Here is a 922,746-nt window from a genome sequence, read left to right as displayed (position 1 = left end):
CATGCTGACCTGGGCACGATCATTGGCGATGACGCCAAGGGCTTTGACACCGTGCAGCCCCCCATTGGAGGCGCGGATGTCGCGCGCCATGGCGCGAGCTGTTGTGATATCGGGCTGACGCAGATGAACGTTATAGGCGACCAGGAAGCTGCGGGCTCCCACAGCAGAGGCGCCCGCGGTCTCGTGCAGGTCCGGGCCGCCGATGTCGGGCCGGCGCGCGGCTTCGCGGCGAACGGCATCACGAAGGCCTTCGAACTGACCTCGGCGAACATCCTCAAGCTGCACACGGTCGGGCCGGGCCGCCGAGGCACCGTAGAAGTAGACCGGGATACCGTAGCGGCGCCAAAGGCTAACACCGGCCTGACGAGCCAGTAGAGCGCATTCAGCCAGCGACGCTCCGCTTACGGGGATGAAGGGGATCACGTCAGCCGCTCCGATGCGAGGATGAACGCCGTTCTGGCGGGTAAGATCGACAATCTCCGCGGCTTTGCCCGCGCCGCGAATGGCTGATTCGACCACGGCCTCGGCAGGCCCGGCGATGGTGACGACAGATCGGTTATGGGCAAGATCGAGCGACCAGTCCAGGAGACTGACGCTCGGAACCTGCATGGCCTGAACGATACGGCTGACTTTGGAGAGATCTGTTCCTTCGGAGAAATTGGGAACGCACTCGATGATTGCTTCGGAGTTCATGATTCAAGACCTGGAGTCTGAAGACTCGCCGGTGTTACTTCCACCAGGTGTAGCCGACAGAGAATTGTATGCTCGCGTTGACGCCGGGGTTCTTGTCTCCAAGAGAGGCCGAGGAGATGTGGACGGCGTTGGCGCCAAAATCAAGCGACCGTCGCGGCTGGAGGAAGTAGTGGAGTCCTACGCCGAACTGCGGGGTGAAGTTCCAGACACTGGTATTGGCGGCCGGGCCGTTGGTGATCTCGTTGTACGGTGGTCCGCCGAAGCCAGGATATTTGTGATTCGTCCAGATCAGTCCGCCGCCACCTTGGACCCAGGGCGTGATCTTGCGATGTCTGGAGCCGGTAAAGTTCCAGCGGAGCAAGATGGGAGTGATGGAGATTCCGGTATAGGTTCCTCCCGTCTTGTAGGGCGCGGAGCATGCTCCCGGAGCGGTGCAGGTTCGGCGGTCGATCTGCGGCGTGTACGACTGCCAGAATGGGAAGATCTGAATGCCGTACTCGAAGTTGCCGTGCAGAAGGCCGGGCCCCACGTCTGGTGTAAGGACCTTGCCGGCCTGTCCGCCGAGCATGAAGAACTTGAAGTCGCTACGGTCGTCGGTAACGCCTAGGCCACCCTGGGCAAGAGCGCCGAACTCCAAAGGGCGATGCGTGGCGGTGAACGGCGTTGGCGAGGCTGGCGCAGCCTGCGAGTGAGCGGGAGATGCGGAGAGCAGGGCGGCAAGAGGCAGAGTGCAGAGGGCTGAAATGCGTCGAATGATCCTGATCACTCCGTAGGGCTCCGTTCAAAGTTGGTGTTGCAGATGCAGAAGAAAGGCCGCCAGTCACTGGCGGCCTTTGGAACAGGGTGACCGCGTAGGTTAGCTGGCTACTGGAGCCTCGTCCATATCGAAGTTCGAGTAGACGTTCTGGGTATCGTCGAGGTCTTCGAGAGTTTCGAGGAGCCGGATCATGGAGTTTGCCTGAGATCCTTCGAGCTTGGTGTAAGTCGAGGCGATCTTTGTGACCTCGGCAGTCTCGGGGGTCAATCCGGCGGTTTTCAGGGCGTTGGTGACAGCCTCGAAGTCCTTGGGATCGGTGAGGATCTCCCAGGATTCACCCTGGTCGGAGAGGTCTTCCGCTCCGGCCTCGAGAACGATCTCTGTGAGCTTCTCCTCGGAGGCAGCGGCTTTGGGAACGGTGAGGACGCCCTTGGTGGTGAACATCCAGGCGACGGCGCCTTCGGCGCCGAGGTTTCCGCCGTTCTTGGAGAAGGCGTGGCGGATTTCGCTGACAGCCCGGTTTTTATTGTCGGTGAGCACGTCGACGATGACGGCGACGCCTCCGGGGCCGTAGCCCTCGTAGGTGATCTCCTCGTAGGAGACGCCTTCGAGCTCGCCGGTGCCGCGCTGGATGGCGCGCTTGATGTTCTCCGACGGCATGTTCTCGGCCTTGGCCGCAGCAACCGCGCCGCGCAGGCGGGGGTTTCCGTCCGCGTCACCTCCGCCGAGCTTGGCGGCGATGGTGATTTCCTTGATCAGGCGGGTGAAGATCTTTCCACGCTTGGCGTCGAGGGCGCCCTTCTTGTGCTTAATTGTCGCCCATTTAGAGTGGCCGGACATGTACAACCTCAGTTTGATATGTTTCGCCTGCGGGGTGGCAGGTATTGCGACCTTGCGATTTTAGCATGGGAGGGTGCTACCACTCCCCCCGTGATATTTGCGCAAAGTATTAGATCGAAAGGAGTTAGCCTGGTACCTCCGACCCTGACCGCCATCGAAAGGAGATGTGCCCGGATTCTTCCGTTCGTCTGTTTCATTATACCAATCGGGGAGGAGGGAATCGGCAGATGTAAATGATTGAATTGGAGGTGGTTAGATGGGGCAGGGGTTGACAGGCGTGGCCGCGTCCCTATTTTTGCCATCGAACCACCGAGGGTGAAAGGCGGCGGAGGCGATGCGAACGAACAGGGGTGGCTGGTTGAGGATCGCGTTGGGGACGTTCGTTCTGTGCATGGCGGTAGGCACCTCGAACCTATCTAGAGGCGCCCAATGGCCTGGAGGCCAGCCCGTGGTTTTCTCCCAACAGATTGAGGAAGGCGGTGCGAGGATCCAGGTGGACTTCGCATCTGGAGACCTCGATCTGGATCGAGCAGAGGTTTTGAACTGGATTCACGAGGCGGTGCATGCCGTGACGGTGTACTACGGGCGTTTTTCGGTGGAGCGCGCTCGCGTGCTTGTGGTGCCGGTTGCGGGGAGTGAGCGCATTCTGCAAGGTACGACGTGGGGAGATATGCGTGGATTTCCCGGGCTTACCCGGATACGACTGGGGCAGCACACGACCAAACGCGAGCTGGTCGAGGACTGGACGATGACCCATGAACTTACGCATATGGCCTTTCCAAACCTTCCGGATAACCAGCACTGGATGGAGGAAGGGCTGGCGACCTACATTGAGCCCATCGCGCGAGTGCAGGCGGGGCAGCTACCGGCGAAGAAGATATGGCAGGACATGATGGAGGGAATGCCGAAGGGGCAGCCGCGCGAAGGTGATCTTGGGCTGGATAGAACCCACACCTGGGGACGCACCTACTGGGGCGGGGCGCTGTTCTGCCTGGTTGCGGATGTGTCGATTCGCAAGGAGACAAAGAACCGGAAGGGATTGCAGGATGCTCTGCGAGCCATCGTGGCGGAGGGAGGCAGTATCGATAAGGATTGGCCGATGGAACGAGCCCTTTCGATTGGAGATCGTGCAACCGGGAGCCATGTGCTGACGGAGATGTATGCGAAGTGGAGCAAGGAGCCGGTAGAGGTGGACCTGCCCGATCTGTGGAAACAACTTGGGGTGAAGCAAGGGGAGGCGGGAATCGAGTTCCATTCGAATGCTCCACTTGCTGCTGTGCGTGAGGCAATCACGGGTGCGAGATAGATCGGGGCTCTTCCAGGAACTGACTCGATAGGGGTGAGCTGTGCAGAGAAGAAAGTGCCTTCAGCTGATCAGCCATTCTGCGAAACGGCGCCAAGCCGCGCTCGGGCCGATCACGAACGCGGAGAGGTTACCGATTGCAAAGAGCGCAATTCCTACCCAGAGGGAAACGGGATGAATCCTCCGGAACCTGATGAGGTCGTAAATACCACTGGCGGCAAGGGAGAGCGCTATGGGAAGGATTGCGGCCGCTGGGTGAGTGCGGAGCAGAGGACTGTGACCGATAAAGTGCGCGAACGGAGCCGGCATCAGTACGACGATGGCGAACAACATGAGCCGCTTGTGAATGTCTGACTGACGCCGGTACCAGTATCCGGCGGCTACGAGTATTCCAAATTCGAAGAGATTCCCCAGGGGGAAGATTGTCTGGCCCGCAATTCCAAGCGGGTTCGACTTAGCGCCGAGGTCGCCGCTGAGGTCAAAGCCTCGGCGTGCCATCACGATGGTGGTCACATAGCCCAACACAACTATACCGGCCGCAAGAAACATGGATGCGGTTCCAAGGCGGCGGTGGATGGCAACTCTTCCTGTCTGTATCAGGAGGCTCTGCACGAGAAATATCAGAAGCCACGCGAAGAAAACGATGCCGTGTGCGGCCACCAGCCATGTAAGAGGCCCCAGTCGATTTTCAGGATTCACAATCGAAGGAGCGAACGACGCGATTGAAATGAGGATAAAAACGACGGCCATGCCGGCGTAAAACCAACGATCGGCTGTCTTATCCACCCATCGTCCGGCGGTCAATGTCTGCGTAGTGTTCATGTGGCTCTCCAGGCATTCGATAGAAATGTCATTTCACATCGTGGCCCGTGGCCCATACATCCGAATTGTCACTAACTTTGTTCCAGAGACGATTCCCTCTGCGCAGTAATTGGTTGCCTAAATCCTACTCCAACGAATGAACCTTGCAGTTGGTGTCTGAAGATAGCCAGTTTTTTGAGGAGGCCGAGTTCGTCGGAGCTTGCCCAGCGCTCGACCCTATTTCCGCCTTTGAACTTCGAGATCTCTGTATGCGTCGGATCCTGATTTTTCCGGTGTGCGGAGATTTCTATCTCTAGGGGCTTGCCCTGGATCTCTATGGAGTGTGACGGAAGCGGTCGAGCTTCGCTCGATAATCCCACTCATGCCATGGGACCGCATGAATGGGGCACCCAGCGCGCATTGCTGCGAGATGGGTACCCGGCTGGAAATTTCTGCCAAGATCACAGTTGGAACCGCAGATCCTTCGACTTCGCTGCACTCCGCTCAGGATGACACTTTCTTTCACCCGACCAAGTTCCTCGTGGATGAGCGTATCCACAAATTCTGCGCAGATTCTGTTGCCTCCTCGTTCAATGGCAGGACAGAGATTATATGCAGATTCTGCGCAGATAAGGTTATGCAGACAGGAGGGTACGCCGGCATCCCACGCAGTCGGGCGCGGGTTATAGAACTTCGGGGGCGAGGAGATCGCGTATGGTTTCGCGCCGACGGGCGAGGGTGACCTTCGTGTCTTCGACGAGGACCTCTGCGGGGCGCGGCCTGGAGTTGTAGTTGGAGGCCTGGGTCATTCCATAGGCTCCGGCGTCGAGCAGGGCGACGAGATCGCCGGGCTTGACGTTGGCGATGGCGCGATCGCGGGCGAAGAAGTCGCCGGATTCGCAGACGGGACCTACGATGTCGGCGGTGATGTTCGCGGCCTTTCCCGTGGGTTGGCGGACAGGGATGATCTCGTGGTGAGCGTGATAGAGCGCAGGGCGGATGAGATCGTTCATTGCGGCGTCGGTGATGACGAAGGTTTTCGAGCCGTTCTTTTTGACGACGAGGACGCGGGTGAGCAGCGCTCCGGCCTGGGCGACGATGAAACGGCCGGGTTCGAGAAGGAGATGGGCGCGGTCGTCGGCGAGGCCTTTGGTGAGAGCTGTGGCGTAGCGGTCGACCTGGTGGGCGGCGTCGAAGGGGGCGTCGCTGTAGTCGATGCCGAGGCCTCCGCCAGCGTCGATGGTGCGGATATCGTGGCCGTCGTGACGTAGCTGGGCAACGAGGGCTGTGACGCGGGCGAGTGCGGCGGCAAAGGGATCGACCTTACGGATTTGAGAGCCGATGTGAACGCTGACGCCGTAGGGCTCGAGCCATTTGGATTTTGCGGCGCGGCGATAGATGGCGCGGGCGGATTTGATATCGATGCCGAACTTGTGTTCGCTGAGACCGGTGGAGATGTAGGGATGGGTTTCGGCGAAGACGTCGGGGTTGACGCGGAGGGCGAAGCGGGCGCGGATGCCCAGGGCCTGTGCGCGGGCGGCGAGAAGATCGAGCTCCATCTCGGACTCGACGTTGAACTGGAGGATGTCGGCTTTGAGGGCGGCGTCGATCTCCCAGGCCTGCTTGCCTACGCCGGAGAAGACGACTTTCTTGAGCGCAGGTTTGTGGACGCGACGGATACGCTCGAGCTCACCGCCGGAGACGATGTCGAACCCTGCACCCTGACGGGCGAGAAGACGAAGGATGGCGAGCGAAGAGTTGGCTTTGACGGCGTAGCAGACGGTGTGAGGACGCGAGGCGAAGGCCTGCTGAAAGAGCTGGAAGCGTTGGGAGATCTGGCTGGAGGAGTAGACGTAGAGGGGAGTGCCGTGGTCTTCGGCGAGAGTGGCCAGGCTGACTCCATCACAGTGCAGGATGCGGTTGCGATAGACAAAGGGTCGGGCGGCGACGGTTGCTGCGCTTATCTTGTTCAATGCCTTTTTGGTCTTCAAAACGAGAGTGCTCTTTCTTTCAGTGTCTGACGCAAATTATGGGCGTGAGTCTCTGCGGCTTGTTTCTTGCAGCAGCGGCAGATCCTTCGACTTCGCCTGACGCAAAGAACGCGTCAGACTCCGCTCAGGATGACACGGGTTCCATCCGAAGCAATGTTTGTGGGACGAGTGCTGGTGAGAAGTATTTTGCTTCCTCTGAGTTCTGTCTTCTCGTTATTATGCCGACATTTCTCAGATGTTGTTGTAGGGCAGGGTGTAGGGCTCTTCGGGGATGATGATCCACGCGATGAGGTAGGCGAGTGCGCCGGCGCCGCTTAGGCAGACGAGGGCCGTGATGATGCGGACGACGGTGACGTCCCAGCCGTAACGCTGGGCAAAGGCAGCGCAGACACCGGCGATCATGCGGTTGTTGCGAGGGCGGAAGAGCGGGCTACCGGCGATGGGAGGTGGCGGGGGTGGATACGATGCCGCGCCCGTGCCTATGGGGGCTCCGCAGGAGGAGCAGAAACGGGAGGTCGGTTCCAGCTTCGATCCACAACGAGTACAGAACATGGGAGGTTCTCCAGGAGAACAACATTTTTACACAAGGAGATACGGATGCGGAGGGGGTGGGGTTCCGCTGGTGGGATGAGGTGATCTGAAGGCTGGAGGCGGAACTTGATACAGGCGAGGCGGCTCAGCTTCCGGTATAGGGGGTTTTGAGGTACTTGCGGGCCATGTCAGCCTGGGATTGGTCTCCTCCTCCGGCGGCGGCCTCTTTGTACATCTGGATGGCCTTGTCGCGCTGGTGGAGGAGATCGAACATTTCACCGGCGTTGAGCTGGGCGCGGCGCTTGAGCCATTCGCTGCATTTTGGCTGGGCGGCGGCGTTGAGGTAGTTTTGTGCGGCGGCGGAGATCTGGTTCTGGCCGCGCTGGGTGTCTGCGAGGCCGAAGTAGGTCATCTGCAGGCGGGGATCGATGAAGAAGCCTGGTTTGCGGGCGTCTGTAAGGAGGCGCTCGTAGGCGGCGATGGCTCCGGGGCCGTCGCCCTTGTCTTTGGTGAGGTTGGCCTCTTCGAGGCGGAAGAGGTAGTCGCGGGGGAACTCCTGCGCGAGGCCGTGCTGGACGGCGAGGGCTTCGGGATAGCGGGCGTCGTGGCGCAGGAAGAGGGAGAGGGCGGTGCGGCACTCTACGCGGTTGACGACGCCCTGGGCGGCGCACTGGCGGAGGAGGTCGAGGCCCTTCTCCTTGTTGCCGGTGACGCCGGTGATTCCGATCATGATGCGGAGGATTCGGGGAAGGGAGGCGACGGCAAACTGCTGGATGCCGACGGCCATCTTGGCGTCGGCGTAGCCGGGATCGATGCGGAGGGCCTGTTCGCTGTCGTTGCGGGAGGCAAGACCCTGACGTGCCGCGCCGACGTAGCTGTGATCGACCAGGGTGATGAAGGCGGCGTGCATGCCGCGCGCGTAGCCACGAGCGAACCAGGCATGAGCGTTATTGGGGTTGGCTTTGATCTGCTGATCGCAGAGTGCGATGGCGGAGTCGGTGAGCTGCTCGATGCGGTCGCGCGTGGCCTGAGGAACGGGGACATCGCGTTTGGAGGACAGGAAGGAATCGTGGGCGTAGTAGGTGGTGTCGAGCAGGTCCTGATGATAGAGCTCACGAAAGATGAGGGTCATGAGGATGTAGTTCATCGCCATCGGATTCTGTGGATGGGCGCGCTGGATGGCCTCGAAGCGGACGAGGGCGCCATCGTAGTCGAGGTTATAGAAGAGGACGTGGGCTTCGCGTACTTCGGGTGAGAGATTGATGGGATCGGTGTGGGGATTCGTGGACTGCGCATGTGCCGGGAGAGCGGGTATAAAGAGAGAGAGAAAAAGAAGGACGCCGAGAAGAAGGGTGCAGGATGGTTGGTGGGGCAAGCGGAAGGTCGTCGAAGGCAAGGTGCGGTTTGTCTGCATTCTGGATTCTTTAGAAACCTGTATAACACCACATCTGCTATTTAGACGCTTATGTCCGTAGACTATAACGTTGCCGCATGAAAGACCGGGGCTGCCACTACTTCTAATGCCGAGAGGGAAGGGCTAATATGACACGGTTTGAGCTGCTTCAGGTGCTTGTGGGCCAGGCGCACGCGAATGGGTTTCCCTTCAAAAAGTGGTACGTGGCGCGTATGGGACGCGCATGGACGAGCGCACAAGAGGCGCTCGAAACATTGGCCTCGGAGAGACGATATTACGCACTGCTGTTTTCTCATGAGTTCGCCTCAAACTTCTGGAAGGCCGGTGAACTGATGACCTTCCAGGTTCCTACGCAGACGTTTTCGCGGGCGATGGCGGATGGAAGCGTGCGGGTGGTGACTCGCAAGGCATATACCCGCCGCAGTGCGCGTGAAGACGTGTGGCGCTATCACCTGCGCGAGATGGCGGTGGCGGAAGAACCGCTGAAGTATATCCGGCGATTTGTTCGAGTGGAGGAAGAGCTGGACGAAGCGCAAGAGGTCTAGGAGCTTGTTGAAATAGCTAGAGCTGACTCCTTTACTGATGAGGTTTTGGGTTGATGCAGGGGAGTTGGGTTGTTTATGACGGCTGGCTGGCGGATTCTGCGGCATGTTTTCTTGCCGGGTTGAAGACTCAACCGGCCTTCAGGCGCACTGCTGCTGTGGGTCCTGCTGAGTATGGCTTTGGATGAGCCTTGGCAGACGCAGCAGGTTATGTGCGGCGCAGCTGAAGACGAAGATCCAGTCGACCTTGGCGAGTCCTCGCACCTTCAGCTGGTCGAGCGGACCGGTCTGCTTCAACCAGCCAAATGTCTTCTCCACGAGCCAGCGGCGGCTGAGGCTGAGCGCATAGCCGGCGTGCCGGGTGGTCCTGCCATCGAGGTTCGAGCGGCGTCCCTTGTCGTTCTTCTGCACATGTGCGGTGACGTTGAGGGCGCGGGCTCCGGCGATGAAGTCCTTCGCGTCGTAGGCCTTGTCGGCACCAACCGTGATGCGCCGCGAGCTGTTCTTCTGCCGCTCGTCGAGCATCAGCAGGGCGGCGTCGCGCTCGGCATGGCCGTCGGCCTGGGTCGCCATCGCGGCGGCGATCAGGCCGTTGCGGTTCTCCACCAGCGCATGGCCCAGGTACGCGAGCTTCGACTCCTTGCCATAGCTCTTCTTGTAGAGCCGCGCCTCCGGATCGGTAGTCGATTGATGGGTCTCGTTCGACCTCTTCTGCCCACGGAAGTTAGTGCCGTCGCCATCATCGGAGCCATCCTTCGGCCGGAAGCTCTTCTGCGATGCCCAGGCCTGGATCAGCGTGCCGTCCACGGTGAAGTGCTCGTCACTCATGAAGCGCTTCGCCAGCACGTTCACCTCGGCGAAGAACCGCTGCGCCACGTCCGACGTCAGCAGCCGGTCGCGGTTCTTGGAAAACACGGCATGGTTCCACACCGCGTCGTCCATGCCCAGGCCGACGAACCAGCGGAACAGCAGGTTGTAGTTCAGCTGCTCGACTAACTGGCGCTCCGAACGCACCGAATAAAACGCCTGCAACAACAGCGCCCGCAGCACATACTCGGGCGCAATCGAAGGACGGCCTGATGCCGAATATAGCGCATCGAAATCCTCGTTCAGCGACACCAGAACTGCATCCGTCAACTTGCGAATCTCGCGCAAAGGATGATCCTGTGGAACCCGCTGCTCCAACGTCACACAACTGAACATCTCACCCTGAACCCGCTCGTCGCCACGCATACAACAGAGACGGACCAACACCCAGATCAGACGAAGCCAGAACCTATTTCAACAAGCTCCTAGAGGCGGTACTCCCGGCGGATGGCGGTGATTTGACGGATATGGTGTCGTCCGTGGACAAGATGAAAGCGTCTCCATTGGGCGATGTTGAGGGGACCGAGAGCGAAGTGGGACAGGCAGGGCGTGGAGGTGAAGTGACCTTCGGCTCGCTCCAGCAGCTCCTCCATGGTGGCGAGAGCCGTGCTGAATGCGGAGATGAGGGCGTCTCCGTCCGGGTGCGGATGGGCAGGATTGGCTGAGGGCGTGACGGCGGGAGGAGCTTCGCGCCGGCTGGGAAGAAGCCCGAGGCGAATGACAAAGAGCTGGGCGATGAGCTGGGAGAGAGTCGCTCGCGAGCGAGTGGGGGTGCCTTTCGCCATGCGGGCTTCGATGGCGGATGTTGTGGAAGAGTAGGTAAGGAGAAGATGCTGGGTGATCTGGCAGATGTTCCAGCGGGCCGGATTGCGGTGTGGGTGAAGTTGTGTCTGTGGGGCGGTGAGCCCACGAAGTGAGCGGGAGAATTCGTCTTCCAGGCGGCGGAGGGTGGGGTTCATCGGGAGGGATTCTTTTCGCAGCAGCACCAAAGGTACACTGGAGAGATGGTGGAGGGAATACGGTTTCTATGGAGTGCGACCCAGGGCTATCGGCTTCGGCCATGGCGTAGCCCCTATCTGCGGTGGCGACTGGAGACATATTCGGGGAAGAAAGCCGAAACCGTGGAAGCAAAGGACTTCTGGCGTCTGATGTGGGGAGAGCGAGGGCAGGTTCTGAGATTTTCTCGGTGGCTGGGCGAGATGCGTGGATATGCGGAAGGTGAAAAGGGACGTTGAAGTCCGCTGTCCGCATTGGGGATCGTGGGAAAAATCGGGGCCATGAATCACTTTAGTTATGGCCTCAATTGCCCCTCCGGGATTGCAATGCTATCCTTGTTGGGACACTAAGAGTGATTAGAAGAATCAGGAGTATACGAAAGCTGTGCTAGCACCTGCTAAGAAGACAGACATTATTGCGAAATTTCGCACCCACGATTCCGATACGGGTAGCCCCGAGGTTCAGATCGCGATTCTGAGCGAGCGCATCGGAGAGCTGACTGAGCACTTCAAGACTCACAAGAAGGATCACGGATCGCGCCGCGGGCTATTGATGCTCGTGAGTAAGCGCCGTCGCCTGCTGGATTATCTGAAGAAGTGCGATGCCGACCGCTATCGTGATGTGATCGGTAAACTGGGTATCCGCAAGTAACCGCATCCCCGGAGACATCATTCAAACCATGGAAGCATGCTCGGCCCGTTTTATTCCGGCGGCACGTTTCGTGCAGGAGCCTAGAGGCTCTTGCGGCGGGAGCCGGTAAGGATGACACTCGTGGCAAGCGATTCAATTGCCATGAAAGCTGGACGATTCGAGCCAGCCGGGCGGAACCATCCCCTGAATCATCACAGAAAGTGCAGCCCGCTGACGGCATAGAAAACCGCCGGTGAGCTGCGCTTTTTCGCGCCCGCGGAAGCGGAATGACGCGAAACCAAGTCCCAACGATTGATAGACGAGAGAAAAGAGAGACAGACTATGAAGCAGGACGTGATTGTAGAGCTTGCCGGCGGCAAGCAAATCAAATTTGAGACGGGACGCATGGCCAAGCAGGCCTCCGGCGCCGCGCTGACGTCGAGCGGAGATAACGTGGTGCTGGCGACTGCTGTCGCCGCTCCCGATCCGAAAGAAGGCATCGACTTCTTCCCGTTGACGGTGGAATACCGTGAGTTTACGTATGCCGGTGGACGCATTCCAGGTGGGTTCATCAAGCGCGAAGGACGTCCGAGCGAGAAGGAGATCCTGACCAGCCGTCAGATCGATCGTCCGATTCGCCCGTTGTTTCCTGAAGCCTTCCGCAACGAGACGCAGGTAGTTGCATTCGTCTACTCCGCGGATAAGGAAAATGATACGGATGTGCTTGGGATCAATGGCGCGAGCTGTGCGCTTGCGCTGAGCGACGTTCCATTTCACGGCCCGGTGGGCGCAGTCCGCATCGGAATCGTCGACGACCAGTTCATTGTGAACCCGACTTATGCCGAGCGTGAGAAGAGCACGCTGAACATCATGGTCGTCGGCACCAAGGACGGCATCGTGATGATCGAGTCCGGCGCGAAGGAGATTCCGGAAGAGCGCGTTGTGGATGCGATCGAGTTTGCGCATGGCGAGATCAAGAAGATCTGCGCTGCGATTGAGGACCTGGTATCGCGCGCGGGCAAGCAGAAGCGTCCGGTTACCGCAGTCGAGGTCGACAGCGAATATCTGAGCGCCTTGAAGGCGAAGATCGGTGCCCGTCTTGCGGATGCGCTCGATACGAAGAAGTACCCGAAGTTCGACAGCTATGCCAAGGTCAAGGAGCTGAAGGACGAGCTGAAGCGGGAGCTCCCCGAAGGCGATGCTGACGCGGCCAAGAAGCTGAGCAAATATTACGAACTGCTGCGCGAGAACATCTTCCGCGAGCAGGTGCTGAACGACCGGATTCGTCCCGATCATCGCGCGTTCGATGAGATCCGCGAGATCTCGATTGAGGTCGGCGTTCTTCCCCGAGTTCATGGCTCGGCGCTGTTTACGCGCGGCGAGACGCAGGCACTGGTTTCGGCGACGCTGGGAACGACGGACGACGCGCAGCGACTGGAGAGCTACGAAGGCGAGATCAAGAAGCGCTTCATGCTGCACTACAACTTCCCTCCGTTTTCTGTGGGTGAGGTAGGCAGGATGACAGGCGTCGGCCGCCGCGAGATCGGTCACGGTGCGCTGGCTTCGCGCGCGATCGAGGCGGTGTTGCCGAACGAGGAGCAGTCGCCTTACACATTGCGCGTGGTCTCGGACATTCTCGAGTCCAACGGGTCTTCTTCAATGGCAACGGTCTGCGGTGCGTCGCTTTCGCTGATGCAGGCTGGTATCCCGCTGAAGGGATCAGTGGCTGGGGTGGCGATGGGCCTGGTAAAGGAAGGCGACAAGTATGCCGTTCTGACGGATATTGCCGGCGCCGAGGATCACTATGGCGATATGGACTTCAAGGTGGCCGGAACCCGCAACGGCATTACGGCGCTACAGATGGACATCAAAATTATGGGAATCACGCCGCAGATTATGCGTGAGGCCCTGGAACAGGCGCGTCGCGGCCGCCTCTTCCTGCTGGACAAGATGGACGGAGTCATCGCCGGCGCCAACCAGGAGAAGTCCAAGTTCGCACCTCGCATCCACACGATGCAGATTCCAACGGACAAGATTCGTGACCTGATCGGACCGGGAGGCAAGGTGATTCGCGGAATCATCGAGGCAACCGGAGTGAAGATCGACGTCGATGATTCGGGTCGCGTGAATGTAGCATCGAGCGATGCCGATGGACTGGAGCGTGCCATCCAGATGATTAGCGATCTGACTGCCGTGCCTGAAGTTGGCAAGACATACCTGGGCAAGGTGGTCCGTTTGGCTGAGTTCGGCGCGTTTGTCGAGATATTCCCAGGAACGGACGGCCTGCTGCACGTCTCCGAGATCGCAGAGCATCGCGTAAAGGACGTGAAGGATGAGCTGCGCGACGGAGATCAGATTCTTGTGAAGGTTCTCGCCATCGAGGGAAATCGCATAAAGCTTTCGCGGAAGGCTGTACTGCGGGAGCAGCGAGCCAAACTCGGATTGCCTGAGCCTGCTGCCCCGAACGGAGGAGCAGAGGGACATGGGCGAAGTGAACAGGCGGCTCTCGAAGAGCCTGTCAGCCCCGATGATGAGGACGATTTCGAAGACGGTGAGGATGAGGGCGATGGTGAGGCCAATCTCAATGTCTCCGATGCAGTTCCGCAGGGAGCGCCGCGTCAGGGAGAACAAGGGAGTCCCTCAGGTCAACGTCGTCCTGGAAGCAGGCGGCGCCGTAGTGGACGTCGTGGCGGCCCCGGGGGCGGCGGATCACCACAGGGCGGATCACCGCAGGGCGGCAATCACTAGACTGACTCCCTATATAGCCGAATAACAGAGAGGCTGGGTTCCGCATGTTGCGCGGCCCAGCCTATTTTTTGTAGTTGGACATGATTGCTGACTGAGGAGCGGAGGCTTCTAGAGGCCAGAAACATGCAGCTGCATGTTAGGGCTATCCGGCTACAGCAGGGGATTCCATTAGACTGGGCGACGACCGCAGATTCGCAAAATGCGTTGCAATGAATAAAGCGATCAAGGCAATCATGGGCCAACGGTCAAAAGAAGAAAGACGCCAACAGGAAAAGCCGATAGGTCGAGGATAAGCGGTGTCGGGAGATCTTCCACGCGAGACCACGGGAGAGAGTAGCAATGCTTGCAGCACCATGAGAGACAGAGCGTGCGACGAGGTAATTAAGGTATTGGCAAAACTGGGAGGCGGTCGAAGCAACGAACCGCTTATTCCGTACTCGGACAACTTTGGCGTGAGGCGACGCGATGCGCGGAGGAACCAGAGTTCTCTTGAATATCTTCCATTTCTCTCTGCGGGAGATGAGCAGGCTGAGATGAAGCCATAGGGAATCTTTGTTCTGATGAAACATATTCTCGAGCGCGGAACCCGAGAAGCGTTCGAGCCAAGTTAGCTGCGCGAAAGGCAGATGATTGAGCTCTTGTTCGACCGATGGATGAAGCCGACACCGGAACCACGCCCGCGCATGGTAGAAGGCGATCAATTCCAACGATCGAAGCGCAGGCGAATGCAAAGTGTTCCAGCTACACCAGAAGGCATCATCGTCTGCATGCGAGTGCAGGAAGGCCGCAAGTTCGTAGACGTGATGGACGATCCAATCGCGGAGGAAAAGATTCCTGAGGATGTGAAGAGCGAGATAGCCTAAGTGATCCTCGCTGCTGAGGCTGGGAAAAGAGAACCCATCCAGCTGGCGTACCACGCGTCGCTCCCAGAAAGCTTCGGTCTCCGGCAGATCAATTCTGGAGACGCGCGGATTCCAAAGGCAGAAATGGAGCTCGATGCCTATGGGGATATCTGGATCGTAGAAATTTCCCTTCCAGTGCCAGCTGCCCGGACGCACGAGGGCGTACTCGTGATCGGCAGCAGCAATGCTCAAGCTTTCGTCAGAGGTATAACCGATCTGTTTCAGAGCGGCACTTGCCGTTGCAATCTGAATGGGCGGGCAGTAGAGATCGAGATCGGACTGGGACCTGTATTCGGGCCTGACAACGTAATCGGGCGACTGAGTAAATCCCTTGATTACGATGTGTTCCACTCCCGCATGATGGAGCGCGGTGGCAGCCTCAAGGTAAACCGATTGTATTTTCTTATACCGCACGGCGTTGTCCGCCAGATTACATTCGAGTCGCTCGGCGACCCATTGCGGCATCTCCACCCTGGGAAGCTGCGCGAGAGAGAGAGTAAGGTGGGATGTATCACAAAATTCGAGAAGGTCGCGCCACTGATCCTCCTCCAGCTCACGAAGAGGCTGCATCTTACGCTCCTGCAGTTGCAAGGCATCCAGCAGTGCCGCGACGTGAGGAGGAATATTCAGCGTTCGCATCTCCATGGCTAGGTTCCGATCTGTGCGAGCTGATTGAGTCGATCGATAGCGTGCTCGAGCCGGGTGTATCGCAGTTCATAGACCGGTAGCTTAAGCAAACCGTCGATCGCGGCAAGCTGTTGACGGTTCGAGGCCGTGTGAGGGAATGGACCTTGATGAAGCCAGGAGCGAGCGCTTTCTTTCGGAAATGGAAGCAACTCTGGTTTTGCTGTCGGGCTGCGATTGAGAAAGATGATGGCCTTTACGGTCGTTGACTCTGCTGTAGTTATTCCGGAAAGCTCCTGGGCGGGAATCTCGATTGATGGTTTTCCTATGGCACGAGGTGTGATCGGACGCCCATGGAGTTCGGGGAAGAGCTGTGCTCCTGAATCACGTAGGCGGAACTGATAACAGTTTCCTACTACTACATTGTGAGTACGGTTCTGTAACAGGTAGCTGGCATCGTCACTGGTAAATGTCCAGCCTGATTTTGCTCCCGCAAAGGCGAGAGAAGACTTTCCGGCTCCGGAGTCTCCGCAAAGAAGCATGCCAGATCCATTGATACTGACGCATGCCGCGTGAAGAGCGGTAACTCTACAGGCTGCCAACATGGATAGGGCGGCGGCCTCAAGAATGTGATAACGCAGGTAAAGGCTTGATTGGGCCGTCTGTTCCGTTATCCAGCCAAATGCCAAACCAGTGTTCAGATCGCAACTGACGAAGTTGTATTGGTCGGCGATATGGGTAAGGAGATGGTCTTGAGCTCTACAAAGAGGAGCCTCGGGAAGAGTAGAAACTTTATTGGGGTTTGAGGTAACGGAAAGCTTCAGTTGAAGCGGGGCCATATCGAATCGGTGCTGGAACACATTCCAACTCTTCGCCGAGGCTGCGAGGACCTCCGGAAAATTCGTCATCACTTCGAGGGGAAAGCCGAGAGGGAAATAAGTTGACCGATGTGGTAGCACTATATTTGACAGAAACGAATCTGCAGGCGAGGGCGCTAATGAGCTTGTATTTACCGGGTGTGCTACCGTCGTCATCGATCGCTCCGTTTATTTTTCATATTCATCGCCTGTGTAGGCGCGAGGCTCACCGAGACTGCCGGCGGGCGGAAGATGGCGAAGGAAAAGGACGATGGTCCACATGTCGTCTTCGCTCAGAATGCCTTTGGATGCCGGCATTCCCGACGGTGCTATACCGTTCTCGATGACCCATTTGAGTTGACCGTCGGTGTAACTCTGGATCTCGGAAGATGCCAGCGAGGGAATAGGTGGAGAGAGCGCCTTTGCGAAGGGAACGCCGGTGTTCTGTCCGTCTCGCCCGTGACAGACGACGCAGTAAAAGCCAAAGGTCTGTTTTCCGCTCTCTATCTTTTCCGGTGTTGCTGGAATCGGATTTCGATCGGTTTTTCCCCTTACGGTAATGTTGTGTTTTGTCCAATCGATCACGGTCGTTTCGACGTGGGTTGGCGGCGTGGCGCGACATGCGGTAAGAGCGATCGAGATCATCGTGCCAGCGATTGTAATGGGTTTCCCCCGCATGAGCTACTCCTTTACATGAACCACAAAGAGCATGGAGCCATGCCCGCCTCCACAAAAGCGACCGCATTGTCCGCGAAAGTCGCCAGCAGTGGTGGGCTTCACAATGATGTCAGTAGGTTTGCCCTTCTTGATCTCCTGGTTGATATTGAGGCCCGGAACGAGGAGGGCATGGGTGACATCGTCAGAGACCAGCCGTAGTTGAACGACTTCGTCTTGTTTCAGTGTTATTTCAGAAGGTTCGAAGCTGAACCTGTGGGCGTGAATCTCAATTGTGCGGTCCGGTTGCTGTGCCCGGATCGCAGGTGCCGCCTGCATCGTGATGAGTAGTAATGCAGTCAGAGTGCGGGAAATCAGGTTCACTCGAACATCCTCCAATATGGTCTAGATAAGGGCGAATTGCGGGTGCTATGGTGCGAAGAATTTGAGGAGAAGCTCTTCGTCTTTACGAGAAAGACGGGCACGCGAACGCATGTGCATAACGATGGTTCCGGTAATGCGGGGCGAAAGGACCATTGGCGGTGTATGACAGCGAACGCAGTTATCGTTGTAGACCTGTTCGCCGGTTTTAAGTGGACGAGTCTGCTGCTGTACGGTTGCGGTGGGTTTGTCCGTTTTTTGCTCCTGTGCCGCTAATGCGATTGAGACGATAAGCAGCACCCACGAGCAAAGCATGACGCTCAAGAATCGACGATTCATTTCTTCCTCGCTGGCCAGAGTGGAAACAGAAATCTGTAGGTTGCACCTATGTTCCAAACGTTGGCGTTACCCTGAGGGCTGAAGCTGCGCCCGTAGCTGGAGACGATGCGAATGTCATCGCGAAAGTAATAGTTGAGCCCGAAGTCAACTCTGTTTGTATCCACAGTCGGCAAGCTATTACCGCCGCCATGCAAGGGAAAGAATTGTTGCATACGACCCACAAGCTGAAGCTTGCGTGTTATGACCGGGATGGGCAGCTGTTGAGGTCGGTACGCACTTTCTATCCAATAACCTCGACCGTTGTAGCTGAAATCTCCTTCAGCTTTCAGATCCAGTGGGACTGTGCGCGGTTGCCATGAGATATAGGTAGCAACGCTATTGATATTGCGTTGTTGCAGGAAGCGCTGGTAAGAGACGCCTACCTCAAGCCGGGGACCGTTGAGAAAGATGCTTGTATCGCCGCCTGCTGTTCGCGCTGCCTCGAGTTGATTGATGTCGCTGCGTGCAGAGAAGTAGGCGGAGTACTGGATAGAGAACGACTGATGCTGAGTCGCAACGCCCCGCAACATGAACCCGTCACCGGCGCCGCTATTGCGGGTACCTATTGAAGCCGTAATCGGGGAATCAGCCAGATTACGAATCCATATAGGCACGAGACGTTCGTTGTACATCCCGAACGGAAGCAGATACTTACCGGCGCTGACCATGATGTGGGTATTTGCGAACCAGTCAAGCTGCGCGTAGTCAACGGTTTTGAACACCTTCCCCTTAAATGGGCCGGACGTTTGATTCTCCCGCTGAAAGAAACCTGTGAAGTCGGTACGCGATTGCAGCAGCACATGTGATCCAAAGGGCACCAGAAGGACTGGGTTGATTTGAGGGATAAGTGAAGTCACCCCACCGTTCACATTGTGTATGTAAGCCGCTCCTCCTGAGATCACCGGAACATGTCCTGCGTGGGATTCAAGGTCTTGCGTGGGCGGTACACTCTGCGCGTTCAGGCGGCAGGTAAGTGTGACCAGGATTCCCATCAGGGCCAGAGGCCATCGATCTCTTTTGCGATATCGCCGTCGCACGAAGATTCCTCCAATAGATACAGCCGTGATCGTCTACTGATTGATACTTTCAACTCAATACAGGGCTGAGTATAGGAAGCCGAAGGGCGCGAATTGTCACGCATCTATCTCGGCAATGTCAAACTCTTTGGGGGCCAGGGATTACGCAAAGTCGCGACATTTCGATGACAATATCGCAACAAGGTGACAGTGAATTGTTGGCAGGAGACAACAGGACAACGATGGCGTGCATTCGTGTAAAGTGATAGCCATGAAAGCCTTATTGTTATCGGAGTATCGAGAGCTCGAACTGGTCGAAGCGCCATTGCCTGAGTTAGCGCCTGATGAGATATTGCTTCAGGTTGAAGCATGTGGCATTTGTGGAAGCGATGTCCATGGCTATGACGGCTCCTCCGGGCGGCGGATACCGCCCCTCATCATGGGACACGAAGCGGCAGGCGTGATCGCAAAGGTGGGCTCAGGGGTCACAGATTGGGGGGTTGGAGAACGGGTTACCTTCGATTCGACTCTCTATTGTGGAAGCTGCCCATATTGTCGTCGCGGCGAGATCAACCTATGTGACAACCGCCAGGTGTTTGGTGTCTCCTGCAAGGACTATCGTCGGAACGGCGCATTTGCAGAGTACCTGGCAATTCCTGCCAGGGTACTTCATCGTTTGCCTTCGGAGTTATCGTTTACCGAGGCTGCAATGATCGAAGCTGTTTCCGTTGCGCTGCATGCGGTTTCTATATCGAAGTTCCGACGCGGAGAAACAGCGCTGGTACTTGGTGCCGGAATGATCGGAACATTGATTGTGCAGGCGTTACGCGTAGAGGGCGCTTCACACATCTTTGTGGTGGATCCGGATAAGAGCAGAGTTGACGCCGCTGGAAAGGTGGGTGCGCATACCCCGATCCATCTGGGTACTGATGACACAAACTCAGATGTCTCGGGGATCGTATTTCAGCATTATGCGCAGGGAGTCGATCATGTCTTCGAGGCAGTCGGCTTCGGAGCGACTGTGAAAACGGCGATCAATGCGGTACGCAAAGGCGGGACCGTTACCCTGGTTGGAAATATCGATCCTAATGTCGAGTTGCCGCTGCAAGCAGTAGTGACGAGACAAATCAGACTGCAGGGATCGGCAGCCTCTGCGGGAGAATATCCTCGGGCTATCGAGCTTCTGGCCTCGAAACAGATCGATGTGAGCTCGCTGATATCCGCAGTCGAACCACTCTCCAACGGAGCAGCAGCATTTGAGCGGCTTTACCGAAAGGAAGCAAATTTGATCAAGGTCATTCTTACTCCGAATGTGGGGAATGGAGACTAGTGAGAGAAGAATTAGCGAATTCCACGCAGCCGCCATCCTTCCCGTTTTTCAATCTTAGCGGCAGGGTTGCTATGGTGACGGGGACGAGCCGGGGGCTCGGCCAGCATTTTGCTCGCGCGCTTGCTCGCGCTGGCGCCGATCTAATTCTGACAAGTCGCCAGCAGAGCGCCTTAGCAGAGTTCGAGAGAGAGATTACCGAGCTAGGTCGCCGTTGTGTCTCGGTGGCGCTCGATGTCTGCAGCGAAGAGTCGATTCGTTCAGCTGTCGCAGAAGCCGAATCAGCATTCGGTTCGATCGACATCCTTGTGAATAATGCGGGGATGAACATTCGAAAGCCTGCCATAGAGGTCTCCTGGGAGGACTGGAACCGGATCCTGGACACAAATCTGCGCGGATCTTTTTTCGTGGCGCAAGCAGTGGCGAAAGGTATGATCAAGCGCGGTTATGGACGCATTATCAATGTGGGTTCTGTGACTTCTGTGGCAGGATACGCCGGTCTCGGCCCTTACGGTGCGAGCCGTGGAGGGATTCGCCAGTTGACGATGAGTCTTGCGGATGATTGGGGAGTTCATGGGATCACAGTAAACTGTCTCGCGCCAGGATGGTTCAGAACAGAACAGAACAAAATTATGTATGAAAGCAAGGAATGGGTTGAGTATCTCTGCGATCGCATTCCAGTTAAGCGACCTGGACGGCCTGACGATCTGGAGGGTCCTGTCGTATTTCTGGCATCTGAGGAGAGCAGATATGTAACAGGGCAAACTCTGCTTGTTGATGGTGGGATCTCAACAGGGGCAACACGCGCCCTCCCCAAAACGTCGGCCAGCGCTGTGACGAGCGCTATGCAGCCAATTGATCTTTAGCGAGAGCGAAGGGGATCTGTTCGATCCGGCCAAGCAAGAACACGTAGCTTGCAATGCCGATCAAAAGAATGATGCCTGCGACAAAAAATGCGGCGTCAAAGGAATGAGTTCCGGTGGTGATGTAGCCTGTCGCCACGGGTGCCACGATTGCAGCCAGCTGATTGGACTGGTTCATAATAGCTCCGACGCGCCCCGTGCTTGCTGGCGGCGCCAGAAGGGAAGGCAGAGTCCATAGGATGGGTGACGCGGCCGCGAGCCCGCTGAGTGCCAGGCTCAGGCATACGAGGACAATTTGAGGCTGGCGTAGAAAGGCGGGAGCGAGAACGAAAAGGCCCATGCCCGTTCCTATAAGAAGTATGGTTTTGCGAACTGTGCCGGCATCGTGGCCTCGTCGAATGAGCGAGTCTGTCAGCATGCCACCTACGGCAAACCCAAAAAATGCCGCCACAAGCCAAGGCACTGCGGACCACAAGACTGCTTGTCGACTTGTCATTTTGAGACCTTTCTGGAGGTAGAAAGGCATCCAAGTCAAAAGCAGGTAAAAACAGTAGTTGTAGGCGCCGGAACCTAGTGCAGCCCCTAAAATTTTTCGCTGTCGTAAGAGATCGGATAATCGCAGACGCCCGGTGTCGGCATTTTTGTTTTCCGCGGGATCGATGTTCTGACGTACTGCGGGATCGCGATACGTGAAGGCAAATAAAAGTGCATAAAGGATGCTGAGAATCGCTGTTGCGGCGAAGTTAGCGCGCATTCCGAATCGGAGGAGAATAAGCCCCAGGATGGGAGTGCCAAGCCCGATTGAGAGTTTCGCTGCGGCATCAAACGTAGCCGTCGGAACTCCGCGCTCATTTGGTGGGAACCATAAGCCGATCGCCTTGGCGCAGGCAGGGAAGGTAGGGGCTTCGCCAATACCGAGCAGAAACCGTGCAGCGAAGAGAAACAGAATCGTAGGCGCCACGGCTGCAAGTCCGGAGGCAATTGCCCACAAGAGGATCGATACGAGCATGATGCGCCGAACTCCGAAACGATCGAGCAGGGAGCCGCTCGGCAATTGCATCATTGCGTATGTCCAGCTATAGGCTCCCAGCAGGTATCCGAATACGATGTCGGAGATTCCGAAGGCACTTTGCAGGGCGTCGTGAGCGACGGATAGATTGACCCGGTCGAAATAGTTAACGAGGATGCCGATGCCAAGAACCACGGCGATAGAGACACGTTTGTTTCGGCTGATCATTGGCAATCCAGTCTGTGCATGAGTCGATCGGAGAAATTTTGACTGTTGTGCAATATGAAAATTAGCATGTGCAAGCAGTCCAAATCCATTCAGAGCAGTGTCTGCGACCGGAGATTGAAATGCAACGCTTTTATCCCGGGTTTCTCGTCGCACTGTTGTGGATCGTCTGTTTTCTCAATTATGCGGATCGCCAGGCCATCTTTTCGATCTTCCCACTGCTGCGAACGGAACTTGGTCTCACATCCATTCAGCTGGGGGTGGTTGCGTCCTGTTTCATGTTGATGTGTGCCCTGGCGGGCTCTCAATGTAGGACGCATTTGGTGGAAGCAAGGCCGCTGCTGAGGATGTGTTGAAAAAACCTGCAACTTCCCAATAGGGGGAAGGCAGGGCACGATGGTTAACATCTGCTCACGCAGTAATGAGCGACTGCTCGAGATGATTAGACTGGCGGGTGTAGCGTTCTCGAGATCTTTGCCAGGTCTGTGAGGACACGATTGACAAGATCCGCCCATCCATCTTTGGCTGTTTGTCGGAAGAGCCGCATCGTTGGATACCATGGTGTCCCTTCACCTTCTAGCCCCCACCGCCAATCCGCAGATTCAGGTAGCATAAGCCACACGGGTTTACCCATCGAGGCCGCAAGGTGGGCCACCGAGGTATCCACGCCGATGACAAGATCCAAGGTGTCAATTACTCTCGCGGTATCCAGGAAATCTTCACAAGACAACAGGGGGCGCTGCATGGGAAAGGTTGAGGCTGCAATGACGTCGCAATTCGGAACATCCTTCTGAAGTGAAACGAATGTCACTCCGGATAGTTCACGGAACGGCAAAAGCATCTGAAAAGGTATGGAGCGAAATGTATCTCGTGTGTGCTTTGGATTGCCTGCCCATACGATTCCTACTTTCAGCGCCTCGAGTCGCTGAAAGGGTTTCAGGAAGATTTCATCCTTTGCAACTGCTGTTAGTTCTACAGGAGGAGGAATCGAATCCAGTCTGGTGCCGAGCACATTTGGGAGTGACATGAGGGGACAGTGCAAATCAAAATTAGGGAGGGGATCAATTCCTTGACGAAGGCATGCCTGAACTCCTGGGATTTGCTTTAGAAGACGATAGAGGAGCGATTGGACTTCGAGGACAATTACCCCTCCTAGCCGCACGATATCCTTGACATAGCGGACAAATTGGATCGTATCGCCATAACCCTGTTCGGCATGAAGAAGGATTACTCGCCGGTCCAGGGATTGTCCTTCCCACAAAGGTTGAGTAAAGGGCCGGACGCGCGCTGAAAACTCCGGCAAACGCCAGCGCCATTCGAATTCGGGCCATCCAAGTTCGTAGTCGCCCTCGCTTAACAAAATCACAGCGCGGGCCACATGAGCATCGATATGGTCTGGATCGAGCTTAATGGCTCTGTCGAGGAATTCGACCCCGCCTTTATCTTTTCTCCTCAATATATTGAGGCCAATATTCACGAGATAGTCCACTGAGCTAGGCCGGAGGGAGTGGGCAGCGGCAAATGCGGCCGAGGCTTTGATATATTCTCCAAGGCCTTCGTAGGCGGCTCCTAAACCATTGTGTGCTTCGTCGCATGTCGGCTCTAAGCGAATAGTCTCCTCGAAACACTGAATACTTTGCAGGAAATGTTTACCCTTGATGAGAGCATGACCGAGAAACAAGTGAGTACGGGCATGTCCAGGATCGAGACGTAGGGCACGGGAAAACGCATTCATAGCCTCCTCCGCGTCCTCCCTTTTCAGATGAGCAAGTCCCAGAAGCGTGATTGCATCGCGGTCTGACGGCGCGCAATGAACGGCTCGCTCATAGGAGCGAATGGCGAGATCGAACTGCTGTTGTGCCATATAAACATTGCCCAAATTGATATGCGCGTCTGGATGTGATGGAGCGCATTCTGCGGCAGCTAGATAGTTGGTCTTCGCGCCCTCTTGGTCGCCAGACGAGAGCAGAGCATTCCCAAGGGCATTGAGGGCGGCAATAGAGTGGGGCTCACCGGAGACAGCTTTTTTGTACCATCTGATCGCCGCTGCAGTCTCGTCTTTCGCCATCATGAGATTAGCAAGCCCGAAGAGAGCGTCGAAACTTGCTGGAGAATAGCGAAGTGCCGCTTGAAAGTTTTTTTTCGCCGCGCCCCAGTCTTCCTGCGAATTTTCAAGGTTACCCAGATTCACATAGGTGCTTGATGTACGGGAATCAAGAGTGATGGATCGTTCGAAGCTCCGCCTCGCGCCCGCTATATCTCCTATCGCGTGGAGAGCATTGCCCAGGTTGTTATGGTAGGGGGCATATTGGGAGTTGATCTGTATCGCGTAGCCGATAAGTTCAGTCGCAACCTTCGACTGTCCAATCTGATGCATCAGGACGCCAAGAAGATGAAGTGCGTCAGCATTGTGTGGTTCCGCAACCAGAAGTTCTCGGTATAACGTGGCCGCTTGGACAAAGGTTCCAGCTTTATGATGGCTTATTGCTAATGTGAGTTTAGGGTTCACAGGATCATCCACTCATGAGCGCTACATAGACTATGTAAAGCAATCTGCGCGCCAAAACGCATGCCTGAAATATTAGGTTGGCCTGAGGTTCGAGACCCAAAAGGACTTCGTGGATTGTCAGCAACCAGAAGTTACGCTCAACCGACGCCGATTCCGTCCTCCGTTCCACGCGTTTCATCAGTTTGCAGTTCCACGACTGTTCGCTCCGTTGGCAAGCTCATTGGTTGTTCCGACCGGACCAAAAACTGTTTTTTCGCTTTTTATAGAGGATCTTTTCGCTATTGGTCATAACTTTCAAATCGCCTCTGAGATCCTGCTGCGTTTTGAGGATGGAGAGAGTGCATGGCCTAGGCGCTTGTTTTCCACGATAGCGGTGTGGATGACGCGCTGTTCCTGGGTCCAATATTTCAACGTAGCTCTCTGTGCTCTCGCTAGGCACAAAAAGCGCAGCTGCATCAGTCTGCTGGTTGCGTCGTCAATAAACACGAGAAAGCGTACAGGGGACTCTACGATCCTCGAACGTCTCCGGGACGCAGGGCTCCGGGCCGACCCTCCATGTGCGTTTTGTCCCCCCGCGTCCGAAGTGCTGGCGATCGATCCATGGATCCGCTCGCTTCCCCCCACCACGCGGTCGCCCGCTATAGTAATCTCCGCGTTATCCCGAAGGCTCAACACAACGTGCGAGTGCGGTCCGGCCGGGAACGTGAACCGGTAGTACGCGCTCTTCTCCCCCGCCGTCAGCTCCGCCTTCGCGTTCCACGTATCGAGGTTCACCGCATAGTAGTAAGGAGTGGCCGTCTCGAAGTCATGATCGAACTCCGATGCGTAGCTCTTCGCATGTGTATCCGCTGCCCCCGTCGAGACCATCAGCATCGCCGGGCCGGCGGGAAAGCCATAGATCTTGTCGGCCAGATAACGGTCCGTGATGCCGGGGGTCGTCACTGGGGCCAGCCTCGCCATGCCATACGGATACTGCACATAAGGGATCGTCGGCGTAAGCAGTTGTCCGATGCTCCCGATATTGGGCCGCACATAATCCACCGGAGCCTTCGGCTCGGCCGCCTGCGCCACGTGGAGCACCAGCAGCGCCGCCCCGGCAAAGCATGTCGTCATCCATCCCTTCTGCATGTTGTTCCCCCCCGTCTCTCCCTCTCAAGGCTTCAGGACAAACTGCGCGCTCAGCGAGGCCAGCGAAGTTCCGCACGCCCAAATCGTATACGTTCCCGGCTCCACGGCCCACCGCTCTGCGTTCCACACCGCAAGCTGGCCCCGCGGAAGATCGAAGGTCACCTTCTTCGTCTCGCCGGGCTTCAGATGAATCCGTGAAAATCCCGCCAGCGACCTCCGTGGCGTCTCTACGCTGCTGACATTCTCGTGGACATACATCTGGACAACCTCATCTCCTTCGGCCTCCCATATTCGTAACATCCACAGTCACCTTAATGTTTCCCTTCCTCCCGACCGCCGGAGCCGCTGCCACAAGGTGCTCATAGCGGAAGCTCATATAGCTCAGGCCAAAACCCGAACGGGAACAGCGGCTTCCCATCGCTATCGACCTACTTCTCCATCCGCGACGGGTCCGAGTTATAGAACGCCGGCAGCTCTCCCACGCTGCGGGAAAAGTAATCGTAAGCCTGCCCGCCAAACTCCCCGGATACCACGCCTCCACGATGGCGGGGACGTGATCCTTCGCCCATCCGATGGTTGAAGATACAGGGCCGATCCACCCTTCGCCGGTCGTGCCTGCTGCCCCACCGCAGAGAGATAAAGAAGCGATCCGCATAGAAGGACCACAGCCCACACGCGGACTGCTCCCCCCAAAAATGTTTCTACCATTCTGCTTCCAGTCGAAATCAGTCATCGTCCTTCCAGGAGGACTGCCGTTAGCCTCTTAGGTCTGGAATACAGTAATCGAACTCGGATCGGGGAGCAACGTTAGCGAGAGTTCTAACGGTTCCTTATTTATTGAAAACAAATGGATTTAGTAAATCCATCGAAGGCTAACAGGTACACACGACCGGAAATAGCGGAGAAAGCAGAGGGGGCCGGTGGTCAGCGCAAATAAGTGTGCCTGGGTGCGCCAAAGATAGACGCATAGGTCCGGTCGCCTCGCGCTTCTTGGCTCGGGACGGGAATGGGATGTAGGTTGCAGGCTCTCAACCCATCTCTCTCTCCGATCCCAAAGACCTGCTCATCCCATCTGGGGACTAATCCGTCATCATCTGCTCACGCTTGAAACCATACCCATTCACGAGCGTCATTGCGTCAAATTGCAACGACACGATTGCGTACCAGTCTTTCGACCTCTACAGCTTTGGCGATTTCTGGATATCCCAGCCTCCTCCAAGCGCCTTGATCAAGAGAACACTCGCGTCAAGTTGTCTGCGCCTAATGTCGATGTCATTGCGCTGATCAGTAAGTACTGTGGTCTGGGATGTAATCACTTCCAGGTAAAGGTCCAATCCGGCTTCATAGCGCTGGTTAAAGGTTTGTAAGGACTGGATCGCTGCATCCGTTGCGTGATATTGCAGCTCCGCCTCTCCCTGCAGAACACGCAGTGCCGACAGGTTGTCTTCTACCTGCTGGAATGCACTGAGCGTCGTCTGACGGTAGGTGGCGACCGTCGCGTCATAGCCAGCGCGTGCACTTTCAGTTGTGGACCGGCGCCGGCCAGCGTCGAAGAGGGTTTCTGAGAAAGTAGATCCCACTGCCCAGAAGCGACTTGGCCAGGTAAACCAGTTCAACGCGGAGGTTCCCTGCATGCCGACGAGGGCGCTGAGCGAAAGGGATGGATAGTACGCCGCTTGCGCAATGCCGATCTGCTCATTTGCAGCGGCCATGCGGCGTTCGTCAGCCGCTATATCCGGCCGCCGCTCCAGCAATTCGGAAGGCAGCAGCCCCGGGATCGCCGGCATTTGCGGCGTCTCCAGATCGAGCGGGATGGGCGCAATGGTAAGTGCCGCGGGCGGTTTACCGATCAGCACAGCGATGGCGTGCTCGAACTGGGCGCGCTGCACTTCAATATCGCTGCGCTGCACCATCGCCTGATCCAACTGCGACTCTGCCTGAGTTACGTCGGAGCGCAACGCGAGACCTCCGTTAAAGCGCTGCTGAGTAAGCTGCAATGCGTCCTGGTAGGCCTTGATCGTATCGTCCAGAAGTTTTTTCTGACTATCCGCACTGCGCAAACCGAAGTAGTCCGTGGCCAGTTCCGCATGCAAGCTCAGCCGCACGCTCTCGATATCGGCGGCGCTCGCCTGCGCCTGCTCTCTGGCAGCGGTTACGCCGCGGCGGATGCGCCCCCAAAGATCAACTTCATAGTTCATGTCAAAGGGCAGGACGAAGTTGCCGCTGCCATTGTTGGCGAGGCTGGTGAGAAAGTAGGGTTGATTGGCTGATTCGCGCACGGAGCCCACGCCAGGTGCCACGCCAATCGTGGGCGCCTCATTCGCGCGCGCATAGCCTATGGCGGCCCGCGCGGCCCGGAAGTTTGCCTCCGCCGCCTTCAGCGTCTGGTTCGCGGAATTGACCTGCTCTTCGAGAGTACTCAGTTGCCGGTCCTGGTACATGAGCCACCAGTCACCTTTCAGCTTCTGGTCACTGGGCTGTCCGGGCTTCCATCCGTCGCTTCCTTCTGCCTGGGTAACAGGAGCTTCTTCCTTGAAGGAAGGTGTGGTGATGGCGGCGGGCCGTTTGTATTGCGGGCCCACCATGCAGCCAGCGAGCAGCAGCACTGCCACGCTGCCGGAGGTGGGAAAGAGTCTATTCACTATGCCGCTCCCTAATTTTTAAATGGCACTCGAAGCGCATCGTTGCCTTACTGAACAACGAAGACCTTCTGCCCGTTACTTAGCAGATCACTTGGATTGCTCACCAGCCGTTCTCCGCCACGGAGTCCTTGTGATATTTCAACCTGGGCTCCCATATCCTGACCGATGTCGACCGGAATAAAGTGCACCGTGTCATCCGAGGTGACCGTGACCACATGCGTGCCATTCTTATCGATCACCAGGGCGGTTGAGGGGATAACCAGAGATGGCTGGCTTTGCGCCAGGTCAAACTTAACCTGCCCGTACATACCGGGCAACAGGGATCCGTCGTGGTTATCCACCTGGACCTCTGTCAGCATCGTGCGGGCTGCCAGATCCACCGACGCCGCGCTACGCGACACAATAGCCGTGTACGGATGACCTGGCCTCTCCTCCACAGTCACAGTCGCCTGCTGACCGTCTTTGATTCCGAGTGCGGCAGACTGTGGCACCTCCACCTGGACCCGTAGAACATCGCTTTGCGCAATGCTGAAGAGGCTCTTGCTGCCATTGCCGCTGCCATCATTCACCAGGTCGCCCTGTTCCACATTTCGCGCAGTAATGACTCCTTCAAAGGGCGCCACGACGCGTTCAAATCCCTGCAGCTGCACCAGCCGTTCAACGTTCGCCTTTTCCGCGCTCAGCCTTGCCTGCGTAACGGCGATATTGGCTGCTGCGGCCGAGACATCCGCGTTGCGCGCGTTGAATGCCTGCTCGGTATCGTCCACCGACTGCTGCGTCACCGCATGCGTTTTAATGAGGGGCGCGTAGCGATCCCTTGTTATGCGTGCCAGGTCGAGATTGGCCTGGGCCTGCTGCAGGGCAGCCTTGGATTGTTCCACTGCGGCCGCAGCCTCTTGAACATTTGCGCGGGCCTGATTCAACTGCTGATCGATCTCAGGCGTCGAGATGAGCGCCAGAATCTGGCCCGCCTTCACATGCGCTCCGATATCGACGAAGCGCTTCTCGATGTATCCATTGGTGCGCGCATAGACCGAGGCGGTGTACATAGGCTCGAGACTTCCCGGCAAGGATAGCGAGGTATGGGCCGGTGCCTGGTGAGGTTGCACCACGATTACTTCGGGAAGAAGGACGGTACTGGCATGAACCACATCCTGCGCTTCCCGGTTTCTAATGACACGCGGCACGATGCCGATTGCCAGCAAGAAAATCATCACCACGACTCCAGCGACGACTCGGATGGTCTTCGTGCGAGAGGGAGTCGAAACTTCAGACTCAACCAGTGTGCTATTTGTTGGAGTCATTATGCGTTCTCCTGTTGCTGATTTTTGCGGTTTCCGTGGACGAGGCTGTACATCAGTGGAACGAAGAACAGCGTTGCGAAGGTGGCCATCGAAAGACCGCCAATGACGGCACGAGCCAGAGGAGCATTTTGCTCTCCACCCTCGCCCATCCCCAGGGCCATCGGCAGCATGCCGACGATCATGGCAAAGGCCGTCATGATGATGGGGCGCAGTCGGGTGGCACCTGCGGAGACCGCAGCATCATAGGCGGAGTAGCCGGCCTCACTCTGTTGCTTGGCAAATGTCACCAGCAGAATGGAGTTTGCAGTCGCAACTCCGATGGACATGATGGCACCCATGAGACTGGGCACGTTGAAGGTTGTCTGGGTGAGAAAGAGCGCCCACACGATGCCACAGAAGGCTCCTGGAAGCGCACAGATAATGATGAACGGATCGAGCCAGCTCTGGTAATTGACCACCATCAGCAGATACACCAGCATTGCAGCGAAAGCCAACCCGATGCCGAGGCGTGTGAAGGCCTCATTCATACTCTCCACCTGGCCTCGGATCTCGATTACGTTTCCCGGAGGAAGTTTTTTCTGCGCGTCCTCTACGACCCGCTGCACCTTCTTCTCGATGGAGCCAAGATCGGTAGCCTGGGTATTGAGGAGTACGTCGTAGGCTCTTTGCACATTGTGATGATTGATCACTACCGGCTCGTACGAAGGCGTGATCGTGGCCAGGTTGCCGAGCATCTCTGTCTGGTTGGGCAGCGTCTTGATGGGGATCGGCGTATTCTTCAAGGCGTTGATCGAATCCAGACGGTACTGTGGCGTCTGCGCCGTAACCGTATAGGTGAGGTTCATCTTCGGATCGACCCAGAAGTTGGGTGCGACCGCGTAGCCGGAGGCCATGGAGACGAACAAATTATTGGCTACATCCTGCTGGGTCAACCCGAACTGCGCCGCCCGCGTCCGATCCACGTCGATCTTCAGATTAGGACTGTCCATCACCTGTTGCAGGTGAACATCCACCGCGCCGGGTATGGCTGCGATTTTGGAACGTAGAGAACGGGCGACGTCGAAGTTGCCGGCATCGGTTCCCTGGACCTCAACGTCGATCGGTGCGGAGAGGCCGAAGTCGAGAATCTGCGTCACCATGTCCGCAGGCTCGAAGTAGAAGGTCATGGCCGGGAATTTCTTCGGCAACTCCCGGCGCAATGCCTCGATGTACGCCTCCGTGGGAGCATGGTTCTGATTCAACGATACGAGGATCTCTCCGTCGAAGGCACCGATGTTGGGAGTAAAGCCAAAGGTGAAGTCGATGGGATCCTGGGGAAGGCCGATATCATCGAGAACCAGGTTCAGTTGATTGGCTGGAACCACCTGACGGATGTTCTGCTCCACCTGACTGAAGAGGACAGCCGTCTGCTCGATACGGGTTCCCGGCATGGTACGCACATGCAATCGGAATTGACCCGTATCGACGGCGGGAAAGAAGTCACGCCCGATAAAGGGCAACAAAAGAAATGCGGTCGCCATCACGCCGGCACAGGCGATGAGAGCGGTCCTGTGATTTTCGAGGAAGCTATGAAGCAGGCGGGTGTAGTACTCCTGCACCTTCAGATAGCCCGCGTTGAACCGATTGGTGAAACGTTCGAACCATGAAGACTGCTTGCCCGCTGCCGTTCGGTGCGGCTCGTCCGCTGAAGAGTGATTCTCACTGGCAAGAAAGTATTTGACCAGCGTCGGCACCAGAGTGCGGGAGAGGATGTATGAAGCGATCATGGCAAAGACCACGGCCATCGCCATCGGCGTAAAAAGATACTTCGCAGGCCCCGTAAGAAAGACCACCGAGACGAAGACAATGCAGATCGTCAGCGTGGAGACGAAGGTCGGCGTCGCAATCTCCGCCGCTCCGTGCAACACAGCATCGTAGAGAGACTGCGTGCCCATGTGCCGGTGAATGTTTTCGATCGTAACCGTGGCGTCGTCCACCAAAATACCAATCGCCAACGCCAGACCACCCAATGTCATGGTATTCAGCGTCTGTCCCAGTGCGTTCAGGACGATGATGGAGCTCAAGATGGAGAGTGGGATCGAGATTGCAATAATGAGAGTACTGCGCCAACTACCCAGGAAGATCAGGATCATCAGGGCCGTGAGGCACGAAGCGATCGCTCCCTCGCGCAGTACGCCCTCGATGGCGGCGCGAACGAAGACGGATTGATCGAAGAGGCCCTGGATCTTCATGCCCTTCGGCGCAGCCGCTTGAACGATAGGAAGAACCTTATTCTTGATTTCGTTGATGATCGTCAGCGTGGAGACAGAGCCGGTTTTGAAGATGGGGGTCAGCACGGATGGCTTGCCGTTTGCGCGCACGATGTTCTGCTGCACCATCCAACCATCTCTCACATGCGCCACATCACGCATGAAGACCACGGAATTATTCACCACTTTGACGGGCACATCGTTCAGCGCCAGTGCGTCGACGGGGCTGTTGTTCAGGCTTGACCCATACTCGCGCCCACCAATTTTGATCGTGCCCGTGGGCATCGTTACATCCTGCGCGGTGATGGCGCTTTCAATATCAATCGGCGACAGCCCTTTTGCCAGCAGCGCTTGCTGATTCAGGTCCACCATAATCTGGCGGACAACTCCTCCATGCGGGGCCGAGAGCAACGTTCCCGGAATTGTCGATATCCTCTGCCGTATGCGAAAGATGCCATAGTCGTACAACTCGGATTGCGACAGCGTATCGCTGGAGAGTGCTAACTGATAAATCGGCACGGTGGAGGCGCTAAAGCGCAGCACCCAGGGCGGATTTACTCCTGCAGGAAAGCGAAAGCGAATCGATTGTGTGGCTGCACCCACCTGCGCCATCGCGGCATCAATCCGCACCTGGGGCTGAAAATAAATCATCAGTACGGCGTAGCCGCGAACGGTCTGCGAGTCAATCGATTTCACGTCGTTCACCGTCGACATGATGAACTCGCTGAACGTTGTGATGCGTTGCTCCATCTCCTGGGCTTGCAGGCCACGGTAATCGTAGACAACGGTGATGACGGGGATGTCGATGGCAGGAAAGATATCGGTCGGCATCGTCGCAATCGACGACAGCCCCAGAAGGAGAATCAGGATGGAAGCAACGATGAACGTATAGGGGCGATTCAGCGCCAGTCGAACAATCCACATACCAAAATCTTTCTGCCAAAAGGACTACTGCCCCATCCCCTGGGGAACGAAGGTAGCGCTTCAACGTTGTGCAAAAGGAGATGTGCTCGTACAGAAGCGTCTCGCTCTTGCGCTTGGAAGCGTTGTTCTACATCGACCTACTCGATCGAGAGAAACTCGCTTAGAAGGTTTCAAATACTGTCACCAAATGGTGCCAGCCGAGAGGCCTCGTAGCGGATTTCAGGGCCTGCATTCTTATAGATTATCTATAGGTGACTTTGGTCGCAGATTATTTATAATTTTAGGAAATGGCGACGACGAAGCAACACTCAGTCCAGCATCAATCAATGGCCGAGCAGGTCAAACGGGACCTTCTGCGGAGGATTATGAACGGGGATCTTCCTCCTGGATCGCGCCTCGTTGAACTGCAGATCGCCCATGAGTTGCATACCAGCCAGGGGCCGGTGCGCGAGGCTCTGTGCGAACTCGAGGCGCTCGAACTTGTTGTGACAGAACCCTACAAGGGAAGCCGAGTGCGAGAGGTGACACCGCAGGATATGCGAGAGGCATATATGGTGCGCGCCGCTCTCGAGGAGATGGCAGGACAACTTGCCGCTCCTCGCTTCAAGGGCTCAGTAGGTAACTTGAAGAAGCCGGCGGCGGCCATCCGTGACGCAGCCCGAAAAAAGGACATTGCGGCATACGCGCGCCATGACATCCACTTTCATCGCCTGATCGTGGAGGGAGCCTCAAACCGGATTCTGGCCCGGACTTGGGATTCTCTTGCCTTTGAAGTGCGCGTCCAATTGCGCCTTTCAAAAGGCGAGGTCGATCTGATCGCCGTCCAGGAAGCCCACTGGGGCATCATCGATGCGTTGGAACAAGGAGATGGCCAGCAGGCGGGTGAGTTGCTCCGCAAGCACATTGTCAGTTTCCTCTCATGAACTCAGACGTGAGCGTACCCTCAAGACACAGCGATAAAATTAGTCCTGATATTGTATGGTCCGCCGCCCGACTGCAAGGGAAAGCAAGGAGCGAGAAGACAAGTCTGCGCCAATGGATACGTCAATAGGGGCGAACGCGGTGTCAAGGGCAAAGATATCCTTTCCGCTGCCTGAGCAACGCCCGAAGCGAAGGGTTTAGAGACCAGGGTTCGAGCGGATCCTATTCGAGTCACTTTCCGGTGGAATTGTCTCCACCAACCATCAATACGGCCACGAACTGCGGCCATGATTCCTCTATTCGGACACCCAGCCTATGCTGGGTGCGAGAGCGCCTACTCAGCCTCACGGTCTGGCTTTCGCTGACCAGAATACATTTCAGGCTGCCCTCGATGAGAGAACTTGTGGATACGGTGTCTGGGTGCGACGTATCCAGTACATCCGTATCGCCAGCTTGCGTGCTGCCGCCACCTTGGCCACGGTGAAGTGTTTCTGATGGCAACGGTATAGATATTCCTTGCGAAACACAGGATCAAAACGGACAGCTATGTTCGCAGCTTCGACCAGGAGGAATCGCAATAGCCGGTTGCCCTGCTTGCGGATTCCGCCCATCCGCTGTTTACCTCCAGATGAGTACTCGCGAGGGATTAATCCAAGGTAGCTGGCGACCTGCTTGCCACGCGGGAAGCGGCGAACATCTCCGACTGTCAGCACGAAGGCGAGTGCAGTAACGGCGCCTACTCCTGGCTGGCTCAACAGCAATTGCACATCGGGATAGTTCCCGGCCACCTGCGTTACCGCATCGTTCAGCTTTTCCAGTTGACCTTCCAGCATGCCGAGTAAGTTGAGCAGGTCTTGCCTGCGTCGACCGTTCTCCGTGGTGATCGACGGGAACGGCATTCCGCGCCGCCGACCGTTCTGCGGCAATGTCATCCCCGCAAGCCGTTTGACCAACAGCGCGATGGTGCAGCTTTACAACAGTCTTCAGCCGGTTCCCACGCAGAACAATCCACTCGGCAGCAACTTCGCCTACACGCAGATAACTCCGCAGACCTATCGCGACTACACGGGGCGCGTGGACTACAAGTTCACATCGAAGGACAACTTCTTCGTCCGCTATACCCGGGCAACTACACCAAGGGCCAGAACGAATGGACGGTGGGCAACGTTGGACAGCAGCAGGGGCCTCGCTGGATCAATGTTCCGGCGATGGGATGGGATCACGTCTTCAACGAGCACACAAATATCGATGTGACGTTCGGAGGCACGAACTACAAGACGCACTGCTGCTACTATCCCGGATACGACAAGTACAGTCCAAGCGACCTTGGCCTGCCGAGTTACACCGATCAGTATGCGCAGCAGGCAAACGCCGCGCTGGTGCAGCTGCCTGTCAAATCCAAATCCGTCCTCGGAATCTTGTCAAGTCCAAAACCGACCTAACCGACACAAACTAAACAACATATAAGTGCCGATTAGTTTCCTCCACACTGCTAGACTAAAAACGGTAGAAGCAAAGCCGGGGAGATACCCATCCGGCCTAACTCGTTTGATTTCAATATTTTTACCCATAAAGCTTTTGTTTATAATATTTTAGCGAAACAAGTTCGTTTAAATTACACAAAATAAACGGTTTATGGTCCCACCAGGGGGTACCTGGTGGGACGGGCGAAATGCAAGATTGTCGACTTCGCCCTCTCGAGGCTTCGCGGGTAATGACACTTTTTCAATAGCGAACAGCAATTGGCACCTGCAACTAGAACTGACAACTAGTGCCCGTCTGTCTCCGGTAGAACATGACAGGCTTCGACGTTGACGTTCGTTGGAGAGCCGGCCATCATATTCAATCGCAGCGGAAGCTCGAAGTGGCGTACCGGTCTTCCGGGGGTGATGCCGCAGGTTTTGAAAGCTGCGGTCAGGCGGGCAGGTCGGTTACGAGTTTTCCCGCGGCCTCGATTCCTTCGGCGTTGGCTCCGCTCAGAAGAAGGATGTTACCGTCCTGGTCGGGATTCCGAACCATTGCGAGGATGGCGTAGGACTGGCCGGTGGCCCATCCCAGGGCGGTCGGCGCATATTGATATTTTTCGTGCGGTCCCGGATGAACGTTAAGGATGATCTCCTGCGAGGAGGCCTTGTCGTAGGAAAACCGGAAGCTCATCTGGTCGCTGAAGGGCGCCATCCACGGGTTCGAGCGCGGACTTCCGAGGAGGACGAGCCCTCCTAGAGCTCCTGGGGGTACACGAGACCGATCGCGACTCGGGCATGGTCGAGGATGCTCATCATCTGGCGCGACATGTCGTGTGTGATGATTGGGCTCTCTGTGCAGCTGCTGCGGAGGAGATCGCAGAAGTGATTTACTTCATAATTGAACCCGGTGGATTCAAAGGGCTCGTCAAGTTCTACTGTGCGTCCATCGATGTACCGGATGGTCGCATGGACAGGGTTCCACCACTTGCTCGGGATTGCGACATTTCCTAGTGGCCCGGCGAGTAAAGCGTCGCCCTCACCGTGGAGCCCAAGACCGCAATAAAGCTGGGCCATCCCGTTGAGGTGCCTGGTTTGCAGTGCGGCAAACGTGTCGATGCCCGTTGGGCCTATTTGGCCGAAGGTCTGGACTCGTTCTACAGGGCCGAGCCAGTCGAGCGCGAGGAAGGCTTCGTAGGGGCCAATGCCAAGGAGGCTACCACCACCCACATCCAAGTTGTAGATCGGATGGTTCAGCGAAATATTGGCGATGGAGGACCCTGCACGGACGAAGGCAACTTGTCCGATGGGATCCTGCTCAAGATGTTTCAGGAGCCTGCGGTAAAGAGGGAAGAATGGAGGCTTCATTGCCTCCATGAAGAGCAGGCCCCGTACGCTCGCGGCGACCAACACCTCCTCCAACTGTTGTCCATTCAGCATGGACGGCTTCTCGCAGAGCACATGCTTCCCGGCTGCGAGTGCCGCTAAGGCGTAGGCATGATGACTGTCGGGGTGAGTGGCAATGTACACGGCGTCGATAGGACCGCTCAACATTTGCTCGAGTGTGCGAGTGGTCGCCCCACCGAAGTGCGCCGCAAAAACCTCGGCCACCTCCCGCTTACGTGTCCATGTACAGGTGAGCTTTGCTCCAGTCACATGCCTGAGTCCGGCCGCAAAGCGACTTGCTGAATCGCCTCCGCCGATCACACCCCACGTCACCACTTCAGGCATCTCGCCCCCATTGCTGACTATTTTCCGGCACATTGTATTTTGTAGCTTGCGGTCCGCATCAGCGCCCATTTACTCGACTTTACTCCAGCGTTGTTCCCGCGAAATGGGGATGTCCACCGGGACACGATCTCGGTGGCCGTTGTGGATCAGAGTGGGCGGTTGGTCATGCAGTCGGTGATCCCCACGCAGGCCTCTGCAATTCTGGATTGTGTGAGTGGAATACAGGGTAGCTTGCATGTCACCTTGGAAGAAGGAACGCATTCGGCGTGGCTCTACGATCTCCTGGTGCAACGGGTGAAGAAGTTAGTGGTGTGCAATCCACGCAAGAACGCGCTCTTGAAGTCGGGAAGAAAGAGCGATGCGATCGATGCGCGCAAACTGGCCGAGTTATTGTGGGCGGGGATGTTGTCTCCGTTTTATCACGGGGAGAACAGTGCGCTGGAGGTGCAGCATCTGGCACGCGCCTACGCGATGCTGACCGACGACACGACGCGAACCATGATGCGGCTCAAGCCGTGTTTCGCAGCCAGGCGGTCGTCTGTACTGGCAGGAAGCTGTACGGAAAACGGCACCATGATGATTACCTGAAAGAGTTGGACCAGGATGGCCCACGGAGGCGCGCGGAGTACCTGTATCAGGAGTTGGATGGCTTACAGAAACTACGCCGTCAGGTGCGACACGAGCTGATCGTTGCGTGTCGCAAACACCCGGCGGCGAAATGGTTGCAGTCGGTACCCTTCCTGGGGCCACTGCGCACGGCCGTGTTGATCGGACGAGTGAAAACACCCCACCGTTTCCGCAGCAAACGCCAGTTCTGGGCTTACTGCGGACTAGCGCTGGAGACTCGCGACAGCGGCGAATATTGCGTGGTCAACGGGCAGGTGGAACGCAGAAAGAGGCCGGTATTGATGCGCGGATTGAACTGGAACCATAACCATGAGCTGAAGAACTTGTTCAAGGGTGCCGCGACCACGGCCAGCGTTGGCAGCGGGGTCTTTCAGCAGTTCTACCTTGGACTCTTGAATAAAGGAATGCAGCCAGAGATGGCGCGGCTGACGCTAGCGCGTAAGATCGCCGCCATCACGCTGAAGATCTGGAAGAAAGGAGAAGCGTTCAACCCAGAGCATTTGAAACCACAAGCAGCTTGAGCGCTCAGCACCATCGGAGAACGGATATATCTGTGTAATCCGCCGGTCACCGAGCGCTTGGGTTCGAGGGTGAGTATCCCGGAAAGGTCTAGGCGAAACAGTCTCACTTCCCACTGTATGCCCCCTCGCACAACTCAACAAAAGCAATAGGCCTTGAGTCTCAGATAGAACCATGGTTGGCAAACTGCCCAACTGCTCACAGGCGCGAAGAAGCCGAACGGAAGAACGCAAGAGATTAATGGATCCGACAATCTCCCCGAAGTCAAAGCCGAGCTACGCTCCAGGCATCGAGTCTCAAACGCTGCAAGCGAGGGGCTGGATGTCAGAAAACCAAATCCTCCTTGCGGATAGAAAGAAGTATTTTTGTCTTGACATCCCCTTTTATAGAACCCTTCCCACACTCTTTGGAAATCCCTTCAGGATTCCCACATTACCACGGCCTCGACGACGGGTTAGGTGTTTAGGAGCAACAGCAAAGACCAGCCACAACCTCAATTCATGCCCTCAACTCCGCAAGGGACTTGTAACGGATGTCCCCGGTCCAATGTGTAACGGATGTCCCGGTACACTCATCCCTCAGGAAGGCTTGGTTTCCTTGCTTTGCGCGGAGCGCAGAAAGATGCTTTGTTCTTCGGGTGGGCGTTGCGGGCGGGAAAGGGCCGCAGAGATTCTCTCTTCGCTTTGCAAGCTTTTCTTTTTCTCTTTAGGGGTGTCCGGAGGGGATATTTCTCTTTTGCTCAGACGCCAGAGAAGACCGGATTCCAACGTGTTATCCAGAGATAAGGGGATCGATTGCGACGAACAAGCAGATTGTTAACAATCACTTATCGGGTTCTGCACAAGAAAAGGGTCAAGTCTCGGTTGACAGGCATGGGCACAGGTAGGCGAAGATAGGGCGAACATTGTGCCATGCCCTCGACCGCTTCAATCCGTCTCCAGATCGAAACCACACTCGCAAACCGTGTGCCTGCCGCTCTCACGCTCAAGATCAAGCAGGCTCCAGAACTCTTCTCAACCGGAATCGGCGAAGTGGACGGAGTGCTGGGTGGTGGCGTTCCGCGCGGGAGCATCACCGAAATTGTGGGTGCGGCATCGACGGGCAAGACATCCTTCGGACTTTCTGCCATCGCCGCCATTACGCAGTCGGGTGTGGCTTGCGCGTGGGTCGATGTGAGCGACGCGCTTTCGCCTGAATCCGCAGCTGCGGCGAACATCGTTTTGAAACGGCTGCTATGGCTCCGCATGTCAGCAGAGAGCAAGCAGCGCGTTACAGACAAGCCGTGGCCGCGGCTGGAGCAAGCGCTGAAGGCAACCGATTTGCTGCTTCAGGCTGGAGGCTTCGCCGCCATCGTGCTCGATATGAGCGATGTGCTCCCACAACACACGATGCGGATTCCACTGGCGACGTGGTATCGCTTGCGACTCGCAGCGGAGCAGGCCCGCAGTGCTCTCATCGTTCTCAGCCAAGCTCCATGCGCCAGCAGTTGCGCGGCACTCGCTCTGCGCTGTGAACCGGCCAACATTCATCCCTTCAGCGACAACGGCGAGACGGCCCTCTTCGAGCGCCAGCAATACGCCTTAGTACGAGAGCGCAATCGTAACGAAAGCTCTCCGTTCCTTCGTAAGAAACCACCCACGCGGGCCGAATGGCGCGCCGAAACTCTGTGGACGCGGGTGCGGTGATGTACGCCGTTCTCCATCCCCCGAACTTTGCTGCCCAAGTGGCCGCACAACAGCGCCCGGAACTGCGAAAGCGACCATTTGTGCTGATTGACGGTGAGCCACCAGCAGATGCAGTCTTTGCCGCGAATAAAGCGGCTCGATCGCTCGGTGTTGAAGTCGGCATGACCCGCCTGCAAGCGGAGTCTTTTCCTGAAGTCGTCTCTGTCCCTCGTACACGAGAGGACGAAGGTTCCGCAAATACGCTTCTTCACACCGTCGCGTGCATTTTTTCCCCGCGCATCGAGCACGTCCAGGCGCATCCCGGCACCTACGCGCTAGACATACAGGGCATGAATAGCCTTTTTGGCGACGCCCCACAACTCGCCAGCAAGTTGCGTCAACGCATCATGTCGGCGGGCTTCCTTGCCAATATTGCTGTCGCACAAAACTTTGATGCTGCCCTGTGTCTCGCGTTGGGCAGAACCGGCGTATCCGTAGTGCCACCTGGCTATGAGGCGAATGCGATGCGGGATCTTCCTCTGCATGTATTGAACCTCGCGGCGGAGCATGAGGATAGGTTTCACTCGTGGGGTATTCGCACCTGCGGACAACTGGCCGAACTCTCTGAGACCGATCTGATTGCTCGCATCGGGCAAGCAGGAAAGAGACTCCATTCCCTCGCGCTCGGAGAGTGGCCGCATCTGATGTTTCCGCTTGAGCCGAGCTTCGAGGACGGTCTGGTCGAACGTATGGAGCTGGACTTTCCCGTAGAGATGCTGGAGCCGTTATTGTTTCTGCTCTCTCGCATGACGGATACATTGTTGGACCGGGTAAAGTCGAAGGCGCGTGCGATTGCGTCGCTGCGCGTTGTGCTCAACCTCGAAGGGGGCAAGAAGCATGAGCGGGTTGTCCGGCCGGCGTTGCCTCTGGAGGACACGCCGACGCTACTAAAACTGCTGCAACTTGACCTAGAGACACATCCACCAAGCGCCACGATTGTCAGCCTGGAGTTGCACGCACAATCTGCTGCACCCTATCGCGCGCAGCACGGTCTGTTTCTCCCACAGTCGCCAGAGCCGGGGAGACTGGAGGTGTTGCTTGCGCGTCTGCGGAAGCTGCTCGGTGAGGAGCGCGTCGGTTCGGTCGAGCTGAAAGACGATCATCGACCGAATGCCTTCCGCATGATCCCATTCGCTCCTCCATCACCTGCGAAGAGTGCGAGACCATCTGTATCGGTGCCAACGGCTCTTCGCGTCTGCCGTCCGCCTCAGACTGTCGGGGTTATGCTCACCGGCAACGCGCCAACGCGGGTCTTTTGGGAAGGGCAGAGGTATGCCGTCCGCGAGATAGCCGGGCCGTGGCGCGTCAGCGGGCAGTGGTGGTCGGAGGCCAACTGGTGTCGGGAGGAGTGGGATGTTCGGCTCGCCAGCGACACAGCGGAGCGTGTGTGCCGGCTTGCATTCGATTCGCGCTCTCGATGCTGGTATGTACAGGGGACGTATGACTGAGTACGTCGAACTGCACGCTCGCTCTGCTTTCAGCTTTCTAGAGGGAGCGTCCCTGCCTGAGTTCCTGGTTCAGCGTGCAGCCGATCTGGAGATGCCAGCTATAGCGCTGCTAGATCGCAACGGCTTATACGGTGCGCCACGCCTTCACCTGGAGGGACAGAAGCTAGGTGTGCGGGCGCACATCGGCGCGGAGATCGCCGTGAGCGACTTGGGGCAGCGGTTGCGGCCCGCTGCGTACTTGCCACATCAGCATCCCATCGAACCTGCGCGGTTACCACTGCTGGCGCAGTCACGCACCGGCTATCAAAACCTCTGCCGTCTTATCACCCGTTTCAAGTTGCGCGAGAGCAAGAAGGCCGAAGGTGCAGCGCTTGTCAGCGACTTTGAGGAGTACGGCAAGGGTTTGGTGTGTCTGACCGGCGGCAGTGAGGGGCCGCTGGCTGCTGCGTTGGCACGGGGGGGATACGAAGCAGCGCAGAAGGCCGTCGAGCGGCTGATAGAACTTTTTGGTCTACGGAACGTCTACGTCGAAATTCAGCGCCACTTCGACCGAGAAGAGGAGCATCGCAACCGGACAGCCATCCGCATCGCGCGGTCCCTGAATCTGCCTCTGCTTGCTACGGGAGGAGTGAACTACGCAACGGAGTATGAGCGCGAAGTTCTCGATGTGTTCACCTGTATTCGCCACAAAACGACACTCGATACTGCGGGACGGCTTCTGACGAGGAACACGGAGCGCTATCTGCGCTCTGCGCGTGAGATGCGGGAGCTTTTCTATGACTACCCGGATGCCATCTCCAATACACGAGAGCTGTCGTCCCGTCTGCAATTCGAGATGACCGGTCTGGGCTACGAGTTCCCAGCGTACCCCGTATCGGACGCGGAGACGATGGACTCGTTTCTCCGCAAGCGCGTGGAGGAAGGTATACGCCGGCGCTATCTCCCGAAGAATGACCCGGGCCTAAATGCCAAAGCAACACAGCAGGCGGAGCGGGAGCTGCGGCTGATTGAGCGATTGGGGCTCGCGGGATACTTTCTCATCGTTTGGGATATCGTTCATTTCTGCAAAGACAACGGCATTCTGGTTCAAGGCCGCGGCTCCGCCGCGAATAGCGTCGTCTGCTACGCGCTCGAAATCACCATCGTTGATTCCGTTGGCTTGAACCTCCTGTTTGAGCGGTTTCTCTCGGAGGAGCGCGGCGAGTGGCCGGACATCGACCTAGACTTGCCCAGTGAGACAGACCGCGAGCGGGCGATTCAATATGTGTATCAGCGATATGGAGAACTGGGTGCGGCCATCACTGCGAATGTCACCACGTATCGGAGCCGCTCGGCATCCCGCGAGGCAGGTAAGGCGCTTGGATTCGATAAAAAGACCGCAGGACGGCTCGCGGGATTGGTCAGTGCATGGGAGTGGAAGGGACCGAGTGACGGCCTGGTGAACACTTTCAAAGCTGCCGGATTCGACATGCGGAACGCTCGCATCATGAAGTATCTGCAGATGTGCGGGCGGATGCAGAACCTGCCGCGCAATCTCAGCCAGCACTCGGGCGGCATGGTCATCTGCCAGGGACACCTCGATTCCGTTGTTCCAATTGAGCGGGCGTCGATGGCCGGGCGAACGGTCGTGCAATGGGACAAAGACGATTGTTCCGATATGAAGATCATCAAGGTTGATCTTCTGGGCTTGGGGATGTTGGCCGTTCTCAAGGATACTGCGTATCTGGTGCCGCAATATTATGGCGTGCCGCTTGACTACGCACAGCTTCCGCAGGATGCTGCCGTTTACGAAAGCATTCAGTTGGCCGACACCGTTGGGCTGTTTCAGATTGAGAGCCGCGCCCAGATGTCCGCGCTCCCGCGAACTATGCCGAAGTGTTTTGCCGATCTGTCGATGCAGGTGGCAATCATTCGTCCTGGACCGGTAACGGGAAAGTTCGTAAACCCCTACATCGCACGCAGGCTCGGTAGAGAGCCAGTCACTTACCTGCACCCATCATTCGAGCCGTTTCTTCGTCGAACGCTCGGCGTGCCTCTCTTTCAAGAGCAGGTGATGAAGATAGGCATGGTGGCCGCAAACCTCACAGGTGGAGAAGCGGAAGAGCTGCGCAAAGCGATGGGCGGAAAGCGCTCTCAGGCGATCATCGCCGGAATGACGGCGCGACTCCACGAAGGCATGACCGCAAATGGAATCCGACCGGAGGTGCAGGTGGAGATTATGCGGGTGCTCTCGACAGTCAAAGAGTTCATGTTCCCGGAGTCGCATGCACACAGCTTTGCTTCGATTGCGTATTCAAGTGCCTACACCAGATTTCACTACATCGCCGCGTACACCTGTGCGCTACTCAACAATCAGCCGATGGGATTCTACTCTGCGGCGACGATCCTCAACGACGCGAAGCGTCACGGGCTGAAAGGTCTGCCCATTGATGTTCAACACTCGGAATATTTCTGCACCCTGGAAGTCCTTAGAGAAGCAGACCGTGGCAGATACACAGGTCCGTTCGCCGTCAGAGTGGGCTTCAAATACGTGCGAGGCTTGCGGCGAGAGATAGGAGATGCGATTGCAGAATCACGGCATGTGGACGGGCCATTCGGGTCTGAGTACGATCTTCAGCGTCGCGTGCCTTCAATACATAGGACAGAGTTAGGTTTGTTGGCCGAGATCGGAGCGTTCAATTGGACAGGAGAGAAACATCACCGGCGCACCGCGCTTTGGCGTGCGGAACGGGCAGGGCAGGGTATCGGTCCACTCTTCGTGGGGATTCCAGATGAGCATGAACTGGAGAACTCAGCACCGCTGCTGCCGATGACGACAGAAGAACGTTTGGTCGCTGACTTCGGTGGCACAGGACTAACGATGGGGCCGCACCTCATGGCCTATCACCGTGCAGATATGGACCGAACCGGCGTTATCCCGGCTGGCAATCTGAGAGCAATGCCGGACGGCATCTACACACGCATCGCTGGAGTGGTTATCGTCCGCCAACGGCCCGGTACGGCCAGTGGCTTTATCTTCCTCAGTTTGGAGGATGAGACAGGAATCTCCAATGCGATCATCAATCCCCAATTGTACGAGCGGAACAGGGTGGCAGTGACGCGCGGGAAGATCCTACGGGTCGAAGGCACGCTCCAGAATCAGGACGGCGTTATCTCGGTGAAGGCGTCAGCCGTTTGCGTGCTGAAACTCAGCGAGATTGATGCGCGGTCGCATGACTTTCATTGATCCGCACTCGTTACATAGGGAGAGCATTGCGGGGCAGGAATAGGCCGCAGAGATTCTCTCTGGCTTTACAAGCTTTTTCTTTTCTCTTTAGGGGTGTCCAGAGGGGATATTTTTCTTTATTCGAGGGGGTTAGTTCTGGATGAGACGTACGAGAGTGCCATCCGGGGCGACTAAGGCACCGATGTCAGACGCCCAGAATCGGTAATCCCTTTGCGACGATTCGAGTGAATGGGTGTCAGGCCTTCGATTCCGGCTTCCTCGCGATCAACTGATGCATCCGGCAATGCGCAACCAAGGTGGTTGGTGAAGCGTCCGCCTCGGCCATTCCCGCCACCAGTTCTTCCAGGCGGGCTCCCGACAAGCTTCCTTCTCGCACCATCCCCAGACCCACTGCGTGCAGCGTCCAGTTCCAGAATCCCTTGTGTTTGCCGGTTAGGTAGTGCGGGTGATAAGCATCCCCGTGTACAAGCTCAAAGTCCGCCTCCTTGGCCCACAAATGGATACGGCGACCGCCCGAGTAATCCACTCCGCGGTTGCGGGCTCCTTCCATGCAGATATCGCGTAGTTCGGTATAAGCGGCTGAGCTTGGCTCCGTGTAAACCGCGCTCACGTCCGCTTCCTCGCAAACCATGACGCCGCCCGGCTTCAACGCCGCGTGGATGGCGCGCATCGCCTCAACCGGCTTGTTCAGATGGACCATCAGCCACCGCGAATACGCCACGTCCACGCTCTCGGGCTCAAGTCCGGACTCGTAGATGTTGGCAGAAACGAACCGCGCATTCTTCAGGCCTACCTCTTGTGCCAACTGGGCAGCTACCGCAAGGTTGTCTTCGTTCAGATCGATTCCGGTGGCATTCGCTCCCAGGCTGGCCGCCCAACGCGTGACGTAGCCGAGTCCGCATCCGAACTCCACGAAGCGATGCTCCGATGCGAGTCCGGCGCGCAGCAACAATTCGCGCGTCCGGCCATCGTGAATTTCACTGATCACCCTCAGCCGGTCGTGGTCGCTTCGTCCAGTGCCCAGCAAGTACTTGTCGCCAATTGTTTGCACCAAGGAAGCATACGCTCACACCTCTAGGCGCGGTGTACCGATGGATCGCGTCTGGATGGTCGGCAATCCGGAAAGTAAGACGGTGGTTCCATAGCCGGCTATGCTGGGAGGAGCCTTCCTCCCTTTCTGGTCGTGGCCTTGGTCTTAGGTCTGTGGGGTGTTTTGGAATGAGGCGAAGGCGAAGAGTGATGTCCGTTTTGGCACGCCGAGACTGGTTAAAGCTGAAGAATCGGCTGAGAACCTTCTGTGAGTCCGTAGACTTGCGATCATGCTGTCTTCAAAGTCTGTTCGGCGAATATTTCGTCTGTCTGGTGCTTCTTCTTCCCGCCATCACCGGGATCTCGGCGGCGGGTCAAAGTAGTTCCACTCTCTGCGCCCCAACAGCCCATGCAGTCGTTCTCTATGCGCCGGAGTCGAACCTGGAACGAAGTGAGATAGAGACGCTCAGGACGGCGAAGGTCTCTGTCGATGTGGCGATGTACAGCTTCACGGATCGTGAGCTGGCCGCGGAACTGGTTGGCTTGGCGCGCTCTGGAGTACGGGTGCGTGTCTACCGTGATTCGAGAGAATCAATGCAGGAGAACCAGCGCGGCTCTTCCACCACGCCAACGCTGCTGGCGGGTGGGGTCGAGGTCCGTGTGAAAGCTTCGCAGGACCTGATGCGCTTCAAGAGCTATGTCATCGACGGCGCTCTACTGCGTACAGGGTCGGCCAACTGGCCTCAAGCGCCAGGACAATGATGTGCATTACGAAGTAGATAAGACACTGGCAGCGCGGTTCGAAACTCGCTTTGAAGCCATGTGGGATCGCGCTACGAATCGAATGGCGACGACCCCCACGCAGTAGGGAGGCCATCCTATCTGCGCGGGCTCGTCGCGACATAGGCTCTTCTCGTAACTTAGACATTATTAACTTCAATCATTGCGGAGCGTTTCAAGCGGATCGGTATAGGCGGCTCGCACTGCTGGAATCAAGCAAGCGATGGCTGAGGGCAGTATGAGAAGAACGGTTACCCAGGCAGGTATCCAGAACGAGTTCGCGCCAGCGGGCATCCAGTGTTTGAGGATGTTTCGGAACCCGAGATTCAAGGCCACTCCGAGCAACACCGCGGCGGTGATGGTGGGCAACAAAGTCTGCATGACGGTCCACACGATGTGGCTGCGGGGAGCACCAAGAGCGAGACGTATTCCAAGCTCATTCTTTCGTTGTTCTGCGGTGAACAGAATGGTGCTTGTGATGCCGAAGAGGGAGAGAGCGAGAGCAAGACCTCCGAAGAAACTACAAAGAACGGAGAACATGTGCTGCTGTACCCAAACGGTTTGAATACTGAGCGCATCGTCGAGAGTACGAACCTCGTTGCCGGAGATTCCCTGTTCGGAGTTGAGCTTATGCAGGGCGAGGCGCAGAGGACGCTCAAGGCTTTGTGGTGCGGTGGTCGAGCGGAAGAAGATCTGTGCATGATTCCACATGAAGGCGGTGTGAGGGACGTAGATCGCCGGGGGCGGCCGGCCGCTCGAGGCCATCGTTGCGCGAGTCGGCGACGACACCGATGATCTGACGCCAGCCGTCGCTTTCAGGCGAGGTGATGCTCGCGGGCCGGCCATCGTTTTTGAGGGCGTCGGTGCGGACCTGCTGGCCGAGGACCGCTCGGCCGGTCATATAGCGATCGACGAAGGTCTGGTTAACGACGGCGACGAAATCTCCGCGGCGATTTTCGTCGGGGGTCCAAAGGCGTCCCTGAAGAAGTGAAATTCTGAGGGTGTCGAAGTATGCGGGGCTAACGAGCTGGACGAGAGCGTGCAGAGGCTCAGACGGTTTCTGGCCGAAGATGTCAAAGGATGCGGGGAGTCCGAGGCCGCCGAAGGGCTGCGAAGGCGGGATGCCGCTGGAGAGGATGCCGACCGATATGACTCCTTGAACGGAGGCGACGGTATTGGTGAGCTGCTCGATGTAACGGGCGTAGGCCTGATGGTTCTTCGTGGGGTTGGGCTTGAGCGGAAGTCCAATAAAACCGACGTTGTGAGGATCGTAGCCGAGCTTCATCGAGGTCAGATGGCGGAAACCCGCGAAGGCGGCGGCGGCAACACTTAGCAGGATGCACGTGAGCGTGATCTGCGCGGTGATGAGGAGGTTGAGCGAGCGACCGCTCGATTGGGTGAACGTGCGGGTACGCGACTGTATCATCTGCGCGATTCCGGGCCGCGAAAAGCGCAGCGCGGGTCCGAGGCCGAGATGCCAAGGAAGTCGTTCATGTTGGGCGTAACAAAGTCAACGCTGACGTCTTCGGGGTAGTCGCTCCCGGTGTCGGTCCGTGGGCGAAGCAGGAAACCGAGGACGCTATCGATCGACCTTGCCTTAAGGAACTCGTCGTACTGGGTAGGTTCAAGAGCGAACCAGGTAGGGAGCAGCGGCTGCTTTTCGTCGATGAGCGACGGATTCACGATGCGGTCCGTATCGCGGTACGGAAAGGGATTGAGGACCGTAGAGTAGATGACGTTGAACATTGCGGAGGTGGCTCCGATACCGAGGGCGAGGGAAACAACAGCGGCAATGGAGACGAAAGGACAGCGATGGAGAGATCGGATCGCGCCGCGGAGATCGCCGCCTATTTCATAAAGTGGGCGTAGGCCGATGGCAGAGCGGTAGATTTCCTTCTGGACGTCGGGTCGACCCATCTCCATCTGTGCCTGGCGGATCGCATCCGCCGGAGAGATGCCTGAGTCGATGAGGTGCTGCGTGCGCTGCTCGATGTGGAAACGAAGCTCGTCGGCGACATCGCGGTCGGTTTGACTGCGATGGATGAGGGCGCGCCACCAGCTGCGAAGAGTGGCAGTGAAACTCATAGAGCCTCCGAAGTGGCGTTGAGGATAGAGCCGACGACGCCGGTCATCTCAGTCCACTTATTGATCTCGTGCTTGAGTTGTTTGCGGCCGGCTGCGGTGAGTTTATAGAACTTGGCGCGGCGGTTGTTTTCTGACTCGCCCCATTCACCTTCAATAAGGCCCTTGTGCTCCATGCGATAGAGAGCGACATAGAACGAGCCTTGAGGGATTTCGAGGCGTCCCTGAGAGATCTGCTGGATGCGCAGGAGGATACCGTAGCCATGCTGCGGACCAAGAGAACTCGATTTGAGGATGAGAATCTCGAGAGTTCCCTGGAGTAAATCGACAGATTTTCCCATAACGCCTCTCTCCTATCGTGCATAGGAGAATAGGAGAGAAGCGATCATAGTGTCAAATTCCTGCTCGACTCAGAGCTGTCTCCGCTCTCGCGGCAACACTATCGGATAAGAGAAACATCCCTTCCGGACAACCCTAAAGAGAAGAAGAACTTGATTATTGAGAGAATCTTTGCGGGATTGTTCGAGCCTGTTGCGAAGCTCTATGCTCGGATCCAGCTCATCGCTCAATTTCCGAGCTGCTGATGAACCCAGGAGCATTTCTAGAAGGTCTTCTTCCGTGATCGCGAGATTGGAGAGTTCGACGTCGAAGAGACTCATAGCGACGAGAAGGTAGATTGAGGTGGCCTGCCCGATGTTTTGTACCAGTGAGGAGTTAGTGTAGCGCGTTTTATGAAGGGCCTAGTTTTTCTGTACCAAGCCTAGAGTTAGTCGCGGCCGGTTTAGGTTGCAGCCAGATCGCGGCTAGCCGCGATCTGGCTGGCGAACTCGCTTGGTGTCCTGTCATCGAGAGATGCGTGAGGACGGCTCTCATTATATTCCCGCCTCCAGGCTTCGATGAGCTTCCTTGCCTCTTTCAGATCCAGGAACCAGTGGGTGTCGAGGCACTCTGAGCGGAAGGTCCCATTGAAGCTCTCCACGAACGCGTTGTCAGTCGGTTTGCCCGGTCGGGAGAAGTCAATCTTCACACCATTCCGATAGGTCCATAGGTCCATCGCCTGGCCGGTGAACTCACTGCCGTTGTCACAGAACAGCACCTTTGGAACGGCGCGTTCGAGCTTCACTCGATTCAACACTCGTACCACATCGTCTCCTTTCAAGCTTTGTCCAGCTTCGATTGCCACCGCCTCTCTGGTATAGACATCGACGATGGTCAACGAGCGGAACTTTGTGCCATCCTGCAGCTGGTCGGCTACGAAGTCCATACTCCAGGCCTGATCCGGGCCGGTTGCCTTCAACCGTTCTTCGCGATGTCGCGCTGCTTTGCGCTTGCCGGCTGGCTTCATCCGCTTCAGAGTCAGGCCTTCTTCCACGTACAACCGATACACCACATACTTACCCACTTCCCAGCCTTCGCGGTTCAACAGTACGCGGATCTTACGGTATCCATAGCGCACTCTTGCCTGAGCGATCTCGCGGATACGCATCCGCAGCTCAGTTCGTGGATCGAGGCAGCTTCGATAGCGGTAGGTCGCTCTTGGAACCCACAGAACACGGCAGGCATGCCGCTCGCTCACCAGATAGCTTTCCACCAGACGCTCCACCATCGGTCCACGCCGCGAAGGCTTCACCATTTTTTTGAGAGAACATCCTGCAGCATCGTCTTATCCAGCGTCAGTTCCGCCACCAGCTGCTTCAGCCGCAGGTTCTCTTCCTGCAGCTGAGCCATTTGACGGACCTGGTCCACTTCCAGACCGGCATACTTCGCCTTCCAGCGGTAGAACGTCTGCTCGCTGATCCCTGCCTTGCGGATCACCTCCGCTACAGGCACTCCAACCTCCGCCTGCTTCAATACTCCGATCATCTGCTCCACACTGAATCGCTTCTTCCGCATCCAAATCCCTCCGCCTTCTCAGGCTAAATTTAGCGGAAACTAACATCTGCTTTGGCTCAGAATTACCGGGGCCCATCAAGCTTCCTTGCCTCTTTCAGATCCAGGAACCAGTGGGTGTCGAGGCACTCTGAGCGGAAGGTCCCATTGAAGCTCTCCACGAACGCGTTGTCAGTCGGTTTGCCCGGTCGGGAGAAGTCAATCTTCACACCATTCCGATAGGTCCATATGCCCAGCTTCCCAAGCGCACGTTGCAGGTTCGGCTCGAATATGACTTCAGGGCGCAGGGAATCCGGCTGACAAGTGGAGTCGAATGGCTGGATATCAACGGCGACGGAAAGTTCGACCTGACTCCGGGCAGCGGAGAAACCTTGCGCGCACGGGGAAGCGCGGCGGTGTTCGAAGCGGGAGACCTCACACTGCAGATGCAGTCCGTCGATCTGAAAAACAATCGATTTGTATTGCGCGCGGTGCCACGCACCGCCGATCATCGCATCCATCTTTCAATCGGCTCGGTATTGCCGGATTTTGAGTTTACGGATTCCGGGGGTACGAGGCGCCATCTCTCCGATTTGAAGGGGAGATTTATTCTGTTGGACTTCTGGGCAACATGGTGCGTCCCCTGTATGGAGGACCTTCCAGTGTTGAAGAAGGTATATGCAGAGTTCCATGGCAAAGGGTTCGAGATTCTGGGGATGAACGGAGACGAGACGCCCGAAAAACCTGAACGGGTCATCCGCACGATGGGGATTCAATGGCAACAGGCTCGATTTGACAGAGATCTATTGCAAAACCGGTTCCAGATATCACAATGGCCAACAATGATCTTGCTCGATGAGCATCGCACCATCCTCTCGATCGGCGAAATGAGTCATCTTCCGCTCGACGGAGAACACCTCCCGGGAAGCTTGCGGACAGTGACGGGAGAGAGCCCATAGTCGGGTACTGAAAGGATATGAGAACATCCAACCCGGAAGGGCAACTGAATCTCAGTTGTTGCCAACAGGTCCTTACACTCATCGAGTTCCATCTCTGTGAGTGACACGGCGATTTTGCCTCATTTTGACAATCCCGGGAAGGGTAGTAAAATTTAGGGTTTTTAGGACAGAGAGTGGTGAGCATTCTCTGATACCACTGTTCCAAGGAAAATGGGGGTTCACCACAAAACCTGCTCAACCTCACCGGTGGTCGCAGCGAGATGCCACACTGGTTCCCCTTTATCCGCCCTTGACATGAGACTCCTCCGTACACAAAAATCCTCCCCGGAGATGAAGGAGTATATGGCAAATGACGCTGCGGAATGTGTCGTTCAGCGAATTGGGTGCAGCATTTCTCAGCTTCGACGGAGATGTTCTCCTCCATCGCCAACTCCGATTCTTATTCCCGAAGAACCAGAACATTCGGCCGAATCAGCCATCGCCTGAAGAGCCAGGAGGTACTAGATGAAGGCATTGATCTTTCGCGAGACCGGTGAACCGAAGAGCGTATTGGAACTGGCAGAGATCCCCACTCCGCCTTTGGCCCCCGGCGAAGCGCTCGTCCGAGTGCTGCTGAGCCCGATCAACGCATCCGACCTGCACATGGTGCGCGGGCGCTATGGCTATCAGCCGGAGTTGCCGGCCAGCCCGGGCATTGAAGGGGTGGGGATTGTGGAGGCCGTAGGTCCGGGCGTGCAAGGTCCGATGGCTGGAACGCGCGTAGTTTTTGTTAACACATGGAACACCTGGCGCGAGCAGATCGTGTGCCCAGCGGACAGACTCGTGCCCGTTCCAGACGGCCTAGACGATTCGGCCGCCGCCGCTTCCTACATCAATCCTTTGACGGCATGGGCATTGACCATATCAACTCACACCCTCAAGGAGGGCGACTGGCTTCTGCAGACGGCGGCTGCATCCAGCGTGGGGAAGTTCGTGCTTCAACTGGCGCAGCAGTATCGATTCAAGACAATCAACGTCATCCGGCGGCGCGAGCAGGAGTCAATCATACGCAACCTCGGAGGCGATGAGGTCATCTGCACAGCCGACGAGGATCTCAGGTCACGCCTGCAGGAATTGACCGCGGGCAAGGGCGTTGAACGAGCGATTGACTGCGTTGCCGGAGACCTTGGCGCCGAGATTGCCCGCAACCTCGCTCCCGCGGGAACCATGCTTGTGTATGGAGCCCTTTCCAGTCATCGGCAGACGGATCCCGCGAAATTCATCATGCCGCTCTTTGCTCCGCGGTTGATTTATTCGACAGCGACGATTCGCGGCTGGTGGCTTCCGCGTTGGGTGCCTTCCCAGCCGCTCGCCGAAGTGCGGGCAGCGACGAGCGTTCTTCTCACCATGTTATCGAAGGGAGCACTTACGCCGCCAGCGAGTTTGCGGTATTCAGTTAAAGACTTCCAAGAGGCAGTAAGCCTCGCCGATGGTGAGGCAGGACAGGAAAAGGTCTTGCTGGATTTCTCCGATTAATCTGTTGAGAGCTCCCCTGACTACGGCCAATGTCCAGCGATTCTCCGAGGTCGAATCTCAACTCCTGACAACAGGGCTTAGCGTAAATCGACGGTCCCGGGAGCGAAGAGACATCCGAAACGATCATTGACGGGTTCTTCCAAGTTCTGCTTGCAGCCGAGGTACCGCTCAGTAGTCAGTACCGAGACATGCCCTAGGAGGAATTGAATCTGCTCCAGTTCTCCACCACTTGCGTGGCTGAGCTTAGCACAGATTCGGCGGAGGTCATGCGGAGCGAGATGATCCAGTTGCATCCGTTCGGCACATCCTCGCACGACGTACCAGATGACGTATTCGGATATTCCCTTGCCCCATGAAGTTCCGTGACGGCTGACCACCCGGAAGATCCTGCCCGCTTTAACATTAGCTGCAGATATCCAGCGATCGATGGCTGCTTTCACCCAAAGGGGCATTGGCACAGTCCGAATATGGCCGCCTTTGCCAACCAGATCGACGATCGCCCAGTGTCCCTGCCTTATCTGCAGATCATCAACTTCGAGAGCTGACAGCTCCGCACGTCGCAATCCACAACCCAGCAGCACTGAAATCATCGCGAGATCACGAATGGATCGTAGGTCCTCCCCATCGGCTATTTCTAACAGTGCTCGGGCTTGATCCCGAGTCAGCCAGTTTCCGGCACGCGCGCCCAACTGTTTTACGCCTTTGATCCGACGAATGCCTGCAGCGAGCTCCGGACTGAGCAGGCCGGAATCTGCAGCCTCATAGGCCAGCCGCCTCACCGCCGCAAGCCGTTGGTTAATTGTTCCTGCAGCCAATCCAAGAGATTCCAGGTAAAGACGAAATCGCAAAACGACGGCCCGATTCAGGGCAAGGCGAGGTTCGGAACAGTACCAGGTGATGAATTGCTCCATCGCGAACTTGTAGTTTCGCCGAGAACAAGGAGAACTGAGGCTGTTGAGAACAGCAGATTTCGTGTGATCCAGATCCGGAAGCCGCAAGACGATCTTGCGGCAGGGCGGTTTCCTATGCTTTTGCGCATACAAACGGCCTCCGAGCCGTTGATATGCACAAGCTAGTTTGGCCGTCGCGTTCGAGGCCAGGAGTCAAAGAGTGCACAGGCGATTTAGCAATGACTGAACCTCAAAAGGCGTTAGTAGCGACAAGAGCGTTTAGCGATCCGGTGGTGAATCTGGACTTCTATCAAATAACGAACCGCGGAGCGCGTATGTCAGATGAAGCGCGAGAGACCAGCACCCACATCCAGCTTGTTCGGCTTCAGACGTTCTTCAATGTCGTTGGGCGGTCCATCCAAGAACTGAACACGCAGGTCAGGACGCCGTCTCCGGAACTACCGTATAGCCGGTGGAAGCACATTCGCCGCAAGCCACGGAGTCGTTCCAACCGAGACCCACCTCTCCTTCCCCTTTCCCGCTGCGGCACGAAGGCAAGTTGCCACCGGACACGAAGTACCGCAGGTCGAAATATCTAAACAACATCATTGAGGCAGATCACGGTGGTCTCAAGCGGGTGATCCGTCGCACCCGCGGTTTTCAGACGATGAGAACAGCGTCGGCCACCATCAAGGGATTTGAAGTCATGCGTATGATCCGCCGCCGTCATTGCATCCTCTGCAAGCCCAAGGTCGCCGGCGAAATTAAATTCATCAACAAGCTGTTCGATGTTGCTGCCTGATCTGTAGCATCTGTAAGGGCGAGTCGCGTGTGCGCCAGTTAATGCAACAGAGCCGGCCGGGACACCAGGTACAGTTCGCAGTGAAACTGGTCTTCTAGTCACTAACCCTGGAGAGGCCCTCGATAGAGTCGAGGACCTCTCCAGGGTAATTTGACACATAACAATTCAGGCATCCGACGCAAGGTGAAGAGATGAAGCGCAGAGATCTGTTGAAGAGTTTGTCGATGGCCGCAGGGGGAATGCTATGGACCCGCAATCTCGCCGGCCAGAGCAACCAAGGGGAGAGCAAAGCCAAAGCACGATTGGCGACCCCGATTCGAGCGCTCGCTCGGAAAAATGGTCAGGTCTATCAACCACTCGAAATCCACCTCGAAGATACGGCTCTATCGGGTGAAGCAGTCACAAAGCTGGATGGCATTGAGGTCGATCGGCGCAACGTCAAGACGGGATCGCATACCTTCGATATTTACCTCAAGCCGGTCAATCAACCCAAACAGTCCACTGTGACGGTTGAGATCAACGGCAAGGCATTCACCGACCAGGTTGAACTGAAGCCGGTGCGGAAGATGCTGGTCTATGTATTGCCGCATTCCCATCACGACCTGGGCTATACCGATCTCCAAGCGGATGTCGAACAGAAGCAAATTCGCAATATCACACGAGGTATAGAACTGGCCCGGAAGACGGCAGACTATCCGGAGGGGTCGCGCTTCGTCTGGAACCTGGAGGTGTTGTGGGGAGCTGATCTCTACATGCGACGAAGCGACGAATCTGCGCGCCGCGCCCTCATAGAAGCCGTTCAGAAGGGGTGGATGGGAATCAATGGCTCCTATGCCAACGAACTCACCGGCCTCTGCCGTCCAGAGGAACTGCTGCAGCTGTTTCGCTACTCGGGAGAACTGGGCAACACCTGCGGGGCTAAGGTTGACTCCGCCATGATGAGCGACGTCCCGGGATTCTCCTGGGGAACGGTGACAGCAATGTCCCAGGCGGGCATCCGGTATTTCTCCGCGGCGCCTAACTATTTTGACCGTATTGGCACTTTCATGGTGACATGGCAGGACAAGCCATTCTGGTGGGTCTCACCCTCGGGCAAAGAAAAGCTCTTGTTCTGGATTCCATGGACAGGATATGCGCTGTCGCACGTCATGAAGCTCGGTGATGAACTGGTCTCCAAGTATCAGGACCGCATGGATGAAGTTCACTTCCCCTATGACATCTCGTACATTCGCTGGTCTGGCCACGGCGACAATGCCGAACCCGATCCAGAGTTGAGTGACTGGATCCGCGACTGGAACCAGAAATACGAGTGGCCCCGCTTCTCCATCGCTTCGACCAGCACAGCTTTTTCCGCCTTCGAAAAGCGGTACGGCAATCAGTTGCCGCAATATCGTGGTGATCTCACTCCTTACTGGGAGGATGGAGCCGGCTCCTCTGCACTTGAAACGGCAATGAGTCGCAATGCTGCCGACAGGATCAACGAGGCCGCGGCGTTGACCGCACTTGGCAAAATCAATGCTTACAATCCTTCCTCTTATGCCGAGGCGTGGCGAGATGTTCTTCTGTACTCCGAACACACCTGGGGTGCATGGAACAGCGTCTCTGACTCGGAAAATCCTTTTGTGAAGAAGCAGTGGGACGTAAAACGGGCTTTTGCTGTAGACGCGGACAAGTTGTCGAAGGACCTTCTCGCCCAAGCTGGCGGAGCTCAGGCTACCGAGTCGAGTGCCAATGCGATTGAGGTTCACAATCCCTCGTCGTGGAGCCGGACGGAGATCGTCTATCTTTCGCATGAGCTTTCCAGTGCCGGCGATCGCGTAACGGACAGTCGCGGAAAGCCGGTGCCGTCGCAACGGCTCAGCACAGGCGAACTCGCTGTGCAGATAAAAGATGTTCCTGCTTTCGCTGCTGCAAGCTACCGTATCTCACCAAACAAGGCGCTCGCGCCAAATACCCCGGTATCGTACAAAGATCACCGTCTCTCTAATGGCGTCCTGGAGTTATCGATCGATCCATCCACGGGGGATGTCTCTGCGCTGCGTCTTCACGGTGAGCAGCAAAACCTGGCAGACAATCGCAAACACAGACTGAACCAGTTTCTGTTTCTTCAAGGTAAGGATGTAGACCACCTGCAATCCAGTAGTACCGCGACCATCGTTGTCGAAGAACAGGGACCGCTGCTTGTATTGATTCGCATCGAGTCTTCAGCACTAGGCTGCAAATCCCTGGTTCGACGAATTCGACTGAGCGCGGGTGCGGATTATGTGGAGGTAGCGAATACCGTAGACAAACTCCGCGCGCCACTCAATCCCCATCCCGGCGTTGGCGGCCCTGGCGATGAATTCGCCCAGCGCGGATCGAAGGAGAGCATCCAATTCGCTTTCCCATTTGCAGTGCCAGATGGGAAGATGACCCTCGATATTCCACTCGGCAACATGCGGCCGGAGGCCGACCAGCTTCCCGGCTCCTGTAAGAATTGGTTACCGGTGGGCCGCTGGGTTGATGTGTCCAATGAAAGCCTCGGAGTCACCTGGATCACTCAGGATGCCCCCTTGGTGGAGATTGGTGAGATCAGTGCGACCATGCTCGGGTCACAAAGAGATCCAAGCGTGTGGCGCAAGCACATCGATGAAACTCAGACGTTTTACTCGTGGGTGATGAACAATCACTGGGGTACCAACTACCTCGCCTACCAGGAAGGGCCGACGACCTTCCGGTATGCCCTCCGGCCCCATCGCAAACATGATGCTTCCGCTGCAAGCCGTTTGGCGATTGCGTTGTCCGAACCACTTCTCTCGCGTCCGTCCGATTCTGTAAGCCAGGAATCCGAATCACTTCTCCGTATCGAACCTGCCGAAGTCATCGCAATTACTCTCAAGCCAAGCGAAGACCGAAAGGCATGGATCGTTCGGCTGTTTGAGTCCTCCGGTCAACCTCGAAGTGCGAAGCTAACGTGGGCAGCATCGCAAGCTGTCCAGAGTTGGAGGAGTAATCTGGCGGAGGAAAAACTTGAGCCCGTCGGAAATGAGGTCCATTTGGATGGGTGGGAACTTCTGACATTGCGAGTTGAGAAGAAGGCACCATAGGGAGTGGCCACTTCTCAAACAACGAGGGTGGAAGAGCTCAGCTCTTCCACCGCAATTTAATTCCGGCTGGCGTCGTCTTTTCTTTGAACCCGCGAAGTTCCCTACATCGCTCCAGCGGTTTCTGTTCAAACTTGACCCTTCGGGTCATGTACGCTCCATGGGAGCATGCGGCTCAGAATGCCGTCGCGAAGCACCCGGGTATGGAACAGCACTGCGCCCATGTGAGCAAGAAAGGTGAAGAAGAGATAAGCGAGAATCGTGTGGGTCTGGCGCAACACGGCAAAGACCTCCGGGTTGGCGGGAAGAATCGGAGGGAGATGAAATGTCCCGAACATGACGATCGGAAAGTGCCCCCGCCGACAACATGGCCCAGCCTACCAATGGATAAACAAGGTACAGAGCAGGAACTCAGAGACTTTGACCTCCGATTGCGACATGCTTGGCGGCAACTCCGGCGCCCTGGTGAGTAACCGCGTGACGAGTCGAATCGCCGCCAGGATCAGAATCAGAATCCCCAGAGGCCGATGAACCGCAAGCAACCAATGATAGGGTCCCATCTTGACCACCATCGACACCCCAATGAAGAGCATGGCTACAAGCAATATGGCCATGAGTCGAGTGCATCGAGCCAGGATGGCACTTTTTTTAGCATTCGAGGGATCGAATAGTCCCAGGACTTGTGCATCTGAAATGAGAATTTAGCAAGCAAAAAGCCTAGATGCCCAAGCCGATCAGACAAATAGTCTGAAAATCGTTGAATACGTGTTCGTACACGATAAAAAAACTAAAGCGATAAGCCCAATAGTTCTGGGTAAAAAAATCATGTTGACATTCATAACCGTGTACGTATACGTTATGCCGGTTCGCGAAATCAACGCTCTATCACACGTGTATTCACGCGCGATCAAAGAAGAGGCCACCATGCAAAAGTTGCAATATCTGGATAGCGGCAGGGCAGGAGCAAGACTTTTCGGACTCCTACTCGCGTTATTCCTGTGTATGTTCCCAGTTGGACGTCTCCTTGCGCAGGTAGACCAAGGGGCTGTCACCGGCATTGTTATGGACCCCTCCGGGGGAGTTATCCCGGGAGCTACGGTCACTCTGACATCAATAGAAACCGGTCTTGTGCTTCAACAGACAACCAACTCAAGTGGTATTTACACCTTCCAGCCGGTGAAGATCGGCAGCTATAAAGTGAGCGCAACGGCGTCTGGCTTTGCCGCGACCACTCAAGAAAACCTGAAGGTGAACATCCAGGCGCGTCTGAGCGTTAACCTCTCCCTGAAGCCGGGCGGGACATCCGAGACGGTCACCGTCTCCACGGCACCGCCGCTGCTCGAGACACAGACCGGAGCTATTGGGCAGGTCGTCGAAGCCAAAACGATCAATGAGACTCCACTCAACGGTCGTAACTGGGTCTTCATTGCGCAGCTAACCAACGGTGTTACGCCCTCGCTCGGCAACACCCGTGGATCTGCTAAAGGCGACTTCATCGCCAACGGGCAGCGCGCTACGCAGAACAACTTCGTTCTCGACGGCGTGGATAACAACACCAACCTGGTGGACTTCCTGAACGGTTCCACTTTCGTGCAGCGGCCACCACCGGATGCGTTGGCCGAGTTCAATATCCAGACCAGCAATTACTCGGCGGAGTTCGGCCACTCGGCTGGTGCCGTGATGAATGCGAGCATTAAGTCGGGTACGAACCGGATTCATGGGAATCTGTGGGAGTACTACCGCAGCGACAAGATGAATGCGAGGGACTGGAATGCTCTTACCGTTCCTCGTTTTCATCAGAACCAGTTCGGGGCAACCATCGGTTTCCCCATCCTGAAGGACAAGTTGTTCTACTTCGGCGACGTGGAGGCAAACCGGATCAGCAACGCAAACGTAAATAATCTCAGCGTTCCTTCTGTCCTGGAGCGCCAGGGAAATTTTTCGGAGCTATTGAACCCGGCAATCAGCGGTTTCAGCCAGGCCATTCACCTGAAGCAGCCGAACACCAATGGAACGGTTGCGCTGGGTGCGCCGTGCGGACGGGCAGAGAACGTCATGTGCGCTGCCGATATCGACGCAAATGCGCAGAACATTCTAAACATGTATCCCCTTCCCAACCGCGGTAACACGCTAGTCAACAACTATGTTTTGAATGTTCCCCGCATCGACAGCACAACGCAGTTCGATCATCGCGTGGACTGGAACATCAGCCCTAAAGATCTGATATACGGGCGCTTCAGCTATGTGCACCAGATTGTGAAGAGCGCTCTTCCGCTGGGACCGGTACTGGATGGTAGCGGCTATGGTGGCTACATCCAAAGCAATCTCGCTGAGAACGGTATGGGGTCGTACACCCACACCTTTAGTCCGTCGATCGTGAACGAGTTCCGCTTTGGCTATAACTGGGGCGTCTTCAACTTCGAAACGCCCAACGGTTTTAACGGAAGCATCGCCGGATCGCTCGGTTTTGGGAATGTCCCCTGCGTACCTGGGTTCTGCGGTTTGCCACTGGTGCAGATCGGCGGTTCGGTGGGGATTTCACAGTTCGGTTCGACGGGTACTTCGCGTGAATCGCAGAACGTCTACCAAATTCTAGACAATCTCACGTTCAGCAAGGGGAAGCACTCCATCAAGTATGGTGTGGCCTTTCAGAACGTCCGCTTTTACTACACTTATGCTGACAGCCCACGTGGAAACTTCACCTTCAACGGACATTACACGAAGATTCCTGGAACTTCGTTGAGCTCAGGCGTTGCGGACTTCCTTACCGGACGTGTGGCAAATGCCTACATCACCAATGCTCCGGGAATTCACGATCAGCAGTGGTACAACTCAGCCTACGCGCAGGATGACTGGCGTCTCACGTCGAAACTGACGCTCAACATCGGCCTGCGCTGGGATTTCTATCAGCCTTTGGCGGAATCGCGTGACCGGCAGGCAAACTTCCTCGTCACCGGACCGGTGGGCCAGGGAACTGGAAGCGGCGCTTTCCAACTCCCTTCTTCACTGAAGAGTACCGCCCTGGCTCCGAATTTTGTCGACACGCTCGCGGCGAGCAACGTTCAACTGCAGTACGTGGACAACAACCGTCTGGTGACGTCGCAGAAGACGAACTTCGCACCGCGCGTTGGCTTCTCATATCAGGCAAACGAGAAGACGGTATTCCGCGGCGGAATCGGAATCTTCTACGGCGGACTGGAGAGCAACGGCAACGGTAATCTCGGTGCCAACTATCCCTTCAGCCTTTCCCAGAACTTCCCTGAACAGACCTGCGATGTGGGCAACTGCTCGACTTCGTTCCCGTACACGCTGGCGAGCGGTCTGCCGACGCTGACGCCTGTCACTGCGGCTACCTCGTATCCAGGCTTCCACTCTACGGACGCGCACATCCAGACTCCGTATACCGAGAACTACAGCTTCTCGATGCAGTACGCATTGAGCAATAATCTAGTCAGCTCGATCGCATACGTGGGCAATGAGACGCGTCACCTGACGACGTATTTTGCGCAGAACTCAGCCGTTGCGCTGTACCGCAATGGCCTGAACACGCAGCCTCTGCTTCCGTTCCCGACCCTGGGCGGAATCGGTGCGACGGTCTATACCGGTTACAGCAGCTACAATTCGCTACAGGCCAAGCTGGAGAAGCGCTTCTCCAGCGGCTTGAACTTCCTGGCCACATATACCTGGGCCCATGCGATGGATAACAGCAGTTCGTCGGGCGGCTTATCGACGGCAGTCGGAACGCGTGCCTACTACATGCTTGGCGGGCCCAATTCCGAGTACACCAATTCGTCCTATGACGTGCGAAACCGTATCACCTTCAACGGTCATTACGAGCTTCCGTGGGGACGTGGGCGAAGATTCCTCAAGAATAACCGCGCTCTGGATTTCGCTGTTGGTGGGTGGGAGATCAGCAATACGTTCACAGCGCAGAGCGGCACACCGTTTGGCATGAGCACGACGACGGCTAACGTCGCGGGCGCCAGTGCGCGGCCGGTGCTGGTGACCGATCCATTCCGTCCCGGAGAGATCAACCTTCCGGGGACCAAGACGGGCTGCCCCACACAGGTGAAGACGCGGGATCACTGGTATAACCCGTGCGCTTTCGCCGAACCAATGGGACAACTGGATCCGGGCAACCTAATCTGCGCTCCGGGTGTTGCACCGGGCAACGGCTGCCGTTATGCCTCTGGTGTGACCGATCCGAGCCTGGTGGCGCAGTTCCTTGGCGGTAAGCAGAATCTCGTCTACGGTCCAGGCTACTGGCGAAATGATGTCTCGCTCTTCAAGAACTTCCCGGTCTGGCATGAGCAGACCGTGCAGTTTCGAGCGGACATCTTCAACGTCTTCAACCATCCGACCTGGGGTAACCCCAGCGTCCAGAACAACGATCCTGCGTCTGGCGGTCAGATCCAGGGCCCGAAGAACTTCGGTGCGAACACGCCGGATGCACGGTTTATCCAGCTTGCCGCGAAGTACTACTTCTAGGCAGCATAACCTCCCAATCAGGACAGGGCGCCGTCACTGCGCCCTGTCCTCTTCCTTTCGCTACATCGCAATACACTATGTTTGAGATCCCGTCAGGTTCGGACTTCCTTACACAAATTGCTCAGCAGTCTGTGAGCAGACGCCGATTTCTACGCGACATGACAGGCGCGGGAGCCGGCCTGCTCATTGGTGCAAGACGGGCATCCGCGTTGCGACGTGAATACGGACAAAAGACAATTATCGTGACGTTTGGGGGAGGCGCGCGCGATCAGGAGACCTTTGCCCCCGAAGGCCAACGATACATTCCGCGGATTCTGATGGAGCTGATTCCGCGCGCCACCTTCTATACGCAGGTAGTCAATCGCGGCATCCTTGGACACTATGTTGCGAACGCCAGCCTTGCCACCGGATGTTATGAGAGCTTCAATAACTTCCAGTCCATCCGTCCTGAAAACCCCACCATTTTCGAATACTTCCGGCAGGATCGACGGCGGCAGGCCTCCGACGTTTGGGTTATCGCCCCAAGCAATGGATTCACCTCCATTGGTGAAAGCGGGCACCCGGCATACGGACGTGGAAAGGGAGCCACGGTCGTACTGCCAAAAGCCCTGTTGGCGGGTGTGAGCGGAGGTTCGGAGCGTCCGTTTGAAAGCCTGCTGCGCGATAGTCATGAAGGGCCTGTGGGCGCCGGTGTTTACGCCTCGACAGCGCGGCAGGACGAAGCCATACGGGATCTTCTGCAAATCTCCATGAGCGATTTCAAGGCACACGCGCAGAGTGTGTCGAGCCCCGACGAACTGTCACTGTATATCGCGCTTCACCTGATGCGCTCGAAGGCACCGAGTCTTATCTGGATTACGCTGCACGACATTGATATCGCGCACGCCGGCGCGTTTTCGCTCTATACAGACGCTATTCAAAGAACGGACCGCATTTGTGCGGAGCTTGTGCGCGCCATGGACCAGGAGCCGGAATACAAGGGGCAGACAAATTTCTTTATCCTTCCGGATTTCGGCCGGGATGCCGATGATGATCCGAGCGGGAACGGTTTTCAGCATCATCGCAGCGGAGACGCGTTGTGCCGCACAACCTGGCTGCTTGCGATGGGGCCGGGCATCCGGGAGAACACTACGGTTGACCGTCCGGTAGAGTCCATTGACCTGGTGCCCACTGTCGCAAAGATGCTGGCGTGCGATGCACGGTTTGCGCAAGGACGTCCCTTGGTTGAGGTGTTATGAGTCGCGAAGCAGCCACTCTCTTCGGTCCCAGAGACCTTCCACCGCAGGCAGCAGGACTGGCGTCCCAATATTCGAGAATGCTACAAGAACTGCCTCCAGTGCTTGCCGCTTTTCTGCTTTCGCAGGTACGTGGCTATGACTGGAAGTTTCCTGCGGAGCGTCGCGAGCTCGAAGAACAACTGCGATTCCTTTCGGTATCCCGCAGCGAGGAGACGCAACGTATCCTTACAGGTTTTCGAGAACTTCCGGTTCCGGAAAAACTCATGAAGAATGCGTGGATTGCTCCGGAAGCATTCCTGCAGGAGTTCACGGCGTACCTGTGGGAGGCACATGCGATGGATCAATTTCGTAAATCCGGTGAAGCCTACGGAACCATCCTCACTTCTGTCCGCGAACAATGCGCATCGTCTTCGGATCGTCTCGTCATTGTGCTGATAGGTCAGGGAGCCCGAAAGCAAACGACACCGGTGTTCGAGAAGTTGCGAAGGCTTGGCACTTACTTCGCCAACGTTCCCGAGGCCGATCTGGTTAGCGAAGCGGTGTCGGTGCTGGAGCAGCGAGCGTTGCGTACAGATGGAAGATACAACTGCTGGTTTCTTGATGGAGCCTCGACCGCAGAAATCGACGGCAGGCCGTACGCGCGTCTCTCGTACGATGAGCTTCGCCCGGTACGAGAGTCTTTGGCGGAATCCGTCAAGAAGATGATGAGCCGAGAAGACATGGGTCCGGAGAATATCCGCTCTTACATGATGGCGCTTAAGCCTGCTGATCTGAGTGGTTTCCTCGCTGGGCAGGACGAAGTGATGCGCAATTTCGCGGTCCGAGTACTCTGCGACGGCTCAGGGACGCAGAACCTGAGCACCTCGTTTGTGCAGTGGTCGACACGCGAAGCTCTTCGGAGAGCCCAGCCGGCGACGCTGCTGGCGCGCTTCGCGCCACGTTCGCGAACAGTAGATTTTCTGGATGACTCCGCACAGCGGGAGGCACTCGACGCTGAAGGCGCTCTCATCGACGCTGATATGGGCGCCTACTACGCCTGGCTCAATCTGAAGCGACTGCCGGGATCGGGGCGCAAATCGTTTCTTGCTCTTGCGGAGAACGGGCAAGGAGCAGTAGCTATCGGTTCCGGTATGCCGGCGGGAACCACCGCGACCAGTCAGACAGATCTCCGGCAGATTGTGGCCTGGATGACAACTTAATCATTCGCGCATCGCGAAACGTGCAATGTTTTGGAAGTTCAGCCATGCATCTTCGAGAAGAAAGACAAACAGAAACTACTCACTTCAAATAACGCAGCAGAAAAGGAAAGCGATGATGAAGCATTTGATACGTGCCGGCTCACTTGTCTTGGTCGCAACTAACCTCTTGTATGGTCAGGCAAACAGTTTGAAGTCGCCGGATGGGAAACTCGTCATGACGTTTTCGCTGGATTCCTCTGGTCCGATGTCGACCGAGGGAAGCGGCCGTTTGCAGTATGCCGTTACCTACCACGGTAAGCCGATTATCGATGCATCCGCGTTGGGGCTTGACCTGGACGACAAGATGCCGCTTGGAGAGAACGTCAAGATCAGAGACACCAAGGAATCAAGCGGCACCGATGACTATCCGCTCCTGTTTTCCAAGGTAAGTCACGTTCACGACGCATACAACAGCATGTCACTTACAGTGCAGGAAGCTTCCGATAGCCGCGGTCGTGGGCTGACGGTGGAAGCACGAGCCTATAACAGTGGTGTCGCATTCCGTTACCTGCTTCCAGTGCAGGGGGGCAGCTCGGATCTCCATTTGCGCGATGAAGAGACAGAGTTCCGCTTCAGCCAGGACGATACGGCATGGGTGCTGGCACTCCCCAACTATCGCTCCAGCTATGAGAGCGAGTACGTCCGCTACAACCTTTCCGCCTTGAGCAATCAGGGAGGCGTCTCTAGCAAGTTTTTAATTGGCCTGCCAACGCTTCTGCACCAGCCCGGTGGTGCATGGATGTCACTGATGGAGGCCGATCTAGAGGGAAACAGCTCTGCCTATGTGACCAACCCGACCGGTAGTTGGGCCGGCCATATGTTTCGTGTAAAACTATCGCCCCGGTGGGACGACCCTTATTATGCCGTGACAGGAACCCTGCCGCATCACTCTGCGTGGCGTGTTCTTGGTGTCGCCGACACTCCCGGTGCATTGATCGAGAGCAATCTGCAAACAGATCTGAACCCGGGGAACCGCGTCCACGACACGAACTGGATCAAGCCAGGCAAGGCCTCATGGAACTGGTGGGTCGATAACGTCAACCAGAACGGCGACTCCGGGAACAAGCAGTTCACCACGGAAACGATGAAGTACTATGTCGACTTCGCCGCGAAGTCTGGCTTTCCTTACTTCTTTCTGGATGCGGGATGGTACTCGGGCGACATCACTAAGATGAATGGCAAAGTCGATATACCGGAGCTTGTGAAGTACGCTGCCACAAAAAACGTAAAGGTCTGGATCTGGCTCTACTCCACTTCGGTCATGGCGCAGATGAAGGAAGCGTTCCCACTGTATGAGAAATGGGGAGTTGCCGGTCTTAAGATCGACTTCATTAACCGCGACGATCAGGAAGGCATCCAGTTCTTCTACGACGTGGGACGTTACGCCGCAGAACATCATCTGATGGTGGACTTTCATGGCTGCCACACACCATGGGGAATCATGCGAACGTATCCGAACGTCATGAGCTACGAATCTGTTCTCGGACTTGAAAACAATAAGGTCGGTCGTCGTGATAGCCCAGTGGATCGTGCAGTATTCGCCTGGACGCGCTCATTGGTCGGTTCTATGGACTATACGGCTGGAGCCTTCGATAACCAGACGGAGGACAGTTTTGTTGCCCGAAATGCGTCTCCGCAAGTGATGGGCACGCGTGCGCAACAGCTCGCACTGTATGTCGTGTATGAAAACCCGGTCCCAATGGTGTCCGACAGCCCCCAGAATTATGCAGGAGAAGCTGCCGCAGCATTCCAGTTTTTGAAGGACGTTCCTACAACCTGGGATGAGACGCACGTTGTGGGAGGTGAGGTGGGCGAGTACTCTACCGTTGTTCGACGGCATGGCAAGGAATGGTATCTGGGCAGCATGACGAACTGGACACCACGCGACCTGAATATACCGTTGACGTTTTTGGGCAGCGGCAACTTTACGGCTGAAGTGTATGAGGATGGGTCCAATGCGGCGACACAGCCGAAGCAGGTAAACATCCGCAAGATTTCGGTAACGGCAACCTCATCACTTAACATCAAGCTTGCACCTGGAGGCGGAGCTGCTGTCCGGTTCATACCAGGCAGGTGAATCTGAAACTTAGAAGGTGCGGATCGGGTGATTTCGGCCGGTCCCCACGTCTACTCAATCTTCTCCGTGATGGTCTTTGGAGAACCATGCACTTGTGCAACTGCGATGAGCGGCGAGAACGTAAGCGCAAGGGCGGACGATTTATGTCCTGTTTCCTTATTGCAGCATGTCGGCGCGTAGGCGTAGCGTCGACCCCGCAGCCATGTTGAACTGCTTTACAGTCTCTCCGTAACGTACTGGCAGCATTCCACCGAAGCGGCTGTGTACTGCCGCGAAGACAAGCGTTCCGTTCCGCCACGTGATGTCCACGGTGTGACCGACTCTGGCGCACAGGCCACACACCTCTCCATCTGGCCAAGCCTTCGGCAGGGCGGGCAACAACTCGACTTCGCCGCGCTGCGACTGCAACAGCATCTCGGCAATGGCCGCTGAACCGGCCGTGTTGCCATCGATGGCGAAGATGTTGTCTTCTGCACCGGCAACACCGCCCTGCGAAAACGTTAGCAGATTATCACCAGTAGCCTTTGTCAGCAGATCGTTGAGATAGCGCAGAGCCTGGTCTCCCTTGAGCAGGCGTGCATAGAATGCCATGAAGTTCACGCGGCCCCACTCCGTCTGCTCCCAATCCTTGGCACTGGTCCTGCGCTCGATGGTCACTTCGGCGGCGTGCGCGAGCGCGGGCGTATTGCGGACGTCCACTTGCGACTCTGGATACAGCGCGGTGAGATGCGACGTATGCCGATGATTTGGATATGCGTCTTCAAAATCAAACAGCCACTCCTGCAGCTGGCCATATTGCCCCACCTGCAAAGGTGGAAGTTTGGCTCTTGCCTGTTTGACTTGTTCAGCAAAGGCAGTCTCCATCTTCAGGTCGGAGCACGCACGCTCACAGATAGAGAACAGGGCAAAGAGCATGACACGATCAATGGTTGGCATCATGCTGTCACTCGCGTTGCCACCATGGGGATCGAGAAAGGCATTCTCAGGCGATTCGGAAGGCCCGGTAACCAGCCAGTTGTGGCTCGGCTCTGTCACCATGTACGACAGGAAGAACTCTGCTGCGTCGTGCAGGACTGGAAAGGCAGTGTTCTGTAGGAATCGCGTGTCTTTTGTGAAGACGTAGTGATCCCATAGCTGAAGCGAAATCCATATTCCTGCCGTAGGAAAGATGCCCCAGCCGACATCGCCCGGCGCTGTGTAACCCCAGGGATTGGTGACGGTGTGCACCACCCACCCCTTCGCTCCATACATCTCGGTTGCGGTGCGTTGGCCAGCAATCCGAAGCGATTCCAGAAATCGAAAGAGCGGAAGCTGACATTCGGAGAGGTTACAGACCTCTGCAGCCCAGTAGTTTTGTTCTGTATTGATATCCAGGTGGAAGTCGTCCGTCCAGCCCATTGCGGCCGCAAGACCGTCATTCCAAATTCCCTGTAATGCCAGCGGCAGAGCAGAGTCTGCTCGAGATCCCGCAATGGTGAGATAGCGTCCGTACTGAAAGAACAGCGCATGGAGACCGGGATCGCTTGCGCCTTTCGAAACTGCCTGCCGGCGAAGATCCGTCGGTGTATCCCGCCGTGAGTCGTTGCCGAGTTTCAGCGAAAGCCGGTGGAACAAGGGAGCGTAGTCGGCGATATGCGTACTCTTCAGCTTCTGATAATAAGCTGACCGTGCTGCCGCAAGCGACCGCTGGCAGGCAGTGGCGGGATTGTTGCCGTGGAAGGAGGTCGCGATTGCAATGAGGATCGTTGCGGACGACGAACCCGTGATCGTGATGGTCTGACCGTTTGCCTTTAGATGACCGCCCTGCTTGATCACCTCTACCTGAATTTCAAATTCGACGCCAGATTTGCCGTCGCTATGCTTCGATTCGACAGCGCGTCCATGGAGAAGCAAGCTGTTCTTTTCCGCTCGTATGGTCGTTGGCAACGGCGACTGCGCAAAGCTCACGCGGAACGATGCGGGGTGTGCGATGCGATACACGAGCACTTTGTGGGCATGCGAGGCAAACGCTTCCCGCACGTGCTTCCGTCCATCTGCCTCAAATGACACGCCCGCAACGGCTGTATCCAAGTCCAGTGAGCGCCTGTAGTCAGTGATTGGAGCGGGTAGGCTGTCGAACTGAATGAGCAGGTCTGGAAGCGGAAGATTCGTGCCGAAATTCCTGCCGCGTCCGGGTAGATACTTTCGGCTAGCCTGCGTCGCTTCGGCATACTTCCCGTCGAAGATGAGCTTCCGTATCTCGCCAAGGTGTTCTCGCGCTTGCGGATTGACTTCGTGCGCGCCGGGAGCTCCAGACCATGCTGTGGAGTCGGACAAGGCAAGTCGTTCGTTTTCGACTCCGCCGTAGATCATGGCACCCTGATTACCATTGCCCAGAGGAAGCGCCTCAAGCCAGTGCTCCGCTTCCTGCGCGAACCAGATATCCGTCTCACCGGCAGTCTGACTGGCTTCGGAGGCGTCCAGGGGCACATTGGACGCTAAAGCAATCAATGCAGCGCTGGCGAGAAATTCACGTCGTGTACTCAACGGGACTCTCCTTGCAACACGAAGGCCGCTGCCTGGAAGTCGCCCCGCAGGTTCACATCAATGCCCTTGTGCATCCAGTAGGAGCCGCTAGCAGAGGTGGGCGTGTCGTTGCTCACTTTGCCGTAGATCGAGCGCAGCGTATAGGTCCTTTCAGGATCAAGGCCGCGCAGATGGATACGTGGGAACGGGTACAGCTCGGTGCTGGAGTGCAGGAAAGAGAACAGCACTGCCTGATGCTTGTCTGGTGCAACGGATTCTGTGACGGAGACTTCGCTGCCGTTCGTGGGAGGTACCAGCCGGTACAGGTCTCCACGCTGCATGGTTTCGCGGATCGCTTTGTAAGCGGCTACCATCTTCCGCGCCGTCTCCATCTCGTCGGGCGTGAACTTCGTCAGGTCTGCTCCAATGCCCAGCGAGCCTTGCATCGAGGAAAGGAAACGGTACTCCAGCGATAGCGTGCGCTGGTTCACCCATGTCGGCGAGTCGGTCACCCAGGCCATCATAATCCCCGGCGCGTAGGCCTGCGTGAAACCGTGCTGAATCCGCAAACGATCGAAGGCGTCCGTGTTGTCCGAGGGCCAGACCTCATCGGTCAGTGGAATCACTCCAAGATCGACGCGGCTGCCTCCACCGGAGCAGGATTCGATCTCAACATTAGGGTGCTTGAGGCGAAGTTCGCGCAGAATGCCATAGAAGTTGCTGGTGAACTCGACATAGACGTTCTTCTGCGCATCCGGTGCCACCGCTGGCCAGCCCGGCTCGGACCAGTTGCGGTTGTAATCCCACTTAAGGAACGCAATGTTATTTTCGGTGAGTAACTTATCCAGAAATAAGAACACGTACTGGCGCACGTCTTCGCGAGCAAGGTTCAGGACAAGCTGGTTACGGCCTTCCGTACGAGGCCGTCCTTCGAAGTTAAGGACCCAGTCCGGATGCTTGCGATAAAGATCGCTGTCGGGATTCACCATCTCCGGTTCCACCCACAAGCCGAAGTCCATGTTGAGGGAGTGCACCTTATCGATCAGCGGCTTCAGGCCGTGCGGAAACTTCTGGGGATTCACCGTCCAGTCGCCGAGTCCGGCGTGATCGTTATTGCGGGCTCCGAACCAGCCATCGTCCATGACGAAGCGCTCAACGCCGAGCGACGCTGCTTTCTCAGTCAACGCCATCTGGCCGGCTTCATTGACCTTGAACTCAGTCGCCTCCCATGAGTTGTAGAGAACGGGCCGGAGCTTCGGTTGAGGCGCATGCGGCAACAGGGAATGCAGTTCGAGCCGATGCATCTTGCGCGATGCATCGCCCAGGCCGTGCGATGTGTGTCCTGCATAGAACCAGGGTGTCTCGAGTGTTGTTCCGGGCTTCAGTTGATATCCAAAGTCGAACGGGTTGAAGCCCCCCGTGACACGGACCTGCTGTACGGTATCAAGCTCAACCGCGATCTGCCACGATCCGCTCCACGCCAGGCCGCCGAACCAGACATCGCCTTCGTCCTCCGTGGCCTCCTGCGTACGGATTGAGAACCACGGATTGTTCTGCGCACCGGTGGTGCCCCGCCGACTCTCTAGGATAGTCTTTCCCGGCTGTATCTTCTGCTCGTTCACCGTCCATTCACCTGCCCAGCGGCCTGAAAGATATCGCACCACATAGTCTGCGCCTCGGGGCAGGTTCCAGGTTCCGGAACTTGCGGACTCCACGACAAATGGTTTGCCTGTGTGGTTCTCCACTATGGCTCGGCGAGCCACGATGCCGGTTTCTTCATCGACCTTGTACTCCAGCGTCACCGTCACAGGCAGAGAAATGTCTTTCATACGTACAGAAAGGACGCCGTCTCGCAGATTGTTGCTGACATACCTCAGGTCCAGATCGCGATTGCCGTCTGGAAACGTGATCTTCAGGTCGGGTTCGACGTACAGACCGCCGCCCCATCCAACGAACTCCTGAGGCGTGGTGTTCAACGGAGCGTCGAAAGCAGCCGCCCCCAGAGATTCCTTTGCGGATGCAGCGTGGTCCTTCGCCGAGATCCGTTCGCCCCAATAGAGAGTCTGAAGACGCTGGTGCTCGTTGACGCCAAACTCGTAGGTCGTGTCGTCGGCATCGATACGAAATACGTGAGCGGACTCATCGACGTGGATCGCTGTTGGTGCGCTCTGTGCCACAGCAGTTGCAGCAAAGAAGAATGGAAGACATGCGGAAGAATGAAGATGCTGTGCGATTCTGCGGCGCATTGAAGGTGTACTCCTGAAGCAGCTTGTTGCACTGGTCTCGGGTGATAGATGCGGTAACGTACACAATAACTACAAGTGCCTATGATCGGCAACTCTTATCTGCGTCAGTATTTTACAAGAGAAGCACCGAGTAATATTCATTTGACAAATCGTGTTCGTACACGGTTGTATGGAAGCCACATTTGGTGACAGGACATCCACACACGCCAAGGACGCTACGCGCTTGTTCCCCTTTCATACGTCGATCTGGGTATTTTCCTCCCGTCTGCGGCGCTCGATATCAGCAGTCCCAGAGGATTCGCATGAAACGTTATGTCCTTTCTATCTCAGCCCTCTTCGTCGGAGTTGTCCTTCTTATGCCTTCTGCCGGTGCTCAGGTGAATGGCGCCGGCGAGAAGCCCTATCTCGGCTGGAGCAGCTTCAGCGAGCAAACCATTAACGGCAACTTCCTAACACAGGCCAACATGATCACGCAGTCGGATGCCCTTAAGGCATCAGGCCTGCAAGAGCATGGCTTCGTCTATATCAATCTCGATTCCGGTTGGCAGGGAAGCTTCGACCAGAATGGGCGGCCCATTCCCAATGCGGCTACGTTCCCTGACATCAAGGCGCTTGTTGCTCACATTCACGCCAACGGCCAAAAGGCCGGCATTTACTGGATCCCCGGCATTGAGCAGCCTGCCGTCGACGGCAACTATCCCATCGTGGGCACGCAGTATCACACCCAGGATATTGTGGTCACTCCGCTCGCCCGCGGCAATGCCTTCGGCGGCAATCCACCGTATCCGTACCACGACAAGATCGACTTCACAAAGCCAGGTGCGCAGGAGTATATCGATTCCGTTGTAGCCCTGTTCTCAGAGTGGGGCTTTGATTTCATCAAGCTAGATGCGGTGACGCCCGGCTCTTATTCGAACGATCTCTCTATCGACAATCGTGCTGATGTAGAGGCGTGGTCCAAAGCCATTGCGAAGACCGGCCGCCCCATCTGGCTGACGGTATCATGGCAGCTCTCGCAGGATTACGCCTCTGTCTGGCAGCAGTTTTCCAATGCACGACGCATCGATGACGACGTCGAGTGTGAAGGACGTTGCGCCACACTGACGAACTGGCCTCGCGTCGTTCTGCGTGAGTACGACGACGTTGGCTGGCAGGATGAGACGAGCAAGACACTTGGATGGAATGACATGGACACGCTCGACGTAGGGGATGGTGCGCTCGACGGCTTGTCTGACGACGAGAAGCAAAGTGCGATTACCATCTGGGCCATGGCAAACTCACCGCTTTATCTTGGTGGTGACCTTACTCGACTCGATGATTTCGCGAAGACCGCGTTGACGAACGATGAGCTGCTCGCGGTCGACCAATCCGGCCGTCCAGCCACGCAATTGACCGGTGGAGCGCAGCCTGTCTGGATCTCGAAGCAGGTGGACGGCAGCGTCTATGTCGGTCTCTATAATCTGAATGGCCTGCCCGGCAGGGTGACGGTCCGCTGGAGCGACCTCGGCTTCCAAAATGTAATCGCCGTTCGTGATGTATGGAATCGTATCAACCTGGGCGCCTTTCCGACGCAGTTTACGACGACAATCCTCGGCCACGGCTCGCGTCTGCTGAAGGTGACGCCGTCGGGCGTTGTAAGCGCACCCGTGGCGCAGAGCTACGAGGCGGAATCCGCTGTGCTTGTTGGCACGCCGTACGTCTCGCAGTGCACGGCGTGCTCCGGGGGAGCGAAGGTCAGCTACCTGGGGGCTTCGTCCACGACGAACACCGCATCCTTCAACAGCGTGTATGTGGCAAAGGCCGGCACCTATCGTATGCAGGTAGATGCGATGACGCAGGGACCGCGCGCTCTGACATACTCCATCAACGGCGCTCCGGCTGCAACACTGAACCTGGGCGGCGGCAGCTTCAACCTTCCGCAGTCCACTACGGTCCCGGTTACGTTGCAGACGGGCAATAATGTCATCACCTTCGGCAATCCCGGAACCTATGCCGCCGACCTCGACCGCATTGCGATAGCTGGCGACGGGACCGCCATTGAGCCTGATTTCACGACCTATGAGGCAGAGGCGGCCGAACTCAGCGGAAGCGCCAGCGTCGGAGGATGTAACTTCTGCTCCGGCGGAGCCTATGTGGGCAACTATGGTGACGGCAGTCAGAATGCGGTGACTTTCCGTAACGTCACCGTTGCGCAGACCGGCACTTACCAGCTCGATATCGACTACACCACCAGCGGTCTGCGTACGTTCTTCGTCTCGGTGAATGATGGCCCGGCAACACAGCTCGACGTCAACGGCAGCACCTTCGATTCGCCGGTTCCGGTTCTGCTGACGGTGCAGCTCAATGCTGGAGCGAACAAGATCATCATCGCAAATCCTAATCCCGGCGGATACGCTCCCGGTCTCGACAGCATCACCGTCGCTCCGGTGGTGGGGATGTCGAGCCTGCAAGCTGCCATCACGAAGAAGACAGGGCGGGATCTTCTCCGCGTCTGGCAGTTTTCCTTCATTAACACCGGCGGAGCAGCTGCAAAGAACGCGCGCATCAACAGCTTCTCACTTGCGCCGGTTTCTGCAAACTACGGCTGCAAGGCAGCGGCAGTGTTGCCGACGCCGCTACCCATCGGGAACATCCCGGCGGGCGCGACACGGAAGATCGAGCTGCCGATCGTCTTTTCGCCGTTCTGCCGTACGGACAGCACCTTCCGCGTCAACGCTGTCTTCTCCGCCAACAACGGTGCTGACGTAGGAAGCATCACGTCCACCGAAACGCACTAACCAAAAGAAGAGGCCGCCATTGCGGCGGCCTCTCATTCGCGTTGGAGGGATTGACATTGCATCTATAACCCAGGCGTGCGTCAGGATCGGCCGATGCGGAACGAGACGGAGAAATTGTAAGCGGCACCTGCAGCAAGGTTGATGGCCGCACCTGCCTGCTGTGCTTCGGTCAGCCTGTTGTGAGGCGATGTAGTCGGCTCCAGGGCGACCGCATATTGCTGATACGTTGACGCATCCTCGGGCCAGCCGCCATAGCAGAGCCAAACGCCAAGGTAGGGAAGCGTATCCGTATTGAAGACCACGTCCAGCTTTTCGCCCATTGCAGCGCGGTGGATGCTGCACGCGCCGTTACTCAGGCGGCCTGTGTAGAACATATCTGCCGTGCCGGCGCCGTCACCTGTCGTTCTGTCCAGCAGCACCGAGGTATGTGTTACCGGCCACAGGACGATGTCGCCACGCTTACCAAGTCTGTCGTTCCGCGAATAGTCCAGCCGCAGCGAGCGAATCTCCTCTGGAAGCACGATGCGGTCGCCTGCCTCTACCGCAAAAAGCGGGTGGCAGGCATACAGGAACGACTGCGGGCTGTAACCGATGTTCTTGACCGAGTATGCGACGCGCAGGACGCTCCGGTCGACAGTCAGGGTCTTCTCGAATCGGAATGGACGGCTGAAACCGCCAGCCCACATGGAGAGTGACTGTCCGTTTGCCTCCGAGACGTTCCAGGCAAGCTGCCAGAAGTCGCCGTGATCGGGTACTGGGCCGCCTTCGGTGTCCGCGCTGCACGGCGCAACCGTAGGCAGGCATTCCTCAATGCCAGCGCACGGGCCATTGCGAAACATGGCATCCATGGACGGATCGGCAAAGGAGCCGTGGCGCTGTGACTGCGTAAGAAATTCAAGCCCAGAAAAGAGGCTTCTCAGGGACGAGATTCGTCCGCCTTCGTCTGGGCGGACCTCTACGGCGAGTTCTTCAGATTGCAGAATATAGTGGCGACTGGAAAGCATCGTGCGAATGAGGACCAGATTGCCCTATCCTTTGGGCATCTTTGTCTCTACCTCCTCCTCTTCGTCTGTATCGATGATCTGACTGGAGAAAAGAGGCAAATTGCTGCGGAAGATGACATGCGGTGCAAGCCGTATTGACGGATGCGACTTATCATCGCCTCGCAGATGCCGCATCAGCGTCTCGAAGGCGACCTTACCCTGCGTATAGGGCCGCTGATAAAGCGTCGCCATCACCTTCCCAAATTCGATGAGCGGTATCAGCTCCTGAAAGAGATCGGTCGTGACGATCTGGACCTTGCCCAGGAGGCTCAGCTCATCCAGCGCCTTCAGCACAGGCATGCTGTTCGCCGTACTTAGATATAGCCCCTGTGGGCGGTCCTTGCCCTTCATCAGCGCAAGCGCCTGCTGATACGCCTGCTTCGGCTGCTCGTGACTTTCTAGCGCGGGCAGAAGCATCAGGTGGGGAGCCTGCACTGCCAGCGTGGCAGCAAAGCCACGCAACTTTTCGGCGTGGTCCATGGTGAACAGATCACCGCTGAAAACAGCGACCGTGGATCTCTGCGGTAGCTTCATCGCCAGCAACTCGGCCGCAATGGCGCCGCTGACATAGGCATGTGCGGCCACGGAGCCCATGCGGTCTGTGTTCGGGGCATCGCTGCCCACGCACATCATTGCGGTCCCATTGCGCGACAGTGTCCGGATCAGCGAATCGAATTTACGCGTATCGCCCGGCAGGAAGATGATGCCGTCATAATGCCGCTCCGTTGCGCGTTTGAAGGCGTCCACATCCCCCACGCCGAGACGCGGGTATTCATGAAACTCCAGTGACACCTGCATGCCAACTGTTGCCGCTGCCGCCGCACAAATCCCCGCGCGCACGGGATCGAAGAAGTGGGAGATATGTTTGGGAAGAATCGCCGCAATCGAAAGTTTTCGATTCAGCTTCAACGCCTGTGCCGCGAGATTCGGCTTATAGCCGATGCGTTCGGCCATCTGCAAGACGCGCGTCTTTGTCTTTTCGCTGACGCCGGCACGCCCATGCAGCGCCCGGTCGACCGTCCCAATTGACACATTCAACGCGCGCGCAATTTCCTTGATCCCAGAAGATCCCTTCGTATCCGACATAGCTATACCTGGATGAATCGTTGCAACACATTGTCTCACTCATTAGATGGCCATCTGCAACGTCCCCGTGGACACTGCAGCGGCGCGCACTGAAAAGCTTCACAGGTGGAAGGAAAGGCCCCCGGGGGCTTTGGTATTCTGCTTTGCGTTTGCCCTCTACTTTGTTCCGACGGTTGCGCTCTTCTACCGCCGGGCCATCAGTTGCGTAATATCCTCCAAACTGCGCCCTTTTGTTTCCGGAACGAAGTAGAAAACAAGCGCCCAGCCCAGCAGGCAAATGACTCCGTATGTACGGAAGATTCCACCGGTGCCCAACGCCTGGTTGAGCATGGGGAAGGTATACGTCAATGCGAACGATGCCAGCCATAGGGCGCTGACCGCCACCGAGACCGCCTGAGAACGTACCCTGTTCGGGAAGATCTCCGCAATCAGCACCCACGTGACAGGAGCCAGCGTCAGTGCATAACAAGCAATCGCGCTTAACGTGAGCACCAGTATCGCTGCGCCCTTCCAGTGTTCAGCGTACGCCAAAGCGCAGAGCAGATGAGACACGCCAATGCCGATGCATCCAAGAAGCATCAGCCAGCGGCGACCAAGCCGGTCCACCAGCAGCATTGCAAATATCGTAAAGATCAGATTGATGCCGCCCGTGATCACAATATTAAGCAGAATGTCATTGGCGCCGTACCCGGCGCTGCGGTATACGTCCGAGGCATAGTTGAACAGCACGTTGATACCGGTCCACTGCTGCAGCACAGCCAGGGCGATGCCAATGAGAACAATGCGCCGGACAGGACGGCGCAGCAGCTCCGCCCAGCTTGACTGGGCCAAGGCACACTCTTCGGCGATCGTCGATTCGATATTGGCAATCTCCGCATGCGCATAGAAGGCGCCACCGATCTTCGTGAGCACGCTGCTCGCCTCCTGCCTGCGGGCGCGCGTGAGCAACCAGCGCGGACTCTCTGGGATGTAGAAAGAAGCCACTGTGAAGATGAGTGCCGGCGCCACCACGGCAGTAAACATCCATCGCCATCCGTACTGCACATTCCAAGTGGAAAGCAGTTGTTCTGGAGTCAAACCTGCGGGAACCGGCCGAGCGATTAGCCAGTTCACAATCTGCGCCAGCAGGATACCGACAACAATAGCAAACTGATTTAGGCTTACCAGCCGCCCGCGGAGATCCGCCGGGCTGATCTCCGCGATGTACAGCGGCGAGACGTTGGAGGCAAGTCCGATTGCGACGCCACCGACAATGCGCCACATGATAAACGCGATCAGCGAGTATGACCATCCGGTAAGTCCGGAGGAGGCTGCGAACAGAATAGCCGACGCCAGCAGAACCGGTCGGCGGCCGAAGCGCTCGGCCAGGTAGCCTGCGGCCAGTGAACCGACAAGGCACCCGACAAGTGCGCAACTGTTTACCCAGCCAATCAGGGCAGGCGAGATGAGGTGGAAATATGTCTCGTAGAACTCACGCGCACCGCCGATCACCACCCAGTCATAGCCAAAGAGAAGGCCCCCGAGAGCGGCGACAAATGCGATGCCCCAGGCATAGGCGCTGCGTTCCGCGGATACGAACGAGGAGTTCATCGTGGTGATGGGTGGCCCTTGCATGGGTCAGCTTTCGTCTCTGGAAATAGTGGTGAGAAGATCAATCCCGCCGATGTGGCTGTGGTCCATCGAAAGCACCTCGCTCAGCAGCCGCTTTGCCTTGTCCTTGTTGCCAAGTCCAAGCTGAGCCTGTGCGTGCAGGAATCGTGCTGTGATATCCTGGCGCTCCTTCAGGTCTTCGTGGAAGAGCAGCATGGCGGGCAACGATGTTGCAAAGTAGTCGATCTTCGCTATGTCTGCTTCCAGTTTGCAGGCATAGGCGTCAATGGCACGGAAGAGCTCGGCTGCTTCCATCTCACGGCCAAGAGCACGCTGCGCCATGGCGCTCCAGTAGGTGGTCTCTGAGATAGGCTGTACCTGCATCTGCTGGAAGTCGCTCTTCTGGCGGGCACCACGCTCCCAGTGCCCGATGGCGCGGTCACGGTCGCCTTCTGCGGTGAGCGCAGCGCCCATCCAGTAGTCGATCATGCTGAGATTCATCAACAGGTGCTTGGCTTCGTTGAGATTCTCCGGCGGGTTACCCGCCTTCTGCAGAAGCTCGACCGCAGCCGTTGCGTGGCCCTGTGCGAGTGCCTGTTGCGCAAGCAGAATGTTGGCACGGACATACTGCGCCAACACCTGGCCCTCTCCGCCCTCCCACGGGCCAAAGCTGCGATCCAGCAACAGATCCAGTGCCCGCTCGGGTTGTCCCGTGCTATTGAGCAGGGAAGCGAACTCGACGGAGAGATCGTCGCGCTGCTCCACCAAGTCCATGTGCGCCGTTAGGTTCTTCAGGCGTTCTTCCAAAGGAGTGCCAACGCGCTTCAGCAACTGATCCTGCTCGTAAGCGATACGCGCATCGTTCGGTGCAAGCTCGCGTGCGTGGGCAAACGCGGCTGCCGCTCCCTTCGCATCGTGTAGCACATTGAAGCGCGCGAACCCCAGATTTCGCCACGTGATCGGGAACTTAGGATCAAGCGCGGCCGCGCGATCCCATTGCGCGATCGCCTCATCGTAGCGCCGGCGGTCATAGAGTAGGTTGCCCAGATAGTAGTGTGCGTGTGCGTCCACCGGATTCGCACGGATGGCTCGCTCCAGCAGAAGCATCTCTTCCAGGCGGCTCGGAAAGACATATGCCGGATCGGCCGCCGCAGCCTGCTGACGCGACACAGCAGCCTCCGCGTCGCGGCAGAGCTGCTGCAGTACATCGGCCGTGGCATACAGACGAATAGTGGCGCCGCCGTCATTGTTGCCAGGACGTTCGGCGCGCAGTACCTCCAATGCCTCTTCTAACAGGCCCGCGCGCATGAAGTCGAAGGCGAGGTCGATCTGCTGCGGTGCGTCTCCTGCCACGTTACCGGATTCCAGGAAGCGGCTAGTTACGTCCAGAGGATCGAGCGACCGGATCTGGGCAATGAGGCTTGCGGCTTCATCTGTACGCTCCAGGCGACGCAGAACGATGGCCTTCAGGTTGAGGGCATTAAGATTGTCCGCTTCCGCCGACAAAGAGCGGTCAAGATGATCGAGAGCCTTTGCCCACTCCTTCCGGGTGCAGTCGATCTCCGCAAGCCGGTGATATCCAGGGCCGCGCCACGCCGCGTTCCATGTGCATTTGTAGAAGGTGTCATAGGCGTCGGCAGTTCGGCCCAGGAACTGCAAAGTGAGACCGAAGTTGTAGTGCGGCTCGCCGTCGCTCGGGTTTGGGTTGCGCCTGGTCAGGCGCGCAATCGCCGTGCGCAGATACCGCTCCGCTACTGCGAATTCACCGCGGCGCATGTGGGACCGGCCGAGCGCGTGATTGGAGCGGCTGTCGCCCGGATCGCGACGCACCGCCTCCAGCCAGTACGGCTCCGCGGCGCGGGTGGGATGCCGATACTGCTCCAGATGAAGACCGTTGAGGTACAACTCATCGCTGCTGACGACGTCCTCAGGTAACGGAGGCTCGGTGGCTACATCGGGCTTCTCGACCGGCACAATTTCCGCAGGAGCATAGCGCAGCAAGACGTTGTCTCCCTGCGAAACCCGGACTTCCAGTGCCTCCGTGGAATCGGATACAGGCATGAGGTAATGACGGGCTTCCTTCGGGGAAAGCTCGTCCGTCCAGCGTGCAGCTTCGACACCGTTACGGAATAGCGCCACTGTAGCGTCGGGACGATCGGAAGTAACCTGAACATGAATTGTGACGTTCCCGGCATCCGTTTCGAGGCGGAGCGCGCCATTCAGATTGGCAAGGTCCGGAGGCCCTATGGTGCTGACCGGATACCAGAACTGGCTGAAGGTTTTCGTCTCGCCGGGCGCCAGAAAGCTGAAGTCTGGCTGATTATCGGTATAAACCCCCGACATCAGTTCGACATACGGTCCATCGCTGTCCGTCAGACAGCGGTCCCATGCATAGCCGAAGTCGTGGTTACCCCACGTCCACTGCTTTTTCCCGGGAGAGATGTGGTGGTTGGCGACTGCTACAATGCCGGCGTCGGCTGCGTGATCGTACCCGCCGAAGAAGTCGTCGCGGGAGCCGACGATCATGTAGCTGGTCGGCACTGGAATGTTGGCATACCAGCCCAGATCGTTCGCCGAGTAGGAGCCGTCGGGCACAAAGCGCGAAGGAAGCTCATGTGAGGGCACGCCCGTCCGCACACGCTCGCCGTAATCCACGCCATAGTAAAGGTCCTGGCTCAGCGGATACTCCGTAACAGCGCGCTTGGCATGATCGGCGGCGAAACGCACGTCATGCGGGAAGAACGATTGATACTTCTCGTGAACACGGGTGGCGACGTTCGCCCACCAGAGAAAGGTCTGCGTATCCGTTGTGCGGTTGTATAGCCTGACCTTGACCTCCACGTACGCTTTACCGGGATAAAGGCAGACGCCGTGCATGCCTTTCATGCGTGCCATCGGGTCGTGATCGCTGCACCAAACTGTGACGGCGCCGTCCGGCGAGCGCTCGATTGAAACTTCAACGGGCATAAATGTGGCGGGCCGGTGGTGCTGGGGCCAGTTGAACTCCACGCCGCCGGATATCCACGGACCCGTGAGACCCACGAGCGCAGGTTTGATGACGTTCTGACGATAGAAGAAGTCGTAGCCTGTTCGCTTGTCCAGTCCAATGTGAATGCGTCCACCGATCTCCGGCATAACCATCAAACGCAGGAACTCGTTCTCGATGTGAACCGCCTGCCAGGAGCGCGACTGTGGCTCTGTATCGATTGAATCGATCACTGGCAGCGGATACACGCGGCCACTGCTGCCCTGGTAGACGCGCTTCTCCAGAAACAGCGGATTCGTGTCCGGCTCCGCCGGTACGTAGGTGATCATATCGACCGACTCGCTCCACGCCTTGACTTCTCCCTGCTCGGAGGACGGGGCTGAGGGAAGTTTCAGTTGTCCCGGCGGAAAGAGGGCGGATGCGGTCGTCTGTTGGTTGGAAATCTGATCCTGCAACATGCAAAGGCCTCGGAAAGAGCCAGAAGTAGAGTTGCGTTCGCTTCCGGAAGAAAGCAAGCGCAGACTGGAATATAACCGTGTACGTTACCGCAGGTGGAACTATAGGGGTTACCGAACACGGCTGTCAAGAAACGGCGCTCTGGAGGCATTCCGCTTTGGCGAATGTTTCTCACTTCCGCAAGGCGGCCTGAAAGGGATGAAAAGATGAGCACGATAGGCCTGCCTGCGCCGGGGCCCCACGTGATGAAGACTTCAGTGCACTTTCTCGGATCGACGAGCACTACCCTCAGCTTCGGAGATATAGCCCTGAGCTGCTCGAGACTTTTCAATTTCAAGCAGTTCCGGCTGCGAGGAGCATTATAGAGGCCGTGGAACTACTGCGCGAGATGAACCGGAATAAACTGAGCAGCGTGCCTGCCAATGCATCCACGGCTTTCGTCCGAAAAGGCCGGAGGAACGTATATTCGCTCCAGATGGGGCTCTGTTGCATTAACTGGCGCACACGCGACTCGCCCTTACAGATGCTGCAGATCAGGCAGCAACATCGAACAGCTTGTTGATGAATTTAATTTTGCCAGCGACCTTGGGCTTGCAGAGGAGGCAATGGCGACGGCGGATCATACGCATGACTTCAAATCCCTTGATGGTGGCAGACGCTGTTCTCATCGTCTGAAAACCGCGGGTGGGACGGATCACCCGCTTGAGACCACCGTGATCTGCCTCAATGATGTTGTTTAGATATTTCGACGTGCGGTGCTTCGTGTCCTGTGGCAACTTGCCTTCGTGCTGCAGCGCGCCAATCGCCTTGGGATAGGAGCCCAGCTTATCGGTTGTGATCGAATGCGGCGGCCAGTTGCGCATCGTCTTCAGTGCCTGGCCCAGGAAGCGGTGTGCCGCGCACGTGTTACGGCGGTCCAGCAGCATGAAGTCGATCAACCGGCCATGCTTGTCGACGGCGGAACAAGTACTTCCACTCTCCACCGACCTTGACATATGTTTCGTCCACCCGCCAGGAGCTCGAGCGGTAGCCTTGATACCAACGGATGCGCTTTTCGAGCTCAGGCGCGTAACGCTGCATCCACCGGAAGATTGTCGAGGCGTCGACCTCAACTCCGCGCTCTTGCATCATCTCCGAAAGATCGCGATATGTGATGCCGTACTTGCAATACCACCGTACGCATACCAGGATGATTTCGACCGGAAATCGGAGGCGCTTGAAGATGGACATCTGCTGCACTCCTCGACTCACCTCTCACCATACACGGCCCTAGTTAATGCAACAGAGCCCTTTCCTTGGCCCAGATCTTTGAACTCAGTATTGTGGTTGTGATAAGCAAGCTGAAGGCCAGTCTTCTTTGCGGACGTGCCCAGTTGGTTGAAGAACTCCGCCATCGCCTTGTATTCTTCTGGACCTGCCTCGCCCCCCCGTTCCGTTACCGAACTTTCCGAGGAACGAGCTGACCACATATCGAACTCCCAGGGTGTTTGCCTGATCGAAAATGACGGATGGATTGCCATCGCCAAAATTGAAGAAGTGAGTGCTGTTGCACTTTAGGCCTGCGTTATCTAGAGCCACTCGAAACTGCTTTGCAGACAGTCCCGCAAAACCAGCCCCTTCTACTTCGTTATAGCCAATTGTGTGAATGGTCTTCAGTGTTCCGTCGACGTCGGCTTTGAGCTCTTTGTCGATAGTGTAGAGTTGGATTCCCGGATAAGTCACAAGCGGCTCGGCCCATAGAGGGGACGTGAGCGAATTGGCAATGGTGACGCCCACAAAGTTGGCGGCGCCTGCACGCATGAATGTTCTACGGGTAATCGGCGTAATCATATTTGGTTCCTTTCTCCTTCAGCTTCCTTACTGGGGTCATTGATCCTCAAAATGAGTGAGCAGGACGGTGTGCTGCGTTAGGGTAATGCGAATGCGACGTAGACACCCCTAGCCGGCGCGATCTGGTAACGCCCTCCGCCTGTGGCGACAACGACGAATTGCTTACCATCGACCATGTAAGTTGCAGGAGTAGCTCTACCCGCATATGGAAGTTTCGTTTCCCATAACAGCTTGCCTGAACTGGCGTCGAACGCATGAAACTTGTAGTCGTAGAGGCTGGCGCCGATGAACACAACGCCGCCGGCGGTAACAATCGGCCCTCCATAGTTTTCCGATCCGGTGTTCTTCATTCCTTTGGCGGCCAGGTCCGGATACTCGCCTAGAGGGACCTTCCAAAGATATTCACCTGTATTCAGATCAATCGCGTTCAACGTTCCCCAGGGAGGAGCAATCGCTGGATAATGATCGGGGTCGAGGAACTTCCGATAGCCAGTAAAGCTGTATTGTGGACCGGCCTTGTGTATCGGCGCGTTAATGTCGAGCGCACCGAGGAAGCGGAGAAGGGCGTTCAGATTGTCGGATCCAAGATTTGAGAATCCCGGCATTCTGCCTCGACCCTGATGGATGACATTTACGATTTGCTGTCGCGAAAGCCGTCCGCCAACTCCGATGAGCATGGGGAATGATGGAGGGTTACCTTCGCGTTTGTCCCCGTGGCAGATCGCACATCGTTGTTGGTAGACCTTTCCGCCGAGTGCATCTGATTCTGTGGAAGCCGCGGCAAGAGATTCCATCTCCTTTTTGTCGCCTGAAGGGTCATCGGGTGTGGCTGTCGGGTTTTTCAAAAACGCTAACAACTGGTCGAGTTGCGAATCGCTCAGGTTCGGGAAGGTGGGCATCCTGCCCTTGCCGTGATGGACGACGGATTTGATCTGGTCGTCTGAGAGACGTTTTTCTATTTCAACAAGAGACGGGAATCCCGGAGGCGAACCGCTTCGGTCTGCTCCATGACAGACGCTGCATTGGCTGCGGTAGATTGCTTCACCCGGGCTCCTTGCAGTGTCATTTTGCTGGAGGCCTCCTGTCCAGGCCATCTCGTTGGCGTTGATGTAGATGACCCCGGTCTTAACGTCTACTGCGGGACCACCCCACTCGGCACCACCGTCGAAGCCGGGAAAAATGACAGTCTGCTTATTGAGGCCGAAGGGCACAAATTGACCTTCGCTACGGAATGTCCGAAATTGCTGAACTGCCCAAGCATGAGCCTCGGGTGTACGGTTCGTCAGCATATCCTCCGTCAGAATCTGGCGTGCGTATGGCTCCGGCTTCAACGGATGAGGTTGTGTCGGCGAAGCTATTTCTCCCGGTACCGTACTCGCTGGATACTTCCGTTCCTCGATCGGAAACAGAGGCGCGCCTGTAGAGCGGTCGAAGAGGTAGAGAAATCCCTGCTTTGTCGTTTGGGCTATTGCATCGATGTTCTTTCCGTTGTGACGAATAGTCACTAGCGACGGAGCAGAAGGAAAGTCTCTATCCCAAATGTCATGATGAACGCCCTGAAAATGCCATATCCTTTTGCCCGTGTTGACATCGAGCGCCAACAGCGTGTTGGCGAACAGGTTGTTACCGAGTCGATCGCCTCCGTAGAAATCAAATGCTGTCGACCCGGTAGGAACGTAGACGATTCCTCTTTCGATATCGAGGCTCATTCCCGACCAGTTGTTGGCAGCGCCCGAATGTTGCCAGGCGTCTGCAGGCCAGGTTTCGTATCCAAACTCGCCCGGATGCGGGATCGTGTGGAACGTCCATCGAGTCGCGCCAGTATGGACGTCGTAGGCACGAATGTCACCCGGCGCCGCCGGCAGGGTCTCCGGCATCTCACCACCAACAATGATCAGGTCCTTATAGATAATTCCGGGTGTGGTCAACGCGATCGACTGGAGATGGTAGTCGCCGCGAAGACCCTTTCGTAAATCGATGCGACCGGCTTCCCCAAAATCGGCAATTGGTTTTCCTGTCTTCGGGTCAAGCGCATAAAGATAATTCATGATCCCGGCGAACAGTCGGCCCTGCTTCCCATCGGTCCAATATGAGAGTCCGCGAGTGGGCTGTTCGGCAGTAATCCCGGAATCGAACCTCCACAAGAGTTTTCCGGTTGCTGAATCTAACGCGATCACTTTTTGGGATGGAGTGTAGGAGTAGAGTACCTTTCCGACCACCAGTGGGTTGGTCTCCATGCCACCGTCTTCGCCGGTATCGTAGGTCCAGGCAACCTTGAGCTTCGAAACGTTGCTCTTGTTGACTTGCTTTAGTGGCGAGTAATGGTCATTTGCAGGCTGTCCTCCATAGCTTGGCCAATCCTGGATGGAATCTTTTGATGTGGAAGGTGTGCGAGCGGCGGCAATAGGCGTCGAGGGACCCCCAATAATGCCTGCTAAAAGTGCGACCGTAGAGAGCGCTATAGTTGTCTTGTTTGCTAGCATTTTGTGCGTCCTGAACCGCTGTTACATCTGCTCTTAGTCAAACGTGCTTGATCAACTGCATGAAGCCGTAATCTATATGCAATTGATGGTGGCAGTAGAGAAGAGAGTCATGGTTGTAGCTTGACCTGAAGCAAACAACCGTTGCTGGTGCTGCGAGCATCGCGCAGTCATTGTATGTCCTCCATGATTTGCCGCAACGTCGCGGCCGCTGCTTCGGGAGCCCAAGACATATTCGCGGTGCGGCCCGAACTTAGACCCAACCACTATCGACGATGAAACTCTGATTTGTGATTGCCGAACTGTCATCCGCGGCAAGGAACAAGACCATTCGTGCGACGTCGCTAGGAAGCAGGCTTGCATTCAATGCTTGTCTCTCCATGATTTCCGCTTCATACTCCGGGGTCCACCAAAGCCGCCTTTGACGTTCGGTTAAAACCGCACCGGGCAAGACGCTGTTCACTCGAATATTCGAAGATCCGAGTTCATGGGCCATTGCGCGAGTTAGCCCAACAATGGCAGCTTTTGCGGTTACATAGGCCGGCAGGCCAGTCGACGGAATCATCCATGCAATTGAACTCATATTGATAACCGAACCTCCGCCAACTGAGCTCATGCTAGGGCTGAGTGCTTGGATTGTGAAGAAGTGATGGCGGAGATTCACGTTCATCCGGTTATCCCAGTACTCTGGTGTCACCTCGTTCACGTCATGCCTGTCGTCATTCGCAGCGTTATTTACAAGAACCCGAACCGTCCCCAAACGATCCTCGACTAGCCGAATTGCTGATTTTAGAGCGCATATATCCGTAATGTCACATCGCACAAAGAGAGGCTCGTGGGCAGATCGCCCCTCCAAGCTCCGAATCAGGTCCTGTGCTGGTTCCGTCGCCACATCCAGAAAGGATACTTTGGCCCCTTGGAGCGCAAACTCTTCAACCATGGCCGCCCCGATCCCAGAAGCACCTCCGGTAATGAGGACAGATCGGTCGCGCAAACTTGGATAGCATGCAAATTGATTGTTCACAGTCATTTCTCAATATAACTTGACGAAGCCGCCTGCACTCGAGATGTGCTGGTTCAAAGTGGCGTACTTATAACCAATATTGCTCGATCTCATATCCATCGAAAAACAAACGTGCCTTCCGCGCAATCACAATCCAGAGTACTCAGCACCGCCAGCCTGGTTCAATTGCTGTTGTTTATCTAATCAAGTCATCGATTTATAGAATTCCGTAACACATGTCGAGACGAATGTTTGGAGTTGTTGCGAAACAACACGACGTGCTCCGTTCCATGAGAGGTCTTCAAATCGTTGAGGTGCGGCGATACATGCCTGGTGTTTGACCAAATGATTTTACGAAAAGAGTGGTCATATGCTGGACCGATCTGAAACCACTCTCCGAAGCAATTTGTTTCAGCGGCATGTCCGTTTCCGTCACTAGCCGCCTCACACGTTCGAGCTTGGTGTGGCCTATTGCGGTGTGAATAGAATAGCCGAGAGCTCATGCAAAGCGGGTCTCCAACCCGGAACGAGAGATGGCAACAGCGTTAACGACCTGCGGGACCTTGATCCCCTCCGACGAGTGGTCACGGATGAATGCCATTGCCTGGGCAACTTTTGGATCGTCTATCGCCAATATATCCGTCGACTGCCGCGTCACAACGGTTGTAGGGTCGGAGACATATTGACGCTTCCGGGAATTGTGGCCCTGTATCATTTGGTCGAGCAGCGCTGCCGCGGCGTAGCCTATTCCTTTGGCACCTTGCTCCACACTGCTGAGGGGCGGGCTGCTCAAGCGACACAAGAGTTCATCGTTATCGACACCCACGACCGCAACCTCGTCGGGAACCGCTATGTCATATGCGCGGCATGCTTCAAGCACCTGTCGCCCACGGTTGTCGTTCGCCGCCATGACACCGAGCGGTTTCGGGAGTTTCTTCAGCCACCCTCCCAGGGAACGCTGCAGAGTGGCCCAGTTATTGTTTGAGCGAGGGAAGCGATTGAAAATAGCGCAGGACGTTGCACCTTCCGTAGGTAGCTCTCGAACGCATCCTGGCGCTCCTGCGATCAGCCATTGATCGGACTTGTTGCGTAGCCGCAGTAGGCGAAATGCTTGAACCCTCGATCGAGCAAGTGATCTGCCGTGAGCGTCGCGATTGCTTTGTTATTTGTGTAAAAGTATGGAATGGACGATCCTGCCACATACCACCCATATCCGCCTCCGAACCCAACGACAGGTAATCGGGCCTGGGTGACGCGTCGGGCTGTTCCGGGATCGTCGAAGTTTCCAATGATGCAAGCCCAAGGTCGCTGGCGAAATTAAATTCATCAACAAGCTGTTCGATGTTGCTGCCTGATCTGCAGCATCTGTAAGGGCGAGTCGCGTGTGCGCCAGTTAATGCAACAGAGCCCTTAAATTGGGCCTCGTTAGAGCGACCGTTCCAACAAATGTGGCTGCTGAGCAGGGAAGCCATCACGCGGTTACGCAAAATCACTGCCTGACCTTGAGATTTCTAGATTCCGGCTACAGGAAATGGCACCCTCGAAAACAAGACAGCGCTCGTCACAGGAGCGTCGCGTGGCATTCCCGTCGGTCAGGTCTCGGCCTTTGCGCTCTCACGCTCGACTAGAAGGTAACGCTTGTGCGATGCCGGATAGGAGGAAGGTGTACGAATTGTCGAAAATGTTGGAGATTGTTTCAGCATTTGATCCTCTCTGCGCAGTAGATACAACTCCCGACCGAACGATCTTCTCTCACCATATCAAACTCGAGCGAAGAAGAAATACGTCCGCGCCGTGTTCATTCTTTGCCACCCCGGCGGTCATAGGGTTCCAGATGTGCTGATAACTTGGAATCAGCCTGATCGCCGGAGTGATCGCGAAATCGTAGGAGACCTCGAGCCCATTCTCGTTTTTCACAGTGGCTGCGGCTCCGGTGAGCCGCTTGAAGTCATTTTTCAAAGGCTGACTGATTCCATTGTGATAGATTCCCAATCCAAAACTGTCATTGGGCCTGTGATCAGAGAGGCCATAGGCAAACAACGCTACGCTCGCATCACGCGTGATAGGGTTGGTGTGCTCTGGGGCATATCCGATGCGTCCGAACAGACCAATTCCTCTGAGCTCCTGGCCGCTCCCGAGTTTCTCAGCGACCGCCGCAGGCTGATCTTTCACAAAGAGATACTGCGAAAAGTTTCCGATCGTGACCCAACTCTTACCCTTATAGTTGATGGGCAAAGCCTGAGCTGAAGGAGTCCCCAACAGAACTCCGACAGCCTGCGGAACTTCCGACGGCGACAACTGCCCAAATGGTGACGTCAAATCGATTTTCGGCTTGTTCGTCCAGTTGGCCTGCCCCCAGGATTTGCCCGATAAGTTGCGGATCTTGTATGAAAAGATTGTGATGCCATAGATGTTTACCCGATCGAAGGCATTCGTGGCCAAATTATCCGCCTGGCTATTGGGATCGAACACGCCGGCAGCAGTGGTTAGCCATTTTGACGGCGTCCACACCCCAATCGCTGCCAACGAAGTGGTGTTGTAAAAATTGAGGGCCATCGGATTCTTGTTGAAGTTTAGGTTGGCGAAGTCGTACTTGTAGCTGTTGCCGAAAAAGGTCTGGTCGGCGTGGGTGAGCACGTTGACCTTTCCCAAGATGACGGAGAATTTCGGCGTCAGAGACTGAAATAGGAAATACTCCGTGGGGAGGACATCATGGACGAAGAAGGGACCTGGGAAGGCCAGCCCGGTGTACTGAGGCACGATGGAGCCCACGGTAAAAGTATTCTGCGGTGAAGAGCTTCCATTCCTGGCTTCCAAGGTGATGTGGAATACGCCGCCCGGCCAGAGTCCCGCGCGCCCGGTATCCACATTGATCGAGAGCTGGGTGTTTTCTATGAAGGCGCTTCCGGTTTTGAGACCACCTGACGCTACGTCTTGATATGCACTCGTTGAGAAAAGATCAAAGAAAAATCCATAACGAGCTAGATCTGTTCGCAGCCCGCCCCAATCACCACTCAATTGAGTGCGATAGCGGAAATCTCTCGAGTCGGTTCCTGGCAGCCCGAACACGGGTCCGTTGTTGAAGTATGGCAGGAGGTAGGGTGCCAAATTAGCAACAGAAGCTTTTTTTGTTGGAACTGGACCCCAAGAGTCAGTTGCATTCGCGCGGGAAGGCGTAGTTTTCTCTTCGATCGGATCATTGTCATAAGTTGGGTTGGCGATATCGTTCTGAGCCGCATGCACATCAGGCGTCATTGCATTCTCGGACGTGGCACGGGTACTGGCCGACGGCGACTGCGCATGACACGTTGTCGGATCAGCGATGATCCCTGCTAACGCGAGGCAGAGCGCGATCGTACATGCGAACCTGCTAGAGGGGAAGGACGTCCGGCAGATTGGTGCCGCTTGAATTGCCTCTCCCTGAGTGGGCGTAGGTCCACCGAACTTGCTTTGAGTTGACGGAACAACATCGGTCATATCAGTTGCAGAGCGATCCGGCCATCGCAGCCCAGGTTCGAGCTGCGATGGCTGTACTTGGCTCAAGGTCTTCCCACTTGTGGAATGAGATGAGTACTCAGTACGGCAGCCTTTTGTCTGCAACCTTTGCCTTGAGTGTCTGCAACAATACATTGTCACGCGCCGCTGCAATGTCGTTGGCCGTGTGTACCTTGAGAATCTCATTGATTCCAGCTTCGGCCTTCTCAGCCATCTGCGGAGTTACGTGCTCGATGCGACCGAGATCCGCCCACCAACCTTCCATCGCTGGACCGAGATGCTCGAGGAGATGTTTGATTCCCGCGTCTCCACCGCCCAGATTCGCGTTCATGAACTGGCCGAGGATGGCCCATCGCAGCCCAGGACCGTGTGCCATAGCGATGTCGATGTCGGCCAGGCTGGCCGCATCTTGATCCAGCAAATAGAGCACCTCACGGAACACCGCGGCCTGAATGCGGTTCGCGATATGACCTTTCATTTCCTTCTTCATGCGAATCGGCTTCTTGCCGATCTGTGCATAGAATTTGACAGCACGTGTAACGTTCTCAGCGGATGTTAGCTTGCCTCCGACGACTTCGACCAGCGGGACGACGTGTGGTGGGTTGAAAGGATGCCCAAGCAGGATACGCGCCGGGTTGGTCGCCTCAGTTTGGAAATCCGAAACAGGAATGCCCGAAGAACTACTCGCAATGATGACATCGGGGCCAACAGCGTCAGAAATGTCTTTGAAGAGCTTGAGCTTGAGATCTACCCGCTCTGGACCGTTTTCCTGGACAAAGTCGACGCCTCTCAGAGACTCCTTCAGATTCGTGGAAAACCTCAGGTTGTTCTTATCGGCGCCTGGCTCAAGACCCATTTCCTCCAACAGCGTCCATGCGCTATCGATATACGCGCGCAACTTCTCCTCGGCGTTGGCCACGGGATCGGTTGCGCGCACCGCAAATCCTTTCGCGAGATAGTAAGCCGCCCAGCTCATCCCGATCAGCCCACAACCCACGATACCGACTGTTCTTACATTGAGATCATTTTTCATATTCTCCTCGATTGGACGTTCAATACGCGTGCTTCATCCGGATTCCATCCCGGCTCGAAGGTCGCGGTTTAGAAGACCAGGAAGACGAGCCTCGCCGCTTACGCAACGTAGGCAATTCCAGTTAGAATCCCTAACTTTGCGATCGTGGTGAATTGCGCTTTGGCTTCGAGCGGGGCTACGCGAACTTCTCCACCGAGTTCTGTCGTAAACGCACGCTGATTGGCGTGATCGATGGCAAGTCCAATACCTTCCTGCAGTCCAGTCGCGAGTACTTCGTGGTTTTCCAGTTGCTTGGTACCGATACGGGCACGGTTTAGCGAGTTGCCGCCATCGAGATTGCCTCGGTCAGTCCAGTAGAGAAGGTTATTTTTGGTGTCGAGTTCGAGATCGATCGGCTCAGGCAAGTGATCGATCAGCAGTTCGATATCCGTGCGGTTCTCGGGCTGCTGATTCGCCGGAATTTCAAGCCCGGCTCGGAAGATGCGCCCCTTGCCACCATCCGGTGGCCCCTTTTGCGTCCAGTAGATATAGCGGTTCACCGGATCAACGGCAATGCCGACGCAGTGACGCATAACATCCTGCGAATCGGCAGGGAACACACCGTTGCGAACAAGAACAGTCACGTTCGAACCGTCGAAGTTCGAGCGCATCACGCGCATGGCCTCGCGATCACACCAATACAAGAATCCCGCGCCGAAGTCGGCGGCTACCTGCTTGGGCGTCACCGTGAGACCATGACCGACCAACATACGACGATTGGCGCCGTTTAGCCCGATGCACTCGATCGAACCGTCAGCCTGAAAAAAATCACCTTCACGTGGACCCATTGCCGGTCCCATGTTTGTCCAGTACAACGTCTTGGTCCTCTTGTCGATAACGATTCCGTCTACGTTGTCGAGCAGATTCCCAAGCAGAGTGCGGCGATTGCTACCATCGGGATCCATCTCGATGATTTCGCCGCCTGGTCGGAACTGGAGAATGTAGAGTTTTCCGGAATTCATGTTGTTCTCTCTTCTTCAAAGTGCAATCAATGCCCGTTCAACTAAACCCAGGCCGGTTGCCAGGAACCCAACGATTCGTTCCCTTAACCGCCGACCATCGCCTAAGCGCGCTGTTGTCAAATCTGAGCTGCTGACAGTTCGAAATGGGATACAAATATCCGAATCAACTCAGCCACTCAGGTTTGTTCGCTCCTCGCGGAACGATCACGGTCCGATACGACCCAGGAGACTTGGACAGATAGACCTGCTCGTCGAGCCCCTGGTACGTGCCGAGCGGAGTCTCAGCGGTGAACAGATCCGGGGCCACATTTGTGTGCTCTTCAGAGGAGCCGGCCGTCGTATGAGCGTAGGCCCTGTCGAAGATGCCGAGCGAGAGCTGCCAGAGCACAGTGCGAGTGAGCGAGACAACGACCTTGTAGCTTCCTCCCTCCACGGCTCGCCTGCGCAGCGCTGCGAGAACGCCCACAGTGCCGAGCCAACCCACAACGTTGTCGCAGATGGGTACAATGGGCGGCTGCTTCGGGCTGGTGAGCGACCCTTCGAGGGCAAAGAGACCCGACACCGTTGCACCAATCTCATCAAACCCCGGTCGATTCGACCACGGCCCCTTTTCTCCGTGAAGAACGACGGTGGCGTGGATCAGTCCGGGCTTTTTTGCACATAACTCTTCCGCATCCAGTCCGTGGGAATTCAAATAGCCAGGGCGCTTGTTTGCGAAGAAGATGTCGGCATCCTTGAGTAACGCATCGAACTTGGCGCGATCCTCTTTAGAGGAATCCAGAATGGTAGAGCGCATGCCAACCTGAACGTCCCAAAAGAAGGCCTCAACTTCGGTGTCGTTGGGCCTCCAGATATTCAGGACGTCGGCACCATAGAAGGCTAGGTCTCGCCCAATTGCCGCGCCAGCAATCACATGACCCATTCCGAGGGCTCGAATTCCGTCGAGTGGAGATTTGGCGTCTGGCTTGAAAGGAATGGGCTCGCTTTCACCGATCTTCTCGACGGAAATTAGGGGCATCCCTGCGAGCACTTCGGTGTACTGCAACTCCTCGCGCAACTCTTCAAACGTACGAACTTTGGCAAGGACTAATCCCTCTTCGGCAGCAGCCGCCTCCAAGTCATCTGCACGCCACTGCAGAATGGAATTCTCGAGTGATTCGACGCTGTCGCTGCATCGGAAGAAGTTGAGTGCACGTTGATGCAGCTTAGGGTAGAAGTTCAGAGTCACGACATGCCGGCCATCGCGTGTTTCACGGAAGAGTGGAAATTTAAAGAAGGGATTATTGTCGAAGAAACCCATCGCGGGAGAGCGCCCGTTCACGGTCTCCCAGATCCCTTCGAAGAAGCCGCCGAAGCGTCGAAAGGCTTTGCGAACGTCGACATGAATGTCCTGGCCCTGTCCGGTTCGGTCTCTCCACACCGCCGCGGCCGCAATGGTTTTGGCAGCAAGGCCTATGCCTGCCATCGTTGCAAACCGGATCCGGCTAGGAACAATGGGATCTTGGCCATAGAAAGTTAGTTGCCCGCCGCTGTCTGCTGCTGACATTCCAACGTCTACCAAAACTTGATTCACTCCTTCGTGGAAGTCGAAATCTGAGGAGGTGGAAGGATTGTTTAGTTTGTCGACGATAGTCTCGGTTAAACGATCTGGGGCTTGAGTTTCTTCCTTAACCACGGATACATACCTCATTACTTAGACTCCTGGATGATGTCAGCTCTTCGACTGAGTGATACTAGCAACCGTGAGTGGTCCGAATAAATTACATGTTCCTTGTAGGAATCATTCAGATGCTGCGCAATATCGGTAACATTTCATTCCTGAGCTGCACAACCAACTCAAACGCAGCCCTTCCTTGCTCTGCATTCCTTATCGCGACAAATCCGAGCAAATTTGTCAGCACGTATTTTGAAATAGGTGGGCAATGAGATGTTTGGACTTCCACCTACGCCAACGATTACTTAGTCTCTGAGATCCGCAAATCGAGTCTGAATCAAACGCAGAATGACGGTAAAAATCATCGCGGTGGACACCCCAAACATCAGCGATCCATCTGCTGCCTCGAGTGGTCCCAGCAATTTCCATGAAGGCGACATGATCACATCACCATAGCCGAGCGTTGTATAGTTCACCGCTGAGTGATAATAGGCGGCTCCAAACTCCTGAAATTCCCCGAAAATCATCAACATCATGCTTGACATAAACATGTAATAGATCAAGGGTGCCAAGTGACGTATTGTTCATCTATCCGGAGAGGCAGACCATGCCTGCCGGCAAGGATATTAGTCTCTCAATGCTGCATGCCGGTGCAGGTTATGCAGGCCTTGAGTGGATAGTTTTGCCGTTTATTACAGCGCGGACTATTACTCACGAAAATTTTTCCCCGACCCCACGAATCAAGCAGATCCGGGAATCATCATCGGGTATGGCGGTCCTGGGTCTCCCAATACAAACAACCGGACCATTCAGGAGGTGGCCTTCGATTGGTTGCATACGTTCTTGCAAAATCCAAGGTACACGGAGCGCTGGAGGCGTACACGCAGTATTCCTATCTGACTCGCGCGCCTTGGTATGTAGGACCAGGCGACCCCAAGAATGCGCATCTCAGCATGACCTATTTCGGGTTTCGCTACGTTTTGCCTTCCACTTCGGGCACACTGCTCCGCGTGCCTTACCCAAATTAGGGAGGAGGAATGTGCAGGTCCACGGATTACATTCAACTTCGCTAGCCGCAACTTTGCTCGTTGTTCTACACTGCGCCAACTGTGCACTAGCACAGAGTGCACCCTTATCGAGTGATCGTCCGTGGCATTCGCCTGCTGAACGCAACATCGAAACAGATCTTCGAGATATTCCTGATTCGAGATTCACCATCGATTCTGCCAAAACGTATTCGTTGCCGGAGCTCATTGATATGGCAGAAGCACACAATCCTGCCACTCGTGATTCTTGGGAACGCGCCCGCGCTCAAGCCGCTGCCCTAGGCGTAGCACGCAGTGAGTTGTTTCCTATCCTCGCAGCTGTTGCAGTTTCACAGACCACCCGGCAGCAGGTCTTATTTAGCGATCGCTTCTACAGCCAGGTTATCCAGACCTTCCAGGTGGAGTTGGACCTCAATTACACCCTCTTTGACTTCGGGGCCCGCACGGGTCGAATCAACGCTGCGAAGGCGCAGCTTCTGGCAGCTAATTTCGTTTTCAATGATACTCATCGCCAAGTTATCTACCAGGTACAACAAGCCTACTACCGATTATTGAGTTCGATGGGGCAGGAGGATGCCGCACGAGCAAGTCTGTCAAATGCACAAGCAGTGCAACGAGCAGCCGAACAACGTTTGGCCCATGGCCTCGCTACTCTGCCAGACGTCCTCGAAGCGCGGAGCGCCACCGCCCAGGCTGAATATGATCTGCAAGCGATCCTTGGCGCTGAGGAGATTGGTCGGGGCGATCTCGCAACCGCAGTAGGGACCTCCGCGACCGCGGTGATCCAGGTCCAATCGCTGGATCAGATACCCAGCCGCGAGACGATAGGCGATACGGTCGACCAAGTCATCAACCGGGCTCTCGAGCAACGTCCTGATCTTATGCAACAGGTGGCCGAGATCCGATCCGAAAATGCACGAGTCCAAGAAGCGCGTGCAGCATATTACCCTGCATTAACCCTGAATGTCACCCCGGCCATCCCATCACTCTACGGCTCACAGTTCCCATATCCCTGGTCTCACACTGCTGATCTGGTCGGCGAATTGCGCTTCAATCTTCAATGGACTGTCTTTGATGGAGGCGCGCGCAAAAACCGCCTGGCCCAAGCGCAGGCCGACGTTCACGCGGCAGAAGCGCGAGCGAACGTCAAGCGCAACCAGATCGCGGACCAGGTCTGGACGGCTTACTCGAATCTGAACACCGCTTTTCGGCAGCGCCAATCCGCAGTCGCACTGCTCCAGGCTTCTTCTCAGTCCTACAACGCCGTCCTGCAATCGTACGGCTATGGCGTTCGGAACTTGTTGGATGTTACCGCGGCTCAGCGTGCTTTGGCACAAGCTCGGTCCGCAGATGTCTTGGCACGCACTCAAGTGCTGACTGCATTCGCGGAGCTAGCGTTCAGAACAGGGGATTCAATTCGCGTCGCCGGGAGACCCCGGCCATGAACGGGACGCCTAGATCTGTGCAAGGAGTGTTCGTACCCGCCTTGCTATTGATGACGGGTTGCGGAAGAGCTCCTTCGTTCGACATCCTGGGTTCGTTCTTTCCCGCGTGGCTCGTGTGCCTAGTAGTGGCCAGTTTGCTTACGGCCGTCTCGCGAGCGCTGTTGAGCCGTTACGTTGAGATCGTTTGGCCGGTTCTCGTATATCCGAGTCTCACGGCCATCTTTGCCTTCGCGTTGTGGTTCGCTATGTTCCGCTGAACAAGGAGCAGTGAGTATGGAGATAAATAAGAAAACGCGACGCCGCCAACTTCTCGGCCGCTGGATCAGTATCGTGTTCTTGTCAGGTGCAGTAATCCTTGGGCTCGTCGTGTTTTATCATGTGAACCAATATCCACGAACTGAGGACGCCGAAGTATTTGCCAATTTCATCGGGATAGCGCCACAAGTTGAAGGCCCTCTCATCCGGCTGAATGTGCACGACAACCAATTCGTGAAAAAAGGTGAACTGCTATACGAGATAGATGAACGCCCCTATCAATTTGCTCTCGAAACCGCGACCTCTCAGCAGTCCACTCTGGAAGGGCAGATCGCGGACGAGCAACGGAAAATAGCCGCGTTGGTCAGCGGGGTTTCGGTCGCACAGGCGAACATCCACAGTTCGGAAGCCGCAGTGGCTAACGCTGAGCAGGGGGTCACCAGGGCACGCGCCGAGTGGACCTACGCGAACAACAATCTGCATCGTCTTGAGCCGCTGCTTACACAACAGTTCGTGACGGTGGACGAGGTGGATAAGGCCAGGACTTCCGAAACCACACAAGAAGAAGCTCTCAAGCAGGCTGAGTCTCGGCTGGCGTTGGCTAAGGCAGATTTGAACTCAGCGACGGCACAGCACGAACAAGCCGGGCATGCTGTTACAACTCTTGAACCGTTAATCAACCAGCGTGGAGCAAGAGCGGCTGCGGGGAAGAAGGCCCGCTACGACCTGGACAACTGCCGCGTCTACGCGCCGTTCGATGCCCGTGTGACTAACCTCACAATTTCAGAGGGCGCTTATGCTCACGTCGGAGAGCAAATGTTCACGCTCATTGACGCCCGCATCTGGTGGGCAATTGGCAATTTCCGGGAAGGCCAGCTCAAACGGATCGCACCAGGAATGAAGGCTGATGTCTACGTAATGTCGAAGCCAAACCTGCGCTTTGCTGGAGTTGTGGATAGCGTCGGGTTTGGCGTGACCCCGGATCCTGATGTGATTGGCCATTTGCAACCCGGCCTACCGGATGTGCAGCGAACACTGAACTGGGTGCATTTGGCGTCGCGATTCCCGGTTCGGGTACGCGTCGAGAATCCGACGCCTGACCTGTTTCGAAGCGGCGAGTCTGCCGTGATCACAATTCGGGGCAATTGAGAATGGCAACCATCGCCCAAAGCATGCCTCAGCCATCTCGTCCGCTGACGTGGGTAAGGGATTTTCTAAAAGAGGAACTTGCGCCGTATCCGGGGCGGGCTGCCCTCGTCGCGAGGATGACAATCGCGGCCACCCTGGTCATGATCATCACCATGACGTTCCGCATTCCATACGGTGCGTACGGCGCACTCTACGCACTTACTATTTCGCGAGAGAATCCCGATACCACTGTAAGAGCCGTCAAGACCATCATCATTGCCTTCGCCCTATCAGCTCTGTACATCTTGCTGGGAGCGATGTTCTTTCTGCAGGACCCGAATCTGCGATTACTCTGGGTAATTGGGACCTTGTTCGCGATGTTCTTTGCGCTCAGCGCAATGACAAATTACTCCGCCGCCGTGCGTTTCGGTTATTTGCTCATCGTTACAATTCCGGCCTGGGACCAGCAGATTCCGACCGAACGAAAAGTGGAACAAACCCTTTGGGCTTTTGCGACAATCTCTCTCGCAAGCGTTATCACGGTCCTGATCGAGCTGGCGTTTGCAGCATTGAGGCCCGGTGATGTTGTTCTTCAGCCGCTTGCCGAGCGTTTGAGTGCCGCTGCGGACCTGCTTGATTCGTATGCTGCGGGCGCTTGCGGGGACAATAAGACAATCCGTGAAGTCACCCGATTAGCCATGGTGGGAACTTCCGGACCTCGACGGCTGTTACGACGTTCAAGCTACTCGCCACAATACCGCGAGCAGATCGGTGCTGTGATCGCGCTCGTAGCGAGACTTGTAGATATTGCCGCCAGTATGACACTTTCCACTTTTGAATTGTCGGACTACGACAAGAACCGCATCCGCAACTTAGCATCGAACATTAGAGCGATTCGTTCCGAGTTGTTGCATGGCGTAGTCCTGAGCCACTTCGAGCCCGTAAGCGAGCCATCGGCAGCTCTTCCTCTTTTAGTGGAAATGGAAAAGACGGTCTCATCGATCGATGAAGTGTTCGCGGGACAGCGTCCACTGACTGCCTACACTCCACCCACGGGGAGTGACCCAGCGGTGGGCTTTTTTCTTCCTGATGCGTTTTCCAATCCCGAACACATCAAGTTTGGCCTGAAGGGCTGTCTTGCAGCCAGCCTGTGCTATCTCTTCTACAATGCCAAAGCCTGGCCCGGCATCAACACCACGATTACAACGTGTTTTCTCACCGCCCTCTCCACGATCGGTTCGTCCCGCCAAAAACAGGCTTTGCGTATTGCGGGCGCTATCGCAGGAGGAATCGTGATGGGCATTGGAGCACAAGTATTTATCTTGCCTGCTCTCGACTCCATCGCTGGTTTCACACTCCTTTTCATCTCCGTCACGATTATCGTTTCATGGTTTGCAACCTCGAGTCCACGTCTTTCGTACTTCGGAGTCCAGGTTGCAATTGCCTTTTATCTCATCAACCTGAGTGAGTTCCAAGTCCAGACTTCCCTCATACCAGCAAGGGACCGCGTGATTGGCATTCTACTCGGTTTATTAATGATGTGGCTTGTGTTCGATCAATTGTGGGGTTCGCCAGCTGGCGTTCAGATGAAGAAAACGTTCATCTCCAATCTCCGATCGTTAGCGCGATTTGCAAGAGAACCAGTCTCAAAGGACTTGAGAGTGGCCCTAGAACGAAGCTATTCGCTTCGCGAAGAAATCAACAGCAATTTTGACAAGGTAAGGGGGCTGGCGGACGCTGTTCTTCTCGAATTTGGGCCTTGCCGCGAGCAGGATCTAATATCGCGTAAGCGTATTCGGGATTGGCAACCGAATTTGCGTATGATCTTCATCAACCGCCTCGTCTTGTGGAAGTACCGTGCTCGGCTACCCGGTTTCGAGTTACCGGAAGCAATCCAGCCGGCGCAGGAGGAGTTCGACAACCGCTTGGCCAAGGCCCTGGAAGGAATGGCCGATCGAACGGAAGGGAATGAATCGACCCAAAAGCAGGACTTGTCAAAGGCCTATTCCCAACTCGAACAAGCGGCATGGAAGGCCTCGCCGAAGACCCAGGGCCAGTTCTCGCCGCAGATAGAGTCGTTTCTCCTTCTCTCGCGCAGGATCGCACTTCTGGCAGACTCCTTGGAAAAGGAAATTTGAGTATGTCGATACTTCACGACACCTCGTCGTCGAAAAGATGAGCAGGGGCAGAATGCGCTTCAATGGAGCTCCTTTGTTTGTGCGCTCCTCAATATACATAACGTCATCGCAGGAAGTATTAAGGCTCGATATGTCACATCTTGATTAAGTAACGATAAGTCGCCTTATGCCTTATATTGACTAATCCTGGTCTCAACTAGAGATAACAGGGCGAGTCACTCATCGAGCTATTCGAATCGATCTATGTCTTCGGCAAGTGGCCGAATGACCGGCTTTTCGGGAAATTGATCGAGTTTCCGGCAAGTTCGAGGGGCGTGCGGACCCCAGAATGCGAAGTTGCCGAATGTATGGTCCGCCGTGTGAATGCAAGGGAAAAGTTTCGAATGAAGGAAAGTCTGCGTCAATGTATTCGGCCTTTAGGTGGAAAGTTTTCTCCTGGCCTTGATGAGATACGCCGCGTACCTGTCCTTTGAAAACACGCCGGCCTCGTATTGGCCATTTCGGCAAGCAGGTTTCAGGTGCGCCGTTTTAACTGTTCTTTCATCTTCACTTATCCGGTGCAGACCTCGGTGGGGAGAACTTGATGTTGCTGGTGGCTAAGCCTGCTTACACTGTCAGTGCCTCGGGTACTGCGCGATAGTCCTGGCCCGTCGAGAGCACTGCCCACGCGATCCGCGCCAGTTTGTGTGCTGTTGCCACGATCAATACGTTTCGTGGCGCCCTGGTCTCAAGCGAGGTCATCCAGGGGCCCATCGCGATTCGATCCCGCTTGGATCGCAATACGATCGCGCGTGCTCCATGAATCAGGATCTTGCGCAGGTAACAGTTACCGCGCTTGCTGATTCCATACAGCCTCACCTTGCCACCGGTCGAATGCTGCTTCGGAGCAGCCCCATCCAGGCTGCGAACTCTCGTCCCTTGCGGAAGGCTGCGCCGTTACCGATGGAGGCCACGATCGCGGTTGCAACCAGCGGTCCGATACCAGGAATCTGCCGCAGTCTCCGACACGCTTCATCGCTCGAAGCGATTCGTTCCACTTCGTCGTTCATCTGCACGATCTGAAGCTCCAGGTCCTTCCACTCGCTCCACAGCATGGCAACCAGGTTCCGCATCCTCGGGGTGAGGTTCTGGTTGGCGTTCTCAAGCACCTCAGGTAGAGCTTCCCTCAGCCGAATCGGGCTCTTGGCGAACACGATGCCCCGCTCCAGAAGAAACGCACGAATCTGGTTGATCAGAGCAGTTCTTCGCGCCATGAGCCGGTCACGCACGCGATGGAGAGCTTGCAGGTCGAGCTGATCATCTGTCTTGATCGGCACGAAGCGCATGTTCTCGCGATCCACGGCCTCAGCAATCGCTTCAGCGTCGATGAAATCGTTCTTGTTCGACTTCACAAACGGCTTCACGAACTGGGCTGGAATCAACTTCACATCATGGCCTTGTTCCCGTAAAGCACGGCCGAGGAAGTGCGACCCCGAACATGCTTCCATCCCGATCAAGCAGGTCTGCAGGTTCGCGGTGAAGGGGCAATCAACTGCTTCTGGGTAAACTTCTTCTTCAGCAGCACCTTGCCGTTATCACCAAGGGCCACCAGGTGAAAGGTCGTCTTGCCAAGGTCAATACCAACCGATCGAATCTGCATGTCCATGATCCTCCTTGAATCTGCCTACAAGATCTTCCGGGGAAGATCAAGCGGCGGACCATCTCAGTAAGCCCGTTTATCGTCCATGTCAACGCAAACGACTTCTCGTTACCAGCAGGGTGGACTTCAGACTCGGTCGCTGGAGCGATGGCCCTCAAACCAATGCTCATTCATGAGGTTCAAGAACTCTGATGTGATTGGGAACCCGGATGCAGAGCCAATTACTGCGTCAATACCGCACCGTGGACAGTCCGCTGTCAACGCTTCTTTATCGTCGATCCAGTCAACTATCTCAGAGGGTGGGTAGATGGACATGCAGTAGAAGCAACCACAAAGAGCGCTAGCTTCCACCTCAACGCGGTTCTCCATGCAGTGTCTATGAGCCCGTACGTAGTCGGATTGCTGGTGAGCCAAACGCACCGTCTTCGGAGCTTTGAACCAGTCGAACCAACGGAATCGCATGGCTGAAGTCTAGAGCGTCATTCACACCGATTCAGGGCTAGTTGAGAAGTGACGAAGCGAAGGCGGGACTCGTTCCCAAAAGGCGCGGTTGGACGTTACGCTTTCTTGGTGGTCGGCTCAGCCACCACTACTGACTTGGCGGGGATTTTGGGAACATAATCAGGCCCGTAGATCTGCCGCCCGCGTTTCTGATACTCGCCCTTCTCGCTGTTGGTCTTCACCTTTGCTTCGAAATGGCTGTTCTGTTGTGCCTTGATCAGAGCCAGTGTGTGTCCCCTAGGCGCTTGTTCTCGACGATCGCCGTGTGGCTGACCCTCTGATCCTTGCTGAAGACGCTGTAGGGAAGGATGCCCTTCGAACGCACCTCCAAGCGGCCATCTGGGAAGTCGTACACGTCCACGTACTTGCCGCGCAGCTCCTCGGACGTAGCGTTTCGTTCCAGGATGATCCGCTTACGGTCGTACGACAAAGTCAATTGGCTGCCGACGTAACGCTGCTCGCGATGGCACAGGATATCAGTGAGCTTGTCTTCCGGGACTGAGAGAGGCCGGTGCATGTCGTCGGAGCGGACAGGCGTGACGGAAAACCCGCTCGTTGTGGGTGACCATGAAGCTCGGCAAAAAGGCGTTACCAGCGTCCATGTCAGAGATGTTCGCGAGTCTGAGTTCTTTGACAAGGCGATCCTGAAGCGTACGGTTCACGCGTTCGACGCGGCCCTTGGCCTGGCTTGAGTTGGCGCAGATGATCTCGATGTTCAGTTCGGCAAGGGCACGACCGAACTGAGTCATGCCGGTGCCGCCTGGAGCGTTGGACCGGTTTATCCGGAAAACGGTGTGCTTATCCGAATAGAAAGCGACTGGGCATCCAAAGGCGACGACGTAGGAGTGTACCGCACTGAGATAGCTGTCCGTGCTCTCGCTCAGTACAAATCGAAGCTGCACCAGTCGACTGGTCGCGTCGTCGATGAAGACAAGCAAGGTGCAGGCATCACCCCGGTTCTCAAACCAACGATGGTCGCTGCCGTCAATCTGGATCAGCTCTCCGAAGGCCTCACGGCGCAATCGAGGCTGATGGAAGCTGCGGCGCTGTCTGCGGGAAATCCACAGCCCGTCGGCCATCATCCACTTCCGCAATGTCTCTCGGGAGACCTTCACGTCGTGCTTGGTCAACAGCATCTCTGCAGCGAGGGAGGGACCGAAATCAGCGTATTTGGACCTCATCAGTTCGACCGCGTACTCTCGAATGCCTTCCAGCAATCTGTTATTCGACGGGCGGCCCCGGCCCTTGTGGATGAGGCTTGCTCCGCCGCTAGCGCGGTAAGCCACAACAAGCCGGCGTGTCTGTCGAGTGCTGAGCCCCAGGATCGCTGCCGCCGAGATCTCAGTGCGTCGTCTTGCCAGAACTTCGGAAAGGACTTCTATGCGTCGCAGTTCGTGTCCACTCATGCTGAAAAGATCCAATCTCCGCCTCCGCCATCTGTCGGAAGGGTAGTTTGGACATTTCAACTTTGCAGAAACCGGACACTTCTACTTTGCGCCTACAATTCATGTTGGCGCCCGATAGGAATGTCTCTATGCGCGCCGGATAGAAATGTCAGTATAGATCCTTCTGATGACTCGCGGGCGCCGCGGCGAGTTCTGTTTCGTAGTCTGGTCCATAGAGTTGGCGCGGGCGCTTCTTGTATCCGATTTTGTCACTATTAGTCATGATCTCAGGCAATCGCTTGATATCCTGGTGCGCCTTCACAGTAGCGAGTGCATGTCTCAACCGCTTGTTTTCGACGATGGCCGTGTGACTGACGCGCTGGTCTTTGCTGAAGACGCGATACGGAAACCCATCATGGGTTTTGCCCAGAGTAAGCGCATGGTCTGGACCGTTCTCATGAGTGTGTCGGTGTTGGGGTCTTTGGAACAATTGGACAGAAAGTCCGGTTAGTAATTTTGTGCCTTAGCGGAGGGGAGGATTCGATACACGGTTGTTTCGCCGACTCCCAGTTGTGCAGCGATAGCGGCTCGGGATTCTCTGACTCCCCGGACCTTGTCTGGCCAGTTCGTCAACGTTCCTTTTCGATAGGTGAAAGTTCAATCGCACTACCGATGCCGTCTTGGTCCACCCAAACCTCAGTGCTGTCACTGTTGTATTTTCTCAAGACGAGGGGATTTCGATATTCGATCGTATTGACCCCAGGCCATGAAAACAAGCGATACTCACCACGCTTGACCCCAGCAAACGAGAAATTCCTCTGCTTATCCGTTGTCACTTTGTAAATCTCACCCGAATCTTCAGCTTGTGCAATCACCTCGGCACTTACAGCAGATCCCTCCCATTCCTTCACAGAACCACGAATCGGTATGCTCGGCCACTTGACTTCCAGTTCTAAATTCAGTGTGCCTTGCCCCGGTGCAACTGAGAATCTCGAACCGCCGACGCTTTTCCCCCCCACAGAAACCGCATCCACGTAAACCTGTTGACCAAGCGGAAAGCTCAAGATGTACTCTCCCGCAGGTACCGAACCAAAATTGAACGCTCCATCTTTCACCGCTGTATTGCGATTGCGGGTCGAATCGTCCGTACTCGTGAGCAATAGTTGCGATATGGTTACACCCAATGGAAGAGTAGGGAGTTGACCGCTTATCTCCACATTGGGCGTAGGTGAGAGGAGGAGATTATCCACCGGCGTAGCGTCCACCACAAACGGCAGCGTCGTATGTCGCTCTCCCTGGCTTACGAACCAATTCGCTGTCAGTTGATAATGGCCTGCAGGAACATTCGATATGACGAACCGGCCTGTATTGCTGTCGTATTGGGGGTTGATACCTATATTCAGAGTCAGGCCCCCCGACTCTGCTTTCAGTATTAAAAATGCACCCGGCCCATGATCGGTGAGCGTGCCTGTGACTTCAACCCCTGGCGAATCGGCGACGCGTACTTCAGCCCATCCAACTTCGTTGCTTCGCAAAGAGATCGGTGTTGCTTGTTCGAGATCCGTTACACCGGGATAGAAGATTGTTTTTGGGATCGTTCCCGCTGCGGCATCTTGTGCCTTCTGTGTCTGTTTTCCCCACCGCCGCAGAGACAGAACCTGAACAATGAATTTTCCTGCTTGAAGTTTCGGACACTCGAACCCGCCTTGCTGATCCGTATTTGTCACGCACATCGGATACAGATAAGCAAACCCCTCACGTATAACGATCTGGAATATCCGAACCTGTGCGGAATAGGGGCTACCGGAGACGTCCACGACCCTGCCGGATATCGAAGCTTGGTCCTCAGGTACCTTCTGAGCGGCAGCTCCCAGAGCCGAAGCGAGACTCATCAACAGAATGCATACTTTCTTTATGGCCGACATTCCCACGCTTAAGTTTCGCATGTACCGTCTCATCTGCGGGGAAGCCGTTCGAGATGAGGCCGAAGGTTCTGGTGCAATAGAAACATCCTTGTCCGGGCAGCCCGTAGGGCAGGCCTTTATCAAAACCTTAGGTGGACTGTTCTATTGTCAACTAAGTGGTTTTCTCGAAGAGAAGTAAAAGCCCACTTAGATACAAGCTTTTTCCTTGGAGATATATGAAGTTGGGTCAATATTTAAAATTTTCCGCCGCCGTAATCCTCACGGCCCTTGCGGTTGTAGCAACGGCCACACAGTCGTTCGCCCAACTGCCGGGCGAGGCGTCATCCTTTAATGCAGAAGTTGTGGGCGGCACCCTCCTTTTGCAAGGCACCTACAGCGAAGCCAGAAACGGTGGAGGTCTGCTTTCAGTGTGGAGGGGAGCGACTAACAATCAAGTGTGGATGTCGCTCAATAACGGCCGCCCCTTCACGATTGGTGGGACAGTGACCTTTCAGAGCCCGACGGTGGCTCCTTGGGGGGAGGACGGCTTCATGGTCTTCCATACCGGAGATAACGGTGAGATCTGGTACACACCGGTCTTCGGTGACGGCGCCAATTCGGGCACATGGACCGCCGTTCCGGGCAACTTCACGAATCTGCCCGTGTCCGTCGCGCAGATGGGCCCCAATTCAAACAACCTGTACCTGGTGTACCGCGGGTTGGGGAACGACCTGCGGGTGTGGGGCACTTGGTATAACTTTACTACCAACACTTGGGCCAAAGCCGAAAACATCAGCGGTGGATCGGCGAATAATGCACCCGGCGTTTCGATGAATAATGCCACGAATCAACTTACTGTCACAGTGCAAGGTACGGACAATCAGCTCTGGATGACCCACCAAACGCTCGGCGCCTCTGGTTGGAACAGCTGGCTTCCCAAGGGCGCCTTCACCGAAAACACGCCCCATTCCGCCGCTTGCGCCAATGGGAACATGGTGGTCAGTATTCTAAACGGCAACGGTAACCCCGAGTTCGCGAAATTCGATGGCTTCGGGAGCCAGCAGAGTGGCTGGAGCGTGGACACCCTTCTGAGCACTTCCTCGCCGGTTCAACTCACAGCGAACGGGAACACCCTGTACTCACTCATGAGTCGTACTTTCGATGGGGGCACCCAACAACAGGGCTTTTGGCAGCAGATCTACGACTGTCAATAGTCCAGATGTATCTGTGCTGTGGCAGGAGGGCAGCGGAGTGACGACGGGGTCACTCCGCCTAGCCTGTACTTCGTTTGTACTTGAAGTATCTGCCTTCCAGACTTTAGGACTTTGCTGAGCCAAGAACTTCGCTCTCCCCTGCATGGCCAGGGTTCGATGCTTCTATTGATCCGTTCCGTCAAACAAAGCCCGGTAGCGCTGGGGCTTTATAAAAATACGCCGGATTGCCCAACTCTAGGTCAAGTGGTCTTCTCGAAGAGAAGTCAAAAGCCCACTTAGATACAAACTTTTTATCCATTGGAGATATGAAGCTGCGTCAATATTTGAATAAGTTGTCTGTAGTCGTATTCCTTACGGCCCTCGTGGTTGTGGCAACGGCTACACAGGGGTTCGCCCAAATAGTGGTGGGCACCGCGGACGCGTGGACTGGTGAACAGGTGGGCGGCGCGATCCCCCTCAAGTTGCAAGGCCTCTACAGCGAAGCCAGAAATGCTGGACATCTGCTTTCGGTGTGGAGGGGAGAGACGAACAATCAAGTGTGGATGTCGCTCGATAACCACACCCCCTTCACGATTGGTGGGACAGTGACCTTTCAGAGCCCGACGGTGGCTCCCTTTGGGAACGACAGCTTCATGGTCTTCCATACCGGGGATAACGGTGACATCTGGTACACACAGGTCTTCGGTGACGGCCACAATTCGGGCGCATGGACCGCCGTTCCGGGCAACTTCACGAATCTGCCCGTGTCCGTCGCGCAGATGGGCCCCAATTCAAACAACCTATACCTGGTGTACCGCGGGTTGGGGAACGACCTGCGGGTGTGGGGCACCTGGTTTGACGGCCAAACCGGTAGCTGGGCCAATGCCGAAAACATCAGCGGGGGATCGGCGAATAATGCACCCGGCGTTTCGATGAATAATGCCACGAATCAACTTACTGTCACGGTGCAAGGTACGGACAATCAGCTGTGGATGACCCACCAAACGCTCGGCGCCTCTGGTTGGAACAGCTGGCTTCCCAAGGGCGAGTTTACCGGAAACACGCCCCATTCCGCCGCTTGCGCCAATGGGAACATGGTGGTCAGTGTTGTAACCGGCAATGGTAACCCCGCGTTTGCGAAATTCGATGGCTTCGGGAACCAGCAGAGTGGCTGGGTCGCGGAGACCGATCACCCATTTAATTTTGTCTCAGGGATTCAACTCACAGCGAACGGGAACAACGTATATGCACTCGCCAATCTTGCTAACGGAGGCAACTGGAGGCTGATATACGCCTGTAACTAGGTCCAGGTGTATCCGTGCTGTGGCAGGCGGGCAGCGGAGGATGACGGTGGTCACTCCGCTTCCCCCAACCGCCGCAGGGGTAAAATCCGCCCTCTGAGGCCTTCCCCGGAAGTTCCGATCCAGTCCACACTTGGCCTGTACTTCGTTTCGACTTGAAGTATCTGCCTTCCAGACTTTAGGACTTTGCTGAGCCAAGAACTCCGTTCTCCCCTGCATGGCCAGGGCTCGATGCTTCTATTTGATCCGTTCCGTCAAACCAAGCCCGGTAGCGCAGGGGCTTTATAAAAAAATACGCTGGATTGCCCAACTCTAGGTCAAGTGGTTTTCTCGAAGAGAAGTAAAAGCCCACTCAGATGCAAACTTTTTCCATTGGAGATATATGAAGCTGCGTCAATGTTTTAATATCAGTTTGAAGTCGTCTACCGTCGTATTCCTCATGGCCCTCGCGGTTGTGGCAACGGCCACACCGGGGTTCGCCCAAATACTGGTGGGCCAGACGGGGCAGGGGGGGGCATATACTCCCGAAAGTGTGAATGGGAATCTCTTTTTGCAAGGCGTCTACAGCGAAGCCAGAAACGCTGGACATCTGCTTTCGGTGTGGAGGGGAGCGACGAACAATCAAGTGTGGATGTCGCTCGATAACCGCACCCCCTTCACGATTGGTGGGACAGTGACCTTTCAGAGCCCGACGGTAGCTCCCTTTGGGTCCGACAGCTTCATGGTCTTCCATACCGGGGATAACGGTGACATCTGGTACACACAGGTCTTCGGTGACGGCCACAATTCGGGAACATGGACCGCCGTTCCGGGCAATTTCACGAATCTGCCCGTGTCCGTCGCGCAGATGGGCACAAATTCAAACAACCTGTACCTGGTGTACCGCGGGTTGGGGAACGACCTGCGGGTGTGGGGCACCTGGTTTGACGGCCAAACCGGTAGCTGGGCCAATGCCGACAACATCAGCGGTGGATTGGCGAATAATGCACCCGGCGTTTCGATGAATAATGCCACGAATCAACTTACTGTCACGGCGCAAGGTACGGACAATCAGCTCTGGATGACCCACCAAACGCTCGGCGCCTCTGCTTGGAACGGCTGGGCTCGCATGGGGGGCTTCACCGAAAACACGCCCCATTCCGCCGCTTGCGCCAATGGAAACATGGTGGTCAGTATTCAAGACGGCAACGGTAACCCCGGGTTCGCGAAATTCGATGGCTTCGGGAACCAGCAGAGTGCCTGGTTCGTGGACTCCGAGTTCCCAATTACATTTGCCTCACCGGTCCAACTCACAGCGAATGGGAACAACGTATATGCACTTGCCAATATTGAGGGCAAAGGCGAGTGGAGGCTGGTATACCCCTGTAACTAGGTCCAGGGGTATCCGTGCTGTGGTGGGCGGGAGGCGGAGTGACGACTGGTGGTCACTCCGCCTGACCTACCGACTGCGGGAGGACCCGGTTGCCCAGAGCATTGGGCATCCGGGTTCTCCGGGCCGGGTGAACTTCGCGCGATCCGGTCGATGGCCTCGTGGGGGTCTAAGCCCAAACCAGCGAAATTGATCCAACTGCGATGTTGACCGTCACTCCGTACTATCGTTTGTGGAGCTTTGATAAAGTGACGGACAATGTGGCTAGTTTTCGGCTTCTTTCGATTCTTCATTGAGATGTCACACAAACGACCGTCCATGTGACGCGTTGTTGCACCCGAAGATTTGCTAGTTTTCAGTCGCCGGATAAATTCCGCTGGTTCGGGCTTAAAACCCCTGTAGCGAATCCTCCCCTCCGCTAAGGCACAGAATCACTAACCGGACTTTCGTGAGCGCTATGCGAACAGCATCCTGCGAAGCGGGTACTGGGCGACTTAACGATGCTCACGAGAGGAAGGTGTGACGATTTAGAAATATTCCGGCGCATCGCGGAATAAACCAGTTGTGACGGTGTTCTGGTTTCAAGAGGCCAGCCGCGTTCTCCACTCAAACGCTTGCTGGCCGGACGGTGTAACCATGTTTTTTGACGTATTACTCGATATACTTCTCACGCCAGCTCCGCAGAGTCTAAGAAATATCAACCCCTCTCGAGTCATCGGGAATGGTCGAAAAACAGCCGGCAGGACTCTGTCTATTTATGCCATGCGATTGGGGATGATCGCATTGGCCCTCGCCGTTGCGTCTATGGCGCAAGACTGTATCGCCCAATCGGCGAAAGAGTCGATCGATGTACCTCCTCACTCCAGACTTCTGCTACGGGCCGTTGGAAGTGGAGATCAAGTTTACGGCTGCGTCAATGGCAGTTGGGCATTGAAGGCCCCGGATGTCAAGCTCCTCAATCAGGAGGGATCTGTCATTGCAGGTCCGACGTGGCAGCTCAATGATGGATTAGGGACGGTACGATTTATCCAGCGTACCGGTACGCACGGGGGAAATGCGCCTGGCGGTAGCTGAATCAGATTTCGAAAACACGTCGAAGCTATCTATTTGCGCCGGGAATAAAAACAGTGACAGGCATCCCGCGGATCAAGACTCAAAAACGTTTCATCTTCGCAGAGGAGTTTATTCGCGAGCGCAATGGACCGAAGGCTATTCCCATGACAAATGACTCTCCCAATGTGAATAGGACTCGGATATGAGTCAGTTGTTGTTTGTTTCCCTCTCGTCGTCCGGGCCCGCTTGTATTGCTGACTCTGCGTCTCTAGAAACCTGCTTCAATTTCTCCCACTAACCGACGAAAGGCTTTATGAAAATTCTTATTGCTTCTACACCGGCGCCCGGACACCTCAATCCACTTCTGTCCATCGCCTCGCTATTAGTGGAGTCCGGCCACGAGGTCGCCATGCAGGTCAACGAAGACCTGCGTCCCGCTGTCGAGGGCGCCGGTCATCGCTTCCTATTAGAGATTCCCAACGCTCAAACCTCAGCAGGCTATTACTTCGACAACTACCCCGAGCGTATGCAGAAGTCGCCCGGTATAGAGATGACCGGTTACGATCTCGTCCACTTCTTTGCCCGCAACATCGCCGCCCAGTCCGCCAGCCTCAAGATGGCCCTTTACGACTTCCAAGCCGATCTCATCCTTGCTGACTCTATCTACTGGGGCACGCTCCCCATGCTCATCGGCCCTCGCGACAAGCGCCCTGCCATCGCGCACCTCGGCGTCTCCGTCGTCAATATCGGCAGCGGGAAGAACATTCCGATGCGCCCCGACGAGACTGCGGAACAACGCGAAGCAGAGCTGCAACTCCGCGAGCACTTCATGCTTCAGCCCGCGCAACAGGCCGTCAACGCTGCCCTCGCCAGCCTTGGTTACCCCGCGCTTCCATGTCCCATCCTCGAAGCCATGACCGAGTTACCCGACCTCTACCTGCACCCCGGCATCGAGAGCTTCGAGTATCCGGACTCCAACTCGAAGGTACGATACATCGGTGCTCTGCCCACGCCAGCTGGCCAGCCCAAGCTGCCCGATTGGTGGCAGCAGATCGACCCCACCAAGCGCCTCGTCCTGGTGACGCAGGGCACCATTGCCAACCGCGACTTAAGCCAGGTCATCGCCCCCGTGCTCGTCGCGCTCGGTGGCAGGGAAGACGTGACCATCATCGTTACCACCGGCGGGCAGCCAGTCGATTCCATTCCTGTTGCCATCCCCTCCAACGCCCGCATCGCCTCATTCCTGCCCTACGCGCGGATCATGCCGGAGATCGACCTCCTCATCACCAATGGTGGCTACGGCACCGTAAACATGGCGATCTCCCACGGCATTCCGATCATCTCCGCCGGTCTTACCGAAGATAAGGAAGAGGTCTCTGCTCACGTCCAGTGGTCCGGCGCAGGAATCGATCTGCGCGCCAACCAGGCGACCCCTGAGGCCATCAAGCACGCCGTCGACGAGATCTTCACGCAGCCTGGTTACCGTGAGCGCGCCCAGCAGCTCTCGCTCGAGTTCGCCAGTTACGACCTCGAAGCCGAACTGCTCAGCCTCATCGAGGGGTGCGTCCCTGACACCGTCAGCGCGTAGTCCACGCCAGACCTGCCTCGTCGCTGCACACCTCCCCGTGCAGCGGCGAGGCTGTATCTCTCGCCTCAAACCTGGAAAAGGAAAGCATCATGTCTTCGACCTCCCATGAACTTCAGCCTCTCGCACTCCAGTCCAGCGATCTTCTCCGTCCGCTCGGCGCTTTTGAATAGCTCTTCGGACTTTCCGTCCAATTGCTCCAAAGACCCCGTGTTCGCATGAGTGTCTGTATAGGTGTCCACCTAATTTAGGTGGACACCTATTTATGCTTGAGGCGTGATCGTAGGCGTGTTGATGGTGACGTTCCATGGCAACAACTCAGCGATCCGTGTGATGGGATGGTCGGCGATGTGTTCGAGCACGTGGTAGAGATAGATCTCCGGATCGAGGCCGTTGAGCTTGGCTGAGCCGAGCAGCGAGTAGATGGCGGCGGCGCGTTCTCCCCCGGCGTTGGATCCGGCGAAAAGATAGTTCTTGCGTCCCAAGGCGACGACGCGCAACGCGCGTTCGGCGGCGTTGTTGTCGATCTCGAGTTGGCCATCGTCGACGTAGCGTGTGAGGGCCCGCCAGCGCGAGAGGGCGTAGCGGATCGCCGCAGCCGTGTCGGACTTGCGGGAGAGCTTCGCGAGGCTGACTTCGAGCCAGGTGTGCAGGCTGTCGAGCAGTGGTCTTGCCCGAGCCTGTCGGATGGTCATCCGGACCTCCGGCGTGCTGCAGCGGATCTTGGCTTCGATGGCGTATAGGGCGGCGATGCGCTCGATCGCTTCCCCAGTTGTCGGCGAGGGTCGGTCGTAACTGCATGGTCCTCTTCTTTTAGCATCGTGGTGAGGCTACAGACCATCACCTCCAGGCATCTCAGTTTTTGGGCTTCTATCCAGATCTGGGGTACAAACGCATGGACCGCAGAACCCTTATTGCCCTCTCTAGCGCTGGCGTCATGGCTGGCGCTTCGTCGCTAAGGCCATCTCGTAAAGCCTATGCACAGGCAGCAGATCCTTACGGGGCCTCGACCGCAGCGCACGCAATCGCAACCGGAAATGCGTTCTACAGCTCCGCAATTGCGAACGACTGGTATACCATTCAAAACACGCTCTCTAGCGTACTGGCTGACCGGCAAGGCAACAACCGGGATGCTGAAGTTTCACCAGCAGCAAACTACGTCTCTCCGTCCCAGGTGCATTAGTGGAGCTTTAGACCAGCAGGAATTTTAAACCAGATCCGGATATATCAACCCGCGATGCAGCCTTCAGACATTGCGGCGGCATTGGCATTTGTCGATAACAACCGGATTGTCTTCGAGCTACAAGTTTCAAAAACTTGCTTCGGCGGGCCCAAGCTTCACAAATAGATCTGTGTGCCGATCTCGACTACCTGTTGCATCGGCATTCCGTAGCGCCGCTCTTCATGAGCCGCATTGCGGTTGAGATAGGAGAAGATCGCTTCGGGCACTCGATGAACGCCGCCTTTCTTCGCGATGATCGTTTCGTGTCCGATGTAGTACGTCGCGTCCTCAAACTTGAAGGGGATTTGCCCCGTGTGAGTCAGATTTTGCAGCACCGGGAGGAGCAGCGGGTTCTCCATGTAGCCGAACGAAACGAAGAGCTTATAGAAGCCTTCTCCAAGTACTTCGACCATGAACCGCGAGTCCTCTGGCACTACCGGCAATGTCTCTTTTTTGACGGTGAGCAAGACGACTGTTTCGTGCAGTGCACGACTGCGCTCGATGTGATGCATCAGGACTGGAGGGACGTGATCGGCGTCGGGGGCAAGGAACACGGCGCTGCCCGGTACCCGCAAAGACAGGAACCGATGAATGAGGGGCTTGGCGTTCTCGAAGGTCGAGTACCGTTGCGAGTATTGGTCCATCAGAGCGGTTCGGCCGCGGCTCCAGATCAGCATAGCCGCAATCAGCGTAGCGCCGATCAGCATAGGAACATATCCGCCATCAAAGAATTTGAAGAGGTTCGCGACCAGAAACGGAATGTCGAAACTCAAGAAAATCGCGAGAATCGCGCCGGATTTCCACGCGCTCCACCGCCACGTGTACCGTGCAACGATGTAATAGAGAACCGACGTGATGGCCATCGTCCCGGTGACGGCGATTCCGTAGGCGGCTGCCAGTTTGACCGACTCACGAAACGTCAGCACGAGCAGGATGCACCCAATGGCCAGCAGCCAGTTGACCTCGGGAACGTAGATCTGGCCCTCGGTGTCAAACGCAGTGTGCTTGACGGTGACTCGCGGAAGGTAACCCAGCAGCATCGCTTGCCGGGTCAGGGAGAAAGCCCCCGAGATGAGCGCCTGCGAAGCAATCACGGTTGCCGCGCTGGACAGCAGAACCAGTAAATAAGTCGGAAGACCTGCCGGCACCATTGCGAAAAAGGGATTCTCGATCGCTTTCGGGTTGGCGAGGAGAAGTGCGCCCTGTCCGAGATAGCCCAATACCAGGGAGGGCAAGACAAAAGCTGTCCATGACAGGCGAATCGGCCGGATCCCGAAGTGTCCCATGTCCGCGTACAGGGCCTCTCCGCCGGTCACCACTAATACGACGGAGCCGAGGATCAGGGCGCCGCGGAGTCCATGACGGTGAAAGAATGCCAGCCCATGGTGTGGCGAGAGGGCAGCGAGGATTTCCGGATGGCGGCTGATGTGAAATATTCCGAGGCTGGCCAATGTCGCAAACCAAATCACCATGATGGGACCGAAGAGTTTGCCGATGTCACCCGTGCCGCGCCGTTGAATCGAAAACAGAGCGACGAGAATGGCGCAAGTTAAGGGCACGACGATCGGCGAAAGCCGCGGGCTTGCGATTGCGAGGCCCTCAACTGCACTGAGAACTGAAATCGCCGGTGTGATCACGCCATCGCCATACAAAAGCGCAGCGCCGATCACCGCCAGCAGGGCCATCCCGGTTACTCTGCCGTTGCGCGCAGCCGTTGCGCGAAATCGCTCCGGAACAATGGCCAGCAATGCAAAGATCCCGCCCTCGCCCTGGTTTTCGGCACGCATTACGAAGATCAGATACTTGACCGTGACCACCATGACGAGCGCCCAGAACATCAATGAAAGAATCCCAAACAGATCCTCTACCCCCGCCTTGGCCCCCCCGGCAGTGGTCATGCACTCTTTCAGCGTGTAGAGCGGGCTGGTTCCGATGTCGCCGAAAACCACGCCAAGGGCTCCTAAGGCCAGAGCGGCGGAGGTTGCCTTGTGGCCAGCTTCGGCAGTGTGAGTTGTTGCGGACTTTGCAGGTGTTGCTGGCGGGGTGCTATGTGAGGGCATCAGTCTTCTTAGGATAGCAGGCGACGATCAGACTGCCGGCTAATCCTGGGTTTCATCCCTGTAGCTTTTTTCCGAGTAAGGCTTCGGCATGATGATGACGCCGCCCTTTCAAGGCGATGTCATTCGAACGCGTGGTCTGCAAGTTCGTTACCGCGCAGGATGATCTGCATCTTGGGCCAGCGCACCCGGATCTGAGTTACGACCCTCTGCATTCTTCCGGGCTGCCGGCGCTGGCGTCGATATTGGAGCTGCGCAAGCGCGCGCACAGCAGGTGATCGCCGCAGAAGATATCAGCAGAGGTAGCAGTGGTGGCCGTAGTACTGAATGAAGCGCCCTTCCTGCTTGCCGCAGAGCGGCATGTCGGTGTGCGTCCAGATCCAGAATGATTTGCGACGGAGCCTTCTCCTGCGACTCCCAGAAACACATCCACCAACAGTTGGTCGGTGACATCATCCACGCCCGTCGCCATCGTCAATGAGAACGACACTTTTAACTCCGGCTGGTCGGTAAACCGCACCTTACTTTCCAGCGACCTGACTCCGGCAACGTCCTGATCGAACCGCGTCTGCGCCACCGCACGCCTTCAGCGGTAGATGTGGGCTACCTCATGCGCGACCAAATGCTCGGCGGTCATTGCCCTGTCACCCTTGACGAGCAGGGAAGTCCCGCTTAGGGCGGCGTCGAGTGGTTGTCCGGGTTCGTTTGCACCAAAAATCAGGCTCCGCGATCGGCGTGATTCTCCAGGGCCATCAGGTCGTCCAGGCGTCCTCGTCGCAAGCAATGACGAGGTCCACTTGGCCGGTACCTGGAACTTAGTCAGCTCGTGGCGCAGAGAGTTACCAGGGTTGAGGCAGACCTAGGGGATGGGAGCAGGGTTGGGCAGTTGACCCGAAGCAGGGAACAGAGGAGCAGAAGGGCAGCAGAAAACTGACCGTTAGACCTGCTCTGAAACTTCGACTTACATGGGGATTTCCGTGATATTGCAAATCCGCATGATATCAATTTTGGCCGCTTTACAGCTAAAAGGGCGGAATAGCCGTACTCCACGGAAAAGATGGAATACAGCTAAGCCTTTGTTCTTTATGTATTTATCTGATTTTAGAGGGTTTGCGTGATGTCATGGCGGAGAGACAGGGATTATCGTCATATAGTCTAAAGCTCCAATAAATACAGTGTATTTAGCCGCATGTTACGACCGTGGTACGATTCTCCCATAGGAGGAACACCACGGTCAATGGCAAATAAGGCAGTCACGCTGCACCGTAGAGTAAAAACCCCGGATGGATGGAAACGCTACCCGGCAGCGATGAGCCCGAACGGTAGGGTAAAGCCCAACACCGTCAAGGTTGGCGACATCGAAGTCTCATATCCAGTCGGCTCCTACGAGCTGCGAAGCTTTGAGGGAAAGAAGACGGTCTGGAAGAGAATTGAAGGCGGACCGTCCGAAGCCTTGGCTGCACTTAAGCTGGCGCAACAGAGATCGGCTGCGGTCGCTCAAGCAAAGGAAGCGGGAGTCCAGGTAGTCATTGATCAGACTCGGAGGACGATACGCTCCGAGGTATCCGAGTTCGTCCAGGCGGCGAAGGATCGTGGATCCCTCGAGGCTGCTGAGTTGTATGGGCGGTCAATGGAAGAGTTCACGAACGCTGTCACAAAGACATACCTCGACGAACTTGATCACTCTGACACTGTGAAGTTTCACGCATCAATGCGAAGATCCGGACGCTCGGCTCGGACTATCTCCAACAGGCATGGCCATTACCGCGCATTCCTCAAATTTGCGAAGTTCACCGCGGAGGAAATAAAGGACCTTGCCGGTCAAAAACCGCGATACGAGAAGACCTTACCGGAGGTCTATGAACCCGATCAGCTAACTAAGTTCTTCGCGTCCCTCACAGAGGAGTACGACCAGCTGCTATTCGACGTCCTGCTGCAGACTGGCTTACGAGAACAGGAAGCTTCGCACGTCGAGTGGATCGACATCAGTGTTGCGCATTCAACATTGATGGTCAGGTCAAAACCGCGGTGGTCGTTCGCAGTTAAGGACGCCGAAGAGAGGGAGATTCCGATCTCGAAACAGCTACTCGATAGGCTCACTCATTACCGGCAGAGCAGGCAAGCGACCCACCCTAAGCACACTCTCATCTTTGGCCGAAAGAACGGAGCCGATAACATCCCGGACGGTCACCTCCTGCGCAAATTGAAGTTTCTAGCACGTGACGCTGGACTCAATTGTGGAGAGTGCGCCACATGCCGAAACCAAAAGGTCTGTGAGCGTTGGTTCCTCCACAAATTCCGCGCCAGTTTCATAACCAAATTACTCAGAAACGGAATGGATCTGAGAACCGTGATGAAGTTATCGGGTCACAGCGACATCGAGAGTGTCATGCGGTACCTGCGGCCGGCAGAGGGCAAAGAGGTCCAGGATCGAGTGAACGCGATCGCGTGGCGTTAATCACGCGGCATGCTCCTCGATCCATAAGGAGATCTTTTTGGGATCGAATCTTATCGATGAACCGATTCTGACAACCGGGATGGTACCGGCCTTAGCTCTGCTATAAAGCGTCTTGACGCTCAAAGATAAGAGATCAGCTAGCTCGTTCGGCGTGAGCAGCCGCGGCCAGGTAGTAAGCCTTGATACTGTCAGTTCTTCTTTCGAGATGGTCATTCATAAGTGCTCGGGTGATGCCGGGTCGGTTATGGGTGTAGTTTCCGTGCCCTTATTTCTTTCCTGTCTACATGCTACTTCGAATATTTCTGTGGAAATCTAGTTCCTAACTGCCGAGCAGAAATAACCGCGCAGATCTCTCAAGATCGCTCATAGGTGTGCCTGGTGAGACTTTGTTTGTCTTCACGACCACAACGGTTTTGAGCAGATCCTCATTCGTCTTTAGCGCCGTAGACTTCATCTTTTTCTTCATGTCAGCGTGTCGTTTTGACTCCTTTGCTATGTGACCTTGGATGTTGATCCATGAAAGTGGCATCTCCATCTTCTTCCTCTGTTTCCGATGCTTGCTGTTCATCAGTGTTTCCTCAAATCAAATCAATCTAAAATTGTCCTATTTTCCAGCTTGCTGGAAAATAAGCCCCGCAGGGAATGTCATTGAAACCGCGGTACTAATTTGTAGCCAAATAAGCTATTCATTCCGGTTTTGAGCTAAAAAAAGGTCCCTATGATGCCGCGGTTCAGGATGCTTAGGATTGCCTAGCTCATTTGTTGACGGCTCAACCTTTCTCCTAGAGCCGGAGGGGCTTCTTTTGTCAGGCGAGCTGCCAAAAGGGGACATTCTTATTCTGTTTCTATTTTTGATTTCATAAGCTCAACTTTCAATCTTCGAACTGCAATCAGCTTTCAATCTGCTTTCCTCAGTCACCAGTTAAATAAGATAGATTTTGTCTGTCCTTTGCTCGAAAACTCAAGCAAAAAACAACAAATTCATGCAAACAAGATAAGAAAACTCCTGTCCGGTAGAGGTTGAGCGAGCGCTTGTGATTCTGACCGCTGATGCCTTCCGGAATCTTCCCCGTCGTGCCTCTGAGCTGATTCCGCTCAAAGATCCCGCAAAAGTCTGCGAGTTACGCATCGTTGTTACGCGGCCATTACACTTTTACGAGTTGCTCGACTGCGGTGAACGTTTCACAACGTCATGGAAATTAGCGTTTATCGGGCTATTTCCAATCCAGCATGAATCTAGTTCATGCCCCGGCGTACTCGCCGATCTACATCCGCCTATTTGTCATGCTCGCGGGGCCTTTCGGCCCCTTGCCCGGTATCAACCGACCCGGACTCCTTCGCTCTTGTCATCACGACGATAGCTAAAGGTCGCGCTCCTTGTTTTCTCTTGTCATCGCGACAATAGGTTTAAAGGTGACGCTACTTGTTATGTTGGAATTTCCTAACTCCAACAAACCTCTTATCTCATAACTAAAAGGGGAGAGCAAGTTTAAATGCGTGTTGATATAGATGACCGCAATCTTATTGGCGATGTGAGTTATATATGTATTGTGCTACATAGCTAGCCATGTTAGTATAGAACTTGAGGTTGAGCTTCTCTCGTCATCCTAACTCCGACTTAAGTTCCCTCAGACAAGAGTCTCTCCTAACCGAGAGGCTTTTGTGTTTAAGCCCAAGAACCGCGGTATAGGACCATTTATAACTGGGCTGAAAAGTAAGCCGAGTAAAAACAATACAACTTAGTAATTTTAAGTGGACACGCGCCACAAGATTCGTATACCTGCAATTAGCAAAGGGGAGAAATGGGAGTAAGTACTTATGGTTGGACGTTGGAGCGATTTCAGATTTTATGACAAACAGATGCCGAGCACCAGAATGCAGGCTGCAATTTTCTTGAGCAACGCCCAGTTACATCTACAAAACACGACGGGCCCATTCAATACCGACGCAGGGATCATTTTGATGGACCTGATCAACGAGATCGCTCAAGGCGGTGGTAAGTGAGCGAGATAGTCAAGATTGGCAGCACGAGTGTATCCGTCCTCGAGATTAATGGGCAGCGCATGGTAACCCTCGCGATGATCGATGATGTGCATGGGCGTCCAGAAGGAACCGCAAAGCGCAACTTCATAGAGAACCGTTATCGGTTCATAGAAGGGGAGGACTACATCAACAGTACACGGAACGAAGTTCGTACCGTAGTCCCCGATGCCATTTCTCAGTTAGGGAACCCTAATGTAATCTTGCTCAGCGAGAGCGGTTACCTACTACTCGCAAAGAGCCTTAATGACGACCGGGCTTGGCAGGTACAGCGCCAGCTCGTGAATGTCTACTTCAAGGCGAAGTCGGATTTGCCTGTCCAGCCGGTTCTGCCGGACTTGAACGACTCCTCGGTTCTCCAGCAGTTGATCCTGAAGCAGTGCGAAAAGAATCTCTATCTCCAAGCAGAGGTGAAGAAGCTCGAAACCGCTGTGGTTCAGAAGGACGAGCAACTGCAGCTTGCCGCGCCGAAACTTGAGTTCATCAACAAGGTAACGGATTCAACGAACCTATTGAGCGTGGCTGAAGCTGCAAAGCTGCTTCGTTGGGGTCAGAAGAAGCTATTCGCGAAGCTTAGGGCGATGAAAATTCTTCAGTTCGACAATCAACCTTATCAACGATTTCTTGACGCAAATTATTTTCAAGTGAAGCTTGGAACGCGCCCCGGCTCCAACGGCGAGCCAATAACCTACTGGACCACGAAGGTGACAGGCAAAGGCCTTTGCTGGCTCCACAAGACACTTCAGGAGGCGCTGTGAAGCTCGGTCTGTGTGCGTCATGCAATAATCTCGTCTCGAACTACGAATCCATCCTCTGTAAGAGCTGCGTGGCCCGTCAAAAGCGCGCCGGCAGGGTCTGTAAGCGACAGGGCTGCTCTACGCGGCTCTCGACCCTAAACCGTGATAGTGAGTGTTACCGCCATGCAGACGACACGCGCATGAGGAAGGTTTTTGCCAGTGCGGTAACTAGGACTAAGAGCACCGCGCGCACAGTCAGTCCTAAATCTAAGAAGAAAAAACTTGTGTCTGTCTGATATATCAGCTTTGACTAGAAAGTAGGACCTAGAAGCATTAGGTCCTGCTTCTCAAAAAATATCTTGCATAGAGCTGTATCACGCGGTATAAGCCACATGTCCCCGATGATATTGGTTCCTAGCGCCAATAGGCTAGGTCTAACAGCAGTAACCCCGGCCCCCGGAGTCTCTATTGTCCTCAAATTTTCGAGTATTGAACGTCACACGCGGATTTCACCTGAAATTTAAGCACGCCCTACGCGGCATAGATCAATGTTCTCTAGCTTGGGTTGACTACGGAGTTAGCGTCCGAGATCTATCGATTGCAGAATCGATCGATGCACGCAACGAGCAAGCGCGGCTTGCCGAACCCTTAGCTAGTTACGAGCTGCCCGGTATCACATTCAGGGCCCCTGCTAGCGCTGAGACTCACGTGAGTGAATATAAAGCACTGATCTGGGCAGCAGCTAAATTCGCTGCAAGTGGACCAACGCTCGAAACCGCATAACTTTCCCCCTCTGGTCCGTGGCCGTATCGTCCACTCCCTTCGATTGACCCGGACCGGACTCCTCCTCTCAAAACCGCAACGTCTCTGATCCCTAGACCCTGGTAGAAATTTACCGGGGTGGGTAGATCCCGAGGCAACCAAAGACATGCAGTAGCAGTAAGGCAGAAGGGCGGTGATCTGCTCTCTCGGAGTAATAGATGACGATCGACACAAGTAAGATCACCGCGAATTGGAAGACCACCACGCAGGGACTATTGAGCCTAGCAATTGCTCTAGTTACCGCCTATCTGGCTATTCCGGTTGGAGCTAAGACCGCGGTTATCGTCGTGGCACTCCTCAAGGCTGCTCTTGCCTTCGTCCAGAAGGATGCCTAATGATTTTGGAATTTAACCCCCTTAAATGGCTGGGCAAGAAAGAATCTATTCCCACACATCCTGCCGTGACAACTCCGGCAATTCAAGTAACACAAGACATTCCCACACCATCGGCAGCTGAGGAGACACCCGTCATGAGCAATGTTTTTGTAACGATCTTCAAATGGATCGAGAAGGAAGAGAAGGTCGTCTACGCTGACATCCTCAAGTATGCGCCACCTGTCGCCAAGCTTGCAGAGATGCTGTTTCCCGCCCAGGCAGCGGCGATTGCGGCCGGAACCTCGGCTGCTCTCGATGTAACGACCCTGATTCAGAATGCAGTCCTCATGGTTGAGCAGAAGTATGCAGCGTCTGGCGCTGCGTCAGGTACCGGCGTGCTGAAGGCGGCTGAAGTCCTCAGTCTAGCCGGATCGGCAGTGACATCTCTTCTATCGCAGCTTGGCATCACGGCTACCTCCGATTACATCAATAGCCTGATCACGGCTGTTGTTGGCATCTTGAACGTTCAGCCCTCGACGGCTCCGGTAAAGGCGTAATAAGAATGAGCTGGGATGCAATCGCAGCAATCGCGGCAGTTAACTTTGACACCGAGAAGCGGGCTCAGTTTGACGCAATGAACGCCGACGTCGCAATCCTCGATTCCGACATTCAGCGCCTCGAAGCGGTTGAGAAGTTTGAAGCCGAGCAGCGTAGCGCGCCGCGTCCAAACCGCGCACAGCCGGGTCAGGCCATCGAATCCACCCAGGTTGAAGAGCGTAGCGCGAAGGAAAAGCGTGCGTTCGCTCAGTACATCACTCGTGGTCACTCGGGTGTGGATGCCGAACTGCGTGAGTTTGTCCGTGAAAACCGCGACGTTACGACCGGAACGACTGGTGCTAACGGCGGAGCCCTGGTACCGCAGCTGTATCACGGAGTTCTCACTGAGGCCCTGAAGGCGTTCGGACCTGTTTCATTGCTTGTGGGACAGAAGCGCACGACTGGCGGGCAGCCGCTGAAGATTGCACTCAGCAACGATACGGGCAACAACCTGACTGTGTTGGGCGAGGCTACCGCAGTAACCGAAGTTGATCCGGCGTTCGCCTCGAAGATACTTTCCACAGACACGGTCACTACCGGCGTTATCAAGGTAAGCATCCAGGAGCTTCAGGATAGCTACTTCGACGTCGATAGCTGGGTTCGTCAGGCTTTCGGCCAGCGCTATGGCCGAGGGCTCGAGGCTATGATTACAAATGGCAACGGTTCCAACGTAGCCTCTCTGATCACCTCCGCGAATGCTGCTGTAACGGCTAAGGGAAACACTGCGGTCTCCGGTGCGAATGGCAGCAACAGCATCGATTATGACGATATTGTGGCCATGTATGGTGCGCTCGACCCTGCGTACATCAGCAATGCCACCTGGATGTTTAACAGCCAGACTCGCGCGTACCTGCTCGGTGTAAAGGATTCCTTCGGGCGTCCGCTCTACACCCCGTCGCCAAACTCGGGAGCATTCGATATGTTGCTCGGCCGTCCGGTTGTCCTCAATCAGGCGCTGCCCAACATCGCGGCTTCGGCTGTTGGCACGGTTCTCTTCGGAGCATTCGACGCCGGCTATCTTTTCAGGACTGACGGCGATTTGTCGATCCTTCGTTTGAACGAGCGCTATGCTGACACCCTCGAGGTCGGATTCATCGGCTATAGCCGCATCGGTGGTATCAGCACGGATGCCGGAACTCACCCGATCGTAGCGTTGTCGCAGGCTGCAGCGTCCTAACTAACCGGCCAAGGGCGAGCCGTAAATCGCCCCACCCTTTCCCCAATGCTGATTACCTTCATCCGCGACTTCTCCGATCCTGGCGTCCGTATATATCACGCTGATTGCACTGCGGAGATGAATGATTCGCGTGCGCAGACTTTGATCCATCACGGAATTGCCAAACCTACCGTAGTTTTGCCAAAAGAAACCGCAGTCAAGCCAACAAGCAGAAGAGAACGACGAGGTAGACGCTAGAGATGCTTTCATTCAAGGTCACAGTACCACCGGTAGCCGAGCCCGTAACACTGGACCAGGCGAAGGCACATCTCCGTGTGGACTTTGACACCGATGATTTGCTGATTATGGGCCTCATCGGCGCGGCTCGCGAGTTCTGTGAGGTCTATAGTCGGCGCGCATTCTTTGAGCAGACGATCGTTCTTAGCTTGGATGCATTTCCACTATTTACGTACAACAACGGCACCATTCCACCGGCTCAAATGCATGGCTGGCCTTACTATTCGGCATATTGGGACCCTTTGTGCATCCGTTTACCACGGCCAGGAACCGTTAGCGTCGAATCGATCGCATACCGGGACCTTACGAACACGGTGCAGACGCTCGATCCATCCACCTATTACGTCGACCTGACCTCAGAACCGGCCAGGATCGTTCCCATGCCTTCTCTGACGTGGCCTACAACCCAACTTTATCTCCCCGGATCTGTGCAGGTCACCTACACCGCAGGATCATACGGCGATGGAGTGGCTACCAACAATTGTCCGCGCGCTGTCATGGCGGCAATGCTTCTCATGGTCGGTCACCTCTATGAACATCGTGAAACCGTCAGCGAACTCAGCCTGAAGGAGATTCCTCTCGGTATCAAGAGCCTGTTAGACACCGTAAAATTCGACAGTTTTACCTTCGCCGGTGGTTACTGATGCTAGCGGGTAAATTGAACAGACGGATATCCGTCCAAGCACCCTCAACCGATCAGGATGCATTTGGTCAGCCCTTACAGACCTGGAATACGGTCTACGAGTGCTGGGCCTCAATCGACGTGCAGAACTCGCAGCTGGTCTACGCAACCGCAGAGTTCGTCTCGAAGGTCACGCACCGTTTGGAGATGCGCTGGACGCCATCTGTAGCGATCGCACCTAATCAGCGTGTCGTCTACACCGAACCGACCACGAATATCACTCACGTCTATGAGATCCAGGCTGTGGTTAACACCAAACAAGCGAATAAGGAACTTGTCCTTTTCGTCTACGAGCTGAACGGAGCCGAATGATCGAACAAGTCTTTGCCGCGGCTCTCTCCAGCAATCCGGCGATCCAGGCTATCTGCGGGACTCGCGTATATCCTCTGGTCGTTCCGACTGACTCACCGATGCCAGCGATCACCTATCGGTTTGTCGGTGGTAGCTCGAAGGCAACCGTAGACACATATGGCACACAGCGTAGCCGAGTGGAGGTGAGCTGCTGGGGTAATTCGTACGGCGATGCGGTCACACTGCGCACAGCGGTGATCGGCGCGCTCAGTCAATACAGCCAGAACGGAGTATTCATCAGCTTCCTTCAGACCATCGACGACTTTGATCATGAAGTGTTGCAGTACCCGGCCAGTGCCGAGTTTTACATTTTTTCCAATTTCAGTAAGGAGCAATAATCCATGGCAGTCACTCCCTTTGTCCCTGTTCCCAGTAAGGCAGTCGTACTCGGCGCCGGCACTACCCTCAGCATCCTCGGTCCCACCGGTGTCACCCCCGCGGCAACGCCCACTCACATCGGCGAGCTGAACGATTTCAAGTTTGACGGCTGGAAGACTTCGACGACCAATAACACGAACTTTGACTCGGGCCAAATCACCCAGAAGCTGGGTACGCTGTTCGACTACGGTACGCTGTCTGGCACCTACAACAACATCGCAAACGACCCGGGTCAGGTTGCGCTGCTCGCGGCCGCAAAGTCCGGAGTCGCTTACGACTTCGTTCTGCAGTTGCCCGTCAATGCTCTCGCGGGTCAGACCACGCAGGGGAACAGCTACGCTATCTCGGCGATTGTGACTGAGGCTGGTGGGTTCGACATCTCGCAGACCAAGGTGTCGCAGTGCTCCTTCACCCTTGACATCAACAGCGTAACCGTCACCGCGGGTAGCTAATCGACATAGGAGACGAACTGACCGTCCACTCCATTAACAAAAGGGCGGTTCAAACCGGAGAATTCGTTGAAAAAGACCAAAGTAGCAGTAGCCGGTGTTCCCGGTATCGACCCTACTCTTCCGCAAATTGAAATCAAGCTCGGAGGAGAGACATATTTCATGTGCTTCACCTTCGGCGCAATGGCCATCGCAAAGGCTCGTCTACGCGTGGCAGGTATCGAATGCAACCTGCTTCAGTCTCTTGATCTACGGAACCTGGACGCAGACCAGATAGTGCCATTGCTATACGCGGCGCTTATTATGCACCAACCAGATATCACACCGCTTGAGGTAGCTGGCCTCGTTACCATCCCTAACCTCGGAAACATCTTTGACGGCATCCTGAAGGCCTATTCTGCCTCTCTTGCCGATCCGTCGGATGAGGATAAGCAGGAAAAAGCAAACCCCAAGCAGCCGGAGTAGCCCCGGCCGATAAATGGCTGCATTTCTGGTCAGTAGCACGCTACGATCTCGGACTCACCGCGGAAGAGTTTTATGCTCTAACACCCCGGCAATTCGATGCATTGCTGAAACGCCACAAGTACAAAACCGAGTCGAATGAGTTACTGCTTGGCCAGCTCACATCGTGGGTTGCGAACACAGGTTTCAGAGCGACTAAGGAACCGACGACACCATACGACTTCATGCCCTCACAGTGGCGGCGCAGAGCACGTAAATCTACGCCGAACAAGCCAGTACGCATGACGAAAAAGAAGCGCATAGATCTCGCTCTGAAGCTAGACGCGATCCTTGGCGCAATGGCGAGAGGACAAGCACCGAATGCCTGACGGAATAAGCATCGACATCAAAGGTCTGTCCGAAACGAAGGCCATGCTCGAGAATCTCAGCACGAAGGCGGCCGATGCGGCTATCCGGACGGCACTCCGTGCGGGTGCTGCCATAGAAGTCGCTGCGATTGAAGAACGAGCACCGGTGAATGAGACTGGCGGCGGCACTCTGCCACCAGGGGCATTGGCCAACGATATTAGCGTGACGATGACCCGTAGTGATCAGGGCAACATCGCAGCCATCGTAGGACCCGGAAAGCTGACGCGCCACGCGGCAAATTGGGTCGAATATGGCCACCGGATGGTAACGGGCGGTAGATCCACGGTTATCAAGTCAGGCCGCAATGCCGGTAAGACAAAAGGACCGGGGAGCGCGGTCGGCGATGTCGATCCTCATCCCTTCATCCGTCCCGCGTTCGAAGCCACAGCCGAACAAGTAGCACAAACCATCGCGGACACACTGGCCGAGGAAGTCACCGCGGCCGCGAAGAAAGGAAAATGATGCCAGCTGGAAATGTTCAAGTCGTTCTAAGCGTCGACAAGGCTACATATAGCCAAGCGATGACTGAGGCGCAGCGCCAATTGGACAGCTTCGCGGGTAAGGCCCGTACTGCCGGCCATTCAACGGTCAGCTCCATGCAGGCGGCCAGCGCTTCGATCCGACTACTAGAAAATCCGATGAGCGCAAACATCCGTGCCATCGAGCGGCTTATATCGCAGTCGCAGGTCCTATCTGGAGTGCTGAAGGCAGCATTTCCGGTTGTGGGTGCAGTCATGCTGGGGGAGATGTTTCTCAAGTTGGGTACAGAAGTAGCTGAGTTCGTCAAGAAAGCCAACGATATGCCTAAGGCTATCGGGCAAGGATTCAACTCTCTCCATCTCTCTTCTCAGGCTGCAACTGACGCTCTCAAGCTGACCAACGACCAATTACAGAACCACATCGACAAGCTCCAGGGGAAGACTCAAAATAATCTCGCGATCCAACTCGACGAGACGCGCATAAAGGCTGACGAATTAGCCAAGTCCCTCGAGCAGGATGCGAACAAAGTTAAGGAGCTGCTGTCTCAGAACAAATTAACCGGATTGGCAGGGCTACTCACCGGACAGGCCGGAACCGGCTCCGTGTCGGGATCAGTCAGCTACGGCATGAACGAGATTCAGCATCTTGCATACCTGAATCGGCAAGCTGTAGGCACCCCCGGTGCCGCGCAAGCGCAGAAGAACCTTGCTGACAAGCAGGAGTACTACCGAAAATACGCTCAGAACCAACTCTTCATCCGTAATCATCCTGAGTATGCGACCGACGAAAGCACTCAGGACATGGCTGGCGATCAGACAGCCAACAAAGCAATTCTTACCGGCTTCTTGGATGTGCTGAATGATCAGCAGGCTTCTCAGGCCGAGAAGAACCGGAATGCAGCACTCGTACCGAAGAATCAGCAAGCTGAAGTCAACAGCGCAGCAGCCAAAAAGCAAGCTGATGAATTTCGCAAGCAACTTGAGATTGATCAGGAACTCTGGAATAAAGCTCAGGAGTTGGAGCGCAACATGGCCCAATTCTCGACTCAGTACTTAGACGAGTTCTATAAGACCAATGGGTTGTCGACCGCTGACAATACCAGCCTGACCGCGGCAGGTAAAGCGTCAAACGAGCGTATCCAGGCACTACGTGAAGCCATCGACCTGCAAAAGCAGTTCTCGGATGCGCAGGCCGAGTCGTCGATCCAGATGCAAGCTGCTACCGGCAATATGACGAAGCTGGATGCTGCTCAGGCGATGGTGAACCTGCACACGTCGCAATACAACGATGCGATCGCGCAACTTCAGGCTCAGCGGCAGGGAATCACCACCGATAAACGCTACGGCGACAACGACGAGGCGCGGCAGGCTGCCCTACAGCGCAATCAGAACCAGATGGATAGCTTGAATGCGAGCCGGACGATTCAGGTTGCGCAGGACAACGTACAGGCAAACCCTCAAGCATCGTCGGCTCTGGTGGGCGCGAAGGACGCTCTGGATGATTTTGTGCTCGCTTCGAAAGATGCTGCCAGTCAGATGAGGAACATCACCGAAAGTATTCTCGGTGGGCTCAACCAACAGCTCGTTGCCGGTCTGTCTGGGCAGCGCACAAACTTCGGCAACTTCGGTGCCGGTGTGTTCCGGTCTGTTGCGGGTGCTGGACTCACACACTTGGAAGGTTCTGCTCTCGGTGCTCTCGGCTTCGGCTCATCGGCCAAGCTCGGAACACAAGAGAACCCGATGTATGTGCGAATCGCTGATAAGGTATCGGGCGCTGTATCGGCTGCGGGTGGCATGCTAGGAAAGCTCTTCGGTGGTTCCTCGTCCAGCTCCGGTAGTAATGACCAGGGGGGCGGCGGTATGGACACCATATCGTCCGTTCTGACGGACACGATTCCCTTTCTAGCATCTGGTGGGCCTATCAACGGACCCGCGATCGTAGGTGAGGCAGGACCGGAGTTATTTAACCCCGGCACGAGCGGAACGATAATCCCGAATCATAAGCTGTCATCGGTACTTCCTACATCCGCTGGCCATACCTTCAATATTGACGCGCGCGGTGCGACAGATCCCGCACAGGTACAGGTAGCCGTGAACCGTGCTATCCAGCAGGCCGCTCCTCAAATCATGGCCGGTTCAGTGCATGCCATGAATGAACGCACCAAACGACGACCTTCTACTGTTCGATAAACCATGCCCATCTCAATCATAAGTTTGAACGGAAACACCGTAGAGGTGGTCAGCCTGCCCCTGACACCTGGTCTCCAGTCTATCGATTGGTCTGCCACTACAGCAGTCGCTACGGTCACGAGCGTTTTCACTGGTCAGGTTCAGGTCCAGCGCTGGCCTGGGGCCGATATGTGGTCTGGTACCTGCACGCTTCCACCGATGACACGAGCGCAGGCAGCACCGTGGCGAGCCGCGCTGCAACAACTGCAGGGTATGCAGAACGCCTTTCAGATTGGTGACCCTCTAATACCGACGCCTCAAGGAAACCCACAGGGCGCTCCCGCGGTCGACTCTTCTACTCCGGTTTCAGCCGGTTCTACCTCTCTACCGACACTAGGATGGGTGCCATCGCAGATCAATCTTCTGCTACCCGGAGACATTATCCAGGTGGGATTCAGGATGCATACAGTTCTAGATCCAGTGAACAGCGATGCGAATGGCAAAGCCGTTATCAACGTATGGCCTTCACTTCGCGAGGTTCCGGGTGGTGCCATTACTACCAGTAATGCACTCGGTCTATTCCGACTCGCTAAAAACACCGTCACGTGGAGTACGGATTACACAAAGTTGACACACCTGTCATTTTCCATAACGGAGTACCGCTAATGCCTCGTCAGATCGATCCATCAATGTATTCGGCTTTGCAGACTGGAACCATCATCCCGTTCTTCATTGCTGAACTAGCATTCAAGACGAGCGTTCAGCGTGTCTGGTCTGGTGTAGGCAACCTCACGGTAGATGGACAACTCTTCGTGGGAGTCGGTTCCTTCGCACAGGTCGGAACGATTCAGGAAGGGACCAACGTCGAAGCATACGGCACGACGCTAACGCTATCCGGTATCGACCCCGTTTTATTGGAGGAGTCACTCGTTGACGTGCAACCGGGCGCACAAGCTATTATCTGGTTCGGTCTGATGAATCAGGCAGGAAATGTAATTGGAACACCCTATCAGATCTTCAGCGGGACGATGGATCAGCCGTCAGTGAGTGTCGGTCCTGATTCGATCACGATCACTCTGGCTCTCGAGAACCGCATGATCGATCTCTCCCGCGCCAGCAACCGACGTTATACGTCCGCCGATCAACGGATTCAATACCCAACGGATTCAGGATTTTCCTGGGTAGAAGTCCTCAACGATCAAGCGTTGATCTGGGGGTCTTGACCTATGGCACTCAATAAGAAGCAGCATTGGCACACACGCGCCTTTCACAATTTCCTGGTTGAACGGGCTACCTCTCCGTTCGCCTGGGGTACTAACGACTGTGCTCTCTTTGTCGCGGATGCGATCTTGGCCATCACAGGCACCGACATCGCGGAAAATTTCCGCGGCAAGTACACGACCGAGTTGGGCGCGTTACGAATAATCAAGAAGATCACAGGCGGTTCTACTATCGCTGATGCTGCGACATACTGCGCTAATAAGCACGGGCTCGCCGAACACACGCATCCGTTGATGGCGAAGCGCGGTGACCTTGTTGTTATCGACAACGGAGGGAACCTCATCGCGGGTGTCGTTCACCTGAACGGCCGTCATGTGGTTAGTGTCGGAGAGAACGGAATCGTCCAACTGCCAATTACGAACATTGTTCGAGCGTGGAGTATCTAAATGTCTAAAGCAGTAATGGGAGCTGCGGAACTAGCAGGTGCAGCAGGTCTAGGTGTCGCTGCGTTTTTTGATCCCGCATTAATCGCATCTCCAATCTTTGACAAATTGATGGCGACGCTCGTAATCGGCGGCATTTCCATGGAGGCCGGTGCGATCGCTAGTGCGTTGACCACCAATCGTGGCATGGCGATTACTACTCGCCAGCCAGCGGCCAACCGCGCTGTCATCTATGGTGAACAGCGTGTCGGTGGCGTCATGATCTACCGGTCTACGACAGGTAGTCACCACGATCAGATGAATTACGTGATCGTCATTGCTGGCCACGAATGTGACAGCATCGTAAACCTGTATCTCGACGGCCGTCAGGTGTTCTTCGCTCCCGGAGTCGGAAACACCACTCGCAACGGCGTAAACTTCGGCGGAACCGCGGCCAGCGGATCCCACACCGGACCGAACGGCGTCCAGTACGATTTCGGCGGAAAAGTTTACTGCGAATGTCGTTGGGGCGATCAACTGCCCGGTGATGTTATCAGCGGATTAACTGCTAACGACCCGGTGTGGAGCGCAGATGGTAACGGCAATTCCCCATGGCTTGGTGGATGCACCTACGTTTATCTGAAGGTTGAGTTCGATAGCACCCTGTTTCCAGGCGAACCAGAGATCAAATTTACCGTCCGCGGTAAGAACAACATCTGGGACCCGCGCACAGGGACTACCGGCTTCAGTAACAACTGGGCGCTGTGTGTCGCTGATGTGATCACAGATACGCAGTTTGGACTCGGCAGCAACACCGTCAACCAGCTCCAGTTGATTGCAGCAGCAAACGTTTGTGATGAACAGGTCCCACTTGCCGCTATCCCGGGAACATCGGAAGCACGCTATACGCTGAATTACCACTACGATACCGCGACTGGCCCCGGCGATGTCCTGCAGACGATGCTGCCTGGGGCTGCTGGAAGACTGTCTCTTATCGGCGGCGAGTGGTACCTGTGGCCTGCATACTTCCAAGGGGCATCCTTCAATTTCGATGAGAGTAGTCTGACCAGTAAGTTCTCCTGGCAGCCATATCGAAGCGTCCGAGATCTAGTTAACCGCGTGCAAGGCACCTATGTTGCACCTAACTTCCCGTACTCGGTAGCTGGCAATCTCTACGACAGTAACGGTTTTTACGAAGGGCAGATACAGAACAACTTCCCGTACGCATTTACAGCTACCAATGCGCCGGAGTATGCCTGCGACGCTTTGCATGGATTCCCGGAAGATGAATGGTTGCTGGCTGATGGAGGTTTCGCCCATCCACTAGAGGTGTCTCAGCAGACTGTATTGTCCATCGCTCAATGGCAACGGGTAGCGAAGATCATGCTATTGCGCAATCGGTTTCAGGGAACCGGGACGCTAGAGATGGGCCTCGCGGCTTTCGGGATGCAGCCGACGGATGTGATGAACTTCTCATCGCCGGCGCTAAGCTGGACCAACAAGCTGCTTGAAGTAAACGGCGTGACCTTCAGGGTCGATGATGTCCAGGACGGAGGAGCACCGGAGATCCGCGTTAGCTTTGCTGTGAACGAGACTAATGCTTCGGTCTATGAGTGGAATCCGGAAGATGAACTGACCGCATATGACGTTCAGGCGGTTCCTCCAGGTCAGGCTCCCGCGGTACCGCCTCCACCGAACAACATGCAGTTAAACTCCGGACCGGCGTTCGCAATCGTTGGAGCCGATGGATCAGTGACTCCGGTAATCGAGGCCACGTGGGACACTCCCCAAGATTCTCAGGTGACCCAGATCGATGTGCAATATCGTGTGTCCGGTTCTGGCGATGCGGGATGGCGTGCATCTTCCTCCGTTGATATCTCTATCAACATCGCACTTATCACCGGTATCGTCTCAGGTGGTACGTACGATGTCAGGATTCGCTCGACGCGCGCGAGTGGAGTGTCGTCTGGCTGGCTCGAGATCGATAACTACGCGGCCAACGGTACACCTTCGTTCCTCGGGACGATCGCACCCCTCGTCTATACAGGGATAGGAGCCAATCTAGTGCCCAACGGGGACTTCATCCTTGGAAACTTAGATGGATGGTCAGTTGCCGGAGCAGTTTATAGCGGTGGAAACGGAGGCATGCTTGTCCCTGGTAACTCCTCTGCTTTCTCTCCCACCTTCGCCGTGCAACCTGGTAATAAATACAGAATAACAATCACAGGTGCTGTGGCGGTTGATGGAACACGAGTCATCTATCATCGCATTTTCTGGGGATCTACCTACGTCCCTAATATCTCTGATTTACCTGTTGTCGGATATCAGGGATACCAGGACTTCCTTTCTGCTGGCAACATGAACAATCCATTTACTACTTACACCTATGATTGGACATGTCCACAGGGTACCCATTACGCAACAATCGCACTCTATCAACTGGGCACAGCACAACTTGTATTTAGTCATGTTGTAGTGCAGGACTACAGTGCATCTGCTCAGTGGGGCTCAGACGTAACCGCGGATCAGCCTATTGTCTACTCAGGGACGAGCGCCAATCTAGTCGCAAACGGAGATTTTCTTCTCGGCAACATAGATGGTTGGACGTCAGATCCATCGTGGCTCGGTGGAATCGTTTACAACCCCGCAGGTGGGGTATCAATCTCGGCTAGCGGTTCAGCAGTTTCCCCGGCATTCAATGTAGTGCCGGGGCAGAAATATAGAATTAGATTTACAGGCTTTCAGCAAACACCAGGCACGCAGGGTGTCTATCATCGCATTATGTACGGCTCACAGTATGCCCCAAACATCATTCCTGGTGTTTCTGGTTACATCACTAACTTTGACTTCCTATCGAATGGCGGGTTAGTTGGTCCACAAACCTACACCTACGATTGGCTATGCCCTGATGGTGTCTTCTACGCATCGTTGGCCATGTATGAGCTTGGCACGTCTCTTGAGTTTTATAGCAACGTCTCCGCACAGGACTACGTAGCCGCTTCACAGTGGGGTGCGGACGTCACCGGACAGAACACGTCGAACGATACTAACAACGTAGGTGGAGTGCCTGCTCAGGTAATAGCCAACGTCGTTCCTACCGGGTTCAAGGTCATCCTCAACACAGGGAACCGTACTTACTCCATACAGGCGATTTGATATGGCATTTCAAATAAGTGATTTAACGGCCGGCAGGATCTTGTTCTATATAGATAACGCCGGTCAGCTTGGACTTGGAGCACTGCCGGTACAAGGGCAGCAGATAGCCGTACTAGGAGCCGCGGTACTTGATACCAATGCGAGGTTTCCCGATGGGTCACTTCGCCCTGGCTGCCCCGCAGCATACTTTGGCTCATTGGTTGTTCCCGCGGGCGGTTCTGCGTCAGTCAACGTATCCGTTGCTGCTCCGCCTGCTGTGTCTTCTACTGTTACTCCAAGTGCTGTGACTAATTCTGCTGTAACCTTCCCGAACCCTAATGGATTTGACGTTACTAATAACTACAACATCTGGTGACAAATGCCTTTCCAGCTCAATGACGCAAGCGTAGCAACGCAAAGGTTGCAGTTCGATAACTCCGGAAACACGGAGTTCGGACCCGCAACTCCCAATAGTCCGTTGTCATTTCAAGGGCGGGCTCTGCTCGACGGGTCATTCTTAGCTCAAAGTATAGCTAGGCCGGATGCTATGCCACGAGTTACCGGGTCGGTAAATGTAAATGGGGGAGCCTCTGTGGACGTTGGTTGCCCTCAGAGTGCTGGGTTCGGTGCAATAAACGGCAACGCAGTCATTACCGCATTCGATAGCACTAAAACCACCTTCACAATAAGCCCCTTCTTTTCCAGTGGCGTTCAAACAGTTGGATATTCGATATTCTAATGCCCATCATAATTCACGACGACACAGCAAATGCGGTAGTAATGACCATCGACAATAATGGCAACCTGGCGTTTGGGGACGGTACTCCAATCAACATGCTAACCCTCAACGGGTATGGCATCATCGACTCGGAAGGTTACATCGTTCACGGACTAGGTAATTCGGCCGTTCTACCGACTTCCGGCAGTGTTTTCGTCTCAGCACCCGGTGGCATCAGCGGAGGACTTGCAGACGTTTCGACGACCCCCGGCGTCATTCCGATGGTAGTTCCTGACACAACGTATCCAGCTATCTTCTGGAACGTTGAGACAGACTCATCCGGGAATGAGTACGAGACGGAAACGACATTATTCGAGCCCCTTCACGTAACTACTCCCTATACTGGCGGGTTTGAGGTGCGTTGCAACACTGGAGTCGGTAACGACCAAATAATCACCCCAGGGAGCGCGTTTTACGAGCCGAGTGTGGCGGCCGGAACTACATGTTTTTACAGGTGGATTTAGACCATGATTTATTTCTTAGAACACGATTCAGGCGGAAACATCTACCATGCTGCGTGCTATCCGACGGCTACCATTGTTCCGCTCGTCAATGTTGTCAGTTTGAAGAACGCTGATGGCACACCGAAGGTGCTGGCTGAACCGGTCGGCATTACCGCGGACACATACAACACTTTGATTGCTGACGGGATAAGTAATTACACCTTCGACGCGACCACGGGGAAAATAACTAAGAAGGCGGTGACTCCGAGTGCCTAAGTCACTTCTAGAATCTCACGACCACGCATGCTTCCACTCTCCACGCGGTAACGTCCACACTCATCCAAATCTACATCACTGCATGAAACCGCAATGTCCCGGTGTCATCTCTGAAGAGATGGCGCATAAGTCCGGCCATGTTGACGCGGACGGGAACATCGTCTGCCCGCACATCGAGAAAGACGGTACCATGTGCGGCTATTCGACGTATCCCTCGGGAGAACGGAAGGTAGTCGAGGTACACGCCAAGCTCTGCACGGACGTAACCATCCACTACCCCGCGATGCGGAAGGCCGGGACGATCACCGAAGAGCAGTTTCAAGCTTGGAAATCTACCCTCTCGCGCGAGGAGCTACTCGGCAATTACAAGCGGACCCCTGACCTTCATATTTGTGTGCAACTGCGCGATGACGAGGCCGCATTGGTAGATACCGACCTAGCTGCATTCAACACGCTACTTCAGCAGAGGCTAAAAGAGAAGGCCGAAACCCAACTGCGTTACTCGGCTCCGTACAGCCACAAAACGTCTAAAACCTCGATCAACCTCTAACTTTCTCCCCAAACCCAGGAGCAACAATGAAAAGACTGCTCAAAGCAGCCGCGGCGCTCGTATGCCTCTCCGTGTGTGCGCATGCCCAAATGACGACCATAACCGCGACCTCGATCCGTATGGGAGGCTCGACTGTCGCTGCCGGCACCGTGACTTTCACACCTGTGAATGCGGCGGGTGCTCCTATCCCGTTCGTAGGCAACGGCGCGCTCAACTCATCGCAAGCGTTCTCCTGCTCGATCGAGAACGGCGCGGTTACGGGCACCTGCGAGGTCCCGGACGCTCAAACCACGACACCGGCCAACATCAGCTATTCGATCCAGATCACGGATTCCGCCACACATCGAGCGATAGTTATGTCTACCGTACCTGCTATCACCGGATCCACATGGGCGCTTGACGCATATGCTCCACCGGCCAAGACAACCAACGTCGAACCGATCCAGGTAAGCTATGGCACCGCGGCTCCTCCGAGTACATGCGTTGCGCCTAGTTTTTATATTAGGAACGCCAACGACGGACAACTCTACATGTGCGTAGCTGGTACTCAGGTGCTCGTCACTGGCGGGAGCGGGGGAACTGTCACTGCGGCTACGATGCAGGCTGCAGTTGCTGGTCTCACTGGATGCTCGACCCCGGGCAACGCTTGGAGCCCTGCCACGAACACCTGCACGGCATCCTCGAGCGGAACCGGTACACAAGGTCCAAAGGGAGACCCTGGCACGGCTGCTACCATCTCAGTCGGTACTGTCATTACAGGTGCGGCTGGGACATCGGCGTCGATCGTGAATGGCGGTACTTCATCCGCGGCTGTCCTCAACTTCACCATTCCGCAAGGTATTCAGGGGATCAAAGGCGACACCGGGGCAGCTGGTCCACAAGGCAACCCGGGACCAACCGGAGCGACAGGCGAGCAGGGGCTTACAGGTGCGACAGGCGCAACTGGCCCGCAAGGTCCGTCAGGCGGCTCAACCAACTGGCGCGGTACCTGGAGCAGCACCACAACATACGCAGACTTCGATGCCGTCGCATATCTGGGCTCGTCCTACATCGCAGTTACGGCAAGCACGAACGTCACGCCTGGAACCGATGCAACAAAGTGGCAATTGTTAGCGCAGGCAGGCGCACAGGGAGCTACAGGCGCAACTGGCGCAACCGGCACCCCTGGCGCAACAGGCAACACAGGCGCGACCGGCTCGGCCGGAGCGGCGGCTACTATTGCGATCGGCACTGTAACTCCGCTATCTCCGGGAGCTACTCCGACAGTCGCCAATTCAGGGACGACTTCGGCTGCAGTGCTCGACTTTGGACTTCCGACTACTACATCCAGTACGGCCGGTGGCGACCTCGCGGGAACTTACCCTAACCCGACAGTAGTCAAAGCGACTAATACCGCTGTCACCGCTGCTGCTCCAGGATTTTCGGTTATCAATAACGAACCTGCGGCGGCAACAATGATTCCCATGAAGGCTGTATCCCCCAATATGGCCGCGGGTGATACCACCTACCTCTACACCGGAAAGGACATCACAACCACCAGAAACTCAGCCTACGTAGGTTTCAAATGGGCTGGCACCGGATCTGTCGCAAACCAACTCCAGTTCTCCTTTGGTGGCACCGCTCCCATCCAGACCATCTTTGGTAGCGGAAACGTATCTATCGGAAACACTGTAGACTCCGGGTTCAAGTTAGACGTCACAGGCAGTCTCCGGGCTTCGACATCTGTCACCACGCCTCAGATCACCACATCCGGAACCACACAGGGAGTTAACCTGCTCGGTATAGGTACGGGAACTATATCCACGACTGGTTGGCCCACGAGTTATGTAGGTTTCGCCGGACCCGCTTCGGGCACCCCGGCCTACGTACTCCAGTTGCCATCAGCAGCGCCGGCATCCGGTCAGTCCCTCTCGTGCGCTACACCCGGAACCGTCAACGGTGTCAACCAGTCCGTCTGCACATGGGCGACAGGTGGCGGTGGAGCAGCGGCTACTATCGCGGTCGGAACGGTTACTCCTCTCTCTCCGGGTGCTACACCGACTATCGTCAATGCGGGTACAAGCTCTGCGGCGGTCTTCAACTTCGGTATCCCCGCAGGTGCAACGGGCGCTACTGGTGCGACTGGCAACCCCGGAGCTACTGGCGCTACTGGTGCGACCGGAGCAGCAGGTACGGCGGCTACCATCACAGTGGGAACTGTGACCCCGCTCTCTCCAGGCGCGACTCCTACGGTAACCAACGCAGGAACATCGAATGCTGCCATTCTCAATTTCGGTATTCCCAGCACGCCTGCCGTTATCCCGGACGTACAGGTCGTGATGCCGACCTCAGCTATAGCGGCCAACTCCTGCACAACCGCAGGGACCGTCACGATGACGGGAGTAACGACAACCACGACTTTCCCGACGGCATTCGCCTCCGATGCGTCCGGAGTCACAGGATGGGGATCGACCGGAGGTCTCACCTTCGTCGCTTGGCCGACGGCCGACACGCTCAACTGGCGTGTCTGCAACGTCACAGGCAGTTCGATCACCCCGGGCGTGATGACCCTCAATATAGGAGCGAAGTAATGAACCAGATCCTCTCTGCTCTCACTCTTGGCGCGGTGCTCCTCACACAATCAGCGATTAGTGCTGGTGGAGGTGGCACTCAGGCCCTCGCAAATGCTCCGACGGCGTCAACATGCGCGGGAATCACCGGCACCTATACCACATGCTTCGACACCGTCCAGAACCCGATCGCTTCACCATGGGCGTCATCGACGGTGGACGGATATACGGGCGTGCAAGTGACGAGTCGTGGCGCTCAGTCCTCGAGTGCGGGAGGTAAAGGGTTCGGCATCCTGTCCGGTGTGTCTCTGCCAGACGACCAATCAGCGCGTATGGTGTACGCAGCGGACAGTGGTTGGAATGTCGGGATCATAGGTGTCTGCGTTCGGATGGATGTCTATGGCAACGGCTACTGTTTCCTTCCCGGCGTGACTGCCTCCTATGTCCTCGATACTGGCAACGGAACCACTACTCCAGTGACCGGCTGCCCAGGGACCGCCGCTGGTCATACATTTGAGCTGTCCGCAGTGGGATCGACTCTGACGTGCAAAGATCTCACCGCTGGCACGTCAGCCTCGGGAACCGATAGCAGGTACGGTTCTGGCACTGCGGGATTCATCGTCGATGACACGGGCGATCCCACGACGGCCATTACTAAGTTCGGCGCGAGCTGAAATTACAAACTAGCTGACGCACCCATAACCAAAATCGAGGCTCAGGTCGTGATGACCTGGGCCTCTTCTCTTTAAGGAGACAAGATGTACCCGGTCTTACGGTGGAGTTTATATGTGCGGATGCTACTACAGACGAAGTGAGAAGCAGAAGATCGCCGAAGCATTCCACGATCATTCGATCCCGGTGTGTGTAGGCGGAGGGGGAGCGCATCTTTTATCGATCAACAGTGCTCGATGAGTCGAATATTGATACGAAGTTTGCCAGATGTCTTGAATAGGTCCGTTGGCTAAGCTGGTCATGGAATCTGTCCATCTGAGTACCTTATCCTGAGCCACCTTATCGCTAATATTATATTGAAGCAAAAGAGCAACGAAGAGCTGTATCTGAGCTTGTAGATCTTGAACACTGGATAGGAAATTGACCTCGGCGAAATAGCTATGTTCACGGAGTACACGGCCAGCCCAGAGCCCACTCATTTTCATATCCGAGTTTATGAGGTCCTTATTCTCCGCAAATCGTTTTTCCGATAGCGTAATCTACAGGCACCTGCTCAATGTTTACGGCATCAATGACTTTATGCCACTGTGCTTCTTGAGCGACGAGCCGCTGAAGAGCTGCATCGAACTCCGCAATCGTGGTTTCTTTAACCTGTTGTTGTGCGACCAAGACAAATGAATGCATCAATAGGCAAATGACGAGCGCAAGTTTTTGCATGGTGGATGGGATTCTACACTAACGCAGATCAATCGTATTCGGTCATCACGGTTATGCGGTTCGTGTAGCGCTTTCTGCCTGGGGGGATGAGGTGTCCAGCATGTAGTGGACAGGACGTTCGACGTTCGCGATTCAGGGGATTTGTTCAACTTCTGGCGCTGATCTCCATTCGCCCTTTTCGCTGTATGGATTGCGACGCGAGGTTCTACCGATACAAACCAAGCAAGCGCTAAGGGATCGCGGCTCTGCTACGCTTTCCCCATGGCCGAACCGTTCACCCTCACAGCCATACCCAATCTCCTGCCCGAGGGAGAGTTCAAAGGGCACCTTGAAACCATCACGTTCGTCGCGAGTGACGGGTACACTACACACAAATGGTGGTCTACGAACATTGGCACTTACGCGGAAGACTTCGCCAAGGTAATTCCGTCGGAAGAGGCAAATGTAATCCTTGCGAGACTGCGCGCCGGCGAGACAGTCACCTTTCCCGGATTCTGGGCGATCGATGAGATCAAGCACAAGTTCGGAGGACCAGGTAACGAATAAATGGCTACGAAACGGAAACCACCGAAGAAGGCCGAGCCGATCGACGTAAGCGCACGTCTGGCCGAAGCGCTTGCAGAGAAACCGAAGGCCGAGGGGCAAACGCACCAGGACGCTCCGGTTGTTGGCGATATCGTCACAGTGGGAACTGGTAAGAGCGAACTGAGGATCACCAAGGTTTACGACAATGGGCAAGCAGTAGATCTGGAGTTGCCCGGCACGAACCTTGAGCGGTTCCGCGTGCGCGTCGAGGATCTCAATTTCGTTGAACGGCAGCCGCGCAAGCCCAAAGAACCGGAAAAGCCGAAGATCGACGTCGAAGAGGTCCGCGAACACATCGCCGCGGTCCATCACTCGATCATTGATCACATCAACGGAGAGATCGCCATTCTGAAGAAGTACCTCAAGAGCAAAGGCGTTTCGGCGGCAGCCGCGAATGCATTGGATGAGTTCTCCAAAGCTACCGAATCCGGATGGAAGGAAGCTACCGCAACCATCAACGAAACATTGGCAGAGGATTAGGCTCAGGCGGCCTCCCTAAGTGTATGCTGCTGATATTGGAGGTGTTATGAAATTGGTAATCGAAGTGGACTGGGGTAACGGTCTCGGCGTAATGCTTCCTGGAGAACTGACAACGGCTGACGCCGCGATCATTCCTTCCGTCGGCGACATCCTTCTCAAGGATGAGGTGACTCCGCATGTAGTCGGAAGCAAGATGTTTCGTTTCTCCGACACTGCTGTCGTGGTCACTTTGATCGTTGAGCTGCAAATGGCTTAGACAATGTGTGGCCGCTACTACCGACGCTCCGACAAACAAAAGATCGCCGAGGCCTTCCACGTGAAGCAGGTCGGCGACTTTCCCCTGCCGCCTTGGGACTACAACGTCGCTCCTCAGACCATGCAGCCGATCATCCGTGCCAACCGCGACACCGGGGAGCGCGAGCTTGTCCAATTGCGTTGGGGCTTGGTCCCGTTCAGCACCAAGTCCCTAGCGGACCTGAAGGGTAAATCCACCATCAACGCCCGTGCCGAGGCTGTAACGAAGGGTTGGTGGGCTCAGCCTTTCAAGAAACGCCGCTGCTTGGTCCCGGCGTCCGGGTTCTACGAGTGGACGCACGATGATCCGAAGAATAAGCGCCCATTCGCCTTCGACCTGGCCAACGGAAAGCCGATGGCTTTTGCTGGCTTGTGGGATGCATGGAAGAATCCTGCCGATGGAAGCTGGCTGCAGACCTATTCGATCATCACAACGGATGCCAACGAATTGATGACAATCCACAACCGAATGCCGGTCATACTGCATGAGGGCGATTTCAACCGTTGGCTCGATCGAGAAGAGACTCACCAGCCGCCCATCGATCTTCTGAGACCGTTCCCGGCTGATGAGATGGAAGCGTTCGAGGTCAGCAAAGATGTAGGCAATGTCAGGAACAACTCCGCTGAGCTTCTAAATAGCCGGTGATAGCCTGAGTCCACCATGGATTTGATATTGCATTGGTGTTACGAGCATGGTCAGGCCCTGTTTAATGGTCTGATTACGATCGCCACCCTTCAGATTCCGGGCGATAGAATACGCGCAAAGGATAATCAGCAAATGAAAAGTCTCGTGTTTCTGTTCGCCTTGTGTACTTCTACTGCCTTTGCTCAACCCGAGCACCGCGTTTCATTACAACTCGGCTCTGCAACAGTCTGGCTCGGTATGGATAGGGTGGCGGCAAAACAAACCATCGAAGCCTCCGGCATGATCTTCAATAGTCACGATTCAGACGGCCAAGTGACAGCGGTGGATGTACTGGCCAAGCGACTCTTCACCTTGGAATTCGAGAAGAATAAGTTGGTTTACGCTGACCGGAATTGGCTACATGAGTCAGATGGCTTACCTTCGGTAATGGACGCCCTCACCTCTCTCATTGACCGAGGGGCCACGACATGCGAAATCTCACACGCTCCCTTGTCTTCGCCGGACACAAAGATGAATAGGATTTTCGTCGATTGCGGAGACCGAGGAATGCTATTGAGCTATGGCTCAGTGAACGGAATGACTAACAACACGGTGGCTGAAAGAATAGGCCACTTCCGTTAGCGCTAAGAACAGTTTGCCGGAGATCTGCTAAGTTGCTATCAAATGCCCATTCAAGGCCACTGCGCGCTCTGCGGTACGTTCGGAAATCTGTGTGAGTCTCACGTTCGCCTTCCGAAGTTTGTGTTCAAGCGACTGCGAACGCCGACCGCAGCAAATCCGAATCCCGTACACTTATCCGCCATGGGTGTGGTGCAGTCCTCTGCGCAAGACACGCAACCATTGCTATGTAGCGTCTGTGAGAACGATCGCTTCAGCATGCTCGGAGAGAAGTGGGTGGCGCATGCGTGCCTTCAAGACAACAACGTGACTTTCCCCCTCGTGCAGTCTTTCATCAACGCAGGTGTTGCTCGTCACGACATCATGGAAGGGGTTTCAGCCTTCTATGCAGCGCGTGTGGCTGACATTCGACATGAGTGTATCGAGTACTTCGCAGCATCCATGGTCTGGCGAGGGCAGTTCCTCATTGGCAACCAGTACTCCCTTGGCCCATACGATCAACAGTTTCGGAACTACTTACTCCAGAAGTCACAGTTTCCGAAAGACGTCTCCATTCACTTGTTCTTGCGCTACAGGTCGAACCTTACACAACTCAGCCACGGCGTAAGGCGCACGCGCCATGACCTAACGACCATTTATGACTTCGCCATCCCGGGCCTTTCCTTTTGGGTGGTGGTTGGGAAGGACAGGCAGGATTGGGCGAAGCAATGCTGCTTTCATGAAAATGGGTTTCGCCCGATCATGGAGCTGGAGCAAACGGACAGTCTCATGCACGAGCAGCTGGTTGCCGTAACTGCGAAGGCGGCTGCTAACGGGCGACGTTCGAGGTTGTTTTCGCCCACTGGTCAGTAGTCGCTTCGTCAGTGCGGGATTCGTCTCAATGCACTGGGTCCGTGATATGAACGGTCTGTGATTGCGAATGAGATGGAAACCTTGGAACTGGACGACGTTGCCATTGCTTCTCGGCCCACGTAACCACCGGGGTGTTTCCAGAATTAAGGTATAGTGACGCTGTGCATGATAGATGCACCTGACGAGACCGAATTCCGGGAAGCCTGCACCCGGATAGCATCGCCTAGATCACCTTCCTCCCGCCTGCATCGTTGCCCAATCCATACTGACGCAACAGAGGAGATCCGTCATGTCTGAAAATGCTAAGAATCCTGCCGCCCAGAACTCAACCGATGGCTTAGCCGGAGGTACTAAGAGTGCCCAGATCGCAGACGATAACGTTAAGAACGGCTTCGGTGCCGATCAGATAGGAGGTAGCTATGCCATCGAAGCCGATCCTTCAAACGCGGTTGCGACCTCCTCAGACAACTCACGATCGCATCGAGTTCCTTCCAACTCGGATAGCGGCCCCGAGACGATAACGCAAGAAGATCGTGGCCAGCTTAAATGGAATGAGCAGCGTAGCGGAGAAGCCGCTACTTCCAACAACCCAAAGGAGAGTTCTGATTGGCTGGGAGGGCCGCAAAACGGAAATGAAATCCCCGGTAACGGTGGCAATGGCGGAAATGGGCAAGTAACCTCCGGCGAAACCACTCCTTCCAACTCGGTAGACAGGGTACCGCCTTGGTCTACAATCGAAGACCCACCGGAGTACAACGCCGAAAATGCTAAGAATCCAAAGGAAGGTTCTGACTGGCTCGGAGGGCCGCAGAACGGTGCTCAAATTCCTGCCGACAAGGCGCAGGGTTCTGATTGGTTGGGAGGGCCGCAAAACGGAAACGAAACCCCCAGCGAAGCCGCTAGAAACCCTCAGACTGGAGAATTTCAAAAACCGTCGAGCAGCCCCGAGACGACAACTCAAGAACAGTGGTTCAATAGCGATAAGGGCTTTGGGAGTGAGCGTGAATAACCTGTGAGCCGAGAGTGTAGCCACTGCGCCCGCTAGCTGCTCATACAGCGAAAGGTCAAGCGGCATTTAGTCATTCCATCTTGAGGGAAGAAGTAGGCGGCGGCTCCTGGCCGCCGCCGTAAGCCTCGGCGATCTTCTGTTTATCGGAACGTCGGTAGTAGCGGCCGCACATTCAAACAATTGTGACATCGACTGCCTCCGATATGCACGCTTCACTGGTTGCGGTTTCCAATAACGCCGCGTAGCGCGTACTTGCTGCTGCTTCTCTGGACGTGTTCTTCGGGGAAGGTAGTGGTGCTACACAGGGAAACTAAATCATGAACGACGCTTGGCTCATCATTTACCTCGTCCCAAACTCGAGATCAACGTCTTAGTGGTCAGGCTCGGGAATAAGCGCATCACCGATATCACGGCTAGTACCATATGTGAAACGCCATAGACTATGGGTGATTCTGGAGGATCGAGGATGCTAGTGGATAGGTTTGTGGGCGCCGACGGGAAGCGACTCCTGCTTGAGGCTCTACGCGATCAGAGGATGGTGACAGGGGACGCGGCCCTCGCGGAGAAACTCAGCGAGATCCGTCCAATAGGTATAGCGGTCGGCAATTCAATAATCGAGCAGGGTACCACAACTAACAGCTTGTTTCTGATCATTGCCGGACGATTCAACATCATCGTAAATGGCCGTGTCGTTGCTCAGCGAAGTGCTGGCGACAGCGTGGGAGAGATGTCTGCAATCTCACCTACACAAAGACGTTCGGCCAGCGTCACTGCATCAGAGGAGTCCGTAGTTCTTGAGATTACCGAACCGCAGTTCTCAAAGCTGACTTCAGAGCACCCTGGCATTTGCAAAGTGATTGCCAAGGAGCTTGCCAGGCGCCTAGAACAGCGGAATTCTCTTGTGACGACCACAAGAGATCGACTTCAGGTGTTCATTATCTCTTCTGTCGAAGCTCTGCCCATTGCGCGAGCCATTCAAAACGCGTTCGCGCGAGACCCGTTCAACGTGAACGTCTGGACCGACGGAGTCTTCAAAGCATCGACCTACACTATTCCGGCCCTTGAACAAGCAGTAGATCAAAGCGACTTTGCGCTTGCGATCGTTCAGCCAGACGATACAGTGACTTCTCGAGGAGAGCACGACGTCCCAGTCGCCCGCGACAACGTAATCTTCGAGCTTGGTCTGTTCATCGGAAGGTTGGGGCTGCCCCGGACTTTCCTAGTCGAGCCTTGGGATGTTGACGTGCGTCTTCCGTCCGATTTCGCAGGCGTCACTCCGGTAGGCTACAAGCTCAACAAAGACGACATGGCGAATGCTCAACGGGTCGCCGGAGCGATGGGGCCAGCGTGCAACCAGATGCGAGACTATATGAATAGTATGGGACCCAGATGAGAGAGGATAGACGTGAGTTTGAAGTCGGAATTGGAAGAGGCTGTACAAGGTATTTTCAAGTCGAGCTGGACGATCAGAGACGGGACTGTGGTGCCCGACGCGGACACAGTGAAGCTGACCAACGACGCGGTGAAGCTGACAGGGACCGTTCTGTATGCCGACATGGCTGATTCAACGAAGATGGTCGACCACAGCACGTCCCAACGAAGTGCGGAATCGTATAAGGCATTCCTGCACTGCGCGGCAAAGATAATCAGGGGGGAAGGTGGCACGATCACAGCCTATGACGGAGACCGAATCATGGCCGTGTTCTTAGGTAATTCGAAGAACAGCGACGCAGTTCGGGCTGCAATGAAAATCCGATTCGCTTCACGTGACATCATCAATCCTGCCAAGATTGCCCAGTATGCAGATGATCCGTATCCTGTCGTGCAAGCCATCGGCATCGACACCAGCTCTCTCTTCGTAGCCAACTCCGGAGTCCGTGGCGCAAAAGATTTAGTCTGGGTCGGCCGGGCGGCAAACCATGCCGCGAAGATGGCCGCGCTGCCGGAGAGCTATGTCTACATAAGCGCAGATGTGTACGGCAGGCTCAACGATCGTTCTAAGTTCTCGGGAGGAGTCGATATGTGGGAGGCCAGGACGTGGACAGCATTCGATTCTCGAACAATCTACCGTTCTTCCTACTACTGGAAGTTCGACTGAGGTTCCGAGCAGCTGAGGCGTCCGACACAACGCGTCTTTCAATAGCGACGTCCACATGTCCAAACGTAAGACCCCGGCGTGAAAGCCGGGGTCTTGCTGTCTATTCGTTCTCGTGGTTTTCAGCCTCCTCGAACTCCTCACTGATCCGAGCAAGCCACCTGCCGCAGGCGACCGACAGCGCGAGCAGGGCGCCGAACACAAGGGCACATCCGATAGCGATCTTCATCGCACCCCCGCCATCTGGACCGCGGCTTTCTCTTTCCGCGCGGCCTTGATCCATGTGAGCGCCTGGTCATCTACGAGCTTCTCATCCCGGCTATGAAGGAAGACGTGAGCCATCTCATGGGCAATGATGTGCTCTGGAACCTGATTGAACAGTTCCGGGTGGATCAGAGCCCAGCCGCGAATGAAGGTGACTTGATGGTCGATGTCTGTCTGACCGTAATACTGAAGAGGGGTGTTCGGGTCAAAGCCCAACTTGATCATCAACTGCTGCCACATCGTGTCATCGACAATGACCACCCACTTCCACGTCTTCTCCTTCATCGGGAACTTGCTTGAAACCGACTGGAACAACTTCACCTCTGCGACGGCGTCGGCCGGAGGGGTTTTCCCAGCCTGCACAAAGGTCCCCACCACTGTGATCGTGTTCTGAGCGCGTGCGCTCATACCTAGGAATGGAAGGAAGAGAAGGAAGGCCAGAAATACACTGATTTGCCGTGGTACGGTTTTTCTGCTGTGGTACGAATTTCCATCAGAAAAGACGGAAATGGCGTGGTTTGACGAGACTGTATAGACAACAGGGCTAACAGCTAAGCCGTTATTCTTGTTGTATTTAGTTGATTTTAGGGGATTTACGCACGAATGTGGCGGAGAGACAGGGATTCGAACCCTGGATACCTTGCGGTATACACGCTTTCCAAGCGTGCGCCTTCAGCCACTCGGCCATCTCTCCGCATCCTGCGGCCTAATCAATATTATACGAGAAACGGCTCTCCAAAAAGGGAACACACCTGGAGATGACCAATGAGCCGTTTTGACGCTTTTATTCCTGTACGCAAATTCCTGCGAAATGTATCGCCTGCCACCGTGTCCTGGTACACATCCACCCTGAAATGGCTGCCCTCAGAGTCCCCAACGCAAGCCGACCTGAAAGGTCTCTGTTGCGTTAACGGGGGTGTCGTAGTCTGGAGTGGTTCGCCGAGGAGCCTTGTTCATGTTCAAGCGCCGTCGTTTCCCTGTGGATATCATCCTGGTGTGCGTTCGCTGGTATATGGGAAGCATTGCACCGACGCATACCTGCCGGATCGAACTATCAACATGGTTTCGCTATCGGCTGCGGAACGCACACAAGCCAGTGTTTTGCTCTCGCAAGGAGCTGTAGCTAGGAGCAGTGCGGGGCTGGTGCTGCGGTTGGAATCTTCATATGCCCGCACGGACGAGAGAACTGTCTTTACCGGCATCGAGCTTCAAGCCGAAGTTCAGAGACAGCGGTTCACGGAGGCTTCGAAGGTCGTTTCGATGAAGAAGCCGCCGCAGAGAGAGCACCAGGCGACATGGCGTAGTCAGAGCGCATGGGCAGGTCGCCGGTGACCAAGCCTGCTGAACTCTATGCCTGTCTCTACGCCAGAGAGTTTCCGGCGCAAGCTCTGTTGCGATTGCGCTCAGAGATGCAAAGTCAACCGTGCGTCGTGATGGCTGGTGATCCTCCTCTTCAGAAGGTGTGGATGTTCCGCCTAATTTTCGTTCCCAACAGAACAAGGCCTGATGCCAGCAGTAACAGGGAAGAAGGTTCTGGAACCGTTGACGACACCTCGAGAACTCCTCGGTTGAAGATACAGTTGATATCGGAGCAGCTACCTTGAAAGCAGCCAATTATCTTGTAACCAACGTTATCGTGCGCTAAAGCGAGAACCGCCCCCTCATTTACAAGAAAATTGATCCCGAAAGAATCGACAAATGGCTCGGTCGTAAACAGCAGGTTGTCGGCCCCATTGATTTCTCTCCTACGTATAGATTTGATTGAGTGGTTCCTCTTTGTAGTTGGGAATCGTTCCCGTCATATGGTTGATCTGATACACGCCTGGGCCGACCAGAATGCCTGGTAGAGACGGTTCTTACGGCTATAGGTGCCGAGCCGGCGCAGGATGGAGGAGCTGATTCTTCCTGCTTTGATCGACAACACCACACGGAGCATGTCGGGAAAGTGCGTTTCGATCAGAGTCCAGTTGATAGTCTTGCCGAAGAGCGAATCGATATGCGTCAGGTTGGATATCGCTTTTGTTCTTGAGCAGCCCATCGAGGATATATGCCGCCATAGCTTCCGTAACGGATGTGGTATTCGGAGAGAAGATTTTTGTTCGTACAGGTCCCATCGCGTGCCATCCGCAGAAGCACGCTTGCCTGAGCCCCACAGGCGGGGAAGAGCGAAATTGTTGTAGGCGTTGATGACTGTCGTGATGGCCTCATAGATCGCGTCTTCAGTGATGTGCCGTTGGTTGATCCAAGCAATCTGCCGGCGATCAGTGCCCTGCACTGATCGTGCAGTTTGGCTCGGCCCCAAATCATTTCTCATCTTGCGGGGTTATCATCTGTCGGCTCATCCACATGAGCGAACTGTTTAACCTGCGCCGTGACAATTTGCTTCTGCAGACTTTCCAGAATCAATTTCCCCTCATCAATCGTCAACCCCACCGTGGCAGGGGAAATTTCGTCCGAGCCTCGATTGTGGCAATCTCATGCTCGATGGCTTCACCTGGTACTACCTCAACAACCAGCTTCATGGTCCATTTCATCCCGCCAGCTTATCCCCCACCCCACAACTTTGCATGCTCTCGAATTCAACTGCTAAGACGTCATAGCCGACGTTCCTTCCCCCTCTTCAGCCACCACCAGTGTCGTATTCAAGCCGAAAGGACATCGTTTTGATGAAGGGGTCCCGTCAGAATACGGACATTAAAGCACGTTTAGGAGTTCGTGCATCAATAAGTTCAATGACTTACAGTAGGCGCTTCGCCACATGGAAGTACAAGGGGGCGGCACAGCAAGTTCTTTATTTTCGGCAAGCGCTGCTACGAACCGTACTCTATGATCCGTATTCTGAAGCGACCCGAAGTTGACGCCAAATCGCCGATGCTCACATCGAGCCCTCGTGAAGGGCTCCAGATTTTGGGTTTGCGGGCGCATCACGGGCAATCCGAAAAATGAACATCTGCGACCGGATTACTTCCGGATGGCGGACAATTCAGATCTTTACCCGGCTCCATTTCCATCGTTTTCTTCTTTGCTATCTGAAGCTGGGCGTAGATACTGCCATTATGTCCGCGACGGCAGCCATCTTGGGCAAGGTCGGGCTGCCGGCGCCACTCAAGGAAATTGCCGCGCGTCGCTGGGATGTGATCGTGATCGGGGCAGGTCACAACGGGTTGGCATGTGCCACTTACCTGGCACGAGCGGGTCAACAGGTGCTCGTGCTAGAAAGCCGCGAACGAGTCGGCGGGGCCTGTACGATCGAAGAGCCGTTTCCTGGTGTCCGGATGTCGCCCTGCGCATATCTTGCCGGACTGCTGCATCCGCTCGTGATCAAGGAACTCGGACTGCCGAGCCGCGGCTTTGATTGGACGCCGGCTGTAAACGGCCTTTTTGTGCCCTTCCTGGACGGGAGCAGCATCCAACTTTGGGACGATGACACTCGATGCGAAGAGGAGGTTCGCCGCTTCTCGTCCAGAGATGTCGAAGGCTGGCGCGCGATGAACGACGTGATCCGCAGATTGCGAGATACACTTCGGCCTGCGAGTGTTTTTTTTGCCGACGACCCACACGCCGACTCAAAAGACTTATGGATAGGCGATGCGCCCACGCAAGAGCGACTCGAGGATCTTCTCGCAGGCGACACCGAAGCGTCCAGTCTTCTTTTCAACTGGTCGATGGCAGAGTTCGTCGAGCGCTATCTTATCGACGAACGGTTGCAGTCTGCCTACCTCGGCCAAGGAGTGATCGGCACGAACGCAAGTCCCTTTGACGCTGGAACGGCCTCCATTCGCTTCCATCACTCATCAGGCCGACTTGGCGGTATGCCGGGTATGTGGGGCTATGTGAAGGGGGGCATGGGAATGGTGTCCTTCTACTTCTGCGATGCCGCCCGCGAGGCCGGAGCGGTTGTGGCTGCGGGCGTAAACGTGACGCGCATTCTGCCCGAAGAAGGCGTACTGCTCGAAAGCGGAGAGCACATCACCGCTCCGGTTATCGTCTCGAACGCAGATCCAATCCGCACACTGAGCATGCTGGATGCGTTTGCAGATTCAGCCTGGGCTGAGAGAGTGCGCTCAGTGCCCATCGAGGGATGCACGGTGAAGCTGAACGTATTGCTCCGCGAGTTGCCGAACTTCACTTCCCGGCCGGGAATTCTGGAACCGCACCACTACGGCCAGATCAACGCTCCGCTGACGAAGACTGAGTGGAAGGCAAGTTATGCCGCAGCTCGCGCTGGACACCTTCCGGAACAACTCTGGTGCGAGCTTTACTTCCAGAGCGCGCATGATGCAAGCGTGGCTCCAGCAGGTTTGCACACCATGAGTGTCTTCGCACAATATGTGCCGTACACGTTTACATCGGGCAGTTGGGATGGACATCGCGGCGAAGCAAAGACCTTGGCATTGGGTTCAATCGGCCGTTTCTGCAGTAATCTGCAAGAGGCCGTTGTCGATGCGCAGGTGCTCGGACCTCCGGACATCGAGCAGAAGGTCGGTCTTACCGGTGGACATATATTCCAGGGCGAGTGCCTCCCCGCCTACATGTGGAGCAACCGCCTCACAGCGAGAACTCCGATGAAGGGCGTCTATTTGTGCGGTGCCTGCACGTACCCCGGCGGCAGTGTCATCGGGATAAATGGGCGAAATGCTGCGATGGCAGTGTTGCGTGATCTGGATGGCGCCCGATGACCAACCCCGACTCGAGCGAGAAGCAACTACTCAAACGCGAGTTGGGCTTCTTCGATCTGACTCTCTTCTACATTGCGGGCGGATTGAGCCTGCGTTGGATAGCAACAGCTGCAGCAGCCGGTCCCAGCACGATCCTGGTCTGGATTTTCGCATGTCTTTTCTTTTTCGTTCCCCTCGCTGCAAGTGTGCTCGAGCTCTCGGCGCGCTATCCGCAGGAAGGCGGCCTCTACGTCTGGACTCAGCGCGCGTTCGGTGACTTCCCCGGTTTCCTCGTTGCTTGGACCTATTGGATGAGTAATCTTCCGTATTTCCCTGCGGTGCTCTACTTCGGCGCGGGCAGCCTGCTGTTCGCCTTTCCGCACGGCCAGAGGCTTAGTAGTAGTGGCATCTACTACCTCTTGTTCGCACTGGGGTGTCTCGCGCTCATTACAATGCTCAACGTCCGTGGGCTGAAGTTCGGAAAATGGCTAATCAGCCTTGGCGCATTTGGCAGCTGGGTTCCGATCATCATTCTGCTGGTGCTCGCGGGCATTAGCATTTTCCGGTTTGGGTCCGCTACTAAGTTCACCGCAATGAGCATGACTCCCCACGCCGATCTAAAAAATGCGATCTTCTGGTCGACAATTTTCTTCGCATTTGGTGGCTGCGAGACGGGCTCCTTCATGAGCGAGGAGATCAAGAACGCCCGCCGCACCATTCCCCGTGCACTGATAGTCTCGGGGATAATTCTTGCTTCCAGTTACATCGCCGGAACGATCGCGCTGCTTGTCGCGTTGCCGAGCACGGAAATTAGCGGAGTGGGCGGTTTCCCAAGTGCCATTCAACTAATGTGCGCACGGCTCGGTGTTTCGTGGATCGTCGTGGTAATCGCGCTTCTCATCACTCTAAACAGCATCGGAGGAGCAGCTTCCTTTCTTTCATCGACCTCGCGGCTGCCGTTTGTGGCTGGAATTGATCGCTACCTGCCCCAGGCCTTTGGACGCGTTCATGCAAAGTGGGGCACACCGTGGATCGCGGTTATTTTCTATGGTTTCGCGGGAATGCTCTGCGCGTTGCTCAGCCAGACTGGCAGCAGTGTGCAAAGCGCGTACGACCTGCTCGTCAGCATGTCCATCATCACTTACTTTATCCCGTTCGTATTCCTATTCCTCGCGATGATACGACTGCAACGCGAGCCCGTTCCGCACGGAGCGACGCGGCTTCCGGGAGGGAAGCCTGTGGCCGTTGTCCTTGCTTCGGTGGGCCTAATAACGACAGTGCTGACGATTGTCCTGGCCATTGTTCCACCCAACGATGAGCCCCACAAAGGGATCGCTATCGCTAAAGTCATCGGCTCGACATTCCTGCTCGTTGGCGCTGGAGTAGCTATTTTTCTCCGGTCCTTTTGGAAGCGTTCGGAAACAACAACCGTCATCCTCTATGTAGCGATCGGATCACTAGCTATCCGGGAGTTATCGCCAACTGTCTGAGACCCTACCTCCCCATTTGTGGGGAATCACGGCAAACCGGAAGTAATCTCGTTGTGCCCGAAAAGTCGGGTTACTGAGATGGTCCGCCGCTTAAACCTCAATCTGGCGATGAGGATCTTATAGGCAGATTGAAGGAGGATCATCGACATGGAGATTCGTTCCGTAGGCATTGACCTTGGCAAGACGACCTTTCACCTGGTGGCTCTTGGCGATAACTGCAAGGTGCTGCTGAAGAAGAAGTTTACCCAGAAGCAGTTGATTGCCTTCACCGCGAACCTGCAGACCTCTTTGATTGGGATGGAGGCCTGTTCCGGGGCGCACTTCCTGGGCCGTACTTTACGAGAACAAGGCCACGATGTGAAGCTGATCCCGGCCCAGTTCGTGAAGCCATTCGTGAAGTCGAACAAGAACGACTTCCTGGATGCGGAAGCCATTGCTGAGGCTGTGGATCGGGAGAACATGCGATTTGTTCCGATCAAGACGGACGACCAGCTGGATCTGCAGGCATTGCATCGTGTGCGCGATCGTTTGATCGCGCGAAGAACCTCAGTCATCAACCAGCTGCGGGCCTTCCTGCTGGAGCGGGGTCTGGTATTTGCAAAGAGCCCGGCCAGGCTGCGCGAGCGCATGCCCGAGATCCTCGAGAACGCCGAGGAAGATCTCACTCCGCGTATGCGGAACCTGCTGGCTCAACTTTGGAACGAGTGGAAGGATCTTGAACAGCGGGTGGTCGATCTGAACCAGGAAGTGGAGCTGATTGCCTCAAGTGATGCGGCATGCACGCGGCTCAGGCAGATCCCCGGCGTTGGCCCGCTGGTCGCAACCGCGATCGTAGCCGCGATCGGTAACGGCGCAGCCTTCCATAAGGGGCGTGAGTTTTCTTCCTGGCTTGGGCTTGTGCCACGACAGCACTCGACCGGTGGTAAGGCCCGCCTCTTCGGTATCAGCAAGCGCGGTAACAACTACCTGCGCAAGATCTTCATCCATGGAGCCCGCGCAGTCGTATTGCGATCGAAGCGAGACCGCGTCGCCATGGGCGCGTGGATGACCGCTCTTGAAGCCAGAGCGCCACGCAACGTGCTCATCGTCGCCACGGCAAACAAACTGGCAAGGATCGCTTGGGCCGTGCTGTCAAGCGGCCAGGACTATCGGGCAGTTCAAGAGCCAGTCGCGGCCTAGCTAAGCGTAGCTATCAAGATCAAGTTCTCCCACCGAGGTCTGCACCGGATAAGTAAAGATGAAAGAACAGTCAAACGGCGTACCTGAAACCTGATTGCTCAATAGGCTCTTCCACAGCCGAGGGGTTTTGTAGGACAGGTACGCGGCGTATCTCATCATGGCCAGGAGACTGATCTCCACCAAAAGGCCGGATACATTGACGCAGACATTCCTTCATCCATAAACTTTTCCCTTGCATTCAGACGGCGGACCATACATTTTGACCAAGTTCACCTGGCTAGAAGGTTCGGGCGTCGAACTTGGTGAAAACCCCGTTTTACGTGCACTACAAAGTGAAAAAACAAGTCACCAGCGTTTGGATTGTTTCCGGATGGTAGACAGTCCAGAAGTAAATGCCCCGAAGCGCATTTCTGAGGAGTAATGGTCTCGGCAGGGGGCTTTGGCCACCGGCTTGGGAGGACTGTATTTGTCTACACAGCGCAAATGAGCTCATTTTGCCCGTTGGGTATCATGTGGGCAGGCGGAAGATGATTCCCGCAGATGAGAGACTTGTCTGAGTGCAACTGGAGCCGAGAACGATGTCATCCGTGTAGCGGATGAAGAAAGCCGATTGAACAGCCACTTGGGCCACTCAACCGGCGAGCAGATTTTGTGAGCGCCGGTTTCCGGCTAGAAGAAGATCTTGGCAGCCACCTGCACTTTGCGTGCATTTCCACGCAGGCCGGTGATCGAACTAAATTGCGTGGGGTTATTAAAGTTCAGGTTCATAGGCTGGGCAAACTGCGCCAGGTTCAGAGCGTTGAAGCTTTCAAGGCGAAGCTGAAACCGCCAGCGTTCTGTCATCGTGAAGTTCTTGAAGATCGACGCATCCAGGTTATTGTATCGAGGCCCCCTGGCCTGTCCCGGACTACTGCCTAGAACAGCAAAACTTGCCTGACTCGATGTCGCCGGCGCGGGATTGGAGAAAGCGGAGGGGTTCAACCACTGCGTGCGGTTGTGAGGGCCGGCGTAGATATCCTGTCCCTGCACCACGTTTGCAAAACAGCCAAAGAAAGCAGTCGTTGAGGTGGGGCAAGAGATCGTGAAGGGCTGGCCAGTCTGGTAGGTATAAATCCAGTTCGTCTGCCAACCGCCGATAACAGCATCGAGGGCGCGATTCATACTATTGCCTACAAGCATCCCGCGCCCCACAGGAATCTTATAGGTGCCCGAGAAGTGCGTGACGTGAGTCGAATCGGCATCGCAAAGGCCGTAATCGCCATTGATTCCGAAGCCCGGTAACGTTTGCGCACGATATCCAGGAACGGCGGCGTTCTGTGGCGACCGCTGATTTGTCAGACACTTGCTGTAGGTGTAGTTTGCGAGCACCCCTAGCCCAAAACTGGTCTGGTGCTCATAGGTGAGTTGCATCGAGTTATAGGAGCTCATCGCGTTCGTGGTCTCGTAGATGGAACCCCGAGAAAACGCGGGGAAAGGAATGTAGTTGAGGAAGCTTGTCCCGGGAGGCTGAATCTGGCTCGGCTGATTCGTCGCGCCCAAGATATCCAGATGTCGCCCTACTGTGCCAACATAACCGATCTCAACCGAATCGTGCTGGGTGAACTGATTCTGCAAGGCCAGGTTGAAGGTCTGCACATACGGAGTCTGATAGTTCCACTGGCGGCCATAGAGAGCGATACCGGCTCCATTCACCTGGGTAGGATCTGCGAGATTCAGTACAGCGAACGTATTCTCCATTGTGGCAGTCTGCCCATTAGGAAGCAGCAGCGGCGACTGAGAGTTTGGAGCTGAGTTGCTGATTGAATAGACGAAAGGATAGTTTGTTCCGAGCGTCCCGTTATAACCGAGATTAGCCAGTGCGCCGTAGGTAATACCATAGCCGCCGCGAAAGGCCAATGAACTGGATGCCCGATAGGCAAAGCCTAGCCGGGGCGCAAAGTTGGTCTTCTGTGCGTTCCCGGTCCTTATTCCGGAATCGCAAACGATATTGATGTTGTTCGACTTTAGAAGAGCATCGAAGGTGGGAGAACGGCCAACCTTGCAGCCGTCGTTGGCGATGTAATAAGTGCCCGTCGGCCCATTTCCACCAGCCGGGATAAAGTTTGCCTGACGTCCAGCTGTGTCTCCGTAGGGCGTGAAGAAGTCCCATCTGAGTCCAAGATTCAGAGTAAGCTTGGACGTGACCTTCCAGTTATCCTGGAAATAGGCCCCGATGAACCGTCTCTGATAGTTGCTTCCCGCAAATGCGTTGCCACCGTAACTGGTGATTCCGCCTACATTGTCGGTTCCTCCTCGTACTGTCGAGGGAATAGGAGACAGAAGCATATCGGCAAGACCATTCAGCCCTGCACTCTTGTTGGGGATGTCGGAGAACTGACCGCTGAAGGTGAACGAGCCACGCGAGTTGCTCGGCTGCACAATACTCCCGTAGATATCATCCACCTGCACGCCACCGCGCATATTGTGCTTCTGGAAGATCCGGGTCACATTCTCGGTAATCTCGGTGTCGTAAACAGTTTGGATGGTCGGACGGAAGCCGCTTTCACCAATACCGGTAAGTCCGCCAATGGAGATTGGAGTAAGACCACCGTTATTTGCTACCTGGGGAATCCCCTGGATGCCGTACTGTTCGGGGATACCCATCTGGTTGGCGTCGAAGGGAATCTGCAGCTTGTTACTGTGTCCGAAGCCGACGTGCAACTCGTTAAGCAGGTTGGGAGTAACAGTATGAATATAACCCGACGAGATCATGTAGGCGGGAAAGTGCTGGTCCTGCGCTCCTGACTGCCCAATCGCGGGTCCAGCAAGCCTGCCCGGAGTCACGACGTCAAAGTAGCTCTTATCGAAGACGACGAAGAGGGAATCCTTTTCTCGGAAGTTCTCGTCGATGCGGATATCGTATTGTTTAACATCCGAAGTCTGCTTTGGGTTGATGTAGTAGTTGTTCGAAAAGACGGTTGTATTAGTTGGATCGGGATAGAGGTTCAACAGTTTGACAGCGTTGGGATCGATTCTGCTTTGGGGAAGAATATTGAGTTGGCTGATCCTGCCGGTAAAGTCGACAATGCCTGCGCTAGAACCTGCAGCGAGGAATGGATCACGAACATAGATAGTCGAGGAGGTCGCATTCTGCAAGCCGGAGATGGGATCGACGGCGTGCGCGGCTACTGGGCGCGTTGTCGCCGGGTCAAGAATCGTGCCATTGCGGAAGATTCGTCCAAGCCCGTCAGTATGGGTTCCGCTGTTCATCGTGATCAGGTCCTGCAGGTTGCTGAAACCGCTCTGTTTCATGCCCACCGTCGGAACTGTGCTGGTCGCCGCCGCCGGCGTTGCCACCTTGGTTCCCTGATAGTCGAAGAAAAAGAAGGTCTTGTTTCTTCCGTCATAGACCTTCGGAATCATCACGGGGCCGCCGATAGTTCCACCAAACTGATTTTGCCGATAAGTTCCCTTGCGGGTGCCATTCAGCTTCGAAAAGTAGTCGTTCGAGTCGAGTGCTTCGTTGCGGAAATACTCCCACAAGTCGCCATGCAGTGCGTTGGTTCCTGACTTGGTCACAGCATCGACGACCGCTCCAGTCGAGTGGCCAAACTCTGCGTTGTAGTTTCCGTTCTGCAGTCGGAACTCCTGGATGGCATCCGGTGGAGGGTTGACCGTTGCATTGCTGCCGGCGTAACCGCCGCCGAAGACTTCAATGTTATTGTTGATACCGTTCAAGCGAACGTCGTTCTGCCACAAGTTGGCGCCGTTCACCGAGTAAAACGTGTTGGCAGCGGTTCCACCGCTCGGAGATCCTGCAATGCCGGGAGCGCTTGTGCTGGGCATCGCGACGCCGGCGGAAAGCTGGCCGAGAGAAAGCCAGTTGCGTCCGTTTAGCGGAACGTCGTTGAGTATCTCGGTTCCGATCGTCTGGCCGATCGATCCATCTTCGGTCTGAAGCAGCGGCGCTGCTGCGCTCACCATGACCTCTTGCCTTACATTCCCCGTAGCGAATTCAATGTCAACGGTCTGTACTTGCTGAATGTGGACATCGACGTCAGTCACCAGGTAGGGTTCAAAGCCGGCATGCTCCGCGCGAACGGTATATTTTCCTGCGGGTACAGAACCGAAGACATAGAGGCCACTTGCATTGGTCGTTGCCGATGACCGGACGCCGGTCGCTACGTTTTCAAGCGAGATCGAGGCATCGGATACGGTAGCGCCGGATCGATCCCGGGCCGTTCCAGTGATTCCACCAGAGCCAAGCTGGCCGTACGAGATTGTTCCACTCAAACCAACTCCCGCAAAGAGAAGGAGCATCAATAGCACAGTCTTCAGAGACATGAATTGCCTTTCGGGCTGGAAAACGATCTGGCGATGGGGAAGCGCTTACGCGAATCGCCAGCATTAGGGCGATGAAGCGCGGAAAAGCGAAGGCGTAGAAGTACAGTCGTTGTATGCGAGAAGTCTAACTGTGCGGAGTTAACGCTGACGTTGCAACGCCTTAAAGATTTGATAAAAGAGGAGGGAATTGTGGAAAAAAGCAACTCGGGAATGCAAGAACTGTGACGATATCCGCAGCCATAATTGGATGTCAAACAAAAGCAGCGTACATCTGAGAGAGAAGATGGGGCTCTGTTGCATTAACTCTGTTGGTCGCAGTTCGTCCGTTGCGCGGTTTACATCAGGCAGCGATAACGAAGATGTCGAACAGCTTGTTTACGAAGCGCACCTCGTCTTTGACATGCGGCTTACACGTAAGGCAATGTCCTCGGCGGATCATCCGCATCACCTCGAACCACTTCATCGTAGCGGCGGCCGTCTTCATTGTATGAAAGCCTCGCGTGGGGCGAATGAATCGCTTCAGTGCGCCGTGGTCCGCTTCAATGATGTTGTTCAGATACTTGCACGTGCGATGCTTTGTATTGCTTGATAGCTTGCCTTCTCGTTGTAGCCGGCTAATGGCTTTTGGATAAGACCCGAGTTGGTCCGTGGTGATGGAGGACGGCGACCAGTGGCGCATTGTCGTCAGCGCTTTTCCCAGGAAATGATGGGCCGCACGGGTATTTCGCCGATCTATCAACATGAAATCGATCAACCGGCCATGCTTGTCGACGGCCCCGGAACAGGTACTTCCAGTGGCCACCGACCTTCACATACGTCTCGTCCACTCGCCACGAGGTCGCACGGTACCCCTGGTACCAGCGGACCCGCTTCTCAAGCTCAGGCGCGTAGCGATGAACCCAGCGCATGATCGTGGATGGATTCACGTCTACGCCGCGTTCCTGCATCATCTCCGCCAGATCCCGGTAGCCTCTCCCATACTTGCAGTACCAGCGAACGCACACCAGGATGATATCCACAGGAAAACGACGGCGCTTGAACATGAACAAGGCTCCTCGGCGAACCACTCCAGACTACGACACCCCCGCTAATGCAACAGAGCCCAAACCGCAGTGATACGTTTGTGTCCGAAAGTATCCTTATCTGTAAATTCTCCCGTCAGATCCAAACTGACTGGCTACGGAGCTATTTAATTGCGCATTTGCCCCCGATTCAGAGAAAATGCCTTTAGCAAGTCGGCTTCGACCGTAAGCTACTTCTTTGACGAGGTCTGCATATGGAACGCCGTAACTTTTTGAAGCAGGGCGCATTTACAGCTGCTGCCGCCGCCAGCGCCAAACTTTCTGCCGCGGCGACACCCACCAATTCGATTGCGCGACGACCTCTAGGCAAGACGGGAGAGCATCTCTCGATGATTGGCTTTGGCGGCGTCGTGGTAATGAACGAGGATACCGGTCACTCGCGCAATATTGTGGCGGAGGCGGTGGACCGCGGCGTGAACTATTTTGACGTTGCGCCCAGTTATGGCAACGCGCAGGAACGTCTGGGTCCGGCCCTTGCGCCCTATCGCAAGAATTGCTTCCTCGCCTGCAAGACTGAAGGGCGAACGAAGCATGAGTCGCGCAAGCAACTGGAGGAATCGCTGCGGCAGCTGAAGACGGACCACGTCGATCTATATCAGTTCCATGCACTAACCAAGATGACCGACTTGGACGAAGTCATGCGTCCCGGCGGCGCAATGGAGACGATGGAAGCTGCGAAAAAGGAAGGCAAGATTCGCTACATCGGCTTCTCGGTGCACTCGGCGGAGACAGCATTGGCAGCGATGGACCGCTACAACTTCGATACCGTGCTTTTCCCAGTAAACTTTGTGCTCTTCTCGCAGGCGAACTTCGGCCCCCAGATTCTGAAGCGCGCACAGGAAAAGGGTATGGGCATCCTGGCACTGAAGGCGATGGCAAAGACGGTATGGCCTGCCGACCAGAAGAAGAGCCATCCCGAACCAAAATGCTGGTATCAGCCTGCAGCTTTCCCTGACGAAGCTTCGCTGGGGTTGCGCTGGACGCTGGGGCATCCAGTCACAGCTGCGTTGCCTCCCGGGGAAGAGAGATATTTCCGCTTGGCGATGGACGTGGCCCAGCACTACAAGCCTCTCGAACAGCATGAGGAGCGCGCACTGCTGACGCGGGCAACCGGCGTCGAGCCGATCTTTCATCTCGGAAACGATGTGTAGAATCCGGTCTGCCCTCATTACCAGACAGAATCGCGAATCGCGTCCTGAGCAAACCGGTTCAGCGCGCTCACATGAATTCGTAGTGCCTGCGAAGTCAGCTTTGCGGCAAGTTCGCCCCTGACTCTTCCGCAAACCCCGTTTTCCGGTAGTCAGACGGTCAAGCCGTCACCGTAAGTTTCCGATCAGCCGATTCACGATACCGATGCAAGATCCCTTTGCAACGTGCAGGTCCATGTCTAAGATGGAAGCGCCTAGCAGAGCGCTTTGATACCCCCAAATCCACGTCGATAAGCGCGGAGCCCTCACGAAGTAATCGCCTCGCCGACATGAACATGCACACCGTCCTTTGAAGCGTCTTCGACAGACGCCAGAAGCACCCTGATGCAGTTTCGTCCAGCCCGTTTCGCGTTGTAGAGAGCCATGTCCGCCCGCGCAAGCATCGACACCGCGGTCTCGCACGGCCTGGCAAAGGTGAGCCCGATGCTCAGCGTAATCGGAAGCTCGAATCTCGAAACCGCAAGCCCACTCACCGCATGTCCTATCCGTTCCGCAATTCGCAGCGCGTCTTCGCAGGAAGTCTGCGAAAACACCAACAGGAACTCGTCGCCTCCGTAGCGCCCGAAAAAATCATACGAGCGAAGCCGCGAGGAGATGACCTCAACAACCTGCTTCAGCGCAGCATCTCCTGCAGCATGGCCCGCCGTGTCGTTAATCTGTTTGAAGTGGTCGATGTCGATCAGCGCCACAGCAAGCCCATAACCGTTTCGCTCCGCACGAACCAGCTCAAGTGCAAGCCGCTGATCAATTCCTCGCCTGTTCAGCGCACCCGAGACGTGGTCATACAAGGACTGCGCCTCAACAATCGCTACCAGTTCACTGCTCAGCATCAGCAGAAAGAACAACCCGATAATGCAGATGAACAGAAGGTTAACCACCAGCGACGGTGTCTGAAATCGGCTGGTCTGCATGAAATCGTACGGAGGGCCATGCAGAAAAGTCGCGATCGCCCGGACCGGACCGAATAACGCGTAGGCTGCCATCAGCGCCGCGAAGACATTCAGGATCGACCGCTGTCTGGCTTGGCGGAACAACTCCACCGCAATCAGCCCGCGCGAAACCAACAGCACGAACGACACGATGACGATCCGCGTAGCAACCCGGTCCTCCACCGCGCTGAAGTACGTCAGCAGCAAAAGGGCGACAACGCACATGATAGAAAGGAAGCGAGTCGTCCGTGGACTACGAAAGAAAAGCAGTATCCCGCGATAGAACAGCACAAACGCCGAGAAGATCAGGGAATGCTCAACAACGACAGCGACAGAATTCGGCACGCCGCCTCGTAGAACAATCAGGATGCACCCCAGAAAGCCCGAAAAAAATCCCAGCGCGAACGACCCGGTGCCAGGCAGATGACGATACATCCGCCTCATTCCCAGAAAGACGATCGAGTAAACCATCGTCAGCAGAGTCTGACACGCAAAGAGCGTTCTGTTATCCATCCACGAGAGCCACATAATCGTGTGCAAAGTGCAATAACGCGGTGCAGTAGGTTAAACGGACACGAGTTGAGGTTTGCGGCGCGTCCGAAAATCCCGCGCTCACATCACTAGGAAACACGGTGGTTCAGCTGGTTCTAGCTGCTTATATTGATCGGCAATCAGCAAGAAACCGAGAGGAGGATTAGCGCGCTATATCGAGGTAAAGTCTTTGGACAATGCGAAGATTCGTTTTCGGGCCGGCAAATTCACGTGGGGCAAACAGCGGTGGAATGCCGGGGCTCAGTTGTTGCGACTAGCCAGCGTCTAAGTTGGTGGCGCGTTCCAGGGGAAGTTTCCGAAAACCTCGTTTTTCGGGCAGAAGAGGAGTGTCATCGGAGACGGTTCACATTCTATTCTGGTCGATTTCACACTCCATTCTGAAGGAGTGCCCCGAACGCCAGAAGCAATAATAAAGCGCCGCTCACGATAAGCAATATCCTCGGCCAACTTCTACCGAACAGGGCGAGGATGATGCTGAGCGATGCTGTGCTGAATGCGACTTTCCATGCCAAATCAAGCCATGCGATAGAGTAGCCGCCGTCAGGTGTATGGACCAGAGGAAAAGGGTCTACCCAGCAACTCATCGTCACCAGCAAGCTAAAAATGCTAAGCACAATGCCGCAACGAAAACAAAGAATTCTGAAACTGGGCAAAGGAGGCGTCAGGCGACGTTCGAATTGCCATGCAGTCAAAGTTATTGCAAGCGGCACTAAACAGAGAAGAAGCGGCAAGGCCAATAGGGAGAATCTGGTCATCTACACTGCTAGTGTAAGTCTTGGCTGAAAAGTCGGGTTTTGACCAAGTTCGCGTTGGCGCGTCTCTGGGCCGGGTGAACTTGGCGATAACCCCGTTTGAACTAAGCCGCTGGCGTGGCGGATGCTGCATTTGTGGCGATGGAAGGAGGGCTTGGAGCGGCGGCATGATCTGAGTCATAGGAGGTACTTCTTATGACTCAGCTCAGAGACCGGATGCTCGAAGAACTCGAGCGCCGCAACTATTCCCCTGGAACCGCAAAAGCCTACTTGTTTGCGGTCAAGCAGTTTGCCGAACACTTTCATCGTACTCCCGACCGGCTTGGTGCGGAGCATATCCGGGACTACCAGCTCTACCTGTTTCGTGAGCGGAAGCTGGCTGCGAAGACGGTGGCGCAGCGAGTGGCCGCGCTGCGGTTCTTCTACGTCAAGACGCTCAAGCGACATCACATGCTGGAGCACCTGCCGTTCCCCCGCTTGCCGGAGAAGCTCCCGACCGTGCTCAGCCGGGAGGAGGTCGGCGGGTTGCTGGCCGCCTCCGCCAACCGGCTGCATCGCACCATGCTGATGACGTTGTACTCGACCGGAGTTCGCCGGACCGAGCTATGCCAGTTGAAGACCTCGGACATCGACAGCAAGCACATGGTGGTTCATGTGCGTCAGGGCAAGGGCAGGCGCGACCGCGATGTACCGCTTAGTCCCGCCCTGCTCGAAGAGCTGCGCGGCTACTGGCGATGGATGAAGCCGAAGACCTTTCTGTTTCCGGGTCTGGTCGATGGCTGGCGAGCCGATGTGCCCATCACCGACAAGGTGGCCTGGTTCGCCTGTCAGAGCGCGGCACGGGCTGCCGGGATCGAGAAGCACATCTCCCCGCACACCCTGCGCCACAGCTATGCGACCCACCTGCTTGAAGCAGGAGCGGACCTGCGCACCATCCAGGTGCTGCTCGGCCATGCCTCGCTCGATCACACCACCGTCTATCTGCACCTCTCCCGGCGGCATATGGATGCGGTCCCCAACCCGCTCGACACACTCGCGATCACAGCTTCGGTTGAGACCAACAGAGACGGGAGGCGCAGGAAGCGATGAGTCGGCCCACCCTCGAGGTGGCCGACATCGTCCGCACAGCGGGCAACAGTTTTGGGAGAAGTACGGATCGCACCTTGCATGGCCGCATCGCAAGGTGCTCGATGCCATCGTCCGTTGCCGCACTGCGGCATTGGGTGGTCATCTTGATCAGGACGTCCGCTGTGGCCATCAGGCCATTTCTTACAACTCATGCCGCGACCGGCACTGTCCCAGGTGCCAGGGCAACGCGCGTGCCAGGTGGCTGGCCGCGCGTTCCTCCGAGCTGTTGCCCGTGCCTTACTTCCACATCGTCTTCACCCTGCCCCACGAGCTCTCCGCTCTCATCCTGCAGAACAAGCGTCTGCTCTATAATCTGCTCTTCCGCACCAGTGCCGCGTCGCTGCTCGAACTTGCCCGCGACCCCGAACACCTCGGCGCGGACATAGGGTTCCTCGGCGTGCTCCATACCTGGGGGCAGAACCTCCAGCATCATCCCCATGTCCACTACATCGTTCCCGCTGGATGCCTTGCCCCCGATGGTTCCAGATGGATAGATTCCTCGCGGCGTTTCTTCCTGCCCGTCAAGGCACTCAGCAAAATCTTCCGCGACAAGTTCTGCGACGAACTCCGTGAGTTGTTCCAACAGGACAGACTTCAGTTCCACAACTCACTGCAGCAGCTTGCCTCCCCTGGCAGCTTCAGCCACTTACTCTGGCAACTCGGCCGAAAGGACTGGGTCGTCTACGCCAAGCCGCCCTTCGGCGGTGCTGAAAATGTTCTCAACTATCTGGCCCGATATACCCATCGCGTCGCCATCTCCAACCATCGCCTCGTGGCTTGCGAGAACCATCGCGTCTCCTTCCGCTGGCGAGACTATGCCCACGGCGGCAAGAACAAGGTCATGACCGTTCCCGCCGATGAGTTCCTGCGCCGCTTTCTGATCCATGTCCTGCCCAAAGGCCTGGTCCGCATCCGCCACTTCAGCCTCTTCGCCAACCGCCGCCGCGCGGCTTCGCTCCAACGCTGCCGCTCGCTGTTCGGCATGCAACCATGCCTCGATCGGCCCCGCCACTGCTGCCAGCCAGCCGCCGTGTCCCCTCTGCTCCGGTCCCATGATGGTGGTGGAACGCATCACGGCTCAAGATCTGCGCTACGCTCTGATACCCATCAGGCAACCGGCGTATGCGCTCGACAGCTCCTGAACCTGCACTGAGAAGTGCTGCCCGATGACCTGCTGCAACTCCATCCCGACCCTTCCGCGCATGCGTGGTCCCGCACGCAACACTCTGCTGCGCCTTCTTCACCAGCTTCGACCCGCAGTCATGCCCGCACCCCTCACGCCCAGCTCTGCGCTCCCAACCTCAAGCCCATCCAAACGCCTAGGCGCCTGCCACAAAACGTCCACACCTCAACCCCACGACCGATCCCGCCTGATTGAAATCCCATAGCAACCCACCGCATCCACCACCCCACCGGCTCACTTCAAACGGTTCTATCGTAACTGCCACACAGAGCCGCGCCCCTCCCACTCCCGTCCCACGTCAGTCACGATAGAACACTAATGTTTTTAGGGACTACGGGATGCCAGTTGTCCGATAAGCCGACTTATCGCTCATGTGAATCGTCCCAAGTGGTGAACCGATTCCACGGCATCCGTGGATGCTGCGGCGTTTATCGGTACTTAAACCCGTTCTTCAGACGACAATATGCCAGATTCAATGAGTAATCACGAAGTGAGCACCCAAAGCAGCGAAAACCGGTCGCTATCCAGACAACAGCGCGGTAGCCGCTTAGGAAGACTCGGTTATTGCTTACTGACTATGGTGGCTGCAAGGTGAGGCCGGGCAGCATCAACCTGAGCACGAAGGCTCCGGCTCAAGGCCAGTTGAGCGAGGGTATTGATCCAGCGAATGGTTGAAACCGTAACCAGGCACCAGATTTTGATCTCAACCGCGGCAGCCTGTGAAGGTATCGCGACCTGCCGCAAAGGGAAGATTTAGGCTGCCCTGCTAACCATTTGAACTGACTTCAGAATTTTCAGTAGGTCGGCGTTGACTTCATCCTGGTGCGCAACCGTAAGACCGTGGGGCCTTCGATCCCTTGATCAGCTTGTCCGATTTCTTCACTGAATCTTCTTGAATTTTGTTAAACAGAACTACTCGCAGTTTGTGGTTTTACTTGGTGGGTACCAGTATCGGAGCGCCTTTGTCCTTCACGAAGAACACGACGAATTTCGCCGGTTTGGTTTGGCTTGCGTTTCGCCCAATGACGTGGACATCATCCGGGCCTTCATAGAAGGCCTGACCAGGTGTCAGAGTCGTTTCCTTTCCGCCTCTCACCTGCATCACGATCGAGCCTTCCAGCACATAAATAAACTCATATGCATTGTGGCGATGGATTGGATCCTTACCGCCCGGCGGATACTCGACGGTGATCATCAGACCCTCTTTACCAGGAAAGCTCAGGTCTTTCGACATGAGCTCCGTTACCTTAGCCTCTTGCGCTAACAGCGTGCCGGACATGAGACATGCCAGCGCCAAAATCAGTTTTGTGAACGTCATAAAATAACCTTTCATTTGAGCGACGTCATTCCATGCGTCGTGTGTATTGGTCGGTACTTCGCCGTTACGCGTAGTGCCGCACGAGTTGCTGTTCGGCGCGCAACCAATCCTCGATGTCGCGGCCAACTCCGGCCCGCCTGACTCATACAAACTGAAGGCAAGTTAAGCAATCTCGTCGTGTGTAGCGACGTTTGGCGGCCGGTGTACTTTCACGTATCCCGCTCACCAGTGGTGCCCGGTGGCGGTATCAGCTAGCTTTTTTCTGCTGAGGCGCACTCGGAATTTGTGCTGCAGGCTGAGTGAGCCAGGTTTCGAAACGGGTCTCGCCGAGTCGTGCGTTATTACCCGGAACCAGCGTTCTCTCGCTGAGTTTCGCCCCAGAGTAAAGTGCATTTGGGTCGGCGATGACTTCGCGGGCATCTTTGAGTGGGGCCAAGCGCCGTCGGACTAGTTCATCGATTCGAAACTGTTCGGGGCCTCCAATTTCGACGATGCCGTTTACCGGCTGACCTACTGCAACTCTCCCTACGGCACTTGCGACATCGTCGGCGGCCATCGGCTGGAAAAGCACAGATGGCAGTCGCACCTTTTTGCCATCGAACGAAATGTCGGCAAGGCCCTTGAGGAACTCGAAGAACTGCGTCGCACGCACGACGGAGTAGGGGATAGAAGATTCTCTGATCAGTTTCTCCTGAGCAATCTTTGCCCGGAAGTAGCCGCTTTCGGACATCTGGTCGGTTCCCACAACCGATAATGCAACGTGATGTCCTACCCCTGCGGCCGCTTCATAGGTGAGGAGGTTACGGGTTGATGTCTCAAAGAACTTCAGCACTGCTGCGTCCTCCCAAGAGGGAGAGTTTGATACGTCAACGACTACAGAGGCACCTTTCAGCACTTCGGCCAGCCCCTTGCCTGTGAGAGAGTTGACACCCGAATTCGGTGATGCCGCTACCGCTTTGTGCCCGTGCTCACGAAGCTTGTTGACAAGCTTTGATCCGATGAGTCCAGTACCGCCGATCACTACGATTTTCATGATTTTGCTCCCTTCATTTGCGAACGGTGTTTTCACATGTGCCGGTCGTACTCGCTTAGACCGAACAGCCTGGCGTTTTGTGACACGATGCTGTGCAATTCGTTGGTTTATTCGATGCGCACCAAGCATTTAGGAGAAAAACTGAGTCGTGCTTCTTTTGAATGTGCGGGATAGCGCATGATTATTCTTGCACCCTTCATCTATGATGGTCCTGCAAAAAGGAGGCGGCACTTATTACCGGTGGTAACAGTGGCATCGGTCTTGCTACAGCCCGACTTTTCATTGCCGAGGGCGCGCCATTACTGATCGCGACCAGAAGATGCTCGATGAAGAAAGATGACGAAGGGCAAGCTTCGACAGCTCTTGACCTAGCTCTTGGCGAATCGGATCGATTCAGTCAAGCGATTGGAGCATGCGATGGACACGTTCGAACAACCGATGACAACGCACCGTTTCGGAACGGGAGGCCGGGGATCGCTAGAGAACTTCAGAGCCCGGCGGCGGGCGTTTCGCGCTCTGCACGAGGCAGGCTGTTTCGTGATTCCGAATCCGTGGGACGTCGGCTCTGCACGGTACTTGCAGCAGCTCGGATTCCCCGCGCTGGCGACGACCAGCGCGGGCTTTGCGTTCTCGCAGGGGCTGCCTGACTCCGAAGGTGCGCTCACTTGTGAGCGCAACCTGGCATACATAGCCGATATCGCGGGCGCGGTCGATGTTCCAGTCAATGCGGACTTCGCGTCTGGCTACGGAGCGTCACCGCAAGATGTGGCCGATAATGTCACGCGCTGCATCGCGACCGGCGTCGCGGGCCTGTCGATCGAGGATGCAACCGGTGATCCATCGTCACCGCTTTACGAGCTGCCGCTCGCCGTCGAGCGTGTGCGCGCTGCGCGCGAGGCGATCGATCAGTCCCGTGCCGACGTCCTGCTGACGGCTAGGGCAGAATGTTTCCTTGTCGGCCATCATGATGCGCTTCGCGAGTCGGTCCGGCGTCTGCAGGCATTCGCTGAGGCGGGGGCGGACGTGCTATTTGCACCCGGACCCCACGATCCCACGGCGATCAAAGCGCTCGTTGACGCGGTTCGGCCGAAGCCGATCAACGTCCTGGTGGTTCAGGAGAGTGGCTTGAGCGTCGCCGACATAGCGGCGCTCGGCGTGCGACGCATCAGTGTCGGCGGCGCGTTGGCTCTTGCTGCATGGACCGGTTTCACGCGCGCAGCGCAGAAGTTGAAGTCGGAGGGAAGTTTCGCAGGCTTCGCGAGCTTGGTCTCGTACGCCGACATCAACGGGTTCTTCGTGGCCGACTACCGCACGCGTCAGTCTGACGGGCGGCGATCGGCGGAGTCACCAAGCTAAGTATTCAAAGAGGCGACAGATGACAAGAGTGGTTGACGTATCGAACTCTCCCTCCTTCGGAGACGCGGCCGTGATGAAGTTCTTCGAGTCCTCAACCCGCAATCTGCTCGCACAGGAAGCGGCCGTTGGGGTAAGACATCACGTTGCTCTTTCAGTCGTGGGAACGGAGCGCCTGTCCGAAAGCGGCTACTTCCAGGCGAAAATTGCTCAGGAGAAACTGATCAAAGAATCTTCAATCCTATACTCCATCGTCCACACGACGCAGTTTTTCGAATTCCTGAAGCAGCTTGCCGACATTTCCTTCGACGGCCAGAAGGTGCGTTTGCTGGATGCGCTGTCCAAAGCGAGTTGCGTGTGACCGAGACCCCACGCTCGACGCTGCTCTCAAGCGCCGCGAATGCAGCGCTCATGTTTCCGGTGTTGAGTTCCGCGCAGATTGCACGGATTGCTTCGCACGGAGTGATTCGTCCAATCACCCGCGGCGAAGTGTTGATCGACAGCGGCCAAACCAACGTGCCGTTCTTTGTACTGAAGGCTGGTGAGATCGAGGTCATTCGCCCATCGGCACTGGACGAGATTTTGGTCGCGATTGTCGGGCCGGCTCAGTTCACCGGTGACATCAGTATGATCCTCGGTCGCCCCGCGCAGATGCGCCTCCGTGTGAGTGACTCTGGCGAAGTCGTCCAACTGACACGTGACCAGATGCACGCCCTCATTCAAACCGACGCCGAAATCAGCGAAGTGCTGATGAGAGCGTTGATCCATCGACGGGTCGCGGTGGTTGCGCATGGGATTGGCGACGTGCTGCTAATCGGCTCCGTCGGATCCGGGGCAACGCTACGAATTAAACAATTCCTAACGCGCAATGGCCACCCCTTCAAGTACCTCGATCTTGACCGGGACGCCGATGTACGGCAATTGCTCGATCGCTTTCACGTGGAGCCGGCGGAGATACCTGTCGTGATCTGCCGCGGCGAGGCGGTGCTGAAGAATCCCAGCAATCAGGAGATCGCCGACAGTCTCGGCTTCAATAAGGGGATCGATCACACCCACCGGCGCGATGTCGTCATCGTCGGCGGCGGACCGGCGGGTCTTGCGGCCGCCGTTTACGCGGCTTCCGAGGGACTCGATGTGCTGGTTATCGAGGCGAGCTCGCCTGGAGGACAAGCGGGCTCGAGCTCGAGAATCGAGAACTACCTTGGATTTCCAACGGGGATTTCAGGGCGAGAGCTGGCCGGACGCGCCTACGCCCAGGCACAGAAGTTTGGCGCCGAGGTCATGATCGCGAAAGGCGCCGCGGAGTTGGTCTGCGAACACAACGCCTACGGCGTGAGACTCGACGACAGCGTGACCATCCCGGCTCGCACAGTGGTCATTGCCACTGGGGCTCGATACCATAGGCCGTCGCTCGCGAATCTCGGTCAGTTCGAAGGTGCGGGTGTCTACTACAACGCGACTTTCATGGAGGCGCAGCTCTGCGACGGCGATGAAGTCATAGTCGTAGGCGGAGCGAACTCGGCCGGCCAGGCCGCGGTGTTTCTGGCGCAGACGGCGAGACACGTTCATCTGCTCGTCCGCTCCAGCAGTCTTTCGGCGAGCATGTCGCGATACCTGATTCGACGCATCGAGGAGACCCCAACAATCCAGATCAAGACAAGAACCGAGATCGTGGCTTTTGAGGGAACCGAACATCTTGAGCGTGTGCGGTGGCGCGACGGCACGGGCGCGGTAACGAGTCAGGATCTTAAGCACGTATTCCTGATGACGGGGGCCGACGCGAACACTGGTTGGCTGAATGGCCGTGTCGCGCTCGATGCGAAAGGTTTCATCAAGACCGGATGGGACCTGACGAAGGAAGATCTCGCCGCTGCCCGATGGCCGCTCGAACGCTCACCGCATCTGCTCGAAACCTCGCTTCCGGGCGTGTTCGCCGTGGGTGACGTTCGGTGCGGCAGCGTCAAACGCGTCGCATCGGCAGTCGGTGAAGGGTCGATCGCGGTTTCGTTTGTCCACCGCGCGCTGGCCGAGTAGTTCGCAGACCAGACTCGACCGTGGAAGCAGGTATCCACGTCACGATCAAAGATATTGCCAAGTTTGCGGGTGTTTCCACGGCAACGGTATCGCGCGTTATGAACGGTTCCGGCAGCGTGTCGCCTCAGACAAGAGTTGCGGTGATGAAAACAATCTCTGCTTTGAATGATCGGCCCAATTCATACGCGATTTTATTAGGTCAAGCAAGCGGCGGCATTCCGCGGAAGCGCAGCGAGCGCTTCCGTCATAGCGCAGAGTGAAGTTGAAGATTTCTCACCTCGCATGCGCACGTTGCTCCGGATCACGAACACCGGGAGATGATCAAGTTGCCGTAAAACCGGCTTCTCGGACAAGTCTTTTCGCCGTCCGGACCCCTGTGAAGACGCCCTACGCCGCGCCAAATAGCGTTGAAGAACGCCCCCACTTATCTCTGAATGTCACTCCATGTTGCCAGGCAAAGGGATCGCGCGCCAATGGATGGACGACATCGTCTTCAAACGGTTCGTGACCAACAGCGTGACGGTGTCGCCCTACCGCAATCGCAGTGTGGGTCCGGGGACAGAGCCGTTCACCGCAGTTGCAAGCCGATGCCGTCCCGTGAAATTTACGGCAAATAATCAATGATCAAATCGAAGTGGGTTCCGGTGAGGGTATCCGGATTCCGATGTTGGGTTTCTCCGAAGATGGGACTGAAGGTATCTATGTACCCAAAAGCACACCACTAATGCAACCGTACCCAAGCCCACGGATATCGGATACCAGAAGTTGGGGGTCTTGATCAAGAATGCCAATATGCCGATCGCCAGTGCGGGAGGCATATGCACCTTGAACGCTCGCAGAATCCCAACCGAGCAGATCATGGTCAGCGCAACACCGCTGAAGGTGGCATGAAGAGTGAGGCGCGCGAAGAGTCCGATGGATCCGGTCAGAAAACAGACAAGAGGAAACAAAGCAGGACGCGCCATCCAGCCGGGGACCTCGGGATGTCCAAAGACCTCATATGCCATCACAACGAGCGGCGGAAAAAGCAGAAAGCGAAGGCCGGTGTGTTCGGCAAATAATCCGAGCACCAATACGAATGCGAGAAGAGCAATTACCCAGAAGCGATCATGGGACTCGGTTTCAAGGGCATCGACCAGCCTGGAGTGCTGCGCCTCGTTGGTCGATGGATAATCCATGCGAGGGCCGTACCGTCGCCACAACAACAGGAGCGCAACCAGACCCACAAGCCCGCCGAAAATCGCAGCCGGATAAACCCAGCTCCTTTCATCCAGCACGATCGGCAGCACACCCGCAGAAATTGCTGGCGCAATGGCCGATCGGAGTAGCTTGATGACGAGCAGGCTCCCCAGTGCAACCGCGGCAAGGGCAATCGCACCATAGCTGACATGTCGCGAAACGAAGAGACCAAGAGTTGCGGTCAGCGTCGGCGTCAGAATCATCCGCCACGGCTGGCTCGCCCATTTCCCGCGAGGGCGCGTGATTACATCATGCGATAAGGCTGCGAGTTCAGGAAAAAGCAGGAGATAGATGCCTGAGATATGGGCTGCATACGCGACGCTCCCCATATAGATGACGACCAGAGCCTCAGCCACAAATTTTGCAGTATTCCTCTTCATTACTGTTTGCATATGGGTCTACCGTGAGACAAAAATTCACCAGCACTTCCATGCGAGTTCCTGGAAGAGGCCATTCGGGGTCTTTGCGAATCAGCGCGATTGTTAGCGGGCGTTCTTGTAGATGATGTCCAGCAGTTCGTCGTACATTGCGTGCCGCTCTTCGTCAGACCCGGTGCGGATCGCGTGGGTCGCGCAATGAGCGAGATGGTTCCGCATGAGAGCTCGAGCGACGGCCCGCAGCGCCTCCTGTGCCGACGAAATCTGAGTGAGAATGTCCGCGCAGTAGCGATCATCCTCAATCATGCGCTGGATTCCGCGAATCTGGCCTTCAATCCGGCCTAGCCGCCGTAGGTTCGACGCCTTAATCTCGGCGTCCACGCCGATAGCTTTGCGTCCTGAGGAATCAACCTTGCACGAGACACTGCCGCTTGTGGCTGAGATACTTTTCTGAGACGTTCTTTTCGTAGCCATATTCATTCCTTATGTAAGCTTCAGACGATGTAGCCGCAAGCTGTTCATCACAACACTGAAGGAGCTGAGCGCCATCGCGGCGCTTGCCAGCACCGGACTCAGCAGCAAGCCAAAGACCGGATACAGTGCGCCAGCCGCAAGCGGGATCCCTATTACGTTATAGACGAACGCCCAGAACAAATTCTGCCGCATCACCCGCATGGTACCGCGTGACAGTGCGATGGACATGGGAACCCCGATAAGATCGTTCCGCATCAGCGTCACGTCGCCGGCTTCCATCGCAATGTCTGCTCCATTGGCCATCGTCAGACCAACATCGGCCTGCGCCAGCGCGGGAGCATCGTTGACTCCATCGCCCACCATGGCAACGACATGGCCCTCTGCCTGCAGACGCTTGACGGAATCGACCTTGCCCGCGGGAAGCACTCCGGCAACCACCTCGTCGACCCCGACCATGCGAGCGATAGCACCCGCGGTGCGGTCATTGTCACCGGTCAGCATGACCACGCGAAGCCCTTCTGCATGCATCTGCCGAATGGCCTGAACGGAAGTTGGTTTGACCGTATCAGCCACTGCAATCATGCCCTCCAACGCGCCGTTGACGGCAATCCAGAGCGGTGTCTTGCCTGCTTCGGACAAACGTAGTGCCGCCGCCTGCAAAGCCTCCGAGGCAATACTGTATTTCCGCATCAGTGCGGCGTTGCCAATCAGGGTTACGTCGCCGTTGATCATACCTACGACGCCAAGGCCGGTCAGTGACTCGAACGCCTCCGGTTGCGTGAGGCTCAGTCCGCGCTCATGGGCGTAGCGAACCACAGCTTCCGCGAGAGGATGCTCGCTCGCTCGCTCGAGGGCCGCCGCGATCCGGATCATCTGGTCTTCAGCGGCGCTGTTGCTTTCTGACCCGGCAAGTAGAACGTCAGTGACCTGGGGACGGCCAGCGGTGATCGTTCCGGTCTTGTCGAGCACGATGGTGTCAATCTTCTCTAGTCGCTGTAAGGCTTCGCCGCCCTTGATGAGAATGCCGAAGGTGGCTCCCCGTCCCGTCGCGACCATGACTGCCGTGGGAACGGCCAAGCCCATGGCGCAGGGACAGGCGATCACGAGTACTGTGACCGCGGCTGCGAAGGCCTGCATGACGCCGACATCCGGAGCGAAGTGCCTCCACACGAAGAATGTAACGATGGCAATTCCCAGCACCGTGGGCACAAAGATTGCGCTGATACGATCCGCGATGCGTTGAATTGGAGCGCGAGACCCCTGTGCGTCACGCAACAGCCGCACAATCTGCGCCAGCGTGCTTCCGGCTCCGAGCGACGTCGCTCGATACTGCAACGATCCGTGCTGGTTGAGCGTGCCTCCCATTACCCGGTCGCGCGTCGCCTTCTCGATCGGCAACGACTCACCTGTGAGCATCGACTCATCCACGCTGCTCTTGCCCGAGACAACCTCTCCATCCGTCGGAATGCGTTCGCCAGGGCGCACCAGAATGACATCACCCTCGCCGATCGATTCCAGCGATACCTTGCTCTCGACGCCGTCCCGCAAAACCGTCGCGGTTTTCGGTTGCAGTTGTACCAGCTTGCGCAGAGCGGCTGCTGTCTGTCCCTTCGCCCGGCTCTCCAGTGTGTTGCCGATCAGCACCAGACCGATGATCAACATCCCCGCTTCGAAATAAACGTCGGGAGCGATGCCATGCGCCACAAAGAATCCAGGCGCAATCGTGCTTGCCGCCGAGTAGGGAAATGCGGCGCCCGTGCCCAGAGCGACAAGGGTGTTCATGTCCGCCGTCTTGTGCAGAAGAGCAGACCACGCCTTGACGTAAAAGCGACGTCCTGCCCAACCGATGATGAACGCCGCGAGAGCGAACAGGAACCAGCGAATCGCGTTATCGCTTACCTCATACATCCACGGCAGCACTTTGCGCAGCACAGGATCGAGCACGCGCATGTTCCAGCTCATCAGCGGATCCCTCATCCGCTCCATGCCTTCAGCGCTGTCCATCCTCATCAACGGCATGGAGAGCACCATGGCCACGCTGCCGGCGACCAGGCTCACCGCCGCCTTTAGTCGCAACTGCTTGTACTCGTGCAGCTGCTCCTCATCGTGCTTTTCCTGCGCCTCCAGCACCGATTCATCGAGCGCCGGCATCTCCGCACCATAGCCGGTGTGGCGGATACTCTCGACCAACGCGGACGTGGACGTCGCCTTCGGATCGAACGTTATCGTCGCATTATTCAGCATTAGATTGACCGTAGCGTCCTGCACGCCGGTATGCTCCGCAAGCGTTCGCTGAATGAAGGATTGGCAGGCGGCGCAGGTCATTCCGGTGACCGGGATGGTGACGCGTTCCGTGGGGACCGAAGGCAGGGCAGCGGTACCTACCGCTCCCACCGCTGCCTCCGCTGTTTTCAAAAAGCTGGCCATGCTAAATCTCCGTGATGACTGCTTATTGCTCAATGCGCGCAGGGAAGCCGATGCCGTCGACCGCGGCGACAATCTCCTGAGCAGTTGCCTCTTCGGGATTGAACGTCAGCTTCGCCGAGCCCACCTCCACGGCCCCAACCTGAACTCCGGGGACGGCCTGCAGCGCAGTGGTTACTCGGCGCACACAGGCTCCGCAATGCATTCCTTCAATCGATAACTTGAGCGTGTCTTGCATGATGGTTCTCCTCTCCTCTTCCTATCTGATGCCCATACCCCCTATATGTATTCAAAGGAAGAGGCGATTGTTTTTGAGGCGCTTTAACGCCAGACGCGAACTCCGAAGACGAACGTCGGACTGTCCACGGCCTCTCCTGCCTGACGCGCGAAGCTCGCCGCGGCGCCGTACTTTCCGGTGTAAGCGAACCCAACGTAGGGAGCGAACTTCCGGCTGATCACATAGCGGAGGCGTACCCCTGCATCCAGATCGGAAAGACCCGATCCCGTACGGCGCTTGGGATCGCTCTTGCTGTAGAAGTTCAACTCCGCCTGAGGCTGCACCACCAGTCGTTGCGTGACCCTAAGATCGTAAGAGCCTTCCAATCGTCCAGCCACGTTACAGCTGTCGCGGAAGTAGAACGTGGGCGAAAACTCGAAGAAGTTGGGTGCCAGTCCCTGGATTCCTACTGCCCCCCAGGTGCGGTTCGGCCCCGAATCCAGATCCTCTCGGACGCCCACCTGCGCATCAAAGTAGCGCATGCGCGGAAGCGGCCGATCATACAGCACCTCGTGATCGCCATCGCTCGCCGTGCTGTCGTTGACGAACCCTTCGGACTTCACCCACAAGCGGTTCATATCCGTACCGACCCAGCCCTCACCGTCCCAGCGCAACGCACTTCCGGAGCCACTGGTGCGGACTTCAAGTTGATTGAACAGCACATGCATGTAGATCCGGTTGTCCCTCACCGGCGGCTTCCAGGCCAGAGCCCCGGGCGACTTCAGACCAGCAGGCTCGGGCGCCTCAGGCAACTGCGGACCCGCAACCTGCGCGACGAGAGGTTCATTTGCCGTTGCGGCTGCGGTTTGTGCACGCGCACTTGCTATGCCCAGCGAGGCCATCAGGGCCGAAGACAGTCCACGCACACCCAGGAAGAACAAACCGGGAACGGAGGTTGGTGTAGGTGCTCATGACACCACCACCGTTCTGAACATCCCGGACTCCATGTGATACATCAAGTGGCAGTGGAAGGCCCACCGCCCGGGCGTATCCGCGCTCACCAGGTAACTCACCCGTTCCGACGGCTTGACGATGACGGTGTGCTTATAGGGATTGAACTCGCCATGCCCATTTTCCAACTCACTCCATAACCCATGCAGGTGAATCGGATGGTCCATCATCGTGTCGTTGATCAGGACGATGCGCACGCGCTCGCCCAGCTTCAACTCGATCGGCTTCGCCTCCGAAAATTTCTTGCCGTTGAAGCCCCAGATGTACCGTTCCATGTTGCCGGTCAGATGCAACTCGACCTCGCGACTCGGCGGGCGACCATCCACCCCGCGATAGCGTGTGCGTAAATCGGCGTAGGTCAGTACCCGTCGTCCATTGCCATTCAGGCCATCCCCAGGATCGTTGTATCGCGCCATCACATGCTTTGAAACCTCGACCTCCTCCGGACCAATGTGTAGATTCACCGGTTTGGACGGTTCAAACCTGGTCTCCTTGTACGAACCGTTGGGCAGCGGGATCGGTATGCGGTCCGGGCTGCGGGAAGGGAGTGGCGCCCGTCGGATCGCCCATCAGCATGTTCGGCGTATCCATGCCCTTCATCCCGGACATATCCATGCCTTTCATCCCGGACTTATTCGTGTCCTTCGTGACTGACATGTTCATGCCCTTCATGTCGGACTTATCCATACCTGCCATATCCATGCCCTTCATGCCAGATATGCTTTTCATACCCGACATCTTCATCCCGGCCATGGTCATGCCCATGGCCTGCATCGTGCGTACAGGCCGAGGATCCATCGGCGGAACCTCCGCCGTCATGTCCAGGCGCGGAGCTAGGGTCGCGCGCGCATAGCCAGTACGATCCTGTGCCTGCGCAAAGATCGTGTACGCCGTGTTGTCCTGCGGCTCAACGATCACGTCGTACGTCTCCGCGAGACCGATGCGAAACTCATCCACCGTCACTGGCTCCACATCGTTGCCGTCCGACTGCACCACCGTCATCGGAAGATTGGGAATGCGTACATCGAAGAAGGTCATCGCCGAGGCATTGATGAAGCGCAGCCGCACCCGTTCGCCGGACTTAAACAGCGCCGTCCAATTCGCCTTCGGCGTATTGCCATTCAGCAGATAGGTATAGGTGGAACCTGACACGTCGAGGATGTCGGTCGGCGTCATATTCATCCGCCCCCACATCAATCGCTCGGATAAGGTCGGCCGCAGACCGTTCTTCTTCACATCGGAGAAGAAGGTGCCGGCCGTACGCTGCCGGTAGTTGTAGTAGTCGCTGTTCTGCTTCAGATTGCTCAGGACCGTCTCCGGATCAGTATCCGTCCAGTCGGTCAGCATCACCACATACTCCCGATCGAATTCGATCGGATCCTTTTCCTTGCGCTCGACAATCAGCGCACCGGTCATCCCCTGCTGTTCCTGGCCGCCGCTGTGGCTGTGGTACCAGTAGGTCCCGCTCTGCACTACCGGAATACGGTAGACGAACCGCTCGCCAGGAGCGATCCCGGCAAAGCTCAGCCCCGGGACACCGTCCATCTCTGCCGGTATCCGCATGCCGTGCCAATGGATCGAGGTCGGCGTCTTCAAGCGGTTGGTGACCGCAACGGTGACCACCTCGCCTTCGCGCCAGCGCAGCGTCGGCCCAGGTACGGACCCATTGACCGCAACCGCCGTCGAGTTCTTGCCCGTGAAGTTCACCGGCAAGCGGTCGACGGACAACTCAAAGTGGTTCCCTGTGAGCATCGCGGGCGACCGATGCTCAGGCTTCTGCCCAGCCTCGCCAAACGCAGGAAATCCCCCCCATTCCAGACCGGCGATCACTCCCCCAGCAGCTAACCCCTGGACGAACTGGCGACGGCTGGGAAGCCGCCTGCCTGTACTCGTTGTCTCTCTCACCATAATCTCCTCGTGCCTCAACTACATACCTGCGGAAAACAGGCACGATTCCATGCCCTCTCAGTTCGCAGCTGAAGGTACATATGCCCGTACCCCCCATAAGTATGCAACGTTTCAATTTGTACGAAGCAGAGACCCTCATGGGCCAGTTCTCCTATATCGCACCGGAGCTGGAGGACGATGCGTTCTTGATGATCTCCGATCGTTTGTACAAAACTACGGAGATCTCATCCTAAGTTCTAGCGTGTGTGATTACGCGCCAGGTTGAGGTACGCTCTCGCCGAGTCCGCCATCGTGACAATGGCCGCGCCTAACATGATGCAGTCTTTGATGATGAGCCTGCCGACACCAGAGAGATATGGAAAACCGTGATGTGCATCGTCCAGCGCAGGTACCCATGCCTCGGGTGTTGTGAACAGGAACGACAGGGTCACGCAAGACATGCCAATAAGCAAAAAGCTACCAACTGCGGCGACCTGAGGAAATAACGGGTGAAAAGCAATGAGTAGCCCCAGGATGATGACGATGGCGCCTAGTCCATAGGAGACTGGATAGGTGCCATTCGATTCATGCCACTGCTGATGACCTCGGATGGCTTCACCCTCTTTGTTCATATACTTCCGATACTCGGGCGCACGATGGTGATAGAGGAAACTCACAAGTGGGCTGTTGGCAACTAAGGGTACGATGCTATCGGCTTCATAGCTCGCAAATTTGAGACCACCGATCCACAGTAAAACGATCACAAGCCCAAAGCGCAGCATACCCATACCAATACAGTTAAGGTTAGCGGCCCAGAGATAAACACGCTTTACTCCAGTAACTTTAGGCAACAACTTGCCCACTAGATTCGCAGCCGATATGGATTGCGTAGACATGACTATTTCTCCTTAGCTGTGAAATTGTCTTAGAGGTTGACCTGCACGACAGGGAAGTCGATCTCAGTATCGACAAGACGATTGGAATAGTTGGTCAAAGTGTGCAGAGCGACATTGGCAACAACTTCCAACATCAAGCCGTCATCAATTCCAGCCTCGCGTGCGGTAGCGACGCCCTGGTCCGAGACGAGACCGCGCTGTTGAACCACCTTTTTCGCGAAAGATGCCAAAGCACGCTCGAAGGGATCATCGCTGTTTCCGGCGCGTGCTTTGAGAGTGTCCGTTGGGTTGAGACCAACAGCCTTTGAGGAGGCCGTGTGGATGGAAAGGCAGTACTGGCACTCGTTCGCCTGTGCGATCGCAAGGGCTAGAACTTCGCGTTGGCGAGGTGTTAGGCGGCCGCGCGAAAGCGCTTTCGACAGCGATAGGTATCCATCAAGGGCGACGGGAGCGTTCGCTAATGTAGCAAGAGCATTCGGGACCTTACCGAGATTCGCTTTCACCTGGGCAAGCGTGGAAGCAACTTTGGCGTCGGCGTTTGATGCGGCAACGGGAGCAATGCGGGGCATAATCTTCTCCAATCGGTGGCAGCGCTTCTGCACTGCACAGATAGATCATGGCAAAAAAGTGGATACGCATTGTCACGAGGAGTCGCGTTAGGATATCTTTGAGTCTCAAATGGATCGACTCGCACCCTTTTTCGAAAGGTTCTCTCTTTCCGCTCGTGTTTTTTACTCGGGACGGCTATGCGGTAGTTCCGGCGACCACGAAACCGACCAAGCCGGCCATCTCCATGTACTTAAAACAGGGAGCCTGAAGATCATTCAGCCGAACACTCGTGTGATGGTCATCGATACGCCGAGCATCCTGTTTTATCCGCGACCTCGTCGCCATCGCTTTCAAACCTCAGAGGAAGAGGGCGCCGAGATTGTATGCGCCACAATTGAATTCGGCGCCGGAATGCTGAACCCTCTTATCAGTTCGTTCCCGGAACTATTAGTGCTTCCGCTTGATACTCTTCCCGAACTTGCGCCAACCCTTCAGCTTTTTTTCTCGGAAGCATTTTCAGAACTTCCGGGCCGCCAGGCTGCTGTGGATCGACTGGCCGAGTATTTCCTGGTGCTTCTCTTGCGATCAGCCATGAATACGCACGTTATCAACGGCGGTATTCTGATGGGACTCAGTGACTCTCGCTTGACCAAGGCAATCGAGGTCATGCATAAACGGCCTGAAACGGCCTGGTCTTTGGAGCAGTTAGCTCAATTCGCTGGCATGTCGCGCGCCCGCTTCGCCGCCCACTTTCGGCAGGTCGTCGGCGCTACACCCTTTGATTATTTGACAAATTGGCGTCTAGGAATTGCCCAAACAATGTTGCGCAAAGGTGAATCGCTGAAACTCATCGCACCCGCTGTGGGATACACGAACGCTACAGCTCTGACTCGAGTCTTCACTCAACGTCTTGGAATGACGCCTTCGGAGTGGCTTGCGCTTCGTCAGAATCGCGCAATTTAACCAACGCTCAGTAGCTGTACACACCGGAGTTTACATCGCAGGAAGCCTAGTGGCCGTATAACCGGCTATCCGGAAAATTGATCCGAACCTCCCGTAAAGTCGCCTTTGCGGCAAGTTCGACTCCCGAAAGGGAAATTGCCGAAATGTATGGTCCGCCGTCTGAATGCAAGGGAAAAGTTTATGGATGAAGGAATGTCTGCGTCAATGTATCCGGCCTTTTGGTGGAGATCAGTCTCCTGGCCATGATGAGATACGCCGCGTACCTGTCCTACAAAACCCCTCGGCTGTGGAAGAGCCTATTGAGCAATCAGGTTTCAGGTACGCCGTTTGACTGTTCTTTCATCTTTACTTATCCGGTGCAGACCTCGGTGGGAGAACTTGATCTTGATAGCTACGCTTAGCTAGGCCGCGACTGGCTCTTGAACTGCCCGATAGTCCTGGCCGCTTGACAGCACGGCCCAAGCGATCCTTGCCAGTTTGTTTGCCGTGGCGACGATGAGCACGTTGCGTGGCGCTCTGGCTTCAAGAGCGGTCATCCACGCGCCCATGGCGACGCGGTCTCGCTTCGATCGCAATACGACTGCGCGGGCTCCATGGATGAAGATCTTGCGCAGGTAGTTGTTACCGCGCTTGCTGATACCGAAGAGGCGGGCCTTACCACCGGTCGAGTGCTGTCGTGGCACAAGCCCAAGCCAGGAAGAAAACTCACGCCCCTTATGGAAGGCTGCGCCGTTACCGATCGCGGCTACGATCGCGGTTGCGACCAGCGGGCCAACGCCGGGGATCTGCCTGAGCCGCGTGCATGCCGCATCACTTGAGGCAATCAGCTCCACTTCCTGGTTCAGATCGACCACCCGCTGTTCAAGATCCTTCCACTCGTTCCAAAGTTGAGCCAGCAGGTTCCGCATACGCGGAGTGAGATCTTCCTCGGCGTTCTCGAGGATCTCGGGCATGCGCTCGCGCAGCCTGGCCGGGCTCTTTGCAAATACCAGACCCCGCTCCAGCAGGAAGGCCCGCAGCTGGTTGATGACTGAGGTTCTTCGCGCGATCAAACGATCGCGCACACGATGCAATGCCTGCAGATCCAGCTGGTCGTCCGTCTTGATCGGAACAAATCGCATGTTCTCCCGATCCACAGCCTCAGCAATGGCTTCCGCATCCAGGAAGTCGTTCTTGTTCGACTTCACGAATGGCTTCACGAACTGGGCCGGGATCAGCTTCACATCGTGGCCTTGTTCTCGTAAAGTACGGCCCAGGAAGTGCGCCCCGGAACAGGCCTCCATCCCAATCAAAGAGGTCTGCAGGTTCGCGGTGAAGGCAATCAACTGCTTCTGGGTAAACTTCTTCTTCAGCAGCACCTTGCAGTTATCGCCAAGAGCCACCAGGTGAAAGGTCGTCTTGCCAAGGTCAATGCCTACGGAACGAATCTCCATGTCGATGATCCTCCTTCAATCTGCCTATAAGATCCTCATCGCCAGATTGAGGTTTAAGCGGCGGACCATCTCAGTAACCCCGTTTTCGTGAACTGCAACGGCAAGAGACCAACCTTCGCGCCGATACTCTCCGCACCGAACGCACTGATCTACAGGTATGGGCTTATGGAGCCTGTTACACAGCAGTTTGGATTGCGTACGAACAGTGCACAGGGCAGACACGCGGCGTATCTCATCATGTGCCAGGAGATCTTATTCTCCATAAACAGGCCGGATACATTAACGCAGACTCTCTTCATCCAACCACTTTTCTCTTGCAGTCGGACGGCGGACCATACATTTGAGCAACTTCGTCCTGCGCAGAAGAGCCGACCGGCGCGAAGCTCATGCACACTGCGGGTTTCACCGATCATGGATTTCCGGGCTACGCGTCCACAGAACCCGTAGCCGAACTGGAGAAGGCCAAAATAGGGCTGGCTTTGCTGCCCTTGGCCACCTGATTTTGATTAGCCAATTGATGTACACCCTTCTTGGGCTACGTTCTGCGCTCTCTGCTTGGGGCAGAGCGTGTTCGGCTGACTGAAATAACATCGGGCCGGGCCCGATAAGCGCAAACCACTCATCAATTTCTTGCAATCAAGGTTTAGATTTTTTCCGAAGCTCGTGTATCCAGGATGGACGGCTAGACCACGTAGAATGGTGCAATGCCTAAAGCTCCTGCAGCAATCACATCTCCCAAGATCAAGAAGCTCGCCGCCAAAGCAGCCAAATCTCCCAGCATGCTTACTACCGAAGAGACGCGTGAACTCGGTGCGTCAGTCTTGGCTCACCTATCACCTCCGAAAGAAGTCCCTTCTATTCCGGCGAAGAGAATCTCTACAAAGAAGTAAACGACGAAACGCTCCTAATCACCGAACATTGAAATGAGGGTTACATGGCAACGAAGAAGGCTCCAGTAAAGAAGACTGCTACACCAGTGGCTACGAAGACCGTTGCGGTTCCTGCGAAAAAGACAACGGCGGCAAAAAAGATGACAAAGGCAGAGCTTGTCCGGTTTGTCGCAGAAAAATTGGAGTGGACGACGAAGCAGTCTACGGCCATCTTTGATCTTCTGGCCGCGACGGCGCTTCAGGAAACCAAGAAGAATGGCGAGTTCACCATTCCCGGACTTGGAAAACTGGTCAAGGCTCAGCGTGCGGCTCGAATCGGCCGCAATCCTCAGACGGGGGAGTCGATCAAGATCAAGGCGAAAACGGCGGTGAAGTTTCGCGTCGCCAAGGCAGCTAAGGACGCCATCGCTCCTGTGAAGTAATTTTGTTACCAGCTGGACACGGTCCTCCGGGTAAGCGGGGGACCGTACACTATGCCGGGCATTTGATGATCCCTTACTATCTGTAGCTTTGATCGGTACGTGTTCATCACCGCCTAGACACTCTGGTGGTCAGCCGCTCTAGATGCTCACCCCTCCTGATACGTGCGGTCTGTTTCAGCAAGTGCCTTTGGGAATTGTTTTGATCACCTTCGGGTGGATTAATCAATTGGGCCGGCCCTGTGGTGGAGGATCGTAAGCGGTGGATGAACACGTCTAGACAGATTGGGTCCGCAATCGTAGTTAGGGAGAGGCTTATCTCAATTTCTCGAGCCGTCAGGCGGCGGAGTTTACATTGTAAGGACCTAGCCGGAATTGTCCGTGTTCTAGTCTGTGCTTCTGATCTTCTTGCTCCCTTTTTTTGGGGTAACGGTCTATTAGTGTCCGACAACAACGAAATATCACGAATACGCTCGCGCAAGGCTAATAATCGAATCAGAAAAACATTGAAGCGATAAAACAAAATCCTGACGGAGCCTGCCTTCACCCACCGCCGAAGGGCAGGTCTCGATAGGTAGCCGCTATCAAACCCGTACACTAAGACGATAATGAGAGTGAAAACAACCCTTGTAGCCATCGTTCTATTGACCTCGAGCACTCTGCTTGCACAGTCTCTTGACCAGCCGCCGGCCACAGAGGCGCCGGGCATGCTCGGGGCAAAGCGCACGCCCTACTTTGTTGACCCATCCGCATTCGATCTATCCCTGATTCTGCCATTGCCGCCCGCGCAGGATTCCGCCACAGCCAAGGAAGAACTTGCCTACGTCCATCGCGTGGAGCAGACCCGGACTCCTGAACAGATCGCAGCGGCCCAGGCCGACGATCGCGAGGAAGATTTATTCATCTTCGCAAAAGTGATCGGGCCAAAGTTCACAAAGGACGACTTGCCCTTGACTGCAGCATTGTCGGCTCACGTGCATAACGACGAAGCCGTGATGAGTGAACCGCTGAAAGGAATTTATAAGCGGTTGCGTCCATATAACTACGACGGCAGCCTGCATCCGGTTTGCAAAACGGACAAGGAGTTCTCGTATCCGAGCGGGCATTCCGTGAGCGGCTATCTGCTGGCGTTCACAATGGCGCAGATTGTTCCAGAGAAGCGTGAGAGAATTCTGGAGCGGGCTAATGACTATGCGCACAACCGTGTTGTTTGTGGAGTGCACTATCCAAGCGATACAGAGGCGAGCCGCAGGATGGCTTACGCAATCTTTGGCTCCATGATGGCCAATTCACGTTTTAACAAAGACCTCGCCGCGGCTCGGGCCGAGACCAGAGCGCATCTGGGACTGCCGTCCGTGCCCTAGTGACCCTTCGTGAGAGCCATGTTTTCGGAATCGGACAAAGCGATCGCCAGGCATTCGGGAAACTTCACGACGAAAGTAGACCCCCTATTGAGAACACTGCTTACGCTGATTTCAGCGGAGTGCGCGGCCGCGACGGATTTCGCAATGGCGAGGCCGAGACCGAATCCGCCAGGGTTTCGGTTGCGTACCGGGTCTGCCCGATAAAAGCGGTCGAAGATCTTCGGTAGCAACTCGGGAGATATGCCGATACCTGTGTCTTGCACTTTCAGGTGGGCTAATCCATCCCCGCATCGTTGAAGAGAGACGTGAATCGATCCCCCTGCCGGCGTATATTTGACTGCATTGTCGATCAGAATAGAAAGCAACCGCGGCAGTAACTTATCATCGCCGAAAATTACGATGGGCTCGACAGTTGTGTCCACGTCGATCCGCTGACCGTTAGCCGCAGCTAGGCTCGAGGCACGTTGAGACACTTCGCTCACCAGAGCGCTCAAGTTCACGGGACGATGGTCAGTCTTCGCAGGAAGTGCATCGCCACGCGCCAGCAGTAAGAGATCTTCGAGTAAATGCGAAGTGGAATCACACTCGGAGACCATCGTTGCGATGGCTTCGCGATACTCCTCTTCCGTCCTTTGATGCCGGAGCGTGAGTTGGCCTGTAGCGAGAATCACTGCAATCGAGGTCCGAAGGTCATGTGAGGCATCGCTCGTGAACTGGCGCTGCCGCTCGACTGCGTCTTCAAGCCGTGACAGCAAATCATTCCAGGCTTCGGCGAGGCGCTGAACTTCGTCGCCGCTATTTTCGACCGGAATACGATTCGACAGATTGCTAATCCCGATTTCGACGGCCGTTTTGGTCATGCGATCGACCGGCTTGAGAGCTCGTGCGCTGAGCAGGTACCCTCCTAAGCCCGAGAGGATCAGAACCAGCGGCAGACACCAAAGAAGGGCACTGCGGAAATGGTGGAGGATGTCGAGGTGTTCGACCATCGATCCGGCCATGCAGACACGCACCGTTTGGCCGGCGATGACGTGATCGTGGCGCATCGTTCGCACCGGATGTTGGTTGACCAGAGCCTCACCAAAGCATGGCGCCGTGCAGTCTCTCTTAGAGGGCCAACTGATTTTCGGCGCAGGCGTGCTCGATTGCGGATAGAGCCTCTCGCCTTCCGCGCTGTAGACCTGAATAAGTTCGCCTTCAGGAGCGGCCGTTGCATAATCTCCAAGCTGCAGTAGCCATCGCCCTGGATCTTGATTTGCATTGAGTTCACGAAGATAGGTAAAGATGCGCCCCTCGCGCCGCAGCAGGGTATCGCTTTTTGAAGCTGCCATGGCCTGACGCAATGCAACGTAGCTGACCACCCCAAATAGGCACAGGGCCACCAGCACGACAAGAGCATACCATTGGGTCAGCTGAACGCGTATCGAACGACGCGACACGCTCATGCTTCGGCGCGCATCATGTACCCGCTGCCACGAATGGTGAGAATGAGCCGAGGATGCTCGGGCACGTTTAGCTTGTTGCGCAGGCTTGAAATGCATACGTCAAGACTATTGTCTCCAACATCTGAGTTGAAACCCCAAGCCGCCTCAATAAGTTGGCTACGGAGAACAACCTGGCCAGCGCGACGCATCAGAAGTTCCAAAAGGATGTATTCCTTATGTGTCAGAAGAATTACACGCCCGTCGTAGTCCAATTGGTGTGTAGCGCGATTGAGGGTGAAGCCGCCGACTTCAAGATTTATGACTTGCGGGACTTGGCCGCGGCGGGAGATAGCTCGTATACGGGCAAGAAACACATTTAAGTGAAAGGGCTTGGTCAGATAGTCGTCTGCCCCAAGGTTAAGGCCGTTCACTGTGTCCTGCCATGTATCACGCGCCGTGAGCATCAGAACCGGCATGGCGCGGCGCTCGGAGCGCAGCGTTTTAAGGAGGGCGAAGCCATCCATCGTGGGCAGCATAACGTCGAGGACGAGGGCATCGAAGCTATCGACGCGCGCCAGATCGAGGCCTTCGGCACCGTCGTGCGCGACCACGACGGCATGACCATCTTCGATGAGACTGCGTTCGACCAGCCGTGCGACGCGCTGATCGTCCTCCACTACCAGTACGCGCATGGGGCCTCGTACGAATAGACTATTTCGTATCTGTTAATTCACGGTTACACCGGCTTCGGCATAAGGTAGTCATCAGGTTGCTCGCTTGTAATCGGTCTTGGGAGCAGGGCGCCGCAAGGATGCTGTTGATCCTAACCAAATCCGTTTTGCGAGCCTGATGAATACAATGAAGCCTAAGTCATCGTTACAACTACTGACCCTAGCCGCACTTTTAATCCCCTCCTTCGCGATGGCCCAGATCGATCGCACGGAGATCGACGGAACCGTGAAGGACGCTACGGGCGCCGTGGTCAGTGGAAGCAAGGTCGTGGTCACGCAGGGAGACACCGGACTCCGCCGCGAGGTCGTGACGAACCGCGATGGTCTCTACACGGTTCCCTCGCTTCCTCCGGGAACCTATACGGTCACGTTTGACAAGGACGGTTTTGAAGAAACGGTTGTTCAGTCGGTGCTGCAGACTGCGGGACGGACGCGCACACTGAACGTGACGCTGAATGTCGGCGCGGAGGCGCAGTCGGTCAGCGTCACGGCCAGCCCGGCGCTCGATGAGACCACCGCAACCTTTGGCGGCTCGGTGCAGCCCGTGCAGGTGAGCGAGGTGCCGATCAACGGAAGGAACTGGTCGACGCTGGAGACACTGACTCCGGGCGCGATCAACCTGGGCACGGGTGGACAAAGCAGCATTCGCTTCGCCGGCCAGGGCATGGATGACGCCAACTATCGGCTGGACGGCAACGACATGACCGGCATTAATAACCAAGCGCCGAAGTCGGCGCTGCGCCTGCAGGTCTCGACCGAGGCGGTTCAGGAGTTCTCGGTCTCGTCGGCGATGTATACGGCGGAGAACGGCGGAAGCGCCGGTGGCCAGGTGAACATCGTCTCAAAGACGGGCACCAACAACCTGCACGGCAGCGTGTTCGAGTATCTGCGCAACAGCGCCTTCGATGCGCGTCCGGTTCTCAACAGGGCACCGGCTCCGCAGGCTCCGTTCAAACTGAATCAGTTTGGCGGCACACTGGGCGGACCGATCAATAAGGATAAGACATTCTTCTTTGCGTCGTATGAGGGCTTTCGCCAGAGCCTGGGCAGCGTGCAGGTGGGCTATGTGCCGACCGCCGCCTTCAAGGCGATGGTGCCGTCGGTGCTGCAGCCGTTCATGAACGCGTTTCCAGTGGCGACCTCGGCAGACCCGAAGAGCGCGCTGGTGAACGGGGTTCCGGTGGACGGCATCTGGACCGGCAGCGTGTCCAGCCCGGCGACCGAGGATGCTGGCTTCCTGCGCATCGATCACCGCATGAACGACAACAATACGTTCTATGCTCGTTACAATATTGACAACGGCAACTCGGCCACCCCATTGGGCAGTCTGCAGTATGCGACGATTGTGCAGCCGCGGCTGCAGAACGGCATGGGCGAGTATCTGCACCTGTTCAGCGCGACGTTGAGCAACGAGGTCCGATTCGGCTTCAACCGCAATCTCTACGTTGTCGCTCCGACGAGCCCGCTGACGACCTCGATCATCGCTCCTTCCTTTTCGGAGCAGTATGACAATCTCGGCAAGAAGCAGGCGTCGACGAGCTGGGACGGTCGTGACGACCTGACCTGGTCGCACCAAGCGCACACCGTGAAGGCCGGCGTCGAGATCAAGCGCATCGACTACAACGAGCAAAACAGTGAAGACTCAACGATGACCTTCACGAACTACCAATCGCTGCTCACCAATACCTACAGCAGCTATGTGTACGCGGCTGCGCTTCCGGACAAGGGCCTGCGCAAGACGGACTACTTCGGTTACATTCAAGATGAGTGGAAACTGCGCCCGAACCTGACGCTGAACTCGGGCCTGCGCTACAACTTCTTTGGACCGTTCTACGAGGTCAACAGCAAGGCCTATCCGTTCGACATCGCCAGTTGCATGGGAACCGTCTCGTATGGACCGAACAATCCTGGTCTGTGCAAGCAGGGCTCGCAGTTCACCTTCCCCAACTATCGTGACTTCGATCCGCGTTTCTCGCTGGTCTGGGCTCCGGATATGCTGAAGAACTACACGGTGGTGCGCGCCGGATACGGCATGTTCCATGGTGAGGATCAGCTGGGCGACCAGGACAGCCCGGTCGTCAATGACCAGCCGGCGATCAACCTATTTCAGTCTGGCAGCTATCCGGTGAGCCCGGCGCTGCTGCCGCTGACGGGTCTGGCGAGCTCGCCGCGGTCGCAGGTGCGCAACCATCCTGACTCGTATGTGCAGAACTACTCGCTCTCGGTTCAGCAGCAGCTCCCGGAGAAGTTTGTAGGCACGGTGAGCTATGTGGGCGCGAAGGGAACGCACCTGTTCCGTCGCGGCTGGACCAACGTGGTCAACCCGGCGACGACCCTCCGTCCGCTGGCGCCGTACTACACCACGCAGATCGACACCAAGTACATGGAGGGTGCGTCGACCTTCAATGCGATGCAGCTGAACCTGACCCGCAACATGGATCATGGTGTGTTCTTCGCGATCAACTACATGTGGTCGCACGCAATCAACGACGGCTCGGTGGGCGCGGGCGAGGCGGACTACCCGGAGAACGTGGCCTGCTACCGCTGCGAGCGCTCCAATAGCGACGACGATGTGCGCCAGTCGGCCAGCAGCACCCTGGTGTATCAGCTTCCGTTCGGCGAGGGCCGTCGCTTTCTCAACAACAATGGCATCGTGAACCAGTTCCTTGGTGGGTGGCAGATCAGCAACATGTTGATAGCTCGCTCGGGCCTTCCGATCAACATCACCATCAACCGTACGGCGTCCGCGATGCCGGATCAGAATAACTCCTCCCAGCGTCCGGATCGTGTTCCCGGGGTGAGCATCTATCCCAAGAACCGCACGCCGCAGAACTGGTTGAACCTGGCGGCCTTCACGACGCCGGCCAACGGAACCTGGGGCAACACGCCGAAGAATGCTGCGCTGGGACCGAATGAGTGGCAGGATGACATGGCGCTGAGCAAGAACCTCCACCTGGTGGAGAAGTACACGCTGAACCTGCGGGCGGAGGCCTTCAACATCTTCAACCGGCCGCAATGGGGCCTTCCAAGCGCCAACTTCAGCTCTGCGTCCAGCTTCGGTACGATCACCTCAGTGCTGAACTCGGGTACCACTGGTACCGGCACGAATCGTGAGCTGCAGTTCGCGGCACGCCTGAACTTCTAACTTGGTGGGCGCTCCCGGATGCAGCAAAGGAGCGCCCACTCTTTGATATGTTCCTCTCGGAGTTACTTACTCAGGGAGACTTAAGCTTTGGCCGCTAGGATGTACGCAGCCACAACCGCAACACGCAATATGAAAGGAAATGGTTTTCCAATGAAGTCTGCTTTTCAATTCTCCTCCGCACTTCTGCTTGGCTCGCTGGCGCTCTCCTCGCAGTCGTCGTTTGCCGCCGACAAGCTTCCGCACCAGCCGGTGACGCTCATCCGCAACATTGCAGTGCCCAGCGTCGAGAAGGGTGATTTCGATCACTTTGCGGTCGACCTGAAGCGCGGCCACCTGTTTGTTTCGGCCGAGGTGAACCACAGCGTCGAGATGTTCGATCTGAAGACCGGCGAGCATCTCCAGAGCCTGTCCGGCTACAAGACGCCGCACTCACTGGCGTTTGTTCCGGAGAAGGACGAGCTGCTGGTGGCCGACGGCGGCGATTCGGCTCTGGACGTGGTTTCGGGCGAGGACTATCACCGCATCGACCGGATTCAGTTGATCGATGGCTCTGCGACAGGCAAGGGCGACTCGCCGGACGCGGCCTACTATGACGCGGCGAACCGCCTGTACTACATCGGCAATGGCGGCATCTCGGCCAAGCTGGAGACCTCGAAGGTCTCGATCTACTCGGTCGACCAGAACAAGCTGATCGGGGACATCGACATCCCGACCAACAACGTCGAGGCGATGGGCATCGACAACAACACTCACCGTCTGTTTGTGAACATGCGCGACCACCACGAGGTGGGCATCTTCGATCTGAACACCAAGCAAATGATCAAGACCTTCACCGTGGATGGCATGAACCGCAACACGTCGCTGATCGTCGATTCGAAAAGCAAGCGCGTCTTCGTGGCCGGCCGCGCGCCTGGAACCCTCTATGTGTTCGACGAGGATGGCAAGAAGATCACGCAGATGTCGGTCATTGATGTGAACGACGACATGAACTTCGATCCGATCATGAAGCGGCTCTACGTCAGCGGCAGCCAGGGTCTAAGCATCTTCCATCAGGACACTCCGGACACATACACTGAGATGGCCAACATCCCGACCAACGGCGGCAAGACCTCGACCTACGTGCCTTCGGTGCACCAGCTGTACGTCATCCACCCGAAGACCACGATCGACGGCTCCGGCCTGCTCGTCTATCACGTCAATAACTAGTCCTTATCGCAAGGTTCGGATCGAAGTCGGCGAAGAGCCGCCTGCATTGCCTTCGATCCGAACCTTGCGGTGCCACACTTAGAGCAAGTTGTGGGAATCACTGGGTTTCGATACTGCTGTTCAGACCGCTTCTCCGATACTAAATCTCCGATTAGGAGGTCTTCTCCGGGCGCAGCTTTTTTCATGCTGGTCTTCGTACCCAGAATTTATCCTCGTGGAGGAGCGACTCCAAACCAAGGAATGGCTTACCTTTAATTCGCTCCAGCCCCCTTCCCAGGAGATGTTTCGATGAACGCTCGATCCAGGCGCCTCTTATCGTGCGCCATGGCTGTTTTTTTCTTTCCTGTCTGTCTTGTGACCCTCGATGTGCAAGCGCAAACGCCCGGAACTTCCAAGGAGCCCAAATTGGGAGCTGTAGGAGAAGACGAGGCCAAGCCGGCCGGTGCGGCTCCGCCAACAGCTTCAGTCGTCGATCCTGGAGTCATTCCTAGCCGTCAGGCCATCAGCCCTGCCGGCCTGCAGAGCATCTTTGACAGCCGTGTCTATGGTGTGGCTTTCGGGGAAGATGGAAGATCCATCTATACCGCGACGCTGAGTCAGAACGGTTCCCAAATCTATCAGATCGATCTGAACACGAACCGCATGGTAGATGTGCGCTCTAGCTCGTCTGCGGTCGGCATGCAGGGACTGATCTACGATCCAGTGGCCCACGCTCCACTCATGAGCGGCCTCACCGGCAATGGCAAGGGACAAGGTTCCGCCGGTCAGCTTGTTCTGCTCGGCAAGAGCAATACGATGATCGCAGATCACTTGGGAAGCCATCAAATCGGCGCGGTCAGCGTCGGCTCGGCAAAGAACTCGAACGGCCAGCGTCTCGCTGTGGTAGCGCTCACATTCGATGATCAGGCCGCGATTCTCGATATCGATACCAAAGAAAATCGCACCGTGAAGACCGGCATCGCTCCCTTCGGCGCGGTTGTCAATACGGACAGCTCTGTTGCCTACGTCAGCAACTGGGGCGGCCGCTTTGCCCATGCGGGAGAGACCACTGCTGCCACTGGTCCGCAACCGGGCGCCGATCAGGCCCTGGTGGATGACCGGGGTGTCGCCTCGAGCGGGACGGTCGTCCGCATCGATCTGCTCTCTGGTCAGGTAACGGACACCGTCGCGGTCGGACTGCATCCCTCCGGGCTCGCATGGGATGAAAAGCAGCACCGTCTCTATGTAGCCAACAGTAACTCTGACACTGTCTCTATCATCGATACGACATCGAATAAGGTTGTGGAGACCGTTTCGCTGCAGCCCTTCAACCGGAAGGTCGCAGGAATTTCGCCAGAGTCGGTGGCGATCTCTCCGGACCATAGGCGACTCTATGTTGCCTGCGCCGGAATCAACGCCGTCGCGGTGGTCGACGTCGCCGCACGTCGTTCGCAGGTAGTGGGAATGATCCCCACGGGCTGGTATCCAGATAATGTGGTCGTGAGCCCGGATGGCAAGTCGATTGCGGTGGCAACCTTGTTGGGCGTGGGTTCAGGGTGGAATAGCCCGAATCTTCTGGCCAGGGAAAAGCGCGACGGCATGATACCCGGGTTGAATATGCACCGCCGCTATGTCCATGCCTATCGTGGCACGGTTCATATTATTTCTGTTCCAGATGCGGATGAGCTGATGCGCTATTCCATTGCCGTTGCTGAGAACAATCATCTACGACTGGCGGGGGATGCTCCGTCTCCCCAGGAGGCACAAAAGCCGAATCCCCATGCTGCTCCGCAGCCTGTTCCCGCAAGGGCCGGCGAGCCATCGCTCATCGACCATGTGATCTACGTGGTTAAGGAAAATCGTAGCTACGATCAGTACTTTGGTTCGCTCGGCAAGGGAAATGGCGATCCGTCACTGAACGTGTACGGCGACGAGGTCGTGCCAAATCAGCGTAAGCTGGCACGCGACTTCGTGCTGCTCGACAACCTCTTTGCGAACGGCGGCAACAGCGCGGATGGCCATCAATGGCTTACACAGGCCGCGGAGACCGACTATAGCTATTGGCCGGGATACAACGGCCGCAGCTATCCAAAGAATGGCGATGACCCCCTTGCCATTGCCGGATCCGGTTTCCTCTGGGACTACGCGATCGCCAATCACAAGACTTTCGCCGACCTCGGAGAATATGTGGGTGAGATCGGGGGCGCGAAGGGAGATCAGCGTGCCAGTCTGCTGCAGCAGTACAAGCGGGGGAGAGACTTCGCCGCAACCTTCTCCACTAAGGCGCCGATCGCGAAATTAAATCAATATCTCATCAAGGACTACCCGGCCTATAGCCTCAATGTGCCTGACGTAGTTCGCGCGCGCATCTTCACTCGTCATCTGAAGCAGTGGGAGGCGGCGGGCAGCATGCCGAACCTGGTGATGGTGCAGTTGCCCTCCGATCACACCGCGGGCACGACCCCCGGCTTCTCGACCCCCAAGGCAATGCTGGCAGATAACGATATGGCTGTGGGTCAGATCGTCGAAGCCGTCTCGCACTCGAAGTTTTGGAAGTCGACCCTAATCCTGATCGTTGAAGATGATGCACAAGATGGTCTCGACCACGTGGACGGTCATCGCACCGTCGCCCTTGCCGTGAGTCCGTACACCCGGCGCGGTTCCATCGACTCGACCTTCTACTCGCAGGTAAGCATGGTGAAGACCATCGAACTCATCCTCGGCCTACCTTCCATGACGATCTTCGACTTCATCGCAAACGATATCCGACACAGCTTTCAGCAAACGCCCGATGCTACTCCTTACACTGCCGTGGAGCCGCAGCAGTCGATCTATGAGCTGAATCCGCAGTTGAACGCCCTCAAGGGACAAGACAAGGCTGACGCCATCACCTCCAAGAAGATGGATTGGCGGGGGCCTGATGATGTCCCCACGGAGAAGCTCAACAGCATCCTGTGGCGTAATGCGATGCACACCAATTATCCCCTCTGGAAACGCAACTCTGCTGCCTTCCAGCCAGCATCAGCGCAGTAATCACTCTTAGCCCAGAACGTGCGGGTTGAGACTTGGGAGGGGGCCGATTCGTCGACCCCCTCCTATTTTTCGAACTGAATCGAAGGTATAAACCTTCCAGCTGGTTTGTGGAATCAGTGTCGGACGAGATTCTTGAGAGCGTTAGACAGAAACTCAGCTGACCGCGTGCTGGCGATCCAACCCGTTTTGTCCCCGGAATAGATTTATTCGTGCGTTGCGGTTTCCCACCGGTATACATCATTGCAACACGGAGACCACGCCGAACCAGACATCTCGTCACTTTCCTCCTGGTTTGTCGGCAACTCGTCCCTGATCCGATAGCGCCCGGATAGCTGGTCTTCTGTTGACTGATGGTGTCACGCGAACCTCGGTGTATCTTTTGCGGTTACACCTAGACAATTTATCGATCATGGCACTCGCCATCTCCACAGGGTTCGTAGTCGACGACGCCATCGTCGTCATGGAAAATGTCGTTCGCGTGATGGAGTTGGGCGTGCCCCCGATGGAAGCTGCCATGAAAGGGTTCGGAAGAAACTGGGCCGCCAGTGTTATCTATGGGGCTTTGGCTCATTGCGGTGTTTATTCCCATTCTGTTTATGGGACGAATTCCAGGCCAGCTTTATCGCGAATTTGCCGTCACTCTAGCGGTTTCGATTGCGATCTCCATGGTTTCGCTGACTCTTACGCCGATGACGTGTGCTTATATCCTCCGGCCTGAAAATGGAGTCACACATGGCCGAATCTATCAATTCAGCTAGCGACCTTTTGGTCGTCTGTTGGGCGGCGGGTATCGCCAGCACAATTCCAGGGTCTTTGTTTCTGTAAGCTGCGAGTTCACAGGAACCCAGTGCGCGTAACTTCCTGGATTTTATTGTTTTCTTTAGTATGTGATGCGGAGGGAAAACTCCAGAACTCGCGGCGTCCCTGTCCCGACGAGCCCGGCGTTATTTACGGTAGAGGTAATCTTCCCGAAGCTCGAGGGTACCGTAAGAGTGCGAATAACACAGTTCTGTGTCTTATTTGTGCAGGGTGTCGTTGTGACGCTAAGAGAAGAAGACGGCTGGCCGTATTGTGCTCGATTGAAGATATTGAACGCTTCAGCGCGGAAGATCACGTTGTCACGATCCGTGATACGAAAGTTCTTCTCAATTGCAGAATCATTTTGCCACAAAGGAGGTCCTGTGAGGAGGTTGCGTCCAGCATTTCCCCAGGTTCCGACTACCGGTAATGAAAATGCGGCCGGATTGATCCAATGTGAGATGCTTCGGCTTCCGAGGTAAAGTGGGACCCCGGAGACTCGATCTGGCCTCTGCCCGGAGTTATTGCCATCAGGTAACTCGTTGCTGCTGCGGCTGAGAGTGACGTTGACAGGTAGACCCGCTCGGGCGCTCAGCAACGTATTCACAGACCATCCGCCAGTGAGCAAATCAACTCCAATGCTCCTATTGAGGTATCGTCGTCCACGGCCAAATGGCAGTTCATAGACGACGCTGAAGGTACCGCTGTGTCGAGAATCGAAGTCACTGCTCGCATAGTCGCAGCGAAAACATGCGAGGTTCTGTGCAGCATCGCCATCGCCCGCACCGACTGATCCGTCGTTCAGGGCATGAGAATACATGTAGTTACCTCCGAGGAAGAGACCATTGTGAAACCGCCGATTCACGCCTGCGACCAATGAATTGAAGCTCGACATGCCCTCGTTGTACTTGGTGTCGATCTGGCTGGGGTATTGCGGAAGCGGGCGCTTAGTCGTCGCGGGGTCTATGAGGTTTGTATAGCCACGTCGAAAGAGATGGACACCATGCGTGTAGCTTTCAGCTTTAAATGGCGCCGAGTTTCGGAATTATTTGGCGTGTGTTTCGGGAATAATTGGCGTACGCTCGGTCAGTTTGTCCCGATCACCAGACTGTCCCGTGCCGCTTCAACGACCTCGACAGAGACATGGTGAAGGTCATTCACACTGAGAACTCGTTCGATCTGCGTTAGAAGTCGGGTCAGCAGCCTGAAGTTTCCTCCGGTCATGCGTATGAGGCTTGCGACAACTTCTGGGGAGAGCGGCCCATCAGGGAGCTTGATACCCGCCGGCGCCCAGCACCGCGCAAGGAGTTCCTGGACCTGGTTTGCATCCAGAGGCCGAAATTCGTGGACGAATCCGATGCGGGAATAGAACTGAGGAAAGCGGGCGATACGCTTTTCGATGCCCGGCATGCCGATCAGCACCACCGGCGGTACCCTGATCGAAGATCGATCGCATCTGTTCGAGACTATTCATGTGGAGGCGATCAGCCTCATCCACCAGGATCAAAGTTGTCGGGTCCGAGACCGCTCGCTGTCTCGCTTGATAGTGCTTGTATGTCTCAAAGTAGGTGGGATCGACTGCAGGAGGTTCTCCGGAGAGCAACCCGGTTTGTCTATGATGTCCCTTCGTCTTTTCTCGTCTTTGAGTCTGATCTCGTCAAGAACAATCCTGGCTTCTTGCAGGATTGGATCCAGGAGGATGTTTCTGACTCGCTCTTTCGCCATCGAGATGTCGATGGCGACCCTGGAGGGGGTATTGACCACAGAGGTCGTGTAGAGCACTGTTGGACGATTGTCTTTCACTTCATTTGTCCACGCATCTCTTGGTTGAATTTGATCCGCGCGACTGTAGCGAACAGCAGAGAGAGTTTTGCCAATACCTGGGGGCCCGTAGCACAGACCGATGTAGCGAAAATTGCGGCATGCATCGCAAAATTCGACAAATCTGCGGTGTTCAATGGTCTCGACGAATACGCCGTCACTCGTTGCGGTACCTTTTGATGCGGACTTTGGATGGGGGTGCGGCGGCTGCTTTTGCATGGATCTCCTCAGAACTCGTCCCTTTTTTTAATTGCAGAAGCGAATCGACGACCCGTTGCCGATCGTGGAGGATCGTTTTGAGTTCGCGACGACGCTGGTCGCGCGCTCGAGTGATGTCTCGGAGAGAAATGGTCTCTCCTGCCAGCTCCGCGGAAACCGCAGAACAAAGAAAGCGATCCTTGTAGAAAACACGAATCTCTCCCATGTCACGGGGATCGTACCGAACGGTCACATCTTCACCCACGTACGCGGCCAGAACCAAGGAAAGATACCGCAGACCGTGAAGGTAAATGCCATCGCGACGCACCTTCCGAGCGCTCACCGCTTGCATGAGCAGCAAATCAAGCTGTTCGAGAGACTCGGGCATGCGAGGCAGAAATCCACCTTCCTCCCAGCGCACCGAGGGAGCCGTCCTTGCAGCAGTGCTGGGTTGTCGATGGTAGGTCTCAAAAAGGAATATCCGGAAGAGTTCGTCAAGTTGCTCAATGGAGAGGTTTGGTTTGCGTCGCCTTTTCTTTCCGAATCCGTCAAGCTCGCAAAGAAACATTTCGTTGACGGTTCGGAAGAAGCGCTCGATGCGGCCACGCCCTTGCGGCTTCCCTGGTGTTGAGAACACGAGCTGGATCTTGAGATCGACAGCGACCTGCTCGATGTGCTTTGATTTGAAGTCCGAGCCATTGTCCGTATAAAGCACATCGGGGATGCCGCATACCTGCCAATGTGGATGGCCCTTTCGCCAGATCGCTTGTCGAAGGGCGAGAGCGGTTCGTGTCGAGGAGGGAGAATCAAAGCCGAGGAAGTATCCAGCAACAGCCCGACTATAGTCATCGATGACGACGGTCAACCAGGGCTTGGCGATCTGACCAGCCTCTCTTACCAGGCGGATCCCCAATTGTGCATGATCGGCTTGCCAGATAGCGTTTGGTCGCGGCGCTTCCCGTCGGTGAACCAGGTCGAATTTTTCGCTGTACGTCTTTCCTCCACGGTGGGCGAGGGTAAGCAGTCCAACTGGGATTTCACGGATGAGATCGTAAACGAGTCCGTAGCGAGGTGGGGGCTCACCGATTGTCTCCGCAAATTGCCGAATCTGTCGCCAGATTGACCGGACCGGTAGAGGAGGACTCTTCAAGGCGAGCGCTTCTATGGCTGCCTTAAGTTTCGGCGAGATCACCCTGCGGGCACCAAGGTCAGCCCTTGTCTTGCGTACAAGCGCTATCAATCCGAATTTGCGGTATTGGCTCACCCACCGCTGCGCAGTCCGGAACGGTACCTTTCCGTCAGCTGCTACGGTTTGCAGGGGCTGATTCTTCTCGAGATGTGGCTGAATCAACCGAAACCGTGACATCGCAAGCTCCCGAGTTTCCTCAGGCACTTCGCCAAGTTCTCGCATGTCAAAGACATTACGCCATATAATTCCGAAACACTACGCCAAATAATTCCGAAAGCTACACGTATCAGCAAGCGCGGTAACAACTACCTGCGCAAGATCTTCATCCATGGAGCCCGCGCAGTCGTATTGCGATCGAAGCGAGACCGCGTCGCCATGGGCGCGTGGATGACCGCTCTTGAAGCCAGAGCGCCACGCAACGTGCTCATCGTCGCCACGGCAAACAAACTGGCAAGGATCGCTTGGGCCGTGCTGTCAAGCGGCCAGGACTATCGGGCAGTTCAAGAGCCAGTCGCGGCCTAGCTAAGCGTAGCTATCAAGATCAAGTTCTCCCACCGAGGTCTGCACCGGATAAGTAAAGATGAAAGAACAGTCAAACGGCGTACCTGAAACCTGATTGCTCAATAGGCTCTTCCACAGCCGAGGGGTTTTGTAGGACAGGTACGCGGCGTATCTCATCATGGCCAGGAGACTGATCTCCACCAAAAGGCCGGATACATTGACGCAGACATTCCTTCATCCATAAACTTTTCCCTTGCATTCAGACGGCGGACCATACATTTGAGCAACTTCGATTTGGCCAACCTTTGGGCAGACCCAAAGTCCAGCAAAATCGTCGAAGCTATCGTGGCCATCCAGAAAGGTGGCAAGGCGCATGTCGACGATGTGATCCTTGGCTGGCATGCAGAACTGGACGAAGCGGCAACTCAGGCCTTGATCCACCTGCTTATGTCTGGTGTTCCGAGACTGGCTGGACTGCTCGCTCTATTCACCACTCAGGTGCCGGTGATTGCAGCGATCGCCGGTATTATCGCCATTATTGGTCCGATCATCGGCAACAGCGTGAAGTCAACCGATCAAGGTCACGGGGTCGTGATCATGGGAACCCTCTGGTTGGGTATTCATTATGTTGCCCAGTGACTATACATAATTGCACTTTCACTTGGTCCTTTGGCTTCGTCGTAAATGGCGTGCCCAGAGGCGGTGAGGGAACACGTCAGTCCGTGTTGCGCATAAGACCCTCGGGACGGTCTTCTCGTCTTCTGCCAAAAAGGCGCCAATGTGGAAACCGTTCGTTCTTTGTGGGAAAGATCATGCAAACATAGTTGCTTCCAACCCCGTATCTCATTGAAAAAAATAAGCTAACGGTGGCAATGGAATTGCACCTACATTGACTTAACTCTCCTGATTTCGCACGCCGGGAGATCTCGGCTCACTTCTGAATGGATCTATCCAGGAGGCATCAATGAAATTACGCACTCTTCTGCTGGTGACCGCCTTTAGTTGCTCGACAGCCGCGGTATCCTTCGCTAGTCCCATCGATAACTTCAAATTAACTGATGGCACAAACGTCATTACCTTCTCACTTCCTTCCAGCCCCACACCAGATCAGAACGTTGACCTCTTCCTATTCACTATGAATAATGTTGCCGTCGATGTGAACGGCACACCGGAAAATTACTTCATATCTTTCTTCACCGAATCGAATTTTGGCGGCCTATGCATCACCACAGGCGACCCTACTTGCATTAGCGACGGAAGTATAATCAATCAGGCAGGTCCGCAGCTCTATACCGGCTCCGAGGCTGTCCCTACATTCTCTCTTGGTACATTCAGCCTCACGAATCTCGGCGTGAATACTTTCTCCTCGGACTTCACTTTGGAAATCACATCACCAATACCGGAGCCATCTTCTCTGCTCATGCTATCGACCGGCATGCTGGGGCTCGCCGGTGCAGTTCGCCGCAAGCTACGCGGCGTATCTCATCATGGTCAGGAGACTCAATCTCCACCAAAAGGCCGGATACATTGACGCAGACATTCCTTCATCCATAAACTTTTCCCTTGCATTCAGATCGCTTTGCTCCTACAACGTCTGTTGCTGCAAAGCTAAAGCGTCGTCGTTTCTGCAAAGCTAGATTGTCATCATAATGCGTAGTCGTCGTCGTGCGGTGGGAATGTGTGAAATCACCGCACTTGGTGATTTCCAAGGACTGTGGGAAGGGTGGGAGACCGACAGCTTCATCGTCGGTCTTCCATGCTTTCCATCAGGCCGTCATTTCCACCGCGGGCGCCGCCGCGATTTTCGGTTTGTAATCCGGCCCGTAAAGCCGACGAGGGTTCTTCTTGTATCCGCCCTTTGCGCTGTTAGTCATCACCTTCGGTACATGCTTGATGTCCTGCTGCGCTTTCACCGTTGCGAGTGCGTGGCCGAGGCGTTTGTTCTCTACGACAGCGGTGTGGCTTACGCGCTGGTCTTTGCTGAAGACGCGATAGGGAAGTAGGTGACCTTTCCATCGAACCTCCAGGGGCTGGTCGATGAAGTCATAGATCTCGACATACTGCCCCGCCAGCTTCTCCGATATCTCGCTACGTTCTAGGATGATCTGCTTGCGATCGTAAGCCATCGTGAGCTGCTGACTGACGTGCCGCTGCTCACGATGGCACAAGATATCGGTGAGTTGAGTCGCTTTGACATGCAGTGCACGGTGAAGGTTCTCAGTCTTCTGTGCAGGCAAGGCGAAGCGTTCGTTGAAGTGCTCGACGAACGACGGAAGGAAGAGGTTGCCAGCTGCCATATCGCAAATGCCGGCTAGTCGCAGTTCCTTGACTAGCCGGTCCTGAAGAGTGCGGTTAGCCCGCTCAACCCGGCCCTTCGCCTGGCTGGAGTTAGCGCAGAGGATCTCAATGTTGAGCTCTGCCAGCGCACGACCGAACTGCGTCATCCCGGATCCTCCCATCGCGTCTGGTCGGTTCACGCGGAAGACAGTGTGCTTGTCCGAGTAAAAAGCGACAGGGCAGCCGTGATCGTTCAAATAGCCCTGCAAAGCACTGAAGTAGGAGTCCGTGCTCTCGCTGGGCACAAAGCGTAGCTGCATCAGCTTGCTGGTTGCGTCATCGATGAAGACCAGCAGCGTGCAGGGCTCGCCGCGCTGCTCGAACCATCGGTGATCACTGCCGTCGATCTGGATCAACTCGCCATAGGACTCACGTCTCAGCCGCGGCTGGTGAAAGCTTCGGCGCTGCTTGCGCGACAGCCATAGACCGTCGGCGACCATCCACTTGCGCAGCGTCTCACGCGAGACCTCAACGCCATGTCGCTCGAGTAGGGCCTCGGCAGCAAGCGTTGGACCAAAGTCGCGGAAGTTCTGCCGGACCAACTCCAGCACATATTCCTGAACGCCTGGACCTAAGCGGTTGGACGCGGGCCGACCGCGAGACCGATGGATCATCGCTCCACCACCACCAGCTCGATACCTGGCCAGCAAGCGCTGGGCCTGCCTCAAGCTCACACCCAGCACGCCCGCCGCCGACACCGTCGTACGCCGGCCCGCCAGCACCTCGGTCAAGACCTCAATCCGCTGCAAATCCTGTCTGCTCATCTGCACCCAGCCCAATCTGTCGCCTCCAACCCTGAACTCAGGATGGGGCAGCGACACTTTGGCTTTGCAGAGCTACGACATTATCGCTTTGCTCCTACAACGTCACTATACGTAATTACCGTTATCGGACTTTCTGGCAGTTTTTATGATGTTGCTTTGCCGGGCTGAAGCAACAGATGCTGTCCCCAGTGCCGCTTCTTCAACTGCGGAAACTCGTCTTGCAACATCCGGCTTGAACGCCCCTTCAGATATTGCACCAGCTTCGCGGGAGCCCCTCATGCTTCAGATTCTGTTGTTGACGGAACGGGAAGTTTCAACGGTCGTGAAGATTAATCAGTACATTGCAGAAAGACTTGGACAGCCAGTGATCTCAATGGACGAAGAGATCCGGGAGATGGCAAGGCCTACACCTATCGATAACGTGGCTCAAACGGCGATTAACGCTCTCACAAGTTATGCAGACCCGTCTTCCTCTCCGGAGGAGAAAGATATCTACGTCGCAGACAGCGCTGGTCCAATGATTCTCCGGATTACAGGTCCAGAGGGAGTCAAGCAATTCATCAAAGCTGAGCTTTCAGAATGGTGACTGATGCATTCACGGATTGTTCGCAATGCCGCTGCCATCTGCTTGCTTCTCGTATCTCTATCCGAGGCGAAAGCGGCCCCCACTAGCAGCGGGTCACTCAGCCCCTCCGTTCCATCGCCTGGCTCATCTGGAGGCGTTCCTTCGCGGTCTTCATCGCGGCTTTTCGACTATCAACCAGTGCCTGCGACGCATCTCTTTGCTTTTCGGCCTGCAGCAGCTCGTTACCAGCGATGGCTCCGGGAGTCTTGGCTGCCTCTTGCATCTTAGCTGACGTGCTTTCCGCACCGGCAGCTTGAGCCTCTGCCTGGGCGACCTCAGCTTCCGCCTGATGGAGATTCGCCTCTGAAGCCGCTCTCTGAGCGTTGATCTCTGGCGCGGAGAGCTGGACCAGCAACTGTCCTCTATGGACCAGGGAGCCTCGATCAACGAACACCTTTTCGACATAGCCAGGCAAACGAGCTTCGATATCTGTTTGGAGAAAGGGGGTAAGTTCCGCAGTCAGGGGGACAGTGTGAGCCGAGGAACGGCTTTCCACCTTCGTCATCTCCACATGCCCTGGAGATTGACAGAAGGCAGGCCAGCAGCAAACGACGGGCAATAGAAGATAGACACGTTTATGGATGGACATAGTATCGACTCGAAGGATCTTCAGGATTGAGGGAATTCGACGTGGTGGATGCTCTGCTTTGAAGCAGCGCATAGACGACCGGAAGAATGGTTAGGGTCGTCAGTGTGGAAACAATGAGGCCGCCGATCACAGCGCGACCGAGAGGAGCCGATTGCGCGCTTCCCTCTCCGAAGCCGATTGCCATCGGTATCATCCCGCAGATCATGGCTGTGGCGGTCATCAGGATGGCCCGTATACGGCTGGTCGCTCCAGACCGGGTAGCGGCAGCTACATCCTGATTTTCGTGTCTGGCCTGTTCTGCGAAGCTGACAAGAAGAATCGAGTTGGCGACGGAGATGCCCACCGCCATGATCGCTCCCATGAAGGACTGAATGTTGAGTGTAGTCCCTGTGATGAGCAGCATCAAAACAACCCCGCAGAGTACGCCAGGAATGGTCGAGAGAATCGCCAGCGGCAACCGGAGAGACTGGAAGTTCGCCATCAACAGCAGGAAGATTGCTGCGACAGTAAGAAGGAGCCCGGTGCGAAGACCGGAGATCGTCTCCTCAAGGGCGGGTATCTGGCCACGCACCGCCACCGCCGAACCCTTCGGAGCCGCAGGCAGATTCTTCAGTACTTCGGCGATGCGCTTCTGAGCGTCACCGAGCGGCATCCCATGCAGGTTTGCCGTCGCACTCACGATCCGTTGGCCACTCAGACGTTCGATCATCTCCGGCATGGTCCCGTACTCCAATTTGGCGACCTGATCGAGTTGCGGCTGGCCCTGACCTTCGCGCATCAGCGGGAGCGTTGAAAGCGCGCCGAGACCCTGCATGCGGTTCGAAGGTAGTTGCACCTGAATCTGGAATGCGTTGCCAGTCTTTGGATCGCGCCAGTAGTTCGGAGCCGTGAATCGAGAGGAACCGGTCGCGGGCGTCAGTGAGTTCGTCACATCGGCCATCGTGAGACCGAACTGACCGGCATAGTCGCGATTCACGTTCACCTCGACAGTCGGATAAAGATGCGGCTGAACAATGGAGATATCCCGCAGGAAGTCGAGCTTGCGGAGCCCAGCTTCGACCTTCGCAAGATAGGTGTAGTCCTGATCGATATCTACCCCTTGCACATCGATCTGGATTGGCGTCGGCGACCCGAAACTCATAACCTGCGAAACGATGTCACCTGCTTCGAATGCCATCGTCAGCTTCGGCATCTCCTTGCGGAACGCAGCGCGAAGATCCTCTCGCAATCGTTCGTCGTCCGGATGACCCGGTCGGAGCTGGACTTGCACCAAAGCCTCTTCCGGACCACTGGTGAAGAGATGAATGAGGTTGACCGGATAGCTCGAGGGCTGAACGCCGACGTAGTCAGAGGTGATCTCGACATTGTCTTTGCCCACCGTCTTCCGGATCAGCTCTAAGGCTTGCATCACCATCGGCTCGGTCTCTTCAATTCTGGTTCCGATAGGTGCTTTGAGTCTTATCCGCAGGACAGGTCCGTTCGAATCAGGGAAGATTTCATTCCCAATACGAGGCGCAACCAGGACGAGAATAAGGGTCGTTACCGCAAAGTAGCCGAGAATGACGGGCCACCGACGATTCAGCACAAAGCCAAGATAACGCTCGTAGTGAGTTCTCAGCTTTCCAAAGCTGCCTTCCTTCTCTTCTCCCTTGTGCGCCTCCTTCATGATCCACGTTGCGAAGACTGGGACCAAGCTGCTCGATAGGAAGTAGGAGGCGATCATTGCGAAGCCAACGGCGAGAGAAAGTGGGACAAAGAGCTGTCGGCCCACACCGTTCATGAAGAACGATGGAACAAACACCGCTAGAACGCAGAGCATTGATAGCAGACGGGCTATTACAGTTCGCCGGCAAGCCTCAAGAACGGCTTTGGCCCGGGAGACACCCGGGAGTAGCTGCGTATGGATATTTTCGACTTCGACGGTCGCCTCATCCACCAGTACGCCGACCGCCAATGCCAGTCCACCGAGGGTCATGATGTTGATCGTCTGGCCCGTCGCCCACAGAAGGAGCACGGCGGCAAACAAAGCAAAGGGAATGTTTGCCACGACGATTAGCGCCCCCCGCCAATCTCTCAGGAACAACAGAACGACCAATCCGGTCAGAATTGCGCCGAGAGCTGCTTCCCTGACGAGCCCGTTGATTGCGTTTGAAACATAGCCAGACTGATCAAAGGCGAGCTGTACATCGACGTCATCCGGCATGACCTTTTTGAAGCTGGGGAGGGCTGCTTTAACGGCTTTGATCACGGCCAGGGTCGATGCGTCGGAACGCTTCGTGACCGGGATGTAGACGGTGCGACGGCCATCGACATGAGCGTACGCCGTAACGATGTCCGTTCCATTCTCGATGCTTCCGATATCGCGGAGATAGATATTGGCTCCAGAGCGGGGATGAATGGGCGCCGCCATCAAATCGTTCAGCTCTGGTCCGAGCGTGGAGTTCGTCCGAACGATTCGATTCAGTGTTCCGTCATAAAGATTGCCGGAGGGCGACACAACCGTGCCGCTGGTCACTGCCGCAATCGCCTGCTCAGGAGATACCCCATATTGCTTCAGCTTGTCAGGATCGAGCGTTACCACAATCGTGCGCTGATTGCCGCCAAATGGAGGAGGCGCGGATACTCCTGTAAGCGTTGCGAACAGAGGGCGCACCTGATTCAGAGCGATGTTCTGGAGCTCCCCTTGCGTGTGGCTATTGCTTGTGAACAGCAGGAGGCCAACCGCAACGCTTCCAGGATCGAAGCGCGTGATGAATGGCGGCACTGTACCGGGCGGCATGAAGGCGCGAGCGCGATTGACGTAGCCAACCGTCTCGGCCATCGCCTGTTGCATGTTCGTGCCTTCCCGAAAGGTGAGCTTCATGAGGGCTGCGCCCTGCACACTCTTGCTGTCTACGGCTTGAATGCCTGTGATGTACAGAAAGTGGTACTCGTAATAGTAGGTAAGGAAGCCTTCCATCTGGGCAGGCGTCATCCCGCCATACGGCTGCGCAACGTAGATCACAGGATTTCCCACCTCGGGAAAGATATCCATACGCATCCGTCCGATCGCCATGAAGAAGCCGACGACAATTGCGATCAACGCCACGATCACGGTGAGGGGACGACCCAGAGCTGCGAGGACTAAGCGCATGTCAATTAATCACCTGGACTACTGAGCTGCCTGAAGGAAGGGCTGCAAATCGCCACGTACAGATTGCAATTGAAGGAACACACGCCAGACGTTGAGGCGCGCAATCGAGTCATCCATCTCAGCCTGCACGACTAGCCGTTGTGCCTGTGCCACATCATCAATCGAAGTGAGACCGGCTTTGTACCGAGCTGTGGCCTGGGAGAGAGCGGTCCGGGCGGCTACTACCTGAATCGGGGTATTCTTTGCAACGCTGCGCATGGCGTGTAAAGCGGCAAGCGCCTGACCGTACTGCTCTTGAAGTTGTCGACCGACCAGTGTCTCGCGCGCTTGCTCCGCTTTCAGAGTGGCAGACTGGGAGGCTTCGCGAGCGTGAATGCTGGCAAAGTCGAGAAAGCCAAACGTGATGTTCAGACCGACGGCGTAGTTCCCTACCGTAGGAGCGAGGCCGTTTGCACCGCTCAACCGTTGACCATTTGTCTCTGCGCCGGAGCCTCGACCGTAACCTGCCGCCTCCAGATTGAATTGTGGGACCCAGCTACGATCTGTTGCCCGAAGCTCCGAAGCCGACTGAGATACGACAGCATGTTGCTCCAGCATGGCGGGGGTACTCTCGGGATGAAAGTTCCCGCCATCCTCGAGTCCCAAAGGGACATCTCCAAGGAAATGGGCGTGGTTGAACGGCTTCAATACATCGCCGGGCTTGGACAGAAACTTCGAAAGGGTCGCCTCTCCCATTTCAACCGCTTCTGTTGCCAGAGCGAGTTGAGTGCTGGCGGCCGCCTTTTCCGCGTCGATGCGGGATTCGTCAGCGCCGGGCCGCAGTTCGGCAGTCCTCAGCGCATGGATACTTCGCCTTAGAGTCTCCCAGTTATCGACCGCGACCTGAGCCGCTTTCCGAGCCTGACCGGCTGCCACCACGGTTAGAAACGCGTCTGCCGCGGCACTTGAGACCTCAAGTTGGCTTCTCTGTACGAATGCATTTGCCCGATCACGCGCTGCAGCCGCCGACTCTACCTTGGCATGACGCAAACCAAAATCGAACGGCTGCCAATTGAACAAGAGCCCCGTTGCACTCCCCCAAACGGACCCTGCATCGTTGCTCCCGATCACCGGCCCGGAGATGCCTGGCAGAATGTTTTGGGGAAGTAACATACCGAAAACGTTGTTCCGGGTCGCCCTGTTTACCGCCACAATGCCATCAAGGCGTGGCAGGTAAGAAGTTCTTGCCAACCGAATGTTTGCCACGGCAGCATTGAGTTCCTGCTCGGAGACATGGATGGAGGGATAGTTCTGCTGTGCATCCTGAACGACTTGAGCAATCGTGAGCTCGGAGGGAGCGCCAGGAGCGACGGATGGAGACTGAGCCAAAACGATAGTCACCGCGCCGACCAGGAAGAAGCATCCAACACCGGCCGCTCGCATCGAGCGAACATCTCAAAAGAATGGACTATTTTCCTTCAATGAGCTCTCCAAAAAGCTCGCGAACTCGGAGCTTTGACGTTTTGAGCGCTCGGCGACCGGAGGCCGTGATCTTGTAGAGGCGGCGAACGCTCCTGCCAGATCGTTCTTCCTCCGATTTCAGGTATCCACGCTTCTCCAAACCATGAAGGATTGGATAGAGAGTTCCAGGGCTGATCTTGTATCCATGGCGGGCAAGCTCTTCCGCCATCCCTGCTCCGAAAATAGCATCGTGCTCTGCATGATGAAGGATGTGCAGACGAATCATGCCGGAGTAGAGATCGCGGTTATCTGAAACGTTCTGCAATATCGTGCCTCGTTATCGAAACACGATACAACATTAAACATTAAGACAAAATGAAGACCAGCCGGGAATTCCAGTCGTTTCAAATCAGGACATGGATTGTTCAACTACCGACCAGACCGCCCAGTTGCTTTACGTGTCACGGTCGAGCTTCCCACTCTTCGAGACCGACCGCAGCAACCACCCGTCTTCGATGCCAGTCATCCAGGCGTTGATGCCCTGCTTCACCCAGATCGGGATGGCCATCGCCGGATACGGCGGCCCTTTTCCTCAAGGTCGGCCAGGACACCGACCTTCCCGTTGCTGGATGGTCTCGACGATGTAGTCGCGTTTGCCCTTCAGGTGTCACGCTGTGCTCAAATTCCGGATGGGGTTCAGATGAACGTTGTTCAGGGATTTCGATGCAACCTTGGCAAAACTGGGAATCTGCGGGGGAAGCGAACTGGTTCTAAGGTCAGAGTTGCGGAAGCTTCCAACGACAGGCGTCCCCGACACCATCTCCTGGGAGCGGGGTCTATGGCTATCGTCCGGCGAAGCTCCGTCACGGATATGACCAATGGGATTATCGAGGCTTCGCTGAACGCACGGGAGAGCACACCGGAAACGTCTTGACTGGCGGAGCCATCCTTCCGAACAGTAAACTACGACCGTGTGGCTCGGACCATCAGTGCTCGGCGATCTTCAAGAATGTCGCCATCTCTGGCGGAGTAGAGGCTCCCATTCTTCGTGATGCGTCGGACTCGATCTACGGTCGGGAACACGTTTGATTCGCCATACATACCAGTTCCCCATTGAAAGCAACGATCATGAAAAAAAATCATTATTGCGGGACTTCTCGCAACCCCTTCGCTCGCCGCTCATGCTGAATATGAACATGTCAACCTCGTTGTCTTCGGCATGGACTGCGCTCCTTGTGCTCACGCCATTCGTGTTTCGATGAAAGGTATTCCAGGGGTGAATGCGGTCGATGTAGATCTCAACACCGGCCTAGTCACCATCAAGCTCAACTCAGGCAACAACGAGTCTATGAGGCAATTCAATCAAACGGTAGAGAAGAACGGATTCACTCACAAAGACGCCGACATAATAGCCCAAGGCAAGCTGACGGCTACAGCCAGCGCGCATTTTCTGGAGATAACCGGAACTGAGGGTCGCTATGCCTTGTCTCCAACAACGACGGCTACGGACGTCTCTTCTCTATGGGAAAACAGTGACCGTCATCGGAGTGCTCCCGCAGCAGCAAAAGGCAAAGTCTCCGACACGCTCCGATATCAGACAATCACGGAGGCCCGATGAACTCGACCGCACTTTCCCTCACTCCACAGCGTAGGGCCAAGCGAGCGGCTCTGCTGAATTACACTGCCACATAAGAGAGGCCATACTTCGAGGTCGATTGAATTCGCCGGAGACCACTTATCGACATTTCGACGGGAAACGACAGAAGTTTTTCCGGCATCGTCAACTTAACGGCTAGATGCCGAGTCGTGAGTAGGAAACGAAGAGTTCCTTCGATGGAGCCCGATGAAAACGTGAACTATGCTGGCAGTCTTGTTCAAAAGCAGAAAAGCATTTCTAAGCAGTTCCCGGTAACGAGTTGCGAAGAGGAGATGTCTTCTAGGAGCTTGTTGAAATAGGTTCTGGCTTCGTCTGATCTGGGTGTTGGTCCGTCTCTGTTGTATGCGTGGCGACGAGCGGGTTCAGGGTGAGATGTTCAGTTGTGTGACGTTGGAGCAGCGGGTTCCACAGGATCATCCTTTGCGCGAGATTCGCAAGTTGACGGATGCAGTTCTGGTGTCGCTGAACGAGGATTTCGATGCGCTATATTCGGCATCAGGCCGTCCTTCGATTGCGCCCGAGTATGTGCTGCGGGCGCTGTTGTTGCAGGCGTTTTATTCGGTGCGTTCGGAGCGCCAGTTAGTCGAGCAGCTGAACTACAACCTGCTGTTCCGCTGGTTCGTCGGCCTGGGCATGGACGACGCGGTGTGGAACCATGCCGTGTTTTCCAAGAACCGCGACCGGCTGCTGACGTCGGACGTGGCGCAGCGGTTCTTCGCCGAGGTGAACGTGCTGGCGAAGCGCTTCATGAGTGACGAGCACTTCACCGTGGACGGCACGCTGATCCAGGCCTGGGCATCGCAGAAGAGCTTCCGGCCGAAGGATGGCTCCGATGATGGCGACGGCACTAACTTCCGTGGGCAGAAGAGGTCGAACGAGACCCATCAATCGACTACCGATCCGGAGGCGCGGCTCTACAAGAAGAGCTATGGCAAGGAGTCGAAGCTCGCGTACCTGGGCCATGCGCTGGTGGAGAACCGCAACGGCCTGATCGCCGCCGCGATGGCGACCCAGGCCGACGGCCATGCCGAGCGCGACGCCGCCCTGCTGATGCTCGACGAGCGGCAGAAGAACAGCTCGCGGCGCATCACGGTTGGTGCCGACAAGGCCTACGACGCGAAGGACTTCATCGCCGGAGCCCGCGCCCTCAACGTCACCGCACATGTGCAGAAGAACGACAAGGGACGCCGCTCGAACCTCGATGGCAGGACCACCCGGCACGCCGGCTATGCGCTCAGCCTCAGCCGCCGCTGGCTCGTGGAGAAGACATTTGGCTGGTTGAAGCAGACCGGTCCGCTCGACCAGCTGAAGGTGCGAGGACTCGCCAAGGTCGACTGGATCTTCGTCTTCAGCTGCGCCGCACATAACCTGCTGCGTCTGCCAAGGCTCATCCAAAGCCATACTCAGCAGGACCCACAGCAGCAGTGCGCCTGAAGGCCGGTTGAGTCTTCAACCCGGCAAGAAAACATGCCGCAGAATCCGCCAGCCAGCCGTCATAAACAACCCAACTCCCCTGCATCAACCCAAAACCTCATCAGTAAAGGAGTCAGCTCTAGCTATTTCAACAAGCTCCTAGAGGCTGTTAATGACTTTGGCGGTTTGTCAGTCCGGTCTGAGGGTGTTCTTCTATTATTTTCTTGCCGGGAGTCCAGTTTCGCCAATAGTCGATGCTTTCCATCGGTCACCTCCTGCAGTCTCGGATTGATCGTGTAGTTCTCTGCAGGTCGGCCCGGCCCCGGCTCGTTCGCGTCCCGCCGTACCCACCCAGCCTCTTCTAGTAATCGAAGTGCTGCTCGGGTCTCTTCCGGCGTGCCAAGTCCTGTCCAGCAGTTACGGTACACATCCCGCAGGGCGAAGGAGCCTTCGCTGCCCTTCCAGCCGCCCGCAAGTTTGCGCGATAGCGTCGATGCGGCAAACTGCTCGGGGGCTATTCGCGAGGCGTAGATGCGTTGCGCATGATCTTCCAGATATTTGCACCATGCGGCTGCGAGTCGGGCATGATGTAGATCGACAGCTTCGAGTTCGCCGTCCGCGAGCGAAAACAGGAGCGCCAATGACGGCATCAAACTCGGAATTTCGCCAAATGAGCCTGCATAGCGGGCGATAGATCGTCCGCCCGGACCCGACACTCAAGGAGGCCCATCCACTCCTGAAAGAGCTCTTGCGCATCAGGTGTGAATTTCAAGATCAGCGGGCACTCGCAATCCAGTTCCACGATTCGGCGGAAGGCGTGTGTGACCCTATCGATGGCGCGATGGTTCGGTGGTCTGTCGACGTACTTCCATTCCCCAGGAGCATCTGGGTACACAAGAAGCTGGAAGCGCTGCATTAATCCATCGTTGCTGGGGCCGTCCTTCAATACATCGGAGAGATACGCCCGGAGGCGGGCGGGTGGGATGCCACCTAAGATGGAGACACAGCAGGCGGGGACGTGAATGCTGCCGCGACTTATTCGGTCAATTGTGTAGCCAGTGTCGCCGTTCCATGCTGATGAGAAAAACTCCCGTTCTCCTTCACGACCTTGCTTCTCAAGCGATGCGAACCAGCCAGAAAGCTCGTCTCGGATCACGAGCACACCTGCAGGGTTGTCGCGTAAAATCTCATGTAGCTTCTCGGGTGTCGAGTCTTGCGTGATGAGTCGTCTCAGTCGGTTCAGCGAGCGGGTCATCCGGTCGGATCGGTGGTTCGCTGCCCTTTTTCACGGCAGCCGTGTATAGCTGCTTCCACGCGTCTTCCCTCAGTTCTTGCTCCTCCTTCTCGGCTCTAAAGTTTGCGACGCCGCTCTCATGTTCAGTTCGCCACAGGCCATCAATCATCGTCAAAGGCTTCGTGACCGCTTGGATGACAGGCGATTTAAGCCAACCCCGGAGCCGCAACGATACCTCCCCACAGATTCGGAACGACCATCCAACTCTCATCGTTCTCCTTGGGCTGTATCAGCCCTCTGCGATTCGTGACCCAGCTAACGACAGAACGGACACGACGGCGGCGAAATCCAGCGGTGTTTGCATTCGCTCTGTCACGTCCTCTACGAGCGGACGAAGCGCATTGGGCAATAACTTTAAGTCGAATCCCGGAACTGCAGGTAGATCGGCCCGGAGCGGCTCCGGCATCGGCCAGTTGTTGAGATGCGCTTCGATTTCGGACACTGTCGCATTCGCGTAAGAGTTCGGCGATGAGATTAAGAAGTCCACGAGCTTCGCCGGGTCATTCATGGTCTCACCGTGAATTCTGCCATCCGAATCTGTTCGACCGCAGAATGAAAAAGTTTGGCGAGAGTATCCGCATCGGGTGCTGACTCGAGGCGCGAGACGAGTTCTTCGGCGATCTCATCAAGCGACCGGATGCGGTCACCGATTGCACGTCGGGCCAATCGTTCGGCCCGCTCCTACAACTCTCGCGCCTGCCGCTCCGTTGCCATCTCCCGAAGTTGGGCTGAGGTCGGCGGCGGCCCGAAAAAGAGATCCCGCAGCTTCAGTCCCGCGGCGTGACTACGGCCAGCGCTTCGCATCCTGCGAAGCAGTGAAGCAATACCTTACCGCCCGCCTCGCGGAGAGACAGTTATGCACATCGATCATCGTGTGCAGGACACCGCGCCACCCACTTACCCCGCCCGACCGGGCGAGCGTGCAGATGCTCCGCAAGGGCAGCGGCGGTCATTGACCACTCCTTGCCTGCGCGATAGGACGTGGCGCGGCGGGCACCGCAGGCTCGGCTGCCGCGCGGGCTTCGCACCACAAGTCGACCTCGCACTAACCAGCCGACCGCACGAGCCCCGAGGCGGTGCGGAACTGGAAAAAGGCCGTTGGCCACCATCGCGTAAATTGTCGATTTACTGTACGGCACCCGGCGCGCTGCACATCTTGTAGGCGTATAAAACTTAAACGTTGGACGCTCATGTCGATCTCCCTCGTACGCTCCCGTACTCAATCCATGGAGACACGATACCGTAGACCATTTTTAGCGGAGGTATTCGGAGTCGACGAAGAGTCGAAAAAAGTTTCCAATCTTTCCCATGTGTTCCAATGCTTATCATCCTTCTCGGAAATTGCCTCAAAACCGGGGCAAAAAAAAGCACTTGACATAGCCTCCTCGAGATTGCCCTTGCCGCCATAGGATCATCTCTGGTGAGAATCACAGTGATGTAAAGACACTATCGTGGTTACAAAATGTCAGGCATACAAAGAAAAGCCGAGAGCTTTATGGCTCCCGGCTTACTGCGATGGATTCCAACGTGTTCACTAGCCCAAGGACCGGTTCGACCCCTTGAATTGTGGGTAGATTTGAGGGTATCTCCTAAGAGGAGAAAAAGTTATGTCTATATTATGCACAGACTTACACAATGAATACGAATCCCTGTCTCCCCTAATCCCAGTTAAATCCTCCATAATCAGTAAACTACTTTAAAGTCAGGGACTTACAGCGTGACCGTGTTTTCTCGTGGTCTCGTCAAGCTTCGCCATTTCCCTCTTTCTGATCAAAAAACCGTATCACGTGCTTTCCGACGTGGCCACATATTGCTGCACTTCTCAATATCTCAGGCCTCCGTATTTGCGGGCTCCCAGTAAGGTCCGGCCGCTGCACTCGGCCACTCACGTCCTTCACGCAGTAGCTGATCGTCTTCTTGTACATCCAGTTCCGATATGTCCCGAGGAGCCTCCGTGGTCGTTCTCTGTGCTCCTCAATGACCTAACATTCAAACAATCCAGCGGAATGCCCAGAATGAGTGACTGGCTCTGTTCACCACGACTTATTTGGCTAAGGTGGCCCCTTACGAATTACTCTCATACGCTGACTGGTCGATCCTTACCCTCCATCCGACACCAACAGAGCGCTGTTTTCGTGGTCGACCACGTTGACCGCTTTCCTGATCACAGTCGAGTTGTGGGGCGACTGGACCGAGGTCGAGGACCCTATTCGGCAGCAAAGCCAAGACCGGGAGTGAGGCGAGGGGCTCCGCTTCCCTGCTTCCGGGCGGCGGAGGCGCGCCAAACGATAAGCGAGAGAGCGAATGGAAGAGCGAACAAGTTGATTTGCCCTATATGGTTCTATTCGTATAAATTCGAATATTGGAAGTATTGTTGCTTTTTTAATGTGTATGCGAACGTGACGGCGGCTCACAGCAGATCTGAGCTGCTTAGCTACCCCTAACTATCCATCACCAAATACCTTCTCCAAGCGGTCTTGCCTGCATACGTCGAGACCGGAGAACAGCCAGTCTCGGGAGTTCAATGTCTCGCCACGCCCCTGTCCATCTTTCTGTCTGTCGGAACTTACGCTTGTGTATTTCGCTATGTGCGGGGCTTTTCATGCTTGTTTCGCTTCAAGCCTTCGCGCAGTCGGCCCAGATAAGCGGAACGATTACGGACCCCGATCAATCTGTGGTGAGCAATGTAGTGGTTACACTCCAAAGTCCACAAACTCGCCCTATCCTGCAGACGGTCACCAATCAAGCGGGTCAATACACGTTCCTATCGGTTGCTACAGGCAGCTACAAACTGGAAGCCCATAAGGCTGGATTTGCAACGTTTACGATTCCGTCCCTAACAGTCTTAGCTGGGCAGAACGTCACACAGGATTTCGCATTGGTCTTGGCCGGTGCAGATACGTCCATCACGGTCGACGCCGGTCTGTCGGGTAAAGCAGAAAACGCCTATTTCGTGAGCAAAGTCAATCAGGGTATCTTGGGGTCTTCGCCGATCGTAAATCAGCCCTACACGATCACGGTGATGCCAGCCGAGCAGATCACGAACACTCAGGTCAAGAGTTTACGGGACGCTATCATGTTCTTGCCCTTAGTGTCCTTCACCGAGCAGCAGGGTTCGGAGATTCTGCGACCTTCCACACGAGGCATTCAGGGAAGCATCGCGCAGAATACCCGCATGGACGGCATGGCCATCGCGATCACAGGCGCGAACTCCATGGAGCAGTATGAGGGATTGCAGGTTGAAAATGGCCTCGGAGCTGCCATGTACGGGCCGGCCAATCCTTCGGGCATGTTCGACTTCGTTCTCAAGCGTCCGACCGAAGAGCGCACGGCCAATCTCTATCTCGAGCATGACAGCAGCTCTATCGGCACGATCTACGGCGATGCTGGGGGTCGTCTTGGTTCGCACAAGATCTTTGGGTATCGCTCTAATTTGCTCTTTGGCGATGGCACCGCGTTTGTAGAGCAGAGCCGCCTTCGCCGCCGGCTGGGCGAGTTTGCCTTTGACCTCAGGCCAACAGAACATACGACGATCGACGCTCACTACAGCGTGTATGACATCGTTCAGCGTGGCTATCCCGGTTGGTTCAGTTACGGTCAGGATCCGACTGATACGACATCGACCGCCCAGCGCCCCAAACGTACACTGCTGCTACCCTCCGCACCCGATCCAACTCGTCTCGGCTTCGGACAGGCTTATGCTGGTGTCAATCTCACCACGCAGAGCACAAGCGTCCGCTTGCTTCACGACTTCTCCCCAAACTGGCATGCGATGGCCGGAGGTCTGGCGCAACGGCTTGACCGCTTCATGGATACTCCGGTCAACACCCTTACAGACAACGTTGGCAACTATCAGTCGTCGCTTGCCACCGGCTTCGCTCCCCGCTTCGGCGTAGAGAGCGACCTCGGCTACATCACCGGTGAGATTTCAAAGTGGGGCATCAGGCAGGATGTCGTCGCTGCCAGCGAGGGCTACCGGTTCAACCAGTACGCCTACACCACGCCGTCAGCTGCTAGTGTTCTGCTCGGAACGGCAAATGTGGCGGCTCCCCGCGTCTTCGCGCCGCCCGCCGGTGGCCTGCCTCAGAATCGCGGCCTCTACGAATCGGCAGTCGTTCACCAGCAGGGCTTCAATCTTGGCGATCTCATCTACTTTCCAAAAGGCTTTGCTGTGCGTCTGGCAGCTAGTCAGGATTGGATCGGCGTCGACAATAACTCTGCCACTACCCGCACGAGCGGATCGAACAAGAACGGAATCAGCCCCTCGGCAAGTGTCATGTACAAACCGCGGAATTGGATGACGGCTTATGCAACCTACGCTAGCAGCTTGCAGCAGGGAGACATCGCTCCAGGGAGCACGAACCTGGTGAACGCCAACCAGGCACTTGCTCCGTACCGGAGCAAGGAATGGGAGATAGGTTTCAAGACAGCATCGCGGACTATCGACGTCACAACGGCTCTGTTCCGTATTCAACGCCCATTCGCTAACACCGTTGCTTTGAATGCAACGCAGAACATCTTTGAGATTACCGGCCAGCAGGTGAACTACGGCGCGGAGATCTCAGTGCAAGGCACTCTGTTTCATCGTTTGCTCGTGGACGGCGGCTTTACTGCGCTGAATGCGCGGTTGAACGACACAGGAATCGCCGCCACCAACGGTAAGCGCTTCGTTGGTATTCCAGGATATAAATCCAATTTCTACAGCGAGTACCGTGTGCCCGGTGTTGCAAATTTGAGTGTGACTGGCGATTGGCAATTCGTGGGCCGCCGTCCGCAGGATGACGAAAACCTATACTCAACCGGGGGCTACAATATCTATGATTTGGGCTTCCGTTACTCGCATATGATCTTCACGAAGCTGGCGACGTTGCGGTTCACAACCAACAACCTAACGGACGTTCACTACTACTCCACGATCTCCGCGGGTGACATCACGGGAACGAACGCGAGTAGCAACCTTGCTCACTTTGGCTCTCCGCGGACAATCTCCACGTCCCTACAGTTCGTTTTTTGAGCTACGAAAAAGTGTGAGAACTCGTTGACAGGGCTCACGGACAGCGCGCATCCCCGTTTATTGTTCAATGCGGAATGTGCTTTTCCGTTCATGGAGTAAGCACGAGCTGCGCGAAATTTGTCTTGTTGGCCCTCAATTACGAATGCGCTGCGGACTTCCCGGTTCGATATTAGCCACCAGGCGCAAGGACAAATTCGTTCAGCTGAGGTCCCCGGTTTCGTGCGCTCACACTGTATTCGCTTAGAACCATCGACGTTCTGCGAAGGAGCAATGTCCGCAGGTATCAGCCTTTCGCCTCGCTGATTAGTCTCTTGAGTGGAAGACGAGAGTGGCATCGCCAACACTGCCCGTCTGCTCGGGGAGATGCTATCGAAGGCTTCTTTAGGCGAATTGTTGAACGGAATATGTAAAAGCTCTCGAACGGAACTTCGGCTGCTCCGTCGTCTTCGGAGCCTCGCAGAACGCCATCGTCTTCAGCGCGGATCACGCTAGACCTGTTCGTTCTTTCTTCCGAGGCCCAGATAAAAGCTCGGAGAGGGCGATCTCGAATGACGGCTACTCGGCAGTAAATCGCTAGGACCGGATAACTTCCGGCTTGCCGACCTCCATGTAAGTCATCTGTCAAGCGGGGCACGGATGTCCCGGACACAAGCTCGGGAGAGTGTGCAAGTCGTCCTATCCACAATGTTCTAAACGACTACCGGCTGAAGCCGGTAGGTTGGATTGCGGCTAAAGCCGCCTGTAAGGTGCCCGGCTAAGAGCCGGCTTATGGCTCGGTGGGCGCGGTGATCCAGAAGTTCTCTCCCGGATCGTCCCACTGCTGGTTTTCGATGTACCGTCGGATGGTGTCCTCGTCCACCGCACCCACGCTTGCGCAGAGGTACCCCGCGCCCACAGAGGCTGGCCCAGTACCGCTTCTTCAACTGCGGAAACTCGTCTTGCAACATCCGGCTTGAACGCCCCTTCAGATATTGCACCAGCTTCGCCGGAGCCAACTGCGGAGGCACACTCATCAGCATGTGAATGTGGTCCGGCAGGATCTGGCAGTCTGCTCATTTTGTTCATACTGTTTCTTTCGGAAGTATTTATGCTGCCGCAGTCCTGCATTCTTCAGCAGGCACGAAGTCTCGCTGTTGCCGATCCACGGCCAAACAGGTATGCAACCATCTTCCGAGCTACCCAGTGTTGCCCGATTACCATTTCTGCTTCTCCTTGTCATAGATCACAGCTAATTCGTGACTCTGTCTTGGCGCCAGCTTCGCAGCTTTTATCAACGCACGCTGAACGTAGCCCAATCCGTAGACTACTTCTGCGATGCCGCCCGCGAGGCCGAAGCGGTTGTAGAAGCGGACGTAAACGTGACGCGCATTTTGCCCGAAGAAGGCGTACTGCTCGAAAGCGGAGAACACATCACCGCTCCGGTTATCGTCTCGAACGCAGATCCAATCCGCACACTAAGCATGCTGGATGCGTTTGCAGATCCAGCCTGGGCAGGGAGAGTGCATTCAGTGCCCATAGGGGATGTACGGTGAAGCTGAACGTATTGCTCCGGGAGCTGCCGAACTTCACTGCCCGGCCGGGAATTCTGGAGCCGCACCACTACGGCAGATCAACGCTCCGCTGACGAAGCATGAGTGGAAGGCAAGTTATGCCGCAGCTCGCGCTGGACATCTTCCAGAGCAACTCTGGTGCGAGCTTTACTTCCAGAGCGCGCGTGATGCAAGCGTGGCTCCAGCAGGTTTGCACACCATGAGTGTCTTCGCACAGTATGTGCCGTTCACGTTTGTCTCGGGGCAGTTGGGATGGACATCGCGGCGAAGCAAAGAGCCTAGCATCCCCGCCTGGACCCACCAGTACAACTGGCACCGGCCTCACGCCAGCCTCAATCAACTACCGCCCATCACCAGGGCAGCTCTCGATGACAATAACCTCTTGAGTTACCACATCTAGACAGTCCCAGCCACAAGGTTTAGTTCGGGGGAGCCTTCTTTCAGCGAAGTGCCGGTTTGCCGCATTAAGCGCGCAAGCTTGAGATACCAAAAGAGGCGATCCGCAGCAGCTTCCGGTGAGAGACCGCCGCTCCGGATATTGGAAAGGCAATTGCGATCAGCATCTGTGCGGTCCGGGTGGGGAGACCATGTCAGATATGCACCCATGCTATCGGGAGAGGAGAGTCCCGGCCTCTCGCCGATCAGGATCACGCTCAAACTTGCTCCAAGATGAGAACCAATCGAATCGGAGATGCCAACTCTTCCCTGTTGAACGAGCGTGATGGGAGCGATGGTCCAGGCATCCGCGAGCAGTTTAGGGAGCAGAAGGGCGAGCACGGGAATGGCATTACGCTCAATGGCCAAAGCGGAGAGTCCGTCGGCGATGGTAATGGCCAATTCGCAGGAGGCTGGGCGAAGCAGCGCGACGGAGTCGGGGTGGAGAGTGCGGCCGAGATTCGGCTGACGAAGATAAGCGGCGCGATCGGATGCGTTACTTCGCACCTGGAGGACTGCAATTGAGGCTTGGCCAAGGATTGGAAGTTCGGCGAGAAGACGCTGCGCGAATGAGGGTAGATGAAGCACGGCATGGACAGCGTCCCGTGCCTGTGCGTGGGCCAGTTCGAAGTTGAGTACCTCATCCGTGGCAATACTGTCGCCTGTAGTGTGCAGTGAAACACGGGCGGGAGTCAGCTCACGCAAACTCGAGCGAGGGGTTTTGATAAGGCGAGACATCGCGTTCGTCATTGTCCTCCGAGTAGGTTCGGTTGAAGTGGCTGAGAGAGTTGGCGGGGCATATCGCTTGCGAGCCACACTTCAAACTCGGGCGAAGGGCGAAGACCGAGCGTGGAGCGAAGGTAAAGGGCATCGTGAAAGGAAGTGCTTTGATACTGAAGCATGATGTCGTCAGCTCCGGGAACTCCCATGATGTAGTTGACACCAGCCGCACCAAGAAGGGTCAAGAGTGAATCCATATCGTCCTGATCGGCTTCTGCATGGTTGGTGTAGCAGACATCGCAGCCCATCGGCAGGCCAAGGAGCTTGCCACAGAAATGATCCTCGAGCCCGGCTCGAAGGATCTGTTTGCCATTGTAAAGATACTCCGGACCGATAAAGCCAACGACCGTGTTGAGGAGCATCGGGGCGAAGTGACGTGCAACTCCATAGGCGCGAGCCTCGCAGGTCTGCTGATCGACGCCGTGATGAACATTCGCCGAAAGCGCGCTGCCCTGACCCGTTTCGAAGTACATGACATTCTTACCAACTTCACCGCGACGAAGTTCGGATGCAGCTTGGTTCGCCTCAGTGAGGAGAGCCAAGTTGATGCCAAAGGAGGTGTTGGCTCGCTCCGTTCCAGCGATGGACTGGAACACAAGATCCACGGGCGCACCTTGTTCAAGTGCCGCAAGCTGAGTGGTGAGGTGAGCAAGAACACAACTTTGAGTCAGAATAGAGTAGTGTTGCCGAATCGAGTCGATCAGTCGAAGGAGCTTTACCGTGCTGGCGACGTTATCAGCGGCAGGATTGACTCCTATCACGGCGTCGCCTGACCCCAGAAGTAGACCATCCACGATCGCAGCAGCGATACCAATAGGATCGTCGGTCGGGTGATTAGGCTGCAGCCGTGTTGAAAGGCGACCCTGCATGCCTACCGTTGTACGAAAACGTGTAACGACACGAATCTTGCGAGAGATGGCAATAAGATCCTGCACGCGCATGAGCTTACAGACGGCTGCTGCCATCTCGGGTATTAGACCCGCAGCGAGAGATTTCAGGGATTCTGGGGTGACCTCGTTGGAGAGTAATAAGTTGCGGAACTCACCTACGGTGAGATTAGCCACGGGTGCAAAGGCGGATGCATTATGCGTATCGAAGATAAGACGAGTAACCTCATCGATTTCATAAGGAATTAAGGGTTCTTCCAAAAACGCGCCGAGAGGCAGATCAGCGAGGGTCATCCGAGCTGCAACTTGCTCTACAGAACTGCGAGCGCTAATGCCTGCGAGTTCGTCTCCGGAGCGAACAGCGGTGGCCTTCGCGAGCAGGTCTTTGAGATTGTCAAAGTTATAGGTGACACCATCGACGCTATGGCGGAGGAGCATGGAGATTCTCTCGGAAGATTTGCTGAAGGGAGTCTATCAACGATAAGTCCTCTGCTGACGAGCTCAGCGTTCCGATGCTGGCTTCCAGGACTCTATTTCAAGTTAAATTTCTGATTAGTAATGAGAAACGCTTCGTCTCAATCGATGGACATGACAGTCAACTTGCTCTGATATTGAACTGCGCCTGGGCTTTCCGTATGCCCTAAAGTTCACCGCAACCCAAAATCAGATCCCGCGATTGATGAATCGGTACCGGGACTCGATTGTCAAGATCGATCCGAGGTCCAACAAGGGGCAAATAACAGCATTTCCAATACCGTAATCCGTGGTGCACAGTGCGACCTGTGGCTTTGGTTTCAATGAGTTGCGTTACTTACGCCTAAATGAGCGGGAAGGACCATCGTCAGGTCGAACTGCCCGTCACCGCATGGTGTCCGCGAGATGGCGTCGAGGCTACCGGAACTGCTGATCTTGCCCACCAGCGTCAGACTGGACGACGCGGCGTCAGCCACGCCGCCCATGAAGGATCGCGCCGCTGAGCCCAGCACCCTCGTCGATCATCGAACAGCCGTACAGCGTGGGGGAATTGTTACCGTTGGGGGCGACGGTGATGACTCCCGTCGTGGGACCGTCGCGGGGTTGAACCTGGTATCCAGGGCGGAGGTGCCGGAGAAGCCGACATACCAATACCGATCGGCGCGGGCACCTGTCCTGGCCTGTCGAAGGACGCGCGCAAACAAAGTTCGAGCGAAGCCTTGCGGAGCAAAATCCGCTTTGTCGTCTGCTATTACGGACCACCTACTCCAGTACGATCGAAGGTCCAGCCATGACGCGGACAAACGATGCGTCCCGAGCACACTTGCCGTTTGCCAATGAGGCAGCCTTGTCGATGCATGTGTCGTCAAGCACAGCGATCGTTCCGTTGGCGTTAGCGATACAGAACGCGTGACCGCCGCTCTCGATCCCGCCTGCTTTGCCAGGCGCAGGCAGTTCCGAGGTTTTACAGAGGATGAGTTCAGAGATGGACGACTCCGAGGATGCGCAAAGAAAAGCTGTAGGCCGAGAGATGGGCTACAGCAGGAGGCCTTAAACAGCGTTAGTCTTCGAGATAGAACTGGATGTCCAGGGTGCGCAGGTAGGAGTGCAAACCGGCATCCTGAATGGGCATCACGTAGGCATCCGCACCAGACTCGTTGACGTGCTCATGCCAGTAGCCGGCTGGCGTTACGAACGCAGCACCCTTCACCCAGTCCACGCGGATAGCGTCCTTGATGGAGCCGTCCGCATTCAGTTCCGGCCCAATCAGGGTGTATACCCCAGGCTTCGCTTCGACTGCGAAATCGAGCGCGACGGACTGATGACGATGCGGAAGCTGCCGTGTTCCAGGAGGCACGATGCCAAACATAGACCACAGCGTATGCGTGATGGTCAGCGTCTGGTCGAAGTTCTTGTTTGCCAGCAGCACGCTCACACGGCTGCGCTTGCCTGCGTTGGGATCATTCTTGGCCTTCTCCAACTCAGTCATGATCATGGCACGCGTGTACAGTGTCGGCTGAAAACGGTCCTTTGACTTCTCCACGCCCAGATAGGCCAGCAGTGGCGAGTCGTCCACCATGTAAAAGGCGGTGTCCTCGTCGGCATGATGCACGGCAGCCATGCCGGGCAACGTAAAGATGTCGCCTTCGTTCCACTCAATGGCTCCCTTCTCGGTCTCGGTGTGGCCCTTCCCCTTGATGACGTAAAAAAACTCGCTGGTGGCATCAACTGAAGTTGCGATCGATTCACCGGCCTTGATGCGAACGAAGCTTGCGATCACGCTTGGACCTGTCACGGGATAGTCAGTTTTCAACTCCTTGCTCAGATCGAGTGGCACAACACGTGTGGCACCAGTAGCATAGAGTTCGGATGAGAACGTCTTAACCGGGATGCGTGGCGTCGCTCCGGAAGAGATTGGGTCGGCGGCTTTACTGTACTCAAAGATCTCGGCATCCTGCGTGAGAACAGCAGTCGGGATCACCTTTGCGGAAATTGCGGTATTCATATGTTTCTCCTTTCGCGCGAGGTGCAGTCGTTGGTCGGCCAACCTCAGCTACAGTCTGGCTCTCGTGGACTTATTATGTATCTTTGGTTCTTCCGGCACTTTTTGGATTCTTTAGATTGGATAAACTTCGGCGACCTAGGAGCGAGCTGAACGCGTGACAGAGCCATCACAGGAGCGGATGATTCTAGTGGGAGCGAATGACCCGCTACCCGACGATCACTTCTGGTTTGAAGGAGAAGGCTTCAGTGTCTATGCGGCCAAACAGCCGCGCAGTACGTGGCACGAGCATGTGCACGACTGCGTGCAGGTGACCGTGGGGCTTGAGCCGGCGCATATGCATGCTGAATGGCGTGCAACGGGAAAGCTCCGCCAAAGCAAGGAGTTTATCGGAAACGCAGTCACTGTGATTCCTGCGCACGTTCCGCACAAGACACTCTGGCAGCGGCGAGCAGCACTAATACACATCTACATCCGCGGAGAATTTCTCCGGCGGCTTGCCCTGGACGTCTTGCAGCAAGACTCCTTGGAACTTCAACCCACGTATCTGGTTCGAGATCTACTCATCGAGGAACTCGCTCGTTTGCTTTACCTGGAGTCCGAGAAGGGGCATCTGAATGCCGCTGTAGCAAGTGCAGCGGTCACGACACTCTGCGTGCGCCTGTTGCGTGCCTACGCCGTACGAAAAAACGAGGCAGCTTATGCGACAGGAGGCTTGGGACCCGCCCGCGAACGTCGCGTGCGGGAGTACATCGAAGCTGACCTGGAACGCGATCTCTCGATTCAATCTCTTGCAGACGTAGTTGGACTAAGCCCGCAGCACTTCGCCGTACTCTTTCGTGAGTCAACCGGATTCACTCCACATCAGTACGTGAACCATCGCCGCATTGCCTACGCTCAGGAACTGCTGAAGAAAGACGGAGTGCCGCTCATAGAGATTTCGATGCAGTGTGGCTTCTCCAGCCAGAGCCAGTTCATCACGACCTTTCGCAAGCTGGTAGGGATGACGCCGGGACGTTTCCGCTCTTCACTCACCGCTTCTCGGTGACAGCTTCTGTCTCGTCGTAACTGTTCGTGCATGCCGACTCGTGCATGCCGACAGAAGAACACCTGAAGAATCCAAAATTTTGCACTCTTTGAGAAAGCTCGGTGGCCTTCCATTCTCCCAAACTGTCAATAAGACAGTGGAGGCGCTTATGCAAGGAAATGGAGAGCAACAGCCAGCAAAGGGAACCTTATCGCGCAGGACCTTCCTGGCAACCGGATCAGCGGCGCTGAGCGCGCTTTCACTCACGAGAAACTCGGAGGGTCAAATGACACAGGCGAAGACAGAGCCTTGGGGACGCATTCTCAATGGCAGAGTCGCTGTAGTAACCGGAGCGGCACGCGGGATTGGCCGTTCAGCGGCGGTGGCTCTGGCGCATTGTGGTGCGCACGTGGTTGGAATCGACATCTGTGCCGTTGTCGATCCGCGTTCGGGAGTGGAACCTGCTACTCGTGCCGAACTCGATCAGACCGGTGAAATGGTTAAGAGCGAAGGCGTCGAGTGGAGGAGCTTGGTGCTGGACCAGCGCGACCTTCCCGCACTGCGCAGAGCCGCAGAGAAGATCAACGTGGAGTTTGGACATATTGACATCCTGTTTGCCAATGCTGGTATTCAGGCGTTCCGTCCGTTGCTCCAGATGGAAGATGCCGATTGGCACATCCAAATTGACGTCAATCTAACGGGCACCGCAAACGCCGTGCGCGCCTTCGCCCCGTATATGGTTCAGCAGGAACACGGCCGGATCATCATGACCACATCAACCCAGGGAAGACACGGCACGCTGAACGGCTCCGCTTATTCGGCTTCAAAGTGGGGCATCATCGGCTTGATGAAATCTGCGGCGATGGAATTGGGCAGGCATGGCGTCACGGTGAACTGCCTTGTGCCAGGACTCATTGATACCCCGCTGACACGCCATGAGGAACGGTACGAGCAAGCTCTGCAGGTGGCGGGACGCACGCCAACGGGCGACAAGGCAGTGGACGAAGAAGCGGCTCGTAAGGTGCTGCAGAACAAATCGATTCTGGGCGTGCCGTGGATCGATCCGGCAGAGATGGCGCCGGTCGTTGTGTTCCTAGCGTCTGACGCGGCGCGCATGGTCTCAGGAGCTACCTATGACGTAACAGGCGGCGACAGTGCGAACAACGTTTAGCAAAACGCTTTTCGGAGAGTTGCAAAGCCTTGCTGTAGTGAACACTGTCAAACAGAATCCGTGAGGTGATTGATTCGAAGCCGGGAACGGATTACGGGAAGACTGTAAGCTGTGTGCAGATGGTCAACATCACAAAGCCCTTGCTGCATTCGCCGCTCATTGGAGTCCAGAATTGCTGGAGAGTACTTCACAAATTCTTGTGCCATATAAGCAGGGTTCTGATATCGATTCGAAGAGTTCCTTGCTTATACGGGATCACTTTTACTACTTGGACATGTCCGCCTTTGTGGAATCAAACTGGATTTCGAAAGGAGAAACACCATGAACAACATCGTCAAATCCGCACTCGCACTTGGCTTAGTTGTCATGACACCAATTCTACCCACATCGCCAGCAGAGGCGGAGACCCACTCGAGGTCGAAGGAACTGGTAGTCATGGAATCTCGCGATCTTCCGGAACAGGCTCAGACACCGGGCAACTCACTCTTCCTTCACTCGGACAATACAGGAAGCACGTATCTCTATGTCGAGCAGCAACAGGGCGCTCGTCTATCAGTCTTTGATGTTACGGATCCGGCTCGCATCAAGCTGGTAGTGAGCACGCTCTTGGCAACAGACAGCGCTTTTGATTTCGTTCGTCCTCTCGGCGAACATGCTGAACTTGTATATTTTCGTGACAGCCAGAAGGAAGCCGTGCTCGATCTACGCAAGACCAAGAGGCCTGTGCTTCGGATGATCTCGACCGTGACAGATCTTGATCCGGCTGAGATCTTGCCGGAGAGCGGTCTCCTCGTCACGAGCATAGCCCACACGTACGTCCCTGCAGATGCACGGGACTACCAGGTGATCGATGTCGCCGGGTCTGACCCGACTCAACTCGCTACAGTCAAGAACGTGAAACATCGGGTGACTAACGATGAAACAGGCACCACGTTTCTACTTGGCAGTGACGGGCTTACAGTTATAAGACGCCTCAGTATCGAGAACGGCTATAAGGTGCATCAGATGCAGATGCAGGGAAACTAGGTCTATTGGCTTAGAGCGATACTCGAATTAGGCAGGAAAGGCCGTACTACCGACTATGGCGTACGGCCTTTGGCATTCGCCTGGCGTTGGCAAGACTCTCCGTGGCTGGAAATCCTGCGGTTTCGAGAGGCATGTTTACCTAGATTCGATATTGATTTCAAGGGCTGTCAACAAGACCTCAGCGAGCAGCGAAGATCTCAAGGACGAGCCGAACCTGAAAAAGCCGCAACACTCAAGCCTTTGCTCGAAAAACTCAAGGCAACGCTCGGGGACAATGTCAAAATTCGTGCAACTGTTCGATCGCGCGTTCTGAACCCGTCGACGTGGTCCGGTTGGGGAGGTATGGTCCCTAAATAGCCGCACCGACCAACGAACTTACCACCGATAACCGTGGCGGATAAGAAGATACACGGGGTTTGGGGTGGAAATACCGAATAGTTACTGCATTGTAAATTGCGGCTCCAAATGTAATCGCACACTCTGCGTCGCTTCTCTTCTCACCTGAAGCACCAGAATGTCATCCTCCTGGCCAAACTCCTTCGCTGCCTGCGCAATCTCTCTCGGACTAGCCCGCTGTCGCAGCATTTCATTGACTCTTTCAAAACCAAACAATATGCCTTGGTGGTTCTGAGCTTCGACGACACCATCCGACATCAGGATCAGAGAATCATTTTGCTCTAAGGTGAGTACTGCAGTTGAAAACTCCGGATCAGAAATAGTGCCTACTGGCAAAGCGCCCTCCATCTCAAGCTCTATCCCGTTAAGGTAAGGGGGCTGTTGGCCGGCATTGGCTAGAATCACCTTCCCGTCTGGATCAATTCGCAGGATTAAACAGGTTGCGCTGGCGTGTTGGCGTTCGCACAACTGCTCGTTAATCTCACGAAGAATCTCTAGCGGATTTGAGCTATGTTGCACGGCTGCGCGAATCGCCCCAACGATCAAAGCAACCAGCATCCCGGCCTGTAGCCCTTTTCCCGTAACATCTCCTACAACGATCAATACGGTTCCTTCTTCCTCGTTCGGTAGAATCTGAAAGAAGTCCCCTCCAACTTCACGCGCCGGATGATATTCACTCTCAATGTGAAGGCCTTTTACCTGAGGCAGCTTTTGCGGAATCAAGACCTCCTGAACATGACGTGCCTGCTGAATCTCCATCTTCCATTGTTCTTTCAAACGTTGCGAGTGCACGAATCTCCGCAATAGTAAGGCCGTGATGACGAGGAGAGAAAGTATGGTTGCCACGGTTCCAAGCTGAATAAGAAATCCCAGGAACAAAAATGATACTTTTACATGAATGAGGCGCAATTCTCTCTGGTAGTTCGCGGCGACTACAAGCAAGACGGCGATAGCGACAAACCACCCCCCCGCTATATGTCTCGCAAATCCGCGGAATGCAACCACAAATAACAAGACGCCCAGTGCAAGTTTGACGATGAGTAGCAGTGGCGCAATGTAATTTGCATCATGGACTGGAATAATCAGGCCATATAAAGGGGGACGTAGCATAGCGGTCCCTATCATGAGCGTGACGACCAGTGGCCACACAAGGCGGTGCAGAATGCCGATGCGACGTAGGCGGAACCAATATCCCCAAAACAATACCCACAGGCCAATTCGAACTGGAGCAAGAATTACATCCGTAAGAATGACCGCCAATGTCTGGCCCATCAGGGGAGTAAAGTTTACAAAAAGCACAATGGAGTTGCGCACGAGCGTGACCAAGCACACCAAAGCCAGCCAGAGATAGGCACTTTCCTTGCGGTCCAGCCAGAACAGGGCCAGGGCCATCACGAGTGCCATGATCAAAATCAGTGCTTCAAGAAAGCCTATTCCAATGTCATGGGCAATATCGTCGTAGTCCAATCGAACCAGCGCCTCCATCACTGTTGCATATCCGAGTACGGGAGGCCCATGAAGACCACCTGCATCGGGACTATTAAACGGCGTGGCGCTGTCCATCCACATACGTATTGCTATGGATGCTTTTCCATCACCAACTCCTTTTGGCAGGCGAAACGATTGAGGCAGCGAACTATATGCCGTCACGCGGTTTCCGACGAATTTTCCCATTTCGCCAATTTGCTGTCCGTTCACGAAGACCTGATACGCATCATCGGCCATTGCTGGCATCTTTATCGCAGGTCTACGGTTTGCACCTGTTATATCGATCTTCAGCCTGTACCAGGCGAAGCCCGAGTGACCAGCGTAGCCACGGGCGGTCCATCCAGGTATATATCCACTGATTCCAAGGGTCGCATCTGCAGATCCTGGAGGCGGAGTAAGATCCATCGAATCCCAGTTTGAATCGTCGAAATCAACTTGAGCCCAAGCCATATCGTCTCCGATGCGAAACTTCCAAGGACCGGCAAGTTCTACCGACGATTCTCCCAACTTGACTTGAACGATGGTTTCTCCCGGCGCGGAATGACCATTGATAATTTCGGCAGGGGCGGTTTGAGATTGCGTGCAATACAGGGTAGAGCACAGCAGCAGAAACGTCAGGCCGGCACGATGCATAGAATGCTCTTTCTGCGACAGATTCAGTGAATATCAGCGGCACACAATAAAAACAGCATTCGACGACGTTCAGGAAGGGACAGAACCCGAAAAAATGCCGCTGACTTCGAGGGAGAGAATTGTAGCTCTTCGTTCTACTCGAAACCGAGCAATCGAGCAAAGGGAGAGAAACTTACGCTGTGCTGCGCAAGTCCTCTCCGCTGAGCATGGGCAATGTTGGGGACCAGACGGTAATAATTCTAAAGGTTAGAGAGACGCGTGAGGAAGCTGTTTCGCCAGAGCAAGAAAAGCACAGCACAGAAGAAACCAGTCGATAGAAATAGAAGCGAAGACGGCTCCGGGACAGGTGAAGTAATCGCAACAAGAGACACGGTCGGAAACAAGGAGGGGTCAACCCCGTCTTCTGCGATTACAAAGGTCCCGTTATTGGGGATATTTCCTATCGAAAAGTTGAGGATATAGCGCGATTCATCGAGCGAGAGGCCGCAATTTGTCGCGGAATATATATCTTCACTACCATCGAGTGCGCACGATGCAGGCTGGCTTCCGAGATCGTCTGTGTTGCTTACGACCATCTCGACACCTACCCAATCGTTCCCGGTCCGATTCACCCCCGAGAAACAGCCCTGATACGAGCTGACAACATTCGTCGGCAACTGGCCATCGACGCACGGTGCGAACGAGAATTCGTAAGGCGTAGAAAAGATTGGATGTGTAATGTAATCGGGATCCAGAATAACCAGGCGAAAGTCCGCTTGGTCGGCTTTAGCGGCGCTAGAGAGTCCACAGATCAGGGCGAGTGCAAAAAAGAAGCGAAACATTCGCATCGATATTCTCCGTTAGGCGGATGACTTCGGCGGCGCTGAATGCGCTGCGCATATTTCATATAGCTGAGCTGGCCTGGATGGTCTGAGAGAGATATATGCACGTTGCTAACCGAACTCTCTGAGGTTTTGTCAGCTCATTATTTGACTTCGGTTTGAAATTATGCAGAAAACTGCATTGCGCGAGGGAAAATAAGTCTATCTGGGGCGAGGTTGGAAAGGTTCGGGCTTTCTGCGATGTGTGTTCATCATCGCACCCTTTATCCTTTCAGCACAGCGTTACGATCACTAACTATCAGGAAGAACCCATTAGAGATATCGCCCCCCATTTCACACCCCCTATCTTTGTCCGAGAGAGTAAGAAACGCAATGATGCCCTGTTTGCACCCGTTCAGGAAGCGTATGAGATTTTCCCTATCAGACCATGCCGGACTGTAAAAACCTTTGATAACCCCTCATTCAAACTATGTTTCGTTCGGAACCATCAGACCTTGAAGATTTGCCAGCAAGCCACTTGCGGACCAAAGTCGAGCAGATGTGGCATATACTCTTGCACACACCGTCTTCACCTCCTTAAGGGGACGCGATGGAAATCAGTGAAGCAATCCTGGCACAGCAACAAGTCATTCGCTTGCAGGCTCTTTTGGAGGCTAGCCGGCAACTTCACTCGACCATCGATTTGGATGAGGTTCTTGATATTGCTTTGCAGATCGTTGTTCGCGAGTTGGAGCTTACCGGCGCTTTCTTTACAGAATTTCCTCAGAACTATGGTGATGTGTCGTCCACACTACAGGAATCGATCCGGGCGGGCCGCATTACCTCAACAAAGGATGCTCAATCGCTGCTCCGCTTTCCACTGCGAAACAAGAGCGGCATGCTTTTTACTGAGTTGGTTGTTCTCGTGCCGGGCGGTCGCATTCTCGATCTCGACGAGACGGACTTTCTTGAATCACTCGCATTGCAGGCAGCTGTGGCGATCGAAAATGCGCGATTTCACCAACGGGCTCTTCAGTGGCAGCGTGTCGAGAGCGACCTCGCCGCGGCACGTCAGGTTCAGCTTGGTTTAACTCCTCAGGATATGCCTGAAATTCTGGGTTACCACCTCGCTGCTCATTCAGTTACCTGTTACGAGGTCGGAGGAGACTATTTCGACATCGTCCCCATGCCCAGCGGTGACGTCGTGCTTGTTGTCGCAGATGTTGCAGGGAAAGGCCTTGCATCAGCTTTAGTTGGGGCTTCGTTCCGCTCCGCATTCCGCGCCATGGTTCACGCGGAGCTGAGTCTTCACGAGATAGCTACGCGCATGAATCTGCTTCACTACGGCGAGGGACTAGAGGCTCGAAGGCGTTATGTGACAGCGATTCTCCTTCGTCTCAGTCCTTCGACTCACACCCTGGAAATGCTGAATGCCGGGCACAATCCAGCATTTCTTGTTCGAGACGGGTCTGTTTACAAGATTGCAGCCTCGGGTACTCCTATCGGCATGCTTCCTTTTTCAAATTATGTCACCGAGACGCTTTCGTTGAATCCTGGAACGAGGCTTCTGGTCTACACTGACGGCATCACTGAGATCTTCTGTGGCGAAGAAGAGTTTGGAGAATCCCGTCTGCTGGAAACATTTCTCGCCTGCAGTGAGACAGACGCAGAGCAAACGCTGAGATCCCTCTGGCGTACATTGGAGGAATTCTCAGACGGACATGACCAATCCGACGATATGACCGCGCTGGTTTTGTTCCGAACCCATAATGGAGATCGTCGCTGATGGATGAATACAGAAGCAGCATCGAACTCCGACTCCCATCCCGTCTCGGCTTTGAAAAAATTGCCATGAATACCGCGGCCAGCGTCGCTCACTTAATGGGTTTCGGGGAAGAACGCATAGAAGACTTGAAGACCGCCATCGCAGAAGCATGCATCAATGCCATGGAGCATGGCAACAAGTTCGACGAAACACAGTTGGTTGGAGTAATACTTTCGATGAGCCCGGATTCGCTCGAAGTAAAGGTTCTCGATACTGGCTCAGGACTACAGGTACCACTAGGCCATGCCGCCGTTCCCGATATCGATAAGAAAATGCATGAACTGGAGGCAGCACGCGGCATGGGAATGTTTCTGATTGAGTCATTGGTCGATGAAGTGGAATGGGTGAGTTCACCTCCGCAAGGCAGCTATGCACGGATGGTAATACGCCTTCATCCGTCCAAACATTAGATCGATGTCAGGGAGGGGAGAAAGATGCAAGAGAAAGTAACCCAGGTAAAGATGGAAGAATTTCAGCGCGAATCCGGACTGCCTATCACTGTGCTTCGGTTTGCAGGTGATATCACCAGCGCGTCAAAAGCCGCCGTTTTAGGCACATATCAGGGACTACCTGATACGGCTAAGCGTATTTTGCTTGATTTTTCTGGTGTGGAATATCTCAACTCCAGCGGTATAGCGCTGATCATTCAGATGATGATTGCCGCCAGCAAGAGTAGCCAGGCTATTCAGACGTTCGGCTTGAAGCCGCATTTTCAGAAGGTCTTCACGATGGTCGGAATTACGAAGTACACGACGCTTCATCCTGACGAGCTAACTGCCTGCGCAGCATTTGATTCGTAGATGGCAAGTTATCCCTAAAGATATGGCCCGTCTGCACGATTTGGCGTCTGGAAGTGTAAGAGCATGAGTTGACGAGTGGAAACCTGAAAGAAGGTAGTCATCTCATCTGGATAACAGATTCCGAGGTGGAGTATTCTCCGAAATACTGTGGGCGACGCGGAAATAACCCATACTGCGCCGTATGCATCCCGATCACACAGACGATGAGACTGTTGACGCACGAAACAACAAGACCGGTCCACATCTTTTTTTCCGATCAGGATCGTCGCGACCACGGTGAGAAGACAGGATAAGCTCGCGCGCCAGATCTTTCGTCGCTTTTATTACCAACTGCTCCAGGACTCGCGAACTCGGGACTTTTCGCGATGTTTCATATCCCCCGTGAAACCCATCACGTGCATGATGTTCTCTTCCAGCTTCGGCCAAGTCACAAACGTCCCGCGCCGTTTCTGGCTGAACGCATAGCCGCTGGTCTTCAAACCCTATGCAGCGCATGACGTGCCGTCATGCGGCTTTAGCTGGTAGGCCTGCTCCAACCCATTGGAAAAATTGATGCATTATTTTGATGCTTGCAAAATGAATATGTTGTCTATACAATAGCCGAACTTTTGCATTCCTAGGAGATCAAATAAAAGGCGCACAAGGGCAATCCTCATCAGAATTCTCATCAGTAGGATCGCGAAGATGCAGCCGAAAGCACCGGGCCCCGCACGACAAACTAAAGGGGAGGTCCACCGATGAGATTACGTATTTTGCTCTGCAGTCTCTTCGCTCTTCTCGTGAGCTGCTCTATCGCCATGGGACAGACAATAACCGGCTCCGTCACCGGTACCGTCACCGACGCTAGTGGAGCCGCAATAGCCGCAGCCAAAGTCACCGCAACCAACGTCGACACAGGTGTTGAGACTTCCACGACAACGAATTCCGATGGTGTCTACGTCCTTCGTTTTCTCCAGATCGGCCACTACAAGCTCTCTATAGAAGCCCAGGGCTTCGGCCCCGCGTCGGTCGGTCCGTTCGGCCTCGAAGTTGGCCAGGAAGCCAAAGTGGATGCCAAGCTCAAGGTCGGCTCGGTGACTGAAGACGTTGTCGTCACCACCGCCGCTCCCATCCTCAACACGGAGAATCCGAGTACCGGCACCTCCATCACTGCAGCGGTGGCGACCGAACTCCCGTTGCAGGCGCGTAACTTTTCCTCGCTCACGACCCTCGCTGCCGGCGCTGTCGCGACCACGCCTGCGAACGCGAATAATGTCGGACGTCCCACCTACAACAGCGGCTTCTTCATCAACGGCAACCGTGAGCAGACCAACAACTACACTTTCGATGGTGTCGACATCAATGACGCGATCGACAACTACATCAACTACAGTCCCAACGTAGACGCCATCGGCGAACTCCGCATCATCAGCGGCAATGCCACAGCCGAGTACGGCAACGCCAACGGCGGCCAGGTCGTCATGGTCACCAAGAGCGGAACCAACAACTTCCACGGCAACGCCTTCTGGTTCCTCGAAAACACCAACCTGAACGCCAACAGCTGGACGAACAAGCACACTCCTGACAAGTCGGCTATCGGACCTGTACCCTCGCTCAACCGCAACATCTTCGGCGGCACCTTTGGTGGACCCGTCATCCATGATCGTCTCTTCTTCTTCGTGGACTATCAGGGAGCGCGCCAGCATACCAGCAGCACTCAGTTTGACAGTGTGGCATCAGCAGCCATGCGTAACGGCTTCGCTCCAAACCTTGGGCAAACCGTTCCGGTTACCAACCCGGTTGCCCTATATCTCTTCGCTCACCCGGAGATCTATCCGCTCCCCAATGTCGCTACAACCAGCCTCACCAACAACCACGTCGGAACCATCGCGAGTGCAACGAACAACAATCAGGGCGATATCAAGGTCGACGGCAAGCTCACCGATAGAGACAATCTCTCCGGCCGATTCACTATCGGACGCGAAAACGATGGCCCAAGCAGGGTCTCGATTCCAACAGCACTTGGTCAGGCAAACATCAGTCCCTATACCGGGTTTTCTATCAACTGGACACATGTCATCTCCACTCGTGTGGTCAACGAGGCGCGTGCCGGATTCAGCCGTGGCCGCTTCACCAATCTTGTCTCCGATCCCGCCGGGTTGCTTGGGCTCACCGGTAACAATGCAGCTGGTATCCCCGGGACACAGATCGCTCCCGGTCTCTCCGCGTTCAATATCAGCGGCTATTCCCTCGGCAGTCCCTCCGGCGGCCCCACCGCCTTCGGCGGGAATGGCGTCCAGAATGACAGTCTCACCAACGCCTTCACCTACGGCGACAACGTCAACTGGCAGCGGGGCCGCCACACCCTCAAGTTCGGTATAACCGCCATTCGCTATCAATCCAACCGCAACTACTCCGGCAACGACGGTGTGCTCGGCCACTTCGACTACAACGGCACCTTTACCGCTGGTCAAACAGGCACAAGCGACGCATGGGCTGATTTCCTCCAGAACCAGTCCTCTGCCTTCGGGCAGGGCTCCTACGTCTCGAAATGGGGACAGCGGCAGTGGCGCGACGCCCTCTTCTTCCAGGACGATTGGAAGGTAACGCCCAACCTCACCCTTAACCTCGGCATGCGCTGGGAATGGGACCAGGGCCTCTACGAATCCCACAACAAACAGTCAAACCTCAACATCAACACCGGGGTAATCACGATCGCCGGCCAGAACGGCGCCAATCTCGCTCTCTATAACAGCTTCTGGAATGGCTGGATGCCACGCGTCGGCTTCGCCTACTCGCCTGAAAAGTTCAATGGAAGGTTCGTCATACGCGGCGGATATGGCATGACCAACTTCCTCGAAGGCACCGGAGCCAACCTTCGCCTCACCCTTAACCCTCCCTTCTTCAGCAACTCCTCAGGTCAGCAGAGCGGAAATAACCCCTACTTCCAGACACAGAACGGCTACCCCCTTCCCACCGCAAGCACTATCTGGTCCGGAAATGTTCGCGCCTGGGATCCGAACCTGAGACCCGCGCTTATACAGCAGTTCAACCTCACCACTGAGACGCAGCTCGACAACAACACCTCACTCGTCATCGCCTACCTCGGCCAGAGCGGAAACCACCTCGTGGATCCGCGCGAGGGCAACCAGAGGCGCTGCCCAACCTGCCCCTTACCCATCACTACCCTTTCGCAACTCCCGCCGTTCTCGGTGACCTCGCCGAACCCGCAGATCTCACAGATCTCACAGATCAGCTACACCGAATCCAGGTCGATGATGAACTACAATGCACTCCAGATAACGGGTCGTCGTCGCTTCAATCACGGCTTCGAGTTCCTCACAAACTACACCTGGAGCAAGGGCCTCACCAATAACCTCGGCTACTATGGAGGAACTGGCTCCTCGCAGAGTGCCTACTGGCAGGACGCCTACAACGGTTCCGGAGACTATGGACCGGCCTTCTTTGACGCGACCAATATCTTCACCTTCGCCGGATACTATGACCTTCCCTTTGGCCGAGGTCGCATGGTGGGTGCAAACATGAACCGCTTCCTCGATACCATCGTAGGCGGATGGAAGGTCGGCACAATCGCCAACCTTCATTCAGGCTTCCCTTTCACAGTAAGCTCACCAGGAAACTACAGAGTCAACCAGCGTGCGAACCGCGGCAATCACTATCGTAAGCTGGTTGTGCGGAATCGTTCCATAGATCAATGGTACGGCACCGACCCCTCCGCGACCGCGTGCGGCATCGATATAGACAATGGTGTCTGCGCCTACGGGCAGGAAAGTACAACGGGTTTCGGCACCGCCTCCGTCGGTTCGGAACGCTCTCCTGGGTTTAAGAACGTTGACGCAAACCTGAGCAAGGCCTTCAGCTTCTATCGAGAGACGAAGCTCGAGTTCCGCGCCAACTTCTATAACGTCCTCAACACGGTAAGCCTGGCGGCGCCACAGAACGACATCTCGTCCGCCACCTTCGGTCAGATCACAGGCACGCTCTCCACTGAACGTCAGATCGAGCTCGCTTTGAAACTATCCTTCTAAGTAGGGCTACCTCAACTCGCCTCATAACCTAAGCAGTAGTTCAACCGAAACGCCTCTTCTATTCAGGAAGAGGCGTTTTGCCTTGTTGTTCTCACTGAAACTGAGTTCACTCTCGCTGTTGCCATACTCGGACCTGCGGTTGCCGTTGCCTGTTTTCTTCCCACCACAAAATAGTCACTTTGATCGTCGCGCTACAAATCTCAGAATTCCAGTAATGAACTTGCATCGGGAGATAGATCGCAGGCACAGACCCCGATGCACTACACAAGCAGAAGTCCAGAGCTGACTCTCGAGTCCGCCACGAAGGATGCCAGTTGATTTTGGGGCTGTTCCTGCGTGTTTACATCAGCTACGCAGATCGCTTTGTTGTCCTTACGCCGTGGCACGCAGAAATCCCCGGCCGGTTGCACTCTGGCAGCCTAAGGGCCATTCGTTCCGGCAGGCGGCCCGGCTGGGCCTCATCCAAGATATTGGAGCCACAAGTCCATCGCCACTACTCGCCGGGATGAGTGTGGAAATGATGCTCGTTCTACACGACGAAGCGAAGCGCGAATACGCCTATGATCCTGCAACAGGACTTCCGGACACTCACGTCGGCACGTCTCCGAATCACTTCAAAAATGCCTGGGCTGTGGTCAGCATAAAAACGATTGGAAGCGCATCTTCCCGTTTGAGCACTGAGGCAGCATCGGATGGAGAGAAGACGATGATTAGAAGTTTCACGAAACAGGCTAATGTCGGCGGTGTTATCTTTTCTGCTGGTGTTCACGGCTGTGCCATCAGAAATCGTTGGCCAACAACCTGCACCCACGGGATCGATCAACCGGATATTCGGGGCAGGGTGCGCCTCTTTCAACGGACAGCTTGCAACAACTAGTGGCGCTAATAGCGCTATATCCAGACGCACTAGTTGCCCAGATTTTTTGAGCCGCGACTTTTCCGGACCAAGTAGTTGCCGCATCCGATTGGCTTCAACAGAACAAGGGTCTCACCGGCACCGCATTGGCGAAGGCCATTGATGCGCAACGGGATCCGAGCGTGAAGGCGCTCACTCAGTTCTTCAGTCCTCGACAATCTGGCGAAGAATTTGAGCTGGACCTCTGCATTAGGAGAGGCCTACCATACCCAGCCGACTGACATTATGTCCGCGCTTCAGGCGCTTCGTAGCAAAGCCCAGGCTGCCGGCAATCTGAAATCGGGTTCGCAGATCACGGTTGTGCAGCAATCGCCGCAAGTAATTGTGATTTAGTCTACCAACCCACAGGTGGTCTATGTTCCGCAATACAACCCAACGGTTGTCTACAGCGCTCCGGTTGTAACGCCGGGATACGTGGTGACGACCGCAGTGCTTGCATTTGGTGTTGGTATGCAGTAGGCGTCGCGATGAGCAATAACAGCTGGGGTTACAGCTACGGGTTATGCTGCCACGCATCAGGCCTCCAACGCCTATGGGAGCTACGGGAGCTCGGTTGTATCAAAGAATGGGAATACCGCGTACACCCAGCACCAAACTACAGCGCAAGGCTCGGTGGGATCAGTACAGACTTCGGCGGGCGGCAGAGGCGTTGCCGCGACTGGAGCGTACGGCAATAGTGGTGCTGCGAGACAAACCGCAAATGGCAACAAGTATGCTGCGGCAAACGGGAATGTATACAAGAACACCGGGAGCAAACCCCGCGAGGCTAGTGCTCGTGGTTCGGCAAGCCGCGGTTGTGGAGGCGGCTGGGGCGGTCGCAGGTAGAGAACAAATCACCTCTAGTGACCAGGGTTAAAAGGGCCGCGTAGTCGAAGTTTTGGAGGATGGGATGTTGCTCAAGACCTACCGAGTTTCGCTGACGATCCGGTTTATGCTTCTGGCGCTGATCATTCCACTTGTTGCATGTCGCAAATCAGAGAAACCTTCGATCAACATGTTTGCTTCACCCGACGACGCTGGTAGCACGCTGCTGGCTGTTGCGAAGTCAGGAGATCAAACCGCGCTCTAGTAGAAATCCCAAACATTATCAGCAAAGATTTTATCATCTTGATTCAGAATTCGGAATATTGATCTTTGCTGTAACGATCCAAACTTACCTGGACACTGCGATCAAGGAAACATTTGATAGGTTGACACCGTAACTAACCTAGCAAAAGTTAATTGTGAGATCCAATGCGTCCTGGTTTCTTGACGCAATCAGGGTCTCTCAAATTTGATTACATTGTCTTGTTGTGAAACAATCAGCGCCCACCGTAGTGTTTTGTGGAATCAGCCTCCGAGGTTGATGAACCGGAATATCCCCCAGACGCACCCGGCACACCGTGGAGTTCCCTAAAGATTCATGGGCGACGTACCAGGCCAACGGAGACCGCTAACGTGTATGGATATCAACAAGTTGTTTTCGCGATATGTAAGCCCTTCCCGGCTCCGCCGCGCTGCGCTTTTATTCGCTTCCTGCCTACTTTGGCAGTCGGCAGCGATCGCAGACTCGCCGGATAATCGGCGTGTCTTGTTCCTCAATGAGTTAGGACCATCGTCAGCTGCCGTCCCCCTCGTTGATCATGAGACCCGCGATGTGATTGAAAGGCAGACGATGCACCGGATCGAACCATATGTCGAATACCTGAAGACCACACTGTTTCCAAACCCTCGCTTCCAGCAAAAGATCTATTATTTGTTTGATCGGCGAGTGCTGGAACGTTGGTATATCAAGTCTCGTAATCTACCCGCCAGGAGCATAGTGCTGAACCGCCAGCCTACACCTACTGAGGCGTACGATCTCTATATCTTTGGCATCTTTGGCGGAATTCCGCTGCTCGTGCAAATATTGCCGATCATCCTCTTGACGCAACGAGCGAAGAAGAGAGCGACCAGGCGATACTTGAATGAGAGCGAAGCTCGGCTTCGTGAAGTTCCAACCATCGCTCAATGCGGTAGTTGGATATGTGCCCTTACTCAAGAAAAGGCACGATGGTCCGATGAAATGTGCTGCATTCTGGGTTTGTCTATAGAAAAGCCTGTTCCAATAGGCCGTCTGACAGACTCCGGTGACGATCTGCAATACATTGCAAAAATGAGAACAATCTCGGAAGCGAACCAACCCTCCAGCGAAGAGCCTTGGATCGTACGGCCCAATGGAGAGGAGCGGATCGTAGTAGAGTCAGGACGACCCAGGTATGACTCTCATAACAAATCTCTTTCTGTCGTGGGAACGCTACCCGACGTAACTGAAATACGATTTTACGAACAGATGCTCCGAGAAAGTGAGGAACGCTTTCGGTCTATGGCCGATGGTGCTCCAATCATGATGTGGATGGCGGATGTCGACAAGCTCTGCACTGACTTCAATCGCGGGTGGTTAGCTTTCACTGGGAGATCGATCGAGGAAGAGTTAGGTAACGGATGGGCAACTGGTGTGCACCCGGACGATCTCCAGAGGTGCATGAAGCTTTACATCGAAGCCTTCGATAATCGGGCGCCCTTCTCTGTGGAGTACCGGTTGCGGCGACATGATGGCGAGTATCACTGGATAAGTGATACTGGCTCCCCCCGATTCCTGCCCGACGGTACATTTGCTGGATACATTGGATGTTGTCTCGATATTCATGACCGAAAGGAAGAGGAGATAGCCAAACGTGAACTGTGTCGGCGTCTGATGGTTGCACAAGAAGAGGAGCGTGGCCGCATCGCTCGCGAACTCCATGACGGTATAGGTCAGGAGATAGCGTTACTGGGCATCCAGATGCAAAGAGCTTCGACTTCGCCTGGGTCAGAATCGGGGTCAAACAAATCTGCGATTAAGATATTCAGCGACAAGCTGACAGAGATAGGCATTCACGTCGGACGTCTGTCGCATCAACTTCATTCTTCCGAATTGGAATACCTGGGCCTGACGGTCGCAATCACAAAACTGTGCCGGGAGTTCTCTGAAGAGTTCCCAATCAAGGTGACGTGCGCATGCTCGAACATTCCCAGGTCGTTAGCGAACGATATAGCTCTTACGTTTCTTCGAATCGTCCAGGAGTCCCTCCGTAATGTGGCAAAACACAGTGGCGCAAGAACGGTACAGGTGGAGATGACCGGTACAGTTGAGGGACTCAGTCTCAGCGTTCGGGATGATGGCTCTGGGTTCAACGTCGAAGAATCGAAGAGGGCGGCAGGGCTGGGCCTGATCAGTATGCGGGAGAGGATATACCTGTTGGGTGGTGTATTTACAATCGACTCTACGGTTGGCGTCGGAACGAGTGTTCGGGCGGTCGTTCCTTTTAAAACGGCTACGCCTTAACCGTTGATCGAATGAATCGGTTTTTCCTGCTGAACATGTGGCATTCAGCCGACTCAGAGGTCCACCTGTGAAGTAGCATTTACCTCAAACTGAAGGCGAGTGTTCGCCTTCTCGGGCAGTCTTCAAATACCGAGAAGGAGGTGAATCCTACTCAACTAGCGATTGGACCGAGTCGAGAACTGCTGCAAAAGTCGAGTCGCCACGAATCCTGCTGTAGGAGAAGCGTCGACTAGGTTTACCCTGCGATGGCGTCACAAGCTGTCGGAAACATCGTCCCGTAGACGGTTCTTAATTCGAGGTAGCGGTGCCGCAAGAATGATCCAGTACAGAGCCTTTCTCGATTGTGCGATCCCGAAAAAGAAGATGCTTACCGGCCAGACAAAGTAGAACTGTTCCTCCACTGCGAGCGACCAGAAATGCCCGACTGACCACGGTCCCCCGCCCGGGTAATAGTTCATGATGTAAAGGGCTGAGGACGCAAAATCTCTTCCCCGAAGAGGAAGTAGGCCGAGCAGGGTCATCGCAAAGAGCACGAAAAGGTATACGTAAAATGCCGGCATAAGCAGCCAGATTCGGCGCCAGTAAAATCGGCGAAGGTCAACGGTACCCGATGCCGAAATCTCTTTGACGAGAATGCCTGTAATCAAATATCCGGAGATGACGAAGAAGATCTTCACCCCGAAATAGGCCAGATGATGAAATACCGATATCGGGTAATTCCATCAGGCGTGTCCGGCAATCACAAAGAGGATGGAAACGGCGCGGAGGCCGTCCAGTGATGGGATGCGTTTCACGTAACCTCGGCAGAAATAAAAGGCGAACAGTTTAGCGCTCTAACTTTTACCAGAGACCAACATCCCTGTGAAGCAAAAACTCTTTGCTCCCTGTAACTTACAGCGAAAATGGCATCCAGTCGGTAATCTCACACTTTGTTACTATCGAGGCAAGGCTCTCCCCACTTCCTCATGAGAATTGTTCAAGCTGTCTTCGGCGTCTTTCATCACTTCGAGCTGGCCCGCGAGTTGGAGCGTCGCGGACACCTCGAGGTAATCTATTCCACCTTCCCGTGGCGCAGGCTGCAGCGAGAAGGACTGCCGCCGTCCCGAGTCAAAACCTTCCCATGGCTGCATACTCCGGAGTTTCTTCTGCAGAGGTACCGCATCGGTGGTCAATGGGTCCTCGATCACCTTGGGTACGCCAACGCTCTCGCCTTCGACGAATGGATGCTGCGGCGAATTCCACCCTGTGATGCCTTCATCGCCATCTCGGGCGCCGGTCTCAAGACCGGGCGCCAGGTACAGAGGACAGGTGGAGTTTTTATCTGCGATCGTGGGTCGTCCCATCAGCGCTATCAGGAAAGGATCGTCAGCGAAGAGTATCGCCGTTGGGGTGTCGATCTGCCTGTTACCGATGAACGAGACACGCGGCGAGAAGAGATGATTTACGAGACTGCGGATCTGATCACGGTTCCATCAGGCTTCGCGGCCCGTTCCTTCCTCGAGATGGGAGTGCCCGCCGAAAAGCTTCGAAAGGTCCCTTATGGCGTGCGTCTGGAGCGATTTCACCCCGTCGGAGAGCCTCCTGACGGTCGATTCGAGGTCCTCTTCGCCGGTGGTGTCAGCCTCCGTAAAGGTGTTCCCTACCTCCTCGAAGCGTTTGCCGCGCTTCGGCACCCGGCAAAGCGACTCCGCGTCGCGGGCGCGATTCGGCCTGATCTCGAGGCTGTGCTCTCACGGTTGCCGCAGGAGAATGTGGAGTTTCTCGGCTCAGTATCCCAAGACCGCATGATTGAACTGATGAGCACCAGCCACGTCATGGTGCTTCCCAGCGTTGAGGAAGGTTTAGCCCTGGTTCAAGGTCAGGCGATGGCTTGTGGCTGCCCCGTCATCGCTTCGACGAACACCGGCTCCGAAGATCTGTTTACCGACGAGGTGGAGGGTTATATCGTTCCCATCCGCGATTCCCAGGCACTGACCCTGCGTATGCAGCAGATAGCCGAGGACCCCGAGCTTCGCCATCGACTGAGCGAAGCAGCATTGAGGAGGGTGAAGTCTTTGGGGGGATGGAACGACTACGGCGACAGGTGGGAAGCTCTGCTCACCGAAGTAACGAAAGTCCAATCGCATCATTAAAGTAATGTCTTAGTTATTCTTGAAAACTGACGGATTTAAAGCCTGATCTAGGCCGCCACCGACAAAATGAACGATCTCCAACCTGTCGTTTTCGGCCAGGGATGTGTCGGCCCATGCCGTTCGGGATGCGATCTCCCCATTATGTTCCACCGCCACCCGATCCCCTTTCAGCCCGAGTTCCGTAACGAGGTCTTCGAGGCTGGAAGAGTCCGATAGCGCAGGAAAAGCACGGACCTGACCATTCAAAATGAGCGTGAGCGACATAACTCCTCAAGGTTAGCAGGAGTTATGTCGAACCAGGGCCGATCCGATGCCACGGGCTGTTTGACCGGTCAACCATGGTGCGCCGGAAGCAGGCCAGCCGAGAACCTTGGCATATTCTTCGAAGACTTCTCGACTTCTTTTCAGGAGAATTCGAATGGCTTCATTCTCGGCTGCATCGCCACCCCGTTCGTCGGAATACGCACTGCAGCTAACGAGGTGGTGGGCGGCGTCACCCAGAACTTGAAGAGCCATCCCATACTCTGCTAGAACCGGGCTCGCTCCGTGGTTTTGAGATACTGGCATTTAAATCCTCCGATACCTTTCTATCGGCTCAGATTCCCTTCATGTTAGGGGTCGTACCACGCCCTAACGAAGAGGCCAAAGGTGATTCAACGGACCATTTCCATACCCGAGCGGAGCCGCACGTTGGATTGCTTCCGTGACGTATTCTTTGGCGCGGCTCGCTGCATCCATCGGACCGTCCCCTTGTACGAGACGGCTCAACAGGGCGCTCGAAAATGCGCAGCCGGTTCCGTGCGTCGATCTGCTTTCAATTCGCCTTCCCTGTATCCACCGAGGAAGGCCACCAGGGGTCAGCAGCAGATCGTCCGGTTGCTCAAGATGACCTCCGGTTGCCAGCAGGTTGAGCGAAGGGAGATCCGCGGCGAGTCTTCGGGCGGCGAAAACCATATCTTCCGGAATCGAGATCGGAACTCCGGACAGGACTTGAAGCTCATCCAGATTGGGCGTGATCCAATTCACAAGTGGAAGCAGGCTCTCGCGCAGAAGAGATACCCCTTCCGGAGCCAGTAGTTCCCTGCCTGAGCTGGAACGGATCACAGGGTCCAGGACAATCGGGACGCCGGGTGACAACCTCCGCAGCCTTTCCAGATAGTCCCGGACCACCTCCACGATCCCGCTTGTACCCAGCATTCCAAGCTTCACCCCAGAGGGCGGAAGGTCGGAGAGGAGGCAATCGAGCGTATCCCGCAGCGTCTCGGGAGAGATCGGTTCGCTGCGACGAACTCCAACGGTGGACTGGACCGTGAGGTTGGTGATCGCAGAGGTCCCGAAGAGTCCATGCGCGGCGAAGACCATCAGGTCCGCTGTAATTCCAGCCCCCGAGGATGGATCAAAGCCGGCTATGGAGAGTACAGTCTGCATCTAAGGTTTCGGGACTCCTTCTGAACCAGACTTTGGGAAAAAGTGGCTTTTTCTAACTTTTCGCAAAATTAGCAGGAATAGGTCCATTTGTCTTCGAAGGGCCAAAATACTGGGGAAATCAGCAGATTTTGGGCCGAATATCGGTGCTTCGAACCACGATCCTCTTTAGCACATACGATCTGTGATTGGCAAGCCGTTTTGCGTCGTAACTCCATACTGTTGTTTGACTTAGCGTTTTCAGAACAGGACAATGTTAACAGGAGGTGGCATGAAGATCATTTCTACGAATATGGGGGACAAAACAGTTCCCACCAGACGTGGAGTTGCCATCGCAACACTGCTCGTCGCGCTGGGAATGACAGCGTCAGCAAGCGATGCGACTGCACCTGCCACGGGTTCCGACACTAACCCCGCGAACCCCGCGCAGCAGCAGCATACCAAGCCGCGTCGCTGGTACCAGATCGGAACGGCATCCTGGTATGGACGATACTTCCAGGGCAAGCAGACTGCTAACGGCGAATCGTACGACATGAACGGACTCACCTGCGCTCACCGCAGCCTTCCCCTGGGAACCTGGCTGCGTGTTACCAACCTGAAGAATCGCAAGTCCGTCTTTGTCCGAGTCAACGATCGGGGCCCCATGCCCGACGACCGGATCGTCGACCTCTCTTACGGCGCAGCCAAGGCTGTCGGCATTTCAGGGCTGGCGAAGGTCAAGCTCGAGAAGCTTCTGCCCGGTGATCCAGAGATGGCCAGGCAGTTGATCGCGCAGCTTCATGTTCCTATTGCGGTCGGGCAGGGGCTATAGTTCCGTGCCGCCCCTCTTTCACAGCTTCAGGAAGTGAGCTCCGGTCTGATAGAGCATCCGCTAGACTGAAGCTGTGAAGAATCTCTCCGAAGAAAACCTCTCTCCCAAGGACCGGCTCGCGGTAGCCTTGGACGTTCCCGATGCCCGCGCGGCGCTGGAGCTGGTCGATCGGCTGGAAGGCAGCTGCCGCTGGCTCAAGGTCGGCATGGAGCTCTACTATGCGGCCGGAAACTCTCTCGTCGAGACACTGCGGCTGCGCGGATACAGCATCTTTCTCGATCTCAAGCTGCACGACATTCCGAACACCGTTGCGGGAGCAGTGCGGTCGGCGACCAGTGCGGGGGCGGAGTTGCTCACGGTTCACGGGTTTGGCGGCGGAGCCATGTTGCGGGCCGCGGCCGAGGCGGCCCAGGCGCCCGGCTCTCCGAGGCTGCTGGCTGTGACCGTTCTCACCAGCATGGATCACACGGAGCTGGCTTCCGTGGGAGTCTCATGCTCTCCGGCGGATCAGGCGCTACGCCTCGCCCGGCTCGCGAGGGATTCCGGGATCGATGGAATGGTGTGCTCTGCCGAGGAGGTCAGTTCCATGCGGCACCAAATGGGTCCGGATGCGATTCTGGTGATTCCTGGCATCCGTCCAGCCGGAGCTACGGTCGACGATCAGCGGCGAGTGGCCACTCCCGGTGAAGCAATCCTGCTGGGGGCCTCGATGCTGGTTGTGGGACGTCCTATTACGCGAGCCTCTGACCCGGCGGCAGCGGCACGGCTCATTTTGGATGAGATCGCGGCGACGCAGAAGCTTCCGCTTTAGCGGCGATCCTCAGGGCGTGCCCTATCTACCGTTATTGCGCAAAATCTTGATAGATAAGAACTTGACCTGGTACTTCGATCGTAAGCGTTGAAGACTTGTATCGCAGGGTCTGGCTATCTCTATTCTAGCAACCTGAGCAAAACTAAAAGGCAGCCAGTATGTTCCCTGATTTGTTTCGCTTACCTCATCCAGGGACTTGACACGTTCAGCCTCGTGCCTGGTGCGTTACGCGCGTATCGCTGAGGCGAAGGGCGAGCGCCTTAGCTGAGCCTCCACCACGGATGAACTCGCTCAGGTTCACCTCTGCCACGTTGTAACCCAGAGCTTCGAGTCTTCCGCCGAGATCGCTTCCGGTCTGTCCCAGGATGATCTCCTGCCCGACATTGATGACATTGCAGGCAAAATGGGTGGCCTCGGCTTCGGTTACGGCGATACGCATCTTCGGTGTGTAGGCAGCTTCGATTCGAGCCAGAGAGGGCTTGTCGAAGGCTCCCGGGAAGTACAGCAGATGGCCGCCCGCAAGGGGAGCGAAGCAGGTATCGAGATGATAAAAGCGCGGATCGATGAGATGAAGCGAGCTAACCTCGGTGTGCCACGCATCGGCGATGTGACGATGACTCTGCAGGCAGGTGCGAACCCCGTGAGCCGCCCAGAGATGATCGCCGGCTGCGTTAAAGAGCGCATCTCCTTCCCCCTCGAACGCGGTCTCCCGAGGAGTCTCCCAGAGCAGGAATCCGGCTGTTTCGAACCAGCGGCGAAGATGCCGCTCTTCCGTCTGGCGCTGAGGATGGGCGAAGCTGGAGAGCGCGACGATACCATGCTGGACAACCGCCGCATGGCCGACGAAGACCATGTCCGGCAAGCCCTGCTGGCCGTGGATGAGGCGTATATCGGCGACGCGCTGGAGCTGGCTGTGCAATTCCTTCCATTGGGTAAATGCAAGGTCTCGCGAAGGGCGATGCAGATTGCCGGCCATCCACGGGTTAATAACATAGTTGATGTCATACCACTCGGGTGGGCACATCAGGTATGTTGGCCGGTCGAAGTGTGGGAGGGAGGCGAAATTTCGGGCAGAAGATTTAGATACAGTGGTGCCGATGGTACTCATATAGGACTTATTCCCTACTTTCCGGATTAGAGTCTGCCCGTGTAGAGAGACGGTCGTCAAGTGAAGTCTCGGTTATTTTTTGTGCAGTTTGGTACCTTCGTGTCAGTAATAGACTTAGCGAACAGGTCCGGGAGTTCCTGGCATAAAAAAGAGCCCCCGTAAAGGGGCCCTTTTCCGGCCTTTCCTCTTTCAGAGGCCTAGAGTTTTTCGAAGAACTCGCAGACCGAGCAGGAGATATAGACTCCGCCCGGGGTGCCGCGCTCACGATCCTTGACGCGCTTCACGATGCGGGTCGGTTTGGAGCACTTCGGGCAATCGGTGCTCTTGTTGGTGTCCATGACCTTCTTACGGTCGCCGGTCTTGGCAATCTTTGCCATAATCTTGCTCTCCCTGGTACGAATGTTTCGGCTCGCGCGCGGGATGACCGATGCTCTCCTGCTAAACATGGAGCATCAAAGACATCCGGAACTTCTCAGGATTGTCCGGGCGATGCCTCGGTAGAAATCGAAGGAGAAGAACTGCGGTTGTGGCTTGAATGATTTTACATCGTCGCAGGTTTCATGGCTATGGGGTCGTGCCTGTACCCGGAGTCTGTGGCCTGCCGATATCTTGAGGCCGATTCGGTTGTTGCGAATTTGGCTGTCGCGTTTGCGAAGGCGGCATGGATTGGGACGCAGGATCGGCAGGAGATCCGGGCGCGGCGGGGATAGGTTGCCGGTCGGCCTTGCGGCCAGCGTCTTTATCGGTTGGGTACTGAACCTTGCCCTGTGCATTTGCAGGCGCGGCCTCTCCCGGAAGCCGCAGCGATGGTGGCGGTGGGGCGGCGGCGGAAGCATCTTCCTCATCCTTGCTGGGGACGCGATCTCCCATCGCAACCTGGCGGGTGTTGCTCGGCATCTCGCCTTCTTCAAGCTCGTTCTGGTCGTGGATCTCGATCGGCTTGCCGAGTACGGCAATCTGGACCGTGGCTACCCGATCCCCATGAAAGCGAACGAAACGCACCGTCTGGGGAACGTGGCCGTAGATCCACTCCTCGTAGCGCGCGCCGTTGGGATCTCCACTGTCCTGTTCCCGGACTTTGCGTTCCGGCGCACCCAGCGCGGCGAGAACCATGCGATGGTTCATGCCGACGAGAACCTCGTGGGCGGCGATGGCGTTTCGGAGCTTTGGCGGCAGCGTATCGGCATAGGCCTGATTGCCCGACTTAACCCCGAAGTCGACGACAGGCTCAAGCAGAGCCTTCACCTCCGGAGCGGAGACATCAGGGATGCCGCCGGGAAAGACGAGCGTAATCCGGGAGCCCATGGGCTGCTCTCCATTATTGGCCACAACATTATTGTTGTTGAGTTGAATATGGCTCAGAAAGCGATGCTTGGCATAGGGGCCACCGTTCAGATCGACCACGATCTGGTCGCCCTTGATGTTGAGGGCCGTGACGACGACGCGATCCCCGGGAGCAGCGGCCTGCCCCTTACGATAGATCATCTCCCGATATTTGTCGGCGCCGGGGGAAAGATCGCCGTTGGCCGTCAAGGTAATAACACCGATGGGCAAGGGCCGATGGGCAAAGCCCTGCTCCGCCGCAAGATTGCGGACCAGATCGCGGCGGCCACGTTCGTTGAGCTTCTCTTTAGACAACGGGAGATTGGTGGGAGTGAAGGAGGTAGAGATATCGGCCGTGGCGGTCTTCTCGCCCACAACAAAGACCTGTGAGTAGACAACCTGCGCCGAGAGTACGAAGAACCCTGCAAAGAGTGCCCATCTGTGCGTTCGGATCGCCATCGAAGCACCTCGGAGATACAGACAAGCTTGCGCCTTCTCTTCCCTTTTGACAAGGGGAGTGAAGATATGGTTTCCCCGTTAAACGGTGGAAGGCAGGAAATTTACAATCTGGCTGGAAATCGTCAGACTTCAGGCGGATCGCCAGCCGACCGGCCCTGTGGGGCGCTGGGAAGAATCTGAACCAAAGCAGGGGGCTGGCTCTGCTGTGACTGTTCCATCGCAACGTGGGCTGCGGGCGGCTGTGCTTCCATCGCATACCCCCCGGCGACGATGGGGGTATGGGTGTAATTCCACGCGTATTCGCGGGTAACTCGTACCAGCACAATGAGACCGGCCAACAACGCAAGAGCGGTAAATCGAGCTCCCTCGGGGCCGTAATCGCCTCCTGTGAGCCAACGGCGTCCGGAGGCGATCGTTTGGACCAGAACCGAGGAGTCGATCTTTCCACTGACCGGAAGGCCAAAGAGCATCCCCATACTGGCGGTCCAGGCAAAGTGCATTCCCCAGGCCAGCCAGAGAGCATGGGTGCGGAGCCAGGCTACCGAAAAGAGTATCCCCATCAAGACGGCAATAAAGATGCCGGTGGAGGTGGCTCCGTTGATGAGCACCTGGGCAAAGGCAAAGATAATCGACATGCCCAGAGTCGCGCCGACAGGACCGATGACCTCGATCAGGCAACGAAAGGCGTAGCCGCGAAAGATGACCTCGACGGCCAGGGTCTGCGCGGCGATGGTCAGCAGATTGATTGCGATCAGGCGCATCGTGCCGGGTTCGGTCCAGAAGCTGATGTGCAGACCTCCCGCGAGGACCATGGGCATCACTGCGAGGATCACCATTCCCCATCCCAGGGCTGCGCCGATCAGCCATTCCCTACCCGAGGTGGACCGTTGGGGGAGACCGAGCACGGAGCGGCTCGATGCCGGCCGTCTCGCGATGATCTCCAAGAAACGAAATCCGACCGCGAGCAGGAACAAAAGAAACAAGGCGCTCAGCAAGGGCTGCCATGCGTCCATGTTGAAGCGGTTTGTGATGCCACGGGCAGAGCTGGCGGAGAGCACGCGCGATGAGACAGACCACGCGAAGGCTGTTGCGAAGCGCGCCAGCTGGAGGGTTCTCCCGGCACGCCGGGGTGGAGTCGTTGGATCGGAGAGGGACGACAACAGATCTGCTCCGTGCGTTGAGCCGCTATGCGGTGGTAGAGGCCACTGCATCAACCTCGGCGGATTCGCTGGTATAAAACTGCGCGATGTTACGAAACTTCCGGTAACGCTGCTCCAGAAGTTGATCGAGAGAGAGCCCGCGGAGGCTGTCAAGATGGAACCGCAGCCTTTCGTTGACCGCGGCAAAGGCTGCTGCAGGATCGTTCTGGCTGCCCCCTTCCGGTTCGGCGAGAACCTCGTCGACGCAGCCGAGACGTTGGGCATCGACAGCCCCGTACTTCAGTGCTGCGGCAGCCTGCTGTTTTCGGTTAGCGTCCTTCCACATGATGGAGGCGCACGCCTCTGGGGAGATGACCGAATAAATGGCGTTCTCGAGCATCAGCACGCGATCTGCGACGGCCAGAGCCAAGGCACCGCCCGATCCTCCTTCCCCTGTAATGGTGGCGATGGTTGGAACTCGCAGCCGGGACATCTCGAGGAGATTGCGGGCGATAGCCTCGCCTTGTCCGCGCTCCTCGGCACCGATTCCGGGATAGGCTCCGGCGAGGTCGATAAAGGTGAAGACAGGGCGTGAAAACTTCTCGGCGATCTTCATCGCACGCAGGGCCTTGCGGTATCCTTCGGGATCGGGAGAGCCGAATTTGCGCGCGACCCGCTCCTTGAGTGTGCGGCCTTTCAGATTTCCGATGACCATGACCGGCTCACCGTGAAACCACGCCATACCGGCAGACATGGCCTGGTCGTCTCCAAAGGAGCGATCGCCGTGAATCTCGGTGAAATCCGTGAAAATTGCCTGAATGAAGTCCATAGGATAAGGACGCTGCGGATTTCTAGCCAGCTCTGTCCTGATCCATGCTTCTGGAACGGGCGGAACGGCTGAGTTGCCATGCATTATTCTGCTTGCTTCTTTTTCGGCCATATTGAGGCTAATCCTGCTTCTCGTTCGATTGTATGCGAACACGGTGTGAGGGCGCTGCCTTGTTTACTCTCGAGGGACAGCGGATAGATGTCTACCGGCATCCTAGATAGAGTTGGATGCACACCCTGCAGAGAACGGGCCTTTTTCTGCTCTGTCATAGCCTGAATCTCGAGGGTCGTTCAGATGACGAAGAGGTATGGCCTTCACGCGAGTTCGCCTCGAGATAAATTTCATAACACTTACTCCGGATCGGCGAGCCAATTCCGTCAAGGAACCGCAAAGTCGGCCAGAGCTGAAAGCAAATTCATGTGTCGCCCGTGTACGGTAGGAGTTCTCTTTCTTCTGAGCTGTTTTGGTCTCGCGCAGGAAGCCCCAATGGTTCGTGGCAGCGATGACTTGCCGTCCGTCACAGAGCTGGTGGATGGTCCTCAACCGGTGCGCCCGCAGGACCCGATCTTCAACCCCGCCTTCCATTCGCGTCCCCTCCGCGCGCCGGTAGACGAATTTGATGTTGTGGCACTTGGGGGCCGGACGACGAGACATCCTGAGGCTGCGGAGCCGTTTCACTGGAAGGGCCTGCTTCTGCAGTCCTTCTCGTTCGAGCTGCTGCAGCATGCAACCCGGATCATGACGGCCGATCAGAACGATCGTCACATCCTGCTCAACAGCCCCTTCTGGTCCAATTACTGGGCTTCGGCCCAGCAGTTCAATATGGGTCGCTGGAACGATGGCGACAGCATCAAAGTGAACTACATCGGGCATCCGATGCAGGGGGCGATCTCCGGATATATCGAGGTTCAAAATGATCCCCGCGGCCGTACCCAGGAGATCTCGCGTTCTCGAGAATACTGGCGAAGCCGCTTTCGCGCTTTTCTCTGGAATACTGTTTATTCGACACAGTGGGAGATCGGACCGCTTGGGGAGACCGCGATCTTCAACCAGGGAGGCTTCACCTATCCGATCCGCTGCAACAAGAAACCTGGGACGCCGGACTACTGCGAAAATCCTGGCACGACCTACACCAATAACACCGGCTGGGTGGACTTCATCATCACTCCCGTCGTCGGGACACTATGGCTGATCGGCGAAGATACGATCGATCGTTACATCTCGGATCCCCTGGTGCGGCGACACCCGAATAACTTTGGAATTAAAGTAGTCCGCGCCTCTCTCAATCCACCGAGATCACTAGCAAACATGCTTCGTGGGCGCTATCCCTGGTATCGGGACTACGAACATCCCAGCGAGTATCAATCGCCGGTTCAAGTGCGCTTCCAACGTCTCCTCTCCGAGGAGCCGGTCGAGCACTTTGACCTGAGCCTGCACTACTCATCTCTCAACGTGGAGACCAATCACACCACATGCATGAACTGCCGCCAGGCGGCGACAGGGGCGGGCCTGGAGTTCGGTCTGCGCCTGAGTCGCTATCTCGATTTTGTCAGCGACGTCTCCATCTATCCGCAGGCGAGCCCCGTCTCCTCGCTCAGTGTTGGGGGGTCACTGACGACGGCAACGTTCGGATTCCGTTCTGGCTACTCAACTAAGAGGTATGCGGTCAAGGTTGGGCTTTCTCCCGGCTTTGCAAGTTACTCGAGAACCGGAACGGACCCTTCGTCGCTGAAACGGAACTACAATTTTGCCGCGGCCGCGACGCTCTCCGGCGATCTTCGTCTCTCGAATCACTTTGGATTGCGCGCAAGTGCGGTACAGATGCTGATTCGTTACAAGACCACCGAGCGCGATCCGGACGGGATTGGAACGCCTCCCAGGCTCTCCTTTCTCTCCCACGACAACTACAGCAACTCCACCAACTGGGGGGTGCAAATCGGTCCCGTGCTTCGGTTCTAACGGTACGCACGCGACCGACGGTTTCAGTGCGACGTCCAGGCAAACGACGCCGGAATCGCCGGGACCTCGCTTACATCGCCCAACAACTCCCAGCGCTGTAAGGCGAAGGGAACGTTCCCGTTCAGCCAGACGAAGTCATGGAAGCGTTGAAGCCTGAACGAATCGCCTTCCTTGTGCCGCGCGTCGCTAAGCATCCGGATGATATCGAGTTTGCCAATCTGGTAGGTGATGGCCTGTCCCGGCGTTGAGGCGAACATCGCTGCCTCGCTGCGTGCCGTGGGCATATCCATCGGCACCGTTGAAGCAAGATAATCCGCTGCCTGCTCAAGAGTAAACGTGCCCAGCGCCAGCCGGATATCCACCTCGGTCCTCAGCGCCCGCAGGCGCATCATGCTGTAAATGCTCTCCTTCATCAGCGGAGCATCGTCGAAGAGACCGGCTTCAAGCATCATCTCCTCTGCATAGAAGCCGATTCCCTCGTTGGACTCGGAGTCGTAATAATGCCGCCGGATCGGATCGGGATGATGCCAGCTCCACGCCATCTGGAAGTAGTGGCCGGGAATGCCTTCGTGGACCATCAATGGGCGCGTGTCCATGGCAGTGATGACGCTGAAGAATCCCTTTACCTTGGTGGGATCGCTCTTGTAACTGGAGCTGTCCTGATCGAGGCGTGAAGGTCCGGTCAGATCATCGGTTACTCCAAGGAAGCTGAACGGCGCTACGTAAGCTGGAAGAGGCCGGTCACGGTAATGCTTGATCTCGGGCGGCACCGACAGGATTCCGTGGCTGACGAGATACTCTCGTATTGCAAGCTCTGCCTTGTCGGCGCTCTCGACCTGCGCGGCGACGGTGGGAAATACCGGCAACTTCGGCCTGCCCGTATTCGCGGCCCGGGCAAAACTTTCAAAGGCTACGGAGCGCTCCCACTCCTGCCTTCCCATGGCAAGCATCTGCTCCGGCGTGTAGGACAGCAACGCCACGTTTCGCAGGAAGTAAAGGTAGCCTTCCCGTCCGACCGCAGTCTTCTCAGGCAAGCCAGCCGCCTTGCTGTCGATCCAGGAACGGTAGCTTACCAGGGCTTCCTTGGCGGTGGTAAGGTCCTTGCGGAAACGCGCACGGTTGGCCTCTGAGAGCTCCGGAAGCATGGCCGCTTCATACCGATCGAGCCGCCCTTCGATTCCCTCGAGGGAACTCTTCGTCACGCGAACATAGGGACCGCGCATATCCGTAAGATTCTCGCGTGCCACAACCAGAGTTGCGGGGATCCTCTCAAGACGCGCCAGCAGTTGACTCTGACGTTCCGCCGCGAAGGGTGCGGGAGGAAGAAGGAGCGCATAGACGCTTCCGAGACTCTGCTGCAGATAGAAATCCGGATTCTCGCGCCACATGGGCATCCCATCGAGTTCCCAATAGACCCGGGCGATCGCTGAACCCAGCAGACGGTAGTCGGCCTGATCGCCGACGGAGGCACCCGCTGTATCGAGCGCGCGCCACTGCTTTTCAAACTCTTCGATCTGCCGGTGGTATGTCCTGACCGCATCAGGCGACCAGTCAACGACAAAGTCACTGGAACGCTCGATCCTCGGAATATCGTCGTTGGTAAACGGCTGCTCAGTAGCGCGCCACTTCCAGAAGGTTTCGCTGAGAGTATCCAACCGCGAACGTTGAAATTCCGCGTTCGCACTCATACCAGTCAGAAGCAGGACAGCACTGAGAAAAGCAGGCAGAGTTCTGAAGGGGATCATCTCCACAAAGTACATGTGGAGATGATCCGACGAAAGCACTAATTGTTTTTTTCAGATTCCGAGGTTATTCGATGACGCGGACGCCGCCCTGCCCCACGATCTCTTCGACGCGATCGATGAAGAGTCGGTCCGCGGCGACCATGACGCCCTGCGGCTCCAGTACGGCGCAGAACTCACCTGGTTCCTCGAGATCGAGCAACAGCTTCCCCCGTCCCGGAGCACCGACCAGAATGGCGTGCAGTTTTTCCAGCAGCGCAGCATCAGGATTATGCAGGGGAACCTTGATCCGCAGAGCCTCAGGCAGCTTGATCTTGACGTCCTCTAATGCCTGAATGTTGGAGAGTGCCAGCTTTGGCGCCGAGTCTTCTTCTCCCCGGAGAACGCCGCGCACCAGCACCGGGACTTCGATCTTGAGCTTCTCCGCCAGCTTCTCGTAGGACTGCGGGAAGGCGATCAGCTCAATCTTGCCGGTCGTGTCTTCAAGCGTCGCCTGGGCGTAAAGCTCCCCGGACCGCTTGGATTTGGCGACCTTCAATCCAGTGATGACGCCCGCGATCTGAATCTCGTTCTGCGGCTGCTCGTCGCGTCCGCGGCGGAAGACCTGCGGCTCGGGCTTCATCTCGCACGCCGTCGCGGTATCGACGACTTTGATGTTGCGCAGCTTCTCACGGTACTTGTCCATGGGATGACCGGAGACGAAGAAGCCGAGCACCTCCTTCTCGTTCTGAAGGCGCGTATGCTCGTCCCACTCAGGAACGCCGGGCAAGGCGTGATCGTTCGATGCCCCGGCAGAGGGATCAGCGTCGAAGATTCCGAACAGGCCGTGCTGACCTGCTGCAGCATCGCGCTGAGCCTTCTGGGCCTGCTCCATGGCCTTGTCGAGAGCAGCGGTCGTCTGTGCGCGAGCCCCGAAGTTGTCCATCGCACCGGCCTTGATGAGCGACTCGAGCACGCGCTTGTTCAATCGGCTCAGGTCGACCTTTTCGCAGAACTCCCACAGGCTGGCGAAGCCCTGTTTGCCCTCTTTGCGCAGGTCTGTGCGCGCGGCAATGATCGACTCGATGGCGTTGTGACCGACGTTCTTAATCGCTGCAAGACCGAATCCAATAGCGGTGCCCTGCTCCGTCTTAACTGGAGTGAAATTGGCGTCAGACGCCTGAACATTGGGCGGTACAACGGGGATGTTGATCTCCCGGCATTCGCCGATGTACTTCACGACATTTTCAGGCTTCGAGGTTTCGCTGGTGAGCAGCGCCGCCATGAATTCGACTGGATAGTGAGTCTTGAGCCATGCCGTGTGATACGCCAGCAACGCATAGGCAGCGGAGTGCGACTTGTTGAAGCCGTATCCGGCGAACTGCTCCATCAGGTCAAAGAGTGCGCCGGCCTTGCTCTTATCGAACTTCAGCGTGGCAGCTCCTGCCATGAAGGTGTCGCGCTGTTTGGCCATCTCTTCGGGATTTTTCTTGCCCATGGCGCGACGCAGAAGATCGGCGCCGCCGAGCGAGTAGCCGCCGATAGCGGAGCTGATCTGCATGACCTGCTCCTGGTAGACGATAACACCCAGGGTCTCGCGCAGAATCGGTTCCAGCTCCGGGAACATGTACTCGACGGCGCGACGCCCCCATTTGCGCTCGATGAAGTCGTCGATCATGCCGCCCTGGATCGGGCCCGGCCGATAGAGCGCGTTGAGGGCGGTAAGATCTTCGACCGTACTGGGCTTGTAACGGCGGAGCACGTCGCGCATGCCGCCAGATTCAAACTGGAAGACTCCTGAAGTCAGCGCGCGGTGAAAGACCTGTTCGTACGTCTTCTCATCGTCGAGCGGAATCTTGGCCATATCGATGTCTTCGCCGGCTGTCTGCTTGATCAGCTTCAGGCAATCGTCGATTACGGTCAGAGTGGTCAGCCCAAGGAAGTCCATCTTGAGCAGGCCCATCTTCTCGACAGCCTTCATGTCGTACGCCGTGACCGTGGCCTCGTCCTTAGTTCGAGTGACAGGAACAAGCTCAGTAAGAGGCTTCGGAGCGATGACGACACCGGCGGCATGTACGCCTGCCCCGCGAACCAGCCCTTCGAGACGCATCGCCGTGTCGATCAGCTCCTTGATCTTCGGGTCGCTGTCGTAGGCGGTCGCAAGGGGGCCATTGTCCTTCAGGGCAGCGTCAATCGTGATGCCGATCGTCGCCGGGATCATCTTCGCGATTCGGTCGACCTCGCCGTACGGTATCTCGAGCGCGCGACCAACGTCCTTGATCGCGGCCTTTGCCGCCATGGTGTTGAAGGTGATGATCTGCGCGACCTGATCGTTTCCATACTTGCGCTTGACGTACTCGATCACCTCACCGCGACGGTTCATGCAGAAGTCGATGTCGATATCGGGCATGGATACGCGTTCGGGATTGAGGAAGCGCTCGAAGAGCAGTTCGTTCTGAAGCGGGTCGATGTCGGTGATCTCCATCACGTAGGCGACCAGTGATCCAGCCGCCGATCCACGGCCGGGACCGACGGGGATTCCCTGCTCCTTCGCGTAACGGATAAAGTCCCATACGATCATGAAATAGCCGGGAAACTTCATCTGCTTGATGCAGTCCAGCTCGCGGTTCAGACGCTCTTCATACTCGGTGGTCGTCTTGCGGAGAAGCCCGCGCTCACGCAGGTGCGCGACGGCTGTGTCCAGCCGCTTGCGCAGGCCCTCGCGACACACCTGCTCGAAGTAGCTGTCGAGGGTATGGCCGTCGGGAACCGGAAACTCCGGGAAGGGATCGTCAACCTTGCTAAGCTTCAGGTTGCAGCGATCGATAAACTGCATCGTTCGCGTGCAGACCTCGGGATTGTCGGCGAAGAGGCGATGCATCTCTTCAGCAGACTTGATGTAGAACTCCTGCGTGTCGAACTTGAAGCGGTTGGGATCGTTCATGCTTCCCGCGGTCTGCACGCATAGCAGGATCTCGTGGGCGCGGGAGTCGTCGCTCGCGACATAGTGGCTGTCGTTGGTCGCGATCAACGGGATGTTGATCTCCTTCTCCATGCGGTACAGAGCTTCGCGGACCGCCTTGTCTGGCTCAAGGCCATGGTCCTGCACCTCGAGAAAGAAGTTGCCTTTCCCGAACATGTCTTCGAAGACGCCCGCCGTGCGCTTGGCCTCGTCGTACTTGCCGGCCATCAGGTGCTGGTTCAACTCACCGGCAAGGCAGCCGGAGAAGGCGATCAGGCCCTTCGTATGTCTGGAGAGAAATTCCTTCGAGACGCGCGGCTTGCGATAAAAGCCATGGAGCGCTGCCTCGCTGGTGAGTCGAACAAGATTGCGATATCCTTCTTCGTTTTCGGCCAGAACCAGGAAGTGCTTGTAGCCACCAGACATCTCGCGGTGATTTTCGGTCTCCGACAGGTAGAGCTCGCAGCCCAGAATCGGCTTGATGTCCTTCTTCTTCATGGCGTCGAAGAAGTGGACCGCGCCATAGATATTGCCATGATCGGTCATGGCGGCAGCCTTCTGGCCGATCTTGCTCAGGTGCCCGGCAAGCTTATCGACGTCACAGGCGCCGTCGAGCAGGGAGTAATCGGTGTGCAGGTGAAGATGGGTAAACTCGGCGGCCATGCTTCTATGTTAAGCCCGCCGAGAGTGAGGAAAACGCGTCTCTAATTCCGGGACGCACCTCGATTGGTTCTCCGTTAGCCTACGAGGCTCGTCGCAAGGTTGTAGTAAAGGTCCACCGCTTCGAGCAGCTCTTTCTTCGCGATCTTCTCGTCCGGCGTATGTGCGACGTGAATCGACCCCGGCCCCAGCAGAAAGGGCTCTCCCCACTCGGTCAGCGAAGGAATGTCGGTGGTGAACTTCGCCACCATCGTCGGCAGGTCTCCGACCTTGCGCATTCTCACAAAAGGCAGATCGAGCGAGAACGACACCTCCGCGCGGTCTCCTACCGTCTTCAGGATGCTCTGCCGGATCTCCTCGGACGGCCCTACCAGCCGGATGAGAATGTGAGCCTCAGCCTTGTCCGCAATGACGTTGGGCGCGCGTCCACCCTCGATCAGACCGATGTTCAGGGTGGAGGGGCCAATCTCCGGCTCGACGGGAAGAGGCATGGCGAGCACATCGTGCAGTGCCTCGATCAGCTTGTCGATAGCAGATTCCCCGAGCTCGGGATACGCCGAATGAGCCATCCTTCCCTTCGCTCGAAGCTCCACGCGCAGGGCACCTTTGGAGGCCAGTGCCAGGCGGTTGTCCGTCGGCTCTCCGTTGATCAGGAACTTCGATCCCCTGGGATGAAGGTTTGCCTCTTTCGCTCCCGCCGAGTCGCGTTCCTCGCCCACAAGAAACAGGAGTCCGACCTTTACGCCGGCCTCGCGAAGACGATCCGCGGCTGCGACCTGGGCGGCGATGATCCCCTTGGCGTCGCAGCTCCCCCGTCCGTACAGAAACTCATCGTCCTCTTTAGAACCGAAAAAGGGCGGTACCGTGTCCATGTGTGTCGAAAGAACGACGTCAGGCGTCACGCCGGGCAGCGCTGCGTAAACATTAAACCGCTCTCCGTCCCCGGCGCCAGGAGTAAGGATGCGATCCGGCTGAGAGACAGGCATGCGCTCCACCGCGTAGCGCTCGTTTTCAAGATACTGATGAAGAAAAACTCCCGCCGGACCTTCGTGATACGTCGTGGATTCAATATCGACAAGCTGCCGGGTAAGCTGAATAGGATCGACTGGCATATATTTTCAAGCATACGACACCGGCCTTCCTCGATTCAGGGGTACCACAACAGGGACGGATCGCATACGTCTTGAGTCCGATCGATACACTGGAAGACGATGACGAACGAAACATCCTCTCTCCAAGGGCCGGTCATCCGGTCCATCGACGATCTTCGTGGCCCGGCCGGCAAACTGGAAGCGGTACTGAACGGCGGCCGCGACGATGCTCCCTACGCCGCGCTCGTCCTGCATCCGCATCCGCTCGGCGGAGGCACCATGCACAACAAGGTTGTCTATCACGCGATGAAGGTCTTCTCCGGACTTGGGTTGCCTGTGCTGAGGTTCAACTTTCGCGGCGTGGGATTGAGTGAAGGCAGCCACAATCACGGCCGAGGGGAGATCGACGATGCAAAGGCCGCACTCGACTGGATGGAAGCAACGCTTGGCCTTCCCGTACTCCTGGCCGGATTTTCCTTTGGATCCTTCATCGGACTGCACGCAGGCTGCGGAGATCCGCGCGTAAAGGGTCTTATCGGGCTGGGAGTTCCTTATCGCGCCGAAGGTCGCAGCTACACCTATGAGTTCCTGGCGCACTGCGCCCAACCGAAGTTCTTCGTGAGCGGAACGGAAGATCAATTTGGCCCGAAGAGTCTTGTAGCGCCGATGCTGGAACAGGCTGCCGATCCGAAGGAGATCGCATGGATCGAAGGCGCGGAGCACTTCTTTCAAGGAACACCCGCTGCACCTGGACCCAAGCTTAGCCAGATGCAGGAAGCCCTGCGATCCTGGCTGAAACGGACCTTCCGTCTGGAAGAGACTCTCTAGTTTCGGGGCAGCGAACCGGACAGCCAGTCCCGCATCGCACCGTTGCAGGCGTCGGGCATCTCTTCGAAGGGAATATGCCCTACTCCCGGAAGCACGACCAGGCTGGACTGCCGCAACAGGCGCTGCAACTGCTCGGCCGACCGCAGGCCAACCGTACGATCCCGGTCCCCCCAGATCAGCAATGTCGGCTTCTCCGCCAGGCTCGAGAGCGCATCGCGGAGATGACGCATATCCGCGGACCATCCACGAACGATGCTGAGCACATGATCGATGGTACCCGGAACATGGAGTCCGGCCGTATAGCCATCGAGGGCGTCATCAGCCACCCGTGCGGGGTTTCCGTACATGCGGCTGAGCGCCGTTGCCTTCAGTCGCCGGGGCAGCCATGGAATCTGCCGGGCTAGCCACATGCCTGCACTCGTCTGGTAAAACGCAATGAGTTGCCGCCCCAGGTCGCAGAAGGGATTGGCCGGAGCAAACAGCATAAGGCTGCGCACGCGCGAAGGATGGCGTGCTGCAAGCATCATGGCGACTGCGCCTCCGTGCGAGTGTCCGGCGATATCTGCCACATCCAGGCCAAACGCATCCATGCATGACGCCACACGATCGGCTGTCGCTTCCAGACTTGCATCGAGACCGCGCACCCGTTCCGACTCGCCCATGTTGAGAAGGTCCACCGCGTAGACATTTGCATGCTGAGCCAGAAACTGAATGTTCTGCCGCCAGTTTTTTGCGGAGCCTACCAACCCATGCAGTAAAAGAAGAGGCCGGCCTGAGCCAGAACGATGATAGTGGAGCTTCGCCCCGCCAACCGAGACGTAGCCCTCCTCCATTGCAATCCGGTTATTACATTCCTGCGGCATCTTCTGAATCATCCCACCTAAATCCATGTTACAGGATTGTAAATTTTACACTGCCACATAAATGTGGCACTCTCCTTACTCATCTGGAAAAACGTAAGATTTTCGCGTTGGTAACAGAACGTGCAGGAAACGCATCTATCTCTAAATTCCAAAACGGGTTATGATTTTCCATAGAGAGGGAGCTCGACAACTATGCAAACCCTCGCCATTCCTGTGCAGTAGGTTTGGCATCCGATGTGCTCTGACTTTCTTTTAAAGGCCCCATGAAAGACGCCGCCCAAACGCGCATTCTGGCTGTCGCCCTTGCCATCGCGACGCTGGCGGCCTGCGTCCTCGCGGTCATCAACCTGCAGCGCGAGAACGGCTATGAAGTTCCCACCGATGGAATCAGCTGGATCGAGACGACGGGCGGGCTGCGGGCCCAATACGTTCCTGCCGGGTCACCAGGAGACCGAGCCGGCGTCCGCACCGGGGATGTCCTGGTGGGAGTCAACGAGCATCCCGTCGCCCGCACATCTGCCCTGATCCGTCAGATGTTCCGCAGCGGCATCTGGGGACACGCGACCTATTCGATTCTTCGTCCTGGAGCCCACGCCTCCAACCTGAACAATACAGCCAAGCTCGACATTCAGGTCATCCTTGTTCCTACCGACGTGTCCATCAATCAGGGCCTCCGGTTTATTGCGCTCGTCTACCTCAGCATTGGCCTTTATGTCCTCTTTCGGCGCTGGACGGCCCCGAAGTCGACCCACTTCTATGTCTTCTGTCTGGTCTCGTTCGTGCTGTACTCGTTCAAGTACACGACGGAGCTGGATACCTTCGACTGGATCATCTACTGGGGCAACATCGCTGCGGGAGCACTGCAGCCTGCCCTGTTCCTGCACTTCGCAGTCAATTTTTCCGACGACTACAAACAGCCCGCAAGCAGATTGCGCAGACGAATCCTCTGTGCAGCGCTCTACCTTCCAGGAATCTTTCTCATCGGCCTGCAATGCTGGGCCATTCTGTACTGGTCGGCGACCGGGGAACTTCGTCACCGTCTCGACCAGATCTCGGTCGCCTATCTGGCTATTTACTATGTGACTGCGGCTGTGGTCTTTCAAGTACGTTACCGCGGGGCGGAATCTGCGCTCGAACGCCAGCAGCTCAAGTGGCTTACCCGCGGTACGCTTCTGGCCATTGCTCCCTTTACGCTGATCTACGCGATCCCGTATCTGGCAGATATTCATGTACCCAGCCTTCTCACCAAGCTGGCAGGCCTCTCTCTCGTCTTTCTCCCGCTCACGTTCAGCTGGGCCATCGTCCGCTATCGATTGATGGACGTCGATCTGATCTTCAAGCGGGGAGTTACCTACACTCTCGCCACGGGGGCGCTGGTTGGTCTTTACTTTGCCGTGGTCGCTGTAACGGCTGAGATGGTACACGCCCGGCTACCGAGCCTTCGAACATGGGGACTCTTGGTAGCCATCGTCGTCACTGGCCTCATCTTCGATCCGCTGAAGCGAGCCATCCAGGGACGCGTTGACAAGATGTTCGACCAGAGGCGCTTTGATTACCGCGAGACTCTGGTTGAGTTCGGCCGTGGTCTCAACTCGCAGACCGACCTCCGGGCTCTGCTCGACTCCATCGTGGAGCAGCTTCCTCAGGCGCTGCTTGTCACCCGCGTCGCGGTCTTCCTGGCTGCAGAGACCGACATACCTCACCCCGCACCTCGGTTCGAGCTGGCGGCCTCGCATGGCCTCACCAATCTTTCGCCGGCCGAGCTCAAATCGATCGACGTCGGCTTTCTCGACTTTGACCAGCCTGAGGCCAATAACCATCTCTTCCTCGAGAATCCCCAGCAGGTGCTTCGCCTGCCGGAGATGCAGCGGCTGACCGCTGCGCGGCTCGATCTGAACTACTACGTTCCCTGTCTTGTTGCCAACCGTGAGGGCTCCGGCACCCGCACGGTCGCCATCATCGGGCTTGGCCGCACCAACGACGGAGACTTCCTCTCCAGCGAGGAGATGGAGGTGCTCGAGTCGCTGGCCGGCTACATCGGCATCGCCATTCAGAACGCGCAACTTTACCGCAGGCTCGAACAGAAGATCACCGATTTCGAGCGGCTTAAAGAATTCAACGAGAACATCGTCGAATCAATCAACATCGGGATCCTCGCCGTCGACCTCGATGACCGTGTCGAAAGCTGGAACGCGCAGATGGAGGTCCTGTTCGCGCGGCCGCGAGCCAGCGCACTGCGTCAGCCCATCTCCGAGCTCTTCCCTGCCGACTTCGTCACGCGCTTCAACGCCATCCGCGAGGAACAGGGTACCCATACCTTGTACAAATTCCGCCTCGCCCTTCCTTCGGGCGAATCGCGCGTGGCCAACATCGCCATCGCACCGCTGGTGACGCGCAACTTCATTACGATCGGCCGCATCATCCTGGTCGATGACATTACCGACCGTATCCAGATGGAAGCGCAACTCACTCAGTCGGAGAAGCTCTCCTCCATTGGGCTGTTGGCAGCCGGCGTCGCCCACGAGGTCAACACGCCGCTGGCCGTCATCTCCAGCTATGCGCAGATGCTCTCCAAGCACATGCGCGACGACGAGCGCCTGGCTCCAGTGCTTGAAAAGATCACCCAACAGACGTTCCGTGCCTCTGAAATCGTCAATGGCCTCCTTAATTTCTCGCGCACCAGCGGAAGTGAATTCGCCAGCGTCGATCTCAACGACCTTCTGAGGGATACACTGGTTCTGCTTGAGCATCAGCTCAAGACCGCTCAAATTCGCGTTGAGACAAACTTCGATCCTCAGCTTCCGCCCGTCCATGGAAATCGCGGTAAGCTCCAGCAGGTGATTCTCAACCTCATGCTCAACGGGAAGGACGCGATGTTCGGACGACCTAATGCCACACTTCGTATCGCCACCTTCCGGGGTGCGGGTCGAGTGCTGGTCCGCATTCAAGACACCGGGGCCGGCATTGAACGCGAGCATTTGCATCGCATCTACGATCCCTTTTTCACCACGAAGACAAAGCCGCAGGAAGGTGGGCATAAAGGGACCGGACTGGGATTGGCTGTAACCTACGGAATCATGCAGGAGCATGCCGGAAAGATTCACGTTGAAAGCGAGATCGGTGTGGGCACCGCCTTCCAACTTGAATTCCCTGTCTCAGCCCCCCGGCCCCTGGTCTCTCCTGAGATAGCGCAGGATCCCGATAGGAAGACGATTCATGCCTGACATCAGCACAGATGCTGCCGCCGAGTCCGCGACTCATCGGACTGCAGACCATATCGCGGGAAGCCCCCGTATTCTTATCATCGACGACGAAGCGGCGATTCGTGAATCGCTCGAGACCATGTTGACCCTTGAGGGATTCTCGGTCTCGCTTGCGACCGAGGGCGTCTCTGGGATGGAACAGCTTGCGCGCAACCAGTTCGACCTGCTGCTGCTGGACCTCGCTTTGCCCGGCGAGAGCGGTATGGACCTTCTTCCGCGCATTGTGGAGATGTATCCCACGCTTCCCGTCATCATGATCACGGCCTTCGGAACCATGGGCAACGTGGTCGATGCGATTCGTTCCGGCGCCGAAAACTTCGTCCAGAAGCCGTGGGACAACGAAAAGCTGCTGGCCGACATCCGCACTGCGATTGCGCGTCACCGCGCCGAAGAGGAAGTCGTTCAGCTCAAGCGCACGCTCAAGCAGCGCTATAACTTCGAACATATCGTCGGCAAGAGCGAGCCGATGCTGAAGCTCTTCGATCTGGTCGCACAGATCGCTCCGAGCCGATCGACCGTGCTCATTCAGGGCGAAAGTGGAACCGGCAAAGAGCTGATCGCCAAAGCCATTCACGCCAACTCGCCACGCCGCGAGCGCCCGTTCGTGCCGGTCAACACCGGGGCTGTTCCTTCTGATCTGCTCGAGTCCACGCTGTTCGGCCATGTCAAGGGAGCCTTCACCTCTGCCGTCTCCGCGAAGAAAGGGCTTTTCGAGGTCGCCAATGGCGGCACGCTCTTCCTCGACGAGATAGGCACCATGACCATGGACATGCAGGCCAAGATCCTGCGCGTCCTGCAGGACCGGCGCTTCATGCATCTTGGCGGAACGCAGGAGATTCAGGTCGACGTCCGCATCATCGCGGCGACAAACGTCAATCTGCAGGACGCCGCGCGAGCAGGACGCTTCCGAGAAGATCTCTTCTACCGGCTCAATGTCATCACACTCGAGCTTCCCCCGTTACGCTCACGGCGCGAGGACGTTCCTCTGCTCACCTCGCACTTCCTCAAGTTCTACGCAGCGGAGAACGGTATGGAGGAGCGCACGCTCTCTCCCGAAGCCATGCGCATCCTGATGGACTATGAGTGGCCCGGAAATGTGCGCGAGCTTGAAAACGCAATGGAGCGCGGAGTCGTTCTCTCCACCGGCAAGGTCATTCATCCCGAGCTCCTTCCCGCGCAGCTTACCGGCAACACCTACTCGGCCACCCTGCTTGAGCAGCAGCCGAACGCCTCGCTCTTCGATCTGATGGAAGAGATCGAGCGCCGCATCATCGCCGACCGCCTCGAGCGCTGCCACTGGAATCAGACCGAGGCCGCTGAATACTTCCGCATCCCGCTCTCGACGCTGAACCAGAAGATCAAGCGGCTGAACGTGGAGATCAAGAAGCGCAATCGGGACTGAAGCACGCTGATTCAGCCGCGCCGATTACGAGCCCGGCTGAATCACAATCTTCATCGAATCAGGCTGCGGATTCGAGGCCAGCTCTATCGCCGCAACTGCATCCTCAATGGAGAAGCGATGCGAGATCAACTGGGTCAGGTCGAAACCTGCGAGGTAGCCCTCGAGAACTAGCTGCGTCACCTCATCCTGGATCGCTACGGACGCACTGTAGGAACCCATCAGCGTCTTCTCGTCCATGCACACTGCTGCAGGATCAAACGGCGCCTCACCATGCTGAGTCGCTGCAAACAGCATCACGCGGCCACCGGGACGGATCGCATCCATCGCTACCTGAATCAGCGCATTTCCTCCGACGGCTACCAGCGCCACATCCGCGCCTCTGCCTTCTGTGGCTGCTTTCGCTGCGGCAACGACATCGCCGCAGGCATCCAGTGGATGGTCGAGGCCGAACTTCGCCGCAACGGCATGACGTTCGGGATAGAGATCGCTCGTCAACACTGTTGCTCCCGTTCTGCGCGCCAGCGCCGCCAGCAGAACACCAATAGGCCCCTGCCCGATCACCAGCACGGTCTCGTCCGGCTGCAGCGCAAGCATGTCGACCGCCTTGTAACAGGTGTTTGTCGGTTCGATAAACGCTGCCTGCTCGAACGGGATGCCGTCAGGAACCTTCACGAGCCCCCGACGCACGATCCAGTCCATCACGCGAATGTACTCCGCGAAGCCGCCGCCAGAAGGCGCAAAGCCTGCCGTGCAGCCGACCTTCTTGTAGGTCTCGCACTGGGCGAAGGTCTGTTTGCGGCAGTAGAAGCACTCGCCACAGGGAATGTGGTGATACGCCATCACCCGGTCGCCAGGCACGAAGTCCGTTACACCCGCGCCCACGGCAACAACGGTGCCTGCCATCTCGTGACCGAAGATCCGAGGGGCCGAGTGCGACCCGGTATGAATCTTCTTCAGGTCCGTCCCGCAGATTCCGCAGGTGTGGATTTTCACCAGAACTTCTCCCGGACCGATCTCCGGGACCGGAACGGTCTCAACACGCACGTCATTGACGCCACGATAGACCGCGGCTCGCATCGTCTTCGGAACTTCTATCTCGCCACTCACTGATCTAAACCGCTCCCGTCTGGTTCGTTCGTTCGACATCTTTTTCCATTAAAAATCGATTCACGTTTTCAGCGATCGCACGAGCCGCGACCGAGCTGTTCTTCCCCAGTTCCAGCAGCGAACCCCAGAATCCCGGCCTTACCGCAACGTATGCAAGGAACGGCAGCATCTGCATCTGCCCCTGCGTATCAATAACTCCATTCAGGTCCGGCAACTTCGCGTCCGGAGCGTCAGAGACTGCCTTGAAGCAACAGAACGGCACGCCCCGGATCTGTGCCAGCCGAGCCACAGTTGCTGCCTCCATGTCTACAAGCGCAGCGCCATAGCTCTCACTCAGCCGCCGTTTCTCCTCCGTATCTGCAACACGTGGCGTCGTCACCAATCGCAGCTTCCGCTTGCCCTCAGTCAGCAGAAAGCGTTCGCCTGTCTGTGCATCGATGACCTCGGATGGAATGTAACAGTCACCGGTCTTCATCTCCGGCGCCAACGCTCCAGCCCATCCAACCGAGAGAACAAGATCAAGCGCGCCCAGAAACTCCGCTGCCGTAAAGGCGCGTAGAGCTGCGTTGGCGCCCATGCCGCCGCAGACCGCGATCAGCTCATCCTCTTCGCGAGTGGTTCTCCACACCGACAACCCTTTCACCCCGGAGCGGTATCGCTCCCAGTTTCGGACCAGCGGCTTCAGTTCACCCGGAAGCGCAGCGATAATACCCACTCTCATAGCTTCGGTCCATCGAAGCTATGAGCATACCCATGCATTACGAACCAGTCGATCGCCGAACGCAGGGCATTGTAGATTGGCAGCACCTTGAATCCGAGTTCCCGCTCCGCCCTGGCTGAAGACGCAAACATCATCTTCTTTCCCATCCGCACGGCCTCGACCGTCGCGCGAGGTTCTTTTTTCAGCAGTCTTCCAGTGATCATCTCGTCGAAGAACGCGAAGCCCATCGCCACCGCATGAGGTACTTTCTTTGTCGGGGAAGGCAATCCCGTGATCGCCGACATGCGATCGAGAATCTGTTTCAGCGTAAGATTCTCTCCGCCAAGAATGTATCGCTCGCCAGGAGTTCCGCGATCCAGTGCGACGACATGCATGCGTGCAACCTCACCCACATCGACCAGGTTCAGGCCCGTATCTACGTATGCCGGAAATCTCCGGTTCAGAAAGTCGACGATAATTCTTCCCGTCGGCGTGGGCTTCGCATCTCCCGGTCCTATGGGCGTCGTGGGATTCAGGATCATGACATGCTGCCCCGCGACAGCGGCCCTGATTGCCTCCTGCTCCCCCAGAAACTTCGATCGCTTATAGTGCCCGATCATGTCCGCCAGCGAGACAGGCGTGTCTTCATCCACGACCGTGCCGTCGGACTTGAATCCCATCGTCGCCACGCTCGACGTATAGACCACACGTGCAACGCCAACCTCGCGGGCCAGCCGTAACAGCTCGCGGGTGCCATCGACGTTCGCGGCGTACATCTCCTTCGGGTCACGCACCCACAGCCTGTAATCAGCGGCTACATGCACCAGGGCATCGCATCCGGTCAACGCGCTGCGAAGGCCCTCTGGCTGCCGCAGGTCGCCGGTGACAATGTCTGCGTCCAAACCTTCCAGCCCCTCAAGTCTGCTGGTCTTACGTGTCAGAAGACAAAGCTGTGCACCCTCGGCCGCATACTTCTGGGCCACATGGGATCCTACAAAGCCTGTCGCTCCCGTGATGAATACGCGCACGTGTCATCTTTCCCCGGTCGCCCGGGCGACGCCTCCGAAGCTGTGAGGTTCGGAGGGCCTTAGTCCAGCTTCTCCGGCTCAATCTGGATATTTTTCTCCCCGGCTGCCTTCTTCTCCCAGTACTTCTTGACCCAGGCCTCGAAGGTCTTGCCCGCCGCCGTGTCGCGTCCTGTGAATGCCAGCGCGGCAATGTCGCCATAGCTCACATTGACCTTCGTCTTGTCGCCGGTTGGAATCAACCTGACGAAGGAATCCGCGAGAGATGACCCGGAGCGACGGTCGAAGAGATAGCCCTCTACCTTTGTTCCATCCTTGCGCGTGATGGTCACGTCACCGCGATAGTCGAAGGCTTTCTCCAGAGCTTCTCGGATCTCCGCATCCGTCGCCAGATCCGGAATCCAGCCCTCGAGATTTTCCTTCTCGCGTCCGGCGATAGTTTCAATCTCGTCGGCGCTCTGCTGACGAAGCTGCTCGATCTTCAGATGTTCCTGCTGCTCTGTCGCCATCGCACCTAATCTCCCGAGACCGGCTCAAGTTGATTGTTCGTCGCACTCTCGATCTGGACCAGCGGCATAGCGTGAGCTGGCTTCCACTCGTTCAGCAGCTTTTCAGCTTCGACATCCGGGTAGAGCGAGGGGGACATGTACTTCTTTGCCGTGAGGAGAAAACCCTTCAGCGAGCCGAAGTTGTAATCGACCGCCGAGGCCTCGTGACCCGAGTGAACCATGCAGTTGGCGCATTGCGGGTTCCCGCTCTTGGCGCCGTAGTTGTCCCAGTTGGTCGTCTCCATCAGCTCCGTGAAAGAGTCGGCGTAGCCGTCCTGAAGAAGATAGCAGGGCTTCTGCCAACCAAAGATGGAGAACGTTGGCATTCCCCAGGGAGTGCACTCGAAGTTCTGCTTGCCCATCAGGAACTCGGCGAAGAGAGGGTGGGTGTTGAACTCCCACGCTTTCTTCCGGTTCGACAGAATGGCGCGAAAGAGCTTGCGCGACTTGGCCTTTCCGAGGAAGTGGTTCTGGTCGGGGGCCTTGTCATAGGTGTAGCCGGGCGAGACCATCATGCTCTCGACGCCAGCTTCCATCAACTGATCGAAGTGCCGGCGCACGCTGTTGGGGTCGGCACCGTCGAACAGTGTCGTGTTGGTCGTAACGCGGAAGCCTGCAGCCACTGCTGCGCGGATTCCCTCCATCGCGATATCGTGGCCGCCCTCGCGGCACACCGAAAAGTCGTGATGCTCCTTCTCGCCGTCCACGTGGACAGAAAACGAGAGATACTTTGACGGTTTGAACAGATGCAGCTTCTCCTTCAACAGAAGCGCATTGGTGCACATATAGACGTACTTCTTCCGTGCAACCAGACCGGCGACGATCTCCGGCATCTGCGGGTGCAGGAGCGGCTCACCACCAGGAATCGAAACCATCGGCGTTCCGCACTCTTCAACTGCCCTGAAGCACTCCTCCGGGCTCAGCTCCGATTTCAGAATGTGTGCCGGATACTGAATCTTTCCGCAACCCGCACATGCCAGGTTGCAGCGGAACAAGGGCTCCAGCATCAGCACCAGAGGATATCTCTTCTGTCCTTTGAGCTTTTGCTTCAAGACATACGTTGCAACAGTCCAGGCCTGCGAAATTGGTACGGCCATTCGGGGCTTCCTCCCAAAACAAATCTGTAGTCCAGCGAGCCTATTCGGCCGCCTCGCGCGTCATCGCGCGTTGATACGTCGTCAAAGCCAGCAGCGGGAAATACTGCTTGTACAGGTGATATCCCAGATAGAACACACGGGGAAATCCTGTTCCCGTGTAGTAGCTCTCTCCATTTCTTCCCGGAACCAACTCATCCCAGCTTCCATCCTCATGCTGCCGTTCAATCAGCCAGCGAACTCCCTTGGCTACCGAATCCGAGCGCGTGTCGCCTGCGGCCAGCAGGCCGAGAATCGCCCATGCCGTCTGCGAGGGTGTACTCGGCCCGATTCCCCGTTGATTTGGGTCATCGTAGGTTCCACAGGTCTCTCCCCAGCCTCCGTCGGTATTCTGCACCATGCGAATCCACTCGGCTGCCTGCTGGATGGCAGGCTCGTGGTTCCACATGCCCATGGCCTCCAGGCCACGCAGCACAAGGAACGTGCCGTACAGGTAATTGACGCCCCAGCGGCCGAACCAGCTTCCATCAGGCTCCTGATCTTTAAGGATGAACTGGATTGCCTTTTCGACTCTCGGATCCTTGCGGGTAAATCCGTACTGCGCCAGCATCTCCAGCATGCGACCCGTAATATCGACCGTCGGTGGGTCGAGCATCGCATTATGGTCGGCGAAGGGAATGTACTGGAAGATCATCTTGGTGTTGTCTTTATCGAAGCTGGCCCATCCACCGTTCCTGCACTGCATCGCCCAGATCCAGTTCAAGGCTCTCTGGCAGACTTCATAGTGGTAGCGCTCGCGAGGATTGTCGACGCAGCTCAGGGCAAGCAGAACCTGGCCTGTATCATCTACATCCGGGTAAAACTCATTGTTGAACTCGAAGTACCACCCTCCAGGCTCAACATTCTTGACCTTTTCGGCCCAGTCTCCCTTGGTTCGAACCTCTTTCGACAGAATCCAGTCCGCGGCCTTGAGGAGCCGTGGATCGTCACGCTGGACCCCGGCCTCGCCAAGCGCGTAGATCGCCTGCGCGGTATCCCAAACGGGCGGGAAGCACGGCTGCATCCGGAAGGTTGGCGTGGGATATTCCACTGTGCCCTCAGGACAATCGATCCCCAGCTTTTCGAACTCATCCATCGCGCGGATCATCTGCGGGTCGTCGAAGGAGTAATCCAGGCATCGCAGAGCAACGATGGAATTCAGCATGGCGGGATAGATTGCGCCCAGGCCATCGGACTTCTCGAAACGCTCCAGCATCCACTCCTTGGCGTGGCGAATCGCCATCGTGCGCAGCGGGCGGATATGTACGCGCTCGAACCAGTGCACCATCCTGTCGGTCAACAGGAAGAAGTTCCTCCAGCTCACTGGATTCTTCTTGTCCCAGCGGAGATGGAGATTCGCATTCTGGCGGCCGCCAGCGAAAAGCTCTTCGATTCCCTGCTCCGGCGCCAGCTTCTTGAAAGGTTTCTTCGCGTAAATGATCGACAGTGGAACCAGGATTCCCCGCGACCAGGAAGAGATCTCGTAGAGATTGAAGTAAAACCAGTTCGGGAACAGAACGATCTCCGGCGGGACAGCCGGAACCGCGTCGTAATCGTACTGACCAAGCGCACAGAGGTAGATCTTCGTGAAGGTGTTGCACTCCACTACGCCGCCGTTGGCCAGAACCCACTCGCGAGCCTTTACCAGAACCGGATGATCCTTCGACCATCCCATCAGCTTCAGGGCAAGGTAAGACTTCACACCATAGTTGATATTCGAGGGACCGCCGGGATAGAGACTCCATCCTCCGTCCTCGTTCTGGTGACGCAAAATCTCGTTCAGCGCTCGCTGCATTTTGCCGGGCTCGCCCGTTCCAAGCAGCGTGTGCATAAAGATGTAGTCGGCCTCAAGCATCACATCGGCTTCGAGCTCTCCACACCAATAGCCATCTTCGTGTTGTTGACCCAGCAGCCAGTCCGTGGCGCGACGAATGCCATCCAAAACCTGGTCGAGGCCAAGGTCCAGCCTGCCGAACCGCGGTTGCAGCGGCTGGTTCGGCGTCTGCGGGTTATCGGAACTTTTGATCATCTGTGACTCTCTGAAACCGTTGAAGCGGGGAGGAACGGCTGCTTCCAGGCCTCCGCCTACTGTGCAGGCTGAGGTGCGGAGGCAATCGCCTGAACGATCTCAGGCGGAAGACCAAAGCGCACATTCTCGGGCATCACCTCAACCTCGTCAACGGAGCCGTAGCCTCTCGTCTGCAGATAACCAACAACCTCCTGAACCAGTACCTCCGGCGCTGACGCTCCGGCGGTTACGGCGACAGTCTTGGCATCTTCGAGCCATTCCGGCTGTATATCTTCGGCCTTATCAATAAGGTAAGAGTTTGTCCCCAGGTTCTGCGAGACCTCCACCAGGCGGTTGGAGTTCGAACTGTTTCTTGAACCCACCACCAGGACTACATCCGCCCCGTGGGCTACGTTCTTCACCGCCGTCTGACGATTCTCCGTCGCGTAGCAGATGTCCTGCGCATGCGGACCCACGATATTCGGAAACTTCTTCTTCAGGGCGTCAATCATGTACTTCGCTTCATCGAGCGAGAGCGTCGTCTGGGTCAGATAGGCTACCTTGTTCGGATCCGGGACCACCAGCGCCTCGACCTCTTCCACCGTCGAGACTACCTGCGTTACCTCGGGAGCCTCACCCTGCGTTCCCTCGACCTCTTCGTGATCCCGATGCCCCACCAGCACCAGCGAATACCCCTGCCTGGCAAACTTGATCGCCTCGACGTGCACCTTGGTCACCAGTGGGCAGGTCGCGTCGACGACCTTCAGTCCGCGGTCCTTCGCTCTCTGGCGTACTGCGGGAGAAACGCCATGGGCCGAATAAATCACCCGTGCACCTTCCGGAACCTCATCGAGCTCATTGACGAAGATCGCACCCTTCTTCGCCAGATCGTTGACCACGTAACTGTTGTGCACGATCTCCTTACGGACGTAGATCGGTGCGCCAAACGTCTCCAGCGCAATCCGCACGATATCGATTGCGCGCACAACTCCCGCGCAGAAGCCCCGGGGCTTGAGAAGAAGGACGCGCTTGGTTGTCGTGGAAGAGCCGTTCTCGGTTACAGCAACTGGATCGAGGATGGTAGTGGTCACTTGATGAGTATACCCCGTTCATGCGGGAAAGATGCCTTGAGGTGAACCACATCTGGTGCACAAACAACACCCCCACGGCAAGCCCCGAGCCAGTCGTCCACCCGCGCAACCCGTTAGCCGGACGAACCTAAATAGTTTGTTTTCAATACATCCGACTCCAAAGCTAGCCCGCGCAATCAGGATGTCCGCAGTTGCACCTCAGCGTCATGAACTTGCGCGAATCCTCGCATTGAGTCGAGCAGTATTTGCTGCCGGGCTGTGCCATACAGCTACAACCCTGCTTTGCACATTTCTGGGGAGTATTGGCCATCGCTAGGCCCCTCCGGAGGGCCAGTCAATGCCTATTTCGGATGCCTTTCCATCGTGGAGAGATGTGTGAAGCGGACAGGATCCTGCTATCAGCGGCTCATCTCCAACAGATGTTCGGCATGTTTCAGGCTCGTCTCCGTCAGCTTCTCTCCACTCAGCATCCGGGCGATCTCCTGCGCGCGCTCCGCGTCATCCATCTTCCGGATCTCCGTCTGTGTCCGTCCACGTTTCTCCGTCTTTTCGATCAGAAAATGCTGGTCCGCAAACGCCGCAATCTGCGGCAGGTGAGTGATGCACAACACCTGCTGCCCACGCGACAGCGTCTTCAGCTTTCTGCCTACGGCCTCGGCGGCCCGGCCGCCGATCCCGATATCGATCTCATCGAAGACCAGGGTCCGCGGCAACGGTGCCTTCTTCTTCTTTCCACCACCCTGCACTCCCTCCTCGACCGTTACCTTCAACGCAAGCATCACCCGCGACATCTCGCCCCCTGAAGCGATCTCATCGAGCGGCTTCAACGGCTCACCTGCATTGGTTGCAATCCGGTACTCCACCTGGTCCCATCCATGCGACGTCCAGCCCGTCTGCGTCTCCTCCGGACTCACCCTGACTTCAAATCTCGTACTCATCGCCAGATCGTTAATCTGCCCCACTGCCAGCTTCTCAAGACGCTTTGCCGCGTCCCGCCGTGCGGCCGTCACCTTGCTCGCCGATTCGCGATAAGCCGCCGCATCCCTCTCCTGTTTTGCCTCCAGCTCTTCCAGCAGGGCCTCGCGGTTATCGACCTCAGCCAGCTTCCGCGCAGCCTCGTCTCCAAACGCCATGACCTCAGCCAGTGTCTGGCCGTACTTCCGTTTCAGCCGGTCCAGCGCTGCCAGGCGATCCTCAATCTCCTCGAGCCGCCCCGGCGCCGCGTTCATGTTCTCCGCGAACTCTCTTACCTCGGCGTCCACATCCTCGACCGTCGCCTTTGCCGTCCCCAGCTGTTGCGCCGCAGCCTGAAACCGCGCATCGAACCGCGCCAGATCCTCCACATGCTTCAACGCGGCGCCCAGCGTCGTCTCCGCGGAGTTCTCGCTCTCATACAGCAGCTCATGCGCGCTCATCGCCGCCGTATACACCCGTTCAGAGTTCGCCAGGACGCGCTTCTCTCCCTCGAGCTGTGTATCCTCATCCTCCGCCGTCAGTCCTGCCTGTGCGATCTCCTTCGTCTGAAATCGCCAAAGGTCTGCCATACGCAGGCGATCCTGCTCATCAGCCTCCAGTTCCGCAAGCCTCGCTGTCGTCTGCCGCCACGTAGCGTAAGCTTCGGCTACCGTGTCCGTCGAAATCTCTCCGAAGCGGTCGAGCAGCGCCCTCTGCTGTGCCTGGTCGAAGGCTCCCATCGTCTCGCCCTGCGAGTGAACCAGCGCCAGCTCCGGAGCAAGCTGCTTCAGCACGGCCACCGTCGCCGGTTGGTTGTTAATGAAGACCCGTCCCTTGCCGTTCGCTCCAATCTCACGGCGAATAAGAACCTCATCTCCTTCTGGATCGATCCCATTGGTCTCGAGAACCGCCCCGGCCCCCCGCGTCATCTCGAAGATGCACGAGACAATGGCCTTCTCTTCCCCATGCCGCACCACGTCCGAGGAGGCCTTTCCGCCCAGCAGCATCTGCAGCGCGTCGATCAGAATCGACTTACCCGCTCCGGTCTCGCCCGTCATCAGGTTCAGCCCCGGCCCGAAGCTGGCGACAGCCCGGTCGATCACAGCATAGTTTTCCGCACGTAACTCGAGCAGCATCTTCCCTCGGCCTCAGCGAACGAATGTACGCCGAGCATAGCAAATCTCCGCCCCGTCCGATCCACATGACGCTTTCTTCGGTCCCTGCTTCATTGTGACCGAAGATATCGCGCCTCCATCCAACAGCGTAGAATTCCGCCCGTGCGGTTTTCTCGAAAAAGGACCCACCGTGACCCCAATCCGGTTTTGCTCGATCGCCGTTCTTCTTCTCGCGCTTCCCTTTCCCGCCTTTCCACAGGCGTCGGCCACACGTACCCCGGTGCTGGTAGAGCTCTTTACCTCCGAAGGTTGCTCCAGCTGTCCACCCGCCGACAAGCTCCTCGCCGTGCTTCAAAAAGAGCAACCCGTCACCAGCGCCAACATCATCGTTCTTGAGGAGCACGTCGACTACTGGGACCGGCAGGGATGGCGCGACCGTTTCTCTTCCTCTCAGTTCACCCAGCGGCAGAACTTTTACGCTCCCCGTCTCAACTTCGACGATCCCTACACCCCGCAGATGGTCGTCGATGGCCAGTCTCAGTTTCTGGGCAGCGACTCCTCAAAGGCTCTCTCCGCCATCCGGCAGGCGGTCCAGGCACCTAAGATCGAGCTGTCTCTCTCCGCTCCTGCCATCGTGGGCAGGCAGGTATCCAGTTCAGTCTCGGCCATTGTCAGCGGCTCCACGCTCCCGCGTGGCGATCTCTACGCCGTGCTTGTCGATCCTTCGGCCTTCTCCGAGGTCAAAGCCGGCGAAAACGGCGGCAAACAACTCAACCACGTCAGCGTCGCCCGCTCCTTTCAACGCATCGGTAAATTGCAGGATCTCGGCCGAGGCCCGGTTCCCTTCAAGATCAGTGCACCTTCGGATGCCGCTCCCGATCAAATGCGCCTGATCGTCTTTGCGCAGCTTCCCGACCAGGGAGCCGTGCGCGGCGTCACCCAGGTTGAAACCGTAACAAGGCCGTAGCCCATACTTTCGCATCCCACCCCCTTGCTAAGCATCTAGAATGTATCTAGATGGCCGATCAGAAGACTCCCGGCAGCGCATCGAAAGAGCCTGCAAAAAAGCCCGCGCAAGACGACGAAGTCGTAGGCAAGGTCTACGACGGTCGCCTGATGCGGAGGCTGCTCACCTATCTCCGCCCTTATAAGCTCCAGGTCATCCTCTCTGCTATCGCCATCCTCATCAAGGCTGCTACGGATGTCATGGGACCCTACCTGGTGAAGGTCGCGGTCGACACGTACATGACAGACACGCCGCCGGCGCAGCTCTCCTGGCTCGCGCGTCACCTCGATCCCTCCGCCATCACCGGCATTACCCAACTCGCCATGATCTACCTGGGAGCTCTGGTGATCACCTTCGGCCTCGAGTTCGTGCAGACCTACCTGATGCAGTGGACCGGGCAGAAGATCATGTTCGACCTGCGCAGCCAGATCTTCCGTCACCTGCAGCGCATGTCGCCCGCATTCTTTGACCACAATCCCGTGGGCCGGCTCGTCACCCGCGTCACCTCCGACGTCGATGCCCTCAACGAGATGTTCACCTCGGGCGTCCTCGCCATCTTCGAAGACGTCTTCGTCCTCGCCTTCATCGTCATCATCATGCTGCGCATGAGCTGGCCGCTGGCACTGCTCACCATCTCCGTCATCCCGGCCATCCTGTATGTAACGAAGATCTTCCGCAAGCACGTCCGCGACAGCTACCGCCGCCAGCGCTCCGCTACAGCGCGAATCAATACATTTACCCAGGAGTACGTCTCCGGTATGGCCATCGTGCAGCTCTTCAACCGCGAGCGCCGCGCCTTCGACGACTTCTCCTCTGTCAACGCCGAAAACAAGAAAGCGTGGAGCGACGCCATCTTCGCCTACGCACTCTACTACCCCATCGTCGAGTTCCTCAGCTCTACCGCCATCGCCCTTGTGATATGGCGGGGTGGAATCAGCGTCCTTCACACCCACACTTACACCTGGCTGTCCGATCACCTCTACCTCCCGGCTGCAGGCGGCCCCGCGCACTGGAGTCTCTTCGGCACCGTCACCCTGGGCATTCTCATCGCGTTCATCCAGTACGCACAGCGCTTCTTCCGTCCCATTCAGGACCTCAGCGACAAATACAACATCCTTCAGGCAGCCATGGCCGCAGCCGAGCGCGTCTTCAAGCTCCTCGACACCAGCTCCGAGATCGTCTCCCCCGCGCATCCCACGCCCGGCGATAACTCCGGCCGCGTGGAGTTTCGCAACGTCTGGTTCACCTACCAGAACCTCGATGAGCATCAGATAGCCCGCATTCAGGCCGCTACTCCCGAAGAGCTCGGGTCCTTCGCCGACATCGAGTGGATCCTTCGCGATGTCAGCTTCACGATCGAGCCCGATGAGACTGCCGCTATCGTCGGCCACACTGGCGCCGGAAAGACCACCATTACCGGCCTGATGATGCGGTTCTACGACATTCAGCGCGGCGAGATCCTTGTCGACGGCGTCGACGCGCGCCAGCAGGACCTCACCACCCTCCGCCGTCGGTTCGGCGTCGTCCTGCAGGACCCCTTTCTCTTCACGGGAACCATCGCCGATAATGTCCGCCTCGGGTCTACATGGATTACCGACAAAGCACTGGAAGAGGCCTGCGACGAGGTCAATGTGGGCGACTTCATTCGCTCGCTTCCGCTCAAGTTCAAGGAGCCTGTGCAGGAGCGCGGAGCCACTCTTTCCACCGGCCAGAAGCAGCTCATCAGCTTCGCCCGTGCGCTTGCGCACGCGCCACGCATTCTCATCCTGGACGAGGCCACCAGCTCCGTCGACACCGACACCGAGCTTCGTGTCCGCGTGGCCCTCTCGCGCATGATCACCGGACGCACCTCCATCCTCATCGCGCACCGTCTCTCCACCATCCAGCGTGCGGACACGATTCTGGTCATGCACAAAGGACAGCTGCGCGAACAAGGAACCCATCAGGAGCTTCTCACCCAGCGGGGTCTCTACTGGAAGCTCTACCAGCTCCAGTACAAGGATCAGGAGCTTGGCACAGGCACCGGCGTCGATGCTCCCCTCGAGCCACTCAGCGCGGACTAGCCGCCCCGCCCTCGTCTTCAGAACCCCGTACGGCCGCCTCTGGTCCGGCCAGCCTCTTTGCCCACTCTGCGACTGGCCCCCAGTAGGCCTCGGAAGCACCGAAGATCGGTGCGTTATGTTCCAGTCCATTCACGATGATCGCCTCTCCCCGGTCGCCGCAGGCCTTCACGAGCCGCTCGGCCATCGAAAGCGGAAAGAGCCGGTCGCCATCGCTGTGAACCACCAGCACCGGGACCTTGAGATGGCATACTGTCTTTTCTGTCGACCAGAGATCCGCCGCCACCGAGGTCAGCCATCCCGGCAGTCCCGCCTCCGTTGCAGCCTCTCGTAGCGAAGAAAACCCTTCGCACAGGATGACTCCTTCAACGCGCACACGCTCCGCAATGGCGACGGCCACTCCTGTCCCAAGCGAGAATCCAAGGAGAAAGATAGCTCCTGCGCCGCGGCGGACAAGTTCCGCGCAGGCAGCGATGGCATCCTGCTCGCAATGTGCCGGGCGTGCCCTGCCCCTGCTTGCGCCGAACCCCGTGTAGTTGAAGACCAGCGAGGAGATCCCCATCTCTCGCAGCAGGAGTTGAACATCGCTCCAGTATTCGACCCGCTCACCGATGCCATGACAGATCAGAAACGTGGGAGCGTTCGCGCCGGCTCTAACATGAACGGCGGAGATCCACCTGCCCTCGCTCTTTAGCGAGAGCCTCTCCTCTTCGAATGGAAATCCCTTGAGCCGTTCCGCCATTCGCCCGTTCAATCTGTCGCGAAGCAACAGGCTCCTGCTCGCGACAGTCAGCAGGAAAGAGATAACGCTCTCGCGCACCTGTCCGCTATTTCCCTGAATCCCCGCCACGCCTCGTTGCACCTCTTCCCCGAAGAAGATTCCAGTCTTTCCCCATTGTCAAGCCCTGTCTGCACCTAAATGACTCCAGATCAAAGACATACATGTGCCGATTCGGTGCCGCACACCCGCTATACTTAATTTGAGCAAACCACGAGTACCCAGCAGCCGAGGCACTCCTCGCAGGGACGACGGGGTACCGATCTAAGTCGTTTCGTTCGAAGATTTTGCGCGATAAGTTATGGGTGGCTACTCGTACCGTAACGCTTCGATAGGATCGAGGTTCGCCGCCTGGATCGCCGGGATCATCCCGCTGACGATACCCACCAGGACGAGTACCGTGGTCGCCACAATCACAATGTTAGGCGAGATCAGCAGGTAGATATCCGCCCCACTCGCGTTGGTGGCGATGGCGCTGTAGAAGGTAATTCCGCCTACCACCTTGCTCACGGCAAAGGCGAGCAGGATGCCGCCGAGTCCGCCGACGCCTGTGATGACCAGGGCTTCAGCCAGAAATTGGAAGAGAATATGCCGCTTGCGAGCGCCGAGCGCCTTCTCGACGCCGATCTCGCGCGTCCGCTGCTGCACACTCACCAGCATGATGTTCATCAGCCCGATGCCTGCGATGCCAAGCGTCAGCACACCGATGAACAGCAGCAGAGCCTGCAACCCGAGCGAGATAATGCGGAACTGCGCCAGTTGCGACATGATATTCGCCACCCACATCGCGTTCTTGTCCGTGGGACGAAATCCATGCGCCGCTCCCATCTGGTTGCGCAAGGCACGCTCCACCGCCATATGATCCCCGTGATAGTTCATCCAGATCCCGTCGAGATATTTGGTGTCCTTGATGTCGCCCATCGTGGGAAACGGAATATAGCTGACCCGGTTGATATTGTCGTCGCCCTCCTGCATCTTGGGCTTCAGAACGCCGATCACCTCGAAGTTGATGCCATTGATCCGGATCTTCTGTCCAAGCGGAAATATGCCCGAAAACAGCTTCGTCTTCGCCTCCGCCCCGATGACGGCGACATGATTGCGCTGCTGCATGTCAGCCGCGGAGATGAATCTGCCCTCGTCGATCTGCATGTTCATGATGTCGGAGAGCTCAGGCGTGACTCCATCGACCTCCCACGTGTAGGTGTGCAGGTCGTTCTGCACCGGTACCTGTTTCCAAAGCATCGGCGAGACGTGGAGGATCCCTGGCACGGTCTCCTGGATGCGCTCCACATCGTCCTGTTTGAACCGCACCTTGATACCGGCTTTCGCTCCTCCGGCCTGCTCGCTGGTGGTTCCGGGAAAGACACCGATCATGTGGGTTCCCCACTGCGCAAAGATCGCCTCGAAGGCGCGGCCGAAGCCCGCCCCATAGGCGAGCAGGAGAACGACGGTTGCAATCCCCCACGCCATGCCGACGATGGTGATCGTGGTACGCCGGCCGTTGAACCGCATGGCCTCCATCGCCTGCAGGAAGATGTCTTTGAACATCGAGCTACTCCTTGCGCAGCGCTTCGACGGGTTCGAGCGCGGCGGCTTTGCTTGCAGGGTAAAGCCCGGCGACAACCCCGCACAGGACCAGGGTTCCCATCGCCATCGCCGCGGACCAGGGTACCAGTCGCGGAGGATCGAAGCCCATCTGATTGTTTCCCATTGCCTTGCCGAGCAGGAACATCAGAGTTCCAGCTCCTACAATTCCGATCATCCCGCTCAGGCCGGTCAGCATCAGACCCTCAAGAAAAAACTGCGTGAGAATGCTGCGGTTGGTCGCGCCCAGCGCCTTGCGAAGCCCTATTTCCTTGGTCCGCTCCGTGACCGTAACCAGCATGATGTTGATGATCCCGACCGCTCCCAGAGCGAGCGTGACGATTCCTACACCGCCGAGAAAGACGTCCATCGCGGTAAAGATCAGCCCAACGGTTCGCTCGGACTTGATGGTGTCCCACTCTTCGAAGGCATCTTTAACACTGGCATCGAAGCCGTGCCTCTCCGCGATCACGCGATGAACCTCAGCCTTCGCGGTCTCGTTCAAATCAGGAGTGGACGGCTGGTATTGAATGGAGCTGACCGAGTCCTGCGGAATATTCTCCCCGGTCATAGGAAACAGCTCAAGCATCGTTGACAGTGGAATGTAGAGACGCTGATTGTCCCCATCGTTGTTGCCGCGACCGATCTTCTGGGCAACACCGATCACCTGAAACCTGGCTCCGTTGATTGTAATGAAGGCGGCCAGCGAAGGCCTTCCCGGAAAGAGCAACTTGTTGTTCTTCTGTCCAAGGACAACGACCCTTCTACGCTGGGCGACGTCATCGGAGTTCAGGAAGCGGCCCTGGTCAACCGGGATATTTCGGATCTCCGGGTAATTTGCCTGGACTCCCATGACGGAGCCGCCGGAGCTTGAAAATTCGCTCACCTGCTTCAGGTCGCCCCGATTAATAAAGGCGGTCACATTTCGCACGTGCTGGGCCTGGCTACGAATCGCCTCGGCATCTGCCACCGTCAGCTTGTACGGCCTCATGCCGGTGTGCTGATTTGGCATCGCGGGGATCGTCCCGCCCCAGGTCATGATGACATCCTGACCGAGCTGTGCCAGCCCTCGGCGTTGGCCGGAGCGGAAGCCTTCCCCCAGACCGATAAGCAGAAGGAGGGACGCCACTCCCCAGGCAATCCCGAACATGGTCAGGAAGGAGCGCAGCTTATTGGCCCCGATGGAGCGAAAGACCTGGGCGAAGATGTCCAGAAGAGCGCGCATGACGATACTTTGACCTAAGATATCTCTCTTCCGATACGTAAATTGATAGAAAAGAGTTCCCATTGTGACGAAAGACCCGAAAAGGGCCTGTCACCGGCCACGGAGGGGTAAATCTCTCTAAGCCAGGTTCTTAGTAAGGACTGAAATATCGGGATCCAGCATGGGGAGTGGCGAAACCCCCAAAGATCGCAGAAAAACCTGGATGGAATGGAGAATGGCGGGATCAATCCCCGGGGGATGGAGAACCTGTACCGTGCCTTGCTTCACAAGCTCTCCCCGGACTGCAACGCAGCGATCGGGCCGATAGACGCAAGAGGCAAGGTCGGTAATGCTCAGTGCCAGGCTGGGTGTGCAGAGGATTGTCTTCGGAGGTGCCATCCGGTCGATCATGCTGAAGATCTCGAGCTTCGACTCCAGCTCGTCCGGAACAAAGTCGATCACTATGTCGGCTTCTCGTACGGCCTCTTCGACGGTGGAGGCAAGTTCAAGAGCGCCGTAGCCTCCGCGCAGACTGAGATCGGAGTATTCGATCTCTGCTTTTCGGAGGTTGGAGGGCATGACGTCTTCGAGGACAACGTAGAAGCCGGCGGCCGCGCAGGCCATGGCAAAGGTCCGGCCCGCCTGCCCTGCTCCGATCACGGCTACGATCCGGATCGGGTGGCCGGATTGCGGACCGGCTTTTTCGGTCATTTCTTTCCTTGCACCGCTGCGAGTACGGAGTCGTAGCTGGGATCGGCACGCTTGATGTGATCGGCTACCCGCTGCCGCTCTTCCTCGGTCAGTGAAGGCAGGACCGCGAGGATGCGCCGCAGCGTCACCGAGATATCGTCAACGTAGTTCATGGTACGGATGGCTTCGCCAGAGAGAGGCATGGATGCTCCTGAGTTTGAGATTACGTTCTCAGTCTAAACGTTCTGGGCGGCCTCTGCCGTATGGCTGACGATCGGGACAGGCTCGGGCTTTGGGGGAACGTACCCGTCTCGATCCGTCATCTCCATCAGATCTGCTAATTGGACTGCAAAGTCCGGATGAAGCGCATCCGATTGGTATCTCCATGACCAGTTTCCATTGGAAGCTGACGGGATGTTCATCCGCGCCTCGCTTCCAAGGTGCAAGACGTCTTGAAGGGGAAAGATACAGATGTTCGCCACCGAGCGAGCGGCGGCACGCATAAGCGCCCAGACGACATCTCCATCGTGACGTATGGGCTGAAGGTAGGTTTGAAGATGCCTGCGCTCGAGCTCGCTTATGTCGTCCGTCCACCATCCAAGAGTCGTGTTGTTGTCGTGGGTGCCCGTGTAGACAACGGTATTGGGCACGAAGCTGTGGGGCAGATGCAGGTGACTGCCTCGATCGGAAAAGCCGAACTGAAGTACCCGCATTCCCGGCATCTGGAACTGTTCTCGCAGTTCATCGACCTCCGGGGTGATCAGCCCCAGGTCTTCGGCGATAAATGGGAGCTCGCCGAAGACGTTCTTCAAGTGCTTAAAAAGCTCGACGCCCGGAGCTTTAACCCAGACACCGTTGACCGCGGTTTCTTCTTCGGCCGGAATCGACCAACAAGCCTCAAACCCTCGGAAGTGATCGAGCCGGATCATGTCGTAGAGGGTGAGCGAGCGGCGAATTCGTGCCACCCACCAATCGAAGCTGCGTTCGGCAAGCGCCTGCCATTTATAGAGTGGATTGCCCCAGCGCTGACCGGTCACGGAGAAATAATCAGGCGGTACGCCCGAGACTCGCAAGGGCCTGAGCTCGTCATCGAGGTCAAAGACCTCAGGATTGGTCCATACGTCAGCACTGTCGTAGCTGACGAAGATGGCCACGTCGCCCAGGATACGAATCTCTCGTTCTGCGCAGTACTTTCTTAACGCACACCATTGTTCGTCGAAGAAGAATTGAATGACCTGTTCGATAGCCAACTGGTGACCATAGGTATTCAGTGTTTCGCTCATCGCGTCGTCTCGACGATGGGCGAACTCCTCCGGCCAATGATTCCAGGCGGCAAAGTCAAACCTGCGTCGGAGAACGCTAAACATGGCATAGTCGGCAAGCCAGGAGATGTTGCGCTGGGAAAACTGCTGAAATCTCTCCCTGGCCTGTTCTGGAGCATGCTGGAGAAAGTTATCTGCTGCCTCCACAATCAGGGGGATCTTTTCAAGAACGGCTCGGTCGAAGTCCACCGCACCGTCGTGGCCTGCCAGACCAGCAATACGCTCCCGGGAAAGCCAGCCATCCTCTGCCAGCTTCTCCAGACTGATGAGCAGCGGATTGCCCGCGAAGGCCGAGAGCGCTGAATAAGGGGAGCTTCCATATCCGGTGGGACTGAGCGGGAGCACCTGCCAGAGCCGCTGTTTGGCCTGGACCAGAAAGTCTACAAATGCATACGCGGCTGGGCCGAAGTCTCCTATACCACCGTAGGAAGGCAGCGACGTTACATGCAACAGGACCCCGGACAATCGCTGCTCATTGATCACCTCACCACTCATCGCAACCCCTTTTGTGATTGATGCCCTTCTCTACTATAGGAGGAGGCCGGCAATCGCCGGTCGTTTGACTCGTCTGATGCCAAAAATCAAGGGCCCGTCCATTGGAGGAACAGGCCCTGTAGGTGGGTTCAAGCTTGCGGAGGGATTCAGTTGCCGGCGGGCAATGAAGGCGCCGCGGCCTGACGCTTCGAATACCGGATCGCGCCGGCATCCTCATACTTCTTGGTCAGATTCCCCACATAAACGCGGAAGAGTTCCTCGCGCTGCGAATTGACCAGCTGCTCGCGAGTCTGATCGAAGTTTTTGGCAATGTCCTCGGCAGTCGGCTCCTGCTTATCAGTCACTGCGAGCACGACGCCTGCCCGTCCGAGGTTAATCGGTGCTGAGATTCCGCCTTTGTTCAGGGTGAAGGCGACTGAGGCGGGTCCTGCCATGGAACCGATCTCGGGAACCTGTGTGTCGCGCGCGACCAGATCGCTCGTCTTTACCGGTATCTTCATCTCGTCCGCTGCCTTTTTGAGATCGTTGAGAACCTTCGCGCGATCATCAAGCTTGGCGAGCTGCGTGTTCAGAAGAAGCGGCACCTGCTGCTCGCGATAGTCGTCGAGGATGTGTGTCTTGTACTCGGCAAAGGCCGGGGCATGGGCAGCCTTGATATCCGTCACCTGAAAGACCGCAAATCCGTCTCCGGTCGAGACCGATGCCGGATCCGCACCCTTGACTACAGAGAAAGCCTGGGTAAGGAGAGCCGAGGCATCCGAAAGTCCGGCGATCACACCATCCTTGGCGACGTAGTCTGTGGCAACGGCGTGCAGACCACGTGATGCAGCAGCTTTCTCCAGGCCGTTCTTCTTCGCATCTGCAGCAAGCTGTGAGGCGTAGGTCTGCTCGGCAGCTCCGACACGCTGCTGTTCAAGGATGGGAACGATCTCCGCCTTTACTTCGGTGAGCGGCCGCAGGTGAGCGGTCTTTTTCTCTTCAACCTGCAGGATGTGATAGCCGAATTGCGTCTTGACTACGTCGGAGGTCTGTCCCGGCGCAAGCGTGAAGGCCACCTTGTCAAATTCGGGAACTGTGCGGCCGCGGTCGAGCCAGCCCAACTCACCGCCCTGGGGCTTGCTGCCCGGGTCGTCGGAGTTCTTGCTGGCCAGATCGGCAAAGTTTGCTCCGCCCTTGATCTGCTTCAACAGATCGTCGGCCTTGGCCTTTGCCGCCGCGTCGGTCTTACTATCGGCTCCGGAGGGAACCGCGATCAGGATGTGGCGTACCTTCACCTGCTCCTTCACCTGGAACTGCGCCTGATGCTGGTTGTAGTAGGTCTGCACCTCAGAGTCAGAGATCTGAGGCTTGCCTCCGGGCAGATTGGAGGCATCGAAGGATACGTACTGAATCTTTCGGGTCTCAGGAATGGCGGTTGCGTAGCGAGCCTGATTGTCCTTAAAGAACTTCTCAAGATCGGCGTCAGATGGGTTGATTGTCTTGCGCAGGTCATCTGCCGAGATGACTGCATAGTCGAACTTAGCTTTTGTGCCCTGGGCTTTGTAAGCCTCGCGAACCGCCTTATCGGAGACGCTTACCCCACCTGTGATGAGAGCCTGCAGCCGCTGCAACTCCATGTCGCTCTTGATCTGTGATTCGAAATCAGCGCGACTCACCTGGAAGAAGTTCTGAACAAAGTTCATGTAGGCGTCGTCGCCGATGTACTTGCCGGCCGGGAACAGATACTGCGCGAATGGTCCGGTTTCCAACTCACGGCGCAAATCTTCATCGCTGGCCTGCAGATTGAGGCGATCGGCCTCATGTTTCAGGATCTGTCGTTGGACCAGAATCTGGCCCGCCCGCTGCGACATATAAGGCAGCAGAAACTCCGGCAGATGCTGCTGCTGCAACTGCCGGGAAGCAAGCTGATTGACTTCCGTCATTTTTACGGTGGAGCTGTCGATGCCGAGCTTTCCCAGCAACCCCGGCTCTCGTACCGTGGCGAAAGCATTTGCATCGTTCACCGAAGAGTTGTCAAAGATACCGGGAACGAGCGTGATCACCATGGTGACGACTGCAAAACCGATGATGACAGCAAAGAGAATCTTCGTAATGCGGTTGTCCTTTTGCAGAATACGAATCATGCTTGACTGAAGACCTTCACTTTAAAACGCCACCGTCAGATACGGATGTGCGGACGCCCGGAATTTGCGAAGCCAGAGCATGCACCATTCACGGAGCCGCACTGGATGCAGGGCAAGCTATAAGTATAAATCACGGGGAGACTGGATTTCTGATCTCCCCATGGACGAGTGCCAATTGTAATGATTCCAGATGGCTACCACAAAAGGCAAAAAGAGACAGGCACACGATTTCTGGGCCTGTCTCTTTTGAAAATCTTAGCGGTAGTTGCGGTAGTAAGGATACGTGTACGGGTAATAAGCCGGCCCATAGTAATTGGGTGGCGGTGGTGGTGGATAGTACCGCCGCCTCATCGACTGCGCACCCGCTGGAGGTGGGGGCAGGCCGGCTCCTAGCCTGTCGAGTTCAGCCTGTGAGACTGTCATCAGGGCGCTCTGTTGAGCCAATCGGAACGACAAAATTGCCTCGGACGGAACCGCCGCTTCGCCCTGATGCGAGGCGGAAGAGAGGCCGAGGCCAGCAATGGCGCCAATTCCTGCTCCCAAGAGAGCTCCGGGACCACCACCGGCGATCGCTCCTATGGTTGCACCGGCAGCTCCAAGCCCGACAGTCGTTCCTACGGTCTGACCTGTCTTGTCGTACCCCTGGTGCGACCACGACTCCGTAACCAGAGGATAGGGATGGCCCTCCAGGCTCACCTGAGACAGCTCAAGGGCGATTCCGCCACGTCCTCGCAGGTCGCCTCCAGGCTGTGTGTCGGATACATGTCCCTGGACTGCTGCTCCTCGTGGAATCGCAACCATGCCTTCTACCAACACATCGTTAAGAACAACACCCTCAAAGGGAGCTCCCGGTTGCGTATGACGACTATCCATCGCCTGATTGATTCTCACGCGAATCATCGTTCCTACAGGAACAATGACTGATCGATCCGCCTGTTGTTGCACCCTATAAGGCTGGCGAGGAACAGTCGGATAACCAGGCGCGGTCTGCGAAGGCGGCTGTGAATAGGGAGGATAACCACCCTGCTCCTGGGAACGCTCAATCGGAGCCGGAGGGCCTTGGGGGGTGGCTGGTGCGGGAGCCGACTGAGCCTGAGGAGGATAAGAGGGCTGATAGACGCTAGAATCGGCTGAGCCAGCCGATGGTGGAGGCGGGGGTGTTCCCTGCTCCGTCTGATCTACGGTCGCTTCGGCAGGCTGCGCCCCCCCCGTTGGGACCGGAGCAGGCGTTCCGATGGTCAACTCATCAACAACCTTCTTGACTCCGGCGGTATTGGCCACCAACTGCTCGGCTTTATCCCGCAACGCTTCCGACTCTACTGATCCACTTAGAGTCACGGTGCCGTAGACAGTCGTCGAACCAATCGCCTGATCGGCCAACTCGGGAGCGCTGGCCAGGGACTTTAAAACATTGGCCTCAATCTGAGCATCTGACACTGGCTTATCCTGCGCAAAGCCAGTCGTTACCAAACCCGCAACGAGCACCACACCGCCTAGTCCTCTCAACCAGTGCCTGTCCTGCCTCATACTTCCTCCAACGAAACATCAACAATTCATAAAACGTATTCCAGCAAAAAAAGTTACGCTTCAGCAGCAATCAACTTGGCAAAGCAATGGACAGGCATTCGCACGAGTTGACCCTATGTGACAGGAGCGTTATATTTGAGAAGCGGGGTGGAGCAGCCCGGTAGCTCGTTGGGCTCATAACCCAAAGGTCGTAGGTTCAAATCCTACCCCCGCAACCATTTAGCCGAAAGGCCACCCAGAATAACCCACCCAGTCAGCGACCTCAAAACGCGCGGTGGGTTTTATTGTGTTTACAGGGTCCTTTTCACGGTTATGCGCTCCTCAGTGCCATCCTGACCACCTTGCTGTTCGCCTCACGCTTGGCGCCCATCAAAGCGTTCCCGTAAATGTTCATCGTGGTCGCGACCTGGGCGTGGCGCAACACCTCTGCTGCGCCACGACAGGCGCTCCGGTGTCGTCCAGCCACGACCGGTAGGTATGGCGGAAGGTATGCCACCCCACCCCGTCGTACTTCCCGGCTGCATCCCAGCTCCGAAGAGCCGTCACAGAGGATTGAGTTTGTGTTCTCTGCCAGTCCCGAAACAATTCGTAGAGAGCCTCGGGAGTGTGATCTCCTTCGCTCAGTCGGCAACATGCAGGACCTGGCAGGTTGCGCATTTTGTTCATCCTGTTGATTTCGGCAGTATTTTATGCTGCCGAAGTCCTGCGTTTCTTCCGCAGGCACGAAGTCTCTCTGTTGCCGATCCACGGCAAGCAAATACGCGACCATCTTCCGCGCTACGGCAAGTGTCGCCCGATTGCTATTTCCTTTTTGTCTTTCCTGGTCATAAATCACAGCCAGTTCGTGGCTCTGTCTCGGCGCCAGCTTCGCAGCCTCTACCAAAGCACGCTGAATATGCTTGTTACGCTGCTTCGACAGCGGCATACGCATCACCTTGTCGGCCGAGCTCCGTTCATCTCCGCAGAGGCCGCAGTAGCTGATGGCCTGCTTGATCGAGCGGAAGCGTGAGACATCCCCGATTTCCAGAGCCCACGTCAGTGCAGTGATCGGACCCACGCCAGGAACCGTTCGGAGTCGTTTGATCCGGTCGGCCAACACCGGATCGCGCTGGAGAGAGTTGACCAGGGCGTACTCGGTCTTTTGACAGCGCTCGATCGTCTCCCGGCTGAGCTTCAACAGCGGCCGTATGCTCGGAGTAACCTCCTTGCTCGCGGAGAGCAATTCCCGGAAGTAACTCACCTTGTGCAGCCGTTGCTTGTTGTATTCCACACCTGTCTCCATCAGCAGTCCTGAGACAAGGTTCTTCATCTGCACCATCTGCCGCACCAGCAGATGCCGGTACCTCAAGGTGCGTCTTCGATCCCGTATCTCTGCGGGCATCATGTGGCACTCCGGGAGGAAGTTGCATCTCAGGCAGTCGGCGATCTTGCTGGCATCGATCTGGTCGTTCTTCTTCTTGGCTGCAGCAATCGCGCGCAGCATCAATGGATGTGCCACCTTGATCTGGGTGCCATGCGGCAGCAGGTGATCGTAGATCCAGCCGCTGAAAATCGTCGCCTCCATCGCAACGGTGCACGGCTGGGGCAGAGTCTTCATCCAACAATCCAGCTCGCGTCGGGTTGACCCGACCTTGCCTTCTTGCTGTATCCGGCCACTCACGTCCTTCACGCAGTAGCTGATCGTCTTCTTGTGAACTTCCAATCCGATATAGTTCATAGTCGTCATCGAGGAGCCTCCGTGGTTGTTCTCTGAATCAGCTTCACCGCTGAGTTCAGCTTATGCAACACCACGTGCTCCTCGATGACTAACATTCAAACAATTCAGGAGTCGGGCCGGTTCTTTGATAGACGCCACTGCAGGGAACCTCCTCAATGAGCGCGTTGGCCTGTTATCAACAACTGAAAGAACGTAGATCAACTGTGGGATAAATCGCCATATCACTCAATGATAGTGACGCTTACTGCCCAGCCGATTCGGCAGTGGCTACCTACGCTGGTCATCTCAGGAGAAATGATACCGCCGGAATCGTCTCGCTCCTTTACGGGCTGAACCTGTATGTCTCCGATTTGACAGTCAAAATCATGCCGGCATTCCTCCCGGGGTAATTCATGAGCAGCACTAATTGGTAATCGGCATATCAAGGCATTCATAGAGTGAGAGTGAAGCTGCTACATTTCTCACACTCCAAACCTCGCGCCGAATACGAAGCAGATGTTGCCTTACGCGCCGAATAGAATGACTGTGTGCAGCTATGCCGCCCAGTTCGCATCTTCGTTTACGTTTGCGTTCTCTTATGTTCAAAGGAACGAACATCGGCTGGATTAGCTCCGAAACAGCGAGTCATCCAGTATTCCCTCACGCAATGGGGCCACCGTGATGGTCTGCCGTCCACAACCGTCTATGCCGTCGCCCAAACCAGAGATGGCTTCCTCTGGCTGGGCACCGCCGATGGTCTCATCCGTTTCGATGGCATTCAATTTTTGCAGGTCCCGCTTCTTAGCAATGGAGGCATGGCGTTCGGTAGAGTCCGTGCCCTCGGGGCGAGTCGAGACGGTGCCCTGTGGGCGGGCACGGAGAGCGGGATGCTCGTCCGCATCAACGGCAGCGCGATGAAGAGTATCACGCTCAACCTGCCCATCTCGTCGATCCGGGAACGGGCTGATTCCTTGATCGATGTAGAGGCATCGAATAGGGTCTTTCGCATCTCGCCCGCAACAATGCAAGTTGCGCTTACATGTCAATTTGGGTCGGTTTCGGCTCCCGGTTCAGATCCCCACCCCTCTCTATCGATGCCGCTGGCAAAGGATCTTTCGGGACCATGTGATTGGGAAGCTGGCCTCACCGTTTCCCCGTCAGTCCTTGCCAGAGCACATCTCACCCTGGATCAAATTCGCAGTGTCTTACCGGACAGCGATGGCAGCCAGTGGATAGCAACCAGGGAGAGCGGGGTCTTTCATATTCATAGCCATTCGGGTGAGGCTCTCCCTGAATTTGAACAAATCTCCGTCACCGATGGCCTATCCAGTGATTCCGTGTGGGGCCTCTTTGAAGATCGAGAACACAATCTCTGGATCGGTACACAGAACGGCCTCAACCGGGTTCGCAACGATAAGTTCTCCACGATGACTCGGCGCACAGGTCTCTTGAGTGACGACATAGATTCGCTTGCATCTGTCGGAAACGAGGTCTTTGCCGGATCGGCCGCCGGTCTCAATAGAGTGACAGCTACAGGCGCGGAGAGCTTGCTGCACGGAAGCATCCTCTCTCTTGCAGCGGGAGCCGACGGCACTCTGTTCGCGGCTACGCCTCGAGGCCTCACCATCGTGAAGGATGGCCGCACTCAGATCGCTCAACTCGGTATCCATGCAGCACGAATCACAACCATTGCACAATCTTCCACTGGTGAGGTTTGGTTCTACGACCAGCAGAGAGGACTCTTTCGCTGGCAGCCAGGGCATGTAGCCGCCAAAGTCAGCATTCCTGAGCTGCGAAATGCGGTTTCGGTCATTCAGGCAGATGCGCGCGGAGACGTTTGGTTCGGGCTGAATACCGGAGAGATCGTTCTCTACAACGGAGCCATCTTCCGCACGTTTGTCTCGTCGGATCACCTTATCGGAGGCTTGCCTCACTCCATCTCTGTCAACGACAATGGCACTGTCTGGATAGCTTCAGAACGAGGGCTCGCGTTTTACAACGGACATAGATTTGTCTCCTGGTCCAGAAAAAACGGGCTTCCTGGAAACCGCGTCCTATGGGCAGTGCAAGGCCCAGGCGATCGGCTTTGGCTCGGCTATAACATTGGCGTCGCCTCTGTTGCCGTCAGAGATCTCTCGCGTGCCGCGACCGATCCAAAGTTTCTTGTTCCGTGTGATTTTTATGACGATGGGGATGGTCTTCACAGCAACCCTGATTTGCACGGCAATACGCCCGTTGTGGTTCTGCCCGATGGCCGTATCTGGCTCACGACGTCGGAAGGTCTGGCCAGCATCAATCCTGCGGACATCCGCAAAAACCCTGTCCCTCCTTTCGTGCACATTGTTCAGATCTCGGCTGATGATGCGAACATAGACGCTGTAAAGGGGATGACTCTGCCTCCATTGACTCACCGCATCGAGATCGGCTATACGGGTCTCAGTTTCAAAGATCCCCGTAAGGTGACATTTCGCTATCGCCTCCTGAACTTCGATTCTCAGTGGCACTCGGCATCCACAAGGCGGTTTGCAACATACACGAACTTGCGTCCGGGCAAGTATCGTTTTGAAGTGATGGCCGCGAACGACGATGGGTTGTGGAGTACTGAGCCCGCCGCATTGGACTTCACTGTGCTACCTGCGTTTTATCAGACGAGGTGGTTTGTTGCGCTTTGTATCGCGTCACTTTTGCTGACGGTGATCCTTGTGGTCCGCTACAGGATTCGTTCTGTAGCCAATAGGCTCCGGCTACGGTTCGAAGAGCGGTTGGGCGATCGCGTCCGGGTCGCCCAGGATCTTCATGACAACCTGCTGCAAGATGTGATGGGGATCAGCTTGCAGCTTGAGCTTGCCGACGAGTTGACACCCCCCGAAGCTGCTGGAAAGCCGATACTTGGCCGCGCCCTTCAGCTTTCCGAATCAGCACTAGCACAGGGCCGCGGAGCACTTACAACTCTGCGAGCAACCACGTTCTCCCAGCAGGATTTGCTCCGTTCCCTCAAGCTTGCCGTTACTCATTTGCCGGGAGACAAGCATCGAGCCATTCGGTACAGCACCGATGGGGAAGAGTTTCAGCTCCGTGCCGGTATGGGCGAAGAGATCGTCCAGATAATGTGCGAAGCCTTGCGAAATGCCCTGCAGCATTCACATGGCCGCATTGATGTACGCTTGAGCTACACGCTCGGCGGTTTCCTGGCAATCATCAAGGATGAAGGGCTGGGGATCAGCTCGACGATCCTCGAATCGGGCGTGCCCGGGCATTTCGGACTTACGGGCATGCGCGAGCGCGCCGCCAGGATCACAGCTTCACTTACTATTGAATCGAGCCGCCACGGCACAGAGGTTCGGCTCCTCGTTCCTGGGCGCATGGCCTATGTCGACCATAAAGGGGACATCGGTATCTGGGCCCGGCTCAAATCAGGTTGGTCGCGATTTAACCGTAAACCATAGAATTAGCAGAGATGACAAAAGCCCCACCAATCCGAATCCTTTGCATTGACGATCATCCGATCGTCCGCGACGGTCTGATCAGTATTATGACGATGCAGCCAGACATGGAAATAGTCGGCGGGGCTGGTTCCGGCGCGGAGGGCCTCAGCATGTTTCGGGACCTCAATCCGGATGTAACGCTGGTCGACCTTCGTCTTCGCGATACCACGGGATTTGATCTCATCCGTAGTATTCTCAAGCTATCCCCCACTGCCCGCACCATCGTTCTCACCTCCTTTGAAGGGGACGTAGATATCGAACGTGCCCTCGCTGCGGGCGCAAGAGGCTATGTGGTGAAAGGCATGGTCCGCGAGGAACTCCTTAACGCAATCCGGGCTGTCCATGCCGGCAAGCAGCATGTTCCAGCCGCCATAGCAGCGAAGCTGGCCGATCATCTGGCCTCGGAGAAGCTCACTCAGCGCGAATTGGACGTGCTGAAAGAAGTTGCCATGGGCAAGCGAAACAAGGAGATCGGTACAGCGCTCTCCATCGCGGAAGATACAGTCAAGATGCACGTAAAAAGCATCCTGATGAAGCTTGGTGTGAACGATCGCACCGAGGCCGTAACCATTGCTCTGCGCCGTGGCATCATTCACCTCAATTAGCCCTCAATACACCCGAATGAGTTACTTTCTCTACGCCTAGTTTGGCGTATCGACAGAAGCCCAGGATTCGTAGAGTTGTTCTCAAGCAGATTGTGGTTCGCAATGTGGCTGATACATTGCCGGACTTACCCAATGCTTTCGAGGACGGCTATGTGGATCGTTAGACTCGCACTCAACAGACCGTACACCTTTGTGGTGCTCTCGCTTCTGCTGTTTCTTGCCGGGCCAGTGATGCTGCTGCGCACTCCCGTCGATATCTTTCCGGAGATCAACATCCCGGTGGTCAGCATTATCTGGACCTATACCGGTCTTGTTCCGTCCGAGATGGAGACACGCGTCACCTCGATCTATGAACGCGCTCTGACGACGACCGTCGGCAACATCGACCATATCGAGTCGCAGTCCCTGAATGGCGTTTCCGTCATCAAGGTCTTTCTCCAACCTCAGGCGAATGTGGATGGAACCATCGCAGAGGTGAATGCGGAAGCAGAGGCAACACTCAAACAGCTTCCAAGCGGGATTACCCCGCCTCTTGTGATTCGCTATAGCGCATCGACGGTACCAATTCTCCAGGTGGGTCTCAGCGGGAAAGGACTTTCGGAGCAACAGCTGAACGATTACGGGACGAACTTCATCCGGCCTCAGCTTTCGACGATTCCGGGTGCCGCAGTTCCGATTCCGTACGGCGGCAAGGTTCGCCAGATCATGGTGGACATCGATTCGTCCCAGTTGCAATCGAAGGGACTTTCCCCGATGGACGTTGTCAATGCGATCAACGAGCAGAATGTCATTTTGCCCTCAGGAACGGCGAAGATCGGAAAGACCGAATACAACATCGGTCTGAACGGCACGCCGGTCACGGTACAGCAGCTTAACAACCTTCCGATAAAGACGGTCAACGGTGGCACCATCTTTATGCATGACGTCTCGCATATCCGAGACGGCTTTGCTGTCCAGCAGAACATCGTACGTCAGGACGGGCAACGCGGTGTTCTGCTTACAATCGAGAAGGCCGGCAATGCCTCGACACTCGCCATCGTCGCCGGGATTCGCGCTGCACTTCCTCGTATCGCAGCAACGCTCCCACCTGAGTTACAGATGCACCCGTTGTCGGATCAGTCGGTCTTCGTACGGGCATCATTGAATGGAGTCGTGCGTGAAGGCCTCATTGCAGCTACGCTCACGTCGATCATGATCCTGGTGTTTCTCGGAAGCTGGAGAAGCACTCTCATCATCTGCGTCTCCATCCCGCTTTCGATCCTTACGTCCCTGCTGATACTGAGTGCATTGGGAGAAAGTATCAACATCATGACACTAGGAGGGCTGGCTCTGGCGGTCGGCGTCTTGGTGGATGATGCAACCGTAGAGATCGAAAACATGCAGCGAAATGTTGCAATGGGCAAGGATCTACGGCAAGCCATCCTCGATGGCGCTCAGGAGATTGCAGTCCCTGCCTTTGTCTCTACGGTATGTATCAGCATCGTTTTCGTCCCTATGTTCTTCCTCTCGGGTGTAGCACGCTACCTCTTCGTACCGCTTGCCGAGGCGGTTGTGTTCGCGCTCTTCGCCTCCTATTTCTTCTCCCGCACCATCGTTCCTACGTTGGTTATGTTTTTGCTGCCTAAGGAGCTTGAACAGCATCGTCAGCTGGGTGTGGGCAAGCGGATTGGGCGATTCGCTCGCATCCATGAGCGTTTCGAACATGCGTTCGAGTCCTTTCAGGCCAGGTACAGTCGTTTGTTGCAACAGTGCTTGGATCACCGCAGGATCTTTCTCAGTCTCTTCCTGGTCTTCTGTCTATCCAGCCTCGCGTTGATACCTTTCCTCGGTCAGGACTTCTTTCCCGCGGTCGATGCTGGACAATTTCGTCTACATCTCCGGGCCAAGACTGGGACGCGTATCGAGGAAACGGCCCGTCTGGTGGATGAAGTAGATCGATACATCCGAACCCAGATACCCACGAGTGAAGTCGGTGGGATCCTTGACAATATTGGCCTGCCGACGAGCGGGATCAATCTCTCCTACAGCAATAGTGGAACGATCGGAAATGCAGACGCAGAGATCCTGGGTTCACTTCAGCCGAATCATCATCCCACAGCGGACTATGTCGCACGTCTGAGAGAGGAACTACCTAAGCGGTTTCCGGGGACATCGTTCTTCTTTGAACCGGCCGATATCGTCGCACAGACCTTGAACTTCGGTGTGCCGGCTCCTCTCGATATTCAGATTGTTGGAAAGGATGTGACGGCTAACTTCGCCATTGCCTCTCAGATCGCCGAGCAGATGCGCGCCATCCCTGGAGCGGTTGATGTGCATATTCAACAACTGCTGGATCAACCGAGATTGCAGTTCGATGTGGACCGGGTTCGTATCCAGCAGGTTGGACTCACGGAGCAAGATGTTGCCAGCAACGTCCTCGTGTCCCTGAGTTCAAGCTTCCAGACGCAGCCGAATTTTTGGCTCAATCCGGCGAACGGTGTCTCGTACAGCATTGCCGTCCAGACACCTCAATACAAGATCAACTCGCTCGATACCTTGCGCACGATACCGGTTAACTCACCAAAAGAGAGTTCGCCGCAATTATTTGAGAATCTGGCCAGCATGACTCGTCAAAGCGAACCAGCTGTCGCAAGCCACTACAACGTTCAACCCGTCATCGATATCTACGCGAGCACTCAGGGGCGTGACCTTGGGGGAGTAGCAAAGGACGTGCGGCGGATCACCGCGGAGGCCGAGAAGCATCTTCCCAGAGGCAGCACTCTAGTCACCCGTGGACAGGTGGCTACCATGCACTCCTCGTTCATCGGACTGTTCGCTGGGCTTGCTTTCGCCATAGCCCTGGTCTACTTCCTGTTAGTTGTCAACTTTCAGTCATGGACAGAAGCCTTCATCATCATTACTGCATTGCCCGGTGCGTTGGCCGGAATCTGCTGGATTCTCTTCTTGACTGGGACATCTCTCAGTGTCCCTGCACTGATGGGAACGATCATGAGCATCGGCGTGGCGACCTCGAACAGCGTACTGGTCATCACGTTCGCGAATGAACACTTTGCCGAGAATCGCGATTCATTCCGTGCCGCACTGGAGGCCGGTGCCACGCGCCTACGGCCTGTCATGATGACTGCAATGGCGATGATTATCGGCATGATCCCCATGGCGCTTGGTCTCGGAGATGGCGGTGAGCAAAATGCTCCGTTAGGCCGCGCAGTGATCGGCGGGCTCCTCTTCGCTACGGTCGCCACTCTCTTCTTTGTCCCAATCGTCTTCGCAGTTGTCCGGCGAAACGACAATCCAGGCTTGCCTGCTTCTGAGGCTCGTCATGAAGCATGAGGGTTCTATGACAAATCAACTGCAGAAAGCACAATCAGAAAACAGCCGAGGGGGAATCAAATGGTTTCTTCTCATACCGGTGGTCCTTTGCATCTTCGGAGCCGCGACTTTCTTCCTGCGCGCTCAGGACAGTAAGAAACTTGCCGCGGGTACAAACGCACTCGATACTGAACCGGTGACTCTCACCCAAGCGCAACAAGGTGCGCCAGATAGTGAGATCACCCTGCCCTCAACGCTCCAGGGATTTTCCGATTCTCCCGTCTACGCCCGCACCAGTGGGTACGTTGCCCACTGGTATGCGGATATCGGGACGCACGTGCACCAGGGAGAATTGCTGGCGCAGATCGAATCGCCCGAGGTCGATCAGGAACTGAACCAGGCTCGAGCTGCCCTAAGTCAGACGCAGGCGAACCTTGTGCTGGCTGGCATCACCGCTAAGCGGTATCAGGAGCTGATTCCTACAAACGCGGTCGCACAGCAGGAGGTGGACCAGAATAATCAAAACCTGGACGCTCAGAAAGCCGGCGTCCAGGCGGCAATTGCCAACGTCAATCGTCTGGAGCAATTGCAGGGCTTCGAAAAAGTTGTTGCCCCGTTTGACGGTATCATCACCCAGCGCCGCACAGACATTGGCGATCTGATCAACGCGGGTAACAGTGGCATGGGGGCTGAGTTATTCCGCATCTCGAAGATCAATGTCATGCGTGTCTTCGTGCCTGTACCCGAGAGCTACAGCGATCAGATCTCAGACGGCCTCAAGGCAACGTTGGAGCTTGTCGCGCTGCCTGGCCAGCAATTCGAGGGAACGGTCACCAGGACAAGCCATTCGATCACTGCTGACTCTCACACGCTGCTCACCGAGATTGACGTACCGAACCCATCCGGCAAGTTACTACCGGGGGCATATGCGGAGGTCCACGTCCATCTCAACGCTCCTGTCAAGCACCTGGTCGTGGCGGTGGGGTCCGTTCTTTTTCAGGCTGCAGGGCCGCAGATCGCAGTGGTCAACGCAAAGAATCAGATTGCGCTGCATAAGGTTACTTTAGGACGCGACTTCGGCAATACCATCGAAGTTACGAACGGTATTACCGAAAGCGACCAAATTGTAGCCAGCCCACCCGATTATCTGGTGAACGGGATGCAGGTCACCATCCATCCAGCCTCCAACGGCGACAAGAGCTAAGGAGACATCATGGGGAATCTAGAACAGCATCGATGCATGCGTGGCTCCCGCTTGATCTCGTTCATAGCGATCGGAACGTTGAGCGTCGTGGTCTCTGGATGTATGGTGGGACCTAACTATCGCGCACCATCGGTGCCCGTGGCGCCATCGTTCAATGGGAACGATGGACCGATCTCTACCGGTGCCGAAACGAACGTTATCTCCCACAGCGATTGGTGGAAGGTCTTTCACGACCCGGAGCTCGACGATCTGGAGAGTCAGACAGATACCGCGAATCAAGATATCAAGATCGCCATCACTCACGTTGACCAAGCTACCGCCCTCACCGCCTCTGCGCGTTCCTATCTTTTCCCTACGATAGGAGTGGCACAAGGAGTTTCACGAACCCGTGAGGCCCAGAACCGGCCGAATAACGGGAACACTGCTGGTCAGGCCGCAACCTATAACGATGTCGTGCTGCCCATGGTTGCCAGCTATGAAATCGATGCATTCGGACGGCTGAGACGATCCCTTCAGGCCGCCCATGCAACACAACAGGCATCAGAGGCCGATCTGAAATTTGTTCGCTTGGCAACGGAGGCAACCACGGCGATCGATTACTACAATCTTCGTGAGACCGATCAGGAACTGGGGATTCTCGATCGCACTCTATCGGATCTGCAACAAGGATTCGATCTGACCACGAGCCGATTCCAACATGGACTGAGTAGCGACCTGGAAGTAGCGCAGGCCAAGACGCTGCTCGACCAGACTGGTGCCGACGAACAGGCACTTCAAATACAGCGCGCACAGCTGGAACATGCCCTTGCTGTGATGCTGGGCCGAACGGTGGAGAGTCTGTCTATCCCAAAGTTGCCGGATAATCCTCTTCCTCCGGAGATTCCGGTAGGGCTGCCGGCAGATCTGCTCACGAGGAGACCGGACATCTCCGAGGCCGACAGGAATGTCGCTGCCGCGACCGCCCGGATTGGCATTGCCCAGGCTGCATACTTTCCGCAGATCTCGTTGACCGGCCTGATGGGCTATGAAAGCGGCAATGCGGTCAGTCTGCTGAATTGGCAAAACACGATTGCATCGCTCGGCGCGTCTGCAACAGCTCCGATATTTACAGCGGGAAGGTTGCGTGCAGGAGTCGATCAGGCACAAGCGACCTATCGAGAGTCACTCGCGCAATATGAGAAGACGGTACTGGTTTCTTACCAGGAAGTTGAGGACCAATTGTCGGCGCTCCGCTACTTGTCGAGCCAGTCACGCTTGCAGACTTTGGCCGTAGCAGATGCCGCAAGAGCGGAGCAGATCGCAATACAGCGTTATAAAGCTGGACTCGTCAGTTATCTGGATGTTGTAGTAGCCCAGCAAAGTGTCTTGTCGAATGAGAGAACCTCGTCCCAGATTGCCGGGCAGCGGATGACTGCTTCGGTAGTTCTGATCAAATCCCTGGGCGGTGGATGGGCTGGAACGAAGACGCCATAACCGGAACGAGTGTTGTGTGAAGGGACCCATCAAGATGCCTGGAAGACGACAAATTCGGTTCAAGCTCATTCTTACTCGTAATAGTGTTGCTCGATGCGTACTGGCATGTCATCCGTTTTTCGCCGGAGGACAGATCAGGTTCAGTACGTGAATCACATGTCATCTCGTCCGGCGAGACCTGTGTCGACGGGCGATGCATCAACATGACCAGCCCTCGCGCTGCAGTTCGTCAGCTTCGAGTTCAGGACGCACTTTGATTTCCTCTGCAAAATTCTCGGCACTTCCCTAAACTCGCGGTTGTGCTCACTCACGCCCCATTTCGCAATGATCCACTTCAGGTCTTCTAAACGAGCACCGAAATCCAGCAGCTATGGCCTACTGCAGCCGGTGAACTGAGTGCGTCCCTCGTCCAACCTACAGTTGGCGACAAATCGCCGAGTCACTCACCCAACACTGCGGGCGGAATTTTGGACTTCGGAATTCTGAGAGGGTGACGGTCAAACCGGAATATATCCCGTTTGGCTAGAAAGGTCGGGCTAGAGAGGGATTCCTTTTCAACTACGACGCCGGAGTAACGGAGGCCTCTGCCTTTGATTGCTTAGACTTTCTCACGGTGCGGGCTTTCTTCACTTGAGCAGTCTTCCGATCGACCGCCTTAGCCGTCACTGCCTTCTTAGCTGGTTTTTGAAGCAACCTTGTGTGCAGCGTTTTTGCGACTCTCTTGGATTTTTCCCAACGAGCCTTTTGTGCTGCGGCGATCTTTGCACGGCCTTCCGCGCTCATAGTGCGTCGTTTGGATTTCTTCGCAAATTCCACTGGATTGAAGCTAGTTGCCTTGTTGGGCGCGGCCACACCGACTGGACGGCTGGGCTTTCGTTTCGTGGTGAGGTCGGGATCCGTCAAGAGTGCCTTCACCTTCTGCAACTGCGTGATCTCAGCATCGATCGCGAGAACGATATCGCTTGTATTCATGAATCCTCCACTCTCGAGCATAGCGTACAGGTCCGACCCAAGTGACCTTGAAGTATCGGGATTGAGTCTATCTCGTGACATCATGGATGCTCAAGTCGCGTCGAGGATCCGTTGAAGAGAAGACAGATGAGAGTTTGTTCTGAAAGGATGAACAAAGCCCTCTCACCCGGTCATCGGTGAGAGGGCTTTCGAAGTTATAGCAGGTTTTAGTCGTCTACATCAGCCTTGGTAGGCGCCGGCCTGTTGAAGTCACTTGGTGGACGGACCGTCTTCTCGCCGGGGTAGGGCCGCTTGAACCCGGTGGATTGATACCAGTTCAAGTGATTGACCGTGTCCGGATCTTCGGCATCAGGTTTGGTCAGCTTGCCGGCGAAGATGTGTTCCTTCTTTTTCATCCATGCCACCCTCAGCGCCTTGACCGAAGTGCTGTCCGTTGTATTGCTGGCTGTACTCGTTGTAACGCCCTGGTCCAGCGGAACCTGGTTCGGTTCATGAGTCCAGGGTTTGAAGTTCTCCGGCGAAGCCTCACCTTCGACAAAAGCAGTCCTCATTGGGGACGCCACGAGGTCGAACTGGTTCATGGGCGGCAGGCCGAGGATCTGCTCGATTGTCCGGGTCATGTTGACCTGAGTGTAGTAGGTATGATCGGTGGGCCCATTCTGTATCGTGAAGGGGCTAATGACGTAGCCGGGGCTGCGGTGACCATCGACGTGGTCGACGCCGTTCTGCGCGTCGTCCTCTTCGACGAAGATCGCTGACGAGTCCCACACCTTGCTGTGGCTGACGTAGTCGACAATGCGTCCGATGGCCAGGTCGTTATCGGCCTGTTCCGCATCCGCAGTCGGTGGACCACCGGTGTGGTCGCACATGACCCAGAGAATGCTTAGCGCAGGTACGGTACCGGCAGCCTCGTCCTTCTTGAAGTCCTGCAGCCACACGTCTGCGCGGAACTGGTCGGGGATGCCCAGGTCAAAGAGCGGGAAGTTTGTGACCAGGTGGTCGGCTACAGCCGGAAGCGAGGAGTACGCTTGGATCGTGTTGCCGTAGAACAGCGTCTTCTCAAGTCCAGCTTCGAATTTCTGTGAGTCAGCGTAGAACTGGCTCCAGCTTGGTTCGCTGGTTGATCCGTTCGGCTGCTTGTACGTATCGTTCTCGACATATTCACCGTAGATCTTTACAGGCAGACCCTTGGCCGCTGCTTCGGAGAATAGGAAGCCCTTGTTCTGATACGCAAGTGCATCGCCGGCGCTGCCGCCTGGATAGCTGCGGACCCAGTCTGGCGATTGGATATCGTCAGAGTAAGGCGCCATGCCCTCGGTAATCCACTGGTGACCATCGGCCGACTGGCGGCTCGGATCATAGAAGTTATCGAAGAGCGGGAAGCGCTTCACCAGTGCATGCGCGTTCGGCGTATCCTTGGCGCCAAATACTGCCAGCGTACGGTCGCCATCGCCTGCGGCTACATCACCCAGAACCTGATCGTAGGTGCGGTTTTCACGAATAATTAGGAAGACGTGCTTGATCAGCGAGGGATCGCCGATCTTCTTCGGGATTGCCACCGGCGTGACATCCTGGCTGCCGCCAGAGGCTGCCTTGATGTTTTCTGTCAGATCCCAGTGGTTGTTCTCGAAGACCTTCTTCGTCATCGCCTCCAGCTTCTGATTATTCGGCACGGGAACGATGCTGACGGTACCGTTGTCCTGGTGAGTGTTGTAGTCGGTAACCCCAAAGTCGGTCTCGAACGAATTGCGCGCGCCGATGCCCTTGTCATTGGCAACAACGAGCACCTTCTGAGCTTCGTCCAGTACCACCGAGCTCGGAGCGTAGGCCACTGGAATCATCCCCATGACGGGATTGACGCCGCGGGCAAGGTTGATCACGCCGATCGCGTTGGCATTATAAAGCGCGACATACGCAATGCCGTTCTTAGCGTCGACCGCAATTGAGTTAGGAGCGGCGCCATAGATCGAGTTCTTTCTGCCGGGCAGCTTAATCGGCAGTCCGAGATCGATCGTGCGGTCCACTTGATTGGTGTTCATATCGACCACCGAAATGGTGTCGCTATAGGTATTGGCGACCAGCAGGTCCTTTCCATAAAACGCCATTCCAGTCGGGTGTAGACCGGTCTGGATCGTAGCGGTGACCTTCATCGTGTTCAGATTCACCACTGAAACAGTACCCGTAATCGCAGCGCCCACCTGCGGGTCGGCGACGACTTCAGTACCGGCCGAGTAAATCTGGAAGTCACCTTCCGTAGCGGCCCGTCCACCCTCGTTGCTGATGTAGGCGGTATTTCCGTCGCTTGAGATCACGATGCTGTGCGGTGCGTTGCCGACGCGGATCTGCTCACCCTGCGTTGGAGTTGGCGCGGTCAGGTCGATCTTGGTAAGAGTATTGTTCTGGTTCAGCAGGGCATAAGCAGTCTTGCTATCCAGCGAGACTGCGACGCCGCCAGGATAGGAGGTGCCTCCGGTCCAGAACTTGCCGCAGGGGACACCATCGCCCGCAGGGCTGTTCGCAAAACATTCGATGAAGGAATTGTTCGCCGGCACCTTGACCTGGGCGTTGTCCTGCAGCAGGCCTTCTTGAGAAACATTGGCAATTGTAACGTTGCTGCTGTCCTGACTGAAAACGAGGTACTTGCCGTCCGGCGAATAAGTGATGCCGCTATAGCTGCCGCTCGAATCCTGTCCGAACGGAATGTAGTTCTGCAGCACATCGCCGGTTTTGGTGTCGATGATTTCGACAGCCTGTGACGCTCCCATAGTGAGAACGGCAGCGGTGTGATTATGCTTATTCGGATTCAACGCGAGAGCTTTCGCGCGGACCCGGATCCCGAGATCGACTTGCTTCCCGGCTGGCGTGATGATCTGGCCACTGCTGACCACCCACGATCCATTCGATTGCGGGCCAGTGGAGTAGGTCGGAAACTGTTGGGATTGACCAAAGAGCGTTGGAGCGCTCAGCATCGTCGCTAACAGGCCGGCGAGCGGACGCAGACGGTCGAACCGAGAATTGGTTCGGGGGGAGTTTCGAGACGTCTTTCGGGGCATATACCGTTCTTCTCCTAGAGGCTTTTCATCACGCAGCCGGAATCGGCCGAGCGACAGTTGGGGAGTGCAAGTAGAATCAGCAGCCGGCTGCGCACCGCGGTTACAGATCTTGCAGACAGTGTGCAGCGGCCCATGGACTTCGTATAGAAGCGAAGATAAAAAGGAGTGCCGCACAGCGGCATGACAGTGAGATTACAGATTTGTCATCTTGCCCTGAGCGGGCCGCGGCTCGGGCACGGCCCCAGGCAACAGCTCTTTCCCGTCCTTGTTATTCTCCCGCGATCGAATGGCCGGCGGCAGCGGCTCCGTTCACAGTCATCGGGTTTAAGCTGGCTGGGTAAAAATCAGCAATGACACCTCGTGGGCTCAACGGAATCGTCGAGGAGGCTGGTTTTGATACAGCCTTAATATCGGTGTCACGTGCCTATAACGATTAATGATTTCTCATTAATTACAGATTTGTCACTTTAGCTATTCCCGATAGAGCCAGAACCGGCAAGACAACCGCTGTGGCAAGTAGCGCCACGATACTCCCCTGATTCACTCCCCGCTTGAGCACCCGATTTCCCCCGTTGAGAGGCCGTATGCATCGTAGTGTGAAGCGTGATCTTCCGTGCGCCGGAAGACATTTTGAGCTTCGGAGCTTTTTCGTACTGATCGCATTCAATGTTGTCTTCTTTCTTGCCCCATCATGCTTCGCGCAGGTCGATCGAAGTGGTTTGACGGGCATCGTTACGGATTCTGAAGGCCAGTTGCTGCCCCATACGCACATCACAGCCGTGCAGAATGCAACGCAACTTCGGCGCGAGACCGTATCTTCCTCCAATGGAAGCTACGACATCCCCGAGCTGCCGGTGGGCATTTATACAATCACCTTCGATCATCCCGACTTCAAGCCGCTGACATTCGTCGAGGTGAAGCAGGTGATCGGGCAAACGCGCACTCTCAACGCAACGCTGCGGGTGGCGGGACGCGAGGAGCGAGTGCAGGTTTCCACCAGCTCAGAGCAGATCGACAGAAGCTCTGACGCGCTGGGAGCGCGCATAGAGAAAGTCCAGGCGGATAAACTGCCGCTCAATGGCCGCAACTGGGCGACCCTGACTGCGCTGGTGCCTGGCGCTGTCGATACCGGGGGCAGCAACCAGCGCTCGATTCGCTTCGTGGGACGAGGCCGTGATGACGACAACTTTACGCTCGACGGAGTCGATGCGACCAACATTATCAATCAGGCTCAGCAGCCCTACGTACGGCTTTCCATCCCATTGGACACAATCCAGGAGTTTCGTATCGACTCGATGCTGGGCACCGCCGAAGCTGCCGGTACGGGAGGGCCGCAATTGGCCGTCACCTCTACAGCGGGCACCAATCGGTGGCATGGAAATGCCTTCGAGTTTTTACGCAACAATGCCTTTGACGCTCAGCAGCCCGTGCCAGTCGCGACGACACCGCAGCAGCCCTTGCGCCTCAACCAGTTCGGCGGGGCGCTGGGCGGTCCCATCCGGCCCGACAGGACGTTTTTCTTCCTGTCCTATGAGGGGTACCGGCAACGCTGGGGATTTCCCCTCAGCGGCTACGTGCCAAGCCGTGCATTCCGCGCCAAAGTCCTTGCAGATTCGCCCGAACTGGAGCCGATCGTGAATGGCTATCCGCTTGGCCAGGCGCCCACCAGCTACCCCGACACAGATCAGTTTGTCAGCGAAGGCACGCAGGTGGTGAACGAGAACTCGGCCATGGTGCGGCTCGATCAGCGCTTCTCGGAAAAAACCACAGCCTATGTGCGCTTCAACTTTGACCGGGCGGTTAACACGCAGCCGCTGGCAAGCTCGGGCAATTATCTTGGAGATCTGCAGCAGCTCACATCGGCGCCGGTGAACGGAGCCATCGAGTTGCTTCACATCTTCAATCCCAATCTGGTGAATGAGTTCAAGGCCGGCTTCAACCGCGGCACAGCCAATACCTACGACATCAATCGCACCGGCAGTCCTTATGCAGTGTCGGTCTCCGGATTTACCACGCTGAACAATAACCGCATCAGCACAGGCGTTGGCAACTCCTTTTCATGGATCGACAATCTGACGTGGATCGAGAGAAGGCATACCTTGAAGGCCGGGGTGGAGATCCGGCGTATTCAGTTGAATCAGGGAAACACCGAGAGTGGAACCATCACTTACGCTTCAACGGATGCCTTCGATACCAACAGCGTAAGTTCAGCTACGCTAAATGGCACTCTGCCTGTCAACGGTCTGCGTAAGACCCAGTTCTACGGCTACATTCAGGACGAATTCAAATGGACGTCCAACTTCAACCTGAACCTCGGCGTGCGCTACAGCTTCTTCAACATCTTTCACGAGGTGCTGGGACGGGCAAATCCGTTCGACTTCGCTACATGCGGTCCACAGGGATTCTGCGGCGTTGGTGCCAGCTTCGGTCAGCCCAACTATGGCGATATCGATCCACGGGTCGCATTCGCGTGGACGCCGGGAAAGAACGGAACGACGTTGATTCGTGCCGGATTCGGAATCTATCACGAAGACGGACAGCTCGACGACCAGAACCTTCCCATCAGCAACGAAGTCTACGCATACTCATTGTCGAACAAGACCATCCCGAATCTCAGCTATCCCATCACCCCGTTCCTATCCGATACCGCCGGAATCGTCTCGCCCCGCGCTGACGACCGGCAGCGCAAGGACACCTACGTAGAGCAATGGGGACTCTCAGTGCAACATACGCTTCCTGCAGAGTTCGTGGGTACGCTCTCATACGTTGGAAGTCACGGTGTGAACCTCCTGACTCTCTCTGCAGTCAACGTTGTCGATGCAGCTACAGGAACTCGTCCCTATCCGAATTTCGGCCAGGTGAGTTGGCGCGGCAACAAAGACACCAGCAGCTACCAGGGATTCTCGGCGGCTGTAAAGCGATCCTTTTCGCGCGGATTCCTGTTCGCGGCCAATTACATGTGGTCGCATGAAATCGATGACGGCTCCAACGGCAGTGGCGATGGTGACTCGCTGGTCCCTCAAAACGTGGCATGCTCGTCGTGTGAGCGCGCCAGCGGCATCTGGGATGCGCGTCATGTTCTGAATGCCAATGCAATTTATGAGTTGCCATTCGGCGCCCATAAGCCACATCTGAACCAGCCGGGCGTTCTCAGGGCCATCGCTGGCTCGTGGGAGCTGACTTCAACTACCCAGGCTCACACCGGTTTCCCCGTCAATGTGCTGGTGAATCGCTCTTCAGCAAGTGTCCCGGATGGCAACAGCACAGATCAGAGACCCGATCTCGTACCCGGCGTCTCCCTGACTCCACCCGGAGGAAAGAGCGTCGCCCAGTGGATTAATCCGGCGGCATTCGCCGTACCCGCTCCCGGAACGTTCGGTAACGCGCCAAGAAACCTCGTGCGCGGCCCCGGGGTATGGCAGATCGATCTCGGTCTTGCCAAATCTATTTCTCTTTCGGAGCGGGCGCATCTCGAGTTCCGCTCTGAGTTCTTCAATATCTTCAACCATCCGCAGTACGGGCTGCCGCAGTCCATCTTCGGCGTTCCCGGCTTCGGCAGCGTCATCCAGACAGTGAACACCACAACCCCCGTGAGCCCGGTCGGGTCTGGAACTCCACGGGAGATTCAGTTCGCTCTGCGGGTGGCGTTCTGATGTTCGTTAGCAGATCCCTTGCAGCAGCCGCGGAGAGGCGGTTGCTGCAAGGATTGAGCATGAGTCGCAAATGAAAAGCAGAAGAAAGTGGATGCATCGTTCGCTGCGGATCTGCTTCATCCTGTTCCTGCTCACGGTAGTCACGGCCGTGGCACGGCCTCAGGCAACGCCGGATTTCTCGGGTCTGTGGGAGCAGGACAATGATCGGTGCCAGCCGAAACGCACCGGCGATGTAACACTGCATATCGAGCATCACGGTGCTGAGCTTGTGGTTGAAACATCGATTGTACATGCTTCGCCGCGCTCCAGGCGCGCAGTGCAGAAATACACGATCGATGGAGAAGTCTCGGTATCAACAGGAGCGGACGGAGACGAATTCCACACCAGGGTTATCCGTTATCCGTAGAGGCTCAAGCCTGGTCTTCACTATCGAGGAGCATGAGGACGGCCACATTCTCCATTCGCAGGAGACGTGGTCTCTCATCGAGAAGAGTGCAACGCTTGAGAGGATCCGAGAACGCCCCAACGGAGAAAAGCAGATTCTATTCTATCGCCGCCGGCAATCCCTCGCCGGATGAGCCTCTGCGATCGAAATCCCGGTTGTTCTGCGACAGTCCGTTTACCCCCTCTACGCGGCAGGTATGTGCAGAGTCACGCATGTGCCATGGCCCGGTTCACTAGCAATCTCCACGCGGCCGCCGTGGAGCACCATGATGCTCTGCACGATCGACAGCCCGAGGCCAGTACCTCCTGACGCCTGGGACCGTGATTTATCGACGCGGTAAAAGCGGTCAAACACCTTCGGCAGCGCATCTTGGGGAATGCCCTCCCCGGTGTCGGAGACTTCGATGCGAATCGTTGTGGCGTCCGCATTGGCCCTCAGCACCACCGCGCCGCCCGGTGGAGTATGAGCCACGGCATTTGCAATTAGATTCCCCACAGCCCGTTGTATGAGTGTGCGATCTAACTTGGCGAATACCGGTTCGACAGTCAAAGCCGTGGTGAGCGAAATGCCGCCCTCCACAGCCGCAGCTTCGTAGTATTCGCGCACGCCGCCCAGCAATTCGCCAACATCCACCGGCACACGATGCGGATGGGCCAACGGGCTTTCAGCGCGGGCCAGGAATAGGAGGGCGCCGATGAGGTCGGATAAACGCACCGCTTCTTCCAGGCAGGACTCAAGCACATCGCGGTACTCATCGACCGTTCGGGCCCGTGCCAGAGCCACCTCGGCCTCCCCGCGGATGTTATTCACCGGCGTGCGCAGGTCATGTGCAATATCGGCGGAAAATCTCGAAATCCGCTCGAAGGATTCCTCCAACCGATCCAGCATTTTATTGAAGGTGTCGGCCAGTGAAGCCAGCTCAACGGGATACCCTTCCGCCAGAATGCGCTCGCGCAAATTGGTAGAGCTAATATGCCGTGCCGTAGTCGCCATGTCTTCCACGGGACGAATGCCGCGGCGCGCAATCTGGTATCCCGCCACCGGGAAGATCACAAATGCCCCCAGCATAATTGCTCCAAACCAGCGCTGATAGCGCGCCAGCAATTCTTCTTCCTGCGAGACATCCACCGCAATCTGGATGGTGTCCGTATGGGCCGGGGATGAATTCACGGGCACTTCTGCACTCGTCACGCGAAAGGCCTGTCCTCGCAGCCCTTTCATCGCAATGGCGTGGTCCGAACGCTTATGAGCCAGCGCGATGAATTGCGGCAGGTCCAGTTGTTCCGCCATTCTCGGCGTCACCATCAACTGATTTTCTTGTTCGTCTAGCAGGCGAATATAAAACTGTTCATAGCGCCGCGCCGCCGATTCCAGTTCGACCTCTTCCCGCAGGGCATCTATGTCGTTTGGCCGATCCCGCAGCATGGTGCGAAGCACATTGACCTTATCCGCAATGAACAGGTCTGTGCTTCGCTCAAGCTCTGAAACCAGCACCACATATAGACTCGCAGTAGCAAAGAACACCGTGAGCAGACCGGAGATCGCATACCCCGCTGTCAACCGGACGGCCAGAGTGCCCCACCACTTTCCAGGCAGCGAGAGATTCCTAGTCACATTCCATGACATAGCCCGCGCCCCGTATGGTATGGATCAACTTCAGCGGAAATGGTTCATCTACTTTGGCGCGCAGCCGCCTCACATTTACGTCCACCACGTTGGTGTCGCTGTCAAAGTTCATGTCCCAGACCGCTTCTGCAATCAAAGTACGGGACAGCACCTCACCTGCCCGCCGGGCCAGCAGTGTCAGGAGAAGGAACTCCTTGGAAGTCAGGTCCAGCCGCTGGCCAGCTCTCGTCGCGCGCTGGCGCAACAGATCAATTTCCAGGTCAGCCATGCGGATACTTTCCTGGACTCGAACCGGCCCGCGGCGCAACAGCGAGCGAACGCGCGCCAGCAATTCTGAGAAGGCAAACGGCTTTACCAGATAATCGTCGGCGCCGAGTTCCAATCCCTGCACACGCTCCCGTATCGAATCTCGGGCGGTCAGCAACATGATAAGGGACCGTCGGTCCGACTCACGCAGCTGGGCAAGCACCTGCCAGCCATCCAGGCTGGGCAGCATGACATCCAGAATGACCAGATCGAACTCAACCTCCCTGGCCAGGTGGAGACCTTCGAGGCCATCTTTGGCGACATCGACGACGAAGCCCGCTTCATTAAGCCCTTTCTTGAGGAACTTGGCCGTTTTAACCTCATCTTCGACAACCAGAATTTTCATAGGCAATGGCTTTGGACCAGTTGAATCGATGTATTTCGCTGCTATACCGGCGAAGATTTCTAAAGACGAATAGAAGTAGACGAATCCCTTTTCTATTAGCCAATCAATACAGGCCTTCTCAGGAGCGTTGACTGCGAAGAAAACACCCAATCAAACAAATAGTCATCGATGATTAAGGAAATGCCACAAGAATATTAAAAATAGATCGTTGCTGTGTCTCATGGACCCATCCCCTAATGATGGGGTCATGCGGTTATCCGGCAGTGCAGATGACCTACAGCCCCTTCGCTATGTATAGGTCCCGGACGACTATCGTGTAGGTTATGAAAGGCTAATCGTACGTTCGCACTAGCCACGATGACCAGTACCCACGGAAACAGCAGCATGGAAGGCTGTCTCCACACTGAGCCTCGACATCAACTACAGCACCTCACGTCCCGAGGCTCTACCCGAGACATTCGAGCAATTGGCGAAGCACTATCAATTGATCGAGCTGGAACACCGAAAGAGGGGCGGAATCAGGGAACACTGTTTCCTGTCGTGGGTGGTAAGTCTGGATGGATTCACACCATATGACAATCTTTCCAATCCGTTCCCGCAAGTGTTTCAGCCAATCCCGGGAGCCTCTCAGGGACTTCTTACGGCAGTGGGGAGGCCGGTGAACGGCGAACTCCCACACACCGTTACCCCCATTTCATGCAATACAACCTGAATTTCCAGCGTTCGCTGCGGCTGGACACGACCTTCGAGATCGGATATGCGGGCAAACCGTACTCATAAACTCGACCTGTCTTACAACACTGGAATCAACCTCGACCAGTGACCTGGCCCTCGGATCACAGCTGAATCAGCTCGTGCCCAATCCTTTCTATGGGTTGGTGAAATCGGGAAGCCTTGCCGCTCCAACCATCTCCTGGATGCAGCCCTTAAGGCCCTATCCCCAGTTCACGAGTGTAACTCCCATCAATTTGGACGACGGAACAGCGGAGTTCGACTCGCTTCAGTTCGCTTCAATCGGCGATTCACGAACGGCTGCAGGTGATGGCTTCCTACGTGTGGTCGAAAGCCATGGATGATGGAGACAATCATCACGATTCCTATAATCCCTCAGCAGGCTGAATCGTTACTTCGATACGACTGCGTTCAGTCAACCTGCGGCATACACGCTGGGCAATACCCGGCTTACATCAGCTACCTGCGAGCTCGCCGGAACGGTCAACACAGACCCTTCCATCTTCAAGCAGTTCACTCCTGTGGAAGGTTTCCTGATGCAGTTTCGCTCGGAGGCATTCAATGCCTTCAATTACCTGCAATTTGGATCTCCGAACGTTCCGGTCACGTCGACGTCATTTGGAGAAATCACTTCGCGGGCAACTCGCCCCGGCAGATTGAATTTGGATTGAAGCTGCTTTTCTAAACTACTCGGGGACGCCGTGAGGTTCGCGGCGTCTCCACGAACCTCATAGCCACATTGGTCAACAGCCACAGCGTCCGGATGGAAGGATGCTTGGCAGAAGGAACTGGAGTTGTTCGGAAAATGTTGAGAAAGATATTTCTGGTCTTCACGGCGCTGTGCTCCTCATGGAATCGGCACTGTTGGATAACTTGCTGGGGCGCAGTTCAGCTTTGCTCTGGTGATGCTTTAGGCGGCAATCTCAAAGACATCGAACAGCTTGTTGAAGAAGTGGACCTCGTCCCTCATGTGCGGCTTGCACGTGAGGCATTGGCCTCGGTGTATCATCCGCGTCACTTCAAAGCCCTTAATCGTAAGCGGCGGCCGTCTTCATCGTCCGAAAGCGTTCAGAGACTGATCCTGCGAGGAACTCGATGCGGATGCGTGCTGGCGTCTTTATCCGTTCGCCCTTCTCAGCCCTCGGCTAATCTAGAGCAACTGCTTGATGAACATTGTCCTGCCAGTTACGAAGGCGCGCAACAGTTGAGTCTGCCTTTTATCACCCAGTTGCAGCAGCGTGTTATATTGCGCCACGATGCCGAATGTCAGTGTGACACTAGGCGCCTCTGCAGAAAATGAACTGCGGATTGAGCGCCCTAGACCTTCAACAGAGAAATGAATTGGGCGTTCGATGTCTATTAGGTTGCGGTTTTCTTCGTTTACAGCGTGTACGTTCTTGTTTGTGATGTCATCCGCAATCGGCACAGTCTCTGGTCAGGTGCCAGCCTCCTCCTCGGTGAAGGATCATCCTCCCGGGGAACAGACCAAGAGGCTTCCTAAGCATTTTGCTGATGGCTCGGACCTACCGAATGGCTGGCGCATAACGCCGGTGGGTAAAAGCGGTGGGTGAGACCATCGGCAACTCGCCGTCTCAACTCGGCCGCCCGCGCGGGTGTCAGAGACGGCTTCCTGCCGCGGTACTTCCTGCGATCGCAATTCCCTCACGCTGACGCTCGCGGATCAGCTCTCTCTCGAACTGAGCAAACGCCCCCATGACACTCAGCAACAGATTCGACATGGGCGAATCCTCGCCGGTGAGGGTCAGGTTCTCCTTCACAAAGACGATGTGGACGCCCCGCTCCGTCAGATCCAGCACTATTCTCCGCAAGTCATCGAGGTTCCCGGCCAGCCGGGAACCTCGAGTGACAAAACACTGTATCGCCTTGGCGGACGAAGCTCTGCAAGGCCTCCAGTTGGGGCCGCTTTACATCCTTGCCGGAGGCTTTGTCGGTGAAGGTTTTGTCCAGGGCCAGCCCCTTCGAGCTGGCGAACCTCGTTTTGATCCAGGGAGCTGACGCGCAGGTAGCCTACCTGTTGCCCGCGGGACTGCTTGCGCGTTCGAGCGGGCCGAGGCGTCCGGATAGACTTTTTGAGCTTCGTCATTATGTGTAACTCAGAAAGCGACTCTATTGCGACATTCATTCGCCAGGTGTCGGACGTAGGGTTGGGCTGTACCCTAGTCGGACTGTCAGTGAATCACGACGGGCGGATTAATCGCTCGAAGAACCGCTCTTGTGTCGTCTTTGCTACGACTGCTCCGACAAGCAAAACGTATAGTCGACCACTTTTGCGTCCGAGACCTGACTGACATCGTCCTGCCAGCTTCGGACTACTACGTCACGCCACAGCCGACGGAGGCCATACACGGCTACAAATCCGCCACCCGTAACTGCGGAGACCGCCAGTGCCCAACTGGTGATAAAGGAGGTTGGCCTGCAACGCTCCATTTGTGCGCCGTTAGCTCTGCCCCTCAGCGTGTTTCAGTCGCCCTCCTCCATCCCGATCATGGCTTAGCAAATCAATGAAATCCGACTTCTGAAGCTCCTCTCCAAGGAGACCTTCGGAATGTTGATCCCAGGGTGTGACCGCGCTACCGGCATCTACTGCATCACCAACACGCAGCGAAGCCCAGAAAGAAAGTACATCGGCAGCAGCAAGTGGCTGCGGAAGAGGATAGCCCAACACTTCGCACGCTTACGAAGAGGCGCACATGACAACCCTTTGCTCCAGGCCGACTGGTTGAAGTATGGCGGCGAAGCGTTCGCGGTGGAGATACTTGAGTACTGCCCCCCAGAGGCGCTGATTGAACGTGAAACGGCGCACGTCACCTTGGCCAACAGCATGGACCGCAGGTGGGGATACAATATCCGTCACCCCAAGGAGCATGGGCACCCTCCGTCATCGCGGAAAGGGATCCCCATGTCTGAGGAACAAAAGCAGAAGATAGCGCAGGCTTTACGTGGAAGAAGGCAAACCCCTGAGCAGATCGCGAAATCAGTCGCCAAGAGAATTGGTCAGCCGTCGCGGTTGAAGGGCCGCACTCTGACGCCGGAGCACCGTGAGAAACTCTCGGCGGCGAAGAAGGTGAGACCAAAACCGGCGGGTTTCGGTGAGAAAGTATCCAAAGCACTCACAGGTAGAATCCGGTCTGAAGAGCACTGTCGCAAGATCAGTGAAGCCAACAAAGGCAAACCGAGTGCTTTCAAAGGCAAACAGATCACAGCTGAAAACAAGTTGAAGATGGCGGAGGGTAGGAGGCAGTATTGGGCGAAGAAGCGTGAACGAAAGGATACGGTCGTCCATTCACATACGGAGCCAGCATACCGTTGTCGCGGTAGCTGATCGCGAAGTCGAAGCTGTATGCCTCTTCGCCCTCCATGACCAGATCGGACACAGCCTTAAAGCCAGCCTGCGACAGCTTGATCCAGCCGACTTCCCAGAGGATGGGAGGTGCGCTGCCGTCGGCCTGCTTCTTGTACTTGCCGGTGCCAGGATCAGCGTTCTTGTACTTGATAGCAAGCACAGCGAAGTTGAGCTGGGCACGCTGGTCGTCGTCGCCGTTCAGCTTCGCGCAGCAAGGACCCTGCGTGGTGATGTTGCCACGCTTATCGCGCACAGAGAGGCAGCGGTAGGCTGACTTCTTGTCGCTAACCTGAATGAAGTGCATCCACGCCGTCCGGACCTTACATACATCGGTCAGAACAGCAGCGCGGACGTAGGTGCCGTTCTTGTCTGCTGGCATGATCTTCTGCAGGCCAGTGCGGGCAAGGGCATCTTCGTCGCCGAAGTCTACAGCGCAGTCGTCCGTTTCATAGTCGGCGTTAGAGGTGGAGGCGAGGGTGGACTTTACTTTTACTTCGTCGTCAAGTTTCACAGTGAGAACTCCGAAAGGTGGTGTTTCTTGTGGCTTGTGCAGCGCGGCCACAAAACCTAATACCCACCGATCGGGCTCGACCTGAATTATTGATTTGAGATTTCTAGGACCATATGCTTGCGATCTGCATGGCACACACGTACGGCAACATGCGGCCCTGCTTCCCGCGCGAGAGCACTGAGATCGAGCGATACACACGACCGAGATCGAGCGTGAGTCCCTTGAAGTGTTGCTGCTGTGAAGGCTTGATTCCGATCTTGCTCGCGGCCTCTTCACCGAAGCCCACGATCGTCGCGTAGCCCACCAGCTTCTTATGCAGCATGTGCAGACGCACTCGGGAATCGTCTCCATGTCGAGCCAGTCGACGGAGGACTCCCATGGATCATGGTCAAATTGGCTTGGGGGGAAGGTCGGCGCTGAGATGCCACACAGCAGCCCAGATCAGGCCGGGGACGTCGTCGGTCTTGCCCTTGGTGAGCATGTCACCCACGCGGTCGAGAACGACGCGCTTGAGCGCCTTCTCTTTACCGGCGAGCAGAGTAAGCGTATGTTTGACGATGGTGTTGATCGCGGCACTGCCTTTGACGATCGGCTCCGTAGACCACATCCCTGTGCGAGCGCGAAGCTCCGGCGAGAGATCGACCTTGTACTTGGTGCTGACGACGTAGAGTTTGCCCTCGAACCCGGCGAGCAGGTCATCGGTGACGCGCTCGACGAACTCCGGCTTCGCACCGACCTGATGCGCGAGGAAGCGTATCTGTCCAGCCTCATCGCCGACGACGATGTGGTTCTTGGGGAGAGCTTTCTTGAGCAGGATGAAGGGCACCGGAGGGAGCTCCGAGGAGATGTTCACTCCCTCGCGGCGCGATTGCAGTAGGTCAGCCATAGGGGGTAATACCCACCGGGAGGCCGATTACTTGAAAAAGATTTTAGTTTCGTCGACCAGCGTGTGGGCATACGCGAGCGTGCACAGTATGCCCTGCTCGAACCTGTTGTAGTGGCTGTATGCCTTTTCCTCCCAGGTTTGCACGAAGCCGCTCGTCTTGGTGCGGATCTGGTCGGCGGAGTGCAGGCGTTTTAGAACATCAAGAAGCTCGAAGCCGTAGGGATTGAAGATAATAGTAGTCAGGCTACGATTCTTTGCTTGACGGAATTCGTAACCATTACGAATCCTAAAAGACCGGACCGCAATGCCGAGTGTGGTTCCCATCGACCGGGACCACACAACCCAGCCGCATAGACCGTCTCTCGGTTAGCTGCCAGAAGAGCGGCCCGCTGTTCGCTTTTCATAGGACGACCCCGAAGGCAGTCACAGAGCGGGCTGCTGAATACAATCAATTCTGCCACCCAGTGCAGCGTTATGCTGCCACCCGTGCAATGGGATGCTGTGAGTGCAACGTTATCCTGTGCCATCGCGAACAGCGTCATGTCGGTCAGCAGCTGACTCTCGCCTACGACCGCAAGCAGCTCATCCTCGAGCGCAGTCCTGCGTCTGAAGAACTAAGCGGCCAGTACGTGGATCTTTATGACTTCACGGATGGAAGACTGGAAGTGCGCTGGAAGGGACAGGTGCTTCCCTACCGGGTGTTCGACAAGGACCAGCGAGTCAGCCACACCGCTATCGTTGAGAACAAGCGGCTCGGACATGCACTCGCGCTCATCAAGGCCCAGCAGGATATAAAGTATGTCCCAAAGGTAAAGACCAACAGTGAGAAGATCAATTATCGAAAACGCGAACGAAAATCTGAAGCGGTGGAAATGACGGCCTGATGGAAAGCGTGGAACGATGAAACTGTCCCACTCTTCCCACAGTCCTTGGAAATCGACACACAACGTCGATTTCCACATTACGCACCGCACGACGACTACGGACATTTCTACTTTGCAGAGATACGGACAAATGAACTTTGCAGCAACAGACGTTGTACGCGCAAAGTAGAAATGTCCGGTCCCCGCTCATTAGTCATGTTCAAGGGATGGGCCTGATCAGGATGAGCACCCGCGATTTGAAGCGTATCGAGGTTTTGAGTGAGGTACTTGTAGGACGGCATACGGTGACGGAGGCGGTCTCGAAGAAATCCCAGCAGGTTAGGAAACAAGGCTGCAACCAGCACCCAAAGCACCGACCGCATGGCGCGCCGCCGAGCATCCCCGTAGACATATCCGAGGCACAGTACCCAGGTTGCGATCTGGCTGCCGAGGAGCAAGCCAACGCCGAAACCTAAACAATTTTCAGCTAACGGTCTACTCTAAAGCGGCAGGCTCTCGTCAACGAAAGCTATTCTGAGCCGATCAAGTGGATACGTGCAGCGACTGCTTTACCCAGAGATTCGCTAAAGATCCCGTAAGCATGTGAATCGATGACATTGTTCACTACGGCTGGATTCCCGCTGTTTGTGGCGTTTTCGATAACGCCGCGCAGCCCAGAATAAGCGCCGCGGAAATGAACCCGCCATTCTACTCCAGGGCTGAAGGAACATACTCAGGAAACCGCATCGAGCCTGGAGCGCACACAACCTCGTGGTTCGCATTGACCGACTCGCTCGATTATGTAGCCGCTTCGCGTCCTAATCCTGACGCGCCGAGCACCACGAGATGAAACGTAGTCTTGCCTAGGAGCTTGTTGAAATAGGTTCTGGCTTCGTCTGATCTGGGTGTTGGTCCGTCTCTGTTGTATGCGTGGCGACGAGCGGGTTCAGGGTGAGATGTTCAGTTGTGTGACGTTGGAGCAGCGGGTTCCACAGGATCATCCTTTGCGCGAGATTCGCAAGTTGACGGATGCAGTTCTGGTGTCGCTGAACGAGGATTTCGATGCGCTATATTCGGCATCAGGCCGTCCTTCGATTGCGCCCGAGTATGTGCTGCGGGCGCTGTTGTTGCAGGCGTTTTATTCGGTGCGTTCGGAGCGCCAGTTAGTCGAGCAGCTGAACTACAACCTGCTGTTCCGCTGGTTCGTCGGCCTGGGCATGGACGACGCGGTGTGGAACCATGCCGTGTTTTCCAAGAACCGCGACCGGCTGCTGACGTCGGACGTGGCGCAGCGGTTCTTCGCCGAGGTGAACGTGCTGGCGAAGCGCTTCATGAGTGACGAGCACTTCACCGTGGACGGCACGCTGATCCAGGCCTGGGCATCGCAGAAGAGCTTCCGGCCGAAGGATGGCTCCGATGATGGCGACGGCACTAACTTCCGTGGGCAGAAGAGGTCGAACGAGACCCATCAATCGACTACCGATCCGGAGGCGCGGCTCTACAAGAAGAGCTATGGCAAGGAGTCGAAGCTCGCGTACCTGGGCCATGCGCTGGTGGAGAACCGCAACGGCCTGATCGCCGCCGCGATGGCGACCCAGGCCGACGGCCATGCCGAGCGCGACGCCGCCCTGCTGATGCTCGACGAGCGGCAGAAGAACAGCTCGCGGCGCATCACGGTTGGTGCCGACAAGGCCTACGACGCGAAGGACTTCATCGCCGGAGCCCGCGCCCTCAACGTCACCGCACATGTGCAGAAGAACGACAAGGGACGCCGCTCGAACCTCGATGGCAGGACCACCCGGCACGCCGGCTATGCGCTCAGCCTCAGCCGCCGCTGGCTCGTGGAGAAGACATTTGGCTGGTTGAAGCAGACCGGTCCGCTCGACCAGCTGAAGGTGCGAGGACTCGCCAAGGTCGACTGGATCTTCGTCTTCAGCTGCGCCGCACATAACCTGCTGCGTCTGCCAAGGCTCATCCAAAGCCATACTCAGCAGGACCCACAGCAGCAGTGCGCCTGAAGGCCGGTTGAGTCTTCAACCCGGCAAGAAAACATGCCGCAGAATCCGCCAGCCAGCCGTCATAAACAACCCAACTCCCCTGCATCAACCCAAAACCTCATCAGTAAAGGAGTCAGCTCTAGCTATTTCAACAAGCTCCTAGGTCAATGTCAACCGAATGTATCTGCATTTCGAGATCCTCGTGTCCGAAGCTCCCCTCCCCATCCTCTTGTTCTTACTGAGGGCAGCGGCGGACCATCTCATTAGTCGGCTTGTGATGAGTGATGAATCCACACGGCAGAAAGACATGCTGGGTTGGTATGGTTACTGCATGGCGTTAAACGTTCAGGATCAATTTGGACAGATCGATATCTATGTTTTTGACCAAATCCTTCGGGGAAACATTGGTAGTGGAATGCGTGTGCTTGATGCTGGATGCGGATATGGCCGCAATCTGGTGCATCTGCTCAGAGAAGGCTGCGAGGTCTTCGCACTCGATACAGATGAGGCGGGGGTAAAGCACGTTCAGCAGCTGTCTCGTTCTCTAGAAACCGAACTCCCAGCAGAGAATTTTCAGGTTGGACTCATCGAGCGAATGCCATTCCCGGACGCCTTCGTCGATGTGGTGATCTGCAACTCCGTACTTCATTTCGCGCGGGACGAGGACCACTTCAGAACGATGTTGTCCGAGTTATGGCGCGTCCTGAAGCCGGGCGGTATGCTCTTCTGCCGCCTAGGTTCGAGGATTGGAATGAACTTCAAGCGGGTAAAAGGCAATACATACGTAATAGGGGACGGATCTGAGTGGTTTTTAGTAGATGAAGAGATACTCCTGAAATACACCGAGAAGATGAACGCCGTACTTACAGATCCACTCAAGACGACAATCGTCCAGGATTATCGTTGTATGACGACATGGGTTCTGCGGAAACGGCGCTAGAATCCTGTATCTTCGATCATGACAAACGTTAGGACTCTATCTTGACTGCCCAGCACGCAGAGCCCTGCTGTCGCCGGGATCACCGGTCGGGCAGTTAGGGTAGAGCCGTTTGAAGGGAATCGCTGGCGTTTGCGGGGGAGTATCGCACGCTAGCCTCCGCCGCGCCAGCGGCTTCGTTCAAACGGGCTTCTGTTGATCTATTTGTTCTTAGGGTCTTGCGGTACCTGAGGCATCTCTGGCCACGCGTGCCTCGGATAGCGCCGCATCAGCTCCCGTCGAACCTGCGGATAGAGGCGGTTCCAGAATCCAGCAAGGTCTGTCGTCGTTTGTACCGCGCGATGATTTGGAGCCAGGAGATGGATAACGAGCGGCGTTTTGTCCGGACCGATCCGGGGTGTCTCCTGCATCCCAAAGAAATCCTGTAGGCGGGATGAAATCCAGGGTGGTCTGCCCTCCTCGTAATGAACCTTCGTCTGACGTCCATTTTTCAGGCGGATGACGAGAGGTGCAATTTGATTGAGCAATCTGGCGTTCAGCTTTTGCTCGATGACTGGGATGATGTTCTTAGCGGCGTCTCTCAGGTCGCTGAAGCTTTGGAGGCCCAGGCACAGGTCACGCAGCGTCTGGGGGATGTCTGGCGGCTCGAATCCCGCGAAGGTCAATCTGGCCAGAAAATGTTCCAGAGTCTCCTTATCTACAAAGTGGTCTATGCCCACATCGAGTGCCTTCTGAGCGAGCAGGTCGGCCGCTTCTGCCTCCGGCGCGGCGCCTCGTGACTCGTCAATGACCAGCTTGTCGTAATGCAAAGCGCTTACTTTCTCGACCCGCTCCGCACTGCGATTCCAGACCACGCTCGACTTTTCCTGAATGCGATCCGGGAAGAGGTCGAGCAGCCACTCCGGCTCGATTCTCGCGGTCATGCGAATGAGCGGCAGGGGATTCTCCTGGCGATCCTCCGCATCGATGGCGAGCATGAACTCATAGGGCGGCGTCTCGCCGGCCACCTCGGCCGAGATACCTGTCGATAGCAGCACCTGATTGCCAATTCGCCGGCGGGCCACACGGTCAGGAAAGCCGGCCAGCACGGAGAGCAGCAGCGCCTCGTCATCATGGCGAGTTTGCTTCGGTGGTCGAGCTATCCTGAGCAGCTGTTCCGTGTGCTGACGGGAACGATAATCCTGAGGCAGGTCCATGGCAGCAAGCAGATCGTTCTTCTCACTGCGCGCTCCCAGGCCGAGCATTGCCGCGGCCAGACATCCATCCTCTCCGACGCCTCGATCCAACGCTTCGACCAGGATGCGGGACAGGCGGGCAGGCAAAGGAAACCGTGCGAGGCGCTGCTCCATCTCTCCATTTGCGCCACCGTTTGCTCCAATGCGATCGAGCAGCAACGCAGCGCTCGCAACGTTCTCCGTGGGTGGAGCCTCCAGCCAATCCAGATCATCAAGATGCGCGATCTTCATCGCCCGAATGCTGAGTAAAAGCTGCGAGAGATCGGCGCGTGCGATCTCAGGAGTGTCGTGCTCCGGTCGCAGCAAATAATCTTCTTCGGAATAGAGGCGCATCACCTGGCCGGGTCCGGTGCGGCCCGCTCTTCCGGCTCGTTGCGTTGCGGACGCCTTGCTGATCCGGCCGACCTGCAGCGTCGGCAGTCCAGTCCAGGGCGAGTAGGTTGCGATGCGCGCCAGACCGCTATCGATGACGGCGGTCACTCCTTCGACAGTCACAGAGCTTTCAGCAACATTCGTCGCGAGGATGAGTTTTCTTTCTCCAGACGGCAACACAGCGCGATCCTGCTCGGCAGGTGAAAGATCCCCATGCAGGGGCAGAACAAGCAGACCAGTCTGACGAGCGATCGTTTCGCACTCGCGCATCGTTCGCCGGATCTCGGCGATGCCAGGAAGGAAAGCGAGGATACTGCCGGAGTGCTGTCCGGTATTCAGCAATTCGACAGCCTTCCTCGTTTGAACATGAAGCGGCTCAGGGGAGTAAGGCAGGTGCCTGACCGACAACTCAAACAGCTTTCCCTCCGCTCGAAGGACCGGACAATTTCCAAGGTATCGAGCAATCGGCGCCGCATCGAGCGTGGCCGACATCACAACGATGCGTATCTCCGCCCGGGCGCGCTGGAGACGCTTCAGGAGTGCCAGCGCAAGATCGCTGTCCAGGTGACGCTCGTGGAACTCGTCGAGGACGACCGCGTCGATGCCCTTGAGGGTTGGATCGGTCAGCAGCCGGCGGGTCAGAATACCCTCCGTGACAAACCGCAGTCGCGTGCGCGGCCCGATTCTCTCTTCGAAACGGACCTGGTAGCCAACCGTCCCGCCGACCTCTTCGCCCAGCTCCCACGCGACCCTTCGTGCCGCCATGCGTGCGGCGATTCTGCGTGGCTCGAGCACGATGACTTCGCCGCTGACGAGACCGAGAATGGCCGGTGGAACACGAGTGGTCTTCCCCGTTCCCGGCGGCGCTTCGATGACGAGGTTGGGCGTATGCTGCAGGGACGTGAGAATCTCCGGCAGAATCGCATCCACCGGAAGTGCTGGCTTTCGACTCACTGAGTCGATCGGAACACAACGCTTCTGGCGCCGTCAATGCGGCTACAGGGGCCAAATCGTCGCACCCGCGCAAGCTTGTTAGTTTTCCTAGAGAGGCGCCCAGTAGATGTCTTGATCCGATATTTGCTGCATTACCCTCTAAAAATCGCCATAGATCCGGTCGTGACTACAATATAGATACTGTTATGGCAAACGAAGGCACTCCAAACACCATTTCCGACTCTCCCAATACACCCGAGGCCATCGATGATTCCACAGAATCGTTCGGCTCACTCCTTTCACAGTTTGAAAAGACTCATGCCGATCGATCGAAGACAGAGGCCGCACAGAAGGAAGGCATCGTCGTGTCGATCTCGTCAGACTCAGTGTTCCTGGATATCGGTTTCAAAGTCGAGGGTGTTCTCTCTCGAGGGGCGTTTGAGAACAATGCCGAAGGGATCACGATCGGAGACAGATTTCCTGTCTCGGTAAAGGGACGCAACGAAGAGGGCTACTATGCGCTCTCGCGTCTGAAGATTGCACAACCGACGGACTGGTCATCACTCGAAGAGGCCTTTGCGCAAAAAACCGCTGTCGTGGGAACAGCGACTGGCGTCGTCAAGGGTGGTCTCACGGTCGACCTGGGCGTCCGTGCCTTTATGCCTGCATCTCGCAGTGGAACCCGCGATGCCGCTGAGTTGGAGAAGCTGGTTGGCCAGGAGATCACCTGCCGCATCGTCAAACTCGATGCCGCCGACGAGGACGTCGTCGTCGACCGCCGCGTCATCCTCGAGGAACAGACCCGCCAGCTTGAGCAGAAGCGATATTCCGAGGTGAGCGAGGGAGATATCGTCAGTGGTCAGGTCCGAAGCCTTACCAGCTATGGCGCCTTTGTCGATCTTGGCGGAGTGGATGGCCTGCTGCATGTCAGCGATATCGCCTGGAGTCGCGTCAATAATCCCGAGGAAGTTCTCACCGTTGGTCAGCAGCTACAGGTCAAGATTTTGAAGGTAGATGCCGACAACAGGCGCATTTCGATTGGACTCAAGCAGCTGCAACCGGAGCCGTGGGACTCTGCTGCAGATAAATATCAGTTGGGTCAGCGTGTTAGCGGCACTGTAAAACGTCTTACGGACTTCGGCGCGTTCATCGAAGTCGAGCCGGGGATTGAGGGCCTGATTCACGTCTCCGAGATGTCATGGGTCAACAAGGTGCGAAAGCCCGGCGATCTCCTCAAGCTCGAAGACACCGTTGAGGCCGTCATCCTCTCGATCAACCCGGCCGAGCGCCGTCTCTCTCTGGGGCTCAAGCAGGCGCTTGGCGATCCATGGGCTGTGGTGCCACAGAAGTTTCCCGCAGGTTCTGTTATCGAGGGCCCGGTCGCGCGACTGACAAAGTTCGGCGCGTTCGTGCAACTGGCGGAGGGTATTGAGGGCCTGGTCCACATCAGCGAGATCAGCGCCGAAAAACGCATCAATCACCCGCAGGATGTGCTGAAGACAGGACAGATCGTCAAGGCCCAGGTCCTCGCTATCGATATCGAAAAGCGCCAGATCAAGCTGAGCATGAAGCAGTTGATTCCTACCGACCTGGATGAATATCTCGAGGAGCATTCCGTCGGTGACGTCGTATCGGGGCGTCTGATCGAGCAGACAGCGGACAACGTTATCGTGGAACTCGGCGAAGGCATTCGCGCTCACTGCGCGGTAAAAGTAAAGACCGAATCGGCGGCATCGAGTCAAAGCGAAGCGAAGCTCGATCTCTCAGCATTGAGCTCCATGCTGAACGCTCGATGGAAGGGTGAGACGAAAGCTTCGAACGCGCAGGTTGAGCCACTTCACGTCGGTCAGATGCGAGACTTCAAAATCGTTACGATCGATCGCGACACCAAACAAATCGCCCTGGAATTGACGACGTAAGTGCACGGATGCACGTACGTCGCTCTCGATGACTCTCTATCCATTTCGCATGCTCGTTGTGGATCATCCTGATGACCCCATTGGTTGGTTTTGTTAGTTCTTCAGGAAACCAGTAAGGATTTCTTGACCGATTGCGGTTCGCATCGTACTCGGTCAAGAAACGCCGACTTTCTATTACTAATCCTGCCCTCCTTCCGACCGTCGGCCACGCGGGAATCGGCGCTTTCGTACACGCTGCAAGCATAGAAGCTCTGGTGAGCTCTGCATGCAGGAACCGAGCGCAAGGTGGGACCTTCCACCATATGGCATTCCATATCAACTCCTCTCAGCAACTGACGATTTGCGAGATCGGGCGGGTGCCGCGCTCTTCAATTTTTACTTGTAATAAACACCCCGGCCGAGGCTCTCGGCCAATTCCAATCCCTGGAGAGACCATGACCCTCGCCGCGAGGTGCCTGCTTGAAATCCAAACCGTTTTCCCAACTGCCGATGCCCGGGTCCACAAAGACATGGCCGAAGTCATCGTTCCGGTCCCGAACCGTCCTGCAGCTCCGCTTGTTCTCGGCTCTGGTAGGGACTTCGACATAGCTGCGGTCGGTGCCGTTGCTTTTCTTGGAGACAGCAATCCAGAATTCGCGAAGCGAAGCTCCATCTATGTTGCATGGCAGTCTAGACCGCCATGCAACAAATCAATCTCCGGGCAAAATGAGATTACCTATGGGTGATGACTACATCCATGCGTTGACGACTTGCCTTCCCGATGTCGGAAGGGGCCAGATACAGTGAATGATCTACAGCGCACGCAGCGTCGGTGGACACGCAATTTCTGGCAGTTTCATGGAAGCTCGGAAATATGCCCAAAGGAGGTCACTTCACCGCCCCTTAATCCACTACACTTTCGAGGCTGGATCAAATCAGTTCAATAGGCAGGACTGCATGAAGATGAGAAATTTTTTTATAGCAATGTTCGCGCTGTCGCTAGTGCCTATGGGCGGCACATCTCTGGCGGCACAGCAGTCCGCCGCCGGTGCTGCTCCTTCAAGACCACAGGGCCCGTGTGATATTTATGCTGTTGCCGGGGACCCTTGCGTGGCAGCTCACAGCACTACGCGCGCTCTTTATGCGTCGTACAATGGCCCAGTCTATCAGGTCCTGCGCCAGTCAGACGGTAAGACGCTGAACATCGGCGTCGTCCAGCCTGTCGCGTCTCCTTTACCCGATGCGGGCGGATACGCCGACGCTGCCGCGCAAGATACGTTCTGTGCCAACACCTACTGCTGGATCACGACGATCTACGATCAATCGCCGAAGCACAACGATCTCGTTCAAGCCCCCCGCGGTGGCTTCAGCGGTCCGGCTATGGGCGGCTTTAACAATCTACCTATCGCCGACATGGCGCCGGTAACAGTCATGGGCCACAAGGTCTATGGCGTCTTTATCATGCCGGGCATGGGCATCCGTCAGAACGACGTGAAGGGGACCGCCGTAGACGACCAGGCCGAAGGACAATACTGGGTCATCAATGGGCTGCACTTCAACAGCGGCTGCTGCTTTGACTACGGCAACGCTGAGATCGACAGCCGCGACGATGACAATGGCACCATGGAGACCACCTATTACGGCAATTCCACCGGCTGGTTTCACGGAATCGCACCAGGCCCGTGGATCATGACCGACCAGGAGAACAATCTCGTAGGCTGCGTCAACTCAGATGACTCCAAAACCTGCACAAAGCTGCCGACCGTCACATGGCGGTTCGTGACCGCTATCGCCAAGGGCGAACCGCATCACTGGACCTCCATGGGTGGCGACGCAAAGCGAGGCACTTTGTCGGTGATGTTCGATGGACCGCGCGTTGATGCCACCTACGATCCGATGCGTAAACAAGGTGCCATCCTTCTGGGAAACGGCGGCGATAACAGCGTCAGTTCCCAGGGCACTTTCTATGAAGGGGCAATGACGGCCGCAGGTACCTTCCCGAGCGACGCCACCGACCAGATGGTGCAGGCCAACGTGGTCGCCGCACACTATGACCTGCCGCGGCTTACTCTTGCGCCTGCGTCGGCAACCTCCGCGTCACCGGGCCTCCAGACCTTCTTTCCCGGCTCCTCGCAGGACACCACCGTCACATTCACCAATACAACGGACGCGCCCGCCACAGGTGTTCGGTTGAGCATCGCCTTACCCGATAAGAAGTGGACATCCGTTGTTGCAGGGACTCGCGATTCATCGAAGACATTGCCCGAGCCGGTCGCACCAGGCGCGAGCGTGAGTGCCACATTCAAGGTCACCTCGGGGCCGACTGCGTTCAACGGTGACCTGGTCGGCAACGCCTCATGGACCGACTCGAAGAGCGCAACCACGCATTCCGAGACAATGGCCGCGAAGGTGCGCAATGTCAGCCCGATTAAGATCAACGAGTTTCGCATCGGCTCCAGTTCCGCCAATACCACTGATTCCTTCATCGAGCTCTATAACCCCGGCTCCAGCGCCATCGACATCTCCAACTGGACGCTGATCGTCCATCCAACCCAACAGCCTGTCTTCTCCTCGGTGAAGGTCCCCGCCGGCACCAAGCTTGCGGCGCACGGCTTTTATCTGCTCGGCCTCTCCAACTCCGGTCTGGCAGTTCCCGCCCACGCCGGAGATACAACCATCAACGTTCGTAGTACCACCGGCATGTCGGTTGGCGATGCAGTCACCATCGGCACCGGCTCCGGCATGGAGACCCGCAACATCACCAGAGTCGGGACGGCAGCCAACACCGGTACAACCCTCTGGCAGCCCCTCCCCGACGGTCCGGTCATCACGGTCCCGGTGGATTCGACGAATGTGCCTGTGACAAGCACTTCCGGCTTTGTGGTCGGGGAAAAGATCGCCCTCGGATACGGAGCTACCTACCCCACCGTGGCGAAAGCCACTGAGCAGTACGAGGTGGCCACAGTCACTACAGTTGGAAAGCCTGGCACCCAGGCCTTCCTCGCAGTGGACACTCCTGCTGGCGCAACCAGCCTCCAGGTAACATCCATCGCGGGCATCTCCGTCGGTGACAGCTTCAGGCTGGACATCGACAGCGTCGGCCATGGTATCGAGACCGTCAAAGTCACGCGGGTTGGCACGCCGGCCAACCGTACAAACCTCGCGGCAACGGCGAATCTCGGCGCGACCAATATCAAAGTCCGCAGCGTCAGCGGTTTTTCTGCGGGCGACAAGATCACCGTTGGCACTCCCGCCAAACATCAGACCGTGACCATCACCACCGTCGGTTCCCCGGGTCCGAACGGTACCGGCATCGACGTCACTCCGGCTCTCGACCAGTCGCACGTCAACGCCGAGCTAGTCGTAGCTCCCGGCACTGGTCTGGACATGGCCTCCCCGCTACGTTTCAGCCATGCCGCCAATCTTCCCTTCAGCAATCGAGGAACTGGAATTAGTTTCCTGCCGGCGACAACGCATCCCCATTCGAGCAACGAGCCCGTGCAGCCGCTTGGCACCGGTATCACCCTCGATAAACCCTTATCCAGAAATCACGCAATCGACACGGTCGTACGAGACGCCACTGTCACAACCGCGGGCTATCAGGGAACTCCCGCGCCCAACCAGTGGTTCGGTGGTCCCGCGCTTTTCTCCATCAGCGCCAGCAGCTTCACCAATCGCCCACCCGTACTCAATGCTGGAAACATGGTGCTGCGCGATGCTGCCGGTCTCGTCGTCGACAGTCTCAATTACGGTGGCCTCGTCGACCCCTGGGCTTCCGAGGGCTACCAGGCCATCTCCGGTGCCGGAGAGATGGGCTGCCAGGTGCCCTCGCCCGGTCCTGCAGGCGGCTTCGGTCCCGCCGCAGCCGTCATCATGACGAACAGAAGCGCGGGCCGCTTCCCCGAAGGCGCTGATACCGACAGCAACTGTGCCGACTTCCTCTTGCAGCCCGCCACCACCCTTTCGGCTGACTCCTCTGCGAACGCCATCAATATTAAGGTTGCCAGCGTGGCAGACTTCGCCGCTGGCCAGTCGATTACCGCCGATACCGGCGCAGGCAGCGAGACCGCCGTGATTCAATCGGTTGGCACAGGAGGCGCGACCACCGCCGGCATGGCGACCGCAGCAGGCGCAACCGTTATCCCTATCGCCAGTCCGGTGGGCTTTCACTCTGGCCAAACCATCACCGTCGATAACGAAGCGAACCATGAGACGGCCGTGATCGCGTCCACGACTTTCAACCGGAGAGGCGCCTCCATCACCGTGTCTGAACCGCTCAAGTTTGCTCACGCTGCCGGCGCACAGGTCTCCGGCAGCGGCATTACGCTCACCCATGCGCTGTCCCAGCCACATGCCAGCGGAGCGCAGGTCGTCAGCAAGCATCCGACCCCCGGCGCACCTAACCAGTACTACGCAAGGTCCCAGTGATGCCTGGGCAACTGACATCAAAAGCTATCGCTCATCGAGTATTCGTGAAGGGACTTGGTTGTCTCAGCCACGCCGTACGACAAAATATGGCTGCCTCATGCGAGACTCATCGAATCCTGGATAGAGACCAACTCCTCCGCCGCCATGTTTGACCGTGAAGAAGTATTGCAGCGGATATTCGGCAGCGGTGTACGCCGCAGGGATTTCTAGCTGAAACTTTCCGCCACTGCGGGTCATGGGCTCTACGGTGTAGCGCTCGGCCTGGTCGACATGCCGGTAGTGCAGCGTCACACCTCCCGCGTCTTCCACCGTCAGCGAGATCGCCAGTGGCGCACCTGCCCGGAAGGCCGCAGCTGGAGTATGACGTGCGCGCAACGGTCGACGCGCCGTCTTGCCCAATGCGGCCGCAATCGCATTTGTAACATTGGTGTCCGAGCCGGTATGCGCTCCAGCTAGCATGCCCTCTACTAACGTGATGTCTTTGTCCATCGCTGGAAGACGATCGAGCCAATGCCCCCGCTGATACGGCTGTTCGCCCACCGTCACATCTGCCACGTAAACGTCTCTTGCCCTCTCCGCCAGCCCGGCCCACGTTGCACGAGAGCTCTTGTAAAGAGCAATGGACCGCTCGAGCGCACGCCGATCTTTCGTTCTTTCGTACACGGCGAACAGCACGCCGCTCCGGAAGCGTGTGGCGTAAAACCTACCTAGGTCAATGAGTATTGCCACATCGATAGCCATCCCCCGGTACTCCGGCCACTGCTTCTTGACGATCTTTGTTTCCGCGGCCACCCACGCCTTCGAGGCTCCGTCTGCATACTCCTCAAGCCACGCTGCCACCTCGATCGGGGAATATCTTCCGCTCCTCTCTCCGCCCATCAGCTCGTCCGCGTGCTCCGACATCCGTGAAAACATCGGTGGATCGAAGGTGCTGGCGGTATGAAAGAGGACAGGCTTCGGGCTGTCGCCATACGGGCCGACATGAGCCGCGTCAACGTACGTCTCGTTGGTGTAAAGCTCAGGCCAATAGGTATTGTTGCCGGCAGAGGGAGCATAGGCAGTGAGTACAGTCGGCAAAATGCGGCTCGTCTGTGAAAGCGCTGCATACACATCCTCCGCTGCCAGGCCGAAGTCTTTCCGGAGACCGCGCAAGAAAACTTCCTGCTCCGTTTCAGGGTTGTATAGCATGCGACCCCACACCCGGGTCGTGTACGCGTACTTCTGCCAATCCCACCGCGGAGCCAATGATCTGTCCGCATATGCGGTACGGTTACCAGCGATCCCCGATCCCCGCCGCCCTTTGAATGAAAGCATCTCCATCACTTCTACACCATCACTTCCGCAGAAGCTAAAGGCCCGCGAGTATGCCGCCGCCGACACCGGGTCTCCCCAGATAAGGATCCTTTGCGATCCCGGCCAGATGCGGTGCACCACCTTCCACTTGCGGTCCTCTCGCAACAGGTCGCCGTAGCCGTAGCGGAGGAAGGACCGCGTACCAGTGCTGAACTTCATGAGGCCGGTATTGTTCTCCGCCCCTGGACGCGGCTGCTCCATCACACGAATATCCGACTGGTGATACGGCATGCCCATGTGCTCTCCCCAATACTTGGGAGACATTTGGACCGGCATGCCGGTGGCAAGGGCAAGCTTCTCCGTTTTCTCGTCCATGCCTTTAGTGTGCATATCGATAACGACCGTGCGGCCGCAGGTCGCCACGCCCTCGAAGACCTGTCTCCAGAACTCGTAGCTGCCCTCCGTCACGCCGCTCTCTCCATGGATGCGAAAGGTGACGCCGCTGATCTCTGGTATCTCTTGTAGCAGCATGCGTACCGCATCGCGGCAGTACGGCCCGTGATTCTCCTTCGTAATACCGTCGATTACATAGTTCGCATGCGGACTATCGATCCATTCATATCCGTGCATCCAGAGTCCTACAAAGAAATCGATCCCCCGCGCAACAGTCTCTTTCGCAATGAACTTCAGCATCACCAGGTTCGCATCCCGCTCACTATCCGGCAGCGGCGTCGCCTTCACGTCGTAGCCCGGCACCTTCAATAAAAATGGATAGCTGAAGAGCAGGTAAGAGTCCGTCACCTGCCGGATAAAGTCGTAGCCGATGCCGAAGGCAAGATTGAAGCGGTTGAATCTTTGCTTGGCCAGCATCGTTAAGTACTGTGGCCACATCTCGCGGTCGTTGTACCATGGCTTGTCTTCAACATCGCTGGTAAACAGCCTCATCATGCTTCGAACCCTATTCGCGGGTCGCTCCACTACGCTCTTTCCATCTCTGACACCTGTGATCGGGTCCGCCTCTAAAGCCGAACGGTCCGTGAGTTCCAGCAGGGAGTACATCATGCCGCGAGCGTCGCTGCCGGTGATGGCCACAATAGTCTTCCCGCCCACAGTCCCACGCGCAAGACCCACCGCCTCCGGAGAATCTTCAAGTTTGAGTCCTGCGCTACGGAAGATCGAACTGACAACCGGTTGCGACGCATCGGCCACGAAAATACACACGCCCCCTGCAGTGACCTGTGACAAAGAATTGCAGCGAAGGACATTCACGCCACGCCCGGTAAGCGCCGCCTCCAGTTCCTTCGCAGCCCAAAGCACCTCAGGCGCATCTGCAACGATGCCAGCCCGGTCCACCACCAGAGATATCTCCGGACCTGCAGCGGCTTTTACAATTCCCTCACAACCCGTGGCAATAGTCAGTGACGCTGCCGTCTGAATCACTCTTCGTCTGGTCCATGTACCTGCGAAATTGGGCATAAGCGTACTCATCATCAGTAAACGATTTGCTGGCCGACTGCATCAGTCGAAAGGCTCTTTTTAACACTGCTCATGTAAACACTCAAGACGAAGAATGACTTCGCATGAGAGTTTCACCGATTCCGACCTCAATTGCCTGCTCATTTCCGTAACATGCCGTACGTTTCTCGAGATGGCTGCTGGTACTTGCGCATAAGCCATATCGCTTTCCAGGTTTCGAGCACAGGCAAAAAACATCATCGGATGCCATGACAACAGGAAACTTCAGCCGGCGCTATAAAAAAGGTCACTTAATTGGGGCAGTCTTCCCGCGGGTTCTCTTTTGGGAGCACTAACCTGTTTCCCCTTGGGGCTAGTAGTGTGAGAAACATCGTTAATTTTATGCTAAGACATCAGTGATTTGTACCAGCACAAAATAGTGACATTTCAAGGCGCCTTTTCAGGTTGCCCACCTTCCAACCGGCTCTCTGGAGCAGCGCCGTGATCCGATACCCATAGCGGCCATACTGGCTGGCAAGTGTAACGATGGCCTGAGTCAGAGCATCTTCGTCTTCACGCTGTGTCGGCCGGTAGCGCTGCGTGCCCCTGGGTTGCCCCAACAGAAGGCACGCATGCCGCTCACTGACTCCATGCTCGCAGGCATGGCTGACCGCACAACGCCGTCGCTCAGGGCTTAGAAGTTTCCCGAGGCGATGTCCTTCAACACCAGCTTGTCCAAGCTCAACTCAGCAACCAACCGCTTCAGCTTCGCGTTCTCATGCTCAAGCTCCTTCAGCCGCTTCGCCTGATCCACCTGCAGACCGCCATACTCCTTGCGCCAACGGAAGTACGTCTGCTCCACAATCTCCGCTTCCTTGCACGCCTGCGCTGTCGTCTTCCCGTTCGCCACAGCCACTTCGATCTGTCGCAGCAGGTTCACTCCCTGCTCCTCCCGATACCTCTTGCCTCGGGACATAGGCTCTCCTCGTTCCAGTGTGTCTCTTAGTCACTGGTACAAACCAAGCCGGCCACTCCAATTGAGCGCGGCAGCGCCAGTACTCGCGCAACGTCTCCAGCAGCTTAGGGCTCAAGGGGACGTCCCGGTCGCGACCGCCCTTGCCCTGCTGGACGTGAAGCATCATGCGTTCGCTGTCGATATCGGCCACCTTCAGGCGACACAGCTCGGCCCGGCGAACTCCGGTCGCATACAGCGTCATGACCATGGCGCGATGCATCCGGTTGCCGGTGGAGTCGATCAGTCGCGCCACTTCCTCCTGACTGAGTACCGTAGGCAGGCGCTTGTGATGCTTCGGGAGCGGAATCGCGTCGGGCAAGTAGGGTCGCCGGAGTGTCTTGACGAATAGGAACCGCAGCGCGGCAGCCCGCCCTTCGATGGTGCGTGGTGAGAGCTTGCGATCACGGAACAGGTGAACCTGATAGTCGCGTACGTGGTCCTGCCCCAACTGATCCGGCGACCGGTGGAAGTACTTGGCGAACTCCTCCACTGCATGGATGTAGGACCGCACGGTGTTCGGAGAGTAGTTGCGACGCTGGAGCTCATCCAGCATCCTCTGGCGAAGATGGGTCACAGGGAAACCTCCTTGTGACCCACACCCTAAACCCGACTACCGCTCAGGAGGCCAAAACTGCAGCATCCGCCGCGCCAGCGGCTCGTTCAAACGCGCTTCTCGTCACTGATCCTCTCGAAAGCGCCTCAAGTTTTTGCTTCAGCGGCACGAACCATCTCGACGAGAACGGTGCGGGTTTCGTTCGCGCTCAGGACTTCGCGAAGGAAGTTGATGCGCTTCCCCTTCATCCCTTCCGAGGTCTTAAGCCGAAGATGGAATCCGAGGCGATCTACTGCGGTCATCGTTACCTCAGTTGCGTCGAGGCCGGCATGAACTCTGGCCAGCACAATCATCGCAGGGACGTGTTCCGCGTTCATGTGTCCAAGGATCCTTGGAGCCGCCTCTGCAAGAGGATCAACCTTGGCAACCTGGTAGTCTTCGGCAGTCACCCAGCCCATCACACCGAAGCCGCCGACATAGTAGATGTCGAGGGGCTGCAGGCAGAAGAAGCCGAAATCTTTAAAGTCCACCCAGGAACGGCTGTTTTCGTGCCGTGAGAGGTAGTGCTCACGAGCTTCGCCGACTTCTTCGTCCGGTATCGGAAGCACGTCGCCGACGAGCGTTGCGCGCGCGGTGCCGAGAGGATCGCCATCGCCCGCTTGTCCTACAAAGAGACTCGCCCGCGTGTCAGCCTGAAGGTTCTGGGTATGCATCGCCATGTTGCTGATCAGAAAGATCGGCCGTCCGCTCCCATCGATCGCATAGGGCATGAGAGAGCCGAACGGATATCCAGAGCGCTTTCGCGAGACGGTTGAGAGAGTCGCAATTGTGCTGAGGGAAACCATGGTGCGAACTCGCTCCGCATAAGTCGGCTCTGGTAGCTGCGGTGCTCTGGGATCTGTGTATGCGTGCTTTCTTGGCGGATTAGTTTCTGAGATAGACATCGGTCTTCGACTCCCTAGGAATATGGTACGTCGATCTTGGGCCCGCGACTTAATTCGGCTCCAGAGAGTCGACGAGTGTACCGCTGAGCTTCCAAATGCGTTGAAGGTGACCACTCTAGCCACTCCCTCAGTAAATGTAGATGCGTGCCTCCCACGGCTTCAGGTTCAGCGTGGAGATGTTGATCTCGGTGCTACCTTGGTTCGTCATGAGAAGATGCTTCGGTTTGATGTCGCCGGGGATGGTGTAAGCGATGGGGTCTTTCCCGAAATTGAGGACGACGAGGTAGCGGTCGGCTCCAAGGGTACGGGTGTAGGCGTAGATTTTGGGGTTCTCGGGATCGAGATCTTTGTAGTCGCCGTAGACGAGAGCGTGTGTCTTGCTGCGCAGCGCTATGAGTCGCGCGGTGTAGCTGTATATAGAGTCGCGGTCTTTGATCTCGCTGGCGGCGTTTATCTGAGTGTAATTCGGGTTGACGGCGAGCCATGATCTGGGGCCGGTGGTGAAGCCTGCCTGCGAGGTGGCGTCCCACTGCATAGGCGTACGGGCGTTATCGCGGCTCATGTGGCGGAGGTTGGCAAGGTAGGCCTCTTCGCTGGTGTGGCCGGTGAGGACATCGGCCTTGTAGCCGTTCTTTGCCTCAATGTCGTCGAAGTCGGCCATGGTGCGGAAAGGATAGTTGGTCATTCCGAGCTCATCGCCCTGGTAGAGGAAGACAGTGCCGCGAAGGGTGAGGAGCATAGTCGCGAGCAGCTTGGCAGAGGGAACGCGGAAGGCGGCCGAATCATCGCCGAAGCTCGAGACCAGGCGCGGGTTGTCGTGGTTGGCGAGGAAGACGGTGTCCCAGCTATGAGTATCGAGTTCGCGGGCGTGAGCGGCGTAGATGGCCTTGAGCTGGGGCAGAGCCCAGTCATTCCACTGGCGGCCGTCGCGGTTTACGCGTACAGCGTCGAAGTTGAAAATCATGTCGAGCTCGTGGCGGCGGTCGTCGACCAGCATCGGGGTCTGCTGGAGCGAGATGCCGAGGGCTTCGCCGACGGTCATGACGTCGTACTTCGAGAGAACCTCGCGGTTCATCTGCTGGAGGTACTCGTTCATGTGGGGGCCGTTGGCGTAGACCAGATGTGCATGTTGAAGTTCGTCGGGAGTGAGGTCGCGTAGGCCGGCACGCTTGGAGATGAGCGGGATGACATCCATGCGGAAGCCGTCGACGCCTTTATCGAGCCAGAACTTCATGAGATCGAAGACCTCGGTGCGAACCTTAGGGTTGTCCCAGTTGAGGTCGGGCTGTTTTACGGCGAAGTAGTGGAGGTAGTACTCCTTTGTCGTCGGGTCAAACTGCCAGGCGGAACCGGAGAAGAAGGACGGGTAGTTGTTGGGCGGATCGAAGCCGGTGGGGCTGGCGGGGTTGGGCTTGCCGGGACGCCAGATGTAGTAGTCGCGATAAGGGTTGTCTTTGGAGCTGCGGCTCTCAACGAACCAATGGTGCTCGTCGGAGGTATGGTTGACGACAAGGTCGATGATGAGACGCATGTGGCGCTGCTTGATGCTGGCGAGGAGCGTATCGAAGTCTGCCATAGTGCCAAACTCGGCCATGACCTTGCGGTAGTCGCGGATGTCGTAGCCGTTGTCGGCATTGGGGGAGTCGAAGTGCGGGCTGAGCCAGACGACGGAGACGCCGAGATTCTGGAGGTAGTCGAGCTTGCTGGTGATGCCTTTGAGGTCGCCGATGCCATCGCCGTTGGAGTCGTTGAAGGAGCGCGGATAGATCTGATAGACGACGGCTTCTTTCCACCAGGTGGGCTGGTAGCCGTTGATCGGTACGGGCTGCGCTGCGGCGGTAGAGGTCGAAGGAGAAGTTTGGGACATCGCAGATCGGGTGCCAATGAAGGCGAGGATAAGGGCTAGCGACAGGATAGAACGAGTGATCCGCATAGTATCTCCGGTTACAAACGATGAGATGCGGTCCGGTCTCCAAGGGCTTGCACTGGTACAGATGACGGAGAACAAAGGAGATAGAGAGGCGGCAAGCCTCATGCTCACGTGCTCAGAACGACTGTGAAAGCGCCATCTCTATAAATAGACATCTAGTCCACCAGCTGTATTGATGTAAATACAGAATCAGGCATAAGGATGACCCCACAGCGCAGGTGAATCAAGCGGCGGACCATCTCATTCGTCGGCTTGCAGGAAGTTACAGTCACTACGCCACAATGCGGACCGTGCCTGTGTTCGAAAAGATCCAAGCCTGATTCGGCCTATGACGTATTAACTTGATCCTCAAATACGCTTAGAAGATCGCATCTTGCAGTAGATTTGAGGTGTGGGTTGGAGCACATTGAAGGTGTTCTGGTTATGGCACTCACACGCACATATCGGATCGCTCTCAGTTCGAGAAGTTTATCCCTGTTGATGCTCGTTCCCGTTATGGGGTGGGGACAGATTCCACAACCTCAAACTGCCGCACCGAATCATGCCGTCGGCACCAGATCGCCATCGTCATTGGATGGCAGCGATAGCGATGCGAGAAACGATTTGGACAGCTGTCGTGTTCATCGAATAACCAGCCTTCCCGGAAGTCACCAGTTCGCCAGTGATTTTATTGAAACCATAGCCAGAGACCCCGGTGCCGGCGCAAAAGATGCTGACGTTATATGGGGTCTTACTGCGGACCTGAGCAGCGCTGTTCCGTTCCAGGATCAAGCCATGTACATATCGAAATCGACTGATGGTGGCGCGACGTGGACTCAAGTCGCACGAATCGATTCCAGATACTTCAACGCGAAGATAGGCGAAGGGCTGCGAAATGGTCTGATTGTGTCTCCGGGTGGAAACTACTTTGTGATCACAACGCAATTGGGAGCCTTTCAGGTTTTTCCTCAATCGAGTCCATCCGAGACTTTGGTAAAAGCTATTGCGGGTCCTCGGGTTCCTTATACGCCTCCCAAGTTGCCCATTCCGAAAAAGGGAGGTGATCCGGTAAGGGCAAACGCCGTCGAAATGACGGCCGACGGAAAACATCTCATTGTCGGTTATGGCTACTTTGACCTCGACCCCCAGATCCTCAGATACCACAAAGACGAGGATGGCTCCTGGATCGAAGATCGGCCTCTCCCTCGTCTCCCAACCGAAATGGATATTCTCTCCATGCAGTTTGATGATCCCAAAAAACTGGATCCAGACTACCTCTATGTAGGAACCGGTGATCAGGTCTACCTTCTCAACCTCCATAGAATGAACTGGAGTCGCATTGATGGAGTGGGCCCAGACTCAGCCATACATGGAATGAGTGTTGTGGGAGGCCTTCATCTGGCGGCCTGTTGGGGAGTCTATATGCCTTCAGGCCCAGGCACCGTAAGAAGAGTAACGAAAGCGAGCTTTCTTTTGCATAGAACGACAGATGAGGTAGGTTCCAACCTTCGGGCCTACAGCATAGAGATTGACCCGTCCAAGCCGAAGCGAGAGGTTGTAACCTCGCTCACTGGCGTGTACACAAGCGACGACAGTGGCCAAAGCTGGAGAAGGCTCAATGATCTTCCACAAGAAGAGTTCCGCACCGCCCATTTCAACTCCGATGGAAGCATCCTTGTCTCTGGAATCGCGGGCACGTTCCTGGTCAGTCCATTTTCAGACGCCTGCTCACCCCGCCTCAAGATTCGCGAGAAATAGACCTTGCTCGGAATGGAGTGACACGTCTCGTTTTTCTTAGTGAATGATAAGCCCTTTAGCCTGCAAAGTCTGATTGACGGAAAACTGCGGAACGAAGTTGTCCAAAACCCGGTTTTCGTGCGCTTCGCTCCTCAAATCCATCAACGGCTGCGGGCTTAAATGGTAGAAGGCGTTTCTTGATTGATCTTTGATAATCCGACTTGAATTACTCTCGTAAACTGCGAGACTCGCCCAGGATGGTGTATGGCGCCTACTGGAAGTTCTCCGCCATCGTGAGGGAGCTATGCCAAGTACCCCGAGCAAACCATGCGTTGCTGGTCGGCTTACATCAGATTCAGCATCACTGCTCTTGGATTTAAGTGTTCGTCAAATTCAGCGCTTGCTGAGCCGATACAAAGATGGTGGCGGGCCTGCGCTCATCCATCGTGCGCGTGGTAAGGAATCGAACTATCAGCTCAAACCTGGATTGCAGACATATGCCACAGAGTTGGTCCGACAAAACTATCGCGACTTCGGCCCTACATTGGCTGCTGAAGCTTTACCGGAACGTCATGAGATCCAGCTCTCCCGAGAAACGCTTCGGAAATGGATGATAGAGGCTGGGCTATGGACCTCACGAAAGCAACGTCGTGTCTTCCACCAACCCCGTTTGCGCCGGAAGCGCCTCGGAGAGCTGATCCAGATCGATGGGAGTGAGCACCGCTGGTTTGAGGATCGGGGTGAACCCTGTTTGCCCTGCTGGTCTTCATCGACGATGTTACAAGCCGTCTGATGCAGCTGCAGTTTGTTCTCAGTGAAAGCACCGAATCCTACTTTGAAGCTTTGCGCGGATACCTTGTGGCGCATGGAGCTCCAGTCGCTTTTCTATTCCGACAAGCATACAGTGTTTCGCGTAAATAGAGACGCAAAAGGTGGTCCTGGCATGACCCAGTTCGGGCGTGCCCTGGCGGAGCTGAACATCGAGATCCTTTGCGTCAACCCCAGCCAAGCTAAAGGCCGAGTGGAATGCGTGATCGCACATTGCAGGATCGGCTTGTAAAAGAACTGCGACTGGCTGGAATCAGTAATATCGCTGCCGGCAATGCGTTTCTTCCAGAGTTCATAAAGCGCTTCAATGAACGGTTTGCGATTGCTCCCGCAAATCCTAATGATCTGCATCGCCCATACAGATCGCAGCGAATCGGTTGAGTGACATCCTGTGCCGTCGCGAACAACGTTATGTTGGCGCACAACTGACGTTCCACTATGACAGAAAGCAGATCATCCTGGAACAGACTGAGCTTTCAAAGGGGCTGGCTGGCCGATATGTCGAAGTCTACGACTTCTCCGATAAGCCCCTGGAGATCCGATGGCAAGGTCATCTACTTCCCTATCGCGTGTTCAACAAGGGATCAACGCGTCAGTCCTGCTGCCATTGTTGAGAACAAACGGCTCAGGCACGCGCTCTCTGTCGTCAAAGCCCAACAGGATCGTTGGCCGGCCGTCAAGATGACCAACAGTGAAAAAATCGGCTGCCAAAAGCGTCCATATCGTGTCTATGGGACAGAATATGAGGTACAGACCAAGAAGGAGAGTTAGTCCTCAATGAGTGACTAAGACGATTTGGCACATAGGCTTGCACTGCAAACCTGTCCTGAAGGGCGATGACCGAGGAAGCTTGTCAACTAAGAACGGAAGCTGTTCTCGCGTTTCAGAAGACGGCGAACTCTATGAGTCGGAAGGGGTAGCTGTCAAGATTAACTGTTCGCTTGGTAAAATCTTATTCCATATGTGAAATGCCATTATTTTCTGATTAGGCGGTTTGTCCGCAACATACTCTGAAGTTCAACACAGCTCCGAACTTACCGAAGTAGTTCCCTGAGGAAAGATTGCGCCTACATGAAACAGGCTGAACTGCTTCGCTTACGTCTTCCTGCTCCGGTGAGACTGTTAGTTTGCCAGTGGACAAGCAGGTAGTCCCCACCTTACCATACCGCGCAACGGTCTCCGAACCTTAGGTTTCTACTGGAAGGCCTTTCGGTCTTACATGGTTGAGCGGAAAAGGTAGGTGCGGACACGGGCCCTGGATCCCCCTAAATTTCATTCATGGGAAGGCGTGAGTGTCTCTCTTGCAGACATATATCTCCTCTCCACAGACATAGCTCACGCATGCAAACGGTTGGCCTCCTTTCTGGAAAGCCTCAGGTCCGGTCAGATATGACGGCTCAGGCGCGTCGAAGGAGGGAACATGAAACTAAGAAGATGCTTCGTGTCTGCAGCCATGGCCCTGGAGTGTGCTGCAGTTCTAAATGCTCAACAGAGCTTTGTGGAGGCGTCGGTTTCGTCCATTGTAAGCTGCGTTTCCAAAGGCAAAGAACGACAACAATGCTCGGCCGACACGCGTGCGGGCATCGTGATGTTGCGACCAACGGGTGAGGCCGCCTGCCTCCTGGGCAGAAACTGGGGCTACGACGACCAGGGGGTTTGGGTGTCGGAAGGTTGCGGAGGTGACTTTGCGACTGGAAGTACTTCCCGCGCCGCTGCACCGGCGCCCAGCCCTGCACCGGCGCCCACCGCTGCGGCCCTGGTTCAGTCCGAAGACGAAAAATCCCAGATGGCCACCACCACAACGGGGATCAACCCGACGGTGGACTACACAGGCGGTTTCCAGCCCTATGGGAGTCTTCGCACCATCATCTCTATTCCAGCCAACGGACCAGCGGAAGTACAAGACGATGCCACCCGCGTCGGCATTAATTTCACAACGTTTGGACCAGTTAAGGTAATTGGCACCACGGAATGGGGGGTGAACCTCGTTCAGAGCGAAACCTCGCTCAATGTCGGCGCAACCACGGCGTCTGGCTTCGGCGAAGTGCAGACAGCGACTCAACCCGTCTTCGGCGCCCGCCTTGGTTTTGTTGGCGTCGATCTCGGCAAATTTGGGCGTCTCTCTTATGGCAAGCAGCTTTCCACCCACTACGACATAGCGAGTTACACGACGGATCGCTTCAACGTCTTCGGCGGTCAGTCTACCGCCACTTATGTTGCCGGCACTGACGGGGGGCAATCAGGTACCGCCCGTGCCGACCAGACGATTCTCTATCATCTCAACTTCGCCAAGATCTTCGACTTCGGAGCGCAGGGGCAGTTGCGCACCGCGAACACCCCGCAGGCCTTCAACGGCTTCGGCTTCAATTTCCAAGCCAAAGTGCTTCCGGGACTGCAGATCGGCGGCGCCTACACCAAGACCTATTTCGATCACGTTCTTACGACGACGGTGCTCCATGGAGGCACGGATTACTGGGCCTTTGGAGGCAAAGGCACCTGGCGGCACCTTGAATGGGGAGCAGACTGGGTCCGGCAGGTCAGAGGCGACCTGGCGTTCGTTCCCGACCCCACAGGCGGACCGAACCAATTAGCGGCCGGATTTTCCGCGAACGGAGTTGAGCTGTATTCCAGGTTGAACTTCGGAAAGTTTTCAGCAGTCCTTGGCTTTGATGACTACATTCCCTTCGACGTGAATCCCCTCATTAGCCCGGACTTCAAGACCAGATATGCAATCCTCGGTGCTGAATGGCACATCTCGCCATCTGGCTACGCGTTTATTGAATCGAGGCTGGGAGACACCACCGACGCCCTAGGGAAGGGAGGTTACAACGCAGCGGCTCTCGGGTTCCGTTACGACTTCACCTGGAAGACGCTGCACCGGCCGTAAGCTCCACTGGCGTTGTGCACTGCGGAAAGAATCGAACTCACGTGAGAATCTATCGCAATGCACGCGTTGTCATTTGAGACGTCCTGATCTGCAGTTAGCCCCGCTCGCGCCTTGAGCTGAGCGCGGCGCACGTCGTGCGCAAACCACTGGTAATTCTGCCAGTGGGAAAACGCATTCCAACGTGTTCTGCTAATCGGAATGGTTACTGGCAGACCTGACGTTGTGACGTGCTCTGCAATCAACTCCAGAAGGATAAGGAGGCATCTATGAGATTCCGAATGATCGCTTCAACCCTTGCAGTGATCCTGTTTGCTACCGGTTTGGCAAGTGCCGGTGACTCACCCGATCAAAAACGAGAAAAGACTCGCAAGATGGCTGATCAAACTCTGCAGGAATTGTACAAACTGCAACCCACAGCTCAGCCCGCTATCCAAAAAGCTGCCGGATATGCCGTTTTCAATAACATGGGGACGAACCTCTTGCTGGTGAGCACGGCACGTGGCTCGGGAGTTGCCGTCAACTCCAATACCAAGCAGGAAATCTTCATGAAGATGGTTTCGGCAGGCGGCGGTCTGGGTGTGGGAGTGAAGGACTATCGGGTGATCTTCGTGTTCGCAAACGATAAAGCGTTGGCCCAATTCCTGGATTCTGGCTGGTCGGGTTCCGCGCAAACCGACGCTGCGGCCAAGGCGGGCACGTCGGGCGCAGCGTACTCTGGAGCGGTAGAGGTCTCCCCGGGTGTTTGGGTCTACCAGATTACTAAGAATGGTCTCGCTCTCCAGTTGACGCTGCAGGGTACTAAGTACTACAAGGACGACGACCTCAACAAAAAATCATAGCTCCTGATTGCGAAGCCACAATTTTATGTGGTGTATGTGTGACGCGGGAGACGGCGGAGGTCCCATACATCGTCGAGCGCTAGGAAATTAACGGGGTGCGTAACACCCGCATCCCCTGCGGTATCTGGAGTGCGGGCGGAACATGGATCCTGAATATTGCGAGATCTTTGCTGGTTTGGCAAATCTTGCAGTATAATACGCAACCGATAGTGCCAAGAATTGGATACACGGTCTTAATCTTTTGCGAGCAATATTTTGAAAGCCGTATCAGACATTGCCGAATCTTCAGGTGGCCTAAGTTGCGCATCGTTCAATACGAATGCAAGGCAGGACAAACGGTCGGTATTGCTATGCTGCGCGAGCATATCGTTGCTCGAAGAGTCCGGCGTTTCGCGTCTAAATATAACTCGAAGTACTGCATGCTCTCTGGTTTCGGGCTCTGGAAGCTTTACCCTGGCCAACTGAACTCGGGAGATTTGCGCAATGAGTGTTGCCCTTCGAGTTGACCGGGAAGGAGACCACGCGACTCTAGCACCTACCGGTCCGTTTGACTTGGCCCATGTGACGGCGGTGACGCAGGCAGTCAAGAACGCTGAGGCCGACCTGAATGGATGTTACGCAGTCGATGTCGACCTTGCGCAGCTCGATCGAATCGACGGCACGGGCGCAGTTTTGCTGGCACGGCTTCTCGATCGGCTGGACGCGGATGGGCGGCACGCCTCGGTGGTTGAAGGCCATAAACCCGAAGCGGCCCGCTTGATCGCGCTTTATCGCGAACGCCGGGTTGTCCTCCCAGCGCCTCAGACACGAACGATGAATCCGCTGACGCTGATCGGCGCATTTGGGGCTCGGCTGCCTGGAAAGACAACCGACGCACTTGATTTCATCGGTCGCTGTGCCGTCGCAGTTCCGAGAGCGGCCGCCGCACCGAGCTCGGTCGATTGGCGTTCGTTGCCGAGGCTGTTTCAAGAGATCGGCGCAGACGCGCTGCCGGTCACGAGCGCCGCCAACCTGCTGGTCGGCATCATCATCGGCCTTCTCGGCATCTCGCAACTTGGGCGCTTCGGTGCGGTCACCTATGTCCCCGAACTTGTAGTGGTCGCCCATTTCCGAGAACTCGGACCGCTGGTCACCGCAATCGTCGTTGCCGGGCGATCAGGCGCTGGTCTCGCGTCGGAGATCGCCACGATGAAGGTGTCGGAGGAGATCGACGCTTTGCGATCCATGGGGTTCGACCCGGTGAGATGGTTGGTCCTGCCCCGCTGTCTCGCGCTCGTCGTCACCGTGCCGCTCTTGACCTGGGTTGGCGATGTGCTGGCCCTCATCGGAGGCCTGGTGGCCACCATCGTTATGACGAACATGACACCCCACGCTTATATTCAGGCGACTGCGAAGGCGATCACCGCCAGTCATCTGCTCACGGGTCTCATCAAAGTTCCGTTTCTAGCGCTCGCGATCGGGTTGATCGCGTGTGGCCAGGGGCTGCTCACGAGAGGAGGCGCCGCCGCAGTCGGCGCCCGGACGACGACCGCCGTGGTGCTGGCCATCTTCAGCGTGATTGTGATCAGCGCAGTTTTTACGTTATTCTTCGCACTCATGGGAATCTGAACATGCCGCTACCAAGGCCGCACATCACCGTCGACGATCTGCGCATCGGTTGGGGGACACATGTGCTCATGGAGCACACCACGTTCCAGGTGGAGCGCGGAACGATCTTCGCTATCCTCGGCGGATCAGGGTGCGGCAAGAGCTCGCTGCTACGACATCTGATCGGGCTTGAGCAGCCCCAGGCCGGACAAATCGATATCGACGGCGTTGGAGAGCCGAGCCGCTACGAGGGCGTGCCGCCATTCGGAGTGCTCTTTCAGTCGGGCGCGCTGTTCAGCTCCATGACGCTCGCGGAGAACCTCGCGCTCCCCTTGACCACATGGACCCCGATACGCGGCGCGACAGCGCGTGAGCTCGTCCACGCGAAGCTCGACCTCGTCGGGCTTGGTGCGTTCGCCGAGCATCTTCCCGGCGAGATCTCGGGTGGCATGAAAAAGCGCGCCGGCATTGCCCGCGCCCTGATGCTCGAAGCCGATCTGCTGTTCTTCGACGAGCCGTCCGCCGGACTCGACCCAATCTCGGCGGTCGAGCTCGATCAACTCATCCTTACGCTTAGCCGCGATCTGGGGATCACGGTCATCATGGTGACCCACGAGCTGGCGAGCATCTTTCTCGTGGCTGACAACTGTATCGTGCTGGACAAGGCCGCGAAAGGGATTGTGGCACGGGGAGACCCGCGTAAACTGCGGGATGAATCGGAGATTCCGTTGGTCCATGATTTCTTCACGCGGTCGTCGTCTGGCGTGTTCGCAAATCGAGGAGGGTAACCGAATGGCCGTCGAGAAAAGTTATGCGCGTCTGGGCTTCTTCATCGTTGTCTCAGTGGTTGTCGTCCTGGCCACGGCTGTGCTCTTCATTCAACGGCTTAGGAGCCGTGACGTGATCGGCATGGTCACCTACACAACCGAGAACGTCAGTGGCCTGGATGTCTCGAGCCCGGTACTGTTCAGGGGCGTGCCCATGGGCCAGATCACAGGTTTACGTGTGGACCCACGCGGGACCATCGTCGAAATCAACTTCGAGGTGTTTCTCGATCGCCTCAATACTGTTGGCCTAGATGTCAAAGGGATCCGGCAGATTACCGATATTGGAGGCACCTTTCCCCGCCTTCGGGCCCGGATCGTGGGCAACCCGGTGACAGGGGAGGCGTACCTGCTGCTCGATGTGCCACAGAATCCCCCCAAATCGATGGACCTTGGGTTCACACCGAATCGGCCGTACGTGCCGTCGATGCCCTCGATGGTTGCATCTGTGCAGGATCGGCTGCCTGCGATTTTGGATCGCACGGAAGCGACCCTGCAAACTCTCAGGGATATTGTTTCCAGGGTTCCCGATAGCCTCGACCGAAGTGACCGATTCTTCACCAATGTAGAGCGCATTGTGCAGGAGAGCAACCTGCCAGCGCTCAGCGCCGACTCGCGGAAGTTTTTTGCAACGACAACTACGCAGATCGAGCAGATGAGGTCCGAGATGGATGGGGTAATCGGCACCCAGGGGGCTTTGGTCAAGTTCTCTGAAGAGGCTCGCACTGCGATTAAGGAAGCAGACTTTCCGGCCGTGAACCAGGCAGCTCGCGACGCGTCGGAGAATTCCAAGCTTGCGTCGGACGATCTCCGACGTTCTATGCCTGCCATCCGGGATTCGCTCGAAGAGATGCGCGAACTTGCGCGGCTGCTCCAGGAACAACCCGAGTCGGTGGTTTATGGTCTACGGCCAACTAAGGTGACACGCTGATGATTCAGGTGCCCCGACTAGTGTGCTGTCTCCTTCTCACTGTCGTCTGCCTGGGCGCAGTCGCCTGTCATCTTCGGCGCCCCAAAACGACACCCACCCGCATGATCGAGCCGCAACTGCTCGAGCCGCAACCGCCCGAGCCAGCGAGGCAAGTGAGCAAAGCGGCCAATGCCGCTGCTGTCCGGCTGCTCGATACCCAAGCACGCGGACACATCGGCCGCCGTATACTGCATCAGCAACCGAATGGTGAGATAGCCGAGGACTCTGTCTGGCGATGGTCGTCCGCTCCTGACAGGTATCTGGACACGGCACTGCGCATCGAAGTGGCGGCCAGTCCGGACATGCGCCTTGTCGATGCCGGCCGCGCTCCCGCGCTAGCCGCGACACTCCTAGTCTGGGATCTGGAGTCCGCGGGGGGGACGCGACTCATCGGGGCTGTGGAGTTTCAGATCACTGGGACCGACCGCGTGGTCCATACACAGGTGGTGCGAGCTAGCGAGCCCGTCTCAGGGGAGCTACCTGGGGACTTGGCTGCCAGTGCTGGCCGCCTTTTGCGACGCCTCGCGTCCGAGGGCCTCAAGGGCGTCGCAAACGAACAATGAGGAAGCGGCCGTGCTCGGCCGTGTCGAGCGTGTTAAGGGCTATCACGACATCACCCGGTATCCGGAGCCGCGCTTGATTCCTGGCCGCATGTTGTTCCGTTGGGATGCACCGCTGTTCTTCGCGAACGCCGATCTATTCCACGAACGCGTGCTGGATGCCGTTGCGAGCTCACCGACGCCGGGTCCACTGGGTCGTGGTCGCGGCAGAGCCGGGTCACCAGAGTCGATGTCACCGCCGCCGATGCACTCTGCGAGCTCGACGATACCCTACACGCCGCCAGTATCAAGTTGTGTTTTGCTGAAAGGATCCGTCAAGGACAAACTGAAGCGCTTTGGCTCTTCACTCGCTTCGGCGAGCAGACCTTCTCGCAACCATCGGTGAAGCGGTGACCACCTACTCTCGACCTATCCCGTTGAGTGGGTAGACTGGGAGGATCGCAGGTCGTAGAGCCAAGCGTGTTGTTAATTCCTAAACTGTAGCCATTGCATGATAGACCACCACCCCATTCCATGATCGCGCAAAATCGTTTCCCGCTTCATCACTTGACGACGCCACTTGCAGACATTTCGAGCAAATCAACTTCGGCCAGATCCTACCCGATGTGGATGTGCTGATCGCCTTCGGTAGCTACGGAACCGTGATACAAACGCTCAGCCTTGGTGTGCCCATGGTAGTAGTGAGCAACAGCGAGGACAAACCGGAGGTCGCTGCTGGTGTTACCTGGATGAGGACGGGCATCGATCTCGCCACCGATACGCCAAAGCCTGAGCAGATACGCGATGCGGTCGACCAGATCCTCGCGAAGACGGAATACCGCGCTCGCGCGCAGAAGCTTGCCCGAGAGTTCGCGTCTTACGATTCGGCTAAAAAAGCAAACGGAGTTGGTAGAGGCGCTGGTTGCCCAGCAGGAGGTGCTCGTAGGTTGACGCAAATCTTCGCCAATTGGGGCGCGAGCATTGCGTCAGCATTCGATTGTGCTCCGGATGCGGGAAGGCATTTCGAACCAAGGGCTATTATCAATCCACTCTTCGCTCCGTATACGGCAATGTTGACATGCGCATCCGGCGATTGCATGCATGTTCCTGTTCAGAAGCGCAGGCGCGTACCTTCTCTTCGCTTTTCACCAATAAGAATCCCATCACTCCAGAGTTGCGGTATCTCACCGCCAAGATGGCTGCGTTGCTACCGTTTGGCAAGGTTGCCGCCTTTCTCGGCGAGTTGTTGCCGTTGCCTGCGCAGACAACGGCCGGCACGGTGCGCAACCGGACAATGAAGGTAGGCAGACGGCTTCAAAAGACGGCAGAGGTCTTCTCGGCCTCTTCGACAACCGCACCCGGTGGATTGGTCGTGGGTTTGGATGGGGGGTACGTGAGAAATCGACATCAGCGACCGGAGCGGAACTTTGAAGTCATTGCCGGTAAGGTGCTGACTAGCGAAGGGCGTGCTACACGCTTTGCCTTCGTACGCAACGGAGGTGCCGGGGCCATGAATGCAGTCGGCCTCGCACTGCGGAAGTGCGGAGCCAGTGAAAGCACATCGATGACGGTTCTGACCGATGGCGATGCTGGGTTACGAGCCATTCACCGGCAGGTTGCGCCACACGCAGAGCATGTGCTGGATTGGTTCCACATTGCTATGAAGTTTACGAACCTGCAGCAGTTCGCGAAAGGTGTGAACGCAGTAGCGGATCATGGGATTCGCAGCCACGCATTGGCCGAGCTCAATCGCGCGAAGTGGCAGTTTTGGAATGGTTATTTCCAACAGGGACTGATCGGCTTGGTGCATCTTAGGCAGTGGGCAGCAGCTCGGTGTTTCGACCACATATCAGCGTTGAAGAAGTTGCAGCACGCGCTGTTGGATATGATCCGCTACTTGGAATTGAACGCCGATTCCATGCCTAACTACGGTAAGCGCTACCGAGCCGGACAGCGAATTTCAACCGGCTTCGTAGAGTCTGCAGTCAACGAGATCGTTGCCAAGCGAATGGTGAAGAAGCAGCAGATACGATGGAATCGCCGCACCGTTCAGAGCTTCCTCGAGGTTCGCATTCATGTACTGAACGGCACCTTGGAAGATGCATTTCGTCACTGGCACCAAGGATTTCGGCCCATCAAGCATCTGTCTCCGTTACCTGCCTCAGCTTGAGCACCCCACAACTTTGCATGCTCTCGCGACACACTCCCTTGCTCACTAAAATGATTTACAACAAATGAGAAGAAGTCCTGCAACTTCCGGCTCGCGGACCACGGACTCGGGACTCCAAAGACGTCATTAGGCTTCGTGAATTTGCGAGCATCCGGAGTCTGGGTACAAAAGGCGTCGATGTTGAACAGAAAGAAAAGGGAGGCGCGCGGAATGCGCGTCTCTCTTGAGTTTTTGGCGGTTCGGACGATTCGTCAGAATTGCCCTCCATAGCCGAGTAGGTGGCGCAGGCCACTGCCGGTCCGCCATGTGGAGTCTGACTCGTTCTTGATGAGGTCGCGGTAGATGAGGTGCGCGGCCTCGGATTTGAGCTGCTGGAAGCGCAACGAGTTGGGATCGAGTGGATTGCCAGGGAGGGGTGCGGCGAGCTCATTGGGAATGTAGTTGTTGACGAGCGCCTCGTAGCCCTGTTCGGCGCAACTTCGCAATCGCCAGCGTGCTCTTCTTCGTATTCGGCATAGGACTCTTCGGAACTACCACGCTTATTCCCCAGATGTTGCACGCGCTCTATGGATATCGGGCCATCGACGCAGGGCTTGTGCTTGGACCGGGGGCCTTGGTGATCACAATCCTTGCGCCTATCTCTGCACAACTGCTCCAGCGACATCTCGTTTCAGCAAAGACGCTTCTTTATGTGAGCCTGTCGTTCATTGCATTGGCCATGTTTGTCTACAGCGACATGAACCTTGATACCAATGGGGGGGCATTATCTCTGGGAGCGAGCCTTGCAAGGTCTGGGGTATGGCTTCTTTCTCGTCCCGGTGAACGTTGTTGCCTATTCGCAATTGCGTCCTGACCAGAACAACAAGGCATCAAGCTTGACGAATCTCTTCCGCAATTGGCGCGGGAGCTTTGGAATTGCCTTCATCACGACTGCGGCAGAGAGACGGGGCGAACTTCCATCAGATGGTCCTTGGGTCTCACCTCGGAAGCAGCTCTCAGGGCCTTCAGCAAAGCACCAATACGATCATTGGTTACCTGATGCAACATGGATTTACGAGTGCGGATGCGGGTGTCCGGCTGCACTCGGCGTCGTCTATCAGCAGCTCCTCCGCCAGAGTTTGTTTCTCGCCTTCATGGACTGCTTCCGCGTCATAGGATGGGTTACGGTATGCATGTTTCCTCTTGCATTCCTCATCCGTAAATTCAAGGCCGGAGGAGCCCCGGCAGGCGGTCACTAAGGAAGATTGTCACAAAGAACCAACAGACGCTCGCCCCCTGCAAAAAAAGTGCTCTCATGGACCGGTTGGACGCGGCTGATCTACTCAAGGTAGAGGATGAATGGCTAGAATAGAAATGGTAAAGACGCTCCGCTCCGTTGTTGTTACCGGCATTGGGCTGGTTAGCCCAGTGGGGATTGGGACAGAACAGACGTGGCTTGCGATTCAAAATGGGGTCTCCGGTATCGCTCCTATCACACTGTTTCCTACGGACGACTTCAGTTGTCGATTCGCGGGCGAGGTCAAGGACTTCTCTCCCGAAGAGTTTGTCGAGCGCAAGGATGCCAAGAAAACAGGCCGTTTCATTCATCTGGCGATGGCTGCCGCTCAATTCGCGATGGAGGAAGCGAGGCTCCGGATTACGGAGAAGAATGCCGGGCACGTAGGGGTCTGTATTGGCAGCGGCATCGGCGCTTTTGAAGTCATCGAGAGAGAGCACACCAAGCTGATGACGCAAGGGCCTTCGCGGGTCTCCCCCTTCTTCATCACGGCCTCCATCGTCAACCTTGCGGCCGGCGGCCAGGTTTCTATCCGTTATGGCGCAAAGGGACCGAATCTAACCTGCGCAACCGCGTGTACGACGGGGGCGCACGGGATAGGAGAAGCCTTCCGCATTATCCAGCGCGGCGATGCGGACGCGATGATTTGTGGAGGCATGTCGGTCGATCGCCAAAGTTGTTTGTTTCCTTACGAACAATTCTGGGAGCAGAGAGCCGAAGGGCTCTTACCGTCAATTTATCTTCGGTAAAATGATGTCAGGGGAGAAAGCGATATTTTCGGATGTCAAATGGCGATCCCGTCAATCCGATGCTTGAAGGTCCGAACGCTGTAACGAGCCTCCTCCTTCGCTGGAGTCAGGGGGACCATTCGGCCCTAGAACAACTCACCCCGATTATTTATGACGATTTGCTTCGCTTGGCCAGAGCACGACTAAGACGCGAATATGGAGAGCACACTCTTGAACCGACCGCCTTGGTTCACGAAGCCTATCTCCGGCTGGCCGATCAGACAAAATTGCATGCCGAAAACCGTGCGCACTTTTATGCAATCGCCGCTAACACCATGAGACGTGTGCTAATCGAGCATGCCAGAAAACGTCTTGCACAGAAGCGAGGAGGCGGTGTAAGGGTTACCTTGCAAACGGGAATGGATATCGCCGATCAGCGCGCACCGGACGTCGTTGTGCTCGATGACGCACTCCGAAGATTGGCAGAAATCGATGAAAGGAAGAGCCGAGCGATTGAGCTCAAGTTTTTTGGCGGCATGAGTACGGAAGAGATTGGTCTAGTTTTGGAGATTTCAGTAGCAACTGTCGGTCGCGACCTCCGTCTTGGACAAGCGTGGATGCGCCGTGAAATGTCGCGCAGTCCGGGCAAGAGCCAAGATGAAAAGTGATCGTTGGAGTCTGATCGAAGAGATCTTTCAGAGCGCGCTCGAGCGCCCACCGGCCGAGCGGAAGCAATACGTGGAGATGGCTTGCGAGAACGATAAGGAGCTGCTTTCCGAGATAGAGTCGCTTCTTGAAAACGACGATGACGCCGAGAGGGTGCTCCGCTCTCTTATAGCAGACGATCTCAAAAACGCAGGGCAGATGTCGGATCTTTCGGAGACTGGTTTACAGCTAGGCCCCTATCATTTGGTACGCGAGTTAGACAGCGGAGGGATGGGAATTGTCTACCTGGCCGTCCGATCGGACGATCACTATTTCCAGGTAGTAGCCATCAAGATGATTCGCAAGGCGAACGACTCGCCAGAGCTGGTTCACCGGTTTCGCAGGGAGCGTCAGATTCTAGCGACTCTGAACCATCCATGCATCGGTACTATTCTTGACGGGGGCGAGACCCAGGATGGCCGTCCATTCATTGTGATGGAGTATGTGGAAGGTCAGCCAATCACTCTTGCAAGTAAAAGTCGCGGCTTGTCCATCCGGCAGCGCATTGAGCTGTTTCGGTCAGTATGTTCCGCAGTTCATTACGCGCATCAAAAGCTGATCATCCATCGTGACATAAAACCGAGCAACGTGATGGTGACACCAGACGGGATGGTCAAGCTCATTGACTTTGGAATTTCAACGCCCCTGGCGCCAGAGTTAGTTCTGAGTGATAGCTCCCCAACGGCAACCAGCTTAAGAAGGATGACTCCCGACTACGCAAGTCCGGAGCAGATACAGGGGAAGCATCTCACAACAGCAACCGATATTTATTCTCTCGGAGTATTGCTATTTGAGCTACTGACCGGTTCACGTCCCTACACGCTGAGCAATCTTTCGGCTGTCGCAGCGGATCGAGTCGTTTCTGAACAGAATGGCAAGAAACCAAGCTCAGCTCCAGGGATGTCGAGCTCGGCGAGAAAGGAGCTGTCAGGAGACCTGGACAGGATCGTTCTGAAGGCAACGGATCTCGATCCGTCCCAACGCTATCTTTCGGTCCAGCACCTTGATGAGGACCTGCTTCGGTATCTGACTGGAAAGCCAATCTCAGCCAGAACAATAACCCCAACCTACGTGTTGAGCAAATTTGTGCAGCGGCATAGGGTAGCTGCACTTACAGCATGCACAATCGCTATAGCTCTTAGTTGCCTCCTTCTTCTCTACTTGAAACAATCCCGCTCCGACGATCGCCGGGTGAAAGAAGTTCGAACGCTTGCCGATTCAGCGATTTCGGACATGGCAGATAAGCTTCAGCACTCGTCGGCCTCCACCGAGACGCAGGCAGCGCTTTTTCGGAGCGCTCTCAGCTATCTTGGCGAATTGCGTCAGACCATCGGGAACGATCCTCGACTATTGCTTGAATTGTCGAAAGCCTATGTGCGTGTCGGCGACTTGGAAGGCTCGCCTCTGGTCGCTAATCTAGGTAACTCTGATACGGCTGTCACTACCTATCGTGAAGCTTCGCGGACGGCCATCGAAGCACACGCCCACATGCCCGGAGACGAGAGTACTCAAGCTGTAATTGAAACCTATCAACGGCTGGGTGGTATCGAGTTATTTCTCGGGAACCTGCATGAATCAAACGACAATTATCAGCAGGCGCTTACCTGGGCACGGAATTTCTGGCGGCAGAAGCCTGACGAGCCGATTCGTAAACGCCTGCTGGCGACGAGTTATGCCGGAATCGGCGATGTGAGTCTAGGCGGCCTTAACCCAGATAAAGCACTTGAGAACTACTCTATGGCATTCCAGGTCTTTGGAAATAGTCCAATTGGCGTTGAAGATCATGATCGAATGCTAATCGGGTTCTACCTTGGTAAGGGAAGCACACTCAATGAGCTTGGCAAACAATCGGAAGCCCTCGAGAACAATCGAAAGGGGGTTGCTCTCGCCGAGGCGCTGGTTCAAAGATTTCCCGCCTCTCTACCGGCCCGGCGAGCGCTCTTTCTTGCATACGAGGACCTCATTCTCCCCCTAGCAGGAAGAGATGCTCTGAATGTAAGTGATTCGTCGCAGGCGCAAGTCTACGCCCGGAAAGCTCTCGCGATCGCCCAGATGCTCGTTGGAGTTGACAGCAAAAATGCCCAGGCACAGTTCGATCTAGCTCGTGCGTATACGTCGATGGGCGATGCCTTCCGCCAAAGCAATCCCCATATCGCGAGCATCTGGTATCGGAAATCGATTGGTCTCACGAAGCAATTGTCTCCGCTCTACGGGTCTGGGGCACGACACTGGCTTGCAATACAGAATGAGGCACTGGCCGAGGTACTTGTCAAGGAAGAGGACGGCCCGGAACGGTTACGCCTCCTGCAGGAAGCAAATCTGGTCAGACAGGAATTGGCAGAAACAAGTCCACATGGACTTCTTCACCTTATGAGGTCGTATTGCAAGCTGAGTGATGCAGAACTTGCCGTGAAAGGTCTCACAAAGGCGCGGCAATATGCGAATGCAGCGTTGCCTTTTCTGGATAAGTTCAATGTAACATCGCCCAGTTTACTGGTTCTGCGTGATCTGGGCTTCTGCTTTGAAAGCGACGGGGCCGTACAGCATCACATCGCCATGGACCGCAAACTTCCTTCGGCAGAACGACTTACGGCTGAAGCCGAGTCGCGCAGATGGTATTCGAAAAGCGCCGATGTGTGGTCTACGTGGAACCAACGTGAGGCAGCCACGCCGGAAAGTGAGCACGAACGGCACAAGGTTGAAACTTTTCTCAAGAGGTCAGGAACTGTGCCGCAGCAGGCGGTGGCAAACAAGTAAAAATTTGACGATGACGATGATCGGAATATGCGATCTGGCACGCATATCTAGGAAGAGGGGTGGTTCATTTGTCAGAATCGTCACAACTTCAGCAGCTAACGGCAGCACAACTCGGACAGGAAAAGCGCCGAGGCATTCTTATTTTAGATACGCGACCAACAGAAGAATTCGCCTCGTTCCATATTCCCGGCTCCATGCAGATTGGCCTGATGGGATCACTTGCCAGCTGGGCAGCCATCCTGATCAGATCCTCGGAAAGAATTCTGCTCGTTGTCGAAAATGCCAATTGTGCGCAAGAAGCACACAGCCGTTTGGCAAGAGTTGGTCTTGAAAATGTGGTTGATTATACCGTTGCCAACAAGCAACAATGGCAACAGCATGGGTTAGAGCTTACGAGCATGCCCATATATCGGTGTGAGGATGTCTGCCACACTCTACGCGCAAATCTCTCGCCGCAACTTATCGATGTTCGCAGCTGGGCCGAATGGTTGCAAGGACACCTGCCTGGCGCAATCTCCATGCCATTGCTTGAATTAAGCGTAAGCGGACACACAGTGTCGCTCACGCGCTCTCAGCCAATTCTTGTTTACTGCCAAGAGGAATATCGCGCGACGATCGCGGCGAGTATGTTGTTGCGGGACCACGTCGGTGATATCGGTATTCTGAACGGCGGCGTTCAAGAATGGCAGGCCTGCAGTATGCCGTTAGAAACGCCGCGAGATAAGCGTATCGGCTCAACTCCAACCGTACTTGGCGAACTTCCTGATAAAAATTTGTAGCAATTTAGATGATCGATCTTCCGGTCTTTCTGCGGAGTCTAAAGTGCAAGGAGAAAGCGCAATGAATATGGAGTTTCCTCAGAGAGCTCTACAGTCAGGATGGTTCGATTTGGCTTTCTGAATGTGTTCATCCGAATGATCGCGATCTGCTTGTAGAAGAGTTTGGGGTTATGAGTTCAATAAAAGGTTGTAAGCCGGTGACAATGGTCCAAAACAGCTGCAGTCTCATTCGAAGTTGTTGTCGAATTCGCTGATTTTCCGAGCGAACAGATGTGTAACTCTAGATCGCTCTCAAGCAATTCTCGAGAAGAGTTTATTTACCTGTAAAAAGCCATAACTGGGAACTCGGCAACTGCAGTACGTACGCCTCATCATCAGCGGTGCAACGTTAGTTGCATTTGCATAGGAAACGCAGATTTATGCCTTATGAACCCCATGTCTCAGCTGCGATAGGCCTCGAATATTTAGATGGTTTGTACAGTTACGCGATGGTCCTGACTCACAACCATGCGGAAGCTGAGGACCTGGTACAGGAGACTTACGTCCGCGCGATTCCGGCGATGAACCGGCTTCGATCGGAAAGTAACGTAAAGGGCTGGTTTTTTACGATTTTGCGCAACGCATGGCTCAACCGTCTCAGAAAACGGCGAACTGCTCCCGTGATCGCGTGGACCGACGAGGGAGATGGTTCGGTTAGAGACATTGCGGAGCCCTCGAAAGACTCCTACCATGCCCTTGTGAGCAAGATGGAGAAAGAGCAAATACAGGCGGCGATCCAAGCGCTGTCCGTGAAATTTCGCGAGATCATTTTGCTGCGGGAATTTGAAGAATTATCGTATGATGAAATTGCTGGCGTCTTGGACTGTCCGGTCGGGACAGTCATGTCGCGGCTGGCAAGAGCACGTTCGAAGCTTCGCATACTCCTTACGTGCACGAGGTCCGAAGCCTCTGTGGGGAAAGTACGAAATGAAGGACTGCGGTGATTGTCGCGAGAATATTCTGCTTTATCTCGACAAGTCGCTATGTATTTCACGGGCCATCGAATTTCGCGCCCACCTAGAAATATGTGAAGCCTGCAGGCAAGTGGTCGAGGCGGAAGAGGAATTATCCCACCTCCTACATCGATCGCGGCCTCTTTATTCCGCCCCGACTACCCTCCGAGAGGGTATCCTGCGAGCAACTAAAGGGGCGAGCCCAAGGGATTTACCTCCACAGTAACCAACTAGTAGTGCAAGGCCACCCCAGTCTGCTGATCCCGTCCGCATGTCGTTGGTTGGCCGAGGGGGTCTTGCGGCCCATCCGCCTGATAATCGCCAACGTGTACCTGCACTACGTCTTCGATCTATGGACTGATGTCTGGCGCAGGAAAGTGGCGAGTGGCGATGTAGTCGTCTTCGCTACACTGACGATCTTGTCGTGGGCTTTCAGCATCGGACGGATGCCGAGCGCTTCCTGAAAGAGTTCCGGGAACGGCTGGCGAAGTTCGGCTTGGAATTACATCCGGACGAGACTTAGGCTGATCGAGTTCGGGCGGTTCGCCGCTCGCGACCGGAAGCTGTGTGGAGAAAGGAAAACAGAGAACTTCACGTTCCTGGGCTTCACCCATTACCTCTCTCTATAGATATGGAATAAGGACGCTCAATTGGTGTTTTGGTTGATAGAAGTGTCCAAACAAAGAGGCTGACAACAAATGAAAGCTTTACGTCTTCTTAGTTCTGTAATTGCATTATCGATCTTCTTCTTCCTGACTCGCGGTTACGCTCAGAGCAAGATAACTTCCCCAATCCAACAATCCACGGAACAAAAATACAAAATGATCCACTTCTCTATCCGTAACGATGGCATACAAACTCTTCATTTGCGAGCGGATGACCGTCTGATCGGTCTTGAGAAAGGTGATTCGCTTGATTTAAAACTTGCGGCTGGCTCTCAGCTGCTGTTTGCAGCTACAGAAGGTGGCCACAAGGCTGGTAACACATTGGTTGTGGTGTCCGACGCCATTAACGGGTCTACCGTAGTCTCCCACGAAATTGCTCATTGATAAGCATCGACCTCGCGCGCTACCTCCGAATCACCAAGACCATCACCTCTTCAAGGTATCGCCCTGCCGAGCGGCAACCTGAGGGCGGATGCGCCCTGAGTGATTTGAAGCCTGATAACTGAATCGCAATTCTTGCATTGTGAGGTGAGTGTGACAGTCGAAGCTAGAAGCTATATACCCAGACGGTCCCAGGTGTTCCTTTCTACTTTATCAATCGGAATAAATTACGTACCACCGTGTTATTGAGACGGGAATACCTTTGCCGATCTGCCAAGGTATTCCCAAATTCCTTCACAAGCAATTTTCAGGAGCGTCTATGACGTACCGCAGTGCCTTGCAGAATTCAAACTATAGTGAAAGTCAGCAGAATCAACCCATGCCGCCCTCATCAAAAGAGAAGTCATATGCAAACATCGCAGGAAGCCTATTGCTTGCTGCGATTACTGCATTCTCTCCTCTAGTCTCCACCGCACAAACAAGTTCATACACACAAACGAACATTGTCTCGGATGGCTCCGTGGATGCAAGTAAGACCGACCCAAATCTTATCAACCCCTGGGGTATCGCTATCGGCAAGGCATTCTGGATCGATTCGCCGGGCAGTGGTCTCTCCCTAGTGGACGACGCTCAAGGGAATCCACAGTTCACTGTGACTGTTCCTGCCGCCAGTGCAACCGCGGCGCATGGTATGCCGACAGGAGTGGTCTTCAATGCAGATACTACCGTGTTCCAGATTCCTAATAGCGCTGCCGCGCAGTTTATCTTTGGCACACTTGATGGCACTATTGCGGCCTGGAATTCCACGACAACCCAGGCTATTACCGTGGTGAATAACTCTGCCACAAAGGCGGTGTACACCGGCATCGCCATCGACACCAACACGACGGGTACATTTTTGCTTGCTGCTAATCAGATTCCTGGTGGCAGCATTGATGTGTTCGATAAGAATTTCTCGCCGACCCATCTTGCTGGCAGTTTCTCCGATCCTTCCTTACCGGCGGGTTTTTCGCCCTTCTCCGTGCACGTTCTTCAGGGCAATGTGTATGTAGCGTATACGCAGGTCGATCCCGCCACAGGCAAACGTGTTCTGGGGGCTGGGCTGGGCTTTGTCGACATTTTTGACGCGAATGGCAATCTCGTTAAACGAGCGATCAGTGCCGGAAATTTGAATGCTCCGTGGGGTGTTGCGATCGCGCCATCGGGATTTGGCAGCTTTAGTGGCGATCTTCTCGTCGCCAACTTTGGCGATGGCGTGATCAATGCATTTGATCCAAACAGCTTCGCTTCAAAAGGATCACTGCAGGATGCGAAGGGCAATGTCATTGTAAATAGTGGCTTGTGGGAGATCGTATTTGGAGCGAAGAATGTCGGCGATCCTAATACGTTATTCTTCTCGGCTGGCATCAACGGAACCAAAGGTGGTCTGTTTGGATCAATCGGCGTTGCCAGCCCACCCGTGGGCAACCCAGACTTTGCTCTGAAGTCTAATGTCTCGTCTTTGACAGTAAAAAATGGACAAGCCGGCACGTTGAGCATCTCACTTACCCCACAAAACGACTTTAACACTCCTGCGTCGTTTTCCTGCTCCGGACTTCCAAGCGGCGACAGTTGCACGTTAGCTCCAGCAACGGTAAATCTTGCCGGTTCCTCAACGACCAATGTCACAGTATCCATTTCCGCAGCGTCTACCGCAGCGAGTGCATCTGCACGCTCTGTTCATCCGCCAACCGGATTGACTTTTGCGTTCATCTGCCCTCTCGGCATGTTTGCTTTCTTTGAAGTTCGGCAGCGATCCACAATCCTGCGGGGCCTGAGCCTGGCGCTCGTCTTAGCATTCTTGTCAACTGCAGTGATCGGGTGTGATTCCACATCCAGTAAAGATCAGAGCGTTGCACCACCGGCTGCACCCGTGACTACAAACATCATGATCAATGCTGCGTCAGGAAATATTGCACACAGCATCCCAATCGCTCTTACTGTCAACTAATCGGGCAAGCGCACTCATCAATCTAAGCACGGGACGGATCTCATTTGTCCCGTGCTTAACAGATGCGAATGACTCAAATTGTGTTCGAGGGAAAACTCGCCAATTCGAACCTCGCCATACCAAAGATCGAAAATGGCTCTGAACGCTTCGATGCGCCGTCCGTCCCTCCGGCATCCCCTGTGAAACCTATAGCGTCTCCCATTCCGCCCTGGGAACGGCGATCGCCTCGACAGGGCGCCCAACAGCCTCAGCGAAGGCATCTGCTATGTCGACGGGACTGTAACCCTCCGGGCCCGCAACTTCGATATGGCGGATTCCGGTCCAGCCCTGAGTGAGCGTCTCTGCACCCACCTTGCCGATGTCCGCGGTCGCAACCAGAGGAAACTTCCGGTCAAGCGGATGGAGCTGAAACTTGATCTTGTCTTCATTCCGCGCTCGCTAAATCACCGGCCGAGTTCTCAAAGAACCAGCCGGCGCGAAGAAACGCATAGGAGAACGGAAGATCGCCCAGCGTCTCTTCGAGGAGATGAGAACTCGTGGTCAAAACCCAATCCGCTGGCCTGTTCCGCTCCTATGGATGACAGATAAACCACCTTCGACGGCAGAGCTCTTGATAGTGCCTCATGCAGGACCTTCAACGTCACCTTGGTCTCGGCAAAGCCGGTGCCGGCGCGAAGTTTGCAGGAACCATTACGAAGACGCCAGCGACGCCGGTGAACGCTGCCGTAAGCGCATCCACGTCGTTATACTCGGCTTTGAAGAACTCCGCACCTTTCTTCTGCCACTCTGCCGCTTTCCCCTTACGATTCCTCGAACCTTCTCGCCCTTTGCAAGAAGCGTGCGCGCAACGGCACCGCCTACATTCCTTGTGATTCCCATGACTGCGTACATATTGATGGCTTCTAGTTTCTATCGTCGTTACTCGTTGTGGCTGTCCGCGTGGATCAAAGTTTGGGAGATGCCCCCGAATTCGCTGACGGGGTTCTCACCAAGGTAGGTTCTTTCCAGAAGCTATATACGCAACAGGAGTTCAAAGACTACTTGCGGGCCGTTTTGGGTCACCAGCCCCACATGGCCAGTCTTGGAATAGCCTATATTTTCAAAGATTCGCAAACTGAGTCCGACTATCTGGCTCAATTGTCGCTCTATCGTCCCATCAGCTTTCGAGAGACAGTACGAATCGAATTCTCCAAAGATCGCACTGCGCAACGATATCTTGCGCTGACTAGAACGCTCGGGCGGCCGCCGCTAGGGGTAGAATTCAAGCCGCTGACGCGTCTGATCGAACGGTATGGTTCAGCGCAGCGAGTAGAGAGAATTGCTTCTACGCTACTGAACGCGGACGCGCTCGCCTCCGCTCGTGAAGAGAAGCGGGTGAACTTCCTAACCTATATAGCTATGCTGCGGCTCCAAGGGTTGACCCCGCCGCCTATCCGTATGCTCCCCGATGAGATCCAAGCTGACATAAAAATGCTGTGGCCCAGCTACAAAACTTCAATCCAAGCCGGCACCGACTTTCTGTTCGAACTTGGGAAACCCGGAATCATTCAGCAACAATGCAAACAGGCAATCGTAGGGAAGAAGCTGCCCGATTCGCTCTACATCCATAAAACGGCGGAAGCACAGCTCCCGCCCCTTTTGCGGCTTATGATCCTCACCGCCCGGCAGATCGTCGGAGACGTAGAATACGATCTCATCAAGATCAGCCTGGATGGTAAGAAGCTTTCCTTCCTCCGATATCCAGACTTCGAAGATATCGCTCACCCAGAGCTCGCTTACAGCGTGCGTGTTTACCTCCCCACCGCCTCCTACGGGATCAAGAATTTCAGCAACTCAGAACCCCCCCCATACTTCACCGGAAAGAATCCTTTCTCGATCCACTCCATCCTCGCTATGCGGAATTTGCTCAGCTTTCGGCCCAAGAAGAGGAATTGGGGCTGCTATCGCGTTCAGACATCGGCACCCGCAAAGGATGGGAAGCACTTCTCAAGGAAAGCCATGTAGACATCGTGGGGCACTCTCTAATTCGAACCTCTGATGCGAGCGCTTCGCAAGTACGGGGCTAACGGCTTATGAACCCGAATCCTTAGGGAGAGAATCCATCGTTCGTGTTTCTTCTCGAAGGAAGGCAATTCCCGCCTCCAGAGTATGGAAGCACGCATCAGCACAGATGTGCAGCATTGCCAACCGTCTAGCCTCCATATCGCTATCTATGGACCTCTCATCAATCAACAGGATTCTCTTTTCCAAGGCTTTCCCGAACCCTATTTCGAGAGCGAGTGCGTAGCCACCGGGATTGCTCTTTTCCAAATAGGCAAACACCCAATCGCTTTCACGAATGGCGTTCAGATCCCAAGCGGTGTACAGATCCGCAGCATCAATCTTGTGCTCTCTCGGGTCAAAGAAGCTGAGGTTGGAAGTTCGTGCTTTGACCAGGTCCTGCCATCCCGAATGAAATCCTCCAGCCAAATAGACCTTTATCTCTCTCATCCGCACCTCACTTCAGATATATAGCAGGCAAAGCAACAGCAACAGCCAAAGCTGCTAAGGGGCTCTGCCCCGCTCACGCGTGCAAGGGGTTTCCCCAATCTTCCTCCACTTCGCTCGCGGGTGAAGATCCTCGAGCTTCGTTCCGTGCAGACCTCCGCTTCGCTTCGCCCTTTCCGTTCCGCCTGCAGCTCCACTTCAAGGGTGGGAGATACCCGCTCCCCTTGCACTTGCTACCCCCCGCTGGCTTGGGCCAGGGCCAAGGCGTGTCTGTGAGAACAGCCACAGCCGAACCATTCAAAAGCGAAAGCTGAGGAGCCCACCCATGAGCAGCAAAGCCACGAAGAAGACAGCGCCGAAATTCAACCTCTATCAGACTGTGACCGACCGCATTATTGCCAGTCTCAAAGCTGGCGTCATTCCGTGGGAGAAACCGTGGAAGTCTCCGCACTTCACCGGAGGCCCATTCCCGCGCAATTTCAGAACCGGAAGGCCATACAGAGGTATCAACATCATGCTTCTTTGGTCGAGCAGCTACAGCTCGCCCTTCTGGATAACGTTCAATCAGGCGAAGGAGCTAAACGGCACAGTTCGCAAAGGTGAGAAGGGTACACAGATCGTTTTCTATAAGCAACTCCACAGCCGCAAAACAAAGGACGAAAACACCGCCGAGGATGAGGACCGCCGACCGCCGTTTGTGTTGACCTATCACACCGTTTTCAACGTCGAGCAATGCGACGGCTTGACCGTTCCGCAGATCGAGAAGCCGACGACGACACCGAATGCGGTTGAGCAGGACGAGGCCTGCGAAGCTCTAGTTGCCGGCTGGGAGAATCGGCCCACTCTTCATCTGACGAGTAAATCGGAGATGCGCGCTTACTACGTCCCGCGCACGGACTCTGTACACATGCCCGCCCGGAATCGCTTTGTCGATGCTCCGCACTACTACAGCACACTTTTTCATGAGCTAGTCCACAGCACAGGTCTCGGTTGTCAGCGTTGCTGGGTTACCCCCAAAAGCCTAGGCGAAACGGATTCCATGAAGCCGAAGCGTGTCACTTTCAGAATTATTTGGCGTAGTTTTTCAGAGCTATTTGGCGTAGTTTTCGGAGATTCGTTGTGACAGTTGCCTGGGAGATGTTAAGCCATGAGACTGCAGATGGCATGAAGAGTCAAACACTTAGCTGCGCATATAGCATCTCTGGCCTGTCGCTAACGAGTGTTCGTCCTGCCGAATGTTGTTAGTCGAGCCCAGCAGAAGCGTCATATAACGCTCAAACATTACGCCAAATAGCGATCAAAGCTACAGCCTTGTGTGCCAAATAATTAGCACGGAAGTGCCAGATAATTTGCCAAGCTACACTTCAAGGCCTCTCAACCTGACTGACATTGCCTGACAATTCCACCGCCACAAAGACCATGCTGTACTAGGTTCCAGCTTCTGCAAGCATTCCGGCCAGGGTGTTGAACAGCGTGACACCATTGGAGCCGTCGGGATCGGCGACCTCTGGCTGAGCGGCCAGCACAGTGTTGTCAGTCGGTCCGGGCCAGAGGCTCTGGATGCGGCCGAAGCCACCCTGCTGCAGTAGGTCGTTCACTACATCGAAGGCTGAGGTGGGATTGCCGAGACGAACCCACTCGCCATTCAGAGGCTGCCCCGGCGCAGGTGCGGGGACATTCATCTTTGCAGCCATCAGGGATCGGCGAAAGTTTCGGACCTTAGTGGAATAGCCGTCGGTAATCTGGCGATCGAATGAGGCAATGGCAGCGCTGCCGTCGAAGGTCATGCCGCGACGGCGGAAGTGTGTTGCGCCGGTCAGGCACCACACGTCGTCGACGATCACCGAGGTCGTGCGGATGTACGCCGTGCGACCGGGAAAACCGACCGGATGGAACAGCAGAACACGATCTTTCGCAACGGCCTGCAGGTTGTTGAAGGCCTCCAGCCGTGCCGCGTAGTGTTGCCGATGAAAACTTCGGAAGTTATCCGCGAAGTCAGACAGGCGCGGCGTGCAGACGATGACTCGCAGGTTCGGATGAGCACTCAGCCGGGCAGCCAGTTCAGCCACAAGGTCGACTTCGTACGGTTGCGGGGCACCACTCGGGCGAGCCGTGCGCGCAAACTGGGGAGACTCGATGTAGACGAGTTCCCGCGCCTCGGCAAACGCGCGGCGCAGCGACCATTGCGCGTCGCGAAAGCCTTGCTTGGCTGCGAAGAACTCGCGGCGCACCTCACGCTGCAGGCGATTCTCATTGTTGATGTTGACGGTGATCGCCGGTGCGCCCACGTTCATCAGGCCCGCGGCATTCTGAATCATCTGGTTCACGGTAAGGTTTGCAGGCGGCGTGTCAAAGCTGGATAGCCAAGGCGTCTCGCAGCCCACGGCGATGCTTTCCAGCAGGACGCCGGTGCCGGTATTAGCAGCAGCTGTGTCCACGGGAATGTCGAAGTTATCTCCCGACGAGAAAGCTACCCACCCCAGCACAGTGCCAGCGTTCGAAGCAGGCAGCGGGATCAGCGGTTGCGCGCGCTTCAGGGCATGCAGCGCAAGGTCGTAACCAAGGGCACCCGTGGTGGCTACCCCAGGCGCATGCACATCCGGCCCGGCCGGGTTCCCCGGGTTGCCCTGCGCGTGCAGGGCTGAACGCGACTCTGCCGCCCAGCGCGCACCGCTCAAAACCGCCTGCCAGGCGATGGATGTATCGGGTGCAGGTAAGGTTGTGCCGGTTGCTGCTACTGTTTCCAGCCGGGCCATGGTGGGCAGGCGCGGAGCCTTGCGCGGAGACGGCTCTGAGGCAAGGCTCAGCACCAGCTCCAGCAGGTTTCCCGGCGGCGCGGCTGGCGGCGAGACGGTGTTGGGAATGCCGAACAGCGGCGACTCCGCCACACCTTGAACAATGACCGGCAAGATGCCCATAATGTTGCCAGCGGCGGCACCGAAGAAGGGACTAGTGGGCACAACGGCAGGTCCTGCCGCCACCTTCACCGCTACTGCGGCAGTCAGGCGTCGCTGCCCCAGCCTTGGTGCCACCACGATGTCCATCGTAAGCACTGCCGGATTCGGAACGGCTGCAGCCGAACCTAGGTGGAAGGGGTTCGCCAGAAAGATGTTCACCGGGTTGGCTCCGCTCACGATGCCTGCACCACCATCGCCACGAAGAAACGACGGTTCCGCGCCATTGATTGAGGCAATTTCCACAAACACCTGCGGGAACACGCGAACCGTTGCACCGTCGGGCGCGGCTCCGGCGGCGACTGTCACGACAACATCCTGGCCGACGAAAGACGCTGTGACATTGGCGGCCGAAAGCTTTATTGGAGGGTTCGGAAAGCCTGCGCTCGTGTTGGGCGGGGGAAGGGCAGGCCAGTGCGCAGGCGCTCCGGGGCCGGCGGGCGTCAGAAGGCTTTGGTCGATGTTCGGGGAGACCGCTACGATCATGCTTTGCAGCGGACGGTTCAGGATGCGAGTGGCTTCGCCGAGCGTATCAGGCCCGTCAGCTAGATAGTCGATATCAACCATGTCACGCACGATTGGCAGCAATTCCGGTGGAATGCGCTGATCGTCTGCCGGGACGCCCAGCACTGCTGCTGCAGACCGGTTGCCAAGTAGGTACCAGTTTTGGTCCACTACCATCACACGGTAAAAGAGCCGGGGAATCGTTCCCGCGGCCAGAGGCGGCGGCAATAGTGGCGAAGCGCTCATCGTTCCGTTGGTTGCAAATCCGATACGAAGCGGGGTGACTGGGGGAAGCGCGTTGGGCGCAATCCGATTGCCTGCAGCCAGGGTAATCAGGTTGCCCGTGATATTGCCTGTGAGCACAGCCGCTCCATCGTCGGTAATCAGGCCGGCCCCGGGCGTCGCGATCCGCATAGGGTTTCCATGAGGATCGATGAGGTGGACGATCGTACCCGCCGCTGCAAGGCCAGCGATCGACTGCACGCCTCCGGGTCCGTTGGCGGCGGCCGTGACTGAAGAGGGCACCAGTCCGGGCAGGCTTGTGGGGCTCAGCAGGTCAGCAAACAGACCGGCCACGTAGACCGGATCCAGAATGAAGCCACGCCGATCATGAAACGACAGGGTGCCGGTGACATCGTCCAGTGCGTCATCGGGCCTGTACCAGCGCGCCGAACGAAAGCCTTCCGCGCTTCGAATGACTAACGAGCTTGGCAACGGAAGCGTCAACGGCTGACCCGCCGCGGCATAGCGCCGGGCGCAGATGGTCTGCAGCCGCTGGTAAGCCTGGGGATGGAAGCGAAAGATGGTGGCATTCACGTTGAGCGGTGTACCATCCACCTCGTAGAACTCGCTGATGCGCTCTGCGGGAGTCAGCCGAAGCGTCACCATGTCGCCCGCCGCGAAGGCCTGTTTGCTTGTACCCTGCGCGCCACGCACCACCGTTAGGCTATCGGCGGCACGCGCGGTACATTCCAGCGTTTCAATCTTGCTTCCGGAGCTGTTCGCCAGCGTAAGCAGGATGCGCCCGGGAGCAACCGGCGTGGGGAAGCCGGTGCCTGTTCCTGGGGCAAGGGTAAGCGTCGTGTCGTTGGCGCCGACGGCTGCGGCAAGGGTCGACGAGGCGTCGTGGAATCCGTTCTGCCGTATGCCCAGAAACGGTGCCCGTACCGTGCCGGCAATGGCCAGCGTCAGTGCCGCGCTGTCGAAATCTCCTGCGTTGGGCGTCGCATCTGCCCAGCGGGTGCCGAGTTCAACGGTAGTGAGTCCCAGCGCAGACAAGCCATTGTTCTGCAGACTCTGCTGCACTGCATTCGGTGTGAGAACCGTGATGGGTAGCGTGGCCATGGCTTAGCTCGGTAGCTCGATATGTTGTGCCACGCGCCCGTCAGGAGACGTGAGGCGGACAATGATCTGGGTGAACGCGACCCGGACAAACGCGTAGTAGGCAAAGTTCGGCCCCGGACCCGGCATGCGGCGTGCGCGAAGCGAATCGATCCCGGCAGGCACTGGCCCTGGTTCGTCGAGCGGCACGTCTGAAAGGCCCATCTGGATCGAGATGGGCAACTGCCTGATTGGAAAATTGCCGATCTTGATCGCTGGCCGGTTTACCGTGATGCGCAAGGTGTACAGGCCGGGATCGATGGGCGTGCTGCTGTGCCAGTTCAGCTGCACACCGGCAGGAACCACGCTCTTCACAAGCTGGAAGGTATCCAGCACCGGGTCCGGAAGGATGCTGCCCGGCCCAATGGTAGCCAGTGCCTCCGACGATCGACCAATGGGGTCGGTGACACGAACGCTGATCTCTACGGCATCGGCGACGTCCGCCCGGCGAATGATGGCACGGTACTGGGCAGGCTTGGTCGCGTCCACGCGCCAGGCACCGGACCCAGTCGCGGGCTGCACGGTTCCAAGGTCAGGCAACGGCCCTTCAAACGAAATAAGTGGCAACTCATCCTGTCCGCTACCCACGCGGCGGGCACGGACGGAGAGGGTATGTGGACCAAGCGGGGTCTTTGGCAGGGGCGCGGCGCTGCTCCATTTCAACAATACGTCCCCAGCCGCTGTGCCGGGCCATTCCATCACGATGGCGGAAAGATCCGGCGGCGTCGCCGGCGGAACGACAGCCCACGCTACCGTGCTGGAAGGGGACCGTGCAGACAGCGTTCCCCGCAGCAGGTCGTCGTCCGACCATGCGGCCGCCCGATACCACACCCGCTTCCACGATCCCGTCGGCGTATCTTTGCCTCTGGCCGTCACAATGTGCGACCCAAGAGGGTCTGCCACCTGGGTCACATCCCACCCCGGCGTCAGTGTGTCCAGCGTGAGCACCGGGGGTCCCATGGTGTCGATCTCTTTCGCAGCATCGTCCACGCGCACACGGTGCAGGTCGATGCGGCGAACGCGTGGACCCTTTCGAGTTTCAAGGCGGATGCTGGTTCGGTACACCGGCGGAATCACGGTGTTATCCAGCTTGCTCACCACCTCGATCGTAGGCGCGCCCGGCTTCGGCACACGGGGAACCGCAAAGGCATATAGGGCAGTCGATGATGTCGGCCACTTGGCTTCGACTTGGCCCGCGCTTACGCCCAGGACAAGATAAAGATGGATGGCCGTGGAACCGCGCGGCAGCGTCACGTCGGCGGAAGTGGTCTTGAGCAACCGACTATTCCGGCGGGTGAACTCCCTACGTCGATTCGCGGGCTGCGCGTCGAAGATCTGCAGCAGCCTCGTCAAGCGCTGGCTCAGCGTCTTGGATGGATCGGGTTCGGTCTCGCCGGCAGCCTTTAGTAGCTTGGTTTCGGTGGTCTCGTAGATGAAGTAGCCGTCCGCCCCGGGCGATCCGGCCCACTTCAAGACTGCGTGCGACTCACCAGCGGCATCCGGCAGGCTTGAAAGCGAAACGATGTCCGGCACGATCAGGGGTGGCCGCGGATCAGAGGTCGAAATGACGCTGGGTTCCTTGCTCCACGGACCTACGCGCTGCGGGGCAATGGCCTCCACACCCTCCGCCCACAGCGCAAGATTCAGGTGACCCTTGCTTGCGAAATCTAGCGTGAAGCCCGGAATTGTGACGCGATAGCGGCGCGCCTCGCCACCCTGTGCCGCGCCGAAAGCAACCTGCTGATCACCCGCAGGATTCAGCGCGATGCAGCCGGTAGCCGGGACATAGCCGGGCCACGCTCCCGTGGGTGCGCCATTGGCAGCAAGCACATCGAACCGCAGCGTAAAGGTAGTCGCAGGGGCAGCCGCCAGACTGATCTGCAGGCCGTTCGGCAGCGTGGTGTCCGGCGGTGGCTGACCGTGATAGTCGGCCGTATGCAGGCGACCACGGAAGCTGATCGAGAGTGGGCTGCGCACCCTCCAGTCCCACAGGAATTCCAACACAAGATTCGCGGTGCAGGCAGACAGCGGAGGCGTTGGCACCGACAGATACCGGAACTCGGCGGAGACGATGCGCACGTCATCGACACGAGGCTGCTCAATAACGGAGTTGACCGAAACCCATTTACTGTACTGGCCGTAGATGTCCTGGTTCGCGGCGGAATACTTCATGGTGCGATTGCCAGGATTGTTCGGAATGGGGATCTCACGGTCAACAGCGCTCAGCCGATTTGGTTCCGGATCGAGCGAACTGGTGAAGTAGTTCACCGCGATCGGGAGCGGCGAGCCGTCGGACCGTTTGTTCATCAACAGTGCTGGTGCGGCAACGGGTGCGATGCCGGTTCTGGCGAACGCGAAGGAACGCGGTCGAAACAACGGGATGGGTACAGGACGGTCCCACGACGTGCGGACGGAAGCGCGCCATGCGCCATCTGCGAACGCAGGACGCATGTTGCCCATCAACTGCTGCGCCATCGCTGCCGGGATGGGAGGAGCAATGGCCTGCTGCGGCGACGGCACCAGCGCTGCATATTCCACCGCGGCACCAACGGCCAGCGGCCCCTTCTCATAGCGCGCCGTCACCATGTAATCGAAGTCGAGTGCCGTCTGCCGATTCGGATCGACAACAAGCGGGTAGGCTGTTCCGAAGCCAAGAGCCAAGCTGTTGTAACAATCCGTTGAAGCCACGATGTAGGTCATCCCCAGTGGCGAAATGTTAGACGGAACACCAGGCTGCGACATCTGTTCCCCGGCAGAGTTTTCCGGTCCTGGCACGTCCTTTGAGATTGTGGCGGCCGGCTGGCTCACCGGTGGAAGACCCGCGATGGTGCGCAGATCTTGCAGAACCCCTTTTTGGAGGTCGATGAGCAGGGACGGTGTTGCCGTGGGAATCCATGCCGGTGCGGGTAGCCCGGCCTCAATCAGCGAGGCCCAGCCGATCGGTGGCGCACCGCGTTCCAGTCGCTGTCCCGCCGCTGCAACGGCATTCGTCGGAGCGCTGACCATTCCCTGGTCGGTGCCGTGCAAACCAATTCCCTGCCCCGCCCACTCAGCCTTCCTTACCGGCAGACCCACCAGTTCAAACTTCTCCCAACCCGAGGCTGCGGAAAGATCGTCCGCCCGAACACCCACGATGGAGTTGATCGTGATGGCACTCGAAAGCATCAGCCCTTCCATGGAGGAGGCGGTGAGGGTGACGGTCTGATTTGCACCGGGTGGCAGAACGGCTATAGCGACAACAGAATTCGGCCATGAGCTACCGACAAATCCATACACCGCTCCTCCCCCGCCGGAGCCGTTCAGCGTAACGTGCGTGTACGAACCCTGTAGATCGGCGATTTGCCCAAGGCCAAACAACATGGAGGAGTTAATGTCGGCCTGAATAGGCTTCGGCTGGTTGTTCTTCCGGTTCCTTCGCCAGACGATGAACGGCTCCGTCGGCAATCCCAGCTCAGGTTTCAGCGTCCAGCGAAGCTGCAACACGGAAGGCAGCTTGCGTTGAAAAACCGTGTCCAGCATGCCCAGTCGACGGGCAACCACCTGCCATTGAAGGAAGGCTCCTTCGGCCTGAAACTTTGCCGCATTCACGATAAAGGCCATCAGTCTTCCTCCTCCCACGGCGCGCGTGCGAGCTTCGTGTCCAGAATGGTGAGCAACTCGTCCGCTGCCGTCGGTCCATCCAGGTAGCTCTCCTTCATGGCGATCCTGCGCAGCACGAGTTTCAGTGTCTGGCCGCGCGAGTTGGGTGCAAGCGTGATCAAGGCGCCGTGCCCACCGGGTGCCTGGATCACCTTGGTAGTGATCGCGCTGCCGCTCTCTTCCAGTTGCATCCACGTCACTGTAGTCATCTCCTGCCTCGATGCGTTCGGCGGTTGCGGGTCGGTGATGTTTCGCGGAATCTTCCGGCTGCGCCACATGGGTTCTGAAGAATCCACCAGCACCGCAGCTGGCTGTGGATTGGGCACGCCCGCCTCCCAGAAAACGATGACGCGCGGCGCTTCCGGCACCCCCATCGGCTCCAGCCCGGCGGTGATCATCGCCATGTCCAGCTGGTTGCCCTGGGGATTGCCCGCCCACGGCTGAGCGGCGATCGCCTGCAACAGTCCCGGCTTGGAGAAGCGGTGAAGCACGCGGTTGAACTGGAAGGACTCTGCAAACGCCGCAAGAGTGGCAAAACGCCCTGTGCTGAAGCCGGTCCGCCACACGACCGTTCCCGGGGTCTCAGCCGGTGCAGCCGTATCCACCATCTCGATGTCCAACACGTAGTCGGTAAATGGTTCAAGTGGAATAGGCACCGTGGCCGTGGTGTGGCGGAATCGGTTCCCGCTCACCGGAACACAGGACTTGGTGAGCTGGTCCACCATCACGGCCTCCCACGGCGAAAGCACGCTTGCAATCACAGGGACGAGTGTGGCCGCTGTAAGGACAAAAGGATGTGGAACCTCAGGCGTGTTCGGCAGTGGACGGAACGAAGCCGCCCGTAACCGAATCTGCAGGCGCTTTCCGTACGCACCGTAGATACGGCCTATGTCGGGACTATTGAACACAACGTGGATCGGGAGATGACCGAAGTAGTGGTGTTCACCATCCTCCGGCGTGCTGCACATGATCCACGGATCAAGGCGGCGAGGCGGCTCGTTATCCGTAAAGAACCAGAACGTCTCGTGCTTCCCAGGCAAGGAAACAATCTCCTTCACCGATTCCCCGGGCCGGCGTTTGCCGCGCTGCGCGTCGTATGACACCTTGACCGCGTAGGCCGTGTCTGGCTTCAGCAAAGCTTGGCCTGAACTGCTGTCTGCCAGCGACGCCTCCAGCACGTTCTGCTTGTGAGTCTGCTCCGTGGTGTCATAGTCCGAGCGCTGGAACTCCACCTGGGTAAACACCTCCACCGCAGCGACATAGAAAGGCCTGACCATATGCTTTCGGTGCCAGTCGGATTTCTGCCGCAGAAGCCCGATCTGGATGCGGTCAGCCTTCGCGCTGCCCTTAATGGTCACCAGCACACCGATATAGCCGCGCGGCTGCACCACCGCTTGGTGCTGCGCGAGGCGGAAGACCTCATCGACCCACGGCCCGGTGGCATCGGTCCAGCGCGCGGGGAACGTATTGGACGGCATGGTGAACGACGCATCCAGCACGATCTGCTCGAACACCGTATCGTTCGCATCCGTGGTTGCCACCACGACGATCTTTGAGGCCAGTATCTCGCGGTGCACGAACAGGTAGAAGGTCGTCGTCTCTACCGCACCTGTCTGGAAAACGACAGCATCATCGAAGGGTCCGCTGCGGAACCCACGCTTCTTGCGAGCATCCCCGGCTTCGTCCAGCCGGTTTCGATCACCAAAGGGGCGCAGGTCACGTGAATCGAGCACGGGCGCTGCCAGCACTCGGCTCGTACACGCCTTTTCTGCATTGACCGCCGGTGCCTGAGTTGGCTGCACGACCACCCTCGTCAGCATCGACCGTGATATCTCAAGCCCGCTGTTCGCGCGGCCCGCCAGGTCGATCAGCGTGAACTCTTCTGGTGCAAAGACGTCGGGCCGCTTCAAACCCCGCGCAGCCAGGACAGGGTTCAGCCGCAGTTGCGGTCCAAGAGGATTCCGGTTCGCAGGAAGGCAGCGCACCGTTGCACCTTCCACCACGGCAGGAATCACCCCGATCAGGCTGTCCACCTGGGCAATCCCGGTCCTCCACCGCTCAGTGACGATCAGCCGCAGAACCGGCGGAGAGGAGCGGATGGTTGCCGGCGGATCAGGCCACGCCTCACCATCAAGCCGCCAGCCGTTGAGTGACGGCCCGAACGCCTCCTGCAAAAACGTGAACAGCACTGAAGTGGGCGGAGCTGCCACATTGCACACGGTGCCCCAGGTTTCCGTGAGCGTATCGTCGAGAAACTGGCTGCGCTCAATGGCTTTCGGCGTGGGATCCGGTACCCAGCTCAGCAGACCCAGTTGCGCGGCTGAGGTCGAATCGCCAGCCTTCTGCGGCCACCATACAGCCGGTGTGGCCCCATCCAGCAGGTCGCCAATCAGTTCCGCGCTCGTAAGCGTGTACTGGAAGACGTCGTCGCCCTTCTGGATCCATCCATCGCTGGGCGCGCCCGGCGTTCCGGGTGTCTGCGTCACTTCCACACCGCGGAAGATGTACTTCGAAGTCGACGTTATCGGCGGCATCGCAAGCATCGCCAGTGGAATCGCATCGATCGGCACACGCCGCTGGTTCATGGGAAACGCCGGCGCGGGCTGGCCGACGGCACTGGGGGGAGGCGGTGGAGGCGGTGGGGCGGGCGCCGTCTCGGACAGGATGCCTTCGGCAATGCCGCCATCGATCGACTTGTCCACGCCGGTCCCGACTGCCAGGGCAGGCGATCGGCTCACCAGCCGCAGTGACTGGAAGAGCTGTGGCGGAGGCGCATCCGGTACGGCCGTTTCGCCCAGTTGGAAATGGACACAGCCCTCAACGTCAAAGAACAGGAACTCAACCTTGCCGCAGATGTCGCCGGATATCTGCGATACTTTCGAGCCGTCAGGCAGCTCGCCAATGGCCACCGTCAAGTCGGCCCAGGCACTGATGTCGATGATGAAGATGTGCAGTGTGCCACGGAGATACAGCTTGCCGGCAAGCAGGAAGGGATCGAAGCCGATCACTGCATCGAAGCCCGCCGCAACCTCTGCGTAGAGGCCCACACTCTTGCTGCCCCAGACGAACGAGACGTGCAACCCTGCCGAGATGGCAAACCCTGTGATGGGAGCAATCAACAAACTGCTCTCAATGTCCCCTGCCGCGAAGCCTTTGCCGGAGAGCATCAGGTACCCGGAGCCTTCGAAAACCTCAAGGATCTTCGCGTGAATCTGGTCGGTATAGCGGCCAAGAAAGAGGTGCCAATCCTTGGTGTTGTTGAAGTTGAAGAAGGCCTCAACAGGGATGTGGATTTCCAGCAGTGGCTTGATGCTGAACTCGACCGCAAGTCCGATCGTGAGCGTGCCCCGGCCCATGTCGAGGTCGATGACGGCCAGAAACGTTCCTTCGGCTTCCCCTGACAATTCCGGTAGAACCGCCAGCAGCTTTGCCTTCATCATCAACAGCAGCCGGGGACCGGGCAGCTCCAGCAGAAGAACGCCCTTCATGTTGAAGATGACGCTGGAGCCCATCGTACCCAGGATGGCTCCAACGCCGAAGGCCCAGTTGTCGATCTTCGGAGTCCACGCGGCGATGTCGATTGGGTTGCTGTGCGCAATGTCTTTCAGCCACGCCAGGGCCGGTGCCATTGACGACGGTGGCGGTTCCTTGCGTGCGTAATGCATGGCGAACAGGCCAAGGAAGCCATAAATCCCCAACCCCGACGTGCCCAGTGGAATCGCCACCGGGAACTCGATCTCCAGCGAGATAATGACGCCCGTGGCTTTGCGTCCATTTTCGTTAATGTCTGCAATGCCAACGCCTGCCGCCACACGCATGTGGACAGGCACGATCGTGAGATCAATCTGACCCTTGATCTCGTGTTCGTTCATTTCCAGGTAGCCCCGGCCGGAAACCGCCCCCGGAATGTCAACGCTGGCCGCAAAGGCGGTCAGCTCCGGTGCGCTGACCGGGTCAAAGCGCATCCGGATCCGCGCACGTTCAATGGTGACAACGCCAAGATCGACGGCAAAGCCGAGATCGATCTCGAAGATCAGCGGATTGTTGCGGGCAATGCGCGCCCCTAGAATCGTCAGAATCTGGTCCAGTGGCGAGGCGACCGTGATGGCTCCGGGTTTGGAAACATCGATGGTGTAGCCCTTTGAAGCGTCGAAAATAGGCCGAAACTGGAACTTCGGCTGATCCGGATCGTCCCCGATGCGTATACCCACGGCCTTGTAGCGGACCGCCAGCGGTGCGCTGCGGTCGATCTTCAGCAGCGTCTTGCCGCCGATGGAAACATCCAGGCTCAGGGCCGCTTCCATGTCGAACAGGATCACCGCCTCCACGCCCGACGGCCTCACGCGGAACTGGACTTCACCACCGAACCATGTCACTCGTTCGCAAAGGAGCTTGACGGGACTGCTGCCCACCTCGGCAAGACCTGCAAGCGTTGCCGGGATCGCCAGCATCGCCGCCGTCATGCCCAGTTCTGCAAGGGCGCCATCGTTGGCGACCGCACCCACTCCCGCGGAGATCAGCGGCATAAAGACGATAGTGGTGCCGAAGAAGTTCAGGCCGAAACCGGGGTCCGCAGCGGGTGGCTGACCTGGCCGCGTACCCCACAGGAACAGCCCATCCACATCCGCCGGGTCCGCACCGTAGTAGCCGATCACGGACACGGTGTCCGTCGCGTCGTCAATCTGAATCACGAGGCGGAAATCAATCAAGCCGTCCGCCGGATTCGCTCCCAACGGCTGGCCCTGCGGCAGCGTACCGGAGTTCCCACTCGGCATGCCTGCCTGCAACCGGTCTTCCGCGGCCGTCTGAATGTCGATCTTGGCAGTGACCTCGCACGCAACAAACTGGTTGCGAACGATGCGCACCTTTGCGCCCATCTGCCGGAACCAGCGCGGCGGTGGTGCAGGCTGCTCGTTCGGTGGAGGTGGCGGATCCAGCACCGTTCCAGGTGTAGTAGAACTGCTTTGCGGGTCGCGATGCAGCGTGCCCAGGGACACCGATCCGGGCGTGTTCGCGGCCGGCCAACTGGCCACAGCCTTCCACCAGATGCGACGAGTCTCCACCGCAGGAAAGCCCTGGTTCGTCCAGTTGGTCATGTTGGACGCATCGGACAGCGAGAAATTCTTAGCCTGCAGATTGTTCGCCGGTTCGGCGATCAGGCTCTCGATGATCGCGCGCACCCCGGCAGCCCGGCGGCTTGCAAGAGCGTCGTTATACGCCCGCTTGGTCAGATCAACCGCGGGCGGAGGCGGACCTTCATAACTGGCGAAGCCATCGATCTGAATGGCTGTGTTATCGGGCAGACCCTGTAGCACCGGCAGCAGGGCCGTGCGCACGTCACTGCCGCCCAGCCAGTTCGATGTCGTGCCCTCATCCGACGCCTTGGTGGAGTGCGTGTTGTCGGGGATCAGCGCAAACGCTGCTATCTCCGGCGGTGTCAGAACTCGATTGTTTTCGCTATACGGCGGCTTGTCAAAACGGTAAAAACTTTCGAACTGCGTCACGCCACTTTCGCCGGGTAACGTCGCAGTTATGCCTGCGTCCGGTCCGCCGGCGGGCAGGTCAACCACCAGCGTTGCGCTTGTCCCGGCTGCTACTCCGTTCAGTGTCCACGCCGTCAGTGCGGCCCTGCCGGGAGCCACATTCAATCCCACGGTCACGCTGTTCGCGGTCTCTGAAACGATGCTCAGCCGCGGCTGCTGCACGGGCGACGTTCCCTGAACGGTGGAGGTCCCGGTAAGCTGCGCTGCGGGTGTTGGTCCCAGGGATGTGGTGCCAGGCAACGAGACTGGTGCGGGTCGCCGGCTGGCCGTGATCGTAAAGGTGGCCGAGCGGACGGGCGAGCTGCTGTCCACGGCGGCAATGACGATAGTCTGCGTGGCGTTGATCGAAAGATCGACATCGGCTTCACGGCCTGCCACCGGCGTATCCGCCCCCACTTTGATGGTGACCGTCATCGGTGTGCGGCCGCCTTCGACATCGGCGACTATCCGGGACTGGGCTGGCAACTGCACGGTTGCCGTCGTATCGGATGTCTTAACAATGCCGTACCCACGCTGATCGCCGTCATAAAACCGGGCACCCATCTTCAGCGGCCCCGCCCCCTGGTCCAGCACCTGCAGCGAAAAATCGCCAGTAATGCCGGACGATGCGCCGATGCCAATCAGCAGGTTCTCCACTCCCGCATCCACGGCGAAGTCGCGCGCGCCATGCGGTGCGATGAACAGCCGAATCTCCGGTAGGTACAGGCCCGTCCACGACTCGTCAAAACCAAACTGTGACAGCACGTCAGGTGGCGTCGATTGGTCGGAAAGATCCAGCGTCCCCGAACGAAAGCCAAAGCCCACCATCTGCGATGGCCCGATAAAGGCATAGGGCGGGTCCATCTTGATCAGTTCAGCGACAGCAATGTCGCCCGGATCATCCAGTCCGCTGGCTCCTGCAGAGAGCAGTGTCGCGTTCAGCGGATCGGTGTTCGAAGATCCCTGCGCCAGCCGGAACTTTAGCCGAGGCAGCGTGAACTTTACCTTGTCGTTTTGCGGATCGGGGACCAGTTGGCCACTCGCCTCGCGCTTGGCGCCGCGCAGGAAAGGCGGTCGCAGCACAACGCTGGTCAGCAACAGGTCCAGAACGAATTCAGTCGTTGGATAGTCTGAAGGCGGCGCATCGTTTGGAATGGTGTCGTACGCGATCAGCACCTTCGCCGTATTAGCAAACGCGGCGTTCGCCCCAATGGTATTTACGGCCGTTGACACTTTTTGCGAAGCAGTCCGCGGCACCACCAGTTGAAAATCGAGCCTGGCGTCGCGCACATCGATCCATGGATCGCGGCGGGAAGCGTCATTTTCTGGATGGTTCTCGGTGTTGTTGAAAGCCAATGACATGTTGCTGGGATCAACTGTCAGGTTGCCTTCGAATTCAACCGTGCCGCGGATCGTGATGCCGTTTTCATCCGCGGCAATCTCGTGCTCTGCCACGCGCAGGATACCCAGCACGGCGTGCCAGGCACCGAAGGTGTCGCCCTGCAAAACATAGGGTGAGACCAGATCTACCAGTGAGAGCTCGAACGGCATCGCAGTTCACACATTTCTCCCGGATAAAGGGAAACAACTCAGCATAATGCGCAAACCACGGTCGCGACCCAGGGCGTCGGGATAGGCCTGTGTGAAGGACTAGACCACAACAGCCCTCGCCGGTCAACACCTATTTCGATGAATTTCTTCTCAGCTTTTGTTTGTGAACGTGTCTCTGTTAAGGCAGCGTTTCACCCGCTCAAAACCTGCTGAGTCCCCTTGAAAGCACACGATCATGGGACCAACAAGCCACGCCAGAATTCTGCCTTTGGTCTCCCGGCATGCTGTAGCTCCTATCTGAAGCTCATAGCCGAATCCTCACAATCCAAGATTGTCATTCACCGCAAACTGAATCTCCTGCTCAGACCCCAGATACCTCTCGGTCGTCTGGATCGAAGAGTGGCCAAGCAGAAATTTGATCTGTTCGATGTCTCCGCCTGCTTTCCGGCAGAGCTTAGCGCAAGTCCGGCGCAAATCGTGCCTACGAGTAGCGCGACCAAACTCCTCCGCCCCTGCAGAACGGGCGAGAGAAGACAAACCTCTTCGGTTTGTTCTCTTGACCGCAGTCATAGCGCGGAGTGGAGGAGAGAGAACGTGCTGACACGACCAGTACCGGAGCAAGTGCAGGCCGCGTATAAGCTCGAACTCTGAATGTCGGTCAGCAGCTGGAAGTTCGACGTGGAGTACACCCGAAGATGAGAATCGGCAGTTCTGACGACTAAGGTTTTCTGGTCGTTGGACACGGCGAGCCCAAGGACTGGCGCATCCAAGCCCAGCCTTCGTAGCTAACGTCCGGTCGCAACGTCCCATTCTCTGACCGTGTCGTCTTGGCTACCGGCATAAAGGGAGCGGCCATCAGGCGAATGGCTCTGTTGCATTAACTTGCCTGGCCGCAGTTTGTCTGGCTACTTTTCTCTCTCAGGCTGCGACAGGGAATGTGTCGAAGAGCTTGTTTACGAAGCGAATCTCATCTTTGACCTGCGGCTTACATGTGAGGCAATGCCCTCGACGGATCATACTCATCACTTCAAAGCCCTTGATCGTAGCGGCCGCCGTCTTAATCGTTTGAAAGCCTCGGGTAGGACGAATGACTCGCTTGAGTGCGCCATGGTCGGCTTCGATGATGTTGTTCAGGTATTTGCAGGTTCGATGTTTTGTGTCTGCCGATAGCTTGTCCTCCTGCTGTAGCCGGAGGATCGCTTTCCGATAGGAGCCGAGTTGGTCGGTAGTGATTGATGAAGGTGGCCAATGGCGCATGGTCGTCAATGCTTTGCCCAGGAAACGACAAGCTGCCCGAGTGTTGCGGCGATCTGCCAACATGATGTCGATCAGTCGGCCATGTTTGTCGACTGCCCGAAACAAGTACTTCCACCGGCCACCAACCTTCACATACGTCTCGTCGACGCGCCAGGACGTGGCCCGATAGCCTTGATACCAGCGCACCCGCTTCTCCAGCTCAGGTGCATAGCGATGTACTCAGCGCAGGATCGTTGAGGGGGCTACTTCCACGCCGCGCTCCCGCATCATCTCCACAAGGTCCCGGTAGCTGATTCCGTATTTGCAGTACCAACGAACACAAAGCAGGATGATCTCAACCGGAAAGCGCCGACGCTTGAACATGACTCATCCTACCGTCCCAGCCCGCTTCGAACCTGAGCAGTCCGGGTTAATGCAACAGAGCCCTCCCCGAAGGGGACCGAGGTTATCGAACCTATCTCTTGAGCGATTCCGAAGCTCAACCAAGTACCAGGACCGCCCCGCCGCCGCCGACATCGCTTTCTGTGTCGCCGCTTTTGCCAATGGTATGACCGAGGACCGGATCGGATGTGCCCTTGAAGACGATTACCTCTCCCGCGATCCCAGCCCTTCCAAGCGAGCTGCCTACATCCGGAGAACCATGGAGAAGGCGAGGAGATGGGCCGAGCGATGAGCATCGATGTCGCGATTCTCCCTTATGTTCTTCCTTCCTGCGCGTCAGTGACGGCTCTTTGGACTCTGAGCTGGCTTTTGCTACTCGCGTCATGAGGGAAAGCCGTCGAACAGTGCGGCTCCCTTCCGGTTTGCCTTTCTATCTGCGTTCAGCGTGCCGCGCTCAAGACACCCCCGCCCTTCGGACGCACGCTCTCCTTCCCAGAATCCGCTGCGCGCCTCTCAAGAGGTGCGGACTCCTGCCCCCAGGCAAGCTGTGGTCCCCTTCCGCAGATCCCGTCCAGTCGCCGAGGGAGTGGGTCGCGACGGCACACCCGTTGGGCAAGCATGTACCGCAGACAGCGGACAAACCAAAAGAAACGGAGCTAAACACCATGTTCAACAAAGTCATCCTCATCGGCCGCCTCGGACAGAACGCAGAAGCCAAAACCGCTCAAAACAACAATGAGTACGTCATCCTCAACATCGCAACCCAGGAAAGCTGGAAGAACGACAAAGGCGACTACGAGATCCTCTGCGCCAACTCGAGCCAGGCCAAGGGCCGCGTCGAGCGCGTGAACCGCACCCTGCAGGATCGCTTGGTGAAGGAACTGCGACTCGATAACGTCTGCGACATACAGGCTGGCAACGACTTTCTGCCGGAGTTTCTGAATCGCTTCAACGAGAAGTTTTCTGTTCAAGCGGCGAAGCCGGAAGATCTGCATCGCCGATTGAACCTGAGTGCTGACCGACTGAGCGATATGCTGCCACCTAGTGTGCAAAGTATCATCCACGCCGAAGGCGTGCGGTGCCGCGGTTGCGGTTCGGTCAGGACGATGTCCGGTTCGAGCTCAAGGGAGTAAGGTGCGGTTAGCCGACGATCCGGAAGTTGGCAAAAAACCCTACAGATTCCGCGCGGACTATCAGGTTTTCGATGGGGAAGCGGCTGCGTCGTGCTCAGGGAGCCTCGTGAGGAATGTCTAGATTCTGGAGTTGCTCCTCAGGGGCCTCGTCGCTGCTGGGTAATGTGAAACAAAATCTTGCGCCGCACGGAGAATTGTCGACAGCCCACAAGCGCCCCCCGTGCGATTCAATAATGGAGCGGCTGATCCGCAGTCCCATGCCCGTTCCATGAGTCTTGGTGGTAAAGAATGCATTAAAGATCTTGTCCGCCTGCTGCGGTGGAAGCCCCACGCCGATATCGCTGACCGAGATCAGTACCTGACCATTCTCTCCGCGCTGCGACTGGATGGTGAGTTCGCGCGTCCCATCCATATCCTTCATCGCATCGATGCTGTTCATCATGAGGTTCATCAACACCTGTTGCAGTTGCACGCGATCTACCATGACCTGAGGCAGGTCTGCAGCGAGTTCCGACCGAACGAACACGGCGAATTGAGTTGCCTCGCTGTGCAGGAGAAAGATCATCTCTCGAATAATCTCGTTTAGATCGACCAACTCCCGTTGCGGAGTCCCCTTTTGGAAGAGCAGGCGGACTCGGTTGATGATGTCACCCGCACGTCTTCCGTCTTGTACGATCCTTGACGCAGCCGCGCGTGCTTCCTCCAAATCGGGTTGAGCGCGGGATAGCCAGCGCAAGCAAGTATTGGCGTCGGTGACGGCTGCGGCAATCGGTTGATTGATTTCGTGCGCTAGCGAGGCAGTCAGCTCTCCCATGCTGCTCACCCGGCTGGCGCGTGTGAGATCCGTCTGCGCCTGCCGCAGCGCCTCCTCCGCCTGCTTTCGCTCTGCGATTTGCGCCTCCAATTTGGCGTTAACCAAGGCCAGTTGCTCCGAACGCTGGTGGATGCTGCGGACGCGCAGTCGGAAGATGGACCAGAGCAATATCGCTAAAGCGGCCACGCAGGATACAAGGAACCAGCGGGTCTGCCAATACGCGGCCGCGACTTCGAAGGTCATCGTGGTTTCGTTCCCGCTCCAGATACCGTCCGGATTACGAGCCATCACTTGAAACCGGTATCGGCCCGGAGGAATATTTGTATAGTCAATTTCCCGCAACGCAGTCGGCTCGCTCCATTCGGAATCAACGTTGTCCAGCCGATAGCGATATCTCACGCCGTCGGGGTTCGACACGTTTACGCCCGCGTACCGAAACGTCAAGCGGTGCCGACCAGGAGGAATACGGATCTGGCTGGCAAAAGGGATAAGCCTTCCATCGACAAGAATCCCGTCCAGGCGAGTCGTCACTGGAAACGCGGGCGCCGCAAACGCGGACGGCTCCAGAACTGAGATTCCTTGATTCAGCGAGAACCAAATTCGGCCGCGATTGTCTTTAACAACCGACCGGCTGCGTTTCACACCCTCGGCACTCGGCAAGCCTTCCGTAGTTCCAAACTCCCGGTAATCGCCTTCCCCGAACGATTGCTTCAGCAAAGCAGCACACCTCACCCGCACAACGTGATCGCGAGTCGTGACCCACAGCCAGCCGTTACTCTCAGCGATGCCGAGAATTTCTCCATATAGCGCGTTCGGCGCCCCAATCGGTACGTGTACCGTGCCGGACTGGAGGAACGAAATGCCCTTTGTAGTACCGATCCAAAGCGTGTTCGCGTCATCGAGAAACAGGCTTTCCACTGGGCCCGGAGGTAGTCCGTCGTGTGTTGTATAGACGACCCAATGGTCATTCTTGAGTACAGCGAGACCATCCGGTGTACCTACAAAGATAGTTCCTGCAGCGTCCCCGGTGATCACCGAAATTCTGTTGGAAGGTAGACCGTCTTTGGACGTGAAGGTGCGCCACTTGGCGCCGTCGAAGCGGCTGAGGCCCTCATCAAGGGTCCCGGCCCAAACGGTGCCATCCGCCGCTCGATAGATGGAATCAACGGCGTCCTGGGCGAGTCCGCTTCGCCGGGTGTAGGTAGAGGCCTGCAGGGCGTCATCTTGAAGCCGGAAGCGAGTAACGCCGCCGTACTTCCGAGCCACCCACACTTCATCTTCTGCGCCTCCCGCAATCGAATAAACCGTGTCATCCTTCAGCCCCATGACTTCAATCTGCTTGATCCTGCCCTGAGAAAGCTGGAACAATCCGCCATCCCAGGGTGCAAACCAAACGCGTCCCTGAGGGTCAACGTAAATCGCTCCGCAATTGTTCGAGGGCAAGCCTTCTGAGCTCAAATAAGTGGTAAACCCACCGTCGCGGTAGCGCTCAATTATTTCAGGCCCGCCAATCCACAGGTTGCCTTCGCGGTCTTCGAAGAGTGCGGTCACCGTCCCGTGCACGGCCAAGTGATCCAACGAATCGATTCTTCCGTCAGGATGGATATCCTTCGCGTGAACTTTAAAAAGATTGCCGTCGGTGCCGATCCACGCGTCGCCTTTCTGCCCTCTCGCCAGTGTGAGGATCTCAAGATTGCCGAGCTCTGAATTCGCATTCTGAATTAACTCGCCGTTATGAAGGGTCATGAGTCCCTTGTCTGTGCCGATTAACAATGTCGAAGGCCCGACCGGAAGGAGGCAGTTGATCTTTGCACGTTCAAGGCCTGCGACATGCTGAATTTCCTGGGCGCCCCGCGTTACGCCGAGGCGGAATAAACCCATTTCGAGAGTGCCAATCCAGAATGTGCCGTCCGCCGTTTGAGCCACTGCGGTGGGCCAGTTGGGAGTATTGCTCGGATCCAGCAGGACACGAGCTGTCCCTCGCTCGTACTCAATCAGTCCCTGCAGTGTAGAGACAAACAGCAGCCATCCGTCGCTGGTTTTGTTAGTTGGAGCGGCTACAGACTGGTGCCTGCCGTTGTCAGGCAACGGTCCCTCAAGGCGGCCGGCAGTGTACCGGAAGAGCTGGGTGTGGTCGTCTGCAGCCCACATCTGATCAGCCGAATCTGTGACTAGACCCAAAACTGGGAACGCGGCATTAGACCCGCTCGCGCGAATAGACACAAAAGTCAGACCGTCATACCGGAACAGCCCTTTGCTGGTGCCGATCCAGAGATATCCATCCGCGGTTTGCGTGATGGAGTAGACGTACCCGCCCGGAAAACCTACCCCTGCATCCCAAATGTCGTGGCTGTGGCTGGGCATGATCTTGTCCCCGACCGCAGCCAAGACCGAGCTGGATAACAGCAGGAACAACGCAAACGAGAGGCAATGGGCCATCGGACGACGGAGACCTCCAAAGGGCTACGGCAAGAACTCAAACCGATCCACAACCACTTCGGCGCCATGCTGAAGGCTCGACGACTTGCCGTTTGGGTTCCAGTAAACATATAAGGTCATCCGGACTGATTCAGAACCGGGTGTCGGAACTTCGGATGTAAATACACGCCGCGATACCACAGAGTTCCCAGCCGCTCCAGACACTCGCGAGGTCATCATTGTGATCTTGCCAGGCCGCCACTCAACCGTGTGCTGTAGCTTGCCGGGAGGCGCGACAAAACGTGAAATGTTGACCGGCACGAACGGAGGCTGGACGACAAACTCCGCATTCTTACTGTTGGGATCGCCCCAACGGCTAATATTGATGTCGAATTCACGGTGGTTCTCTCGATCCGTCGAATGATCCCAGGTGAACATCCCGAATACGACCGACGGCTCCAGGCCGGAAATGTCTTCGACAGTAAAGGAATAGGTTCCATACCCTAGGCTGCGCGTCAGGTTCACCTCGGAGCACGTCCAATGCTGATCTCGCTGAACAATCTGAAGATGAAGCGCCCCCGCCTGGTCCGTATAGACATTGCTGGGATTGTAGGGATTGCTGGTGCCCCCGCGGTCGCTCGGTTTCCACCGGACCCGCCACGTGAAGCCGCTAAAATCGACGAAATAGGATGACGATTTCTCCTGCCCACGGGTAGCTGCGACTGCGGCAATGCCCTGTCCACGCTCCGGCAGCTGACTCAAGATTGCTGCTGGGTGGAAGGAAGAATCTACGAGCAGAACTGCATATTCCGTGCCGAGATGTGTTTCGTTCCGCCAGACCTGGTCCGGCAAAATCGCCGTAAAAGGAGCGGTCAGCAAGGGCTGCAACCACCATAATCCCCCGGACCTGGAATAGATGACCAGCCGCTGTCCTTCTCGTGCCCCGCTCACCGTCCCTTCAATAATGTCTTGCTGATTCTGATCTCCGGGATTCCATTGCGGCACTTGAGTGAACGAGATCTTCGCCTCAACGTCTTGGTTTGTCCCCTGATGACAACCAGATAGCGAAAGGTACAGCGTGACCAGGAGCAGTATGGCCGCGGAACCTAGTCGCGTCTTCAGGGTACCTTCCGTGACGTTTCCCTCAACCGCCGCAGGGATTTCGATGAGTTTGATTTGATGGGCAGTCGCACGTTCCGTCAGGTGATACCCACTGACTCGCGTGAAGCGCTGCAAGGGTGTGGTGCTTGGAGCCATTCAAGCCTCCGTGCTCAAGCATAATTGACCTCACCGTTGAGAACAAGTATGGCTGCATGGTAGCCGGAGCTTGCTGCCGCTAGAATCGGCGGACCGCGTTCGGTGCACACGCATCGGTCTGCCCACCGCAAGGTGGATGCTCGAATTCGGCACCTTTCTTCTGCGCACAGAATCCGAACTGATCCTCAAAAGTCGCCAGGTTGTTCCCAGCCGTCTTCTCAACGCTGGATTCAAGTTCCATTATCCCGGTTGGCCCGAAGCTTCATGCGAACTAGTAACCCGCTGGAGGGCCCGTCGTGAAGAAATGCTTACCTCTCAGTAGTAGCTTGCAACTTTAGCAACGTAACCGCTGTTTCTTCAACTTTGATGGTTCGGTCAATGCGCCTAGTCCGTGTCTGCTACTGGTGGTCGACCTGCCCACAAAGTCCGGTTTTGACCAAGTTCGCGTTGGCGCGTCTTTGGGCCGGGTGAACTTGGCGAAAACCCCGTTTTCAAGCACGACGGGTCCGAAGTTGAGATTGCTGCTGCGGAGTAATGTCCGGCTTGCCCACAACACGCCCCGAACGTCAGCTGAGAAGGTACAATTTCTCATCTGACTCTTTAAAAGAGCATATGGTGTTCGGTGCAAGCAATGACAAGCCCGCCCTCCGTTGCCGCCAGGTCTTTATGGAAGCTCGGAGGTCTGACTCCTGGGCAACTGGGTCGAGCCGTTTTCGAGGAAATCGACGCAAATAACGTCTTTGGACGGGCAGCCGAGCTCGCCTTCTATTTCTTATTCGCCCTTTTCCCGCTGATATTCTTGATGATGACGTTGTTCGGCCTGTTCGCCTCACACAGTGTCGAACTTCAAAACGAATTCCTTTCTTATTTCGCAGATTTTCTTCCACCAACTGCGTTCCAACTTTTGAGAGGAGTAACCACCGAGATAGCGGCACACGCTAATCAAGGAAAACTGACTTTTGGCGTAGTTTCAGCCCTATGGTGTATCTCCAGTTGCGTAAGTTCAATGATTTGCTTCCTGAATGCGGCGTTTCATATCCGCGAGACTCGTCCCTGGTTCAAAGCTCGCGCAATAGCACTCGTATTGAGTCTAGTAGCCTCAATTCTGCTTCTTACGGCCTTGTTTATGGTGCTTGCGGGTAGCCACTTTGTGGGTTGGTTAGGGGCAACACTTCGATTGAATTCGCTAGACGTCCTCGTCTGGAGGGCTATTCAGTGGCCGACTGCTATCTTCTTCGTTGCCCTATCGTGTTCGTTGATTTATCGCTACGGTCCCGACTTGAAAGAGCGCCGTCGCTGGCATTGGTTTACGCCTGGAGCGGCATTTGGTGGGTTTATATGGCTGGCGGCTTCGTTTGGATTCCGTATCTACCTGCATTTTTTTGATAATTACAGCGTCTCGTACGGGTCATTGGGCGCATTGATGATTCTGTTGGTCTGGCTCTATGCGACCGGGCTAGCGTTGCTTATCGGAGCAGTGATCAACGCGGAAATCGAGCGCTCGTCGAGAAATGATCAAGGCCCTTAGATCGCGTCGCGGACGAATTACCGCCAACCCGGAACCCCGAAATGCCTGGGAAGTCCGGTTTCCGGCAAGTTCGAGGGCGGTGCGGACCCAGAATGCGAAGTTGCCGAAATGTATGGTCCGCCGTCTGAATGCAAGGGAAAAGTTTATGGATGAAGGAATGTCTGCGTCAATGTATCCGGCCTTTTGGTGGAGATCAGTCTCCTGGCCATGATGAGATACGCCGCGTACCTGTCCTACAAAACCCCTCGGCTGTGGAAGAGCCTATTGAGCAATCAGGTTTCAGGTACGCCGTTTGACTGTTCTTTCATCTTTACTTATCCGGTGCAGACCTCGGTGGGAGAACTTGATCTTGATAGCTACGCTTAGCTAGGCCGCGACTGGCTCTTGAACTGCCCGATAGTCCTGGCCGCTTGACAGCACGGCCCAAGCGATCCTTGCCAGTTTGTTTGCCGTGGCGACGATGAGCACGTTGCGTGGCGCTCTGGCTTCAAGAGCGGTCATCCACGCGCCCATGGCGACGCGGTCTCGCTTCGATCGCAATACGACTGCGCGGGCTCCATGGATGAAGATCTTGCGCAGGTAGTTGTTACCGCGCTTGCTGATACCGAAGAGGCGGGCCTTACCACCGGTCGAGTGCTGTCGTGGCACAAGCCCAAGCCAGGAAGAAAACTCACGCCCCTTATGGAAGGCTGCGCCGTTACCGATCGCGGCTACGATCGCGGTTGCGACCAGCGGGCCAACGCCGGGGATCTGCCTGAGCCGCGTGCATGCCGCATCACTTGAGGCAATCAGCTCCACTTCCTGGTTCAGATCGACCACCCGCTGTTCAAGATCCTTCCACTCGTTCCAAAGTTGAGCCAGCAGGTTCCGCATACGCGGAGTGAGATCTTCCTCGGCGTTCTCGAGGATCTCGGGCATGCGCTCGCGCAGCCTGGCCGGGCTCTTTGCAAATACCAGACCCCGCTCCAGCAGGAAGGCCCGCAGCTGGTTGATGACTGAGGTTCTTCGCGCGATCAAACGATCGCGCACACGATGCAATGCCTGCAGATCCAGCTGGTCGTCCGTCTTGATCGGAACAAATCGCATGTTCTCCCGATCCACAGCCTCAGCAATGGCTTCCGCATCCAGGAAGTCGTTCTTGTTCGACTTCACGAATGGCTTCACGAACTGGGCCGGGATCAGCTTCACATCGTGGCCTTGTTCCCGTAAAAGTACGGCCCAGGAAGTGCGCCCCGGAACAGGCCTCCATCCCAATCAAAGAGGTCTGCAGGTTCGCGGTGAAGGCAATCAACTGCTTCTGGGTAAACTTCTTCTTCAGCAGCACCTTGCAGTTATCGCCAAGAGCCACCGGGTGAAAGGTCGTCTTGCCAAGGTCAATGCCTACGGAACGAATCTCCATGTCGATGATCCTCCTTCAATCTGCCTATAAGATCCTCATCGCCAGATTGAGGTTTAAGCGGCGGACCATCTCAGTAACCCGACTTTTCGGGCAGTTCGACGCACAGTAACGTTCTGTGGTCTTCGCCCAGTTCCTTCGGGATGACTTGGGCATAGGTATACTCCAACCGACTTCCAGATGCACGCATCACAGAAACTCGCCCCTAGAGCAGCTATTGATGGGGGCGGACACCATGGCCCAGCCTTCACTTTTCGTGAGCAAGTGCGCGATGCGAGACAGGCTCGCGGTGGTGACAATCATCATCACCACCGCTGCGAGCATACTATTCGGTGAATTTGAGGTTGGCGGGCCGCGTTTGGTTGGACGCTGAACCAGTTGTTGGCACCTCATTGCCGACTATCTCGAAGGTCGCGTCATTCATCCAGACCTCGCCGGTTCCTGTAAGCAGAATGCCAAACGAGATAGAGATCGCGTCCTGGGGAACATCGAGGACAACATCACATGTCTTCCACGTCTGGTTGCCCTTAATCGGCCGATTCTGCATATTGTCAAAAGCGACTGAGGTGCTCCCTTTGTCGACTCTCATCCAGACACCGGACCAGTCGGAAACGTCCTGTGAGCGGACCCAGGCGCGTAAACGAACACGTTTTCCGGCATAGTCATTTGCGCTGATCGTTTGCATCAGTGTGCCAAACCCACCCGTAGCCGATACAGCCGACTTCAGGAATGCGCTTGGCAGGCCATTTTCCACCATAGCCTGGTCTACGCCAGTTTGATAATTGGCTGGCTTAGAGCCGGCCATGAACCATCCGTTCGGGGCGTGGCTGACCGGAACTGTTGATTGCGCCTGTACAAGCTTCAGACCCAAACTGGTGCTCAGAGCGCAGGTTGCAAAGACAAGGAAGCATCCGAAGATAGCAGAACCAACCGCACGAAGACGAGGGTGTTGCGTTTCAAGTAAGTTCATAATCAGTCTCTCCAGAACTTCCCCGCCGAAGAATCCCGAATGAATTAGGAGGCTAGCCCTACTTTTTGTGGTGTGTCAATTAGAACTTTAGAATATAAATCTCACACTGTTCTTATCTTGTGCGGCAAATATCCCTAGAAACGGGGTTTTCGCCAAGTTCACCCGGCCCAGAGACGCGCCAACGCGAACTTGGTCAAAACGAGACTTTCCGGGATATTCACTCGGTCGGTTCTCATTTACCATCCGCAGTGGGTGCTTGAATGCTTAGATCATTACTGCTCGTTATCACACTAGGAATTCCAAGCCTCCTCTCTGCGCGACAGAGCCGACCGCTTGCCGACGCAGGAACGTCCATTTGTGAGTATCCCCGCTCACAAGGAGGTATGGGTAAGTGGGTGGCTTCCAAATCTGGCTTTTCTGCGGCAGTTGAGATAAGGGCTTCGGTTACTCAGGCTGGCGTTGCGCGTCACTGCACGACATCCTGGATAGTGCATGTGCGCGGCGAAGACGGTCACGTATCTACGATCAAAGTCGCGGAACGAGACGATAGGCCCGACGAGGACGGGTGGTCGCAAGAGAATTCATTCGAGATCGACGCCTTCTCGAGAGACGGCAAGAAGGTTTTGCTGTCACCGATCGAGGCTCAAGGTGACTGGGATGAGACGACGCCGATCGTCCTCGACCTGACCAATGATATGCAATGGAGAATCGAACTATACCCACTCTTCAAGAAACAAATACCCGCCGATTGCAGCGTGGTGTACCGCGCCCTAGAGTTCACGAGCAAAGGGAATGTTCTGATCTCAGCGGCTTCGACCGAGACTGACTTGGAAGTCGGTACTAAACCATGCTTCGCCAATAGTCTTTGGGAACTCGATTATCGAAACAAGAAGACCTCACGTGTCACTTCAATCCGTTCACAAACCCGGTGAATTCCCTTGATGGATCACCTCCTGCGCGTACTCTCGCAAAACGGGGTTGTCGGCTACTTCGAGGTCGAACCTACCGACAAGGAGGGTGCATTCGATAGGTCGCTGCAACACCATCTAGTAGAAGTTCTTCTATTGAGGATGGTGTTTATGAGTGAAGGAAAGCAGTCGAGACTATCTCCCGCGGAGAAGGCTGATGTTTGGAGCCGATGGAAGGCGGGGGAGTCGTTGCATGAGATTGGGCGTGCCTACGGCAAGCCCCATAACTGCATTCGCTGTGTGTTGTTGCCTCGCGGAGGGATTGCTCCAGCCGCTCGCCAGCGCTCTCGCATAGCGCTCACCTTGGCTGAGCGAGAGGACATTTCGCGAGGAATGGCTTCCGGCTCATCGATCCGCACGATAGCCAGCGGCCTCGGTCGGGCGGCGTCGACAGTGAGCCGGGAGGTCACGCGCCATGGCGGCCGTGCCGCCTATCGCGCCCACGATGCGGATAACCAGGCCTGGGGGTCGGGGTTACGACCCAAGAGGTGTCTTCTGGCCAGCAACCGCAAGTTGCGGAAGATGGTTGCGAGTAAGCTGGTGTTGGACTGGTCGCCGGAGCAGATTTCCGGATGGCTGAAGACACAGTATCCTGACGACGAGAGCATGCGCGTGTCCCACGAGACCATTTACCGAAGCCTGTTCATCCAGGCGCGGGGCGTGCTGAAACAAGAGCTGATGGAGCACTTGCGGAGCAAGCGGCGCATGCGCCGCTCGCTCCATGCAACGGTCAGCGGACAGTCCCGCGGCCAGATCGTCGATGCCGTCTCGATCCGTGAAAGGCCCGCGGAAGTGGAAGACCGAGCGGTTCCTGGGCATTGGGAAGGTGATCTGCTGAGCGGCGCAAAGAACAGTTACATCGCGACTTTAGTGGAGCGTCATTCACGCTTTGCCATGCTGGTCAAGGTGCCGGGCAAAGACACTGAAGCGGTCGTTCAAGCCTTGAGCCGGCATGTTCGTAAACTCCCGGCGACCCTGCGGCGTTCGCTGACGTGGGATCGCGGGTTGGAGATGGCCAGGCACAAGGAGTTTACAGTGGCTACCAAGGTGAAAGTGTACTTCTGCGATCCGCAGAGTCCCTGGCAGCGCGGCACCAATGAAAACACCAATCTATTATTGCGACAATACTTCCCCCGAGGAACCAACCTTGCCCCTATCTCGCAAGCGCAGCTCGACCAGGTCGCGCTGCGCTTGAATCAACGTCCCAGAAAGACCTTGGGTTTCCAAACTCCTGCAGCTAGACTGCAAGCAAGTGTTGCGTCGACCGTCTGAGCCAGCAAGACCTTTCAGGCAAAACCGAGAGATGATTCCTTCTTATTGGTGAAGGGCGAATTCGTGCTTGCTCTTGCTGCTTCGATCACACGCAAATCGCATTCTGACCAACTCGCACGATGCTGTCGGGAACCTGCTCAGATGGCCAGCACCTGAATCGCCTTGTAAGATTAGGCACCTCAAATTGTAGACATGCATTCGATTGCGGAGTTCTCGGAATCGGGGATGACCCGTTTTGGTGATGGCCTGTAGAGTTGCGCACGAAACAATAGATGGGATGCGAGCTTTCTGGCCAAACTTAATTTTGCTGCTGGTCGTAAGTCCGGTTGCGGCGATTGCGACGGTGAATACGGCTTGGCCGCGCCTTGCTCGGACGCCTCGAGTCACGGTTGAAATGGAGAGCGGTGACGCGCGGATGCTCGACAGTCTGCGGGAAGACGTGGCCAGACACCCCGATGATTTTGTGAGCTTTCAGACGCAGAGCGCGGCGCTGCGATTTATCGACGAACATGGCTTGGAGGCAACTCGCGAGACCGCACGCATGATGATCGAGCGCGGCGTGTTGGGCTACTGGCGCGGCAAGATGGTTGTGGTGGTTCCGATCGTCGGCTGGTGAAAGAGATGAGTAGAGACGCGCAGTCAGCGAAGGAAGAGCGCAAACCGAAATGATTACCGCGTCAGGTTGGACGGCCAAAGAGCGGACTATGCTCGCCGGATTTTCGTTGAATCATCATGTCGAAGATGTTGCGACCTTCTGAGTTCTTAGTCCCTCGGCGCGTCGAGCAAATTCGATCATGGCCTCATCGCGGTGAAGCGTGCCCTACACGGCAACGCCGTGCTTATGGATCCTCGGCTGAAGCAGAGTGTACACAGCAGACAAGACCGATGAGCACACGTATTGGAGAATTTTAGCGGCTACTGATGCCACCAACTATATATTTACTCCTGCGCCCGCCGGTCCGAATTGTGCCTAAAGGAGCTATTGTTTTCGAACAGGTCCCCAGAAGTCTGGTTTGCGGCAAGTATGCGCGCGCTTCAATCGAGTCCAGGCTCGATTATGAATTGCGCGGTCTGGAGGGCGCAATCCATGAGCCTGAAGCGGAGCAAGAGACACCGGTCCACCAAGAGCACGCTGCGTCTGCCCGACCTCGATCACTCCAAGAACTCTGTACTGCAGAGTCTGGGGTCGGCAGCTTCAAAACGCACGTACGGCTATGCCATCGAGGACTTCATTAGTTGGTACTGTTCAGAACCTCGCCTTGCTTTCGGACGAACTGTCGTTCTGCGATACCGGTACGAGTTGGAAAGTCGTAGACTCGCGCCCGCGACAATTAATCTGCGCCTAGCGGCGGTTCGAAGGCTTGCGTACGAGGCGTCTGACAATGGCCTCCTCAACCCTGACCTGGCGGCGGGCATCCGCAGAGTCAAAGGGGCCAAACGCCTCGGAATGAAACTCGGAAACTGGCTAACGGTTGACCAGGGGAGAAGGCTCCTGGCAGTACCCTCCAGCGGTTCGACAAAAGACAAGCGAGATCACGCCATACTTTCCCTTCTGCTTGGCTGTGGACTACGGAGGGCGGAGTTGACTGGCTTGAAGATGAGCGATTTCCAGCAGCGGGATGAACATTGGGCCATCGTCAACTTGTTTGGAAAGGGTGGTCACATAAGAACCGTCCCAGTGCCTGGATGGGCCATGGAAGTTCTTGACGAGTGGCTGCGAGCGGCTCAAATCGATGAAGGCGTAATCTTTCGTCGTGTGAGTCGGACTGGAAGCGTGTGGGGTCAAAAGATAAGCGAAAAACTTGTCTGGTGGGTTGTCCGGGAACGAGCCAAGCTCGCTGGAATTGAAAGTTGGCTCCGCACGATCTTCGGCGAACCTGTGCTCGTCTTTGCCATGCAGCGGGAGGCGAGCTGGAGCAGATCCAGTTTCTCCTGGGGCATCGATCAGTCGAGACAACGGAGCGCTACTTGGGGTGCCGTCAGCGTCTCGTCTCTGCCGTAAACGACAATATAGGGCTCGAACCATCCTCTGGCGGAAACTAGCGAAAGGAAGTTGCCGCAAACGTGACTTTGCGGGAACGATGACCGAATTGCTGCTGAGGCGATAATTGCGGTATGCGATTGAACCGTTTACCTCTCAGTTTCCCGGCCTTGGCGCTCGCCCTGCTTATCACAGGCTGTAAGCCGACCGTTTCTCATGATGAGGTTGCGCGGGTATGGTCGCCAAATGGTCAGGTCGCCGCAATTCTTTACGAGGAGAACGGTGGTGCTACGACATCATTCGGCTATGAAGTCGAATTGGGCAGCAAGGACGGCTCCGAACAGAAGCTGGTTGCACACCTCTATGGAGCACAGCGCAATGAGGGAGCGTATGGCGCTAATCTCAGGTGGGAAAACAACAGTACTCTCATTATCGAGTGCCTAAAAACCAAAACCCCGGCAACGATCGGCGGCCCCGTAAATTTCAATGGCCAGAGAGTGGAGGTTATCTTGCGCACCGGGATTGAAGACAAGGAAGCCCACGCTGGTGGCATGAAATTCAATCTCCGTCGGACCGCACCTTGAAAACTCGACTCCTCAGGAACCCTTGCAGTCGGACGGCGGACCATGCATTTGAGAAACTTTTAGTTTCGGGGGCGAACTTGCCGGAAGGCGGACTTTCAGGGAGCCTGATGCGTTGCGGCAAACCGCTCGACCCAGCGGACTTGGTCTGGGGTATCAGGCACCTGTAAGCCTCGTGCCATCGATAAGCGCCTAAAGGCATCCTCTGGGGCGAACCCTTCTACGGTAAGCAGCGCGGCCAATAGCAACGAAGAACGCCCAATGGAGGCTCTGCAATGAACGGCCACGCTACGCCCCGCATGGACTTGAGTCCTCAAGTCCTCCACAAACCGCGCGAATGAGGTGGTCGAGGGCGGAGTTTCTCGATCAGGAATAGGGAATGATCGGAAGACAATTCCTGCTGCTTCACAAACCGACGCCTCCGCTGAAAGACCTAGCTCAGCGGCTTCGTCCGCTTGAAGCATGGAAACGAGTACATCAACTCCCGCTCGTTTGATGTGAGCGACTTCGTCCTCCAGCCAGTCACCACCTGAATTTGAACATCAATGTTGGCCACTTTGTGTCGGGAAACCGGGGAATTTCGGGCCTGCTACCCCACGGTTCGATATCAATGTTGGCCACTTCTCGAAGCTCTCGCAAAAGTATGCGGCAATGACGCTTGGCGTTGCCTGCCACCATTCGGTCGACGCCCTGGGCTTTGGATGTGGGCCACCCGCTTGACTGGTCCCCCAGATCCGTCGTCATTGGACTTTTGAAGACGGGACAGGTACAAACAATAGCGGTGTAACCAGACGAAATTCCGGGATGTCTACAACCGGATACCTTTGCCGATCCCCTTCCTCCCGCCTGCATCCGTTGCCCAATTCAAAACTGACGCACAATGGAGATTCGTCATGTCCGAAAAAACTATGGTTCCTCAAGCCCTGCACACAAGCAATGCCGAAGAACTTCCTCACATGCGGGATTCAGACGGCCAAGTTCAAAGCCCCCTCAATTTGAGGTTGCCCATCACCAAAGGAAAGAACTGGGAGATTTTTTTATATTTGGCCGACCCGAAAAATTCCAAAGCAATCAATGACGGACTGAATGCTGTAGGAACAGTACATTTTGCCCGTTTCCTTCCAGAGGCTGGGTTCTCCACCTTCAAATCACAGACTCTGTGGGTGTTGACCGAGTACGACGGCACTTTCGACCAGTACATTCAAGACTTCGTCAATCAGATGGGCGATATCTTCGACGGACTGCTCGGTTTTGTGGACGATCCCCCACCCGTGCCCGTGAAAGACAATGTCGCGGCCTTCGGAGCGTGGGTTAGCGCTCACAATGAAAAGAGCAATCTATACTCGGCCTACCCCACACTCACGGTGCAAACAATCCTGAATAATAGCTGAGCGCCAGCTTAAATAATCGCCAAACAACCCACGCAGGGCCCGCGTGCATCGGGCCCTGCGTGTGTTCCTGCGTGTGTTCCTGCGTGTGTTCCTGCGTGTGTTAAGGAGTCGATTTGTCACTGTGCGGGATTGCGAAGAAATTCGGCCTCCCACACAGTGCGAGATGTGTTTCTGCCTTAGAACAGGAGACCAAGTATGAAATACCTTTGCATGATTGCGCTGATGGTGACCGGAACCTTGCTTCCGGCGCAGACTATTCCTCAGGACGCGGCTCCCAATTGCCCAGTCGCTTCGACGACGTTCGACCAATGGTTCCAATCGGGGAAGCCTGTCGTGAACGGGGTCGTGAATCCCGCGAACAGCGTTGGTTTTACCGAGGGAAGCGTGTGCTACTTCTATGCGTGGGCAAAACAAATGTTCCTCTGGGTGACATCGGAATCGGGCGGGTCACGCATCTTTGACTCGGCGGCTTTCTATGATGTTTCTCCTCCTGATAGCAGCGGCAAAAGGACGTTTCTGCCGCACGGCAAGGGTTCGTTTGTTCACTCGATGATGCTGCGGGCCGACAAAGGTGGTCCCCATGATTTGCCGATCATCGAGGGCAAATCGGGCCAATTGTTCGAAGTGATGAAACCACCTGTCGATCATTCAGGAAAGCAGATTGTCGTTAATAGCGCAGGCAATCTGGTGGAAGTGAGCAAGGCGTTTATCACCTCGAACCACAAGCTGGCGTTTCAGGATAGAGCTGGCAATACGATCGCGCTACCGTCGGCAGGAGCTCTCAGAAGCGATTCCGTGCCATCGGACACGATGCGGACGGCAGAGGAATTTATGGTTGACGGAAAACCGGTGTTCGTCGACTCTAACGGCAATATCATCGACGTGGAACAGGGGCAAGCAGGAGGCTCCGGAGTTTTGGAGACGCAGAAAGACGGCCTGGTCTACTACTCGACGATGACAAACGATGTCTACGCCTACTTCCTGACGGGAGTTAAAAATGGTGCCATCGCTGGCGCGCAATTTCCGACAACGCCGACAGAGCTTGCCGCAATCCAGAAGTATGCTGCCGCCAATGGAAAGCCAAGCTTTACGGACGCACAGGCACTCACCATGGAATTGAAGAGTTCCTGGATTGAGGTCACCGAGCTCAATAAAAAGGACTACATCACGACGACGGCCATGATTCCGGTTTACGACAGGTCGAATCCACAGAAGTGGGTTCTGAAAGACCAGAGGAAGGCCACACTGGGGCTGCTCGGCTTGCATATTGTGGGCAGCGTCCAAGGCCATCCGGAGATGATCTGGGCTACGTTCGAGCACTTCGGGGACACGCCCAATGCTAAGTACTCGTATACCGATAAGAATGGGAACACTGTACCTGTCCCTCAGAGAACAGCCGGTAGTTGGCGGTTCTCAGCAACCAATTCGACAGGCCCGTTTAACGTCGTGCATATGACGGCGAAAGAAGCGAACATTCTCGCCGCGAGCGGGTATACGATCAGCCCCAGCGACTCCTTGAGAACCTACGCATGGGGCGCGGGACCCAACAACGCGGCGGCGAACAGCAACCTCATTTCAATTCACAACAGCGTAAACGCGCTCATGCCGAAGGGCGATATCCGCTCCGATTACTTCCTGATTGGAGCTACGTGGACGACGGCCGGAAATGCGCCTCCAGGAGGACAGGCAGGCGCGACCAACGTCGCCAACTCGACGATGGAGACTTACCAACAGAAGACTAAAGGTTGCTTCCTGTGCCATACAGACGGATTGGCTCCAGATACGCTAAGCCATGTCTTCGGAGGAGAAACAACCGGACTGCAGCCGCTGTTTCCGGCGAGCAGTGGCAACTCGAGGTAGCAATACTTAGCTTCGAGGGGGCGGCTGTTTGAGGCAACTCCGAAGCTGGCCCACATGCTTGGGGAGTTGGCCATTTATGATGCAGAGCGCAATGCAAACGTTCGTGGCGCGCTCTGCGTCAGTGGCTTTAGGCCACGGAATCGGGGGCAGGCAAGGATCGCGCTTTAGCCTTGGGCCGTTTGTGCGCAGTCGCAAGAGAGTCCAGGCCTAAAGGCCATTTCTTCTCTCACCTGAATTTCTGACCTGGAGCAAATTACCCAATAGTATGGAGCTTGTTTTCGCCGATGATCTAAGCGCCAACGACACGTTCCATCACAGCCAGGGTGAAATCCTGGGCCAGCGGCAAAATAGAAGTGCGAACTCTGTAAGCGCTCTACCTTCCAATGGCTCAGCGGTCGATATAGTGCATCAGCCTTATAAAGAGATGCCAGATCATCAATATGATTGGGCATACGGATAATTCCCAACAACGCCGAAATTAAGGCACTTCATATTAGCCAGTCCGCGTTGCCATCATTGATGAACGGTGGGATACATTGATGAGCGGTGGTTACCCACAAACGCCGTTGTGCGGACTAACTTTTTGTAGTGCGCGTAAAACGGGGTTACTGAGATGGTCCGCCGCTTAAACCTCAATCTGGCGATGAGGATCTTATAGGCAGATTGAAGGAGGATCATCGACATGGAGATTCGTTCCGTAGGCATTGACCTTGGCAAGACGACCTTTCACCCGGTGGCTCTTGGCGATAACTGCAAGGTGCTGCTGAAGAAGAAGTTTACCCAGAAGCAGTTGATTGCCTTCACCGCGAACCTGCAGACCTCTTTGATTGGGATGGAGGCCTGTTCCGGGGCGCACTTCCTGGGCCGTACTTTTACGGGAACAAGGCCACGATGTGAAGCTGATCCCGGCCCAGTTCGTGAAGCCATTCGTGAAGTCGAACAAGAACGACTTCCTGGATGCGGAAGCCATTGCTGAGGCTGTGGATCGGGAGAACATGCGATTTGTTCCGATCAAGACGGACGACCAGCTGGATCTGCAGGCATTGCATCGTGTGCGCGATCGTTTGATCGCGCGAAGAACCTCAGTCATCAACCAGCTGCGGGCCTTCCTGCTGGAGCGGGGTCTGGTATTTGCAAAGAGCCCGGCCAGGCTGCGCGAGCGCATGCCCGAGATCCTCGAGAACGCCGAGGAAGATCTCACTCCGCGTATGCGGAACCTGCTGGCTCAACTTTGGAACGAGTGGAAGGATCTTGAACAGCGGGTGGTCGATCTGAACCAGGAAGTGGAGCTGATTGCCTCAAGTGATGCGGCATGCACGCGGCTCAGGCAGATCCCCGGCGTTGGCCCGCTGGTCGCAACCGCGATCGTAGCCGCGATCGGTAACGGCGCAGCCTTCCATAAGGGGCGTGAGTTTTCTTCCTGGCTTGGGCTTGTGCCACGACAGCACTCGACCGGTGGTAAGGCCCGCCTCTTCGGTATCAGCAAGCGCGGTAACAACTACCTGCGCAAGATCTTCATCCATGGAGCCCGCGCAGTCGTATTGCGATCGAAGCGAGACCGCGTCGCCATGGGCGCGTGGATGACCGCTCTTGAAGCCAGAGCGCCACGCAACGTGCTCATCGTCGCCACGGCAAACAAACTGGCAAGGATCGCTTGGGCCGTGCTGTCAAGCGGCCAGGACTATCGGGCAGTTCAAGAGCCAGTCGCGGCCTAGCTAAGCGTAGCTATCAAGATCAAGTTCTCCCACCGAGGTCTGCACCGGATAAGTAAAGATGAAAGAACAGTCAAACGGCGTACCTGAAACCTGATTGCTCAATAGGCTCTTCCACAGCCGAGGGGTTTTGTAGGACAGGTACGCGGCGTATCTCATCATGGCCAGGAGACTGATCTCCACCAAAAGGCCGGATACATTGACGCAGACATTCCTTCATCCATAAACTTTTCCCTTGCATTCAGACGGCGGACCATACATTTTGACCAAGTTCAAGGTCCCGAACCTCTTGGCCCGGTGAACTTACTCAAAACCCGACTTTAATGGAAGCTCAGCTAAGTGTTCAGGGATCTAGACAGCCTAGTGATAAACGCAAGAGCGTTCTCAGTACAATTTTGCTATTCGGCAATGGTGAAGGCTATTTCTCGTGAAGAAGTTGCTCGATCTCCGCCAGGTTATTCTCCGCTGCGATCGAGAGCATCACATCGTCGGAGAGCCACTTATCGAGAGGACACACGGCTGCCGGGTTTCCACCGAAGACCCGGTCGGTAAACGCATCCACCTGGTACATCGATATCTTCATCATTCTCTCCTCGATTTACGAAACCACATTCTTCGGGTGTCCTGCCACAAAGGATTCGATATTGCTCATCAACTGTTCTGCAAGAACGTTCAACGCATGATGGCTGGCAAAGGCCATATGCGGAGTGACAATGAGGTTCGGTAGCGATAGGTCCAGAAGCGGATTGCCGTTCCGAGGCGGCTCCTGGGCGAGTACATCGACTCCCGCTCCTCCGATCCGTCCTTCTCGAAGAGCGTCGGCAAGCGCCTGTTCATCGACGATGCCGCCTCGTGCGGTATTGATCAGGGTAGCGGTTGGCTTCATCATAGCGATCTCGTCCCGCCCAATCAGATTTCTCGTCTCTTCATTGAATGGGCAGGTGATGCAGAGCACGTCAGAGGTCTCGACCACTTCGCGAAACGCGACTCGTCTCTCGCGGGGAGCTGCACCTTTTCTGTCAGCAATCATCACGTTCATTCCAAATGCAGATCCCAGGTGCGCAATCCGTTCTCCGAGAGCACCATACCCAATAATTCCAAGATTGCAACCGTACAGGTCGCTCGGAAGAGGCTCTTTCAGCACACCGTAGAAGTGCGAGCGCTGCCACTCGCCCTGAGCCAGAAGCTCTCGATACACGAGCAGTTGTCGTCTCACGCCAAGCATCATCGCGAACGCATGTTCGGCGACGAATGTGCTCGACCAGTCCCGGAGGTTCGTAACCGTCACGCCGGCATCCCTGCAGACAGAAATATCAATACACTCGTAGCCGGTTGCGGACATGGCGATGAGTCGAAGATCGGGAAGCTGCTTGAGAATGTCGGCGTCGAAGTGGACCCGATTGGTGATTGCAATCGTTGCACCCTGCAGCCGTTCGATGACCTGTTCCGGTGACGTCGTCGGGTATTCAAACCAGTCGTGTGGAAACCGGAGCGACCGAAGTTGAGCTCGGATTGCGAACCGGTCCAAGAAGACAACTTTCAACTTCTCGCTCATTATGCGATGGCCTCTTCTTCTGAATGGTTTTGGATTGCAGGTGCAGCGGGGATGCGGAACATGGTGGCCTCTGCCTCGGCGAAGAGCATTTCGCCATCATCGGATCGAACCTCTGCTTTTGCTTCCACAATGCGGCTACGCTCTCGAATGACCCATGCGCGAATGAGCAGTGCAGCCCCGATTGGCACTGGTTTCGTGAACCTCGTCCTGATCTTGGCCGTGACGGCAGGCTTCTGCTGGAAGAAGAGCGCCCATCCAAGGGCCTCATCCATCAGCGAAAACGTTACGCCACCGTGCAGTACTCCATTCCAACCACCATGTTCGGGGCGTGCGACATAGCGCGCGCAGCTGCTCTCCGCCCCGTCCTGCTCGAATGGAACACGCAGCCCGAATTTGTTGTCAGGACCACACACATAACAGTAGGAATCCTTCGCACCTAAAACCGCCATCATCTTCTCCTGAGTTGAGAGTACGAGAAGGGAGCATATGCGTCCAATATGAATTACTAGATTTATGATATGTTGTACATATGAGGCGTCGAGAGCTCGAACTGCGGGATATCCGCAATTTCCTTGCGTTAGCTGAGACCCTGCACTTCGGCCGTGCGGCTGACCGGCTAGGGATCGCACAGCCGAATCTCAGTCAGCAAATCAAGCAGTTGGAAGGAACCCTTGGACACGCATTGTTCGAGCGGCATGCGCGTGGGGTGACGATTACGCCAGTGGGAGAGTTCTTCCAAAGGCGTGCGGAACTACTTCGAGACAATCTGAAGGACACCATTGAAACGGCGCAGCGTATCGGTCGCGGTGAGGAAGGCAATCTCATCGTCGGCTTCAGTGGCTCGGTCATGTTCAGCAAGGCGTCAACTGTGATTGAGCGCTATAGAAGCGGATATCCAAATGTTGATTTGCAACTCCGGGAATTGCATGCAAACGAGCAGATTACACAGTTGCTCGACGGCACGCTGGATATCAGCATCCTCCGGGATGGCGAACCCACCGAAGGACTCACGATCCGAACATTAATGCGGGAGCCTTTCGTTGCCATCCTGCCACAGGATCACCCTCTATCGGTCAAGAAAACCCTGCGCCCTGAGATGCTCAAGGAAGAGAGAATCGTGCTCTTTTCACCTGGCATTGCCCGCCTGCAGTTTGAACGCATATTAGGCTTGTGTTTAGCGCATGGCTTTCGACCCAACATCGTTCAGGAAGCCCCACAATGGGCCACTGTCGTTAGTCTCGTCAGTGTCGGAATGGGGATCTCGATAGCCCCAGCCTGTACCTCCCATCTCAATGTTCCCGGAGTGGTCTATAGACCCATCCAATCCGATAGCTGGACCTCTATCGACGTAGGGACCAGAGTCGAGCTGAAGAATCCTGCCGCCAAGACATTCCTCGCACTCGCTCAGAAAATATTTGGACTTGAGCCTAGGCGCCACCTATGAGGAATAAGGTGATTGCATGCTGACGTTAAATCTTACGACTCCGCAATTGAGATGCGAGAAGGTAACGAAACGCTCCAGCGTCGAGGAATCTCGTTACCGCGCTCCGAGCGCGACCAACCGACGCATGTGATCCTGCAACTCGAAAGCGCGACGGTCGTAGGCGTTGCGCAGACGAAGATTATTGCAACGATGCTCCAATTTCAGAAAAGCCCCGTATTTTGCATTGCATAAAGGTATTGCGATTGGCTTCCTAAAGGCGATAGGTTTTCGCAACAAACCTAAACGTACGATTTTTTACTTTTGGTGTGGTGATCCCAAGACGAACATCCCGCAAAACGGGGTTTTCGGAAAGTTCAAAACTTATCTACGGCCTTTTTGGCGTCGAAACCCGTGTTGCCCTTGCGCCTGCATTAGTCAGCAGTTGCTTTGACTCCTGATAATTGTCATCACTCAAGGCGTTGCATCTCGAATACCCTACAGTCGTCCACTGAGGATCTTTCTCCTGCACGATTGGGCGTCCGCAGTTCGCCGCATTTAAATAATCCAAGGCTGTCCGCCCCGCCGCATCCTTCTTTAGGGCATCGGCACCAGCCTTTAGCAAAGCCGTAATTTCTTGTGGCTCCCCGCGCTGGACTAGCAGCATAAGCGCGGTCATCCCAACATCGTTGACCGCATTTACGTCCGCCCCTGCGTCCAGAAGGTCCTCATCCGCCATGCCCGTAACAGCCGAAGCCATCAGCGCTGTCTCGCCCCGCTTTGACCGCGCGTTCACCTCTGCACCTGCTTTGAGCATTTCGCTCACTACCGAACCGCCATACGAACTAGCGGCATACATCAGGGGTGTCCAGCCGCTCGCGTCAACATCAGTCAGCTTATCGCCCGCCCCGAATGCGGCCCGGACACCCGCCTTGTCTCCGCGATGCGCCGCGTCCATGAGCTTTGTCTTGCCTGGTTTGGGCAGATACTCGAAGGTGATCTCTACGATGCTCTCGGTGCTGGGATCGCCGTGCCGCCATTGGTGCGTATTGGCGGCTGCGTCGACAGCGAGTTCAACCTCCCTAAAGATCGGCGGCGCGACATCGCCATATTCGCCTACGCTCTTCTCCCGCCCGCCGAGGCGCAACTTGATCGAACTCCCATCGCCATCCATCAGTCCGGCCTGGTTGTAGTTACCACACAAAGCCCAAACAGCCTCAATACGAAACCGCTCCAGAAGCGATTTTGCTTCAGCGGGGTTTATGCGCCCGCTCCGCGAAGTTTTCCCCTGTTCCCAGACGACCGAGCCGTCCTCGCCAACTCTCACGACTTCGTTCCATCGGTGCACCTCTACAAAATCGCCGCTTATCACCGCGGAGGGCAATGCGCGATCAACGGCAGACGGACACTCTGAGCGCTCAAGTCCCGTCGTAATGATCGAGAGCACCCGAACGTCACCGACCCCATCCAATTCCACCTTCGTCATTGGCTGGCTATCGTATCCATCATTTGGCGGATCAAGTCGGAAGTGAAATGTGACCTTATGAACCTGCCCGGCTGCTTCCGCCGTCGCAGCAAACTGCCAGGCCTTCACATTTTCAACCGCGATACCCTGCAACATCGGAGGGCCTGCGATCGCCCTTACATCCGCAGTGCGACCCTCCGATGTCTGTCGGAAGCTCACTACCACGTCACCTTGAACGCGAGCGGCTCTGGCAATCGGGGGATACTTCAGTTCGGGGAGAGGATCTGGAATCACCTTCTGTCCCTGACAGAGACTGAAGGTAGGCCCCAAGGCACAAATTAACATAAAGGCTAATATTCCCGGCGTTTTCATCAGCGGTCTCGACCCATTATCCTCCACCCTATTCAGGCTTTCCTTCAAAACGGGACGTTTCAGGCGAACTCCCCAAAGAAGGTAAACTCACCTGGAAACGGAGACGCGGTGGATAAATTGACCGAACCATTAGTAGATCAAACTGTTACTGCGCAGGGGGTCATCGAGCCGCCGCCCCCGTCCGGATCACATGACACATCTTGGAGTGTGATCGAACGTATTCTTTTTCGCTTCTCATTCTGTTACATCGTCCTCTACTACGCGCCCCGCATTTTGGAATTTCTGCCAGGCACAGGCCTGCTGGTGAATTGGATCTCCTATTGGTGGAGACTACTGGTTTACGAACTGGCGGGAGTGACAGCTTCCTCGCAGCCCACCGGTAGTGGCGATACTTTTAGTGCGTACATCGCCGAGCTCGTCATTCTTATTCTTTCTGTGGCGATAGGTATCATTTGGTCTATTTCGGATCGACGAAGGGGAAACTACATTCGTCTTCATGGCTGGTTACGAGTGTTGGCACGGTACGCACTTGCTTTCGTGCTCCTCTCTTATGCATTTGCAAAGGTCATTCCAACACAGTTCATTCCTCTCCAAAACGCTCAACTGGCGGAAACTTATGGGCGATCCTCCCCCATGGGACTCCTGTGGAGATTCATGGGATTTTCCACGGCATACACGATTTTCGGAGGATGTGCTGAGCTTCTCCCAGCGTTCTTACTTCTGTTTCGACGCACTGCTTTGCTCGGATCCGTCCTAGCTTTCATCGTCATGCTGAACGTCGTTATGCTGAACTTTTGTTATGACGTACCAGTAAAGCTCTCCTCAATCAATCTACTCTTGCTGTCCGCGTTCCTGATCCTGCCGGATATGTCACGTCTTTATCAATTTTTCGTATTGAACGCTCCAACTCAACCATCAGACTTGCGTGAACCAGAACTGAGTAACATATCCATACGAAGAACAGCTCTCGTGTTGAAATACGCGGCTCTGGTAATACTCCTTTCTTTATCGATCAAGGCATCAGTTGGCCGATATCACCATCAAAGAAGAGCTCTAATCGCACCATCTCCTTATCCCCTCACAGAGCGGGGCTTCCATTGGATACAGGAGGCGCCTTACAACAGATAAGCGGTGCTAAGCGCCCCTCCAAATGACTGAAGTCAGCAGCGCACTTCGTCGCAGATTCGTTCACTGATACTGAGGTGCACGAAAACGGGGTTTTCGGAAACAACGCCAATTTATCGAGTCTCTATCCAGAACCATAAACGGCTCTAACACCTCACAGCCATGAGATAGTTTGCGATTGACGCAGCAGAGAGCCGAATCTGCGAAAGTTGTTCTTCAGAGGATATGCTTAATGTTCCAAGTTCCCATCCGTCACGTTTGACGGTCAGCGGGACCCCGCAGACGCCACGTATGGATGCCAACTCGCCGACCAAGACTACTTGGCCGTGAAGGGGGCGGGCATCGGTTCCTAAAGTCGCCGACAAGAATCGCAAAGTCGCATTCGCTGTGGCATTTGGCGTGGAGTGTATAGCGTGCCCCGTAATCAGCGGCTGCGCAAAGATACGGGCGTCGGGAAGCGCGCGACGGGTTACTTCATACGCTTCCTCGATCTGTTCGCCTTGCAGCAGTTCAAAAACAACGGATTTTAATTTGGCAGCTCGTTGCGCAAGAGGTACTTCCTTGCTCCGCTCGATCAATGCCGCAAGTGAGTTCACGATGGTGGGGTCATTTGTCTCCACCTTTACACTGCTCCATAGCGGCACCATCGCCTGGCCATGCTCTCCCAGGACAGAAGCGAAGACCTCATGCCTGCTAAGTCCAAGATCGTGGGCTATGGCCCTGGCAAAACGTAGAGAGTCCTGTTCGGCTCCCATCCCGATGACCCTTTCTCGGCCCAGCTTCTCAGCAAAGATCTCGACCGCAAGCTCAACAGGATTGCTCACGATGATGAAGGTTGAACTTGGAACCACCTCCGCGCACAATTTCGCAATCTCCTCGAATACGGGAAGGTTGAATTTCCCCAGATCGCGGCGGTCCTTAAGATTCCCGCCAAGTCCAGCACCCGCACACATCACAACAATGTCGCCTTCGGTGTCTTGGATGTTGGCAACAAGCTCTATATCAACCGAGTCGTCATCGAAAGCATCCATAAGGTCGATTCGAGTAGCAAGTAACTTTGACGAGCTGGAGGATACGCCGTGGGCTACGAGTTGTAACCGATCGCCTCGACCCAAGAGTTTGCTTCTTAGAATTTGCGCTGCGAGCGTCGAGCCCACAGATCCCGATGCGCCGATGATCGATATAGTCTTTGCCATGAGACGAAGATCCCTATTTGTTACTCAACTGCTGATTTCTGAGAGCGACAGCGATTCCACGAACACACCCGGTCGCTCCCCATTCAATCTATCCGGAATGACTGCCTACAAACCATCCATGTCGCTACACAAAATGTCCGTGCGGTTCCACATCGTTGGATTGTTTTGTCTACTGCGAACAGTTGCTAGAGAAACAGAAAAGCGAGCCTCCTTGAGGAGCCGAGAACTCTCCCAGCGGAAAATTACTCATCCCGGCGTATTCCGCCAGTTTCCCCAAAAACGGGATTTTCACCAAGTTCGACGCCCGAACCCTTCTGGCCAGGTGTACTTGCTCAAATGTATGGTCCGCCGTCTGAATGCAAGGGAAAAGTTTATGGATGAAGGAATGTCTGCGTCAATGTATCCGGCCTTTTGGTGGAGATCAGTCTCCTGGCCATGATGAGATACGCCGCGTACCTGTCCTACAAAACCCCTCGGCTGTGGAAGAGCCTATTGAGCAATCAGGTTTCAGGTACGCCGTTTGACTGTTCTTTCATCTTTACTTATCCGGTGCAGACCTCGGTGGGAGAACTTGATCTTGATAGCTACGCTTATCCACAGGGCGATCCAAAGACTCGATGCGATCGGAACACTAATGAAGTAGAGGTGATCGATGAGAAAGAAATCTGTTCGCGTGAGATCTCCGATGACGATCTGTGGATGCCCAAGTTGGCGAAGCACGGCAAAGCTCGCGGCAAAGATCATTGCCGTTCCTGTGGAGAGAGCGAAGCATTGCTCGTGCGCTGTGTGTGTGTTCGATAGTCCGGACAATGCTGTGTGGGTCGCGAACCCCAACCAGACAAACAAGACCGCTGGCAGAACGCCGTAAATGATCGGTAGTATCGATGACCAGGGCCACGCGAGAACCCCAAGGCGATCCAGTGAGTAGGTGAGACCTCCGACACAGATATCTCTCCACAATGGAAAAAGCGCACTCCATCCCGCTGCGAAGGCCAACAGCGTTGCGCAACGATTCACCTTCCGGAAGATGTTGATCAGAATAGCTGCGGACACCTGGCACCAGAACCACTTCGCCGAGCGTCCACCTTCCAGCTCTTCTAACAGATCTCCGGAGAGATTGCCTCGCTTCTTCGCAGACTCCATATGGTCAAGCAGCCACAGAGCAAGCAGCACAGATCTCATCTGTCTCACGCGAGTCCTCCTTTGATGGGAGGCAAAGATTTCCAAAGTCCACTCAGAACGTGACGCGTCTCATGGAGGGCGCGAATGCCGCCCGGGGTCACGGAGAAGTAGCGCTTTGCTCGTCCACCGCGTTCGGGAGTGGACTCACCCAGCGTCGACTTCACGAATCCCTTAATCTCCAGCCGGTCCAGCGCAGCGTAAACGCTGCCGAGCGATACATTGCGGTCACGTACTTCGGATAATTCTCTGGCCATCGGGACGCCATAGGTGGCGTTTTCCAATCGAATAATCGCGAGGAGAATCATTAATTCAAACTCCCCAAGAAATCTTTGATCGCTCATATCTTCATTAATAGCGAAAAAAAAGAATTTGTCACGTCAATCCTACAAAGAAAAGCGCAGCACACCTCCGAAGGTGTATTCGGTTCCCTACATCCAAATGTTCAAGGAGAATAACGCGCGGCAAGGCTTTGTAGAGCAGGACGAGTTTGCGCGCATGGCTGCCGAAGCACACTTGGATGGGTTGTGGATGCGCGCCCTTCTCGAGGTGGCTTACACCTACGGATGGCGACGCGGAGAAATGCTCGGCCTACAAGTGCGACAAGTGGACCTGTACGCGCGCACGATACGCCTTGACCCTGGAACAACGAAGAATGGCGAAGGCCGCGAAGTCATGATGACGCCAGAGGTGGAAGAACTGCTTCGGGCTGCGGTTGCGAAGAAGAAGCCTAATGATTCCGTGTTCACCCGCGAAGGTGACGAGCCGATCAAGGACTTTCGGGGTGCGTGGAGAAACCTATGTGTACGTGCCGGAACGGGCCGCTGGGAGTGCAGGAAGTGCGGCGTTACGCTGACCGGGACGAAGTGCGAATGCAGCGGTGTACGCAAGTATGTTGGGCTGATCCCCCACGACTTTCGACGGTCAGCCGCCAAGGCCGCGCGCCGCGCCGGGGTACCGGAGTCGGTCATAATGGCGATGGGCGGGTGGAAGACACCCTCGATGTTTCGCCGTTACGCCATTGTCAGTAGCGCTGACCAACGCGCAGCGGTTGAATTGATCGTACGGGAGCGTACGGAAAAGACTCTAAGCCCCCGTTCGGCCCCCCAGCCCAGAAGCCGACCATTACGGCGAAAAGCAGGAGACGCCAACTGTCCAATAAGCCATTCAAAATAAATGCTTTATGTTTGGTGCCGGGAGGGGGGGTCGAACCCCCATGGAATTGCTTCCGACGGATTTTGAGTCCGCTGCGTCTGCCAGTTCCGCCATCCCGGCGCTGTAGCTATTATACCAAGTTCATCGAGACCAGTTCCTCGTGATTGCGAGTGCTATACCGCTACCTAGTGCGATTCTGATAGCGAAGCTCGTACATCTCACGCGCTTCAACGACATGCTCCGAGAAGATCACCCACAGATAGTCGATTGCTGGATGATTGCCGAGCCGCAGGTAAGTATCAATCTCTATTGCGACTGCTAAGAAAAAATCGCCGTCCGCGACACCTGGTGGAAATGCAAATGACTGCATGGCCCTTTTGCGTTTCTCCACCGTAACTGCATCGCCGAGCAAATCAGCGACCAGGAAGCCTGATACTTTTTGAAAGCTAGCGAAGGTTAGATGGGCTTGCGCTGACACCTCCCGATTGATCGATTTCTCGAGGAACTGAAGAAAGCCTTTGCATTGCTTTCTCTTTTCGCCAGTTTGAAGGGCGTCTTCCAGTAATCGACGAGCGTCGGATCGCTTTGTTCCTCCTCAGTGTTTTGGAACCTCTCCACCATGTGTCCTGTACATCCAACTGTTCGAGGAAATCTTCCCATTCCAGATCGCTCCCAAACTCGGCCTTAATCGTATTCCTCTCCTCCACTAAATCGCGCCAACCCGCCCGGTGGTAAGCCAGCGAGCGCGTATGAGGTCATCCATCATGTAAACCAAACTGAATAAGAGATCGAGCAATTGCCGATTGATGGGAGGTATTACGATGACGTAATTCGGCTTGTGACCTGCTCCCTTTCTCTCACCCATTCATAACTGGAGTCTCCGTTGCGTTGATGGTTGGTGTTTGCGAAGGGAGAGGGTCCATGGCCCCTCTCCCTTCGAGGTAGGTGCGGAACTCGTTGGGGTGCGGTAGTCCAGCGAGTTGTGGGGTGCTCGCCATTGTACTCCTCGCGGCCAGGTTGCCAGGGTACACCGGACGTCGTTCAGCGTGCGGAACCAGCTTGCGTTGAGGCACTCGTCGCGCAGCCTGCCGTGGAAGCGATCGACGTGGCCGTTCTGCATCGGGCGGCCCGGCTGGATGTGAACTAGCCCGACCTTCCAGTCTTCTGCCCAGCCGATCATGCGCAGCGAGGTGAACTCCGGGCCGTTGTCCGAGCCACGTTCTCAGGCCGGCGGTTCTCGTCCTCCATCGCCTTCTGCCGCTGCGCCTCGCTTACGTCCATCCCGCCGAACTTCTGCTTCCAGCCGTAGAACGTCGCCGCGCTGATCCCATGCTCACGGCATAACTCCGCCGTCTTCACCCCAGCTTCATGCTGCTTCAGTATCCCGATGATCTGCTCTTCCGTATAACGGCTCTTCTTCATCTCTGCTCCCTCGATTCAATTTACGAGAGATCTCCAGATTCAACTGGTAGAGATTCCAGGGAGCACGTCCTTGCGATTCGGATCGGGCGGTGTATCCGCAGTGATATACCCTACGGCTTCATAGGAGTTCCAAGCGAACCGTAACATGACCGTGAGGACCGAAAGGGATCGTTCATGCGCTCTATGCCCTCTCATCGAGCCAAGCTGTGTCTGCTTTTCGAGGTCACGGCTTACGTTGATATGGAGACCTTCAAGCTCCTCTGCCGCCAATAAGTAGTTGAATTCGCGAAGGGGTTTTAGAGGCCGAACGGTTTTCTTTGTCATGTCGTCTGAAGTCTACTCGCAAGGCGGCTTCACGGACGTCAGAGCGACCTGCCTCTCCTTAATCCAAAACGCATAACGCTTTTCGTACGGATCGGGATGGGTTTCCCATCGATGGCCGAAGACGTCAAGCATGTGCTGCTGCGTGAAGTTGCCGCGCATGGATTTGTCGGCCCGCTCTAGGTTAATCTGAAGCTCGTCGGGGATGCCGAGTAGTTTTCGGATCGTCTGCGGTCGAGCAGTTGGTATAAGGTCTCGCGTTGCTCCGGGGTCAAGTCGATGGAGTGCAGACTGCCAGGTCGGCTGAGATGCAGATCGTTGATCTCTGCAGGATGCGGAAGCGCTGCGCCGCCGCCAGTAAAGCCCCTGGGGCACGACGCTTGCCTGGCTCTAACTCGCATCTCCCGATGAGGTGTTCTTGTTTGGCGATGGGCCGCTCAAAAAGAGTAGTTGCCACATCTTCTCGCGCAGCTCTTGGGTGAGGATCGTGGAATAATGTGGCTGTTGCGCCTCCCAGATTCTGTCGAACTCCTGCTCGAACATCTTGCGCGCGATCCAGCGGCGGCGCACCTTTTGAGTATAAGGATCAAGACCCGCGAAGTACTCCCCAAGGTCTTGGCGTCTGCAGCTTTCATCTCCTCCCGCAATGTATTTATGTTCTCTTTGACTTGGCTGGGGTCTTCATTTTCCTTGGCGCTCTTCTTTACCTCTTTGCGGTTGGATTTGAAGCCGCGTCGCTGGCTGAGGTGGAAGAAGCCATGTCCTAATTCCATCCTCTAAGCGGTGATAAAGAGCGCATTTGCGAAGGAGATAGAGCGGCATCTGATGCAGAATGGCCGTTCGCCTCAAAGACGAAGAGCTGGATGATTGGCGCAACAACTTCGCGCTATCTCCTCGATAGCGAAAAACGATCTCTGTTCGATATCGTCTTGCGCACAGTAAATTCGCTGGCAAAGTGCATTGCAGGGGATGCTCGCGATCCTGAGATACCGAATCGCCTCATCCCCCGTGTGGAGGAAGTCACCATGAGGCGAGGAGTTCGTCGAGTGGAAGCTGACGAAGTGAGGGCTGCTGTTGCTGCTGGCCAGGAATTACTTTACGGATGCGGTCGTGGATTGCCATGAAAGGACAGCTTCTTTCAGCGTATCGATCATTGTGGCTCATAGCCATGTTCGACCTGCCGGTAGAGAGACACCGGAGAACAAGCGCAACTACACGCTTTCGCAAAGGCCTGCTCAAAGATGGATTTATGATGTTGCAGTATTCGATCTACGCACGGTATCTCCCCAGCGAAGAAGCAGCGGACTCCCACCGCAACACGATCCGGGCAATCATTCCGCCGCTTGGGCAGGTCCGCTTGATGACTGTAACCGATCATCAGTTCGGCAAGTTGGAGGTGTGTTTAGTCCCGGCATTTGATCGATGGGGTTGAGTGTAAATCTGGTGGGTTTTTGGGTCCAGAGGTTACAGATGGCTTCGTAGGGTGTGAGGCCGCGTAGTATCTTACGTCGTCTGGCGAAGTTGTAGGCTGCGATGAAGTCGGACAAGTGCGCTAGAGCTTGCCCTCGGCGGTCATCACCTCGGCCAGGTCGATGTGGAAGAAGGCGATCGGATCGAAGCATAACGCATGAGTTCCAGTTGCACCTTCATCGGCGCTCCGGTCTCGTCCAGTCAGGAACGATAGGTGTGGCGGAGGGTATTCTTGGCACCATTACCCTCGCTCTGGGTCTGATGACGATCCATGGAAAAACATAACCTCCTCCGATGATTCGCCAAACACCAAAGGCACACCAGCAAGTCTTATCGCTGCGTTGGACACGAACGGCAACGGCACCTGTTGCATCTGTTGCGCCAGAGTTTCCACCTGCGCGCGCTCGCTCCGGTCGGTCGGGGTCACGGTCAGCAGCAGGTGGCCCAGCCTATCGATGGCGATAATGGGCTAAAATTATCTAGTGGTCGAGTGTGCGTTACTATGCCAAACTTACCCCAACAAAACTCTGCCCATACGATCGGGCACAAGCAGTTTTTAGTTGGTTTGAAACCGGGTCCCCCGAGTGAATACGTCTCGCAGGACTATGCCGACTACAGCCTCTACACCGCGGAGCAGCATCGCTCCATTTGGGAGCGTCACATTCACGACTGCACCCAGATCACGGTTGCCCTGAGCCCTGCGCAGGTGCGCGGTGAATGGCAGGGCACGTATGGCAACATCGAACGTCGGGAGATGAACGGTGATATAGTCTGGATCGTTCCTCCAGGCATTCCTCATGTCATACACTTCGACCGCCCTGCGACCTTGATCCACCTTTACCTCAATGAGGTGTTTTTCCAAAATATGGTGGAAGAAGCTCCTGCCAGAGTGCAAGTGAGCCTCATCCCTTCCTTGTTGGTGCGTGATCCTTTACTCATCGAACTGGCAAAGACTCTCCATCGCGAAAGCCTGGACGGTCATCTTTCGACGATGTTCACGCAATCGGTGGCCGCTCTGACGGCGACCCATCTCGTCCGTTCCTATAGCAATCGGATTCCCGCCACTGCCTCCATACGAGGAGGTATGGGGCCCAGCCGCGAGCGGCGGGTTCTGGCTTACATTGAACAACACCTGGATGAATCCATAACGCTCGAAGAGCTTGCGCGTGTGGCGGAGATCAGCCCTAACTACCTGATTGCCCTTTTTCGGCAATCCATGGGCATGACACCACATAAGTACATGGTCCAAATGCGCATCGAGCGCGCTTATACGCTACTGAAACAAAAAGAGTTCACTCTTCTGGAGATCGCGCAGCGCTGCGGCTTTCAGGACCAAAGCCAGTTCACAACAGTCTTTCGCCGCTATGTCGGCGTCACTCCTGGCCACTTCCGCCGCTCACTCTAGGCTGCTCTAAGCTGGACCGTTCTTCCTTCCCAGCGCTGCCCCGAAGATATTTAGTACCGCACCGAAGGCGCCCAGCGCACGTCGCGCATCCTTCGAAATCATTCGCCGGACGATCTCAAAGAAGCTCGGAGGCTTACCAGCCGCTTCTTCCAGGACGTCATGTAGATCGTCCGGGTTGATGTGCTTCACCAGATTTCCTGCCAGCAAGGCTAGCCGCAGAAGGTTGACCATTTCCGCAGAACTCACTACATCTGCCAGGCGGTCCACGACCATGTCCTTCGCTCCGAGTAGGCCATTGACCGTACTGAGAACATCTTTCTCGTGTAGCTTCTCCAGCACCTCGTAGGCTGCCAGGATCGCCTCCGCGTGTTCCGCGGGCGCCGCTTTCACTTTCCGCAGCAAATCATCGCGGGAGTCCGCAGGTTCAAACCTCCGAAAATCGACTGCAACCGCCATCGTGAATTCCCTTTCCTTAGTTTCTTGCTCAACGCGTCGAGCGGACTTGTATTTGTACCAGTCCGGCAGAGCCAGGTGCCCGGTAATCTGCTCGCTTCCACTTGCGCTCTACCTCCACGCCCATTTGGGGCGTAGGCTTGCCGGAGTAGCGGAAGTTCAGCGGCTTCAGCGGATTGCTTCCCCTCTCTGGAAGCACCTGCATCTTTACGACAGTTTCCTTGTACGCCGGAGTATCCGTAGCCGAGTCGGTATGGGACCCAGTAAGAACATTGACCGGCCCCTCTTCCGAAGCCAACGGAAGATAAACCTGCTTGCCGACAACGCGGGCCGTCACCAATACCTTGATCCTCAGCGACCCGTACCGGCTGGTCAGCCTCACCCACTGGCCCGACTCGATCTGGCGCTCCTGGGCAAGCTCTTCCGATACTTCGACATACCGCTCCGGAGTCTCCTCATGAATCCCGGCAACGCGGTGCGTCATATTGCCTTCATGAAAGTGCTCCAGCTGCCGCCCGTTATTCAGAAACAGATCGAACTCAACCGAGGGCTCATCGCTCGGTTCGCGAAACTGGAGCGGAAAGAACCGCGCTTTCTTGTCCGCAAAGTTGAACCCATTCACATAGAGAATCGGCTCATCCGTGCCGTCCGGATGAACGGGCCACTGGAGCGTGTTGTAGTTCTCCAGCCGTTCGAAACTGGCACCCGCATAGAGCGGAGTCAGCGAGGCCATCTCGGCCATGATCTCTGAGGGATGAGTGTAGTTCCAATTGCCGCCCATGCGGTTGGCGATGTCCTGCGTAATCTTCCAGTCAGCCCGCGCATCGCCCAATTCTGGCAGGGCCTGATACAGCCTCTGGATCCTCCGCTCTGTGCTGGTGAAGGTCCCATCTTTTTCAAGCGCCGGCGCCCCAGGCAGAACCACATCGGCATAGCGGCACGTCTCCGTGAAGAAGATGTCCTGCACCACGAAGAAGTCCAACTTCTCAAAAGCGCCCGCGACATGGTTCGCATTCGAGTCCGCCGAGATCATGTCTTCCCCGGCCAGATACATCGCCCGCAGCGTGCCATCATAGACTCCATCCACCATCTGGTGGTTGTCCAGGCCGACCTTCGCGGGCAAGGTGACGCTCCAGGTCTTCTCGAACTTACTGCGTACCTCGTCGTTCGTAACTGGTTGATACCCTGGGAAGTTGTTCGGCATCGCCCCCATATCGCTGGCGCCTTGAACATTGTTATGGCCGCGCAGCGGATAAGCGCCGCAACCGGGTCTCATATAGTTCCCTGTGGTCAACAGCAAATTGCTGATAGCGGTCGAAGAGTCCGACCCCATCACATGCTGCGTGATCCCCATGGCCCATAGCACACACATCGTCTCCGCGTGGGCAATCTCTTCGGCCACTGCTGTCAGAGTTTCGATCGGCACATTACATTGCTTCGCCGCAAACTCCATCGTGAACGGCTCGAGGCTCTTGCGATACTCCTCCACGTAGTTGACGTGCTGCGCGATGAAGTCCGTCTTCGCATAGCCGTGATCGAACATATAGCGGCTGAACGCGCAGAGCCAGACCAGATCGGATCCCGGCTTCGGCCGAAAGTGGATGTCGGCACGGGTCGCCATCTCATGTTCACGCGGGTCGGCTACGATCAGCCGCTGGCCAAAGAGCTTGTGCGCCCGCTTCACCCGTGTCGCAAGCACCGGGTGGCTCTCCGCCGTATTGCTGCCGACGATCAGTACCAGCTTCGACTGAGCAATATCTTCAATCGATCCTGAGTCACCGCCATAACCGACCGTCCTGAACAACCCTGCCGTGGCTGGTGACTGGCAGTAGCGTGAGCAGTTGTCCACGTTGTTGGTCCCGATCACAGCGCGGGCCAGCTTCTGCATCAGGTAGCCATCTTCGTTGGTGGTCTTTGAAGAGACCACCACGCCGATCGAATCGGGGCCGGACTCCTTCTTGATCTCGCCCAGTCGGCGCGCGACAAGCGTGAGCGCCTCCTCCCACTCTGCTTCGCGAAACCCGCTTCCTTCACGGATCAGCGGCTTCCGCAGGCGATCCTTGTGGTTCACATAGTCCCAGCCGAACTTGCCTTTCACGCAGGTAGAAATCGCATTGGCATCGCCATGCAGCGGCTCGATCTTCAGGATCTTGCGGTCCTTGGTCCACACATCGTACGAGCAACCCACGCCGCAATAGGTACAGACGGTCTTCGTCTTCTTGATGCGTTCTTCGCGCATCGTCGCCTCAACCTGCGATACCTGCATCACGGCGCCATAGCCCATTTCAGGCTCAATGGCCTTGATGACTTCAATCATCTTGTCCAGTGACTCTTGCGGTGTCGAGGTCAGATAACCCGCCTCGCCCAGCATCGACTTCTCCATCAGTGCGTTGCACGGGCAAACCGTAATGCAGTGTCCGCAGGAGACACAGCTCGATCCGCCAATCTGCATCCCGCCGTCCCACAGCACCCGCGGCCTTTCCAACTCCCATCCGATGCTCAGCGTCTCGTTTACCTGCACAGTCTGGCAAGCCTGCACGCAGCGCCCGCACAGAATGCATTGACTCGGATCGTAACGGTAGAACGGGTTGGACATGTCCACCGGATACGGCTTCGCCTTAAACTCATGTTCCTGGTGCTCCACCTTCATCGCGAGCGCCGTATTGTGTACAGTGCAGTTTTCGTTGTTGTTGTCGCAAACCGTGCAGTAGAGCATGTGATTGCCCAGGATCACGTCGAAGGCCTCGGCGCGTGCATCCACTGCCCGCTTCGACTCCGTTACGACATCCATACCTGGTGTAACCTTCATCCCGCAGGAGCGGACCAGCTTCCCATCCACCTCTACCATGCAGGTGTCGCAGGTCTGAATCGGTCCCATCAGCGCAGAGTGATAGCAAACATGCGGAATATCCTTTTCCCGCAGTACTGCCTCGAGTAACAAATCCGATGGTTGGGCTTCTACCTCTCGTCCATCAATCCTCAGATGAACTGTTTCGCCAGACTCTACCTTCATCGACGGCGGAAGTACTTCACTCATCGTCTCTTGCATTCGAACCCTCAACCGCAAACTTTTCTAGATCAGCATCACCGGAGACCGGGATACGGTGTTTCGTAATTAAGTCTGCGCTCGTTTCTCTAGTGCGGACTTTTGAATTTCTCCTCGTTTTTTTCAATTCCTCCACAAAAATTTCTCGTTGCGTTGAATCCTGCTCCCTAAGGGCCTTTCGCCTCATCATAATGAACCGAGTCGAAATACTGACAACACTGTCGACCTTCAGTCACGGAGCGAAACACCAAGTGCTGACCTATTGCTGAAAAGACTCAACATTCGCCATCCGCCCTTTGGCTGCTCGATTGCACATCGCTAGGACGGATATTCAAATGGAAGATGTAGTTTTGCATTCGTAATTGGATTTTTAAATATTCCGATTACCAGATGGTTTTCGAAGGGATGCTCGTGGCGCAAACGGCTTTTGAAACGAACTCGATGGATGCCAAAAAGCCACTTCACGACTATCCCGAGTCCCATCCAGGTTCCGCCTCCCCGGTCACGATTTCTCGCATAGATCGCGCAGCCTCCGAGACAGTCGCAGATCTTCTAGCGGTGGAAGAGCCGCTTGAAATACAACTCACGTTCGGTCCCTCCGATGCCCGGCGCACGAAATCCATCACCGTCACCATGCGCACCCCAGGCCACGACGAAGAGCTAGCAGCCGGATTTCTCCTTACCGAAGGCGTGCTTGAAGACAGCACACAGATCGTGCACATCGACAAAGCCGCCGGCACAGCCCCACCCAACAACTCCTCTCCCGGCACAGCCCCACCCAACAACTCCTCTCCCGGCGCACTGCAACACACAATCCCCGGCAACATCGTTCGCGTCGAAATCGAGCCCGGCGTCGAATTCCGTGCCGCGACACTGGAGCGCAATTTTTACACCACATCGAGCTGCGGTATCTGCGGTAAGGCTTCCCTGTTGGCCCTCCGTTCGGTCTGTCCACCCCGTCGCCGCAACGACCTCTCCCTCTCCGCCGAAACGCTCTATGCTTTGCCAGGCCTGCTTCGCAACTCCCAGCAGGTCTTTGCTGCGACCGGCGGTCTGCACGGCGCAGCGCTTTTCACTCCAGAGGGCCAGCTTATACTTTCGCGCGAAGACGTCGGCCGCCACAACGCCGTAGACAAGCTTCTAGGCAACCAGTTTCTTGCTGACACCATTCCCTTGTACGACAAGGTCTTGATGCTCTCCGGTCGCGTCAGCTTCGAACTGCTGCAGAAGTCCGCAATGGCCGGCATTCCTATGGTGGCCGCGGTCGGCGCGCCCTCCAGCCTGGCCGTAAAAGTCGCTCAGGAATTCGATATCACCCTCATCGGCTTTCTGCGCGACCGGCGATTCAACGTCTACCACGGGATCGATCGCATTACCCACCTACATAACCCGGAGGCCAACTCATGAAACTTAGACTGAAAGGAAATTCACTGCGCCTGCGCGTGACTCGCTCGGAACTCACCTCCCTGCAGGCAGGCAAACGCATCCAGGAAAGCGTGCTTTTTCCCGCCGATCCCCCAGCAAGTCTGGGTTATGTCCTCGGAATCGGTTCACACAACCAGCCAGTGCACGTCGTGCTCGCTTCACAGCAGATCGTCGTGAGCCTATCTCAGGACCAACTCGTGAGCTGGAGCGGCGAACACCAGGTCGGCATTTACGCATCACTCCCTGTCGCGGAAGGTACGGTTCTCGAAGTCGCCATCGAAAAGGACTTCGCCTGCCTGGACCTCAGCGACGAAGACAACACGGATACCTTCGCAAATCCTATGGCTGGCAAAGCCTGTTAGCAGTTCTATCGGAGAACAGTAGTGAGATTCAAATCGTTTCGTAATCGTCCCCCCTCGAACACTCGAATCACCCTGATCGCCCTCGCCGCAATCGTCGCCTTTTCCTCTATTCACGCCATCGCACAGGAAACTCTCTACTCCGACTATCCCCAAAAACGCGGCAAGGTTGAATCTCTTCAATGGAACGATCTGCCTTCCTGGATGACGCTCAGCATGGAGCTTCGCGGCCGCACGGAGGGCCAAACCTCCTTCAACTACACCCAGAACGGAGATCGCATCTACGAGCTCACTCGCGCCTATGGAGCGGTAGAAGTCAGGCCGACCAGCTTTCTTACCGGCTATCTCCAGTTCATGGATACGCACGCGCTCGGGCTGCCCACGCACGTCGTCGCCGCCAACATGCGTGACGCCTTCGACCTTCGCCAGGGCTATCTAGATTTTCACGAACGTCCGGGCGGCGTGCCTATCGAGATCATCGCCGGCCGCCAGGAGTTGAAGTTCGGTAGTGAGCGCATCATCGGTATCAGCGACTGGACCAACAATAGCCGCACCTGGGACGGCTTCGACGCGCGCATCGGCGACAAGAACCGTATAGACCTTTTCTCCACCTCCGTCGTCGCCGTGCATCCCACATCGCTCGACAAGCACGGTGCCGGCCTAAACTTCCACGGCGCCTACGGCTCCATCACCACATGGATTCCGAAGGTGCATCTCTCCCCTTACGTCCTCGTTCATACTGCGCGCGGCGTTACCAGCAACCAGGGCATCAAGGGCAACGAGATCGAAACAACCTTCGGAGCCGAAATTGAAGGCGCACTGCCTGCCCACTTCGCCTACGAAGCCAACGCCTCGCTGCAGCGCGGCAGTTACTCCAACAACTCAATCCATGCAGGGCAAACCTTCGATAAACTCTCCTACACGCTCGCGAAAGTGCCCTGGACACCGCGCATCGGTGGCGAATTCGACTACGCCACAGGCAACAACAATGCCAACTCCAACGTCATCGCGACCTACGATCAGTCCTATCCGTCCAATCACAACGCCTTCGGACTCGTCGATCTTTTCGGTTATCAGAACATTCGCCAGGAACGCATCAACCTCGATCTCGGACCCAGCAAGAACTTCACCATGTTGTTCCAGGGAGGTTTTCTGAATCTCGCCCAGAAGAACGACTCCATCTACTCCAGCTCGGGCTCGGTCACCCTCAAACCGCCCACCGGCGGCTTCGCCACTACCAGCCTCGGGCAAGAATTTGATGCTTCCGCAAAGTACGTTTACCACGATCACATTGTGGCGAACATCGGTGTGGGCCATCTGTTTCCCGGCGAAGTACTCGTCGACAACAAGCACGGCGCCGCGGAAACGATCGGCTACTTCTCTCTCACCTATCGCTTCCGCGTCGACAAGCAATCTGAAACTTCAACAACACAAAAATAGAAAGGGAACAAAACAAACCAACCATGCCCGACAACAATGACTACAATCGTTGGTGGATTGCCGTTGCTGGAATCCTGATGCAAGTTGCCTTGGGAGCTGTCTATGCATGGAGCGTGTTCCGTGTACCGCTGGCCAAGCAGTTTCATTGGAGCATCTCGCAGATTACCCTGACCTTCACCATTGCGATCATGGTCGTCGGGTTCGCGTCGTTCTTTGGTGGCCTCTGGTCGAAGCGGGTCGGCCCGCGCGTCGTTGCCATCACCGGTGGCGTGCTGTACGGCGGCGGTTTGATTCTGGCCAGCTTCTCGAGCATCGGCCTGTGGTGGCTCTATCTCAGCTATGGCGTGATCGGTGGGACGGGGCTTGGCTTCGCCTATATCGTGCCCATCTATGTGTTGGTGAAGTGGTTTCCCGACCGCCGCGGCCTGATGACGGGCATTGCGGTCGGAGGCTTTGGCTTCGGCGCTCTGATCACCGCTCCGTTGGCCACTCACCTGATCCAGACCGTCGGCGTACTGCATACCTTTGCCTATCTCGGCATCGCCTTCTTGCTCCTCACCGTGGCGACCGGCTTCTTCATGCAGAATCCGCCCGAGGGATGGGCGCCAGCCGGCTGGGCACCGGTCCAGACGCAGAATGTAACGGGGACGGTTACGTCCTATACCCTGGGCCAGGCGTTGAAGACCTGGCAGTGGTGGGCGTTGTGGCTGCTGCTGTTCCTGAACACCTCGGCCGGTATCTCGATCATCTCGCAGGAGTCTCCGATGTTCCAGGAGTTTGCGAAGACCACCGCAATCGTCGCGGCCGGCATGGTAGGCATCGTGGCCATCGGCAATGCGCTCGGCCGTGTCTTCTGGGCCTGGGCCTCTGACCTGCTGGGTCGGCGTGCGACCTTCGTGGTCATGTTCCTTCTGCAGATTGGCCTGTTCTGGTTTATTCCCAGCCTGCATACGGCCGGCATAGTGACTTTGGTCAGCTTCATCATCCTGATGTGTTATGGCGGCGGCTTCGGCACCTTGCCGGCGTTCGCGGCGGACTACTTCGGCCCAGCCAACATTGGGTCGATTTATGGACTCATCCTGACTGCATGGGGGTTCGCCAGCGCCTTCGGACCGCTGCTGATCGCGCATATGCGCCAGGCCACGGGGAACTACACCACAGGCTTGCACATGATCGCCGGCATCATGGCGCTCTCGACCATCCTGCCTCTTCTGATCAGGCCACCGGCGGAAGCGAGGTAAGAAGGCTTAGAGAGCAGCAAAGCACATGGCGCACGGATGGAGTGGAGACCATAGGGATCTGGAGTGAGTTGAGCCCTAAGGTCAACTCAGGGCTTGCAGCCTTCGAGCTTCTCCGTCTCGGAGAGCAGTGTTCATGCGACCAAAACGGCATTGATGCATCGAAGATGCGTCGCAGGCGCAGCGATTTGTGAATCGTTACTTCGACGGACCCTCGGACAGTATGTGCGCGGGTCACAAAGTATCCATTGCAAATGGATCCAAACAAACAAAGGAAGGTACAAGCATGACAGAACAAAACGATAAAATGAGCAAGGACGGCGTCAGCCGGAGATCGTTTCTCGGCAAGACCTCGGCGGCTCTGGTAGCGGCAGCCAGCCTGCCGATCGTCGCTGCGGCGCAGCAGACGAGGGATCTGAGCGGCGACACGCACACCGGCGTTAACGAGCAGGAGCGGGGCCCGAAGAACCCGAGCCTGGAGGCTCAGGAGCCGGATTCGATGTTTCCGCCGACCACCGATGCGGGTGGACAGCCTCCGTTCAAGTACCCGATGGGATTTGCCCGCAAGCGCATTGAAGCGGGCGGCTGGACGCGTCAGGTGACGATCCGTGACTTCCCGCTGTCGAAGAAGATGGCCGGCGTGGAGATGCGTCTGATCGGGGGCGGCGTTCGCGAGTTGCACTGGCACGTGGGCTCGGAGTGGGCGTACATGACGGCCGGCAGCGCGCGTGTCACGGCGGTGGACCAGAAGGGCCGTGCGTTCGTTGAGGACGTGAAGGAAGGAGATCTCTGGCTGTTCCCGGGTGGCGTACCGCACTCGATCCAGGGCCTGGGCGAGGATGGCTGTCAGTTCCTGCTGGTGTTCGACGATGGCAACTTCAGCGAGTACGAGACCTTCCTGCTGACCGAGTGGCTGCACCACACACCCAAGGAAATTCTGGCGAAGAACTTCGGCGTCGACGCGTCGGTGTTCAAGAACGTGCCCAAGGAGAAGTTCATCTTCCCGACCGAGCTTCCGCGTTCTCTGGCCGAGGAGAAGAAGCAGGTGTATGCGGTTACCGGACCGGTGCCCGACACGTATGCCTTCTACGCGTCCACGATGAAGCCGACCAAGGTGACCGCGGGCGGCAGCGTGAAGATCGTGGACGTCCACAACTTCCCCATCACCGGCATCGCTGCAGCGATCGTGACGCTGAAGCCGGGCGGATTGCGTGAGCTGCACTGGCACCCGAACGCGGACGAGTGGCAGTACTTCGTGAAGGGTACGGCCCGCATGTGCGTCTATGCGGCGGCTGGACGTGCGCGCACGATGGACTTCCACCCGGGCGATGTGGGCTACGTCGATCAGTCGATGCCGCACTATGTGGAGAACATCGGCGACGACGACCTGGTGTTCCTCGAGGTCTTCCCGACCGCCGAGTACCAGGACATCTCGCTGGGCGAGTGGCTGTCGCACACGCCGTCGCGCCTGGTTGACGAACACCTCGGCACCGGCGAGGAGTTTCTGGCGAAGATCAGCAAGAGCGAAGTTGTTGTCACGCCGGAGAAGTAAATCGAGAGCATATGATGAGCAGCAACCCCGGAGTAGTGCAAGACGCACTGCTCCGGACCTCTGAAGAGAGAGGAGCTGCCGTTGCATAAGTTGGTTGAAAGCCTCGCGTGCTGCGGCCGCACAGGAGGCATCCACTCGAAGGACCACTCCCTAGTCAACGAGCTAGAGCCTCAACCCAGGAATACCCCACTCGACGCCCAGAATCCGTCGTCCGACTCACATGCGTCAGACAAGCGGCAACTATAGCAGCGGCCTCCATGCTCTCGCTCTGATCGTTCTCGTCGCAACCGTCATCCCTCTTGCTGTACGCCCTCCGGCGTGACGTAAATCATGAAAATTGAATGTGACCTGCTGGTTCCTGGTGGATAGACTGTCGAATTTCGCGGTCCGATAGCCCATGAGGATGTTCTGATTCGGACAATCAGCCGAAACAGGTCGACTACATTGATAAAGGGATCTTCAAATTAGGACACCTTTCTCAGAATGGGACCGGGGCAGCGAGGTGGAAAGAGATGTGGGGCAGATAAAACCTCAAGGACAATCGTTGTACAAAGAGGAAATGCTTTAGCGCAAGATGGCCTCGAGCGCGAGAAAACAGTGTTCATCGAACAGTAGCTTATCCTGTGTCCCCAGAACCGGTGGAGGTGAGTGAGAACCCGCCTCCACCCGAATTCAGTAGCATCGAGTGCTGATTTCGACGCAGATTCAAGTTTTAAGTTTTTCTGTAGATCGCTGTGCCGGAATAGTGTTGAATTTCCTACTCAGGATGTTTCGTCCAGTCGACCAGCCTTTTGAAGCCACATTCTCCGTGTGTTGCCCCACTCTGGCTCGAACGAAACCTGCCAACGGCCACTCTGGTTTTGCAACTCTGTTACGGTAGATGGTCTGAATGCGGGGGGCACCGGCGTTTCCGACCATACAGCGTCTATTGAGAGTACTCCCGAGAAAATTCCATCATTATGGAAACTGGGGACCAAAATCACCGCGAGCAAGACGGTAACCGCACCGCAGCTCGCTTCGATACACAGGATCAAAGCCGCAAACGAAGAAAATCAGCACCCATACACCGCTAGCGGATTGGAGGGTCACGCTGCACCCCAAATTGCCCTTAGAGCGGTAGACCTGTACAGACATTCCAGCGTGTAGTAAAAATTCAATCAGTTCCCGTTGACGTGAACGCGCTTTCACTACTTCGCGCATGTCGCGGTCGTGGGAATTGCAGTTTACGTACGAAAATCGACAAACTCGAAAAGACTGGCGTGTTTCGCTGTGCCTTGCTGCATTAAGCTATGATCAATATCCGATTCCGTTTTCTTGCCATAGGTACAGCATTTCTGGGCACTGCCCTGGCTGTTGTATGTTGGGACTCTCCAGTGACGCTTGTAGCAATGGCTGGACAGGCACCTGGTTCGTTCAATTCCGGCCAGCCACGTGCAACCGAAGATCCTGCGACAGTGGCGCACGGTAAGACACTCTATGGAATTAATTGCCAGGCCTGCCACGGAGCGGACCTGCGCGGGGGCGACATGGGCGGCCCCAACCTTCTCCGTTCGCAGGCAGCGCTTAGCGATGAGCACGGAGAAATGATCGTCCCGATCATTCAAGGAGCGCGTCAGGCGCAGGGAATGCCCAATATCGGTCTTAGTGATCAGGATGCAGGAGCTGTGGCAGCATACCTGCGTAGCATGATCGGCGCCATCGGCAGTCAGGGCAAACCGCCAGGCGAAGAAAAGCCGTTGGATATTGTGGTCGGCGATCCTGGCCGCGGAAGTAACTACTTCGCGGCACACTGCAACACGTGTCACTCCACCACGGACGATTTGAAAGGTATTGCAAGTCGCTTTCCTGAGCCGAAGACCTTGCAGGCGCGGTGGCTTGCAGGAGGTCCATTAACTGGTCGAAACAGTGCGGCAACGAAAGCAACCGCAGAGGTGACCACGAAACCAGGCCAACCGGCGTCGGGAAGCCTGGTTCACATCGATGACTTTCTGGTGACGCTTCGCCTGAGCGATGGCACAGAACGCAGTTATCGACGCGACGGTCCAACTCCGCACGTTGTTGTGCATGATCCCTTACAGAAGCACCGGGACATGCTGCCGACGTACACAGATGAGAACGTTCACGACATAACTGCATACCTGGTGACTTTGAAGTGAAAATTAGACAACAAATACTCTCTATCACTTCCCTTTTTCTGGTGTCGGCCACGTCGTTTGCGCAGGGTGTCGGCGTTTCACCGCAAGATCTGTTAAAGCCTTTAGCGAACTCCTGGCCAACGTATAACGGCGACTACAGTGGCAAGCGTTATAGCGCGCTGACGGCAGTAAATCGCCAGACTGTCAAAAATCTTGGTTTGGCATGGTTTTCTAAACTCACACCAGGAGATGGTGCGCTCGGATCCGTTGATAACACCAGTAACGCCCCTGTGAATCTCACCATCGGCGGCGAGGGACCTGGAAATATTAATATTCGCTCTGGCTCGATCAAAGGTTCTGTTTTAGCTGTGGATGAAACTCTGTACGTCACCATGCCTGATAACGCGTGGGCTCTGGATGCGCGCGACGGACACCAGCTGTGGCACTATTTCTGGAAGACCAAGGGCGGAACACACATCGGAAATCGCGGATTTGGCATGTGGAACAACTATCTCTACATGGAGACGCCCGATGACTACCTGGTCTCACTGGACGCGAAAACTGGTAAGGAACGCTGGCACCGGATGATTGCCAGCGTGGATCAAGGCTATTTCGCTACGCCTGCGCCAATTGTCATAGGCAACCATGTGTTGGTCGGAGTCGGAAATGACATTGATTCACCTGGCTTCCTGCAATCTTACGACGCAGAAACCGGCGAGTTACAGTGGAAGTTCTACACAGTACCAATGAAAAAAGACGATCCTGGGGCTGATACATGGGCCAGTCTGGACGCTGCCCAACATGGCGGTGCGCAAACCTGGATCACCGGTGCTTATGATCCCGAGACACACCTCTATATCTTTGGCACTGGCAATCCAACACCTGCCTACACCACCGGCATTCGTGGCGACAAGGACAACCTGTTTACCTGCACGCTGATTGCGCTCAATGTGGACACTGGCAAGATGGCATGGTATTTCCAAACCTCGCCGCATGACATGCATGATTACGACTCGGCGCAGACACCCGTACTTTTTGATGGGATGTTCAAAGGCAAAATGCGCAAACTGGTGGCGACCGCCGCGCGCAATGGGTATTACTTCACGCTGGATCGTGTCACTGGCGAACACCTGGTTACCAGCAGGTATGGTCTCACTACAAACTGGGCGAAGGGTCTGACGCCTGCCGGTGGACCCCAGCATGATCCTGCTAAGGACGCCACGATAGCGGGATCGCTCGGTTCTCCTAATTCGAGCGGAACCATCAACTGGCAGCCAGTCGCCTTTTCGCCACTCACCAATTTGTTATACGCCTACGAAACCGACACTTTTGCGCTTTTGTATTTGACGGATCCCGACCCTCGTGGCTCTATGGGCCTGGGTGGGAAGGAAGAGGTACCGGTCGGTACAGTTGGCAGCTATCTGACGGCAATCGATTACAGAACAGGTAAGGCACGCTGGAGGCACCGTTTCTATAGCAGCAACATCGGAGGTGGCGGTCTGCTGACCACCGCCGGTGGTCTTCTTTTCTCCGGAGATGGCTCAAACAATTTAGTGGCCTACGATGCCATGGACGGAAGGTCTATCTGGAACGCACGCATCGGACAGATCACCAATGCACCGCAGACATTCGAACTCGACGGTCATCAGTACGTTATCTGTGCGTCTGGTGATACGCTCTGGTCGTTCGTCCTTCACTAGGATGACTTGCGACGGGGGTTATATCCATAAGGATCTCCAGTGCCTCCGGCTACCTAAAAGGATGAACGCCCCTCGCTCGTTGCGGCGTCTATGAGCTGACGTAAAGCCCAGCGTCAGCCTTCCACTCCTTCAATCGACCGATAGCCGTTTGGATATCTTTCAACTTTTGTTGCAGATTGGGTTCTTCTCTTTCGATGGCAAGTGAACCGGTATATCCCATCCGTTTCAGTTGCCCTAAAAACGCGGGGAAGTCGACCTCGCCATCTCCAAGAGCGCACTCTGAACCAAGCAGGCCAGAACCAGGCACGGGTGATTGACCATCCTTGCAATGGACGGAAAGAACATGTTCCTGCAATAGCGCGAGTGCCTCAGTGGGATCGCCGGATCCATAGAGAATCATGTTCGCAGGATCGAAGTTTACCTTTAGATTGGTACGGCTCACATCTGCGATAAAACTCAGCAGTACCGTCGCTGCTTCCTGCCCGGTCTCGAGGACGAAGTTCTGTTTGTGCTCAGCACACGCATCACAAAGAACGCGAGTAAGCTCGACAAGTTCCGCGTAGAGGACTTCCTGTGGGTCAGCGGGGATAAAGCCAATATGGCATGAAACCGCGTAGATGCCCAAGGCATGTGCGAACGCCGCAATCTCGCGCGTTCTTGCAATACGTTCCGCACGATACAACGAAGTGGTGAAGCCGACCGATTCGTGTACCCGGGCTAAAGTGGAATAATCTTCGCCAGCATAGGAGCAGACCGCGCCCGTGACGTTAACGCCCGATATTGCAAGTTCAGACTTCCAGTCATCAAGCACCTTGCCACAATCGAGAGTCGGAGGCACGCCCAGTTGGCCCGATTGCAGGCCAAACGACCGCAGTTGCTGCAGCGTCGCCCCAGCACTCTCCTCGGCCCAGAAGACCAGTCCGATCTCCATCGGTTCTACATTTTCCATGCAATTTCCTTTCCGTTCGCATCACGTGATGCCTTGAGTAAATTTGAAAGCCGAACCGCAGCAGCTGACTCCGTAGGGAGGCAAATCGCCGGTAAGACATTCCGTCGGCAACAGTCGATGAAGTAGAAGATCTCGTCGAAGTACGGATCTTGTTCTGGAATCTCCACCAGATGGTCCGTCCCATTTTCATCTCTGCGACGAAGTGCACCATCCCGGAATGACAACGACCTGCCGCCTGCCTCTATCTCAAAGCTTGCAGAGAACGGAACATCCGGGACGAACCACCCACCTTCCACCTGCACAACGAAACCGTCCTCATACTGCAGGGTTGCCTTCATAGTGTCGACAGGGCCTTGACTTACGGCTCTTACCCATTTCGGTGCTCCGAAGAGGCTAAGAGCCTGGTCGAGATCGTGGCTAAGGAGATCTAAGATTGCTCCACCGCTCCGTTCCTCCTTACCAAGCCAGCCACCCCAGTCAGGATAACCGGTTCTGCGCCGTAGAACGCAACGGCTCACTGCATCATGACCCACCTCTTTGATAAAGTCTGCGGCATAGCGATATGGGTACATAAATCGCAGTACCTGACCTACCATAAAAATATGGCCACTCACTTCAGCTGCAGCGAGAATCACGTCGCAGTCCTCGGAGTGAATCGCCATGGGTTTCTCGCAGAAAACATGCTTGCCCGCGGAAAGCGCGGCGAGTACTACCTCCTTGTGCAAGTCGGTCGGAAGACACACATCCACGGCATCGATCTCTGGGTCTTTCAGAATCTCGCGCCAATCCGGATGCCAGACAACATCTCCTGGCAGGGGACCACTTTTAAGGTTCAGGTTGCCTCGTGTAGGTCCCGGGTTTGATGGCCGGGTACGCGACGAGACCGATTTCACCGTAACTCCATCGATTCTCTGAATTGCTGCAAGGTGAGCGCCGCCCATAAATCCATAGCCAAGTAATGCAAGTTTCATCGCTTCTAATTCCTCTTCAGTATTGCGCTCTCAAAACAAGCGCCAGCTATGCTCCTGAGTTGGCGCTCTTATAGTTTCACCTCTATTCTCTATTATTTCCGATCGGGTAACCATAAAACCCTGGCATGGCGTTCCGCTCTGGAATGCCAGCTGCAAACTGAATCAGATGGGTTTGACAATGGCGTGTTTCGGATCGCAACGCGGCAGGCTATTGAGAACAACATCCTGCCACGCCTTATCGGATCGACGCAGATAGTTTTTAGCGATGCTGAACTCACCCTGTTGCCGCGGAGCGCTGCATCCATTGCAGCACTCAGAATTTCTGACAGCTCTAGATGCCCATCGCAGGCTTTAGATTTTCCTGCCAGAAATATCAGTTTTTGACTCTTCCATCAGGCAACGCAAATGCAACATAGGCACCGTGAATGGGCTCCTGCGAAGCCGGATGTCCCACAACGGCATGCGTATGCGTGGTAGAGCGTGCTGCGGCGCAGAAGACCACATACTCTCGACCGTTGATCTCGTAAATTGCAGGCATGCCCTCCAGCCCGGAGCCAAGTTCAGTCTCCCATAGCACCTTACCGGTGCTGGAATCCAATGCGCGCACCTTCCGGTCGCGCGAACCTGTAAAGATAAGCCCGCCCGCCGTAACAATAGGATTCACTTTAGGAAAATGGGATCCGGTCCTGGTATAGCCCTGTGCCGCCATTTCAGGAACCTCTCCCAACGGCATCTGCCACCGAATAGTTCCTGTGTTCAGGTCATACCCAGTCAGGGTTGTCCATGGGGGAGCTATCACGGGTAGACCGCTCTCCGCAAACATGAAGCCGAATCCGCTTCGATAATGCGCAGCGGTTGGATCGCCTGCATCAACTCTTGTCTTTTGGCCGTTCGTTGCCGGAACACTGGGAGCCAGGTCTGGACGTGTCAGGTACGCGATCAACGTGGTCACATCACTGCTGGAGAGTCGCGCAAATGATGGCATCGGGCCCTTGCCATAGCGCACCGCATCTTCAATCTCCTTCTCGTCCATTCGCGACCTTATATCGAGTAGGGAAGGAATTGCCGGAGGCTTCCCTTCTCTGTTGCTTCCGTGGCACAAGCTGCAGTTCGCCTCAAATAATGCGCGGCCTCGCACCTCGGGAGAGCCAGTCTTCAGTGGTTCCGCGGCCAGCGTTAGCTTTAGCATCGATGGCAAATCCTTCGACACGACGTAGAGATATCCCTTTTCAGGATCGATGGCCGCTCCGCCGAAGTTTGCACCGCCATTGTTGCCCGGCATCTCGACCGTGTTCTCAAGCCCTGGCGGTGTGAATAGACCTTGATTCCGGGCACCCTTTATCTGGAGTCGCAGTTGCTCTCGCTCCGCTGGTTCAAGAAATGGACTGAGATCTTTCTCTGTGAACGTCTGGCGAGCAAACGCCGGCGGCTTCGAGGGAAAGGGCTGTGTGGGCGAGGTCTCCTCACCCGGCATGTCCGACTTGGGTACGCGCCGCTCCTCTACAGGCCAAAGTGGTTTTCCCGTTTCGCGCTCGAAGACCCATATAAAGCCCACCTTACTGGCCTGCGCCACAACGTCAACCATCTTGCCGTCGTGCCGCACCGTCAGGAGCATCGGCGTCGTCGCATTGTCATAGTCCCAGATATCGTGATGAACTGTCTGGTAATACCAGATGAGTTTTCCAGTCCTCGCATCCAACGCAAGAAGGCAATCTCCAAAGAGATTTGCCCCTTTGCGATTCGCTCCGTAAAAGTTGTACTTGGGACTGGCCGTGGGAACAAAGATCATCCCGCGTTTCTCATCCAGGGCCATGCCGCTCCATGCATTCGCTCCGCCTACGGACTTCCATGCGTCTTTTGGCCATGTCTCATAGCCAACCTCACCAGGATGAGGAATAGTATGGAAGGTCCATTCCAGATGACCGGTGAGGATGTTGTACGCACGAATATCACCGGGCCCCGATTCATACTCCTCATTCGTCGCAGAGCCAAGGATGAGCAGGTCATGGAAAACGCGCCCGGGATTATAGGACTGAACCAAGGTAAGCTTCTTTGGATCACGCCCAAGCCCCTCACGCAAGTCTACGCGACCTGTAGTGCCAAAACTTGCAATTGGCTTACCCGTTCTCGCATCCAGTTCCTGCAAAGCGTTGTCTACCGCTAAAATCAGTCGCTGATCCTTCTTGTCTTCACTCTCCCAATAGTTAATGCTGCGATTCGTGATGAGCGAGGTCTTAGCGTCAAAACTGTGTGACCATATCTCTCGGCCGCTAGTCGCATCCAGGGCAACCACCGAGTTGTTGCGAGCGAGGACATACATCACGTCGCCAATGACGATGGGATTGAATGCATAGCCGCGTTCGTCTCCTGTTTCAAAGGTCCAGGCGCGCTGCAGCTTTCGAACATTCGTTCGATTGATCTGACGCAGCCCAGAATACTGCGAGCCGTCAGACGAACCGCCGTAATCTCGCCATGTCGTGTGCTGTGCATGCACACAACATGGCGAGATTACCGTCAGTAAACCAAAACAGACCGAGAAGAGACTTCGGCTAACCTTTAGCACAGTTTGCGCTTTCGCCATACCTGCCTTTACTGCAAACCGCGCCACGGTCTGCTCCTCTATCTAAATCTGGCGCATCCCAGTAACAGAACCAGGTCTGCCGCAAGCTTAGGTGGTTCCTATGGTGCAACAGAGAGTCTCAGCGAGTTGAAAGGTCCCGAATCCAAATATCTTTGAACTGCATGTTGCCAGCGCCGCCCGCATGAAGTTGGAGAGCGATCTTTCCATCCGGAGCACTTGGCTTTGGATCAGTGAAATCGACCATCGGCACACCATTCAACCTGGAGCGATACCGATTCCCAATCACTTCGACAAAGTAATCGTTCCACTCGCCCTTCCGTACCACTCCTTCATTCTCAGGGGAAGGCCATACCACCCAACCACGGCCATCTTCGCCATAGACGCCGCCCGTATGGTGCATCATCGTGCAATCGATCTCGAACTGCATCCCCTGCGTAGTATCCACCGAATTCGGCTTGAACCCCGTATGGAAGAAAACGCCGCTATTGCCGTCGCCTACGCACTTGAAACGAAGCGACAATTGAAAATCCTTATAGTCCTTCTCCGTCTCAAGATAGCCATAAGCTTTGGTCAGTCCACGACCATGCAACAGGCCATCCCCTTCCACGGTCCAACTCTCGGCGCCAATCTTTGTCCAACCCGTAAGGTCTGAACCATTAAAGAGCTGGATCCAGTCGTTTCCCGGCACCTTGGGCTTCTGCTGTCCCGTGAGATCCGTGCTGGATGCGACAATGAGGACCATTGCGAATAGGCAAGCGATGAAACTCTTGAAAGAGCTCCTCTTCGCCTCTGCATTGACTGGAGGAACGGACTTCAAAAACTCGGCGTTCGACGTATCCATTTGCGATGCTCTCTCCCTGCTGTCGATATTAGAAATCCTTATTTGAAACAAGCGCTCGCCAATCGAGCACAACACGGTTATTGCCTTCTTGAACGAAGCCGCTGATTCAATTCCGTCCCAAAACCCTGGAGCGGCAATGATTCACCGCTTGATATATCTCTAATACTGGTCACCTTCGTCGGCATAGTTTTGGTAACACGCCAAACCGACAAAAGCAAATCAGGTCATTTATCTGAGAACCTTCAGGACAAAAATCCGCACTACAAGTCATCCTACATTGGGCGTATCAAAGTCTTTGGGTGTTTGGGTCCTTCACCATCGTCCATGCGTCTCCAATGGGGCCTAATCTTTCGCGAGCCGGTGCCGATAGAGCATCCATACGCCGAAGGAGATCTCGAGTTCTTATGGTCCAGTTAACCGTTCCGCCCGTCGACGCCAACGCAGCAAGTGACCTCGTCACGGCTGTCACTGATACTGCGGTCCTGGACAAGACCGTTGAAGAGGTACTTGGTTTGATGATGGGTGTTCCGGTCAATATCTCTGAAACTCCGGTCCCGCCATCCAATATCCCCGTTACGCTTACAGCAGTCATCGGCCTGGCGGGCGCGCTCAGCGGTGTCTTCACTGTGGTAGTGAATGAAGCCGGGGCAAAACAGATTACCGCCTGCATGATGGGTATGGAAGTTTCTACGGTCGATGACACGGTTCTCGATGGACTCGGCGAAATAGCAAATATTCTCGCCGGTGCGTGGAAGTCTAAGATTCCCGCTCTAAGTGCAGCCTGCCTGCTCTCAGTTCCTACTGTCGTCACCGGAACCCATTATGAAATCCACAAGAAAACATCGACATTCCAGCTCGCACGTTCGTACCGGTTCCAGGACTCTATCTTGACCATCACGCTCTACGGCGAATATTCATAACCGTCGCACGGAGCGGGCTAGGCTGGAAATGCATGAGGAAACTATCTATCTCAAAGGGAGCGGAACTTACCGCTCCCTTTGATTTTGTTACACTCGCAGACCATCTTCGTGTCCTCTGCTAGCATTAAGCTCGACCTTCATTATGACCAGTATCGCGACAGAAACTCCCATCCGCGTCCGTATAGCCCCCTCGCCTACCGGCGACCCCCACGTGGGTACCGCCTATATCGGGCTTCTCAATTACATTTACGCTCGTCAGCGATCGGGAAAATTTATCCTCCGCATCGAGGACACAGACCGTGCGCGCTTCGTCCCAACGTCCGAACAGATGATCTTCGATTCTCTTCGATGGCTTGGGCTCACATGGGATGAGGGTCCTGATGTCGGTGGTCCTTTTGGCCCCTACCGCCAATCCGAACGTACCGAGATTTATCGAAATCACGCCGAGATTCTACTTGAGAATGGCACTGCCTACCGTTGCTTCTGCAGCCCTGATGAATTGGAAGAGGTGCGCAGGCAGCAGATTGCAGCTAAATTACCTCCCCGGTACCCCGGAACATGCCGTCACCTTACCCCCGAACAAATTCAACAAAATCTTGCAAATGGCAAGTTGTCCACCATACGTCTCGCTGTTCCGCCTCGTGGAACTGACCTGACATCCGCTACCACTTTTCGAGATGAGCTCCGCGGGAACATCACCTTCGAACACAATAATGTCGACGATCAGGTTCTTTTGAAGTCTGACGGCTTCCCCACTTATCACCTCGCCAATGTCGTCGACGATCACCTCATGCAGATTACGGACGTTATCCGCGCCGAGGAGTGGATCTCCTCTACGCCGAAGCATGTATTGCTGTACCGCGCATTCGGGTGGCAAGTCCCGCGCTTCTGGCACATGCCTCTCCTGCGAAATCTGGACAAGTCCAAAATATCCAAGCGCAAGAATCCCGTTTCGCTCATCTACTACCGTGACAGCGGGTATCTCCCCGAGGCGATTACTAACTTTCTGGGATTGATGGGCGGCGGCATGCCTGCAGACATTAACAACGGGACCGAGCAATTCACGCTTCCGGAGATGGTCGAGCACTTTGTGTTTACCAATATCCGTCTCGGGGGCCCAGTCTTCGACCTGACCAAGCTTAAATGGCTCAACGGAGAGTATCTTCGTAAGCTCACGCCGGAGGCCTTCTTCACAGCCGTTCGGACTCGTCTCTTCGGCGACGACTACCTGGGCCAGATTTCGGCTCTCATGCAGACTCGAATTGAAACTCTCACTCAGTTTGGTGATCTGACCAGCTTCTTCTTCTCTGATAACGTAAGTCCATCCCAGGATGTCTTTCTTCCCAAAAAGCGAAACTTGGAAGAAACGCTTGCCTTTGCGCAGGATCAGCTCGCTACTCTCGAGGCTACCGACTGGACACACGATTCCTTGGAACTCGCGTTGAAAACGCTCGGCCAGGATAGATCCTGGTCGGTCAAAGAGAACTTCATGTTGCTCCGCGCAATTATCACCGGGAGCACCATGTCCCCTCCCTTGCTCGAGAGTATGGTGGTCTTTGGGAAGGCGCGATCGCTTGACCGTGTTCGCCGCTTCCTGGAAGCCCAGAAGAAGCTGGCCAACAAAAAGTAGCGGAGCAGATCATCGGATCGTCTCCCTGGCTCGTGATGTCTCGCATCGGCCACAAGAGCATTCTTGACGTTCTGAGAACCGCAGAGCACCCGATTTCCGATTTTGTTGAGCAACTGGGACGGAACGATATTCCATCCATCGGAAGTGTTCTCATGAAAGCTGGGATAGCGTGTCACAACGGAACCCCGTTCCCTTGTTCTACACAACCGAGCTCGAACCGGAGATTCTGGCAGAACGGATAACAGGTAAACCAGGGCATGCCCCACATGAATGAACGTCGAAGGACCCACTATTGTCGGATCGGCGACCATTACCCAAGATCGGCTCGAGCCACGAGAGATACCAACCTATCAACACTTCCAAGCCCCATATACCCGGAGGCGAACGACAGGACGTTTCAGCACTTCCGGGCCATAACGCGCTCTACCTTTGATGCTCACATTTCGCGGAAACGGCTGTCCGTCGAAATCGCGCGTAGCGGAAGGTACAAGATAGACTTGAGAGAATGAATACCAGTCGCGCACGTATCGAGATCGAATATTGCACCCAATGTCGGTGGCTCCTTCGTGCGGCCTGGACTGCGCAGGAGTTGCTCACTACCTTTCAGGATGAAGTACGCGAAGTCTGCCTCCAACCGGGAACGGGCGGCATCTTTGAAGTGAGGGTCGGGGAAGACATCGTCTGGTCTCGCGCGCAACAGAAACGCTTTCCCGAAATGAAGGAACTCAAGCAACTCATTCGAGATCGCATTGCTCCGGAACGCGATCTCGGACACTCGGATCGAGATCCGTTACTGTGAATCAGCAATTTAGCTCTCGATCCGGTCATAAATCAACTACAACCGGCATCTACGTTTAAACTAATCTTTTGCTGCTTTTTTAGAAGCATGCATCTACGAGCCTATGCGAATTTTAAGTTTGCGACTGATCATAGCGCTGATCCTGGGAGTCACCCTGGTGTCTCTCGCCTCGTCCTGGTCCGATGTGCAGGATGACAAAGAGGCCCTCCGGCGCGATCTTCAATATAAGGCGGAAACTTTTGGGGAAAGTCTTGCCAGCAATGCCGAGCTGTATCTCGCAAGCGGAGATACCGGTAAACTCGAACAACTGGTGCGGCGATTTAGCAACCGCGACCATTTGCTGGGAATTGGAATCTACGATCATGATGGATCCACGCTGGTAATGACACGTGAGCTCGGGTCCTTGCTATCCGGGGCCCCGGAAGCGCTTTCGAGTGCGCTCTCGCACGATCGTCCTGAGACACGGTTTACACGATTGCGTTTCAGGCGGGTGTACCTCCTAGCTGCGCCATTGCACGCACCAGACAAAAGCATCATCGGCGGAATTGTCATCGTCTATGAAACCGGCTACATTCGCACGGAAATCTTCCGCGTCTGGGGCCGCGTCTTCATTCGTATCGCCGGCCAGGTTCTTGTCATCGTCGCAATTACCCTGCTCATCGTTCGCTGGAGCGTTGCCGGGCCTATCGCTCGCGCGGCTCAATGGATGAAGACCCTCCGGACTGGAAGACAGGTGGTTCAACCGCCGTCCAAGGATCTCGATTTTCTTCTCCCTTTGGCTCGCGAAATGGCTCCTTTGGCGGAGAGTATGCAGCGAGCACGAGCTGCCGCAGAGATCGAAGCCCGGTTACGTAATACCAACGAATCTCTCTGGACAGCACAGAGGCTGGCAGAACATGTTCGCAGCAAACTGGATGGTAGCAGCCTCTTCGTCGTCTCCAATCGCGAACCGTACGTCCACAACTGGCAGGGCAACACGATCACCGTGACAGTTCCTGCCAGCGGCTTGGTCACGGCGATCGAACCGATCCTCTGCGCCTGCAACGGTACCTGGGTCGCTCAGGGGAGCGGCAGCGCCGATGCAGAAACCGTAGATAATCACGATCGGTTGCAAGTCCCGCCGGATGACCCCAAGTACACACTTCGTCGAGTGTGGCTCAGCGCTGCAGAAGAAGAAGGCTATTACTATGGCTTCGCCAATGAGGGCCTCTGGCCTCTCTGTCACATGGCGCACACTCGCCCCACTTTCAGGGCATCTGACTGGGAGTTCTACAACGCCGTTAACGAGAGATTTGCCGATGCTCTGGTCGAGGAGATGGCGGGCGAGCGGGATCCGGTAGTTCTGATTCAGGATTATCATTTTGCGCTCCTGCCCAGAATGATCAAAGATCGTATCCCCCACGCCAGGGTTGCCATCTTCTGGCACATTCCCTGGCCGAATCCGGAGTCCTTCAGTATCTGCCCCTGGCAGCGGGAGCTTCTGGATGGATTGCTAGGAGCGGATCTCATTGGGTTCCATGTGCAGGCGCATTGCAATAATTTCCTCAGCACCGTCGATCGTGTTCTTGAGGCACGAGTCGATTGGGAACACTTCTCCGTGAAACGGAACGACCACTGGTCTTCCGTGCTTCCCTTCCCAATCAGTGTGGAGCTAACCGAGGACTCCTCCGGTCTCCCCCTCGATCATTCCTTCGAAGAGGAACGTAGCGCCATAATCGGAGAGTTGGGAATCGATGCCACCTTTCTCGGCGTCGGCGTCGATCGCGTCGACTACACGAAAGGAATTATCGAGCGCTTCCAGGCCGTAGAGTCGTTTCTTGAACGCCATCCTCGGTATCAAGGGAAATTTACCTTTATCCAGATCGGTGCTCCCACACGCAGCAATATTCCGCGGTATGCCGAGTTTCAGAGAGAAGTGGAGTCTGAGGCCACCCGCATCAACGACCGCTTCAAACGAGGTAAGTGGAGACCCATCGTTTTTCTCAACCGCCAGCACTCCCATAAAGAAGTGCGACGCTACTATCGAGCGGCACACGTTTGCATGGTCACGTCCCTTCACGACGGCATGAATCTGGTCGCGAAGGAATACGTAGCAGCACGCAGCGATGATCGGGGAGTCTTGATTCTCAGCAGATTCACCGGCGCGGCAAGGGAGTTGCGCGACGCGCTTATCGTAAATCCGTATGACATTCAGGGAACGGGGCAAGCGATTGCTCGTGCCTTGGAGATGGACGTCACCGAGATCGTCGACCGCATGCGAAGAATGCGCAAAATGGTCAAGGAACACAATATCTATTGGTGGGCAGCTTCTCTCATCGGAGAACTCTGCGAGCTTCGACTGAAGCGCTAATATTCAGCGAACTATGGGGAGATTTTGAAATGCCAGAGAGCTCGCAGATCAACGCTAGGACAGACTTTCTCAACAAGCTTCCGGGAGCACCAGCTTCGGTTTTGCTACTGGACTACGATGGCACCCTGGCCCCCTTTCACGTCGAGCGTGATCGGGCTTATCCTTACCCCGGGATCCTGCCATTACTAGGGGCTATCCAGCAAACCGGTAGAACCGCGGTTATCGTGATCACCGGGCGTCCGGTCGAGGAAGTACAAGCTCTTCTCCAACCCTTAGCTGGGATTGAGATCTGGGGAGCGCACGGCCTCGACCATCTCCTACCCAACGGAACGCGCGAGCAAGTTCCTATTGATCCCAGCCTCACTCACGCTCTCCAACGAGCTGAGGAATGGTTGCACTCCCAGGGTATGTCTGCCCTTGCCGAGGTTAAACCGGGGGGAGTCGCGGTTCACTGGCGCGGAATGTCCGAAGACCAGATACAAGAGATCCGCTCCAGCACGCTGCAGGGTTGGGCCCCTCTTGCAGAGCCTAAAGGCCTCAAGCTTTTACACTTCGAGGGTGGCATCGAGCTGCGCGTGACCCGACCCGACAAAGGTGATGCGGTCGGAGCCGTCCTCAGAGATCTGGATCTCTCCGTGCCGGTCGCTTTTCTGGGTGACGACCTCACAGATGAAGATGGATTCCGTAAGCTGGCACAGCGGGGACTCTCGATTCTGGTCCGAAACGAATACCGTGAGACCGCAGCGACGTCCTGGCTTAAGCCACCTCAGGAACTCACCAGTTTTCTGGAGCAATGGTTGCGTCGAACCTCCATAAGCTAACAGATCGAAAGATGATTCAGAGCTGATCGCAGCACAGTTCAAGCGCACGTATCATGGCCAGGGTTATGCTCCTAGCCATGAGGAATCTCGTTCGGATAGTGCTGCCACTTGTTCTTGTAGCCTTTTTGATTCCATCCATCCGGGCACAACCAGCCACCTCCATCGCTTGGACACCAGATATTCTGTTTACCGGTTCACCGTGCCTGTTTCGGGTCAACTCGCCGTCGCTCACAGGAGTTACCGGAACCTGGCAAGGTCATGAACTGAGCTTCTTTCAGGAGCCAAAAGATCCCGACTCCTGGTACTCCCTTGCAGGAGTGGACGTCGGGGCGAAGTCGGGTAGCTATGAGCTTACGATTGAGCTAATTCAACAGAGCGGCACAAAGACGATTCGTCGTACCATCGATGTCGCTCCCGCGCCCTACAAAGAAATTCCACTCACCGTACCGCAGAAATTTGTGGAGCCCAGTGAGCAGGAGCAAAAGATCATAGTGGCAGATCAGCAGGTCAAGCGCAGGATCTTCGCGCGCTCTGCCAACAGCCCGCTTTGGACTGGGAGCTTTTCCCCGCCCTTGAAGTCTGCACCTCGCACCGACTCTTTTGGTACACGGCGTATCTTCAACGGATCGCTGGTAAGCGTTCATCGTGGTCTCGATTACCGGGCGAAAGTTGGCACACCTGTCAGAGCTGCCAACTCCGCACGCGTCTTGCTCGCAAGACCTCTCTTTTACGAGGGCAATTGCGTCATTCTCGATCATGGTCTGGGTCTCATGACTATCTACATGCATCTGTCGGAATTCAAAGTCAGAGAAGGAGAGCTGGTAAGACGTGGACAGATGATTGCGCTCAGCGGCGAAACCGGTCGAGCAACCGGTCCGCATCTGCACCTCAGCGTCCGCTGGCAGGGGGAGTACCTTGATCCCGCCAAGCTCTTCTCCTTGAACGTTCCAAGGCCAGTACAGCCATAAAATTATCTCTATTCTAAGGCCCGTGTTTAGCGCTGCTTTCCGCTTGGGGATCTGCTCGGAAGATCTTTTTCAGTGGCTTTTGAACCGCTTTCAGCAATGCCCTTGCCATAAAGAATCCTGCCAGTAACAGGCAAATCGCCATCCCCCCAGCGATAAATGGATGGCTCGTTGCGAACCACGTGATCCCGATGGCCAATACATCTTCGGTAGAACTCAAGGCGATGTTGGAGATCGGCTCAGGGCTAGGTGTAACAGCAGTGCGTACAAGCGTCTTTGAGCTGTGGGAGGCTAACGCAATTCCGGCCCCGATAGCCGTCGCGAGGATCTGCATCGACGGCGATAATTGCGCACTGGCATGGTAGGCAACCAAACCCGCGACCGGAATCCTGACCACGGTTTGAAGGCCGTTCCAGATCACGTCGAATCCGGGAACCTTGTCTGCAAAAAACTCCACCACAAACAAAATGCCGCATGTCACGATCACCCATGTGGCGCCTATCCCCTCCAGGCCCGGAGGGAGTGCCACCCAGTGAGTCCGTGCGAGAACGCCAAGCGTCAGGACAGTAGCATAGATGTTCAGGCCGCCCGCGAAGCTGGCCGCAACGATCAGCGCCGTAATGTTCGCTGCCTGAAACTGCATAGAGTAGAAATTCTACTCCCGCTCTAGGGCAGAAGACGAAGAACGCACGAAGTCAGCGTCGCACAGCACGTTTTACCTGTGCATACTGCTCCAGGATGAAGCTGTCCGTCATTCCGGCAATATAATCTGCCACCACTCGAGCCAGACCTTCCGTCTCTATATCGTGAAAGTGGCCCCGCGGAAGCTCTTCCGGATCCCGCATCCAGAACTCGAAAAGCGCTGTTACGACCTGCTCGGCCTTGTCGTGTTCCCGTTCCAGAGAATCACAGGTGTATAGCGTGTCGTAGAGGTAACGCTTTTCCTCCAGCCGCTCCGATTCCGCTTGCGCGGAAAAAACCGCCAGCCGCTTTGGATATCTCCGAATCTCTTCAAGCGATGCAGCCCCAATTGCCTGGACATTGGCAAGTGTCGTTGCTATTAGATCATCCGTCAGGAAGTTCTGCATGAACTGAAGGGCTTCGTGAAAAAGATACTTCTCCTCAACACCCGGATGACGCTCTTCTACCACTTGATAGCAGCGACCGAGAATCGTGACATTCTCGCGAATATGCCTGATCTCGAGTAGACCGGATTCGACGCCATCATCCAGGTCCGCCGTCAGATATGCTATCTCGTCCGCCAGATCGATGAGTTGCGCTTCAAGAGGAGGCTTCTCGTCCAGAAAATACTGCGCGAGCTCAGGATGCCCGGCCGCACTGTAATCGCGGGAGTGCTTGATGATTCCTTCCCGGACGCCTAGCGTAAGGTTCAACCCGCGATGAGCGGCATAACGCTGCTCGAAGTGCTCCACAATGCGCAGAGCGTGTAGATTATGGTCAAAGATCAGGCCATGTCTGCGCAAACATTGGTCCAGGGCGCGCTCTCCAGCGTGACCAAAGGGAGGATGCCCGATATCGTGCACCAGCGCCAGCGTTTCGACAAGATCCTCGTTCAGGCCCAACGTAACTGCCGCGGCGCGCGCAATCTCTGCCACCTCAATCGTATGGGTCAAACGGCTGCGAAAATGATCAGACGATCGGCTGGTAAACACCTGCGTCTTTCCAGCCAGCCTGCGAAACGCCCGTGATTGGACCACGCGTTCGCGATCCCTCTGAAAGGCCGTTCTCGACGGACGCTCAGGTGCTGGATAGATCCGCGCCGTGAGAGGATCGAGAGTACCTCCAGCCACCGCACAATCCTTGAGATCGTTCGCCATACCACTCTGAGTGTACAGAATTCCCTTGTCGTATTTAGCACAACAGGTTAAACACAAACAGGCACGCCACCCCGCCTGAGTGGCACGCCTGTCCTGACGATTTCCTATTTTACTGAGTTCGTGTTTAGTCTCGACAACTTCACTCTTGCATTGTCGAGCTTGTGCTGCACCTTCGCTACATCTTCGGAGTCTGCATCTGCTGGAAGCGAGCGCGCATACTCGGTCAGGGAGCGCTCCCACTGTTCAACAGCCAGTTTTAGTTTTCCTGTTCGCTCGTAGATCTCGCCAAGATGATCATGGATGGTGGGATCTCCACTGTTTCGCTCATTGGCTTTCCGAATATTTTCTTCCGCCAGCGCATATTGACCTGTCTTGTAATATGCCCAGCCGAGGGAATCCAAATACGCATAGTTCTGCGGATCCAGCTCAACCGCCTTACGAATCATTACCAGGGCCTCGCTCAACCGCACACCACGATCGGCAAGCATATAACCGAGGTAGTTAAGAATCGTTGCGTTCTGCGGATCGATCGCCAGCGCCTTGCGAAACTGGCTTTCCGCCTCATCATATTGCTTCTGCCTGTCGGCCAGGATTCCACGCATGAAATAGACATAGAGTTTCTCGGCAGGCGTATTTGAAAGCGCCTCGCCCGCGCTTAACTCCTTATTCGCATCCGCCCAGCGTCTGAGACGTACATAAACGTTCGCCAGTCCGAGATGAGCCTCGCGATCGTCTTTCTGGTTACCGGCCTCGGAGATCTGGGACTTGGCGAGCGCAATTCCCTCCTCTACCTTGCCGGTGTCGGCCAGTTGGCCAGCATACATCAGCTGAACAGATTGATCTTTCGGAAGACTCTTCGCGGCTTCCGCTGCTGCGGCGGTGGCTTCCTTCCACTGATGTGCATCCCGGTAGGCATCTACCTGCCCCTGATACCCGTTCTTCGTGAAATCACCGCCCAGCGGTATCATCTGCTTATAGGCTGCTACCGCTTCATCGGTTTTGTTCTGTTCGCGATAGATAATTGCTATCCGATCAAGAAAGATGGCCCTGTTGCTTTTTTCCTGGTCAGTGTAAGCACCATCTGGGTGCGAGCTCTGGTCCACGAGAGCTTTCAGTGTCCGAATCGCGTCATCGTACCTTCCCAGTGAGTCATAGACCAGCGCCTGGTTGTAGTTCAGTTCGAGATTATCCTGGGCCAGAGGCTTGGCCTTATCAAGGGTCGCCAGAGCCTGGTCATAGTGCCCCTGCTGCCGCTGAATATCCGCAATTTTTATCTGAGACTGGGCATCCTGCGGTTCCGCCGCAACGACATTGGTGAATATCTTCAATGCCTCGTCCAACTGACTATCACGAAGCAGCGCGTTTGCCAGGCCGCGCTCGCTGTCGACGTTATCCGGATCATCGTCGAGAGCCCTTCGGTACGAGTCAATCGCCTCTTTAGGCTTCTTCAGCTGGTCATAGGTAGCACCCAGGGCGAAGTCGATCCTCGCACTTCGATCGTCAACCGGGATCGATTTAAGCACATCAACGGCACGAGAATAGTCGCCCTGTTCTGTGTACAGGCGGTACAGATTCAACACCACCTCTTCAGAGTCACCATCGATATTCTGAGCAGCCTTAAACTCTGCCTCCGCCTTCGCCGAATCGTGGTTCAGACCGTACAACTGCCCTAGCAGCAGGCGTGTCTCTACGTCCTTCGGCTTCAGTTCAGCAAGTTTTTCGTACTCCGCAATCGCCAGCTTCAACATTTGGCCAGACTGCTGCCCTTGCATATCCCCTAGTGATCGGAGATAAACCTTGCCCAGCAGCTCATGGGCCGACACGTCGTTCGGGCTCTTCTTGACCTGATCCTGGGCTGAGGTAACTGCCTCGCGAATTCGCCCGAGCTTGAAATACAACTCCGCCAAGCCATCCTGGAGCGTCGCTGAATTCGGATCGGCATCCATCGCAAGCTTATATTCTTCAATGGCTTGAGTAGCATAGTCCGGTCTGCCGGCACTCACCGCCATATCCTCGTACATATGGGCGAGCCCATAGTGATAGTAGGCAGAAGCACGGTCCGAATTCTGATTCGGCGCTGCGGCGGGTGCAGCAGTCTGGGCCGTCATTGGAGAAACGGAAGCCAGTATGGCTGCTGCGGAAAGCAACCGCAGGGCGGAGGCACGTACAAACGGTTTTGTCATCAATAAGTTCCTGTGCCACCTGAAGATGAAAAGCATATCCAAATCACGCTAGAACGGGACCAACACACTCCATTTAGACGACCGCTATGGCTGATTGGCTGCAAACAGCCGTTGATGAGGTCACGGCCCAGCATGGCCGTGATTATATTCGCCTTTTCCTCATCCGTGCCGGAAATGACGGACCCCCGTCAGAGCCATAGCCACGCCCAGCCGGTCGGCGGCGGCGATTACGTCCGCGTCCTTTACCGATCCTCCAGGCTGTATCACCGCCGTAGCCCCCGCTGCTGCAATAGTTTCCAGTCCATCGGGAAACGGGAAGAAGGCGTCCGAGGCTGCGACGGTTCCCTTCAGCGGCAGGACAGCCTTCATGGCTCCGAACTTCGCGGCATCCACACGACTCATCTGTCCGGCGCCAATCCCTACTGTCTGGCCATGCCCCTCGGAATATCGGGCATACACGATGGCATTGGACTTCACGTGCTTGCAAACCTTCCAGGCAAACAGAAGGGCACGCATCTCCTCTGCCGTAGGAGACCGCTGAGTCACGATCTTCAACTCCGCTTCGGTCACCCGCAAACGGTCGGCGTCCTGCACCAGGAACCCGCCTGAAACCTGCTTGATCACCCGGGCCGTATCAGCCGGAACAATCTTTACCAGCCTTAGATTCTTCTTTGCCGCGAATCGCTCTAACGCCTCGTTCGTAAAACTCGGAGCTACGATCGCTTCAACAAATAATTTCGCAATCTCGTCCGCTGCCTCTCCGTCCACCTCTCGATTCACTCCGATCACACCACCGAATGCCGAAACCGGATCTGCCTCAAGGGCACGTCGATAAGCTTCCAACACAGTCTTTCCAGTCGATGCGCCACAGGGATTTGTATGTTTGATGATGGCCACCGCAGCTTCGGTCGCCGCATCGAACTCGCTCACCAGTTCCCAGCACGCATCCAGGTCCACAAGGTTGTTGTAGCTCAGCTCCTTGCCCTGAAGCTGTTGAACGGCCGCAACTCCCCTTCCGCTTCCATCGATGTAAAGGCCCGCCCGTTGATGTGGATTCTCTCCATACCGCAACGTCTGCGTCAACGGATCGATGACTCGCAGGGTCTGTGGCAGCTCCCCGGAAAATTTAGCTGGTCCCGACGGAACCTCGATGCTCTCAAGTGCGGTCGCGATTCCCGCATCGTAGGCAGCCGTCACCCCAAACGCCCTTTTCGCCAGGCGCCATCGAGTCGCCCGGGTCAAGCTCCCCTTATTACTTGCAAGCTCCTCGGCCAGCCCACCGTAATCCTCTGTGGAGGTTACGATCGCCACATCCTCGAAATTCTTAGCCGCCGATCGCACCATCGACGGACCGCCGATATCGATATTCTCGATCACATCGGCAAAGGCCACCCCTGGTTTGCTTGCGGTCTTCTCGAAGGCGTACAGGTTGACCACGACCATATCGATCGGCTCAATCCCATGCGACTTTACGGCCGCAACATGTTCCGCATTTCCGCGCATGTGCAAAATGCCGCCATGTACCTTAGGGTGCAACGTCTTGACCCGACCATCCAGCATCTCCGGAAATCCGGTCAACTCGCTGATGTCTTTGACACCCAGACCCGCATCGCGCAGCGCCTTCGCGGTTCCGCCAGTCGAAACCAGCTCCACACCATGCTCGGCCAGCGCACGGGCAAACTCGACAAGGCCGGTCTTATCGGTAACAGACAAAAGAGCGCGGCGGACAGGACGAAGATCGACAGAGACAGCGGAAGGAGCACTATGTGAGGTCATCAATCATTATTTTATGTCCTCTCGCTATCCGCCTCCACCTGGTCGACTTATAGGACCACCGAACCTGTCAGCGAACACACCCGCTCCACCTGGTGCGAAGCGCACCATTTCTTCATCCCGTTCGCAATATTCTCCACGGCTCGCGGATCGGCATAGCTAGCCGTACCCACCTGCACCGCCGTCGCGCCGGCCATCATGAACTCCACCGCATCCTCGGCCCGTACGATTCCCCCCATCCCCACCACAGGAATCTTCACTGCCTCGGCTACCTCATACACCATCCTCACTGCAATCGGCTTGATCGCCGGCCCCGACAAGCCTCCCGTCACGTTCGCTATCCTCGGCCGCTTCGTCTCCAAATCGATCGCCAGCGACACAAACGTATTCACCAGCGAGACCGCATCTGCACCCGCTTCCTCCGCCACCTTTGCCATTTGCCCGATGCTGGTCACATTCGGCGACAGCTTCACCATTAGCGGCCTCTTAGCTGCCTCCTTGGTCCTTGAAACCAGCTCCCTCAGCAGCCCCGGATCGGTCCCAAAGACCATTCCCCCGTGACTCGTGTTCGGGCAGCTTGCATTCAGCTCATACATGGTGATCCCCTCGGCATCGTTCAGTACCCGGATCACGTCGAGGCAGTCTTCTACGGTATATCCAAAGATATTCGCAATCACCACGGCGCCCTTCATTTGGCGCAGCTTCGGCAGCTTCTCCTCCACGAAAGGCCGCACGCCCATATTCTGCAGCCCAATCGCGTTGATCATCCCAGCCGCCGTCTCAATAATCCTCGGCGTCGGATTCCCCTGCATCGGCTCCTTCGAAAGCCCCTTGGTCACAAACGCACCAATGCGGTCGAGGGAGACAATTTCCTCGAACTCCACCCCATATCCGAACGTACCGCTGGCCGCAATCACGGGTGAACGCAGCTCTACCCCCGCCACGTTCACCGTCATGTCTGGCCCATGAGAGCTCACCGGGATGTTCCCTTCTGCGTCTTTCCATGCTCGATATCGCGCACGGCCACGCTATTCCCGGTATCCGGCCTCATCACCTGGGTAAGCACGCGTCCTTCGCTGCTGGAAGGCTGATTCACACGGAGAATCGATGCAACGGTCGCCGCTATATCCACCGGTGCCACGCGATCGTGATAGGTACCGGGAATAAACATCGAACCGTAAAAATCCAACGGCACATGGCGGTCGTAAGCGAACGAGGAATAATGGGTTGCTCCCAGCTCGCCGCCCGGAAACTGAAAAGCATCGAAGTTCACAAAGATCGCCCAGCCCACGTAAGGCGAATAGCTGTGTAGGAGCCTCCGCCCGAGCTCCGTATCCGGAATCTCTCCAGACCGCATCTTCGCGACCGGATATACCGCGCCCAAACTCAACGGATCGGCCTCACGGCCAGTCGGCGTGGCTCTCTTTGATCGCTTCACCGTCAGGTCTCCGCCATCCTCCTCCACTAATCTTTCGAGCATCTCGCCCGCCGCGGTCTCAGCCTCAAGTTCGGTCACGTGAGCAGCTTCGAACGCCTTCTGGTTCAGCTGAATGTACGGATACTCCCCTCCGACCACATACTTGTCGCCTTTTTTCACCGACCATTTCTTTTCGAGCTCCGCCTCCAGACCTTTCAAAACCGCTGCGCTCTTCACCGCCACCGACGGCATCTGTGCATCATTTGCCGCCTGCATGGTTGGAGCCACACCATGGTCCCCCGACATCGCTACAATCACGTTCTGGAGTCCAACCTGCTTGTCCAGGAACGTAAAGAAGTCGTTCAGGGAAACGTCGACTGCGTCAATCATCTCCCGCTGCTTCGGCGAATCTGGTCCAACCTTGTGGCCCAGGATGTCCGTATTGCTGATCGACACCGTCAGCATGTCCGTGACACCGTTCTTCCCGAGGTTCTCGCTCTTCACCAGTTCCTTCGTGAAGTCCATCATGTACTGTACCGCCGCTGGCGTCTGTCCCACCTCTTCGTAGAAGTTGCCCGTCGGTATTCCCGCGGCCTGCCGGGCCTTTGCTCTCTCATCGCTCGCGTTGAATGCCTTCGCCCATGCCGGTAGCTCCGGCATCCAGTAGCTCGACGTTATGAATGCGCCCGAATCGTGATCGGTCCAGAACGCGCCCTTCGACGCATGGCCGGAGGTCAAAATCGCCGCCCGGTCCTTGAACGAAACACCAAATACCTTCGCCCGTCCCTGGGTGGCCAACACCAGCTCATCGCCCACCGTGGACGCCGCCTCCCGGTGTGGAGAAGCCCCTGGCGATGTTGCTTCCCCTGCGGGCATGCCCACCAATTTGTACCGATCATCGCTCACTGAGCTCACCAGCCGCAGCCTCCCATCCGGCCCTGGCTCCCACCACTCATTGATCGGAACTCTGTGGCCGTCCGTGTAGCTTCCCGTTCCGATCGTGGAATGCCCCGCCGCCGTCACCAGGTTGGCGTAGTCGTAATAGCAATCCGTAAAATGCACGCCTTTTTTCAGGAACAGATTGAACCCGTTCGGGGTCTTGAAATCGTCGCGGTAGCGGTCCAGATAGTCCCCACGGAACTGGTCGATCACGAGAATCACAACCAGCTTCGGAGTTGCATGATAGGCATCGGCACGCGCAGGAATAGAACCCGGCATGACAAGAGCAAAAATAAGGAGAATGGAGGCAATGGTACGCATTCTTTTAGAGTAACTGCATTCCCTTCAAAATCGAGCGGGCAACTCCCTCTCCTGAAGAAGCTAAAATAGATAACAAATGATCGATCTCGCATTCGTCCGGGCCAATCTGCCCGTCGTTGAAGAAAAACTGCGCGCCCGGGGCATGGATCCTGCTGTTGCCCTCGGCGACTTCGCTGCCATCGACCGCGAACGCCGCGATGCCATCACCCAGGTCGAGACTCTCAAGGCACGGCGCAACAAGCTCACCGAAGAGATAGCCCGCCTCCGCAAATCCGGGGCCGATGCCTCTGTGCAGACCGACGAAACCCGCTCTCTCAAAGCCGAGGTCGACGCCCTCGAAGGTCGCGCCACCGCCGCCGATGAACGCCTCCAGGCCATTCTCCAGACCATCCCTAACCTTCCGCAAGATGAAGTTCCTGTCGGCGCCGACGAACACGCCAATCGCGAAGAAAAGGTCTGGGGCACGAAGCCATCCTTCGACTTCACACCCAAGCCTCATTGGGAGATCGGCGAAGCGCTCAACATCCTCGACTTCAACCGCGCCGCCAAGATCTCTGGATCCCGCTTCGTCGTCCACTATGGTGCTGGTGCCCGCCTGGAGCGCGCTCTCGCCAACTTCATGCTCGACCTTCACACCCGCGAGCACGGTTACACCGAGGTTCTCCCCCCGTACATGGTCAACTCCCGTTCCTTGTTCGGAACCGGCCAGCTTCCGAAGTTCGCGGAAGACCTCTTCCACTGCGACGACAAGGGTCCCTATATTTCGGGCGAGCTTCAGGACGGCGACCACTGGCTCATCCCTACCGCCGAGGTCCCCGTCACGAATCTCCTCCGCGATGAAACACTCGACGAATCCCAGCTCCCCGTCTCCTTCTGCGCCTATACCCCCTGCTTTCGCAGCGAAGCCGGCAGCTACGGCAAAGACGTGCGAGGCATGATTCGCCAGCACCAGTTTCAGAAAGTTGAGCTTGTCAAATTCACCACGCCTGACAAATCAAAGGGGGAGCACGAGACCCTTACCCGCCACGCCGAGACAGTCCTCGAACGTCTCGAGCTTCCCTATCGTCGTATGCTTCTTTCCACCGGCGACATGGGGTTTGCCTCCTCCAAAACCTACGACCTCGAAGTATGGCTTCCCGGCCAGGGTCTATACCGGGAGATCAGCTCCTGCTCCAACTTCACCGACTTTCAGGCCCGCCGTGCCAACATTCGCGTTCGTCCTGCCGGGGCCAAAAAGTCCGAATACCTGCACACCCTCAACGGCTCTGGCCTTGCCGTTGGACGCACCTATCTCGCAATCCTCGAAAATTACCAGCAGGCCGATGGCTCCGTTCGCGTCCCAGCCGCTCTCATTCCCTACATGAATGGCCAGACTGTCATCTCAAAGCAGGAGAGAGTTTGATGTTTTTACACCTGAGATTTCCGTCAGACGGTACCCTTCAGGAGCACAGATAGCCAATGCTCAAGACTCTTCGCTCCTATTTCTGGTGGACCTATGAACGTGGCAGTCTTCATTACGACGTCATGGTGACGCTGATCCTTCTCTTTCTCTTCCTCGGACCGCGATTCATCGACTTCAAAGACCGCCCTGTCGAAACCGTCGCTCTTCATTCCTCGGAGGTTCTCATTAAAGAGGCCGGAAACGTCGGCGATGCCAGCCGTTTCCTCTACCAGATTCGCGCCGACGAGATCCACCATTACATCGCTGGAGACGACAGTGACGCCGCCATTCGTTCCGCTATCCTCCGTGTGATTGAGCCCATCGCCGGCGAAGTTACTCTCGAGCACTACGAGCCTGTCCGCGACGCCGAGGGTCATATCATTGCTTACAATGCCTGGATTACCCGCTGACCTTCCACGCAGCTCAAAAAGAAGACGCATGTGCTTCTCATACGGGCACGCGGCTCAACGATGTGCATCTAATTTCTCGGAGAATCTATCCCGCATGACCACATGTCGACTGGCCGCTCTCGTCTTATTCGCACTTCCACTCACTCTGCCCGCTCAGGTAAAACCTGGCGAACTCGACCAGGCGATCCGTCAGATGGATGCCGCGAGCGCCCGTTTCAAGTCGGCCGAAGCCGACTTCCGCAGAGACTTTTATGAGCTCGTCGTGAAAGAAACCACGACGCAGCAAGGCAGCATCTACTTCAAGAAAAACAACAACAAGCTTGAAATGGGAGCAAAAGTTCTCCCACCAGCTGCCAAGTTCGTTTCCTATAAGGACGGCAAAGTCGCCCTATTCGATCCGGGAACAAAGGAACTCAAGATTCTCGCCTCCGGCAAGAATAAGGCGCAAGTCGAAAGCTTTCTCACGTTAGGCTTCGGTGGCAGCGGTTCCGAGCTCGCAAAGGCCTGGACTATAACGGATCTCGGCGTCGAACCACTCTCCGATGGCAGTGCTACCGTGCCGACCACCAAGCTCGATCTTGTTTCCAAAGACCCCGACGTGCGCAATATGTTTAGTCACATCGTCATCTGGGTCGACACCAACCGCGATATTTCGCTGAAGCAACAGTTCTTTACGCCATCAGGCGACTATCAAACCGCGACTTATACCAATATCCGTTACAACCAATCCGTGAATACAAAACCCTACGAATATAAGAAGTAGGCTTCAGAAAGAGAGCCGTCAGTCCAAGTCCCTCACGGCTCTATCTTTCGATTCCACTAATTAGGGATACAACTTGGCCGGCACGATCTCAGGCTCGGTTTCACCAGCAGCCGCCAGCAACTTTTTCAACTGCTCCCGTAGCTCATCCGCCTTCGCACGATACTCTTTGCGCCCCGCGAGATTCACCAGTTCATGCGGGTCCGCGCGTTGATCGTAGAACTGATACTCGTGATAAGTCGTAGCGGCTGGTTCCTTCGTACTACCAGAGAGATCGGCGACGCAGTAAGTCCAATCGGGCGTCCGGATTGCTCGCCCCGTCATTGACTCGCTGATCTGGATGAGTTGCTGATTCGGCCACTTCTGCCTGGCTTCAAAATCGTTCACCAGGGGAAGGAAGCTGTGCCCCTTCCATGTAGAAGGCGCCGGAATCCCGGCTGCTTCCATCAGGGTCGGTGCGAGGTCAACCAATCCAACCAGCTCAGGAATCTGCTGCGTTCCATGAAACCCCGGGCCGTCGATGATCAGCGGAACGCGGATCGAGCTGTTATGCGTGCTCCGCTTGTACTCCTGATTTCGCGTCATGAAGTGGCAGCCATGATCGCTGAAAAACACGAAGATCGTATTGTCCGCAAGATTTTCTTCTTCGAGGATCCGGCGAATTCGCCCCACCGACGAATCGATAGCCTCGATGCAGCCGTAATAGTCCGGCAGTTGATCCTGCCATGTACCCGGCAGCGCACGCAGATCTTCGGGAGCGGTCGAATTGGCAAATCGTGCAGCCGCGCCCTTAGGGGCGACAGGTCTCTGCATATCATTCTGTTGATGAGGTTCCAGCTGGGAGATGAACAGGAAAAAGGGCTTCTCCTGTTTCTGACGAAGAAAACGCTCCGCACGGTCCGTAAGAAAATCGACACGATACTGATCTTTGAACGAGATCGGCTGATTGTTCTGATCCCAGATCGTACCTTCATACGGATGCGTCGTATGTTCAAGCGCGTTCGCGCCTTCCCAAAGGTCCAGGAAGCCTCCACGATCTTCCGCCTTAACTGGACCCGGATCGCCACCTGCCTTGGGATTTCCGAGCGCCAGGTGCCACTTTCCGATCAGATTCGATGTGTAGCCAGCCTTTCTCAGCTCGCTGGCAAGCGTAGGAAGCGACTTATCCAGTACCAGGCCGTTGTGCCATACGCCGGTCTCGGTCGCATACCGGCTCGTTAGAAGCACAGACCGGGCTGGGGCACATACCGGCTGATTCGTCACGGCGTGCGTGAAGTTCTTCCCCCTCGAAGCAAGCGCATCGATGTTCGGCGTCCGCGTCGAAGCGTTACGGCCATTCGCCCCCACGAAGTCCGCGCGAAACTGATCAGCCAGATAAAGAATAATGTTCGGTTTCTTCGCCGATGAGGGGGCGGCTCCCTTCTTTTGCGCCTCTGCCGATGCAGGAACCGCTGCGGCCACGGCTGCCGCCATGGTTCCCTTGAAAAAGGACCGGCGACTTTGTATCGTTTCAGACATCCCAAACACTCCTACCAGTAGATTTTTCCAGCGAACTGCAGTTGTCTTGCGTTATCGCGCCTACTCGTGATCGAGGCAAACGTTGAGGATGACGTGAAATTCAAATTGCCCGAGGGAAATTTGGCGTATTCGTAATGTATTTGAAGGCTTCCGCACGAAGCTCCAATCGAACCTGGTCTACGAGGGCAATCCTGCGGAACAGTGAGAGGTCCAGCCTTCGATACAGAGCGGCAAGTTGATTGGAATGGCCGTTCAGAGATTTTTGGGGAAAGAATATTCCAGGGATCAGCGACAACAGAAACAGCTGGAGCTGAGGGAATCCGGAACGGGGCAAAACAGACGCGCCATGATTCTGTGACTGAGATAAGTCATAGGCTGATAACACGAATGATAGGGCCGTGATTATCTGGTGTCAAACAACGGTAGGAGAGCACTGAATTAAACACTCTCGCGATAGAGAGCGGCTGCCTCTATCGGGCAGGTGGTGCTGAATTCCCTGGAGCCACAGGAAGCGTGTAGATTACCTCGCCCGGTCGCGTGTAGTGAAGCTCCTCGCGTGCCTGGTGTTCGATCGCGTTCGGATCGTCTTTCAACCGGCCGATATGCCCCTTGAGCAGTTCGTTCTCATGCTCAAGGCTCCTCAACTGGGTATCCAACATACGGGCATCCCGGTTCTTCCGTTCGTATGCAGTCAGCCCGTTTTGTCCGAACACAACATGGTAGGCAAGCCCAAGCGCCAACACAGCCGCAGCCACAGTTGCCCAACGCCTCCACCCGCCAGCTACGATAAAAAATACACGAACCAGCGAACCATGACCTCCTACTGATGCGCCGTGTGTGCTGGTAGCCGCCATTGCTATTTTAAGTACAAATTTTCAGGAGGAGCACCGTCAAGTGGAAAACAGCCATCTCCTTGTGGTGTACCTAGTTCGTACTGCCTTCATCGAAAATCAGTCGTTGTGTTCCTCCGTCGCCGCTTTCGCGGAGACGAAAAAATGCACGAACCCTGTAGCGCTTGGTATCCTTCTCGAAGTGGATATTCTCTTCATCATCTCGATCGCATCGTTCGTTGTTCTTCTCGGGGCGGCTTTTGCCATCCTTTACCGTATCCGCTCCTCGCATCGCGATCGCAGGCCCACGCCCCCTCCCGAGCCCAGCTTCACCGAACACCTCTATGCAGCAGCCGAGTATGGCACTCCGCGCTCCTCGCGCCTGGTCTCGCATCAAACCATCCAGTCCGTTACAGCGAGGAAGGACTCGGCTTCCGGTTCCGAATCGGCCGGCGATCCGAACTCATCCCGAAGATCAAATCTCCCTAGAATCGTCCATCGGTCCCCTGAATCTTCTGAGTCTCATGGCCAGGCCCATATCAGTCCGGCACATGGGGCTGCGCCTCGTCCTCTCCGTGTAGTTGGCGGTACACGGGCAGCTTCGTCCCAGCGCTTCTAGTGCGAAAGGAAAATTTCTTCATGCAATCCACCCTACCCAACTCAACCGGCCTGACACATCCGTCGTCCAGGTCCCTCGCAGAGTCGATCCCCGCACGCATCGCGATCGTCTTCGCCGCAACTGTCTTTGTTGCGGCCTGCGCACACGTCTCCATCCCTCTTCCCTTCACTCCTGTTCCCCTTACCCTCCAGAACTTCGGTGTTCTTCTCGTTGGGCTCATGCTTGGTCCCGTGGCCGGCTTCTCTGCCATGGCTCTTTATCTCGCGGAAGGAGCCATCGGTCTTCCAGTCTTTAATCCCCACGCCACCGGTGGTCTTATCCAGCTCTTCGGAGCCACGGGCGGATATCTTCTCTCCTATCCATTCGTAGCAGCAGCAGCCGGCTGGGCCTTCCGCTCCCTTCCTCTGAAGTCGCTGTATCTTCGCGCCGCCAGCGCCGGAACTCTCGCGACTCTCCTGCTCTTCGTCTGCGGCTCGCTTTGGATCGCCCACGTCCTCCATCTCAGCGCCGCCGGCGTTTGGATCATGTCGATCGCTCCCTTCGTTCCCGGCGAGATCGTAAAGATCGCTGCTGCCGCAGGACTCGCCGCATCCATTGAAAGCTGGCGCCGAGCCTGACGCTTCGCCCCGATCCTCTCCAGAATCGCCACCCTGGCGCTTCCTTCCCCTTGTCCCATCACTCCCAGAGGAATACCGCATCATGACCGCCCCGCAGACCGCAGTTCAAGAGATCAGCATCGCCCACAGCCCCGACTCAGACGACGCCTTTATGTTTTACGGGCTCGCCACCAACAAGGTTCGCGTCCCGGGCTATAAGTTCTCCCACGTGCTGACCGACATTGAAACCCTCAATCACAAGGCCATCAATGAAGCCTTCTACGATGTCACGGCCATCTCTTTCCATGCCTATCCGTACCTTCAGGACAACTACACCTTGATGGCCTGCGGAGGCAGCGTCGGAGAAGGCTACGGTCCCATGATCGTGGCCAATCCCAAGATCAATCTTGCAGAGGCAAAGAAGACGCGTATCGCCGTTCCCGGTACCCTCACCACCGCGTTCCTTGCTCTCCGCCTCTTCGCCCCGGATATCCAGTACTCCGTGGTTCCCTTCGACAAGATCATTTCGTCGGTCAATGCAGGAGAGTTTGACGCCGGCCTCATCATCCACGAAGGCCAGCTTACCTATGCCAACGACGGTCTGGTCAAGCTCCTCGATCTGGGCCAGTGGTGGCGCGAACAGACCGGCCTTCCCCTTCCGCTTGGAGGCAATGCCATCCGTCGCTCCCTCGGGCAGGAGACCATGCAAATCACCACCAATGCCCTGCGCGACAGTATTCAGCACGCGCTCGACCACAGGGAAGAGGCTCTTGCCTACGCGATGCAGTTCGCGCGCGATCTCGATCCCACGCTCGCCAATCGCTTTGTCGGCATGTACGTTAACGAGCGCACCCTCAACTACGGGGACGACGGTCGTGAAGCCATCCGCAAGCTTCTCGAGATGGGGTATGATCGCGGCATTATTCCGCATCGTGCCAACGTTGACTTTGTTGGCTGAAGAACGGCCTGCAGGACACCCATAATCCTGCAGGCTGTGTTATCTTAAATAAGTCGATTGATCGCAGCCGAAACGGCTCTCAAACGATGCTCCTCTCTTCGAGGAAATGGTAAGCCTGGACGCGTAGCTCAACTGGCAGAGCATTCGACTCTTAATCGACAGGTTGAAGGTTCGATTCCTTCCGCGTCCACCATCTAACTCCTCAATTCAAGCCGATATCGGTTCAGTTGTTTGCTCCATACACTTCATCTTCGAAAATCGGACCAGGGAGACTGACAGAGCCGCTTTCGTCAGTTGTGCGCTGGTTGATTGCCATCCGCAATCGTTCGCCCGCGCAACTCAGATCGTACCCTGGCTCCTCCATATCGTGTGGTTCGTGGCACCTGCCAGACTTCTTGTACGAGGGCATCCACGAGCCGTGTATATGGAAATCTGATTCTGATCGAAGACCCATTTTTCCAGACTCTTTGCCGCTACGATACAAAGAGCAATCATGGCCGACGCGAAGACTCTCTCCCCTGAAATTCTCCTGCACATCGCTCAGTCTCTTAACCTTCCGCTTCACGGTCTCACCGCCGTCATCGGGCTGCTCAGCGAAGGTGGCACCGTCCCCTTCATCGCGCGCTACCGCAAGGAAGCCACCGGCAACCTCGACGAGGTGCAGATCCGCGACATCGAAGAGAAGGTCGGATACTTTCAAGACCTTGTCAGCCGCCGCGAGACCATCCTCGCCTCGATCCTCGAACAGGGCAAGCTCACCGACGAACTTAAGGCCCGCATCGAGGCGACCCTCGACAAGTCCGAACTCGAAGACCTCTACCTGCCTTACCGCCCCAAGCGCCGGACCAAGGCCACCATCGCGCGCGACCGCGGCCTCGAGCCCCTCTCCGACTACCTCTGGGCTCAGCAGTCTACAGGCCAGTCGCTAGCAGAATTCGCAGCCACATTCATCAATCCCGAAAAGGAGGTAGCTTCCGCCGAGGACGCCCTCGAGGGCGCCCGCCACATTGTGGCCGAGACCATCAGCGAGAACGCCGATCTCCGCAAGGCCTTGCGCCAGCTCATGTTTGATGAGGGCATCATCGTCAGCAAAAAGTCCTTCGATGCCGTCGATGAACAGGAAAAGTTCAAGATGTATTACGACTACCGCGAGCCTGTGAAGACCATCCCGTCGCATAGGATGCTTGCCATCCGCCGCGGGGAGACCGAGTCTGTCCTCTACTTCCTCATTGAACTCGAGCCCCTTCGCGCCACGTCCCAGCTTCGCGCTCGCGTCCTTCGCGGGTCAGGAGACTGGACCCCGCACCTCGAACTGGCTATCGACGATTCATGGAAGCGTCTTTTGAATCCCTCGATTCAGGGCGAGTTACGCCTCGAGCTCAAAAAGCGATCCGACACCGACGCCATTCAGGTCTTTCGCGACAACCTCCAGAATCTTCTGCTGGCTGCGCCCGCAGGTCCAATCTCTGTTCTCGGAATCGACCCCGGCCTGCGCACCGGCTGCAAGATCGCCGTCGTCGACGAAACCGGCAAGTTCCTCGCCAACGATGTCCTCTACCTCCATACCTCCAAAAATGCAGCCTCAGGAGCGGGAGCTACACTCGCCGCTCTGATCGCGAAGCACAATGTCCGGGCTATCGCCATCGGCAACGGAACGGCCTCTCGCGAGACCGACGCCTTCGTCCGCGAGTTTCTCCGCGAGCATCAGCTCAACAACCTCTTCTCGGTCACCGTCTCCGAATCCGGAGCCAGCATCTATTCCGCCTCCGATATCGCTCGTCAGGAGTTTCCCGACCTCGACCTCACCGTCCGCGGCGCCATCTCCATCGCGCGGCGTCTTCAGGATCCCCTCTCCGAGCTGGTCAAGGTCGATCCCAAATCCATCGGCGTCGGTCAGTATCAACACGACGTCGATCAACGCCAGCTCCAGCAGTCCCTCGAGACTGTCATCGAGAGCTGCGTCAATCGCGTCGGCGTTGATCTCAATACTTCCTCCTGGACACTGCTCCGTTACGTCGCCGGTGTTACCGAACGCACCGCGCTCAACATCGTTGCCTACCGCGATGAGCACGGAAAGTTCCGCTCCCGCGCACAGCTCAACAAAGTTCCCGGCATCGGCGCTAAGACCTTCGAGCAGGCGGCCGGCTTCCTTCGGATTCGCGACGGGGAGAACCCTCTCGACCGCACCGCCGTCCATCCCGAGTCCTATCCAGTGGTCGAGCAGATCGCTCAGACACTCAACACTCCCATCGATATGCTCATCCAGAGTCCGCAGCTTCTCACCACGATCAACGCAAAACAGCTCTCCGCCGGCAGCTTTACCGTCGCGGACATTCTTGAAGAGCTCCGCAAGCCCGGTCGCGATCCACGGGATCAGTTTGTCGCCCCTAGCTTCTCCGAGGCAGTCCGCGAGTTCAGCGACGTCCAGCCCGACATGATTCTTGAGGGCATCGTCACCAACGTCACCAAGTTCGGAGCCTTTGTCGACATCGGCGTGCATCAGGACGGCCTCGTCCATATCAGCGAACTCTCCAACCGCTTCATCAAGGACCCGTCGGAGGCCGTTAAAGCGGGCCAGATCGTCAAGGTCAAGGTCCTCAGCGCTGATGTCAAAACCAAACGCATTGCCCTTTCGATGAAGGCCCTCATGGGCCCAGCTCAAAATAATCAGCGCCGCCCGAAGCAGCCCGGCCCTCAGACCCCGTCACAGCCCAGCATGGACGAGAAGCTTGCCATGCTTTCAACCAAGTGGAAGGTGTCCTGATCTGGGTATCAATAGCCCGGCTTCTATTGATCGAGTCAACCAGACTCAAGCGGCAGGCAAGTGACTGATAAATAAAGGCGAGTTCGGGACCTCTATCCCAGCGATGCTCAGGCTTTGTGAGTACCCCCGGTCTTTTTCTTCAAAGCGCCCATTCCCTGTTACGCACAGTAGGCCTATTCTGCTTGTTGCCGGAGTAGAGCCTGCCCTTCGGCAGAAAGGGGAATCTCTATGCGTACCGCAAGCATCGCTTCTGAGCCCACACGCCCAAGCGCTAAGACCAGCACCGACTTTCTTCCGCTCAAGGGAATTGACCACGTTGAGTTCTACGTCGGCAACGCTCGTCAGGCAGCCTACTTCTACCGCGCCGCCTTCGGCATGTCGCTCGTCTCCTACGCCGGCCCTGAGACCGGTCAGCGAGACCGAACTTCGTACGTGGTTCAGCAGGGCAAGATTCGCTTCGTCTTAACCACGCCCCTGCGAAGCGGCAATCCGATTGCCGACCACGTTCACCGCCATGGTGACGCCGTCCACAGGATTGCCCTCTGGGTGGACGATGCCCGTAACGCCTGGCAGGAGACGGTCGACCGCGGAGCCATCAGCATCGCCGAGCCATACACGCTCTCCGATGAGCGCGGCCACGCAGTGCTGTCCAGCATTCGCACCTATGGCGACACCATTCACACCTTCGTCGAGCGCCGTGCTTATAGTGGGCCGTTCCTTCCTGGTTTTCGCGCCATCGAAGACGATCCCATCGTCCGTCCCGTCGGCCTTCTGCACATCGATCACATGGTCGGCAACGTCGGCTGGCACGAGATGGACACATGGGTCGACTTCTACGCCAAAGTGATGGGCTTCTCGCTCTATCAGCACTTCGACGACAAGGACATCTCGACCGAATACTCCGCGCTGATGTCCAAGGTGATGGCCAATGGCAACGGGTACGTCAAGTTCCCCATCAACGAGCCAGCCGAGGGCAAACGCCGGTCACAGATCGAAGAATATCTCGACTTCCACGCCGGCCCCGGCGTGCAGCACATCGCCATGGCCACCAATAACATCGTGCATACCGTCAACAAACTGCAGGAACAGGGCATTGAATTTCTTCGCGTCCCGCACAGCTATTACTCCGAATTGCAGGCACGCGTAGGAAAGATCGACGAGCCTGTCGAAGAACTCGAACGACTCGGCATTCTGGTCGATCGCGACGACGAAGGATACATGCTGCAGATCTTTACCCGTCCCGTCGAAGACCGTCCCACGCTGTTCTTCGAGATCATTCAGCGTAAAGGAAGCCGCAGCTTCGGCAAAGGCAACTTCAAAGCGCTCTTCGAGGCCATCGAACGAGAGCAACAGGCACGCGGCAATATGTAACGAGAAGAAGCACCAGACAGGGAGGCGAGCCATAACGCGGCCGCCCGTGAAAGGGATCATCCATGTCCGTTGAAACTCAGACCGTTGTAACTCAACCCGTTGAAACCCAGACCGTTGAAACCCAGTATCAATCCGGCTTCGGCAACGAATTTGCCACCGAGGCCGTTGCCGGAGCGCTGCCCTCCGGCCAGAACGCTCCTCAGAAACATCCCCTGGGCCTCTATACCGAGCAATTCAGCGGAACACCCTTTACCGCGCCTCGCGCCGTGAATCGCCGTACATGGACCTATCGCATCCGCCCATCAGTAACTCACCATCCTTATCAGGAGATTCCCTCGCGCCTGATCCGCAGCGGTCCGTTTACCGAAGTTCCCACGACGCCCAATCAGTTACGCTGGAATCCGCTGCCGCTGCCTGAAGAAGCGACTGACTTCGTCGACGGCATCACAACCCTCGGCGGCAACGGCGACCCGGCCATGCAGACCGGCGTAGCCATCCATCTCTACGCAGCCAATACCTCGATGAGCGACCGCTTTTTCTATAGCGCCGATGGAGAGCTCCTGATCGTTCCGCAACTGGGCGCACTTCGCCTTCACACTGAGCTTGGCATCCTGGAAGCCGCGCCCGGCGAAATCTGCGTCATTCCACGTGGCGTGAAAATTCGCGTCGCGCTGATAGATAACCAGGTACGCGGCTACATCTGCGAAAACTATGGCCAGCCCTTCCGCCTGCCCGAACTCGGACCCATCGGGGCAAATGGATTGTCCAATCCACGTGACTTCAAGGCTCCTGTAGCGGCCTATGACGATCGCGAAGGCGAGTTTCACATCACCGCCAAGTTCCTCGGGCGCCTCTGGTCCGCACATATCGACCACTCGCCGCTCGACGTCGTCGCATGGCACGGCAACTACGCTCCGTACAAGTACGACCTGGCACTGTTCAACTGCATCAACACCGTTTCGTTCGATCATCCCGACCCGTCGATCTACACCGTCCTGAGTTCGCCATCGGTCATTCCCGGCACGGCAAACTGTGACTTCGCCATCTTCCCGCCACGCTGGCTGGTCGCCGAACACACCTTCCGCCCGCCGTGGTTTCACCGCAACCTGATGAACGAGTTCATGGGCCTGGTCTTCGGTGCCTACGATGCCAAGGCCGAAGGATTTGTCCCCGGCGGCGCCAGCCTGCACAACTGCATGGCGGGGCATGGGCCGGATGCCGAGACCTTCGAGCGCGCCACCTCCGCCGAATTGAAGCCGCAGTACCTCGACAACACGCTTGCCTTCATGTTTGAAACGCAGCTCGTCGTACGTCCCACCGAGTTCGCCATGAACACCAAGATCCTGCAGCACGAGTACTACGAATGCTGGCAGGGCCTCAAAAGACGTTTCAATCCCGGCCTCGCGTCCGACGCGATGCCTAAGTCAACGAGCAAATGAGCGAACAGACTAGCGCCATCGACCACCTGCTCGCCGGCCTCATCGACTACGCCGGCCTGTACCCGCCGGCCGCGCTCAACATGCGCTCCGCCGTGCGCAACTACCTCGGCTACAGCCGAAGCAAACACTCGGGTGTCCTGGGGCGCTTCGTCGTCGATCTGGATCGCCTGCACGAACTCTGGGCGGTCGCCGATGATTCCATCTGTAACCTGAGACTCAGCATCATCGCCTTACCGGCTGCGAGTTGGCCAAACCTGCGGCATCTCCTCGACGATGGCGTTCCAATCGAGTCCATCGAAGCAAAAGCACACTCCCCCTCCGAGATCGAGCGCATCACAAAGCTGATACCCGCTGGCATCACCACGTACTTCGAACTACCCATCTCCTCCGCGGAACCACAGGCGCTCGACGCTATCGCAGCCACGGCCGCGCGCGTCAAACTGCGCACAGGAGGCCTGGTCGCCGAGGCATTCCCTCCATCCGAAGCAATCGCCAACATGCTGAAGGCCCTTGCCCACCGTCGCATTCCATTCAAGGCCACCGCAGGGCTGCACCACCCCATCCGCTCCCGTTATCCCTTCACCTACGCGCCCGATAGCCCCATTGGCACCATGCACGGCTTCGTCAACCTCTTTCTCGCCGCAACCCTGCTCTATCTCGGCGGCACTCTGGACGAAGCAAACCAACTGCTCAACGAAGAGCACCCCGAAGCTTTTTCCATCTCCCCAGAAGCCATCGCCTGGAGATCGTTCCACTGGACCTCCGCGCAACTTCGCACCGTGCGCAAAGAGTTCGCAATCAGCTTTGGCTCCTGTTCCTTTGAGGAGCCAATCCACGATCTGGAGGCGCTCGGATGGCTGCCGTAAAAGAGAGTTGGGTCGCATCCGCCAACGATCCGGCATCGGACTTCTCCATCCACAACCTGCCCTATGGCGTCTTTCGCCATCAGGAGAAGACGCGCATCGGCATCGCTATCGGCGACCAGATCCTCGATCTTCGCGCCTGTGCCGAGCACGGCCTGCTCTTGCCGCTCCCCCAGGAGACCATCGCCGCCTGCCGCGCAGACCTGCTCAACCCGTTGATGTCGTTTGGCCCAACCGCATGGTCTGCTCTACGCCATCAAATCACCGCCCTGCTCGACGCCGGACAACCCAGAAGAGACAGCGTAGAACCGCACCTCATCCCCATGCGTGAGGCCGCGATGCAGCTCCCCGCGCAGATCGGCGACTATACCGACTTCTACGCCTCCATCCATCACGCCACCCGCGTCGGTCTCCTCTTCCGCCCCGAGAACCCGCTGTTGCCAAACTACAAGTACGTCCCCATCGGCTATCACGGCCGCGCGTCCTCCATCGTTATCAGCGGCGAGAACATCCACAGACCGTGGGGACAGATCAAGTCCCCAACCGCTGCCTCGCCAGCCTTCGGACCCACTCAGTCCCTCGACTACGAGCTAGAGGTCGGCATCTTTGTTGGCCAAGGCAATCGCCTCGGCCAGAGCATCCCCATCGCCGAGGCCGAACAACATATCTTCGGACTTTCCCTCATGAACGACTGGTCTGCGCGCGATATCCAGGCTTGGGAGTATCAGCCTCTCGGCCCCTTCCTCTCCAAGAGCTTCGCGACCACCGTCTCTCCGTGGATCGTTCCCCTGGAGGCGCTTGCTCCCTACCGCGTTCCCGCCCTTGCGCGCCCCGCCGGCGACCCCGCGCCTCTCCCCTACCTCTCCTCCCCGTCCTCAGATCGTGACAGTATCGACCTTACGCTCGAGGTCTATATCGAGTCCGCTCAGATGCGCCAGAACGATCGAGCGCCTATGCTGCTCAGCCAGGGCAACCTGCGCGATCTCTACTGGACGATCGCCCAACTCCTCACCCACCATGCCAGCAACGGCTGCAATCTGCGCCCAGGCGATCTGCTCGCCACCGGCACCGTCTCCGGTCCCGGCCCAGGCTCCGAGGGTTGCCTGCTAGAAAAGAAGCACAACCCCGAGCCTATTCGCCTGCCCACCGGAGAGCTACGAACCTTCCTCGAAGACGGCGACCGGATCACCTTCCGTGCCGGTGCGCAGAAACAAGGCCTGCCGAGAATCGGCTTCGGCGAATGCACCGGAACAATCCTCGCACCGTAAAGACATATCGACTCTGAAAACCGGCACTCGGACAATACGGCGATTCTTTCGAGCAGGTGGCTTGGTTACAAAACGACAATCCTCTCGGGGAGGCTGCAACCTGAACACACGTGCCAGCGTTTGACTCTCAGACCAACAAACTCTTGTCGCTGCGGAAGTCCCACCTCCGTCCAGAGCTGGGACTTCCTTCAGCGTGTTCTGGAATCACCCCTTATGCCACATGCTCCGCCAGATAGGCCTTGATCTCTAAAAACTCCTCATCCGGCAATCGAAAAGTTGCCGCCGGAATAACGCCTTCCACCTGCTTTGCGCTGCGTCCCCCCACAATAGCGCCTGTAATCGCAGAGTGATGCAGCACCCATGCGATCGCCACAACTCCCGCGCTCACGCCGTGACGCTTCCCAATCGCGCCGATAAATTCGGCTACGGCGAGGTTCCGCGACAGCAGCGGCTCCTGGTAGTTTTTGGCATTGCGACGGAAGTCATCTTGTGGGAAGTTCGCTACACGCTCCTTCGTCATCGCCCCGGTCAACAACCCCGAATGCATGGGAGCATAGCTGATGGTGCCGATATTATTTTTCTCGCAGAACGGAAGAATCTCCGCCTCGATCGCGCGATTCAGCATGGAGTACGGTGGCTGATTCGAAGTGATGGGAGCAATCTTGAGCGCACGCTCCATCTGGCTCACACTGAAATTCGAGACACCAATCCAGCGAACCTTCCCCTCCTTCTGGAGATCCGCCATCACCCCCCAGGCCTCTTCGATCTCTTCGTCGGGCTTGGGCCAATGCATCTGGTAAAGATCGATCGATTCCACCTGAAGACGACGAAGACTGTTCTCCGCTTCGCTGCGAATCTTCTTCAGATCGTTGGACACTTCCCGCTTCTCATCCCACACCAGCCCGCACTTGGTGAAGACATAGGGTTTATGCGAACTCGACTTCAGTGCGCGAGCCACAACCTCTTCCGAGTGGCCCAGACCATACACAGCAGCCGTATCGATCCAGTTGATTCCAAGGTCGAGCGCCTTATGGATCGCCGAGATCGAATCGTTGTCATCCTGTGGTCCCCACGCGAACTGCCAGTCCCCACCGCCGATTGCCCATGCGCCGAACCCGATAGCTGTAAGCTCCAGGTCCGAATTGCCAAGTTTCTTCTTATCCATACTCTTCATATTACCGAGAAGCCTGGGGCCACTGATAATCCAGAGGATCGACAGGCCGAACAGCACATTCCTCCGTGAACTCTTACAGGTAACCGGAACGAGCATGATCGGCGAGCAATCCTCAGCGCCACGCCTCTGGTTCCGTACCCGATAACGCCCGGTCCAGATAGGTCGCCGCGCTGATCAGAGCCAGGTGTGTCAATGCCTGCGGAAAGTTACCAAGATGCTGGCCGCTCGCTCCAAGCTCCTCGGCGTATAACCCCACATGATTCGCGTACCCCAGCATCTTTTCAAACAGCAGCCGTGCCTTCGCTGTCTGATGCGACCGGGCCAGTGCTTCGATAAACCAGAAGCAGCACGCGGTAAAACTACCCTCATCTCCCGTCAGTCCATCGAAACCCTCAACATCACGATAGCGATACACCAGCGTATCCACGGTCAATTCGCGTTCTATTGCAGCCAGTGTGGAAAGCCATCTCGGATCCGAAGGACTTATAAACCGGACCAGTGGCATCAACAAAATCGAAGCATCCAGCGTCTTTGATCCCTTGTACTGCACGAAGGACTGCAGATCCTCGTCCCAGAAGTTCGCATGAATGTCTTGTGTAATCGCGTCTCTGGCATCTTCCATCCATCCATAGGGACCCGACAAGGATCGCTTCGCTCCCAGGCGAATTGCTCGGTCGAACGCAACCCAGCACATAAGCCGGGAATGCAGGAAATGCTTGCGGCCGCCGCGAACCTCCCATATTCCCTCGTCCTCGCGATTCCAGTTCTCGGCCAGCCATCTCAGAATCCGCTTGATATTCTCCCAGTCGTCTATGCTGAGACCATCTCCGTACTTCGCTGCCAGATAGACCGAATCCAGTAATTCACCATAGATATCCAGCTGCAGCTGCTTCCAGGCAGCGTTTCCTATCCGGACCGGCTTCGAATCCATATATCCGCGCAGATGATCCAGAACAATCTCGGGAGTCTCCTGAGATCCATCCGTCGCGTACAAAACCTGCAACGGACCTTGCGACGCATCGTAGTTCAGGCGGTCATGAATCCACTTCTGAAACTGTGCCGCTTCCTCAAAGAAGCCTAGCCGCATCATGGCGTACAACGTGAATGACGAATCACGCAGCCAGGTGTACCGATAATCCCAGTTTCTTCCGCCGCCAATCCGTTCTGGCAGGCCGAAGGTCGGTGCCGCCACAATCGACCCGTGCTCGCGATCGGTCAAAAGCTTCAGCACCAAGGCCGACCGATTCACCATCTCTCTCCATCGGCCCGTGTAGTTCGATTTCGCAATCCAATCTCGCCAGAACTGCGAGGTCTTTTCCAAATCCTCTTCCAGTTCGCTCACCACAAGAGTCTTTCGAGCCTCAGCACAATCCTCGGTGAAGACAAACCAGGCGATCTCCCCCGCCTTCAGGCGGAATGTCTGCACCACTCCCTCTTCCGACATCTCAAGCTGTATCGTCGCCTGCAAAACGAAGGGCGGGTGCCCATCCTCAGGTTTAAAAACAATTGAGTTGCCATCTCGTTCCGTGGTGTGCGAAGCCCGGGCATAATCAAAGCGTGGATGGCACTCTAGCTTGAAATTGATATCGCCCTGGATCACGGTCACACGGCGAATGATGCGCCCTCGATTCCCTCCCGCGAGAATCGGCATAAAGTCCGTGGTCTCCGCGATACCGTCGTCGGAAAGAAACCGCGTCAGCAGAATATTCGTGTCCGGCAGATACAGTTGCTTGGTACCGCTACGCTTCAGGTCCGCCTGAATGCAGAAGAAGCCACCCTTCTGCGGATCCAGAAGTGCAGCGAACAGGCTCGGCGAATCAAACCGGGGAAAACAAAAAAAATCGATCGACCCAGTCGTGCTGACCAGAGCGAGCGTCCTCAAATCCCCAATCACACCGTAGTTCTCTATCGGCAGGTAGTCCGTCATAACACCCCAAGGCTACACGGATGCCCGTCGATTTGACGAACCTGCTCTCGAAGCAGCTGCACTCTTTCCCGTCCCGACCTCACCGCACCAAGGTATCGGTCAGAACCCATACTTTGGGAATGTAGCTAACAGAGCCTTGTCTTGGTACGTTTTACCTCATGCATCAAGAAGATCAGCCCAATCCGAGGATTGTGGCGAAGATCATGGCCCTCCCCTGGATTGTCATCTGGATCTCCGCGCTCATCGTTCTCGCCGAGCGCCGCGCATGCGATATCCCCTTCGAGCACCCGCTCGCCTGGATTCTCACCATATCCTCTCCTATAATGGTTTGGAGCCAGTTCCGGGGATGAGAAGATGGATGGCATGCCACGCCTCTCCCATCTGCAACTCTCGCTCGCCTTTGCCTTCTTCGTAACCATGGCCTCTGCGCAGACCATCCCGTCGCAACCGGATTCATCCACCATAACCGCCACGGAAGCTGACCGCGACGTCCCCCTCACCACAGATCCCTCCGCGTCCTTCTGGCAGCAGACCAGGCCCGTCTTCATCACCGGCGATACCTTCGGGAACCCTGTTCCCTCCCATCGCACCGAAGTTCGCTCGCGCTGGACGAAGGACAGCCTCTATCTGCTCTTCATCTCACCGTACGAACAGCTCAACCTCAAGCCCTCGCCCCAAACCGCCACTGAGACCAACCAGCTTTGGAACTGGGACGTTGCCGAGGCATTCATCGGTTCCGACTTTAAAAACATCCGCCAGTACAAGGAATTCGAGATGTCTCCTCAGGGCGAATGGGTCGACCTCGACATCGACCTCGCCAAACAGGGGGATAAAGACGCGTGGAAGTGGAACTCCGGCATTAAGGTCAGCGCACGGATCGATCGCGATCGCAAAATATGGTATGGAGCCATGCGAATTCCCTTCGCCTCACTCGGCGCCAGCTCCGTCGCCTCCGGTACGACCTTTCGCATCAATCTCTTTCGCTGCCAGGGTCCCACGGAAGGCCGGCATTATCTCTCCTGGCAGCCGTCCATGAGCAAGAGCTTTCATGTCCCCGAACACTTCGGGACCCTCGTTCTTGCCAGCGCAAAACATCCTTCTCGTTAGCTCAAAAAGAAACACGTCCATCGCGCGAAAGCTGATCTGCTTCGTAATCGATCAAAGAGTGGCACAGTCACGCCGCCGGCTGAAACTCACCACCGAAAGGCACCTGTTCTGAATTTCCTGCCCAGCGATCCTGAAACCTCGGCATCTGCCGGTCTGCGCCGTTCCCTCAAGCTCTGGCATCTCGTCGTCTACGGCATCGTCATTATTCAGCCCACGGCTCCCATGGGCATCTTTGGCGTCGTCAGCAACGTCGCCAGAGGACACGTCGTCTCAGCCATCCTCATCGCCATGGTGGCTATGCTTTTCACCGCCGTCAGCTATGGTCGCATGGCCCGCGTCTATCCCAGCGCGGGCTCCGCCTACACCTACGTCGGTCGCGAGCTTCACCCCACACTCGGCTACATCGTCGGCTGGTCCATGCTCATGGACTACATCCTCAACCCGATCATCTGTGTCATCTGGTGCAGCGCGGCAGCACGCAACATCCTGCCTCAGGTTCCCTACGCCGCATGGGCCATTGCCTTCGCTGTTCTCTTCACCGCACTCAACCTGCGGGGAGTCCGAACCTCCGGCACGGTAAACGGCCTTCTCGCGATCGGCATGAGTCTCGTCGTCGCCGTCTTTCTCGCCTATGCCGTCCGCTATCTCGCCTTCATCGCTCGTCCCGTGGGCGGCGAGTGGCTGCGCCCCTTTTACGATCCCGCTACTTTCTCCGCATCGCGTCTCTTCCGCGGAACCTCCATCGCCGTTCTCACCTACATAGGCTTCGATGGCATCTCCACCATGAGCGAGGAGGTCGAGAATCCTGAACGCAACATCATGCTCGCCACCGTCCTCACCTGCCTTGTCATTGGCCTGCTCTCCGCAGTCGAGGTCTACGTCGCCCAACTCTCCTGGCCCTTCCGCTCGCCCTTCCCCGCCACCATCGTCGACACTGCCTACGTCCACGTCGCAGAGCGTATTGGCGGCCGTCTCCTCTTCCATCTCCTCAATGCCACCCTGCTCATCGCCAACCTCGGCTCCGGCATTGCGGCTCAATTTGGCGCCGCACGCCTGCTCTACGGCATGGCACAGGGAGGATCGCTCCCTCGCCGCTTCTTCTCCGCGGTAGCTCCCCGCACCGGCATTCCACGCAACAATGTTCTTGTCATCGGTGCCTGCGCTTTGATCGGGGCCTTTCTCCTCACCTACGAGCGTGGAGCCGAGCTGCTTAACTTCGGCGCATTCATCGCCTTCATGGGCGTCAACGCCGCAGCCCTCGTCCACTATCGCCGTCGCCCCGGACGACAGGTACCACTCGCAACCACGGCTCCGCTCCTTGGATTGCTCGTGAGCGGCTTTATCTGGCTCAACCTCAATCACACTGCGCAGCTGTTGGGAGTCCTTTGGATCGTCCTCGGCCTTCTGCTGCTCTTCCTCATGCGCTCAACACGGGAAACACCTCCGGCAGGCAGCACAGAGTCCGCACCATCCGACTAACGTCGAGGCCGCGCAGTTCCTGAGTCGCTATGTTTTGAGAATACGGGCTCGGCTCTTCGCAAGTGGCAGAGCATGGATGGAAGAGAACCGCAGAGAAACGAAGCGGTTTTTAGAAATTGAACGCCAGACCCGCTTGAATCATCCGCGGAGTCTGCGCCAGGAAAAGCGTGCGCCCGTCCTGCGAAAGCACTGGGCGATATCCCTGCTCCAGCAGGTTCGTGATATCCACCGTCGCCTCCAGTCCGCTCGGGAGAACCTTTCCACACCGTATCGGCTGTCGGATTAAGAAGCTCAGATAGGCCTGATCGCTGAAGGCAGCGAAAGAATTGACCGCCGTCACCAGCGTCTCCGGCTGCCAGCGATACGACGCCCGCACCTGCGTCCCGCTGTGGATCAGGCGGCCCTTCAGAGCAACCGTTGCCGACTGCCCCGCCCTCGATTTCAGCTCTGTAGACACCGTACTCAGATGCATAGGCTGCTTGTCACCCGGAGCCGCCATCGCGTTGCCCGTGCTGTACTCGACCGCCACCCACAGTCCAGGCGTAATCGGCTCCGTCATCAGCAGATTGATACCCTGCGACCGGTAACCGGCGCCCAGCATTCTGAAGGATTCCGTCGCAGTATCGGCAACAATGCCGTTTGCGGTCGAATCCGGAGCCGCAGCCGCGGCTAGATCAGCCACCCCCAATTCGCCGCCGCCCGCCAGCATCACCCGCTTCAGATTGTCTTTGTAGTAAGAAACCTGAACCATCCCGCGTCCAGCTTTGCGTGCAAGCGAAAGCTCCTGGTGAAGGCCGCTCTCCGTCTTCATCCGGCCCCGCTCCATCACCCCAACCGGCAGTTCCAGCTCTACCGTATCCAGCCCATTGAACGACTGCAGATCCCGCGAGGTTGCCATCCGATATCCGGCACTCCACTGGGACGTCGGATGCGCCGTAATCTTCAGAAAAGGTCGCGAAGCCATTGCATACCCCGCGCTCCGCAGGACGTAGACGGTTCCCCCCAGCTCGAGATCGACCGAATCGCCGAGCGTAGTCTTCTGCGAAGATGCCAGCTGAAGCGCCTCGAGACCCGTTGCGCCGCCAGTCCCCACCATCTCCGGATGAGACTGATAGCTCGTGACAATACGTCCCGCCCCCGAAAACCCAAGCCGTCGCTGGTATCCCGCTTGCAGCGAAGTGGAGGGAGCGCGCAGATACGGTCCCGTCTGTGCTCCCAGGTCCGCTCGAATCTCTACATCTGATCCGTCCGGCATCGAACGATCCAGCTGGAATACGTTGTGAATCCCCCCGTTTCCGAAGCCCCCGTTGCCCGACGAGACCCCCGCGCGCGCCTTATCGGCGGGCCTCGCATGTTCGGTCGCGCTCGAGGAAACCATCATTACATCCCCGTTGTCGTCGAAGACGCGGAGAATCGGTCTGTTCGCCACAGATCGCAGCGTCCAGGTCCAGTCGTCCTTCGGCTCGTCCGCCTTGCGCCTCTCCGCCGGCAGCCATGCCGCCGCATCGAAGATCGCGTTCATGGTCAGGTTCACGATTGCTCGCGCACCAGGAGCAAGCTGTAAATTGCCGTGCATAGCCGGTACAAAGAGCGCCGCCGAAGCGCGAACCTCATATTTTCCGGGAAGAATATTTGCGATCAGGTAGCGGCCGTGAAGATCGGTGAATGCGGTTCCCACCAGGGTCGAGTTGACCCCCGTCACCTGTACCAGCGCGCCCATCTGGACCACGCCTTGCGCATCCCGCACCACGCCCGAAACTGCCGCAGGTGGAGCGGCCCATCCGCGCAGAGATGCCGTCAGCATGATCACCGTCAGCATCGCGACATTCACATAATTACGTTGCACAGTCTTTGGCACCTGGGCGTCGACGACTGCTCCAAAAGAATCGATCCCTTGAAAACCGGGAAATTACTTGAAGTGGTAGCGCTTCGGACCGGTTACGCCAACTCTGATCCGCGCAACCGTGTCGCCTCATGCCCGCACACCTGAAAGTCAAATGCAAAAGTGAATCAATCCACAACAAACGGCGCAGATTCTGCGATCTGCTGCTTGGAAATCCCATCGTCAACCTTGATGGTGATCTCGTACTTCCCAGGTTCCAGGCTCGCCAAAGGCAGCGACCGTTCCAACGTCACCTGGTCCGAATTCGGATTGGTCTTCGAGGTCAGCTCCTCCGCATTCAGAAGAACCTGCTTGGTCGTCGTGTTCGTTAGCTGGTACTCGATCTTCGCTCCGTTTTGCTTGCTCTTTTCGTCGATACCGAGGTTATACACCTGCATCCAGAAGTTCAAGTTCTGGTTTCGGTGGAAGGTCACAGGCTGGGTTCCGCCCGAAGAGACCCGAGGACGAATCCGTGTATTACCAATGACGAAGTTCCCGGCGCCAATATCCTTCGACGGCACCCGTTCCATCTGGTCAGCAAGAATCAACGATGAGGCCGCAAGCCGATCGTCGTCATACTTCGGAGCGTTGACGCTGCGCTGCCAACGTCCGATGTGGTCCGGATTATTGACGTCCTTGATAACGATATCGACCTTGTACAGCCCCGGACGCAACGGAATCGACTTCCAATAAACAGAAGCATTGTTCTGCGTGCGGCCCAGCAGCTCGCTCGGAACCTGGACTGTCACCGTTTCTTCGAAGGACTGGATGATCCGGTGATTCAGGTTCGAGACTCGGCCCAAAATATTCACTGTTCCTGTCGCAACCCCGTCCTTGTTCTGAAAGGTGATGTCCTTATTGCGAATCTGGAGCGTGATCGGCACCAGGATCGTGTCGCTGGTCACCTTCACGTAGTCCGTGCGGACATCGAACAGGAAGGGAGGCCCGGTCAGAATCTTCGAGCTGACCATGTACGCTTCCAGATCCTTGAACTTGATCTCCGGAGCAGCCATCAGCTTGGCGTAGGTGTTCAGACGATCGAACTGCTTGCTCTGATTCATCGTCGACATCGGCCCGGTACCGAGCTGCTCGAGCCCACCACCGGAGAAGCGGTCAGCCTTCGATGCCTGGCCCATCTGCTCATACATCGTCGCGCCCGCACCCGGAACATACTTCAGAGCATCTTTCTCCGAGCGGTCGATCGTCATGTGATAGTCGCCGCACATGCACGTATCTACAAATTCAATGTCGATGTTGTCGCCGACGCCCTGCAGATAACGGTAATGCCACGTCTCGAACGGATAGGTCGATGTGTTTCCGCCGCCCTCTTCCATCGGCCTCTGATAGTTGCCACCGCTCGGGTGCGAATCGATCGAGTCCGCCTTACCGAAGGCAATATAGATATGGCCGCGATCCGTCTTCCAGCCCGGCTTGCCGGCAGCGAAATGCTCATTCGCATACGCGATGCGACGATAGTGTTCGTCGCGATACTCATTATCCGGAGAGTCCGGATTCGGATTGCGTCGCAGCCAGAACTGCTCGATGAAGCTGTCGCGCTCCTCGTCGTTGCTCAGATGCTTGAACGCCTGCATCTCTTGGTCGGTGATGATCCAGCGAACATCCTCGTCCAGCCACTTCTTGTAAACGCCCTTCAACTCCTGCCGCAGCGCCCTCTGTTGCGCGAATTTTTCCTTGTCGGTGGGCTGACGTTTCAGTGGATCGGGCTTCTCCTCAACCGGGGTTCCCTGCTTCACGTCCGTCTGCGCCTGCGCCGACGGAATCCAGGCTCCAACCATCGCAAGAGAAAGGAAGGCCGTACTCAGAGCCAAGTGCCGAGAGGTTTTCATAGTGCTGAGAATGCTCCTGATACCAACCAGTATTGTAGTGCGGGTGGCACCCCGGTTACAAGCTGTGGAACCACACTCGGGACCCTGATATCATCAGGCCCACAAAAGACATCTCTGTTTGGACGTTGCCTGCCCCATTCCGGCTCAATGGGAAACCATGAAAGCAAACGACAAAGACCGAAGGAAGTCGGGAACGAGACCACCCCAAACCGCGTATCTGATGACAGAACGTCAAATCCAAAACGCAACCCGGTATACCGGAAACGCAGAGAACTCAAAATGAGCCTCAAAAAGATTGTCCTGATCGCGGTCGCTGTCCTGGTCTTCGCAGGAATTGTTATCGGCAGCATTCTGCACAGCCAGGGAGCCGTGACCAAGGTCGCCACCGGACACGCCGTGCGGCAGGACCTCGTCTCCATCGTAAACGGCACCGGCCAGATCAAGCCCAAGACCTACGTCAACGTCGGCGCCACTGCCTTTGGCCGCATCACTCACCTTTATGTCAAGGAGGGTGACCGCGTAAAGGCGGGCCAGCTCGTCGCTACCGTCGAAAGCGAACAGCCCGCCTCTGCCGTCCAGGCCCAGAACGCGACCATAGCCGCCTCCAGGACCGACGTCGAATCCTTCGCCGCCGCCGAGCATACCGCCGAAGCCAACGTCGTTCAGGCTAAGGCCGATCTCGAGCAGAAACGCTTCGACTACGAGCGCGCCAAAGCCCTGTACGAGGCCAAGCTCATCGCCAAGCAGGACTTCGACGCCAAAAAAGCCGCATTCGACGTCTCTGCCGCAACCCTGCAGCAGCGTCAGGCAGCCGTCGCCCAGGCAAAGGCGCAGACAGCCTCTGCCCGAGGTCATGTCGACCAGGCAGTCGCCACCCTGCGTGGAAGCAATTATTCCCTCGGACTCACCCAGAGCCGCGCTCCCTTCGAAGCGCTCGTCACCAACGTCCCCGTCCGTGAAGGTGAAACCGTCGTACTCGGCATCCAGAACGCCGAGGGCTCCACCCTCATGACACTCGCCGACATGTCCGTGATCACCGCAGAGGTCAAAGTCGACGAGACCGACATCGTCAATGTCGCCCTCGATCAGCCCGCCGACGTCACCATCGACGCCCTTCCCGGCCGCGTCTTCAAGGGCAAGGTCACCCAGGTCGGCGATCAAGCTCTGCTCCGCACCACCGGTATCGCTACCAGCCAGAGCACCACAGGAACCGAAGAGGCCAAGGACTTCAAGGTCGTCGTTACCCTTGAGGCCCCCTCCGAAGACCTCCGGCCCGGCCTCTCCGCGACCGCTAAAATCACCACCGCCCATCGCGCCGACGCCCTCACCATTCCGATCCAGGCACTCGTCCAGCGCAATCCCGCCACCGAAAAAGCATTTGAGCAGAATAATGGCAAGGCTCCGGGAGCCAGCGGCGTCGCGGCCAGCACCGCACCTCCCGCCGGAAAAGCACAGACCGTACAGGGGGTCTATGTTCTCCGGAACGATCGCAAGAAACTCCGCGCCGTCTTCGTACCTATCTCCACCGGCGTCACTGGCGCCACAGAGATCGAGGTGTTGGGCGGCCTCAAGCAGGGAGATGAGCTCGTCACTGGCCGCTACAAAACTCTTCGCACCCTCAAGAGCGGTACGATCGTCAAAAGGGATAACACGCCTGAGACTTCCACAGAGAAGTCCTGACGCCCTCGGCCACCGGAACAGATCCGCATAGTCTCCCACGGAACCTTACGGCCACCGCATACGTATCACCGTGGGAAACGTACTATCCTTAGGACCACAGCATCGCCCCGGGCAAATCAGATTGGCCCGGGAACGCAGAACCCGGAGAACCGGATGGCTACCGAAACCGCAGTCGAAACAACCCTCATCAATGCCGCCGGGCCCCGTCCCGGCGACATCATCGTCACCGATAATCTCTGGAAGACCTACGAGATGGGAGATCAGGAGGTCCACGCCCTGCGCGGCGTCAACCTCCGTATCCGTCATAACGAGTACGTCGCCATCATGGGCCCTTCCGGCTCCGGCAAATCCACGCTGATGAATCTGATCGGCTGCCTCGACTCTCCCTCGCAGGGCAAGTACTGGCTCAACGGACACGACGTCTCCGAACTCAACGACGACGAGCTCGCCCGCATTCGCAATAAGGAGATCGGCTTCGTCTTCCAGACCTTCAACCTGCTCGCCCGCGCCACCGCGCTCCATAATGTCGAGCTGCCGCTGATCTACAACGGCACGCCCGCAGCCGAGCGCACCCAACGCGCCAAGGCCACTCTCGAGAGCGTCAACCTCGGCACACGCATGATGCACAAGCCCAATGAGCTATCCGGCGGTCAGCGCCAGCGCGTCGCCATCGCCCGCGCCCTCGTCAACAACCCCTCCATCATCCTTGCCGATGAGCCCACCGGAAACCTCGACTCCAAGACCGGTGATGAGATCATGGCCCTCTTCGACGATCTCCACTCCAAGGGAAACACCATCGTCCTCGTCACCCACGAGCCCGACATCGCCGAATATGCCCATCGCATCGTCACCATCCGCGACGGCGTCATCGCCAGCGATCACCCCTCCACTCGCAACCGTAACCAATAGAGCACATACGCCGTTCCGCCGGGCGTGCATCCGGTTTGGGGGTCTCACCCGTCTAAAATGGAACCATGGCAATGCTTTCCGGTGGACTGCGCGCCGCCGCTATCGGGCTCTTGAGTGTCCTTCTCTGCTGCCAGCTCTCTTATGCTCAGGCAGCCGCACGTTTCGATCTCGCAGGCCCGCGCGTCGACGTTCGCGTGACCCGCGGAGATAAAACGCTCCCCATCGCCGCTGTTCCCAACCTGAAGCCGGGCGACAAACTGTGGCTCTTCGCCGATCTGCCCCGCACTCAGTCGGCCCACTATCTGCTCGTTGCGGCCTTCCTTCGCGGCACCACCAATCCGCCCCCCGATAAATGGTTCTTCAAGTTCGAGACCTGGAACAAAAAGGTCCGCGAAGAGGGCGTTACGATTACCGTTCCCGACGACGCCCAGCAGGCCCTCCTGTTCCTAGCCCCCGAGACTGGCGGCGACTTCGCCACCCTCCGCTCCGCCGTCCAGGGACGGCCGGGAATCTTCGTCCGCGCGTCTCAGGATTTATCGGAGGCCGGCTTCGAAGAGGCCCGCATCGAGAAGTACCTTGACTCCATCAAACAGGTCCCTCCTGGCGACCCCAAGGCCCTTCAGGAGCACTCCACCCTGCTGGCCCGCACCCTTAACCTCAAGCCCAATCAGGACTGTTTCAGCCGTCCCGCCGACCAGCAGTACAACTGCCTCACCCAGACCGGAACCCAGACCCTGCTCGACGACGGGCACGGCCAGACAGTCGCCTCACTTCTCACCAACGGCTCTGCCTCCGACTTTATCAACGCCGCCTCCTACACCACCATGGCGGGCGGCGGAATCTACTCCGCCTACGTCGGCGCCGTCGTCGATCTCGTCCGTCTCACGAGCAACCTGCACACAGCACAGTACCAGTACATCCCCGCCATCGCCTTCCCCCAGGCAGAGCAGATGAACCTGCGCCTCAATACTCCGCCGTCCTTCCACAATCCCAAATCAGTCATCGTCATCGGTCTTCCTTCCATCCAGAACGCCGTTCCGCCCCCGCTTCGCGCCTCCAACGCGAAACACGTTACCTGCCTGCTTCAGCCCGCAGTGACTCTGCCAGTTGAGGGTGCTCCCCTCGTCTTCTCTACGGGTTTCGCTCACGACCTCGTCCTGCATGTGAATGGTGGAGCACCACGTCCCGACATCCCGCTCACAGCCGATCCCTTCAAGGGCGGCCTCGTCGTCAACTTGCAGCCTGAGCGCAAGCCGCTTCCGATGCCATCCGGGGATGACGGCAACTCCAAAAAACAGGCAGACACTACTTCTTCAGGCCCGAAGCAGCCCACCGATCCCGGAGCCCCCAAAACTCCCGTCACCGGGACCATCACCGGCTTCTGGGGATTCGACCCTTTCACCGGTCCCACACTTCCCCTCCAGGACATACCAGGAGCCAACTGGAAACTCGCCACCGATTCGGTTTTGATCGCCGGTCGCGATAACCCCCTCACCCTCACCTCCACCGGCACCGCTTGTATCGACTCCATCACCTTCGAGCGAGGAACCGGCCGTGAGGCAGAGGCCCAGTGGAAGCACTCCGATAAGCCCAACGTCGTCGACGTTACGCTCTCTCTGAAATCCGTCGACCCCGGCAACATCCACCTCGACGTCCACCAGTATGGCGGCACCCAAACAGCCGCCGTCACTGCCCAGACCTACTCCGAGCCGGCCCGGCTCGACGCCCTTACCTTCCACGCCGGCGATACCGCCGCCACGCTTACCGGGACCAACCTCGATCAGGTACGCAAGCTCACCCTGAACAACCTCGTGTTTACTCCTATAGGCGACCCTGCCCTCGTTCCAGCTCAGGTCGGCGCCACCCAACACGGCCAGCGCCTTACCCTCTCCCTTCCCGAGTCTACCCAGACCCCGGACGTTCATTCCGGCGATCATCTCACCGCCCACGTCTCCCTGCGGGATGGCCGTACCCTCAGCCTCCCCATCACAGTAGACGCCCCCAGACCCTCTGTAACCCTCCTCAATCGCAGCATCTCCCAGCCCTCGTCCTCGCCCATTCACCTCGCGAACCCCGAGGACCTGCCCGTCACCCAGAAACTTACCTTCTCGCTGCACTCCTCCTCACCTTTCCCGCGTGACGGGAAGATCGAGATTGCCAACGCTGACGAAAGTCTCAACGCTAACCTGACCGTCTCCTCCGGTCTTGTCCTCCAGAACTCCCACACGCTGCTCGGAACCTTCGATCCGCTCAAGACCTTTGGAACCTCCGCCTTCGGCCCAGTGCGTCTGCGCGCCGTCGCCCCCGACGGAACTGCCGGAGACTGGATTTCACTGGCAACCCTCGTGCGTCTCCCGACCCTTCAGGACATCCATTGCCCCAGCGACCCGGCCGCTGCCTGCACCCTCAACGGGTCCGATCTCTATCTGGTTGATTCCGTAGCGCCCGATTCCGGCTTCACCAACCCCGTTGCGGTTCCGGAAGGCTTCGTCGGTGGTTCCCTCTCCGTTCCGCGTCCCCCGAAGTCAGGCTTTTACCTCAAGCTCCGCGATGAGCCGGAAGCCGCAAACATGGTCACCATGCCAATCCAGATCCAGCGAGTCCCTCCGCCACCCGCCGCCGTCGCTCCGCCTCCCACGCCCGCACCGGCCGTAGCTGACCCTCCGCCGGCGTCGACCTCCCCCACCCCCGCGCCTGCAACCCCATCACCGGCCCCCCCGCCGGATCATCAGGCGCCTTAGCGGAACCATCGACCACTGGAGGCTCACGCACGCTACGCTCTCCCTCCGCTGGCGCACACGAGCCATACTCGGTTTCATGCACAAAGAAAGATCCCCGGCACCGGACCGGGGATCTTTCTTTGGAGGAATAAACAGTCGCAATTCGACTTGCAAAGACAGGCACCAATTAACCCAATAGGATCAAGATGTTGTCAAATATATAGAAATTAGCCCTTTATCTTTACCGCGCTCCTCAGCCGCTCTCGAACCTTGCTGTGCTTCACGCTATAGGTGAAGTACACCACCAGGCCGATTGCCAGCCACACGATCAGCCGAGCCCAGTTCAGCCAGCCTAGCTTGATCATCATGTAGCCGTTGAAGAGGATTCCCATGACCGGCACGAATGGAACCCACGGCGTGCGGAACGGTCTTGGCTTGTCCGGTTCAGTCCGGCGCAGCACCATGATCGCGATGCAGACGATGACGAATGCCAGCAGGGTGCCGATATTCACCATCTTGCCGATATCGTCGATGGGAGTCACCGAACCCACAATTCCGGCCAGTGTCCCAACCAGAAATGTGTTCTTGAACGGCGTGCGGAACCGGGGATGCACCTCGGCAAAAAACTTCTTCGGCAGCAGCCCATCGCTGGCCATCGCATACAGAACGCGCGTCTGTCCCAGCAACATCACCAACATCACGCTCGTCAAACCCGCCAGCGCGCCGACGACGATGATGTCACTCGCCCACGTCAGGTCTCGGTCCAGGAAGGCACGCGCGATCGGAGCCTCAATGTTCACCGACTGCCAGGGAACCATTCCCGTCAGCACCGCCGCAACGCCAATATAAAGTATCGTGCAGACGGACAGTGAAGCGATCATTCCGATCGGAAGATCGCGCTGCGGGTTCTTTGCTTCCTGCGCCGTCGTCGAGACTGCATCGAAGCCGATATACGCAAAGAAGATGTACGCGGCCCCCGCGCCAATGCCACTCAGGCCGTAAGGAGCGAACGAATGCCAGTCGTGACCCCAGTTGCCCGGGTGCACATACTTCGCGCCCAGGCCCAGCACAAACAGCACCACCGCTACCTTGACCACAACGATCGTGGTGTTGAACTTCGCCGACTCCTTGATTCCGATTGCCAGAACCGTTGTGATGACCAACGCAATCAGCAACGCCGGAAGATTGAAACCAATCTCGTGGCCAAACAGCACCGGAGCTCCAAGCACCGCATGAGCGCGAGCCGCCATATCCGCGCTCGGCGCCGCCAGCAGCTCGCCCATCTGTTTGATGTACTCCTGCGAGCCCGGCGTGAGCGATCCGAAGTCTGTCGTCATCACCTGCCGCGCCACATGCTCCATCGCCTTGCGCAGCCCGGTCCAGTGATCGTAGGCCAGCCAGAGCGGAAATTTGACGTGAAACACGTCCATCAGTTCGACAAAGTTATTCGACCAGCCCGAGCTCACCGTGCTCGCGCCCATCGCGTACTCAAGCGTAAGATCCCAGCCGATGATCCAGGCGATCAGCTCGCCCAGGGTCGCGTAAGCATACGTATAAGCCGATCCCGCCAGCGGAATCATCGCCGCGAACTCCGCATAACAGAGACCGGCGAAGGCGCATCCCAGGCCGCTCAGCACAAACGAGAGCATCAACCCAGGACCTGCATAGTGAGCGCCAAGACCGGCAAGCACAAAGATTCCCGCACCGATCACCGCTCCCACACCGAGCGCCGTTAGCTGAAACGGGCCCAGGGCGCGCTCCAGCGTATCCTCGCCCTCGGCCTGGGACTCAGTCAGCAGTACATCCATCGACTTTTTTGCGAACAGCATCGACATAATCGTTCTTCGGTTCTCCTTCTTTTACGTCCCGGTCGTTCGTAACTCAGCGGCTTCCGCGTCCACCGCAGCGCCCTGCCGCCTCCATACCAGATACACCGGAACACCGAGCAGAACGATGATCAACCCCGGCCAGGTATATTGAGGTTTGTAACGCAATAGTACAAGACAAATCCACGCAGCTATGATGATATAAAGCCCCGGCAGCACCGGATACCCGAAGGCCCGATAGGGACGCGGCGCATCCGGTCTGCTCCGACGCAGCACAAACAAACCCACAATCGTAAGAATATAGAAGATCAGCACCGCAAAGATCACATAGTCCAGCAGTTGCCCATAGCTGCCGGAGAGGCACAGCAGGCAGGTCCAGGCGCACTGCACCCACAGCGAATTGACCGGCGTCTTCGACCGCTCGTTCAGCTTGCCGACAGACTTGAAGAACAGGCCGTCCCGGCTCATCGCGTAGTACACACGCGCTCCTGCCAGCAACATCCCATTCGCGCAGCCGAAGGTCGAAATCAGAATTGCGGCTGCCATCAGCTTCGCCCCGTATCCGGCAAACGTGCGCTCCATCACGGCCGTCGCGACACGATCCTCGGTCGCGTACTGGATTCCCCGCCCCGTAATCGTTGCCGCGTGCGGATCGCCCAACAGAGGAAGCACATTCAGAAAGACGAAGTTGCAAAGCACATAGAGAAGCAGAACCACTCCCGTCCCTACCGCCAGAGAGAGCGGAAGGTTGCGCTTCGGGTTGCGAATCTCACCCGCCGTAAATGTCACGTTGTTCCACGCATCGGCGCTAAACAGCGAGCCGACCTGAACGATCGCCAGGATCGTCAGTACCCCCACGTACTCGCTTCCACCCAGCTGCGAGGCGTGGAGTGAATGCCATCCGGCGCCTGCCCAGAAATTCCGCCAGCCCTCGCCGAAGTTGGCACCAATTGCCGTAGAATCGCGCACGATCAAACCCACCAGAACCACCGCAGCCAGCGCCAGTACCTTCGCCGAGGTAAAGAGATTCTGCACCGCAGCACCCATCTTCACACCCTTGGTGTTCAGAAAGGTCAGCAGGATGATGATCACGATGGCAACGAGGTTGGCGGTGTTCACGCCCAGGTCCATGTTGCCGAGGATCATTGGCCCCACATGCCACGCCGGAACGTGCCCGATGTGCCATAGCCAGTGGCTGGTGTTGATCGACGGAAAGAAGACGCCCAGAAATTTTCCAAACGCAACGCCCACCGCGGCGATCGTTCCCGTCTGGATCACAAGAAACAGCGTCCATCCATAAAGAAATCCCCACAGCGGCCCCAGCGACTCACGCAGATAGACATACTGTCCACCGGCCTTCGGCATCATCGCCGCCAGCTCGCCATAGCTCAACGCGCCGATGATGGTCATCACCGCAGTCACCAGCCACGCGGCAATCAACAGAGCCGGCGAGCCCAGAAGACGCGACATATCCGCAGGAACGATGAAGATACCCGATCCAATCATCGAGCCCATCACAATTGCCGTCGCGGAAAACAGCCCCATCCCCTGCACAAACTGCGGTTGCGGCGCGGAGGTCCCGTCAGGTTGCTTCTCAGAAGTCTTCACGTTGCTGTCTGTTCTATCCCAAATGACGCAGAAAGTCTCGCAACATCTCGCAGCTAGGTCCGCATCAGCGTCACCGCGAAGAAACGAAAGCGTTCCGGAGCCCAGAACGGCGATGGCCATTCGAGCACCGACCTCTTCATGTATGCCCGCTCAGTGGTCTTGTCGCCCGCCGCTCGGGCCGTCAGACACGCCTTGAACGCCTGGTAGCTGATAATCCGGCGCCTCCACAACGACCGACGCAACCCGGTCATGTCCGCCAGCAACGTATCGTCCAGCATCTTCATAAAGTCTTTGTACATGTGGTTCGCATCGCCGCTCAGCCCGCCCGCGCTCGAGCGATAGTCCGTCAAAGGCTCAGGACACACACAGAAGTGCCCCTTGGTAATGAGGCGGAACCACAGGTTCCAGTCTTCGCTCCCCAGTTGCCGCTCGTTGAAGCCCCCTCCCAGCTCTTCGAGTGCAGAACTGCGCAGCAGCACCGACGAGGGCGGCACCCCTGGATTGCACCAGCGCAGCGTGGGCCACAGGGTAGTGTGATCCACCGGCTTCAGGTCGATCAGGTGCTCCCCCTCATCGCTCATCACGCGCAAGCCGGTGTAGTTCCCCACAGCATCCGGATGCTGTCGCAGCACGTTAACCTGTGTCGAGATCTTCTCCGGCTCCCACCAGTCGTCGGCATCGAGAAAGGCAATAAACTCTCCGGTCGCGATTCCGAGCCCCGCATTCCTCGCCTTTGCCGGGCCACCATTCTGCTGACGAAGCAGCGTCACCTGATCGCGATACTCGGTCTCGACAATCTGCCGCGTAGCGTCCTTCGATCCATCATCTACCACGATGATCTGGGTAACCGGGTAGGTCTGCCTCAGGATGCTGTCGACAGCCCTGCGAATAAATCTCTCCCCGTTGTAGACCGGAATCACGACCGTTACTGTTCCCTCGACTACCTTCTCCGCGCTGAGGCCCATCGTTCCTGCTCTCCTGTGCCGATTCCGCTCCAGCCGAAGAATAGCAAATCGCGTCCGAATCCCAACGAGTCGAAATCAAGGCCCGACCGGCGGCATCGCGCTCAGGAACCTCCGCACCAGCATCCCGGCAGCCTCCCCGGGCTCAAGAAGGGCTCCGATCACCGCGACACTATCGGCCCCGGCCTCAATCACGCTGGCCGCGTTCTCCAGCGTAATCCCGCCGATCGCAACCAGGGGCCGCTGCGTGAGCGACCGGGCTCGGCGTACCCCATCCAATCCCACCACCGGATCCGGGTTTCGCTTCGAGGAGGTAGCAAAGACCGGACCAATGGCGATGTAGTCCGCACCGGCGGCGTCGGCGATCCTCACCTGCTCCTCCGTATGCGTCGAGCACCCTACAATCGCGTCTCCCGGCACAGCGGCGCGGGCCTCGCCGAGAGCGACATCCCCCTGTCCCACATGAACTGCATTCCAACCCACGAGCCCCGCCAGTCGAGGAGAGTCGTTCATCACCAGGGTGGCTTTTCTGCCCTGAAAGATATCGGAAATCGTCCTCGCGTGACGCAGAATCTCTTCTTCGCCCCCCACCTTGTCGCGATACTGCACCAGCGTTACCCCGCCGTCGCGCAGCTCTTCGACAAACCTGCGCAACGCAACACCCCGGCTCGTCAGCGTCTCCGCGTCCACAATGGGATAGAGGCGAGGCAGCCTCAGGGTGCGCGGTGGTAATTGACCTCGATCAGTTTGTCCCACTTCGTTCCTTCAGAGTTGGTAAAGAGCGTCCACACGTAATGGTCAGGGTCCACGCGATGGACCTCGGTGCGAAAGTGCAGGCTGACGCCGTTGGCCAGCGTCATCTGAAAATCATAGAGCTGGTCGCCGTTCGGTTGCGGATCGACGGTCCCACGGATCGACTCCCCCTCTGGAGTCACATACCAGAATGCAATCGCCTTTTGCGCCGGATCGTAGGCAAACATGCCTTCATAAACCAGAACCCCATCGAAGCTGGTCTCCAAAGACATCGTGCGCCCATTCATCTGCGGCGTATAGCGAGTATCGATCTTCGAAACCCTGTCCGTGCCAGGTGACTTCGCCTCGGCAACCCAGTGGCCCGTCATCCATGCGATAGGCTCCAGCGGCGAAGGCTCAGGCCGAGCCTTTGGAGGCTGCCCCACCGGAAGCTGGGCAGAGGCGATCAGCGTCCCCAACAGCATCATCGCCGCCAGTCTTACCGCTCGCCTCACGACTCTCCTCCGTTTAGCCCTGCGCGTCCTTCTGGCGCTCCAGAAAGCGCTCCATGAACTTCGTATCGAACTTGCCGGCCCGAAACTCTTCATCCGCAAAGATACGCTGATGCAGCGGAATCGTCGTATGGATTCCCTGCACCACAAACTGGCTCAGAGCGCGCTGCATCTTGTTCATCGCCTCTTCGCGATCCTTCCCGTGGCAGATCAGCTTCGCGATCATCGAGTCATAATAAGGTGGCACAACGCCTTCGGCATACTGCGCCGTATCCACCCGCACCCCGTTCCCCCCAGGAACATTGAACGCCGTAATCCTTCCAGCGCTCGGCGTAAACTTCTCCGGGTGCTCGGCGTTGATGCGGCACTCGATCGCATGGCCGCGAATCTCCACCGGCCCCGGCACGATGGCGTTCAGCTTCTCCCCCGCCGCGATCCTCAACTGCGCCTTCACCAGATCCACACCCGTCACCATCTCCGTAACGCAGTGCTCCACCTGGATGCGCGTGTTCATCTCGATGAAGTAGATCTTGCCGTCCTCGTCCATCAGAAACTCAATCGTTCCCGCATTCCAATAGCCGATGTTCTCGAGCGAGCGCTTGATCGTCTTACCCAGCTCCTCGCGCAGCTTTGGAGTCACCATCAGGCTCGGCGCCTCTTCAATCAGCTTCTGATGCCGCCGCTGGATCGAGCACTCGCGCTCACCCAGGCTCATCACATTGCCATGCTCGTCGGCCAGCACCTGGAACTCGATGTGGCGCGGGCGCTCGATGAACTTCTCCATGTACATATCGCCGTTGCCGAAGGAATTCATCGCCTCCTGCGTGGCCTGTTCGTAAAACTTCGGAAGCTCCTCTGCGTTTCGACAAATTCGCATTCCTTTACCGCCGCCACCCGCTACTGCCTTTAAGATCACTGGGTAGCCAACGCTCTTTGCCCACTCCAGCGCCTCGCCCTCATTCGCGATCACGCCGTCCGAACCGGGTAGAATCGGGACCTTCGCCTTCTTCATCGTCTGCCGCGCCGTCGACTTCTCGCCCATCATGCGCGTCACCTCCGGCGGAGGCCCGATAAACTTGATATTCGAGGCGCGGCACACCTCCGCAAAGTTGGCGTTCTCGCTCAACAGCCCATAGCCGGGATGAATCGCATCCACGTCCGTAATCTCGGCAGCCGAGATCACCGCCGGTACATTCAGATAGCTCTCCGCCGACCGCGGCGGTCCAATGCAGATCGCTTCATCCGCAAACTTCACATGCAGCGAGTTCCTGTCCGCCTCGCTGTATACCGCAACCGTGCGGATGCCAAGCTCCTTGCACGCGCTGATCACGCGCAGCGCGATCTCCCCACGATTTGCAATCAGTACCTTCCGAAACATAAATGCAGATGCCTTCCGTCGAACCTTGAACCCCTTCTGGAGAGGGCCGTCATTCCAAACTCAAAACCGTCCTTGCAAACGCAATGAACTGTCACAAAGATCCGTCACTGCGACTCAACAAACCGTCATTGCGAACTCAACAACCCGTCACTCTGAGCCGCAGGCGAAGAATCTCAGTAGTTTGCTCGCGGCTGCTATGCCTTATCCTCGATACGAAACTCTCTATCGCGGCCGGATCTCAAACAGCGGCTGGCCGTACTCCACCGGCTGCCCGCTCGAGGCGATTCTTCTGACGACCTCGCCGGCGATGTCCGACTCAATCTCGTTCATCAGCTTCATCGCCTCCACGATGCAAAGTACCTGTCCCACCTCCACCTTGTCCCCCACCTGAACGAACGCCGACGCGCCAGGAGCAGGCGACTCATAAAAAGTCCCCACGATGGGCGACTTCACCTCGTGCAGCTTCTCCGTTGCTTCAGCAGCAGGTGCAGCAGCAGTCGTCGCTGCAGAACTCCCGGAAGCAACCGGGGCCAGCGGCGCCTGGCTCGCAGGAGCCGAACCGATAAGCCGGCTCAACTGGGCCAGGTCAATCCCTCCGGAAACTGCTGCCGGGGCGGGCTCTCCCGCGAACTTGATCCGTACCTTCAGGTCCGCCTGTTCCATGTCGAATTCTGCGATCTCGTTCGCCTTCAGAAATTCGACCAGCTCGCGAAGCTCCTGCATCTTTGTTCCGTCCATCATCTCTCCCGTGCCTGTTGCGGCACTTCTATCGTTGTTTATAGCTCGACCCAGGCTTTTACGCTCGGCGTCAGAACCTCGTATCCACCGGCGGTTACCAGAACCATGTCTTCGATCCTCAGACCGAACCGTCCCGGCATATAGACTCCCGGTTCGATCGTAATCACCATCCCAGCCTCGAGCCTCTGCGTCTGCTTTGCAGCAAGCCTGGGACCTTCGTGGATCTCCAGCCCCACGCCATGACCCGTCGAGTGGGTAAACCATCCGTCGAGTCCGGCCCGACGAAGAACGCTTCGCGCCGCCTCATCGACCTCGCCCGCCGTCACACCTGGAGCGACGGCGGCAACCGCAGCCTCCTGCGCTTCCAGAACCGCATCATACACGTCTCGCTCTTCCCGTTGCCCGCGCCCAAGGTGAACGGTGCGGGTCATATCGCTCATATATCCGTCCAGCACCACGCCAAAATCCATCGTGACAAAGCCCCGCTTCGGCAGCCTTGCACTGCTCGCCCGCCCATGAGGAAGCGCGCTGCGCTCGCCGCTGGCCACGATGGTCTCGAAGGACATCGCTTCGGCGCCCGCCTTTCGTGCCTCATATTCGAGCGTCGCTGCCACCTCTATCTCAGACAATCCAGGTCTGAGGTAGCCAAGCATTCCGTCGAACAGTTCGCAGCCCAGCTTCGCCGCTGTGCGTATCTTCGCAATCTCGTCCGCATCCTTCACCTGCCGCAGCTTCGCAACCAGGGGATCGACCGGTGCGAACATCGCGCGTCTCAACTTCGCCGGCACAGCCTTGCGCATCGACTCCAGTGCGGCAACCGTCGTCTGGGTCGCATCAAAGCCGCAACGCTTCACTCCGGCCTCGATCATCCATTCACAGGCCGCCATCACCGCAGGCTTGTTCGCAATCACAACCCGCGTTCCCGCCGCCTCCGCCTTAGCCTGGGCCGTGTATCGCCCATCGGTAAAAAGAACGGCTCTTCCGCCGGTCAACACCAGAGCTGCGTTCGATCCGGTAAAGCCGCATAGATAGCGAACGTCCGGCAGGTTGGTTACCAGCAAGCCATCCACCCCGGCAGTTTTGGCCGCCAGGGCCGCTCGCTTCTTCCGCGTCTTAAAGTTCATCCTTTTGATTCTACTCAACCAGGGGCCTCACAACGTAGTCTCCAGTCTCCTCGAACCGTTATCATGAGCTATGCCCGTTGGCTTACGCGAATCCTCGCCGCCTGCTATTACCCGTCGCAAGTTCATTCTTGGCTCCGGCCTCACCGCCGCTGGCCTTGCCGTCTACGCAGGCGCGATCGCGCGACACGAGATCGACCTCGTCGAAAACCCCGTCCCCATCCGCAATCTTCCCTCTGTCTTCGACGGTTTCCGTATCGTTCAGATCTCCGATATCCACCTCGACGAGTTCACCGAGCCCTTCTTTCTTGAACATGTCGTCAAGCGCGTCAACCGCCTCGCACCCGACCTCGTCCTCGTCACCGGAGACTTCGTTACCCGGGGCTCCCTCACCTTCATCAGCAGCCATCATGCTGCCTACCGCTGCGCCGAGATTCTCAGCACGCTCCAATGCCCTCAGGTCTATACCATTCTCGGCAACCACGACGTCGGGGTCGGCGCTCCGCTCGTCATCGGCGCACTGCGATCGTTCAAAATCCCTGTTCTCGTCAATGAGCACATCCCCATCGAGCGGGGCAGCTCTCGCTTCTGGCTTTGCGGTTCCGACGACGCCGGAACCCGCCGGCCCGACCTCGATCTGACCATCCCGGAGAACCCCGACGGCCCGTTGATCCTCATGATCCACGAACCCGACTATGCCGATCATGTCGTCAAGCACCCGCGCGGAAATCTCGTGGATCTGATGCTCTCCGGCCACTCCCACGGCGGACAGGTACGGGTTCCCTTTTATGGCCCGCTGATCCTGCCGCCCATGGGACAGAAGTACGTCATGGGCCGCTTCCAGTTCGGTAACATGCAGCTCTACGTCAACCGCGGAATCGGTACTGTCGGGCTCCCCTTCCGTTTCGACTGCGCTCCCGAGCTCACCATCCACACCCTTCGGCCCGCCTAGCGCGAGGCGCCTGGAGATCGTTATTTTTTCTTTCGCCGAAAGCAGGTCGGCGCGTGATCGTCCACCACGCCCGTAGCCTGTAGCCAGGCATAGACGATCACAGGTCCAACAAATTTGAATCCGCGCTTCTTGAGCGCCTTCGACATCTCCTCGGAAAACTCCGTCTTCGCCGGAACCTCGCCTGTGGTGTTACGAATCGGCTTACCCCCAGCCATTCCCCACACAAATTTCGAGAAGTCCTCGCCTTCGTCGCGCATCTTCAGGTAAGCCCTGGCTCCGCCGATCGTCGCCTCGATCTTTGCCCGCGAACGGATGATTCCCGGGTCTTCCAGCAGGCGCTTTACATCCGCTTCCTTCATCCGCGCCACCTTCTCGGGGTCAAAGTTATGGAAGGCCTTGCGGAATGCCGGGCGCTTGCGCAGGACTGTGATCCACGACAGTCCCGCCTGGAAGCCGTCGAGCATCAGCTTCTCCCACAATGCTCGGCTGTCCTGTTCGGGTACGCCCCATTCTTCATCGTGATACGCCTGCATCAGCGTATCGTTCTGCGCCCAGCTGCAGCGAACAATCTCTTTCATGGAAGCATTGGATTCCTCAACAATCCCGTAGGCGTCAGGAAGATAGGGAAGAAATCAGCGAGCCCGGCCCGCCGGCTTCTTCTCCTTCGGAGCTACCACCACCGGTACCTGGGGCTTCACCCCGCTCTTCTCATCCATCCAGGCGTCCAGCAGCGTCTTTTTGAACCGCCACCGGTTCCCCAGCTTGAATGCCGGAATGAAGCCCTCCGAAGCGTAGCGATACAACGTGTCTCCGCTGATACCGAGATACTCCGACGCCTGCCGGATATCCATCACCTCACGCGGTGCTATCTGGACCTGTGCCATCGGACGATACCTCCACAACTCCCGAAAGAAAACCCACGAAACAAGAACAGCCCGGCTTATCTCGGCACACTCTTTGTATTCCTATTCCTCCGTCCTTTCAATCAAATTCTCAGCTATTGCCTACTAAATAACTGATAACTCATCACTAAACAGCTTTCGCCGGAGGCTGAAGACTCTTCATGACCTCCAGCAGATCATCAGTTACCGTCCGTGTCTTGGCAATCGCATCGGCCAGAGGAATATCCGAGATCTGCGTCCCCTTCAGCACCACCAGCCGCCCGAATTTGCCCGCATGAACCAGGTCGATCGCCGCCACACCATACCGCGTCGCCAGCATACGGTCGTAGGCCGTCGGCGTGCCTCCCCGCTGCGTATGCCCCAGGTTCACGCTGCGGGTCTCGTATTTGGTGCGCTTCTCGATCTCCTCGGCCAGCGCCTGCCCAATGCCGCTCAGCCGCGCATGCCCGAACGCGTCCACCGCCGTCCCGTGAGTGGCCTGTCCCGCCTCGGGAAGCTGCGCTCCCTCCGCCACCACGACAATCGAAAACTTCTTTCCATGCTCCCGCCGATAGGTCACCAGCCGGCACACCTCGTCGATATCTATTGGGACCTCCGGCACAAGAATCGCGTCCGCTCCGCCCGCGATTCCGGCCGTAATCGCGATCCATCCCGCATCGCGCCCCATCACCTCCACCACCAGCACGCGATTATGCGCCTCCGCAGTCGAGTGCAGCCGGTCCACCGCCTCCGTCGCGATGGTCACCGCCGTATCGAACCCGAAGCAGACATCGGTTCCGCTCAGGTCGTTGTCAATCGTCTTCGGAACCCCGACGCACTTCACGCCACGCTCGCTCAGCTCCAGCGAGATCGACTGCGTATCATCCCCGCCAAGGGCAATCAGCGCATCCAGCTTGTTGCTCGCGATCACCTCCAGGCACTTCTCGAACCCACCCGGAATCTTCTTCACATTCGTTCGCGACGAGCGCAGAATCGTTCCGCCCTTCTGCAGAATCCCCGAAGTCGTCTCAAGCGTCAGCGGCATCGTCACATTGTCCAGAACCCCGCGCCATCCCTCCATGAACCCAACAAACTCGTCCCCATGGTGAAGAATGCCCTTTCGCACCACCGCACGAATCACGGCGTTCAATCCCGGGCAATCCCCTCCACCCGTCAACATTCCAACACGCATCGCATCTCCTTTTCTATGACGGCAGCATCATACCGCAGCTTTCATCGCCACCACTCCGACCGCACCGCCGTATCTCGAACCACCTCCGTGGGAAGCCCCGGCTGAGGAACCCACAAGGCAATCCCCTTCTCATCGGCGATCTCGCACACCTGTTCGATCGGCTGCTTCCACCCATGAAGCGCCAGGTCGAACAGTCCCCAGTGAATCGGCATCAACAGTCCTTTTCCGCCCAGCGCCTCGAACGCCTGAACCGCACCCTCCGGCCCCAGGTGAATGTCCTTCCACAGCTCGTTATAGGCGCCGATCTCGAGCATCGTCACATCGAACGGGCCATACACGCTTCCAATCTCCGCAAACCCCGGCCACCAGCCCGAATCGGCCCCATAGTAAACGTTGTGGACCGGTCCCTTCAGCGCGAACGACGACCACAGTGTCCCAAAGCGGTTGAACATGCTGCGTCCCGAAAAATGCCGTGATGGAAGTGCCGTAATGCTGAGTGACGCATCACCTAGGCTCTCCGTCCAGTCGAGCTCCGTAATCCTCCGGCGCTTCACGCCGTACTCTTCCAGAATCTCGCCTACTCCCAGCGCGGTCACCCACTCCGTCTCCCGCATCGCCGCCATGCCCGCCAGAGTCCTGATCGTCGATTCCCCAAGATGATCGTAGTGGTCGTGCGAGACCACTACCACATCCAGCGAAGGCATCTCTTTCAGCTTCAGCGGAGCGGCAAAGAACCGCTTTGGCCCCGCCCACCGCAGCGGAGAGGCACGCTCATCCCACACCGGGTCCAGCAGCACCCGCATCCCATCCATCTCCACCAGCGTCGAGGAATGTCCCATCCACGTCAGCCGCAGACCGCTTGCCGGCGGAGTGGCGTACACACCCGCATCCGTGCGGAACGGCCCCAGCGGCCTGCGCGGAGACTTCTCTTCCTTGTTGTTGAGGTAAAGAGGAAGCGCCTTCCGCATCGTCTCCCACCCACCCACCGACGTCGGCAGAGGATTCAGAAATCGCCGCTCCTCGAATATGGCCCTTCGAAGCAGGCTCTTCGCCTCTTCTGCCTCCTTGGGGTCTACAGACTCCATCGTTCCACCTCCACGATCACGGCAGATAATAAAACGGATTCGGAAGCTTGACACTTGTCTCGCCCTTCGCCACTCCGTTCAGATCGCTCCACTGATCCCCCATGTTCAATACGATGCGGTACCCCGCATCCACGATCTTCTGCCGCTCCTGGCCCTTATACTCCACCGTCGCCATCTGTTTCTGCGGGCCCACGCGCAGCGCCAGCCCCTTCCATCCCTTGAAGCCTGAAAGCTCGAGATTCTTCGCCGTCGCCTCTCGAAGCTCATCCCACCGCCCCGTGATGAAAAACACCTCCAATCCTGCCGAGCGTGCCTTGTTGAACAGATGCACCGTCCCCGGAATCGGAACCGCGGCCTCCGGCGTCATCAGCCACCGGTTCATCGGCTCAATCAGAAACCCGTAGTCCTCGCGGCGTATCTCGCAGAATCCCGACATCGACGTCTCGTCGATATCCAGTACCACCGCCAGCTTCTCTCCCGCCTTCTTCAACGCGATCACGCGGTCCAGCACTGCCTCGGCTCTCCTTGTCTGCGCATCCAGGTCGGCCCAGTAGCACCCTCCGCCCCCAACGCACTCCGCATAATCCGCCAGTCGATATCGCTCGACTCCGAAGTTTCCAATCGGCTCCGCCGCTACCAGCACCGTCGGGTCCGCCGCTGCAGCCTCCGCCGTCGCCTGAATCTGCTCCGCCGTCGGCCGTTTCGCCGGAGTCAAAGTCGCCGCCCTGCTCCCGTCAGCCACCAGACAATTTGGCGGCCCCACCGGCGTCGTCGTCGAAACCGTCTGGCACATCCCCATCGATGCCGCCAGCCAAACCACGCTCAGCAGTCGAACCGCTCCCCTCATCTTGCCCTCCGTAGCAATTTCTTAGCGTAAGATTGCTCGACAGCACGTCCGATGCTAAACCACAGTCCAAATCCAGCATGCCGCGGAGACCAAAGTCGGCGGCACCGGCGACATCCAGGAACAGACCTCATCACCGCCAATTAGACCGCATCCGACTGGCAAAAATGGCCTGTTCCCGTCGGTGGAGGCATCAAGCCGCACCCTCGTCTTCAACCGCCAGCCCATGACGTCAGGCTTCCAGTACTACTGCAACGCCAAGCGCCCCGATAATGCCCCATCCACCACGCTTCGCTTTGTACTCTCTCTGATCTATCCACAACGTCCAGCAGGACACTAGACCAAATTGAGCCAACGTCACTTCTTCGAGGTAGCTTCGTCCGCGTAGAACTCCGCAATCTCCCTCGCATACTTCTTCTCCACCACGCGCCGCTTCAGCTTCAGGCTGGGGGTCAGTTCCTCCGTCTCGACGCTCCACTCCTCCGGAACCACGTACATCCGCTTGATGCTCTCGAAGTTCGCCAGTTCCCGGTTCACCCGGTCCACAATCTCCTGGTAAGCCTTCCTCACCTTCTGATCCTTCACCAGGGTCGCCGGGTCCTCAATAGCGACTCCCTGCCCCTTCGCCCACCCCTTCAGCGCCGTCAGGTTCGGTGAAATCAGCACGCACGCAAACTTGTGCTTATCCCCCACCATCGCCGCATGCCCCACCAGGGTATTTGCCTTCAGCTTGTTCTCAATAGGCTGCGGAGCGATCAACTTTCCTCCACTCGTCTTCAGCAACTCTTTCTTACGGTCGGTAATCGAAAGGAAACCATCCGCATCGAGGTTCCCGATATCGCCCGTCTTGAACCAGCCATCCTCCGTAAAGACCTCGCGCGTCTCTTTCTCCTTCTTCCAATACCCAACGAAGATCGAAGGCCCCTTCACCTCCAGCTCACCATCCTCGGCAAGACGACACTGCACATTTTCAAGAGGCTTGCCCACGGTTCCCATCCTGTAGGCTCCCCGATAGTTCAGCGCGATCACAGGGGAGGTCTCCGTTAACCCATACCCCTCCAGAATCACAATCCCCGCATCTGCGAACCATCCTGCCGTATCCATTCCAAGCGGTGCTCCACCGGAGATGAAGATCCGCACCCTCCCGCCAAACGCCTCAGCAATCTTTCCGAAGACCAGCTTGTTCGCAAGCTTCCACCCCAATCCGCCGGGCCTTCTGCCCTCCAGAATCTCTGCCCTGTGCACCTTGCCCGTACCCAGAGCCCATTGGAGAATTCGATGCTTCAAGGGCGAGGCCCCGGACTTACTCTCCACCGCCTGCCGGATCTTCTCATACACCCTCGGCACCGCCACGACGATCGTTGGCCGCACCGTCTTCATCGCCTGCGGCAGCTGGTCGAACTTGGCGCAGTACGCCAGCTTCGTCCCGTGACACATCAGCGCATAGTCCAGATGCCGTGCCGTTACGTGCGACAGGGGAAGAAACGAGATTCCCGTATCCGTATCCCCCAGCCCCAGCGATCCGGTGGAGTAATTCAGGTTGCTCGCAAGATTTCCATGCGTCAGCATCACGCCCTTCGACTCGCCCGTCGTCCCGGACGTGTAGATAATCGTCGCCAGGTCCTCCGGACGGGCCGTCTTCAACAGCACATCGAACTCTGCGTTCCTCTGCTGCTTCTCGCCCGCTTCCCGTATCAGATCTGCAAAACTCTCCGCACCCTCGTAGCTTCCCGCATCCATCACCACCACATGTTTCAGCTCAGGAAGCTCGCCCGCCTTCCGGATCTTTTCATACTGCTCGGCCGTCGAAACGACGGCCACCTTCGCGCCCGAATCCCGCACCATATACCCGATCTGCTCCGGCGTCAGCGTCGGATACAGCGGAACATCCACCCCTCCGATTGCCAGAACCGCGAAGTCCGTCACCGGCCACTCCCACCGATTCTCCGCCAGCAGCGCCACCCGGTCGCCCTTGCCGACGCCCCATTCGCGAAGCACGTCGGCCAGCGCCCGAACCCGACCATACAGCTCCACTGACGAGATCGGAGACCAGCTCCCGGTCCCCTCTTGCCCCATAAGAACCGTACGGTCGCCACGCCCCGCAGCCCGCACCAGAACATCGTTCACCGTTCGCAGATCAAACATTCTCAGCTCTTTTCTCTACCACGATTGCGTTTCCTTCCTGTAAGACGTCTCCAGGCCATAACAGTCCGGATCTACCTGCGGGTTCCAATTCCATTCAAAAGCACGTCCATCACCTGGCGCGCCGTAGCCTTTGCCTCATAAGTCCGGCCCGTGAACACCGCCGAGCTCAACAGCTCATCAATCGCACCGAACATGCAGTGCGCCACAATCCCATCGGAGACATCTCTCCGGAAGAGCCCCTCCTGCTGGCCTCGCCGAATTACCTCGCGAACAATCTGGATGTACTTCACCAGGTGATGATGAGAAAACTCGGCGATGAACTTCGCGCTCTGACGCATCTCCGTCTGCATCAGCACCGCCATGCTCCGGTTCACCCGGTGGCTCTCCAGGTGCACCTCGGCGATGTACTCCAGCTGCTCCCGGGGCCCTTGCAGCGTCCGGAACCTCTCTTCCACCTGCTGGTAAAACCGCGCGAAGGTCGTATCGATCGCGGTCCTCAGAACCTCGTCCTTGCTCTTGAAGTAGAGATAGACGGTTCCATCCGCCACACCGGCCCGCTTCGCGATCGCGCTCACCGGCGAGTTGAAATATCCTCGCTCCGCAATCACCTCCACCGCCGCATCCAGGATCCTCTGGTACTTCTCGCTGCCTGGACCGGTCGCCTGGGTCTTCTCTGACTCCGTCACGCAGCTTCCTCCATCGCCCACCCATCCGCCGTCGGCCGGAAGTATCCGGTCCTCGCCAACTCTAATGAAACGGCTTCGCTTTGCCAATCCTGAATTTGGAAGAACACACCCATCCCCCGGACGCACCTATCCGAAACAGCGCTTGCACAGGAAAGCTGTCAACCCATAAATCCTGTAAATACCAGAAAATGGATGACATAGAACTGCCGATTAGTTTCAGCCAGCTTGCTAGAATAAAAAGAGATCGAAAGAGGTGGGACCGGAGCCGTTCAGGACTTCGGCTAAGTCTTTTTTAATCAATATTTTTACTATTAAATTCCCTGTTTTCAATATTTTACGCGAACAAATTCGCTTATTCCATTGAAAACAAAGAATTTACAGAAAACAAGGGGGAGGGGGTCCCCCTTGTCTCGGGTTGGTTTAGGCCTGCGGCTTCAGGTTCAGCCGAACAAAAGCTTTGGACTCTGTCGCCCAGTCCGAGAGCATCCACTTGGCCAGACTGCTGTCTGAGACCGACACGTGCTCCTCGATCAACGCTCGCAGGCTCTCCTGAGCCTCCGGCTCGACCGCATCAAACGCTTGTGGATCAATGAAATCCAGATGGAATCTCGCGTCGGAGATGAAGTGTCCGTCCCGATCGTAGATCCAGGCCAGTCCGCCGGTCATTCCCGCGCCGAAGTTCATCCCCGTCTTTCCGAGAACCACAACCGTTCCGCCGGTCATGTACTCGCATCCGTGGTCGCCGACACCTTCGACCACAGCAACCGCACCGGAGTTCCGAACCGCGAACCGCTCCCCGGCGCGACCGGCGGCGAACAGCTTGCCCGAGGTCGCACCATACAGAGCCACGTTGCCCAGAATCACATGCTGTCCGCTGTCCTTCGCCGCAAGCCCGCGAGGCCGAATGATAATCTCGCCTCCCGAAAGTCCCTTGCCGACGAAGTCGTTCGCCTGACCATCCAGGACCAGCTTCATACCGTCGACAGCAAACGCGCCGAACGATTGTCCCGCCGTTCCATGCAGATCGAAGGTCACGTCCGCGTGCAGGTCTCCCTGCGCACGGCGAAGCGCCAGCTCTCCAGCCAGACGCGAGCCCACAGCGCGATCGCAGTTGGCAATCCGCGATTCGATGACATAAGGCTTCCCTGCCTCGACCGCCTCGAGTGCGGGAGCAATCCACTGCTCGTCGATCGGAGGCGCAGGCAGCGGCTGGTCGTTCCTTCCGCCCATCCATCGCCGCGGTCCCTCGGTGACCTGCGCGAGCATCGGCGCCAGGTCCAGATTGCCGTCGAATCGAACCTGTTCCAGCAGGTCCGAGCGTCCCACCGCTGCCTCCAGCGAAGGCAGACCGTAGCGGGCCAGAAGATGCTGAAGATCCGACGACAGCTCTTCGAAGAACCGCACCACATGTTCCGGTTTGCCGCGGAACTTCGCCCGCAGCTCCGGCTTCTGGGTCGCAATGCCGGTGGGACAGGTGTTCAGGTGACACTGACGCGCCATATCGCAACCCAGAACCACCAGCACTGCCGTTCCGAAGGCATACTCATCGGCTCCAAGCAGCGCGGCGATCAGAACGTCGCGCGCCGTGGCCAGTCCGCCATCGGTTCGCAGACGAACGCGGCCACGCATGCCGTTCTGCATCAGAACCTGCTGCGCTTCGGCCAATCCAAGCTCCCATGGATTGCCCGCGTACTTGATGCTCGAGAGCGCGGCAGCACCGGTTCCACCCGTATTTCCAGCGATCACCACGTAATCCGCGTAAGCCTTCGCTACACCTGCAGCAACCGTTCCGACGCCGCAGCCCGAGACCAGCTTCACGCCAACCGCGGCCTTTGGATTCACGCGCTTCAGGTCATAGATCAGCTGCGCCAGGTCCTCAATCGAATAGATATCGTGGTGCGGCGGCGGCGAGATCAGTGAAACTCCGGGCTGCGCATGACGCAGCCGCGCAATCAGGCCGCTCACCTTGTGGCCGGGAAGCTGTCCGCCCTCGCCGGGCTTCGCTCCCTGCGCCACCTTGATCTCGATCTCCTCTGCGTGCGCGAGGTATTCGGCTGTTACACCGAAGCGGCCCGAAGCGATCTGCTTGATCTTGTTGTTCAGAGAGACATGGACGGCGGGAGCCGAGACAACAGGCTCCGCAACGGCGACGCCGCCCTGAGCGTACATCGCAGTGCTGGCTCCACCGGATCCAGGAAGCGTCTCCGAATCCACGGGGTGAACACGGTAGACGGAAGAGTCTTCGCCGCCTTCGCCTGTATTCGACCGCGCGCCCAGCATGTTCATTGCGGCGGTGATGGTCTGGTGGGCCTCCGGGCTGAGCGAGCCGAGCGACATCGCGCTCGCGACAAAGCGCTTGGTGATGCTCGAAGGGCTCTCAACCTCGGACAAAGGAAGCTCCGCTCCTGCGGGCCGAATCTCCAGCAGATCGCGCAGCACTGCCGGATCGCGAGCAATCACGTCCTTGGTGAAGATCGCGAACGCGGCCGCCGGATCGGTGGGCTGCGGCACATTCCGCGCACTTCCCACAACCGATTGCAGCGCCTTCACCGTGGGGGGCTGCCAGGCGTGAGGCTCGGCCAGATCCGCCTTGCGGAAACGCACCCAACCATAGTCGGGAAGATCGGCCGATGGAACAGCATTGGCGTCCGCAGGTTGCCAGGTCTGGCGAATCTGGCGCTCGACCTCGGCAAATCCGATTCCCGACAAAGGAGCGGGAGTATTGGGGAAACAACGGTCGACGACGCTCGAGTGCAATCCAAGAATGTCGAACTGGCGGGCGCTGCGGTAGCTGTCCACAACCGAGATTCCCATCTTCGACATTACCTTGGCCAGCCCCGCATCCAGAGCCTTGAGCATCTTCTTCTCTGCGACTTCGGGATCGGTGCCGGCAGGCGCGAGCGCACGACCGGTCTCAAGCGCCAGCCATGGACAGACGGCTCCCGCACCATAGCCGATCAGCACCGCGACGTGATGGATGTCGCGGCAATCGCCGGCCTCTACCGCAATGCCGGTCAGGGTTCGCAGCCCGGCGGCGACAAGAGCCTGATGAACGGATCCGGTAGCCATTGCCATGGGAACGGGCAGAGCGTCAGAGCTGGCATTGCGGTCGGTGAGCAGCAGCAGGCGCGCGCCATTGCGAACCAGCTCAATCGCCCGATTGCTCAGATCGTCGAGCGCCTGAACCAGCGTGACATTGGAGGAAAAGACACAGGACAACTCGGCAAAGTGCAGCTCTGCGGCATGGGGATACTGCCCCAGACGGAGAGCCTGAACCTGTCCCAGCGAGAGGAACGGAGAGGACATGGAAACTCCCGGAAGAGGAGAATCCTTGTCGAGCATGTGAGGCCAGGGGCCCAGGCGCGTATGCAGCGAGACGACGCAGGACTCGCGCAGAGGATCGATTGCGGGATTGGTTACCTGGGCGAAGCGCTGCCGGAAGTAGGCGTACACCGGGCGTGGCGTACGCGCAAGGAAAGCCAGCGGCGTATCGTCGCCCATCGACCAGACTGCATCTTTGCCCTCGGCCGCCATGGGCTGCAGGATCATCCGAACGTCTTCGCGTGTATATCCGAAGCCTCTCTGCAAAGGCATGAGCATCGCAGGATCGGTTGATGAGACCGGTGCCGGGACGAGAGGAGCATTTTCGAGCAGCTTCGCATAGATCGGATCGGCGTCGAAAATCGCGAGGAGTTCCTCATCTTCGTAGACCTTGTGCTTCTCGAGATCGACCACCAGCATCTGGCCCGGTCCGAGACGACCACTGTGAGTAACCTCATTCGGATCCAGATCGACCAGACCGATCTCCGATCCGGCAACCACCAGACCGTCTTTCGTTATGGCGAAACGGCAGGGCCTGAGACCGTTGCGATCGAGCACGGCTCCCACGAGTCGTCCGTTCGAAAACGCGATGGCTGCCGGACCGTCCCAGGGTTCGGTGCAGTCAGAGTGATACCGGAGGAAGGAGGAAGTGTGACCGGATGCCGCGGCGGGAGGCATCAACATTCGCATCGCCTCGGCGAGGGTGCGACCGTTTTGCGAGATCAGCTCGACGGCCTCGTCGAGACTGGTCGAATCGGTTCCTCCCTGGGTCAGAACAGGCTTGCACTCCACCGGAAGCGTAGAGTCGCGGGCCGCCATACGGGCGCGGTTGCCCCATACGGTGTTGATCTCTCCATTGTGACCAAGGGTGCGGCCGGGCTGAGCGCGATGCCAGGTGGGAAGGGTGTTGGTCGCGTAACGCTGGTGGAAGATGGCGAAGGGAGTTACGAATTCGTGAGAGGCGAGATCGGGATAAAAGAGCGCCAGGTCGTGGCCGGTACACATCGCCTTATAGACGATCGTCTGGGCCGACATGGAACAGATATAGCCGTTGACGTCGCCGTTCTCGTGAGAGCGCTCAAACTGCTTCCGCGCAAGGTACAGGCGTCGCTCCATGGTGGATGCCTCGGCGTGGTCGCCGTCAATCACCAACACCTGACGAATCTTTGGCATGGTCGAAAGCGCCATCGAGCCGAGGTATTCGGTCCGCACCGGAACGTCGCGCCAACAAAGCACCTTAAAGTCGTGCGAAAGCAGAGCCCGTTCGATAAGAGCCTCTGCGCGGGTCTCATCCTGCGGGATGAAGACCATCCCTACACCAAGCAGTTTGCCATCGGGAATCGAAAGCTTTTCGGAACGAACCAGGAGGTCGCGCGGAATCGCGGCAAGTACGCCGACTCCGTCGCTGCTCTTGCCGTCGGCAGCGGTAGCGCCGCGGTGCGCCAGCCGAGCCAGCGCGGTAAGCGCCTGCGCAAGAATCCCATTGGATGCCACTGCGTCGACCGATGCGACGAAGCCGACTCCGCAGGAATCATGGTCGAAGCGTTCATCAATCAAAGAGGCCGCCGGAGACGGTTTGAAGCTCACGCTTCCAGACGAGGGCGCGGGCGCAGAGGCAGGGACGAGTGCGCGAAAGCTTTCCATAATTAACTATACGTCCGATGAATGACGAATTCACCGGATAACCTTTCCGTCAAGGTATGGGTAACGCTCCACGGGGAACGTTCTTGCATAAATATACATCAGAATGTATATTTATGCATAGCCCGGAGGTTTTCTACTCAGACCGTGGCAGAAACGGCGCTGAAACAAAGATGAAACAACAACGTCATACCGTAATTCGTGAGTTGCTGGCGAAGTCCTCGATCGCCAGTCAGGATGAGCTACGGAGAAAACTTGCAGGGCGTGGTTTCCATGTTACACAAGCAACGCTCTCTCGTGACATTCACGAGTTGAGATTGTCCAAAGGACCAGACGGTTACTCGCTTTCGAATGGAGCGGAGGCGGATGAGGATTCTCTTCCCGGCATTCGCGAAGTGTTGCAGGGCTTTGGCCTTGAGGTGCGACAGGCGGCGAATCTGCTGGTGGTGATTACAACGACCGGTGGCGCACAACCTATCGCCGCAGGTATGGACTACGAAGACTGGCCTGAAGTGGTCGGCACGATCGCAGGAGACGACACCGTTCTGATCATCTGTCCCGATGCGGATCGGGCAACTCAACTAAAAACTCGGATCGAAGACTACATTGGCTAATCTGGACACAATCGAAAAGACGAAAGAGATGAGCACAACTGCAAAAGCAGGCAGCGCACCGTCGCGCGCGCCAAGGGTGGCCGTCGCTGGCGTGAGCGGATATGCGGGTGGCGAGCTTGCCCGCCTGCTGCTTCGCCACCCCGGCATGGATGGATCTGCACCAATTTTTCTTGGAAGGGCAAGAGAAACCGCCGCCGACACCGCCACGACCATTGAGTCGATCCACCCGCAGTTGGCGATGATCGGCACGAAGGCCACGCATCTGGTTGAGCCCTTTCACTGGGACCGCCTCTCCGAAGCCGGAACCGAGATTCTCTTCCTCGCGCTTCCGCATGAGCAATCGCGCGAGTGGGCTCCGGAGGCGATCGAGCGCGGCATTCGCGTGGTCGACCTCAGCGGTGCCTGGAGATTGCAGGACGAGAGCAATCGCGCCGTCTATAAACTGCACGATGCGAATCCGGCGCTGGCAGCCAAACTGCAGGACGAAGCTGTCTATGGCTGTCCCGAGCTGCACCGCGATGAGATTCGCACAGCGCGCCTGGTAGCGAATCCGGGGTGCTATTCGACCTCGGTGATTCTCGCATTACGCCCGCTGGTAAGGGCTGGAATCGTCGATCTCGACTGCGGAATCATCTGCGATGCGAAGTCGGGTGTGAGCGGTGCGGGTAAGGCTCCCACGTCGAAGACGCACTTCATGTATGCGGCCGATAACCTGTCCGCCTATTCGGTCTTCGGACATCGGCACACGGGAGAGTTGCTGGAGCAGCTTTGCCTGACAGCGGACCAGATCCAGTTCACGCCGCACCTGCTACCGATTCCGCGTGGCATTCTGTCGACGATCTACCTTCGCCTGAAGCACGCGATGAAGCCAGCAGAGATTGAACATCTGTTTCGCGAGTTTTACCAGGGAAGCCCACTGGTGCGGCTCCATGCCACACCGCAGCTTCCCCAGATTCAGCATGTTGTCCGCACGAACTTCTGCGATCTGGGTTTTGCGCTGGCAGAAGACGGAAAGCGGCTGGTTGTCGTCTCATGCCTGGACAACCTGTTGAAGGGAGCCGCGGGGCAGGCGGTGCAGAACATGAATGTGATGTGCGGTTGGAAGGAAGAGGAGGGCTTGCTGTGAGATTCGTCGTAAAACTGGGCGGTGCGGGCCTTGAAAATCCCAAGTTGCTGCACGCCTGCGGCAAAGCGATTGCCGACCTGGTGGCCGATGGCAACCAGGTGGCGGTGGTCCACGGCGGCGGCGTGCAGCTGACGCGCACACTTGCGCAGCTTGGAAAGAAGAGCGAGTTCATCTCGGGCCTGCGCGTTACCGACGCAGAGACAAGAGATGCAGCGATAATGGTGCTGGCCGGGCGCGTCAACAAATCGCTGGTTGCGTCGCTGGGCACGCACGGGCAGTCCGCAGTGGGTCTATCCGGGGGCGACGGCCACGTCTTCCGGGCTCGCAAGAAGAAGACTAATCCCGATCTCGGCTTTGTCGGCGAGATTGCCTCGGCGGACTCGCGCTGGCTCGAGGCCATCTGGACCATGGGCGCTGTTCCCGTGATCTCCTCGATCGCGCTCGGCTTCGATGGCGAGTACTACAATATCAATGCGGACGAGATGGCAGCAGCCTGTGCGATTTCGACTAAGGCCGACGCGCTGGTCTTTCTGACCGATGTGCCGGGGGTGAAGGGCGCCGATGGCAGCGTGATGCGCTGGCTGACTCTTGGAGAGATTCCTGCGCTCGAAAAGCAGCAGGTGATCTCCGGTGGCATGCTGCCCAAGCTGAATGCATGCCGCGAGGCGCTGTTACATGGCGTTAAGCGTGTGCGCATCCTGCCTGCGGAGTCCGCGGTATTTCTGCCGGATCTCTGCTCAACTCGAGTCAACGACGGAACGGAGGTCATGGTCGCATGAAACTTGCATCGATTCAGGCTGCGGAGAGCAAGCTGCTGCTGAACACGTATGAGCGAAATCCCTACCTGTTTGTCAGCGGCAAAGGAGTCTTTCTGCAGGATGACAACGGAACCCAGTTTCTCGATCTGTTGAGCGGCATCGGAGTCTCTGCCCTGGGCTACGGACATCCGGCGATCGAACAGGCGATTGCTCACCAGAGCACGCGGCTGCTCCACACCTCGAACCTCTTCTTTCACGAGGGTACAGCGAACCTTGCGCTGCGCCTGACCGAGATAAGCGGCATGGACCGGGTCTTCCTGTGCAACAGCGGAACGGAAGCATGGGAGGCCGCCCTCAAGCTGGCGCGTGCTTATGCGACGAAAGCCCGCGAGAGCGGAAAGCACATCGGAACGAAATTTCTTGCGATGGGGCACAGCTTCCATGGTCGTACCATGGGCTCGGTGGCGACGACCCACAAGGACAAATATCGTCTTCCATTCGCCCCGGTGATGGGAGATGTGGAGTTTGTGCGCTTCAACGACGTCGCCGACCTTCGCGCTAAGTTCTCTGAAGATGTCTGCGGTATCTGCATCGAGCCGGTTCAGGGCGAAGGCGGCATTCATCCCGTTTCTCCGCAGTTCTTCGCCGCGGCCCGTGAGCTGTGCGATTCGACCGGTGCCCTGCTGCTGGCCGATGAGATTCAGAGCGGCCTGGGCCGTACGGGCAAATGGTTTGCCTACCAGCATTACGGAATTCAGCCGGATGTGACGACTCTGGCCAAGCCGATTGCCGGAGGTATTCCGATGGGAGCGATGCTCTGCACGGAGCGCGCGGCTTCGGCTTTCACTCCAGGCATGCACGGCACGACCTTTGGCGGAGGTCCGCTGGCCTGCGCCGTGGCGATTGCGGTCATCGATACCATGCAACGCGAGAATATGCTCGCACACATCGAAGAGGTAGGCGGATTCTTCAAGGCCAAGCTGAACGCCCTGAAAGAGCAACATGACTGCATCGCCGAGATACGCGGCATGGGACTGATGCTGGGAGTTGAGTTGACCTCGGCAGAGCTTGCGAAACAGGTAGCCGCGCAGATGATGGAGCGGCACATCATTATCAACAGGACCAGCGAAACAGTGCTTCGCTTTCTTCCCCCCTATATCCTCGAGAACAAGCACGTCGAGATGACGATCGACGCGCTCAACGAGATTCTGAAGGCGAACACGGAACTTGCCGGCGCGACGCCGGCTGGAGAAAAGGCACATGGGTAGCAAAACAGTGGTTATGAACACCAAGCCAGATACTCCCGGAGCAGAAAACACATCGCGCAAGCCGACTGCGACCCTCGGAATCCAGTCCGATACAGCCTTCAATGAGGCGGCCAAGCGGCTGTGCGGACGCGATCTCTGTTCGATCAGCGACCTGACCGTGGAAGAGATGGCGGCAATCATGGAACTGGCACACGCCGTCAAGAATCATCCGGAAGACTTCCGTCATGCGCTGGACGCGAAGCAGATGGTGATGTTCTTTGAGAAGGCTTCGCTGCGCACACGGCTCACCTTCGAGACGGCGATCAACACTCTCGGCGGAAACGCGATCTTCGTCGATCAGACACAGTCTCCTCTGGGCGAGCGGGAATCTCTTGCCGATATGGCGCGCAATCTCGAGCGATGGATGAACGTGATCGTTCTGCGAACGTATTCCCACGAGACCATCACGGAGATGGCTGCCTGCTCGAAGGTTCCGGTCATCAATGCGCTCTCGGACCTGGAGCACCCCTGCCAAGCGATCGCAGACTTTCTGACGCTCGAAGAACGCTTCGGCTCGGCGGAGGGACTTCGTTTTGCCTACGTGGGCGACGGCAACAACGTGTGCCATTCGTTGATGCTCGCGGCCGCGCAGCTTGGCGCACATTGCAGCATTGCAACGCCGAAGGGCTTTGCTCCGAAGCTGGAGATCATTCACAAGGCGATCGAGATCGCCGAATCGACCGGCGGCAGCATCACCCTGCTTCACGATCCGGTGAAGGCCGTTACCGGCGCCGATGCCGTCTACACCGACGTCTGCACAAGCATGGGCTTCGAGCACGAGGCAACCAAGCGCGCTCCGATCTTCAAGCCCTATCAGGTCAACGAAACGCTGATGGCCAACGCCCAGCAGGACGCAGTCTTCATGCATTGCCTTCCCGCGCACCGCAACGCTGAGGTTACGGACTCTGTACTCGACGGCCCGCAGTCGATCGTCTTCGATCAGGCCGAGAACCGCATGCACGCCCAGAAGGCTCTTCTGCTGATGCTGCTCGGCGGAGCCAAGCGTATCTCCAGCAGCCGCGGTCGTGGAACCCAGGCTCGCAAGCGGCCCTCACTGGTCTAAGTCACCCAACATTTTTTGAGAAAAGGATCTCGACATGGCAGAAAAGGTTGTTCTCGCATACTCCGGTGGACTCGATACCTCGATCATCATTCCGTGGCTGAACGAAAACTATGGCTACGACGTAATCGCCTTCGTGGCTGACGTGGGACAGGGTGAAGACATCGACGCCGTTGTCGAAAAGGCATATAAAACCGGAGCGAAAAAGGTGATCGTCAAGGACCTTCGCGAGGAGTTCCTCCAGGAGTATGTCTTCCCTACCGTCCGTGCAGGCGCGGTCTACGAGCACAAGTATCTGCTCGGCACCTCCATCGCGCGTCCCATCATCGCGAAGCACCAGGTCGAGGTCGCGCTGGCCGAAGGCGCAACGGCCCTGGCTCACGGCTGCACCGGTAAGGGCAACGACCAGGTCCGCTTCGAGCACGCCTTTCAGGCTCTGGCTCCACAGCTCAAGGTGATCGCTCCCTGGCGCGAGTGGACCCTCAAGTCCCGTGAAGATTGCCTGGATTACGCGGAAGCTCATGGCATCCCCGTCGAGGCGAGCCGCACCAAGATCCACTCCCGCGACCGCAACCTGTGGCACGTCTCGCACGAGGGCGGTGAGCTTGAAGGCACCGACAAGCCGGTCGATCCCACCACCTGGCGCATGAGCAATTCGCCGCAGGACGCTCCCGATCGCGAGGAGTTCGTCGAGATCGGCTTTGAGGCAGGAACGCCCATCTCGGTCGACGGCCAGAAGCTTCCCCCGGTACAGATGGTCGAACTGCTGAATGAGATCGGCGGACGCAACGCCATCGGGCGTATCGACATCGTCGAGAATCGCTTCGTCGGCATGAAGTCGCGCGGAGCGTACGAGACTCCCGGCGGTACGCTGATCCTCGAAGCCCTGCGACAGCTCGAAGCGCTCACGCTGGACCGCGAGACCGCCCACTTCAAGGAATCGCTCGCTCTCAAGTACGCCGAGCTGGTTTACTTCGGTCTCTGGTTTACTCCTTTGCGTGAGGCGCTTGATTCGTTCTTCACGACGGCAGAGGCGGGTGTGACAGGTTCGGTCAAACTTGCGCTCTACAAGGGCAACATCTCCGTCGTCAGCCGTTCGAGCGAGGTCTCACTCTACTCGGCCGATCTCTCCTCGTTCACCATGGGCGAGAGCTACGACCAGAAGGACGCTGCCGGCTTCATCAAGATCCTCGGCCTTCCTGCCCGCGTCCGTGCCGCGGTGCTCGGCAAGCACAAGGAAAAGGAGCTCGCAAAGTGAGCAAGATGTGGTCAGGGCGATTCCGCGAACCGCTCGATCCCGCGTTCGAGTCCTGGCAACGTTCGTTCCCCTTCGATGTGCGGCTGCTTCCCCAGGAAGTAGCCGCGTCGAAGGCGCACGCCCGTGCTATCGCTGCAGCGGGAATTCTTACCGACACCGAGCTTTCGAAGATGCTCGACGGCCTGGACCGCGTCATTCCCCTTTCTGTCGAAGAAGTCACGAAGCTTACTCCTGCGGAGTCCGCGCAAGCCTCGCTGGAGGCTAATCTCGCAGGCATCGTCGCGCTGAATCCGCAAGCTGAGGACATTCATCACTTCGTCGAGCTGCAGTTGACCAAGCTCATCGGGGATCTCGCTCTGAAGCTGCACACGGGGCGCAGCCGCAACGAGCAGATCGCCACCGATATGCGCCTCTTCGTCCGCGATGCAATCGACCAGACACTGGATGGGCTCCTTGCCTGGCGTGAGGCCCTGGTCGAACAGGCCCGTTCCGCAAGCGATTCGGTCATGCCCTCATACACGCACCTGCAGCGCGCCGAACCCGTGCTGATCGCGCACTGGTTGCTGGCTTATGTCGCCATGCTCGAACGCGACTTCACTCGCCTGGTGGACTGCCGCAACCGTCTGAACCTCTGCCCGCTCGGCTCCGGAGCAATCGCAGGCGCAACTCTGGCGCTCGACCGCACCATCGCAGCGGAGGCTTTAGGATTCGACGGTCCCACACCGAACAGCATGGACGCCACCAGCGACCGCGACTTCGCACTCGAGTTCACGCAGGCACTCTCGACCCTTGGTCTGCATATCTCTCGATTCGCGGAGGAGCTGACCCTGTACTCAACCGCCGAGTTCGGCTTCCTCGATCTGCCGGAGCGCTTCTCCACCGGGTCGAGCGCGATGCCGCAAAAGAAGAACCCCGATCTTACCGAGCTCATCCGCGGCAAGGCAGGTCGCCTGCAGGGAGCAGCGCTGACCCTGGCGACCATCGTGAAGGGACTTCCGCTCGCCTACAACAAAGACCTGCAGGAGGGCCAGGAGCCCGTCTTCGACGCCGCCGATACCGTCCTCGGAATACTTGCCTTGTTGCCCGGCTTTACGCGTGCGCTGCGCTTCCGCACCGAAGCGATGAAGGCTGCCGCCGAGAAGGGATATCTGAATGCGATGGCGGCCGCCACCTATCTCACCTACAAGGGAGTTCCCTTCCGCAAGGCGCACGAGAAGATCGGACAGGCAGTTCGTCTGGGCCTTGAGACCGGGCGCGAACTGAATCAGCTCACGCTCGAAGAACTGCGCGGCTTTGGCGAGGAGTTCGGCGCAGACTTCTTCGACGCCATTTCTCTGAAGGCTACGCTCGACTGCCACGATGTCATCGGAGGCACGGCGACCCATCGAGTAAGGGATGCCGTCGCTGATGCCTCTCGGCGAATTGCGTCCGATACGGCCTCGCTTGCATCCAAAAAGTCTGCGAAACTTGGCTTGGAGTCCGCTGCCCTTGTCTAACTCGTCCCTGATGCCTGTAAGCGAATCGACTTCTTCCTCGCGGCCGCGCGTGGGTGGGGCGACCGTGCGCAAGGCGAAGCTTCCGGATGCGGTGAACATCTTCGAGCTGGTCAACTCCCTCTCCGGCGATGGAACGCTGCTGCGCCGGAACTACGCTGAGATCTGTGAGAACGTGCGCGACTTCACCGTCGCCGAGAGCGAGAGCGGCGTCTTCCTGGGCTGCGGCGCGTTGCATCTCTACGGACCGCATCTGGCCGAAGTCCGCTCCATCGTGGTCAAGCCCGAGGCCAAGGGACAAGGCGCGGGGGGAAAACTTCTTCGCGCCCTTCTCGCAGAGGCTGAAGATCAGAGCGTAACCTGCGTAAGCTTGTTCACACGCATCCCGGACTTCTTTTTTCACTTCGGCTTTCGCGTGGTCGATCGCACTCTCCTTCCGGACAAGATCTATAAGGACTGCCAGACCTGCCCTCGTCTCTACGCCTGCGATGAGGTTGCGATGGCGCGTGGGCCAATTCCAAGGATCGCCGTCCTCGGACCAAGCAGGTTCCCTCAGCCTGAGTTGGTCAAGCTTCAGGCGGGTTCTATTGCATCGAATACCGGCAAGTAAGCTTCGTTCGGACGATCATCGTCCAAGGCTGCACTTTCTGCTTCGGTAATCGTCTTGTCTCTCATGTTTCCCTGCGTGGCGGCGCGAGAAGAGTTCATACTGGTGTCGAGCAGCAAGGAGTAGCCCTGGATGGATGCACTCACGCTTCATCGTATCCACTTTGCGTTTACGATCACCTACTACCTCTTTCCTCAGCTGACAATGGGCCTTGCCCTGCTGATCTTCGTCATGAAGACGATTGCTCTTCGCACCAATGATCCAGACATGCGAGAGCGATAGATGTAGCGTCGCGTTTCTGGGCGAGCATCTTTGCCGTCAACTTCGTTCTCGGAGTCGTTACCGGCATACCGATGAAGTTTCAGTTCGGCACCAACTGGTCGGAGTTTTCACGCCGTACCGGGGGGTGATCGGCCAGCCACTCGCCATGGAAGATGTCTTCTCCTTCTTCCTCGAATCTGCGTTCCTGGGATTGCTTTTATTCGGCGAAAAACGAATCTCACGCGGCCTTCACCTGTTCGCTGCTTTCATGGTGTTCCTCGGATCGTGGATCTCCGGCTTCTTTATCATCGTCACAGACGCATGGATGCAGCATCCTGTTGCCTACGAGCGCCTGTCGAACGGCACCTATGCGGTGACCAGCTTCTGGGGATTGCTGATGAATCCCTGGACATGGTTGCAGTACGCGCACAACATGTCGGGGGCGTAAGATCATGCACGCGATCGGACCGGTGTGGGACGGTAACGAGGTGGCTGATCGCGGGAGGAGGAACGCTCTTCTTCGCCTTTCCCCTACTGTATGCGTCATCCTTCAGCGGGTTCTATCTTCCGTTGACGATCGTGCTATGGCTGCTGATGGTACGCGGGCTGAGCATTGAGTTGAGAGCACACACTCACGACAAGGTCTTTCAGAGCTTTTTGATGCGACATTCTTTTTATCGAGCGCCGTGCTCGCGATGTTCTTTGGAGCGGCGCTGGCGAATGTGGTCCGCGGAGTTCCTCTGGGCGCGGATGCTATTTCTTCCTGCCGCTCTGGACGAACTGGCGACCTGGCCCTAATCCCGGGATTCTGGACTGGTACACCGTTCTGGGCGGCATGCTTGCGCTGCTGGCCCTGGCGCTGCACGGTCTTCTGTATCTTTCCTTGAAGACCGCAGGCGATCTCAACATCAGAGCCACTGCAATGGCGAAGCGTCTTTTGCCGGTAGTCGCGCTTGTCACGCTTGTAAGCGTTCCGGCCACGGTGATTGCACGGCCTGTTCACTTGAGCGCTGTAAGGAGCATTGGGCTGTGTGGCTGGCTCCCACGATGGTGGTGGTCGGTTTGATCATGATTGCCGTCTCGTTGGCACGACGCTGGGAGTGGAGGGCCTTCCTCGGCTCCTGCACTTACCTGGCCGCTATGCTGGCAGGAGCCGCCGCGGGACTTTACCCAGTCGTGTTGCCTAGCGTGGGGAAGGCCGGACGCAACATTACCATCGATCGAGCACTTGCCGGGCCGCACGCGGTCCGCGTAGGTCTCATCTGGTGGACCTTCGGGATTCTGCTGGCTCTTATCTACGCCGTGACCGTGTCTTGGCTCTTCCGGGGAAAGGTTCCCGAACATGCCGAGAGTTATGGTCACTGAGCAGAATCACCATGCGTGATGGAAGCCGTCTTTCTCGGTGAGATGAACCTCGGTGCGGAAGAGATCGCTCAGGGAGCGCGCGGTCAACAGCTCCGTTTTGGAACCGTCGGCGAGGATGCGTCCGTCCTTCATCATCAGGATGCGGTCGATCTCGGGGATGATGTCCGAGACCTGGTGCGTGATGAGCAGAATTCCAGTTCCCTGCTGCGCGAGACGGCGTAGAAGATTTCGAAGCTCCTGCTGAGCGGCGATATCGAGCGCGTTCGACGGCTCGTCGAGCAGCAGCATCTGGGACGAGGCGACCAGCGCGCGGCCGATCATGATGCGTCGCTGCTGCCCGGCGGACATGTGGCCGACGAGCTTGTCGCGGAGTTGCTCCGCGTCGATCAGCGTGAGGACTTGGTCGGCTCGCTCTCGCATCTCGTCGGTGACGGTGAGATTGGGCCAGAGCGTCGAGCTCGAGAAGAAGCCGGTGAGAACGGCGTCGCGGCCCGAGGTGGTGAGGGTTTGTTTGCCCGGTAGCTCGGCGGAGACGACGCCGAGGCGTTTCTTCAGCTCGGTGAGGTCCCAGCGCGCGCGACCGAAGATGCTGACCTGTGTCTCCGGCTGGACGATGGGGTAGCATTCGCAGGTGATGGTCTTGATGAGGGTCGATTTGCCGCAGCCGTTCGGGCCGAGGATGGCGATATGTTCGCCGGCGTTGACCGAGAGATTGATATCGTGAAGGACGACGTTTTCGCCGCGGGCTACGTTTACATTCGAGAGGTGCAGGAAGAGCTCGTTGGAGTTCGGAACCATCTTCCAAGAATAACGGTTGTAACTGAAGCATGGATCGAGCGTCGAATCATCAGGAGGAAGAATGCAGTTCAACACGTCGAAGAGCGATGAGAAGATCGCTTACGCTCTGCTGAGAGCGGTAGCGGGAACGAACCTGTTGATGCATGGCGTCAGTCGCCTGCTCGCAGGGTCGCAGGGATTCGCAACACATCTCACGGAGCAGTTTGCGCATTCGCCTCTGCCTGAGTCCATGGTGCGCGCCTTTGGAGCGATGCTGCCTCCGATCGAAGGACTGATCGGGCTGCTGCTGTTGATCGGGCTGAAGACACGCTGGACGTTGATTGCGGCTTCTCTGCTCATGCTGGTCCTGACTTTCGGATCGGCACTGGTGCAGGACTGGACGGCCGCGGGAGCGCAGCTGGTGTACGCGCTGGTCTTCTCCGTGCTGCTGTTCCTGCGGCAGTACAACGCCTGGTCGCTCGACGGTTGCATGAACAAGGCCTGAGTGATCTTCCGCTACAGTCCTTTCAGGACGGAGCCGATGACCCCTCCGATGACACCAGATTCGGTGTTCCGCTCTACGCGCTCGACCTTCATGTACTCCTGAAGCTGATGGGCGAGGCGCTGGATGGGCAGGGTCTGAAGCCAGACGCGCCCGGGACCTGTGAGGGCGGCGAGAAAGATTCCATCACCACCGAAGATCAGGTTGCGGATGCCGGGCACGCGCTGAATCTGAAACGAGACGTTGGCATGGAAGGCTCCAACGTGCCCAGGATGGACGCGCAGGGTCTCGCCCGGTGCGAGGTCCTTGACGATGACCTCTCCTGAGAGCTCGAGCCAGGCTAATCCCTGCCCGGAGACCTTCTGGAGCAGGAAGCCGTCGCCGCCGAAGATTCCAGCGCCGAGTGACTGCTGGAAGCCGACTCCGAGGACGATGCCCGCGGTGGCGCAGAGGAAGCCGTGGCGATGAACCATGTACTCGTGTCCCTGCGCGACCTCTACGGGAACGATGTGGCCGGGGACGCGTGTGGCAAAGGCCACCGTGCCAGGGGCCCCGTAAGCGCGGTACTCGGTCATGAAGAGGGTGCCGCCGCCGGCGACCCGCTTGAGCACTCCAAGAAACCCTCCGCCACCGGCATGCTGGGTGTGGGTGGACATCTGGATGGACTGGCTCATCCAGGAGAGCTCGCCGGCCTCGGAGATGACGGCATCCTTGTGATCCAGCGCGAACTCAAGAACAGGCATGGTGGTGCCGAGGATTCTGTGCTGCATTTGCGTCTCTCTCCCGTTGTTCTGGGGAAGGTCGTGAGAGGCCCCTCCCCGTCAAAACGGTGCAAAATCTTCCAACGAAACCACTTAGGTCCGGACCTCAGGATAACCTGGGTTAAGCGACTGAGCCCGGCAAAGTTGCCGGGCTCAGTCCATCTTCTGAATTAAGATTATCAGGCGTGTCAAGAAAAACTGTGGAAATCACTGTTTCAACGCGGTTCCTGTAACGGTCGCCTTATGTTGTTTTCCATCGTCGTCGAGGATGTACATCGATCCCTTTTCGACGGCAAATTTCATCGGCTTTCCAAGGGTGATACCTGCCGGTTTCGACCATGGAAAGAGCAGATGTTCGCTGGCGGTGTAGATCGTGTCTCCGCTCTGGATGGTATAGACCTGATAGTTCTCGTAGTTATCGGTCTTGGTGGTAGTGCTGTTCTGAGAGTAGTCGCTGCCATTGCCGCGATCCTTGGCGGAGCTGTCGCTGTTCGTTGTCATGGTGCTTCCCTGACGAATTTTCTGGCGTTCGGTCGCGGTGAGGGTTCCAGTCTGCCAGTTGCGGTCGGCGGCAACTGCAACCAAGGTGCTGCTAAGCAGACACCCCGCTAAAGTAAGTGTTCCTAGTCTCATATTTAACCTCGTATCCATGCAAATCGTTCTTTGTGTTGGACAAAAAGCACGGGCCGAAAGACTGGGTAAAGGGACTGGTCGAGATTGTACCCGCCTGCTTTGGACGTAGCCAGTTCAATTTGGGCGGAGCGGACCGCATTCCGGTCCATAGCGTCGAGAGAAAGCGTCTCATCCACCAGAGGACGAGAGATGGATCTCGCGGAGCACGGACTGAGCTTTGGGAGACAGATGGCTAAAAAAGCGGGCCTTCCTGAAAACGACGAGATTGCGCGGGTATTTGCGAGGACGCCACGCGAGACGTTTCTGGGCCCGCCGCCGTGGCGGATCTTTGCGAGCGAGGGCGAAGGCACGCTGGTCGACGATCCTGTACTGCTGTACCAGGATGTTCTGGTTCAGATTAAGGGAGAGGCAGCGATCAACAATGGGCAACCAAGCCTGCATGCGCTGTGCTTCGCGGCATTGCGTGTGGAGCATAGAGAGACCGTCGTGCATGTTGGAGCGGGTACAGGGTATTACACGTCGATGCTGGCGCAGTTGACTGGCCGCGAGGGCCGAGTGGACGCGTATGAGATCGAGAGCGATCTGGCGTGGAAGGCAGCAGAGAACCTGAGCGAGATGGCGTGGGTGACAGTACATTCAGCGTCGGGCACGATAGGACCGTTGCCGATGTGCGATGTGCTTTATGTGAATGCAGGGGCGACGGACCCTCTGGACGTTTGGCTGGACGCTGTGCGGGTTGACGGCAGACTGCTGTTTCCACTGACTCCGGACGAGGGGTACGGAGGGATGCTGCTGGTTACACGGTTGGTGGAGGGATATGCGGCGAGATTCTTATGCGGGGCGAAGTTTGTGGGATGTGCGGGGGCGAGGGATGAGGCGATGGCGAGGAGATTGGCTATCTGCTTCAGCAAGGGTCATGCGGGAGAGGTCCGTTCGTTGCGAAGAGATCGTTCGCCGGATGAGACAGCATGGTGTGCGGGCGCGAACTGGTGGTTATCGAAACGGGAGACGCCACACGGCACATAACGTTATGCCATTGCAGCGGGATTTTTACGACCGAAAGGACATCAGACGATTTTTCGAAGATAATTCCTTTGCACGTAAAAGGAGCCTGGATGATCTCGCGAAGAAAATTTCTTGGCAGCGCTTCCGCCGCTGCTGCTTATGCAGCCTGGGGAAGTACTGTCTCGTATGCAACTCCACTTAACCTTCCGCTGGGAATCCAGCTCTACTCGGTTCGGCAGCAACTGGCAAAGGACTATGACGCCACGCTGGCCGAGGTCGCCAGCGCCGGTTTTACCGAGGTGGAGGCCGCAGGCTTCTACAACCGGAGCGCGGCAGAGGTGAAGCAGGCGATGCAGAAGGCGAAGTTGCACTGCGTCAGCTCGCACCATCCCTTTGGCGATCTTCGCAAGAAGTTCGACGAGATTCTTGCGTTCAATAAGGAGCTGGGCGTTGGATACATGATCTGCTCAAGCCCCGGACCGAAGGACCCGACTCCGGGCGAGGGTGGCAAGCCGCGCGCGATGACCATTGAAGACTGGCGCTGGATTTCGGGGCAGTTCAATGAGATGGGCGAGAAGACAAAAGCTGCGGGCATCACCTTTGGCTATCACAATCACATTCACGAGTTCGATCAACTGGATGGTGGGGTTCCGTACACAGAGCTGCTGAAGCTTACCGACCCGGCGAAGGTGACGCTGGAGCTGGATTGCGGCTGGGCGATGGTCGCGGGGCATAACCCGGTGGATCTGATGCGTGACCATCCGAATCGATTTTCGATGCTGCATGTGAAGGACTTCAAGCTGAAGCCCGCCGGAGGTGGCGAGGCGAAGGTGACGGAGCTTGGCCTGGGAGATATCGACTACCGTCCGATATTCCAGCAAGCCGCGAAGACGCAGAAGCTAAAGCACATCTTCGTCGAGCAGGAGGCCTTCGACATGCCTTACATGGAATCACTGAAGACCGATGCGAACTACCTCAAGAATCTGAAGGTATAGAACGGCTCTCGACTGGCGCTATGCTACATCGCGCCAGTCGAGGATCACCTTTCCGGAGTTGCCGGCGCGCATGGCGTCGAAGCCCTGCTCGTAATCGCGCCAGTTGAGGCGGTGAGTGATGACGCCGGAGATGTCGAGGCCGCTCTGGAGCATGACGGTCATCTTGTACCAGGTCTCGTACATCTCACGGCCATAGATGCCGCGGATGGTGAGCTGGTTGAAGACGACCTGGTTCCAGTCGATGGAGATGTCTTCGGAGGGGATGCCGAGCATGGCGATCTTTGCGCCATGGCTCATATTGCTGAGCATCTCGCGGAAGGCGGCGGGATTGCCAGACATTTCGAGGCCGACGTCGAAGCCTTCCTGCATGTGGAGCTGCTGCTGAATTTGTTTGAGTGGGGTGGCGCGGGGATCGACAGCAAGGGTGACGCCGACCTTGGTGGCGAGATCGCGGCGGTACTGGTTGGGGTCGGAGATAACGACGAAACGGGCGCCGGCGTGGCGGGCGACGGCTGCAGCCATGATGCCGATGGGGCCGGCTCCGGTGACAAGGACGTCTTCGCCGAGGATGGGAAAGGCGAGCGCGGTGTGCACGGCGTTGCCGAGAGGGTCGAAGATGGCGGCGATCTCGTGCTTGATGCCGGGGGCGTGCTGCCAGATGTTGGACATGGGCAGGACGACGTATTCGGCGAAGGCTCCATCGCGATTGACGCCTACGCCGAGGGTGTGGGCGCAGAGATGGCGGCGGCCGGCGAGGCAGTTACGGCAGCGGCCGCAGACGACATGGCCCTCTCCACTGACGAGCTGACCGACGGCAAGATCGGTAACGTTGGAGCCGAATTGAACGACCTCACCGACGAACTCGTGGCCGATGACGAGGCCGGGGCGGATGGTGGAGCGAGCCCAGGCGTCCCAGTCGTAGATATGGAGATCGGTTCCGCAGATTCCAGTGTAGAGGACGCGGATTTTGACGTCGTTGATTCCGATTTCGGGCTCGGGAACGTCTTCTAACCAGAGACCGCGTTCGCTGCGGCTTTTTACAAGTGCCTTCACGAGAGAGTGCCTTTCCGGCTACGCACACACGAATGTGGACTCGCGGACAGCGAAGGGGCTGCGGCGTAACCGATTGCGAGGCCACTGCTTTTATTCTAATGTGCCGGGGGCAGGCCTAGGGATTCGCAGGCCATCTAGAGCATTTGACATAGGTGCGATCCGGGTAGGGCGGTATACGATGATCGCAAAGCTGCATTGGCCGGATTGTTGCTCTGTGAGCGATGGCAGCGATGATTTTCAGGATCTCGAACGAGGGGGACGACCAAGATGAGTACGCGCTGGAGCCGCAGAGAGTTTGTGCAGTGGATGGGTTACTCGTCGTTGGCTTCCGCGGCCCTGGGTTCTCCCCTGTTGGCAGCCGAGGGAAAGCCGAGCACAGCTTCGTTTGCTTATGTGGCAGCCAAAGACGGCGCGGAGGAAGGGATTCACGGGTATGCGGTTCGGCGAGGGTGGGAGAAGCTGCAGGTTGTAGAGAGCAGCAGGCCGGTCGCGCTGACTTTGGCACCGAGCAGACGGTTTTTGTATGCCGTGAATGAAGTGGATTCGCATAAAGGCTTGCCGGTTGGAACGATTGAGGCCTTTGCTATCGGGCAGGATGGGAGACTCACGCTGCTCAACCGGCGGGAACTTGCGCTTTCGGCCACGATGCCCCGGCATGCGGCGGTGACTCCGGATGGCCGCAACCTGGTGGTGGCGGTGAGCGGCGGCGGAGCCTATAACGTGCTGCCGATCGGTGAAGACGGCAGCCTCGGCAGGGTGTCGAGCATGCTGAAGGAGATTGGGGTCGAGCGGGAGAGTGGAAGTAGCCAAGCGCAGCCTCGGATGGTCGCCTTCGATACCGCAGGTCGCGTCGTAAGCGTGGACGGAGGAGCGGACCGGCTGAATGTACTCTCCGTGGGCGACGAAGGGATTAGAGCGCATGCGCGGGCGGGACTGAGCGCGGGATGCAGGGCGTCGCAGGTGGCGATGCATCCGGCGGGAGAGAGGCTGTACGTGATGCAGGGCGAGGCGATCTCGTGCCATCCGTATGACGCGACCGCAGGAAGGGTTTCGGAGCCGACGCAGCATCTTTCGATCGCCGGAGCGATGGAGGGGCCGGGGACGATGGCGGTACCTCCTTCGGGGAGGTTCCTCTATGCTTGCCAGCGCGGCGGCGGGGTGGCTGCGTGGGGCATGGGCAGCCGTGGGGATGGAATCTCCCGGCCGCTGGGGCTGCAGGTTGCAGCGATGGGCGAGCTGCACGCGATCGAGATCGCGCCGGATGGAAGAAGCGTGATGGGGGTGAGCCGCAACAAGGGCTTGATCCAGCGAGCGGAGCTCGATCCCGGTACAGGAAGGTTGAGTGCGGGGGACGTCGTGGCGCAGGTGAATTCGCCAAGCAGCCTGGTTGTGCTCTACAGTTAGCCTTGGCTGTTCCAGCACAAGGAGATAGAAAAGGGCATGGTGAGGATGTCGAGGCGTGGGTTTCTTCAGGGTTCTGCAGCGGCGACTCTCGGAGCACATCCGTGGGCTTCGTTTGCGGAATCAGCAGGATCAAGATCGCTTTTTGTAGGAACCCAGACGACGAAGGGCAGCAAGGGAATCTATGCATACAGCTTCAACTCCGCGACTGGCGAGTTGACTCAGACGGGGCTTGCGGTTGACGCGGACAGTCCTACTTATCTTGCCTTGTCGCCGGATAAAAGGGTCCTGTTTGCTGCAAACGAGCTGGATGAGTTCGAGGGCAAGAAGAGCGGCGCCGTTTCGAGCTTCGCGGTCGATCGCAAAGCGGTGAAGCTGACGAAGATCAACGAGGTTGCAGCGGGCGGCCCGGGAACGTGCCATGTGAGCGTGGATCATACGGGACGATGCGCGTTTGCCGCGAATTACGGGGGCGGGAGTGCAGCCTCCTTTGCCGTGGACAAGACGGGCAAGCTGAGCGATGCAGTCTCTTTCTTCCAGTACAGCGGACATGGGCCGAAGCCACAGCAGACCGGGCCGAGGGGGCACCGCGTCACCGTCTCGCCCGACAATAAATATCTGTTCGTGAACGATCTTGGGCTGGATGAGATTCATATCTACCATCTGGATGCTTCGACGGCAAAGCTTACGCCGCAGGACCCTCCGGCCTGGAAGGCGGAGCCGGGATCGGGACCGCGCGCTTTGCAGTTTCATCGGAACGGCAAGTGGGCTTACTGCGTGAATGAAGTCAGCTCCTCGGTGAATGTGCTGGACTGGAACGCGCAGAAGGGCGTGTTTACGACGGCGCAGTTGATCTCGACGGTGGCTGACGGGCACACGGGGCCGTCGGCTCCCTCGGAGATCGCGATCGATAAGGCCGGGCGCTTTGTGTATGTCGCGAACCGCCTCGATGACTTTATGGTTTCGTTTTCGATTTCGCCAACCGACGGCAAGCTCACTCTGATGGAGCGGACGTCGTGCGGGGGTAAGACACCGCGGCATATCGCGCTGGATCCTACCGAAAAATGGCTGCTGGTGGCCAATCAGGCTACCGATAATCTTTCGGTCTTCGCTCGCGACAGCAAGACGGGAAAACTGGCCAATGAGGGCAAGAGCTTTCCGATATCGCGGCCGCAGTGCATCGTGTTCCTGTAAACGCCAGGTTCGGCAATGAAGAAGGCGCTCAGATCTCTCTGAGCGCCTTTCTGTTTCTACGAGTATTTACGGGCTAGTGGCGGCTGTTGTCTGCAGGAACGCTGGGCTTGGTTCCGTGCATGTCTGGATTGCGAGGAGCGAAGGTCGTCCAACGAGAAGCGTAGGCGTCGTTTGGATCGGGAGCTGCGTCCCACTTGCGGGCTTCGATTCCATTCAGGTCATAGACGATCTTTCCACCCTTGATCGTGACTTCGTCTACGAGCTTCTTTGTTCCATCGAGACGGCCATTCACCATATCGGTGAAGCCGAACTGCCCCTGCTCCAGACGCAGGACAGCGACGTCCGCTACGGAGCCTACAGAGAGGTTACCCAGGTCTTCACGTTTGATCTCATGGGCCGGGTGAGAGGTCATCTCGGCGACGGCCTGCTGCAGCGTGATCCCGACTGCCATCATCTTGCTCGCGACGTTGAGCTCGTCCTTGGTGGCGCCGTTCATGCTGCCGATGTGCAGGTCGGTCGAGAGGGAGTCGGGGATGAAGCCATCCTTCACCATGGGAACGGCGAGCGAGAACTTGAAGCTGCCGCCGCCAGTGCCGGCGTCAAAGAAGATGCCACGCTTGCGGCCGTCGATGAAGGCCTTGCTGGGTCCCTTGGTGACGGGGTCCTGCTCCTGGCGCAGACCGGAGTACATGTGGGTGTAGATGTCCCCGGGGCGCAGTTTCTTGTTCAGCAGGTCGTAGAGCGGGCGGGTGGGCCGGTCGACGCCAAAGTCGACCATGACGGGGATATTGGCTTTGGTTCCGGCGATGACGGCCTGCTCGACAGGCTTCCACTCAGGGCCGGCGAAGTGGGCTGTCTTGATACCGACGATCGTATCCGGATACTTGAGGGCCATCTTTGCCGTGGCCTCGCCATCCATATCGGCGAGGTTTTGCTCGTACTTGTCGCCACGCATTCCAGAGCCAACGATATTGAGCATGGCGAGCACACGCGTCTTCGAACGGTCGATGATGCGCTGCTTGAAGTCCTCGAAGTTCTTCCAGCCGGAGCAGCCGGCATCGACGACGGTGGTGACGCCGACGCGGAAGGTAAAGCCATCCGGGGGAACGCTGTTGTCCCCTGCGTAGGAGCCACGTTCGCCCGTTCCGCTATAAACGTGAACGTGGATGTCGATGAGGCCGGGGGTAACGTAGAGGCCCTTGACGTTGATGGTCTTGAGCGCGTCGGATGTCGCGATGTGGGGCGCGACCTTAGCGATCTTTCCGTCTTTGATGGCGACGTCCATCACCGAGTCGACGTGGTTCTTGTCGTCGATGACGTGGCCGTTCTGAAGGATGAGATCGTAGGCCAGGTTAGGTGCCTGAGCGAAGGCATGGACGGAGGCTGCGGCAAGCGATAACACCGCACAACAGGAGGCGATGGATCGCGTAACTCTGGAAAACGAATGGGACATGAATCTCCTCAATCTTTAACCACATGTTAATTCAGATAGCACGGGACCTCAATTTCCGACCGCAGAAAGGAGGCCCCGCACCTGAGTTGTCAGGCCTTTGGCGCTGCGCTGAAGATCTCTACCAGCCGGTCGGCGATGTACTTGTCCTCGCCCTCCTTCAGCTGCCACATCGCAAAACCAAACTTCGTGGGGTCCTGCTGACGGTGGTGATGCTCAGGCTGATTCGCGGGAGCGTCGGGGTTGCGTCCGCGCATACCGCCGGCGTCGGCATTCAGGCTACCGATGCCAACAGGCTTCGTCTCAGCAAGCTGGTGTATTACCTCCTGCGAGGTGATCTTCAGTTTCGTCTGATCGATCTGCCAGCTATAGTGCGGCGTCACGTTGCCCAGCGCCTGCGGCTCGAACTCGCGCGGCAGGGCCGTCACGCCGAACTTCGCAATTGCCTTCGAGATCACCTCGGCGCGCTCGTCGTAGCTCTTGATGACTGCGTCGTAGTCCTGGTTGACGAAGAGCTCCAGCGCCTTCAGCAGAGCGAAGATCGTCTCCTTGCCCACCTTGCTCGAGCGACCGATGCGGTCTTCCTGCGGGCTCATGTTCATCTGCGCCCAGCGGATCAGCTTCTCCTTGCCGATCAGGATGCCCGAGGCCTGCGGCCCGCAGATGTCCTTGCCGCCCGAGAAGGCTACGAAGTCCCAGCCCTGCGCCGGGTACTCCCACAGGCGCTCCTTCGGCGGAACGTCGGCCGAGGCGTCGTTGAAGGTGTAGATGTTGGCCTTCGTGGCGATCTCGATCATCTCGCGCCCACTTACCTGACCGCGATCGGACTGGATGTTGATGTAGTGCATCGCCAGCGTCTTCGGGTTGATGGCGTTGATCATCTGCTCCTTCGTCTCCACCTCAACGAGCGTAACGCCCGTCTGGCGAACCTGGTGGTCGAAGTTGTTGCGATGGGCCTTCTGGATGATGACCTCGGTCTTCGGGAAGCCCGTCAGATCGGGGCACGCCTTCAGCCGCGGCTCCAGGTCCTCAGTCAACATGCCGGCATAACCCACCACGATGCCTGCAGCCACGCCGCCTGTCACCAAGCCGGTGTAGCCGGGAGGGGTCTTGCAGAGCTTTTCGATATAGCGTCCGGCGGCGACCTCGAGCTCGTTGATCAACACAAAGTGCTGGTTGCCCTGGCGCATCAGCTCCATCACTTCCGGCTTCATCACCGAGCCGCCGATGACGGTGACGGTGCCGACGATGTTCACCAGCGGCGTCACGCCCAGTTCTTTATAGACATCGCCCGTCGATCCCAGACCGCTCTTGATGGGAACGATGGGATGGCCGTCGATGCCATGCTTCTCGTCTTTTTCCTTCTTCTCGGCGATAGCCGCACGCGGCGCAAACAGGCTGCCTGTTGCAGCACCAAGTACAGATAAAAAAGAACGACGATTCCAACCGGACTTCAAGATCATGTGTAACTCCTATCCATTGATAACTAGTTCGACGAAGGGGCGGGCGGATTGACAACCATGGCGCTGCCGACGACTTCAATCAGAGAATCACCGGGGATCCAGTCGAGCGCCATGCAGGACCGCGATGGAGCTTTACCGGGGCTGAAGTATGTTCCATATATTTTATTCAATGCCTGATAGTGGGCCTGATAGGCATCAAAACGCGCCTTGCCGGTCAACGGGGGAACTCCATCTGCAAGAGGAAGGCAAAAGAAGACCTGCATGTTCATGATGCTGTCCATGGTGCAGCCAGCACTCTCGACCGATTTTTTCAGGGCATCCATGGTGCGAGTAACGTGTTTCTCAAATGGATCTGTAACCTTTACATGGTCATCTTTAGGATAGCCGTCATTCGATCCGGTTCCAGAGAAATAATAAATACCATTGTGCGTATGATTTGCGCGGGGGCGGGGACGATCGCCGCCCGGCTCGGACGGAGTTGGAGTGTTGGAGGGCTGTTGGGCGAAGAGTTTCGGCGCTCCGGTGACGACTGCTGCCAGGGCTGCGAACTTTCCAAAGAAGGTGCGTCGAGAATTTATCTCCATTGCTTTCTCCCTTAGCAAGCTTGGTGGAATGGTTACGACATCAAAGAACCGAAACTTCCGGAATTATCGAGAAAGAATTCTGCAGGGCGCCGTAAATCGGCAGAGCTACGGCATTTAGCGGCCAGAATTCACACGCTGGTGAACCTGGCATACCGAATACGAAGACAATCCGGTAAAAAAATCTTATTCGCAGGACGTGGTGGAATCATAGGTTCCATCCACGTCGATTGACTACAGGCAAATGACATATTTCTTTTCTGGGACTTATGGCCTATTTTGCAAAGACATGTTCCTCGACAACGGTTTCACTGAGGAGCGGGCGCTCTGGGTGGACGGTCGTCCAGCAGATTGCCCCGATAACGGCCAGGATAGAGGCGATTGCGAAAGAAGTCGTCCAGCCGTAACGTTGCGCAATCCAGGGTGTGAGCGAAGCAGTCACGGCTCCGCCGAGCTGGCCGCCGGTGTTTACCATGCTCGAGAATACGCCTGAGCTTCCTCCGGCGATGTCTACGGAGACTGACCAGAAGGAACTCTGTGAGAGATAGAGTGCTCCGGCACCGCCTGCAAGGATCAGCCCCGCAAGCTGTGGGCTGTGGACCTGGGATCCGAGGACGAGAAAGACGGCGGTGAGAACAAGGGCCACGGAGGCCAGCCAGCATCGGCCCACACGCAGACCATATCTTGCTGTCAGACGGTCGCTCAACATGCCTCCAAGGAGACAGAAGAAGGTCATGGAGAGAAACGGAAGCATCGCGTATCGCGCGCTCGACTTCAGATCGAAGCCGCGAACCTGGGCCATGTACAGAAAGAACCAGCTGAAGAAGATCCATGCCACGTAACCGAAACTGAAGTATCCGATCATCAGTGCAGGAAGATCGCGGCGGTGGAAGATCGCTCGCCAGGAAATCTTGGTTTTGGAAGACTTCGTTTCCTGCACCGGCGGCGTTCCAAACGAGAGACCATCACGGATTTCAACCAGCTCTTCGGCCGTCATGGCGGGATGCTCCTCGGGAGTATCACGGGAGGTCTTCCACCAGATTGCTCCCACGATGAAGCCGACGATGGCGCTGAACCAGAAGGCGGCACGCCAGCCATGATGCGTGATGAGCCACGTCAGCATTGGTGGTGTCAGGCCACTGCCCGCCCCCACGCCAGCGAAGATAAGACCATTGATGAAACCTCTCTCCTGCACGGGAACCCAACGCGCGACGAACTGATTTGCCGCGGGATAGATCACTGACTCTCCAGCACCAAGGACAAAACGAATGCCAATCAGGAGGACGACTGCGTAGGGAATTTTGGTAGGCAGGAGCGCCGTCAGAACCGTGGCTACACCCCAGGACATCACTCCTAAGGTCAAGACGCGGCGCGGCCCGAAGCGCGCCGACAACCATCCTGCTGGTAGCTGGAAGCCAGCGTAGCCAATCAGGAACGCGCTGAAGATCCAGCCCAGACGCTGGTTTCCCAGACCATATTCGGTGCTGATCTGGAGGCCGGCGATCGAGATATTGGTTCGATCAAGAAAGGCGACTCCGCTCAACACAAACAACCAAAACGCCAAAAAATATCGTACTCGCATCCAACGTTGCAACATCATTCACTCCCTGCATCGACTCGGGTTGAGCCGCATATCCTTCATCGAAATAAAAACTACGAGGAACCAGCCGCGTGTTTCCTGCCAGGCGGGCCGTTACTCTTGTTTACTGCGTCTGTCTAATGAGCATTCAAACCGTCAATAAGACCGTTGCGATATGCCCTCATTGCAGGAATACAACCCAGCAGAACTCCCGCGAAGATGACACCAAATGAATAAAGAATGACCCGCTGCGATACACCGACCATGGCGAGGGGGATGCCAAAACGGGTTTCAACCGGGGTATGAAAGAGCCAGAGCAGAAGATAGATCGCAGTGAGGCCGACTGCGGTTCCTGCAGCGCTGATAAGGGCAGACTCCATCACGAAAAGCGTGAAAATCTGACGTGCATGAAGGCCGATGGCACGCAGCACCGCTACTTCTCTTCTGCGCTCGTTCAGAGCTGTGTAAAGGGCAATCAACATGGCAAGCAAACCCACGACGAGAACGGATGCGCTCACAATCGAGAGAGCTACATCCGCATATCCAAGGACACTCCATAAGTCCTGCAGCGTATATGCAGGGATGATCGCGGTCAGTGGCTCGCCTTTGTACGTATTGATCTCCCGCTGCAAGAGAAGAGTGCTGACACGCGACTTTGTTCTCAGAAGGAACGCGCTGATCTGGTCGATGTGAAGATCTTCTTTCCGTATTTTGGAGGCCGGAATCTCTTCACCTGGTGCAGGAGCTGTCCCGTCTTTCCAGTCGATGTGCATCGCCTCATCGCCGTAAAGGGTGATGTAGATCGCCCGGTCGACCGGAGTGGAAGTTCGCGCGAGAATCCCCACTACAGTGAAAGGCTTGTCTTCATGATTCTGCAGGCTTGTTCTTTCGAGGCCGTGGCTGAGGACAATTTTCTGCCCAAGTTCGTAGTGGAGACTGGCGGCAACTTCACTTCCCAGAACCGCGTCGAAGATGCCCTCGGGACGAATGCCGCTGGCGAACTGGATGGAATGATCACGGCGGAAGCGGTAATGTTCGTAGAAATTATCGTCTGTGGCGACTACACGGAAGCCGTGATGACTGTCGCCAAGCGATATGGGAATGGTCCATTGCACGGCGGGATGATCGCGGAAGTGTTGGTAAGAAGCGTAAGAGATGTCGTTGGTTCCCGTCCCGATGTGAAAGACGGAGTAAAGCAAAAGCGGCAGAGAACCGCCACGTGCTCCAACGACGAGATCGGTTTGACTGAGGGTGCCGGAAAAGCCTGCCTGGGTTCCCTGCCGCACGCGGTCGACCCCCACGAGCAGCATGACGCTAAGAGCGATGGAGAATATTGTCAGACTGGTAGTGACAGCCCTGCTCTTCAGCGATTTATAGGCCAGCAGAAGAAGAGTCATGACCGTACCTGATTAATCTCAGCGATGGAAATTCGCTCGTCGAAGTGAGACATCAGCGAGCGATCGTGGCTGACAAAGATGAGGGTGGCCCGGGCTTCATCGCAGACTTCGAGAAGGAGCTGGAGGAAGGCCTCCTGCCGGTCGCTATCGAGCGAGGAGGTAGGCTCGTCGGCGATTACCAGACGAGGACGCCCGATCACTGCCCTTGCAATGGCAACCCTTTGCTGCTGGCCGGTACTGAGCTTTGTAACTCCACGATCGAGGTAATGATGGAGATCGAGGCGCTCGGCAATTCTCCGGACCTCGTCACCGAGGGTTGGAGCGGCAATTCTCTTGAGGCGCTTAGCATGCACCCGGCAGGGCAGCTCGATGTTCTCCTTGACAGAGAGATACGGGATGAGATTGAAGCTCTGGAAGATATACCCCATCTCGGAGCCTCGATGCCGGTCCCTTGCGGAAAGGGAGAGGTGCGTAAGCTCTTTGCCCAGAACTTCGCAGGTTCCATGTTGCGGGAGAAGGACCCCTGCAATCAGTCCAAGCAGCGTTGTCTTCCCGCTGCCGCTCGAACCGTGAAGAAAGACCCGCTTCCCTTTTTCAATATTGAACTCCTTCACTTGCATGATCGGAGCGTGCGCCTCATAGCCGAACGAGACGTCTTGCATGACGACAGCAGAGAACATCTATGGCCCCCCATATGGCTTCACGTCGTCACCCGTGAGCGTGTAGGAGACATCGCCATAAGGGCTTACGATGGTCGAGATCTTCAGTTGACCAGTGACCACAATGGGATCGACAAAGGACATCTTTACCTTTGCGTTATGGTCCATTTTTACGTACACCATCTGATTAGGCGGTGGAGGAGGCGTATGGATGCAGGCGCCGGCATAGGGAACAAGCAGGAACTCTGTAACCTCGTTGTCCTCATCTTCGAGTGGCACCATGAAGCCAGGAATACTGACCTGTTTTCCCTGCAGAGCAAATGCGGGTGATTTTTGTGCAGTGGCTGCAGAGGTGAGGGTCTTCAAGGTCTGCCAGTTGACAGTAACCGCCGGATTGGCGGCATGCAGGAGGGGACTCAAAAGGAACAGAGCGAAGAGGCCTGCTAAGACAGCCCTGAAAGACCGAGTGGACTTATATTTCATCTTCGACTCCAAACAGGTCCATCAACCTGCATTTGTTTCTGAACGGCTCTATTTCTTAGTTGCAGGCGCCTGCACCGGCGGCCGCGCGGTTCCAAAGGAACGAAGACGGAAGGTCGTCCAGTGGGGCGATAACTTGGGATCGCTGGAAGCCGGCTCATTCCACATATCCATCGAAATGCCGTTCAGGTCATAGACAATCTTTCCTGAGCGCACGGTAAGCTGGCAGATCAACTTGGTGTCTCCCATCAGCTTGGTGTTGTACATGTCGGCAAAGCCAAACTTTCCCTGTTCTTCACTCAGTACAGCTACATCCGCGGGCGATCCAACGGACAGGTTCCCGAGTTGGGGCTGACGAATCTCCTGTGCGGGATTCCAGGTGACCTCCTGGATGACGGTTTGGAGACTCTGTCCCATCGCGAGAAATTTGTCGGCGACGTTGAGCATATCCTTGGTTCCGGAGTTCATGCTGTCAATGTGCAGGTCGGTCGATAAAGAGTCTGGAGGAAAGCCGTTCTGCAACAGGGGGATCGCCACCGACCAGGCAAAGCTTCCGCCGCCGGTGCCGGCGTCGAAATAGATACCACGCTTGCGCCCGATCAGCATCGCCGCGCTGGCCTTGAGCGTGGTTGAATCCTGCTCGCCACGGTGACCGGAAAATGCGTGCGTGTAGATATCGCCCTTGCGAAGATGCGTGGCTAGCAGATCGTAAAGGGGCCGCTCAATCCGCCGGGAACCGTAGTCAATCATGACAGGAATATCGGCGATGTTCCCTGCCTTCACGGCCTCGTCATAAGGCTTCCACTCGGGACCTGTGAAGTGCGCGCTCTTAACGCCTACGATAACCCCGGGATACTTGAGCGCCATCTGACCTGTAGCTGCGCCGTCCATGTCATCAAGATTCTGCTCGATTCCATTGGGCCTCATGCCGGCACCTACAATGTTCAGCATGGCGAGTACGCGAGTTTCCGAACGATCGATCACGTGCTCTTTGAAATCCGGAAAATTTCGCCAGCCTGAGCTTCCCGCATCCACGCCAGTCGTTACACCGTTGCGGAAGGTGAATCCATCGGGCCAGATGGAGTTGTCGCCGGCGTAGGAGTTCTTCTCGCCCGGGGTAGCGTATACGTGCATATGAAGGTCGATGAGACCAGGCGTTACGTAATAGCCGGTTACATCGATGGTTTTGGCGGCATCCTTCGAATTGAGATTGTCGCCAACCCTGGCGATCAGTCCGTCTTTGATGGCTACGTCGGTAACCTTGTCGACGTGGTTCTTCGCGTCGATGACATGACCATGGGTCAGAAGCAGATCGTAAGGTAGAGTGTTCGGCGCATCCACAAAACCACGTCGGGGAGGTGCTGCTGGTTGCCCCTGCCCCGCAGGCTGGGACTGTTGCGCCTGGCTTACGCCAAGGAGAAAGAAGCAGGTACACAGCACCGAGCAGAACGACAGAGGGCGCTTTTCGAACTTCATCATCTAACCTCGCGACACTTCTTGAACACAGGACAATCGATTGATTACAGTTATATTTTCGAATGAAAGGCCGAGGACGTCATCGGCCCTGTGGTTCAGGATCAAAGTAGGCCAAATAGCCTAGGCGATCAGGCGCGTACCGCGCTCCATTTGGCCTCTCCATACTCGCCCATGGTGACCGTGCCAGACATACTGTTGCCCTGGACTGTTCCCTTGAAGTTGCACGGAAAAGGATTGCCTTCGACCGGCATCACGCTATGGAGCTCAATTTGATCTCCATGAACCACGCCCTGGAACTTCGCGTTGTAGATCTCGCCATGATGCTCGCCGGTGATGTCGTTTCCCTTCTGCTCGAGAACGAATTTCTGCTCACCGGTACCACGGATATATTGGATCGTCACAGCCCAGCTTCCCTGGATACTGGCTGGCGCTCCTGTAGGCAGGACAGGGTTGGGGTGGCTTCCGGGTTTGGTGAGCGCCGCATAAAGAGCATCTGCGATGATTTTTTCTTCTCCAGCCTCCATCATGTAAGACATGACTCCGATTGAGCTCTGCATCATCTCCGGACGGCGGCCCTGGGGGCCTACAAGAACGATTCGAGGGGTGCCGGCGTCGAGAAGAGCTGCCAACTCGGTCCCGGTAATACCAACCTTTTCGGCATCCCAGTGGATACGAAGGCTCGGGCAGCGGTTGGAGAGATCGACCGGCGCGGGGATGATCTCCGTCGTCAAAGAAGGAATTCCCTTGAGACGGCCTGCAATGTGCTGCATCCAGCTTGTCCACTGCGCCTGTTCCGCTGCGTGATCGCGTTTGTACCATTGACGCACCGCAGCCAGCAGCCCCATGGCCTCTTCCTTGCTGCACTTCAAGGCGCGGCCGTAACAGTGATGTGGTGCTGCCTGATAGTAGGCTGCCTTGCAGAGATCCTTTTTTCCGATCATCATGCCGGAGGACTGGGGTCCGCGCATGCACTTGCCGCCGGAGTAACCGACAAGGGAAGCTCCAGCCGCCAAATGGATATTGGGCTTGTTGGGCTCTTCTGCCGCAGCATCGACGAAGACAGGGACGTTCTTTTCATTCGCGATGGCGCAGAGGACGCTAATACTCATAGGACCGGAGGTAGAGTCGGGCCCGGAGAGGATATAGACCATGGCAGTACGGTCGGAGAGCTTGGCTCGAAACTCTTCCGGAGAATCAACTTCGACGATCTCTACTCCGCACATGCGCACGCCAATGTCGTAGGGGTTGCGCGAATGCCTGGGGATGATGACCTGATCCTTCTTCTTCTTGTAAGGCAGCGCCTGGCAAAGCTCGACATCGGCGCCTGCGATACATGCGACGGTGGCGAGACAGATTGCCGCTGCGCAGCCGGTTGTCGTAATTCCCCACTCGGCACCGGTCAACTCGGCGAGCTGCGCCCCGATGCCGTTCATCATCTCGTCCAGCTGAACGAAGTAGAAGGAGGCGTCGTACATAGCCTGCTTAACCTCGGGCAGTGAGCATGAGCCGCTAATGATCGTAAAGGTTCCGCGCCCGTTGATCATGGGACGGACCCCAATCCGAGTAAACAGGTTGTCGCGTATGTCGCCGTCTTTTACGAGCGTATGCTTCGGGCGCGGTTGATCCGCAAGCCCAGCCGCACTGGCAGCAAGAGGAGATGCAGAAGCAGCGCCAAGAGCCGAAAGAATTCCTGATTGCTTGAGAACCTCTCGACGAGACCATTTACCGTTGCGAAGTGGCGACATGTTTCGACCCTCCTGGAGCCTGGAGTTGATGGAGATAACTATGACAAAAGAAGAGGGATTTGCAATGGGCGGCTGGGGAGGCACGGCCCATTGCATCCATGACATGCCTAGATGTAGGCGATCATATCGATCTCAACCAGTGAGTTGCCGGGAATTCCCGCCGCCGGAGAGATGGTGGTTCTGACCGGAGGAATGCTGCCCCACTTTCCGGTGGCATAGACTTTGTTCATCGCGTCGTAGTCCTTTAGATCGTTCAGGTAAACATTCACCTTGAGCACCTTTTCCATCGAGGAACCGGCGCTGACAAGCTTTTTCTCCAACTCCTCGAGAACGTGCTGGGTGTGCTGCTCGATCGTGCCCTGGAAGTGGGCTCCTACACCGGCGAGAAAGAGCAAGTTGCCGTAAGAGACTGCACCTGAAAACAGTGGGGCCTTTCCGGTTGCCGGTGTAGCTGGCTGCGCCGGGTACGACTTCTTTTCAAGCTTGCCTGTAACCTGACCGGAGGCGCTCTTGGCTGCCACGGCTCCGCCAGTTGCTATGACTGCTGCCTTTGCTGCATTTTTAAGAAGACCTCTTCTCGACTGCTGCTCCATAATCTGACTCCTCCTGTTAGTTGAAAACTAGCTGTTGTTGCGTGAAACGCTTATGCCTCACCCTGTTTCAGGACGGCACGAATCTGACGGCCGACGATCTCAGGTTCTCCTGGCAGAAGCATCCAGGTACCAACTACGAGCGAATTGGGGCACGCAGGCATGCCATTGCCCGCGTGAGGGCTTCCTGTGGAAGGATTGAGCTCAATCGTGGGATCGAGGGAACGGAGGCGCTGTTGTACCTCATTTGGCGTAAGGCCGACGACCGCCGGGTCGTAAGTCAGAATGAGATGAGGGACATGGTTCGCCACCTCTGGCGTGAAGATACTAGTCTTCATCGTGGGAATATCTTTGACGATTTGGCTGATGACGTCGGCGCGACGGGTAAACTCTTTCGCCATCGTCTCGTCGGATTGCTCGATGAGCCAGTCGATTGCGGCAACCATCCCGACGATCTGCTCCTTCGCAACCTTCATACCGCGGCCAACCCCTTCGTTGGGATTGTTGCTCGCGTGCGCGAGATCGGTGAGATGCTTTTTGCCTAGAAGCAGACCCGCGTTCTGGGGTCCGCGAATTCCCTTGCCTCCCGAGAAGCAGACCAGATCGAACCCCATGCCGGTGTATTTCCACAGATTGGAGATGGGCGGCATGTCTGCAGCAGCATCAATGTGACAGGGGACATTATGTTCGTGGGCCACCTGCAGCCACTGTTCGTGGCCGATCTCTCCCGCTCCAGCCGAGTTGAAGAAGTTGGTCATGATTGTTTTTTCATTGAAGGCTCGCTTGTAGTCTTCAAGCGTCTCGACCTCCACAATCTTGGCGCCGCACAGAAAGATCGCATGATCGTAACCGTAACGATGCGCTTTCTGTACGACGACCTCATTCTTCATGGAGCCGACCTTCTGGGGGATGTCTTCGGCCGTTGCATTGTTTGCGGAGGCGATACAGGCCGCAGTAGCGAGGGTAAGCGCAGAGGAGGCCCCGCAGGTGACCACCGCTCCTTCGCAGCGAAGCTTTTGTGCCACATACTCTCCGGCACGCGTCTGGAGCTCTTTCAGATGCACTGGATGCTTGGCAGCCTCGGCAACCGCGCGTTGCACCTGAGGAGGCATCACGGCGGCGGTGAACATGGTGTAGGTCCCCGCCGCATTGATCATCTTCTTGACGCCGAGTTTGGCGTAGTAGTCAGTGGCGGCGGAGGCATCCGAGGATGCAGGTGCGGCAAACGCTTCCGCGGAAGAGCTAACCAGTGGCGCAACGCCGAGCATGGCAAGCATCGATTGCGACCATTGAAGAAAACTGCGCCGCGTCAGAATGCCAGAATCAGGTGGAGTGGACATCAAGAACCTTCCTTTCATTGCATCCCTGAAGTGGGTTTTCTAAATAAATATGAGGTATGACCATCTGACCTCAATCGAAGCCACTTGTCATAGGGCAAGAGACGAATCCGAAGCTACGTCAAATGCCGTAGAATCGTCTCTCCCTCCCGCCTGAAGATGAAATGCGTTAGAAGAAGTACTTTACTCCAAATTGATCATTACCAGCTTCGGTTGGCGTCCTGGCCACCGATCGTGGAGTAATCAAGAGTTATATGCCGGTGGCGATCTGCGCGATCTCATGCACCTGAGATCGCGCCGCCGAGCAAAAGACCGGGAACGGTTCGGAAATAGAGCCTAGATTCTTCCGAATTGCTTAACAGCCTCTACGATCGAGTGAAACTTTTCGATGAAGGGATACATGGAGTGCTCGCTGTTATCCAACTTCTGTGCGAGAACGAGAATATCCGCCGCGTGATCGCGAGGAACCACAACGACGCCATCCTGATCGGCGACGATGATGTCCTTGGGGTTGACCTTGACGCCATCGCAATCGATTGGGATATTGACGCCACCGAACCTGTAATGGCCCACAGAGGTCGACGGGACTGGTCCCAGAGCGTAAACCGGAAAGCCAAGCTTCTTGAGCTGAGGTAAGTCGCGCACGCCGCCATCGACGACTGCTCCTGCGAATCCTCGGGCAAACATCGCCGTTCCCATCAAGCCCCCCATACCGGCGATGTCTGCGCCGTCATCGATCTTCATGACGTAGACAGAGCCGGGACCGCCGGAGTCAATCGCACTCAACATTCCACCAAGCGCGTTGGGGTCGTGATTCTCTTCCTTCACGAGCCGGACCGTCAGGGCTGTACCGGCGAATTTTGCAGGAAAGATGGACTGCATGCGATGAGACATATACGTTTTTACGTGAAGGCTCTGCTCGATCGCGTCGGAGACCGAGGCTGCTTCCACGTGACGATAGGCTTCCAGCATTCCGGCGGGGTCAGCCGCATAGTCGGCAGCCGTTTTTGGAGCGTCCGCACGGACGATATGAGTGATGGTCAGAACCGTAGTGCAGACGACAGCGACAGTCGCGACCGTACGGAGGCGCAGAAACAACGACGAAGGCATGGAACTCATTTTCACTCCTAGAACTAAAGACATGCTACTTGAGTGAGACGAAAAAAGCCGCCGGATCGAGATCCGGCGGCTTTCGGTTTTGAAGAGTTAGAAGTTGATCTTGCCAACCAGCTGCAGGACACGCGGATCCGTCTGCGTGCTGGTGATGGTGCCGAAGTTGGCTGTGCCGAGTTGTGGGTTACCAGTAGAGTTCGGGTTGCTCGGATTCGCGTGATTGAAGAGGTTGAACGCCTCTGCCCGGAACTGGAAGGTCAAGCGCTCGTAAATTGGGAAGTTCTTGAACATCGAGAAGTTCACCAATTCACGTCCCGGACCACTCTGATCGTTGCGATGCAGATTGCCGTAGGTGTAATTCGCGGGCACTGCGTAAGCCGAACTGTCGATACAGCTTGCTGATGTACCATTGCGAACAACAAAACCAGCTGTACAGGTGTTCGATCCCGTCTTCACGAAGTTTGGACGCTGAATTCCACTGGTGCCGGTGTTGGCAACGTCGCCCGAAAGGCCGACATTGAACGGCATACCGGTTTGCAGCGTGATGATCGTGTTTGCCTGCCATCCTCCAGCCAGCGTACGGAATGCAAAGCTGCGATTCGAAAACTCCGGCAACTGGTAGAGCACCGTCGCTACAAAGCGATGGCGGATGTCCCAGTTCGAATTGCCGTAGTCGGCCCTTATGTTATACGGGTTCATCAGGTATCCACCGCCGTTAGAGTCATTGGATGTATCCATGGTGTGCGCCCAGGTGTAAGACAGGTTCATGCTGAGACCACGACTCATGCGCTGACGCAGGATCGCAGTGAGCCCATTGTAGGTCGCGTAGCCGCCGTTATAGATCTCGCGGATTGCGCCAAAGCCCTGATAGGGGCGACGCGCATTGACTACTCCAGGGCCCGGCAACGGCTGATTCGGCTGGAGCGAGAAGTCCAGATGAACAGATTTGGAGCCAAGGTACTGCAATTCAAAGGCTGCATCTTTCCACAGCTCAACACCCGTATCGACGTTCCACTGGTACATGCGGGGTGTAGGCAGCTTAGGCGCATCCGTGAAAACGGAGGTATAGCAGCCGATGGTACCTGGAACACAGGGAACAGGGGCGCTAGTGCCACCACTGGGGTTGGAATAGGTATTGGTGGAGAAATATGGATTCGCGTTATAGACAGAGGAGTTTGCGAGCGGGTAGTTTCCACTGGCCAACGTGAAAGCGTTGAGGTGGTTCGGGTTGTAATAGATACCTCCGCCTCCGCGAACGACGATCTTCTCCGTTGCGCGATAAGCGAACCCAAGGCGTGGCGCCCACAGATTATTATTAGGACCAGTGAACTGGAATCCAGGCGTCGGCGTAAATGTGGCACCGCTTGTTGCGTTGGTTGCCGGAATCAAGGCGGTGAAGTCGGGATTCAGAATACGGGCGTTCCCGTTCAACGAGTAAGGTATCGTCGGCTGCTCATAGCGGATACCGTACAGCAGTGTCAGCTTCTGGGTAACCTGCCAGTTGTCCTGTACAAAGTAGCCGTTGCGCCAACTTCCAACGGAACCTTTGACCTGGAAGATCGGTGTTGTCACAACTGACGCACGTCCAACAACGAAATCAGCGAAGGCGTTCTGGGGTGTGGTGTTGGTGCAAGGGTTGGTGCCAGTCGCCGGCGTTATACATTGGCTCGTGTACTCACCATTGAAGGTGAAGTTTCCGCGAGGATCGTTCTGCGCTGCGCGACCGATGGTCATGCGGCGGATATCGGCACCGGCCATGATGTTGTGCTTGCCTTTGGTCCAGGAGATCTGATCGTACCCGTGCAAGGTGCGGTCGTCCTGCTTCCAGTTGCTGCCAGCTTGGCCGAGGCCGATATAGCCCGGAATAACAAAGGTCGGGATTCCAGGGTTGTTGTTGTCCACGTCTGCCGTAAAGCCCGGGATTCCAAGCGCGGATCCCGCGCCCGCTATACCGTTCTGGGCGAACCCGTTGTTGACATTGCTTGTAAGGACGTTGAATCCGAAGCGGAAGTCATTGATGAAGTTAGGCGTGATGATGTGGGTGTAACCGATGACGCCATTGCGGTCCATCGTCGGCGAATACACGCTTGAGGTCGGCACCGGACTCCCGCTCTCGAACGTCAGATTTTGCCAGAGAAACCGACCAAAGAGGCGAATATTCTGACCGATATTATGATCGACGCGATCAAGGGTCTGGTTCTGCACCAAGTTCAAGGGAAGGGCTTGATTGAAGTTATTTGTAATCCCTGGGTTCGTCGGTAACGGGTAATACTGCATCAGCTGAGCGGCAACCGAAGACACCGGAAGCTGGTTGTTCAGATAAGGCGTGGTACGGTTCGTCGGATCATAGAGCTGGGTGCCCGGCAGCAACTCCGAGAAGTCTCCCGAGCGCATGCGTAGTGTCGGAACCGTACCAATATTGTTGGTAAGAGTCTGCGTATACGATCTCAGGCCCTCGTATGACGCCGTGAAGAATGTCTTGTCACGGCCATTGTAGAGAAAGGGGATCACAACCGGACCACTGAGAACGCCACCGAACTGATTGAAGCGCATCTTGGGGACACGAGATCCCGGCATGGCAAGCCACGGCCTGGCGTTGAGGGCATCGTTCTGAATGTAGTCATAGGCAGTGCCGTGGAGTGTGTTCGTTCCAGCCTTGGTGTCCGAGTTGATATGAATGCCCATGTAGGCACCGTACTGTGCGGTGTAGTTACCGCTCTGCACCTGAACTGCCGAGATGGCATCCGGGTTGGGCGTCACAGGCGAGTTGGAGATCAGCGAGTTCATGATCGTGATTCCGTCCAACGTCAACGAGTTTGTGACCTCGCGGGTACCTGCGCCGATGTAATTCGCGCCTGGGGGAATGCCACTGAAAGATGTCTTCGGGCCCTGGATAACGTTTGACGCGGTGGTTGCGAGATCCATCACACGGCGAGTGTTCATAGGAAGGTTCGTAACCAGGTGTGTGCTGATCGTATCGCCAATGAGCGCGTCGTCGGTGGATAGAGCCGGGGTTGCAGCCGATACCGTAATCTCCGTCGTTTCTGAGCCCACGTTAAGGGAGATGTCGGTTCGGGCCGCCATGTTGAGCTGAACGATTACGCCCGAGGCAGTGATCTTCTTAAAGCCGGTTTTTTCAACCGAGATGTCATACGTGCCCGGCGCCACGAACGGGATGGAGTAATACCCCTCACCGTTGGTATCGCCTGAATAGGAGACCTTTGTGTCTCGGTTTACACCCACGATGTGAGCGCCTGCGATTACTCCAGAGGTCGGGTCGGTAACCGTTCCCACCAACGATGTGTTATTTGCGACCTGCGCCATGAGGGCCAATGGAGCGACCAATAGAGCCAAACAACAGAATAATGCTCTTTTCACAATGAACTCCTATTATCCGGATAGCGACTGTAGCGTTGGTATCTGCGAACAGTCCATACAGAACCGACACCGCTGTTAGTGCCGAATCTGAATTTATCGAGTGAGATCATTTCACTCCTGTTCGAGACAACTGTCATCAGGCAGTTGACGTGTCCGCCTTTAAGGCGAATGACCTATCCGCCCGGCCAGACTGACACGACGAATCCCGAGCAAATTTCTTCGCAGAAGGAAATTGATCGCTGAACAGTTTCCACTTATCCCGTAGTGGATCAGAAGTTAATCAAGATGAATCAGGCCCCGTTGCAAAGCGTATATGGTTGCCTGTGTGCGGTCGCGAGCACCCATTTTATCAAGAACTGAGCTTACGTGAATTCTGACTGTCTTTTCGGCGATGCGCAACTCTTCCGCAATCTCTCGGTTGCTGCGCCCCTGAGTGATGCAGGCCAGCACCTCCGATTCTCTTGGGGTGAGCTCCACCGACGGCATGCGCTCGGCGAGACGATCCAGCGCCACATGAGGAAGATAGCGCAGGCCTCGATCCACATTCTGAATCGCATTCAGGAGCTCTTCCCCACTGGCATCTTTGGTCAGATACGCCATCGCCCCACTTCGCACAGCGCGGTAGATGTCCTCGCTGCCCCGGTAGTTCGAGAGAACGACGATCCGCGCGCCGGGAAATTCCTTGCGAAGCTCGATGATGACTTCGAAACCGCTGACCCGCGGCAAGCGAAGATCGAGGACGACCACATCGGGCCGGTGCTGGCGGTACATCGCAATTCCCGCCTCTCCATCACTTGCTTCGCCGATAATTCGGATCTGCGAATGCCCTGAGAGGACAGAATGAAGAGCCATTCGGGCAAGAAAGTGATCTTCGATGAGGAGAACGCGTATCTGTTTCATATACCGATCCACCGTATGACGTGATGTTCCTGATTGATGGGCATCTGCATCGCATTAAACGGAACCCTCACGGAGACTTCCGTGCCGTTCCCGATCTCTGTCTGCAGACGGAATGTACCACCTAGTTTACGCGTACGCTCTTCCATAACGGGAATTCCGAAATGGCCATGTCGGGAGGCAGAGCGATCCGACGACTGAAAGCCGCGGCCATCGTCGCGTATGGAGAGGCTAAGCGCGTCGGACTCGTATTTCAGGTGAACCATGATATTCGTCGGGTCGGCATGCCGGATGGCGTTCGTAATCGCCTCCTGCCCAATGCAGACGAGATGGTGCACGCAGCCGGGAGGCAGGGGCAGTTCGTCGCCTTCAACATCGAGAACGGTCTCAATCGATTCACGAAGATGATTTGCGGCGAGCGTTCGCGCCAGAGCCTGGGAGAGCACATTGGTCATCTCGTCGGTATCGCGCAGATCCCAGATAATGCGCCGCGCCTCTGCCTGGCAGTGAGAGACCATGCTCCGAGCAAGCTCACAGGATTTGGCTGCCGGGGTCGAAGTCAGATCGCCGTCGTGAAAGAGCTTCGCCGTGGCTTCGAGTTGCCAGGAGATCGCAGCAAAGCCCGCCATGAGAGTGTCATGACATTCACGCGCGATCCGATTGCGCTCCTCAAGGACGATGCCGATATGGCCCTTCATTATCTGCACCCGGCGACGATAGAGATATGCGGGGAGCACGATTGCGAGCAGCATCAGGGCGAGGTAGAAATACCATGTCTGGTAGATTTCGGTCCGTTCCCCGACGGACAGAGTGACTGCATGAGAGAGCCACTCGTCGCTTCCATCCTTCCGTTCCTGTACCTCGAAACGATAGCTACCGGGAGTGAGCTGGCTGTAATGTGCAGCGTGAAAACGGGTATTTTTCCATTCAGAATCATAGCCGACCAGGCGGTACCTGACTTCGCTTCCCGTCGGGTCGTAGGCACTGTCTTTGTCAAAGAGGATGACGATCTCCGGGCGCCCTCCGTCAACCTTGAAGTGAGTCTGCTCCGCAGAGCCTGTCGAGCCGCGAAACCACGATGGGACGCTGCTCAAGGGGCCGCTGGATGCATTTTCGGTAAGATATTTCGTTTTGTGGGAAGATGTCGGTTGGTTCTGTTCCTGCGCGATTGCGCTACAACAAAGCAGTGTTGAAATGCCGAGGCATGCAGTCAGAGCAGGTGAAAGACGGCAGCGCAATCCGAAAGCTATCTTCGCCACCGATTTGGGGCACACTTTCACGGAATGGGGAAGGCACGACACAGTCTTACTTATTGGGGCATCACAATTCCATCATAATCGCAACAAAAAGGTTATGCCGCCGTAAAGTGTTCGTCGAGCGGATGTTCGGGGTGAACCGTCAGCCAGCAGATGGCCCCTATAATGGCCAGGACGGCCGAAAACGAGAACGACGTCGTCCAGCCATACCGTTGGGCAATCCAAGGAGTAAGAGAAGCGGTGACAGCTCCGCCGATCTGACCTCCCATGTTAACCATGCTCGAAAAGACGCCCGAGCTTCGGCCCGCGATATCCACCGAGACTGACCAGAACGAGCTTTGCGACAGGTAAAGTGCCCCAGCTCCGCCAGCGAGGATTACGCCGGCAAGCTGCGGACTGTGAACCTGGGATCCCAGCACAAGAAACACGGCGGTTAGCACCAGTGCAACCGCGGCCAGACCACATCTTCCTACGCGAAGGCCATATTTTCCTGTCAGGTGATCGCTGAGCGCTCCCCCAACCAGGCAACATACCGTCATGGACAGAAACGGAAGCATTGCGAACTGTGCGCTCGACTTGAGATCGAATCCGCGAACCTGCGCCATGTACAGGAAGAACCAGCTGAAATAGATCCAGGCCACATAGCCGAAGCTGAAGTATCCCACCATCAGCGCCGGCAGATCCCGACGATGGAAGATCGCTCGCCACGAGATGGCGGTCCCCGAAGATCGTGTCTCCGACGGCGAAGATGGCGAAGCCGGTGCCGTCGCCCCGAAATACAGGCCATCGCGTATCTCTTTTAGTTCTTCCGGCGTCATTCCGGGATGCTCTTCTGGGGTGTCACGCGCCAGCAGCCACCAAACGGCACCGACGGCGAAGCCAACGAGGGCGCTGAACCAAAATGCCGCCCGCCAGCCGTGATGCGTGATCAGCCAGGTCAGCATAGGAGGTGTGAGCCCACTTCCCGCTCCTACACCTGCGAAGATGAGCCCATTGATGAAGCCCCGTTCCTGCATTGGGACCCAGCGCGCAACGAATTGATTCGCCGCGGGATAGATCACACTTTCTCCCGCGCCGAGGGCAAAGCGGATCCCAATCAAAAGCGACACTGCATACCGGACGTCTGTAGGAAGCAGCGCCGTCAAAACTGTTGCCACTCCCCAAGATATGACTCCAAATGTCAGGACGCGACGTGGCCCGAATCGAGCCGATAACCAGCCCGCAGGAAGCTGAAAACCTGCATATCCAATCAGAAAGGCGCTGAAGATCCAACCGAGGCGCTGATTTCCAAGGCCATATTCCATGCTGATCTGCAGGCCCGCGATTGAGATGTTGGTTCGGTCAAGGAATGCGACTCCACTCAACACAAACAACCAGAAGGCCAAAAAGTACCGAACTCGCATCCAACGACCCAACATCCCTCACTCCCACGGCGACTCGGCTCCCGTTCTAACGAAACCTTTACCGATAAAACGAACACACGGTTCAGTCACCAAGGTCTTCAGGCAGGACATTCCCATGGAACAACAGGCTCAAACCTGTATGTCTGACTGGAGTTGCCCTTACTATACAAAATTGCATAGGGGATCGGCCCCCTATTTAATTGAAAAGGGACAATATGGCACGACTAATACGAATATCGAACGGAAAAACGGAAGCCCTTAGATGAAGATCAGGCACATCGGCCTGTCCAGTGGAAGGGACTTACCCGTTTCTGCGAGATGGCCGGTCTTTTCACTCCTCGCAAACACGGCTATATTGTTGGAATCCTGGTTGGCCACCAGCAGCCAGCGCCCGCTCGGGTCGAGTGTAAGATGGCGCGGTCTCTGACCTCCACACGTTGTTTTCTCCAGGAATGTCAATCTGCCGGTCTCGGGAGAAACCGCGAAGGTTGCCATAAAATCATCCAGCCGACTGGCGACATAGGCAAAACGTGTGCTTTTATCGAAGACGATATCTGCCGGCGCAGCTTTACCCTGGTAGCCCTCCGGCACCAGAGAGACATCCTGCAAGGTCGTCAGAGTACCTTGCGAACTATCCCACCCCAGAAGATTCACGGTCGGCTTCAACTCGTTGACGCAGTAAACCCACTTTCCATTCGGATGAAATTGCAGGGCTCTGGGACCATACCCTGGGGAAGCCCGCCATAGAGGAGGGTCATGCGGAGTCAGCTTCGCCGTAGCCGCGTCCAAACGATAGATGTGAATCACATCGAGCCCCAGATCGTTTACCAGCAGAAAACGATTATCCGGCGACACAGTCACACGATGTGCATGCGGCCTTCTTTCATGTTTCGCAGTGTCAGCCGTGTACTGGAAGAACGAAACAGCTTCGCTCAGGTTTCCATCCCTGTCCACGAGAAAAGAGGCGACGCTGCCGCCACCATAATTGGCAACAAAGACACAACGCCCGGTCTTATCCATAGCGATATGGGTGGGACCTCCTCCCATCGAGGTGACCTGGTTCACCGGCGTCATTGCGGCGATCTTCCGGTTGAGACTAAAACCAGATATAGAGCCCGTGGGATGGTCATGGAACTGCCTGACCTCATTCACTGAATAGACAGCCGTCTCAGCCGGCGAGACGGCAAGGAAAGTGGGGCTCTCTGTTTCTGCAGCCAGACCGATCTGCTTTAGTTCGCCTGTTGCAGCATCGAAGTCATAGGCATAGATGCCCCGGCTCGTACTTGGAGCGGCTGTCATGGTACCGACAAGCAAAAGGCTATTCTGTCTTCGTAGTTTCGTCTGCGCTGACCACGAGTGCGCGCCAAGGGCGAGGATCGCTGAGTTCTGGATGAAATGACGCCTCGTAGTCGTTGACATCTTTCCCCTTCTTCGCAGGTTTCGATTGATTCGGACAGACGTTGATTGATGCCAATTCCGTCATGGCGCAGTGAACTGATAACGAATCTTCCACCGGCCTGTCTTTTGAGGGGGGATACTAAGGTGGATGTAACCTTCAGGGCATATCGTTGATCGAGTCGACCAGAAATAGAGGCGTGAGAGAGGCCTGTCGGACGTTTGCCTCACCGCTACCTTTGTATCCGTATCCTCAACTGTAAAATCGTAGTCCGAAGCCTTGTCGGAATAGCCTGTCAGATAACCGGAGACACCTTTGTGCGGCCCCAGCCAGTCGACGAATTTCAGGTCCTTGCCTTCGATTCTGGCTGCTTCTCCCAGAGGGTCGACCGGCTTCGGCTCGAAGGCAAAGTGAACCACCATTCCAGGGCCGACCGGCTTGCCATCAAGCATGAAGAAATCATGGTCGTAGACGTTGGTGTCGATCGTCTTCTGCCCAATATTCTTCAGACGATGCTCGAGAGTCATCACAGAATTCTTCTTGTCGAGCTTCAATTCCTTTTCATACACGTACGCGTAGCCGTTGGGTCCGCGGAGAACCTGGCGAAACAGAATGGAATGTCTCTTAGCCCTGACGGTCCACTTGCCGGTATCAACGATGGGATAAGGAAACCCAAACTGGTAAGGGGCATTGTCCACCTTTCGCAGAACCCCGACGCCAGGCTTCAGGAAAGGATCGCCAGGCTTCGCGTCGTCATACCCGATCGCACCTTGCGGCACAAAGAATGTGCCCTTCGGGCCTGTTCGCCCGATAGGACCACCATCCGTGCGAAACTCCTCAACAGGTCCTGTGATCGAATCATTCTTGAGCGGATCGTAATCGTTGAACCACTCTCCAAAGAATCGATGACCGTTCAACGACGCGCATCCCACCACCCCAGACCAGTCAAATCGCGTGGAACGATAATATCCATCCTTCGCGTCAGGGAGAAAAACCAGAACGTCGAGACTCCCGTTTGACAGCAATTTACTCGGATGATCACTATGTGGAACGTTTGAACATAGCGAAGGCCTGGCCTTCATTTGTGAGTTCAACGCACCCGAAGCTGTGCAGAGGAGGAAAACAGCGAAGCAAAGACGATTTGAAATCCTCCGCGGTCTTTCGCTTCCTCGTTCCGTAATTCTCAAAAATCTCATCTCGTATACCCCTATTCCGTCTGTCAACACGATGGCGGCATGACATGTGTGGTGAGAGATATTGTCTATTTTTGTTTGTAGACGAAATCCTCGTACCAATACCACCGTCAGCTTTCGCTTTTGGCTCAATGCTTTACAGTCGCGATACCGTAAGGCACTTTAGCTTTTGGCGAATGTACCGGCTACAGGCAAATGCCTCCACCTTCTCCTAGGCCTTATGGCCTATTCGAAGAAAGCTCGCCATCAAAAGCGGTCAGACCTATCGGCTTTGCTTCACTCGCCTCCCCTGATACCTCTACAGGTATGCACTCTTCAAATTGTGAGGAAGATTCGCGTGCGCACCGTCTTCGGCAAAGACTGATTCTATGAAACGATCTTCGTAGGGAGTCTTCGCTACTGGCTTGCGAGATGCGCCAGTGTGTGTGCAAGAACCCTGGTGCCGTTCGCAATATCCTCTGGCGCGGCAAATTCGTCAGGACGATGACTCACTCCGCCACGGCAAGGGATGAAGATCATCGACATAGGGGCAATGCGAGCCATAAACAACGAATCGTGATAAGCCCGGCTCACCATTTTCTTATACGAAAGACCGAGCGCCTCTGTCGCTTCTACGATTGCATCGATGATCCCGGCAGACGAGTGTGCAGGGGAATCCGCGTTTACCAGCTCGAGACGGATGATGACGCCGCGAGCTGATGCTATCCGAGCGCAGGCATCCTTGACTTCTTCCAGAACCCTGTTTCTGCGCTGCTCATCAGTATCGCGAATGTCGACCTCGAGTAAGACTTTGCTCGGGATACTGTTTACTGCTCCAGGATGGATCTGACACTTGCCGACCGTTCCACAGGTATCGATTGCCCCTGTTCCTCGAGCACTCTTCTCGACGGCGAGTACGATCTCAGCAGCAGCACAAAAAGCATCTCTACGATCTGGCATCAGCACCGCCCCGGCATGGCCGCCCTCGCCTTCGATACTTATCCGTAGACCTGCGGGTGCGGCAATGTTGGTGACAATCCCGATGGAGACTCGTTCCCGCTCGAGTAGCGGCCCCTGTTCGATATGCAATTCAACGAAGGCAGCATAGTAATCCCTTGGCAGACGAACACTTTCAAGCGATCCGATATAGCCGGCCTGCTGGCGAAGCTGGGCAAGTGTTAATCCCTCAGAATCTCTAAGGTTGTCATCAGCAGTGGAGTCGAGGACTCCCGTCAAAAGTCTACTTCCAAAGCATCCGATACCGAACCGCGTGGGTTCTTCCGCAGTAAAGAGGAGTAACTCTATCGATCGCCTCAGATGCAGCCCACTCTCTTTGATTGCTCGAATCGCTTCGAGGCCACCCAACACACCCACCGTTCCATCGTAGCTTCCCGCAAACGGAATCGCGTCAATATGCGATCCTGTTCCGATTGCAGGGAGATCGGGTTCGGCACCTTCCAGACGAACGAAAATATCTCCAATGGCATCGATTCGGCTGTGCAAGCCTGCCGCCTCGCACAGCCCAATGAACCAGCTCCGGGCACGGCGGTCGACATCGCTATAGACGATACGGGTTACAGCGGGCGGTTCAGCTTCAGAGATGGTTGCAAGCATTTCAATCTCGGACTGCAGCCGCGTTGGATCGATCTGAATCTGCATAGGCTTATACACCCGCTATCGGGTGGCGGTTGGTGTTTTTATAGATGAGATATTTTGCCGGCTTCTTGCCCAGGGCACCAAACCACTGCGGGCAGTAGGGGGCCATCCAGATAAAGTCACCCGACTGCACCGGGTACCATGAATCCCCCAGCCGATAAATTCCTTGTCCCTCAAGCATTAGAAGACCATGTTCCATAATATGGATTTCAACCATCGCGAGAGACGCTCCAGGCTGGTAATGCATCACGTTGACCGCGCAATCGTAGCCAGGCTCATCTGGTATCAGGAGTTGCACGCGGAGATCGTCATCATCACCCAGGAGATTGGACACGACATCATCTACATGTCCGAAGATGGCAGCACCGGTCTGGATTCCGTGAGTTGCCTCATAGTGTTTTTCGATGACTGCTGCCCTGCTGCGTACGCTCGCAACAAACTCATGTCGCAGGCCCTCAGGAAGGTAAGCGTATCCTCCGGGCTGTAGCGATTGTGTCGATCCATCCAGACGGATCTCAAGGGAACCTTCGAGTAGATACAAAAATCTCTGCATAGAGGAATGACAGAGCACACCGTCAGTCTCAAATTCAACGGTGTACTGTGTGAATGCTGCTCCCATTTGAGGTGCAGCGTGAATGATTGCGACTGCATTGTTTATGCCTGGGAATGCAGAGCGCACAAAAGTATCGGGCGTCTGCAGAAGGTGCGTCCGGTGGTAGCTGCTTCGTGTCTGGCCAAGATTATGCATGTGCTTTGATGATTGCCTCGTCGAATCTGCGTAGAAATTCTAGACCTGCATCGACCGCTTTCGCGACGTCTTCGTGCCGCACTGTCTCGTCGGGATGGTGACTGATCCCTCCTAGACTGCGGAGAAATACCATGGCAGAAGGGAGACGCTCGGCCATCACCATGGCATCGTGGCCAGCTCCGCTGCTCATCCGAAGAGGCTCAACCCCTGTACTTCTTATTGCGTCACAGACAATCTGCGAAAGCCGTGTATCCATTTGAATAGCTGGTTGATGCATTTGTGCACGCCAGTGGCATTGGAGTCCTCGCTGTCGAGCAGCAAAGTCGGCCTGGTCAACCAATGTTTCGAGAGCGTTAATGCGAACTTCATCATTAGCATGACGAATGTCGAGACTTGCCCGAGCTTCACCTGCGATGACGTTTCCAGCACCGGGAAGGGTTTCAACTCTCCCTACAGTGGCAACCAGATCCCTGGTTGAACGGGCAATCTCTTCCACACGACAAATCCACTGCGCTGCTGCTGCGACGGGGTCGTGGCGAAGATGCATTGGAGTAGTTCCAGCATGGTTTGTAGCGCCAGTAAAGACCATCTCGCCGCGTGTCTGGCCCACAATTGTGTCCACCACGGCAAGAGGCATGTCTAAACTTTCGAGGACAGGACCCTGCTCGATATGGAACTCGAGATATGCAATCGCGGATTGATCGAGGGCAGCAGCTTCAACGGCTTCAACATCCAGGCCGAAACCTCTCATAGCCTCGCGCACGGAGACACCGCTCTTGTCTTTTCGAAGAAGAAGGCTCTCGTCGATACGTCCTGCTAGAGCCCGACTACCAATGAATGGTATTCCAAACCTGATTCCTTCTTCCTCAGAGAAACCGACCAATTCCAGCGCGAAGGAGAGCCTTCGGCCACCTAAAGATTCTATCAACGCGAGCGATAGCAGGACTCCGAGTACACCGTCGAATGCGCCGGCATTAGGAACGGTGTCGAGGTGGGACCCTAGGATGAGCCGCGGAGCATCTGTGCCGGCTCCGCTGTAAAGTCCGCGAAGGTTCCCGACCGCATCGACCGAGACAGACATTCCCGCGTTCTCCATCCAGCCCTTCACTGTGTTCATGCATGTTCGCATTGCGGGCGACAGGAATGTACGAGTGGTGTTTCCTGGAACATCTGTAATACGTGCAAGAGTGCGACAACGTTCGATTATGTGCGCTGCAATATCGATTCTTTCCCTTCTGGCGGAGAGCATCACGAACTCAGTTCCCCCTGCATAACCTTGCTTCGATATAGCCATACGGTTCATCGGTTGGGACGAAGATCTCGTTTGGGTTGGTCTTTCCGAAGCGGGAGAGATCAACAAGAAGACAGTGCTTATTCGGCATCGTGATTTCGATGTCTTCTACTTCTGGGGCGCCTTCAAGGAGCGCGTTCCCCATAGCATAAAGTGTGTGCTGAACTGATCTGCTCTCGTGTTCGGCGAATGTCTTGAGCAGGGTGTTGCGTGCGAAGCCACGCAGTCGGTCGAAATCGAGAGAGGATGAGCTGTACTTCCACTGCGCACGGACTGCAGTACCCAAAAGCCTATCGGCAGTCTCCGGAAGTGTCGTGTGTGAATCGCGAATAAACCCTTCGAATCCCGAATTCGCCGTCTTCATAACAACAAGATTCTTGAGCCCTGAGGTCACGGCTACCTCTTCGCCACGTGCGTAACTCACCGTAGTGGTCTGTAGTTCGCCACTCGTCTGCTGGAACGCGGATGGGAAAGTTGTTCCATCAACATGGATATGGGTCCAGGGTACGCTGACAATGGAGATTGTGGCTTCTCTGACCTGCGGATTGTTACGAATGAGATAATCCGAAAGCTCGAACGCGAAGTCTTCAATCGATTCGGCCTTTGTATCGCGCGCGAGCGAATATACAGTGTTCTTCATCGTGTCGGTCGCCAGGATACGAGAATTGTCTCCGGTGGTGAAGCATTCTCCAAACTCGCCCGTGAGTAGAATCTCTACAGACCACTCCTGGAATGAGTGCATCGGGTTGTCCCGCTTCACACGGACGACGCGCACCTGGCACTTGCCGTAGGTATTTTCTGCCAGTCGAACCATCTTCTTTCTATGACCCCCTGTAGGTGGTGTAACCGTTTGCCGTCAGCAACAGAGGAATGTGAAGATGCGCATCACCCTCGCGGACCATAAATGGTATTTCAATGAAGGGGTAGAGGGCCGTAACTCCCTGCGCGCAATGATATGGCGCGGTCTCAAAGTGAAGACGATATTCACCGGGGTCCAGTGAAATGTTTTCCGGAAGCATCTCCCTACAACGCCCGTCATTATCCGTTTGCTGCAAGCCAAGTTGCTGCCAGGTGCCATCGTCTGTTTTACGATGAAGCGTCACCTCGATCGAGGTCGCCGGCCTGCCGAGCGACGTATCAAGAATATGGGTTGAGATTCCGCTCAAGCTCCCTCCTGGAAGGAGAGCCATCTTTTCAAACGAAGCTCGAGAATCTGTTCCTGCTGTGCAGCCGACTCCTTCATCTCGGTCTCATCGTCGTTCGTCATGCGGCGCTCGAGCTCTGAAAGTATCTTGGACGGAGTCTTCTCACCGGCACAAATGATGAAGATTCGGCCGAACCGCGTTTCATAGCGACGGTTTCCCTCGGCGATGGCGTGCTTGATCTCCACGTCGGCCTGCTGAACTGCACGCTGCTCGGTTGCCGACCATGCCGCGGAGACGTCCGTGGTCGGGCGTTCGGCGTGACGTTCACCAATGCGTGGATGGCTTTGAAAAGCCTCCATCCAATGCTCCGGATCGAGATTTTGCCACACAGTTTTCGCAGCACCCGAGAGATCCTCGCTAGTAGCGTATGGACGCAGTGACACTACTTGCTCCGCCCAGGCTCGCGAACCACAGCAGGAGAGCAGATCGGCTACAGCAGCTTCAAACGGAAGTGAATTCCATCGTTCCAGTACGAAATTTCTACTGGATGGAACTGGAAATTGCGAGAAAAGATGCAGAAGGAATTCTTCCAATAAATTACCCGCGACCGCGATGCGATACGTTCGCGTAGAGCGGATGTCATCGATAGGAGAGACCTCTGACTCAAGCGCGAGACGGGCCGCACGGAATGTCTGCAGCGACCAACGATTGTTCATCAAAACCGCCTCGGTCTTCCTCAAGCGGAGTGGAATCGGAGCCATGCTGCCCATTGCGATCCGTATATCTTCAACCCTGTCTTCCTTGATCTTCGCCAATGCTGCCATGCAGAGTTTCGAGATCGCCTGCGCATTTCGCGGGCCAACCTTCTGAGTGCGGCTCATGTAATCGGAATAACAGCGCGGAAGCACGATAGCGCGGATCAACTCATCCGGCCTTAAACGCGTCTGCTTGTATCCGATATGAAAATCCGTGTAGGGTATGCGCCGTTCTCCCACTGCAGAGATGAGAACAAGTTCGGCTTCATAGACCAGCAGGGCTGGAAGAGAGTCCGCTGCGGGAGATGCATTCACGATGTTACCGCCCAGTGTCCCCCGATTCTGATTGGCGATGCTACCGGTCCACGATGCTGCCGTGCTAAGCAGCGGAAACTCGCTTAGCACGGTTGGATTTCGCCGCAAATCGGTGTAGGTGCACCCGGCTCCCACGTGCAACTCGGCTCCATATTGTCTGATTTCACGCAACTCAGGAAAGCCCCAAATATTGACGAACCTGTGAGCGGCAAGCCTTCCCGCACCATACTGCACCATTAGCTCGGTGCCGCCTGCCAATGGGGTCCACTCTCCGGGCGAACGCGCCATCACTTCAAGCGCCGAAGCGAGAGACGATGGAGCGACGACCTCGAAATTTGAGGGGATCGATCTCACCTCTTCTTCTCCGTCAAAGCGTAAAGTTCGTCCCGGTCTTCATCCGTCATTGTTTCCGCCGCAGTCCTTACGGAATCGAAGATGCGGGTGTAGCCCGTACAACGGCAGAGATTTCCGTTGAGACCTTCGCGAATCTGTTCTATCGAAGGATGTGAATTGGTACGTAGGAGGCTCACCGTAGCGACAATCATTCCGGGTGTACAAATACCGCACTGCGCTCCGCCACACTCGAGAAACGCGCGCTGGACGGGATGCATAGCCTTCGTAGCAAGACCTTCAATGGTAAAAATCTCTGCGCCTGCCGCCTGAGCGATCGGAATGAGGCAACTGTTGACCAGATCGCCGTTCAGCAGCACGGAGCATGATCCGCATTCTCCTTCGCCACAGCCTTCCTTCGTTCCGGTTAAACCGAGTTCGCAACGAAGTACATCCAGAAGGCGTTGCATGGGATAGACCATCACATTGCGCGGCTCTCCATTAACTCTGAAATGAACGTTTGTTTTGGAAGCATTGAGGGCCGTGTTCACGCAAGCACCTCCTCGGCGATCTCGTGTCGGGCTTCAGTCAGGGTGGCGAAGATATCTTCTGGCAGCAGGGGTATCGAGTAAAAGTCTCTCCCGGTGGCATTCACGATGGCATTCACAATGGCCGGAGCGGGTCCATCCATCGGCAACTCCCCGATGCCTTTCGCTCCGTATGGACCGTACGGATATGGGATCTCCTCAAAATAGACGCGAATTGGGGGAATATCCTGGGAAGTGGGCATGATGTAGTTGGTCATTTGGTTGTTAACCATCCGCCCCTGTTTCCAAACGACTTTCTCATAGAGAGCGTATCCGATTCCCTGTGCAACTCCTCCCTCGATCTGTCCGGCGGCAAGGATGGGATGCAGGACCTTACCAACCTCCTGTAAAGCGACGAAATCATCGACGGTTACGCTATAGGTCGCCGTATCGACTGTCACTTCAGCGACGTAGATCGCCCAGCCAAAAGCGGGGTAAGCTTCGCCCTGATACTTCGTATCGTCCCAAAAGATATTCGGCGGGGCCTGATAACGGCTATACGATTTCAGCGCACCGAATTGTTGCACGTAAATTCTGCATGCTTCCCGAAAGACGTCCCTATCGACCGGCTCGCCAAGGAGTCCGGCAGCCGTAAGTGTTTGCAGGAGCCCCAGTGCGGCTGATTGAACAAGTTTGCCCACAATCATGGCGGTGCGTGAGGCGACCGTTGGTCCGCTGTTGGGAACACTGGTGGTATCAATCGGCGCCATTTGCACGTCGGAATACTCAAGACCAAGAGTCTCCGCAGCAATCTGGCAAAGAATCGTATTGGTACCCTGGCCGAACTCTGTACTCGATACCATTACGCGAACGTCCCCCTGCACCGTGGCCTCGACGCCGACCAGTGCATTCAGATATCGTTCGCCCGATCCTGTGAAACCTGCCCCATGCATAAATGCGGCAATTCCGATTCCCTTTTTCTTTCTTTCTTTAGGATTCTTCTCAGCGAAAATCTTCACCTTCGAGTGGTAATCAGAGAGCTTAAGGGCACGGTCAAGCAAATGCTGCAGATCAATCGGCTCACGAATCTCCTGCTGTGTCGCTGTCGTCTCTCCCTGCTTCAGAAGGTTGCGGCGACGGAATTCGTCAGGCGGCAGGCCGATGGTTCGCGCCACACGGTCCATATGGCGCTCCAGAGCAAAGAGGCTTTGTGGGGCGCCAAAACCACGGAACGCTCCATGCGGCGGGGTATTTGTTGCGACAGCCTTGGCGTGGATACGGATACTCGGCCAGCAATATGGGCCTCCCGCGTGAATGGTGCCGCGTGAGAGGACAACGGAAGAGAGTGTGGCATAGGCGCCACCATCGATAACGAAGTCAATCTCGGATCCCAGCAGCTTGCCGTCCTTGTCAACGGCAGTCCGGTGGCGAGTGCGCGAGGGATGACGTTTGGTTGTAGCCGCCATATCCTCCATCCGGTCATAAATCAGCTTGACTGGATGACCGGCTTTCTTTGCCAGGAGCACGGCATGGCCCGCGATCATCGAGGGATATTCCTCTTTGCCGCCAAAGGCTCCGCCTGTCTCTGTTTGAATGACGCGAACCTTGTCTTCCGGCAACCCCATAAGAGCCATCAGGGCTTTGTGCACGTAAAAGGGACATTGCATCGACCCCCAAACGGTGCACCCTTCAGCTTCGCTATATTGGGCGATGACACCGTTGTTCTCGATATAGAGCTGCTCCTGGGCGCCGGTCGAATACTCCCCTTCAACAATCCAAGCCGCGTCTTTCCAGACCTCATCCACATTGCCCTTATCGATCGTGTAGGTTTTGAAGGTGTTATCGGTACCCCAGATGATCTCCTGCCTCAGCTCACTCTCTTCTATGGAGTGAATCGACGGTAGGCAATCGTAGGTGATTTGAACCGCCGCGACAGCGGTCGAAAGAAGGTGACGATCGGGGTGAGCGAGAAGAAGAATCGGCTCCTCTGAATGATTGATTGCACGGTCAGCGAGACAGGGCTGGTCGTCAAGGATAAGAGAGACGATATTCCTGCCTGGAATATCTCTTGCCGAGACGATTACAAACTCATGCCACGGAAAGTCATCCGGGAGGTGAATATCCAGAATTTTGCCGCGAGCGATCGTGCTTCGCACGGTTGCGCCGTACAGCATTCCCGGAAATACCATGTCGTCGACGTACTTCGCCGTACCGGTGACTTTAGCTGCACCTTCCTTACGAGGAACGGAAACTCCAACAACGCGTTGACTCACAAAATCCTTCCAGCAACAGATTAGCGCCGACCGGGAATCCGCGTAGCATATCAAGAACGTAGAGCTTAGTCGCTATAAATCTGCTTCCATAGCCTACATCCCAAGCTTCACTTCTACCCCCTTTGGCGATCCTATAAAACCCTCCTCACCATAAACTTTATCCCCCCGCAAAAACGTCTGTCGTACGACGCCGAAGAGGTGCTCCCCCAAATATGGGGAGACAGGATGCCGATAATGAAGTATCTCTGTCGTCACTCGAAAACTCGCTTCTGGATCAAATACCGCGAAGTCCGCGTCCATCCCTACGGCCAGGGAACCCTTGCGCTCCGACAAGCCGGCCACTACGGCCGGTGATCCAGCCATCCACCGAGAAAGTTCGCTCAGTGGAATCTCGCGAGCTTTCATCGCAGTCCAGATGATCGAAGCCGCGAGGGACAAGCTGGCAATTCCGCCCCACGCCGTGCGGAAGTCTCCATCCTGCAGACGCTTCATCGCCGGTGGGCAGGGCGAATGATCGGTGGCGATCAGGTCGATAATACCGCGCCTCAAGCCATTCCAAAGTTCCTCGCGATTCCCACGGGAGCGGATCGGAGGAGCACATTTCAGCAGGGTTGCCGATGAGGGAATGTCTTCCGCGGCAAAGTGCAGATAATGGGGACAGGTCTCGACCGTGATCGGAAGCCCATCTCGACGGGCAGCGTCCAACTCCTGGAGGGCCAGACCCGTGGCCAGATGAACGATATGCACGCGAAAGCGATGTTCTCGACACAGACGGATGAGCAGACGGATCGCGTTGATCTCTGCCTCGTCAGGGCGGGATCTGAGATAGGTCTCATATTGTCTCCAATCCGCTCCGGCTACTGTAGCAGCCGCGGCTTCGAGTGGCCCAGGCAGTTCCGCGTGGACCAGCAGAGGCAAACCCATTCGCGCAAGTGCTGGAGCCGCCCGCTCCAGTCCGGTTTCACTGAGTCTTGTAAGGCCCTCGATTCCAGGATCGACCAGGAAGCACTTATATCCGCGTACGCCAGCCCGCGCAAGCGACAGAAGGTGTTCCTGGTTGTCGTCAGTCAATCCACCCCATGCAGCCCAGTCAACGTGACACTTCCCCCTGGCTGCTGCGCGTTTGATCTCAAGCGCAGTCACTGTCGTCGTTTCAGGGAGGCAGTTAAGCGGCATGTCGACGAGCGTGGTTATTCCTCCAGCAGCAGCAGCACGAGTTGCGGTCTCAAAGCCCTCCCACTCGGAGCGCCCCGGTTCATTGACGTGGACGTGAATATCGACCAATCCGGGCATGAGAACGAGATCGCCAAAACTGTGGACATCAGCCGATTCGGGAACTTCATCGGGAGATGTTACAGCCGTAATGCGGCCGCTTTCCACGGTTATTGCAGCCGGCATCACGCCTTCAGGAAGGACGACCCGGTTTGAGACAAAAACCTGTACCATGCCTGATATTCCGACCTTAGTCGTTAGAAGGTCAAGCAGGTTAAACGTCATCAAAAGAAAGGCAGGCCTGATGCCGCTAGATCCGAAGAGAGTCGTCGCCGACCTGGAAGAGCTTCGTAGACTCACCTCCGACGTTAATGGGGCCCAACGCGTGGCATGGACCCCGACATGGCTCAAGGCACAGGCATGGTTCGAGTCGAGGCTGGATGGTCTTCCCGTAGAACGTCACTACGATGCGGCCGGCAACCTCTGGGTTACGCTGAGGGGGCGCTCCGAGAAGGCCCTTCTCCTCGGCGGACATCTCGATTCCGTGCCCAACGGCGGCTGGCTAGATGGATGCCTAGGAGTGTTAACAAGCCTTGAGGTGCTGCGCAGTATCGCCGAAGACTTCGCGGGTGTGCCCCCGGTTACGATACGCCTCGTCGATTGGGCTGACGAAGAGGGTGCGCGATTCGGGCGCAGCCTCTTCGGGTCGTCCGCATTTGCCGGCACCCATACCATCGCAGCCGATCGTGGCCGCACAGACCGCGATGGCACACGTCTCGAAGACGCTTTACGAGAGTGTGGCTTCGATATCGATCAGATAGGAGACGCCCGCAAAGAGCAGGCTGATGCAGCAGCCTATCTCGAACTACACATCGAGCAGGGTCCGGTTCTCGAAGACCTTCAGCTTCCCCTTGGTGTAGTTCTCGGCACAAAAGGTGTAGAGCGCCACGCTATAACTTTTCTAGGCCAGGAGGCGCACTCCGGATCTACCCCAATGGCAGTACGTCGTGACGCACTTGCCGCAGCGGCAAAACTTGCACTCGAAATCCGTCGGATTGTGGGCAAACATCCGGATTCCGTCGCAACCATGGGCAGCGTTAAGACCTTCCCCGGGATCGTAACGGCCGTCGTTGGCCGTTGTGAAACGACACTCGACATGCGCGACCTTGATGCCGCGGTTCTAGCTCAGATGTTCGAAGAGGCAACTACTGTAAGTGAACGGTTCGCCGCCGAGGAGAGCTGCAGCGTTACGTGGTCACGAATCTGGAGTATTGAGCCGGTACCATTCCACCCCGCCCTTATCGAGCTTTGCGATGAGGCTATCCGCGAAACTACGTTCAACACCCACCGGCTTCCATCTGGCCCCCTGCATGATGCCGCAGAGGTTTCCAGGGCTGGTATTCCGACCGTAATGATGTTTACGCAGTCACTCGCCGGCCTGAGCCACAATCGAGCCGAAGACACAAAGAAAGAGCATATCGAGCTTGCCGTTCAAGCCTTCCATAGACTGGCCCTGAAAACCATGAACTGGATCAACGATGGTCAAGCCGCTTAGGGAGGCGGAGCTTCGGAAATCACTTCACATTCCTTCTGAATGATGCATAATGATCTCTCCTGTCATCACACAGGCGCGTTACTGGAAGGTTCGTGGAATCAAGGCCATTGCAATTCCGTTGTGATGTCCAGTTAACGGAGCTTTACTTTCCTATCTCTGCAGGAGGAGAGTTTCAACCTGATGAATGATCCAGTCCCGTTTTCGCAACAGGTCGTCACCAATCCCGAGATTGCGGCCCGGTTTGCAGACCTTCACCCGCCGTTCAATCGGCAGGCCGCTCTGGCCGAGTCCAATCGATGCCTGTATTGCTTCGATGCACCTTGTACCGCGGCCTGCCCAACGCACATTGATGTGCCTGCCTTCATCAAGAAGATCGCCAGCGGCAATCTTTCTGGCTCTGCGCGTACCATTCTCGATGCAAATATTCTAGGTGCAAGCTGTTCGCGTGTTTGTCCGGTCGATGTTCTTTGCGAAGGGGCGTGCGTCCTGCATCGTTACAATAAGCAGCCTATCGAGATCGCACGTCTCCAGCGATTTGCTATGGACTCGTTGTATGAGAGCGGAGCACCTCTTCCCTTTGTTCCCGCAGCCGACACCGGGCATCGAGCCGCGCTTATTGGAGCAGGCCCAGCATCGCTGGCTTGCGCCGCCGAACTTCGGCGCCGAGGCGTCCGCGCAGTCATCTTCGAAGCAGGTCCTCTCCCCGGCGGCCTGAACACTTACGGCGTCGCTGAATACAAACTTCCGCTCATCGAGAGCCTTCGCGAGATAGACATGCTCTCGCAGCTCGGAGTCGAATTCCATTTCAATACCCGCATCGATGTGACAGAACTCTCGGAGCTTGAACCATCCTACGATGCAATCTTCCTTGGGCTGGGACTCGGCGCGATTCATAAACTCGGCATTGTGGGGGAACAATTGGATGGAGTCACAAACGCGCTCGATTTCATTCGCGGCTATAAATCCGGAACCCTCCTCGCCGTCCCGCAGCGAGTAGCAGTCATCGGTGCTGGAAACACCGCAATCGACGCTGCCAATGCGGCAATTCGATTAGGCGCAGCCGAAGTCTACATGGTGTACCGTCGGGGTCCTGAAAGAATGTCCGCGTTTGACTTTGAATATGAACACGCACAAAAAGAAGGCGTGAGGTTTCTTTGGCACGTACAACCCGTCGCAGTGCAGGGTGAGCAGAAGGTGCAGGCAATAAAGCTAGCAAAACTTATCGCTTCGGATGGCGATTCGCTTGTCCCCCAGGAGGGTTCTGAGTTCCTTCTTTCCGTTGACCTCATCATCCTCGCTATCGGACAGGAGACGCATACAGAATTTCTCAAAGGATACGGGTACGCTGCAACGATTGGGCTAGAGGACGGGCGAATCCTGATTGACCAAGCTACCGGACAAACATCGAATCCCAAGTTCTTTGCGGGAGGTGACTGTACCAACGGCGGGCGCGAGGTCGTCGATGCGGTCGCCGATGGCAAACGTGCGGGCATTAGCATCGCAGCCTGGCTGGGGGTAAACCATGCCAGCTAATCCATCTCCCAATCCCACTCTCGAAACCACGTTCTGTGGGATCAAGTGTCCAAACCCATTCTGGCTGGCCTCTGCGCCTCCCGCGAACTGTGGAGAGCAGGTCATGCGCGCGTTCGACGTCGGATGGGGAGGCGCGGTATGGAAGACCATTGGCGAACCTATCACTAATGTCAGCTCTCGCTACTCCTCCATCGACTGGGACGGTCGCCGCATGATGGGTCTCAATAACATCGAACTGATCTCTGACCGTCCCATCGAGGTCAACCTGCAGGAGATCGCCGAGGTCAAGCGCCGCTATCCAAAGCACGTAATCATCGCCTCACTAATGGTCGAAAGCCGCCGCGAAGCGTGGCACGACATCGTTCAACGCGCCGAAGATGCAGGCGCTGATGGGCTTGAGCTTAACTTCGGTTGCCCGCATGGAATGAGCGAACGTGGCATGGGCTCCGCTGTGGGTCAGGTGCCCGAGTATACGGAACGAATTACTGGATGGGCTAAAGAGAAAGCGCGTACGCCCGTTATCGTAAAGCTCACGCCCAACATCACCGACATCCGCGCAACCGCTCGTGCAGCCAAACGTGCCGGGGCCGATGCTCTTTCCGCGATCAATACGATTAACTCCATTACCGGTATCGATCTCGATACACTCGAGCCCAGACCAAACGTCGACGGTCTGAGCTCTCACGGCGGCTATTGTGGCCCAGCCGTGAAACCCATCGCACTCAATATGGTCCACCAGGTCATGTCCGACCCTGGGTCTACGCTTCCGCTGTCGGGCATCGGCGGCATCGGTTCATGGCACGATGCGGTTGAGTTTATTCTTTTGGGCAGCGGCACGGTACAGGTTTGCACTGCCGTCATGCACTACGGCTACCGAATCGTAGAAGACATGCAGGATGGCATGCTTGAGTGGATGAAATCCAAGGGCTACAGCACGATCAGCGACTTTCGCGGCCTGTCCATCCCGAAGGTTCGCGAGTGGAAAGACCTCAATCTCAATTTCAAGATCGTCGCTCATATTCACGAAGATCTCTGTATTGGTTGCGAACTCTGCTATACAGCTTGCTGGGACGGAGCACACCAGTGCATCCACCTCGACCGCACTTCTCCCATCGCCGATACCACTCGTACACCTGCGATGGTTGCCGCTGAATCGAGCCGCCGCATCTCTACAACTCCTATCCCAAAGCTCGATGTCGGTGGTCTCGGAGCAAACAACTCCGTGACTCCGCTCGAACGTATTCCGCGAGTCGACGAACATCACTGCGTAGGCTGCAATCTCTGTTCGCTCGTCTGCCCGGTCGAGAACTGCATAACCATGGAGCGCGTCGACACCGGCCTGGCACCCGAGACATGGGCCAACCGCACATCCATACACGTCTAAACTGCGGAGTCAAATGGGAACCCTGATTCAGAACGGAACCGTCGTCAATGCCGATGGCATTCAGAAAGCCGATCTTCTTATCGAGAAAGGCAAGATAAGCGATATTCAATCTCGCCTCGACCCAGCTAGCCATGAAGTTGTCGATGCAGAGGGATTGCTCGTTCTCCCAGGAGGCATTGATGCACACACCCATATGGATATGCCATTCGGAGGCACAGTCTCCGCCGATGACTTCCTCACGGGTACGCGTGCGGCAGCCATCGGCGGCACCACCACGATCATCGACTTTGCGATCCAGGCACGAGGAACTCGCATGCGCGATGCACTCGATATCTGGCGCGCCAAGGCTGCCGGCAAAGCCTGTATTGACTACGGCCTGCACATGATCGTTACCGACCTGGGCTCTGACAACGGCAAGCAAGGCATGAATGACATGGATGACATGGTGCGCGAAGGCGTCACCAGCTTCAAACTTTTCATGGCTTACCCCAATGTCCTCATGGTCGATGACGGCACCATCTTCAAGGCGTTACGGCAGACCGCAAAGAACGGCGCACTTATCTGCATGCATGCCGAGAATGGCTCAGCGATCGATGTCATCGTGCAACAGGCCTTAGCTGAAGGCAAGACTGCCCCGATCTATCATGCCCTCACTCGACCCACGAAAGCGGAGGCTGAAGCCGTTCATCGTTCCATTGCACTCGCCGAAATGGCTGGGGTTCCGGTCTATATCGTCCATCTCTCCAGTGAAGATGCGCTCAACCAGGTTCGCGAGGCACGCGACCGTGGCCTTCCAGCCTTTGCCGAGACTTGCCCGCAATACCTTCTTCTTTCGCTCGAAGAGCATATGCCCGGTGAGAGCTTCGAGGAGGCGAAGTACGTCTTTACCCCCCCATTGCGCGAGAAGAAAAATCAGCCCGCACTCTGGAATGGGCTCGTACATGATCACCTGCAGATCGTGTCAACCGATCATTGCCCTTTTTGTTTCGCCGATCAAAAACAACTGGGCAAAGACGACTTTACCAAGATCCCTAATGGCGGCCCAGGCGTGGAGAACCGCTTGCAGCTTCTCTACCACTTCGGCGTAAATGCGGGAAAGATCGGCCTGGAGCGCTTTGTCGAGATCACATCGACCGCACCAGCGCGAATCTTTGGAATGTATCCCAAGAAAGGTGTACTCGCCAAAGGCTCTGATGCTGACGTCGTACTCTGGGATCCCGAAGCGGAGCACCTTATCTCTGCCACAACTCATAACATGCGTTGCGACTTCTCCATGTTCGAAGGTTGGAAGGTAAAAGGGAACGCCCGCAAGGTCTTCTCGCGCGGCGAACTCGTTGTCGACAACGGCAGATACCTTGGCTCCGCCGGTCGTGGAGAGTACGTGCGCCGAGAAGCGCGTGGAGGAGCCTGGCGATGATGCCGCTCACAACCGACTGCAGGGCACCCTACACTGCCAGCGACACAGTGCACGACGCTCGATTCTTCAACGAAGACCTTGCGCCGACTCCTCCCCAGCGTCGCACATGGACCACGTACAACTACATCGCGCTCTGGTTCTCCATGTCGATGGAAGTGACGACGTACATGCTTGCTTCGTCGCTAATTGCAGGCGGCATGAACTGGAAGCAGGCTATTGGCACTATCTTATTGGGTAACTTGATCGTGCTGCTGCCAATGCTCCTCAATGCACACGCAGGCTCGAAATACGGCATTCCATTCCCGGTATTCGTGCGCGCGTCGTTCGGCACACGAGGCGCAAATATACCCGCTATCCTCCGTGCGCTTGTGGCCTGTGGATGGTTCGGCATCCAATCGTGGCTTGGTGGACAGGCGATCTTTGCCATGCTTAACGTGCTCTGGCCGCAGACTGCAAGTCATGCCGGCGTGCTCTGGGCCTGTTTTCTTTCTTTCTGGTTGCTGAATATGTTCGTTGTCTGGAACGGGGTTGAATCGATCCGCATTCTGCAAAGTTTCTCCGCCCCTTTCATGGTCATCATGTCCCTCACACTCCTCTTCTGGATGTGGCACAAGGCGGGTGGCTTTGGTCCCATGCTCTCTGCACCGAGCAAGTTTCACTCGACGGGTGATTTCCTGAAATTCTTCTTCCCTTCCCTTACTGCAATGGTTGGATATTGGGCTACGCTCTCCCTCAATATTCCAGACTTCACGCGGTATGCAAAGAATCAGGATGCGCAGATCCTTGGACAGTCCCTTGGTCTGCCGGTCGCCATGACTCTCTACTCGTTCATTGGCATCGCCTGCACCTCGGCTTCGGTCGCCATATTTGGGGAACCAATCTGGTCGCCGATCACTCTCTTGGGCAAATTTCATCAACCGTTCGTCGCCTTTCTTGCCCTGATCGCTCTTCTCGTCGCTACACTTAACGTGAATATCGGAGCTAATGTCGTCTCACCCTCAAACGATTTCTCCAACCTGGCTCCTCGCTACATCAGCTTTCGGACCGGGGGCCTCATCACCGGTTTTCTTGGCCTCGCAATGATGCCCTGGAAACTGATGAGCAGCTTTGGCAGCTATATCTTCGGTTGGCTGATTGGCTATTCCGGTTTGCTCGGACCGGTCGCTGGCATCATGATCGCCGACTATTTCGTGCTCCGCCGGACCAGACTCGATGTCGATTCTCTTTATCGACGCAATGGAGCGTACGAATATTCGCACGGCATAAACCCTCGGGCGCTCGTCGCACTCGCTGCAGGTGTTGTTGTTGCCCTCATCGGTCTCGTCATACCGCCTCTGCGGTTTCTCTATGACTATGCGTGGTTCGTCGGTTTCTTCGTAGCGTTCGCCATCTATCTTTTACTTGCAATTGCTACGGTTCCTCCACGGCTTTCGGGCCAGACAGAGCGGCCTCATGTATCCAGCGGAGACGTGAAGGAGCGTTAGCGCGGAGATTCGGATGACCATCTTTCACAGTTTTCCTGTGTGACGGAACAAACGCGTGTACGCATCTACGCATCCACATGATGTGGATCAATTTTCTAATCAAAGCGAGAATACGGTGGAGCCGTCAGATGGAAGGTCTCGGGTTATCATAGAAGGGGTCGAACCTCGGGTAGAGGCTGGCCGCTTTCCAGTGAAACGTATCATCGGGGATACGGTATATGTAACAGCCGCTATTTATGGCGACGGGCACGATCACGTAGCGGCTCAGGTGCTGTATCGCAATGATACTTGGCATGAATGGCGAAGCGTCAGGATGAAACCGCTGGGGAACGACCTATGGGCGGCGCACTTTACAGTTGATACCATTGGAAATTGGCAGTTTCATGTCCAGGGATGGATCGATCACTTCGATACATGGGCCGCTGATCTCTCCAAACGTCTTGCCGCACAGACGAACAATATATCCTATGACAAAGCACAAGCTGAGTCGCTTGAACAGGGAGGTTCCCTACAAGATAAATCGGATGTCCTCTTGGCCTTTCTATCAGGAGCGTCTCTGCTGGAGAGACTCGCGACCTCTTCCGAAGGGGAAGATCGGTCACGATTAGAAGAATTCTCCGGTTCTTTGCGTCAGCTCGCTGACCAGAATTCAGGCCGATTTGAAAATCCGGTGACAGAGGAACTAACGATACTGGCAAGCCGTTACCCAGATCTACGCTTTGCCGCGCAATCTAACAACTACCGTATTCGCGTCGACCGGACAAAGGCGCGCTTTTCCACCTGGTACGAATTTTTTCCCCGGTCAAGCGGAGAAAACGGTGAACATGGAACCCTACGACATGCCACAAAACTTATCCCAGAACTCGCTTCTAGGGGATTTGACGTAATCTATCTGCCCCCGATTCATCCCATTGGACATGCCTTTCGCAAAGGAAAGAACAACAACGTGTCCGCGCAGCCCGAAGATGTAGGAAGTCCCTGGGCAATAGGAAACCATCACGGGGGGCACACCGCAATCGCGCCAGAGCTTGGCGGCTTTGCAGATTTCGATGCCATGGTTAGCGCGGCCCAGGATTCCGATGTCGAGATCGCGATGGACATTGCCTTCCAGTGCTCTCCGGATCACCCGTGGGTAAAGGAGCATCCGGAATGGTTTTCTATCCGTCCAGATGGGTCAATCCAGTATGCTGAAAACCCTCCCAAAAAGTATCAGGACATCTATCCACTCAATTTTGAATCTTCCGACTGGCATGGTCTATGGGAGGAATTGTGCAATGTCTTCCTTTTCTGGGCGGAACGAGGTATTCGTATCTTTCGTGTAGACAATCCACACACCAAAGCACTGCCTTTCTGGGAGTGGTGTATTAAGAAGGTTCAACGAACTTATCCCGATGCCCTCTTTCTAGCAGAAGCTTTTACACGTCCACATGTCATGTATGGGCTGGCCAAACGCGGTTTTTCGCAGAGCTATACCTATTTCAGTTGGCGCAACACCAAAGCCGAACTGACTGCATATATGACCGAGCTAACGACACCTCCGGTGAGAGATTTCTTCCGTCCCAACCTCTGGCCGAATACGCCCGACATTCTTCCGGAAGTATTACAGAAGGGAGAGCGCCCTGCCTTTATGCAGCGCGCTATCTTGGCTGCAACGCTGGGTGCAAACTACGGAATTTACGGTCCACCCTTTGAATTGATGGAACATAGACCGCTTCGAGAAGGAAGTGAAGAATATCTGTACAGCGAAAAGTATCAGGTCCGGTCCTGGGATCGAGAACATATAAATTCGCTCATGCCCTTATTGGCGACGTTGAATGACGCCCGCCACCGTCATTCTGCATTACAGCAGGATGACACCCTCCATTTTCATGATGTTGATAATCCGCAAATCTTATGTTTCAGTAAACGTAGCGACGAGGACATCGTTCTTGTCGTAGTCAATCTGGACAATAGCACGGCGCAGAGCGGGTGGACGCGCCTGGATATGGAGGTCATGGGTCTGAGCAGGGATGAGTCGTACCAGGTACACGACATTCTAAGCGGGCAAACCTACGCCTGGACCGGCCCGTATAACTACGTGCGACTTGATCCCCTGATAATGCCGGCACACATCTTCCATCTGCGCGGGATCGGCGTACATGGAAGCGAGGCAAATTCGTGATAAAGAAGCCTGGAAGCGCTATCGATCCTCTTTGGTATAAGGATGCAATTATTTACGAATTGCCTGTGAAAGCCTTCGCCGACTCAAACGGTGACGGCATCGGCGATTTCCCCGGTCTTATGGGCAAGCTGGATTATCTGCAAGATCTCGGCATCACCTGCATCTGGCTCTTGCCCTTCTTCCCTTCTCCTCTGCGCGACGATGGCTATGACATCGCCAACTATGTTGACATCAATCCTCACTATGGAACTTTGAATGAATTCAAGGCCTTCCTAAATGCTGCGCATCAACGCGGCATGCAGGTGATGATTGAGCTTGTCATCAACCACACCAGCGACCAACACCCATGGTTCCAGGCTGCTCGTCGTGCTCCCGCAGGGTCACCTGAGCGCGATATGTATGTGTGGAGCGATACGGATCGACTGTTCAGTGGCGTAAGGATTATCTTTACGGATACCGAGAAAAGTAATTGGACCTGGGACGATGAAGCTGGAGCGTACTACTGGCATCGTTTTTTTTCCCACCAGCCGGATCTCAATTTCGATAACCCACGCGTCCTGGACGAAGTATTGCGAGCGATGCGCTTGTGGTTCGATATGGGCGTTGATGGCCTGCGACTGGACGCAATCCCCTATCTTGTGGAGCGAGATGGTACAAGCTGCGAGAACCTCGACGAAACCCATCAAGTGATCCGTAAGATTCGTCAGGCCATCGATGCGGAATATGAAAACCGCCTTGTGCTCGCCGAGGCCAATATGTGGCCGGCAGATGTGCGTCCCTATTTCGGCGACGGCGACGAGTGCCATATGGCATTCCACTTCCCTCTGATGCCGCGAATCTATATGGCTCTTCGTCAGGAAGATCGATTACCTATCACCGAGATCATGGCCCAGACGCCTGAGATTCCCGAGAATTGCCAATGGGGTCTTTTTCTCCGCAACCACGACGAACTCACACTGGAGATGGTCACCGACGACGAGCGCGATTATATGTACTTCGCCTATTCGGCCGATCCGAGGATGCGAATCAATGTCGGAATCCGACGCAGGCTGGCTCCCCTCGTCGATAACAACCGACGTCGAATCGAATTGCTAAACTCCATTCTTTTCTCATTCCCCGGCACGCCGATTCTTTATTACGGCGACGAGATTGGGATGGGCGACAACATATATCTTGGAGATCGTAATGGTGTAAGAACCCCGATGCAGTGGAACGGCGACCGCAATGCCGGCTTTTCTCGCTGCGTACCGGCAAAGCTTTACTCGCCCGTGATCATGGATCCAATCTGGGGCTATCAGGCGATCAACGTCGAGGCCCAAGAGAGTGATACATCCAGCCTGCTGCACTGGACCCGCAATATGATCGCCCTCCGAAAGCTGTTCCAGGTCTTCGGCCGCGGAACACTTGAGTTTCTGAAATCCGAAAACCGCAAGGTACTCGCATATATACGGGAATACCGCGGTGAGAGAGTGCTTTGCGTCGCCAATCTCTCGCGCTTCGCACAACCGGTCTCACTTGACCTTGATCGTTGGGAAGGAATGGTTCCGGTCGAGATGTTGGGCTACGTTCCCTTCCCTATCATCAAAAAAGGACTCTATTCTCTTACGCTCGGACCCTACGCCTTTCTATGGCTTGAATTTCAGGATGCTCCGAAGCGGGAGCTAACGGTTCCCACCGCAGCTCCAGAGGTTGTAATTCCAGCGGATGACATGGCCGGAGTTCTGAGCGGGCCAGGGCTCGAGTTGCTTCAGGAATCCGTTCTGCCAAAGTACCTCTCTCAGCAGCGCTGGTTCGGGTCGAAGGCTCGTACAATCCAGAATGTAATCGTTGCGGATTGGGTCTCTCTTCCAATAGAAGGCACGACTTTACTCATCGTGGATGTCTGTTACACCGACGGCGAACCCGATCGATATACAGTTCCTGTTGCGCTGCGTTTTGATGTCGGAGACGTGACGCATAACCATGTGCTCGGCAATGTTCGCTGCACCGCAGACGGTGCTACCGGCCTACTATTGGACGCACTTTCTTTGGAAGAGCTGCGTTCATCTATGCTTGCGATCATCCGCGACGGCACGAGCCTCACTGGCTTACATGGCAGACTTTTGGGTTCTCCAGGAAAAGGGCTGGATAACGCCTACAGCATCGCTCCTTCACGCCTTTCCGCCGCCGAGCAAAGCAACTCTTCCATTCTTTTCGGAGATTCTCTGATTCTAAAACTCTTCCGTCGAGTTGAAGAGGGCATCAACCCGGACGTCGAGATAGGGCGTGCGTTGACGGAGGATGCGGCCTTCGCAAATATTCCTGCCTTTGCGGGACAGATTATCTATAAAGCAGACGCAAACGGTGATAGGCCCGAACGCCACTACGTAATCGCCCTACTACAAGGCCAGGTTCATAATAGAGGAGATGGGTGGACGTGGACTCTCGACGAACTAACCAAAATCAACCTGACGAACGAGAAGTCGATAGTCGAGTATCTTGATGCCGCTAGATTGTTAGCTATCCGCACTGCACAGATGCATATGGCACTCGCCAATCTGCAGAGCGAGGATTTTGCAGCACAGCCTGCTTCGTCTGAAAAGTTGATCGCCGATGCGGACCGCTTACGGGCGCAAATTCGCGTCACACTCTCCTTGTTGCGCCAAAAGTTCGGCGACCTCGGAGATGAAAATGTCGTGCCAGCTGCATCTCTTTTAGCGCAACGCGATAGGATGACTGCGATCGCCGATAGGCTGGCATCGATACCGCCGGAGTTGGCCGGTCAGTGGATACGGATCCATGGTGATTATCACCTCGGACAGGTGTTGCGAACGGAGAATGATTTTACCATTCTCGATTTCGAGGGTGAGCCAGTGAAGGCTCTTGAGGAAAGGCGAAAGCGCCAGTCTCCACTACGCGATGTCGCTGGAATGCTGCGCTCATTCAGTTATGTCGCAGCGGCATTTGCCCACGTACATCCTGAAGCAGCAAGTTGGATTAACTCCTGGGAGAGGTCAGTCCATGAGATATATCTTGATACGTATATCTCGAACCTTCGTTTACCTTTGACAGGCGCGACGCAAGCTATGCTTGCCGCCTATCTATTGGAGAAGGCGCTGTACGAACTTCAGTATGAACTGAATCACCGGCCGGACTGGCTGATGATTCCTTTACAGGGCATTCTGCAACTTATAGCTGAAGCGCCCCCGTCTAGCTAGTCCTTCTCATTTCCGAGGAGCGTTTGAGCAAAGAGAAACGCGCATTCAGTTCATGTCTGCTTGATTATCAGGCTCGCCTTTAGGAAATTGTTCTTTTCCCCAACCGCACGTTCGTACGGTTCCGACCTGAGCCGCTCTCGTTGGTTAGTAGTCACTTGGTTGGCAATTGTCCGAATATTGCATCCAACTTTTGGTGGAAGAACTGTTTCGAAATGGCCAACACCTCCCACAAACCGAAGAAACAGACTTCTCCGATATCTTTGCAATCCAGTCATTCAGTCGACGATTGCACAGAGCAGAGCGGTGTCCTCGAGTTATTCCACCCCGTGACCGCAAAATGGTTTCGGGCTGTGTTCGCTGCTCCTACGGCCCCTCAGATCGAAGGCTGGCCCGCAATCGCACGGGGAGAGTCCACATTGATTCTTGCCCCCACCGGAACAGGGAAAACCCTCACCGCTTTTCTCTGGTGCCTCGACATGTTGATGCTCAGGATGCCTTTAGAGATTGAAAATGGTTGCAAGGTTGTATATATCTCCCCCTTGAAGGCCCTCGCCACCGATGTCGAACGAAATCTTCGTTCTCCACTTGTCGGAATAGCGAACATGGCGAAACAGGAAGGGGTGCCAACCCGCTCACCCGAAATAAGCGTTCGAACTGGCGACACGCCCCAGAAAGAAAGGGTGAGATTTCGAAAACATCCGGGTGAAATTCTTATTACCACCCCGGAGAGCCTCTACCTTCTCTTAACCTCGGAAGCGGGCGAATCACTAAGGTCCGTGGAGACTGTCATCATTGATGAAATCCACGCACTCGTTCCGACGAAACGCGGAGCTCATCTGGCCCTTTCTCTTGAACGCCTGGAAGCTCTCGCTGGAAGGCCGCTCCAACGAATCGGCCTGTCGGCGACACAACGTCCTTTGGAAGAAGTTGCACGATTCCTGGGTGGAGCAGCCATCAGTCCCACCCACGCAAGACAGTTAGCAGGACGAAAGATCCGAAGCAATAAAATTTATGAAGAGACCTCGGCCGTATTGAGTGAGGCTGCGGGTACCTCGGACAATGATGGGGTACCAGAAACCATACCTTTCCGTGCCGTCACCATCATCAATGCGGGCGTGAAAAAGGCGTTGGATCTGAAGGTCGAAGTTCCCGTCGAAGATATGGCACGCCTGGGACAAGTCGAAGACCACCCAAGTGGGCCAGCTTCCCAGGGCGCCAAGAGAACCTCAATCTGGCAATCGATCTATCCGCGGCTGCTCGAGATTATCCGTGAACGTACGTCAACGCTCATTTTTGTAAATGCGCGTCGAGTAGCAGAGCGTTTGGCAGGCGCCCTGAACGAGCTAGCAGGGGAATCAATTGCCAGGGCGCACCACGGTTCATTGGCAGCAGCGCAGCGAGCCGAAATCGAGGAACTCCTAAAGGCAGGCAGGATCAAAGCGCTTGTTGCAACCTCGTCTTTGGAGCTTGGAATCGATATGGGTGCTATCGATCTCGTCGTCCAGATTGAAGCCCCTCCATCTGTCGCAAGTGGAATGCAACGTATCGGCCGCTCAGGCCATCACGTTGGGGCTCCGTCGGCGGGAATTATCTTCCCGAAATATCGAGCCGATCTCGTTGCCTGCGCTTCCGTGACACGCGCCATGCACCAAGGTCACGTCGAATCGACACGGTTTCTACGTAACCCCCTCGACGTTCTGGCTCAACAGATCGTCGCCATAGTTGCTCACCCTCCGCTCGGGATAGAGTATGCCTCAAAACAAAAAATGCTCGATGAGGACGAAGGACCAAGGATAAGCTACTCTGACCTGTTCCGATTAGTACGTGGTGCCGCTCCATTCGCCGGCCTAAGTCCAACCGTTTTCGACGGGGTTCTCGACATGTTAGCCGGCAGATACCCTTCCGACGAGTTCGCAGAACTGCGTCCTCGAATCACCTGGGACAGAGCTAAAAACTGGATTACCCCCCGAATTGGCGCAAAGAGAATTGCAATCCTGAACGGGGGAACGATTCCAGACAGGGGAACATACGGCGTTTTTCTCGCAGGGGAAAGAACAAAGCCGGTGCGCGTAGGGGAACTCGACGAGGAAATGGTCTTTGAGAGCAGAACCGGAGACACCTTCATCCTGGGGGCTTCAACATGGCGTATCGAAGAAATAACGCACGATCGTGTACTCGTCTCCCCGGCCCCCGGAGAAGCAGGCAAAATGCCGTTCTGGCATGGAGATCAGGCTGGAAGGCCACTGGAATTCGGTCGAATGATAGGAGCTCTCATACGAGAGCTCCGCGAAATGCCACGCAATGTCGCGATGACAAGGCTGACTGAAGAACACGATCTCGACCCACGCGCAGCCGAGAATGTCTTGCGATATCTCGCTGACCAGGAGATTGCAACGGTAGTAGTCCCCGACGACCGTAACATAGTGATAGAGAAAGTCCGCGATGAGCTTGGGGACTGGCGCGTCTGTGTGCTCACGCCCTTTGGTAGCAGGGTTCACGCGCCCTGGGCCATGGCGGCCACCGCGAGGCTTCGTGCGGCCAATGGTCCAGAAGTCGAGACTATGTGGAGCGATGATGGTTTTGTTCTTCGTTTTCCAGATACCGAGCTGGCACCCGATGTTGAACAACTTATTCTTGAGCCGGACGAGGCAGTGGATCTGGTGCTACGCCAGCTTGGCTCCACCGCACTGTTCGCAGCAAAATTCCGCGAGAGCGCAGCGCGCGCCCTTTTGCTGCCAAGGCGAAGAGCAGATGGAAGAAGCCCTTTGTGGCAGCAGAGGAAGCGTGCGTATGATCTCCTGAGCGTTGCAAGCCGCTACTCATCATTCCCCATTCTGCTGGAGACTTATCGTGAGTGCATGCGCGATGTCTTCGATATGCCTGCCCTCATCGAGACGTTGCGACTTATCTCGAATCGCAGCCTGCGCGTCCACACGATTGAATCTCGCACGCCCTCTCCTTTCGCATCAGCCTTGTTGTTCAGTTACGTCGCAAACTATATCTACGATGGAGACGCCCCTCTTGCGGAACGCCGCGCTCAAGCCCTCGCAATCGATCAGGATCAACTCCGCGAGTTGATGGGAGATGCTGATCTTCGTGAACTATTGGACCTAAGTGCAATCGAGCAGACAGAAGAACAACTGCAAGGCCTCGCGGACGGCTACCAGGCAAGAAATGTGGATGGGGTGCATGATCTTTTGCTTCGAATTGGAGATCTCAGTCGCGAGGAGCTTCGCAGTCGATGCACTGATGATGCTGTAGCGGAGACTGTACAACGTCTGCTTCGCGCCCGCCGGGCAATCGAGATTCAAATCTCCGGAAGTAAGCGCTTCATCGCGGTGGAAGATGCCGCTCGATATCGCGACGCGTTGGGTATCCCCCTTCCCCCGGGTCTTCCAACGGCCTTTCTGCAGGCCACTCCCGAAGCCGCAACTGATCTTCTCCGCCGCTACGCGCGAACACATGGACCATTCACCGCCCAGGACGCCGCTGGTCGATTTGGCCTCGCAATAAGAACCGTGGAACCTATCCTCCACAAACTGACACAGTCAGGACGCATCGTCGAGGGCGGATTCCGTCCCAGTGGAATTCACCGTGAATGGTGCGATAACGACGTGCTGCGATCCATCCGCCGCAAAAGCCTCGCTCGCCTCCGGAAAGAAGTAGAGCCAGTGGAGCAAACAACCCTTGCTCGCTTCTTTATCCGATGGCAAGGGGTTCTACAGCCGCGTAGAGGCCTTGATGCGTTGTTGGATGTCATTGAAAACCTGCAGGGCACACCAATTCCGGCTTCTATTCTGGAAACCGAGATACTTCCGGCGCGGCTCATTGGTTATAAAGCTTCCGACTTAGACACCCTGATTGCAGCTGGAGAAATAGCATGGGTTGGAATGGAGCCGTTAGGGGAACGCGATGGTAGAGTTGGCCTTTATCTAACTGAGAACCTCTCACAGTTGTGGCCTCCAATTCGGGAACATCGCGAACCGTTGAGCGAACGCGAAGAGTCGATCATTAATTATTTGCGTAGTCGTGGGGCTTTGTTGTTTCAGAACCTCCACGACGGTATCGGCGGCGGATATCCCGGTGAGACTCTGGATGCGATCTGGTCACTGGTCTGGAGAGGAATGTTGACCAACGACGGTCTTGCCTCGCTGCGCGCCTATTGCGAGCGATCCGGCAATTCAAGGAAAGCTGTCCGGCGGGTACATAACCAGGCTCGTTTTCGTTCCCGCAGAACAACTCCACCGACAGGGCAAGGCCGTTGGGCGCTTCAACCGGCAGCCTTCGACCAGCAGGATGCTGGCGCTCGACTAACTTCGTGGACACACACCACCACACAGCAGCTATTGAATCGTTACGGTGTTGTCTTCCGCGAAACGGCTCATGCAGAAAATATTCCAGGAGGTTTTTCCGTCATCTACGAAGTGCTGAAGGCAATGGAAGAGAGCGGCAGGATTCGTCGGGGTTACTTCGCTGCCGATCTGGGCGCGACCCAGTTTGCCCTCCCTGCAGCTGTCGATCTTCTTCGTTCGCTCCGACAGGGCGGTCGGGCAGAAGTAGAGATGGATCGTTCGGAGATCATCCAGCTTGCAGCTACCGATCCCGCGAACCCTTATGGAGCTTTGCTGCGATGGCCCTCCGGCGGAGATGCGTCATCTTCGCTCACGCGAAGCGTGGGCGCACGGGTCATTCTCGGAAATGGTGCCCTTATCGCTTATCTACGACGAGGAAATCCCAATCTACAGGTCTTTATTCCTGAAGAAGAACCTCAGAGGTCGAACTTTGCGAGAGCATTGGCAACGTTTTTTGTTGAGCGATCCCAGGACCGTCGCGAAGACGGAGACGTTCGCGCAGGCATCCTGATCGCCACTATCAATGGAGTTTTGGTAGCGGAACACTGGATTGCCGGCTTTCTTCTGGATGCAGGCTTTACCGCTGGCGCAATGGGATTCAACATCAGGCGAAACCCGTCTTCCATGCACGGTGCAGATTCTGTAGCGTGATGAAGGCTTGAAGCTGCATCCCGCAGGACTTGCTCGGAAAGCTGATACAAGAAGAAACTGCCAATGCGACTCTGAACAGGAGGCTGAAGTGCCGGAAGGCGACACAATCTACCGGTCGGCTCGCGCCCTGCAACGTTCAATCGGAGGGCAGGTCGTTACTGGCTTCGAGACCGGGTTGGCAAAACTCGCTCGCATTGACGACGACACACCATTGAAAGGACGAACCATTGAAAAAATTGAATCTCGAGGGAAATGGCTTCTGATTCACTTTAGTGGCGACCTTATTCTCCTCACTCACATGTTGATGAGTGGAAGCTGGCATCTCTATCGCGCCCGAGAACGATGGCGAAGACCTCGCAGTAGCATGCGCGTAGTAATTCGCACGCCAGAATGGGAGGCAGTAGCATTCAATGTACCGGTGGCAGAATTTCACACGGCACACTCCTTGGCACGACACCCCCATATCCAGAAAATAGGACCGGATATCTTGTCAACAGAATTCGCCGTCGACAATGGCATTGAAAGGCTCGTCCGCTATGCGCGCGAAGCACCTGCGGTTGAAGTTGCCGTCGCACTGCTGAATCAACAAGTAATTTCCGGGCTTGGAAATGTTTACAAGAACGAAGTAGCATTCGCCGCTGGCATTAATCCATTCAGGCCTATGAAGACATTATCCCTCTGTGAGATGCAGCTAATTGTAGAGACTGCAAACCGCTTTATGAAAGCAAACGTGATGGACGGTAAGGGTGGCGGTATCGTCACCTACCCTGGTGGACGGCAAACTAGACACACCATGCGCAGCGAAGGGAGACTATGGGTCTATCGTCGTCAAGGCCATGAATGCAGACGCTGTGGAGCCACAATCTTGATGCGCAAACAGGGGATTCAAGCGAGATCAACTTATTGGTGTCCTAAATGTCAACCCGCTATGCAAGAGAACTCCTAAACCCATTCATCTTCATTAAGTGACAGCTGCGGAATTAGGTAACAGCTTGCGGAATAGCTTTGTAATGCATTCTGAAATTCTTTAGGTCTACATCCATAGGCGGAAAGAATCCGTCAGTTTTTTGTATTGGCATGCATGAGTGCCTTGATAAATACTCCGCCCACCACTGATCTTGCTTGAAACGCAATCTCTTTGCCACTCACCGTGTCATAAAAATCGGTCGTGGGAGTTCGTGAAGGGGTTTCGTCCGCCCACACCACAAGCCGGTGAATCAGGTCCTGAAACTGCTCGGGCTTGCTGGCTAAACTTGCTGTCCAGACTTCCCAATCCAATTTCGTGATTGTCTTTCGATTGTCCAGAGGCAATCCATATTGCTTCATTTGCCGACTATAAAAGTCCCACTCAGTATTCATCACCCTCTTCGGGAAAAGATGAAGATCCAGGAGATCATCCCACACAAGGTTGTACTTCTGACTCCAGGTGCCCGGCTGATCGAATGCGAGCTTATAGTGATCGCCGTCGATTGCCATCTTTTCCCATTGCTCGGGGAGCCTGCTCACGATCCGTTCGTACCGGTCAGCGAGTTCCGTATCACCGACGCCGCGGGCAATCTGAACAAATGCTCCAAGGGCCTCAATCGCCTTAATCGATAGATTCGTATTGTGCGCCAGATGGCCAGCAAAGTCATCAGTGCTTAGCTGGTTCTCTGGATCCATGCCTTTTTTCTCAAGATAGTCTGCCCACTGCTTTAATTGTGGCATGTAACGCTTGGCGAACTCCCAATTCTCTTCCCGACGTTCGAGTGCCGCAACCATGATGATCAAGTTACCGCTTTCCTCGACTGGCATCTGATCTTCTTCGTTCTCTTCCCCTCCCCCATATACCTGTCCATTGGCCAATGGATAGGTTCCCAGGTCATGAGGTGCAAAAGGAAAGCGCCATCGCGGAAGAGCAGCATAACGCATAAGCGGTTCCAGTTGCGCCTCAAGTAATTTTGGATTGAAGAGTAGGAAGAATGGCGATGATGGATATGTGACATCTACTGTATCAATACAACCATTGCTATCATTTTCCTTCGAAAAAAACATAGGTGTACCATCGACATCGGCTACGAGCTTGTGCGCGGCAATCGTCTGGCGGAACAGCAACGAGGTCAGATATCTATAATCTGGTCCACCAATCTTCTCCATCTGTGCTGTTGTATCTGCATCGAACCTCTCGCCACGTTCTTCGAGCTGTGCATACTCTTTCTCGGCGGTAGCCAGCATTACAGCCTCCGTCATGCCATTACGTTGCCAGTACGGGCGAAGCCGGCGTCCGAGGTATTCGATTGCATAACCTTCTGTATACGCCAGCTCAACATGGCGTTCCACTCGCGATGCCCCAATCAATCCCAGCGGAAGTCTCGTCGAAAGATGAGCTGCGCGCTCTCGTCCTGCGGCGGGAAGTGGCATAGAAGAGTCGTCCGTATCAGGAAGATTACCCGAAGTAACGAACGTGGGAACGCCACTATATGCCATCGATGTCGTCGCCAGTGCCGAGTCTGGAACTGCAAGCCGAAAGTATCCCCAATCGATTCGAACCCGGTCTCCGGACTGATGGAGCGTCTGTTGGTCGCGTGATCCTACGTTGAGAAGCGTCAGACCTGGGGCACGACTTCGGGACCAGGTCACCTGCTGTCTCGGCTGGTCGACTGCAATCAATGGATCTACGTCCAGCATCAGATCCGCTTGGTGTTGTTTTCCGTCGATTGATCTCGCACTCCAGCTCAAATATGTAACTGGCCGCGACATAACGTCAAGATCCTTAGGAAACAACGGCGTGAAGAAGGTCACGCCCAACTCCAGTCCGCCTGCCGTAAAACGATATTTCGAATGCAATGGCGTCACTTCGACCGACACCTGCTGCATAGCCTCTACTGCTGGCATTCCGAAATAGCCACGTGGCATCGTCCCCATCCAACGATACGTCGTTCCGTCGATCCGGATGAGCCCCAGCATGGGTTGCGCGACTTCGGTCCAATGCTTTACCGGTACGTCCGTCAATTTGTCGCCCATAGACCACAAACTGAAGAAGGGGTCATTCGTGACCAGCGGAGTGGCAGGTGCTCGATGTTGTTGGCCCGCTGCTGATAGACACATCGCCGAGAGCGCCGCCCATGTTAGGAGTTTCATGGTCATGTTTTCTAGAACCCTTTGCCTCTTGATCGTTCTGTCCGCCGTTGCTCGGCTGCAGTTTAGTGATTGGTGCGACAAGGCTTACACACCGCCCACTGCACAAGCAATAGGGATATGGATCGACCCAGGAAGAAACGGATCCTCGTCCTTTGCGTATAGGCATCGTAACTCTCGTCGCACCGAATTGCGATGCCCCGTTTTAAGCGAATCGCCGGATGCAAGATTACCATCCAGAACACTAATAAATCGTGATCTGTGGTACGGGCTTCTCTGGAAGAAGCCCGATCCTGGGGACCGATTCCGGGATGTAGATTCACGCGCTAATTTCCGAATTCCAATACTTGAAAACAGTTGTTTTCAGCGCGCTCGGAAAGGGAAAATGACAACTGAAGGGATAGTTCGACAAACAAAAAACCAGGAGCACCGAGTCACCTATAGACAATCAATCAATCTTCTGCTACATAATCTGCTTACAGCAGAGTTCACCTTCAAGTATCGAAGCATCCTTTTCGGGTGACGTTTGCACCTCGGCTTGGCGACATCGTCTCCCGTATCAACGATGACATTGGGGAGGTACAACGCATTTGTGCGGATACATTCTCTCCATCTTCTCCAATGTTCTTTTCCTGGTAGGCAGCCTCGCTATCATGGTCTGGCTCAATCCTCGCCTTACCATTGCCAGCCTCATCCTGCTTCCGTTCAGCATCCTTGCACTGCGACACTATCAACGACGCCTCACACACTTTACTTTCGAACTCCGGCAACGAAGTGCAAATCTGGGCAGCTACTTATCGAAAGCATCATGGGGATGCGTCTCATCGTTTCCACTGGCGCACAGAAACGCGAAGCTGACCGATTCGCCGCCCATAACGATGCCTTCGTGAGTTCTCTCATCTCGATGCAGATGACGTCGTTCCTCGCAAGTGGACTTCCAGGCACGGTTCTTATGCTCTCCACAGCCACCGTCTTCCTCTACGGCGGCAAACTCGTAATCGAACACCAACTCACGCTTGGCGCATTTGTAGCCTTCATGGCTTACCACGTCAAGCTACTCTCACCTGTACAGAACCTTCTCGGCGTCTATACCAGCCTGCTTACTGGCGGAGTCTCTCTGGCGCGTGTCTTCGAGGTTCTCGACGTTCCCGTTGAGGTCTCCGATCCACCATCTTCATCATCCTTTCCCGCCTTCACCCACGAAATTCGTTTTAGGGATGTAGGCTTTCGTTATACGTCGCAGGTTTCCGTCCTCCAAAACGTCTCCTTTACCGTTCCCCGACACACCATCTGCGCCATCGTAGGTGCGAGTGGATCAGGCAAGTCCACCCTGGGAGGCCTGCTCGTCCGTTTCTTCGACGTTCAAAGCGGCGCTATCACTATCGATGGCACCGACATTCGCGATCTCTCGCTTACCGATCTTCGTTCATCCATTGCTATCGTGGAACAAACACCCTATCTATTTCACGCTACCGTCCGTGAGAACATCACTTACGCCAATCCGTCCGCAACGGAAACACCAGTCCGCGAAGCCTCCATTCAGGCCGGCATTCACAACTTTATCGCTTCTCTGCCCAACGGTTACGAAACAATGATCGGCGAACGTGGTTCAACCCTCTCCGTCGGCGAGCTCCAATGCATCGCCCTGGCTCGTCCTCTCCTTCGCAAGCCCGCCATCCTTCTTCTTGATGAGCCCACCTCTGCGGTCGATCCGCGTACTGAAGCACTCGTGACGGACAAGCTTGCCTCGGTCCTCCGGTCCACTACGATCACTGTAATCACCCACCGTCGTTCTCTCGTCGAGACAGCGGATCATGTCGTCGTCCTCGATCAGGGGCGCGTCGTTCAACAAGGCCGTCCCGACGAACTTCTCAATACGCCCGGATACGTCTCGCACCACTTTTCAGATGCTGCCTCTCATCAGCCTCAGGAGGCTTTCGTATGAAGGGGCGCCTTCGTATTGCCATTCTTGATAGCGGAGTCTTCGTCAATCACCCGCATATCCGGAGCTCCATCGCAGGTGGTGTCACCATTACACCCGAAGGCCAGACTGACGGTTTCCGGGACAACCTGGGTCACGGCACCGCCATCTGTGCGCTTCTCCAGCAACTGGCTCCGGACGCTGATATCTTCGCCGTCAAAATCTTTGAATCCCGCCTCGCGACCTCACTTGCCATTGTTCTCAATGCCATCGACTGGTGTCTGCAGCAACGGATCAACATTATCAATCTCAGTCTCGGAACTGCCAACCATGACCATCTGTCCCACTTCGCCGCAGCCGTCGAGCGAGCCCATAACCATGGAACCGTCGTTGTCTCGGCGTACCAGGCAAATGAAACCCCGATGCTTCCCGGCTCACTTCCCACCGTAATCGGAGTAGCAGAAGATCCTAGTTGCCCGCGCCAATCTACGCGCTTTATAGCATTGCCTACGCCTCACGTCGCGGCTTGCCCATATCCGCTCGATATCGATGGCATCCCACGCGAACGTAACCTGCGCGGCGTCAGTTTTTCCGTCGCACATGTAACTGCTCATATTGCCCGTCTGTGGCACGCATCGGTGCCGGATCTGAGTGCTGATGCCGATTGGCTCGCACGGCTGGCCGCAGATCAGCCCGCGCGGCAGAATCAACTATTGTAACCAGCCTGCTCTAAAGGTCAGCGCCCACCAAGGGACACTATCTCTGCTTCCGGAGGCCATCGGCCTCGGCGTGCAATGCGGACTTACCAGCGCCGGGGTGCTGGGGATGATGCTCGCCTCGTACTTCATCTTCTACATCTTTGAAACGGGCTGGATGCACTGACGCAGCGCTGGCAATCGCAGGACTTGGAGCGGCGAGTCATAGGGGGCACAGGCACTGGCATGCTGATCCTTCACAGCTTCCGGGACGGCCTCGCTATCGGAGCGGCCTACGCTGGCTTGCATACGGCAGGATACGCCGTCGCGTATGGAACTTCCCGCCTCGAAACTCTGTGTTCCTGGGGGTGGTCGCGACGCTGGACGAAGTGGCCAATGCACAGGGATGACCCGGCCCCGTGTAGCGCTGGCTTGGTTGATGACGCAGCCCGGAATTACGGCGCCGATCCCAGCGCGGCAAATGAGAGGCACTCGCCGCGGCAAACTCCCGGAAGGTTGTGGCAGAGGCTAGGCCAGGTAGAAAGAGTACTGAGGATCGACGCCGAACACTTTAAATACACATAATTTCTAATCTGCAGGCGTTGCGGAAGAAGAGTTCGGGCGCACAGGGGAGAAGCTTTACCAACTTAGTGGATGAGGCGATGTTCTCGCCTCATCCACGTCGCCGGCTGCGTCTGCTGGATGATGAGCGGTCTCGATCTAAAGAGGCGCTTCATGCTGGTGGCATAGACTTCAGGGGAAGGAGAGCGTGCGTCTGAAGGGCTGGGTTGCTTTGAGCGCGGGCCGCTAAACGCAGATCGAAAGGCAAACCGGAAGGGAGCATAACTTGGCCACGAGATCCGGTGCACTCGACTAACGAGCGGTGTCCCTGTCGACTTGAAGCCGGTCCGCTAGCCGGAGGGCCAGGGCCATCATGGTGAAGGTAGGATTGGAACTCCCTCCACTCGGAAAGACGCTGCAGCTTACAACATAGAGATTCCTGAGGCCATGGACCTTCAGAGAGCTGTCCACGACGCTGGTCGACGGATCAGCGCCCATCCTGGTTCCTCCCATCATGTGAAACGTATCCCTACGGTTGGCGAGTTCCCAGCAATCACCTTCCCCCTGAGCCTGCGGCGTCCAGTGTATGTTCGCCAGACCATATTCGCGGAAGAGTCCGTCAAGCTCCTGCACATAGCAACGGATGCTCGCACGCTCGTCGCCCGATATTCGCCAATCGAGGATTGCTTTGCGCATCCCGAGGGCGTCCCATTCCTCGCCCAGGCGTATACGGCTCTCGCAGTCGGGCTTCTGTTCCACATCGATGTCCAGGACGACGCTTGCTGCCCTGGAGACAAATCTTCGATTGCGAAGCTTTGCCGCAATGGCCAGGTTCACTATCTCCCTGGATGCAGCAGGCACGCCTAACATATCTCGTCGAAGGTCCCGGTTTAGACGCCCCTGCTGGATCCCGCGAAGCACTCTCCTGATCAGGTCCGCACCGGAACCCGATGGTTCTTCTATCGCGAACTGTGCTGAGACTGAAAGAAGGCTTCTCTCAATTCGCAACTCCGCGGTCGCCTCGAGTTTCGCCCTGTAGGACGTGCCATCTCTCACGTATGGAGCAAACGCCCGAATCACTCGCTTTCTGTCCTCGGGAGCAATCTCCGCCGCTCGCACCTCCACATGATCGTGAAAGTAACGTCCCACCTGCCCTCGGCAATTCCCTACCCCCTGTGGACATACCGCCGTGGACGCCAGCAGCAGGCGCGATGCCTCGATCGTCCCGGTGCAGATCACAAACTGATTGGCGAAAAATTCATATCTCACTCCGCCATAATTGGTGGCAGTCACACCCAGCGCGAATTCTCCATTTCCATTCACGTCAATAGAGAGAGCATTTGCATGTGTGAAGACGGTAACGTTGCTTGAGGCGAGACATTGCTTGCCCAGAGTCATCGACAGGTTTCTCCTCACGAAGGGAGCGCATTTGGAAAAACGCAGCCTTACTCGGGAGGACTGAAAGGGAAGCTCGCACTTAAATTCTCTAAGCAGTTCGTCGGAGAATGGAGATGTCGAAACGCCCATCACCTTCTGCACCTCAAGATAATAAGGCTCGAGCTCAGCCAGTTCGATGGGCCAGATAGGCATGCCTAGCCGACTGTCGGGATGAAGTACATCCTCTGTGAAAGGGAGCAACTGGCCTGCCCAGCGGGTCGAGGATCCTCCAAATGTGCGGAAGCGGCCTTCCTCAACGCCGGAGTGCGGCTCACCCGCGATCTCTGTGCGGTAGAGCCTCTGGCTTCGCTCCTCGAACTCAAGCCCCCCGGCCTCCAGTAGATGGACATTCCTACCGCTTTGTCCTAAGCGCGAGGCGAGCAGAATGCCCGCGACTCCGCCACCGACCACACAGATATCCGATCGGAAGACCGACGGCAGGCCTCGTGTCTCCAAGTCGATATACATGGCAGACACTAAAACACAACCGACGAATGATGGCAACAAGTACCTTCTTTCGCGACACCATGGTTGCCGAGTTACTTTGAAAGCAACAAGCAGGCCCTCGGAACACCAGGAATTAGGATTCGTGGGAAGCATCGATTTGTTGCAAGTCGCTGCAACTCGTCCCCAACTCTTGCATACGTTCGCATGCCAATCGCGGCTATCCGCTTGTCGCGCTACTCGCAAGCATACTGCAAGCATCTCAAGGTACTACAGAGCGCCGAACCCCTACTGCTCTCGTAAGGCCGCGAAGTGAAAGAGATCGCGCTTTCAGTTTGGCCATGGACTTGCAGTTACGTGAACTATCAGACGGTGTGCAATGTCCTATAAGTCCTCAATTCGACGACTTACATGTATGTAAAGGAGAACACCTGGGACGCATGCAAACAGGAATACCTGGATATCGTCGACGCCTTCACCTGTGAACGCGTGGCGAACGCATAACTCTTGGGGTTCTATATGACAAAATACATCATCATCACACCCGCTCGTGACGAAGAAGATTACCTTGAACGAACTGTCCTCTCGGTCCTCCAACAAAGCATTCTTCCGATCCAATGGATTCTCATGGACGATGGCTCGCGCGACCGGACTGGAGAAATCATGGACCACTACGCGCAGCTTTATCCCTGGATCACCGTCTGCCATCGGAACGACCGGGGTTTTCGCAACTCCGCAGGAGGAGAAATTGATGCGTTTTACGATGGTTATTCACGCATCGCCTGTAGCGACTGGAATTTCATCATAAAGCTTGATGGAGACCTCAGTTTCTCGCCTGACTACTTCGCGAAATGCTTTGCCGAATTCGCGAATGATCCTCGACTCGGGATCGGGGGCGGAGGCATCTACCATGAACTGAATGGGGGAGTCACACTCGAAAAGAGCCCCACGTTTCACGTCCGTGGAGCCACCAAGATCTACAGACGCGAGTGCTGGGAAGATATTGGAGGCCTCATGCGCGCCCCCGGTTGGGATACCGTGGATGAGCTAAAGGCGAACATGCTCGGTTGGACGACGCGCAGCTTCCCCGACTTTCGCTTGCTGCATCACCGCTACACGGGCGCAGCCGATGGTGCCTGGAATAACGCTGTCAAAGACGGCCGCGCCAACTACATAGCTGGCTATCATCCTCTTTTTATGCTTCTGAAGTGCACCGCACGAAGCATAAAGCACCCTTTCCTGGTCGGCTCTGTCGGCCTGATGCGCGGCTTTCTAAGCGGTTATTGGGAGCGCATACCGCAGGTGCAGGACCGCGGCCTAATTCGATACACACGCAATCAGCAACTGCGTCGCCTCCTTCTGCTCGATACCATCTGGAAATAGCCTAGTTGCCCTGGAAACTCCAGATGCACGCCACTGACGTGCCAATCACGCCTTCGTTACATCCCCACAAATACTTGGCGCCTGCAAAATTGAGCAGTACAAAGTCGCTCGGCCCGTTTACCTATCCCAGCGAGATGCCAGCCCGCTTCATCCAGACACCACGTCCATCAGGATCGCGCATCGCTGAAGGTAGAGATCCTTCGCCTGCAGCAGCTCCTGGCTGGACTACTGCTGAAGAACCAGCGTTTGCGGCACGCACTGGAAAACGCTGAAACCGTGCGGACTGATTGGAAGCATTGATTCACGCATTCGGGAGCAGCCCACAGTCAGCTGTCACATACCCCCTGTGGTCGAGTGCGCACTTTGGTAGTAACGCGGCCATTGAGAGGTCCCAGCTATTACTGAGGTGCGGAAGGCGCACGGGCGATACGGGCACCGGTTGGGTCCGCCACATATGTTTGGAGTCCCTTCGATCGGTCTTCTGTTTCCGCACATAGCTGGCACGAATCTGCGTCGCATCGCCGACCCACACTTCATGGTCTAGCTTCTGCAGCAAGGACACGAACCACTGATCGTTGCCTACCGCTTCGATACCCACTAAGGCAGGGGAAGCCATTCCTCTGTAGAATCGCTCAACTTCGCCGGTCGCGTGCATTAGCTTGTGGTCTTCGATTCTGCCAGTCTCGGTGTTCAGCTTGGCGACTTGTTGATCGCTTGGTGAAAATCACAGCCTATTATGATCAGCCGGGCTCCTTCCTCCCGCTGACCCTGGTCTCTAAACCAACCACAGTCTACCGGGATGCGTTGAAGCCTTCGCCCTTATCTAATCAGCCTCTTTGTTGGAGCAATAGCTCCTGGCCAGGATGGAATGCGCTGCGCTCTGTTCCCATTTAGTTAGGCAGTCTTGAAGGACTTCTTCCGATTACGGGTTGTGAGAGCGCCGGTTCGGCCGTTGTGCCATCTCGTTGTTCGCCAGCAGATCTGGCAGGAAATCATAACTTTCTCAGCCGTGGTAGTCCGTGACGGTATCCAGCATGCAAGCAGCGAGACCGCAATCAACAATAGAGACGGCTCCAGGAAGATCTCCGCGAGTCTTCGCTGGATGGAATCGATCTCGGCAGACGATCTGCCGAGATCCATAAGAGACATGACGTCAGGAATTGAAGCGTGTCCCTCCCAGTATGTCGTTCACCACGCGATTGACATAGCGGAAGCGATAGTCACAGAGAATCCCAGCAACAGGCCGCCAGGTGCTGCAAAACCAAGGCGTAGATCCACGGGTAGAGAGAGCCCCCCGCCTCCAAGCACAGTCAGTGCCCCGCTAAAGAGAAGTAGCTCAGTCATGTCATTGCAGAGACTCTCACCCTTCAACACGGCATCTGTTATTTTGCCTGGTTGTTTACTGCCAACCGCCTCCAAGTGCCGCATATAACTGCACTAGCGCAAGCGCTTCATTCTGCTGCGCAATTGCAAGGTTCAACTGCGCTGTAAACAGGTTTGTGTCCGTGGTAAGCACCTCGAGATAAGCCGTCGCTCCACTCTGATAGCGTAGGCGAGCAAGTCTGGTGGAATCGTCGGCGGCGGCCACCAGTTTTTGCTGTTGCTCGCGATAAGCGCGCTGCTTGTCTGCTGTGATTAGAGCATTTGATACATCCCGAAGGGCTGTGAGAATAGTCTTCTGATAGTTGAGGATCATCTCTTTCTTCGTCTCCTCCGAAAGCTGTAGCTGGCCGCGAAGCTTGCCTCCTACAAAGATCGGCTGCGTCAAAGATCCAATACCGTAAACCGTCTCGGCACCAGACTTGAACATATCCGGGAAGTTGTCTCCGCCCACGCCGCCTGAAGCACTGATGGAAAGCTGTGGAAAGAACTGGGCACGAGCCACGCCAATGTTGGCGTTTGCAGCCATCAATTGCGCCTCGGCCTGCTGAACGTCCGGACGACGCTCCAGTAGTTGGGACGGCAAGCCGACGGGTAAAGTCGCCGGAGGAGGAATGAGAGCTGTCGGGTCGGTGTGTGTCACCGGCCCCGGCGTATCTCCTACGAGCAGCTTGAGCGCATTCTCGTCCTGCTGGATCTGTTGCTGCAACTGCGGAATCTGCGAGGTTGCCGCATACAGTAACTGTTCTGCCTGGCGAAGATCCGCAAGCGGAACGGAACCGCCGTCCGACAATCGACGGGTCAGATCGACGGAATCCTGCCGCGACTTCACCGTCTGCTCGGCGATTGCGAGTTGAGTATCCAACGCCCGCAGTGAAAAATACGTGCTCGCCACCTGCTCTACCAGAGTCAGCCGAACTGCTTTTTGAGCCCATTGCTGAGCCAACAGCGTGTCGCGCGCTGCTTCGGTCTGTCTCCGGTAGAGTCCCCAGAAGTCCGGTGTCCACGCGGCGGAAAGATTGAATCCGCCGAACACCAGGGGATTAGAGATATTCGTGCCTCCAATCGAAGGAATGTCGGCTCCCGCTCCAGAACCGCCGGCGCTTACAGTTGGAAACTGCTGGGCGCGGGTGATCTTTACCTGCGCCTGCTGCTCGAGAACTCTTTGCGCGGCGATCCGGAGATCGTAGTTGTTGGCCAATGCCTTCGAAATCAACACCTGCAACTCAGGTTCCTTGAATATCTGCGACCACTGCTGATCTCCAATTGAGTCTTTGGCTGCACTGGAGACCGCCGCGTCATCGGAACCGCGAAATTCAGGAGGAGCCGGGACCTGGGGACGGACGTACTTCGGTCCAACCTTGCAACCCGAGAGGATAAGCAAGCAGGCAAGGCCGACCAAGCCGATAGGGAGATTCGGGAACTTTCTCATACGTGACCTCCGGTGGTCTGATCGTTTGAAATGCTCATCTGCTGCAGACCAGCGGCCTCTCCGGCAGCAACCGGAACGAAATCAGGCTTGGAGTCCATCGAGGTTCCTCTCCCACCTTTCGTATAGCGATGAGAGAGATATTCCACGACCGCGAACGTCACCGGAACAAACAGGATGCCGATCAGACTGGACAGCGTCATGCCGCCGACAACAACGGTGCCAAGGATCCGGCGCGAAACCGAACCTGCCCCTTCGGCCACCCATAGAGGCAGGCAGCCGAAGATGAAGGCGAGAGCGGTCATAATGATGGGCCTGAAACGCAGGCGAGCCGCATTCAGTGCCGCCTCCGCGATACTCTGGCCGCTCTCGTAGTTGATCTTCGCAAACTCGACGATCAAGATGGCGTTCTTCGCTGAGAGACCGATCAGCATGACGAGACCGATGGTGGCGAAGACGTCGTTCTCAAGAGAGCGAATGTTCAGGGCCAGATATGCACCCAGGATCGCAACCGGCGTGCTCAGCAGCACACTGAATGGGAGCGTCCAGCTCTCATAGAGACCTGCCAGAATCAGGAACACGAACACGATTGAGAGTGCAAAGACCACCCATGCCGGAAGCCCCTGCGCAGCCTTGTGCTCCTGGAAGGACATGCCCGAATAGTCAAAGCCCATTCCGTCAGGCATTGTTTGATGGTAGGTGTCTTCAAGTGCCTTCATGATCTGGCCGGAGCTATACCCCGGGGCTCCCACGATATTGATCGTTACGGCGTTGTATTCGTTGAAGCGATAGATAAACTCCGGACCGTTGATCTTTTTGACCTTGACCAGCGCGGCCAGAGGAACCTGGCTTCCGTTTTCGCTGCGGACATAGAACTGATTGATGTTTTCAATCTTGCTTCTCGTGTCGGCTTCCGCTTCAACGTAGGTCTGCCATTGGCGGCCAAACCGGTTGAAGTAGTTCGTCAAATAACCGCCCATGAATGTCTGCATGGTGGCGTAGACATCGGAGAGCTGCACCTGCTGCTGCACAACCTTCTCCTTGTCGACCGACGCGTAGAGCTGCGGCACCCCCGGAAGGTAGGACGGAATGGCGACAGCGATCTCCGGCCGCTTCTTGAGTCCTCCAAGAAACGCGCCGAGATTCCTGGTCAGAAAATCCGGATCGTCGTTGCCGGAGCGGTCCTGCAGCACAAAAGTCACGCCTCCCGATGTTCCTACACCCGGAATAGAGGGCGGCGGAAAGCTGAAGGCGATGCCATCGGGATTGCCTGCGAGTTGCCTCGCCATGCTCGCCTGGATTGCGCCAAACTGTTCTTCCTTAGACTTTCGCAGGCCCCAATCCTTCAGCGAGACGAAAAAGAAGGCTGTGTTGGTGCTCTGTGTCTGGGTCAGAAGGCTGAAGCCGTTGACCTGAATAACGCCGCGTACTCCCGGGGTCTTCAACAGGGCATCTGAAACCCGCAACGCAGCCTGATCGGTGCGCTTCAATGACGCGGCATCCGGAAGCTGCAGCGCGACGAAGGCATAGCCCTGGTCTTCGGTCGGAATAAATCCTGTCGGCAGTCGCCCGCCAAAGAGCACCGCGGCGACTCCAATGGCGACCAGCAGCAGCATCGAGAAGCCCGACTTGTGCAACAGAACGCTCGAAGTGGAGACGTAACGGTCGGTCGCGCGCCCGAAGAAACGGTTGAACCACTTATAGAACCGGGTAAGTGCCCCATTTCCGTTCAGATTGTTCTTTGGCTTGAGCAGCAGCGAAGCGAGTGCAGGACTCAGAGAGAGTGCGTTGAACGCTGAGATGATGACAGAGATCGCGATGGTGATTGCAAACTGCTGATACAGGCGTCCGGTGATACCGGGGATTGCGGCTGTAGGAATGAACACGGCCGCCAGAATGAGCGCGATAGCAACGACCGGGCCAGAGACTTCCTCCATAGCCTTATTGGTTGCGTCCACCGGAGTCATGCCTTGATCGATGTGGTGCTCCACTGCCTCCACCACGATGATGGCATCGTCCACCACCAGGCCGATCGCCAGCACAAGACCGAACAACGAGAGCGTGTTGATGGAAAAACCCAGGAGCGGGAAGATGATGAACGTACCAATCAGGGATACCGGCACGGCCAGCAGGGGGATCAACGTCGCGCGCCATCCCTGCAGGAAGATGAACACCACGATGACAACGAGCACAAGTGCTTCAACCAGCGTGATGACGATCTCGTGAAGGCCAGCCGTTACGGCTTTGGTGGTATCGAGCGGAATGTCATACTTCAGCCCCGACGGGAAGTTCCCTGAAAGCTCCTTCATACGCTGACTGACAAGTTTGGCAACCTGTACAGCGTTAGAACCAGGCAACTGGTACACGCCGAACACGCCCGCCGGTGCCTTGTTATAGCGTCCATTTAGAGTGTAGTACTGCGCGCCCAGTTCGATACGCGCAACATCGCCGAGGTGCAGCACCGATCCATCAGGGTTTGCACGAATAACGATCTTCGAAAACTCCTCAGGAGTCACCAGACGGCCTTCGGTGCGGACCGTGTAGGTAAACTGCTGATCGTCAGGGGAAGGCTCACCGCCGATCTGTCCGGCCGGGTTCACATTGTTCTGCGTCTGCAGGGCGGCGATGATCTCTGGGGCTGTGACCCCCAGCTTTGCCAGCTGATCGGGCTTCACCCAGACACGTAGTGCGTACTGACCACCGAAGACCTGCACACGCGCCACACCGGGAACGCGCGTGATCTCGTCTTGAAGCTTGATGATGGCGTAATTGGTCAGAAACTGTGCATCGTATTTGCCCTCTGGAGAAGACAAAGCCACGATCATCAGCGGCGACGTCAGCGACTTCTGCACCGTAATTCCACCAACGGTAGCCTGCGCGGGCAGTTGAGCCTGTGCCTGGGAAACACGCAGTTGGGTGAGAATCTGGTCTGTATCGGGATTTGTCTTTACATCAAAGTCCGTGAAGATCTGCGATTGACCGTTGTTTGCGTTAACCGAGTACATGTACAGCATGTTGTCTACGCCGGTGATCTGCTGCTCAAGTGGCGTAGAAACAGACTGCAAAAGTGTCTTCGCATCAGCACCCGCATAGTTGGCGGTCACTGAAATCTCAGGTGGCGCAATATCAGGGAACTGTGCTGTGGGCAACGTCAACATGGATACGGTGCCCAGAATGACCGTGAGAATCGCAATTACAATCGCCACAATGGGGCGGCGAATGAAAAACTTTGACATTACTTCCCTCCGGCTACATCGCCGGCCCCGGACGCCACGACTGTATGCGGTGCTACCGGTGCCCCTTCGCCAAGTTTCTGTAAGTTGTCAGTGATGATTGTTGTTCCTGGCTTGAGACCACTTAAGACCACCACATCCGAACCGACTTCCGGCCCAACCGTTATGTTCACAACGTGCACTTTCTTAGCCGTGCCCACAGTGAACACCTGTTTCTGTCCCTGCATATCCGACACGACTGCCTGCGGAATCAGGATGGCGTTTTGGCGTATCTCTGTGTTCGCGGTTACGCGTCCGAACTGCCCCGGACGCAGCGTATTGCCGGAGTTTGGGAAGGACGCTGCAATCCGGATTGCTCCCGTCTGTTGGTTCATCTGCCGATCAACAAAGACAATTTTTCCTGGGTATGGATAGGTGCTTCCATCGGCCAGGTGCAATGTCAGCGGGACGTCCGAGGCCCCCTTCAACAGATCGCTGCCACCGTTCTTCAGGCGCCGGGTCAGCCCAAGATATTCAGCATCCGAGATTGAGAAGTAAACCTTGATAGGATCCATCTGGGAGACCGCCGTCAGCACGGCCTGAGGACTGACGAGATTTCCCACCTGAGTCGTAGCCTGTCCGGCGACCCCTGTTATTAAAGAGCGGACCTGCGTGAATCCCAGATTCAGTTTGGACGTCTCTACACTTGCCTGTGCCGCCGCGATCGATGCCTGGGCCGCCTTCACCGCAGCTTCCTGCTGAATCTCCTGCTGCTTTTCAGTGTCAAGCGTGCTTTGCGCAATTGCCCGCTGCGCTGCAAGCGGCGTATCGCGCGCTACATTAATCTTTGCCAGCCCCAATTGAGCCTGCGCCTGGCCAAGCGAACCTTGCGCCTGACCGACTTGAGCCTGCGCCTGATCTAAAAGTGCCTGAAAGGGTCTCGGGTCGATTTCGAACAAGACCTGCCCCTTTTCAACCACGGAACCTTCGCGATACAGTTGCCGCACGAGATACCCCGAGACCTGCGGCTGAATCTGTGCGTTAACATATCCGTCCATGGTTCCCACCCACTCGCTCGACAGGGGAACGTCACTTGCCTGCACACTCATGACCGCAACCGGCAGCGAGCGATTCGCGGGAGACGCGGCGACATTCTTCTTACATCCCGCAATGAGCAGAGTTCCCAGCAGAGCTGTAAGGCCAACTAATCCAGTCTGGCGTCGTTGACTCGTTACACGTTTTCGCGAAGTCATTCAATTCCTCCTGCTCCCGGTGCTACAATCGCAAATTTTCATGATAAAAACATACACGCATGTTTTTGTATAAAATTCAGATGCTGGAGATGCATCATGGATTCAGGAAACATCATGGATTCAGATTCAGGAAATCGGACGACACTATCACGCTCGGCTGTGCGAGCTTCGGGAGGGGAAAAGCAGGAACGTTCCCTCGTAACGCGACAGGAGCTGATCGACGCCGCTCGCCGTATCTTTGCTCGCGATGGTTTTGAGGTCGCTCGCCTGCAGGATATCGCCGCGGCTGCAGGTAAGACCAGAGGTGCGTTCTACGCACATTTTCAGGATAAAGAGGATGTCTTCTTCGCAATCTTCGAACAGGACATCGCACGAGACCAACAGACCTACCTCAAGGAACTCAACCAATCCTCCACCTACGAAGAGCGCGTCGCCATACTCGTTAGAAATCTGGAAGACATTATCTACGACAAAGACCGCGTCCTTCTCTATCTTGAGTTCAAGATGTATGCTGTACGCCACCCTCACAAGCGCAAACGCCTTGCGGAGTTGCATCTTCTGATGTGTACTCGTGGTGCCGCAGCGAAGCTGGCGCTTCTGCCTGAGCTTCAGAGTGATGATGCAGGCGAGCAGCGCTCTCGCACGGCGCAGTTTGGATTGGTCATAGATGGCATTGCGCTCAACCACTATTTCGATCCGGTAGGACTTAACAAAGAACAGACGCGCGAGCGAATCGAGTCCAGTGTTCGCTCGCTCATGGCTCCGAAGAGTTCTTGGCGCAAGACAGTCTTTTATGACCGTTATGCAGCCAGGGAACCTGAGTTGTAGACGCTGGCGTCAGTTAACCTACGGTTAGAACCGTCATCCATGCACTATCCCGAGATGCGCTGCTGATCGAATGTTACCGCCATACACACTTCGCCTGGACACGTTCTCCTGACCAACTCATTGTAGCGACCGAGCAAATGACAGCTCGTGGCTATCCGGATCGAGCACGTGAAAAAAGCGTTCACCCCACGAGGCGTCCCGGTGGCTTTTCATGATCAAATCCTTTTCCTTCAGATGTGTCCAGAAACGCATCCGCAACGTGGAAGATCAGCCATCCCCACCGCGACACGCTGTCACCTTGTTCGAGGTTGAGGATCGCAGATTCTGAACCGCTTGCTCGCAGCGAAGAGAAACTTGCCCGTTCTCCTCCATAAAGCAGCTTCATACCGAGCACATTTCGGAAGACCTGCACCGAAGCCTTCATGTTCACAACCCGAAACGTAATTTTTCAATCGTCGTTGCCATACGCCAGCAGTGTACGTCGAATTTCCTTTCCGTAGGGCATGCGGTGAAAGATCACAGGCGTGCGAGACCGGTCCGTGTTGAACAGGTTCCAGTCACGGGACTAGAATCTAGCCTAATTCCACGGTGGGAGGTGTGTATGCTCCACGATGAGTTCGTCTGCAACACCTGCAAAAACGACCTTCTCGAAGACTCTCACCATCGCAGAGCATGAACACAACAGCACGAGGAGGTGCGTATGCACTTCGATAAATTCTCCTTCGGCACTCTCCGAATCGACGGCAGCACCTACGGTCAGGATGTGGTGATCGACCGCGGAGAAATACGCAAACGCAAGAAGACACCCTCCAAGAAATTCCGTGACGAATTTGGGCATACGCCCCTTTCTATCGAAGAAAAGATTCCCTGGAAATGCCACCGGCTTGTGATCGGCACTGGAGCATACGGCAGCTTGCCAGTTATGAAGGAAGTGAAACGTGAGGCGGAACGCCGCCACATCGAATTGGTCATTGTGCCGACCAGGGAGGCCATCCGGTTAATCGAAAAGGAATCAGCCGCAAACGCCATTCTCCACGTTACCTGTTAGAAGAGATCGTGTGCCTGACAGGCACTGGCCTTCACAGGACAACACAATAGCTTTCGGGTGGTCGGCTATCCGGAAGATAGCCGAGAATGCTTTTCCCGTGAATTCCGTCACGGCACCAAAACTTGCGTGTCTTTCATGAGGCATGGGTTCAGCGGATATTACGTGGTGCGCGCTATCGATGAAAACGAATAGCAAATGCGTTGGCCGGGTTTTCTACCATGAGTTTTCGAATGGTTGCTTCGCTGATACCACTGTTATGCAAAGCGGGTAGGAACACATCGATCATGTAATTAAAGTTGCGAACCTCTCCTCCGTTCTGCTGGCCGACCCAATACCAACCACTGTCCTGCGAGAGCAGCAGCCGGCTGGCATGTTTCTCCGTCATGACATGGACCAGCTTGAGGTGCGATTCGAGTGGCTGTCTGCCGATCCCGTCGAAGGAGACCCACGCGCCAAGTGCCGCCACCGCTCGGTTGATGGGCAACCCATGGCCATCAGAATGAGCAACGATAAAGCGGGCTGGGTCGGCTCTTTCTTCGATGAAGATCTTCGTCGCAGTTAAACCCGCCGGTCCACCTCCGGTGTGACAGGTCACAGCTAAATTGGTGCGTCGCGACGCACGCGCAGAAGCCCGCACAAGCTTTTCATCGATGGGCGAAAGCCGATCCGCGCTACCTTTGATCTCATCGATACCGATCTTGATGAAGCCAGGCTTCACCCCGGTGTCTTCAATGCCGTGTGCCACATCCTCCACCCAGAGGTCAGCGAGTTGATCTGGCGTTGCGCTGTAAGCATGCTTCGGCACAAATTTGTCGTCCGCGCCACCGTAATAACCGGTGTTCGTGACAATATGCAGTCCGGTTTGCTGGGCCAACTGCTTCAACACTCGCGGATCGCGCCCAATGTAGGCCGGTGTGCAATCGATGAATCCCGTCACCCCGCGTTCCTTCACCTGAATGAGCACGGGCAGCATTCGTTTCACCACGGCTTCAACCTCCCAGCGATGTCGATTGGTTTGCGCCGCGCCGATGAAATCACACATGACGTGCTCATGAACAAGTGTGACCCCTAGTTTTGAGGCCGGGATTGGGCCAAGTACCGTCTGAACAAACATGTCTTGAGCCTGGGAGGTCGGGAGCGCATTGGCCGATGCGACAACAGTCAACAACGCAGCCTCACGCAGAAATTCGCGCCGTGTCAGATCCAGGGCCGGTGTCATGACGATCTTGTACCTCGGAGAAGACCTTCGAGTCGACTTGTGGGCAGGAAATTGAACCGGTTTCCAATTAAGACAGTAGCGGCCAGTACCAGCAACGAGCAGATAGCATTCCGCACAATACGGCATACGACTCCGTTCGGTCTCCACGTTAACCCTTCCAGGAGGAACAATATATCAAGAAAAGAGTCTCCCGCTCGGGCTGGTGCACTGCTGCCGTTTACTTCGATCAATGTTCTGGACGTGTTGTCGACAACTAGGAGGTTGGCACCTGGACGAAAAGTCGCTTTTCCAGACAAGTGGCCTTCTCGTCAGCTGACGTCTTACCACTCGTCGAAGTGTTCAGAATGGCCGGGATCGAGCACGTGGTTCGCGACAATGTGGCTTGTGGCAAGGCTAACATCGACATTGTCAGTTTGTATGGCTCTGACCCATGCAGTCCTACCCAAGACATCCTGGCTTGCGGACCGCAAACTCCAGACGCTCGATTGAGGGCCCGCCGCAGGGCTACCGCAGGTTCTCCACGTCGACGACTCAAACCAGCTGAAAACTAACCTTCAACTTGGTACAGCTTTTTCGGCGCCCTTCAATTTTGGTCGAAGACTAACATTCACTTTGGCTCAGAAATAACGGACCCATCACTGTTCCATTGCTCCCAGACCCCGTTCACCAAAATGAACAGCCTAACGCAGTTTACGGTTCGGTTATTCCTCAAACCCCAAAATCCTCTGATCCAGTCGATGCCTCGAAGCCGAATATTCCGATTGTCACGAGAATGACAATTTGCGGCTCTATGGGTTGACGGTAGTCCATTGAGGCGTGGGTCAAGTAGTACGTGATGGGGAAGACGGCAATCAGGATCACATAAGGAAATGCGTGGTTTCGGTCCTCTTCCCACCAGCGCCATATTCCTCGAAACATGAAGAGTGTGATGCAGGTGCAAAAGAAAATATTTGGCACATCCAGAGGTTCGGAGCGAAGGTAGTTTCGACTGAAGCTCCAGAATCCAGTCCAGAAGCGGATAACGCGGCGGAGTGAAACGCCCGCGCAAAAGAGTGGGTGATGGCGAACGAAGTTCATGGCCATCGAGTGCTTGTTTGAAAGATAGGTCATCTCCCCTTCCGCTTCGAATTTTTGCATTTCGACAAGATTAGTGGCGGGATGGGCTCCGGCCGGATTCGACGCGGAGGTGTCACCATCATTGCCCGCCCAGAATTCAAGCCAGAATCCATCGCGGATGGGCGAAGCGGCATGCATGACGCGGTAGTTGCGGATGGTCCATGGTGCGACAACAATCATGAAAGCGAGTACGGTGATAATGCCGCGGAGCAACCATCGACCGCCTACCTGTCTAACTTTCAAAAGAGTCATTAGAAGGAAAAAGGGGAAGACCGAGAGGACGGATGGATTTGAAAGAGCCGTGATGCCGTAGAGAATGCCAAAACCAAACCAAGCCGAGAACCGGTCCTGCAAGTGAAGGCGTTGGACAAGACAAAAACAGGTTGCAAAGAGAAAAGAGGTTAGAGCATAGTCCCAGACCTGAGTCCCGGAAAAATAGACTGCGAACGGGTAGATTACCCAGAGCCAGCCAGCCAGCTGGGCTTGTCTCTCGCCCGCAGCATATTTAAGGCTAAAGTAAATCGGAATGCAGGTCAGAGCCGAGAGCAAGCTGTCAAACAACAGAATGACAAGAGCCGACGTTGCTGTGTAGAGACCACATACGCGGAAGACACTCGCAAGCAAGTATGGAAAAAGCGGTGGAACCAGAGCTGTAGGCCCGGTTGCGGGGAAGAACGGCGAACTGAAGCCGTGACCCGAGGCTAAACTGCGGGCTACCCAGCCCATCTCTGCGCCAAACTGTCCGAAGTCTCGCGAAGGCGCAGCAATGCTGAGAAATGTGGATGCCGCCACAATGGCTCGGAGGACCAGTGCACAGCAGACCATGGACATTAAACGGATCTTGTTTGAACCGATATCTGCCCAATCGGTTAGCTTTGCTATGCGTGGCTGAGTGAGTTCTATTTGGTCGAGAGTCGACATCTACATTCCTTAAAGTGCGTTCTCATGTACCTAACAATTGCAATTCACGATCAGTTTGCGCTAGATCGCGAACACGCGCACAGCTACCAAGAGAGTCGCGGTCAGTACTCTGGCTTCGTTTTGGGGACGTAAATAACTCCATCCTTATGCTCAAGTGCGAGCACATAGTTCTCTTCAATCGCTGCCAAGATGGCGGGGTCGAATCGCTCTGAATCTCTTTGGTCCCGAATCGGCTCGTCGAACTGGATTGTCCCGTACCTCTGCCGGCGCACTTCCTGGACAATCACTCCAGCGTCCAGCTTGCCGAACCGAATCAAGCGGGTCGCATTGAATGGATCGTAAAGATATGGCTTGCCAGCAAAGTAACACCGCAGCAGACTCTCGCACAGCGCAGGCCCCATCCGGCTGTGCAGGAGCGCGACGTCCTCGTCAAAGCGTCTTTCTGCCGATGCCGTCTCGCGCAACCTTCGCAGCGGGTTCCAGTTGCCCGAGATGATCAAAGGAATCACCAGCGAGCCAAACAGCAGCAGCGGCGCATACGCGGGTTCGAGCCGCTTTGCCCATCGCCATCGCGCGGACGCGACTTCAGCGTAGAACAATCCGACCACAATGGCCATCGCCAGCAGCGCGCTGAAGAGAGCATTGATCGAAACGCCTTGGCCGCCGCCGAAATATCCGCCAACGACAAGGGTCGTGGCCAGCAGAATCGCCGCTATCCGCCGCCTCTCATCCTTACACACCACAAACGCCGTATACAGCGCAACACAGAGTGGAAGCAGCAGGGGCCCAAAGACGTTCACGAGCTGATCGAATACCTTGCCGACCGAATAGCCTCTGGGCGCCAGCAACTGGCTCAGGAAATGCGGCCCTCCATAGTGAACATTGAGTGCCACCGCGACACTGGCAAAAAAGAGCCCCCACCCGCTGAACCATAAAGCCCGGCGCAGCGAGATCAAAGCAAGCTCTAGCAGCACAGCGAGAGGAAAGTCGATCGGGTTGTGCTTGATGCAGCCGCCGACGACAAAGAGCAGGGCGGCGAAGGCGACGGCCAAGAGGCTCTCGCGTCGCCATAAATAGACCAGTAGTCCCGCCAGGAAGAACACCTGGGCGAACATCTGCGGATCGTCCATTCCGACATAGATGTCCGCATCCGTGCAAAATAGCGCCAGACAATAGAAACAGGCCAGTGTAGACGCCTGCCACGAGCCGCTTAGCCTTCGTACAATCGCCCCAACCAGAACGCTGCAGCAGATCAGGCTTAGCACCGAAACGGCTCTCGCTGTGAACAGATACTCGTGGGTAAGGCGGTGCAGCTGTGCCTGGATAAAAAACGACAGCATCGGATAGTTTACCGTCGTCCACGCATACTTCTCGCGATACAGCAGTTGGTGGTCGGCGACGATGCTGGCGTTATAAACGTTCCAGCCCTCGTTATAGTCCACCTCGACACGGAAAAATGCCCGCGCGAAAGGAACGATCGCGGTCGACAACGCGAGGCACGCGCATATCCACACTATGCGTTTTTTCAAAAGGAAGCTGAAGGATTCTTGAACTGAATTCAATGAAACAGCTCCAGATCGTCCGACAGCGCTTCGATCCGATCGGTCACGCCAATTTCCCTGTGCGGTTGTGGCATCTGCCAGGTAAAGAGATTGCTGATGGAGTAGTTCCACACCGAGCTGAGAATGGTTCCAGCCATACCGGCGAAGTACCATGATCTGCCGGACTGCAGCAACGCGCGCGCGAAGATCACATTCGCCCACGCGCCGAACGAACAGGCCCCCCAGAACGAAGCAACGCCCGACAGCAGGTGCATCCCGCGCAAGCTTCGATCACGGTAGGTGATCAGGTTGTTCAGAAAAAAATTCTCTGTCATGGCGACAAAAGTTGCCGTGGCCTGAGCTACAAAAAAGTGTATGTGAAAGCCATAAAACAGCAGCGCAAGACAAGCGAGATGTGTCGCCAGGCCGGTCGCGCCCACAAGCGCAAACACGGCAAAACGGATCGGAATCATCCCTCCCATCATCTTGTTGACGACCAGGAAAAGATATTCGACCGCAGTATTTACATCGAGCTTGCTCTCCCCATGTCTGCGGTTGCGGAAACAGTAGCCGATCTCGCCTAAGCGAACCGGACGCTCGCTCGAGGCCAGTATATCCACCAGAATCTTGAAGCCGCCTCCCTGTAAATGACTGACGACCTTCAGAAAGAAACTCCGGTTCACTAGGAAGAATCCGCTCATCGGATCGCTCAGTTCACAATGGCAAATGGCATGGCTGATCTTCTTCCCCACTCTGCTGAGCAACACTCTCTTCGCGGAGAATTGCCCCATACTTCCACCCTGAGAGTTGCGGGTTGCGACCACAACGTCCAGAGCCTCTTCATGCAGGCGCGACAGCATCTTCGGTAGAACGACCTCATCGTGCTGCAGATCAGCATCCATCACCGCGACATAGTCTGCGGATGTCGCCATGATTCCCTCGATGCATGCCGAGGATAATCCCCGCCGCCCCACGCGGTGCAATAGTCGAATCCTACGATCACGTCTGGCATACGCGCGGATGACCTCCGAGGTACCGTCAGGCGAGTCATCGTCAACGAAGATCAACTCCCAGGAAAGACCCTCCAGAGCGTCTTCGAGCCTTGCGATCACCTCAGCAATATTTCCCCGCTCATTGTAGGTGGGCAATACGACAGCGAGGTCGATGTGATATTCAGCAGGAGTTCGGTCAGGAGCTGAAATGGCACTTGAAGCGGAAAGTCTAATCAATTTGTCTTCTCTAATTCTTTTCAATTGGACGATTCGCCACAGACAACGTATGCACCTTCTCTGCTGAAAGCAATCGGAGAGCCAATCGCTAATTCAAGTCGGTCGTACAATTACGACACTTAACGACACTTCCAATGTCATATGTGTCGATATAGCGTCAATGCGTGACTGTTCTTCGACAGAGGCAAAGTGAGGGACGGTACAGTTAGGTCTCGCCATCGAGCGGCGACAAAGTCATTCATATCATCTCCAGGATCTTCAACAAGTCGCTCGGAAATCCATGGTTTTGCGTCGGCTGTGTCGTTTGCACTCATCACGTTCTCTTTCACTGCGGCCTTCTTCGTCATGCTTCACCCGCTGCCGGCATCGAAGCAGAGATGCCCTGGTGGGCTGTGGTCGGCGGTCGCGTAGTCGCGGTTCAGCTCATGCCGGTCACAGATTTGTGAATAAGATCGGGCCGAACCCGTTACGTAACGCGCACGGGAAAAGCGGACTATGGATCTGACGAAATCATGGTCGAGGTTTAGGTCGAGTGAGAAAGGGGCACGGAGCCGACGGATAGCTCGCCTGAACGCCTAGCAACAACTCCTCCAGGCAGACACAGTTGGCAGCTGCAAGACGAAGAAGCCACAACGAGAACTGCTCGCGACGAAAGGGTTTCGGTGCGAAAGGCAGTTGTAAGGAAGCATGAGCAGCGATCATCGCGTGGACACTCACCGGTTGCGGCGATCGATAATCGATACCACGGATTCCGTAACGAGATTATCATTGAGCAGGGCGGGGCTGATGTGTTCCCGTGCGCCGCGAATGGCCTCTCTGACGTGGCTGTTTTCGAGAAGGCGGCAGATCTTCACCAAGACACCCTCGGTCAGACTAAGGATGCGCTGATGGACCTTGGATCGCGAGATTCAGAGTGTTGCCTGAGCGGGAGGATGTAGCGACAGGGGGTGGACATCGGCGATCTGCAAAGCAAGCCAACGCTCCAGCTCTGATCCCGTCAGGAGCTCGCTTGCTTCTGACGGATAGGACGCTTTTTACTGTACATCGGAAAAGGTAGTTCCAGGCAGCAGATGAAGGGCCACCATCATGGTGCCGATCAGCCTTTCGATGTGGCTGCCGAAGTGTGGCTGCCCAGCGGGACTATGATCGAGGCGGATCCCATACTCTTGGAAACCCCTTACCAGAGCCTCGGAGTGAAACTCTTGGGCGTTGGTAGCGAATTCCTCTGGTGTCCTGTAGTCGAGAGCCCTGTGAGGACGACTCACATTGTTCCCCGCGCCATGCTTCGATGATTCGTTTCGCGTCCTCCAGATCGCTGAACCAGTTGGTGTCGAGACACTCTGAGCGGAAAGTCCCATTGAACGATTCGCAGAAGGCGTTGTCGGTCGGCTTGCCTGGACGCGAGAAGTCGATCTTCATTTCGTTCTTGTAGGCCCAAGATCCAGCATCTAACCAATGAACTCTGCTCCGTTGTCACAGAACAGCACCCTGGGCGCACCACGGTGCTGCTTCAACTGGTTCAGAACACTCACTACATCCCCTCCTGTCAAGCTCTGTCCCACTTCAATAGCCAGGCTCTCTCGCGTGAAGATATCGACGATGGTCAAAGACCGAATCCGCCTTCCATCACTGAGTTCATCGGCAACGAAGTCCATCGCCCAGACCTGGTTCGGCCCTGTCGGACGCAACCGTTCGCGACGATGCACTGCAGCGCGTCGTTTTCCTGCCGCCCGCTTGCGCAGTCCCAGCCCTTCCTCTCGGTACAGCCGGTAGACGAGGTCCTTACCGACCTTCCAACCCTCACGATTCAACAGCACGCGGATCATGCGATAGCCATAAAGTACTCGGATCTGCGCGATCTCCCGGATACGCATGAGTAACTCGATCCGCTGTTCATGCTGGCGCTCATAGCGATGCGTCGCTCGTGCCACTTCCAGGACACAGCATGCGTGTCGTTCGCTCACCCGATAGCTCTGTTCCAGATACTTCACAAACGAGCGGCGCCGTGAGGGCTTCACAACTTTTGAGCACGTCCTGAAGCATCGTCTTGTCCAGCGTCAGCTCGGCCACCAACTTGTGTTCTCGTCCCGCAGCTGCTTCAGTTGATGGATCTGGTCCACCCCCAGGCCAACGTACTTTTCCAGCGATAGAACGCCTGTTCACTGGTCCCGACCTTCCGAATCAGCTCCGAGCATGCGTTCACAACACTGATGCATCATCTTGGGGAGATCGACTCTAGCGAGCACACCATCATCTTCGTACAGGTGGAGAATGAGTCGGGCATCATCGGGTCACCCCGTGACTTCTCACCGGAGTCCAATCGTGAATTTGAGGGTAAGGTTCCTGTTGACCTTCTGCGCGCCGCAGCGAAGAGCCAGGGTACGTGGCGGGAGGTCTTTGGCGCAGATGCGAACGACCTCTTCCAGGCCTACTACCAGGCCCCTTACCTCAACGAGGTGGCTGAGGCTGGGAAACGGGAGTTTAACATTCCCATGTATTGCAATGTGTGGCTGTCGTATCCGATTGCCGAATTGCCTGAACGCCAGATCGGCAATCCTGGGATCGGGTGGCCATCGGGCGGCCCGATCCAGCGGTCACTTTGGCTATGGAAGGCGCTGGCACCGGCAATCGACGTGATCGGACCGGACATTTATTCGGACGACCTGGGTTTCTACACCACAGTTCTGAACACATATGCCCGCCCCGATAATGCGCTCTGGATTCCGGAGACCGGGAACAGCGACGCGTATGCGCGCTTCCTGTTCCTGGCCCTGAACTACGGCGCGATCGGCTTCTCTCCGTTTGGAGTGGATCGTACGGGCTGGACCTTCTCCGAGGGCGAGGGTCCGAAGTTACATACAGAGAACTTCGTTCTGCTGGAACCGATCTCGCGAGAGATTGCCCGTCTGAATTTTGAAGGAAAGCTGAAGTCCGCGGTGGATGCGTCTGGACAGACGGAACAAGAGCTGGACTTCGGCAAACGGAAAGCCTCCGTACGTTTCGGGTTCCCTCAACCGGACGGCCGGCACGCCCCGGGCACGCCGGACCACACGGGACGTGCCCTGGTGGCGCAACTCGGGCCGGATGAGTTCCTCGTCACGGGCGTCGACGCAAGTGTCGCCTTTCATACAGAGGGCAGATTGCCGGGAATTCGCATGCAGATTCTCAGTGCGGAGGAGGGGACATACGAGAACGGTACGTGGAAGACTTCGCGGTTATGGAACGGAGACCAGACTGACCGTGGTCTCAACTTTCGAAAACACATTAAAGCCGTGGTAAAGGTTCACCTGGGCGCCTTCTAAGCATCACAATTGCCCGTCGCCACGGAACAGGGTGGGACCTAGAGGCTATTAGTAACTTTAGTTCTCATGTGTAGGAAGGCAGTGATTGTGTTGTTGTCATCGCGCAGCATAGTTGGATGGGGAATAAGGGTCAGGTTGGTTATCCGAGCGATGTGAGCGATGAGGAGTGGTCGTGGCGCCCTATCTGGCGTTGTGCCGGGAGGACGCTCGGCAGCGGTCGCACCGTTTGCGGGCGGTGTTCAACGCTCTGCGCTGGCTGGTGAAGACTGGGGCGCACTGGCGGATGATGCCGAACGATCTTCCGCCGTGGCCGGTGGTGTACCAGCAGACGCGGCGCTGGATGGGTGCCGGATGCTTCGAGATCATGGTGGAGGACCTGCGCTCTCTATTGCGCGAGTTTGCCGAGCGCAAGCCGCAGCCCACGGCGATGGTGGTGGACAGCCGGACGCTGCAGTCCACGCCGGAGTCGGGGGCGCGGGCTGGATACGATGGCGCAAAGGAGCCAAGGTGCACGCTGCGGTGGACACCCTGGGCAACCTGCTCGCCTCGCATGTCACCGCCGCCAACGAGCAGGACCGCGCCCAGGTGGACAAGCTCGCCGAAGCGGTGCAGCAGATCACCGGAGACCACGTGGAACTTGCCTACGTCGACCAGGGCTACACCGGAGAAACCGCGGACAGCGCGGCCGCCCGGCACGGCATTCAACTGGAGGTGGTCAAGCACACGGAGGCCAAACGGGGCTTCGTCCTGCTGCCCCGCCGATGGGTCGTCGAGAGAAGCTTCGCCTGGGCCCCGCGATTCCGCCGCCTGGCTAGAGACTACGAACGCCTCTCCCAAACCCTCGCCGCCTTCCACTACTTCGCCTTCGCCTGCCTCATGCTCAGCAGAATCTTCAAAATACTCAACTGAAGTCATTAACAGCCTCTAGAGCGACAGGGGGACACCTCACGAAACGGAAATTTATGTACGCTAGTGCGCCGGGAGATCGGCAAGGAGTAGCAGGTGAGAGTCCTGTGCAGTGAAGGAATAGCAAACCACACTGGCCCCGAGTCATGCGTTGTGCATCGCGAGATGCAGGGCGAAGCGTTGACAGGGGAGTCTGTAGGCCAGCCATAGAACCTGACGAGATTGCACGAGCAGGCGCATCGAGGCACGTACCGGGCGCTTCCTTCACGGCGGCGATACATTCCGAAACCCGATGGGCGGCAACGCCCGCTGGGGATCGCCGCACTGGAGGATAAGATCGTTCAACGCGCCGTAGCGCAAGTACTCAACGCAATCTACGAAGCAGACTTCCTGGGATTTTCGTACGGATTCCGACCCGGACGCGGACAGCATGATGCACTGGACGCGTTGGCAGTCGGGATCACTTCGACGAAGGTGAACTGGATCGTGGACGCCGACATCGCCGGATTCTTCGACGCCGTCAGTCATGAGTGGCTGATTCGGTTCGTCGAACACCGGGTCGGCGACGGGCGCATCCTCCGTCTGATTCGCAAGTGGCTGAAGGCGTGCGGTCATGGAAGATGGAAACCTTGCACCAACCGAGGGCGGGCACTCCGCAAGGAGCGGTCATCTCGCCCCTGCTGGCCAACATCTATCTTCACTATGCGTTCGACCTGTGTGCCGATCAATGGCGTAAGTACCATGCCAAGGGTCAGGTCATCGTTGTGCGGTACGCCGATGACATCGTCATGGGCTTCCAGCACGAACGAGAAGCGAAGCGATTCATGGGGGACATGCGCCAGCGGCTGGAGAAGTTCGCGCTGTCGTTGCATCCGGAGAAGACCCGGCTGATCGAGTTCGGTCGCTTCGCGGCCAGAGATCGAGAGAGCCGCGGGATGGGAAAGCCGGAGACGTTCAACTTCCTTGGGTTCACTCACATCTGCAGCCGGTCACGCCGGGGCGTCTACCAGCTTAAGCGGCAGACACGCCGGGACAGGATGCGGGCAAGGTTGCGAGCGATCAAAGAGGAACTGAGGCGACGCATGCACGAATCTATCCCGCTCCAGGGTAAGTGGCTCGGGCAGGTAGTCCGCGGGTACTTCGAGTATCACGCGGTGCCCACCAATAGCAGATGCCTCGGGACCTTCCGGCACTATGTAGTCCATCTCTGGCGACGCTCACTCGTGCAGCGAAGTCAGCGGGATCGCACAACTTGGAATCGGATGGCGACACTCGTGGCAGAGTTCTTACCGTTACCGCGCATCCTTCATCCGTGGCCCAGCGTTCGTTTCGCCGTCAAACACCTGAGGTGGGAGCCCGGTGCGTGAATCACGCTCGCCGGGATCTGTGCGGGGGGTGCGCAGCAATGCGCATCCCTACCGCGATAGGCCAGTAGCAGCCTTTCTACGGTCGCCAGGCTCGGCGCGATGGAGACTAAACGTCAAAGCCGCACTTCACCACCGCAGTCCACTCTCTTGGCCGTTATTTCCTGAATGCCCACAAGCCGCCCGGAACTCGGCAAAATCGGCGCCAGGTCGGCTGGATGAATGCATTGGCCTGTTCTCGCGAATTGAGAACTCATTGTCCTAAGTCCTAAAGACACTGGCCTGCGGGATCGGGTCCCTGCGCATGGACGACCGTGACTCAGGTGACATCCGACACAGGTAGTGTGGCACTTGGGTCGGATGACTACCCAAAAGTGCACCGATGACCGCATTTGCCTTGTTACAAGGAGACCCTCGACTTGCTCATTCTGAAAACCCTTGTGCTGGGGAGCGTGCCATGGCCAGGGCGTGGCGCGCCTGAGTCAACGCCAGTCGGAAGAGGTCTTCTTCGTTGACCATGGCTATATCTGGCCCTACAGAGGCTCGAAGATAAGAAGTGGATCAGCGCAAAATGGGGCGTGAGTGAGAACAACCGCAAAGCTCGGGTTCTATTCGTTGACGCCGAAAGGCCACGAGCAACTTGTAGAGAAGACGGACGAGTGGCAGAGGCTGACGAGGGCGATGGGATTGATTCTGGGCCGAAGCACAGTGCCGAAGCACAGGACCGAGCGGCGACGAGGCATAGGCATGTTCAGACGCAAGCGGAACACAGATGATTTTGCCGAAGAGATCAGAGCACATCTGGAACTCGAAGCCGATGAGCTCAGGAGCGAGGGCCTGAGCGAAGAGGAGGCGCACCGGAAAGCGAGAGTTGCGTTCGGCAATGTGCCCGCGATAAAGGAGCGCTTCCACCTGAGAGACCGCACTCTGTGGTTCGAAAATCTCCTGCGCGACATCAATTCGCGATTCGCCAGATCGTCAAGAATCCAGGCTTCGCCGCCGTCACCATCCTCGTGCTCGCTCTCGGCATCGGCGCGTCCGCTTCCATCTTCTCTGTGGCCGATGCGGTGCTGTTCCGTCCTCTCCCCTATCCGAATCCCAAGCAGATCGTGCGCGTCTGGGAACAGATGCCCAATGGACACCTTACAAACTTGGCCGAATCCAATTTGAATATTTCCTCTCACAGAACAACACGTTCGCGAACGTGGCCGCCCATGACTACGCGGCAGCCTCTGTTTCCGGCGGCAGCGAGCCGGCACGTGTGAACGTCGCAGCCGTTTCCAGCGGTTTCTTCCCAACCCTCGGTATCCAACCGTCGCGCGGCCGCCTTTTTGCAGCGGGCGAACAGCGCCCGCATGGCGCGTCGGCCGTCATCGTCAGCTACAGTTATTGGCAGCGCTATCTCGTACGGCTCACAACTGGCGAGCTCTCGGCCGTGTTCGAGAGGGTGTCACCGTCGCCGAGGCGCGCGCGAATCTGAGCTCAATCGCTCGCCGCATCCGGCATCAGTACGGCATCCAAGTGGACCTCAGCGACGCTGCCGTCGTACCTCTCGCCGACGCCATCGTGGGCGATGTGCGGACTGCTCTCCTCACCCTCTTGGGAGCCGTCGGTCTCCTGCTCATGGTTGCTGCGCCAATGTCGCTGGATTGCTCGTGGCGCGTACCTCCGCTCGCCAGAGAGAACTGGCAATTCGTGCGGCCCTCGGTGCCGGTCACGGTCGTCTGATCCAGCAGTTCCTCGTCGAGTCATTTGCGCTTTCGCTCGCGGCAAGGATGCTGGGCATCTTGATTGCCGCCGGTGGCCTCAGGATCCTTCCCGTCATTCTTCCGCAAACCTACCACGTCAGGAGGGAATCGCCCTCAACCCCGCGGTTCTCCTATTCGCTCTGGCCGCAACGGTGACGATTGCCATTGCGCTCGGGCCCTTCGCTGCCTGGCGCGCCGTCAGGAGCGATCTGTAGTATGCCCTTAGCGCCGGATCCCGCAGTCACACAGGTTCAAGCGCCAGTCAGCGTTTGCGCAGCCTCTTGGTCATCGGCGAAATTGCCACAACACTTGTCATTTTAGTCGGGGCAGGCCTTCTCGGCCGCAGCAGGCAGCGATTTCGCGGCAAATTCATCTCCTTGACGACATCGTGACTCGCCTGCGCGCCATCCCGTGCACCGCGAGCGTGGGTTTGGCGGGTGCCCTTCCCGTTGCGGCCGCCGACAATCTCGCGGACTGGCTTTTCCTCGTCCTCAATGGCCAGAAGCCGTCCGCGAATTTCGATGAGGCGAGCGATAACATCTTCGCCCCCTGAAGGGATCTTTCGAATTGAACGTTGTCCCGAAGCGACAGGCTTAGTTACCTGACGACCGCGCTACCAAGTCTATTTGTCGCTACATCAGCTGTAGTGCAGAACTGATCCCCCGCGTAGTTATTTCCAACCATCAATACCTACCGCCAAACGGGTAGTGAAACAATCTGCATTGTATTTAGGCGAAAGATGTATTTCTTTTCCAAAAGATGTGAAAAGACCTGCAACAATGTCAAATTGTGATCATTGATCTTTCTCTTACATTGGAGGTACAGTGCGATCCCAATCTATCTCATCGTTTACCTGCTGGGATAGATTTTGACGACTTATGTTCTCGAGAAGACGAGCAAGTTTTAGCGGCGAAACAACACTTCTCCAACCGACTTCCAATTGCAGCCAAGCTAAGCGAACGTCACGAATGACCTTCAAATTCAATGCGCTACCCGTCGGCTTGCATCGCGAGCGATAACTGACGCTAATTTTGTGAGGGCAGATTTCCTATCTCGTGTCTTCCGTCCAAACGTCATTGCCAACGCAACAAATTTTATTCTGGTTGCCGACCGCGTTCTAGTTTCGAGAGTCGCTCGGTTTGGCACGGAACGTGCACATGTATGTGCACGAGACTCTTCAATTTAAAAGACAATTTCCTGTTTTTTCGAGGGATATTCCTAACTTGTAAGACGAGCTACTATCCCAAACTCGATACAGACAAATTCAATTCAGCTTCTTTAGCCACCTCACGTAACTGACGATATTTCAACTTCGTATCTCACTTACCGAATGAATTGTCAAAAATCAATTCGACGCCTGTTGTGTCTTTCGACGCTCACAGTGTCGCTTTACTCATGTGGACAGGTCGCGCTAATTCCGCGACGAGTTGTGGTGAATGAATATGTCCTTGGAGATGGCGATCAATTTGTTATCAATGTCCAAGATCTAGAGGAGTTATCTGCGAAGTCCTTCCGGATCGACCCCTCCGGCTATATCGATCTGCCCCTCGCCGGGCCTGTTGAGGCGACGGGGCTCACGATCGAACAGTTGAAGACGAAATTGGTGTCGAAGCTAAGCAAGTACATCGATTCACCACAGATCTCAATCAGCCTTACGGAATATTCCAGCAGGCCGGTATCGATTGTGGGTTCAGTCAATGCGCCAGGAATCCATCAACTACAGGGTCCCAAACGCCTCATTGACGTGATCTCGCTAGCGGGCGGAACAAAGCCGGATGCCGGTTCCAGAGTGATCGTTACCCGCGAAAAGAAGTGGGGAACCTTACCGCTTCCACATGCTGTGGTCGATCCAGCGACTGGTATAAGCACAGCCAGTTTGTCACTCGAGGATTTGATGGCATCCAAAACTCCTTCCGAAAACATCCTGGTTTCTCCGGGTGACATTGTCTCGATCCCCAAAGCCGAGGTGGTCTACGTCGTGGGCAACGTGAAGAAGGCGGGAGGGTTTCAACTCTCGTCTCATACCAGCATCACACTGTTGCAAGCCCTCTCTCTGGCCGAAGGCTTGGATCGTGATTCAGCTTCGAGCAATTCCAAAATTATTCGCCCAGCACCAGGCGGTGATGGAAATCCGCGTGAGATTCCAGTGAATATCAAGGCGATCCTGGCAGGAAAGGCACCCGATGAGCCCCTGTTTGGCAATGACATTCTTTTTGTCCCTAACAGTGGGTTGAAGTCGGCCTCTCATCGCGCAATGGACATTATGCAGGTCGCCCTCGGTGCCGCGATCTATAGGTTTTAGGAGTATCACGGGACAAAATAAAAGAGAAGAGGGAACAATATGGGAAACACTTTCAACACTAACGGTATTGATCGCCGGCCAGTTGGCATCGTTGCCCGTGATGAGAGTGGCGAAACGTTTCCGAAGTCATGGACCGCGAACGATCGAGTTGAGCAGAGAACCAGCTTATTCGCAGAGTATCTTCGAATACTATCCCGTCATCGTTGGATGATCTTTGCTTCTGCGATCGCGGGAATTCTGCTCAGCTTTCTGTTGTCCTTCGCCTCTCTTCCCTACTACCGTGCACGAACATCGCTCGATATTCAAAGCTTGAACAGCGACTTCATGAATATGCGTGCAGTCGCTCCTACTGGAGAAGGAAATGGCTCGTCCGCCGAGACCAATGTGCAAACTCAGATCAAGCTGCTTCAGAGCGACACTTTACTTCAACGTACGAAGGCGAGACTTGCGGCCGAGCCACACTCCGCGACGACGCCGCGACTCGATCTGGCCTCGCGGCTGATCGGTATGCTCCATCTTCCGATTTCCGTGGGAAAGCCTATTTCAAGTGACGATCTTATTGAAGATACGGCAAAGCACGTTACGGTCAAGCCCCTTGGGATCACACGGCTGGTCGAGATCACCTGTGATTCATGGAATGCGGAGTTTGCCGCGCGATTCTGCAACACTCTGACTACGCAGTTCAAAGAGGCAGATCTCGAGACTCGAAGCAGCGAGTCTGAAAAGACCAGCCGGTGGCTTGCACAACAGGCAGCCGATATCAAACTACTGGCTGAGGAATCCCAGCATAAGTTGGAGGCGGCAACGGGTGGAAACGGTCTTGTGCTTAGCCAGGAGAGCACGACGGTCGGCGAGGACAAGCTTCGCGAACTCCAAGCGGAACTGGTGAGGGCCCAGGCCGATCGCATACAAAAAGAATCGCAGTCCGAAATTGCGGCTGTGGCCCTTTCGACTACTTTGCCTAGCGTTATGGATAGCCCTGAATATCGGAGATACCAGGAAAAGCTTGCCGATCTTAAAGGTAAGGTGGCGCAACTAGTCCCTCCGCTGACTGAAGAGAATCCCAAGGTTATTCACCTTCGTTCGGAGATCCGTGAGGTCGAAGCTGGTATGGAAGCGGCGCGCAATGCCAACTCGAATCGCTTGAAGAATGAGCTAGAGACGGCACGGCATCGCGAAATGCTTCTTATGACGGCCTATCACATGCAAGAAGCCAACGTATCTTCCGATCTCGGCAAAGCGGCTCAGGTGTCGTTACTACGGCGGGAAGTCGAATCGGAACAGCAACTCTACCAGACGCTTCTTCAGCGAGCGAAAGAAGCGGGCTTCGCGTCCGCGATGCAGGCATCCACCGTTCGCCTTGTGGATGCGGCCCACAAGCCCAAAATGCCGTTCTCGCCCCGAAGGGGAACTTCCACGATGGCAGGCCTATTGTTGGGGTCACTTTTTGGAATAGGCTTTGCGTTCTATAAGGACCGTAACTCGGATATTCTTCGAGTTCCCGGCGAAGTGGAGCGATACCTCAACCTCAATGAACTCGGAGTCATTCCTTCCAGCAGATACGAGGACAAGGCGTTTCCGGCAAGTAGGAGTGATTCCATAATCACTCTTCAAAGTGGGTCTTCGACAATAGTCCGCAACGCAGACGTTCTGGATATGGCTGGATGGAGTAGCCACTTCTCTGTGGTAGCTGAGGCTTATCGCAGCACGACTTTCTCAATTCTGCTGACAGGTAATTCGTCGAATCGCGCGCGGGTCTATGTAGTCACAAGCCCTAATGCGGGCGACGGCAAAACCACTGTCACTTCGAATCTAGGTGTAGCGCTCAGCAAATCGAACTTGCGTGTGGTTATCCTCGATGGTGACCTGCGTAAGCCAGGAATGCACAACGCTCTCCACGTGCCGAATGATGTCGGCCTAAGGAATCTGCTCCGTGGAGAGATCGATCTGGCGCGGGCGACGATTGGAACATTCTGCAAGGCCACAAGGATACCCAATCTCTCGGTGATCCCTTCGGGATCAGGATCAGAGGAAGTCGTCCAGTTGCTGCACTCACCTCGTCTCGCTGAGTTGATCGATCGGCTTCATCGCGAGTTTGACGTCGTCCTGATAGATACGCCGCCTATGTTGCACATGGCCGATGCAAGAATCTTCGCCTGCTATTCCCAGGGCGCGATTCTTGTAATTCGCTCAGGGTCGACTTCGCGCGAACAAGCGACGAAGGCACGTGATTTTTTCGACAAAGATCGCGTCCGGCTCATCGGGACAATCCTCAATGCCTTCGATCCGGGTAGAGAACGTCTTTCTAAATACTACGACTCTTACTACCGTTACAAGCAAGAAGCGGAGACTTTCCAAAAGGCGGCTACGGGCTCATGAGTTTGACCTATATTCCGGACGCCGCGACGGCGGACACATTGCAGCCGATCTCTTCTCCAGTTGAGGAGATCCCGATTCACGTTACGAAACGCCTGTTAGGCGGTACGTCCGCGTTAGGGATCAGCATCTTCATCGAAAGAGGAGCAGGATTTCTCGCCAACCTGTTGGCGGCACGGCTTGGGGGCGCCTCTACTTTTGGTGGCTACTCCCTGGCCATCACCACCGCGAGCAACATTTCCACTTATGCAGCGGGTGGAATTGGATCGACTGCGGCACGCTTTTCAGGCAAATATCCTCAGGGCAGCCGCGACTATTCAACCCTCGCTAGGGCGCTTGCGATTGTATCGCTCATCTCAGCAACGATTGCCGCAGTTAGCCTTTGGTTCGGCGCTGCGCCGATTGCGCATCTTCTCCAGAAGGAGAGTCTTACAGGCCTGTTGCGGTGGGCGGCGCTCTCTGCTGCAGGCATCGTTCTGCTTGAATGCGCACGCGGTTTCTTTGTTGGACAGCATCATCTGAGAGCTCTCGTGCTTCTTTCGACTCTGGTCGGCATCGGAATGGTCTCGTTTGTTCCGATTGCAGCTAAGATGCATAGTCCGATCCGAATGATTGTCTCGCAGGGTTCGGTAACGATCGCTGCGGTAGCTATCTGCATACTCTTTGCCCGTCCTCTGGGCCTCTACGCTCTCGGCACTAATTACGTTGCGGAGCTAGGACCGATGCTGCGACAGGTGTGGTCGTTCGGCTTCATTCAGTTGGCAGGATTGATTGGATTGAACCTCGCCGGATGGTGGCTCACCACGCTTGTGGCGCGGGCGGACACAACGCTCGTGCAGATGAGCTTTCTCGCAATCGCCAATCAGTTGCGCAATATCGTTGCACTAGCTCCGAGTCTTTTGACCGAGTCCAGCTATGCCGTTATGGCGGATCCAGAGAGCGAAAACTCCAACACACCTCAACACGTTATGGCGCTCTGCACCTTCGGCGCCATGTTTGCTTCTCTGCTACTGGCGTCGGTGGGCATGGTGGCAATACCATGGGCTCTTCGTATTCTCTACGGTCACACTTACGACATGGCAGCGGTCGCCACCTGTATCGCGCTTGCCGTCGCTGTGATTCACATGGGAAACGCCCCAGCCGCCGCTCGACTCTCAATCGTTTCTATTCGCTCTACTGGTGTGATCAATACGCTTTGGGCAATCATCGTCGCGATTGGAGGAACTGTTTTCTTGCTTCATCACGGTAGCGCATGGAAGGCCATGACCATTTACCTCGTGGGGCATATCTTGTCATCCGCGATGGTGCTCGGCGTTCTCTACCGCAAGGACTTTCTCCCACGAGGCATGGTACAGACATTCCTGCTGGGTACCGTTGCCAGTGCGACCCTGGCCGCTCTTGCTTTCTTACGTGCCAGTCAAGAGCGCTCTGCGCCGATGCTCACCGCAATCATGGCACTTATCTCTGTAGCAGCACTCTCTTTTCTTTTTTTTATGGGAAAGAGACATCGCTGGCTTCCGAGTACCGAGGTGATAAAGCGCGCTGCAAGCAAAGCTTTTTCGAGATTGCAAAGTCTTGGACGCACATGCGGCGGGAGGGCCTCGTGATAACTGCTAGGACCATCTCTCCTCCCGTTGTGCTGGAGCAATCCGTAAACTCAGTCAATGTTCTTTCGTATGTTCACATGCGCAATATCTACGGATCGACAGGAGCTGGCAGAGTTGCGCGTCAGCTTACCGAACACCTGGCCCAACGCAGTGATGTAAACCTGCATATACTTGCCGATGCTGCCGATCGTGCTCGTATCGTTCCCCTCGTCGAAGGAGCATGGAGAGCTTACCCCTACCATACATTTACGGCCGACACCTCACGACAACAGGCACGCTGGTTCGCTCTTAATAGCCCCCGAGCCGAAACATTTTGGAGCGACGCGCAGATTGTTCACTGCACAGCTGAATCTTATGTGCCGGTTTCGAAGGCGCGACTTGTTGTTACAGTTCACGACGCCGCTTATTTTGAAGATACAGCTCATTTTGCTGATTCGGCTTTTTACAAACAAAGACTGAAGTGGAAGCTGTTGTTCGGCAAGCTGTCTCGAAACGTAGACATTTTCCACACGGTCTCGCATTTTTCTGCCGACCGCTTGAGCCATTTCTTTCCTTCGATCGCATCACGGCTTCGTGTGGTTCATAACGCTGTGACGCCGCATTTCTTTGAAGCCGTCCCTACCGAGGGCATGCAGTATGTGCAGGAGCAGAAGCTTCTAGGCCAGCCTTTTGTCCTGATCCCGGGCGGACTTCACTTCCGTAAGAATGCGGAGCTGATTCTTGTTGCATGCCCGCTCCTCATGGAACGCCATCCGAATCTGAAGATTGTAGTCGTCAATCATTCAAACGCTGCCTACCTTGAGCGTGCCCGCTCGTTTGAACCGAATCTCAAAATGCTGGGCTTCGTATCAGATGAAGCCTTGCATGCATTGTATTCGACCGCAACGGTGGTGTGGTTTCCCTCGCGATACGAGGGGTTTGGACTTCCCGTAATCGAAGCCATGGCCTGTGGCGCCACCGTTGTGGCCAGCCGCGCTTCGTCATTGACAGAGATCGCAGGCGATGCCGCCCTGCTGATCGAGGACGACACTGCGCCAATGCATGTCGCGGCAATCGAAGACATGCTCGGCGACCCGCTTGCGAGACAGCAGTTCGCTGCAGCAGGCAGAAAACGAGCCGCACGATTTACCTGGAGTTCCTCCGCAGCACAGTTGAAGCAGCATTTCGATTCCCTGTTGTAAGCGATATGTAGCCATGACGACGACACTTCCAACTCGCGAGACTCAATCGGCCGCCGCCACACTCGACGTGCAGCCTCCAACACCTCACGAAGTTTCCGGAACCAGGTCGGCAAAGGTCGTGCTGGTGCACAGTGGCGCACGCGATGCTTATCAGGTCTCACTCGCCCTTTTCGAAAGAGGCATGCTGGAGTCGTTTGTTACGGATCTTTTCTGGCCCAGCGATAAACGACGAGCCGCGAGTTTTAGCAGGCGGCTGCCTGCGAAGCTGCAGTCCCTGCTGCGACAGCGCAGCGAGCCTAGGGTGCCATCTTCGTCTGTAAGTCCTTGCGGATTTGTAGGCCTGGCTACGCTTCTGCTTGAGAAACTTCCGGGAGCCCCGATAATGTTTCGGCGCAGTATGATGCGCTATGCGGATGCAATCCTGGGTCGTCATGCAGGCAGATTGGCGAGACGCTCGAAGACAAATCTTCTCAGCTACAGTTACTACGCTTACGATGCCTTTCGCGAGTATGGCAGGGCGGGTATGCTCTTTCAGCTTCATCCACACCCCGGTACGATGAGGCGCATCCTCACCGAAGAACTCGAGGCTAATCCCGACTGTGCCTCCTCGCTTCAGCAGGAGTGGGAGCTTTCGCTACCGGAGAAAGACTTCAACCACTTGGTGCTCGAGCCCACAATGGCATCGCACATTCTGGTCGCCTCTTCTTTTACCAAGACTTCTCTAATCGAGCATGGCATCTCGCCCTCGCAAATCAGCGTGGTGCCATATGGCGTGAATCTCGAGCAGTTCAGACCCTCGGAGTTCCAGCCCAAAGATCGAGCCTCCAGGCTCAATCTTCTTTTCGTGGGCCGCATCAATCAGCGCAAAGGCGTCAAGTACCTTTTGCAGGCACTTCAACTTCTTAATCGCGATGATGTGCATCTCACGATCTGTGGCAGAGTCGTCGATGATCTCAAGCTCTTCGATGCATTCTCCTCACAAGTCACTATCCGTCCGTCTGTAAGCGCAGAAGAGCTCGTCGACGCCTATCAAACTTCGGACCTCTTCGTCTTTCCATCTGTCGCCGAGGGATTCGGTCAGGTCCTGCTGGAAGCGATGGCCTGCGGTCTTCCGATTTTATCGACCACCCGCACCGCAGCGCCTGATCTCATTGAACATGGCCTTCAGGGCTTTATTGTTGAGCCGCGTCGGCCCGATCTCCTGGCCCAACATATTGCGTGGGCGATTGATCATCGCAAAGAGCTTCTATATATGGGGCGACAAGCGCGTCTTCGAGCGGAGCGCTTTACTTGGCCCCACTTTCGCAACCGCGTAGCTGATGTCGTCGCGGAGTTTCTTGCATCCGAAGCCAGCAAACAAGAAGGGAGAAACGCCGATGTTTGAGCTTCTCCTGGTCGCCGCTGTACTAGTTGTTCTTGTCGGCATCTTCTCTGCAATGGACGGAAGTCGTGACGTCTTCCATCCACTAATCCTGATTGGTCCGATGATGATCTTGCTCTATGGCTGGATTCCTTGGAGGATTTACTCGATCGGTGGCCTGGATCAATTCTTCGATCAAGAACAGCTTGTCTTCGTCCAGACACTCAATGTGCTCGGTATTCTTGCGTTCGTAGCGGGGTGCCTTGCATCGGGGATACGTCTGCGACCTGAGCCTGGGAGCCGGCGCCCTGTTCTTTCTGAGACCGCATGCCGACGTCTTTTGATTGGCGCTGCTCTGGTCGGCTCGTTGGGACTTCTATGCTGGGCGATCACGATCGTCAATGTCGGTGGTTTCGTCAATGCGTACAGTAACTCTTACGCCGGGGGCTGGGATGACAGTGGTTACGTTCGGGATGGAACCCTGCTGCTGCTGGTTGGCACCCTTCTCTCGATAACTGCACTGGCTTCAAATGGACCCCGCCTACCCTCTTTCATCATGCTGGGATTTTTTGGCATTCCCTGGGCGTCTCAGGCACTTCTGATGGCACGACGCGGACCGACCTTCGCTCTTGTGGTCATCGTTTTAATGGGTTGGTACCTGAGCCGCGAGAAACGTCCCCCGGTTCTAAGTGTCGGTTTGGGCGGCGTTTTCCTGGGTTGGTTCGTTCTCTTCCTGGTGACGAATCGCAGCAGCATCTATCTCGGATCGAGCTTCGATGTAAAGACGGATGTAGGCGCAATCGTAGATAAACCTGACTCTGGAAATGAATTTATCTATGGGTCGGGCACCATTCTAAGCGCACAGCGACGCGATCACTATTTTTGGATGCGACGCTATTTGGCTCAAATTTTAGTTCGCCCGATTCCCAGCGCAATATGGCCTACCAAATATGAAGACTTTGGCGTTCCGGAACTTCGTCAAAATGCCGGCACTGGGGAGGGCTTCGGCGATGCTCTTGGGTGGGTCGGTGCCGTTGGTTCAGCGCCCGGTATCATCGCCGATTTGTGGATAGAGGCCTGGTGGCTGTGCATTCCGCTGATGGCTTTGTTGGGTTGGGTGTATGCCTTTGCCTGGAAGAGAGCCGTAACTCGCGGAGGTCCGTGGGCCAGCCAGTACATCGTTCTCTCAGCCCTTTCCATTTACTTGGTTATGCAAACGATGGAAGCCGTAATTTTTCGCGCTCTTCTCCTTTCCATTCCGTGTTGGCTTATCTGGCGTTGGGCTCTGCAGTCGGTTCCACTTCGTCACAGGCGACCACAAATAAAGAACGCATACCCTATGGAGACCATCGAACATGCCTGACGCTCATTCGTCTCTTTCGAAAAATACCTTAGCGCGTAGCCGGGTGGTGGCTATATGGATCGATTGGTACGCCTATCACATTGCTCGCTTCAGGGGCATTCAACGGCACCCAATGTTGGGCGATGGGGTATGGGGAATTGAACTGGTTGGAGGTATCGGCGTTCATGCGGGATTGAAGTTCCGAGAGGAAGTGCCTGTGGACTTGCCCGTCGAGACGCTTATGCCCAACAGCAGCTGGCGGGAAGCTAGTAAGTTTGTCCTCGCTGCAAAGCTATGGCGCAGGCTATCGAAACTCGATCCCGATGTGGTTCTGATTCCCGGCTATTACACTTTGCCGGCGATCGCAGCTGCTCTATGGGCCAGATCTCACGGCCGTAAGAGCGTACTCATGACTGAGAGCACCGAACGCGATCATACGCGGATCTGGTGGAAGGAAATACTCAAACGCAGATTAATCAGACTTCTTTTCAACTGGGCCATCTCTGGAGGAAAGGCTCATGTGCGCTACTTGGAGCGGCTGAGCTTTCCTGCTCGTCGTATTCGCCACTTCTACGATGTCGTCGACAATCAGTACCTCAATGAAATGGTGAGTCCTCTCAAACTCTGCAGTGCAGCTCACACGGGACTTCCCGTGCAATATTTCCTCTATGTCGGCAGGCTCTCTAGCGAAAAGAACGTTGAAGGTCTGCTGGTCGAATGGATTCGATATCGCGAGCAGGGCGGCACTTGGTCTCTCGTTCTTGTCGGAGCGGGCCCTCAAGCCGATTCGCTCAAAGCAATTGCCTCCACCTCTGTTTTTGCCGAAGACATTTACTTCTCGGGCCATCGAACCTTCCGCGAGCTGCCTTTGTTCTATGCTTTCGCCGGTTGTTTCGTCCTTCCGAGTACCCGTGAACCCTGGGGATTAGTTGTAAACGAGGCCATGGCATCTGGTCTTCCGGTACTCGTGTCAAGTCATTGCGGGTGCATGGAAGATCTCGTCCATTCAGGCCGCAATGGCTTCATCTTTGATCCCTTGGAGAAGGGCGCATTGACTACTTTGCTGACAAGGATCGAATCACTCGATCCGTCTGCATTGACTCGGATGGGCGGCCGTTCGCTCGAGATCATCGGAACTTATACCCCAGAAGCTCTTGGGGCGCAGGTAGCTTCCATCGCTGCAGCATAAACAGTAAAGAACCTGGTACGACCGGGCCAGCTACTTCAGGAAAGCAGACCGTCAGGAAAGCTGCATTTTCATGTCGTTTCAGGACTGGAAGATTCTTTCTGGAAAGTGGTGATTATGTTATCGGAAAATTTGACTGTCAGGCATATCGAGTTCAATCAGGGATCTATGTCTTCCTCCTTCAATTGGATCAGCGTTCTCTCGCATCTGGATACTCGATATGGGGGGCTTAGTACTGTTGTTCCGCAACTTAGCTCGTTACTTGCAAATACAGGCTCGTTTTCCATAGGGCTCGCTGCCTTCTGCAATCCTGGCGAGGAATATACACCGCCAGGCATTTCACACCTTAACGTAAGCTATTGGCCGACAAGCCGCTCGGCCTGGCTGCGCGATTCGACCATCCGCTCACGGTTTCGCAATGAGATTAAATCGGCGGAAGGGTTACACATCCACGGGCTGTGGGAGCAAAGCACGGCTATGGCTTGCGATACTGCGCGCGCTTTGCAAATTCCCTATGTACTCTCCGCCCACGGGATGTTGGAGCCTTGGGCTCTGTCGAACCGAAAGTGGAAGAAGATTATCTATTCTGCCCTCTTCGAGAAAGCCAACGTTGAGGGCGCCGCTTGCCTCCACGCCCTCACTCGTGCCGAGGCTGAAGATTACCGCCGTTTCGGTTCCACTCGTCCCGTTGCTGTGATTCCGAATGGGGTTTTTATTCCAGAGAAAAATTCTTCGGATCTTTTTATCTCCAAATATCCTGCACTCAAGAACAAGAAGATCCTTCTTTTTCTAGGAAGGATTCACTACAAAAAAGGTCTCGACATTCTAATCGAATCCTGGGCAGAGCTATCCGCGAAGTGGCCCGAGGCCCATCTCGTTATAGCCGGTCCTGATTTCGAAGAGACCAAGTCTAAGCTCGAGGCGAGGATCAACCAGCTCAATCTCGTTCGGGATGTCACCTTCACCGGGATGCTGCGCGGCGACCTCAAATGGAGTGCTATGGCCGCTGCAGATTGCTTCGTGCTGCCTTCTTATTCAGAGGGACTCAGCGTCTCGATCCTTGAAGCAATGGGCATGGGCCTTCCCGTAATTATCAGCAATCGATGCAATCTTCCTGAAGTAAGCCAGGCCGACGCCGGGTGGGTCATCGAGCCAAGACAATCCGCACTAACTTCTGCATTAGCTGAGTGGTTAAGTAACTCAACAGAGCGCAATAAAGAGATCGGAAACGAGGGCTCTCAGCTTGTTGCACGTCGTTATAACTGGTCGATCATTACGCAACAATTTACCGAACTCTATCAGTGGGTCCAGGGCGGTCCTCAACCGCGAACCGTCGATCTGGTCTAAGGGGCAACTTATGAATACTGTGACACTTGGGAAATACAACAACGAGTGGTACAAGCCAGGACGCAGTCGCCTCCTGCAGGTGCTTTGGCACTTCATCGGCTCCCCCTTGGTTTGCTCTTATTGGCTTCCTTTCAGCTCGGCGAAGGTGAAATTGCTCCGACTCTTCGGAGCACGCATTGGCAAAAATGTAACGACAAAACCTGGTGTCTTGGTGAAGTACCCCTGGCACTTGGTTGTCGGTGACGACTGCTGGCTCGGAGAGCGTTGCTGGGTCGATAACCTGACCACGGTTCGTCTTGGAAACAATGTATGCATCTCACAGGGCGCATACCTCTGTACAGGCAATCACGATTGGAACGATCCCTGCTTCGGTCTGATGGTTTCGCCGATCCAACTAAATGATGGTTCTTGGGTTGGAGCGAACTCGCTGCTCGGTCCTGGCACCGTTCTTGGTCAGTGCGCAGTCATAAGCGCCGGGAGTGTGATCACCGGCATCATCCCCGACTATGAAATTTATGCTGGGAACCCTGCACAATTCGTCAAGAAGCGGGTGATTCGTAGCTCTGAGATTGTCGTCGCAGGCGCACAGGAGGCAACATGAAGATCCTCCTCCTAAATCAATTCTTCTGGCCGGACTCGGCAGCGACGAGTCAGTTGCTTACCGATCTCGCGACCCATCTCGAAGAGCAAGGACATGAGGTGTCCGTCATCTGTGCGGAGACAGGTGGATATTCGATCTCTTCCGACGAACTCCCGCCAGCTGCGCGTGTGTACCGAACGAAGAATCTCCCGTTCTCCCGTGGAACCCTCGGAAGATTGTTGTCCTATGCCTCCTTCTACCTTTCGGCGGCTTTTCGCGGCCTTACCCTGCACCGACAAGATCTTGTTCTTACACTCACTACGCCGCCACTGCTTTCGTTAATAGGAACAGCCATCAAGACGTTTCGTGGATCGTCCCATTACATATGGGAGATGGATGTTTATCCCGACGTCGCTGTAGATCTCGATCATTTCAAAGCTGGCGGAACGCTTGATCGTGTGATTGGAACCTTGGCAGACTTTTCACGTCATCGCGCCGACGGCATCGTCGCCCTTGGCGATTGCATGAAAAACCGTCTCATTCTGCGAGGAATCGATCGCGACACAATCCATGTTGCAGAAAATTGGGCCGACGGTGTCTCGATTAAGCCAGTAGCAAAAGTTCAAGAGTCTCAACTCAGAGTTCTTTATTCAGGAACTCTCGGCCTCGCTCATGACGTAGCGACCATCTCAGGTGCCATGCTCAACTTGAAAGACGACACTCGGTTTCGATTCGTCTTCGTTGGAGGCGGCGGAAATAGTGGAAAGATGGCAGAGTTCTGCTCCAAGAACGATATGCGTGGCGTCTCTTTCCATCCTTACGTTCAGCGAAGTAATTTGGGAAACAGCCTCTCGATAGCAGACATAGGCCTTGTTACACAACGTGAGTCTTGTTGTGGCTCCGTGGTCCCCAGCAAGGTCTACGGTCTTCTCGCCGCGGGCCGCCCAATTCTTTTCATAGGACCCGCAGCTGCGACACCTGCTCGTATTATCGAAAAATTCGGCTGCGGGTGGGCGGTCCGTTGCGGAGATACCGATTCACTCACAGACCTGCTTCTACGTCTCGCAGAAAACCCCGCCGACGTTTCTGTCGCTGGTCAGCTTGCGCGGGAGGCCTTCCTTAATCACTATGATCGTCCGCTTGGCGTCGCCAGAATTACCAAGATTCTCGGCGCTGACAGGCTGTCATCCCAACAGAATCTGTTTCCCCGGGCCCCTCGAAGTAAAGAGGACATTCAGAAGCCATCTTACATCTTCGATTCCACACCGAAGACTGCCGAGAGGAATTTATGAATGCGGTCATTCTAATTTTCGTTGTAGCGTTTGCACTATGCCTGGTTACGACTCCCATCTGCCGGGATCTGTTTCTGTACTTTAACATCGTCGACAGTCCGGACAAGGACCGGAAGTTTCATATTAAGCCGATCCCACGTATCGGTGGAATTCCCATTGTGCTTTCCTATGCGGGCGCTCTGGGGCTTCTTCTAATCTTTGCGCCTCGTAACGCTGCCATCTCGATCCAGCACCTTACATTATTTTTGTCGCTCTTACCTGCAACTGGGATCATCTTCATAACTGGATTGGTCGACGACATATTTACTTTGAAGCCAAAGCAGAAGCTCCTTGGACAATCTGTCGCCGCCGTGTTGGCCGTATCACTGGGTGCACGAATGTCAATGGATAACATTCCACACTCTAGTTTCATCACTATTCCCCTTAGTATCGTGTGGCTGATCGGATGCACCAACGCCGTTAATCTGATCGACGGACTCGACGGACTTGCGTCGGGTGTCGGACTCTTTGCAACGCTAACTACGCTTCTTGCAGCGCTCGCAACAGGCAATACTGGACTCGCTATTGCCACCGCTCCTCTATTGGGTTGTCTCCTTGCATTTCTTCGCTACAATTTTAGTCCCGCTTCGATTTTTCTCGGTGACTGCGGGAGCTTGACCATAGGCTTTATGCTGGGTTGCTTCAGTTTGGTCTGGAGCCAACACAACGGGACCATGCTCGGGATGGCCGCTCCGCTGATGGCTCTTACACTTCCTTTGCTCGATGTGGTCCTCTCTGTCGGTCGTCGCCTTTTGCGTAGCCGGCCAATCTTCAAAGGAGATCGTGGCCATATCCACCACATGGTTCTCGCGCTTGGTCACAAGCCTCATGTAGCCGCACTCATCCTTTATGGCGTCAGCGCTGTCGCTGCATTTTTCGCCCTTCTCGCTAGCTTCAGCGGGATTCGATTTCTCGGTCCCATCATCATCTCTTTCTGCATACTTATCTGGATCGGTATCAATAGGCTCGGCTATGTTGAAGTCTCTGCTGCGCGTAGAACTCTCTCTCGCAGCAACGTCTTCCGAATCCTTAAAGAAGAGATTTACCTCCAAGAACTCGAGAGTTCCATCAAAGCAGCCAAGACAGTTGAAGAAAGCTGGAAAATCGTACAGAGCGCCTGCGGCGAAATGTGTTTCGCATCCGTTCGAATGTTTATCGCTGGCGCTTCTTATGAAGCGATCTTCGAAAGTAATTCGACGAATCCGTACTGGAAGATGAACCTCGTCGTTGGGAGATCTGGTTATCTCGTTCTTACGCGAGGTGAAGAGGGGCGTCCCCATCGTCTTATGGGCTCGGTTTTATTCATCCTGCAGGATTCGCTTCGTAACAAGTCGTATGCCGCGCCAAAACCAATTGAGTCATCTTCAACAGGAACTGTTTATTTCACCGGTGGAACCCGCTACCCAACAGAGCCGGTCGCTGCACCTACGCTGACTGTTCAATGAACTACGGTCTGATTGTTGGTATCCCACTAGTCTCCATGGACGATCAGAACATCGCCGTGCGTGACTGCAGCTCCTAGTTGCTGGCGCGCCGCCGCGAGTTTTTCACTGTTTACATCATTTACCATGTTCACTCTGAATGCATTGGGATAGACGTAAAACACGTCTTTTGCTGTCCCAATATCTCCGTGGAACAGAAAGCTTTGAAAGGGAGCACTATACGCGCAGTGCTTCTCCGTATGTTCTTCAGGAATTAAAAGAAAACATGGCATCCTGGCCGCGACATTCTCCAATATAGAAGCGTCGAGTGCGGCACCATGTTCGTCTACTGTGGAATCGATATAGAACAAAGTCGCTCCCCACCGATCATGAGCATATCGAATCATTCGATTCAACTCATCGACGATTTGTCCAGCCGGCAGATACACCTGACGCGCACGTCCATTGTTGCCTCTGGTGAAATGCTGAGGCCGAACGCACCCTCCCACGCGTCTGGAACTACGGCCGTGACCTGGCCGTTACCGTAGTCCGCTGCGGTCACTCCCGGACCCTGATTATTGAACGTGAGTTGCGGCAAATTTGCACCGAAGCCCCGCAGGATGCGCTTCGAAGTGGAGCGCCAGGGGATAAATGACCGCTCCATTTAGAACTACACCAGAGTCTGCGGAATTAATTGCCATAACTTTTATGTCCAGGAGTCGTCATGTTGGCTGAAGCCAACGCGTATTGATCCCCAAACGAAATGATAGGTCCAGATATGGTTGATTAGTTCCCACGCGCGGCAACTGTTGTTTTCTCCCCAACCATATTGACCGGACGAACGTAGAGTCCCGCTGCTGTCAGTCATTTTCATATGGAAGATGTGAAGTGTATCGTCAGGAAACCTGTTCAGATCTTCCAGAACAACTCCCTTGTAAGACAGTTGTGGGAGCCCTTTATTGCTATAGGTTACCTGCAATCGCCCTTCGGCATTGGCGAAGGACGCAAGGACTAAGCAAGTCAACACCGTCGCATACAGACTGCTTCGAAGCACCATGGTTATCTTCGAATGTTAGGAAAAACTGAAGGTAGATACCCGTGTACTATAAATCTCTTAGGCGCGGCACCAAATGAAGTCGAATGGATAGCAAGTTACCAGAGCTACTCCGGACGACGGCGAATATCAAACCTTTAAAAATTAGGTTAGCAATCAGGCAACAGAATCCGATACAGCCACACTATTACATACGTTGAGAACCGCGCAACAAGCCATCCGTGGCCGCCGCGGTCACCAACTTTCCCATTTCCCAACGAATCTCCGCTTTAGTCGCTGAGGATTGCGCTAAGAGCATTGCGCATCGTAAGCGCTCGAAAACTCCAGGTTCCGTACCGACTTGCTGAAAAACGATCCGCTTCGTGTCCATCACGAAAGCCGAGTTCTAATAAACGTTCCGTGCCCTCCGCCAGTTCCTCAGCAGTATCCACGAGGTATAACAGCCCCTGCTTCTGGAGCAATTCATGGAAACCCCTCGTCGCCAGCATTGGCCTACCTGCGGCAAGATGCTCGTAGAATCTCGTCGAACTCCCCGAATACGTAGGTTCTTTCTTCAAATAGGGGAGCACGGCGACATCAAGGCATCTGGCATATCTTTGCAGCTCGCCGTAAGGCTTCATGCCGATGAACTTTGCAGTCTGCATTACCCGGGTTCGAGCAGCGTCCTGAAGGGGGTCATGTACTTTTCGATGTGTCGGACCAATGAAGAGCCAGGAAAATTTTGGCGTAAGCTCGATCGCCTTCTCAATGAATATCCAGTCCATATTGCCGGAAAGATCTCCTAAAACTCCCAGCACTGGTCTTTGGAGATCTTGCACATCCGGAGGCAGTTCTTCGGGATCTTCACGGATCATATCTGGAACGTTACTGCGTCGGGTCGCATTTGGTACGATCACTACCTTGTCAGGATTACATCCTTCCTCCGTGAAATAATCCGCAATCCGCTGCGAGTTAGGGCATACGAGATCAGCCACGTGGAAAAGTCGCCGATCCAGCTTTTTCACTTGGATTGGGTCAAGTCCTTCATAACGCCAAGTCAGATCTGTCGAGTAATAGATAATCGGCCCTTGCCAACGTTCAGCAACGTCCGCATAGTAGGGGGTCGTGCAGACGAGCGTTGCAGACGACGGCAATGGTGTCTGATCCAGCAAATGCCTGAGGACTTTACGTCTGTAGGGAAAGAGGGTCTTCACAACGGGCCGAGCGTAGCCACGCTGCTGCACGAATGAACGAAGTCGCAAGGGAGGATCAGCTAACTCCACTATATTCGTCGCATTGTTAAAGGCTCCTAGTATCTCAAATCTAGGCTCCCAAGCTATGACCTTAACCTGTTCCGCCAATGCGGAAGCGAACTCTTTCATCCAAATGCTGCCAACATCGAGCAGGTGCCATGGACCTTCACATGTTTTCTTACTCCGCATCATGCTGCCATTTTATCCATTCGGACTACCACCCACTCGGCTGAGCTTGCGAGAGCGGTTATTACGAACTCTCGACGGCATCGCCAGACTGGATTGGCTGCAGCGACGACCGCGATAATCCTGCCCTTCGTCGAGGACAGTGCCATCTTCGGTGAAGCAGCGGAAAGCGCATCTGCGCCCTCCGTGCAATTACACAGCCCGGAGCTCCCCATCATACTGAGTTAATAGGAAGTACGCACTAAAAGTGCGTTAGGAGAAATACTGGTTCTGGTGCAAATTCTGATGGCGGTTAGAGTGGAACGGCGATAAACAAGGCGATGAAGAAGCATGGAACACCACGGGTTATTACACTCGATGCTTATGCGGCCTCGCATCAAGCCATGACGGAGTTGAAATCAGCGGGAACGAGAGCACGCCGTGTTGGGATACGGTCCAGCAAATACCTGAACAATGTTGTGGAGCAGGATCATCGCCGAATCAAACAGCGGATTCGGCCGATGCTCGGGTTCAAGCGATTTGTTCAAGACCGAAACTTGCTGTGCAGACCCGTAGCTTATCCTGACGTTTGGGCAGATGTTCTCGCTGCTTGACCCCATCAAGAAATTCTTCAATCGCTTCCGATTCACACACTCTAGCGAAGTTTGCACCAGAATCAGTGAAAGGATGTCTCCCCTGAGTACACCTCTCCTGAAGATGTTCAGGTGAGATGGCGATTTGTCGGAATCCCGGACATCCTCATACAACTCTGACTTCTACCTTCCCTCCCCCAACGAAAGTGAGCGGCACCTGCAGGCCGCCGGCGGTCCAGCTAGTTGGTTATGCTACCTAGAGGCTGTTAATGACTTCAGTTGAGTATTTTGAAGATTCTGCTGAGCATGAGGCAGGCGAAGGCGAAGTAGTGGAAGGCGGCGAGGGTTTGGGAGAGGCGTTCGTAGTCTCTAGCCAGGCGGCGGAATCGCGGGGCCCAGGCGAAGCTTCTCTCGACGACCCATCGGCGGGGCAGCAGGACGAAGCCCCGTTTGGCCTCCGTGTGCTTGACCACCTCCAGTTGAATGCCGTGCCGGGCGGCCGCGCTGTCCGCGGTTTCTCCGGTGTAGCCCTGGTCGACGTAGGCAAGTTCCACGTGGTCTCCGGTGATCTGCTGCACCGCTTCGGCGAGCTTGTCCACCTGGGCGCGGTCCTGCTCGTTGGCGGCGGTGACATGCGAGGCGAGCAGGTTGCCCAGGGTGTCCACCGCAGCGTGCACCTTGGCTCCTTTGCGCCATCGTATCCAGCCCGCGCCCCCGACTCCGGCGTGGACTGCAGCGTCCGGCTGTCCACCACCATCGCCGTGGGCTGCGGCTTGCGCTCGGCAAACTCGCGCAATAGAGAGCGCAGGTCCTCCACCATGATCTCGAAGCATCCGGCACCCATCCAGCGCCGCGTCTGCTGGTACACCACCGGCCACGGCGGAAGATCGTTCGGCATCATCCGCCAGTGCGCCCCAGTCTTCACCAGCCAGCGCAGAGCGTTGAACACCGCCCGCAAACGGTGCGACCGCTGCCGAGCGTCCTCCCGGCACAACGCCAGATAGGGCGCCACGACCACTCCTCATCGCTCACATCGCTCGGATAACCAACCTGACCCTTATTCCCCATCCAACTATGCTGCGCGATGACAACAACACAATCACTGCCTTCCTACACATGAGAACTAAAGTTACTAACAGCCTCTAGACCAACGGCTCACCGATGTGGCGTACGTTGCGGGGAGAGCACGGTCTGATGGTGCGGCGGGTGGAGAACATGGCCGCACGGCCAAGATTGCTCCGTCTGTCGGTAAATTCGTGCTCACTTCCCGCGAGCCCTTCTCTGCCGACAGACTTGCCAGAAGCGTTCACATGAGTGTGGCTTCGTTGAATCGCTACTTCCGCGCGGTCCCGCGATGAGCTCCTTGCAATACCAGAAGCAGGTCTGCCGGCAGGAGACTCGCCACAACAGCCTTCAAAGGGGGATGGCTTTCTCTCACACCTCAGCCGCGAGTATGCGACAGCAGGGAATGCGAATAGGTGTAGTTTCTGCCAGCGAATCCCTGGCACAGTCTTCCTCGGACCGGCACCGACGAAACTCTTGACGCAACTTGGCATCCATTTCTTTCCCACAAATTCAAGCCGAATGTTACCTGTCAATAGCCCTTTCTAGGCGGTTTTTGGGGATGGTTACCCATGTTATCTTTAGTAACCAAAATTCGTGTGACCCAGCCGGTTCAGGGACCTCACGTGTGCGGGAGGTAGCTTGCCGAGACCCAATCATCCCGACCAGCCATCTGCGAAGTCTGAAGATCCAGAGCCGAATCGAGATGTAAACGCCCTCTTTTCTGGCTTTCGTCTGGACCAATCGTCTTACAGGACCTTCGGCCGTCACCGAAGCCCGAAACCGCCGGAACAAGCCGAGACGGTCGTGGCCGACTCTTCACGTCCGGAGCATGTCCGGATCGGAATCTTCTCCCCCATGGGAGGCGCAGGCAAAAGTACGCTTGCCGCTAGCCTCGGAAGCATCCTGTGGCAGCACGGCAAACGGGTGCTGCTGGTCGATGCCGCTCCGTGGCCCACGCTCGCCTTTCACTATGGAGCCACGACGACCCGCCCGGGAATGCGCTCGTTTTTCGCTCCCGGAGGAAAGGAGCTCCCTGTCCGCATTCTCGCCCGCGACCCGAACGATCCGGCAATTCCCGAGATGGACGACCATCTCAGGACCGATCCAGCTGACTATATCTTGTTCGATCTCAGCGGAGTCTCCGGCCAGGAACTTGCGACCTGCCTCCAGGAGTGCCAGGTTCTCCTGATCCCTCTAGTTCCGGACCCTTCTGCGGTGAGATACGCCGAGGCAGTAACAGCACTTCTCGGCACGTTTAAGAATCCCCCTGACCGGGTTCTGTATGTCGTCAACCAGATGGACGAATCTCCGCTTGCGAAGACCGTCTATGCCAGCCTGAACCAGCTGCTCGGCGATCAACTCTTCAAAAAGCCAATCTACCGTCAGGCGGAGATCCAGGAGTCTCTCTCCGAGGGAATCGTGCTGCCCTTCTTCGCTCGGAAGTCCCAAGCCGCGGCGGTGTGTAGCGAGATCGCGCACTGGCTCGAGATTCCCAGACCGATTACGCCCTCAAGCGCTCATCAGCGGTGGAGTGAGCAATGAAGAAGGCGAGTGAGCTATGGAGCCACCTCGGAGCGAGTGAAAGTATTGCAGGACGGACAGGACGAACCATTCTCTACCTCATCGTCGCCGTGCTGGCCTTCCAGTGCGTAACACTGCGTTTCGACTGGAAGCAACAGGCGATCGTAGGTTCGCTGACCCTCCTCATCGGTCTCGCGCTCTATACCTTCTCTCAGGCTTATGTCGCGACGCTGATGCTCATCGTCGCGTCGATGCTGACCACCTGCCGCTACGCCGTCTGGCGTGTCACCCAGGTCTACGAGGTCGTCACCGATCCCAGCAGCAACCTGCGCGTCTTAGAGCTGTTCTTCATGTTTCTCCTGCTCGCGGCCGAGATGTACGCCTTCGCAATCCTGCTGCTCGGCTTCATACAGATGATCTATCCGCTGCGAAGGCCACCGGCACCCCTTCCGAATGACATCGGCGAGTGGCCTGACGTGGATCTTCTGATCCCCACCTATAACGAACCTCTCTCCGTGGTTCGCTCTACGGCGCTCGCCTCCATCAATATCGATACCCCAGCGACAAGGTGCACGTTTATCTCCTCGACGATGGTCGCCAGCCGGAGTTTCGTGACTTCTGCGAGAACATTGGCATCGGTTACGTCGTCCGGCCCGATAATAAGCATGCCAAGGCGGGCAACATCAATAGCGCCTTGAAGCGCATGACCTCTCCTCTGGTCGCCATCTTCGATTGCGACCACGTACCGACAAGAAGTTTCCTCCAGGTCACCGCCGGATGGTTCCTGAAAGATAGGAAACTCGGCATGCTTCAGACACCGCATCACTTCTACTCCCCGGACCCGTTCGAACGTAACCTTGGAAGCTACAGAACAGTTCCCAACGAGGGCGAGTTGTTCTACAGGCTGCTGCAGGATGGCAACGATCTCTGGAACGCGACCTTCTTCTGCGGCTCTTGCGCCGTTCTTCGCCGCTCGGCGCTCGATGAGATCGGCGGGATCGCCGTGGAGACGGTGACCGAGGACGCGCATACCTCCCTGCGTATGCAGATGCGGGGATGGAATACCGCCTATATCAACCGGCCTCAGGCTGCGGGTCTGGCCACGGAGAGCCTTTCTGCACACGTGGGCCAGCGCATCCGCTGGGCACGGGGAATGATCCAGATCCTGCGCACGGACAATCCCCTGTTCGCGCGCGGTCTCAAGCTCGCCCAGCGGCTCTGCTACTTCAATGCGATGGTGCATTTCCTCTATGCTCTGCCGCGGCTCATCTTTCTTACCGCGCCGCTGGTCTACATGCTCTTCGGCTTGCGCAACATTCCGGGCTTGTGGATCACTATCGCCGCGTATGCCATTCCTCACCTCGTTCTTTCTACCCTGACCAACTCTCGTCTGCAGGGAAAGTATCGCTATTCCTTCTGGAACGAGATCTACGAGACCGTACTTGCGCCCTACATTCTGGGTCCGACACTGCTAGCGCTGGCCAACCCAAAACTGGGCAAATTCAACGTTACCGCCAAGGGCGGTGTCGTCAAGAACCGGTACTTCGATAAGACCATCGCAAGGCCCTACGGCGTTATGCTTCTGTTCAACTATCTCGGCCTTGCCGTGGCCCCCTGGAGATTCTTTGTTCTTAACGCCGACCACAAAGGCGCCGTCCTGATGAACGTCTTCTGGATCATCTTCAATTGCGTCATCATCGGCACGGCCAACTCCGTCGCCGTGGAGGCTCAACAGCGTAGAGGCAGCGTGCGCCTCAACCGCAGCATGATCGTCTCCATCCGTACGCTGAACGGAGCAGCCATCTCCGGAATCTCCTCCGATCTCTCACTCGGAGGCGGAGCCATCAGCCTAGAACAGGCCACCACGCTCGAGCAGGGCGCCTGATCGACATCATCTACACCGGCGGCGATCCGATCGTGCTTCCCGCCAAGGTTGTCAGCAGTAACGGCACCAGCCTGCGCTTTCAATACAGGCAGCTCACGCTCGAACAGGAAGAGGCGCTTACGCTGGTTCTCTACTCGCGCGCGGACTCCTGGCTCACCGAAGATCATCCTCGCGACCGCCCGTTGAAGAGCCTCGCTGCCATAATCCGGTTCTCGGTCCGGGGGATCCGCTACTCCTTCACAGGATTCATTCCCAGCCGCAAGGCGAAGCTGATGAGCCGCGAAGCCGAGATCACGGCTGCTCTTCTGTTGTGCCTGCTCCCGCTTGCTTCGGCGAAGCTCCACGCTGAGCGTCCTCCGCAGCCGACTCCCTTGCGCACCTTTCAGAGCACCATCTCTCTCCGCGACGCTGGCTACAACAACGGCATCACCCTTCGAGGCTGGGATGCGTCGGCGAGGACGCCGTTTATCCTCAGCGCATCGCAGGTCGCTCAGAAAGGCATGCTGCATCTGCACTATCGCTTCTCTCCCGGCATGATCCCCGAGAGAAGCCTTTTGACCGTTTCATTCAACGACACCTCCCTCACCAACCTGGTCATGCCGCCCGACGCCGGAAAGTCCGACGCATCCGACCTGACCGCCGACATTCCCGTGCCCGCCGATCTTATCGCCGCGCAGAACACGCTCGAGATCCATCTCCGCGGCCACTACGCAGCAAAGTGTGAGGACCCCGCGGACGAGCGCCTGTGGGCCACGATCAACCAGGCCTCCACCTTCGAGGTGGGTGGGGTTCTGCTGGCGATGGCGAACGCAGCGGGCCGTCCGACTCGATGCCAAGTCTCTTCCCGCCTGGCGAGCTCTCTTTCTTTCGCAATCGCAGAACGGCCAGCGGGCCCAGTCAGACCGCATTCTCAACCGCGCCCTTGGTTTAGTCCAGACCAGTGACGGCAGCGAGACCTCCGCCCCGAAACAGCTCCAGTACGCCTCCCTGATGATGGCGGCCAAACGCTATAACAACGCCATCCGCAGCTACCGAAGAGTACTCGACGCCGATCCCGACAATGCCGACGCCTGGCGCGGAGTGATCATCGCCGAACACCTCGGAGGCCGCGACGAGGAAGCGCTCCGTGCCTTCCAGCAGATGCCCCCGGAGGTCTCCTCCGCAACCCAGACCGACGCTGACTTTTTGTCGATGCTCGCCGGCATCTATCAGTCGCAATCCCAGATCGACGCGGCGCGCGCGACTCTCCAGCGTGCGCTCCGGATTCATCCTTCTCTTTCGTTGCAACTCCAACTCGCCTCCGTCGAGATAGCACACGGCGACAAGGACCGGGCCGTGCAGCTCTACCAGCGCATTACCGATGAGCATCCAGATTCGAAGCAGGCATGGATCGGATATCTCCAGGGACTTCATGCGACTGGTCACGATCGTGAAGCCCTCCGGCAGATCCAGCAGATGCCTGAGGACATCAGCTCTTCTTTGCAGGACAACCCTGACTACTTGCAAGCCACAGCTGCCGTTTACGGTGCTTCGGGAAACAACCGTCGCGCAACAGCCGCTATCGATCGCGTCAACGACATCTACAGCGAGCAGGGCATCGTGCCTCCCGCTTCAGTCCAAATTCAGGAAGGCTGGCTCTATCTGCAGGCAGGCGCCAACACGCGACTTTCCGATATCATCCAGCAGCTGAGCAGCGAGGACGATCTAACCTCGGATCAGCAGGAAGATCTCTCGCATCTGTGGACGAGCTGGGCTCTCAAACGCGCCACACAACTGCGGCTGCAAGGCAAGCCGCAGGCCGCGGTGCTCATCCTCTCCGCAGCACTCCGCGCCTTCCCCTCCGACCTCTCGGTGAATGACGCTCTCGCAGACACCTACGTCGAGGCCGGCGAACCAAAGCACGCTGTGCTGCTCTATGCGCGCGACGATATCTCGCAGGCCGACAGAGCCATCTGCGCCTCGGCCATCCGCGCTGCTCTCGCCGCCGGGAATCGCAAGCAGGCCGAAGCCTGGTTGCAGACCGCGCTCGGCCGTTTCGGACGCGACGCCCAGATCCTCCAGCTCGCCGCCGAGTTCGAACAGCAGCGCGGCGACTCCCGCCGTGCCGCCGCATACTATCGTGCCGCCCTGCAGGCCGCCGGTCAGCCCGAGAGCAAGTACGAGCTGACTTCATCGAAAGCCCGCAACTCCAGCGCATCTCAGCTTCCGGCCGCGCAGGAGTTGTTCCGTATGCTCAGCTCTTCAGCCGATGCATCTGGTCAAACCCTCTCTTCAGGAAGAGGCAATCCGGACGACCGGCAGACGCTCTGGCCCACGCGCTCCTCCTCCCTCCGCAGCCACGAATCCGATCTCTCCGACCTGCCCTCAGAGACGGAAGCGCCTCTCGCTCCTCCAAGTCCGCGTAGACCGGCCCGTGTAAATCGAGATAGCTTTGACTGGAGCTCCTCGCCAACCGGCTCACTCTCGGACAACGACGGCACTCTTCAGCCCCTCAAGCCGAACAAATCCGCAAAGTCCACGCCATCGAGCACGCATCCAGCGTTCGGCAGCGACGACACCGACAGCGATTCCCAGCTCGATGCGATCGAACAGCCTCCCGCGCGCCACAACAACTCTCGGCCGGCATCCTCCTCCACCAACACCTCAGCCAGTCGTGCTACCGCTCTTCCCTCTCTCGCGACAGAGGACCCCTTACCGACTGACCAGCGTGGGGCCGCCCGATCCTCCAACGCATGGCTGCCACCGCGCTCTACACAGGGCGTCGACACCCTCGACAGCCCTCGATCCGTCGCTATGCTCACGTCTCCTCCCGCACCCGCCGAGGCTCTGCCTCCTCTTACCGGCTCTGCCGTCGTCGTGCCACGCCAGCTAAGCCCGCGCGAGGATATGGAACAGCATCTTGACGCCATCCAGGCAGCATCGAGCCCTTATCTGGGCGGAAGATCTTGGGTGGCCTTCCATAGCGGGCAGCCTGGCTACGATCGCCTCACCATCTTCACCGCCGACATTGAACAGTCTTCGATGATCGCCAATGGAGCGCGGCTCTCGGTCATTGTTCATCCCACCCTCCTGCAGGGCGGCATCACCGACTCGAACGCAACATTCCAGCTTGGAACCCTTCCCGTCGGAGCTGTCGCCAATGCCCAATCCTCTGCGGGAGTCGGCGGCGAACTGCAGCTCAGGACCCGGAGCTTCGGGGCCGCGATCGGCTACACGCCCCCCACGGCTTCCTGGTTGAAAACGTCACCGGACGACTTCTTATCCAGCCGGACGCCGGCCCCGTGACCGTCACCTTCGATCGCCAATCGATCGAAGACTCACAGCTCTCCTACGCCGGACTCCGCGATCCCGGCTCCATCTCCCCCAATAACAGCGGATATATCTGGGGAGGAGTTATCGCCAATGCAGGCTCCATCCAGGTCAATCGTGGGGACGCATCCTCAGGCTGGTACATCGCCGGCGGGGGACAATACATCACCGGCCAGCATATCCGCTCTAACACCCGAATCGACGGTTACGCCGGAGCCTACTGGTCCACCTGGGAGAGACCGGAATACGGCAAGCTGACCCTCGGAATGAATATCTTCGGCATGCACTTTGCCAACAATCAGCGCTTGTTCACCTATGGCAATGGAGGATATTTCTCGCCCGGAGCTTACCTGCTCAGCAATGTTCCCATTACCTTCGAAGGACATCAGGGCACGCGATTCCACTACCGCGCCGCCGGATCCATCGGTCTGCAGGCCTTTCAGGAAGACGCCGCACCCTATTACCCGCTCGACCCCGGTCTGCAGATCGCGAACAACAATCCCTACCTGCCCGAACGAACCAGCGTGGGAGCCAACTACAACATGGAGGCGGAAGGTTCCTACCTGATGACCGAGCACTGGCATGTGGGCGGCTTCTTCACTGTCGACAACTCACGCAGCTACATCAACAGCCGTGCTGGCTTCTACCTCCGCTACGTCACCCACCCGCAATCGCTGGACTCCTTCAGGGGACCCACCGGGCTTGATCGGCGAACCGGCTTGAGGCCCCTTTTGATTCCCTGATGCAACCACACGTTCGTCATTCCGAAAGCTCCGAGGGCCGCGGATCACTGCATGGATAAACTCCCCAAATCGACCGCTGCTATCAAGCTGATTCTGCTTGCTGCCCTGGGATCTGTCCTGTTCACCACAGGAGGCGCGATCTTTCTCTTCCGGAACACGCAGAACCTTATCTCTGCGGGCCGATGGGCCGAACACACACGGGAGGTTCTGCTTTCTATTCAGACCGCCTCGGACCTGACGCAGCGTACCGAATCCGGCAGCAGATTTTATCGGGTTACGCAGGATGAAGTTCAGCTCTCCAACTCGCGTCGTAATACGATTCAACTCCGCACGCGCGCCACTCGCCTGCGAAGCCTGGTTGCCGACAACACCCACCAGACCTCCAATCTCAACGAGCTGGATACCTGTTCTACCGCACTTCTCCACGATCTCAGCACGAATCCTCCGGACCTTGTGCATGCCGAGGCGCATGTCCTGCACTGCCAGCAGACACTCTCTCTGATGGCAGGGCAGGAACAGGAACTGCTTAAGCAAAGAGATGAGACCACGCAGCGCAGATCCCAGATCTCAACCCTTACCGAGCTCGGCTTAGCAGGCATTTGCTTTTCAACCATGATCGTCCTCTTCAGCCTTCTGCTGCGTGACGCGATCCTACGTGGCCGGGTCGTCGAAGCCGCGGCCAGGACAAATCAGGAGCTCAGCAACAGCGTTCACTCGCTCCGGAACCATGGGCGCGAGGTGCAGCTGCTGTCCCTCGCCCGCGACGATCTGCAGCTCTGCACCGATGCCCCCCAGGTCCACCGCTCCGCAGCATTCCGTTTCTCCGAGCTGCTCTCCGGAACCAACGGTTCCCTCTGCATCATCAACAGCTCTCGAAACATGGTCGAGACTGTATCCAGCTGGAGCGCAAACGACACCAACTCCGGCATCGCCGAGATTTTTCCGCCCGAGACCTGTTGCGGCTTGCGTTCTGGACAGTTTCGCTGGCATGCTCCTGGAGCCTCGCAGATCGACTGCAACCACTTCATCGGATCCGCTCCTCGCTGTTATCTCTGCGTCCCCCTCGTCGCTCATGGCGACACGATCGGAATCCTCTACATCGGCTGTCCCGACGAAGCGATCAGGGAGATCGTTGAAAGTCGCACGGAAGGTGTTCGCCAACTCGTCCAGCTCACCGCAATGGCGCTTGCTTCCCTCGAAATGCGAAAGAAGCTGGAGCACCAGTCCATTCGCGATGGACTCACTAGCCTGTTCAATCGTCACTTCCTCGAGATCGCTCTCGAACGCGAACTCGCGCGCGCCAGCCGGCGCAAGGGAGCTCTCTCCGTCCTGATGATGGATATCGATCACTTCAAAAAATTGAACGACCAGTTCGGCCACTCTGCCGGAGACGCCGTTCTCAAAGAGATCGCCCATACCTTCAGCGCCTGCGTACGAACCGAAGATCTGATCTGCCGTTACGGTGGCGAAGAGTTCACTATCATCCTACCCGACATCACTCCCGAAGCCACCCTCCACCGGGCCGAGGTGATCCGCAAAGCGGTCGCGAACCTGCGCACGGAACTCGACAATGATCTGTACAGTAGCGTCACGGTATCCATCGGCGCGGCCATCTTCCCCCGGGATGGTCAATCCTCCGAGAGCCTGCTCCGGCACGCCGATGCCGCCCTTTATCGCGCCAAACGCGAAGGCAGAAACAGGGTTGTCATGGTCGAGGACTCCTCTCCCGCGTCTGTGTAAACAGCCGCGCGGACATTCTTCGCCGAAAGGGGGAGAGGCGACCTACGACGATGTTCCCGTTGCGTGAAGCGGGGCTTCACCTTGTTCAATCATCCAGCAAGTGCTGTCGGATGTTGGCATTTAGCGTCGCGTTGAATCACTGTCAAACTGACGTCGTCGCAAAGCGGACTCCCATTCGCGAAGTCTTGTAGAGTGGCAAGGAGTATCATGAGCGTGGCTGGAGCGGATGGCGATTTGGCGTGTCGTAATGCCATTAGTATCCGATCCAATCCAAACTCTTCCTCTGAAGTGTTGCGGCATTCAAGTACACCATCTGAGTATGCGACAAGCGTGTCCCCGGGTTCGAGAATTAGTTCGCCCAAGTCAAATTTCGCGCGTTCGATAGCACCCAACAGAGGGCCGCCCCTCTCAAGCAATTCAGTCCGGCCATCCGCGCGAAGCACTATTGGCGGGAAATGGCCGGCATTGCAGTAGGTCAGTCCTCCAAGGTGGCAGTCAATCCGAGCGAGAAAGGCCGTGGCGAATGGCGCAACCGGCCGCAGATAGCAGAGGTGGCGGTTGATTTCCGACGCGATGCTTGCAGGGTCGGAATAAGGATCGCCGTAACATTGCAAAAGTCCTGCCAGATTGGTGAACCACATCCCAGCCGCAACACCTTTACCGGCAATGTCTCCATGCGCCATAAGAACCTGGGAACCGCTTTTCAAAAACGTTGTGAAATCCCCTGAGATAAAGCGAGCCGCGAATACCTCGCTTGCGAACTGTAAACTGCCGTGGCGAAACTCACGCGGGCCGCTTAGTTTGCGCTGGATCTGTGCGGCCTCGAACAGTTCTGAATGGAGATCAAGTTTCTCTCGCAGGAGTGTGTCCACCTCGTCCCGTGGCACACTCGATGGCGGTGGCGGCATCGACGCCACGATCGCGGATTGGGGTATGCTGTAATTTCGGCGCCCGACGTTGGTCCGGAACTTACCTTCACTTCCTGGTAATACTCGACCGTCGTTCATACTCCACCCCTTTTAGATTCTGATCGTTGCTCTAACCGACGAACCGATAACCTGTTCCATGCACTGTGAGAAAGTACTGTGGTTGTTCGGGATCGGGCTCAAGTTTTTGGCGCAGACGCACCAGGTGCGTATCCACCGTCCGGCTCGTTGGGTAATTCTCGTATCCCCAAACCTCTTCCAGAAGACGATCGCGACTCAGCGTTTCACCAGAATGACAGATGAAATACTTCAACAGCTCGAATTCTTTGGAGGAAACATCGAGAGCCTTGCCTGACCTGAGCACTCGGTGATGGCGCAGGTCGACTTCCACATTACCGAAGGAGTGTTGATCCTGATGTTTGGGAACCACTGCCGTGCGTCGCAGAACGGCCTTCACTCGCGCAAGCAACTCGCGGATTGAGAAGGGCTTGGTCACATAGTCGTCCGCGCCCAGTTCGAGGCCCACCACTTTGTCCAGTTCCTGGCCGCGGGCAGTTAGCATGATGATCGGGATGGAACCGCGTTGAGCGCGTAACTGCTTGCATACTTCCAGTCCACTCATCCGGGGCATCATGACATCCAGGACCACAAGATCGGGAGACTCTTCCGGCGCTCGCCGAAGGCCTTCGATCCCATCGCCCGCTGTAATCACTTCGTAGCCTTCAAACTCGAAGTTGTCTCGAAGTCCAGCCACCATATTGGGCTCGTCCTCCACGACAAGAATTTTCGCTGGTCTCGGTGCTTCTGTTACCTTCGCCTTCTCTTGCTGTCTCATGCCGACATCCCTTTCGCCTGCTGGACCTCTGCAGTCTGCACCGGCAGAGTAATGATGAACTTGCTGCCTTGGCCGGGCTCGCTCTCAACTGCAACTTCACCTCCATGAGCCTGCACGATGTGGCGCACCAGAGACAGCCCCAGTCCGCTCCCCTTGGTGTTATGCACCAGTGGATCGCCCACTCGATAGAACTTCTCGAAGATTTTGGGCTGCTCCTTCGCGGAAATGCCGATTCCGTGATCGACGACCTCAAGATTGACGCCGCCATTGTGCCGGTAGAGGTTTACCCCGAGGTATTTTTCTGTCGCCGAGTACTTCACCGCGTTGTTCACCAGATTCAGCAGTGAACGCGCAATCGCTTCGCGGTCGACCCACACTTGTGGCAGATCGTTGTCGATCTTCTGTTCGAACTGGAACCCGTCCTGCTCGATTTCAAAACGATAAGATTCCAGCGTGCTCCGCACCAGATCAGCCACATCAGTTTCGCGGAAGCTGTATTCTTTCTTGCCCGACTCGATACGAGAGAAGTCCAGAATATTGTTGATCAGGGAGGTCAACCGCTCACTCTCCTTGCGAATAATCTCGTAATATTCCTGGCGTTTTCCCGGATTGGAGATGCGTCCCAGTTCCAGCGTCTCTGCGTAAAGGCGGATGAGCGCCAGAGGCGTTCTCAGCTCGTGCGAGACGTTAGAGACAAAATCGGATTTCAATTTCGCCAGTGCAAGTTCGCGCGCAACGTTTCGATAGGTGAGTAGCATCCCTCCACCCATCAGCAGCGAAAGCGCCCCGAGGATAAGGAAGGCTGTCTGCACAAAGTGATTGCTGATGTTCGCAATCGTGGTCCCGCGCAGCTTAATTCCCAAAACCAGTCCGGGAAAGACCCCTTCAAAACTACGCTCTACTTCAGGCGAACCTCCATCCCAACGCAGCGAAGTCGCCAAAGGAGCGTGGTCCTTTACAGTCCTTACCATGATCACTGGTTGAGGATGGGTATCGTTTTGATTCTGATTTGGCAGCACGTCATTAAGCGCTTGCGGAAAAAACTTGTCTTTCAGATAGTCGGTATCGTAGACAAACCCTGCCAGAGCGGGATGCTCCGCAGTCGAACCGCGAGGTACGAATAGAACCAGAGACTGATACTGCCATTTGTCACCCCTGGATACCCAATTGTCCGTAAGGTAGACGTGCTTCCCTTCTTTCGCCTCCATCTTCTTCAGCTTGGCGATCCAGTCTTTGGACTCCGACTCCGGATCAAACCAATGCCCGATCATGGATGAGAACTCCTTGCCTTCTTCACCAAATGCAGGTTCGTTCATCCGAGCGGGCTGAGATTGACCCTGAACGTGGCCCTTCCCAGCCCACAGCACCGCATGGGCAATGTCTGGGTGTGCCACCAGGAAAGCCTCGAGTCTGTCGCCCTGGTTCACATCGGGAAATTTCGCCCTGGCTTCCTCGGCGATATCATAAGCGCGGGCATCAATCCGCTTTTCGGCGATAGCCAGGACTTGTTGATGCTCCCGTTGAATGACAGCCTCGATGGCCTTGTTGCGCTGTATGTTCCTAAGATACGATGCACCGGCCACGATGAACCCGGCGGCGGGCAACATAACTCCCAGCATGAACACCAACATGCGTGGGCGTTCGGACCAACGTCGAACTTGAAACTTCAACATAGGCGCGCTTTCGGAGAGGCGCCCCGTACGTTTTAGGAGAAGCGCCCACTTCCATCGGATTGAAGAATAAGCGAAAACCCGGGGCGATATGTCACAACGACGCAACAAATTGCAAAAAGTTGTGAACTTACAGGTGTCACACTGCACTCAATTCTGGGAATCACACTATTTATTTTCAATCTTTTTCCGGGGATTCAACTGCATTGTCACTGCGCTTAAATCCCGGACTATTGCACATAAAACCCGTACGAAGTTCCTGCTGAAGTGTCCGGGATATAAGCACAAAGATGACCATCAGACATTTGCTTCCTTGTGTCTTTCCACCGAGAGGGAACGCACTCTATTAACATAAACGCGGGCCGGCAGGATCTGAATGACATATCCGCGGTTCACTTATGTGAGTGGACCGTTTTAGCCTCATCACCGACTGTCAGCTAATGAGTTAGCGATATTCTGGCGGAGAGAGCTTTCTGTGCGGCGTCAATCTTCACCATCCATGCTGGATGCTCAAAGGCAATCTTTCGGGCATAACTGAGCGATTCCTTTGTATTTGAAGCAATAAGTTGATCAATATACTGCTCCATCGAGAGCTTACTCCAGGGCGATACCGCGCGCTGGCTCGGTGCCAAGAAATACCACTTACCGAACCGCGTCCATAGATCGTCCGCTTGGGATGCAAGCAGATTGGCACGGAGTTTCTCTATCCCTGAAGAATCTGGCGGGCCAAATTGAGCAAAGCGTGAGCGGCTTCCTGAGAACTCTGCCAAATCGGCTAACCACCCCGGCGCGAGATCGCTCGGAGGCATATCCAAAATTTCGGCAGTACTCCCAATAGTGACCAACAGTACCGGATCGGTCGGGCTAAACTGTGCACCGTTCAGGTTGGTGGTGTAGTGAATGGGCAGCATCACGGCTTCACCTGTGACAGCGCTCCATACACGGATTGACAGATCACGCCCGCGGGTAAAAACGAGCGACGCGTCAGAGCTGAAGCCACCATCGATGAGTGGCGCACTATGCTGCAGCAAATGCGTAAGCGCCTGGCCGGTGTGTGCATCCCACACGCGGGCAGTGTGATCGTAGGACGAAGTCAGCACACGCGTGGCATCCGGGCTAAACTCCGCATCGCTGATAGGTGCAGTCTGCGTAAAGGCGCTTCCCTGCTGTACCCCGGTATTCGTATCCCAAATCTTTGCGGTGTGATCTTCCGAACCGGTTAGCGCGAACCGGCTGTCCTGGCTGAATGTCGCGCTGAAGACCGCGTTGCCCTGCGGCAGACGATGCAGGCGTTTGCCCGTAATTGGATCCAGGAGATCCGCGATGTCATCGTTTGTGCCAATGAGCGCGTGCTTTCCGTCGTTGCTGAAGGCAACGACGTTTATATCGTCGTGGTATGCGGGCTTCGGCGAGAGTACTTCGCCTGTCATGACGTTCATCAAATATACCTGGGTCCCAGCACTGCCTAACACTCTCTGGCCATCCAGACTGAGCGCGATTGTGGAAAGGGGCTTCTCTGTTCGGAATGGAGCATGTAGAGGATGACCGGTAGCTGCGTCCATAGATACACTGTCGCATTGCGTGAGCTGGTAACAATCCGGCGCCCGTCGGCGCTCCAGGCTGCAGCAAGAACATCATCTTCGTGAGGGATCGGGCCGGCAGTCTGCATGCCTGTATGTGCATCCCAGATGCGTACTGTCTTGTCATCGAGTACCGTGAGGATGCGAGAACCATCTGCACTATAACGCGCCGACACGATGTTCGCCGTTAGGCAACATAGTTTGATATGCACGTCCTGACGTTGCTCGGTGATGAGCTGAAATGCAAGACCGGCCGCGGGATTGCTCTCACGCTGTGCACGAAGGCTTGCAGCAGCTTCGCGAAGTGCCTCATGGTTGATTCCGTCTGTCGCGAACTTCAGAGCGAGCAGGTAGTGGACGTATGCTGCAGGCGCCAGATCTGAACTGCCAATGGGGAAAGTCGTGTTAGCAATGGCAGTAGAAGATGCAGATGCGGCCGCCGGATGCTCCTGGGCCAGCGCAGCCTGATACACAACAAATCCAGATGCGGTGAAGCATGCAGCGGCTATGCAGATCAGCCGCTGCAGCTTCCATACAGAAGCTGACGAAAACCTTTCTTTCACGAATCTCCTTACAGGTTCCTTACTTTTGCGGCGCTGTGTGCGCTCCTCCAAACATAACGCAGGTTACTGGTAGAGAATCCAGCTGGAGCAGCGACCCGGTACAGAGCCCTGCTCCAGCTAGTTGTTTAGTCCCGGCATTTGATGAGTGTAAATCTGGTGGGTTCTTGGGTCCAGAGATTACAGATGGCTTCGTAGGGTGTGAGGCCGCGTAGTGTTTTGAGTTGGCTGGCGAAGTTGTAGGCTGCGATGAAGTCGGACAAGTGCGCTTTGAGTTGTTGTTGCGTGTCGTAGAAGAAGCGCTTTCTTCCTCCTGGGCTTATCGCCTTCCACATCGGGTAGACGGCTGATGCCATGGCGTTCCAGACAACGGTGCAACGAAGATCGGGTCAGCTGGGGAATCGTGGGCTCCAAAGCGTAGAGGCAGTCGTCGAGCGGCAACAGCGTGTGCTTACGAAACGCAACGAGGATGGCCTCCTGCTCAACCGAAAGAACGGTGGACTTCGGATGGTTGACCCAGTCCGGCGATCGGCAGTCGAGTCGCGCTTCCTCCACTTGGCAACGGCCTTGGGGTTGATGCCATGCCGCCGAGCCAGCACCCTCAGGCTCTCTTGAGTATGTTATATCGCTCCACGGAGCGCCGCTGTCGTTGTGGCGCTCCGGTGTAGAACCTGTCCCATAGTGCCTCCTTCCAAGCTCTGAAAAGTATGCACCATCAAATGCCGGGACTAAACAACTAAGGACCCATGATTCGGGCATCCAATGATGCTGCACATATCGGGATGATCAGCAGTCAATAATTGCATAATCCAGTCATGCGCCGCTTAAGCTGTGACCGTCACAACTATAAGCAGGGGGAAGACAGCTAAGTTCAAGATACTGGAAGTTACCCTGGTCTGGCGAGGTTCGTTTTTAGAGTCCAGAATTTGCAAGCGCCAAAGCTTCAGCGATCGCTCAAAATCTGGCCTCGCCACACGTGAGATCGTCTTTACCCGGATTGTCGTTGCCACCGATTTCTCGAAGCCTGCCGCTCGGGCTCTAAAGCTAGCTATCTCCGTCGGCCAGATGTTCGGCTCGAAGATCTCCCTGGTGCATGCAGCCTCACTCGTCGTAGACGGCATCGACGCCAGCGCCCTGTCTCGATAGAAGTTCTCGATGCCCGTCTAGACGCTGATAAAAGCAGATGAATAAGCTCGTCTTGATTGAATCCGGACTTAACGAGTTGAAGCCCAGGATAGTAGTTGAATATGCGAATGCGGTAGCATCTGATCAATCGAGTCGCCGTGCAAGAGAAAGCGGACCTGATCATCGTGGGATCACATGGCGCAAGCGGCCTCGAACGGTTGGTGCTAGGGTCGATTGCAGAATCTATACTGCATCATGCAATATGTCCAACTCTGATCGTCGGCCCGAATTGCGTGCGTAGAACGCTACTGCAACGTGAGAATACGTGTGGAGTTTGGTAACCTCGCGGAGGTAATTACCGCGATCGCCCAATCGGAGTGCGCCAGCTTGGTAGTTGTTGGCCTCCAAGATACGCCTCTTGCCGACCACGCCCCTGGTCCACGCTCTCACGTCATTCGAGAAGTGAACGGCGCGGTACTGGGAGTTCGGGGTCATTTTAGATCTCGTTGAGCGTCGCTCCATGAAAGCATGAGTTACGAGTCAGGTATGCTGAGACTCCTAAATGCCACCACTCCATTCAAACTCGAAGACTCGACGTCAACTTCACGTTCGCGGCATCGTCCAGGGAGTAGGCTTTCGCCCGTACGTCTACAGGCTTGCGACATCACTCGGGCTTACTGGCTTCGTCTTCAATTCTTCTTCCGGCGTGACGATAGAAATCGAGGGTAGCGCCGCGCTGGTTTGTAAGTTTATCGATGATCTGCGCCCCAATTCTCCGCGGCTCGCTGAGATTCTTGAGCTGACCGTCGCTGAAATGGAGACCGTGGGAGAAACCAGCTTCGACATTCTGGAGAGCCAGGAGGCGCTCGGTGAATTTGCCCTTGTCACTCCAGATGCCGGCACCTGCGACGCGTGCTGGAATGACTTCGGAGATCCATCCAATCGACGCTTCGGATATCCATTTACAAATTGCACACATTGTGGTCCGCGCTACACCATAGTCCAGGACATACCCTACGATCGCGCGAAGACAACGATGTCCGGCTTCGTCATGTGCGAAGCATGTAAGGCGGAGTACAGCGACCCGGGCAATCGACGCTTCCACGCTCAGCCAAACGCTTGCGCAATCTGTGGACCATCGCTGTGTCTTGCCCCTAGCGGATCCAATCCAGAAGATTGTTCCTTTCACGATAAGGATTCTCTCCCCGCGATCCGCAAGGTAAGGCAACTCCTCAGGGAGGGCAAGATCGTCGCCGTCAAAGGACTGGGCGGTTTTCTGCTTGCTTGTGATGCGAGCAACGACGTTGCTGTCACTGAGCTGCGCAGACGCAAACGCCGTCCTCTGAAACCCTTTGCCCTGATGGCACGCGATTTGCAAAGTATCAGAAACATTTGCGCGGTTTCGTCAGACGACGCATCCACGCTGCAGCATCCGCGCCGGCCCATCGTGGTTCTGCCCCGTTTGTCATCTAAGGATTCGGAGGCGGCCAGCCCGACAGATGCCGTCGCCCCAGGAAACAACACACTCGGCATCATGCTCCCCTATACACCGCTGCATTACCTGCTCTTCAGTGACTCGCCGGGATCACCACCGGAGTTCGGCGCCCTCGTCATGACAAGCGGCAATCTCAGCGAGGAGCCGATCGTCGTCTCAAACATCGAAGCGCTCGAACGTTTATCAGGCATCGCCGACTGGTTCCTCCTCCATAATCGGGACATTGCCACACGCGTGGACGATTCTGTGGTCCGCATCTTCGAGCGGCGCGAACGTGTCCTGCGCCGTTCTCGAGGCTTCGTGCCACAGGCCATTGATCTGGGGATCGAGTTGGAGCAGGTCTTGGCAGTAGGGGCCGAACTTAAGAATACGTTCTGCCTCACCCGAGGCACGCACGCCATCTTGAGTCAGCATATCGGCGACCTCGAAAACTACGAAACCATGTGCTTCTTCGAAGAGACCTTGGAGAAGATGAAACACCTCTTCAAGGTTACGCCCAGGGCCATCGCACACGATCTGCACCCTGGCTACCGAAGCACACGCATGGCGCTCGCCTCCAGCATCGATCGCAGATTTGCCGTACAGCATCATCATGCGCATATAGCTAGCTGCATGGCGGAAAATCGCCTCAATGGAAATGTCATCGGTGTTGCAATGGACGGCACCGGGCTTGGTCCCGATGGCACTATCTGGGGTGGTGAATTTTTTGTTGCAAATCTCGCCGGTTTCGAGCGCCGCGCCCATATCCGCGCTGTGCCGCTTGCTGGCGGCGATGCGGCGATACGTCAGCCCTGGCGCATGGCTCTAAGCTACCTCCGAGATTCTTTTGGCGGTCGGATTCCTGACGAGCTTGCCTGTTTTCGAGATGTTCCTATCAAACAGTTCAACCTTGTGGATGCCATGCTATCGCGCCGTATTCAAACAGTGCAGACCTCTTCGTGCGGGCGGCTATTCGACGCCATAGCAGCGCTATTGGGGATGCACTCCGAGGTCACGTTCGAAGGGCAGGCGGCCATTGCGCTAGAGATGGCGGTAGATCGGAGTATCACCGATCGTTACGAATATGAACTGCAGCAAGGTGAGCCCGTCGTGGTCGATTTTCGTCCCACCGTGTCTGCGATTATCAGAGATCTTGCCAGGGGCCGGCGGGTAAACGAGATCTCCGCTTGCTTCCATAACACGCTCAGCGCCGCAATCGTCGAGGTATGTTGCTGCATCCGCAGGAGTGACGGACTGGACCGCGTCTGCCTGAGCGGAGGGGTGTTTCAAAATCATATTCTGCTGGGACTTACAACTGTGGAGTTGCGCCGTTTGGGGTTTGGAGTATTCTTACACGCGATGGTGCCCGCGAACGACGGCGGAATTGCACTCGGCCAAGCCGTCATCGCAAATGAGTTGTTGCGTTGAGGAGACTGACATGTGCCTGGCAATTCCCGGCAAAGTTGTAAGTGTCTATGACCAACGCGGCCTCCTCATGGCCAAAGTCCAATTCGGTGGCATCGTTCGCGAAGCTTGTCTGGAGTACGTACCGGAGACTCAGAGCGGCGAATATGTCCTGGTTCATGTTGGCTTTGCGATCAGCCGCATTGATGCAGCCGAAGCGGAACGCACCTACCAGGCATTAAAGGATCTCGATCAGTTGACCGAGCTTGAGTCCCCCGTTGTCGACGAGATTCCCGGGACGGACATACCAGCTTACCCCGCCTGGATGAACCCTGGAGGTCCTCCTAAATGAAATATCTCGATGAGTATCGCGACGGAGAAATCGCTGCGAAAATCGTTGCCGAAATTCGACGTGTTCAGACGCGGCCCTGGGTTTTGATGGAGGTCTGCGGCGGCCAGACCCACTCGATCGTCAAGAACGGCCTCGATCATCTTCTGCCGGAAGGTGTCGAACTTGTGCATGGACCAGGTTGTCCGGTCTGCGTCACGCCGCTTGAGATGATCGACAAGGCGCATGCCATCGCGCGCTTACCCAATGTGATCTTCTGCTCGTTCGGCGACATGCTGCGCGTGCCCGGCTCCGATGGCGACCTCTTCTCGATCAAGTCACTCGGCGGAGATGTACGCATCGTATACTCGCCACTCGATTGCCTGAAGATCGCCCGCGCCAATCCCGACAAGCAGGTCGTCTTCTTCGCTATCGGCTTCGAAACCACAGCTCCGGCCAACGCGATGCTCGCTTGGCGAGCCCGCGAAGAGCAGGTGAACAATCTTTCGTTGCTGGTCTCGCATGTCCTGGTGCCACCGGCGCTCGAAGCCATCCTCGGTGCTTCCGGCAATCGGGTGCAGGGCTTCCTTGGCCCTGGCCATGTCTGCGCTGTGATGGGATACAGCGAGTACGATCCCATCTGCGCGCGACACCACGTCCCTATTGTTATCACCGGATTCGAGCCGATCGATATTCTCCAGGGTGTGCTGATGACGATCAAGCAGTTGGAGGAAGGGCGTGCTGCGGTCGAGAACCAGTACTCTCGCATACTCGATCGCCAGGGCAATCTGCCGGCACAGCGGCTGATCGACAAGGTCTTCGAGGTCGGCGATCGCCAGTGGCGCGGTATCGGAAGCATCCCAATGAGCGGCTATCGTTTGCGCGACGAGTTCTTTCGCCACGACGCCGAAAAGCTTTTTGATGTGACCGGGATCTGCACGCTCGAGCCTGAGATATGCCTCAGCGGTGAAATCCTTCGCGGGATCAAAAAGCCGCATGATTGTCCGGCCTTTGGCACGCTCTGCGATCCGCAGCATCCGCTCGGTGCGACCATGGTCTCGGCTGAGGGAGCCTGCGCCGCGTACTACGCCTACGGCCGCCATCTGAACCCGCAGGGAGCCGATATACTCCATCAGATCGTTCCCGGCCTCACCCCGCATGATTTTCCCGTCCGGTCCCACTAGGAGCGCGAATATACTCATGGCAGCCACAGAAGACGATCTCAAGACGGAGGAGACAATGTCTGGCAAGAGCCTGACATCCTTCGGTTTCTGCCCTCTGCCTATCTTCGACCACAAACGGATCGTCCTCGGACATGGTAGTGGCGGCAAGCTCACCGCCGACCTGATCGACAAGATCTTCCTCCCGGCATTTCACAATCCCATTCTCGATAAGCTTGACGACCAGGCCGTGCTCACCATCGGCGGAACGCGGCTGGCATTCACTACAGATTCCTTCGTTGTCACACCGATCTTCTTTCCCGGGGGCGACATTGGACGGCTCGCCATTCACGGAACAGTAAACGACCTGGCGATGAGCGGAGCCCGCCCGCTGTATCTCTCGGCCGCCTTCATCCTGGAAGAAGGTCTTCCAGTGGACGATCTGCGGCGGGTAATCGAATCCATGCGTGCCGCGGCCGCCGAGGCCGGTGTACAACTCGTCACCGGCGACACCAAGGTGGTCAACCGCGGCAAGGGCGACCAGATCTTCATCACCACAACCGGCATCGGCGTAATCGAGCACAACGTCAGCATCTCGGCCGATCGTGCCTGTCCCGGCGACAAGATCATTCTCAGTGGTTACATCGGCGACCACGGCATGACGATCATGAGCCAGCGCGAGGGCCTCGAATTCGAAAGCGCCATCGAGAGCGATTGCGCGCCACTCAACGGCCTCGTCACGGCAATGCTTACCACCTCGCCTGCAAACGACTTCATCCACACGCTGCGCGACCCGACCCGCGGCGGCGTCTCGACCACACTCAACGAGATCGCCAAACACGCCAACGTCGGCATGGTGCTGGATGAGCGAGCGATTCCCGTGCGTGAGTCGGTCAAGGGCGCGTGTGAGGTACTGGGACTCGATCCTCTCTACGTCGCGAACGAGGGCAAGCTGCTCGCTCTCGTCGTTCCCGGTATGGCCGACGCCGTACTCGATCGGATGCGGCAACATCCTCTAGGTCAGGACGCTGCCATCATCGGCGAAGTCGTAGAAACACATCCGGGCATGGTGCTGATGAAAACGGAAATCGGCGGTACGCGCGTACTCGACGTGATGTTCGGCGAGCAGCTCCCACGCATCTGCTGATGCCGGGCAATGGCCTATTGAGTCAAGGGATGCCGTCAATCATCCAGGCCTTTCGAAAAGGCCATATAAATGTGCATGTTTATGCGTTTGACAGCGAGCTTGGATGGGCGTACTGTCTCTCCCATTCGAGCCTGCGTATCTTGTCGCAGGCTATGGGCCAGAGTCAACACTCGACTCCCGAAGGTGACAGGCTTGCCCTGCTTCTACCATTCCGCCTCTCTGAATATTCCCCCGCAGTTCTTGTGCTTCGACTCTTCGATTCCACGTTGCCAAGCCGCGGTCGTTCCCAGACCTCGGCTGCGAGCAACCTCGCCGGGCAGGTCATAACCCTGGCTCAAGGAGAATCCAATGGCTGAACCATTGAGCAAAATAACCAGACCGTCCCCCGTATCCGACGTTCACATCCTCTGGATCACCGCCGGACTCAGTTGCGACGGAGATAGCGTCTCCGTCACTGCCGCGGAACAGCCGTCGATCGAAGACGTTCTGCTGGGTGCCATCCCAGGCCTCCCCAAAGTTCATCTTCACAATCCGGTGCTCGCATACGAAAACGGCGACGAGTTTATGCAGTTCTTTTACGACGCTGAGAAAGGCCTGATCGATCCTTTCGTCCTCGTAGTCGAAGGCTCTATCCCCAACGAAAAAATCAAGCAGGAAGGTTATTGGGCGGCAATGGGAACAAACCATGACACCGGTCAGCCTATCACCACCTGCGAATGGATCGATCGACTCGCGCCCAAGGCCTTGGCCGTCATCGGTGCAGGCACTTGCGCCACCTATGGCGGTATCCACGCCATGGCTGGCAATCCCACCGGCGCCATGGGGCTTGCGGATTACCTCGGCTGGGGCTGGCGTTCCAAGGCTGGCCTACCCATCGTCAACGTGCCTGGCTGTCCCGTTCAACCCGACAACTTCATGGAGACCGTTCTTTATCTGCTCTACCAGGTCGCCGGGCTGGCTCCAATGATTCCGCTCGATAAGCAGCTTCGTCCTACCTGGCTCTTCGGCAAAACGGTCCACGAGGGCTGCGATCGCGGCTCCTACTACGAGCAGGGAGACTTCGCCACCGAATACGGCTCTTCAAAATGCCTCGTCAAACTTGGCTGCTGGGGTCCTGTCGTAGATTGCAATGTCACAAAACGCGGCTGGATGCGCGGCATCGGCGGCTGTCCCAATGTCGGCGGCATCTGCATCGGCTGCACCATGCCCGGCTTCCCCGATAAGTTCATGCCCTTCATGGACGAACCCCCCGGCGGCATGCTCTCCGCCACGCTCGTCAACGGTTATGGACGCATGATCCGTGCACTCCGCGGCATCACCAACGCTACGGTAAACAAGGAACCGAAGTGGCGCCACAATCGCCCTGAACTCACGACCGGCTATCGTCCAGATCGTCCCAACGCAATCTAGCCACTCGAGAGAGGAGTAAATCCATGGCTACGTTTCCCGATACCATCCCTGAACTCGAGGATAAGCAGCGCAATCTCGTCGAGATGAACTGGGATCCCATCACCCGAATCGTCGGCAGTCTCGGTATCTTCACCAAGATCGACTTCGCTAACAAGACCGTCGCCGAGTGTCACAGTACCTCATCCATCTTTCGCGGCTACAGCATCTTCATGAAGGGCAAAGATCCGCGCGATGCCCACTTCATCACCAGTCGCATCTGCGGCATCTGTGGTGACAACCATGCCACCTGCGCCTGCTACGCGCAAAACATGGCCTTTGGCATCCGACCTCCCGCACTCGCCGAGTGGATCGTCAACCTTGGCGAAGCGGCCGAGTACATGTTCGATCACAACATCTTTCAAGACAACCTCGTCGGTGTCGACTTCTGCGAGCAGATGGTCAGGGAAACCAATCCGAATGTCTGGGAGAAAGCCCAGCACACGCCATCGCCCAACGCCGAAAAGCACGGCTACCGCATGATCTCTGACATCATGACCGCGCTCAATCCCTTCACCGGCACCTTCTATCGCGAAACTCTCGCCATGAGCCGTCTAACTCGCGAGATGTTCTGCCTCATGGAAGGGCGGCACGTTCATCCATCGACGCTCTATCCCGGTGGGGTCGGCACAGTAGCCACTATTCAGCTCTTCACCGACTACCTTGTACGCCTCATGAAATACGTCGAGTTCATGAAGAAGGTCCTGCCTCTGCATGACGATCTCTTCGACTTTTTCTACGAGGCGCTGCCCGGTTACGAAGAGGTTGGCCGTCGTCGCATCCTGCTCGGCTGTTGGGGATCCTACAACGACCCAGACCATTGCGACTACCAGTACAAAAACATGGCGGAATGGGGACGCAAGATGTTCGTCACCCCAGGTGTAGTCGTCGATGGTGAACTGGTCACCAACTCGCTCGTCGACATCAACCTCAACATACGAATCCTCCTCGGCAGTTCCTACTACGACGACTGGCAGGGCAAGGAGACCTTCGTCGCCCGTGACCCGCTCGGCAACCCCGTCGATAAGCGCCACCCATGGAACCAGACCACCATTCCAAGGCCACAGAAGCGCGACTTCAAAGGCAACTACACCTGGGTCATGTCGCCCCGCTGGCTCGACCAGCGTACTGGCGACCACCTCGCTCTCGACACCGGCGGCGGCCCCATCGCACGTCTCTGGGCGACGGCGCTGTCCGGCCTTGTTGACATCGGCTATGTCCAGGCCACGGGACATAGCGTCAAGATCAACCTTCCCAAAACTGCAATGCTGCCCGAGGCCGAGTTCGAGTGGCACATTCCGAAGTGGTCGAACACACTCGAGCGCGACCGCGCCCGCACATACTTTCAGGCTTACGCTGCCGCCACCGCGCTGCATTTTGTGGAAAAGGCGCTCGCCGAGTTGAATGCCGGCCGCTCTGCCACTTGGACAGACTTCAAGGTCCCCGAAGAAGCCATCGGCTGCGGCTTCCACGAGGCCGTTCGTGGCGTTCTCTCGCACCACGTCGTCATCCGCGAAGGCAAGATCGCCAATTACCACCCGTATCCGCCCACGCCCTGGAACGCCAATCCCCGCGACATGTATGGTACTCCCGGCCCCTACGAAGACGCGGTTCAGAACACTCCGCTCTTCGAGGAAAACGGCCCCGACAAGTTTAAGGGAATCGACATCATGCGTACCGTCCGCAGCTTCGACCCATGCCTGCCCTGCGGTGTCCACATGTATCTCGGCGACGGCAGGGTTCTCGAAACTCGCCATGCTCCCATGTTTGGCGTAGCGGGGCACGAGTAATGGCCGCGGCGTACCAAACCGGTGTTCGGGCCGAAGTTGTTGGCACAATTGCGCTTCCACAACGCGGCGAGTTCCGCCTGCAGACAGACCGTGTCGAAAAGCTCGCCGCCCGCCTCGAAGATGCGAGGGACCCGGAGACCCGCGCCGCCGCGCTCGATCTCGTGCAATCTGTCGTCGAACTACACGGTGCAGCACTGCAGCGTCTCGTTGATTCACTCATGCAGACCCCAGCAGGCGAACGTGTCCTCAGCGAAGCATTGGAGAATGATCTGGTTTCCAGCATGCTTCTGCTGCATAACCTTCACCCGGACGACATCGAAACGCGCGTGCGCCGCGGCATCGAGAAAGTCCGTCCTTATCTTAAATCCCACGGCGGCGACGTCGAGTTCGCCGGCGTCCGCGATGGTATCGTCCACTTGCGCCTTCAAGGAACCTGCGGTAGCTGCCCAAGCTCGTCCATCACTCTCAAAAATGCAGTCGAAGACGCGCTCTACGAAGCTGCACCCGACATCATAGAAATCGTCTCCGAGAACGTTGCCGCAAGTTCGCACAGCGGCCCTCAACTCGTAAGCCTCAAATAAGGGGAACTGCCATGGTCAAACAGGACACAAACCCGAAGACCCCCGCCCATACCACCGGAACCCGCAAAGGCGAGAACCGCGCCGAACCGCTCGCGCAACGTCCTACCCGCACAGCAAAGGACGCCACCGGTATCAACTCCCAACAGCGCGACCCCATCGATCCCAAGATGCCTCACTTGCCACCAGCCTAGCCCTTGTGAGCCCAGCATGAACGAACTTCCCGAAGCCGAGCAGGAACGAACCCCAGTCCCGTCATTTCTGAGACAGGCCGCCCGTCGTCGTCCCCTCTCCGACAACGCCGAACACTGCGAGCTCTGCGGCGTCCAAATAGCACCTGCACACCAGCATCTGCTGGACCATCGCAAGCGTGAGATTGCCTGCTCCTGCGACGGTTGCGCCGTGCTCTTCTGCGGCCAGCCCGGAGCCCACTACCTCCGCATTCCCCGTCGCATACGGGCTCTCTCCGACTTCCAGATGCCTAATCTGCAATGGGAATCTCTCATGATCCCCATCAACCTGGCCTTCTTCTACTACAACACCGCGGAAGGCAGGATGATGGCCATGTACCCCAGCCCCGCCGGCGCCATTGAATCGTCGCTCAGCCTGGAATCCTGGACCGAGATCGCGACCGAACATCCCTCTCTCCAAACGATGGAACCCGATGTCGAAACCTTCCTCGTCAATCGCGTCGGCACGTCGCCCGAGTACTACATCGTACCCATCGACGAATGTTTTCATCTCGTCGGTCTCATCCGCTTGCATTGGCGCGGCCTCTCCGGAGGAGCCGAAGTCTGGAAGCACATCCACGAGTTCTTCGCCAGTCTGAAGGTTCGCAGCAGTGAAGTAAGAGAGAGCCACGCTAGCCAGCAACCGGAGCACACCCATGCCTGAGCTCCACTTCCAGATCGATGGCGCAGAAGCGGTGCCTCATGCCGCCATACCATTGATCGCACTCAAACTGCGCATCACCAACTTCCCTGCTACCGAAACGATTCACGCAATCACCCTTCGCTGCCAGGTCCAGATCGAACCCGCCAGACGTCGCTACGTCGCCAACGAACAAGAGAAGTTACGCGACCTCTTCGGAACCCCCGAACGCTGGGCTCGCACCGTCAAACCGCTGCTCTGGATGAACACCAGCGTCGCCGTTCCGCGCTTCACCGGCGAACTCCTCGTCGATCTCGAGCTTCCCTGCACCTTCGACTTCAACGTCGCTGCCACCAAGTACTTCCACGCCGTTGATTCAGGCGACATCCCCATCACCGTCCTGTTCAGTGGCACCCTCTTCTACGAAGGTTCGGATCGCCCTCTGCAAATCTCGCAGGTCCCTTGGGATCGCGAGTCCACCTATCGTCTACCCGTCACCGTCTGGAAAGAGATGATGGAGATGCACTACCCCAACTCAGCCTGGCTCTGTCTTCGCCGCGATGCCTTCGAGCAGCTCTACAACTATAAGGTCCGCCACGGACTGCCTACCTGGGAACAGGCCATAGCCAAGGTTCTTGCTGAAACCACTTCACCAGGGATTCCCGAGGAGGCTAAAGCATGAACTTCACCTCCGTCGAAAATATCGCCGCTGCCGTACTCTACGAGGGATACATCCTCTATCCCTACCGCTCCACCGCGATCAAGAATCGCCAGCGATGGAATTTCGGAACCCTCTACCCGCGCATCTATGCTGAAGCTCAGCGTCCTCAGGAACCCTTCCGCCTGATCTCCGAATGTCTGCTGGTTCCTGGATCCAACACCGCGCTCGACATCAAGGTTAACTTCCTTCAACTTTTGCCCCAGCCCGTGAGTTCCAACCTCGTCGATCCATCGCTCAATTGGGATGAAGCCACCGAACGCACCTTCGACCATTGTGACTTGGACCTCAGCGCTCTCCTTACAGCGCCCCTGAGCCTGAACATCGCACCTGCATCACACCTCGCCGCGAGCCTCACGATCCGCGCCCAGACCCTTCCTAGTGGCGCCTGGAAGCTGCATCTCGAACTCGAAAACATCAGCTCTCTTTCGAGTGGGACTAAAGCCCTTCGCGAGGAGGCGTTGCCCCGGTCGCTTGTATCCGCGCATCTTCTCCTTGGCCTGACCGGTGGAGAATTTATCTCCCTCCTCGAACCTCTCGATCCCTACGCGGCTGACGCCAAAGCCTGCACCAATACAGGCGTATTTCCCGTCCTCGCCGGTGATGAACCGAACCGTTCCATCCTTCTTCTCTCGCCCATCATCCTGTATGACTACCCCAAAACCTCGCCCGAGAGTGCCGGCGACTTCTTCGACGGCACCGAGATGGACGAGATGCTCACCCTCCGCGTCCTCACCCTCACCGACGCCGAAAAGGAAGAGATGCGAAGCGGTGATCCTCGGGCCCGCCGCATCCTCGAACGTACCGAAGCCCTCACTGGCGAAGAGATGATGAAGACCCACGGCATCGTCCGGGCGCTACACGAGATTCAAGGAGACGCCTCATGAATACTGATCTGCCTGATGGCCCCATCGCCGAATGGAATCCCTTTGCGGAAGAGAAAGCGCCGCCCGAGTCGGTTCGCGTCCTGGGCGTAGACCTGCGCGTCGGTGATCGCATCCGTATCCGGCCGCAAAAAAAAGCCGACATCATGGACCTCGCCCTCACCGGGAAGATCGCCATCATCGAAGCCATCGAACAGGACTTCGATGATCAGATCCAGTTAGCCGTAGTCCTCGACGAAGATCCTGGACGTGACCTCGGTATGCTGCGCCAGCCCGGTCATCGCTTCTTCTTTGGAAGTGAAGAGATCGAGCCTTACAAAGAGGACACCGCGAGATGACCGGGACAATCCTCATCGCCGGCATCGGCAACATCTTCCTCGGAGACGACGCTTTCGGCGTCGAAGTCGCCCGTTCGCTCTCTCACCGCGTGCTTCCCGACGAAGTTCAAGTGAAGGACTTTGGCATCCGCGGCTTCGACCTTGCGTACACGCTGCTCGAGCCATGGCACACCATTATCCTTGTCGACGCGCTGAAGCGCAGTGAGAAGCCCGGCACGCTCTTCATCCTTGAACCGGATCTCACCGGCCTCGGGAACCCCGGAGCCGTCTGCATGGACCTGAATCCCCACGGCATGGACCCCATGCGCGTCCTCAATCTTGCCGCTTCACTCGGTCCCATCGCTACCCAAATCCTCGTTGTAGGCTGTGAACCTGCAGACTTCGGTGACGAACTTGAAGGCCGAATGGGCCTGTCCCCGCCAGTACAAGCGATGGTCGAAGAAGCATCGAACATGATTGAAGAGCTGGTTGGAAAACTCCTTGGCGAAGGCAAGGAGATGCAGTTGCACACATCCATCCTGATTCCTGACAACAGAGAGGTGACACCATGACCGAAAAATTCCTTCTTGGAGCGTTGGGGCTCGTCGTAATCGCACTGGCAATCGTAGTAGCCCCCGACATTAAGCGCTATATCAAGATCAGCACGATGTAACCCATCGCAAATCAAAGGCAGCAAGCGCAAAGGGCAGTTTCATGCATGAGTTATCGATCGTTCTCAGCATCATCGACGAGATCGGCGACGCCTCCGAAGCGCGCGGCCTTCATAATGTTGAGGTCGTGCATCTCAGGGTCGGTGCCTTTTCTGGTGTAGACCGCAACGCACTTCTCTTCGCATGGGAACTCGCCTGCCAGGGAACGCCATTCGAACATGCGCGCCTCGATATCGAAACCGTTCCTCTCGTCATCCATTGTACCGTCTGCCGCCAGAGCCGCACGCCGCCCTCGCTCTATGAACTCTGCTGTCCGGAGTGCAAAACTCCGAGCGGAACTATCGTTACCGGTCGCGAGCTCGAAGTCGTTTCTCTCGAGGTCGTAGCATGAGCACACGCATCGTCGAAGTACGCGCCAAGGTTATGAAGCAGAACGACCTCCTCGCCCACTCACTCCGCGAGCGCTTCACAGCCTCAGGCGTTTTCGTCGTCGGCCTGGTTTCCAGCCCCGGCTCGGGCAAGACCGCATTCCTCGAAAAACTCCTCGGCGGACTCGCCGCCGATTTCCGCATTGCTGCGTTGGTCGGGGATCTCGCCACAGAGAACGACGCCGCCCGTCTCAAACGTGCTACACCCAACGTGCGCCAGATCACTACCGGAACCATTTGCCATCTCGACGCCCGGATGATCGAAAAGGCGCTCGATGGATGGCAGCTCGACGCCCTGGATTTTCTCTTTATTGAGAACGTCGGCAACCTCGTCTGTCCTTCCAGCTACGATCTCGGCGAAGGACTCCGCTTCGTGCTGCTCTCCGCCACCGAAGGCGAAGATAAACCGCTAAAGTATCCCACCATCTTCAACAGCTCCGATGTCGCAATCATCACAAAAATGGATATGGCTGCTCTTGCCGAGTTTGATGTGGCTGCCGCTCGCCGCAACATCGAAACAGTGCGCCCTGGGATGCTGATCTTCGAGGTCTCTGCTAAGACCGGATCGGGCATGCAGGACGTGCTCAAGCTACTGAGGGACCGTCTCGTCGATTCTCAAGAGCCCAGCCTCGCGCCGCAAAATCCACGAAGCGTTGAATCCGCCATCTGAAATCATGCTGGTCGCAACGGAACATGAGAAACCTGCAGCCGAAAAGCAAAGAAGCGATTCACAATCTAGGGACTGGAACGGGGAGAATACTGTGCTGATAAAGTCCATGGGTCAGAGGACTGACTACCTTGCCTTAGCGAACTGGCCTAAGTAACAACGTGTGAATTTGCCCAGCGTGTTGATGCGTATCATCGAGTTGTAAGGGCTCGCTTTTGTCGATAGTTTCTGCTGCCAGGGCTAAAATCCAACCAGCATTGTTGATGGATATCGCCGACGTAAGGATGAAACCGGAATTGGCAGGGATCAGGGTATTCAGATCTTTAATGCCGGTGGCGGCGGACCAATAAAACGCATGGCCCGACATCGATGCTGTTGCGGTGCCAACGACCTCGCCAACGTTGTTTAGATCAAGAGCGCTGCTGTCCGTTCCGTTCAGTGTTCCGATGTTTTGCATGCCACTGGCGGCTGTCCACAGAAAAGCGTGGGTGACGTTTGGTCCGATGGATGAGCCTATGATGTTACCAGTGTTGTCGATCCTGCGAGCTTCGCTGGTGATGTCGCCCGGCAATGTTCCAAGATCTTTCATGCCGCTGCCGGGTGTCCATAGGAATGCATGCTTCTCACCCGATTGCGTGGAGGCGGCGCCTACTACAGCCCCTGCATTGTTGATGTCATAGGCTTCGCTTGTTTCGCCTCCAGGTAGGGTGCCAAGGCTAGTCATTCCTGTGTTCTTCCTCCATAGGAATGCAATCGGCTCACGAGGTCCAGTAGAGTATCCAACTACTTGATCGGAGTCGTTGATGCCGAAGGCTCTACTGGCTTTATCGCCAGAGAGGGTGCCCAGGTCTTGCAAGCCTCCGGCTGCATCCCAGATGAAGGCGTGGATGTTGGTGGCAGTGTTGGACTCGCCCACCACCGCACCCCTGGTATTGATATCAGAGGCAGAACTGTACTCTCCGCCGGGGAGGGTTCCGATATCGACCAGGCTGCCGCCGGTGGAGACAAAGGCGCGTGTGCGGACGCCGTACATCTTTCCGGACTGTCCAATTGCCTGCCCCGCCAGATTGAGTCTTCTGGCAATGGTGTTGCCGCCGGGTAATGCACCTATATCAATGACCGAATAAGACTGAGCACTAACCGCAGAGGTTAGAGTAAACAGTAGGATAACTGACAGAGCGCTAAGGTATTTTCGAATATAGATTCTCATGGTCCCTTCCTCATAAGCAGCTGAAGATGTGGGCAGCGTTCACTCTCTAAGGTGTGATCTGGATGATTCTTGCTATCGATGGCACGCCGTTGCCGTTCACAAGGAACAGCATGTAATGCCCCGGGGGGGCCAGGTTTCCATTTGCAGGCGCAGTAATATTTAACCCTCCAGTAGCCTGGACAAATTGAAGGTGGTTGAGACGCTGGTTCTGATCAAACGCATGGGTGACGGAGCCCAGACGGATCCATGTTACCTGGGTGATATTCGCAGCGTTCGGTGTGCCGATAAGGAAGGTCTGCCCATACTTCACACTAGAAGGCGCAGAGGTGATGGTTGGGCGAGCGCCTTTGAATAGATATGGAGGAGAGTAGATCTCCGCGCTGGCTCCGGTCTGCTCTCCACCCGCAGAGAGCACGCGTCCATCGGGCAAGAGCAGCGCTGTGGAATGATAGCCGCGATAGACGGAGATGCTGTCCATCGTGGTCCAGTTGCCGGTGGCGGGATCCCACATTTCAGTGGGGTACACGGGGGAGTTTTTGTTGTCGAACCCGAAGCCACCGCTGCCACCGGAGGCAAGCACTCGGCCATCCGGAAGAAGCGTCAGGTTGAGTTGGCGACGGGCAATCGACATGGGTGACGTGAACTGCCATGTGGGGTTCGTTGCAGTCAGATCAATCATCTCCGCCGTGTTGGTAGCAGGTCCGGCGTGGCCGTCGCCGCCCGCGATCAGAACCTTGCCATCGAAGATTACAGCGGACCCATAATCGCGCGTTCCGCTGTAGTTGATGTTGCCAATCGTTGTCCACGCGCCGGTCCCGCTGGTAGTGAGGTACCTTGTTATCCGGTCGGGGCCTGCAGCGAACACTTTCCCGTTAGGCGCTACAAACATCATCGGGTAAAGCGGCTGCATCAATTGGGCGCTGTTCAGACCCAGCCAAGTGTTCGTTGCAGGACGCCAGATCTGAGGCAATGTGTTGTAGTTGGCATTCGTGGTGTAACCAGATACGACCAGGACGTCGCCGTTTGGCAAGGTGGTATTTGTCGGATACCAACGCGGTGCGTTCATATTGCTCATCTGAGTCCAGGTATTCAGGCCCGGATCGTAGACGGTGCTGCTGATGAGTCCGTCACTCTGGATGCCAGCGTGCCCACCGGCAACGAATAACCTGCCGTCCTGCAAAAATGAGTGGCCAGAACAGAAGATGTTAAATTGAGCCTTAGGCGGAGTGCTGAAGCTGTTAGTGACCGGATTCCACAGTATGGGATTATTTCCATTACCGAAAGACGGCCAGAAGAGCACGCTTCCGTTCGGGAGAAGGTGTGCGTGAGCGGCCATGAACGGCCATGTCTGCACCGGCCCCCATTGCCCGGTGACGGCGGCCGCTCCTGTCACAGTGACGGTTGTCAGGGCCGAAACGGTCGTGCCTCCTGAACTCGTGGCAATGAAGTTATATGTCGTTGTCGCAGTTGGTGAGACAGTCTGCGACCCATTGACGGGAACCGATGCGCCGTTCAGAGTTGCGCTCACCGCACCGTTGGACGTCCAGGTCACCGTAGAACTGCCACCTGGGGCGATCGAGGTTGGGTTCGCACTGATTCCGATAATGGGGGGATTGCTGCCTCCGGTCACCGTGACGGTGACCTGGCCCCAATCGGTCGCGCCTGCTGAATTACGGCACGTGATGCGATACGTGGTTGTGACAGTAGGAGAAACCACCTGCGATTCATTCAATGGGACCGTCGTGCCGTTCAAATCCGCGCTCACGCAGTTAAACGTGGTCCACGTCAGCGTCGAACTGTCGCCAGTTGCAATCGAGGTCGGGGTCGCACGGATGCCCGCAGCCGGAGGGCCGCTTGAATTTACAATGACGGTGGCTTGGGCCGAGGTGGTCACACCCGCCGCATTGGTCGCACCAAAGGTATATGTCGTTGTCGCAGTTGGTGAGACGGTCTGGGACCCATTGACGGAAACCGATGCGCCGTTCAGAGTCGCGCTCACAGCATTGGTCGACGTCCAGGTCAGCGTGGAACTGCCACCTGAGGCGATCGAGGTTGGGTTCGCACTGATTGCGGCAGTCGGAGCGCCGCTGCCTCCGGTCACCGTGACGTTTGCCTGGGCGGAAGCGGTCGTGCCTGATGAACCGGTGGCAATGAAGGTATATGTCGTTGTCGCAGTTGGTGAGACCGTCTGGGACCCATTGATGGGAACCGATGCGCCGTTCAGAGTCGCGCTTACCGCGTTGGTCGACGTCCAGGTCAGCGTAGAACTGCCACCTGGGGCGATCGAGGTTGGGTTCGCACTGATTGCAGCAGTCGGAGCACCGCTGCCTCCGGTCACCGTGACGGTGGCCTGGCCCCAATCGGTCGCCCCTGCCGAATTACGACACGTGATGCGATACGTGGTTGTGGCAGTAGGAGAAACCACCTGCGATCCATTCAATGCGACCATCGTGCCGTTCAAATCCGCGCTCACGCAGTTCAACGTGTTCCACGTCAGCGTCGAACTGCCGCCAGATACGATCGAGGTCGGGTTCGCTTTGATGCCCGCAGCCGGAGGGCCGCTTGCACTTACAGTGACGGTTCTCTGGGCCGAAGCGGTCGTGCCTGATGAACCCGTGGCAACGAAGGTGTATGTCGTTGTCGCGGTTGGTGAGACAGCCTGCGACCCATTGACGGGAACCGATGCGCCGTTCAGAGTCGCGCTCACCGCATTGGTCGACGTCCAGGTCAGCGTGGAGCTGCCACCTGGGGAGATCGAGGTTGGGCTGGCGCTGATTGCTGCGGTCGGAGCACCGCTGGCGGCCACCGTGACGTTTGCCTGGGCGGAAGCGGTCGTGCCTGATGAACCCGTGGCAATGAAAGTATATGTCGTTGTCGCAGTTGGTGAGACGGTCTGGGATCCATTGACTGGAACCGATGCGCCGTTCAGAGTCGCGCTTACCGCGTTGGTCGACGCCCAGGTCAGGGTAGAACTGCCACCTGTGGTGATTGAGGTTGGGTTCGCACTGATTGCTGCGGTCGGAGCGCCGCTGCTTGCGGTCACCGTGACTTTTACCTGGCCCCAATCGGTCGCGCCTGCCGAATTACGACACGTGATGCGATATGTGGTTGTGGCAGTGGGAGAAACCAACTGCGATCCATTCAATGCGACCGGTGTGCCGTTCAAATCAGCGCTCACACAGTTAAACGTGGTCCACGTCAGCGTCGAACTGCCGCCAGATTCAATCGAGGTTGGGTTCGCACGGATGCCCGCAGCCGGCGCCTGCGCCAGGGCGGGAGCACAGAGGAGTACTCCCATCCCAATCAACCAGCAAGCTGGGAGCAAAGTCCGGAGCTGTTTATATAGCCACCGATGGAGGGTGCATCGATTCGAAACTGCTGGATCCAGTTTTTGAGAATAATATTGTGAGCTCATCTTGGCACTCCATCGAGCGGACAGCTCGTGATTCAGGCCTCGCATGCTGAGGCTCTTCACTGCAAGGGGACGAAGACGTGGTTGAGTTCTATACCGCGACGGCCTGTCAGCTGGGCGACTCTGATGGGAGGTGTGCTTTCAGGTACAACTGCGTAAAGCATCCGTACGGGAAGCTTTCCTTCCGATGTCCAGTGAATGACGGACTGGGGCAGCCGAATCGCAAATCCAGGAGAATACCAGGCTTGAGTTTGAGTCATCATGCCGTTACCTAACACCAGGAAAAGGTAGCGCAACCCGTCAAACTCAAGCACCCAGCGGGGTGTCATCATGTCAGAAGAGGACATTTGCATCTCGGTACATGGAAAGAGCCGAATCGCGGGATGGAGGTGGATGAAAGATTCAACTTTGTGGCTTCCTTTTCCACTCAATGTATCTACAAACACCCACGAATCGCCGTTCAGGCGAATGATGGTGCGCGAATGCACTACGTCTAGATGCTTATAGCCAAAGTGTGTACCACGAACGAATTGACAACCCGCGATCTCGCCGCAGCCAATCGAACTTACCGCGGGCCGACGTCCGACCCGAAACCCGCCCCAGATCTCCGCCTGTTCCGATCCATCAACGCGAACGGTGTTGTGAGCTGCCGTAGATCGCTCATAATAACGCTCGGGAGACTGCTCGTATGAACTTACACCCGTATCAACGATTACTCGTTTCCCATGCAGCGTCAGTTCATAACTGAGTACATCAGAGTGGCCGTGCCCAGGCTGATAATCAGGGCCGAGGGGACCACAATCGAAGATAAGGAAACTTCGTGCAGTGGTATCGCGAATGATCGCGTAGCCCGTATCATGCATGGCTTTTACTTCGATGCCACTCTGTGACGAGTCTGCCATTGGTGCACCAGCGTCCGAAAGAATCTGGGTGGTTGGCCGGGTAACATCCAACTGTGAGTCATTCAGGAGAGGAATCTCGCCATCGGGATGGATAATTTGGCTAAGGTACCGGGTCATACTATTAATGCACTGGGATACTTCTAACGCGCACTCAGGTGCGTCAGGCGGGCAAGTTTCAAACAGACACTGGATGTCCAGAAGATCATCGAGAATCCACGCATGATACATAGGTGATCTTTCAATATGGCCACCGTCAGGAAGAATTTGTTCTGCGATTTGCTCTCGCAGTATCTGCTGGCCGAGACCACGCCATCGGTCACTTTCGGGAGCTTCGAGCAGTGCGCCGGCAAATACCAGAGCCTTAGCATTTTTCAAGAGATGATTCGCCAGGAGTTCTCTTTCCAGTCGGCTCTCAAGCGAGAGAATCTGGACACGGAGACTCGCTAAGACCCGCTCAATCTGTGCTCCATCACCTATTCTTTCGGCCCCCGCCGCATTACGGACAAGGTATTTCAGCCAATTAACGATACGCAGGGATAAGAAAAATCGCCCCCACCCAATTTCGGTACCGCGAGGATTCTGGTCACACCAACTCAACGCGATTCTCGTTGCTCGCTGAAGCAGCTTTGAATCTTCGGGACCGACTAGATCCACATTCAAGAAATCGCAATAATTGGCGTGATAGATCTCACGTCGGGAGATTTCCTTCTTCCACCATGGAACTTGCTCGGGAGCCTCAATCGCTGGTTCCAAAAATCGAACATTGCCCGCTTGGATTATCTGGCGAGCTAAAACAGGTTGCCATTCAGCCATCTTTAGCGTCGGGCAAGTCCTTACGGTAACGTGGGCTTCTGGCCAACGACTTAGTTCATTTCGATTCAATATACGGTGCCGTACAAGATAGAAAAGTTGCGAAGAACGCAAATGTTTCAAAGTACGCCAATATCTGCCCACAGATGGAGACGCCACGGTAGCAGCAAAGTCAGGGAGTGGGGTTGTATCCGCTCCACGTAGCACTGGAGCAAATAGGTAACTGTTGCTGGTCTTGACGGCTTCATCTGTATCAATCTTCATGGATGCCTCGATGCTGGTCTCTGCGACAGGGATCGGCGTTGAACTCAATGGCAGATAACTCGCCTAACTCACTGATTACATTCGGGACTTGTGCGACAAGTAAGCTGATATCGCGACGGACGCGGCATCTGACTTGACTGTCGGAGATTGGACCAATATATTAGTAACAACTGGACCATGCTGCGAATCATCGGTTCTTGTATTCCTTTGCTGTTATTCCCTGATAAACTTGGCGAGTTATCACTTAGGTGATAGTGCAGATCTAAATTAATTCGACTAGCGTCAACATAGCCTGACGGTCGAATGTTTTTATTTTCATATCTTTAGATGTGAAATGTGGGCCTATTAAGTTCCAAGCTTGGTCAACTCGGGTTAGCTATAAGAACCTTTCAGAATTACGAAAGGTCAAACCTCCCCAAGCTCCTGTTCGAATACAGGTGTGTGATGCTGCATTGGCTGGCAGGTCCACAGCAAGTACTCGAAACAGGCTCTCCCCGCACGAAGGAGACAGCATGCACTTGTTCGCGGTTCCTTTATCCGCAACTTCAACCTCTACTCCATCCCAACCTAAAACAGCATTAGCTATATGCGCTCCGAGAGGCTTAGCCACCTGTCAGAGTACTTGCACGCATGTGCGGCTTACAAGCGAATACTAGCTAATCAACTTAGATCACTGAGAATCGGCAGAACCGCCGGGTAATCCTTGCTCGCGCAAGGCTATCAAAGGAGCTTTGCCCTTTTTAAACCTCGGCGAAATGCCGACCAGATCTGCTTCGCGCAGGCTTTAGGAGACTCATGCCTCTTAATATTCGACCATGTCCTTACTCTCAGTTCACTCTTACTACTCCGAGAGGCTCAATCACCTATCAGAGTAGTCGCAGGCATGTGCGGCTTGCAAGCTAATACTACCTAACTAACTTAGCTCACTAAGAATCGGCAGAATCGCCAGGTAATCCCCGCTGGCGCAAGGGATCTCGAAGGAGATTTTGCCATTTTTTTGAAACCTCGGCGAAAACGCCGATCAACCATGCCTTGCGCAGGCATTAGGGAATCCATGCATTTCAATATCCGACCACGTTCTTACTCTCATATCATTTTTACTGTTGCTGCTACTCTGGCATGCGCATACTCGCCGTTAGCTTTGACTCGGGCAGAAGCACAATCCTCCACCGGTAACACCTACTATGTGGGCACGAACGGCAACGATCTCAACAGCGGATCTGAGACAAGTCCATTTGCTACCATCAAGCACGCGGACAGCGTTGTCTCGCCCGGAGATACCGTTATTCTGTTAGACGGTACTTATAAAGGTGATGTCACTCTATCTAAGAGCGGAATTTCCGGAAACCCCATCACCTACAAGGCTCAGCATCAATGGAAGGCTCAACTAGTGGGTACTGGCACGGGAGATGGTTCCAGGGTAATCGGGGTGACCGGCTCCTACATAATCATCCAAGACTTCGATGTCACCGGAAGTGATGCCAATGGCATCATCCTCGCATCCGCTGGTAGGTCTGCAAGTTTCAACCAAGCAATCAGCAACTATGTTCATGATATGGTCACGCCATGCGATTCCAATAGCGGTACTGCCATCTCAACAGGCGGTGGCTCTGACTATAGCGGCATCAGCCACAATGACATAATTGGCAATCTGGTGGTCAACATTACTCCTTTCAACGGCTGCCCTGGAGGGCATGCGGCTAGCGGGATTTATGGACAGACCCCCAATGCAGTCATCGCCAACAATATTGTCATCAATGCTGGAACCGATATTCAGACCTGGCACGCGGCAACGAATATGACCATATTTGGAAATACGACTATAGGCGGTGTTGTAGGTGTTACCCTTGGAGCAGGCGATTCTCCTGGAGGAATCACAAACGACAATAGCATAGTACAGAACAATATATCTATAAACGCTTCTGGCGTTGGCCTGCAAGAACATGGAACTACAGGCACCCACAATCGCTTTGTAGATAATCTAGTGTTTAACAATCACACTAATGTTCAGTTGATCAATGGCGACGTAGCGACAGGTACAGTTACAGCAGATCCAAAGTTCGTCAACAACACTGGAACGGCGGCTGGCGATTATCAACTGCAATCGAACTCCCCGGCTATCGGAGCCGGGCTCGCGTTAGCCGGCATTACTACTGACTATGATGGAATATCTCGACCGCAAACTGGAACAACTGATATTGGCGCGGCCCTGTCTGCCGGGGCTAGTACGCCTTCAACTGGGCCTAGCACGCCTTCAACGGGTCCTGTCGCTGCCGGTATTAGTGCAAGCGCGAAATCAATCACCAGGGGCCAATCCTCAGTCCTCACTTGGAACACAATAAATGCGGTGAAAGCGACTTTGAATGGAACGGCGGTTGCACTCAGGGGCTCAATCACTGTGAAACCCACTGCAACAACCACCTACAAAATCGTTGGCACCGGTTCGACCGGTGCAACAGACTGGGGTTCGGTCACAGTAACCGTTCACTAAGCGAGAGAGGGGCAAAGGTTCTGACAGAATTCGACCAATGCCCCTTATCTCACAGCGCCTGTAAGTCCTGCTGCCCCCTACTGACCCATTGCTTTCGCATCCGCACTTCCTTCGCCCCGAAGGAAGTGCGGAACTAATAAGCTCGACGATGTCGATGACGCGATGGTCGTTAGCGTCAGCCCAACGTTTTAAGACGCTATTGAAAACAAGCGTGACGTCGCCTTGATCATTTGCGAAACTTTAGACTGAAAACTTTAGGGTTTGCTGCTCGGCTTTGCGCGTAGGAGGTCTGGGCTATGCGTGCTGTTGCTGCGCTCAATCCGCAGATGAACCAGAACTGGCGCGATTCAACGGTGCCGGTCATTAGATGATAGGAGATGCAAAACAGCAACGTGGGAAATGCAAACGCAAGCTCATGGTCGGAGTGGAGCACTTTAAGTGTAGACCGGAGCAGCAACACAAGCAGAGCGACTAAAGGGATGAGACCGATCGCTCCTTGTTCGGCGCCAACTTCGAGCAGGAAGTTGTGAGGATAGTGGAGAACGTCCTGGCCATAGTGGAAGATGCTCCAGCCTCCTACTCCCAGTCCTATGAGCGGGTGTTGCAATAATACCTCCAGCGCCGAACGGTAGAAATCAAGACGTGAGTTCACTGTGCCGGTCGAAACCGTTGAGCCGGATGCAAGCGACATCAGTTCGGCTACCTTCCATCGCAATTTTCCCTGCGCAGCAGGGAGATTCATCAACCATAGGAGAGTAGGGATTGCAACGAGAACAGCGAGACCTACCCCAATAAAAACCCGATTGCGCGAAAGCATGCCAGTTCCGCCCCGAGCCACGCATGCTGTAACCACGAGGCTGATCAGCAGAGATATGAGAGCGGTACGTGTAAGGCATGCGACCAGTCCAAACAAGAGGATGACGACGCATGCATACTTGATTGCACCGGACTCGCCGAGCTTTCCATATAGAGAGAACAGCAGGGCGAACCCCAGCAATTCGCTGATTCCTATCTTAGTAATATCTTGATTCCCGCTTAATACCAGTTCCGACGGATGCAACAGGTCCATGATGACCTGGCCGCTCAGCATAATCCCGAGTACGACAAACACGATAAGCAATTGGCGGAGATCTCTTTTTTTCTTCAGAAGAAGCAGCGGAGCGAAGAACACCAGCACCTCGAAAGTCTCAAATCGAGCGACTTTCATTGCACCCTGCTCTGACCGCGTGTACAAGAGGCTGATGGCCATTACTGCACAGAACAACAGGAAGAAAATGCTGATTGCAGCTTGCCCCTTGAATAACGCACAGAAGCTCAATGACCCAGCACTGGGGGCTAACATAAGCAATACGTCCCAAAAGATTGCTCCCGACAAAAGCAGCAGAAAGATCATCGTTGGATCGGTGAGACTTATACTCGCCGCAGGAACAGTTTTGACTGCTCCCACGAACAGTAGTCCTACAAGAATTACAAGCGGCCATTTCTGCATTGCGAACAAGGCCAAGGGTACCAGTGTCACAATCGCAATCACGTAGACTGGCTCAATCTCCCATCGCAGTGCCAGATAGAACATAGAGAGACTGCTGACGAGCGCAAAAGATATGGCCAGAGCCGCGGGTCTCCGCCCCAAATGCCCCAAATATGAATTTGACATGAGAAACAACCTACCTCGAAATCTGAAATCCGCAGAATGGCAGCACAGCTGGGATATGTCCACCGGCCCCTAGTTTCGCAATCAAGGCCTTGGTGTCATCACCCCGTCTTTTCAGAGATTGTGTAACTGAGTGAGCAGGAGTAGCTAAAAGCGAAACAGGCAACAATTCTAGGGGACATTGTAATCGCTTTGAAAACCATCATTTAGCGAGACAATCATGTCGTCGTTCATCTGGTTTCACCAAATAGATGTGCACCAAGATCTGTTAACCCGGACTGCGGGCGAACCCTGCCATTGAAGTCCGCAACAACGCCCGGTAGTGCGAACCCCGCCCCCCGTGCCGGAGAACTCGGTTGCAGCCGATAATTGCCGGCGGCCGTGCCGGTGTTGTTGACGAACTTCGGATCGGCATTGATTGTGCCCGTTGCATGCAATCCGTTGTTTAGCCTGATGCTGGTATCTCCGCGGTAGATTAGGTTGTTGACGTACTGGTTGTGGACCCCTGTTGTGCCCGTCTCAGCAATGGCTGTGCTCGCGCTGTTGTAGATGATGTTGTTCTGCACCAGGCTGTAGTCATTCACCCTGCCACCGGGAGAGTCTCCGGCGCCCATCGTAATAGGACGAAGGTTATTCACCAGAGTGTTCCCAAAAATGGTCACGTGTGAAGCAGCATGCCATGCTTGAATAGCATATCCGGCATTGATGACGATGTTATTAGCGATCACTGAATAGGGGATTTCTGCATATAGGCCACTGGCCTGATGCCCTCCTGGGCAACCATTGTAGGGGGTGATATTCACAATCAGGTTCCCAATCATGTCATTGTGTGTGATGCCCACATAGTTATGACCACCGCCGGTCTCGATCGCTGTTCCACTGTTGGAGGTACAGGGTGTGATCATATCGTGGACATAGTTGCCTATAGCCCTATTAAAACTCGCAGCAGTACCTGTGTAGGCCAGGATGATGCCGTTTGCATCACTTCCCGAGATATCGAACCCCTCAATGGTCGTGTAGCCGCCGCCCAATCGGACCACGGCGGAGCCGTCTCCCTTACCTGTGCCTACCAACTTCGCCTGCCACTTATTCTGGGCCTTGTAAAGGATAGGCTGGCCGGTCACACCACTTGAGGCGAGTGTTATGTCGCCCTTATACGTTCCGTTCCGCACCATCACCGTATCGCCGGGCCTGACAAATCTGTCCGCGTGCTGGATGGTAGCCCAAGGGTGAGCCGAGCTGCCATCGCCGCTATCGCTTCCTGTTGAACTAACATAACGAATCGTACTTGATGGCGCGCTGCCTGCAGCAACTGCAACAGGCGAAAATTGCGCCAAGCGCAAAAAGGCTCGACTGGATTGTCCAATAGGCCAACTCAGAAACAAAGCGCTGAATCCCCACCCAACGAATGTAACCAGCATAAAGCGATTCTGCAACTTCAAAAACATTCTTTTACGCACCTTGATCAGTAAATGTTATGCGGCACTCCCGACAAGCTCAGCCGTAGATTGCAACTGGCGCCCATTCTTCCAACTTTCGCTGATGAGTTGGCGGGTTCTCTTCACATTTACGTAGACGGGATCCGCAATGTCGATTCCATTCGCTTCGGACAATTTCTGCTGGATCTCGGCGATACCCTGCGCCACCGTAAACTCGGTCTTGTAAGAAAGAGTTTCTGTGATTTTTGAGAAATCCACATCGTAGTCCCGAAGATCGACCGATTCGGAGATAAATTTGACTCGCACACCGGGGATAGAGGAAAGGACGAGGTCGGTAATATCGAGGATGCGATGATTATTGGAATCGGCCCCGACGTTGAAAATTTCACTTGAAATAAGTGAAATTTCGCTGGTTAGAACTGTAACAAAGGCACGGGCAGCATCTTTTACATGTAAGAAAGGCCGTCGCTGGCTTCCGCCACATATTTCCAGTGTCTCTTTCCTGCATGCTCTTGCCGTTAACACATTAACTACTAGATCGAAACGCATCCGGTTGGACCAACCGAATAATGTAGCAAGTCGCAAAATGCTTGGGTGAAAGCAGTCATCGGCCATTCCCCGAAGGGCCTTCTCGCAAGCAAGTTTATCCTGTGCATAGAAAGACAGTGGGCATGTGGCGGAGCCTTCACTAAGATGGACTACGTCGGAACTCGACTTGCCATATACGCTGCAACTGGATGCAAAGATAAATCTGTGAATTCCAAGCCACTTGCAGATGTGAGCCAGAGTAAGAACACTTCGATAGTTACAACTGTATGTAAAGCCTATATCGAGGTCGCAAGCGGGATCCCCGACCAGCCCGGCTACCCATATCACAGCATCACAGCCTCGAAGATGCGGCAGCACCTCATCTCCGTGCGGAACATCGATCTTCAAGCTGCTAAAGTACGGATGATTCCGAAGTGGGCGCAAGCCGTCGTCACCAAACCAGAGCGGATCAATCGATACAACCTGGATTCCCTGGCTGACCAGATGGACACACAAGGTACTTCCTAGATATCCTGCGCCGCCGATGACAGCGACACGCTTGATTTGTTCTGCCATGATAGTTCTCCTCGAACTTGCACTAATCCAACTGCCGATGCTGATCGCCAGTCTTTTTATTGTTCATTCTGTTTGCAGAGTAAGTCGCGACTGCTTCTACGCCGGTTACTTAATATTGTTAGGTCCATCGGTTGTCAGCTAGCCGATATCCCGCATCCTCCTGAAGGAGGCGAGCACAACAGGGCTGTTGAATATTCAAGAACGCATGTCTGTGGCCGCGACTAGTGAGGAAGAGCGTCGAAAGCGGTAATGGAGTAGATAGCAAATTGCCCTGCTGCACGCGCCAGAATCCAAGGCGTGTGCAGCGGCCTAAAACCGACGGCGGTCATTAACGGATTGATTACCCAAGCTTGCCATCCGATTGCGTCTACCACTATTGAAGCGGCCTTGGCCTAATCTGTTCTGAAATTGAGCGCGTACCGAATAAGTGTCTACAAATTAGACATAATGAAAATGGAAACCAAAGGCCTAAACCATCAATGCACAGCACTTAATGCTCAAGAATGGCATGGTGACTTTAGATTCATCGCTCTTGAGGGGATGGGTAACAAAGGGACACGATAAATTTAGGCCAGCCAAAGCGAATACCACAAACCAAAACAGAGGGCTAACAGAAGCGGGCCGCTGGATCCCACCCCGCAGCAGCGTGACCTGAATTCGCCCCTGTCGTGGAATCCCTCGTAACCGTTAAAGTAGCAGACTAACACCATGGTTGTTCGGGAGCGTAGAAGACCGCCCGGTTGAAAGCTGCTCTTCGTCGATGCACTGAACTGTCCTGGTGCAGTATGTAAGGATTTTAGGGAGACCTGATGAACGCCACGATGAGGGTGTTTTTACAGGAACTTATAGCTGAATTGGTACTTGTACTGCAGTGGATGCGATTCGACGTAGCACGAAGTAATAGACGACTTTGGAGCCTGTATTCATCGCGCTCATAGCGGTGACCATATGGAGCATCGGCCAATCAAGGCGTCTCGCGAACCAGAAGACCAAGAGGTTTCCACCGAGAATGAAGATGTCGTAGATCAGTTTCAAGCGTTGACCATGCAACACGAACACTAACCGGCTCAACGGGCTAACGACAAACGATGTCAGAAACCAGGGAGCTACGATTGCAGCAATGATGCCCGAAAGCCTCCATTTTACTCCGAATACAAAAAGGAAGATCGACTCACCGTAGAAGAAGACCGCCAATGCCGGGACGATACCCATAGCAAGCAAGCCGAGGGTGGTGCTATGGAAAAACCACAGCAGACGTTTTGGATCTTCGCGAGCAAAAAGCGCAGCGCGGCTATGGAAAGCGTCAGCCATGCTGGAGCCGATCAGAACGACAGGTACGGCCAGGACTCTCCACACGAGGGAGTAATAACCACCAGCATCTGCGCCGTAAAGCGTTATCAACAGCGGCAGGGGAAGGCTCGTGCCGAGCACATTTAGCAGCGATGAGGGTGTTGAGTATAAGGGAAATTGCCGATTGCCCCTCAGCGCCTTTGAGACATCCCGAAAGTTGAAACCATAGTCGCGCACCACGGGCCAGGTACTTCGCAACATACGGCTCATCCCGGCACCCCGCCCAACGACTTCCCCCACTAACAAACCGAAAGAATGTGAGCCGATAACTCCCAAGGCGAGTTGCGATACGCTGCGTCCGCCGTTCTGGAAGATGAGTGCCTGCGATACTTGGTCAAACCTTTCGTTACGAAGTGCCCAATATCGAAGAACCGAGAATAAGCCAGCGAACAAGATGGTTGGAACCATCAACACCGCAGCGTACGCCGGTAGAACACCGAAGCCAACAAGCGAGAAGTGAATCAGGACATACAGTAGAAGGCCGCCCGCTACACTCATCGGTATGGCTAATAACATCGCCAGAATTGCGAGTTGCGCCGCCTCCTTCTGATGTGGGGCAGAGACGATTGCAACGTCATATTGGAGCGAAGCTGCCACTGCAGCAACAGCGAAGAATGCATTGAACAGCCCTAAATTACCGATGTCATTCGGCAGATATAACCGTGTTAGGATTGGTTCCGCCGCAAGAGTGAACAAGTGCCCCAACGAGGCTCCGCCACTAAGCACGGCCACATTCGTCGCGAACGGAAAGTCGCGGCGCAAGTTGACGAACCGCCTGACGATCACCTCCGTCATACCTTGCACCGACAAACTAGTCACCATCGTTTGACCTCAAAAGGCACGTCGCATCCATCGTTCTGCAATGAACGTGCGCGCTATGTCACTCTCCGGGATAGCAGCGCCGCGCTGGAATCGATCGTAATACTTGAGAAATTCCTGGTCATTCAATATGCCTAATCGGGAAAGCTCACTATTGTGAAACGTGCTTCGAATCAAATGTTTTAGATCATTCTTTAGCCAATTTTGTTCCGGAGTTAAAAACCCCTGTTTGTCACGCCGCCATCTAATGGCGTCGGGCAACTCGGGAAACGCATGGCGCAATAGGTATTTTGTCCACCCATTCCTGATCTTCCATTCAGGTGGAATATTTAGGAGGAGTTCGACCAGTCTGTGATCGAGAAAGGGGTGTCTCACCTCCAGCGAATGTGCCATCGAGTTCCGATCCTCGTAATGTGTCAGGGCTGGAACAGAGTACTTCTCGATGTCTGCGATCTGGCGAGATGCAATGTCGCCACACGCCCAAATGGGCACTGACGCGTGTCCCGATTTGAATGCACGGTCCAGCCTCGTACCGAGCGTCGGTATATAACGCCGAGCTGAACGCAATGTGAATTGATGCACTACTGTGCGCTGATACAGGCTCGCACCTAATTGGAATATTGCCTGCGAATACCTGCGCTGGAGATACAACAATTTCAAGTGAAAGAAAAAGAATTTCAAATAGCCGAGGAGGACTTCATCCCCTCCCTGGCCACTCAGAAGTACGGTGACATCCGTTTCCTGCTTGATAGCACGGAATAATTTGTATTGTGCCACTACGCTGAAGCCGCCGACGGGCTCATCGCTGTGATCGAGCACCTTATCTAGATCCTGAAGAACATCGTCGCATCGGAAAACAGTTTGACGGTTCTTCAGTCCCGTCTCGACCAAGACGTTGATATAGCGGCGCTCGTCGCAAAGGCCGTCCTCAGATACGATCGAATAGCTGTCGACTCGGTCACCACTAGTCATTCTGCAGCCGACCGCAATCGCAGACGAATCGAGTCCACCGCTCAAGAGTACCCCCACCTGTACGTCACTGCGGAGGCGTAGCTTGATGCTATCGAGAAATAACTCGCGAAACTGTTCCTCGGCTTCCTGCAGTGAACTAATGTGATTGGTACGGTCAAAGTTCCAATACGCGCTTTCGCTAATATCCCCCGTGTCGAGCGCAATAACGATGTTCGTCCGCGGCGCTGCCTTGACGATCCCCTCGAAAAAAGTCGCGCGCGAATGATCGAGCAATCCTTGCGTGATGAATGCCGACATGGTCTCGGCATTCAGCCGGCGCGTCGGTAGGAGAGGAAGAAGCTGCTTGATTTCGCTCGCGAAGTAGGTGCAGCCGGGAAGGGGTAAAAGATACAATGGCTTGATGGAAAAACGATCTCTGCTCAGCACTACGCGTCGATTCGGCACGTCAACGATGGCAAACGCCCACATACCGTTAAGACGATTGAACCCCTGCTCTCCATATTCACTGTAAACATGCAAAATGACTTCAGTATCCGTGTCAGTAGTGAATTTATGCCCTTTGGCCTGCAACTCCCGCCGCAGTTCCAGGTAATTGAAGATTTCACCGTTGTACGCGATCCAGAGACCTTGCTGATCCGTCATCGGCTGGTGACCGTTCGAGGTGAGATCGAGTATCGACAGACGACGATTCCCGAGAAACACGTCGAAACAGTCACCTACCTGACCTCCCGACTGCTTAAGCTTCAGCCGGCAGACGCCGTGATCATCAGGTCCCCGATAAGATGTCACGTCGTTGAGTTTCGAAAAACGCTCGAATGCAGCGCGATCGAAAAAGCCCTCAATGTTTACGGCGCCGAATATTCCGCACATAGTGTTCGGCCGCTCCGATGCGGCGAGCTATACTTTTCCCGTACTTTCAGTTGATTGCGTGCGGCTCCGAGAACCAGTCAGTGCGCCGGGCGATAAGACGCTCGACTACTGCAACGCTCCTTGCAACAACCTTTAGGAATGGGCTTCGCCACCAAATTAGGTCCGGTCCGGCGACTGCACGGACACTTCGTGTCTCAGATCCGCCTCGATTTCGCTCGGGCAGGAAGTTGACGATTCCTCGGCAGCCACTTCAAGGCACACTGCCTGGACGCTCATTGCATTTGTGGTGCACTGGCCTCCGCTCAGCAAATCAAACTGCCATCTATGCCGGGGGCATGTGAGGAACCGGCCCTGATCAATCCATCCGCACGAAAGATCGCCTCCCTGGTGCGGACAGTAACGCCTGACTGAAAACTTTCTGCCTTCAGCTTCTACGATGAAGCGCTCTTCCTGAGCTTCAAGTTGAAGTAGCAGATCGCAGTACCCCCCAAGATCCTCAGCCTCCATCACTAGGAACGCATGCAAGATAGGATCGTAGACATCGGGGTCTCGTTTCAAGCGGAGCCGAAACGTGAGTGCAAACTCTTCCCATGTCAACTCATGATTCAGGACCTTTGCTATCTGCCATGCCGGAGCAGAAATCTCATAGTATTTAGAGTCGTTGTTCCCTGAAACATACTCTACGACTCTGCGTCCGAAGTCGACTCGCAACATCGGCTTGGCCTCCTCACCGAGCCGAAAGTACAGTGGCGAAGTAACCCGGTCCGCCAGGCTCAACCGCCTAAGCTTGATTTCGAGTTCCCCCCTGAGCGCCTCGAGGTTTTGCTCTTCGTTCGCACGGCCATGTAACGACAGACGTTCCTCAAAATACTTGCTGTACGAGGCCGCATATTCGGCTAGGTATGCCTCAGCCGTCATCTCATCGAAGCGCCTTTCCGCGAATGAAATAACTCGGCAGGATGAGGCATTGAGCACATCGCCCGGCATCATTTCCGGAGCAAAGACTGAAGTGTTCCGTAGCCGCTGATCTAAATATTGAATGATCTTATTCGCCCTCGGAAAAATGTTTACGTGTTGGTGATTGAGATGAAACAACATCGGATCCAGAAAGCATGGCGGTCCCGCAGATGGGATATACACATCCGGGCGAATCACTTCGATCGCCTTGGCGACTGATTCGAACTTCGCCAAATATTTCTTCTTCGAGTACGTCTCGTACTTGTCAACCGGGTAGTCGTAACAAGTCGGATGCCACGTCGCGCCGGAAAACTGGCATGCGAAGACTTTGATAGGACCCTCTTCTTGAACAATCTCAGCCAGCGTGTCAAACAGCTTGCAATCGTTCAGATTGAGGAATGCGTTTCCGCCGGCTTTGATCAAGATCGCCGAGTCACGGTTCAACTGCGAGTCGTCCACGTAGAACTTCAAGAATCCCCCAGGAATCTGGATCATCTGTTTGTGGTGGAAGAAGATCAACTCCTCGCATGCGTAGTCGGAGAAACGAGACATCAACACTGAACGGCTGAACGCAGGAAGCAGGAGCGTGAACCTCCGAGCCGGCAGGCTGTTCAGAAATTCAATATCCAGATGGTCCTGATGCTCGTGGCTGATGTAAAGGAAGATGGGCCGCCGGGGATCCTGTAGCTTTTCGTAAACAAGAGACGCCAGATGATGATTGCGGGGCAACTGAAACCAGGACGCATCGAACGCGCCAGTTGGCGACAGCCACGGATCCATGATAACAACAACGTCATTGGTTTCTGCAATGAAGCCAGCGTGTCCCAAGTATGTAATATTCATGGTCAAGTTCCTGCCGTTTTTCGATGTCTCTGAATTCCACTTAGGGTGAAATGGTTGGCTATCAGCTGTCGTTAAGCTAAGGACTGCTACCACCGTAGGAAGCAAATGTTGCGAATGACAATCCGCAGTGCATCGCAAGTCCAGGTGCAAAGACGACAACGAAGTAGTATTAACCCGATTTTCGCCGCAACGGGGTGGATTTAACGCTACCGCCTATGGAGGGTAGCAGGCCCTAAGCGGCACGGTCTGCTGCTATCGATGACCCTCGCCCGCAGGCACCCGCAAAATCTGACTCTTTGCGCCGGATGAACCGCGCCCACATGCGATAACACAGCTCACGACGCTTCGCCCAGAGAAACTCAATGGTTCGCCATGCCTGGCGCACACTACTGAAGTTCAAGAACTCCGTCGAGAGGATGTTGAGGTAGAACACTAGAGGGTTCGGCTCTTTGAAGCGGCGGTCAAAGTACATGCCGGAAGACTCCATCGCTGCCCAGCCCCAACTGTATGCGAACGCATACCACGCCACTTGGCTGCACATCACGTACCGTGCAACATCGCGCCTCTCTTCCGTGGCATCCTGAACCTCGCATGTACCCGCCGGATGCACCCTCAAAACCTTGTCTAGATCATGCAGGTATATTGAAAACGGTTTGATTCGTCCGATGGTGAATTTGCCAAACCGCGCGCGCACCGCTCGTAAAGTCCTATCTACTGCCCGTTGAACGATGTCTATCGGGATCGTGGACGGAGTCGGATCGATCACCTTTGGCCGAGCCACATCGTTCATGTATTTTTCGATGGCCTCGGTTGAGCTGAACGTTCGCACATCTGAGTCCCATTCGTCACCTGGGTACATGAAATTCACACCCGGCAGCCCCAGATCTGCAACGCGCCGTGGAGTAACGGCAAACTCATTCATCCAACTGTTCTCCTGGCTACAGAAGTATATGAGACTGGCGAACGGAATCGTCGCCTCCGGCTTCAGCAAATTCACTCGTTGCTGCACTTCTCGCAGTTTGATCTCAACCTCTCCCAGTTCATCGGCGCAGTTTCCGATCCAGTTCGCAAAAGAGAACTGGGTCAGCAGCACTGTTACTTTTCCGACGAGTTTCGAGATGTACGCCAGATGGGCCGGCTCGATCATGCAATCGTTGAGGTTCAATACACTCAGCCCCTCAGCGCGAACCGCTATCCAGGAGTCCATCGACCCGGTAGAGCCGCACATCACTTCTACCCCGCCGCGCAGCGATATCCACTTGTTCAAGGTGAGTTCCTAGACGTTGGTGTACCCCAATCCTCGCAATACCTTGGGTATGCGCAGCGACGCATGCTTCTGGTAGAGCACGGTCAGGCGATTCTTTTCCTGAGGAGGAAGGCCCTTGAGCGTCGGAAAATGAAGGTGATCGGGGTGCTGATGGGATATCCAGACGTAATCGATCTTTTCCCAAGGCACCGTAGCAGCAGGACTTAGCAGAGCCCAACCTCGGTTAAATGCCTTTCCGAACAACCACGGATCAGATAAGAGTGTGACTTCACCATTTTCGACACTGAAGCTCGCATGGCTCACAAATCGTAACTTCATAAGTAGTTCGAGGGACCTCTGAATACCGGGGTCAAGAACAACCTTTAGCCGTATCACTCCTTGCCTAATTCGTTTACGCCGCCATCGCTTCCGTCTTCAAGACCTTATACTCATTCAGCAGCGCTGAATAGAATGACAGCAGTACTTGCTCTTCATGTGCCCAGCTAAAGCGTTCTTCAGCCGCTTTGCGACCTCGCTGCCCCATTGCTTCAGCTTCGTCAGGATTTCTTATCAAATGCTCAATTGCAGCAGCGATATCGCGAACGTTGAAGGGATCTACAAGGAATCCGCAACCAGCCTTACGGATGATACTGCGCCACAGCGGAAAATCAGAAGCAACCACAGGAATTCCCGCAGCCATATACTCGAAGAGCTTGGTTGGCTGTGAGGTCAAGTAGGCTTCGTCAGGGTGCACGACCACCAACCCAACCTGCACCCTATTCAGCAAAGAAGCAATACCGTTGCGATCGAGTTCGCCGTGCCAATTGACATGTCTCCAGCACGGTTCAGCCGTCAGTTCAGCTTCCTGTTCTTGCACATAAAACCAGCCGCCCAACTCGAGCTTTAGATGCAGTGTACCCGGAAGCAGCTCCATGGCCGTCAACATCTCCCGAATGCCTCGCTCGTACGATATTCCGCCATAGTAGGCAACGGCCGGGTCGCGACGCTTCCATTCCAACCTCGTTGACGGGACAAACTCCTCGAGCATAACGAAGTTATTTACGACAACGGTATTGCGATGTATGGATCTAAATCGATTCGCCAGAGCTGGGGTAGCCGTGACCAGCCCGCTCATCTGACGTGCGGCAGCATCCTCCACCCGTTCTACGATCCACATTAAAGGCTTTTGGAGAAATCTAGGAATATAAGCCTTTAAAAGTATTGTTCTAGGTAAGTCCTCGTGTATATCATAAACCACTCTTTTTCCGGCTGCCCGGAGAACAAGCCCCACGATGAGGAGCTCCGGATCGTGAATGTGATAAACGTCCGCTGTCGCCTCAAATGCTGCTTTGTACATCTTAGCCAGTTTGATCGTCATTCTTTGGATCCTACCGTTAGCCAAGCCCAATCCTTGAATTTTTACCCCGTCAACAGTCTCATCGCAGACGTGGTTTCCCAATGCAATGACCTCATAACCTGCACGCGCCAGTGAACGGCATTCTTTATGAAAGATGCGGACATCCAACGGCGGATGTGCGGATGTCAGGTGTACAATGCGATACGTGCCGGGACTAATGACTGTGGACATTGATTAATTCTGGGCGTTGATAGTCCCAGATCTCCTGGGTGCGAAAAACGCGGTCAGCTGCAGGCCATCGTAACGAGTTCCGGCGCGGGAATATTCGTGGCACATCGTTCGATGCGAAGAAATGCAAATTGCTTGCTATTTGGAAATCTGTTCATTGATTTCCGTTTTGCTGCCTTTTATCCGGGTACGGTACCGCTGAAGGATAGGTAGAACGCGGTCTGCAGCAGAATGCCACAGTCGTTTCCCTCTGCACGAATAGCTATCCAAGAATCCGTCGACCCTGCCGAGCCACACATCACTTCTACCCCGCCGCGCAGTGGTGTCCATTTGTTCAACTTGAGCTCTTGGACGATGGGATATCCCAATCCTTGCAATACTCTAGGAATGCTCTCGTTGTTGAGTGGTGAGGCTCTTGAGGGTGGGAAAGTGGAGATGATCGGGGTGCTGGTGAGAAATCCAGACGTAATCGATTGTTTCCCAAGGCACAGTTGCTGCAGGGCTTACCAGGGCCTACCCTTTGTTGAATGCTTTGCCAAACACCCATGGATCGCACACAAAAGTGTGGTGCCGTTACTCTCAACACTAAAGCTTGCGTGGCTCACAAATCGGATGTTCATCGCCATTCCACAGTGTGTTTGATCTAGAGTGATAGACGTGAATGTTTTCATCAACTAATTCACGCCACTAGAACTACTGCATCCAACACCCACGCCACTAGAACTACTGCATCTAACACCCTACGATTGGGTAGCAGGGACGAATAAAACGACAATAACGTTTGCTCCTCATTTGCCCAATTGAAGCGCTTTTCGACGGCTCTGCGCCCGCGTTGCCCCATTGTTTCCGCTTCGCGGGGATTCGACACCAGATACTCAATGGCTGCGGCAATTGCTTGGGTATCAAACGGGTTTACGATTAGTCCGCAACTAGCCTCCTGAATAATGCTTCGCCAGAGCGGAAAATCAGAAACGATCACTGGAATCCCAGCGGCCATGTACTCGAAGAGTTTGGTGGGCTGTGAAGTAATAAAGGTCTTTTCAGGATGAAGTATCACCAATCCAGCTAACACCCTGCTGAGTAAAAGGGTAAGGCCATTGCGGTCTAGCTCACCGTGCCAATTCACATGTTGCCATTGCGGTGTCGTGGCGAGGTCAGTCAATAGTGCTTTCACATAGAACCATCCCGCCAACTCGAGTTTTACGTCAAGCGTTCGCGGCAACAGGTCCATTGCTGTCAACATCTCCCTTATACCGCGTGCTTCAGAGATTCCGCCGAAGTATGTGACCGTTTGATGGCGGCTGTTCCAGTCCACATTCGCTGGTCGGGAAAAGTCTTCAAGAATGGGATAATTGTTCACAGTAACAATATTACGGTGCACGATGATGAAGCGATCCTTGAGCGCCGGAGTAGCTGTGATCAACCCACTCATAAAACCCGCAGCCGCGTCCTCCATGCGCTTCACGATCCATCGCAAGGGTTTGCGGATCAGCTTCGGCAGATACATTTTTAGAAGTATCTTCGTTGGGAGATCTTCGTGAATGTCATAGACAACCCGTCTGCCCGCAGCGCGGAGCACTAGACCTACGAGGAGCAAGTCTGGATCATGGACGTGGTACAGATCACCGTCGACCCGAAACGCCTCTCGGCAAATAGAAAACAGTCTACTGGTGAATCTCTGAAATCGATCCTTACTCGAGCCCAATCCCCGCAGCCTGACTCCGTCAACGATGCCGTTGAGATCGTAGTTCCCCACTTGCATAACCTCGTAACCCGCGCGTGCGAGCGATCGGCATTCTTTATGAAAAATGCGCCCGTCCAGCGCAGGGTGAGCAGAGGTCAGGTGTACGATGCGATACGTCTTACCGTCAATAACCCTGGACCTTGCGTGTTTCCCAAAGTTTTCAATCCAGCGTCGTAGGCTTGTGACAAACATTACTTGCCCCTCTAGACGATCAAGATTGGCGTAACATATCGATTCGCACACACTGGTCACATTCCTTCGCGGTTAAACCAATGCTTCACAAATCGGCTGCATTGTTCCATCGAAGCGAGCTCCGGCACAGGAATACTCGTGGCAGATCGTTCGACGCGAAGAAAGCAAGTAGGGTCGAGACCGGCACGAACCAACCATTCCGAGCTGCAAGTCTGCGCAACAGCTCCTCGGTCCTCGCATGGACGATGCCATCCTTGACGAAGCCACAAGCAAAGTGCGCGTACATGATACATACACCTCCTTCCGCTTCGAGGCGATCCTGGTTCGATTCAGAAAGCGTTTCACAGAAGCTTGCCGCATTCCCTCCCTGCAACTGCTAAACCAATAATTAACGAAGGGCCGCGCTTGATCGTGATATGGCATCGTGGGATTTATCCGATCCAGGTTGATTTCTCTAAAGACAACATTGCGAACATAATCTACTGTGCCGCGGCATAGATCACACCAGAAAACGGAGTGCCAGAATCGTGCCCCTCAAAAATGTGTCTGTCATGCAACGCCGTACCAGCTGAATATAGAAGTCGCAGCCTGCTGAAACGTGCAGATCCCCAGTATATGTTGTCGCGATTTATAGAAATGATTGGCATGAACACGGGGGCAGCGACCGAGCGACTGTCGAAATTCCTCCAATCCCTGTTTGGTTATTTCGGGCGTTGAGTCATGATTGCGCACATTGTGCAACGAGATTTCAAAGCCTAGCTCTTTCAGGTCGAGAACGAATTTAAGATAATTATCTTCCTGAAGACTAGAGCCACCCTGACGTCCATCGGGAACACTTGCTAGTGGCCAGACCGATTTCGTTGTCCTCATGCCTAGCTCTCCAAGCAGGCGATATATAGGCCTGACATTTTCGACGGTACTCAAATCGGTATCATCGAGAATCGTAAAATGCAAATTGTTTATTATCTGGAAATCTGTACATTGATTTCCGTTTCGCTGATATTTCTCTGAGTACGGTACCGCTGAAACATTGGTAGGAACACTGTCTGAAGCAGAATGCCACAGTCGCTTCGGAACGTCGCCCGCGCAGCGTACTCACTGTCAAGCCTCGCCTTCTGTGGAAGGACTTGCTGAAGATAGAACGATGCTAGGCATTCTGCCGGAACCTGCGCCAGTAGTTGTTCTTCGTCACTGAATGCAAGACTTGCGGCTCCTGTCAAACCAGGAGTCAATTCAAGAACCCGCCGATCTTCTGTCCTGGCTTGCGACCAGAATTGCTCTAGATCAGGTCTCGGGCCAACCAAGGTCATTTCCCCTTTCAGCACATTGATCAGTTGCGGTAACTCATCAAGTTTTCTTTTTCGTAGCCAGCGTCCTATACCGGTTACACGGGAATCGCCATCGCGAGTTAACCCGGGTCCACTGTACATGGTGATTTTCATGGTGCGGAACTTCAGCAAAGCAAACTCCTGGCCGTAGCGGCCTACCCGTTTTTGCACGAAAAGAATTGGTTTACCTGAGCTGATTAGGATAGCTAGGGATATCACGAAGATCGCCGGTAACAGCAGAACCAAACCAAGAGCAGCGGCAACGATATCTATCCATCGTCTTCTACGGGATGTGTACCAGTTTGACCCAACAATCGACTCTAACGGCGTGTAAATGTTAGCGAGCACACAACCTCCGACCCTAAGAAGCACAGATAGACATACGTCGGCAGTTCTTCTGAACAAATTGTTCGACCGAGGCTGTCACCCTCTCCACATCCGCCTCGTTCATATCTGGATATATTGGTAGAGAGACACAGCGTGTGAACGCGTCCTCCGCATTTGGGAAGTCGCCAGAACGATATCCATACCGCTCCCGGTAATATGGATGCAGGTGCAGAGGTATAAAATGAACACTTGTGCCGACGCCTGCTTGTTTTAATTGATGGATCAAATCATTGCGGCCCGTTGCAAGCATTTCGGGTCGAAGCCGCAATATGAAGAGATGCCAGGAATGCGTGACATTCACGTCTCCCGTAGGCGGCATTTCCAACTCCTCTATACGGGATAGTCTTCGCAAATAGAGGTCAGCAATTTCTCGGCGACGCAGGTGGAACGCCTCCGCCTTTTTTAGCTGCGCCAATCCTAATGCTGCGAGCAAGTCAGGCATGTTCGCTTTTAATCCCGCATCGACAATTTCGTAATACCATGAGCCCTGATTGGAATATCGCTTCCACGCATCGCCACTTATGCCGTGCAATCGCATCATTGATGCTCGCCTAGCACGTGTCTCATCGTTAGTGGTTAGCATCCCCCCCTCGCCGGTAGTGATTGTCTTAGTTGCGTAAAAACTGAATGCAGTGAGTTCTGAAATTGACCCAACGCGCCGCCCGGCATAGCTGGCCGGAAGGGCATGCGCCGCATCTTCAATCAGGTGGATAGAATGACGCTCCGCAAGCTGACGAAGCGCCTCTAAATTGCAAGGTTCACCTGCTATGTGCACAGCAATGATGGCGCGTGTTTTAGGTGTGATACGGCTAGAGGCATCTGCGGGATCAATATTGAAGCCACCCGGCAGACTGTCGCAAAGTACCGGTCGCGCTCCTAGGTAGACCACGACCTCAGCCGTCGCAGCGAAGGTGTAACTAGGCACTAATACTTCGTCCCCGGCAGTTATACCTATCGAATCGAGTGCTAAATGGAGAGCGGCTGTACACGAATTTACTGCCACCGCATATTTGCAGTCTACAAATTCCGCAAACTCGCGCTCAAACTGCTGAGTGACTGGTCCCGTAGTCAACCAGCGAGATTCAAGAACTTCACGTACGGCCAGTAATTCCTCTGGGCCGATCGATGGACGATGAAAAGGAATCCAGTTATCCTTCATAATAACGCTCCAATTCGGGACGTTAGTTCAGTTAGAATGTGCAATTTGGTTCACGCCGCAAAAACGGAGGTGTGGATTACCTCTCGACAACAGTGGACGTCGATATGATAATCACGCCCACAATCGCTGCATGTTACTTCACCTGCTCCAGACAAACTAACTCCACAAACGCATACCCAGCCAGCCAAAGTTGCGGGAACCCCCATCACCAGCCCATAGTCTGGTACATCGTGAGTGACTACGGCGCCGGCGGCCACAAAGCAATGCTGGCCCAACGTTACGCCACAGACAATGGTCGCATTGGCGCCGATGGAAGCCCCTCGTTTCACAAGGGTTCGCCTATACTCGTGTTTGCGTTCGACGTGACTGCGGGGATTTATCACATTTGTGAAGACCATGGACGGGCCACAGAAGACGTCATCCTCAAGCTCCACACCGGTATATACAGAGACGTTATTCTGGATCTTTACTCGGTCGCCGATTACGACTGTTGGGCTGATCACGACGTTTTGCCCGAGATTACAGTTACACCCGATCCGGGAGCCGGCCATTATATGGCTGAAGTGCCATATCTTGCTGCCGGGACCAATTTCACAGCCACTTTCAATAACTGCAGTTGGATCGGCGAAATACTTCAGTGGAGATTCATGGAACTTGACCAATCTGCCTTGCGCGTGCAACGACCGCTCACAAGCATCCAATACCTGAAGCACCCTAACGCCTTCTCTGGCATCGGTTCGCGGTTTTATCCGGGTGACCATGCTTTCGATGAAGTGCTCACATTCCTTTCTAAGGGGTTCCACTGTTGGAAGGACCAGCACCTGCCCTTCGTCCTTGCTAGCAGCCGGTAGGCGATTCACCCAGTCGATACGATGCGGATAGAGAACAAGTTTGCGCTCTTTTTCTATATCATCGAAGACGGCTGTCTTCTGCTCGCCAACAATGACCATCCTCTGTTCCTTGAACGGGTGAAGCCAACTTACGAAGATGTGGGCCTTCACTCCACTTTGAAACTCACAAGCTGCCAGTGTCGTATCATAGATTTGCGGATTAATGTAGGAGCCGCCAGTGGCAGATACACCGACGGGCTTCTCGTCTAAAAGATAGAGGATGGCAGAGATATCATGCGGAGCAAAGCTCCACAGAATATTCTCCTCTATTCGAAGCTTCCCCCAGTTGAGCCGCGACGAGTAAATGTACTGAATTCGACCTAGCTCCCCTGAGCCAAGCAGTTCCTTGAGCTTAAGAATTGCCGGATGATATTGGAGAATATGTCCCACCATGAGAATGCGATGTTCATTTTCCGCGATACTAGCGAGTTCCTGTCCCTGATCTACAAGGAGAGCGAGTGGCTTCTCCACATACACATCCTTGCCTGCCAGCATAAATTCTTTAGCTAGTTGGTAATGCTGTACAGCAGGTGCTGCGATTGCCACGCCTTGAATCTCGGGGTTGCTCAGGAGCGTTTCAAACGAGGAGCAGGTATCCACGCCAAACTGTACATGCGCATCTTCCAGGGCTTCGGCGCGTGAATCACAGACGCACGCTAGCACGCCAAGAGCATGAAAATTTCGCACCAAATTTCTTCCCCAGTATCCATTTCCGATGACAGCAATCTTTGGAAGCATTGTTTCTCCTTCTAACCAATATCACTCTGTACTTATGTTCGAGGTCTCGCGTTGATAAAACTGCGAGATAGTCATAACAACCGCGCGTTGCTGGTCAAATGTAAGCTCTGGATAAATTGGCAATGAAAGCGCCTCCTGACAGGCTTGCTCCGCGTTTGGAAAGTCTCCTGGACCATGGCCGAGATATGCAAATGCCGGCTCAACATGAAGAGGGCTTGGATAGTAAACTTCAGTCGGTATTCCATGATCACGCAGATATATTTGCAAGTCATCACGTCTTGGAGCACGAATCGAATACTGGTTGTACACGTGAAAGCTGGTTTCCTGCGAACAAGGCAACACAAGCCACTTCGTCAAATCGTATTCCATAAACAGATCGCGGTAGCGGTCGGCATTTCGTCGACGCTGATGGGTCCATTTGTTCAAATGGTGGAGTTTGACCCGCAAGATCGCCGCTTGTAGTGCATCGAGCCGGCTGTTGATTCCCAGCAAATCGTAGTGGTATTTCTTTCCGGTGCCGTGAACCCTCAGTATGCGCAGGCGTTGAGCCAACTGCTGATCGTTTGTCGTAACCAGTCCACCGTCGCCCGCTCCACCCAAATTCTTAGAGGGGAAGAAACTAAAGCAGCCAAAGGTTCCTAGACTGCCAACGTATTTCTGCTTCCACCGAGCGCCTATGGCCTGAGCAGCATCTTCGATTACTGCAAGATGGTGCTTGCGGGCGATCTCGAGAACCGCATCCATATTCGCAGGCAGGCCGAATAGGTGAATAGGCATAATGGCACGACTGCGCGGTGTAATTGCTGCTTCTAGCTTCCGCTCGTCGATGTTGAATGTTTCCGGATGAATATCCACAAACACTGGACGAGCCCTCAAGCGCGCGATGGAACCGGCTGTGGCACCAAAGGTGAATGGAGAGGTAATAATCTCATCATCCGGTTCAATCCCAAGAGCCATCTGGGCTAATAGAAGGGCGTCGGAACCGGAGCCGCATCCGATCGCGAACTCCGCACCCACATATTCGGCTACTTCACGCTCGAGCGCCTCGACCTCAGGGCCTAGAATAAAGTGTTGAGATTCAAGAACTCCTGTGACTGCAGTGACTAGGTCATTGCGAATCTCCGCGAACTGTGCTTTCAGATCCAGAAATGGAAAGTTTGCGAACGAGCATTCGACGGAAGCCTGCAGATCGCGTTGAGCCGAAATATGGGAGATCAAGAAATCCTCCTAACTACCCTGCAAGGTCTCTCACACCGAACGATGGCGTGCTCCTTACAATGTCATCAACAAAATATGTTGTCAGCAGGAGCCTGAGCGGCCGTTTGGATTACCACTCTGAGTGAAATTCACGGAAATGGTGCTAATAACTATAAGCACCGTAGCCTGGATGTTCATCAACTGCATTCAGAACAACAGTCAGGATTGGGGCAGACTTCATCGTTCCAAGTAATTCCATACTCCGCGTTATGGCTCCTCTAGGAGTCTGACCGGCGCGGCCCACCAGAATTACGCCGTCCACGAGGGTCGAGACCGCAAGCCCATCTGCATAAAGCAGAAGGGGGGGGGTATCGATAATGACGAAGTCGAAGCGTTCGCGCAGACGTACCATCAGCGATCTGATCGGACCACCCGTCAACAGATAGTTGCTATGGTCGGTCGGCAAGGTACAGGGGATGATTGTAAGATTTTTGACATCCGCCGATGGAAACATCACCTGATCAAGAGTTGCTGATCCCTGTAAGTAATGCTCGAGACCAACTTTAGAATACAGATTGAAACTCACCCCGACAGTGGGCATTTTTAAATCGGCGTCAACCAGACAAGTTCCACCGTGTTTTGCTAGTGCAACCGCCAAGTTATTCGCTAGGGTAGTTTTTCCTTCTCCAGGTAAAGAGGAAGTAATAACTACAACCTTTGGTGGATCCTCGGTCTGAGATACGAACAACATGGTCCGGAGTGCATGTACGGCCTCCGACTCCGGCGAATCAGGACGTTGCAGCAGGAAACAGTTAGGTCCGACATAATTTCCACCGCTCTTGCAGTCCAATCTAAGCTGTGTTCGATTCCTTCCCCAAATACCGATTTCATTGTGGCCTGGCTGGATAGCAGGCACAACTGTAACTGAGGGCAGACCAGTCCAATCACGAACTTCATCAGCCGTGTGAATGCGATCCTGAATCCGATTTTTTACGAAGGCCAACGCCACTCCGCCAATCAACCCGACCAAAATTCCCGCCAGGATATTCAGCGCCTTGCGAGGACGCGTCGGATGATCGAGCACACGCGCTCGGCTTACTATGTAAATGTTGTTCGATTTTGATGCCGCAGAGATTCCTGCCTCTTTGATTTTGGCGTAGAGGCTGTCATACAGTTGCCGGTCAGCTTGCGCCTCTCGCTTGAGCACGTTGTACTGCGCCAAAATGGCCAGATCTGTGGTTGCGCTCTTCACCTCTCCACTCAGCAGTGCCTCACGCGTTTTTGCAGCACGATAGTTGGTCCAGAGTTCCGAGACAATTGCTGTACCCTGCGCTTTAAGCTGGCTCTGCAGTTCGTTCACTTGATTCTGTAGCTTACGGACCTCTGCATGATTCGGCCCATAGATCACACGTGATTGAGCGAGTAGGGCCTCAGATTCAGCGAGCTTCTGAGTAAGTGCCTGAACAACTAAGTTATTACGAACCTGTGGCAGCGATTCAGGGCTAGTGACCGGCGCCAGAAACGACTGGAACCGAATTCGATCGGATTCCGCCTCCACCAACTGCTTATTTAGATCACCAATCTTTTCGGCATATGTGTTGGAATTCGGATCTACATCGGCAATCCCAGTGTTTGCGCCAAAGGCGGCAAGCGCACGTGCGGATGATTCCATCTTCGCCCGGATGTCATCAAGGTGACCCGAAAGTGATACCGACGACTCTGCGATCGCTTGTCTCCGTTCCTCGAGGTTCTGCTGCACCATCAGCTTCATCAATGAGTTGACAACGTCTGCTGAAAGTCGCGGATCGTGCGCGGAAAAGGTCACCCCAACCAGGCGACTCGAGGGGTCGCGACGAATTGAGATTCGCGATTTAAAACTACGAAGCGCCGCCATTTCGCGCTGCGTTAGTGGATCAAAACCGATGATAGAAGGCTTGTTTCGCGCTTCACTCATGATCTCTGGGTTAGAATCCAAATGGAGTGCACGAATCGTCGCCAGTGCCATATCATCCGTTTGAAGTTTCTGTGCTTCAGTGGCGATATATTCGGAATCAATAAGCCCTACACCTGCCGCATCAAGAGAAAAGAGCGCTGCCCCAGGAGGATCTATCTGCAGGCGCCCCTCAGACTCATAAACCGGCTTCATGGCGAGGGTTGCCACCGCGACCGCCCCAATCACCATAATGGCGAACAGAGCTGACCAGCGCCACTGTTGTGAGACAACAGTGAAAGCGCGTAACCAGTCGCCCGGCGGGCGTCTGCGATAGGAGCGCGATTTTCTTGGTCGCACCTTGCGCGGCACTCTAGGCAAGGCTTCGCCTATCTCAACCGCAGTGTGATACTGGGATAAATTCATAATAATCAGCTATTTAGATAATTTATTGCCACGTAGCAGGCCCAACCAGTGTTCCGCGAGTATGGTGCAAATTTTGTCACTATCGCGGATACCTCTCGCGAACAACTTGCTCAAGGAAGCAATCATGTTGCAAGGCTTCCCTCGGACAGAAAACCCACCCTAGACATTTCGCAAATAGGAGTCGGTGTGGTAGTTCACATAGTTATAAAAACTACCTGAATTGTTACCTTATATTACTCAAGTAACCCAGCGTCATAAGTTAGGTTGTTCTATGCTTGACCTCTAGTCACGGCACTCACTTTTGGAATAGAGTGGTGTCGATTCAGCCCAACTAAACCGTAGCTGATCTGGAGGCTACGGTAGTGATCGATAACTATCGATAGGCTTGCTCCTACTCCCCGGTGAATGACGGCTCAAGCAGCAATAACTAAACTTTACTACATGAGTTATGCCCAAAAAATTACCCACTACAACAACAGAGGTTATTGCATTGGGTTGGAGGTTCTCGATGCTCAGAGCTGCGAAACGGCAAGACTTTTTGGAAAACAATCTTTTGAGATCACTTTCGGCTGAAGAATGTGCACGTCTCTGCCCAAGCACGCAATATATATCCCTCACACTTGGTTACGTGTTATATGAGTCGGGTGGTTTGTTGGAGTATGTCTACTTTCCTACCACTTGTGTTGTGTCCTGTCTCTATACGATGCACGACGGTTCTACCGCCGAGATGGCCCTTGCGGGAAATGATGGGGCCGTCGGCATCGCTTTGTTCTTGGGAGGTGGGACAGTTCCACATCGCGCTGTTGCACAGATCGCTGGGGATGCAATCAGAATACCCGCTAGATCGCTCCAGGCAGAGTTTGCGCGTAATGGGTCGCTACAACATACCTTGCTGCGTTATACGCAGGCTCTCATTATCCAGATTTCACAAACGGCTGTCTGTAATCGTCTCCATTCCGTAGAAAAGCGCCTCTGCCGATGGCTTCTTTTATGCCATGATCGAGTTAACGGTACTGAAATCGCAATGACGCAGGAGTACATCGCAAACATGCTAGGTGGGAGGCGAGAGAGCGTAACCGTTGCCGCTGGGCACCTGCAAGACATGGAGCTAATCCATTACTCCCGTGGTCATATCACAATCCTCGACCGGAAAGGTCTGGAGATGATGGTCTGCGAATGCTATCGGATAGTCGAAGATGAATACGATCGTTTATTTCTTGCCAGCCATGTAAGCGAAGTTAGCAAGTAGAGGGATGATGTTGAAGAAGAAGAAGGCGATGGAGGAAGTCTCTAAGTTGGTCGAAGTTGTCGGGCCTTGTCGCGTACACATTCTTATCGACCTCGATTTCAGCTCCTTCCGGGATCGTAGGAACACAGAATATGACAATCGCAACATCTCCACCGAAAGCGGCTTTGTGGCGTATTCGTTGTGCCGTTGCGAGCAGTTGTTCGAAATCGAGGCCCAAACTCATTAGGATTAGATCGGGAGATTCGGAACGAGCTCGCGAAATTGCATCTTCTTCGTCTCTCGCCAATCTTATGCAGCAGTCATTGTTGCCCAGCATCTTCTCCGTCAAGTAGCGCGTCTCCTCGATATCGTCGAGTACTAGGATTACTTGACGGTGCTCACTCGCCCTATTCATTTTCTCGTCCCTGATAAACGGACTTTCCGCCGCGACGGATCATTCTGAATAAATTTCATATCAGGACGCACGCCTAAGCGTCTGTGCAATGCATTACGTAACATCGGCCCGACACCTCTGCCGAATAACTTCCACCTCAGATCCGCTGTGCGATTCTTACGTTAAGCAGAACATATTACTGCTCTTTTTGAGAGTTTAAGGTTTTGCGTGGGTATGTGTGTTACCGCACCGACGCATGTTTTCGAAATGTCTAGTTTGGGTTTTCGATTGTAGAACTGAGATCCGATGCTTAGTTGGGCGGATGGGCGAAGTTCTAAACTCGAAGTGAATCGGCAAAGTCGCCGCGGATAGCTAGCTTACATATATTAAACTTAGCCAGGACACCCTGCGGCTAAGAAGGGCGGAGCCTTGACACAAACAGACACAATGCAAAATTTAGGACTGAAACCACATTGGTATGTGGCCTATACCTTGCCGCGACATGAAAAATCTATTGCAGATCGCCTCATCCATCAGGATGTAGAGACGTATTTGCCTCTTTACTCTTCAGTGCGGAAATGGAATCGCCGTCTTGTAGAGATTGAGCTTCCTTTATTTCCGGGCTACGTGTTTGTCAAAATGGTCATTACGGATAAAGTACGGGTTCTCTCACATCCTGGACTAATTCGATTAGTAGGCTTTAATGGAAACGCGACTGCTCTCCCTGATGGTGAAGTTGAAAGACTGCGGTCAATATTGGGGGTCTGGAAGGCCGAGCCATATCCGTTCCTGACTGCCGGGAAGCAGATAAGAGTTAAGTCTGGACCCTTTGCGAACGTGGAGGGGAGAATTGTTAGGCGGAAGGGAAAAATGCGCTTGATTGTCTCCCTTGAACTTATTCAGCGGTCAATTTTACTGGAAATGGATGCTTTTGAAGCGCAATTAGCCAGTTGACACCTCTCCGCTGCAGGAAACAATCCATCGTCGGGTAGCGCAATTTTTTGGCATTTATCAGGGGTCACAAGTAGACCAGGTCATTACTACCTGATTATCGCTCTCGCGTCTTGAATGCGCTGAACTGAATTCCATTCTCGCAGCTTTTTAATGAGTAGGAAATGAGTAGGAAATATTATGCATACAGTCATTCCGGACCAATCAATTTCTGCAACTCTGCTGAAAGAAGTAACGATCGCCAAGCTTCAATCGAGGACTGCTAACATCGGTGTCATCGGATTGGGATACGTCGGACTCCCTCTCGCACTCTTGTTCACCGAAGAAGGCTTCCCGGTAACCGGTTTCGATATCGATAGCACCAAAATTGATACGCTCGTCTCTTTGCGGTCTTATATCTGCCGCATTCCTGAAACGGAAATTGCTCTTGCCAGCGACCGCGGATTTCGAGCTACTTCAAATTTCATGTGGATCTCCAAGATGGATGCAATTGTGATCTGCGTTCCCACTCCATTGACAGAGTATCGCGAGCCCGATCTTAGCTACGTGACGGAGACCGTGAAGTCAATTGCACCGCACTTGAAGGCTGGTCAATTGGTTGTACTCGAGAGCACGACGTATCCGGGCACGACGGAAGAAATCGTGGTGCCTTTATTGGAGGAAAGGAACTTCTCGGATCTGCGCGTCTCGCGCAACGATTCCGAAGCCAGCAATGTTGTCTTTGTGGCATTTTCCCCCGAACGGGAGGATCCCGGAAACAATACGGTTGCTCGCAATGAAATCCCCAAAATTGTCGGTGGTGTCGACCGCCATGCAAGTGAAATTGCTACGGCACTCTATGGATCTATCTTCAGTCGGACAGTGCCAGTCTCAAGCACGACTGTCGCAGAGATGACGAAGTTGCTCGAGAATATCTATCGTTGCGTAAATATCGCGCTGGTCAACGAATTGAAGCTCCTTTGCTTGCGAATGAACATCGATATTTGGGAGGTTATAGCGGCTGCCGCAACCAAGCCGTTCGGATTCCAGCCGTTCTATCCTGGGCCAGGCCTAGGTGGACACTGCATCCCCATTGATCCCTTTTATCTTGCATGGAAGGCAAAAGAATTTGATTTTGCGACGCGCTTTATCGAGCTTGCCGGTGAGATCAATATGGCTATGCCCTACCATATGGTCGAGTTTATCGCTGAAGCACTCAATGTTCGATGTAAGGCTTTGAATGGATCTAAGATTATGGTGCTGGGAGTTTCCTACAAAAAAGACATCGACGACCTCCGCGAATCTCCCGCGATTACGATTATCGAAGCTCTGCAGAAGAGCGGAGCCATAGTTGTGTATAACGATCCGTACTTCCCAAAGATTGGAAAAGGGCGTAAATATGATCTCCAGATGCAATGCGTACCGCTAGAACAGATTAGTCAATATGACTGCGTAGTCATCCTGACCGACCATTCTAGTTATGATTATCAAAAGATAGTGGATGAGGCGCAGCTTGTAGTCGACACTCGCAACGCGACGTCCGGGATCCTTTCAGAAAAAATCGTTCGCTGTTAGCAGCCTTCCTAAGCCGTACGGACCCAAGCGATAAAATGAACATGATTTATGAACCTCAAACTGTCAAAGCAAGCGAGAGAAATCAACCTCTTGTTTCCGCGATCATGGCCGTCCGCAATGAAGAACGCCACATTGAGACCGCAATAAGGTCTCTGCAACAGCAGGAAACATCTGGATGGGAAATAGAAATTATCGTCGTAGACGGTAATTCCTCTGACGGAACGGAGGAAATCGTAAAACAAATTGCCAGCAGTGATTCTCGCGTGAAGCTCGCAATTAACAAGCAAAGTAAAACGCCCTATGCATTTAATCTCGGTATTCAAAGGGCCCGCGGAGAATATATTTGCATCCTCGGAGCTCATACTGTGTATGCACAGGACTACATCGTTACGTGCCTTGAGGAGCTAAAGCTCCACGGAGCGGCCGGCTGTAGTGGCCGGCTAATTACCCGGCCTGGAGGGGATGGACTTCAGGCGCGCCTAGTTGCCTGGACGCTAGCCCACCCATTTGGTACTTCTGCCCGATCGATGCGAACGCGAGGTGCTGGTTTCGCGGATACCATTCCCTATCCGATATTTTTGAAGAGCACCTTGCTGGAGGTTGGCGTCTATAATACGCAATTACATCGCAATCAAGACAACGATCTCAGCCAGAGACTTCGCGCGCGCGGTCACAAACTCTATATAACCGACAAAACCTCTTGTGAATATTTTGTGAGCCCCGACCTGGCGTCCCTTGCAAGCTACGCATTTAAGAATGGTTTTTGGAACATTATTAGTTTCAAGATGAATCCTGCATCCATGTCGTTACGGCACTTTGTACCGGGAGCGTTTGTCGTGGTCCTGCTTCTTAGTCTTTTGATGCTCTTCTACTCGATCATGGCGCACACCCAGTCATGGGTGCTGGCCCCTATCCTTCTGCTGGGTGCGATTTATGGAGTTATAAGCATCGGAGTGTCATGCCACATCGCATTTAGAGAAAGATCTATAGGAGCCCTGCTTATGCCGATCACGTTTCTTCTTCTCCATGTCTTCTATGGCGCTGGAACGCTGTCGGCTGTTATGAGCAATGCGCATTCTCCATCTACCTAATCAAGCAAACCGTGCGATTAGGCCGAGCCATGCGAGACCGCGGGGACCATCTTGAATTGCCGACGCCGAACGCAGCGGGGTGTTCAAAGATACGCCGAGGAACACATATGCATATGACCCGAGCAATCTCAATTTTGAATGCCCTTTTACTCCTGCCTATTTCAAACATTCCAGGGCAGGAACAGGTAACGCCAGTCCAACCGAACTCTGCCTCCTCGTCTCAAGTTTCCGATGCGTCACATTCCGGCTCGCCCGATGTCATCCTGGCAAGCGGAGACTTACTTGCGGTGAGCGTTGCCGGAGCTCCTGAGTATCACTATGATGTGCGGGTCAGTTCAGCGGGTGAAGCCTCCTTGCCAATGCTGGGTAACGTAAAAGTCGCAGGGCTCTCCACCCTACTGGCAGAAAATGTTGTTGCGCAACGCCTGCAGGAGAAAGGCTTCTTCAATGACCCTCAGGTCTCGATTTTCGTGAAGGAGTATGCCACGGCTGGTATCTCCGTTCTGGGTGAGGTGCAAAAGCCAGGCATCTATCCGCTTCCAGGGCAGCGGACCCTCCTCGACGCGATCTCCGCCGCCGGCGGCGTCACACCAAAAGCCGGAAAGAGCGTGACGATTACCCATCGCGATGCGATGGATAATCCCGAAACCGTGCCACTATCGCGGGACAATGAACAAACAATGACGAATATGGCAGTGCAGCCGGGCGACACGGTTGTGGTTTCGAAAGCCGGCATGGTGTACGTCGTTGGAGATGTAAAGGAGCCAACCGGGATAATTCTGGATAATCCACGCTTGACTGTTCTTCAGGCCATTGCGGTGGCGCACGGGACGAATCCTACCGCATCGCTGAAGTCGGCGACATTGATCCACAAAGCCACCAGTAGTACACCACAACAGGTCCCGATTCCTCTCGATGCAATCCTTGCGGCAAAGTCCCCCGATCTTGAGCTTCAACCGGACGACATCGTCTTCGTCCCCGTCAGCACCGCAAAGGTGATAAAACGCCGTACTTTCGAGGCACTCGTGCAAACCGCAACCGGAATGGCTATCTGGGGCACCAGGTATTAATCTCATCGTTCCGATAACAAAAGTTGCGAAGTTTACTTTTCCATTAGAGCAAGATGAATCGTAGAATATCTCGCCTCACCATCTTCAACGCGTGTGCTCCAAAGCCTGGCATCCCATCGAAATGATCACGCCAGCCGACTTCCCTTTTAGAAGTTTGACAAACTTACCCAGCTTTGATGGTCCAACGAGATCCGGTTGTAATACGCGTTCAAGGAAGCTTTTAAAATGGCTGGGAGGGTTCCGAGCCAGAGTGGGAAAATGAATACTAAACGACTACCGGCTGAAAGCCGGTAGGTTGGATTGCGGCTGAAGCCGCCTGTAAGGTGCCCGGCTAAGAGCCGGCTTAAGGCTCGGTGGGCGCGGTGATCTTGAAGTTCTCTCCCGGATCGTCCCACTGCTGGTTTTCGATGTACCGTCGGATGGTGTCCTCGTCCACCGCACGCACGCTCGCGCAGAAGTACCCCCGCGCCCACAGATGCTGGCCCCAGTACCGCTTCTTGAACTGCGGAAACTCGTCTTGGAACATCCGGCTTGGACACCCTTCAGATATTGCACCAGCTTCGCCGGAGCCAACTGCGGAGGCACACTCATCAGCATGTGGATGTGGTCCGGGGACACCGAGCCTTGCACGATCACCACCTCCCGACCTTGGCATATCTGTCGCAGCAATTCCCGCCTCCGCACCGCAACCTCTCCGCGCAGCACCTTGTAACGGTACTTCGTCACCCGGATCACGTGCTACTTCACGTCCCACACAGAATGCGCATTCTTGCGATACTCCACCATCCTCCAAGTATCAAGCAAAGATGCTGAAAGCTCACCGCCAAAAGGCGGGGCGCTTAGACCAGCGGATGGAGACCTAACACCTAGAGGTTAGCGGTAGAGTTCCAGCGCAGTGATCTTCGGTTGGTCAGCCGTTGCACCCGAGAACGTAACCGCGATGTTGCCGTTCTGATCGGGCGGACTGTGAACTGCTCCACGATCGCAGTTTCCGGAGCACCGGCTGCTGCGATGATGTCGAAGTTCGGCAAAACAACGGTCCCATTTACCGTTACGTTGAAGACGCGCTGACCAGCCAATTTCCAGTAGAACTCGTTGAAGTGGAGGCGCAGCGTGTAGCTGGTCCCAACCGCAAGGTTCGGAAGCGTATAGGTGATGGTGCCGCCGGACCGCTCTTGCTGGTAGACCGCTGCCGGAGCCGGGCTGATCGCTGCAGACAGGTCTGCCGTACCGCGCCGCCGGAAGCGTTGCCTCCCGCGAAGAAGGCATCCGCCTGGAACGGCGCGGCTGCAGAGCTGCTTCCAGCCGCGATCTGGTAGACGGGTGCGCCAGTCACTGCTGCACCGGGAATTGCACTTGCTTCATTCGAAGCAGCCGAGGTTCCCGTGGAGCTGACAGTCTTGACCGTATAAAAGACCGCCCCTCCATTCGGAAGGTTCTTGTCGATGAAGGATGTTCCAGTCAGCCCAATCGCGATCGGCGGCGCCTCCTCTGCTCCCGCTACATTGCCGCGGAAGACGCTGTAGGTTCCGGTTGACGATGGCGCCCAGGTAAGCGATACCTGGCCAACACCTGCTGCAGCGTGTAGGGATGCTGGTGGGTTCGGTGCCGACATCATGCTTCCGTCACCGATAACCTCAATACCGCTCACCAATGCATTGTCCTTCACTGTCTGATACTGCACCGTGATCTGGCCGTTCTGGGCAGTCGCGGGCAGGTCCAGGGTAGTTGCGATGTCCTTGCCACCAGCTGCGGCGAAGATATCGTAATTCGGCTGCGCCACCTGACCATTGATCAGGATGTTGAAAAGGCGTGAGCCTGCTGCACCCCAGTAAGTCTCCGCAAAGTGCGAGCGAATTGTGTACTGGCTGCCGGTTTTCAGCCCAGGGAACGTGTAGGTTGAGTTACCAAAGCGATTGGTTTGGTAGACAGCAGCCGGAGCTGCGTTCTTCACGCCTGTTGTGGTGATCGTGCCGTTGGTTTGGGAGGTCGTTCCGCCCGAGACGAAGCTGTCGGCAGAGAACGTGCTGACTGGGACTGAGCTGCCCGCATCCACTTGATAGACCGAAGTCATGGGAGCTGGCGTCGCAGTGTTCAGAAGTTCCACGCCACTCACTAGCGCATTGTCGCGAACGGTTTGGAAGCTAATGGCGAGCTGACCATTCTGGGCCGTTACGGGATAATCAATGGAGATCGCGGCGTCTTTGCCACCTGATGCAGCGAAGATGTCGAGGTTTGACTGGACAGTCTGCCCGTTCACCAGGATGTTGAACAGACGTGACCCCGACTGCCCCCAATAGGTTTCCGCAAAGTGGAGCCGCAGTATGTAAGGTGTACCCGAGGAAAGGTTCGGGATCGTGTAGGTAAAGTTGCCGTACCGGTTCGTCTGGTAGACCTCCATTGGTGCAGGGTTCTGCGCCTTTGTGGTGTCGATTGGCACTCCAACGTTCGGTGTCACGCTACCTCCGTCGGCGTACTCGTCTGCTACGAACGAACCAACTGTCGTAGTGCTGCCGGAGTCAATCTGCACGACTGAGTTGCCGCTCGGCTGGCTGTTGCCCGGCATGGCCGCCTGTGTCTCATTGGAGAAGGACGATGCTCCAGCACCGTTAACGGCTTCCACCTTGTAGAAGTAGGTCGTGGCTGGGATTACATTGTTGTCTGTGAATTGCGTGCCAGTCAGGTTCTCCACCAGTTCAGTCTCATTGCCCGCGGCGGAACCGCGGAAGAGTGCGTACGAGACGGCGTTGGTGCTTGGGCTCCAGCTCAATACGATGCTGGACGTACCGACGGTCGCCGTGAGGTTGGCAGGAGCGGCAGGTGGAGTTTGTCCACCCGGCGTTTGGCTCGAAAGCAGGGCTACGTCAGCATTGTCAGCTGGCCATCACCATTGATATCGAATGCTGCATTGCTCGGCAGGACCGAAGCGTTCGTGATGCTGTTGCTCTCCACGGTGAGGTCATTGTTATCGACCACGCCGTCACCATTCACGTCCCCCTCAAGCACCCGGAATGCTATGTCCGCAGTTCCCGGAACAACAGAGGACTGATCAGCCGCCAGGATTCCCGCCATGTGCAGATTTAATAGCTGACCATTGGCAAGGTTGGTCAACGGGATCAGAACGGCTGTCTGGGTGGAGTCATAGGTGAGTGCACCTACAGTGCCCTGTGCCTGCGCGCCACTCTGCTGAGTGAGCGAGGCGGAGATGCCGGTTACTGGCTTGGCGAAGTGCGCAACCACTGTGTAGGTTCCCGCTGTGTTACTGACACGAGCCTCGGTAACAGGAGCCTTGCTTGGGAACAGGGTCGTGCCGAGCTGATCGGGAGTATTCGGTGACAGAACGGAGCTGGCATCGAGCATCGTCACCGGAAGCAGGTTTGCGATCTCTGACGCGGAGAGGGCCCGGCTGTACAACCTTGTTTCGTCGATCACACCCTGGAAACCAAATTGGACCTGGTTGCTTCCTGCGGGCAGATCTTCTTCGCCCCACTCCAGCGTGCCGGTACCATTCGCCGGTTGTGCCGGCCCCTGCGCCACAACTTTGCCGTTGACATACAATATGCGGGTCCCGGCCGTTCCATCCTGCACCATGGCTACGTGAGCCCATGTTGCCTGAGTCACGGCAGGACCAGCGACATCGCTTGCAGGCCCACGCATGGCGAACTGGTTGTTGCCATTGACCAGCAAGCCGTATACGTTACCGTCATTCGCCGACTTGAGAATGATCGGCTGTTCAATGCCGGTCAGCGCGTCTACCTTTACCCAGGTGGCAAGCGTGAAGCTTTGTGCTTCGGTGAAGTCCAGATCCAGGCTGTCCTGAACGGTGATGCTGTCCGGAATTTTGGTACCGTGGAAGTTCCAGCCACCATTGATGTAACCAGACGTCGTATACAACGCCTCACCACCCTGTGCCAACGAGCCGTTGTGTCCATTGCCGCTGGCGTCGGTCACAACACTTCCCGTGGCATCTTCCATGGGCCAATAGCCAACGAGCCCACCCTCTGTATAGGTTGGGAAGGTAGTAGATGAAACAGTGTTACTCGGAGCGGAATCGCCCGCACCGTTGAACGCCGTGACTCGGTAGAAGTACTGCGTGTTGGGCGAGAGGATTGAGTCTGTGAACGCCGTGCCCTGCGCAGTCACGCTCAATGCTGTAAATGGCCCACTGGCATTGATTGCGCGGAACACATGGAAACCGGCCAGTGATGGATCGGTGGACGCATTGTTCGTCCAGTTCAGGTTGATCGCTGTAGAAGATGCGACGTCCGCTGAGAGCCCGGTCGGCGCGGCGGGTGGTGCCGCTGCCGTGCTCTTCAAACCTGCGACCACGAGGAAACCCTGGCTCACACCCGAGTAGCAGGTGTAGTACGCATGTCCATTCGCAACTGTCAGGGTGTCAAACTTCGTTGTCTGGCATCGCCCGGAACCATCTGGAGCCGCGATGTCTCCATTGAAGCCTGTGGTGAGCAATTGCATGGTGCTTGCATCGTAGGCCTTCAAATTCCCATCAATGGCCCATGCGATACCGCCAGCATTGCCGTTCGCCGTAACGAACGGTGAAGCTCCTTTGGCATTGATGTTGCCACCAGTTCCGACGGTGGGCGTCGTCTCCAGCTTCATCACATTATCTACCGCATCAAAGACCAGCTTGCGTCGCTCCATCGGGCTTCCGCTGGAGGCGTAGTACACCGCGCCATTGAAGTAGCTTGGCGTAACGGTGAGTTGTGGAGCGCGCGGCTCCGAAATTTCTTGGATGACCTGTGGGTCATTCGCTTGCAGACCACCAAGAACATCACGGTCCACCAGGTACCAGACACCCGCCTTGCCGCCAAACATCATCATGTGCGGATGCTCGCCCTGCTGCTGAGGCAGGAGCAGAGCGCCACCAGCGCCAAGGTCCGAATCGCCGGGAATTGAACCGCCGCCCGAGTTTAGCGATGCCCAGTTGGACGGAGTAAAGTAGGAGTTCGTATCCTGCATCGTTAAATGGAACTGCTGTTGACCATCCATTGCTGCTGGCAACTTGAGTGCAGTCTCGCCCCAATCCATCGACCCAGTGTTGGGATCCTGGTCAAAGACACCATTGCCCGTCACAAAGATGATGTTCTGGTTTTCGTCCAGGGCCACCGAGGCTCCGCCCTGCCAGATACCACCCTTGCCGCCGCCCCTGTTGGCGCCTCCGTGTGTCGATCCGTCGAGCGGTGTCGCACCATTTGGGGTCGTCACAAAGCTACGCGTGAGCCTGAGTGTGGAACCATCGAAGCCAAGCACCAGGCCGTAATAACGCATCTCGTCGCTGTGCGAGGCATAGGCCAGATAAACGATGTTGTTCTTCGGGTCAAAGGTCATGGCGCTTCGCAGGTGCTCATGCAAAGGCGCAAACGGGATCTGACCGGTAGGAGCCGTTACCGGGTCATGATCGCTCGAACTCGAATCCGAGACAGCAAAGCCCTCAAACGTCAGATTCGAGTCGAGAATGAACGGGGGGACCTTATCCAAACCGGTCTTCAGGTCAAGCGCGTGAAGTTCCTGCCGATAGAGATTGCTTAAAGGTTGCCCCGGAAACTTGACCAGCGAGACCACATACAGTGTTCCGGATACCGGATCGATCACCGGAGTCGTACTGATTCCAAACTCTGGGCTGATATCGCTTCCTGCGGCATCTGAAGACGGCACCGTCGTCGGTGTACCTAACTCCGGATCTGGCTTCAAAAAACTGGTGTGCCACAACGGCGCGGAATCGTTCCCGGAAGTGTTCGCTCCAAGAGGATTAGCGTCGCCATCGAAGGCGTACACGCTGTCATGCTGCGTAACCACATAGACAACATTGTGCGACTTGCCATCCGGAAAGCTTCCAGGCAGATTATTGAGCGTAGCGGCGCTCATAAAGAGGGGTGCACCGTATACCTGGCCATCCAACTTCTGGAAGAACAGAGGTGCGAACTTTGTCGAATCTGCGACGAGAGCGGGAGTCAGAATCGTCTCAAGGGATTTAGGCCGGTATGTTGCGGATCTACCTTCCACATCGTAACGTCTTGCGCGAGTGAGGATGCAGAAAGCACGCAGAGTAGAGCAAGAGAAAACTTGAAGTTGCCGAGCTGAGACCTCAAGAAAGTGTTTCCTTTCATGAAAAACATAATCAAAGCGTAAGACCATGGTCGTGCGACCGTTAGAACAGCCCACTCTCCTTCCACGCTTATGACGCGTGGCTATGACTTCTTCACTTAAAGGAAGTGGGTTCTCGTAACACAGACATGCAAGGGGTCCGCGGAGGATGGGAGGAATCACAAACGTAACAGTAATTTCGTAGAGGACAGAATTGACTATACAGGGAATGAACAAAACAATTGTCAATCGAATGTCACTGTGGTACGACATTCAGACTAATTCAAGAGCCACCCTTTTACCGGGTTCATAATTCGGGATCGAAATTATCGAACTAGGCTTGAGCTTAGCGAACCTCGACAAGTTCATCGCCGGAAAACACCCGGAGGCTTCTGATGTACCCGGTCTAAAGCGTGCCTTCGGTTCTGGTGCCCAAGCGTTATTGGACCTCCGCCGGGCAGTCAGTCGGGCAGGATTTCATAATGAAAATGCGAAACACTAAAGGCTCGTCTGGAGGTTTGACGAAGCACTATCTTCGAAGCAGCTTGCCATGGTGCGAAGCCACGCAGTTCGCCGTCTGAGAACGCACATATAATTCTGCTTTTCCAGTCAATCGCATGGCAAGCGACGCGACGCTAGATTGCGACCAACGGCAATGCATGGAGACAGGCCCGTCAGGCGTTTAGACTGGAATTCCTTCATCGTGATGAAAGTGGAAGATTCCGCTCTGATTGCGGCAAGAATGAAGCGTGGTGCTTGATCGTATCGGGATAAACTGATACTTACTAATGCAGAACGCGAATATCATTTCTTTAATTGACGCTCATGTGGAGCGCCTCCTCAAGGTTCGGCGCATCTTGGCCGAACTTAACCTACCCCTCTCCCGACGGAAGGTGGTGACTCCAACTCCTAACCGAACGGCTCAATCAAAGTCTGCCAAGAGAGGCAATGCAAGCCGGAAAACTTCCAAATCCACAGTTCGAAAGCCGTATACGGAAAGAATGTCAGTCGCACCTACAGAGGATCGCAGCGCATCTCCGACCGCGGTTTCCGGCTTCCAGCGAGACGCAATAGCACCAAATAAACCCATTACTCAAGCAATTGAAAAGAGCGTTTTATCAGGGACGACACCGGTAGCTTGTTCTCTTACGACTCAACCATCTCGGAAGAAGCCCGTGACACAGAAACCTTCTGTGAGGTCAGGTACATTCGCCTTAGGCGGCAACATTCCGAGCGGCCCGATTGTTGTGCCGGCAGAGCAGATTCGTTACGAACAGTCTTTGAGACAACGCGAATCAGCTATCAAGGAGAGAGATCCCTTTCAGATTCCCAGCGATGTTCCACTCACAGCTGAATTACTCGCGCAGCGTTGGATGCAAGGCGCAAATGCCCCTGTCACCAAGACTGCCATGAAAGGCGATACCACGTTCTCAACGCCCAGAAAACAGCTCAGGCGCGCCGCGTCCTTCTCGCAATAGCTGATCACCTTTTTGTGACATCCAGTCCGATGTAACACCTATCGTCTCTGAGGAGCCTCTGGGATAGTTCTCTAAATCAGCTTTACCCCTGAGTTCAGCTTTTTGGAACACCTCGTGCTCCTCACTGACTTACATTCAAACAAACCGGAATGTAAGACGCGATTGTCTAGATCGATCTCGGGGGTCCAATGAGGGTGACCACGAAGCTAAGGTAGAGTCCGGGTTTCATCTGGCGGCTACAATCCGAAACGGAAAACGCGACAGGTAAGTTGGGAATCCCAGACCACCTCGTCACCTTTCAAGTAATGCGAAGGACGTTGGGTACGGATATGCAGAAACATGGAACGTTGAAAGACACTCAGGGCATACATCGGGCATGCCAGCATCACGACAACCGGTGACGTGTACGTCCAGAGATTGAGCAGAGTGTTCTGTAAGCTGTGAACTCACGCACGGCTGCAGTGCTCGAAGGCTGGACGGCACCGGTTGAAAGTATGGATGTAGCAGGGCGGAACCTTGAGAGGCACCACAGCAATTCGGCGAAGCCGAGAGAGGAAAATGCTAAAAGTAATTGATTCTTTGGCTCCTGAGGTAGGACTCGAACCTACAACCCTTCGGTTAACAGCCAGCGAATTCCCTTCCCCTTCCTCTGCTATTGCTTGCTGTAAGCCATTATACAAGAGCAAACTAGAGAACACCGCCTCGGCTTCCTGGATCTGAAAGAGGCAAGGAAGCTCATCGAAGCCTGGAGGCGGGAATATAATGAGAGCCGTCCTCACGCATCTCTCGATGACAGGACACCAAGCGAGTTCGCCAGCCAGATCGCGGCTAGCCGCGATCTGGCTGCAACCTAAACCGGCCGCGACTAACTCTAGGCTTGGTACAGGAAAACTAGGCCCTTCAATAAACGCGCTACACTAACTCCTCACTGGTACAAAACATCGGGCAGGCCAGTTGCCAGACGGCTTGCTGAGCGACCAGCACAGGAAGCCCTGCCATAAAGGCACAAACACAAAGCGACGGAAGGCGCAATTTGCGAAAGAAGCACATAAGATCCGATCGGTCTGAGCGGATGAGACTCCCCGCCAGATGGATTTTCTATCCAATTCGTCCCAGGGAGAGGAAGTGGATCACCGCCGACGACAGAGTACGCCTACTATAAGCAAATTTTGTTGAAGCTGTTCTCGGTATAAAGCTAGCACAATACTATTGTGCGAAACGCTGTGCCCGAAGCGGGCTTCTCTGTTATCAGGCTGAGCTTCCGGGTATCCGAATCCTTCTGTTGGATTCTGTGCGGCTCTTGTTCCGCGAATCAGATTGGTACTGCTAAGTATTGTAGGAAGTAATTCCATGGCGCCCGCAAAGTCGGCTTTCTGTGAGCAGGTCACATTGGTCAAGGGTTTTTCTGTTTTTGTTTCATAGCGCTTTCGCCTCTGCTGTTGTTTGTTGTGGTTGTTCCGCGTTGTTGTTCTCCGCCGTGTTTCTATTCGCACTTTGAGTGAGCCGTTCGTGGCTCTGTGTCGGTTGGGGTCAGAAGGAGAAGTCGATGCTGCCATTTATCGGACGGCCTTATAAAGGCCCAAGTCGACTCGCAGTCATCGGAGCGCGGGGTTAGCAACTGTGAACATGTTTCGGATCCTCAGGCAGCTACTGCATAGAACGGGATGTAAGGCTCCTGGGTGACCCAGATGCGATGGAGCAGGACAGCGAGCTTGCGAACGACGGCGACGATGGCTCGATTTCGTGACTGCTTGCCTCCGCGCGATGCAAGATGTAGCCCCCACTGGCGCAGGGTCGAGTCTTTTCCGCGCGGCCCGAGCACATGGTTGGCGCACTCGACCATCAAAACTCAACCAGGAGCTCGGACTCTGGTCGTCGGCCACGACAATGACAAAGTCTATCTTTTGACCTCTAAGTCGGGACAAACACTACAACCGCATCCGAGGAGCTGCAATTGCGCCCAACACCAATTCCGGAAACCTTCTCTGTCATCGTCGTGGGACGTTGAGTGAGAACCGAGAGCTCTCATCAGCCGCAGTGTATTCGATGCCGCATCACAACACGCCGCGGTATAGCCGGCGCGGCGATGCTGGCCTGCTGTGATCTCCTTCCATAGGTCCCACCGAAACTTGACGACCGAGATCGCCAGCGCAATCTTGAACCCGAAGGTGATGCCTGCGTTGATTCCCGCCAGTGACCGTAGATTCTCCGCCGAAATCTCCGTCCCGGCAACAAAAAACGTACGTATCTGCACCATGATGACAAGGACCAGGATTCCCATCGCATTTATGGCGAGTTGCAACCAGCTGCGCACGCGTCGCAGGGAAGGCAGAACCATCGCCGCCTTGAGCGGCAGCATGAGGATCAGCAGACCGACGATCTGCCAGTAGAAGACGTGCCACTCCGGAGTTAGCCCGAAGGGCATGCCGTGCACCATCTTCGCTCCCGGGCCGATGATGAGATAAGGATGGTTGGGCACCGCAAGTAGCCAGACCACGATCAGCGCGCTGACGATCAGGTCCGCCACCGCACTGGCCAGTGAGTGCTTCTTCTGCCCCGGCTCCAGCGGAGGCAGGTCGCGGACGCTCCACTTCGGCAGGGTCATCTTGGGAATATAGCGTCCCTGCACATATTCGAAGACGGCAAAGCCGAGCGTCATCACTCCCCAGAAGGTCAGCGCCACGCGAGGGAAGTGGGCAGCCGCGGTCCCGATCTTCTGACCCAGGTCCCTGTCCCGAGCCCGACTGTACGATCGTCGCTACCAGTTGCACGACCACGTATGCCGCCAGGACCAGTGGGAAGCTGCGCTTCAGCGTGTACGAGTAAAAAGGAAAGAGCTGCGGGCCGACCAAAAAGTGCTGCGGACCATAGCGCGCGGCCACCAGCACCGGCATTCCGTGTGCCTCTAGCACCTGGGCCACTTCAGCCCCGGTAAGCGGACGCCCCAGCTCTTCCTCACGGCCGTCGAGCTCGGCCTCTAGGAGCTTGTTGAAATAGGTTCTGGCTTCGTCTGATCTGGGTGTTGGTCCGTCTCTGTTGTATGCGTGGCGACGAGCGGGTTCAGGGTGAGATGTTCAGTTGTGTGACGTTGGAGCAGCGGGTTCCACAGGATCATCCTTTGCGCGAGATTCGCAAGTTGACGGATGCAGTTCTGGTGTCGCTGAACGAGGATTTCGATGCGCTATATTCGGCATCAGGCCGTCCTTCGATTGCGCCCGAGTATGTGCTGCGGGCGCTGTTGTTGCAGGCGTTTTATTCGGTGCGTTCGGAGCGCCAGTTAGTCGAGCAGCTGAACTACAACCTGCTGTTCCGCTGGTTCGTCGGCCTGGGCATGGACGACGCGGTGTGGAACCATGCCGTGTTTTCCAAGAACCGCGACCGGCTGCTGACGTCGGACGTGGCGCAGCGGTTCTTCGCCGAGGTGAACGTGCTGGCGAAGCGCTTCATGAGTGACGAGCACTTCACCGTGGACGGCACGCTGATCCAGGCCTGGGCATCGCAGAAGAGCTTCCGGCCGAAGGATGGCTCCGATGATGGCGACGGCACTAACTTCCGTGGGCAGAAGAGGTCGAACGAGACCCATCAATCGACTACCGATCCGGAGGCGCGGCTCTACAAGAAGAGCTATGGCAAGGAGTCGAAGCTCGCGTACCTGGGCCATGCGCTGGTGGAGAACCGCAACGGCCTGATCGCCGCCGCGATGGCGACCCAGGCCGACGGCCATGCCGAGCGCGACGCCGCCCTGCTGATGCTCGACGAGCGGCAGAAGAACAGCTCGCGGCGCATCACGGTTGGTGCCGACAAGGCCTACGACGCGAAGGACTTCATCGCCGGAGCCCGCGCCCTCAACGTCACCGCACATGTGCAGAAGAACGACAAGGGACGCCGCTCGAACCTCGATGGCAGGACCACCCGGCACGCCGGCTATGCGCTCAGCCTCAGCCGCCGCTGGCTCGTGGAGAAGACATTTGGCTGGTTGAAGCAGACCGGTCCGCTCGACCAGCTGAAGGTGCGAGGACTCGCCAAGGTCGACTGGATCTTCGTCTTCAGCTGCGCCGCACATAACCTGCTGCGTCTGCCAAGGCTCATCCAAAGCCATACTCAGCAGGACCCACAGCAGCAGTGCGCCTGAAGGCCGGTTGAGTCTTCAACCCGGCAAGAAAACATGCCGCAGAATCCGCCAGCCAGCCGTCATAAACAACCCAACTCCCCTGCATCAACCCAAAACCTCATCAGTAAAGGAGTCAGCTCTAGCTATTTCAACAAGCTCCTAGGTTCGCCCTTAGCTCGGCGAGTGTGTCGGCACGGCCCCGCGCCGGAAGATGCTCTCCAACTGCCTGCAGATAACGCTCCAGAAGATCCATTGCCTTATCTCTCCTTGCCTGTATTCGCCTTCAAGCCTTCTACGATCCTGCCCAGCGATTGGTTGATCCCCGTCCACTCCGCCAACAGCAGCCCGAGGATTCGTTCGCCCTCGCCGGAGAGCCGGTAGAAACGCTTGTTACGCTTCTCCTCCTCCCGCCACTCGCTGTTTAGAAGTCCCTGTGTCTCCAACCGGCGCAATAGGGGGTAAAGGGTGCTCTCTTCTATCTCCAGCCCGGACTCGGCGAGCGCCTTGCGCAGGGTGTAGCCGTAGTGTTCCGCGCGAAGCTGCGCCAGAACAGCCAACACCAGGCATCCACGGCGCAGCTCCAGCCGCAGCGAGTCGAAGAGTTCATTACGCGCCTGGCCACCAGCGCCGTTCCAGCCATCTTTGCTCGTCGGTCCCATACTGTATGAAGCATACTGTACGACAAACAGTGTATGGCGTCAAGTAATGATCCCAGCATCCCGCAGACGACCGCTTCCGTATAGCCCGTTAACATAGCCCGTTAACCGAAATCAATGTCTAAACCTTCCCGCGTCTCGACTGGTAAAAGCCCCAACCGACCATGCCAATGCAGAACAGGCGTTCTCTAGCTACCTACATTCCACGCGATTATCGTGCGAGGCGATGATCTGCCACGTACCGCCGCCCTTCAGCCACGTGTCAGTCCAAACCTGGCAACCTTTGCGGGACTTGTCTTTGCCGACAGCATGTTCGCTGCCGTAGACAACGGCAAGACGGTCTCCGAAGAAACGCACTTTAGCCTCATCAAGTCCGCAATAATGAGCGGCGTGTGCGCCTTTCTCGTCCTCAGTTCATCAGCCTTCGTGAAGCGCGCACCTTTCGTTGACGTGCCTTGGAAGTCGTCGGCAAGCAGACCGGCGACGACACCGTTATCAACACATATACCCTCAGCCCACTTGTGCTCCATCTCGACGATGTATTTCGCGGTTTTATCCACATTGAGCTTTGCGCTTCTTCTCATGCTCTTCGATTAGGCTTGCTCCCGCCGTCGAGTGCGCAACGAACATTACCTTGGTTCTGGTGTAGGGAACCCTTGCTACCATATCTTGCGGTCATTAGAAGGGACCCCACAAACTCCACAACGCATATCGAGCGCAGCCATCGCATGCCGGTTTCCTGAAGGAGTGGGAATGGCTCGAATCTAACATGATTCGCCTGCTTCTCCGTCGTTGCCCCATGCAAAACATCCTTCGCCCCGAAATCCGATGTCATCTGAATCTGGAGCGGGTTCGCGAGACTGAGTTTTGCGGCAATACTGTTTGGTTCTGCCTCCTGTCTCTGCTGGCCCAGAAAGTTCACCCGCCGTCGCTCGCGATTCGCCTCGAGAGTTCCAGAGATCGCCGGGTCTTCCATTTAACTGGAGTTGTGAAGAATGGAATCGCCCTGCCATTCAACGGTGGCTAGGGCTCCGCGTAGAACGCATCGCGCGCCTGGACGATAGCGCCCTTATGCTTCGCACGCACCTCCAGTTTGTGCATGCGACCTGCGACAGTGTCCGGTGGCGGAGTGTAATCGAGCTCATACTGCGTGCTCAGGTCCTCTGCAATCCGAGTGAAGATTGCCTGTAAACCGAGCGACGGGGAGACTTCAAAGGCGCGGCCACCGGTCCGCTCCGAAAAACGCTTCAGAGTCTCGCGTCCATCTGTGGATGGCAGCGGCACCCCTGTGGGCGCGGAGAATCCACTCCACGCACTATAAAAAATGGAATATACCTGCACATTCTCCCGCTGTGCCTCTTCAATCGCCTCTTTCAAGGAGTGACGGCTGCCCACATCGACCCCGTCCGTAAGCAGGATGACCGCCTTACGTCCGTGCACCTTTGAAAGCAACCTGTCGGTGACCGCGAATACACCGTCATGCAGCAACGTTGCGCCGGCTGTTTCCTTGCGCATCCCCAATGCAGAGATGATCAGGTGCATCCTATTCGGATCGCTTGTCATACCCTGCAGCTCTGTCACCTCCGCATCAAACTGCACAAAGGCAGCTTGATCCTGTGGGCGCCGCATCATGGTACGAAGAAAGACATCCGAAGCGATCGCCTCATCGCCGATCAGCGTCCGCTGGCTGCGGCTTACATCCACCATCAGCACAATATTCAGCGGCAAATCGTCGCCTCGGCTGAAGTAGCGTATAGGCTGCTCCTTTCCATCCTGCTTCAGCGTGAAGTCATCTTTCGTCAGGCTCGTGAGCGCCGTCCCATCCTTCGCCTTCACAACAGCGGAGACCGCGACCACCTTCGCTGAGACACGAAGCGTCGTAGGAGCTTCCGGGACCGTCTGCGCGAGACACGCGATGGAAGTCATCAATAGAGCTGTCGTTGTCACCGCAACACGCATCACACCTCGCCCTCTCTCACGCCGATAACAACCCAGAACCACTACAAGCAGGAACAGCAGATGCAAGCCTAAGAACGCCCCTGTCCACGATAACGCTGCTGCCATTTGACTGCATCCCACTGGCCCTGCCACGTCTCAAACATGTCCAGGCCAACACTTCTGTCTTACATAAGTCGACAACGCGAATATCCAGGCAGAACCATCTCCCGCGTTTCTTTTCATCTTAGCCATCAACAGACTTGGGCGGGACATCATCCGTCCACCCTCGATCGTTGACCCTATAAAACAACCCTGCTACCTTCATCGCTCCTAATCCATGATTGTTGGCGGTAAAGTGCTGTTACCTCTCCCTCCTATCGGGGTACGTTCTGAGGCCAGTCTTTGGTGGCGACCTGCGCTGATAAGAGCAAAAGCGGCTCACTCTCATCTTTACTTATCCGGTGCAGACCTCGGTGGGAGAACTTGATCTTGATAGCTACGCTTAGCTAGGCCACGACTGGCTCTTGAACATCGAGAACCGATTGGTCCTGGTAAGTCGGCCAGTGTTTACGAATGCGTTCGCTTCACCTGGCCGAAAAACCGGCTTTCCGTGGAAAGGCGACTACTCGTCCAGGTGGAATGTTGACATCTGCCGTGACAGAACCGAGTTCGCCGGTAACTGATTGAAACCAGGAGGCACGGATGGCCAATTTCGGAGCCTTGGGAACCCTGAGACACGCTTATCGAACCCTTAACAAACCCTCGACCTCTGCCCTAGCGCGATCGGTATCACTGAGCAACCGATCCTCGGAAATCAGACACGTGTAATTGTCAGCAAGCTTGAAAGCGCCAAGAGGACAATGTACAGGCGCCGCAACTCGGGAATCCGGCCCGGAAAAGCCCGCGTCGGCGGTTCGATCCCGTCTTTGGCCACCACTTCCAAATCAATAACTTAGATGGCACTTTTCAGAAAGTGCAAGAGAATTGCAAGAGCGGGCGCTACTCTATTGGGATGCAACCGTTGAAGTCTATTTCTCTGCGACCCAAGACCCAGACTGTCTACACCCGCCACTCCGGCGACTGCTCGAAGAAGGGCGAGCCGCAGTGGAGACCGATGCAGGTGCGCGAAGTGCCTTTACCTGCTCCATCGACTGCACAACCGACTGATTGGCAGAATGGCCTTCTTCGGGTTCGGTCCCTTCGGGAGCTGGTGTGAAGCAGTCCTGGACTAATTGTTTAGTCCCGGCATTTGATGGTGCATACTTTTCCAGAGAGTGGAAGGAGGCACTATGGGACAAATACTGCACCGGAGCGCCACAACGACAGAGGCGATCCGTCGAGCGATACAGCATAGTCAAGAGAGCCTAAGGACGCTTTCGAGGCGGCATGGCATCAACCCGAAGACGGTAGCCAAGTGGAGGAAGGGCAGCTCAACGGCAGATCATCGAACTGGTCCAACCGTTCCCAAGTCCACCGTCTTGTCCATTGATCAGGAGGCCGTCATCGTTGCGTTTCGCAAGCACACTCTGCTGCCGCTCGATGACTGTTTGTACGCCTTGCAAGCCACGATTCCTCAGTTGACTCGCTCCTCGCTGCACCGTTGTCTGGAACGGCATGGCATCAGTCGGCTGCCGGAGGTCGAGGGAGCCATCTGCAAACTCTGGACTCACGACCCAGACAGATTTACACTCGACCCAATCCATCAAATGCCGGGACTAAACAACTAATCAGCTACATTTCACTTCCCTACCGTGTCTTCACCAAGGACCAGCGCGTGAGCCACACCGCAGTAGTTCAGGGCAAAACGACCGATTGCCACCGGGAAGTGTGTTAGCACCACGCTTAGGCCAGCGCGACCGCAGGCCTAGGGGACACGCGGCTGGCAGTTTAGATTAGAAATGCGTAGATCCCTCGAGACACGGACGTTACTGACCAAGCTGCGCAAGGGCATTCCGCAGCGGGGCGCTCGAGATCGTCATCATGCCACTGTACGGAGCGTATAGATCCTGGATCAGCAAGATTGCGGCAGAAACCGACAATCCGCAGACTAGCAAGGCGATGGTCACAGTTGCATTGATAGGCGCGTGGAGGCCAAAACTGATGAAATTATGGTGAGCCAGAAAACCAGAACCACGAGCATGGGTTTCGAAATCGAGTTGGCATTCTGTGAAAACATTAGCCAGCGGGTTTCACCGAGGCTAAGCACCATACTCGACGCCTGGGTCTGCAGTGAGCGCTGGGTATCGTCCTTCGGCGACAGCGCTTGAACATTGTCATAGAGATGCTCCGCGAGGGCTGGCGGCGTTCGCACTTCGGAGGCTTGTGAGCGTTCTTGCGGCCAGAGACGATCGAGAGTGCCTACAACGATGCCACGGAGCTGCTCGCGCGCTTCCTTTGCCTCAGGTCCGTAGTGGGCCAATATGCGGTCCAGCAAGATCACCTTAGCGGAAATTTGTGTTACATCGGCGATCTGCGCGTCGTACGAACTTTTCGCCGATGCAACCAAAAAACCGAGAACTAAAGCAGCCATGGTGACGACCAGTCCCATTGCCAGCCTCACTGCATCTCTTGAAGAACCATCCACATGACTCTCGGGCAACATGGGACGAAGAGACATGCCAAACGAGGCACCTCCGAATATGCACGCGAACACGATCGAGCTGATTGCGATGCTGCTCATGGGTCTCTTCTCCATTGGAGCCATGCTGGGCCCGCCGTGCGGCTAGCCTGTCCGTGATGGTCGGTGACTAAAGCACCTCAGCTGCGATCCGGACGATACACCAACGGCGAGCAGAAGACGCAAGTCACATGGACGTTATCCCAGACAGCATCGGTTGTGAGATTGCCTGAGTATTCATCTTGGCCTCTTTCGTTACGTGGGACGGGCTTGCATTTTCTTCTTCCGACACAATAACTCGCGTCGAGGCGAGCATGATAGGTCCTCGACTACTCGATTGTCACTGGCAGGAGTAACAGTGCCTATCACAGACCAACCCGTCAAACGTACTTTTCGGTTGCGATAGAGAGGCGGACGCAATCTTGCCCTGGAATCTCATCCTTGGAACGGATGCTGAAAGCTCAAGACGGATGGGCACCGGTTCGCTCCGTTGCAGTGCGGCCGCGCCTACCACCAGTTGGCCAGATGCGTTCGCCTGCTCTTTCTTCTCCTGCTCATCATTGCCTGGTTGGACTTGTGTTTGGCGCGCGTGGGTAGGCGTTGTGATCAACATCCAAATATTGCTCTCATAGCTGTCGAACGGATACTTGCTCTCATTCCCATCGAGTGGGAATACAGCCTCAATAAGACTTAAGCGTCTTCCCTTGAGGAATTCGACTTCCTGCGTTCCCCGAGAGCTATTGAGTAGTAACTTCAAGTCGGCAGCGGGAGTAACTTCGTCCTTTGCAAGGCTTCCGGCAAGCAGAAGGCGTATGCGCGCCGTCATTTCGCCAGCACTCGTGTCTACATTCACGATCCGAATGGACACCAACACATGATTGGCCTCTCGGGTCTCCGACTTGAGTTGCAACGACCGTCTTTCGCTTTCATGGAGATTGTGCGAAAGAACTGCGAAGTACGCCACTACCACCAGAAAAATCACCAGCCCTTGCAATATGGTCGTCTTGCTCCACATTCTCTGCCCGCTTTCTGATGCTTTGTGTCCCCACTTCAGACTGACGAGACATCACACACAGTGAAAACCAAGGTGATTTGTACCAGTGCTGAATTCAGCTTGCCCCGTGTGCCAATGTTGCAACACAGAAAGTATTGATCGTTGCAAAGAAAATGCTCGGCCCACGTTGGATTTTCCTCCTCTCGGTTGGTTCGGAGGGATCTGGTGAGTGGGGGGGCCTGCGGATCGCGCGCCACTCAGGGCTGCGCAGATACCAGGCAGTTGTCTATTGCCATATGCTTTTAGCTGAGCTCTCTCCGAGCCAGAATACTGTTCGACGTTCAGTTAGCTACGCCACATACAAAGAAGTCGTGCCGCCCTGGAAGTACGCCTTCGAGACCGCCGTCTGCCTCTTTCATTCGGGCTGCGCCGTCACATACACCAGATTGTTCCCCTGAAACGCCGAGCGATAGTAGTTACCGTCGCATTGGTAATACTGCACGCCGCAGACCGTTTTGGAGTCGCAACCCGCGGGCAGGGTGGTAACGACGGCGCCAAGCGGCAGCTTTCCAGCGGCTGCGGCATTGGCAGCGGCAGCCTTCTGCTTGGCAGCGGCAGTCTCCTGTTGGGCCTGAGACGTCTGGGCCGAACCCGCAGCGGCAGTGGCGCTCCCTACTACCACAGCGGTCCTGCGCCGTGTCGCGCGGTGCACGCGACCAGCTTGCGCATAAATAACATCGGGAATGAGCATTAAGGTAAGGGCAGTGCTACTACTGCAATTTTGAATGTCTTTTTCACTGTTTCCTCCGGATTGGTGTCAGCGGTCAGACGCGCTGCTTGCTCCTACTGGCAGGAAAGAGATCGCCTTCGCCCCCCGGGGCGGCACGAAGGTGAACTGAGAATCGGTCACGACCGGAGCTACATTCCAGTCGCTCATGGTCGCTATGATGGCTAACAGCGCGGCGGTGCTTGTGTCGGTGACGATGTACTTGTACGGCAATGGCGGGCCGCCGTCAGCGACCCAAACCTGAAAGTCGACACCCGGGCGGCTGAAGAGCAGATGAGTGCACTTGGTTCCGGCGATGACCTCCTTGTCAACCACCATCGCAAGAGTCACATCCTGCATCAGCAATGGGAACGCATTGCGGTAGACCAGGTCGGCGACCGGTTGTTCGACCCCAAGCGACTCGCGTGCGAAGTCGAGCATCTCCTCGACCGTCCCGGGCGCAGGCACCGTCGCATAGACCTCGCGGGAGGCGTTGTACAGCGTCAAAGTCTTGCCGTCGTAATAGAAGTTTTGTTCGACCAAATGGCCCAGTCGTTCGCTGCGCAGCTTGTTCGGCCGGCTGACGACCAAGCTCGCACCGACCCCGAAATCGACCCTATGCCCCGAGTCAAACACGTCCTCGCGCATGTTCCGCACGCGCACGCTGAACTGCTTCAGACTGCTGAGGTAGAAGGGCCGCCAGTTTCTGACTCACCAACAAGTTCAAACTGTTGTCCGCGGGGCGTTGTCAGGGGGCTCACGATACATCATCGCCACCGGTCGGCAGCATTTGTTCGCTACCCCGTCGTCACCCTATTGTCCGAACCGGAAACATCGCCAGGTTGGCCGATGGAAGATTGCCCCATCCGGTCTACGGCAGCGTGGAAGCCAACTTGGCAGAGGGCCGTTCCATTGGAGGTCTGAGTGAGTCTCCTGTGTTTGTACGGGATACCGTTTCACAATACCCGCAACACAGGAAGGGGAGCCAGCGCATATTTCAGCCCTCGGCACATTCCACTTACTCGTTCTGATGATGGGACATGGGGACGCTCCCTCCGACTTCTCGGACCCCGGAGGAAGGACTGTAAACATGGCAATTTCAATTATCGCTCCAACTTGCCGAGAGCGGGGACGTGATCGTCATCCTACGCCACGGTCGACCGGTGGCCCAGCTTCGCCGGCTTTCGCCTGAGTTATGAGGCCGAGGCTTTGGAGAGATACTCAAAGGGCATCAATGAATCCCTAACCTTACAAAGCTGCCTTCGCCCCTAAAATGGCCATAATCCGGAAATTTCTATAACCTGCGATTTTTCGCGGATGAGGTGCGCGTGGTACGGAGGCGAATGCCGTGCCTTTTGGGGGTACTTCCCCCCTCGCGCGGTCACTGTATCCACGGCGCACGCTAGCCGCGTCGTTGGCGCTTGTGCTCTGCAAACATCCGCTCCAGCTGTTCGTTTGGGTACAACGCCCGGAAGAGTTGCCATTTCCGCATCAGCTCTGCTGCTTCATGTGACGGCAGCTTGGCGGCGGCGTCTGCGACTCTTTGCTCATTTGGCTTATGCATCTTCACTCCGTCATCATCATTCAACGTGGGTTCATTTGGCATGGAGCTTCCTTCTCTTCCGCGTGGTTGCTCTGCGCTCGCAAGTACTGCGAGCAGGTCCACCTTCAGCGTCAGCCCACGCGCCATGCCATTCTCGATCACGAATCCGGCCCCGCGCACTAGAGGCTGTTAATGACTTCAGTTGAGCATTTTGAAGATTCTGCTGAGCATGAGGCGGAATCGCGGGGCCCAGGCGAAGCTTCTCTCGACGACCCATCGGCGGGGCAGCAGGACGAAGCCCCGTTTGGCCTCCGTGTGCTTGACCACCTCCAGTTGAATGCCGTGCCGGGCGGCCGCGCTGTCCGCGGTTTCTCCGGTGTAGCCCTGGTCGACGTAGGCAAGTTCCACGTGGTCTCCGGTGATCTGCTGCACCGCTTCGGCGAGCTTGTCCACCTGGGCGCGGTCCTGCTCGTTGGCGGCGGTGACATGCGAGGCGAGCAGGTTGCCCAGGGTGTCCACCGCAGCGTGCACCTTGGCTCCTTTGCGCCATCGTATCCAGCCCGCGCCCCCGACTCCGGCGTGGACTGCAGCGTCCGGCTGTCCACCACCATCGCCGTGGGCTGCGGCTTGCGCTCGGCAAACTCGCGCAATAGAGAGCGCAGGTCCTCCACCATGATCTCGAAGCATCCGGCACCCATCCAGCGCCGCGTCTGCTGGTACACCACCGGCCACGGCGGAAGATCGTTCGGCATCATCCGCCAGTGCGCCCCAGTCTTCACCAGCCAGCGCAGAGCGTTGAACACCGCCCGCAAACGGTGCGACCGCTGCCGAGCGTCCTCCCGGCACAACGCCAGATAGGGCGCCACGACCACTCCTCATCGCTCACATCGCTCGGATAACCAACCTGACCCTTATTCCCCATCCAACTATGCTGCGCGATGACAACAACACAATCACTGCCTTCCTACACATGAGAACTAAAGTTACTAACAGCCTCTAGCTTTGGTTAACTGCTTTGAACAGCCGCCACCTGCAAGAACCGCCAATAAAACAATGAGAAGAATACGGCAAATCCCGCGTAAGCTATGTGATCAGTCTGCTAGAGAAGTTCATGTTTGGGGTGACGTCGCTACTCACATCTCGCTAGGGAAAGACGTCTCCACGTGATTCGCGAGCTACGATCCGTAGAGACGAGACAAGCTATCTCTTCGAGAACCTCCATAGAACAGGACACGCGTCAAATGATTTTCTACGATCCGCCATTTGCGCCCCTGTCCTATTTTGCTGGCTCGAGATAGATGGCGACTCCACCAGCCAACCTCATGTTCAGAGCCAGCGAACTGGATGAAGTGACATGCTGCGTTAAACGCTCTATCTTTTCATAGCTGGCGCTCGTGTCCTTTGGATCAGTGAAGAGATGAGCGACGTATTCGCCTTTTGGGAGAAACGAGAGGGAGAGGCGATAGTCGTACGACTTGTCACCGGTCATACCGCCGATAAACCACTTCATCCCGCTCCGTCGTGCGATGATAATGTGCTCTCCGACCTCTCCATCCAACACCTTCGTCTCGTCCCATATGGTTGGAACGACGCGCAGGAACTCGAGCCCCGGCTGATCCTTGTAGTGCTCAGGATCGTCGGTCACGCAGGTAAGCGGACTCCAATAAACCACGAACAATGCGAGTTCCTGCGCGCGACTTCCCATCACTTCAGTTGGTGTCGTCTGCTTCCACTCGGAGGGGCTGCGATTCAGAAAGCCACCAGGTGTATAGTCCATCGGTCCAGCCAACATGCGCGTAAAGGGCAGTGTCAGCTTGTGTAACGGCGTTACGCGTGTGCTGAACTTGTTGTACTCGTTCCCCATCACGCCTTCGCGCGTGAGCAAGTTTGGCCATGTAACGCGAAGGCCCGTAGGTTCGAATGCTCCGTGGAAGTCGACCATGAGGTGATGCTTTGCGGCCAGTGAGACGATATCTTCGTACCAATTGACGATCCCCTGATCGTTGCTGTCCATGAAGTCAATTTTGACGCCCGCAATCCCCCATTTCTCATAGGTGGCAAAGGCTTCGTCGAGCTTTCCTTCGTTCTTCACTCGCGTCACGTCGCCGGAATGAATCCATATCCATTCACGTACATGGCGCTCCGCGGCGAAGCGAATTAGTCCGGGCATGTCGATCTGCGGTGCGGGTCTGGTGATGTTGGCCTCCGGACGATTGAACTCTCCATACCACTGCCAGTCGATCAACTGATAAGGGAAGCCCATCTCCGAGGCGAAGCTGATGTAGCGACGGTTTGTCTCGTTGTCCATCTTGACACCGCCACTCCACCAGTGATCCCACGCCATCATTCCCGGTTTGATCCACGATGTGTCGGTGATCTTCGAAGGCGGATTGAGGTTTTCAATCAAATTGGACTCGATCAGGTCGCCGGGCTTCTGTCCCAGCATGATGACTCGCCAGGGTGTCTGGTGCGGCGCATCCGCCTTCACCAGCCCATCACCATCGAGCCGAGGCGAGAGATCGGCGGATAAGTTCATGGCACCCTTCGGGGTCAGGTACATGCCGGCCCAGTCTGTCAGATCCGCTTCCATGACGGAGGCATAAATCTTCGACTCGACCTGCGCTAACGCGGGTAGATAGATGTGCGCGCCTGCGGGAATCTGCGAGAGATGCTGTTTGACGTACTCATGCTCGAATGAGTGATGGTACTTTTCCATAGTGGCCGCCCATATGTTCGCATCGGAAGGAAAACGGAAGGACGTTAGCTCTTTCGTCACAACAAAATGTTCTAATCCTGGCTGCTTCGGCAATGCATATCGCAAGGCAATCCCGTCCGGATAGGCCCGGACGATGAGGTCCATGCGACGATGGAGGCCTTTCTTCTCCTCAAGCTGCAGGCAGGTCTCGGTATATCGATCGCGAATCTTGCTGTCTTTCCCCCAGACCGGCGTCCAGGTTCTGTCGACGGAGTGACGCTCTTCGTGCAGCAGTTTCCATTCCCCTATAGCAGGCTGATCTTTCAATTCGAGACCAAGAGCTGAGGACAGCAACACAGGGCGCCCCTGCATGGACACCGAGTAGGCCAGAGGGTTGAGCTTCACCTGCACCTCGATAGCTTTGTCAGGTGAGTTTAGCGCGCGCACCGCATCCTTAGCCCAAAGCAGGGGGAGCATCGCGAAAGTAGATGTCATGATCGCTATACGCCGAATCCAAGATTTTGTGAAAACGTTTCCATGATTCTCCGAGATTCTTTTCACGAGTGGCCATTCCCCCGTACATTGCTCGACCAACAGCATACATCTATCCCCATTCGAACCACGGTGTTCAAGAAGAAATATCGACTGACTCTCTCCTGAGAAATTCCGCTCAGATCGATTGTCAGTGCACTTCCAAACCGCTACAGTGGGAACGCGCCGAATACCCACTCAAATCGACACCCAAACTGTTTTTAGATGCTTCGTGCTGCACCAGAGTCCCTCAATCAGATTGGAAAAATAGATGAAGTTGTTAAGGCAAATAGCCACTTCTAACCGGGCCATTATCTTCTCCATCACTCTTGGTGCCATGCTGGCTCCTCTCTGTGCCACGCCCGCAGTTGCCCAGCTTGCGTCTACGCCACCAATGGGTTGGAACAGTTGGGATTCTTACGGCACAACGGTGCGCGAAAACGAGGTGAAGGCAAATGCGGATACCATGGCGGCAAAGCTAAAGTCCTTCGGTTGGCAGTACATCGTCGTGGACATCCAGTGGTATGAGCCGAACGCCCAGGCGCATGGCTATCGATCCAATGCGAAGCTCTCCATGGATGACCATGGCCGCCTGATTCCAGCGGTCAATCGATTCCCTTCCGCAAAGGACGGCCAAGGCTTCAAACCGCTTGCAGACTACGTCCACAATAAAGGACTCAAATTTGGGATACATATCCTACGCGGCATTCCGAGGCAGGCCGTTGTCGAGAACTATCCTATCTTCGGCACCAGCATCCACGCGGGAGATATCGCAGATAAGAACAGCCTCTGCCGATGGAACACGGATATGTATGGCGTGGATATGACGAAACCGGGCGGCCAGGCATACTACGACTCCATCGTGGCCCAGTATGCGAAGTGGGGCGTGGACTTCATCAAGGCGGACGATATGTCCTCTCCTTATCACAAGACGGAGATAGAAGGTCTACACAAGGCAATCCTACACTCCGGCAGACCTATCGTACTCAGCCTTTCTCCGGGGCCAGCTCCTCTTACGGAGGCTGCAAGCCTTCGGGACAATGCACAGATGTGGCGTATTGAGGATGATCTTTGGGATAACTGGAGGTCAGTTAAGAATATGAATACTCGTATCGAAGCGTGGTCGAAACGGGTTGAGCCTGGACATTGGCCGGATGCCGACATGCTTCCGCTTGGGCACATTGGATTGCGTGCCGAACGAGGCAACGACCGCCTCTCTCAACTCACACATGATGAGCAGCGTACATTGCTCACGCTGTGGTCTATCGCTCGCTCTCCCCTCATGTTTGGCGGCGACCTTCCAACCCTCGATCCCTTTACAACCACGTTGCTGACGAACGGCGCAGTTCTTTCCGCCAATCAGCACAGCACAGGCAACCATATCGCCTATAGCAAAGGTGACCTGAGAGTCTGGACCGCTCACGCCACTGGGGCAAACCATCGTAAATACATTGCCGCTTTTAATCTGGGAGACACTCCTGTTGATACGCATCTCCGCTGGCAGCAGATCGGCTGGAAGGGAGCGGCTGGAGCGATCGAAGAGCTCTGGACAAACAAGAAGGTACCCGGCTCTGCGGGTCTAAAAATCCAGTTAGCCCCTCATGCATCATCTATTTACAGCGTTAACGCTCCGTAACTACTGAAGGAGGCTTGGCAGAGTTCGATATGGGGTGGACGTCATCTTCCCTCCATATTGAACTGTGACGATAGCACCAGCAGCAACATTGGTCAGTTTGTCCACGCGCCCGTCTGGCCAGCGAATCTCCACCTGATCGACCTTGGCGGCCTCTCCCAAGCCAAATCGCAGACGAAGATCATTCTGCGATAGATAGCTACCGCCGCTCCGCACCTCGCTTATCATATGGCGGCCAGCCGCGGTTAGAGTGGCCCGCGCTCCTATCGCCAGCGGATTTGCTGCGTTTCCAACGAGATGCAGCGTCAACGAATGCCCTTTATACGCCATACGGTTCACAAGAAGCGTAGGCCGGTCGGACGGATTATTGACCACTATATTTGTCTGGCCGGAATTGAAGAGGTCTCCAAAGGCAGCACCACGCGATGATCGCCTGAGCAGGAGGCCTGCTCCCCCGCGAAGCGATACATCCTCAAAGCTGCCATCTCCCTTGTTGCGATATAGGATCTTCCTCTGCGGGAAGGAGGTGTCGTGAAGTGCATCGACCTCAGGATAGATATGTCCGTTCGCCATCAGGATGTCGGGCCAACCGTCGTTATCGAAATCGAGAAAACCGGTGCCCCATCCGACGAAGCTGGTGTTCACTCCAAGCCCACCGGGAAAGGTGATGTCATCGAAGGTTCCATTGCCGCGATTCAAATAGAGGGTACTTGTGTCCTGTTCGAAGTTCGTCTTGACAATATCCAGCAGACCGTCCCCGTTGAAGTCCGCCACATCTGCTCCCATTCCGCTTTGCTCGCGTCCGTCCTCATTGTAGGCAACGCCGCTGAGAACTCCTGTCTCGGCGAACGTGCCATTCTTGTTGTTCTCCAGCATCAGGGAAGGAGTTGAGTCGTTGGCAACATAGATGTCTGGCCAGCCGTCGTTGTTGTAGTCAGCTATCAGAGGCGTAAATCCATAGTTCAACGCTATCGGGATTCCGGCTTTTCCTGAGACGTCCTCAAATGTGCTATCTCCGCGGTTGCGATAGAGAGTATCGGTTGTGCCCCTCAGCCCGCGAGGTCCACAAAGCACAGGAATGCCGCGCCATTTGCAACTGTCGCCATTTCCCGCGTCGTGCGACGTTGCCTCCTCATAGGCTACGTAGTGAGCCACAAAGAGATCCATATGGCCGTCGCGATCATAGTCGACGAACGCAGAACCCGTGCTGAACAGATCACTCTCCGTTAGCAGACCGGTAGCCTTCGTCACATCGGTAAAGGTTCCATCGCTATTGTTGCGATAGAGCACATTCTTTCCGTAATAGGTGACGAAGAGATCAGGCCAACCATCGCCGTTGTAATCACCGACGGAAACACCCTGACTCCATCCGTGATGCAAGAGGCCTGCCTTCTCTGTCACCTCAACGAAGCTGCCGTCATGATTATTGCGGTACAGATGATTCATCGCGAGTTGTTCCGCGGGTGCGTTCGCGGGACCGCAGTTCACGATGAAGATATCGAGCCAGCCGTCACCGTCATAGTCGACGAGGGCTACACCGCCGCCGGTCATCTCATTGATGTGCCGCGTACGCTGACTGTCGATATTCGTATGGACGGTCAATCCAGCGCGGACTGCAACATCCACAAAGTCGGCTACAGGTGCACCGCCCTTCGGCTGCACCTGCGGCTGCGGATGACTGGCAGCCATCTGCGCCAAAGCATGCGTGACCATATTGAAGGCGATTAAGGGAATCAATCTCATCCGTCTCGTATGGTTCATGGCGCGCTCGCATCGCTATCAACCGCTGAGCCGCCCTCGAGCAACGTCGATGAACGGACAGATGTAGCCTCTGTCTTCTTCTGCAGACTGAAAGCCGCTTCGTGTTGCTGCTTCAGGAGACGTAATTTCTCGCTCCATTCCAGAGCTTGCTGCTGGTCGCCCATCTGTTGATACGTCCGGGCCAGCAGATACAATGCAGAATCCTTATCGGGATTTAGTTCCACTGCGAGCCGCAACTCCCGCACAGCGTCCTCTCTTCTGCCTGCACTTGCATACAGCTTTCCGACCAAAGCATGACTGTTGGCATTATTCTCTTCAAGCGAGCTCGCCCGTTGGCCATAGCGCAGCGCGTGATCGATCTGGTTCGCACGTCCATATGCGAGAGCGGCGTCCTGGGCATAAAGAACCCGTCTTGGGTCGAGCTCCGATGCCTTGCCATACGCCTCAGCTGCCTGGGCATACTGCCCTTGCTGGAAAAAACAGAAGCCGAGGACATTGTGCGCGACGGCAAGTGAGGGATCCTTAGCGATTGCCTTCTTTAGTTGCGCCGCCGCCTCAGGCCCCTGATGAGTTGCAGCGAGCGCTACACCGGACAGCATATCGACCTGAGCCTGGTCCTCTCCAGATGCTTTGATCGTTATGAGGACAGCGCGCGCTTCTTCCGCTTGGTCTGTCACCAGTAGAATGCGTACGAGGGCGAGAGCATAGATGGCGTTGTCTAGGTCTAATCGATGTGCCGATCGAAGGAACTGCACTGCGTTCGCCGGTCCTTGCGGCGTCGCAGCCGCGATCAGGCCAAGATGATACAACGGTCTTGCATCCTTTGTGTCCTGTTGCGCGGCGAGCGTAAATGTCTCTAGTGCCCTTTGCGTCTCTTTATTGCCCGCGTATGCCAGGGCGAGCAGGTATGTCATCTCCTCATTGTTCGAAAACGTTCCATCGCTAGCCAAGGCGATGGCATCGGAGTTCGAACCTGCACCGATGTACGCTCGGCACAGTAGAGAGACAATCGCATTCGACTTAGGGTCACGCTCATGTGCCTTCTGGAGAAGGCTCACCGCACTCTGAAAGCTGCCCGCTTCAAGCAGTGCTGTTGCCGCATTCTGCTGGACAGCCATCGCTGTTGAAGCGGCGGCGAGTTGATCCACAAGAGCCGGCACGTCGTCATCATGTTTGAGCTTGAGCTCATCCACCAGCAGATGAAACGCCACGCCTGCGTCCTGCGGATCGATCGAACGAGCAGCGACCAACTGCTCCTTTGCTCCAGCGAAGTCGTTCTTGCTCTCCAGAAGAATCGCCATGTTATATCGTGGCTGCACAGTATTTGGTTGGGCCGCTATCACTATCCTCAACTGTTCAAGAGCCTCATTAATCTTTTGCAAGCGAATCAAGCTGAGAGCAAGATTGTAATGCGCCGAGAGAAGTTCTCCATCCAAGCGTAATGCCGAACGCAAATCTGCAACCGCGTCGGCATAATGCTGCATCTGATTTTCGCAAATTCCTCTCCACGTCAGTGCCTCAGCTGATCGCGAGTCCGCCCTTATTGCCGCATCGAACTTTATCTTGGCCCGCGCGGCGTCTCCATTCCGGAGGAGTTGTATTCCTTCAGCGAGCCGAGTCCGAGCAACGCTCGCCTCTTGAGCGCGAAGGTCTCGTTGTATTCCAGGAGCCCCTAGAACAAAGACAAGTAATAAAGTTCCAGCGCTACGAATGATTGTCATGGTTCCCGTCGCAAGGTAACAGTTTTGCCGCCCTCTTCAATCCGAAGAAACTGATTGGCTTCAATCTTCCGCAGGCGATCTATCGTCCCGCTCGGCCAGAAGATCTCGATCAGGTCGATAATCGTCTGATCCCGCAGACCAAAGTGGAGACGCAGGTCGCTCTGTGAGAGGTAGCTTCCTCCGCTGCGTACCTCTTCTATCTGCGTCAGAGTTCCTGCGACACATCGAACACGCGCTCCGATCGCACTTCGATTGGACTTAGTTCCTACAAGCTTGAGGTTGATCCAGTGGTAGTTATTCTCTGGCTGGAACCGAAGCAGCGAAGGCTTCGTCCCCTGGTTATTGATCAATACATCGACGCAGCCATCGTTATTGAAGTCACCAAATGCACATCCTCGGCCTGTCGACGGCTTGGTCAGCGCCTCACCCGCCAGCGAAGAGACATCTTCGAAACGTCCTCCACCGAGATTGCGGTAAAGCACCCTTGGTTCCCGGTAGCTGGTGTCTGCATGGATGCGATCCAACTCTGGATAAACATGGCCGTTGGTGTACAGAATATCCGCCAGTCCATCGTTATCCGGATCGAAGAAGCCGCACCCCCAACCAACGAAATGCGTTTGGCGATTCAATCCTGCGGCCTCATCCAGATCGCTGAAGAGCGCCTTCCCATTGTTGTGATAAAGGTTGGGAACCTCGTCTGAAAAATTTGTTTTAAGAATGGAGAAGGCACCGCTGTTGTCGTAGTCGGCGGCAGCGACACCCATGCCAGCCTCTTCCATCCCCTCCGCGCTATACGCGACTCCTCGCAGCGTTCCCTCTTCGCGGAACGTGCCATCGTGATTGTTCATGAACAACTGACTCGGTGTTGAGTCACTTGCAATATAGATGTCAGGCCAGCCATCGTTATCGAAGTCGGCTACGAGGATGCCCATTCCAAACAAATCGCCCTTCATTCCAATTCCTGACTTCAATGACACGTCGGTGAAAGTGCCGTCGCGGTTATTGTGATAGAGAGTGCTTTTCTCTGTCTTTAAACCACGTGGGCCGCACATCACGGCCAGTCCTCGATAATTGCAGTAAGGATTACTGCCTGGATCTTTCGCGTCCTTCAAAGAAAAATCGACATAGTGCGTTACCACAAGGTCAAGCCAGCCGTCGCGGTCGTAGTCCACGAAGGCACACCCCGTACTCCAACGCGTCGGGGCTCCGGCGATCCCGGCTTTGTGAGCGACTTCGGTAAAGGTACCGTCGCCGTTGTTGCGGTAGAGCACGTTCTCGCCCCAGTACGTCACGAAGAGATCGTCGAAGCCGTCGTTATCGAAATCTCCAATGCAAATCCCTTGCCCCCAGCCGCTCCTCATCAGCCCTGCCTTTGCAGTCACGTCCGTAAAGGTACCATCGCGGTTATTGTGGAAGAGCTTATTTTGCGGAGGGATTCCGGAGAGGGAGCCCCCAAGCGCAGAGCTATTGACGAGAAAAATATCTAGCCAGCCGTCGTGGTCATAGTCGAAAAATGCAGCACCTGCGCCGGTCGTCTCCAGGATGTACTTCTTCTCTTTATCTCCGCCTGAAATCTGTACAAAATCCAGCCCAGCCTGTGCTGCGATGTCATGGACCGTATACCCAAGGGCCTTCTTTTCATGCTGCAAAACAAACGAGGAAAGCGCATGGATCTGGGGAGAAATCAGAGCGCTCGCCAAACCACCTCCAACTCTCTTCAGCAAGGTGCGGCGACTGATCGGTCGTGCCGGTAACTTCATATGATCGATTAAGCTCCAGCAGGAACACGCATCAGTCATTCATTGGGACTCGTCGCCGCACCCGACGGCGCCGTCTCTGCGCTGCCAGTCAGCAACGCATTCAGTTTCTTCTGGAACTGGTCCGCACCATTCTGCTGCAGCTTTTTAAAGGTGGCCATTTCTACCGTCGCTTCTTGTAACTTTCCTTGCTCACGAAGTGTCAGCATCATCACATAATGGGCCTGTGCATTTTCAGGATGCTGGGCGATGAGGGTGCGAAGCTGCGCCTGTGCAGCGTCGATCTGATGTTGGGCCACTAGCGTCTGGGCCAACCCTACCTGAGCTTCTGGAAGGCCGGCTTCCAGCCTCATCGCGCGTGTATAGTCCGCCGTCGCCTCTACCAGCTTGCCTTGGTGACGGTCGATCTCTCCCATGGCCAGCGCAGACATCGCACTTTGGGGATCGAGCGCAAGCTCGGCGCGAAACTCCTCCATGGCTTTCTCGTCGGCATCGGGTTCTCCGCTCCTCAATATAAGTTGACCGATGCGATAGTGCATTTGTGGCAGCTTCGGATTCTCTCCCAAGGCCGCTTTGTACTGCCGGATCGCCTGAGCCAAATTCCCCTGCGCCTCGTTCACCTCGCCTGCAAGCTGGTGAACACGATACGACTCAGGATGCGAGGTAATCAGTTCGTTCGCCGTCGCGCTCCACATGCGGGTGAACAGCTCAGCAGACTCATACAGCACGTCCGGATCGCCGGGATAGTCCTTTTTCATCTGAACGGCCGTCCTGAGCGCGGTCACCGAATCCTTATCCTTCAACGAGCATTGCAAGAGAGTCATTCCCGTCAGCCGTTGCAGCTTGCCCACCGGCTCACTCGCAAAGTATTTCGTCAGCACGGGAAGGGCCTTGTCGCACTCCCTCATGTCTGCCTGGCTTAAACCCAGGAAAAGCTCTGCCCTCACAGCGGATGGATTGATCTTCAGCGCTTGGGAGAGTGCATCAGCAGCTTCAGCCACATATCCTGAGCCATAGAGCAATATTCCCAGACCGGTCCATGCATCGCCGTTCTTAGGGTCTGCTGTAACCATGGCACGATACTCCCGTATCGCACCCGGATTGTCTTGCGCGCGCAACGCCTGTTCGATCCTTGCAGGAGCACCGTCAGCTAGATTGGTCGAGGTCGATTGCTGCGCTTCAAGCGGTGTACACAGAACTGTTACGCCCAGAGACAGCAGCAACAGTGATGCGCTTCGCATCTTCCGACCTCCTGATGTGGATAGAATTACCTGGGATGAGAATAACTTTCTCATCCCAAGCCAACATTTCACATCATCTTGAGGACCACACGCAAGCCACATACCCGCTAGAAGAGGTACTTCAAAGCGAACTGTGCGATTCGTCCGTCCTTTGCCGAAAGGCTCTGCCCGAAGGTGCCATTACCGACCGTATTGTCCGGGTTGGCGAAGTTCGGGTGGTTGAACAGATTGAACAACTCGCTCCGGAACTGTGCTTTGCCATGTTCGTGGATGTTGAACTCCTTGAAGAGCGAGAAGTCCACGTTTACCAGGCTTGGGCCATACAAGCTGTTGCGGCTTGTATTTCCGAAGGTGCCGGCTGCCGCATTGGTAAACGCCGCAGCGTTGACATACGTGGTAGCGCCATGGTTCGCTGGAACGATGCTCTGCCCAGGAACCCTGTCCGCGGTCGTACCTCCAACGCCAGCCGCAGCAGAATCAACACCGGACCGAATCGAGTAAGGAGCACCCGTCTGTGCTGTGATGATGCCCTGATTCTGCCACCCATTCACTACGCCGGAGAGGAAACCGTTCACGTTCTTTGCCCGAGGCAGCTGATAGATATATGACGCCGTAAAACGGTGCCGAACGTCGTTGTCCGAGGGGCCATAATCCAGAGCAAAATTCTCAGGATTACGCGGTCCGTTTCCTCCCTCAGCCGTGTACGACACTATATCTAGATACTTGGCGTATACATAGGAAGCGAGCACGCTGAAGCCCTGATCGAACCGATGGTTGAGCGAGACTTGAACCGAGTTGAAGCTGGACCATCCCGTTGGCTCAAGCATCTCCGTCGCGCCATAGCAGGGACCGCTTGTGGAACTACCTGCAGCGACCGGGCACTGCACACCACTCAGCCGACGTCGTCTCGATAGCACAGCGTCGCTGTTGTTGTAGGCGATGGCGCTGACATTCCCAGCCGAAGCAGGTGGTGTCTGGACGAAACTCGAGATGGGCGCATAGTTGTACTCTCGCGAGATGAACAAATGCGTTCCCTTGTTTCCGATATAAGAGACAGTGAGGGTATAGTTTTTAGCGATCTGTTGATCGATCGTCAAGTTGTACTGCTGCGTATAGCCCTCATTGAAGTGCGGAGAGAAGACTGTTTCAGCGGAAGAGATAGGCCAGATGAAGGCCGCACGCTGCGCCGCAGTGCGTGGAATCACAAACGGGAACGGATTCGCGCGTCCGCTGTTGGTAAAGATGTTGTTTCCACTCAAGCTCGGCGCCAGGACCGTCGGTCCAGTCACAGTTGAGTTGGAGTCAAAGGGCTGTGCCGTGGAGAAGCGGTTCCACGCAATCAGACGAGCCTGATCATAGAAGACGCCGTAGCCAGCACGGATGGAGGTCCTTCCGTTCTTGAATGGATCAACGTTCACACCGATACGCGGAGCGATGTTCTTATAACGATTCGGAATACCCGCACGTGGGCAGTTCCTATCTCCGGACCCCAGAGACTCGCTGCCAACCGGAGGACCAGGAAAGAGCAAGCCGGCAGGAGCGTTGGGATAGAAGGTGGATTTCGACGCAAGGGCGGGATCGAAGCAGATCTGATCGTTCAGGTTATCAACAGGAGGCAGGAATGGCTCCCAACGGATACCCGCATCGATCGTTACGGACGAGGTCACCTTATAGTTGTCCTGCGCGAAGGCATCGAGGCCGTTATGCCGCAGACGGCTTTGCACCTCGGTCTGCTGGTTGAAGTTATTGGGCAAGCCGAGCAGCAGATCGACGAGAGCATTGCCGGAATACTGCCCGTTGAAACTGAAGTTCGGGTCAGTCTCATAGTCTTCCGTGCGGTTCGAAGCCTCGCGACGATAGTCGCCACCAAACGTCAGCGTATGCCTTCCCTTGATGATGCTGATACTGTCGCTGTACTGCCAGGTCTGGCGATTCTGCACGAAGGCTCCGTCGCCGCCTGCGCTGATCGACCCGTTAACCGAAACGAACAGGTCTCCAAGAACTCCCGGAGCTGATCCACTCGCCGGACCGCCGAACTCTGTCCAACCCACCGACGCGGTGGGCCCACGGTGATGAGCTACGCGGGTAAATCCGAAAACTGCCGTGTTGATCAAATTAGAGTTGAACGTGTGATTCCAATCGAGCGCAGCGTTCTGGTTGCGGAAGTACTTGAGGTGAGGACGTCCCGGCAGGTTGCCCGAACCTAGGCCGGTGGAGGTGTCCTGATTATAGAAATACCGGCCAAACACGATGTCGTGTGCGCTGAAGGTCCGGTCAATGCGCCCGAGATACTGATCCTCATTGAGATCATCCTGGTTATTGGCAACCGGGCCGATGAAGGTGTAGCCGCCTGAGGCATTATTCGGCAGAGGCATCAGTGCCTTGATCATGCTCAGAGCTGTGGGATCGATTCGATTGGCAGGAACGATGCCACCGGGGAAAGGCTGACGAGTCAGGGGGTCAACAGCGCCGCTAAGACCAGAGACGTTAGCCACACCACCATTCAGGTCAGGCCGTTGCGTCTGCGAGAGTACCTGTCCAATGGTCTGCGTCTCGTCTTTGCGCTGCCGCGTTCCCTGGTAGTAGCCGAAGAAGAACATCTTGTCCTTCTGGATCGGACCACCAAGGAAGCCACCAAACTGATTCAACTTAAAGGAAGGCTTACGCGATCCCGGGGTGTCGAAGTAGTTGTGTGAGTCCAAAACCGTATTGCGGAAGAACTCGAAAACACCGCCGTGTACAGCGTTTGAACCGGATCGGCTGACAGTATTTACCAGACCGCCGGAGTTGCGACCATATTGCGCCGTAAAGTTGCTGGTCTGGATGTCGAATTCCTGCAATGCATCGGGCGCAGGAAACACCGGAGCAGTCGAGAGGAAGTTGTCCGTCATGTCCACGCCGTCGAGCAGATAATAGTTCGAGCCCGGACGGTTACCGTTAACCACGACCCCCTCATGCTGGCCCTGTCCGTGAGAGACGCCGTTGTTGTCATATGAGACGCCCGGCATGATGTACTGCAGCTGCAGGGTATCGCGCCCATTCAGGGGAAGATCATTTACCCGTTGCTGATCAACGACGTGGCTAACTGTCGCATCGACCAGATTGACCCCCTGCGGCGTCGAAGAGACCTCGACCGTCTGCGTCAGAGAGCCGATCGTCATCGGCGCTCGTACCGTAACATTCTGGTCTACTTCAAGAATGAGACCATGCTGCACGTAGGTCTGGAAACTATCTGCCGCAACTTTGACAGAGTAACGCCCGACGGCTACTGACGGAAACGTGAAGTTTCCACTCTCATCTGAAGTGGCAGTATGAACTTCGTTTGTATTGTCGTTAGAAAGCGTCACCGTAGCTCCCGAAATCGGGGAGCCGCTGGGGTCAACTACTGAACCCACAATCCTTCCTGTAGGAGCGGCAAGACATCTCGATGGCGACAACATCACAACAGCCATCACAAAGACGATGACACTAAGAGAACACCGAACTCGTTGAATCATACTGACCTTCGCAAAAGTTACTTATAGAAATCGTTTTTCTCTTTGAACGTCGCGACAGAAATACGACGTCATGCGAATGCATTTACAACTTGCTCTTAATAGTTGACAGAAATCGTTTACCGCGAACCGAGAGAACGCTACCAACCTTTGATAATGTTGTCAATCGAATGGTTGATTGAGATGTTGATCGAAAGGTGGACTCTCGCAAATGATTTCCAAATAAGGCATCGGTCGGATCTTTCTTTTCGAGTAAAGAATCGCGTGAACTGCGTGGCAGACGCAGAAGAGCTACCTTGCAGACGATGAGTCTTGCAATCCGGAGCGAGGGTGATCGTCGCTTTCGCCGACTCGCCTGTGCTTTACTTCCTTGAAAGTCTGGCGGTCTCAACCGGTCGATGCAACACTGGCTTGAAGTTTACTCGCCGGGGTTTCAAAGCCCAAGGTCTTTCGGGGGCGTTGATTTAGGTGCAGACCTCGGTGGGAGAACTTGATCTTGATAGCTACGCTTAGCTAGGCCGCGACTGGCTCTTGAACTGCCCGATAGTCCTGGCCGCTTGACAGCACGGCCCAAGCGATCCTTGCCAGTTTGTTTGCCGTGGCGGCGATGAGCACGTTGCGTGGCGCTCTGGCTTCAAGAGCGGTCATCCACTCGCCCATGGCGACGCGGTCTCGCTTCGATCGCAATACGACTGCGCGGGCTCCATGGATGAAGAATCTTGCGCAGGTAGTTGTTACCGCGCTTGCTGATACCGAAGAGGCGGGCCTTACCACCGGTCGAGTGCTGTCGTGGCACCAGCCCAAGCCAGGAAGAAAACTCACGCCCCTTATGGAAGGCTGCGCCGTTACCGATCGCGGCTACGATCGCGGTTGCGACCAGCGGGCCAACGCCGGGGATCTGCCTGAGCCGCGTGCATGCCGCATCACTTGAGGCAATCAGCTCTACTTCCTGGTTCAGATCGACCACCCGCTGTTCAAGATCCTTCCACTCGTTCCAAAGTTGAGCCAGCAGGTTCCGCATACGCGGAGTGAGATCTTCCTCGGCGTTCTCGAGGATCTCGGGCATGCGTTCGCGCAGCCTGGCCGGGCTCTTTGCAAATACCAGACCCCGCTCCAGCAGGAAGGCCCGCAGCTGGTTGATGACTGAGGTTCTTCGCGCGATCAAACGATCGCGCACACGATGCAATGCCTGCAGATCCAGCTGGTCGTCCGTCTTGATCGGAACAAATCGCATGTTCTCCCGATCCACAGCCTCAGCAATGGCTTCCGCATCCAGGAAGTCGTTCTTGTTCGACTTCACGAATGGCTTCACGAACTGGGCCGGGATCAGCTTCACATCGTGGCCTTGTTCTCGTAAAGTACGGCCCAGGAAGTGCGCCCCGGAACAGGCCTCCATCCCGATCAAAGAGGTCTGCATGTTCGCGGTGAAGGTGATCAACTGCTTCTGGGTAAACTTCTTCTTCAGCAGCACCTTGCAGTTATCGCCAAGAGCCACCAGGTGAAAGGTCGTCTTGCCAAGGTCAATGCCTACGGAACGAATCTCCATGTCGATGATCCTCCTTCAATCTGCCTATAAGATCCTCATCGCCAGGTTGAGGTTTAAGCGGTAGAGTCGAGATGTGACGCGGTGGTTTAGGTTCGGCCTATCTGTATCCGGCCCTTTCGTCTGCCGGTGCCTCATTATCCAGACCGTGCTCCGTTTTCACATCCCGCTCATCGAACCGGACAGGCGGATCTCCCGCATCCGGCTCTCGGAGAAGACTCACGCTTTCGCCCACGGAAAGTTGCGTGTCCGTCTGTCCAGACGAACAAGACCCAAGGCTCCATAGAGATGTGTGTCCGGGAACATCCCGTTTGCACGTCCTGAGAGCTTATGTTTCGTTCGCAACCACAGACGCAGCCTCATCGCCGCGTAACCGTCTACAGCGCGATAGGCCGTACTGACGGGTCCAAGACAAAAGTAGTTCGCCCATCCGCACATTGTGCGGTTGAGCTTCGTCACTATTGTTAATGGATCCAACGAGGTTGTACTCCGTCCGGTCATTTCGCGTATTTCCCCACGGATGCGTCGCACCCGTTTTCGCGCTGGAACGGTGCCAAGATAGGCTCGTCCAGTTTTGGGGCTGTAGCATTGACCGAACGTGTATCCAAGAAAATCAAACTTCTCTTCCGGCACAGAGCAGACCCGCGTCTTCGAGTCGTTCACCGTCAACTTCAGCTTCGACATCATCTTCTGCATCGTGTCTAGAGCTTGTTTCGCTCCAGTCCGACAGCAGATGACAAGATCATCGGCGTAGTTCACGATGTACGCTTCCCAACGTGCCTCGTACCCGAGTTCCTTCCACCCGAGTACAAATCGGCGCATATACAGATTGCTGAGCAGTGGGCTGATCGGAGCTCCTTGTGGAGTACCCCGACCTTCGTCCCGATTGCGCACGCTCCGACGTTGATTTCCATGCTCATCGGTTTCCTCAACCGGAGCTTCCAGCCACATCTTGATCAGATGCAGCATCGCTCCGTCGACGACCCTTCGAGCCACCGATCTCATAAGCTCGGCGTGTGGAACACTATCGAAGTAGCTGCTGAGATCCGCATCTACAATCTTCCTATGGCCAGTGTTGATCAGCTTATGGACATGTCGCACTGCGTCCAACGCGCTGCGGTCTGCCCGATAGGCATACTGCTCAGGCTGCAAGTCGGCTTCGAATATAGGTTCGAGCACCGACATTGCCGCCGTCTGCACAACCCGATCTCGGATTGTGGGTATACCTAACGGCCTCTGCTTCCCATCCGGCTTGGGTATGTATACCCGCCGCACAGGTTGCGGTTGATAGGTTCGACTTTTCAGTTCCTGCGCCAGTTCGTCCAACCACCGCTCCACACCGTACTGCTCGATGTCCTCGAATGTCTGATTGTCCATTCCCGCTGCTCCGCGATTGGCTTTGCAACGTTGGTAGGCATACACCAGAACATCCGTGCGGTACACCTTGTCGTACAGCGCGTAGAAACGAAAGTCGGGCGATTCCTTCGCTTTTGCGTGTAACGCCATCTGCAACTTCTGAACGCTTGTTAGGATTGTTAGGCTCATCACCAATCCCGTTGTCCTTTGTCGCTTATTACGTTCGCCTTCAACTGAGGCCCCTTCCCTCCACCGGCATTACCCGGCTTCATCGGTACTACAAGCCTCTCCGCCACCCCAAACGGCCCGGCCTGTCTCTCGCGAGCTGCCAGTTGATCCAACCGCAATCACCGCTGGGGCTTCCCGTGTTGCCTTCAGTCCCCTTTGCTTACATGCCGTCGCCACTACCCCGGCAGGTTGATGGAAGCTGTTCGCTCATACTCTTCCCCCTCATCGGCCTTCCCCAAGTCCGCGGCGGGTCGGCTCCTGCATCATGAATTTCGAGGCTTGCTCAGCGTTCACTCACGTTACGGCCTGCACGCTTGCAGAGTCGCCTTTACGACCCTCTTCCACCGGAGGCTTCAGCAGTTTTGTTACCTCCACCGCTGCTCCGATTGCTACCGGGCGGAACGAACCAGTTCCCGGGTGGGACTTGCACCCACTGTGGACTAAACGCCTTTCACGGCGCACGCGGACCATCTCAGTAACCAGTTTTGAGGGCACTACAGAAACTACTTGTCCGGATAGCCGACATCCATGTAGTCATCTGTCAAGTGAAGGCGCGGGTGTCCCGGGCGCGCTCGGGAGAGCGTGCAAATCAACAGTTTCAGGATGTTCTACGCGCAACAGGTGCCTCTCGGCATCGGTTCCTGCGCTCGGCAGAACCAGACATCCATTTGCAGTCTCGGGCTCCGAAGAGCCGTCACAGAGGATTGAGTTTGTGTTCTCTGCCAGTCCCGAAACAATTCGTAGAGAGCCTCGGGAGTGTGATCTCCTCGGCAACATGCAGGACCTGGCAGGTTGCGCATTTTGTTCATGCTGTTTATTTCGGCAGTATTTTATGCTGCCGTAGTCCTGCGTTCTTCAGCAGGCACGAAGTCTCTCTGTTGCCGATCCACGGCAAGCAAATACGCGACCATCTTTCGCGCTACGGCAAGTGTCGCCCGATTGCTATTTCCTTTTTGTCTTTCCTGGTCATAAATCACAGCCATTTCGTGGTTCTGTCTCGGTGCCAACTTGGCGGCTTCTACCAGCGCACGCTGGATATGTTTATTGCGCTGCTTCGAGAGCGGCATACGCATCGCCTTGTCGGCCAAGCTCCGTTCATCTCCGCAGAGGCCGCAGTAGCTGATGGCCTGCTTGATCGAGCGGAAGCGTGAGACATCCCCGATTTCCAGAGCCACGTCAGTGCAGTGATCGGACCCACGCCAGGAACCGTTCGGAGTCGTTTGATCCGGTCGGCCAACACCGGATCGAGCTGGAGAGAGTTGACCAGGGCGTACTCGGTCCTTTGACAGCGCTCGATCGTCTCCCGGCTGAGCTTCAACAGCGGCCGTATGCTCGGAGGAACCTCCTTGCTCGCGGAGAGCAATTCCCGGAAGTAACTCACCTTGTGCAGCCGTTGCTTGTTTATATTCCACGCCCGTCTCCATCAGCGGTCCTGAGACACGGTTCTTCATCTGCACCATCTGCCTCGCCAGCAGATGCCGATACCTCAGCGTGCGCCTTCGATCCCGTATCGCTGCAGGCATCATGTGGCACTCCGGGAGGAAGTCGCATCTCAGGCAGTCGGCGAGCTTGCTGGCATCGATCTGGTCGTTCTTCTTCTTGGCTGCAGCAATCGCGCGCAGCATCAATGGATGTGCCACCTTGATCCAGCCGCTGAAAATCGTCGCCTCCATCGCAACGGTCCACGGCTGGGGCAAAGTCTTCATCCAACAATCCAGCTCGCGTCGGGTTGACCCGATCTTGCCTTCCTGCTGTATCCGGCCACTCACGTCCTTCACGCAGTAGCTGATCGTCTTCTTGTGAACGTCCAATCCGATATAGTTCATAGTCGTCATGGAGGAGCCTCCGTGGTTGTTCTCTGAATCGGCGTCGCCGCCGAGTTCAGCCTATGCAACACCACGTGCTCCTCGATGACTAACATTCAAACAATACGGACATGTGAGTTAATCTCGCGATAGAGTTCCTGTCGATTTGTGGATAGTGGGGCGTTCTCCGTTACTGACTATGCGTCTTCAACTGACTCATGGATACGGAGAAGTACAGCAGTGATGGTCAATGAGGTTACAAAGTCGGTCTGTAGAAAGCACAGTCTTCGTCGGAGATTTTGCACTCGCCGATTTTCGGCGGATTCCAAGGAAAGTCGTTGCGAAAAAAAGACGGTGTGGGATGTGAGCTCACATCCCACACCTTGGACGACGACACGGATCAAAAGTGCAGCCGTGCTCCTAGCTGTACTTGCCGTGGGGAGTAGATATTATTGTTGTTCGAGTTGCTGACAGAACCGAAAGCTGCTCCCGTGTACTGGGTCAGCGTGCTATAGGTTGAGCCCCCTGAGGTTGCTGTACCGAAGGCATATGCGGTCGTGTTGGTGGTTGTTACGTTCTGATGGTTCGGGAGGTTGAAAGCTTCCGCAAAGAACTCAAGATCATACCTCTCACGGACGACCAATCTCTTCGAAACACGGGCATCGAGGACGACCGTCGCAGGCAGACTAAAGGCATTGCGTGCAAAGCCCGGAATCCGTGTGGACCCTCCGGCTCCGTTATAACCCGAGGTTACGCCGGTGATATAACCAGTTACGCTCGACGACGTGGCGAGGTTCTGCGGATTGCCGTTCATGACCGGCGAATAGGGCACGCCGTTTTGTGCCGAAAGGCTTGGTGAAAACTGATAGTCATTCAGCAGAAAGCTCTTCCATCCCCTTACATGCCACGGCGAATATATCAGGGCTGTCAATACGAAGCGATTGGGTACGTTCTGCATTGAGTTTCCATACTCCGCCCGGATGTTCCGAGGATCAAGAAGGCTATTGGTGCTTGTGAAAGTTGTGTTGTTTTCTCCGTAGTCAAGCGCGTGTGACCAGGTGTAGCTTGCCTGAAGCTGCACTCCATGGCGGAGTTGGCGCTTCAGCTGTGCAACCAATGCCTCGTAATTGGACGTTACACCACTAAAGATAGCGGTCTTGGCGGCGTACCGGGGATCAGGACGGTTGAAGTCGACCACTGTCGGTGGCGCAGGAGCTCCCGCCACGGGAGATTTAACCGGATATCCGTAGAAGGGTACGGAGATTTGCGATCCATTCCGCAATAGGCCTGTGGAGTCATTGTTGACAACGGTGTAGGTGACATTGACTGGGTTCGGCAGATTCGTATCTACGAAAGTGGGCAGTGAACGCCCGTACGAGCCAAGCCAGCTCAGAGTGAATACGGTGTTGGCACCGAGATCCTGTTCAATGCTCAGATCAGCCTGATGGATCTGCGGTAGCTGGAAGTGTGGATCGAAGAAGATCACGTTCGGGGTAACGGCTGACGTGAGTGAACCTGAAATCACCTGCGGGAAGACGGGTGCCCCGGGGTTACCAGGCACCAGATTCGGACTCTGAACCTGGCCACCTGAAGCACCGGTTTGAGCGATGGCATTGTAGATCGTGGAATTGATAAGCCGCGCATTGAAGATGCCATATCCACCCCTTACGACCGTCTTACCTGTACCAAAGACGTCGTAGGCAAAACCTACCCGCGGAGCAATGTTGTTCTTGTCGCTGGGCATGCTTTGAGTCTGAGGCACGAGGGGATTCGGCAACTGCGCCTTGGGTGTCTGTTCATACTCGTAGCGCAGGCCGAGCATCAGGCTGAGCCGTGGGTTGACCTTCCACTCATCCTGTATGAACCCGGCATAATCACTCGTCTGGAACTCAAATCCAAGCGGACCGAACCCCTGTTGGTAGCTGGTGTAGTGCGCCGCCTGAGAAACCGTTGCAGGATTCTGCGAGAGATAGAAGTCCGAGAGGTAGGTCGCAACCGATGTATAGGAATACGCACCAAACACGCTGCTAAGGTTTTCACTTAGATCATTTGTGTGAATGTAATCGCCACCAAACTTCAAGGTGTGGTTTCCATGAATCCAAAGAACCGTATCGCTCAACTGCCAACGGCGCTCGTCCGGATAAGCCGGGCGGTTGTAAAAAGTAGGCGTACCAAACTGAAATGCGCTCGTGATGGAAACATTCGGAGGAAAGCCAAGCGGGTTGGCATAGCCAGCTGCGGTCTTCATCAGAGTGTTCGTTTCATACGTGGTCGGAGATTCCGCCCCTGCGAATTCGAAGTCGCGGCTGTATTGGTAACGAACTTCGTTGCTGATCTGTGAAGTGATATAGGTATCGAGTCTTGCTACGCCCCAGGTATCTCGCGCATAGACATTTCCAATACTCTGTGTGCCGTAGCTCGCGGTTACGTTCGTCTGCTGACCTGATGGAGAGATAAAGCGAAGGCGATTCACTTCGGCGCTGAGATGATTGCGATTATTGATCTGCCAATCGATCTTCGGGAAAAATAACGTCTGGTCAGTGTAGCGTTTGGCCTGGCCGAGCAGAGAGTTCAGTCCTGCCTGGCCGGCGATGTAGTTCGTAACTCCTGCAGAGTAAGTAGCAAGTCCGAGATTCGTCTTCAACGTGCATGCGCCGCTGTCAGCATAGAAGTTGGGATCATAGTTGGTGGAAGAGGTGACACTGCTGATGGGATTCGATCCTCCCGGACAGGTCGTCGACCCAGGTAATGATGCCGAAGGGGTGGCGTAAAAGGTAGATGGCGAACTTGGAACGGTAATAATTGGGAAATCGCGATAGAAGCGGTCAAGCGCGAAGAAGAAAAACAACTTGTCACGAAGAATTGGTCCGCCAACTGCAAAACCCATCTGTTTACGGATATCAGTCGGTTTAATATGTACCGCCGTAAACGGACCGCCCGGCGTAAGCTGCACATTTTGCGTGGTGAAATTGTTATAAGCCGCCAGAGCCGAATCGCGATCGAGAAAGTACCCCTCGCCATGAAACTGGTTGCTGCCACTTTTGGTCACGGCATTCACTACACCACCCGCCGCGCGTCCATACTCAGTCGAGTAATTTGATGTATTGATTTGAAATTCCTGGATCACAGACTTCGGCGTCGAGTATCCGATATTGGTACGGCCGCGCTCCTCTGAAAAGAAGGCCTGATTATCATCAGCGCCGTCGATCGTAATGTTGTTCAAAAGCGTGCTTTGTCCTCGAAAGCTGAGCAGTCCAAAGCCGCCCGACTCGACGACTCCGGGTGCTTGCAGTGCATAGGCTGACCAGCGGTAATTGTTTACCGGCAGATCCTCGAGCACTCGAAGTCCAATGGTGTTCGAGAAATCGTTATTCGTCGTATTGATCACCGGGGCTTCGCCACTGACATCTACTGTCTCTGTGGAGGCACCTAGCGCAAGGACAGATTGCACCGTCGTGAGTGAGCCGACAGTGACCTCTACCTTCTCTGCTTTGAATACCTGAAATCCATTAGCCGAAATATTGACTGTATATAACCCTGATTGAAGATGGATGACACGATAACCTCCTGCTGCATCAGAAGTGATCGTCTGTTCGGCATTTGTGCCATTGTTATGGATCACGATCACTGCGTTCGATACGACAGCGCCGGTCTTGTCCCGCACGGTACCGCCGATCGCTCCATCCACAGCAGTTTGTGCGGGCATCTGCTCATGAGCGCTTACAAAAAACATAAGCATCAATACGATGAATCTCACTAATTTGCCGAATGGCATGTACTCTCCTGGTGTAAAGTGCTGCAATGTGTGCGTCGACGCTGCGCTTTGATGAGCCCTGAATAGGCGCAAAAAGCCTTCTCGCGACATGCTGGTTACTTTCAATGGATTGACTCTAGTGATGCTGAGGAACCGGATCGGCGGATTGTATCCAAGCTGTATAGATGAGATCCCTCAGTTCAGTCGCCGCGGCTGCCAACTGCTGGACAGCAAAGCGCTTCCCATCTGCTGTGCCTGAATCGCCGAATGCGCCTTCTTTTTCCAGACGATAGGTAGTTTCGACCAAAGCGTGAGACTGTCTAAGGTAGACCATGTACTGATCGAAAACATCTCCGATCGGCGCTGGCTGCTTTTCAACCAGCGGAGATACATCCGCTGCCTTGACATTTTTGTGCACAAATTCGCTTTCAAACAGACCGTGAATCTTGTGTTCGGTGGTATATCCGTTTGGATTGGGACCAAGCCATCCATTCGGCTTGTTGGACGTATGGAGAGGCATTGCTCCATCTCCGACATAGTGACCAAGCCATCCCGCCAGAAAAACGATCTCTTCCTCGATTGGAGTCGTGTCCTCTTTGGTCACCACCATCTCACGGTAGTCGCGCATGGCAACTTTCAGCCGCTCCCAGACCTCATCTGCCTGATATGGCTGCATTCCGAGCTTCTCAGCAGTGACGACCATGTCGGGATGCGAGGTCTGGGCCAACGCTAACGCACGCACATAGTCATATCGTTTACGCGGCAGTGTGGGCAACACCGCATCTACCGTCTCGATCTGCATGAAATGTTCTGGAGCGGTCGTGGCCGCAAGTTCCGGCTCCAGAAGTCCACGCCAGTGGTCGGGCATCGGTGCGTAATAACTCATTGCATTGATGGACTGGGGGTTCCGAAGAAAAGCAGGAACGTCACCAGGTAACGCGGAGCATGCAAGCTGATTGATGATTTGGTGTCCATCCACACCCCATGCGAACATGCGCTGTACTCCAACGAAAACTGGGACGGTAAATAAGAGACAGCAGTGAAGCAGGTGACGTCGAATCATGGTTTCCTCAGGAGACAGGTGTGAAGGTAAGTCGCCGAAGTGAAAGCCATAAGAACGAATGATGAACGGTCGGTTAAAATGGCAGACGTCTGACCTCATACATCCCCTGCATCAATTGAAATGGCATAATGGAAACCATCGTGAGTAGAGATGGAAATGAACATGCAACCAAGGTGCTTTCGGATCGGATATGGAACGGGATGGCTCGAGAAAATCTCGCAACACGCGTCGCGAATGCCATTCGCGAGCAGGTTCATTCCGGAAAGCTGGAGCGCGGAGTCCAACTTACCGGCGAGGTAGAATTTGCGCGGGAGCTCGGAGTAAGCCGACAGACACTCCGTGAGGCTACCCACCTGCTGACGCAGGAAGGGCTCCTCACGATTCGTCATGGTGTGGGCACGTTTGTGGCAGAGAGCCCGAGATACTTGAGCAGCAGGCTCGACACCATGCATTCCATGTCGGCGCTGATACGAGAACATGGAGGCGACGCCCGGGTAGATGGCTTAAAGATCCGGAGTATTGCGGCCACCGCCGAAATTGCGAGAGCACTAGGGGTTCCTGAGGCTTCTCCTGTCGCCGAGATCTTTCGTCTTCGACTTATCGACGCAAAAGCTCTGGCAGTGGCGTACGACTACATTGCGCTTCTTGATGACGCCAAATGGAAACTTCCGTTGATCAAAATGTTTGACGGTGGTTCGATTTACGAGTTTATGGCCGCGAAGCTTCAGCGAGAGCTGATATCAAGTAAAGCGACAGTGACTGCGGTTGCTGCCAGTAAAAAACATGCTGCGCTGCTGCATGTCAAAACAGGTTTTCCTCTACTGCTAATGCGGGAAGTCCAATTTGATGTACAGCGCCGCAGCGGCCTATACAGTGTGATCTTTCATAATTCCTCGCTGATGGAGTTCACATTAGTACGCCCTGGGGACAAATCGTGACGGCTTCTCTTGCCGTCTTCGGCAACCTCACCATTGATGACCTCGTTTTTCCCGATGGATCGACCCGTTGGGCTGTTCCCGGTGGCAGTGCAGTTTACGCGGCAATGGGAATCTCGCTTTGGACGGGATGTGCAAGCATTGTTGCACCCGTCGGCACCGACTACCCAATAGAACTTCTGGGCAACCGTATTGATCTGTCGCGCTGCCAGCATGTGCCACGCACTTTGCGGAATTGGGGCCTCTACGAGGAAGACGGCCAGCGGCATTTTATCTCTCGAAACGCAACGAGAAACTGGAGTGAGTTTTGCCCGAAACAGACAGACGTTGCATCTGGCTATCAAACAGCAGCACATATTGCACCGATGCCGCACGATCTAGCACTGGAGTTGGTGAGCGCACTCCGCAAGGTCGGAACCAGTTCTATCTCTCTCGACCTGGATGATCATGACCTTCTCGGCAGGACGAATCTAGAGGCTATTCTCGGGCTACTAGGTGGAGTCGATCTCTTTTTGCCGAGCCATCAAGACGCTCTTGCGATATTCCCAGGTGCTGAACCGCTCGAAGGCTTGCGCAGACTAAGGTCTTATGCGCCTGACGTGACCTTGATTGCGATGAAGTGTGGGTCGGAAGGCGTAATCGCGCACGTCTCGGGCGCAAAGGAATGTATCCATGTTCCCGCCGTACAGGTCGATCTGGTCGATCCGACAGGCGCGGGGGACGCCTTTTGTGGTGGAGTGCTGGCTGGCTTTGCAGAAAAGAACGATCCGATCGAGGCTCTGCTCTATGGGGCGGTGTCCGCTTCATTCTGTGTCGAAGGCATCGGCTTCGCCGGTTTGGCCAACGCAACCGAGGAAATGGCTCGCCCGCGTCTCGCGACGCTTCAACATCGCGTGGAATTTCAGTCAATGTAAGGGGTCAGCAATTCTATCCGCTGCAATGTCTCTTCGGCACCAAAGCCGCTTGTCAACGAACATCTCCAACTTAGGGATAGAAACCGGCTATCCGGAAAGGTGAAACCGAACTGCCTGAGAAGTCTGGTTTCTATGAGCAGGTCATTTAGGTCAAGGGGTTTTCTGTTTTTCTTTCCTAAGCGTTTTAGTCTCTTCCGTTGTTCTGTTTTGGTTGTTCCGCATGTTGTTCTCCACCGTGTTTCTATTCGCACTTTGAGTGAGCCGCTCGTGGCTCTGTGTCGGTTGGGGTCAGAAGGAGAAGTCGATGCTGCCAGTTTTCGGTCGGCCTCGTTCAGGGCCCAACCAGACACGCAGTCATCGGGGAGCGGGGTAGTCGCAACAATTAGACATGATCTCCTTCCTCAGACTGGTACTGCATAGAACGGGATGTATGGCTCCTGGGTGATCCAGATGCGATGAAGCAGTACTGCCAGCTTGCGCGCGACGGCGACGATGGCCCGATTACGGGACTGCTTGCCTCCGCGCGAGGCCAGGTGCAGACCCCACTGTCGTAAGGTGGAATCTCTCCCATGCGGACCGAGCACATGGTTGGCACACTCGACCAGCAGAGTACGTAAATAGATGTTGCTAGCCTTGGTGATGCCGAGCTGCGGGTCTCGATCCCCGGACTGACTGCGTCTTGGCCGCAGGCCCAGGTAGCAGCCGACATCGCGACTTCGCTGGAAGCGTTCCTCGCTGCCCAGCGTCAGAACGTACGTCAACGCCGTGAGCTGACCGACGCCGTAGACCTGGATCAGAGCCTGCGTCTCTGGATATTCCGCCTCCGCGAGTCGTTTGATGGCGCGATCGTAGTGCTTGATCTTCACTGTCATCTCCGCGATCTGTTCGAGCACCGGGCCAAGCGCCTGCGTCAGACCTGGCGGCAGCACGGCCACACATCGCTTCGCGAAGCAGAGCGTGGACGAGGCAGGAAGACGATAGCCGCATGGCTTGGCCAACCCGCGCACGGCGTTCACCGCAGCCGTCCGCAGACGAACGATCAGGTTGCGGGCGCGGATCAACGTCAGCGCCTCCTGCTGAGCGACCGTACGATGGGCAATCTGGCGCAGGATCTTCGGATCGAGCCGCGCGTAGCGAGCCAGCTTCTCCGCATCTACCTGATCGCGCTTCCGATCGCTGTGCGAGATCGCCCGCAGCTCACGTACGTTCGCTGCGATGACCTCGTGACCCAGTTCCTCAAGCTGCTCGCTGATCCAAATCGAGTACGTGCCCGCTTCCATCGCGATCCGCACCGGAGGCAGATCGGTAAACCACTTCTCGACTCCCGATGGACTGGTACGAAACCGGCCCTGGCCCACGACTTCTCCATCTTCGTTAAGCGTGCAGTAATGGCTCCAGACGTCCCCAAGATCGATCCCGATCGTCATCCCGACCTTGGAGCTTCTGAGTGGTACTTCCGCGATATGGTGCTGCATAGGATTTTTCATGGGAAATAGTCTCTCCGATCCGAAGACCTGCTCATCCCATTTTTCGGCAATTACAATTGCCGCGCCGGGGTCGGATGGGCTCCGGTATTTCTGAGCCAAAGTGAATGTTAGTCTTCGGCAAAATCTGAAGGGAGATTTTGCATGAAGAAGAAGCGCTTTTCAGTGGAGCAGATTGTGGCCGTGCTGAAGCAGGCAGAACTGGGCGTGCCTGTGGCGGAGGTGATTCGCAAGGTTGGGATCAGCGAGCAGACCTTTTATCGATGGAAGAAGCAATACGTTGGCATGGAGACCGATCAGGCTCGGCAGATGAAGCAACTGCAGGAAGAGAACAGCCGGTTGAAACAACTGGTCGCAGATCTGAGCCTGGATAAGACGATGCTGCAGGATGTGCTCAGAAAAAAGTTCTGAAGCCCTCGGGACGCCGTCCGATGGTCGATCATTTACGCGACCGGTATCGGGCGAGCGAACGGCATACCTCCCAGGTTCTCCTGATGGTGCGAGGCACGTATCGCATCAGAGTCATCAGGAACCATGGACGGAGTTGCGGATGCGGATACGCGAGATCGCACAGAGCAGGGTGCGTTACGGGTATCGCAAGATCCGCGTTCTGCTGAACCGCGAAGGCTGGGCTGTTGGGAAGCATCTGGTGTATCGGCTGTATAAGGAAGAGGGCTGGCCTTGAAGAAGCGGCCACAGCTAAGAGAAAAGCAGTACGGCACGGGAAGAACGCTTCGTCGCGACAGCGCCCAACCAGGCATGGAGCGTCGACTTCCTGGCCGATCAGTTGCACGATGGCACGCGCTTCCGCGCCTTGACGATCCTCGATGTTTACACGCGGGAAGGCGTTGCCATCGAACTGGCCAGAGCTTGAAAGGAGAAGATGTGGTGCGAGTGCTAAACCGAGTAAAACAGCAACGTGGAGTGCCGAAGTTCTTGTTCTGCGACAACGGAAGTGAGTTCACCAGTCAAGCCATGGACCTATGGGCCTACCAGAACGGAATGAAGATCGACTTCTCCCGCCCTGGCAAGCCGACCGACAACGCGTACGTGGAATCGTTCAACGGAACCTTCCGAGCCGAGTGCTTGAATGCCCACTGGTTTGGGACGCTGGCCGAAGCAAAACCGCTGATCGAGGAATGGCGTCAGGAATACAATGAGAGTCGTCCTCACCGATCTCTCGGTGAACGAACGCCGAGCGAGTTCGCCAGTGAGTGCGCGGCTAGCCGCGTACTCACTGCAACCTAAACCAGCCGAAGACTAACTCTAGGCTTGGTACAGAAATCCTGGTCCGATCAGCACGACGACGACGAGGTAATACTGACATTTCTAATGGGCCAGAAACCCTGACATTTCTATCGGGTACTAACAGAAGCTCTCTCAGATTCTACTACCCTGTCTTGTTCTTCCCCTTCTGCTTGCAGGATGTGCCTCGATGACGGTCTCAGATAGGCCGAGCCTGGAGGAGCAGAGTAAATGTTCGGCACAGGCCGATAAGTTGTTTGCTGGTCAAAACTACGACCTGCAGCTGTGGCCAACCACCAGAGTCATTACACTCCCAACTTGCACCGATGCGTTCTCTATATTTGGGCACACTTTCCAAATGAATCTTTAACATCCATCTCACTGGTAGATGCTTTTGAGGGAGAGTCTCTTGGATCTTTCATTGAACGAGGACAGGGGGAACATCATTCCGTTACCTGTACGGTCAGAGGTTCCAGTAGCAACAACACGCGTTGCAATTCTGAAGACGAGTTCAACAAACGCGTGAAAGATATCTACAGACTGAATCCATAGTGGGACTTCAAATAGCAATCGTCCCGGTCCTACCCCATGAGCAGGGCGCGACAGTCTCGTCATCGGGCATGCGTGAGACCCTTCGTACGCCACTTGATTCCAAAAGATCTACGCCAAATAGCTCCTCAAGTTACACGAACCTGCCGCACCTTGCACAGCCTTGGCCGCGCGCTCCATGCTGGTGCCCAGGTCGCCGTCACCTGTAACGCGGTCCATCTCGGTAAGCTCACTCATCGCCTGAGCCAGAGGCGGGATGAATAGGGGATTCGGCATTCGGCACCCGGGTGAGTTAGCCTCTACGCAGTCTGGATATGGTTAAGCTGACCAGGCCGCTGGCTACGAGGTAAATCGAGGACAGCTCGGGGACCTGATTCAGTGCGGGGTCTGGGCTCAGGATTTTGAAGTTCGGCCCAAAGTTTCCTGGATTGTTGGGGGGATAGGTGCTGGTTGCGAAGAGCGGAGTGGCTGGAGGAGCTCCGTAATAGCTGTAGACCGCGGTGTCGAGCGTCAGCCCGAATTGGGAGGTGAATCCCTGCGCCTGGGTGAAGTAGTGTTCGCCGGTGAAGAACTGGGAGACGATCTGATATTGGGTGAAGGCGGCGAGGGTTAAGGGAGAGGAGAGGTCGGTGTAGGTGAAGGTGGTGCTGGTTCCCCCTCCGCCGACGGTTGTGACACTTACCAGTGCGCCGGGTAGTGCCTGCTGGGTGGCAACGTCGAACAGCGCGACGGTGTGGGTGGCGTTGTATCCGTCGTTGATGTAGCCCATCGCGGTGACTGTGATTGGAGCGCTTCCGGTTGTGAAGTTGTAGCCGAGCTCCGCGGTGTCATTGTCATCGATGCGGTAGAGGGACGACGTAAAGCTGAAGGCGGCAATGGAATCGGCATAGGCAGGAACTGTGGCCAACACGGCAAAGAGGCAGACAGAGGAGGTGCATAGCCGAGAGAGGGTGAGAGAGCCATGGGATCGTTTCATTTTCTTCTCCGTAAAGCATTTATCCTGGACCCAGAATCGCTTCAAACCACGGATACCAGCCAAGGCAACAGAAGTTCCAATGTCTAGTCATGATGCAATTCGCGCTCCATTGCAAATTAATGCGATGTGACCTGTTTGCAGGTCAGATAGGGTAAGGGCTAGCGAGGTGAAGTCGCACGATCTTGCACACAATATGCTGGATTCATCGGGTTAAAAACAAAAGAGGGTGAGCGCTACGTGTAGCCCAAGTTCTATATGTCAGCGAGAGGTTCAGACTGCCTCTGCTTCCATTGATCGGGGAGCCAAGCGTGTAGTTGGTCGTTCCTTTTAAGGAACGACGTTGACGGTAGCCGTATTTTGCTATTCCATGTATGTTAATGATAACAAATGATTTATGTCCGGTAATGAAGCTTATGTATAGTTCCGTTGTACGCGCAAAGTAGAAATGTCCGGTTTCTGCAAAGTTGAAATGTCCAAACTACCCTTCCGAGAGATATCGGAGGCAGAGATTGGATCTTTTCAGAATGAGCGAACGGGATCTCCAACGGATTGCTGTTCTGACAGACGTGATGGCCGGACGGCGTACGGTGGTGTCCGCCGCGGCGGTGCTGGCGATTAGTGAGCGGCAGACCTTTCGATTGCTGGCGCAGTATCAGGAACAAGGTAGCAGTGGAATAATCCACAAGGCGCGTGGCCGAGCATCGAACCGCCAGGTCAACGCTGGTGTCCGAGCGTATGCCATCGAGCTGGTTCGCGCCAAGTACGCCGACTTTGGTCCAACCCTTGCAACCGAGGTGCTTCTGGAGAAGCACGCGATCAAGGTGGGCCGAGAGACGTTGCGCCGGTGGATGGTGTCAGACGGCTTATGGTTGTCACGGAAGCAGCGCAGAACCTTTCACCAACCTCGTCTGCGACGCGAGGCGCATGGCGAGCTGATCCAGATCAATGGCAGCGAAACCGCTGGTTCGAGGATCGTGGAGCACTCTGCACGCTTCTGGTGTTTTATTGACGATGCGACTAGCAGGCTGATGCAGCTGCGCTTTGTCCTAGCGAAAGCACAGAGAGCTACTTTGGAATACTGCACGGATATCTCAAAGATCACGGCTGCCCCGTCGCCTTCTACTCGGACAAGGACACGGTCTTTCGGGTGAACAAGCCAGACGCGAAGGGAGGTTCGGGGATGACGCAGTTCGGCCGAGCGCTGGCCGAGTTGAACATCGAAATCATCTGCGCCAACTCGAGCCAGGCCAAGGGCCGCGTGGAAACGAGTGAACCGAACTCTGCAGGACCGGCCGGTCAAAGAACTGCGGCTCGCCGGTGTCTGCAACATGGAGGACGGCAACATCTTCCTCCCGGAGTTCCTACAGCGCTTCAATGAACGTTTTGCGGTGACTGCGATCAAGCCTGAGAACATGCATCGCACACTCAATGTCGCTGCCGGCCGGTTGAGCGACATCCTAATGCCACCGCGAGCAGCGCTTTGTCGGCCAGCAACTCACCTTCCATTACGATCGCAAGCCTATCATCCATGAGCGGAGTGGGGCCTCTGAGAACCTTGCAGGCAAATACGTGGAGCTGTCCGATTTCGCAGACAGACCACTAGAGGTGAGGTGGAAAGGACTCCTGCTTCCCTACCACATCTTCAGCAGGATCAGCGGGTCAGCCATGCGGCCATCGTCGAGAACAAACGCCTGGGCCAGGCTATGCCAAAAGATCCAGAGGGCGCGCTCGTCTTGGGCTTCGGCCTTCAACCCTCTCGATGACCCTTTTGGGGTGTTTGGATTAATTCTCTGGGCTTACAAGGACCTGGCACTACCGCGTAGCCCGCACGAAAATGCCACTACATATTCGTCTCCCGCTACTTTTCGCATTTAGTCCAACTTGCTGAACCACCTCTGGCGCTGCGGCTAGAATCCATCTCATGGAAAGTAAATTGAAATCTCGTCGCAGATTCTTATCAGATGCGTCGTTAGGAGTTGTCGGGACCGTAATGGCCTCCAGTATCCAAGCGCAGGTCCCTCAGTCGACTGCCGGCGCACCGCCTACCTTCGGGACTGCGCCGAGTACCGGACCCGAGGTTTCCGCCGCAACATTTGGCGAGGCTGAAAGGCTCGTGCAGATAGAGATGACCGATAGAGACCGGGCAGAAGCCGCCAGCAATTGGCGTAAGTCAATGGCCGCTCTATACGAACGCCGCACGGGGCCGCGCAAAGTAATACTCACCGAGACAATCGCGCCGTACTCGACCTGGAACCCTGTACTTCCCGGCCATCACGCAGGGCCGGAGCGGGATCGCTTCAGCCGCAGCGCACCCGGACCGGGGCCACTGCCTAAGAGTGATGGTGAGATCGCGTACGCTTCAGTCGCGCAGCTTTCACGGTGGATCGAAACCAGGCAGCTTAGCTCTGAACGACTGACGAATATCTACTTATCGCGCATCGCTCGCTTCGACCCAAAACTGCATTGTGTCATCACGCTTACAGGTGATTCTGCAATCCGACAGGCTAGACAGGCCGATTCTGAGATAGCCGCGGGCAGGTACCGTGGTCCACTGCATGGCATACCATGGGGCGCCAAAGATCTTCTTGATACAGCTGGCATCGCGACGACTTATGGCGCTGAGCCATATCGCAACCGCATCCCAACCGACGACTCAGCGGTCGTACGTCGTTTGCATGAGGCTGGAGCTGTGCTGATCGCCAAACTGAGCCTCGGCGCTCTTGCGCTGAATGACATATGGTTTGGTGGGCAGACGCTGAACCCGTGGCTGCTGGAAGAAGGGGCCTCCGGCTCAAGCGCTGGTCCGGGTGCGGCGACAGCGGCGGGACTCGTTGGTTTTTCCATCGGTTCGGAGACCGGAGGAAGCATCGCCAGTCCGAGTATGCGTTGCGGAGTCAACGGCCTGCGTCCTACCTTCGGCCGTGTGCCTCGCACCGGCGCCATGACGCTGTGTTGGTCGCTGGATAAGCTCGGGCCTATGTGTCGCTCAGTCGAAGATACGATGCTGGTACTGAATGCGATCTCCGGTCCTGATCCTGGCGATATCTCCAGTGTGCCTTCGAAGCTCGACTATGACGCTCAAGCTTCTGTTGTCGGTTTGAAGGTCGGATACTTTCCAGCATGGATGAAGGAAAGTCCCGCAACGGAGGTTGATCGTGCAGCCCTTGTTGCCATCCGCAAGTTAGGTATGATCCCTATTGAGGTTCAATTGCCTGACTGGCCTTATGATTCACTGCAATTGATTCTCTTCGCCGAAGCCGCCGCCGCGTTTGAAGAGTTGACGCTTAGCCACAAGGTAGATCAGCTCAAGGCACAAGTTGCTGATGCATGGCCTAACAGCTTCCGCCAGGCGCGGTTTCTCTCTGCGGTGGACTTTGTGCAATCGGACCGCTTGCGCAGGATGGTTGCGCTTGAGATGGCTCGCATCTTCTCACAGGTGGATTTGCTGCTCGTCCCCTCGCTGCGCGACGAGATGTTGACCATAACGAATTTTACCGGGCATCCGTCACTTACCATGCGAGCGGGATACGTCGAAGTATCTCAGGCCCGCAGTGACTGGGCACCAGACCCCAGGCACCCGCTACCGCGCTTCAACCCACCACGCCGAGTTCCTCATGGCATTACCCTCATTGGACGACTCTTCGACGAGGGCACGCTAGGGCGCGTCGGACTCGCACTGGAGCATGCCTTCGGAGTCGCCAGGGAACATCCAACGGGTTTTTAGTGCTCACGAAGTGGAACTGGTGGAACAGCCTGACTGCAATCAGCTTTTGCATTGCAGGCACGGACGCCAAAGAATACGTTGTCCTTGGATATCGGGAGCAGCACGGAATAAGGCGTGGACCCTGATGTATCCTTTACATCGAACGCATACTGCCAGTCGTTAATAGCGGTCTCTCGCCACACGACCTGATAGTGCACATCCCCTGTAGAGCTCTTCGGTGCCTCCCATTTGAGTATCGTGTCGTTGTCCAGGTTCGATGTGGACACATGAACCTGCTGCGGCATACCAGGCGAGTTTGCCAGCGTCGCCAACGTTGCTATATTGAGCCCCGCAACCCGTGCAATGTAGTTGAAGTCGTCAAACTTCAACAAGTCACCATACTCCTTGCCGTTTTCAGTGCGCACATGCTGGTGCTGATGGTCGAAGTTCTCCCGCCACTCGGTGAACCGCACCGAGGGGAAGCCTTCGTCGCTAAATGATCGATGGTCACCGCCGCGGAGAAAGCGGTCCAACCGAAGCTCCATCGCGGCATGAAATGGTTCTTTACTAGTAGACAAATAGGTGCGATCCACCGCCAATACTTCACGCGCAAGCTGACGCGAAGGAGTTTCATTCTCCCCGCCGATACTCAGGGCTTGGCGGATCTGCTCGATCGGCGATGAAGGTAGGATGCCTTGTGAAAACACCCGGACCCGTTGCTTGCTTTGCAATGTGTCGCCTGGCGTTGTATCACCGCCAACGATGTCATTGTTCAGTACACCTTCGAGCTCCCAACCCTCCTTTTGAGCACGCAGCGCGAGATGATGAGAACCGTTAAGTCCCTGCTCTTCGCCGGCAACTGCAACAAAGATGAGCGTGGCGGGGAATTTGAATTTACTCATTACCCGGGCAGCCTCGAGAGAGACAGCCGTGCCACTGGAATCGTCATTGGCACCGGGCGCGAAGTCATGCGTGTTCATGACATCTGTCTCTCGCGTATCGTAATGGCCAGTGATGAGATACATACGCTTTGCAGCAGATGGATCAGAGCCACGCAAGATTGCATAGACATTGCGAAGCGGTGTTGGCTTTACGATTCGCGGATGGCTATTGTTGAAGCCGGCCTGAGGCTGCTCAACAAATTCATCGAACTGTACTTCCAGGCACCCGCCGCAGTCCTTGCTATAGCTTTCAAACTGCAACTTGATCCAATCCGCCGCGGCGAAGACGCCGGTGCCGGGCTTGAGATCCGTCTCGGTGGATGAGATGGTCGAGCGATTGTGGAACTCCACGAGACGCGTGATATTCGCTTTGATGCGATCAGCCGAGACTAACTTCAGGGCGGCAGCAATCTGGGGGTCGGCGGGGGTAACTCCGATCTGCGAACCAACGGCCTCGTAGTCCAGTTTGTTCGTTGATGCGTGACTACTCTTCTGTGCAGTGGCAGGGTTAGCGGATAAGACCGTCGATGCCAATGTGGCGACAAACAACATACGCTTCATGGATTTTCCTCAGACCAGGAGATAGAGAGTGCAGGACGCCGCTCCGCCTACGTTTGCGGAGCGGCGTTCTGAACACGGTATATGACTGCGGGCCACTTAGAAGATGATCTTACCTCCGATTTGGAGTTGACGTGACATCCAAGGTCTCCGACCGGCAAGCGTGTCGCAGAGATAAGACCGAAGTTGGGATTGGCGCCGACAGCTGTTGCCGTTCCGGTAGGGAGGGTAATGGCTGTGGAGGGGTTGCGAAGCTGGGGCGATTGAAGATGTCGAACGCATCTACGCATAGCTTTTATCGCACGGCCCAAGACGTCTTCACTCGTGCCCGCCCCAGACATACTGGCGGTGTCGAAGAAATTGATGCCTGATTCAACAACATGACGGATGATCGGTCGACTCAAAATCCACGAATGTCGTCCCTTCGTTGGGTCTCCGAAACTCATGCACCCAAAGCACACCCGAGAGCCACCAGTCCGGATTTCCCTAGATTCTTGTACTGCATGTCATCTCCCTTGTGACTTGGGTCCCGAGTTGTTGGTGAATGTGGTCTTCCACAAAGTCGCGCATCCTGCGGGATGTGTTTGCACAGACTGGAATGTCTCGGGCTTCAGTATTTCCGTTTGAAACTCTATTTTTGTGGGGTTCCCCAGTTGTTCCCGAATTGTCCTGAGCTAGCAGTCGGGAAAGTCTGCAGTTGTACCCAACTATACTTTGGCGATCCACTCCTGCAAGAAAGCGGGATATTCCTAAGCTCGACACCTTTGCATTCGCAAGCGGCAAGAAAAGTTACAACATCGCGATCAACGAGCATCACTTCTATAAGATCGAGGATTGCACCGTGGCATTCCTCGTGGCCGAAGCGCCCGCACTACTAGTCCGGTTAGAACAGAATCTTGCCCGCCAGTTGCAGTTGCCTGGACGACCCAAGGTCGCTCACCGCAAACCGCGTCGACGAGATCTGCCCAAAGTTGGTCGAAGTATCTGCCAGTGTCGGCTGCCCGAAGCTGGGATGGTTAAGCACATCGAACGCATCCGCTCGCAACTGCAGCGTAAACCGCTCCGTCAGCTTGGTGTTCTTCTCGATCGAAACATCGATGTCCGCAAATCCTGGCCCCGTACCCGCATTGCGTCGCAGATTTCCGAAGCCATTCACGTTCACAAACGAGCACCCCGCCACGACTCCCGAAGCCGGGCACACCGTCGACGTGATCCAACCCACATTTCCGTTCGTCAGGATCGACTTCGACGTCGCGATCGGTCCCACGAGATTCGGCCGTACCGTACCGCCGGTACCCGTCAGTCCATTCACCGTCGCCGCCACGCCGCTGTTGATAATGTTCATCGGATTGCCCGTCTGCCACTGCGCAATCCCCGACAGCCGGAAGCCCTCCACAAAGCGGTTGCCCTTGAACGGCAGATCGTAGATCGCATTCGCCGAGATCCTGTTCCTCACATCGAAGTCCGACAGACCAAGATTCGTCTGCGGATTGTAGCTGTCCTGAAAGACATACCCTCCCTGCGACCCCAGCGAGTTGAGGTCCATCGACTTCGACCAGTTATACGTCATATTAAACTGCACGCCATGCGCCAGGTTCTTCCGCGCCGTCAACCAGAGTGCGTTGTACGACGAAGATCCACCGCTGTCCACCTCGGCAAAGTTCGAATTCACCGCTGCTCCCGCCGCGATCGGGCTCGAACCCGATAAGGTCAGATACGGCCTCATGCCATTGACCGGCTGATTCAGATTCACCCTCGCCCGCAGCTGTCTGCCCACGGACCCGAAGTATCCGATCTGCATCGCCACGCCGCCGGGAAACTCCTGCTGCAGATTCAGGTTGTAGGTCTGTGTATATGCGTTCCTGAAGTTCCGGTCGATCGTGTTGACCGTCAGACCCGCCGCAGCGGCCGAACCATACAGGTTCGTCAGTGGAATCGGAGCCGTGCTGCTGTTGTACGTCACCGGAGCCGCAAAGGGCGTATTCGAGGCCAGAGGTGTCACCGCATTCGTCGCAGGCTGATCGGCCATGTAGCCATACCCTCCGCGAAGCACCGTCTTTCCGGTTCCGAAGACGTCATAGGCAAAACCCACACGGGGCTCCCAGTTATAGTTCTGCTTATAAACGCTGCCGAAGCCGTTCGTATTTGTCCTCACCAGCGAGACCGTCGCAGGATCGAAGACCACAAACCGGTTCGCACCCTCCGTGGGAGTTCCATTCCACTCAAACCGGAACCCCAACTCCAGCGTCAGATTGTGCGTGAGCTTGTAGTTGTCCTGAACGAACCCTCCTACCGCATTCACATAGACCCTGCTCGACACCGTGCTTGGCGTAATCGTGAAAACATTCGCCACTCCGTTGATGAAGTTGGCCGTCGTGTTGAACCCTACGATTCCCGTGTCGCCGGCAAAGTTCGCATTCAGGAACCGCCTAAACTCTCCGCCGAACTTCAGCGTATGCTTGCCCGTCAGATAGGTCGCGGTATCGTACACAACTCCCAGCGTATCGGTGCGTCCCTGCGGAAAGCCCGACGGTCCGCCGAAGTTCAGCGAGAGATCCGTGATCGTCATCTGCGGTAGCCCTATCGCAGAGTTCAGGCCATCGCTGATGTGATAGTCATTGGGATTCGCCACGAAGCTCGGATTGAAGGCAATTGAGATACGATTGAACCCCAGTCTCGCCTCGTTCACTAGCTTGGGGCCGAAGACGTGCGTCTCGTTCAACGTCAAGACCTGTCGATGAGCATTCCGGCTATCGCCGAATCCGGGCACCGTGTTCCCCTGCAGATTCGGCTCCGTGCGAACGTCCGACTGAAAGGCGTAGAAGCCGTGCAGCGTGTCCTTCGAACTGAACTGGTGCAGAACATCCGCCGTTCCCTGATGCACGGTCACCGGTCCGCTCGCCGATCCGATAAACCTCGTCCCCGTCGGATCGTTGGGCAGCGGAATCAGAGGCAACAGCGCCACCGAAGCCGGATTCCCCACCTGCGTCACCTGCGCACGCTGCGCCAGGCTCAACACGCCGCTGTTCAGTGTCAGCGACTGATGTTGAATCAGTCCCTCGTAGCTCAAAAAGAAGAACGTCCTGTCGCGCCAGATCGGCCCTCCGATCGCCCCTCCAAAGTTGTTCCGCTTCAGCGGAGCCTGCTTGGCTCCCTTGCGATTGAAGTAGTTCCTCGCATCCAGCGCTTCGTTGCGGAAATAATCGAACGCCTCGCCGTGAAACGCATTCGTGCCTGAGCGCGTGCTCACGTTCACGATCGAGCCCGAACTCCGGCCATATTCGGCGCTATACGTCGAGTTGTTGATCTTGAACTCCGAGGTCGTGTTGATCGAAGGCTGAAACGTAATCTGGTTCTGCACCATGTCGTTCAGGTTCACGCCATTGATCTGAAAGTTCACCGAGTCCTCGCGATTTCCCGCTGTGATAAACGAGTTCGCTCCCAGGCCGCGGCTGGGCGTAGTAAGATTTCCGTTCTGCGGAGCCGTTACGCCTCCCGGCGTCAGCACCGTCAGATCGAGAAAGTGCCTGCCATTCAACGGAATCTCCTGCACCGTCGTCCGATCGATCACCTGCCCCACCGTGATCGTGTTCGCATCGATCACCGGAGCCGCGCCCGTCACCTCGACCGTCTCACCCGTCGAAGCCACACTCAGCTTCACGTTGATCTCCACCCTCTGGTCCACCTGCAACGTCAACCGAGGCACCGTGTAAGATCCGAATCCTGAAGCGTTCACGTGCAGCATGTAGCTGCCCGGCTGCAACGACGGAACCACATACTCTCCCGCGCTGTCGGTCACCACATCGCGATCCGCGTTCGTATCCAGCGAATGGACCTTCACCGCCGCACCGGCAACCACGGCGCCCGACGCATCGGTCACCGTTCCCGACAGGGTCGCTGTCGTCTGTCCATATCCCACAGCGCTGATCAGGATTACCGCTAACCCTGCCAGTAACTTGAAATATCGTGCTGACATCTTCATGGCCTGCCTCAAAGAAGTACAGATAGCTCCCCGGAGAACCGGGAGAGGTTGAATTCATAGATGGATCTACTAACTCAAGAAAAGCGGAGAACGTATGTCCCGGGGTCCAAATGCTATGCGGTGCAGCCACATCGCGGGGGCTGCTACTCACGACATAGTTAACGAAACATCAATGAGAACAATTTTCAGGAAAAATTTCCATGTGTCAACACGGCCTGTCCCAAAAACTAAAAGGATCTTTCGGTTGCTCTAAATCGTTTAGATTCCTAAATTGTCATCGTCTGTTGTTGAAATTGTCACATTCTTGCAAGCAACCGGTTTTGGACAACAGAAAGACCTCCAGGGCCACCATTTTCTTTCCTCTCGTCCCTATGTAAAACTGTTGCATCCGTTGAACATGCAATACGGGGAGTGCGGAGAAATCCCGAACTTCTGAGTTGCGGGCGATCACGGTCAATTAAGGAAATTGGCTGACCGAAACCAACTCTAGAATTGAGAGCATTCATACTTGCATTGCTCTAGCCCTTCAATTGAAATCACAGCATTCCGCCCAAGGGATTCAAAACATGCGTCTAGCAGCCCTGGCCTACCTCATTCTCTACTGCACCGCCGCCCTCGCCCAAAACCCGCGTGTCTCCAAGTGGCCCACAAAAGATAACGTCTACGTAATTAGAAACTTCCGCTTCGGCACCGGCGAGACCATTCCCGAACTCAGCTTGCATTACCTCACCCTTGGCCAACCGCACCGAGGAACCGATGGTCACATCGACAACGCCATCCTCCTGCTTCACGGCACAGGGGGCGATCGCCACACTCTCATGAATCCCGTCTTCTCCGATGTCCTCTTCGGCCCCGGACAGCCTTTCGATATCACCAAATACTTCCTCATCCTCCCCGACGACATCGGACAGGGTGATTCCTCTAAGCCCTCCGACGGCCTCCACATGAAGTTCCCCGAGTACGACTACGACGACATGATCCGCTCGCAGTACATCATGCTCACTGAAGGCATGCACGTCGACCATCTTCGCCTCATCCTCGGAACCTCCATGGGCTGCATGCAGTCCTGGGTTTGGGGCGAGGCATACCCGCAGTTCATGGACGCTCTCGCACCCTTCGCGTGTTATCCCGTCGAGGTCGCTGGCCGCAACCGTATGACCCGCTACATCGCCATCGAAAGCATCAAGCACGACCCCGCCTGGAAGAAAGGCGAATACACCACTGAGCCGATCGAGGGCCTTCGCGGAGCCGAAGCTATGCTTCTCGTTATGGGCTCCGCACCACTGCAAATGCAGAAGAACTACCCCACTCGCGCCCAGGCCGAGAAGTACGTTGACGACTACATGGCCCGCGCAATTACCCATGTAGACGCCAACAACCTCATCTACTACGTCAACGCCTCGCGCAACTACAATCCAGAGCCCAAGCTATACACCATAGTCGCCCCCGCGCTTTGGATAAACTCCGCTGACGACTTCATCAATCCGCCCGAGCTCGCTCAACAGATCATCAGCGCACGCGTGCTTCCCAAAATGCCTAAGACCAAATTCATTATCCTCCCCATTACCGACGCCACCCGAGGCCACGGGACCCACACTCAGGCCGCCATCTGGAAGGATGAACTTGTTACATTTATGGTCAAAACCGAAAAGAAGTAACGGCCAGCCACCGATCAACTCGCGATACCGATCTGGCTCTACTCGGATTACTAATGGGATGGTCCGCCGCCTTAGGCCGGCAGCAGTGGGGTATAACGGTGAAGACAGGAGGCATCCCATGGATGCTACACACAATCGGCATTGATCTTGTCAAGCAGTCTTCCATCTGGTTGGGCTCAATCTGCGTGGCGAGGTTGTAGTGCGCAAGAAGTGTTCGCGCAAGCAACTGCTGCACTTCACGGCGAACCTGAAGGTAAGACTGATTGGCATGGAAGCCTGTGGAGGGCACATTTTCTAGGACAGCATTGCGAGAACAGGGTCATGAGGTACGGCCTGATCCCGGCTCAGTATGTGAAGCCGTATGTGTTAGGGACAGTGACTCGTGCGCGATTGGTTACATTCTGAATGCCGAACCGAGCGGACTTATTATTTTGCCTTGCCCGTTCAATCCGCGACTTCTATGTCTAGCGTGATGCGAAGTTCTAATTTGCTTCTTGCAGCTTCGCTCTCAGGCGTCCGCCGGTTCAACTCAGGTTCCTGCGCACTGAGAGTCGGGGTTAGGCAAAGGCAGAACGCTATAAACATCGGGACTGAGCGCACAAGAACCTCCTCGAACTCACAGGATGATTCCGGTCGCGCTATAGGCCAGTGCCCATGAATCAACACCCGACGACAATACCTTGGTACAAGTCACTTTCCAAGGCATAAACACATCTTCTCTTTGAAGCCATATATCTTCCAACTCGCGGTCCCGTTTTTCAACATGAAGGAAGAATGTGGGGTCGTAAACGAATTGCTGTGCGGAACCACAGTCAATACCGGAATCAGGTCTATAAAGAACGGCTCGTTGCAAGCCCGCGTTCCTCCAGCAATCTGACCGATAGAGGCATGATTCTATTGGCAGCCATTACGGACGATAATCGTGGTAGGCCCGCGACGCGCATCGGTTTGATGAACATCAGGCAAGTCTCTGATTTTTTCGACAGTGAGCCTCGGAGAAGAATAGGGTGGTCTCCTCCGAGGCTGTGAGCGCGCCAAAGTGACTTGGCGGAGCGCAAACACGAGTGTGTTTAGCGCTCAAGAGGGGTGAGGAACCCCCTGTTGCAATCTGTGATGCCCGAATTACAAGTTTGGTAGACCGTGGGTCAATTGATGGGGCTCCGGGAAATCTCTCAGGCTCCTCCAGACCGTGAAACGGGGGGCCGTGAAACGGAGCGCGAAGTCTTGAGCTAAGCGCTCTAGGGGGTCCTAGTCTAGACAACCTCCTACAAATAGGACGCCTTCTTTATGAACTCATGACTCACCGTCTCTTGCGCAAACATCGGCGTAGAAGGCGGTGATGACATCTCAATAAGTGAACTGTAGCATTCCCGGCGCATTCGTCTACCGGGTTGAAAGGTAGCCACATGTCCGACCCCCTTGTCACTTACGTAAATGACCATCTCGGTGGTGCCCGTATAGCCGTTGAGCTCCTTGAAGCCATGTGGGATCAACATGATGATAAAAATTTTCGAGATCTTGCCACAGTGCTCTGTTGCATTAACGGGGGTGTCGTAGTCTGGAGTGGTTCGCCGAGGAGCCTTGTTCATGTTCAAGCGCCGTCGTTTCCCTGTGGATATCATCCTGGTGTGCGTTCGCTGGTACTGCAAGTATGGGATAAGCTACCGGGATCTAGCGGAGATGATGCAGGAACGCGGCGTAGACGTGGATCCGACCACGATCATGCACTGGGTTCATCCTACGCGCCTGAGCTTGAGAAGCGGGGTCGCACGGTACCCCCTGGTACCAGCGGACCCGCGTGGCGAGTGGACGAGACGTATGTGAAGGTCGGTGGCCACCGGAAGTACCTGTTCCGGGCCGTCGACAAGCATGGCCGGTTGATCGACTTCATGTTGATGGATCGGCGAAACGTTTCCTGGGAAAAGCGCTGACGACGATGCGCCACTGGCCGCCATCCTCCATCACCACAGACCAACTCGGCTCTTATCCAAAAGCCATTAGCCGGCTGCAACGAGAAGGCAAGCTATCAAGCAATACAAAGCATTGCACGTGCAAGTATCTGAACAACATCATTGCCAAAGCCATTGGGCAAGTTGGCGCCAAATCGCCGAGGCACTCATGGAAAGACTCCAAACTAAGCTAAAGCGGTCTTCGCATATGAACGACTTTCTCGGATCGTATGACATTTTCTATCCGGATTGTCCTAATTTCTGCGGTGTGTCGAGTTTTTCAACACCCACGCCTGCTACCGCCAACTGAGAATTGATTCGCTGATGGTTCTCGTTATCGGTTCTCGGGATCCAGCCGCGAACCTGTAGGGTCTACATGCCGGCAACGGAATGTAGACGATCAATTCTGAACCAGCCATTAGCTTAACTGGGCTGAACGTAACGCGGCACCCTTCGTGAGCGCCTCAACCTCACAAGATCGGCACGCTACTCCCCGCTATTCTTGGACAAACCCTTTTTTGCCACGTGCCTGCTAGCAATGCCGCCATCGCATAACACGCCGAGGCCACAAGCAGCACTATTGGAAGCCCTGCACCGAGAGCCAGCAGGGTGGCTAGGGGACCAGCGATTACGGAGGCACAGCCATTAATAGCCCAGGCCCAGGGCAACAGCTCTGGGCGGCTTTGGCCAAGCTGGCGCAGGACAAGAGGAAAAGGCATGCCCATGGCTGCGAACGGCAGCATCACTGTGAATGCGAGGGCCATTCGGGCCGACAGCGGCCAACTGAGCAGCGGCATAAGTATAGTGTGCAACCCGAGTGCATAGACGGTGCACGTAACGGCTACTACGATGGCGGCCAAACACGCTAGCCGCGTTGCAGGGATTCCCTTTCTTAGTTGCCGCGCAGCAAAGGCGCTGCCCAATCCGGAGACAAACAACAAGCCCGCCAGCACCACAGCCACGGCATAGATAGGATCAGCAAGAAAGAAAACCAACCGCTGGATCAGCGCCATTTCTACGAACAGATACCCCAGACCCAATGCGAGAAAGTAAAGAAGGACTCGCAGGCGTACTGTCCGGTGGGAATGCGGCTTTGAACACTGCGAATCAACGGGTGAAATGCGATTGCGCAGCAGGAACAGAGGAGAAACAATCAGCAGGATCCCCAACAGAGTCGCCTGTGCAAGAGTTGCGACCAGGATGAGGTAGCCCCACTCCGAGAACGGAATCAACGATTGTTGGAAGCTGAACATTATGGGAAGCGCGCGCCAGCGGAAGGAGTGGAAGAAGTACGGACGATCGTCAGTGGCAGGCCTTACGTTGAAAGCGTAGTCGCGGAGAAATTCTTCCCGGCGTTGGCCTCCAGCAAGGAAGGCGATTGCTGCTTCGAAGTAATAATCGCGCTCCAATACATTGAAACGGTTATGCTCCTCCGCTGCGATGCCGGGGAAATAGGATGCATCGAACAAGCGCTCTTCCGTCCATCGGCGCAGGGCAGACAATTCTGGAGTCCTGAACGGTTCCTTCTTCACCAAGAGGGTCGCCATTGCCCAACTTCGTATCAACACCAAACGCTCAGTTGGCTTCAAGCCCATCCGCTCTAGCGCCGCGACTGCGGTGGCGAATAGTTTCAGCTCATCGCGTGGCGGCGTTTGCGCCCAACGCGTCACCGCCAGCACCCCGCCCGGACGGAGGTGGCTTAGAAAAGCCTCGAAAGATTCGCGAGTGTAAAGATAGTTCTCGCTTACAGCACCAACACCCACCGTCGATGCCGCAAAAGAGCCGACCAGCGAGAGGTCGATGACGTCCCAGGTCACGTGCGCCCTCTGCACAAAAGCGCGTGCCTCCGCCCGGTGGATGCGTACTTCAGCCCGGTCGTAGAGTCCGCCAGCGAAGTCACGAAATTCCTCGCGCAACAACTCAATCACGTTGGGGTCGAGTTCGATTGCGTCCACTTGGCGGGCGGCGTGCCGCAGCGCCAGCAAAACACCCGCGCCGCCGCCGGCACCAAGGACGCAGACACGCAAGTCCCGAGGCCCATCCTGAAGAGCGAAATAAGGAGCCGCTGTTACCATCCAGTCGAGATAGTTGAGTGTGCTAGTGTCGCCGTTAAACGCAGTGATAGCTCCGGCACTTTCCGAATCCACGTAGAGCCCGAGCTGCTTTGGCGGAACCGCATCGGTTGGTGCTACTAGCGAAAGACCCGGGGCTTCGTGGATAGCCGGGCTGGCAACGACGTCTACACGGCCGAGAGGGCTGGATCGCTCGGCGACCACCTGTGCATGAGGAAGGTTGAGCGCATAGCTGAGTCCCTTGTACTGCGACAAACGGACGGTCGGTGGACGAAAGATGTAAGCGAGCGTCACAATTGCCATGACCGCAATGCCAACGGCGGCAAAGAACCAGCGCGAGCTTCGATCAACAGACAGCTTCGTATCGAGTAAGGCAACTGCTGCTGCGCCCTGCGCGAGACCCATGGCACCCACCACCGCCCATTCCACGCGCGCGATGGACAACGCGACGATTGCCAGAAATGCACCTGCGCCTGAACCGGCCATGTTGTAGGCGTAGAGGAGGGGACTCTTCTCGGATTCGCTTGTAAGCGCGAGGCCGATGGCGGTCGCGGCCGCAAAGAATGGAACGGACAATAAGAGGTAGTAGCATCCGAGGTACAGGACTTGCCGTGCTTCCCAGACAATCCGGAACGCCTCAAAAGGGACACGCTGCGTAAGCCAGAAAGAAACCGGCAGCACGACCGCAAACGATATCGCAGAAATTGCGAACCAGCGCGCTTGGGAGCCATGCAATGACATGGCGGTATCCGTCCGGCGCCGCGCGATTGCCGCGAGCAGAGTGCCGCTCGCGCCAAAGCCGAAAAGCGCAATTGAAATGACCATGTAGGCGAAGTGGTGCCACTGGCCGATGGAAAAAGCGCGCACCAGTATGATCTGATAAAACAACACAGCCGCTGACACCAGCAGAAGCGCTACTTCACGGTACCGGATGCCGATCAAGATGCAGCGAATTTGATCATAGACAGACATAGATGTGTGCGTCAGTCGCTTCCGCCGTCAAGGCAACGAGTACGAGATGCCCGTGCTTTTCAGTTTGACCGGGGGCCACCGACTAAGGGAACAAACGCCACAGGCATCAAGTTTCGTATCTGGAGGTCACGCGGTCCTTTGCTGCCCTTGGTAATCAGCATGAGCATCTGGGTTTGGAAAGGATTGCCCACTGGGATCACCATCCTTCCGCCGGGCTTCAGCTGTTCGATCAAAGCAGGCGGAATGTGGTTAGCCGCGGCTGTCACGATAATGCCGTCGAAAGGCGCTCTCTCGGGCCAGCCGAAGTAGCCGTCACCCACGCGCACCTCGACATTCTTGTAGCCTAGAGCAGCCAACCGTTGACGGGCGGCCGTGCCGAGCGGCTCGATAATTTCGATGGTATAGACCTGTGCAACCAGCGGGGAAAGAACCGCGGCTTGATAGCCTGAGCCGCTGCCAATTTCCAATACTTGATGCTCCTTTTTCGGCTCAAGGAGTTCTGTCATCTTCGCCACGATGTAAGGTTGCGATATGGTTTGACCATAACCTATGGGAAGTGGCCGGTCATCGTAGGCATGGGGTACGAGTTCGGCGGGCACAAAGCGATCACGCGGTGTCTTGTGCATTGAATCGAGGACGCTCGAATCTCGCACCCCTTCCGCTCCGCTACCGCGAGGCGCGGCAATCTGCGTCTGGACCATGTCTTCGCGCCGATTGCGGAGGCTTTCGTCGTCCTGGGCGAAAATAAATCCTGCTACAAGAAGGCAGGAGCAAAAATAAACCAGAGCGCGGAAGCGGTTCTTGCACTTGGATTCCCGGCAGAAACAGGTTTGTGGCCATCGTGGGTTCATTGGATTTCCCGCGAGCAATCGTTCGGAAAGCGAACCTATCATAAACCAAGAGACACTTGTTGGACGCAAAAAGGATCAAGCCATGGAGACAACGCCGGACAATAGAACGCCGTTCTGAATCTAAGGGAGTATGGAAACTAGGCGTTCACCCGTATCCAGAGAAGACATCTCCCAGTTGTGGACTACAGTCGTAAATCGTACCTCTGACCCACGTACTGGCATCTTCGGACTATCCTCGATTGGCTAACAGGTCACGTGGAGAATGGCGTTTGCCGCGGACTCCTTTTCCATTAGCCGGATGGCCTCACTGGTCGGTACGATGACCAACTCGACGTGGCGGCGTTCTGCCTCCCGTTTCACTTCTTTCATAATTGGCAAACGCCCATACGCTCCGGTGCCGATCACAAGCCGGCGGCATTTCCAGGGTATCTTTTCTTCGATGGACAAGGGTGTATGTCCAAACTCGTCACGGAATCTCTTGGACGGCGACTTCTTGCGTTTGCGGATCTCCCCGCAGTCGATTACCACGTCCTGCTCGTACGTGGTGCCGTCGATCCGGAGGGCGCCGAAGGAAAATTTGTAGAAGTGCACACGCACCTCCCCGTACTGTGTTTGGGCGCTGCTGTGTTCAGGCGCTCTTCTTCGAAGTGACGGCAGAGAAGGCAGACCAGCACTGTTCTACCTCGTGACTGCCGCAGTGCGGGCAGGCGGTCTTTTCCGCGTCATGCTCTGCCATGGTGAGAATCTTCTCGAATGTTTTTTTGCAGGCGTTGCAGAAGAACTCATAGTGGGGCATACAGACCTCCCGCAGTCTAAGAAGTGGCTGCAGCTGGATTCTAGACCCGTGGCTGGAGCAGGTTCAATCGTTACCCGATGCCCTCCGAAAAGTAAATTCGACGTACACTGCCGACGTATGGCGCCAACAATTGAAAGGATCTCTGCGATCACGTTTCGCGTCTTGAACATGCAAGCGTCGGTGCAGTTTTACCGAGATGTGCTCGGCATGAGCTGCTTTACGGCGGAGAAGAGGCAAGTTTCTCCTCGCTGCAAGCGAACAATTCAGAATCTGCGATTCTAAACCTCGAACAAGGTGACAGTGTGTCGCGGTGGGGGCCGGCTGATCTTCCACGTTACGGACTTGCATGCGTTTTGGACACATCTGAAGGAGAGAGGATTCAATCCCGAAATCCCACGCGACGCGTCCTGGGGTGAATGCTATTTCGACATGCTCGATCCGGATGGCCACGAACTGTCATTTGCTCAGCCGCTGCAATGAGTTGGCCAGGAGAATCGTCCAGTCGGCTCTGGTCCCCCGAGTGGGTGAAAGGGCAGTTGGACGAGTGGATAAAGGGCGCTGTAATTGCCCGGGGCAGGATCTTTCGCAGGGTCACCAGGATGGGGAGGACATGGGGAGACTGCATGACGGAAAAGTCGATCTGGCACATTGTGAAGGATTGCGCGAAAAGGGTCGGTATGCCTAAACTGGCCCCTCATGACCTACGGCGGACGTGCGCTCGTCTGTGCAATGCTTCAGGAGGCGAACTGGAGCGGATCCAGTTCCTGCTGGGACATGTCTCGGTTCGAACGACTGACCGATACCTTGGCTGCAAGCAGCGGATTTGGTCGGCCGTCAATAATCACATCGGAATCGAACCAAATCGCTGAGTCGCCGGCAGGTTCTGGAAGAGTAGCCGACCATCCGGCAACCAGCGTAGAAACATCCATGTTTGACCCCAAACAACAACTTCCGCATCAGTGGTTCAGCAGCTATCGAGCCTCCCATCCCGGCAACAATTCCAGTAATGGCCAGCAATCCAGCGTCTCTCAAAATCAACCGATAAACAGAACGACGCTCCGCACCAAGATCCATGCACACACGCCGATCTCGCACGTTGACTAGCGGAATAACCAATCATTCCATAAAGCCCAACCACTCCAAGCAGCAAATCCAGCGCGGCAAACCTCCCAGCCAAGCCGACGAGCGATGCAGATACGCAGAGGTAGAGTTGTTGATGCATTCATTCATCGTCGCGCGGCCATAGCTGATGATGCCGGGATTAATTTGATGATTAACAGTCAACGCGGGAAAGAGAGAACCTTCCGAGCGTAAGGTGAGGACCACTACAAAAATAATTCGAAAGTCCTGATCGAAGGCATACATCGTTGGCCGAGCTAGGGTGTGGGATGAGCAAGTCCCTTCGGCCGCCCGTAGAAAAACTCTACGTCACCGATCACCTATGTCGGGGATGCATCCTGCACATCGAACGAAGCCGGTTCCTGTTCCCATTCATAGGTTGTGGTTTGCAACAGTCGTACGCAGCGATTCCAGCGAAGGATGGTATCGTCGTTTCCTGCTGGGCGGATTGTTTCGGCCTCAGCGAATGAGCGCAGAGCCTGGTCGAAGAGAGGTAGCAGCGTATAAGACGGTAGTCCGGCATTGAGCTGCGACTTCGCGCGTCGTTCGTAAAGAATTCCTGCATAGTAGAGCCGCTCATAGGGGTCGTTGAGTTGCTGGAAGGTCGATTCCGCTTCGCGGTAACGATCGGCCGCGCCGCCTGTGAACTGATCTGTAAGGGCAAGCCCGAGCAACCGCAATGCAAGTTGATGTTGTGGTTCGATGATCAGGATATCGCGACAGATCGACTCTGCTTCTTCCGGTTCGCTGAGACTGCGGTAGCGTTCCGCCTTTGCGATGGCTTCGGTGATGCCTGCTGGTGAGATGTGTTTTAGCTCGTATGTCATGGCGCCTTCCTTTACAACTAGGCTTTTCCGGCGCTGCGGATCTTGCGGATAAGCATGAGCAGCGGATCATAGTACTCATCCACGACCCGCTCCTTGAGCGGGATGATGGCGTTGTCGGTGATGTGGATATCCTCGGGACACACCTCGGTGCAGCACTTGGTGATGTTGCAGAGCCCGAGACCCAGTTCCTCCTTCAACATCCGGGCTCGCGAGACGCCGTCAAGGGGATGCATCTCAAGCGAAGCCGTGCGCACGAAGAAGCGTGGTCCGCCAAATTCCTCTTGTTTGTGGTGCTCTCGCAGGACGTGGCAGACATTCTGGCAGAGAAAACATTCAATACACTTACGAAATTCCTGCACGCGATCCACATCGCGCTGGTACATCTTCCATTCGACGCCGGGACGCGGCTGGAAAGGCGTGATCTTTCGATTCACTTTGAAATTCCAGGAGACGTCAGTCACCAGATCCTTGATGACCGGGAATGCCTTCATGGGAAAGATGATGATGGGCTGGTCGAGTGGAAGCGAGTCTATCCGCGTCTTGCACATGAGCCTCGGACGACCATTGACCTCGGCCGAGCACGAGCCGCATTTACCCGCCTTGCAATTCCAGCGAATGGCGAGATCTGGTGCCTGGTGCGCCTGAACCGAATGCAACGCATCGAGCACGACCATCCCGGGAACGAGCGGGACTTGATACTCAACGGCCTTGCCATCTTCCCGGTCACCCCGGAAGACCTGCAACGTTGCCTGTGCCATCGGGACATCAGCCACGGCTGCCTCCGCTATTTAGCTCCACCCTCTTCTGCGAGTAATTGGTTCAGTTCATCCGGCATCTCGAGGACCGGGGTTTCGACGAGCGTCATCGTGTCCGCCCTTTTCACCACGATATTATGCACCTTTCCCCACGCATCATCCAGAGCGAGGTAATCGATGCGACTGTGAGCGCCACGGCTCTCGCGGCGCGCGACTGCGCTGCGCGTGACCGCTTCAGCGATGGTCAACATGCTCTGCAGATCCCGCGCCAGGTGCCAGCCGGGGTTGAAGAGCCGCGAACCTTCTACATGCACGCGGGACGCGCGCTCTTTTAGCTTGTCGATCTCCGATAAAGCCCGGCGCAGGTCTTCCTCGTTGCGAAAAATGCCGACAAAGCTCTGCATGACGCCCTGCAAATCATCGTGTATTGCGTAAGGGCTTTCTCCGCCGGAGCGCTCGAAGGGCAAGAGCATCTGCCGTTCCGCATCCCCGATTTGCGAGGAATCGATCGCGGGTGCCATGCTCCGCTTGGCGTACTCAGCGGCCGCCAGTCCCGCTCGCCGGCCGAACACCAGCAGATCAGAGAGTGAATTGCCTCCCAGCCGGTTTGCACCATGCAGGCCGGCAGCGGATTCTCCCGCTGCAAAGAGCCCTGGAATTGAGCTCTGCGCCGACTCTGCATCCACACGGATTCCGCCCATCATGTAGTGACAGGTAGGGCCCACCTCCATAGGCCCCTTCGTGATGTCCACGTCAGCCAGTTCCATGAACTGGTGATACATGCTGGGCAGTTTTCGCTTTACGTACTCGGCTGGCTTGTGAGAGATGTCGAGAAATGCGCCTCCGTGCTCGGTTCCGCGGCCCTCACGCACTTCGGTGTAGATCGAACGCGCAACCACGTCGCGAGTAGAAAGTTCAAGTTTCTTTGGGTCGTAGCGCTCCATGAAGCGCTCGCCATCCTTATTGCGGAGGACGCCGCCTTCGCCACGCACGGCTTCAGTCACGAGAATGCCTTGCACGCCCGGCGGCCACACCATTCCGGTGGGATGAAACTGGACGAACTCCATGTCCATCAGGTCGGCACCCGCATCATAGGCGAGTGCCATACCGTCCCCTGTGTATTCCCAGGAGTTCGACGTGATCTTCCAGGCTTTGCCGATGCCGCCCGTGCAGATGACCACAGACTTAGCCTTGAAAACGACGAAGCGCCCCTGCTCGCGCCAGTAGCCGAAAGCGCCAGCGATACGGTCGCCGTCTTTGAGCAGACGTGTAATCGTGCACTCCATGTAAACATCGATGCCCTGGTGCACGCCGCGATCCTGCAAGGTGCGGATCATCTCGAGGCCAGTGCGGTCACCGACATGGCATAACCGTTTGAAGGTGTGGCCTCCGAAGGCTCGTTGCAGAATTTCGCCGTTCTCCGTGCGATCGAAGAGGGCGCCCCATTGTTCCAGTTCGCGTACGCGTTCAGGAGCTTCCTGGGCGTGAAGCTGGGCCATGCGCCAGTTGTTCAGGAATTTCCCGCCGCGCATAGTGTCGCGAAAGTGCGCGCGCCAGTTGTCCGACGCATCCACGTTCGCCATCGCCGCGGCGATGCCGCCTTCAGCCATAACCGTGTGGGCTTTGCCCAGCAGAGACTTGCACACGACGCCGACGCTGACGCCTTGAGACAAGGCCTCGATTGCCGCCCGTAGGCCCGCGCCGCCCGCGCCGATAATGAGTACGTCGTGTTCGTGGGTTTCGTACGCGGCGGTCACAGGAGGCGAATATCCTTAAGGAGACCTGCGGACACCATGCGCACGTAGAGATCGGCCAGTCCAACTGAGATGAGACTCATCCACGCAAAGAGCATATGACGCGCGTTCAGCCCGTTGAGCGATCGCCACGCAGTGTAACGCGTGGGGCCAAACGACGTGCAGGAGAAGCAATCAAGCTTTCCTCCCGCTAGGTGACGCAGGGAGTGGCACGAAAGAGTGTAAAGAGTCAGCAGGACGATATTTGCCAGAAGGACAAGTGAGCCCACGCCGATGCCAAACCCTTCCGGGAAGAAGAAGGCGCGAATTGCGTCCCACCACAGGAAGGCGAGAAAGATAAATGCAACGTAAAGGAACCAGCGATGGAGGTTTTGCAGAATGAAGGGAAAGCGAGTCTCACCGCGATACGCTTCTCTGCCTCCTTCGCTCACCGCGCAAGCCGGAGGATCCAGAAAAAACGCCCGATAGTACGCCTTCCGGTAGTAGTAGCAGGTCGCTCGGAATCCGAGCGGCCCCGCCAGAATCAAAAGTGCCGGGGAAAACCGCCACCAGTGGTGCATAGGATCGATCAGCGGAGAATAAAACGGAGAGAGGTAAGGCCCCCATGCATAGAACTTCCCTTCAAAGGCTCGAAAGGTAGCGTAGATGCCGAACCCGCCCAGAAGTATGGCAACCGGCACAATTTCAACCCACCACGCATCCCGCCGCTGCGTGCTGCCCAAACCGCCGATCTGAACAACTGCAGAAGACTTCGCCATGGGTGCCCCCACGTCGGTCATATACTAGCCACAAAAGATGGTTTTGCAAATCAGAATCTTACAACTAGGGTCGGGCTGGTCTTAAGTGCACTGGGCAGGTTGTGAGAGCACCAAGTTGCAGGATTTGGTGATGTTGGCGGCTTGCGGCCGGTAACGGTAAGGCACGAAATTGAGTATCATGTGTCGCTAACAGGGCATGGCATTAATTGAGACCGTCTGCAGTCATCGTTTTCCGAGTACCGGCGCGTCATCGGCAATCCTCGACGGATCAGTCCTGATAAATGGGATAAGCAGGTCTTCGGATAGGCGAGACTGTTTCCCATGAAAGCCGTCACAAACCTCATCGCGGAACTTCATGCAGGCAGCGAGTCGCGTAACTTCCGGATTACGACAAGCCGGAAGTAATCCTGTTGTGGCCGAAAAGTCGCGTTTCCGGCAAGTTCGGCGCAGTTCGACCATCCTGGAAGCGTCGAACTTGCCGAAATCCCCCCGTTTCCCGGGAAGTTCAGTACTAGAGGTTAGCGAAGCTTCATTTCTTCTGCGTCTGGTAATAATTCGGGATGCCGCCGAAGAGTGGGCGAGATGAGCTGTTGATCAATCTCCGTCAGAACCGATCCGACCGCGAGCCGGATCTTGTGCAGTTCATCCGATGGTTCCATATCGTTCGCTCGATCGGCCACTCCCATCAGCGCCGTGTCGCAGATCTTGATCGCCGCCAGCAACAAACGAGCTTGTTCAATGTCCGAAAAGAGATTCTTGGGTGACTCTGAAGTTCGTGTGACGGTTGTCGGCAAGTCGGAACGCCGTCTGATAGTACCTCAATCTCAATCTTGTCTCCAATCGAGAGCGGAACACTCTCCCATGCTGAGTCGACAGAATTGGGGTCTTCGGAAGTATCGAATTGCGTTTTTGGAGGGATTGCACCGGAGCTCATGAACTTTCCGGACGCGACCGAACGTTTTAGGCCCTGCCCGGAAGCCCTAATCCCGGCCTTTGGCTTGTTCGCTCAGCCCCATTCAATATAACCGCGCGGGCATATAACTATACTCCGCCGGTTCTTGGCCTTGCAACGGTTGCTGACGATGCCGGCCGTCCCGGAGGAGGTGCAGATCTCCTCTTCGACCTGATGGAACGCCGAATCAAACCGAGAATTCAGGACATAGCATCACTTGACCACAGCCGTCAGACTTTATGGGGTCACAGCTATGGCGGGCCTATTTACTTTGCATGTGTTGTTTACACATCCCGAAAGTTTCAGCCGTTTTCGTGGCCAGTCCATCGCTATGCTGGAACTTCGTATCTGTATTGAAAGAAGAGCCAGCCTTTCTCCGCAATCCGCAGCGGAAACCCCATATTGAAATCATGGTCGGCGAACTGGAACAGGCTCATCCTTCCAGCAACCTTCCGTCAGGAATTATGAGGATTTCCTTACCACCGGGAGCTGCGAAGAGTCTTGCTGACCGTCTTGTGACGGAGAACGTGTCGGCGAGCTTTACAGAATTTCCAGGACTCAGTCACGGACCGATGTTGGGCTCCTCCCTTACCGAAATGCTCAGCATGGTTGCGAATCGTTCAAGTCGACAATGAAATATCGGCTTTTCGTCAGCAAGGTAATTGTCCCCTAATTTGATATAGGACTAATTTTGTCGTAGATTGAAATCAAAGGAATTTAAACTCCCTGCCTGTCTTTTTGCGAAGCACCAAGGGAGATTCGAGACCGACACCCCGAAAGCAGACGATTGCTTGCAGTATAGCCGAGCGAGTCTTCACCTGGGTATTGAGGAGACTTTGGCTTGGCGACGATAGCGTATAGGAAGCTTCCACGACAGACAACGGACGTCGAGCGTTCCAGCAGACTGATTTCGGCGGTCACGCGATGACCCTCCATCGACTCCTGTTCTGGGTTCACCTCGCCATCGGGGTGATCATTGGCTTAGTGATTGGGTTTCTTGCCATTACCGGGTCTATTCTTGCCTTCCAACCGCAAATCGTCGCCTTCGCGGAGAGAAGCTCACAGATCATTTCCCCCAGCCACGCTTCATGCGTAGCGCCTTCCGATCTGCTGAAGAACGCGTCGGGGTATCGGCAAGGTTCTGCGACGAGTCTCACTCTCTTCTTTGACTCGCACCGTCCAGCCGAGGTCGCCTTCGGGCCGGATTCGGTCGTTCTGGTCAATACCTGTGATGGACGAGTCATTGGCAACGGAGCGGGAAGGCTGAGAGGGTTCTTTGCGAGCGTAAGGGACCTGCATCGTTGGGTCGCGCTCAATGGTGTAAGGCATGAGCGATTGCGAAGTATCAAGGACGCCTGCGTCGTCGCCTTCCTGTTCATGATTCTGAGTGGTCTCGTCCTTTGGTTTCCAAAGAAGCTGACGTGGCAACATCTTCGCCCTGCTGTGTTGTTCAGAGGAGGTCTTCGTGGCCGGGCCCGGGAGTGGAACTGGCACAACGTATTTGGATTCTGGATGGCAATTCCATTGTCGGTGATCGCCCTCTCCGGCATCGTCATGGCCTACCCCTGGGCTAATGCTCTTCTCTATCGTGCCGCTGGAGATCATCCTCCCGCCGAAAGAGCCGAAGTTGTGCCCCGGAGAGCGAAGCCACTGCACGTTGACGAGTTCCAGTCGCTCGATGCGGCGATTCATACAGCAATGACGCGTGATGCAAGGTGGAAGAGTCTTGAGATGCGGCTTCCATCCGAAAAAGATCCGAATGTAGCGTTCCGGCTCGAAGAGGGAGATGGCAGTGATCCGCGACAACGCGTGCAGCTCGTCCTCGCTCGGAAGGACGGTCACGTGGTTCGAGTGGACCACTTTTCCAACAACTCACCCGGACGACAGTGGAGACTCTATGCGCGTTTTATCCATACGGGAGAGATGTTCGGCGTGGTTGGCCGGATTGTCGCACTGCTGGCTTGCATAAGCGCATTCATGTTGGTGTGGACCGGCTTTTCTCTATCGTTGCGTCGAGTCGCTTCCTGGAGAAAGCGCAAGGCTTCGCGTGAGAAGGTCGGACGTCACCAGAACAGGCCGAAGTCTACAGCGCAGGAGCCTGCAAGCATCTGACAATTCAACGAATCAAAGCGTAGATATTGGAGGCCACTGTGGAGTCTTTTGGCGAAGAGCCGCAATGACCTCGAGACCGATCAACCGTGGTTGACGACTGTCCTCCAGACAGAGCAGCGACGGCCCGCAATGCACGAAAGGTAAACCATGCCCCGCCCGTTGTTGTCATTGAAGCGCTTTGGATGCGTCGTCTTAGTCGTTGCCTGTGCACCCATCGCAGTCGAATTCGTCCACGCGCAGACTCCAGACGTCTCAAGCCAATGCACGGTCGCAACGAGTGCGCCTCATGTATCCGTTTCCGGATTCGTCTCCGACCCATCAGGCGCGATGCTGCATGATGCTCTCGTTACGTTGTCCTGCGGAGCTATCAAGCTCCAGGCTACAACTGATGCGACGGGCCGATACTCCCTTCAGCTTGTGCCCGGCACCTACAGTCTGACCGTCGCGGCCAAGGGCTTTACGACGAGGGAGCTGCCGCTCAAAGTGTCAGGCACCGGGAACAACTCACAGGACCTGATCCTCAACGTTGCACAGGAGAACAGTACCATCGAGGTTAGGGCGGGAGCGAACGGCTACGAGGTCAACGAAAGCAACGAGGCGACACGGACGGACACACCCATTCGAGAGATTCCGCAAGCGGTCTATGTGATTCCGCAGCAGCTATTGCGTGACGAGCAGGTTGTGCGGCTGGCAGACGCTGTGCGTAATGTGAGCGGCGTCACCATCGCGGAAGATGCAGGCGGACGTCAGGAACGCGTGACTATGCGTGGTTTCGTGACCGATACAACGTTTCAGGACGGATTCCGCAATGGGCCAACGAGTAACGCAACGTTTCCTGATTTCTCCAACGTCGAGCGGGTCGACATTCTCAAAGGACCATCGTCCACGGTCTTTGGGCGATTGGACCCAGGCGGCGTCGTCAATCTGGTGACGAAGCAGCCGCTCTCCGAACACTATTACAGTGTGACGATGCAGGGCGGTTCCTACCAACTTTTCCGGCCGACGATCGACGCCTCCGGCCCCCTCACCGCAAACAAAGCTCTGCTCTACCGTTTCATCGCCTCCGGACAGGACAGCCAGAGCTTCCGCGATTTCAACTTCACAAGGCGCTTGTTCCTCTCTCCAACTCTGACCTGGACCCCGTCTCCAAGTACGAGTTTCCGTCTTTACACGGAGTTTCTCGGTGGAAGCAATTTGAATGACCGTGGATTGATCGCAATCGGGACAAGGCCGGCCAATCTTCCGGTGAGCCGTTATCTGGCGGACCCCTCGCTTGTCTATCCCTACCGGCAAGGCAAGGCAGGCCTTAGCTACGATCAGGCAATCGGGCAGCGTTGGACGTTTCGCAGTTATGAGCGCTCCTCAACCGGGTGGGCGAACTACAACGCGCGCGTCGCCAATGCTTTGTCAAAGGACCAGCAGACCGTTACACTCAACGACCTCGAAACCGATCAGTACTTCCAGGCACACTACTGGGTCAATGAACTTACTGGAACGATGAATACCGGAAAGATTCAGCACACGTTTCTCGGGGGAGTTGAGCTGAACTATGAGATCTACGACACCAATACAGCTCGTCCACCTACTGGATCTCCTGCGGAGACGCTAAACATCTACCATCCAAACTATGCGGCCTTGCCACCACGTTCCCTGGCGACCTCGCGCATCGATCAGACCCGTGACGGCTATGGCGGAGTCTATCTTCAGGACCAGGTCGCGCTTACTTCCAAACTGAAGGTCACCGGTGGTATTCGTTACGACATCGCCAAGCTCAAGGATGTCGGTTATTTTGTGACCGTAAGCTCTTCGAGCCGGGCGACTGCATGGTCTCCTCGAGTTGGTCTCACGTATCAGCCGATTCAGGCGATCTCCTTCTATGCCACCTTCAATCGCTCCTTTCAGCCGCAGACCGGAACGGACGTCAACGGAGTAGCGTTCAAGCCCGAGCTTGGGCGGCTTCTGGAGACCGGATTCAAGTTCGATACCGCACGGCATCGGATTCAGGGAACGGCCTCTGTCTACCAGATCAATCAAACCAACGTCATTACGGCCGATCCCAATAATCCCAGCTTCTCGATCCAGCTTGGTGAGCAGCGCAGCCGCGGCGTCGAGTTTAATGCGACGACCCACCTGACGCACCAGTGGGATCTGGTCACCGGATATGCGCTCACCGACGCGACGATCCAGAAAGACAACACCTACCTGGTTGACAGCTTTCTACAATCCGTACCGCGCCACACTGGGAACCTGTGGACACGTTATAACCAGACACATGGACTGATGACAGGAGCTTCCATCGGTGCAGGTGTCTCGGGCGTTAGCCGGATGCAGGGTCAGCTCATTACCCAGGCTGCGCCGACCACCTCGTATCTGGTACCCGGCTATGCGCGAGTAGATGCGGGGGTCTCGTACGAGCGACCCAGGGACGAGCACTGGAAGTATCACTTCTCCTTCAATGCGAACAACCTACTCAACCGTCGCTACTTCTCAGGCGCCAGCGGACGTTTCGCCGTCTATCCGGGAAGGCCGCGCGATCTCATTGCTTCGTTTCAACTCATTCGCTGACTCCTGGAATCCCTGTTTCTCTACCGAAAGTCAACAAGGCGACGTTCAGATCGATACCGATCTGCGCCATGGAAAGTGGATCACTCCCGAGTAACCCACGACCCGCTCAGACCACGGAAGAAAGGCTGCCAGGGGCTCCGCCAGTTGGCAATCACAAACTCGTCAGGCTCAACAGGTCTAGCTATTTTGACGCCTGGGTCAAATTCTTGCATCTCTTCTACTATCGGTACATCTGTACTGATAGTAGAAGAGTATAAGAATGAAAGCTGACGGACGCCTCTCCCGTGGAACGACGCGCAAGACGCTCTTGCTTGATGCAGCCGTGCGCATCGTCGCCGGGTTTGGCGCCAACACGCTCACCCACCGTGCCGTCGCCAAGAGCGCTCAGGTATCGCTTGCCTCAGTCACCTACCACTTCCCGTCCAGCGAGGCGCTCCGCAGCGCTACCTACGAGTACGCAGGTTCTCAGATCGGGCAAGAGCTCGTGAGGCTGGTTCTCGAAACGGCCTCGAACCTCGAGGCACTTCCGGACATCTGCGCCGACTTCACGGCTCGTCTTGTGACCGATCACCGGATCAACACCATGACGGTCTTCGAGATGATCGTGGCTGCCGGCCATGATCCGCAACTGAGCCCCGTTACCAGGCTCCTGAATGAGCGCCTGGCGAAGCTTCTCGAGCCCTACCTCGGGTCCAACACTGCTGCCCATACCGTCAGCGCGGCAATGCAGGGACTGGTGCTCACCGCTCTTGCGATCGATCGGCCAAACAGTAGGAAATGGCTCCGCAGCAGCGTGAGCGACCTCATCCGCCGCTATCGGATCGTGCCGTCCCGGCAAGTCCCGAACGACTCAATTCCATCCCCAACAAGACAGGAAAAAAATGGCACCGTTCCTCACACTACTCAGCGGGATCGCCTGGACGATTGTGTACGTCGAGTCAATCCGCGTCGGGTTGCGAGATAAGACGTACGCCATGCCTATTGCGGCTCTGGCCCTCAACGTTGCATGGGAGTCAACCTATGCGGTGCACGACCTGATGACCTCGGTGAGTATGCAGGCTTTCGTGAACCTCATCTGGGCGCTCGCCGATCTCGCGATCGTATTCACCTTCTTCAAATTCGGGCGCCGCGAACTACCGGGTTTTGTGACGAGGCGCATGTTCGCGGCCTGGGGCCTGTTAGTCTTTGGCGCCGCCTACGCAGTGCAGTGGCTGTTTTTCGCCAAGTTTGGAGCGCATGAGGCTGCACGCTACTCGGCGTTTCTGCAAAACGCACTCATGTCGGGCCTCTTTGTCCAGATGATCCTTGCACGGCGAGGCCTTCGCGGGCAGACTCTCACGATTGCTCTTGCGAAGTGGATTGGGACCCTCGCTCCAACCATTCTGATCGGGGTTATCCAAGGCTCGCGCTTCATTCTTGGCCTTGGCATTCTCTGCTCTGTGTTCGACCTGGTCTATAGCGGGTTAGTCGTATGGTTTCAAAAGCACCCTGACGGATTGGCAAGCGACCAGATGCCCGTGACCGTTAGTGCAAGTGCAGCCAACTAAGTTTGCAAGAGTCCGAATGCGCCGTCGCAACTGAGTTTGAAGAAAGATGGCTTCAGAGAAAAATAGTCACGTTCAGGAGCAGCTCACGATCATGAAAACATTCGCATTGTTCCACCCCGGTGAGATGGGCGCTGCGCTGGGGGCAGCGCTGGGCTCGCGTGGATCTCGCGTGTTATGGGCCTCACAGGACCGAAGCACACGGACGGCCGCTCGCGCCAAAGCTGCGAGCCTTGAAGACGCTGGCACAATCGAGCAGGCCGTGAAGGCGGCTGAAGTTGTAATCTCCGTGTGCCCACCCCACGCCGCTCTGGCGTTGGCGCGCGAAGCTGCCGCGAATGGTTTCGGCGGGATCTACGTTGATGCTAACGCCATATCGCCAGCCACGGCCCGAGAGATTGGCACAGTGATCGAGGCAGCAGGAGGAACATTCGTAGATGGTGGCATAATCGGCCTTCCTCCCACGACCCAGAAGCAGCCCACACTTTATCTGTCCGGAACCCAGGCCGCGACAATCGCGGCTTTATTCACTGGAACCAACATACAAGCAGAGGTGATTGAGGGCGGGGCCGGAGCGGCTTCGGCGCTCAAGATATGCTACGCCGCGTTTACCAAAGGCACCACGCTCTTTTAGCCGCGGTGCGGGCCTTGGCCGAGCACGAAGGCGTGGAACGTCCACTGCTGGAGTCGTGGCGGCGCACACTGCCGGATGTACCGCGCCAATCCGAACACGCCACCGCTGCAGCTTTAAAGGCATGGCGCTGGTCGGGTGAGATGGAGGAGATTGCAGCGAGCTTCGGAGCGGCAGGGCTGCCCGACGGCTTTCACCGTGCGGCGGCCGAGGTCTACCGGCGGCTGGAAAGCTTCAAGGATAGCGCTACGCCGCCGTCGATGGCGGAAGTGACTCAGGCAATGCAGCGATCTGCGCCGGTCGAGCCAGCAAGTGTCACGTCCGATGTAAATGATCGCGTGAAAAGCTGACGACTATCTCAACACCAGAACTGCATTTTCAGTGTAATAACTTATGAGGAATGTGACATGGAAAATAAGTGGGATGTTAATAAACCGAAGCCAAGACTCTTTCTTACTGGCGGAAGCGGATATGTCGGTCGGAATCTTGTCAGGCATTTCATCGCGAAGGATTTTGAGGTGGTGGCTCTCGCGCGCAGTGAGCGTTCGCTCCAGATAGTGAAAGCCTTGGGCGCGGTGCCTTTTGCGGGAGACTTGCTCGATGCAGGGTTGGTCGAAGGGATGAAAGGCTGTCAAACTCTCATCAATGCTGCAGCGGACACCGATCACGGTCGTGGAACCGCACAACAATCCCACACCAATCTGGAAGGCACGCGCAAGTTGTTTCAATCCGCTCTCACGGCCGGAATATCGAGAGCTGTGCATATCAGCACCGAATCAGTTCTGTTGGATGGTGGGCCACTGATCAACGCAACGGAAGATCATCCTTTCCCGCACAGACCTGCGGGCTCCTATTCGCATACGAAAGGCGAAGCGGAACGCATCGCTCGCTCCTTCAGTACACAAGGTCTTGCTGTAGTCGTCGTCCGTCCCCGATTCATCTGGGGTCGCGATGATACGAAGGGGCTTCCGCAAATCGCAGCGGCGGCCAAGGCAGGTAAGCTGGCCTGGATCGAGGGCGGTCATTATCTTTCCTCCACAACACATATTGCGAACGTCTGCGAAGGGGTTTCACTTGCACTCGATAAGGGGAGAAGCGGAGAAGTTTACTTTGTTACAGACGGTGCACCGATCCCGTTCCGAAGCTTTATTACGAGCATGCTTGAAACGCAGGGGATTGTGGCCCCTACAAAGAGCGTACCTCGATGGATCATGCGAGGCACGGCCACCATCGGCGACTTTCTCGATGAACTGAGTGGAGGACGCATCAAGCCCCTCATTAGCCGTCAGGTACTTGCAACGATAGGGTTCGAGGTAACGCTTGATACGACAAAGGCGCGCGACCAACTCGGTTACCATCCGGTGATCACAATGGACGAAGGGATGTCCGAGCTGAAAAGCCATGCGTGGGGAGGGAACCGACAATCCACCTAGCACCCGGGGATGCCAAGGTTGAGCAGGTTCACCGATTGAGATCCAAGAGTTCTGTGAAGATCAAAGTACATTGGTCAAGAGCGTGAGAGTCCACTTAGCATAACGTCGCCCAATTCGTGTTCGCGAAATCGAGCCGTGATTGCCGTCTTCCGACTTATTTGGGGACAAAGATGGTTAGCTTCTTCGCAACGAAATCAAGAAAGGCGCGGATGCGTGGCGACAGATGCTGCCGGTTTGCACAGATGGCGAAGAGGTCGATTTCGTCGCACCAGAACTCGCTCAGGCACTGGACGATCGTGCCTGCAGCGAGTTCGGGTTGCAGATCCCAAGCCGCTTTTAGGGCGATACCCTGACTCGCGCGCACCCAGTCATGCACCACTTCACCACTCGTCGTGCACAGGGTTCCGTTGACGATCACTTCGAAGCGCTTCCCTTGGTCCTGGAAGATCCATGTGTCCATCACGTGCCTGCCGCGCACCAGGCGGATGCAGTCGTGCTGTAGAAGATCGCTTGGTTTTGCCGGAACCCCGTGCTTCTTGAAGTAGGTTGGCGATGCGCAGACGATGCGCTTGGCGGAGAGAATCTTCTTGGCGATCACGCCGGAATCCGCGGGAAGCCCGACGCGCAGCGCCACATCGAGGCCGTCATCGATGACATCCAGACCGGCATCGGACAACGTGAGATGCACTTGAACATCCGGGAATTTCTGTGTGAAATCGGTGATGAGTGGAGCGATCAGTCTTCTGCCCAACTCCATGGGGGCGCCGATCCGAAGCATCCCCTTGACCACGTCTCCCTTGGAGGACGCCTCTGCCTCTGCTTCCGCGATATCGGCAACGATGCGTGCGCACCGTTCATAAAACAACTGGCCCTCTTCGTTAAGTTCGAACGACCGGGAGGTGCGCGTGACCAGGCGAACGCCCAGGCGAGATTCGAGAGCACTGAGTCCTCGGCTCATCGCTGCGGGAGAGGAGTTGCGGGCTCGAGCAGCGGCGGATAGGTTCCCCGCCTTTACGATCTGTACGAACAACTGGAGTTCAGCGACCTCGTCAGCCACGATCCCTGCCTTTTCGAGCGGCAATTCTTCTCCCTTGATTCTAACCATTCGCGCAGTCTGACTATCGTTTGAGGAGCTGCGAAGTCAACCGGGACAGCCTGCTTCAAAAGCGAAAGATCAGACCGGCATTTGCCACGATCGGAGGGCGGTTATTCACAACATGATCGAAGAAACCACCAGCCCGAAATCCCGCCAGGTTGAATGCGGCAATGAAATGCGGCGCGGGCGACCAGCGAATCTCCATGTCGCCCTGGTCTCCCACATACCTTGCACTGGAACTACTCGCCGGATCCATCAGTATGCCGCTGCCAAAAGCATATACGCCGTCATGGACCGATTCGCGCCAATACCAATCCCATGAAACCTCTCCGGTTATATTCCGACGTAGCTGAAACTGGATCATCGGATGAAGATCCACGCGATTCTGGGGGCCAAGAAACGGAATGGCTTTGGGAGTGAAGTAAGCGCCGCGTGGGAAAAACGAATTGTACGTGCCGAGGGTGTTCCCCGCTGGATTCCCGTCACCGCTGTACACGTCGGCCCGCAGCATCGGGCGAGGACGAAATCTAACCTGATCGAACGTGTATCCCGTCTCCGTGGAAACGCTCCACGCGCCAATCGAATCACGGCCAAACGATCCCCACTGATAGTTGGCTTCCCAGTTGTAATGGAGGCCCTTTGATGGTGGCCGGAAGGCTCTTATGCCCACAGTATGGCGAAGCTCGGTCGCAGAGCCGCGATTGTAAATCGCGTTTTTCGTCGTAAGTCCCATGTAGTACAAATCGGCCCTCCCCCGCGACAGGATCGGCGCCGGAACAGTGAGATAGCTGCCCCACGTGGTTTGTTGTGCATTGGGATGATCTTCGAAGAATCCCGTACTGTTGTCCTCGACTGGCTTCAACGCGAACACGTCCCAGCGGAGATGCGGGGTTTGTGTAATCCAGCGCACTCCGTCAAAGCTGAGCTTCACATTCGGGCCTTCATTGTTATCGAAGAGGCGTCCTGATCCAGGCACTACCTCCTGGCGGCCCAGCCGCAGACTACTGCCATGTTCGCGGGTGACGTGTGGGCCTATCTCGAGAAATGCCTGATGGACGTCCCCGGGGGCCTGGTCCACGCCCGGCCTTGGACCACCAACTCTGCCGTCAACATAGTCGAACTTAAATTCCGAGAAAATCCGGAAATCCGGCCCGGCATGCAGGTCGAAGTGTGGCATTACGCGGCTCAGGACGTAACCGTTATGATCCTGAGGTCCGGCACCGACCATCCAGTTGTCGTAGTATTCATAGTCCGTGCGATACTCCAGCCCGAAAGAGATATATCTCTGTGGACCGTCGCCCAGGCGAATGTATTTCGCGGGATCGAAGAAGTCCGGATGCAGCACTGGACGAGAGAGGAAGCTCCAGTTCTGCTCAGCGGGGAAAGGGGTCAACGGAGGGCGAGCGGGATCGCTCACGTGACCCGGTGGTTGAGGATCCGGGGTCTGAGCAAGCACATCGCCGGCACTCAACAGAATCGCCACCGCGACCATTGTCGCCCGCGCACAAGTAGCGGCCCGAGGCCGTAGTATGTTCGGCCACAAATCGGCTGAACTCTTCATATCCAGTCCCTGGTCAATCGGTCCCGCGGGAGCCAACGTATTCGTGAATCGCTGCGAATACCATCTCGATCACCTCAGCGTGGCTTTAGAACCACGCGTCCGCGCTCGCCCTTCGCGACCAGTTCAAAGGCCTGCTGGGCGTGAGCGAGAGGCATAGTCTTTGAGACAATCGGCGGCTGATAAGCGCCGGAATCGAAGCCCGGCAGCAGCTCTTCCAGAATGCGTCCCGAGGCGGTCAGATCTCGCTTGAGTGTGTCCACGCCAAGCAACTGCGACTCGTGTGGTAGAAGTCCACCAGATCGAGCGTCACGCGGCGCTCGCTAGGAGAGGTAATTTCCACCTGCCGGCCGCGATGCGCGAGCAGACTGAGTCCGATCTCGAATACCGGGCCCCGGCGGCCTTCAAAACGACATCCGCGCCTCGCCCGGCGTTATGTGTGCGCAACACAGATCCCAGTTCCGGATCACGGGAGTCAATCAGAATGTCGGCGAGGTTCGCAGCAGGCGTAGGGTTCCCGGGCTCCCCTCGATAAACTCCGATCACGCGTGCGCCTAGATGTTTTGCGATCTGGATAGCTGCGCCGCCGACACCGCCGTTTGCACCGAATACAGCGATCGTCTCCCCCTCCGACAACTTCGCGTAATCGAGGGCGCACCATGCCGTAACAAAGGTGACCCCGATGCAAGCGGCTTGTTCGTACGAGAGCGTTTCGGGCTTGCGAACCAGGCTAGCGACAGGGACTTGGATGTACTCCGCATGCGAGCCGTCTCTGGTGAATCCGACATCGCCGCCTGTGCCTCACACCTCTTGATTGATCCACTTTTCTGGACCATCGACCACGACGCCCGCGTAGTCGCGTCCCGGGACGCGGGGAGGGATCGTCTGCGACATGCGACCGGCAACATTCTTCACGTCGCTCGGATTTACCGAGGCCGCCTCAACGCGCACTACCGCCGCATCGGCATCGGCCTGTGGCAGCGGCCTCTCGGAAAGATTCAGCTGGGATGGACCGCTGAATTCCTTGAACTCAATGATTTTCATAACTCTCCTTTTCGGGGTGAAGTGCGAAGGACGAACGTAGAACGCATACTGGCAAAAGGCGTAGCCGGACTGGCTACACCAATGTGCCGTGCAGGTCGGTTAACGCGTTGAACGTGGAAGCAGAACGGGTTGCTCTATTGTGGCGGCGACAAAAGCGAGTCCACCAGCCATACATACGTTCTTGCAGAAGTTGATCACTTGAACCGTGTACAGCGGTGTGCCCACCGCCTGCCAGAAGGCGTGGGCCATGAGGGTCGCCGGAATCAGGAACAGGATCAGGGCAAGCGCAGCGAAACGCGGGTAGATTCCGAAGACCAAGCCGATACTCGCGATGGCCTGCAGCACTTGCCCGCCCAGAATCATGCTGTGCGCGAGGCTGACGGGAACACCGTGCACCACCATTTCGTGTAGCGCAAGGCTCTGGCTGACGACGTTCAGTCCATTCACAAGAAAGATGATCGACATGAGAATGCGAGCTGCGATCAGGCCATATCGTTCCATAAACATACGTTGAATCTCCTTTGACTGCGTTCTCTCCGTTTGCTTCGCGTTATCGAAGAGTTCGTGCAAACACACGCGAAGAGGAAGGACACGATGCGCCCGTCATCTCCTATTCGCGACGCTATCGTTGTTGCCGGTGACTGAGAAGCCGCTTTAACCACACAGCAGCTTTGCGCTATCGGCAAAGCCGATCCGGTCTTTACCTGTAGCGCAAAGCAGCTATGCATCATCTCCCACTTCTCATTCCAGGCGCAGGGCCATAGCCTTTCCTTAGCAGTATGTGTCTGCTCCACTCTGTTCCGTGCTCTCGATTCCATCGGCATGGACCGCGTACCCACCGGGAGAGATCGCTTGACCGTGCGTCGATAAGGGCATCTTTTTTATCGCGACGTTATGTGTTCGCAAGGCAACAAGCCATAACGGTCTGACAGGAGAAGTTTGGTGAAATTAAATGTTCAGGGAAGTCTCTTCGCACTCTTTCTCGGAGCCCTTGCCGCGCTTCCCCCGATCTCGATCGACATGGCACTCCCTGCTCTGGGGCCGATCGCTCATACACTGCGCGTCACTCCGGGAATGGCACAGCTGACTCTCAGCTTCTTCATGGCTGGCTTTGCTCTCAGCCCAATCGTCTATGGTCCGCTCTCCGACCGATACGGCCGGCGGCCCATGCTAATCATTGCCTGGCGCTCTTCACGCTCGGAGGCTTTGCGAGTGCTGCCTCTGGAACGCTGAACCTCCTCTTGCTTGCACGCTTCGTACAGGGCGCAGGGGCCGGTTCCGGCATGACTCTTGCGATGGCGAGGGTCCGGGATCTCTTCGCAGGGAAAAAAGCGCAGGGCCGGCTTGCGGTCATCACAGTGGTGACAAACGTCGCGCCGATGATCGCTCCTGCACTCGGCGCCGCTCTCCTTTCCCATATGGGCTGGAGAGCAATCTATATCGCCACAGGCCTCTGCGGGATCATGCTGCTATTAGCCGTTCTTTTCTCGTTGCAGGAAACGACGCTTCGCCGGCATTCCGAGCGTGAGCCATTTCTGACCGTTATGACGCGCGCCTATCGACGCGTGTTAGGCGATCGCCGTGCAATGGCTTATATCGTTCTCAACGCCCTGGGATTCAGCTGGATGTTCGCGTACATCGCCGGATCACCGCTGACCTTCATCGACATGTTCCACACCAGCACGACTCTATTTGCCGTACTGTTCGCTTGTACTGGATGCGGCATTGTTATCGGAGCCTCACTCAACGGCCAGTTGGCGCAGCGGGGGGTGGGAAGCAAGCGGCTCCTACTCGGCGGGGTCGTCACAGCAGTGTCTTGCACGTCCGTGCTCGTCATTCTCACGGTCATGCGATCCATGTCGCTATGGAGCTTTCTCCAGCTCTTGACGCTTACGACCGCATCGTTCGGAATGGTGGCGCCGAGCGCCGCACATGGCGCGCTGGGGCCACTGGGAGAGGTGGCCGGCGTCGGCGGAGGTCTGCTGGCATCGATTCAGATGCTGTTCGCCGCAGGCACTAGCTCCGTCGTCGCGATGCTCTTCCCAAAGGTTGGTGTACTTGCGATGACCGGAAGCATGTGCACGCTTTCCGCTCTCGCCCTGGCGCTAGCCGTTCCACTTACAAGAAGAACAGCGTCTACAAGGGCTACAGAATCGCAAGCGGCTTTAGCGTCTCTTCACTAATCCCATCCCAATACTTCGATTCACCGAGGAACAATGCTCAAATATCTTCGCGCATCGATCGGAGGGAAGCCCCAGATTGGCTTTCCATACGTCGCGTTCTCAATTCCCTATCCCCATGATCGCGGTGCGGTCAATCATCCGAGGTAAGATCCGTATGTGCTAAGGAGCGCTGGTATGATCTGTGCAATCCGAATAATCGTCCTACCGCAACCTCGTCGAGCAATCCAGATTTGTGGGTCCCAGATTTCCGCGGTCCGGCGAGTAACGGGCAACTCGGAACTTCCTTCCGGTTCCCCAATGGAAGCTGTTTGCGATTCCTAGCGCCCCGGCACTCCGGCTCCTACGCTGTTAGAAGGGGAATTCGTGGCTGTGCGGCCGGTGATTTTTTAAACAAGGATCGATGAGAAAATTGCCTTGCCAAGCGGAGGTATCTCTTCTTATGGGTTACATCGAGGGCGAGGGACGAAATCAGGGAACACTGTTCCCCGTGGTGTTAGACGACTTTGTGCCAGCTGATCATATGTGCCGTGTGATTGACGCGTTCGTCGAAAGACTGTGATGTCGGAGCTTGGCTTCGAGCGCGCTCTGGCCGCTGAAACAGGACGGCCTGGCTACGATCCGCGCGATTTGTTGAAGCTGTATCTGTACGGTTATCTGAACCAGATACGCTCGTCGCGCCACTTGGAAGCGTTGCCACCATCCAGGCGCAGAGTGCGGTCGCCGTCATCCTCCGCGAATGCACTGGAAACAACCCCGCAGCTATGACCGCACCTTGCCCAAGCAACGCAACCTCATCGAACGCTGTTTCAACCGCCTCAAACACTTCCGCCGCTTCAGCACCCGATACTGCCGAACCATCGAAGCCTTTCGATCCTGTACAGCTCTGGCATGCACCTGGATGAAAGCTGGGATGGGATGTCTCAGATCAATGTCCCCCGCATGACTCGCCGCTTCAGATCAGTCGCCGAGACCGAGAATTCGAGCAGCTCACTTGCCTGCGGATGTCGATTGATGAAGCTGTATGTGTGGTGAACCCAGTCATTCGAGCCGACAAAATTCACCCGTGGCTTGTAGATCTCAAGCCAGGAATTGCCCGGCGCGATCCCCACAAGGATGACATTGCCACAGGGAAGTTGCGACGAGGATAGTCTGGTTGCCTGTCAATCCGCAGATGCAAAGACGACGTCCGATATCGATATAATAAAGTTGGTAACTGTTTCCACGATTGTAGGTCCGTTTTCTATATGGACTCTTCCAAGCATTTCTTGAGAGGTCTTTATCCCTCCCCCCCTCCGGATCACGTCTGGCAGGAGTGGATCGGATACAGCATCTATTCGGCTGACCAACCCCGCTCTACCTGGCGTAAGCATAGTCACGACTGCACACAGCTGACAATCGCTCTCGATCCCGCTTACGTTCGCGCGGAATGGCAGGATTCTCCCGGCCAACCGATTAAGCGCGAGCTGAATGGTGACATGATCTGGGTCGTTCCTCCTGGCATTACTCATTCGGTATTTTTTAATCGCCGCGCGTCCCTGATCCATCTCTATCTCAGCGATCCATTCTTTGAAAAGGTGACGCAGAACGCGGTGATTGATGTCTCGTCAAAGTTGACCCCATCGCTTCTGGTGCGTGATCCGTTTCTTGTCGAACTGGCCAAGGATCTCTCCGAGGAACTCCGGTTTGGCCCACTCAGCGAGTTATTTTCGCAATCCGTTGCCGCCATCGCGGTAAGCCATCTCATTCGGCGCTACAGCAACAAACCGAATGCTCTGCCCATCTACCGCGGCGGACTTGGTCCGGCGCGTGAAAAACGAGTACGCCAATACATTCGCGAGCATCTCGACACCCAGCTTTCCCTTGAGGAGCTCGCAGGAATTGCGGACATAAGTCCCAACCACTTCGCGTCGCTCTTCCGGCAGACAATAGGAACAACTCCTCATAAGTTTGTCGTGCGGCAGAGAGTGGAACGTGCGCGGCATCTGCTGGAACACTCCAGCCTGCCCCTAATCGACATCGCCATGCGTTGTGGTTTCCAGGACCAGAGCCAATTCACCACGACCTTCAGGAGATACCTCGGCACCACGCCCGGAAGATATAAGCGCGAGTTGTAAACCTGGCTACCGGGATTCCCGGGCTAACCATGCTTCCCGGCGTTCAGTGCTGCTCCGAAGACGTTGAGGAGCCCAACTGCAGTCGCCATTCCTTGACGAGCATCCTTTGACGTTGCCAGTTTTCCAATCGATAGCAGCGACGGAGTCTCTTTGCCGGCATCGGCAATGATGTTGTGCAGTTTATCGGGATCGATTGAACTGAGCAGATTACTGAAGATCAAGCCGATGCGGAGGGCGGTCACCATTTCTTTCGAACTAACGACCCCCACCACATGGTTGACAACTGTGTCGCCGGCGTTGAGGAGACCAGTGAGCAGCTCCAACATCCCTTTTTCGTGCAACTGCTGTAGCAGTTCGTAGGCCGACAAGACCGCTTCCGCATGTTCGACAGGAGCATGCTCGACTCGACGAATCAGATCTTGACGAGCATCGACCGGACGGAACTCTCGAAAATCAACAGCTACTGCCATGGCAGATCACTCCTTTTTCTTTCACTTCGTTCTACAGTTGGATTTGAACAAGCTTTTCACTACCCGGCATACGGTAGTCCTTGCGCTTCCACTTGCGTTCTACTTCCACACCGGACTGAGGAGTCGGCTTGCCGGAGTAGCGGGGGTTGAGCGGGCGCAGGGGGTTTGTGCCCTGCTCAGGAAGCAGTTTAATCCGCACCGCAGTCTCCTTGTACGCTGGGGTGTTGGTCGCAGGGTCCGAGTGAGATCCGGTCAGGATATTGATCGGCCCCTCCTGCGACAACAGCGGCAGATATACCTGGTACCCGAATACACGACTGGTGACCAGAGTCTTGATGACGAGCGAACCATGGCGGCTTGTGACACGAACCCAACGTCCGGATTCGATGTTGCGCTCCTTCGCCAGCTCTTCCGAGATCTCGATATAGCGCTCGGGAGTTTCCTCATGAATGCCTGGAACGCGCGCCGTCATGTTGCCCTCGTGAAAGTGCTCCAGCATTCGCCCATTATTCAGGAAGAGATCAAAGTCGGCGTCAGGCTGCTCGTCCGGCTCCCGGAAGTCCAGCGGATAGAGACGTGCCTTGTTGTCCGGAAAAGGAAATCCGTTGAGATAGAGCACTGGCTGGTCGGTGCCATCGGGGGCAACGGGCCACTGCAATGTTTTGTACCCCTCGAGCCTCTCGTAGGAGACGCCCGCGTAGAGCGGCGTCAGAGAAGCCATCTCGGCCATAATCTCCGAAGGATGCTGGTAGTTCCAATTCGCGCCCATGCGATTCGCGATGTCCTGCGTGATCTTCCAGTCGGCCCGGCTGTCTCCCAGCTCCGGAAGCGCCTGGTAAAGCCTCTGAATTCGCCGTTCTGTACTGGAGAAAGTACCGTCCTTTTCAAGTGCCGGAGAGGCTGGCAGGATGACATCAGCATAACGGCAGGTCTCGGTGAAGAAAATATCCTGCACGACGAAAAAGTCCAGCTTTTCGAATGCGCCAGCCACATGGTTTGCGTTGGAATCGGCCGAGATCATATCTTCGCCCGCAACGTACATTGCCCGCAGCTTGCCTTCGTAGATTGCGTCTACCATCTGGTGGTTGTCCATCCCCCGCTGTGGAGGCAGGGATACTCCCCAGGCGTCTTCAAACTTTTTCCGATTCGCCGCGTCGGTCACAGGTTGGTATCCAGGGTAATAGATCGGCGCGGCGCCGATGTCGCCGGCGCCCTGCACATTGTTATGACCGCGCAGAGGATAGGCCCCGCCTTCGTCGCGCATGTAATTGCCGGTGATCAGGAGCAGGTTCGAGATGGCTGTCGAGCCATCCGAAGCGCGCATGTGCTGGGTAATACCCATTGCCCAGAGAACGGCAACACTTCTCGCGGCGGCGATCTCCTCGGCGACCTGCTCGAGCGTCTCGAGCGGGACCTCACAAATCCTGGCGGCATACTCCATCGTGAATGGCTCAAGACTCTTACGGTATTCGTCAAGGCCGTTCACCCATTGGTCGAGAAACTCTTGTTTAGCGTGACCATTGTCGAGCATATATCTGCTCATGGCCGAAATCCAGACAAGATCAGTACCCGGGCGCGGACGAAAATGAATGTCGGCGCGGCGCGCCATCTCGTGCTCACGCGGGTCAGCAACGATCAGGCGTTGTCCGAAGAGTTTATGCGCCCGCTTGACGCGGGTCGCCAACACCGGATGGCTATCCGCCGTGTTGCTACCCACGATGAGCACGAGCCCAGACTTCGCAATGTTTTCAATCGACCCTGAGTCGCCGCCATAGCCAACGGTCCGGAACAGCCCCATCGTCGCGGGCGATTGGCAATAACGGGAGCAGTTATCGATATTGTTTGTCCCAACCACGGCACGGGCAAACTTCTGCATGAGGTAGCCATCTTCATTGGTGGCCTTGGACGAGATGATCACGGAGAGTGCATCCGGACCGTACTGCTGTTTGATACTTCCCAGCTTCGTCGTCACCAGGCTCAATGCCTCCTCCCAGGTCGCCTCACGGAAGCCAGCTCCCTCGCGAATCAATGGGGTCTGCAGACGGTCCTTGCTATTCACAAAATCCCACCCAAACTTGCCCTTAACACAGGTTGAAATCTGATTGGTATCGCCGTGCAGCGGAGAAATTTTGAGAATCTTGCGGTCTTTCGTCCAGACATCATAGCTGCAACCGACGCCGCAATACGTGCAGACCGTCTTTGTCTTTTTGATTCGCTCTTCTCGCATCACCGACTCGGTCTGCGAAACCTGCATGATGGCCCCATAACCCATCTCTGGCTCGATAGCCTTGACCACATCGATCATCTTGTTCAGGGATTCCTTGGGCATTCCGCTCAGGAAACCGGCCTCGCCCAGCATCGACTTCTCCATCAGAGCGTTGCAGGGGCAAACAGTGATGCAATGACCACAGGACACGCAGCTGGAGCCGCCGATCTGCATGCCGCCATCCCAGAGCACACGTGGATGCTCCAGTTCCCAGCCGATAGAAAGCGTTTCATTCACCTGCACGGTCTGGCAGGCCTGAACGCACTGGCCGCACAAAATGCACTGGCTCGGATCGTAGCGGTAGAAGGGATTGGACATATCCACTTCATAGGGCTTGGGCTTGAACTCATGCTCCTGGTGCTCGACATTCAGGGCCAACGCCGTGTTGTGTACCCGGCAGTTCTCGTTGTTGTTATCGCATACCGTGCAATAGAGCATGTGATTGCCAAGAATCACATCGAAGGCTTCCGCGCGCGCATCCTTGGCTCGCTTCGATTCCGTGACGACTTTCATCCCGGGAACGACCTTGGTTCCGCAGGAACGTACGAGTTTGCCATCCACTTCGACTATGCAGGTATCGCAGGTCTGGATCGGCCCCATCAAGGGAGAGTGATAACAGATGTGCGGAATCTCATTGTGACGAAGAACCGCCTCGACAAGCAATTCACCCTCGCTCGTTGCAACCGAGGTCCCGTCAATCGAGATATGAACCTCTCCGGTCAATTCCTGCTGACCGTATACGACATCGCCTGATAGCTGTAGCACGCTCATAGTGACTTACCCTTTTCCCAGAACACGGAATGTCGACCGTGTTGCGGTTTACCTACCCATGCAGACAATCGCATGAGTACAGTGACCGTCAGCCCTTAATATCACTCACACACGCGCTTGAAAGCTTTTGATTACGCCCGGCGAATTGTGAAATCCTCTCATGCATCAGTTTCGGCTGGTTCACTTCGGATCGCTTCTCGCGCGACAAGTGCGTTACTGTCCGCTTCATTGAGTTCATGCCCCCCGATGAGGAACGTATATGGAATCCCGATACCGTCGTTGGTTTCAATGAAATGGTCGACATCCTGAGCAGCTTTCGCCCGCTTGTGCTCTTACCTGCGACTGCTCGCGGTGAAACGGCAACGCGATACACCCTTCGCCGATGATTGGTGAAGTAGGCATCATTGCCCCAGTGTCCCGCGCCTTCTGTGATGCGTGTAGTCGGGTCCATCTGACCTCTGACGGAAATATCCGCGCCTGCCTTTTCTCGCAGTCCGATGATCTATACGGCGGAACCCGCCGCGGCGGCGGCTCGGACGCAGATCCAGCGGCGTTCATACAACCCACGATTAAGAGTAAAGAGAATCGTCATCACATCGGCGAGCCGGCGTTTCTGAAGACTTCCCGGAACATGGTGCAGATCTGGAGACGAGAACAAGCCGTCGTGATGCATTCTGCATTCACAATAGTCATGCTTCTCTTCTCCAGACGTCTTGTTCTTGCCTCAAACAAGTAGAGTTTAGTGCAGCGGAAGATGTTCATCCCCTGTCTTGAACAGACTGAGCAGGTACCACAGCGAAGGGAACAAGAGGATCACTCCCACTCCTGTTGCGCCGATCAATGCCCACAGCACAGATGGTGACGCCGCGGCTTCGGCGATTGTCATCTTGCCTTGGAGCAGATACGGAGCCTGCGATACTCCCCAACCCCAGAGGATACATGTGATCTGTAACATAGCAGCCACACGGGCAGCCTTATATCTGCGCGCCAGCAGACAGATGAAAGCAACACACGCACAAATTGCAGTCGCGCCCTGGACGACCCACACGATCGACGGCCTTAGCAACCCTCGATAGATATCAGGAGCCCCATGTCGTGCGGTAAGGAAGGTGGCAAGCGCCATCGCTGCCACAGCGACTCCGGAGAGCAATGCCCTTTTCCTGAAGTCTTCCTGTAGGAGGTGGTCTTGCGCCTCCAGCGTCAGGAAGACCGCCGCAAGAAATACGAACAGCGAGAGGGCAAAGAACCCGACCATCAACGGAAACCATCCCAGCCATGGATCGAAAAAGCCATTTTCGGAGATGCCGTTGCTGACGACCATGTTTCCGGAGGATATCGCTCCCACCACGATGCCCAGACAGATGGGTGTGATGGTGCTGGCAACCGCGAAGATAAGTCCCCACCGTCTTTGGATCCGGTAGTCACCCGTATGATACGCACGAAAGATGAAAGATGAGCCCCGCATTACGATGCCGACGATCAATGCCGTCAGAGGAACATGCAGTGCTGTTGTAACGTCGGCAAAAGCGAGAGGAAAACCAGAAAACAATAGCACAATCACAAGGATCAGCCAGACATGGTTCGCTTCCCAGACAGGGGTAATGGCGTTAGCGATCAGCTCCCGTTGTTCCCGCTGCCTTGGCCCGCGAGCCAGCAGATCCCAAACTCCGCCGCCGTAATCCGCTCCTCCGAACAGTGCATAGAAGGTAAGCGAGGCCATCAGTATCAGAGTAAGAATAATTTGTGGGCTAGGCATGGGTGAGCACCTCGCCTGCGGCCACTGCCTGAATCTCGGCCTCCGGAGGAGTCGCGATAATATGCCGCGACATCAGCCCTATCACGATCACTGCCAGAAACAGGTACAACAACGTAAACAATACAAGGGTGTTCATCAGTCCCGGCATCGTCGTTACGGCAGCGGAGGTCTTCATGATGTGATAAATGATCCATGGCTGCCTGCCTGCTTCCGTCACGACCCATCCAGACTCAAGCGCAATAAAGCCGAGCGGGCTGCACAGGACCAGCAGTTTTAGAAAGTAGTCGCTTGCAAGCAGACTTCTTCGTCTCCATGCAAGCCAGGCGAAGAGCAGACTCACTCCAACCAGAATTGTTCCAATGCCAACCATGATCTGAAACGCGATGTGGACCACCAATACATTGGGCCACTCATTCCGTGGAGTCTGATCCAGTCCTGCGACAACAGCCTTGGGAGAGTGAAAGGCCAGGACGCTCAGGCCGTAGGGAATCTCAATCGCATCTTTCGTTTGCCGGGTATTGACGTCAGGTAATCCACCTATCCTCAGAGGAGCGCCGCTCCTGGTTTGAAAGTCACCTTCCATCGCCGCAAGCTTTGTGGGCTGATTGATTGCCGTGACTCGTGCTAAAGCGTCCCCGCTCACCGCCTGCAAGACCGCAGCCGATCCACCCACCACAAGGGCGATAGCGATCGCACACCGGTGAAAGCGGCTGGAATGTTCGCGAAGCGCCAGAAACGCGTGGACTCCGGCCGTAGCGAATCCGGCTGCACAATACGCTGCCAGGCTCATGTGTATCGCTTCCGGCATGCCGGCCGGGTTTCTGAGAGCCTCCCATACGTTAATGTCGGTGAACTGTCCGTTCACCAGACGGAAACCTGTCGGAGTGTTCATCCAGCCATTAACCAGGCAAACAAACATAGCGGATGCCAGTCCGCTGACCGCGACCACGGCGCCTGAGAAAAGATGCGCTAAGGGCGAGGTCCTTCGCCATCCGTAAAGATAGATTCCCAGAAAGATCGCTTCGGTGAAAAACGCGAACCCTTCCAGCGAAAATGGCATGCCGATCGCCGACCCGGCCGCACCCATAAAGTGTGGCCACAGAAGTCCCATTTCAAATGACAAGACCGTACCTGAGACCGCACCGATTGCAAACAGGATCGCTGTGCCCTTGGCCCACCGTTTGGCGAGGCATAGATACACAGGATTACGGGTATGTAGCCAGCAGGTTTCGGCGATCACCATCATGAGTGGTAACGCGACACCGATCACGGCAAAGATGATATGAAAGGCCAGAGAGACGGCCATCTGCGTACGAGCAGCAAAGAGGTCGCTCATAGTGGAACTCCCTTCTGGGTGACGGAACCGGAAGTGCCTCGCGGTGGAACGACGAGTGAGATAACTCGCCGCTGCCCGTATAACACAACCAATCGTCAAGTCCAGTGTCGCCGGTGCTGGGAGAGAGTATTTGTTGATTTACCCAAAGGCTTTCGAAATCCTCCGATCGGCGTTCCGGGAAGAGACGATCGCACGAATTACCGCTCCCGCGCCGCGCTAGAGTACGGATAGGGCCAGCATCTTAGGGGTGCGAGGAGCATTCGTTAGCTTTCCGCGATCCCTCACCTCAGAGCAAGATCAAGGATGAATAGTTGGCGGGTTCCCTGCTTGTTCGAGGGAGACAACAGATGGACTGGAGGTCCAAGTGAGTCGAGCTTATATAGAAACAACCGTCGAGCGAGTACGTGGGCGATCCTCCCATCCGGCGAAAGATACACTCGCAGTCGAGGATCCCTTAGAGATTCAACTCGGCTATGGTCCTGCCGATGCCCGGGCAACAAAGTCGATATCGGTCACCATGCGCACGCCAGGGTACGACTTCGAGTTGGCCGCCGGCTTTCTCATGACCGAAGGAGTGATTCGGGATGCTGCCGACATCGACCAGCTTGGCTACGCGCCCGAAGGCACTCGGGAGACCGATCGTGAACATAGCAGTGGAGAAACTGTGCTTCCGTACCAGACAGGAAGAAATATCGTGCGCGTGGATCTCGCACCGGATGTAACGCTGACACTCGCAAATCTTGAGCGAAACTTCTACACAACATCCAGTTGCGGGATCTGCGGCAAAGCTTCCTTACTTGCGCTTCAAACTGTCTGCCCTCCTCGGGTCCGGAACACATTTTCTATTGCGGCAAACACCCTTTACGCATTACCTGCTCGGCTCAGGGAAGCGCAAACCATCTTCGGCAAGACCGGGGGGCTGCACGGCGCGGGGCTGTTCGATTCAGAAGGCGAGCTTGTATTAGCGCACGAAGACGGAGGACGCCACAATGCTGTAGACAAGCTGCTGGGCGCAGAATTTCTCGTCGATCATACTCCGTACGCAATTCACTTCTGTTGCACTCAGGAAGACCAGCTTCGAGCTGTTGCAGAAAGCCTTGATGGGCGGTGTGTCGATGGTGGCATCGGTCGGCGCTCCGTCGAGCCTTGCCGTGCAGGTCGCGAGGAACTTCGATATCGCTCTTATCGGATTCCTGAGAGAAGACCACTTCAACATCTACCACGGGGGGAGCACATAACCGGGTGCCGTTCTCATGTAAACGAGGAGATTTATGAAGCTGCGGATTAAAGGCAACTCATTACGATTTCGCGTCTCACGGTCAGAGCTTGAACAGTTTCTGGCTGGACACCGTGTCGAAGAGACGATTCACTTCGCGCCGGCGTCCCAGGCCAAGCTGACCTATGCCCTGGAGTCTACCCTCCAAGCATCGGCTGTGAGAGTGCGCTACAGACCTCAGGAAGTGGCAGTCGTACTGTCGGAGGAACGGGCCCACGCCTGGGGTAAGGAGAGTGAAGTTGGTGTGTACACCGCCGTAGATATCGGGTCGGCGGGCTCGCTCGAGGTAATCATCGAAAAAGACTTCGCATGTCTAGATGGCAGCGACGAGGACAACAACGACACCTTCAACAATCCCCAGGCAGGAGCCGTGTGTTAATTGCCCACATGCTAGTTAGAAATTGGCCATCTCCGCAGCTCTGCTGATCAACCTGAGATTGTTGATCTCTCGAATCTGAGTTCGAGCAAATTTTACTCTGACAGTTTACTGAGCCAGACTGCTGAATGGCGGCCTTATCAGGAGAATCCGGGAGAGACATCACTGTGACCACAACACAGAAGGAGAAAGAACGACGGTGGATCTCAGCCCCTGGGGCGAGTCTGATTCGCATCTACGATAACTGCTTCTCGGATGTAGGCAAAGGTGCGCTCAAGCGGCTCGTAATGAAGATCAGCATTACCGGATTTTCTGCTCACCTGGGACTTATCTTCCTCGGTCATTGCCTGTCGCATCCGCCGCTGCTGGTGGAGGCTGTGGGGAATAACTATCTGGCGGCGATCTCTACCCCGTTCAACTTAGTCCTGTTTTATGAAGTATTAACGCTGATTGCAGCCTTACCTGCATCAACCACGCGCTCAATTGCCAATCAGTTTGAAATCGTGTCGTTGATCTTCGTCCGCGACGTCTTCAGGGACCTCTCTGCTGTGAACGAGCCCAACTGGTTACGGATTCATCCAGACCAAGGGCTGCCATTGTTTTTTGATATGTGGGCCGGACTAGCGATGTTTGTGCTGGTCACAGTCTTTCAACAGGTGGCACAGCGGCAGGTTCGAATGCCGAGGACTGCGGCCCTGACTGCGAGCCGGGAAAAGTTCATCGCGCAAAAGAAGCTGGTAGCCTTAGGGCTCACGGTCCTTCTCCTCTCACTGGCGGCCTATCATCTCGGTCGCTTCACAATGCATGCCTGGGTTGCACTGCTGACAGGGAACGCTATTACCCTGAGGTCTACCAGTCTCTTCTATAACGATCTCTTCACCGTGATGATCTTCACGGATGTTTTAATTTTGATCTTGTCTCTCGTCATATCCGGACGATACGAGATGGTCTTCCGCAATGCTGCATTCGTTATCTCAATCATCCTGATTCGCTCTTCTCTTACCGAGGAACGTCCCTACGGAGCAGTAATTGCCTTGTCCGCTATGGTGTTCGGGATTCTCACGCTTCTAGTCTTCAACTACCATTCCCGCATTCGTGCATCCGAGCTGCAGAACACAGGGAAACATCATTGAGTACCCATTACGCAAACATCGAGAGCTTGCTTGCAGGCTCCACGCACAGAGCCCGACCGAACATGATGGTGTCATGTGGAGCACTGTTAAGCACACGCGTCGGCTGAACCTGGAGCTGATGCGAACCGTTCGTCTCGTCATCGATCGGTCTAGAGCCGCGACCAAGCGACCGAGTATGCGGAACAACCAAAACAGAACAACAGGAGAGACTAAAACCCTTAGGAAAGAAAAACAGAAAACCCCCTTGACCTAAATGACCTGCTCATAGAAACCGGACTGCAAAAGGCGGCCAGGGGATGACGCGTGGAAAGAGTGAACCGAACACTGCAGGACCGGCTGGTCAAGGAACTGCGGCTCGCTGGTGTCTGCAACACGGATGAAGGCAACGCTTTCCGGCCGGAGTTCCTGCAGCGATTCAATGAACGTTTTGCAGTGCGTGCGATCAAGCCTGAGAACATGCATCGCACCTTCAACGTCCCTGTTGGCCGATTGATGGAAGTGGTTTACTTCGGGTGTCCCGTAGCCGGAAGATTGGATATCTCCGATTCACCGGAAGTCTCGGTGAGTGAATCGGAGATGATGAAAAACCCGAGAGTTTGCTGCGCTCACCTCAGTTGATACAACAAGAGTCATTGAGTGAGCGGTACCACGACATTGGTAGTTCTGTTCGGATCGAGAGTGACCGATGCTCCCGTAGTCTCGTCGAGGAGCGAATTACTTGGGTCCCTGTTCTGACCACTCGCCGGAACTGCGTAGATCCTATACTCCCCCGGAGCGATTCCGCCAAACGTGAAATTGCCGTCACTGTCAGCATTCCGCTGGAACGTCTCCCCTGTCAACGACGAGCGCAGGGCGACATGAGCTTTCTTGTCGACGCCATCTTCGGTATCGACTCTGCCGGCAAGGCTGGATGCTTCGCAACCCCTCTGCACCTCGGCGGTAATGGATCCTCCGCCATCGGGAACGCTGATGAGGTTTCCGGAGAGACCTTGAGGAGCCAACGAGGTTCCTGCGATGTAGGCGCTTGTGCCGCCGACAAGGCCAACAAAATATTTGCCGCTGGGAATATCTCCGAAGTCGAACCGATTCGCTGTTCCTGGTGAAACGAGTGCGATTTTTGTGCCACCCACCAGGCTGCCATCGACGGCTAAAGCTCGCTATGATTCCAGTCTTGCCAATAGCCACCCATGTTCGGATTGTTGACCTCGTTAGTATTAAGCAAGGTAAACAGATAACTCACAACATCGCTCCAGGAGTATAGGGTAACTGACTGGCCTGTATTGTTCCGATTAATTCCGGCTATGGTCACCGACTGAGCGTTGGATTGTTGGTGATGTCTGCACCGAATTGCGATATTCGCGCCCAGTTACTCTCCAAGTATTGTTGAAACAGTGGGAGCGTAGCATCGGAATTGCTATAATCTCCCACTCGGGCCGATATAAATCCCCTTACATCGGTGAAGCGAGCTGCTTCCGACAAATACTGAATCATCACCAGGAGCGATTGCGCAACTCTACTGTTTGGGGTTGTTGCAGCGACGTTATAGTACGCCAAGGTATAGAACGAATCGTAGAATGCTTGATAGTTGAGGTTCAGGCTTTCTCTGCCTTCACCAGCTCTACTTGTCAGGCTGTTGTAGTTACCGCTGTAACCAAGCGAGGTCATCCATCCGGCAGGACCACTTTGATATCCAAAAGCAGCATCAAAAGACGTGGGTAAGTAATATTGACCCTCAACAAAATAGAATGTTTGACCATTGACGTTCGTGAAGCCACGCAAATAGAAGTTATCCGCTGTAAACCAGAGTTGTAAGGTCGTATTGGGCAAACGATTCCCGGAACGGTCGTATCTTTCCGTGACGTCGGTGAGTTGCATTTGAATGAGATCGGCGTCGCCTTCGTTTGATGTACTCTGAGTCATCCCTAGGCCACGATATTGGAAGGCACTCGAGGTCTGCAAACCTTGAACAAGTCCCAAATATTGCTGCTGCTTACTGGTAGAGGGAGAGCTAGTGAAGTTCATGTAAGTGTAGCGCACATTCACAGCCTTGGCTTGTGTGCTAGCAGCCATGAGTGCGACAAAGAGAGAAAGCGCGACTGAGCGCTAATTACCGGATAACTCGGAAGTTCGCGCATAACCCGCAAACTCCCGAGATATAGCGACGCCACGCGCAGAAATGCGAAGCTAAACGTTCCCAGAGTTCTTGCTCTCAGAAAGAAACGTCTCTAAGTCGATAGGAAGAAAGCGTGCCCTGCCGATCAACTTGCGGCTCGACAAACTGCCGTCGGCAGCGCGGCTCTGGATCGTGTGGACGGACACGTCGAACAAGGACGCTACGTCCGCGTTGGTGTAGGTCGGCTGCAACGTGAGGCCCTTGATGCGCAATAGGGCTTCGAATAGGGGATAAGCTGGCTGGTTGACTGTGGCGTCGCGATCGATGTTAGTGATTTTCGCGGTGTTGTCGACCAAACGCTGGGCGTATGCAGGTGTGATCGGGACTTTGGCTGTCGAAACCTGGGACATAGAGTGCTCCTATCGTGGGGACCTTACAACGCCCCCGACACAACCCAATACCCAGGCAAAGCGGCCGAGGGTGATTATGCTGCGCTTTTTTTTGAAAAGTTGGATACGGTTGCACATTACCCGCCGGATCATGTCGACTGCAGAAACCTATCCGTTAGCGGTCTATTTTGGCTGGCGATAATGGGGACTAATAGGGACGGGCCGGTATTAGACGTGGGGCGTTCGCGCTCTGCACGTATACCAAACCTGGAGTAAAAGATGTCCATGGAAGTCAGTCCCTCCAACAAGCCTACCCCTGTGATGTTAGTCACACAGGCCGCCAAGTCCACTCAGGAACCCGCCCATCACACGCCTGCCCAGGTTGGATCTTCAGTCGCAGCCGGAACAAAACAGCCTCCCCGGGGCACAACCTCGCAGACGAACCAGACAGCGTCCGTCGGCACCGAAAAGTACAAGCTGCCCTCCGCAAACGGCGGTCTCGGAGAACGGACCGGCTCAGTCGCGACAAACCTCGCGACAGTTCCTGCGGCCAACCCTGCTCCGGTCGCTACAACAGCCTCGGTGACGGAGAGTGGCGAAGCGCATCAGCCTTCCGAAATGCTCCAGAATAAGGATCATGGGGAGCCGACGTCCGAATCTGAAAACCCAGGCGAGGAAGTCGTAAGGGAGACCGCACTGGAGACACAGATCACAGAACTCTGGTCTTCCCAGGAGCGTAAGAATGACTCGCTCCGCCGCAACCGCGCTGAACTGGCAACCCTCCGCAATTAGTTGCCGAGCGCCTCCACGAGTTGAAGCGGCTGCTTGCTCGGACCGGACGCTCCGGAAAGTGGGCAGAGTTTTTGCGGCGCGAGAATATCCCACGCGCCACAGCGAACCGGTACGTTGAGAGGTGGAAGCTTTCAATGCAGCCGAAGGATGAAAAGCGGCTCACTGAGTCGTTTACTTTGCCCTCTAAGGAAGAAATTGCTCAGATGGTGAGGAAGCTGAAACCAAGGCTGGAACCTGTGCTGACGGCGCCGGAGTCCGTGACGCTGTTCATGACAGAACTGGCTGCAGCCCTCCAGCCCGCTAGGTCTGCTGAATAACTCCAGCAAAGCCTCTCGACTCGACGATGACCGGTGATGTCCCCGCGCATCGTCGAGACGAAAGATGCTACTGGAAGGGAACCACCGCGCGAGGATTGAAGTATCAGCGGACGGGGACATTTCTTCCCTCGCGTATTCCGTAGACACCGAGTACTTACAAGTAGCCGATCTACTTAGCTATTCGTCGGTCTTCGGCGCCATACCTTTCTTATTCTTAGACCACCGAGTCTCAGCAGCCTTTCTAGCAATTTCGCTACGACGAGCCTTTGAAAGAGTGTCCGCTCTGGCCCGTCCCCCAAGCAGTCCGCCCTGGGTCGCTATCGCACTACGCTGCTCGGCACTTAGAACCTCAGCCCGTCGCGTGCCGCCTCGGCGGCCGAGGGCTACCGCGTTCGGATCTTTCGGCTTGCTTGGAGGTTTTGCTTTCACACATCAAGACTAGCAATCTATGGCCGTGTAACCTCATTGCTTGACTTACCGACAAGTTAAGCACTCGGATATATGAATGACTACAACGAAAAAGCTTCATATGACACTGATCGCAAGATGGACGCCGAAACAGGACCCAGCAGTGAAGGACCCCACTCGGTGGGATGGGAGGATGGCTCTCCCGCCACGTTGCAGGACTATCGGGAGCATGCGGAAGACACCTACTCTCTTGTTGTCAATCGTGCGCAGGGGTTTGAACAGCACATCTTCCCCGTTATCGTCGGCGAGGTGCGCTTTGAGACGAACGTTGGAGATTGGGTGGTCAGAGGTCCAGGCGTAGTCACAGCGGCCTGTGATGTGAAGAACCCAAATGCTCCCGATGATGAGATCTACGCCGCAATAGCGACTTTCCCAGTGGCTTATAAGGTTCGCATCATCCGTTCGTAACTGCTTTTTTCAGGTTCGAGCTGCCGCAGTAATCCCGAAGACGATCGCGAGGGATCAACTCAAAATGACCATCAGAGGAACATGGAGGAACCCAGCTCTAGCTCGCTGCGACGGGAAACAGGCGTATCAGTACTCCCGGCAAGCTGAGAAGGTAGCGCGGAAACAAAGTCAGAAGACTGGTGATCTGGTGATTACCTATCAGTGCCTAGACTGCTCTTGGTTTCACATAGGCCACGCTGACGAGTCACAGAAGATTATCCGCCGTCCTCCAGATCCGCCATCATTTCCAGTAGTCTGCCCGCGTTGCAAGCAACTGATAAGGGAGGAACGTCGCGAAGCTTTTGGCTCAGCTTTTAGCCGGCCCCTTCACCGATACGGAATGCTAAAGTCTACGCCAGCTTGTCGGTTTGTTTCTTCCGTCGCTTGCAGGTCGACTGCGCTCAGCGGGATTTCCAGACTGCGTCCCGCTGCCGCTGCATCCAGGACATAAAGTTTAGTCCGAGTCATTGCATAGTTGTGAATTTGCTGCGAATGCCCGTCCTTGAAAATCAGTGTCAGGGCAGCCATCGAAAGTGGCTCGGAGGGAGCGGGCGGCGGAGGAGGCACATCTTTCGATTGATATTCCGGTATTTGTCCTTGATCTCCGCTGCCATAGTCTGGCGCTAGATCCGGCTGAAGGTAGTTGTTGTCCTGATTCGGTTGCTGGTCAAGATACGGTGTTCCGTCGTTTGCGTTCAAGCCATTTGGATAACCCCAATAAGAATTCAGCAACCCGGGCACGAAATATGTCGAATTAGCATAAAAGTAGGGCGCGTAAGGCCGGCGGTAGCGGCCTCCATAGGTAGGACCCCACGTATGCCGCCAGTTTTGTGAAGGTGAACCGTGCCAATTTCCATAGGGCGTTCGCGGTCTTGAAACACCGCCGGGAGGTATGAACGTATTTCTGCGATATGTATATGTCGGCAATGCGTTGAACCTGTGCTGAGTCAACGTTCCAACAGGCCCGGAGCGAACGCCGGAAGTGAATCCTCCGCGGTTGAACCCGCCACCTATATGCGGCGAAGGAGCAAATCCGCGCGGACCAGAAAATCCCCTAGACTGACCAGATGACGTGGCACGTTGCGCGTGGCTGGGAATCGCACTCAAGCCAACTACTAGAGCAATCATAAGCAGGCGGCACATACCCACCTCCCCGATACTCATTAGACTCCCCTTCCACCGCTAGAGGTCCACAAATTCGTGGATAGGTCACCGAACCTCCGAATAGTTCCTGTGCCGTTTTCTGCAACCCGCCCTCTCGAAAGGCTTTCCGCGCATCCGCTATTTTCTGCTGGTCCGCCGCCTTCAAACGAGCCCAGACTCTGCTACTCTGCCGAGCTCTGTTCAACCCAGTCCCTCGTCCGAAACCTTCCAATTAGTTGTGATTTCAATTTGAGTACAGTGGAGACTGCCGCACCCTCGGCAGATCTCCCCGATCGTAATTAGATCGAACACAAAAGAAAGGCTCTCGAATGAGAGCCTTTCTTGCGAACTGCGAGAATATCTAATCATCGTTTTTATCAGTTGAGAGTCGCATGACGCGGGTTCCCCAATTTCCTAGAGCTCCGCGAGTGGCGTTGCAGGAGCCGAACGGAGAAGACGTCCGATACTCCGGAAGGCTGCAGCTTTGTCCGACATACTCTTGAGCAGCAAAGATCTCGCTGCCCACAACCGCAGTCGCCCCATAATCGCCCCACCGGGGACGGGTCGGATCCCCTACCTGTCCCTTGTAGCCTGTGAAGCCATCCTGTGCGCCGATTCCATGAGCAGCAATATGTATATCCCCTGCGCCATGCGCCTGATTGACGTTGACATACGCAAGACTCGGAAAGTCATTAGAACCAGTCAAGGTAAACGAGAGAATCGCTTTGCCTTCACTGGTGACGCCAAAAGTGGGATATGTGAGATCCGCTTTGGGCGTTGCGACGTAACCTTGGTCGAGGACCTTGCCGCTTACTAATTTGTCAGTCGTCTTCGGCTTGATGATGAAGTAAGCGATACCGTCTGAACCAAACGTCTTTCCATCGAAGGAAACCCCGGTCCCTAGAGAGCCCCACACTTTTCCGTCTGCGAAATAGACTTGCGTCATTCGAGAATCATCGCCGTCCAGAGGACTGATTACTTCGGTGAACGGGTCAGCGGCGCCAATGAGTATTGGAGCGCAGTTTGGATCGTTGAGGCATTGTCCTTGAGGCCAGTCGACGTTTCCACCGCCTGGCTTCTGGCCAACACCATCGGTTCCTACGCCGGGCTGCCTTGCGAGGCTTGGAATGCCATAGCTTTCCGTCGAAACGGCGTTGTTGAGCAGAATTGGAGCTTTGTGGCGTGCGAGGTTGTGAGTGTCTGTCAATGCCCACAACTGCACCCGCGAATCGACGCCGCTATCGGCGAAGACAGCCGTTGAACTGAGAAAATACTCCGTTCCGTCGCCATCATCTTCGCTTCTGCCGGGGGAAATCGCTGGAATGACCGCAAAGCCAGGAAGACCGGTAGCTGATGCAAAGTTCACAGCACCGGTGTTGTACTGGAAGATCGGGATGCTGGCATCCTTTGTGGCCAGGGCGTCCTTAGAAATCGCATATATCTGTGCACCGATGAAGCCAGGCCCAAACAGGCTGAATTCGTTTGTAGTGAGATAGATTCCATTGCTGTCTGCGCCAATGTGTGGATAGTCGCCCAGGCAAGGCCCCGTAGTGCTTTTTTGCGGGTCCAGTATGCATCCGTGGTTTGGTGTTCCATCGGTTCCATCGTCCTGCACGGGAATGCGATAGATTGTCCATTCGCCTAGCGGGTTGGGTGTATTGCTCACAGCCAAATCCAGGTGATTCTTACCGCTTAAGGCTTGACTGATGGGTACTGCGCGATCAAGAGTCAGCACCACATGAAACCAACGCTGAGTTTCGCGATCGAAGTAACAACTTGGATCCGTAATGGAAGGGCCATACGTTACTGGACTGGCGGTGCGATTGACCGCAGCAGGGTATCCATAGAACGTGTTCAGGTCGACTACACCGATGAGCGGATTGCCTTTCATATCGAAGATGCGCAAAACATCATTCGCCGACTCGAGAACAAATCCATTACCCGCGCAAAGACCCTGGTCTGGTGGCTCGACGGAAAACTGATTTCCATTGTTGGCAAAACGCTGATCGTGGAAGTTGAGACCATCGAAGGTAGCTTTCACTGCATCGTGGTCTTCTCGATCGCGCCTATGTTCCGCCCGATCGCCATGACCATGCCGCCCATGTCCCATCTTGCGATTCAAAGTCGTAAATCCAGTCGCATCATTGCCAGCGTCAGCATCACCGCTCAATGCCGAGTCGATTTCAAGTTGCCCATTGGCGTTTACTCCTAGCGGAGCTGCCTGCGGAGTGGTTGTGCCGCCACTTGCAATGAGTCGTGACTGTGAGTGCGCGGTAAGGATTGGAAAGCAGAAAAGAAGACTGAAAGTGACCGCCTCAAGCCCAAAGCGTTTGATCTTCATGTGCGTAGTACCTCCAGGAGTGTTGTGGCGCTCTTTCGCGCGTTAGCCGAGCGTTCTGGGAGATTGCAATTCACGATAGTTCCTGACCAAGGAAGCCCGGGTTGTCCAATCGCATCGACTTCCATCAGGAGGAGCGGTTCGAACAGGTTCTAGAAGAGCAGGGGCAACTATACCCGCGAAAACGCCAAGTTATCTAAAATTATTTTCGTGCCTAATAAATACTTTGTCGTTGATAAAACTACTTGATAAATAACCACTTACATGAATAATTCGAAGCCCCAGCCGGATCGACCAACAATCTCATAGGTCGCAGAGAGGTACGTTTCGCCCTAAGGAGTTCGCAGATCAGGTTCAGAAACTGATACTGAAATTCCTAAGTTGCCCTTCGGTCCCATGGGGTCAGGACGTCGCCTCATTCAGCATTCGGATTGGTCGTCACAGTCTGAAAAGTTCGAAAATCGTCCACTAGGGCCGAGCAATTATTTCAATCACTTAGCAATCCGGTTTAGATGAGGTGGGAACAACTCAGGGAACCGAAAGGAACACTAGCGAGTTTCCGCTAAGTACGAGCTTCTGTTCTGGTTCCTGAGGCACTTACACATAAGCCGCGATTGCGTCTTATGTCCCCAATGTCATCAATGGAGAAGAGTACCGCAAGAGTTCCTGCTCGTCTTCACTGATGCGCCAGCTGACTGCAACAAAGTCGCCAGTGTGCGGCGGAAGCTAAGCGCAGCGACCGCGAGCAATTTCAGAGATATTCACGGCTGCAAGCGGGCACCCCAGATCTAGGTTGACCATCTCATTAATATCGGGGCCGATCCGTCTCTTGGAGTTCACGGAGGGTGTCGCTTCCGTCTTTGAGAGACACGCCTGTAGCTCCCAGGACACGAGCCTGGGTCAGCAGGTGTAGTAACCGAAAGACGGCCTGGTCATAGGTCAGCCCGGCCGGACGGATGTTCGAAACACAGTTTCTCTCAGAATCCATGCGGCCAGCCCTGGGCAGGTAGGTCAGATAGGCTCCAAGACTGTCGGGCGATTTCAGCCCCGGTCGCTCGCCAATCAGTACCAGAACGGCTTCGGCCCTGCGAAGCTGGCCGATCTCATCGCCAAGCGCAACCCGAGCCTGTGTCGCGATGACAACCGGATCGAGTGTCCACTGGGCAAGGCCATCGCGCAGCAGCTCCAGCAACGGCAGGGCATGCGACGCTGGCGCTAGCGCCGAGAGCCCATCGGCGACTACCACCGTCAGCGTTGCACTCTGCGCGTCGTCGTCTGCCCGTAACGCCGGGACACAGGCAGGATCAAGCGATCGTCCGAGATCCGGCCGACGCAGATACTCCGATCGGTCACGTGCACGGCTCCATGCAGACAGAGTGCGGAAGCCGGCGGCCGCAAACCGTCGCTCCAAAAGAAAAGTGTCGAGGGCCGTGTGGATGGCGTCTCGCGCGAGCGCATGATCGCTGTTGAACTCGAGCACCGAAGCCGTCGGCATACTCGCCCCGGCCCGGCCCATGGCGATCCGTGCCGAAGTCCATTGCGTCAAAGAGTGCCAGGGCTCAACTCTCGAGGGGCTCTCGCTCACGAGACGCTCCCCATAACGCTGGCAGGCAACAGGCGTTCCAACGATGCTCGTGAGAGCGTGAAGTTGTCAGCTGTATCAACGATCTGCATCGCCCGCAGCCAGGCCTCAAACTCAGGCGCACGCTTCAGGCCCAGCACGCTGCGAACATACAGCGCATCGTGGAACGAAGTGCTCTGATAGTTCAACATAATGTCATCTGCACCCGGCACTCCGATGATGAAATTAACTCCTGCTACACCCAGCAGCGTGAGCAGGGTATCCATATCATCTTGATCGGCCTCAGCGTGATTGGTGTAGCAGACGTCGCAACCCATCGGCAGCCCCATCAGCTTGCCGCAGAAGTGATCCTCCAGCCCTGCGCGTATGATCTGTTTGCTGTCGAAGAGATACTCTGGTCCGATAAAACCGACAACCGTATTTACTAGCAGTGGACGGCAGGAGCGAGCTACCGCATACGCCCGCGTCTCGCAGGTCTGCTGATCGACGCCGAAGTTCGCTCCTGCCGAAAGAGCGCTCCCCTGGCCGGTCTCGAAGTACATGCAGTCGGTGCCCACGGTGCCCCGGCCCAGTGCCAGCGCAGCCTGCTGCCCTTCGCGCAGCAGGTCGAGCGTGACGCCAAAGCTCGCATTGGCCTTTTCACTTCCGGCAATCGACTGGAAGACGAGGTCGACCGGAGCACCCTGCCGGATGGCCTCGAGCGTGTTCGTAATATGAGTAAGAACACAGCTCTGTACCGGGGCATCAAAGCGGATACGAAAGTCATCGATCAAATGCAGCAGCCTGATGGCGGAGCCGATGTTGTCGCTGGCAGGGTTGATGCCAATCACCGCATCGCCGCAGCCATACAGGATGCCGTCGATGATGGAGGCGAGAATCCCCTTCGGATCGTCAGTGGGATGATTCGGCTGCAGGCGTACGGCCATCGTTCCCGGAAGGCCGATCGTCGAACGAAACCGGGTCACTACGCGGATCCGGCTCGCGGCAAGAATCAGATCCTGGTTGCGCATCAGCTTTGAGACCGCTGCAACCATCTCCGGCGTAAGCCCTCGGCTTACGGCTGCGAGTGCTTCCACCGTCTGCGATTGTTCAAGCAGCCATTCGCGAAGCTGGCCCACCGTGAGATGCGCGATCGGCGCAAACGCATCGACGTCGTGCGTGTCCATGATCAGACGCGTCACATCATCATCTTCATAGGGAATCACCGCTTCATTCAGGAAATGCTTCAGCGGCAGATCAGCCAGCGCAAAACGGGCCGCGGCGCGTTCGATCTCTGATGTTGCAGCGATGCCCGCTAGCTCATCGCCCGATCGCGCCGGTGTCGCCTTGGCCAGCAATGTCTTCAGGTCGTCGAACCGGTACACGGTGCCCTTGATCGTGTGTGCGAAGGCCATCCTCTCTCCTCACGCGCCCGAAGTGCGCCTGGTGAATCGAAGTAAGACATAACCTACGCCAAGCAGGCCACAGAAGGCCAGTGAGATGGTCCTGTTGTAGTAGATGATGCTGGCCAGACAGATGGCGACCCCGAGCAGCGTCCAGATTGGAGCGAAGGGATACAGTTTTGCACGAAACGGCCGTACCATCTCTGGCTCAGATCGTCTCAGTCGAAAAAGAGCGAACATGCTGACCGCATACATTACCAGTGCGCCAAGGACCGACATGGTGACGATGTTCGCTGTTAGCGGCTGCCCACCGATCGTGATCCACGAATCGCTGTAGATGGCAGCAATGCCGATTACGCCGCCGGCTACGATCGCAATCCACGGCGTGTTGAGACGTGGATGAATCCGGCTGAACAACGAAGGCAGGTAGCCGGCGCGTGCGAGCGCAAAGATCTGCCGCGAGTAGCCGAAGATGATTCCGTGCAGCGAGGCAATCAGGCCAAACAGTCCAAGCCATACCAGCATGTGCAGCCAGTTGCTTGCCGCGCCGACGATCATCTTCATCGCCTGCGGCAACGGATCGTTGATGTCGGCCAGTAGACGCCAGTCTCCCACGCCTCCGGCAAAGAGCATGACCCCAATGGCGAGCGCCAGCAGCGTGCAGATGCCTGCAATGTATGCGATCGGAATCGAGTATGACGGCCGTTCGGCCTCTTCGGCAGCCATCGCCACGCCCTCGATGGCAAGGAAGAACCAGATCGCAAATGGCACAGCAGCGAACATGCCGTGGAACGCTCCCGTCGTGAAGCTCTCTTGTCCCGCCCAGCCACCGGCGACGAAGTTGTTAAGACGGAACCCCGGAGCAACAACGGCCATGAAGACCAGCAACTCGATAATCGCAAGCACCGTAATGAAGAGCTCGAAGCTCGCCGCGATCCTCACACCGATGATGTTGATTGCCATAAAGACCAGATAGGCGAGGACAGCCGCATGCTTCGGCGACAGCGAAGGAAACTGCACGTTAAGATAGGCCCCGATGGCCAATGCGATGGCTGGCGGTGCGAAGACAAATTCGACCAGCGTCGCCGCGCCTGCGAGGTAGCCTCCGAACTCTCCAAATGCACGTTCCGCATAAGCGAAGGGGCCGCCGGCGTTCGGGATCGCCGTCGTCAGCTCCGTGAAGCTGAAGATGAATGCGGCATACATCGTTGCGATGAAGAGGGTTATCGCGAGAAAGCCGAGCGTGCCTGCGCTCGCCCAACCGTAGCTCCAGCCAAAGTACTCTCCCGAGATGACAAGGCCAACTGCAATTCCCCAGAGCTGCCAGGTATTCAGTGTCGCTTTCAGGTGCGAGCTATCGTCCAAGGTGTCTCCCACGACCATTATGCTCATGCGACGGAATATGCAGTTATCAAAAATCGGCAACCGGAGCCGCGATTCTGCAACAGGAATGAGGCAGAGTTGTCATTCTTATCGTTAGCGTCACGTTGTTATGGTATTGTCCGAATCGTGGAGCCTGCTCGACACTCCTCCCCGAATGCTGCGTGGTCGATGCCCGTATCGCCAACTTATCGTCATGTCTCCGACGATCCCAATACTCACGCAGACAATCTCATGGGATGGTCGCAGCTCTATGATCAGCTCTCGGGCGGTGGTTTCTCAGGAGAGATCAGCGGAGTTTGCTTCAACTCGATTCATCTCTTTCGCGAATCCACCAATCTAAGCCTGCGTCAATCCTGTGTCGTACGCTCGAACGGTTGGTGGTTCGGCCTTCCTGTCTCCGAGCGGGAATCCTTCCGCCTCGACACCCGGCGCGTCGAAGAAGGAGCGGTTGCAATACGCCGAGGGCATCAGCCTTTTGAGCTGATTACGCCGGCCCGCTTCAGAATCTTCGGTCTCGTCATCAGCCATCGCACACTCGCAGAACACTTGCGCTCCGTGCTGCCTGAGGAAGACGGTCTCGCCCGGCTTCGGTGCGAGATTTTGCAGGGCAGTGCCGCGCAGAGTTCTCTGCGGCACCTCTTCGGCGAAATCCTCGAGGAGATCAACCGAAGACCTGAGGTGCTGAACTCTGCGGGGGCCTGCCGGGCGATGCAGAACTCGGTCCTCGAAGCGGTCACCAACCTCTGCGCCTCGGTTGAGCAGGCGAAGGGGATGCCCCGCAGCGAGATGCAGCACTCGCAGATCGTGCGCAATGTCAGGCTGTTCTTGCTCGATAACAATGATCGAGCCATCTCTGTTCCTGAGCTTTGTACGATCTTTCACGTCAGCCGCAGAACGCTGCAATACGCGTTCGACAGGGTGCTCGGCATTGGCCCCAACGCATATCTCAGGATCCTGCGACTCAATGGAGTGCGTCGCGATCTTTGTCGAAGAGAGACGAAAGTCTCTGTGCAGCAAGCGGCCTCCGACTGGGGCTTCTGGCACCTCAGCCAGTTTGCCAAGGATTACCGAACATTGTTCGATGAGCTGCCCTCGGCAACCGTGAAGCGGAGCGAGAGCGTTGCTCCCCAATAATTAATTTCACCGATTATTCATCTCATCGCTCGGAATTTTGCCAAAATTCGATAACAGTCTTTCAGGTGCCATGGCTATGCTGCACTACATAACTATGCGCCGCCAAAAAAGATTCTTTCCCACTGCTCTCGTCGCCCTTTGCCTGTTTGCGTTCGCTGCGCTGGGTCTTCACGCTCAGTCCACGCAAGGCACGATCCTCGGAACCATCAAAGACAGCAGCGGTGCGGCCGTGCCCGATGCTACGGTCGACCTGATCAGTGTGGAGACGGCAGTCAAGAAGACCGTCAAAACCAACGAGGCGGGCAACTTTCAGTTCCTGAACCTCACCGCTGGTCAATATAACGTCGAAGTCACTGCCCCGGGCTTCAATGTGCAGAAGATCACGCGTCTGCGACTGACAGCGCGTCAGGAGTTGCGTTCCGACGTTATGCTCGCGGTCGGCAACGTCTCGCAAGAGGTCTCGGTCAACGCCGGCGATGCAGGCACGATCGAGACCGATACGCCCTCGATCGATGCGACGCTCTCGAGCACGGCTGTGAGAGACCTGCCCGCCAACTACCGCGCCAGTTCCAGCGGAACCAGTCCCCTCTCAATGATTCAGACTCTCCCTGGCGTGCAGTCCGACGGTGGCTCGACGCCGACCTACTCCGTGCAGGGCGGCCTGCCCTTCCAGACCGACGTGACGGTTGACGGCATCACGACACGCAGCGCTACAGGCGGCAACTCGCCGATTGCGAACGCTTTCCCCTCCGGCGACTCGATCGCTGAGATGCGCGTTGATGGCGTGATGAACAGCGCAGAGTTCGGCCAGCCGGGCGAAGTCACCACCACGACCAAGGGTGGAACCAACACGCTTCACGGTGGCATCTTCTGGTATCACCAGGACTCCTCGTTGAACGCCAAAGACTACGGTGCGCTCTCGAAGGCACATCTTGTCACCAACGACTACGGCGCCTCACTGGGCGGCCCGGTGGTGATTCCGCATCTTTATAACGGGCACGACAAGACCTTTTTCTTCGGGACGTACGAGGGCTACCGCAGCCCACGCACCACCTCCGAGCAGTACTACGTCCCCACCGCGGCGATGAAGAAGGGCGACTTCAGCAAGGTCACCGGGCTGACCTCTCTGACGAACCCCTTCACCGGCGGAACCTATGCGCTGAACGCCGTTCCTATCAATGCCGTCGCGCAGAAGTTCCTTACCTTCTTCCCCGACCCGAACATCGGCGACACTTCGACCTATACCCCCGGTGCCTACAACTACTCCACCAACAAGGACACCTCGCTCTTCTCCAACCAGTTCGACATTCGTGGCGACCAGTACATCGGTCAGAAGGCTCTCGTCTTCGCTCGCTTTACCTGGAAGAACTACAACCAGAACACGGCAGAGCCGCTGCTGGTGCCCTCGAGCACAACGACTTACCAGGACCGCATCTTTCTCGTCGCCGCCAACTACAACTTCACTCCGAGCCTGATCAACGAGTTTCGCTACGGCTTTACCTTCGACAGCAACGGTGCCACCAATCCCTACGACGGCAAGTCCTTCACGCAGAACTCCGGCTTGCAGGGCCTGCAGAATCTCTTCTACAACGGTCTGCCAGAACTCGACTTCGCCTACCTCACCGATCTGAATCCTGATCGACTCAGCTCGGTCACCAAGTCCCGCACGCACGTCTTCACCGACAACTTCACGTGGGTCAAGGGCCGTCACACGATGAAGTTCGGTGTGGATGTCCGCCGCATGCAGGCCGTCACGCCGCTTGGGTTCAACGGCGCTGACAATTACGGCACCTTTGACTACTCGCCCGCCACCTTCACGGGCAACGAGTTCGCCGACTTCATGATCGGCGCACCCAGCACAACCTTCTACGACGTCGTGCAGGCCGACAACGACGGCATGACCATGCACTATCACGCCTTCGCGCAAGACCAGTGGCGTGTCAGCGATCGCCTCACCCTCAGCTACGGTCTGCGCTACGAGTATCACCCGGCCTATCACGACCCCACCGGCAATATCGGTAACTTCGACCCCTCCATCGCGAAGTCGGGCCGTGTGGTCTATCCTGACGGCTTCGGCTCGCTGGTCTCGCAGGACTACCTGAAGAGCTTCAACTCCTGCGGTCTGGGCCAGACCTCGGGTGTTGCGGCGCAGAACGGCGCTCCCTGCACGCCTACGGTCAGCAACTCGCAGGCCGGTCTTCCCAGTGGCCTCCGTACTGCGATCAAGACCCGCTTCGCCCCCCGCTTCGGCTTTGCGTATCGCCTCACCGACGACAACCGCACCGTGATCCGTGGTGGCTACGGTCTCTATAACATCACGTTGCTTGGTTCGAACTTCTACTCGCTCACCGGAACGCTCCAGGCCAACACCGTACAGTATGCGAATACCAAGACGGCAAACGGCCCCTCTTACGTGTGGCCCAATATCTACGCCGGTTCGGGCACCAGCTCCGCCTCCGCCGGATACGGTCAGGCCTACTTCGGTACCGCCAATGACATCAACTGGAAGGACCCGTACTCGCAGCAGTTCAGCCTCTCCTTGGATCGCGATCTCAGCCATGGATACGGTCTTCGCGTCTCCTACATCGGCATGACCACCAAGCATCTGGTCTGGGCGCCGAACCTCAACGATCTTCCGTACTCCTCGACCACGTCGGCCGCAAACCAGCCGCTCTCCGCGCGTCCGTTCCCCAACTGGGGCATCATCAACACCCGCTCCACCGGCGCTGACTCCAACTACCAGTCCGGGCAGGTCAATTTCAACCACCACACCAACTCCGGTCTCACCTTCGATTCGACCTACACGCTGGCCAAGAACCTCGCCGACAACCAGGGACCCGCCAGCTCGAGCTTCGCCAGTGAGTCCGGTGGCAGCCGAGCCTCCTACGCCGGCGATCCCAATGTCGACTTCGGCCAGGTCTATGGCAGCAGGAGGCATCGTTGGAATACGACGCTGCTCTACGCGCTTCCCTTCGGACGCGGCAAGCAGTTCGGCGGCAACATGAACCGGCTGATGGATGCGGCCTTCGGCGGATGGCAGATCAGCAGTATCTTCCTCGTCCAGACCGGCCCCTTCCTCTCGCCCTACTTCTCCAGCGGTCAGGGAGACCCCTCCGGTACCGGCTCGGGCCTCACGAACGCCGCCAACGGCGCCGCTCTTGGAAGCCGTTCGCAGAAGGTTGACCGCGTCGTCGGCGTGAGCGCCGTACCTGCTAACCGTACCGCCGGCAGCTGGTTCAACAAGGCCGCATTCACCTGCCCCGGCGATCCCAGCTGGGTCGAGGGAACGCCGTGCCACACCGGCCGCGGACAACCCGGTGACCCCGCGCCGATCGGACGCTTCGGCAACTTCCAGAACGGCTCGCTCGTCGGACCCGGCACCCTCAACCTCTCCGGCGGACTTAGCAAGAGCTTCGCTATCACAGAGCGTGTCTCGCTGCGTGCCGAAGGAACCTTCACCAACGTCCTCAACCACACCAACCTCGGAAACCCGAACATGGACATCTCCAGCAGCACGTTCGGGCAGATCACCTCGGCAAGCACCGCTGACTTCGGCAGCCCCCGCACCGGTCAGGTCGCCATGCGGCTGCAGTTCTGACAAACTGAAAACGAAGTAGCGAGGGAACCGGAGACACCCTTCGGTTCCCTCTTGCGAGAGAACGATGAGAACCAGACGAGACTTTCTTCGTATTGCAGCAGCGGCAGCTGGAGTAACCATGACGCCGCCGGCCATTCAACGGGCACTTGCCATCCCCGCCGCTCGCCGCACCGGCACCATCAAGGATGTAGAGCACGTCGTCATCCTCATGCAGGAGAACCGCTCCTTCGATCACTACTTCGGATCTCTGCGCGGCGTTCGCGGCTTTAGTGATCCTCGTCCTGCGCCTCTGCCCAACGGAAAGCCGGTCTGGTATCAGCCCACCGCCGAGACCAAGACCAAGAAGTACCACGATCGCGGTCTCTCCCCTGACGCCGAGCACGTCCTGCCCTTCTACATCAATCCGCAGCAGACCACCGAGTTTCAAGCGGGCACCGATCATGGCTGGAGCAGCGGTCACCTCGCCTGGAACAATGGCCACTACAACCAGTGGGTCAACCAGAAGCAGGATGTGCTCACGATGGGCTACCTCAAACGCGAGGATGTCAGCTTTCACTACGCGCTGGCCGACGCCTTCACGCTCTGCGACGCCTATCACTGCTCCGTCCACGCCAACACGTGTCCTAATCGCATCTACATGTGGTCCGGCACAATGGATCCGCGCAACTGCTACGGCACCAAACCGAATGGACCAGGGTTCGACGAGAGGCATCATACCAACGGTTACACCTGGACGACCTATCCCGAGCGCCTCGAGAAGGCCGGAATCTCCTGGAAGGTCTATCAGGGCGGCAGCGGCGTTCCCGGCACGCCGACCGACAACTACACCGACAACTCGCTCGAGTTCTTCGCGCAGTACCACGTTCAGGAGGGTGCCTCCCCCACGAGCCCGCTCGTCATGAAGGGTGTCTCCGACCGCACGCTGAGCGGGTTCAAAGAAGACGTGCAACAGGGAAAGCTGCCCCAGGTGTCATGGGTCGTTGCACCCTACAAATACTCTGAGCATCCCGAGGCCTCGCCAACTGACGGAGCTTACTACATCTCGCTTGTGCTCGATGCCCTCACCTCGAACCCCGAGGTGTGGAGCAAGACTGTCTTGCTGATCAACTACGACGAGAACGACGGCCTCTTCGACCATATCGTTCCGCCCATGCCTCCGCGCAGCAGGGACCGCAACAAGCACGGCCTCGTCTCGAACGATCTGCTCGACAGCCTCACAGACGAGTTCATCGATATGGACAACCATCCCGAGGAGCGGCGGCCCATCATTCCTGGCGCCGATCCCGGTGGCCTGCAGCCCATTGGACTCGGGGCGCGCGTGCCCATGCTGGTCGTCTCTCCCTGGAGCACCGGCGGCTGGGTTTGTTCGCAGGTCTTCGATCACACCTCCGTGCTGCAGTTTCTCGAAAAGCGCTTCGGCATCGAGGAGCCCAACATCAGCCGCTGGCGCCGCTCCATCTGCGGCGACCTCACCTCGGCCTTCGACTTCTCGCAGACTCCGGTAACACGCACCACATCATTCCCTCCGCCGCAGCCGATCAAGTCGCTGCATCAGCCCTACAGCGTTCCCGCCGTGCAGACCATGCCTGTGCAGGAGAAGGGGACGCGTCCCGCACGTGCTCTGCCGTATGCCCTTCAAACTGCCTGCCACGTCGAAAGCGACCGCATCTCGATCGATCTCATCAACAAAGGCAAGGCAGGAGCCGCGTTCTACATCTACAACGGCATAACACCCTCTGACGAGCCGCGCCGCTACACCGTCTCCGCGGCGGACACCCTGACCGACTACTGGACAGTCGCCTCCGGTCAGCCCTTCGATCTCGCCGTCTACGGTCCCAACGGATATCTGATACGTCAAAGGGGAATCGCCGGATCCCAGGAGCCCGTCGTCACCCTTGAACCCGACGACTCCGGCCGTTCGCTCCATCTAACGATGCACAATCCATCCCATGCACCTGTCACGCTTGCGATTGCCGAGAGCTACACCATGCTCGAAGAGCACAAAGAGATCGGTCCGGGCGCCGAAGTCTCCATCCGGGTCCCACTCCCGAGCGACAGCCGTTGGTACGACGTCAGCATCATCAACCCCGACGTCAAAACGACCTTCCTGCGGCGCTTCGCAGGTCATCTCGAAGACGGCAGGCCCAGCACCAGCGATCCTCACCAGTTTGTGTAAGGGGGGAAGATCAGCATTTTGCCTTGCACTGGCATGAGATAAGGCTCATAGAGCCTGCCCCTAGCGCTCATTACTGCTTCAGGTAAACGTAGAAGCTGAGAGGGTTTAGTAGACAGCACTCTCGCTACCGTCTTCTAAGCCATGAAAAGTTCGAAAATCGTCCACTAAGGCCGACCATTCTTCTAAATGAGTTTTTCGCAGATCATGTCGAGGGTCGTGCGGCGGGTGCGACCAACGATGTGGCCTCAGTCGAAACACATCGCGAAAACGGCTCTATCCATGCCCTGCTTCGCTACCTTTTGGTTCCCATTCCGAGAATCAAAAGGATAAATTTTGCAAGAGATTTGCAAGAACGTTTGGGCATTCTGGCACTTTTGGCGCTTCCTGCACCTTTTAGAATCTGTAAGTTACAGATTCCATTAGCGATGCGGGACACCGATCCCGTCTCTGGTCACCATTAGAGTGAACAGCTTGCTACATCCAAACCGAAGCCTCGAGGGATATATCTATATTCTATATATTGTGGTCCTTGTGTACCTTGTTTGTACCGCGCACGCTTGCAATCGTATGGGTGTGGACCGCTCCAAATCTTTGGCAACGTGAGTGGTGCCCGGAGGGGACTTGAATCCCACGACCGGATAAGGTCTGCGGATTTTGAGTTTCCTACGAAGCGTGTAAATTTATGAAAACAAAATGCCAGCGTAAGTGAGCGTACCCATAAGTAGCTGAGCGACCGTAATTTACAGCAATTTGTCGCAAGCATTCAGATCTGATGTGCGTACCGCTACTGTACCGAAAATGTAACTGCAAGCGGCCTATTTTCTGCCGTTTGCAATTCCGGGTTCAGCGCTTGAAACGATTCTACGGTGCTCGATCATACACGATTCTACTGCTCGTGTTCGATCGACAGGACAACTTGGGCCTCAGGAATTTTCGACTGCTTCGAGAATGATCTTGTAGACGTGATCGAATCCGTTCACGAGGATTCCGAGAGAGGCATAGATGAGAGGTTTGCCGTTCAGCCTCTCCCATGGGAATGGGAATGGAATGGACGCATGGCCTTCGCTCTCATGAAAGGGGCCGGCTTATGGCCACACCCTTTAACCACACTGCGGATGGATTCGACACGCAGTTCGGTGCCCCTGATCCACGCCGGCGGGGCTCATCAACCTGCTTCATCAGGTCACCGCTTCTCCAACGTCGATCTCGAAGATGCCGGTTTCGAGATTGACGGTAGCGAGAGTTTGAACTTCATTGCTACTCCAGTGGTACGTCACGGGCGCCCAACTCGTCTCGCGGCGAATAACCGATCAGAGAAGGAAATTGAACATGAGTGCAGCGGAAACATAGGCGAAGATCATTATCGCCAATTGCGAGAATCCGATGGAGCATAATGCGATCGATATAACTGCGCACATGTTGAGTCGCTGACGCAGAGCTCGGCGTGACCACTCCGATTGTCCGGTATGTCCGTGCGGCCTTGCTTCGTTCATGGCAGATTCTCAGGTTCCATGGGGACTGGAAAGCCTTGCAGGGAGCTGTCAATGAGCCGGCGTGGCGCTCGAAGCCGAGTTCATATCTTGTCGCAATGGACGACAAAATGATCCCTCCGGCAGCGCAGCCCATGATGGTAAGTCGGGCTGGTTCTCAAGTGATAGAAGCACCGGGCAGTCATGCAATTTACGTCTCGAATCCTGAAGTGGTCGCTGCAGTAATCAAACAGGCCGCCGAGAAGGTCGCCGGTTCGACACGATAGAGTAGGAATCGATCAAGTGCACCATCGTCCGACCATTACAGGTCATGATGCGGCGCACTTTTTCCGGACCAGGTAGACGCTCACTTGCTTTCTTATCGCAAATCAACGTTGACAAACAAGGCTCCGATGCGGCTGTCGCACGCGCGTAAGAACTCGGAATCATATTGCCGCAGACACTTCCGCGACTGCGGTTGGCAGAGTGAAATGAAACGTCGCGCCTCGTCCGTCGTGGGATGTGGCCCACAAACTGCCACCATGCGCTTCCACGATTGAACGGCTGATAGCCAGCCCCATGCCGCTGCCATGAGGTTTAGTGGTGAAGAAGGCATTGAAGATCTCGTCCGCTCTTCCGGCAGGCAATCCTGCTCCGGTGTCGCTGACTGAGATCAGCACTTGATCGCCCTCGCCTGGTCCCGTCTTGACCGTGAGCACTCCGCCGGTCTCCTTCATCGCCTCGATACCATTGAGCATGAGGTTCATCAGTACCTGCTGCAGTTGCACCCGGTCCGCAGTGATTTTAGGAAGATCGGCGGCAAGGTTCGTACGAACCGAAACGGCATACTCGTTGGCTTCGCCCCGCAGCAGCAGAACCATTTCGCCGATGACCTCATTTATCGCGACCAACTCCCGTTTGGGAGGGTCCTTCTTGTACAACGATCGCAGACGGTTGATGATTTCCGAGGCAAAGGTGCCCGCCTCGATAATTCTTTCCGTCCCCTTGCGCACCTCCGTCAGATCAGGCGGGTCGCGCTGAAGCCATCGCAAAGATGCCTTGGCATTATTGGTTGTGGCCGTGATGGGCTGTGCGAGTTCGTGCGAGATGGAGGCGACCAGTTCTCCGAGTATGCTGATTCGATTGGTGTGTGCAAGGTCTGTCTGTAGCTGTTCCGCACGCTTTCGATCTTGAATGTCGGTCGCCGCACCGTACCATTTCACGACCTTTCCTCGCTTGTCCCGCAGCGGCACGGCGCGGCTCAAAAACCACCGATACTCCCCGTCGGTGCGGCGGAAACGCATCTCCTCCTCGAACGGCTCACCACTGGCAAAGCTCGCGCCCATTCGTCGTACAATTCGATCCCGATCTTCGGGATGAATAGCAATTTTCCCGACTTCCTCCGTTTTTCCCAACTGCGACAGGCCGGTATACTCGACCCACCGTCGATTCACAAATTGAACGGCCCCGTCGGGTCCAGCGATCCACGCCATCGCCGGAATAGTCTCAATGGCTTCGCTAAGTTTTCTTTCCTCCCGCCGCAATTGTTGCACTCGGAGTTGATGCAGCCCCCAAAAGAATGCCAGAAATGCAGCCACGCACGACAATCGGAACCAGTAAGTTTGATAGTAGGCCGAGGCGACGTTCAAAGCGATCGCAGTTTCTGGCCCGTTCCACAGCCCCTCGCTGTTGCTGGCGACTAGCCGAAATCGATAGGAGCCGGGCCCAAGGTTCGTGTAAACGGCTTCTCGCGCTGCAACCGGCTGGCTCCAGCTACTGTCGAAACCTTCTAGAAAATATCGAAAGCGAATCCGCCCGGGCGCCACGAGGCTCAGCCCCGTGTACTCAAATGTGATTCGCCTGGGAGATGGAGGAATTTGAACGAAGGCGGCGAGGTTTGCGGTGCTGTTATCGGCGGTGATCGCCTCGATGTGAGGCAGCGCGGGAACTGAACTGTCATTGATCTGAGATGGATTAACAACCGACACGTCGCGGCTGAGTGAAAACCAGATCCTGCCCGCTGAATCCGAGACCACCGAACGGCTCCGCTTCACTCCTTCAGTGCTCTCGAGACCATCGGCCTGGTCATACTCGCGAACATCTACTGCTTTCACAACACCGCTTAGCAGTTTGTCGCGCGGAACGCGCAAAACATGATCTGAGGTCGCGATCCACAGCCAGCCGTTTTTGTCTTCTTCAATGCCAAATATTGGTGCTTGCAGGGACTCAGGTACTCCGCGGGGCACATGCACATGCCCATCACTGAGGAAAGCGAGACCTTCGGCCGTTCCTATCCACAGGATTCTCGTTGAATCCTGCAGGAGGCAGTTGACATCCTCGGAGGGTAATCCGTCGTTCCCGGTGTAGGTTCGCCACCCCTTCTGCGACATGGCACTGACACCCTTCGGGGTCCCGAACCACATCGTTCCGTCAGGGCCCTCGACAATCGACGATATTGTGTTCGCCGCTAACCCGTCTGTAGTCGTGTAATTTGTGAAATGACCGTTCTTTAGCTCGCTTACACCACTGCTGAGGGTCCCGGACCAGACGGTACCATCACGACTCCGATAGACCGCGTACACTCTGTTTTGTGCGAGGCCGTCTGCCTGCGTGTAGGTCTTGGCTGTAAACGAATTGCCGGAGTAGCGCAGATGGGTGAGTCCACCCTGTTGTCGTCCCACCCAGACATCATCCTCGCCAGTTCCGGTAATGGAGTAGACGACATCATTGGCGATCCCATCGGCAGTGACAACCCCACTTTTTCCTTCCTTCAGCCATCGCAAACCACCCTGAACGGGCGCAATCCAAGTGCGGCCGCCGGAGTCAACGTGCAATGGTCCCATACTCTGCGATTTCAAATTGGGAAGAGAGTACGTAACGAAGGCGCTGTCTCGCAGTCGGTCGAGGCCGCGCGCGCTACCGATCCAAATGTTTCCCTCCCGATCTTCGAAGAGCGCAGCTACCGGTCCAGTGGTTTCGTGAGTACTCAGTAAAGAAACCCCGTTCGCGTTGTACCGAAACAGTCCGCGACTCGTGCCAACCCAGATGTTCGAGTCCCGGTCACGAAGAATGGAAAGCACGGCGAGATTGCGAAGAGATGACGGTACACCCGCCAAAGTAAACTCTGTTCCATTCCAGAGCAGCACACCCTTCGCCGTTCCGACCCACAATTCTGAGTTTTGAAGAGGAAGAAGGCAGTTAATGTTCGTATCAACCCGCCCATTCAAGGCGCTCGAAACGCGGCCTTCCTGGAGATAGAAGAGCCCTCGACGCTCCGTGCCAAGCCAAATCTTTCCATCGTCAGTCTGCGCCATGGCGATTACCACCGGCGCCGCTAGACGATCAAACCAACTAAAGGGAGTTGCTCGCTGGTCAGGAGCTTCGCTGTTCGCGACTCCTGTAGCGTCGGTGAGAAGAGCTGCGGACGACAGGGTTCGAAATCGGTTGTCACTGTGTGTGACAGTTCCCTCAGCTAATGACGAGAGCAAAACCGCACCCGATGTCCCCCGTGCCATTGCCGTTGTGCCGTTCTCAGACCAGCCGCGGATAAGCTCGAAGTTCCCATTGTGATAACGAAAGACTATGGTGTTTTGTAACAAGATCCAGAGGTGATCGCTTGCGTCAACCAGGAGTGTTCGCACGGGACCAATCAGCATTGGATCAGGGTGGGCCCGCTCGAACTGGTGAAAATTCAAACCGTCGAAACGAACAAGACCTTTATCTGTCCCAATCCAGAGATAGCCATCGGAAGTCTGTGCGATGGCCGTTATAGATCCGCCCGGCAAACCTCTCTCAGTTCCCCACGAGTCGTGGATATATTGCGACACGGTCCGGGTGGGATCGAGCGCAGATGCCGAAACAGCGAAGCAGACGGCCGCGAGTCCGGCAATGGCACACCTGAGTAGCCAGCGCCTTCCAAAACCGTCCTCACGGTAGATATTCAAACTTCTCAACCACAACCTCGCTTGGCTTCTGCATAGGATTTTTGTCGGTCGCAACGACGAAAAATATCAGACGGGGCATTGCCTTACCCGGTGACGGTATGCCAGACGTGAACTCATGTTCAGCAACGAGTTGCGCTCCCGCACCTGCAGATCTTCCGCGAAAGGTCTCGAAAGTCGCATGTCCAGATTCCCAGCGCAGGACATACGTCAAGGTGCCTGAGGGCGCCTTAAAAGCGAACAGGTTCCCAGGAATGTAGAGCGGTTGAATTACATATTGTGCATTGTTCTTATTCGCAGCGTCACGCCGGCCACCGACCTCTACGTCCATCTCGCGAAAGTGCTGCTCGCTAGCCCGTTCGTCGAAGATAAACATACTGAAGGCCGCGGCGGGTTCTAAGTGAGAAGTATCACGCACAGTTACCGAGTACGTGCCGTACCCGAGACTGCGATTTAAGAATATTTCTGCACACGACCACATGCCCGATTTCTTCTTGATCTGCATGTGGAGCGCCCCGCTCGCATCGGTCCATGCATTTTCAGGATCGTAGAGGTTGTTCATGCCTCCCTTGTCACTCGCAACCGTGCGAACAGCCCAATCATGGTCGCTGAATTTAAGCGATGCGGTCGGGGCAAATTGCGGCGCGCCAACGCCCTTCACAATTGTTACGAGAGCAACGGAACCGCCTTGGGTCGGAGCTAAATCCATGATGGGCGGCGGATGATAGTCCGGCTCCACCAATAACGCAGCATACTCAAATCCGAGATGAGTTTCCGTGCTCCACGTCGAGTCTGCTTTGATGGGAATGAAGGGATGATCAGGCCAGGGCTGCACCCACCATTGCCCGCTGTGCGCATAAATAACAATCTGCTGCTTTGGTCGAGCGTTTCTTACCCGTCCAGAGATCGTGTCGACTCTTTCTCGTCCACCTTGCGCTGGCGGCGGAATATGGGTGAACTCGATCGAAGGTCCGGAATTGGCTTTATGCGACTGGCAACTGTTCAGCGCAATGCAGAAAACCAGCAGCAGCGATCGTTGCAAGAAAACTGGTACTAACAGTCGCAGTTGCATGTAACCCCTCAAGCGGTCGCAATTCCCGACGGGGACAAAGGACCGCGCTCGTTGGTGTGTTTTCCTCACAGCACCCACATTTTACTGGTAACCTTCCGGACCTTGTCAGCAAGTCAACTTGGGGTCACTGTTCGCTGCCAACTGCTCGCTGATCGCTCGCGACGATTCGTCCCTTGAAGCCGCGCCCAAGATATCCAAACATAGGCGATCCGCAGGTGATGGCGTGAACTCTTACAGTCGTTTCGGATACGTTCGAATCGATCAGCGATGCGGCCCTGTCCCATACGCGAAAGTCGTTCTCAATCTCGTGGTGCCGCCTGTTGAAGACGCGAGCATACCAACTGTAATTCGCACCGTCTATAGGACGATCCTCAGGTCATCAAGATGTTCCCAAGGATTGTAGTCTGTTTCGGATCTGCCGCGACGATCTCCGGAAGTCCATGAAGCGGACCTCGAGTCTGATAGAAATTGATAGCGCTTGCTACGCTCGCCGGGATGATGGCCCCCCTGCTGCCAGGTTTCGCAACCGTATCTATTTGGATTGTGAGTGCCACGGGAAACCCCATTTGCCCGAGTGCTTGGGCGAATGGGACTGTCTCCGCAGCACCCCAGCTGTGTCCGTAGGTGATGATTGTCGATTCCCTCTTTTCGTTGGGCGCTACAACCCCATCACCGTCAGAGTCGAGCATCCGGACCACCTCATGAAGAGCCTTCCTTCCATGGTGTTCCCAAACACTACAGCTTCGATGAGCGGGTAGCGATCGCGAAGGGTAGGCGGCGAACTGCACCTTAGGGTGCTTCACATCGTCTTGGCTGACAAAGCCTCCAACAAACCCAATAATGATCACCTTCCCACGGGCGGCCCCGGCCGGCGGGAAATGGACCCTCGGGACCGAGACTTGCGGGGCGCCCGGAGCCGCGAAAATCGCTGGTGCCAAGACCAAAGCCAACATTCTAAATTTCCAATGTTGAGATCCTCCCATCACGATTCTCTCCCGGCTCCCTAGTTAATAGCGGCGGAGTTGAGCTGGTCCAAAGCAAGCGCTCTCAACCATCTATGTTCAAAGATGGACTTAAGATGCGAATTGCGACATCCCGCAGATTTGCAAAAGCTGTGAAAGCCTCTAGTCCAATCACAGTTACCTAGTCTGTGATTCAATATAGTGGGCCATTAACTCAACGTCCATTACATCTTTCTGGTATCCCAAGAGCCTGCGCAATCTGGTTTTTGTGCCTTTATGGTTGAATCCTTCTGGGTGTACCATCTGCACCATGGGAGCGGCCGAGCATAGTTCCGTCGATGATCGAGACTTGAATCTTCGTCAGGTTATCGACTCGGCTCCTGCGTTGATCCACACCGCACGACCGGATGGTTACCTCGATTTCTTCAATCGGACCTGGCTGGATTTCGTTGGGCAGCCGCTGAAGAGCCTGCTGGGATGGAAATGGACTTCCTGGATTCATCCTGAAGATGTCGAGAGTTTTGTGCAGAAGTGGCGAGAGTCGCTCGCTACGGGAGAGCGCTTCGAGGGAGCCGCACGAGTGCGGCGGGCTGATGGCGAATATCGCTGGATGCTGCACCATAAACTCGCGTTGCGCGCCAGAGATGGAGAAATTCTCAAGTGGCATGGATCGAGTATTGATATCGAGAATCGGAAGAGGACGGAGGAACAGCTCCGAAGGACTGCCCAGGAGTTGCAAAAGAGCGAGTTTTATCTGGCCGAAGCGCAACGCCTTGGCCACATCGGCAACTGGGTTTTTGATCCTGCAGTAGGTTTCGACTACTGGTCGCGCGAACTTTTTCGAATACACGGTCTTGATCCGGCTGCAGGAGTACCCGGCTTTGGGAAATACCTGACACTCGTTCATCCACAGGATCGTGAGTTCATGGCGTTGCTCATGGAGCAAATGACTCATGAGTTTTCTGGATTCGATGTCACCAAGCGCGTAGTGCGACCGGCGGGCGAAGTTCGGTACATTCGATGCGTGGGTACTCCCATCTTAGACAATGGCACGATGAAGAGCATCGGCGTCGGCATAGATGTTACGGAGCACGAACTCCTGACGCAGGAGCTCCGGCGTCGCGAAGCCTATTTGGCTGAAGCCCAAAGATTGAGTCACACAGGCAGCTTTGGTTGGAGGCCAGGCTACGAAGAGCATATATGGTCGGATGAAACCTACTGCATCTTCGAATACGATCCGGCGACCAAGGTTACGCTTGACATGATCGTGGAACGCGTTCACCCTGAGGATCGCAATTTTGTGCTTGAGACTGTAGAACGAGCTTCTACCAGCGGCGGCGCCATCGATTACGAGTATCGTTTGCTCTTCCCCGACGATCGCGTCAAGTATGTTCATGTTCTGGCGAGACCGTTGGGAACCGATTCCGATGACCTCGAGTTCGCGGGGGCGGTCATCGATATTACCGAGGCAAAACGGGCAGAAGAGAAGATTCGACTCAACGAGAGAGAGCTTCGGACCATCATTGAGATAATGCCCGCCTACATGGGGACCGCTTTGCCTGACGGAACAGTTGATTTTCTGAGTCCGAGTTGGTTCGACTACTCCGGCCAGACCAGAGAGGAGGCGACGGGATGGGGATGGGCGGGTGTGCTCCATCCCGACGACGCAGATCGAGTATTGGCAAACTGGCAGGCGGGATTGGCCTCAGGAAAACCTGTTGAGCAGGAATTTCGTTGCCGACGGGCGGATGGGACCTATCACTGGTTTCTGAATCGCAGTCTCCCTCTCCGTGATGACGAAGGAAGGATCGTTAAATGGTACGGGATTCTCTTCGACGTCAATTCATTGAAAGAGGCTGAACACGCTCTTCAAACGCGAGAGCATCAGCTCGTTGGCATTATCGAAACAATTCCCTCAATGCTTTGGTCATTGTGGCCGACCGGAGAACCAGCTCATCTCTCTAAAAGATTCCTTGAATATTTTGGGGCTCCCTTCGAAGAATTCGCTAATCGCGGGTGGATGAGCCTCATTCATTCCGATGATCGAGAGGAGACTTTGAAGGTATTCGTCCGTGCACTCGAAACTGGAGAATTATTCAGCGTAATAAACCGCTTGCGACGCGCAGATGGAGAGTACAGATGGCATCACACGATGGGCGAACCCTTGCGTGATCCCGACGGCAAGATCATTCAGTGGTATGGCCTCACTGTGGACATCGATGAACGGAAACGGGCAGAAGATCATCTTCGGGATACGCGCATCAAGTTCAGCAGAGCGTCGAAAATCGCAACCGTAGCTGAGCTCTCAGCATCGATCGCTCATGAACTAAATCAGCCGCTTACGGCTGTACTTGGAAATGCTCAAGCCGCCAAACGTTGGTTGACAGCCAATCCGCCCGATCTGACCGAAACAAACGCCTCGATTGACCGTATATTGAGAGATATTCGCTCAGCAGATGAGACCATGCAGCGCATTCGTGCTCTTTTTAGAAGCGAACCATACGAGAAGAGCGACGAGAGTGTTCTGGACATCATTCGAGAGTCCTTGCGTTTCATCCAGGAAGACCCCAGTAAGCGCGAGGTTCAAATTGACTGGTCCATCGAAGGTAGCCTGCCGTCAATTTGTGTCGACCGTATTCAAACCCAGCAAGTATTTATCAACCTAATTTCGAACGCGATTGAAGCGACCGATGGGAGTGTAAATACGGCCAAGATTCTCCTTAGAGCCTTTGTTACGCAGGAGCACGAGGTCATAGTCCAGGTCATCGATAATGGCACGGGACTCGAAGATACCGAGAAGATATTCGATGCCTTTATGACAACCAAGGAAAAGGGAATGGGCATTGGCTTGGCCGTCTCAAGATCTATCGTCGAAGCCCACGGCGGGCGACTCTGGGCGGAGAACAACCTTGATGGCGGCGCAACTTTCAACGTTGCCTTGCCTGCGTCTTCAAAACGGGAGGTTCGCTAGCTCCTCGTCCAACGAACTTCGCCCTTGAATCCACATTAATAATCCCGGCGAGCCATGCTGCTCTCGCCGGGTTGCTAGCAATCGATCTTCGACTACTTGGTAACAGCATCATTAATTCCTTCGCCGGTCTCTTCCGTACCGGCCTTGACACCTTTTCCCGTGTCTTTGGCCGCGACCTTGGTTCCATGACCGACGTCTTTGGCGCCCCTCTTCGTGGCCTTGCCGACTTTCGTAGTCGCATGCCTAACGACATGACCGGTCTTGGTTGCAGCTTTGTCTACGTCGTGGGCAGCATCCTGGCTAACCGCCATACCTACGCAGAGAACCAGCAATGTGGGAATCCCCGCAATTGTTAGTACCTTCATCGTTTCTCCTTTTCATTTACAGCCATCAGTTTGAGCAACGCCTACACGCGGCACGTCCTCAACGGGAGTCGTGCGGTTAATTCGCTTCCGGGTGTCGAGCCTGTTTTAGCTGACATCCGGCACTAGCGATCGCATCTGCCGGGCAATGCGGATAGCGATTACGGTGGGACCGTCTGTAGCAAGGGCTGCCGTGAATGCTTGCTTGATCTTGTCGGCGGTATTCGCTGCAACACCGGTGCAGCCGAAAGCCTTGGCGGTGCTAACGATGTCGAGTCCCGGAAGATCAAGAGCTGGAACGTTGAGCGTCTTCTCGAGAGCCGCAAAGTTTTGAGAATGGCATACTCGTCGTTGCAGGGCACGATAAAGATGAGCTTGAGTTTCTGCTGGGCTGCGGTATACAAACTTTGCACCGAATACTGAAGAGAGCCGTCTCCAATCGCCGCGACAACTGGCTTGCCAGTGCCCGCCTTCTTCTGGGCAATTGCGATTCCGACCGCAGCTGGTGCACCCCAGCCAAGTCCACCGCTGGCAAACGTGTAGAAAGAGTCGGGTTCAATGATCGGCCAATTCTGGAGTAGGTCGGCATAGTTCGACGCTGTTTCGTGGACAAGGATTGCGTCCTTGGGCACTTTGCCTAACGCCATGAACGCTTCAAGGGCAGTCAGAGGGCTATTCGGCTCTTTCGCTGTTGCGTGTGTGGCCTTACCTGAAGCGGAGGCGCCGTTCGAGAGGAAATTTCCGGAAGGGCGTCGACCAGTTCGTCCAACGCAAGCCGCGCGTCGGACAACAGACTGTCCCCAACGATGGCGGCCGCTGCGTCGTATGGATCGCTCGTGATCTGAAGAAGCTCGGCTCCCTGCGGAAGGTATTCTCCAGCGATATACGGGTAATAGCGGAAGATCTGAGCACCAACCACCACAATCAAGTCATGCCCCGAAAGTTTCTTGCTGAGTGGCCCAACAGCTATGGGGGCCATACCTCTGAACAGCGGATGAGTCTGCGGAAAAGATGCCCGATCAGATAAGGGCGATAGTTATACAGGCGCCTGGAGCCGTTCTGCAAGCTTGATGCCGGAGTCCCAACCGCCGCTGCGTTCGATCTCGGGACCATAGATCAGAACCGGATTCTTGCTCTTCTGAATTCTTTCCGCAAAAAGAGCAAGCCGAGCCGGATCCGGCGCATAGCGTCTGCTGACGGTCCGAACTACTGCTTCACTCAATGCAGGCTCATCCCAGTCACTCAGTGGAATGGATAAGTACACTGGGCCGGAGGGAGGCTGCAGAGCGACCGTGTAAGCCCTCATGATTGCTCCCGGGACATCCTGTGTTCTGACTGGCTGGTACGCCCACTTCACCCAGGGACGCGGCAGCGTCGTCTCATCACGATTCGTAAGGTATGGTCGCAACGAATCATCTCACGTGTTTGCTGCCCAGCCGTGATAATGAGCGGCGTCTTGTTCTGAAAAGCCGTCATGATATTGCCCATTCCGTGGCCAGTCCCAGCAGAGGTATAAGCGAACCCATCGGCCATTGCCACTGCGGTCGCTTCCTGCAGACCGAGCACGTACTCGAAATCTGAAGGAAAGTTTTTCAGGCACGGCTGCTCGGTCGAACCAGGGTTCCCAAAGATGGTAGTCAGGCCGAGTTTCCTCAGCAGGTCATAGGTCGCCTGATACACCGTCAGCGTCGTTTGCTTTTCACTCATCTATGGGCTCCAGGTTTATAAACGTCGCAGTTTGGGTCTAGAAACGCCATGAACCAGTCGCTCTATGCAGGAATGTTGGGGACAAGGACAAGCTTTTTGTTCACAAACTCCTCAAGCCCCAAATTGGAGAGTTCCTTCCCGTATCCGGACCTCTTAATACCGCCGAACGGAAGATCAGGCCAGTTCGCATCCGGATAGTTGATGAAGACCATTCCTGTCTCGACACGGCTGGCGACGCGCTTGGCCCTCTCAATGTCGGTGGAGTAGACCGCCCCCCCCGAGTCCAAACGGCGAATCGTTCGCTATCGCGATCGCTTCAGCTTCGTCTTTGGCTGGAAAGATAAGCGCAACGGGACCAAAGAATTCCTGCTTGTACGCTGGATTGTCAGGTGTGAGGCCAGTGAGGACAGTGGGTTCCAAGAAGGCTCCCACTGTTCCGACACGATTTCCACCAAGCAGAACTTTCGCTCCATGGCTCGTTGCGTCATTGATCTGTCTAAGTATCAACTGCAATGCACCATCAGACGATAATGGGCCGAGCGTCACACTTTCGTCGAGAGGATCGCCGAGCTTCAACTCCTTTGCGGCAGCGACGAACCGCGGCAAGAATTTGTCGAGCATCGATTCAACCACGATGAACCGCTTTGCGCCGATACAGGTTTGTCCGTTGTTACCGAATCGCCCGAGAACAGCCATAGCAACGGTGTGGTCGAGGTCGGCGTCATCGAGAACAATGAGCGCGTCGCTTCCGCCCAATTCCATTGTGGACTTCTTGAGATTCTTGCCCGCCCTGGACGCCAAGGCCACTCCCGCTCGCTCCGAGCCGGTAAGTGCAATCGCTTTGACTCGAGGATCATCGATCAACGCACCTGCTTGATCGTTGCTGAGGAAGAGATTGGTGTAGACACCAACTGGCACGCCGGCGTCCTTCAGAACCTTTTCAAACGCAACTGCACACTGGGGCACGCCGGGCGCGTGCTTCAACAGCATCACGTTTCCCGACATGAGGTGCGGGCCCACGAAGCGGGCCAGCTGGTAATAAGGGTAGTTCCACGGCTGAATGCTCAACAGGACTCCCAAGGGAGAAAACTCAAGATGGGCGTCTCCCATCGCGGACTTGAAGGGCTTCGGTGCAAGGAACTCTGCGGCGTGGTCTGCGAAATATTGGAGGATCGCGGCGCTCAACTCGACCTCACCGCGGCTTTCTGCAATGCGCTTACCCATTTCAAGGGTGGCGAGCTTAGCCAGCTCGCTCTTCCGTTCGAGCAGAAGCTAGGCGGCGCGTGAAATAATCTTTGCGCGCTCTTCGATTGGGCGAGTTGCCCAAGACACAAAAGTCTTGTCCGCGGCGGCCAAGGCGTCCATCATTTCTTGATTGGTGTGCTCTGTGAAGGTCTTAAGGACTTCTCCAGTAGCTGGATTTACGCTGCGGTATGGCACGGTGAGCTCCTTTGCAGTTCGCGCGACAGTTTACCACCACGCCGCATCTTGCGGTATGCGTCGTCAAGAACGTCGCGTTGCACGCAGCCGGGATGAAACATTCCAGCAGGTGAACAGCGTGATCGTAGCAATCCATCAGAGCTCGATAAATTACATATTCCTTGTAATGGACGCTCAGATCAAACCGAGATGAAATCACCCTTCTCCGCCCTGCCACTCTACCCCATTCTTCAAGGCCGTACGATCGCTACCAGAAACATGTAATAGCGACTGCTCGAGTTGGACTCATACGATAGAGACCGTGTCGGTTCCACTCGAGTCGCTTTATGTTCTCCAAGATCGTCGTCGCCTTGAATGATTTTCCCGAGTCGCAGCGTGCACTTCGCACGGCGATTGAACTCGCGCGCGTCTGTAATGCGGAGCTCGCAACGGTGTCAATCCTGGGAGATCTTCCGGCCTACATGTCGTTTGCCATCGTTGTCGATCCCAGTGCTCCCAACACGATGAAGGAAGACCGGCGGCGAGCCCACAGTGAATTGCATAAGAAAGCATCACTACTGGCCCAGGAGCATGGAGTTCGTGCGAAAAGCTCGATCGTCGAGGGACGGGAGGTACAGGCGATACTTTGTTTCCTTAAAGATGAACGAGCCGATCTGCTTGTTATCGGACTTCATCAGCACGACTTCTATTTATCCCGACTCTGGAGTTCCGTTTATGACCTCGCCCAGGAAGCTCCCTGCAGCGTGCTCGGTGTGCATTGAGCGCGCCGGTCAAGAGCAGCGAGGTCTTGCAGTCGAAATCAATTTAGCCTTCGGAGGCTTACGGCATGAGTAAAAAATCATTGATTATTCCGCTGATCGTATTGCTCGCTGCTGGGGGTCTTCTCTTCGGTATTGCCGGACACTTGACTGGGTGGCAAGGAAGCCGACCCGAGCAGGCGACGGATGACGCCTACCTGAGAGCAGACATGACGCCTTTGAGCACGCGGATCTCCGGAACGGTCCGCAAGGTGAACGTTAATGACTATCAGAGCGTCAAGGCGGCCCAGATTCTCATCGAGCTTGCCGACGACGACTATCGGGCGGCTTTGAATCAGGCCCAAGCTGCCCTGGCCGCATCGCAAGCCTCGCTTGCGGACAATCAGGCGGCGAAGAGAGTACAGGATGCTCAAATCGATGCGGCCAAGGGGGGAATTATCCAAGCAGAGGCTGCTATCAACGCTGCCAAAGCCGGCATAGCCTCGGCCTCACCCGAACTCGAGCGCGCATTGACCGAGTTGAATCGTCAGCAGGCCCTGTTCGACTCGAAGGCGGCAACTCACCAGCAATTGGAAACGGCCACTGCTCAGCAGGGCCAGCTCAGCGGCGTAGTAGACGCGCGGAAAGCGGATCTCGCGCGCGCCGAGGGAGCTCTGGCCACAAGCCAGGGTCAACTTGAGGCGGCGAAGCGCCAACGGGAGGCGCTGAATACAAAGGATGATGTTTACGAAGCTGATATAGAGGCGAAGAAGGCCGCTATTGTCGTCGCCCAAGTGAACTTGGCCTACACGCGAATCGCGGCACCGACCGATGGGACGGTCGGGGAACGCCACGCCCTCGTCGGCCAGCTGGTCGCTCCTGGAACGCAGGTAATCGATCTGGTTCAGAGCGAAGTCTGGGTGCAGGCGAACTTCAAAGAGACTCAACTAACCAATATGCGAGTCGGCGACACAGCAGATGTTCGGATCGATACCTTCCCAAACCGGGTGTTTCACGGGAAGGTCGAGCAACTCTCTCCCGCGAGCGGTTCTCAGTTCGCCCTTTTGCCGCCTGACAATGCTACCGGCAACTTCACCAAGGTCGTTCAGCGAGTGCCCGTTAAGATTGTGCTTTTTTCGGGACAGCCCTATCTCGATCGGCTGCGGCCGGGATTCTCGGCAGTCGTCACCGTTCATACCGGCAAGGCTGGAGGACGATCGGACGGTGATCAATGACGGGGCCTGATGCCAACACGCAGGGTACTCACCCGGCAGTGACAACGCACCCGCTGCTGGGGGTCGCCGGCGTGCTCCTTGGCGCACTCATTGCGACATGCACGGGTCGCTTGATGAGCGTGGGGCTGGCGGACCTGCGAGGTGCGTTGCATCTCGGAGTCGATGAGGGGGCCTGGATCAACACCGCGTTCAACGCCTCCATGATGTTTATCGGACCCTTTTCCGTATACCTGGGAGGTCTCCTTGGCCCAAGGCGAGTGCTTATGGCCTGCGCATGGATCTTCACCGTCGTAAGCTTTTTGATCCCTTTCTGCCATTCACTCGAAGCGGTGATCGCTCTGCTTATCATCGCTGGCCTTAGCGCCGGTACTTTCTATCCGTTGACGTTATCCTTCGTGCTCAGAAGCCTTCCGATGCGCTTTGTATTAGTCGGAATTGCAATGTATGCGACGGACATCATCTTCACAACAGACATGGCGCAGGCGTGGGAATCATTCTTTCTTGAACACCTCTCCTGGCATTGGATTTTCTGGAACGGGACCATTTTGACTCCAGTCATGATTGCGCTGGTTCACTTTGGTATTCCATGGCAGCCGCTTCCAACACCGCAGCCGGGACATCCCACTCCCAATTGGAGGGGCTTTCTGTATGCCAGCCTCGGGATGGCACTTCTTTATATTGCGCTCGATCAGGGGCAACGACTGGATTGGTTTCATTCGTCGCTCATCATCGGACTGGTAGCCGCAGGGGCCCTGCTCATACTAGCAGCGATAGTTCGACATTTCCTGCTGCCCAATCCTTTGGTCAATTATCAGTTCCTCATGCGCAGGAACACTCTGTTGCTGGCGCCGGTCCTTATCAGCTTCCGCTTCATCATGCTTGCTACAGTTGTAACCATTCCCAGCTTTCTCGGCTCGGTCCGAGGATTCCTTCCTCTACAGGAAGCACCCGTCCTAGCCTGGGTGGCGCTCCCGCAATTCGTGCTCGGCATAGCTGCAATGGCTTTGATGCGCAAAATTGACCCCCGGCTGATTCTTACCGTCGGCTTCGGCCTGGTAGGGGTCGCATGTTTGCTCGATGCGCGTGTCACTTCCGTGTGGGCCGGGCCCAACTTTGGAATCTCCCAGGCCGTAATGGCCATAGGGCTGGCTCTGGCCTTCAACTCGATGGTTGGCGCTATCGTACTGGAAATTATTGACACCGGTGGGTTGAAACGGCCCGCTGACGTGTTGACCTTTGCGGGCTTCTTCCAGGTCACCCGTTTATTTGGGGGTGAGATGGGGTCAACGTTTATGGGGCACTTCATTGCTGTTCGGGAACAGTTCCACTCGAACATGGTTGGGCTGAATGTCCAGCTGGGAAATGGCCTTACCGATTATAGACTGCTCGGACTTCAACATGCATTCGCTTCACATTCAACCGGCCTTAGCGCAGCGGGCCACGCCGCGGAGGTTCTGGGCCTGCAGGTTCGCCAGCAAGCCTTTACGCTGGCAATCTCTGACAGCTTTCTTCTCCTGGCTACATGCTGCGGGGCGTGCCTCGTGGTGATTTCCTTCATGTCCAAAGTGCCAACTCAGTATCGGCAGGTCACTGCTGCACCAGAGGAGGACAAATGAGAAGCACACTCAATGAAAGGGGACAGATTATGACATCAGCCTCCGCAGCACGGCGAGAACTTCGAGCAGCAGCCAGGCTGTGCTTGCCCTTGGCACTTCTGGGTTCGACATTCATCCCGACTTTGGTGGCACAACAATCCTCTGCGAATCCGATGCAATTAACGCTCGATCAGGCGATTAATCTTGCCCTGAGGCAAAATCATTCTGTTCACCTCCGCAGTCTTTCTGTCGAGCAGATGCAAAGCAAGAAAGACGAGGCGAGATCCAACTACCTGCCTCAACTCAAGGCGAGCGGCAGTGTTCTTCATGTCACAGAGCTTGCAGGCGTTGAGATCCCAGCGGGTGCGTTCGGGAACTATCCGTCGACTGGGCCGGTCCCGGCGAAGTCCCTCTTTATCGATCAAGGAGGTTTCACTGGATACACCGGGGGGGTGGGGTTAGAGCAGCCTCTTACACAGTTGTTTCGCATCCACCAGGCGAACGTTGCCGCAAAACAGGATCTGCTCATCGCCAAGACACAACTTGATCAAACCCAAGATGCAATTGCACTGCAAGTCCGCCAGTTCTATTTCAACATATTGATCAACCAACAAAAGCTGAAGGCATCCCAGGACCAGTTGGCCGCAGCCCAGATCAAGGATGAGGAGAGCCGGAGCGAAGTAGCAAAGGGCAACGCCCTTGAAATATCCGCTCTTCAGAGCAAAGCAGCCATCCTGCAGGCACAGCAGGAGAGCCTGACTTTACGTCTGCAAGGAAACGATTTGCGGCGTCAGCTGGCGGACGTTCTTGGACTCCCAGTCGATACCCCCCTTGATCTCGACCCTGGAGGGGCTGCGGTTGCGCTTGACGTTCCAACACGGGCAGACGCGATACGGATTGCGCTCGAACAGAACCAGGACCTCAGAGCGGCTCGACAGACTCTGGTTAAAGCCCAAGCGGGCCTGGCCGCGGCCAAGGACGCCTACATCCCCGATGTTACAGCGCTCTCCCGATACAGTTATCAGAGTGGAGTGCCGTTTCTCGTCCATAATTTCGGGACATTTGGGTTTTCACTCAGCTACGACCTCTTCGACGGCGGCCGACGCGAAGCCAAAGTTCGGGAAGCGCGGAGCGAAGTGCACTCTGCGGAAGTGGCTGTTGACAAGCTGCAGTCTGAGATTGAAGTTCAGGTGCATGGCATTTACGACAGAGTCGACGAACTCAGGCAGATGGTTGATGTTGTCGGACAAGTTGTGAAGGTCCGAACAGAAGCGGCCAGGCTTGCCGATCGACAGTTTGAGCAGACTGCGGCGCTCAGTTCCGCTCGAAGTCAAACCCACGCTGACCTGGCGAGCGCAACCGCGTCCTTGCTGGAAGCAAGTTGTGGCCTCTCATTGGCGGACGCAGACTTGAAGAGAGCAATCGGCCAGATGCCGCAATAGAGAGAATTTCATGCACGAGACGGTTCCTACACGAAAGCAGGTATGAACTCCATGGATAACACCCTAACCAGTATTTTGGCTGCGCTCGGCGGTTCCGTAATCGGCGCTACAACTCCGGTGCTTAGCAATTTCGTTCTTCAACGAAGCGTGACGCAGCGAGAGCTGACCAATCGTGAAATAGCTCAGCGCGAAGACCTATACTCGGAGTTCATCCGCCAAGGAACGGCTTGCTACGTAAAAGCGCTTTCGCAGAGTCTTGAAAACATTGACGAAATTGTTGCGATGTTCGCCCTGGTGAATCGGATCAGGCTATTCGCATCTGGCAGCGTCCTTGAGGCAGCAGAATCGTTTGTAAAGACTCTTGTGGAGAAATACGGTGAAAAGAATATGAGCATCGACCAAATCAAATCAGTGGCTCTGGAGCAGCATGCAGATCCCCTGAACGATTTCGCGCTCAAGTGCAGAGCGGAACTTCGCGAGATCTACGAACGAGGGACTTGGCGACGCGGATAAATCCCGCGGTTCATCCTTTACAAACTCCCTTTAGAAGGTCCACCAGAGCATCGCCGTCAACCGGTTTGCGGAAGAAGCCGACTGCTCCCTTTTCAAGGTAGAACGATTCCGACTTCTCAGAAGGCTTTCCAGTGATGATAACGACTGGCAATGAACTAGCAGTACTGTTGATGTGGTGAAGCAAGCCCAGGCCACTCATCTGACGCATCTCCACATCAGTGATGACGCAAGAGCTCTTTTGCAGACCGCCTGACTCGAGAAATTCTTCCGCTGAACAATAGCCTTCAGCGTTATATCCGCAGGAAGCCAGTAAGTTTATCAACGACTCGAGAACTCGGAGATCATCATCAATGACCGCGATCGTGCGCGCCTGCATGCCCATTGAAACCTCCGCCTCTGGTACGATCTATAGAAAATCATTTCCGTGCAACCTAGGATGTTTTGGAAGACCCAAGATTTAGTTTGCTGGCGAGCTTAACCAGAGTTGCGAAAGAATCGGCTTCCATTTTCCGCATGATATGCCCCCGGTGTATCTGCACGGTATACTCCGTGATTCCTAATTCCCAGGCCGCCTGCTTGTTCAAAAGACCACTTACCAACAGCGGCAACACTTGTTGCTCCCGTGGGGTCAGTGATCGGTAACGCGCGAGCAGACTCTCCTGTTCAAATGAGGCCAATCGAAGTTTCCGGTCCTGCTCGAGTGCCTTTTCGATACAGGCAAGTAGTGCCGTCTCGTCAATAGGTTTGGTGAGGAAGTCCATCGCTCCTCCCTTCATCGCCGTGACGGTGGACGGAACATCGCCGCGGCCAGTAATGAAAATGACTGGGATTGTCGTTTGAGCGGCTATCGACTCTTGCACTTGCAGTCCATTCAATCCCGGCATTCTCAAATCGAGAATCAGACACGCACACGAGTCCTGGCGTTCGAAGTCGAGGAAGTCTTGTCCTGAAGTGAACATTTGAACCTGCTTGCCATTGGCCCGCAAGAGTGATGAGAGAGCGTCTACAACCCTAACATCATCATCGACAATGTAGACCATTTCGTGTGGCGGCACTATCCCCTCCCGGAGTGAGCTACTGAGAGCTGTGCGCGTCATTGTCCACAAGCCTCGAAAATGCTCGGCGCACCGCTTCGGAAGCGCCCCTTTGCGAGAGATTATATTGGGAAGGCCTGACGAAGTCACCTACGTACCCTCGAATCAGGCATTACATGAATATGTAATTGCGAAAGCCCCACTGTTCCCTGATGAGGACTTTCGAGGAGAATGTTCGTGCACTTCTCCATCACAACGAAGAGGCACTCTTGCTCTTCATCTTTTCCCTCCGGTAACCAGGCATCATTATCCGGATCCAGTAGCTGCGGAAGTGCCGGTCTAAACAGGGCTATGCGGAGAGTCAGCAACACGGTCACCCCAATATCGATCCACATCTTGGACTCCTCCTATCGTTCGGGCACTCGCTATGGTTGCCAGGCGACATTGGGAACTCAGCTTGCCATAAACCTCCAACCGAATGGCAGTTCGTGGCAAACGATTTGACTGGCGCCGGAGCTCAAACGTCCTGGCCATCATAGGCATGGTAGCGTTCAGAATGCCATTACATATTTGTCCAGGCTTCCATAATTGCTCAAAGGACGTGTTGGTCGAACCGGAAGATTGAGACTAAACCGGACGGCGGCCGGATGCCTACGCTCTGTTACCAGGGGTTCCTCCGTGCGAAAGCGCGGTCAAACGGCTAATAGCGAGCCCATTCCCAATCCACCATGATCGCTGCAAGGCAGGATTGGCATATGTGCAGATGCCATCACTGGACGCCAACCATGCCGGGTGTGGTGGACTCTCTACGAAGGCACCGATTTTTCCACCATGAGTCATGTCGTCCAGCCCGATCCACATCGGAGGTACAGGGAATTCACGTCCCATGCGGTTCGAGGTCTCCATGTCAGTTTTAGCTGCCGTAGCGTGACTGCGAAAGTCTAACCGATCGTGGGACTGGCGGCTTACGTTGAGCTGAAGCACGGTAGCTCGATGCGAAAACATGTCACTCCTCCTTCTCGTCGAATGGCTTCGAACGTGCCCCCTTGTGCCGCGATGATCGAACGACTGATTGCCAAAGCCACGACCGTTCCCCGGGATTCATCCGCGAGGACCGCTTCAAGCAGATGCTTCACACTGGTGACACAACCACCGCTGTTTTCGATTTCGAGGCTAACGTGATCGTCGGTGAAGTCGGTCCTCAGTGTTAGCCTCTTCGGTTCCTCAGATCGAGACATGGCTTCGTAGGCATCCACTAGCAAATTGAAGAAGCACCTGCTGAATCTGGGCTGCATCGGCGAATGCGAACGGCAGGTCCGGATTCAGTTTGCAATCGATTGAGACTCCCTTTTCGCGAACGTCTGGGGCCTGAAGGCTTATCACCTGCGCAATCAAAGTATTTAGATCGATTGGCCGTGGATTGGGCCGACGGCGATCGAAGAGTTGGCGCATCTCGTGAACGATATTGCCAGCAGACATTCCATCTCGAACCACTCCTTCGAGTGCGGCATTTGCCTGTGAGATGTTGAGGTTGTCAGAAGAAAGCCAATTGAGCGCTGCTCGCGCGTTGGCTACGACAGCCGCTAATGGCTGCACAATCCTGTCAGAGAGGGACGCAGAGAGTTCGGCAATTGCTGCGGACTGTGTAGCGCGACCGATTCGCTCCCGCGCTGCGTCGAGAGCCTCGCTGCCTCGTTTCTTTTCATCGATATCGATGTTCACGCCAACCCAATACCTAACTTGACCATCCGAATCCCTGAGAGGCTCCGCTCGCGAAAGAAACCACCGGTATTTTCCATCGGCTCCCAATATGCGGATCTGGTCATCGCGCGGGCGCCCCGTTTGAATTTGTTCTGCCCAGTTCCTGCTCGAGGTAGCCTGGTCCTCAGGATGCAGGAAGACCAAATGGGCGTCCCATCGTGTTTCGAAATTTGCAGCAACCCGAAGCGGGTGATCTGATGGAAGACCCAGGTAGTCCGCCGTAGCTCCGTTGACAAACGCCAGAGCCCCCGACGCACGGGCATACCAAGCTTGAGTCGGAAGAACGTTAAGGGTTACTTGAAGATTCGCCTCGACAGGCGGAAGCGCTTTGCCCGACGGTGCTGTGACGACGGCGGTGAAGAGCCACACTTCTGAGCCGTCGGGGGCAACATGTCCCGTTCCGACAGCATCTACCGCACTTCCTCGTGCAGAATCCCTGGCGCGGAGAAAGAAACGAGCGCGATAGGTCTTATGATGAATCCGCGCTTCCTGCCATAGAGTGGAAGACATTTGTCTGTCTTCTTCCGCTACAAGTTCCAGCCAATTCAAGTCCCCAAGCTGAGCCGCGCTCAGGGCTGTGATTTCTCTCAACTCTTGATTTGCGTAGATACAGCGGCCGTCGGAATCTGCCAACCATGTGGGATTCGGAGAGTACTCAAGGAAGGCAGCCAGAACAGTCGTATCCATCATTTCCGTGTGTTGAGCGTATTACGAAAGGGAATTTAAGGGGCATTACATGTTTATGGTAGCGGGCAGATTTCTACTGTGAGCACGCCGACAATCCACATGAAGATGTAATGGCGTGGTTTGGAGCCCTTTGGATATCGTACGGTTGTCAGGCGACACAAACCCCCAAATAAGCACCAATGAAAAGTTGCATTTGCATGCATGTCTCTGCACTTCGCCCTGCGGGTCGAAATCTTTGTGTCTCCTCGCGCACGCGGGGTAAAGGAGGGGTACGATGCGGGACAATCCCAATTTGAGTCCGAAGCAGATAGACCGGATTCGGTCCCTCGCCCAGCTTCGATCGGTACAAGCCGGTGAAGTTCTTTATGAACCCTCGCAACCGGATGTGCCTCTGTTCATCGTACTGGAAGGTAACGTCTCGATTAGCAGGACGGGCGAGGACGACAAGATTCTCGCGGTTCGGGAAGCAAACCAGTTCACCGGCGAGATGTCCGTCATTTCCGGAAAGCGATCACTGCTCAAGGCGCGCGTCACTGGACGGCAGCGTTCTGAAACTCTGTCGGGATAAGGTACTTTCCCTGATGGCGAAAGACACCGAGTTGGGCGAGATCTTCATGGAAGCATTCGTCGCCGCCGCCTGTTCATGTGATGGCCGGAGCAGCGCCACGGACAGAATGGCTTGAAGATTCCTTTGTCTTGGATAATAGGAAATTTATCATCACCGGCCCCGATCTTGCTGTTCGCGAGTGGGGATCAATGGCCGCTAAAACGACCTCCGTTCATGCTCGAAACCTGCGTTCCAGGAATCTTAGCGGTGGGCGACACGAGATCAGGAAATGTGAAACGGGTTGCCTCCGCAGTCGGCGAAGGTTCAAATGGCAGTACACCTCGTGCATCGATATCTTGCCGAGTGCGCGGAGCAACTCGTGTCAGTTCAACAAGCGCAAACGGCACCGGCTTCGGCCAGAGCCTGACCGGATCACAGGCCGCACGCCCTTGCGACATAAACATGTAGTGGCACAGAGGAGCGGCAAACGTTATATTGCCCACAGAACTGAGTGGTCAGCGGTCCGCCTGAATGTTGCTAGCGGCGGTGACCAGTGAAAACAAGTGGAGGGCCGCGTGAGTCTTGTGACTTTTACGGAATCAGATCAAAAGCCCAGACCGGGCGCTCTACAGGGAGACCGGGTGGCGATCTCTCTGATCAAATCGGGAGCTCCTGTTGTCGGTCCATGAGGCTCGAGACAAAGCGCATAGTCAGGTCTCACTTACACAAGTGACCCTGCTGGCACCAATTCTGAACCCGCCGCGCATTTTTGTCTTGGGCTAGCTTATCGAGATCATGCCATCGAAACGCATCAGACGATACCGAGGGTTCCTACTATTTCCTGAAGCTCACGTCAGCGTTAAACGGACCGCATTCGACGGTCGTACTGCCTAAGCTCACCCAGCAACCTGACTACGAAGTTGAATTTGCATTTGTCATCGGCAAGGGCGGAAAAAACATTTCTGCGGACCGATGGCAGGAACACTCTTCGGTTACACGATCATGAATGACCTGAGCGCGCGCGACATTCAAATATCAACCTCTCAATGGTCGTTGGGAAGAGCTTCGACACCTTCGCGCCCCTTGGACCTGCGATCGTAACAAAGATGAGGTCCCTGATCCACATTCCCTCAACATCAAATTGACTATCGGCGGCGAGCTGCTGCAGCACTCCAATACGCGAGAACTGATCTTCCGGATTCCCGACCTCATCACCTATATCTCCTCCATCACTCCTCTCCAACCAGGAGACATCATCAGCACGGGAACTCCTTCAGGAGTGGGGCTTGGCCGTACACCTCATCGTTGGCTGCGGCCGGGCGAGACCATCGTTACTGAGATTGAAGGGATCGGACAGTTAATCAATCCGGTGATCGCCGAAGCGTAACAACCCATCGATCAGATTTGCTGCCGCCACAGCTTTAGCTGCGGCGTGGCCCTCCTGAGTCTTAGCCACGCAACCTGTACAACCGTTCGAGGACCCCATGTATTCTTCGCAGCACTTCTAGCAGGAACATGTAATTTCGACGGTTTCACCTGATTGCTACTATCAGGCTGTCAGACGCCGCGCTTTGACAGGTCGACCAACGATTGCGTTGCGGAATGTGAATTCATACATGCCGAGACTTGTGTTGCGGAGGAGGTGAACAAAGATGCAGACGCGCCATGCGCAACGTTTGATTCGCCGTAGTAGTGCCTCAGCGTGGCTTCTTCTGACGAGCCCCATGTTGATTGCACAAGGGACAACTCCATCTACGCTTGCTCCAGCATCAACACCCGCGCATCAGATATTTGATTTGGCGGTCTTTGTCGTCGCAATTACCGGGGGAATATTCCTGGTCGTAGGCGGGTTACTCGCAGTTGCCCTGTATCGGTTTCGGGCACGGAAGACCGATCCCCTGGGCGAGCCGGCTCAAATCTACGGCAGCACGCAAATTGAATTGGCGTGGACCGTGATCCCCGTTCTAATTGTGGTCATCCTCTTCCTTACGACGGCACGCATCATCTTCGCGATTCAGGACGCGCCAAAGCCAAAGACAGCTCTCGATGTCACAGCGATCGGGCATCAGTTCTGGTGGGAATTTCGATACCCGAAATACGGCGTAGTCACCGCAAACGAACTCCACATTCCAGTCAGTTCCGACGCTGCGCCCGCAGCGACCTTCCTCAAGTTGACTTCTGCAGATGTCAACCACAGCTTCTGGATTCCTCAATTGGCTGGAAAGACAGATTTGATCGCGAATCATGTGAATACAATGTGGATGGATCCCCAGAAGCCGGGGCTCTACCTCGGCCAGTGCGCTCAGTTCTGCGGTACGCAACACGCAATGATGTTGTTGCGCGTATATGTCGACACGCCGGAGCAGTTCGATACCTGGATCAAGAATCAGCAGCACCCCGCCCCGCAGGACTCGGCCGTAGAAGCAGGAAGAATGGTCTTCGAAAGGCAGGCGTGCATGAACTGCCACACAGTCTCAGGCACAGCGGCGACTGGACGTTTCGGACCTGACCTCACACATCTCATGAGCCGGGCGACGCTGGCCTCCGGCGCAATCGACAACACTCCGGCGAATCTCCGCCAATGGATCAAATCGCCAGACACGTTCAAGCGCGGCGCGTTGATGCCCGCGATGCAGCTTACTGATGAGCAGTTGAATCAAGTCACTGCCTATCTCGAAACCCTGAAGTGACGACAGGATTCTGATATGAGCGATTACGCACTACCAGTCAGCCAAGTGATCGACCCGAGTACTTCCGCATCGGAGCGGAGCACCTTCCTCGAGAAACTTCACGGATGGGTAGTGACAGTCGACCATAAACGCCTTGGGATTCTTTACATTTTGTACTCGACCTTCTTTCTGCTCGTCGCAGGGGCCGAGGCCCTGATGATTCGCATTCAGCTCGCCTATCCCCAGAATCACGTTTTGAGTGCGCAGGTCTATAACCGCTTCTTCACGATGCACGGCACGACTATGGTGTTCCTGGTCGGAATGCCTTTCCTCTTTGGATTCGCAAATTACATCGTGCCGCTCCAGATTGGGGCCCGTGATATGGCCTTTCCCAGACTGAATGCCTTTAGCTTCTGGCTGACGGCTTTCGGTGGGTCCCTGCTGTATTACAGCTTTCTTGGCGGAGCCGGACTCTACGGAGTGGGAAACGCCCCAGACGTCGGTTGGTTCGCCTACGCTCCCCTCACCTTGCGCGCCTTCTCTCCTGGTCACGCGACCGATTATTGGGCACTCGCATTGATTGTTAGTGGATTCGGAACGCTTGGCACCGCAATAAACATTATTGCAACGATCATCTCGATGCGCTGCAAAGGGATGACTCTCATGAGAATGCCTCTTTTCACCTGGTTGCTTCTCATAGTGAGCATGCTGACGTTGGTTACGATCACTCCGCTTACCGCAGCGCAGTTCATGTTGCTCATCGATCGCTATCTGGGTGGCCACTTCTTCGATACACAAGCTGGAGGTTCATCGTTGATCTGGATCCACTTCTTCTGGATCTTCGGTCATCCCGAAGTCTACGTCCTGGTGCTTCCGGCATTTGCGATTGCAAACGAGGTTATCCCGGTGTTTTGCCGTAAGGCGATCTTCGGCTACCCAGCGATGGTTGCAGCTTCGGTGGCAATCATGTTTGTCAGTCTGAGCGTGTGGGCGCACCACATGTTCACTGTTGGCATGACCTCGGTTTCAAATGCCTTTTTCACTCTTTCGACGATGCTTGTCGGTGTCCCAACCGGAATCAAGATATTCAATTGGATCGCTACTCTATGGGGCGGTCGAATACGCTTCACAACACCGATGCTGTTCTGCATTGGCTTCCTCTTTCAATTCCTGATCGCGGGATTGACTGGGATCATGCTCTCCGTGTCGCCGTGGGACTGGCAGCTCCATAACTCATATTTCGTGATCGCACATTTTCACTATGTGCTTGTCGGCGCTATCGTGTTCTGCATCTTCGCAGGTATCTATTACTGGTACCCCAAAGCTACCGGGCGATTGATGGGCGAGACACTCGGTAAATGGCATTTCTGGCTTTTTGTCATCGGCTTCCACATCACGTTCGACACCATGCACTTTCTCGGTCTGATGGGAATGCCGCGATCGATCTACACGTATCAGCCGGATCGTGGATGGAACTTCCTCAATCTGGTCGTGTCCATCGGAGGACTGATCCAGGGAATAGCGGTCCTGATCTTTGCATACAACTTCATCGTTTCTTACTGGCGTGGCGAAGTCGCTGGCGACGATCCATGGGACGCCTGGACCCTCGAATGGACTACATCCTCCCCGCCTCCTGTCTACAACTTTGAAGAAGAACCGGAAGTGCACAGCCGCCGGCCTCTGTGGGACCTGAAGCATCCAGACGATCCAGATTGGGAGTACGAGTCATGAGTTCTATACCGGTCAGTCACCCAGGACATAATGCCGAGTGGCATCTTCCCAGCAAACGTCGAGTCGGTATGACGGCGCTAATTGTTGGTGAGAGTGCGATCTTCACCATCTTCGTTGTTGCCTATGTCTTCTATATGGGCAAGAGCCTCTCGGGGCCAACACCTGCGCAGGTATTGGAAATTCCAATTCTTGCCACGATCTGCCTGTTGTCTAGCAGCATTACGATCTGGCGCGCAGAAAAAGCCATCGAAGATGACCGAATGGGAAGCTTTACCGTTTGGATGGGCGCCACAATCGCACTTGCGGCAGTCTTCCTAGCAGGCACAGCGCTTGAATGGAAGAAGCTGATCTGTCAGGACGGGCTGACCGTCAGCACAAACCTGTTTGGCACGACGTTCTACTCTCTGGTGGGACTTCACGCAACCCACGTCGTAGTCGGGCTGTTTCTTCTTACCTCGATCTTTATCTTCTCTCTTTTCGGCTGGGTTGACTCGCGGCAAAGTGAGCGCTTCGGAGTTGTTGCCCTTTATTGGCACTTCGTGGATGCCGTGTGGATCGTGGTATTTACAGTCGTTTACCTGATCGGACGGTGACTTGTGGTGAATGACGGCAAAGCGGAACAAAGTCAAAGAGAGCCTATTGAGATGCCGGCAAGTACGGCGTGGCCGATTCTTCTCGCCTTCGGCATCACGCTCTCCTTCGCGAGCCTTGTGACGAGTGTTGGAGTCGGCATTGGAGGCCTTGTCCTTGTCTGCTGTGCCGTTGCCGGATGGGCAAAGCAAGTCCTTCCCGAGGAACATCACGAAATGATCCCGGTTAAGGCAAGACAGTTCACGCCATCAAGCGTGAGGACCCAGGTGGCGCACATCCAGGTCAGTGAAGTTCACCGGGCGTTCCTTCCCGTTGAAAGTTATGCCGTGACCTCTGGACTCCGTGGAGGAATAGCAGGGGGAATCGTCATGATCTTCCCCGCTCTCCTTTACGGATATCTTACACAGCACAGTATCTGGTACGCAGTGAATCTGCTTGGCGGTGCGGGCGTTGCGCACTGGACAAACGCTACTACCGCCGACATTGCGGCCTTTCACTGGAATGGTTTGATTACGGCAACGATCATTCATACCGCAATTTGCACACTAATCGGCCTACTCTACGGAGCAATGCTGCCAATGTGGCCTCGTCGGCCGATCCTTCTTGGCGGGATAGTTGCTCCGCTCCTGTGGACAGGTCTTCTTCACTCGATCCTCGGATTTGTGAATCCGGCGTTCAACGCCAGAATCGCGTGGGGCTGGTTCGCTCTCTCCGAGATAGTCTTCGGCATCGTAGCCGGCGTCGTCGTTACGAGATCGGGGAAAATCAGAACTCATCAAACCTTGCCGTTCATTCTTCGTATGGGAATCGAAGCCAAAGATTTCAAAGGCCCGACGGGAGATCGACGATGAAGTTTACTGCAAGAGCAATACTGTCGATTGTTCCCCTCACCCTGCTTGTAGGCAGTTTGGGATGCGATCGGAAAATCGGGCCGCCAAACGATCAGGAAGAGCTGATGCGTCCCGAAAATGTCGCATCGTTTGACCGACTGTACAAGCAGAACTGCTCCGCCTGCCATGGAGAAAACGGTTCTGGAGGACCAGCTCTTGATCTGGCCAATCCGAAATATCAGGCACTTGTTGATGACGCGTCATTGAGGCACTGGATCACGTCCGGGATGCCGGGAACACAAATGCCTTCGTTTGGAGAGTCAGCTGGCGGTTTCCTTACTCCTCAGCAGGTTGACGTCCTCGTTGCAGGCATGCGCGCGCGCTGGAATCACACGGATCACAGTGCGGCAAACATGCCTCCGTATTCTTCATCCGCAATAGGCAATGTCGAACGCGGACAGAACATTTTCCGGGTAAGTTGCTCATCTTGCCATCAGCAGGGGCAGCAGAAGATCACGGACGCCAGCTATTTGTCCCTTGTAAGCGATCAGAGCCTGCGGACCATCGTCATCGCGGGGCGTCCCGATCTTGGTCACCCGGACTGGAAGCAGGTTCGTCCGGGCCAGCCCCCGAATGATGAGGATGTGACCGACGTCATTACGTATCTCCATTCGTTGCGAAGCGATACTCCGGGCCAGCCATATCCCGAGACAAGCACTAAGAGGTGATTTGTGAGTGAAGAGAAACTGCCTGTCGGACAACATGAGGAAGAGCAGACGCCTGTTGACCCATTGACGGTGTCGAGGCGGTGGTTGCTACTGAAGGTGGGCGCGCTCTTCAACGCCGTAGTTGGCGTTGCGGTCGCAGTGCCGGTAGTTAAATACCTCCTCTCACCCGTAAAGTCTGACGACGCATACAAGTCCTGGGTGTCGCTCGGGTCTGTCGATACATTTCCTGTCGGTGAGACGCGTCTGGCGAAGTTTACGAACCCAGTTAGCCGTGCATGGGACGGTGAAACCGATCGAGTAGCCTGCTGGGTACGCCGGATCTCGAATAAAGAGTTCCAGGTGTTCGCAATCAATTGTGCCCACCTGGGGTGCCCAGTTAGGTGGTTTCCACAATCGGGCTTGTTTATGTGTCCTTGCCACGGCGGCGCCTACTATGCAGACGGAAGTCGAGCCTCAGGTCCACCAGAGCGAGGGCTATTCACCTACGACACCAAGATCGTTGATGGGGCCATTCAGATCAACGCTGGTCAAATGCCTACCCTGTCAAACACAGCCAAGCTCATTCAGATTGAGAACGCGCAGGGGGGATCGTCATGCGCCGGTTGAAGGCTCTGTACACCTGGTTTGATAGCCGTCTGCAGCTCGGCGAGCCCATCAAAGAGATGGCTCTCCACCCTGTCCCGAACAAGACCGCCAGTTGGTGGTACGTCTTCGGGAGTGCCGCCTTTGTCCTGCTGATGCTTCAGATTGTGACCGGGATCCTGCTTGCGCTTGTATATGTGCCCTCCGCCGGACAGGCATGGAACAGCCTGAATGTTCTGAACCACCAATTAACTCTTGGATGGTTCCTGCGTGCGATGCACGGCTGGGGATCGAACTTCATGGTTGCCGTCGTGTTGATCCACATGGCCCAGGTTTTCCTCTTCGGTGCATATAAGTTCCCTAGAGAACTGACCTGGGTTCTCGGAGTGTTCCTGCTGCTCTTGACACTCGGGATGGCGTTCACAGGCCAAGTGCTACGTTTCGATCAGGATGCTTACTGGGGGCTCGGCATTGGAGCATCCATTGCGAGCCGCGTGCCCTTCATCGGCAATATTGCGGTCCACATGATGTTAGGCGGCCCTATCATCGCCGGAGCAACACTCTCCAGATTCTTCGCCTTTCATGTCTTCGTTATCCCGGGGATGCTGTTTGCCTTCGCGTGCCTCCACGTGTGGATGGTCGTCAAGCTCGGAATCAACGAATGGCCGATGCCTGGCCGTATCGTTCGCCGCTCTACGTACCTGACGGAATACCATGAGCTGACGAAGAAGGACGGCCGGCCATTCGTGCCTGGAGCTGTTTGGAAGGACGCCTTCTTCTCGGCGGCGATCCTGGCAGCGGTCGCCGTTTGTGCAGCCGTGTTTGGACCTTACGGACCGGGAGGGCAGCCGGATCCAACGATCATTCAGACTGCGCCGAAACCCGACTTCTTCTTCCTGTGGCTTTACGCAGTATTGTCTTATCTTCCTCCCAGCCTGGAAACACCGTTTCTCCTGATCGCCCCTGTGCTGGGAATCGCAGGACTTGCAGCCCTTCCGTTTTACGCGGGTGAAGGTGAGAAGAGCTGGCATAAGCGACCAGTCGCAATCATCATGTTGACTACCGTAGCCGTCGCATGGGGTGTGTTAACGCATCTTGGGACCTTCACGCCCTGGAGCCCGAAGATGAATGCATGGAGCGGCGGTCCGCCGGTCCCCTCCCGTTACACGCACGATCTCAGCCCGCTCCAACGGCAAGGCGCTATCGTCTTTCAGTCGAAGCAATGCCGTAACTGTCACGCGATTGCAGGCGTTGGCGGACAGCGTGGTCCGGCTCTGGACCTTGTCGCAACGCGTCTCACGGAGGATCAACTGATTCGGCAGGTATTACAGGGCGGCGGCAACATGCCGGCGTATGGCAAGAACCTGAGCCCATCCGAGACCACCGCTCTCGTTCAGTTTCTGGGAACCCTGCATCCCCTCAATCAGCCACCGGCCGCAGATGCATCCCATCAGGCAGCCATGGCAGAGCCCGCGCCCAAACCGTGAAGGAGGCTAGTTGGAGACCTCTTGGCTGAGTCTCATTACCGATTGGGATATCCCTCCCGCAGTCACGGGCACCCTCGTGGCTGTGGGCTTCATTTATGTGCGAGGTTGGCTGGCCCTTAAGCGCACTCGACCAAAGCAGATCCCTGAGTGGCGGCTCTTCTCCTTCCTTACGGGACTCTTTGCCATCTTCTTGGCGGTTTCTTCGTCACTCGACACTTACAGCGAGACACTGCTCTTCATGCACATGGCTCAGCACTTCGTGCTGATGTCGGTGGCTCCTGCGCTCATTGTGTTAGGGTGCCCGTTCGTCCCTATGCTGCGCGGACTACCGGGTCCGATCGTTCGCTGGATAGGGGGACCGATCTTTCGGTCTTCGGTCGTGCACTGGGTTCAGGAGCTCTTTTCCCGCCTGCCATTTGCATGGCTCGCGATGAACCTCACTTATGTTGGCTGGCACATTCCGAAAGCCTACGAATTCGCATTGGCCTCGGAAAACTGGCACAACTTCGAGCATTTCTGCTTTTTTGCGACGAGCCTCATCTTTTGGTGGCCCATCGTGCAGCCCTGGCCGGCACGACGTCGATTGAACTCCTGGATGATCATTCCATACCTTTTGACATCGGATTTTGTAAACACTGGTTTGTCAGCATTCCTGTGTTTTTCAGGGCGGTTGCTCTACCCGAGCTATGGAGTTGTCGAACGGCCCTTCGGAATCGACGCGTTGAAGGATCAGATCGCAGCGGGGGCTTTCATGTGGGTATTTGGGTCTTTGGTGTTTCTTGTTCCCGCCATCTATCTGACTACTCGATTCTTGGCGAACGGTCGACTCGTGAACGAGAAGACGGGACTGGAGAGGGCACGTGCGCTGGCTCAGTAATTTATTTGAGTTCGTCGGGAAGATGGCGTTGTTTAGTCTGCGGATCGTCGCTGATTCCCTCAGACCTCCGTTCGAATTTGCCCAATTTTTCCGTCAGATCGCAGAAGTGGGAAACAAATCACTCACCCTCATCGTCGTGTCCGGCTTCGCCCTGGGAGCCATCATGACTCTTCACACAAGAAGCACCCTGGTGATGTTTGGCGCCACGGCCATGATACCGGCCGTGCAGGCAGTATCCTTCTTCGTCGAAATCGGGCCATTGGTAGCGGGATTGCTGCTCGCGGGTCGAGTCGGTTCAGGAATCGGTGCGGTCCTTGCAAACATGAGGGCCTCTGAGCAGATTGACGCTATCGAATCGCTATCGATTGACTCGTTCAAGTTCCTGGTCGTGCCTCGAGTCCTGGCCTGTGTGATCGCTCTTCCCTTCCTGACACTTTTCATGGATTTCGCAGGCCTGCTGGGAGGCTTCCTCTCAGAAGAGCTCTCCTCTCATATAGCGCCGACACTCTACATTAATCGCGCATTTGACTATCTTCAGTGGGCAAACTTCATTGCGCCTACTCTGAAAACCGCCGTATTCGGTTTCATTATCGGCTCCGTCTCTTCCTACTTCGGCTATACGACGGACAAGGGAGCGCAGGGCGTCGGTGAAGCTGCTACTAACAGTGTTGTTCTGTCTTGTCTGCTGATCATTGTTGCTGACGTATTGCTGATCAAGTGCATCTTCTTCCTCTTCCCGGAGACGGCCATATGAGCCAGTCCCAGACCATCGCGGTGGAGTTTAAGCGTGTGATGAAGTCGTTCGGTCCAAAACGCGTACTGAATGACGTGTCTTTTCATATCGATCAAGGTCAGGCCTTGTGTCTGCTCGGTCGCAGCGGTACTGGTAAGAGCGTCACCCTCAAACTGATCATGGCTCTCATGCGCCCCGACTCGGGAGAGGTCTGGGTTGATCAGGACAACGTTGTCGGTATGGGCGAGAAACGTCTGTCTCGCGTTCGCAAAAAGCTGGGATACCTATTTCAGGATGCCGCTCTCTTTGATTCCCTAACCCTCTACGAAAACCTTGCATTGCCACTCAGCAGACTGACCAGGAAATCCAAGGACGAGATTGACGACGTGGTCCACCGTGTTCTTACCGATGTCGGCCTGGGAGCAGATGGTGCGAAATATCCATCCGCACTCTCGGGAGGTATGAAGAAGAGGGCCGGCCTCGCCAGAGCGTTGGTGCTTGAACCGAAGATTCTGCTGGCTGATGAGCCGAGCAGTGGGTTGGATCGTATCACCGCCTCTGAGATCGATGAGCTTCTCATGCGGTGCAAGACCGAACACGGGACAGCTCTAATCATCGTGACACATGATGTGCACGGGGCCCGCAGGGTAGCTGACCGGGTCGCCGTGCTCGACAAAGGAAATCTTGTCGCCTTCGGCTCGGTAGACGAGGTAAGCCAGAGCGAAAACGAAGTCGCTCGCAAACTGATTATGGAGTGAACCAATGTCTAGACGATATCTCGCAGTAGGAATCTTCATCATCGCCGGCGTGACGTTGTTCGCTCTCGGGATCTTCCTCGTTGGGAGTCGTCGTGAGGCTTTCTCGCGCCACGTGCTGCTGTATACCGAGTTCGCCGATCTTGATGGCGTCACTAAGGGTTCGAAGGTGCAGGTTGCAGGCATGGACGCAGGCCAGGTGACCGGGATAGAAGTACCTCGTTCGCCAACTGGTCATTTTCGTGTCCAGATGAAGGTCGACGAGCAGCTTCATGGCCTGGTTCGAACCGACTCCGTCGTAACGATCGATACAGAAGGCGTGGTAGGTAACACGTTCCTGACGATCCATTCTGGTTCCCCGAATGCGGCGATCGCGCAAGCCGACTCGGTGCTGCAAAGCAAACCTCCCGTAAGCATTTCCGACCTGCTCAGCCATGGTCTCGGGATCATGAACGATGCGGATGCAACGATAAAGCAGGTTGGCGGCAAACTGAACGTTGCACTGGACGGCGTCAACGGCGCGGTGGGTAACGCGAATGATCTGCTCGTAGGCCTTAAAGAGGGCCGCGGACCAGCCGGTATGCTTCTCCGGGATGAGAAGATGGCAGGCCAGATTCGAGAGACCATGTCGAGCGTGCAGTCGACAACCTCGAACCTCAATCGGGCCTCGGGCCGAGTAGATAACCTTATTGCAGATGTTCAGCAGCGTCAGCTACCTCAGAAGCTTGACGACACACTGACACAGATTCGTTCCGCATCAACTCGGGCTGATGAGACCGTCCAACAAGTCCAGCAAAGTCTGACCCAGGCTTTAGGGCCCGATGCAAATGGTGTCACTGCAGGTCAGAACGTGAGTGAAGCGCTGACCAATGTCAACGTTGCGACAGGCAACATGGCAGAAGATACCGAGGCCATCAAGCACAACTTCTTCTTTAAGGGCTTCTTCAACCATCGCGGCTACTACACACTGAGCAGTCTGTCCCCCCAGGAATATAGGCGCAGTAAGCTGTTTGCAAGCACCCAGAGCCCACGTGCCTGGCTGCAGGCTGACGGATTATTTCGGCGTGGGCCACATGGCGCGGAGGAGTTGAGCACAGACGGGAAGCATGCTATCGATGCCGCCGTTGCATTGTTTGGAGAGGCGATCTTCACGCACCCCATTGTGATCGAGGGATATTCCGATGCCGCGGTGTCAGCCGATGCTCTTTCCTGGTCCTACGCTCGAGCACAGCTAGTTCGAAATTACCTCGAGGCACGATACCCATTCACCTCCAAGAATGTGGGCGTTATGCCCCTGAGCGCGACCCCCCCGCCGGGATTGGGCCATGATCGTTGGTCCGGCATATGCATTCTGGTCGCTGAGAAGAAGTAGTCTGTTCGGCTGCGTGATCACGAGCGTTCCATGATGTTGACCGGCTTTTTGAACTCGTAAAGGACGGTTGCATCCTTGCCGATATGTCTGACCAACACTTCCTCCTTTGAGATCTGCAAGTCGGTAAATCCTAACGCGCGAAGACCCCATGGTCCTCGCTCCTGGGGCTGCGTTGTCCATCCGACGAGCTCCGCCCCTCCTCCACCTGAGATGACAAATGACGTGGGATGACCTTTGAACTCAAGATGCTGCAGATCGTGATCATGGCCGGAGAGGTATAGATCGACATTGTGGCGCCGCAGCAGAGAATCCCACTGCGCAATCAACTTTGGGTTATCGCAATGCTGTCCATTGCTGTACAGCGGATGATGTGCCGCAACCGCTAAGAACGCAGTGGTACGGGGCTTCGCGAGCTCTGCCTCGAGCCATTGTTGCTGTTCATCGTGTTGCTGCCTGGTAAGCACAAAGCTCCATGGCCAAAGGTCATACCCCTTGCTCCCCGGGATATTCGAATCCAGGCAGATGAGTGTGAGAAGAGGATTCTCATTCGGCAGCTTCACACTATACGAGCGTCGTGGCATCGTCCATCGGGAGCTCTGCTTGGCATACGCAAGCTCAGCTTCAACTTTGTTCCCGCGAAAAGTCTCATAATCGTGATTGCCGAGCACCGCATATGCGGGGCCAGGAAAGAGCGTTGAGGGATACATCTGTTCGAATTGTGTGATCCATCGACGGGAATTCACCCCATCAGGCATCTCACCATAAAAGTTGTCGCCCAACATCAGGAGCGCGTCCGGACGGATGCTGTTCTCGGAGACCCATCGCTTCATTGCATTGGCGACGGCGATCTGTTGCCCAGGCTCCGTTACTGTTCCCCAGTCGCCGAGCATTAGAATGTGGTTCGACTTTGGATCCGGAAGAGTAGCAGGGACCGACAATTCTGCCAGAGCCAGAGGAGAACCGAGGAACGCGAGGGCAGAGAACTTTGCTGTCTGGAGGAGAAATCGTCTTCGGCTCCACTCTCCTCCACCGCCCGCCTTCACCAAGTCATCCATTCTGGCTCCTTCGCAGCACCTTGCCTCTCGGTCTTTGCTATAGGGGCGTTCTCTCGATCCCTACGGGCTTCCACTGATCACCGTCTCTTCTGAACACAACTGTTACCGTCCGGTGCATTTGTATCGTATCGGTCAACGTGCATCCCATAAAGCTACCTTCGCTTGAGGATGTCAGAGCCGCCGGAACCGCGTCGGACGAAACACCTGCAACTGGCGACTTGTGGCCCGACTGATTGTCGAATGAAAACCAGGAGTAGCTGTAAATGGAAGCTGAAAGAACCCCATACTTCTCTCCCAGGTCGGTGAAGCGCAGTCTTCCATCTGCGACGACGAAGTCCTCAAGAGGCGCCACCTGTGAAAACCATGCCTTCCCAATAAGATCTCGACGAGCGATGAGAATCTTCGTGATGTAATCCGTTACTTCGGGATTGGAGAACTGACCCTGTTCCACGATGGCTCGAATGTCTTCATTACTGAAGAACATCACCCGTTTGGCTCCCCAATATGCGTCTTGTGGCGTCATTTCGAGAAACGCAGGGTTCGGATAGTTAGGCTTCCATGTCAGCGGGTCGAAGCCTGTCGTTGTGAAGTTTCCTGCTGCCGGCAGATGGTGCGGATACTTCGCTTTCTCCCAGGAAGTCGGGACGAGTCCAAGCGTCATAGCGCGGTTAGCTTGTTCTCGGCTCGTGGGCAGCCAGAACTCCTGCCCATGCCGAGGATCCTTGGCGATATCGCTGTCGCTCCCGAATGAGTCTCCAAAGTCGAGAAGATGGTGAACGATTCTGGCATCGGATCCCTTTCCTTCAACAGAATCGAGGCTGTTGTCTCCTTTCGCATCCGTGTGATTGAGCCACGCAAACAGAACCTCGAGACCGCGAAGATCGCGGCGGCGGTCGTGCGGAATCAAGTCATTTGGGTCGTCGCTCCGCACGAACTCGTATCGGAAGGGCCCGATGATGCGGCCCGACATAGAAAGACTGGCCATCAGCCGTACGCGGCCATCGGACTCTACCGGCACCGCATCCAGAATCTTCTCGAGTTGAGAACGATTCATCGGGTGTTTCTTGCCAGAAAGCGCGGTGATCGTCGCCTTCTCCGACAAGCGGAAGTCTTCACGGTGTGCGAGCAGGATGTAATTTTCGGGGACGTTATAACCAGCGGCATAGAGGAAGAGCGCGCCCATCACATCGGCCGAGGTCGCCATCTCGGGATTTGTCGAAGGATCAACTTTTATAAAGTATGTGAGACCACGACTGTCTTTGATGCGAAATCCAGGAGTGACCCCTTCGGTCTTCGCAGCGACGACAGTAAACGGCGGTTGCGGACCACCATGAACCCGCACTCCCTTCTGGAGTTCCTCTCTCCTCAGCGGCAGACGATTCGTGAACCAGCTCGAGTCAGGAACTTCTCCGAGAGTATTGACGCCCAGGCTTGGTGTCGCAGGAGGCGTCTTGTATTTCGCGGAGTGGTACATAAAATCGTAGATCGCATTGATGCTCTGTACTCCGGCGTTTTGTGCAGTCCCGATCTCGGGTACTTTCTGGATAGGGTCATCCGGTCGGTACTGCTGAGCGATGCCTGCTGTGGCCTGGCAAGCCACACCCACTAGAACGAACGATAGAGTCTTCCGAACGCATTGTTGAAGACGAACCATACTTTGACTCCTTCTGGCGAAAAGCCGACGTCGAACCGCATAATCTCTTGCTGCTTGTTTTTGAACCTGACACCGAAACCGCCGTCACCGCGCAACTCACGAAGCCCGATCAGGCCAGCACGACTGTAGACATTACCGCCGTCACCGAACAGGGCCATCTCGACGCTTCCTGCGACCGACCACTTGTACTCGCCGCTGAGTAGAGAGGAGCCATTGCCGTAATACCGGTAGCGCTCATAGCCCCGGAGGTCATTGGGACCGCCAAGTGTTGGCTGGAGATAGAACGGGACCTGCTGTCCATCAGCGTGAAACGTTGTTTCGTTGCGCGCTCGAAATGCAAGAGTTCTCATCCCATTGATGAAAGGAACGTAATACGTAGCCTGGGTCTGCAGTAAATGAAAGGACGAGTTGTTGCCGCTTCTATCCCAGAACTGCGTATCCTGGGCCTCGAGAATCAGCCCTTTGGGATTGCTGAAGCTTGGGGTCGTTAGATTGGCAGTGATCGATGCCGTTCCGGTGATGAAATTCGACTGCTTCTCCAGACCCGGTGTGTTGGCCTCGTTGAAGATCTTGTCTGTTGACGGCCAGCCACCTTGATCCCCAGGTCCGACGTTTACGAGGAGACCACCGACAGAGTAACCAGCCGACAGCTTCTGATCGAGAAAATGGAACTGGCCGCCGAAGTGTGCACTCGTGAATTCACGGCGGAAGTCACTCCGGTTGTCCTTGCTGGAATTTGAGCCTTCTCCGTAGTAGGGCATAGAGGCCGCATTTTGGTATGCACCGGCTGCTGTAAGTTGCAGATGGTTATCCATCAACCCGACGAAATCGAGAGTTGACTGCCCCTTGTACCACTTCTTTGTTGAGCCAACCAGATAGCTGTCGCTGATCAAATGTTCGTGTAGCCAGTCACGTCGGATGTACCGCGGGCCGAGGGAGAATCCTCCCCCGGTGGGCAACCCCCCAGCTTTGAAAGTCAGACTGTTGGGATTGGTGAGTGGATCAAGGATCTTCTCTTCGTATCGATCGAACTCCTCCTCCCCGTGCGATGGCGCGACAGGGCTCAAGGACTTTGCCTTGGCTTTCTCGGCGTCGATGATTCCGGAGGCCGTATCCCCTGTGGACGGCACCTGGATCTCCTGCGCCAAACTGGACACGCAGCTTAAGCAACCTAGTACGATAGTTGCACTTACTGCAATCGTTCGAAAAACATTTCTGGTCATAATCGTCTGCCTCCTGCAGCAATCTTCCTTTCGTCAAGCGAGAACTGCTCCCTCTCGAGCAAGCTTCTGAAGAGGCAGTTGGGTTTCGTTATCACTTTCCGCAACAGCTTTCATGTGATCCACGCGTCGCAAGAGCCACTCACTACAGATCCAGAGAGCGGTTCCGAGCGATGCAACGACGAGCAGGGTGTATCCGAAATTCATGCCAGTGCGCCCCAAGAGGAGCAGGTGCAATATGCCGGCTGCGGACATATCGCCGAGACGCTCACCTACCACATCCACGAGCGGACGCACCTCGACTCGCAACCTGTCCGGTAACGCTGCGTAGACCATCTCAATACCGCAACGCGATGCTGAATTCCGCAGTGAATACTCCCCGATACGAAGGAACTCAAACACATGAAAGACAGGCATCGCCACGCTTGCCAGTGCGGCCGCAGTCAGGATGCCGGGGTAAAGGGTGAGACAACGCTTTGCCCAAGGACCGCCCGTAATCCGCCGGACCGCAAACTGTGAGAGCAACGCGCCGAGGCAAAGAAACCCCTGCAGTGCCCCCAAGAAGTGGATTCGGTCGGCCTGAGAACCAAAGTGTTCTGCTACTCGTACTCGAAATACGAGATCCAGAAGTGTCGATGCGGTGGCCCCGAGGATCGTGACGATCGCGAGCATTCGAACGACCGCGCTTGACCAGTGCTTGCCGACTTCGTTTAGATCTTCAAATCTCTTCTTACCGGCTGTCACACAACTACCGTCTCTGTGAAGGAGAAGGAAAGCGGAAACACAGACATCCATCACAGCCAACATCAGTAGCGATGCTCGGAAATTACTTGCCGAAGGCAAATGGACCAGCCCGAAACCAGCAAACATACCCGCTGCCGTGCCCGAGATGAGAACCGAGGGCACCTTGTTGGTATTGCCCTGGTTGCAGTTGCTCGTCCAGTCTCCAATTAATACCCAGATCAGGGACAAGCCAATTGCCGTGGAGGCAGACACTTCGATGTAATACGCCCTCAGCATCCAACTGTGTGTTTGGTACTGGAACGCGATGATGGTCTCAGCAACAGCATTTATCAGGTAGAAGAACCGAATTACATGAATGCGGGCACTTGATCGCAGGAACAAAGAGCAGACTAGACTCAACGTGATTGCGAGCAATGTGCCAAGGAAGGTAAGGCCTGCAAGCTCGGACACCGGCAGTCGAGATCCCAGCAACGAATCCCTGAACGCTCTACTGAAGACGTAGTGCATCATGAGAATCGAGTAGGACAGTACGAGAATCGGAAATGAACTGTCGCTAAGACGAGTTGTGAAGCTCTTGATCATGTATAAGCCACGACGGTGAACTAGTGGAATTCCGGTACCTTTTGCTTGTGTTCCTGATAAAGCTTGAATGCCACGAAGAGCCACAGCAGTGTGATCGCCAATGTCATTCCCGCAAATGCCTGCACTCCGAAATGGAGTGACGTGCCGATAAAGATGACCCCAGCCTGCAAGACATCACCTAGACGGACACAGAAAGTCTCAATCGCCGCTTTTGCTTTGTATTTGGCTTCTCTTGATGTAGGGAGCAACAGGGCCGCCCTAACAGTGTTCTGAAGCGAGTAGTTCGTGGAGTTTTCAGCGATCTTCAGGACGCGCACGACCTGCAGAATCGGGTTTGCGAGAATCGTTACGAAGGTAGCAAGTGAAATTACCGGAAGGACGAACAGGGATCCACGCACGCCAAACCTCTTGTAGATGCGGGAAACAAGGAATGTCTGGATAATTAGGCTGACAGCGTTCGTCCACTCGTAGTAGGAGGCATAGTAAAACCCGATGTAAGCCTTGCGTGCCTTCATGAGTGAGGCCCCGGTGCCGACCACGTGGTTCGTCTGATCCACGAGCAGTTTGCCGAAGATGAAGTCACCGGAAAGGCTCACGATATTGAGCAGAACTGTGAGAATCGCGATCAGCATCAGGTAGCGATCGCGCATCAGAAGCTCAAAACCGCCTTCACTGCTGAGGGTCGCCTGGTCTTTCTTCTTCTCGAGCTCTCCGCCACGCTTCGTGATGATGTAGCCCGCCAGCCGCGTCAGAGCAGCGCAAATACACAATGCAGCGACCGCGATGAGCATGATCTTGTAAGGGCCAAGTGGTTTGATCAGTCGTCCTGCAATCCAAGCCCCTGCGACCGCTCCAGCCGACGCTCCAGAGCCGAGTAGCGGGAAAAGTCTTTTGCCTTGCTCCAGAGAAAAGAGGTCTGTCGCAAAAGCCCAAAGTTGAGCCACGGTGAAGACATTGAAGATCCCGACCCAGATGTAGTACACGACACCGATTCGAGCACCGGCCTGGCCAGCGAAATAGAAGATGAGCAGGTTTGATGCAAAGAACAGTGTTGACCAACGCAAAAGCCGATTCCGGTTTAGCTGAGTTCCGATCCAGCCATACAGAGGCACGACTCCGAGCAAAATGATCGCCTGCGCAGCAGACGAGTACGCTTTAACCTCTGCTCCACCTTCGGCGAGTATGAGCGACTCTCTGACAATCTTCAGAAGGTAATACGCCCCGAGCAACGTGAAGAGATTGATCGTAAGGATCAACGCGCCCGGACCTTCTCCCGGGCGAACATCACATACGACCGAAAGGAACCTCTCCAAAAGGTTCTTCCCAGGTTGCAAATCAGCGCCAATGGATGCCGCATTCGTTACCGACGACGTGGCGTATGCTACTCTGTCAGGCTTTGTATCGAACGCTCCCATTAACCCTCGCCGCAGAATCGTGACCTCACGTATCAATGCATCGTAACGAGGTTCATGGCATGATTCCCATTACATCTTCCTAGTAATCCGCCGAGTTCTACATGTTTCCCTATGGAAGAGCGTCGACACAACGACAGCGTGATGCGTACTAGGAACATGTAATTTTCGCAATAAACATGCGGCGATAGTATTTGCGTTGTGCTAGGTGTTAGGTCGGGCAGTATCTTTCGGTGGTCATTCCTGCGGGTATCTCACTGAGTCTCGTAGCGATCGTGACAAAACCCTGAAATGAATCCCGGCGCAAGGAGAATATCGATGCTCAAAGGCTTCAACTATCCGCATACGCCGAAAGGAAAGTGACACTCAACCCGCCGCAGCCCTGGTACTATTCAGCCGACTTCCTCAACATTGAATTCTGGTCCGATCCGGCCGCTGTAGCTGCTGTACTCCCTCCTGGACTTGATCCTGATCCGGCGTCTGAAGGGCACGGCAATGCTCTCTTCTATGACTGGCAGTTCACAGGCCTAGATCCGGCGCGATACCAGTATCGTGAGTTTTTCTTCTTGTTGACGCCCTCTTTATAGAACAGGTCTTTCAGACCCGCTACTATGCTGCGACCGGCAAGGCGGGCCCAGCCCTGGCGCCCGGATCGAAATTCGCAGGCTCGCTGACCGCGAGTGGCCGCCGTCTGGCTCAAGGTATGGTTACGCTGAAGGAGCCGGTGACCGACCCCTCAGTTCTGAAGCAACGGCCGATTGTCAACCTGTTGCATACGCCGCGACTCGCTGCTGACAAACAAGACAAGCCCGCTGTCCACGAACTTGTCGAAAACATACCGCATGACGTCAAGGTCGAACAAGCCTGGGTCAGCGAGGGCCTCGTCACCTTGCCCGTTGCGGACGGAGAAGAGATTTCGGATCTTGCCCCGATTCGTTGCGGCAAGGGCATCCGTGCCTCAATGGCCTACATCGTAGATGACCTCAAAACCCTGAAGGATCTCACTAAGTAACCCCTGAGGGCAGGGCAATTGTGCTGCTCTCATTTCTCATCGGCGTGGAAGGTGCGAATGCCTCTCCCTAATTACAGGCGAAAGCACCTATCACCTTTCTGGAGTCAAGCGTGAAGATCATTACCTGCAATGTCCCGGACTCACTCTACAACGCTCTTTTGGAGCGAATGGAAACTGACAAGGCCAGCTGCGACCATGTGGTATCCATGGCACTCTCCCAGTGCCTGGGTCACCCCATTCATACCCTGTTCCAGGTTTCGACATCGGCGGCACTCGTTGAAGGACTTTACCAGGGAGCAGTTCGGGTCTCTCGGGTGCTGTGTCATGGTAACTTTGGCCTCGGCACATTTATCGACCTTGACGGAGAAATGGTCGTGCTGGAAGGAGTTTGTTACCGCGTGGCGTCCAATAGCGTGGTTACGACGGTGGAGGGAGACCGCCTTATTCCTTATGCGGTCGTGACTTGCTTCAGCGCCGAGTTCGGCAAGCGATCCCAGCAATTGAATAGCTTCTCCGAGCTCATCGCCGTATGCGATGCACTCCACTCGTCCGAGAACGTCTTCTACGCCTTTCGTGTCGAGGGCACATTCTCCTTCGTGAAGACGCGAGTCATGAAAGCTGTCCCGCAGGGGACTGGTCTTAAGTCCGCTTCGTCGGGCCAGAAAGAATTCACTTTCGAAGATCAAGAAGGCACGCTCATTGGTCTTTGGTCGCCAGGATTTGCCGGATCGTTCAGTGTCCCCGGATACCATTTCCACTTCTTGTCCGCGGATCGAAAGAGAGGTGGCCATGTATTGGAGTGCAGGGCTGTTGACGTGACGATCGGTGGATGTGCAATGCACGAGATGCATGTCTCTCTGCCTGAGACCGCGGAATTTCTGAAAGCCAACCTCAGCCACGATCCCAGTGATGACCTGATAAGTGCGGAACGGAATCACGAGTCATAAACCCCATTGAACACAGAGAGGACATCATGAGTTCAAACGCTTCTAAAACGGGTGCACAAATCGTCGTGGAATCGCTGGAGCGGCACAGGGTGACACATGTGTTTGGCATTCCTGGCGCAAAGATCGACAAGGTCTTCGATACTTAAAGTCCTCTTCGATCGAAACGGTAGTGTGCCGGCATGAGCAAGATGCGGCGTTCATCGCCGGAGGAATCGGACGACTGACAGGCCGAGCTGGAGTGGTAATCGCCACGTCAGGACCTGGGGTCAGCAATCTCACGACGGGGCTTGCAACCGCAAACAGCGAGGGTGATCCGATGGTTGCGCTCGGTGGGTCCGTGGCGACCTCCCAAAGCCTCAAACAGATCCATCAGACTCTGCAGGCGGTTTGGATGCTGAAGCCTGTAACAAAGTACTGCGCTGAGGTTGCTTCCTCAGAATCCATTGGCGAGGTCATGGCAAATGCTTTCCGTGCGGCAGAGTCCGACCGTCCAGGCGCGGCGTACGTGAACTTACCGAAGGACATCATGGAGGGAGAAGCAAAATGCGAGGCCCTCGATGTTCCTGCGAGGCCCAGATTCGGGCCCGCCAGTCGTGAATCACTGGTAGATGCCGCAAAGCTCATCAATGGTGCGCAACGGCCCGTGCTCTTGTTGGGCCTGTTGGCGAGCAGACCGGAAAATGCCGATGCCGTCCGGGCGTTTCTTCGTAAGACCGGATTGCCCGTCGTCGGCACCTTCCAGGCCGTAGGAACTGTCTCCGCCGATCTTTTCAAGAGCTTTGCCGGACGTATCGGACAGCTGGACAATACGCCGGGAGACGAACTTCTGGCTACGGCCGATGTCATCATCACAGTGGGCTACGATCCCGTTGAGTATGACCCCTCTATCTGGAATCATCCTCGATCCGCGCGGATCATCCACGTGGATTCCACGCGAGCGGATGTCGACAACTTCTACTCCCCTGCTGTCGAGGTTCTCGGAGATATCGCCACCAGCTTGACCGGTCTCGCCGACCTCTTGAGTATTCTCGTGCTCGCGCCCGACGTCGAACGCTTCCTCTCGACTCTTGCCTCGAAGAGAGCTCTGAGGATCGAAGATGCAGATCGATATACCGAGAATCCCATCCATCCCCTGAGGATCGTCGCAGAACTCCAGAAGTGGCTTGCGGATGACGTGACCCTATGCCTAGATATGGGATCGTTTCATCTATGGATCGCGCATTTTCTCTTCAGCTTTCGAGCGCGGCAAATCCTGATCAGTAATGGTCAACAGACGCTTGGTGTCGCACTTCCGTGGGGCATCGCATCGTGCCTGGTAAGCCCAAACGAAAAAACGCTGTCCATCTCGGGCGACGGCGGATTTCTCTTTTCCGCGATGGAACTAGAGACGGCAGTGAGGTTGAAGCTGAATCTCGTTCATATGGTTTGGATCGACGGCACCTACGACATGGTGGCCGTCCAAGAGCAGCCGAAATACAAAAGTAGGTCAGGAGTGGATTTTGGGCCCGTCGATGTTGTGAAGTATGCCGAAGCTTTTGGAGCAGTCGGGTTCATGGTCGACGCACCCGATCAAATCGGCTCAACGCTCAAAAAAGCATTTGAAATTCCTGGCCCGGTTCTGATTGGGATTCGAGTAGATTATCGCGACAATCATAAGCTGTTCGAGAAGGTGCATGGGCACCTTCTGAACTAAACGGATTTCAGCATGCCTCGGTCCTGAGCGTTGAGGCGTCGTCTCACTTCCACGTCAGCGGCAGTGCAAGGGTCAACAATACAGCTTGCGTCACCCGGATGAATTGCAGCGACGATATTGTTGGTTATCGCGAAGAGGATACTATTCCGCTTTCTGTCTGGGGCTGAGATGGAGTTAAAGAGAACCCTGATGCGCACTCGAAACGAATCCCGGGGATTAAAAACCGGGACACTCGCGGCGGGCCGACCCACTGCAGTCATAAGGAACCGTCGATCTTTGCCCAGCGTACGGATGATGATCTTGTCCAGGCGGCTCAGTTGGGTGACCATGAAGCTTTTACTGAGCTCTGCCGGCGGCACGTTCAGGCTGCCAGACAAAGGATTCTTAGTATTGTCGTCACCAGGAAGATGCCGATGATGCAATGCAGGAGACCTTATTCCGCGCCTACGCGAACCTGGGAAGATTTCGTCAGGCCTGCAAGTTCTCAACGTGGATCATCGCTATTGGTGTCAATGCCGCGCTGACCGTGATTCGAAAGAGAAAGTCTCGGCGAGAATCAGATATCGAACCGTATAGTCCTGACGAACCCAGCCTGGGACATCGCCGATCAGGCGCCTGATCCTGAGCGCCGCGTAGCCAAGGCACAGATTATTCTCCTCCTTCGGAAGGAATTTCATGGGCTCCCACCGAAAATGCAGGAAGTAGCAACCAGCTATTTATGGCCACGATCATTCCTTGCAGGAAGCTGCTGACGCGTTAGGAATTTCGGTCGCAGCAGCTAAGTCTCGCCTCTTACGTGGACGCCGCAGCCTGAGGTCGTCGCTTGAACGAAAGGGCCTTCTAGACTCACACGTCTAATGAGGTGCAATGAGGCCAAGTCGAAGTCAACTACATGAATATGTATAGAGGGAACGCTCTCATTCCAGTCTCGCCTTCTTTATCCTCATTGAATGGCAATCCATATAAGCATTTCTACTGAAGAAGCCGTAGATCGCCTGGCGATCCGAGAGTTAATAGACGCATATGTCCATTGCGCCGACCGAAGCGACGCAAAGAGCCAAATGGCTCTGTTCACTGAAGGCACGCACTTCGTTGAGTACACGGACGCCAAGAACGATATCCCATCTCAGGAACTGCATGGTCGCGATGCACTCGTACCCCTCTTCGATAACCTCAACCAATACGAAGTCACAACTCACTTCAACGGCCAAAGCACGGTCGTATTGGATTGGATGGCAATAAAGCAACCGGCGTGAGCTATTGCCTGGCTCACCATGTATTAGTGCATGAAAATGAGGGTAGTCTCATGATCGCTTCCATCCGCTATCTTGACAGATTCACGAAGATCGATGGTGTCTGGTATTTCGCACAAAGAAGACTTCTCGTGGACTGGATAGAGAAGAGCGAGATCGTCGCACCGAAGGTCTAACATAAACATGTAATACCACTCTGTGGGTCTCATATGGCGTCTGCTGAATCAAGCTGCTGTTATCTCGGAAATCAGGAGGCAGTCACGTTTCGTAGAATAGTCATCCCATGCGCTCCTTGCGACCACGTTGTCGCTTATTAGGCTTCTATCAGCACCGTCATATGCTCACGGGCAGATATCGCAGGGGTCGGATGCTCATCCAGTTGAAGACCCATGAGTTGGGGTTACACTGCGTCCCTAAGCGCTCGGAGAACACCGTGGAAGGTAAGACAAAGACATTCGGCCACGTTTCGAATGGTTCGCGATCTCATGCTGACAGGCAGGGTTTGGACTTCCGCCGGGTCGCGGATACTGTCCCTGGTTGCATCTTGGTTGCGGATGCTGATGGCAAAGTCTTATACGCCAACAAAAGGTTCGTTGCTGCGCTTGGCCGTCCTCTGGAGGAGCTTCTTGGAGAGGGGTGGCTTGAGAGCGTGGAGACCGCATTCCTCAAGGAAGCGAGGGCTAAGTGGTACGACTGCATTCGAACGCGAGTGCGTTTGGATGTGACGTGGCGATTTCGCGTCCACGATGGCACGTCCAGATGGCAGCATCTCAGAGCCGAACCTTCGTCCCATGAGGAAAGCGGCGACGCCAGCTGGTACCTGCTCGGGGTGGACGTTGACGAGCAATTCAGAGCTCAGGAGGCCCTTCAAGCGAGCGAGCGTGAGGCCCGGGAGATTCTGGACCGTGTGCCGGCCATGATTTCTACTTGGACGGAGGAAGGCGTTGCGTACACGAACAAACGTCTGTCCGATTACGTCGGTACCGTCATAACAGATCTGCGGGACGGGTCCTATCTGGATTACCTTCATCCGTATGACCGCGATGCGGTGGTCGCAGAGCACATCGAGTCGCCAAATAAGGTACCAAATGACATTATTTACCGCCTTCTCGGGACGGACGGAATCTATCGCTGGTTCCATACCCGCGCGGAACCATACTTCAACGAGGATGGCAGCATATATCGCTGGTACGCCTTGAACAGCGACATCGATGATCTCTGTCGCTCAAGAGAGTTGCTCAGGGAACGGGAACTCCAATTGAATCTCCTCACCGAGACCCTGCCAGCGATTCTGTGGAAAGCCGATCTGAATGGGCAAATCACGTATATCAATAAGAAGGCAGTCGAATACAGCGGCCGGACTCTTGAGGTGTTACAGGAAAAGGGCTGGATAGATCTCGTTCACCCCGATGATGTAGCAGAAATAGTGACGGTGTGGAATGAGCTACTTGCCGGGGGCGAGGGCTACGACAACGTTAACCGCTTCAAGTGTGCCGATGGCCTGTACTACTGGTTCCACACTTCCGCAAGCGTAATCCGGGACGAAGCTGGTAACAGGATCGCGTTTCATGGCGTCATGCTGGACACAACGCCCCTAAAAGCGGCGGAGACGGCGCTACAGCAGTCAGAGCAGGAGATGCAGAGGCTCATGGACACTGTACCCACAATTATTTGGTCAATGTCTCCCGACGGCAATGCTGCTTTCACGAACAAGGTTGCACGCGAGCTTACTGGAGCATCGCTCGAGGAAATACAAAACGGAAAGTGGATAGAGTACACGCACCCCGAGGATCGCGAGTTAGTATCGCGGGAATTATCCAGGGCGCTGGCGACTGGAAACTCTTTCGGCGCTGCGCATCGACTTCGGAAACGGGATGGCACCTGGCGCTGGTTCCTTAGTCGCGCAGAACCATCACGCGACAACCATGGAAACATAGTCCGGTGGTTTGGCGTCATGCTCGACATCCACGACGGTAAAGTTGCGGAGGGTAAGCTTCGTGAACTGCGTGCGAATCTCTCTCAGACTTCGCGAGCGTCGCTTGTGTCTGAGATATCCGCATCGATCGCACATGAACTGAACCAGCCATTGTCTTCATTGCTCTCGAACGCACAAGCATGCTTCCGATGGCTGAAGGCGGCAACACCGAACATTGAGAATGCCATCACCTCGATCGAGCGTGTCGTCCGGGATGGCCGCGCAGCAGATGCAGCGATACGCAACATCCGCTCTCTATACAAGCAACAGCCCACCGCTAAAGCTTCATTCAATATGGTAGAGCTTCTTGGGGAGGTAATTGGGCTCTTGAAGGAGGATGCCAGCCGGAGGTCTACGCCGATCGAGTACGAATTCGAAGACCCGGCCCTTGAGGTTCTCGTGGATCGATATCAGATTCAGCAAATCATTATCAATCTGGTCACCAACGCAATCGACGCAATGCAGGACATCGACCGACAGCCGCTCCTGCGTATTCGAATTCGAAACGCCGAAGGCGGCCGAGTACTGACAGAGTTTATCGACAACGGCCATGGGCTACCGGATGATCGAGCTGACAGGATATTCGACGCATTCGTATCGACCAAAGAGAATGGGATGGGCATTGGACTCGCCATCTCACGTTCCATCGTCGAAGCCCACGACGGAGAGCTCTGGGCTGCAGATAATCCGGGGGACGGAGCTACTTTCAGTCTGCTGCTCAAAGGGTCAGGCGCCAGCCAGGGGTAGATTCATGGTGGCGCCACTACTCCTAGGCAACAGTCAGTAGTACGTCGATATTGCCCTGGGTTGTATTGGAATACGGGCATACTTGATGGGCGCGATGCACCAGTTCCTCTGCAGTGGCTCTTTCGATGCCGGGTAGATGGATCGTCATAGCCACGTCGATTTCCGAATCCTTCAGCTTCTCCCTTCAAAGGGCCAAAGGAAACAGCCGAGTCAATTGCTACATCCTCCTGTATCCGGATGTGGCGCTTTCCCGCAAACAACTCTCAAAGCTCCGATGAAACAAGCTGCATAGCCGGTTGCGAACAGTTGTTCCGGGTTGGTCCCATTCCCTTTACCGCCCATTTCAACGGGACGATCAAGTTTCAGATCAATTTGCCCGTCATCTGATTTCGCAGTCCCAACTCGTCCGCCCATCGCCTTTGCCCTAGCCGTGTAAATTACCTTCTCGATTGACATGGGAATCCCCTTTTGATTGGCAGCACAACTTGACTCAACTGCCCGACCGCTGGCGAATGATCAGCCGGTCACCGCGCTTGCCGCTCAGATAGGTCCACGCCCATTGCAGAAAGACGCTGAACCTCAAGCTGGTCTCGGCCAGGAATTGTATGTGGATGAGAGCCCACACGAGCCAGGCCATAAAGCCGCTGAGCTGAACTCCGGCGCTCTGCAGTACTGCGAAATTCTTGCCAACAACGGCAAGATTGCCCTTGTCGAAATAGCGAAATGGGGGCGAGGGAGGATGGCCAATCACCTTGCGGAAGATGCACAAGGCTGCATACTTGCCTTGCTGCATCGCAACTTGCGCGACCCCGGGGAGTGGCCGTCCGTCCTGATCGAGCGATGCCGTATCTCCAACAACAAAGACGTCCGGATGATCGGGAACGGTAAGGTCGGGCTGAATTCGAACGCGGCCCGCACGGTCCACTCCACATCCGAGCCATTTTCCCGCCGGCGAAGGAGCAACGCCGGCCGTCCATACGACCGTCTTTGCTTGAATGCGCTCATCTCCGATCACCACGCCATCTCGGTCAATTGCCTGAACCGGCTTCCCAAGACGGACATCGACTCCAAGCGACACTAACCGCTGCTTCGCGGCTTCAGATAGCTTCTCCGAGAAGGTGGCAAGTGGGCGGGACCCCATATCCGCAAGAACGATGTGGGCTGACTCCGGATCGATTCGACGGAAGTCTTTTCGGAATGTGGTTTGGGTCATGACTGCAATTGCGCTCGCCATTTCGACACCGGTCGGTCCTGCGCCGACCATCACAAAGGTCAGCAAAGCCTGGCGCCGATCTGGATCGTCTTCGATCTCAGCTTTCTCAAAGACTTCCAGTAAATGGTTCCGAAGAGATTCAGCATCCGACAGGTTCTTCAGTCCCGGCGCGAAGGCGGCGAATTCGTCATGGCCGAAGTAGCTGTGAGTCGCCCCAGTCGCAAGAATCAGATAGTCATAGCTGATCCTGATTCCGATCTTGTCGTCGGCATCCACAATAATCTGTTTTGAAGCTGCATCGACCCCGGTCACGTTGCCCAGCATCACCGATATGTTTGCCTGCTTAGCCAGGAGGCTGCGGATGGGCGATGCAATCTGACCGGGCGCCAAGACTGAGGTTGCCACCTGATATAGAAGGGGCTGGAAGACGTGATGATTGGAGCGGTCGATGAGCAGCACACCAACCGGAGAGCGCTTTAATCCCTTAGCTGCAGCAAGTCCGCCAAATCCACCGCCAACAATTACCACGAGAGGAGGTTTCTCCGTCATCTCTTTGCTCTCAGATCTTGAATTTTGAGACAATGCTTCGCTTTTGGAACGCACAGAGTCCATGCGCGCTTGAATTGTCATTCGTTCGCTCCCGAGTTCATGAAGGCAGGAGTACGAATCTTCCAGCCAGAGAATAGCAATCACATCGTGCCGAAACAATCACATGTTCCTGTAATAGACCGAACGGAAGGGAGCGATTGCCCTGAAGTTATGCGGTTTCGCTCGAATTGAATCGAGGGGGTCGCTTCTCGAAGAAAGCGGTAAGCGCCTCACGAGCGTCCGCCGAGCGCACTCTTTCGCTAAACTCCGTCATTTCATCCTGGGTAGCCTGTGCAACATGGGGTCGAACTTGACGGCGCAGAAGTTGTTTAGAAGCTTTGAGTGCAGCTAGTGGCTTCTGTGATAACTCCTGTGCAATTTTTTCCGCCGTGGCAAGGACTTCGGCATCGGGGAGGACCTTGGTGACCAGCCCCATGCTGAGGGCGCTGGATGCGTCGAAGGGATGCCCGAGGAGGACGATCTCAGCCGCGCGAAGATAGCCAACCTGATCAGGCAACGAGAAGCTGGTTCCAAACTCCGGCACTAGAGCTAGATTAATGAACGGATACTGGAACCTTGCATTTTGACCGGCGTAGACGAAATCGAAGTAGGTGAGCATGGTAGCTCCCGAGCCGACCGCTGCACCTCGAACTGCGCCGACGAGCGGCTTGTCCAACACGCGGAGAGCATCGATCATTTGCTTCTGCGGGCTATCGCCGCTTCCGGGAGGATGGTCCAGAAAATCCTGAAGATCATTTTCCCGCGGAGTAGTTGTCCCCGGCTGCAGACACCAGCACTACCCGAATCTCGGGGTTTGCCTGGGCCGTGTTCAACAGGTCAGCGAACTGCGTGTACATGTCCAATGTAAGGGCATTTCGCTTCTGTGGGCGATTCAACTCGATCTTGAGAATGCCCCCATCCAGACTATTGAGAATGTATTCCATACCACTTTGTCCTAATTCCGCAACGCACGTCCGGTACAAGAGTGCGGTTGGAAGTGCGTTGCTTTGGTTATTGACTTCCTTCGTTAAGAAGTGTGTCCTTGATCGCGATTACTTACCCTGGAACTGCGGGGCACGCTTTTGGACAAAGGCAGAAGTGCCTTCCTTCCTGTCTTCGGTTCCAGCAGCAAGCGCAAAGTACTTTGCCTCCAGCTTCAGCCCTGAACTCAGGTCTGTATCAACTCCCTCGTTGACCGCATCGATCGAGTAGCGTATGGCGAGCGGTGCATTCGCGGTGATCTGCTTGAGAATGGTCTCACAGCGCGATATCAGGTCGGTCGCGGGAACGACTTCATTCACTAATCCGATGCGATGGGCCTCCTGAGCATCGATCAGATAGCCAGTCAGGATTAGTTGCAGGGCTCGGCCTTTGCCAACGAGGCGCGGTAGCCTCTGCGTGCCGCCGTAGCCGGGAATGATCCCCAGCTTGACTTCAGGTTGACCGAACTTTGCGTTTTCCGCTGCGATACGGATCGTGCACGCCATCGCCGTTTCACAACCGCCTCCAAGGGCGAAGCCATTCACTGCTGCAATCACAGGCTTGCCGAGTGTCTCGATGAACGAGAGCGTCTCCTGGCCTTTCTCGGAGAACTCACCCGCCTTCTCTCCGTCGATTGTCGAGAGCTCAGCGATATCGGCGCCAGCAATGAACGCCTTCTCTCCAGCTCCGGTCAGAATGATGCCTTTGACTGTGACATCCTCCTTCGCCGCATGAAACGCAGCGTTGAGTTCTTCAACGGTCTTCCGGTTGAGCGCGTTCATCACCTTTGGCCGATTCATGGTGATGAACGCGATCGATCCTTTGACCTCATACGTGATGTTTTCTAAGCTGGTGGATACTTCCGTAGCACTCATGAACTTCTCCTCTCTACTAAATGGGTTTCCCTGGCGCGTGCGTTGGTACTTCAGCATGCGCCGCCTGTGGTGCTGCTCCGCTGGCACGCAGGCCTGCGATCTCGTCACTTGTGAATCCAAGTTCCTTCAGCACTTCATCGTTATGCTCGCCGATTCCAGGCGCGCGCCTGGCAGGCACCTTAGTAACACCGTGCACTTGAATAGGACTGCTGATGGTCGAGGTCAACTTCTCGCCGGCTCCCTCGAACGGAACGACGATGTCATTCGCTCGCAGTTGCGGATCATTAACGACTTCCTGCGGCTCACGCACGGCGCCGAAGGGGACGTGAACGCCGTTGAAGACCTCATACCAATGCGACATTGGCTGCGAACCAAAGATCTCATCGAGCATTGCCGTCAGTTGCGGCCGGTTCTGCGCCAGCTTGGCGGGATCCGAGAATCGCGGATCCGTCAGGATATCCTCACGACCCAGTGCTTTTAGAACCGCGGGTACCTTGTCCGGAGTAACTACCAAAACGAACCAGGTGCCATCGGAAGAACGATACGTGTTCAAACCTGCATTTGCGGGATGTGCTCGATCGTGCAGCCCATAGAAACTCGCACCGCATAGAGCGGCCTGGATAAATACGCTGGCCGACCAGACACCTGCCGCGAGGAGCGAAGTCGTGACGTAGGATCCTTTGCCGGTGCGTTCGCGACGATAAAGAGCGGTCACGATTGCGCCATACATGGCGACCGCAGTCGCATTATCGCCGCTACCGGCCACGGGCCATGTCGGCGGCTCACCAGCATCGCGCGTCATAAATAACAAACCGCTTCGCGCCCAGAAGGCCGTGAGATCGAACCCCGGAAGAGCGGCGTCCGGACCTTTCTCCCCGAAGCCGGTGAGATCCGCATAGATCAGACGCGGATTCCACTGCGCGACATCGTCATATTCGAGCTTCAGTTTTTGGCGCGCGGCATGCGGCGTGTTGACGATGAACACGTCGGCCCACTTGGCTAACCGCTCGAGAACCTGCTGCGCGCTCGCAGCTTTCAGATTGAGCGCAACGCCACGTTTGTTTCGATTAGCCAATTCAAAGGGATAAGGCTCTTCTGAATGCGGCTGCGGAGGGATCTTATGCCCATTTCTCCACAGCTCTCCCTCGGGCGGCTCGACCTTGATCACATCCGCGCCGAAGTCGGACAGTATTGTCGCGGCTGCGGGACCCGCGATAAAACTCGCAAGGTCTACTACCTTCAGTCCTGAAAAAATTTCGTCTGCGCTCATGAGATCTCTTATCCTCCATCTGTTCGTCTGTCTGTGTAGCGAAGCTCGTCACAATGTTCCGGATCTGCTTCGGTTTTCGAATTGTGTTGAGGCCCCGAGCGCATCACACTCGCCTGGATTGCCCGGCCCAGTATTTCTCCCGTAAAACTCGTTTCAGAATCTTGCCCGACCCGGACTTGGGGAGTTCCTCTGTCATGAACTCGATATGGCGGGGCACCTTGTATGAGGCAATCCGCGTTTTGCAGTACTGCTTGAGTTCTTCTGCAGACAAGCTGGTTCCCGGTCGTAGAACAACGGCTGCGGCCACCAGCTCTCCCCATTTCTCATCCGGGATGCCGAATACTGCGGCCTCTTTCACTTCGGGGATCTCATAAATGGCGGCCTCGACTTCACCGGAGTAGACATTCTCCCCGCCGCTGACGATCATCTCTTTTGCTCGATCGACGATGTAGAAGTAGCCGTCCTTGTCCTGACGTCCAATATCTCCGGTGTGGAAGAACCCACCACGCAATGCTTCTGCGGTTTCGTCCACCGAGGACTCATCCCCTGGCAGGTCTTCTTCGATGTCGTGCCAGTAGCCCCGCATGATACCCGGCCCCCGTGCTACCAGGTTTCCGAGTTCGCCGGAAGCCACGGGTTTGCCGGCTGCATCGAGAACTCGCAGATCAATACCGGGGCATGGGCGTCCACACGACTGAAGTCTGTCGTCGGTGTGTTCGGCATCTGTCAAACCAGTCAGGAAACCGGCTTCGCTCAAACCGTAAACCTGCAGCAACTTCGCTTTCCGCAAAGCTCTGCGTACTTCCTGTACAAGCGCGGGAGCGATTGGCGAGCCTCCGTACGCCAGCACATCCAGAGAGTCCAGATTGAATGCAGCAAGCTCCTGGAACTGACAGAGGGTGTTGATCATCGACGGAACCAACACCGTGTGTGTCACCTTGTTTGCCTGAACGGAGGCACAGAACGATAGCGCGTCAAAGCGCTCCAGTGTCATCTGTGCTGCGCCGAAGACCGGGGCCGCGAACATCGCCGGAAAATCGGCGATATGGAACATCGGCGACGCATGAAGAAAGACCGCCTTCTCTCGGTACGCCAGCCAGTAATTGAGGTCATGAATGTTGGAGAAGACGTTCGCGTGTGTAAGTGCAGCCCCTTTGGGATCTCCGGTGGTTCCGCTCGTGTAAAGGAGCACGAGGATCGCGTCAGGATCGTAGAACTCTCCGGCGTACAGCTCTTCTGCTGCCTCATCAAGACGAGCAACGTCGATCAAGTGTTCCCACTCCACCCGCACGGCAGGGACGGGAAACTTCGAATGCCGGATCAGGCCACGCGGTCGTGCATCCTCGAGGAGCCGATCAATCTCGGCACTTGCATAACGCGTGTTGATCGGAACTGCGATGACTCCCAGCAGGCTGCAGGCATACACCAGTTCGATGTAGTCCGGCCCATTCGGCATCATGAAAGCCAGTCGATCTCCACTCAGGAAGCCGCGACGCCGAAGCGCCGCGGCGATCCTTCTAACTCGGATATCCAGTTCCAGAAAGGGTACGGCCCGGTCATCCCGCAGCAGAGCTGTGTGTTGTGGGAAGTACTGCAGGGCGCGACCAACGGAATGGGTGTAAATCATCGAAGCCTCTCGCTCGGTAACGTCAGACGCCATCTGACTAAATGAATGCGCTGAAGCCCGAGACGGCGCGGCCGACGATGAGGGTGTTCATCTCCCGCGTTCCCTCGTAGGAGTAGATCGCCTCGGCATCGGCAAAGAAACGGCCAACGTTGTAGTCAAGAAGGATTCCATTGGCTCCAAGAAGCTCTCTTGCATACCCGACTGTTTCGCGCATCTTGACTGTGCAGAACGCCTTGGCGAGGGAAGCATGTTCGTCCGCCAGCTTGCCCTGGTCCTGCAACTGGGAAAGCCGCATGACCATGCACTGGCAGGCGGTGATGTTGCCGACCATCTTTACGAGCAGGTCCTGAACGAGTTGGAACGAAGCGATCGGCTTGCCGAACTGTTCGCGCTGCTGTGCGTACAGCAATGCATTTTCGTAGGCGCCCATCTGGCATCCGACAGCTTCCCATGCAACGAAGCCGCGGGTCATGCGAAGTACGCGGGCAGTATCGCGAAAGGAGGTGTCGTTCTGCAGGCGGTTCTCTTCGGACACCTTGCAGTCTTCGAGGGTGATCAGTCCGTTCTGCACAACCCGCAGCGCCATCTTGTGCTGGATCTTCTCAACCTTGAAGCCGGGGGTGTTGTTCTCTACGATGAAGCCCTTCACCTGGCCATCGGCCACATCCCTTGCCCAAATGATGGTGAGGTCTCCAAACGTAGAGTTACCGATCCACTTCTTCTGACCGTTCAGGATCCATGTGTCACCCTCCCGGCGTGCGCTCGTCAAGAGACCACCGGAGGCGCCAGAGCCGATCAGAGGTTCCGTCAGACCGAAGGATCCGATCTTTTCGAGGCGCGCCATCGGCGGCAGCCACTTTTTCTTCTGCTCTTCCGACCCGCACAGGTAGATGGATCCCATCGCGAGACCACTGTGGACGCCGTAGAACGTGGCGAAGGAGCAGTCGACCTTCGCGATCTCCATCGCAACGTAGCAGCCCAGCAGGTTGCTCCCGCCGGCGCACTCATAGCCCTCAAAACCAAGCCCTGCAATCTGAAGGTCACGGAAACCTGGGACGAGGTCGAACGGGAACTCGTCCTTCGCCCAGAAATCGTTGATGATCGGCGAGACGGAGTTCTGCATGAACTCACGGACCTTGTTGACCTTCTCTTGCTCAGCTTCAGACAGCATCTGAAAGGTCTGGTAGAAATCGCTGTTCGGCTTCGGCAGTACCTTAGGCTTCGTTGCTTCCTGAGCGTGTGTGTCTGACATCGGATCCTCCAGTGCCTTTCTCTCTTGCTTGTGTCCACCACAACGGTCAAGCGACGTGGTGACCGCAGTGGGTTCAGCCCGTGTACGCCACGCCGGTCAGGTTCCCCTGAACAGCGAGTAGGGTCTTGTGCGTCGCGCCGTCCAGACTCGCGGTGTACAGCGAGCCTCCCAGATCGGTCATGAACATCCGATCACCGGGGATATCGAGCGCGAGCCCAATTCCTTCCATCAAATGGGTGAACACGATCTCGGGCTCAACCGAACGAGGAGCAGCGTCCATCGGAGCACGACTGACGGTATTGCCCCGTGGGGCATCGCCGCGGTCGGTCCAATAAAGGAAGCGATGCTCGAGATCCAGATCGAGATCGATTGGCTCCGGCAACTGATCGAACAACAGTTCGATATCGCTGCGTGAAGTGCAACTTTCTCCCTTGGGAATATCGAGCCCGGCGCGGAAGATCCTTCCGACACCTGCGTTGTCGAGGCCTTTCTGTGTCCAGTAGAGCTTGCCGCCTTCCACATCGATGGCAATTCCAACGCACCAGCGAGTGAGGTCTGCTCTGTCTGCTTCACCCTTGCCGGTTTGAATCAGGGTCTCAAGATTGGAGCCGTCGAGGTTCGAGCGCATCACACGCATTCCCTCGCGATCGCACCAGTAGAGCCTGCCGTTGCGTTTATCGAGCTGCAACTGTTTTGGGGTGAAGGTCTTTCCGTTCGGCACGATGGTGACGTGATTGCTGCCGTCGATGTTGGCGCGTTCGATCGAGCCATCTTCCTTGTTCGGGATGCCCATCTCCGTCCAGTAGATTTGCCCGTTCTCTACATCAACAACGATTCCGTCGGGGATGCGATGACGGTCGGTGGCAAGTACTTTGAGATCGCTTCCATCGGGATTGACGGAGAGCAGGCGGCCGCCACTCGCATCGATGAAGTACACGCGGCCACTCTTATTGCCATGCGCCTTAGTATGTTTTGGTTTCAACAACATAAGTATTCTTCTCCGTTTGCGTACATAAGATGTGCAGCCTGACTCCAGCATGTTCGAAGATCGCTACTTCGCTGTGCCTCTCAAGCCGAGCAGTCCGAGCAGCAGCCTGTCGCGCTCCCCGGCAAGTTCATCGATCGATTGATTGCCAGCCTCCGCCAGAACTCCTTGGACGATCTTCTCTTTCAGGTCGGGTGCGAACTCGGGATTGCCGAGATCTTTCCACCATGTGGTCATCGGACCCGCAAGGTGCTCCATGAAGTGATGGATGCCGCCTTGACCGCCGGCAAGATGGAAGAGCAAGTTTGGTCCCATAACACCCCAACGCAGTCCCGGTCCCCAGCTCACTGCGGCATCAGCGTCCGAAACGCTGAGCACGTCTTGCTCGATCAGGTAGACAACCTCGCGATAGAGAGCGGCTTGAAGACGGTTCGCGACATGGCCGACCACCTCTTTTCGAACGTGAATGGGTCGCTTACCGATTGAAGCGTAGAACGCGATAGCGCGCTCGATCGTGGCAGACGATGTCCTTTCACTACCGACCACCTCGACCAGAGGAATCAAATGAGGCGGATTGAAGGGGTGGCCGATCACACAGCGCTCAGGATGTTTGCAGGAGGATTGGCTGATGCCGATGGGGATGCCCGACGAGCTCGAAGCGAGGATCGTCGTCTCCGGAGTGAGTGCGTCCATGTCGGCGAACAACTTGATCTTGAAGTCAGGTCTCTCCGGCCCGTTCTCTTGGACCAGATCGACACCCTCAAGCGCGTCGCTCATCTTGGTCGTGAACGAGAGGCGCTCCTTTGAGGCGCCGGAAGACAGCCCCAACTGCTCAAGGGCAGGCCAGGCATTATCGATATACTCGCGCAGGTTCTCTTCGGCGTTTGGAGCTGGGTCTGTGGCGATCACTTCGAGACCATGTGCCAGGAACAGTGCGGCCCAGCTGGCACCGATGACTCCGGTTCCAACGATTGCGATACGACGGATGGGTTTGTCAGCAGACATCGGTGTTTCTCCTTCTTTCAGAACAAATCTCAGCGATGACGTCTAAAGACGCTCCGCGCGGAACTGTAAAGTCTGTCGCAGGCCCGGGACTGATGGGAACCGACAAACTCGTCACAATCCGACGACCCATCTTCCAAGCCACGAGGTGATCCTATCCAAGGCTGAAGCGCGAAAGATATTGCATATTCCTAGTAGTCGGTAGGGCGGATCCGCTTCCCATTAGCTGCATTGCTTCGACCTAATACAGCTGTAATGAAAGAACGCATACCGTGGAATCGGGCTGGTGCATATCGATGCCAAGCCGCCGGATCTTCGATTCCAGCGTCTGCCGTGGATGAAAACTTGAAAAGCTGAAACGCTTGATTTATGGCCACAATCTAGCGGAAACGATGGTGTTATCAATGTATCTCTCGGGTTAGTCGATCTAACCTCCGCGAGTCATTCGAGGTGTCCGTCAGCGACATGTTGTCTTGCTTTCGTAGCCGATACGCTTTGCTGCAAACTTGTAGAGCTGGTCGATCTGGACGTCGCTCAGATTAAGTAGAAGACCGGTCTCCTCGCAGGAATAACGAAGAATTCCGCGTAGAAAATACACTGCCCGTTCAGGCCACGGAAGCGTAGCAATTTGCGACAGCCCAGGGACTCTCAATTTGACGGGAGGAGGTGTCTTTGCTTGGAGCGGTGAGTTGGCAGTCTCCCGATTGTATTCAATGGCGGTATCGATCACGGCGTGGATTGCCTGTCCAAAGGTCACCTCGCATGGTGAGCCCTCTAGGCCTGATAATGCCTTGCGGAGGATTCTTTCAGGGGATAGATGGCAACACAAAAGCATCTCAGCAACGATAACGAGATCTGCGTGATTCTCGTCGAAGAATGTCCTCCACATCTCTTCTTGTTCTGTGATAAGTTCCGTAGTCATCATGAAGAATGCCTTTCCATTAGAAGAGGGTTGCTTACAATGTTGCTCCCGCGACGTTAGCAGTTGCCATCCGGCCTCTTTTGATTCTCGTCGTGCGACGGGCTCTAGTAGTCTGCCCTGGCAAACCTCACGAATCGTGGTGTGAACCTTCCAGTGCCATCGCCGTCTTGGTCAGGATCTGTTCGGGAGATAATTGGCAACGCAACAGCATCTCAACCGCGAGTGTGAGGGCGGTTCGCTGTTCGAAGACCAATATTCTCCACATGTCTTGCTGATTGATTTCAAGGTCAGCGCGTGTCATGTGCTTGTCCTCCTAGTGCATGCTCTGGCAGCTATATATGAAGGCGGCCTGCCATTAGGCATCCTTGGAATACCGCCGTCGGAGTAATCTTTCGAGCTGGCGCCCACTCCGCGGACCGTCACCGGTAGGGTCCACCGCGTCATATAGCGCGACGCATAGCCCAGCCTTGGTCGCCATGCCAGAAGCCAGCCAGGCAAGCCCCGCCAACAACAGCAATGTCCGGCTGAGTCACGTATAAACCTCACCGGCGCACGCACAACAAATTGGCGCGCCTTTGCCCAATATCTTCTCCACGTTCGCCGCAGTCGCCACGGATCTCCTCGGTAATCCTCATCGTTTACGCTCGAGGCCGATTTGCGAGTTCGACGGAGTGCTCGGCCCATTTAGCCATCCAATGGCGCGATGCTAGCAATCACTACCGCGGCAAACAATTACATCTTCCTTGTAGTCGCTTGCTGAACGCACGTGGGCTAACGATGGTTTCTGTTGCATTCGACTTCATTTAGATCGATCTACACCTGTTCCGAACGTCACACTCCGACCTAAATGGAAGAGTTGCAGGTGTGGTTCAGCGCACTATGAACTGCATCCTGCACGAATGCGCTGTCAGCAATGGACCTGGGTCTGCGGGTGATAAATCGACAGGACGCCTTACAGGAACATGTAATTTATCTCGCTCCCCAGCATTGCTAGTATCGCCGGGTCACTGCAGTTCTACTCGGAGGCACAATCGTTGCGAAGACGGACTTTGCAAGCGACTACAAAGAGCGATTTTGAAAGTGCAACTACACCAAACCAACGGAGAAATTAATATGGGTCAAAATAACGGAACATCGAAGCGTAGCGAAAAAGGACTTCTCACACCAGACAACTGCGTCGTGGCGCTGATCGATCACCAACCGCAAATGCTGTTCGGAACGAGTAACTTTGATCGCCAGTCGATCATTAACTGTACTGTCGCGTTAGGAAAAGCAGCGCGGGTATTCGACGTGCCGGTGGTGCTGACGACGGTCGAGACAAAGAGCTTCAGCGGGAATCTGTGGCCGCAGATCCGGTCCGTGTTCCCGGGCCAGCAACCGATCGAGCGTTCGTCCATGAATTCCTGGGACGACAAGAACTTCGTTGCGGCAATCGAGAAGACAGGTCGCAAGAAGATTGTGCTGGCCGGGCTATGGACGGAGACCTGTGTGGCTCTTCCGACAGTGCAGGCGATCCACGATGGCTACGAGGTTTACGTGGTCGAAGATTGCTGCGGCGACGTTAGCCAACTCGCACACGACAATGCAATGCGTCGTGTTGTCCAGGCGGGAGCAAAACCGGTGACGGCCCTCTCTGTGACCCTGGAATGGCAGCGCGACTGGGCAAACCGGGATACCTACGACGCTGTGATGGACCTCGCGAAGACGCACTATGGCGCTTATGGCATCGGCGTCGAATATTGCTACACGATGGTTCATGGCGCTCCCGCTACGAAGTTGCCGGAGTACGTGGTCCCCACCGCGGAACTCGCACACAAATAGAGCTCGTGGAGGGCAGGCAAACCCTGCCCTCTGAACAACAGCGCTTTGCTACTAAGGAGAACTCTATGGTAGTTGACACAATACTTCACAACGCCAGGATCGCGACAAATCGAGTGCCAGCGTTTGTCGAAGCGGTTGCCATCACCGCCGGAACAATCAGTGCGGCCGGCACAGACGAGGAGATCCTTCGGCTGCGGGGCCCAATGACAACGGTCATTGATGGAAATCGGAGAACGGTCATCCCCGGTCTCAACGATTCCCATATGCATCCGATCCGCGGTGGGCTCAATTTCAACCTGGAGTTGCGTTGGGATGGGGTGCCATCGCTCGCCGATGCGCTGCGAATGCTCAAGGAGCAAGCGGCTCGGACGCCCGCGCCTCAGTGGGTGCGGGTTGTCGGCGGGTGGACGGAGTTTCAGTTTGCCGAGCGCAGGATGCCGACGTTGGATGAGATCAACTCGGTGTCCCCGGACACCCCGGTTTTCGTCATGCACTTGTACGACCGGGTGTTGCTCAACCGGGCAGCGCTACGCGCAGTGGGCTACACAAAAGACACCCCGAATCCTCCCGGCGGCGAGATTCAACGCGACAAGCAGGGTAATCCCACGGGTCTTCTGTTGGCCAAACCGAACGCAAACATTCTGTACTCGACCTTGGCGAAGGGACCCAGGCTGTCGCGGGAAGACCAGCTTAACTCATCGCGTCTCTTCTTCAGAGAATTGAATCGTTTCGGCATCACCAGTGCAATCGATGCGGGCGGTGGCTTCCAGAACTACCCTGACGACTATGGGGTCGTGAACGAACTGCACAAGAAGGGTGAACTCTCGATTCGACTGGCCTACAACCTTTTCACTCAGAAACCAAAGCAGGAACTTGCCGACTTCCAGAATTGGACAAAGATGACCAAGCCTGGCGATGGCGATGACTTCTATCGCGTGAACGGTGCAGGCGAGATGCTGGTTTTCTCTGCTGCCGACTTCGAAGACTTCCTTCAACCTCGGCCGGACATGGCGCCTGTCATGGAGACCGAGTTGAAGGCGGTGATTCATCACCTCGCGGAAAACCGATGGCCGTTCCGCATGCATGCTACGTACGACGAAACAATCTCTCGGGCCTTGAATGTGTACGAGGAGGTTAACCGCGAGATTCCTTTTGACGGACTGCACTGGTTTTTTGATCACTGCGAGACGATTTCCGACCGGAATATTGAGCGAATCAAATCACTTGGTGGCGGTATTGCCGTTCAGAACAGAATGGCTTTTCAGGGCGAATATTTTGTCGAGCGTTATGGCGCGCAGCAGGCGAAACGCACGCCTCCAATTCAAAGAATGTTGGAGATGGGAGTCCCAGTGGGAGCCGGCACAGACGCCACGCGGGTCTCGAGCTATAATCCATTCCTTTCTCTTTATTGGCTGGTGACCGGGAAGACCATCGGTGGGTTGAGCTTATATACCGAGAAAAACCGGTTGGACCGCTCGAAAGCACTCGAGCTTTATACCGTCGGCAGCAGTTGGTTTTCTACGGAAGACGGCAAGAAAGGATCGCTAGCCCCAGGGCAGCTCGGCGACTTGGCGGTCCTCTCCTCGGACTACTTCTCAATTCCTGAAGAGGAGATAAAGAACCTGGAGTCGGTGCTGACTATCGTCGGGGGCAAGGTAGTTTATGCAGCAGGCGAATTCTCAAGCATGGCGCCTCCGGAACTGCCCGTGAGTCCGGACTGGTCTCCTGTCAACCAAAACGGTGGATATGCGCGTAGTGAGGAACAATCGACCGTCGGGGCTACAGCGAGCCACGCGATGTCATGGCACGATGGCAAGTATTCCGCCGCTCATAAGACGCACCAATGGATCTTGGGCGACAAGGGACTTTGGAGTCTCGGCTGCGATTGCTTCGCTTTCTAACTCCAAATTGAAAGGATATGCAATTGGATCCATCTCAAGGACGGCCCAACAAGGGGGAGCGCGTGAGCTTTGGTCGACTCGCGCGAGACAGCGCGTTTGAGCTGATCCTCACCTCTGTTCTGCTATTCGGCGTAGTCAGTATCGTAAGGTGGGTGATTGGCCCGTCGCCCATCTCACGGACGATCCCTGGGATCCATGCCGAGCTCTGGATCGTGGGGGCTGCTGTCGCCTTTCTGCTTGCCGGACTGATTCTCAGCCCACCGGGAAGGGCCTCCGGGGGGCACATGAATCCGGCAATCTCGCTGGCCATGTGGCGCTTCGGAGTCTTCCCCGGAGCAGGGGTCATCCCCTACACCATCGCCCAATTACTCGGTTCCGTACTTGGGGTCGTCGCCGCTCGCACGGTGTGGGGCCATGTTGTGGCGGAACCGACGGTAGCATATGGTGCGCTCCAGCCAGGACCGGGATGGTCGACCTCGGAACTATTCGCCATCGAAGCCTTCGGCATGGCGGTCATCGTGTCGCTTGTCGGGTTCTGCCTCGCGGTACAACGACTGACGCCATTCGTTCCTTGGATCGTTGGGGCTCTCGTGGGCCTCGGAATCGCGGTGCTAGGAACAACGACTGGAGGCAGCCTGAACCCCGCCCGCCAGTTTGGGCCGGCTGTCATTTCGGGGCAAACGCAATTCCTATGGGTGTACTTGGTAGCCCCATTGGTGGGGGCAGCAATCGAGGCGTGGCCCATATCGCTACTTCAGTATCGTCGGAAGGTATTGACCCATAGGCTATGCGGGCACTGTCCGGCATCCAGCAACAAATCAGCTCTAAAAATATCGGCCCCGCAGTAAAGGAGATTTCAATGCGCACTACCAGATACCTTATCGTGACCACCGTCGCCACCCTCCTGATCTATGGGAGCGCGGGTCTTTCATGGTTATCAGGAACTACACCGCTGGTCGTCCACGCTTCTACGTCAACGCCGAATCCGGGAGTGGCACCGCAGTACGATACAACTCACGTTTATGTCTTTCCAGAGGATTTCGATCGTTTCGTGGCCAGTCTTCTGGCGACCTTTGGAGGCACGACTACGAAGCAAGGCGTCTTTACCGTGACACCGACTCCGAGCAGCACGATGTCGCAACTGGTCATGACACCAGTGGGAACCGTGTCGGTGTTTGGCTTCAAGACGCCGGTACCTTATCCATTCGGCGCTGAGCGGACAGGTTACTTGGTGACAGACCTGGATGGAGCGACCCAAAGCGCGGTAGCAGATGGAGCGGATGTGCTCGTCAGCCAATTTAACGATCCGATTGGACGCGATGTCGTCATTCAATGGCCGGGAGGCGTGAATATGCAACTGTACTGGCATACCACCGCTCCGTCCTACAAGGCGCTTCAGACGATTCCGGAAAACCGGGTCTATGTGTCCACCAACAGGCTGGAGGCGTTTCTTCGGAGCTTTCTGGGCTTCTCTCATGGCAAAGTGGTCTCCGATAACCCGCATGCGCCCGGCGTCGAGATCGGACGACCGAAGGACATCTATCGCAGAATCCGCATCGAATCGAACTTCGGCAAGTTGACCGTGCTCGTAACGGATGGTCACCTGCCGTATCCCTACGGACGCGAGACGACCGGCTATGAGGTCGCAAACCTCACGGATACCCTTGCCAAGGCCAAAGCAGCTGGCGTAGAGATTCTGGTCGCTCCTTACACTGCCGATCAAAGGAATGCAGCCATCCTTCAATTTCCTGGCGGTTATATTGCCGAGGTCCACTCCCCCGTGAGCAATTAGTGTGTGTCCGGCCACTGCCAGCGATGACCTGCGGTGGGGCGCTCGAGAGAGATCGCAAAGTTCTCTGTCCGCGAAGGTGTACGAAATTAGTGATTAAGAAATGAAATCGACGCGAATCTTTCGAGTTTTGATCGCAGCCTTTTTCCTGACCGGGTTGATTGCACACGCACAGTCAGCCAATGCCGAGAACCCCGCGATCTCGGATCGCAGTTACACGCTGCTGCGTGAGGACGAGAACTGGACCTTCCTGCGCGATCGGGCTCTCCGGCAGGACTTCTGGGATCCGATCAAGTACATCCCTTTGCGAAACCCTGCGGACGACTGGTATCTCACCATCGGAGGTGAGGCTCGAGAGGTCTGGGAGCAGATCGGCAATGACAATTGGGGACAGCAGCCCTACATGAACGGGTATCTGAACGAACGATACATGCTTTCGCTTGACGCTCACTATGGAAAACATGTGCGTTCATTCGTTGAGTTAAAGAGTGGATTGAATTCATACCGGATAGGTGGCCCGCGACACATCGACGAAAAGAAGCTCGACTTCCAGGCCGGATTTCTGGAACTTGGCACTTCCAAAGGTGCGAACTCCATCGCACTCCGTGTTGGCAGGCAGGAACTCGAGTACGGCTCCGGGCGCTTGATTGATGTGCGGGAAGGTCCGAATGTTCGGCTGAGCTTTGACGGCTTCATGGTCAAAAGCAAGATGGACTCTTGGCAAATCGACGGATTCGCTGTTCGTCCCGACTTGGACAATCCCGGGTTCTTTGACAACGCACCGAATCACGCCGTTGGCTTCTGGGGCGTGTACGCCACCCGGGCCTTACCACGCAAAATATCCCTGGAGGCCTACTACTTGGGCCTGGACCGCAGGCAGGCGACTTTCGAACGAGGCACGGCTCGAGAGTTGCGCCACACCTTGGGTGCGAGGATTTCGCGCCCCGTTGCAACGGAATCGTCCGGACTGGATTTTGATTACGAAGGCCTCTGGCAGTTCGGCACGTTCGGCTCCGGGAACATTCGGGCATGGACGGTTGCGTCCGAAACGGGCTATCGATTTCCGACGGTTCGGCTGAAACCGCGGTTCAGCGTAAAGGCAGACATCTCGAGTGGAGATAATCCCAGTTCAAAAACCTTGGCGACCTTCAATCCCCTCTTTCCGAAGGGGAACTACTTCGGAGTCCTGGCCACAACGGGGCCCGGTCCGATTAACTTCATCGATGTTCATCCGCATGTCGAAACAACATTTCCGCACAACGTGACCGCATCGGTCGATTGGATTTTTCAGTGGCGGGAAAATGTCCGGGACGGAGTCTACTCGGTCCCCGGATTTCTGATCCGGCCCGCAGGCAATAGCCAAGCGCGATTTGTCGGACACAGGCCGGGCACGGAGTTGCGATGGCAGGTTGACCGACATCTCTGGTTTCAGGCTGACTATGGAATTTTCTACGCTGGCAGGTTCTTGAAGGAGACGCAACCCGGCCGCAACCTGAACTATTGGGCCCTGTGGGCCGGCTATAAGTTTTAGGGACGAATGGTTGGAGGACCCTAGGTTAGGGTGGTTTATGACTAAGATGTTCCAATTCACTAACTCCAATGACCGATATCCAAACCGTTTAGTTATCGAATCGGTCGAAGGCGGGGTGTTGTTTAGGCGGGGCGTTGTTTAGGCGTTGCGTCTAGCGAACCTGGGCGGCCCAGCGTGGCCGCCTTTCTTAAAACTCGGCATCCTCATCGCCCGAAAGCTCGTGATCAGCTTCCCGCCATCCTTGCTTCCATTCCTCGCTGGCTTCTTCGCTGAATGGAACATCGCGCCAGCGCTATCATAACCACGTTCGTAATCTGTTTCCTGCTCTTCCCGCACGCCTCGGACGGGCGAGATTCTGGACATTACTCGAAAGTGGCGGGAATTCTCGACCGGGTTTTAACGGGTGCTGAACTCAGTTTCAATCGAGTGGGAAAGATTCATAGGTGACAGGTCTAGCGGGTCACGAAAAATGACCAATAAGTACCTGTCAAAGTGGTCAGCATTGGGATGCGGAATCACGTCGTCGTTGGAGGTAAATAATAATTCCGCCTACTGAATAATAGATTTGCCTACTATGCAAATATTCCGCCTACTAAGGCGGCCAGTAGTGGCGAACATCCAACACGTCCACAATAATTGTGGATCTTTTCGATCACTGTCATATCGGGGATAAATATGAACCGATTCGCCGCAAGATCTAGCCGATTTCTCGTAGTTGTTAGCCTCGGATTCGGTGGTCGATATGCTTCAGAGAATGTTGAGAGAGGTTCTATTGTCAATAGTTCTATCATGAAGTGACGGAGGACCATGATGCCGACTCGGAATATCAATCTCACGTCGGAAATGGATCAGTTTGTTGATCAGAAGATCCAGAGCGGGCAATATGCCAATGCAAGCGAAGTTCTTATGGCTGGTCTGCGAGCTCTAGAAGAAGACGACAATGAAAACGGGGTTAAACTTCAGGCGCTTCGCGCGGCAGTGCAAGCCGGTATTGACAGTGGCGAGGTTGAAGTTGACGTGATCGGCCGAATCCGGGCTCGGATCCAGAGGCGTGCCGAAGTCACTGGAAGGACCAAAACAGCTTGAATCTTGATCTGGATCAAGAGCAAGTTCAAGGACAGTGATGAGGGTTCCGGCCTCATCACTCTGTTTCAGAGTCGACCCGAACGTTACGAAGCTCCATTAACGGAGCTTATTGAGGAAAGGGCTGCTTCGGATCCTCAGTTTGGCTTGGAATTGAGTGAAAAAGTGAAGCGGGTGGCTCCACATATTCGTATCGTCCAGAAGATCGATCAAGCGGATGACTGTCGGGTTCGCGCCCGCACCGCCGTCCGCAATTTTGCCTTGCTGCGAAAGATCGCCATCAACCTCGTCCGACGACATAACAGATCAAGGAACAGCTTGCGCGGACGACGAAAAATAGCCGCATGGAACAACCAGTACATGCGCCAGGTCCTCACAGGTATTTTTCATGCGTAGCCCCTGGGGACAAGGTAGAGTGATCTAACGATGACCAAACTAGTTCTTCACACGCCAGAGTCAGGGAAGAATCTTTCCAACCACTACAAACGAGCCTTCAGCCAGGGGATTGAATTGTTTGTAGTGACGGCATATCTGACCGATTGGGACACATCTCTCAAATTGACTCCGGCTTGTCGTCATTTTCGAATGATTGTTGGCAGGGATTTCGGGATCACAAGAAAGATCGCTTGCAGTAAGGTGATGGCATGGTTGCCGCCTAAGCGTAAGGCCGAATTCCTTGTAGCTGACCGAATCGTTGGTTTTCACCCAAAGGCTGTGTTTTGGAGAGAGAAGGACAGAAGCTGCTATGCCCTTGTGGGATCGTCGAACTTGACTCTAGCTGCCTTCAACTCGAACTATGAAGCGAATGCTTTGGTCCAGCTTGACGAGCGTGGTACCTCAGTGCAAAACGGTGGTTGAAAAATATCGAGGGAAAGTCGGTTGTGATGTCGCAGGGATGGCTGAATAAATACAACGAAGCCGTCTTCAGCTCGTAAGGAATTAGCAAAGGTATCAACAGAACTGATCGCGAGATTCCTGTAAGCACGCTTGATCTGCCGAGGCCGCCTGGGATGAAGGCGCAAATTACAGAGCGAAGACAGCAATTGGCTGCGTACCAGACAAAGCGTGTTGGCCTCACTAAGTTGTTTCGCCGTTGCGCCAATGAGGAGACGACGCAAGGCAGTTCTTTGAAGAGCTACCCATGTACTGGAGCAGCGAAGGGCTCTGGTGCAAATAGCAAAAACTCCACTCCATGCGGAGGAGTGAAAGAGGTCAGAGTTGCGAGTTTCCCGCCATTTCTGCACATCGAGAGTTAAAATTCGTTGAGCCAAAGCGCGCTAAGAAGCTATTTGCACCAGAGCCCACTCCACTCGGGTGACCGCGCTTCATTGAGATGACGCGGCTGCAGGAGAACGCCGGACGCCGTTGAAAGCCAGAACGAACACCCGTCTGACCACAGTGGACGCGGCACGCCTGGCATTTGGCCAGAGCACCAGAACCAGCACAATCCCCGCCAATGCCAGCATCTGAAAGCACCAGAAGATGTCGATGTAAGCAAGAGTCAGGGTTTGCTTGGTAACCAACCCGTGGAATATCTCGTAGGAACCAAGATTGGCTGTAGTCGCCGGTAATCCTCTTGCGTGCAGGGCGTGCCCAAGTTCCACCTGCAATCTGTGAATGTCGGGATTGAGACGTCCCGCGACGTCGAGCAGACGGCTGGAATGGACACTCTCGCGAATATCCAGCATTGCTACGGTCGCACTGACCCCCAGCACGCTGCCTACCCCACGAAGATGGTAGTAGATGGCCATGTCGAAGGGAAGATAGCGAGGGCTTGACTTGCCGAGCAGGATGCCGGACACCGCTGGTATCTGCATGCCCAGGGACGCGCCATGCAGGACGACAATCAGATACAGATTCAAAGCCGGCGTGTCCGGTGTCAGCTGCAGAGTCAGGAGATGATTCGCAATCGCAAAGATGCTGAGCCCTAGCAGTACGACAACTTGCGGTGAGAGCTTCGGCGCGAACCTTGAGCCGAAAGCGAGGCCGACGAACGTTGCGATTGCGTCTACGCCAAAAAAGAGCGCGGTCTGGGTGGCGTTGTAATCCTGAACCCCGCGAAGATATTGGGGCAGGACGAACAAGCTGGCTGAGAGTAACACTCCGAAAATCACGGCCAATAAGATGCCCGAGGAAAGGGCGGACTCCCGGTAAAGTAAGCGAAGGTTTAATACGGGATTAGTGTTGTCCGGGCGAGTGTCCCGCCAAACGAAAAGCGCCAGGCAGACAGCCGCAACCAGGATCATCGAACAGATGAGACGCGACTGCAGCCACATGTCCTGTTGCCCACGGCTCATCGCCACTTGAAATGCCGTTAAGCCGGCAACGATGAGGCCGGTCGAAACTAGGTCGATCGGAGGAGCATCGGGCTCGAATTCTAGCCGGCGAGGGATGACCTTATAGAGCAACGCCGCGGCCACCAATGTCAGGGGAACGATCGCGAGAAATCCAAGGTTCCATCTGGTGTTGTCCGTAACGACACCAAATAGTACCGGCATGAGGGCGCGCGACGAGTTAACGATAAGTGCGAAAACTAAGAGAGCCGGACCGCGTTCCTTGGGAGCGTGTAGGCGAGTTAGTGCACTCATCGCCCGGACAAGGAACGCCCCTCCTCCAATTCCCATTACGACTCGCGCGGTTAGAAGGGCCGGAAGGGTTTCACTTAGGCAGCAGCCGAGAGCACCTCCGCCATACAGCAGGAGTGACAACACCAGGTAGTTCCGGGTTCCTAACCGGCGCACAAACCAGGCGGTGAGAGGCACGACACAGAGAAAGGCAGCGCCATACACTGTGACAACCCAACTGATCTCGTCCTGGCCGGCGGCAACGTTGCCTTTCATATCCGGCAGGATTACGTTGATGGCTATCGTCGTACCCGTTTCAACAGCGACTGCCAAGCCTAGGCCGACGACGATCATCCATCGCTGGAATTTGGTGAGCCGGGACAGGGTCCGCCGGATACCACGATCGAACAGTTCGCCTTCCGCGACAACAGCGGGGTTCAGTGTTTGTGACAGGGCATCAGTGGACATAAACGGTGGCCTTGACGTTGGTACCAGGGCGTAACAAAGCATCCGTGCGAGAGCTTCGCGTCACGAGGATCTTGACCGGAATGCGTTGCACCACTTTCACAAAGTTCCCCGTCGCATTTTGAGGCGGAAGCAGGGCCTGTCGCGAACCTGCGGCGCCGGAAATTGAATTGACGGTTCCTTCAAACTGCAGGTCGCCGTACATGTCGGCCCTTATCACAGCGCGCTGTCCAGAGTGCATATCGGCCAATTGGGTCTCTTTGAAGTTGGCCGTTACATAAATCTGATCAAGCGGCACAATCGTGAGCAGCAGCTGACCCGGCGCAACTTGGTCCCCTAGCTGTACGTTTCTTTGGGTCACGACGCCAGAGATGGGGGCGCGGATCTCCGTATAGCTCAATCGAAGCTTTGCGAGATCGAGTTGTGCCTTAGCGTGTTCCACCGCGGCCACGGACGATCTATGCTGCGCATCGCGCTCTTCGATTTGTTGCCGCAGCGCTTCGCTCTGACGAACGATGGCTTTTGACTTGCTCACCTGGGCCACGGCGGCGTCGGTCTGCGCCCGAACAATATCGACCGCTTTTTGAGCTTCCGCGAGCTTTTCTTGAGCGAGCGCGAATTCGCTGGCGGCAACTTGCGCCGAGGCCTGGACTGCGTCAAACTGCATCTTTGAGACGACTCCCGAAACAAGCAACGGCTGATACCGCCCTAAGTCCGCTTGGGCCCGGACATTTACGGCACGCTTTCCCTCCATGGCAGCCTGGGCGGCATTAAGCGTTGCAGTTGCTGTTTGCTCGAATGACTTCTGCGACCGCACCAGCTCGGACTCCGAGGCAGCCTCAGCGGCTACAGCGCTCTCGATCCCGGTCCGGACTGTGTCACCGGTCAGTCGCACTGTCACGTTGGCCGATCGCTCCTGAGCGATGGCCACCTCAAGGGCGGCCGTGGCCTGGTCGACCTCTGCCTGGTAATCGCGGGGATCAATCCGCGCCAGTAATTCGCCCGCCGCGACCTGTTGATTGTCATCCACCAGGATTTGGTCGATGTGGCCCGAAATACGCGGTGAGACTGAACTGATGTGGCTGTCCACTTGCGCATCGTCGGTTGAAACGCGACCCGAGAAAAACAAAAACGTGGCGACCACACATCCCACGCAAACAAGGGAAAGAACAAGGAGAAGCTTCCAGTGCTTCCACTGCTTCCACACGGACTGTCTATCGGGAGGGCTGGCAACCGCGGTGAGGGCGGGTTGCTCCATTGTCGTAGCGATTGGATTAGTGGCCATAAGTGTCCTCCGAATGCCATTGCTCCGGGCCAGGTCAGCCCGCGCGTCCTTCTCTTTGTCGAAGCCGATTGCCCATTACGCCCTAAGATGTTAGCCAAAGATCGATTGACATGGCGCCGCATCCTCTAACGATGGCTATCAAGAGCAGCGAGAGGAGCATTACGTGATACTCAATCCCTTCCCCGTTCTTTTCGCCAAACCAATTCATTGCCCATCCATCGGGCAAATGCACTATAAGCGCACCCGTAAAGATTATGAACAGACCACCAGCCGCGATTCTGCCCAAAAAGCCTGCTACTAGCGCAATGCTTCCAAAAGACTGTCCGAGGATGATCAGCCATGCAATGCTTCTCGGAATTCTGCGAGAATCTAGGTCTTTCAGAGTGCCGTCGATTCCTGGCCCCCCAAACCATCCGAAGAGTTTCTGCATTCCGTATGGAAAAATGATGAGTCCAGCAATAATCCTCAAAAAGGTCAAGGCGTAGTCTGGATCTGTGTGAAGCATTTTCTCGATCATCGACTGCTAGGCTCCGATTTTCTATGGTCCGGAAGTAATTACTTTTGCTTCTTGAGCCACAAGTGTTCCGGCTAGAAGAATTGACAACATGAGTATGCGTTTGATCACTTTGATGTCTCTGTATTAAGCATTCCTGGTTGGTAGGCTCCTGGTACCGATCGAAATGAGATCGCGAGACGGTTCCAACCGTTGATAGTGATGACAGCTAGTGTGAGATTCACGAGTTCCTCATCCGAGAAACTCTGTTTCGCTAACTCATATATGTCATCCGTTACATGGCCCTCCGTAATTAGGGTCAGAGCCTCGGTCCATGCTAGAGCCGCGCGCTCTCGTGCGGTGAAGAATGGTGTCTCGCGCCATGAAGTAAGCGCGTACAGACGCTGTTCCGTCTCGCCCTCGCTACGGGCATCTTTGGAGTGCATATCAATACAGTAGGCACATCCATTGATCTGTGAGGCTCGTACCTTCACGAGTTCGACAAGCGATGGTTCGAGTTTGGATGCCTTTCGAACAAACATCTCCAAACCGATCATGGCCGCGTAAGCCGCTGGAGATGCTTGCTGAGCATTAAGGCGTGCTTCCATTAGTGCGTTCCTTTCTTTTTGCATTCGCCGCTGGGAGCGATTGTGTTAGTCGTTGAGCCAATCTAGGCGCCGTGGCTTGAAGTTGAGCAACCTCTTCGCCTTGTGGTTGGAAGCACCAGAGAGTCTTGTGGCGTAGTAAACCGCGTCTTCTCCTGCAAATTGGCGCGCCGTGTCTTTAGGAATGTTCTGGTGCGGAGTTGCTCCTACAGCTTTATAGTTAAGCCGCCTGAGTACTCAAGCTGGGCTGGTTTGTAATGCATCGGGCTGCCAAGGCGATCGGTAAGCCAACGAACAAAGCGTGCCCGAGAACCCCGTTCAGCAAGAGCGGCAAAGACAAGGGTGATTTCACGACGGTTGTGTGCGGTAGTACGACAAAGTTCATAACAATGAATACCGCAACGCCGTAGATCGTGCCCCACATTACCGCCTCCCTGCTTAGCATGGGCAGAAACCGGGTTGCTCCCACGTAGAGGGCAGCAGCCGCGAAGGCGATGAAAAAATGGGTGAGGAGACCAACCAAGGCGCAGGGAATTCCCTTTTGAAAAGCGGCCGGCCGCTCCATAAAAGCCGCTGGCAATGAATTGCAGAACTTGGATCGGGTTGAAGCCCGCAGCGAAGTAATAGGCCACGAAGCCGTCAGCCGCATCGAGTATTCCAGCGATGAGTCCGCCATAGAATATCGCGGCACCTGGGGTGATCAGTTTCGATTTAGACATAATCATCTCCATGCTTCATTTGTGGCACTCGTCTCGGTGAAAGGTGAGTTTGAGGTTTCGGGCTCCTAGCGCCATGCGGATCGTTACGGACACGATATTCTTCGAGTAGCAATGACCGCCGCATCGGCATCATCGACGGACCGGTGCAGATCATAGTTGAGGCACCCGGCTTCTAGCCGGGTGGGCTCGACTCGAGCGGCTAGAGCCGCTCCGAGCGCCGCCCTCTGGCCACGCCGAGCGTGGAAGAAAGCGAGATTTGTGGCCTCTGGCATGGAGTTTCCTTCCCTGCTCACACCGGTGATAGACGAATGATGGGTTTGATTGTGCCCCCTTTTTCACTGTCTTGCGCCGCTTGATTGATTTGATCGAGGCTGTAAAACTTCGTCAGTTTCTCGAACGGGAAGCGCCCCTGCGCGTTGAGTTCGATGAGCTGAGGGATAAAAATGTCAGGAACGCTCTCACCCTCAAGAATGCCGCGTATCCCCTTGCCTTGTATCATCAGGGTGTTTACGTCAAAGCTCACCTCTGTACCTAATGGCTCTGCTCCGACGATGCCGCACGTGCCTAGAGATCCGAGTGCTTCTATCGCCTGATGCAACGCTCTGGGGTCCCCGGAGGCCTCTAGCGAATAATCGACTCCGCCACCAGTAATATCTCGGATCGCCTCAACTGGATTCGTCTGTTTACTGTTAATCGCATGTGTCGCGCCCAGATCCTTTGCCATTTCCAGACGCGAGGGCACGATGTCTATGGCGACGATGGTTGTTGCCCCAACAGCCCGTGCTGCCATAATCGCTGAGCATCCAACTGCGCCCGCACCGAAGGAAGCGAAACTGGTACCCGGTCTCACATTCAGCGCATTCATTACGGCCCCGGCTCCGGTCTGAATACCGCAGCCGAGCGGACCGAGGCGTTCGAGCGGTACGTCACCGCTGACCTTGACCACGTTGCGTTCATTGGCGAGTGCGTATGTCGCAAACGACGATTGCCCGAAGAAGTGATCGTGAACTTTCTCGCCATGGCCGTCGAGTGTAGCAGTGCTGCCGTCCAACCGCGCTCCACCGAAGCTGAGCGGGAACGTCTTCTCGCAATGTGCCATCCTTCCCAAGCGACAAGGCCTACAACGTCCGCATGTCAGGAATGTGAGCACCACAGAATCGCCAGGCGCGACTTTGACAACATCCGCACCTACGCTCTCGACGATTCCTGCGCCTTCGTGTCCGAGGACGATTGGCTGTGGCACCGGGTAGCCCTTGTCACGTGCAACCATATCTGTATGGCACAAGCCGGTGGCCACGACCCTGACCAACACTTCGTCTCGGCGCGGAGCTTCCAAAGTTAGGGTTTCGATGTAAAAAGGCCCGCCTTTCTCGCGTACGACGGCGGCTTTAATCTGTGTTGTGTTTTTGCTCATCGAATTTTCCTCCGCAGTTGAGATTCTGTAGTAACGATCTGCGCCGGGTAGACCACGCCGTGCTGCCGACAGAGCGGCGCGATGCTCTCCGGCTGGAAGTAGTGGCCGTAGCGGGCGCCGAGTCCGGCGAGGTCGGGCAACGCCGCCATGCTCACCGCCTTCGCCGCGGCCATCTGCTCGCCCAGCTCGTTGAAGAAGTGCTCGAAGCCCGCGGGCGAGATGATCTCCAGGAGCCGGCAGGGGGTGTCGCCGGCGTTCCAGAACGTGTGCCACTGGTTCCGCGGCTTGAAGACGAGGTCGCCCGCCTCGGCGTACACCACGTCGTCGCCGAGCTGCGCGCCCATGTGCCCCTCGAGCACGTAGCTGTACTCGTCCTCTCGCTGGTGCAGGTGCAGCGGGGACACCAGGGTGCGCGGCGGGATCGGGTGCTCGACCAGGGAAAAGGTTTCGCCAGTTTCCGCGCCCCAGATAATGAAGCGCACGCCGACTGACTGGAGGTCCACGAACTTCCCGTCGCGGAGACCGATAATGCGGGGCCCGGTGGAACCGTCGAACCGGGACGAAGGGAGCTGGAAGGGCCGGGCTGGCCGGATCGGGTCAAGCTGTGGGATCTGCATGTTAGCCATTGACTTATCTCCTGATCTTAAGGGTGTACCGGTCGCTGTCGCTGGTTCTGTGAACACTTCTGATTACCGAACGCCGCTCCATTGTTCAGGCAGCCTGCCAAATCACTTTTGGGTTGGTAAGTTCCCGTGCGCCGGGCCCGCCAAGTTCGCGCCCATACCCTGAAGCTTTGAAGCCTCCGAACGGTGCGCGGGGATCGGTGCGGGTGAAGTCATTGATAAATACCATTCCAGACTCGATCTCGCCGGCAACGCGACGGGCCCTGACGAGGTCGCGGCTCCAGACCGCAGCGCTGAGACCGAAGTCAGTGATGTTGGCGATGCGAATCGCTTCGTCCTCGGTCTTGAAGGGGAAGATCATAGCCACGGGACCAAAGAATTCTTCCTTGGCTATCGCCGCCTCGGGCGGCAGCCCCACAAGCACAGTCGGCGGGTAGAAATTGCCGGGGCCGGCGGGGATCTCACCGCCAGTGAGAATGCGTGCTCCAGCCTTTACCGCGTCGAGCACCTGGCGATGGAGGTTCTTGCGGGCTCCGGAGAGGGCCAGTGGACCGATCTTGATGCCTTCCTTCATGGGATCGCCCATTGGGAGCGCCTTGGATTGTTCGACAAACGCCTTAGTGAAGTCGTCGAACAGAGACTCCGCCACCAGGAAGCGCTTGGCGCAAATGCAACCCTCACTGTTGTTGAAGTAGCGCGACGCTATGCCGAGCTGCACGGCCTTCGCAAGATCTGCGTCCTCCAGAACGATGAATGGATCGGAACCGCCAATTTCCAGCACCACTCTCTTGCCGGCTCGGGCCGCTTCCTCCGCAACTGCGCGGCCGGCGCGGACGCTGCCGGTGACGATGGCGGCCCGCACCCGCGGATCGGCGATGACGGCCGCACACGCCTCAACCGGGATTGCAAGGTTGACATAAAGTCCTTCGGGGCCACCGGCGTCGCGCGCCAGGGTCTCCAGTGCCTCGGCGCAGCCTTGGACCGATTCGGCATGCTTGATGAGCGCGGTATTGCCGACAAGGGCTGTGGTGTTGAAGAAGCGCAGCACCTGCCAGAAGGGTACGTTCCACGGCTGAAGGGAGAAGATCGGTCCTAACGATTCATAGATGATCTGCGCCGGTATGCCGGGGATGGGCTGTGGCTTGAGATATGCCTCCCCCGTTTCGGCGAGGTGGCGCGCGGCCCAGGCGGATTTCTTGATCTCGAAGATGGAGTCCGCCAGCGGCTTGCCCATCTCGGCGGTGATTAGGCGGCCATAGGTCTTCGCCCGCTCTTCCAGCAGCTTGGCGAGCCGGTTGAGGAAGGCGATTCGCTCCTGCAGTGGGGTGCGGGACCAGCGCCGCCAGCCCTCCCAAGCGCGCTGCAAGCGTACCTCGATTTCTGCCTTGTTGTGCTCCGGATAAGTGCCAAGCAGTTCTCCCGTCGCCGGATTACGTGATTCGAAGTTCATTGAAGGCTCCCTGCCACTTTCTGTGGCATATTCAGTTTTGATTGCATGTTCAGCAACAATTACGGTCTATTACTCTGCCGATGGAAGAAGTAGTCACAACAGTTAGAGATCGAGTTGCCAAGCCTCCCGGCATGGGACGATCAGATCACCTTGAAATAGCCCTCATCGTTGAGGATGTGCCGGGGCCAATCCTGCTTCGTTGAAGTAAGCTTTCTGATTTTCTCGATGAACGCGGGGTCTTGGTTGTCACCCCGATAAACGGTCATATCTTCGGCCAGCCAGGCAGGAAGAGCAGCGAAGCGGTGCACCGTTTGTGTCTCTAAATACCAGGTAATATGCACGAGCGCGCCACTTTCCTCGTACCAGACCGTGGTCTCGACGCCGGGAGCTACCCGCTGGTAGTAGAAGTGCTGGATGGCATGGCGTCCAGCGTGTGGGCCCGCTTTCAGGGTGTAGTCGACGATGTCGGGCCCGACGATGGCAGGTTCGAAGACCCAGCCGTTGGCAAAGTGCCAACTTAGTCGTGCGCCCAGGATGCTAGTGAGCATGTGGTTCACACCTTTCTGAGATCCGAGAACATAATTGAGTTCGTCGGTTTCGAGACGGTAGGTAATGTCTCTCTCAGCAACTACAAGTGCAAGAGGCGGGCCATTCGCAAGAGATTGAAAAGATAGAAAAAGAAGGGCGGAAAGCTTCCTGTGGATTTGACGAATTTGGCGAAAATTGCGATTTCACCAGTCCTCGGAAAAGACCTAGCTGAGTTTGAAGTGGCTTTTGCGAATCCTCAATTTCTTAATGCGGTTCTCCAAGGTCGAAGGTGGTACTTGGAGCCTCGCTGCGGCACCGTCCGGGCCAGACACTCGTCCTCGACTTCCCGCGAGTGCGTCTTCAATAATCTGCCGTTCACGACTGGCGTCCTCATCGGCGTCTACGGGCTTAGGTTGTTGCGGCAGGCTGACTCGACGGGAATCCCTGGACAACCAGGCTGCATCCACGGAAAACACGTCAGATGAACTCACAATGACCGACCTCTCAACAACATTTTGCAGTTCGCGAATATTGCCCGGCCAGGGATAGGACCGAAATAGTTCGACCGTTCGCTTATCGATCTTTTTAAAGTGCTTGCCCATCTTTTGGGCAAATCGATCGACAAAGTATTCCAGCAGCATCAGAACGTCGCCTTGCCGTTCGCGAAGCGGGGGAACCTGGATCGGGAATACGTTCAGCCGGTAGTACAGGTCCGGGCGAAAGGTCCCGTCTGCAACGGCGGCTTCCAGATCGCGATTCGTTGCCGCTATTACGCGGACATCGATTTTAACGGGTTGCGTGCCGCCGACGCGTTCGAATTCACGTTCTTGCAACACCCTCAGGAGTGCAACCTGAGTGTCCAGCGGCAGCTCGCCGACTTCGTCGAGGAAAATGGTTCCTCCGTTCGCCAGTTCAAATCGACCGAGGCGGCGTTGCGTCGCCCCAGTGAACGCGCCCTTTTCGTGGCCAAAGAGTTCGGAAGAAATCAGCGATGGGGCAAGAGCTGCGCAGTTCACGCTCACGAAGGCGCGTTGCGACCGACGAGATCGCTTATGGATGGCGCGGGCGACCAGTTCCTTACCAGTTCCAGTCTCTCCACTAACAAGAACGCTCGAATCGGTGGGAGCAACTTTTATCAGCCGGGAAAGCACTTCCTGCAACCCCGACGAGGTGCCGACGATCTCTTCGAACATGAACGCTTCGTCGATCTGCTCCCTGAGCACTACGTTTTCATCGTGCAATTGATCTTTCAGATGCTTAATCTCTTCAAACGCCTTCTCCAGGTCGGCTCGCGCGCGGTGGTGTTCGGTGACGTCTATTGAGGCCCCGACAAATTCCGCGACGGCGCCGCGTTCGTCCAGGATGGGATGGCCGATACTGCGGGTGTTTTTGATCGTTCCGTCTGGAAGAACAATCCGAAAATTCGCCGCGAAATCAGTTTTTCCAAGCAAAGCCGCCGCGTAAGCTTGTTCGACCTCGGGCCGATCTTTGGGATGCATCCTGCTGGAATAGAAAGCAGTCGACGATGCGTCATCTTCGGGTCCAATGCCGAACATTAGAAGCCCTTCCGGGGAGACTGTCACCTTCCCTGACAAGACTTCGTGTCTCCAACTGCAGGTGCGGGTTAGCCGTTGGGCATCGAGCAAGGATGCTTCGCTCGAGCGGAGGGCATCTTCGGCACGCTTGCGCTCGGTGACATCCATTGCCGTGCCGACTAATTCGATGACATCACCGGAAGCATTCACCACCGGGTGTCCAACCACATGAATGTACTTGGCCACGCCGTTTGGCAGAAGAAGCCTATAGTCGCTCTCAAAGTCAGTTCTGTCCCGAATGGCCTGCTCGACCACCGATGTGTTGTCACGCGCGTCCTCGGGGTGCAGCCGCCTGACTACCTCCATATAGGATGGTGGCGTGGGACCAGGATCGAGGCCGAAGATCCGGTACATCTCTTTTGACCAATAGGAAGCGTCCCAGCCCAATCTCGGGAGCACGGCAACCTCTTGACCGACCTCACCCTGCGTGTTTTCCATGCGAGGGACCTGCACCGTCCAACTGCCTGTGTGGGTCAATTTCTGTGCTTCGGCTAAATAACCCTCACTCCGCTGTAGAGCCTCTTCGGAACGTTTGCGCTGTGTGATGTCCTCGGACAGCGCCATTATGAATCGCGGTACCCTCTCGGTGCCCGGCACCAGAGAAACGTTGTTGCTGACCCAAATTAAGCTGCCGTCCTTGCGGCGATGCTTTTTCTCGATCTGAAACTGTCGTCGTTTTCCCTCCATCAACTCGGTGATGAGCGCCCAGTTGGCTTGGCGGTAGTCCTCATGCGTCAAGTCCAGAATATGAAGTGCGCGCAGTTCCTCCTCGGTGTAGCCCACCATTGCCTGGAAGACGTGATTGGCGGTCAGAAAACGGCCGTTGTGGTCAGTTAGCGCAACGCCGATAGCAGAATTCTCAAAGACGGATCTCCATCGCTCCTCGCTTTTCCGAAGGGCATCTTCAGCACGCTTCCGCTCTTCAAGATCGGTATTTGTTCCGTACCACTTCGCGACGTTCCCCGATTGGTCGCGCAGAGGACTACCGCGAAAGAGAAACCAGCGAAATTCGCCGTCGAAGCGGCGGAAGCGGCCCTCAACTTCGTACGGCTTACCAGAATTCAGAGCTTCCCGGAATGTTTCCAGAATTCGTGGCAAGTCGTCTGGATGAATCGCAACCTGCCATCCCGAGCCCAAAGCTTGTTTTGCAGATAGACCCGTATAGTCAAGCCAGCGCTGATTGTGAAACTCTGCCGAGCCGTCTGGACCAGCGGACCATGCCAACGTAGGGATGGTGTCGACTACAAGGCGAATGTCCTGTACATCTCCAGATTCTTCGAAGCCATGCCGCAAGGACGCCATAAGGATGCCATGCGCGGATTATAGAGCCATATGGCGGACAAATCGAACCGCGACGGTTAGGTAGAGAAAGTTGCCCGCCATATAGGAATTGCCTCGACATCTATAGATAGAATGCTGGGAGCGCCACGGACCTCCACAGCTACGCCAGCACCAATTTCAGAGCTTCAAATCGGGTAACTCTTTTACAACCGCCACGTCAGTTGAGACGCCGATCTTGTGCCATGCCTTAGCGTCGGATTCCCGCTTTTCGTCCGCAAGCCGGGAATAATGCAGAGCATCGCTGCCGAGCAACAGATGCGCTGGAAGCCGCTCTTCGGAGGCTAGTTGCAGAATGACCTGGGCGACCTTTGCCGGATCACTCATCTCATGCCCCCAATGGTCCTCCAACCTTTTGATAATGAGGCCGACCGATGGCTCATACTCCGGAAAGAGTTTTGGTACGCCTGCGCTTGCCCGCTTGCCCCAGTTGGTACGCATACCGCCCGGTTCCAGGGCACACACTCGAACGCCGAATGGAGTTAGCTCCTGTGCAAGAGATTCTGTGAAGCCTCCGACGGCCCACTTTGCCGCGTGATAGGCTGCGTTTCCAGGAACCCCCAACCTGCCCCCGACGGAAGAGATCTGAAGGATGCAACCACTCCTCTGCTTCCGCATGACCGGGATCGCCGCTCGTGTCATGTAGACGACGCCGAAGAAGTTCGTGTCGACTAAAGCGCGAAAGCTCTCTGAACTTAGCTGCTCAAAAGGGGCAACATCTCCGTACCCCGCATTATTGACGACAACATCCAGCCGTCCGAAGACCTCAACAGCCTTTTCGACCGCGGCCTTTGCCGCCGCCTCATCTGCCACATCGAGGGGCGCTGTCTGTACCTGCTCGCCATATCGCTCCACCAAATCGTTCAACCGGTGTGGATCGCGGGCCGTCGCTAGGAGGCGATCACCCGAAGCAAGAACTGCCTCGGCGATATCGCGGCCCAAACCACTTGCGCCACCTGTTACCAACCATACTTTGGACATCAAAACCTCCGTTCTGCCGATTGGATGCAGCATAACGGAGTGAATACTCATTAATCTGGTGAGAAAATCCTGCCAGGCTACTTCTTGGCTGCCGCGCTCCAAAAGGCCTCGAATCCAGCGCTTTGGTAGCGCTCCGCTTTGGCTGGATTGGCCACCATGGACGCCATGGTCGTCTCCGCCATCGCGAGCAGGAGGTCTGACGCAAAAGCTGCAGGCAGACCGCTCAATTTGCCCTGCGCGACTAACTGCTGCATGGCTTCGGTAGCGTCTTCGAAGCCCGCCTGCCCCTCAAGTCTGCTTTGGTCGGTGATGCGCTCAGAAACGGTAAGCTGCATCATCGCCCTACGCTTCGCTGGCGACTCCATACCCCAGGTGACGTAGGCGTTCCAGATATGTTGTACTCGCTTCCGGAGTGAGCCGGTCAAGGGAAAGCCCGCGATCATAGCGCTTCGCATGTCTAGTTTTAGCTCGCGGTAGAGCTCGTTGAGCAGCTTATCCTTATCCGGGAAGTACCGGAACAGCGACCCCTCCGCCACGGCCGCAGCCTTGGCAACACTAGCAGTGGACGCGCCAATGCCATCTTCAGCAATCGTCTTGGTGGCTGCACGGAGGATGGCAGCACGTTTGTCTCCGGTCTTCGGTCGCGGCATGCTGCCCATAGTGTATGCAGTTCCTGGTAAGGACAGGTTCCTGGTAAGGACAGGAACGTGCTGGGAGGAGGATGGTCAGCAACTTCCATGAGAAGGCCGGGCAAGTCAAGGTCGTTTTGACCGTTTCAGCAAGGAAAGCTGATTGCCGACCAACGGAAGGCGTTAAGATATTGCCTTCCTTGCTCAGTGCATCATCGCCGAATCGCCACGCTTCCATCCGCACTCTTTGTGGAGCGATTGCTCCTCCACAGGCGGTGGAGACAGGAAGAATGCGATCTTCCAAACAGCTGCATTACTTGGCGGGATTGTGCTCGCTCGCGCTGTACAAGATCCGCAGCTTTCAGACGAAATTATTGAAAGCGTTCGACAGAAGCTCGCTTGACAATAGTAGTACTAGTTAAGGCCGGATGTGCACGTTGAGCCATGATTAGCCTCATCTGGATGCCTGCTGATTCGTGCTCCCTGGCTGACTCCAGGGGAAGAGTGTTTAGAGTTAGCGTGGAGAATCGGGTGATACCGGCACCTCCAGCAACAAATAGAGGACCTCGCCGAGGTTGTACACTTTTACGCAAATCGGGTTTTGTAACTGGAGGGATCGTGAAGAAAAATCTGCGATCTCAGCGTGCCATTGAACGGCTCGGCCCGTGCGCGATGGGGTATTGCGCTGTCACATGGTGATGCGAGATGGCTTCGTTCGCGACACCGTGAACTATTCCTTTACCATGCGCGACTGGCCGGCCTCGAAGGTTCGGTTTCAATATCTCTTGCAAACTCGTAAATCCATCTAAGCGGGGCGAGAACTTGGCAAACCTTGACTGGCTGTCATAGAAGCGCAGACGCCAGCCTAACGCCTATGTTTACATGCAAAACGTCGAAGGTATCCGCCCGGAAAGTCGCATTTCCGGCAACTTCGGGATATCCAACCCTAGAAGTGTCGAACTTGGTGAAATGTATGGTCCGCCGTCCGACTGCAAGAGAAAAGTGGTTGGACGAAGAGAAGTCTGCGTTAATGTATCCGGCCTGTTTATGGAGAATAAGATCTCCTGGCACATGATGAGATACGCCGCGTGTCTGTCCTTTGAAACCCCTCGGCCGCGAGGGCCTTTTGAGCAAACAGGTTTCAGAGACGCCGTTATGACTGTTCTTTCATCTTCACTCGTCCGTGCAGACCTTGGTGAGATGGCTTGGAACCGGTTATGTTTCGCCGGCCTAGGCTAGGCAGTAGTTTCGGCGGGCACGACCCGGTAGTCCTGACCAGTCGAGAGCACAGCCCATGCGATGCGAGCCAGCTTGTTGGCCATGGCGACGATCAACACGTTGCGCGGGGCTCTGCCCTCGAGTGAAGTTAGCCATGCACCCATTGCGATACGATCTCGCTTGGATCGCAGGACAACGGCACGGGCTCCGTGAACCAGAATCATCCGTAGATAACGGTTGCCCCGCTTACTGATGCCATAGAGCCGTGCCTTGCCTCCTGTTGAATGCTGTCTGGGTACCAGTCCCATCCAGGCGGCGAACTCTCGTCCCTTCCGGAAGGCCGAACCGTTGCCGATCGAAGCTACGATCGCGGTTGCCACCAGAGGTCCGATGCCCGGAATCTGTCGCAGTCTCTGGCATGCGGCATCGCTGGAGGCAATCCGCTCGACTTCCGCGTTCATCTCTTCAAGCTGAAGTTCCAGCTCCTTCCACTCGCTCCACATCATCGCTATCAGGTTGCGCATCCTTGGAGTCAGGTTCTCCTCCACGTTCTCGAGCACGCTTGGTATCGCTTCTCTGAGGCGAATCGGACTCTTAGCAAACACCATGCCTCGCTCCAGAAGGAATGCGCGAATCTGGTTGATCACAGCGGTTCTCCGCTGCATCACTCGTTCCCGGACGCGATGCAACGCCTGCAGATCCAGCTGATCATCGGTCTTGATAGAAACAAACCGCATGTTCTGACGACCCACGGCTTCGGCGATCGCTTCTGCGTCAATGAAATCGTTCTTGTTCGACTTCACGAAGGGCTTCACAAACTGAGCGGGGATAAGCTTGACGTCGTGCCCTTGGGCTCGCAAAGCACGGCCCAGGAAGTGTGCTCCTGCGCACGCCTCCATCCCGATCAACGAGCTCTGCATGTTCGCTGTGAATACGATCAGCTGCTTCTGCGTAAACTTCTTCTTCAGGAGCACCTTGCCGTTATCATCAAGGGCTACCAGGTGAAAGGTCGTCTTGCCGAGATCAATCCCTACTGAACGAATCTGCATGTCGATGATCCTCCTTGAACCTGCCTACAAGATCCTCCACGCCCTAGTGGAGTTCAAGCGGCGGACCATCTCAGTAACCCCGTTTTCGAGGAACGGAAATCGGACGTTTAGTTAGGCTCAGTAGAGCACTATTTACTATTGCAACGTCTCGGGGACATTCAGTAGTAAGACCATTCGTGGCGATACAAGGAGGACTGTTCTTGTTGAAAAACGGAATCGATGGGACCAATGCCCAAGCGCAACAATATGGATGTCAGACAGCGCAGGGACTACCTGTCATGATGACGAATTAGGCATTTTGCGATGAGGAGACTCCGGTGAAGAATTCAATCTTGAAAACGGCTGTATTGGTTATACCTGGGACATTGGTGCCTGCCATCGTAAACACTCATAAAATGGAAGCCTGGTTTGGAAGTGTGGCTGTTGGTTTGATCGTGTTTGCCATCATTCCACCGCGCCTGAGTGCGTTGCGGTGCGGCGTCATTCTTACGATTATGGCCGCCAGCTACTTTGCGGTGAAAGTGTTGTCTTGAGGTAGAAAGACGTCATCAGGGGGCCACTATCGCCCCAAATAAACCTGGCCAGCCGGAAACAGAAGGGCTTGCTTCCAATGAAGGCGAGAAGAAGCAAGATCGCAGCGATCGCGACGGTGATGAACATATTCTAGGAATGTCACTTCTCCCCAAAAGTCTTAGTGCTGTATCTGGAGCGCCCATTTTTTCCGGTTGGTTGATTGAAGCGCTGTGGGGCGGCGCTTCGGATACAGCGACTTGAAGGAAGCCGCTGGCAGTTGGGTTGCTATGGGATTTGAATGGTGCTGCGCGGAGGCCGAGGGCATCGGAGGTCGGTGGTGCGTGGTGCGGATGCGGATTGTGGGAAGAGTTCGCGGGGGCAAAGCTTCTGGATGAGGCAGCAGACAGCGGGTGAAGCGGTGGTCTCGAGTGCGGTTGGAGCGAGATGCGACACAGGGACTCTGTGCGTGCCGGAGCAGGTAAGCAGGTCGAGGTTGGAACTGTGGGTTCATGCGGCACACTCGCGGGACAGCGGAGGAGAGCGAAGCAGGAGTTGAGCTGCGGAGAGGTGTTCGACGACGTGCATGGTTCCGCCGCAGACAGGGCAGTTCCAGAGCGATGCGGAGCTCCTATGGGTTGAAGTCTGCGCTGCATTTATCTGTCGGGGCGGTCCAGTGCTGTGGAACAGGTGGAAGCAGAGCGGCAGCAACGTAGCGCGGTACCGGTTGGTGAGGAAGCCGAAGTTGCGGATGCGCACGAAGCCGCGCGGGAGCAGGTGGAGGAGGAAGCGGCGCAGGAACTCATCGACGGGCAGGATCATGAGCCGCTTCTTGTTGGCGTGAGCGGAATCTCTCCAGCGGAAGGTGACGTTGCCGTTGGCGAGGGCAACGAGTCTGTGGTTGGAGATGGCGATGCGGTGGGTGTAGGCACTGAGATAGCGCAGTGCGTGTTCCGGCCCGCCGAAGGGGCGCTTGGCGTAGACGACCCAGTCGTGGCGGAACAGGAGTCTGAGCCAGGAGGTAAAGGTCCCCTGTGCTGCGAGTGGTGCGAGGTTGCCGTAGAACTGGAGTGTGCCTGTATGGAAGGCGCTCTTGAGTCCGGCGACGAACTTGCCGCGGAACACGCGGCTGAGCACCTTGATGGGGAGAAAGAAGGAGCGGCGGGAGGAGATCCAGCGGGAGTGGTCTGGAGCGAGGCCGCCGGCGGCGAGCACGCAGTGGACATGGGGATGATGTTGCAGGCGCTGGTCCCAGGTATGGAGCACGCTGAAGAAGCCGATCTCGGCGCCGAGGTGTCGGGGATCGCGAGCGATCTCGAGCAGGGTCGCGGCGCTGGAGTGGAACAGCAGGTTATAAATCAGCCGCTTGTTCTGCAGAGCAAGCGGGGCCAGTTCGCGCGGGAGGGTGAAGACAACATGCACGTAGCGGGTAGGGAGAAGCTCGCGTTGGCGGGCTTCGAGCCAGCGCACACGGGCGTTGCCCTGGCATCCGGGGCAATGCCGATTACGGCACGAATAGTAGGAGATGGCGGAATGTCCGCAGCTGGAGCACTGATCGCGATGCCCGCCCAGCGCAGCGGTGCGGCAACGGGTGATGGCCAGCAACACCTTCTGATGTTGCCAGCTGATCCACCGGCGACTGCGCTTTATGAAGTCGTCACCGGCACAGTGAACGATGTCGGCCATCTCCAGCGAAGGTCGGTTCATGCGCTGAGAGATACCCCTGCCACTTAACTTATCGCAGCGCCATCAAGGCTGGCTCAACCACACGCGCATGCGTCCGCCGCTCTCAAAGCGGCTTCGTTCAAGTCGGGTTTGCGGCAAGTTCGATTTGAAGTTTCCGAAAACCCCGTTTCCAGGGAACTTCGTTCCTCAAGGCGATTCAAGGCCCTCAATGAGTGCTAAGCCCTGTTGGCGTCAACCGAGGATCACGCCTGGGAAAGGTCGCCGGACACTGGCCGACTTAAGGCTAGCCATCTTGTTCAGTGAGTGCATTGGCGATCTATCACGCGTAGGTGTAATGGTTCAGAGACCAGGGAATGGAAATCCGGCTCGCAACAATATCAATTGACATTCGACGGTATCCACTACCATATGGTTGTGGATAGACTAGGTACAACATTTGCGGCGTTGTCTGATCCAACCCGCAGGGCAATGATCGAACGGCTCTCGCATGGGCCTGCCGCTGTGCATGGATTGACGGAACCGTTTGCACTCTCGCAGCAGATGATTTCAAAACATATTGCCTACCTGGTGCGGGCGCGGATTGTGATCAAGACGAAGCGTGGACGAGAGAGTGTGTGCACGCTCAGGCCAGCGGCGATTAAGACAGTCAGCGACTGGGCGGTTTCTTATCGCCGATTCTGGGAAGAGAGCTTCGACAAACTGGAAGTCGTTGTAAATCAAATGAAAAAGGCGGAGGTCAGAGATGACAAATAACACGGTTAATGAGACAGAGCGGATGGTTATCACAAGAGTTTTTGATGCCCCACGCGAGCTGGTTTGGAAGGCGTGGACAGACCCGAAGTACGTGATGCAGTGGTGGGGACCGAAGGGCTTTACTGCGCCCGTTTGCCAGATGGATGTTCGCGTTGGAGGAAAGTCTCTCCTCTGCATGAAGACGCCGGATGGGTACGAGGGCTGGAATGCGATTGAATACCACGAGATTGTTCTGCACGAAAAGATCGTTTCCTCCATGTACATTTCGGACTCGGAAGGAAACAAGATTGACCCTGAGCAATTAGGAATAGAACATGAGGCCATAGACGGAGCGTACGACGTGACCCTCTTTGAGGATCTCGGAAACGGCCAGACGAAACCCACACACATTGGAAATGAATCCATGGAGAGCCCGAAAGATAGCGGTCAACTCGAGGGCTGGAACGAGATACTCGAGAAAGTTGCCGCAGTTGTTGCGGAGCTAGCGCAGGCAAAATAAGAAGTTGAAGCTTTGATTCGCGAAACTCAATCGTGGAGGAAGAAATGAAAAGAATACCGTTTCTCGCTATCGTCCTGCTGGCATTCGCATTTCCCGCGCATGCCCAGGATGCGATGAAGAAAGATGCAGCCATCAAACCTGCCGATCCGGAATCGAAAGTCGTGCTCGATTCCTGGAATGAGATTGGCCGCAAGCTGACGGCGATGGCTGAAGATTTTCCCGAGGACAAATATGACTTCAAGCCGACACCTGAGCAGCGGAGTTTCGCCGAGCAGTTGCTGCACGCGGCGGGCTCATGCTACTACTTCACGAATCCTGTGATGGGGCAGAAGCCTCCCGCGGCAGAAGATCCGAAGCGCGACCAATACAAGTCCAAGGCCGACATCGTTGCGTTCGTCAAGAAATCCTTCGCCGATGGCGCAACCGCCATCCAGGCGAAAGGCGAAAAAGGCCTGACGACCGAGGTTGTTTATTTCCCTCAGCAGAAAGCGCGCGTTATCGACATTGCATACGGCATCATCGAGCATAGCGGTGAACACTACGGCCAGCTCGTTGTGTACTACCGCCTCGCGGGTCTTGTGCCGCCGGAGTCGCGGCCCAAGAAGTAAAGCTCAAGTTCGATCCTTCGATCTTCCACAGGGTGTCAATGAGTGCATTATCGCCGAGTCACTCATCGACGAAGGCAGAGCCGTCAGGCGAGACTCCTGCAAAGTCCGCTTTGCGGCAAGTTCGGGTTCCCGGACCGCCTGTTGAGAGACGAAGTTGGTCAATGTATGGTCCGCCGTCTGAATGCAAGGGAAAAGTTTATGGATGAAGGAATGTCTGCGTCAATGTATCCGGCCTTTTGGTGGAGATCAGTCTCCTGGCCATGATGAGATACGCCGCGTACCTGTCCTACAAAACCCCTCGGCTGTGGAAGAGCCTATTGAGCAATCAGGTTTCAGGTACGCCGTTTGACTGTTCTTTCATCTTTACTTATCCGGTGCAGACCTCGGTGGGAGAACTTGATCTTGATAGCTACGCTTAGCTAGGCCGCGACTGGCTCTTGAACTGCCCGATAGTCCTGGCGGCTTGACAGCACGGCCCAAGCGATCCTTGCCAGTTTGTTTGCCGTGGCGACGATGAGCACGTTGCGTGGCGCTCTGGCTTCAAGAGCGGTCATCCACGCGCCCATGGCGACGCGGTCTCGCTTCGATCGCAATACGACTGCGCGGGCTCCATGGATGAAGATCTTGCGCAGGTAGTTGTTACCGCGCTTGCTGATACCGAAGAGGCGGGCCTTACCACCGGTCGAGTGCTGTCGTGGCACAAGCCCAAGCCAGGAAGAAAACTCACGCCCCTTATGGAAGGCTGCGCCGTTACCGATCGCGGCTACGATCGCGGTTGCGACCAGCGGGCCAACGCCGGGGATCTGCCTGAGCCGCGTGCATGCCGCATCACTTGAGGCAATCAGCTCCACTTCCTGGTTCAGATCGACCACCCGCTGTTCAAGATCCTTCCACTCGTTCCAAAGTTGAGCCAGCAGGTTCCGCATACGCGGAGTGAGATCTTCCTCGGCGTTCTCGAGGATCTCGGGCATGCGCTCGCGCAGCCTGGCCGGGCTCTTTGCAAATACCAGACCCCGCTCCAGCAGGAAGGCCCGCAGCTGGTTGATGACTGAGGTTCTTCGCGCGATCAAACGATCGCGCACACGATGCAATGCCTGCAGATCCAGCTGGTCGTCCGTCTTGATCGGAACAAATCGCATGTTCTCCCGATCCACAGCCTCAGCAATCGCTTCCGCATCCAGGAAGTCGTTCTTGTTCGACTTCACGAATGGCTTCACGAACTGGGCCGGGATCAGCTTCACATCGTGGCCTTGTTCTCGTAAAGTACGGCCCAGGAAGTGCGCCCCGGAACAGGCCTCCATCCCAATCAAAGAGGTCTGCAGGTTCGCGGTGAAGGCAATCAACTGCTTCTGGGTAAACTTCTTCTTCAGCAGCACCTTGCAGTTATCGCCAAGAGCCACCAGGTGAAAGGTCGTCTTGCCAAGGTCAATGCCTACGGAACGAATCTCCATGTCGATGATCCTCCTTCAATCTGCCTATAAGATCCTCATCGCCAGATTGAGGTTTAAGCGGCGGACCATCTCAGTAACCCCGTTTCCCGGGAACTGCTCTGTATATTCTTGTTCTAGGTGCGCAATGCTGAAAATAGAGTTCTATGATGCAGATTCGCTTACAGGTTCTCTTCGTGACACTTGGCGGGATGCTTTCTGTCGCGATACTCGCCAACGCCAGCAAAATCAGCGGACAGACTTCCGCAGTCACCAGAGATGAGACAGTGGTGAACGTTCCTTACTCGGCGCAGCGACGCTTCACATCTATTGCCAAGGCGGCCGATGGCACGATCAATCGCACCCAGTCCGGCGGAAGTGAGGCACGCGATTCCAGCGGACGTACTTATAGCGCAGGCGAGCGTCATTGGACCTATACCGAAGGTGGGAAGAGTGTTCTTAAGAGCGAGATGCTGTATCGCATCCATGATCCTGTCGCAAATACTGATACAAAATGGGACTCAAGCTCAAAAGAAGTCAAGGTGATCCATTGGCCGAAAAGCGTAGATGAGCAGGGTTCTTCCAACCAACCCTGCGAAGTGTGTTTTCAGGCTGCCACGAGCGATTCGGGCGAGGAAGCCGAGAAACTTGGGATCGGGGAGGTCGGAGGTGTGGTCGCGGTAGGGACACGTAACTCCTACACGATCCCGGCTGGAAAAGACCACCATGACACTCCCGTTGTGGTCGTCCACGAGACTTGGTACTGTCCCGAACTCAAAATTGTGATCCTTGAAACCAACGTTGATCCGCGTAGCGGAGAAACTAGAAATGAGTTGGTCGACATTGTCCGCGGAGAACCGGGTGTCGGCAAATACCAGCCTCCTGCGGATTACATCGTTCATCAGGTGCAAATTCCCAGTGCTGCTGGACGCTGAGTTTTCGCTCCCTATTTTGTCTCCTCCCGGAAAGTCACGTTTACTAAGATGGTCCGCCGCTTGATCTTCCCCGGAAGATCTTGTAGGCAGATTCAAGGAGGATCATCGACATGCAGATTCGATCGGTTGGTATTGACCTTGGCAAGACGACCTTTCACCTGGTGGCACTTGGTGATAACGGCAAGGTGCTGCTGAAGAAGAAGTTTACCCAGAAGCAGTTGATTGCCTTGGTTCTGGTGCAAACTCTGAGATGGTTGGAATGGACGGTGATAATGGTTCAGGATGAGAGCATTGGATTTGTTCAAGGGACGACATTTTGACCGGGACATTATTGTGCTTTGTGTGCGCTGGTATCTCACATACAAACTGAGTTCTCGCGACTTGGTACAAATGATGGCGGAGCGAGGAATTGAGGTGACGCACACGACGATTCTGCGCTGGGTACAACGCTTTGTTCCTGAGTTTGAGAAGCGCTGGAGTCAGTACTCTCGGCCAGTGGGCAGGTCATGGCGTTGCGATGAGACCTATATTAAGGTGAAGGGCCGGTGGACCTATCTGTATCGAGCGGTAGACAAGCTGGGTCTAACGGTGGACTTTCTGTTGAGCGCACGGCGGGATGTTGCGGCAGCGAAGCGCTTCTTCAGCAAGGCAATGAAGAAGCACGGCTCACCGCGGGTCATTACACTCGATGCGTACGCGGCTTCGCATCGAGCCATCACGGAATTGCAATCAGCCGGAACAATAACACGGCGCATAAGAGTACGGTCCAGCAAGTACCTGAACAATGTTGTGGAGCAGGATCATCGCCGCATCAAACAGCGGATTCGACCGATGCTCGGGTTCAAGCGATTCGACACAGCGACAACAACGATAAGCGGCATCGAACTTGCAGAGAAAATTCGGAAACAGCAATTCAAGATCGGGACCTTGCCGGGCAGACCCGTAGCCGCTCCTGACATTTGGGCTGCTGTTCTTGCTGCATAACCCTGCAAATAATTCTTCCCTAACCATACCGTCACTCATTCTGAAACAGTTTGCACCAGAACCGATCATTCAATTCGTTATTACCCGAATGTTGACGTAGTTCGCCTTGACAGTCGCTATTCTTTGGGCTGACCAACCAAAATTCAATTCTGGTTGTATTGGAACGATTCGGCAGACCTCACAGTCGAAATCTCCTTCTGCCAGAAACCTCGTTTACACACCGCATTTTGTTATCGGTGTCGTTTTTAGGAGAGCCAGTACTCAATGAATCATACCCCTTGGTGTAAGAGCCTTACCTTTGCGATCGCAGCCATCTTCATAGTTTTGACAGCCCTGCCCGCCACTGCCCAGACGTCCGGCGTGGGCAACATCAGCGGTACCATCACCGACACAACAGGGGCCACTGTCAGCAACGCGTCGGTCGTCGTCACCAATACCGATACCGGTGTTACCCGCACCTACACCACCAGCGCTGACGGCTCCTTCGCTGCTCCCTTCCTGCAATCCGGCCACTATCAGGTGACTGTCGGAGGCGGTTCTTATGCGAAGGTCGTCCGCCAGAACCTTATCCTCACCGTAGGCCAGACTCTCAGTATCGACGTGGCGCTGCCCGTAGGCTCGGTCAGCTCTGAAATCGTCGTCAACGCCGAGTCTCCGCTGATCGATACCGAGAAGACCGAGGTCTCCCAGACCATCGGCGAGAAGCTGATCTCCAATGTGCCCGTCAACAGCCGTAACTGGAGCGCCTTCGTCCTCTTGACCCCCAACGTGGTTCAGGACGGTGGTACCGGCCTGGTAAGCTTCCACGGCATCAGCGGTCTTTACAACCAGAACTATGTGGACGGCGGCAACAACAACCAGATGCTCTTCTCCGAAGCGCGGGGCCGTTCTTCGGGTGCTCCCTACGTCTACTCGCTCGACTCGATCAAGGAGTTCCAGGCCCAGGTCTCCAACTACTCGGTTGAGTTCGGTCAGGCCGTCGGCGGACAGGTCAATGCCATCACCAAGTCGGGCACCGATTCGATCCATGGCGACCTGTTCTACAGCCTGCGCTACCCCACCCTCAATGCCCTCGACCCCTTCAATAAATTCTCGGCGCTGCACAACGGTGGTAATCCCTTCCTGCTCACTCAGCCCATCCATCAGCAACAGCAGTTCGGAGGCAGCGTAGGCGGGCCTATCATCAAGCATCGGCTCTTCTACTTCTTCACCTACGATGGCTTCCGCCGTGTTGGCCGAGCTCTCTACGCCAACACCAACTACATCTCTCTCTCTCCCTCAGCGACGACGCCGCCGCCGGCGGGAACCAACCCCACTGCGCTCATCACGCCCACGCAGTGCCCCACGACCATTACCAGCGCTCAGTGCCTCAGCGCCATCAACTTCCTGCTGCAGACATCCGGAGCCACCTCCGCTCCTCCCTCACGCTTCAGTAAACAGAACATCTTCTTCCCGCGCATCGACTGGCACATCAACAGTAAAAACGATGCCTTCGTGAACTACAACTTCGCTAACTTCGACAGCACGTATGGCTACAACTCCGCTCCCACCTTCACGAACAGCTCGCCCACCACCAATGGTCCCACCAGCTATCACGAGCGCTTTTGATTGCCGGCCTCACGACCAATCAAGTTCACTTTCAGTACGGTCGCGATCTCGAGACTGCAGGCGCCAACGCCTCAGGACCCAGCATTTCCATGGGTGCCGTAACCTACGGTATGCCCAACGCTCTTCCCCGTATCGCCGAGCCTGACGAGCACCGCACCCAGATAACGGACGTCTTCTCCACGATTCATGGGCGTCACTCGTTCAAGTTCGGAGGCGACGTCAACCTCGTCCACGAGGTGATGATCAACCTCTTCCAAGGTGGCGGAGTCTACAATTACAGCGGTGCTAACACCACAATCAACTTCCAGAACTGGGCGCAGGACTCCTTCCGTGGCCAGTCTGGCGATACGGATCCGAGCGCAGGGTACCATTACACCAGCTTCGTCCAGACCGTCGATCAGCTGAACACTGGCAACCGCGCCGGAGCCGATGATTTCTGGATGAAGATGTTCGATGGCTTCGCCGAAGACTCCTGGAAGGTCCGCTCGAACCCTCACCGTTAATTTAGGTGTGCGTTACGACTTACAACTCACTCCTGCCCCCATCAAAAACAACACTAACTTCGCGCCGCTATCGACGCAGTACAGCAGCACCATCAAGAATGTTGCTAACCGCGTTCAGCCGCGTATCGGCTTCAGTTGGGAACCTTACACCGGCACGGTGGTCCGTGGTGGCTACGGTCTCTTCTCCGGTCTCAACCAGGGCAGCACCTACTACGCTATGCGCGTGGAGAACGGTGTCGTCCAGGTCAACTACAACTACACTGGTTGCACGGCACCCTCAAACGCGCCCACGACCTGCACCTCTACTCCAACAGCCGGTTTGACCTTTCCAAACGTTCCCTTCCAGCCCACCGGCCCATCACTCTCCGGCGCTCTCTTTCCCTCGGGCGGCACGGCTCCGGCGATCTCCGGTCCCAGCAATCTTGGCACGCAGAGCTTCCACGGCCTCGATCCTAACTTCGTCCCGCCGCTGGCTCATGAAGCTGAACTGAGCATTGAACAGGCTCTGCCGGGGCACATCTCGTTCTCGGTCGGTTATGTTGGTTCACGCGCCACGCGTCTTCCCGTCTTCCTTGATGCCAATCTCATCGGCCAGACGCCGCATGGCGTTCGCAGCTACAACATCCTCGATAAGAGTGGTAATGTAGTCAATCAGCTCACCGTACCCGTCTACCTCGTCTCGGATCGAAGAGACGCGAGGCTCCAGTCCTACAACACCGGCTTCAGTGCGGCCAACTCCTGGTATAACTCCATGGCAGTCACGGTTCGCCGTCCTTTCCAGAATGGCCTCGAGTTACTGATGAACTACACCTGGGCCAAAGCGACGGATACCGATCAGGTTCAGGGCGCATTCGGTACCTTCTACGGAGGCAACGCCGTCCTCGATCCCAACAATCTCCGTGGAGAGAATGGCCAGTCGGACATAGACCTGCGCAATCGCTTTGTGCTCAGCTTTGTCTACCAGCCGCAGCTCTTCAGTGACAACAAATGGGCCCGGACCATCGTTGATGGCTTCATCTTCTCTGGAACCGAAATCGCGTCAGCAGGCCAGCCCATTGTGGCAAGCATGAGCGGTACTGTCTTCAACGGAGCCGGTTCTTCCTCCAGCAACCCGACCAACATAGGCGCGGGAGGCAACATCTACGGTAGTGCCATGAGCTCCAGTTCGGGAGCTGCAACTACCGGTCGTCCTCCGCAGATCGGTCGCAATAGCCAGGTCGGTCCAGGATTCAACAACGTTGACTTCCACATCGCCCGCGATCTGCGCATCCACGAGAACATTCGCATGCAGTTCTCTGGCGAAGCCTTCAATCTTTTGAACCACAAGATTGCCACCAACGTAGCTTCCACCTACTCAACCTACACCCCAACCAATAGCACCACATGCAAGGGCTCCGCACCGGCAGGTTCCGTGCTGCAAGGCTGCATCAGCCCATTCACTGGCTCCGGAACAACTGCATTCGGTGCTGTTACGGGTACCAATAACACCCTCTACGGCCCACGCCAGCTGCAGGTATCCGCCAAACTGTTCTTCTAACAGTCACCGCCAATTAATAAAATAGCAAGGCAGCTACGGGTAACAACCTGTAGCTGCCTTTAGCTTTTGCTGTAGTGATCGAAACATTGATTCTTGCACTGCGCCTGCCCTCTTAATAAGGGTGGGCGGTTTCTTTTTAAACCAGTGCAGCGTTCGTATCGAACGCTCCATCCCGCCAAAGAATCCCAACAAAATCGGAGAAAGCTCGTGTCATGTACCACCCCTTACCCGAACGTTGGTCTTCCAATGAGCTATGAGGCAATCGAAAAGCGATACCGCCATCTTCTTCGTGCCATGCGTTGGGCAGCGATTCTAAGCGTCACTGAGTCGGTTGACTGCGTTCGCGCGCTACAGGATCGCAGACTTTCCGGTGAGGCAGTCAACCACTTTGGCGGCCCTCTTGCTGTTCTTGGCGCCGCCATCCGGTGCCGTCACCTACTTCGTGCGCGCTGAGCCACGATCCCATCGCAGGAGAGCATTCTCAAATGAGTACGAGCAAAGAATTGGCCGAAAGGCAGAGGAAGTATGACCTTCTTCATCACAAAATGCGCCTCCAGTGGCTCAAAGGAAAGCCGCGTCTGGATTCGCTTGAGCGAACGCTGCTTGAACAAAGCGAGCGCTTCGTAGCAGATGGCCCAGAGTCACGCCTCATGTTCAGTGTGGACATATCAGACAAGGACTATCTTCAAGCCCTCGACGAATTTGAAGCGACCGGGCAAATTCCGCCCTCACACACGGCGGAAGAGCAAGCAGCGTAACCACCATCCGAACGGAGAGTAATTTATGCCAACCACGGCGAGAGTCACCAAGATCGTTCGAGCTTCCGGCGTTCACTTCGTCGCAGATCTCGACAACGGCATGATGCGTGTCGGGATCCACAACAAGCAAAGCCTCGACCTCCCCGCGTTCAAAGTTCCGTTTTGGCTCAATGATGCGGAATTTGAGGCGTTCGTTCTGGATATGTTCGATCAGAGTCCAGATGCCATCATTCGCCGGAGGGTATTTATTGGGGTGTTTCCTGGCGCTCTGGTATTCGCCGATCGTGAACGGGAGGAGCACGGAGACTACAAGAGGCTTGCTTCCCTGCCGTATCACACTCTGGAACTTGAATGGGGCAAAGACGTGCCTCCGGACATTCGGGAGTGGATCACTCGTGCTGCGGCACACTACCAGGCTAAACGCGGCGACGCGTTTCAGATATCACAGTGCGGACAGACCGTGCGACTGGGGGTTGAGTTGCCGGAATCTAATGAGGAGATGAAGCAGATGCCGCCTGAAAATGCCACACAGACTCCAAAGCTGCACCAGCAACTCTATGGAATCAAAGCAGTGGAAATTGACCATGCGAGTGGGATTGCATTCGCGTGGCACGGTGGCGGAGAGGTTGTCGCAATCAGTTGTTCTAACGGCAGAATCGCAAAACGATATTCGCTGCAAACTCTAGGAGTTGAGTGGAGCCTGGACGAATCCTCTCTCAAAGCCCGTGTCAAAGAGGCCCTCCACGTCCTGGCAGCGAGCGCCTCTTCGACTGCGCTCGGAGGTTCGCCCCGGATCTCGTAGGGACGACCCTGAAGGTGTAAGAACAATCACTTCCAGTTCTTCGACATCTGCTGTACTCTTGGCGGGTTCGTGACCACACCCATTTCATGCTCGGGAACACTTCCTTGAATCCAGAAAACGTGTTATCCGCCTCCAGCGATACGCCGGTCTCCGCTCCAACTTCCACCAACGAATTAACGCTCGGTGGCCCCTACTCCGCCGCAGCCTGGGCAATTACCAAATGGGTTGGAGGAAATGTTGCGGGAGGCATTGTCAGCTCCGTTGGCGGCTTGATCTTCTCTGAGGTAATGAGCGCCATCGGTATGGGGGGCCCTGACATGGCCGAGATTTCCCGCAAGCTGGACGCAATCAGCAATCAGCTTACCGAAGTGCAGAGATCGCTAGATCGGCTGACTGCAATGACGGCGGAGATTTTGAAGCAGTTGAACGCACTGCGGGACTTCATGGAGAAGAGCCTGAAGATCGAAACGTTGCTGGCCGCGAGAAGCCGGATCGATGTGGCCTATGGCAACACGTCGAGCCAGTCGCTGGAGAACAGCGAAACGACGGGCAGGCCTATCTCGCTGCGGCTGCTGACGGAGAAGATGCCCCACTTTACGGGCATTACTCAGGCAGACCTGGAAGCGGCTGCGAGAGATTTTGCGGCGTACGTCGCCGATGTTCCGGGCTGCATCGAGACGATCCGAGTTGTTTTGGTAAAGGCGGCCCTGGGACAGACATCCCTTCTGATGCACTGGGCCAAGGAGCTGGGGCAGCAGGTAAGGGATAATAAGATCACCCGCGAAAATGCATGCATGGTGCTGGAGGGCTATTTTCTTTATGCCGTATCCGCGCAACTGAAGGGTCTTTGCGTGCATGGGGTCGCACTTGGCACGGATCGCCGTCTTGGTCCGCAATTCATCCAGCAGTACCTGCAGGATGATTTCGCCGAGGTGATGCGTGAAGAGACCTCAGCCTACGTTGAAGCGGTGGAGTATCTGATTTTTTCTTCGCTCGATCCGATCATGCTAACGGGAATGAAGGACTGCATGGACGAGAGGGAGTTCCCAAAGTATGTGGACGAGCTTCTTCTTCGGGCCGACCTGCTTTCCGCGGCACTGAGGCTGGTGGGACACAAGGGCGGCCCGGACGGCAAACCATCTCCGACGGTTCAGGCTGCGATCCAGGGCATTTATGGGCGTGCATTGTTCCGGCCTTCCGATCTGAAGGACGGCAAACCTTTGGATATTCATCCGAATGGCTATACACCCGCGCAAGGTACGGAGCTTCGCGAACTGCCATTCTCGGTGCTGGATTTTGTGGAGTCTGGCGGGAAGGCCACGCTGCGCGATGTGGGGACCACATTCACCAATGTGGCGCACTACTTCTTGAGCTTTCCGTCTCCAATGCCAGGTGTTGGAACTGAGATCGACAAAAGCTTCCGTGGAGGCGTCACTCCAAAGCTTTTTCCAGTATTTGGAGAGGACAATACAGGAGTGCTGGCCGCCGGGTTGTTTGATCCGAACCGCCTATGCCGCGGATTGCCTTCGGGAGCGAAACAAGAGTACCGGTTCAACCCGTTTCCATACGATGGCGGCGGCACGTACATTACTTTTCATGATCAGAAATGCGAGTCCAAGCGGCACCCTCTTACCAACGACGCAGGCGATGTTTATTCTGTAACGTTCAATGTCAAGAACATTCACAAGGGGGACAATGCGCACTCCAGCAGTACATACCATCGGTTGTTCAACTACACGGGAAAGACCGTGAAGGTGCGGCTATGGGCGCATGTCACCACCCGCCTGCGCGCGGATCCGCGGAAGGATATAAGTCATGGGACGGCATTCGCTCAAGACTATGACGTCTGCAACCGTTTGGATTTGCAGTTTCCCGATGGCAAGTGGAAAGAATTCTACAACTCCTTTCACTCGTGGGGGAACAACAAGCCTGTCAGTTTGAATGGAAACGAAACTTCCAAAAACCTCGATGTAAGCCGCTCTAGGAGTTTCAATATCGACTTCGACCTGGTTCCAGGCGAGTACCACTTGGTATTGGATAATGGGGCGTACTTCCGGAAAGCTGACCATAGCTACGACGGATGGCAATCCACTACGCTGGATTTCACCTTGCGCGCTCTGACCCTCGAAATGATTGGCGCTACGACCTGAAGCTGTGCTGAAGTTGGAATGCCGGTTCTACTATTGTCAGATACAGAAGAGGATGCGACAACTTCGACCAATTTTCAATGACTTCGCATAAAGAGGATGCGACAGAAACTGCGAAGTGAATGCACCAATCCTTCAAAACTGCCTAGTCGATGCAGCAATCCTTCAAAACTGCGACGTGGATGTACCAAAATTCCGAGGCGACAAAAATAGAGATTGGTCCCGCCTTTCGGCGCGTCATTTCGAACCACTGTATGCTTCGCGGAACAACCGCAGCTGCGGGACCAGGGGGCCTCACCGAACCGCTTGAGTCCACAACTTGCGTAGTAGTTGGCGGATCATCATGGGAGGAGGGCACAGCGACGTGTCGCCGTGTCCTGCTACACGAGTGTAGGATAGGAATCCGCCAAACGCTTCTCGTTTCTGTTGATCGCTTGTTGAAATGCATACTCTCGCTCGGCATCCAACCGGCGAATGACGGTAATATTCCCTTCCCCCAGAAGGAAGATAGTTCCCGTGTCCGTGCGAGTTATCTCTTTCGTCACGCCGATAATGGATGTCACTAGATGCGGTGAACGGTCAGTCTCGACGAGCTGAATGTCATGCGTTTGCTCCGACGTAGTCCTGGTCCAGCCCCGGCCCGAACCAAGACCGTCCTGAACTCGTTTGATACCTCGCCCGTCTTCAACGAGCTCGGCGGTGTTGCATGAGCATTCAGGTGTCGAGCATGGTTTGGAGCAACGGGCCTCAAATCCTCAAAGAGAGAATGGCCCTGCTTGCGATTGCCGATCACGCGAATGATTCGGGTTCCGCGCTTCCCGGCATCGAACTGATCGCGCAAAAGTCCTGCATGGACAAGCGCTCCATCATGCGATGGCTAAAGGTGCTCGAAGCCAACGGCTGGATGTCGATTGAGCGCTAGCTAATATATCGAAATGCTTAGCGGAATTGTGTGAACGGTTGCTCCCGATGAAGCCTGGATCATGACATTTGCTGTCTGCATCGGCGAACCGGACGATCCCGACTTTCCTCCACCACACCCAAACAGGAAAAGCAAGCTCGAAAAAGCGAAAAACAAACCCACCAGTCTTCCTTTGCGAAAACACCAGGGACAACCCCACCATACTGCAAGAAAAGTGAAAGCAAGATAGGGGGTAGAGTTGCCGGAAATATGCAGGTAGGCACTATTCGAAGGAATTTTAGAGATCGTGAGCATAGAGGCCGGCACGCCGGGGCTGATAGCTTGAGGAGAAAAACTGCAGGAGAGCCCTGCAGGGAGTCCCGAACAACTCAATGAAACGGAGTCGGTGAACCCAGTACTTGGCACCAGCTTGATGGATGTCTTCCCAGGTTGAGTTTGAGATACCGTGACTGAAGAATCAGCAACTGACACAGAGAAATCAGGTGTAGGAAGACTGATTGTGTAAACAGCTGACGTAATGCTGCTCAGAGAATAACCATCGGCGATCGCAACTGCCTGAACAGTCGACGTGGAGTTTAGTGAAACTGGCGTTGTGTACAGCAGCGATTGGATCGTCGGCGTGCTTCCATCCGTCGTGTAATAAATTTTGGAATTAGTCAGAGCATCAGACAGTTCGATCTGCTGAGGTGAGGTGTACGTTCCCGGAGGGGGAGTAATCGATGGAGCTGGCGCTGGAGAGTTGATTGTGTAAGCCGACGATACAACGGAGCTGTCGGCATACCCTGCGGCCGAGGAGATAGCCCGTATGGTTACGGATGACTGCACCGTGATCGGTTGGCTATAAGAAGGACTTGCTGCAGTGGGTGTGCTGCCATCAACCGTGTAGTGAATAGTGGCATTCGCGGTTGAACTTGTGATTGTGACAATTTGAGGACCTGTATAGGTTCCCGCAGGTGGAGAAAACATAGGATCAGCGGCTGCACTCTGTGCGACAGTCTCTGTAAATTGGAGACTATTATTTGCATAGTTTGCATTCGAGGCATAGAAATTCGCGAAAAGCTTATCCGTTCCTATCGGCAAGGATTTCGTCGTAAATCGGATATGTCCAGACGAATCGAGGATACCTTTGTACAAGCTGCGATTTTGATAAACCGGGAAACCGCTGAATACAAGTTCAAGGGTACCTACGGGTACACCCTTTTTAGAGGGGTCGACTACAGAAACATCCAGGGTTAATGGAGTTGCATAGAGAACTGGATTCGCGCTCGGAGTTACGATCAGGGTAACGGGGAGTCTTCCGGAGCCGGGGGTAACGGTCTCGCTAAAATAGTTGACGCTGGGAGCATTATTAGCGTCGCCAAGGTAATACGTGACGATTGTATCCGAGCCAGCCGGCAATGTTGTCATCGAAAACGTTGCCGCGCTCGTCTGATCTAGCGAATAAACTGACCAGGGATTCCCATTCACACTTACACCGATCGTTCCCGCAGGAAGATTACCGCCGTTGCCGTGGACAACTGCGGTAAAGGCAACTGGGTCTCCGGACACCTGAGGATTTACATCAGCGGTTACATCAGTCGTTGTCGGTGGAAGAGCGGTCATTTCAGCCCCATTAAACTTTGTAACGAAGGCACTCTCTGCTAGAGGATATGGTTGGAACACGCCCGCTGTGATTGGGAGATCAGTAGAGCTGGTTACTCCCGTGACATAGATGTTTCCGGACGAGTCCGACGCAGCACTTGTCATGCCATCGCCTTGGTTCTCGCTAGGGTCTCCGCTTCCCCCAAAATAAGTTGAGTAAAGCAACGCGGTGCCTGTTTTATTAAATTTTGTTAGGTATGCGCCAAGCCCTAAGGATTCGATCCATGCTGTATTTTGATGGGATAAAGCGCCTGGCGTGGTTGGAAAATCCGTCGAATCAGTTGTGCCGACCACAATGGCATTATCCAACTGATCGAGTGTGATGCCTAGAGCGTAGTCCTCCCCCGTGCCTCCGGCATCATTTTTGCTCCCTCCGAGATAAGTAGAATAGATCAGATTGGAAGCGGAATTATTTAGCTTCGCGATAAAAACATTTTGGCTTAAAGGTTTGATCGAAGATTGGAATGCTCCAGAAGTAATTGGAAGGCTATTTACGACAGTAGAACCGGCAAGATAGGCCTCTCCTGATTTGTTTACCGTCATTGCGCTTACTGCGGCATAAAAATAAGTGGAGTACAAAAGCTCTGTTCCGGTCGTATTCATCTTCGTTAAAAATCCGTTCCATCCCCCTGCCTGGAATGCCTTCAGAAGAGCATTAGCTGTAGTAGGGAAATCAGAAGATGAGGTCGCTCCAGCTACATAGAAATTTCCAGCGGCATCGAGAAAGGCGCTAGTAGGATCTTCAGTTCCGCTGCCCCCTAGATAAGTGGAGTAAACAAGGGCCGTGCCAGAAGCATCGAGCTTGGTTAAAAAAGTAGAAGTGGCTTTCGCATTATTGATGCTTTGGTAGCTTCCGGAAGTCGTTGGAAAATCTGTCGCACCGGAAAGCCCCGCAACAAAGGCTTCCCCTGCTTCGTTCACCGCAATAGAGACGGGCGTATCCAGCGTTCCGGGAACAGTGAATTGGCCGCTGTTCTTTATATGGCTTCCGCCAAGGTAGGTCGAATAGATTAGTGCTGTTCCTGTTTTATTTAGCTTCGTAATAAAGGACGTAGCATAAGGACCTGCCCTGTTCTCTAATTGAAAGGCTCCCGGTGATGTCGGAAAATCTGTTGAATTAGTTGATCCTGCGATATAGGCGTTTCCTTCATTATCCACCGCGATAGCTTTGCCAAAATCGTTGCCGGTTCCGCTGAGATATGTGGAATATATAAGTGCTGTGCCAGACGCATTGAGTTTCGTAACAAAGACGCTGTTGAGGTTTTTATTTTGGGACACGCTAACCTGTTCCGGAGCGCCAGCTGTGGTAGGAAAATCAAGTCCTGCTGCACCCGTGATATAAGCATTTCCATCGGTGTCTGTCGTGATGGCATAACCGAGGCCATAATTGCCAAGATAGGTTGAATAACTAAGTATCGGATCAATGATCAAAGGTTTAGTTCGATCATAGTTTCCAACGTGAAACCCCACGGTATCCGCAGCGGAGAGGGCGAACCATCCCTTTATAAAATGTTTGCCTTTCCTATCAATCTGGTAAATGACAGGTTTGTGAAAACTGACTTCTCCGTTGAAGCCGAGAATCGTGAGGCTTCCTTCCTGATCTAGCCTCAACTTTTGTGTGCCCGTAAATCGAAGCTGGATGGATTCAGTTTTTCCATTTGGAGCGACTTCAAAGTCGAATTCGAGATGCCTCTGATTCCCGTAGTAGACGAGGTCAACCCCTGAGTAGACATTCAAATATTTAACCTTTCCATAGGTCGGAATTGCAGTGTGCCATTGAGAAGGAGAAGTTCCGCGCAGGTAATTAACTGTGCCGCCTAATTTTTCTGTTCCAACAGGATGCGCTATCGTACGGGAACCAGCGAGTTGCATCCTGATTACATCCGTCGGGACATGTTCCTTGTTCTTCGGAGTCGATACTTCTCGAGACGCGCCTCTGGTTCCTTTATTTGAGAGGATGAGGGTCGCACCCCGATCTTCCAGTAATAAGGAATAACCAATTCCACGTGAAATGAACCTCGTTGAAGAATTAGCTTGTCCTTGGTTCATTTCGAAGCTCAGAGGGATTTTCCCGTAGCCTTCGAAGGCCACTTTCGAAATCGACTGGGTAAAGGCAGGTTGCACAAAGCCCAGAAGCAGACAGAGGACGTATTCGAAATAACGAAGTTTGCAATTGGACATGAAGAGACCAAGCTAAAGTGGAGTTGAATACAAAACAATATATAACAGCACTCTTCTTTATCGCGGCCTATGCAATTCATTGCGTAATTTAGATGCTCTCAAGAACCCATTTAAACGCGCGGCGCGTGTGAGCGACACGTGGATCAGAGGGACGTAGTTCCAAGAAGCTTGCCGCACCACATATCAACGTTCATCGATTAAGACACACTTTCGCTACGCGCCTTACAGACCAACCAGCCGCATAACCTGGAGCACCTCGCAACACGCGCCAAGGAGGGCAGAGTCTAACCTGCGTTTTGTGGTTGCTGGACTATCCAGTCACAGATTGAGAAGGGTGCTTGGGTATTGCGATTCCGAGCAATCCCAAGTGATGATGCGACTGAAGCAGGACCTACTCCTCCGCGATTATCTTCGCGGGATCGAGTCATTTCCGTGGTATCAGAATCCATAGCCCGTCTCGTTTCAATTGCTCTCTCTCTGCCCAGGGGCTATCTGGGCGGGGAGATCCGCTCTGATGCGAGGGTCTTTTAGTGGCTGCTTAAGGCAGGAGCTTGCGTTGTGCTGAATCCAATCAATTCGCCCCCGTACAACGATAGTCGGTGTCAAACCCGCCGTGCCGAACATCTCCAATCTCAATGCGCCGGACGACTCCATTCTGGCTGAGCTTTTCCACCTGGCCAACCGCATACCGGGCACGAATTCATAGATGACCGGCACCGTGTTTCAGATGCGGCATCCGGAACCACGATCTAACAAGACCGGCTCTCCATTTCTTCACTTCCGAGCCATGCAGTTCACCGCCGATCAGATGTTGAAGATTCCATAGCCCCAAAAACACCAGTACCGCTGTTGCGTCAGCTCATGCGTCCGTGCTGCCGCAACAGCCACACCTTCGAAAGAGACCCTAAATGACCGAATGACCGTTCATGACGAGAAGCATAACGTTGCATCCAGCACGTTGCAGATTGCAGGGAGTCAATAGGGGCTTGAAGAGGCGGAAGTTAGACTCTACACTCGCTCCCTGCTTGAGCATTCCTTGCCTTCCAACCACATAAAAAGAAGCATTTTATTGGAGCGCCATTGGGAAGACTCTACTCTCACTCTCCAATGCCCCTTCGGCAGACGCTAGGTCGATAGAGTCCTGGCATGTTGAAGAACAACAGGCACCTGCAAGACGCAAGTTCGGGCCCACCGGACTATCACGATGACTACCTTCTTACCGCGCGCGAAGTTGCAGCCATACTTCGCGTCTCCGAGCGCTGGGTGCGGGACCATACAACCCGACGTTCACCGAAGATCCGTGCGATCAAGCTGGGTCCGCTCGTACGTTACATATGGGGCGATGTAAAGGCCTTCATGGCGGGTCTTTCTACAGACCCACCTTCGCATCCACCCCGATAGGGGTATCAAAAGAAGTTCTCCACGACCAGAAACAGAGTTAGAAACGGAGAACAAGCATGGCAATGAAGTATCAGAAGGGCACCGTCTACCTTTCGGGGCAGAAGGTGAAGATGTGGTACGGCAAGTATGTGGTGTACCAAAAGAATCACGACGGAAAGGAGGTTCGTAGTCACCGCAACGTTTCGATCTGCCCAAAGGCCAATACACCCAAATGGAAGGCCCAGCAGATGTTGCAAGAGATCATCGTCAAGGAGAGCGGGGGAACCGGCAGTGTGCCTACACTTCCGCCCGACGAGTCAGTGACCTTTCGCTGGTTTGTAAATCAGCGATTCATCCCGATGCGAGAAGGTACATGGAGTCCTGCTTATAAGAAGTCGAATACGTATGAGCTCGGACACTACCTCATCTCGCATTTTGGAGACCTGCCACTTCGAAAGCTGGACGCCTTCGGGATCCAGATTTGGCTAAATCAGTTGGCAGCGAAGGACTATTCAGAGGCCGTGGTTAGTCACTGCTTCACGAACATCCGCGCAATTACTCGACTTGCAAAGAAGCAGAAATATCTTAGCGAGGATCCCGGAGAAGACGTGACTAAGCCACAGACCAAGTCGGTTGAGAGGCCAGTCATGACGAGAGAGCAAATTCTCTCGCTGCTTGGAGCGATCAATGATGTGCATGATCTCTGCCTGCTGTGCGTCGGTATATTCTGCGGGCCGCGCGCCAGCGAAGTGATGGGAATGCAATGGAAATCATGGAATGGCGAGTCGCTGATGCCACATGGTACCGCCTACGAAGGCAAGCTCTACGTGGGTAGATTCAAGACAAAGCAGAGTAAAGCGCCAATCCCGGTACCGGAGTTGGTTCGTCCAGTCATCGAGAACTGGCGACGGCTTTGCGCTGACTCCTCCCCTGATGCCCTGATGTTCCCCACGTTCGGACGTGGAAAACGGAAAGGGCAGGCAGTACCCCGCTGGGGAAAGAACTTCCTGACATGGAGCGTGCGTCCGATCGCCCGTAAGTTGGGAATCCCTGACCACCTCGTCACCTTTCAGGTGATGCGAAGGACGTTGGGTACGGATATGCAGAAACATGGAACCTTGAAAGACACTCAGGGCATACTGCGGCATGCCAGCATCACGACAACCGGTGACGTATATGTCCAGACGATTGAGCAGAGCGTTCTGCGAGCTGTGAACTCACGCACGGCTGCAGTGCTCGAAGGCTGGACGGCATCGGTTGAAAATATGGGTGTAGCAGGGAGGAACTTGAGAGGCATCACAGCAATTCGGCGAAGCCGAGAGAGGAGAACGCTGTAAGTGATTGATTCTTTGGCTCCTGAGGTAGGACTCGAACCTACAACCCTTCGGTTAACAGCTCTGGAATCTGCCGTGCCTCCTGCTACGATCCGTTGTTATAAGTTGTTATCGATCATTCACTTAGACCCTTCCCCCGCTTTTCGAATTGCTACCTGTATGTGCCCGATTATGACTCATTTTGAAAGAGCGTGGGTACAAAAAGGGGGACAGTATTTGCGGTCGCAACAAAGGGGAGAGGAGCCAACCCGAGGGTGTTACGAAACTCAATGCTCGGACCCGGTTCACCGCTGGTGCAACCTACAACCCTGCGTTCGTATCTTGGATCTCGGGCGCGGTAAAACGGTCTCGCCGCATCGCCTCTATTTGCATTCTTGGACAGGTCGAATCGCTGGCGGCCGCCGCGATATGTCCCGTTTTGCCTTTGCGGTTGGCTTCGAGCACTGGTTAGGGAAACACCGTTGGAGTATTTGACAAGCTGGAGAATGTAGAAGGGCCGCAACGTCGCCGCAGAAAGGTGACCGCAAGTTGATCGACGCGGCGAGGCGAGGGCTGAGCGTGCCGCCCAGTCAATTTCGTCGAAGATCCCAAGGTGCCGATGTGGCCGGGTGAGCCGCGGACCGTTCCCTAACTCATACTCGATTCATGTACGAGTGGGCGCGCAATCCGAAACTTAACTCTCAGATGGCGATTACAGTTCACCTATGAGGCGCGCTCAGACAATCTCATATTTTAGATCAGCACTTCAATTATGACCCGATTCCGCTGCGCTTCTGACCGCGGCCAGCATCTCCTGCCGGATCAGGCCACTGAATGGTCTGATCAGCATCCAGTACGAGCGAAATTGTCGTCTTGTCGCGACATCTGCGCACAATACTCGAGTCTCGGTCCTCAACTCTGTGGCGCCGTCCGCCCGTATACCCACTTCGAAGTTCCATGCCGCCTTCGCGGTTCCCGAAGGGGCGGGTGCACGGAATTGAACTGGGCTGGTCGCGCACAGTTCTCCATGGGCACGCCAAAAGCGACCAATTGTGCCAAGCACGAGTTCTTCGCCCGGGCGCTCCCCAAGTAGAGCGAAGCCTTTTGAGAGCATCTCGTCGAGACTAAAGCGCTGCCGAAACAGCTCGTCACGGAAGCGGCGCCATGTCTCATGCGGTCGCGACGGAAACGATGGGAGCATGCGTACTGCATAAAGTACCCGCGTTACCCCCCAATGGTCGAAGCTAGCGGTCCACAGGCTTGCATACACCCTCTCAGGAGACGCAGCGATGCGGGTGGCATAGGTCGTTCGCACGTCGAACTCGGGTAAGTAGTCATCAAGAAGCATACGCTGCTCCATCACTCCATGGCCTACGCCTGAGACTGATGCATTGTCAGCAGCCCGGCCTCCTCCTGGGCTGAGAGATGTTTAGGTTTACCCTCTGAACCGGTACTAGGCTTTGCTCAGCAGGCTTACTCTCCTCCCTTTGCAAACTTCAGTCCATTCGGCAAGTAATTGAAAAAGATGGAAAGGGTATGGGGCCTAACGGCCATTTCCGCGAAATTAGCGATATTTCTGATTTTCGCGTTCTGTCTTATGCAGCAACCACAAACACCCACCAAGGCGTGCAATGAAAACTTCTGGGGAACCCAGTGGCGTTGGAAACGGAATGAGGAGAAAAGCTGGAATGGAATTTTCGAAAATCGCGATTTTCGCAGATCCTAGAACAGCCTTAACCGAGTTTACCCGATCCCAAAGGCCGTCACATGGATGAGGTTCGGGCCGTGCGCGATGAGATCAAGGTCCGTGTTGCAGAACTTCTTCAGACCGAGGGATTGGAGAAGGAGGCAGCCTGAGTCTGTCCGCTAATGCAGCTTATGTACAGTGGGTGGCTTTGATCTGAAAGAATTCTTTTTGTAACCAAACGCGCCACTCGAAAAGCTCTTGCGCCCACTTACTGATGGTTTGGCGTAGGGTATCCAGCCGGGCCGCAATGACCTCGTTGGACAATGCTCCCCGGTGCGCCACGGCCCTGAGGGTCAGTGACCGTAGTTAACACTATGGCTGGTGAGGTGCATCGAGATATGCACCGCCACCAAGAACACACCGATACCGGCGGCGAAGTAGATCTTGAGTCCTCGGGGAGGCCGCCGCCGATTCTCTCGTTGTCAGGACCGGACACCGCTATACGAGAAATAATCCGACGAAAGCCACTGGGGTGCTGCGACACCCCAGTCCGGATCATGCGGCTTTGGGCAAGACGTCTCCTGCGATCTTCATCAAATCGAGCTTGCGCTCGGCGTCTTTCGTTTGCCCCGCAATCCACGAGATGGCATTCGAAAGACGCCAATTCGTGTTGCCGGCAGGCAGGTTATAGGTGTCTGTCGAGTCGAACGCCTGCGCGGCAGCCTCTGATTCCCCCTTCTGCAACAGCTTCCTGAAGGTCTCCTTCGCCGACCTTGGATCAACCGCCTGTTCGTTGGCATGCCTGACAGCCTCCATACGACGCTTCAAAGATTCAGCGTCAAGCTGGCCTTCGATGACATCCTTCAAAGCACTCACAGTCGCACGAGCATCCAGCTCATACGTGCGGCGAGAGTAAAGGACGGAGTCGTCGAGCCGCTTGCCGAGGTGGACCTGTCGCATCTCTTCCTGCGTGATCGCCAGATTCGTGCACCATATACGGAGAAGGTACGCTCGGACGGACAGGGCGCCGTTACCGAAATCCGAGTTCTCGAGGCTCAGTCCGTAGCGACCAGTTCTCCTGGAATTGGCTCGTACACTTCCGGCATGATCGCCTGGATCGCCACTTTGGGGTCTGTGACATAGCCATCGTAGGCAAGGGCCCCTTTCCGCTGTACTGCGGTTGCGAACGCCTCGATGATCGGCCGAGAGTCCAGACGACTGTAGCGATCCGAGAGGAAGCCTCGAAGCTCCGGCCCAAGCGAACGCAGCAGGTAGCGGTTCTTGGGCAGCCGGTTGCGGAAGACCGTATTGAGGTTGTGGGCAAGGAGTTCCCTGCCCCACGGTGATGCCGTATTCTGCAAGCCGTCGATGAACTTAATCGGCAGATCGGTCGTGTGCGCCATCTGGGTGAGCGCATTGCGGTGGAGCGTCTGCACCAGCTTGCCGTCCGCGGAGCCAGTGTCAGGGTAGGCGACTTTGATCGTAGTCGAATCTGCATCCGCCTGGAACTCGAAGTCAACACCACGCGCGAGGCGGTCGTTCGGCTGGTTGTTCATGACGTGATCTACCACGTTGCTAGCAGTGGCTCTCCCTTTCGCAATTAAAGCTTCGAGCTTGTGGTGGGCGGCGGTTTTCGACTCCATGGTCAAGAGCATTGAGGTTCTCCTTGTGGTTTGACGACTAAGAAAAGGCCTGCCGAGTGGCAAGCCAGGGCCCGGCTAGGGATGCCGGAATGTGTTGGGAATGAAGTTGAGAGAAGTGAACTAGAAGCGCCCAAAAACTAAACTAACCGGTAAGCGTTTCCCAATACCAGCGAGCGATTAGCATGTAGGCGAAAGATCTGAGACAAGGGCGATCACGAGACCTTGCTTTCTGCAGGTCAGGCGGGGGCCTACAAGCCTTGTCTCACGTTACATTGATCCTCAAACGAGGCGGGCACAAAGCAGTCTTTCTCATGCACGACTGCGGGCGTCATGCCTCTTGATCAGTTTGAAGAACAGCAACATCGAGCGAAAATCACCCCGTCCTCAACCTGCGTCGACGGCGTGCCTGCTTTTCCCATACATCGCGATCTATCGGCAGGGGCACTGCCCGGCCAGTGGCGGCGTTGTAGAACGCGCCATGATGATCGAGCGTACCGTATCGAAGCAGTCGGGTGAGCATAGCCAGAGCGCTGGTCGCCAGTACGTTGTTAATGAAAGGCTCCTGACGTTATCTAAGCTATTCCCGTCGTATGCATGACTCCATTCTGCCCTAGTAGTTTCGGGGGATGGGGTGCAGGGGAAGGGGGGCTGTTTCCCCCTTCCCCTGCCCAGCAATGTATTAGACTTTGCTTTTTTCTCTGCAATTTCTTATTCAAAGGCGGGATCTTCTCACACTCTAGTGAGTGTCATGCAAAATCAGATCAACTTCGTCTGAGGTTCATATGCATCTATTCTTTGATGAAGATGGGCGGCCTTTTCTGCTCGATTCAGAGATGCGATGGGAATTGGAGCCGAATGCCTTTCTGACAAGGATGAGCATCGTCAGTGGCACGACCAGATCCCCGAAAACATGGCGGAGCTACGCATATCAGTTGGCCGATTGGTTGAGCTTCTGTCAGAACGTCGGTCTTGGATGGCGCAATGTCACTGAACTGAACATCGCAACCTATCGAAATATTCTCGCCTCGGAGGCAAGTTTTCAAACAGGTCGTCCGCTCAAACGCAGCACAATCAATCACAAACTGTCAGTAATCTGTCAGTTCTACCAGTTCGCCCAGAAGCAAGGTTGGATCAACGCACTTCCATTTGAATTGGGAACCGGTCGAATTCCTTACCGGAACTTCAGCGAGTTTAAGCCACGCGCCAAGCCGAATGCCGGTCAGATTGCGGGAGGTGACTTGAGGTTGAGAGAACGGATGGCGGAGCCACAGATCCCACCGCGCCGAGAGGTGCGGCAGTTCATAAAGAGCTTTCGTATCTGGCGAGACCGACTAATCGCAGAGGTGCTTTGGCTTACCGGTATGCGTTCCGCGGAAGTGTGCGCACTGCCTTTAAAAGCACTCCCTAAGGATCCTGCCTCGATAGACAGAGGCACTGTCGCTGTCAAGATCCTCGGCAAAGGACAGAAGTGGAGACTGGTCTTGTTCCCCGTGCGTCTGCTGCGGTCTATTGCCAGATACATCCATATGGAACGTCGGCAGTGCGCACGCGGCGTTAAGCATTCCGGCACTGTCTTTCTCGGACGAAAAGGGAAACCGCTTCAAACGCCAGCAATCAATCGCGTGTTCTCGACCAACTGCAAACGAACCGGTATGCATATCTGGCCACACCTACTTCGCCATGCCTACGCAGTCGAGCGACTCGCATACCTTCAGGACATCGGCGCGCCGAATCCTTTGAAGACGCTTCAGATGGAACTGGGGCACGCAAGCATGGCAACTACTGAGCGGTACCTCCACGTGACCGAGCGTATGAGGAGCGATTTGGTCACTGAACACAACAGCTTCGTTGAGCGGTTATTGGAAGACTGATCTATGCGAAAGAGCGGGGCAGGTCGACGCTGGGAACTCATCGATGAAGAGCAGATTCAGAAGCATGACCTTGCCCAGATCCGAACCGGTAACGTACCTCTTGAGCAGACCTTCCAGAGGTCGGGAGAAAAACCTTTCACCATAAGGCTCACGTTCTTGTCGTCACGCCCTCGGCTAGCGCGTGTGCTGGCGAATGCCTTCTGGATTGTGCATCAAGAGGGCCAACCGAAAGCCACGCTGACCGCTCACGCGCACCACCTCCGGCTCTTCAGTCGCTTCCTGGACTATCGCAAGAAGACTCAAGCCGACGTGCGATCCGCTCGGCAGTTACATCAGGATGTTCTAAAGGAGATGGCGATCTGGCTTCTGGTCAAACGCCGGCTTAAAAGGAAATCAGCCGCACAATCTCTCTCGATGTGCTGTTGGTTACTGCGTCAGGCTAAGCGGCTTTACCCAACGGAGTTTGATCCGGGCTTTTCCACCCCGAGCAATGTATTTCCCGGCGTAGGAAACGAACGGCCAACTTCCAAGGCGCTGTCACCGGCCACATTTAAGAAGATACTGGCCGCGGCTACAAAGCAGATTATTGCCATCCGACAAGGCTACGAGCCCGGTGACGTGCCCACGAGTGCCCAGCAGCTCATACCGTTCATGATCCTCATTGCCGCCCGTTCAGGCATTAACTCCGACGCACTGTACAGGCTGGAGCGAGATTGCATTGTGCCGCATGAGATTGATGAAGAATATTTCTATTGCGTGTGGGACAAACCACGGGCTGGGAGACAGCAGAAGCAGCTTCATCGTGTCGATCGACGCAAACAGATGGGGGTTGTGGAACTGATCCAGTTTGTGCGCCAATATACGGAGCCGCTTGCACTGAAAACAGATACTCCTGCAAACAAAAAGCTCTTTCTCTATTTCAGTGAGAATACGCTGCTCAAACACCGGCTCATTTCGTCCTATACAGCGCCACGGCTGTCTTCTCGGCGAGTGAAGGAGTTCCGTGATCGACACCAGTTGCCACATTTCAACTTGTCCAACATTCGTCCCTCCGCAGCCACGCTGCTCTATCTCCAAACGGGTGGCAATTTGGGAAAGGTCCGCCAGTTTCTTCAGCACGCGCACTTCTCCACGACCATAAGGTACGTGCTCAATCAGATCAGCGAACAATTCAATGCCCGTGTGATTCAGAAGGCGCAGGAGCGCATGGTTGAACGCGTCACCGTTATCCCGGAGACACGAAAGGTTGGCATCAAGCGGTTGAATTTACCTAAGCCACAGGCTGCACAAATTGTCGAAGGTCGCTTTGACACTGGTTGCGGGACGTGCCGCAACCCATACGATTCGCCACAGATCGGCGAGCGGAAAGGGCAATTATGTACATCGTTTCATGCATGCTTCAGCTGCCCGAATGGTCTATGGTTTCTCGAGGACCTACCCTGGGTCATTGCGACTCGCAATCGATTCCTGCATTTGCGATCAGAAATGAAGCCGGAAGACTGGGATGAAGTTTACGGAGATAGCGTGCGAATCCTCAACGACAACATCATCTCAGCGTTTCGCCCGGAGCAGGTAGAAGCGGCTATGCGACAGGCGAAAGAACTCGAAGACGGCGCGCTTGTCATAGCAAAGGGAGTGCTGCGGTGAGCCGTAGCTCCAACCGGCTGCCGGCCACGGCGGCATGGATGGCGCGACCACGCGGCCTGCGGGTTGACAACCGCCAAGTGTCCTTGAACTCACGGTTCTCCGATCACATATGGGATTTTTCGAATGAGAACCGAAATCCTGCTGCTGGTGGCCACGATAAACGGATATTTTGGTCTTTCAAAATGCCGGGCGGAGGCCTATTCACGGATGCGCAATTCCGATCTCTTCTGATGGCATCGAAGCAATTCATCTACGCCGTGCGCTGGCATCCGGTCGACGGGCCAGCTCTTGCACCTGCAACTCTACGGAACTTGTTTAAGCCCTTGAAGCGGTTCATCGTTTATCTGACGAGTTATTCCAATCCGATCCTTCGGTTCAAGGACGTATTGCCCCACCATTGTGAGGACTACATTCAAAACCTTATGTCTTCCGATACCAGCAGAGCGGGAAGATACAGAAGTATTCAGCTGATGCAGAAACTCCATCAATACAGGGGCGTAATGACGGATGGGTTGACGATTGACCCGTTACTGGGCGAGGCCGCCGCTAAGGTCGCTGGAAAAGATCCCCGTTCGTTTGGAAGCAAGACTGAGATCATTCCCGAGGAGATCCTCGGACCATTGGTGCGTGCATCGCTTCAGTACGTTGAGCAATACGCCCCCTACCTGCTGGAGATGTCGGAACGAGTTGAAGCTTTCGGGATACACCGCGGTTCCGCTCAGGTTCAACATCTTGGTACGCGCTGCTTACGTCAGCAGACACTGGAAACATATCAACTTGCTGGCACCCGACTCGAAAAGGGTGTGCGTTCCCTACGGCAGTTGAGTACGGAGCTGTCTTATCTCCAGACTGCATGCTTTGTGTTGATCGCGTTCGCCACCGGCATGCGCCTCAGTGAGTTGCTCTCCATGCGAGAGGGCTGCTGTCAAACAGAAACCCACCCGGAGCAGCCGTCCTTGGTGTGGCTGCACAGTCGCGTTTTCAAAATGCAAGGCGTCCCCGACGGCCGTGAGGCCAAGTGGCTGGGAGGACCCGTTTGCGCCAAGGCGGTCCAAGTGTTGGAGCGGTTGGGAAGCAACGTGCGCCGGCACGCGAGGACCCCATATTTATGGCTGCCGATACCATCGACCTATGGGCGGTATCGAACCTCCGCTCCATTGTTACAGCCCACGATCCTCCGGAGATTGAGACTCTATGTAACGATGCTCGGTCTGAAGAACTCACGCGGGCAGACTTATCACATCCATCCGCACATGTTTCGACGCACGTTTGCAAGATACGTCGTCAGATACGATACAACGAATTTGCTCGCTCTAAAGGAACACTTTAAGCACATCTCCCTCTCGATGACCGACTATTACGTTGGGAATGATCTGGAACTGTGGATGCTCATGGAGGAGGAAACTGATAGGGTCTCCATCGAGAGCTTTGACAAAGCATTGCGGGCAGATCAACTGGCGGGTCCCGC

732 protein-coding genes, 4 tRNA genes and 48 pseudogenes (1 of these 784 only partly in view) are annotated in these 922,746 nt (G+C 56.0%); 380 read left to right on the top strand and 404 right to left on the bottom strand.

All coding sequences use genetic code 11. The features are described 5' to 3' along the window. From ftcD to BDD14_RS31605, 4 genes are all read right to left on the bottom strand, one after another. Positions 1 to 693, bottom strand: the 5' portion of a protein-coding gene (ftcD, locus tag BDD14_RS03820; RefSeq protein ID WP_130417637.1) for a glutamate formimidoyltransferase. Its footprint begins 258 nt before the window's first position; only the first 693 of its 951 coding nucleotides appear in the window; it begins with the start codon at positions 691 to 693; its stop codon lies beyond the left edge, outside the window. A gap of 34 nt (positions 694 to 727) precedes the next feature. Beyond that, complete coding sequence (locus BDD14_RS03815) at positions 728 to 1,459, bottom strand: acyloxyacyl hydrolase (RefSeq protein WP_242617715.1); 732 nt, start codon at positions 1,457 to 1,459, stop codon at positions 728 to 730. Positions 1,460 to 1,549: 90 nt separating this feature from the next. After that, entirely contained in the window at positions 1,550 to 2,290 is a 741-nt protein-coding gene (locus BDD14_RS03810; RefSeq protein WP_130417636.1) for a YebC/PmpR family DNA-binding transcriptional regulator, read from the bottom strand. 252 nt (positions 2,291 to 2,542) lie between these two features. Continuing rightward, the gene (locus tag BDD14_RS31605; RefSeq protein ID WP_165419814.1) at positions 2,543 to 2,683 is read right to left on the bottom strand and encodes a hypothetical protein; all 141 of its coding nucleotides are present in this window, start codon (positions 2,681 to 2,683) and stop codon (positions 2,543 to 2,545) included. 55 nt (positions 2,684 to 2,738) lie between these two features. Here BDD14_RS31605 and BDD14_RS03805 point away from each other — a divergent pair, with 55 nt between their 5' ends. Further along, positions 2,739 to 3,596, top strand: a complete 858-nt coding sequence (locus BDD14_RS03805; protein ID WP_242617714.1) for a gluzincin family metallopeptidase — start codon at positions 2,739 to 2,741, stop codon at positions 3,594 to 3,596. Between the two features lie 60 nt (positions 3,597 to 3,656). On the opposite strand, the gene BDD14_RS03800 is transcribed toward BDD14_RS03805, so the two are convergent. From BDD14_RS03800 to BDD14_RS03785, 4 genes are all read right to left on the bottom strand, one after another. Further along, positions 3,657 to 4,415: a hypothetical protein gene (locus BDD14_RS03800; protein WP_130417634.1), complete on the bottom strand. Its 759-nt coding sequence runs from the start codon at positions 4,413 to 4,415 to the stop codon at positions 3,657 to 3,659. Positions 4,416 to 5,077: 662 nt separating this feature from the next. After that, complete coding sequence (lysA, locus tag BDD14_RS03795) at positions 5,078 to 6,385, bottom strand: diaminopimelate decarboxylase (protein ID WP_242617713.1); 1,308 nt, start codon at positions 6,383 to 6,385, stop codon at positions 5,078 to 5,080. A gap of 231 nt (positions 6,386 to 6,616) precedes the next feature. Further along, positions 6,617 to 6,937 (bottom strand): PspC domain-containing protein, encoded by a 321-nt coding sequence (locus tag BDD14_RS03790; RefSeq protein WP_130417633.1) that lies wholly within the window; start codon positions 6,935 to 6,937, stop codon positions 6,617 to 6,619. Positions 6,938 to 7,061: 124 nt separating this feature from the next. Continuing rightward, the gene (locus tag BDD14_RS03785) at positions 7,062 to 8,330 is read right to left on the bottom strand and encodes a tetratricopeptide repeat protein (RefSeq protein WP_242617712.1); all 1,269 of its coding nucleotides are present in this window, start codon (positions 8,328 to 8,330) and stop codon (positions 7,062 to 7,064) included. A 128-nt stretch (positions 8,331 to 8,458) separates the two neighbouring features. Here BDD14_RS03785 and BDD14_RS03780 point away from each other — a divergent pair, with 128 nt between their 5' ends. Further along, positions 8,459 to 8,875: a hypothetical protein gene (locus BDD14_RS03780; RefSeq protein WP_130417632.1), complete on the top strand. Its 417-nt coding sequence runs from the start codon at positions 8,459 to 8,461 to the stop codon at positions 8,873 to 8,875. A gap of 138 nt (positions 8,876 to 9,013) precedes the next feature. Here the strand turns inward: BDD14_RS03780 and BDD14_RS03775 are convergent, their stop codons facing one another. Continuing rightward, positions 9,014 to 10,105 (bottom strand): IS5 family transposase, encoded by a 1,092-nt coding sequence (locus tag BDD14_RS03775; protein WP_130417184.1) that lies wholly within the window; start codon positions 10,103 to 10,105, stop codon positions 9,014 to 9,016. A gap of 59 nt (positions 10,106 to 10,164) precedes the next feature. Further along, positions 10,165 to 10,698, bottom strand: a complete 534-nt coding sequence (locus BDD14_RS03770) for a DUF1569 domain-containing protein (RefSeq protein ID WP_130417631.1) — start codon at positions 10,696 to 10,698, stop codon at positions 10,165 to 10,167. Between the two features lie 45 nt (positions 10,699 to 10,743). Here BDD14_RS03770 and BDD14_RS03765 point away from each other — a divergent pair, with 45 nt between their 5' ends. The 3 genes from BDD14_RS03765 (at position 10,744) to pnp (ending at position 14,113) form a co-directional block, all read left to right on the top strand. Continuing rightward, complete coding sequence (locus BDD14_RS03765; protein ID WP_130417630.1) at positions 10,744 to 10,974, top strand: hypothetical protein; 231 nt, start codon at positions 10,744 to 10,746, stop codon at positions 10,972 to 10,974. A 145-nt stretch (positions 10,975 to 11,119) separates the two neighbouring features. After that, positions 11,120 to 11,386, top strand: a complete 267-nt coding sequence (gene rpsO, locus BDD14_RS03760) for a 30S ribosomal protein S15 (protein WP_026393045.1) — start codon at positions 11,120 to 11,122, stop codon at positions 11,384 to 11,386. Positions 11,387 to 11,707: 321 nt separating this feature from the next. Next, complete coding sequence (gene pnp / locus BDD14_RS03755; protein ID WP_130417629.1) at positions 11,708 to 14,113, top strand: polyribonucleotide nucleotidyltransferase; 2,406 nt, start codon at positions 11,708 to 11,710, stop codon at positions 14,111 to 14,113. Positions 14,114 to 14,358: 245 nt separating this feature from the next. Here pnp and BDD14_RS03750 read toward each other — a convergent pair whose 3' ends face one another. The 6 genes from BDD14_RS03750 to BDD14_RS03725 form a co-directional block, all read right to left on the bottom strand. Next, positions 14,359 to 15,660 (bottom strand): nucleotidyltransferase family protein, encoded by a 1,302-nt coding sequence (locus BDD14_RS03750; protein WP_130417628.1) that lies wholly within the window; start codon positions 15,658 to 15,660, stop codon positions 14,359 to 14,361. A gap of 2 nt (positions 15,661 to 15,662) precedes the next feature. Then, complete coding sequence (locus BDD14_RS03745) at positions 15,663 to 16,547, bottom strand: HPr kinase/phosphorylase (protein WP_165419919.1); 885 nt, start codon at positions 16,545 to 16,547, stop codon at positions 15,663 to 15,665. A gap of 138 nt (positions 16,548 to 16,685) precedes the next feature. Further along, the gene (locus BDD14_RS03740; RefSeq protein ID WP_130417626.1) at positions 16,686 to 17,174 is read right to left on the bottom strand and encodes a c-type cytochrome; all 489 of its coding nucleotides are present in this window, start codon (positions 17,172 to 17,174) and stop codon (positions 16,686 to 16,688) included. Between the two features lie 3 nt (positions 17,175 to 17,177). After that, a complete protein-coding gene (locus BDD14_RS03735) occupies positions 17,178 to 17,534 on the bottom strand; it encodes a cupredoxin domain-containing protein (protein ID WP_130417625.1) in 357 nt (118 codons plus the stop codon). 45 nt (positions 17,535 to 17,579) lie between these two features. Next, positions 17,580 to 17,870: a c-type cytochrome gene (locus BDD14_RS03730; protein WP_130417624.1), complete on the bottom strand. Its 291-nt coding sequence runs from the start codon at positions 17,868 to 17,870 to the stop codon at positions 17,580 to 17,582. Further along, positions 17,867 to 18,946: a hypothetical protein gene (locus tag BDD14_RS03725; RefSeq protein ID WP_130417623.1), complete on the bottom strand. Its 1,080-nt coding sequence runs from the start codon at positions 18,944 to 18,946 to the stop codon at positions 17,867 to 17,869. Before BDD14_RS03725 ends, BDD14_RS03730 begins: the two co-directional genes overlap by 4 nt. Positions 18,947 to 19,196: 250 nt before the next feature. Here BDD14_RS03725 and BDD14_RS03720 point away from each other — a divergent pair, with 250 nt between their 5' ends. Together BDD14_RS03720 and BDD14_RS03715 are read left to right on the top strand one after the other, a co-directional pair. Beyond that, positions 19,197 to 20,255, top strand: a complete 1,059-nt coding sequence (locus BDD14_RS03720; protein ID WP_130417622.1) for a zinc-dependent alcohol dehydrogenase — start codon at positions 19,197 to 19,199, stop codon at positions 20,253 to 20,255. Further along, a complete protein-coding gene (locus tag BDD14_RS03715) occupies positions 20,255 to 21,118 on the top strand; it encodes an SDR family NAD(P)-dependent oxidoreductase (protein WP_278045467.1) in 864 nt (287 codons plus the stop codon). The genes BDD14_RS03720 and BDD14_RS03715 overlap by 1 nt, the downstream gene beginning before the upstream one ends. Here the strand turns inward: BDD14_RS03715 and BDD14_RS03710 are convergent. The 7 genes from BDD14_RS03710 to BDD14_RS03680 all read right to left on the bottom strand — a co-directional run bounded on the left by BDD14_RS03710 (position 21,096) and on the right by BDD14_RS03680 (position 33,105). Further along, on the bottom strand, positions 21,096 to 22,352 hold the full coding sequence (locus BDD14_RS03710) for an MFS transporter (protein WP_130417621.1): 1,257 nt from the start codon (positions 22,350 to 22,352) through the stop codon (positions 21,096 to 21,098). The genes BDD14_RS03715 and BDD14_RS03710 overlap by 23 nt on opposite strands. A 439-nt stretch (positions 22,353 to 22,791) precedes the next feature. Beyond that, complete coding sequence (locus tag BDD14_RS03705) at positions 22,792 to 24,858, bottom strand: tetratricopeptide repeat protein (RefSeq protein ID WP_130417620.1); 2,067 nt, start codon at positions 24,856 to 24,858, stop codon at positions 22,792 to 22,794. Between the two features lie 294 nt (positions 24,859 to 25,152). Further along, positions 25,153 to 25,971 carry a hypothetical protein gene (locus BDD14_RS03700; RefSeq protein ID WP_165419918.1) on the bottom strand — a complete coding sequence of 273 codons (819 nt, stop codon included), beginning with the start codon at positions 25,969 to 25,971 and terminating at the stop codon, positions 25,153 to 25,155. Between the two features lie 39 nt (positions 25,972 to 26,010). After that, positions 26,011 to 26,286 (bottom strand): fibronectin type III-like domain-contianing protein, encoded by a 276-nt coding sequence (locus BDD14_RS03695; RefSeq protein WP_130417618.1) that lies wholly within the window; start codon positions 26,284 to 26,286, stop codon positions 26,011 to 26,013. Positions 26,287 to 27,164: 878 nt separating this feature from the next. Then, on the bottom strand, positions 27,165 to 28,628 hold the full coding sequence (locus tag BDD14_RS03690; RefSeq protein ID WP_130417617.1) for an efflux transporter outer membrane subunit: 1,464 nt from the start codon (positions 28,626 to 28,628) through the stop codon (positions 27,165 to 27,167). A 47-nt stretch (positions 28,629 to 28,675) separates the two neighbouring features. Beyond that, positions 28,676 to 29,932, bottom strand: a complete 1,257-nt coding sequence (locus tag BDD14_RS03685; protein ID WP_130417616.1) for an efflux RND transporter periplasmic adaptor subunit — start codon at positions 29,930 to 29,932, stop codon at positions 28,676 to 28,678. After that, positions 29,932 to 33,105: an efflux RND transporter permease subunit gene (locus BDD14_RS03680; RefSeq protein WP_130417615.1), complete on the bottom strand. Its 3,174-nt coding sequence runs from the start codon at positions 33,103 to 33,105 to the stop codon at positions 29,932 to 29,934. The genes BDD14_RS03685 and BDD14_RS03680 overlap by 1 nt, the downstream gene beginning before the upstream one ends. Before the next feature lie 287 nt (positions 33,106 to 33,392). Here BDD14_RS03680 and BDD14_RS03675 point away from each other — a divergent pair, with 287 nt between their 5' ends. Continuing rightward, entirely contained in the window at positions 33,393 to 34,028 is a 636-nt protein-coding gene (locus BDD14_RS03675) for a GntR family transcriptional regulator (RefSeq protein WP_130417614.1), read from the top strand. A gap of 375 nt (positions 34,029 to 34,403) precedes the next feature. Here the strand turns inward: BDD14_RS03675 and BDD14_RS03670 are convergent, their stop codons facing one another. Further along, positions 34,404 to 34,925, bottom strand: a complete 522-nt coding sequence (locus BDD14_RS03670) for a transposase (RefSeq protein WP_165419916.1) — start codon at positions 34,923 to 34,925, stop codon at positions 34,404 to 34,406. Between BDD14_RS03670 and BDD14_RS35020 the strand changes: the two genes are divergently transcribed. Both BDD14_RS35020 and BDD14_RS03665 read left to right on the top strand, forming a co-directional pair. Continuing rightward, positions 34,858 to 35,280, top strand: coding sequence for an outer membrane beta-barrel protein (locus BDD14_RS35020; protein ID WP_479724006.1), 423 nt, complete (start codon positions 34,858 to 34,860; stop codon positions 35,278 to 35,280). The genes BDD14_RS03670 and BDD14_RS35020 overlap by 68 nt on opposite strands. Beyond that, entirely contained in the window at positions 35,184 to 35,468 is a 285-nt protein-coding gene (locus BDD14_RS03665) for a hypothetical protein (RefSeq protein ID WP_130417612.1), read from the top strand. The genes BDD14_RS35020 and BDD14_RS03665 overlap by 97 nt, the downstream gene beginning before the upstream one ends. 472 nt (positions 35,469 to 35,940) lie before the next feature. On the opposite strand, the gene BDD14_RS03660 is transcribed toward BDD14_RS03665, so the two are convergent. Then, positions 35,941 to 36,204, bottom strand: coding sequence for a hypothetical protein (locus tag BDD14_RS03660; RefSeq protein WP_130417611.1), 264 nt, complete (start codon positions 36,202 to 36,204; stop codon positions 35,941 to 35,943). Between the two features lie 41 nt (positions 36,205 to 36,245). Then, positions 36,246 to 37,253 (bottom strand): Gfo/Idh/MocA family protein, encoded by a 1,008-nt coding sequence (locus BDD14_RS03655; protein ID WP_165419915.1) that lies wholly within the window; start codon positions 37,251 to 37,253, stop codon positions 36,246 to 36,248. 57 nt (positions 37,254 to 37,310) lie between these two features. On the opposite strand from BDD14_RS03655, the gene BDD14_RS03650 reads away from it, so the two are divergent. From BDD14_RS03650 to BDD14_RS03630, 5 genes are all read left to right on the top strand, one after another. Then, positions 37,311 to 37,808: an IS110 family transposase gene (locus tag BDD14_RS03650; RefSeq protein ID WP_278045465.1), complete on the top strand. Its 498-nt coding sequence runs from the start codon at positions 37,311 to 37,313 to the stop codon at positions 37,806 to 37,808. Next, positions 37,736 to 38,368, top strand: coding sequence for a transposase (locus tag BDD14_RS03645; protein ID WP_165419913.1), 633 nt, complete (start codon positions 37,736 to 37,738; stop codon positions 38,366 to 38,368). The genes BDD14_RS03650 and BDD14_RS03645 overlap by 73 nt, the downstream gene beginning before the upstream one ends. 909 nt (positions 38,369 to 39,277) lie before the next feature. Further along, positions 39,278 to 40,051: a P-loop NTPase family protein gene (locus BDD14_RS03640; protein ID WP_130417609.1), complete on the top strand. Its 774-nt coding sequence runs from the start codon at positions 39,278 to 39,280 to the stop codon at positions 40,049 to 40,051. Beyond that, on the top strand, positions 40,015 to 41,538 hold the full coding sequence (locus BDD14_RS03635) for a Y-family DNA polymerase (protein ID WP_130417608.1): 1,524 nt from the start codon (positions 40,015 to 40,017) through the stop codon (positions 41,536 to 41,538). Before BDD14_RS03640 ends, BDD14_RS03635 begins: the two co-directional genes overlap by 37 nt. Continuing rightward, entirely contained in the window at positions 41,531 to 44,764 is a 3,234-nt protein-coding gene (locus BDD14_RS03630; protein ID WP_130417607.1) for a DNA polymerase III subunit alpha, read from the top strand. Before BDD14_RS03635 ends, BDD14_RS03630 begins: the two co-directional genes overlap by 8 nt. Before the next feature lie 235 nt (positions 44,765 to 44,999). Here the strand turns inward: BDD14_RS03630 and BDD14_RS03625 are convergent, their stop codons facing one another. Next, the gene (locus tag BDD14_RS03625) at positions 45,000 to 45,815 is read right to left on the bottom strand and encodes a class I SAM-dependent methyltransferase (RefSeq protein WP_242618220.1); all 816 of its coding nucleotides are present in this window, start codon (positions 45,813 to 45,815) and stop codon (positions 45,000 to 45,002) included. A gap of 311 nt (positions 45,816 to 46,126) precedes the next feature. Here BDD14_RS03625 and BDD14_RS03620 point away from each other — a divergent pair, with 311 nt between their 5' ends. Continuing rightward, complete coding sequence (locus BDD14_RS03620; protein WP_165419912.1) at positions 46,127 to 46,555, top strand: phospholipase D-like domain-containing protein; 429 nt, start codon at positions 46,127 to 46,129, stop codon at positions 46,553 to 46,555. 174 nt (positions 46,556 to 46,729) lie between these two features. Here the strand turns inward: BDD14_RS03620 and BDD14_RS03615 are convergent, their stop codons facing one another. From BDD14_RS03615 to BDD14_RS03590, 6 genes and pseudogenes are all read right to left on the bottom strand, one after another. Continuing rightward, entirely contained in the window at positions 46,730 to 47,284 is a 555-nt protein-coding gene (locus tag BDD14_RS03615; RefSeq protein WP_165419911.1) for an FtsX-like permease family protein, read from the bottom strand. Beyond that, positions 47,229 to 47,999, bottom strand: coding sequence for an ABC transporter permease (locus BDD14_RS03610; RefSeq protein ID WP_130417603.1), 771 nt, complete (start codon positions 47,997 to 47,999; stop codon positions 47,229 to 47,231). The genes BDD14_RS03615 and BDD14_RS03610 overlap by 56 nt, the downstream gene beginning before the upstream one ends. Further along, entirely contained in the window at positions 47,996 to 48,658 is a 663-nt protein-coding gene (locus BDD14_RS03605; protein WP_130417602.1) for a permease prefix domain 1-containing protein, read from the bottom strand. Before BDD14_RS03605 ends, BDD14_RS03610 begins: the two co-directional genes overlap by 4 nt. Further along, positions 48,655 to 48,996 (bottom strand): PadR family transcriptional regulator, encoded by a 342-nt coding sequence (locus BDD14_RS03600; protein ID WP_130417601.1) that lies wholly within the window; start codon positions 48,994 to 48,996, stop codon positions 48,655 to 48,657. The genes BDD14_RS03605 and BDD14_RS03600 overlap by 4 nt, the downstream gene beginning before the upstream one ends. A gap of 440 nt (positions 48,997 to 49,436) precedes the next feature. After that, positions 49,437 to 50,548, bottom strand: a protein-coding gene (locus BDD14_RS03595; protein WP_423201744.1) for an IS3 family transposase whose coding sequence is annotated in 2 segments (ribosomal slippage) — positions 49,437 to 50,287 and positions 50,287 to 50,548 — 1,113 coding nt in all. Because the reading frame shifts where the segments join, the coding sequence is not laid out codon by codon here. Positions 50,549 to 50,628: 80 nt separating this feature from the next. Next, positions 50,629 to 50,772 (bottom strand): annotated as a pseudogene (locus BDD14_RS03590) (integrase core domain-containing protein); the annotation flags it as partial. 24 nt (positions 50,773 to 50,796) lie between these two features. Here BDD14_RS03590 and BDD14_RS32860 point away from each other — a divergent pair. Next, complete coding sequence (locus BDD14_RS32860) at positions 50,797 to 51,483, top strand: TlpA family protein disulfide reductase (protein WP_242617710.1); 687 nt, start codon at positions 50,797 to 50,799, stop codon at positions 51,481 to 51,483. Between the two features lie 504 nt (positions 51,484 to 51,987). After that, positions 51,988 to 52,998, top strand: a complete 1,011-nt coding sequence (locus BDD14_RS03580) for a zinc-dependent alcohol dehydrogenase family protein (protein ID WP_130417598.1) — start codon at positions 51,988 to 51,990, stop codon at positions 52,996 to 52,998. A gap of 77 nt (positions 52,999 to 53,075) precedes the next feature. Here BDD14_RS03580 and BDD14_RS03575 read toward each other — a convergent pair whose 3' ends face one another. Next, on the bottom strand, positions 53,076 to 53,813 hold the full coding sequence (locus BDD14_RS03575) for a tyrosine-type recombinase/integrase (protein ID WP_242617709.1): 738 nt from the start codon (positions 53,811 to 53,813) through the stop codon (positions 53,076 to 53,078). Between the two features lie 547 nt (positions 53,814 to 54,360). Between BDD14_RS03575 and BDD14_RS34295 the strand changes: the two genes are divergently transcribed. Next, entirely contained in the window at positions 54,361 to 54,690 is a 330-nt protein-coding gene (locus BDD14_RS34295) for a DDE-type integrase/transposase/recombinase (protein ID WP_130417596.1), read from the top strand. Positions 54,691 to 54,881: 191 nt separating this feature from the next. Continuing rightward, positions 54,882 to 57,776 (top strand): glycoside hydrolase family 38 N-terminal domain-containing protein, encoded by a 2,895-nt coding sequence (locus BDD14_RS03565; protein WP_130417595.1) that lies wholly within the window; start codon positions 54,882 to 54,884, stop codon positions 57,774 to 57,776. Between the two features lie 125 nt (positions 57,777 to 57,901). On the opposite strand, the gene BDD14_RS32350 is transcribed toward BDD14_RS03565, so the two are convergent. Together BDD14_RS32350 and BDD14_RS32345 are read right to left on the bottom strand one after the other, a co-directional pair. Then, a complete protein-coding gene (locus BDD14_RS32350) occupies positions 57,902 to 58,111 on the bottom strand; it encodes a cytochrome b (RefSeq protein WP_207231686.1) in 210 nt (69 codons plus the stop codon). A gap of 39 nt (positions 58,112 to 58,150) precedes the next feature. Beyond that, positions 58,151 to 58,387: a hypothetical protein gene (locus BDD14_RS32345; RefSeq protein ID WP_207231685.1), complete on the bottom strand. Its 237-nt coding sequence runs from the start codon at positions 58,385 to 58,387 to the stop codon at positions 58,151 to 58,153. A 310-nt stretch (positions 58,388 to 58,697) separates the two neighbouring features. Here BDD14_RS32345 and BDD14_RS03555 point away from each other — a divergent pair, with 310 nt between their 5' ends. The 4 genes from BDD14_RS03555 (at position 58,698) to BDD14_RS03540 (ending at position 66,814) form a co-directional block, all read left to right on the top strand. Continuing rightward, entirely contained in the window at positions 58,698 to 62,261 is a 3,564-nt protein-coding gene (locus BDD14_RS03555; RefSeq protein WP_130417594.1) for a TonB-dependent receptor, read from the top strand. A gap of 131 nt (positions 62,262 to 62,392) precedes the next feature. Continuing rightward, the gene (locus BDD14_RS03550; protein ID WP_242617708.1) at positions 62,393 to 63,499 is read left to right on the top strand and encodes an alkaline phosphatase family protein; all 1,107 of its coding nucleotides are present in this window, start codon (positions 62,393 to 62,395) and stop codon (positions 63,497 to 63,499) included. Beyond that, on the top strand, positions 63,496 to 64,698 hold the full coding sequence (locus BDD14_RS03545; protein WP_130417592.1) for a hypothetical protein: 1,203 nt from the start codon (positions 63,496 to 63,498) through the stop codon (positions 64,696 to 64,698). Before BDD14_RS03550 ends, BDD14_RS03545 begins: the two co-directional genes overlap by 4 nt. 112 nt (positions 64,699 to 64,810) lie before the next feature. Further along, positions 64,811 to 66,814, top strand: coding sequence for a glycoside hydrolase family 97 protein (locus BDD14_RS03540; protein WP_130417591.1), 2,004 nt, complete (start codon positions 64,811 to 64,813; stop codon positions 66,812 to 66,814). A gap of 156 nt (positions 66,815 to 66,970) precedes the next feature. Here BDD14_RS03540 and BDD14_RS03535 read toward each other — a convergent pair whose 3' ends face one another. Then, positions 66,971 to 69,340 carry a glycoside hydrolase family 95 protein gene (locus tag BDD14_RS03535; protein ID WP_130417590.1) on the bottom strand — a complete coding sequence of 790 codons (2,370 nt, stop codon included), beginning with the start codon at positions 69,338 to 69,340 and terminating at the stop codon, positions 66,971 to 66,973. Then, positions 69,337 to 71,565 carry an alpha-galactosidase gene (locus BDD14_RS03530; RefSeq protein WP_130417589.1) on the bottom strand — a complete coding sequence of 743 codons (2,229 nt, stop codon included), beginning with the start codon at positions 71,563 to 71,565 and terminating at the stop codon, positions 69,337 to 69,339. Before BDD14_RS03530 ends, BDD14_RS03535 begins: the two co-directional genes overlap by 4 nt. A gap of 302 nt (positions 71,566 to 71,867) precedes the next feature. On the opposite strand from BDD14_RS03530, the gene BDD14_RS03525 reads away from it, so the two are divergent. After that, a complete protein-coding gene (locus BDD14_RS03525) occupies positions 71,868 to 74,342 on the top strand; it encodes an alpha-galactosidase D (protein ID WP_130417588.1) in 2,475 nt (824 codons plus the stop codon). An 80-nt stretch (positions 74,343 to 74,422) separates the two neighbouring features. Here the strand turns inward: BDD14_RS03525 and BDD14_RS03520 are convergent, their stop codons facing one another. From BDD14_RS03520 to BDD14_RS03450, 15 genes and pseudogenes are all read right to left on the bottom strand, one after another. Next, positions 74,423 to 75,181, bottom strand: coding sequence for an aldose epimerase family protein (locus tag BDD14_RS03520; protein WP_242617707.1), 759 nt, complete (start codon positions 75,179 to 75,181; stop codon positions 74,423 to 74,425). A 189-nt stretch (positions 75,182 to 75,370) separates the two neighbouring features. Next, a complete protein-coding gene (locus tag BDD14_RS03515) occupies positions 75,371 to 76,471 on the bottom strand; it encodes a LacI family DNA-binding transcriptional regulator (protein ID WP_130417586.1) in 1,101 nt (366 codons plus the stop codon). Between the two features lie 183 nt (positions 76,472 to 76,654). Beyond that, entirely contained in the window at positions 76,655 to 78,085 is a 1,431-nt protein-coding gene (locus BDD14_RS03510) for a sugar porter family MFS transporter (protein ID WP_130417585.1), read from the bottom strand. A gap of 3 nt (positions 78,086 to 78,088) precedes the next feature. Further along, a complete protein-coding gene (locus BDD14_RS03505) occupies positions 78,089 to 81,505 on the bottom strand; it encodes a DUF5107 domain-containing protein (RefSeq protein ID WP_130417584.1) in 3,417 nt (1,138 codons plus the stop codon). Between the two features lie 531 nt (positions 81,506 to 82,036). Continuing rightward, positions 82,037 to 82,733: pseudogene (locus tag BDD14_RS03500) on the bottom strand (IS6 family transposase). Between the two features lie 84 nt (positions 82,734 to 82,817). Beyond that, on the bottom strand, positions 82,818 to 83,333 hold the full coding sequence (locus BDD14_RS03495) for a hypothetical protein (RefSeq protein WP_130417583.1): 516 nt from the start codon (positions 83,331 to 83,333) through the stop codon (positions 82,818 to 82,820). Between the two features lie 77 nt (positions 83,334 to 83,410). Then, on the bottom strand, positions 83,411 to 85,816 hold the full coding sequence (locus BDD14_RS03490) for a c-type cytochrome (protein ID WP_130417582.1): 2,406 nt from the start codon (positions 85,814 to 85,816) through the stop codon (positions 83,411 to 83,413). A gap of 250 nt (positions 85,817 to 86,066) precedes the next feature. Next, entirely contained in the window at positions 86,067 to 86,843 is a 777-nt protein-coding gene (locus BDD14_RS03485) for an SDR family NAD(P)-dependent oxidoreductase (protein WP_130417581.1), read from the bottom strand. A gap of 274 nt (positions 86,844 to 87,117) precedes the next feature. After that, complete coding sequence (locus BDD14_RS34290; RefSeq protein WP_130422664.1) at positions 87,118 to 87,300, bottom strand: helix-turn-helix domain-containing protein; 183 nt, start codon at positions 87,298 to 87,300, stop codon at positions 87,118 to 87,120. A gap of 15 nt (positions 87,301 to 87,315) precedes the next feature. Next, positions 87,316 to 87,780, bottom strand: coding sequence for a substrate-binding domain-containing protein (locus tag BDD14_RS03475; protein ID WP_278045517.1), 465 nt, complete (start codon positions 87,778 to 87,780; stop codon positions 87,316 to 87,318). 788 nt (positions 87,781 to 88,568) lie between these two features. Next, on the bottom strand, positions 88,569 to 90,071 hold the full coding sequence (locus BDD14_RS03470) for a carbohydrate porin (protein ID WP_165419909.1): 1,503 nt from the start codon (positions 90,069 to 90,071) through the stop codon (positions 88,569 to 88,571). A 319-nt stretch (positions 90,072 to 90,390) separates the two neighbouring features. Next, the gene (locus BDD14_RS03465) at positions 90,391 to 91,344 is read right to left on the bottom strand and encodes a 3-hydroxyacyl-CoA dehydrogenase NAD-binding domain-containing protein (protein ID WP_130417578.1); all 954 of its coding nucleotides are present in this window, start codon (positions 91,342 to 91,344) and stop codon (positions 90,391 to 90,393) included. Positions 91,345 to 91,442: 98 nt separating this feature from the next. After that, the gene (locus tag BDD14_RS03460) at positions 91,443 to 92,345 is read right to left on the bottom strand and encodes a hypothetical protein (protein ID WP_130417577.1); all 903 of its coding nucleotides are present in this window, start codon (positions 92,343 to 92,345) and stop codon (positions 91,443 to 91,445) included. Between the two features lie 163 nt (positions 92,346 to 92,508). After that, a complete protein-coding gene (locus BDD14_RS03455) occupies positions 92,509 to 93,810 on the bottom strand; it encodes a CoA transferase (RefSeq protein ID WP_207231684.1) in 1,302 nt (433 codons plus the stop codon). A gap of 494 nt (positions 93,811 to 94,304) precedes the next feature. Further along, positions 94,305 to 94,571 (bottom strand): ion channel, encoded by a 267-nt coding sequence (locus tag BDD14_RS03450; RefSeq protein ID WP_207231683.1) that lies wholly within the window; start codon positions 94,569 to 94,571, stop codon positions 94,305 to 94,307. A 686-nt stretch (positions 94,572 to 95,257) separates the two neighbouring features. Here BDD14_RS03450 and BDD14_RS03445 point away from each other — a divergent pair. From BDD14_RS03445 to BDD14_RS03430, 4 genes are all read left to right on the top strand, one after another. After that, positions 95,258 to 96,490, top strand: a complete 1,233-nt coding sequence (locus BDD14_RS03445; RefSeq protein ID WP_242617706.1) for a TolC family protein — start codon at positions 95,258 to 95,260, stop codon at positions 96,488 to 96,490. Then, the gene (locus BDD14_RS03440; protein ID WP_130417575.1) at positions 96,487 to 96,747 is read left to right on the top strand and encodes a YtcA family lipoprotein; all 261 of its coding nucleotides are present in this window, start codon (positions 96,487 to 96,489) and stop codon (positions 96,745 to 96,747) included. The genes BDD14_RS03445 and BDD14_RS03440 overlap by 4 nt, the downstream gene beginning before the upstream one ends. Positions 96,748 to 96,763: 16 nt before the next feature. Continuing rightward, positions 96,764 to 97,894, top strand: coding sequence for an efflux RND transporter periplasmic adaptor subunit (locus tag BDD14_RS03435; RefSeq protein WP_130417574.1), 1,131 nt, complete (start codon positions 96,764 to 96,766; stop codon positions 97,892 to 97,894). A 356-nt stretch (positions 97,895 to 98,250) separates the two neighbouring features. Beyond that, positions 98,251 to 100,011, top strand: a complete 1,761-nt coding sequence (locus BDD14_RS03430; protein WP_242617705.1) for an FUSC family protein — start codon at positions 98,251 to 98,253, stop codon at positions 100,009 to 100,011. 606 nt (positions 100,012 to 100,617) lie between these two features. Here BDD14_RS03430 and BDD14_RS03425 read toward each other — a convergent pair. The 4 genes and pseudogenes from BDD14_RS03425 to BDD14_RS03405 all read right to left on the bottom strand — a co-directional run bounded on the left by BDD14_RS03425 (position 100,618) and on the right by BDD14_RS03405 (position 105,482). Continuing rightward, positions 100,618 to 101,498, bottom strand: a pseudogene (locus tag BDD14_RS03425) (IS110 family RNA-guided transposase). 5 nt (positions 101,499 to 101,503) lie between these two features. Next, positions 101,504 to 101,650 carry an IS110 family transposase gene (locus BDD14_RS32850; protein WP_242617704.1) on the bottom strand — a complete coding sequence of 49 codons (147 nt, stop codon included), beginning with the start codon at positions 101,648 to 101,650 and terminating at the stop codon, positions 101,504 to 101,506. Between the two features lie 635 nt (positions 101,651 to 102,285). Further along, positions 102,286 to 103,572: pseudogene (locus BDD14_RS03415) on the bottom strand (ISNCY family transposase); the annotation flags it as partial. A 593-nt stretch (positions 103,573 to 104,165) separates the two neighbouring features. Next, positions 104,166 to 105,482 (bottom strand): carboxypeptidase-like regulatory domain-containing protein, encoded by a 1,317-nt coding sequence (locus tag BDD14_RS03405; protein WP_130417571.1) that lies wholly within the window; start codon positions 105,480 to 105,482, stop codon positions 104,166 to 104,168. A gap of 194 nt (positions 105,483 to 105,676) precedes the next feature. Here BDD14_RS03405 and BDD14_RS03400 point away from each other — a divergent pair, with 194 nt between their 5' ends. From BDD14_RS03400 to BDD14_RS03385, 4 genes are all read left to right on the top strand, one after another. Continuing rightward, the gene (locus BDD14_RS03400; RefSeq protein ID WP_130417570.1) at positions 105,677 to 106,654 is read left to right on the top strand and encodes a DUF8189 domain-containing protein; all 978 of its coding nucleotides are present in this window, start codon (positions 105,677 to 105,679) and stop codon (positions 106,652 to 106,654) included. A gap of 305 nt (positions 106,655 to 106,959) precedes the next feature. Continuing rightward, positions 106,960 to 107,937, top strand: coding sequence for a DUF8189 domain-containing protein (locus tag BDD14_RS03395; RefSeq protein ID WP_130417569.1), 978 nt, complete (start codon positions 106,960 to 106,962; stop codon positions 107,935 to 107,937). A gap of 379 nt (positions 107,938 to 108,316) precedes the next feature. Further along, the gene (locus BDD14_RS03390) at positions 108,317 to 109,306 is read left to right on the top strand and encodes a DUF8189 domain-containing protein (RefSeq protein WP_130417568.1); all 990 of its coding nucleotides are present in this window, start codon (positions 108,317 to 108,319) and stop codon (positions 109,304 to 109,306) included. 1,363 nt (positions 109,307 to 110,669) lie between these two features. Then, the gene (locus BDD14_RS03385) at positions 110,670 to 111,944 is read left to right on the top strand and encodes a glycosyltransferase (protein WP_130417567.1); all 1,275 of its coding nucleotides are present in this window, start codon (positions 110,670 to 110,672) and stop codon (positions 111,942 to 111,944) included. 260 nt (positions 111,945 to 112,204) lie between these two features. Here the strand turns inward: BDD14_RS03385 and BDD14_RS03380 are convergent. Next, positions 112,205 to 112,723 (bottom strand): annotated as a pseudogene (locus BDD14_RS03380) (IS66 family transposase); the annotation flags it as partial. Between the two features lie 113 nt (positions 112,724 to 112,836). Here BDD14_RS03380 and BDD14_RS03375 point away from each other — a divergent pair. Then, complete coding sequence (locus BDD14_RS03375) at positions 112,837 to 113,124, top strand: hypothetical protein (RefSeq protein WP_130417565.1); 288 nt, start codon at positions 112,837 to 112,839, stop codon at positions 113,122 to 113,124. Positions 113,125 to 113,279: 155 nt separating this feature from the next. On the opposite strand, the gene BDD14_RS03370 is transcribed toward BDD14_RS03375, so the two are convergent. Continuing rightward, the gene (locus tag BDD14_RS03370) at positions 113,280 to 115,223 is read right to left on the bottom strand and encodes a potassium transporter Kup (RefSeq protein ID WP_130417564.1); all 1,944 of its coding nucleotides are present in this window, start codon (positions 115,221 to 115,223) and stop codon (positions 113,280 to 113,282) included. A gap of 146 nt (positions 115,224 to 115,369) precedes the next feature. Further along, positions 115,370 to 115,613: pseudogene (locus BDD14_RS34285) on the bottom strand (transposase); the annotation flags it as partial. An 844-nt stretch (positions 115,614 to 116,457) separates the two neighbouring features. On the opposite strand from BDD14_RS34285, the gene BDD14_RS03360 reads away from it, so the two are divergent. Further along, complete coding sequence (locus BDD14_RS03360; protein WP_165419908.1) at positions 116,458 to 117,678, top strand: tyrosine-type recombinase/integrase; 1,221 nt, start codon at positions 116,458 to 116,460, stop codon at positions 117,676 to 117,678. On the opposite strand, the gene BDD14_RS34280 is transcribed toward BDD14_RS03360, so the two are convergent. Then, positions 117,679 to 117,891 (bottom strand): helix-turn-helix domain-containing protein, encoded by a 213-nt coding sequence (locus BDD14_RS34280; RefSeq protein ID WP_130417561.1) that lies wholly within the window; start codon positions 117,889 to 117,891, stop codon positions 117,679 to 117,681. It abuts the gene before it with no gap. A gap of 1,787 nt (positions 117,892 to 119,678) precedes the next feature. Here BDD14_RS34280 and BDD14_RS03350 point away from each other — a divergent pair. The 20 genes from BDD14_RS03350 to BDD14_RS03255 all read left to right on the top strand — a co-directional run bounded on the left by BDD14_RS03350 (position 119,679) and on the right by BDD14_RS03255 (position 139,067). Continuing rightward, positions 119,679 to 120,476, top strand: coding sequence for a phage antirepressor KilAC domain-containing protein (locus BDD14_RS03350; protein WP_130417560.1), 798 nt, complete (start codon positions 119,679 to 119,681; stop codon positions 120,474 to 120,476). A gap of 959 nt (positions 120,477 to 121,435) precedes the next feature. Continuing rightward, positions 121,436 to 121,612 (top strand): hypothetical protein, encoded by a 177-nt coding sequence (locus BDD14_RS31600; protein ID WP_165419907.1) that lies wholly within the window; start codon positions 121,436 to 121,438, stop codon positions 121,610 to 121,612. Between the two features lie 134 nt (positions 121,613 to 121,746). Continuing rightward, entirely contained in the window at positions 121,747 to 122,148 is a 402-nt protein-coding gene (locus BDD14_RS03345) for a hypothetical protein (protein ID WP_130417559.1), read from the top strand. A 5-nt stretch (positions 122,149 to 122,153) separates the two neighbouring features. Further along, a complete protein-coding gene (locus tag BDD14_RS03340; protein WP_130417558.1) occupies positions 122,154 to 123,365 on the top strand; it encodes a phage major capsid protein in 1,212 nt (403 codons plus the stop codon). Positions 123,366 to 123,604: 239 nt separating this feature from the next. Then, the gene (locus BDD14_RS03335) at positions 123,605 to 124,285 is read left to right on the top strand and encodes a head-tail connector protein (RefSeq protein ID WP_130417557.1); all 681 of its coding nucleotides are present in this window, start codon (positions 123,605 to 123,607) and stop codon (positions 124,283 to 124,285) included. Continuing rightward, positions 124,285 to 124,635, top strand: coding sequence for a phage head closure protein (locus tag BDD14_RS03330; protein ID WP_130417556.1), 351 nt, complete (start codon positions 124,285 to 124,287; stop codon positions 124,633 to 124,635). Before BDD14_RS03335 ends, BDD14_RS03330 begins: the two co-directional genes overlap by 1 nt. Further along, on the top strand, positions 124,632 to 125,012 hold the full coding sequence (locus tag BDD14_RS03325) for a DUF3168 domain-containing protein (protein ID WP_130417555.1): 381 nt from the start codon (positions 124,632 to 124,634) through the stop codon (positions 125,010 to 125,012). Before BDD14_RS03330 ends, BDD14_RS03325 begins: the two co-directional genes overlap by 4 nt. A 3-nt stretch (positions 125,013 to 125,015) precedes the next feature. Next, positions 125,016 to 125,504, top strand: coding sequence for a hypothetical protein (locus BDD14_RS31595; RefSeq protein ID WP_165419905.1), 489 nt, complete (start codon positions 125,016 to 125,018; stop codon positions 125,502 to 125,504). Positions 125,505 to 125,570: 66 nt separating this feature from the next. After that, the gene (locus BDD14_RS03315; protein ID WP_130417553.1) at positions 125,571 to 125,966 is read left to right on the top strand and encodes a hypothetical protein; all 396 of its coding nucleotides are present in this window, start codon (positions 125,571 to 125,573) and stop codon (positions 125,964 to 125,966) included. Positions 125,967 to 126,323: 357 nt separating this feature from the next. Then, positions 126,324 to 126,833: an HK97-gp10 family putative phage morphogenesis protein gene (locus BDD14_RS03310; RefSeq protein WP_130417552.1), complete on the top strand. Its 510-nt coding sequence runs from the start codon at positions 126,324 to 126,326 to the stop codon at positions 126,831 to 126,833. Continuing rightward, complete coding sequence (locus BDD14_RS03305; protein ID WP_130417551.1) at positions 126,830 to 129,040, top strand: phage tail tape measure C-terminal domain-containing protein; 2,211 nt, start codon at positions 126,830 to 126,832, stop codon at positions 129,038 to 129,040. The genes BDD14_RS03310 and BDD14_RS03305 overlap by 4 nt, the downstream gene beginning before the upstream one ends. 3 nt (positions 129,041 to 129,043) lie before the next feature. Further along, complete coding sequence (locus BDD14_RS03300) at positions 129,044 to 129,685, top strand: hypothetical protein (protein ID WP_130417550.1); 642 nt, start codon at positions 129,044 to 129,046, stop codon at positions 129,683 to 129,685. Next, positions 129,685 to 130,242 (top strand): hypothetical protein, encoded by a 558-nt coding sequence (locus BDD14_RS03295; RefSeq protein ID WP_130417549.1) that lies wholly within the window; start codon positions 129,685 to 129,687, stop codon positions 130,240 to 130,242. The genes BDD14_RS03300 and BDD14_RS03295 overlap by 1 nt, the downstream gene beginning before the upstream one ends. 3 nt (positions 130,243 to 130,245) lie before the next feature. After that, the gene (locus BDD14_RS03290) at positions 130,246 to 130,686 is read left to right on the top strand and encodes a DUF6950 family protein (RefSeq protein WP_130417548.1); all 441 of its coding nucleotides are present in this window, start codon (positions 130,246 to 130,248) and stop codon (positions 130,684 to 130,686) included. Further along, positions 130,687 to 133,818: a phage tail protein gene (locus tag BDD14_RS03285; protein WP_130417547.1), complete on the top strand. Its 3,132-nt coding sequence runs from the start codon at positions 130,687 to 130,689 to the stop codon at positions 133,816 to 133,818. 717 nt (positions 133,819 to 134,535) lie between these two features. Then, positions 134,536 to 135,039, top strand: a complete 504-nt coding sequence (locus BDD14_RS03280) for a hypothetical protein (RefSeq protein ID WP_130417546.1) — start codon at positions 134,536 to 134,538, stop codon at positions 135,037 to 135,039. A gap of 3 nt (positions 135,040 to 135,042) precedes the next feature. Beyond that, positions 135,043 to 135,294: a hypothetical protein gene (locus tag BDD14_RS03275; RefSeq protein WP_130417545.1), complete on the top strand. Its 252-nt coding sequence runs from the start codon at positions 135,043 to 135,045 to the stop codon at positions 135,292 to 135,294. Positions 135,295 to 135,412: 118 nt separating this feature from the next. After that, positions 135,413 to 135,844: a hypothetical protein gene (locus BDD14_RS03270; protein WP_130417544.1), complete on the top strand. Its 432-nt coding sequence runs from the start codon at positions 135,413 to 135,415 to the stop codon at positions 135,842 to 135,844. 26 nt (positions 135,845 to 135,870) lie between these two features. Next, the gene (locus BDD14_RS31590) at positions 135,871 to 138,414 is read left to right on the top strand and encodes a collagen-like domain-containing protein (protein ID WP_165419813.1); all 2,544 of its coding nucleotides are present in this window, start codon (positions 135,871 to 135,873) and stop codon (positions 138,412 to 138,414) included. Then, a complete protein-coding gene (locus tag BDD14_RS03255; protein ID WP_130417541.1) occupies positions 138,414 to 139,067 on the top strand; it encodes a hypothetical protein in 654 nt (217 codons plus the stop codon). Before BDD14_RS31590 ends, BDD14_RS03255 begins: the two co-directional genes overlap by 1 nt. Before the next feature lie 502 nt (positions 139,068 to 139,569). Here the strand turns inward: BDD14_RS03255 and BDD14_RS03250 are convergent. Next, entirely contained in the window at positions 139,570 to 139,782 is a 213-nt protein-coding gene (locus BDD14_RS03250) for a hypothetical protein (RefSeq protein WP_130417540.1), read from the bottom strand. A 261-nt stretch (positions 139,783 to 140,043) separates the two neighbouring features. Here BDD14_RS03250 and BDD14_RS03245 point away from each other — a divergent pair, with 261 nt between their 5' ends. From BDD14_RS03245 to BDD14_RS03205, 9 genes are all read left to right on the top strand, one after another. Then, the gene (locus BDD14_RS03245; protein ID WP_130417539.1) at positions 140,044 to 140,328 is read left to right on the top strand and encodes a hypothetical protein; all 285 of its coding nucleotides are present in this window, start codon (positions 140,044 to 140,046) and stop codon (positions 140,326 to 140,328) included. Further along, positions 140,329 to 140,847: a hypothetical protein gene (locus BDD14_RS03240; protein ID WP_130417538.1), complete on the top strand. Its 519-nt coding sequence runs from the start codon at positions 140,329 to 140,331 to the stop codon at positions 140,845 to 140,847. 46 nt (positions 140,848 to 140,893) lie between these two features. Beyond that, positions 140,894 to 141,103, top strand: a complete 210-nt coding sequence (locus BDD14_RS03235) for a hypothetical protein (protein WP_130417537.1) — start codon at positions 140,894 to 140,896, stop codon at positions 141,101 to 141,103. Between the two features lie 3 nt (positions 141,104 to 141,106). Further along, the gene (locus tag BDD14_RS03230; protein ID WP_130417536.1) at positions 141,107 to 141,787 is read left to right on the top strand and encodes an SOS response-associated peptidase; all 681 of its coding nucleotides are present in this window, start codon (positions 141,107 to 141,109) and stop codon (positions 141,785 to 141,787) included. A 15-nt stretch (positions 141,788 to 141,802) separates the two neighbouring features. Continuing rightward, on the top strand, positions 141,803 to 142,408 hold the full coding sequence (locus BDD14_RS03225) for a hypothetical protein (protein WP_130417535.1): 606 nt from the start codon (positions 141,803 to 141,805) through the stop codon (positions 142,406 to 142,408). Between the two features lie 255 nt (positions 142,409 to 142,663). Beyond that, positions 142,664 to 143,257, top strand: a complete 594-nt coding sequence (locus BDD14_RS03220; protein WP_130417534.1) for a hypothetical protein — start codon at positions 142,664 to 142,666, stop codon at positions 143,255 to 143,257. A 289-nt stretch (positions 143,258 to 143,546) separates the two neighbouring features. Continuing rightward, positions 143,547 to 144,266 carry a hypothetical protein gene (locus BDD14_RS03215; RefSeq protein ID WP_130417533.1) on the top strand — a complete coding sequence of 240 codons (720 nt, stop codon included), beginning with the start codon at positions 143,547 to 143,549 and terminating at the stop codon, positions 144,264 to 144,266. 466 nt (positions 144,267 to 144,732) lie between these two features. Continuing rightward, the gene (locus BDD14_RS03210; protein ID WP_130417532.1) at positions 144,733 to 145,659 is read left to right on the top strand and encodes a TIR domain-containing protein; all 927 of its coding nucleotides are present in this window, start codon (positions 144,733 to 144,735) and stop codon (positions 145,657 to 145,659) included. A 12-nt stretch (positions 145,660 to 145,671) separates the two neighbouring features. Beyond that, entirely contained in the window at positions 145,672 to 146,364 is a 693-nt protein-coding gene (locus BDD14_RS03205) for an adenylate/guanylate cyclase domain-containing protein (RefSeq protein WP_130417531.1), read from the top strand. A gap of 100 nt (positions 146,365 to 146,464) precedes the next feature. On the opposite strand, the gene BDD14_RS33680 is transcribed toward BDD14_RS03205, so the two are convergent. The 3 genes from BDD14_RS33680 to BDD14_RS03195 all read right to left on the bottom strand — a co-directional run bounded on the left by BDD14_RS33680 (position 146,465) and on the right by BDD14_RS03195 (position 147,319). Continuing rightward, positions 146,465 to 146,590, bottom strand: a complete 126-nt coding sequence (locus BDD14_RS33680) for a hypothetical protein (protein ID WP_278045463.1) — start codon at positions 146,588 to 146,590, stop codon at positions 146,465 to 146,467. Next, positions 146,587 to 147,033 carry a hypothetical protein gene (locus BDD14_RS03200; RefSeq protein ID WP_130417530.1) on the bottom strand — a complete coding sequence of 149 codons (447 nt, stop codon included), beginning with the start codon at positions 147,031 to 147,033 and terminating at the stop codon, positions 146,587 to 146,589. Before BDD14_RS03200 ends, BDD14_RS33680 begins: the two co-directional genes overlap by 4 nt. Positions 147,034 to 147,231: 198 nt before the next feature. Further along, positions 147,232 to 147,319, bottom strand: a tRNA-Ser gene (locus BDD14_RS03195). 71 nt (positions 147,320 to 147,390) lie between these two features. Between BDD14_RS03195 and BDD14_RS31585 the strand changes: the two genes are divergently transcribed. Further along, entirely contained in the window at positions 147,391 to 147,957 is a 567-nt protein-coding gene (locus tag BDD14_RS31585; RefSeq protein WP_165419903.1) for a hypothetical protein, read from the top strand. A 121-nt stretch (positions 147,958 to 148,078) separates the two neighbouring features. Here BDD14_RS31585 and BDD14_RS34275 read toward each other — a convergent pair whose 3' ends face one another. Further along, positions 148,079 to 148,177, bottom strand: coding sequence for a PEP-CTERM sorting domain-containing protein (locus BDD14_RS34275; protein WP_165419902.1), 99 nt, complete (start codon positions 148,175 to 148,177; stop codon positions 148,079 to 148,081). 246 nt (positions 148,178 to 148,423) lie between these two features. Continuing rightward, positions 148,424 to 148,939 (bottom strand): Tn3 family transposase, encoded by a 516-nt coding sequence (locus tag BDD14_RS03185; RefSeq protein ID WP_278045462.1) that lies wholly within the window; start codon positions 148,937 to 148,939, stop codon positions 148,424 to 148,426. 742 nt (positions 148,940 to 149,681) lie between these two features. Between BDD14_RS03185 and BDD14_RS03180 the strand changes: the two genes are divergently transcribed. The 3 genes from BDD14_RS03180 to BDD14_RS03170 all read left to right on the top strand — a co-directional run bounded on the left by BDD14_RS03180 (position 149,682) and on the right by BDD14_RS03170 (position 153,952). Next, positions 149,682 to 151,304, top strand: coding sequence for a phytoene desaturase family protein (locus BDD14_RS03180; RefSeq protein ID WP_130417529.1), 1,623 nt, complete (start codon positions 149,682 to 149,684; stop codon positions 151,302 to 151,304). Then, complete coding sequence (locus BDD14_RS03175; RefSeq protein ID WP_130417528.1) at positions 151,301 to 152,773, top strand: APC family permease; 1,473 nt, start codon at positions 151,301 to 151,303, stop codon at positions 152,771 to 152,773. The genes BDD14_RS03180 and BDD14_RS03175 overlap by 4 nt, the downstream gene beginning before the upstream one ends. A 147-nt stretch (positions 152,774 to 152,920) precedes the next feature. Then, positions 152,921 to 153,952: an IS110 family RNA-guided transposase gene (locus BDD14_RS03170; RefSeq protein WP_130417512.1), complete on the top strand. Its 1,032-nt coding sequence runs from the start codon at positions 152,921 to 152,923 to the stop codon at positions 153,950 to 153,952. Positions 153,953 to 154,621: 669 nt separating this feature from the next. Here the strand turns inward: BDD14_RS03170 and BDD14_RS03165 are convergent. Continuing rightward, complete coding sequence (locus tag BDD14_RS03165; protein WP_130417527.1) at positions 154,622 to 158,275, bottom strand: TonB-dependent receptor; 3,654 nt, start codon at positions 158,273 to 158,275, stop codon at positions 154,622 to 154,624. Positions 158,276 to 158,615: 340 nt separating this feature from the next. Further along, positions 158,616 to 159,318: pseudogene (locus BDD14_RS03160) on the bottom strand (IS6 family transposase). Between the two features lie 233 nt (positions 159,319 to 159,551). Here BDD14_RS03160 and BDD14_RS03155 point away from each other — a divergent pair. After that, positions 159,552 to 160,508: an aldo/keto reductase gene (locus BDD14_RS03155; protein ID WP_130417526.1), complete on the top strand. Its 957-nt coding sequence runs from the start codon at positions 159,552 to 159,554 to the stop codon at positions 160,506 to 160,508. Between the two features lie 302 nt (positions 160,509 to 160,810). On the opposite strand, the gene BDD14_RS03150 is transcribed toward BDD14_RS03155, so the two are convergent. Next, complete coding sequence (locus BDD14_RS03150) at positions 160,811 to 162,007, bottom strand: GGDEF domain-containing protein (protein WP_165419901.1); 1,197 nt, start codon at positions 162,005 to 162,007, stop codon at positions 160,811 to 160,813. 404 nt (positions 162,008 to 162,411) lie between these two features. Beyond that, positions 162,412 to 162,801, bottom strand: coding sequence for a hypothetical protein (locus BDD14_RS03145; RefSeq protein ID WP_130417524.1), 390 nt, complete (start codon positions 162,799 to 162,801; stop codon positions 162,412 to 162,414). Positions 162,802 to 162,993: 192 nt separating this feature from the next. Here BDD14_RS03145 and BDD14_RS03140 point away from each other — a divergent pair, with 192 nt between their 5' ends. Continuing rightward, entirely contained in the window at positions 162,994 to 163,887 is an 894-nt protein-coding gene (locus BDD14_RS03140) for a tyrosine-type recombinase/integrase (protein WP_130417523.1), read from the top strand. Next, positions 163,884 to 165,068: pseudogene (locus BDD14_RS03135) on the top strand (IS91 family transposase). The gene BDD14_RS03140 and the pseudogene BDD14_RS03135 overlap by 4 nt, the downstream one beginning before the upstream one ends. Before the next feature lie 972 nt (positions 165,069 to 166,040). Here BDD14_RS03135 and BDD14_RS03130 read toward each other — a convergent pair. Both BDD14_RS03130 and BDD14_RS03120 read right to left on the bottom strand, forming a co-directional pair. Continuing rightward, positions 166,041 to 166,427, bottom strand: coding sequence for a cupin domain-containing protein (locus BDD14_RS03130; RefSeq protein WP_130422654.1), 387 nt, complete (start codon positions 166,425 to 166,427; stop codon positions 166,041 to 166,043). A 247-nt stretch (positions 166,428 to 166,674) separates the two neighbouring features. Beyond that, positions 166,675 to 167,460, bottom strand: coding sequence for an SDR family oxidoreductase (locus tag BDD14_RS03120; RefSeq protein ID WP_130417522.1), 786 nt, complete (start codon positions 167,458 to 167,460; stop codon positions 166,675 to 166,677). A gap of 233 nt (positions 167,461 to 167,693) precedes the next feature. On the opposite strand from BDD14_RS03120, the pseudogene BDD14_RS35015 reads away from it, so the two are divergent. The 6 genes and pseudogenes from BDD14_RS35015 to BDD14_RS31575 form a co-directional block, all read left to right on the top strand. Beyond that, a pseudogene (locus tag BDD14_RS35015) lies at positions 167,694 to 167,777 on the top strand (short-chain dehydrogenase); the annotation flags it as partial. A gap of 100 nt (positions 167,778 to 167,877) precedes the next feature. Next, positions 167,878 to 168,816, top strand: coding sequence for an isocitrate lyase/PEP mutase family protein (locus BDD14_RS03110; RefSeq protein ID WP_242617703.1), 939 nt, complete (start codon positions 167,878 to 167,880; stop codon positions 168,814 to 168,816). A gap of 73 nt (positions 168,817 to 168,889) precedes the next feature. Beyond that, positions 168,890 to 169,174 (top strand): SDR family oxidoreductase, encoded by a 285-nt coding sequence (locus BDD14_RS03105; RefSeq protein WP_242617702.1) that lies wholly within the window; start codon positions 168,890 to 168,892, stop codon positions 169,172 to 169,174. Next, positions 169,171 to 170,847 (top strand): FAD-dependent oxidoreductase, encoded by a 1,677-nt coding sequence (locus tag BDD14_RS03100; RefSeq protein WP_242617701.1) that lies wholly within the window; start codon positions 169,171 to 169,173, stop codon positions 170,845 to 170,847. The genes BDD14_RS03105 and BDD14_RS03100 overlap by 4 nt, the downstream gene beginning before the upstream one ends. 20 nt (positions 170,848 to 170,867) lie before the next feature. Continuing rightward, positions 170,868 to 171,107, top strand: coding sequence for a LacI family DNA-binding transcriptional regulator (locus BDD14_RS03095; protein ID WP_242617700.1), 240 nt, complete (start codon positions 170,868 to 170,870; stop codon positions 171,105 to 171,107). Positions 171,108 to 171,291: 184 nt separating this feature from the next. After that, positions 171,292 to 171,471: a hypothetical protein gene (locus tag BDD14_RS31575; protein ID WP_165419900.1), complete on the top strand. Its 180-nt coding sequence runs from the start codon at positions 171,292 to 171,294 to the stop codon at positions 171,469 to 171,471. Here the strand turns inward: BDD14_RS31575 and BDD14_RS03090 are convergent. The 9 genes from BDD14_RS03090 to BDD14_RS03050 form a co-directional block, all read right to left on the bottom strand. Further along, positions 171,465 to 172,466, bottom strand: coding sequence for an HPP family protein (locus BDD14_RS03090; protein WP_165419899.1), 1,002 nt, complete (start codon positions 172,464 to 172,466; stop codon positions 171,465 to 171,467). The two genes, BDD14_RS31575 and BDD14_RS03090, sit on opposite strands and share 7 nt — an antisense overlap. Positions 172,467 to 172,568: 102 nt before the next feature. Further along, positions 172,569 to 172,937: a metal-sensitive transcriptional regulator gene (locus BDD14_RS03085; RefSeq protein WP_130417520.1), complete on the bottom strand. Its 369-nt coding sequence runs from the start codon at positions 172,935 to 172,937 to the stop codon at positions 172,569 to 172,571. Between the two features lie 9 nt (positions 172,938 to 172,946). Further along, on the bottom strand, positions 172,947 to 175,364 hold the full coding sequence (locus BDD14_RS03080; protein WP_130417519.1) for a heavy metal translocating P-type ATPase: 2,418 nt from the start codon (positions 175,362 to 175,364) through the stop codon (positions 172,947 to 172,949). Between the two features lie 22 nt (positions 175,365 to 175,386). After that, entirely contained in the window at positions 175,387 to 175,599 is a 213-nt protein-coding gene (locus BDD14_RS03075; RefSeq protein ID WP_130417518.1) for a heavy-metal-associated domain-containing protein, read from the bottom strand. Between the two features lie 83 nt (positions 175,600 to 175,682). Further along, positions 175,683 to 176,504, bottom strand: coding sequence for a copper resistance protein B (locus tag BDD14_RS03070; protein ID WP_242617699.1), 822 nt, complete (start codon positions 176,502 to 176,504; stop codon positions 175,683 to 175,685). A 42-nt stretch (positions 176,505 to 176,546) separates the two neighbouring features. Next, positions 176,547 to 177,053 (bottom strand): multicopper oxidase domain-containing protein, encoded by a 507-nt coding sequence (locus tag BDD14_RS03065; protein WP_278045461.1) that lies wholly within the window; start codon positions 177,051 to 177,053, stop codon positions 176,547 to 176,549. Positions 177,054 to 177,066: 13 nt separating this feature from the next. Further along, positions 177,067 to 178,497, bottom strand: coding sequence for a copper resistance system multicopper oxidase (locus BDD14_RS03060; RefSeq protein ID WP_130417516.1), 1,431 nt, complete (start codon positions 178,495 to 178,497; stop codon positions 177,067 to 177,069). A gap of 236 nt (positions 178,498 to 178,733) precedes the next feature. After that, positions 178,734 to 179,372, bottom strand: a complete 639-nt coding sequence (locus BDD14_RS03055) for a DUF417 family protein (RefSeq protein WP_130417515.1) — start codon at positions 179,370 to 179,372, stop codon at positions 178,734 to 178,736. A gap of 29 nt (positions 179,373 to 179,401) precedes the next feature. After that, positions 179,402 to 179,941 (bottom strand): carboxymuconolactone decarboxylase family protein, encoded by a 540-nt coding sequence (locus tag BDD14_RS03050; protein WP_130417514.1) that lies wholly within the window; start codon positions 179,939 to 179,941, stop codon positions 179,402 to 179,404. Between the two features lie 109 nt (positions 179,942 to 180,050). Here BDD14_RS03050 and BDD14_RS03045 point away from each other — a divergent pair, with 109 nt between their 5' ends. Then, a complete protein-coding gene (locus BDD14_RS03045) occupies positions 180,051 to 180,884 on the top strand; it encodes an AraC family transcriptional regulator (RefSeq protein WP_130417513.1) in 834 nt (277 codons plus the stop codon). 401 nt (positions 180,885 to 181,285) lie between these two features. Here the strand turns inward: BDD14_RS03045 and BDD14_RS03040 are convergent, their stop codons facing one another. Then, positions 181,286 to 182,317: an IS110 family RNA-guided transposase gene (locus BDD14_RS03040; RefSeq protein ID WP_130417512.1), complete on the bottom strand. Its 1,032-nt coding sequence runs from the start codon at positions 182,315 to 182,317 to the stop codon at positions 181,286 to 181,288. Positions 182,318 to 183,251: 934 nt separating this feature from the next. On the opposite strand from BDD14_RS03040, the gene BDD14_RS03035 reads away from it, so the two are divergent. Further along, complete coding sequence (locus tag BDD14_RS03035) at positions 183,252 to 183,629, top strand: HU family DNA-binding protein (RefSeq protein WP_130417511.1); 378 nt, start codon at positions 183,252 to 183,254, stop codon at positions 183,627 to 183,629. A gap of 611 nt (positions 183,630 to 184,240) precedes the next feature. Further along, on the top strand, positions 184,241 to 184,990 hold the full coding sequence (locus tag BDD14_RS03030; RefSeq protein ID WP_242617698.1) for an acid phosphatase: 750 nt from the start codon (positions 184,241 to 184,243) through the stop codon (positions 184,988 to 184,990). Here the strand turns inward: BDD14_RS03030 and BDD14_RS03025 are convergent. Both BDD14_RS03025 and BDD14_RS03020 read right to left on the bottom strand, forming a co-directional pair. Then, positions 184,987 to 186,435 (bottom strand): sensor histidine kinase, encoded by a 1,449-nt coding sequence (locus BDD14_RS03025; RefSeq protein WP_165419898.1) that lies wholly within the window; start codon positions 186,433 to 186,435, stop codon positions 184,987 to 184,989. The genes BDD14_RS03030 and BDD14_RS03025 overlap by 4 nt on opposite strands. Beyond that, entirely contained in the window at positions 186,432 to 187,106 is a 675-nt protein-coding gene (locus BDD14_RS03020; protein ID WP_130417508.1) for a response regulator transcription factor, read from the bottom strand. The genes BDD14_RS03025 and BDD14_RS03020 overlap by 4 nt, the downstream gene beginning before the upstream one ends. A gap of 157 nt (positions 187,107 to 187,263) precedes the next feature. Between BDD14_RS03020 and BDD14_RS03015 the strand changes: the two genes are divergently transcribed. From BDD14_RS03015 to BDD14_RS34270, 4 genes and pseudogenes are all read left to right on the top strand, one after another. Then, entirely contained in the window at positions 187,264 to 190,290 is a 3,027-nt protein-coding gene (locus BDD14_RS03015) for a TonB-dependent receptor (protein ID WP_242617697.1), read from the top strand. A 150-nt stretch (positions 190,291 to 190,440) separates the two neighbouring features. Further along, the gene (locus BDD14_RS03010) at positions 190,441 to 191,496 is read left to right on the top strand and encodes a YncE family protein (protein ID WP_130417506.1); all 1,056 of its coding nucleotides are present in this window, start codon (positions 190,441 to 190,443) and stop codon (positions 191,494 to 191,496) included. A gap of 405 nt (positions 191,497 to 191,901) precedes the next feature. Further along, on the top strand, positions 191,902 to 194,508 hold the full coding sequence (locus BDD14_RS03005; RefSeq protein ID WP_165419897.1) for a bifunctional YncE family protein/alkaline phosphatase family protein: 2,607 nt from the start codon (positions 191,902 to 191,904) through the stop codon (positions 194,506 to 194,508). A 370-nt stretch (positions 194,509 to 194,878) separates the two neighbouring features. Then, a pseudogene (locus tag BDD14_RS34270) lies at positions 194,879 to 195,266 on the top strand (efflux RND transporter permease subunit). 122 nt (positions 195,267 to 195,388) lie between these two features. Here the strand turns inward: BDD14_RS34270 and BDD14_RS02995 are convergent. The 3 genes and pseudogenes from BDD14_RS02995 to BDD14_RS02980 all read right to left on the bottom strand — a co-directional run. Continuing rightward, positions 195,389 to 196,303 (bottom strand): annotated as a pseudogene (locus BDD14_RS02995) (outer membrane beta-barrel protein); the annotation flags it as partial. 89 nt (positions 196,304 to 196,392) lie between these two features. Next, entirely contained in the window at positions 196,393 to 196,716 is a 324-nt protein-coding gene (locus tag BDD14_RS02990) for a TniB family NTP-binding protein (RefSeq protein WP_130417504.1), read from the bottom strand. A 568-nt stretch (positions 196,717 to 197,284) separates the two neighbouring features. Continuing rightward, positions 197,285 to 198,691 (bottom strand): Mu transposase C-terminal domain-containing protein, encoded by a 1,407-nt coding sequence (locus BDD14_RS02980; protein ID WP_165419896.1) that lies wholly within the window; start codon positions 198,689 to 198,691, stop codon positions 197,285 to 197,287. 108 nt (positions 198,692 to 198,799) lie between these two features. On the opposite strand from BDD14_RS02980, the pseudogene BDD14_RS02975 reads away from it, so the two are divergent. The 3 genes and pseudogenes from BDD14_RS02975 to BDD14_RS02965 all read left to right on the top strand — a co-directional run. Continuing rightward, a pseudogene (locus tag BDD14_RS02975) lies at positions 198,800 to 199,036 on the top strand (IS110 family transposase); the annotation flags it as partial. 258 nt (positions 199,037 to 199,294) lie between these two features. After that, positions 199,295 to 199,654, top strand: a complete 360-nt coding sequence (locus BDD14_RS02970) for a hypothetical protein (RefSeq protein ID WP_130417501.1) — start codon at positions 199,295 to 199,297, stop codon at positions 199,652 to 199,654. Positions 199,655 to 199,979: 325 nt separating this feature from the next. Then, entirely contained in the window at positions 199,980 to 200,546 is a 567-nt protein-coding gene (locus BDD14_RS02965; RefSeq protein ID WP_130417500.1) for a PEP-CTERM sorting domain-containing protein, read from the top strand. A gap of 298 nt (positions 200,547 to 200,844) precedes the next feature. Here BDD14_RS02965 and BDD14_RS02960 read toward each other — a convergent pair. Further along, positions 200,845 to 202,131: pseudogene (locus BDD14_RS02960) on the bottom strand (ISNCY family transposase); the annotation flags it as partial. A gap of 158 nt (positions 202,132 to 202,289) precedes the next feature. Continuing rightward, positions 202,290 to 202,382, bottom strand: a pseudogene (locus tag BDD14_RS02955) (transposase); the annotation flags it as partial. A gap of 11 nt (positions 202,383 to 202,393) precedes the next feature. On the opposite strand from BDD14_RS02955, the gene BDD14_RS02950 reads away from it, so the two are divergent. Continuing rightward, positions 202,394 to 202,702: a hypothetical protein gene (locus BDD14_RS02950; protein ID WP_130417498.1), complete on the top strand. Its 309-nt coding sequence runs from the start codon at positions 202,394 to 202,396 to the stop codon at positions 202,700 to 202,702. A gap of 97 nt (positions 202,703 to 202,799) precedes the next feature. On the opposite strand, the gene BDD14_RS02945 is transcribed toward BDD14_RS02950, so the two are convergent. The 4 genes from BDD14_RS02945 to BDD14_RS02930 all read right to left on the bottom strand — a co-directional run bounded on the left by BDD14_RS02945 (position 202,800) and on the right by BDD14_RS02930 (position 208,228). Next, positions 202,800 to 203,237, bottom strand: coding sequence for an efflux RND transporter periplasmic adaptor subunit (locus tag BDD14_RS02945; RefSeq protein WP_165419895.1), 438 nt, complete (start codon positions 203,235 to 203,237; stop codon positions 202,800 to 202,802). 79 nt (positions 203,238 to 203,316) lie between these two features. Further along, the gene (locus tag BDD14_RS02940; RefSeq protein WP_130417496.1) at positions 203,317 to 206,463 is read right to left on the bottom strand and encodes an efflux RND transporter permease subunit; all 3,147 of its coding nucleotides are present in this window, start codon (positions 206,461 to 206,463) and stop codon (positions 203,317 to 203,319) included. Between the two features lie 18 nt (positions 206,464 to 206,481). Continuing rightward, complete coding sequence (locus BDD14_RS02935) at positions 206,482 to 207,885, bottom strand: TolC family protein (RefSeq protein WP_130417495.1); 1,404 nt, start codon at positions 207,883 to 207,885, stop codon at positions 206,482 to 206,484. Between the two features lie 25 nt (positions 207,886 to 207,910). Beyond that, a complete protein-coding gene (locus BDD14_RS02930; protein WP_242617694.1) occupies positions 207,911 to 208,228 on the bottom strand; it encodes a PadR family transcriptional regulator in 318 nt (105 codons plus the stop codon). Between the two features lie 894 nt (positions 208,229 to 209,122). Here BDD14_RS02930 and BDD14_RS02920 point away from each other — a divergent pair. Both BDD14_RS02920 and BDD14_RS02915 read left to right on the top strand, forming a co-directional pair. Then, positions 209,123 to 209,521, top strand: coding sequence for a heavy-metal-associated domain-containing protein (locus BDD14_RS02920; RefSeq protein ID WP_130417494.1), 399 nt, complete (start codon positions 209,123 to 209,125; stop codon positions 209,519 to 209,521). A gap of 381 nt (positions 209,522 to 209,902) precedes the next feature. Then, positions 209,903 to 210,994, top strand: coding sequence for an IS5 family transposase (locus BDD14_RS02915; RefSeq protein ID WP_130417184.1), 1,092 nt, complete (start codon positions 209,903 to 209,905; stop codon positions 210,992 to 210,994). A 122-nt stretch (positions 210,995 to 211,116) separates the two neighbouring features. Here the strand turns inward: BDD14_RS02915 and BDD14_RS02910 are convergent, their stop codons facing one another. The 4 genes from BDD14_RS02910 to BDD14_RS34265 all read right to left on the bottom strand — a co-directional run bounded on the left by BDD14_RS02910 (position 211,117) and on the right by BDD14_RS34265 (position 213,406). Beyond that, complete coding sequence (locus tag BDD14_RS02910; RefSeq protein ID WP_165419894.1) at positions 211,117 to 211,614, bottom strand: hypothetical protein; 498 nt, start codon at positions 211,612 to 211,614, stop codon at positions 211,117 to 211,119. Between the two features lie 8 nt (positions 211,615 to 211,622). Then, entirely contained in the window at positions 211,623 to 212,228 is a 606-nt protein-coding gene (locus BDD14_RS02905) for a DUF3987 domain-containing protein (RefSeq protein ID WP_130417492.1), read from the bottom strand. A 543-nt stretch (positions 212,229 to 212,771) separates the two neighbouring features. Beyond that, positions 212,772 to 212,933 (bottom strand): hypothetical protein, encoded by a 162-nt coding sequence (locus BDD14_RS31570; RefSeq protein ID WP_165419893.1) that lies wholly within the window; start codon positions 212,931 to 212,933, stop codon positions 212,772 to 212,774. Positions 212,934 to 213,121: 188 nt separating this feature from the next. Next, on the bottom strand, positions 213,122 to 213,406 hold the full coding sequence (locus BDD14_RS34265) for a helix-turn-helix transcriptional regulator (RefSeq protein ID WP_207231680.1): 285 nt from the start codon (positions 213,404 to 213,406) through the stop codon (positions 213,122 to 213,124). Positions 213,407 to 214,869: 1,463 nt separating this feature from the next. Here BDD14_RS34265 and BDD14_RS02895 point away from each other — a divergent pair. Next, positions 214,870 to 217,281, top strand: coding sequence for a TonB-dependent receptor (locus BDD14_RS02895; RefSeq protein WP_242617692.1), 2,412 nt, complete (start codon positions 214,870 to 214,872; stop codon positions 217,279 to 217,281). 689 nt (positions 217,282 to 217,970) lie between these two features. Here BDD14_RS02895 and BDD14_RS34260 read toward each other — a convergent pair. Together BDD14_RS34260 and BDD14_RS02885 are read right to left on the bottom strand one after the other, a co-directional pair. Continuing rightward, positions 217,971 to 218,318, bottom strand: a complete 348-nt coding sequence (locus BDD14_RS34260) for a transposase (RefSeq protein ID WP_423201780.1) — start codon at positions 218,316 to 218,318, stop codon at positions 217,971 to 217,973. A gap of 156 nt (positions 218,319 to 218,474) precedes the next feature. Further along, positions 218,475 to 218,690 (bottom strand): hypothetical protein, encoded by a 216-nt coding sequence (locus tag BDD14_RS02885; protein ID WP_130417489.1) that lies wholly within the window; start codon positions 218,688 to 218,690, stop codon positions 218,475 to 218,477. A 112-nt stretch (positions 218,691 to 218,802) separates the two neighbouring features. Between BDD14_RS02885 and BDD14_RS34255 the strand changes: the two genes are divergently transcribed. After that, a complete protein-coding gene (locus BDD14_RS34255) occupies positions 218,803 to 219,231 on the top strand; it encodes a hypothetical protein (protein WP_130417488.1) in 429 nt (142 codons plus the stop codon). Here the strand turns inward: BDD14_RS34255 and eutC (BDD14_RS02875) are convergent. The 5 genes and pseudogenes from eutC (BDD14_RS02875) to BDD14_RS02855 all read right to left on the bottom strand — a co-directional run bounded on the left by eutC (BDD14_RS02875) (position 219,228) and on the right by BDD14_RS02855 (position 223,412). Next, the gene (gene eutC, locus BDD14_RS02875; protein ID WP_242617691.1) at positions 219,228 to 220,016 is read right to left on the bottom strand and encodes an ethanolamine ammonia-lyase subunit EutC; all 789 of its coding nucleotides are present in this window, start codon (positions 220,014 to 220,016) and stop codon (positions 219,228 to 219,230) included. The two genes, BDD14_RS34255 and eutC (BDD14_RS02875), sit on opposite strands and share 4 nt — an antisense overlap. Further along, positions 220,013 to 221,371 (bottom strand): ethanolamine ammonia-lyase subunit EutB, encoded by a 1,359-nt coding sequence (locus tag BDD14_RS02870; protein WP_130417486.1) that lies wholly within the window; start codon positions 221,369 to 221,371, stop codon positions 220,013 to 220,015. The genes eutC (BDD14_RS02875) and BDD14_RS02870 overlap by 4 nt, the downstream gene beginning before the upstream one ends. Before the next feature lie 356 nt (positions 221,372 to 221,727). Beyond that, positions 221,728 to 221,919, bottom strand: coding sequence for a hypothetical protein (locus BDD14_RS02865; protein ID WP_130417485.1), 192 nt, complete (start codon positions 221,917 to 221,919; stop codon positions 221,728 to 221,730). 239 nt (positions 221,920 to 222,158) lie between these two features. Then, positions 222,159 to 222,382: pseudogene (locus BDD14_RS34250) on the bottom strand (Rieske 2Fe-2S domain-containing protein). An 85-nt stretch (positions 222,383 to 222,467) separates the two neighbouring features. Further along, positions 222,468 to 223,412, bottom strand: coding sequence for a cupin domain-containing protein (locus BDD14_RS02855; RefSeq protein ID WP_130417483.1), 945 nt, complete (start codon positions 223,410 to 223,412; stop codon positions 222,468 to 222,470). 154 nt (positions 223,413 to 223,566) lie between these two features. On the opposite strand from BDD14_RS02855, the gene BDD14_RS02850 reads away from it, so the two are divergent. From BDD14_RS02850 to BDD14_RS02840, 3 genes are all read left to right on the top strand, one after another. Beyond that, positions 223,567 to 224,457: a helix-turn-helix transcriptional regulator gene (locus tag BDD14_RS02850; protein WP_130417482.1), complete on the top strand. Its 891-nt coding sequence runs from the start codon at positions 223,567 to 223,569 to the stop codon at positions 224,455 to 224,457. A 265-nt stretch (positions 224,458 to 224,722) separates the two neighbouring features. Continuing rightward, positions 224,723 to 225,607 carry an SDR family NAD(P)-dependent oxidoreductase gene (locus tag BDD14_RS02845; RefSeq protein ID WP_130417481.1) on the top strand — a complete coding sequence of 295 codons (885 nt, stop codon included), beginning with the start codon at positions 224,723 to 224,725 and terminating at the stop codon, positions 225,605 to 225,607. A 321-nt stretch (positions 225,608 to 225,928) separates the two neighbouring features. After that, positions 225,929 to 226,633 carry a hypothetical protein gene (locus BDD14_RS02840; RefSeq protein WP_130417480.1) on the top strand — a complete coding sequence of 235 codons (705 nt, stop codon included), beginning with the start codon at positions 225,929 to 225,931 and terminating at the stop codon, positions 226,631 to 226,633. Positions 226,634 to 227,071: 438 nt separating this feature from the next. On the opposite strand, the gene BDD14_RS02830 is transcribed toward BDD14_RS02840, so the two are convergent. Together BDD14_RS02830 and BDD14_RS02825 are read right to left on the bottom strand one after the other, a co-directional pair. Then, positions 227,072 to 229,150, bottom strand: coding sequence for a PP2C family protein-serine/threonine phosphatase (locus BDD14_RS02830; RefSeq protein WP_130417478.1), 2,079 nt, complete (start codon positions 229,148 to 229,150; stop codon positions 227,072 to 227,074). 239 nt (positions 229,151 to 229,389) lie between these two features. Then, positions 229,390 to 229,977, bottom strand: a complete 588-nt coding sequence (locus BDD14_RS02825; RefSeq protein ID WP_130417477.1) for a hypothetical protein — start codon at positions 229,975 to 229,977, stop codon at positions 229,390 to 229,392. A 583-nt stretch (positions 229,978 to 230,560) separates the two neighbouring features. Here BDD14_RS02825 and BDD14_RS02820 point away from each other — a divergent pair. The 9 genes and pseudogenes from BDD14_RS02820 to BDD14_RS02780 all read left to right on the top strand — a co-directional run bounded on the left by BDD14_RS02820 (position 230,561) and on the right by BDD14_RS02780 (position 240,865). Next, positions 230,561 to 231,736, top strand: coding sequence for a PP2C family protein-serine/threonine phosphatase (locus BDD14_RS02820; RefSeq protein WP_130417476.1), 1,176 nt, complete (start codon positions 230,561 to 230,563; stop codon positions 231,734 to 231,736). After that, positions 231,736 to 232,185, top strand: coding sequence for an ATP-binding protein (locus tag BDD14_RS02815; protein ID WP_130417475.1), 450 nt, complete (start codon positions 231,736 to 231,738; stop codon positions 232,183 to 232,185). Before BDD14_RS02820 ends, BDD14_RS02815 begins: the two co-directional genes overlap by 1 nt. Before the next feature lie 24 nt (positions 232,186 to 232,209). Beyond that, positions 232,210 to 232,575, top strand: a complete 366-nt coding sequence (locus BDD14_RS02810; protein ID WP_242617690.1) for an STAS domain-containing protein — start codon at positions 232,210 to 232,212, stop codon at positions 232,573 to 232,575. Between the two features lie 737 nt (positions 232,576 to 233,312). Further along, positions 233,313 to 236,603, top strand: coding sequence for a TonB-dependent receptor (locus BDD14_RS02800; RefSeq protein WP_130417474.1), 3,291 nt, complete (start codon positions 233,313 to 233,315; stop codon positions 236,601 to 236,603). 511 nt (positions 236,604 to 237,114) lie between these two features. After that, positions 237,115 to 237,480, top strand: a complete 366-nt coding sequence (locus BDD14_RS32340; RefSeq protein ID WP_207231677.1) for a hypothetical protein — start codon at positions 237,115 to 237,117, stop codon at positions 237,478 to 237,480. Positions 237,481 to 237,590: 110 nt separating this feature from the next. Next, positions 237,591 to 237,740 (top strand): annotated as a pseudogene (locus BDD14_RS33675) (hypothetical protein); the annotation flags it as partial. Then, a complete protein-coding gene (locus tag BDD14_RS33670) occupies positions 237,691 to 237,852 on the top strand; it encodes a DUF3300 domain-containing protein (RefSeq protein WP_278045460.1) in 162 nt (53 codons plus the stop codon). The pseudogene BDD14_RS33675 and the gene BDD14_RS33670, both read left to right, overlap by 50 nt. A gap of 556 nt (positions 237,853 to 238,408) precedes the next feature. Then, positions 238,409 to 238,588: a hypothetical protein gene (locus BDD14_RS02785; protein WP_130417473.1), complete on the top strand. Its 180-nt coding sequence runs from the start codon at positions 238,409 to 238,411 to the stop codon at positions 238,586 to 238,588. A gap of 372 nt (positions 238,589 to 238,960) precedes the next feature. Continuing rightward, complete coding sequence (locus BDD14_RS02780; protein ID WP_165419892.1) at positions 238,961 to 240,865, top strand: PAS domain-containing sensor histidine kinase; 1,905 nt, start codon at positions 238,961 to 238,963, stop codon at positions 240,863 to 240,865. Between the two features lie 251 nt (positions 240,866 to 241,116). Here the strand turns inward: BDD14_RS02780 and BDD14_RS02775 are convergent, their stop codons facing one another. Next, entirely contained in the window at positions 241,117 to 241,557 is a 441-nt protein-coding gene (locus BDD14_RS02775) for an acyltransferase family protein (protein WP_341273324.1), read from the bottom strand. 273 nt (positions 241,558 to 241,830) lie between these two features. Here BDD14_RS02775 and BDD14_RS02770 point away from each other — a divergent pair, with 273 nt between their 5' ends. Beyond that, the gene (locus BDD14_RS02770) at positions 241,831 to 242,997 is read left to right on the top strand and encodes a glycosyltransferase family 4 protein (protein WP_130417470.1); all 1,167 of its coding nucleotides are present in this window, start codon (positions 241,831 to 241,833) and stop codon (positions 242,995 to 242,997) included. Positions 242,998 to 243,006: 9 nt separating this feature from the next. On the opposite strand, the gene thiS is transcribed toward BDD14_RS02770, so the two are convergent. From thiS to thiD, 3 genes are all read right to left on the bottom strand, one after another. After that, positions 243,007 to 243,261, bottom strand: coding sequence for a sulfur carrier protein ThiS (gene thiS / locus BDD14_RS02765; RefSeq protein WP_130417469.1), 255 nt, complete (start codon positions 243,259 to 243,261; stop codon positions 243,007 to 243,009). A 12-nt stretch (positions 243,262 to 243,273) separates the two neighbouring features. Then, the gene (locus BDD14_RS31565; protein WP_165419890.1) at positions 243,274 to 243,564 is read right to left on the bottom strand and encodes a hypothetical protein; all 291 of its coding nucleotides are present in this window, start codon (positions 243,562 to 243,564) and stop codon (positions 243,274 to 243,276) included. 63 nt (positions 243,565 to 243,627) lie between these two features. After that, positions 243,628 to 244,425, bottom strand: coding sequence for a bifunctional hydroxymethylpyrimidine kinase/phosphomethylpyrimidine kinase (gene thiD, locus BDD14_RS02760; protein ID WP_130417468.1), 798 nt, complete (start codon positions 244,423 to 244,425; stop codon positions 243,628 to 243,630). 268 nt (positions 244,426 to 244,693) lie between these two features. Here thiD and BDD14_RS02755 point away from each other — a divergent pair, with 268 nt between their 5' ends. Together BDD14_RS02755 and pyrF are read left to right on the top strand one after the other, a co-directional pair. After that, positions 244,694 to 245,233 (top strand): septal ring lytic transglycosylase RlpA family protein, encoded by a 540-nt coding sequence (locus BDD14_RS02755; RefSeq protein ID WP_207231676.1) that lies wholly within the window; start codon positions 244,694 to 244,696, stop codon positions 245,231 to 245,233. Positions 245,234 to 245,306: 73 nt separating this feature from the next. Further along, positions 245,307 to 246,044, top strand: coding sequence for an orotidine-5'-phosphate decarboxylase (gene pyrF, locus BDD14_RS02750; protein ID WP_130417466.1), 738 nt, complete (start codon positions 245,307 to 245,309; stop codon positions 246,042 to 246,044). 205 nt (positions 246,045 to 246,249) lie between these two features. Here the strand turns inward: pyrF and BDD14_RS02745 are convergent, their stop codons facing one another. The 5 genes from BDD14_RS02745 to BDD14_RS02725 form a co-directional block, all read right to left on the bottom strand. Continuing rightward, positions 246,250 to 247,152 (bottom strand): dimethylarginine dimethylaminohydrolase family protein, encoded by a 903-nt coding sequence (locus tag BDD14_RS02745; protein ID WP_130417465.1) that lies wholly within the window; start codon positions 247,150 to 247,152, stop codon positions 246,250 to 246,252. Positions 247,153 to 247,349: 197 nt separating this feature from the next. Next, a complete protein-coding gene (locus BDD14_RS02740) occupies positions 247,350 to 247,529 on the bottom strand; it encodes an Rcat domain-containing protein (protein WP_130417464.1) in 180 nt (59 codons plus the stop codon). 187 nt (positions 247,530 to 247,716) lie between these two features. Beyond that, positions 247,717 to 248,934, bottom strand: coding sequence for a hypothetical protein (locus BDD14_RS02735; RefSeq protein ID WP_130417463.1), 1,218 nt, complete (start codon positions 248,932 to 248,934; stop codon positions 247,717 to 247,719). Between the two features lie 122 nt (positions 248,935 to 249,056). Beyond that, complete coding sequence (locus BDD14_RS02730) at positions 249,057 to 250,094, bottom strand: CPBP family intramembrane glutamic endopeptidase (protein WP_242617689.1); 1,038 nt, start codon at positions 250,092 to 250,094, stop codon at positions 249,057 to 249,059. Between the two features lie 25 nt (positions 250,095 to 250,119). Further along, a complete protein-coding gene (locus BDD14_RS02725; RefSeq protein WP_242617688.1) occupies positions 250,120 to 251,013 on the bottom strand; it encodes an acetyl-CoA carboxylase carboxyltransferase subunit alpha in 894 nt (297 codons plus the stop codon). Positions 251,014 to 251,388: 375 nt separating this feature from the next. Between BDD14_RS02725 and BDD14_RS02720 the strand changes: the two genes are divergently transcribed. Further along, on the top strand, positions 251,389 to 252,861 hold the full coding sequence (locus BDD14_RS02720; protein ID WP_130417461.1) for a hypothetical protein: 1,473 nt from the start codon (positions 251,389 to 251,391) through the stop codon (positions 252,859 to 252,861). 23 nt (positions 252,862 to 252,884) lie between these two features. Here BDD14_RS02720 and BDD14_RS02715 read toward each other — a convergent pair whose 3' ends face one another. From BDD14_RS02715 to BDD14_RS02705, 3 genes are all read right to left on the bottom strand, one after another. Further along, entirely contained in the window at positions 252,885 to 254,621 is a 1,737-nt protein-coding gene (locus BDD14_RS02715; protein WP_242617687.1) for a DUF885 domain-containing protein, read from the bottom strand. A gap of 49 nt (positions 254,622 to 254,670) precedes the next feature. Further along, entirely contained in the window at positions 254,671 to 258,207 is a 3,537-nt protein-coding gene (gene dnaE, locus BDD14_RS02710; RefSeq protein WP_130417459.1) for a DNA polymerase III subunit alpha, read from the bottom strand. Between the two features lie 74 nt (positions 258,208 to 258,281). Continuing rightward, a complete protein-coding gene (locus tag BDD14_RS02705) occupies positions 258,282 to 259,316 on the bottom strand; it encodes a M20/M25/M40 family metallo-hydrolase (protein ID WP_130417458.1) in 1,035 nt (344 codons plus the stop codon). Between the two features lie 99 nt (positions 259,317 to 259,415). On the opposite strand from BDD14_RS02705, the gene BDD14_RS02700 reads away from it, so the two are divergent. Beyond that, complete coding sequence (locus BDD14_RS02700; RefSeq protein WP_130417457.1) at positions 259,416 to 260,123, top strand: alpha/beta hydrolase; 708 nt, start codon at positions 259,416 to 259,418, stop codon at positions 260,121 to 260,123. Here the strand turns inward: BDD14_RS02700 and BDD14_RS02695 are convergent. Further along, entirely contained in the window at positions 260,120 to 260,998 is an 879-nt protein-coding gene (locus tag BDD14_RS02695) for an alpha/beta hydrolase (protein WP_242617686.1), read from the bottom strand. The genes BDD14_RS02700 and BDD14_RS02695 overlap by 4 nt on opposite strands. Before the next feature lie 251 nt (positions 260,999 to 261,249). Between BDD14_RS02695 and BDD14_RS02690 the strand changes: the two genes are divergently transcribed. Both BDD14_RS02690 and BDD14_RS02685 read left to right on the top strand, forming a co-directional pair. Further along, complete coding sequence (locus BDD14_RS02690) at positions 261,250 to 264,210, top strand: ATP-binding protein (RefSeq protein ID WP_130417456.1); 2,961 nt, start codon at positions 261,250 to 261,252, stop codon at positions 264,208 to 264,210. Further along, positions 264,203 to 265,651: a sigma-54-dependent transcriptional regulator gene (locus BDD14_RS02685; RefSeq protein ID WP_130417455.1), complete on the top strand. Its 1,449-nt coding sequence runs from the start codon at positions 264,203 to 264,205 to the stop codon at positions 265,649 to 265,651. Before BDD14_RS02690 ends, BDD14_RS02685 begins: the two co-directional genes overlap by 8 nt. 24 nt (positions 265,652 to 265,675) lie before the next feature. Here the strand turns inward: BDD14_RS02685 and BDD14_RS02680 are convergent, their stop codons facing one another. From BDD14_RS02680 to recN, 8 genes are all read right to left on the bottom strand, one after another. After that, complete coding sequence (locus BDD14_RS02680; protein WP_242618215.1) at positions 265,676 to 266,728, bottom strand: zinc-dependent dehydrogenase; 1,053 nt, start codon at positions 266,726 to 266,728, stop codon at positions 265,676 to 265,678. Positions 266,729 to 266,762: 34 nt separating this feature from the next. After that, on the bottom strand, positions 266,763 to 267,479 hold the full coding sequence (locus tag BDD14_RS02675) for a 5'-methylthioadenosine/S-adenosylhomocysteine nucleosidase family protein (protein WP_130417453.1): 717 nt from the start codon (positions 267,477 to 267,479) through the stop codon (positions 266,763 to 266,765). Next, the gene (gene hpnA, locus BDD14_RS02670; RefSeq protein ID WP_130417452.1) at positions 267,476 to 268,486 is read right to left on the bottom strand and encodes a hopanoid-associated sugar epimerase; all 1,011 of its coding nucleotides are present in this window, start codon (positions 268,484 to 268,486) and stop codon (positions 267,476 to 267,478) included. Before hpnA ends, BDD14_RS02675 begins: the two co-directional genes overlap by 4 nt. A gap of 59 nt (positions 268,487 to 268,545) precedes the next feature. Then, on the bottom strand, positions 268,546 to 268,992 hold the full coding sequence (locus BDD14_RS02665; RefSeq protein ID WP_130417451.1) for a hypothetical protein: 447 nt from the start codon (positions 268,990 to 268,992) through the stop codon (positions 268,546 to 268,548). 5 nt (positions 268,993 to 268,997) lie between these two features. Next, positions 268,998 to 270,128, bottom strand: a complete 1,131-nt coding sequence (hpnH, locus tag BDD14_RS02660) for an adenosyl-hopene transferase HpnH (RefSeq protein WP_130417450.1) — start codon at positions 270,126 to 270,128, stop codon at positions 268,998 to 269,000. Positions 270,129 to 270,168: 40 nt separating this feature from the next. Beyond that, positions 270,169 to 272,193, bottom strand: coding sequence for a squalene--hopene cyclase (gene shc, locus BDD14_RS02655; RefSeq protein ID WP_130417449.1), 2,025 nt, complete (start codon positions 272,191 to 272,193; stop codon positions 270,169 to 270,171). A gap of 56 nt (positions 272,194 to 272,249) precedes the next feature. Beyond that, complete coding sequence (locus BDD14_RS02650; protein ID WP_130417448.1) at positions 272,250 to 273,263, bottom strand: 4-hydroxy-3-methylbut-2-enyl diphosphate reductase; 1,014 nt, start codon at positions 273,261 to 273,263, stop codon at positions 272,250 to 272,252. A gap of 398 nt (positions 273,264 to 273,661) precedes the next feature. Further along, the gene (recN, locus tag BDD14_RS02645; RefSeq protein WP_130417447.1) at positions 273,662 to 275,353 is read right to left on the bottom strand and encodes a DNA repair protein RecN; all 1,692 of its coding nucleotides are present in this window, start codon (positions 275,351 to 275,353) and stop codon (positions 273,662 to 273,664) included. A 169-nt stretch (positions 275,354 to 275,522) separates the two neighbouring features. Here recN and BDD14_RS02640 point away from each other — a divergent pair, with 169 nt between their 5' ends. Both BDD14_RS02640 and BDD14_RS02635 read left to right on the top strand, forming a co-directional pair. Beyond that, positions 275,523 to 276,299, top strand: a complete 777-nt coding sequence (locus BDD14_RS02640; protein WP_165419889.1) for a DUF1223 domain-containing protein — start codon at positions 275,523 to 275,525, stop codon at positions 276,297 to 276,299. A 50-nt stretch (positions 276,300 to 276,349) separates the two neighbouring features. Then, complete coding sequence (locus BDD14_RS02635; RefSeq protein ID WP_130417445.1) at positions 276,350 to 278,401, top strand: ABC transporter ATP-binding protein; 2,052 nt, start codon at positions 276,350 to 276,352, stop codon at positions 278,399 to 278,401. Here BDD14_RS02635 and BDD14_RS02630 read toward each other — a convergent pair. The 8 genes from BDD14_RS02630 to BDD14_RS02595 form a co-directional block, all read right to left on the bottom strand. After that, positions 278,388 to 279,248 (bottom strand): alpha/beta hydrolase, encoded by an 861-nt coding sequence (locus BDD14_RS02630; RefSeq protein ID WP_130417444.1) that lies wholly within the window; start codon positions 279,246 to 279,248, stop codon positions 278,388 to 278,390. The genes BDD14_RS02635 and BDD14_RS02630 overlap by 14 nt on opposite strands. A gap of 237 nt (positions 279,249 to 279,485) precedes the next feature. Continuing rightward, positions 279,486 to 280,724: an ABC transporter permease gene (locus BDD14_RS02625; protein ID WP_130417443.1), complete on the bottom strand. Its 1,239-nt coding sequence runs from the start codon at positions 280,722 to 280,724 to the stop codon at positions 279,486 to 279,488. Between the two features lie 4 nt (positions 280,725 to 280,728). Then, positions 280,729 to 281,985, bottom strand: a complete 1,257-nt coding sequence (locus tag BDD14_RS02620; RefSeq protein WP_130417442.1) for an ABC transporter permease — start codon at positions 281,983 to 281,985, stop codon at positions 280,729 to 280,731. Positions 281,986 to 282,102: 117 nt separating this feature from the next. Continuing rightward, positions 282,103 to 282,675 carry a 3-hydroxyacyl-CoA dehydrogenase NAD-binding domain-containing protein gene (locus BDD14_RS02615; RefSeq protein ID WP_130417441.1) on the bottom strand — a complete coding sequence of 191 codons (573 nt, stop codon included), beginning with the start codon at positions 282,673 to 282,675 and terminating at the stop codon, positions 282,103 to 282,105. Continuing rightward, on the bottom strand, positions 282,672 to 282,857 hold the full coding sequence (locus BDD14_RS02610) for a hypothetical protein (protein ID WP_130417440.1): 186 nt from the start codon (positions 282,855 to 282,857) through the stop codon (positions 282,672 to 282,674). Before BDD14_RS02610 ends, BDD14_RS02615 begins: the two co-directional genes overlap by 4 nt. Before the next feature lie 33 nt (positions 282,858 to 282,890). Next, on the bottom strand, positions 282,891 to 284,471 hold the full coding sequence (gene malQ, locus BDD14_RS02605; protein ID WP_242617685.1) for a 4-alpha-glucanotransferase: 1,581 nt from the start codon (positions 284,469 to 284,471) through the stop codon (positions 282,891 to 282,893). Between the two features lie 146 nt (positions 284,472 to 284,617). Beyond that, positions 284,618 to 286,594 (bottom strand): peptidylprolyl isomerase, encoded by a 1,977-nt coding sequence (locus BDD14_RS02600; protein WP_130417439.1) that lies wholly within the window; start codon positions 286,592 to 286,594, stop codon positions 284,618 to 284,620. 255 nt (positions 286,595 to 286,849) lie between these two features. After that, positions 286,850 to 288,121 (bottom strand): BON domain-containing protein, encoded by a 1,272-nt coding sequence (locus BDD14_RS02595; protein ID WP_130417438.1) that lies wholly within the window; start codon positions 288,119 to 288,121, stop codon positions 286,850 to 286,852. A gap of 141 nt (positions 288,122 to 288,262) precedes the next feature. On the opposite strand from BDD14_RS02595, the gene BDD14_RS02590 reads away from it, so the two are divergent. Continuing rightward, positions 288,263 to 288,339 (top strand) — tRNA-Met (locus tag BDD14_RS02590). Positions 288,340 to 288,431: 92 nt separating this feature from the next. Here BDD14_RS02590 and BDD14_RS02585 read toward each other — a convergent pair. Beyond that, positions 288,432 to 289,847 (bottom strand): IS110 family RNA-guided transposase, encoded by a 1,416-nt coding sequence (locus BDD14_RS02585; protein ID WP_207231675.1) that lies wholly within the window; start codon positions 289,845 to 289,847, stop codon positions 288,432 to 288,434. A gap of 518 nt (positions 289,848 to 290,365) precedes the next feature. Here BDD14_RS02585 and BDD14_RS34245 point away from each other — a divergent pair. The 6 genes and pseudogenes from BDD14_RS34245 to BDD14_RS02560 form a co-directional block, all read left to right on the top strand. After that, positions 290,366 to 290,539, top strand: a pseudogene (locus BDD14_RS34245) (hypothetical protein); the annotation flags it as partial. A 93-nt stretch (positions 290,540 to 290,632) separates the two neighbouring features. Further along, complete coding sequence (locus tag BDD14_RS02580) at positions 290,633 to 293,263, top strand: two-component regulator propeller domain-containing protein (RefSeq protein ID WP_242617683.1); 2,631 nt, start codon at positions 290,633 to 290,635, stop codon at positions 293,261 to 293,263. 11 nt (positions 293,264 to 293,274) lie between these two features. Further along, complete coding sequence (locus tag BDD14_RS02575; RefSeq protein ID WP_130417436.1) at positions 293,275 to 293,907, top strand: response regulator; 633 nt, start codon at positions 293,275 to 293,277, stop codon at positions 293,905 to 293,907. Positions 293,908 to 294,057: 150 nt separating this feature from the next. Beyond that, positions 294,058 to 297,237: an efflux RND transporter permease subunit gene (locus BDD14_RS02570; protein WP_130417435.1), complete on the top strand. Its 3,180-nt coding sequence runs from the start codon at positions 294,058 to 294,060 to the stop codon at positions 297,235 to 297,237. 7 nt (positions 297,238 to 297,244) lie between these two features. Next, the gene (locus BDD14_RS02565) at positions 297,245 to 298,420 is read left to right on the top strand and encodes an efflux RND transporter periplasmic adaptor subunit (protein ID WP_165419888.1); all 1,176 of its coding nucleotides are present in this window, start codon (positions 297,245 to 297,247) and stop codon (positions 298,418 to 298,420) included. 9 nt (positions 298,421 to 298,429) lie between these two features. Beyond that, positions 298,430 to 299,893 carry an efflux transporter outer membrane subunit gene (locus BDD14_RS02560; protein ID WP_130417433.1) on the top strand — a complete coding sequence of 488 codons (1,464 nt, stop codon included), beginning with the start codon at positions 298,430 to 298,432 and terminating at the stop codon, positions 299,891 to 299,893. Between the two features lie 558 nt (positions 299,894 to 300,451). Here BDD14_RS02560 and BDD14_RS32335 read toward each other — a convergent pair. Together BDD14_RS32335 and BDD14_RS02550 are read right to left on the bottom strand one after the other, a co-directional pair. Then, on the bottom strand, positions 300,452 to 300,865 hold the full coding sequence (locus tag BDD14_RS32335) for a hypothetical protein (protein ID WP_207231674.1): 414 nt from the start codon (positions 300,863 to 300,865) through the stop codon (positions 300,452 to 300,454). A 206-nt stretch (positions 300,866 to 301,071) separates the two neighbouring features. Next, a complete protein-coding gene (locus BDD14_RS02550) occupies positions 301,072 to 303,918 on the bottom strand; it encodes a bifunctional YncE family protein/alkaline phosphatase family protein (RefSeq protein ID WP_130417432.1) in 2,847 nt (948 codons plus the stop codon). 584 nt (positions 303,919 to 304,502) lie between these two features. On the opposite strand from BDD14_RS02550, the gene BDD14_RS02545 reads away from it, so the two are divergent. Both BDD14_RS02545 and BDD14_RS02540 read left to right on the top strand, forming a co-directional pair. Beyond that, a complete protein-coding gene (locus BDD14_RS02545; RefSeq protein WP_130417431.1) occupies positions 304,503 to 307,571 on the top strand; it encodes a TonB-dependent receptor in 3,069 nt (1,022 codons plus the stop codon). Between the two features lie 70 nt (positions 307,572 to 307,641). Further along, entirely contained in the window at positions 307,642 to 307,977 is a 336-nt protein-coding gene (locus BDD14_RS02540; RefSeq protein ID WP_130417430.1) for a hypothetical protein, read from the top strand. A 222-nt stretch (positions 307,978 to 308,199) separates the two neighbouring features. Here the strand turns inward: BDD14_RS02540 and BDD14_RS02535 are convergent, their stop codons facing one another. Together BDD14_RS02535 and BDD14_RS02530 are read right to left on the bottom strand one after the other, a co-directional pair. Beyond that, positions 308,200 to 309,642 carry a heavy metal sensor histidine kinase gene (locus tag BDD14_RS02535; protein WP_130417429.1) on the bottom strand — a complete coding sequence of 481 codons (1,443 nt, stop codon included), beginning with the start codon at positions 309,640 to 309,642 and terminating at the stop codon, positions 308,200 to 308,202. Beyond that, positions 309,623 to 310,444: a heavy metal response regulator transcription factor gene (locus tag BDD14_RS02530; protein WP_479724005.1), complete on the bottom strand. Its 822-nt coding sequence runs from the start codon at positions 310,442 to 310,444 to the stop codon at positions 309,623 to 309,625. The genes BDD14_RS02535 and BDD14_RS02530 overlap by 20 nt, the downstream gene beginning before the upstream one ends. A gap of 965 nt (positions 310,445 to 311,409) precedes the next feature. Here BDD14_RS02530 and BDD14_RS35010 point away from each other — a divergent pair. After that, the gene (locus tag BDD14_RS35010; protein ID WP_479724017.1) at positions 311,410 to 311,697 is read left to right on the top strand and encodes an outer membrane beta-barrel protein; all 288 of its coding nucleotides are present in this window, start codon (positions 311,410 to 311,412) and stop codon (positions 311,695 to 311,697) included. Between the two features lie 479 nt (positions 311,698 to 312,176). Here the strand turns inward: BDD14_RS35010 and BDD14_RS02525 are convergent, their stop codons facing one another. From BDD14_RS02525 to BDD14_RS35000, 3 genes are all read right to left on the bottom strand, one after another. Beyond that, positions 312,177 to 312,452, bottom strand: coding sequence for a hypothetical protein (locus tag BDD14_RS02525; RefSeq protein ID WP_130417428.1), 276 nt, complete (start codon positions 312,450 to 312,452; stop codon positions 312,177 to 312,179). 190 nt (positions 312,453 to 312,642) lie between these two features. Next, entirely contained in the window at positions 312,643 to 312,843 is a 201-nt protein-coding gene (locus tag BDD14_RS35005; protein ID WP_479724004.1) for a recombinase family protein, read from the bottom strand. Between the two features lie 13 nt (positions 312,844 to 312,856). Next, complete coding sequence (locus BDD14_RS35000; RefSeq protein WP_479724016.1) at positions 312,857 to 312,994, bottom strand: recombinase family protein; 138 nt, start codon at positions 312,992 to 312,994, stop codon at positions 312,857 to 312,859. Between BDD14_RS35000 and BDD14_RS34995 the strand changes: the two genes are divergently transcribed. Continuing rightward, positions 312,978 to 313,139: a hypothetical protein gene (locus tag BDD14_RS34995; RefSeq protein ID WP_165419887.1), complete on the top strand. Its 162-nt coding sequence runs from the start codon at positions 312,978 to 312,980 to the stop codon at positions 313,137 to 313,139. The genes BDD14_RS35000 and BDD14_RS34995 overlap by 17 nt on opposite strands. A gap of 134 nt (positions 313,140 to 313,273) precedes the next feature. Here BDD14_RS34995 and BDD14_RS02515 read toward each other — a convergent pair whose 3' ends face one another. Beyond that, positions 313,274 to 313,474, bottom strand: coding sequence for a hypothetical protein (locus BDD14_RS02515; RefSeq protein WP_130417427.1), 201 nt, complete (start codon positions 313,472 to 313,474; stop codon positions 313,274 to 313,276). Positions 313,475 to 313,592: 118 nt separating this feature from the next. Here BDD14_RS02515 and BDD14_RS34240 point away from each other — a divergent pair. Next, positions 313,593 to 314,237 (top strand): annotated as a pseudogene (locus BDD14_RS34240) (NUMOD3 domain-containing DNA-binding protein); the annotation flags it as partial. A 7-nt stretch (positions 314,238 to 314,244) separates the two neighbouring features. Here the strand turns inward: BDD14_RS34240 and BDD14_RS32805 are convergent. The 4 genes from BDD14_RS32805 to BDD14_RS02495 all read right to left on the bottom strand — a co-directional run bounded on the left by BDD14_RS32805 (position 314,245) and on the right by BDD14_RS02495 (position 316,111). After that, complete coding sequence (locus tag BDD14_RS32805) at positions 314,245 to 314,901, bottom strand: hypothetical protein (RefSeq protein ID WP_242617682.1); 657 nt, start codon at positions 314,899 to 314,901, stop codon at positions 314,245 to 314,247. Between the two features lie 103 nt (positions 314,902 to 315,004). Further along, the gene (locus tag BDD14_RS02505) at positions 315,005 to 315,235 is read right to left on the bottom strand and encodes a hypothetical protein (protein WP_130417425.1); all 231 of its coding nucleotides are present in this window, start codon (positions 315,233 to 315,235) and stop codon (positions 315,005 to 315,007) included. A 54-nt stretch (positions 315,236 to 315,289) separates the two neighbouring features. Further along, on the bottom strand, positions 315,290 to 315,787 hold the full coding sequence (locus BDD14_RS02500) for a hypothetical protein (protein ID WP_130417424.1): 498 nt from the start codon (positions 315,785 to 315,787) through the stop codon (positions 315,290 to 315,292). A gap of 27 nt (positions 315,788 to 315,814) precedes the next feature. Further along, the gene (locus BDD14_RS02495) at positions 315,815 to 316,111 is read right to left on the bottom strand and encodes a hypothetical protein (protein WP_130417423.1); all 297 of its coding nucleotides are present in this window, start codon (positions 316,109 to 316,111) and stop codon (positions 315,815 to 315,817) included. 140 nt (positions 316,112 to 316,251) lie between these two features. On the opposite strand from BDD14_RS02495, the gene BDD14_RS02490 reads away from it, so the two are divergent. The 4 genes from BDD14_RS02490 to BDD14_RS02475 all read left to right on the top strand — a co-directional run bounded on the left by BDD14_RS02490 (position 316,252) and on the right by BDD14_RS02475 (position 319,587). Then, positions 316,252 to 316,671: a hypothetical protein gene (locus tag BDD14_RS02490; RefSeq protein WP_242617681.1), complete on the top strand. Its 420-nt coding sequence runs from the start codon at positions 316,252 to 316,254 to the stop codon at positions 316,669 to 316,671. Positions 316,672 to 316,892: 221 nt separating this feature from the next. Further along, positions 316,893 to 317,126 carry a hypothetical protein gene (locus tag BDD14_RS32330; RefSeq protein ID WP_207231673.1) on the top strand — a complete coding sequence of 78 codons (234 nt, stop codon included), beginning with the start codon at positions 316,893 to 316,895 and terminating at the stop codon, positions 317,124 to 317,126. 450 nt (positions 317,127 to 317,576) lie between these two features. Then, positions 317,577 to 318,668: an IS5 family transposase gene (locus BDD14_RS02480; RefSeq protein ID WP_130417184.1), complete on the top strand. Its 1,092-nt coding sequence runs from the start codon at positions 317,577 to 317,579 to the stop codon at positions 318,666 to 318,668. Between the two features lie 256 nt (positions 318,669 to 318,924). Next, positions 318,925 to 319,587: a class I SAM-dependent methyltransferase gene (locus tag BDD14_RS02475; protein WP_242617680.1), complete on the top strand. Its 663-nt coding sequence runs from the start codon at positions 318,925 to 318,927 to the stop codon at positions 319,585 to 319,587. A gap of 197 nt (positions 319,588 to 319,784) precedes the next feature. On the opposite strand, the gene hrpB is transcribed toward BDD14_RS02475, so the two are convergent. Further along, entirely contained in the window at positions 319,785 to 322,145 is a 2,361-nt protein-coding gene (hrpB, locus tag BDD14_RS02470; protein ID WP_341273285.1) for an ATP-dependent helicase HrpB, read from the bottom strand. 185 nt (positions 322,146 to 322,330) lie between these two features. Here hrpB and BDD14_RS02465 point away from each other — a divergent pair, with 185 nt between their 5' ends. Beyond that, positions 322,331 to 324,043: a 30S ribosomal protein S1 gene (locus BDD14_RS02465; RefSeq protein WP_130417422.1), complete on the top strand. Its 1,713-nt coding sequence runs from the start codon at positions 322,331 to 322,333 to the stop codon at positions 324,041 to 324,043. A gap of 936 nt (positions 324,044 to 324,979) precedes the next feature. Further along, a complete protein-coding gene (locus BDD14_RS02460) occupies positions 324,980 to 328,450 on the top strand; it encodes an arabinofuranosidase catalytic domain-containing protein (protein ID WP_130417421.1) in 3,471 nt (1,156 codons plus the stop codon). A gap of 63 nt (positions 328,451 to 328,513) precedes the next feature. Here the strand turns inward: BDD14_RS02460 and BDD14_RS02455 are convergent, their stop codons facing one another. From BDD14_RS02455 to BDD14_RS02435, 5 genes and pseudogenes are all read right to left on the bottom strand, one after another. Then, positions 328,514 to 331,219, bottom strand: a complete 2,706-nt coding sequence (locus BDD14_RS02455; RefSeq protein WP_207231672.1) for a hypothetical protein — start codon at positions 331,217 to 331,219, stop codon at positions 328,514 to 328,516. Positions 331,220 to 331,665: 446 nt separating this feature from the next. Next, positions 331,666 to 332,174 (bottom strand): annotated as a pseudogene (locus BDD14_RS32800) (transposase); the annotation flags it as partial. A gap of 127 nt (positions 332,175 to 332,301) precedes the next feature. Continuing rightward, positions 332,302 to 332,766, bottom strand: a pseudogene (locus BDD14_RS34235) (tyrosine-type recombinase/integrase); the annotation flags it as partial. A gap of 146 nt (positions 332,767 to 332,912) precedes the next feature. Further along, on the bottom strand, positions 332,913 to 333,710 hold the full coding sequence (locus tag BDD14_RS02440; RefSeq protein WP_130417420.1) for a HugZ family pyridoxamine 5'-phosphate oxidase: 798 nt from the start codon (positions 333,708 to 333,710) through the stop codon (positions 332,913 to 332,915). Between the two features lie 127 nt (positions 333,711 to 333,837). Beyond that, positions 333,838 to 335,643: a glycoside hydrolase family 13 protein gene (locus BDD14_RS02435; protein WP_130417419.1), complete on the bottom strand. Its 1,806-nt coding sequence runs from the start codon at positions 335,641 to 335,643 to the stop codon at positions 333,838 to 333,840. Positions 335,644 to 336,414: 771 nt separating this feature from the next. Between BDD14_RS02435 and BDD14_RS02430 the strand changes: the two genes are divergently transcribed. From BDD14_RS02430 to BDD14_RS02380, 11 genes and pseudogenes are all read left to right on the top strand, one after another. Beyond that, entirely contained in the window at positions 336,415 to 337,377 is a 963-nt protein-coding gene (locus BDD14_RS02430; protein WP_130417418.1) for a WD40/YVTN/BNR-like repeat-containing protein, read from the top strand. A gap of 283 nt (positions 337,378 to 337,660) precedes the next feature. After that, positions 337,661 to 338,901, top strand: a pseudogene (locus BDD14_RS02425) (ISNCY family transposase); the annotation flags it as partial. A gap of 703 nt (positions 338,902 to 339,604) precedes the next feature. Next, positions 339,605 to 341,071, top strand: a complete 1,467-nt coding sequence (locus BDD14_RS02420; RefSeq protein ID WP_130417417.1) for a DUF3011 domain-containing protein — start codon at positions 339,605 to 339,607, stop codon at positions 341,069 to 341,071. Positions 341,072 to 341,337: 266 nt separating this feature from the next. After that, a complete protein-coding gene (locus tag BDD14_RS02415) occupies positions 341,338 to 341,910 on the top strand; it encodes a lipid-binding SYLF domain-containing protein (RefSeq protein WP_242617677.1) in 573 nt (190 codons plus the stop codon). A gap of 483 nt (positions 341,911 to 342,393) precedes the next feature. After that, positions 342,394 to 343,518, top strand: a complete 1,125-nt coding sequence (locus BDD14_RS02410) for an MlaE family ABC transporter permease (RefSeq protein WP_130417416.1) — start codon at positions 342,394 to 342,396, stop codon at positions 343,516 to 343,518. Positions 343,519 to 343,520: 2 nt separating this feature from the next. Next, positions 343,521 to 344,285, top strand: a complete 765-nt coding sequence (locus tag BDD14_RS02405) for an ABC transporter ATP-binding protein (protein WP_130417415.1) — start codon at positions 343,521 to 343,523, stop codon at positions 344,283 to 344,285. Between the two features lie 4 nt (positions 344,286 to 344,289). After that, a complete protein-coding gene (locus tag BDD14_RS02400; RefSeq protein ID WP_165419886.1) occupies positions 344,290 to 345,252 on the top strand; it encodes an MlaD family protein in 963 nt (320 codons plus the stop codon). Next, entirely contained in the window at positions 345,252 to 345,854 is a 603-nt protein-coding gene (locus tag BDD14_RS02395) for an ABC-type transport auxiliary lipoprotein family protein (RefSeq protein WP_130417413.1), read from the top strand. Before BDD14_RS02400 ends, BDD14_RS02395 begins: the two co-directional genes overlap by 1 nt. 10 nt (positions 345,855 to 345,864) lie before the next feature. After that, complete coding sequence (locus tag BDD14_RS02390) at positions 345,865 to 346,236, top strand: hypothetical protein (RefSeq protein WP_207231670.1); 372 nt, start codon at positions 345,865 to 345,867, stop codon at positions 346,234 to 346,236. A 220-nt stretch (positions 346,237 to 346,456) separates the two neighbouring features. Next, positions 346,457 to 346,651 (top strand): annotated as a pseudogene (locus tag BDD14_RS34230) (glycosyltransferase); the annotation flags it as partial. A 146-nt stretch (positions 346,652 to 346,797) separates the two neighbouring features. Continuing rightward, complete coding sequence (locus tag BDD14_RS02380; RefSeq protein ID WP_130417411.1) at positions 346,798 to 348,000, top strand: ISKra4 family transposase; 1,203 nt, start codon at positions 346,798 to 346,800, stop codon at positions 347,998 to 348,000. Between the two features lie 251 nt (positions 348,001 to 348,251). Here the strand turns inward: BDD14_RS02380 and BDD14_RS02375 are convergent, their stop codons facing one another. Then, positions 348,252 to 348,485, bottom strand: coding sequence for a hypothetical protein (locus tag BDD14_RS02375; protein WP_130417410.1), 234 nt, complete (start codon positions 348,483 to 348,485; stop codon positions 348,252 to 348,254). 8 nt (positions 348,486 to 348,493) lie between these two features. On the opposite strand from BDD14_RS02375, the gene BDD14_RS02370 reads away from it, so the two are divergent. The 10 genes from BDD14_RS02370 (at position 348,494) to BDD14_RS02325 (ending at position 358,273) form a co-directional block, all read left to right on the top strand. Continuing rightward, on the top strand, positions 348,494 to 348,853 hold the full coding sequence (locus BDD14_RS02370) for an MFS transporter (RefSeq protein ID WP_165419885.1): 360 nt from the start codon (positions 348,494 to 348,496) through the stop codon (positions 348,851 to 348,853). Further along, complete coding sequence (locus tag BDD14_RS02365) at positions 348,783 to 349,238, top strand: MFS transporter (RefSeq protein ID WP_130417409.1); 456 nt, start codon at positions 348,783 to 348,785, stop codon at positions 349,236 to 349,238. Before BDD14_RS02370 ends, BDD14_RS02365 begins: the two co-directional genes overlap by 71 nt. Before the next feature lie 100 nt (positions 349,239 to 349,338). Then, positions 349,339 to 350,025 carry a beta-ketoacyl synthase N-terminal-like domain-containing protein gene (locus tag BDD14_RS02360; RefSeq protein ID WP_130417408.1) on the top strand — a complete coding sequence of 229 codons (687 nt, stop codon included), beginning with the start codon at positions 349,339 to 349,341 and terminating at the stop codon, positions 350,023 to 350,025. Positions 350,026 to 350,057: 32 nt separating this feature from the next. Beyond that, the gene (locus BDD14_RS02355; protein WP_130417407.1) at positions 350,058 to 350,672 is read left to right on the top strand and encodes an ECF-type sigma factor; all 615 of its coding nucleotides are present in this window, start codon (positions 350,058 to 350,060) and stop codon (positions 350,670 to 350,672) included. Then, positions 350,662 to 353,466 carry a serine/threonine protein kinase gene (locus BDD14_RS02350; protein WP_130417406.1) on the top strand — a complete coding sequence of 935 codons (2,805 nt, stop codon included), beginning with the start codon at positions 350,662 to 350,664 and terminating at the stop codon, positions 353,464 to 353,466. The genes BDD14_RS02355 and BDD14_RS02350 overlap by 11 nt, the downstream gene beginning before the upstream one ends. A 59-nt stretch (positions 353,467 to 353,525) precedes the next feature. Then, positions 353,526 to 354,245 (top strand): rhodanese-like domain-containing protein, encoded by a 720-nt coding sequence (locus BDD14_RS02345; RefSeq protein WP_130417405.1) that lies wholly within the window; start codon positions 353,526 to 353,528, stop codon positions 354,243 to 354,245. Between the two features lie 419 nt (positions 354,246 to 354,664). Beyond that, positions 354,665 to 355,228 (top strand): sigma-70 family RNA polymerase sigma factor, encoded by a 564-nt coding sequence (locus BDD14_RS02340; protein ID WP_130417404.1) that lies wholly within the window; start codon positions 354,665 to 354,667, stop codon positions 355,226 to 355,228. Further along, positions 355,212 to 355,463, top strand: a complete 252-nt coding sequence (locus tag BDD14_RS34225) for an anti-sigma factor family protein (protein WP_165419884.1) — start codon at positions 355,212 to 355,214, stop codon at positions 355,461 to 355,463. The genes BDD14_RS02340 and BDD14_RS34225 overlap by 17 nt, the downstream gene beginning before the upstream one ends. A gap of 472 nt (positions 355,464 to 355,935) precedes the next feature. Beyond that, positions 355,936 to 356,286, top strand: coding sequence for a hypothetical protein (locus BDD14_RS02330; RefSeq protein ID WP_130417402.1), 351 nt, complete (start codon positions 355,936 to 355,938; stop codon positions 356,284 to 356,286). Between the two features lie 316 nt (positions 356,287 to 356,602). Next, positions 356,603 to 358,273, top strand: a complete 1,671-nt coding sequence (locus BDD14_RS02325) for a TIGR03118 family protein (RefSeq protein WP_242617676.1) — start codon at positions 356,603 to 356,605, stop codon at positions 358,271 to 358,273. A 186-nt stretch (positions 358,274 to 358,459) separates the two neighbouring features. Here BDD14_RS02325 and BDD14_RS32325 read toward each other — a convergent pair whose 3' ends face one another. Next, the gene (locus BDD14_RS32325; protein ID WP_207231668.1) at positions 358,460 to 358,624 is read right to left on the bottom strand and encodes a hypothetical protein; all 165 of its coding nucleotides are present in this window, start codon (positions 358,622 to 358,624) and stop codon (positions 358,460 to 358,462) included. 576 nt (positions 358,625 to 359,200) lie between these two features. Between BDD14_RS32325 and BDD14_RS02315 the strand changes: the two genes are divergently transcribed. Continuing rightward, positions 359,201 to 360,277, top strand: coding sequence for a DNA phosphorothioation-associated putative methyltransferase (locus tag BDD14_RS02315; protein ID WP_130417401.1), 1,077 nt, complete (start codon positions 359,201 to 359,203; stop codon positions 360,275 to 360,277). A 66-nt stretch (positions 360,278 to 360,343) separates the two neighbouring features. Here BDD14_RS02315 and BDD14_RS02310 read toward each other — a convergent pair whose 3' ends face one another. After that, positions 360,344 to 360,763 carry a hypothetical protein gene (locus tag BDD14_RS02310; RefSeq protein ID WP_130417400.1) on the bottom strand — a complete coding sequence of 140 codons (420 nt, stop codon included), beginning with the start codon at positions 360,761 to 360,763 and terminating at the stop codon, positions 360,344 to 360,346. 322 nt (positions 360,764 to 361,085) lie between these two features. Between BDD14_RS02310 and BDD14_RS02305 the strand changes: the two genes are divergently transcribed. Continuing rightward, positions 361,086 to 361,883 carry an ArdC family protein gene (locus tag BDD14_RS02305; protein ID WP_130417399.1) on the top strand — a complete coding sequence of 266 codons (798 nt, stop codon included), beginning with the start codon at positions 361,086 to 361,088 and terminating at the stop codon, positions 361,881 to 361,883. A 304-nt stretch (positions 361,884 to 362,187) separates the two neighbouring features. Here the strand turns inward: BDD14_RS02305 and BDD14_RS02300 are convergent, their stop codons facing one another. The 5 genes and pseudogenes from BDD14_RS02300 to BDD14_RS02280 form a co-directional block, all read right to left on the bottom strand. Further along, a complete protein-coding gene (locus BDD14_RS02300; protein WP_130417398.1) occupies positions 362,188 to 365,562 on the bottom strand; it encodes a phospholipase D-like domain-containing protein in 3,375 nt (1,124 codons plus the stop codon). Positions 365,563 to 365,565: 3 nt separating this feature from the next. Then, entirely contained in the window at positions 365,566 to 369,198 is a 3,633-nt protein-coding gene (locus BDD14_RS02295; RefSeq protein WP_130417397.1) for a hypothetical protein, read from the bottom strand. Beyond that, positions 369,198 to 376,310: a hypothetical protein gene (locus tag BDD14_RS02290; RefSeq protein WP_130417396.1), complete on the bottom strand. Its 7,113-nt coding sequence runs from the start codon at positions 376,308 to 376,310 to the stop codon at positions 369,198 to 369,200. Before BDD14_RS02290 ends, BDD14_RS02295 begins: the two co-directional genes overlap by 1 nt. A 318-nt stretch (positions 376,311 to 376,628) precedes the next feature. Beyond that, entirely contained in the window at positions 376,629 to 376,880 is a 252-nt protein-coding gene (locus BDD14_RS32790) for a site-specific integrase (RefSeq protein WP_242617675.1), read from the bottom strand. A gap of 348 nt (positions 376,881 to 377,228) precedes the next feature. After that, positions 377,229 to 377,930: pseudogene (locus BDD14_RS02280) on the bottom strand (IS6 family transposase). Positions 377,931 to 378,613: 683 nt separating this feature from the next. Between BDD14_RS02280 and BDD14_RS34220 the strand changes: the two are divergent. Beyond that, a complete protein-coding gene (locus BDD14_RS34220; protein ID WP_423201743.1) occupies positions 378,614 to 379,081 on the top strand; it encodes a single-stranded DNA-binding protein in 468 nt (155 codons plus the stop codon). A 94-nt stretch (positions 379,082 to 379,175) separates the two neighbouring features. On the opposite strand, the gene BDD14_RS02265 is transcribed toward BDD14_RS34220, so the two are convergent. After that, entirely contained in the window at positions 379,176 to 382,334 is a 3,159-nt protein-coding gene (locus BDD14_RS02265; protein WP_130417394.1) for a sensor histidine kinase, read from the bottom strand. A gap of 24 nt (positions 382,335 to 382,358) precedes the next feature. Then, entirely contained in the window at positions 382,359 to 383,570 is a 1,212-nt protein-coding gene (locus tag BDD14_RS02260) for a LamG domain-containing protein (RefSeq protein WP_242617674.1), read from the bottom strand. Between the two features lie 136 nt (positions 383,571 to 383,706). On the opposite strand from BDD14_RS02260, the gene BDD14_RS02255 reads away from it, so the two are divergent. Together BDD14_RS02255 and BDD14_RS02250 are read left to right on the top strand one after the other, a co-directional pair. Beyond that, on the top strand, positions 383,707 to 383,892 hold the full coding sequence (locus BDD14_RS02255) for a DUF1731 domain-containing protein (RefSeq protein ID WP_130417393.1): 186 nt from the start codon (positions 383,707 to 383,709) through the stop codon (positions 383,890 to 383,892). A gap of 309 nt (positions 383,893 to 384,201) precedes the next feature. Then, a complete protein-coding gene (locus BDD14_RS02250) occupies positions 384,202 to 385,098 on the top strand; it encodes a YihY/virulence factor BrkB family protein (protein WP_165419882.1) in 897 nt (298 codons plus the stop codon). A gap of 366 nt (positions 385,099 to 385,464) precedes the next feature. Here BDD14_RS02250 and BDD14_RS02245 read toward each other — a convergent pair. Both BDD14_RS02245 and BDD14_RS02240 read right to left on the bottom strand, forming a co-directional pair. Then, positions 385,465 to 386,497 (bottom strand): annotated as a pseudogene (locus BDD14_RS02245) (IS110 family RNA-guided transposase). A gap of 322 nt (positions 386,498 to 386,819) precedes the next feature. Next, positions 386,820 to 387,464 (bottom strand): hypothetical protein, encoded by a 645-nt coding sequence (locus BDD14_RS02240; RefSeq protein WP_130417391.1) that lies wholly within the window; start codon positions 387,462 to 387,464, stop codon positions 386,820 to 386,822. A gap of 494 nt (positions 387,465 to 387,958) precedes the next feature. Between BDD14_RS02240 and BDD14_RS02235 the strand changes: the two genes are divergently transcribed. From BDD14_RS02235 to BDD14_RS02215, 6 genes and pseudogenes are all read left to right on the top strand, one after another. Further along, positions 387,959 to 388,396 carry a hypothetical protein gene (locus tag BDD14_RS02235; protein ID WP_207231667.1) on the top strand — a complete coding sequence of 146 codons (438 nt, stop codon included), beginning with the start codon at positions 387,959 to 387,961 and terminating at the stop codon, positions 388,394 to 388,396. A 147-nt stretch (positions 388,397 to 388,543) separates the two neighbouring features. After that, complete coding sequence (locus BDD14_RS02230) at positions 388,544 to 389,704, top strand: IS30 family transposase (RefSeq protein WP_130417389.1); 1,161 nt, start codon at positions 388,544 to 388,546, stop codon at positions 389,702 to 389,704. A gap of 277 nt (positions 389,705 to 389,981) precedes the next feature. Beyond that, positions 389,982 to 390,320 carry a hypothetical protein gene (locus BDD14_RS02225; protein ID WP_130417388.1) on the top strand — a complete coding sequence of 113 codons (339 nt, stop codon included), beginning with the start codon at positions 389,982 to 389,984 and terminating at the stop codon, positions 390,318 to 390,320. A 408-nt stretch (positions 390,321 to 390,728) separates the two neighbouring features. Then, a pseudogene (locus BDD14_RS33665) lies at positions 390,729 to 391,493 on the top strand (tyrosine-type recombinase/integrase); the annotation flags it as partial. A 62-nt stretch (positions 391,494 to 391,555) separates the two neighbouring features. After that, a complete protein-coding gene (locus BDD14_RS34215) occupies positions 391,556 to 391,747 on the top strand; it encodes a tyrosine-type recombinase/integrase (RefSeq protein WP_423201742.1) in 192 nt (63 codons plus the stop codon). Positions 391,748 to 391,819: 72 nt separating this feature from the next. Further along, positions 391,820 to 392,269, top strand: coding sequence for a hypothetical protein (locus tag BDD14_RS02215; RefSeq protein WP_130417387.1), 450 nt, complete (start codon positions 391,820 to 391,822; stop codon positions 392,267 to 392,269). Between the two features lie 95 nt (positions 392,270 to 392,364). Here the strand turns inward: BDD14_RS02215 and BDD14_RS34210 are convergent, their stop codons facing one another. Continuing rightward, the gene (locus BDD14_RS34210) at positions 392,365 to 392,784 is read right to left on the bottom strand and encodes a protein-tyrosine phosphatase family protein (protein ID WP_423201779.1); all 420 of its coding nucleotides are present in this window, start codon (positions 392,782 to 392,784) and stop codon (positions 392,365 to 392,367) included. Positions 392,785 to 393,159: 375 nt separating this feature from the next. Here BDD14_RS34210 and BDD14_RS02205 point away from each other — a divergent pair, with 375 nt between their 5' ends. From BDD14_RS02205 to BDD14_RS02195, 3 genes and pseudogenes are all read left to right on the top strand, one after another. Next, complete coding sequence (locus BDD14_RS02205) at positions 393,160 to 393,657, top strand: hypothetical protein (protein ID WP_130417385.1); 498 nt, start codon at positions 393,160 to 393,162, stop codon at positions 393,655 to 393,657. A gap of 195 nt (positions 393,658 to 393,852) precedes the next feature. Then, entirely contained in the window at positions 393,853 to 395,517 is a 1,665-nt protein-coding gene (locus BDD14_RS02200; RefSeq protein ID WP_130417384.1) for a hypothetical protein, read from the top strand. A 682-nt stretch (positions 395,518 to 396,199) separates the two neighbouring features. After that, positions 396,200 to 397,232 (top strand): annotated as a pseudogene (locus BDD14_RS02195) (IS110 family RNA-guided transposase). 415 nt (positions 397,233 to 397,647) lie between these two features. Here the strand turns inward: BDD14_RS02195 and BDD14_RS02190 are convergent. The 3 genes from BDD14_RS02190 to BDD14_RS02180 are packed head-to-tail and all read right to left on the bottom strand — an operon-like array spanning position 397,648 to position 399,236. Then, positions 397,648 to 397,815: a PhzF family phenazine biosynthesis protein gene (locus BDD14_RS02190; protein ID WP_207231665.1), complete on the bottom strand. Its 168-nt coding sequence runs from the start codon at positions 397,813 to 397,815 to the stop codon at positions 397,648 to 397,650. A 12-nt stretch (positions 397,816 to 397,827) separates the two neighbouring features. Further along, a complete protein-coding gene (locus tag BDD14_RS02185; RefSeq protein ID WP_130417383.1) occupies positions 397,828 to 398,784 on the bottom strand; it encodes a D-2-hydroxyacid dehydrogenase in 957 nt (318 codons plus the stop codon). Further along, positions 398,784 to 399,236 carry a PaaI family thioesterase gene (locus BDD14_RS02180; protein WP_130417382.1) on the bottom strand — a complete coding sequence of 151 codons (453 nt, stop codon included), beginning with the start codon at positions 399,234 to 399,236 and terminating at the stop codon, positions 398,784 to 398,786. The genes BDD14_RS02185 and BDD14_RS02180 overlap by 1 nt, the downstream gene beginning before the upstream one ends. A gap of 77 nt (positions 399,237 to 399,313) precedes the next feature. On the opposite strand from BDD14_RS02180, the gene BDD14_RS02175 reads away from it, so the two are divergent. Next, positions 399,314 to 400,228, top strand: coding sequence for a LysR substrate-binding domain-containing protein (locus BDD14_RS02175; protein WP_130417381.1), 915 nt, complete (start codon positions 399,314 to 399,316; stop codon positions 400,226 to 400,228). Between the two features lie 364 nt (positions 400,229 to 400,592). Here the strand turns inward: BDD14_RS02175 and BDD14_RS02170 are convergent, their stop codons facing one another. Next, positions 400,593 to 402,014, bottom strand: coding sequence for a TonB family protein (locus BDD14_RS02170; RefSeq protein WP_278045459.1), 1,422 nt, complete (start codon positions 402,012 to 402,014; stop codon positions 400,593 to 400,595). A 135-nt stretch (positions 402,015 to 402,149) separates the two neighbouring features. Here BDD14_RS02170 and BDD14_RS02165 point away from each other — a divergent pair, with 135 nt between their 5' ends. Then, complete coding sequence (locus BDD14_RS02165) at positions 402,150 to 403,169, top strand: hypothetical protein (RefSeq protein ID WP_130417379.1); 1,020 nt, start codon at positions 402,150 to 402,152, stop codon at positions 403,167 to 403,169. A 143-nt stretch (positions 403,170 to 403,312) separates the two neighbouring features. On the opposite strand, the gene BDD14_RS02160 is transcribed toward BDD14_RS02165, so the two are convergent. The 3 genes from BDD14_RS02160 to BDD14_RS02150 all read right to left on the bottom strand — a co-directional run bounded on the left by BDD14_RS02160 (position 403,313) and on the right by BDD14_RS02150 (position 405,885). Then, positions 403,313 to 404,362 (bottom strand): lactate/malate family dehydrogenase, encoded by a 1,050-nt coding sequence (locus BDD14_RS02160; RefSeq protein WP_130417378.1) that lies wholly within the window; start codon positions 404,360 to 404,362, stop codon positions 403,313 to 403,315. Between the two features lie 507 nt (positions 404,363 to 404,869). Next, positions 404,870 to 405,553: a hypothetical protein gene (locus BDD14_RS02155; RefSeq protein ID WP_130417377.1), complete on the bottom strand. Its 684-nt coding sequence runs from the start codon at positions 405,551 to 405,553 to the stop codon at positions 404,870 to 404,872. Beyond that, positions 405,550 to 405,885: a PadR family transcriptional regulator gene (locus BDD14_RS02150; RefSeq protein ID WP_130417376.1), complete on the bottom strand. Its 336-nt coding sequence runs from the start codon at positions 405,883 to 405,885 to the stop codon at positions 405,550 to 405,552. Before BDD14_RS02150 ends, BDD14_RS02155 begins: the two co-directional genes overlap by 4 nt. A 28-nt stretch (positions 405,886 to 405,913) precedes the next feature. On the opposite strand from BDD14_RS02150, the gene BDD14_RS02145 reads away from it, so the two are divergent. Continuing rightward, positions 405,914 to 406,717, top strand: coding sequence for a tyrosine-type recombinase/integrase (locus BDD14_RS02145; protein WP_130417375.1), 804 nt, complete (start codon positions 405,914 to 405,916; stop codon positions 406,715 to 406,717). Positions 406,718 to 406,729: 12 nt separating this feature from the next. On the opposite strand, the gene BDD14_RS02140 is transcribed toward BDD14_RS02145, so the two are convergent. The 7 genes and pseudogenes from BDD14_RS02140 to BDD14_RS31550 all read right to left on the bottom strand — a co-directional run bounded on the left by BDD14_RS02140 (position 406,730) and on the right by BDD14_RS31550 (position 408,896). Then, positions 406,730 to 406,816: transfer RNA gene (locus BDD14_RS02140), tRNA-Leu, on the bottom strand. Between the two features lie 61 nt (positions 406,817 to 406,877). Continuing rightward, positions 406,878 to 407,174: a hypothetical protein gene (locus BDD14_RS02135; protein WP_130417374.1), complete on the bottom strand. Its 297-nt coding sequence runs from the start codon at positions 407,172 to 407,174 to the stop codon at positions 406,878 to 406,880. A gap of 228 nt (positions 407,175 to 407,402) precedes the next feature. Continuing rightward, a complete protein-coding gene (locus tag BDD14_RS31555) occupies positions 407,403 to 407,561 on the bottom strand; it encodes a hypothetical protein (RefSeq protein ID WP_165419879.1) in 159 nt (52 codons plus the stop codon). After that, the gene (locus tag BDD14_RS02130) at positions 407,562 to 407,876 is read right to left on the bottom strand and encodes an integrase core domain-containing protein (RefSeq protein WP_130417373.1); all 315 of its coding nucleotides are present in this window, start codon (positions 407,874 to 407,876) and stop codon (positions 407,562 to 407,564) included. Between the two features lie 47 nt (positions 407,877 to 407,923). Further along, positions 407,924 to 408,118 (bottom strand): annotated as a pseudogene (locus BDD14_RS02125) (transposase); the annotation flags it as partial. A 39-nt stretch (positions 408,119 to 408,157) separates the two neighbouring features. Next, a complete protein-coding gene (locus BDD14_RS02120; protein WP_130417372.1) occupies positions 408,158 to 408,442 on the bottom strand; it encodes a hypothetical protein in 285 nt (94 codons plus the stop codon). Positions 408,443 to 408,710: 268 nt separating this feature from the next. Then, positions 408,711 to 408,896: a hypothetical protein gene (locus BDD14_RS31550; RefSeq protein WP_165419878.1), complete on the bottom strand. Its 186-nt coding sequence runs from the start codon at positions 408,894 to 408,896 to the stop codon at positions 408,711 to 408,713. Positions 408,897 to 409,559: 663 nt separating this feature from the next. Here BDD14_RS31550 and cas2 point away from each other — a divergent pair. Next, on the top strand, positions 409,560 to 409,871 hold the full coding sequence (cas2, locus tag BDD14_RS02115) for a CRISPR-associated endonuclease Cas2 (RefSeq protein ID WP_207231664.1): 312 nt from the start codon (positions 409,560 to 409,562) through the stop codon (positions 409,869 to 409,871). A 603-nt stretch (positions 409,872 to 410,474) separates the two neighbouring features. Continuing rightward, positions 410,475 to 411,314, top strand: coding sequence for a helix-turn-helix domain-containing protein (locus BDD14_RS02105; protein WP_242617672.1), 840 nt, complete (start codon positions 410,475 to 410,477; stop codon positions 411,312 to 411,314). 6 nt (positions 411,315 to 411,320) lie between these two features. Here the strand turns inward: BDD14_RS02105 and BDD14_RS02100 are convergent, their stop codons facing one another. Further along, positions 411,321 to 411,770: a helical membrane plugin domain-containing protein gene (locus BDD14_RS02100; protein WP_130417370.1), complete on the bottom strand. Its 450-nt coding sequence runs from the start codon at positions 411,768 to 411,770 to the stop codon at positions 411,321 to 411,323. Positions 411,771 to 411,798: 28 nt separating this feature from the next. Beyond that, positions 411,799 to 414,804: a formate dehydrogenase subunit alpha gene (gene fdhF, locus BDD14_RS02095; RefSeq protein WP_242617671.1), complete on the bottom strand. Its 3,006-nt coding sequence runs from the start codon at positions 414,802 to 414,804 to the stop codon at positions 411,799 to 411,801. A 420-nt stretch (positions 414,805 to 415,224) separates the two neighbouring features. Here fdhF (BDD14_RS02095) and fdhD point away from each other — a divergent pair, with 420 nt between their 5' ends. The 7 genes from fdhD (at position 415,225) to BDD14_RS02060 (ending at position 424,662) form a co-directional block, all read left to right on the top strand. Continuing rightward, positions 415,225 to 416,220, top strand: coding sequence for a formate dehydrogenase accessory sulfurtransferase FdhD (gene fdhD / locus BDD14_RS02090; protein WP_423201741.1), 996 nt, complete (start codon positions 415,225 to 415,227; stop codon positions 416,218 to 416,220). Beyond that, positions 416,217 to 416,600 carry a DUF7009 family protein gene (locus BDD14_RS02085; protein ID WP_130417367.1) on the top strand — a complete coding sequence of 128 codons (384 nt, stop codon included), beginning with the start codon at positions 416,217 to 416,219 and terminating at the stop codon, positions 416,598 to 416,600. The genes fdhD and BDD14_RS02085 overlap by 4 nt, the downstream gene beginning before the upstream one ends. A gap of 21 nt (positions 416,601 to 416,621) precedes the next feature. Then, the gene (locus BDD14_RS02080) at positions 416,622 to 418,037 is read left to right on the top strand and encodes an alginate export family protein (protein WP_130417366.1); all 1,416 of its coding nucleotides are present in this window, start codon (positions 416,622 to 416,624) and stop codon (positions 418,035 to 418,037) included. Between the two features lie 23 nt (positions 418,038 to 418,060). Then, positions 418,061 to 419,278: an L-lactate MFS transporter gene (locus BDD14_RS02075; protein WP_130417365.1), complete on the top strand. Its 1,218-nt coding sequence runs from the start codon at positions 418,061 to 418,063 to the stop codon at positions 419,276 to 419,278. Positions 419,279 to 419,561: 283 nt separating this feature from the next. Further along, positions 419,562 to 420,827, top strand: a complete 1,266-nt coding sequence (locus BDD14_RS02070) for a cupin domain-containing protein (RefSeq protein WP_130417364.1) — start codon at positions 419,562 to 419,564, stop codon at positions 420,825 to 420,827. A 1,373-nt stretch (positions 420,828 to 422,200) separates the two neighbouring features. Beyond that, positions 422,201 to 422,983, top strand: coding sequence for a c-type cytochrome (locus tag BDD14_RS02065; protein ID WP_207231663.1), 783 nt, complete (start codon positions 422,201 to 422,203; stop codon positions 422,981 to 422,983). After that, positions 422,980 to 424,662 (top strand): acido-empty-quinoprotein group A, encoded by a 1,683-nt coding sequence (locus tag BDD14_RS02060; protein WP_207231662.1) that lies wholly within the window; start codon positions 422,980 to 422,982, stop codon positions 424,660 to 424,662. The genes BDD14_RS02065 and BDD14_RS02060 overlap by 4 nt, the downstream gene beginning before the upstream one ends. 88 nt (positions 424,663 to 424,750) lie before the next feature. On the opposite strand, the gene BDD14_RS02055 is transcribed toward BDD14_RS02060, so the two are convergent. The 4 genes from BDD14_RS02055 to BDD14_RS02040 all read right to left on the bottom strand — a co-directional run bounded on the left by BDD14_RS02055 (position 424,751) and on the right by BDD14_RS02040 (position 430,004). Beyond that, the gene (locus BDD14_RS02055; RefSeq protein WP_207231661.1) at positions 424,751 to 425,611 is read right to left on the bottom strand and encodes a sugar phosphate isomerase/epimerase family protein; all 861 of its coding nucleotides are present in this window, start codon (positions 425,609 to 425,611) and stop codon (positions 424,751 to 424,753) included. Then, a complete protein-coding gene (locus BDD14_RS02050) occupies positions 425,599 to 426,582 on the bottom strand; it encodes a Gfo/Idh/MocA family protein (RefSeq protein WP_130417362.1) in 984 nt (327 codons plus the stop codon). The genes BDD14_RS02055 and BDD14_RS02050 overlap by 13 nt, the downstream gene beginning before the upstream one ends. A gap of 373 nt (positions 426,583 to 426,955) precedes the next feature. Continuing rightward, positions 426,956 to 429,190, bottom strand: a complete 2,235-nt coding sequence (locus BDD14_RS02045; protein WP_242617668.1) for a pyrroloquinoline quinone-dependent dehydrogenase — start codon at positions 429,188 to 429,190, stop codon at positions 426,956 to 426,958. A 91-nt stretch (positions 429,191 to 429,281) separates the two neighbouring features. After that, positions 429,282 to 430,004, bottom strand: coding sequence for a 3-keto-disaccharide hydrolase (locus BDD14_RS02040; protein WP_130417361.1), 723 nt, complete (start codon positions 430,002 to 430,004; stop codon positions 429,282 to 429,284). 404 nt (positions 430,005 to 430,408) lie between these two features. On the opposite strand from BDD14_RS02040, the gene BDD14_RS02035 reads away from it, so the two are divergent. From BDD14_RS02035 to BDD14_RS02010, 6 genes are all read left to right on the top strand, one after another. Beyond that, entirely contained in the window at positions 430,409 to 430,924 is a 516-nt protein-coding gene (locus BDD14_RS02035) for a chemotaxis protein CheX (RefSeq protein WP_165419877.1), read from the top strand. Positions 430,925 to 431,066: 142 nt separating this feature from the next. Then, a complete protein-coding gene (gene gltX, locus BDD14_RS02030; protein WP_130417359.1) occupies positions 431,067 to 432,554 on the top strand; it encodes a glutamate--tRNA ligase in 1,488 nt (495 codons plus the stop codon). A gap of 505 nt (positions 432,555 to 433,059) precedes the next feature. Then, the gene (locus tag BDD14_RS02025; RefSeq protein ID WP_130417358.1) at positions 433,060 to 433,353 is read left to right on the top strand and encodes an Rdx family protein; all 294 of its coding nucleotides are present in this window, start codon (positions 433,060 to 433,062) and stop codon (positions 433,351 to 433,353) included. Between the two features lie 118 nt (positions 433,354 to 433,471). Next, positions 433,472 to 435,703: an alpha,alpha-trehalose-phosphate synthase (UDP-forming) gene (locus BDD14_RS02020; protein WP_242617667.1), complete on the top strand. Its 2,232-nt coding sequence runs from the start codon at positions 433,472 to 433,474 to the stop codon at positions 435,701 to 435,703. 29 nt (positions 435,704 to 435,732) lie between these two features. After that, the gene (otsB, locus tag BDD14_RS02015; RefSeq protein WP_130417357.1) at positions 435,733 to 436,524 is read left to right on the top strand and encodes a trehalose-phosphatase; all 792 of its coding nucleotides are present in this window, start codon (positions 435,733 to 435,735) and stop codon (positions 436,522 to 436,524) included. Between the two features lie 98 nt (positions 436,525 to 436,622). Beyond that, on the top strand, positions 436,623 to 437,492 hold the full coding sequence (locus BDD14_RS02010) for a M23 family metallopeptidase (RefSeq protein ID WP_165419876.1): 870 nt from the start codon (positions 436,623 to 436,625) through the stop codon (positions 437,490 to 437,492). Between the two features lie 13 nt (positions 437,493 to 437,505). On the opposite strand, the gene BDD14_RS02005 is transcribed toward BDD14_RS02010, so the two are convergent. From BDD14_RS02005 to BDD14_RS01980, 6 genes are all read right to left on the bottom strand, one after another. Further along, positions 437,506 to 438,132: a DUF4126 domain-containing protein gene (locus BDD14_RS02005; protein ID WP_130417355.1), complete on the bottom strand. Its 627-nt coding sequence runs from the start codon at positions 438,130 to 438,132 to the stop codon at positions 437,506 to 437,508. 52 nt (positions 438,133 to 438,184) lie between these two features. Beyond that, positions 438,185 to 439,327 (bottom strand): dGTP triphosphohydrolase, encoded by a 1,143-nt coding sequence (gene dgt / locus BDD14_RS02000; protein ID WP_130417354.1) that lies wholly within the window; start codon positions 439,325 to 439,327, stop codon positions 438,185 to 438,187. 104 nt (positions 439,328 to 439,431) lie between these two features. Continuing rightward, the gene (locus BDD14_RS01995) at positions 439,432 to 441,510 is read right to left on the bottom strand and encodes a tetratricopeptide repeat protein (protein WP_130417353.1); all 2,079 of its coding nucleotides are present in this window, start codon (positions 441,508 to 441,510) and stop codon (positions 439,432 to 439,434) included. 159 nt (positions 441,511 to 441,669) lie between these two features. Continuing rightward, the gene (purH, locus tag BDD14_RS01990) at positions 441,670 to 443,286 is read right to left on the bottom strand and encodes a bifunctional phosphoribosylaminoimidazolecarboxamide formyltransferase/IMP cyclohydrolase (RefSeq protein ID WP_130417352.1); all 1,617 of its coding nucleotides are present in this window, start codon (positions 443,284 to 443,286) and stop codon (positions 441,670 to 441,672) included. Between the two features lie 47 nt (positions 443,287 to 443,333). Next, on the bottom strand, positions 443,334 to 444,239 hold the full coding sequence (locus tag BDD14_RS01985; RefSeq protein WP_130422602.1) for a dihydroorotate dehydrogenase: 906 nt from the start codon (positions 444,237 to 444,239) through the stop codon (positions 443,334 to 443,336). A gap of 17 nt (positions 444,240 to 444,256) precedes the next feature. Next, positions 444,257 to 445,960: an alkaline phosphatase family protein gene (locus tag BDD14_RS01980; RefSeq protein WP_130417351.1), complete on the bottom strand. Its 1,704-nt coding sequence runs from the start codon at positions 445,958 to 445,960 to the stop codon at positions 444,257 to 444,259. 76 nt (positions 445,961 to 446,036) lie between these two features. On the opposite strand from BDD14_RS01980, the gene serS reads away from it, so the two are divergent. The 3 genes from serS to BDD14_RS01965 all read left to right on the top strand — a co-directional run bounded on the left by serS (position 446,037) and on the right by BDD14_RS01965 (position 448,574). Next, positions 446,037 to 447,362: a serine--tRNA ligase gene (gene serS, locus BDD14_RS01975; RefSeq protein WP_130417350.1), complete on the top strand. Its 1,326-nt coding sequence runs from the start codon at positions 446,037 to 446,039 to the stop codon at positions 447,360 to 447,362. 56 nt (positions 447,363 to 447,418) lie between these two features. Beyond that, positions 447,419 to 447,811 carry a hypothetical protein gene (locus tag BDD14_RS01970; RefSeq protein WP_130417349.1) on the top strand — a complete coding sequence of 131 codons (393 nt, stop codon included), beginning with the start codon at positions 447,419 to 447,421 and terminating at the stop codon, positions 447,809 to 447,811. Positions 447,812 to 448,004: 193 nt separating this feature from the next. Then, positions 448,005 to 448,574 carry a LolA family protein gene (locus BDD14_RS01965; RefSeq protein ID WP_242617666.1) on the top strand — a complete coding sequence of 190 codons (570 nt, stop codon included), beginning with the start codon at positions 448,005 to 448,007 and terminating at the stop codon, positions 448,572 to 448,574. A gap of 60 nt (positions 448,575 to 448,634) precedes the next feature. Here BDD14_RS01965 and BDD14_RS01960 read toward each other — a convergent pair whose 3' ends face one another. Continuing rightward, the gene (locus BDD14_RS01960) at positions 448,635 to 450,089 is read right to left on the bottom strand and encodes a sulfatase family protein (RefSeq protein WP_130417347.1); all 1,455 of its coding nucleotides are present in this window, start codon (positions 450,087 to 450,089) and stop codon (positions 448,635 to 448,637) included. A 470-nt stretch (positions 450,090 to 450,559) separates the two neighbouring features. Continuing rightward, entirely contained in the window at positions 450,560 to 450,844 is a 285-nt protein-coding gene (locus BDD14_RS01955; protein WP_242617665.1) for an FtsB family cell division protein, read from the bottom strand. A gap of 139 nt (positions 450,845 to 450,983) precedes the next feature. Here BDD14_RS01955 and BDD14_RS01950 point away from each other — a divergent pair, with 139 nt between their 5' ends. The 9 genes from BDD14_RS01950 to fahA all read left to right on the top strand — a co-directional run bounded on the left by BDD14_RS01950 (position 450,984) and on the right by fahA (position 460,797). Further along, on the top strand, positions 450,984 to 451,538 hold the full coding sequence (locus BDD14_RS01950; protein WP_130417345.1) for a hypothetical protein: 555 nt from the start codon (positions 450,984 to 450,986) through the stop codon (positions 451,536 to 451,538). A 20-nt stretch (positions 451,539 to 451,558) separates the two neighbouring features. After that, on the top strand, positions 451,559 to 452,155 hold the full coding sequence (locus BDD14_RS01945; RefSeq protein ID WP_130417344.1) for a biotin transporter BioY: 597 nt from the start codon (positions 451,559 to 451,561) through the stop codon (positions 452,153 to 452,155). Between the two features lie 82 nt (positions 452,156 to 452,237). After that, positions 452,238 to 453,092 carry a menaquinone biosynthesis family protein gene (locus tag BDD14_RS01940; protein ID WP_130417343.1) on the top strand — a complete coding sequence of 285 codons (855 nt, stop codon included), beginning with the start codon at positions 452,238 to 452,240 and terminating at the stop codon, positions 453,090 to 453,092. Positions 453,093 to 453,209: 117 nt separating this feature from the next. Beyond that, positions 453,210 to 453,285, top strand: a tRNA-Lys gene (locus BDD14_RS01935). A gap of 300 nt (positions 453,286 to 453,585) precedes the next feature. Then, positions 453,586 to 455,856, top strand: a complete 2,271-nt coding sequence (locus BDD14_RS01930) for a Tex family protein (protein ID WP_130417342.1) — start codon at positions 453,586 to 453,588, stop codon at positions 455,854 to 455,856. 228 nt (positions 455,857 to 456,084) lie between these two features. Next, positions 456,085 to 457,227, top strand: a complete 1,143-nt coding sequence (gene hppD, locus BDD14_RS01925; RefSeq protein ID WP_130417341.1) for a 4-hydroxyphenylpyruvate dioxygenase — start codon at positions 456,085 to 456,087, stop codon at positions 457,225 to 457,227. A gap of 62 nt (positions 457,228 to 457,289) precedes the next feature. Next, positions 457,290 to 458,666, top strand: a complete 1,377-nt coding sequence (hmgA, locus tag BDD14_RS01920; protein WP_130417340.1) for a homogentisate 1,2-dioxygenase — start codon at positions 457,290 to 457,292, stop codon at positions 458,664 to 458,666. Then, entirely contained in the window at positions 458,663 to 459,532 is an 870-nt protein-coding gene (locus tag BDD14_RS01915) for a hypothetical protein (RefSeq protein WP_130417339.1), read from the top strand. Before hmgA ends, BDD14_RS01915 begins: the two co-directional genes overlap by 4 nt. Next, positions 459,520 to 460,797 carry a fumarylacetoacetase gene (gene fahA, locus BDD14_RS01910; RefSeq protein WP_130417338.1) on the top strand — a complete coding sequence of 426 codons (1,278 nt, stop codon included), beginning with the start codon at positions 459,520 to 459,522 and terminating at the stop codon, positions 460,795 to 460,797. The genes BDD14_RS01915 and fahA overlap by 13 nt, the downstream gene beginning before the upstream one ends. Before the next feature lie 211 nt (positions 460,798 to 461,008). Here the strand turns inward: fahA and BDD14_RS01905 are convergent, their stop codons facing one another. The 3 genes from BDD14_RS01905 to BDD14_RS31545 form a co-directional block, all read right to left on the bottom strand. Next, positions 461,009 to 461,962, bottom strand: coding sequence for an aldo/keto reductase (locus BDD14_RS01905; protein ID WP_130417337.1), 954 nt, complete (start codon positions 461,960 to 461,962; stop codon positions 461,009 to 461,011). A 121-nt stretch (positions 461,963 to 462,083) separates the two neighbouring features. Next, on the bottom strand, positions 462,084 to 463,898 hold the full coding sequence (locus BDD14_RS01900) for a glycoside hydrolase family 15 protein (protein WP_130417336.1): 1,815 nt from the start codon (positions 463,896 to 463,898) through the stop codon (positions 462,084 to 462,086). Positions 463,899 to 464,070: 172 nt separating this feature from the next. After that, complete coding sequence (locus BDD14_RS31545) at positions 464,071 to 464,208, bottom strand: hypothetical protein (RefSeq protein WP_165419875.1); 138 nt, start codon at positions 464,206 to 464,208, stop codon at positions 464,071 to 464,073. 53 nt (positions 464,209 to 464,261) lie between these two features. Here BDD14_RS31545 and BDD14_RS01895 point away from each other — a divergent pair, with 53 nt between their 5' ends. Then, entirely contained in the window at positions 464,262 to 465,005 is a 744-nt protein-coding gene (locus BDD14_RS01895) for a carbohydrate-binding family 9-like protein (RefSeq protein WP_242617664.1), read from the top strand. Positions 465,006 to 465,227: 222 nt separating this feature from the next. Then, positions 465,228 to 466,484: an APC family permease gene (locus BDD14_RS01890; RefSeq protein ID WP_130417335.1), complete on the top strand. Its 1,257-nt coding sequence runs from the start codon at positions 465,228 to 465,230 to the stop codon at positions 466,482 to 466,484. Positions 466,485 to 466,593: 109 nt separating this feature from the next. Here the strand turns inward: BDD14_RS01890 and BDD14_RS01885 are convergent, their stop codons facing one another. Further along, the gene (locus tag BDD14_RS01885) at positions 466,594 to 468,330 is read right to left on the bottom strand and encodes a carboxypeptidase-like regulatory domain-containing protein (RefSeq protein WP_207231660.1); all 1,737 of its coding nucleotides are present in this window, start codon (positions 468,328 to 468,330) and stop codon (positions 466,594 to 466,596) included. Positions 468,331 to 468,494: 164 nt separating this feature from the next. Then, positions 468,495 to 470,213 carry a GWxTD domain-containing protein gene (locus BDD14_RS01880; protein WP_130417334.1) on the bottom strand — a complete coding sequence of 573 codons (1,719 nt, stop codon included), beginning with the start codon at positions 470,211 to 470,213 and terminating at the stop codon, positions 468,495 to 468,497. Between the two features lie 279 nt (positions 470,214 to 470,492). Between BDD14_RS01880 and BDD14_RS01875 the strand changes: the two genes are divergently transcribed. The 3 genes from BDD14_RS01875 to BDD14_RS01865 all read left to right on the top strand — a co-directional run bounded on the left by BDD14_RS01875 (position 470,493) and on the right by BDD14_RS01865 (position 475,543). Then, positions 470,493 to 471,893, top strand: coding sequence for an efflux RND transporter periplasmic adaptor subunit (locus BDD14_RS01875; protein ID WP_130417333.1), 1,401 nt, complete (start codon positions 470,493 to 470,495; stop codon positions 471,891 to 471,893). Positions 471,894 to 472,046: 153 nt separating this feature from the next. Then, positions 472,047 to 472,802 (top strand): ABC transporter ATP-binding protein, encoded by a 756-nt coding sequence (locus BDD14_RS01870; RefSeq protein WP_130417332.1) that lies wholly within the window; start codon positions 472,047 to 472,049, stop codon positions 472,800 to 472,802. 65 nt (positions 472,803 to 472,867) lie between these two features. Further along, a complete protein-coding gene (locus BDD14_RS01865) occupies positions 472,868 to 475,543 on the top strand; it encodes a hypothetical protein (RefSeq protein ID WP_242617663.1) in 2,676 nt (891 codons plus the stop codon). 206 nt (positions 475,544 to 475,749) lie between these two features. On the opposite strand, the gene BDD14_RS01860 is transcribed toward BDD14_RS01865, so the two are convergent. The 8 genes from BDD14_RS01860 to BDD14_RS01825 form a co-directional block, all read right to left on the bottom strand. Next, on the bottom strand, positions 475,750 to 477,357 hold the full coding sequence (locus BDD14_RS01860; protein WP_130417331.1) for an amino acid permease: 1,608 nt from the start codon (positions 477,355 to 477,357) through the stop codon (positions 475,750 to 475,752). 24 nt (positions 477,358 to 477,381) lie between these two features. Next, complete coding sequence (locus BDD14_RS01855; protein ID WP_130422594.1) at positions 477,382 to 478,893, bottom strand: APC family permease; 1,512 nt, start codon at positions 478,891 to 478,893, stop codon at positions 477,382 to 477,384. Positions 478,894 to 479,009: 116 nt separating this feature from the next. Beyond that, positions 479,010 to 479,921 (bottom strand): glycosyltransferase family 2 protein, encoded by a 912-nt coding sequence (locus BDD14_RS01850; RefSeq protein WP_130417330.1) that lies wholly within the window; start codon positions 479,919 to 479,921, stop codon positions 479,010 to 479,012. Between the two features lie 75 nt (positions 479,922 to 479,996). Continuing rightward, complete coding sequence (thiE, locus tag BDD14_RS01845) at positions 479,997 to 480,674, bottom strand: thiamine phosphate synthase (protein WP_242617662.1); 678 nt, start codon at positions 480,672 to 480,674, stop codon at positions 479,997 to 479,999. Then, positions 480,632 to 481,165 (bottom strand): DUF1579 family protein, encoded by a 534-nt coding sequence (locus BDD14_RS01840; RefSeq protein WP_165419874.1) that lies wholly within the window; start codon positions 481,163 to 481,165, stop codon positions 480,632 to 480,634. The genes thiE and BDD14_RS01840 overlap by 43 nt, the downstream gene beginning before the upstream one ends. Positions 481,166 to 481,178: 13 nt before the next feature. Next, positions 481,179 to 482,540 (bottom strand): acetyl-CoA carboxylase biotin carboxylase subunit, encoded by a 1,362-nt coding sequence (gene accC, locus BDD14_RS01835; protein WP_130417328.1) that lies wholly within the window; start codon positions 482,538 to 482,540, stop codon positions 481,179 to 481,181. Positions 482,541 to 482,762: 222 nt separating this feature from the next. Next, positions 482,763 to 483,281 carry an acetyl-CoA carboxylase biotin carboxyl carrier protein gene (accB, locus tag BDD14_RS01830; RefSeq protein ID WP_341273284.1) on the bottom strand — a complete coding sequence of 173 codons (519 nt, stop codon included), beginning with the start codon at positions 483,279 to 483,281 and terminating at the stop codon, positions 482,763 to 482,765. Positions 483,282 to 483,316: 35 nt separating this feature from the next. Continuing rightward, a complete protein-coding gene (locus BDD14_RS01825; protein WP_130417327.1) occupies positions 483,317 to 484,402 on the bottom strand; it encodes a M24 family metallopeptidase in 1,086 nt (361 codons plus the stop codon). 70 nt (positions 484,403 to 484,472) lie between these two features. Here BDD14_RS01825 and BDD14_RS01820 point away from each other — a divergent pair, with 70 nt between their 5' ends. Continuing rightward, a complete protein-coding gene (locus tag BDD14_RS01820) occupies positions 484,473 to 485,351 on the top strand; it encodes a metallophosphoesterase (protein WP_130417326.1) in 879 nt (292 codons plus the stop codon). A gap of 20 nt (positions 485,352 to 485,371) precedes the next feature. Here the strand turns inward: BDD14_RS01820 and BDD14_RS01815 are convergent, their stop codons facing one another. The 8 genes from BDD14_RS01815 to BDD14_RS01780 form a co-directional block, all read right to left on the bottom strand. Beyond that, complete coding sequence (locus tag BDD14_RS01815; RefSeq protein ID WP_130417325.1) at positions 485,372 to 485,929, bottom strand: DNA-3-methyladenine glycosylase I; 558 nt, start codon at positions 485,927 to 485,929, stop codon at positions 485,372 to 485,374. Positions 485,930 to 485,983: 54 nt separating this feature from the next. Continuing rightward, on the bottom strand, positions 485,984 to 486,235 hold the full coding sequence (locus BDD14_RS01810; RefSeq protein ID WP_130417324.1) for a helix-turn-helix domain-containing protein: 252 nt from the start codon (positions 486,233 to 486,235) through the stop codon (positions 485,984 to 485,986). Between the two features lie 145 nt (positions 486,236 to 486,380). Then, the gene (locus BDD14_RS01805; RefSeq protein ID WP_130417323.1) at positions 486,381 to 487,424 is read right to left on the bottom strand and encodes a 6-phosphofructokinase; all 1,044 of its coding nucleotides are present in this window, start codon (positions 487,422 to 487,424) and stop codon (positions 486,381 to 486,383) included. Between the two features lie 41 nt (positions 487,425 to 487,465). Further along, complete coding sequence (locus BDD14_RS01800; RefSeq protein WP_130417322.1) at positions 487,466 to 488,509, bottom strand: MBL fold metallo-hydrolase; 1,044 nt, start codon at positions 488,507 to 488,509, stop codon at positions 487,466 to 487,468. Between the two features lie 16 nt (positions 488,510 to 488,525). Beyond that, positions 488,526 to 489,356, bottom strand: coding sequence for an HAD family acid phosphatase (locus tag BDD14_RS01795; protein WP_130417321.1), 831 nt, complete (start codon positions 489,354 to 489,356; stop codon positions 488,526 to 488,528). Positions 489,357 to 489,710: 354 nt separating this feature from the next. Then, on the bottom strand, positions 489,711 to 491,498 hold the full coding sequence (locus tag BDD14_RS01790; RefSeq protein WP_130417320.1) for an AMP-dependent synthetase/ligase: 1,788 nt from the start codon (positions 491,496 to 491,498) through the stop codon (positions 489,711 to 489,713). Between the two features lie 71 nt (positions 491,499 to 491,569). Continuing rightward, positions 491,570 to 492,184: a TetR/AcrR family transcriptional regulator gene (locus tag BDD14_RS01785; protein WP_165419873.1), complete on the bottom strand. Its 615-nt coding sequence runs from the start codon at positions 492,182 to 492,184 to the stop codon at positions 491,570 to 491,572. Between the two features lie 420 nt (positions 492,185 to 492,604). Next, positions 492,605 to 497,149 (bottom strand): glutamate synthase-related protein, encoded by a 4,545-nt coding sequence (locus BDD14_RS01780; RefSeq protein WP_130417318.1) that lies wholly within the window; start codon positions 497,147 to 497,149, stop codon positions 492,605 to 492,607. A gap of 170 nt (positions 497,150 to 497,319) precedes the next feature. On the opposite strand from BDD14_RS01780, the gene BDD14_RS01775 reads away from it, so the two are divergent. The 14 genes from BDD14_RS01775 to BDD14_RS01720 all read left to right on the top strand — a co-directional run bounded on the left by BDD14_RS01775 (position 497,320) and on the right by BDD14_RS01720 (position 506,995). Then, positions 497,320 to 497,760, top strand: coding sequence for an arginine repressor (locus tag BDD14_RS01775; protein WP_130417317.1), 441 nt, complete (start codon positions 497,320 to 497,322; stop codon positions 497,758 to 497,760). Between the two features lie 28 nt (positions 497,761 to 497,788). Continuing rightward, a complete protein-coding gene (gene argC, locus BDD14_RS01770; protein WP_130417316.1) occupies positions 497,789 to 498,886 on the top strand; it encodes an N-acetyl-gamma-glutamyl-phosphate reductase in 1,098 nt (365 codons plus the stop codon). Beyond that, complete coding sequence (gene argB / locus BDD14_RS01765) at positions 498,883 to 499,665, top strand: acetylglutamate kinase (protein WP_130417315.1); 783 nt, start codon at positions 498,883 to 498,885, stop codon at positions 499,663 to 499,665. The genes argC and argB overlap by 4 nt, the downstream gene beginning before the upstream one ends. Beyond that, on the top strand, positions 499,662 to 500,912 hold the full coding sequence (locus tag BDD14_RS01760; RefSeq protein ID WP_130417314.1) for an aspartate aminotransferase family protein: 1,251 nt from the start codon (positions 499,662 to 499,664) through the stop codon (positions 500,910 to 500,912). The genes argB and BDD14_RS01760 overlap by 4 nt, the downstream gene beginning before the upstream one ends. Beyond that, on the top strand, positions 500,905 to 502,014 hold the full coding sequence (gene argF / locus BDD14_RS01755; protein WP_130417313.1) for an ornithine carbamoyltransferase: 1,110 nt from the start codon (positions 500,905 to 500,907) through the stop codon (positions 502,012 to 502,014). The genes BDD14_RS01760 and argF overlap by 8 nt, the downstream gene beginning before the upstream one ends. Before the next feature lie 34 nt (positions 502,015 to 502,048). Continuing rightward, on the top strand, positions 502,049 to 503,269 hold the full coding sequence (locus BDD14_RS01750) for an argininosuccinate synthase (protein ID WP_130417312.1): 1,221 nt from the start codon (positions 502,049 to 502,051) through the stop codon (positions 503,267 to 503,269). Positions 503,270 to 503,274: 5 nt separating this feature from the next. Continuing rightward, a complete protein-coding gene (argH, locus tag BDD14_RS01745; RefSeq protein ID WP_130422588.1) occupies positions 503,275 to 504,765 on the top strand; it encodes an argininosuccinate lyase in 1,491 nt (496 codons plus the stop codon). Between the two features lie 10 nt (positions 504,766 to 504,775). Next, positions 504,776 to 505,372 (top strand): GNAT family N-acetyltransferase, encoded by a 597-nt coding sequence (locus BDD14_RS01740; protein WP_130422586.1) that lies wholly within the window; start codon positions 504,776 to 504,778, stop codon positions 505,370 to 505,372. Positions 505,373 to 505,501: 129 nt separating this feature from the next. Continuing rightward, a complete protein-coding gene (locus tag BDD14_RS33660) occupies positions 505,502 to 505,651 on the top strand; it encodes a cytochrome ubiquinol oxidase subunit I (RefSeq protein WP_278045458.1) in 150 nt (49 codons plus the stop codon). After that, positions 505,648 to 505,779, top strand: coding sequence for a cytochrome ubiquinol oxidase subunit I (locus tag BDD14_RS34205; RefSeq protein WP_423201778.1), 132 nt, complete (start codon positions 505,648 to 505,650; stop codon positions 505,777 to 505,779). The genes BDD14_RS33660 and BDD14_RS34205 overlap by 4 nt, the downstream gene beginning before the upstream one ends. Then, on the top strand, positions 505,776 to 506,078 hold the full coding sequence (locus tag BDD14_RS33655; RefSeq protein ID WP_278045457.1) for a cytochrome ubiquinol oxidase subunit I: 303 nt from the start codon (positions 505,776 to 505,778) through the stop codon (positions 506,076 to 506,078). Before BDD14_RS34205 ends, BDD14_RS33655 begins: the two co-directional genes overlap by 4 nt. Then, positions 506,042 to 506,428 carry a cytochrome d ubiquinol oxidase subunit II gene (locus BDD14_RS34200; RefSeq protein WP_130417311.1) on the top strand — a complete coding sequence of 129 codons (387 nt, stop codon included), beginning with the start codon at positions 506,042 to 506,044 and terminating at the stop codon, positions 506,426 to 506,428. Before BDD14_RS33655 ends, BDD14_RS34200 begins: the two co-directional genes overlap by 37 nt. Positions 506,429 to 506,465: 37 nt before the next feature. Continuing rightward, positions 506,466 to 506,696 carry a hypothetical protein gene (locus tag BDD14_RS34195; RefSeq protein WP_130417310.1) on the top strand — a complete coding sequence of 77 codons (231 nt, stop codon included), beginning with the start codon at positions 506,466 to 506,468 and terminating at the stop codon, positions 506,694 to 506,696. After that, positions 506,660 to 506,995, top strand: a complete 336-nt coding sequence (locus tag BDD14_RS01720) for a cytochrome d ubiquinol oxidase subunit II (protein WP_130417309.1) — start codon at positions 506,660 to 506,662, stop codon at positions 506,993 to 506,995. The genes BDD14_RS34195 and BDD14_RS01720 overlap by 37 nt, the downstream gene beginning before the upstream one ends. Positions 506,996 to 507,001: 6 nt before the next feature. Here BDD14_RS01720 and BDD14_RS01715 read toward each other — a convergent pair whose 3' ends face one another. Beyond that, complete coding sequence (locus BDD14_RS01715) at positions 507,002 to 507,793, bottom strand: ABC transporter ATP-binding protein (RefSeq protein WP_130417308.1); 792 nt, start codon at positions 507,791 to 507,793, stop codon at positions 507,002 to 507,004. Positions 507,794 to 507,854: 61 nt separating this feature from the next. Here BDD14_RS01715 and BDD14_RS01710 point away from each other — a divergent pair, with 61 nt between their 5' ends. After that, positions 507,855 to 508,277, top strand: a complete 423-nt coding sequence (locus BDD14_RS01710; protein WP_130417307.1) for a MauE/DoxX family redox-associated membrane protein — start codon at positions 507,855 to 507,857, stop codon at positions 508,275 to 508,277. 11 nt (positions 508,278 to 508,288) lie between these two features. Here BDD14_RS01710 and BDD14_RS01705 read toward each other — a convergent pair whose 3' ends face one another. Both BDD14_RS01705 and BDD14_RS01700 read right to left on the bottom strand, forming a co-directional pair. Beyond that, positions 508,289 to 509,044: a TIGR00266 family protein gene (locus BDD14_RS01705; protein ID WP_130417306.1), complete on the bottom strand. Its 756-nt coding sequence runs from the start codon at positions 509,042 to 509,044 to the stop codon at positions 508,289 to 508,291. A 198-nt stretch (positions 509,045 to 509,242) separates the two neighbouring features. Next, on the bottom strand, positions 509,243 to 509,668 hold the full coding sequence (locus BDD14_RS01700; protein ID WP_130417305.1) for a hypothetical protein: 426 nt from the start codon (positions 509,666 to 509,668) through the stop codon (positions 509,243 to 509,245). A gap of 228 nt (positions 509,669 to 509,896) precedes the next feature. Here BDD14_RS01700 and BDD14_RS01695 point away from each other — a divergent pair, with 228 nt between their 5' ends. Both BDD14_RS01695 and BDD14_RS01690 read left to right on the top strand, forming a co-directional pair. Further along, the gene (locus BDD14_RS01695; RefSeq protein ID WP_242617661.1) at positions 509,897 to 510,694 is read left to right on the top strand and encodes a protein-L-isoaspartate O-methyltransferase family protein; all 798 of its coding nucleotides are present in this window, start codon (positions 509,897 to 509,899) and stop codon (positions 510,692 to 510,694) included. Positions 510,695 to 510,783: 89 nt separating this feature from the next. Continuing rightward, entirely contained in the window at positions 510,784 to 511,668 is an 885-nt protein-coding gene (locus BDD14_RS01690) for a sugar phosphate isomerase/epimerase family protein (RefSeq protein WP_130417303.1), read from the top strand. Positions 511,669 to 511,686: 18 nt separating this feature from the next. Here BDD14_RS01690 and tdh read toward each other — a convergent pair whose 3' ends face one another. After that, positions 511,687 to 512,721 carry an L-threonine 3-dehydrogenase gene (tdh, locus tag BDD14_RS01685; protein WP_130417302.1) on the bottom strand — a complete coding sequence of 345 codons (1,035 nt, stop codon included), beginning with the start codon at positions 512,719 to 512,721 and terminating at the stop codon, positions 511,687 to 511,689. 267 nt (positions 512,722 to 512,988) lie between these two features. Between tdh and BDD14_RS01680 the strand changes: the two genes are divergently transcribed. After that, positions 512,989 to 514,125, top strand: a complete 1,137-nt coding sequence (locus tag BDD14_RS01680) for a lactonase family protein (protein WP_130417301.1) — start codon at positions 512,989 to 512,991, stop codon at positions 514,123 to 514,125. 36 nt (positions 514,126 to 514,161) lie between these two features. After that, positions 514,162 to 515,316: a lactonase family protein gene (locus BDD14_RS01675; RefSeq protein ID WP_130417300.1), complete on the top strand. Its 1,155-nt coding sequence runs from the start codon at positions 514,162 to 514,164 to the stop codon at positions 515,314 to 515,316. Between the two features lie 73 nt (positions 515,317 to 515,389). On the opposite strand, the gene BDD14_RS01670 is transcribed toward BDD14_RS01675, so the two are convergent. The 27 genes from BDD14_RS01670 to allB form a co-directional block, all read right to left on the bottom strand. Further along, positions 515,390 to 516,769, bottom strand: coding sequence for an amidohydrolase/deacetylase family metallohydrolase (locus BDD14_RS01670; RefSeq protein ID WP_130417299.1), 1,380 nt, complete (start codon positions 516,767 to 516,769; stop codon positions 515,390 to 515,392). A gap of 89 nt (positions 516,770 to 516,858) precedes the next feature. Beyond that, a complete protein-coding gene (locus BDD14_RS01665) occupies positions 516,859 to 518,229 on the bottom strand; it encodes an L-seryl-tRNA selenium transferase (protein WP_130417298.1) in 1,371 nt (456 codons plus the stop codon). A gap of 23 nt (positions 518,230 to 518,252) precedes the next feature. Further along, positions 518,253 to 518,813: a RidA family protein gene (locus BDD14_RS01660; RefSeq protein WP_130417297.1), complete on the bottom strand. Its 561-nt coding sequence runs from the start codon at positions 518,811 to 518,813 to the stop codon at positions 518,253 to 518,255. Positions 518,814 to 519,084: 271 nt separating this feature from the next. Then, entirely contained in the window at positions 519,085 to 520,410 is a 1,326-nt protein-coding gene (locus BDD14_RS01655; protein WP_130417296.1) for an MFS transporter, read from the bottom strand. A 116-nt stretch (positions 520,411 to 520,526) separates the two neighbouring features. Then, positions 520,527 to 521,786: an ABC transporter permease gene (locus BDD14_RS01650; protein WP_130417295.1), complete on the bottom strand. Its 1,260-nt coding sequence runs from the start codon at positions 521,784 to 521,786 to the stop codon at positions 520,527 to 520,529. Then, positions 521,783 to 522,466 carry an ABC transporter ATP-binding protein gene (locus BDD14_RS01645; RefSeq protein WP_130417294.1) on the bottom strand — a complete coding sequence of 228 codons (684 nt, stop codon included), beginning with the start codon at positions 522,464 to 522,466 and terminating at the stop codon, positions 521,783 to 521,785. The genes BDD14_RS01650 and BDD14_RS01645 overlap by 4 nt, the downstream gene beginning before the upstream one ends. Continuing rightward, on the bottom strand, positions 522,467 to 522,928 hold the full coding sequence (locus BDD14_RS01640) for a DUF3299 domain-containing protein (RefSeq protein WP_130417293.1): 462 nt from the start codon (positions 522,926 to 522,928) through the stop codon (positions 522,467 to 522,469). Positions 522,929 to 522,976: 48 nt separating this feature from the next. Continuing rightward, positions 522,977 to 524,404: an amidohydrolase/deacetylase family metallohydrolase gene (locus BDD14_RS01635; protein ID WP_242617660.1), complete on the bottom strand. Its 1,428-nt coding sequence runs from the start codon at positions 524,402 to 524,404 to the stop codon at positions 522,977 to 522,979. A 125-nt stretch (positions 524,405 to 524,529) separates the two neighbouring features. Then, the gene (locus tag BDD14_RS01630; protein WP_130417292.1) at positions 524,530 to 526,146 is read right to left on the bottom strand and encodes a PLP-dependent transferase; all 1,617 of its coding nucleotides are present in this window, start codon (positions 526,144 to 526,146) and stop codon (positions 524,530 to 524,532) included. A gap of 107 nt (positions 526,147 to 526,253) precedes the next feature. Beyond that, positions 526,254 to 526,739, bottom strand: coding sequence for a RidA family protein (locus tag BDD14_RS01625; protein ID WP_130417291.1), 486 nt, complete (start codon positions 526,737 to 526,739; stop codon positions 526,254 to 526,256). A 50-nt stretch (positions 526,740 to 526,789) separates the two neighbouring features. Then, positions 526,790 to 528,076: a selenocysteine synthase gene (locus tag BDD14_RS01620; protein WP_130417290.1), complete on the bottom strand. Its 1,287-nt coding sequence runs from the start codon at positions 528,074 to 528,076 to the stop codon at positions 526,790 to 526,792. Positions 528,077 to 528,409: 333 nt separating this feature from the next. Then, on the bottom strand, positions 528,410 to 529,192 hold the full coding sequence (locus BDD14_RS01615; RefSeq protein ID WP_242617659.1) for an RraA family protein: 783 nt from the start codon (positions 529,190 to 529,192) through the stop codon (positions 528,410 to 528,412). Positions 529,193 to 529,279: 87 nt separating this feature from the next. Continuing rightward, complete coding sequence (locus BDD14_RS01610; protein ID WP_130417289.1) at positions 529,280 to 532,564, bottom strand: TonB-dependent receptor; 3,285 nt, start codon at positions 532,562 to 532,564, stop codon at positions 529,280 to 529,282. Positions 532,565 to 532,840: 276 nt separating this feature from the next. Next, positions 532,841 to 533,464, bottom strand: a complete 624-nt coding sequence (locus tag BDD14_RS01605) for a response regulator (protein ID WP_130417288.1) — start codon at positions 533,462 to 533,464, stop codon at positions 532,841 to 532,843. Beyond that, the gene (locus BDD14_RS01600; protein WP_242617658.1) at positions 533,461 to 534,555 is read right to left on the bottom strand and encodes an ATP-binding protein; all 1,095 of its coding nucleotides are present in this window, start codon (positions 534,553 to 534,555) and stop codon (positions 533,461 to 533,463) included. Before BDD14_RS01600 ends, BDD14_RS01605 begins: the two co-directional genes overlap by 4 nt. Positions 534,556 to 534,812: 257 nt before the next feature. Then, the gene (locus tag BDD14_RS01595) at positions 534,813 to 536,120 is read right to left on the bottom strand and encodes an MFS transporter (RefSeq protein ID WP_242617657.1); all 1,308 of its coding nucleotides are present in this window, start codon (positions 536,118 to 536,120) and stop codon (positions 534,813 to 534,815) included. Between the two features lie 258 nt (positions 536,121 to 536,378). After that, positions 536,379 to 537,539: a lactonase family protein gene (locus BDD14_RS01590; RefSeq protein WP_130417285.1), complete on the bottom strand. Its 1,161-nt coding sequence runs from the start codon at positions 537,537 to 537,539 to the stop codon at positions 536,379 to 536,381. 60 nt (positions 537,540 to 537,599) lie between these two features. After that, a complete protein-coding gene (locus tag BDD14_RS01585; protein WP_242617656.1) occupies positions 537,600 to 538,433 on the bottom strand; it encodes a hypothetical protein in 834 nt (277 codons plus the stop codon). A 672-nt stretch (positions 538,434 to 539,105) separates the two neighbouring features. After that, on the bottom strand, positions 539,106 to 540,347 hold the full coding sequence (locus BDD14_RS01580) for a M20 family metallo-hydrolase (RefSeq protein ID WP_130417283.1): 1,242 nt from the start codon (positions 540,345 to 540,347) through the stop codon (positions 539,106 to 539,108). A gap of 4 nt (positions 540,348 to 540,351) precedes the next feature. Beyond that, positions 540,352 to 541,092: a (S)-ureidoglycine aminohydrolase gene (gene allE, locus BDD14_RS01575; RefSeq protein WP_130417282.1), complete on the bottom strand. Its 741-nt coding sequence runs from the start codon at positions 541,090 to 541,092 to the stop codon at positions 540,352 to 540,354. After that, positions 541,085 to 542,341 carry an allantoate amidohydrolase gene (locus BDD14_RS01570; RefSeq protein WP_130422580.1) on the bottom strand — a complete coding sequence of 419 codons (1,257 nt, stop codon included), beginning with the start codon at positions 542,339 to 542,341 and terminating at the stop codon, positions 541,085 to 541,087. The genes allE and BDD14_RS01570 overlap by 8 nt, the downstream gene beginning before the upstream one ends. Before the next feature lie 7 nt (positions 542,342 to 542,348). After that, positions 542,349 to 543,197 (bottom strand): factor-independent urate hydroxylase, encoded by an 849-nt coding sequence (gene pucL / locus BDD14_RS01565; protein WP_130417281.1) that lies wholly within the window; start codon positions 543,195 to 543,197, stop codon positions 542,349 to 542,351. A gap of 7 nt (positions 543,198 to 543,204) precedes the next feature. Beyond that, positions 543,205 to 543,549, bottom strand: coding sequence for a hydroxyisourate hydrolase (gene uraH, locus BDD14_RS01560; RefSeq protein WP_242617655.1), 345 nt, complete (start codon positions 543,547 to 543,549; stop codon positions 543,205 to 543,207). Beyond that, a complete protein-coding gene (gene uraD / locus BDD14_RS32770; RefSeq protein ID WP_242617654.1) occupies positions 543,546 to 544,952 on the bottom strand; it encodes a 2-oxo-4-hydroxy-4-carboxy-5-ureidoimidazoline decarboxylase in 1,407 nt (468 codons plus the stop codon). Before uraD ends, uraH begins: the two co-directional genes overlap by 4 nt. Continuing rightward, a complete protein-coding gene (locus tag BDD14_RS01550; RefSeq protein WP_242617653.1) occupies positions 544,949 to 545,479 on the bottom strand; it encodes a (2Fe-2S)-binding protein in 531 nt (176 codons plus the stop codon). Before BDD14_RS01550 ends, uraD begins: the two co-directional genes overlap by 4 nt. Beyond that, positions 545,476 to 547,728 (bottom strand): xanthine dehydrogenase family protein molybdopterin-binding subunit, encoded by a 2,253-nt coding sequence (locus tag BDD14_RS01545; protein ID WP_242617652.1) that lies wholly within the window; start codon positions 547,726 to 547,728, stop codon positions 545,476 to 545,478. Before BDD14_RS01545 ends, BDD14_RS01550 begins: the two co-directional genes overlap by 4 nt. Positions 547,729 to 547,821: 93 nt before the next feature. Then, positions 547,822 to 549,174, bottom strand: coding sequence for an allantoinase AllB (gene allB, locus BDD14_RS01540; RefSeq protein ID WP_130417279.1), 1,353 nt, complete (start codon positions 549,172 to 549,174; stop codon positions 547,822 to 547,824). Positions 549,175 to 549,244: 70 nt separating this feature from the next. On the opposite strand from allB, the gene BDD14_RS01535 reads away from it, so the two are divergent. From BDD14_RS01535 to BDD14_RS01495, 9 genes are all read left to right on the top strand, one after another. Beyond that, complete coding sequence (locus BDD14_RS01535) at positions 549,245 to 550,495, top strand: Zn-dependent hydrolase (protein WP_130417278.1); 1,251 nt, start codon at positions 549,245 to 549,247, stop codon at positions 550,493 to 550,495. Positions 550,496 to 550,675: 180 nt separating this feature from the next. Then, positions 550,676 to 552,028: an NAD(P)-dependent oxidoreductase gene (locus tag BDD14_RS01530; protein WP_130417277.1), complete on the top strand. Its 1,353-nt coding sequence runs from the start codon at positions 550,676 to 550,678 to the stop codon at positions 552,026 to 552,028. Next, positions 552,018 to 553,412 carry an NAD-dependent dihydropyrimidine dehydrogenase subunit PreA gene (gene preA / locus BDD14_RS01525; RefSeq protein ID WP_130417276.1) on the top strand — a complete coding sequence of 465 codons (1,395 nt, stop codon included), beginning with the start codon at positions 552,018 to 552,020 and terminating at the stop codon, positions 553,410 to 553,412. The genes BDD14_RS01530 and preA overlap by 11 nt, the downstream gene beginning before the upstream one ends. A 13-nt stretch (positions 553,413 to 553,425) precedes the next feature. Then, on the top strand, positions 553,426 to 554,829 hold the full coding sequence (gene hydA, locus BDD14_RS01520; RefSeq protein ID WP_130417275.1) for a dihydropyrimidinase: 1,404 nt from the start codon (positions 553,426 to 553,428) through the stop codon (positions 554,827 to 554,829). Then, a complete protein-coding gene (locus BDD14_RS01515; RefSeq protein WP_130417274.1) occupies positions 554,826 to 556,313 on the top strand; it encodes an NCS1 family nucleobase:cation symporter-1 in 1,488 nt (495 codons plus the stop codon). Before hydA ends, BDD14_RS01515 begins: the two co-directional genes overlap by 4 nt. Before the next feature lie 55 nt (positions 556,314 to 556,368). Continuing rightward, positions 556,369 to 558,474 (top strand): alpha-1,4-glucan--maltose-1-phosphate maltosyltransferase, encoded by a 2,106-nt coding sequence (locus tag BDD14_RS01510; RefSeq protein ID WP_341273283.1) that lies wholly within the window; start codon positions 556,369 to 556,371, stop codon positions 558,472 to 558,474. Continuing rightward, complete coding sequence (gene treS / locus BDD14_RS01505) at positions 558,471 to 561,671, top strand: maltose alpha-D-glucosyltransferase (protein WP_341273282.1); 3,201 nt, start codon at positions 558,471 to 558,473, stop codon at positions 561,669 to 561,671. The genes BDD14_RS01510 and treS overlap by 4 nt, the downstream gene beginning before the upstream one ends. 212 nt (positions 561,672 to 561,883) lie before the next feature. Then, a complete protein-coding gene (locus BDD14_RS01500) occupies positions 561,884 to 566,674 on the top strand; it encodes a DNA glycosylase AlkZ-like family protein (protein ID WP_130417273.1) in 4,791 nt (1,596 codons plus the stop codon). A gap of 88 nt (positions 566,675 to 566,762) precedes the next feature. After that, positions 566,763 to 567,620: an Fpg/Nei family DNA glycosylase gene (locus BDD14_RS01495; protein ID WP_130417272.1), complete on the top strand. Its 858-nt coding sequence runs from the start codon at positions 566,763 to 566,765 to the stop codon at positions 567,618 to 567,620. 113 nt (positions 567,621 to 567,733) lie between these two features. Here BDD14_RS01495 and BDD14_RS01490 read toward each other — a convergent pair whose 3' ends face one another. After that, a complete protein-coding gene (locus BDD14_RS01490) occupies positions 567,734 to 569,761 on the bottom strand; it encodes a glutaminase family protein (protein ID WP_242618212.1) in 2,028 nt (675 codons plus the stop codon). Between the two features lie 683 nt (positions 569,762 to 570,444). Here BDD14_RS01490 and BDD14_RS34190 point away from each other — a divergent pair. The 3 genes and pseudogenes from BDD14_RS34190 to BDD14_RS01480 all read left to right on the top strand — a co-directional run. Next, a pseudogene (locus BDD14_RS34190) lies at positions 570,445 to 570,794 on the top strand (ABC transporter transmembrane domain-containing protein); the annotation flags it as partial. A 33-nt stretch (positions 570,795 to 570,827) separates the two neighbouring features. After that, on the top strand, positions 570,828 to 571,736 hold the full coding sequence (locus BDD14_RS01485; RefSeq protein ID WP_423201777.1) for an ABC transporter ATP-binding protein: 909 nt from the start codon (positions 570,828 to 570,830) through the stop codon (positions 571,734 to 571,736). Then, positions 571,733 to 572,431, top strand: coding sequence for a S8 family serine peptidase (locus BDD14_RS01480; RefSeq protein ID WP_130417269.1), 699 nt, complete (start codon positions 571,733 to 571,735; stop codon positions 572,429 to 572,431). Before BDD14_RS01485 ends, BDD14_RS01480 begins: the two co-directional genes overlap by 4 nt. Positions 572,432 to 573,280: 849 nt before the next feature. Here the strand turns inward: BDD14_RS01480 and BDD14_RS01470 are convergent. Next, positions 573,281 to 574,873 carry a GMC oxidoreductase gene (locus BDD14_RS01470; RefSeq protein WP_165419871.1) on the bottom strand — a complete coding sequence of 531 codons (1,593 nt, stop codon included), beginning with the start codon at positions 574,871 to 574,873 and terminating at the stop codon, positions 573,281 to 573,283. Between the two features lie 495 nt (positions 574,874 to 575,368). On the opposite strand from BDD14_RS01470, the gene BDD14_RS01465 reads away from it, so the two are divergent. Then, positions 575,369 to 576,232 carry a glycosyltransferase family 2 protein gene (locus BDD14_RS01465; RefSeq protein WP_130417266.1) on the top strand — a complete coding sequence of 288 codons (864 nt, stop codon included), beginning with the start codon at positions 575,369 to 575,371 and terminating at the stop codon, positions 576,230 to 576,232. A gap of 1,399 nt (positions 576,233 to 577,631) precedes the next feature. On the opposite strand, the gene BDD14_RS01460 is transcribed toward BDD14_RS01465, so the two are convergent. The 3 genes from BDD14_RS01460 to BDD14_RS01450 are packed head-to-tail and all read right to left on the bottom strand — an operon-like array spanning position 577,632 to position 583,506. Next, positions 577,632 to 579,044, bottom strand: a complete 1,413-nt coding sequence (locus tag BDD14_RS01460; RefSeq protein ID WP_130417265.1) for an efflux transporter outer membrane subunit — start codon at positions 579,042 to 579,044, stop codon at positions 577,632 to 577,634. Then, on the bottom strand, positions 579,041 to 582,277 hold the full coding sequence (locus BDD14_RS01455; RefSeq protein ID WP_130417264.1) for an efflux RND transporter permease subunit: 3,237 nt from the start codon (positions 582,275 to 582,277) through the stop codon (positions 579,041 to 579,043). Before BDD14_RS01455 ends, BDD14_RS01460 begins: the two co-directional genes overlap by 4 nt. Then, a complete protein-coding gene (locus tag BDD14_RS01450; RefSeq protein WP_130417263.1) occupies positions 582,277 to 583,506 on the bottom strand; it encodes an efflux RND transporter periplasmic adaptor subunit in 1,230 nt (409 codons plus the stop codon). Before BDD14_RS01450 ends, BDD14_RS01455 begins: the two co-directional genes overlap by 1 nt. Before the next feature lie 96 nt (positions 583,507 to 583,602). Between BDD14_RS01450 and BDD14_RS01445 the strand changes: the two genes are divergently transcribed. Further along, the gene (locus BDD14_RS01445; protein ID WP_242617650.1) at positions 583,603 to 584,334 is read left to right on the top strand and encodes a TetR/AcrR family transcriptional regulator; all 732 of its coding nucleotides are present in this window, start codon (positions 583,603 to 583,605) and stop codon (positions 584,332 to 584,334) included. 181 nt (positions 584,335 to 584,515) lie between these two features. On the opposite strand, the gene BDD14_RS31540 is transcribed toward BDD14_RS01445, so the two are convergent. After that, complete coding sequence (locus BDD14_RS31540; RefSeq protein WP_165419870.1) at positions 584,516 to 584,758, bottom strand: hypothetical protein; 243 nt, start codon at positions 584,756 to 584,758, stop codon at positions 584,516 to 584,518. Between the two features lie 276 nt (positions 584,759 to 585,034). Here BDD14_RS31540 and BDD14_RS01435 point away from each other — a divergent pair, with 276 nt between their 5' ends. Continuing rightward, a complete protein-coding gene (locus BDD14_RS01435) occupies positions 585,035 to 585,382 on the top strand; it encodes an MTH938/NDUFAF3 family protein (protein ID WP_130417262.1) in 348 nt (115 codons plus the stop codon). 172 nt (positions 585,383 to 585,554) lie between these two features. Here BDD14_RS01435 and BDD14_RS01430 read toward each other — a convergent pair whose 3' ends face one another. From BDD14_RS01430 to BDD14_RS01405, 6 genes are all read right to left on the bottom strand, one after another. Continuing rightward, positions 585,555 to 586,748 (bottom strand): phosphotriesterase family protein, encoded by a 1,194-nt coding sequence (locus BDD14_RS01430; protein ID WP_130417261.1) that lies wholly within the window; start codon positions 586,746 to 586,748, stop codon positions 585,555 to 585,557. A 561-nt stretch (positions 586,749 to 587,309) separates the two neighbouring features. Next, complete coding sequence (locus BDD14_RS01425; protein WP_130417260.1) at positions 587,310 to 588,638, bottom strand: ArnT family glycosyltransferase; 1,329 nt, start codon at positions 588,636 to 588,638, stop codon at positions 587,310 to 587,312. A 101-nt stretch (positions 588,639 to 588,739) separates the two neighbouring features. After that, on the bottom strand, positions 588,740 to 590,200 hold the full coding sequence (locus tag BDD14_RS01420; protein ID WP_165419869.1) for a hypothetical protein: 1,461 nt from the start codon (positions 590,198 to 590,200) through the stop codon (positions 588,740 to 588,742). Then, entirely contained in the window at positions 590,197 to 591,408 is a 1,212-nt protein-coding gene (locus BDD14_RS01415) for a glycosyltransferase (protein WP_207231659.1), read from the bottom strand. The genes BDD14_RS01420 and BDD14_RS01415 overlap by 4 nt, the downstream gene beginning before the upstream one ends. Positions 591,409 to 592,548: 1,140 nt before the next feature. Then, positions 592,549 to 592,827: an integrase core domain-containing protein gene (locus BDD14_RS34185; protein ID WP_130417258.1), complete on the bottom strand. Its 279-nt coding sequence runs from the start codon at positions 592,825 to 592,827 to the stop codon at positions 592,549 to 592,551. Positions 592,828 to 592,856: 29 nt separating this feature from the next. Then, on the bottom strand, positions 592,857 to 593,426 hold the full coding sequence (locus BDD14_RS01405; RefSeq protein WP_130417257.1) for a DDE-type integrase/transposase/recombinase: 570 nt from the start codon (positions 593,424 to 593,426) through the stop codon (positions 592,857 to 592,859). Between the two features lie 192 nt (positions 593,427 to 593,618). On the opposite strand from BDD14_RS01405, the gene BDD14_RS01400 reads away from it, so the two are divergent. From BDD14_RS01400 to BDD14_RS01320, 20 genes and pseudogenes are all read left to right on the top strand, one after another. Continuing rightward, positions 593,619 to 594,710, top strand: coding sequence for a DUF5597 domain-containing protein (locus tag BDD14_RS01400; protein WP_130417256.1), 1,092 nt, complete (start codon positions 593,619 to 593,621; stop codon positions 594,708 to 594,710). Positions 594,711 to 594,826: 116 nt separating this feature from the next. Further along, positions 594,827 to 595,619: pseudogene (locus BDD14_RS01395) on the top strand (IS5 family transposase). Between the two features lie 219 nt (positions 595,620 to 595,838). Then, positions 595,839 to 596,177, top strand: a pseudogene (locus BDD14_RS34990) (reverse transcriptase domain-containing protein); the annotation flags it as partial. Positions 596,178 to 596,236: 59 nt separating this feature from the next. Further along, positions 596,237 to 596,983, top strand: coding sequence for a reverse transcriptase domain-containing protein (locus tag BDD14_RS01390; RefSeq protein WP_479724003.1), 747 nt, complete (start codon positions 596,237 to 596,239; stop codon positions 596,981 to 596,983). 678 nt (positions 596,984 to 597,661) lie between these two features. Then, positions 597,662 to 597,880, top strand: a pseudogene (locus BDD14_RS34180) (permease prefix domain 1-containing protein); the annotation flags it as partial. Between the two features lie 29 nt (positions 597,881 to 597,909). Continuing rightward, the gene (locus BDD14_RS31535) at positions 597,910 to 598,245 is read left to right on the top strand and encodes a hypothetical protein (RefSeq protein WP_165419868.1); all 336 of its coding nucleotides are present in this window, start codon (positions 597,910 to 597,912) and stop codon (positions 598,243 to 598,245) included. A gap of 124 nt (positions 598,246 to 598,369) precedes the next feature. Next, on the top strand, positions 598,370 to 598,708 hold the full coding sequence (locus BDD14_RS31530) for a hypothetical protein (RefSeq protein ID WP_165419867.1): 339 nt from the start codon (positions 598,370 to 598,372) through the stop codon (positions 598,706 to 598,708). Next, positions 598,636 to 598,884 carry an FtsX-like permease family protein gene (locus tag BDD14_RS34175; protein ID WP_423201740.1) on the top strand — a complete coding sequence of 83 codons (249 nt, stop codon included), beginning with the start codon at positions 598,636 to 598,638 and terminating at the stop codon, positions 598,882 to 598,884. Before BDD14_RS31530 ends, BDD14_RS34175 begins: the two co-directional genes overlap by 73 nt. 274 nt (positions 598,885 to 599,158) lie before the next feature. After that, positions 599,159 to 599,281: a hypothetical protein gene (locus tag BDD14_RS33650; protein ID WP_278045456.1), complete on the top strand. Its 123-nt coding sequence runs from the start codon at positions 599,159 to 599,161 to the stop codon at positions 599,279 to 599,281. 879 nt (positions 599,282 to 600,160) lie between these two features. Next, entirely contained in the window at positions 600,161 to 601,030 is an 870-nt protein-coding gene (locus BDD14_RS01370) for a polysaccharide biosynthesis/export family protein (RefSeq protein WP_165419866.1), read from the top strand. A 39-nt stretch (positions 601,031 to 601,069) separates the two neighbouring features. Further along, a complete protein-coding gene (locus BDD14_RS01365) occupies positions 601,070 to 603,409 on the top strand; it encodes a GumC family protein (RefSeq protein ID WP_130417252.1) in 2,340 nt (779 codons plus the stop codon). Continuing rightward, positions 603,406 to 605,013, top strand: a complete 1,608-nt coding sequence (locus BDD14_RS01360) for a lipopolysaccharide biosynthesis protein (protein ID WP_130417251.1) — start codon at positions 603,406 to 603,408, stop codon at positions 605,011 to 605,013. The genes BDD14_RS01365 and BDD14_RS01360 overlap by 4 nt, the downstream gene beginning before the upstream one ends. Continuing rightward, positions 605,010 to 606,194: a glycosyltransferase family 4 protein gene (locus BDD14_RS01355; RefSeq protein ID WP_165419865.1), complete on the top strand. Its 1,185-nt coding sequence runs from the start codon at positions 605,010 to 605,012 to the stop codon at positions 606,192 to 606,194. The genes BDD14_RS01360 and BDD14_RS01355 overlap by 4 nt, the downstream gene beginning before the upstream one ends. 13 nt (positions 606,195 to 606,207) lie before the next feature. Beyond that, entirely contained in the window at positions 606,208 to 607,578 is a 1,371-nt protein-coding gene (locus BDD14_RS01350; protein ID WP_130417249.1) for a glycosyltransferase family 4 protein, read from the top strand. Next, entirely contained in the window at positions 607,571 to 608,917 is a 1,347-nt protein-coding gene (locus tag BDD14_RS01345; protein WP_130417248.1) for a hypothetical protein, read from the top strand. Before BDD14_RS01350 ends, BDD14_RS01345 begins: the two co-directional genes overlap by 8 nt. Continuing rightward, positions 608,910 to 610,085 (top strand): glycosyltransferase family 4 protein, encoded by a 1,176-nt coding sequence (locus BDD14_RS01340; RefSeq protein ID WP_130417247.1) that lies wholly within the window; start codon positions 608,910 to 608,912, stop codon positions 610,083 to 610,085. The genes BDD14_RS01345 and BDD14_RS01340 overlap by 8 nt, the downstream gene beginning before the upstream one ends. 114 nt (positions 610,086 to 610,199) lie before the next feature. Continuing rightward, positions 610,200 to 611,429, top strand: a complete 1,230-nt coding sequence (locus BDD14_RS01335; protein ID WP_242618211.1) for a glycosyltransferase — start codon at positions 610,200 to 610,202, stop codon at positions 611,427 to 611,429. Between the two features lie 10 nt (positions 611,430 to 611,439). Next, positions 611,440 to 612,030 carry a WcaF family extracellular polysaccharide biosynthesis acetyltransferase gene (locus BDD14_RS01330; protein WP_130417245.1) on the top strand — a complete coding sequence of 197 codons (591 nt, stop codon included), beginning with the start codon at positions 611,440 to 611,442 and terminating at the stop codon, positions 612,028 to 612,030. Next, entirely contained in the window at positions 612,027 to 613,301 is a 1,275-nt protein-coding gene (locus BDD14_RS01325; RefSeq protein ID WP_130417244.1) for a glycosyltransferase family 4 protein, read from the top strand. The genes BDD14_RS01330 and BDD14_RS01325 overlap by 4 nt, the downstream gene beginning before the upstream one ends. Next, positions 613,298 to 614,785: an MraY family glycosyltransferase gene (locus BDD14_RS01320; protein ID WP_130417243.1), complete on the top strand. Its 1,488-nt coding sequence runs from the start codon at positions 613,298 to 613,300 to the stop codon at positions 614,783 to 614,785. The genes BDD14_RS01325 and BDD14_RS01320 overlap by 4 nt, the downstream gene beginning before the upstream one ends. Before the next feature lie 26 nt (positions 614,786 to 614,811). Here BDD14_RS01320 and BDD14_RS01315 read toward each other — a convergent pair whose 3' ends face one another. From BDD14_RS01315 to BDD14_RS01305, 3 genes are all read right to left on the bottom strand, one after another. Then, positions 614,812 to 615,132: a hypothetical protein gene (locus BDD14_RS01315; RefSeq protein ID WP_130417242.1), complete on the bottom strand. Its 321-nt coding sequence runs from the start codon at positions 615,130 to 615,132 to the stop codon at positions 614,812 to 614,814. 41 nt (positions 615,133 to 615,173) lie between these two features. Further along, positions 615,174 to 615,425 (bottom strand): hypothetical protein, encoded by a 252-nt coding sequence (locus tag BDD14_RS01310; protein WP_130417241.1) that lies wholly within the window; start codon positions 615,423 to 615,425, stop codon positions 615,174 to 615,176. A gap of 659 nt (positions 615,426 to 616,084) precedes the next feature. Then, positions 616,085 to 617,239 carry a glycosyltransferase gene (locus tag BDD14_RS01305; RefSeq protein WP_130417240.1) on the bottom strand — a complete coding sequence of 385 codons (1,155 nt, stop codon included), beginning with the start codon at positions 617,237 to 617,239 and terminating at the stop codon, positions 616,085 to 616,087. 314 nt (positions 617,240 to 617,553) lie between these two features. Between BDD14_RS01305 and BDD14_RS01300 the strand changes: the two are divergent. Continuing rightward, positions 617,554 to 617,754 (top strand): annotated as a pseudogene (locus tag BDD14_RS01300) (DDE-type integrase/transposase/recombinase); the annotation flags it as partial. 326 nt (positions 617,755 to 618,080) lie between these two features. On the opposite strand, the pseudogene BDD14_RS01295 reads toward BDD14_RS01300, so the two are convergent. Further along, positions 618,081 to 618,873, bottom strand: a pseudogene (locus tag BDD14_RS01295) (IS5 family transposase). A gap of 636 nt (positions 618,874 to 619,509) precedes the next feature. Between BDD14_RS01295 and BDD14_RS01290 the strand changes: the two are divergent. The 6 genes from BDD14_RS01290 (at position 619,510) to BDD14_RS01265 (ending at position 628,068) form a co-directional block, all read left to right on the top strand. Next, positions 619,510 to 620,412: a nucleotide-binding protein gene (locus BDD14_RS01290; RefSeq protein WP_130417238.1), complete on the top strand. Its 903-nt coding sequence runs from the start codon at positions 619,510 to 619,512 to the stop codon at positions 620,410 to 620,412. 547 nt (positions 620,413 to 620,959) lie between these two features. Continuing rightward, a complete protein-coding gene (locus BDD14_RS01285) occupies positions 620,960 to 622,276 on the top strand; it encodes a glycosyltransferase family 2 protein (RefSeq protein ID WP_130417237.1) in 1,317 nt (438 codons plus the stop codon). Between the two features lie 32 nt (positions 622,277 to 622,308). After that, complete coding sequence (locus BDD14_RS32765) at positions 622,309 to 623,220, top strand: cellulose biosynthesis cyclic di-GMP-binding regulatory protein BcsB (protein WP_130417236.1); 912 nt, start codon at positions 622,309 to 622,311, stop codon at positions 623,218 to 623,220. Positions 623,221 to 623,266: 46 nt separating this feature from the next. Then, positions 623,267 to 625,561 carry a tetratricopeptide repeat protein gene (locus tag BDD14_RS01275; protein WP_130417235.1) on the top strand — a complete coding sequence of 765 codons (2,295 nt, stop codon included), beginning with the start codon at positions 623,267 to 623,269 and terminating at the stop codon, positions 625,559 to 625,561. After that, complete coding sequence (locus BDD14_RS01270; protein WP_207231658.1) at positions 625,558 to 626,328, top strand: cellulose synthase subunit BcsC-related outer membrane protein; 771 nt, start codon at positions 625,558 to 625,560, stop codon at positions 626,326 to 626,328. Before BDD14_RS01275 ends, BDD14_RS01270 begins: the two co-directional genes overlap by 4 nt. Before the next feature lie 51 nt (positions 626,329 to 626,379). Next, positions 626,380 to 628,068, top strand: a complete 1,689-nt coding sequence (locus BDD14_RS01265; protein WP_130417233.1) for a sensor domain-containing diguanylate cyclase — start codon at positions 626,380 to 626,382, stop codon at positions 628,066 to 628,068. Positions 628,069 to 628,157: 89 nt separating this feature from the next. On the opposite strand, the gene BDD14_RS01260 is transcribed toward BDD14_RS01265, so the two are convergent. The 7 genes and pseudogenes from BDD14_RS01260 to BDD14_RS01235 all read right to left on the bottom strand — a co-directional run. Then, entirely contained in the window at positions 628,158 to 629,075 is a 918-nt protein-coding gene (locus BDD14_RS01260) for a PP2C family protein-serine/threonine phosphatase (RefSeq protein WP_242617649.1), read from the bottom strand. Positions 629,076 to 629,106: 31 nt separating this feature from the next. Continuing rightward, the gene (locus BDD14_RS01255) at positions 629,107 to 629,829 is read right to left on the bottom strand and encodes a response regulator transcription factor (protein WP_130417232.1); all 723 of its coding nucleotides are present in this window, start codon (positions 629,827 to 629,829) and stop codon (positions 629,107 to 629,109) included. Beyond that, positions 629,826 to 631,502: an ATP-binding protein gene (locus tag BDD14_RS01250; protein ID WP_242617648.1), complete on the bottom strand. Its 1,677-nt coding sequence runs from the start codon at positions 631,500 to 631,502 to the stop codon at positions 629,826 to 629,828. The genes BDD14_RS01255 and BDD14_RS01250 overlap by 4 nt, the downstream gene beginning before the upstream one ends. 434 nt (positions 631,503 to 631,936) lie before the next feature. Next, entirely contained in the window at positions 631,937 to 632,929 is a 993-nt protein-coding gene (locus BDD14_RS01245; RefSeq protein WP_165419863.1) for a WD40 repeat domain-containing protein, read from the bottom strand. Positions 632,930 to 632,964: 35 nt separating this feature from the next. Continuing rightward, positions 632,965 to 633,642, bottom strand: a complete 678-nt coding sequence (locus tag BDD14_RS01240) for a WD40 repeat domain-containing protein (RefSeq protein ID WP_165419862.1) — start codon at positions 633,640 to 633,642, stop codon at positions 632,965 to 632,967. A gap of 125 nt (positions 633,643 to 633,767) precedes the next feature. Continuing rightward, positions 633,768 to 633,995, bottom strand: a complete 228-nt coding sequence (locus tag BDD14_RS34985; protein ID WP_479724024.1) for a hypothetical protein — start codon at positions 633,993 to 633,995, stop codon at positions 633,768 to 633,770. Further along, a pseudogene (locus BDD14_RS01235) lies at positions 633,943 to 634,319 on the bottom strand (transposase family protein); the annotation flags it as partial. The pseudogene BDD14_RS01235 and the gene BDD14_RS34985, both read right to left, overlap by 53 nt. A 151-nt stretch (positions 634,320 to 634,470) precedes the next feature. Between BDD14_RS01235 and BDD14_RS34170 the strand changes: the two are divergent. The 18 genes from BDD14_RS34170 (at position 634,471) to hypB (ending at position 648,649) form a co-directional block, all read left to right on the top strand. Further along, positions 634,471 to 634,785: a universal stress protein gene (locus BDD14_RS34170; protein ID WP_130417229.1), complete on the top strand. Its 315-nt coding sequence runs from the start codon at positions 634,471 to 634,473 to the stop codon at positions 634,783 to 634,785. A 119-nt stretch (positions 634,786 to 634,904) separates the two neighbouring features. Next, entirely contained in the window at positions 634,905 to 635,105 is a 201-nt protein-coding gene (locus BDD14_RS34165; protein WP_130422562.1) for a universal stress protein, read from the top strand. Between the two features lie 221 nt (positions 635,106 to 635,326). Then, complete coding sequence (hypF, locus tag BDD14_RS01220) at positions 635,327 to 637,666, top strand: carbamoyltransferase HypF (protein WP_130417228.1); 2,340 nt, start codon at positions 635,327 to 635,329, stop codon at positions 637,664 to 637,666. A gap of 10 nt (positions 637,667 to 637,676) precedes the next feature. Beyond that, the gene (locus tag BDD14_RS01215) at positions 637,677 to 637,994 is read left to right on the top strand and encodes a HypC/HybG/HupF family hydrogenase formation chaperone (RefSeq protein WP_130417227.1); all 318 of its coding nucleotides are present in this window, start codon (positions 637,677 to 637,679) and stop codon (positions 637,992 to 637,994) included. Beyond that, a complete protein-coding gene (gene hypD, locus BDD14_RS01210) occupies positions 637,991 to 639,154 on the top strand; it encodes a hydrogenase formation protein HypD (RefSeq protein ID WP_130417226.1) in 1,164 nt (387 codons plus the stop codon). The genes BDD14_RS01215 and hypD overlap by 4 nt, the downstream gene beginning before the upstream one ends. A gap of 16 nt (positions 639,155 to 639,170) precedes the next feature. Beyond that, positions 639,171 to 640,277: a hydrogenase expression/formation protein HypE gene (gene hypE / locus BDD14_RS01205; RefSeq protein WP_130417225.1), complete on the top strand. Its 1,107-nt coding sequence runs from the start codon at positions 639,171 to 639,173 to the stop codon at positions 640,275 to 640,277. 348 nt (positions 640,278 to 640,625) lie between these two features. Further along, complete coding sequence (locus BDD14_RS01195) at positions 640,626 to 641,687, top strand: NADH-quinone oxidoreductase subunit B family protein (protein ID WP_130417223.1); 1,062 nt, start codon at positions 640,626 to 640,628, stop codon at positions 641,685 to 641,687. 23 nt (positions 641,688 to 641,710) lie between these two features. Next, a complete protein-coding gene (locus BDD14_RS01190) occupies positions 641,711 to 643,513 on the top strand; it encodes a nickel-dependent hydrogenase large subunit (protein ID WP_130417222.1) in 1,803 nt (600 codons plus the stop codon). After that, entirely contained in the window at positions 643,513 to 644,094 is a 582-nt protein-coding gene (locus BDD14_RS33985) for a NifU family protein (RefSeq protein WP_165419860.1), read from the top strand. Before BDD14_RS01190 ends, BDD14_RS33985 begins: the two co-directional genes overlap by 1 nt. 11 nt (positions 644,095 to 644,105) lie before the next feature. Then, positions 644,106 to 644,285 carry a hypothetical protein gene (locus BDD14_RS01180; RefSeq protein ID WP_130417220.1) on the top strand — a complete coding sequence of 60 codons (180 nt, stop codon included), beginning with the start codon at positions 644,106 to 644,108 and terminating at the stop codon, positions 644,283 to 644,285. A 16-nt stretch (positions 644,286 to 644,301) separates the two neighbouring features. After that, on the top strand, positions 644,302 to 644,985 hold the full coding sequence (locus tag BDD14_RS01175; protein WP_130417219.1) for a DUF5947 family protein: 684 nt from the start codon (positions 644,302 to 644,304) through the stop codon (positions 644,983 to 644,985). Continuing rightward, positions 644,978 to 645,643 (top strand): DUF6084 family protein, encoded by a 666-nt coding sequence (locus tag BDD14_RS01170; RefSeq protein WP_130417218.1) that lies wholly within the window; start codon positions 644,978 to 644,980, stop codon positions 645,641 to 645,643. The genes BDD14_RS01175 and BDD14_RS01170 overlap by 8 nt, the downstream gene beginning before the upstream one ends. Continuing rightward, positions 645,640 to 646,566 carry a hypothetical protein gene (locus BDD14_RS01165; RefSeq protein WP_130417217.1) on the top strand — a complete coding sequence of 309 codons (927 nt, stop codon included), beginning with the start codon at positions 645,640 to 645,642 and terminating at the stop codon, positions 646,564 to 646,566. Before BDD14_RS01170 ends, BDD14_RS01165 begins: the two co-directional genes overlap by 4 nt. Continuing rightward, the gene (locus BDD14_RS01160) at positions 646,563 to 646,901 is read left to right on the top strand and encodes a hypothetical protein (protein WP_130417216.1); all 339 of its coding nucleotides are present in this window, start codon (positions 646,563 to 646,565) and stop codon (positions 646,899 to 646,901) included. The genes BDD14_RS01165 and BDD14_RS01160 overlap by 4 nt, the downstream gene beginning before the upstream one ends. Next, a complete protein-coding gene (locus BDD14_RS01155; protein ID WP_130417215.1) occupies positions 646,898 to 647,452 on the top strand; it encodes a hydrogenase maturation protease in 555 nt (184 codons plus the stop codon). Before BDD14_RS01160 ends, BDD14_RS01155 begins: the two co-directional genes overlap by 4 nt. Continuing rightward, entirely contained in the window at positions 647,449 to 647,553 is a 105-nt protein-coding gene (locus BDD14_RS34160) for a DUF6893 family small protein (protein WP_423201739.1), read from the top strand. Before BDD14_RS01155 ends, BDD14_RS34160 begins: the two co-directional genes overlap by 4 nt. 41 nt (positions 647,554 to 647,594) lie before the next feature. Continuing rightward, a complete protein-coding gene (hypA, locus tag BDD14_RS01150) occupies positions 647,595 to 647,942 on the top strand; it encodes a hydrogenase maturation nickel metallochaperone HypA (protein ID WP_130417214.1) in 348 nt (115 codons plus the stop codon). Then, the gene (gene hypB, locus BDD14_RS01145) at positions 647,939 to 648,649 is read left to right on the top strand and encodes a hydrogenase nickel incorporation protein HypB (RefSeq protein WP_130417213.1); all 711 of its coding nucleotides are present in this window, start codon (positions 647,939 to 647,941) and stop codon (positions 648,647 to 648,649) included. Before hypA ends, hypB begins: the two co-directional genes overlap by 4 nt. Positions 648,650 to 648,782: 133 nt before the next feature. On the opposite strand, the gene BDD14_RS01140 is transcribed toward hypB, so the two are convergent. After that, complete coding sequence (locus tag BDD14_RS01140) at positions 648,783 to 649,856, bottom strand: HAF repeat-containing protein (protein ID WP_130417212.1); 1,074 nt, start codon at positions 649,854 to 649,856, stop codon at positions 648,783 to 648,785. A 46-nt stretch (positions 649,857 to 649,902) separates the two neighbouring features. Next, a complete protein-coding gene (locus BDD14_RS31525; RefSeq protein ID WP_165419859.1) occupies positions 649,903 to 651,750 on the bottom strand; it encodes a galactose oxidase-like domain-containing protein in 1,848 nt (615 codons plus the stop codon). Between BDD14_RS31525 and BDD14_RS31520 the strand changes: the two genes are divergently transcribed. Continuing rightward, entirely contained in the window at positions 651,722 to 653,251 is a 1,530-nt protein-coding gene (locus BDD14_RS31520; protein WP_165419858.1) for a hypothetical protein, read from the top strand. The two genes, BDD14_RS31525 and BDD14_RS31520, sit on opposite strands and share 29 nt — an antisense overlap. A 76-nt stretch (positions 653,252 to 653,327) precedes the next feature. Here BDD14_RS31520 and BDD14_RS01130 read toward each other — a convergent pair whose 3' ends face one another. Further along, complete coding sequence (locus tag BDD14_RS01130) at positions 653,328 to 655,244, bottom strand: heparinase II/III family protein (RefSeq protein ID WP_130417210.1); 1,917 nt, start codon at positions 655,242 to 655,244, stop codon at positions 653,328 to 653,330. Between the two features lie 1,054 nt (positions 655,245 to 656,298). On the opposite strand from BDD14_RS01130, the gene BDD14_RS01125 reads away from it, so the two are divergent. Further along, entirely contained in the window at positions 656,299 to 657,735 is a 1,437-nt protein-coding gene (locus BDD14_RS01125; protein ID WP_130417209.1) for a choice-of-anchor Q domain-containing protein, read from the top strand. Positions 657,736 to 657,961: 226 nt separating this feature from the next. Here BDD14_RS01125 and BDD14_RS01120 read toward each other — a convergent pair whose 3' ends face one another. From BDD14_RS01120 to BDD14_RS01040, 16 genes are all read right to left on the bottom strand, one after another. Next, positions 657,962 to 659,128: an O-antigen ligase family protein gene (locus BDD14_RS01120; protein ID WP_207231657.1), complete on the bottom strand. Its 1,167-nt coding sequence runs from the start codon at positions 659,126 to 659,128 to the stop codon at positions 657,962 to 657,964. A gap of 488 nt (positions 659,129 to 659,616) precedes the next feature. Next, the gene (locus tag BDD14_RS01115; protein ID WP_130417207.1) at positions 659,617 to 660,723 is read right to left on the bottom strand and encodes a hypothetical protein; all 1,107 of its coding nucleotides are present in this window, start codon (positions 660,721 to 660,723) and stop codon (positions 659,617 to 659,619) included. Between the two features lie 138 nt (positions 660,724 to 660,861). After that, complete coding sequence (locus tag BDD14_RS01110; protein ID WP_130417206.1) at positions 660,862 to 661,929, bottom strand: NAD-dependent epimerase/dehydratase family protein; 1,068 nt, start codon at positions 661,927 to 661,929, stop codon at positions 660,862 to 660,864. A gap of 843 nt (positions 661,930 to 662,772) precedes the next feature. After that, positions 662,773 to 663,975, bottom strand: a complete 1,203-nt coding sequence (locus BDD14_RS01105) for a lipopolysaccharide biosynthesis protein (protein ID WP_130417205.1) — start codon at positions 663,973 to 663,975, stop codon at positions 662,773 to 662,775. 135 nt (positions 663,976 to 664,110) lie between these two features. Continuing rightward, positions 664,111 to 665,940 (bottom strand): asparagine synthase (glutamine-hydrolyzing), encoded by a 1,830-nt coding sequence (gene asnB, locus BDD14_RS01100; RefSeq protein WP_130417204.1) that lies wholly within the window; start codon positions 665,938 to 665,940, stop codon positions 664,111 to 664,113. Positions 665,941 to 666,096: 156 nt separating this feature from the next. Further along, entirely contained in the window at positions 666,097 to 667,740 is a 1,644-nt protein-coding gene (locus BDD14_RS01095; RefSeq protein ID WP_130417203.1) for a Rieske 2Fe-2S domain-containing protein, read from the bottom strand. Between the two features lie 232 nt (positions 667,741 to 667,972). Then, positions 667,973 to 669,007, bottom strand: a complete 1,035-nt coding sequence (locus BDD14_RS01090) for a hypothetical protein (RefSeq protein WP_130417202.1) — start codon at positions 669,005 to 669,007, stop codon at positions 667,973 to 667,975. A gap of 9 nt (positions 669,008 to 669,016) precedes the next feature. After that, complete coding sequence (locus BDD14_RS01085) at positions 669,017 to 669,325, bottom strand: MBL fold metallo-hydrolase (RefSeq protein WP_130417201.1); 309 nt, start codon at positions 669,323 to 669,325, stop codon at positions 669,017 to 669,019. A 73-nt stretch (positions 669,326 to 669,398) separates the two neighbouring features. Continuing rightward, positions 669,399 to 670,574 (bottom strand): glycosyltransferase family 4 protein, encoded by a 1,176-nt coding sequence (locus tag BDD14_RS01080; protein ID WP_130417200.1) that lies wholly within the window; start codon positions 670,572 to 670,574, stop codon positions 669,399 to 669,401. 676 nt (positions 670,575 to 671,250) lie between these two features. Further along, positions 671,251 to 672,078 carry a glycosyltransferase gene (locus BDD14_RS01070; RefSeq protein WP_165419854.1) on the bottom strand — a complete coding sequence of 276 codons (828 nt, stop codon included), beginning with the start codon at positions 672,076 to 672,078 and terminating at the stop codon, positions 671,251 to 671,253. Positions 672,079 to 673,056: 978 nt separating this feature from the next. Continuing rightward, positions 673,057 to 673,377 carry a hypothetical protein gene (locus tag BDD14_RS01065; RefSeq protein ID WP_130417198.1) on the bottom strand — a complete coding sequence of 107 codons (321 nt, stop codon included), beginning with the start codon at positions 673,375 to 673,377 and terminating at the stop codon, positions 673,057 to 673,059. Positions 673,378 to 673,469: 92 nt separating this feature from the next. Next, positions 673,470 to 674,183 (bottom strand): sugar transferase, encoded by a 714-nt coding sequence (locus tag BDD14_RS01060; RefSeq protein ID WP_165419853.1) that lies wholly within the window; start codon positions 674,181 to 674,183, stop codon positions 673,470 to 673,472. Between the two features lie 13 nt (positions 674,184 to 674,196). Further along, positions 674,197 to 675,381, bottom strand: coding sequence for a DegT/DnrJ/EryC1/StrS family aminotransferase (locus tag BDD14_RS01055; RefSeq protein WP_130417196.1), 1,185 nt, complete (start codon positions 675,379 to 675,381; stop codon positions 674,197 to 674,199). A 50-nt stretch (positions 675,382 to 675,431) separates the two neighbouring features. After that, the gene (locus BDD14_RS33645) at positions 675,432 to 677,009 is read right to left on the bottom strand and encodes a Gfo/Idh/MocA family oxidoreductase (RefSeq protein WP_130417195.1); all 1,578 of its coding nucleotides are present in this window, start codon (positions 677,007 to 677,009) and stop codon (positions 675,432 to 675,434) included. 21 nt (positions 677,010 to 677,030) lie between these two features. Next, positions 677,031 to 678,227: a DegT/DnrJ/EryC1/StrS family aminotransferase gene (locus tag BDD14_RS01045; RefSeq protein ID WP_207231656.1), complete on the bottom strand. Its 1,197-nt coding sequence runs from the start codon at positions 678,225 to 678,227 to the stop codon at positions 677,031 to 677,033. A 142-nt stretch (positions 678,228 to 678,369) separates the two neighbouring features. Next, positions 678,370 to 680,562, bottom strand: coding sequence for a GumC family protein (locus BDD14_RS01040; RefSeq protein WP_130417194.1), 2,193 nt, complete (start codon positions 680,560 to 680,562; stop codon positions 678,370 to 678,372). 508 nt (positions 680,563 to 681,070) lie between these two features. Here BDD14_RS01040 and BDD14_RS01035 point away from each other — a divergent pair. From BDD14_RS01035 to BDD14_RS01010, 5 genes are all read left to right on the top strand, one after another. Further along, positions 681,071 to 681,811: a Crp/Fnr family transcriptional regulator gene (locus BDD14_RS01035; RefSeq protein ID WP_130422556.1), complete on the top strand. Its 741-nt coding sequence runs from the start codon at positions 681,071 to 681,073 to the stop codon at positions 681,809 to 681,811. 802 nt (positions 681,812 to 682,613) lie between these two features. Then, a complete protein-coding gene (nusG, locus tag BDD14_RS01025) occupies positions 682,614 to 683,138 on the top strand; it encodes a transcription termination/antitermination protein NusG (protein ID WP_130417192.1) in 525 nt (174 codons plus the stop codon). 177 nt (positions 683,139 to 683,315) lie between these two features. Continuing rightward, entirely contained in the window at positions 683,316 to 684,689 is a 1,374-nt protein-coding gene (locus tag BDD14_RS01020; RefSeq protein WP_130417191.1) for a nucleotide sugar dehydrogenase, read from the top strand. Between the two features lie 35 nt (positions 684,690 to 684,724). Next, positions 684,725 to 685,780 carry a glycosyltransferase family 2 protein gene (locus BDD14_RS01015; protein WP_130417190.1) on the top strand — a complete coding sequence of 352 codons (1,056 nt, stop codon included), beginning with the start codon at positions 684,725 to 684,727 and terminating at the stop codon, positions 685,778 to 685,780. 113 nt (positions 685,781 to 685,893) lie between these two features. Continuing rightward, on the top strand, positions 685,894 to 686,850 hold the full coding sequence (locus BDD14_RS01010; RefSeq protein ID WP_207231655.1) for a polysaccharide biosynthesis/export family protein: 957 nt from the start codon (positions 685,894 to 685,896) through the stop codon (positions 686,848 to 686,850). Positions 686,851 to 687,193: 343 nt separating this feature from the next. On the opposite strand, the pseudogene tnpA reads toward BDD14_RS01010, so the two are convergent. From tnpA to BDD14_RS00985, 4 genes and pseudogenes are all read right to left on the bottom strand, one after another. Further along, positions 687,194 to 687,585, bottom strand: a pseudogene (gene tnpA, locus BDD14_RS01000) (IS200/IS605 family transposase). Between the two features lie 131 nt (positions 687,586 to 687,716). Then, positions 687,717 to 688,007 carry a malectin domain-containing carbohydrate-binding protein gene (locus tag BDD14_RS34155; RefSeq protein WP_423201776.1) on the bottom strand — a complete coding sequence of 97 codons (291 nt, stop codon included), beginning with the start codon at positions 688,005 to 688,007 and terminating at the stop codon, positions 687,717 to 687,719. Continuing rightward, a complete protein-coding gene (locus tag BDD14_RS00990; protein WP_278045515.1) occupies positions 687,902 to 689,707 on the bottom strand; it encodes a malectin domain-containing carbohydrate-binding protein in 1,806 nt (601 codons plus the stop codon). Before BDD14_RS00990 ends, BDD14_RS34155 begins: the two co-directional genes overlap by 106 nt. A gap of 2 nt (positions 689,708 to 689,709) precedes the next feature. Next, the gene (locus BDD14_RS00985) at positions 689,710 to 692,874 is read right to left on the bottom strand and encodes a LamG-like jellyroll fold domain-containing protein (RefSeq protein ID WP_165419851.1); all 3,165 of its coding nucleotides are present in this window, start codon (positions 692,872 to 692,874) and stop codon (positions 689,710 to 689,712) included. 2,230 nt (positions 692,875 to 695,104) lie between these two features. On the opposite strand from BDD14_RS00985, the gene BDD14_RS34150 reads away from it, so the two are divergent. Next, complete coding sequence (locus tag BDD14_RS34150; RefSeq protein ID WP_130422550.1) at positions 695,105 to 695,287, top strand: integrase core domain-containing protein; 183 nt, start codon at positions 695,105 to 695,107, stop codon at positions 695,285 to 695,287. 785 nt (positions 695,288 to 696,072) lie between these two features. Here BDD14_RS34150 and BDD14_RS00975 read toward each other — a convergent pair. Then, a complete protein-coding gene (locus BDD14_RS00975) occupies positions 696,073 to 696,276 on the bottom strand; it encodes a hypothetical protein (RefSeq protein ID WP_130417186.1) in 204 nt (67 codons plus the stop codon). Between the two features lie 54 nt (positions 696,277 to 696,330). After that, positions 696,331 to 697,116 carry a hypothetical protein gene (locus tag BDD14_RS00970; protein WP_165419850.1) on the bottom strand — a complete coding sequence of 262 codons (786 nt, stop codon included), beginning with the start codon at positions 697,114 to 697,116 and terminating at the stop codon, positions 696,331 to 696,333. A 357-nt stretch (positions 697,117 to 697,473) separates the two neighbouring features. On the opposite strand from BDD14_RS00970, the gene BDD14_RS00965 reads away from it, so the two are divergent. Further along, positions 697,474 to 698,565: an IS5 family transposase gene (locus BDD14_RS00965; protein ID WP_130417184.1), complete on the top strand. Its 1,092-nt coding sequence runs from the start codon at positions 697,474 to 697,476 to the stop codon at positions 698,563 to 698,565. Between the two features lie 236 nt (positions 698,566 to 698,801). Here the strand turns inward: BDD14_RS00965 and BDD14_RS00960 are convergent, their stop codons facing one another. From BDD14_RS00960 to BDD14_RS00950, 3 genes are all read right to left on the bottom strand, one after another. After that, entirely contained in the window at positions 698,802 to 699,203 is a 402-nt protein-coding gene (locus BDD14_RS00960; RefSeq protein WP_130417183.1) for a PadR family transcriptional regulator, read from the bottom strand. A gap of 248 nt (positions 699,204 to 699,451) precedes the next feature. Continuing rightward, positions 699,452 to 699,784 carry a hypothetical protein gene (locus BDD14_RS00955; protein ID WP_242617647.1) on the bottom strand — a complete coding sequence of 111 codons (333 nt, stop codon included), beginning with the start codon at positions 699,782 to 699,784 and terminating at the stop codon, positions 699,452 to 699,454. 439 nt (positions 699,785 to 700,223) lie between these two features. Continuing rightward, positions 700,224 to 701,264: a VWA domain-containing protein gene (locus BDD14_RS00950; RefSeq protein WP_130417182.1), complete on the bottom strand. Its 1,041-nt coding sequence runs from the start codon at positions 701,262 to 701,264 to the stop codon at positions 700,224 to 700,226. Positions 701,265 to 702,159: 895 nt separating this feature from the next. Between BDD14_RS00950 and BDD14_RS00945 the strand changes: the two genes are divergently transcribed. Next, the gene (locus BDD14_RS00945) at positions 702,160 to 702,354 is read left to right on the top strand and encodes a hypothetical protein (protein WP_130417181.1); all 195 of its coding nucleotides are present in this window, start codon (positions 702,160 to 702,162) and stop codon (positions 702,352 to 702,354) included. Between the two features lie 73 nt (positions 702,355 to 702,427). After that, positions 702,428 to 702,784: pseudogene (locus BDD14_RS00940) on the top strand (transposase family protein); the annotation flags it as partial. A 416-nt stretch (positions 702,785 to 703,200) separates the two neighbouring features. Here BDD14_RS00940 and BDD14_RS00935 read toward each other — a convergent pair. The 7 genes and pseudogenes from BDD14_RS00935 to BDD14_RS00905 form a co-directional block, all read right to left on the bottom strand. Continuing rightward, entirely contained in the window at positions 703,201 to 703,755 is a 555-nt protein-coding gene (locus BDD14_RS00935; RefSeq protein WP_242617646.1) for a bestrophin-like domain, read from the bottom strand. Between the two features lie 340 nt (positions 703,756 to 704,095). Next, positions 704,096 to 704,770, bottom strand: a complete 675-nt coding sequence (locus tag BDD14_RS00930; protein WP_130417180.1) for a DUF4436 family protein — start codon at positions 704,768 to 704,770, stop codon at positions 704,096 to 704,098. A 394-nt stretch (positions 704,771 to 705,164) separates the two neighbouring features. Further along, entirely contained in the window at positions 705,165 to 705,431 is a 267-nt protein-coding gene (locus tag BDD14_RS00925) for a DUF6515 family protein (RefSeq protein ID WP_165419849.1), read from the bottom strand. Positions 705,432 to 705,566: 135 nt separating this feature from the next. Then, on the bottom strand, positions 705,567 to 706,193 hold the full coding sequence (locus BDD14_RS00920; protein WP_278045514.1) for a DUF2092 domain-containing protein: 627 nt from the start codon (positions 706,191 to 706,193) through the stop codon (positions 705,567 to 705,569). Positions 706,194 to 706,917: 724 nt separating this feature from the next. Next, entirely contained in the window at positions 706,918 to 707,205 is a 288-nt protein-coding gene (locus BDD14_RS00915; RefSeq protein WP_130417177.1) for a hypothetical protein, read from the bottom strand. 78 nt (positions 707,206 to 707,283) lie between these two features. Beyond that, positions 707,284 to 707,980: pseudogene (locus tag BDD14_RS00910) on the bottom strand (IS5 family transposase); the annotation flags it as partial. A gap of 354 nt (positions 707,981 to 708,334) precedes the next feature. Next, positions 708,335 to 710,248 (bottom strand): glycoside hydrolase family 97 protein, encoded by a 1,914-nt coding sequence (locus BDD14_RS00905; RefSeq protein ID WP_165419848.1) that lies wholly within the window; start codon positions 710,246 to 710,248, stop codon positions 708,335 to 708,337. A gap of 307 nt (positions 710,249 to 710,555) precedes the next feature. Between BDD14_RS00905 and BDD14_RS00900 the strand changes: the two genes are divergently transcribed. Continuing rightward, positions 710,556 to 711,920, top strand: a complete 1,365-nt coding sequence (locus BDD14_RS00900; RefSeq protein WP_242617645.1) for a glycoside hydrolase family 27 protein — start codon at positions 710,556 to 710,558, stop codon at positions 711,918 to 711,920. Here BDD14_RS00900 and BDD14_RS00895 read toward each other — a convergent pair whose 3' ends face one another. From BDD14_RS00895 to BDD14_RS00845, 10 genes and pseudogenes are all read right to left on the bottom strand, one after another. Next, entirely contained in the window at positions 711,921 to 713,660 is a 1,740-nt protein-coding gene (locus tag BDD14_RS00895) for a CRTAC1 family protein (protein WP_165419847.1), read from the bottom strand. A 14-nt stretch (positions 713,661 to 713,674) separates the two neighbouring features. Continuing rightward, a complete protein-coding gene (locus BDD14_RS00890) occupies positions 713,675 to 715,399 on the bottom strand; it encodes a tetratricopeptide repeat protein (protein ID WP_130417174.1) in 1,725 nt (574 codons plus the stop codon). Further along, a complete protein-coding gene (locus BDD14_RS00885; protein WP_242617643.1) occupies positions 715,396 to 717,099 on the bottom strand; it encodes a CRTAC1 family protein in 1,704 nt (567 codons plus the stop codon). Before BDD14_RS00885 ends, BDD14_RS00890 begins: the two co-directional genes overlap by 4 nt. Positions 717,100 to 717,194: 95 nt before the next feature. Next, positions 717,195 to 718,397: a tetratricopeptide repeat protein gene (locus BDD14_RS00880; RefSeq protein WP_165419846.1), complete on the bottom strand. Its 1,203-nt coding sequence runs from the start codon at positions 718,395 to 718,397 to the stop codon at positions 717,195 to 717,197. A 107-nt stretch (positions 718,398 to 718,504) separates the two neighbouring features. Beyond that, positions 718,505 to 721,792: a TonB-dependent receptor gene (locus BDD14_RS00875; RefSeq protein ID WP_165419845.1), complete on the bottom strand. Its 3,288-nt coding sequence runs from the start codon at positions 721,790 to 721,792 to the stop codon at positions 718,505 to 718,507. Between the two features lie 612 nt (positions 721,793 to 722,404). Continuing rightward, positions 722,405 to 723,437 (bottom strand): annotated as a pseudogene (locus BDD14_RS00870) (IS110 family RNA-guided transposase). A gap of 216 nt (positions 723,438 to 723,653) precedes the next feature. Continuing rightward, positions 723,654 to 724,940 (bottom strand): group II intron reverse transcriptase/maturase, encoded by a 1,287-nt coding sequence (gene ltrA / locus BDD14_RS00865; protein WP_130417170.1) that lies wholly within the window; start codon positions 724,938 to 724,940, stop codon positions 723,654 to 723,656. A gap of 908 nt (positions 724,941 to 725,848) precedes the next feature. Beyond that, positions 725,849 to 726,853: a transposase gene (locus tag BDD14_RS00855; RefSeq protein ID WP_242617642.1), complete on the bottom strand. Its 1,005-nt coding sequence runs from the start codon at positions 726,851 to 726,853 to the stop codon at positions 725,849 to 725,851. Positions 726,854 to 727,223: 370 nt separating this feature from the next. Beyond that, the gene (locus BDD14_RS00850; protein WP_130417169.1) at positions 727,224 to 730,598 is read right to left on the bottom strand and encodes a TonB-dependent receptor; all 3,375 of its coding nucleotides are present in this window, start codon (positions 730,596 to 730,598) and stop codon (positions 727,224 to 727,226) included. Positions 730,599 to 730,713: 115 nt separating this feature from the next. Next, the gene (locus BDD14_RS00845) at positions 730,714 to 731,571 is read right to left on the bottom strand and encodes a S1/P1 nuclease (protein ID WP_242617641.1); all 858 of its coding nucleotides are present in this window, start codon (positions 731,569 to 731,571) and stop codon (positions 730,714 to 730,716) included. 269 nt (positions 731,572 to 731,840) lie between these two features. Between BDD14_RS00845 and BDD14_RS00840 the strand changes: the two genes are divergently transcribed. Both BDD14_RS00840 and BDD14_RS00835 read left to right on the top strand, forming a co-directional pair. Beyond that, positions 731,841 to 732,578, top strand: a complete 738-nt coding sequence (locus BDD14_RS00840; protein ID WP_242617640.1) for a GntR family transcriptional regulator — start codon at positions 731,841 to 731,843, stop codon at positions 732,576 to 732,578. After that, positions 732,575 to 733,489 (top strand): carbohydrate kinase family protein, encoded by a 915-nt coding sequence (locus tag BDD14_RS00835; RefSeq protein ID WP_130417167.1) that lies wholly within the window; start codon positions 732,575 to 732,577, stop codon positions 733,487 to 733,489. The genes BDD14_RS00840 and BDD14_RS00835 overlap by 4 nt, the downstream gene beginning before the upstream one ends. A 401-nt stretch (positions 733,490 to 733,890) precedes the next feature. Here the strand turns inward: BDD14_RS00835 and BDD14_RS00830 are convergent, their stop codons facing one another. After that, positions 733,891 to 734,976, bottom strand: a complete 1,086-nt coding sequence (locus tag BDD14_RS00830; RefSeq protein WP_242617639.1) for an IS110 family RNA-guided transposase — start codon at positions 734,974 to 734,976, stop codon at positions 733,891 to 733,893. Between the two features lie 141 nt (positions 734,977 to 735,117). Between BDD14_RS00830 and BDD14_RS00825 the strand changes: the two are divergent. Then, positions 735,118 to 736,221, top strand: a pseudogene (locus BDD14_RS00825) (IS3 family transposase). Between the two features lie 657 nt (positions 736,222 to 736,878). On the opposite strand, the gene BDD14_RS31510 reads toward BDD14_RS00825, so the two are convergent. Beyond that, positions 736,879 to 737,043 (bottom strand): hypothetical protein, encoded by a 165-nt coding sequence (locus tag BDD14_RS31510; protein WP_165419812.1) that lies wholly within the window; start codon positions 737,041 to 737,043, stop codon positions 736,879 to 736,881. Positions 737,044 to 737,059: 16 nt separating this feature from the next. Beyond that, positions 737,060 to 737,743, bottom strand: coding sequence for a DUF4082 domain-containing protein (locus BDD14_RS00820; RefSeq protein ID WP_130417166.1), 684 nt, complete (start codon positions 737,741 to 737,743; stop codon positions 737,060 to 737,062). A 509-nt stretch (positions 737,744 to 738,252) separates the two neighbouring features. Here BDD14_RS00820 and BDD14_RS32750 point away from each other — a divergent pair. Continuing rightward, positions 738,253 to 739,449 (top strand): annotated as a pseudogene (locus tag BDD14_RS32750) (ISNCY family transposase); the annotation flags it as partial. A 284-nt stretch (positions 739,450 to 739,733) separates the two neighbouring features. Continuing rightward, positions 739,734 to 741,467: an amidase gene (locus BDD14_RS00810; protein WP_242617638.1), complete on the top strand. Its 1,734-nt coding sequence runs from the start codon at positions 739,734 to 739,736 to the stop codon at positions 741,465 to 741,467. On the opposite strand, the gene BDD14_RS00805 is transcribed toward BDD14_RS00810, so the two are convergent. The 3 genes from BDD14_RS00805 to BDD14_RS00795 form a co-directional block, all read right to left on the bottom strand. Beyond that, entirely contained in the window at positions 741,464 to 742,948 is a 1,485-nt protein-coding gene (locus BDD14_RS00805; RefSeq protein WP_130417164.1) for a M28 family peptidase, read from the bottom strand. The genes BDD14_RS00810 and BDD14_RS00805 overlap by 4 nt on opposite strands. 47 nt (positions 742,949 to 742,995) lie before the next feature. Continuing rightward, entirely contained in the window at positions 742,996 to 743,391 is a 396-nt protein-coding gene (locus BDD14_RS34145; protein ID WP_207231650.1) for an aldo/keto reductase, read from the bottom strand. Between the two features lie 437 nt (positions 743,392 to 743,828). Beyond that, positions 743,829 to 746,927 (bottom strand): TonB-dependent receptor, encoded by a 3,099-nt coding sequence (locus BDD14_RS00795; RefSeq protein ID WP_130417163.1) that lies wholly within the window; start codon positions 746,925 to 746,927, stop codon positions 743,829 to 743,831. Between the two features lie 566 nt (positions 746,928 to 747,493). Here BDD14_RS00795 and BDD14_RS00790 point away from each other — a divergent pair. The 3 genes and pseudogenes from BDD14_RS00790 to BDD14_RS34140 all read left to right on the top strand — a co-directional run bounded on the left by BDD14_RS00790 (position 747,494) and on the right by BDD14_RS34140 (position 750,728). Then, a complete protein-coding gene (locus BDD14_RS00790; RefSeq protein WP_130417162.1) occupies positions 747,494 to 748,585 on the top strand; it encodes an alpha/beta fold hydrolase in 1,092 nt (363 codons plus the stop codon). Between the two features lie 1,587 nt (positions 748,586 to 750,172). Beyond that, positions 750,173 to 750,409 (top strand): IS6 family transposase, encoded by a 237-nt coding sequence (locus BDD14_RS31505; protein ID WP_165419843.1) that lies wholly within the window; start codon positions 750,173 to 750,175, stop codon positions 750,407 to 750,409. Next, positions 750,391 to 750,728: pseudogene (locus tag BDD14_RS34140) on the top strand (DDE-type integrase/transposase/recombinase). Before BDD14_RS31505 ends, BDD14_RS34140 begins: the two are co-directional and overlap by 19 nt. Before the next feature lie 276 nt (positions 750,729 to 751,004). Here the strand turns inward: BDD14_RS34140 and BDD14_RS00775 are convergent. From BDD14_RS00775 to BDD14_RS00760, 4 genes are all read right to left on the bottom strand, one after another. Further along, entirely contained in the window at positions 751,005 to 753,578 is a 2,574-nt protein-coding gene (locus tag BDD14_RS00775) for a spermine/spermidine synthase domain-containing protein (protein WP_130417159.1), read from the bottom strand. Between the two features lie 59 nt (positions 753,579 to 753,637). Then, the gene (locus tag BDD14_RS00770; RefSeq protein ID WP_130417158.1) at positions 753,638 to 754,429 is read right to left on the bottom strand and encodes a protein-L-isoaspartate(D-aspartate) O-methyltransferase; all 792 of its coding nucleotides are present in this window, start codon (positions 754,427 to 754,429) and stop codon (positions 753,638 to 753,640) included. 243 nt (positions 754,430 to 754,672) lie between these two features. Then, positions 754,673 to 755,020: an MTH938/NDUFAF3 family protein gene (locus tag BDD14_RS00765; protein ID WP_130417157.1), complete on the bottom strand. Its 348-nt coding sequence runs from the start codon at positions 755,018 to 755,020 to the stop codon at positions 754,673 to 754,675. 37 nt (positions 755,021 to 755,057) lie between these two features. Next, a complete protein-coding gene (locus tag BDD14_RS00760) occupies positions 755,058 to 755,225 on the bottom strand; it encodes an FmdB family zinc ribbon protein (protein WP_130417156.1) in 168 nt (55 codons plus the stop codon). A gap of 416 nt (positions 755,226 to 755,641) precedes the next feature. Here BDD14_RS00760 and BDD14_RS33980 point away from each other — a divergent pair, with 416 nt between their 5' ends. Beyond that, complete coding sequence (locus BDD14_RS33980) at positions 755,642 to 756,094, top strand: tyrosine-type recombinase/integrase (RefSeq protein ID WP_130417155.1); 453 nt, start codon at positions 755,642 to 755,644, stop codon at positions 756,092 to 756,094. 570 nt (positions 756,095 to 756,664) lie between these two features. On the opposite strand, the gene BDD14_RS00745 is transcribed toward BDD14_RS33980, so the two are convergent. The 5 genes from BDD14_RS00745 to BDD14_RS00725 all read right to left on the bottom strand — a co-directional run bounded on the left by BDD14_RS00745 (position 756,665) and on the right by BDD14_RS00725 (position 761,160). Next, positions 756,665 to 757,171 carry a hypothetical protein gene (locus BDD14_RS00745; RefSeq protein WP_130417154.1) on the bottom strand — a complete coding sequence of 169 codons (507 nt, stop codon included), beginning with the start codon at positions 757,169 to 757,171 and terminating at the stop codon, positions 756,665 to 756,667. A gap of 17 nt (positions 757,172 to 757,188) precedes the next feature. Next, on the bottom strand, positions 757,189 to 757,944 hold the full coding sequence (locus tag BDD14_RS00740) for a succinate dehydrogenase/fumarate reductase iron-sulfur subunit (RefSeq protein ID WP_242617636.1): 756 nt from the start codon (positions 757,942 to 757,944) through the stop codon (positions 757,189 to 757,191). An 11-nt stretch (positions 757,945 to 757,955) separates the two neighbouring features. Beyond that, positions 757,956 to 759,683 carry an FAD-binding protein gene (locus BDD14_RS00735; RefSeq protein WP_130417153.1) on the bottom strand — a complete coding sequence of 576 codons (1,728 nt, stop codon included), beginning with the start codon at positions 759,681 to 759,683 and terminating at the stop codon, positions 757,956 to 757,958. Further along, positions 759,680 to 760,438, bottom strand: a complete 759-nt coding sequence (locus tag BDD14_RS00730; RefSeq protein WP_130417152.1) for a succinate dehydrogenase — start codon at positions 760,436 to 760,438, stop codon at positions 759,680 to 759,682. The genes BDD14_RS00735 and BDD14_RS00730 overlap by 4 nt, the downstream gene beginning before the upstream one ends. A gap of 518 nt (positions 760,439 to 760,956) precedes the next feature. Further along, positions 760,957 to 761,160 (bottom strand): hypothetical protein, encoded by a 204-nt coding sequence (locus tag BDD14_RS00725; protein ID WP_130417151.1) that lies wholly within the window; start codon positions 761,158 to 761,160, stop codon positions 760,957 to 760,959. A 1,154-nt stretch (positions 761,161 to 762,314) separates the two neighbouring features. Between BDD14_RS00725 and BDD14_RS00720 the strand changes: the two genes are divergently transcribed. The 7 genes from BDD14_RS00720 (at position 762,315) to BDD14_RS00690 (ending at position 769,675) form a co-directional block, all read left to right on the top strand. Further along, positions 762,315 to 763,502 (top strand): PepSY-associated TM helix domain-containing protein, encoded by a 1,188-nt coding sequence (locus BDD14_RS00720; RefSeq protein ID WP_130417150.1) that lies wholly within the window; start codon positions 762,315 to 762,317, stop codon positions 763,500 to 763,502. Between the two features lie 147 nt (positions 763,503 to 763,649). Further along, a complete protein-coding gene (locus tag BDD14_RS00715; protein WP_130417149.1) occupies positions 763,650 to 766,067 on the top strand; it encodes a TonB-dependent receptor in 2,418 nt (805 codons plus the stop codon). A 259-nt stretch (positions 766,068 to 766,326) separates the two neighbouring features. Continuing rightward, positions 766,327 to 767,031 (top strand): TetR/AcrR family transcriptional regulator, encoded by a 705-nt coding sequence (locus tag BDD14_RS00710; RefSeq protein WP_130417148.1) that lies wholly within the window; start codon positions 766,327 to 766,329, stop codon positions 767,029 to 767,031. After that, complete coding sequence (locus tag BDD14_RS00705; RefSeq protein WP_130417147.1) at positions 766,949 to 767,614, top strand: transmembrane-type terpene cyclase; 666 nt, start codon at positions 766,949 to 766,951, stop codon at positions 767,612 to 767,614. The genes BDD14_RS00710 and BDD14_RS00705 overlap by 83 nt, the downstream gene beginning before the upstream one ends. A gap of 91 nt (positions 767,615 to 767,705) precedes the next feature. After that, on the top strand, positions 767,706 to 768,245 hold the full coding sequence (locus BDD14_RS00700) for an NAD(P)-binding domain-containing protein (protein WP_165419840.1): 540 nt from the start codon (positions 767,706 to 767,708) through the stop codon (positions 768,243 to 768,245). Then, the gene (locus BDD14_RS00695; RefSeq protein ID WP_130417145.1) at positions 768,206 to 768,592 is read left to right on the top strand and encodes a DUF1932 domain-containing protein; all 387 of its coding nucleotides are present in this window, start codon (positions 768,206 to 768,208) and stop codon (positions 768,590 to 768,592) included. The genes BDD14_RS00700 and BDD14_RS00695 overlap by 40 nt, the downstream gene beginning before the upstream one ends. A 57-nt stretch (positions 768,593 to 768,649) precedes the next feature. Next, positions 768,650 to 769,675 carry an NAD-dependent epimerase/dehydratase family protein gene (locus BDD14_RS00690; RefSeq protein WP_130417144.1) on the top strand — a complete coding sequence of 342 codons (1,026 nt, stop codon included), beginning with the start codon at positions 768,650 to 768,652 and terminating at the stop codon, positions 769,673 to 769,675. Positions 769,676 to 769,829: 154 nt separating this feature from the next. Here BDD14_RS00690 and BDD14_RS00685 read toward each other — a convergent pair whose 3' ends face one another. From BDD14_RS00685 to BDD14_RS00670, 6 genes are all read right to left on the bottom strand, one after another. After that, complete coding sequence (locus BDD14_RS00685; protein WP_207231648.1) at positions 769,830 to 770,756, bottom strand: LysR family transcriptional regulator; 927 nt, start codon at positions 770,754 to 770,756, stop codon at positions 769,830 to 769,832. Positions 770,757 to 770,835: 79 nt separating this feature from the next. Next, complete coding sequence (locus BDD14_RS00680; protein ID WP_165419839.1) at positions 770,836 to 772,254, bottom strand: alginate export family protein; 1,419 nt, start codon at positions 772,252 to 772,254, stop codon at positions 770,836 to 770,838. Positions 772,255 to 772,406: 152 nt separating this feature from the next. After that, entirely contained in the window at positions 772,407 to 772,592 is a 186-nt protein-coding gene (locus BDD14_RS32290; RefSeq protein ID WP_207231647.1) for a hypothetical protein, read from the bottom strand. A 46-nt stretch (positions 772,593 to 772,638) separates the two neighbouring features. After that, entirely contained in the window at positions 772,639 to 772,965 is a 327-nt protein-coding gene (locus BDD14_RS34135; protein WP_207231646.1) for a zinc-binding dehydrogenase, read from the bottom strand. 165 nt (positions 772,966 to 773,130) lie between these two features. After that, positions 773,131 to 773,373, bottom strand: coding sequence for an alcohol dehydrogenase catalytic domain-containing protein (locus tag BDD14_RS32280; RefSeq protein ID WP_207231645.1), 243 nt, complete (start codon positions 773,371 to 773,373; stop codon positions 773,131 to 773,133). Between the two features lie 99 nt (positions 773,374 to 773,472). Then, positions 773,473 to 773,880, bottom strand: a complete 408-nt coding sequence (locus BDD14_RS00670) for a DoxX family protein (RefSeq protein WP_130417142.1) — start codon at positions 773,878 to 773,880, stop codon at positions 773,473 to 773,475. A 513-nt stretch (positions 773,881 to 774,393) separates the two neighbouring features. Between BDD14_RS00670 and BDD14_RS00660 the strand changes: the two are divergent. Continuing rightward, positions 774,394 to 775,556, top strand: a pseudogene (locus tag BDD14_RS00660) (multidrug effflux MFS transporter). 439 nt (positions 775,557 to 775,995) lie between these two features. After that, positions 775,996 to 776,243: pseudogene (locus tag BDD14_RS34130) on the top strand (transposase); the annotation flags it as partial. A gap of 233 nt (positions 776,244 to 776,476) precedes the next feature. On the opposite strand, the gene BDD14_RS00645 reads toward BDD14_RS34130, so the two are convergent. Beyond that, positions 776,477 to 776,665 (bottom strand): hypothetical protein, encoded by a 189-nt coding sequence (locus tag BDD14_RS00645; protein ID WP_130417138.1) that lies wholly within the window; start codon positions 776,663 to 776,665, stop codon positions 776,477 to 776,479. Between the two features lie 156 nt (positions 776,666 to 776,821). Here BDD14_RS00645 and BDD14_RS00640 point away from each other — a divergent pair, with 156 nt between their 5' ends. Continuing rightward, on the top strand, positions 776,822 to 777,670 hold the full coding sequence (locus BDD14_RS00640; protein WP_242617635.1) for an AraC family transcriptional regulator: 849 nt from the start codon (positions 776,822 to 776,824) through the stop codon (positions 777,668 to 777,670). A 23-nt stretch (positions 777,671 to 777,693) separates the two neighbouring features. On the opposite strand, the gene BDD14_RS00635 is transcribed toward BDD14_RS00640, so the two are convergent. After that, positions 777,694 to 778,140, bottom strand: a complete 447-nt coding sequence (locus tag BDD14_RS00635) for a helical membrane plugin domain-containing protein (protein WP_130417136.1) — start codon at positions 778,138 to 778,140, stop codon at positions 777,694 to 777,696. 31 nt (positions 778,141 to 778,171) lie between these two features. Continuing rightward, positions 778,172 to 781,177 carry a formate dehydrogenase subunit alpha gene (fdhF, locus tag BDD14_RS00630; RefSeq protein ID WP_130417135.1) on the bottom strand — a complete coding sequence of 1,002 codons (3,006 nt, stop codon included), beginning with the start codon at positions 781,175 to 781,177 and terminating at the stop codon, positions 778,172 to 778,174. A 382-nt stretch (positions 781,178 to 781,559) separates the two neighbouring features. Here fdhF (BDD14_RS00630) and BDD14_RS00625 point away from each other — a divergent pair, with 382 nt between their 5' ends. Then, entirely contained in the window at positions 781,560 to 781,913 is a 354-nt protein-coding gene (locus BDD14_RS00625; protein ID WP_242617634.1) for a GTP 3',8-cyclase MoaA family protein, read from the top strand. Positions 781,914 to 781,916: 3 nt separating this feature from the next. Here the strand turns inward: BDD14_RS00625 and BDD14_RS00620 are convergent, their stop codons facing one another. Together BDD14_RS00620 and BDD14_RS00615 are read right to left on the bottom strand one after the other, a co-directional pair. Beyond that, on the bottom strand, positions 781,917 to 782,933 hold the full coding sequence (locus BDD14_RS00620) for a cytochrome d ubiquinol oxidase subunit II (RefSeq protein WP_130417134.1): 1,017 nt from the start codon (positions 782,931 to 782,933) through the stop codon (positions 781,917 to 781,919). After that, positions 782,926 to 784,269 (bottom strand): cytochrome ubiquinol oxidase subunit I, encoded by a 1,344-nt coding sequence (locus BDD14_RS00615; protein WP_130417133.1) that lies wholly within the window; start codon positions 784,267 to 784,269, stop codon positions 782,926 to 782,928. The genes BDD14_RS00620 and BDD14_RS00615 overlap by 8 nt, the downstream gene beginning before the upstream one ends. A 364-nt stretch (positions 784,270 to 784,633) precedes the next feature. On the opposite strand from BDD14_RS00615, the gene BDD14_RS34125 reads away from it, so the two are divergent. The 4 genes from BDD14_RS34125 (at position 784,634) to BDD14_RS00595 (ending at position 787,672) form a co-directional block, all read left to right on the top strand. After that, a complete protein-coding gene (locus BDD14_RS34125) occupies positions 784,634 to 785,557 on the top strand; it encodes a formate dehydrogenase accessory sulfurtransferase FdhD (protein WP_242617633.1) in 924 nt (307 codons plus the stop codon). Further along, positions 785,541 to 785,924, top strand: a complete 384-nt coding sequence (locus BDD14_RS00605) for a DUF7009 family protein (protein ID WP_130417132.1) — start codon at positions 785,541 to 785,543, stop codon at positions 785,922 to 785,924. The genes BDD14_RS34125 and BDD14_RS00605 overlap by 17 nt, the downstream gene beginning before the upstream one ends. 164 nt (positions 785,925 to 786,088) lie before the next feature. Next, entirely contained in the window at positions 786,089 to 787,054 is a 966-nt protein-coding gene (locus BDD14_RS00600; RefSeq protein ID WP_130417131.1) for a hypothetical protein, read from the top strand. Positions 787,055 to 787,366: 312 nt separating this feature from the next. After that, the gene (locus tag BDD14_RS00595; RefSeq protein WP_130417130.1) at positions 787,367 to 787,672 is read left to right on the top strand and encodes a hypothetical protein; all 306 of its coding nucleotides are present in this window, start codon (positions 787,367 to 787,369) and stop codon (positions 787,670 to 787,672) included. Between the two features lie 11 nt (positions 787,673 to 787,683). On the opposite strand, the gene BDD14_RS00590 is transcribed toward BDD14_RS00595, so the two are convergent. From BDD14_RS00590 to BDD14_RS00580, 3 genes are all read right to left on the bottom strand, one after another. Continuing rightward, positions 787,684 to 788,184 carry a carboxypeptidase-like regulatory domain-containing protein gene (locus BDD14_RS00590; RefSeq protein ID WP_130417129.1) on the bottom strand — a complete coding sequence of 167 codons (501 nt, stop codon included), beginning with the start codon at positions 788,182 to 788,184 and terminating at the stop codon, positions 787,684 to 787,686. A gap of 175 nt (positions 788,185 to 788,359) precedes the next feature. After that, entirely contained in the window at positions 788,360 to 789,124 is a 765-nt protein-coding gene (locus tag BDD14_RS00585; RefSeq protein WP_130417128.1) for a ribosome-inactivating family protein, read from the bottom strand. A 114-nt stretch (positions 789,125 to 789,238) separates the two neighbouring features. Further along, on the bottom strand, positions 789,239 to 789,577 hold the full coding sequence (locus BDD14_RS00580; protein ID WP_130417127.1) for a helix-turn-helix domain-containing protein: 339 nt from the start codon (positions 789,575 to 789,577) through the stop codon (positions 789,239 to 789,241). 258 nt (positions 789,578 to 789,835) lie between these two features. Here BDD14_RS00580 and BDD14_RS00575 point away from each other — a divergent pair, with 258 nt between their 5' ends. The 3 genes from BDD14_RS00575 (at position 789,836) to BDD14_RS00565 (ending at position 791,541) form a co-directional block, all read left to right on the top strand. After that, complete coding sequence (locus BDD14_RS00575) at positions 789,836 to 790,348, top strand: hypothetical protein (protein WP_130417126.1); 513 nt, start codon at positions 789,836 to 789,838, stop codon at positions 790,346 to 790,348. Between the two features lie 134 nt (positions 790,349 to 790,482). Next, positions 790,483 to 790,665, top strand: a complete 183-nt coding sequence (locus tag BDD14_RS00570; RefSeq protein WP_130417125.1) for a hypothetical protein — start codon at positions 790,483 to 790,485, stop codon at positions 790,663 to 790,665. Between the two features lie 501 nt (positions 790,666 to 791,166). Further along, entirely contained in the window at positions 791,167 to 791,541 is a 375-nt protein-coding gene (locus BDD14_RS00565) for a hypothetical protein (RefSeq protein WP_165419838.1), read from the top strand. 366 nt (positions 791,542 to 791,907) lie between these two features. On the opposite strand, the gene BDD14_RS00560 is transcribed toward BDD14_RS00565, so the two are convergent. The 5 genes from BDD14_RS00560 to eat form a co-directional block, all read right to left on the bottom strand. Then, positions 791,908 to 792,321 carry a hypothetical protein gene (locus BDD14_RS00560; protein WP_130417123.1) on the bottom strand — a complete coding sequence of 138 codons (414 nt, stop codon included), beginning with the start codon at positions 792,319 to 792,321 and terminating at the stop codon, positions 791,908 to 791,910. 763 nt (positions 792,322 to 793,084) lie between these two features. Then, complete coding sequence (locus tag BDD14_RS00555) at positions 793,085 to 795,064, bottom strand: hypothetical protein (RefSeq protein WP_130417122.1); 1,980 nt, start codon at positions 795,062 to 795,064, stop codon at positions 793,085 to 793,087. Between the two features lie 802 nt (positions 795,065 to 795,866). Beyond that, positions 795,867 to 796,646: an ethanolamine ammonia-lyase subunit EutC gene (gene eutC / locus BDD14_RS00550; RefSeq protein WP_130417121.1), complete on the bottom strand. Its 780-nt coding sequence runs from the start codon at positions 796,644 to 796,646 to the stop codon at positions 795,867 to 795,869. Then, a complete protein-coding gene (locus BDD14_RS00545) occupies positions 796,643 to 798,037 on the bottom strand; it encodes an ethanolamine ammonia-lyase subunit EutB (protein ID WP_130417120.1) in 1,395 nt (464 codons plus the stop codon). The genes eutC (BDD14_RS00550) and BDD14_RS00545 overlap by 4 nt, the downstream gene beginning before the upstream one ends. A 9-nt stretch (positions 798,038 to 798,046) precedes the next feature. Then, the gene (gene eat / locus BDD14_RS00540; protein ID WP_242617632.1) at positions 798,047 to 799,390 is read right to left on the bottom strand and encodes an ethanolamine permease; all 1,344 of its coding nucleotides are present in this window, start codon (positions 799,388 to 799,390) and stop codon (positions 798,047 to 798,049) included. Between the two features lie 186 nt (positions 799,391 to 799,576). Here eat and BDD14_RS00535 point away from each other — a divergent pair, with 186 nt between their 5' ends. From BDD14_RS00535 to BDD14_RS34120, 5 genes are all read left to right on the top strand, one after another. Then, positions 799,577 to 800,542, top strand: coding sequence for a helix-turn-helix domain-containing protein (locus BDD14_RS00535; protein WP_130417118.1), 966 nt, complete (start codon positions 799,577 to 799,579; stop codon positions 800,540 to 800,542). 76 nt (positions 800,543 to 800,618) lie between these two features. Next, the gene (locus tag BDD14_RS00530) at positions 800,619 to 804,140 is read left to right on the top strand and encodes a TonB-dependent receptor (RefSeq protein ID WP_242617631.1); all 3,522 of its coding nucleotides are present in this window, start codon (positions 800,619 to 800,621) and stop codon (positions 804,138 to 804,140) included. 64 nt (positions 804,141 to 804,204) lie between these two features. Then, entirely contained in the window at positions 804,205 to 806,316 is a 2,112-nt protein-coding gene (locus tag BDD14_RS00525) for a phosphocholine-specific phospholipase C (protein ID WP_130417117.1), read from the top strand. A 1,055-nt stretch (positions 806,317 to 807,371) separates the two neighbouring features. Further along, positions 807,372 to 807,710, top strand: coding sequence for a hypothetical protein (locus tag BDD14_RS32275; RefSeq protein ID WP_207231644.1), 339 nt, complete (start codon positions 807,372 to 807,374; stop codon positions 807,708 to 807,710). Between the two features lie 50 nt (positions 807,711 to 807,760). Beyond that, positions 807,761 to 808,072, top strand: a complete 312-nt coding sequence (locus tag BDD14_RS34120) for an alpha/beta fold hydrolase (RefSeq protein ID WP_423201738.1) — start codon at positions 807,761 to 807,763, stop codon at positions 808,070 to 808,072. A 159-nt stretch (positions 808,073 to 808,231) separates the two neighbouring features. On the opposite strand, the gene BDD14_RS00505 is transcribed toward BDD14_RS34120, so the two are convergent. Together BDD14_RS00505 and BDD14_RS00500 are read right to left on the bottom strand one after the other, a co-directional pair. Then, entirely contained in the window at positions 808,232 to 811,729 is a 3,498-nt protein-coding gene (locus BDD14_RS00505; RefSeq protein ID WP_165419837.1) for a two-component regulator propeller domain-containing protein, read from the bottom strand. After that, a complete protein-coding gene (locus BDD14_RS00500) occupies positions 811,713 to 812,798 on the bottom strand; it encodes a glycoside hydrolase family 16 protein (protein ID WP_130417115.1) in 1,086 nt (361 codons plus the stop codon). Before BDD14_RS00500 ends, BDD14_RS00505 begins: the two co-directional genes overlap by 17 nt. A 1,311-nt stretch (positions 812,799 to 814,109) precedes the next feature. Between BDD14_RS00500 and BDD14_RS00490 the strand changes: the two genes are divergently transcribed. Next, positions 814,110 to 816,731, top strand: a complete 2,622-nt coding sequence (locus tag BDD14_RS00490; protein WP_165419836.1) for a PAS domain-containing protein — start codon at positions 814,110 to 814,112, stop codon at positions 816,729 to 816,731. Between the two features lie 92 nt (positions 816,732 to 816,823). On the opposite strand, the gene BDD14_RS00485 is transcribed toward BDD14_RS00490, so the two are convergent. The 8 genes and pseudogenes from BDD14_RS00485 to BDD14_RS00475 all read right to left on the bottom strand — a co-directional run bounded on the left by BDD14_RS00485 (position 816,824) and on the right by BDD14_RS00475 (position 820,240). Beyond that, positions 816,824 to 817,096: a hypothetical protein gene (locus BDD14_RS00485; RefSeq protein WP_130417113.1), complete on the bottom strand. Its 273-nt coding sequence runs from the start codon at positions 817,094 to 817,096 to the stop codon at positions 816,824 to 816,826. A gap of 105 nt (positions 817,097 to 817,201) precedes the next feature. Next, positions 817,202 to 817,363, bottom strand: coding sequence for a thiamine pyrophosphate-dependent enzyme (locus BDD14_RS33630; protein WP_278045512.1), 162 nt, complete (start codon positions 817,361 to 817,363; stop codon positions 817,202 to 817,204). Between the two features lie 116 nt (positions 817,364 to 817,479). Then, positions 817,480 to 817,740, bottom strand: a pseudogene (locus BDD14_RS33625) (thiamine pyrophosphate-dependent enzyme); the annotation flags it as partial. A gap of 17 nt (positions 817,741 to 817,757) precedes the next feature. Then, positions 817,758 to 818,072 carry a hypothetical protein gene (locus tag BDD14_RS32730; protein ID WP_242617629.1) on the bottom strand — a complete coding sequence of 105 codons (315 nt, stop codon included), beginning with the start codon at positions 818,070 to 818,072 and terminating at the stop codon, positions 817,758 to 817,760. A 57-nt stretch (positions 818,073 to 818,129) separates the two neighbouring features. Further along, positions 818,130 to 818,399, bottom strand: coding sequence for a hypothetical protein (locus BDD14_RS33620; protein ID WP_341273281.1), 270 nt, complete (start codon positions 818,397 to 818,399; stop codon positions 818,130 to 818,132). A gap of 47 nt (positions 818,400 to 818,446) precedes the next feature. Continuing rightward, positions 818,447 to 818,800 (bottom strand): thiamine pyrophosphate-binding protein, encoded by a 354-nt coding sequence (locus BDD14_RS33615; protein ID WP_278045454.1) that lies wholly within the window; start codon positions 818,798 to 818,800, stop codon positions 818,447 to 818,449. A gap of 62 nt (positions 818,801 to 818,862) precedes the next feature. After that, entirely contained in the window at positions 818,863 to 819,087 is a 225-nt protein-coding gene (locus BDD14_RS33610) for an aldehyde dehydrogenase family protein (RefSeq protein ID WP_278045453.1), read from the bottom strand. Further along, a pseudogene (locus BDD14_RS00475) lies at positions 819,050 to 820,240 on the bottom strand (aldehyde dehydrogenase family protein). The gene BDD14_RS33610 and the pseudogene BDD14_RS00475 overlap by 38 nt, the downstream one beginning before the upstream one ends. 326 nt (positions 820,241 to 820,566) lie before the next feature. On the opposite strand from BDD14_RS00475, the gene BDD14_RS00470 reads away from it, so the two are divergent. The 5 genes from BDD14_RS00470 (at position 820,567) to BDD14_RS00450 (ending at position 825,762) form a co-directional block, all read left to right on the top strand. Continuing rightward, a complete protein-coding gene (locus BDD14_RS00470) occupies positions 820,567 to 821,001 on the top strand; it encodes a universal stress protein (RefSeq protein WP_130417112.1) in 435 nt (144 codons plus the stop codon). Between the two features lie 65 nt (positions 821,002 to 821,066). Further along, complete coding sequence (locus BDD14_RS00465; protein ID WP_130417111.1) at positions 821,067 to 822,212, top strand: HlyD family secretion protein; 1,146 nt, start codon at positions 821,067 to 821,069, stop codon at positions 822,210 to 822,212. Then, positions 822,209 to 823,828 (top strand): MFS transporter, encoded by a 1,620-nt coding sequence (locus tag BDD14_RS00460; protein WP_130417110.1) that lies wholly within the window; start codon positions 822,209 to 822,211, stop codon positions 823,826 to 823,828. The genes BDD14_RS00465 and BDD14_RS00460 overlap by 4 nt, the downstream gene beginning before the upstream one ends. Next, positions 823,825 to 825,249, top strand: a complete 1,425-nt coding sequence (locus BDD14_RS00455; protein ID WP_165419835.1) for a TolC family protein — start codon at positions 823,825 to 823,827, stop codon at positions 825,247 to 825,249. Before BDD14_RS00460 ends, BDD14_RS00455 begins: the two co-directional genes overlap by 4 nt. A 42-nt stretch (positions 825,250 to 825,291) precedes the next feature. Beyond that, positions 825,292 to 825,762 (top strand): hypothetical protein, encoded by a 471-nt coding sequence (locus tag BDD14_RS00450; protein WP_165419834.1) that lies wholly within the window; start codon positions 825,292 to 825,294, stop codon positions 825,760 to 825,762. Between the two features lie 10 nt (positions 825,763 to 825,772). On the opposite strand, the gene BDD14_RS00445 is transcribed toward BDD14_RS00450, so the two are convergent. From BDD14_RS00445 to BDD14_RS00425, 6 genes are all read right to left on the bottom strand, one after another. Beyond that, positions 825,773 to 826,144: a response regulator transcription factor gene (locus BDD14_RS00445; protein WP_130417107.1), complete on the bottom strand. Its 372-nt coding sequence runs from the start codon at positions 826,142 to 826,144 to the stop codon at positions 825,773 to 825,775. A 49-nt stretch (positions 826,145 to 826,193) separates the two neighbouring features. Further along, on the bottom strand, positions 826,194 to 826,817 hold the full coding sequence (locus tag BDD14_RS00440) for a response regulator transcription factor (protein WP_242617628.1): 624 nt from the start codon (positions 826,815 to 826,817) through the stop codon (positions 826,194 to 826,196). Between the two features lie 125 nt (positions 826,818 to 826,942). Next, positions 826,943 to 827,191: a hypothetical protein gene (locus tag BDD14_RS00435; protein ID WP_130417105.1), complete on the bottom strand. Its 249-nt coding sequence runs from the start codon at positions 827,189 to 827,191 to the stop codon at positions 826,943 to 826,945. A gap of 256 nt (positions 827,192 to 827,447) precedes the next feature. After that, positions 827,448 to 827,801: a hypothetical protein gene (locus BDD14_RS31495; protein ID WP_165419811.1), complete on the bottom strand. Its 354-nt coding sequence runs from the start codon at positions 827,799 to 827,801 to the stop codon at positions 827,448 to 827,450. Next, positions 827,762 to 828,034, bottom strand: coding sequence for an ATP-binding protein (locus BDD14_RS34115; protein WP_423201737.1), 273 nt, complete (start codon positions 828,032 to 828,034; stop codon positions 827,762 to 827,764). Before BDD14_RS34115 ends, BDD14_RS31495 begins: the two co-directional genes overlap by 40 nt. Beyond that, complete coding sequence (locus BDD14_RS00425; protein WP_278045510.1) at positions 828,021 to 829,244, bottom strand: PAS domain S-box protein; 1,224 nt, start codon at positions 829,242 to 829,244, stop codon at positions 828,021 to 828,023. Before BDD14_RS00425 ends, BDD14_RS34115 begins: the two co-directional genes overlap by 14 nt. 274 nt (positions 829,245 to 829,518) lie before the next feature. Here BDD14_RS00425 and BDD14_RS00420 point away from each other — a divergent pair, with 274 nt between their 5' ends. The 13 genes and pseudogenes from BDD14_RS00420 (at position 829,519) to BDD14_RS00360 (ending at position 842,146) form a co-directional block, all read left to right on the top strand. Continuing rightward, complete coding sequence (locus tag BDD14_RS00420; protein WP_130417102.1) at positions 829,519 to 829,812, top strand: Crp/Fnr family transcriptional regulator; 294 nt, start codon at positions 829,519 to 829,521, stop codon at positions 829,810 to 829,812. Positions 829,813 to 830,560: 748 nt separating this feature from the next. Beyond that, a pseudogene (locus tag BDD14_RS34110) lies at positions 830,561 to 831,178 on the top strand (fumarylacetoacetate hydrolase family protein). Between the two features lie 265 nt (positions 831,179 to 831,443). Then, positions 831,444 to 832,481 (top strand): cytochrome c oxidase subunit II, encoded by a 1,038-nt coding sequence (gene coxB / locus BDD14_RS00410; RefSeq protein WP_207231643.1) that lies wholly within the window; start codon positions 831,444 to 831,446, stop codon positions 832,479 to 832,481. 15 nt (positions 832,482 to 832,496) lie between these two features. Continuing rightward, the gene (ctaD, locus tag BDD14_RS00405) at positions 832,497 to 834,191 is read left to right on the top strand and encodes a cytochrome c oxidase subunit I (protein ID WP_130417101.1); all 1,695 of its coding nucleotides are present in this window, start codon (positions 832,497 to 832,499) and stop codon (positions 834,189 to 834,191) included. Next, positions 834,188 to 834,784 (top strand): cytochrome c oxidase subunit 3, encoded by a 597-nt coding sequence (locus BDD14_RS00400; RefSeq protein WP_130417100.1) that lies wholly within the window; start codon positions 834,188 to 834,190, stop codon positions 834,782 to 834,784. The genes ctaD and BDD14_RS00400 overlap by 4 nt, the downstream gene beginning before the upstream one ends. A 51-nt stretch (positions 834,785 to 834,835) precedes the next feature. After that, a complete protein-coding gene (locus BDD14_RS00395) occupies positions 834,836 to 835,633 on the top strand; it encodes a hypothetical protein (RefSeq protein WP_130417099.1) in 798 nt (265 codons plus the stop codon). Next, on the top strand, positions 835,630 to 836,340 hold the full coding sequence (locus tag BDD14_RS00390) for a c-type cytochrome (RefSeq protein ID WP_130417098.1): 711 nt from the start codon (positions 835,630 to 835,632) through the stop codon (positions 836,338 to 836,340). Before BDD14_RS00395 ends, BDD14_RS00390 begins: the two co-directional genes overlap by 4 nt. 3 nt (positions 836,341 to 836,343) lie before the next feature. Beyond that, positions 836,344 to 836,946 (top strand): QcrA and Rieske domain-containing protein, encoded by a 603-nt coding sequence (locus BDD14_RS00385; protein WP_242617626.1) that lies wholly within the window; start codon positions 836,344 to 836,346, stop codon positions 836,944 to 836,946. Further along, positions 836,934 to 838,409 carry a cytochrome b N-terminal domain-containing protein gene (locus tag BDD14_RS00380; protein ID WP_130417097.1) on the top strand — a complete coding sequence of 492 codons (1,476 nt, stop codon included), beginning with the start codon at positions 836,934 to 836,936 and terminating at the stop codon, positions 838,407 to 838,409. Before BDD14_RS00385 ends, BDD14_RS00380 begins: the two co-directional genes overlap by 13 nt. A 10-nt stretch (positions 838,410 to 838,419) precedes the next feature. Continuing rightward, entirely contained in the window at positions 838,420 to 839,286 is an 867-nt protein-coding gene (locus tag BDD14_RS00375; protein ID WP_130417096.1) for a cytochrome c oxidase assembly protein, read from the top strand. After that, complete coding sequence (locus tag BDD14_RS00370; protein ID WP_130417095.1) at positions 839,270 to 840,040, top strand: MlaE family ABC transporter permease; 771 nt, start codon at positions 839,270 to 839,272, stop codon at positions 840,038 to 840,040. Before BDD14_RS00375 ends, BDD14_RS00370 begins: the two co-directional genes overlap by 17 nt. Next, positions 840,037 to 840,777 carry an ABC transporter ATP-binding protein gene (locus BDD14_RS00365; protein WP_130417094.1) on the top strand — a complete coding sequence of 247 codons (741 nt, stop codon included), beginning with the start codon at positions 840,037 to 840,039 and terminating at the stop codon, positions 840,775 to 840,777. Before BDD14_RS00370 ends, BDD14_RS00365 begins: the two co-directional genes overlap by 4 nt. Positions 840,778 to 840,781: 4 nt before the next feature. Beyond that, positions 840,782 to 842,146: an MlaD family protein gene (locus BDD14_RS00360; RefSeq protein ID WP_130417093.1), complete on the top strand. Its 1,365-nt coding sequence runs from the start codon at positions 840,782 to 840,784 to the stop codon at positions 842,144 to 842,146. Between the two features lie 17 nt (positions 842,147 to 842,163). Here BDD14_RS00360 and BDD14_RS00355 read toward each other — a convergent pair whose 3' ends face one another. The 5 genes from BDD14_RS00355 to BDD14_RS00335 form a co-directional block, all read right to left on the bottom strand. Next, complete coding sequence (locus BDD14_RS00355) at positions 842,164 to 843,201, bottom strand: metallophosphoesterase (protein ID WP_130417092.1); 1,038 nt, start codon at positions 843,199 to 843,201, stop codon at positions 842,164 to 842,166. Positions 843,202 to 843,238: 37 nt separating this feature from the next. Next, positions 843,239 to 844,855, bottom strand: coding sequence for a hypothetical protein (locus BDD14_RS00350; RefSeq protein ID WP_130417091.1), 1,617 nt, complete (start codon positions 844,853 to 844,855; stop codon positions 843,239 to 843,241). Further along, entirely contained in the window at positions 844,807 to 845,985 is a 1,179-nt protein-coding gene (locus BDD14_RS00345; RefSeq protein ID WP_130417090.1) for a BamA/TamA family outer membrane protein, read from the bottom strand. The genes BDD14_RS00350 and BDD14_RS00345 overlap by 49 nt, the downstream gene beginning before the upstream one ends. A gap of 126 nt (positions 845,986 to 846,111) precedes the next feature. Next, positions 846,112 to 847,269, bottom strand: coding sequence for a hypothetical protein (locus tag BDD14_RS00340; protein ID WP_130417089.1), 1,158 nt, complete (start codon positions 847,267 to 847,269; stop codon positions 846,112 to 846,114). Between the two features lie 152 nt (positions 847,270 to 847,421). Then, positions 847,422 to 848,714, bottom strand: a complete 1,293-nt coding sequence (locus BDD14_RS00335) for an NTP/NDP exchange transporter (protein WP_165419832.1) — start codon at positions 848,712 to 848,714, stop codon at positions 847,422 to 847,424. 458 nt (positions 848,715 to 849,172) lie between these two features. Between BDD14_RS00335 and BDD14_RS33605 the strand changes: the two genes are divergently transcribed. The 10 genes and pseudogenes from BDD14_RS33605 to BDD14_RS00300 all read left to right on the top strand — a co-directional run bounded on the left by BDD14_RS33605 (position 849,173) and on the right by BDD14_RS00300 (position 856,440). Next, a complete protein-coding gene (locus BDD14_RS33605) occupies positions 849,173 to 849,400 on the top strand; it encodes an acetoacetate decarboxylase family protein (protein WP_207231642.1) in 228 nt (75 codons plus the stop codon). Further along, a complete protein-coding gene (locus tag BDD14_RS33600; protein ID WP_207231838.1) occupies positions 849,397 to 849,825 on the top strand; it encodes an acetoacetate decarboxylase family protein in 429 nt (142 codons plus the stop codon). The genes BDD14_RS33605 and BDD14_RS33600 overlap by 4 nt, the downstream gene beginning before the upstream one ends. A 110-nt stretch (positions 849,826 to 849,935) precedes the next feature. Beyond that, entirely contained in the window at positions 849,936 to 850,772 is an 837-nt protein-coding gene (budA, locus tag BDD14_RS00325) for an acetolactate decarboxylase (RefSeq protein WP_130417087.1), read from the top strand. 26 nt (positions 850,773 to 850,798) lie between these two features. Then, positions 850,799 to 850,918, top strand: a complete 120-nt coding sequence (locus tag BDD14_RS33955; RefSeq protein WP_341273277.1) for a thiamine pyrophosphate-binding protein — start codon at positions 850,799 to 850,801, stop codon at positions 850,916 to 850,918. 23 nt (positions 850,919 to 850,941) lie between these two features. Then, positions 850,942 to 852,465: an acetolactate synthase AlsS gene (gene alsS / locus BDD14_RS00320; protein WP_242617625.1), complete on the top strand. Its 1,524-nt coding sequence runs from the start codon at positions 850,942 to 850,944 to the stop codon at positions 852,463 to 852,465. Positions 852,466 to 852,865: 400 nt separating this feature from the next. Beyond that, positions 852,866 to 853,084: pseudogene (locus tag BDD14_RS34105) on the top strand (sigma factor); the annotation flags it as partial. Between the two features lie 95 nt (positions 853,085 to 853,179). Further along, positions 853,180 to 853,323: a sigma factor-like helix-turn-helix DNA-binding protein gene (locus BDD14_RS00310; RefSeq protein WP_130422531.1), complete on the top strand. Its 144-nt coding sequence runs from the start codon at positions 853,180 to 853,182 to the stop codon at positions 853,321 to 853,323. Positions 853,324 to 853,415: 92 nt separating this feature from the next. Further along, complete coding sequence (locus BDD14_RS32720; RefSeq protein ID WP_242617623.1) at positions 853,416 to 853,721, top strand: nuclear transport factor 2 family protein; 306 nt, start codon at positions 853,416 to 853,418, stop codon at positions 853,719 to 853,721. Further along, the gene (locus BDD14_RS32715; RefSeq protein WP_242617622.1) at positions 853,718 to 853,894 is read left to right on the top strand and encodes a nuclear transport factor 2 family protein; all 177 of its coding nucleotides are present in this window, start codon (positions 853,718 to 853,720) and stop codon (positions 853,892 to 853,894) included. The genes BDD14_RS32720 and BDD14_RS32715 overlap by 4 nt, the downstream gene beginning before the upstream one ends. A gap of 257 nt (positions 853,895 to 854,151) precedes the next feature. Then, positions 854,152 to 856,440 carry a PAS domain-containing protein gene (locus BDD14_RS00300; protein WP_165419831.1) on the top strand — a complete coding sequence of 763 codons (2,289 nt, stop codon included), beginning with the start codon at positions 854,152 to 854,154 and terminating at the stop codon, positions 856,438 to 856,440. A gap of 22 nt (positions 856,441 to 856,462) precedes the next feature. Here the strand turns inward: BDD14_RS00300 and BDD14_RS34100 are convergent, their stop codons facing one another. The 13 genes from BDD14_RS34100 to BDD14_RS31490 all read right to left on the bottom strand — a co-directional run bounded on the left by BDD14_RS34100 (position 856,463) and on the right by BDD14_RS31490 (position 867,456). Beyond that, positions 856,463 to 856,588: an OsmC family protein gene (locus tag BDD14_RS34100; protein WP_130417084.1), complete on the bottom strand. Its 126-nt coding sequence runs from the start codon at positions 856,586 to 856,588 to the stop codon at positions 856,463 to 856,465. Positions 856,589 to 856,650: 62 nt separating this feature from the next. After that, positions 856,651 to 856,896: an Ohr family peroxiredoxin gene (locus BDD14_RS00290; protein WP_130417083.1), complete on the bottom strand. Its 246-nt coding sequence runs from the start codon at positions 856,894 to 856,896 to the stop codon at positions 856,651 to 856,653. Between the two features lie 34 nt (positions 856,897 to 856,930). Beyond that, entirely contained in the window at positions 856,931 to 858,202 is a 1,272-nt protein-coding gene (locus tag BDD14_RS00285; protein WP_130417082.1) for an NAD(P)/FAD-dependent oxidoreductase, read from the bottom strand. Between the two features lie 208 nt (positions 858,203 to 858,410). Further along, a complete protein-coding gene (locus BDD14_RS00280; RefSeq protein WP_207231641.1) occupies positions 858,411 to 858,938 on the bottom strand; it encodes an enoyl-CoA hydratase-related protein in 528 nt (175 codons plus the stop codon). A gap of 55 nt (positions 858,939 to 858,993) precedes the next feature. Continuing rightward, the gene (locus tag BDD14_RS33595; RefSeq protein ID WP_207231640.1) at positions 858,994 to 859,185 is read right to left on the bottom strand and encodes an enoyl-CoA hydratase/isomerase family protein; all 192 of its coding nucleotides are present in this window, start codon (positions 859,183 to 859,185) and stop codon (positions 858,994 to 858,996) included. A gap of 108 nt (positions 859,186 to 859,293) precedes the next feature. Beyond that, positions 859,294 to 860,097: an enoyl-CoA hydratase-related protein gene (locus tag BDD14_RS00275; protein ID WP_130417081.1), complete on the bottom strand. Its 804-nt coding sequence runs from the start codon at positions 860,095 to 860,097 to the stop codon at positions 859,294 to 859,296. Between the two features lie 16 nt (positions 860,098 to 860,113). Beyond that, the gene (locus tag BDD14_RS00270; protein WP_130417080.1) at positions 860,114 to 861,367 is read right to left on the bottom strand and encodes a CaiB/BaiF CoA transferase family protein; all 1,254 of its coding nucleotides are present in this window, start codon (positions 861,365 to 861,367) and stop codon (positions 860,114 to 860,116) included. Positions 861,368 to 861,470: 103 nt separating this feature from the next. Further along, on the bottom strand, positions 861,471 to 862,994 hold the full coding sequence (locus tag BDD14_RS00265) for a class I adenylate-forming enzyme family protein (RefSeq protein WP_165419830.1): 1,524 nt from the start codon (positions 862,992 to 862,994) through the stop codon (positions 861,471 to 861,473). A gap of 37 nt (positions 862,995 to 863,031) precedes the next feature. Beyond that, a complete protein-coding gene (locus tag BDD14_RS00260) occupies positions 863,032 to 864,246 on the bottom strand; it encodes an acyl-CoA dehydrogenase family protein (RefSeq protein ID WP_130417078.1) in 1,215 nt (404 codons plus the stop codon). A 73-nt stretch (positions 864,247 to 864,319) separates the two neighbouring features. Then, positions 864,320 to 865,234: an SMP-30/gluconolactonase/LRE family protein gene (locus BDD14_RS00255; protein ID WP_130417077.1), complete on the bottom strand. Its 915-nt coding sequence runs from the start codon at positions 865,232 to 865,234 to the stop codon at positions 864,320 to 864,322. 63 nt (positions 865,235 to 865,297) lie between these two features. After that, complete coding sequence (locus BDD14_RS00250; protein WP_130417076.1) at positions 865,298 to 866,236, bottom strand: 3-hydroxyacyl-CoA dehydrogenase NAD-binding domain-containing protein; 939 nt, start codon at positions 866,234 to 866,236, stop codon at positions 865,298 to 865,300. 454 nt (positions 866,237 to 866,690) lie between these two features. Continuing rightward, on the bottom strand, positions 866,691 to 867,158 hold the full coding sequence (locus tag BDD14_RS00245) for a hypothetical protein (RefSeq protein ID WP_130417075.1): 468 nt from the start codon (positions 867,156 to 867,158) through the stop codon (positions 866,691 to 866,693). 124 nt (positions 867,159 to 867,282) lie between these two features. After that, positions 867,283 to 867,456, bottom strand: coding sequence for a hypothetical protein (locus BDD14_RS31490; protein WP_165419829.1), 174 nt, complete (start codon positions 867,454 to 867,456; stop codon positions 867,283 to 867,285). A gap of 812 nt (positions 867,457 to 868,268) precedes the next feature. Here BDD14_RS31490 and BDD14_RS00240 point away from each other — a divergent pair. From BDD14_RS00240 to BDD14_RS32255, 7 genes are all read left to right on the top strand, one after another. Continuing rightward, a complete protein-coding gene (locus tag BDD14_RS00240) occupies positions 868,269 to 868,976 on the top strand; it encodes a hydrolase (RefSeq protein WP_130417074.1) in 708 nt (235 codons plus the stop codon). A 65-nt stretch (positions 868,977 to 869,041) separates the two neighbouring features. Further along, on the top strand, positions 869,042 to 870,877 hold the full coding sequence (locus BDD14_RS00235; RefSeq protein ID WP_130417073.1) for an amidohydrolase: 1,836 nt from the start codon (positions 869,042 to 869,044) through the stop codon (positions 870,875 to 870,877). Between the two features lie 23 nt (positions 870,878 to 870,900). After that, positions 870,901 to 871,725: an MIP/aquaporin family protein gene (locus BDD14_RS00230; RefSeq protein ID WP_165419828.1), complete on the top strand. Its 825-nt coding sequence runs from the start codon at positions 870,901 to 870,903 to the stop codon at positions 871,723 to 871,725. An 11-nt stretch (positions 871,726 to 871,736) separates the two neighbouring features. Beyond that, entirely contained in the window at positions 871,737 to 872,669 is a 933-nt protein-coding gene (locus BDD14_RS00225; RefSeq protein ID WP_130417071.1) for a glyoxalase, read from the top strand. Positions 872,670 to 872,769: 100 nt separating this feature from the next. Next, entirely contained in the window at positions 872,770 to 874,197 is a 1,428-nt protein-coding gene (locus tag BDD14_RS00220; protein ID WP_130417070.1) for an alginate export family protein, read from the top strand. A gap of 807 nt (positions 874,198 to 875,004) precedes the next feature. Beyond that, positions 875,005 to 875,283, top strand: a complete 279-nt coding sequence (locus BDD14_RS00215; RefSeq protein ID WP_207231639.1) for a type II toxin-antitoxin system ParD family antitoxin — start codon at positions 875,005 to 875,007, stop codon at positions 875,281 to 875,283. 3 nt (positions 875,284 to 875,286) lie between these two features. Beyond that, positions 875,287 to 875,676 (top strand): hypothetical protein, encoded by a 390-nt coding sequence (locus tag BDD14_RS32255; protein ID WP_207231638.1) that lies wholly within the window; start codon positions 875,287 to 875,289, stop codon positions 875,674 to 875,676. 929 nt (positions 875,677 to 876,605) lie between these two features. Here the strand turns inward: BDD14_RS32255 and BDD14_RS00200 are convergent. The 14 genes from BDD14_RS00200 to BDD14_RS00130 all read right to left on the bottom strand — a co-directional run bounded on the left by BDD14_RS00200 (position 876,606) and on the right by BDD14_RS00130 (position 892,236). Further along, positions 876,606 to 878,312, bottom strand: a complete 1,707-nt coding sequence (locus BDD14_RS00200) for an MFS transporter (protein ID WP_165419827.1) — start codon at positions 878,310 to 878,312, stop codon at positions 876,606 to 876,608. After that, the gene (locus BDD14_RS00195) at positions 878,302 to 879,594 is read right to left on the bottom strand and encodes an HlyD family secretion protein (RefSeq protein WP_130417067.1); all 1,293 of its coding nucleotides are present in this window, start codon (positions 879,592 to 879,594) and stop codon (positions 878,302 to 878,304) included. The genes BDD14_RS00200 and BDD14_RS00195 overlap by 11 nt, the downstream gene beginning before the upstream one ends. Before the next feature lie 82 nt (positions 879,595 to 879,676). Beyond that, positions 879,677 to 880,111: a DoxX family protein gene (locus BDD14_RS00190; RefSeq protein ID WP_130417066.1), complete on the bottom strand. Its 435-nt coding sequence runs from the start codon at positions 880,109 to 880,111 to the stop codon at positions 879,677 to 879,679. A 104-nt stretch (positions 880,112 to 880,215) separates the two neighbouring features. Beyond that, the gene (locus BDD14_RS00185) at positions 880,216 to 880,695 is read right to left on the bottom strand and encodes a carboxymuconolactone decarboxylase family protein (RefSeq protein ID WP_130417065.1); all 480 of its coding nucleotides are present in this window, start codon (positions 880,693 to 880,695) and stop codon (positions 880,216 to 880,218) included. Positions 880,696 to 880,898: 203 nt separating this feature from the next. Continuing rightward, positions 880,899 to 881,411, bottom strand: coding sequence for a hypothetical protein (locus tag BDD14_RS00180; RefSeq protein WP_130417064.1), 513 nt, complete (start codon positions 881,409 to 881,411; stop codon positions 880,899 to 880,901). An 83-nt stretch (positions 881,412 to 881,494) separates the two neighbouring features. Further along, a complete protein-coding gene (locus tag BDD14_RS34095) occupies positions 881,495 to 881,683 on the bottom strand; it encodes a putative quinol monooxygenase (protein ID WP_130417063.1) in 189 nt (62 codons plus the stop codon). A 17-nt stretch (positions 881,684 to 881,700) separates the two neighbouring features. Next, entirely contained in the window at positions 881,701 to 882,825 is a 1,125-nt protein-coding gene (locus BDD14_RS00170) for an NAD(P)-dependent alcohol dehydrogenase (RefSeq protein ID WP_130417062.1), read from the bottom strand. Beyond that, a complete protein-coding gene (locus tag BDD14_RS00165; protein ID WP_207231637.1) occupies positions 882,822 to 883,451 on the bottom strand; it encodes a cupin domain-containing protein in 630 nt (209 codons plus the stop codon). The genes BDD14_RS00170 and BDD14_RS00165 overlap by 4 nt, the downstream gene beginning before the upstream one ends. 85 nt (positions 883,452 to 883,536) lie before the next feature. After that, positions 883,537 to 884,898: an aldehyde dehydrogenase family protein gene (locus tag BDD14_RS00160; protein WP_130417061.1), complete on the bottom strand. Its 1,362-nt coding sequence runs from the start codon at positions 884,896 to 884,898 to the stop codon at positions 883,537 to 883,539. Between the two features lie 140 nt (positions 884,899 to 885,038). After that, the gene (locus BDD14_RS00155) at positions 885,039 to 885,446 is read right to left on the bottom strand and encodes a phenolic acid decarboxylase (protein WP_130417060.1); all 408 of its coding nucleotides are present in this window, start codon (positions 885,444 to 885,446) and stop codon (positions 885,039 to 885,041) included. A gap of 204 nt (positions 885,447 to 885,650) precedes the next feature. Then, positions 885,651 to 888,323, bottom strand: a complete 2,673-nt coding sequence (locus BDD14_RS00150) for a sigma 54-interacting transcriptional regulator (RefSeq protein ID WP_130417059.1) — start codon at positions 888,321 to 888,323, stop codon at positions 885,651 to 885,653. Positions 888,324 to 888,479: 156 nt separating this feature from the next. Next, entirely contained in the window at positions 888,480 to 889,340 is an 861-nt protein-coding gene (locus BDD14_RS00145) for an SDR family NAD(P)-dependent oxidoreductase (RefSeq protein WP_130417058.1), read from the bottom strand. Positions 889,341 to 889,417: 77 nt separating this feature from the next. Next, positions 889,418 to 889,999, bottom strand: a complete 582-nt coding sequence (locus tag BDD14_RS00140) for a TetR/AcrR family transcriptional regulator (protein ID WP_207231636.1) — start codon at positions 889,997 to 889,999, stop codon at positions 889,418 to 889,420. A gap of 1,205 nt (positions 890,000 to 891,204) precedes the next feature. After that, positions 891,205 to 892,236, bottom strand: a complete 1,032-nt coding sequence (locus tag BDD14_RS00130; RefSeq protein WP_130417057.1) for an IS110 family RNA-guided transposase — start codon at positions 892,234 to 892,236, stop codon at positions 891,205 to 891,207. 317 nt (positions 892,237 to 892,553) lie between these two features. On the opposite strand from BDD14_RS00130, the gene BDD14_RS00125 reads away from it, so the two are divergent. Then, positions 892,554 to 892,769, top strand: a complete 216-nt coding sequence (locus BDD14_RS00125; protein WP_130417056.1) for a hypothetical protein — start codon at positions 892,554 to 892,556, stop codon at positions 892,767 to 892,769. Positions 892,770 to 893,256: 487 nt separating this feature from the next. Here the strand turns inward: BDD14_RS00125 and BDD14_RS00120 are convergent, their stop codons facing one another. Beyond that, positions 893,257 to 894,453, bottom strand: a complete 1,197-nt coding sequence (locus BDD14_RS00120; protein ID WP_130417055.1) for an IS91 family transposase — start codon at positions 894,451 to 894,453, stop codon at positions 893,257 to 893,259. Between the two features lie 447 nt (positions 894,454 to 894,900). On the opposite strand from BDD14_RS00120, the gene BDD14_RS00115 reads away from it, so the two are divergent. Genes BDD14_RS00115 through BDD14_RS00105 form a run of 3 tightly spaced genes read left to right on the top strand, consistent with a single transcriptional unit; the run spans position 894,901 to position 896,292 of the window. Continuing rightward, on the top strand, positions 894,901 to 895,185 hold the full coding sequence (locus BDD14_RS00115; protein WP_242617621.1) for an ArsR/SmtB family transcription factor: 285 nt from the start codon (positions 894,901 to 894,903) through the stop codon (positions 895,183 to 895,185). After that, positions 895,175 to 895,684, top strand: coding sequence for an SRPBCC domain-containing protein (locus BDD14_RS00110; protein WP_130417054.1), 510 nt, complete (start codon positions 895,175 to 895,177; stop codon positions 895,682 to 895,684). The genes BDD14_RS00115 and BDD14_RS00110 overlap by 11 nt, the downstream gene beginning before the upstream one ends. A gap of 44 nt (positions 895,685 to 895,728) precedes the next feature. Next, the gene (locus BDD14_RS00105) at positions 895,729 to 896,292 is read left to right on the top strand and encodes a DinB family protein (protein ID WP_130417053.1); all 564 of its coding nucleotides are present in this window, start codon (positions 895,729 to 895,731) and stop codon (positions 896,290 to 896,292) included. A 419-nt stretch (positions 896,293 to 896,711) separates the two neighbouring features. Here BDD14_RS00105 and BDD14_RS00100 read toward each other — a convergent pair whose 3' ends face one another. Then, complete coding sequence (locus BDD14_RS00100; protein WP_130417052.1) at positions 896,712 to 897,743, bottom strand: IS110 family RNA-guided transposase; 1,032 nt, start codon at positions 897,741 to 897,743, stop codon at positions 896,712 to 896,714. A 143-nt stretch (positions 897,744 to 897,886) separates the two neighbouring features. Between BDD14_RS00100 and BDD14_RS00095 the strand changes: the two genes are divergently transcribed. The 10 genes and pseudogenes from BDD14_RS00095 (at position 897,887) to BDD14_RS00050 (ending at position 907,915) form a co-directional block, all read left to right on the top strand. Continuing rightward, positions 897,887 to 898,654, top strand: a complete 768-nt coding sequence (locus BDD14_RS00095; protein WP_130417051.1) for a hypothetical protein — start codon at positions 897,887 to 897,889, stop codon at positions 898,652 to 898,654. Between the two features lie 110 nt (positions 898,655 to 898,764). Beyond that, positions 898,765 to 898,881: pseudogene (locus tag BDD14_RS34090) on the top strand (IS110 family transposase); the annotation flags it as partial. Positions 898,882 to 898,945: 64 nt separating this feature from the next. Then, complete coding sequence (locus tag BDD14_RS00085; RefSeq protein WP_242617619.1) at positions 898,946 to 899,638, top strand: IS6 family transposase; 693 nt, start codon at positions 898,946 to 898,948, stop codon at positions 899,636 to 899,638. Positions 899,639 to 899,902: 264 nt separating this feature from the next. Continuing rightward, complete coding sequence (locus BDD14_RS00080) at positions 899,903 to 901,246, top strand: TonB-dependent receptor (RefSeq protein ID WP_130417049.1); 1,344 nt, start codon at positions 899,903 to 899,905, stop codon at positions 901,244 to 901,246. Then, positions 901,243 to 901,749 (top strand): outer membrane beta-barrel protein, encoded by a 507-nt coding sequence (locus BDD14_RS00075; protein ID WP_130417048.1) that lies wholly within the window; start codon positions 901,243 to 901,245, stop codon positions 901,747 to 901,749. Before BDD14_RS00080 ends, BDD14_RS00075 begins: the two co-directional genes overlap by 4 nt. After that, a complete protein-coding gene (locus tag BDD14_RS00070) occupies positions 901,700 to 903,286 on the top strand; it encodes an outer membrane beta-barrel protein (RefSeq protein ID WP_130417047.1) in 1,587 nt (528 codons plus the stop codon). The genes BDD14_RS00075 and BDD14_RS00070 overlap by 50 nt, the downstream gene beginning before the upstream one ends. Before the next feature lie 485 nt (positions 903,287 to 903,771). After that, entirely contained in the window at positions 903,772 to 904,044 is a 273-nt protein-coding gene (locus BDD14_RS00065) for a hypothetical protein (protein ID WP_130417046.1), read from the top strand. A 25-nt stretch (positions 904,045 to 904,069) separates the two neighbouring features. Further along, the gene (locus BDD14_RS00060; RefSeq protein ID WP_130417045.1) at positions 904,070 to 904,846 is read left to right on the top strand and encodes a hypothetical protein; all 777 of its coding nucleotides are present in this window, start codon (positions 904,070 to 904,072) and stop codon (positions 904,844 to 904,846) included. Between the two features lie 104 nt (positions 904,847 to 904,950). Continuing rightward, complete coding sequence (locus tag BDD14_RS00055; RefSeq protein WP_130417044.1) at positions 904,951 to 906,996, top strand: hypothetical protein; 2,046 nt, start codon at positions 904,951 to 904,953, stop codon at positions 906,994 to 906,996. Between the two features lie 703 nt (positions 906,997 to 907,699). Beyond that, on the top strand, positions 907,700 to 907,915 hold the full coding sequence (locus BDD14_RS00050) for a helix-turn-helix domain-containing protein (protein ID WP_130417043.1): 216 nt from the start codon (positions 907,700 to 907,702) through the stop codon (positions 907,913 to 907,915). Here BDD14_RS00050 and BDD14_RS00045 read toward each other — a convergent pair whose 3' ends face one another. After that, on the bottom strand, positions 907,916 to 911,737 hold the full coding sequence (locus tag BDD14_RS00045) for a DUF7948 domain-containing protein (protein ID WP_130417042.1): 3,822 nt from the start codon (positions 911,735 to 911,737) through the stop codon (positions 907,916 to 907,918). Positions 911,738 to 912,883: 1,146 nt separating this feature from the next. Between BDD14_RS00045 and BDD14_RS00040 the strand changes: the two genes are divergently transcribed. Both BDD14_RS00040 and BDD14_RS00035 read left to right on the top strand, forming a co-directional pair. After that, entirely contained in the window at positions 912,884 to 913,138 is a 255-nt protein-coding gene (locus tag BDD14_RS00040) for a helix-turn-helix domain-containing protein (protein ID WP_130417041.1), read from the top strand. A 56-nt stretch (positions 913,139 to 913,194) separates the two neighbouring features. Continuing rightward, complete coding sequence (locus tag BDD14_RS00035; RefSeq protein WP_130417040.1) at positions 913,195 to 914,454, top strand: tyrosine-type recombinase/integrase; 1,260 nt, start codon at positions 913,195 to 913,197, stop codon at positions 914,452 to 914,454. A 742-nt stretch (positions 914,455 to 915,196) separates the two neighbouring features. Here BDD14_RS00035 and BDD14_RS00030 read toward each other — a convergent pair. The 3 genes from BDD14_RS00030 to BDD14_RS00020 form a co-directional block, all read right to left on the bottom strand. Next, the gene (locus BDD14_RS00030) at positions 915,197 to 915,778 is read right to left on the bottom strand and encodes a hypothetical protein (protein WP_130417039.1); all 582 of its coding nucleotides are present in this window, start codon (positions 915,776 to 915,778) and stop codon (positions 915,197 to 915,199) included. A gap of 894 nt (positions 915,779 to 916,672) precedes the next feature. Continuing rightward, positions 916,673 to 917,077, bottom strand: a complete 405-nt coding sequence (locus BDD14_RS00025) for a hypothetical protein (RefSeq protein ID WP_130417038.1) — start codon at positions 917,075 to 917,077, stop codon at positions 916,673 to 916,675. A gap of 95 nt (positions 917,078 to 917,172) precedes the next feature. Beyond that, positions 917,173 to 917,772 (bottom strand): hypothetical protein, encoded by a 600-nt coding sequence (locus BDD14_RS00020; RefSeq protein WP_130417037.1) that lies wholly within the window; start codon positions 917,770 to 917,772, stop codon positions 917,173 to 917,175. Positions 917,773 to 918,542: 770 nt separating this feature from the next. Here BDD14_RS00020 and BDD14_RS00015 point away from each other — a divergent pair. The 3 genes from BDD14_RS00015 to BDD14_RS00005 form a co-directional block, all read left to right on the top strand. Then, positions 918,543 to 919,631 carry a tyrosine-type recombinase/integrase gene (locus BDD14_RS00015; protein WP_130417036.1) on the top strand — a complete coding sequence of 363 codons (1,089 nt, stop codon included), beginning with the start codon at positions 918,543 to 918,545 and terminating at the stop codon, positions 919,629 to 919,631. 3 nt (positions 919,632 to 919,634) lie between these two features. Then, positions 919,635 to 921,278 (top strand): hypothetical protein, encoded by a 1,644-nt coding sequence (locus BDD14_RS00010; RefSeq protein WP_130417035.1) that lies wholly within the window; start codon positions 919,635 to 919,637, stop codon positions 921,276 to 921,278. Between the two features lie 470 nt (positions 921,279 to 921,748). After that, positions 921,749 to 922,746, top strand: a 998-nt coding sequence (locus tag BDD14_RS00005) for a tyrosine-type recombinase/integrase (RefSeq protein ID WP_165419826.1), incomplete at its 3' end; no start/stop codon positions are given.

The organism is Edaphobacter modestus (assembly GCF_004217555.1).
Classification (GTDB): Bacteria; Acidobacteriota; Terriglobia; order Terriglobales; family Acidobacteriaceae; genus Edaphobacter; species Edaphobacter modestus.
The sequence above is the reverse complement of the archived record's forward strand: the minus strand, read 5'-3'. Positions and strand labels throughout refer to the sequence as shown.

Excerpts from the sequence above, each read along its gene's own strand:
- BDD14_RS03810 (WP_130417636.1), bottom strand. The coding sequence starts at position 2,290 with ATGTCCGGCCACTCTAAATGGGCGACAATTAAGCACAAGAAGGGCGCC.
- BDD14_RS31605 (WP_165419814.1), bottom strand. The coding sequence starts at position 2,683 with ATGCACAGAACGAACGTCCCCAACGCGATCCTCAACCAGCCACCCCTG.
- BDD14_RS03800 (WP_130417634.1), bottom strand. The coding sequence starts at position 4,415 with ATGAACACTACGCAGACATTGACCGCCGGACGATGGGTGGATAAGACA.
- BDD14_RS03790 (WP_130417633.1), bottom strand. The coding sequence starts at position 6,937 with ATGTTCTGTACTCGTTGTGGATCGAAGCTGGAACCGACCTCCCGTTTC.
- BDD14_RS03785 (WP_242617712.1), bottom strand. The coding sequence starts at position 8,330 with ATGCAGACAAACCGCACCTTGCCTTCGACGACCTTCCGCTTGCCCCAC.
- BDD14_RS03780 (WP_130417632.1), top strand. The coding sequence starts at position 8,459 with ATGACACGGTTTGAGCTGCTTCAGGTGCTTGTGGGCCAGGCGCACGCG.
- BDD14_RS03775 (WP_130417184.1), bottom strand. The coding sequence starts at position 10,105 with ATGCGTGGCGACGAGCGGGTTCAGGGTGAGATGTTCAGTTGTGTGACG.
- BDD14_RS03770 (WP_130417631.1), bottom strand. The coding sequence starts at position 10,698 with ATGAACCCCACCCTCCGCCGCCTGGAAGACGAATTCTCCCGCTCACTT.
- BDD14_RS03765 (WP_130417630.1), top strand. The coding sequence starts at position 10,744 with ATGGTGGAGGGAATACGGTTTCTATGGAGTGCGACCCAGGGCTATCGG.
- pnp (WP_130417629.1), top strand. The coding sequence starts at position 11,708 with ATGAAGCAGGACGTGATTGTAGAGCTTGCCGGCGGCAAGCAAATCAAA.
- BDD14_RS03750 (WP_130417628.1), bottom strand. The coding sequence starts at position 15,660 with ATGGAGATGCGAACGCTGAATATTCCTCCTCACGTCGCGGCACTGCTG.
- BDD14_RS03745 (WP_165419919.1), bottom strand. The coding sequence starts at position 16,547 with ATGACGAATTTTCCGGAGGTCCTCGCAGCCTCGGCGAAGAGTTGGAAT.
- BDD14_RS03740 (WP_130417626.1), bottom strand. The coding sequence starts at position 17,174 with ATGCGGGGGAAACCCATTACAATCGCTGGCACGATGATCTCGATCGCT.
- BDD14_RS03730 (WP_130417624.1), bottom strand. The coding sequence starts at position 17,870 with ATGAATCGTCGATTCTTGAGCGTCATGCTTTGCTCGTGGGTGCTGCTT.
- BDD14_RS03720 (WP_130417622.1), top strand. The coding sequence starts at position 19,197 with ATGAAAGCCTTATTGTTATCGGAGTATCGAGAGCTCGAACTGGTCGAA.
- BDD14_RS03710 (WP_130417621.1), bottom strand. The coding sequence starts at position 22,352 with ATGATCAGCCGAAACAAACGTGTCTCTATCGCCGTGGTTCTTGGCATC.
- BDD14_RS03700 (WP_165419918.1), bottom strand. The coding sequence starts at position 25,971 with ATGACGACATGCTTTGCCGGGGCGGCGCTGCTGGTGCTCCACGTGGCG.
- BDD14_RS03695 (WP_130417618.1), bottom strand. The coding sequence starts at position 26,286 with ATGTTACGAATATGGGAGGCCGAAGGAGATGAGGTTGTCCAGATGTAT.
- BDD14_RS03685 (WP_130417616.1), bottom strand. The coding sequence starts at position 29,932 with ATGACTCCAACAAATAGCACACTGGTTGAGTCTGAAGTTTCGACTCCC.
- BDD14_RS03680 (WP_130417615.1), bottom strand. The coding sequence starts at position 33,105 with ATGTGGATTGTTCGACTGGCGCTGAATCGCCCCTATACGTTCATCGTT.
- BDD14_RS03675 (WP_130417614.1), top strand. The coding sequence starts at position 33,393 with ATGGCGACGACGAAGCAACACTCAGTCCAGCATCAATCAATGGCCGAG.
- BDD14_RS35020 (WP_479724006.1), top strand. The coding sequence starts at position 34,858 with ATGCCGAGTAAGTTGAGCAGGTCTTGCCTGCGTCGACCGTTCTCCGTG.
- BDD14_RS03670 (WP_165419916.1), bottom strand. The coding sequence starts at position 34,925 with ATGCCGTTCCCGTCGATCACCACGGAGAACGGTCGACGCAGGCAAGAC.
- BDD14_RS03660 (WP_130417611.1), bottom strand. The coding sequence starts at position 36,204 with ATGGCGCCCTTCAGCGACCAGATGAGCTTCCGGTTTTCCTACGACAAG.
- BDD14_RS03655 (WP_165419915.1), bottom strand. The coding sequence starts at position 37,253 with ATGTGCCGGAAAATAGTCAGCAATGGGGGCGAGATGCCTGAAGTGGTG.
- BDD14_RS03640 (WP_130417609.1), top strand. The coding sequence starts at position 39,278 with ATGCCCTCGACCGCTTCAATCCGTCTCCAGATCGAAACCACACTCGCA.
- BDD14_RS03635 (WP_130417608.1), top strand. The coding sequence starts at position 40,015 with ATGGCGCGCCGAAACTCTGTGGACGCGGGTGCGGTGATGTACGCCGTT.
- BDD14_RS03630 (WP_130417607.1), top strand. The coding sequence starts at position 41,531 with ATGACTGAGTACGTCGAACTGCACGCTCGCTCTGCTTTCAGCTTTCTA.
- BDD14_RS03615 (WP_165419911.1), bottom strand. The coding sequence starts at position 47,284 with ATGTGGAATCATGCACAGATCTTCTTCCGCTCGACCACCGCACCACAA.
- BDD14_RS03610 (WP_130417603.1), bottom strand. The coding sequence starts at position 47,999 with ATGATACAGTCGCGTACCCGCACGTTCACCCAATCGAGCGGTCGCTCG.
- BDD14_RS03605 (WP_130417602.1), bottom strand. The coding sequence starts at position 48,658 with ATGAGTTTCACTGCCACTCTTCGCAGCTGGTGGCGCGCCCTCATCCAT.
- BDD14_RS03600 (WP_130417601.1), bottom strand. The coding sequence starts at position 48,996 with ATGGGAAAATCTGTCGATTTACTCCAGGGAACTCTCGAGATTCTCATC.
- BDD14_RS03580 (WP_130417598.1), top strand. The coding sequence starts at position 51,988 with ATGAAGGCATTGATCTTTCGCGAGACCGGTGAACCGAAGAGCGTATTG.
- BDD14_RS03565 (WP_130417595.1), top strand. The coding sequence starts at position 54,882 with ATGAAGCGCAGAGATCTGTTGAAGAGTTTGTCGATGGCCGCAGGGGGA.
- BDD14_RS32350 (WP_207231686.1), bottom strand. The coding sequence starts at position 58,111 with ATGTTCGGGACATTTCATCTCCCTCCGATTCTTCCCGCCAACCCGGAG.
- BDD14_RS32345 (WP_207231685.1), bottom strand. The coding sequence starts at position 58,387 with ATGGCCATATTGCTTGTAGCCATGCTCTTCATTGGGGTGTCGATGGTG.
- BDD14_RS03555 (WP_130417594.1), top strand. The coding sequence starts at position 58,698 with ATGCAAAAGTTGCAATATCTGGATAGCGGCAGGGCAGGAGCAAGACTT.
- BDD14_RS03545 (WP_130417592.1), top strand. The coding sequence starts at position 63,496 with ATGAGTCGCGAAGCAGCCACTCTCTTCGGTCCCAGAGACCTTCCACCG.
- BDD14_RS03540 (WP_130417591.1), top strand. The coding sequence starts at position 64,811 with ATGATGAAGCATTTGATACGTGCCGGCTCACTTGTCTTGGTCGCAACT.
- BDD14_RS03530 (WP_130417589.1), bottom strand. The coding sequence starts at position 71,565 with ATGCGCCGCAGAATCGCACAGCATCTTCATTCTTCCGCATGTCTTCCA.
- BDD14_RS03525 (WP_130417588.1), top strand. The coding sequence starts at position 71,868 with ATGAAACGTTATGTCCTTTCTATCTCAGCCCTCTTCGTCGGAGTTGTC.
- BDD14_RS03520 (WP_242617707.1), bottom strand. The coding sequence starts at position 75,181 with ATGTTTCGCAATGGCCCGTGCGCTGGCATTGAGGAATGCCTGCCTACG.
- BDD14_RS03515 (WP_130417586.1), bottom strand. The coding sequence starts at position 76,471 with ATGTCGGATACGAAGGGATCTTCTGGGATCAAGGAAATTGCGCGCGCG.
- BDD14_RS03510 (WP_130417585.1), bottom strand. The coding sequence starts at position 78,085 with ATGCAAGGGCCACCCATCACCACGATGAACTCCTCGTTCGTATCCGCG.
- BDD14_RS03505 (WP_130417584.1), bottom strand. The coding sequence starts at position 81,505 with ATGTTGCAGGATCAGATTTCCAACCAACAGACGACCGCATCCGCCCTC.
- BDD14_RS03495 (WP_130417583.1), bottom strand. The coding sequence starts at position 83,333 with ATGATTACGCCGATTACCCGTAGAACATTCATGCGTGCAGGCGCCGCC.
- BDD14_RS03490 (WP_130417582.1), bottom strand. The coding sequence starts at position 85,816 with ATGCTAGCAAACAAGACAACTATAGCGCTCTCTACGGTCGCACTTTTA.
- BDD14_RS03485 (WP_130417581.1), bottom strand. The coding sequence starts at position 86,843 with ATGACTGTGAACAATCAATTTGCATGCTATCCAAGTTTGCGCGACCGA.
- BDD14_RS03470 (WP_165419909.1), bottom strand. The coding sequence starts at position 90,071 with ATGACGCCTGATGTGCATGCGGCTCAGAACGATATCGCCAACCCAACT.
- BDD14_RS03465 (WP_130417578.1), bottom strand. The coding sequence starts at position 91,344 with ATGAAAAATGATCTCAATGTAAGAACAGTCGGTATCGTGGGTTGTGGG.
- BDD14_RS03460 (WP_130417577.1), bottom strand. The coding sequence starts at position 92,345 with ATGAATTCCGGAAAACTCTACATTCTCCAGTTCCGACCAGGCGGCGAA.
- BDD14_RS03455 (WP_207231684.1), bottom strand. The coding sequence starts at position 93,810 with ATGGCAGGCATAGGCCTTGCTGCCAAAACCATTGCGGCCGCGGCGGTG.
- BDD14_RS03445 (WP_242617706.1), top strand. The coding sequence starts at position 95,258 with ATGGCAGAAGCACACAATCCTGCCACTCGTGATTCTTGGGAACGCGCC.
- BDD14_RS03440 (WP_130417575.1), top strand. The coding sequence starts at position 96,487 with ATGAACGGGACGCCTAGATCTGTGCAAGGAGTGTTCGTACCCGCCTTG.
- BDD14_RS03435 (WP_130417574.1), top strand. The coding sequence starts at position 96,764 with ATGGAGATAAATAAGAAAACGCGACGCCGCCAACTTCTCGGCCGCTGG.
- BDD14_RS03430 (WP_242617705.1), top strand. The coding sequence starts at position 98,251 with ATGTTCTTTGCGCTCAGCGCAATGACAAATTACTCCGCCGCCGTGCGT.
- BDD14_RS32850 (WP_242617704.1), bottom strand. The coding sequence starts at position 101,650 with ATGCAGATTCGATCGGTTGGTATTGACCTTGGCAAGACGACCTTTCAC.
- BDD14_RS03405 (WP_130417571.1), bottom strand. The coding sequence starts at position 105,482 with ATGCGAAACTTAAGCGTGGGAATGTCGGCCATAAAGAAAGTATGCATT.
- BDD14_RS03400 (WP_130417570.1), top strand. The coding sequence starts at position 105,677 with ATGAAGTTGGGTCAATATTTAAAATTTTCCGCCGCCGTAATCCTCACG.
- BDD14_RS03395 (WP_130417569.1), top strand. The coding sequence starts at position 106,960 with ATGAAGCTGCGTCAATATTTGAATAAGTTGTCTGTAGTCGTATTCCTT.
- BDD14_RS03390 (WP_130417568.1), top strand. The coding sequence starts at position 108,317 with ATGAAGCTGCGTCAATGTTTTAATATCAGTTTGAAGTCGTCTACCGTC.
- BDD14_RS03385 (WP_130417567.1), top strand. The coding sequence starts at position 110,670 with ATGAAAATTCTTATTGCTTCTACACCGGCGCCCGGACACCTCAATCCA.
- BDD14_RS03375 (WP_130417565.1), top strand. The coding sequence starts at position 112,837 with ATGGACCGCAGAACCCTTATTGCCCTCTCTAGCGCTGGCGTCATGGCT.
- BDD14_RS03370 (WP_130417564.1), bottom strand. The coding sequence starts at position 115,223 with ATGCCCTCACATAGCACCCCGCCAGCAACACCTGCAAAGTCCGCAACA.
- BDD14_RS03360 (WP_165419908.1), top strand. The coding sequence starts at position 116,458 with ATGGCAAATAAGGCAGTCACGCTGCACCGTAGAGTAAAAACCCCGGAT.
- BDD14_RS34280 (WP_130417561.1), bottom strand. The coding sequence starts at position 117,891 with ATGACCATCTCGAAAGAAGAACTGACAGTATCAAGGCTTACTACCTGG.
- BDD14_RS31600 (WP_165419907.1), top strand. The coding sequence starts at position 121,436 with ATGACGATCGACACAAGTAAGATCACCGCGAATTGGAAGACCACCACG.
- BDD14_RS03345 (WP_130417559.1), top strand. The coding sequence starts at position 121,747 with ATGAGCAATGTTTTTGTAACGATCTTCAAATGGATCGAGAAGGAAGAG.
- BDD14_RS03340 (WP_130417558.1), top strand. The coding sequence starts at position 122,154 with ATGAGCTGGGATGCAATCGCAGCAATCGCGGCAGTTAACTTTGACACC.
- BDD14_RS03335 (WP_130417557.1), top strand. The coding sequence starts at position 123,605 with ATGCTTTCATTCAAGGTCACAGTACCACCGGTAGCCGAGCCCGTAACA.
- BDD14_RS03330 (WP_130417556.1), top strand. The coding sequence starts at position 124,285 with ATGCTAGCGGGTAAATTGAACAGACGGATATCCGTCCAAGCACCCTCA.
- BDD14_RS03325 (WP_130417555.1), top strand. The coding sequence starts at position 124,632 with ATGATCGAACAAGTCTTTGCCGCGGCTCTCTCCAGCAATCCGGCGATC.
- BDD14_RS31595 (WP_165419905.1), top strand. The coding sequence starts at position 125,016 with ATGGCAGTCACTCCCTTTGTCCCTGTTCCCAGTAAGGCAGTCGTACTC.
- BDD14_RS03310 (WP_130417552.1), top strand. The coding sequence starts at position 126,324 with ATGCCTGACGGAATAAGCATCGACATCAAAGGTCTGTCCGAAACGAAG.
- BDD14_RS03305 (WP_130417551.1), top strand. The coding sequence starts at position 126,830 with ATGATGCCAGCTGGAAATGTTCAAGTCGTTCTAAGCGTCGACAAGGCT.
- BDD14_RS03300 (WP_130417550.1), top strand. The coding sequence starts at position 129,044 with ATGCCCATCTCAATCATAAGTTTGAACGGAAACACCGTAGAGGTGGTC.
- BDD14_RS03295 (WP_130417549.1), top strand. The coding sequence starts at position 129,685 with ATGCCTCGTCAGATCGATCCATCAATGTATTCGGCTTTGCAGACTGGA.
- BDD14_RS03290 (WP_130417548.1), top strand. The coding sequence starts at position 130,246 with ATGGCACTCAATAAGAAGCAGCATTGGCACACACGCGCCTTTCACAAT.
- BDD14_RS03285 (WP_130417547.1), top strand. The coding sequence starts at position 130,687 with ATGTCTAAAGCAGTAATGGGAGCTGCGGAACTAGCAGGTGCAGCAGGT.
- BDD14_RS03280 (WP_130417546.1), top strand. The coding sequence starts at position 134,536 with ATGCCCATCATAATTCACGACGACACAGCAAATGCGGTAGTAATGACC.
- BDD14_RS03275 (WP_130417545.1), top strand. The coding sequence starts at position 135,043 with ATGATTTATTTCTTAGAACACGATTCAGGCGGAAACATCTACCATGCT.
- BDD14_RS03270 (WP_130417544.1), top strand. The coding sequence starts at position 135,413 with ATGGCGCATAAGTCCGGCCATGTTGACGCGGACGGGAACATCGTCTGC.
- BDD14_RS31590 (WP_165419813.1), top strand. The coding sequence starts at position 135,871 with ATGAAAAGACTGCTCAAAGCAGCCGCGGCGCTCGTATGCCTCTCCGTG.
- BDD14_RS03255 (WP_130417541.1), top strand. The coding sequence starts at position 138,414 with ATGAACCAGATCCTCTCTGCTCTCACTCTTGGCGCGGTGCTCCTCACA.
- BDD14_RS03250 (WP_130417540.1), bottom strand. The coding sequence starts at position 139,782 with ATGCAAAAACTTGCGCTCGTCATTTGCCTATTGATGCATTCATTTGTC.
- BDD14_RS03245 (WP_130417539.1), top strand. The coding sequence starts at position 140,044 with ATGGCCGAACCGTTCACCCTCACAGCCATACCCAATCTCCTGCCCGAG.
- BDD14_RS03240 (WP_130417538.1), top strand. The coding sequence starts at position 140,329 with ATGGCTACGAAACGGAAACCACCGAAGAAGGCCGAGCCGATCGACGTA.
- BDD14_RS03235 (WP_130417537.1), top strand. The coding sequence starts at position 140,894 with ATGAAATTGGTAATCGAAGTGGACTGGGGTAACGGTCTCGGCGTAATG.
- BDD14_RS03230 (WP_130417536.1), top strand. The coding sequence starts at position 141,107 with ATGTGTGGCCGCTACTACCGACGCTCCGACAAACAAAAGATCGCCGAG.
- BDD14_RS03225 (WP_130417535.1), top strand. The coding sequence starts at position 141,803 with ATGGATTTGATATTGCATTGGTGTTACGAGCATGGTCAGGCCCTGTTT.
- BDD14_RS03220 (WP_130417534.1), top strand. The coding sequence starts at position 142,664 with ATGCTCGGAGAGAAGTGGGTGGCGCATGCGTGCCTTCAAGACAACAAC.
- BDD14_RS03215 (WP_130417533.1), top strand. The coding sequence starts at position 143,547 with ATGTCTGAAAATGCTAAGAATCCTGCCGCCCAGAACTCAACCGATGGC.
- BDD14_RS03210 (WP_130417532.1), top strand. The coding sequence starts at position 144,733 with ATGCTAGTGGATAGGTTTGTGGGCGCCGACGGGAAGCGACTCCTGCTT.
- BDD14_RS33680 (WP_278045463.1), bottom strand. The coding sequence starts at position 146,590 with ATGAAGATCGCTATCGGATGTGCCCTTGTGTTCGGCGCCCTGCTCGCG.
- BDD14_RS03200 (WP_130417530.1), bottom strand. The coding sequence starts at position 147,033 with ATGAGCGCACGCGCTCAGAACACGATCACAGTGGTGGGGACCTTTGTG.
- BDD14_RS31585 (WP_165419903.1), top strand. The coding sequence starts at position 147,391 with ATGAGCCGTTTTGACGCTTTTATTCCTGTACGCAAATTCCTGCGAAAT.
- BDD14_RS03185 (WP_278045462.1), bottom strand. The coding sequence starts at position 148,939 with ATGAGAAATGATTTGGGGCCGAGCCAAACTGCACGATCAGTGCAGGGC.
- BDD14_RS03180 (WP_130417529.1), top strand. The coding sequence starts at position 149,682 with ATGTCCGCGACGGCAGCCATCTTGGGCAAGGTCGGGCTGCCGGCGCCA.
- BDD14_RS03175 (WP_130417528.1), top strand. The coding sequence starts at position 151,301 with ATGACCAACCCCGACTCGAGCGAGAAGCAACTACTCAAACGCGAGTTG.
- BDD14_RS03170 (WP_130417512.1), top strand. The coding sequence starts at position 152,921 with ATGGAGATTCGTTCCGTAGGCATTGACCTTGGCAAGACGACCTTTCAC.
- BDD14_RS03165 (WP_130417527.1), bottom strand. The coding sequence starts at position 158,275 with ATGTCTCTGAAGACTGTGCTATTGATGCTCCTTCTCTTTGCGGGAGTT.
- BDD14_RS03155 (WP_130417526.1), top strand. The coding sequence starts at position 159,552 with ATGGAACGCCGTAACTTTTTGAAGCAGGGCGCATTTACAGCTGCTGCC.
- BDD14_RS03150 (WP_165419901.1), bottom strand. The coding sequence starts at position 162,007 with ATGGATAACAGAACGCTCTTTGCGTGTCAGACTCTGCTGACGATGGTT.
- BDD14_RS03145 (WP_130417524.1), bottom strand. The coding sequence starts at position 162,801 with ATGACCAGATTCTCCCTATTGGCCTTGCCGCTTCTTCTCTGTTTAGTG.
- BDD14_RS03140 (WP_130417523.1), top strand. The coding sequence starts at position 162,994 with ATGACTCAGCTCAGAGACCGGATGCTCGAAGAACTCGAGCGCCGCAAC.
- BDD14_RS03130 (WP_130422654.1), bottom strand. The coding sequence starts at position 166,427 with ATGACGTTCACAAAACTGATTTTGGCGCTGGCATGTCTCATGTCCGGC.
- BDD14_RS03120 (WP_130417522.1), bottom strand. The coding sequence starts at position 167,460 with ATGAAAATCGTAGTGATCGGCGGTACTGGACTCATCGGATCAAAGCTT.
- BDD14_RS03110 (WP_242617703.1), top strand. The coding sequence starts at position 167,878 with ATGGACACGTTCGAACAACCGATGACAACGCACCGTTTCGGAACGGGA.
- BDD14_RS03105 (WP_242617702.1), top strand. The coding sequence starts at position 168,890 with ATGAAGTTCTTCGAGTCCTCAACCCGCAATCTGCTCGCACAGGAAGCG.
- BDD14_RS31575 (WP_165419900.1), top strand. The coding sequence starts at position 171,292 with ATGTTGCCAGGCAAAGGGATCGCGCGCCAATGGATGGACGACATCGTC.
- BDD14_RS03090 (WP_165419899.1), bottom strand. The coding sequence starts at position 172,466 with ATGAAGAGGAATACTGCAAAATTTGTGGCTGAGGCTCTGGTCGTCATC.
- BDD14_RS03085 (WP_130417520.1), bottom strand. The coding sequence starts at position 172,937 with ATGGCTACGAAAAGAACGTCTCAGAAAAGTATCTCAGCCACAAGCGGC.
- BDD14_RS03080 (WP_130417519.1), bottom strand. The coding sequence starts at position 175,364 with ATGGCCAGCTTTTTGAAAACAGCGGAGGCAGCGGTGGGAGCGGTAGGT.
- BDD14_RS03075 (WP_130417518.1), bottom strand. The coding sequence starts at position 175,599 with ATGCAAGACACGCTCAAGTTATCGATTGAAGGAATGCATTGCGGAGCC.
- BDD14_RS03060 (WP_130417516.1), bottom strand. The coding sequence starts at position 178,497 with ATGGTGAGAGAGACAACGAGTACAGGCAGGCGGCTTCCCAGCCGTCGC.
- BDD14_RS03055 (WP_130417515.1), bottom strand. The coding sequence starts at position 179,372 with ATGTCTACGCAATCCATATCGGCTGCGAATCTAGTGGGCAAGTTGTTG.
- BDD14_RS03050 (WP_130417514.1), bottom strand. The coding sequence starts at position 179,941 with ATGCCCCGCATTGCTCCCGTTGCCGCATCAAACGCCGACGCCAAAGTT.
- BDD14_RS03045 (WP_130417513.1), top strand. The coding sequence starts at position 180,051 with ATGGATCGACTCGCACCCTTTTTCGAAAGGTTCTCTCTTTCCGCTCGT.
- BDD14_RS03040 (WP_130417512.1), bottom strand. The coding sequence starts at position 182,317 with ATGGAGATTCGTTCCGTAGGCATTGACCTTGGCAAGACGACCTTTCAC.
- BDD14_RS03035 (WP_130417511.1), top strand. The coding sequence starts at position 183,252 with ATGGCAACGAAGAAGGCTCCAGTAAAGAAGACTGCTACACCAGTGGCT.
- BDD14_RS03025 (WP_165419898.1), bottom strand. The coding sequence starts at position 186,435 with ATGAGCGTGTCGCGTCGTTCGATACGCGTTCAGCTGACCCAATGGTAT.
- BDD14_RS03020 (WP_130417508.1), bottom strand. The coding sequence starts at position 187,106 with ATGCGCGTACTGGTAGTGGAGGACGATCAGCGCGTCGCACGGCTGGTC.
- BDD14_RS03015 (WP_242617697.1), top strand. The coding sequence starts at position 187,264 with ATGAATACAATGAAGCCTAAGTCATCGTTACAACTACTGACCCTAGCC.
- BDD14_RS03010 (WP_130417506.1), top strand. The coding sequence starts at position 190,441 with ATGAAGTCTGCTTTTCAATTCTCCTCCGCACTTCTGCTTGGCTCGCTG.
- BDD14_RS02990 (WP_130417504.1), bottom strand. The coding sequence starts at position 196,716 with ATGCCGGGCATCGAAAAGCGTATCGCCCGCTTTCCTCAGTTCTATTCC.
- BDD14_RS02980 (WP_165419896.1), bottom strand. The coding sequence starts at position 198,691 with ATGTCACGGTTTCGGTTGATTCAGCCACATCTCGAGAAGAATCAGCCC.
- BDD14_RS02965 (WP_130417500.1), top strand. The coding sequence starts at position 199,980 with ATGAAATTACGCACTCTTCTGCTGGTGACCGCCTTTAGTTGCTCGACA.
- BDD14_RS02950 (WP_130417498.1), top strand. The coding sequence starts at position 202,394 with ATGCTTCAGATTCTGTTGTTGACGGAACGGGAAGTTTCAACGGTCGTG.
- BDD14_RS02940 (WP_130417496.1), bottom strand. The coding sequence starts at position 206,463 with ATGCGCTTAGTCCTCGCAGCTCTGGGTCGTCCCCTCACCGTGATCGTG.
- BDD14_RS02935 (WP_130417495.1), bottom strand. The coding sequence starts at position 207,885 with ATGCGAGCGGCCGGTGTTGGATGCTTCTTCCTGGTCGGCGCGGTGACT.
- BDD14_RS02920 (WP_130417494.1), top strand. The coding sequence starts at position 209,123 with ATGGACTGCGCTCCTTGTGCTCACGCCATTCGTGTTTCGATGAAAGGT.
- BDD14_RS02915 (WP_130417184.1), top strand. The coding sequence starts at position 209,903 with ATGCGTGGCGACGAGCGGGTTCAGGGTGAGATGTTCAGTTGTGTGACG.
- BDD14_RS02905 (WP_130417492.1), bottom strand. The coding sequence starts at position 212,228 with ATGACCCGCTCGCTGAACCGACTGAGACGACTCATCACGCAAGACTCG.
- BDD14_RS02895 (WP_242617692.1), top strand. The coding sequence starts at position 214,870 with ATGCTTGTTTCGCTTCAAGCCTTCGCGCAGTCGGCCCAGATAAGCGGA.
- BDD14_RS34255 (WP_130417488.1), top strand. The coding sequence starts at position 218,803 with ATGTACGGTGAAGCTGAACGTATTGCTCCGGGAGCTGCCGAACTTCAC.
- eutC (WP_242617691.1), bottom strand. The coding sequence starts at position 220,016 with ATGACGAACGCGATGTCTCGCCTTATCAAAACCCCTCGCTCGAGTTTG.
- BDD14_RS02870 (WP_130417486.1), bottom strand. The coding sequence starts at position 221,371 with ATGCTCCTCCGCCATAGCGTCGATGGTGTCACCTATAACTTTGACAAT.
- BDD14_RS02855 (WP_130417483.1), bottom strand. The coding sequence starts at position 223,412 with ATGAATACCGCAATTTCCGCAAAGGTGATCCCGACTGCTGTTCTCACG.
- BDD14_RS02845 (WP_130417481.1), top strand. The coding sequence starts at position 224,723 with ATGACACAGGCGAAGACAGAGCCTTGGGGACGCATTCTCAATGGCAGA.
- BDD14_RS02840 (WP_130417480.1), top strand. The coding sequence starts at position 225,929 with ATGAACAACATCGTCAAATCCGCACTCGCACTTGGCTTAGTTGTCATG.
- BDD14_RS02830 (WP_130417478.1), bottom strand. The coding sequence starts at position 229,150 with ATGCATCGTGCCGGCCTGACGTTTCTGCTGCTGTGCTCTACCCTGTAT.
- BDD14_RS02825 (WP_130417477.1), bottom strand. The coding sequence starts at position 229,977 with ATGCGAATGTTTCGCTTCTTTTTTGCACTCGCCCTGATCTGTGGACTC.
- BDD14_RS02820 (WP_130417476.1), top strand. The coding sequence starts at position 230,561 with ATGGAAATCAGTGAAGCAATCCTGGCACAGCAACAAGTCATTCGCTTG.
- BDD14_RS02815 (WP_130417475.1), top strand. The coding sequence starts at position 231,736 with ATGGATGAATACAGAAGCAGCATCGAACTCCGACTCCCATCCCGTCTC.
- BDD14_RS02810 (WP_242617690.1), top strand. The coding sequence starts at position 232,210 with ATGCAAGAGAAAGTAACCCAGGTAAAGATGGAAGAATTTCAGCGCGAA.
- BDD14_RS02800 (WP_130417474.1), top strand. The coding sequence starts at position 233,313 with ATGAGATTACGTATTTTGCTCTGCAGTCTCTTCGCTCTTCTCGTGAGC.
- BDD14_RS02785 (WP_130417473.1), top strand. The coding sequence starts at position 238,409 with ATGTTGCTCAAGACCTACCGAGTTTCGCTGACGATCCGGTTTATGCTT.
- BDD14_RS02780 (WP_165419892.1), top strand. The coding sequence starts at position 238,961 with ATGGATATCAACAAGTTGTTTTCGCGATATGTAAGCCCTTCCCGGCTC.
- BDD14_RS02770 (WP_130417470.1), top strand. The coding sequence starts at position 241,831 with ATGAGAATTGTTCAAGCTGTCTTCGGCGTCTTTCATCACTTCGAGCTG.
- thiS (WP_130417469.1), bottom strand. The coding sequence starts at position 243,261 with ATGTCGCTCACGCTCATTTTGAATGGTCAGGTCCGTGCTTTTCCTGCG.
- BDD14_RS31565 (WP_165419890.1), bottom strand. The coding sequence starts at position 243,564 with ATGCCAGTATCTCAAAACCACGGAGCGAGCCCGGTTCTAGCAGAGTAT.
- thiD (WP_130417468.1), bottom strand. The coding sequence starts at position 244,425 with ATGCAGACTGTACTCTCCATAGCCGGCTTTGATCCATCCTCGGGGGCT.
- BDD14_RS02755 (WP_207231676.1), top strand. The coding sequence starts at position 244,694 with ATGAAGATCATTTCTACGAATATGGGGGACAAAACAGTTCCCACCAGA.
- BDD14_RS02745 (WP_130417465.1), bottom strand. The coding sequence starts at position 247,152 with ATGAGTACCATCGGCACCACTGTATCTAAATCTTCTGCCCGAAATTTC.
- BDD14_RS02740 (WP_130417464.1), bottom strand. The coding sequence starts at position 247,529 with ATGGCAAAGATTGCCAAGACCGGCGACCGTAAGAAGGTCATGGACACC.
- BDD14_RS02735 (WP_130417463.1), bottom strand. The coding sequence starts at position 248,934 with ATGGCGATCCGAACGCACAGATGGGCACTCTTTGCAGGGTTCTTCGTA.
- BDD14_RS02725 (WP_242617688.1), bottom strand. The coding sequence starts at position 251,013 with ATGGCCGAAAAAGAAGCAAGCAGAATAATGCATGGCAACTCAGCCGTT.
- BDD14_RS02720 (WP_130417461.1), top strand. The coding sequence starts at position 251,389 with ATGGTTCGTGGCAGCGATGACTTGCCGTCCGTCACAGAGCTGGTGGAT.
- BDD14_RS02715 (WP_242617687.1), bottom strand. The coding sequence starts at position 254,621 with ATGTACTTTGTGGAGATGATCCCCTTCAGAACTCTGCCTGCTTTTCTC.
- dnaE (WP_130417459.1), bottom strand. The coding sequence starts at position 258,207 with ATGGCCGCCGAGTTTACCCATCTTCACCTGCACACCGATTACTCCCTG.
- BDD14_RS02705 (WP_130417458.1), bottom strand. The coding sequence starts at position 259,316 with ATGCCAGTCGATCCTATTCAGCTTACCCGGCAGCTTGTCGATATTGAA.
- BDD14_RS02700 (WP_130417457.1), top strand. The coding sequence starts at position 259,416 with ATGACGAACGAAACATCCTCTCTCCAAGGGCCGGTCATCCGGTCCATC.
- BDD14_RS02695 (WP_242617686.1), bottom strand. The coding sequence starts at position 260,998 with ATGATTCAGAAGATGCCGCAGGAATGTAATAACCGGATTGCAATGGAG.
- BDD14_RS02690 (WP_130417456.1), top strand. The coding sequence starts at position 261,250 with ATGAAAGACGCCGCCCAAACGCGCATTCTGGCTGTCGCCCTTGCCATC.
- BDD14_RS02685 (WP_130417455.1), top strand. The coding sequence starts at position 264,203 with ATGCCTGACATCAGCACAGATGCTGCCGCCGAGTCCGCGACTCATCGG.
- BDD14_RS02680 (WP_242618215.1), bottom strand. The coding sequence starts at position 266,728 with ATGCGAGCCGCGGTCTATCGTGGCGTCAATGACGTGCGTGTTGAGACC.
- BDD14_RS02675 (WP_130417453.1), bottom strand. The coding sequence starts at position 267,479 with ATGAGAGTGGGTATTATCGCTGCGCTTCCGGGTGAACTGAAGCCGCTG.
- BDD14_RS02665 (WP_130417451.1), bottom strand. The coding sequence starts at position 268,992 with ATGGCGACAGAGCAGCAGGAACATCTGAAGATCGAGCAGCTTCGTCAG.
- hpnH (WP_130417450.1), bottom strand. The coding sequence starts at position 270,128 with ATGGCCGTACCAATTTCGCAGGCCTGGACTGTTGCAACGTATGTCTTG.
- shc (WP_130417449.1), bottom strand. The coding sequence starts at position 272,193 with ATGATCAAAAGTTCCGATAACCCGCAGACGCCGAACCAGCCGCTGCAA.
- recN (WP_130417447.1), bottom strand. The coding sequence starts at position 275,353 with ATGCTGCTCGAGTTACGTGCGGAAAACTATGCTGTGATCGACCGGGCT.
- BDD14_RS02635 (WP_130417445.1), top strand. The coding sequence starts at position 276,350 with ATGGCCGATCAGAAGACTCCCGGCAGCGCATCGAAAGAGCCTGCAAAA.
- BDD14_RS02625 (WP_130417443.1), bottom strand. The coding sequence starts at position 280,724 with ATGTTCAAAGACATCTTCCTGCAGGCGATGGAGGCCATGCGGTTCAAC.
- BDD14_RS02620 (WP_130417442.1), bottom strand. The coding sequence starts at position 281,985 with ATGCGCGCTCTTCTGGACATCTTCGCCCAGGTCTTTCGCTCCATCGGG.
- BDD14_RS02615 (WP_130417441.1), bottom strand. The coding sequence starts at position 282,675 with ATGACCGAAAAAGCCGGTCCGCAATCCGGCCACCCGATCCGGATCGTA.
- BDD14_RS02610 (WP_130417440.1), bottom strand. The coding sequence starts at position 282,857 with ATGCCTCTCTCTGGCGAAGCCATCCGTACCATGAACTACGTTGACGAT.
- malQ (WP_242617685.1), bottom strand. The coding sequence starts at position 284,471 with ATGAGTGGTGAGGTGATCAATGAGCAGCGATTGTCCGGGGTCCTGTTG.
- BDD14_RS02600 (WP_130417439.1), bottom strand. The coding sequence starts at position 286,594 with ATGATTCGTATTCTGCAAAAGGACAACCGCATTACGAAGATTCTCTTT.
- BDD14_RS02595 (WP_130417438.1), bottom strand. The coding sequence starts at position 288,121 with ATGAGGCAGGACAGGCACTGGTTGAGAGGACTAGGCGGTGTGGTGCTC.
- BDD14_RS02585 (WP_207231675.1), bottom strand. The coding sequence starts at position 289,847 with ATGACGACTATGAACTATATCGGATTGGAAGTTCACAAGAAGACGATC.
- BDD14_RS02580 (WP_242617683.1), top strand. The coding sequence starts at position 290,633 with ATGGCGTTCGGTAGAGTCCGTGCCCTCGGGGCGAGTCGAGACGGTGCC.
- BDD14_RS02575 (WP_130417436.1), top strand. The coding sequence starts at position 293,275 with ATGACAAAAGCCCCACCAATCCGAATCCTTTGCATTGACGATCATCCG.
- BDD14_RS02570 (WP_130417435.1), top strand. The coding sequence starts at position 294,058 with ATGTGGATCGTTAGACTCGCACTCAACAGACCGTACACCTTTGTGGTG.
- BDD14_RS02565 (WP_165419888.1), top strand. The coding sequence starts at position 297,245 with ATGACAAATCAACTGCAGAAAGCACAATCAGAAAACAGCCGAGGGGGA.
- BDD14_RS02560 (WP_130417433.1), top strand. The coding sequence starts at position 298,430 with ATGGGGAATCTAGAACAGCATCGATGCATGCGTGGCTCCCGCTTGATC.
- BDD14_RS32335 (WP_207231674.1), bottom strand. The coding sequence starts at position 300,865 with ATGAATACAAGCGATATCGTTCTCGCGATCGATGCTGAGATCACGCAG.
- BDD14_RS02550 (WP_130417432.1), bottom strand. The coding sequence starts at position 303,918 with ATGCCCCGAAAGACGTCTCGAAACTCCCCCCGAACCAATTCTCGGTTC.
- BDD14_RS02545 (WP_130417431.1), top strand. The coding sequence starts at position 304,503 with ATGCATCGTAGTGTGAAGCGTGATCTTCCGTGCGCCGGAAGACATTTT.
- BDD14_RS02540 (WP_130417430.1), top strand. The coding sequence starts at position 307,642 with ATGAAAAGCAGAAGAAAGTGGATGCATCGTTCGCTGCGGATCTGCTTC.
- BDD14_RS02535 (WP_130417429.1), bottom strand. The coding sequence starts at position 309,642 with ATGTCATGGAATGTGACTAGGAATCTCTCGCTGCCTGGAAAGTGGTGG.
- BDD14_RS02515 (WP_130417427.1), bottom strand. The coding sequence starts at position 313,474 with ATGGAGCGTTGCAGGCCAACCTCCTTTATCACCAGTTGGGCACTGGCG.
- BDD14_RS02500 (WP_130417424.1), bottom strand. The coding sequence starts at position 315,787 with ATGGCTGACCTACTGCAATCGCGCCGCGAGGGAGTGAACATCTCCTCG.
- BDD14_RS02495 (WP_130417423.1), bottom strand. The coding sequence starts at position 316,111 with ATGGGAACCACACTCGGCATTGCGGTCCGGTCTTTTAGGATTCGTAAT.
- BDD14_RS32330 (WP_207231673.1), top strand. The coding sequence starts at position 316,893 with ATGAGCACCCGCGATTTGAAGCGTATCGAGGTTTTGAGTGAGGTACTT.
- BDD14_RS02480 (WP_130417184.1), top strand. The coding sequence starts at position 317,577 with ATGCGTGGCGACGAGCGGGTTCAGGGTGAGATGTTCAGTTGTGTGACG.
- BDD14_RS02475 (WP_242617680.1), top strand. The coding sequence starts at position 318,925 with ATGAGTGATGAATCCACACGGCAGAAAGACATGCTGGGTTGGTATGGT.
- BDD14_RS02465 (WP_130417422.1), top strand. The coding sequence starts at position 322,331 with ATGGCAAACGAAGGCACTCCAAACACCATTTCCGACTCTCCCAATACA.
- BDD14_RS02460 (WP_130417421.1), top strand. The coding sequence starts at position 324,980 with ATGAAGATGAGAAATTTTTTTATAGCAATGTTCGCGCTGTCGCTAGTG.
- BDD14_RS02455 (WP_207231672.1), bottom strand. The coding sequence starts at position 331,219 with ATGCCCAATTTCGCAGGTACATGGACCAGACGAAGAGTGATTCAGACG.
- BDD14_RS02440 (WP_130417420.1), bottom strand. The coding sequence starts at position 333,710 with ATGTCTATCTCAGAAACTAATCCGCCAAGAAAGCACGCATACACAGAT.
- BDD14_RS02435 (WP_130417419.1), bottom strand. The coding sequence starts at position 335,643 with ATGCGGATCACTCGTTCTATCCTGTCGCTAGCCCTTATCCTCGCCTTC.
- BDD14_RS02430 (WP_130417418.1), top strand. The coding sequence starts at position 336,415 with ATGTACATATCGAAATCGACTGATGGTGGCGCGACGTGGACTCAAGTC.
- BDD14_RS02420 (WP_130417417.1), top strand. The coding sequence starts at position 339,605 with ATGAAACTAAGAAGATGCTTCGTGTCTGCAGCCATGGCCCTGGAGTGT.
- BDD14_RS02415 (WP_242617677.1), top strand. The coding sequence starts at position 341,338 with ATGAGATTCCGAATGATCGCTTCAACCCTTGCAGTGATCCTGTTTGCT.
- BDD14_RS02410 (WP_130417416.1), top strand. The coding sequence starts at position 342,394 with ATGAGTGTTGCCCTTCGAGTTGACCGGGAAGGAGACCACGCGACTCTA.
- BDD14_RS02405 (WP_130417415.1), top strand. The coding sequence starts at position 343,521 with ATGCCGCTACCAAGGCCGCACATCACCGTCGACGATCTGCGCATCGGT.
- BDD14_RS02400 (WP_165419886.1), top strand. The coding sequence starts at position 344,290 with ATGGCCGTCGAGAAAAGTTATGCGCGTCTGGGCTTCTTCATCGTTGTC.
- BDD14_RS02395 (WP_130417413.1), top strand. The coding sequence starts at position 345,252 with ATGATTCAGGTGCCCCGACTAGTGTGCTGTCTCCTTCTCACTGTCGTC.
- BDD14_RS02360 (WP_130417408.1), top strand. The coding sequence starts at position 349,339 with ATGGCTAGAATAGAAATGGTAAAGACGCTCCGCTCCGTTGTTGTTACC.
- BDD14_RS02355 (WP_130417407.1), top strand. The coding sequence starts at position 350,058 with ATGTCAAATGGCGATCCCGTCAATCCGATGCTTGAAGGTCCGAACGCT.
- BDD14_RS02350 (WP_130417406.1), top strand. The coding sequence starts at position 350,662 with ATGAAAAGTGATCGTTGGAGTCTGATCGAAGAGATCTTTCAGAGCGCG.
- BDD14_RS02340 (WP_130417404.1), top strand. The coding sequence starts at position 354,665 with ATGCCTTATGAACCCCATGTCTCAGCTGCGATAGGCCTCGAATATTTA.
- BDD14_RS34225 (WP_165419884.1), top strand. The coding sequence starts at position 355,212 with ATGAAGGACTGCGGTGATTGTCGCGAGAATATTCTGCTTTATCTCGAC.
- BDD14_RS02330 (WP_130417402.1), top strand. The coding sequence starts at position 355,936 with ATGAAAGCTTTACGTCTTCTTAGTTCTGTAATTGCATTATCGATCTTC.
- BDD14_RS02325 (WP_242617676.1), top strand. The coding sequence starts at position 356,603 with ATGACGTACCGCAGTGCCTTGCAGAATTCAAACTATAGTGAAAGTCAG.
- BDD14_RS02310 (WP_130417400.1), bottom strand. The coding sequence starts at position 360,763 with ATGAGAGAGATAAAGGTCTATTTGGCTGGAGGATTTCATTCGGGATGG.
- BDD14_RS02305 (WP_130417399.1), top strand. The coding sequence starts at position 361,086 with ATGAGCAGCAAAGCCACGAAGAAGACAGCGCCGAAATTCAACCTCTAT.
- BDD14_RS02300 (WP_130417398.1), bottom strand. The coding sequence starts at position 365,562 with ATGGCCACGCTACCCATCACGGTTCTCACACCGAATGCAGTGCAGCAG.
- BDD14_RS02295 (WP_130417397.1), bottom strand. The coding sequence starts at position 369,198 with ATGGCCTTTATCGTGAATGCGGCAAAGTTTCAGGCCGAAGGAGCCTTC.
- BDD14_RS02290 (WP_130417396.1), bottom strand. The coding sequence starts at position 376,310 with ATGCCGTTCGAGCTCTCACTGGTAGATCTGGTCTCACCCTATGTTTTG.
- BDD14_RS32790 (WP_242617675.1), bottom strand. The coding sequence starts at position 376,880 with ATGACTGCGGTCAAGAGAACAAACCGAAGAGGTTTGTCTTCTCTCGCC.
- BDD14_RS34220 (WP_423201743.1), top strand. The coding sequence starts at position 378,614 with ATGTTCAACAAAGTCATCCTCATCGGCCGCCTCGGACAGAACGCAGAA.
- BDD14_RS02265 (WP_130417394.1), bottom strand. The coding sequence starts at position 382,334 with ATGGCCCATTGCCTCTCGTTTGCGTTGTTCCTGCTGTTATCCAGCTCG.
- BDD14_RS02260 (WP_242617674.1), bottom strand. The coding sequence starts at position 383,570 with ATGGCTCCAAGCACCACACCCTTGCAGCGCTTCACGCGAGTCAGTGGG.
- BDD14_RS02255 (WP_130417393.1), top strand. The coding sequence starts at position 383,707 with ATGCTCGAATTCGGCACCTTTCTTCTGCGCACAGAATCCGAACTGATC.
- BDD14_RS02250 (WP_165419882.1), top strand. The coding sequence starts at position 384,202 with ATGACAAGCCCGCCCTCCGTTGCCGCCAGGTCTTTATGGAAGCTCGGA.
- BDD14_RS02240 (WP_130417391.1), bottom strand. The coding sequence starts at position 387,464 with ATGAACTTACTTGAAACGCAACACCCTCGTCTTCGTGCGGTTGGTTCT.
- BDD14_RS02230 (WP_130417389.1), top strand. The coding sequence starts at position 388,544 with ATGAGTGAAGGAAAGCAGTCGAGACTATCTCCCGCGGAGAAGGCTGAT.
- BDD14_RS02225 (WP_130417388.1), top strand. The coding sequence starts at position 389,982 with ATGCGAGCTTTCTGGCCAAACTTAATTTTGCTGCTGGTCGTAAGTCCG.
- BDD14_RS02215 (WP_130417387.1), top strand. The coding sequence starts at position 391,820 with ATGCGATTGAACCGTTTACCTCTCAGTTTCCCGGCCTTGGCGCTCGCC.
- BDD14_RS02205 (WP_130417385.1), top strand. The coding sequence starts at position 393,160 with ATGTCCGAAAAAACTATGGTTCCTCAAGCCCTGCACACAAGCAATGCC.
- BDD14_RS02200 (WP_130417384.1), top strand. The coding sequence starts at position 393,853 with ATGAAATACCTTTGCATGATTGCGCTGATGGTGACCGGAACCTTGCTT.
- BDD14_RS02190 (WP_207231665.1), bottom strand. The coding sequence starts at position 397,815 with ATGATGAAGATATCGATGTACCAGGTGGATGCGTTTACCGACCGGGTC.
- BDD14_RS02185 (WP_130417383.1), bottom strand. The coding sequence starts at position 398,784 with ATGAGCGAGAAGTTGAAAGTTGTCTTCTTGGACCGGTTCGCAATCCGA.
- BDD14_RS02180 (WP_130417382.1), bottom strand. The coding sequence starts at position 399,236 with ATGATGGCGGTTTTAGGTGCGAAGGATTCCTACTGTTATGTGTGTGGT.
- BDD14_RS02175 (WP_130417381.1), top strand. The coding sequence starts at position 399,314 with ATGAGGCGTCGAGAGCTCGAACTGCGGGATATCCGCAATTTCCTTGCG.
- BDD14_RS02170 (WP_278045459.1), bottom strand. The coding sequence starts at position 402,014 with ATGTTAATTTGTGCCTTGGGGCCTACCTTCAGTCTCTGTCAGGGACAG.
- BDD14_RS02160 (WP_130417378.1), bottom strand. The coding sequence starts at position 404,362 with ATGGCAAAGACTATATCGATCATCGGCGCATCGGGATCTGTGGGCTCG.
- BDD14_RS02150 (WP_130417376.1), bottom strand. The coding sequence starts at position 405,885 with ATGAGCGATCAAAGATTTCTTGGGGAGTTTGAATTAATGATTCTCCTC.
- BDD14_RS31555 (WP_165419879.1), bottom strand. The coding sequence starts at position 407,561 with ATGGGTGAGAGAAAGGGAGCAGGTCACAAGCCGAATTACGTCATCGTA.
- BDD14_RS02130 (WP_130417373.1), bottom strand. The coding sequence starts at position 407,876 with ATGATCGGCTGGGCAGAAGACTGGAAGGTCGGGCTAGTTCACATCCAG.
- BDD14_RS02120 (WP_130417372.1), bottom strand. The coding sequence starts at position 408,442 with ATGACAAAGAAAACCGTTCGGCCTCTAAAACCCCTTCGCGAATTCAAC.
- cas2 (WP_207231664.1), top strand. The coding sequence starts at position 409,560 with ATGAAAGGACAGCTTCTTTCAGCGTATCGATCATTGTGGCTCATAGCC.
- BDD14_RS02100 (WP_130417370.1), bottom strand. The coding sequence starts at position 411,770 with ATGGCGGTTGCAGTCGATTTTCGGAGGTTTGAACCTGCGGACTCCCGC.
- fdhF (WP_242617671.1), bottom strand. The coding sequence starts at position 414,804 with ATGAGTGAAGTACTTCCGCCGTCGATGAAGGTAGAGTCTGGCGAAACA.
- BDD14_RS02085 (WP_130417367.1), top strand. The coding sequence starts at position 416,217 with ATGAAACTTAGACTGAAAGGAAATTCACTGCGCCTGCGCGTGACTCGC.
- BDD14_RS02075 (WP_130417365.1), top strand. The coding sequence starts at position 418,061 with ATGCCCGACAACAATGACTACAATCGTTGGTGGATTGCCGTTGCTGGA.
- BDD14_RS02070 (WP_130417364.1), top strand. The coding sequence starts at position 419,562 with ATGACAGAACAAAACGATAAAATGAGCAAGGACGGCGTCAGCCGGAGA.
- BDD14_RS02055 (WP_207231661.1), bottom strand. The coding sequence starts at position 425,611 with ATGGAAAATGTAGAACCGATGGAGATCGGACTGGTCTTCTGGGCCGAG.
- BDD14_RS02050 (WP_130417362.1), bottom strand. The coding sequence starts at position 426,582 with ATGAAACTTGCATTACTTGGCTATGGATTTATGGGCGGCGCTCACCTT.
- BDD14_RS02040 (WP_130417361.1), bottom strand. The coding sequence starts at position 430,004 with ATGGATACGTCGAACGCCGAGTTTTTGAAGTCCGTTCCTCCAGTCAAT.
- BDD14_RS02035 (WP_165419877.1), top strand. The coding sequence starts at position 430,409 with ATGGTCCAGTTAACCGTTCCGCCCGTCGACGCCAACGCAGCAAGTGAC.
- gltX (WP_130417359.1), top strand. The coding sequence starts at position 431,067 with ATGACCAGTATCGCGACAGAAACTCCCATCCGCGTCCGTATAGCCCCC.
- BDD14_RS02025 (WP_130417358.1), top strand. The coding sequence starts at position 433,060 with ATGAATACCAGTCGCGCACGTATCGAGATCGAATATTGCACCCAATGT.
- otsB (WP_130417357.1), top strand. The coding sequence starts at position 435,733 with ATGCCAGAGAGCTCGCAGATCAACGCTAGGACAGACTTTCTCAACAAG.
- BDD14_RS02005 (WP_130417355.1), bottom strand. The coding sequence starts at position 438,132 with ATGCAGTTTCAGGCAGCGAACATTACGGCGCTGATCGTTGCGGCCAGC.
- dgt (WP_130417354.1), bottom strand. The coding sequence starts at position 439,327 with ATGGCGAACGATCTCAAGGATTGTGCGGTGGCTGGAGGTACTCTCGAT.
- BDD14_RS01995 (WP_130417353.1), bottom strand. The coding sequence starts at position 441,510 with ATGACAAAACCGTTTGTACGTGCCTCCGCCCTGCGGTTGCTTTCCGCA.
- purH (WP_130417352.1), bottom strand. The coding sequence starts at position 443,286 with ATGACCTCACATAGTGCTCCTTCCGCTGTCTCTGTCGATCTTCGTCCT.
- BDD14_RS01985 (WP_130422602.1), bottom strand. The coding sequence starts at position 444,239 with ATGACGGTGAACGTGGCGGGGGTAGAGCTGCGTTCACCCGTGATTGCG.
- BDD14_RS01980 (WP_130417351.1), bottom strand. The coding sequence starts at position 445,960 with ATGCGTACCATTGCCTCCATTCTCCTTATTTTTGCTCTTGTCATGCCG.
- serS (WP_130417350.1), top strand. The coding sequence starts at position 446,037 with ATGATCGATCTCGCATTCGTCCGGGCCAATCTGCCCGTCGTTGAAGAA.
- BDD14_RS01970 (WP_130417349.1), top strand. The coding sequence starts at position 447,419 with ATGCTCAAGACTCTTCGCTCCTATTTCTGGTGGACCTATGAACGTGGC.
- BDD14_RS01965 (WP_242617666.1), top strand. The coding sequence starts at position 448,005 with ATGGATGCCGCGAGCGCCCGTTTCAAGTCGGCCGAAGCCGACTTCCGC.
- BDD14_RS01960 (WP_130417347.1), bottom strand. The coding sequence starts at position 450,089 with ATGTCTGAAACGATACAAAGTCGCCGGTCCTTTTTCAAGGGAACCATG.
- BDD14_RS01945 (WP_130417344.1), top strand. The coding sequence starts at position 451,559 with ATGCAATCCACCCTACCCAACTCAACCGGCCTGACACATCCGTCGTCC.
- BDD14_RS01940 (WP_130417343.1), top strand. The coding sequence starts at position 452,238 with ATGACCGCCCCGCAGACCGCAGTTCAAGAGATCAGCATCGCCCACAGC.
- BDD14_RS01930 (WP_130417342.1), top strand. The coding sequence starts at position 453,586 with ATGGCCGACGCGAAGACTCTCTCCCCTGAAATTCTCCTGCACATCGCT.
- hppD (WP_130417341.1), top strand. The coding sequence starts at position 456,085 with ATGCGTACCGCAAGCATCGCTTCTGAGCCCACACGCCCAAGCGCTAAG.
- hmgA (WP_130417340.1), top strand. The coding sequence starts at position 457,290 with ATGTCCGTTGAAACTCAGACCGTTGTAACTCAACCCGTTGAAACCCAG.
- BDD14_RS01915 (WP_130417339.1), top strand. The coding sequence starts at position 458,663 with ATGAGCGAACAGACTAGCGCCATCGACCACCTGCTCGCCGGCCTCATC.
- fahA (WP_130417338.1), top strand. The coding sequence starts at position 459,520 with ATGGCTGCCGTAAAAGAGAGTTGGGTCGCATCCGCCAACGATCCGGCA.
- BDD14_RS01905 (WP_130417337.1), bottom strand. The coding sequence starts at position 461,962 with ATGGATAAGAAGAAACTTGGCAATTCGGACCTGGAGCTTACAGCTATC.
- BDD14_RS01900 (WP_130417336.1), bottom strand. The coding sequence starts at position 463,898 with ATGACGGACTACCTGCCGATAGAGAACTACGGTGTGATTGGGGATTTG.
- BDD14_RS31545 (WP_165419875.1), bottom strand. The coding sequence starts at position 464,208 with ATGGTGAGAATCCAGGCGAGCGGGTGCTCGAAGGGGATATCGCATGCG.
- BDD14_RS01895 (WP_242617664.1), top strand. The coding sequence starts at position 464,262 with ATGCCACGCCTCTCCCATCTGCAACTCTCGCTCGCCTTTGCCTTCTTC.
- BDD14_RS01890 (WP_130417335.1), top strand. The coding sequence starts at position 465,228 with ATGGGCATCTTTGGCGTCGTCAGCAACGTCGCCAGAGGACACGTCGTC.
- BDD14_RS01880 (WP_130417334.1), bottom strand. The coding sequence starts at position 470,213 with ATGAAAACCTCTCGGCACTTGGCTCTGAGTACGGCCTTCCTTTCTCTT.
- BDD14_RS01875 (WP_130417333.1), top strand. The coding sequence starts at position 470,493 with ATGAGCCTCAAAAAGATTGTCCTGATCGCGGTCGCTGTCCTGGTCTTC.
- BDD14_RS01870 (WP_130417332.1), top strand. The coding sequence starts at position 472,047 with ATGGCTACCGAAACCGCAGTCGAAACAACCCTCATCAATGCCGCCGGG.
- BDD14_RS01865 (WP_242617663.1), top strand. The coding sequence starts at position 472,868 with ATGGCAATGCTTTCCGGTGGACTGCGCGCCGCCGCTATCGGGCTCTTG.
- BDD14_RS01860 (WP_130417331.1), bottom strand. The coding sequence starts at position 477,357 with ATGTCGATGCTGTTCGCAAAAAAGTCGATGGATGTACTGCTGACTGAG.
- BDD14_RS01855 (WP_130422594.1), bottom strand. The coding sequence starts at position 478,893 with ATGGGGCTGTTTTCCGCGACGGCAATTGTGATGGGCTCGATGATTGGA.
- BDD14_RS01850 (WP_130417330.1), bottom strand. The coding sequence starts at position 479,921 with ATGGGCCTCAGCGCGGAGAAGGTAGTCGAGGGAACAGTAACGGTCGTG.
- accC (WP_130417328.1), bottom strand. The coding sequence starts at position 482,540 with ATGTTTCGGAAGGTACTGATTGCAAATCGTGGGGAGATCGCGCTGCGC.
- accB (WP_341273284.1), bottom strand. The coding sequence starts at position 483,281 with ATGATGGACGGAACAAAGATGCAGGAGCTTCGCGAGCTGGTCGAATTT.
- BDD14_RS01825 (WP_130417327.1), bottom strand. The coding sequence starts at position 484,402 with ATGAACTTTAAGACGCGGAAGAAGCGAGCGGCCCTGGCGGCCAAAACT.
- BDD14_RS01820 (WP_130417326.1), top strand. The coding sequence starts at position 484,473 with ATGCCCGTTGGCTTACGCGAATCCTCGCCGCCTGCTATTACCCGTCGC.
- BDD14_RS01815 (WP_130417325.1), bottom strand. The coding sequence starts at position 485,929 with ATGAAAGAGATTGTTCGCTGCAGCTGGGCGCAGAACGATACGCTGATG.
- BDD14_RS01810 (WP_130417324.1), bottom strand. The coding sequence starts at position 486,235 with ATGGCACAGGTCCAGATAGCACCGCGTGAGGTGATGGATATCCGGCAG.
- BDD14_RS01805 (WP_130417323.1), bottom strand. The coding sequence starts at position 487,424 with ATGCGTGTTGGAATGTTGACGGGTGGAGGGGATTGCCCGGGATTGAAC.
- BDD14_RS01800 (WP_130417322.1), bottom strand. The coding sequence starts at position 488,509 with ATGGAGTCTGTAGACCCCAAGGAGGCAGAAGAGGCGAAGAGCCTGCTT.
- BDD14_RS01795 (WP_130417321.1), bottom strand. The coding sequence starts at position 489,356 with ATGAGGGGAGCGGTTCGACTGCTGAGCGTGGTTTGGCTGGCGGCATCG.
- BDD14_RS01790 (WP_130417320.1), bottom strand. The coding sequence starts at position 491,498 with ATGTTTGATCTGCGAACGGTGAACGATGTTCTGGTGCGGGCTGCGGGG.
- BDD14_RS01780 (WP_130417318.1), bottom strand. The coding sequence starts at position 497,149 with ATGGAAAGCTTTCGCGCACTCGTCCCTGCCTCTGCGCCCGCGCCCTCG.
- BDD14_RS01775 (WP_130417317.1), top strand. The coding sequence starts at position 497,320 with ATGAAACAACAACGTCATACCGTAATTCGTGAGTTGCTGGCGAAGTCC.
- argC (WP_130417316.1), top strand. The coding sequence starts at position 497,789 with ATGAGCACAACTGCAAAAGCAGGCAGCGCACCGTCGCGCGCGCCAAGG.
- BDD14_RS01760 (WP_130417314.1), top strand. The coding sequence starts at position 499,662 with ATGAAACTTGCATCGATTCAGGCTGCGGAGAGCAAGCTGCTGCTGAAC.
- argF (WP_130417313.1), top strand. The coding sequence starts at position 500,905 with ATGGGTAGCAAAACAGTGGTTATGAACACCAAGCCAGATACTCCCGGA.
- BDD14_RS01750 (WP_130417312.1), top strand. The coding sequence starts at position 502,049 with ATGGCAGAAAAGGTTGTTCTCGCATACTCCGGTGGACTCGATACCTCG.
- argH (WP_130422588.1), top strand. The coding sequence starts at position 503,275 with ATGTGGTCAGGGCGATTCCGCGAACCGCTCGATCCCGCGTTCGAGTCC.
- BDD14_RS01740 (WP_130422586.1), top strand. The coding sequence starts at position 504,776 with ATGCCTGTAAGCGAATCGACTTCTTCCTCGCGGCCGCGCGTGGGTGGG.
- BDD14_RS33660 (WP_278045458.1), top strand. The coding sequence starts at position 505,502 with ATGGATGCACTCACGCTTCATCGTATCCACTTTGCGTTTACGATCACC.
- BDD14_RS34200 (WP_130417311.1), top strand. The coding sequence starts at position 506,042 with ATGGTTGCAGTACGCGCACAACATGTCGGGGGCGTAAGATCATGCACG.
- BDD14_RS34195 (WP_130417310.1), top strand. The coding sequence starts at position 506,466 with ATGCTTGCGCTGCTGGCCCTGGCGCTGCACGGTCTTCTGTATCTTTCC.
- BDD14_RS01715 (WP_130417308.1), bottom strand. The coding sequence starts at position 507,793 with ATGGTTCCGAACTCCAACGAGCTCTTCCTGCACCTCTCGAATGTAAAC.
- BDD14_RS01710 (WP_130417307.1), top strand. The coding sequence starts at position 507,855 with ATGCAGTTCAACACGTCGAAGAGCGATGAGAAGATCGCTTACGCTCTG.
- BDD14_RS01705 (WP_130417306.1), bottom strand. The coding sequence starts at position 509,044 with ATGCAGCACAGAATCCTCGGCACCACCATGCCTGTTCTTGAGTTCGCG.
- BDD14_RS01700 (WP_130417305.1), bottom strand. The coding sequence starts at position 509,668 with ATGAGACTAGGAACACTTACTTTAGCGGGGTGTCTGCTTAGCAGCACC.
- BDD14_RS01695 (WP_242617661.1), top strand. The coding sequence starts at position 509,897 with ATGGCTAAAAAAGCGGGCCTTCCTGAAAACGACGAGATTGCGCGGGTA.
- BDD14_RS01690 (WP_130417303.1), top strand. The coding sequence starts at position 510,784 with ATGATCTCGCGAAGAAAATTTCTTGGCAGCGCTTCCGCCGCTGCTGCT.
- BDD14_RS01680 (WP_130417301.1), top strand. The coding sequence starts at position 512,989 with ATGAGTACGCGCTGGAGCCGCAGAGAGTTTGTGCAGTGGATGGGTTAC.
- BDD14_RS01675 (WP_130417300.1), top strand. The coding sequence starts at position 514,162 with ATGGTGAGGATGTCGAGGCGTGGGTTTCTTCAGGGTTCTGCAGCGGCG.
- BDD14_RS01670 (WP_130417299.1), bottom strand. The coding sequence starts at position 516,769 with ATGTCCCATTCGTTTTCCAGAGTTACGCGATCCATCGCCTCCTGTTGT.
- BDD14_RS01665 (WP_130417298.1), bottom strand. The coding sequence starts at position 518,229 with ATGATCTTGAAGTCCGGTTGGAATCGTCGTTCTTTTTTATCTGTACTT.
- BDD14_RS01660 (WP_130417297.1), bottom strand. The coding sequence starts at position 518,813 with ATGGAGATAAATTCTCGACGCACCTTCTTTGGAAAGTTCGCAGCCCTG.
- BDD14_RS01655 (WP_130417296.1), bottom strand. The coding sequence starts at position 520,410 with ATGATGTTGCAACGTTGGATGCGAGTACGATATTTTTTGGCGTTTTGG.
- BDD14_RS01650 (WP_130417295.1), bottom strand. The coding sequence starts at position 521,786 with ATGACTCTTCTTCTGCTGGCCTATAAATCGCTGAAGAGCAGGGCTGTC.
- BDD14_RS01645 (WP_130417294.1), bottom strand. The coding sequence starts at position 522,466 with ATGTTCTCTGCTGTCGTCATGCAAGACGTCTCGTTCGGCTATGAGGCG.
- BDD14_RS01640 (WP_130417293.1), bottom strand. The coding sequence starts at position 522,928 with ATGAAATATAAGTCCACTCGGTCTTTCAGGGCTGTCTTAGCAGGCCTC.
- BDD14_RS01635 (WP_242617660.1), bottom strand. The coding sequence starts at position 524,404 with ATGATGAAGTTCGAAAAGCGCCCTCTGTCGTTCTGCTCGGTGCTGTGT.
- BDD14_RS01630 (WP_130417292.1), bottom strand. The coding sequence starts at position 526,146 with ATGTCGCCACTTCGCAACGGTAAATGGTCTCGTCGAGAGGTTCTCAAG.
- BDD14_RS01625 (WP_130417291.1), bottom strand. The coding sequence starts at position 526,739 with ATGGAGCAGCAGTCGAGAAGAGGTCTTCTTAAAAATGCAGCAAAGGCA.
- BDD14_RS01620 (WP_130417290.1), bottom strand. The coding sequence starts at position 528,076 with ATGTCCACTCCACCTGATTCTGGCATTCTGACGCGGCGCAGTTTTCTT.
- BDD14_RS01615 (WP_242617659.1), bottom strand. The coding sequence starts at position 529,192 with ATGAGTTCCATGCCTTCGTCGTTGTTTCTGCGCCTCCGTACGGTCGCG.
- BDD14_RS01605 (WP_130417288.1), bottom strand. The coding sequence starts at position 533,464 with ATGAAACAGATACGCGTTCTCCTCATCGAAGATCACTTTCTTGCCCGA.
- BDD14_RS01595 (WP_242617657.1), bottom strand. The coding sequence starts at position 536,120 with ATGCGAGTTCGGTACTTTTTGGCCTTCTGGTTGTTTGTGTTGAGTGGA.
- BDD14_RS01590 (WP_130417285.1), bottom strand. The coding sequence starts at position 537,539 with ATGTCAACGACTACGAGGCGTCATTTCATCCAGAACTCAGCGATCCTC.
- BDD14_RS01580 (WP_130417283.1), bottom strand. The coding sequence starts at position 540,347 with ATGCAGATTCAGATCGATCCAACGCGGCTGCAGTCCGAGATTGAAATG.
- allE (WP_130417282.1), bottom strand. The coding sequence starts at position 541,092 with ATGCATAATCTTGGCCAGACACGAAGCAGCTACCACCGGACGCACCTT.
- BDD14_RS01570 (WP_130422580.1), bottom strand. The coding sequence starts at position 542,341 with ATGCTCTCCGCCAGAAGGGAAAGAATCGATATTGCAGCGCACATAATC.
- pucL (WP_130417281.1), bottom strand. The coding sequence starts at position 543,197 with ATGGTTCGACTGGCAGAAAATACCTACGGCAAGTGCCAGGTGCGCGTC.
- allB (WP_130417279.1), bottom strand. The coding sequence starts at position 549,174 with ATGGTACAGGTTTTTGTCTCAAACCGGGTCGTCCTTCCTGAAGGCGTG.
- BDD14_RS01535 (WP_130417278.1), top strand. The coding sequence starts at position 549,245 with ATGCCGCTAGATCCGAAGAGAGTCGTCGCCGACCTGGAAGAGCTTCGT.
- BDD14_RS01530 (WP_130417277.1), top strand. The coding sequence starts at position 550,676 with ATGAATGATCCAGTCCCGTTTTCGCAACAGGTCGTCACCAATCCCGAG.
- preA (WP_130417276.1), top strand. The coding sequence starts at position 552,018 with ATGCCAGCTAATCCATCTCCCAATCCCACTCTCGAAACCACGTTCTGT.
- hydA (WP_130417275.1), top strand. The coding sequence starts at position 553,426 with ATGGGAACCCTGATTCAGAACGGAACCGTCGTCAATGCCGATGGCATT.
- BDD14_RS01515 (WP_130417274.1), top strand. The coding sequence starts at position 554,826 with ATGATGCCGCTCACAACCGACTGCAGGGCACCCTACACTGCCAGCGAC.
- BDD14_RS01500 (WP_130417273.1), top strand. The coding sequence starts at position 561,884 with ATGGCCAACACCTCCCACAAACCGAAGAAACAGACTTCTCCGATATCT.
- BDD14_RS01490 (WP_242618212.1), bottom strand. The coding sequence starts at position 569,761 with ATGTGTCTATCAGCAGCGGGCCAACAACATCGAGCACCTGCCACTCCG.
- BDD14_RS01485 (WP_423201777.1), top strand. The coding sequence starts at position 570,828 with ATGGCTTACCACGTCAAGCTACTCTCACCTGTACAGAACCTTCTCGGC.
- BDD14_RS01480 (WP_130417269.1), top strand. The coding sequence starts at position 571,733 with ATGAAGGGGCGCCTTCGTATTGCCATTCTTGATAGCGGAGTCTTCGTC.
- BDD14_RS01470 (WP_165419871.1), bottom strand. The coding sequence starts at position 574,873 with ATGTATATCGACTTGGAGACACGAGGCCTGCCGTCGGTCTTCCGATCG.
- BDD14_RS01465 (WP_130417266.1), top strand. The coding sequence starts at position 575,369 with ATGACAAAATACATCATCATCACACCCGCTCGTGACGAAGAAGATTAC.
- BDD14_RS01460 (WP_130417265.1), bottom strand. The coding sequence starts at position 579,044 with ATGAGAAAGTTCCCGAATCTCCCTATCGGCTTGGTCGGCCTTGCCTGC.
- BDD14_RS01455 (WP_130417264.1), bottom strand. The coding sequence starts at position 582,277 with ATGTCAAAGTTTTTCATTCGCCGCCCCATTGTGGCGATTGTAATTGCG.
- BDD14_RS01450 (WP_130417263.1), bottom strand. The coding sequence starts at position 583,506 with ATGACTTCGCGAAAACGTGTAACGAGTCAACGACGCCAGACTGGATTA.
- BDD14_RS01445 (WP_242617650.1), top strand. The coding sequence starts at position 583,603 with ATGGATTCAGGAAACATCATGGATTCAGATTCAGGAAATCGGACGACA.
- BDD14_RS31540 (WP_165419870.1), bottom strand. The coding sequence starts at position 584,758 with ATGAAGGCTTCGGTGCAGGTCTTCCGAAATGTGCTCGGTATGAAGCTG.
- BDD14_RS01435 (WP_130417262.1), top strand. The coding sequence starts at position 585,035 with ATGCACTTCGATAAATTCTCCTTCGGCACTCTCCGAATCGACGGCAGC.
- BDD14_RS01425 (WP_130417260.1), bottom strand. The coding sequence starts at position 588,638 with ATGTCGACTCTCGACCAAATAGAACTCACTCAGCCACGCATAGCAAAG.
- BDD14_RS34185 (WP_130417258.1), bottom strand. The coding sequence starts at position 592,827 with ATGAAGATCGACTTCTCGCGTCCAGGCAAGCCGACCGACAACGCCTTC.
- BDD14_RS01400 (WP_130417256.1), top strand. The coding sequence starts at position 593,619 with ATGCATCATCTTGGGGAGATCGACTCTAGCGAGCACACCATCATCTTC.
- BDD14_RS01390 (WP_479724003.1), top strand. The coding sequence starts at position 596,237 with ATGGAAACCTTGCACCAACCGAGGGCGGGCACTCCGCAAGGAGCGGTC.
- BDD14_RS01365 (WP_130417252.1), top strand. The coding sequence starts at position 601,070 with ATGGGAAACACTTTCAACACTAACGGTATTGATCGCCGGCCAGTTGGC.
- BDD14_RS01360 (WP_130417251.1), top strand. The coding sequence starts at position 603,406 with ATGAGTTTGACCTATATTCCGGACGCCGCGACGGCGGACACATTGCAG.
- BDD14_RS01350 (WP_130417249.1), top strand. The coding sequence starts at position 606,208 with ATGACGACGACACTTCCAACTCGCGAGACTCAATCGGCCGCCGCCACA.
- BDD14_RS01345 (WP_130417248.1), top strand. The coding sequence starts at position 607,571 with ATGTTTGAGCTTCTCCTGGTCGCCGCTGTACTAGTTGTTCTTGTCGGC.
- BDD14_RS01340 (WP_130417247.1), top strand. The coding sequence starts at position 608,910 with ATGCCTGACGCTCATTCGTCTCTTTCGAAAAATACCTTAGCGCGTAGC.
- BDD14_RS01335 (WP_242618211.1), top strand. The coding sequence starts at position 610,200 with ATGTTATCGGAAAATTTGACTGTCAGGCATATCGAGTTCAATCAGGGA.
- BDD14_RS01330 (WP_130417245.1), top strand. The coding sequence starts at position 611,440 with ATGAATACTGTGACACTTGGGAAATACAACAACGAGTGGTACAAGCCA.
- BDD14_RS01325 (WP_130417244.1), top strand. The coding sequence starts at position 612,027 with ATGAAGATCCTCCTCCTAAATCAATTCTTCTGGCCGGACTCGGCAGCG.
- BDD14_RS01320 (WP_130417243.1), top strand. The coding sequence starts at position 613,298 with ATGAATGCGGTCATTCTAATTTTCGTTGTAGCGTTTGCACTATGCCTG.
- BDD14_RS01310 (WP_130417241.1), bottom strand. The coding sequence starts at position 615,425 with ATGGAGCGGTCATTTATCCCCTGGCGCTCCACTTCGAAGCGCATCCTG.
- BDD14_RS01305 (WP_130417240.1), bottom strand. The coding sequence starts at position 617,239 with ATGATGCGGAGTAAGAAAACATGTGAAGGTCCATGGCACCTGCTCGAT.
- BDD14_RS01275 (WP_130417235.1), top strand. The coding sequence starts at position 623,267 with ATGATGGCGGCCAAACGCTATAACAACGCCATCCGCAGCTACCGAAGA.
- BDD14_RS01265 (WP_130417233.1), top strand. The coding sequence starts at position 626,380 with ATGGATAAACTCCCCAAATCGACCGCTGCTATCAAGCTGATTCTGCTT.
- BDD14_RS01260 (WP_242617649.1), bottom strand. The coding sequence starts at position 629,075 with ATGAACGACGGTCGAGTATTACCAGGAAGTGAAGGTAAGTTCCGGACC.
- BDD14_RS01255 (WP_130417232.1), bottom strand. The coding sequence starts at position 629,829 with ATGAGACAGCAAGAGAAGGCGAAGGTAACAGAAGCACCGAGACCAGCG.
- BDD14_RS01250 (WP_242617648.1), bottom strand. The coding sequence starts at position 631,502 with ATGTTGAAGTTTCAAGTTCGACGTTGGTCCGAACGCCCACGCATGTTG.
- BDD14_RS01245 (WP_165419863.1), bottom strand. The coding sequence starts at position 632,929 with ATGACAGGCGAAGTACTCTCGCCGAAGCCCGCATACCACGACGATATA.
- BDD14_RS34985 (WP_479724024.1), bottom strand. The coding sequence starts at position 633,995 with ATGGCATCAGCCGTCTACCCGATGTGGAAGGCGATAAGCCCAGGAGGA.
- hypF (WP_130417228.1), top strand. The coding sequence starts at position 635,327 with ATGCCACCACTCCATTCAAACTCGAAGACTCGACGTCAACTTCACGTT.
- BDD14_RS01215 (WP_130417227.1), top strand. The coding sequence starts at position 637,677 with ATGTGCCTGGCAATTCCCGGCAAAGTTGTAAGTGTCTATGACCAACGC.
- hypD (WP_130417226.1), top strand. The coding sequence starts at position 637,991 with ATGAAATATCTCGATGAGTATCGCGACGGAGAAATCGCTGCGAAAATC.
- hypE (WP_130417225.1), top strand. The coding sequence starts at position 639,171 with ATGGCAGCCACAGAAGACGATCTCAAGACGGAGGAGACAATGTCTGGC.
- BDD14_RS01195 (WP_130417223.1), top strand. The coding sequence starts at position 640,626 with ATGGCTGAACCATTGAGCAAAATAACCAGACCGTCCCCCGTATCCGAC.
- BDD14_RS01190 (WP_130417222.1), top strand. The coding sequence starts at position 641,711 with ATGGCTACGTTTCCCGATACCATCCCTGAACTCGAGGATAAGCAGCGC.
- BDD14_RS33985 (WP_165419860.1), top strand. The coding sequence starts at position 643,513 with ATGGCCGCGGCGTACCAAACCGGTGTTCGGGCCGAAGTTGTTGGCACA.
- BDD14_RS01180 (WP_130417220.1), top strand. The coding sequence starts at position 644,106 with ATGGTCAAACAGGACACAAACCCGAAGACCCCCGCCCATACCACCGGA.
- BDD14_RS01175 (WP_130417219.1), top strand. The coding sequence starts at position 644,302 with ATGAACGAACTTCCCGAAGCCGAGCAGGAACGAACCCCAGTCCCGTCA.
- BDD14_RS01170 (WP_130417218.1), top strand. The coding sequence starts at position 644,978 with ATGCCTGAGCTCCACTTCCAGATCGATGGCGCAGAAGCGGTGCCTCAT.
- BDD14_RS01165 (WP_130417217.1), top strand. The coding sequence starts at position 645,640 with ATGAACTTCACCTCCGTCGAAAATATCGCCGCTGCCGTACTCTACGAG.
- BDD14_RS01160 (WP_130417216.1), top strand. The coding sequence starts at position 646,563 with ATGAATACTGATCTGCCTGATGGCCCCATCGCCGAATGGAATCCCTTT.
- BDD14_RS01155 (WP_130417215.1), top strand. The coding sequence starts at position 646,898 with ATGACCGGGACAATCCTCATCGCCGGCATCGGCAACATCTTCCTCGGA.
- BDD14_RS34160 (WP_423201739.1), top strand. The coding sequence starts at position 647,449 with ATGACCGAAAAATTCCTTCTTGGAGCGTTGGGGCTCGTCGTAATCGCA.
- hypA (WP_130417214.1), top strand. The coding sequence starts at position 647,595 with ATGCATGAGTTATCGATCGTTCTCAGCATCATCGACGAGATCGGCGAC.
- hypB (WP_130417213.1), top strand. The coding sequence starts at position 647,939 with ATGAGCACACGCATCGTCGAAGTACGCGCCAAGGTTATGAAGCAGAAC.
- BDD14_RS01140 (WP_130417212.1), bottom strand. The coding sequence starts at position 649,856 with ATGAGAATCTATATTCGAAAATACCTTAGCGCTCTGTCAGTTATCCTA.
- BDD14_RS31520 (WP_165419858.1), top strand. The coding sequence starts at position 651,722 with ATGACGGTGGCTTGGGCCGAGGTGGTCACACCCGCCGCATTGGTCGCA.
- BDD14_RS01130 (WP_130417210.1), bottom strand. The coding sequence starts at position 655,244 with ATGAAGATTGATACAGATGAAGCCGTCAAGACCAGCAACAGTTACCTA.
- BDD14_RS01125 (WP_130417209.1), top strand. The coding sequence starts at position 656,299 with ATGCATTTCAATATCCGACCACGTTCTTACTCTCATATCATTTTTACT.
- BDD14_RS01120 (WP_207231657.1), bottom strand. The coding sequence starts at position 659,128 with ATGATCTTTCTGCTGCTTTTGTCGGGAGCAATCTTTTGGGACGTATTG.
- BDD14_RS01110 (WP_130417206.1), bottom strand. The coding sequence starts at position 661,929 with ATGGCAGAACAAATCAAGCGTGTCGCTGTCATCGGCGGCGCAGGATAT.
- asnB (WP_130417204.1), bottom strand. The coding sequence starts at position 665,940 with ATGTGCGGAATATTCGGCGCCGTAAACATTGAGGGCTTTTTCGATCGC.
- BDD14_RS01095 (WP_130417203.1), bottom strand. The coding sequence starts at position 667,740 with ATGAATATTACATACTTGGGACACGCTGGCTTCATTGCAGAAACCAAT.
- BDD14_RS01085 (WP_130417201.1), bottom strand. The coding sequence starts at position 669,325 with ATGAAGTTACGATTTGTGAGCCATGCGAGCTTCAGTGTCGAAAATGGT.
- BDD14_RS01080 (WP_130417200.1), bottom strand. The coding sequence starts at position 670,574 with ATGTCCACAGTCATTAGTCCCGGCACGTATCGCATTGTACACCTGACA.
- BDD14_RS01070 (WP_165419854.1), bottom strand. The coding sequence starts at position 672,078 with ATGTATCTGCCGAAGCTGATCCGCAAACCCTTGCGATGGATCGTGAAG.
- BDD14_RS01065 (WP_130417198.1), bottom strand. The coding sequence starts at position 673,377 with ATGAGGACAACGAAATCGGTCTGGCCACTAGCAAGTGTTCCCGATGGA.
- BDD14_RS01055 (WP_130417196.1), bottom strand. The coding sequence starts at position 675,381 with ATGAAGGATAACTGGATTCCTTTTCATCGTCCATCGATCGGCCCAGAG.
- BDD14_RS33645 (WP_130417195.1), bottom strand. The coding sequence starts at position 677,009 with ATGCTTCCAAAGATTGCTGTCATCGGAAATGGATACTGGGGAAGAAAT.
- BDD14_RS01040 (WP_130417194.1), bottom strand. The coding sequence starts at position 680,562 with ATGAATTTATCCCAGTATCACACTGCGGTTGAGATAGGCGAAGCCTTG.
- BDD14_RS01035 (WP_130422556.1), top strand. The coding sequence starts at position 681,071 with ATGCTCAGAGCTGCGAAACGGCAAGACTTTTTGGAAAACAATCTTTTG.
- BDD14_RS01020 (WP_130417191.1), top strand. The coding sequence starts at position 683,316 with ATGCATACAGTCATTCCGGACCAATCAATTTCTGCAACTCTGCTGAAA.
- BDD14_RS01015 (WP_130417190.1), top strand. The coding sequence starts at position 684,725 with ATGAACATGATTTATGAACCTCAAACTGTCAAAGCAAGCGAGAGAAAT.
- BDD14_RS01010 (WP_207231655.1), top strand. The coding sequence starts at position 685,894 with ATGACCCGAGCAATCTCAATTTTGAATGCCCTTTTACTCCTGCCTATT.
- BDD14_RS00975 (WP_130417186.1), bottom strand. The coding sequence starts at position 696,276 with ATGGTCGAGTGCGCCAACCATGTGCTCGGGCCGCGCGGAAAAGACTCG.
- BDD14_RS00965 (WP_130417184.1), top strand. The coding sequence starts at position 697,474 with ATGCGTGGCGACGAGCGGGTTCAGGGTGAGATGTTCAGTTGTGTGACG.
- BDD14_RS00960 (WP_130417183.1), bottom strand. The coding sequence starts at position 699,203 with ATGGGACCGACGAGCAAAGATGGCTGGAACGGCGCTGGTGGCCAGGCG.
- BDD14_RS00955 (WP_242617647.1), bottom strand. The coding sequence starts at position 699,784 with ATGAGAAGAAGCGCAAAGCTCAATGTGGATAAAACCGCGAAATACATC.
- BDD14_RS00950 (WP_130417182.1), bottom strand. The coding sequence starts at position 701,264 with ATGGCAGCAGCGTTATCGTGGACAGGGGCGTTCTTAGGCTTGCATCTG.
- BDD14_RS00935 (WP_242617646.1), bottom strand. The coding sequence starts at position 703,755 with ATGTCTCTTCGTCCCATGTTGCCCGAGAGTCATGTGGATGGTTCTTCA.
- BDD14_RS00930 (WP_130417180.1), bottom strand. The coding sequence starts at position 704,770 with ATGTGGAGCAAGACGACCATATTGCAAGGGCTGGTGATTTTTCTGGTG.
- BDD14_RS00915 (WP_130417177.1), bottom strand. The coding sequence starts at position 707,205 with ATGGCGCGTGGGCTGACGCTGAAGGTGGACCTGCTCGCAGTACTTGCG.
- BDD14_RS00905 (WP_165419848.1), bottom strand. The coding sequence starts at position 710,248 with ATGACATCTACTTTCGCGATGCTCCCCCTGCTTTGGGCTAAGGATGCG.
- BDD14_RS00900 (WP_242617645.1), top strand. The coding sequence starts at position 710,556 with ATGAAGTTGTTAAGGCAAATAGCCACTTCTAACCGGGCCATTATCTTC.
- BDD14_RS00895 (WP_165419847.1), bottom strand. The coding sequence starts at position 713,660 with ATGAGATTGATTCCCTTAATCGCCTTCAATATGGTCACGCATGCTTTG.
- BDD14_RS00890 (WP_130417174.1), bottom strand. The coding sequence starts at position 715,399 with ATGACAATCATTCGTAGCGCTGGAACTTTATTACTTGTCTTTGTTCTA.
- BDD14_RS00880 (WP_165419846.1), bottom strand. The coding sequence starts at position 718,397 with ATGCGAAGCGCATCACTGTTGCTGCTGTCTCTGGGCGTAACAGTTCTG.
- ltrA (WP_130417170.1), bottom strand. The coding sequence starts at position 724,940 with ATGGCGTTACACGCAAAAGCGAAGGAATCGCCCGACTTTCGTTTCTAC.
- BDD14_RS00855 (WP_242617642.1), bottom strand. The coding sequence starts at position 726,853 with ATGACGACTATGAACTATATCGGATTGGACGTTCACAAGAAGACGATC.
- BDD14_RS00850 (WP_130417169.1), bottom strand. The coding sequence starts at position 730,598 with ATGCCATTCGGCAAATTAGTGAGATTCATCGTATTGATGCTTATGTTT.
- BDD14_RS00845 (WP_242617641.1), bottom strand. The coding sequence starts at position 731,571 with ATGTTCGCATGGGGTGTGGATGGACACCAAATCATCAATCAGCTTGCA.
- BDD14_RS00840 (WP_242617640.1), top strand. The coding sequence starts at position 731,841 with ATGGCTCGAGAAAATCTCGCAACACGCGTCGCGAATGCCATTCGCGAG.
- BDD14_RS00830 (WP_242617639.1), bottom strand. The coding sequence starts at position 734,976 with ATGAAAAATCCTATGCAGCACCATATCGCGGAAGTACCACTCAGAAGC.
- BDD14_RS31510 (WP_165419812.1), bottom strand. The coding sequence starts at position 737,043 with ATGCCGAATCCCCTATTCATCCCGCCTCTGGCTCAGGCGATGAGTGAG.
- BDD14_RS00820 (WP_130417166.1), bottom strand. The coding sequence starts at position 737,743 with ATGAAACGATCCCATGGCTCTCTCACCCTCTCTCGGCTATGCACCTCC.
- BDD14_RS00810 (WP_242617638.1), top strand. The coding sequence starts at position 739,734 with ATGGCCTCCAGTATCCAAGCGCAGGTCCCTCAGTCGACTGCCGGCGCA.
- BDD14_RS00805 (WP_130417164.1), bottom strand. The coding sequence starts at position 742,948 with ATGAAGCGTATGTTGTTTGTCGCCACATTGGCATCGACGGTCTTATCC.
- BDD14_RS34145 (WP_207231650.1), bottom strand. The coding sequence starts at position 743,391 with ATGAGTTTCGGAGACCCAACGAAGGGACGACATTCGTGGATTTTGAGT.
- BDD14_RS00795 (WP_130417163.1), bottom strand. The coding sequence starts at position 746,927 with ATGAAGATGTCAGCACGATATTTCAAGTTACTGGCAGGGTTAGCGGTA.
- BDD14_RS00790 (WP_130417162.1), top strand. The coding sequence starts at position 747,494 with ATGCGTCTAGCAGCCCTGGCCTACCTCATTCTCTACTGCACCGCCGCC.
- BDD14_RS31505 (WP_165419843.1), top strand. The coding sequence starts at position 750,173 with ATGTTCAAGCGCCGTCGTTTCCCTGTGGATATCATCCTGGTGTGCGTT.
- BDD14_RS00775 (WP_130417159.1), bottom strand. The coding sequence starts at position 753,578 with ATGTCTGTCTATGATCAAATTCGCTGCATCTTGATCGGCATCCGGTAC.
- BDD14_RS00770 (WP_130417158.1), bottom strand. The coding sequence starts at position 754,429 with ATGAACCCACGATGGCCACAAACCTGTTTCTGCCGGGAATCCAAGTGC.
- BDD14_RS00760 (WP_130417156.1), bottom strand. The coding sequence starts at position 755,225 with ATGCCCCACTATGAGTTCTTCTGCAACGCCTGCAAAAAAACATTCGAG.
- BDD14_RS33980 (WP_130417155.1), top strand. The coding sequence starts at position 755,642 with ATGCTATTTCGACATGCTCGATCCGGATGGCCACGAACTGTCATTTGC.
- BDD14_RS00745 (WP_130417154.1), bottom strand. The coding sequence starts at position 757,171 with ATGACATACGAGCTAAAACACATCTCACCAGCAGGCATCACCGAAGCC.
- BDD14_RS00730 (WP_130417152.1), bottom strand. The coding sequence starts at position 760,438 with ATGGCGAAGTCTTCTGCAGTTGTTCAGATCGGCGGTTTGGGCAGCACG.
- BDD14_RS00720 (WP_130417150.1), top strand. The coding sequence starts at position 762,315 with ATGACCCTCCATCGACTCCTGTTCTGGGTTCACCTCGCCATCGGGGTG.
- BDD14_RS00715 (WP_130417149.1), top strand. The coding sequence starts at position 763,650 with ATGCCCCGCCCGTTGTTGTCATTGAAGCGCTTTGGATGCGTCGTCTTA.
- BDD14_RS00710 (WP_130417148.1), top strand. The coding sequence starts at position 766,327 with ATGAAAGCTGACGGACGCCTCTCCCGTGGAACGACGCGCAAGACGCTC.
- BDD14_RS00705 (WP_130417147.1), top strand. The coding sequence starts at position 766,949 with ATGGCACCGTTCCTCACACTACTCAGCGGGATCGCCTGGACGATTGTG.
- BDD14_RS00700 (WP_165419840.1), top strand. The coding sequence starts at position 767,706 with ATGAAAACATTCGCATTGTTCCACCCCGGTGAGATGGGCGCTGCGCTG.
- BDD14_RS00695 (WP_130417145.1), top strand. The coding sequence starts at position 768,206 with ATGCTACGCCGCGTTTACCAAAGGCACCACGCTCTTTTAGCCGCGGTG.
- BDD14_RS00690 (WP_130417144.1), top strand. The coding sequence starts at position 768,650 with ATGGAAAATAAGTGGGATGTTAATAAACCGAAGCCAAGACTCTTTCTT.
- BDD14_RS32280 (WP_207231645.1), bottom strand. The coding sequence starts at position 773,373 with ATGAAAATCATTGAGTTCAAGGAATTCAGCGGTCCATCCCAGCTGAAT.
- BDD14_RS00670 (WP_130417142.1), bottom strand. The coding sequence starts at position 773,880 with ATGTTTATGGAACGATATGGCCTGATCGCAGCTCGCATTCTCATGTCG.
- BDD14_RS00635 (WP_130417136.1), bottom strand. The coding sequence starts at position 778,140 with ATGGCAGTAGCTGTTGATTTTCGAGAGTTCCGTCCGGTCGATGCTCGT.
- fdhF (WP_130417135.1), bottom strand. The coding sequence starts at position 781,177 with ATGAGCGTGCTACAGCTATCAGGCGATGTCGTATACGGTCAGCAGGAA.
- BDD14_RS00625 (WP_242617634.1), top strand. The coding sequence starts at position 781,560 with ATGATTGGTGAAGTAGGCATCATTGCCCCAGTGTCCCGCGCCTTCTGT.
- BDD14_RS00620 (WP_130417134.1), bottom strand. The coding sequence starts at position 782,933 with ATGCCTAGCCCACAAATTATTCTTACTCTGATACTGATGGCCTCGCTT.
- BDD14_RS00615 (WP_130417133.1), bottom strand. The coding sequence starts at position 784,269 with ATGAGCGACCTCTTTGCTGCTCGTACGCAGATGGCCGTCTCTCTGGCC.
- BDD14_RS00605 (WP_130417132.1), top strand. The coding sequence starts at position 785,541 with ATGAAGCTGCGGATTAAAGGCAACTCATTACGATTTCGCGTCTCACGG.
- BDD14_RS00585 (WP_130417128.1), bottom strand. The coding sequence starts at position 789,124 with ATGGCTGCTAGCACACAAGCCAAGGCTGTGAATGTGCGCTACACTTAC.
- BDD14_RS00580 (WP_130417127.1), bottom strand. The coding sequence starts at position 789,577 with ATGTCCCAGGTTTCGACAGCCAAAGTCCCGATCACACCTGCATACGCC.
- BDD14_RS00575 (WP_130417126.1), top strand. The coding sequence starts at position 789,836 with ATGTCCATGGAAGTCAGTCCCTCCAACAAGCCTACCCCTGTGATGTTA.
- BDD14_RS00570 (WP_130417125.1), top strand. The coding sequence starts at position 790,483 with ATGCAGCCGAAGGATGAAAAGCGGCTCACTGAGTCGTTTACTTTGCCC.
- BDD14_RS00565 (WP_165419838.1), top strand. The coding sequence starts at position 791,167 with ATGAATGACTACAACGAAAAAGCTTCATATGACACTGATCGCAAGATG.
- BDD14_RS00555 (WP_130417122.1), bottom strand. The coding sequence starts at position 795,064 with ATGAAGATCAAACGCTTTGGGCTTGAGGCGGTCACTTTCAGTCTTCTT.
- BDD14_RS00545 (WP_130417120.1), bottom strand. The coding sequence starts at position 798,037 with ATGGCCTTCGCACACACGATCAAGGGCACCGTGTACCGGTTCGACGAC.
- BDD14_RS00535 (WP_130417118.1), top strand. The coding sequence starts at position 799,577 with ATGCCCGTATCGCCAACTTATCGTCATGTCTCCGACGATCCCAATACT.
- BDD14_RS00530 (WP_242617631.1), top strand. The coding sequence starts at position 800,619 with ATGCTGCACTACATAACTATGCGCCGCCAAAAAAGATTCTTTCCCACT.
- BDD14_RS00525 (WP_130417117.1), top strand. The coding sequence starts at position 804,205 with ATGAGAACCAGACGAGACTTTCTTCGTATTGCAGCAGCGGCAGCTGGA.
- BDD14_RS32275 (WP_207231644.1), top strand. The coding sequence starts at position 807,372 with ATGGCCTTCGCTCTCATGAAAGGGGCCGGCTTATGGCCACACCCTTTA.
- BDD14_RS00500 (WP_130417115.1), bottom strand. The coding sequence starts at position 812,798 with ATGCAACTGCGACTGTTAGTACCAGTTTTCTTGCAACGATCGCTGCTG.
- BDD14_RS00485 (WP_130417113.1), bottom strand. The coding sequence starts at position 817,096 with ATGAAGGTACTAACAATTGCGGGGATTCCCACATTGCTGGTTCTCTGC.
- BDD14_RS32730 (WP_242617629.1), bottom strand. The coding sequence starts at position 818,072 with ATGGCCCCCATAGCTGTTGGGCCACTCAGCAAGAAACTTTCGGGGCAT.
- BDD14_RS33620 (WP_341273281.1), bottom strand. The coding sequence starts at position 818,399 with ATGAGGGCTTACACGGTCGCTCTGCAGCCTCCCTCCGGCCCAGTGTAC.
- BDD14_RS33615 (WP_278045454.1), bottom strand. The coding sequence starts at position 818,800 with ATGAGTGAAAAGCAAACGACGCTGACGGTGTATCAGGCGACCTATGAC.
- BDD14_RS00470 (WP_130417112.1), top strand. The coding sequence starts at position 820,567 with ATGTTCTCCAAGATCGTCGTCGCCTTGAATGATTTTCCCGAGTCGCAG.
- BDD14_RS00465 (WP_130417111.1), top strand. The coding sequence starts at position 821,067 with ATGAGTAAAAAATCATTGATTATTCCGCTGATCGTATTGCTCGCTGCT.
- BDD14_RS00460 (WP_130417110.1), top strand. The coding sequence starts at position 822,209 with ATGACGGGGCCTGATGCCAACACGCAGGGTACTCACCCGGCAGTGACA.
- BDD14_RS00455 (WP_165419835.1), top strand. The coding sequence starts at position 823,825 with ATGAGAAGCACACTCAATGAAAGGGGACAGATTATGACATCAGCCTCC.
- BDD14_RS00450 (WP_165419834.1), top strand. The coding sequence starts at position 825,292 with ATGAACTCCATGGATAACACCCTAACCAGTATTTTGGCTGCGCTCGGC.
- BDD14_RS00445 (WP_130417107.1), bottom strand. The coding sequence starts at position 826,144 with ATGGGCATGCAGGCGCGCACGATCGCGGTCATTGATGATGATCTCCGA.
- BDD14_RS00435 (WP_130417105.1), bottom strand. The coding sequence starts at position 827,191 with ATGTGGATCGATATTGGGGTGACCGTGTTGCTGACTCTCCGCATAGCC.
- BDD14_RS31495 (WP_165419811.1), bottom strand. The coding sequence starts at position 827,801 with ATGTTTTCGCATCGAGCTACCGTGCTTCAGCTCAACGTAAGCCGCCAG.
- BDD14_RS34115 (WP_423201737.1), bottom strand. The coding sequence starts at position 828,034 with ATGTCTCGATCTGAGGAACCGAAGAGGCTAACACTGAGGACCGACTTC.
- BDD14_RS00425 (WP_278045510.1), bottom strand. The coding sequence starts at position 829,244 with ATGGATACGACTGTTCTGGCTGCCTTCCTTGAGTACTCTCCGAATCCC.
- BDD14_RS00420 (WP_130417102.1), top strand. The coding sequence starts at position 829,519 with ATGCGGGACAATCCCAATTTGAGTCCGAAGCAGATAGACCGGATTCGG.
- coxB (WP_207231643.1), top strand. The coding sequence starts at position 831,444 with ATGCAGACGCGCCATGCGCAACGTTTGATTCGCCGTAGTAGTGCCTCA.
- ctaD (WP_130417101.1), top strand. The coding sequence starts at position 832,497 with ATGAGCGATTACGCACTACCAGTCAGCCAAGTGATCGACCCGAGTACT.
- BDD14_RS00400 (WP_130417100.1), top strand. The coding sequence starts at position 834,188 with ATGAGTTCTATACCGGTCAGTCACCCAGGACATAATGCCGAGTGGCAT.
- BDD14_RS00395 (WP_130417099.1), top strand. The coding sequence starts at position 834,836 with ATGCCGGCAAGTACGGCGTGGCCGATTCTTCTCGCCTTCGGCATCACG.
- BDD14_RS00390 (WP_130417098.1), top strand. The coding sequence starts at position 835,630 with ATGAAGTTTACTGCAAGAGCAATACTGTCGATTGTTCCCCTCACCCTG.
- BDD14_RS00380 (WP_130417097.1), top strand. The coding sequence starts at position 836,934 with ATGCGCCGGTTGAAGGCTCTGTACACCTGGTTTGATAGCCGTCTGCAG.
- BDD14_RS00365 (WP_130417094.1), top strand. The coding sequence starts at position 840,037 with ATGAGCCAGTCCCAGACCATCGCGGTGGAGTTTAAGCGTGTGATGAAG.
- BDD14_RS00360 (WP_130417093.1), top strand. The coding sequence starts at position 840,782 with ATGTCTAGACGATATCTCGCAGTAGGAATCTTCATCATCGCCGGCGTG.
- BDD14_RS00355 (WP_130417092.1), bottom strand. The coding sequence starts at position 843,201 with ATGGATGACTTGGTGAAGGCGGGCGGTGGAGGAGAGTGGAGCCGAAGA.
- BDD14_RS00350 (WP_130417091.1), bottom strand. The coding sequence starts at position 844,855 with ATGGTTCGTCTTCAACAATGCGTTCGGAAGACTCTATCGTTCGTTCTA.
- BDD14_RS33955 (WP_341273277.1), top strand. The coding sequence starts at position 850,799 with ATGAGTTCAAACGCTTCTAAAACGGGTGCACAAATCGTCGTGGAATCG.
- BDD14_RS32720 (WP_242617623.1), top strand. The coding sequence starts at position 853,416 with ATGGCAATCCATATAAGCATTTCTACTGAAGAAGCCGTAGATCGCCTG.
- BDD14_RS34100 (WP_130417084.1), bottom strand. The coding sequence starts at position 856,588 with ATGACGATCCATCTACCCGGCATCGAAAGAGCCACTGCAGAGGAACTG.
- BDD14_RS00290 (WP_130417083.1), bottom strand. The coding sequence starts at position 856,896 with ATGTCAATCGAGAAGGTAATTTACACGGCTAGGGCAAAGGCGATGGGC.
- BDD14_RS00285 (WP_130417082.1), bottom strand. The coding sequence starts at position 858,202 with ATGACGGAGAAACCTCCTCTCGTGGTAATTGTTGGCGGTGGATTTGGC.
- BDD14_RS00280 (WP_207231641.1), bottom strand. The coding sequence starts at position 858,938 with ATGATCGATGCTCTCCGCGTGTTGGACAAGCCGCTCGTCGGCGCAGTT.
- BDD14_RS33595 (WP_207231640.1), bottom strand. The coding sequence starts at position 859,185 with ATGGAATACATTCTCAATAGTCTGGATGGGGGCATTCTCAAGATCGAG.
- BDD14_RS00275 (WP_130417081.1), bottom strand. The coding sequence starts at position 860,097 with ATGAGTGCTACGGAAGTATCCACCAGCTTAGAAAACATCACGTATGAG.
- BDD14_RS00270 (WP_130417080.1), bottom strand. The coding sequence starts at position 861,367 with ATGAGCGCAGACGAAATTTTTTCAGGACTGAAGGTAGTAGACCTTGCG.
- BDD14_RS00265 (WP_165419830.1), bottom strand. The coding sequence starts at position 862,994 with ATGATTTACACCCATTCCGTTGGTCGCGCCCTGCAGTACTTCCCACAA.
- BDD14_RS00260 (WP_130417078.1), bottom strand. The coding sequence starts at position 864,246 with ATGTCAGACACACACGCTCAGGAAGCAACGAAGCCTAAGGTACTGCCG.
- BDD14_RS00255 (WP_130417077.1), bottom strand. The coding sequence starts at position 865,234 with ATGTTGTTGAAACCAAAACATACTAAGGCGCATGGCAATAAGAGTGGC.
- BDD14_RS00250 (WP_130417076.1), bottom strand. The coding sequence starts at position 866,236 with ATGTCTGCTGACAAACCCATCCGTCGTATCGCAATCGTTGGAACCGGA.
- BDD14_RS00245 (WP_130417075.1), bottom strand. The coding sequence starts at position 867,158 with ATGATGACTACGGAACTTATCACAGAACAAGAAGAGATGTGGAGGACA.
- BDD14_RS31490 (WP_165419829.1), bottom strand. The coding sequence starts at position 867,456 with ATGACACGCGCTGACCTTGAAATCAATCAGCAAGACATGTGGAGAATA.
- BDD14_RS00240 (WP_130417074.1), top strand. The coding sequence starts at position 868,269 with ATGGGTCAAAATAACGGAACATCGAAGCGTAGCGAAAAAGGACTTCTC.
- BDD14_RS00235 (WP_130417073.1), top strand. The coding sequence starts at position 869,042 with ATGGTAGTTGACACAATACTTCACAACGCCAGGATCGCGACAAATCGA.
- BDD14_RS00225 (WP_130417071.1), top strand. The coding sequence starts at position 871,737 with ATGCGCACTACCAGATACCTTATCGTGACCACCGTCGCCACCCTCCTG.
- BDD14_RS00220 (WP_130417070.1), top strand. The coding sequence starts at position 872,770 with ATGAAATCGACGCGAATCTTTCGAGTTTTGATCGCAGCCTTTTTCCTG.
- BDD14_RS00215 (WP_207231639.1), top strand. The coding sequence starts at position 875,005 with ATGATGCCGACTCGGAATATCAATCTCACGTCGGAAATGGATCAGTTT.
- BDD14_RS00200 (WP_165419827.1), bottom strand. The coding sequence starts at position 878,312 with ATGTCCACTGATGCCCTGTCACAAACACTGAACCCCGCTGTTGTCGCG.
- BDD14_RS00195 (WP_130417067.1), bottom strand. The coding sequence starts at position 879,594 with ATGGCCACTAATCCAATCGCTACGACAATGGAGCAACCCGCCCTCACC.
- BDD14_RS00190 (WP_130417066.1), bottom strand. The coding sequence starts at position 880,111 with ATGATCGAGAAAATGCTTCACACAGATCCAGACTACGCCTTGACCTTT.
- BDD14_RS00185 (WP_130417065.1), bottom strand. The coding sequence starts at position 880,695 with ATGGAAGCACGCCTTAATGCTCAGCAAGCATCTCCAGCGGCTTACGCG.
- BDD14_RS00180 (WP_130417064.1), bottom strand. The coding sequence starts at position 881,411 with ATGTCTAAATCGAAACTGATCACCCCAGGTGCCGCGATATTCTATGGC.
- BDD14_RS34095 (WP_130417063.1), bottom strand. The coding sequence starts at position 881,683 with ATGCCAGAGGCCACAAATCTCGCTTTCTTCCACGCTCGGCGTGGCCAG.
- BDD14_RS00170 (WP_130417062.1), bottom strand. The coding sequence starts at position 882,825 with ATGAGCAAAAACACAACACAGATTAAAGCCGCCGTCGTACGCGAGAAA.
- BDD14_RS00165 (WP_207231637.1), bottom strand. The coding sequence starts at position 883,451 with ATGGCTAACATGCAGATCCCACAGCTTGACCCGATCCGGCCAGCCCGG.
- BDD14_RS00160 (WP_130417061.1), bottom strand. The coding sequence starts at position 884,898 with ATGAACTTCGAATCACGTAATCCGGCGACGGGAGAACTGCTTGGCACT.
- BDD14_RS00155 (WP_130417060.1), bottom strand. The coding sequence starts at position 885,446 with ATGCTCACTAGCATCCTGGGCGCACGACTAAGTTGGCACTTTGCCAAC.
- BDD14_RS00150 (WP_130417059.1), bottom strand. The coding sequence starts at position 888,323 with ATGGCGTCCTTGCGGCATGGCTTCGAAGAATCTGGAGATGTACAGGAC.
- BDD14_RS00145 (WP_130417058.1), bottom strand. The coding sequence starts at position 889,340 with ATGTCCAAAGTATGGTTGGTAACAGGTGGCGCAAGTGGTTTGGGCCGC.
- BDD14_RS00140 (WP_207231636.1), bottom strand. The coding sequence starts at position 889,999 with ATGGGCAGCATGCCGCGACCGAAGACCGGAGACAAACGTGCTGCCATC.
- BDD14_RS00130 (WP_130417057.1), bottom strand. The coding sequence starts at position 892,236 with ATGCAGATTCGTTCAGTAGGGATTGATCTCGGCAAGACGACCTTTCAC.
- BDD14_RS00120 (WP_130417055.1), bottom strand. The coding sequence starts at position 894,453 with ATGAACCGACCTTCGCTGGAGATGGCCGACATCGTTCACTGTGCCGGT.
- BDD14_RS00115 (WP_242617621.1), top strand. The coding sequence starts at position 894,901 with ATGATCGAACGGCTCTCGCATGGGCCTGCCGCTGTGCATGGATTGACG.
- BDD14_RS00110 (WP_130417054.1), top strand. The coding sequence starts at position 895,175 with ATGACAAATAACACGGTTAATGAGACAGAGCGGATGGTTATCACAAGA.
- BDD14_RS00105 (WP_130417053.1), top strand. The coding sequence starts at position 895,729 with ATGAAAAGAATACCGTTTCTCGCTATCGTCCTGCTGGCATTCGCATTT.
- BDD14_RS00100 (WP_130417052.1), bottom strand. The coding sequence starts at position 897,743 with ATGGAGATTCGTTCCGTAGGCATTGACCTTGGCAAGACGACCTTTCAC.
- BDD14_RS00095 (WP_130417051.1), top strand. The coding sequence starts at position 897,887 with ATGATGCAGATTCGCTTACAGGTTCTCTTCGTGACACTTGGCGGGATG.
- BDD14_RS00080 (WP_130417049.1), top strand. The coding sequence starts at position 899,903 with ATGAATCATACCCCTTGGTGTAAGAGCCTTACCTTTGCGATCGCAGCC.
- BDD14_RS00070 (WP_130417047.1), top strand. The coding sequence starts at position 901,700 with ATGGCTTCGCCGAAGACTCCTGGAAGGTCCGCTCGAACCCTCACCGTT.
- BDD14_RS00065 (WP_130417046.1), top strand. The coding sequence starts at position 903,772 with ATGAGTACGAGCAAAGAATTGGCCGAAAGGCAGAGGAAGTATGACCTT.
- BDD14_RS00060 (WP_130417045.1), top strand. The coding sequence starts at position 904,070 with ATGCCAACCACGGCGAGAGTCACCAAGATCGTTCGAGCTTCCGGCGTT.
- BDD14_RS00050 (WP_130417043.1), top strand. The coding sequence starts at position 907,700 with ATGAGCATTCAGGTGTCGAGCATGGTTTGGAGCAACGGGCCTCAAATC.
- BDD14_RS00045 (WP_130417042.1), bottom strand. The coding sequence starts at position 911,737 with ATGTCCAATTGCAAACTTCGTTATTTCGAATACGTCCTCTGTCTGCTT.
- BDD14_RS00040 (WP_130417041.1), top strand. The coding sequence starts at position 912,884 with ATGTTGAAGAACAACAGGCACCTGCAAGACGCAAGTTCGGGCCCACCG.
- BDD14_RS00035 (WP_130417040.1), top strand. The coding sequence starts at position 913,195 with ATGGCAATGAAGTATCAGAAGGGCACCGTCTACCTTTCGGGGCAGAAG.
- BDD14_RS00030 (WP_130417039.1), bottom strand. The coding sequence starts at position 915,778 with ATGCTTCTTGATGACTACTTACCCGAGTTCGACGTGCGAACGACCTAT.
- BDD14_RS00025 (WP_130417038.1), bottom strand. The coding sequence starts at position 917,077 with ATGCGACAGGTCCACCTCGGCAAGCGGCTCGACGACTCCGTCCTTTAC.
- BDD14_RS00020 (WP_130417037.1), bottom strand. The coding sequence starts at position 917,772 with ATGCTCTTGACCATGGAGTCGAAAACCGCCGCCCACCACAAGCTCGAA.
- BDD14_RS00015 (WP_130417036.1), top strand. The coding sequence starts at position 918,543 with ATGCATCTATTCTTTGATGAAGATGGGCGGCCTTTTCTGCTCGATTCA.
- BDD14_RS00010 (WP_130417035.1), top strand. The coding sequence starts at position 919,635 with ATGCGAAAGAGCGGGGCAGGTCGACGCTGGGAACTCATCGATGAAGAG.